This is a genomic window from Olsenella sp. oral taxon 807 (genome assembly GCF_001189515.2).
In the GTDB taxonomy this organism is placed as follows: Bacteria; Actinomycetota; Coriobacteriia; order Coriobacteriales; family Atopobiaceae; genus Olsenella_F.
On record NZ_CP012069.2, the window covers coordinates 2,014,708 to 2,937,453 of the forward strand.

Annotated in this window: 821 protein-coding genes, 15 tRNA genes, 6 rRNA genes, 1 other RNA gene, 13 pseudogenes and 2 riboswitches (1 of these 858 only partly in view); of the genes and pseudogenes, 271 read left to right on the plus strand and 585 right to left on the minus strand. The window is 62.5% G+C overall.

The window, feature by feature from the left end; all coding sequences use genetic code 11:
• The first annotated feature begins 94 nt into the window (after positions 1–94).
• A complete protein-coding gene (locus ADJ70_RS08540) occupies positions 95–319 on the plus strand; it encodes a hypothetical protein (RefSeq protein ID WP_050340744.1) in 225 nt (74 codons plus the stop codon).
• A gap of 33 nt (positions 320–352) precedes the next feature.
• The gene (locus ADJ70_RS08545; RefSeq protein ID WP_083443910.1) at positions 353–1,384 is read left to right on the plus strand and encodes a LysR family transcriptional regulator; all 1,032 of its coding nucleotides are present in this window, start codon (positions 353–355) and stop codon (positions 1,382–1,384) included.
• On the opposite strand, the gene ADJ70_RS08550 is transcribed toward ADJ70_RS08545, so the two are convergent.
• Positions 1,375–2,223 (minus strand): fructosamine kinase family protein, encoded by an 849-nt coding sequence (locus tag ADJ70_RS08550; RefSeq protein WP_050340745.1) that lies wholly within the window; start codon positions 2,221–2,223, stop codon positions 1,375–1,377. The genes ADJ70_RS08545 and ADJ70_RS08550 overlap by 10 nt on opposite strands.
• Positions 2,224–2,425: 202 nt before the next feature.
• Between ADJ70_RS08550 and ADJ70_RS08555 the strand changes: the two genes are divergently transcribed.
• From ADJ70_RS08555 to ADJ70_RS08565, 3 genes are all read left to right on the plus strand, one after another.
• Positions 2,426–4,993 carry an RNA helicase gene (locus ADJ70_RS08555; protein WP_050340746.1) on the plus strand — a complete coding sequence of 856 codons (2,568 nt, stop codon included), beginning with the start codon at positions 2,426–2,428 and terminating at the stop codon, positions 4,991–4,993.
• A 271-nt stretch (positions 4,994–5,264) separates the two neighbouring features.
• A complete protein-coding gene (yihA, locus tag ADJ70_RS08560) occupies positions 5,265–5,855 on the plus strand; it encodes a ribosome biogenesis GTP-binding protein YihA/YsxC (protein WP_050340747.1) in 591 nt (196 codons plus the stop codon).
• Between the two features lie 239 nt (positions 5,856–6,094).
• Positions 6,095–6,547: a hypothetical protein gene (locus ADJ70_RS08565; protein ID WP_050340748.1), complete on the plus strand. Its 453-nt coding sequence runs from the start codon at positions 6,095–6,097 to the stop codon at positions 6,545–6,547.
• On the opposite strand, the gene ADJ70_RS08570 is transcribed toward ADJ70_RS08565, so the two are convergent.
• From ADJ70_RS08570 to ADJ70_RS08605, 8 genes are all read right to left on the minus strand, one after another.
• Positions 6,538–8,907 (minus strand): DUF3160 domain-containing protein, encoded by a 2,370-nt coding sequence (locus ADJ70_RS08570; RefSeq protein WP_050340749.1) that lies wholly within the window; start codon positions 8,905–8,907, stop codon positions 6,538–6,540. The genes ADJ70_RS08565 and ADJ70_RS08570 overlap by 10 nt on opposite strands.
• A 738-nt stretch (positions 8,908–9,645) precedes the next feature.
• Positions 9,646–9,912, minus strand: a complete 267-nt coding sequence (locus tag ADJ70_RS08575; RefSeq protein WP_157051467.1) for a hypothetical protein — start codon at positions 9,910–9,912, stop codon at positions 9,646–9,648.
• A 980-nt stretch (positions 9,913–10,892) separates the two neighbouring features.
• Positions 10,893–11,804, minus strand: a complete 912-nt coding sequence (locus ADJ70_RS14135; protein ID WP_172674470.1) for an ABC transporter ATP-binding protein — start codon at positions 11,802–11,804, stop codon at positions 10,893–10,895.
• A complete protein-coding gene (locus ADJ70_RS08585; protein ID WP_050340752.1) occupies positions 11,797–12,426 on the minus strand; it encodes an ATP-binding cassette domain-containing protein in 630 nt (209 codons plus the stop codon). The genes ADJ70_RS14135 and ADJ70_RS08585 overlap by 8 nt, the downstream gene beginning before the upstream one ends.
• A complete protein-coding gene (locus tag ADJ70_RS08590; RefSeq protein ID WP_050340753.1) occupies positions 12,423–13,997 on the minus strand; it encodes a hypothetical protein in 1,575 nt (524 codons plus the stop codon). The genes ADJ70_RS08585 and ADJ70_RS08590 overlap by 4 nt, the downstream gene beginning before the upstream one ends.
• On the minus strand, positions 13,994–14,383 hold the full coding sequence (locus ADJ70_RS08595; RefSeq protein ID WP_050340754.1) for a hypothetical protein: 390 nt from the start codon (positions 14,381–14,383) through the stop codon (positions 13,994–13,996). The genes ADJ70_RS08590 and ADJ70_RS08595 overlap by 4 nt, the downstream gene beginning before the upstream one ends.
• 559 nt (positions 14,384–14,942) lie before the next feature.
• The gene (locus tag ADJ70_RS14140) at positions 14,943–15,575 is read right to left on the minus strand and encodes a stage II sporulation protein M (protein ID WP_157051468.1); all 633 of its coding nucleotides are present in this window, start codon (positions 15,573–15,575) and stop codon (positions 14,943–14,945) included.
• Positions 15,572–15,853 carry a hypothetical protein gene (locus ADJ70_RS08605; RefSeq protein ID WP_050340756.1) on the minus strand — a complete coding sequence of 94 codons (282 nt, stop codon included), beginning with the start codon at positions 15,851–15,853 and terminating at the stop codon, positions 15,572–15,574. Before ADJ70_RS08605 ends, ADJ70_RS14140 begins: the two co-directional genes overlap by 4 nt.
• 2,360 nt (positions 15,854–18,213) lie before the next feature.
• Here ADJ70_RS08605 and ADJ70_RS08620 point away from each other — a divergent pair.
• The 4 genes from ADJ70_RS08620 to ADJ70_RS08635 all read left to right on the plus strand — a co-directional run bounded on the left by ADJ70_RS08620 (position 18,214) and on the right by ADJ70_RS08635 (position 23,992).
• Positions 18,214–19,083 carry an ATP-binding protein gene (locus tag ADJ70_RS08620; protein ID WP_050340759.1) on the plus strand — a complete coding sequence of 290 codons (870 nt, stop codon included), beginning with the start codon at positions 18,214–18,216 and terminating at the stop codon, positions 19,081–19,083.
• A 373-nt stretch (positions 19,084–19,456) separates the two neighbouring features.
• A complete protein-coding gene (locus ADJ70_RS08625; protein ID WP_216597249.1) occupies positions 19,457–19,711 on the plus strand; it encodes a hypothetical protein in 255 nt (84 codons plus the stop codon).
• Between the two features lie 768 nt (positions 19,712–20,479).
• A complete protein-coding gene (locus tag ADJ70_RS08630) occupies positions 20,480–22,654 on the plus strand; it encodes an ATP-binding domain-containing protein (protein ID WP_050340760.1) in 2,175 nt (724 codons plus the stop codon).
• 150 nt (positions 22,655–22,804) lie between these two features.
• A complete protein-coding gene (locus ADJ70_RS08635; protein WP_253273153.1) occupies positions 22,805–23,992 on the plus strand; it encodes a cation diffusion facilitator family transporter in 1,188 nt (395 codons plus the stop codon).
• A gap of 301 nt (positions 23,993–24,293) precedes the next feature.
• Here ADJ70_RS08635 and ADJ70_RS08640 read toward each other — a convergent pair whose 3' ends face one another.
• The 20 genes from ADJ70_RS08640 to ADJ70_RS08735 form a co-directional block, all read right to left on the minus strand.
• Positions 24,294–24,743, minus strand: coding sequence for a low molecular weight protein-tyrosine-phosphatase (locus ADJ70_RS08640; protein ID WP_050340761.1), 450 nt, complete (start codon positions 24,741–24,743; stop codon positions 24,294–24,296).
• A 41-nt stretch (positions 24,744–24,784) separates the two neighbouring features.
• Complete coding sequence (locus ADJ70_RS08645) at positions 24,785–25,798, minus strand: glycerophosphodiester phosphodiesterase family protein (protein ID WP_083444102.1); 1,014 nt, start codon at positions 25,796–25,798, stop codon at positions 24,785–24,787.
• A 277-nt stretch (positions 25,799–26,075) separates the two neighbouring features.
• On the minus strand, positions 26,076–26,585 hold the full coding sequence (locus tag ADJ70_RS08650) for a DUF3592 domain-containing protein (RefSeq protein ID WP_050340762.1): 510 nt from the start codon (positions 26,583–26,585) through the stop codon (positions 26,076–26,078).
• A gap of 225 nt (positions 26,586–26,810) precedes the next feature.
• Complete coding sequence (locus ADJ70_RS08655) at positions 26,811–27,320, minus strand: hypothetical protein (RefSeq protein WP_050340763.1); 510 nt, start codon at positions 27,318–27,320, stop codon at positions 26,811–26,813.
• A 175-nt stretch (positions 27,321–27,495) separates the two neighbouring features.
• Positions 27,496–27,984 carry a hypothetical protein gene (locus ADJ70_RS08660; RefSeq protein ID WP_050340764.1) on the minus strand — a complete coding sequence of 163 codons (489 nt, stop codon included), beginning with the start codon at positions 27,982–27,984 and terminating at the stop codon, positions 27,496–27,498.
• A 227-nt stretch (positions 27,985–28,211) separates the two neighbouring features.
• On the minus strand, positions 28,212–28,709 hold the full coding sequence (locus tag ADJ70_RS08665; RefSeq protein ID WP_050340765.1) for a hypothetical protein: 498 nt from the start codon (positions 28,707–28,709) through the stop codon (positions 28,212–28,214).
• The gene (locus ADJ70_RS14630; RefSeq protein WP_157051469.1) at positions 28,709–28,945 is read right to left on the minus strand and encodes a hypothetical protein; all 237 of its coding nucleotides are present in this window, start codon (positions 28,943–28,945) and stop codon (positions 28,709–28,711) included. The genes ADJ70_RS08665 and ADJ70_RS14630 overlap by 1 nt, the downstream gene beginning before the upstream one ends.
• Positions 28,946–29,208: 263 nt before the next feature.
• On the minus strand, positions 29,209–29,697 hold the full coding sequence (locus ADJ70_RS08675) for a hypothetical protein (RefSeq protein ID WP_050340767.1): 489 nt from the start codon (positions 29,695–29,697) through the stop codon (positions 29,209–29,211).
• A 214-nt stretch (positions 29,698–29,911) separates the two neighbouring features.
• On the minus strand, positions 29,912–30,388 hold the full coding sequence (locus ADJ70_RS08680; protein ID WP_050340768.1) for a hypothetical protein: 477 nt from the start codon (positions 30,386–30,388) through the stop codon (positions 29,912–29,914).
• Positions 30,389–30,584: 196 nt separating this feature from the next.
• Positions 30,585–31,085 (minus strand): hypothetical protein, encoded by a 501-nt coding sequence (locus ADJ70_RS08685; RefSeq protein ID WP_050340769.1) that lies wholly within the window; start codon positions 31,083–31,085, stop codon positions 30,585–30,587.
• Positions 31,085–31,390: a hypothetical protein gene (locus tag ADJ70_RS14960; protein ID WP_172674471.1), complete on the minus strand. Its 306-nt coding sequence runs from the start codon at positions 31,388–31,390 to the stop codon at positions 31,085–31,087. Before ADJ70_RS14960 ends, ADJ70_RS08685 begins: the two co-directional genes overlap by 1 nt.
• Positions 31,391–31,593: 203 nt before the next feature.
• Entirely contained in the window at positions 31,594–32,082 is a 489-nt protein-coding gene (locus ADJ70_RS08695) for a hypothetical protein (RefSeq protein ID WP_050340771.1), read from the minus strand.
• Positions 32,082–35,138: a leucine-rich repeat protein gene (locus tag ADJ70_RS08700; protein ID WP_050340772.1), complete on the minus strand. Its 3,057-nt coding sequence runs from the start codon at positions 35,136–35,138 to the stop codon at positions 32,082–32,084. The genes ADJ70_RS08695 and ADJ70_RS08700 overlap by 1 nt, the downstream gene beginning before the upstream one ends.
• A 165-nt stretch (positions 35,139–35,303) precedes the next feature.
• Entirely contained in the window at positions 35,304–36,380 is a 1,077-nt protein-coding gene (locus tag ADJ70_RS08705; protein WP_253273154.1) for a glycosyltransferase family 2 protein, read from the minus strand.
• Positions 36,377–38,044 carry a glycosyltransferase family 39 protein gene (locus tag ADJ70_RS08710; protein WP_050340773.1) on the minus strand — a complete coding sequence of 556 codons (1,668 nt, stop codon included), beginning with the start codon at positions 38,042–38,044 and terminating at the stop codon, positions 36,377–36,379. Before ADJ70_RS08710 ends, ADJ70_RS08705 begins: the two co-directional genes overlap by 4 nt.
• Positions 38,045–38,047: 3 nt before the next feature.
• A complete protein-coding gene (locus ADJ70_RS08715; RefSeq protein WP_083443915.1) occupies positions 38,048–38,863 on the minus strand; it encodes an amino acid ABC transporter ATP-binding protein in 816 nt (271 codons plus the stop codon).
• 30 nt (positions 38,864–38,893) lie between these two features.
• A complete protein-coding gene (locus ADJ70_RS08720) occupies positions 38,894–39,739 on the minus strand; it encodes an amino acid ABC transporter permease (RefSeq protein WP_050340774.1) in 846 nt (281 codons plus the stop codon).
• Complete coding sequence (locus ADJ70_RS08725; protein WP_050340775.1) at positions 39,736–40,395, minus strand: amino acid ABC transporter permease; 660 nt, start codon at positions 40,393–40,395, stop codon at positions 39,736–39,738. The genes ADJ70_RS08720 and ADJ70_RS08725 overlap by 4 nt, the downstream gene beginning before the upstream one ends.
• 166 nt (positions 40,396–40,561) lie before the next feature.
• Positions 40,562–41,560, minus strand: coding sequence for a glutamate ABC transporter substrate-binding protein (locus ADJ70_RS08730; protein ID WP_050340776.1), 999 nt, complete (start codon positions 41,558–41,560; stop codon positions 40,562–40,564).
• A 242-nt stretch (positions 41,561–41,802) separates the two neighbouring features.
• The gene (locus tag ADJ70_RS08735) at positions 41,803–42,909 is read right to left on the minus strand and encodes an undecaprenyl-diphosphate phosphatase (RefSeq protein WP_050340777.1); all 1,107 of its coding nucleotides are present in this window, start codon (positions 42,907–42,909) and stop codon (positions 41,803–41,805) included.
• A gap of 363 nt (positions 42,910–43,272) precedes the next feature.
• Here ADJ70_RS08735 and ADJ70_RS08740 point away from each other — a divergent pair, with 363 nt between their 5' ends.
• From ADJ70_RS08740 to ADJ70_RS08750, 3 genes are all read left to right on the plus strand, one after another.
• Entirely contained in the window at positions 43,273–43,722 is a 450-nt protein-coding gene (locus ADJ70_RS08740) for a universal stress protein (RefSeq protein WP_157051471.1), read from the plus strand.
• A gap of 700 nt (positions 43,723–44,422) precedes the next feature.
• The gene (locus tag ADJ70_RS08745) at positions 44,423–47,386 is read left to right on the plus strand and encodes an insulinase family protein (protein ID WP_083443916.1); all 2,964 of its coding nucleotides are present in this window, start codon (positions 44,423–44,425) and stop codon (positions 47,384–47,386) included.
• Between the two features lie 33 nt (positions 47,387–47,419).
• A complete protein-coding gene (locus ADJ70_RS08750) occupies positions 47,420–48,829 on the plus strand; it encodes a glycoside hydrolase family 30 beta sandwich domain-containing protein (protein WP_050340779.1) in 1,410 nt (469 codons plus the stop codon).
• Positions 48,830–49,119: 290 nt separating this feature from the next.
• Here ADJ70_RS08750 and asnS read toward each other — a convergent pair whose 3' ends face one another.
• Positions 49,120–50,529: an asparagine--tRNA ligase gene (gene asnS / locus ADJ70_RS08755; RefSeq protein WP_050340780.1), complete on the minus strand. Its 1,410-nt coding sequence runs from the start codon at positions 50,527–50,529 to the stop codon at positions 49,120–49,122.
• Between the two features lie 383 nt (positions 50,530–50,912).
• On the opposite strand from asnS, the gene ADJ70_RS08765 reads away from it, so the two are divergent.
• A complete protein-coding gene (locus ADJ70_RS08765; protein WP_050340782.1) occupies positions 50,913–52,106 on the plus strand; it encodes a CPBP family intramembrane glutamic endopeptidase in 1,194 nt (397 codons plus the stop codon).
• Here the strand turns inward: ADJ70_RS08765 and ADJ70_RS08770 are convergent.
• Entirely contained in the window at positions 52,075–52,797 is a 723-nt protein-coding gene (locus ADJ70_RS08770; RefSeq protein WP_050340783.1) for a B3/4 domain-containing protein, read from the minus strand. The genes ADJ70_RS08765 and ADJ70_RS08770 overlap by 32 nt on opposite strands.
• Positions 52,798–53,054: 257 nt before the next feature.
• On the opposite strand from ADJ70_RS08770, the gene ADJ70_RS08775 reads away from it, so the two are divergent.
• Positions 53,055–54,110 carry a 2-hydroxyacid dehydrogenase gene (locus tag ADJ70_RS08775; RefSeq protein WP_253273155.1) on the plus strand — a complete coding sequence of 352 codons (1,056 nt, stop codon included), beginning with the start codon at positions 53,055–53,057 and terminating at the stop codon, positions 54,108–54,110.
• 22 nt (positions 54,111–54,132) lie between these two features.
• On the opposite strand, the gene ADJ70_RS08780 is transcribed toward ADJ70_RS08775, so the two are convergent.
• Together ADJ70_RS08780 and ADJ70_RS15340 are read right to left on the minus strand one after the other, a co-directional pair.
• Entirely contained in the window at positions 54,133–54,393 is a 261-nt protein-coding gene (locus tag ADJ70_RS08780; RefSeq protein ID WP_172674472.1) for a cation:dicarboxylate symporter family transporter, read from the minus strand.
• A 192-nt stretch (positions 54,394–54,585) separates the two neighbouring features.
• Complete coding sequence (locus ADJ70_RS15340; RefSeq protein ID WP_050340785.1) at positions 54,586–54,912, minus strand: hypothetical protein; 327 nt, start codon at positions 54,910–54,912, stop codon at positions 54,586–54,588.
• A gap of 190 nt (positions 54,913–55,102) precedes the next feature.
• On the opposite strand from ADJ70_RS15340, the gene ADJ70_RS15345 reads away from it, so the two are divergent.
• The 4 genes from ADJ70_RS15345 (at position 55,103) to ADJ70_RS08805 (ending at position 61,339) form a co-directional block, all read left to right on the plus strand.
• On the plus strand, positions 55,103–55,741 hold the full coding sequence (locus tag ADJ70_RS15345; RefSeq protein ID WP_253273156.1) for a hypothetical protein: 639 nt from the start codon (positions 55,103–55,105) through the stop codon (positions 55,739–55,741).
• Positions 55,738–58,545, plus strand: a complete 2,808-nt coding sequence (locus tag ADJ70_RS08795; protein WP_050340787.1) for a VWA domain-containing protein — start codon at positions 55,738–55,740, stop codon at positions 58,543–58,545. The genes ADJ70_RS15345 and ADJ70_RS08795 overlap by 4 nt, the downstream gene beginning before the upstream one ends.
• Positions 58,546–58,590: 45 nt before the next feature.
• Positions 58,591–60,015 carry a class II fumarate hydratase gene (fumC, locus tag ADJ70_RS08800; protein ID WP_050340788.1) on the plus strand — a complete coding sequence of 475 codons (1,425 nt, stop codon included), beginning with the start codon at positions 58,591–58,593 and terminating at the stop codon, positions 60,013–60,015.
• 430 nt (positions 60,016–60,445) lie between these two features.
• A complete protein-coding gene (locus ADJ70_RS08805) occupies positions 60,446–61,339 on the plus strand; it encodes a glycoside hydrolase family 25 protein (RefSeq protein WP_050340789.1) in 894 nt (297 codons plus the stop codon).
• 173 nt (positions 61,340–61,512) lie between these two features.
• Here ADJ70_RS08805 and ADJ70_RS08810 read toward each other — a convergent pair whose 3' ends face one another.
• Positions 61,513–62,304 (minus strand): Cof-type HAD-IIB family hydrolase, encoded by a 792-nt coding sequence (locus tag ADJ70_RS08810; RefSeq protein ID WP_050340790.1) that lies wholly within the window; start codon positions 62,302–62,304, stop codon positions 61,513–61,515.
• A gap of 339 nt (positions 62,305–62,643) precedes the next feature.
• On the opposite strand from ADJ70_RS08810, the gene nrdD reads away from it, so the two are divergent.
• Together nrdD and nrdG are read left to right on the plus strand one after the other, a co-directional pair.
• Positions 62,644–64,866: an anaerobic ribonucleoside-triphosphate reductase gene (gene nrdD / locus ADJ70_RS08815; RefSeq protein ID WP_050340791.1), complete on the plus strand. Its 2,223-nt coding sequence runs from the start codon at positions 62,644–62,646 to the stop codon at positions 64,864–64,866.
• Between the two features lie 96 nt (positions 64,867–64,962).
• Entirely contained in the window at positions 64,963–65,562 is a 600-nt protein-coding gene (gene nrdG / locus ADJ70_RS08820; RefSeq protein WP_050340792.1) for an anaerobic ribonucleoside-triphosphate reductase activating protein, read from the plus strand.
• Positions 65,563–65,695: 133 nt separating this feature from the next.
• Here the strand turns inward: nrdG and ADJ70_RS08825 are convergent, their stop codons facing one another.
• Positions 65,696–66,544, minus strand: a complete 849-nt coding sequence (locus ADJ70_RS08825) for a type III pantothenate kinase (RefSeq protein ID WP_253273157.1) — start codon at positions 66,542–66,544, stop codon at positions 65,696–65,698.
• 164 nt (positions 66,545–66,708) lie between these two features.
• On the opposite strand from ADJ70_RS08825, the gene ADJ70_RS08830 reads away from it, so the two are divergent.
• Entirely contained in the window at positions 66,709–68,463 is a 1,755-nt protein-coding gene (locus ADJ70_RS08830; protein ID WP_050340794.1) for an OPT/YSL family transporter, read from the plus strand.
• A 220-nt stretch (positions 68,464–68,683) separates the two neighbouring features.
• Here ADJ70_RS08830 and ADJ70_RS08835 read toward each other — a convergent pair whose 3' ends face one another.
• On the minus strand, positions 68,684–69,145 hold the full coding sequence (locus ADJ70_RS08835; RefSeq protein ID WP_050340795.1) for a hypothetical protein: 462 nt from the start codon (positions 69,143–69,145) through the stop codon (positions 68,684–68,686).
• Between the two features lie 1,162 nt (positions 69,146–70,307).
• Entirely contained in the window at positions 70,308–73,067 is a 2,760-nt protein-coding gene (locus ADJ70_RS08840) for a phosphoenolpyruvate carboxylase (RefSeq protein ID WP_050340796.1), read from the minus strand.
• Positions 73,068–73,258: 191 nt separating this feature from the next.
• On the opposite strand from ADJ70_RS08840, the gene ADJ70_RS08845 reads away from it, so the two are divergent.
• Both ADJ70_RS08845 and ADJ70_RS08850 read left to right on the plus strand, forming a co-directional pair.
• Complete coding sequence (locus ADJ70_RS08845) at positions 73,259–74,671, plus strand: lipopolysaccharide biosynthesis protein (RefSeq protein ID WP_253273158.1); 1,413 nt, start codon at positions 73,259–73,261, stop codon at positions 74,669–74,671.
• Positions 74,672–74,814: 143 nt separating this feature from the next.
• On the plus strand, positions 74,815–75,366 hold the full coding sequence (locus tag ADJ70_RS08850; RefSeq protein ID WP_050344516.1) for a glutathione peroxidase: 552 nt from the start codon (positions 74,815–74,817) through the stop codon (positions 75,364–75,366).
• A gap of 256 nt (positions 75,367–75,622) precedes the next feature.
• On the opposite strand, the gene ADJ70_RS08855 is transcribed toward ADJ70_RS08850, so the two are convergent.
• The 24 genes from ADJ70_RS08855 to ADJ70_RS08970 form a co-directional block, all read right to left on the minus strand.
• Entirely contained in the window at positions 75,623–80,134 is a 4,512-nt protein-coding gene (locus ADJ70_RS08855) for a DNA-directed RNA polymerase subunit beta' (RefSeq protein WP_050340797.1), read from the minus strand.
• Positions 80,135–80,139: 5 nt separating this feature from the next.
• The gene (locus ADJ70_RS08860; RefSeq protein WP_050340798.1) at positions 80,140–83,634 is read right to left on the minus strand and encodes a DNA-directed RNA polymerase subunit beta; all 3,495 of its coding nucleotides are present in this window, start codon (positions 83,632–83,634) and stop codon (positions 80,140–80,142) included.
• A gap of 277 nt (positions 83,635–83,911) precedes the next feature.
• A complete protein-coding gene (gene rplL, locus ADJ70_RS08865; RefSeq protein WP_050340799.1) occupies positions 83,912–84,289 on the minus strand; it encodes a 50S ribosomal protein L7/L12 in 378 nt (125 codons plus the stop codon).
• A 96-nt stretch (positions 84,290–84,385) separates the two neighbouring features.
• Complete coding sequence (gene rplJ, locus ADJ70_RS08870) at positions 84,386–84,904, minus strand: 50S ribosomal protein L10 (RefSeq protein ID WP_050340800.1); 519 nt, start codon at positions 84,902–84,904, stop codon at positions 84,386–84,388.
• Positions 84,905–85,170: 266 nt separating this feature from the next.
• Complete coding sequence (rplA, locus tag ADJ70_RS08875) at positions 85,171–85,878, minus strand: 50S ribosomal protein L1 (protein ID WP_050340801.1); 708 nt, start codon at positions 85,876–85,878, stop codon at positions 85,171–85,173.
• A 66-nt stretch (positions 85,879–85,944) separates the two neighbouring features.
• Positions 85,945–86,373, minus strand: coding sequence for a 50S ribosomal protein L11 (rplK, locus tag ADJ70_RS08880; RefSeq protein ID WP_050340802.1), 429 nt, complete (start codon positions 86,371–86,373; stop codon positions 85,945–85,947).
• A gap of 97 nt (positions 86,374–86,470) precedes the next feature.
• Complete coding sequence (gene nusG, locus ADJ70_RS08885; RefSeq protein ID WP_050340803.1) at positions 86,471–87,022, minus strand: transcription termination/antitermination protein NusG; 552 nt, start codon at positions 87,020–87,022, stop codon at positions 86,471–86,473.
• A 3-nt stretch (positions 87,023–87,025) separates the two neighbouring features.
• Complete coding sequence (gene secE / locus ADJ70_RS08890) at positions 87,026–87,409, minus strand: preprotein translocase subunit SecE (RefSeq protein WP_050340804.1); 384 nt, start codon at positions 87,407–87,409, stop codon at positions 87,026–87,028.
• Between the two features lie 74 nt (positions 87,410–87,483).
• A tRNA-Trp gene (locus tag ADJ70_RS08895) sits at positions 87,484–87,559 on the minus strand.
• Between the two features lie 14 nt (positions 87,560–87,573).
• Positions 87,574–87,723 (minus strand): 50S ribosomal protein L33, encoded by a 150-nt coding sequence (gene rpmG, locus ADJ70_RS08900; protein WP_050340805.1) that lies wholly within the window; start codon positions 87,721–87,723, stop codon positions 87,574–87,576.
• 298 nt (positions 87,724–88,021) lie between these two features.
• Positions 88,022–89,227 (minus strand): elongation factor Tu, encoded by a 1,206-nt coding sequence (tuf, locus tag ADJ70_RS08905; protein ID WP_050340806.1) that lies wholly within the window; start codon positions 89,225–89,227, stop codon positions 88,022–88,024.
• An 85-nt stretch (positions 89,228–89,312) separates the two neighbouring features.
• Positions 89,313–89,389 (minus strand) — tRNA-Met (locus ADJ70_RS08910).
• 27 nt (positions 89,390–89,416) lie between these two features.
• A tRNA-Thr gene (locus tag ADJ70_RS08915) sits at positions 89,417–89,492 on the minus strand.
• Between the two features lie 2 nt (positions 89,493–89,494).
• Positions 89,495–89,578 (minus strand) — tRNA-Tyr (locus tag ADJ70_RS08920).
• Positions 89,579–89,881: 303 nt separating this feature from the next.
• A tRNA-Thr gene (locus ADJ70_RS08925) sits at positions 89,882–89,956 on the minus strand.
• A 131-nt stretch (positions 89,957–90,087) separates the two neighbouring features.
• Complete coding sequence (locus ADJ70_RS08930) at positions 90,088–90,672, minus strand: NYN domain-containing protein (protein WP_083443919.1); 585 nt, start codon at positions 90,670–90,672, stop codon at positions 90,088–90,090.
• Entirely contained in the window at positions 90,665–91,492 is an 828-nt protein-coding gene (rlmB, locus tag ADJ70_RS08935; protein ID WP_253273159.1) for a 23S rRNA (guanosine(2251)-2'-O)-methyltransferase RlmB, read from the minus strand. The genes ADJ70_RS08930 and rlmB overlap by 8 nt, the downstream gene beginning before the upstream one ends.
• A 327-nt stretch (positions 91,493–91,819) precedes the next feature.
• Positions 91,820–93,304, minus strand: a complete 1,485-nt coding sequence (gene cysS, locus ADJ70_RS08940; protein ID WP_050340807.1) for a cysteine--tRNA ligase — start codon at positions 93,302–93,304, stop codon at positions 91,820–91,822.
• 132 nt (positions 93,305–93,436) lie between these two features.
• Positions 93,437–93,916, minus strand: a complete 480-nt coding sequence (gene ispF / locus ADJ70_RS08945; protein ID WP_050340808.1) for a 2-C-methyl-D-erythritol 2,4-cyclodiphosphate synthase — start codon at positions 93,914–93,916, stop codon at positions 93,437–93,439.
• 25 nt (positions 93,917–93,941) lie between these two features.
• Positions 93,942–94,760, minus strand: a complete 819-nt coding sequence (gene ispD, locus ADJ70_RS08950; protein ID WP_083443921.1) for a 2-C-methyl-D-erythritol 4-phosphate cytidylyltransferase — start codon at positions 94,758–94,760, stop codon at positions 93,942–93,944.
• The gene (gene disA, locus ADJ70_RS08955) at positions 94,757–95,833 is read right to left on the minus strand and encodes a DNA integrity scanning diadenylate cyclase DisA (protein ID WP_050340809.1); all 1,077 of its coding nucleotides are present in this window, start codon (positions 95,831–95,833) and stop codon (positions 94,757–94,759) included. The genes ispD and disA overlap by 4 nt, the downstream gene beginning before the upstream one ends.
• A 139-nt stretch (positions 95,834–95,972) precedes the next feature.
• Complete coding sequence (locus ADJ70_RS08960) at positions 95,973–98,594, minus strand: ATP-dependent Clp protease ATP-binding subunit (protein ID WP_050340810.1); 2,622 nt, start codon at positions 98,592–98,594, stop codon at positions 95,973–95,975.
• 559 nt (positions 98,595–99,153) lie between these two features.
• Positions 99,154–100,227: an IS5 family transposase gene (locus ADJ70_RS08965; protein ID WP_050340811.1), complete on the minus strand. Its 1,074-nt coding sequence runs from the start codon at positions 100,225–100,227 to the stop codon at positions 99,154–99,156.
• Between the two features lie 272 nt (positions 100,228–100,499).
• Positions 100,500–101,549, minus strand: coding sequence for a DUF6020 family protein (locus ADJ70_RS08970; protein WP_371256039.1), 1,050 nt, complete (start codon positions 101,547–101,549; stop codon positions 100,500–100,502).
• A gap of 511 nt (positions 101,550–102,060) precedes the next feature.
• On the opposite strand from ADJ70_RS08970, the gene ADJ70_RS08975 reads away from it, so the two are divergent.
• The 4 genes and pseudogenes from ADJ70_RS08975 to ADJ70_RS15680 all read left to right on the plus strand — a co-directional run.
• Positions 102,061–102,825: a hypothetical protein gene (locus tag ADJ70_RS08975; protein WP_050340813.1), complete on the plus strand. Its 765-nt coding sequence runs from the start codon at positions 102,061–102,063 to the stop codon at positions 102,823–102,825.
• Positions 102,826–103,015: 190 nt separating this feature from the next.
• Positions 103,016–103,876, plus strand: a complete 861-nt coding sequence (locus tag ADJ70_RS08980) for a zinc ribbon domain-containing protein (protein WP_050340814.1) — start codon at positions 103,016–103,018, stop codon at positions 103,874–103,876.
• Between the two features lie 153 nt (positions 103,877–104,029).
• Positions 104,030–104,863: a zinc ribbon domain-containing protein gene (locus ADJ70_RS08990; RefSeq protein WP_083443922.1), complete on the plus strand. Its 834-nt coding sequence runs from the start codon at positions 104,030–104,032 to the stop codon at positions 104,861–104,863.
• A 139-nt stretch (positions 104,864–105,002) separates the two neighbouring features.
• Positions 105,003–105,098, plus strand: a pseudogene (locus tag ADJ70_RS15680) (hypothetical protein); the annotation flags it as partial.
• On the opposite strand, the gene ADJ70_RS15350 reads toward ADJ70_RS15680, so the two are convergent.
• The gene (locus ADJ70_RS15350) at positions 105,059–105,334 is read right to left on the minus strand and encodes a hypothetical protein (protein ID WP_050340817.1); all 276 of its coding nucleotides are present in this window, start codon (positions 105,332–105,334) and stop codon (positions 105,059–105,061) included. The pseudogene ADJ70_RS15680 and the gene ADJ70_RS15350 sit on opposite strands and share 40 nt — an antisense overlap.
• Before the next feature lie 36 nt (positions 105,335–105,370).
• Between ADJ70_RS15350 and ADJ70_RS15355 the strand changes: the two genes are divergently transcribed.
• Entirely contained in the window at positions 105,371–105,958 is a 588-nt protein-coding gene (locus ADJ70_RS15355; RefSeq protein WP_050340818.1) for a hypothetical protein, read from the plus strand.
• Between the two features lie 259 nt (positions 105,959–106,217).
• On the opposite strand, the gene lysS is transcribed toward ADJ70_RS15355, so the two are convergent.
• The 4 genes from lysS to ADJ70_RS09020 form a co-directional block, all read right to left on the minus strand.
• The gene (gene lysS, locus ADJ70_RS09005) at positions 106,218–108,473 is read right to left on the minus strand and encodes a lysine--tRNA ligase (protein WP_253273161.1); all 2,256 of its coding nucleotides are present in this window, start codon (positions 108,471–108,473) and stop codon (positions 106,218–106,220) included.
• A gap of 115 nt (positions 108,474–108,588) precedes the next feature.
• Complete coding sequence (gene greA, locus ADJ70_RS09010) at positions 108,589–109,092, minus strand: transcription elongation factor GreA (protein WP_050340820.1); 504 nt, start codon at positions 109,090–109,092, stop codon at positions 108,589–108,591.
• An 89-nt stretch (positions 109,093–109,181) separates the two neighbouring features.
• The gene (gene tatA / locus ADJ70_RS09015) at positions 109,182–109,490 is read right to left on the minus strand and encodes a twin-arginine translocase TatA/TatE family subunit (RefSeq protein ID WP_083443923.1); all 309 of its coding nucleotides are present in this window, start codon (positions 109,488–109,490) and stop codon (positions 109,182–109,184) included.
• A gap of 727 nt (positions 109,491–110,217) precedes the next feature.
• Positions 110,218–111,384 (minus strand): glycerate kinase, encoded by a 1,167-nt coding sequence (locus tag ADJ70_RS09020; RefSeq protein ID WP_050340821.1) that lies wholly within the window; start codon positions 111,382–111,384, stop codon positions 110,218–110,220.
• A gap of 383 nt (positions 111,385–111,767) precedes the next feature.
• On the opposite strand from ADJ70_RS09020, the gene ADJ70_RS09025 reads away from it, so the two are divergent.
• Complete coding sequence (locus ADJ70_RS09025) at positions 111,768–112,316, plus strand: flavin reductase family protein (protein WP_050340822.1); 549 nt, start codon at positions 111,768–111,770, stop codon at positions 112,314–112,316.
• Between the two features lie 85 nt (positions 112,317–112,401).
• Here ADJ70_RS09025 and ADJ70_RS09030 read toward each other — a convergent pair whose 3' ends face one another.
• The 3 genes from ADJ70_RS09030 to ADJ70_RS09040 form a co-directional block, all read right to left on the minus strand.
• Complete coding sequence (locus tag ADJ70_RS09030) at positions 112,402–113,715, minus strand: cell wall metabolism sensor histidine kinase WalK (RefSeq protein ID WP_083444103.1); 1,314 nt, start codon at positions 113,713–113,715, stop codon at positions 112,402–112,404.
• Between the two features lie 187 nt (positions 113,716–113,902).
• Positions 113,903–114,640, minus strand: a complete 738-nt coding sequence (locus ADJ70_RS09035) for a response regulator transcription factor (RefSeq protein ID WP_050340823.1) — start codon at positions 114,638–114,640, stop codon at positions 113,903–113,905.
• Positions 114,641–114,679: 39 nt separating this feature from the next.
• Positions 114,680–115,213, minus strand: coding sequence for a hypothetical protein (locus ADJ70_RS09040; protein ID WP_050344519.1), 534 nt, complete (start codon positions 115,211–115,213; stop codon positions 114,680–114,682).
• 348 nt (positions 115,214–115,561) lie between these two features.
• On the opposite strand from ADJ70_RS09040, the gene ADJ70_RS09045 reads away from it, so the two are divergent.
• From ADJ70_RS09045 to ADJ70_RS09055, 3 genes are all read left to right on the plus strand, one after another.
• Complete coding sequence (locus ADJ70_RS09045) at positions 115,562–117,556, plus strand: heavy metal translocating P-type ATPase (protein ID WP_083443924.1); 1,995 nt, start codon at positions 115,562–115,564, stop codon at positions 117,554–117,556.
• A 786-nt stretch (positions 117,557–118,342) separates the two neighbouring features.
• Entirely contained in the window at positions 118,343–119,164 is an 822-nt protein-coding gene (locus ADJ70_RS09050) for a hypothetical protein (RefSeq protein WP_050340824.1), read from the plus strand.
• Positions 119,165–119,229: 65 nt separating this feature from the next.
• The gene (locus ADJ70_RS09055; protein WP_050340825.1) at positions 119,230–119,904 is read left to right on the plus strand and encodes a hypothetical protein; all 675 of its coding nucleotides are present in this window, start codon (positions 119,230–119,232) and stop codon (positions 119,902–119,904) included.
• On the opposite strand, the gene ADJ70_RS09060 is transcribed toward ADJ70_RS09055, so the two are convergent.
• The 3 genes from ADJ70_RS09060 to ADJ70_RS14640 form a co-directional block, all read right to left on the minus strand.
• A complete protein-coding gene (locus ADJ70_RS09060; protein WP_083443925.1) occupies positions 119,886–120,404 on the minus strand; it encodes an ATP-binding protein in 519 nt (172 codons plus the stop codon). The two genes, ADJ70_RS09055 and ADJ70_RS09060, sit on opposite strands and share 19 nt — an antisense overlap.
• A gap of 131 nt (positions 120,405–120,535) precedes the next feature.
• Complete coding sequence (locus ADJ70_RS09065; protein WP_050340826.1) at positions 120,536–121,093, minus strand: tyrosine-type recombinase/integrase; 558 nt, start codon at positions 121,091–121,093, stop codon at positions 120,536–120,538.
• A 1,629-nt stretch (positions 121,094–122,722) separates the two neighbouring features.
• On the minus strand, positions 122,723–122,959 hold the full coding sequence (locus ADJ70_RS14640) for a hypothetical protein (protein ID WP_172674473.1): 237 nt from the start codon (positions 122,957–122,959) through the stop codon (positions 122,723–122,725).
• A 211-nt stretch (positions 122,960–123,170) separates the two neighbouring features.
• On the opposite strand from ADJ70_RS14640, the gene ADJ70_RS14965 reads away from it, so the two are divergent.
• From ADJ70_RS14965 to ADJ70_RS09090, 3 genes are all read left to right on the plus strand, one after another.
• A complete protein-coding gene (locus tag ADJ70_RS14965) occupies positions 123,171–123,311 on the plus strand; it encodes a hypothetical protein (protein ID WP_172674474.1) in 141 nt (46 codons plus the stop codon).
• A gap of 107 nt (positions 123,312–123,418) precedes the next feature.
• Positions 123,419–123,667, plus strand: coding sequence for a type II toxin-antitoxin system HicA family toxin (locus ADJ70_RS09085; protein WP_050340830.1), 249 nt, complete (start codon positions 123,419–123,421; stop codon positions 123,665–123,667).
• Positions 123,654–124,016, plus strand: a complete 363-nt coding sequence (locus ADJ70_RS09090; RefSeq protein WP_050340831.1) for a toxin-antitoxin system HicB family antitoxin — start codon at positions 123,654–123,656, stop codon at positions 124,014–124,016. The genes ADJ70_RS09085 and ADJ70_RS09090 overlap by 14 nt, the downstream gene beginning before the upstream one ends.
• 310 nt (positions 124,017–124,326) lie before the next feature.
• Here ADJ70_RS09090 and ADJ70_RS09095 read toward each other — a convergent pair whose 3' ends face one another.
• The 3 genes from ADJ70_RS09095 to ADJ70_RS09105 form a co-directional block, all read right to left on the minus strand.
• Positions 124,327–124,749 carry a hypothetical protein gene (locus tag ADJ70_RS09095; protein WP_050340832.1) on the minus strand — a complete coding sequence of 141 codons (423 nt, stop codon included), beginning with the start codon at positions 124,747–124,749 and terminating at the stop codon, positions 124,327–124,329.
• Positions 124,750–125,068: 319 nt separating this feature from the next.
• Complete coding sequence (locus tag ADJ70_RS09100; protein WP_157051478.1) at positions 125,069–125,755, minus strand: hypothetical protein; 687 nt, start codon at positions 125,753–125,755, stop codon at positions 125,069–125,071.
• 126 nt (positions 125,756–125,881) lie between these two features.
• Positions 125,882–126,370, minus strand: coding sequence for a DUF1016 N-terminal domain-containing protein (locus ADJ70_RS09105; protein WP_050340834.1), 489 nt, complete (start codon positions 126,368–126,370; stop codon positions 125,882–125,884).
• Positions 126,371–126,560: 190 nt separating this feature from the next.
• Between ADJ70_RS09105 and ADJ70_RS09110 the strand changes: the two genes are divergently transcribed.
• Complete coding sequence (locus ADJ70_RS09110) at positions 126,561–126,791, plus strand: hypothetical protein (RefSeq protein ID WP_050340835.1); 231 nt, start codon at positions 126,561–126,563, stop codon at positions 126,789–126,791.
• A gap of 413 nt (positions 126,792–127,204) precedes the next feature.
• Positions 127,205–128,047: an Abi family protein gene (locus tag ADJ70_RS09115; RefSeq protein WP_253273162.1), complete on the plus strand. Its 843-nt coding sequence runs from the start codon at positions 127,205–127,207 to the stop codon at positions 128,045–128,047.
• A 273-nt stretch (positions 128,048–128,320) separates the two neighbouring features.
• On the opposite strand, the gene ADJ70_RS14650 is transcribed toward ADJ70_RS09115, so the two are convergent.
• Together ADJ70_RS14650 and ADJ70_RS14655 are read right to left on the minus strand one after the other, a co-directional pair.
• On the minus strand, positions 128,321–128,758 hold the full coding sequence (locus tag ADJ70_RS14650; protein ID WP_157051479.1) for a hypothetical protein: 438 nt from the start codon (positions 128,756–128,758) through the stop codon (positions 128,321–128,323).
• 245 nt (positions 128,759–129,003) lie between these two features.
• Positions 129,004–129,153 (minus strand): hypothetical protein, encoded by a 150-nt coding sequence (locus ADJ70_RS14655; RefSeq protein ID WP_157051480.1) that lies wholly within the window; start codon positions 129,151–129,153, stop codon positions 129,004–129,006.
• Between the two features lie 198 nt (positions 129,154–129,351).
• Here ADJ70_RS14655 and ADJ70_RS09125 point away from each other — a divergent pair, with 198 nt between their 5' ends.
• Positions 129,352–129,714 (plus strand): hypothetical protein, encoded by a 363-nt coding sequence (locus tag ADJ70_RS09125; protein WP_050340838.1) that lies wholly within the window; start codon positions 129,352–129,354, stop codon positions 129,712–129,714.
• 715 nt (positions 129,715–130,429) lie between these two features.
• On the opposite strand, the gene ADJ70_RS09130 is transcribed toward ADJ70_RS09125, so the two are convergent.
• Positions 130,430–130,506: transfer RNA gene (locus tag ADJ70_RS09130), tRNA-Pro, on the minus strand.
• 154 nt (positions 130,507–130,660) lie between these two features.
• Here ADJ70_RS09130 and ADJ70_RS09135 point away from each other — a divergent pair.
• Positions 130,661–132,409: an IS1634 family transposase gene (locus tag ADJ70_RS09135; protein WP_050340839.1), complete on the plus strand. Its 1,749-nt coding sequence runs from the start codon at positions 130,661–130,663 to the stop codon at positions 132,407–132,409.
• A 119-nt stretch (positions 132,410–132,528) separates the two neighbouring features.
• On the opposite strand, the gene ADJ70_RS09140 is transcribed toward ADJ70_RS09135, so the two are convergent.
• The 3 genes from ADJ70_RS09140 to ADJ70_RS09150 all read right to left on the minus strand — a co-directional run bounded on the left by ADJ70_RS09140 (position 132,529) and on the right by ADJ70_RS09150 (position 133,990).
• Positions 132,529–132,605, minus strand: a tRNA-Pro gene (locus ADJ70_RS09140).
• A gap of 118 nt (positions 132,606–132,723) precedes the next feature.
• Positions 132,724–133,695, minus strand: a complete 972-nt coding sequence (locus ADJ70_RS09145; RefSeq protein ID WP_172674475.1) for a 4-(cytidine 5'-diphospho)-2-C-methyl-D-erythritol kinase — start codon at positions 133,693–133,695, stop codon at positions 132,724–132,726.
• A gap of 4 nt (positions 133,696–133,699) precedes the next feature.
• A complete protein-coding gene (locus tag ADJ70_RS09150; protein ID WP_050340840.1) occupies positions 133,700–133,990 on the minus strand; it encodes a Veg family protein in 291 nt (96 codons plus the stop codon).
• A gap of 186 nt (positions 133,991–134,176) precedes the next feature.
• On the opposite strand from ADJ70_RS09150, the gene ADJ70_RS09155 reads away from it, so the two are divergent.
• Positions 134,177–135,268 (plus strand): Xaa-Pro peptidase family protein, encoded by a 1,092-nt coding sequence (locus tag ADJ70_RS09155; RefSeq protein WP_050340841.1) that lies wholly within the window; start codon positions 134,177–134,179, stop codon positions 135,266–135,268.
• 65 nt (positions 135,269–135,333) lie between these two features.
• Here the strand turns inward: ADJ70_RS09155 and nagB are convergent, their stop codons facing one another.
• The 4 genes from nagB to ADJ70_RS09175 all read right to left on the minus strand — a co-directional run bounded on the left by nagB (position 135,334) and on the right by ADJ70_RS09175 (position 137,771).
• Entirely contained in the window at positions 135,334–136,059 is a 726-nt protein-coding gene (gene nagB / locus ADJ70_RS09160) for a glucosamine-6-phosphate deaminase (RefSeq protein ID WP_050340842.1), read from the minus strand.
• A gap of 82 nt (positions 136,060–136,141) precedes the next feature.
• Entirely contained in the window at positions 136,142–136,789 is a 648-nt protein-coding gene (rdgB, locus tag ADJ70_RS09165) for an RdgB/HAM1 family non-canonical purine NTP pyrophosphatase (protein ID WP_050340843.1), read from the minus strand.
• A gap of 72 nt (positions 136,790–136,861) precedes the next feature.
• Positions 136,862–137,638 (minus strand): ribonuclease PH, encoded by a 777-nt coding sequence (rph, locus tag ADJ70_RS09170; protein ID WP_050340844.1) that lies wholly within the window; start codon positions 137,636–137,638, stop codon positions 136,862–136,864.
• Between the two features lie 57 nt (positions 137,639–137,695).
• Positions 137,696–137,771, minus strand: a tRNA-Val gene (locus tag ADJ70_RS09175).
• A 113-nt stretch (positions 137,772–137,884) separates the two neighbouring features.
• Here ADJ70_RS09175 and ADJ70_RS09180 point away from each other — a divergent pair.
• Entirely contained in the window at positions 137,885–139,444 is a 1,560-nt protein-coding gene (locus ADJ70_RS09180; RefSeq protein WP_050340845.1) for a Mur ligase family protein, read from the plus strand.
• A gap of 89 nt (positions 139,445–139,533) precedes the next feature.
• A complete protein-coding gene (locus tag ADJ70_RS09185; RefSeq protein WP_050340846.1) occupies positions 139,534–140,472 on the plus strand; it encodes an HAD hydrolase family protein in 939 nt (312 codons plus the stop codon).
• Positions 140,473–140,538: 66 nt separating this feature from the next.
• Here ADJ70_RS09185 and ADJ70_RS09190 read toward each other — a convergent pair whose 3' ends face one another.
• The 4 genes from ADJ70_RS09190 to ADJ70_RS09205 all read right to left on the minus strand — a co-directional run bounded on the left by ADJ70_RS09190 (position 140,539) and on the right by ADJ70_RS09205 (position 145,840).
• Positions 140,539–141,918 (minus strand): hypothetical protein, encoded by a 1,380-nt coding sequence (locus tag ADJ70_RS09190; RefSeq protein ID WP_050340847.1) that lies wholly within the window; start codon positions 141,916–141,918, stop codon positions 140,539–140,541.
• Complete coding sequence (locus ADJ70_RS09195) at positions 141,911–142,531, minus strand: ATP-binding cassette domain-containing protein (RefSeq protein WP_050340848.1); 621 nt, start codon at positions 142,529–142,531, stop codon at positions 141,911–141,913. The genes ADJ70_RS09190 and ADJ70_RS09195 overlap by 8 nt, the downstream gene beginning before the upstream one ends.
• A gap of 84 nt (positions 142,532–142,615) precedes the next feature.
• The gene (locus ADJ70_RS09200; protein ID WP_050340849.1) at positions 142,616–144,349 is read right to left on the minus strand and encodes a hypothetical protein; all 1,734 of its coding nucleotides are present in this window, start codon (positions 144,347–144,349) and stop codon (positions 142,616–142,618) included.
• 264 nt (positions 144,350–144,613) lie between these two features.
• Positions 144,614–145,840 carry an iron-containing alcohol dehydrogenase gene (locus ADJ70_RS09205; RefSeq protein WP_050340850.1) on the minus strand — a complete coding sequence of 409 codons (1,227 nt, stop codon included), beginning with the start codon at positions 145,838–145,840 and terminating at the stop codon, positions 144,614–144,616.
• Positions 145,841–146,253: 413 nt separating this feature from the next.
• Here ADJ70_RS09205 and ADJ70_RS09210 point away from each other — a divergent pair, with 413 nt between their 5' ends.
• Positions 146,254–147,342: a hypothetical protein gene (locus tag ADJ70_RS09210; RefSeq protein WP_050340851.1), complete on the plus strand. Its 1,089-nt coding sequence runs from the start codon at positions 146,254–146,256 to the stop codon at positions 147,340–147,342.
• Complete coding sequence (locus ADJ70_RS09215) at positions 147,342–148,370, plus strand: hypothetical protein (protein ID WP_050340852.1); 1,029 nt, start codon at positions 147,342–147,344, stop codon at positions 148,368–148,370. The genes ADJ70_RS09210 and ADJ70_RS09215 overlap by 1 nt, the downstream gene beginning before the upstream one ends.
• 48 nt (positions 148,371–148,418) lie before the next feature.
• Here ADJ70_RS09215 and ADJ70_RS09220 read toward each other — a convergent pair whose 3' ends face one another.
• Together ADJ70_RS09220 and ADJ70_RS09225 are read right to left on the minus strand one after the other, a co-directional pair.
• Positions 148,419–149,417, minus strand: coding sequence for a transketolase family protein (locus ADJ70_RS09220; protein WP_172674476.1), 999 nt, complete (start codon positions 149,415–149,417; stop codon positions 148,419–148,421).
• The gene (locus ADJ70_RS09225) at positions 149,371–151,134 is read right to left on the minus strand and encodes a UTRA domain-containing protein (RefSeq protein WP_083443929.1); all 1,764 of its coding nucleotides are present in this window, start codon (positions 151,132–151,134) and stop codon (positions 149,371–149,373) included. Before ADJ70_RS09225 ends, ADJ70_RS09220 begins: the two co-directional genes overlap by 47 nt.
• 205 nt (positions 151,135–151,339) lie before the next feature.
• Here ADJ70_RS09225 and ADJ70_RS09230 point away from each other — a divergent pair.
• Positions 151,340–151,411 (plus strand) — tRNA-Glu (locus tag ADJ70_RS09230).
• Between the two features lie 256 nt (positions 151,412–151,667).
• Here the strand turns inward: ADJ70_RS09230 and ADJ70_RS09235 are convergent.
• The 11 genes from ADJ70_RS09235 to glgB all read right to left on the minus strand — a co-directional run bounded on the left by ADJ70_RS09235 (position 151,668) and on the right by glgB (position 170,941).
• Positions 151,668–151,752, minus strand: a tRNA-Leu gene (locus tag ADJ70_RS09235).
• A 147-nt stretch (positions 151,753–151,899) separates the two neighbouring features.
• Entirely contained in the window at positions 151,900–152,892 is a 993-nt protein-coding gene (locus tag ADJ70_RS09240; protein WP_050340854.1) for a phosphatase, read from the minus strand.
• The gene (locus ADJ70_RS09245) at positions 152,880–154,022 is read right to left on the minus strand and encodes a septum formation initiator family protein (protein WP_050340855.1); all 1,143 of its coding nucleotides are present in this window, start codon (positions 154,020–154,022) and stop codon (positions 152,880–152,882) included. Before ADJ70_RS09245 ends, ADJ70_RS09240 begins: the two co-directional genes overlap by 13 nt.
• A gap of 221 nt (positions 154,023–154,243) precedes the next feature.
• The gene (gene mazG, locus ADJ70_RS09250) at positions 154,244–155,134 is read right to left on the minus strand and encodes a nucleoside triphosphate pyrophosphohydrolase (RefSeq protein ID WP_253273163.1); all 891 of its coding nucleotides are present in this window, start codon (positions 155,132–155,134) and stop codon (positions 154,244–154,246) included.
• A 216-nt stretch (positions 155,135–155,350) separates the two neighbouring features.
• A complete protein-coding gene (gene mfd, locus ADJ70_RS09255; protein ID WP_050340856.1) occupies positions 155,351–158,830 on the minus strand; it encodes a transcription-repair coupling factor in 3,480 nt (1,159 codons plus the stop codon).
• Positions 158,831–158,833: 3 nt separating this feature from the next.
• Positions 158,834–162,118 carry a 4-alpha-glucanotransferase gene (locus tag ADJ70_RS09260; RefSeq protein WP_050340857.1) on the minus strand — a complete coding sequence of 1,095 codons (3,285 nt, stop codon included), beginning with the start codon at positions 162,116–162,118 and terminating at the stop codon, positions 158,834–158,836.
• 3 nt (positions 162,119–162,121) lie between these two features.
• Complete coding sequence (glgA, locus tag ADJ70_RS09265) at positions 162,122–163,612, minus strand: glycogen synthase GlgA (protein WP_050340858.1); 1,491 nt, start codon at positions 163,610–163,612, stop codon at positions 162,122–162,124.
• Positions 163,613–163,631: 19 nt separating this feature from the next.
• Positions 163,632–164,726: a glucose-1-phosphate adenylyltransferase subunit GlgD gene (glgD, locus tag ADJ70_RS09270; protein ID WP_050340859.1), complete on the minus strand. Its 1,095-nt coding sequence runs from the start codon at positions 164,724–164,726 to the stop codon at positions 163,632–163,634.
• A 3-nt stretch (positions 164,727–164,729) separates the two neighbouring features.
• Positions 164,730–165,878, minus strand: coding sequence for a glucose-1-phosphate adenylyltransferase (locus ADJ70_RS09275; RefSeq protein ID WP_050340860.1), 1,149 nt, complete (start codon positions 165,876–165,878; stop codon positions 164,730–164,732).
• A gap of 43 nt (positions 165,879–165,921) precedes the next feature.
• Positions 165,922–168,360: a glycogen/starch/alpha-glucan phosphorylase gene (locus tag ADJ70_RS09280; RefSeq protein WP_050340861.1), complete on the minus strand. Its 2,439-nt coding sequence runs from the start codon at positions 168,358–168,360 to the stop codon at positions 165,922–165,924.
• A gap of 91 nt (positions 168,361–168,451) precedes the next feature.
• On the minus strand, positions 168,452–170,941 hold the full coding sequence (gene glgB / locus ADJ70_RS09285; RefSeq protein ID WP_083443930.1) for a 1,4-alpha-glucan branching protein GlgB: 2,490 nt from the start codon (positions 170,939–170,941) through the stop codon (positions 168,452–168,454).
• Between the two features lie 276 nt (positions 170,942–171,217).
• Between glgB and nth the strand changes: the two genes are divergently transcribed.
• The 9 genes from nth to ADJ70_RS09325 all read left to right on the plus strand — a co-directional run bounded on the left by nth (position 171,218) and on the right by ADJ70_RS09325 (position 177,339).
• Complete coding sequence (nth, locus tag ADJ70_RS09290) at positions 171,218–171,928, plus strand: endonuclease III (protein WP_050340862.1); 711 nt, start codon at positions 171,218–171,220, stop codon at positions 171,926–171,928.
• Positions 171,929–172,112: 184 nt separating this feature from the next.
• Positions 172,113–172,400 carry a type II toxin-antitoxin system RelE/ParE family toxin gene (locus ADJ70_RS14155; protein WP_083443931.1) on the plus strand — a complete coding sequence of 96 codons (288 nt, stop codon included), beginning with the start codon at positions 172,113–172,115 and terminating at the stop codon, positions 172,398–172,400.
• Positions 172,384–172,671 carry a HigA family addiction module antitoxin gene (locus ADJ70_RS09295; protein WP_253273164.1) on the plus strand — a complete coding sequence of 96 codons (288 nt, stop codon included), beginning with the start codon at positions 172,384–172,386 and terminating at the stop codon, positions 172,669–172,671. Before ADJ70_RS14155 ends, ADJ70_RS09295 begins: the two co-directional genes overlap by 17 nt.
• Positions 172,672–172,918: 247 nt before the next feature.
• Positions 172,919–173,542, plus strand: coding sequence for a TetR/AcrR family transcriptional regulator (locus ADJ70_RS09300; protein ID WP_083443933.1), 624 nt, complete (start codon positions 172,919–172,921; stop codon positions 173,540–173,542).
• A gap of 115 nt (positions 173,543–173,657) precedes the next feature.
• A complete protein-coding gene (locus tag ADJ70_RS09305) occupies positions 173,658–174,323 on the plus strand; it encodes a nitroreductase family protein (protein WP_050340864.1) in 666 nt (221 codons plus the stop codon).
• Positions 174,324–174,790: 467 nt separating this feature from the next.
• Entirely contained in the window at positions 174,791–175,243 is a 453-nt protein-coding gene (locus ADJ70_RS09310) for a cysteine hydrolase family protein (RefSeq protein ID WP_050340865.1), read from the plus strand.
• A gap of 149 nt (positions 175,244–175,392) precedes the next feature.
• Entirely contained in the window at positions 175,393–175,761 is a 369-nt protein-coding gene (locus ADJ70_RS09315; protein WP_050340866.1) for a PH domain-containing protein, read from the plus strand.
• A gap of 245 nt (positions 175,762–176,006) precedes the next feature.
• Complete coding sequence (locus ADJ70_RS09320) at positions 176,007–176,372, plus strand: PH domain-containing protein (RefSeq protein ID WP_050340867.1); 366 nt, start codon at positions 176,007–176,009, stop codon at positions 176,370–176,372.
• Between the two features lie 58 nt (positions 176,373–176,430).
• Positions 176,431–177,339: a YafY family protein gene (locus tag ADJ70_RS09325; RefSeq protein ID WP_050340868.1), complete on the plus strand. Its 909-nt coding sequence runs from the start codon at positions 176,431–176,433 to the stop codon at positions 177,337–177,339.
• Between the two features lie 159 nt (positions 177,340–177,498).
• On the opposite strand, the gene ADJ70_RS09330 is transcribed toward ADJ70_RS09325, so the two are convergent.
• The 10 genes from ADJ70_RS09330 to ADJ70_RS09375 form a co-directional block, all read right to left on the minus strand.
• Complete coding sequence (locus ADJ70_RS09330) at positions 177,499–178,356, minus strand: hypothetical protein (protein ID WP_050340869.1); 858 nt, start codon at positions 178,354–178,356, stop codon at positions 177,499–177,501.
• 705 nt (positions 178,357–179,061) lie between these two features.
• Positions 179,062–179,721, minus strand: a complete 660-nt coding sequence (locus tag ADJ70_RS09335; RefSeq protein WP_050340870.1) for a response regulator transcription factor — start codon at positions 179,719–179,721, stop codon at positions 179,062–179,064.
• Positions 179,721–180,812 carry a sensor histidine kinase gene (locus ADJ70_RS09340; RefSeq protein WP_050340871.1) on the minus strand — a complete coding sequence of 364 codons (1,092 nt, stop codon included), beginning with the start codon at positions 180,810–180,812 and terminating at the stop codon, positions 179,721–179,723. Before ADJ70_RS09340 ends, ADJ70_RS09335 begins: the two co-directional genes overlap by 1 nt.
• A gap of 25 nt (positions 180,813–180,837) precedes the next feature.
• Positions 180,838–181,632 carry an ABC transporter permease gene (locus tag ADJ70_RS09345; RefSeq protein WP_050340872.1) on the minus strand — a complete coding sequence of 265 codons (795 nt, stop codon included), beginning with the start codon at positions 181,630–181,632 and terminating at the stop codon, positions 180,838–180,840.
• Positions 181,629–182,387, minus strand: a complete 759-nt coding sequence (locus tag ADJ70_RS09350) for an ABC transporter ATP-binding protein (protein WP_050340873.1) — start codon at positions 182,385–182,387, stop codon at positions 181,629–181,631. Before ADJ70_RS09350 ends, ADJ70_RS09345 begins: the two co-directional genes overlap by 4 nt.
• 61 nt (positions 182,388–182,448) lie before the next feature.
• The gene (locus tag ADJ70_RS09355) at positions 182,449–183,231 is read right to left on the minus strand and encodes an ABC transporter permease (RefSeq protein ID WP_050340874.1); all 783 of its coding nucleotides are present in this window, start codon (positions 183,229–183,231) and stop codon (positions 182,449–182,451) included.
• A gap of 368 nt (positions 183,232–183,599) precedes the next feature.
• On the minus strand, positions 183,600–184,364 hold the full coding sequence (locus tag ADJ70_RS09360) for a ChbG/HpnK family deacetylase (protein ID WP_050340875.1): 765 nt from the start codon (positions 184,362–184,364) through the stop codon (positions 183,600–183,602).
• An 85-nt stretch (positions 184,365–184,449) separates the two neighbouring features.
• Complete coding sequence (locus ADJ70_RS09365; RefSeq protein ID WP_050340876.1) at positions 184,450–185,889, minus strand: PTS transporter subunit EIIC; 1,440 nt, start codon at positions 185,887–185,889, stop codon at positions 184,450–184,452.
• A 259-nt stretch (positions 185,890–186,148) separates the two neighbouring features.
• Positions 186,149–186,985: a PRD domain-containing protein gene (locus ADJ70_RS09370; protein WP_050340877.1), complete on the minus strand. Its 837-nt coding sequence runs from the start codon at positions 186,983–186,985 to the stop codon at positions 186,149–186,151.
• Positions 186,986–188,210: 1,225 nt separating this feature from the next.
• The gene (locus tag ADJ70_RS09375) at positions 188,211–188,549 is read right to left on the minus strand and encodes a helix-turn-helix domain-containing protein (protein WP_050340878.1); all 339 of its coding nucleotides are present in this window, start codon (positions 188,547–188,549) and stop codon (positions 188,211–188,213) included.
• A gap of 158 nt (positions 188,550–188,707) precedes the next feature.
• Here ADJ70_RS09375 and ADJ70_RS09380 point away from each other — a divergent pair, with 158 nt between their 5' ends.
• The 4 genes from ADJ70_RS09380 to ADJ70_RS09395 all read left to right on the plus strand — a co-directional run bounded on the left by ADJ70_RS09380 (position 188,708) and on the right by ADJ70_RS09395 (position 191,491).
• On the plus strand, positions 188,708–189,343 hold the full coding sequence (locus tag ADJ70_RS09380; RefSeq protein ID WP_050340879.1) for an SDR family oxidoreductase: 636 nt from the start codon (positions 188,708–188,710) through the stop codon (positions 189,341–189,343).
• A gap of 31 nt (positions 189,344–189,374) precedes the next feature.
• A complete protein-coding gene (locus tag ADJ70_RS09385; RefSeq protein WP_050340880.1) occupies positions 189,375–190,238 on the plus strand; it encodes a Sir2 silent information regulator family NAD-dependent deacetylase in 864 nt (287 codons plus the stop codon).
• Between the two features lies 1 nt (position 190,239).
• Positions 190,240–191,034: a protein-ADP-ribose hydrolase gene (locus tag ADJ70_RS09390; RefSeq protein ID WP_050340881.1), complete on the plus strand. Its 795-nt coding sequence runs from the start codon at positions 190,240–190,242 to the stop codon at positions 191,032–191,034.
• A 91-nt stretch (positions 191,035–191,125) separates the two neighbouring features.
• Complete coding sequence (locus ADJ70_RS09395) at positions 191,126–191,491, plus strand: hypothetical protein (protein ID WP_050340882.1); 366 nt, start codon at positions 191,126–191,128, stop codon at positions 191,489–191,491.
• Between the two features lie 199 nt (positions 191,492–191,690).
• Here the strand turns inward: ADJ70_RS09395 and ADJ70_RS09400 are convergent, their stop codons facing one another.
• On the minus strand, positions 191,691–192,992 hold the full coding sequence (locus tag ADJ70_RS09400) for an ATP-binding protein (RefSeq protein WP_050340883.1): 1,302 nt from the start codon (positions 192,990–192,992) through the stop codon (positions 191,691–191,693).
• 180 nt (positions 192,993–193,172) lie between these two features.
• Between ADJ70_RS09400 and ADJ70_RS14660 the strand changes: the two genes are divergently transcribed.
• The 4 genes from ADJ70_RS14660 to ADJ70_RS09415 all read left to right on the plus strand — a co-directional run bounded on the left by ADJ70_RS14660 (position 193,173) and on the right by ADJ70_RS09415 (position 196,103).
• Positions 193,173–193,448, plus strand: a complete 276-nt coding sequence (locus ADJ70_RS14660; RefSeq protein ID WP_157051481.1) for a hypothetical protein — start codon at positions 193,173–193,175, stop codon at positions 193,446–193,448.
• Positions 193,449–193,712: 264 nt separating this feature from the next.
• Positions 193,713–193,988, plus strand: coding sequence for a BrnT family toxin (locus ADJ70_RS09405; RefSeq protein WP_216597250.1), 276 nt, complete (start codon positions 193,713–193,715; stop codon positions 193,986–193,988).
• Positions 193,978–194,181 carry an antitoxin gene (locus tag ADJ70_RS09410; protein ID WP_050340884.1) on the plus strand — a complete coding sequence of 68 codons (204 nt, stop codon included), beginning with the start codon at positions 193,978–193,980 and terminating at the stop codon, positions 194,179–194,181. Before ADJ70_RS09405 ends, ADJ70_RS09410 begins: the two co-directional genes overlap by 11 nt.
• 323 nt (positions 194,182–194,504) lie before the next feature.
• The gene (locus ADJ70_RS09415) at positions 194,505–196,103 is read left to right on the plus strand and encodes an RNA-binding domain-containing protein (protein WP_050340886.1); all 1,599 of its coding nucleotides are present in this window, start codon (positions 194,505–194,507) and stop codon (positions 196,101–196,103) included.
• 3 nt (positions 196,104–196,106) lie between these two features.
• Here ADJ70_RS09415 and ADJ70_RS09420 read toward each other — a convergent pair whose 3' ends face one another.
• From ADJ70_RS09420 to ADJ70_RS09440, 7 genes are all read right to left on the minus strand, one after another.
• Positions 196,107–197,174, minus strand: coding sequence for a nucleotidyl transferase AbiEii/AbiGii toxin family protein (locus ADJ70_RS09420; protein ID WP_083443935.1), 1,068 nt, complete (start codon positions 197,172–197,174; stop codon positions 196,107–196,109).
• 39 nt (positions 197,175–197,213) lie between these two features.
• Entirely contained in the window at positions 197,214–197,387 is a 174-nt protein-coding gene (locus ADJ70_RS14665) for a hypothetical protein (RefSeq protein ID WP_157051482.1), read from the minus strand.
• Positions 197,384–197,887 carry a type IV toxin-antitoxin system AbiEi family antitoxin gene (locus tag ADJ70_RS09425; protein WP_253273165.1) on the minus strand — a complete coding sequence of 168 codons (504 nt, stop codon included), beginning with the start codon at positions 197,885–197,887 and terminating at the stop codon, positions 197,384–197,386. Before ADJ70_RS09425 ends, ADJ70_RS14665 begins: the two co-directional genes overlap by 4 nt.
• Positions 197,884–198,177, minus strand: a complete 294-nt coding sequence (locus ADJ70_RS14970; RefSeq protein ID WP_172674406.1) for a hypothetical protein — start codon at positions 198,175–198,177, stop codon at positions 197,884–197,886. Before ADJ70_RS14970 ends, ADJ70_RS09425 begins: the two co-directional genes overlap by 4 nt.
• 59 nt (positions 198,178–198,236) lie before the next feature.
• Positions 198,237–198,647 (minus strand): hypothetical protein, encoded by a 411-nt coding sequence (locus ADJ70_RS09430; protein WP_157051483.1) that lies wholly within the window; start codon positions 198,645–198,647, stop codon positions 198,237–198,239.
• A gap of 186 nt (positions 198,648–198,833) precedes the next feature.
• Positions 198,834–199,211, minus strand: a complete 378-nt coding sequence (locus ADJ70_RS15095; protein WP_216597251.1) for an antitoxin VbhA family protein — start codon at positions 199,209–199,211, stop codon at positions 198,834–198,836.
• A gap of 1,305 nt (positions 199,212–200,516) precedes the next feature.
• Positions 200,517–202,259, minus strand: coding sequence for an RNA-binding domain-containing protein (locus ADJ70_RS09440; protein ID WP_050340896.1), 1,743 nt, complete (start codon positions 202,257–202,259; stop codon positions 200,517–200,519).
• Positions 202,260–202,712: 453 nt separating this feature from the next.
• Between ADJ70_RS09440 and ADJ70_RS14675 the strand changes: the two genes are divergently transcribed.
• On the plus strand, positions 202,713–202,895 hold the full coding sequence (locus ADJ70_RS14675) for a hypothetical protein (protein ID WP_157051484.1): 183 nt from the start codon (positions 202,713–202,715) through the stop codon (positions 202,893–202,895).
• An 85-nt stretch (positions 202,896–202,980) separates the two neighbouring features.
• Here ADJ70_RS14675 and ADJ70_RS09450 read toward each other — a convergent pair whose 3' ends face one another.
• Positions 202,981–204,480 (minus strand): ATP-binding protein, encoded by a 1,500-nt coding sequence (locus ADJ70_RS09450; protein ID WP_050340899.1) that lies wholly within the window; start codon positions 204,478–204,480, stop codon positions 202,981–202,983.
• A 120-nt stretch (positions 204,481–204,600) separates the two neighbouring features.
• On the opposite strand from ADJ70_RS09450, the gene ADJ70_RS09455 reads away from it, so the two are divergent.
• A complete protein-coding gene (locus tag ADJ70_RS09455; protein WP_050340901.1) occupies positions 204,601–204,948 on the plus strand; it encodes an ORF6N domain-containing protein in 348 nt (115 codons plus the stop codon).
• Positions 204,949–205,052: 104 nt separating this feature from the next.
• Here the strand turns inward: ADJ70_RS09455 and ADJ70_RS09460 are convergent, their stop codons facing one another.
• The 7 genes from ADJ70_RS09460 to ADJ70_RS09495 form a co-directional block, all read right to left on the minus strand.
• The gene (locus ADJ70_RS09460; RefSeq protein WP_050340903.1) at positions 205,053–205,433 is read right to left on the minus strand and encodes a hypothetical protein; all 381 of its coding nucleotides are present in this window, start codon (positions 205,431–205,433) and stop codon (positions 205,053–205,055) included.
• A 318-nt stretch (positions 205,434–205,751) separates the two neighbouring features.
• Complete coding sequence (locus ADJ70_RS09470) at positions 205,752–206,570, minus strand: type IV toxin-antitoxin system AbiEi family antitoxin (protein WP_083443937.1); 819 nt, start codon at positions 206,568–206,570, stop codon at positions 205,752–205,754.
• Between the two features lie 1,029 nt (positions 206,571–207,599).
• The gene (locus tag ADJ70_RS09475) at positions 207,600–207,827 is read right to left on the minus strand and encodes a hypothetical protein (RefSeq protein WP_050340909.1); all 228 of its coding nucleotides are present in this window, start codon (positions 207,825–207,827) and stop codon (positions 207,600–207,602) included.
• Positions 207,828–208,018: 191 nt separating this feature from the next.
• The gene (locus tag ADJ70_RS09480) at positions 208,019–209,956 is read right to left on the minus strand and encodes a tyrosine-type recombinase/integrase (protein ID WP_050340911.1); all 1,938 of its coding nucleotides are present in this window, start codon (positions 209,954–209,956) and stop codon (positions 208,019–208,021) included.
• Positions 209,940–211,184, minus strand: coding sequence for a tyrosine-type recombinase/integrase (locus tag ADJ70_RS09485; RefSeq protein ID WP_157051485.1), 1,245 nt, complete (start codon positions 211,182–211,184; stop codon positions 209,940–209,942). Before ADJ70_RS09485 ends, ADJ70_RS09480 begins: the two co-directional genes overlap by 17 nt.
• A 46-nt stretch (positions 211,185–211,230) precedes the next feature.
• The gene (locus tag ADJ70_RS09490) at positions 211,231–211,941 is read right to left on the minus strand and encodes an Abi family protein (protein ID WP_172674477.1); all 711 of its coding nucleotides are present in this window, start codon (positions 211,939–211,941) and stop codon (positions 211,231–211,233) included.
• A gap of 164 nt (positions 211,942–212,105) precedes the next feature.
• The gene (locus ADJ70_RS09495; RefSeq protein ID WP_062393132.1) at positions 212,106–212,570 is read right to left on the minus strand and encodes a tyrosine-type recombinase/integrase; all 465 of its coding nucleotides are present in this window, start codon (positions 212,568–212,570) and stop codon (positions 212,106–212,108) included.
• A gap of 627 nt (positions 212,571–213,197) precedes the next feature.
• Here ADJ70_RS09495 and ADJ70_RS09500 point away from each other — a divergent pair.
• Together ADJ70_RS09500 and ADJ70_RS09505 are read left to right on the plus strand one after the other, a co-directional pair.
• Positions 213,198–213,572, plus strand: coding sequence for a hypothetical protein (locus ADJ70_RS09500; RefSeq protein ID WP_050340919.1), 375 nt, complete (start codon positions 213,198–213,200; stop codon positions 213,570–213,572).
• Entirely contained in the window at positions 213,562–214,224 is a 663-nt protein-coding gene (locus ADJ70_RS09505) for an RNA 2'-phosphotransferase (protein WP_083443938.1), read from the plus strand. Before ADJ70_RS09500 ends, ADJ70_RS09505 begins: the two co-directional genes overlap by 11 nt.
• Here the strand turns inward: ADJ70_RS09505 and ADJ70_RS09510 are convergent.
• Positions 214,215–214,487: a hypothetical protein gene (locus ADJ70_RS09510; RefSeq protein WP_050340921.1), complete on the minus strand. Its 273-nt coding sequence runs from the start codon at positions 214,485–214,487 to the stop codon at positions 214,215–214,217. The two genes, ADJ70_RS09505 and ADJ70_RS09510, sit on opposite strands and share 10 nt — an antisense overlap.
• Before the next feature lie 38 nt (positions 214,488–214,525).
• Here ADJ70_RS09510 and ADJ70_RS09515 point away from each other — a divergent pair, with 38 nt between their 5' ends.
• Positions 214,526–214,861 carry a hypothetical protein gene (locus ADJ70_RS09515; protein ID WP_050340922.1) on the plus strand — a complete coding sequence of 112 codons (336 nt, stop codon included), beginning with the start codon at positions 214,526–214,528 and terminating at the stop codon, positions 214,859–214,861.
• A 222-nt stretch (positions 214,862–215,083) separates the two neighbouring features.
• Positions 215,084–215,305, plus strand: a pseudogene (locus ADJ70_RS15685) (hypothetical protein); the annotation flags it as partial.
• Here ADJ70_RS15685 and ADJ70_RS15360 read toward each other — a convergent pair.
• Both ADJ70_RS15360 and ADJ70_RS09520 read right to left on the minus strand, forming a co-directional pair.
• The gene (locus ADJ70_RS15360; protein WP_253273166.1) at positions 215,245–215,382 is read right to left on the minus strand and encodes a hypothetical protein; all 138 of its coding nucleotides are present in this window, start codon (positions 215,380–215,382) and stop codon (positions 215,245–215,247) included. The pseudogene ADJ70_RS15685 and the gene ADJ70_RS15360 sit on opposite strands and share 61 nt — an antisense overlap.
• Before the next feature lie 207 nt (positions 215,383–215,589).
• Positions 215,590–216,372 carry a PD-(D/E)XK nuclease family transposase gene (locus ADJ70_RS09520; protein WP_050340923.1) on the minus strand — a complete coding sequence of 261 codons (783 nt, stop codon included), beginning with the start codon at positions 216,370–216,372 and terminating at the stop codon, positions 215,590–215,592.
• Positions 216,373–216,977: 605 nt separating this feature from the next.
• Here ADJ70_RS09520 and ADJ70_RS15100 point away from each other — a divergent pair.
• Positions 216,978–217,163 carry a hypothetical protein gene (locus ADJ70_RS15100; protein WP_216597252.1) on the plus strand — a complete coding sequence of 62 codons (186 nt, stop codon included), beginning with the start codon at positions 216,978–216,980 and terminating at the stop codon, positions 217,161–217,163.
• A 102-nt stretch (positions 217,164–217,265) separates the two neighbouring features.
• On the plus strand, positions 217,266–217,463 hold the full coding sequence (locus ADJ70_RS15105) for a hypothetical protein (protein WP_216597253.1): 198 nt from the start codon (positions 217,266–217,268) through the stop codon (positions 217,461–217,463).
• Between the two features lie 225 nt (positions 217,464–217,688).
• On the opposite strand, the gene ADJ70_RS15690 is transcribed toward ADJ70_RS15105, so the two are convergent.
• Positions 217,689–217,973 carry a hypothetical protein gene (locus ADJ70_RS15690; RefSeq protein ID WP_157051489.1) on the minus strand — a complete coding sequence of 95 codons (285 nt, stop codon included), beginning with the start codon at positions 217,971–217,973 and terminating at the stop codon, positions 217,689–217,691.
• Between the two features lie 515 nt (positions 217,974–218,488).
• Here ADJ70_RS15690 and ADJ70_RS09540 point away from each other — a divergent pair.
• On the plus strand, positions 218,489–218,686 hold the full coding sequence (locus ADJ70_RS09540) for a hypothetical protein (RefSeq protein ID WP_050340926.1): 198 nt from the start codon (positions 218,489–218,491) through the stop codon (positions 218,684–218,686).
• A 306-nt stretch (positions 218,687–218,992) separates the two neighbouring features.
• On the opposite strand, the gene ADJ70_RS14695 is transcribed toward ADJ70_RS09540, so the two are convergent.
• A complete protein-coding gene (locus ADJ70_RS14695) occupies positions 218,993–220,003 on the minus strand; it encodes a hypothetical protein (protein WP_157051491.1) in 1,011 nt (336 codons plus the stop codon).
• A gap of 89 nt (positions 220,004–220,092) precedes the next feature.
• On the opposite strand from ADJ70_RS14695, the gene ADJ70_RS09555 reads away from it, so the two are divergent.
• From ADJ70_RS09555 to ADJ70_RS15695, 8 genes are all read left to right on the plus strand, one after another.
• Positions 220,093–221,088, plus strand: a complete 996-nt coding sequence (locus ADJ70_RS09555; RefSeq protein ID WP_050340930.1) for an RES domain-containing protein — start codon at positions 220,093–220,095, stop codon at positions 221,086–221,088.
• Between the two features lie 438 nt (positions 221,089–221,526).
• A complete protein-coding gene (locus ADJ70_RS09565; protein ID WP_157051492.1) occupies positions 221,527–221,814 on the plus strand; it encodes a hypothetical protein in 288 nt (95 codons plus the stop codon).
• 195 nt (positions 221,815–222,009) lie between these two features.
• Positions 222,010–222,708, plus strand: a complete 699-nt coding sequence (locus ADJ70_RS09570) for a hypothetical protein (RefSeq protein WP_050340936.1) — start codon at positions 222,010–222,012, stop codon at positions 222,706–222,708.
• Positions 222,708–223,250 (plus strand): tyrosine-type recombinase/integrase, encoded by a 543-nt coding sequence (locus ADJ70_RS09575; RefSeq protein ID WP_050340938.1) that lies wholly within the window; start codon positions 222,708–222,710, stop codon positions 223,248–223,250. The genes ADJ70_RS09570 and ADJ70_RS09575 overlap by 1 nt, the downstream gene beginning before the upstream one ends.
• Positions 223,247–224,194: a tyrosine-type recombinase/integrase gene (locus ADJ70_RS09580; protein WP_050340939.1), complete on the plus strand. Its 948-nt coding sequence runs from the start codon at positions 223,247–223,249 to the stop codon at positions 224,192–224,194. The genes ADJ70_RS09575 and ADJ70_RS09580 overlap by 4 nt, the downstream gene beginning before the upstream one ends.
• Positions 224,195–224,210: 16 nt before the next feature.
• Positions 224,211–225,197, plus strand: coding sequence for a tyrosine-type recombinase/integrase (locus ADJ70_RS09585; RefSeq protein ID WP_050340941.1), 987 nt, complete (start codon positions 224,211–224,213; stop codon positions 225,195–225,197).
• A 161-nt stretch (positions 225,198–225,358) separates the two neighbouring features.
• The gene (locus ADJ70_RS09590) at positions 225,359–225,526 is read left to right on the plus strand and encodes a hypothetical protein (RefSeq protein ID WP_253273167.1); all 168 of its coding nucleotides are present in this window, start codon (positions 225,359–225,361) and stop codon (positions 225,524–225,526) included.
• 375 nt (positions 225,527–225,901) lie between these two features.
• Positions 225,902–226,735, plus strand: coding sequence for an ATP-binding protein (locus tag ADJ70_RS15695; RefSeq protein ID WP_172674478.1), 834 nt, complete (start codon positions 225,902–225,904; stop codon positions 226,733–226,735).
• 19 nt (positions 226,736–226,754) lie between these two features.
• On the opposite strand, the gene ADJ70_RS09595 is transcribed toward ADJ70_RS15695, so the two are convergent.
• On the minus strand, positions 226,755–227,726 hold the full coding sequence (locus ADJ70_RS09595; protein WP_050340945.1) for an IS1595 family transposase: 972 nt from the start codon (positions 227,724–227,726) through the stop codon (positions 226,755–226,757).
• A 336-nt stretch (positions 227,727–228,062) separates the two neighbouring features.
• Between ADJ70_RS09595 and ADJ70_RS09600 the strand changes: the two genes are divergently transcribed.
• The 4 genes from ADJ70_RS09600 (at position 228,063) to ADJ70_RS09615 (ending at position 231,588) form a co-directional block, all read left to right on the plus strand.
• On the plus strand, positions 228,063–229,610 hold the full coding sequence (locus tag ADJ70_RS09600) for a transposase (protein WP_050340947.1): 1,548 nt from the start codon (positions 228,063–228,065) through the stop codon (positions 229,608–229,610).
• 75 nt (positions 229,611–229,685) lie between these two features.
• Positions 229,686–230,150 carry a transposase gene (locus ADJ70_RS15700; protein WP_050340949.1) on the plus strand — a complete coding sequence of 155 codons (465 nt, stop codon included), beginning with the start codon at positions 229,686–229,688 and terminating at the stop codon, positions 230,148–230,150.
• A 21-nt stretch (positions 230,151–230,171) separates the two neighbouring features.
• Positions 230,172–230,873 (plus strand): helix-turn-helix domain-containing protein, encoded by a 702-nt coding sequence (locus ADJ70_RS09610; RefSeq protein WP_050340951.1) that lies wholly within the window; start codon positions 230,172–230,174, stop codon positions 230,871–230,873.
• Positions 230,860–231,588, plus strand: coding sequence for a hypothetical protein (locus ADJ70_RS09615; protein ID WP_050340953.1), 729 nt, complete (start codon positions 230,860–230,862; stop codon positions 231,586–231,588). Before ADJ70_RS09610 ends, ADJ70_RS09615 begins: the two co-directional genes overlap by 14 nt.
• A gap of 130 nt (positions 231,589–231,718) precedes the next feature.
• Here the strand turns inward: ADJ70_RS09615 and ADJ70_RS09620 are convergent, their stop codons facing one another.
• The 3 genes and pseudogenes from ADJ70_RS09620 to ADJ70_RS09625 all read right to left on the minus strand — a co-directional run bounded on the left by ADJ70_RS09620 (position 231,719) and on the right by ADJ70_RS09625 (position 233,602).
• Positions 231,719–233,029 (minus strand): ATP-binding protein, encoded by a 1,311-nt coding sequence (locus tag ADJ70_RS09620; protein WP_050340955.1) that lies wholly within the window; start codon positions 233,027–233,029, stop codon positions 231,719–231,721.
• A gap of 76 nt (positions 233,030–233,105) precedes the next feature.
• Positions 233,106–233,258 (minus strand): annotated as a pseudogene (locus tag ADJ70_RS15365) (hypothetical protein); the annotation flags it as partial.
• Between the two features lie 152 nt (positions 233,259–233,410).
• On the minus strand, positions 233,411–233,602 hold the full coding sequence (locus ADJ70_RS09625) for a hypothetical protein (RefSeq protein ID WP_050340957.1): 192 nt from the start codon (positions 233,600–233,602) through the stop codon (positions 233,411–233,413).
• A 264-nt stretch (positions 233,603–233,866) separates the two neighbouring features.
• Between ADJ70_RS09625 and ADJ70_RS15705 the strand changes: the two are divergent.
• A pseudogene (locus ADJ70_RS15705) lies at positions 233,867–233,965 on the plus strand (hypothetical protein); the annotation flags it as partial.
• A 127-nt stretch (positions 233,966–234,092) separates the two neighbouring features.
• Positions 234,093–234,392, plus strand: a complete 300-nt coding sequence (locus tag ADJ70_RS15370; protein ID WP_253273168.1) for a hypothetical protein — start codon at positions 234,093–234,095, stop codon at positions 234,390–234,392.
• Positions 234,393–234,752: 360 nt separating this feature from the next.
• Here ADJ70_RS15370 and ADJ70_RS15500 read toward each other — a convergent pair whose 3' ends face one another.
• From ADJ70_RS15500 to ADJ70_RS09645, 4 genes are all read right to left on the minus strand, one after another.
• On the minus strand, positions 234,753–234,878 hold the full coding sequence (locus tag ADJ70_RS15500) for a hypothetical protein (protein WP_256381285.1): 126 nt from the start codon (positions 234,876–234,878) through the stop codon (positions 234,753–234,755).
• 161 nt (positions 234,879–235,039) lie between these two features.
• Complete coding sequence (locus ADJ70_RS15110; RefSeq protein WP_216597254.1) at positions 235,040–235,315, minus strand: hypothetical protein; 276 nt, start codon at positions 235,313–235,315, stop codon at positions 235,040–235,042.
• Positions 235,291–235,650: a type IV toxin-antitoxin system AbiEi family antitoxin domain-containing protein gene (locus ADJ70_RS15115; protein WP_216597255.1), complete on the minus strand. Its 360-nt coding sequence runs from the start codon at positions 235,648–235,650 to the stop codon at positions 235,291–235,293. Before ADJ70_RS15115 ends, ADJ70_RS15110 begins: the two co-directional genes overlap by 25 nt.
• A gap of 137 nt (positions 235,651–235,787) precedes the next feature.
• On the minus strand, positions 235,788–237,569 hold the full coding sequence (locus tag ADJ70_RS09645; RefSeq protein WP_050340962.1) for an IS1634 family transposase: 1,782 nt from the start codon (positions 237,567–237,569) through the stop codon (positions 235,788–235,790).
• A 317-nt stretch (positions 237,570–237,886) separates the two neighbouring features.
• Between ADJ70_RS09645 and istA the strand changes: the two genes are divergently transcribed.
• The 3 genes from istA (at position 237,887) to ADJ70_RS15710 (ending at position 241,591) form a co-directional block, all read left to right on the plus strand.
• On the plus strand, positions 237,887–239,485 hold the full coding sequence (gene istA / locus ADJ70_RS09650; RefSeq protein ID WP_172674479.1) for an IS21 family transposase: 1,599 nt from the start codon (positions 237,887–237,889) through the stop codon (positions 239,483–239,485).
• Positions 239,479–240,231 carry an ATP-binding protein gene (locus tag ADJ70_RS09655; protein WP_050340966.1) on the plus strand — a complete coding sequence of 251 codons (753 nt, stop codon included), beginning with the start codon at positions 239,479–239,481 and terminating at the stop codon, positions 240,229–240,231. Before istA ends, ADJ70_RS09655 begins: the two co-directional genes overlap by 7 nt.
• Before the next feature lie 697 nt (positions 240,232–240,928).
• Positions 240,929–241,591 (plus strand): ATP-binding protein, encoded by a 663-nt coding sequence (locus ADJ70_RS15710; protein WP_050340967.1) that lies wholly within the window; start codon positions 240,929–240,931, stop codon positions 241,589–241,591.
• Positions 241,592–241,730: 139 nt separating this feature from the next.
• On the opposite strand, the gene ADJ70_RS09665 is transcribed toward ADJ70_RS15710, so the two are convergent.
• The 8 genes from ADJ70_RS09665 to ADJ70_RS09700 all read right to left on the minus strand — a co-directional run bounded on the left by ADJ70_RS09665 (position 241,731) and on the right by ADJ70_RS09700 (position 256,975).
• Positions 241,731–243,125 (minus strand): hypothetical protein, encoded by a 1,395-nt coding sequence (locus tag ADJ70_RS09665; protein ID WP_050340969.1) that lies wholly within the window; start codon positions 243,123–243,125, stop codon positions 241,731–241,733.
• Between the two features lie 290 nt (positions 243,126–243,415).
• A complete protein-coding gene (locus tag ADJ70_RS09670; protein ID WP_157051494.1) occupies positions 243,416–244,573 on the minus strand; it encodes a cysteine desulfurase family protein in 1,158 nt (385 codons plus the stop codon).
• The gene (locus ADJ70_RS09675; RefSeq protein ID WP_050340973.1) at positions 244,555–244,755 is read right to left on the minus strand and encodes a hypothetical protein; all 201 of its coding nucleotides are present in this window, start codon (positions 244,753–244,755) and stop codon (positions 244,555–244,557) included. The genes ADJ70_RS09670 and ADJ70_RS09675 overlap by 19 nt, the downstream gene beginning before the upstream one ends.
• Positions 244,736–246,202: a BREX system Lon protease-like protein BrxL gene (gene brxL / locus ADJ70_RS09680; RefSeq protein WP_050344523.1), complete on the minus strand. Its 1,467-nt coding sequence runs from the start codon at positions 246,200–246,202 to the stop codon at positions 244,736–244,738. The genes ADJ70_RS09675 and brxL overlap by 20 nt, the downstream gene beginning before the upstream one ends.
• Before the next feature lie 9 nt (positions 246,203–246,211).
• Positions 246,212–248,335, minus strand: a complete 2,124-nt coding sequence (pglZ, locus tag ADJ70_RS09685) for a BREX-4 system phosphatase PglZ (RefSeq protein ID WP_172674480.1) — start codon at positions 248,333–248,335, stop codon at positions 246,212–246,214.
• Positions 248,336–248,346: 11 nt separating this feature from the next.
• Positions 248,347–252,519 carry a hypothetical protein gene (locus tag ADJ70_RS09690; protein ID WP_050340978.1) on the minus strand — a complete coding sequence of 1,391 codons (4,173 nt, stop codon included), beginning with the start codon at positions 252,517–252,519 and terminating at the stop codon, positions 248,347–248,349.
• A gap of 2 nt (positions 252,520–252,521) precedes the next feature.
• The gene (locus tag ADJ70_RS09695; protein ID WP_050340980.1) at positions 252,522–254,822 is read right to left on the minus strand and encodes a phosphoadenosine phosphosulfate reductase family protein; all 2,301 of its coding nucleotides are present in this window, start codon (positions 254,820–254,822) and stop codon (positions 252,522–252,524) included.
• A 5-nt stretch (positions 254,823–254,827) separates the two neighbouring features.
• The gene (locus ADJ70_RS09700) at positions 254,828–256,975 is read right to left on the minus strand and encodes a hypothetical protein (RefSeq protein WP_050340982.1); all 2,148 of its coding nucleotides are present in this window, start codon (positions 256,973–256,975) and stop codon (positions 254,828–254,830) included.
• A 607-nt stretch (positions 256,976–257,582) separates the two neighbouring features.
• Here ADJ70_RS09700 and ADJ70_RS09705 point away from each other — a divergent pair.
• The 3 genes from ADJ70_RS09705 to ADJ70_RS09715 all read left to right on the plus strand — a co-directional run bounded on the left by ADJ70_RS09705 (position 257,583) and on the right by ADJ70_RS09715 (position 260,042).
• Positions 257,583–257,897, plus strand: a complete 315-nt coding sequence (locus tag ADJ70_RS09705; protein ID WP_050340984.1) for a helix-turn-helix domain-containing protein — start codon at positions 257,583–257,585, stop codon at positions 257,895–257,897.
• Entirely contained in the window at positions 257,894–259,201 is a 1,308-nt protein-coding gene (locus tag ADJ70_RS09710; RefSeq protein ID WP_083443945.1) for a type II toxin-antitoxin system HipA family toxin, read from the plus strand. The genes ADJ70_RS09705 and ADJ70_RS09710 overlap by 4 nt, the downstream gene beginning before the upstream one ends.
• Positions 259,202–259,487: 286 nt before the next feature.
• The gene (locus ADJ70_RS09715) at positions 259,488–260,042 is read left to right on the plus strand and encodes an AAA family ATPase (protein ID WP_050340986.1); all 555 of its coding nucleotides are present in this window, start codon (positions 259,488–259,490) and stop codon (positions 260,040–260,042) included.
• Position 260,043: 1 nt separating this feature from the next.
• On the opposite strand, the gene ADJ70_RS15125 is transcribed toward ADJ70_RS09715, so the two are convergent.
• Positions 260,044–261,042, minus strand: a complete 999-nt coding sequence (locus ADJ70_RS15125; RefSeq protein ID WP_050340987.1) for a hypothetical protein — start codon at positions 261,040–261,042, stop codon at positions 260,044–260,046.
• A 124-nt stretch (positions 261,043–261,166) separates the two neighbouring features.
• Positions 261,167–261,373 (minus strand): hypothetical protein, encoded by a 207-nt coding sequence (locus tag ADJ70_RS09725; RefSeq protein ID WP_050340989.1) that lies wholly within the window; start codon positions 261,371–261,373, stop codon positions 261,167–261,169.
• A gap of 84 nt (positions 261,374–261,457) precedes the next feature.
• On the opposite strand from ADJ70_RS09725, the gene ADJ70_RS09730 reads away from it, so the two are divergent.
• Entirely contained in the window at positions 261,458–262,273 is an 816-nt protein-coding gene (locus ADJ70_RS09730) for a sce7726 family protein (RefSeq protein WP_050340991.1), read from the plus strand.
• Here ADJ70_RS09730 and ADJ70_RS09735 read toward each other — a convergent pair.
• The 5 genes from ADJ70_RS09735 to ADJ70_RS09755 all read right to left on the minus strand — a co-directional run bounded on the left by ADJ70_RS09735 (position 262,270) and on the right by ADJ70_RS09755 (position 266,172).
• The gene (locus tag ADJ70_RS09735; RefSeq protein ID WP_050340993.1) at positions 262,270–263,016 is read right to left on the minus strand and encodes a hypothetical protein; all 747 of its coding nucleotides are present in this window, start codon (positions 263,014–263,016) and stop codon (positions 262,270–262,272) included. The genes ADJ70_RS09730 and ADJ70_RS09735 overlap by 4 nt on opposite strands.
• Before the next feature lie 238 nt (positions 263,017–263,254).
• Positions 263,255–264,328: an IS5 family transposase gene (locus tag ADJ70_RS09740; RefSeq protein WP_050340811.1), complete on the minus strand. Its 1,074-nt coding sequence runs from the start codon at positions 264,326–264,328 to the stop codon at positions 263,255–263,257.
• Between the two features lie 112 nt (positions 264,329–264,440).
• A complete protein-coding gene (locus tag ADJ70_RS09745; protein WP_050340994.1) occupies positions 264,441–264,758 on the minus strand; it encodes a hypothetical protein in 318 nt (105 codons plus the stop codon).
• Positions 264,759–264,775: 17 nt separating this feature from the next.
• Entirely contained in the window at positions 264,776–265,837 is a 1,062-nt protein-coding gene (locus ADJ70_RS09750; protein ID WP_050340996.1) for a helix-turn-helix domain-containing protein, read from the minus strand.
• Between the two features lie 14 nt (positions 265,838–265,851).
• Entirely contained in the window at positions 265,852–266,172 is a 321-nt protein-coding gene (locus ADJ70_RS09755; RefSeq protein WP_050340998.1) for a type II toxin-antitoxin system RelE/ParE family toxin, read from the minus strand.
• A 95-nt stretch (positions 266,173–266,267) separates the two neighbouring features.
• Between ADJ70_RS09755 and ADJ70_RS15505 the strand changes: the two genes are divergently transcribed.
• Both ADJ70_RS15505 and ADJ70_RS09760 read left to right on the plus strand, forming a co-directional pair.
• Entirely contained in the window at positions 266,268–266,396 is a 129-nt protein-coding gene (locus ADJ70_RS15505) for a hypothetical protein (protein WP_256381286.1), read from the plus strand.
• 75 nt (positions 266,397–266,471) lie between these two features.
• Complete coding sequence (locus ADJ70_RS09760) at positions 266,472–267,773, plus strand: ATP-binding protein (RefSeq protein ID WP_050341000.1); 1,302 nt, start codon at positions 266,472–266,474, stop codon at positions 267,771–267,773.
• Between the two features lie 172 nt (positions 267,774–267,945).
• On the opposite strand, the gene ADJ70_RS09765 is transcribed toward ADJ70_RS09760, so the two are convergent.
• Both ADJ70_RS09765 and ADJ70_RS09770 read right to left on the minus strand, forming a co-directional pair.
• Positions 267,946–268,644, minus strand: a complete 699-nt coding sequence (locus tag ADJ70_RS09765; RefSeq protein WP_172674481.1) for a 3'-5' exonuclease — start codon at positions 268,642–268,644, stop codon at positions 267,946–267,948.
• A gap of 390 nt (positions 268,645–269,034) precedes the next feature.
• Entirely contained in the window at positions 269,035–269,940 is a 906-nt protein-coding gene (locus tag ADJ70_RS09770; protein WP_050341004.1) for a LysR family transcriptional regulator, read from the minus strand.
• 123 nt (positions 269,941–270,063) lie between these two features.
• Here ADJ70_RS09770 and ADJ70_RS09775 point away from each other — a divergent pair, with 123 nt between their 5' ends.
• On the plus strand, positions 270,064–270,834 hold the full coding sequence (locus tag ADJ70_RS09775; RefSeq protein ID WP_050341006.1) for an SDR family NAD(P)-dependent oxidoreductase: 771 nt from the start codon (positions 270,064–270,066) through the stop codon (positions 270,832–270,834).
• Between the two features lie 75 nt (positions 270,835–270,909).
• A complete protein-coding gene (locus tag ADJ70_RS09780; protein ID WP_253273169.1) occupies positions 270,910–271,911 on the plus strand; it encodes an alpha/beta hydrolase in 1,002 nt (333 codons plus the stop codon).
• 337 nt (positions 271,912–272,248) lie between these two features.
• On the opposite strand, the gene ADJ70_RS09785 is transcribed toward ADJ70_RS09780, so the two are convergent.
• The 11 genes from ADJ70_RS09785 to ADJ70_RS09835 form a co-directional block, all read right to left on the minus strand.
• Positions 272,249–273,406 carry a DUF1648 domain-containing protein gene (locus ADJ70_RS09785; RefSeq protein WP_050341008.1) on the minus strand — a complete coding sequence of 386 codons (1,158 nt, stop codon included), beginning with the start codon at positions 273,404–273,406 and terminating at the stop codon, positions 272,249–272,251.
• 3 nt (positions 273,407–273,409) lie between these two features.
• A complete protein-coding gene (locus ADJ70_RS09790; protein ID WP_050341010.1) occupies positions 273,410–273,928 on the minus strand; it encodes a GntR family transcriptional regulator in 519 nt (172 codons plus the stop codon).
• A 56-nt stretch (positions 273,929–273,984) separates the two neighbouring features.
• Complete coding sequence (locus ADJ70_RS09795; protein WP_050341012.1) at positions 273,985–275,610, minus strand: hypothetical protein; 1,626 nt, start codon at positions 275,608–275,610, stop codon at positions 273,985–273,987.
• Positions 275,603–276,388, minus strand: a complete 786-nt coding sequence (locus ADJ70_RS09800; RefSeq protein ID WP_083443950.1) for an ABC transporter ATP-binding protein — start codon at positions 276,386–276,388, stop codon at positions 275,603–275,605. Before ADJ70_RS09800 ends, ADJ70_RS09795 begins: the two co-directional genes overlap by 8 nt.
• 141 nt (positions 276,389–276,529) lie before the next feature.
• Positions 276,530–276,754: a hypothetical protein gene (locus tag ADJ70_RS09805; RefSeq protein ID WP_050341014.1), complete on the minus strand. Its 225-nt coding sequence runs from the start codon at positions 276,752–276,754 to the stop codon at positions 276,530–276,532.
• A 900-nt stretch (positions 276,755–277,654) separates the two neighbouring features.
• The gene (locus ADJ70_RS09810) at positions 277,655–278,095 is read right to left on the minus strand and encodes a hypothetical protein (protein WP_157051497.1); all 441 of its coding nucleotides are present in this window, start codon (positions 278,093–278,095) and stop codon (positions 277,655–277,657) included.
• Between the two features lie 196 nt (positions 278,096–278,291).
• The gene (locus ADJ70_RS09815) at positions 278,292–279,197 is read right to left on the minus strand and encodes a PTS system mannose/fructose/sorbose family transporter subunit IID (RefSeq protein WP_050341018.1); all 906 of its coding nucleotides are present in this window, start codon (positions 279,195–279,197) and stop codon (positions 278,292–278,294) included.
• A gap of 2 nt (positions 279,198–279,199) precedes the next feature.
• Positions 279,200–280,063, minus strand: a complete 864-nt coding sequence (locus tag ADJ70_RS09820; RefSeq protein ID WP_050341020.1) for a PTS sugar transporter subunit IIC — start codon at positions 280,061–280,063, stop codon at positions 279,200–279,202.
• Between the two features lie 54 nt (positions 280,064–280,117).
• Entirely contained in the window at positions 280,118–280,615 is a 498-nt protein-coding gene (locus tag ADJ70_RS09825) for a PTS sugar transporter subunit IIB (RefSeq protein ID WP_050341022.1), read from the minus strand.
• A gap of 119 nt (positions 280,616–280,734) precedes the next feature.
• Positions 280,735–281,160: a PTS sugar transporter subunit IIA gene (locus ADJ70_RS09830; protein ID WP_050341025.1), complete on the minus strand. Its 426-nt coding sequence runs from the start codon at positions 281,158–281,160 to the stop codon at positions 280,735–280,737.
• A 1,076-nt stretch (positions 281,161–282,236) separates the two neighbouring features.
• Positions 282,237–283,733, minus strand: a complete 1,497-nt coding sequence (locus tag ADJ70_RS09835) for a tyrosine-protein phosphatase (protein ID WP_050341027.1) — start codon at positions 283,731–283,733, stop codon at positions 282,237–282,239.
• A 144-nt stretch (positions 283,734–283,877) separates the two neighbouring features.
• Here ADJ70_RS09835 and deoC point away from each other — a divergent pair, with 144 nt between their 5' ends.
• The 4 genes from deoC (at position 283,878) to ADJ70_RS09855 (ending at position 288,516) form a co-directional block, all read left to right on the plus strand.
• The gene (gene deoC / locus ADJ70_RS09840) at positions 283,878–284,624 is read left to right on the plus strand and encodes a deoxyribose-phosphate aldolase (RefSeq protein ID WP_050341029.1); all 747 of its coding nucleotides are present in this window, start codon (positions 283,878–283,880) and stop codon (positions 284,622–284,624) included.
• A 148-nt stretch (positions 284,625–284,772) separates the two neighbouring features.
• Positions 284,773–286,137: a PFL family protein gene (locus ADJ70_RS09845; protein ID WP_050341031.1), complete on the plus strand. Its 1,365-nt coding sequence runs from the start codon at positions 284,773–284,775 to the stop codon at positions 286,135–286,137.
• A gap of 15 nt (positions 286,138–286,152) precedes the next feature.
• Positions 286,153–287,352: a serine hydrolase gene (locus ADJ70_RS09850; protein ID WP_050341033.1), complete on the plus strand. Its 1,200-nt coding sequence runs from the start codon at positions 286,153–286,155 to the stop codon at positions 287,350–287,352.
• Between the two features lie 87 nt (positions 287,353–287,439).
• Complete coding sequence (locus ADJ70_RS09855; RefSeq protein ID WP_050341035.1) at positions 287,440–288,516, plus strand: serine hydrolase; 1,077 nt, start codon at positions 287,440–287,442, stop codon at positions 288,514–288,516.
• Between the two features lie 109 nt (positions 288,517–288,625).
• On the opposite strand, the gene murB is transcribed toward ADJ70_RS09855, so the two are convergent.
• Complete coding sequence (gene murB / locus ADJ70_RS09860; protein ID WP_253273170.1) at positions 288,626–289,561, minus strand: UDP-N-acetylmuramate dehydrogenase; 936 nt, start codon at positions 289,559–289,561, stop codon at positions 288,626–288,628.
• A 132-nt stretch (positions 289,562–289,693) separates the two neighbouring features.
• Positions 289,694–289,840: riboswitch (FMN riboswitch) on the plus strand.
• A gap of 6 nt (positions 289,841–289,846) precedes the next feature.
• On the opposite strand from murB, the gene ADJ70_RS09865 reads away from it, so the two are divergent.
• From ADJ70_RS09865 to ribE, 9 genes are all read left to right on the plus strand, one after another.
• On the plus strand, positions 289,847–290,434 hold the full coding sequence (locus tag ADJ70_RS09865) for an ECF transporter S component (RefSeq protein WP_050341037.1): 588 nt from the start codon (positions 289,847–289,849) through the stop codon (positions 290,432–290,434).
• A 52-nt stretch (positions 290,435–290,486) separates the two neighbouring features.
• Complete coding sequence (locus ADJ70_RS09870) at positions 290,487–292,298, plus strand: ABC transporter ATP-binding protein (RefSeq protein ID WP_253273171.1); 1,812 nt, start codon at positions 290,487–290,489, stop codon at positions 292,296–292,298.
• Positions 292,298–293,101: an energy-coupling factor transporter transmembrane protein EcfT gene (locus ADJ70_RS09875; RefSeq protein ID WP_050341039.1), complete on the plus strand. Its 804-nt coding sequence runs from the start codon at positions 292,298–292,300 to the stop codon at positions 293,099–293,101. Before ADJ70_RS09870 ends, ADJ70_RS09875 begins: the two co-directional genes overlap by 1 nt.
• 154 nt (positions 293,102–293,255) lie before the next feature.
• Positions 293,256–296,990 carry a phosphoribosylformylglycinamidine synthase gene (locus ADJ70_RS09880; protein WP_050341041.1) on the plus strand — a complete coding sequence of 1,245 codons (3,735 nt, stop codon included), beginning with the start codon at positions 293,256–293,258 and terminating at the stop codon, positions 296,988–296,990.
• Between the two features lie 657 nt (positions 296,991–297,647).
• Positions 297,648–298,151, plus strand: a complete 504-nt coding sequence (locus ADJ70_RS09885; protein WP_050341043.1) for a hypothetical protein — start codon at positions 297,648–297,650, stop codon at positions 298,149–298,151.
• A 123-nt stretch (positions 298,152–298,274) separates the two neighbouring features.
• A riboswitch (FMN riboswitch) is annotated at positions 298,275–298,393 on the plus strand.
• Positions 298,394–298,554: 161 nt separating this feature from the next.
• Positions 298,555–299,676, plus strand: a complete 1,122-nt coding sequence (gene ribD / locus ADJ70_RS09890) for a bifunctional diaminohydroxyphosphoribosylaminopyrimidine deaminase/5-amino-6-(5-phosphoribosylamino)uracil reductase RibD (protein ID WP_050341045.1) — start codon at positions 298,555–298,557, stop codon at positions 299,674–299,676.
• Positions 299,649–300,302 (plus strand): riboflavin synthase, encoded by a 654-nt coding sequence (locus tag ADJ70_RS09895; RefSeq protein WP_050341047.1) that lies wholly within the window; start codon positions 299,649–299,651, stop codon positions 300,300–300,302. The genes ribD and ADJ70_RS09895 overlap by 28 nt, the downstream gene beginning before the upstream one ends.
• A gap of 28 nt (positions 300,303–300,330) precedes the next feature.
• A complete protein-coding gene (locus tag ADJ70_RS09900; RefSeq protein ID WP_050341048.1) occupies positions 300,331–301,539 on the plus strand; it encodes a bifunctional 3,4-dihydroxy-2-butanone-4-phosphate synthase/GTP cyclohydrolase II in 1,209 nt (402 codons plus the stop codon).
• Positions 301,540–301,574: 35 nt separating this feature from the next.
• Positions 301,575–302,042 carry a 6,7-dimethyl-8-ribityllumazine synthase gene (gene ribE, locus ADJ70_RS09905; RefSeq protein ID WP_050341050.1) on the plus strand — a complete coding sequence of 156 codons (468 nt, stop codon included), beginning with the start codon at positions 301,575–301,577 and terminating at the stop codon, positions 302,040–302,042.
• Positions 302,043–302,242: 200 nt separating this feature from the next.
• Here ribE and ADJ70_RS09910 read toward each other — a convergent pair whose 3' ends face one another.
• Positions 302,243–303,112 carry a PPK2 family polyphosphate kinase gene (locus ADJ70_RS09910; protein ID WP_050341053.1) on the minus strand — a complete coding sequence of 290 codons (870 nt, stop codon included), beginning with the start codon at positions 303,110–303,112 and terminating at the stop codon, positions 302,243–302,245.
• 905 nt (positions 303,113–304,017) lie between these two features.
• On the opposite strand from ADJ70_RS09910, the gene ADJ70_RS09915 reads away from it, so the two are divergent.
• From ADJ70_RS09915 to ADJ70_RS09940, 6 genes are all read left to right on the plus strand, one after another.
• Positions 304,018–304,536 (plus strand): RNA polymerase sigma factor, encoded by a 519-nt coding sequence (locus tag ADJ70_RS09915; protein ID WP_050341055.1) that lies wholly within the window; start codon positions 304,018–304,020, stop codon positions 304,534–304,536.
• A 29-nt stretch (positions 304,537–304,565) separates the two neighbouring features.
• Positions 304,566–305,618 (plus strand): hypothetical protein, encoded by a 1,053-nt coding sequence (locus tag ADJ70_RS09920; RefSeq protein WP_050341057.1) that lies wholly within the window; start codon positions 304,566–304,568, stop codon positions 305,616–305,618.
• A gap of 150 nt (positions 305,619–305,768) precedes the next feature.
• The gene (galE, locus tag ADJ70_RS09925; RefSeq protein WP_050341059.1) at positions 305,769–306,824 is read left to right on the plus strand and encodes a UDP-glucose 4-epimerase GalE; all 1,056 of its coding nucleotides are present in this window, start codon (positions 305,769–305,771) and stop codon (positions 306,822–306,824) included.
• Between the two features lie 3 nt (positions 306,825–306,827).
• Positions 306,828–307,883 (plus strand): polyprenyl synthetase family protein, encoded by a 1,056-nt coding sequence (locus ADJ70_RS09930; protein WP_050341061.1) that lies wholly within the window; start codon positions 306,828–306,830, stop codon positions 307,881–307,883.
• A 78-nt stretch (positions 307,884–307,961) separates the two neighbouring features.
• On the plus strand, positions 307,962–308,870 hold the full coding sequence (locus tag ADJ70_RS09935; RefSeq protein WP_050344529.1) for a peptidoglycan-binding protein: 909 nt from the start codon (positions 307,962–307,964) through the stop codon (positions 308,868–308,870).
• 70 nt (positions 308,871–308,940) lie between these two features.
• Positions 308,941–309,014, plus strand: a tRNA-Gln gene (locus tag ADJ70_RS09940).
• An 89-nt stretch (positions 309,015–309,103) separates the two neighbouring features.
• Here ADJ70_RS09940 and ADJ70_RS09945 read toward each other — a convergent pair.
• On the minus strand, positions 309,104–310,186 hold the full coding sequence (locus ADJ70_RS09945) for a hypothetical protein (RefSeq protein WP_172674482.1): 1,083 nt from the start codon (positions 310,184–310,186) through the stop codon (positions 309,104–309,106).
• A 916-nt stretch (positions 310,187–311,102) separates the two neighbouring features.
• Between ADJ70_RS09945 and glmU the strand changes: the two genes are divergently transcribed.
• The 3 genes from glmU (at position 311,103) to ADJ70_RS09960 (ending at position 314,830) form a co-directional block, all read left to right on the plus strand.
• Positions 311,103–312,506 (plus strand): bifunctional UDP-N-acetylglucosamine diphosphorylase/glucosamine-1-phosphate N-acetyltransferase GlmU, encoded by a 1,404-nt coding sequence (gene glmU, locus ADJ70_RS09950; protein ID WP_050341065.1) that lies wholly within the window; start codon positions 311,103–311,105, stop codon positions 312,504–312,506.
• Positions 312,507–312,510: 4 nt separating this feature from the next.
• Positions 312,511–313,506: a ribose-phosphate pyrophosphokinase gene (locus tag ADJ70_RS09955; protein ID WP_050341067.1), complete on the plus strand. Its 996-nt coding sequence runs from the start codon at positions 312,511–312,513 to the stop codon at positions 313,504–313,506.
• A gap of 223 nt (positions 313,507–313,729) precedes the next feature.
• Complete coding sequence (locus ADJ70_RS09960) at positions 313,730–314,830, plus strand: zinc ribbon domain-containing protein (RefSeq protein WP_050341069.1); 1,101 nt, start codon at positions 313,730–313,732, stop codon at positions 314,828–314,830.
• Positions 314,831–314,951: 121 nt separating this feature from the next.
• On the opposite strand, the gene ADJ70_RS09965 is transcribed toward ADJ70_RS09960, so the two are convergent.
• The 50 genes from ADJ70_RS09965 to ADJ70_RS15715 form a co-directional block, all read right to left on the minus strand.
• Positions 314,952–316,124 carry a 3-phosphoglycerate dehydrogenase family protein gene (locus ADJ70_RS09965; RefSeq protein WP_050341071.1) on the minus strand — a complete coding sequence of 391 codons (1,173 nt, stop codon included), beginning with the start codon at positions 316,122–316,124 and terminating at the stop codon, positions 314,952–314,954.
• A 66-nt stretch (positions 316,125–316,190) separates the two neighbouring features.
• The gene (gene serC / locus ADJ70_RS09970; protein ID WP_050341073.1) at positions 316,191–317,273 is read right to left on the minus strand and encodes a 3-phosphoserine/phosphohydroxythreonine transaminase; all 1,083 of its coding nucleotides are present in this window, start codon (positions 317,271–317,273) and stop codon (positions 316,191–316,193) included.
• A 93-nt stretch (positions 317,274–317,366) separates the two neighbouring features.
• Positions 317,367–318,317 (minus strand): patatin family protein, encoded by a 951-nt coding sequence (locus ADJ70_RS09975; RefSeq protein ID WP_050341075.1) that lies wholly within the window; start codon positions 318,315–318,317, stop codon positions 317,367–317,369.
• Between the two features lie 232 nt (positions 318,318–318,549).
• The gene (locus ADJ70_RS09980) at positions 318,550–318,918 is read right to left on the minus strand and encodes a GNAT family N-acetyltransferase (RefSeq protein ID WP_172674483.1); all 369 of its coding nucleotides are present in this window, start codon (positions 318,916–318,918) and stop codon (positions 318,550–318,552) included.
• A 174-nt stretch (positions 318,919–319,092) separates the two neighbouring features.
• Complete coding sequence (locus tag ADJ70_RS09985) at positions 319,093–319,626, minus strand: Panacea domain-containing protein (protein ID WP_050341079.1); 534 nt, start codon at positions 319,624–319,626, stop codon at positions 319,093–319,095.
• A 478-nt stretch (positions 319,627–320,104) separates the two neighbouring features.
• Positions 320,105–321,562: a GH25 family lysozyme gene (locus tag ADJ70_RS09990; protein WP_050341080.1), complete on the minus strand. Its 1,458-nt coding sequence runs from the start codon at positions 321,560–321,562 to the stop codon at positions 320,105–320,107.
• Positions 321,563–321,721: 159 nt separating this feature from the next.
• A complete protein-coding gene (locus tag ADJ70_RS09995; RefSeq protein WP_050341082.1) occupies positions 321,722–321,931 on the minus strand; it encodes a holin in 210 nt (69 codons plus the stop codon).
• 62 nt (positions 321,932–321,993) lie between these two features.
• Positions 321,994–322,458, minus strand: a complete 465-nt coding sequence (locus ADJ70_RS10000) for a hypothetical protein (RefSeq protein ID WP_050341084.1) — start codon at positions 322,456–322,458, stop codon at positions 321,994–321,996.
• A complete protein-coding gene (locus ADJ70_RS10005) occupies positions 322,455–323,414 on the minus strand; it encodes a hypothetical protein (RefSeq protein ID WP_050341086.1) in 960 nt (319 codons plus the stop codon). The genes ADJ70_RS10000 and ADJ70_RS10005 overlap by 4 nt, the downstream gene beginning before the upstream one ends.
• Before the next feature lie 9 nt (positions 323,415–323,423).
• Positions 323,424–324,668 carry a phage tail protein gene (locus ADJ70_RS10010; RefSeq protein ID WP_050341087.1) on the minus strand — a complete coding sequence of 415 codons (1,245 nt, stop codon included), beginning with the start codon at positions 324,666–324,668 and terminating at the stop codon, positions 323,424–323,426.
• Positions 324,669–325,400, minus strand: a complete 732-nt coding sequence (locus ADJ70_RS10015; RefSeq protein ID WP_050341088.1) for a phage tail domain-containing protein — start codon at positions 325,398–325,400, stop codon at positions 324,669–324,671. It lies immediately after the preceding gene.
• On the minus strand, positions 325,385–327,781 hold the full coding sequence (locus tag ADJ70_RS10020; protein ID WP_050341090.1) for a tape measure protein: 2,397 nt from the start codon (positions 327,779–327,781) through the stop codon (positions 325,385–325,387). The genes ADJ70_RS10015 and ADJ70_RS10020 overlap by 16 nt, the downstream gene beginning before the upstream one ends.
• 10 nt (positions 327,782–327,791) lie before the next feature.
• Entirely contained in the window at positions 327,792–328,055 is a 264-nt protein-coding gene (locus ADJ70_RS10025) for a hypothetical protein (protein WP_157051499.1), read from the minus strand.
• Between the two features lie 104 nt (positions 328,056–328,159).
• The gene (locus ADJ70_RS10030) at positions 328,160–328,465 is read right to left on the minus strand and encodes a hypothetical protein (protein ID WP_050341094.1); all 306 of its coding nucleotides are present in this window, start codon (positions 328,463–328,465) and stop codon (positions 328,160–328,162) included.
• Positions 328,466–328,476: 11 nt separating this feature from the next.
• A complete protein-coding gene (locus tag ADJ70_RS10035) occupies positions 328,477–329,013 on the minus strand; it encodes a phage tail tube protein (RefSeq protein ID WP_050341096.1) in 537 nt (178 codons plus the stop codon).
• Between the two features lie 30 nt (positions 329,014–329,043).
• A complete protein-coding gene (locus ADJ70_RS10040) occupies positions 329,044–329,460 on the minus strand; it encodes a DUF5072 family protein (protein ID WP_050341098.1) in 417 nt (138 codons plus the stop codon).
• A complete protein-coding gene (locus tag ADJ70_RS10045) occupies positions 329,457–329,852 on the minus strand; it encodes an HK97 gp10 family phage protein (RefSeq protein WP_050341100.1) in 396 nt (131 codons plus the stop codon). The genes ADJ70_RS10040 and ADJ70_RS10045 overlap by 4 nt, the downstream gene beginning before the upstream one ends.
• Complete coding sequence (locus tag ADJ70_RS10050; RefSeq protein ID WP_157051500.1) at positions 329,849–330,169, minus strand: hypothetical protein; 321 nt, start codon at positions 330,167–330,169, stop codon at positions 329,849–329,851. The genes ADJ70_RS10045 and ADJ70_RS10050 overlap by 4 nt, the downstream gene beginning before the upstream one ends.
• Positions 330,170–330,177: 8 nt before the next feature.
• On the minus strand, positions 330,178–330,531 hold the full coding sequence (locus ADJ70_RS10055) for a hypothetical protein (RefSeq protein WP_050341104.1): 354 nt from the start codon (positions 330,529–330,531) through the stop codon (positions 330,178–330,180).
• 11 nt (positions 330,532–330,542) lie between these two features.
• Entirely contained in the window at positions 330,543–331,451 is a 909-nt protein-coding gene (locus ADJ70_RS10060) for a hypothetical protein (protein ID WP_050341105.1), read from the minus strand.
• Between the two features lie 19 nt (positions 331,452–331,470).
• On the minus strand, positions 331,471–332,073 hold the full coding sequence (locus tag ADJ70_RS10065; protein WP_050341106.1) for a DUF4355 domain-containing protein: 603 nt from the start codon (positions 332,071–332,073) through the stop codon (positions 331,471–331,473).
• 113 nt (positions 332,074–332,186) lie between these two features.
• On the minus strand, positions 332,187–332,444 hold the full coding sequence (locus ADJ70_RS10070) for a thioredoxin domain-containing protein (protein ID WP_050341108.1): 258 nt from the start codon (positions 332,442–332,444) through the stop codon (positions 332,187–332,189).
• Positions 332,445–332,632: 188 nt separating this feature from the next.
• Positions 332,633–334,120 carry a minor capsid protein gene (locus ADJ70_RS10075; protein WP_050341110.1) on the minus strand — a complete coding sequence of 496 codons (1,488 nt, stop codon included), beginning with the start codon at positions 334,118–334,120 and terminating at the stop codon, positions 332,633–332,635.
• Positions 334,121–335,473: a phage portal protein gene (locus ADJ70_RS10080; protein WP_253273172.1), complete on the minus strand. Its 1,353-nt coding sequence runs from the start codon at positions 335,471–335,473 to the stop codon at positions 334,121–334,123.
• Complete coding sequence (locus ADJ70_RS10085; protein WP_050341114.1) at positions 335,473–336,762, minus strand: hypothetical protein; 1,290 nt, start codon at positions 336,760–336,762, stop codon at positions 335,473–335,475. Before ADJ70_RS10085 ends, ADJ70_RS10080 begins: the two co-directional genes overlap by 1 nt.
• Positions 336,752–337,150: a hypothetical protein gene (locus ADJ70_RS10090; RefSeq protein ID WP_050341116.1), complete on the minus strand. Its 399-nt coding sequence runs from the start codon at positions 337,148–337,150 to the stop codon at positions 336,752–336,754. Before ADJ70_RS10090 ends, ADJ70_RS10085 begins: the two co-directional genes overlap by 11 nt.
• Entirely contained in the window at positions 337,143–337,340 is a 198-nt protein-coding gene (locus ADJ70_RS10095; protein ID WP_050341118.1) for a hypothetical protein, read from the minus strand. Before ADJ70_RS10095 ends, ADJ70_RS10090 begins: the two co-directional genes overlap by 8 nt.
• Positions 337,341–337,464: 124 nt before the next feature.
• A complete protein-coding gene (locus ADJ70_RS10100; RefSeq protein ID WP_157051501.1) occupies positions 337,465–337,950 on the minus strand; it encodes a hypothetical protein in 486 nt (161 codons plus the stop codon).
• A 67-nt stretch (positions 337,951–338,017) separates the two neighbouring features.
• Positions 338,018–338,617, minus strand: a complete 600-nt coding sequence (locus ADJ70_RS10105; RefSeq protein ID WP_050341122.1) for a hypothetical protein — start codon at positions 338,615–338,617, stop codon at positions 338,018–338,020.
• Positions 338,614–339,090, minus strand: a complete 477-nt coding sequence (locus ADJ70_RS10110) for a class I SAM-dependent methyltransferase (protein ID WP_050341124.1) — start codon at positions 339,088–339,090, stop codon at positions 338,614–338,616. Before ADJ70_RS10110 ends, ADJ70_RS10105 begins: the two co-directional genes overlap by 4 nt.
• Positions 339,090–339,446 (minus strand): DUF4406 domain-containing protein, encoded by a 357-nt coding sequence (locus ADJ70_RS10115; protein WP_050341126.1) that lies wholly within the window; start codon positions 339,444–339,446, stop codon positions 339,090–339,092. The genes ADJ70_RS10110 and ADJ70_RS10115 overlap by 1 nt, the downstream gene beginning before the upstream one ends.
• Positions 339,443–339,973, minus strand: a complete 531-nt coding sequence (locus tag ADJ70_RS10120) for a hypothetical protein (protein ID WP_050341127.1) — start codon at positions 339,971–339,973, stop codon at positions 339,443–339,445. Before ADJ70_RS10120 ends, ADJ70_RS10115 begins: the two co-directional genes overlap by 4 nt.
• On the minus strand, positions 339,970–340,341 hold the full coding sequence (locus ADJ70_RS10125; protein WP_050341129.1) for a hypothetical protein: 372 nt from the start codon (positions 340,339–340,341) through the stop codon (positions 339,970–339,972). Before ADJ70_RS10125 ends, ADJ70_RS10120 begins: the two co-directional genes overlap by 4 nt.
• Complete coding sequence (locus tag ADJ70_RS10130; RefSeq protein WP_050341131.1) at positions 340,338–340,625, minus strand: hypothetical protein; 288 nt, start codon at positions 340,623–340,625, stop codon at positions 340,338–340,340. Before ADJ70_RS10130 ends, ADJ70_RS10125 begins: the two co-directional genes overlap by 4 nt.
• Positions 340,615–340,929, minus strand: a complete 315-nt coding sequence (locus ADJ70_RS10135; RefSeq protein WP_050341133.1) for a hypothetical protein — start codon at positions 340,927–340,929, stop codon at positions 340,615–340,617. Before ADJ70_RS10135 ends, ADJ70_RS10130 begins: the two co-directional genes overlap by 11 nt.
• Positions 340,926–341,072: a hypothetical protein gene (locus ADJ70_RS14715; RefSeq protein WP_157051502.1), complete on the minus strand. Its 147-nt coding sequence runs from the start codon at positions 341,070–341,072 to the stop codon at positions 340,926–340,928. Before ADJ70_RS14715 ends, ADJ70_RS10135 begins: the two co-directional genes overlap by 4 nt.
• Positions 341,069–341,506 carry a hypothetical protein gene (locus ADJ70_RS14720; protein WP_157051503.1) on the minus strand — a complete coding sequence of 146 codons (438 nt, stop codon included), beginning with the start codon at positions 341,504–341,506 and terminating at the stop codon, positions 341,069–341,071. The genes ADJ70_RS14715 and ADJ70_RS14720 overlap by 4 nt, the downstream gene beginning before the upstream one ends.
• On the minus strand, positions 341,467–341,652 hold the full coding sequence (locus tag ADJ70_RS10145; protein ID WP_050341138.1) for a hypothetical protein: 186 nt from the start codon (positions 341,650–341,652) through the stop codon (positions 341,467–341,469). Before ADJ70_RS10145 ends, ADJ70_RS14720 begins: the two co-directional genes overlap by 40 nt.
• Positions 341,639–341,983, minus strand: coding sequence for a hypothetical protein (locus ADJ70_RS10150; protein ID WP_050341140.1), 345 nt, complete (start codon positions 341,981–341,983; stop codon positions 341,639–341,641). Before ADJ70_RS10150 ends, ADJ70_RS10145 begins: the two co-directional genes overlap by 14 nt.
• A complete protein-coding gene (locus ADJ70_RS10155; protein WP_172674484.1) occupies positions 341,976–342,704 on the minus strand; it encodes an ATP-binding protein in 729 nt (242 codons plus the stop codon). The genes ADJ70_RS10150 and ADJ70_RS10155 overlap by 8 nt, the downstream gene beginning before the upstream one ends.
• Positions 342,688–343,548, minus strand: a complete 861-nt coding sequence (locus tag ADJ70_RS10160) for a conserved phage C-terminal domain-containing protein (protein WP_050341144.1) — start codon at positions 343,546–343,548, stop codon at positions 342,688–342,690. The genes ADJ70_RS10155 and ADJ70_RS10160 overlap by 17 nt, the downstream gene beginning before the upstream one ends.
• Before the next feature lie 46 nt (positions 343,549–343,594).
• Positions 343,595–344,074, minus strand: coding sequence for a single-stranded DNA-binding protein (locus ADJ70_RS10165; RefSeq protein ID WP_050341146.1), 480 nt, complete (start codon positions 344,072–344,074; stop codon positions 343,595–343,597).
• Positions 344,075–344,086: 12 nt separating this feature from the next.
• Complete coding sequence (bet, locus tag ADJ70_RS10170; RefSeq protein WP_050341149.1) at positions 344,087–344,851, minus strand: phage recombination protein Bet; 765 nt, start codon at positions 344,849–344,851, stop codon at positions 344,087–344,089.
• A complete protein-coding gene (locus tag ADJ70_RS10175) occupies positions 344,851–345,903 on the minus strand; it encodes a DUF1351 domain-containing protein (RefSeq protein WP_050341150.1) in 1,053 nt (350 codons plus the stop codon). Before ADJ70_RS10175 ends, bet begins: the two co-directional genes overlap by 1 nt.
• Positions 345,900–346,286, minus strand: a complete 387-nt coding sequence (locus ADJ70_RS10180; RefSeq protein ID WP_050341151.1) for a hypothetical protein — start codon at positions 346,284–346,286, stop codon at positions 345,900–345,902. The genes ADJ70_RS10175 and ADJ70_RS10180 overlap by 4 nt, the downstream gene beginning before the upstream one ends.
• 76 nt (positions 346,287–346,362) lie before the next feature.
• Positions 346,363–346,572: a helix-turn-helix domain-containing protein gene (locus ADJ70_RS10185; protein ID WP_157051504.1), complete on the minus strand. Its 210-nt coding sequence runs from the start codon at positions 346,570–346,572 to the stop codon at positions 346,363–346,365.
• Positions 346,573–346,759: 187 nt separating this feature from the next.
• Entirely contained in the window at positions 346,760–346,954 is a 195-nt protein-coding gene (locus tag ADJ70_RS10190; protein ID WP_050341155.1) for a helix-turn-helix transcriptional regulator, read from the minus strand.
• A gap of 141 nt (positions 346,955–347,095) precedes the next feature.
• Positions 347,096–347,464, minus strand: coding sequence for an ImmA/IrrE family metallo-endopeptidase (locus ADJ70_RS14725; RefSeq protein ID WP_050341157.1), 369 nt, complete (start codon positions 347,462–347,464; stop codon positions 347,096–347,098).
• Positions 347,464–347,736, minus strand: coding sequence for a hypothetical protein (locus ADJ70_RS10200; protein ID WP_050341159.1), 273 nt, complete (start codon positions 347,734–347,736; stop codon positions 347,464–347,466). The genes ADJ70_RS14725 and ADJ70_RS10200 overlap by 1 nt, the downstream gene beginning before the upstream one ends.
• 28 nt (positions 347,737–347,764) lie before the next feature.
• A complete protein-coding gene (locus ADJ70_RS15715) occupies positions 347,765–347,917 on the minus strand; it encodes a helix-turn-helix transcriptional regulator (RefSeq protein ID WP_083443953.1) in 153 nt (50 codons plus the stop codon).
• A gap of 167 nt (positions 347,918–348,084) precedes the next feature.
• Here ADJ70_RS15715 and ADJ70_RS10205 point away from each other — a divergent pair, with 167 nt between their 5' ends.
• The 4 genes from ADJ70_RS10205 to xerC all read left to right on the plus strand — a co-directional run bounded on the left by ADJ70_RS10205 (position 348,085) and on the right by xerC (position 351,011).
• Positions 348,085–348,732, plus strand: a complete 648-nt coding sequence (locus ADJ70_RS10205) for a S24 family peptidase (RefSeq protein WP_050341161.1) — start codon at positions 348,085–348,087, stop codon at positions 348,730–348,732.
• Positions 348,733–348,748: 16 nt separating this feature from the next.
• Positions 348,749–349,486, plus strand: coding sequence for a hypothetical protein (locus ADJ70_RS10210; protein ID WP_172674485.1), 738 nt, complete (start codon positions 348,749–348,751; stop codon positions 349,484–349,486).
• A gap of 55 nt (positions 349,487–349,541) precedes the next feature.
• A complete protein-coding gene (locus tag ADJ70_RS10215; protein WP_157051506.1) occupies positions 349,542–349,748 on the plus strand; it encodes a hypothetical protein in 207 nt (68 codons plus the stop codon).
• 150 nt (positions 349,749–349,898) lie between these two features.
• The gene (xerC, locus tag ADJ70_RS10220; protein WP_172674486.1) at positions 349,899–351,011 is read left to right on the plus strand and encodes a tyrosine recombinase XerC; all 1,113 of its coding nucleotides are present in this window, start codon (positions 349,899–349,901) and stop codon (positions 351,009–351,011) included.
• Between the two features lie 138 nt (positions 351,012–351,149).
• On the opposite strand, the gene ssrA is transcribed toward xerC, so the two are convergent.
• The 19 genes and pseudogenes from ssrA to ADJ70_RS10305 form a co-directional block, all read right to left on the minus strand.
• Positions 351,150–351,516: a transfer-messenger RNA gene (ssrA, locus tag ADJ70_RS10225) on the minus strand.
• 98 nt (positions 351,517–351,614) lie between these two features.
• Positions 351,615–352,286 carry a YoaK family protein gene (locus tag ADJ70_RS10230; protein WP_050341169.1) on the minus strand — a complete coding sequence of 224 codons (672 nt, stop codon included), beginning with the start codon at positions 352,284–352,286 and terminating at the stop codon, positions 351,615–351,617.
• Positions 352,287–352,408: 122 nt separating this feature from the next.
• Entirely contained in the window at positions 352,409–352,552 is a 144-nt protein-coding gene (locus ADJ70_RS10235) for a rubredoxin-like domain-containing protein (protein WP_050341171.1), read from the minus strand.
• Between the two features lie 175 nt (positions 352,553–352,727).
• A complete protein-coding gene (gene smpB, locus ADJ70_RS10240; RefSeq protein ID WP_083443954.1) occupies positions 352,728–353,255 on the minus strand; it encodes an SsrA-binding protein SmpB in 528 nt (175 codons plus the stop codon).
• The gene (locus tag ADJ70_RS10245) at positions 353,242–354,168 is read right to left on the minus strand and encodes a hypothetical protein (protein WP_050341173.1); all 927 of its coding nucleotides are present in this window, start codon (positions 354,166–354,168) and stop codon (positions 353,242–353,244) included. The genes smpB and ADJ70_RS10245 overlap by 14 nt, the downstream gene beginning before the upstream one ends.
• Positions 354,169–354,329: 161 nt before the next feature.
• A complete protein-coding gene (locus tag ADJ70_RS10250; RefSeq protein WP_253273173.1) occupies positions 354,330–356,264 on the minus strand; it encodes a ribonuclease R family protein in 1,935 nt (644 codons plus the stop codon).
• Between the two features lie 275 nt (positions 356,265–356,539).
• The gene (gene ftsX / locus ADJ70_RS10255; RefSeq protein WP_050341177.1) at positions 356,540–357,466 is read right to left on the minus strand and encodes a permease-like cell division protein FtsX; all 927 of its coding nucleotides are present in this window, start codon (positions 357,464–357,466) and stop codon (positions 356,540–356,542) included.
• Entirely contained in the window at positions 357,453–358,673 is a 1,221-nt protein-coding gene (gene ftsE / locus ADJ70_RS10260; RefSeq protein WP_253273174.1) for a cell division ATP-binding protein FtsE, read from the minus strand. Before ftsE ends, ftsX begins: the two co-directional genes overlap by 14 nt.
• A gap of 255 nt (positions 358,674–358,928) precedes the next feature.
• Positions 358,929–359,867 carry a transketolase family protein gene (locus ADJ70_RS10265; protein WP_050341179.1) on the minus strand — a complete coding sequence of 313 codons (939 nt, stop codon included), beginning with the start codon at positions 359,865–359,867 and terminating at the stop codon, positions 358,929–358,931.
• A gap of 5 nt (positions 359,868–359,872) precedes the next feature.
• Entirely contained in the window at positions 359,873–360,694 is an 822-nt protein-coding gene (locus ADJ70_RS10270; protein WP_050341181.1) for a transketolase, read from the minus strand.
• A gap of 78 nt (positions 360,695–360,772) precedes the next feature.
• The gene (locus ADJ70_RS10275) at positions 360,773–361,456 is read right to left on the minus strand and encodes a transaldolase family protein (protein WP_050341183.1); all 684 of its coding nucleotides are present in this window, start codon (positions 361,454–361,456) and stop codon (positions 360,773–360,775) included.
• A gap of 45 nt (positions 361,457–361,501) precedes the next feature.
• Entirely contained in the window at positions 361,502–361,894 is a 393-nt protein-coding gene (locus tag ADJ70_RS10280; protein ID WP_253273175.1) for a TIM barrel protein, read from the minus strand.
• Positions 361,895–361,970: 76 nt separating this feature from the next.
• Positions 361,971–362,222, minus strand: a pseudogene (locus ADJ70_RS15720) (helix-turn-helix domain-containing protein); the annotation flags it as partial.
• A gap of 18 nt (positions 362,223–362,240) precedes the next feature.
• On the minus strand, positions 362,241–362,360 hold the full coding sequence (locus ADJ70_RS15725; RefSeq protein ID WP_083443955.1) for a PT domain-containing protein: 120 nt from the start codon (positions 362,358–362,360) through the stop codon (positions 362,241–362,243).
• A gap of 650 nt (positions 362,361–363,010) precedes the next feature.
• The gene (locus ADJ70_RS10290) at positions 363,011–363,895 is read right to left on the minus strand and encodes a YitT family protein (RefSeq protein WP_050341189.1); all 885 of its coding nucleotides are present in this window, start codon (positions 363,893–363,895) and stop codon (positions 363,011–363,013) included.
• Positions 363,892–365,004: a peptide chain release factor 2 gene (gene prfB, locus ADJ70_RS10295; RefSeq protein ID WP_050341191.1), complete on the minus strand. Its 1,113-nt coding sequence runs from the start codon at positions 365,002–365,004 to the stop codon at positions 363,892–363,894. Before prfB ends, ADJ70_RS10290 begins: the two co-directional genes overlap by 4 nt.
• Positions 365,005–366,072, minus strand: a complete 1,068-nt coding sequence (locus ADJ70_RS15730; RefSeq protein ID WP_371256201.1) for an SEC-C metal-binding domain-containing protein — start codon at positions 366,070–366,072, stop codon at positions 365,005–365,007.
• 27 nt (positions 366,073–366,099) lie between these two features.
• Positions 366,100–368,340, minus strand: a pseudogene (gene secA / locus ADJ70_RS15375) (preprotein translocase subunit SecA); the annotation flags it as partial.
• 1,119 nt (positions 368,341–369,459) lie between these two features.
• Entirely contained in the window at positions 369,460–370,842 is a 1,383-nt protein-coding gene (locus ADJ70_RS10305; protein ID WP_050341193.1) for a hypothetical protein, read from the minus strand.
• Positions 370,843–371,301: 459 nt separating this feature from the next.
• On the opposite strand from ADJ70_RS10305, the gene ADJ70_RS15560 reads away from it, so the two are divergent.
• The 7 genes from ADJ70_RS15560 to ADJ70_RS15735 all read left to right on the plus strand — a co-directional run bounded on the left by ADJ70_RS15560 (position 371,302) and on the right by ADJ70_RS15735 (position 378,908).
• Positions 371,302–372,540, plus strand: coding sequence for an SEL1-like repeat protein (locus tag ADJ70_RS15560; protein WP_050341195.1), 1,239 nt, complete (start codon positions 371,302–371,304; stop codon positions 372,538–372,540).
• Positions 372,541–373,242: 702 nt separating this feature from the next.
• Positions 373,243–374,259: a hypothetical protein gene (locus tag ADJ70_RS10315; RefSeq protein ID WP_062393139.1), complete on the plus strand. Its 1,017-nt coding sequence runs from the start codon at positions 373,243–373,245 to the stop codon at positions 374,257–374,259.
• On the plus strand, positions 374,247–374,717 hold the full coding sequence (locus ADJ70_RS10320) for a hypothetical protein (protein ID WP_157051508.1): 471 nt from the start codon (positions 374,247–374,249) through the stop codon (positions 374,715–374,717). Before ADJ70_RS10315 ends, ADJ70_RS10320 begins: the two co-directional genes overlap by 13 nt.
• Positions 374,714–374,980 carry a hypothetical protein gene (locus ADJ70_RS10325; protein WP_050341198.1) on the plus strand — a complete coding sequence of 89 codons (267 nt, stop codon included), beginning with the start codon at positions 374,714–374,716 and terminating at the stop codon, positions 374,978–374,980. Before ADJ70_RS10320 ends, ADJ70_RS10325 begins: the two co-directional genes overlap by 4 nt.
• Positions 374,981–375,274: 294 nt before the next feature.
• Positions 375,275–376,684, plus strand: a complete 1,410-nt coding sequence (locus ADJ70_RS10330) for an ATP-binding protein (RefSeq protein ID WP_050341202.1) — start codon at positions 375,275–375,277, stop codon at positions 376,682–376,684.
• A 754-nt stretch (positions 376,685–377,438) separates the two neighbouring features.
• Complete coding sequence (locus ADJ70_RS15565) at positions 377,439–378,584, plus strand: tetratricopeptide repeat protein (RefSeq protein ID WP_050341207.1); 1,146 nt, start codon at positions 377,439–377,441, stop codon at positions 378,582–378,584.
• Positions 378,585–378,662: 78 nt separating this feature from the next.
• Positions 378,663–378,908 carry a sel1 repeat family protein gene (locus ADJ70_RS15735; RefSeq protein ID WP_083443958.1) on the plus strand — a complete coding sequence of 82 codons (246 nt, stop codon included), beginning with the start codon at positions 378,663–378,665 and terminating at the stop codon, positions 378,906–378,908.
• Here ADJ70_RS15735 and ADJ70_RS10345 read toward each other — a convergent pair.
• Positions 378,808–379,305, minus strand: a complete 498-nt coding sequence (locus tag ADJ70_RS10345; protein ID WP_172674487.1) for a hypothetical protein — start codon at positions 379,303–379,305, stop codon at positions 378,808–378,810. The two genes, ADJ70_RS15735 and ADJ70_RS10345, sit on opposite strands and share 101 nt — an antisense overlap.
• A gap of 244 nt (positions 379,306–379,549) precedes the next feature.
• On the opposite strand from ADJ70_RS10345, the gene ADJ70_RS10350 reads away from it, so the two are divergent.
• Complete coding sequence (locus tag ADJ70_RS10350; protein ID WP_050341209.1) at positions 379,550–380,422, plus strand: Rpn family recombination-promoting nuclease/putative transposase; 873 nt, start codon at positions 379,550–379,552, stop codon at positions 380,420–380,422.
• A 101-nt stretch (positions 380,423–380,523) separates the two neighbouring features.
• Here ADJ70_RS10350 and secA (ADJ70_RS10355) read toward each other — a convergent pair whose 3' ends face one another.
• The 21 genes from secA (ADJ70_RS10355) to prfA all read right to left on the minus strand — a co-directional run bounded on the left by secA (ADJ70_RS10355) (position 380,524) and on the right by prfA (position 410,087).
• The gene (gene secA, locus ADJ70_RS10355; protein ID WP_050341210.1) at positions 380,524–383,181 is read right to left on the minus strand and encodes a preprotein translocase subunit SecA; all 2,658 of its coding nucleotides are present in this window, start codon (positions 383,179–383,181) and stop codon (positions 380,524–380,526) included.
• 47 nt (positions 383,182–383,228) lie between these two features.
• A complete protein-coding gene (secA, locus tag ADJ70_RS10360; protein WP_050341211.1) occupies positions 383,229–386,024 on the minus strand; it encodes a preprotein translocase subunit SecA in 2,796 nt (931 codons plus the stop codon).
• A gap of 122 nt (positions 386,025–386,146) precedes the next feature.
• Positions 386,147–389,128 (minus strand): hypothetical protein, encoded by a 2,982-nt coding sequence (locus ADJ70_RS10365; RefSeq protein ID WP_050341212.1) that lies wholly within the window; start codon positions 389,126–389,128, stop codon positions 386,147–386,149.
• Between the two features lie 494 nt (positions 389,129–389,622).
• Complete coding sequence (locus ADJ70_RS10370) at positions 389,623–390,417, minus strand: class I SAM-dependent methyltransferase (RefSeq protein WP_216597256.1); 795 nt, start codon at positions 390,415–390,417, stop codon at positions 389,623–389,625.
• 227 nt (positions 390,418–390,644) lie between these two features.
• Complete coding sequence (locus tag ADJ70_RS10375; RefSeq protein WP_050341214.1) at positions 390,645–392,018, minus strand: ATP-binding protein; 1,374 nt, start codon at positions 392,016–392,018, stop codon at positions 390,645–390,647.
• Between the two features lie 219 nt (positions 392,019–392,237).
• Entirely contained in the window at positions 392,238–393,032 is a 795-nt protein-coding gene (locus tag ADJ70_RS10380) for an SDR family oxidoreductase (RefSeq protein ID WP_050341216.1), read from the minus strand.
• Between the two features lie 65 nt (positions 393,033–393,097).
• Positions 393,098–393,763 (minus strand): class I SAM-dependent methyltransferase, encoded by a 666-nt coding sequence (locus tag ADJ70_RS10385; RefSeq protein ID WP_253273176.1) that lies wholly within the window; start codon positions 393,761–393,763, stop codon positions 393,098–393,100.
• 199 nt (positions 393,764–393,962) lie between these two features.
• Positions 393,963–394,427: a flavodoxin domain-containing protein gene (locus ADJ70_RS10390; protein WP_050341218.1), complete on the minus strand. Its 465-nt coding sequence runs from the start codon at positions 394,425–394,427 to the stop codon at positions 393,963–393,965.
• Positions 394,428–394,674: 247 nt separating this feature from the next.
• Positions 394,675–395,190, minus strand: coding sequence for a nitroreductase family protein (locus tag ADJ70_RS10395; RefSeq protein ID WP_050341221.1), 516 nt, complete (start codon positions 395,188–395,190; stop codon positions 394,675–394,677).
• A gap of 381 nt (positions 395,191–395,571) precedes the next feature.
• The gene (locus tag ADJ70_RS10400; RefSeq protein ID WP_050341223.1) at positions 395,572–396,069 is read right to left on the minus strand and encodes a hypothetical protein; all 498 of its coding nucleotides are present in this window, start codon (positions 396,067–396,069) and stop codon (positions 395,572–395,574) included.
• Positions 396,070–396,123: 54 nt separating this feature from the next.
• Positions 396,124–396,582 (minus strand): LytTR family DNA-binding domain-containing protein, encoded by a 459-nt coding sequence (locus ADJ70_RS10405; RefSeq protein WP_050341225.1) that lies wholly within the window; start codon positions 396,580–396,582, stop codon positions 396,124–396,126.
• 232 nt (positions 396,583–396,814) lie between these two features.
• A complete protein-coding gene (locus ADJ70_RS10410; RefSeq protein WP_050341227.1) occupies positions 396,815–397,945 on the minus strand; it encodes an Mbeg1-like protein in 1,131 nt (376 codons plus the stop codon).
• A 1,207-nt stretch (positions 397,946–399,152) separates the two neighbouring features.
• Complete coding sequence (locus tag ADJ70_RS10415; protein WP_050341229.1) at positions 399,153–399,836, minus strand: TetR/AcrR family transcriptional regulator; 684 nt, start codon at positions 399,834–399,836, stop codon at positions 399,153–399,155.
• Positions 399,823–401,367 (minus strand): MFS transporter, encoded by a 1,545-nt coding sequence (locus ADJ70_RS10420; RefSeq protein WP_050341231.1) that lies wholly within the window; start codon positions 401,365–401,367, stop codon positions 399,823–399,825. Before ADJ70_RS10420 ends, ADJ70_RS10415 begins: the two co-directional genes overlap by 14 nt.
• A gap of 128 nt (positions 401,368–401,495) precedes the next feature.
• The gene (locus ADJ70_RS10425) at positions 401,496–403,190 is read right to left on the minus strand and encodes a flavodoxin family protein (RefSeq protein ID WP_050341232.1); all 1,695 of its coding nucleotides are present in this window, start codon (positions 403,188–403,190) and stop codon (positions 401,496–401,498) included.
• Positions 403,187–403,753, minus strand: coding sequence for a PadR family transcriptional regulator (locus tag ADJ70_RS10430; RefSeq protein WP_050341233.1), 567 nt, complete (start codon positions 403,751–403,753; stop codon positions 403,187–403,189). The genes ADJ70_RS10425 and ADJ70_RS10430 overlap by 4 nt, the downstream gene beginning before the upstream one ends.
• A 178-nt stretch (positions 403,754–403,931) precedes the next feature.
• Positions 403,932–404,444, minus strand: a complete 513-nt coding sequence (locus ADJ70_RS10435; RefSeq protein WP_050341235.1) for a hypothetical protein — start codon at positions 404,442–404,444, stop codon at positions 403,932–403,934.
• Positions 404,441–404,722, minus strand: a complete 282-nt coding sequence (locus ADJ70_RS10440) for a hypothetical protein (RefSeq protein WP_050341237.1) — start codon at positions 404,720–404,722, stop codon at positions 404,441–404,443. Before ADJ70_RS10440 ends, ADJ70_RS10435 begins: the two co-directional genes overlap by 4 nt.
• Before the next feature lie 160 nt (positions 404,723–404,882).
• Positions 404,883–406,616 carry an AAA family ATPase gene (locus ADJ70_RS10445; protein ID WP_172674488.1) on the minus strand — a complete coding sequence of 578 codons (1,734 nt, stop codon included), beginning with the start codon at positions 406,614–406,616 and terminating at the stop codon, positions 404,883–404,885.
• A gap of 700 nt (positions 406,617–407,316) precedes the next feature.
• Positions 407,317–408,909: a peptide chain release factor N(5)-glutamine methyltransferase gene (gene prmC / locus ADJ70_RS15740; RefSeq protein ID WP_050341240.1), complete on the minus strand. Its 1,593-nt coding sequence runs from the start codon at positions 408,907–408,909 to the stop codon at positions 407,317–407,319.
• Positions 408,910–409,019: 110 nt separating this feature from the next.
• Positions 409,020–410,087, minus strand: a complete 1,068-nt coding sequence (gene prfA, locus ADJ70_RS10455) for a peptide chain release factor 1 (RefSeq protein ID WP_050341242.1) — start codon at positions 410,085–410,087, stop codon at positions 409,020–409,022.
• Positions 410,088–410,599: 512 nt separating this feature from the next.
• Between prfA and ADJ70_RS15415 the strand changes: the two genes are divergently transcribed.
• The 3 genes from ADJ70_RS15415 to ADJ70_RS10475 all read left to right on the plus strand — a co-directional run bounded on the left by ADJ70_RS15415 (position 410,600) and on the right by ADJ70_RS10475 (position 415,850).
• Positions 410,600–411,337: a hypothetical protein gene (locus ADJ70_RS15415; RefSeq protein ID WP_050341244.1), complete on the plus strand. Its 738-nt coding sequence runs from the start codon at positions 410,600–410,602 to the stop codon at positions 411,335–411,337.
• Positions 411,338–412,067: 730 nt separating this feature from the next.
• On the plus strand, positions 412,068–413,030 hold the full coding sequence (locus ADJ70_RS15420; protein ID WP_050341247.1) for a hypothetical protein: 963 nt from the start codon (positions 412,068–412,070) through the stop codon (positions 413,028–413,030).
• 18 nt (positions 413,031–413,048) lie between these two features.
• Positions 413,049–415,850 (plus strand): ABC transporter ATP-binding protein/permease, encoded by a 2,802-nt coding sequence (locus ADJ70_RS10475; RefSeq protein WP_050341248.1) that lies wholly within the window; start codon positions 413,049–413,051, stop codon positions 415,848–415,850.
• A gap of 127 nt (positions 415,851–415,977) precedes the next feature.
• Here the strand turns inward: ADJ70_RS10475 and rpmE are convergent, their stop codons facing one another.
• The gene (gene rpmE / locus ADJ70_RS10480) at positions 415,978–416,439 is read right to left on the minus strand and encodes a 50S ribosomal protein L31 (protein WP_050341250.1); all 462 of its coding nucleotides are present in this window, start codon (positions 416,437–416,439) and stop codon (positions 415,978–415,980) included.
• 232 nt (positions 416,440–416,671) lie between these two features.
• On the opposite strand from rpmE, the gene ADJ70_RS10485 reads away from it, so the two are divergent.
• Entirely contained in the window at positions 416,672–417,475 is an 804-nt protein-coding gene (locus tag ADJ70_RS10485; RefSeq protein ID WP_050341252.1) for a type III pantothenate kinase, read from the plus strand.
• A 77-nt stretch (positions 417,476–417,552) separates the two neighbouring features.
• Here ADJ70_RS10485 and folP read toward each other — a convergent pair whose 3' ends face one another.
• Both folP and ADJ70_RS10495 read right to left on the minus strand, forming a co-directional pair.
• Positions 417,553–419,004 carry a dihydropteroate synthase gene (gene folP / locus ADJ70_RS10490; RefSeq protein ID WP_050341254.1) on the minus strand — a complete coding sequence of 484 codons (1,452 nt, stop codon included), beginning with the start codon at positions 419,002–419,004 and terminating at the stop codon, positions 417,553–417,555.
• A 152-nt stretch (positions 419,005–419,156) separates the two neighbouring features.
• A complete protein-coding gene (locus ADJ70_RS10495; RefSeq protein WP_050341256.1) occupies positions 419,157–419,900 on the minus strand; it encodes an NAD-dependent protein deacylase in 744 nt (247 codons plus the stop codon).
• 156 nt (positions 419,901–420,056) lie between these two features.
• On the opposite strand from ADJ70_RS10495, the gene ADJ70_RS10500 reads away from it, so the two are divergent.
• Positions 420,057–421,043 (plus strand): patatin family protein, encoded by a 987-nt coding sequence (locus ADJ70_RS10500; protein ID WP_050341257.1) that lies wholly within the window; start codon positions 420,057–420,059, stop codon positions 421,041–421,043.
• 156 nt (positions 421,044–421,199) lie between these two features.
• Positions 421,200–422,015 carry an exodeoxyribonuclease III gene (locus ADJ70_RS10505; RefSeq protein WP_253273177.1) on the plus strand — a complete coding sequence of 272 codons (816 nt, stop codon included), beginning with the start codon at positions 421,200–421,202 and terminating at the stop codon, positions 422,013–422,015.
• 150 nt (positions 422,016–422,165) lie between these two features.
• Here ADJ70_RS10505 and ADJ70_RS10510 read toward each other — a convergent pair whose 3' ends face one another.
• The 5 genes and pseudogenes from ADJ70_RS10510 to ADJ70_RS15750 form a co-directional block, all read right to left on the minus strand.
• Positions 422,166–422,984, minus strand: coding sequence for a phosphatase (locus ADJ70_RS10510; RefSeq protein WP_050341259.1), 819 nt, complete (start codon positions 422,982–422,984; stop codon positions 422,166–422,168).
• 872 nt (positions 422,985–423,856) lie between these two features.
• A complete protein-coding gene (locus ADJ70_RS14220; RefSeq protein WP_253273178.1) occupies positions 423,857–424,714 on the minus strand; it encodes a TM2 domain-containing protein in 858 nt (285 codons plus the stop codon).
• A 363-nt stretch (positions 424,715–425,077) separates the two neighbouring features.
• Positions 425,078–425,221, minus strand: a pseudogene (locus ADJ70_RS15745) (hypothetical protein); the annotation flags it as partial.
• 302 nt (positions 425,222–425,523) lie between these two features.
• Positions 425,524–426,072 carry an SPOR domain-containing protein gene (locus ADJ70_RS15425; RefSeq protein WP_050341261.1) on the minus strand — a complete coding sequence of 183 codons (549 nt, stop codon included), beginning with the start codon at positions 426,070–426,072 and terminating at the stop codon, positions 425,524–425,526.
• 249 nt (positions 426,073–426,321) lie between these two features.
• Positions 426,322–426,378 (minus strand): annotated as a pseudogene (locus tag ADJ70_RS15750) (hypothetical protein); the annotation flags it as partial.
• 706 nt (positions 426,379–427,084) lie between these two features.
• On the opposite strand from ADJ70_RS15750, the gene ADJ70_RS10525 reads away from it, so the two are divergent.
• From ADJ70_RS10525 to ADJ70_RS10540, 7 genes and pseudogenes are all read left to right on the plus strand, one after another.
• Positions 427,085–428,341 carry a glycoside hydrolase family 3 protein gene (locus ADJ70_RS10525; protein WP_050341263.1) on the plus strand — a complete coding sequence of 419 codons (1,257 nt, stop codon included), beginning with the start codon at positions 427,085–427,087 and terminating at the stop codon, positions 428,339–428,341.
• Positions 428,342–428,412: 71 nt separating this feature from the next.
• Positions 428,413–428,472: pseudogene (locus tag ADJ70_RS15755) on the plus strand (zinc-ribbon domain-containing protein); the annotation flags it as partial.
• 264 nt (positions 428,473–428,736) lie between these two features.
• Positions 428,737–429,510 carry a C-type lectin domain-containing protein gene (locus ADJ70_RS10530; protein ID WP_050341264.1) on the plus strand — a complete coding sequence of 258 codons (774 nt, stop codon included), beginning with the start codon at positions 428,737–428,739 and terminating at the stop codon, positions 429,508–429,510.
• Positions 429,511–429,597: 87 nt separating this feature from the next.
• Positions 429,598–429,732: pseudogene (locus ADJ70_RS15760) on the plus strand (zinc ribbon domain-containing protein); the annotation flags it as partial.
• Positions 429,733–429,765: 33 nt separating this feature from the next.
• Positions 429,766–430,983: a PrsW family intramembrane metalloprotease gene (locus ADJ70_RS10535; RefSeq protein ID WP_253273179.1), complete on the plus strand. Its 1,218-nt coding sequence runs from the start codon at positions 429,766–429,768 to the stop codon at positions 430,981–430,983.
• A gap of 333 nt (positions 430,984–431,316) precedes the next feature.
• Positions 431,317–431,382, plus strand: a pseudogene (locus tag ADJ70_RS15765) (zinc-ribbon domain-containing protein); the annotation flags it as partial.
• A 180-nt stretch (positions 431,383–431,562) separates the two neighbouring features.
• Complete coding sequence (locus ADJ70_RS10540; RefSeq protein ID WP_050341269.1) at positions 431,563–432,510, plus strand: NINE protein; 948 nt, start codon at positions 431,563–431,565, stop codon at positions 432,508–432,510.
• A 135-nt stretch (positions 432,511–432,645) separates the two neighbouring features.
• Here the strand turns inward: ADJ70_RS10540 and ADJ70_RS10545 are convergent, their stop codons facing one another.
• Complete coding sequence (locus ADJ70_RS10545) at positions 432,646–433,764, minus strand: serine hydrolase (RefSeq protein ID WP_050341271.1); 1,119 nt, start codon at positions 433,762–433,764, stop codon at positions 432,646–432,648.
• 624 nt (positions 433,765–434,388) lie between these two features.
• Here ADJ70_RS10545 and ADJ70_RS10550 point away from each other — a divergent pair.
• Both ADJ70_RS10550 and ADJ70_RS10555 read left to right on the plus strand, forming a co-directional pair.
• On the plus strand, positions 434,389–435,195 hold the full coding sequence (locus ADJ70_RS10550) for an Rpn family recombination-promoting nuclease/putative transposase (protein ID WP_050341273.1): 807 nt from the start codon (positions 434,389–434,391) through the stop codon (positions 435,193–435,195).
• Positions 435,196–435,298: 103 nt separating this feature from the next.
• Positions 435,299–435,601, plus strand: coding sequence for a hypothetical protein (locus ADJ70_RS10555; RefSeq protein ID WP_157051510.1), 303 nt, complete (start codon positions 435,299–435,301; stop codon positions 435,599–435,601).
• A 150-nt stretch (positions 435,602–435,751) separates the two neighbouring features.
• Here ADJ70_RS10555 and ADJ70_RS10560 read toward each other — a convergent pair whose 3' ends face one another.
• The 7 genes from ADJ70_RS10560 to treP all read right to left on the minus strand — a co-directional run bounded on the left by ADJ70_RS10560 (position 435,752) and on the right by treP (position 445,915).
• Positions 435,752–436,081, minus strand: coding sequence for a glutaredoxin domain-containing protein (locus ADJ70_RS10560; RefSeq protein WP_050341278.1), 330 nt, complete (start codon positions 436,079–436,081; stop codon positions 435,752–435,754).
• A gap of 65 nt (positions 436,082–436,146) precedes the next feature.
• The gene (crcB, locus tag ADJ70_RS10565) at positions 436,147–436,530 is read right to left on the minus strand and encodes a fluoride efflux transporter CrcB (RefSeq protein WP_050341279.1); all 384 of its coding nucleotides are present in this window, start codon (positions 436,528–436,530) and stop codon (positions 436,147–436,149) included.
• A gap of 46 nt (positions 436,531–436,576) precedes the next feature.
• On the minus strand, positions 436,577–438,370 hold the full coding sequence (aspS, locus tag ADJ70_RS10570; protein WP_253273180.1) for an aspartate--tRNA ligase: 1,794 nt from the start codon (positions 438,368–438,370) through the stop codon (positions 436,577–436,579).
• A 293-nt stretch (positions 438,371–438,663) separates the two neighbouring features.
• Positions 438,664–440,013 carry a CapA family protein gene (locus ADJ70_RS10575; protein ID WP_172674492.1) on the minus strand — a complete coding sequence of 450 codons (1,350 nt, stop codon included), beginning with the start codon at positions 440,011–440,013 and terminating at the stop codon, positions 438,664–438,666.
• A 501-nt stretch (positions 440,014–440,514) separates the two neighbouring features.
• Entirely contained in the window at positions 440,515–441,828 is a 1,314-nt protein-coding gene (hisS, locus tag ADJ70_RS10580) for a histidine--tRNA ligase (RefSeq protein WP_050341285.1), read from the minus strand.
• Positions 441,829–442,149: 321 nt separating this feature from the next.
• Positions 442,150–443,829 carry an alpha,alpha-phosphotrehalase gene (locus tag ADJ70_RS10585; RefSeq protein WP_050341287.1) on the minus strand — a complete coding sequence of 560 codons (1,680 nt, stop codon included), beginning with the start codon at positions 443,827–443,829 and terminating at the stop codon, positions 442,150–442,152.
• 82 nt (positions 443,830–443,911) lie between these two features.
• Positions 443,912–445,915, minus strand: a complete 2,004-nt coding sequence (gene treP, locus ADJ70_RS10590) for a PTS system trehalose-specific EIIBC component (protein WP_050341289.1) — start codon at positions 445,913–445,915, stop codon at positions 443,912–443,914.
• 204 nt (positions 445,916–446,119) lie between these two features.
• On the opposite strand from treP, the gene treR reads away from it, so the two are divergent.
• The gene (treR, locus tag ADJ70_RS10595) at positions 446,120–446,884 is read left to right on the plus strand and encodes a trehalose operon repressor (protein ID WP_253273181.1); all 765 of its coding nucleotides are present in this window, start codon (positions 446,120–446,122) and stop codon (positions 446,882–446,884) included.
• 108 nt (positions 446,885–446,992) lie between these two features.
• Here the strand turns inward: treR and ADJ70_RS10600 are convergent, their stop codons facing one another.
• From ADJ70_RS10600 to ADJ70_RS10630, 7 genes are all read right to left on the minus strand, one after another.
• Complete coding sequence (locus ADJ70_RS10600) at positions 446,993–448,024, minus strand: branched-chain amino acid aminotransferase (protein ID WP_050341292.1); 1,032 nt, start codon at positions 448,022–448,024, stop codon at positions 446,993–446,995.
• 183 nt (positions 448,025–448,207) lie between these two features.
• On the minus strand, positions 448,208–448,753 hold the full coding sequence (locus ADJ70_RS10605; protein WP_050341294.1) for a transcription repressor NadR: 546 nt from the start codon (positions 448,751–448,753) through the stop codon (positions 448,208–448,210).
• Positions 448,750–449,691: a carboxylating nicotinate-nucleotide diphosphorylase gene (nadC, locus tag ADJ70_RS10610; protein WP_050341296.1), complete on the minus strand. Its 942-nt coding sequence runs from the start codon at positions 449,689–449,691 to the stop codon at positions 448,750–448,752. Before nadC ends, ADJ70_RS10605 begins: the two co-directional genes overlap by 4 nt.
• Positions 449,688–450,938 carry an L-aspartate oxidase gene (locus tag ADJ70_RS10615; RefSeq protein WP_083443967.1) on the minus strand — a complete coding sequence of 417 codons (1,251 nt, stop codon included), beginning with the start codon at positions 450,936–450,938 and terminating at the stop codon, positions 449,688–449,690. The genes nadC and ADJ70_RS10615 overlap by 4 nt, the downstream gene beginning before the upstream one ends.
• On the minus strand, positions 450,938–451,960 hold the full coding sequence (gene nadA / locus ADJ70_RS10620) for a quinolinate synthase NadA (RefSeq protein ID WP_216597257.1): 1,023 nt from the start codon (positions 451,958–451,960) through the stop codon (positions 450,938–450,940). Before nadA ends, ADJ70_RS10615 begins: the two co-directional genes overlap by 1 nt.
• A gap of 247 nt (positions 451,961–452,207) precedes the next feature.
• Positions 452,208–452,840, minus strand: a complete 633-nt coding sequence (locus tag ADJ70_RS10625; protein ID WP_050341300.1) for a DUF47 domain-containing protein — start codon at positions 452,838–452,840, stop codon at positions 452,208–452,210.
• Positions 452,841–452,916: 76 nt separating this feature from the next.
• On the minus strand, positions 452,917–453,966 hold the full coding sequence (locus tag ADJ70_RS10630) for an inorganic phosphate transporter (RefSeq protein ID WP_050341302.1): 1,050 nt from the start codon (positions 453,964–453,966) through the stop codon (positions 452,917–452,919).
• Positions 453,967–454,154: 188 nt separating this feature from the next.
• Between ADJ70_RS10630 and ADJ70_RS10635 the strand changes: the two genes are divergently transcribed.
• The gene (locus ADJ70_RS10635) at positions 454,155–454,682 is read left to right on the plus strand and encodes an RNA polymerase sigma factor (protein ID WP_050341304.1); all 528 of its coding nucleotides are present in this window, start codon (positions 454,155–454,157) and stop codon (positions 454,680–454,682) included.
• Positions 454,683–454,703: 21 nt separating this feature from the next.
• Positions 454,704–455,867 (plus strand): DUF4179 domain-containing protein, encoded by a 1,164-nt coding sequence (locus ADJ70_RS10640; protein ID WP_050341306.1) that lies wholly within the window; start codon positions 454,704–454,706, stop codon positions 455,865–455,867.
• 73 nt (positions 455,868–455,940) lie between these two features.
• On the opposite strand, the gene ADJ70_RS10645 is transcribed toward ADJ70_RS10640, so the two are convergent.
• The 8 genes from ADJ70_RS10645 to ADJ70_RS10685 all read right to left on the minus strand — a co-directional run bounded on the left by ADJ70_RS10645 (position 455,941) and on the right by ADJ70_RS10685 (position 465,182).
• On the minus strand, positions 455,941–457,188 hold the full coding sequence (locus ADJ70_RS10645; RefSeq protein WP_050341308.1) for a HAMP domain-containing sensor histidine kinase: 1,248 nt from the start codon (positions 457,186–457,188) through the stop codon (positions 455,941–455,943).
• Positions 457,189–457,234: 46 nt separating this feature from the next.
• Complete coding sequence (locus ADJ70_RS10650; RefSeq protein ID WP_050341311.1) at positions 457,235–457,918, minus strand: response regulator transcription factor; 684 nt, start codon at positions 457,916–457,918, stop codon at positions 457,235–457,237.
• A complete protein-coding gene (locus ADJ70_RS10655) occupies positions 457,915–458,580 on the minus strand; it encodes a GTP pyrophosphokinase family protein (RefSeq protein WP_253273182.1) in 666 nt (221 codons plus the stop codon). Before ADJ70_RS10655 ends, ADJ70_RS10650 begins: the two co-directional genes overlap by 4 nt.
• Before the next feature lie 185 nt (positions 458,581–458,765).
• Positions 458,766–459,584, minus strand: coding sequence for a histidinol-phosphatase (locus ADJ70_RS10660; protein WP_050341313.1), 819 nt, complete (start codon positions 459,582–459,584; stop codon positions 458,766–458,768).
• Between the two features lie 83 nt (positions 459,585–459,667).
• A complete protein-coding gene (locus tag ADJ70_RS10665) occupies positions 459,668–461,185 on the minus strand; it encodes an aminotransferase class I/II-fold pyridoxal phosphate-dependent enzyme (RefSeq protein ID WP_172674493.1) in 1,518 nt (505 codons plus the stop codon).
• Positions 461,186–461,645: 460 nt separating this feature from the next.
• On the minus strand, positions 461,646–463,469 hold the full coding sequence (locus ADJ70_RS10670; RefSeq protein WP_050341315.1) for an ABC transporter ATP-binding protein: 1,824 nt from the start codon (positions 463,467–463,469) through the stop codon (positions 461,646–461,648).
• 1,103 nt (positions 463,470–464,572) lie between these two features.
• Positions 464,573–464,845 (minus strand): helix-turn-helix domain-containing protein, encoded by a 273-nt coding sequence (locus tag ADJ70_RS10680; RefSeq protein ID WP_050341319.1) that lies wholly within the window; start codon positions 464,843–464,845, stop codon positions 464,573–464,575.
• On the minus strand, positions 464,838–465,182 hold the full coding sequence (locus tag ADJ70_RS10685) for a type II toxin-antitoxin system RelE/ParE family toxin (RefSeq protein WP_050341321.1): 345 nt from the start codon (positions 465,180–465,182) through the stop codon (positions 464,838–464,840). Before ADJ70_RS10685 ends, ADJ70_RS10680 begins: the two co-directional genes overlap by 8 nt.
• Before the next feature lie 1,367 nt (positions 465,183–466,549).
• On the opposite strand from ADJ70_RS10685, the gene ADJ70_RS14985 reads away from it, so the two are divergent.
• Positions 466,550–467,710, plus strand: a complete 1,161-nt coding sequence (locus ADJ70_RS14985; protein WP_172674494.1) for a hypothetical protein — start codon at positions 466,550–466,552, stop codon at positions 467,708–467,710.
• Between the two features lie 233 nt (positions 467,711–467,943).
• On the opposite strand, the gene ADJ70_RS15770 is transcribed toward ADJ70_RS14985, so the two are convergent.
• The gene (locus ADJ70_RS15770) at positions 467,944–468,276 is read right to left on the minus strand and encodes an FtsX-like permease family protein (RefSeq protein WP_083443969.1); all 333 of its coding nucleotides are present in this window, start codon (positions 468,274–468,276) and stop codon (positions 467,944–467,946) included.
• 50 nt (positions 468,277–468,326) lie between these two features.
• Between ADJ70_RS15770 and ADJ70_RS10695 the strand changes: the two genes are divergently transcribed.
• Positions 468,327–469,913, plus strand: coding sequence for an IS3 family transposase (locus tag ADJ70_RS10695; RefSeq protein WP_050341325.1), 1,587 nt, complete (start codon positions 468,327–468,329; stop codon positions 469,911–469,913).
• Positions 469,910–470,188 carry a hypothetical protein gene (locus ADJ70_RS10700; RefSeq protein WP_050341327.1) on the plus strand — a complete coding sequence of 93 codons (279 nt, stop codon included), beginning with the start codon at positions 469,910–469,912 and terminating at the stop codon, positions 470,186–470,188. The genes ADJ70_RS10695 and ADJ70_RS10700 overlap by 4 nt, the downstream gene beginning before the upstream one ends.
• A 52-nt stretch (positions 470,189–470,240) precedes the next feature.
• On the opposite strand, the gene ADJ70_RS10705 is transcribed toward ADJ70_RS10700, so the two are convergent.
• Positions 470,241–471,158 carry an ABC transporter permease gene (locus ADJ70_RS10705; protein WP_050341329.1) on the minus strand — a complete coding sequence of 306 codons (918 nt, stop codon included), beginning with the start codon at positions 471,156–471,158 and terminating at the stop codon, positions 470,241–470,243.
• A 194-nt stretch (positions 471,159–471,352) separates the two neighbouring features.
• Here ADJ70_RS10705 and ADJ70_RS10710 point away from each other — a divergent pair, with 194 nt between their 5' ends.
• Positions 471,353–473,113, plus strand: coding sequence for an IS1634 family transposase (locus ADJ70_RS10710; protein WP_050340699.1), 1,761 nt, complete (start codon positions 471,353–471,355; stop codon positions 473,111–473,113).
• 28 nt (positions 473,114–473,141) lie between these two features.
• Here the strand turns inward: ADJ70_RS10710 and ADJ70_RS10715 are convergent, their stop codons facing one another.
• Together ADJ70_RS10715 and ADJ70_RS10720 are read right to left on the minus strand one after the other, a co-directional pair.
• On the minus strand, positions 473,142–473,477 hold the full coding sequence (locus ADJ70_RS10715; RefSeq protein ID WP_050341331.1) for an ABC transporter permease: 336 nt from the start codon (positions 473,475–473,477) through the stop codon (positions 473,142–473,144).
• Positions 473,478–473,510: 33 nt separating this feature from the next.
• Positions 473,511–474,197, minus strand: coding sequence for an ABC transporter ATP-binding protein (locus ADJ70_RS10720; protein ID WP_050341333.1), 687 nt, complete (start codon positions 474,195–474,197; stop codon positions 473,511–473,513).
• Positions 474,198–474,564: 367 nt separating this feature from the next.
• Here ADJ70_RS10720 and ADJ70_RS14740 point away from each other — a divergent pair, with 367 nt between their 5' ends.
• The 6 genes from ADJ70_RS14740 (at position 474,565) to ADJ70_RS10745 (ending at position 478,316) form a co-directional block, all read left to right on the plus strand.
• The gene (locus ADJ70_RS14740; protein WP_157051511.1) at positions 474,565–474,720 is read left to right on the plus strand and encodes a hypothetical protein; all 156 of its coding nucleotides are present in this window, start codon (positions 474,565–474,567) and stop codon (positions 474,718–474,720) included.
• A gap of 6 nt (positions 474,721–474,726) precedes the next feature.
• Entirely contained in the window at positions 474,727–475,269 is a 543-nt protein-coding gene (locus tag ADJ70_RS10725) for a hypothetical protein (RefSeq protein WP_050341335.1), read from the plus strand.
• Positions 475,270–475,992: 723 nt separating this feature from the next.
• Positions 475,993–476,529 (plus strand): hypothetical protein, encoded by a 537-nt coding sequence (locus ADJ70_RS10735; RefSeq protein WP_050341339.1) that lies wholly within the window; start codon positions 475,993–475,995, stop codon positions 476,527–476,529.
• A complete protein-coding gene (locus tag ADJ70_RS10740; protein ID WP_050341341.1) occupies positions 476,513–477,496 on the plus strand; it encodes a hypothetical protein in 984 nt (327 codons plus the stop codon). The genes ADJ70_RS10735 and ADJ70_RS10740 overlap by 17 nt, the downstream gene beginning before the upstream one ends.
• A 121-nt stretch (positions 477,497–477,617) precedes the next feature.
• A complete protein-coding gene (locus ADJ70_RS14745; protein WP_157051512.1) occupies positions 477,618–477,761 on the plus strand; it encodes a hypothetical protein in 144 nt (47 codons plus the stop codon).
• 12 nt (positions 477,762–477,773) lie between these two features.
• Positions 477,774–478,316 (plus strand): hypothetical protein, encoded by a 543-nt coding sequence (locus ADJ70_RS10745; RefSeq protein WP_050341343.1) that lies wholly within the window; start codon positions 477,774–477,776, stop codon positions 478,314–478,316.
• A 40-nt stretch (positions 478,317–478,356) separates the two neighbouring features.
• Here ADJ70_RS10745 and ADJ70_RS10750 read toward each other — a convergent pair whose 3' ends face one another.
• Entirely contained in the window at positions 478,357–480,915 is a 2,559-nt protein-coding gene (locus ADJ70_RS10750) for an excinuclease ABC subunit A (protein ID WP_050341345.1), read from the minus strand.
• A gap of 158 nt (positions 480,916–481,073) precedes the next feature.
• Between ADJ70_RS10750 and ADJ70_RS10755 the strand changes: the two genes are divergently transcribed.
• From ADJ70_RS10755 to ADJ70_RS10785, 8 genes are all read left to right on the plus strand, one after another.
• Positions 481,074–482,165: an ATP-binding protein gene (locus tag ADJ70_RS10755; protein WP_050341347.1), complete on the plus strand. Its 1,092-nt coding sequence runs from the start codon at positions 481,074–481,076 to the stop codon at positions 482,163–482,165.
• Positions 482,166–482,353: 188 nt separating this feature from the next.
• Positions 482,354–483,445: an AAA family ATPase gene (locus tag ADJ70_RS10760; RefSeq protein WP_050341349.1), complete on the plus strand. Its 1,092-nt coding sequence runs from the start codon at positions 482,354–482,356 to the stop codon at positions 483,443–483,445.
• 3 nt (positions 483,446–483,448) lie between these two features.
• A complete protein-coding gene (locus tag ADJ70_RS10765) occupies positions 483,449–485,779 on the plus strand; it encodes a S8 family peptidase (RefSeq protein WP_050341351.1) in 2,331 nt (776 codons plus the stop codon).
• A 189-nt stretch (positions 485,780–485,968) separates the two neighbouring features.
• Entirely contained in the window at positions 485,969–486,835 is an 867-nt protein-coding gene (locus ADJ70_RS10770) for an aldo/keto reductase (RefSeq protein WP_050341353.1), read from the plus strand.
• 57 nt (positions 486,836–486,892) lie between these two features.
• Positions 486,893–487,378, plus strand: coding sequence for a flavodoxin (locus ADJ70_RS10775; protein WP_050341355.1), 486 nt, complete (start codon positions 486,893–486,895; stop codon positions 487,376–487,378).
• Between the two features lie 13 nt (positions 487,379–487,391).
• The gene (locus ADJ70_RS15135; protein WP_216597258.1) at positions 487,392–488,285 is read left to right on the plus strand and encodes a TetR family transcriptional regulator; all 894 of its coding nucleotides are present in this window, start codon (positions 487,392–487,394) and stop codon (positions 488,283–488,285) included.
• 15 nt (positions 488,286–488,300) lie between these two features.
• Entirely contained in the window at positions 488,301–488,654 is a 354-nt protein-coding gene (locus ADJ70_RS15140; protein WP_216597259.1) for a DapH/DapD/GlmU-related protein, read from the plus strand.
• Between the two features lie 34 nt (positions 488,655–488,688).
• Positions 488,689–489,537 carry an aldo/keto reductase gene (locus tag ADJ70_RS10785; RefSeq protein WP_050341357.1) on the plus strand — a complete coding sequence of 283 codons (849 nt, stop codon included), beginning with the start codon at positions 488,689–488,691 and terminating at the stop codon, positions 489,535–489,537.
• Between the two features lie 174 nt (positions 489,538–489,711).
• Here the strand turns inward: ADJ70_RS10785 and ADJ70_RS10790 are convergent, their stop codons facing one another.
• Entirely contained in the window at positions 489,712–491,136 is a 1,425-nt protein-coding gene (locus ADJ70_RS10790; protein ID WP_050341360.1) for an ATP-binding protein, read from the minus strand.
• A gap of 518 nt (positions 491,137–491,654) precedes the next feature.
• Here ADJ70_RS10790 and ADJ70_RS10795 point away from each other — a divergent pair.
• Complete coding sequence (locus ADJ70_RS10795) at positions 491,655–492,536, plus strand: S9 family peptidase (RefSeq protein WP_050341362.1); 882 nt, start codon at positions 491,655–491,657, stop codon at positions 492,534–492,536.
• A 33-nt stretch (positions 492,537–492,569) separates the two neighbouring features.
• On the opposite strand, the gene ADJ70_RS10800 is transcribed toward ADJ70_RS10795, so the two are convergent.
• Positions 492,570–493,427, minus strand: a complete 858-nt coding sequence (locus ADJ70_RS10800) for a class I SAM-dependent methyltransferase (protein ID WP_050341364.1) — start codon at positions 493,425–493,427, stop codon at positions 492,570–492,572.
• A 239-nt stretch (positions 493,428–493,666) separates the two neighbouring features.
• Here ADJ70_RS10800 and larE point away from each other — a divergent pair, with 239 nt between their 5' ends.
• From larE to ADJ70_RS10815, 3 genes are read left to right on the plus strand one after another with little or no spacing between them, the layout of a single operon-like run.
• On the plus strand, positions 493,667–494,551 hold the full coding sequence (gene larE / locus ADJ70_RS10805; protein ID WP_216597260.1) for an ATP-dependent sacrificial sulfur transferase LarE: 885 nt from the start codon (positions 493,667–493,669) through the stop codon (positions 494,549–494,551).
• Between the two features lie 4 nt (positions 494,552–494,555).
• A complete protein-coding gene (larB, locus tag ADJ70_RS10810) occupies positions 494,556–495,335 on the plus strand; it encodes a nickel pincer cofactor biosynthesis protein LarB (protein WP_050341366.1) in 780 nt (259 codons plus the stop codon).
• Between the two features lie 7 nt (positions 495,336–495,342).
• Positions 495,343–496,722 (plus strand): LarC family nickel insertion protein, encoded by a 1,380-nt coding sequence (locus ADJ70_RS10815; protein ID WP_050341367.1) that lies wholly within the window; start codon positions 495,343–495,345, stop codon positions 496,720–496,722.
• Between the two features lie 221 nt (positions 496,723–496,943).
• Here ADJ70_RS10815 and larA read toward each other — a convergent pair whose 3' ends face one another.
• Positions 496,944–498,221 carry a nickel-dependent lactate racemase gene (gene larA / locus ADJ70_RS10820; RefSeq protein ID WP_050341369.1) on the minus strand — a complete coding sequence of 426 codons (1,278 nt, stop codon included), beginning with the start codon at positions 498,219–498,221 and terminating at the stop codon, positions 496,944–496,946.
• A 986-nt stretch (positions 498,222–499,207) separates the two neighbouring features.
• Here larA and ADJ70_RS14760 point away from each other — a divergent pair.
• The 3 genes from ADJ70_RS14760 (at position 499,208) to ADJ70_RS10835 (ending at position 503,024) form a co-directional block, all read left to right on the plus strand.
• Positions 499,208–499,972, plus strand: a complete 765-nt coding sequence (locus tag ADJ70_RS14760; protein ID WP_050341371.1) for a hypothetical protein — start codon at positions 499,208–499,210, stop codon at positions 499,970–499,972.
• Positions 499,954–500,901, plus strand: coding sequence for a nucleotidyl transferase AbiEii/AbiGii toxin family protein (locus tag ADJ70_RS10830; protein WP_172674495.1), 948 nt, complete (start codon positions 499,954–499,956; stop codon positions 500,899–500,901). The genes ADJ70_RS14760 and ADJ70_RS10830 overlap by 19 nt, the downstream gene beginning before the upstream one ends.
• Positions 500,902–501,653: 752 nt before the next feature.
• Complete coding sequence (locus ADJ70_RS10835) at positions 501,654–503,024, plus strand: ATP-binding protein (RefSeq protein WP_253273183.1); 1,371 nt, start codon at positions 501,654–501,656, stop codon at positions 503,022–503,024.
• 263 nt (positions 503,025–503,287) lie between these two features.
• Here the strand turns inward: ADJ70_RS10835 and ADJ70_RS10840 are convergent, their stop codons facing one another.
• The 9 genes from ADJ70_RS10840 to ADJ70_RS10880 form a co-directional block, all read right to left on the minus strand.
• Complete coding sequence (locus ADJ70_RS10840) at positions 503,288–503,803, minus strand: DUF4143 domain-containing protein (protein WP_083443971.1); 516 nt, start codon at positions 503,801–503,803, stop codon at positions 503,288–503,290.
• Complete coding sequence (locus ADJ70_RS10845) at positions 503,767–504,918, minus strand: ATP-binding protein (RefSeq protein WP_050341378.1); 1,152 nt, start codon at positions 504,916–504,918, stop codon at positions 503,767–503,769. The genes ADJ70_RS10840 and ADJ70_RS10845 overlap by 37 nt, the downstream gene beginning before the upstream one ends.
• A 126-nt stretch (positions 504,919–505,044) precedes the next feature.
• On the minus strand, positions 505,045–506,004 hold the full coding sequence (locus ADJ70_RS10850) for a zinc-binding dehydrogenase (RefSeq protein ID WP_050341380.1): 960 nt from the start codon (positions 506,002–506,004) through the stop codon (positions 505,045–505,047).
• Between the two features lie 240 nt (positions 506,005–506,244).
• The gene (locus ADJ70_RS10855; RefSeq protein WP_050341382.1) at positions 506,245–506,433 is read right to left on the minus strand and encodes a hypothetical protein; all 189 of its coding nucleotides are present in this window, start codon (positions 506,431–506,433) and stop codon (positions 506,245–506,247) included.
• Positions 506,430–508,256 carry an ABC transporter ATP-binding protein gene (locus ADJ70_RS10860; RefSeq protein ID WP_050341384.1) on the minus strand — a complete coding sequence of 609 codons (1,827 nt, stop codon included), beginning with the start codon at positions 508,254–508,256 and terminating at the stop codon, positions 506,430–506,432. The genes ADJ70_RS10855 and ADJ70_RS10860 overlap by 4 nt, the downstream gene beginning before the upstream one ends.
• Entirely contained in the window at positions 508,250–511,603 is a 3,354-nt protein-coding gene (locus tag ADJ70_RS10865) for an energy-coupling factor transporter ATPase (protein WP_050341386.1), read from the minus strand. Before ADJ70_RS10865 ends, ADJ70_RS10860 begins: the two co-directional genes overlap by 7 nt.
• Complete coding sequence (locus ADJ70_RS10870) at positions 511,600–512,352, minus strand: energy-coupling factor transporter transmembrane component T (protein WP_050341387.1); 753 nt, start codon at positions 512,350–512,352, stop codon at positions 511,600–511,602. The genes ADJ70_RS10865 and ADJ70_RS10870 overlap by 4 nt, the downstream gene beginning before the upstream one ends.
• Complete coding sequence (locus ADJ70_RS10875) at positions 512,353–512,970, minus strand: MptD family putative ECF transporter S component (protein WP_050341389.1); 618 nt, start codon at positions 512,968–512,970, stop codon at positions 512,353–512,355.
• 377 nt (positions 512,971–513,347) lie between these two features.
• A complete protein-coding gene (locus ADJ70_RS10880; RefSeq protein WP_050341391.1) occupies positions 513,348–514,109 on the minus strand; it encodes a CPBP family intramembrane glutamic endopeptidase in 762 nt (253 codons plus the stop codon).
• Between the two features lie 1,031 nt (positions 514,110–515,140).
• On the opposite strand from ADJ70_RS10880, the gene ADJ70_RS10885 reads away from it, so the two are divergent.
• Complete coding sequence (locus tag ADJ70_RS10885) at positions 515,141–517,711, plus strand: DUF2339 domain-containing protein (protein ID WP_172674496.1); 2,571 nt, start codon at positions 515,141–515,143, stop codon at positions 517,709–517,711.
• A 243-nt stretch (positions 517,712–517,954) separates the two neighbouring features.
• Positions 517,955–518,329: a hypothetical protein gene (locus ADJ70_RS10890; protein WP_157051513.1), complete on the plus strand. Its 375-nt coding sequence runs from the start codon at positions 517,955–517,957 to the stop codon at positions 518,327–518,329.
• Positions 518,330–519,158: 829 nt separating this feature from the next.
• Here ADJ70_RS10890 and ADJ70_RS14250 read toward each other — a convergent pair.
• Both ADJ70_RS14250 and ADJ70_RS10900 read right to left on the minus strand, forming a co-directional pair.
• Positions 519,159–519,881: an HD domain-containing protein gene (locus ADJ70_RS14250; protein ID WP_083443973.1), complete on the minus strand. Its 723-nt coding sequence runs from the start codon at positions 519,879–519,881 to the stop codon at positions 519,159–519,161.
• Positions 519,882–520,292: 411 nt separating this feature from the next.
• Positions 520,293–521,399 carry a Fic family protein gene (locus tag ADJ70_RS10900; protein WP_050341398.1) on the minus strand — a complete coding sequence of 369 codons (1,107 nt, stop codon included), beginning with the start codon at positions 521,397–521,399 and terminating at the stop codon, positions 520,293–520,295.
• Between the two features lie 107 nt (positions 521,400–521,506).
• Between ADJ70_RS10900 and ADJ70_RS10905 the strand changes: the two genes are divergently transcribed.
• Entirely contained in the window at positions 521,507–521,713 is a 207-nt protein-coding gene (locus ADJ70_RS10905; RefSeq protein ID WP_050341400.1) for a hypothetical protein, read from the plus strand.
• A 297-nt stretch (positions 521,714–522,010) separates the two neighbouring features.
• On the opposite strand, the gene ADJ70_RS10910 is transcribed toward ADJ70_RS10905, so the two are convergent.
• The 5 genes from ADJ70_RS10910 to ADJ70_RS10930 form a co-directional block, all read right to left on the minus strand.
• On the minus strand, positions 522,011–522,847 hold the full coding sequence (locus ADJ70_RS10910) for an ABC transporter permease (RefSeq protein WP_050341402.1): 837 nt from the start codon (positions 522,845–522,847) through the stop codon (positions 522,011–522,013).
• Positions 522,844–523,617, minus strand: coding sequence for an ABC transporter ATP-binding protein (locus ADJ70_RS10915; RefSeq protein WP_216597261.1), 774 nt, complete (start codon positions 523,615–523,617; stop codon positions 522,844–522,846). The genes ADJ70_RS10910 and ADJ70_RS10915 overlap by 4 nt, the downstream gene beginning before the upstream one ends.
• 111 nt (positions 523,618–523,728) lie before the next feature.
• Positions 523,729–523,902 carry a hypothetical protein gene (locus ADJ70_RS10920; protein ID WP_157051515.1) on the minus strand — a complete coding sequence of 58 codons (174 nt, stop codon included), beginning with the start codon at positions 523,900–523,902 and terminating at the stop codon, positions 523,729–523,731.
• A gap of 257 nt (positions 523,903–524,159) precedes the next feature.
• Positions 524,160–524,429, minus strand: coding sequence for a hypothetical protein (locus tag ADJ70_RS10925; RefSeq protein WP_050341409.1), 270 nt, complete (start codon positions 524,427–524,429; stop codon positions 524,160–524,162).
• A 139-nt stretch (positions 524,430–524,568) separates the two neighbouring features.
• Positions 524,569–525,483: a nucleotidyl transferase AbiEii/AbiGii toxin family protein gene (locus tag ADJ70_RS10930; RefSeq protein ID WP_050341411.1), complete on the minus strand. Its 915-nt coding sequence runs from the start codon at positions 525,481–525,483 to the stop codon at positions 524,569–524,571.
• A 143-nt stretch (positions 525,484–525,626) separates the two neighbouring features.
• Here ADJ70_RS10930 and ADJ70_RS10935 point away from each other — a divergent pair, with 143 nt between their 5' ends.
• Entirely contained in the window at positions 525,627–526,700 is a 1,074-nt protein-coding gene (locus ADJ70_RS10935) for an IS5 family transposase (protein WP_050340811.1), read from the plus strand.
• Between the two features lie 143 nt (positions 526,701–526,843).
• Here the strand turns inward: ADJ70_RS10935 and ADJ70_RS10940 are convergent, their stop codons facing one another.
• Positions 526,844–527,473, minus strand: a complete 630-nt coding sequence (locus ADJ70_RS10940; protein ID WP_050341413.1) for a type IV toxin-antitoxin system AbiEi family antitoxin domain-containing protein — start codon at positions 527,471–527,473, stop codon at positions 526,844–526,846.
• 676 nt (positions 527,474–528,149) lie between these two features.
• Here ADJ70_RS10940 and ADJ70_RS10945 point away from each other — a divergent pair.
• Complete coding sequence (locus tag ADJ70_RS10945; RefSeq protein WP_050341415.1) at positions 528,150–528,392, plus strand: hypothetical protein; 243 nt, start codon at positions 528,150–528,152, stop codon at positions 528,390–528,392.
• Positions 528,393–528,711: 319 nt separating this feature from the next.
• Here ADJ70_RS10945 and ADJ70_RS10950 read toward each other — a convergent pair whose 3' ends face one another.
• From ADJ70_RS10950 to ADJ70_RS10960, 3 genes are all read right to left on the minus strand, one after another.
• Positions 528,712–529,653 carry an Abi family protein gene (locus tag ADJ70_RS10950; protein ID WP_216597262.1) on the minus strand — a complete coding sequence of 314 codons (942 nt, stop codon included), beginning with the start codon at positions 529,651–529,653 and terminating at the stop codon, positions 528,712–528,714.
• Complete coding sequence (locus ADJ70_RS10955; RefSeq protein ID WP_050341417.1) at positions 529,650–529,901, minus strand: recombinase family protein; 252 nt, start codon at positions 529,899–529,901, stop codon at positions 529,650–529,652. The genes ADJ70_RS10950 and ADJ70_RS10955 overlap by 4 nt, the downstream gene beginning before the upstream one ends.
• Positions 529,902–530,357: 456 nt before the next feature.
• Positions 530,358–531,656 (minus strand): ATP-binding protein, encoded by a 1,299-nt coding sequence (locus ADJ70_RS10960; protein ID WP_371256202.1) that lies wholly within the window; start codon positions 531,654–531,656, stop codon positions 530,358–530,360.
• Between the two features lie 416 nt (positions 531,657–532,072).
• On the opposite strand from ADJ70_RS10960, the gene ADJ70_RS10965 reads away from it, so the two are divergent.
• Positions 532,073–532,684 (plus strand): CPBP family intramembrane glutamic endopeptidase, encoded by a 612-nt coding sequence (locus ADJ70_RS10965; protein WP_050341419.1) that lies wholly within the window; start codon positions 532,073–532,075, stop codon positions 532,682–532,684.
• Positions 532,685–533,064: 380 nt separating this feature from the next.
• Here ADJ70_RS10965 and ADJ70_RS15775 read toward each other — a convergent pair whose 3' ends face one another.
• Positions 533,065–533,418, minus strand: coding sequence for a transposase (locus ADJ70_RS15775; protein ID WP_371256057.1), 354 nt, complete (start codon positions 533,416–533,418; stop codon positions 533,065–533,067).
• 254 nt (positions 533,419–533,672) lie between these two features.
• Complete coding sequence (locus ADJ70_RS10975) at positions 533,673–534,854, minus strand: ATP-binding protein (protein ID WP_216597263.1); 1,182 nt, start codon at positions 534,852–534,854, stop codon at positions 533,673–533,675.
• Positions 534,855–535,266: 412 nt separating this feature from the next.
• Between ADJ70_RS10975 and ADJ70_RS14255 the strand changes: the two genes are divergently transcribed.
• Positions 535,267–535,614 (plus strand): macro domain-containing protein, encoded by a 348-nt coding sequence (locus ADJ70_RS14255; RefSeq protein ID WP_083443976.1) that lies wholly within the window; start codon positions 535,267–535,269, stop codon positions 535,612–535,614.
• Here the strand turns inward: ADJ70_RS14255 and ADJ70_RS10980 are convergent.
• The 5 genes from ADJ70_RS10980 to ADJ70_RS15435 all read right to left on the minus strand — a co-directional run bounded on the left by ADJ70_RS10980 (position 535,590) and on the right by ADJ70_RS15435 (position 538,809).
• Entirely contained in the window at positions 535,590–535,895 is a 306-nt protein-coding gene (locus tag ADJ70_RS10980) for a hypothetical protein (RefSeq protein ID WP_050341423.1), read from the minus strand. The two genes, ADJ70_RS14255 and ADJ70_RS10980, sit on opposite strands and share 25 nt — an antisense overlap.
• Positions 535,850–536,527: a type IV toxin-antitoxin system AbiEi family antitoxin domain-containing protein gene (locus ADJ70_RS10985; protein WP_050341426.1), complete on the minus strand. Its 678-nt coding sequence runs from the start codon at positions 536,525–536,527 to the stop codon at positions 535,850–535,852. Before ADJ70_RS10985 ends, ADJ70_RS10980 begins: the two co-directional genes overlap by 46 nt.
• Positions 536,528–536,865: 338 nt before the next feature.
• Positions 536,866–537,453, minus strand: coding sequence for a TetR/AcrR family transcriptional regulator (locus tag ADJ70_RS10990; RefSeq protein ID WP_050341428.1), 588 nt, complete (start codon positions 537,451–537,453; stop codon positions 536,866–536,868).
• Positions 537,454–538,009: 556 nt separating this feature from the next.
• On the minus strand, positions 538,010–538,606 hold the full coding sequence (locus ADJ70_RS15430) for a Fic family protein (protein WP_253273184.1): 597 nt from the start codon (positions 538,604–538,606) through the stop codon (positions 538,010–538,012).
• A gap of 50 nt (positions 538,607–538,656) precedes the next feature.
• Positions 538,657–538,809, minus strand: coding sequence for a hypothetical protein (locus ADJ70_RS15435; protein ID WP_253273185.1), 153 nt, complete (start codon positions 538,807–538,809; stop codon positions 538,657–538,659).
• Between the two features lie 179 nt (positions 538,810–538,988).
• On the opposite strand from ADJ70_RS15435, the gene ADJ70_RS11010 reads away from it, so the two are divergent.
• Positions 538,989–539,516, plus strand: coding sequence for an HIT family protein (locus ADJ70_RS11010; RefSeq protein ID WP_253273186.1), 528 nt, complete (start codon positions 538,989–538,991; stop codon positions 539,514–539,516).
• 541 nt (positions 539,517–540,057) lie between these two features.
• Complete coding sequence (locus tag ADJ70_RS11015) at positions 540,058–540,273, plus strand: hypothetical protein (RefSeq protein WP_050341432.1); 216 nt, start codon at positions 540,058–540,060, stop codon at positions 540,271–540,273.
• Positions 540,274–540,754: 481 nt separating this feature from the next.
• On the opposite strand, the gene ADJ70_RS11020 is transcribed toward ADJ70_RS11015, so the two are convergent.
• The 3 genes from ADJ70_RS11020 to ADJ70_RS14765 all read right to left on the minus strand — a co-directional run bounded on the left by ADJ70_RS11020 (position 540,755) and on the right by ADJ70_RS14765 (position 543,424).
• Complete coding sequence (locus ADJ70_RS11020; protein ID WP_050341434.1) at positions 540,755–541,444, minus strand: Abi family protein; 690 nt, start codon at positions 541,442–541,444, stop codon at positions 540,755–540,757.
• Positions 541,445–541,604: 160 nt separating this feature from the next.
• Positions 541,605–542,012, minus strand: coding sequence for a hypothetical protein (locus ADJ70_RS11025; protein WP_050341436.1), 408 nt, complete (start codon positions 542,010–542,012; stop codon positions 541,605–541,607).
• Positions 542,013–542,413: 401 nt separating this feature from the next.
• Positions 542,414–543,424, minus strand: a complete 1,011-nt coding sequence (locus ADJ70_RS14765; RefSeq protein WP_157051517.1) for a hypothetical protein — start codon at positions 543,422–543,424, stop codon at positions 542,414–542,416.
• A gap of 174 nt (positions 543,425–543,598) precedes the next feature.
• On the opposite strand from ADJ70_RS14765, the gene ADJ70_RS11045 reads away from it, so the two are divergent.
• The 3 genes from ADJ70_RS11045 (at position 543,599) to ADJ70_RS11055 (ending at position 548,875) form a co-directional block, all read left to right on the plus strand.
• Entirely contained in the window at positions 543,599–546,268 is a 2,670-nt protein-coding gene (locus tag ADJ70_RS11045) for an N-6 DNA methylase (RefSeq protein WP_157051518.1), read from the plus strand.
• Positions 546,269–546,380: 112 nt separating this feature from the next.
• Complete coding sequence (locus tag ADJ70_RS11050; RefSeq protein WP_050341442.1) at positions 546,381–548,114, plus strand: DUF262 domain-containing protein; 1,734 nt, start codon at positions 546,381–546,383, stop codon at positions 548,112–548,114.
• Between the two features lie 26 nt (positions 548,115–548,140).
• Positions 548,141–548,875 (plus strand): hypothetical protein, encoded by a 735-nt coding sequence (locus ADJ70_RS11055; protein WP_050341444.1) that lies wholly within the window; start codon positions 548,141–548,143, stop codon positions 548,873–548,875.
• A gap of 68 nt (positions 548,876–548,943) precedes the next feature.
• Here the strand turns inward: ADJ70_RS11055 and ADJ70_RS11060 are convergent, their stop codons facing one another.
• From ADJ70_RS11060 to ADJ70_RS11070, 3 genes are all read right to left on the minus strand, one after another.
• Positions 548,944–549,372: a YraN family protein gene (locus tag ADJ70_RS11060; RefSeq protein WP_253273187.1), complete on the minus strand. Its 429-nt coding sequence runs from the start codon at positions 549,370–549,372 to the stop codon at positions 548,944–548,946.
• A 290-nt stretch (positions 549,373–549,662) separates the two neighbouring features.
• Complete coding sequence (locus tag ADJ70_RS11065; protein WP_157051519.1) at positions 549,663–550,031, minus strand: DUF1778 domain-containing protein; 369 nt, start codon at positions 550,029–550,031, stop codon at positions 549,663–549,665.
• Positions 550,031–551,041, minus strand: a complete 1,011-nt coding sequence (locus ADJ70_RS11070; protein ID WP_253273188.1) for a site-specific integrase — start codon at positions 551,039–551,041, stop codon at positions 550,031–550,033. Before ADJ70_RS11070 ends, ADJ70_RS11065 begins: the two co-directional genes overlap by 1 nt.
• Positions 551,042–551,152: 111 nt before the next feature.
• Between ADJ70_RS11070 and ADJ70_RS11075 the strand changes: the two genes are divergently transcribed.
• On the plus strand, positions 551,153–551,578 hold the full coding sequence (locus ADJ70_RS11075) for a helix-turn-helix domain-containing protein (protein WP_083443977.1): 426 nt from the start codon (positions 551,153–551,155) through the stop codon (positions 551,576–551,578).
• A 951-nt stretch (positions 551,579–552,529) separates the two neighbouring features.
• Here the strand turns inward: ADJ70_RS11075 and ADJ70_RS11080 are convergent.
• The 4 genes from ADJ70_RS11080 to guaA form a co-directional block, all read right to left on the minus strand.
• The gene (locus ADJ70_RS11080) at positions 552,530–552,835 is read right to left on the minus strand and encodes a TfoX/Sxy family protein (protein ID WP_050341450.1); all 306 of its coding nucleotides are present in this window, start codon (positions 552,833–552,835) and stop codon (positions 552,530–552,532) included.
• Between the two features lie 7 nt (positions 552,836–552,842).
• On the minus strand, positions 552,843–553,730 hold the full coding sequence (locus tag ADJ70_RS11085) for a nucleotidyl transferase AbiEii/AbiGii toxin family protein (protein WP_172674497.1): 888 nt from the start codon (positions 553,728–553,730) through the stop codon (positions 552,843–552,845).
• Positions 553,730–554,386: a type IV toxin-antitoxin system AbiEi family antitoxin domain-containing protein gene (locus ADJ70_RS11090; RefSeq protein WP_050341454.1), complete on the minus strand. Its 657-nt coding sequence runs from the start codon at positions 554,384–554,386 to the stop codon at positions 553,730–553,732. The genes ADJ70_RS11085 and ADJ70_RS11090 overlap by 1 nt, the downstream gene beginning before the upstream one ends.
• 126 nt (positions 554,387–554,512) lie before the next feature.
• Positions 554,513–556,102: a glutamine-hydrolyzing GMP synthase gene (guaA, locus tag ADJ70_RS11095; RefSeq protein ID WP_050341456.1), complete on the minus strand. Its 1,590-nt coding sequence runs from the start codon at positions 556,100–556,102 to the stop codon at positions 554,513–554,515.
• A 246-nt stretch (positions 556,103–556,348) separates the two neighbouring features.
• Here guaA and ADJ70_RS11100 point away from each other — a divergent pair, with 246 nt between their 5' ends.
• Positions 556,349–557,830: an LCP family protein gene (locus tag ADJ70_RS11100; RefSeq protein ID WP_050341458.1), complete on the plus strand. Its 1,482-nt coding sequence runs from the start codon at positions 556,349–556,351 to the stop codon at positions 557,828–557,830.
• 64 nt (positions 557,831–557,894) lie between these two features.
• Here ADJ70_RS11100 and ADJ70_RS11105 read toward each other — a convergent pair whose 3' ends face one another.
• The 11 genes from ADJ70_RS11105 to ADJ70_RS11155 all read right to left on the minus strand — a co-directional run bounded on the left by ADJ70_RS11105 (position 557,895) and on the right by ADJ70_RS11155 (position 569,408).
• Positions 557,895–558,374, minus strand: coding sequence for a MarR family winged helix-turn-helix transcriptional regulator (locus ADJ70_RS11105; RefSeq protein WP_050341459.1), 480 nt, complete (start codon positions 558,372–558,374; stop codon positions 557,895–557,897).
• Positions 558,375–558,573: 199 nt separating this feature from the next.
• Positions 558,574–559,221, minus strand: a complete 648-nt coding sequence (locus tag ADJ70_RS15570) for a sugar O-acetyltransferase (protein ID WP_083443978.1) — start codon at positions 559,219–559,221, stop codon at positions 558,574–558,576.
• 58 nt (positions 559,222–559,279) lie between these two features.
• Positions 559,280–559,693 (minus strand): EamA family transporter, encoded by a 414-nt coding sequence (locus tag ADJ70_RS11115; RefSeq protein ID WP_050341461.1) that lies wholly within the window; start codon positions 559,691–559,693, stop codon positions 559,280–559,282.
• A 427-nt stretch (positions 559,694–560,120) separates the two neighbouring features.
• Entirely contained in the window at positions 560,121–560,894 is a 774-nt protein-coding gene (locus ADJ70_RS11120; protein WP_050341462.1) for an ABC transporter ATP-binding protein, read from the minus strand.
• Positions 560,891–561,685, minus strand: a complete 795-nt coding sequence (locus tag ADJ70_RS11125; RefSeq protein ID WP_050341464.1) for an ABC transporter ATP-binding protein — start codon at positions 561,683–561,685, stop codon at positions 560,891–560,893. Before ADJ70_RS11125 ends, ADJ70_RS11120 begins: the two co-directional genes overlap by 4 nt.
• Before the next feature lie 21 nt (positions 561,686–561,706).
• Positions 561,707–563,314: an ABC transporter substrate-binding protein gene (locus ADJ70_RS11130; RefSeq protein WP_172674498.1), complete on the minus strand. Its 1,608-nt coding sequence runs from the start codon at positions 563,312–563,314 to the stop codon at positions 561,707–561,709.
• A gap of 22 nt (positions 563,315–563,336) precedes the next feature.
• Complete coding sequence (locus ADJ70_RS11135; RefSeq protein WP_083443979.1) at positions 563,337–564,326, minus strand: ABC transporter permease; 990 nt, start codon at positions 564,324–564,326, stop codon at positions 563,337–563,339.
• Positions 564,323–565,291: a nickel ABC transporter permease gene (nikB, locus tag ADJ70_RS11140; protein WP_050341468.1), complete on the minus strand. Its 969-nt coding sequence runs from the start codon at positions 565,289–565,291 to the stop codon at positions 564,323–564,325. The genes ADJ70_RS11135 and nikB overlap by 4 nt, the downstream gene beginning before the upstream one ends.
• Positions 565,292–565,901: 610 nt before the next feature.
• Entirely contained in the window at positions 565,902–566,804 is a 903-nt protein-coding gene (locus ADJ70_RS11145; protein ID WP_050341470.1) for a hypothetical protein, read from the minus strand.
• Between the two features lie 155 nt (positions 566,805–566,959).
• Positions 566,960–568,024, minus strand: coding sequence for a redox-regulated ATPase YchF (gene ychF, locus ADJ70_RS11150; RefSeq protein WP_050344552.1), 1,065 nt, complete (start codon positions 568,022–568,024; stop codon positions 566,960–566,962).
• Positions 568,025–568,118: 94 nt separating this feature from the next.
• The gene (locus ADJ70_RS11155; protein ID WP_050341472.1) at positions 568,119–569,408 is read right to left on the minus strand and encodes a 4Fe-4S binding protein; all 1,290 of its coding nucleotides are present in this window, start codon (positions 569,406–569,408) and stop codon (positions 568,119–568,121) included.
• Between the two features lie 607 nt (positions 569,409–570,015).
• Between ADJ70_RS11155 and ADJ70_RS11160 the strand changes: the two genes are divergently transcribed.
• Positions 570,016–570,297 (plus strand): hypothetical protein, encoded by a 282-nt coding sequence (locus ADJ70_RS11160; protein ID WP_050341474.1) that lies wholly within the window; start codon positions 570,016–570,018, stop codon positions 570,295–570,297.
• Positions 570,297–570,638: a type II toxin-antitoxin system PemK/MazF family toxin gene (locus ADJ70_RS11165; RefSeq protein ID WP_050341476.1), complete on the plus strand. Its 342-nt coding sequence runs from the start codon at positions 570,297–570,299 to the stop codon at positions 570,636–570,638. The genes ADJ70_RS11160 and ADJ70_RS11165 overlap by 1 nt, the downstream gene beginning before the upstream one ends.
• A gap of 31 nt (positions 570,639–570,669) precedes the next feature.
• Here the strand turns inward: ADJ70_RS11165 and ADJ70_RS11170 are convergent, their stop codons facing one another.
• From ADJ70_RS11170 to ADJ70_RS11215, 11 genes are all read right to left on the minus strand, one after another.
• Positions 570,670–572,061: a pyrimidine-nucleoside phosphorylase gene (locus ADJ70_RS11170; RefSeq protein ID WP_172674499.1), complete on the minus strand. Its 1,392-nt coding sequence runs from the start codon at positions 572,059–572,061 to the stop codon at positions 570,670–570,672.
• A gap of 131 nt (positions 572,062–572,192) precedes the next feature.
• Entirely contained in the window at positions 572,193–572,918 is a 726-nt protein-coding gene (gene deoD / locus ADJ70_RS11175) for a purine-nucleoside phosphorylase (RefSeq protein ID WP_050341479.1), read from the minus strand.
• A gap of 204 nt (positions 572,919–573,122) precedes the next feature.
• Positions 573,123–573,269, minus strand: a complete 147-nt coding sequence (locus ADJ70_RS14770; RefSeq protein WP_157051520.1) for a hypothetical protein — start codon at positions 573,267–573,269, stop codon at positions 573,123–573,125.
• Positions 573,270–573,759: 490 nt separating this feature from the next.
• Entirely contained in the window at positions 573,760–575,400 is a 1,641-nt protein-coding gene (groL, locus tag ADJ70_RS11180) for a chaperonin GroEL (protein ID WP_050341481.1), read from the minus strand.
• Between the two features lie 71 nt (positions 575,401–575,471).
• On the minus strand, positions 575,472–575,762 hold the full coding sequence (gene groES, locus ADJ70_RS11185; protein ID WP_050341483.1) for a co-chaperone GroES: 291 nt from the start codon (positions 575,760–575,762) through the stop codon (positions 575,472–575,474).
• 237 nt (positions 575,763–575,999) lie between these two features.
• Positions 576,000–577,931, minus strand: coding sequence for an NAD(+) synthase (locus ADJ70_RS11190; protein WP_050341485.1), 1,932 nt, complete (start codon positions 577,929–577,931; stop codon positions 576,000–576,002).
• Positions 577,932–578,137: 206 nt separating this feature from the next.
• On the minus strand, positions 578,138–578,557 hold the full coding sequence (locus ADJ70_RS11195) for a DUF3592 domain-containing protein (protein WP_050341487.1): 420 nt from the start codon (positions 578,555–578,557) through the stop codon (positions 578,138–578,140).
• A gap of 623 nt (positions 578,558–579,180) precedes the next feature.
• The gene (locus ADJ70_RS11200) at positions 579,181–580,839 is read right to left on the minus strand and encodes an amidohydrolase (protein ID WP_050341489.1); all 1,659 of its coding nucleotides are present in this window, start codon (positions 580,837–580,839) and stop codon (positions 579,181–579,183) included.
• A 7-nt stretch (positions 580,840–580,846) separates the two neighbouring features.
• Entirely contained in the window at positions 580,847–581,638 is a 792-nt protein-coding gene (locus ADJ70_RS11205) for an amino acid ABC transporter ATP-binding protein (protein ID WP_083443981.1), read from the minus strand.
• A complete protein-coding gene (locus tag ADJ70_RS11210; RefSeq protein ID WP_050341491.1) occupies positions 581,638–582,852 on the minus strand; it encodes an amino acid ABC transporter permease in 1,215 nt (404 codons plus the stop codon). Before ADJ70_RS11210 ends, ADJ70_RS11205 begins: the two co-directional genes overlap by 1 nt.
• A 124-nt stretch (positions 582,853–582,976) precedes the next feature.
• The gene (locus ADJ70_RS11215) at positions 582,977–583,867 is read right to left on the minus strand and encodes a transporter substrate-binding domain-containing protein (RefSeq protein WP_050341493.1); all 891 of its coding nucleotides are present in this window, start codon (positions 583,865–583,867) and stop codon (positions 582,977–582,979) included.
• 331 nt (positions 583,868–584,198) lie between these two features.
• Here ADJ70_RS11215 and ADJ70_RS11220 point away from each other — a divergent pair, with 331 nt between their 5' ends.
• Both ADJ70_RS11220 and ADJ70_RS11225 read left to right on the plus strand, forming a co-directional pair.
• The gene (locus ADJ70_RS11220; RefSeq protein WP_050341495.1) at positions 584,199–585,176 is read left to right on the plus strand and encodes a ketopantoate reductase family protein; all 978 of its coding nucleotides are present in this window, start codon (positions 584,199–584,201) and stop codon (positions 585,174–585,176) included.
• 85 nt (positions 585,177–585,261) lie between these two features.
• A complete protein-coding gene (locus tag ADJ70_RS11225) occupies positions 585,262–586,434 on the plus strand; it encodes an NADP-dependent malic enzyme (protein ID WP_050344555.1) in 1,173 nt (390 codons plus the stop codon).
• A 69-nt stretch (positions 586,435–586,503) separates the two neighbouring features.
• Here the strand turns inward: ADJ70_RS11225 and ADJ70_RS11230 are convergent, their stop codons facing one another.
• From ADJ70_RS11230 to ADJ70_RS11255, 6 genes are all read right to left on the minus strand, one after another.
• Entirely contained in the window at positions 586,504–587,202 is a 699-nt protein-coding gene (locus ADJ70_RS11230; protein ID WP_050341497.1) for a response regulator transcription factor, read from the minus strand.
• Positions 587,195–588,391, minus strand: a complete 1,197-nt coding sequence (locus tag ADJ70_RS11235; protein WP_172674500.1) for a sensor histidine kinase — start codon at positions 588,389–588,391, stop codon at positions 587,195–587,197. The genes ADJ70_RS11230 and ADJ70_RS11235 overlap by 8 nt, the downstream gene beginning before the upstream one ends.
• A gap of 253 nt (positions 588,392–588,644) precedes the next feature.
• Positions 588,645–589,385 carry an ABC transporter permease gene (locus ADJ70_RS11240; RefSeq protein WP_050341501.1) on the minus strand — a complete coding sequence of 247 codons (741 nt, stop codon included), beginning with the start codon at positions 589,383–589,385 and terminating at the stop codon, positions 588,645–588,647.
• A gap of 1 nt (position 589,386) precedes the next feature.
• Positions 589,387–590,178: an ABC transporter permease gene (locus ADJ70_RS11245; RefSeq protein WP_050341503.1), complete on the minus strand. Its 792-nt coding sequence runs from the start codon at positions 590,176–590,178 to the stop codon at positions 589,387–589,389.
• Positions 590,178–591,092: an ABC transporter ATP-binding protein gene (locus tag ADJ70_RS11250; RefSeq protein ID WP_050341505.1), complete on the minus strand. Its 915-nt coding sequence runs from the start codon at positions 591,090–591,092 to the stop codon at positions 590,178–590,180. The genes ADJ70_RS11245 and ADJ70_RS11250 overlap by 1 nt, the downstream gene beginning before the upstream one ends.
• Positions 591,089–591,361 carry a hypothetical protein gene (locus ADJ70_RS11255; protein ID WP_050341507.1) on the minus strand — a complete coding sequence of 91 codons (273 nt, stop codon included), beginning with the start codon at positions 591,359–591,361 and terminating at the stop codon, positions 591,089–591,091. Before ADJ70_RS11255 ends, ADJ70_RS11250 begins: the two co-directional genes overlap by 4 nt.
• A 63-nt stretch (positions 591,362–591,424) precedes the next feature.
• On the opposite strand from ADJ70_RS11255, the gene ADJ70_RS11260 reads away from it, so the two are divergent.
• The 5 genes from ADJ70_RS11260 to ADJ70_RS11280 all read left to right on the plus strand — a co-directional run bounded on the left by ADJ70_RS11260 (position 591,425) and on the right by ADJ70_RS11280 (position 597,828).
• On the plus strand, positions 591,425–592,717 hold the full coding sequence (locus tag ADJ70_RS11260) for an EcsC family protein (RefSeq protein WP_050341509.1): 1,293 nt from the start codon (positions 591,425–591,427) through the stop codon (positions 592,715–592,717).
• Between the two features lie 1,272 nt (positions 592,718–593,989).
• The gene (locus ADJ70_RS11265; protein WP_050341510.1) at positions 593,990–594,769 is read left to right on the plus strand and encodes an AraC family transcriptional regulator; all 780 of its coding nucleotides are present in this window, start codon (positions 593,990–593,992) and stop codon (positions 594,767–594,769) included.
• 121 nt (positions 594,770–594,890) lie between these two features.
• Positions 594,891–595,502 (plus strand): MptD family putative ECF transporter S component, encoded by a 612-nt coding sequence (locus ADJ70_RS11270; protein WP_062393144.1) that lies wholly within the window; start codon positions 594,891–594,893, stop codon positions 595,500–595,502.
• 83 nt (positions 595,503–595,585) lie between these two features.
• A complete protein-coding gene (locus ADJ70_RS11275) occupies positions 595,586–596,377 on the plus strand; it encodes an energy-coupling factor transporter transmembrane component T (RefSeq protein ID WP_050341512.1) in 792 nt (263 codons plus the stop codon).
• On the plus strand, positions 596,374–597,828 hold the full coding sequence (locus ADJ70_RS11280; RefSeq protein ID WP_050341514.1) for an ABC transporter ATP-binding protein: 1,455 nt from the start codon (positions 596,374–596,376) through the stop codon (positions 597,826–597,828). The genes ADJ70_RS11275 and ADJ70_RS11280 overlap by 4 nt, the downstream gene beginning before the upstream one ends.
• 786 nt (positions 597,829–598,614) lie before the next feature.
• On the opposite strand, the gene ADJ70_RS11285 is transcribed toward ADJ70_RS11280, so the two are convergent.
• Complete coding sequence (locus ADJ70_RS11285; RefSeq protein WP_050341516.1) at positions 598,615–599,823, minus strand: ATP-binding protein; 1,209 nt, start codon at positions 599,821–599,823, stop codon at positions 598,615–598,617.
• Between the two features lie 237 nt (positions 599,824–600,060).
• Between ADJ70_RS11285 and ADJ70_RS11290 the strand changes: the two genes are divergently transcribed.
• Both ADJ70_RS11290 and ADJ70_RS14780 read left to right on the plus strand, forming a co-directional pair.
• Complete coding sequence (locus tag ADJ70_RS11290) at positions 600,061–601,527, plus strand: ATP-binding protein (protein WP_050341517.1); 1,467 nt, start codon at positions 600,061–600,063, stop codon at positions 601,525–601,527.
• Positions 601,528–601,745: 218 nt separating this feature from the next.
• Positions 601,746–601,982, plus strand: a complete 237-nt coding sequence (locus ADJ70_RS14780; RefSeq protein ID WP_172674501.1) for a hypothetical protein — start codon at positions 601,746–601,748, stop codon at positions 601,980–601,982.
• Positions 601,983–602,887: 905 nt separating this feature from the next.
• Here the strand turns inward: ADJ70_RS14780 and ADJ70_RS15450 are convergent.
• The 3 genes from ADJ70_RS15450 to ADJ70_RS11315 are packed head-to-tail and all read right to left on the minus strand — an operon-like array spanning position 602,888 to position 606,579.
• Positions 602,888–603,295, minus strand: coding sequence for a hypothetical protein (locus tag ADJ70_RS15450; RefSeq protein ID WP_253273190.1), 408 nt, complete (start codon positions 603,293–603,295; stop codon positions 602,888–602,890).
• A gap of 28 nt (positions 603,296–603,323) precedes the next feature.
• The gene (locus tag ADJ70_RS11310; RefSeq protein WP_050341524.1) at positions 603,324–605,537 is read right to left on the minus strand and encodes a S8 family peptidase; all 2,214 of its coding nucleotides are present in this window, start codon (positions 605,535–605,537) and stop codon (positions 603,324–603,326) included.
• A complete protein-coding gene (locus ADJ70_RS11315) occupies positions 605,530–606,579 on the minus strand; it encodes an ATP-binding protein (RefSeq protein WP_050341525.1) in 1,050 nt (349 codons plus the stop codon). The genes ADJ70_RS11310 and ADJ70_RS11315 overlap by 8 nt, the downstream gene beginning before the upstream one ends.
• Before the next feature lie 417 nt (positions 606,580–606,996).
• Here ADJ70_RS11315 and ADJ70_RS11320 point away from each other — a divergent pair, with 417 nt between their 5' ends.
• Positions 606,997–607,584: a hypothetical protein gene (locus ADJ70_RS11320; RefSeq protein WP_050341526.1), complete on the plus strand. Its 588-nt coding sequence runs from the start codon at positions 606,997–606,999 to the stop codon at positions 607,582–607,584.
• Here ADJ70_RS11320 and ADJ70_RS11325 read toward each other — a convergent pair.
• From ADJ70_RS11325 to ADJ70_RS11335, 3 genes are all read right to left on the minus strand, one after another.
• Positions 607,581–608,972 carry an ATP-binding protein gene (locus ADJ70_RS11325; RefSeq protein ID WP_050341528.1) on the minus strand — a complete coding sequence of 464 codons (1,392 nt, stop codon included), beginning with the start codon at positions 608,970–608,972 and terminating at the stop codon, positions 607,581–607,583. The two genes, ADJ70_RS11320 and ADJ70_RS11325, sit on opposite strands and share 4 nt — an antisense overlap.
• A 104-nt stretch (positions 608,973–609,076) precedes the next feature.
• The gene (locus tag ADJ70_RS11330) at positions 609,077–610,498 is read right to left on the minus strand and encodes a hypothetical protein (protein ID WP_050341530.1); all 1,422 of its coding nucleotides are present in this window, start codon (positions 610,496–610,498) and stop codon (positions 609,077–609,079) included.
• A 715-nt stretch (positions 610,499–611,213) separates the two neighbouring features.
• Positions 611,214–612,854 (minus strand): hypothetical protein, encoded by a 1,641-nt coding sequence (locus ADJ70_RS11335; RefSeq protein WP_050341532.1) that lies wholly within the window; start codon positions 612,852–612,854, stop codon positions 611,214–611,216.
• Between the two features lie 955 nt (positions 612,855–613,809).
• Between ADJ70_RS11335 and ADJ70_RS14995 the strand changes: the two genes are divergently transcribed.
• The 3 genes from ADJ70_RS14995 (at position 613,810) to ADJ70_RS11350 (ending at position 614,854) form a co-directional block, all read left to right on the plus strand.
• Complete coding sequence (locus tag ADJ70_RS14995) at positions 613,810–614,073, plus strand: hypothetical protein (protein ID WP_050341534.1); 264 nt, start codon at positions 613,810–613,812, stop codon at positions 614,071–614,073.
• Complete coding sequence (locus ADJ70_RS15000) at positions 614,070–614,366, plus strand: ribbon-helix-helix protein, CopG family (RefSeq protein ID WP_050341536.1); 297 nt, start codon at positions 614,070–614,072, stop codon at positions 614,364–614,366. The genes ADJ70_RS14995 and ADJ70_RS15000 overlap by 4 nt, the downstream gene beginning before the upstream one ends.
• 68 nt (positions 614,367–614,434) lie before the next feature.
• Complete coding sequence (locus ADJ70_RS11350) at positions 614,435–614,854, plus strand: hypothetical protein (RefSeq protein WP_157051523.1); 420 nt, start codon at positions 614,435–614,437, stop codon at positions 614,852–614,854.
• Between the two features lie 494 nt (positions 614,855–615,348).
• On the opposite strand, the gene ADJ70_RS11355 is transcribed toward ADJ70_RS11350, so the two are convergent.
• Positions 615,349–615,642: a hypothetical protein gene (locus ADJ70_RS11355; RefSeq protein WP_050341540.1), complete on the minus strand. Its 294-nt coding sequence runs from the start codon at positions 615,640–615,642 to the stop codon at positions 615,349–615,351.
• 220 nt (positions 615,643–615,862) lie between these two features.
• Between ADJ70_RS11355 and ADJ70_RS11360 the strand changes: the two are divergent.
• Positions 615,863–616,426, plus strand: a pseudogene (locus tag ADJ70_RS11360) (HAD-IC family P-type ATPase); the annotation flags it as partial.
• A gap of 65 nt (positions 616,427–616,491) precedes the next feature.
• On the opposite strand, the gene ADJ70_RS11365 reads toward ADJ70_RS11360, so the two are convergent.
• The 7 genes from ADJ70_RS11365 to ADJ70_RS11395 form a co-directional block, all read right to left on the minus strand.
• On the minus strand, positions 616,492–618,432 hold the full coding sequence (locus ADJ70_RS11365; RefSeq protein ID WP_050341543.1) for a BspA family leucine-rich repeat surface protein: 1,941 nt from the start codon (positions 618,430–618,432) through the stop codon (positions 616,492–616,494).
• 91 nt (positions 618,433–618,523) lie between these two features.
• On the minus strand, positions 618,524–619,687 hold the full coding sequence (locus ADJ70_RS11370; protein ID WP_050341545.1) for a hypothetical protein: 1,164 nt from the start codon (positions 619,685–619,687) through the stop codon (positions 618,524–618,526).
• A gap of 748 nt (positions 619,688–620,435) precedes the next feature.
• Positions 620,436–621,233, minus strand: coding sequence for an ABC transporter permease (locus ADJ70_RS11375; RefSeq protein WP_050341548.1), 798 nt, complete (start codon positions 621,231–621,233; stop codon positions 620,436–620,438).
• Complete coding sequence (locus ADJ70_RS11380; protein ID WP_172674502.1) at positions 621,234–621,983, minus strand: ABC transporter permease; 750 nt, start codon at positions 621,981–621,983, stop codon at positions 621,234–621,236. It abuts the gene before it with no gap.
• A gap of 4 nt (positions 621,984–621,987) precedes the next feature.
• On the minus strand, positions 621,988–622,911 hold the full coding sequence (locus ADJ70_RS11385; RefSeq protein ID WP_050344558.1) for an ABC transporter ATP-binding protein: 924 nt from the start codon (positions 622,909–622,911) through the stop codon (positions 621,988–621,990).
• Between the two features lie 66 nt (positions 622,912–622,977).
• Complete coding sequence (locus ADJ70_RS11390; RefSeq protein ID WP_083443988.1) at positions 622,978–623,946, minus strand: sensor histidine kinase KdpD; 969 nt, start codon at positions 623,944–623,946, stop codon at positions 622,978–622,980.
• Positions 623,947–623,952: 6 nt separating this feature from the next.
• Positions 623,953–624,648 (minus strand): response regulator transcription factor, encoded by a 696-nt coding sequence (locus ADJ70_RS11395; RefSeq protein WP_050341551.1) that lies wholly within the window; start codon positions 624,646–624,648, stop codon positions 623,953–623,955.
• A gap of 129 nt (positions 624,649–624,777) precedes the next feature.
• On the opposite strand from ADJ70_RS11395, the gene ADJ70_RS11400 reads away from it, so the two are divergent.
• The 4 genes from ADJ70_RS11400 (at position 624,778) to ADJ70_RS11415 (ending at position 628,106) form a co-directional block, all read left to right on the plus strand.
• Complete coding sequence (locus tag ADJ70_RS11400; RefSeq protein WP_050341554.1) at positions 624,778–625,563, plus strand: DUF4037 domain-containing protein; 786 nt, start codon at positions 624,778–624,780, stop codon at positions 625,561–625,563.
• A gap of 594 nt (positions 625,564–626,157) precedes the next feature.
• Positions 626,158–626,595 carry a DNA starvation/stationary phase protection protein gene (locus ADJ70_RS11405; protein ID WP_050341556.1) on the plus strand — a complete coding sequence of 146 codons (438 nt, stop codon included), beginning with the start codon at positions 626,158–626,160 and terminating at the stop codon, positions 626,593–626,595.
• Positions 626,596–626,697: 102 nt separating this feature from the next.
• Complete coding sequence (locus ADJ70_RS11410) at positions 626,698–627,312, plus strand: superoxide dismutase (protein WP_050341558.1); 615 nt, start codon at positions 626,698–626,700, stop codon at positions 627,310–627,312.
• Between the two features lie 542 nt (positions 627,313–627,854).
• On the plus strand, positions 627,855–628,106 hold the full coding sequence (locus tag ADJ70_RS11415) for a hypothetical protein (RefSeq protein ID WP_050341560.1): 252 nt from the start codon (positions 627,855–627,857) through the stop codon (positions 628,104–628,106).
• 162 nt (positions 628,107–628,268) lie between these two features.
• Here ADJ70_RS11415 and ADJ70_RS11420 read toward each other — a convergent pair whose 3' ends face one another.
• Complete coding sequence (locus ADJ70_RS11420) at positions 628,269–628,838, minus strand: helix-turn-helix transcriptional regulator (RefSeq protein WP_050341562.1); 570 nt, start codon at positions 628,836–628,838, stop codon at positions 628,269–628,271.
• A 222-nt stretch (positions 628,839–629,060) separates the two neighbouring features.
• Between ADJ70_RS11420 and ADJ70_RS11425 the strand changes: the two genes are divergently transcribed.
• A complete protein-coding gene (locus ADJ70_RS11425) occupies positions 629,061–630,203 on the plus strand; it encodes an MFS transporter (protein WP_172674503.1) in 1,143 nt (380 codons plus the stop codon).
• Positions 630,204–630,519: 316 nt separating this feature from the next.
• On the opposite strand, the gene ADJ70_RS11430 is transcribed toward ADJ70_RS11425, so the two are convergent.
• The gene (locus ADJ70_RS11430) at positions 630,520–631,992 is read right to left on the minus strand and encodes an ATP-binding protein (RefSeq protein ID WP_050341566.1); all 1,473 of its coding nucleotides are present in this window, start codon (positions 631,990–631,992) and stop codon (positions 630,520–630,522) included.
• A gap of 400 nt (positions 631,993–632,392) precedes the next feature.
• Here ADJ70_RS11430 and ADJ70_RS11435 point away from each other — a divergent pair, with 400 nt between their 5' ends.
• Positions 632,393–633,931 (plus strand): RNA-binding domain-containing protein, encoded by a 1,539-nt coding sequence (locus tag ADJ70_RS11435; RefSeq protein WP_050341568.1) that lies wholly within the window; start codon positions 632,393–632,395, stop codon positions 633,929–633,931.
• Between the two features lie 156 nt (positions 633,932–634,087).
• On the opposite strand, the gene ADJ70_RS11440 is transcribed toward ADJ70_RS11435, so the two are convergent.
• The gene (locus ADJ70_RS11440; RefSeq protein WP_050341569.1) at positions 634,088–635,401 is read right to left on the minus strand and encodes an ATP-binding protein; all 1,314 of its coding nucleotides are present in this window, start codon (positions 635,399–635,401) and stop codon (positions 634,088–634,090) included.
• A 331-nt stretch (positions 635,402–635,732) separates the two neighbouring features.
• On the opposite strand from ADJ70_RS11440, the gene ADJ70_RS11445 reads away from it, so the two are divergent.
• Positions 635,733–636,689 (plus strand): cyclase family protein, encoded by a 957-nt coding sequence (locus tag ADJ70_RS11445; RefSeq protein ID WP_253273191.1) that lies wholly within the window; start codon positions 635,733–635,735, stop codon positions 636,687–636,689.
• Complete coding sequence (locus ADJ70_RS11450; protein WP_050341572.1) at positions 636,686–638,311, plus strand: ABC transporter ATP-binding protein; 1,626 nt, start codon at positions 636,686–636,688, stop codon at positions 638,309–638,311. Before ADJ70_RS11445 ends, ADJ70_RS11450 begins: the two co-directional genes overlap by 4 nt.
• A gap of 1,129 nt (positions 638,312–639,440) precedes the next feature.
• On the opposite strand, the gene ADJ70_RS11455 is transcribed toward ADJ70_RS11450, so the two are convergent.
• The 14 genes and pseudogenes from ADJ70_RS11455 to ADJ70_RS15780 form a co-directional block, all read right to left on the minus strand.
• The gene (locus ADJ70_RS11455; protein ID WP_050341573.1) at positions 639,441–640,163 is read right to left on the minus strand and encodes an RloB family protein; all 723 of its coding nucleotides are present in this window, start codon (positions 640,161–640,163) and stop codon (positions 639,441–639,443) included.
• Entirely contained in the window at positions 640,156–641,388 is a 1,233-nt protein-coding gene (locus ADJ70_RS11460; protein ID WP_050341575.1) for an ATP/GTP-binding protein, read from the minus strand. Before ADJ70_RS11460 ends, ADJ70_RS11455 begins: the two co-directional genes overlap by 8 nt.
• Positions 641,389–641,968: 580 nt before the next feature.
• Positions 641,969–643,258, minus strand: a complete 1,290-nt coding sequence (locus ADJ70_RS11465) for an ATP-binding protein (protein WP_050341577.1) — start codon at positions 643,256–643,258, stop codon at positions 641,969–641,971.
• A 582-nt stretch (positions 643,259–643,840) separates the two neighbouring features.
• Complete coding sequence (locus tag ADJ70_RS11470) at positions 643,841–648,553, minus strand: 2-hydroxyacyl-CoA dehydratase (RefSeq protein ID WP_050341579.1); 4,713 nt, start codon at positions 648,551–648,553, stop codon at positions 643,841–643,843.
• On the minus strand, positions 648,546–649,346 hold the full coding sequence (locus tag ADJ70_RS11475; RefSeq protein ID WP_083443993.1) for a TetR/AcrR family transcriptional regulator: 801 nt from the start codon (positions 649,344–649,346) through the stop codon (positions 648,546–648,548). The genes ADJ70_RS11470 and ADJ70_RS11475 overlap by 8 nt, the downstream gene beginning before the upstream one ends.
• 202 nt (positions 649,347–649,548) lie before the next feature.
• Complete coding sequence (locus ADJ70_RS11480) at positions 649,549–650,937, minus strand: DUF4013 domain-containing protein (RefSeq protein ID WP_050341581.1); 1,389 nt, start codon at positions 650,935–650,937, stop codon at positions 649,549–649,551.
• Between the two features lie 80 nt (positions 650,938–651,017).
• Positions 651,018–651,290 carry a GNAT family N-acetyltransferase gene (locus ADJ70_RS11485; protein ID WP_050341583.1) on the minus strand — a complete coding sequence of 91 codons (273 nt, stop codon included), beginning with the start codon at positions 651,288–651,290 and terminating at the stop codon, positions 651,018–651,020.
• 325 nt (positions 651,291–651,615) lie between these two features.
• Positions 651,616–652,494 carry a class B sortase gene (locus ADJ70_RS11490; RefSeq protein WP_050341585.1) on the minus strand — a complete coding sequence of 293 codons (879 nt, stop codon included), beginning with the start codon at positions 652,492–652,494 and terminating at the stop codon, positions 651,616–651,618.
• Between the two features lie 84 nt (positions 652,495–652,578).
• Positions 652,579–654,096, minus strand: coding sequence for a hypothetical protein (locus ADJ70_RS15145; protein ID WP_216597264.1), 1,518 nt, complete (start codon positions 654,094–654,096; stop codon positions 652,579–652,581).
• 257 nt (positions 654,097–654,353) lie between these two features.
• The gene (locus ADJ70_RS11500; RefSeq protein ID WP_050341589.1) at positions 654,354–655,043 is read right to left on the minus strand and encodes a DUF5104 domain-containing protein; all 690 of its coding nucleotides are present in this window, start codon (positions 655,041–655,043) and stop codon (positions 654,354–654,356) included.
• Entirely contained in the window at positions 655,037–655,159 is a 123-nt protein-coding gene (locus ADJ70_RS15515; RefSeq protein WP_256381290.1) for a hypothetical protein, read from the minus strand. Before ADJ70_RS15515 ends, ADJ70_RS11500 begins: the two co-directional genes overlap by 7 nt.
• 270 nt (positions 655,160–655,429) lie before the next feature.
• Positions 655,430–655,810 carry a RidA family protein gene (locus tag ADJ70_RS11505; RefSeq protein ID WP_050341590.1) on the minus strand — a complete coding sequence of 127 codons (381 nt, stop codon included), beginning with the start codon at positions 655,808–655,810 and terminating at the stop codon, positions 655,430–655,432.
• Between the two features lie 425 nt (positions 655,811–656,235).
• Positions 656,236–657,213 carry a transposase gene (locus tag ADJ70_RS11510; protein ID WP_083443997.1) on the minus strand — a complete coding sequence of 326 codons (978 nt, stop codon included), beginning with the start codon at positions 657,211–657,213 and terminating at the stop codon, positions 656,236–656,238.
• Positions 657,185–657,532: pseudogene (locus ADJ70_RS15780) on the minus strand (transposase); the annotation flags it as partial. The pseudogene ADJ70_RS15780 and the gene ADJ70_RS11510, both read right to left, overlap by 29 nt.
• A 990-nt stretch (positions 657,533–658,522) precedes the next feature.
• Between ADJ70_RS15780 and ADJ70_RS11515 the strand changes: the two are divergent.
• Positions 658,523–658,873, plus strand: a complete 351-nt coding sequence (locus ADJ70_RS11515) for an acylphosphatase (protein WP_050341593.1) — start codon at positions 658,523–658,525, stop codon at positions 658,871–658,873.
• A gap of 92 nt (positions 658,874–658,965) precedes the next feature.
• Here the strand turns inward: ADJ70_RS11515 and ligA are convergent, their stop codons facing one another.
• On the minus strand, positions 658,966–661,212 hold the full coding sequence (ligA, locus tag ADJ70_RS11520) for an NAD-dependent DNA ligase LigA (RefSeq protein ID WP_083443998.1): 2,247 nt from the start codon (positions 661,210–661,212) through the stop codon (positions 658,966–658,968).
• Positions 661,213–661,427: 215 nt separating this feature from the next.
• Here ligA and ADJ70_RS11525 point away from each other — a divergent pair, with 215 nt between their 5' ends.
• A complete protein-coding gene (locus tag ADJ70_RS11525) occupies positions 661,428–662,501 on the plus strand; it encodes a Gfo/Idh/MocA family protein (RefSeq protein WP_083443999.1) in 1,074 nt (357 codons plus the stop codon).
• Between the two features lie 42 nt (positions 662,502–662,543).
• On the opposite strand, the gene ADJ70_RS11530 is transcribed toward ADJ70_RS11525, so the two are convergent.
• Positions 662,544–663,491, minus strand: a complete 948-nt coding sequence (locus ADJ70_RS11530) for a DMT family transporter (protein ID WP_050341594.1) — start codon at positions 663,489–663,491, stop codon at positions 662,544–662,546.
• A 393-nt stretch (positions 663,492–663,884) separates the two neighbouring features.
• On the opposite strand from ADJ70_RS11530, the gene larD reads away from it, so the two are divergent.
• From larD to ADJ70_RS11545, 3 genes are read left to right on the plus strand one after another with little or no spacing between them, the layout of a single operon-like run.
• Positions 663,885–664,610 (plus strand): D/L-lactic acid transporter LarD, encoded by a 726-nt coding sequence (gene larD / locus ADJ70_RS11535; protein ID WP_050341595.1) that lies wholly within the window; start codon positions 663,885–663,887, stop codon positions 664,608–664,610.
• 45 nt (positions 664,611–664,655) lie between these two features.
• The gene (locus ADJ70_RS11540) at positions 664,656–666,437 is read left to right on the plus strand and encodes an ABC transporter ATP-binding protein (protein ID WP_157051526.1); all 1,782 of its coding nucleotides are present in this window, start codon (positions 664,656–664,658) and stop codon (positions 666,435–666,437) included.
• A complete protein-coding gene (locus ADJ70_RS11545; protein WP_050341596.1) occupies positions 666,430–668,253 on the plus strand; it encodes an ABC transporter ATP-binding protein in 1,824 nt (607 codons plus the stop codon). Before ADJ70_RS11540 ends, ADJ70_RS11545 begins: the two co-directional genes overlap by 8 nt.
• A gap of 456 nt (positions 668,254–668,709) precedes the next feature.
• On the opposite strand, the gene rrf (ADJ70_RS11550) is transcribed toward ADJ70_RS11545, so the two are convergent.
• From rrf (ADJ70_RS11550) to ADJ70_RS11720, 35 genes are all read right to left on the minus strand, one after another.
• A 5S ribosomal RNA gene (rrf, locus tag ADJ70_RS11550) occupies positions 668,710–668,825 on the minus strand.
• A 110-nt stretch (positions 668,826–668,935) separates the two neighbouring features.
• A 23S ribosomal RNA gene (locus ADJ70_RS11555) occupies positions 668,936–671,873 on the minus strand.
• Between the two features lie 243 nt (positions 671,874–672,116).
• Positions 672,117–673,631: ribosomal RNA gene (locus tag ADJ70_RS11560) — 16S ribosomal RNA — on the minus strand.
• A gap of 333 nt (positions 673,632–673,964) precedes the next feature.
• Positions 673,965–674,080, minus strand: a 5S ribosomal RNA gene (rrf, locus tag ADJ70_RS11565).
• Between the two features lie 110 nt (positions 674,081–674,190).
• Positions 674,191–677,128: ribosomal RNA gene (locus ADJ70_RS11570) — 23S ribosomal RNA — on the minus strand.
• Between the two features lie 243 nt (positions 677,129–677,371).
• Positions 677,372–678,886, minus strand: a 16S ribosomal RNA gene (locus tag ADJ70_RS11575).
• The 16S, 23S and 5S rRNA genes sit together here, the layout of an rRNA operon.
• Before the next feature lie 302 nt (positions 678,887–679,188).
• Positions 679,189–680,598 (minus strand): hypothetical protein, encoded by a 1,410-nt coding sequence (locus ADJ70_RS11580; RefSeq protein WP_050341597.1) that lies wholly within the window; start codon positions 680,596–680,598, stop codon positions 679,189–679,191.
• Positions 680,599–680,609: 11 nt separating this feature from the next.
• A complete protein-coding gene (locus ADJ70_RS11585) occupies positions 680,610–681,518 on the minus strand; it encodes a UTP--glucose-1-phosphate uridylyltransferase (protein WP_050341599.1) in 909 nt (302 codons plus the stop codon).
• A 168-nt stretch (positions 681,519–681,686) separates the two neighbouring features.
• A complete protein-coding gene (locus ADJ70_RS11590; RefSeq protein ID WP_050341600.1) occupies positions 681,687–682,070 on the minus strand; it encodes a metal-dependent transcriptional regulator in 384 nt (127 codons plus the stop codon).
• A gap of 239 nt (positions 682,071–682,309) precedes the next feature.
• A complete protein-coding gene (gene murA / locus ADJ70_RS11595) occupies positions 682,310–683,599 on the minus strand; it encodes a UDP-N-acetylglucosamine 1-carboxyvinyltransferase (protein WP_050341601.1) in 1,290 nt (429 codons plus the stop codon).
• Between the two features lie 34 nt (positions 683,600–683,633).
• Positions 683,634–684,065, minus strand: coding sequence for an ATP synthase F1 subunit epsilon (atpC, locus tag ADJ70_RS11600; RefSeq protein WP_050341603.1), 432 nt, complete (start codon positions 684,063–684,065; stop codon positions 683,634–683,636).
• Positions 684,066–684,075: 10 nt separating this feature from the next.
• Complete coding sequence (atpD, locus tag ADJ70_RS11605; protein ID WP_050344566.1) at positions 684,076–685,497, minus strand: F0F1 ATP synthase subunit beta; 1,422 nt, start codon at positions 685,495–685,497, stop codon at positions 684,076–684,078.
• Positions 685,498–685,550: 53 nt separating this feature from the next.
• Positions 685,551–686,465 (minus strand): ATP synthase F1 subunit gamma, encoded by a 915-nt coding sequence (gene atpG / locus ADJ70_RS11610; protein ID WP_050341604.1) that lies wholly within the window; start codon positions 686,463–686,465, stop codon positions 685,551–685,553.
• Between the two features lie 6 nt (positions 686,466–686,471).
• Positions 686,472–688,124, minus strand: coding sequence for a F0F1 ATP synthase subunit alpha (atpA, locus tag ADJ70_RS11615; RefSeq protein ID WP_050341605.1), 1,653 nt, complete (start codon positions 688,122–688,124; stop codon positions 686,472–686,474).
• Positions 688,121–688,594 carry a F0F1 ATP synthase subunit delta gene (locus ADJ70_RS11620; protein WP_050341606.1) on the minus strand — a complete coding sequence of 158 codons (474 nt, stop codon included), beginning with the start codon at positions 688,592–688,594 and terminating at the stop codon, positions 688,121–688,123. Before ADJ70_RS11620 ends, atpA begins: the two co-directional genes overlap by 4 nt.
• On the minus strand, positions 688,584–689,186 hold the full coding sequence (atpF, locus tag ADJ70_RS11625) for a F0F1 ATP synthase subunit B (RefSeq protein WP_157051527.1): 603 nt from the start codon (positions 689,184–689,186) through the stop codon (positions 688,584–688,586). The genes ADJ70_RS11620 and atpF overlap by 11 nt, the downstream gene beginning before the upstream one ends.
• 42 nt (positions 689,187–689,228) lie before the next feature.
• Positions 689,229–689,423 (minus strand): ATP synthase F0 subunit C, encoded by a 195-nt coding sequence (gene atpE, locus ADJ70_RS11630; protein WP_050341609.1) that lies wholly within the window; start codon positions 689,421–689,423, stop codon positions 689,229–689,231.
• Positions 689,424–689,536: 113 nt separating this feature from the next.
• A complete protein-coding gene (atpB, locus tag ADJ70_RS11635; protein ID WP_253273192.1) occupies positions 689,537–690,364 on the minus strand; it encodes a F0F1 ATP synthase subunit A in 828 nt (275 codons plus the stop codon).
• Positions 690,365–690,390: 26 nt separating this feature from the next.
• On the minus strand, positions 690,391–690,678 hold the full coding sequence (locus ADJ70_RS11640; RefSeq protein WP_050341611.1) for a hypothetical protein: 288 nt from the start codon (positions 690,676–690,678) through the stop codon (positions 690,391–690,393).
• Positions 690,679–690,884: 206 nt separating this feature from the next.
• Positions 690,885–691,526 carry a uracil phosphoribosyltransferase gene (upp, locus tag ADJ70_RS11645; RefSeq protein WP_050341613.1) on the minus strand — a complete coding sequence of 214 codons (642 nt, stop codon included), beginning with the start codon at positions 691,524–691,526 and terminating at the stop codon, positions 690,885–690,887.
• A 70-nt stretch (positions 691,527–691,596) separates the two neighbouring features.
• Positions 691,597–692,865, minus strand: coding sequence for a serine hydroxymethyltransferase (gene glyA, locus ADJ70_RS11650; protein WP_157051528.1), 1,269 nt, complete (start codon positions 692,863–692,865; stop codon positions 691,597–691,599).
• 70 nt (positions 692,866–692,935) lie between these two features.
• The gene (gene rpiB, locus ADJ70_RS11655; protein ID WP_050341617.1) at positions 692,936–693,415 is read right to left on the minus strand and encodes a ribose 5-phosphate isomerase B; all 480 of its coding nucleotides are present in this window, start codon (positions 693,413–693,415) and stop codon (positions 692,936–692,938) included.
• Positions 693,416–693,675: 260 nt separating this feature from the next.
• Entirely contained in the window at positions 693,676–694,923 is a 1,248-nt protein-coding gene (locus tag ADJ70_RS11660) for an amidohydrolase family protein (RefSeq protein WP_050341619.1), read from the minus strand.
• 287 nt (positions 694,924–695,210) lie between these two features.
• The gene (locus ADJ70_RS11665; protein WP_050341621.1) at positions 695,211–696,341 is read right to left on the minus strand and encodes a GTP-binding protein; all 1,131 of its coding nucleotides are present in this window, start codon (positions 696,339–696,341) and stop codon (positions 695,211–695,213) included.
• 73 nt (positions 696,342–696,414) lie between these two features.
• Positions 696,415–697,866: an APC family permease gene (locus ADJ70_RS11670; protein ID WP_050341623.1), complete on the minus strand. Its 1,452-nt coding sequence runs from the start codon at positions 697,864–697,866 to the stop codon at positions 696,415–696,417.
• Between the two features lie 209 nt (positions 697,867–698,075).
• Positions 698,076–699,719 (minus strand): VWA domain-containing protein, encoded by a 1,644-nt coding sequence (locus ADJ70_RS11675; protein WP_050341625.1) that lies wholly within the window; start codon positions 699,717–699,719, stop codon positions 698,076–698,078.
• Positions 699,720–699,926: 207 nt separating this feature from the next.
• Positions 699,927–700,601, minus strand: a complete 675-nt coding sequence (locus ADJ70_RS11680; RefSeq protein ID WP_050341626.1) for a hypothetical protein — start codon at positions 700,599–700,601, stop codon at positions 699,927–699,929.
• 1 nt (position 700,602) lies between these two features.
• Positions 700,603–701,052 (minus strand): RNA polymerase sigma factor, encoded by a 450-nt coding sequence (locus ADJ70_RS11685; RefSeq protein WP_253273274.1) that lies wholly within the window; start codon positions 701,050–701,052, stop codon positions 700,603–700,605.
• 1,479 nt (positions 701,053–702,531) lie between these two features.
• Complete coding sequence (locus tag ADJ70_RS11690; protein WP_050341630.1) at positions 702,532–703,902, minus strand: ATP-binding protein; 1,371 nt, start codon at positions 703,900–703,902, stop codon at positions 702,532–702,534.
• A 781-nt stretch (positions 703,903–704,683) separates the two neighbouring features.
• Entirely contained in the window at positions 704,684–706,324 is a 1,641-nt protein-coding gene (locus tag ADJ70_RS11695; protein ID WP_253273193.1) for a sensor histidine kinase KdpD, read from the minus strand.
• Entirely contained in the window at positions 706,294–706,956 is a 663-nt protein-coding gene (locus tag ADJ70_RS11700) for a response regulator transcription factor (protein WP_050341632.1), read from the minus strand. The genes ADJ70_RS11695 and ADJ70_RS11700 overlap by 31 nt, the downstream gene beginning before the upstream one ends.
• Positions 706,957–707,115: 159 nt before the next feature.
• Entirely contained in the window at positions 707,116–707,538 is a 423-nt protein-coding gene (locus ADJ70_RS11705) for a hypothetical protein (protein ID WP_050341634.1), read from the minus strand.
• Positions 707,539–707,551: 13 nt separating this feature from the next.
• Entirely contained in the window at positions 707,552–708,424 is an 873-nt protein-coding gene (locus ADJ70_RS11710; RefSeq protein WP_050341636.1) for a lantibiotic ABC transporter permease, read from the minus strand.
• On the minus strand, positions 708,421–709,218 hold the full coding sequence (locus ADJ70_RS11715) for a bacteriocin ABC transporter permease (protein ID WP_050344570.1): 798 nt from the start codon (positions 709,216–709,218) through the stop codon (positions 708,421–708,423). The genes ADJ70_RS11710 and ADJ70_RS11715 overlap by 4 nt, the downstream gene beginning before the upstream one ends.
• Positions 709,219–709,247: 29 nt before the next feature.
• Positions 709,248–709,961 (minus strand): lantibiotic protection ABC transporter ATP-binding protein, encoded by a 714-nt coding sequence (locus ADJ70_RS11720; protein ID WP_050341638.1) that lies wholly within the window; start codon positions 709,959–709,961, stop codon positions 709,248–709,250.
• Positions 709,962–710,185: 224 nt separating this feature from the next.
• On the opposite strand from ADJ70_RS11720, the gene ADJ70_RS11725 reads away from it, so the two are divergent.
• The 4 genes from ADJ70_RS11725 (at position 710,186) to ADJ70_RS11740 (ending at position 714,831) form a co-directional block, all read left to right on the plus strand.
• Complete coding sequence (locus ADJ70_RS11725) at positions 710,186–710,533, plus strand: metal-sensing transcriptional repressor (RefSeq protein ID WP_371256066.1); 348 nt, start codon at positions 710,186–710,188, stop codon at positions 710,531–710,533.
• 87 nt (positions 710,534–710,620) lie between these two features.
• Positions 710,621–713,260 carry a heavy metal translocating P-type ATPase gene (locus tag ADJ70_RS11730; protein ID WP_050341642.1) on the plus strand — a complete coding sequence of 880 codons (2,640 nt, stop codon included), beginning with the start codon at positions 710,621–710,623 and terminating at the stop codon, positions 713,258–713,260.
• Between the two features lie 324 nt (positions 713,261–713,584).
• Positions 713,585–714,163 carry a biotin transporter BioY gene (locus ADJ70_RS11735; protein ID WP_050341644.1) on the plus strand — a complete coding sequence of 193 codons (579 nt, stop codon included), beginning with the start codon at positions 713,585–713,587 and terminating at the stop codon, positions 714,161–714,163.
• A 38-nt stretch (positions 714,164–714,201) separates the two neighbouring features.
• Positions 714,202–714,831, plus strand: coding sequence for a bifunctional 2-polyprenyl-6-hydroxyphenol methylase/3-demethylubiquinol 3-O-methyltransferase UbiG (locus ADJ70_RS11740; protein WP_216597265.1), 630 nt, complete (start codon positions 714,202–714,204; stop codon positions 714,829–714,831).
• Positions 714,832–714,913: 82 nt separating this feature from the next.
• Here ADJ70_RS11740 and ADJ70_RS11745 read toward each other — a convergent pair whose 3' ends face one another.
• Together ADJ70_RS11745 and ADJ70_RS11750 are read right to left on the minus strand one after the other, a co-directional pair.
• Positions 714,914–716,014 (minus strand): hypothetical protein, encoded by a 1,101-nt coding sequence (locus ADJ70_RS11745; protein WP_050341646.1) that lies wholly within the window; start codon positions 716,012–716,014, stop codon positions 714,914–714,916.
• Positions 716,015–716,069: 55 nt separating this feature from the next.
• Positions 716,070–716,756, minus strand: coding sequence for a YiiX/YebB-like N1pC/P60 family cysteine hydrolase (locus ADJ70_RS11750; RefSeq protein ID WP_050341648.1), 687 nt, complete (start codon positions 716,754–716,756; stop codon positions 716,070–716,072).
• A gap of 320 nt (positions 716,757–717,076) precedes the next feature.
• Between ADJ70_RS11750 and ADJ70_RS11755 the strand changes: the two genes are divergently transcribed.
• Complete coding sequence (locus ADJ70_RS11755) at positions 717,077–718,693, plus strand: transposase (RefSeq protein WP_050340583.1); 1,617 nt, start codon at positions 717,077–717,079, stop codon at positions 718,691–718,693.
• A gap of 409 nt (positions 718,694–719,102) precedes the next feature.
• Here ADJ70_RS11755 and ADJ70_RS11760 read toward each other — a convergent pair whose 3' ends face one another.
• Positions 719,103–719,861, minus strand: a complete 759-nt coding sequence (locus tag ADJ70_RS11760) for a type II CAAX prenyl endopeptidase Rce1 family protein (protein ID WP_050341650.1) — start codon at positions 719,859–719,861, stop codon at positions 719,103–719,105.
• Positions 719,862–720,055: 194 nt separating this feature from the next.
• Between ADJ70_RS11760 and ADJ70_RS11765 the strand changes: the two genes are divergently transcribed.
• The 10 genes from ADJ70_RS11765 to ADJ70_RS11810 all read left to right on the plus strand — a co-directional run bounded on the left by ADJ70_RS11765 (position 720,056) and on the right by ADJ70_RS11810 (position 724,670).
• On the plus strand, positions 720,056–721,078 hold the full coding sequence (locus tag ADJ70_RS11765; RefSeq protein WP_050341652.1) for an acyl-CoA thioester hydrolase/BAAT C-terminal domain-containing protein: 1,023 nt from the start codon (positions 720,056–720,058) through the stop codon (positions 721,076–721,078).
• 251 nt (positions 721,079–721,329) lie between these two features.
• On the plus strand, positions 721,330–721,824 hold the full coding sequence (locus ADJ70_RS11770; protein ID WP_050341654.1) for a hypothetical protein: 495 nt from the start codon (positions 721,330–721,332) through the stop codon (positions 721,822–721,824).
• A complete protein-coding gene (locus ADJ70_RS11775) occupies positions 721,817–722,044 on the plus strand; it encodes a hypothetical protein (protein ID WP_050341656.1) in 228 nt (75 codons plus the stop codon). The genes ADJ70_RS11770 and ADJ70_RS11775 overlap by 8 nt, the downstream gene beginning before the upstream one ends.
• A 56-nt stretch (positions 722,045–722,100) precedes the next feature.
• Entirely contained in the window at positions 722,101–722,376 is a 276-nt protein-coding gene (locus tag ADJ70_RS11780) for a hypothetical protein (RefSeq protein WP_216597266.1), read from the plus strand.
• Between the two features lie 187 nt (positions 722,377–722,563).
• Positions 722,564–722,791, plus strand: coding sequence for a hypothetical protein (locus tag ADJ70_RS11785; protein ID WP_157051529.1), 228 nt, complete (start codon positions 722,564–722,566; stop codon positions 722,789–722,791).
• A 65-nt stretch (positions 722,792–722,856) separates the two neighbouring features.
• Positions 722,857–723,132, plus strand: coding sequence for a hypothetical protein (locus tag ADJ70_RS11790; RefSeq protein ID WP_216597267.1), 276 nt, complete (start codon positions 722,857–722,859; stop codon positions 723,130–723,132).
• 186 nt (positions 723,133–723,318) lie between these two features.
• Entirely contained in the window at positions 723,319–723,552 is a 234-nt protein-coding gene (locus ADJ70_RS11795) for a hypothetical protein (protein ID WP_157051530.1), read from the plus strand.
• Positions 723,553–723,706: 154 nt separating this feature from the next.
• Positions 723,707–723,979 carry a hypothetical protein gene (locus ADJ70_RS11800; protein WP_050341658.1) on the plus strand — a complete coding sequence of 91 codons (273 nt, stop codon included), beginning with the start codon at positions 723,707–723,709 and terminating at the stop codon, positions 723,977–723,979.
• A 128-nt stretch (positions 723,980–724,107) separates the two neighbouring features.
• The gene (locus tag ADJ70_RS11805; protein WP_062393147.1) at positions 724,108–724,338 is read left to right on the plus strand and encodes a hypothetical protein; all 231 of its coding nucleotides are present in this window, start codon (positions 724,108–724,110) and stop codon (positions 724,336–724,338) included.
• Positions 724,339–724,394: 56 nt separating this feature from the next.
• Complete coding sequence (locus tag ADJ70_RS11810) at positions 724,395–724,670, plus strand: hypothetical protein (protein ID WP_216597268.1); 276 nt, start codon at positions 724,395–724,397, stop codon at positions 724,668–724,670.
• Positions 724,671–725,142: 472 nt separating this feature from the next.
• Here ADJ70_RS11810 and ADJ70_RS11815 read toward each other — a convergent pair whose 3' ends face one another.
• From ADJ70_RS11815 to ADJ70_RS11830, 4 genes are all read right to left on the minus strand, one after another.
• Positions 725,143–725,805, minus strand: a complete 663-nt coding sequence (locus tag ADJ70_RS11815; RefSeq protein WP_050341664.1) for a hypothetical protein — start codon at positions 725,803–725,805, stop codon at positions 725,143–725,145.
• Positions 725,806–726,000: 195 nt separating this feature from the next.
• Positions 726,001–728,490, minus strand: coding sequence for a LuxR C-terminal-related transcriptional regulator (locus ADJ70_RS11820; RefSeq protein WP_172674504.1), 2,490 nt, complete (start codon positions 728,488–728,490; stop codon positions 726,001–726,003).
• A gap of 243 nt (positions 728,491–728,733) precedes the next feature.
• Positions 728,734–730,080 (minus strand): ATP-binding protein, encoded by a 1,347-nt coding sequence (locus ADJ70_RS11825; protein WP_050341668.1) that lies wholly within the window; start codon positions 730,078–730,080, stop codon positions 728,734–728,736.
• Positions 730,081–730,637: 557 nt separating this feature from the next.
• On the minus strand, positions 730,638–731,012 hold the full coding sequence (locus tag ADJ70_RS11830) for a hypothetical protein (RefSeq protein WP_050344581.1): 375 nt from the start codon (positions 731,010–731,012) through the stop codon (positions 730,638–730,640).
• 330 nt (positions 731,013–731,342) lie between these two features.
• Between ADJ70_RS11830 and ADJ70_RS11835 the strand changes: the two genes are divergently transcribed.
• From ADJ70_RS11835 to ADJ70_RS11870, 8 genes are all read left to right on the plus strand, one after another.
• Entirely contained in the window at positions 731,343–731,789 is a 447-nt protein-coding gene (locus ADJ70_RS11835) for a DUF4279 domain-containing protein (protein WP_083444004.1), read from the plus strand.
• Position 731,790: 1 nt separating this feature from the next.
• A complete protein-coding gene (locus tag ADJ70_RS11840; protein ID WP_050341672.1) occupies positions 731,791–731,985 on the plus strand; it encodes a hypothetical protein in 195 nt (64 codons plus the stop codon).
• Between the two features lie 210 nt (positions 731,986–732,195).
• Positions 732,196–732,639 (plus strand): DUF4279 domain-containing protein, encoded by a 444-nt coding sequence (locus ADJ70_RS11845; RefSeq protein ID WP_083444005.1) that lies wholly within the window; start codon positions 732,196–732,198, stop codon positions 732,637–732,639.
• A gap of 1 nt (position 732,640) precedes the next feature.
• On the plus strand, positions 732,641–733,153 hold the full coding sequence (locus tag ADJ70_RS11850; RefSeq protein WP_050341677.1) for a DUF4279 domain-containing protein: 513 nt from the start codon (positions 732,641–732,643) through the stop codon (positions 733,151–733,153).
• 1,333 nt (positions 733,154–734,486) lie between these two features.
• Positions 734,487–735,212, plus strand: coding sequence for a TetR/AcrR family transcriptional regulator (locus ADJ70_RS11855; protein ID WP_083444006.1), 726 nt, complete (start codon positions 734,487–734,489; stop codon positions 735,210–735,212).
• Positions 735,209–736,168 (plus strand): ABC transporter ATP-binding protein, encoded by a 960-nt coding sequence (locus ADJ70_RS11860; protein ID WP_083444007.1) that lies wholly within the window; start codon positions 735,209–735,211, stop codon positions 736,166–736,168. The genes ADJ70_RS11855 and ADJ70_RS11860 overlap by 4 nt, the downstream gene beginning before the upstream one ends.
• On the plus strand, positions 736,165–736,962 hold the full coding sequence (locus tag ADJ70_RS11865; protein ID WP_050341679.1) for an ABC transporter permease subunit: 798 nt from the start codon (positions 736,165–736,167) through the stop codon (positions 736,960–736,962). The genes ADJ70_RS11860 and ADJ70_RS11865 overlap by 4 nt, the downstream gene beginning before the upstream one ends.
• 167 nt (positions 736,963–737,129) lie before the next feature.
• On the plus strand, positions 737,130–737,723 hold the full coding sequence (locus ADJ70_RS11870) for an NAD(P)H-dependent oxidoreductase (RefSeq protein WP_050341681.1): 594 nt from the start codon (positions 737,130–737,132) through the stop codon (positions 737,721–737,723).
• A gap of 191 nt (positions 737,724–737,914) precedes the next feature.
• Here ADJ70_RS11870 and ADJ70_RS11875 read toward each other — a convergent pair whose 3' ends face one another.
• From ADJ70_RS11875 to ADJ70_RS11940, 14 genes are all read right to left on the minus strand, one after another.
• Positions 737,915–739,234 carry an O-acetylhomoserine aminocarboxypropyltransferase/cysteine synthase family protein gene (locus ADJ70_RS11875; protein ID WP_050341684.1) on the minus strand — a complete coding sequence of 440 codons (1,320 nt, stop codon included), beginning with the start codon at positions 739,232–739,234 and terminating at the stop codon, positions 737,915–737,917.
• A 522-nt stretch (positions 739,235–739,756) separates the two neighbouring features.
• Entirely contained in the window at positions 739,757–740,665 is a 909-nt protein-coding gene (locus ADJ70_RS11880; RefSeq protein ID WP_050341686.1) for an adenine glycosylase, read from the minus strand.
• Positions 740,666–740,696: 31 nt separating this feature from the next.
• Positions 740,697–741,164, minus strand: a complete 468-nt coding sequence (locus tag ADJ70_RS11885; RefSeq protein WP_050341687.1) for an Rrf2 family transcriptional regulator — start codon at positions 741,162–741,164, stop codon at positions 740,697–740,699.
• 25 nt (positions 741,165–741,189) lie between these two features.
• Positions 741,190–741,900 (minus strand): HAD family phosphatase, encoded by a 711-nt coding sequence (locus tag ADJ70_RS11890; RefSeq protein ID WP_050341689.1) that lies wholly within the window; start codon positions 741,898–741,900, stop codon positions 741,190–741,192.
• Positions 741,901–742,192: 292 nt separating this feature from the next.
• A tRNA-Asp gene (locus tag ADJ70_RS11895) sits at positions 742,193–742,269 on the minus strand.
• A 139-nt stretch (positions 742,270–742,408) separates the two neighbouring features.
• Positions 742,409–743,392, minus strand: a complete 984-nt coding sequence (gene holA, locus ADJ70_RS11900) for a DNA polymerase III subunit delta (RefSeq protein ID WP_050341691.1) — start codon at positions 743,390–743,392, stop codon at positions 742,409–742,411.
• A gap of 70 nt (positions 743,393–743,462) precedes the next feature.
• Entirely contained in the window at positions 743,463–744,647 is a 1,185-nt protein-coding gene (locus ADJ70_RS11905; RefSeq protein WP_050341694.1) for a pyridoxal phosphate-dependent aminotransferase, read from the minus strand.
• A gap of 39 nt (positions 744,648–744,686) precedes the next feature.
• Positions 744,687–746,825, minus strand: coding sequence for an ATP-dependent zinc metalloprotease FtsH (gene ftsH / locus ADJ70_RS11910; RefSeq protein ID WP_305727886.1), 2,139 nt, complete (start codon positions 746,823–746,825; stop codon positions 744,687–744,689).
• A 74-nt stretch (positions 746,826–746,899) separates the two neighbouring features.
• Positions 746,900–747,448 carry a hypoxanthine phosphoribosyltransferase gene (gene hpt / locus ADJ70_RS11915; RefSeq protein ID WP_050341697.1) on the minus strand — a complete coding sequence of 183 codons (549 nt, stop codon included), beginning with the start codon at positions 747,446–747,448 and terminating at the stop codon, positions 746,900–746,902.
• A 35-nt stretch (positions 747,449–747,483) separates the two neighbouring features.
• Positions 747,484–749,007: a tRNA lysidine(34) synthetase TilS gene (gene tilS, locus ADJ70_RS11920; RefSeq protein ID WP_253273194.1), complete on the minus strand. Its 1,524-nt coding sequence runs from the start codon at positions 749,005–749,007 to the stop codon at positions 747,484–747,486.
• A 57-nt stretch (positions 749,008–749,064) separates the two neighbouring features.
• Complete coding sequence (gene pepT, locus ADJ70_RS11925) at positions 749,065–750,285, minus strand: peptidase T (RefSeq protein ID WP_050341700.1); 1,221 nt, start codon at positions 750,283–750,285, stop codon at positions 749,065–749,067.
• A 931-nt stretch (positions 750,286–751,216) separates the two neighbouring features.
• A complete protein-coding gene (locus tag ADJ70_RS11930) occupies positions 751,217–751,738 on the minus strand; it encodes a DUF5104 domain-containing protein (RefSeq protein ID WP_050341706.1) in 522 nt (173 codons plus the stop codon).
• Between the two features lie 48 nt (positions 751,739–751,786).
• Positions 751,787–752,308: a DUF5104 domain-containing protein gene (locus tag ADJ70_RS11935; RefSeq protein ID WP_050341708.1), complete on the minus strand. Its 522-nt coding sequence runs from the start codon at positions 752,306–752,308 to the stop codon at positions 751,787–751,789.
• Positions 752,309–752,871: 563 nt separating this feature from the next.
• Entirely contained in the window at positions 752,872–753,297 is a 426-nt protein-coding gene (locus ADJ70_RS11940; RefSeq protein WP_050341709.1) for an Hsp20/alpha crystallin family protein, read from the minus strand.
• Between the two features lie 603 nt (positions 753,298–753,900).
• Here ADJ70_RS11940 and ADJ70_RS14790 point away from each other — a divergent pair.
• The 5 genes from ADJ70_RS14790 to ADJ70_RS11965 all read left to right on the plus strand — a co-directional run bounded on the left by ADJ70_RS14790 (position 753,901) and on the right by ADJ70_RS11965 (position 760,186).
• Positions 753,901–754,359 carry a hypothetical protein gene (locus ADJ70_RS14790; RefSeq protein WP_157051531.1) on the plus strand — a complete coding sequence of 153 codons (459 nt, stop codon included), beginning with the start codon at positions 753,901–753,903 and terminating at the stop codon, positions 754,357–754,359.
• Positions 754,360–755,040: 681 nt separating this feature from the next.
• Positions 755,041–755,658 (plus strand): response regulator transcription factor, encoded by a 618-nt coding sequence (locus ADJ70_RS11950; protein ID WP_050341712.1) that lies wholly within the window; start codon positions 755,041–755,043, stop codon positions 755,656–755,658.
• Between the two features lie 302 nt (positions 755,659–755,960).
• Positions 755,961–756,833: a hypothetical protein gene (locus ADJ70_RS11955; RefSeq protein ID WP_050341714.1), complete on the plus strand. Its 873-nt coding sequence runs from the start codon at positions 755,961–755,963 to the stop codon at positions 756,831–756,833.
• 135 nt (positions 756,834–756,968) lie between these two features.
• On the plus strand, positions 756,969–758,732 hold the full coding sequence (locus tag ADJ70_RS11960) for a histidine kinase N-terminal 7TM domain-containing protein (RefSeq protein ID WP_050341715.1): 1,764 nt from the start codon (positions 756,969–756,971) through the stop codon (positions 758,730–758,732).
• Positions 758,733–758,734: 2 nt separating this feature from the next.
• Positions 758,735–760,186, plus strand: coding sequence for a sensor histidine kinase (locus ADJ70_RS11965; RefSeq protein ID WP_157051532.1), 1,452 nt, complete (start codon positions 758,735–758,737; stop codon positions 760,184–760,186).
• Between the two features lie 270 nt (positions 760,187–760,456).
• On the opposite strand, the gene ADJ70_RS11970 is transcribed toward ADJ70_RS11965, so the two are convergent.
• Positions 760,457–760,762, minus strand: a complete 306-nt coding sequence (locus ADJ70_RS11970) for a hypothetical protein (protein ID WP_050341720.1) — start codon at positions 760,760–760,762, stop codon at positions 760,457–760,459.
• A gap of 25 nt (positions 760,763–760,787) precedes the next feature.
• Entirely contained in the window at positions 760,788–763,001 is a 2,214-nt protein-coding gene (locus tag ADJ70_RS11975) for a PASTA domain-containing protein (protein WP_050341722.1), read from the minus strand.
• A gap of 596 nt (positions 763,002–763,597) precedes the next feature.
• Here ADJ70_RS11975 and ADJ70_RS11980 point away from each other — a divergent pair.
• Complete coding sequence (locus tag ADJ70_RS11980; RefSeq protein WP_050341724.1) at positions 763,598–763,987, plus strand: hypothetical protein; 390 nt, start codon at positions 763,598–763,600, stop codon at positions 763,985–763,987.
• A gap of 1,041 nt (positions 763,988–765,028) precedes the next feature.
• On the opposite strand, the gene clpB is transcribed toward ADJ70_RS11980, so the two are convergent.
• The 15 genes from clpB to ADJ70_RS12060 form a co-directional block, all read right to left on the minus strand.
• A complete protein-coding gene (gene clpB, locus ADJ70_RS11990; protein ID WP_050341728.1) occupies positions 765,029–767,698 on the minus strand; it encodes an ATP-dependent chaperone ClpB in 2,670 nt (889 codons plus the stop codon).
• A 178-nt stretch (positions 767,699–767,876) separates the two neighbouring features.
• Entirely contained in the window at positions 767,877–769,472 is a 1,596-nt protein-coding gene (locus ADJ70_RS11995) for a BspA family leucine-rich repeat surface protein (RefSeq protein ID WP_083444010.1), read from the minus strand.
• The gene (locus ADJ70_RS12000; RefSeq protein WP_050341732.1) at positions 769,441–771,333 is read right to left on the minus strand and encodes a BspA family leucine-rich repeat surface protein; all 1,893 of its coding nucleotides are present in this window, start codon (positions 771,331–771,333) and stop codon (positions 769,441–769,443) included. Before ADJ70_RS12000 ends, ADJ70_RS11995 begins: the two co-directional genes overlap by 32 nt.
• A 1-nt stretch (position 771,334) precedes the next feature.
• On the minus strand, positions 771,335–771,931 hold the full coding sequence (locus ADJ70_RS12005; protein ID WP_157051534.1) for a hypothetical protein: 597 nt from the start codon (positions 771,929–771,931) through the stop codon (positions 771,335–771,337).
• A gap of 212 nt (positions 771,932–772,143) precedes the next feature.
• The gene (locus ADJ70_RS12010; RefSeq protein WP_050341735.1) at positions 772,144–772,599 is read right to left on the minus strand and encodes a hypothetical protein; all 456 of its coding nucleotides are present in this window, start codon (positions 772,597–772,599) and stop codon (positions 772,144–772,146) included.
• 81 nt (positions 772,600–772,680) lie between these two features.
• On the minus strand, positions 772,681–773,328 hold the full coding sequence (locus ADJ70_RS12015) for a hypothetical protein (RefSeq protein WP_050341737.1): 648 nt from the start codon (positions 773,326–773,328) through the stop codon (positions 772,681–772,683).
• Position 773,329: 1 nt separating this feature from the next.
• Positions 773,330–773,983, minus strand: coding sequence for a hypothetical protein (locus ADJ70_RS12020; RefSeq protein WP_050341738.1), 654 nt, complete (start codon positions 773,981–773,983; stop codon positions 773,330–773,332).
• 258 nt (positions 773,984–774,241) lie between these two features.
• Entirely contained in the window at positions 774,242–774,880 is a 639-nt protein-coding gene (locus ADJ70_RS12025) for a hypothetical protein (protein ID WP_050341741.1), read from the minus strand.
• Position 774,881: 1 nt separating this feature from the next.
• Positions 774,882–775,535, minus strand: a complete 654-nt coding sequence (locus ADJ70_RS12030; protein WP_157051535.1) for a hypothetical protein — start codon at positions 775,533–775,535, stop codon at positions 774,882–774,884.
• Between the two features lie 100 nt (positions 775,536–775,635).
• The gene (locus ADJ70_RS12035) at positions 775,636–777,006 is read right to left on the minus strand and encodes a hypothetical protein (protein ID WP_050341745.1); all 1,371 of its coding nucleotides are present in this window, start codon (positions 777,004–777,006) and stop codon (positions 775,636–775,638) included.
• A gap of 188 nt (positions 777,007–777,194) precedes the next feature.
• Positions 777,195–777,872 carry an ABC transporter ATP-binding protein gene (locus ADJ70_RS12040; RefSeq protein ID WP_050341747.1) on the minus strand — a complete coding sequence of 226 codons (678 nt, stop codon included), beginning with the start codon at positions 777,870–777,872 and terminating at the stop codon, positions 777,195–777,197.
• Complete coding sequence (locus tag ADJ70_RS12045; RefSeq protein WP_157051536.1) at positions 777,865–778,947, minus strand: hypothetical protein; 1,083 nt, start codon at positions 778,945–778,947, stop codon at positions 777,865–777,867. Before ADJ70_RS12045 ends, ADJ70_RS12040 begins: the two co-directional genes overlap by 8 nt.
• Positions 778,948–779,020: 73 nt before the next feature.
• On the minus strand, positions 779,021–780,196 hold the full coding sequence (locus ADJ70_RS12050; protein ID WP_050341751.1) for an ABC transporter permease: 1,176 nt from the start codon (positions 780,194–780,196) through the stop codon (positions 779,021–779,023).
• Positions 780,193–780,972: an ABC transporter ATP-binding protein gene (locus tag ADJ70_RS12055; protein ID WP_050341752.1), complete on the minus strand. Its 780-nt coding sequence runs from the start codon at positions 780,970–780,972 to the stop codon at positions 780,193–780,195. The genes ADJ70_RS12050 and ADJ70_RS12055 overlap by 4 nt, the downstream gene beginning before the upstream one ends.
• A 257-nt stretch (positions 780,973–781,229) precedes the next feature.
• Positions 781,230–782,846, minus strand: coding sequence for a transposase (locus ADJ70_RS12060; RefSeq protein ID WP_050340583.1), 1,617 nt, complete (start codon positions 782,844–782,846; stop codon positions 781,230–781,232).
• A 357-nt stretch (positions 782,847–783,203) separates the two neighbouring features.
• Here ADJ70_RS12060 and ADJ70_RS12065 point away from each other — a divergent pair, with 357 nt between their 5' ends.
• The 3 genes from ADJ70_RS12065 (at position 783,204) to ADJ70_RS12075 (ending at position 787,533) form a co-directional block, all read left to right on the plus strand.
• Positions 783,204–784,121, plus strand: a complete 918-nt coding sequence (locus ADJ70_RS12065) for a helix-turn-helix domain-containing protein (RefSeq protein WP_050341754.1) — start codon at positions 783,204–783,206, stop codon at positions 784,119–784,121.
• Positions 784,122–784,251: 130 nt separating this feature from the next.
• Positions 784,252–785,913: an ABC transporter ATP-binding protein gene (locus ADJ70_RS12070; RefSeq protein ID WP_062393149.1), complete on the plus strand. Its 1,662-nt coding sequence runs from the start codon at positions 784,252–784,254 to the stop codon at positions 785,911–785,913.
• Between the two features lie 291 nt (positions 785,914–786,204).
• Positions 786,205–787,533, plus strand: a complete 1,329-nt coding sequence (locus ADJ70_RS12075) for a hypothetical protein (protein ID WP_050341759.1) — start codon at positions 786,205–786,207, stop codon at positions 787,531–787,533.
• Between the two features lie 380 nt (positions 787,534–787,913).
• On the opposite strand, the gene ADJ70_RS12080 is transcribed toward ADJ70_RS12075, so the two are convergent.
• The 6 genes from ADJ70_RS12080 to dnaK form a co-directional block, all read right to left on the minus strand.
• Positions 787,914–790,679, minus strand: coding sequence for an FtsX-like permease family protein (locus tag ADJ70_RS12080; protein ID WP_050341760.1), 2,766 nt, complete (start codon positions 790,677–790,679; stop codon positions 787,914–787,916).
• 12 nt (positions 790,680–790,691) lie between these two features.
• Positions 790,692–791,405: an ABC transporter ATP-binding protein gene (locus ADJ70_RS12085; RefSeq protein WP_050341762.1), complete on the minus strand. Its 714-nt coding sequence runs from the start codon at positions 791,403–791,405 to the stop codon at positions 790,692–790,694.
• Positions 791,406–791,884: 479 nt separating this feature from the next.
• Positions 791,885–792,265: a heat shock protein transcriptional repressor HspR gene (locus ADJ70_RS12090; protein WP_050344587.1), complete on the minus strand. Its 381-nt coding sequence runs from the start codon at positions 792,263–792,265 to the stop codon at positions 791,885–791,887.
• A gap of 76 nt (positions 792,266–792,341) precedes the next feature.
• The gene (locus tag ADJ70_RS12095) at positions 792,342–793,316 is read right to left on the minus strand and encodes a DnaJ C-terminal domain-containing protein (protein ID WP_050341763.1); all 975 of its coding nucleotides are present in this window, start codon (positions 793,314–793,316) and stop codon (positions 792,342–792,344) included.
• Positions 793,317–793,448: 132 nt separating this feature from the next.
• The gene (gene grpE / locus ADJ70_RS12100; RefSeq protein ID WP_050341765.1) at positions 793,449–794,414 is read right to left on the minus strand and encodes a nucleotide exchange factor GrpE; all 966 of its coding nucleotides are present in this window, start codon (positions 794,412–794,414) and stop codon (positions 793,449–793,451) included.
• 12 nt (positions 794,415–794,426) lie between these two features.
• Positions 794,427–796,340: a molecular chaperone DnaK gene (dnaK, locus tag ADJ70_RS12105; RefSeq protein ID WP_050341768.1), complete on the minus strand. Its 1,914-nt coding sequence runs from the start codon at positions 796,338–796,340 to the stop codon at positions 794,427–794,429.
• A 409-nt stretch (positions 796,341–796,749) separates the two neighbouring features.
• Here dnaK and ADJ70_RS12110 point away from each other — a divergent pair, with 409 nt between their 5' ends.
• The 5 genes from ADJ70_RS12110 (at position 796,750) to ADJ70_RS12130 (ending at position 799,827) form a co-directional block, all read left to right on the plus strand.
• Positions 796,750–797,538: a GntR family transcriptional regulator gene (locus ADJ70_RS12110; RefSeq protein WP_050341770.1), complete on the plus strand. Its 789-nt coding sequence runs from the start codon at positions 796,750–796,752 to the stop codon at positions 797,536–797,538.
• Between the two features lie 34 nt (positions 797,539–797,572).
• The gene (yfcE, locus tag ADJ70_RS12115; RefSeq protein ID WP_050341772.1) at positions 797,573–798,157 is read left to right on the plus strand and encodes a phosphodiesterase; all 585 of its coding nucleotides are present in this window, start codon (positions 797,573–797,575) and stop codon (positions 798,155–798,157) included.
• Positions 798,158–798,661: 504 nt separating this feature from the next.
• Positions 798,662–798,988, plus strand: coding sequence for a hypothetical protein (locus ADJ70_RS12120; protein ID WP_050341774.1), 327 nt, complete (start codon positions 798,662–798,664; stop codon positions 798,986–798,988).
• A 61-nt stretch (positions 798,989–799,049) separates the two neighbouring features.
• Positions 799,050–799,328 (plus strand): hypothetical protein, encoded by a 279-nt coding sequence (locus ADJ70_RS12125; protein ID WP_050341777.1) that lies wholly within the window; start codon positions 799,050–799,052, stop codon positions 799,326–799,328.
• Positions 799,329–799,389: 61 nt separating this feature from the next.
• The gene (locus ADJ70_RS12130; protein WP_050341779.1) at positions 799,390–799,827 is read left to right on the plus strand and encodes a hypothetical protein; all 438 of its coding nucleotides are present in this window, start codon (positions 799,390–799,392) and stop codon (positions 799,825–799,827) included.
• Positions 799,828–800,073: 246 nt separating this feature from the next.
• Here the strand turns inward: ADJ70_RS12130 and ADJ70_RS12135 are convergent, their stop codons facing one another.
• The 53 genes from ADJ70_RS12135 to ADJ70_RS12390 all read right to left on the minus strand — a co-directional run bounded on the left by ADJ70_RS12135 (position 800,074) and on the right by ADJ70_RS12390 (position 830,195).
• A complete protein-coding gene (locus ADJ70_RS12135; protein WP_050341781.1) occupies positions 800,074–801,528 on the minus strand; it encodes a GH25 family lysozyme in 1,455 nt (484 codons plus the stop codon).
• Between the two features lie 159 nt (positions 801,529–801,687).
• Positions 801,688–801,897, minus strand: a complete 210-nt coding sequence (locus tag ADJ70_RS12140) for a holin (RefSeq protein ID WP_050341783.1) — start codon at positions 801,895–801,897, stop codon at positions 801,688–801,690.
• A 62-nt stretch (positions 801,898–801,959) separates the two neighbouring features.
• Complete coding sequence (locus tag ADJ70_RS12145) at positions 801,960–802,427, minus strand: hypothetical protein (protein WP_050341785.1); 468 nt, start codon at positions 802,425–802,427, stop codon at positions 801,960–801,962.
• Positions 802,424–803,383 carry a hypothetical protein gene (locus ADJ70_RS12150; RefSeq protein ID WP_050341787.1) on the minus strand — a complete coding sequence of 320 codons (960 nt, stop codon included), beginning with the start codon at positions 803,381–803,383 and terminating at the stop codon, positions 802,424–802,426. Before ADJ70_RS12150 ends, ADJ70_RS12145 begins: the two co-directional genes overlap by 4 nt.
• A 9-nt stretch (positions 803,384–803,392) precedes the next feature.
• Positions 803,393–804,883, minus strand: a complete 1,491-nt coding sequence (locus tag ADJ70_RS12155) for a hypothetical protein (protein ID WP_050341788.1) — start codon at positions 804,881–804,883, stop codon at positions 803,393–803,395.
• Positions 804,883–805,671: a hypothetical protein gene (locus ADJ70_RS12160; protein WP_050341790.1), complete on the minus strand. Its 789-nt coding sequence runs from the start codon at positions 805,669–805,671 to the stop codon at positions 804,883–804,885. Before ADJ70_RS12160 ends, ADJ70_RS12155 begins: the two co-directional genes overlap by 1 nt.
• Positions 805,664–807,286 carry a hypothetical protein gene (locus tag ADJ70_RS12165; RefSeq protein WP_050341792.1) on the minus strand — a complete coding sequence of 541 codons (1,623 nt, stop codon included), beginning with the start codon at positions 807,284–807,286 and terminating at the stop codon, positions 805,664–805,666. Before ADJ70_RS12165 ends, ADJ70_RS12160 begins: the two co-directional genes overlap by 8 nt.
• Before the next feature lie 203 nt (positions 807,287–807,489).
• Positions 807,490–808,050 (minus strand): hypothetical protein, encoded by a 561-nt coding sequence (locus ADJ70_RS15455; RefSeq protein ID WP_157051537.1) that lies wholly within the window; start codon positions 808,048–808,050, stop codon positions 807,490–807,492.
• The gene (locus ADJ70_RS12175; protein ID WP_050341794.1) at positions 808,037–808,402 is read right to left on the minus strand and encodes a hypothetical protein; all 366 of its coding nucleotides are present in this window, start codon (positions 808,400–808,402) and stop codon (positions 808,037–808,039) included. The genes ADJ70_RS15455 and ADJ70_RS12175 overlap by 14 nt, the downstream gene beginning before the upstream one ends.
• A 35-nt stretch (positions 808,403–808,437) precedes the next feature.
• Positions 808,438–808,740, minus strand: coding sequence for a hypothetical protein (locus ADJ70_RS12180; protein ID WP_050341796.1), 303 nt, complete (start codon positions 808,738–808,740; stop codon positions 808,438–808,440).
• Positions 808,737–809,321 carry a hypothetical protein gene (locus ADJ70_RS12185; protein ID WP_050341798.1) on the minus strand — a complete coding sequence of 195 codons (585 nt, stop codon included), beginning with the start codon at positions 809,319–809,321 and terminating at the stop codon, positions 808,737–808,739. The genes ADJ70_RS12180 and ADJ70_RS12185 overlap by 4 nt, the downstream gene beginning before the upstream one ends.
• A gap of 28 nt (positions 809,322–809,349) precedes the next feature.
• On the minus strand, positions 809,350–809,709 hold the full coding sequence (locus tag ADJ70_RS12190) for a hypothetical protein (protein ID WP_050341800.1): 360 nt from the start codon (positions 809,707–809,709) through the stop codon (positions 809,350–809,352).
• Positions 809,709–809,969 (minus strand): hypothetical protein, encoded by a 261-nt coding sequence (locus tag ADJ70_RS12195; RefSeq protein ID WP_050341802.1) that lies wholly within the window; start codon positions 809,967–809,969, stop codon positions 809,709–809,711. The genes ADJ70_RS12190 and ADJ70_RS12195 overlap by 1 nt, the downstream gene beginning before the upstream one ends.
• Entirely contained in the window at positions 809,962–810,303 is a 342-nt protein-coding gene (locus ADJ70_RS12200) for a hypothetical protein (protein ID WP_050341805.1), read from the minus strand. Before ADJ70_RS12200 ends, ADJ70_RS12195 begins: the two co-directional genes overlap by 8 nt.
• On the minus strand, positions 810,300–810,659 hold the full coding sequence (locus tag ADJ70_RS12205) for a Gp19/Gp15/Gp42 family protein (protein ID WP_050341807.1): 360 nt from the start codon (positions 810,657–810,659) through the stop codon (positions 810,300–810,302). The genes ADJ70_RS12200 and ADJ70_RS12205 overlap by 4 nt, the downstream gene beginning before the upstream one ends.
• Positions 810,659–811,540 (minus strand): phage major capsid protein, encoded by an 882-nt coding sequence (locus ADJ70_RS12210; protein ID WP_050341808.1) that lies wholly within the window; start codon positions 811,538–811,540, stop codon positions 810,659–810,661. The genes ADJ70_RS12205 and ADJ70_RS12210 overlap by 1 nt, the downstream gene beginning before the upstream one ends.
• Positions 811,541–811,571: 31 nt before the next feature.
• Positions 811,572–812,012, minus strand: a complete 441-nt coding sequence (locus ADJ70_RS12215; RefSeq protein ID WP_050341811.1) for a hypothetical protein — start codon at positions 812,010–812,012, stop codon at positions 811,572–811,574.
• A gap of 130 nt (positions 812,013–812,142) precedes the next feature.
• Complete coding sequence (locus ADJ70_RS12220; RefSeq protein ID WP_050341813.1) at positions 812,143–813,069, minus strand: hypothetical protein; 927 nt, start codon at positions 813,067–813,069, stop codon at positions 812,143–812,145.
• Positions 813,032–814,474: a phage portal protein gene (locus ADJ70_RS12225; RefSeq protein ID WP_050341815.1), complete on the minus strand. Its 1,443-nt coding sequence runs from the start codon at positions 814,472–814,474 to the stop codon at positions 813,032–813,034. The genes ADJ70_RS12220 and ADJ70_RS12225 overlap by 38 nt, the downstream gene beginning before the upstream one ends.
• On the minus strand, positions 814,474–816,000 hold the full coding sequence (locus tag ADJ70_RS12230) for a hypothetical protein (protein WP_172674505.1): 1,527 nt from the start codon (positions 815,998–816,000) through the stop codon (positions 814,474–814,476). The genes ADJ70_RS12225 and ADJ70_RS12230 overlap by 1 nt, the downstream gene beginning before the upstream one ends.
• Positions 815,939–816,271, minus strand: coding sequence for a hypothetical protein (locus tag ADJ70_RS12235; RefSeq protein WP_050341819.1), 333 nt, complete (start codon positions 816,269–816,271; stop codon positions 815,939–815,941). Before ADJ70_RS12235 ends, ADJ70_RS12230 begins: the two co-directional genes overlap by 62 nt.
• 227 nt (positions 816,272–816,498) lie before the next feature.
• Complete coding sequence (locus tag ADJ70_RS12240) at positions 816,499–817,722, minus strand: hypothetical protein (RefSeq protein ID WP_050341821.1); 1,224 nt, start codon at positions 817,720–817,722, stop codon at positions 816,499–816,501.
• Positions 817,685–817,948, minus strand: coding sequence for a hypothetical protein (locus tag ADJ70_RS12245; RefSeq protein ID WP_157051538.1), 264 nt, complete (start codon positions 817,946–817,948; stop codon positions 817,685–817,687). Before ADJ70_RS12245 ends, ADJ70_RS12240 begins: the two co-directional genes overlap by 38 nt.
• Positions 817,949–818,085: 137 nt before the next feature.
• A complete protein-coding gene (locus ADJ70_RS12250) occupies positions 818,086–818,463 on the minus strand; it encodes an HNH endonuclease (protein WP_050341825.1) in 378 nt (125 codons plus the stop codon).
• Positions 818,464–818,484: 21 nt separating this feature from the next.
• Positions 818,485–818,682: a hypothetical protein gene (locus ADJ70_RS12255; protein WP_050341826.1), complete on the minus strand. Its 198-nt coding sequence runs from the start codon at positions 818,680–818,682 to the stop codon at positions 818,485–818,487.
• Between the two features lie 112 nt (positions 818,683–818,794).
• Complete coding sequence (locus ADJ70_RS12260) at positions 818,795–819,280, minus strand: hypothetical protein (protein WP_157051539.1); 486 nt, start codon at positions 819,278–819,280, stop codon at positions 818,795–818,797.
• A 60-nt stretch (positions 819,281–819,340) separates the two neighbouring features.
• Positions 819,341–819,721, minus strand: a complete 381-nt coding sequence (locus ADJ70_RS12265; protein ID WP_050341829.1) for a hypothetical protein — start codon at positions 819,719–819,721, stop codon at positions 819,341–819,343.
• A gap of 163 nt (positions 819,722–819,884) precedes the next feature.
• Positions 819,885–820,331, minus strand: coding sequence for a hypothetical protein (locus ADJ70_RS12270; protein WP_216597269.1), 447 nt, complete (start codon positions 820,329–820,331; stop codon positions 819,885–819,887).
• Positions 820,328–820,804, minus strand: coding sequence for a class I SAM-dependent methyltransferase (locus tag ADJ70_RS12275; protein ID WP_050341124.1), 477 nt, complete (start codon positions 820,802–820,804; stop codon positions 820,328–820,330). Before ADJ70_RS12275 ends, ADJ70_RS12270 begins: the two co-directional genes overlap by 4 nt.
• Positions 820,804–821,160, minus strand: coding sequence for a DUF4406 domain-containing protein (locus ADJ70_RS12280; protein WP_050341831.1), 357 nt, complete (start codon positions 821,158–821,160; stop codon positions 820,804–820,806). The genes ADJ70_RS12275 and ADJ70_RS12280 overlap by 1 nt, the downstream gene beginning before the upstream one ends.
• Complete coding sequence (locus ADJ70_RS12285; protein ID WP_050341833.1) at positions 821,157–821,717, minus strand: hypothetical protein; 561 nt, start codon at positions 821,715–821,717, stop codon at positions 821,157–821,159. Before ADJ70_RS12285 ends, ADJ70_RS12280 begins: the two co-directional genes overlap by 4 nt.
• Positions 821,704–821,913: a hypothetical protein gene (locus ADJ70_RS12290; RefSeq protein WP_050341835.1), complete on the minus strand. Its 210-nt coding sequence runs from the start codon at positions 821,911–821,913 to the stop codon at positions 821,704–821,706. The genes ADJ70_RS12285 and ADJ70_RS12290 overlap by 14 nt, the downstream gene beginning before the upstream one ends.
• On the minus strand, positions 821,910–822,269 hold the full coding sequence (locus ADJ70_RS12295) for a hypothetical protein (protein WP_050341837.1): 360 nt from the start codon (positions 822,267–822,269) through the stop codon (positions 821,910–821,912). Before ADJ70_RS12295 ends, ADJ70_RS12290 begins: the two co-directional genes overlap by 4 nt.
• A complete protein-coding gene (locus tag ADJ70_RS12300) occupies positions 822,266–822,466 on the minus strand; it encodes a hypothetical protein (protein WP_050341839.1) in 201 nt (66 codons plus the stop codon). The genes ADJ70_RS12295 and ADJ70_RS12300 overlap by 4 nt, the downstream gene beginning before the upstream one ends.
• Positions 822,459–822,743: a hypothetical protein gene (locus ADJ70_RS12305; RefSeq protein ID WP_050341841.1), complete on the minus strand. Its 285-nt coding sequence runs from the start codon at positions 822,741–822,743 to the stop codon at positions 822,459–822,461. The genes ADJ70_RS12300 and ADJ70_RS12305 overlap by 8 nt, the downstream gene beginning before the upstream one ends.
• Complete coding sequence (locus ADJ70_RS12310) at positions 822,736–823,083, minus strand: hypothetical protein (protein WP_050341843.1); 348 nt, start codon at positions 823,081–823,083, stop codon at positions 822,736–822,738. The genes ADJ70_RS12305 and ADJ70_RS12310 overlap by 8 nt, the downstream gene beginning before the upstream one ends.
• Positions 823,080–823,244, minus strand: a complete 165-nt coding sequence (locus tag ADJ70_RS14795; protein ID WP_157051540.1) for a hypothetical protein — start codon at positions 823,242–823,244, stop codon at positions 823,080–823,082. Before ADJ70_RS14795 ends, ADJ70_RS12310 begins: the two co-directional genes overlap by 4 nt.
• Positions 823,241–823,540: a hypothetical protein gene (locus tag ADJ70_RS12315; RefSeq protein WP_050341846.1), complete on the minus strand. Its 300-nt coding sequence runs from the start codon at positions 823,538–823,540 to the stop codon at positions 823,241–823,243. Before ADJ70_RS12315 ends, ADJ70_RS14795 begins: the two co-directional genes overlap by 4 nt.
• On the minus strand, positions 823,530–823,841 hold the full coding sequence (locus ADJ70_RS12320) for a hypothetical protein (RefSeq protein ID WP_050341848.1): 312 nt from the start codon (positions 823,839–823,841) through the stop codon (positions 823,530–823,532). Before ADJ70_RS12320 ends, ADJ70_RS12315 begins: the two co-directional genes overlap by 11 nt.
• Positions 823,841–824,134 (minus strand): hypothetical protein, encoded by a 294-nt coding sequence (locus tag ADJ70_RS12325; protein WP_050341850.1) that lies wholly within the window; start codon positions 824,132–824,134, stop codon positions 823,841–823,843. Before ADJ70_RS12325 ends, ADJ70_RS12320 begins: the two co-directional genes overlap by 1 nt.
• The gene (locus ADJ70_RS12330; protein ID WP_050341853.1) at positions 824,131–824,571 is read right to left on the minus strand and encodes a hypothetical protein; all 441 of its coding nucleotides are present in this window, start codon (positions 824,569–824,571) and stop codon (positions 824,131–824,133) included. Before ADJ70_RS12330 ends, ADJ70_RS12325 begins: the two co-directional genes overlap by 4 nt.
• Position 824,572: 1 nt before the next feature.
• A complete protein-coding gene (locus ADJ70_RS12335) occupies positions 824,573–825,178 on the minus strand; it encodes an ATP-binding protein (RefSeq protein WP_050341854.1) in 606 nt (201 codons plus the stop codon).
• Entirely contained in the window at positions 825,156–825,929 is a 774-nt protein-coding gene (locus ADJ70_RS12340; protein ID WP_050341856.1) for a DUF6291 domain-containing protein, read from the minus strand. Before ADJ70_RS12340 ends, ADJ70_RS12335 begins: the two co-directional genes overlap by 23 nt.
• 47 nt (positions 825,930–825,976) lie before the next feature.
• Entirely contained in the window at positions 825,977–826,363 is a 387-nt protein-coding gene (locus ADJ70_RS12345) for a single-stranded DNA-binding protein (RefSeq protein WP_172674506.1), read from the minus strand.
• 152 nt (positions 826,364–826,515) lie between these two features.
• The gene (locus ADJ70_RS12350) at positions 826,516–827,688 is read right to left on the minus strand and encodes a tyrosine-type recombinase/integrase (protein ID WP_253273276.1); all 1,173 of its coding nucleotides are present in this window, start codon (positions 827,686–827,688) and stop codon (positions 826,516–826,518) included.
• 11 nt (positions 827,689–827,699) lie between these two features.
• Positions 827,700–827,918: a hypothetical protein gene (locus tag ADJ70_RS12355; protein ID WP_050341862.1), complete on the minus strand. Its 219-nt coding sequence runs from the start codon at positions 827,916–827,918 to the stop codon at positions 827,700–827,702.
• Positions 827,915–828,298 carry a hypothetical protein gene (locus tag ADJ70_RS12360; RefSeq protein ID WP_050341864.1) on the minus strand — a complete coding sequence of 128 codons (384 nt, stop codon included), beginning with the start codon at positions 828,296–828,298 and terminating at the stop codon, positions 827,915–827,917. The genes ADJ70_RS12355 and ADJ70_RS12360 overlap by 4 nt, the downstream gene beginning before the upstream one ends.
• Positions 828,299–828,374: 76 nt before the next feature.
• Entirely contained in the window at positions 828,375–828,581 is a 207-nt protein-coding gene (locus ADJ70_RS12365) for a helix-turn-helix domain-containing protein (protein WP_050341866.1), read from the minus strand.
• Between the two features lie 187 nt (positions 828,582–828,768).
• Positions 828,769–828,963: a helix-turn-helix transcriptional regulator gene (locus tag ADJ70_RS12370; protein ID WP_050341868.1), complete on the minus strand. Its 195-nt coding sequence runs from the start codon at positions 828,961–828,963 to the stop codon at positions 828,769–828,771.
• A 141-nt stretch (positions 828,964–829,104) separates the two neighbouring features.
• Positions 829,105–829,473, minus strand: a complete 369-nt coding sequence (locus ADJ70_RS14800; RefSeq protein ID WP_050341870.1) for an ImmA/IrrE family metallo-endopeptidase — start codon at positions 829,471–829,473, stop codon at positions 829,105–829,107.
• On the minus strand, positions 829,473–829,745 hold the full coding sequence (locus ADJ70_RS12380) for a hypothetical protein (RefSeq protein WP_050341871.1): 273 nt from the start codon (positions 829,743–829,745) through the stop codon (positions 829,473–829,475). Before ADJ70_RS12380 ends, ADJ70_RS14800 begins: the two co-directional genes overlap by 1 nt.
• A 36-nt stretch (positions 829,746–829,781) precedes the next feature.
• Positions 829,782–829,973, minus strand: coding sequence for a hypothetical protein (locus tag ADJ70_RS12385; RefSeq protein WP_050341873.1), 192 nt, complete (start codon positions 829,971–829,973; stop codon positions 829,782–829,784).
• A gap of 24 nt (positions 829,974–829,997) precedes the next feature.
• Positions 829,998–830,195, minus strand: a complete 198-nt coding sequence (locus ADJ70_RS12390) for a helix-turn-helix transcriptional regulator (RefSeq protein WP_050341875.1) — start codon at positions 830,193–830,195, stop codon at positions 829,998–830,000.
• A gap of 101 nt (positions 830,196–830,296) precedes the next feature.
• Here ADJ70_RS12390 and ADJ70_RS12395 point away from each other — a divergent pair, with 101 nt between their 5' ends.
• The 4 genes from ADJ70_RS12395 (at position 830,297) to metA (ending at position 835,389) form a co-directional block, all read left to right on the plus strand.
• Positions 830,297–830,935, plus strand: a complete 639-nt coding sequence (locus ADJ70_RS12395; RefSeq protein ID WP_083444014.1) for a helix-turn-helix transcriptional regulator — start codon at positions 830,297–830,299, stop codon at positions 830,933–830,935.
• Between the two features lie 9 nt (positions 830,936–830,944).
• On the plus strand, positions 830,945–832,237 hold the full coding sequence (locus tag ADJ70_RS12400; RefSeq protein WP_050341879.1) for a 3'-5' exonuclease: 1,293 nt from the start codon (positions 830,945–830,947) through the stop codon (positions 832,235–832,237).
• Positions 832,238–832,319: 82 nt separating this feature from the next.
• Positions 832,320–833,498 carry a hypothetical protein gene (locus ADJ70_RS12405; RefSeq protein WP_157051542.1) on the plus strand — a complete coding sequence of 393 codons (1,179 nt, stop codon included), beginning with the start codon at positions 832,320–832,322 and terminating at the stop codon, positions 833,496–833,498.
• Positions 833,499–834,417: 919 nt separating this feature from the next.
• Positions 834,418–835,389: a homoserine O-succinyltransferase gene (gene metA, locus ADJ70_RS12410; protein ID WP_050341884.1), complete on the plus strand. Its 972-nt coding sequence runs from the start codon at positions 834,418–834,420 to the stop codon at positions 835,387–835,389.
• 111 nt (positions 835,390–835,500) lie between these two features.
• Here metA and ADJ70_RS12415 read toward each other — a convergent pair whose 3' ends face one another.
• Positions 835,501–836,169, minus strand: coding sequence for an orotidine 5'-phosphate decarboxylase / HUMPS family protein (locus ADJ70_RS12415; protein ID WP_083444015.1), 669 nt, complete (start codon positions 836,167–836,169; stop codon positions 835,501–835,503).
• Positions 836,170–836,396: 227 nt separating this feature from the next.
• On the opposite strand from ADJ70_RS12415, the gene ADJ70_RS12420 reads away from it, so the two are divergent.
• Positions 836,397–838,094: a DEAD/DEAH box helicase gene (locus ADJ70_RS12420; protein WP_050344589.1), complete on the plus strand. Its 1,698-nt coding sequence runs from the start codon at positions 836,397–836,399 to the stop codon at positions 838,092–838,094.
• Between the two features lie 269 nt (positions 838,095–838,363).
• Here the strand turns inward: ADJ70_RS12420 and ADJ70_RS12425 are convergent, their stop codons facing one another.
• The 6 genes from ADJ70_RS12425 to ADJ70_RS12445 all read right to left on the minus strand — a co-directional run bounded on the left by ADJ70_RS12425 (position 838,364) and on the right by ADJ70_RS12445 (position 851,248).
• Complete coding sequence (locus tag ADJ70_RS12425) at positions 838,364–840,244, minus strand: carbon starvation protein A (protein WP_050344590.1); 1,881 nt, start codon at positions 840,242–840,244, stop codon at positions 838,364–838,366.
• A 1,047-nt stretch (positions 840,245–841,291) separates the two neighbouring features.
• A complete protein-coding gene (locus ADJ70_RS12430; protein ID WP_216597270.1) occupies positions 841,292–842,410 on the minus strand; it encodes an ATP-binding protein in 1,119 nt (372 codons plus the stop codon).
• Positions 842,407–842,568 (minus strand): AAA family ATPase, encoded by a 162-nt coding sequence (locus ADJ70_RS15155; protein WP_216597271.1) that lies wholly within the window; start codon positions 842,566–842,568, stop codon positions 842,407–842,409. Before ADJ70_RS15155 ends, ADJ70_RS12430 begins: the two co-directional genes overlap by 4 nt.
• Positions 842,569–842,912: 344 nt before the next feature.
• Positions 842,913–843,779, minus strand: a complete 867-nt coding sequence (locus tag ADJ70_RS12435; protein ID WP_050341888.1) for an Rpn family recombination-promoting nuclease/putative transposase — start codon at positions 843,777–843,779, stop codon at positions 842,913–842,915.
• 775 nt (positions 843,780–844,554) lie between these two features.
• Positions 844,555–850,365 (minus strand): BspA family leucine-rich repeat surface protein, encoded by a 5,811-nt coding sequence (locus ADJ70_RS12440; RefSeq protein ID WP_062393151.1) that lies wholly within the window; start codon positions 850,363–850,365, stop codon positions 844,555–844,557.
• A 319-nt stretch (positions 850,366–850,684) separates the two neighbouring features.
• Complete coding sequence (locus tag ADJ70_RS12445) at positions 850,685–851,248, minus strand: nucleoside deaminase (protein ID WP_050341893.1); 564 nt, start codon at positions 851,246–851,248, stop codon at positions 850,685–850,687.
• A 61-nt stretch (positions 851,249–851,309) separates the two neighbouring features.
• On the opposite strand from ADJ70_RS12445, the gene ADJ70_RS12450 reads away from it, so the two are divergent.
• Together ADJ70_RS12450 and ADJ70_RS12455 are read left to right on the plus strand one after the other, a co-directional pair.
• Positions 851,310–851,400: transfer RNA gene (locus ADJ70_RS12450), tRNA-Ser, on the plus strand.
• A gap of 267 nt (positions 851,401–851,667) precedes the next feature.
• Positions 851,668–852,222: a LemA family protein gene (locus ADJ70_RS12455; protein WP_050341895.1), complete on the plus strand. Its 555-nt coding sequence runs from the start codon at positions 851,668–851,670 to the stop codon at positions 852,220–852,222.
• Positions 852,223–852,362: 140 nt separating this feature from the next.
• Here ADJ70_RS12455 and ADJ70_RS12460 read toward each other — a convergent pair whose 3' ends face one another.
• The 4 genes from ADJ70_RS12460 to ADJ70_RS12475 all read right to left on the minus strand — a co-directional run bounded on the left by ADJ70_RS12460 (position 852,363) and on the right by ADJ70_RS12475 (position 857,369).
• Positions 852,363–852,644 (minus strand): PTS sugar transporter subunit IIB, encoded by a 282-nt coding sequence (locus tag ADJ70_RS12460; protein ID WP_050341897.1) that lies wholly within the window; start codon positions 852,642–852,644, stop codon positions 852,363–852,365.
• Between the two features lie 165 nt (positions 852,645–852,809).
• Positions 852,810–854,276, minus strand: a complete 1,467-nt coding sequence (locus ADJ70_RS12465) for a PTS ascorbate transporter subunit IIC (RefSeq protein WP_050341899.1) — start codon at positions 854,274–854,276, stop codon at positions 852,810–852,812.
• Between the two features lie 59 nt (positions 854,277–854,335).
• Positions 854,336–854,785: a PTS sugar transporter subunit IIA gene (locus ADJ70_RS12470; protein WP_050341901.1), complete on the minus strand. Its 450-nt coding sequence runs from the start codon at positions 854,783–854,785 to the stop codon at positions 854,336–854,338.
• A 442-nt stretch (positions 854,786–855,227) separates the two neighbouring features.
• Positions 855,228–857,369, minus strand: a complete 2,142-nt coding sequence (locus tag ADJ70_RS12475; protein ID WP_050341903.1) for a DUF5050 domain-containing protein — start codon at positions 857,367–857,369, stop codon at positions 855,228–855,230.
• A gap of 648 nt (positions 857,370–858,017) precedes the next feature.
• Here ADJ70_RS12475 and ADJ70_RS12480 point away from each other — a divergent pair.
• Both ADJ70_RS12480 and ADJ70_RS12485 read left to right on the plus strand, forming a co-directional pair.
• Positions 858,018–859,862 (plus strand): magnesium transporter, encoded by a 1,845-nt coding sequence (locus ADJ70_RS12480; RefSeq protein WP_050341906.1) that lies wholly within the window; start codon positions 858,018–858,020, stop codon positions 859,860–859,862.
• A gap of 1 nt (position 859,863) precedes the next feature.
• On the plus strand, positions 859,864–861,117 hold the full coding sequence (locus ADJ70_RS12485) for an Nramp family divalent metal transporter (RefSeq protein WP_050341907.1): 1,254 nt from the start codon (positions 859,864–859,866) through the stop codon (positions 861,115–861,117).
• An 813-nt stretch (positions 861,118–861,930) separates the two neighbouring features.
• Here ADJ70_RS12485 and ADJ70_RS12490 read toward each other — a convergent pair.
• From ADJ70_RS12490 to ADJ70_RS12515, 6 genes are all read right to left on the minus strand, one after another.
• Positions 861,931–862,656 carry a PRC-barrel domain-containing protein gene (locus ADJ70_RS12490; protein WP_050341909.1) on the minus strand — a complete coding sequence of 242 codons (726 nt, stop codon included), beginning with the start codon at positions 862,654–862,656 and terminating at the stop codon, positions 861,931–861,933.
• Positions 862,657–862,798: 142 nt separating this feature from the next.
• Positions 862,799–863,266, minus strand: a complete 468-nt coding sequence (locus ADJ70_RS12495; protein WP_050341911.1) for a YtxH domain-containing protein — start codon at positions 863,264–863,266, stop codon at positions 862,799–862,801.
• Positions 863,267–863,368: 102 nt separating this feature from the next.
• A complete protein-coding gene (locus ADJ70_RS12500; protein ID WP_050341912.1) occupies positions 863,369–865,096 on the minus strand; it encodes a hypothetical protein in 1,728 nt (575 codons plus the stop codon).
• 133 nt (positions 865,097–865,229) lie between these two features.
• Entirely contained in the window at positions 865,230–866,576 is a 1,347-nt protein-coding gene (locus tag ADJ70_RS12505) for a hemolysin family protein (RefSeq protein WP_050341914.1), read from the minus strand.
• Positions 866,577–866,788: 212 nt separating this feature from the next.
• Positions 866,789–868,015: an acetyl-CoA carboxylase biotin carboxylase subunit family protein gene (locus tag ADJ70_RS12510; RefSeq protein ID WP_050344591.1), complete on the minus strand. Its 1,227-nt coding sequence runs from the start codon at positions 868,013–868,015 to the stop codon at positions 866,789–866,791.
• A gap of 13 nt (positions 868,016–868,028) precedes the next feature.
• Positions 868,029–869,183: a sugar-transfer associated ATP-grasp domain-containing protein gene (locus ADJ70_RS12515; protein WP_050341917.1), complete on the minus strand. Its 1,155-nt coding sequence runs from the start codon at positions 869,181–869,183 to the stop codon at positions 868,029–868,031.
• Between the two features lie 62 nt (positions 869,184–869,245).
• On the opposite strand from ADJ70_RS12515, the gene ADJ70_RS12520 reads away from it, so the two are divergent.
• A complete protein-coding gene (locus ADJ70_RS12520; protein ID WP_050341919.1) occupies positions 869,246–870,232 on the plus strand; it encodes a hypothetical protein in 987 nt (328 codons plus the stop codon).
• A 14-nt stretch (positions 870,233–870,246) separates the two neighbouring features.
• On the opposite strand, the gene ADJ70_RS12525 is transcribed toward ADJ70_RS12520, so the two are convergent.
• Together ADJ70_RS12525 and rffA are read right to left on the minus strand one after the other, a co-directional pair.
• Positions 870,247–871,488, minus strand: coding sequence for a hypothetical protein (locus tag ADJ70_RS12525; protein ID WP_050341921.1), 1,242 nt, complete (start codon positions 871,486–871,488; stop codon positions 870,247–870,249).
• Complete coding sequence (gene rffA, locus ADJ70_RS12530) at positions 871,481–872,611, minus strand: dTDP-4-amino-4,6-dideoxygalactose transaminase (RefSeq protein ID WP_050341923.1); 1,131 nt, start codon at positions 872,609–872,611, stop codon at positions 871,481–871,483. Before rffA ends, ADJ70_RS12525 begins: the two co-directional genes overlap by 8 nt.
• Before the next feature lie 103 nt (positions 872,612–872,714).
• Here rffA and ADJ70_RS12535 point away from each other — a divergent pair, with 103 nt between their 5' ends.
• Positions 872,715–875,219 carry a YfhO family protein gene (locus ADJ70_RS12535; protein ID WP_050341925.1) on the plus strand — a complete coding sequence of 835 codons (2,505 nt, stop codon included), beginning with the start codon at positions 872,715–872,717 and terminating at the stop codon, positions 875,217–875,219.
• A 181-nt stretch (positions 875,220–875,400) separates the two neighbouring features.
• On the opposite strand, the gene ADJ70_RS12540 is transcribed toward ADJ70_RS12535, so the two are convergent.
• Together ADJ70_RS12540 and ADJ70_RS12545 are read right to left on the minus strand one after the other, a co-directional pair.
• Positions 875,401–877,119, minus strand: coding sequence for a L,D-transpeptidase (locus ADJ70_RS12540; RefSeq protein WP_083444019.1), 1,719 nt, complete (start codon positions 877,117–877,119; stop codon positions 875,401–875,403).
• A 181-nt stretch (positions 877,120–877,300) separates the two neighbouring features.
• Positions 877,301–878,356 (minus strand): glycosyltransferase family 2 protein, encoded by a 1,056-nt coding sequence (locus ADJ70_RS12545; RefSeq protein ID WP_050341930.1) that lies wholly within the window; start codon positions 878,354–878,356, stop codon positions 877,301–877,303.
• 96 nt (positions 878,357–878,452) lie between these two features.
• Between ADJ70_RS12545 and ADJ70_RS12550 the strand changes: the two genes are divergently transcribed.
• Positions 878,453–879,358, plus strand: a complete 906-nt coding sequence (locus ADJ70_RS12550; protein WP_050341932.1) for a glycosyltransferase family 2 protein — start codon at positions 878,453–878,455, stop codon at positions 879,356–879,358.
• Here ADJ70_RS12550 and ADJ70_RS12555 read toward each other — a convergent pair.
• The 12 genes from ADJ70_RS12555 to purF form a co-directional block, all read right to left on the minus strand.
• Positions 879,320–879,682, minus strand: coding sequence for a DUF2304 domain-containing protein (locus ADJ70_RS12555; RefSeq protein WP_062393153.1), 363 nt, complete (start codon positions 879,680–879,682; stop codon positions 879,320–879,322). The genes ADJ70_RS12550 and ADJ70_RS12555 overlap by 39 nt on opposite strands.
• 8 nt (positions 879,683–879,690) lie before the next feature.
• Positions 879,691–880,329, minus strand: coding sequence for a glycosyltransferase family 2 protein (locus ADJ70_RS12560; protein WP_253273195.1), 639 nt, complete (start codon positions 880,327–880,329; stop codon positions 879,691–879,693).
• Between the two features lie 102 nt (positions 880,330–880,431).
• Positions 880,432–882,531 carry a DUF6541 family protein gene (locus ADJ70_RS12565; RefSeq protein ID WP_157051547.1) on the minus strand — a complete coding sequence of 700 codons (2,100 nt, stop codon included), beginning with the start codon at positions 882,529–882,531 and terminating at the stop codon, positions 880,432–880,434.
• 24 nt (positions 882,532–882,555) lie between these two features.
• On the minus strand, positions 882,556–883,887 hold the full coding sequence (locus ADJ70_RS12570) for a L,D-transpeptidase family protein (RefSeq protein ID WP_050341942.1): 1,332 nt from the start codon (positions 883,885–883,887) through the stop codon (positions 882,556–882,558).
• Positions 883,888–884,133: 246 nt separating this feature from the next.
• A complete protein-coding gene (locus tag ADJ70_RS12575; RefSeq protein ID WP_050341944.1) occupies positions 884,134–885,066 on the minus strand; it encodes a glycosyltransferase family 2 protein in 933 nt (310 codons plus the stop codon).
• A gap of 20 nt (positions 885,067–885,086) precedes the next feature.
• Entirely contained in the window at positions 885,087–886,031 is a 945-nt protein-coding gene (locus ADJ70_RS12580; protein ID WP_050341946.1) for a glycosyltransferase family 2 protein, read from the minus strand.
• 38 nt (positions 886,032–886,069) lie between these two features.
• A complete protein-coding gene (locus tag ADJ70_RS12585; protein ID WP_050344592.1) occupies positions 886,070–887,200 on the minus strand; it encodes a DegT/DnrJ/EryC1/StrS aminotransferase family protein in 1,131 nt (376 codons plus the stop codon).
• Positions 887,201–887,276: 76 nt separating this feature from the next.
• On the minus strand, positions 887,277–888,740 hold the full coding sequence (locus tag ADJ70_RS12590; RefSeq protein ID WP_050341948.1) for a lipopolysaccharide biosynthesis protein: 1,464 nt from the start codon (positions 888,738–888,740) through the stop codon (positions 887,277–887,279).
• Positions 888,741–888,762: 22 nt separating this feature from the next.
• Positions 888,763–890,670 (minus strand): glycosyltransferase, encoded by a 1,908-nt coding sequence (locus ADJ70_RS12595; protein WP_157051548.1) that lies wholly within the window; start codon positions 890,668–890,670, stop codon positions 888,763–888,765.
• Between the two features lie 155 nt (positions 890,671–890,825).
• Positions 890,826–892,901: a translation factor GTPase family protein gene (locus ADJ70_RS12600; RefSeq protein WP_050341952.1), complete on the minus strand. Its 2,076-nt coding sequence runs from the start codon at positions 892,899–892,901 to the stop codon at positions 890,826–890,828.
• A gap of 343 nt (positions 892,902–893,244) precedes the next feature.
• A complete protein-coding gene (locus tag ADJ70_RS12605; protein ID WP_050341954.1) occupies positions 893,245–894,204 on the minus strand; it encodes a lactate dehydrogenase in 960 nt (319 codons plus the stop codon).
• A gap of 238 nt (positions 894,205–894,442) precedes the next feature.
• Positions 894,443–896,014 carry an amidophosphoribosyltransferase gene (gene purF, locus ADJ70_RS12610; protein ID WP_083444025.1) on the minus strand — a complete coding sequence of 524 codons (1,572 nt, stop codon included), beginning with the start codon at positions 896,012–896,014 and terminating at the stop codon, positions 894,443–894,445.
• 218 nt (positions 896,015–896,232) lie between these two features.
• Between purF and rlmD the strand changes: the two genes are divergently transcribed.
• From rlmD to ADJ70_RS12630, 4 genes are all read left to right on the plus strand, one after another.
• Positions 896,233–897,438, plus strand: coding sequence for a 23S rRNA (uracil(1939)-C(5))-methyltransferase RlmD (gene rlmD / locus ADJ70_RS12615; protein ID WP_050341956.1), 1,206 nt, complete (start codon positions 896,233–896,235; stop codon positions 897,436–897,438).
• A gap of 458 nt (positions 897,439–897,896) precedes the next feature.
• A complete protein-coding gene (locus tag ADJ70_RS15005) occupies positions 897,897–898,112 on the plus strand; it encodes a hypothetical protein (RefSeq protein WP_172674508.1) in 216 nt (71 codons plus the stop codon).
• Positions 898,113–898,137: 25 nt separating this feature from the next.
• Positions 898,138–899,229: a Fic family protein gene (locus ADJ70_RS12625; RefSeq protein WP_050341960.1), complete on the plus strand. Its 1,092-nt coding sequence runs from the start codon at positions 898,138–898,140 to the stop codon at positions 899,227–899,229.
• A gap of 1,087 nt (positions 899,230–900,316) precedes the next feature.
• Complete coding sequence (locus ADJ70_RS12630; protein ID WP_050341962.1) at positions 900,317–901,084, plus strand: alpha/beta fold hydrolase; 768 nt, start codon at positions 900,317–900,319, stop codon at positions 901,082–901,084.
• A gap of 522 nt (positions 901,085–901,606) precedes the next feature.
• On the opposite strand, the gene purN is transcribed toward ADJ70_RS12630, so the two are convergent.
• The 4 genes from purN to purE all read right to left on the minus strand — a co-directional run bounded on the left by purN (position 901,607) and on the right by purE (position 905,131).
• Positions 901,607–902,272: a phosphoribosylglycinamide formyltransferase gene (gene purN, locus ADJ70_RS12635; RefSeq protein WP_083444026.1), complete on the minus strand. Its 666-nt coding sequence runs from the start codon at positions 902,270–902,272 to the stop codon at positions 901,607–901,609.
• Entirely contained in the window at positions 902,269–903,372 is a 1,104-nt protein-coding gene (gene purM / locus ADJ70_RS12640; protein WP_050341966.1) for a phosphoribosylformylglycinamidine cyclo-ligase, read from the minus strand. Before purM ends, purN begins: the two co-directional genes overlap by 4 nt.
• A 351-nt stretch (positions 903,373–903,723) precedes the next feature.
• Positions 903,724–904,665 carry a class B sortase gene (locus tag ADJ70_RS12645; protein WP_050341969.1) on the minus strand — a complete coding sequence of 314 codons (942 nt, stop codon included), beginning with the start codon at positions 904,663–904,665 and terminating at the stop codon, positions 903,724–903,726.
• A 4-nt stretch (positions 904,666–904,669) separates the two neighbouring features.
• Positions 904,670–905,131 (minus strand): 5-(carboxyamino)imidazole ribonucleotide mutase, encoded by a 462-nt coding sequence (gene purE, locus ADJ70_RS12650; protein WP_050341971.1) that lies wholly within the window; start codon positions 905,129–905,131, stop codon positions 904,670–904,672.
• A gap of 201 nt (positions 905,132–905,332) precedes the next feature.
• Here purE and ADJ70_RS12655 point away from each other — a divergent pair, with 201 nt between their 5' ends.
• A complete protein-coding gene (locus tag ADJ70_RS12655; RefSeq protein ID WP_050341973.1) occupies positions 905,333–906,205 on the plus strand; it encodes a PfkB family carbohydrate kinase in 873 nt (290 codons plus the stop codon).
• Positions 906,206–906,289: 84 nt separating this feature from the next.
• Here ADJ70_RS12655 and ADJ70_RS12660 read toward each other — a convergent pair whose 3' ends face one another.
• The 14 genes from ADJ70_RS12660 to ADJ70_RS12725 form a co-directional block, all read right to left on the minus strand.
• A complete protein-coding gene (locus ADJ70_RS12660) occupies positions 906,290–907,246 on the minus strand; it encodes a hypothetical protein (protein ID WP_050341976.1) in 957 nt (318 codons plus the stop codon).
• A 298-nt stretch (positions 907,247–907,544) separates the two neighbouring features.
• Entirely contained in the window at positions 907,545–908,237 is a 693-nt protein-coding gene (locus tag ADJ70_RS12665) for an NUDIX hydrolase (protein WP_083444115.1), read from the minus strand.
• Positions 908,238–908,337: 100 nt separating this feature from the next.
• Positions 908,338–909,636, minus strand: coding sequence for a phosphoribosylamine--glycine ligase (gene purD / locus ADJ70_RS12670; RefSeq protein ID WP_050341977.1), 1,299 nt, complete (start codon positions 909,634–909,636; stop codon positions 908,338–908,340).
• A gap of 23 nt (positions 909,637–909,659) precedes the next feature.
• Positions 909,660–912,632 (minus strand): YfhO family protein, encoded by a 2,973-nt coding sequence (locus ADJ70_RS12675; RefSeq protein WP_050341979.1) that lies wholly within the window; start codon positions 912,630–912,632, stop codon positions 909,660–909,662.
• The gene (locus ADJ70_RS12680; protein ID WP_050341981.1) at positions 912,625–913,608 is read right to left on the minus strand and encodes a DegV family protein; all 984 of its coding nucleotides are present in this window, start codon (positions 913,606–913,608) and stop codon (positions 912,625–912,627) included. Before ADJ70_RS12680 ends, ADJ70_RS12675 begins: the two co-directional genes overlap by 8 nt.
• Before the next feature lie 2 nt (positions 913,609–913,610).
• On the minus strand, positions 913,611–914,891 hold the full coding sequence (locus ADJ70_RS12685; protein WP_050341984.1) for an adenylosuccinate synthase: 1,281 nt from the start codon (positions 914,889–914,891) through the stop codon (positions 913,611–913,613).
• A gap of 133 nt (positions 914,892–915,024) precedes the next feature.
• The gene (gene dnaB, locus ADJ70_RS12690) at positions 915,025–916,428 is read right to left on the minus strand and encodes a replicative DNA helicase (protein ID WP_050341986.1); all 1,404 of its coding nucleotides are present in this window, start codon (positions 916,426–916,428) and stop codon (positions 915,025–915,027) included.
• A 562-nt stretch (positions 916,429–916,990) separates the two neighbouring features.
• A complete protein-coding gene (rplI, locus tag ADJ70_RS12695) occupies positions 916,991–917,557 on the minus strand; it encodes a 50S ribosomal protein L9 (protein WP_050341988.1) in 567 nt (188 codons plus the stop codon).
• A gap of 54 nt (positions 917,558–917,611) precedes the next feature.
• On the minus strand, positions 917,612–917,884 hold the full coding sequence (gene rpsR, locus ADJ70_RS12700) for a 30S ribosomal protein S18 (protein WP_050341990.1): 273 nt from the start codon (positions 917,882–917,884) through the stop codon (positions 917,612–917,614).
• Positions 917,885–917,927: 43 nt separating this feature from the next.
• Positions 917,928–918,566 carry a single-stranded DNA-binding protein gene (locus tag ADJ70_RS12705; RefSeq protein WP_050341992.1) on the minus strand — a complete coding sequence of 213 codons (639 nt, stop codon included), beginning with the start codon at positions 918,564–918,566 and terminating at the stop codon, positions 917,928–917,930.
• A gap of 44 nt (positions 918,567–918,610) precedes the next feature.
• Positions 918,611–918,904 (minus strand): 30S ribosomal protein S6, encoded by a 294-nt coding sequence (rpsF, locus tag ADJ70_RS12710; protein WP_050341994.1) that lies wholly within the window; start codon positions 918,902–918,904, stop codon positions 918,611–918,613.
• Positions 918,905–919,236: 332 nt separating this feature from the next.
• On the minus strand, positions 919,237–920,607 hold the full coding sequence (locus tag ADJ70_RS12715; RefSeq protein WP_050341996.1) for a DUF4013 domain-containing protein: 1,371 nt from the start codon (positions 920,605–920,607) through the stop codon (positions 919,237–919,239).
• 259 nt (positions 920,608–920,866) lie between these two features.
• Positions 920,867–920,958, minus strand: a tRNA-Ser gene (locus ADJ70_RS12720).
• A gap of 41 nt (positions 920,959–920,999) precedes the next feature.
• Positions 921,000–921,090: transfer RNA gene (locus ADJ70_RS12725), tRNA-Ser, on the minus strand.
• Between the two features lie 376 nt (positions 921,091–921,466).
• On the opposite strand from ADJ70_RS12725, the gene ADJ70_RS12730 reads away from it, so the two are divergent.
• Positions 921,467–922,240 carry a PD-(D/E)XK nuclease family transposase gene (locus ADJ70_RS12730; protein WP_062393155.1) on the plus strand — a complete coding sequence of 258 codons (774 nt, stop codon included), beginning with the start codon at positions 921,467–921,469 and terminating at the stop codon, positions 922,238–922,240.
• Between the two features lie 246 nt (positions 922,241–922,486).
• Here the strand turns inward: ADJ70_RS12730 and ADJ70_RS12735 are convergent, their stop codons facing one another.
• Positions 922,487–922,746, minus strand: the 3' end of a protein-coding gene (locus tag ADJ70_RS12735) for an ABC transporter ATP-binding protein (protein ID WP_050342000.1). The gene runs 1,459 nt beyond the window's last position; the window shows 260 of its 1,719 coding nt (coding positions 1,460–1,719); its start codon lies beyond the right edge, outside the window; its stop codon occupies positions 922,487–922,489.

Genomic DNA, 922,746 nt, shown 5'->3' on the forward strand with positions numbered 1-922,746 from the left:
TATACAGGATGGCAAAGCAGTCGTAAAATCTACCTTACATATACCAAGAGAACACGCGTACACGCACACAGGACAGAGGGGAGGTGCGAAGGACATGGATAAGGAGATGAACAAGGAGATGGCGTCCGTACAGGACTGCCCTCATGAGCGGGAGCCGTTTCGCAGGCCGGATGATGACGCTCGCTACCTTGTGCTGGAGACGGGCCAGACGATGAGCTACGCCGAGCTGTGCTCTGGCGTCGACCCTGCGCTCCTACCTGCGGACGAAAACCAGTACCAGCAGCTCCTTGACAGCTTTGGCGTCATCGAGCTAGGCTAGCGCAGGTCGTCGGAACTGACGGGGGAGGCGCCCATGAGGCTCCAGCAGCTGCGCTACATCATCGCCATCGCCGAGAGCGGCTCGATCAACGCCGCCGCACACAGCTTGTTCGTCTCGCAGTCCAGCCTCTCTGTGACAGTACACGACCTGGAACGGGAGCTAGGCGTCCAGATCTTCGAGCGCTCCTCGCGCGGCATCTCGCTCACAAGCGACGGCGTGGAGTTTCTGGGCTACGCACGTCAGGTCGTCGAGCAGGCCGACCTGCTCGAGAGTCGCTATGCCACGGGAGGCACGCCACACAGAAGACTCTCCGTCTCGTCACAACACTACGCCTTCGCCGTCCAGGCCTTCATCGACTTTGTCGCCGAGCACGACGTGCCCGGGTGCCAGTTCACGCTCAGGGAAACGCGCACGGCAAACATCATCGACGACGTCCGCAGCTTTAGGGGCGACCTTGGGATTCTCTACCTCTCGACCTCGACGGAGCGTGCGCTCAGAAGGCGACTTGACGAGTCAGGCCTCGTCTTCACGTCGCTCTTCAAGGCCAAGCCGCACGTCTTCGTGAGGGAGGGACACCCGCTCGCCACGCGCGAGGTCGTACGCGTCAGGGAGCTCGCGAACTTTCCGCGCTACACCTTTGAGCAGGGCTCCGAGAGTTCGCTGTACCTCTCGGAGGAGCCACTCTCGACGCTCGCGCACGACCGACAGATCGTGGCAAGCGACCGCGCCACGATGACGAGCCTGCTCAAGGGCTATGACGGCTTTCTCATCTCGACGGGTGTGCGCTCAGACGAGATGTACGCAGGCATTGCCTCGATCCCACTCGAGACCGACGAGATCATGAACGTGGGCTACGTGGTGCATGGCGAGCGCAGGCTGAGCGAGCTAGCCGAGGCATACATCGAGAAGCTCACCGAGCGCATCGTGGGCTTCAAGGACGAGTCGGTGCTCGTGCCGTCGAGGCAGGCGCTGAGGAGGGCGGAACAGAGCGACGAGAGCGACGGGGAGTCAGACGAGGTGACTGCGAAGTCAGACGGGGCGGTCGCAGATGCCTCTCACGCGTAGCGACGTGCGACGCCCAGCGTCTGGGCGACGTAGGCACCCCCGAAGAGCACGCAGTGCAAAAGCAGTGGGGCGAGCTGGTGCAGACCGACGCGCTCGTGCCACCCGTCCGCCAGAGGGGACAGCTCGTCGTAGGCCGCGATGACATCATCGAGGTAGGGGTAGCCAAAGAGCGCGAGCATCGCGAGGTCGCTCTCCGCGTGACCACCATGGGCCATGGGATCGATGAGCGCGCCGCCCGTCTGCGCCTGCGAAGACCCGTCCCACAGGACGTTTCCCGCCCAGAGATCTCCGTGCAGGCGTGCGCAGGCGACGGGCGCGTCCGGCGTCGAGGAGGAGATGGCCCTCTCGACCAGCGCGGGCTCCTTGGCATCGAAGGCACCGTCCGCGACGCGGGAGGCCACGCGCTCGAGCAGTGCGCGCTGCCCTGAGTCGATGGTACCCCCATCGACGAGCGGTCGCAGGTAGGCCTCCATACGCCACTCGGCAAAGAAGGGACCCCAGGAGCTGGATGCCAGCTTCGCGCTGGGGATGACGGGCGTCAGCGAGCCGTCGATGACGTAGCCCGCCGCAGCCTTAGGCCAGGCGGGGGGCGGACAGCCCCACCAAGGTGCAGCTGCGGCATGGGTTCTCGCAAGGGCTGCCCCTATGGCGCGAGCGCCCTCGCGCGATGGGGAGCCGGGCAAGATGGCCTCCTCGACAAGCTCGTCGCTCGAGGCGAGGCGTACGCGCGCGACATGGATGCCGCCCTGGAGCTCAGCCTCGGCAAGCCAGCGCAGGGCTGCGGCCTCGCAGCGAAGGTCCTGATCTGGTGCCGTCGCACGCTTTGTGAGCGTCCTCATGTCTCTTGCACTCCCCTCTCCTCGTGGTCCCCACGGTCCGACATGGCCCTCACGGACCGACACCCTGTAGCATAGTGCACGCATGGCGCCTCGGGCCAGAGAGATGCTGCCAGCAAGAGGTCGCCCGCCCGGCGCGAGGCCCTATGTCGTACCATGGCATAGAGTAGGCCAACAAGGTGGGAAACGCGGCAGGAGGCACGGCATGGGCACACGCGATACGGACGCAGGCGAGCTGGGGGTGCTCATCCCTTGGCCCGACGACGAGCACTTTCCCAACATACCCGCCGAGGACGCGCTCGAGCTCTTTATGGGCTGGTGCGAGTCGCGCGGACTTGAGCTGTGGCCCCACCAGGAGGAGGCCCTGCTCGACCTCGCCACGGGCGACCACCTCATCCTGGGCACGCCCACCGGCTCGGGCAAGAGCCTCGTCGCGCTCGGCCTCTGCTTCATGGCCTGCTGCACCGACCGTCGCAGCTACTACACAGCCCCCATCAAGGCCCTCGTCAGTGAGAAGTTCTTTGATATGGTGAGGCTGCTCGGCCGTGACAACGTGGGCATGGTCACCGGCGACGTCACGATAAACGCAGAGGCCCCCATCGTCTGCTGCACGGCCGAGATACTGGCCAACATCGCCCTTCGCGATGGCGAGCAGGCAGACATCGGGGCCGTCGCCATGGATGAGTTCCACTTCTTTGATGACCACGACCGCGGGTGGGCCTGGCAGGTGCCCCTGCTCACCCTACCGCACGTGCAGTTCCTGCTCATGAGCGCCACACTCGGCGACGTCAGCGCCATCGCCGCCACCCTTGAGGAGCACACGGACCGCAGCTGCGAGCTCATCTTGGACGCGCCGCGCCCCGTCCCGCTCAGCTATCGCTTCGTGAACACGACGCTCGAGGCCACGGTCAAGGTCGCGCTCGAGGCAGGGGAGGCCCCTCTCTACATCGTACACTTTGCCCAGGACGCAGCCCTGAAGTCCGCGCAGCACCTCGCGAGCTTTGGCGTCTCGACAAAGGAGCAGCGCGAGCAGGTCAAGGACGCCCTCGCCCACACGCGCTTCACCACGAGCTTCGGTAAGACCCTGCGTCGCCTGCTGCTCATGGGTGTGGGCGTGCACCACGCGGGCATGCTTCCGCGCTACCGACTCCTCGTGGAGAAGCTCGCGCAGCGCGGGCTGCTCCCCGTGGTCTGCGGCACAGACACCCTCGGCGTGGGTATCAACGTACCCATCCACACCGTCCTTCTGACCCAGCTCACGAAGTTTGATGGGCGCCGCATGCGCCGTCTCAACGCGCGAGAGTTCCATCAGGTGGCAGGCAGGGCGGGACGTTCGGGCTTCGACACCGAGGGCCTCGTCATCGCACAGGCGACCGAATACGAGATCGAGAACGCCCGCGCCCTGGCGAAGGCCGGGGGCGACCCGAGGCGCGCCCGCAAGATCGTGACCAAGAAGCCACCCGCAGGCTACGTGGGCTGGAACGAGCAGACCTTCCAGCGGCTCATCGCCGCCACACCCGAGACCCTGCGCCCACGCCTGCGCATCACGCACTCCATGGTACTCGCCGAGGTCGAGCAGGGAGGCGACGCCAGGGCACGGGTGCTCCGGCTCATCGAGGACTCCATGCAGTCCCCCGAGGAGAAGGCCGCGCTCGCGACACGCACCGAGGAGGTCCTCGCCACACTGATCGACGCCGGGGTCGTGGAGCGCGTGAGCGTCGAGGGTGGAGGCGAGGCCTACTCGACCACCGTCGAGCTGCCTGACAACTTCGCGCTCGACCAGCCGCTTGCTCCCTTCCTGCTCGCGGCACTCGAGCTTCTGGACCCCGAGGACGATGCCTATGCGCTCGACCTCATCAGCATGGTCGAGGCGACGCTCGAGAACCCACCGCAGATCCTGCGCGCACAGGAGCGCGAGGCCCGCGACAAGGCCATGGCCGAGATGAAGGCCGAGGGCATCGACTACGACGAGAGGATCGAGCGCATTCAGGAGGTGAGCTACCCGATGCCGCTCGAGGAGCTCCTCTCTGAGGCCTTCGAGCGCTACGTGGCAAAGGTTCCCTGGGCAGCCGACTACGAGTTGAGGTGCAAGTCGGTCCTGCGCGACATGGTGGAGACGGCGGCCGACTTCAAGGGCTACGTCCAGCGCCTGGGCATCGCTCGCAGCGAGGGGACGCTCCTGCGCTACCTCTCCGACGCGTACCGATCGCTCTCGCGCACCGTTCCCGCCGACAAGCTGGACGAGCGGCTCCTGAACGTGGTGGCGTGGCTCGGCATGGTCGTGCGCACCGTAGACTCGAGCCTCGTGGACGAGTGGGCCGGTACCACGACCGACGAGGTCGACGCGGGGACGGCGCCTGCAGCCGCAGATGTCGTCGTGCAAGACCGCCGGGCCGTGACGCTACTCGTGAGAAACGCGCTCTTCGCCCGCGTCAGGCTTATCGCGACCTCAGACGCGAACGCCCTCGGAGAGCTCGACGAGGGCTGGGGCTGGCGCGCACCCCGCTGGAGGCAGGCCATCGAGGCCTTCTACGACGCCCATGACGAGGTACTTCTCGATGGCGACGCACGCAGCTGGGACTTCCTCACGATCGATGACACGGACGAGGGCACCGAGCACGTCTGGCACGTGCGCCAGATGCTCAAGGACGCCGACGGCGACCGCGACTTTGGCATTGCCGCAGACGTCGATCTTGACGCGACCCAAGAGGAAGGCGAGGCGATCTTCAAGAACTACCGCGTCGGCTTCGCCGAGGAGGTCTTGGGACCATAGGCCGGGAGCGCGGGTTCGGGCCGAAGGTCGGGTTCGGGCCGAAGGTCGGGTCCGGGCCGGGGGTTAGTGCCCCAGAATCTGCGGGGTACCTTCGTGCGGACGTTTGCCCAGTTGAGCTCCCTTTCTTAGTGCCCCAGAATCTGCGGGGTACCTTCCCTGGAGGGGCGGGATCCTTCGTGCGGGCGTTTGTCCGTCCGTTTCTCGTGCCGTTACGCTACAGTGGCACTCAGCGCGCGACGCAGATGTCGCGACCGATCGCGAAAGGAACCCCATGGCCAGCAAGCTCAAGTACGAGACCGCCCGCTTCTCGGGAGCCTACGGGACCCCTGAGCAGCTACCCGAGCCGACCACACCCGAGGTCTCCTTCGTGGGACGCTCCAATGTGGGAAAGTCGTCGCTTTTGAACAAGCTCCTTGGCCGCAAGGCCCTGGCCCACGTCTCGGGTCAACCGGGAAAGACGGCCAACATCAACTTCTATGATGTGGACGGGGTCATGTTCGTTGACCTTCCCGGCTATGGCTTCGCTAAGGTGAGCCATGCGGAGAAGCGACGCTGGTCCAAGCTCATCGCTGGCTACTTCGACCAGAGAAGGAGCTTTAACCTCGTGGTCGCCCTCATCGATATCAGGCACGATGCCCAGGACATCGATCAGGAGACGCTGGCCTTCCTCACGCAGGCAGAGCTCCCCTTTGTGGTGGCGCTCACAAAGGCGGATAAGCTCAGCCGCGCCAGACAGGAGCGGCAGGCCGCGACCCTCGCCAGACAGCTCAACGTCGACCGCTCGAGCATGGTCGTCACGTCAGCCAAGGCGGGCACGGGCATACGCGAGCTGCGCGGGCTCATCGAGGCCGCCTGCCTGTAGGGCGAGGGCCAGCGACAACCGCGCTGGCTCGGCTCCGTCGGTGACAACCGCGCTGGCTCGACTCCATCGTCCTCGACAAGGCCCCAGCTCAACCACACCCAACGCGACGTCTCTCCCTCAGGCGTAACGACCGTGAGCGTCCCCTGTGCGTCCAGAAAGAACGCAGCCACGCTCAGCGGCAGCCGCGATGACATCCAGAGCGCCTTGGGCCTGCCGTCCCTCCACTGGTAGATGAAGATGTGCTGCGAGAAGTCCCACTCGTCCCGCTCGACCCAGAAGGGACGCTGAGAGCCGTAGCTGCCACGCTTCCAGACAAGGAGTATCAGCTCTGGCACCCCGTCGTGGTTGATGTCGCCCACAAGCGCGTCCTGCACGAGCCAATCTCCCTCACTTTGCCAACCCCTGCCCGCAGCATCAGAAACCGAGAGCTTTCGTCTCTCAACGCACAGCTCATCGGTGGCACCGTCACCATCGAGGTCAAGCTCAACGGTGACGTCTCGCCATCGGACCCAGCTCGGAAGAAAGCAGCCACCCAACCAGAGCGCTCGAAGGCCAAGGCCGAGGGCCACCGCCACCAACAAGCCTGCCGCCACACCTCTTACGGCAAGCGGCACAGCAGAAGACGGACGACTCTTCGCACGAGCGCGCCTCACACCATCGCCCTCGCGAGCGCGGCGAAACATCACCAGTAGTCGCCCGTCAGCTGAAAGCCGCTCGTCCAGGCCTCCACGTCAGGCGCAGAGGCGGACTTCGCGCCGCCAAGCCCAACGCCCATGAGGCCTCGCCACTCGCTATCGGTCATACGGTTGGCCGCCGGCTGGGCGAACTGGTAGAAGCTGTAGACAGGACCCGTGCAGACACGCAGCTGCCCGTCAACGGGTACGACCACATAGATGGTAGAGACCTTACCCGTGCCCAACTCGAGCACCTTGTCGTCACCAGTGGCCACGTCTGTCACGAGCGCAGCGGGATACTCGTGGGTCTTGAGGTTCGTCCTGCCCGAATCCGCCTCGTTCACCTCCTGCCAGAAGTGCTCGAGCTGGACGCCAAAACCACGTATGAGTTCGTACTCATCGTCGGTCAACGCCTGCTCCGAGAGCTCCTTCTCAGAGATGGCCTGAAGTTGGCTCGAGAGCGACACCAGGATGTCGAGCATACCAGCGTCGTCGTCTCCCAGCATCCCATAGCCCAAAAGGCCGTCCTTGGTTGCCTGCGTGAGCTTGGAGAGACGGTAGTACAACGCTGGTTCCGGCTCCACGTAACCCCGATCGTCTCGCTTGTCGAAGTCCTGGCCACCCGCCTCGGCCATCGCCTGCTTGGCGTACAGGACCGTGTCGTGCTTGAGCTCAGTGTAGCTGCCAAGGTAGGTTTGGAGGTCCTTCTTACCCCACTCGGCAGAGCGCATGAAGTCGGGGTAGCCCTCTCCCTTGGCATCGAGGAGGGGATCGAGCGTGTAGAGCCAGCGCCCGTACAGGCTGCCCGAGGAGAGCTCGCCATCGGCATCCTTGGTCTCGTTGCGCAGGGCATCCATGCGCTCGGTATAGCCGTCGTAGTTTGTGGCGCCAGCGTCCCTAAGAAGGGCAAGCGCGGTGTCAGACCCCATCGCCGCAGGCACGTCGAGGGCATTGGGCAGCATACGCCGCTCGCCCGAGGGACTCGTGCCCACCCGATCGTATATGAGCTGGGAGAAGATCCTCGCGTCGAGGGTAAAGCGCTGCCCGAGGAAGCGAAAGCCCTTGTCCTCGCTCTGTCCGTCGGCATCTGCAACCGAGTTGACCTGCGGTGCCCTCATCTGGGCGGTCAGATCGTGGTAGCGCTGCCACTCCGTGTCCTTGCCCGCAAGTGCACCAGCGCTCACATCGTCACCATAGACGGCCGTGGCAAGCGGATAGTACTCGTAGTAGCCGCAGTCATCAGCAGTACCCGCAAAGAAGCTCGTCACGGCATAGACGTGCGACCAGGAATCGAGGGCAGAGGTGTGCAGGGCGAGCGTCATGAGTAGGGCGCTCCTGTCGAGGTCCTCGTCTCGCTGGGTAAAGCCCATGCGGCCGTACCAGATCATCGCGCGAAAGTATGCCTCGAGCGTGGGGTCACCCTCGTAGTAGCCGCGAGGCTTGTACTGGCTGTAGTCCTCGTTATCACCCGTGATGGTTGACTTCTCGCTTCCGGAGGCCGCGTTGATGCGTGACAGCTCGATTCGCGCGTCGCTCTCCACCGCCTGGGGCAGAGGGGCGGCAGGATCGAGCAGCGCCGAGCCCACCGCAAAGAACTCGACGTTGCGCCTCGCAGCAGCCTCCCATTCGCTGCCCGAGAGCGTCTGGAGCTGCCGCTCACTCTCTGCACAGAGCGCCTTTCCCACAGTCGCAAGCTCACCGGAGAGATAGCCTTTCTCGGTACTCTTCATGAGATGCTGGAAGTACAGGTGGTACGTGTGCATCATCGAGTCGGTCGTGACAAAGTTGGGCAGGTAGTCGTAACGGTTCTTCTCATAGAGCTCAAAGAACTCGAAGCCCGCCGAACCCACCGTAACGGCAAAGCCGTTCTGCGCGAGGGTCTGCCTGAGAGCGGACGAGCCGCTAGACGTGAGCTCAAGCTGCTCTTGGTTGCAGCTGACATTGGAGAGGTCGGTACTCACGGTGTAGTCCCTGACGCTGGGAGCGGCGGGCTCCTGGTAGGCGGGGATGCCCGCAGCCAGAGAGGGTCGTGCAAGGGCCTGCACGGTTCTGCCCTCATAGCTGACCTCGCTCGGCTGGTAGCTCGCATGTGTGGCGGTCCCTTCCGAGGTCGCGGCACCCATGCCACCAAACAGCCCCAGGGCACGGGCGACGCTTAGGCCAACGACGAGGACAGCCACCACGCTCGTGACGATGGCGGCGATCCTGAGCTGCGTCTGGCGATGCGATGCAGACGATGTGCCCGCGTCAGTGGGACCGGGATTTGGAGTGAGGGCCCCCTGCTGAGCGGCCGTCGTAGGCACCTGCATGCGATGCCCACAGACCCCGCAGAACCGCACATCATCGTTCATCTTTGTACCGCAGTTTGGACAGAACATGGCACCTCTCCCTTCAGGGCTCGTGGGTCACGTCGTGGGATATTGTGGGACCTGCTTTTCAGTATAGCCACAGAGCAGCTGAGGTGGGCTGACACGCACGAAACGGTGCCTTTCGTTTCCGATGGGAGTATGAGCGGCGAGCGACGTGAGCGAGGGGGGCGCGACGTAAGCGGGGGGCGACCGAGCGTCACCTTGACGTGTCCCCTGCCGTTGTACCGACGACAAAAAACGGGCGGCCCGAAGACCGCCCGCCCACACATATGCCTACTGCCCTGAGGGCATCACGTAACCTTTGGATCCATCCCCTTAGAATCGATCGCCTTCCCGGGAAGTGGGATATACCAAACAATATAAACGGTGCACAGGAGCTTATGCCATACTCTCAGCTCAACGAAAAGTAAGCAGCGCCCCTACCTCCACGTACCTGTGCCGGTTCATCCGTCTGTCTACCTAAAGACTTTTGCGGCGCTTGTGCAGCTCAACATGGCCTTTATCTACCACGGCCTACCACATGGAGACGGGACTCGCAACGCCAGGTACGCGGACCTGAAAATCCGGCTCCTCACTGTACATTGGCATCACCCCCCGCATCGGCCGCTCATCGTGCGGCTCCCTCTGTTGCCTATGATTTTACCCGAAAGTAATCTGGCGGACATGACGTTGTAATCATGTGCCGCGAACGGTCGGAAATCGCCGCGAACGGTCAACAAGACTCATTGACGACTCTCGCCCCTCCATTTATTCAAAACAACTTGACAGAACACACACGAAGTCACGGACCGAGAGCGAGTCGTGGCAGGCGTCCTCGTCGGAGAGGCCCGGCCAGCACCGAGCGAGACGCATCCCGGGCAGCGTCTCGGCAGGCCAAAACTGCCTGCTGCGCCTGCCCGCTGTCAGCCTCAGCGGTCCCGCCAAGGCGAGCAGGTCGGCCCAGGGCACGATGGAACCCGTCTGGTCGAGGAATTCGGCCCTCCCGCCACCCACCCATCCCAATCCCTCTATCATAGCACAAAAAAGGTTTCCAACTGCGGATATGCCACTTCCGCCCGTGTCCCTCGGCCATCTGGGCGCGAGTCGCCCAGTGTGTCCGAGGGGCGACCCCAAACCCATCCGTCAGCCTGATTTGCTCCGTATCTCCTTAACCACCTCCACACGGGAGGTGCAATAACCACCTGAAACCACCCCCAGCTAAAAACCCGCGAGGGGCCTTATTGAATGTCTCTTCGCCCCTCCACGACCCCTGCCACGATTAAGACTAGAAAAATAAAGCCTACTCCAACGAGAAACTCCATCGAGCCATGGCGTAGTGGTAGCAGCGTTATGCCCATTAAGCCAGCCGATGGCAGAAAATATGTAGGTAGTTCAGCCGCAGCCAACCCTCCCGGAAAAAACCAGAAGAGCACTACCAAGCTGACAACAGAGGTGACAGTGCTGCGAGTGAGCACTGCAAGGCCCGCTCCCAACGCGGAGGCAAGCAAGGCTGAAAGGCTGGAGGTTAGTACCATGGCAGCGCTCGTAATCAAACGAGCAGAAGTAGCAGTGGGGAAACCTGCCAATAGTATGTGTGCCACTACTGAACATACAGTGGCGACACACATACTTGGGAGACCAACACCACTGACTATAGCGAGTACAGATCTACACCTCTGAGGGAAAAGCCATGCATAAACTGTATGAGCGCCTGAGGCCCAATTACGACCTGTAACGAGGGATGCTCCGACAGCGAACATAAACAGTTCGAAGCTCCATGCCATAAACGAACTCTCTATGAGAGAGAGCCAAGCCACCTGCGCGTGCTCCCCGGGGGCTGGAGTTGTAAGTATCTCTGCATACAAGACTGTAAGGCACAGAACGAGTACCGAAGCACCTACTATACTGAGCCACCATCCCCTGTCTACGAGTGTACGACGTATCCAGTAGCAAACTTCTTGTATTATCAAGTACTTCTCCTATCTGCGTATGCCACGAGGGCCCCAACTAAGAAACTACGTAGATGCACTAGAGCGCAGACTAGTGTGTGCGGAAGTCAGCTCGAAATACGCCTCTTCCAAAGACTGTTCTTCCATGGAGAGGTGCTCGATCACGAGGGCGTTATTGGTACACAGGCGACTAATCTCGGCGCATGGCATGTGTTCTAGAAGGAGATCTTCCCCTGAATTTTGATAGACGTAGCCGGCCACATCGAGCAGTGACTGAAGACGCAGGCGGTCATCCAAGGCCACCCGGACACGCGTAGCTGTATTCCCTGCTACTAGCCCAGCCGCAGTTCCTTCATAGAGGATGCGACCTGATCCAAGAACAATCAGGTCATCACTGATGTGCGCAAGTTCTGAAACCACATGCGAGGCAAACAGTATACAGGTATTATTGGCGTCTGCCCACTCACGTAACAACGTGGTTAGAGCCCTTGCCGTGTTTGGGTCTAACCCGTTGAGCGGCTCGTCTAGGACAAGGACGCTTGGAGAGGGCAGAAACGCCAATGCCAGCATCACACGCCGTTGTGAGCCCAGACTCAACTTTGAGAACCGCTGCCCGAGCACCGGAGCAAGTCCAAATAATTCCACGGTCTCTTCGAGTGTTCGTCGATCCGCTCCGACACAGCGGGCTGTTTCCCGCAGGTAGAAAGAGACCGGTGCCTGTGAAGGAATCCCAGAGTTTGCCATCAAGATCCCAACTCGACGGGAAATCTCCCGCTGGCTGGTTGGTGGGCTTCCATCAACCAGCACAGTACCCGATGTAGGTCTAGCGAAGCCAACTACGAGCTTTAATAGCGTGCTTTTGCCTGCTGCGTTGGGGCCAACCAGTCCAGTAACCCGTCCCACGTGGGACGTGAAGCTGATATCTGTTAATGCGACCAGTGCGCCGTAACGCTTTGATACACCACGAAACTCAATCACGGTGAGCCTCCATGGCCAGGGAAATGGTATCGGATACGTGGAGCCCTGCCGGAGGGTCATGGGCTATCATGACGATGGTACGTCCGTTCGCCGCCCACCCGTTCAGGTCCGCTGCCATCTGCCCTACCCCATCCGCGTCGACGGCGTTGAAGGGCTCGTCAGCCAGCAGAATGGGTCGAGGGGCAACGGTCGAGAGGGCCCACCAGGAGCGCTGCTGGTTTCCCGAGGAGAGCTCTGAGCAGGGGGCATCGATCCACGCGCTCAGCTGGTAGTCCCCCAACCTGCGCTCAATGTGCTCCCGTGGCAGCCCTAGGCTGATATGGGCCAACTCCACGTGGTCTCGAAGGGTAAGCGAGGAGATCAGTGCCGGTCTGCTCGTGACGACGCTTCGGAGCCCACGTGCCTCATCGGACGCTGCGGGATGACCCCCGAGGAACACGCTTCCCGCGATGGGCTCCAGCTGACCGGCAAGCGCCAGCATGAGCGTGGACTTGCCGCTGCCGTTGGGACCGCTCAACAAATGCAGGCCGGCGCCGAGTTGCGCGGAGAGGTGCCGTATCACCGGCCGGTCCAGCTGGTAGCCGAGCGTGAGGTCAGAGACGCGGATGCTGGCGCCAGTCATCGCGGACGCACCCCCATGAGTCGGCGTCGCATCAGGCCCCCGAGCGTCACGGTACCTACGACTGCCAGCGCCACCAGGATCGGCGCCGCGGCAACGCCGGGAAGCGCGAGCAGGGACATGACCCCGGCCGTCACCACCCCGCTCGCCACGCCGCCCAAGACACCGGCCTCCGTCGTGCCGTCAGAGTGAGTGGTGTGTGCGACGTCGAGCAGGTCTGCCGCAAGCGCGCCGGCCGCGACGACGTAACATCCCGCACCAAAGCCGATGGCAAAGGGGAGGTCCGCCGCCAGCCACGCACCGGCACATACCATCGGCAGCACGGGAAGCAGCATGGCCAGGAGGGTCCCGCCCATGAAGCGTGAGACGGCGCGCGAGCGAGGCATGCCTAGGTCGACCAGCCACCTTAGCGTCTCCAGCCAGACGCTAAACCCCTGGGCCGACGTGTGGGAGACCCCCAGCGTCAGCGTGAAGGTCACCACGGCCCCGCAAAGGGCGAAGCGCTCCCATCCGCTCAGAGCCACCCGCCCCGCCACGTCGAGCCCCAGCAGCGCACCCATGCAGAGCGCCCCCAGGCGAAGGCCGAGCCGACTTTGGAGCCTGCTGGCGACCGCCGCTCGGCTGCCGTCCCAGAGCATGGCAGCCAGGCGTGCGGACAACAAGCCCTGCGGTGTGAGGCGTCTCCCCTCCGTCCCGAGGCGCCGATACCGAACTCGCAGGCTGCCCGGGATCGCGTACGGGCAGGCCGTGATCCCGGCGAGCCGCCATAGGACGAGGCCGACCCCCGCCGCACCCAGTGCGATGCCTGCGGCAGCGAGCGCCAAAGCCGCACTCGCCAACGTGGCGTCCGCCGCCGCGAGTACCGTGACCACGAGCTCCTCGGAAAGGCTCGCGGACCGGATCATGCCCTGAAGCCAGCGAGCGCCCATGAGACCCAGCCCGAGCAGGAGCAAAGCCGCGACGACTTCCAGCCACACGTGGCCTAGCGCGGCCCTTCTTGCCGGGGAGGCCAGCCTGCCCGTCAGGACTGCCGTGCCTGCGGCTGCCTCCACGACCGCCAATACGGCTGGAAGCGCCAGGACCGGCCAAGGCAGGGGGCGCACGTCGAACACGCAGCCGAGCGCCAGCAGCGTGAGGACCAAAAATCGCGTCACGGACTTCCGCACGATGGGACCCATCCCACGATGAACTAGCAGGGAGAGCGGGTGGAGGCCGGCGGCGGCCAGGTGCGAGGCGTCGCTCGACAACAAGACATTCGAGACGCTCGAGCCAAGGCCGGAAGACCCTATGCCCACCAGCGCACTGATTGCGCCGATGGCCAGGAGCAGGCCCAGCCCACGAGTGCGCTCGACGGAGAGGGACCAGAGCGTGGCACCAAAGGCGTAGCCAGCGCCGAAGACGAGGACGCCTGCGGATACTATTGCGGGGGCAAGGGCGACGGCGCCAATCCGCGTGAGGACGAACCACGGAGGCTCTACGCGGTTGCGGCGGGCCCATTGGGCCAAGTTGAGCCCGATGAGATAGCGAACTGACTGGCAGAGGCTGGGGCCACAGGGTCTCGCAGGATAGCTCATGAGCTGCGCCCGCCACTCTCAAGCAATCGGACGACGGCAAGCAGCAGGAACAGAATAACCGCAAACCACAGGAGGTCACCCCATCCGAGCGGCCTGAAGAGAGCGACCCCGAAAACAGTGACCATCGTTGAGATGCCGGCGAGTGCCAGATGGGCAACCAGGGGTACGTACCTCGCCCAAATTAAGGTAGTCACCCATAGCAAGGCCAGCAGGCCGCAGATTGCGGCAAAGCCCCGCCACCAGGGCTGCAGGCGTGCGATCGCCACGTCACCGGAGGTCACGAGGGCGCCTGCGACGGCAATGGCCAGAAGGCAGGCGACCGCCGCCGCACCCAGAAGGGAGGAGAGCCTATGCGCGATGTCTGAAACTCGAGACGCCCTGCTCATGAGCCGAACCTCCAACGGCCCAAGGCGGCCAGCCCCATCAACATGAAGCAGACCGAGTAGATCAGAAGCAAGAGTGCGGGTTTAACCGCTTTTACTTGTGGATGTGCCGTAAGAACTGCAATCACTGGCACAGGCAATAGGGCGGGCCATGGGGCAGCATCGACGACACTATATGACGTGGCGGGTAAAGATACCGCAAAGGAAAGCAGCGTGAGAACCGTTAAGTCTGTTATGCGCAGGCGCGGCAATGCTGGCATGTGATGACGTAGAGAACGCAAGACAATACCCTCCAGAGAGCGGAGAAGAAGGTATCCAACAAAGAAGCCTAGGGACAAGAGGGTCACGGCAGACTGGATGGCGAGACCCTGATACTCGGGTTCAATATCTCGAATTTGGGGCTCGGATGCCAATAGGAAAGCTCGCCTCCTGAAAGCCATATAGGTTAGGAAAGCCAAGAGGAGTATGAATACAAAGCCTATGAGTCGAAGGGGTGGAGATTTATGGCGTGATCGCACTACCTTTTCTTCAGGCAAATTAGGTATGTGCTGTGTGTTACCGCTCATCGAGGGAGCCCTCCAGCAACTTCTAGAACTGCTCCGATTAGGAGCAATACGAGAGATGAAAACAATAGTGGAATAGTGCGACGCATTGCATCTAGGTAATTAGTCACTCTCGTTTTCCAACGATGCTTCAGAGACTGGTTTACTACAGGCACCATTGCTGCCGTAGTGACTGGTAGTAATCCCGCCCAGGTAGCGGCGATCAAACCTAGCGCCTCAAATATGAAATAAGGAACGAGAAGATCGACGGCCCCATTGAACCCCAGACTGACTACCGCTGCATGTATAGCAGCGCCACTGAAGAGACCCAATATGATTGTCTGGACTATACTGACTGAACCGAGCAGGAGTACTCCGGAATAGATTGAAATCGCAGCGGTTGCATTGTTTAGGAAGATTGGGAATACTTGCGACCATGGCTGGTACTGCGTATCCCTAGGTACTACGGGTAAAGTTAACCCGCTGGAGGCACCTATGCTCATGACACCTAACCATAATAGTGTTGCGAATATAGCACTGACGACCTCAGGACGAGAGGCGTAGGCAACTCTCTGGCGGGTGACGTTGGAAGAAGGATCCACAGATACCTCGCAGCGGGAAACAAAAGGTTTCCGGAAGTAGAGTCCAATCAAGAAATAGCCTTCTTGCGACCGAAGCGCCTAATGGCCCAGCGGATGGTGGCGATGACACCGGCACCAAGACCACCACTAGCAAGGAGTCCAACAATCGCAGCGACAGACGCACCTGCCATGATTGCATCGACAATTTTCACGGCGAGGGCGAACTCTCCTGCAGTTCCGGCACCGAGCATAGCGGCCACGATGTTAACGGATCCAACCGCAACGAATAAACCGACTAGCGCTACGCCGGTTGCTGTGATATAATGATAAAAGTTTTTGTAGCTAGACATGATTTCCCTTTCTTGGATAGACTACCAGCGACGTAGGGCATATCACAGTTCGACAATGTAAGCATCAAACGGGCAGTTCGCACATTTTGCAACTCTATATATGGTCTTTCTGAATTTTAGTTTAAAATCCGTCTCTAGGATTTGGCGCTATTACAGCCCGACATGGCCAATCTCTACCATGGCCTGCCATATAAAAACGGAGCTTACAACACCAGACACGGGCACCTAAGAACCCAGCTCTTCACTGTACACTGGTATCACCCCCCATCGACCGTACATCTTGTTGGGGAGGCTCCCTTTGTTGGGGAGGCTCCCTTTGTTGGGGAGGCTCCCTTTGTTGGGGAGGCTCCCTTTGTTGGGGAGGCTCCCTTTGTTGGGGAGGCTCCCTTTGTTGGGGAGGCTCCCTTTGTTGGGGAGGCTCCCTTTGTTGGGGAGGCTCCCTTTGTTGGGGAGGCTCCCTTTGTTGGGGAGGCTCCCTTTGTTGGGATAATTTTACTTGAACGTAATGGTGGCGAACATGACATCACAATCCCGTACCGCGAACGGCCGAAAATCGCCCGCGAACGGTCAGCGAGGTCCGCCGACGACCCTCGCGGCCCTCGATACCGAGACGATTGACGAGGCGCCGTACGCAGTGGCGCTGCAGCCGCGCAAGGTCACCATTTTGACGATCCTCCCTCATGGACATGAGGAAAGTGACCGTATGTCAGTGAGAGTAGCAAGGAGCTTGCTAAACGTGTGATGGGTAAGTACTTTGGCAAGGGGAATCTCTCTGTTAGACCACCGTCGACAAGGCTAACCTCTTCTCCCAGTAGAACTGTTAGAGCCGGGAGATTTTAACCATAAATAGTCGGACTGAAATGACCGCCCTATGGTCAAACAAAGGCAGCCACCACGTCCGAGCCCATGGCTTGCGCCCACGCTGGCAGTGCCCGTACGCCGGCGACAGGGGGACCATGGGTCGAGACGAACGCAATGGCCCTCGAGAGATCATGGACAACGCCCTGGCAGAGATGGCCGAGGAGGCCGGAGGGACTCTCGGCCCGCCGAGGGCGAACCTGGCAGCCTTCCGCGGAAGGACTGGTCCGCCCGGCCCGAGGCGAGGACGCCCGAGAAGAGGGGGTCCGAGGCGGCGCCGCACGGAAGGTGTGGCACGAGGGCCGGGGCCGCCGTGCCCGCCGGGCTTGCCGACACGACAGGCGGGCTGCTGCGGGGAGGCGCGGCGAACTCGTCGGTATGCCTCGATCGCATTAGGGAGAGGGGCCACGGGGGCGGCCCGGCCACCGTCAGGGACCACGTCGCCGGCCACCGGTACCTCGTGCCGGCCAGGCGCAGATCCGCAGCCGTGCCGCAGGGCAGCCGCGGTCGCAGGTCTCGTACCAGGCCCGGCGAGGCCTATCAGGTGGACTGGGGGTTCGCCGACGCCGGGGACTGGCTGGGCGGAGCCTGCCGCATCGCGTGCCTTGCGCCGGCATGCCGCCACTGCGGCACGTCGTACGTCGGCCTCTTCCCGAACGCACGCCGGGAGAACCTGTCCGTCGGTATGGCGCGCGCCTTCATGCCGATGGGCGTGCCGGAATGGGTGTCGGCCGACAACACGGGGTCCGTCGTGATCCGCCGCGACTCGGACGGCAGGCCGGTCTGGCAGGCAGACTACGCGACGTCCGTGGCCTGCGCGGGCCTCGAGACCAGACTATGCAGGCCGAGGCATCCCCTCGCGAGAGGCAGGGTCGAGCGGCCCGTCCGTCTCGTGAGGGAGAGCCTCCTGGCGGCCGTGCGTACGAGGACGCGGCGCGGCCGGACGCCTCGGCGCCCGGGTGGCGCCCCGCGCGGGGGTCGCGCCGCCGCAAGGCGCCCGGCCGCGTCCCGCCCGGGGGGCGCGTGGGAGGCTGCTCCGCCCGTGCCGCGCTGCCCGGGGCGGCGAACGAGTTGTCGACGTGCCTCTGCCCCCGGCGCAGGACAGGCCTCGGCGGCCTCGCCGGCCACGGGGGCAGGCGCCTCGGCGTGCCCCACTGGTATCCCGGTCGCCCGTGCCGTGTCAGTCGGGAGGGTCGCTGCCCGCGCACCTGCTCCGATGACCTGTCACGCGAGCTGGCGGCCCGCGAGGCGGCGTGGTCGCGTCGCGACAGCCTCTGCGAGGGCCAGTACGCCGACGGCCGGCCCGAGGAGGCGCCCGGCGTGCCGGCCGCCGCCGGGATCGCCCGGACCGGGCCGCCCGCGCGCGACGACGGCCTCGCCAAGTCCGGCCTCGGGAGGGGGCCGCGGCGGGTGACCTATACGCACAGACAGGCGAGAGCGCGGGGGCGCTCGGCACGGCCTTGCCGGAAGACGAGCTCGCCTCCCCGACGGAGCGACCCGACATGGGCGAGCGCGAGCCCGGGGCGGTGGCCGACGTGTCTGCCCACCTGGCCGAGCGCAGGCGGCAGAACGAGGCGGGGACGTGCCCGGAGACGGGCAGGCTGCCGCCCGAGGCGCCCAAGACCTCTGCCAACCTCGACTTCGACAGGCCCCGGGGCGCCGACCGCGCCGCGACCGGGCGGCCACCCGCCATGGCCGACCCCTGTGCGCGGCGCAGCCTTGCGTCCGTCGGACCCGAGGGCGTGGGCAAGACCCATCTCGCCCGGGCCTACGCGCGCGGGTGCCGCGGGCGGGGCATGCAATCGTATCATGTCAAAGCCCGCGAGCTGCGCGACAGGCCGGCGAGCCCCGCCGGGTCCGGAGGCGGGGGCTGCGCAGCGGGCACGCTCGCGAGGGCGAACTGCCTTGCGGTCGACGAGATCGGGCGCCGCGCGTCCGGCAGGGAGCGCGCCGGGCCGCCCCTCCGCGTTGTCGACCGCCGATGCGAGCGCGAGGGCCCGAACACGACGATTCCCGCAAGCAACTTTGGGGCCGACAGGTGGGGCGAGTTCCTTGCGGGGGGCCCGACGCTTCTGTGCACTCTCGACCGCATCTTCGACAACGCGACGGCGCTCGTGGCGAGGGGACCAAGCTTCCGCGGTGCGGGCCTGAGGACCTATGCGGCGGGGACGGCGCCCGTGGCGGCCAAGACCCAGCCGGGCATCCCGCAGGCTAGGCAAGGAGGGCAAAGACAAGGAAATCGGCGATTCCGGCGTACTGGCGATTCTGATTTAACTGGGATTGGCGATTCTGATTTAACTGGGATTGGCGATTCTGATTTGACTGGGATTGGCGATTCTCACCTGACTCTACGGAGGGCTAAAATAATCTGACTTTAACAACGTCCCCGTCGTGCCCCTCGCACGCGAGGCGCGTCCCGCCGCACCTGGGGCACGCGCCCGGCCCCCCGCCCGCCCTGCCGGGCCCGTCGGGCACCTGCGCGCGCAGAGGCCCCGTGAGCCCCCTCCCCTCGTCGTGCGCCCGGCCCCCTCGCCCCTCGCGGCATCATGCCAGGCACCCCGCGTCTCCCCTCGACATGTCTTCTCGCTGACAACATCGTGGCGGAGACGCGGTGCGTCGTCATGCCGACGGCGGTCTAACAGAGAGAGGGGAATTAGAACCCCGAAGACAATGGACCAAAGGATGATTTCAACAGGATAAGGAAGCAGAGTGACAGGGCCTTTGAGTGGGGAGCGCGTGTTTCCCTTGCAACATAGCTACGTGTACGGCGAGGAGAGCGACTACGACGAGGTGAAGACGCTCGGAATCTACTCGACGAGAGAACTGGCCGAGGCGGCCAGAGACAGGTATGCCCAGCTACCGGGCTTCATGGATCTCCCCTTGGACTGCTTTGAGATACAGGAGTTCGTAATCGACAGGGACATGGTCTGTACCGAGGGCTTCTCCTTCCCGCCACATCACGTCAACGCGATGTCCGAGGACGAGGCTTGGCCCGATTAGCCCACAGCCCCCTTGTCCTTCTTGCCCTTCCCTTGCCGCACAGGTTCGCCCAAGAAAAAGAGCCGGCTACTGGAGACGTATATCCGTCTCCTTGTAGCCGACTCGCTCCATTCACTATGACGCTACCCTCCGCGTACTCTGAAGGTAGGGCCACGAACGCTCACTAGCCCCCATCAGGAGGGCACTCCCTACGACGCATGTACCAAGCGCTGTGGCTACTCCATACCACAGCCTGCTTTGGGCAGACACCGCCCCTCCCACTTACAAATCGTGCCATGTGCCTGCCCCCATGCATCACATACCACACCGCACACCAATGCAACACACCAGCGCCTTATCGGATGGCGCTCCAGCTTGAGCGTACCCGTGTCACCTCATCCGTCTGTCTGCTATCGAGACTGTTGCCGCGCCTGCGCGGCCGAGCATGGCCACTACCGCTAGGGCCAACTACCTGAAGACGGGGCATGCGACGCCGGGTACGCAAGCCCGAGAATCCGGCTCCTCGCTGTACATTGGCATCACCTCCCCTATCGGCCGCCTATCGTGCGGCTCCCTTTCTTGACTATGATTTTACCCAAACGTAATCATTTGGACATAGAACGTGTCTCTTTACCCGCGAACGGTCGAAGATCGCCGTGAGCGGTCGTCAGACCCCAGCAAACCCATACCTAGCTCAATCTCTACCCACGTTTTCTCGCTCCTCGACCAGCCGCCCCCACGTCACAGCTACAATAGTCCACTGGACACTACCAGCGCAGAGAGGAAGCCATGCCAGACCTTGCATCTGCCCAGAGCGCAGACCCCATATTTCAGGAGGAGCAGGAGCATCTCCTAGAGGTTTACGCCCAACTCGTTGCCATCAGGGACGAGCTGACCTATACGCTCGAGGTCAGCCACAGGCAGGCGGCCCAGGACCTGAGGGACATGTCCGAGGAGGTCACGCGCGACTTTGGGGGCGTGGACGAGACCATGGAGACGCTCGCCGCCATCGAGACGCTGAACTCGGTCATCGACGCCTACAACCAGTCCCACGACTTCGACGTGGGACGTCTTGCCAGGGTCACGCTGCTTCTGGCACAACCCTACTTCGCAAAGGTCAGGCTGCGCTACGGCACGAACACAGAGCCCGAGGACGTCTACATAGGTGCCGCAGGCATCACGAGCGGCGACTACGACTCGCTCGTCGTCGATTGGCGCAGCCCCATTGCCGAGACCTACTACAACCAGCGGATGGGTCCCTGCTCATACACGGTCGACGGACGCGAGGTCCACGTCGAGATGCTGCTCAGGCGGCAGTTCGACATCAGCAAAGACAAGCTCAACGCCTACTTTGACACGACCGTCGCCATACAGGACTCGCTGCTGCTCTCGGCGCTCAAGCACAATCACAGTGAGAAGCTGAAGGCGATCACGGCAACCATCCAGCGCGAGCAGAACGAGGTCGTACGACATGCCGACGTTCCGGCGCTCCTCGTGAGGGGCATCGCCGGCTCGGGCAAGACCTCCGTGCTGCTACAGCGCATAGCCTACCTCTTCTACCATGAGCGCGACACGCTCGACGCGAGCCAGGTGTTTCTCTTCACGCCCAACGCCGTGTTCAAGAGCTACATCGATATGGTCCTCCCCTCCCTGGGCGAGAGGAACCCCCAGACGTTCACCTGGAGGGAGTTCTTCCAGAGCCTCGGACAGGGAAAACGCGCACTGGGAGAGGACAGCGACCTCGCCACCTTCGAGCGACTCGAGCGGGGGGTAGATGCGCTCGAGCTTGACGTCCACGATTTTGGCGAGATACGGGTAAACGGCACGCTGCTGCTCAAGCCATCGCAGATAAAGGGTGCCATGGAGAAGTTCCCACGCGCACCGATGGGGCCTAGGCGCTGCGCGCTCGCGAAGGAGGAGCTTCACGAGAGGCTCGATCGCAAGCTCTCGGCCATGGCAAAGAAAGAGGAGGTACAAGACGAGCTACTGTCACTTGACCTCGATGACCAGCTGCGCATCTTTGGCGAGATGATTGACCCCGACCCCGCCGACCAGAAGAGCGTCGTCGCCTACACGAGACGCTACCTGAAAGCGCTCTACTCCTCTGCCCACGACCAGATAGAGGCTGCGGGTTGGCTGGACGTGGACCACGTGGGCAAGCGCATCCTGGGTAAGGCCAATCTGAACGCCGTCGAGTGGCTGTACCTATTTTTGCTGCTCACGGGCGGCAACGCCCGAGACGCGCGCTTTGTGATGGTAGACGAGGTGCAGGACTACACCGCCGCCCAGCTTACGCTCCTCTCGCGCTATTTCTCACGTGCCCACTTCCTGCTTCTGGGCGACGAGCACCAAGCCATCCGCGAGGGCACGGCAGACCTCGACCAGGTGAGGGAGATCTTTTCTGCCTCGCATGCGGGCATCGAGGAGTGCCGCCTGCTTACAAGCTATCGCTCGAGCCCCGAGATCACGGCGCTCTTCTCGAGCCTGGTGGAGGAGGACAAGGGCCGCGTGCTCAGCTCGGTGCAACGCGAGGGAGTGGCGCCGCAGATCATGGAGTGCGATGCTGACGCCACGGCATACCTCGGCGAGCTTCGCCTTCAGGTAAGCGCTGCCCTAGCGCAGGCCGACGAGGCGCGAGGGCGGGGCGAGAACTTCCTCACGGCCATCATCACCGCAGACAAGCCGCGCGCCAACTGGCTGCGCAAGCAGCTCGGCAGCTCGGTGCAGGCGCTGCGCAAGGGCGAGGGCCTGCCTCGCACGGGCGTGATCATCCTCGCCTTGGGACTCGCGAAGGGCCTCGAGTTCGACCAGGTCATCATCCCTGATGCCCAAGCTGCGGTCTACCCGGACAGTGAGCTCTCGCGCCGCAGGCTCTACACTGCCATCAGCCGCGCGATGCACTACGTCACGATCCTCTCGCAGGGTACGATGACGCCGCTTCTGGGCAAGGCAAGCGATAGCTAGCCGCACTCGTCCCACGCTCCTGCGTTTCAGGTAGGGGCAAGTGCGGACCTGGCGCTGGGAGCGCTCCTGCGCGCAAACGATAGGGACTGCGTCTTACCAGCAACCTGGCAGAGTGGCAAAAGAGTCGGTTTTGGAGGGAGGAGCAAGGTTATGGCCACAGGCCTGACAGAGCGCATCGTCGCCCGCTTTGTGCCCGATGCGACAAACACGAGGGACCCTCGGACGCGCAGTGCCTATGGATTTCTCTCCAGCACGATTTGCATAGGTCTCAACCTGCTCCTGTGCGCGACCAAGGGTGTTGTTGGCCTCATGGTAGGCTCGATCTCCGTCACTGCAGATGCCCTCAACAACCTCTCTGACGCCTCGAGCAATATCGTGAGCCTCATTGGCTTCAAGCTGGCAAGCCGCCCCGCCGACAAGGGCCACCCATACGGTCACGGTCGCTTCGAGTACCTGGCCGGCATGGCCATCGCCATGCTCGTCGTTGCCGTCGGCATACAGCTCGCCTGGCAGTCGATCGGCAAGATAGCCACCCCTTCTCCCGCTGACTTCAACGCGCTCACCGTCACCATGCTGGTCCTCTCCCTTGTAGTCAAGTTTTTCATGGCCAGCCTCAACCATAGGCTCGCGCGACGCATCGACTCTTCGGTCCTCGAGGCGACGGCCCAGGACTCAAGAAACGACATGATCGCAACCGGAGCCGTCCTCGCTGCCGGCATCGTTTCCTGGTTCTGGCATGTCGAGCTTGACGGATGGGCGGGTCTTGCGGTCTCCGTCTTCATCATCGTGAGCGGCTTTACGATTCTTCGAGATACCATCGACCCCTTGATGGGTAGAACTCCACCTGAAGACCTGGTGAGACGCGTGCACAAGAAGATCCTGAGCTACCCGGGCGTCCTCGGCACTCATGACCTCATGATCCACGACTACGGGCCCGGTCGGCAGTTCGCAAGCGCCCATGTCGAGATAGCCGCAGATACCTCCCTGCGCAGGAGCCACGCCCTTATCGACAGCATAGAGCAGGGCCTACGTGAGCAGGAGAACATCAGCTTTGTTCTGCACTGCGACCCCGTCGAGGCCAAGGATGATCGCACCGATCTGCGCAACTGGATAGAGGGGCGCCTCCAGAGGATTGATCCGGACCTCACGGTGCATGATGTCACGTCGGTTTGCCGCGATGACATGACGCAGGTCTCGCTCGACTGCCTGAAGCCCGAGCGCCTGGCGCTCTCGGACGATGAGCTGCGTAGCACCATCACCACTATCGTTCGTGAGCGCCTTCCCGGGGCCGAATGTCACATCACCATCGACACAGGCTTCGTCTCGCCAGCAGGATAGCGCCCGAGAGGCACGGCCATCGTGAGGCGTTGGCGGCGGGATGCGTCCAGCGGGGCGCGGCCACCTTTTGGTGCGCACTCGATGACACCGAGTGGCACGCACGTCGCGCACTCAGTGGCGTCGAGTGGCACAGCGGCTGACAAACGCGCAGGTACCGAGACATTCAGCACCACTCGGTGACGCCGAGTGGCACGCGCGTCGCGCACTCGGTGGAGTCGAGTGGCACAATGCGCACGCACCAACCCAGCTCCATGGCGCGAGAGGCCTTCTCAACATCCACCGTTGGCAAGGCTCTCTCATCTCAGCTCAGGGTCTCGAGCATAGCCTGGCATCCCATCCTCACATCGCGATAGGTGGTATCGAAGTCTCTGGTATACCAAGGGTCCGCAACGTCGCGGTCAAGGCCTGCCCACGAGAGCAGCTTGCTCACCTTACCCTCTGGGTCCCCCCGCAGGATGCACTCCAGCCCCCAGGCATTCTCCTCATCCATGATCACGATATGGTCGAAGCGGCCGTAGTCTGCCAGCGTCACCTGCCGTGCGCGGTGGTGGCCGCACGGTATGCCCAGCTCACTGAGCTTGCGACGCGTGCCAGGATGAACGTCGCTGCCGATGTCCTCCCGACTTGTCGCGGCAGAGTCGATATGAAAGTCATCGGCAACGCCAGCCTTGTCCACCAGGTACCTCATCACGCACTCGGCCATCGTCGAGCGACAGATGTTGCCATGGCACACGAAGAGAACTCGTATCATGTCGGCTTCCTTCCTGTATCGCTTGCACACCGCACCCCCCCTCAGAGAACGACATGATGCCCGACTTCGTCGATCCTATTCGTCCAGACGTACCCGTCAAAGCCATCCGGCACGTCACCTAGACTACCCGGCGTGTCGAAGCCCTCAGAGAGTCCCCCATCCCCCGCCACCAGCTCCACGCGGACGTTTGCCGTATCCATCCTCTCCATGAACCTGTTCGGCCAGCCCCACAGGAGACGAGCGTAGCGTAGGGGAATGCGCAGCTCGGTATTTCTCATGTCCTTAGGGACGCATCCGGTCCAGCCTATGAGCTCGTACTCGACCAACGCCTTGAGCATCGTATTCTTGGACAGGAGCTTCAGATCCTTGCTGCAGGTCCTGAGGTATGCGACGCCCTCCTCACTGGCACAGCAGATGCTGAGTCGTGCGAGGCGCTCTGGCGAGAGTCCCTTGAGCCTCTCCCACAGCACCCTATAGGTTTCTGCCTTTCCATCCTTGACTTCGATCACGAACTCCCTGTCCGGGAAGGTCGCCAGCACCTCGTCCATCGTCGGCATGAGGCCCACGCCCTTGCCGCGAAGCGGGTAGGTCTTGCCACCGTCGGCCGTATAGCCAAAGCCCACGTCCATCTGCCTCAGCTCGGCCATCGTGTAGTCCTGGACCTCGCCCTCCATGCCGCAGCGATACACGAGCGTCGAGTCATGAAAGACGGCCAGTTGTCCGTCCTTCGAAAGCTTTACGTCAAACTCCACCGCATCTGCACCGAGGTCGAAGGCAGCACGCATAGAGGGGATGGTGTTCTCTATGTAGCCATGCCTCGGCTCATCGATCATCGCGGCCGTGTTGCTGTCCCAGCCAGCCTCAGACTCATCGAAGGTCTGCGCAAGGCCCCTATGTGCAAGGAGCCGATAGGTTCCCGCCTGGCCATGGTAGAGGAGGTTCGTGTTGTTCAGCCACATGAAGCCGATAAGCAACAGGATGAGGATGCGCCTCCTATGCCTCCATATACGCCTCTTCCCCACGTCCTTACCCCTCACATCCCTGCCCCTGACCATCAGGCCGCCGTCCACTGCGTTTACGTGCCTCGCGCGTGCGCCTCGGATGCAGTATAGCCCTGACGGGCGAATCGACGGGCACATCAACACGACAGGCATCTTGGGAAAAGGTGTCGTGGGCACCTGGATGAGCCTCAACCCCCTGCAGGGGCAGTGGCGCTCGCGCATGCGCTTGATCCCGACGCCCCGGGTCACCCAGGGCCGTGGCCCCAGGTAGTACACACGAGGTGATGGACACAAGGTGGCCTAAGCGTATCGCCCACTGGACAACCCGCCCTCAGCCCCCGAGGAGCAGGCGCACGAGGCCGCCCACGCCGCCCCAGGAAAGTCCCAGGGCGCGCGCCCCCAGGTACAGGGTCCCGTAGGCGCCCATGACGACGTCGACGAGGTAGGTGGTGAGGCGCGCGCGCCAGCTCGGGGGCAGCAGGCGCGAGGGGTCGCGCGGGTCCACCCAGAGGGTCGCGCGGGTCCCCCTCCCGATGCGATTGAACAGGGACAGGAAACTCTGCCCGACGATGTCCGTCGCCGTGTGCGTCACGCCCCCGTACGACCAACGCCAGCCGAAGGACCATGAGCCGGAGCCCGGGCCGCCGTCCCTGACCTCGACCACCTCCCCCTCCACCGGGACCCAATGGAGCCTGCGCCAGGCGATGTGGGCGGAGAGGGCCAGGGAGAGCGCGGACCAGAGGGCCATGGCGACGGCGGAGGAGGAGAGCGGCGCGACGGCGACGATCACGAACAGGGCGAGCGTGAACCACCCGTACAGGGCGAGCAGCGCGTTGTCCATCAGGCAACCCTCCCGAGTCGCGCCGACAGGGCCGGAAGGGATAGCGACATGTCGAGCTCGATGGGACATGGTGTCGTGAGCTTCGCACGCATTGTCGCACCTGGCTTCCCGCCCCCCCGCCCGGGGAGGCGAATCGTTGGGACGAGACAACCACCGGGGACGGGCGGAACCTCCCCGACACCCGCCATCGTAGCGCCCCCGGGCGAGCGGGGCAAGGCCCACGGCTCACCACGTGACCCAACCCGCGCAGGTCACGGCCGTGAGGGCCACGACCAGCAGGGCGAGCGCGGCCGTGAGGCGGTAGGCGAGGAGGCGGCGCTGCCAGCTCGGGGGCAGGGCGCCCGCAGACAGCGCGCCCGGCGGGCGCGACGGGTCCACCCAGAGGGTGGCCGTGCGGCCGACCCCGCGGATCGGCCTGTGCCAAAGCGTAAACGCGGGGATGGCGTCCACCACGAAGCGCGCATCGTCCCCCCAGGGGTAGCGCCACGTGTCCCTCGTCCAGAGCAGGGATCCGACATCACATGTACGGCGCTCGCAGCCGACCAGCACCCCCTCCACCGGCACGGTGCAGCGCCGCCTGAGGGCCTCGATGCGCGCGGCGCGCGCCAGGGGGACCACCGAGGCGAGGGCGAGGGCGCAGGCCATCCGTGGCTCGGAGAAGCGCGACTCAACGCACCACCACGACAGCAACAGGACGGCATAGCTGTTCAGCGCGCACAGCGTCTCCACCCCCATCAGGCGGCCCTCCCCGGACCGGGGGTAGGCGACAGGATGGCGGGACCGCAGGGGCGTGGGGGCGTGACTGTCGCGTACATGCCGCGCCTGGCCTCCCGCCCCTCCCGCCCGGGGAGGCGACCGTGGGGGCGTGGCCGCAAGGGAGGGGCGCCGACGGGGGCGCGGCAGGCGCAGGTCACGGGATGACCCCCCAAAGACGCAGGGCGAAGTAGGCGCTCACGCCGCCGAAGATAAGGTAGGAGAAGAGCCGCAGCCCCCAGGTCGAGGGCAGCAGGCGCGAGGGGTCGCGCGGGTCCACCCAGAGGGTCGTCCGCTCCTCCCAGGCGAAGAGGTAATCGCCCGGCGTGTAGTCCTCCGCCGTGTACGTCACCCCGCCATACGTCCAGCGCCAGCCGCAGCCGCTGCTCCTATAGATGTGTGGGGGATAGGGGGGGCCTGCCTCCTGGCTGGCGACGATCGGCTCCCCCTCCACCGGGACCCAGCGGAGCCTGCGCCAGACGATGTGGGCCGAGAGGCCCAGGGAGAGGGCGGCGTGGAGGGCGAAGACGAGCGTCATCCGAAGCTCGGAGACGCGAGCAGGCACGTCGCCCATGGACCCCACGCACCCCGTGAACAGCAGGGCGAGCGAGAACCAGACGTACAGGGCGAGCAGCGCGTTGTCCATCAGGCGGCCCTCCCGAGTCGCGCCGACAGGGCCCGAAGGGATGGCGACATGTCGAGCTCGATGGGACATGGGGACGTGAGTTTCGCGCGCATTGGCGCACCTGGCTTCCTGCCTCCCCTCGTCCGGGGAGGCGAATCGTTGGGACGGGACTGCGGGGGGCGCGGGCAGGGCCTCCCCCGACACCCGCCATCGTAGCGCCCCCGGGCGAGCGGGGCAAGGCCCACAGCTCACCACGTGACCAAGCCCGCGCAGGTCACGACCGTGAGGGCCACGACCAGCAGGGCGAGCGCGGCCGTGAGGCGGTAGGCGAGGAGGCGGCGCTGCCAGCTCGGGGGCAGGGCGCCCGCAGACAGCGCGTCCGGCGGGCGCGACGGGTCCACCCAGAGGGTGGCCGTGCGGCCGACCCCGCGGATCGGCTCGTGCCAGAGCATGAGCACGGGGACGACGTCCACCACGAAGCGGACGTCGTCCCCCCAGGGGTAGCGCCACGTGTCCCTCACCCGGATAAAGGGTTTAGCATCGCAGAGCTCGCGGTCGACCAGCACCCCCTCCGCCGGCACGGTGCAGCGCCGCCTGAGGGCCTCGATGCGCGCGGCGAGGGCAAGAGGGACCGCCGAGGCGACGGCGAGGGCTGGGGCCATCCAAAGTCTGGAGAAGCGCAATGTTATGCACGACCACGACAGTGACAGGATGGCAAGGCTGTCCATCGCGTACAGCGTCTCCATCAGGCCGCCCTCCCCAGGCCCATGGGGGAGCCAAGGAGGGCGGCCGCCCGGGGCGGGGCGCCGCCGACCAACGCGGGGGACGTGGCGGGCTCCATGGCAACGGGGACGTCGAGCTCGGCCGCGGACGGCACGTAGAACCACCCGCCCGAGGCGGGCCGGTAGCCCTCGGCCTCGACCCTGACCTGCCACCAACCCTCGGGGACGTCCCAGGAGAAGGACCCACGGGCGTCGGCCACGAGCGGGTTTCCCTGCCCGTACGGGACTGCGTCCCACGGCTCTGGGCCCCTCCCTTCGCACCACAGCAAATCCCGGATGCCGCCGTCGCCGGCCCGACCCGTAGCGCGCGGGTCGGGGGACGAGGCCGGCGGCTCACCGGGAGCGCAGGGGCGTGGGGGCGTGACTGTCGCGTACATGCCGCGCCTGTCCCCCCGCCCCTCCCGCCCGGGGAGGTGGCCGTGGGGGCGTGGTCGCAAGGGAGGGACGCCGACGGGGCTGCGGGTCACGGGACGACCCCCCAATGGCACAGGATGCGGAAGGCGCTCACGCCGCCGAAGATAAGGTAGGAGAAGAGGCGCAGCCACCAGGTCGAGGGCAGCAGGCGCGAGGGGTCGCGCGGGTCCACCCAGAGGGTCGTCCGCTCCTCCCAGGCGAAGAGGTAATCGCCCGGCGTGTAGTCCTCCGCCGTGTACGTCACCCCGCCATACGTCCAGCGCCAGCCGCAGCCGCTGCTCCTATAGATGTGTGGGGGATAGGGGGGGCCTGCCTCCTGGCTGGCGACGATCGGCTCCCCCTCCACCGGGACCCAGCGGAACCTGCGCCAGACGATGTGAGCCGAGAGGCCCAGGGAGATGGCGGCGTGGAGGGCGAAGACGAGCGTCATCCGAAGCTCGGAGACGCGAGCGGGCACGTCGCCCATGGACCCCACGCACCCCGTGAACAGCAGGGCGAGCGAGAACCAGACGTACAGGGCGAGCAGCGCGTTGTCCATCAGGCGGCCTCCCTGAGGGCTGCGGGGCCGGATGTTAGCTTGCCGGACCCAAAGGGACGCAAAGACAGGGCTTTCACCCGCATGCTGCACCTGGCTTCCCGCCTCCCGTCCGGGGAGGCGAATCGTTGGGACGAGACAACCACCGGGGACAGGCGGAACCTCCCCGGCACACGCCATCGTAGCGCCCCCCGGCGAGCGGGGCAAGGCACGCGGCTCACCACGTGACCCAACCCGCGCACGTCACGGCCGTGAGGGCCGCAAGGGAGAGACAGAGGGCCGCCATGAGGCGGTAGACGAGGACGCGACGCCCCCAACTCGGGGGCAGGGCGCGCAGGGGCCGGGACGGGTCCACCCAGAGGATGGCCGCGTTTCCCTCGCGGAAGCCGGGGAGGAACATGAAGGTCGAGGCGACGTCCGTCACGGCGAGGGAGGTGCCGTCCCAGAGGTAGCGCCAGGTCTGGGTCTCCCAGCTGGGCGTCACGTGGCGGCTGAGCAGCACCCCCTTCACCGGCACGGAGCAGCGGCCCCTGCGGCGGGCGACGCGCGCGGCGAGCGCGAGGCAGACCGCCGCGTCGGCGGCGAGCGCGGGGGCCAGGTAGGAGACGGAAAAGCGCAACGACACGCACACCCACGCCATCCACAGTGCGGTGCAGGAGGCCAGATCATACAGAACCTCGTACAGCACCTCCATCAGGCGGCCATCTCCACGACGCCGGGCCTACGGGGACGCGGGGTCGTGAGCTTCGCGCGCATTGTCGCACCTGGCTTCCCGCCTCCCGCCCGGGGAGGCGAATCGTTAAGACGGGACTGCGGGGGGGGCGCGGGCAGGGCCTCCCCCGACACACGCCATCGTAGCGCCCCCGGGCGAGCGGGGCAAGGCCCACGGCTCACCACGTGACCCAACCCGCGCAGGTCACGGCCGTGAGGGCCACGACCAGCAGGGCGAGCGCGGCCGTGAGGCGGTAGGCGAGGAGGCGGCGCTGCCAGCTCGGGGGCAGGGCGCCCGCAGACAGCGCGCCCGGCGGGCGCGACGGGTCCACCCAGAGGGTGGCCGTGCGGCCGACCCCGCGGATCGGCCTGTGCCAAAGCGTAAACGCGGGGATGGCGTCCACCACGAAGCGGACGTCGTCCCCCCAGGGGTAGCGCCACGTGTCCCTCTCACGGATGAAGGACTTGCCCCAGCTCTCGCAGCCGGCCAGCACCCCCTCCACAGGCACGGTGCAGCGCCGCCTGAGGGCCTCGATGCGCGCGGCGCGCGCCAGGGGGACCACCGAGGCGAGGGCGAGGGCGCAGGCCATCCGGGGCTCGGAGAAGCGCGACAGTATGCACCACTCCGACAGCAACAGGACGGCCCAGCTGTTCAGCGCGTACAGCGTCTCCACCCCCATCAGGCGGTCCTCCCCAGATCCACGAGAGAGTAAGGGAGGGCGGGCGGCCGGGACGGGACGCCGCCGGTCCCCGCAAAGGAAGACGCGAGCTCCATGGCAACGGGGACGTCGAGCTCGGCTGCGGACGGCACGCGGACCCACCCGCTCGCGGCGGGCCGGTAGCTCTCCGCCTCGACCCTGACCTGCCACCAGCCCTCGGGGACGTCCCAGGAGAAGGACCCACGGGCGTCGGCCGCGAGCGGGTTTCCCCGCCCGTACGGGACTGCGTCCCACGGCTCTGGGCCCCTCCCTTCGCGCCACAGCAAGTCCCGGATGCCGCCGTCGCCGGCCCGACCCGTAGCGCGCGGGTCGGGGGACGAGGCCGGCGGCTCACCGGGAGCGCAGGGGCGTGGGGGCGTGACTGTCGCGTACATGCCGCGCCTGGCCTCCCGCCCCTCCCGCCCGGGGAGGCGACCGTGGGGGCGTGGCCGCAAGGGAGGGGCGCCGACGAGGGCGCGGCAGGCGCAGGTCACGGGACGAGCTCCCAAAGGCGCAGGATGCAGTAGGCGCTCATGCCGCCGAAGGTAAGGTAGGAGAGGAGCCGCAGCCCCCAGGTCGAGGGCAGCAGGCGCGAGGGGTCGCGCGGGTCCACCCAGAGGGTCGTCCGCTTCTCCCAGGCGAAGAGGTAATCGCCCGGCGTGTAGTCCTCCGCCGTGTACGTCACCCCGCCATACGTCCAGCGCCAGCCGCAGCCGCTGCTCCTATAGAGGCCTGGGGGATAGGGGGGGCCTGCCTCCTGGCTGGCGACGATCGGCTCCCCCTCCACCGGGACCCAGCGGAGCCTGCGCCAGACGATGTGGGCCGAGAGGCCCAGGGAGAAGGCGACGTGGAGGGCGAGGGCGAGCGTCGCCCGAAGTATGCGAACGCGATGGGGCGCGTCGCCCGTGAGCCCCGCGCCCCCCACGAACAGCAGGGCGAGCGTGAACCACCAGTACAGGGCGAGCAGCACGTTGTCCATCAGGCGGCCCTCCCAAGGGCTGCGGGGGCGGAGGGGGAAAGGGCCCGCTCCGGCGACCCGGGCGCAGCGGACGGCACGTAGAGCCACCCGCTCTGAGCGGGCCGGTACCCCTCCGCCTCGACCCTCACCTGGTACCAGCCCTCCGGCACCTCCCAGGCGAAGGACCCCCGGGCGTCGGTCACGAGCGGATTTTCCTGCCCGCACGAGGACGCGTCCCACGGCTCGGGCTCCGTGCCCTCGAAGGGCCTGTACCAGAGCGTCACCCTGGCGCCGAGGATGGGTGCCCCCGTGTCCGCGTCGCGGATGCTGCCGGAGGGGTCTATGCGGGCTGCGGACCTGGAGCCCCTTCTCTCGTACCACAGCAGGTCCCAGATGATGCTCATGTCGATCCAGCCTATCGCGAAGGAGTTGACGACCCCGAAGACCCCCAGGGCGACGCCCAGCTCGAACGGCGCACCGATGACGCAGGCAATCGAGAGGCCGATGTTCACAACACCGAGGACCTCTGCCAGATCCATCCTTCGATTGAGGCTTGCCCTCTCCTCGTCGGAGAGGTCCATATGGCCGATCACATCCCTGATGTGATCGTATCTCACCACCTGCACACCAGAGGACACTACCGATGAGATAACGGACACTACTCCCACAGTCGTGCCCGGTGACTTGAGACGCCCAAACACCTCCTTGGCCGCCTCCATGTACTCCTTGCTCGCGCAGTACTCCTCCCAAGCCTGGAGGCCCGTCCCAGAGCCGAACAACACGAGGTCCACGTTCGTCACCCCGCCGGGGCCGTCGCTGGCCCTCATGTAGCAGGAACTGCCGTCGCCAGTCTTGTAGGGGCCACCCACCATGCCCGGGGAGCCGATGACCTTCCCCCTTGCCACGGGGAGGTACGTGCGCCCTGCAGGCTCGTATCCCTGCTCGACCGCCTCCTCGACGGTCGCGGGCGCGCCGGCCTGGCGAGCCTCCTCGGCGTCCCGCTTCGTGATAGTTATCGTCGCGGGGCCGTCCTCGTCCCTGAACAGGGTGGGCGAGTGGTAGGTGTAGCGCATGGCGCCGTCGGGGAGCCTCTCCGACGTCACCGTGACGTCCTCCCACCCGGCGGGCCTTGCGGCTGTCGGCGCGGGGATCGTCCCTGGGACGGAGGGGTTAGCCGCGACCTCCTTGGGCCTGACCCTGCAGGACACCGATAGCGCCCCCGGCACGTAGTCGTGGTCCAAGGGGTCGAACCAGCCCTCGGCGACCCAGCAGCCCACGGCCCCGTCCCACGTGAGGTCCATGTACTTCCTCTCCGTGCCCTTGACGCTGACCACGCGGGCCGCCTCGATGCGCTCGGGCGGCGCGTCGAAGGCGACCTCGAAGCGGAAGGGGTGCTCGCCGTGGTAGGAGGAGAGCAGGAAGGTGTAGCTGGCCGGGTCGCCCCCCAGGAGGTCGTGGTCCCCGCCGTCGTAGCGCATGACGAAGGAGGTTACGCCTGCGGCCGCGGGGTCGAAGAGCACGGTCCCCCTGGCGGAGGAGCCCCCGCAGGAGGCGCTGACGGCGTACTCCCAGCCCTCGACGGGCGAAGACACGGAGACCTCGGCCTCGTAGGCGCCGGAGGCGGAGGCCGTGGCACTCCCGGCGGGGACCCCGCCCACGCGCAGCTCGACCCTGGACCCGGCGGGGGCGTTTCCCCTCACGGAGAAGGTGCCGGAGGCCGTGACCTCCGGGACGGAGATTGACAGCGGCGAGCTGAGGTCCGCCACCGAGCCGACGACCTCGCTCGCGGGGGCGCCGCCGCTTCTGAGGGCGACGCTCGCGTAGCTGGGGGAGGATGCCTCGCCCGCCGGCACCTCGCAGAGCACCTCGACGCTCCCCGAGGGGGCACCCGTCGGGACGTAGAGCTTCCTGCCGCTAAGCGACCAGTCCGCCGCGGCACCGTCGACCCTCACCTCCCGGACGTCCGTCGAGGCGGGAACGCCAAGCGTCACGGCGCCCACCGAGACGTCGGCCGACGGCTCGGCGAGGCCCCAGCGGACCGTCAGCTCGACCAGGCCGTCGTCCAGGCGCCGGGCGGAGTAGGAGCAGGCGGCGGGATCGAGCAGGGCATGGGTGCCGTCGCTGGCGGCCACGCCTATCCCGTGCTCCATCGCCCAGGAGTAGGCGAAGGAGCCCCTCGGGCACGAGATGGTGAGCGCGTCGCAGCCCTCGAAGGCGGTGTCGGCTATGGATGTGACGGAGGCGGGGAGCGAGAGCGAGGCGAGCGACGTGCAGCCCTGGAAGGCCCTGTCGCCCACGGAGGTGACGGTGCCGGGGACCTCCACGGAGGCGAGCCTGCCACAGCCCCCGAAGAGCCCCGTGGCGACTCGCACGGAGCCCTCGGCGAGCCTGGCGGAGGAGAGGCCGGAGCCCGCGAAGGGGCCGTCGCCCCGGAACCATCCGCCCGTGGACTCCAGCGAGGCGGGCACCGTCACGGAGGCGAGGGGGCAGCCGGAGAAGACGCGCGAGCCGAGGGAGCGCAGCCCCTCGGGGAGCGTCACGGAGGAGAGCGAGGAGCAGCCGTCGAAGGCGTCGTTGTCCACGAAGGAGACCGAGGCGGGGAGGTCCACCCCGGCGAGGGAGGAGCAGCCCCTGAAGGCGCCCGCCCCCACCCTCTCGAGCGAGGGCGGCAGCGAGACGGAGTGCAGCGACGTGTGGCCGGACAGGGCCGAGTTGGCGATGCCCACCACCTTGGAGCCGCCGAGCTCCTCGGGGATGGAGAGCTCGATGGCGTCGCCCGCGTACCCCGTCACCTCGACGCCGCCGGAGGCCTGCTGATAGCTGAACCCCTCCTCGGGGGCCACGGACTGCAGCTCTGCGTCGCCGTCGACCACCTCGCCGGGCGCCGCGACGTCACCCGCCTCGCCGGTGTCGGCAGGCGCTGGCTCGCCGGACGACGCGACGTCGTCCTGCGACGCCTGGGACGTGCCAAGGTGCAGCGCCCGGGCGGCGACCTTGGCGTACGCGCAGTCCGGGACCATCCCCACGACCTGCGCCATGGACAGGAACGCCGACAGGACGCCTCTCGCGGCCCTCATCACGCCACTCCCCTTCACACGAACCACTCAAGTCGTAAAGAATCCTAGGCCTTGCCGGCGTCACATGCAAGGCGTGAAATCAAACTTGTAACAAAGCGGCCGGAAGGGTCGGCGCCCTCCCGCGCCCCGCACGGTCCGTTCCGACCACGGGCGTGAGCCCACGGGTCACGACGGACCGCCACCCGCCCCAGCATCGCCACCAGCCTCACCGACCTCGCCTCCCAACTCAGCCAAGATGTAGAGGGGGCGACCCTTGACCTCGGTGTAGATCTTTGAGACATACAGGCCAACGACGCCGAGCGCACAGGTGATCATGCCAACGCCCAGAAGGATCACGACCATCATCGAGGGCCAGCCGGCCACGCGATCGCCAAAGAGGAGCGCCCTCACGAAGATGACGACCATGAGCAGGATGGACAGCGCCGAGAAGACCAGGCCGACGGCGACGATCAGCTCGAGCGGCTTTACCGTGTAGGCGATGATGCCCTCAAGGGCGTAGCTCGCAAGCGACCAGAACGACCAGCTCGTCTCCCCGGCTGCGCGCTCGACGTTCTGAAACTCGACCCACTCGACCCGAAAGCCCACCCATTCGAAGAGGCCCTTCGTGAAGCGGTTGTACTCCCTGCACTCGAGCACAGCTTGGACGAAGCGCCGGCTCATGACCGAGAAGTCGCGTGCGCCGTCCTTGACGTCCAGTCCGGTCATGCCGCTCATGACCTTATAGAAGAGGCGCGCGAAGGCCGAGCGCAGGGCGGGCTCCCCCTTGCGCGAGACGCGCCTCGCCGCCGCCCGGTCGCACTCACCACTCGCAACCCTCTGGAGCATCTGAGGCAAGAGCGACGGCGGGTCCTGCAGGTCGACGTCCATGACGGCAAGGTAGTCGCCGATGCCAAGCGCATGCTCGAGGCCCGCATACATGGCCGCCTCCTTGCCGAAGTTGCGCGAGAACGAGACGTAGCTCACGTCACCATGCGCCTGCGCCAGCTCGCGGAGCCTCCCGAGCGTCTCGTCGCTCGATCCGTCGTCCACGAAGAGCAGGTGCAACGCAACGTCCATGGCCTTGAGGCTAGAGCCTGCGGCCTCATGGATCGTGCGGTAGAAGAGGCCTACCGTATCCTGCTCGTTGTAGCAGGGAACGACCACCACGAGACTTCCCCCAGGAGGGGTCTCTCCCTCCCGCTCAGCCCCGGCTATGGCGGCGGGCGCGGCCTGAGCTGGGCACTCGCCACCCCCAGGGCTCACCGAGCCACCTTCTCGAGCTTGTAGAACACATACTCCTTGGAGGAGATCGGGCGATAGAACGACATGCTGCCTTGGACCCTATAGCCAAACCACTGGGCGACGTCACCGACCTTGAAGAGGGTCGTGGGCGTCTCGAGGTACCAGAGCTCGTCTGGACCGTCAACGAAAGCCTCATCGAGGGTATCGCAAAGCGTCAGGGAAGGCTCGTAGGCCTCATAGGCCACGCGCGTCGAGTCGCTGTAGCCCGCCAGAATCGCCCGTGCACCCGCAGCCCCCGTCACCAACGTCCCGACCTCGCAGTCTGACGAAACGAGCGCGCCGTCGGGAATGGACTCTAGAAACTCGTTGGCCGCTGCGTTCTGGGGACTGTGGTAGCGGGGTAGCCAAAATGCCATGGTCTGCGCTGTGAGTAGCACGGCGATGGCCGCAGCGGCCCCGTAGAGCAGGGGCCTGCCGGCCCGTGCCAAAACGAGCGAGACGGCCAGGACCAAACCGGCCAGCCCCACGTAGAAGTAGCGCACATAGAGGATGGGCCTGTTCATGATCAGGCCCGCGAGCAGGGCCAGACAGAGCGGCAGCAGATAGACAATGAGGCAGACCGTGAGCGAGTGGGTGAGGACCCGCGGCACCCACCCGGTAAGGCCGCTATGCCCTCGGGCGTCGCCCGAACACGCGTCTCCCTTGCTCGGCTTCTCCCCTCCTGCCCTTCTCGTCCCAGCCCGAGAACCAAGGGCGGCCGCCGTGACCACGACGGCGACGAACGCGAGCGACCCCACGAGCGTCAAAGACTCTGTCAGACCACTCATGACCACCGCGTCGATGCTTGCCATGTCGCTGTCGAGGAAGGGAAAGCAGACGATCTGCAAAAGGGCCCTCGGGAGGTCAAGCCTGATCCAGAAGTACTGGGAGACGTGGCCTGCCTGCCCGAGCAGGGCACCCATCCACGGAGCGAAGCTGGCACAGGCAAGCGCCGCCGTCAGGACGTAGTCGCGCACGACGTGCGTGTCCCTCAGGCAGCGACGAGCGCAGACAAGCGCCACGATGACACAGAGGTTCACCGAGAAGGCCGCCATGAGCGCAAAGTAGTGGCAGTTGGCAGCTGCTGCGGACGAGAGGCACAGCACGACCCACCAGTGCCGTGGCAGCGTGGGCGCCGCCTCTCCCAGGCGCGCCTCACGCAGCGCCCGAATGACCCGAAGCCCATAGATAAGGCACACGCCCACGAAAAGGGCCGCCCAACTGTACATGCGGATCTGGCTGGACACCCTAAACGACCAGGGGCTCACCAGCGTGAGAAACGAGAATGCGATACCCACGTGCCTGCCAAAGTCACGGCGCAGGTGAGTGTAGCCCAGAAGTGAGAGACAACCCAGGGCCGCCACCGAGAAGAGGCGGTAGGCGACCACATTGTCCGGAAAGAGGAGCCACACGAGCTTGAGCAGGTAGTAGTAGAGGGGCGGGTGAACATCGCTCGCTGCGATGCGCCACAGCTCCCCCAGAGGGTGGCGAACGAGGGCCACCGAGTAGCTCTCGTCGAACCAAAGGGCACTGTAGGAAGACAGCGAGGACAGAAGGACGACTCCCGCCACGATGACGGCAATGTGGGCCACCTTAAGCGGCTCACGCCCCGCCAGGTCCTTGCCCTTGGGTGCAGGAGACCCCATGGCCTAGTATCCCCTGATGGAGTTCAGGAAGTCACGGGCACGCTCTGTCGCGGGATGGTCGAAGAACTTGTCCGGCGAGGACTGCTCTAGGATCTGGCCCTCGGCCATGAACACGACCTGGTTGGCGACGCGGCGCGCAAACCCCATCTCGTGTGTGACGACGACCATGGTCATGCCCTCCCTTGCAAGCTCAACCATGACCTCGAGGACCTCGTTGATCATCTCTGGGTCGAGGGCGCTTGTCGGCTCGTCGAAGAGCATCGCCTTGGGGCGCATCGCCAGCGAGCGCGCGATCGCCACGCGCTGCTGCTGACCGCCCGAGAGCTGCGCGGGCACCTTGGAAGCCTGCTCGCTCACGCCGACCCTCTTGAGCAGCTCCATTGCCTGCCGCTCGGCCTCCTTACGCGGGGTGCCCAGCACCTCAATGGGTCCCATGGTCACGTTGTCCAGGATCGTCCTGTGCGAGAAGAGGTTAAAGCTCTGGAACACCATGCCCATCTGCGCGCGCATGGCCGCAAGCTCCTTGCCCTCCTCTGGAAGGAGGCGCCCCTCGATGAGGATCTCGCCGGAGTCTATCGTCTCAAGGCGGTTGATCGTGCGGATGAGGGTGGACTTGCCCGAGCCCGAGGGGCCGATCACGACCAAGACCTCTCCCTTATCGACCTTGAGGTTGACGTCCCTGAGCACGTGCAGCTCCCCGTAGTGCTTCTCGACGTGGCGAAGCTCGATGACAGGGGGATCGGTGTCTGCCGCAGTGTCGGCAGATGCGGCCTTTACGCTGGTCGCAGGGGGGGTTAAGCCTGCCTTCTCGTCTGACATGTCACTCCTTAGCGTGGGCGGACAGGGGCACTAGAAGGAGCTCGTGCCCAGGCGCGAGATGATCCTCACGCCCGTACGGGCGGCGATGAGGGCCGCCAGCCTGTTGATGAGGTAGTTGAGCAGGATGTAGATCACGGCGACGACCGCATAGACCGACACGAGCGCGTTGTAGTTGTTGATGAGCACGCGCGCGTCCTGCATCATGTCGGGGTAGCTGACCACGTAGGCGAGCGTCGTGTCCTTGACGACCACGACGAGCTGCGAGATGAGCGTCGGGATGACATAGCGCACCGCCTGGGGAAGCACGATCTTTGAGGTGATCGCGCGGCGGCTCATGCCGAGCGAGAGCGCGGCCTCAACCTGACCCTTGGGAACGGCGTTGACCCCGGCGCGGAGGACCTCGGCGATCACGCCCGACGCGGCAAGGCCCACCGGAAGCGTGATCATCCAGAACGCCTGGAGCTTGATGCCGTACTGCGGCACCACCAGGAAGAAAAAGTAGATCAGAAGCAGGCTCGGAACACCGCGGAAGAAGTCGATGACGATGCGACAGACGAGCGCGAGGGGACCCGGTCCGCTCGTGCGGCCGAGCATGAGGAGCAACCCCAGCACCAGGGCGATGACCCCGGCTGCGAGCGACACCTGCAGCGTCCCGAGAAAGCCACTGCCCAGAAACGCCCAGGTGCTGCTCCGCGCAAAGAAGGACCAGTAGCGGGGGGCGAACTGCCCCTTTAGGTAGAACTGACGGACGACGAGGGCGAGCAGGCCCACCACGAGCACGATGCCCACGCCCGTCCAGACGCGGATGAGGCGCCTGGTCCTTGGTCCCGGGGGCTCATAGAGCGCATCGCGCATCGAGCCTGAGTTCACGCTCATCTGAGTATCCTCACCCTCTGGTCTATGCGATTGCCGACCCATCCTATCGCGACTGCCGTCAGCGCGTAGCCCAGAGCCGAGACCATGAAGGCCGCGATGCCTCCGGTGGCATGCGTGTTGATGAAGGACACGAGCCCCGTGAGCTCGTTGGGCGCAAGGGGAACCTGAGAGCCCAGCGCCGTCGTCAACATGACGGCAATGAGCAAGTTGGTCATGGGAAGCACGGTTGTCCTGAGCGCCTGGGGGATGACGAGCTGGCGCATGATCTGGGAAAAGCCAAGGCCCAAGGAACGCGCCGCCTCGACCTGCCCGACCGCGATGGTGTTGATGCCGCTCATGAAGTTCTCGCTGCCAAAGGCCGAGGCCACAAGTGACACGACGACGATGACGCTGGGCAGGTAGTCAAGGGTAACGCCCAGACGTGGCAGGGAGTACACCACCAGCACGAGGAGCGACACGCCCGGAATGTTGCGAAAGACCTGAACATACAGGTCACCCACAGCCCGCAGCGGCCCTATGGGGCTCACGCGCATGACGGTGACGACAAGTGCCAGGGCCATGGCGGCAACGTAGGAGATTGCAGTCATACCCCACGTCATGAGAAGCGCCGTCACGTACAACCCACCATACTGGGAGATGAGCTCAGAAAACCCCATGAACACCCCCTTTCTACGCCCTGAGGTCGCAGGGTCGCACGAACCTTCCGGCAATGGCCGCGACTCGACTCTTGCGACCCTCAGGGCCTCTCCCCCACTGTCCTCCAGCCAGAGCCGTCAGGCCTGCCTGGACATGGCGCGAGCGAGCGGCTCGACCGCGCCCCTGCTAGGCCAGCGCCGGAGGCTGGGGAGCGGTCGTCTGGTTGGTACGGTCGCCGATGCATATCTTCCAGAGCCTCTCCCACAGTCCGTCATTCTCAACCTCCTTGAGGAAGGCGTTCACGAAGGCGACGCCATCTGAGTTGAGCGGCATGCCAATGCCGTATTGGTCATCGGGGCCAAAGGGGTCACCGACGACCTTGAAGTCGTCGGGCTGCTTGGCGACGGTGCTCTCGAGCATCGTGCGATCGATGACATAGGCGTCCACGCGACCCTGGGAGAGGGCCTCCTCTGCCTCTGAGCTGGTCGTGAACTCCTGCTGCTTGGCATCGGGGCAGGCTTGGGCAAGGATGCCGGGGCCGGTGGAGCCTGACTGCACGGCAACTCTCTTGCCTGCAAGATCGTTAAGGCCGTGTATGCTCGCGTTGTCCTTGGTCACCAGGATGCCCTGATGGGAACTGTAGTAGGGACCCGCGAAGGAGATGAGCTGCTTGCGCGTATCGTTTATGGAGTAGGTCGCAAAGACGCAGTCGACCTGGTTGTTCTGGAGCACGGACTCGCGCGTGTCAGAAGTGACCTTCGTGAGCTCGAACTTGGTCTGGTCACCCAGGACATAGCGGGTCAGAAGCTGCGTCAGGCCGGCATCGAAGCCATAGAGCTTGCCGTCGGTGTCGTCACGCTGCGAGAAGAGCGTGGAGGTCTCGACCCCGCCCACGAGGAGCCTGCCACGGTCCTTGACGGTCTTCGCCCAAACATTGGCCTCGATGAGGGAGTCATCGGCGACCTTGCCCGCGTCCAGCAGGCTGGCGAAGGCGGAGGTGTCGATAGACGTCGCGGCCGAGGTGCCACCCGAGCCACTGGAGCTTGAGCGCACGCCAGGATCCCCGCTATCGGTGGAGCAGGCGGTCAGTGCCAGGAGGGTCACGCCTGCCAGTCCCGCGCCGATAAAGGAGCGGCGGGTCATGCCCCTGCCAGAGACGGCAGGTAGGGTACTCTTCTTGCGCATGTTGCACCTTTTCTCATCTGGTCCTGGCCACAACCGGGCCGAGAACGCCAACAATCTACGGATTGATTCTAGATGACCAATGCCGAAGGGGAGCCTATCGATATCGGATAGCTACCTATAGTCCCTACCGATATACCCCACCCGGCCCGATGGCATACCGTCGTACGCAAGAGCAAGCCAGCTCGCGTGTCCCCAAGCCAGGGGTCACCCTACCTCGGCCACGGCGCGGCCCTGCGCCACCCCTACCTCGACGTCAGGAGACCCACAAAGGTCTCGGTCGAGAAGTACGCTATCACGACGATGCCGAGCGCAATGCGATACCAGCCAAAGGGCTTGTAGTCATGCTTCTTCACGAACCCCATGAGGAAATGAATAGCGGGAAGGGATACCAGAAACGCGACCAAGCAGCCCACGAGGAGTGTCAGGGCCTCCATGGGCACAAGCATATTGCCCTTGATAAAATACTTGAGCAGACGAAAGACGCTCGCCCCCACCATGACGGGCACGGCAAGATAGAACGTGAACTCGGCGGCCACGGCACGTGTGCAGCCCAAGATGAGACCGCCGATGATCGTGGAGCCCGAGCGCGAGGTACCGGGCACCATGGAGAGCATCTGAAAGAGCCCGATGCCAATAGCCGTCTTCCAGTCCAGCTCCTCTATAGACTGCACGCGGGCATTGCGGTCGACGAAGGCGGTGTCGGTCTCGGCGTCGTCCTTGTCGGAGGCGGCAGCGCCCCTTCTAGCCGAGCCAGCAGCACCACCGGCCATGTGACGGGGAGACTTCGAGGAGTTGGGGCTACTGGAAGCACCCGGAGATTGGATGACGCTCGGAGTGTGAGAGGCGCTGGGAGGACGGGGAACGCTCTGAACCACGGGCTCTATCAGCGCCGGCGACGAGGTCGAGCCCGTCGCGTTGAGGGCCGCTGCCCTCCTCTCACGCGAGGTCTCGATCAGGATGAAGACGATACCATAGGCGATGAGGGCCGCAGCTATCACGAAGGGACCGCCCAGGTGCTCCTCGATCCAGTCGTCAAACGGTATGCCTATGATGGCGGCAGGCAGACAAGCGACGATGATCTTCTTCCAAAGCGACTGGGTAAGACGCCTCTCTTCCTCTGACTTCTCGGCCAAAAAGGGATTGAGCTCATGAAAGAACGTCGCGCAGACGGCGAGAATGGCACCAAGCTGGATGACCACGAGGAACATGTCCCAGAAGGCGTCGGTTACGTCAAGGCTCACGAATCGCCTGAGGAGCAGCATATGGCCCGTAGACGAGATGGGCAGCCATTCGGTAATGCCCTCGACCACGCCGTAGAGGACGACCTTGAGAAGCTCAGACAGGATCACAGGTACCTCCTTGAGGAGTGTCAGCGTGCTGATATGGGCGGGAGACCAGAGCTGGATCGAGTCGAACGGTCACCTGCGGTCCACCATCATGACGCTTGACGACCCCCAAGCCTGCCTTATCAGAAAAAATGCGCAAGCTTCTCGTGCGGGGCCGTTCATCGCGGCCTGCTCGCAGGGTATCCATTCGCACGAGCGCCACCTAAACCAAACCAGCGCAGGCGCAAGACACAGCCCACACTTGCTCAGAAGTCCGGCAGGTACCGGCAAGGGGAAAAGACGCCCCTCCCCTGCCAAAAGCTGCTAGACTACGGGCAAGGACGCTTGGCCCGAGGGATCAACGACCTGTGTATGGAGGCAGACATCATGACTGACTATCAGAGCCTTGGTTACGACAAGATCCTCGTCACGCTCGACGGGACCGAGACCCAGCGAAGGGTGCTCGAGCGCGCCATCATCGTGGCGGCCAACAACCACTCCGAACTCTATATTGGTCACGTGATTGACTCGACGGCGCTCGAGGCGGCAGGGACCTATCCGGCCGAGCTCATCGCGGACCTGGAGAGGGCCTTTCGCGACTCGATCGCAGACGACGTCGCGAAAGTACAAGAGGAGGGAGTCGTCAAGAGCGTCGAGGTCATCGTGAAGGCAGGCCGCATACGCGAGACACTCACAGACGAGATGATCGACGTCATCAACCCCGATCTCATCGTCTGCGGAGCGCGCGGACTCTCGACGATCAAGTATGCGCTGCTCGGCTCGATCTCGGCGTTTTTGACGCGCAACGCCAGCTGCGACACGCTCGTCATCAAGTAACCGGCACTCCCCCAGAGAAGCCACAGGCACGATCGCATACCGGCCGCAGGCGACGACGCAGCTCGCATGACCCTCGCGTCGCAACAGTGTACACAAGTGCCCCAAAACGGCGCCGAGGGGCCATTTTCGCCAATCTGTGTACACTCCTGCGCCACCACGGTCTCGTTCGCACGATCCTCGCGAGGCGCAACAGTGTACACAAACGCCCCAATCCGGCGCGGAGAGGCCCGATCCTCCCATTTGTGTACACTATTGCGATCCCAAGGCCACCCACAACCCAAGCCCACGGCCCAATAGTGTACACAAGTGTCCCGAAACGGCGCCGAGGGACCGTTTTCGCCAATCTGTGTACACTCCTGCGTCGCCGCCTGGCGGTGAGGTCCACGACGCCCTGGCGGTGAGGCCCACGACGCCGCCAAGGCAGTGACGCGACCACCCACCCACACGAACTCACGAAGCCCCAGAAGGCGCGTATGTCTTCATCCCACCATGCGAGCGACCCGTCCAGCGGGGTCTCGGTGGACGGCATGATCCGGGCGGAGCAGCGCTGGTTGCGAAAGGCCGTCGTGGGTGGCAAAAGGTGCCGCTGCCGCTGCGCACTCTTCTCTCCTCAAAAGGAGCATACGGCACAAAGGCCATGCCACAGGGAGTCTTGGAACCCTACAATCAATGGGCGCACATACCAACGAGAGGAACATCCATGCGGGATCTTAAGAGGGACTTTACCACCGCCGACCCGGCGCTCGCGGTCGGGACGCGGCATGCCGGCTTCACCGTGACTTCCGTGGAGCCGCTTGTCGAGCTTACAGGCACCGCCTATATCATGCGCCACGACGCGAGCGGGGCGCGCGCGATGTGGCTTGCCGTAGATGACAGCAATAAGTCCTTTGCCATCGCCTTCAAGACGCCGCCTATCGACGACACGGGCGTCTTCCACATCTTGGAGCATTCGGTCCTCTGCGGCAGCGACCGCTTTCCCGTGAAGGAACCCTTCGTCAACCTCATCAAGACCTCGATGCAGACCTTCCTGAACGCCATGACCTTCCCGGACAAGACCCTATACCCCGTCGCCTCGACCAACACGACCGACCTCGAGAACCTCATGGACGTCTACTTGGACGCCGTCCTGCATCCCGCCATCTACAGGAGGCCTCGCATCTTCGAGCAGGAGGGCTGGCACCTCGAGGAGGCACAAGACGGGAGCCTGTGCTACAACGGCGTCGTCTATAACGAGATGAAAGGCGCTCTCTCCGACCCCGACGAGGTCCTCATGCAGGCTCTCAGCCGCCAGCTCTTCCCGCAGAGCGCCTACAGCTTCGAGTCAGGCGGCAACCCCGCCTCGATCCCCGAGCTCAGCTATGAGCGCTTCCTCGACACCCACAGCCGCCACTACGACCTCGCCAACAGTTACACGATCCTCTATGGCGACCTCGACATCGATCGTGAGCTCGCCTTCGTGGATGAGCGCTTTGCCGGTGCGCCCAAAAGGGAGGGGGCAGGCCCCAACCCGCTCGTCCTCCAGGCAGGCGTGACCCCCGCCCCCAGCCAGGTCACGATGGCGACGACGGCCGACAACGCGGCGGTGGGCATAGGCTACGTGCTGGGCACGGCGGCCGATCGCGAGCGCGTGCTTGCAGCAGACGTGCTGATAGACGCCCTCGCCGGCTCCAACGAGGCACCTCTCAAGCGCAAAGTCCTCGATGCGGAGCTTGCTGACGACTTCAGCGTCACGCTCGTCGACTCCGTCCTGCAGCCCTTGGTCGTCTTCAGGCTCAAGGGGGCAAAGCCGGGTGCCTCCGAGCGCTTCCGTCCCCTCATAGAGGAAGCCTGCGCAGAGCTCGCGTCAAACGGCATCGGACACCAGCGCCTCGTGGCCTCGCTCGCGCAGGCTGAGTTCAATCTACGCGAGGGTGACTGGGGAGGATACGCCGACGGCGTGGCGCTCTCGATGCTCTCGATGGCAAGCTGGCTCTACGACGACGAGAGGCCCGTGGACTACCTGCGTTATCAGGACGCGATCGACCACATGCGCTCCCAGCTGGACATGGGCTACTTTGAGCGCCTGCTCGACGAGCTGGTCGGCAAGAGCCACCACAACGCCCAGATGGAGCTTGTGCCCGTGGAAGCCCCCGGCGAGGCGGACGTACGGGGGGCAGCACGGCTCAGCGAGCTGTACGCAAAGATGACGGAAGACGACCTCACCCGCGTGCGCGAGGAGGTCGAGGCGCTGCGCAAGGAGCAGGAGGCCCCCGACAGGCCCGAGGACCTCGCCAAACTCCCCCGTCTCAGCTCGGCAGACATTGGTCCCGCGCCTGCTGAGGTTTCACCCGCACGGCCAGAGGCCCCTTTACCCTGTCTGTACCACGACCTTCCCACGCACCACATCGACTACGTGTACCACTACTTCGACCTGCGTCGTCTCTCTGCTGATGACCTGCCCTACGCAGGGCTGCTCTGCGAGCTTCTGGGCTCTCTGGACACGGCAACGCACACTGCGGAAGAGCTCGACACCCTCGTGGAGGAGAGGCTCGGTAACCTCAGCTTCTTCCACGACGTCCTGGCAGATGACGATGACCCGCTCTTCGCAGATCCCCTGCTGGTCGTTGGCGCAAGCGCTCTCTCCGAGAACGTCGAGGCCTTGGCGACGCTTCCCTCCGAGGTCTGGGGCTCGACGTCGTTTGCCGATACCGGACGCATCTTCGACCTCCTGCAACAGCGTCGCATCGCCATGGAGCAAGGCTTCGTGAATTCGGGCCACACGGCAGCCGCAGCCCGCCTCTCCACGCAGCTCTCGAACGCCGCAGTCGCGTCTGACAAGCTGGCGGGAGTGGACGCCTACCTCTTCCTCAAAGACCTGCTGGCCCACTGGGACGAGCGGAAGGATGAGCTGGCAGAGAGGCTCACCGACCTTCGCCGGCGCATCTTCACCTTAGACGAGCTGACCGTGAGCTTCACGGGTCCTGCCGAGGATCTCGCGCGCTTCTGGGAGCTTGGCGGGAGGCTGGGTCTTGAGGCCGCCGCAGACGGCAGGGCAGCACACGTGCTCGATCTGGGGAGCCCCACCCCAAAAAACGAGGCCTTCGCCATCCCCTCCCCCGTGAGCTATGTGACCGAGGGAGCGCCGCGCTCCGCTCGCGACACGACGAGCATCGGTGCCTGGCAGGTCGTGAGCCGCATGCTCTCGTTTGACTACCTGTGGAACGAGGTCCGCGTGAAGGGCGGTGCCTATGGTGTGGGCTTCAGGCGCTCGACGACAGGACAGCACGCGTTCTGGTCGTTTCGTGACCCCGCCCTTGACGCGACGCTCATCCGCTACGAGAACGCGGCGGAATGGCTACACACCTGGCAAGAGGACGCAAAGGCGCTTGACGGCTACGTGGTCTCGTGCGTGGCATCCCATGACACGCCGCTCAAGTCACGCCAGAGAGCCCGCAGGCAGGACCACGTCATCCTCGTGGGCAGACCTGCAGACTGGAGGGACCAGGTGCGTGACGAGATCCTGCACGTGAGCGCAGCCGACGTCCGCGCCGCAGGAGCCGTGCTCGCAGACCTGCCCGCTTCCCGCTCCGTCTGTGTGTTTGGGCCTGCTGAGGCCATCGATGCCAGCACCCTTGACCTGCAGGCGTACGACCTCATGGACATGCAGAGCGCTAGCTCTGGCTGACGCCAGGAGTGTGGTGACAGATGGGGGTACGCGATGAGGCAAACGATCGAGCTGCGCGTCTATAGCTCGCGTCACGGCAGGCACATGGATGAGTGGAGTCTCATGCTGGGCGAGAGTCAGCACGAGATGGACCTCATCAAGGTCTACCCCGAGTGTCGACTCCAAAGGATCATCGGCTTTGGCGGCGCCTTCACCGAGGCGAGTGCCCACGTGTTCGCACGAATGCCCGAGGGGGCTCAGGAGCGGCTGCTGCGCGCCTACTTTGGCTCGGACGGCGCACGCTACACGCTATGTCGTGCGCCGATCATGAGCTGCGACTTCTCCCTTAGCCCGTACAGCTACCACCTGCGGCCCCTAGACGCTGGGCTAAGAGGCCTTGACCTCTCGCACGATGATCGAGAGATCATCCCTCTCATCAGGCGCGCGCAGGCGCTGGAGCCCACGCTCGAGCTCATCGCCAGCCCCTGGAGTCCGCCTGCCTACATGAAGACGAACTTCAACCGCAGGCTGGGAGGACGCCTGCGCCGCAGCTTCTACGGGCGCTGGGCCAAGATCATGGCACGCTACGTGGCCCACCTGGCCGAGGCGGGAATACCTGTGACGCGACTCACGATCCAGAACGAGCCCGAGGCTCGCCAGATCTGGGAGTCCTGCATCATGAGCGGGGTGCAGGAGGCCAGCTTCGCGGCCGAGCGTTTGCGTCCCGAGCTCGCGCGCGCAGGTTTTGGTGACGTGAAGCTCCTGGGCTGGGACCACAACAAGCAGCGGACCCTTGAACGGGCGCGCTCAGCCTTCGATGATCCTGCGCACCCAGACGCGCTCGACGGCCTCGCGCTGCACTGGTATTCGGGCGACCACTTCGAGGCGGTTGGGCACGTACGGCAGTGCTGGCCCCACAAGGAGCTCATCGCGTCTGAAGCCTGCGAGGCGTTTGCGGGTACGGGTGCGCGCCTCTCAAGGGAGGACGAGCTTGCGGCGGCCGAGCACTACGCGCATGACATCATGGGCGACCTCAACAGCGGCGTGAGCGCCTGGATAGACTGGAACCTGCTTCTGGATGAGCGGGGAGGTCCAAACCACGTGGGCAACTTCTGCGCGGCGCCGGCGTTCTTCGACACGACGGGGAGACGCTTTGGGGACAGCTGTAAGGATGGCCTACAGCTCACGGACACGCTGGCGTGGATTGCCCACTTCTCACGCTTCATCAGGCCAGGGGCCCATCGCGTGCTCGTCACGCGCTGCGCAGACGACATCGAGGCCACAGCCGCCATGAACACGGACGGCAGCCTGGCGGTCGTGTTGCTCAACCGCCAGGGACAGACGGCCAAGCACACGCTCTGCGTGCATATGGGCGAGCGCGACCTCTGCGGCGACCTGTCGCTCCCGGGGCACACGATCATGACCGTCAGCTGTAAGGGAGGGCTTCTCGGCTACGCTGCCTGACTGCGGAAGGCCGACTGCAGACATCTGACCGTAGATGCAAGGTAGGCTCGGTCGGGCAGACTTCCCAGAGCAAGGGCCCCTCAGATTCTGGGGCACTACGGGCCGGATCCCAACTGGGCAAACGTCCTCATGATAGTACCCCGCAGATTCTGGGGCACTACGGGCCGGATCCCAACTGGGCAAACGTCCTCATGATAGTACCCCGCAGATTCTGGGGCACTATTCACTATCATGAGGACCTCTGCAGGGTCTCCGGCCCCCTGCAGGGGGCCGGAGACAGGCGGGCCGGCTCAGAACTCGGCGTTTCCGACAGTGCGCGGGTGTGGCAGGACGTCACGGATGTTGTCTATGCCCGTAAGGTACATGACCAGGCGCTCGAAGCCCAGGCCGAAACCTGCGTGCGGGCAGCCGCCATAGCGCCTAAGGTCAAGATAGTACCTATACTGCCCCAGGTCCATGCCCAGCTCACGCATGCGCCGCTCGAGCACGTCGAGACGCTCCTCTCGCTGGGAACCCCCTATAATCTCCCCGACGCCGGGCACCAAGCAGTCTGCTGCGGCCACGGTCCTGCCGTCGTCGTTCGCGCGCATGTAGAAGGCCTTGATGTCGGCGGGGTAGTCACTCACGAAGGTGGGTCTCTCGAAGTGCTTCTCGGCAAGGAAGCGCTCGTGCTCGGTCTGCAGGTCGACGCCCCAGCTCACGGGATACTCGAAGTCGGTGCCCGAGGCCTGGGCATCCTCGAGGACCCTGACCGCCTCGCTGTAGGAGACGCGCGCGAAATCGCTCGTCGCCACGTGCCGCAGGCGCTCGAGCAAGCCCTTGTCCACAAAGCGGTTGAGAAAGGCCAGCTCGTCGGCGCAGGCGTCCATCACGTAACCGATAACGTACTTGAGCATCGCCTCGGCCACGTCCATGTCACCCGCAAGGTCACAGAAGGCCATCTCGGGCTCGACCATCCAGAACTCGGCGGCGTGACGGCGGGTGTTGGAGTCCTCGGCGCGGAAGGTGGGGCCAAAGGTATAGACGTCCCCAAAGGCGAGCGCGAAGTTCTCGGCCTGGAGCTGACCCGAGACGGTGAGGTTCGTGGCCCTGCCAAAGAAGTCCTGGCTCCAGTCGACGTGCCCGTCTGGGGTGCGTGGGGGTCTCTCGACGTCGAGGGTCGTCACACGAAACATCTCGCCCGCGCCCTCGGCGTTGGAGGCCGTGATGATGGGCGTGTTCACGTAGACGAAGCCACGCTCCTGAAAGAAGCGATGTATTGCAAAGGCCGCCACACTCCGCACGCGAAAGACGGCACGAAAGAGGTTCGTGCGGCCGCGCAGGTGCTGCTGGGTGCGGAGAAACTCGCGGGTCGCCCGCTTCTTCTGCATGGGGTAGTCGGGCGCAGAGGCCCCCTTTACGTCCACGCGCGCGGCCTGGAGCTCGAAGGGCTGGGGGCGATCGGGCGTGAGGGCGAGCTCTCCTGTGACGACAAGCGCAGTGCCGACACCTTGGGCCACGATGCGCTCGTACTCCGCATCACCAAGCCTCTCCCTGCTGACAATGACCTGCAGATCCTTGAAGCAGCTGCCGTCGTTGAGCATGATGAAACCAAAGTTCTTCATGTCTCGGATGGAGCGGACCCAGCCAGCAACGGTGATCGTGGTCCCTCCCAGCTCGTCCTTATCCGCAAAGAGCGCGGCGATCCTCGTGCGGTCCATGAGCGTCCCTCCCCGTCGCGTGACGACGGCGCGTCACGACGATTGTCTGCCATCTACGGCTACCTATCGTAGCTCATGCGCACGAGCTTTGCCACGAGCTCAACCGCGATTGGCGCGACCCACCCAAGGAGACCCCGTTGAGTGCCAGAGGCAGGTTGCACTGCCCGCTCCACAGCTGCAGGGCGACGCAGGACACCCTGGTCGGCAGCATACGACCCCATCCGCGATGTGACGACGACACGGAAGGCAAGCAGGGGTATACTGTCGGCCATCAGTGCTCAGGTCGAGGTCAAAATGGCTACGACTTCGACCCTTCAAGACGCAGGGGTCACAGACGCCTCGGACAGTGGACCGGTGGCATCCGTGGATGGAATGGAGTGGCCATGGTGTTTCAAAGGGCGTATGTGCAGGCAATGAGACTGGTGCCAGGGTACCGCTGGTGGCGCCCACTTTTGGCCCTCATCCTGGCCGCCGTGTTCATCATCCTCTTCCTCATCCTGTTCCAACTTCCCTTCGTGTTGTATTTCTTGCATATCAGATACAGCGGTGCTCCGGATGCCATTGGCATACAGGAGACGCTCGATGGCCTCGTCGCAGGGGGCTACAAAGGCTTCCTCGCGAGCAACCCCACGAGCATCCTCCTCCTCGAGGGGTCGATCGTCCTGTTGATTCCCGCCATAGCCCTCGCCCTTAGGCTCGCGGGGCTGAGGGGTTTGGGCACGCTATCCTCTGTTGACGGGCATCTGCGCTGGAATCGGCTGGGCAGCTACCTCGTTCCTGCCTTCGGCCTGGTTTTTGCCATCGGCTTTGCGCTACCTTGGGTGCTGCAGCAGGCTGGCAGCGCAACATGGGAGCTGCCGCATCCACGTATCGTGCCTGTGGCGCTCATGGCCATCCTCGTTTTGGTCCCACTGCAGAGCGCTGCGGAGGAATACGCGTTTCGCGGCCTTCTCCAGCAGGTTCCCGGATCATGGATTTCCGCCGTCTGGGTCCCCGTCCTCATACAGTCCCTCCTGTTCGCCGCAGGGCACCGATACAACTTCGCAGGGCAGCTCGGCATCGCCTGCATGGGCCTTGCGATGGGCGTCTTGACCATACGGCTCGGGGGGCTCGAGGCTACGATTGCGTTTCACGTTGCCAACAACCTCCTCTCGCTCTTGTCAAGCTCCCTGTTCACAGACGGTGCCGTCTCCAGCACAGTCGACACCATGGAGCTGCTGGTGTCAGTGGCCATCAGCCTGGTCTACGCGTGGGTGGCGCTCGCCATCGCGAAAAGGCGCGGGTGGCTCGCGTCTGACCCGCCCGACCTGGACGAACAATTCGCGCTCGCCTCTGGACAGCTGGGGCAGGTGACCGACGGCTCCACTGCGCCTCCCGATAGCGGGGAAGGGTTGTCAGGACGTGGCGGGGCCAAGGTCGGCTGGGACGTCTCCCAGCCTCCCCGCAGTCCAGGAATAGCCCCACAGAGCCTTACGACACCGCCGGACCCCTTGGGACGCGAAGACCCCGGCAATGTTCTTGACTCGTCCGCAACAACACAGGACCCTACGCCAGGGCAGTCTTGGGATGATCTTTAGTCAGGAAGTCCTTGTTCGTCACCGTGCCGCCGAGGATAGCCTCGGCGAGCTCTGCCATCTCGTCGATGGCGGCGTGCAAGTCGGCAGAACGGGCGGGGTCAACGTTCTCCATGATGAACATGCAGTGCGGCGTCTCGTCTGACGCCTGGGTACGCTGGCCATCCCTCCAGTTCCAACAGCGACAGACCGCGCCCGCGTCATCGAGGTAGGCGATCTCACCGGGCAGGGTCGGGTCGCTCTCGGTCTCGCCGATGGGCAGGAAGTAGTCCCCGCCCTCGGTCATGGCCAGGCGGAAGTCACCCTCTATGGCATCGATGTTCTCGACACCAATGGGCAGCGCATACTTGAGCGAGATGGCGTTGGAGATGTCGACGGCAGGGTTGATGTGTCTGACGGGGTTGTCCTTCATGACGCGTTTGATGAGGTTCTCGACAGATACGCGGGCACCCTTCTTGGTCTTGAACCGCTTGTAGGCGTCGCGCCATACGGCAACGACCTCGTTCTGGCTGATGGTGTTCGAGCTGATCCACCTCTCGGCGCTGTCGTTGGCGTGGTCCAGAAGGCGTGCGGCCCTCTTGGCAGACTCGTCGGCTATCTGGCTAGCGGGAAGTATCCCATCCACACACACGATGCCGATCTCGACCTTGGGAAAGACCTCCCAGAACGAGTCCTCTATGACAAAGCTCTTCATGCGCTTCCTCCTTGGTGACAACCTGACTCTGCCACGATCCTAACATGTCATCGAACACCCGCTTTGCGCAAGAGGCCAGAGCAAGGGCTACTGCGAGCGACATATGCAACAGCTACCACCCCTGAGCGCTCGACTCATGCATGGCGCACGCCCGGAAGCGGACGATTGACAATATCTGTACTTTCTGTATGCGTCCTCGCGACTGACCGGAAGGTTTGAAGGGAGGAGAGGCGCTCAAAAGGGTAACGAGGTCTCCGATGTACTCTATCCTCGCGAACCCGTTGCCTCCCAACGCCAGCTACGGCTACACTTTTAAGGGTTACGAGTATCAACGCAAGATGACGTTGGAGGTAGGTATGAAGATTTCCCTGATAGAGCCCTTAGGAGTCCCTGTCGAGACAATCGAGCGGCTTGCGGCAAACATCAGGGCCGCAGGGCACGAGTTCGTCCACTTTGAGGACAAGGCCTCTGATGCGAGCGAGCAGCTCAGGAGAGCCGAGGGATCCGAGGTCGTGATGATCGCCAACAGCCCCTTGCCCGCAGACGTCATTAAAGGGATTGGCACCCTGAAAATGATAGCCGTGGCGTTCACGGGCATAGACCACGTTGGTCTTGACGCCTGCAGGGAGCGCGACATCATGGTGTGCAACTGCGCGGGCTACTCCGACACGGCCGTGTCGGAGCTGGCGGTGGGGCTTGCCATCGACGTGCTCCGCAAGGTCAGGCAGGGCGATCACGCCGCCCGTCACGAGTCCACGTCGGCGGGGCTTGTCGGCAGGGAGATCGCGGGAAAGACCGTGGGTATCGTGGGATGCGGCAAGATCGGCACCGCGACCGCCCGTCTCTTCAAGGCCTTCGGGGCACGCGTCCTCGGGTACTCGCGCCATGTCAACCCCGTCGCCGTCTCTGCGGGCGTCGAGTTCACCGCACTGGACACCCTGCTCGGGCAGAGCGACATCGTCTCGATCCACCTACCCCTCAACGAGCAGACACGCAAGAGCTTTGGTGCCTCTCAGATCGCGGCCATGCGGGAGGGAAGCGTGCTTATCAACTGCGCGCGGGGAGCCATTGTAGACAACGATGCACTCGCGGATGCCCTCGCAAGCGGTCATGTGGCCGGGGCCGGTATCGACGTCTTTGACATGGAACCACCGCTTCCTGCTGACTATCCCCTCGTACAAGCGCCGAACCTCATCCTGACCCCACACGTCGGGTTCCTCACCGAGGAGTCCATGGAGAGACGGGCAAAGATAGAGTTCGCCAACGTCGAGGCGTTCTTGAGCGGCACACCGCAAAACGTGTGCGTCCTCTGACGTCCCGCAAAAGACGCTGGCGTCAGAGGCGCAGGTGAATCCGACGGGCAGAGGTCCGACCCCTTCGTGCCCCTGCCCTTGGATCTGTCGGGCATAAGCCGAGGCATTGAGCACTCTTGTAGTTGATCTTTCCCTCCAGACACGCCACCAACAGGGCACAGAAGACATCGGAGTTGACGTTGAGGACGGTGCGGAAGACCCCCATGATCCAGTCGATACCGGCAAAGATGGCGGGCGCGATACCTTCTGCGGGAAGCGCCATCGTGCGGATCACGATTGCCATATACATCAGCGCATGTTAAACTTTTCGATAGGATTTTGTAGATCGTCGAAAGGATACCATGTACTGTCCGGCCTGCGGAGTGGCTCTGCGCGATGGCGCGCGCTTCTGCCCAACATGCGGCGCTCCCGTTCCGACGGGCGTGGCCCCTGGGGGGCAGACGTGGGTACCAAGGCCTCACGCTCCTCAACAGACTCAAGTCACTGCCGCCCCGCGCGCCCAGGCGTCCCCTACCCCAGCAGCAAGCGTCAGCACGCGTGCGGCCCACGCGCCCCTGATCCTTTCCAGACTTTCCGTGCGCAACGAAGCGGTGCTTGAGGTAGTCTGTACACTCGCAATCGCATCTCTCCTAGCCATCTTGACCTTTGCCCCCGGCTTTGTCGTCACCCCCACCTGGGGGAGGCTGGCGTCGGCACGAACGAGCCTCTCCCTCAGCGGTCTGCTTATCCTGCTCTTCTCTGGCTCAGGAACCCAGAACCCCACGATGACCTCGGTCTCAGCCTCAATTCTGATCGCGATCACAACCCTCGGTGCGATCGCAGCTTGGATCGCAACCGGTCTCTTTACGGCCGCAGGACGCCACGAGCGCCCCTCACATGCACTTGCAGTCGCGTTGACGACACTTTCGCTCATCGCGCTACTCGGAACACAGAGTCTGTGGCAACTTGTCTGCCCATGGCTATGTCGCGGTCAGCCCCTTGGACTGGAGCACTTGAGGCTTGATCTGGTAGACAGCCCGAGCTTTCCGCTCACGGCTCCCCTCCTGTCGACAGCGATCAGCGTGATGGCGGTAGAGGCAATCACGCGAAAGAAGGCTATGGCACAGGAGGGGTCACAGCATCCAGATCGTGAGGCCTGCGCTCAATCGGTCCTATGTGCCCTCGGGCTTGCGCTCTGTGTCACCCTGCTCTGCGGAGTCCCCGTCTTGGCTCAGGTAGACAGGGGATCCTCCCTCTCGCTTACCGGACTCGCCCTCATCATCTACACCTGCGCGTCAGGATGGGTGCCGGGCATCGTCGGAGCAGCCATCGTCATCGCGCTGCTGATGCTTACCCTGACGGTCGGGACCATGCAGGTATCACGGATTGCTCGAGATGAGGTGAGTCGCGCAGGCATGGTGGTCACCTGCATCCTCACGACCCTGTTTGCTCTGTCTGTTGTGACGTATGTCTACCTGGCCAACTCCCCTGGCACTGCGCCAGCGCTCTTACCCCTACCGTTTTACCCAAGCATAGCCATGTGGGTCCTACTCGTGACCGTCATGGCTCTCCCCATGGTGACGACGGCTTGGCATTGCGCGTCTATGGGGGCTCGCGCACACACCCGCTCTGGCGATGGAGGCGCACAATGAGCACAGCCACAGATGGGCATCGCCCCACTCCCAGACTCGCCTACATCACCCTGCTCGCCCTGGGGATCGTTTTCACAGTCTTGGGGGTAGTCGGCTACATCACCCAATCGCCCGCGCAGGGGCAGAGCCTCCAAGAAGCTAGGAACCCTAAGAGCGCACAGGTAGACGAGGAGAACGGTACGGTGGCTCCAGAGGCAGACGCGCCCGCATCTGACACGTTGGAGGACGCACGAAACCAGTGGTATGCGGAGGCCTACTTTCCCTCCAAGGTCAATGATCACTTTGAGGCCGCCGATGCCCTCGCCATCATCAGGCTCACAATAGGCAGTAAGGTTAACATCAGGGAGGAGGCTGACCTCGAGACCGAGGAATTACACCACTATCGCTTCAGCCAAACCTATGAGGGATTAGACGTACATGCCAGAGGCGTGACGCTCACCGTCGCCAAGGACGGTACAGTCATTGGAGCCTCCTCGAATCTCGTAGACGTCCAGGATGTGCCGACGAAGGAGAAGGTCGAGCGCCCCGCTGCCGAAAAAACAGCGCTTGAGCATGTTGCACAGCTATCGGGGCAGCCAAAGGAGGACCTGCGAGCAAGCGGCTCAAAGCTGCTCGTCTACAGCATAGAGACAGAACCGACCCTCAGCTGGCGGTTCATGGTTGAGACGCCCTCAGGTGACTTCGAGACCTTCGTGGACGCCCAGAGCGGCACGGTCATCGCATCACTCAGCACGAAGACGAATGCACAGTCGGAACGTGTCAATGCCACGGGGCAACGGGGCACCACCTACACCCTCGACATCACGGACAACAAGGAGGCATCCAACCTCGATGACAGCGAGCGCAGGATCTCTGTATACACGCTGGGATGGAAGCCCGACATCGACTCGGAGCGCTCAAAGAGCAAGATCGCGACCACATCCTGTATGTCTGGCGTCGATGCCTTGGGCAACCTCGCGGCAACCTACGACTTTTATATGAACTACCTGGGATGGAAGGGCTATGACGGTAGGAATTCCCAACTGAAGGCCTACGTGGAAGCGACAGATACTGAGATGGGCGACAATGCGTACTGGGACAGGGAGAAGAACATCATAGTGTTCACTAGCAGAGAGGACCAAGCCCTCCAGCATTCGTCAGGACTTGACATCGTCGCACATGAATATACACATGCCGTCACGCAGTATACCTGCAAGCTCACCGGAGGGAAGACCTCCGCATCTGCCGCCGTCGACGAGGCACTTTCCGACATACTCGGCGAGGCTACCGAGAAGGCGGTCACCGGAACGTGTGACTGGATGATAGCAGCCGGCTCACAGGTCAGTGGAGGCACGATACGCCACTTCGATAACGATCAGCACTACACGAAGGGTGCTGAATGCCATACCAACGCCCTCGTCATCGATCGTATCGCCTATCACATCGGCAACGGCCAAGACAACGTGAGGGGCCATACCAAGGAGCAGACCCGCCTCTTTGACGCCAGCGACCCCCATGACAAGCGTGGGCTCAAGACATACGCACGACTTTGGCACAATGTCCAACGCATGTTGACCCCAACCTCAACTCTCAGACACCTCAGCAGCGTGACCTGCGAGATGGCCAGGCATATGCGCGATGCTGGGGAGCTCAGCGAGGCACAGTACGATGGGGTCGTGGCTGCCTTCACCCAAGAGGGACTCGCGCCCCTTATAAAGAGACCAAGGTCAGCGGCAGAGGGAGAGACAGGCTCGGCGACCGCCCTCGTCTTCGACGTGTCGGGCTCGATGTCCGGGCAGGCTGAGCAGGCCAACCAGAACAAGGGGGCCGACCAGAGCACAGGAAGGGCGACCAAGCTCGACGTCGCCAAGCAGGCTGGTAACGAGCTCGTGAGTCGGGTGGAGAAGATGGACGGCAGGTACCAGAAGCAATTCCTGCTCGGCATCGCCTCATTTGCGCAGAAGGCCAAGAACCTTGCGTTGCCCACGTCCGACCTCAGTATAATCAGGACCGCCATCGAGGGACTCGAAGCGGGCGGCGGAACAAACATCAAAGATGGAATCGAGAAGGGTATCGACCAGGTCAAGAGCTACGACGGTCATCGTGCCATCCTCCTGCTCTCCGACGGCGAGGACACGGCAGGGAACTCCGACAGCGAGATCCTAGCCACGGCAGCCGAGGCAAAGCGAAACGAGATCGTGATATACACGATAGGTCTCGGCGCAGATGACAGCGACCTCGATGGTGAACTACTCCAAGACATCGCCGAGGAGACTGGCGGCACCTACCTCAGGGCCGATCCGAATGACGTGATCTCGCTCATCGCCGGCTTTCTTCATGCCCAGGCGGATACCACGGGAGATATCCTGAGTGAACAGAAGGGGACGCTCTCAAAAGGGCAGACGAGTGATGCGGAGCACTTTGAGATTACCGACAAAGCCGGTGATCTTGACGCACTGCTCTATTGGCCGGGATCGCAGATGCAAACCATACTCGTTGACCCGACAGGAAGGACGGTCAACGAGGGCTACCACGGAGCTGAGCTTGACACCCAAACCATCCCCTCTGAGATCACCATCAAGGACCCCTTGCCGGGTATCTGGAGCGTGCAGGTTCACGCCGAGGAAACCTCACAAGACAACGAACCCTACTACTCGCTGGTCTCCTTCCAGGAAGTCGATGGGCCGGCCACTCGTCCGCTTTCCGCGATCGCACGAGCCAGCGCGATCGCTCTGCCAGTTGGTTGCATCCTTGTGGTAGTGTCATTGACGCTGCTGATCACCGGCTCGGGCAGACGGCAGACGAGCGGGGCAGCGGTGACGTAAGCCTTCCTTCTGGTACGGACCAACGAGCACGAGACGCAGGTGCACATGGACGCTGACGACACGAACAGGGGCGCGAACGCAGACAAGGGCGCGTATCGCATCGAACACGACTCCATGGGGGAGGTACGCGTCCCCCAAGACACGCCCTGGGGCGCCCAGACCCAACGCTCCCTCGAGAACTTTCGCATAGGCACAGAGACCCTACCTCGAGGCATGGTGCGTGCCCTCACCCTCGTGAAGAAGGCCGCCGCCCAGGCCAACGTCGAGCTGGGCGTGCTGGACAGGCAGCTGGGGACCCTCATCGAGGAGGCTGCCGACGAGGTGCTCGCAGGTCTGCACCCAGGCGCCTTCCCCCTCAGGGTGTGGCAGACGGGCTCGGGCACGCAATCGAACATGAACGTGAACGAGGTCCTCGCACACGTCGCCAACGGTCTCGCCACAAGGCATGGCGTTTCGCTCGCACGCCCCGTCCACCCCAACGACCACGTCAACTGCAGCCAGAGCTCAAATGACGTCTTTCCCACCGCACTCCACGTTGCGGCCACACTCGCGATCACAGAGGAGCTCCTGCCTTCGGCCCACAAGCTCGCCTCAACCCTCAGACAGCTCGAGGAAAAGAACGAAGGCATTATCAAGTGCGGGCGCACCCACCTGCAAGACGCGGTGCCCATCGCCTTCTCGCAGGAGATCAGCGGCTGGAGGAGCCTCGTGGAGACCCCCTGCGAACAGCTTGAGGCGACACTGGAGGGGCTTGGGCGACTCGCGCTCGGCGGCACCGCCGTCGGCACCGGTCTCAACGCCCCCGCAGACTTCGACAGCCTCGCGGCAGAGAGGCTCTCTGCGCTCACGAGCCACAGCTTTAGGCCCGCCCCCAACAAGTTTCACGCCCTCACGTCCAAGGACGCCGTCGTGTTCGCGCACGGGGCTGTGAAGGCCCTCGCCTGCAACATGATGAAGGTGGCCAACGACGTGCGCTGGCTTGCCTCGGGTCCCCGTCTGGGCCTTGGGGAGATCAGGATTCCCGCCAACGAGCCCGGGAGCTCCATCATGCCCGGCAAGGTGAATCCCACCCAATGCGAAGCCGTGACAATGGTCGCCGTCCAGGTCATGGGAAACGACGCTGCCATCGGCATCGCGGCCAGCCAAGGCAACTTTGAGCTCAACGTCTTCATGCCCGTGATCGCCTACGACTTCTTGCAAAGCGTACGGCTCCTCGCTGATGCCGTCTCGAGCTTCGACGCCCACTGCGTACGCGGCATCGTCGCCAACAGGGAGCGGATGGAAGCCAACCTACGAAACTCCCTCATGCTCGTGACCTGCCTAAGTCCCCACATAGGCTACGAGCGAGCCGCCAAGGTAGCCCAAAGCGCCTTCGCTGGTGGCACGAGCCTGCGCGAGGCCTGTGTCTCCCTTGGCTTTTTGAGCGGTGAGGCGTTCGACGCGATATGCAAGCCGCAGGAGATGGTCTAACCACAGCCAGGGCCGCGAGCTTGGGGCCAGGAACACGCATGGCAGTTAGCCTCATGCGGTTCTACGCGGTCTTCACAAAGAGCAGGTCACGCGCGCGACCATGTTGATCCTCCTATATAATGCTGTGTTCACAGCAACTGACGTTTCGCAATCGAGGGGATTGGCATGCAAGAGCACACCTTTGGGTCTGCGATGGTCATGCCAGCTCAGGGGACGGCGATCTAAGGTGGCGAAGCGCGTGGGTAGCGCGCGCCGCCAGACGAGTGCGAAGACTTCATCTGGCGGCCAACGAAAAAAGCCATCATCGCCATCTCGGCGCGGTAGCCTGCGCTTGGGTCGCTCATCTAGCTCACGCCTCGCAGACCCAAAGAAGGCCAAGGGCAGGCGTGCCCGGCCTCGCCAGACCCCAAGCACCACCGCGATGCAGCGGATGCCAACGGAGCGAAGGAAACATCTGCCCCTCGCACGCCTGCTGACCGTGCTGGGACTCATCATCGTCACCCTGATCACCCTCAAACTCACCGCATTCAGGGACGAGGGCAGCGCCAGCGAAGGCTCGGGCACCCCCTCACTCAAGGGCAAGTCAATGGCAATCGCCGACACGACCACAATGAACCTCTCGCCATACGCGTGGGGAAGTCTCAGCACACAGAATGGCTACCTTGCCTACATCAAGAACGGTGAGCTCCTCTCGAAGCTGGGCGTTGACGTATCGGAACACAACGGCGAGATCGACTGGAGCAGGGTCAAGGGCGCAGGCGTGCAGTTTGCCTACATCCGCGTGGGGTACCGTGGCTCGCATGCGGGAAACGTTGTGGCAGACGCGCGGTTTGCTGAAAACATCGTAGCCGCCAGGCAAGCAGGACTCGCAGTGGGCGTTTACTTTTTCTCGCAGGCAAAGACCGAGGAGGAGGCGCGCGAGGAGGCGGACTTCGCCGCCAAGCGGCTTGCGGGCAGCAACGTCGAGTATCCCATCGCCTTTGACATGGAGCCAGATGCAGAGGGTGCCGACCGTATCAGCAAGCTCTCGGGCCGCGAGCTCACCGCCATCGCGACGGCCTTCTGCGAGCAGTGCGAGAAAAACGGTTACCATGCCATCGTCTACGGCAACCGCTACGACTTGTCGCAGTACGACCTCAAGCGGCTTGCCGGCTATGGCTTCTGGTACGCCGAATATGGTTCAAAGCCCACGAGCAGCCTGCGCTTTGGCATGTGGCAGTACACCAAGACGGGCAATGTCGACGGCATCGAGCGTGAGGTCGACATCGATCTGGATCTCACGGACGCGCTCGCAAGGGAGGACGAGGGTAAGCCTGCCTCCTAGCATGTGGTTTTCGTGGCTCGTATGATGGCCTGACACGGAATGCCCACTCCGCACCTGCAGTGATCGACCTGTCGTACCTGTCCTCGCAGGGATCGCAGGGATCTTGGCGCGTAGCGCCCCAAAAGCTGCTGGACGCTACGCGTCAAAGGCACCTGGCCGGTCCGGCGACAAGCCTACAGCAGGCCAAGCCTCACGCAGGCGTTGTAGATGCCGTCGTGCTCGACGTCATCGGTCACGTAGTCGGCCTGCTCCTTGACGTCATCGTTGCCGTTGCCCATGGCGACCGACGTCCCCACGACGCCAAACATCGAGAGATCGTTGCCACCATCCCCAAAGGCCACCGCGCTTTCGGAGGCGATCCCATAGCGTTTGAGCATGCGGCGCACCGCCGTGTGCTTGCCACCGTGGCGTGGAAAGACGTCAACGAAGTGCTCGGACCAACGGGTGAGCTTGACGTGTTTGGTCGCGTTGGTGAGGATGTCCGTGTTGCCGGGGGTGATGTAGGCGTTCAGCTGGTAGATGTCGTTATCGAGCGCCTGGGCGACATCAGCCACGGGAAGGGTCGTACCCGCAATCTTTTCGATGGCGCGTACGTGCTCATCATAGCCGCTCACGTAGCATCGGTTCTTCTCCATGAACGTACAATTGTAGAGACCCTGCCTGACTTGGTCTACGACCGTGGCCACATCGTCCTTGTCGAGACACTCGTCGAAGAAGACCTCGTCGCGCGTGAGGCAGAGCTGTCCGTTGAAGAGAATGAAGGCCTCGAGGTTGTCGATGGAGATCTCGTCGAGTTGGTAGGGAGGCCGTCCTGTCGCCAGAAAGCACTTGACCCCCTTCTTCTTGAGCTCAGAGAGGGCCATGAGGGCCGTCTCGGGAACGCGGTGGGTCTTGAAGGACAGCAACGTACCATCAACGTCGAAGAAGATAGCCTTGATCGTGCTGGGTGTATTCCAAATAGCCATGAGACTTCCTTAGGTCTTTGTGTCATGAATCCGAGCGAGGGGCGCCTCGGATACCGTCTGCGGCCGCATGGCCGCCTCTTGCCAATTCTATCGCACTGAGAGTACCCGTACGGTCATTTCTTGAGGCCCTCGCGCACGGCATGCTCTGTCTCCCATAGTTTTCTAGCTGCGAGGATACCCCTCATTCTTAGGTTCTAACCTAGATTTCAATACATTTTTCAACTAGATGTGGTAGTTTCCCCCTAGCGTAGCACAACAAGTTGTGCCATAGTGGAGAGCGCACGCGTACAATCGAGGTACGACGGGACACACGACAAGTCAGGCAGGGAGTTCCAGGCAATGAAGATCATCAAGCGTAATGGCTCGGAGGTCGCCTTCGACCTTCAGAAGATCATCAACGCCATCAAGGCGGCCAACAAGGAGGTGCCCCCCGACGAGCGCCTGAGCAAGCGCGAGGTCAAGTTCGCCTCCCGTAACGTCAAGGACCAGTGCGCTGCCGCCGGCCACACCGTCACCGTCGAGGAGATCCAAGACCTCGTCGAGGATCAGCTCATGGCCCTCGACCACTTTAGCGTAGCCCGCAAGTACATCATCTACCGCTACGTCCAGAACCTGAAGCGCCATAAGAACACCACCGACGACAAGATCCTCTCGCTCATCGAGTCCAACAACGAGGAGGTCAAACAAGAGAACTCCAACAAAAACCCCAGCGTCGTCTCCGTGCAGCGCGACTACATGGCCGGTGAGGTCTCCAAGGACCTCACGATGCGCGAACTGCTCCCCAGCGAGGTCGTCACAGCTCACGACGAGGGGATCATCCACTTCCACGATGCCGACTACTACGCACAGCACATGCACAACTGCGACCTCGTGAACCTTGAGGACATGCTCCAGAACGGCACCGTGATCTCGGGCACCATGATCGAGAAGCCCCACAGCTTCTCGACGGCCTGCAATATCGCAACGCAGATCATCGCCCAGGTGGCCTCCTGCCAGTACGGCGGCCAGTCCATCTCGCTCGCGCATCTCGCGCCCTTTGTTGACATCAGCCGCAAGAAGATACGCCGTCAGGTCTACGTCGAGCTCGAGACCATTGGCGCCCGCCCCGAAGATCGCGTCATCAACCAGATCGTCGAGAAGCGCCTGCGCGACGAGGTCGCCCGAGGCGTCCAGACCATCCAGTACCAGGTCGTCACCCTCATGACCACCAACGGGCAGGCGCCCTTCATCACCGTGTTCATGTATCTGGGCGAGGCCAAAGGCGAGCAGGAGCGGAAGGATCTTGCGCTCTGCATCGAGGAGATGCTGCGCCAGCGCTACCAAGGTGTCAAGAACGAGGCCGGCGTCTGGATCACGCCTGCCTTTCCCAAGCTCATCTACGTGCTCGAAGAGGACAACGTCCATGAGGACAGCAGATACTTCTACCTCACGAAGCTCGCCGCCAAGTGCACCGCACGCCGCATGGTGCCCGACTACATCTCAGAGAAGAAGATGCGGGAGTACAAGCTCTCGAAAGGCGAGGTCGCGGGATCGGGTGACGTCTACACCTGCATGGGCTGCCGCTCGTTTTTGACGCCCGACCGCTCGGGAAACGGCTACGACAACGTGGCCAACGCCGGTAACTGGGAGCCGGGCAAGCCCAAGTACTACGGCCGCTTCAACCAGGGCGTCGTGACCATCAACCTACCTGACGTGGCCCTCTCGTCCGGGCGGGACCCAAACAGGTTCTGGGAGCTCCTCGACGAGCGTCTCGAGCTCTGCCACACGGCCCTGCGCTGCCGCCATGAGCGCCTCAAAGGCACGCTCTCCGACGCCGCTCCCATACTCTGGCAGCACGGGGCTCTTGCCCGTCTCAAAAAGGGAGAGACCATCGACAGGCTGCTCAATGGAGGCTACTCCACGATCAGCCTAGGCTATGCCGGCCTCTACGAGTGCGTGAGGTACATGACCGGTCACAGCCACACCGACAAGGAGGCCACGCCGTTCGCCCTCGCCATCATGCAGCGCATGAACGACAGGTGCAGCGAGTGGAAGGCAGCCGAGGACATCGACTACTCGCTCTATGGGACGCCGCTGGAGTCCACCACCTATAAGTTCGCCAAATGCCTGCAGAGGCGCTTCGGTCTCGTCGAGGGCATCAATGATCACGGCTACATCACGAACTCCTACCATGTGAACGTCCGCGAGAACATCGACGCCTTCACGAAGCTCAAGTTCGAGAGCGAGTTCCAGCGCCTCTCCCCCGGCGGCGCCATCTCCTACGTCGAGGTGCCCAACATGCAGGACAACCTCGGGGCCGTCATCAAAGTCATGCAGTACATCTATGAGAACATTATGTACGCCGAGCTCAACACAAAGTGTGACTACTGCCAAACCTGCGGCTACAGCGGGGAGATCCATATCGTCGAGGATGACGGCAAGCTCGTGTGGGAGTGCCCCAACTGCCACAACCGCGATCAGTCCAAGATGAACGTCGCTCGTCGCACCTGTGGCTACATTGGCACCCAATACTGGAACCAGGGACGCACGGAGGAGATCAGGGACCGCGTGCTGCACCTGTAGCGCCTTGGGAGGCGTCGTGTGCCCCACGCGGTCCGCAGCCCGCGTGGGGCAGGAGCTTGGCAGAGGGCAGGCGCAACGAAGCCCCGAGAGGTTCTCATGAACTACTCCGAGATAAAGCACTTCGACATTGCGAATGGCCCCGGCATCAGGACCAGCCTTTTCGTGTCGGGCTGTCGCCTGCGCTGCAGGGGCTGCTTCAATGCCGTCGCATGGAGCTTCAGCTCTGGCAGGGAGTTTACCGCCGAGGTGGGTGACGGTATCATACGCTCTGTCCTAAACCCCTTCATGGACGGCATCACTATCCTAGGGGGGGAGCCCACCGAACCCGAAAACCAGGAAGGTCTCGTCGACTTCCTCGAGAGGGCGCGAGTTGCGTTTGGGCCTCGAGGGGAAGGGAGCTCGAAGACGATATGGCTCTTCTCGGGACACACCTGGGACCAGCTCATCGACGGCGGCACCCAGCACGGTCCCTACACCGACCGCATCCTGGCCTGCGTCGACGTCCTCGTGGACGGACCCTTTATGCAGGAGGAGTACGATATCTCGCTGCGCTTTCGTGGCTCTGCCAACCAGCGCATCATCGATGTGCCAAAGACGCTCGAGAAAGGCGAGGTCGTATTGTGGCATGATGAGCTCACGCCCGATACCCCGTCCGTCTGGACCCGAGATAGTGCCCCGCAGATTGGCGGGCACTAAGATCTTGGACCCAACTGGGCAAACGTCTCAAAGACGGTACCCCGCAGATTGGCGGGCACTTGCCGTCGGATCCTTGCGACGCCAGGGGCGACGGGGCGATGGGATGCTAGGGGCGATGGGGCGATGAGATGTCTCACGAACCTCTCTTTGACCCTGCCGCGTTGAGTAGGTAGAGCTGATGCAGGCCACGCAAGGTCAGCGTATCGTCCACCGCAGCCTCATGAGAGATCAGCCCTGAGATCTCGTGCGCGTAGTCTCCGGTCAGCACGACCGTCGCCTCGCTGGCGATCTCGGCGAACACGCGGTCGAGCAGGCCATCGATACGTGCGACCTCCCCGAAGACGATGCCCGAGAGCATCGCCTCACGCGTTGAGCGACCGATGACCTCCTTGGGCATCTCGATCTCGACCACAGGCAGACGAGCCGTACGCTTACTGAGGGCTCGTGCGCCAAGTGCCAGTCCAGGCGCGATGAGCCCCCCCACAAAGGCTCCCTGCGCATCTATGACCTCTATGTTCATAGTGGTTCCAAAGTCAATGACGACGGCGGGCATCTGGTACCTCTCGCGCATCGCCACGGCGTCGGCGATGCGATCGGGGCCTATCTCCGCCGGGTCGCGATAGTGCATCTTGAGTCCCGTCCTGAGGCCTGGACCCACCACGAACGGACGGGCGTTGCCCGCCCGAGTGAGCGCTGCCTGCCAGGCGGCAACATGGGTGGGAACGACACATGAGAGGATGGCGCCCGACGCCCGCCAGTTACCAAAGAGCTGGTTTAACAAGAGAAACGCCTCATCCGAGGTCAAGTTCCTAGGTGTCGTAAGCTCCCACCGCAGGGACGGGTCAGCTGACGGCGCGCTGGCCACCTCGAATACGCCCACCACCGTGGTGGTGTTACCTACGTCAACTGCAAGGACTCCCCCAGGGGCAGCAGCCTCCCATTCCGTCCCATCCATTGCCCGTACCTGTGAAGTGCCCACCATGAGATCTCCATCCGTCAAAGTATAGCCACATATCCCTGCTCTCTCCACTACACTGTAGCAAGTTCGCCCCACACGTCCTTGGGAGCGAACGTCCAGTAACCCGACTTTTCGCCTGACACGCACTGTGGCAGGCAGAGGGAAAGCGGATATACGAAGGAGGACACATGGACGAGAACGGTAGGCGCACACGACTGCGCGACGAGTTGAGCGTGCCTGGATTTGTCATCGGCATCATCGGCTGCGTCATTCTCACTGCCACGTCGGCCTACACGGCGCTCAAGATGGGGGCGCTTCCCTGGCCGACGATCTTTACCTCAGTCACGTCGCTGCTGCTTCTGCGCGCATTCGGTCGCAGAGACATCGCCGAGGCCAATGTCACGCAGATCGTCATGTCCGCAGGCTCCATGGTGGCGGGGGGTCTTGCCTTCACCATCCCGGGCGTTTGGATGCTCGGACTTCCCGGCAAGGTGAGCTGGTGGGAGATGCTCTTTGTGGCGCTTGCCGGCACGCTGCTGGGCCTCGTGTGCACGGCCCTCATCCGCAGGCGCTTCGTCGATGACTCCACGCTCAGCTATCCCATAGGCACCGCCGCCGCCGAGACCCTGAAGGCTGCGCAGGTAGGTGGCTCCACGGGCATACGGCTCTTTGGCTCAATGGGCCTTGCGGGCCTATGGTGCGTCCTGCGCGACGGCCTGAACGTGCTCCCGCAGTTCTTCTTGCAACTCACCACCCCTGGTGTGAACTTTGCCATCTATAACTCACCCATGCTGCTCTCCATGGGCTATCTGGTGGGCTTCGTGCCCATGTTGTTCTGGCTTGGCGGGGGCGTTGTCGCAAACCTCGGCCTCATCGCCGGCGCCACCGCCGCAGGCGCGTGGTCGGTCGAGGTCGCGCAAAAGATAGTCAAGAGCCTCGGTATGGGCCTCATGATGGGCGCAGGCATCGCCGTCGTGCTGAAGGATGTGTTGCCCCAACTCATGGGTATCCGCCACGGCCGTGGCAATACCACAGGGGGCAAGCCGACGGACGACGAACAAGGATCCTCGACCTCACACAGTGCTCCCGTAGGGGACAGAGCGCGTTGGGCGTCTGACGTCCGGGGAAAGTCAGACGCGGGCTTTTTGGCGCTCCTTACGGCGCTGGCGGCGCTCACCGCCTGCTTTGGCCTCTCGCTCGGTCCCATCCCCACCGTCATCATCGTCATTCTCTCGTTCGTGACCACTATCATGAGTGCGCAGTCAACAGGACAGACCGGCATCGACCCCATGGAGATCTTTGGCCTCATCGTGCTGCTACTCGTGGCGGCAGTGTCGAACCTCTCGCAGCTCAGCCTCTTCTTCGTAGCGGGCATCATCACCGTGGCCTGCGGCCTTGCCGGTGACGTGATGAGCGACTTCAAGACAGGCTCAATCCTTGGAAACAACCCTCGCACGCTCTGGAAGGCGCAGGCGCTCGGTGCCCTTATCGGCGTCTTTGTTGCGGTAGCGACCATGGTCGCGATCGAGCAGGCCTATGGGCCGGACACCTTCGGACCCAACAGGCCCTTCATCGCCACGCAGGCAAGTGTTGTCGCCACGATGGTCTCGGGCATTCCGAGCGTCCCGGCGTTCATGGTCGGGCTGGTCGCGGGCATCGTGATCTACTGCCTAGGTCTTCCTGCCATGATGGTGGGTCTCGGCGTGTATCTGCCCCTCTACATGACGGTCACGGCCTCTCTTGGGGCGGCGATCAAACTTGTTCTCGACAAGCGTGCGGCCCGCCGTAGAAACGGCCTGCGCGGTAGTGAGGGAGGAGATCGGTCTGTTGATGAGACTCCTGCACAGGATGATGGCATCGTGGTGGCCTCGGGTGTCCTAGGCGGAGAGTCCATTGTGGGCGTCACCATTGCCTTCGTGACGATAGTGAGAAACTTGGGCTAGGAGGGCGCAGGACAAGGCGAGGTACTGGCTGGCGGCCTCGAGTGTGGCGTGTCGGAACGCTCGGGGCCATCCTTGCAGTGCAACTCTCACTGCAAGACGGCGGTGAACGTACGAGGTCGCAGGTTTAGGGACACTTGGCAGTGCACTCGTGAGGCCCAAGACGCTGGGGCGACATCACAAAGCGCAGGAGTTAGCGCCACAAGGTCGCCTATCAGGATAGCTATAGGCTCTCGAGCAGCATGTAGACCGGTATGGCACCGAAGAGGAGGTAGATGAGGAGGCGGCCCCTCCAGCTCGGGGGCAGGATGCGGGAGGGGCAGTCTGGGTCCACCCAGACGGTGCCGTGACGCCTCGTATTGAGTATGTCCACCGGGTCGACGTCCTCCGTCTCGTACACCAGGCCGCGAAACTCATAGCGCCACGCGTGGGTGGCGATGCGGAGCCCCACCAGGTCATAGCTCTCCCCCACCATCTCGCCCGCCACGGGGACCCAGCGCAGCCTGCGCCACACGATGGTCGCGGAGAAGACGAGGGCGAGAGCCGTGTTATAGAAGAGGGAAAGGGGCATGAAGTATCCATGGCCAAGCGGCAGGGAGTACCCATAATCACCCCCTGCCAGAAGCGGCAGGGCCGGCATCAGGATCATGAATACAAAGTAGCTGAAGAGCAGCACGTTATCCATCAGGCACCTTCCAAAGTCGCGTTAGTGGGCCCGGAATAGGGACGGTAGAGAGATACATAGTCAGCGACGCCCTGATCCTCAAGCACCCGCCCTAACGCCTCCAGTCATCGCAGGCAACTGCGCCGTCACAGACAGCTGCGCCACACCGATTTTTGGCAACTGGACCATAATCTTGGCGTGCATGCGGCCAAAGGGCATACCAAGACCGGCGCCAAGGGCAGAGACTCTTTATGATTTCCATAGCACCTTCTCAATCAACACGCCTCGTGACGAGGACCACCGCATGAGACTGATGCAAACTGTGCAGATTCTACGACCGACATAAAATTGATGCAAGCGAGACAATGACGCAGGAAGACAATGCACGCGTTCGCACGGTCCCACCCTATGGTGCGGACGAGATGTGACTGTGAGTATGACACCAGAGCATGTGAAACCTGTCACATTTTTTGAGGCTTCGTGAGTTCGTGTGGGTAGGTGCTTGCGTCACCGCCCCGGTGGGGCGGGCCTCACCGCCGGGGCGGTGACGCAGGAGTGTACACGGATCGGTGGAAATGGCCTCTCGGCGCCGTTTCGGGGCATTCGTGTACACTGTTGCAACGTTGTGGACAACCGTGGGTATGCAGGAGTGTACACAGATCGGCTAAAACGGCCTCTCGGCGCCGTTTCGGGGCATTTGTGTACACTGTTGCAACGCGAGGATCGTGCGAGCAGCCGTGTGGGGGTACAGGAGTGTACACAGATCGGTGGAAATGGCCTCTCGGCGCCGTTTTGGGGCACTTGTGTACACTGCTGCGACGCGATTCGCCGAGGCGTCAACCCACACGAACCCCCGAAGAGCCCTTTTTTACGTGAGATAGATAGCGTCACGTTGACTCAGATCAGGAGTTGCACATCTCACGGAAAGGCGCATTCTGGAGTTGGTGCCTCACGGAAAGGAACACTCTGCGTGACTGCCCGCATGCAGAATGCGCCTTTTGGAGCGGTTGCGCGATCAGAGTGCGGTTTTCCGTGAGGCGTCGGGTGCAGGATGCGCTTTTGCGTGAGGCAACGCCACGTTTGCGCAGGTGAGGAAAAGCGCATTCTACGAAAAAGCGCATTCTGCGTGCGCGCCCTCACGGAAAAGCGCAGTCTGCGTGCTGGAGTCTGGGGCGGTGGTTCCTCACCCCGTGTTCTGCAGGCCGGCTGACACGCCGGACACGGTGCACAAGATCAGGTAGGTGAGACGATCTCGCTCCTCGGGTGTAAGGCTCTCGCCACGTTCGCGAAGTCGCCTGAGCGCCAACACCTGTATGAGGGAGAGCGCATTCACGAACGGTAGCCTGAGCCGAATAACGGGACCAAGGATCCTACGGTTGCCGAGAGGTCGTTCATCATCCGTGATGGCAAGCACCCACCTGAGTGTCAGGCGCAACTCGTCCAGCACCTTCTCTGAGAGGTCCGTGCGCCCGCCAAGCGAGAGATACATCTTGGCCAGCCGCTCATCAGCCTTGGAGAGCGACATCTCAACGTTGTCGATGAAGGTCGTGAAGAGAGGCCACTCCGCATAGGCGTCCCGCAGAAGTCCAAGGTCACCGACACGCTCGCAGGCTGATCCCAGTCCATACCATGCCGCTAGGTTGACGCGCGCCTGCGACCAGGAGAAGATCCAGGGAATCGCACGGAGGTCATCGAGGGACTGGGCGCCAAGGCCGCGCTTAGCTGGGCGGCTACCTATGGGCATGAGGCCAATCTCGGCAAGCGGCGTCACGCTAGAGAACCACTCGACAAAGCCGTCCGTACCCAAAAGATCGAGATAGCGCTCGCGCGAGGCGCTGTCGAGAAGGGCAGCCATGTCCGCATACTTCTTCGTTGACTCCCCGTTCACGTATCCTATGGAGGGGGCGCTCTGCAAAAGCGTCGCTCCGGCGACCGACTCGACGTGACGCAGGGCCAAGGTCGGGTTGCCGTAGCGGGCAAAGATGACCTCGCCCTGCTCGGTAAGCTTGAAGTGACAGTTCACCGACCCCGTGGGCTGCGAGAGGACCGCACGGTTTGCCGGACCACCCCCGCGTCCCACGGCACCCCCACGACCGTGCATGAGCACAAGGTCAATGTCCATCTTTTCGGCCCAGCGCGCGATGCGCTCCTGGGCACCATGCAGGACGAGCGTCGCGGCCGTCGGACCCTCGTCCTTGGATGAGTCTGAGTAGCCGAGCATGACCTCAAGCTTGCGTCCCGTCTGCTCGAGACGTTCCCGCACAGGAGGAAGCTTGATGATCTCATCAAGGATGTCCACGGCGTTCTCGAGATCCCGTATCTGCTCGAAGAGGGGAATAACGTCGAGCGTGGGGACGTCCTGCGTATGGGCAAAGGCGAGACGCGCCAGCTCATAGACGTCGGCGACGTTCTGGGCGCTCTGCGTAAACGAGATGATGTAGCGACAGGCAGCCCTGGTGCCATTGCGCCTCTGAATGGAACCGATTGCGCGGAAGGTGTCAAGCACCTCGCGGGTCATGGGCTGCAGCTCGCCACGCTCACACCAACGCCCGTGCTCGCGTATGTCCTTAAGGGCACGACTGTGCACAAGCGAGTGCTGGCGAAACTCCATCTCGACAAGGTGGAAGCCGAAGGTCTGTGCCTGCCAGATGAGCTTCTGCACAGGACCATAGGCCGCGCGGACGGCACCTGCCTCGGCAAGCGAGCGCTGAACGCAATAGAGATCTTTAAGGTACTCGTCCGCGTTCGCGTACATGAGATCTGCGGTACGGTCGATCGTGGCACGCAGCCGATGAGACATGATGATCATCGATGCGCGATGGGTCTCGGAGGCCGAGATCGCACGAGCATGGTCGGTCAGAGACTCGCTCATCTCGACCTGGTGGCTCCAGAGGTTGAGCAGTTGGTCTGAAGGTTTAGTAGAGCTGGTATCGAGCGTGAGGCTGCTGCCGACCGCGTAGGTGGCATCAGCGAGTTTCTCGAGCACATGCGCACGGTACCTCTCGGCTACCTGCCGCGACAGCTTGGCCGTCACGTTGGGGTTGCCGTCACGGTCGGAGCCTATCCAGCTGCCCGGATGGAAGAAGGCAGGACAGACGGGCGGCACGGTGCCGGCCTTGTCGCCCAGCTCCCAGTCATCGAAACGTCGATAAACCTCAGGAATCATATCAAAGAGCGTATGGTCAAAGATATCGATGACGGTCTCGGCCTCTTGGACGGGAGTCGGCTTCTTGATGGCGATGGGAGAAGTGCGCAAAAGGGCGTCTATCTCTTGGAGCATCCGGCGCTCGTTCTCGGCAAGCGCGATACCACTTGCCTGGGCCCGCTCCTCGAGCAGGGCCGAGATACGCCGAATCTTGCCTTCGACGGCCTTGCGGCGCGCCTCGGTGGGATGCGCGGTGAAGACGGGATGAAACTCCAGGCGACCGAGAAGCGCGCTGGCCTCGTCCTGTCCGCATTCCTCCACGAGTCGACGATAGGCAACCGTGATGTCGTTGACCGGATCCTCATCGGCGATCGTGGGAACGGCGGCCTCGCGTGCACGCAGCGAGCGAACACGATAGTCCTCCTCACAGATATTAGCGAGGTGAAAGAAGGCGGCGAAGGCACGCGCCAGCATGACCGCCGACTCAACGTCAAGCGTCTCGATGATAGCGGAGGCGTCTTTGAAGGCCCCCTCATCCGCATCGCCATCTGCCCTGGCGTTGACCGTGATCGAGTCAGCGAGCAGCTGGTCGAAGGCCTCGCGCAGCTTAGGGTCGAACTCCGCAAGGACCGTACGCACCAGGCGCAAAAAGAGCGCGAGGTTCTCCTTGAGCTCATCCGGTATATCCACGACCGAGACAGTAGAGCGCGCAACGATCTGCTCGAGTTCCCTCTCGCCAAGACTGCTATTGGCCACCTTGGCGGCTATCTCATCCTTCAGCTGGTCGATCTCTGACACGACATCCCTCCTGTCGCTGCAAGTACGCACAAGATGCGCCGTTTACCTTAGCCAATGGGAGCGTTTCTTGCTAGCCTGTCACGGTTGAAAGACCCAATCTCCATGCACGGGCGTGCGCGAAAAGACCGTGAGCGTACCCGATGAGGGCTAAAATGGCAGATCGAGAGAAGGGCGAAAGCAGGAGTGTGAGCATGCCAGGTTTATTTAAGAGAAGCGCGAGAGACGCCGTGCGGACGACCAACGGACGGGTGCGAAACGCGCGAGCGGTCCAAGACGAGAACCGAGCTCGACCGCCCATGGTTGTCCGTCTTGCCAACCAGTGGTGGGATCGGCTCATCGGGGCCGTGTTCTCCGGTTCGCTCGCCAACCAGACCGCTCGCTACGCGGCACACCGAACCACACGGGACTACGTCTTCAACAGCGTGGGCTTTGGCGTGTGGGGCTTTCTCTTTCCGCTGCTCACGATGGTCGCGTCACAGCTCGTCGGCACCGAGGGGGCCGGCATGTTCTCGATGGCCTTCGTCTATGCGAACCTGATCCAGTTCGTAGGCATGTATGGGGTGCGCACCTACCAGGTCTCGGACGTCGACGAGATGGACTCCTTTGGCGCCTACCAGATACAGCGGGTACTCACCTGCATCCTCATGGTGGGTGTGGGGTACCTGTATTGCTCGCTTCGTGGCTACGCCGGCGAACTGCTCTGGATCTGCTTTGGCACCTTCGCCTTCCGCACCGTAGACTCGCTCGCCGACGTCTACGAGGGGCGCCTGCAGCAGCAGGACAAGCTTTGGCTGGGTGGTGCGTCACAGGTGCTACGCTGCGTCCTCGCGATCATCACCTTCTCTGTCGCACTGCTCGCCACCAGGTCCGTCTCGCTTGCCTGCATCGGCATGGCTATCGCGGCGACACTTTCACTCGTGCTCTTCACGATCCCGCTCACCTACTTCGAGACGGAGCGCTCACGCGGCTGGGAGCTGCTCGAGATCAGGGAGATCTTCGTCGAGTGCTTCCCGACCTTCCTGGCGACCTTTCTCTTCTCTCTCATCGAGACGGTTCCCAAGTTCGCCATGGAGGGGACACTGCCCTACGACTACCAACTCTACTTCAACACGATCTACTTCTCGGCACAGGGCATCACGATGGCGGTAGGGCTTGTCTACAAGCCACAGCTTGTGAGACTTGCGAACATCTGGTCAAATCCTAGCCACAGAAAGCGCTTCGACCTCATCATACTTGCCATAACCGGCGTAGCCGCGCTCATCACAGCAGCGATGTTCGCCTTCAACGCAACTGTCGGTGTAGCGCTGTTGAGTCTGCTCTACGGCACGGACTTCGAGGCGTACCGCACACAGCTCTACCTCATGACCATAGCGGGCGGCATGACGGCCGTGATTGACTTTTTGTACCAGATCATCACGGTGCTGCGTCGCCAAGAGACGGCGACGCGCATCTACCTCATTGCCTTTGGCGTCGCGGGCGTTCTCAGCATCACACTCGTCACGACCATCGGGTTCGACGGGGCGGTCTATGCCTACCTGCTCTCGATGGCAGCGCTCTTCGTGATGCTCGTCGTACAGTATGTGATGATTCGCAAGAATGGCTAGCCTGTCGACACTATAGGTTGAACAAAAACATTAAATGGACCTTCCCGACGTGTGAGAGAACGTTACTTCATGTGGGTATGAAAGCCATGAGGTATCAATCGTGCATGGGCATGAGTACCAATCACGAGACAGAGGAGGTTTACATGGTAAGTATCTATGACTTCACCGTACGGGACCGCGAGGGCAAAGACGTCTCGCTCGCCGACTACAAGGGCAAGGTCCTGATAATCGTCAACACGGCAACCGAGTGTGGCTTCACTCCCACCTACGCCGACCTACAGAAGCTCTATGAGAGGGACAAAGACAAGGACCTCGAGATCCTCGACTTTCCCTGCAATCAGTTTGGCCAGCAGGCCCCCGGGACTGCCGATGAGATCCACAGCTTCTGCACGGGTCGCTTTGGCGTCACCTTTCCGCAGTTTGGCAAGGTTGAAGTCAACGGCGAAGGGGCAGATCCCCTCTTCCAGTGGCTCAAGAAGCAGAAGGGGTTCACGGGCTTTGACCCCACGCACAGGATCACGCCGATCCTGACAGGCATCCTCGATAAGGCCGACCCTAATTGGAGGCTCACGCCAGACATCAAATGGAACTTCACCAAGTTCCTCATCGATAGGGCGGGCAACGTCGTCAGACGCTTCGAGCCTACGGCCGACGTCGATGCCGTCGTCAGGCCTGCGGTGGAGGAGCTGCTCTAGCGCAAGGTTCCGGTAGCGGCCTTTGCGTTCGTACGTTAGTGCCCCAGAATCTCTGGGGCACGTGCAAAAAGACCTTATCTGGGCAAATGCAACCCTGATAGTGCCCCGCAGATTCTGGGGCACGTTCGAGGCACCGCCACGGAGGGTACCGCCAGAAGGTACGTTTGAGGTACCGCCCGAGAAGAGAGACCCCGGCAGGTAGCCGGGGTCTCTTATGAGTGAATGTCATGAAAGCTTGGGTCTACTCTAGAGCTTCCTACTCAAGCTTCTCGTCACCGTCGCCCCTCTCGACCTGGGAGAGAAGGTCCTGTAGCGACCCCAAGTCCTCATTGATGACCTGATCGCCACTTTTAATGTCGCTGCCACCGATAAGTTCATCATCGGAGCTGTGCGTGGGGGGAACGGCGGACCCAAGCATGATGTCGTTACCTGCGTCAGGCGAGAACACCATGTTCAAAAGTTGAGAGAGGTCCTCGCTGTCCGCCTCATCCTCATCGGGCTCGAGGATGAAGAGGAGGTTATGGGCTTCGAGACCGTCACGCAGCTCCTCGATTGCCTTTGCACCGATGCCGTCGATGCGCAGCAGGTCATCCTCGGTCTTGCCGATGAGGTCCCCTACGGTCTCGATGCCGACCTCGCTGAACTTGTTGGTCCAGCGCTGCGACACCTCAAGGTCGTCGTACAGGTAGAGCTTGGCCTCGTCGTTGGTGAGGGTGCGGCCGTTCTTGGAGTAGCCACCGTACCCAAAGTCTCCGTCGATCCACTCGGCCTTCTTGGGAAGCTGTTCCTCGACGTCCTTGAGGAAGTCTGGGGCGGACTCGGGCAGCGGCTTCGTGTCGGCCTTCGCCGCTATGGTCAGCTTGTTGCCGTTATAGGTGAGCTCGACGTCATCATAGGCTCGAAGGCCCGTGCCAGCCGGGATCTTCTTGCCGACGATAACGTTGGACTTAAGATCCAAAAGGTGGTCCACCTCACCCTTGATGGCACTCTCGGTAAGGACGCCGGCGGTACGGATAAACGACGCGCTCGAGAGCCACGAGTCGATGGAGCTCGCGACCTTGAGGGTTCCGAGGATGACCGGTTCGGCCTCGGGGGGAACCCCTCCGGCAAGCGTGATGTTGCGAACCGTGTCGGCGAAGGCGTAGCGATCGACGTACTGGCCGAGTAGGTAGGTGGAGTCACCGGGGTTCGTGACCTGAACGCGACGAAGCATCTGGCGGGCTATGACCTCGATGTGCTTGTCGTTGAGCTCGACACCCTGGGAGGTGTAGACGTTCTTGACCGACCTCACGAAGGTGTGCATCGTAGACTCAATGCCCGTGAGCTTGCGGAGCTTGCGGAAGTTCACGAAGCCCTCGGTAAGCTGGTCGCCGGCGCTAACCTCCACCTCCTGGTCATTCTCGACGGCCTCCTTGATGGCCGGTGTGAACGAGACGGAGGCCGGCACCTGCCACTCGGCGAGGATGCGGCTGTGGTCCTCAGGATAGAGGATGCGCAGCGTCTTCTCGGCCTGCTCGGTCGTGACCTGCAGCACACCCGTATAGGGGGCGAGATCCGCCTCGCGTCCCAGTATCTTCTCGTTGACGTTACCGACGACGTCGAACATGCGCGCGACAGTCGGCAGGCCCTGCGTGATGTCGCTCGCGCCGGCGACGCCGCCCGAGTGGATCGTCCGCATCGTGAGCTGGGTTCCGGGCTCACCGATGGACTGTGCGGCGATGATGCCCACCGAGGTACCGATGCTGACGGGACGCCTCGTTGAGAGGTCCCAGCCGTAGCACTTCTGGCAGACCCCGTACTTTGAACGGCAGGTGAGCAGGGCCCTGAGCTCGACCTTCTCGATGCCGTGTTCAAGCAAGAGATCGATGTCGGCCTCGGAGCCAATGTAGTTATCCTTGGCGATGAGGACCTCACCGGTCTTTGGGTCGATGACATCGCTCAGGACGCAGCGTCCGACGAGATCGATGTTCTTCACACGCTTCTTGTCCTCGACCTTGATGAGCTCGTAGGTCACGCCCTCGTCGGTCTCGCAGTCCTCCTCGCGCACGATGACGTCCTGTGCCACATCGACAAGACGTCGGGTAAGGTAACCGGAGTCAGAGGTGTGAGAGGCCGTATCCACGAGACCCTTGCGTGCGCCGTAGGTCGAGATGAAGTACTCAAGAGGCTGCAGACCCTCGCGGAAGTTTGCCTTGATGGGCAAATCGATCGTGTCACCCGACATGTCGGCCATGAGGCCGCGCATGCCCGCGAGCTGGCGCAGCTGCGTCTTGGAGCCACGCGCTCCCGAGTCGGCCATCATGAAGATGGGGTTTTCCTCGCTAAAGCCCGTGAGCATCTTCTCGCCCAAGGTGTCGGCACAGTCCGTCCAGACCTTGACGACCTCGCCATGGCGCTCGATCTCGGAGAGACGGCCCTTCTCGTAGAGACCGTTGATGCGATCGACCTTGTTCTGGGCCTCATCAATGAGCTCGGGCTTGTCTTTGGGGATGGCCGCGTCCCACACGGAGACGGACAGCCCCGCCACGGTCGCGTAATGAAAGCCCGTCTGCTTGATGGCGTCGAGAATGGTCTCTATCCGGGCGGTGCTGTAGCGATCGCAGCAGTCGTTGACCAGCCTCGAGATATCCCCCTTGGACATCTTGTAGTTGATGAAGGGATAATTCGTGGGCAGGCAGTGACGGTTGAGGATGATGCGGCCGGCCGTCGTCACAAAGCGGACGGGCCGCTCGGTGACATCATAGTCATGCTGCTCGACCCGCTTGCCATCGGCCCCGCCCGTGTCCTCCATCACACGGAAGTACTTCCTGCCGCCCACCTCGACGTTGGCATCCTTGGCGCTCACGCGCACACTGATCTTGGCCTGGATGTCCAGCGGGTTATGCGACGAGACGTCGGCCTGCCGACCCTCGTCGACGCTGCACTCATAGGCGTGCAGGGCGTCGGCAAGGCTCGAGAAGACGCGTCCCTCACCCACGACGCCATCCTTGGCCGTCGTCAGGAAGTAGGTGCCTATGACCATGTCCTGTGAGGGAACGGTGAGCACCTTGCCGGACGCGGGCGAGCGAAGGTTGTTGATCGAGAGCATCAGCACGCGGGCCTCGGTCTGCGCCTCGGTCGAGAGGGGCACGTGAGCCGACATCTGGTCGCCATCGAAGTCCGCGTTGAAGGGCGCGCAGACGAGCGGATGCAGGTGGATGGCCTCGCCGTCCACGAGGACGGGCTCGAAAGCCTGGATGGACAGGCGGTGCAGCGTCGGTGCGCGGTTCAGGAGCACCAGGCGCCCCTTGATGACCTCGTCGAGGACATCCCAGACCTCGGGGGCACGTCGATCGATGGCGCGCTTGGCGGCCTTGATGTTGTCTATCTTGAGCTTGCCGATCTCCTGGAGGTCGACGAGGCGACGCATGACGAAGGGCTTGAAGAGCTCGAGCGCCATGGAGGAGGGCAGGCCGCACTGGTGCAGCTTGAGCGTGGGATCGACGACGATGACCGAGCGGCCCGAGTAGTCGACGCGCTTTCCGAGCAGGTTCTGGCGGAAACGCCCCTGCTTACCCTTGAGGGACTCGGCGAGCGACTTCAGGGTGCGCCCGCCGCGCCCCGTGACGGCACGGCCCCGGCGCCCGTTGTCGAAGAGGGCATCCACGGACTCCTGCAGCATGCGCTTCTCGTTGTTGACGATGATCGCGGGAGCGTCAAGGTCGAGCAGGCGCTTGAGGCGGTTATTGCGGTTGATGACGCGGCGGTAGAGGTCGTTGAGGTCTGAGGTGGCAAAACGACCACCGTCGAGCGGCACCATGGGACGCAGATCGGGTGGGATCACGGGAATAACGTCCAAGATCATGTCAGCCGGATCATTGCCGCCCTTGAGGAAGGCGTCCACGATCTCAAGACGCTTGACGGCCTTCTCCTTTCGCTGCTTCTGAGCCTCCTCCGAGACGACGGTGGCGCGCAGCTCCTCCGCCTCTTTGTCGAGATCAACGCTGCGCAGAAGCTCGCGCACGGCCTCGGCGCCCATGCCGCCCTTGAAGTAGATGGCGTAATAGCGCCTCATCTCGGTGAAGAGGCTCTCGTCCGAGATGAGCTCGCCCTCCTCGAGCTGCATGAACTTGTTGAAGGCCTCCTTGCGAAGCTGCTTCTCCTCCTCGTACTCCTCCCTGAGGTCAGCGATGCCCATGCTGATCTCGTCGGCAGAGAGGGGTTCTATGCCCTCGGCCTCGGAGGCCTCGCCCTGGGCCTTGAGACGCTCGATCTCGTCGTCACGCTCGGCATCGAGCTCCTCGATGTCGGCTGCCAGCTCCTCCTTGAGGGTCTCGGCATCGACCTCACGGGCCTCTGCGTCCACGGAGGTGATCACGTAACTTGCGAAGTAGAGGATCTTCTCGAGGTCCTTGGTCTTGATATCCAGAAGGCGCGAGAGCGGGAAGCTCGTGGGGCTCTTGAAGTACCAGATATGGCTCACGGGAGCGGCGAGCTCGATGTGGCCCATGCGCTCACGACGCACCTTGGCGCTCGTAACCTCAACGCCACAGCGCTCACAGACGATGCCCTTGAAGCGAATACCCTTGTACTTGCCGCAGGAGCACTCCCAGTCCTTGGAGGGACCAAAGATCTTCTCGCAGAAGAGGCCGTCCTTCTCGGGCTTCAGCGTACGGTAGTTAATGGTCTCGGGCTTCTTGACCTCGCCCCTGGACCACTTGCGAATCTCGTCGGAGGATGCAAGCGAAATCTTGATCGCGTCGAAATCGGTGGAATCGAAATCTGCCACGTTCGCTACTCCTTATCATCATCGGCGGCGATGGCCAGGATCTCATCGGCCACGTCACCCACAAGGTCGTCCACGCTCTCTGCAGATGAGAGAACCTCCACACTATCCTGGGGGACCTCCTCTGCGGCGGGGACGCTGTTGGGGTTCTTGTACTTGATGGGCTTGATGTCCAGGGCAAGCGAGCGGATCTCCTTGACGAGCACCTTGAAGGACTCCGGGATGCCAGGCGCAGGGACGTTCTCACCCTTGACGATGGCCTCGTAGGTCTTCACGCGCCCGTTGGTGTCGTCCGACTTGACCGTGAGGATCTCCTGCAGGACGTTGGAGGCGCCGTAGGCATAGAGGGCCCAGACCTCCATCTCGCCAAAGCGCTGGCCACCAAACTGCGCCTTGCCACCGAGCGGCTGCTGGGTGACGAGGCTGTACGGACCGGTCGAGCGTGCGTGGATCTTATCGTCCACCATATGGCCGAGCTTGAGGATGTAGCTCGTGCCCACCGTGATGGGGTTCTTAAAAGGCTCGCCGGTGCGGCCGTCATAGAGGATGGTCTTGCCCTCGTGGAGCTGCGGGACGAACTCCTTTCTCATGTGCTCGCCAAAGTCACGCCTCGCCCTATTCATCATGTTGATGTTGGTGCGGCGCAGCGCCTCAGCCACCTCTTTGTCGGTGGCACCGTCAAAGAGTGGTGTGGCGACAAGCATGTCCCCCTCGACGACCCTATCGGAGTTGTCGCTCTCGGTATCCCAGCCATGAGCTGCAGCCCAGCCGAGGTGGCACTCCATGAGCTGCCCCACGTTCATGCGGGAGGGGACGCCCAGGGGATCGAGTAGGACGTCAACAGGGGTGCCGTCGACCATGTAGGGCATGTCCTCGACAGGTAGGACCTTGCAGACGACGCCCTTGTTGCCGTGGCGCCCGGCGACCTTGTCACCCTGTTGGATCTTGCGACGCTGGGCGACGAAGACGCGGATCTGGTCGTTGGTACCCGGCGAGAGCTTTGCGCCCGCATCGCGGCTAAAGTGCACGACGTCGACGACGCGACCGTAGGCGCCATGGGGCATCCTCAGCGAGGTATCGCGCACGTCATGCGCCTTCGCGCCAAAGATGGCCCTGAGCAGCCTCTCCTCGGCGGTGAGTGCCGTCTCGCCCTTGGGCGTAACCTTGCCCACCAGGATGTCGCCAGGCCCGACCTCGGCGCCGATGCGGATGATGCCCTCGTCGTCGAGGTTGGCGAGCATCTCCTCGGACTGGTTGGGGATCTCGCGCGTGATCTCCTCGGGGCCGAGCTTGGTGTCGCGTGCCTCGATCTCGTGCTTCGAGATGTTGATGGACGTCAGCAGATCCTCCTGAACGACACGCTCGGAGACGATGATGCCGTCCTCGTAGTTGTAGCCCTCCCAAGGCATGTAGGCCACGGTAAGGTTAGCTCCCAAGGCGAGCTCGCCGTGGTCGACGGACGTGCAGTCTGTGAGGACCTCGCCCATCTGGACCTTTTGGCCCAGACATACCACCGGGCGGTGGTTGATGCAGGTACTCTGGTTGGAGCGCTCGTACTTGGGAAGGTCGTAGCGCTCTGACTCTCCGGTCTTGTCCGAGGTCACGACCACGTGCGAGGCATCGACCTCGGTCACGGTGCCAGCCTCGTGGGCACAGATGAGCTCGCCGGAGTCATGGGCGGCTGCACGCTCGAGGCCTGTACCGACCAAGGGCGCATGGCTCCTGATCAAAGGCACGGCCTGGCGCTGCATGTTGGCACCCATGAGGGTGCGCTTCGCGTCATCGTGCTCGAGGAAGGGGATGAGGTTGGCCGCGACGGAGAGGAGCTGCCTGGGCGAGACGTCCATGTAGTCGACCTCCGCGACGTCAACCTGCGCAGGTGCGCCAAAGCTGCCGTCGAAGTTCTTGGTGCGCGCGATGACGTAGTCGGCCTGGACGGTCTCGCCCTCGGCGTTGGTGCGCACGAAGCGACCGGTCGCAGGATCGACGGGCGTCGTCGCGGGAGCGATGACGTGGCTCTCCTCCTCGTCGGCGGTCATCCAGTCGATTGTGTCGGTCACGACGCCCGCCTCGACGCGACGGTACGGCGTCTCGATGAAGCCATACCTGTTCACGTGCGCATAGAGCGCCAGAGAGCCGATGAGGCCGATGTTGGGACCCTCGGGCGTCTCGATGGGGCACATGCGCGAGTAGTGCGAGTTGTGGACGTCACGGACGGCCGTCGGCACGTTGGTACGACGGCTGGAACCGGACTTGTGGCCGGCGAGGCCGCCGGGACCGAGAGCAGAGAGGCGACGCTTGTGCGTGAGGCCCGAGAGCGGGTTGGCCTGGTCCATGAACTGCGAGAGTTGCGAGGAGCCGAAGAACTCCTTGATGGCAGCGTCGATCGGCCGGATGTTGATGAGCGAGTTGGGCGTGATGTCGTCGGGGTCCTGCGAGACCATGCGCTCGCGGATGACACGCTCCATGCGACTCATGCCAATGCGGAACTGGTTCTGTACGAGCTCGCCCACCGTCCGGACACGACGGTTACCAAAGTGGTCGATGTCATCGACGGTCTTGGTCGGGTCGCCATCGTGCAGCGCGAGCAGGTAACGAAGTGCGCTCACGATGTCCTCGCTCGTAAGGACGCGCTCGGTCGCGTCAATGTCAAGGCCAAGCTTCTTGTTTATCTTATAACGGCCGACCTTGGCAAGGTCATAGCGCTGGCTGCTGAAGTACATGCCATCGAGGAGCGCGGCGGCGTTGTCCCTCGTGGGCGGCTCACCCGGGCGCTGACGACGGTAGATCTCCAGGAGGGCGTCGTCACGATTGGTCGCGACGTCGCGCTCGATGGTCGAGCGTACGACCTCGGAGTCACCCAGAAGGTTTAGTATCTCGTCATCGCTCTCGGCGATGCCCAAGGCCCTCAGGAGTACCGTCGCGCTCTGGCGACGCTTGCGGTCAATAGAGACCACAAGATGGCCGTGCTTGTCAACCTCGAACTCGAGCCACGCACCACGGGCGGGGATGAACTGCACGCGGCAGACCTCAACGCCATTGTCCAGCTCCCTGGCAAAGTACACGCCGGGAGAGCGGACGAGCTGCGATACGACGACGCGCTCGATACCCTTGATGATGAAGGTACCACGGTCGGTCATGAGCGGAAAGTCGCCCATGAAGACGAGCTGCTCCTTCATCTCGCCAGTCGACTTGTTGACAAAGCGCACGCCAACGAGCATCGGCGCCTTGTACGTGAAGTCCTTGGCGACACAGCTGGCGATGGACTCGGGCGGCTCGCCAAACATGTGGTCGCCAAAGGTGACCTCCATGGTCTTGGTGGCATCCTCGATGGGCGAGAACTCGGCGAAGGACTCTGACAAGCCCTCTCCCATGAAGCGCTCGAAGGATTCCTTCTGAACGGAGATGAGGTTGGGAAGTTCCATCGTCGGTGGAATCTTGCTGAAGCTAATGCGCTCACGCTGCATCTTTGGGGCGACATTGGAAGACGTTGCGGTAGGCACCGGGCACTTCCTTCCTTACATGAAACAAGGCGGCAGTTTGGCAGTAGTGCAGCGTATTAGAATAACAAAGCGTGCACGCTTGGTCAAACAGCGATTCCCCCACAGGCTCATGGCTGGTCTCCAAGAGGTGCATACTGCCTCTACCTGCACGTCATCGATTTTAATTGTGAGCATCGTGTGGTGTTCCACACGATTCGACCGCAGACGAAGGGCCGAGTCCGAGGACCCGGCCCCAGGGACCCTGGTGTGCCAGGGCCCGTGCGAATGCGTACGCAAGCTACTTGAGGGTGACCTCGGCACCAGCCTCCTCGAGCTGCTTCTTGGCGGCCTCGGCGTCCTCCTTCTTGGCCCCCTCGATGATGACCTTGGGAGCAGCCTCGACGGCATCCTTGGCCTCCTTCAGACCATAGGAGGTCAGGGCGCGGACGACCTTGATGACGGCGATCTTGTTGGAACCGAACGAGGTAAGCTCGACGTCGAAGTTGGTCTTCTCCTCGGCAGGTGCCGCGTCGGCGGCCGCCGGGGCGGCGGCTACGGCGACGGGTGCGGCGGCCGAGACGCCAAAGACGTCCTCCAGCTCATGGACGAGCTCAGAAAGCTCGAGGGCGGGCATCTCCTTGAGGGCCTCAATGATCTCTTCCTTGGTGACAGCCATGTCAATTCTCCTTCATGGGGCAACTTCCTTGGATACCCCTGGTAGTCTCGAACAAACGGTGGTGCGGACTTAAAACCCGACGTGCCCGCAGTGGGTCTATGCGGCGCTCTTTTGCTCCGCAAGCGCGTCGAGCGCCGTGACCAGGCCACGGGCAGGACCGGCCGCAACGGATACGATACCCCTGAGCGGGCTTGCGACGACATAGACCAGCTGAGCCATGAGCTCCTCGCGACTCGCGAGATCCGCGTAGGCCCTTGCGTCCTCTGCAGAGAGGGCGTTGCCATCGGCGATACCGCCAACCCACTCGATCTTTCGCAGGCTCTCCGACTGCTTCTTGATGACCTTCGCAGCATCGACGGGATCCTTCTCGAAGAAGACATAGGCGCAGGTCCCCTCGAGGTTTTCGATCTCGGGTAGCTGGGCGTTCTTGAGGGCGATCTTGACGATGTTGTTCTTGTACACCTTCATGTGAGCGCCGGCCTCGGTGAGGGCACGGCGAAGCCCCTGGGTCTCCTTGACGGAAAGGCCCCGATAGTCGATCACAAAGACCCCCTTGGAGTTGTCCAGTGACTCGCTGACCTTCTCGAGCATCGCGACGTTGTTCTTGTTTGGCATGTGGTACACCTCCTTCGCACGCTGTCGGGCACGCGCCGCCGACGCGGCGGGCCCTCACATAGCAAGGACCCCGCTCGGGCAGAAGCCAAAGCGGGGTCCTCGAGATACGTTAGCTCTGAGACCACCTCGGCAGGCGGGCTTCCCCTTTAAGCCTTACGGCACCGGCTGTCTTTGGCAGCGGACGTGCAGTGTTTCAAACAGCTCTTTCGAGCTTCCCTAGTATCGCAGCTGCTGCCCTCCTCGTCAAGAGACCGCAGCGGCGTACGCTATGCCGTCATGAAGTCACGGGTGACGGCGGGATCTATCTTGATACCAGGGCCCATCGTCGAAGATACGGCGACGGACTTAACATAGCGGCCCTTTGCGGTGGAGGGCCTCACCCTCAAAAGCTCGGAAAAGAGGGTGCCGTAGTTCTCGGCGAGCTGCTCGGCCGTGAAGGAGACCTTGCCCACCGGAACGTGGCAGATGCCATAGCGGTCGGCGCGGTACTCGACCCGCCCAGCCTTGAGCTCGCCGACCATCTTCTCGACGTCCATCGTGACGGTACCGAGCTTGGGGTTGGGCATGAGACCGCGGGGGCCGAGGATACGGCCAAGACGCCCGACCTTACCCATGAGGTTGGGCGTAGCGATGACCGCGTCGAAGTTGATGGTGCCTTGCTGGATCTCGGCGATAAGGTCATCGGAACCCACGATGTCAGCGCCGGCAGATTTGGCTTCCTCGGCCTTGGCGCCCTCGGCAAAGACCGCGACGCGAACGCTCTTGCCGGTGCCGTTAGGCAGGCTAATGGAACCGCGAACGTTCTGGTCGGCCTTGCGGGTGTCAACGCCGAGGCGGACGGAGACCTCGACGGTCTCGTCGAACTTCGCGGCGGAGAGCTCCTTGACGAGGCGCATCGCCGCAAGCGGGCTGTAGTGCGTGCCCCTCTCGACCTTGGCTGCGGCCGCATTGTACTTCTTTCCGTGCTTTGGCATAGCTTTTTACCTCCTGTAGGCAGGTGCGAGGTCAGACGGGCCTGTGCCCTCCCTCGATGTCTGGGTTCACTGCGCGATCGTCACGCCCATGGAGCGGGCGGTGCCCGCCACGATCTTCTTGGCCGCCTCGATGTCATTGGCGTTGAGGTCCGGCATCTTGATCTCGGCGATCTTGGTCAGCTGCTCTTGGGAGAGCTCACCCACCTTGTCACGCTGAGGAACGCCCGAACCGCTCTTGAGTTTAAGCTCCTTCTTGATGAGCTGGGCGGCAGGGGGAGTCTTGGTGATGAAGTCAAAGCTGCGATCCTCATAGACGCTGATCTCGACCGGAATGATGTCGCCGGCCTTGTCCTGCGTGGCAGCATTGAAAGCCTGGCAGAACTGCATGATATTGACCTGGGCGGCACCAAGGGCCGGTCCGACGGGAGGGGCAGGGTTGGCCTGGCCGGCGGGGATCTGGAGCTTTATGAAGTGGGCGACCTTCTTTGCGGGCATAGTGTCTTCTCCTTGACTGTGCGTTTACCTCTATGTGACGCAGCCCCGAGAAGCAATCCTCACCGATACGGGACTGGCGCGAACTCCTTGGACGGCGCTACTTGAGCCTCGTACTCACCTGGTCAAGCGTAAGCTCGACGGGTGTCTCGCGCCCAAAGATCGCGAGCATGACCTTTACCTTACCTGACTCGAGCATGACCTCAGAGACCTCACCCGTGAAGTCTGCCAGAGGACCGCTCACGACCTTGACCGGCATGCCGGGCTCAAGACTCGTGGTCACAGTCGCACGCTTTGTCTCCGCAGACTGCGAGTCGCGACCACGACCCATGAGCTTGTTGAACTCACTGCGACGCAGGGGCACGGGATTGCCCTCGGAACCCACGAAGCCTGTGACACCCGCCGTGTTGCGCACAACGCTCCAGGTCTCGTCATCGAGCTCCATGCGGACAAGGACGTAGCCCGGAAAGACCTTGACCTCTCTGGTCTCACGCTTGCCACCATCTTTGATCTCGGTGACCTCCTCGGTCGGGATCTGAATGTCTACTATCCTGTCCTCCATGCCGTAGGTCTCGATGCGCTGATTGAGGTCCGTCTTGACCCTGTTCTCGTAGCCCGAGTAGGTATGGATCACGTACCAACGCTTAGCCATCACCTACCCCCTCAGCCCGGTGTAGAGCCTGAACAGGTTGACGAAGCCAAGGTCAACAATATACACGACCACACCGACGACGATGAGCATAACGATGGCTGCCACCGAGTAGTTAATGAGCTCTGGTCGACTTGGCCACTGCACACGCCGAAGCTCCGTGCGAACGCCCGAGAAGTAGCTGCGAATGCGCCCCTTCTTCTTGGTCTTGGCCAGCTTTGCGGACTGGCTACCCTTCTTAGCCGCCGCATCATCATCCTTGGCCCTGGCAGCCTTCTTGGAGGAGCCAGGGCCTTTATCGGTGGCAGCGGCCTTTTGAGCCTCGCGCTCGGCACGCTTCTGCTGACGTTCCTGGCGGGCGCTTCTCTTCTGTCGCTCCTTCTTCGCCATGCTGGTAAGCTCCTCTAAGACTTCCCTCTTCATAGAAACCGGCTAACCCCAAAGGGATAGCCGGTGGTGTTAGCTGGCACGCCAGGAAGGACTCGAACCCTCAACTTTCGGTTTTGGAGACCGACGCTCTACCTGTTGAACTACTGGCGTGTGAGGACCCTATTCTAGCGGGTCTCTCTATGGGCGGTGTGCTTATGGCACCACGGGCAATACTTCTTCATCTCCATGCGATCGGGAGTGTTGCTCTTGTTCTTATACGTTGTGTAGTTACGACGCTTGCACTCGGTGCAGGCGAGAGTGACCATTGTGCGCATGAATCCTCCTGTAGATAGCCGCCATCAATACTTCATTGACTGCGACGCAATGGAATATGCTATCATTCGTCTCTTTTATCTGTCAAGTTAGGGGTCCTGCAGAAATGACCCTTAACAAAACCATCAGATGCCGACGAATTCGGACGTCAGCTGCCGACGGGTCACGCCCTCTTTGGCCTGCTGGTCAAGATGCACGACCTACACGGTCTGTCGCCCGACCATGTCCAATGAAAGGCCCGACACCTTCTCTCGAAGGCGTCGGGCCTACTTTTTCTCGTCAATCGGCAGAGATGACAGGCTATCCAGTGATTGTGGAGACGCGACCGTCACCGACCGTGTGGCCACCCTCGCGGATTGCGAAGCGCAGACCCTGCTCCATGGCAATGGGGTGAATGAGCTCGCAGGTAACCGTCACGTGATCGCCGGGCATGGCCATCTCGACCTTGGCACCATTCGCATCGGTAAGCTCCTTGATGTCGCCCGTGACGTCGGTGGTGCGGAAGAAGAACTGTGGACGATAGCCGGAGAAGAACGGGGTGTGACGCCCACCCTCTTCCTTAGTCAGGACGTAGATCTCGCCGGTGAAGTCCTTGTGTGGGGTGACGGAGCCGGGCTTGCAGAGAACCTGGCCACGCTCGACGTCCTCGCGCTTGATACCGCGCAGCAGCACGCCCACATTGTCACCTGCCTCACAGAAGTCCATGGTCTTACGGAACATCTCGATACCGGTTGCCGTGGAGGACTGGGTCTCCTTGATGCCGACGATCTCGACGGGCTCGTTGAGCTTGAGCTGACCGCGCTCGACGCGGCCGGTCACGACCGTGCCTCGCCCCGAGATGGTCATGACGTCCTCGATGGCCATGAGGAAGGGCTTCTCGTTATCACGGGCAGGCGTGGGAATGTAGGAGTCAACCGTGTGCATGAGCTCGACGATGGAGTCGACCCACTTCTGCTCACCATTGAGAGCGCCCAGCGCGGAGCCGCGGATGATGGGGGTGTCATCGCCGGGGAAGTCATACTCGGTGAGGAGGTCACGGGTCTCCATCTCCACGAGGTCGATGAGCTCCTCATCATCGACCATATCGCACTTGTTCAAAAAGACGATGATGTAGGGCACGCCGACCTGACGGGCGAGCAGGATGTGCTCACGGGTCTGAGCCATCGGGCCATCGGTAGCAGCGATAACGAGGATCGCGCCGTCCATCTGGGCGGCACCCGAGATCATGTTCTTGACGTAGTCCGCGTGGCCAGGACAGTCAACGTGGGCATAGTGGCGCTCCCAGGTCTCGTACTCGACGTGGGCAACAGAGATGGTGATGCCACGCTGACGCTCCTCGGGAGCCTTGTCGATGTTCTCGAAGGCGGTGTAGTCGGCCTTGCAGCCCTCCTGCTCAGAGAGGACCTTCGTGATGGCTGCGGTCAGCGTGGTCTTACCATGATCGACGTGACCAATCGTACCGATGTTTACATGCGGCTTGCTACGATCAAACTTCTCCTTGGCCATTGCCGTCCTCCTTATGAACCGAAACCCAGGCCATCCTACGCGTTATCCCTTATCCCAAACGACGCCGGAACGTCGTGAGAAACCATGGTACCGGTGACTGGATTCGAACCAGTGACGTCGCGGGTATGAGCCGCGTGCTCTAACCAGCTGAGCTACACCGGCATGGTGCCGTGCCCTTGAAGATTGAAATGGAGCCCGCGACCAGATTTGAACTGGTGACCTCTTCGTTACCAACGAAGTGCTCTACCTACTGAGCTACACGGGCGTTGGTGGGGATGCTTGGACTCGAACCAAGGAACCCAGAGGGAGCGGATTTACAGTCCGCCGCAGTTGCCGCTGTGCCACATCCCCATTTCAATTTTCAAACCACCCGCATGAGCGAGCCGGAAGTGCGAGGGTGCCGTATGCCCTCACGGACGGCGCCTCATGCATCCTGCAGTCTCTCATACAAGCGGGGAAATAGTACGACCTGCAACTGGCTGTGTCAACCGCTTCCACGCGGCCGGGCGTAGCTATACCACGATTCCTGCACATCGATGGAAGGACAAGGCGGCCACTCGACAGGCAGGCACGCATCAGTTTGTTCCCACACCCACCCCTACGACAGCGAGCAAAGGGGCCGGGCACCAACGCTGCCCGGCCCGACCTCGACTCTGGAGCCGGCGATAGGAATCGAACCTACAACAACTGGTTTACAAAACCAGGGCTCTACCGTTGAGCTACACCGGCGCACTTGTCTATGATAGCGCCTTCTGCGTAGCTGCGCCAGACTTCTTCTTGACCACACGGAGATCGTTGCCCGAGGTTGAGTGCCGCTGCCAGAGGCCAGACGTAGGCAGCGACACCTCGCCACATAACCGCTACTGACGGCCGAGCAGGCGGTCGAGCTTCGCGCGCGTCGCCGAGTCCAGGCGACTCTCGATCGTCAGATGCTGGTAGCTGCGCTCCTTGAGCTCTTGCGTAACGTCTGCATCCATGGCGTCCATCTCGCGAACCAACACGTCGCTTGAGAGGCGAGTCACCGGGACTCCTCCTACGGTCGCGCGAATCGTGTTGTCTGACGTAACCACGGTGACACTTCGCGCCTGCAGGCGGGCATTCGTGACCAGGCGCTCTATGACGGCGTCGGCGCTTTGGCCCGCCTCCGAAAACAGCACGCGGATACCCGCCTGCGACAGGTTCGGCCTTTGGGAGGAGAGGTTTTCCGCCGCGTCAAAGACGACCACCGCGTCGTAGCGATGCTGCGCGAAGGACGCCACGTCACCGATGAGCTTGGTGCGTGCCCGCTCAAAGGGGTCGCCACCGTCCGCCTCGTCGACAAGCTCCAGGTAGCGAGCGCTCTTGTGGATGACATTGTAGCCATCGACGACAAGAAGCTCGCCGTCACCGAACAGAGCGTCCCCCTCTGCCGAACGAGAGCCGCCCGGCGCGAGCTCCCTAGCCATCCTCGCCCCCTGCGCCAGCGACGGCTGTAAAACATCCGTCCGAGTCTGGTGAGCCAGATACAAGACCGCGCGCGGGGTCCTCGGCGACCGCCGAACCCACCGGGGAAGGGGCGCTCGTGGCTCCCGGAACGCCGCGTTGCTCCGCCATGGCGCGACGCAGCCACTCGTAGCACATGACCGTCGCCGCCTGCGCGACGTTGAGCGACTCCACACGCCCGTACTGGGGTAGGCTGCACTCGAAGTCGCAACGCTCGCGCACGAGGCGGGAAAGACCCTGGCACTCAGAGCCCATGACCAAACAGAGCCTACCCTCGAGCGGGGCTGACCACAAGTCGCCTGCAGCATGCTCGCTTGCGCCGCAGACCCAAAAGCCAGCCTCCTTGAGTCGGTCGATGGCAGTCGCGAGGTTCGCTACCTGGGCTACGGGCAGGCGTAGCACCGCACCGGCGGAGGACTTGTAGGCCCCAAGGCCCACGCCTGCAGCGCGTGCCTTCGCGATGACGACACCCGTCGCCCCAACGACCTCGGCGGAACGCACGATGGCACCGAGGTTGCCCTCGTCAGCCACATGGTCGAGCAGTATGACCAGGGCCCTTCCCTCTCCTGCTGCGGCGATGATGTCAAGGAGCGTGGCATAGGCAAAGGGCCGTGCCTGGACGATGATGCCCTGATGGGTACCATGCGAGCTCATGGCGTCAAGGCGTGACCTCGACACAGGCTCCAGCGGAATGCCCTCACGCTTCAGATGGCCCAGGAGCTGCGAGAGCGTGGAGTCGGGACCATCGAGACCCGCCTGGAAAAAGGCCCGTCGTAGCTTCACGCCCGCGTCAAGTGCCTCGGCGACAGCACGGCGACCCTCGATGAGATCTCCTGGTGGACGCTGCCCTCTCTCGGCCGGGCCAGCCGGACGCCCTCTTGTACCCCATCGTCCACGCGGGCTCGCACCATGCTCGTCGCGCTGGATGCGTCCCTTCTCGCCTTGACGGCCCGCGCTGCGGTGCCCGGCAACTCGCTGACCCTCCCGCGCGCTTCCCCTCGAGTCGCCCTGCTGTTCCTGCAAGGATCGACCTGTCCTGCGACGCCCCTGTACGTCGCCCTGAGACGTACGCGACCGAGCGCTTTTTGGCTTGCCTTTTGGCATCTTGGCCTACGCCCTCCTGTTCCGGCGTAGGCGAACACCCGCCGCCGTGTCCTCGACGACCAGGCCAAGGGTCGAAATGCCATCTCGGATGGCGTCGGCGCGGCTCCAGTCCCTGTTCGCACGGGCCTCCTGTCGAGCACAGAGCAGCGCCTTGGCAGCGGCGTCCGCGTCATCGCCCGCAAAGCCCGTCAGCTCACGAGCGAGCAGGGTAAGCCCAGAGGGCAACTCGTCTTCTGCCGCAGCCTCGGAGATGTCGATGCCGAGCACGCCCAGAAGCTCTTGGATCGTATCGGCCGCACGCAAGGTCGCGGCGGTGGTCAGGCTCTGACCACCCTCAGCGAGATATTTGTTGGCGGCATTCATGAGACCGAATATCGCAGCGAGGGCGCCAGCGGTGTTAAAGTCATCGTCCATCTGACGGGTGAACTCAAGCTGGGCGTCTCTCGCGGCGCCTGCGAGGGTGCGGTCGGCCTCGTCGAAGCTGCCGTCCTGCGGTGCGTTCTTGGCGGCCCAGCGCAGGTTCTTGACACAGCTCGCCAGGCGCTCAACGTTGCCCACCATACCGTTTAGGAACTCGAAGCGAAAGTCGAGCGGAGAGCGATAGTGGGTCTGCAGCATGAGGAGGCGCACGGCATCGGCAGGGTACTTGTCCAAGACCTCCTTGAGCGTATAGAAGTTACCGAGGCTCTTCGACATCTTCTCACCGTCCACACGCAACATCCCCGCATGCATCCAGGTCCTGGCGAGCGGCGTGTGCCAGGCGCACCGTGCCTGGGCGGTCTCGTTCTCGTGGTGTGGGAAGATGAGGTCCTGCCCCCCACCATGGATGTCGATGGGCGTACCCAGGTAGTGGTGGATCATGGCGCAGCATTCGGTGTGCCAGCCGGGGCGTCCGTCACCCCAGGGACTTGGCCAACTTGGCTCGCCGGGCTTTGCGGCCTTCCAGAGCGCAAAGTCAAAGGGATCGCGCTTCTCGTCGCTGACCTCGACGCGCTCGCCGGCTCGCAGCTGGTCAAGATCTCGTCCCGAGAGCGCTCCGTAGTCCGCATCGGCACGCACCGAGAAGTACACGTCATGGTTGCCTGCGACGTAGGCATGCCTTGAGGCGATGAGCTGCTCGATCATCTCCTGCATGGCCTCGATCTCGCGCGTGGCGCGCGGACGCATGTCGGGATCCTGGACGTTGAGGCGATGCATCTGCGTGATGAAGGCAGCGGAGTACTCCTCGGCGAGCTGCGCGGCGGTCCTGCCCTCCTCGTTGGCGCGGTTGATGATCTTGTCATCCACGTCGGTGAGGTTCTGGGCAAAGGTCACCGCGTACCCCTTGTAGGCAAGGTAGCGACGGATCACGTCGAACACGAGGAAGGTACGGGCGTTCCCGATGTGGATGTCATCGTAGACCGTGGGTCCGCACACATACATGCGGACCTTCCCCTTGTCGATGGGAATGAACTTCTCCTTACGGTGGGTCTTGCTGTTATAGATGAGCATGCTGCCTCCTTTGGCGGCGTCATCTTGGCGTGGTCATGCCCTGGCGACGTTTTCCTACAGGACGTTCAATACGTCCTTCTCGGTGCGTCCTTCGGCTCGGGCAGCGTAAGAGGGCAAAGAGAAGCCCACTTGTCACCCCGCCCCCTCGAGCAGGCAGACAGCCCAGGCGGCAATTCCCTCCTCGCGTCCCACAAAGCCCAGATGCTCCGTGGTGGTCGCCGAGACACCAACGCTTGTCATTGGAACGCCCATGGCATGGGCAAGGTTCTTGCGCATGGCCTCGCAGTGCGGCGCCAGCCGAGGCGCCTGCGCCGCGATCGTGCAGTCACAGTCCAAGATCAGGTAACCCCGATCGCGGGCAAGCCCCGCGACGCGGGCGAGCAACTCGCAGGAGTCGGCACCCGCATAGGCGGGGTCAGTGTCTGGGAAGAGCTGACCGATGTCTTTGGCTCGCATCGCCCCGAGCAGAGCGTCCATGAGGGCGTGGGTGACGACGTCCGCGTCCGAGTGACCCAGAAGCCCCCTAGGGGCGTCAATGCGCACGCCACCAAGGATGAGTGCGCGACCCTCAGCGAAGGCGTGCACGTCAAATCCGTGTCCTATGCGCAGCATTGCTCCCTCCCTCCGTCAGTGATCCTTAGTCCTCGGCCGTGGTCGTACCCGTCGCATCATCAAGCAAATCGATGCCACAGCCCTCCCGCATGAGGCGCGTCTCCAAGAGGGCACGGACGACGAGGAGGTCCTCGGGCACCGTGACCTTGATGTTGGCGCGAGGCGAGGGCACGCAGGCGACCCTGCCATTACAGCGCTCCACGAGCGAGGCGTCATCGGTACCCCCAAAGGCATCAAGCTGTGCCGCGCGATGCGCCGCCACAAGCTGCCTCATCCTGAACACCTGTGGTGTCTGTGCGCACCAATAGGAGCGGCGATCAGGCGTAGCGCGTATCACCCCATCCTCGACTATCTTGAGCGTGTCGATCGAGGGCAGCGCACAGATGGCGCCAGCGAGGCTCGCATCATCACGCACGCAGGAGATGCAGCCCTCGATGGTCTGGGCGTCGATCAGAGGACGGGCCCCATCGTGAACAGCCACAAGAGCGAGTCTCTCGTCCATGGCGCGAAGGCCTGAGAAGACTGACTCCTGCCTCGTTTCGCCCGCCTTGGCGAGCACCACCGGCGTGGCGAGCGAGACACGCGAGAGCACGCGCTCACGCACCTCCTCCTCACGTCCGTCCTCGATCACTAAGACTAGCTGCGCCACTGAGGGCGCCCTATCAAACGCGATCAGGGACCACGCGACGAGCGGCAGGCCACAGAGGCCTACGAACTGCTTGCCGAGCGGATTGCCGAAGCGCGTGCCAGAGCCACCCGCAACGATGATCGCGCAGCTGTCTGCCACCCCCGCCTGCTGAGCGAGGCGCTTTGGTGCCGCGCAGACACAGGCCTGGACGCTCATGCCCGCTTGCCCCACATCCTATAGAGGCTGTCTGCAAGGATATTTGGGTTCTTGACGCCGACGTCATCGAGGCGCTCGGGGTTACTCTCGATATTGTCAAGCACCTGCTGGAGCGACCCAAACTTATCGACGATCTTGTCAGCCATACCCTCGCGCACGACCGACACGTTTGAGAGCGTGCGCAGCCCGAGCGGCTTCATGATGGAGTCCTCCGCCATGTCCTCGTAGCCAAGCAGCTCGGCCACGCTCTTGGGTGAGCGCAGCTTGGCGTTATCGGTCGCATGCAGCGTCTTGCGTAGGGCGGCGGCATTTGCCTCGGAGTGATCGCAGGCATAGTCGCGCAGCAGTAGCGTGTAATCCTCCGAGGTGTCTCCCATGAGCTCCTCACGCTGCATCTCGATGGACTTTCCCTGACTTCCCAGCTGCAGCACAAGATCATTGAGCTCGGCCGAGACGGTTATGAGCATCTCAAAGAGGTAGATCGTCTCGGCGATGTCTGCGAGCGTAACGTAGTCGTCGAGCTCGAGCGTGGTCAGGCGCAGCAAGCCGCGGTCAAGGCGAGTCCGCGTGCTTTCCATAGAGACAAGCAGCTGGTTGATAGTGCTCATGAGCTCGGAGGCACTCTTGAGCTGGTGTCCGCGGCCGCTCACATAGACGGTGACGACCTGCCTGCGCTCCGAGACCGAGATGACCATCGCCGTGGTGAGCAGGCTCATGCGCGCGGCGGTACGATGCCGCATGCCCGTCTCTGACGTAGGCAGCGATGGATCGGGGTTGAGGTGGTAGTTGGCGCGCAGTATCTGTGTCATGTCCCTGTCGATAACAATGGCGCCATCCATCTTCGAGAGCTCGAAGAGGCGGTTGGCCGTAAACGAGATGTCGAGCTTGAAGCCATCGTCACCGGCCCGGATGACGTTATCCGTATCACCGATACAGATAAGGGCACCAAGGTGGCCAGCGATGATCATGTCGAGCGCATGGCGTAGTGCCGTGCCGTGCGCCGTCTTCTTGATTGCGTCACGCATGCGACCCCGCGCGTCGTCTGGACTCTGGGTCGAGTGAGCATCTTCCATATACCCCCCCTTATGGGCAGGTCTGCCCGCAGTCGCAGGCAGACCGAACTGTCACACATAGTATAACGTTACTGATACGCGCGCTCCTTGATGCCCGCTCATTGTGCGGCAGCTCTCGCCCAGACAGAAGAGCCAAGAGCTACTCGGCGGCAGACGTGGCGCGTCCATCGGAACTCGCGGCGGGCGTGGGCCGTGCGGTGTTCCACCGCTCGCGGGCCTTCGGCAGCTCCATGTGAACACGCTCCGTAGGCGCGGGTATCTCGCCCGTACCCTTGGTGAAGACAAGCTTTCGATCATCCCCCTCGCCGTCTGCGTCCACGAGGATGATGTCCCCCTCGTGCCACCTGCCACGCAGCAGCTCCTCGGAGAGCGGATCCTCGATGAGCGTCTGGATTGCGCGACGCAAAGGACGAGCCCCATAGATGGGGTCAGTGCCCTCCTTGACGATGTGATCGCGGGCGGCATCGGTCAACTCGATGGACATGCCCTGGGCGATCATACGGTTGCGCAGATCCGTGACCATGAGGTCCACGATGCCGCGTAGCTGCTCGTGGGTAAGCGACCCAAAGACCACAATCTCGTCCACGCGGTTCAGGAACTCGGGGCGGAACAGACGCTTGAGCTCACTCATCACGCGGGAGTTTATCTCCTTATCAGAGAGCCCGCCTGCGCCCTGCGCCGAAAAGCCCATGGTGTTGGTCTGGGCGATGTCGCGCGCGCCGACGTTGGAGGTCATGATGATGACCGTGTTGGAGAAGTCGACCGTGCGTCCCTGCCCATCGGTGAGCCTGCCCTCGTCCAGTATCTGGAGGAGGACGTTGAAGACGTCGGGATGGGCCTTCTCGATCTCGTCGAAGAGTACGACGGAGTAGGGCCTGCGACGCACCGCCTTGGTCAGCTCACCGCCCTCATCGTAACCCACGTATCCGGGAGGGGCACCAACGAGCTTGGAGACCTCGTGGCGCTCTATGAACTCCGACATGTCGAAGGAGATGAGCGCATCCTCGCTACCAAAGAGGAACTCGGCGAGCGACTTGGCGAGCTCGGTCTTGCCGACACCGGAGGGTCCGAGGAAGATGAACGAGCCTCCGGGACGACGGGGGTCCTTGAGGGGCGAGCGGCTGCGCCTGATGGCCTTGGCCACCTTGGTCACGGCCTCCTGTTGGCCCACGATGCGTTGGTGCAGAGCGTCCTCGCAGCGCAGGAGCTTGGAGGCCTCGGCCTCCGTGATGTTGGAGACGGGGATGCCCGTGATATCGGACACGACGTCGGCGACGTCTTTGTCGGTGACGACCGTCACGGCCTTGTCGGTGCTCTCGCGCCATGACGCCTCAAGCTCGTCGCGCTTGGAGGCAAGCTCCTTCTCGCGGTCGCGCAGACGAGCAGCCTCCTCGAACTCCTGGGCACTCGCCGCCTTGGACTTCTCGTCCTTGATGCGGGCAAGCTCCTCGTCCACCTGGGCGAGCTCAGGAGGCAGGCTCATCTTGTGGACGCGGGTGCGCGCGCCCGTCTCGTCGATGATGTCGATGGCCTTGTCGGGGAGGAAGCGGTCCTGGACGTAGCGGTTGGAGAGCGTCACAGCCGAAGCCAGCGCGTCTTCGGTGTACTTGACGTGGTGGTGCCTCTCGTAGGCCTCCTGCAGGCCATGCAGGATCTCGAGGGTATCCTCGGGCGTGGGCTCTCCGATGTTGACAGGCTGGAAGCGACGTTCGAGGGCGGAGTCCTTCTCGATACGCTTGCGGTACTCCTCGGCGGTCGTGGCACCGATGACCTGAATCTCGCCGCGCGAGAGGGGCGGCTTCAGGATAGAGGCCGCATCGATGGAGCCCTCGGCCGAGCCCGCGCCGATAATGGTGTGGATCTCGTCGATGAAGAGGATGTCGTCCTTGTTCTCCATGACCTCGGAGATGACCTTCTTGAGGCGCTCCTCGAACTCGCCGCGATACTTTGATCCGGCAACGAGGCTCGCGACGTCGAGCGTCCAGATCTGCCTGCCGCGCAAGATGTCGGGAACATTGCCCGTGGCAACGAGCTGGGCGAGCCCCTCGACGATGGCCGTCTTGCCAACACCGGGGTCACCCAAGATGAGGGGGTTGTTCTTCTGCCTGCGTGCAAGGACCTGCATCACACGCTCCACCTCACGGTCGCGCCCTATCACGGGGTCGAGCTTGCCGTCTGCGGCGAGCTGGGTGAGGTTTCTACCAAACTGCTCGAGCATGGAGCCGTCCTCCGATTGTTGCGGACCCTGTCCCATGCCGCTGAAGAACTGCTGACCAAAGCCGACGCCCGTTGGCTGCGGGCGACCCTCCCTACCCTTGCTGTCGCTCTTCTCGACCAACTCGTTGACGGCGTTGCGAACCGCGTCCGCCGAGACGCCCATGCAGGAAAGTGCCGTCATCGCACGGTCGTCGCTCTGGGATACGATGCCCAAAAGTAGGTGCTCCGTGGCGATGTAGGTTTGGTTGCGTGCCATGGTCTCACGGTAGGCGTCCTCGAGCACGCGCTTTGCGAGCGGCGTGAAGGGAATGTGGCCTCCGGGAATGGGCTCGTTGTCTTCGGAGGAGATCTCCTTGACCGTGGCGAGGGCCTCCGTATAGGTGACGTCGAGCTTGGCAAGGGCTTGGGCGGCGATGCCCTCCCCCTCCTTTATCAGAGCCAGGAGCAGGTGCTCCGTCCCTACATACATCTTGCCGAGGCTACGCGCCTCGTCCTGCGCAAGGCTCATGACCTTGCGCGCCTTGTCGGTGAACTTCTCGAACATACGGTGCTTACGCCCCCTCCTGGGTCACGTGCCGGCCTGCGTGTTGGTGACCGGCAGCTGGGCCGGCCCTGTTTTGATGGTTGTGCTTGTACCCCGATGATGTGCCTGCGAAACCTGCAGGCGATGGAGCGGGCGAAACTCCTCAGGAGGCAAGTGTAAAAAAATGGACATAGCCCGCGCGGAGATGATGCGCCTCCTGCCACGGGCGAGACATCGGAGCATGTGGGCATGAGAACGCCTGGGCCGTTGGCGAAAGGCTGGCGGTAAGGACGCAGGTAGAGTCGTAGACGAGCTGGTTTGGCCTCGCCACATCCTGTCTCGTACCAGGAACCTACGCCTTCGTTGGCAACTCCGACGCAGCGTCAAGCAGCTGGGCCAGGCAGGACGACGGCAGCTTCGTGCTAGGAAAGCGATGATAAAGTCGCCGATCCCGTCCCTTCGGGACCAGCATGGGTGATTTTTGACGTGAGGAGGGCTCCAACGCCCCCAAGCGGGCTACGCCGGTCTCCGGGGGCCATGCCGCAGCCTCCCAGACCATGGCGGGACGGCCAGCGGTAGGCTATGCCGCGGCCGGCGCCCCACCCTCCGCCCTCCGTCGCCGCTCCTCGAGCCTCTCGCGTTGCAGGGCTATCCTCTCCGCCGACAGCGCGAGGGGCGGCCCGCAGAGCCGCCGTCCCCGCCTCGCGATCATGCAGCCGGCTGCGGCGACGGCGGCGAAGGCCTGGTTGGACACCTTGGCGAGCCCCTTATAGCGCGTCTTCCGCAGCCCGAATATGTCCTTGACCCAGTGGAAGACGTGCTCGACGACACTGCGGGCGGCCGACTTGGCGGCCTCTGCGACCAGGTCGTCCTCGCCGACCTGCGAGCGCCTCTTGGCGACGATCCACTCGACGCCGGAGAGGGAGGGGTCGCCGGCGACCTCCGGCCTCCTCCCGACGCCGACGTAGCCGGCGTCGGCCCAGACGCGCTCGTCACCCTCGCGCACGAGGTCGGGGACCTGGTCGAGGTCGTGGACGTTCGCGGCGTCCATGCGCACCGAGTGCGGCACGCCCGTCTCGGCGTCCACGCCCACCCCGAGCTTGTACCCGAAGTGCCAGTTCTGCCCCTTCTTGGCCTGGTGGGCGTCGGGATCCCGCGCGCCGTCGGCGTTCCTCGTCGACGACGGGCTCTCGATGAAGGTGGCGTCCACGATGGTGCCCCGGCTCACGGCGAGCCCTCCGTCCGCGGCGGACCCGAAGGCCGAGGAGACCATGGCCTCGCCGACCCCGCAGCGCTCGAGCAGGTGGCGAAACTTGCACAGGGTCGTGGCGTCGGGGACCTCGAAGGGCGCCACGCCGACGAAGGAGCGCATCGTCGCGGAGTCCCAGACCTGGTCCTCGCACTCGCGGTCGGAGAGGCCGAAGCAGACCTGCACCATGTACATGCGCAGCAGCACGAGGTCGTCGACCCTCGGCCTGCCCATCGCGGGGCCGGCCCCCCTCGCCCCGGCGTCGGCCCCGCGGGCCTCCCTCACGAGGGCGAGCCAGGCGTCCCAGGGGCAGGACTTGGAGAGGCGGTCGAGGAACCGGGAGCGCCTGGTCTCGCGCTTCCGTCCCATGCCCATCTCGACGTCAGAGAATGTGAGCTGTGCCATGCGGATACCCCCAACCTAGTCGCCAACGACCTCGAATTATATCATATCCGCAGGTAGGAGGTATGGATGGACAGCGATCCGCCCCTGTCCCGGGCTTCTCGGCGGGACTTTATCATCGCTTTCCTAGGCTTCCCTGACAGCGACGGTGCCCTCACGTTCCAGTACCGCAGGTGAGCGAACCCCACGACCATGCCACTCGATGGCATCGAGTGTACGGCTGTCGTGCCACTCGGTAGCGCCGAATGGCACAAGATAATGCCGTACCTGCGCGTTTATGGCTTGCCGTGCCACTCGGTAGTGCCGAGTGCGCAATTGTTGTACCACTCGGTGACGTCGCGTGGCACCACCGCAGGCTGACGTCCCATCGACCGCGAAGAGCACCCGCCCATCCGTCTCTTGGGCCCAGGGGAGGCCTGGGTTCCCATCGAAGGCATGGGTCTAGCCCTTCGGGCGCACCCCCGTGTCCCCCATGGTTGGAGGGCGGTCCCTAGGAATATCGGATAGCAACACACAAGGGGAAGCAGGTAGCGCATGAGGCTCGCCGGCCCCACCGTGAAAGTCAACCAGACGGCAAGTGCTGGCACAAAGGGAAGCGCAGCTCTGCGCTTAGCGGCGGCAACGCTCGCACCCAAGCACCCAAGCATGAACCAGAACGGAAAGGCCAGACCAAACATAACAGAAAGCAGGGGGTTGCCCCTAAACGCATCGAAGATGGCCACATCGACATAGCGGGCAAGCAGCCAGGGAATACGACTCTGCCGCACAAAGCCATACTGGTCGTTTCCCAACGACGCGCCATCAGCCATGTCCTGACCTATCACGACTACGCCAACATAAACTCGCTCGGATGCCTTGTTATCAGAGGAGAGTGGATACCAGTACGGCACATTGAGCGAGAGGAAGGCGTCCAGATAGGTCACGGGATGACTCGCCCCTAGGCTCACCCACACGCCAAGCAGCTCTGCGAGCTGTCCACCTTGTGCAGAGAAGCTGCCCTTGACCGGGTCTGCCAGCCGAGGGGTGTAGAGATCGCCGATCTGGTCAACGGGCAGGAAGGCGGAGAGGACCTTCCTCTGCTCCGCAGTGAGTGAGTCCGGATCATCCCGCACAACACGGGCAAGCTGCTGCAAGGGGACGCTCAGCGCCTCCCCCACACTACCGGGGACAACATCGAGCACCCCATACAGCACCCCCGAGGCGACAAAACCCAGCGCCACAGACAGGAGCGACAAGATGAGCATGCGGCGCCAGCCCGTGCGGCCAGCCATACACGCGCTCACCGGTACTGCCAAGGCCAGCGCATAGATCGCGTTATTGCGCAAAAGGCAGCAGGCCAGGGCGACGGAATGGTCCCATAAGCATGTATTGTACCTATATGCGAGGGTCCATGAGTGCGGTGAGGATCCTCACCATCTGCGCAGGTAGCGTCCATTCGACAAGGTCAGGTGGCGAGCCACACCCTTCTCGACAGGTCGCTTCTGCTCGTCTCAGCAAACGCGGCGCGTACCATGCGAAACGGCTCAAGTACGCTTGGAGGTGCTCCACATGACGCCTGGCCCACGGGCGGGGTGGTCTGCGGGCACCCCGCTGATCCTTTGTGGCGGACGGATTGCCCTTCTCGCCAGTGACGAACATTGCCAGCCCGTGCGGGCCGGTCGCAACCGGGGATGATAACCGTCCGTACGCCTCTCGCAACCCCAAACATCTCTTTTATGATCCGCGCAAGCCGGATGGGACCCGCCCGTCACGGGTAGCCAAGGTGTAAAATCGCGAAGAGGAACCACACGGCAGGCGCGGGCGGTCTCACTTGCGCCACGATGACGGGAGGCACCCATGTTCTGCCCGGGCCGCAACATGAGAAACTCTGACAAGGGCGGGTCCTGCGGGGCCGACCTGTCAAGCACAAGCACGGGTGCGCCCGGATCCCAGGTGACCGCCCAAGCTCCGGCATCCGGCGCGTCCACCCCGTCTAGGCCCACAACCGCAACGCACAGGCGTGTTGGGCGCGTCATCGCGGGAGTCATTGCGGTCGCCATCGTCGTCGCGGCGGGACTGAACACAAGCTGGTTCGGCCTAGCCGGGCCCCACCTTGTACCGGGAAACTACACCCTCAGCGGCTCGTCGGCATCGAACACGATAGTCGCCTCCGTCACCCAGGGCAATCACGTCAGCCTTGAATACGAGGGGCACAGCTGGGTGGGAGACGCGCAGGTCAGCCGAGTGGGGAAGGACCATCTTCACGTGCGGGTACCGATCGCAGAGGAGGGTGGCCAGCTCTCGGGCTGCATGCTTAACCTCGTGATCCCGCAGGGCGTCCCTGGCAGCGTCATCGGAACCTGGGCGATGTGGTTCACGGACGAGAATGGCTTTCCAAACCTTGGCGGCATTGCGTGGGCGGTGATCGAGGATGGCGACACCCTCAGAGGCGGGGTGGTCTCGTCTTCCGATGCGCCGGCCGCAGCTAGGTCCCTTGGGATGGGCACCTTCCAGGGCGATTCCGGCGCGAAGCCAGGCAGCTGGACCAGGCAGGACGACGGCAGCTTCGCGCTGACCTTCCCTGACAGCGACGGCGCCCTCACGTTCCGATACCACAGGTGAGCAAACGTCCATAGCGGCGCTCGATGACATCGGATGCGTAGCCGCGTGAGGGCGCGCCGCACCAACTTCGGTCGGCGTACGAGCGGGATGGGGAACCTGCCCGTTACAGGCGACCGGGGTGTAGAATTGTGGACAACGATCCACATGGACGGCGTGGGCGGCGTCCCGCGCCGCGATACGGGAGGCACCCATGTTCTGCCCAAGCTGCGGCACACAAATCCCCGACGGAAGCAGGCTCTGCGGGTCCTGCGGGGCCGACCTGTCGGCAAGAGGCACGGGCGCGCCCGCAGCACCGGCGCCTGGACAGGTGCCAGTGCTGCGCGTCCTCATCCCCGCCAAGCACGCGTCTGCGGCGCGCGGCCGCGTCATCGCGGGGGTCGCCGTAGCCGTCACTGTCGCCCTCGTCGTCGCGGTGGGGCTGCACACTGGCTGGTTCGGCCTCGCCGGGTCCCACCTCGTACCAGGGACCTACACCTTCAGTAGCTCATCGGTATCGTACGAGATGGTCCTCTTCGTCACTGAGGGCGATCACGTCGGCCTCACGATAGGGAAAGACAGCTGGGTTGAGGGAGACGCACGGGTCAGCCAGGCGGGAAGTGACCACCTTCACGTACAGGCGCCGCTCACAACCGCAGTACTGCATGAGCCTGGGGCTACTACTACCACATTCGAAGAGATGGGGGTCAGCCGGGCAGGCATCGCGGCGCTCGGACTCGGCGATGACCAGCCCTCGGGCTACACGCTCAACCTCGTGGTCCCACGAGGCGCCCCTGACAGCATCGTCGGGACCTGGGCATGGTGGATCGAGGACGAGAGGGGCTTGCCACATGAGAGCGAGGACTATTTTGGGTGGGTGGAGGTCGAGGGCGACGGCAGCTTCAGAGTCGGAGACGTTTCGTCCTCCGACGCAGCGGCTGCGGTCGAGTCCCTCAAGGCGGGCAACTTCCGGGGCAACTCTGAATTTATGTCAGGCAGCTGGGCCAGACAGAGCGACGGCAGCTTCGTGCTGACCTCCTACGGTAACGCCGTCACATTCCAGTATCGTAGGTGAGCGAGTCGTCACCGTAGCGCGCCATAGATCCCATCAGACGTACGAGCGGGATGGGGAACCTGCCCGTTACAGGCGACCGGGGTGTAGAATTGTGGACAACGATCCACATGGACGGCGTGGGCGGCGTCCCGCGCCGCGATACGGGAGGCACCCATGTTCTGCCCAAGCTGCGGCACGAGAAACCCCGACGGAGTCCGGTTCTGCAGGGCCTGCGGAACCAACCTATCGGGCAGAAGAGCTGGTACGACCCAAAGGCCAGTGCCCGCCGCGTCGGCGACACCCACGCCCGCAGCCCAGGCGCCCACTCCTGCCGTACCTACGGGCAGGGTCATCGGACAGGGCAGGCGCAGGTCTAATCCCTTCGCGGCAGTGGCGGCCATGGTCGTGGTAGGCATCTTCGTTCTCGCGGTGGGATTGCAGGTAGGATCGAGCACAAGCTGGTTCGGCCTCACCAAGCCCCACCTCACGCCGGGAACCTACACCCTTAGCCGGAGCTTGTCGATCCTCTTCAACAGCTGGTTGCCGCCAGCCACAATGACCGTCTCTGTCGCCGAGGGCGATCGTGTCAGCTTCACGGTCGAGGGAGCTAGCTGGGTGGGAGACGCACAGGTCAGCCAAGCCGGGAAGGACCAGCTTCACATACAGGTACCAATCGCAGCGAAAAATGGCCAGCCCTCGGGTCACTCGTTCAACTTCGTGGTCCCGCAGGGCGCTCCAGACAGCGTCACTGGGATCTGGGCATCATGGACCACAGATGAGAATGGCCTGCCAGATAACGGCGTCGCATGGGCGATGATCGAGGACGGCGGCACCTTCAGGGCGCAATCCGTTCCAAACCCCGACGCGGCGGCTGTAGCCGAGTCCCTCAAGGCGGGTAACTTCCGGGGCGATCCCGACAGGAAGCCAGGCAAGTGGGTAAAGCGAGAGGACGGCAGTTACAAGCTAACTCTTAACGATTACACCTATGTGTTCCAGTACCAAAAGTGAACAAGAACCCATCGACACGCTCGGTAAGGTCGGGCGCAACGCCATGGGAGGCTCGCGCGTCGTCGACTCCGATTGGCACGCAAGTCGACGGGACCTTGCTCTCCGCAGGTGGTCCCAAGTGTAGAATCTCAGAAGAGACATCGCGCGGGCGGCACGGGCGGGGCGCGCATCAGGACGACGGGAGGCACCCACGTTCTACCCGAGCTGCGGCACGAGAAACCCCGACGGGAGCAGGTTCTGCGGGTCCTGCGGAACCGACCTGTCGAGCAGAGGAGCCGGTACGACCGCATCCCAAGCGGCCACCCAGGCTCCGGCGCCCGGCGCACCCGCCTTTGCCAGACCCGCAGCTGCGGCGCGTGGGCGCAGCGCCGGTCGCGGCCGCGTCATCGCAGGGATCGCTGCGACCGTCGCAATCGCCCTCGTCGTCGCGGTGGGGCTGCGCACAGGCTGGTTCGCCTCGCCCAGCCCCATCTCACGCCAGGGACCTACACCTTCACCAGCTCCCTCGTGGACAGCTCGCTTTCGTATACGATGGTCCTCTCTGTCGCCGAGGGCGATAGTGTCATCTTCACGTTTGAACGAGGGCAGAGCTTTGGGGGAAACGCACGAGTCAGCTGGGCCGGGAGGGACCACCTTTATGTGCAAGTGCCGGTCACGCGTGCGTCGCTGGGTCTTGGAGAGAACAGCAAACCCGAATTCGTCAATGTAAAGGATAGCCTGAAAAGCGTCACGGCACTCAGTCTCGGCGACGACCAGCCCCTGGCCGGCTCGATCCACTTCGTGTTCCCACGGGGCGCCCCAGACAGCATCGTCGGGACCTGGGCAATGTGGATCACGGACGAGAATGGCTCGACGGTACCGTATGGAGATATGAACCTTTTCATATGGCAGAGATACGAGGATGACGGCAGCTTCAGAGACGGGTACGTCCCGTCCTCCGACGTGGCGGCCACAGTCGACTCCCTCAAGGCGGGCACCTTCCAGGGAAACTCCAATGTGGAAGTGTCAGGCAGCTGGACCAAGCAGGACGACGGCAGCTTCGTGCTGAACACCCCCTACGGTAGCTCCACCAACACGTTCCAGTACCACAGGTGAGCGAACCCACGCGACCGCGCACTCGGTGGCGTCGAGTGGACGATTGTCGTGCCACTCGGTGACGCCAAGTGGCACAAAATAATGCCATACCTGCACGTTTACGACTTGCCGTGCCACTCGGTGGTACCGAGTGCGCGGTCGTAGTGCCATTCGGCGCTATCGAGTGGCAGAGCACTCGCGGAAGGTACGACATTGGCCGCCGACAGCACGAGTACGCGTCATACGCGAGTCCACACCTCACCCGTCACGAGGCCTTCTGCTACTCCCCAGTCTCCTTGGCCTTCGCGTTATAGTCGCCGACAGGCGCGATGGCCTTCATGGCCTCGAGCACGGAGGCGAGCAGGTCGTCGAGCTCCATATCGTTGAGTTCGGCACCCATACGGATGACGTCGCGATCGCAGCCTGCGGCGAAGCGCTTGTCCTTGAACTTCTTCTTGAGGGACTTGAGGGGCATGTCGGTCACGGAGCCCGACGGCCTCATACGGGCCGCCGCCTGGATGAGGCCCGAGAGCTCGTCGGCCGCAAAGAGCACCCGCTCCATCTTCTTCTCGGGCTTGGGAAGGTCTGGGTTCCTGTCAGAGGTATGGGTCTGGATGGCGTGCGCAAGCTCGGGATTCGCACCCGCCTCGGCCAGAAGCTCGGCGGCCTTGACGGTATGGGTCTTCTCGTCCTGCCACTTCTCCCAGTCGAGGTCATGGAGAAGACCAACCTGACCCCAGAAATCGACGTTCTCGGGATCGTAGGTAGCGGCATAGTAGCGCATAAGACCCTCGAGCGTCTCTCCGTGCTGAATGTGGAACTCATCCTCGTTGTACTTCTTGAGCAGCTCGAAGGCCTGCTCTCGGGTAAGGCCGCTCTCCAGCTTCTTAGCCATGTCACTCTCTCCGTCTCTCTCCGCGCTCGCACCGGCGGCGGAGTCTGCCGCAATCGTGTCCACGTCCGTCACGCCCAGGCCACATGTGCCAGCAACCTGCTCCGCGATCTGTGCCCTCGTGATCGTCTCGGGCTTCATCTGCGGAAAGAGCAGCACGTCGCGGATGGACGGCTGATCGCAAAAGAGCATGACCATGCGGTCGATGCCGTAGCCGATGCCACCTGTGGGGGGCATGCCGTACTCGAGCGCACGCACGTAGTCGTAGTCATAGCCCATTGCCTCGTCATCGCCAAGACCCTTGGCGGCAACCTGCTCGGCAAAGCGGCCGGCCTGGTCAATGGGGTCATTGAGCTCCGAGAAGGCGTTGGCGTACTCATGCCCGCCGATGACCAGCTCGAAGCGGTCCGTGAGACGCGTATCCTCGTCCTTACGCTTGGCAAGCGGCGAGACCTCCTCCGGGTAGTCACACACGAAGGTGGGGTTCACGAGCGTAGACTCGCCAAGCTCGTCATAGAGCGAAAACAGCAGCTTTCCCGCACCCCAACCCTCCTGCCACTCGATGTCGTGCGCCTCGCACAGCTCACGCAGACGCCCGATGGGCGTATCCATATTGACGCACTCGCCGACACGCTCAGACACTATCTCGATGAGCGAGCGAGAGGCCCAGCTACCGCTCATGTCTATCGTCTGGCCTTGGTAGCTGATGAGCTCGCGGCCCTCCTCACAGCCGCAGATGCCGCGCGCGATGGCCTTGAAGAGCCCCTCGGTGAGCCGCTTCATGCCCTCGAGATCGGAGTAGGCGCAGTAGGCCTCCATCGAGGTGAACTCGGGGTTATGCGTAAGGTCCATGCCCTCGTTGCGAAACTGCCTTCCGAGCTCGAAGACGCGCTCCATGCCTCCCACGACGAGGCGCTTGAGCGGCAGCTCGGTGGCTATGCGCAGATAGAAGTCGCGATCAAGCGCATTGAAGTGCGTCGCAAACGGCTTGGCGTTGGCACCTCCCAAGATGGCGTGCATCATGGGCGTCTCGACCTCGAGGTAACCCGCAGACTCCATGTAGCGGCGGATGAGGCTAATGATGGCTGAGCGCTTGCGAAAGACCTCGCGGACCTCGGGGTTCATGATCAGATCGATGTAGCGCTGGCGGTAGCGGACCTCTCGGTCCGTGAGGCCATGGAACTTCTCGGGCAACGGGCGCAGGCTCTTGGAGAGAAGCCTCACCGAGCTCGGTGCAATGGAGAGCTGCCCGCGACGCGTACGCAACACCACGCCCGTCGCCTCTATGATGTCACCGAGATCGAGCTGGCCGAGCAGTCCCCAGTCAACCTCTGCCATGTCGTTGACACGACAGAAGAGCTGGATCTGTCCTGTTGCGTCCTCGAGCACGATAAAGCGGGCCTTGCCCTGCTTGCGCAGCGCCCTCACGCGTCCAGCGACGCTGTAGGCATCCTTGGTGCTCGCACCGTCCTCGAGCGAGGCGTAGCGCTCCTCGAGTTCTGCCGCATGCACTGTGACCGTACTTGTGGCGGGATACGGGTTCACGCCCGCGTCGATGAGCGCCTGACGCCTCGCCCGGCGCACAGCCCGCTCGTCGTTGATGTCTATGTTTGCGTTTGGCGCACCCGCGTCCACTTGTGCCACCTGACCCTCCCCGCTACGTTTTGGCCTGACGGCGTGGTGCGCCGACAAGGTCCAACCTGTCAAAAAGAGCCTCTTGTTAGTCCGCAGACCCTCTGGCTGCCAGCGACCTTGTCACCTAGAGGCTTCTGTCGTCGCCCTGATCCCTATGCTTGATGGACACTATCTTGACGCTCTCCCGCTTGCCCGAGGGCATAACATACGATACCGTGTCGCCCACCGAGTGGTTGAAAAGGGCGGCACCGAGGGGTGAGGCGTTGGATATCCTGTTCTCGAGCACGTCAACCTCCGCCGTGCTCACGATGGTGATGGTCTCCCTCTCGCCTGCGCCATCCTCAAGCTCAACCTCATCGTCGAGAGACACGGCGTCTGCGTTGCCCTCGATGATCCTGGCGTTGGCAAGCTGGCTTCGCAGCTCGCTGATAAGCGACTCGTTCTGCCTCTGAGCCTCCCTGGCAGCATCGTACTCGGAGTTCTCAGAAAGATCACCGTGCTCGCGTGCGCGCTGGATTTCGGCGACGATCTTGGGACGCTCGACATCCTCAAGCTGCGCGAGTCTCTCCTCGAGGCGCTTGTAGCTCGCCTTGCTCATGATGTTCACATCTGGTTCCACGTTCTCCATTGCGCGTCTTCCCCTCGCTATTGGGACTGAGCCGAGTTGCCACCTCGCACGCACATGCGTAAGGCAGCCTCCTGACCGCCGTCACCTACCTACTGAGCCTGCTCGATCTTGGAGCCGCACTTGTTGCAGTACTCTGAGCCAGCGACGTTCTTGGCGCCGCACTTGTTGCAGAAGACCACGTCGTCCGAGTCGGCGGACTCCTCCTCGACGGTGTCGCTCACGTCGGTGACATCGGTGTCCTTGGCCTTACCCTCACCCTCGTCCATACCCTCGCGGATGCTCTTGACCGTTGCCCCCAATGACTTGCCCAGTTTCGGGAGGTTCTTGGGTCCGAAGAGAAGGAGGGCAATGGCCAAGATAACGAGGAGCTCTGGAACGCCCATGCCAAAGATTGACATCAATAACCTCCTGAGGAGTCGAGAGAGCACGTGGCTTGTCGTTCGGTTTTCGCATATGGTAGTATATGACGATGAGTGTGTGTACTCACAATCTCTATCACGGACCGCCCCACAGGGCGCCTGCGGGAAGACCCTCGTTTGGGGTGGGAGACACGCAACAGATCGGTCCGGCAAATGTCCGGTCCCCATACCCTCGTCCGGCGGGTCATCCAAGGGTCCTTACTTGACACCGATAGCTGCTGCCGGTTGTTGCCTTTCGTGAGGACATCCGCCGCGTGCGCAACGTCCTAAAGAGCGCGTCAGGCGCCGATAGCCCCCGCATCGGCGCCTTGGGCATCTACGGCGGCAGTAGGCACACGCTAGACGCAACCTAACCTGACGCCCCGCGTGAAAGCCTGCGCCACCCTGCCCACGTTCAACGCGGGACGCGTACGCCGCCTTGGCTCAAGAGAAGCTGAGTATATAAGTTCTCGCGATAGAAGAGAAGTTATGCACCCACGCCGAGCAAAACAGTGTACACAAACCGTCGAATTTCAAGAGAGCGAGCCCAGAAAGCTGATCTGTGTACACTGTTGCAGACGACCCTGTGCGACCTGTCTATGGCGGCGAGTAGCCGCACGAAGGAGTATCACGAGCTGCCCTCCGGGCAAACCTTCCAAGCGATGTCGTACCGGTAGCAACCAGAGCGGTCGGGATGCGGGAGCTCCCCCTACATCCCGTGGCTCCCCTACGTTCGGTAGCTCTCGCCAACGGCAAGCAGCGCGAAGAGCCTCTCTGCCGCCCTGGCGTAGAGGTCTTCGGCGCGGTTGGCAGCCTCATCAAGGGACATGGGGGCGTCAACGGCGGGCATCACCGCGCTCAGTCCACGCACACCACTCGCGCTCGCACCGTCCCCGATGCCGCCCACGATGGCAACACAGGGAACGTCATGCTGCTCACAGGCACCCGCGACGCCAGCAACGACTCTTCCACTCGTCGAGCGGGCGTCGAAGCGCCCCTCTCCCGTTATGCACAGGTCGGCCCCCTCTAGAAGCTCGTCAAAGCCCACGATGTCAAGAACACTCTCGATGCCGCTCTCGAGGCGTGCCGAGAGGAACGCCGCACATGCGGCACCAAGGCCACCGGCCGCGCCTGCTCCCGGGACGTCACGGACACCCACGAGCCCCACGCCACTAAACTCTCCCTCGAGCACACTGGCATAGCTCTCCATACCACGCTCAAGCGCCTGTACGGACTGGGGGTCGACCCCATCGAGGCTGGCGCAGCTGGACACGGCACCGTTTGGGCCCAGCAGAGGGATCTTCTCGTCGCACATCACGCGAAAACGGGCAGTGCCCACGTAGAGCCTAAAGAGGGTGAGGTCGACGGAGTGCACGCGGGCGAGGTCACGCCCACCGCCAAAGAGTTCGGATCCGTCCTCGTCAAGGAAGCGGACCCCCAAGGCGCGCATGCACCCCATGCCACCATCGATCGCGACTGAGTCGCCAAGGGCGACCGTAATGTCGGAGCAGCCTCGCGCCAGCGCGTCTGAGATGAGCTCTCCCGTGCCATAGGACGTAGCGGCAAGAGGGTCACGCTCCTTTGGCGCAGGGAGTCGGTCACCCGATGCGGCGGCCATCTCGATAACGGCGCGCTCGCCGCTCAGAAGACCGTACGAGGCGCGGATCGACCTGCCAAAGGGATCGTGCACGCTCACGTTTCGCTTCTCTCCACCGCAGGCAGCGATGAGCACGTCGACGGTGCCCGTCCCACCATCCGCCATGGGAACGCCCACGCAGTCGCAGTCGGGAAAGCGAGCGCACGCAGCATCCTCAAGCAGAGCGGCAGTCTGTGCGGAGGACAACGTCCCCTTGAAGGCGTCAGACGCAAAGACGAAGCGATGAGGTGAGGCCATGGGTTCTTCCTTTCATCGCGCGGATCGTGCGACGCACGCACGTGGCTCCCCGCACTTACGTATCGTATCGTATCGAGACGCGAATCGCGCGATGCCGTGCGATGGCGGTGCAGCTGCCGCGACCGCACGTCATGGACGCACATTCACCTATGCACTATAGCGCACTCTGGCGACGTGCTCCCGCGAGACGGTACTATTCTACCTCGCGAGGCGAAACGGATGCCCGAGGTTAGAGACCAGCGAGGAAGGTCACGACACGAGCTCGCCCTCCTGCGCCTTTAAGGCCCCGGGGTACTTGAGCAGAGGCGCTTGAATAAAGATGGGTACGATTACGCACAGAGCTATGAGCGACACAACCTACGGACAGAGAGACGGAGACACCTATGCCCACGAAGCGCACGGTCGACTACAGTGACTACGCCAACCAGATCGTAAAGGCCATCCCTAGAGGCATCTTGCTCACGACCAAGGCCGACGAGAAGGTCAACGCCATGACCATCGGCTGGGGCACCTTGGGCACCAACTGGAGCAGGCCGGTCTTTGTCGCCTACGTCCGCAGGCATCGCTCGACCATCGTGCTCCTCGACCGAAATCCCGAGTTCACGATCAACGTCCCCCTTGAGGAACGGCCGTCTGACAGGAAGATCATCGGTATCTGCGGTAGCGAGCGCGGAGACGAGGTGGACAAGGTCGCGCTGGCAGGCCTCACGCTCGTCGACTCGGATATCGTGAGCGTACCCGGTATCGCCGAGCTACCGCTCACGCTCGAGTGCAGGGTCATCTACCGCCAGGACCAGGAGCTCTCGCTCTACTCGCCGGACATCATGGCCCACTACCCGCAGGACGTGGACGGCCGCGCGACTGGCTCCAACAGAGATCCCCACATCACCTTCTTCGGCGAGATCGTGAACGCATACGTCATAGAGGGCTAAGTCAGGGGGATCGGGTCTGAGGACGACGACCTCGACTCACGGTTGGCCCGTGGACGCCACGTTGCACGGCCACGGGGCCTTAGACTTAACGGTCGGCATCGGCCGAGATCGTCGTTCTGGCTCGCGTCGCCGCCCCGCTTCGCCCCGTCTCTTTCTTGTCCGTGTCGTGTTCCGCTCCTCGCGGAATGGTGAGGACAAAGCGGCTGCCCACACCCTCGCACGACACGACGGAGATGCTGCCGCCGTGGCTGTCGGCGATCCACTTGGCGATGGAGAGGCCCAGACCAGAGCCTGCGGCGTCCCTGCGCGCGTCCTGCGCTCGGTAGAAGCGCTCGAAGATGTGTCTTACCGTCTTGGCGGACATACCCCTGCCCTCGTCCTGCACGCCGGCCGAGACGCTCGTCTCGTCCTGCGTGAGCGAGAAGCCTATGGTCGTCTGTTCGGGCGAGTACTTTGCCGCGTTCTGCACGATGATGCGCAGCGCCTGCTTGACGAGGACGGCGTCGGCCATAAGCAGGAAGCGCGGGTCCTGCGCCTCGGCGGCGGCCTCGGCTCCCGAGCTCAGCTCGTAGCGATGGCCTGCATCGATCATCTGCGACTCCTCCGCAATCTCCGCCACGAGCGTTGCCACGTTGCACGGCCGCCTGTGGAGCTCGTTTCTCCCCGAGTCCCCTCGGGCTAAGAACAGCAGCTGCTCCACAAGCTCCTGCATGTGCTCGCCCTCCAGCTTGAGAGCGGCGATCGACTCCTCAAGCACCGCCTGGTCATCCTTGCCCCAGCGATCCAGCATGTCCACGTAGCCGCGAACCACGGCGATGGGCGTGCGCAGCTCGTGACTCGCGTCATTCACGAAGCGCATCTGCTGCAGCTTGGCGTCCTGCATCTGCCGAAGCAGTCGGTTGAGCGCAACCTCGATGCTCTCGAGGTCCTTGTCACCGGTCCTTACGCGCGGGGCGTCGACGCTTGCCCGCTCGATGGCCTGCTCGAGGCTGGCCATCTTGTCCTCACCGGATGCCGTCTGCCCGCGCGTCGCGGCTCCCAGGGTGTCCGCGCTCACGAGCGCGTCTGCCTTCAGGGCCAAGTCGTTCAGAGGCTTGAGTTGCCTGCGCACACGGCGCATGTCAGGGAAGAAGGACACGAGCGAGAAGAACTCTGTGACCACCAGCGGGGCGAGGGCGCAAAGCAGAACGGGGAGGAGCGTGCCTAGCGTAAAGGTCGCATTCCCGCCCTCAACCGCGACATGGCAGCCGAAGTCGAGGGGCTCAGGGCCTCTCATGCCAAGCTGGACGGAGCTCGGAAGCGGCCATATCCCTGAGGCGACATCGGCCGAGCGCACGGCTGCGGCGTAGGTCTGGACCATGAGCAGGGAGACCACCAGCGCAAGGTCGAGGCAGACCATGGCGAGCACTCGCCGCCACCAGAAGCCCCAGCTGATGGAGCGGACGATGGAGGGAACGAGGACGCGCGTGGGCCGAGGTCGGGACGTGCGTGCGTCCAGCTTGTCCGTTCCTTTGTCCGCCCTCCCTGCGGATCGGTCGCCTACAGGTCGGGTTCGCGTCTTCCCCGCTCCTCGAGTACCTTTGGCCTCATCTCTCGCGGATGACATAGCCCACACCCCTGACTGTCGCGATGAGCCTCTCGCCCAGACGATCATCGATCTTCGCGCGCAGGTGAGCGACGTGCACATCCACGTTGTTCGCCTCCCCCATGAGCTCGTAGCCGAGGGCGTCTGACGCGATGCGCTCGCGGCTCATGACCACGCCAACATGCTCCATGAGGACGCGCAACACCTCGAACTCGCGGTTCGTGAGCTCTACGGGATCGCGCCCCACCAGCAGCTCACGCCGGTCCAAGTCGAAGGAGACGCCTCTGAGGGAGATGACCCGCGTCTGCGGCGGATGCAGAAGCAGGTTTGCCTCGACGGTTGAGGCCTCCTCGCCGGTCTGCGTGGCGGACGGGGTCGCCTCACGTCGCTTGAGGGCCACGCGGATGCGCGCGAGCAGCTCCTCGATGGCAAAGGGCTTGGTCACGTAGTCGTCGGCACCAGCGTCCAGGCCTGCGACCTTATCCATCACAGCATCCCGGGCCGTGAGCATGATGACGGGTGTGTCCTTCTCGCGACGTATGCGCCTGAGTACCTCAAGGCCGTTGAGTCCCGGGAGCAGCACGTCAAGCAAGATCAGGTCGTAGTTTGACGAGAGCGCCTTGTCCACACCGGCGCGGCCGTCAGCGGCCTTATCGACCTCGTGGCCCTCATGGAGCAGCTCGAGCTCCACGAAACGCGCGATCTTCTCCTCGTCCTCCACGATCAGAATCCTTGTCATGACGCGCTGCTTCCCCTCCGCCGCCTGCCCCGCTCGCCGCTACTTTGCCGCAACATCCTGCTTTATGGTCTCTGCCGCATCGGCCGCCGTGTCCATCGCATCGTTTATGTTATTGGCCACGGTGCTCGCGTCACCCTCGATGCGGTAGCGCAGCCCAAAGAACAGGCCGACGATCAAGATCCAGATCGTGGCGCCCCAGAACAGGAGACCACAGATTGGCACGAGCACCGGTACCCTGATGATCTCCTCACCCCTACTCAGCACGATGAGTTTGTAGTCTATGCTCTTTCTGAACACATTCTTGACACCCTCCCAGAACTCTGACGTCCCCACCGAGCGCCTATAGGCCTCCTGGGCCCGCCCCATCTCGGGCGAGACCGACTCCGACTGCTCCTGCACCTGCGTACTGTAGCTGGCATAGCTCGCGCTCGTTGTGTGCGCCTTGCCCGAGCGCTCCAGCTCGATGATGGCGTCCAGCACGTTGCCATCATGTGCGTCCAACGCGGCCTTGGCATCCTCATAGCTCGCCTGCGTCTTCTCGCGAACCTGCTCGACCTTATCGAGCTCGTCCATGATCATCCACTCCCTACGTCATGTGAGGGCGCCTCTCGCCCTCGATTGATTGTATGGTCGCAGGGCAAGATTAAGCAATCCTTGGCGCAGGATTAAGTTTCGGTGATGGTTTGGCACCAAAAAAGGGTTTGTGCCGGATATTGTGCCGTGCCGGGCGCTGCCGCATCGTGCAAGGTGCTGCCGCATCGCATCAGGGCCGTCGCACACGGCGCCCGCGTATTCGGAACGGCCTCTAAGGCAAACGGCCAAGAGATTCCCGTACCTTGTTGACAGGTACATTCACGAGGGTTACACTTATCATACAGTATGAGCAGTTGCTCATATGTTCATAGGCGAAAGGAGCTGGACATGGCCTGTAAGCACTGCCACGCCCACGCGGATCACGGACATGATCATGGGCGCGGACATGACGAGCACGAGGTCGACGGCGGCGAGACGGCCGAGCAGGACAGGGAAGAGGAGGAAGAGGATCCCAAGCGAGCCCTGCGCAAGGTGATCGTCTCAGCCGTGTTGCTGCTCGCGGCATACCTTATCGAGCACTCCTTTGATCTGCCGCTCCCAGGGCAGCTTCTGCTGTTCTTGCCGGCCTACGTCATCGCAGGTGGAGACGTGGTCAAGGAGGCGGTCGAGAATCTCATGGCAGGAGACCCCTTTGACGAGGACTTCCTGATGGCCGTAGCGACGATCGGCGCCTTGCTCATCGCCTTCATCCCAGGAGGCGAGCCGATGTTTGCCGAGGCCGTCTTCGTCATGCTCTTCTTTGAGGTGGGCGAGCTCTTCGAGACCATCGCAGAGAACAACAGCCGCAGGTCCATCTCTGAGCTCATGGACATCCGCCCCGACTTCGCCACAATCGAGCGCGCGGGCAAGCTCGAGCGCATAGACCCGGCCAAGGTCGAAGTGGGCGAGGTCATCGTCGTGGCCCCAGGCGAGAGGGTACCCCTGGATGGCACCATCGTCGAGGGCTCGACCAGCCTGAACACCGTCGCGCTCACGGGCGAGAGCGAGCCGCGTGACGCCTCCGTCACAGATAAGGTCATCTCGGGCTGCGTCAACCTCTCGGGCGTCATCCGAGTCCGTGTGGACAAGTCGTTCGGAGACTCCACGGCCTCGAAGATCCTGGAGCTCGTGGAGAATGCCAGCGACCGCAAGTCCCGTTCGGAGAACTTCATCACGCGCTTCGCCAAGGTGTACACACCGATCGTCGTGTTTCTCGCCCTCGCCCTTGCCATCGTCCCGCCCCTCGCGAGCGGAGACGTTGGTGCGAGCTTTGCCACCTGGCTGCTGCGTGCCCTGACCTTCCTCGTGGTATCCTGCCCCTGCGCCTTGGTCCTCTCTGTGCCCCTCACCTTCTTTGGCGGCATCGGGGGTGCGTCCAAGCAGGGCATCCTGATCAAGGGGTCGGGCTTCATGGAGACGCTCGCCCGATCAGACACCGTAGTCTTCGACAAGACCGGCACGCTCACCAAGGGTGTCTTCCAGGTGATGGCGGTGCACCCCAGCATGGAGGACAAAGACCGGCTCCTGCACCTTGCCGCGCACGTCGAGCGCCACTCCACGCACCCCATCGCGGAGGCACTGCGAGACGCCTTCCCCTGCGAGGGAGACGACTGCTCCGTCTTGGAGACAACCGAGGTCGCCGGCAAGGGCATCATCGCGACCGTCAACGGCAGGAGGGTCGCCGTAGGCAACACCGCGCTCATGGATGAGCTGGGCGCCGACTGGCACAGCTGCAAGAACGACGACGGCACCGTGATCCACGTGGCCATAGACGGCCGCTACGCAGGCCACGTCCTGATCTCAGACGAGGTGAAGGGCGACGCGGCGCAGGCCATCTCCCAGCTCAAGGCGGAGGGCGTCACAAGGGTCGTCATGCTCACGGGCGACCGCGACGACGTCGCGCGGCGCATCGCGGGCGAGCTCGGCCTCGACGAGTACCACTCCGAGCTCCTCCCCGCCGACAAGGTCGAGCACGTCGAGAGGCTCATGCGCGAGAGGGCCGAGGGGCGCTCGCTCGCCTTCGTGGGCGACGGCATCAACGACGCCCCCGTGCTGGCGCGCGCGGACGTGGGGATAGCCATGGGCGCCATGGGCTCGGACGCGGCCATCGAGGCGGCGGACGTGGTCCTCATGGACGACATGCCCTCGAAGGTCGCCGCGTCCGTCCGCATCGCCCGCCGCACCCTGGGGATAGCGAGGCAGAACATCGCGTTCGCGATCGCGGTGAAGGTCGCCATCCTGCTTCTCGCGGGGGTCGGCCTCGCCCCGATGTGGCTCGCCGTCTTCGGCGACGTGGGCGTCATGGTGCTCTGCGTGCTCAACGCCACCCGCGCGCTTAGGTGATGAATGGGGCCGCCCCGTCCCCCCGGCGTAGCCGGAAGCTTTAGTGACGCCCCATAGGGGCCCGTCACGACAGGGGCTAAAATCCTGAGTTCCCGGCACCTTCTTAGCCCACAACCGGCAGCCTGATGGTGCCCCGGCCTGGCCCAGGGCGCGCCCTCAGCGAGGCTCTCTGCCCAGACTGCGCTTTTCCGTGCAGTCGGGCCCCAGGCCGAGGCCTGCGGGCCTTGGCACAAACCCCCCCGCCAGGCTGGCGGGGGGGTTGCTCGAGCGCATTTGCCCAGTTGAGCCATTTTCCATAGTGCCCCGCAGGCTGGCGGGGGGTTGCGCCCCGCGCCCCCCCGGGCGGCGACGTGACGGAAAAGCGCATTCTGCGCGACATGGGAGCCGCAGACTGCGCCTCTCCGTGAGATTGCACGCGCGGCCCTCCTCTGCAGCCCCGGCGCCGTCCCTCGCGCCGTCCCTCGCGGGCGGCGGCCCATGGGTCCCCGCAGCCAGGCGCGGGCCCTCGGGGCAGGCGACGGTCCGGGCCTGTGTCCAGTGGGCTAAGGAAGTGCCGAGAAGCTGTGGTTAATTAGCTTGATGGCACTATCCTCTCCGTCTCAGCCGCACGTTCTCCGACGGTGACCTCGGCATACAGACCATCTACGGCCGTGAGATCGTGGTCATCGAGGTCCCCCAAGTGGGAAAGCGCCTCCGCCCCGTCTACGAGGGCACGACCCCTTCAAGGGGACTTACCGCCGCAAGCGCATCGGCGACTACCGCTGCACGCGCAGCGAGGTGGCAGCGATGCTGCGCGACTCTGCGGATGACCCGCTCGACATGCTCCCGGCCGAGCACTCCGGCCTGAACGATCTCGATTGGGGCGCCATCCGAGCGTACCGGTCTCTCTGTGACGGGAGCCACGCGACCGGCGGCATCCGCAAGATGCCCGACACCGACTTCCTGTGCCATATGGGCGCCGCCGTCATGGACGGGGACGGCTCTGCGGGGCCATCGCGCGCCGGGCTGCTCATGTTCGGACAGAAGTGGTACATCGTCCAGGACTTCTCCGGCTGCTTCCTCGACTACCGCAGGCAGGTCGGCGACAACCGCCGGTGGGAGGACCGCTTCACCTTGCAGGAGCTCGAGTGGTCGGACAACTTCTTCGACTTCTACGAGCGCTCCTACAGGACGCTGGTCCAGACGCTCGACGTGCCTTCCAGGCTCGAGGAGGACCCCCTCGTGGACGAGACGCCCGCGCACGAGACGGTCCGCGAGGCCATCGTCAACGCGCTGTCGAACGCGGACTACAACTCGAGCAGGGGCGTCGTGTCCCGGTGGACGGCCAAAGGACTGGAGTTCACCAACCAAGGCAGCTTTTGCGTAGGGGTCGAGCGAGCGTACGTCGGCGGCACGTCGGACGCCCGCAACAAGACGGTCCTCAAGATGCTCTCCCTCATCCAGGTGGGCGAGAGGGCGGGCAGCGACATGCCGAACATGGTCAACAGCGAGCTCACGCTGGGCGTGAGGCTCGGCCTCTCTGCGGGGCTACGCCGCAAGGAAATCTGCGGGCTCAGGTGGCGCGACGTCGACCTGAAGGGGGCGTCATCCACATGCGCAACGCGGTGACCGAGGCAAACGGCAGGACATACGCAAGGGCGTAGTGGGGGGACGCCCTCACCCCACCGTGGAGTGTGCGCCCACTCCATAAGTACGACGGCAGCGATCGCGCCGCCGTGGTCACACTGATGGGCTGCGACGACTTCCTGCAGATGTGCAGGCGCGACCTGCTACGCGGATACATCGACAGGGCGATGGGCCACCCCAACGCCACCATGGCCGACTTCCTGCCCCGCCTCTCGATGGCGCTGCGCACCCTCGCGTGCCACGACGTCTCCATGGAGCCGCGCCGCGCTTGCGAGTACGCACTCGACCTCTTGGAGCTCCCCTCCAAGACCCGCCGCGGACGCTCCTACAACCTGCAAATCTGGATGGACTGCCTGCGCGAGCAGCTGGACGTGCGCGAGCTGCGCAGGCACCGGGCCAGCGACGAGGCCATCGAGCACCGCCGCCGCATGGCTTATGGAGGGTTCGCCATGGGCGCGGCGTCGGGACTCTTGTCCGCGCGGGACGCGGGTTCGGACAGGCCCACCCACACGACCCCAGGAAAAGCTATGGAGGCGTCGGGCAAGAGCCGCCGGGATGCGGGGCGGCACCCTCTCGAAAGGCATCGCCGAGCGCGAGCGAACTCTTACCTGCTCTTACCGAGGGGCCCGAGCAAAAGGGCCTCGTTGGCGCGATGGGTAAGACGGCATACCGCAGCCCAACTCTTACCTACTCTTACCTACTCTTACCTTGGCAGTTCATAGTACTGGGAGGGGTCCCGCGTGTTCGACCCGTGCCATACGAGAAGGTCCCTCTCGGCAAGCCCCCTGAGCGTCTGCCTGGAGACCTTCACGCTCCGCCCCAGGTGGCCAGCGAGATCGCGCACAGTGGCCCTCCCCCTGGCATACACGTACTGCATGGCCGAGAGCTCGTACTCGTTGAGCGACTCCGGCACTGCCTCACCGACACCGTCCGCAAGCGCGTCCCGCCGCCTCAGAACGCGCGACGTGATGCTGTTCTCGAGCGTCAGCCGCACCGAGGCGTCGTTCGGCTCCTCGAAGATGGGATCGTTCAGGAAGAAGCTCGCCATCTCGTCGTAGATGCGCTGCACACCCTCGTTGAGCTCCCTTACCCAGCCGAACTCCGTCAGCGTCCTGGCGATGATGGGGTTTCGCGCCCACCGGGTGTGCCGCATGTTCTCCAGCGTCACCACGTTCGGCAGCTTACCCGGACTTGTGATCTCCATGCGGTCGTCGTACATCATCACGCGAACGTGGTCGCCACTGTGAGCGTAGTTGCGGTGTTATCGGAAGCCCCGCGTTATGAGAAGCCGCCAGGCAAGCCCGCAGGTCGCGGGCTTTTTTGATGCCCGACGGCTTCGCATAACTCAGTGGCCTAGAAGTTGTCCTTCAGCCACTTCACGAGGTCGTTCCTCTCCTCGGGCGTGTACTTCTCGCCCGTCGAGTAGGTGGCGCTGTGCTCCGTGAGGTACTTGCGCTTCAGCTCGGGGTTGGTCTTGGCATATATCTCGGTCGTCGTGACCGACGCGTGCCCCAGTATGTCGCGGATGTAGATCAGGTTCACCCCCGCCTCAAGCAGGCGCGTCGCACGCGAGTGCCGCATGGAATGGCACGTTATCCTCTTCCGCCCGATGCTCGGCATCGACGCGGCGGCGGCGGCCAGGCGCTTGCCGAGCACGTAGGCCACGCCCCTCTGCGTGAGCGGTCTCCCGTACCGGTTGGCGAGCGGCGGCTCGTCTCCGCCCCCGATCCCGAACGCCCCCGCGTAGTCGCCGACGAGCTCGGCGAACGACTCGGTGACCGGCACGTTGCGCGCCTTGCCGCCCTTGCCGCGCGGCCCCGCGTAGGGCGCCGACCCGAGGCGCAGCTGGCAGGAAAGGCAGCCGCAGAGCTCGTCGACGCGCGCGGCGGTCTCGCAGGGGAAGGCGAGCATGGCCTTGTCCCGAAGGCCCCGGCGGTCCGACTCGTCGATCGAGGCGAACAGCCCCCCGCCTCTGCGACGGTGAGGTACGCAATCGCCGGCCTGGGCGGCTTCTTCCTCGGGATGTCGAGGACCGCCGCGTACTGGCCGTACAGCTCGGTAGACACAAAACAAAACAAATCAGGCTGATGGATGGGTTTGGGGCCGCGCCCGGGCGGGCGAAAAACATGGGAGGATATGGCATATCCGTAGTTGGAAGGCCATTTTTGCGCCATGATGGAACGGTCGGGACGGACGGGCGGCGGGAGGACCGGGGATGGCACCGGGCAGACAGGCGAGCCTCACGCAGGCCGGGTGGGAGGGCAGGGCCAGGCGCACGAGGCGGGCCGAGCTCCCCGGCCAGACGCGCCCCGCGCGGTGCTGGCCGGACCTGTCCGACGTCGCCTGCGAGGACGCCTGCCACGGCTCGCGCTCGGTCCGCGACTTCGTGGGGTGCCGGTACCGCGTGCCCGACGCCTGCGACCCCCGGGGACTTTCGCCACCTCCCGGGGGAGAGCGACGTCGGGAGGGCCCTGCCCGGCGTCGTGGTCGCCCGCCCCGGGGCGGCCGGCCTGGCCGTGCGCGGCGGCTCGGTGGCCGGCGCCACGACCATGGAGGCGCCCGGCCCGCCCGAGAGCGTCTCGGGCTCGCGCGAGCCCGAGACGCGCCTGGCCGAGAGGGGCAACCAGTGGCACTTCGGCACGAGGTGCCACTCGGGCGAGGACGCCGGCAGCGGCCACGCCGACGCGACCTGGCGGGGCGTCGCCAGGCGCGAGAAGGTCCGCTCGGACCCGCGCCTCCCCGGGGCCGGCTGGCGCGTCGCGATGGGCCCCTCCAGGCCCGGGGCCGCACGGCGGGCCCGGTGGGACGGGCGCGGGGAGGGGCGGCGCCGAGGCCTCCGTGCGCGCGAGGGCAAGCGCCCCTGCCAGATCGCCAGGCGGACCTTCGGCTACGCGAGGGTCCGCTACCGCGGCATCGCGAAGGGGGCGAGTGCACATCCCCGCCCTGCTCGCCAGCGCCAACCTGCCCGTGTGCGCCAGGGCCGGGAGACAGGCGGAGTTCCTGGGGGGCCGCCTGACGGCGGCCGAGGGGACAGGTGTGCCGCGAGGGCGCCCGGAGGGGCCCGGGACGCCCGGGGAGGCCGCAGGGGTCCGAATATGACCAAAAATCGACCGATTGCCAGGGGTTCTAGCAGGGGTTGAACACTTATTCTGCGTCTCCTTAGTGACTGGAGCTTACTCCACGGCAAGAGCCGGGGAGGTCTCGCCGAACTACATTTAGGTGTGAACTCAGCCGCTCGCCATCGTTCGGTGTTCTCGCAGCCCCTGCGTTTACTCACCAGCTGGTTGCGCTTGTTCTCCGTTATCGCGCCCGAAGTGGGGCTTGGTGCCGGGTTCCAGGCGAGTTCCGGTCTTTGGACGATCTCGCGGAGCTGGAGATAAAAATGGCCGCTGGTCAGGAGGCTCGTTGAGTTCACGCTTCCCCGTTTTGCGTCTATTGAGCGGGAATGATGAAAGTGAAGCAGGTATGGCTTAAATCCGCCATTCCTGAGTCCCCAATAAGTGGTCTGATAACAAATTGACAACATCCTATATCCTGACCTTACTTCTGTGATGCCTGCGGCTTGTGGGCAACGGACAGAAAGTAGGAGGAGCAGGCTTCCACCAAGCCGTATGTTCGGTAGAGACCTGCTCTTCTTTGTTCCGGGGTATCTATCAGACGGATGAGGAAAAGGAACATGCCTTTGAGTATGCCGAGAAGATTGCAGGCAAGTTTGACGCGGATGCCCATCTGACCAGACCAAAGCCCCATCCGACAACGCTCGCCCAGAAGATGCATGCCCACGCCATGCCGAGACAGCTTGCCATGCCGAGGGACGCTCCATGCGGTTGCCCCTGTTTTCAGGCGCAAGGAACTGAACGGCGAATGTGTCTCGAAGCTGAATCCGTTCTTCACCATCTGGTGCGTGATAGAGGACATCTTCCTGGCGGCAACATCCGAGGGGCTGGCCTGCTCTATGCGGGCACCGCCGAGCGAGGAGCATGGCCGCGTGAAGATAAAGCTGAAGGTGCCGGCTGCCTACATGATTCCGGCTTTCATTGGCATGGGCTACGCTGATCCGAAAGAGCCGGAGGTAGAACAGGACATTGCGAACCTTGAGGAACAGGTGCATTCTGGCAGATGGAAATAGGGTGCTCCAGACAGATCCCGCTTTCGCGAGGAGAGCGAGATGCACGCGCTGGCAGGGATGATTGACACCATATATGACACCATATATAATGAAGACGGGAGCTAAGGATGTCCAGATGGGATAAATTACTGAGCAGGATCCTTTCGCTGTCGAAGGATATGCGATTTGGCGAATTGAAGAAGATCCTCGAAAGCTACGGCTACGAAATGAACGCACCAAGGAGCGGAGGCAGTCACTATACGTTCCGTAAGCCGGGGAAGAATCCGATCACAATTCCAAAGCATGAACCGGTCAAGAAGATATACGTCGATATGGTTCGAGAAGTAGTGGAGGAATCGGCACATGAAAACGATTGAGTATTATATGGGTCTTCCGTATCGCCTGGAAATCCTTCCGGATCCGGATGAAGGCGGCTATGTAGCGCGTTATCTGGATCTTCCTGGATGTATTACAGTTGGGGATTCCATGGAGAGCGTTGCAAAAAACGCCGAGGACGCAAAGAAGGAATGGCTGACTGCGGCCATGGAGAATGGCACCCAGATTGCAGAGCCAGTGGATATGGCAGGGTATTCAGGGCAGTTCAAGCTCCGTATCCCAAAGAGCCTTCACAGGAGGTTGGCTGAGCACTCCAAAGAAGAAGGAGTCAGCATGAATCAGTACTGTGTCTATCTGCTCTCCAAGAACGATGCGTTGGAGAGGGTATGAGTATGGACTGATGGCAGCTTGTGACAACAATTTGACAACAGCAGGTCGTATGCCCTGCAGAAGTAGGATAAACGGAGCCAATCGGAGTCAGACCATACCAAGGAACAAAACCTAAATGGGGTTAGAAAGCGTATTTCATTCTCGAGCTGGAATAGGGTTCCCCGAAGTAAAAGGCATAGTTAACGGGGTGCTTTTCACTAATCTATAGAATGTACCCCGGTAACTTGCCAATTCTGCCGCCGTCAGTGTTTCGACATGGGTTGTCGTAAATTGAGGCTGGGGACGATTTGCATCCTAAATTCCCGGAGAGTTATGACGTGGTCGGCAACCCGTAGCCCAGCCTGTCGAAGATGTCGCGCTGCCTCCCGGTGACCTCGCACGCGCGGGGGCGGTGGCCCTCCCGCGCGTGGCGCCCGGTCGCCCCCGCCTCGTCGAGGAGGCCCCCGGGCGCGTGGTCTTCGTCGAGGCCGCCCCCGCGCGTCCGCCTGCGCAGCCACGCCGCCGGCACGAGCGCGACGAACACGACGAGGGGCCTGCCGGCCAGGGTCCCCTCGGCGGACACGCGCGGCGTGCGGAAGCCGGGCAGCCCCCTGGCGTCGCCGGAGCGCTTCTCGATGGCGTCCTTGTCGTGGCAGGCCGCCAGCGCCCCGAGGGGCCCCGTGACCTCGTTCGAGAGCGGGGCGAGGCGTCCCGCGCGGGCCGTGGCCGCCGCGATGGCGCCGTCCCCGCCCACCGGCCTGCCGCGCACGACCCCGGAGCGCTGTCGCAGTGGCGCCCGTGGACCCGGGCGCGCCTGCCGGCGGCGAGCTCGGAGGCGCAGGCGCGCGGCAGCGCCACGAGCTCCCGCTCGGCCTCGGCCGCCCTGGAGGCGTCGAAGAAGAGGTGCACGTAGCTGCGCCGCCTGGCCCCGGCGACGTCGCCCCTGCGCGGCCGCCTCTCCCCGTGGTCCCACCCGTGCGCGATCCCCGTGCCGCACGGCCCGGTCGCCGGGTCGTAGTTCCCCCAGCCCCCGGGCTCCCCGGCGCGCGCGTCGACGGCGTCCCTGAACAGCCTCAGCGACGTCGGCATGCCCACCGGGAACTCGAGGTGCCCGCGACCCCGCGGTAGCACGGCGGCATGCCGCCGCCGTGCCCCACCGGCATCGCGAGGCTCGCCTGCGGGAGCGGCACGCGGTCCTCGTCGCGGCCCCGCCGGACCTGGGCTAGCGCCTCCGAGCGCGACGATATCGACGTGGTGTCGCAGGACAGCCGGTCGCCCTCCCCGTGCCTCCTCGCCAGGGAGTCGCAGAGGGCGTCGCGCTCCGCCTCGCCGATCGAGGCCAGCAGCTCCGAGGAGCGCTGGGAGGCGATCGGGGCGCCGTGGGGCGTGGCGTGGGTGGCCGCGTACCTGGGGAAACGCGACAGCGGGGCGGAGCCCTCGCAGACCACGTGGTGGGCCAGTGACAGCACCTGGTCCCACGTCCCCGGCAGCGCGCGCCCGGGCGCGGCGGCGACGCCCGACTCGTCGGCCACGGCGTCGAGCAGCGCGCACGCGCCGCAGGACCCCCGCCTGGAGGCGGGCGACGGGGCCGACGCCTTGGTCGGCCTGTTGGGCACGGCCTTGCCGGTCTCTGGGTCGACGTGCCCGACCAGCCCGCGCCTGCCGTAGCGCGACTGCTTCCTCCTTGGCTCCCACCTCGCCTCGGCCTCGCACGCGCACGCGGTGCCCGTGCGCCCGTCGGCCTGACTCATCGGGGCCACGCCAGCCCTCCCCGCCGTCAGGGGACCGCGTCATGCACTATGTGACGCATGGCGTGGTCACAGGGCACAGGACATGGGAGCCGGACGGGCTCCCATGCACGATTCATCTACATGATGTGGTGGCAATCAGCTCGCGTCACACAAAGACGGGAATGCAGGGGACTCAATCTTCATCGCAAGGACGTTTCGACTCCAACCGTTTTTCACTGCCTCTTCTGCGTACCAGAGCCTAGCCTCGGTCGTATTGAGCTTGGACATGAGAACGATATTTGTGCCCCAAGGCAATTCTCCAACAGCCTGTTGGAGAATTGCCTCCTCGGACCACATCTCCGAGAATTGCCTCATATAGTGAAGGTTCGTGGGAGAAAAGCCGCGCATATTAGGAAATGCCTTGCGCAAATCCCAAGAGACACGATCAATGACTTTAGCGCCCCAGCCATGTTCTTCTTGCGCCTGGCGGATTGCATTGCCAACGCGCCAATAAAGCAGAGTCATCTCCGTATTCGCATGCAGCACGACGCTCAACCGTGTGCTTTGTATCTCGTCCTTTATGTGACCTATCAGCTCGGCGTACGGCACACCATAGCTTGCGGCTGGAACGGATGCCGGGAACAAGGCGCCACCCTCCTCTTATCCGAAGTGGAGTCTTTCCTCGTCGTTTGCCATTGCCAAATCATCCATCTATCGGTATCGAAGACTCAACACTCGCTACTACCGAATTTCAGCCAGACGCTCGCCCCCCTGTTAGCATCGGGTGATTATAGCCCCCATTTGTTCAAAACAACTTGACAGAACACACGAGCCGGTGAGGCCCACCGTCGTCAGCCTAGACCCGGACGTGAGCCCCTGCCCCGGGGCGAAGCTCATCGAGCGCGAGGTCGTGCGCGACAGCCGCGCCGCATGGGTCGAGGAGTGGCGGGTCACGGTGTTCTCGGTCGCCGAGCTTCTGGAGATCCAGCGCGGGGTGGGCGCCCCCCGTCGTCATCGACGGGAGCCGGCTCACCGCCATGGCGAGGGAGGTGTAGGTCCGCTCTGAAGGTCAAGCAGAAATTAGGCGTACGAGAACGCACTCGATAAGACCCCAACGACGAGTCGCCGCATAACCGGAAGCGAGAATGCCTCAGCTGCCTTCTGCCCATTCGGAAATGTCTCGTTATCCAGCAGCCTAAAGATCATGTGGAAAACGAACAACGCGTCCCTACGTCTGCGAAGAGGACCAAGCATCGCTCGCCTCTACCGAAGTGGCAGGTACGGAGCAAAGCGACAGCTTCTACCGTGATACAATCACTCGAAGCACCCCGCTGACAGAAAGGCTCAACAGTGCCACCCAAATCCATCGACTCCCTCACGAAGCATCTTCGAGATCAGGGGATCTCAATCGGCAGATCAGGGCAAAAGCGGAAACTCAAGAACATCGGCTATTACCACGGATACAAAGGATTTCGGTTCGTGGGAGATTCGTCAAAAAGGCTTCCCATCAACGATTTCAGTCAGATAGCATCGCTCCATGCCATGGACATGCAGATCAAAACTCTTTTTTATCCGTACATAATGACGATTGAAACTGCTCTAAAGAACTACACTCTTGAAGCCGTACTCAGCTATGCCAAAAGCGAAGACTTCGATGACATCTACAAGAACTACCTGACAGCATACAGGGGATATCATCCCAACACGGGAGATTACAAAAAGTCTTGGGCAAACAGGCTCAGACTGCGGCAAACCGTTGACGGGCTAATCTTTCGCGAGCAGGATAAAAAGCCATTTTTCAAGCACTTTCGCGATCGAGGAAGGACAATTCCGATCTGGGCCATCTTCGAAGCCATGACCTTGGGAGAATTCGGTAATTTCTACGCGTGCCTCGACCGCCCTATTAAAAGCGCAATCGTCGCCGATTTGGGAATGCCTGCCCAGTTTGACTCAGAGGCTCTCCTTCTTTCCATTATTTTCTCACTAAAGGATTTGAGGAATGCCATCGCTCATAACGCCATTGTTTCGGATGTACGATTCAAGACGGGCGGCATCTCAAAGAACATCGGAAAGCTATTGAAAAGCGAAGCGGGCATCGACTCGATTAACTTCTCCGACATCACGGACTACGTCATCCTCGTCGTCTATCTTCTCGGGCTACTCAAGCTCCCCAAAACCGATAGGAAACGACTTGTTTCCGGCTACGAGGGGATTCTTCTTCGCTACAAGAAAGAGCTTCCTCGTGGGATTTACGGTCATTTTGTGCGCACCGAAGCCCAGAACAAACTCAAGCTCCTCAAGAAATATGTCATGAAATCGTAGAAAGCAAGATATTGTGATAGATTATGTTCGTAATAGCGGTGGTAGCCTTCGGGCGACACCTGGAAGGGTCCGACAAGTTCGGGCCCTTCTTTTTGGCTCTCCGGGGTTTTGGTGGGTAGCACGGGCTAGGACAGCGATGATAAAGTCGCCGATCTTGTCCCTTCGGGACTGTTAGAGTCAGGTTATTTTAGCCTTCCGTAGAGTCAGGTGAGAATCGCCAATCCCAGTCAAATCAGAATCGCCAGTACGCCGGAATCGTCAATTTCCTTGTCCTTATCTTCCCTGCCCAGCCTGCGGGATGCCCGGCTGGGTCTTGGCCGCCACAGGCGCCGTCCCCGCCGCATAGGTCCTCGGGCCCGCACCGCGGAGGCTTGGCCCCCTCGCCACGAGCAGCGTCGCGTCATCGAGGACGCGCAGGAGCGTCGGGCCCTCGCGCTCGCATCGGCGTTCGACAACGCGGAGTGGCGGCCCGGCGCGCTCCCTGCCGGACGCGCGGCGCCCGATCTCGTCGACCGCAAGGCAGTCTGCCCTCGCGAGCGTGCCCGTCACGCTGTCCCCGCCTCCGGGCCCGGCGGGGCCCGCCAGCCTGTCGCGCAGCTCGCGGGCCTTGACATGATGCGACCGCGCGCCCCGCGCGCGGCACCCGCGCGCGTAGGTCCGGGCAAGATGGGTCTTCCTGTGCCCACGGGCCCGTAGATTGTTTTGGTCCAAGATTCCCACCGCAGTCCCATTTGTTCAAAACAACTTGACAGAACACACCGTGGATGAAAAGCCCTATTCCGCGCCCAGGAGCGTAAGACTCGACGAGCGCGGCGCAGGTGGGGTCGTTGATCGCCGCGTCCTGCGTCCTGGTAGTGCTTTCCCACGCCTGCCCACCGGACCCTGGCGCAGCGCTCCTCCGCCTCCTTTGCAGCCTCGCGGGTCTCCGTCTCGGCCGCAGCCCTGAGCTCACCCGGTCAGCCACACGGCTCGTGGGAGACCCAGAGCACCCTGCCCTCGACGTTGATGCCGAGCCTCCCCAGGGGCTTGCCGCAGTGCGGGCACAGCAGCGGATCCGGCGCCTGCGGCTCCAGATCGAGCTCCCTGGCGTCCTTGGGCGTGAGCATTCCCAGACCCTCCTCGCGCACCCACGCCCGCGCGGTCCTTTCCTCTCTCCACTTTCGTATCCTCTCTTTCATATTGGGTAACATCACGTCAACTTGGCCGGGACACGCTGTCATGCGAACCGGGATGCCGGGGTGACCTCGCGTCATCCCCCCTCGCAGACGGATGACGCGAGGTCAGGGGTCGAAGAGAGTCGGATCATGCCTCCGGGCGACGTCGAGGGCGCGCTTGCTGACGCGGATGTTTCTATCGACGCGCTTCTCGGGAAGGAGGCCTCGGCCGGCGATCCTGCATACCGTCTTGCGGGAAACGTGAGCGTAGAGTTCGATGTCGCGCTCGTCGAGGAGCAAGTCCGTGCCCGCAGCCTCTGCGGCAGCTATGCGCGCGAGCCCCTCGCAGTCAGCCTCGTTTTGCGGGAAGAAGCGGTCCTCTCGGAAGGGAGCGTCGCCCTCCTTTGTGAATCAAAACGTAAACTTCTGGTAGCCAATGGACGCCTCTCTATCACTCAGGTGGACTGCCGTAGCCGCACGGTGCCCGCAGGGGACCCGCATGACCCCGGATGAGGCGGTTATAGGGCCGTGGGGAAAGCGCCTGCTGGGGGCGAGGGAGACAAGTGGCCGCAAGTGGCCGAGCCACAGAACCGACACGTAGAGGGCGAGGCAGGCCAAACGTCTCTGGCCATGATTGAAGGGCCGACCGGCCAAGCCTGCTGCGAACTTCTTCGCCCCTTGGGAGCGTGATCAGATGACCTCCGACTCGGTGTTGCCCCCTATGTTTCCGTTCGACCCTCCCATGCTCGGCCATCCCCCTGCCGTCTGACGGCAGGTGACACCAACGTGCCCAAAAGACGTCCTGGCGTCACCGCATCACATGGCACGAGGAAGCGTGGACACAAAACGTCCCATGAAGGAGTCTAAAAGAGAGGCTTCGTGAGTTCGTGTGGGTAGGTGGTTGCGTCATCGCCCCGGTGGCGTGGCCCTCACCGCCAGGGCGGCGACGCAGGAGTGTACACAGATTGGCTAAAATGACCCCTCGGTGCCACTTTGGGGCGTTTGTGTACACTGTTGCGACGCAATTCGCCAAGGCGTCAACCCACACGAACCCCCGAAGAGCTCTAAGAGACGGTTTATCGGGGTTAGGTCAACTTCCGGCCAAGGGCATTCGCTCATACCACTTGCCAAAGCCATCCGTTTCGGTCAAAGCGGCTATGCCTCCGGTTAAGAAGAAGTGTGGGTAAAGAAAAAGGTCAGAGACTTTTTGCCTCTGACCTGTGATTTCTGGTCGGGACGACTGGATTTGAACCAGCGACCTCTCGGTCCCGAACCGAGCGCGCTACCAAACTGCGCTACGTCCCGAATCATGCCCATCTCCGCAGTTCCGCAGTATAGAGATCGAGTTTTCTTTCATTGTCCCTGCTGGAGTGCTCATCCTCTTGTCAAATCAGATGAATTTTTTTACTCGCGCTTCCTACCGTAGTATCATACGGACAGGGAAACGGAAGGGAGCGCGATGTACCTCAAGCAGACGCCGCAGAGGGGCGGCAGGGTCAGCCTCTCGATAGTCGAGAGCTGGTGGGACCCCGGCAAGGGCCGCTCGCGCCAACGCACCGTGGAGAACCTGGGCCACCTGGACGCCCTCGCCGCCGAGCACGCCGACCCCGTGGCCTGGGGCAGGGCGCGCGCCGCCGAGCTGACCGAGGCCAGGAGGGCGTCCGAGCAGTCGGTCCCCATCGAGGTCCACCCCGCCCAGAGGATCGACAAGCGCGCCTCCAACAGGAAGAACCTGGGGTGCGCGATAGCGCTCTCGCAGTACGCCGCGCTCGGCGTCGAGCGGCCGCTGCGCAACCGCATGCGCGGGAGGCGCGTCGGGTACGACCTTAACGCCGTGCTGAGGCTCCTCGTCTGCGAGCGGATCGTCGACCCGGGCTCGAAGAGGGCGGCCTGGCCCGACAGGGGGCGCCACTTCTTCCGCGCGGAGTTCACCGACGACGACGCCTACCGCGCGCTGGACGAGCTGGCGGCGTCGAGGGACGCCGTCGTCTCCGCGATGAACAGGTCGATCGCCGCCTCCGGAGCCCGCGACCTGTCGGCGGTGTACTACGACGTGACCAACTACTACTTCGAGGTCGACGGGGAGGACGGGCTCAGGAGGAAGGGGGTCAGCAAGGAGCGCAGGCCCAACCCCATCGTGCAGATGGGCCTGCTCCAGGACGCCAACGGCATCCCGATGGCCTACCGCAAGTTCCCCGGGAACACCGCCGACTGCCGGACGATGATCCCGGTGCTATCCGACATGAAGCGCGACTGCGGCGTCGACCGCGTCGTCACCGTGGCCGACAAGGGGCCCGACTGCTCGGAGAACATCGCCGCCGCAGCCGCCTCCGGCGACGGGTTCGTCCTCTCCCAGTCGGTGCGCGGCACCAGGTCGGACAAGGAGCTCAGGGCGTGGGTGCTCTCTGAGGAGGGCTACGAGCGCGGGGCGGGCGGCGACGCGAGGTTCAGGTCGAAGTCGAGGCAGGGCTTCAAGACCGTCCACCTCAGGGCGGCCGACACGGCGTCGGGCAGGGCCCAGGACGTGCGCATCGACGTCAAGTACGTGGCCTTCTGGTCCGAGAGGTACGCACGCCGGGCACGCCGCGAGCGGGAGAGGGTCATCGAGAAGGCCAGGGGGCTCGTGGCGAACCCGGGCGCCTACACGAGGGCCACCAGCCACGGGGCCGCCCGGTTCGTCAGGAACCTGCACTTCGACGGCAAGACCGGGGAGGTCATCGAGACGCGCAGGCTGGAGCTCGACGAGGAGGCCATCGCCGAGGCCGAGAGGTGCGACGGCTACTACCTCATCGTCACCAGCGAGACCGGCTGGCCAGACGGCAAGGTCATCGACACCTACCGGGAGCTCTGGAGGATAGAGGAGTCGTTCAGGGTCACGAAGTCCGAACTCAGGACGCGACCCGTCTACGTGTGGACGCCTCGGCACATAGAGGCTCACCTCCTCGTCTGCTACGTGGCGCTCACGATACTGCGGCTGCTGCAGCGCGCGACCGGCCTGCCCTGCGGACGCATCCGCGAGGAGATCGCCGCCATGTCGGGCACCAACGTGGACGCCAACTGGTGGGTCTTCGACCATCGCACAAATGAGTCTGACCTGCTCGTGGGGGCCGTGGGTCTGGAGGACCTCAAGCTTAGGGTCCTGACCACGGGCAGGGCGACGGAGATCCTGGCAAAGGCGGCAAAGGGTAGGATACCGCAGGCAAAATGATCATGGGGGACAAGACATGTCCGCAGGCCTGGGCCCCTTTTATTTGAAATTTGCTGCGGAAGTCAGGGTGTGGGTAAAGAAAAAGGTCAGAGACTTTTTGCCTCTGACCTGATGATTTCTGGTCGGGACGACTGGATTTGAACCAGCGACCTCTCGGTCCCGAACCGAGCGCGCTACCAAACTGCGCTACGTCCCGAATCATGCCCATCTCCGCAGAGCGGCACGGCCTCTCGCACGACCGCCCAAAACCCATCGCGACCGCTTGTCTGTACCGATCGCCGCCAGACTGCGCCGTGCCCCACGGCATGGATACTTTAGCAGAACTGCGCCTTCGAACCAACCGTCTCGCAGGAGATCGACCACCAATCTTCGCAAGCCTCCCGTGCTGCCGCAGCTATCCTCCTCGCGCTCATCGCGGTGTCGCACAGCGCAAACGCACAGCTGCCCGAGCCCGTGACCTGAGCTCCCATCACGCCCTCCTGTGCACGGAGCCAGCGGGTGACCTCACCGCAGGCCGGCACGAGGCGCTCCGACGCGGAAGCGAGGTTGTTATGGAGCCGCGACGCCACCGCCTGGCGATCGCCTGCCGCCAAGGCATCGCACATCGCATCTGCAGGCTCGGGCATCTCGGGCGCGACGTCAAACTCGCGGTACGCCTCTGCCGTAGAGACGCCCGCACGCGGACGCACGAGTACGACGGGAAGGCCATCCATCTGGGGAAACACACGCTCAACCACATCTCCCGCCCCTGTGAGCAGCGAGGGCGCCGGGTGCAGGAAGAACGCGACGTCCGCGCCGACCGAGCGGGCAACGTTGACCACACGCGGGTTACCTGCAGCCGCATCCACGTCGATGCCCCACAGCTGACAGAGCGCCAAGATGACGCTTGCGGCATCGGATGACGCGCCACCGAGACCGCTCTGAGAAGGAATGCGCTTCTCGATGCGTATGGCATAGGTAGGTGGGCGACCGAACTCCTCGCAAAGCCGCGTCGCCGCGATCCAGGCAGTGTTCTCTCGAGAGGGAACTCCCACGTCCTCACTCAACAAGAGCGCAGGACCCACACCCTCCGCACCGGTAGCGCCCCGCTCGATCACTGTCACGAGATCAGCGAGGCTGAGCGCCACCATAACTGAGTCCGTGTGGTGATACCCACGCCCATCTCGACCGGGATAGACTCCCAGATGCAGATTGAGCTTAGCCGGGGCACGCAGCTTGACTGCGTGGCGGTGCGGATCATCTGCCGCGCGAGAAGGCGCAAGGCCAGCGGCCGACGCTGTGTCCACGCCCCTATTCCTCCTCGGAGAAGTCGAGCAGACGCTCCCCCGTATCGGGATCGTAGATCTCGACCGTCGAGGTGAGCACGTCAACGTATTGGTACGACTGACGTGACTTGCGCCCACGTCTCTCCTCGACCTCAATGATGAACAGGGCATCATAGGTCCCCACGAGGATGCCTGTACGCTCGATGGTGCGAGAGCGACCGAGGTTTGCGCGGACCTTCAGACGCGTGTTCTTGAGTCCCTCAAGTTCGGTATAAATCTGGTCTATTCTGTTGGCAGGCGGAATTTCCTCTTCCATTTAAACCTCCAAGAGGCAGCGTAGCGCAGCGGCGCGCTACGAACCACAGTGGTGCAAGCATCCATTTTATGGCAAGATATGCCGTGCGGACGTATGTTCACGAAAGGCAGATAGCAACGCTGATTATCGCGAATACTACACCCAAATGACACTGAACGACCAGCTTGAGATATGTGAGGCTACAGTATGCTGAATAAAGCGAGAGCCAGCGAGGTCATGAGGCGGCTGGGAACAATGGGTCTCTCGCAGGCCCTGATCTGCGATCCCCTGTCCATCTGGTATCTGACGGGCTACTACACCGAGCCCTACGAGCGCTTCCTTGCCCTGTACCTGACGGGATCGTGCAACAAGGCCGAGGGCGTGCTCTTCGCGAACTACCTCTTTCCCGACGCGACAACTGCCGCCGACAGGCTCGTTCTGTACTCAGATGCCGACGATCCCATCGCACTTGTGGCGGGTGAGACGAACTATGGGCAGACGCTGGGAGTGGACAAGGAGCTCACAGCCCGCTGGTTGCTGCCGCTCATGGAGGCGAGGGCTGGGAGTGGCTTTGCCTTGGCGTCAGGCGCGGTCGATGCGGCGCGCTCGATCAAGTCCGCAGAGGAGCAAGACCTGATGCGCGAGGCCAGCCGCGTGAACGACAAGGCCATGGCCTGGCTTACCACTCAGGTGCATGTGGGCGCGACCGAGCGCGAGATCGCATCGAGACTACTCGACGAGTATCGAAGGCTGGGAGCGGACGACCACTCGTTTGAGCCCATCGTGAGCTTTGGCGTGAACGCCGCAGATCCCCACCACGAGCCAGACGACACGACGCTCGCCCCAGGCCAGATGGTCCTCTTTGATGTGGGCTGCAAGCGTCGGTGGTACTGTTCCGACATGACGCGCACCTTCTTCACGGCAAAGCCCACGGCCCGACAGCTCGAGGTGTATGAGACGGTGCGCCGCGCGAACGAGGCAGCGGAGGCCATCGTCCGGCCCGGTGTGAGCTTTGCCGAGATAGACCTGACGGCGCGACGTCTGATAGAGGACGCTGGCTTTGGGCGGTACTTCACGCACCGCCTCGGACACCAGATCGGCCTTCAGGACCATGAGCTAGGCGACGTCTCGGCAGCACACGACGAGCCGGTACAAGCGGGACAGTGCTTCTCCATTGAGCCAGGCATCTACATAGAGGGCGAGATAGGCGTGCGCATCGAAGACCTGCTCATCGTGACCGAGGATGGCTGCGAGCTGCTGAATCACTATGAGAAGGCCCCGACGGTGCTTGAGACGTAGCCGTCAGGGCCTGCCTGGAGCCCTCCTAGGTCACAGGGACGTACGGTGGTCCCTCGCCCTCCTCCCTAGCAAGCCGAAAGCGCAGCGGCATCAGCTATCACAATGCAGTCCGGGTGCAGCTGCAGTACGGAGGCAGGGCAGGCCGGCGTCACGGGCCCGTAGCACATCGCGTGTACGGCATCTGCCTTGGCCGTTCCGCTCGCGATCACCAAGATGCGACGTGCATGCATGATGGCGCCGATACCAAGGGTGTAGGCCTGCCTCGGCACCTCGTCGATGCTCTCGAACAGGCGGCTGTTAGCTTTGATGGTGCTCTCGGTCAGGTCGACGCAGTGTGTGCCAACGACAAACTCGTCACCCGGCTCGTTGAAGCCAATGTGCCCGTTGTTGCCGATGCCCAAAAGCTGCAGGTCAATGCCACCGGCAGCCTCGATTGCCGCGTCGTAGTTCGCGCAGGTCGAGGCGGCGTCCTCGTTCGACCCGTCCGGCACGTGCGTCCGCGTCACGTCGATGTCCACCCGCGAGAACAGGTTCTCCCACATGAAGTGGTGGTAGCTCTGCGGGTCATCGTGCGTAAGGCCTCGGTACTCATCCAAGTTGTAGCTCTGGACCTGAGCAAAGCTTATCTTGCCTGCAGCGCACATCTCGACCAGGCGCACGTAGGCACCCAAGGGCGTGCTGCCCGTGGCCAGGCCCAAGGTCGAGTTCGGCTGTAAGGTCAGCTGTGCTGCGATCACGGCTGCGGCATGCTCGCTCATATGGTTATAGTCACGCGTGCGAATGATTCTCATGGTTCTCATCTCCTATAGTCTGTTCCATAGCTTGACTCACGTGTCCAAAGCGCACAAGCGCATGATACGGAAGATACACGGCCTACAGCTTACTCGCTAGGTCAACAAGCGCATGGTGTCGGTGAGAGACAGAGTTCTTCTCGGCAGGCGTAAGTTCGGCCATGGTCCTACCTGTGACTTCGTCGAGCGCAAACAGGGGATCGTATCCAAAGCCACCCGTGCCCCGACGCACACGACCAATGGAGCCTGCGCAGTCGCCCTCACCCGAGAGAACCCGCTCGCCCTTTTCATCCCTCAGCACGAGCACGACCGTGCTGTGAAAGTGGGCCGTCCGCCTTCCTTCGGGAACGCTCGCGAGCTCGGCAAGCAGCTTGTCGTTGTTGGCGTCATCGTCACCATGCCTGCCCGCCCAGCGCGCGGAGTGGACCCCCGGAGCGCCCCCTAAGGCGTCCACGCACAGGCCCGAGTCGTCTGCGACCGCCATGGCAAGCCCCGTCTCGTCGAGCGCCGCGCGGGCCTTGATGAGGGCGTTCTCAAGGAAGGTCTGACCGTCCTCGACCGGGTCGGGAAAGTCTCCCAGCTCGCTGAGGGCCACAAAGTGCATGCCTCCCATAATGGGCGCGAGGATGGCCCTTATCTCGTCCAGCTTGTGGGCGTTGCCCGTCGCGACGACGACGGTCGCCTTTGGGTCCAGCCCAGCGAGTCCCAACTCGTCCACATCAGTCACCATAGCCACTCCTTCATCCTGCCGCCTCATGACCCTCGGCTCCCCCGCGCGGGCAAGAGACCCGCATCTGTCGGACTAGCCCGACGAGCTGTGGCCAGAAAACCCCGTCACCTCGCCCTGAAGCTCGATGAGCCTGGCTATGCCCGTCTGCCCCAGGTCAAGCAGGCAGGCGAGCTGCGAGCGATCGATGGTGGCGCGCTCGGCGGTACCCTGCACTTCCACGATGCCACCCGTATCGGTGCCCACGAGGTTCATGTCAACCTGAGCATTGGAGTCCTCGGGGTAGTCAAGATCAAGGAGGGGGCGTCCCTCCACCATACCCATGCTGATGGCCGCCACCTGTCCCGTGAGCGGCAGGCGATGAAGCTTATCTACCTCCACGTAGCCCATGAGCGCTTCGTAAAGCGCCACCCATGCGCCTGTGATGGATGCCGTACGCGTTCCGCCGTCGGCCTGAAGCACGTCACAGTCGCAGGTTACCGTGAGGTCGCCGAGCCGGCGCAGATCGACCACCGCGCGCAGGCTGCGCCCCACCAATCGCTCTATCTCCATGGAACGACCCTTGCGCCCCCTGTACTCACGCCTGCTCCGCGTGTTGGTGGCGGCCGGCAGCATCGCGTACTCGGCCGTGACCCAGCCCTGGCGAGAACCCCTGCGCCAGGCGGGCACGCCCTCCTCAATCGTCGCGGTGCAGATCACGCGCGTGTCGCCGAACTCGGCAAGGCAGGAGCCGTCAGCGTTCTTCATGACCCCCGGCGTGAGGGTAACGGGACGCAGCTGGTCCGCCGCCCGCCCATATGAGCGCACCGATGTCCGTGCGGCCAGATCAACCCCGCCGCTCGCATCGTCCATGAGACTTCCCCCACATCATAAAAACGGACCTCGCGTGAGCGAGGCCCGAGACCGTCATGGTGGGCGATGAGGGATTTGAACCCCCGGCCTTGTGCGTGTAAAGCACCTGCGCTAGCCACTGCGCCAATCGCCCCTGCAGACGAAGTGTATCACAGGATGCGGCTTCCTTCGTGTCTCTTCGCGTGGATACTGCGTTTTTGCCAACCAAGAGAATCGCACGTCTCGCCACAGGCTATACTAGGCTTTATGAATACCACACTCTTGGCCTTGGAGCAGCTGCTTTGCTCCAATGCCATCACAGCGGGCATCACGAATACGGCGGGCGCCTCTCACCAGGAAGACGTACCCATAGATGGAGCGGACTGCGACTCCCGTCTTGCAATGAGAGACCACCTCTTCATCTGCAAGGGGGCTGCCTTCAAGGCGGCCTACCTGACGGATGCGCTTGCCAAGGGCTGTTGTGCCTACCTGTGTGATAAGAGCCGCGCAGACGAATTGGCGAAGGTCGCACCGGGGGTACCTGCTCTCGTGGTCGCCGACGACGCGCTGCGACAGGCCATGGCACGTGCCTCGGCAGAGGCCTGGGGCCACCCCGACCGCGACGTCAAGATCGTTGGCATCACGGGCACGAAGGGCAAGTCCACCTGCGCCTACATGCTACGCGCAATTCTAGACGCGGGTCACGACGCTGCGCAGGCAGCCATCTTGGGATCGATAGACACCTTCGACGGCGTCGAGCGCTTCGAGAGCGTCAACACCACACCCGAGGCCCCCGACCTCTGGCGCCACATAGCCAATGTCCGCAGCTCGGGCCTTCCCTACCTCGTGATGGAGGTCTCAAGCCAGGCGCTCAAATACGATCGCGTCGTGGGTCTTGACCTGGACGTAGGCTGCTTTTTGAACATCGGGCGCGACCACATCTCGCCGGCAGAGCACCCCGACTTCGAGGACTACTTCTCAAGCAAGCTGCGCATCTTTGACCAGACTCGCGTAGCTGCGGTGAACCTGGACATGGACCGTGCGGACGAGACGCTCGCTCGCGCACGGGCCTGCAAGCGCCTGCTAGCTTTCTCGGCAAAGGGTCCCACCACACAGGGCACTCCCGACATCTGGGCACGTAACGTGAGGCCCACAGGCGCTGGCATCCATTTCGTGGCTCACACGCCAAGTTGGGAGGAAGAGCTGTTCCTCTCCATGCCGGGCCTCTTCAACGTGGAGAATGCGCTCGGCGCCATCGCCGCCTGCGAGGCTCTCGGCGTGGAACAAGGGCAGGTGCGCGAGGGCCTCGCACACACCCGCGTCCCAGGGCGCATGGAGCTTCTTACCACGAGCTCCCCCAAGATCACGGGCATCGTGGACTACGCGCACAACAAGCTCTCGTACCAGCGCTTTTTCTCATCTCTAAGCAAGGAGTTCCCCGACTGCGAGATCATCGCGGTCTTTGGCGCGCCCGGCGGCAAGGCCTTCGAGCGCCGCCAGGAGCTACCACAGGAAGCCTCCAGGTGGGCGGACTACCTGATCTTCACTGAGGAGGACCCCGCACACGAACCGGTTGGGGAGATCTGCGCCCAGATGGCGCGCTCGACGCCCAAGGGACAGCCACACGAGGTCATCCTGGAGCGCCCTCGTGCCATCGAGCGCGCGGTCGAGCTGGGCTTGGCAGCCAAGCGCGACGCCATCGTATGCCTCCTCGCCAAGGGTGACGAGACCCGCCAGCACGAGGGCGACGCCTTCGTGCCCTGTGAGACTGACACTACCCTCTTCTATCGCGCCGTAAGCCGGCAGCTGGGCCAAGCTGAACCCTAGGAACGACCACATCAAAGAGCTCACGGGCACATCGATACAGAGTGAGACCACCGCAGTCCGCGTGCGACCAGACGAAAGGAGTCCCCACCATGCCCGCCCTGTCACTTCCCACCTTCCCCGTTGACGCCTCGACACTACCTGAGCCCATGGCAGAGCAGCTCTCGCGCATCAGACACATCATCTCTGACACGGATGGCACGATGCTGGGCAGCAGCTGCGCACTTACCTCCACAGGCGGCACACCTTCCGTCGAGCTCGCGCAGACCCTCATCGATGCCCGACGCTTTGGCATCGACGTGATTCCCTGCACGGGACGCAACCGGGCGATGGTGCGCGAGGACGCGCGCATCCTGGGGCTGCCCGGCTGGATAGGCGAGATGGGCGGCATCCTCTGCCTCCATGAGGGCAGCACGAGCGACTGGCGCTACTTCACGGCCGACATGCCCTACGACGAGTCGTCCGGCCAAACACCGCACGACCTCATCATGGCGACCGGCGTTATCGAGCACATGCTCGCGCGCTGGTACGACTGCCTGGAGACCTATCATGACAACAACATAGGCTACCAGTACCGCGAGGTCACGGTGGCGCTGCGCGGTGCTGTCATCGAGGACGAGGCCCAGGCGATGCTCGACGAGACGGGTCTGCCCCTCTACCTGGCTGACAACGGCTTCGTGGGCCACATCACCGGGGCGACCATCCTACCAACCTTCGAGGGCGGCAGGATCGAGGACGTCCACACCTATCACGTCACGCCGCGAGGCCTCAACAAGGGCACGGCAGTGCGCCGCTACATCGAACTCATGGGCTGGGATCCCACCGAGGTCATGGCCTGCGGCGACTCTCCCGCCGACTGCGCAATGGCCCCTGAGGTCGGCACCTTCATGCTCATGAGCAACGGCATCAAAAACCCCAAGGCCCAGGCAGCGCTGGCCACGGCCGGAAACGCCTATGTCTCTGCGGCAGACGCCACGGACGGGTTCTGCCGGGCACTGCGGACGCTCATGGCACTTCGCACCCTGACGTAGCAAGATCGCGAGACATACCAAGCGGAGGCTGGTGGCGCAGGCGATGGCATCGCCTGCGCCCGCGCCTCAACGCAAGGGCTCTTGGGCCGCACGCGCATCGGTCACACAGATCCCCGCAAGGGCCACGGCATAGGCGCAGCCGCCACAGGCCGCCCAGAGCGGCCCCACGAGCGAGAGACCCCCAACTCCCAGCAGGTAGAAGAAGACAAGAAGTAAGAAGTCCGGGCGCGCCCGTGCTGACCTCCTCGAGAGGACATCGATGCCACCGGCAAAGAGCGGGGTCGCCACGAGCGAGAGCGTGATGGCCAGCATTGACAGGATGCCTGGGGCGCCACAAGCGGACGAGGCGATGGGGGAAAACGGCAGGGACAGACACGCGACGACCACCAGGCCCAGCAAGACAGTGAGGGCCACGGCAGGAAGCGAGTCTAGAAGCAGCAGCCTGAAGAGAGTGCGGGGACGAGCAATTGCATCGCCCACGAGTCGAACGCGACAGTCATCCCTGAACACGCGCGTCAGCTCACGCGCTCGACCAAGCGACAGAGAGCCGAGTGTCATCCACATGAGCCTCAGTCCCAGATCGGCAGAGGAGGCGACGAGCACGGCTCCGGCGGGGACGAGAAACGCGCCCCACTCCATGAGGTCCTTTAGTCCCTCGCGTTGACGAAGGTGCGAGAGCAGGGCACGCGCGACAAGAAGCCGAGCGCCTGTTGTTTGAGGAAGCGAGAGAATGGGCCTGCGTCCTGCCAAGATCCTGCGTCGGCGCTGCTCCTCGTAGGTGATGGGAGCTTGGGCCGCCCATGAGGTCATCGACTGCAGGTCGGCATAGAGCGCGTTCGACTGGACGATCGAGGCCCTGTCAAAGCAAGGATGCGGCACCAGACGCATGAGGCGAGCGAGGCCGCACGCCCATCCGAGGGCAACCGCAAGGACGAGCGCCACGGCAACTGCAAGCGTCAGTGCCACGGGCGAGACCACGGCTTGCAACACGGCCCCCATCAGGCGACCGCCGATCAGGCCCAGGACCACAGATCGCAGCAGCACGGGGACGGCACTCGCGACCACCCAAGCCGCAGGGGTCAGGACACCCGAGAGCAGCTCGATATCAGGATGCGTGAGTGGGACGGACGGGGTACGCAGGTAGTGCACGACCGACGTCACGCAGACGACAAGCGGTATCACCCACAGAAGACCGAGCAGGGTGCTGGCGCCCGGCACACCAAGGGTCGCGCCGATGCCCTCGGCCAGATCCAGAAGATAGGCCCAGGTCATGACGAGGGTTACCAGCAAGACAAGTACGACGTAGAGCTGGTACCAGCGGTCCATGAGGCTCGTTTCCTCGCTAAAGTCAGTTCCCGTCGCGTACAGGAGCTGCGTGACTCGCGCCTTGGTATGATGGAGGCGAAGCCGCAACAGTATCCGTACGCCCCTCAGCGTCTCAGCCACGTTCCAGCCTACCGTCCCTCAGACACAAGGTCTGACTGGCGACAACGGCCGACACGCTCGCGTGGCAGCTCATGAGGATGGCTATACCACGACCTGCTGCCGCCGTAAGATCCCCGTCAAGGATATGCGTCGCCTCCTCGTCCAGAGGGGCGTAGGGCTCGTCGAGCAGCAGCAGGCGCGGTCGTATGACAAGCGCGAGGGCCAGGGCAAGCTTCTGTCTCATGCCGCGCGAGTACGCGGAGGGATATCGGTCGAGTGCGTCTGCGAGCTTGAGGCGCCTAAGCAGGTCCGTAGCGTAGGCGGACTCGCCCTCGATGCCTCCCGCGCGCAGCAGAAGCTCCATATGCTCTTTCGCGGTCAGGTCATCATAGAAGGCAGGCACGTCGCATACGAACGCCACCTGAGGACGTGGGCCCTGCGCGATGACCTGGATGTCACCAGATGAGGGTCGCAGCCAGCCGGCAAGGCACCTCAGGAGGGTCGACTTACCCGACCCGTTCGCACCCACCAGAATGGCTATCTCGCCCTCTTTGAGCGAGAACGTCACATCCTCCCACACCGGAACCCTCGCGTATGAGAACGCGAGGTTCCGCACACTCACGACCTCAGCCATATCGGCCTCCTCACATGCGACCAAAGGGACTGCCATGCCCGACGTCGGACGGCGCGTCTCGCAAAAATGGGACTGCCACGGGCATCAGGAGGTGCACCTCCTCACCCAGGCGATGAAGTTCTCCGTGCCCAAACCTGTCCGCTCAGCCATCGAGTGGCCCACCCCCCAGACGGTCGCGAAGTCAACGTCCTCGACACTGTCGTTCGCCCGCAGGGCAAGCGCGAGGTTGACCTCGGTCGTGAGCGAGGTGTCGCCCTGCTCGATGCCTGTGCGGATCCTCCAATACTTGGCAGGCGTCGAGGTACCGTAACCCTCGTATGAGCCGCACAGATAGTACAGGGGATTGTAGAGGTTCTCGCGCTCCGCCATGCTCGTGCCGAGCGCGTCTGCGTTTGCCAGGTCGGAGGCGAAGCTGGAGGGGTACGTCTCGTCCCAGCCCGAAAGCGAGGCGTAGGAGGATGCGTTCCTATTGAGCAGACCCGCCATCGTCGCGTCAAAGTGGCGCGCGTCAGAGTCGTGGTCACCAAAGAGCTGGTTCTCCTTTGCGCTCCTGTCAAGCATGTCGAAGGCACCGACACCTTTGGTCACCGCCTTGCGGTGGCGCACGAAGGCACCGACGCTCGCGATGGAGGCGCTGTTGGTGGCACTGTCATAACGTATCCAGGGATCAGCGCCATTGAGGGAGGCAACGTAGTCCTCGGCCGTGTCATACGTCACCTCTGAGCCCGTCGGGTCAGGGGCATAGGGAAACGCCGTGATGGCGAGGAAGTTGTTAAGCGACCCCTCGATCACCGAGAGCAGGTGATCGTAATAGCTCCCCGAGCAAAAGGAGCCCTCTCCGCCTGCGGCAAGCGACAGGACGTTGTCGTCCCCGTCCACGAACCCGACGAGGTTGACATAGGTCACAAACTCGTTGGCAAGGTCGCTCGAAAGGGCCTTCGCGAAGCTGCCCGCGCTACGCACCCCGTTCGTGACGTACTGCCCCATCATCCACTCGTACGCCTCGTCGGCCACATCAAGTGACGTGATCGGACACCAGCACATCGCCCCCGCCACGGCGTCCGAGACGTCATGTCCCAACCTGTCCGTGAGCACGGCGCCTATCGCGTCGAGGTAGACCTGATAGCCCCTCACATCACCCGTAGCACCCATAAGCGCGCTCTGGGCGCCCCCGCTGGAGTGACCAAAGGTGAAGATGCGGTCCATGGAGCCCGGAAGCGAGTCCGCGTTGTAGCGCAGGTAGCGCACGGCCGCCTTGAGGTCGGTGACACCCCACGGAACACCACCATCATAGTGGCTGCCGTCACCGCTCGTGCCGCTCGCACGACCACGACAGCCGGCGCGCACATACACGAGGCCGGCCGACGTGTACGGCACGACGCCCTCCGCAGAGTACGACGAGGGTGCCTCCTGCGCCCCAAAGCCAACGGTATCAATGGGCATGACGACGGGTGCCGTCGCAGCAGTGTAGCCGCCTATGGAGCCGTCAGGGTTGACGCTGCAGGTGTAGGTCTCGCCGCCCACATTGGCCCTCGCGCTCAGATAGGCTCCCGGCACATAGACGCCCAACGACTCAAAGTCGGGCGCGGCGGGACTCAAACAGTAGCTCACGCCCACCTGATAGTAGATGTCGTTCGCCTCATCATGGCGCCAGGCACCCCTATCGAGTGAAAGCGGGCTGTAGTCCCTGGCCACCAGGGCGTCCTTCGATGGGCGTATGGCACAGCCCGAGAGCCCCATCCAGGCAAGCCCCGTGGCGGCAGCACCGGCAGCGCGCAGGAGCATCCTTCTTGTCACATGTGCCGCCTCTCTTCCCATTGCCTGCCTCCTTCGCCGTATATGGACGCCTGCGACGAGTGCACCGCAGTGCCAGGCGTACGGTGCGTGCTCACGAATGCCGCTCGACTACCAACGATAGTATGATGGGAAGAAAAGAGATGCGACATATATCTTGGGTTTCTTGAAAAGAGTCCCGCACAGGCGCTCCTGTGCGGGGGATGCGCATCGCCCCAAGGCGAGCGGGCCCGCCGACCGGTTCCGACGGGCCCGCAGGGCAGGTCATGCGAAAGACACTGGACGCTTCTAGAAGTCCACGGGCTCGTCGTGGTAGCAGCATGTGAGGATGCGCTCGAAGTCCTCTGCCTCGGTCTTGCGCGGGTTCTCGGGCGTACAGGCGTCGAGGACGGCATTGGCGGCGATGGAGGGGAGCTTCTCGAGGAACTCCTTCTCGGGAACCATGACGGCCTCACCACTGTCGCTGGCCTTGATACCGCCATTGGCGTAGTCGTTGACACCCTGTGGGATGTCGAGCTTGTCGTTCAGGTCGCGGATCATCTGGACGAGGCTATCGACGAGCTGCTCGTCTGTCGTGCCACCAAGGTGCAGGACCTCCTTGGCGACGAAGGCGTAGCGCTCGCGGGCACGGGAGTCCCTGGAGTTCCACTGGATGGCCTTTCCCAAGTACATGGCATTGGCAGCACCATGTATGATGTGGCCGCCCTCGAAGACGGCCCCGGTCTTGTGTGCCATCGAGTGCACGATGCCGAGCAGGCCGGAGGAGAAGGCTATGCCGGCAATGCACTGGGCCTCGTGCATGTGCTGGCGAGCAAGCTCGTCTCCCGTGTAGGAGATGGGCAGCCACTTGGTGATCTCGCGGATGCCATGCAGGGCGTTGGCGTCAGTGAACATGCTGGCGGCCGTCGAGACGTAGGCCTCGAGGCAGTGGGTCAGCGCATCCATGCCCGTATGCGCACAGAGCTTGGCGGGCATGCTGTAGGTGAGCTCGGGGTCCACGATGGCGATGTCGGGTGTGATCTGGAAGTCGGCTATCGGGTACTTGACGCCCCGCTCGTAGTCGGTGATGATCGAGAAGGCCGTGACCTCGGTCGCAGTACCGGAGGTCGAGGAAATGGCGCAGAAGTGCGCCTTGGTGCGCAGCTCGGGGAGGCCGAAGACCTTGCACATGTCCTCGAAGGTGGTCTCGGGGTACTCGTACTTGATCCACATGGCCTTGGCCGCGTCGATTGGGCTACCGCCGCCTATGGCGACGATCCAGTCGGGGCTAAACTCGGCCATGAAGGCGGCGCCTCTCATGACGGTCTCGACGGAAGGATCGCTCTCGACGCCCTCGAAGAGCCTGACCTCAAAGCCCGCAGACTCGAGGTCGGCTTGGATCTCTTGCAAAAAGCCGCCACGACGCATCGAGCTGCCGCCCGAGACGATGACGGCCCGGGAGCCCTTGAGGTTCTTGACCTCGTGGCGGGCACCCTCTCCAAGATAGAGATCACGTGGATTGGTAAAACGTCCCATGGTTCCTTCTCCTCTCTCTGTTGTCGCCCCCTGCGACGACAAGCTTCAAACCATTCTAGGGAAGGGTGTAGGCCCCCACCAGGGACGGAGGCGTACGACGGTGTTATCTACATGATATTCACTAACTTATTAACTACATGAGTCAATCCACGCGCGGAACGAAGACACGCGGACGCGGATCCCACGCCTCAGGGGCCACCGCTTAAGGAGCGCAACAGAAACGTAGTTATGCCGCTTGCGCTGGTGACATGCAGCCCCAAGTCGGCTAGGATGTGACACAGTGGCGCCTTAGGCTGACAATTGGTTGTGCACCGTGATCACGAGTGCGGTCCCAAGTCAGGTAGGATGGAGCAAGGGTGGATGGAACATGCCAATGACCAAGAGCATGCGGCGGCTGCGGAGAGGTGACGCGCATGACGTTTGACCCGCACAGAGAGGATTATCAGAGGATGGGGCTGCGCTTTGCACGCTCCCTTGACGGCCAGAGTCCCAGCGCGGCCGCACGTTCCTTCTCGAGCTTTGGCAGGCGCTTCGTCCAAAACCGTGACTCGCTGCCCCAGTGTGATGAGGATCGTGCCTTTCATTTGGTGGTCAGTGCCGCCACGCTGATCGACTACGAGCTCCCTTTCGCTGATGACGACCATGCGGAGTCGATCATCCAGAAGGCCCATACGATCCTGAGTGAGGCCCTTAAGCTCGACCCCATGAACCCCGATGCCCTGCGCATGGAGCAGGCCTCCACAATCCCCTCGTTCGAGGGCTACTACGACTACCTCCTCGAGGGACGTGCCCAGATCAAGGAGAGCTGCGAGAGGCGCCGCGCGGGCGCCCAGAGGGCCAATGGTGGTGAGCGCGCAGAGCTCGCGCAGCTGCTCGCGATGAGTCCCTACCTGCGCTGGCTCCATGCCCTCGCGTCAAAGGCCGTGGTCTGCGGGCACAATCACGCCGCCTTGGAGTTTTGCGACGAGCTCCTGAGACTTGATCCCACCGACCGGGCAGACGCCCGCTTCACCGCAGCCATCGCCTATGCCAAGCTCGAGGATGAGGAGGGACTTCTCGCCCTGAGGGGGCGCATCGCGTGCCTCGACGTCGCACGTCCCCGCGAGCCAAAGGACGCCTGGCTACAGCTCGCACTCTGCGCCCTCGCGTACAAGCGCTACGACCTCTCGGGTGCGGCCTCCATCGTAGAGGACCTCTGCGAGAGCTATCCGCACGCGGCCCTCACCCTGGTCATGCAGAAGGAGCTCCCCGACGGCGTCTTCGCACGCCTGTCAGTACCGGCCCTCAGCGAGGACGAACTGATCCTCGCCGTCTCAGAGGCTACCGTACTGCTACAGGAGGGGCGAGACTCTGCGGCGCGTGGTAGCTTTGGTGCCTGGATATCGCGCGAAGCCGAGAAGCGCCTTACCGAGCGGGAGCGCAGGATGCTCGAGCTGGATATGGCAGAGACGCCGTCGGGCAACTCTGCGGGGGGCAGACCCGCAGGCGGGAACAAGAGCTGATGGATGCCCATGAGGAGCTTGTCCTAAGGATCGCGACGCGGCAGCGCAAGCAACTGGGACTCTCGAGCGCAGGCTATGGCGAGCTGCTGATCGCGGTGCGCAATGATCCGAGGCACTTCGTGGACAGTCCCGAGGACGAGGCCATGGCGCTGATGGCCAAGGCGCTCAAGCAGTACAACGACTCGCGTGGAGGGGATGACCTCCTCGATGACGCGGAGTACATGCAGGCCCGCACCAGGCGCATGGCTCGCATGCGTCGTGACTGCGCCGAGGCACTGGCGATCGATCGAAACTGCATCGATGCCCACCTATGCGACATCATCGCGAGCGACGCAGAGCCAGATGCCCTCCTCGACCTCCTACTGCCCCTCGAGGCGGATGCAGAGAGGCTTCTTGGACCCCACCTGCATGAGGCGAGCCGTCCCGCAGGCTCCGGCGTCGAGGCAGGACACGTCGACGAGATCATCAGCGTCTCGGACGACCTTTGGAACGACGTCTTCGCTCGTCCGCTGCTGCGCGTGCGAGCAACGATGGCACGCGCCTACTTTGACGCGGCCCGCTATCGGCTGGCCTGTGCCGAGGCCCTCGGCACCATAGACCTCTCTCCTTTGGACCTCCTAGGTGCCAGGCACACGGCTGCCCTCGCCTACGCGCGCCTTGAGGACGAGCAGGGGTTCGAGTCCCTGGACGCGCGCTTTGGTCGGCGTGGCAACGCATGGCAGAGCCTCGCCCGCATCATCCTGCTCTTCAAGCTGGGGCGGCCAGGCGCGGCCAAGCGTGCCTTGCATGGCTTTGACCAGCTTTGCGAGGGGGGCGTCTATGCCCTGCTCAGGCCCATCCTCATTGACACGTACATGCCCGACAGACCCGCTATCGCGCCGTATAGCTTCGAGGAGGCCACACTCGCCGTCCACGAGGCGGACCCCATTATCGTGGACGTTCCCGACCTCCTCGCATGGGTGGAGTCACAGGAGGACATGGCTGCCTCGGCCCTGCGCTTTGCCCGGCGCTCAGGCTTTGACTGGTAGGGCAAGACAAGGTCCTTGCACGAGGACGATCGCTCGTCAGAGGGTCGCCTACGTCAGGTTCTCCGCCTCGATCCTGCCTGCGATGGCCTCGACGATGCCGTGCGCATCGAGTCCGGCCCGGGCAAGGAGGGCGTCTCTCTCATCCGCCTCGAGGTAGCGATCCGGCATGCCGAGGCGCAGGAGAGGGACGCCTACGCCAAGGTCGCACAGATGCTCCGCGATGGCGGATCCGAGACCGCCGAGCACACTGTGCTCCTCGACGCTCACCACGAGCCCACACGACGCAACGCCGTCGAGCGCAGCTACGTCCAGTGGCTTTATCGTCGCCATTTCGATCAGCTCACAGGAGATCCCCCTCGCGGCGAGCAAGTCCACTGCCGCGAGCGCCTGCGCGCAGAGCGTCCCACACGCGACCACGCAGACGCGTGACATCCTCCCTGTGGCAGCACCCGAACGTGCCGACCTCAGGGTCTGCGCCCGACCGATGACGCGCCCAACGCCGCAGGGATGGAGGTTGACTCCGCCGACATCGTTCATCCGCACGTAGGCGGGGCGGGGCCTCTCGGCAAGCTCCATGAGCACGGCCGCGAACTCGGCGTTGTCCGAGGGACATACGACCGTCACACCCGGCACCTGGCGGGTGCAGCCTATATCCTCGAGCGCCATGTGGCTCGCACCTAGGACCGCAGAGTCACAACCACAGCTCACGCCCACGAGCGCCACGGGCGAGGCCATGATGCCCAAATTGACGCGGAGCTGGTCAAGGACGCGCGAGGTGATGAAGATCGCATAGGATGGCGCGAACACGCAGAAGCCCTCGTTGGCCAGGGCCGCCGCAACCTCGACCTGGTTCTGCTCGGCTATGCCACACTGCACGAAGCCATCGGGTCTCAGCTCGCGCATGCGGTCGAGGTTGAGCCTGCGCCCATAGTCCGAGACGACGACGGTGAGGTCTGCATCCCTCTCGGCGATGCGACCCATGATTTCGCCAAAGACCTGCTTATGAGAGAGCGTGGCCAGGCGTGCAGCATCCGCCGCGCCAACCAAGAGCCCTCCGTCTGCCCCCTCCGCCACTTACGCCCCCCCTCTCAAGCGCCGCAAACTCCCTGACGGCCTGCCTGTAGGTTTCCTCCGAGAGCGCGTTATCATGCCACGTGACGTTGTTCTCGGCAAACGAGAGACCCTTGCCCTTCACTGTGCGCGCGACGACAGCACGCGGCCGCTCGGAACGTACGGACAGCGCATCGACGAGTGCCAGCACGTCGTGGCCATCGACCTCTGCCACCTCGAAGCCAAACGAGGCAAACTTACGTTGGATGGGTCCGTTGTCAAAGACCTGGGAGGTAGGGCCGTCAAGCTGCATGCCATTGGCATCCACAATCACACAGAGGCTCGAGAGGCGCATGAAACCGGCAAGGCCGGCGGACTCCCAGACAGCGCCCTCGTCGCACTCGCCATCCCCCACGATACAGAAGACCCGCGAGTCCTTGTGCCGACGACGCAGCGCCAGTGCAAGGCCCGTCGCATAGCCAAGTCCCATCCCCAGGCTACCGCCCGACATCTCGATGCCACGCGTCGGGTCGCGGCGGGGGTGCTTAAAGAGGACCGCATCCGGACCGAAGAGGCCCTTGTCCAGGTCATCTTTGCTGATAAGGCCCGCCTTGAGCATCGCAGGATAGAGCGCCACCGAAGCGTGGGCCTTCGAGAGGACGAAGCGATCCCTTTCGTCCCACGGCGTCGCGTCCTTGCCTGTGCGCAAGATGCATCCAAAGAGGACCGAGCTGATCTCGGCAAGAGAGAGCGCACCGCCGATGTGGAAGGGGGAGCCCTGATAGCGGTGGGCGATCTCGATAACGCCACGGCGCACCTCGAGGGCCCCTCGTTCAAGACGGCGGCGAAGCGCCCTGCGCTCATCACGCACCCTATCAACGCTCGCCTCACGTGGCGTCTCGAGGTGGCCGGATGCGAGCTGATCCTGCAAGGACTCAGCCACGACCGACGTCCCGGGACGTAGCCACGTGAGGCTCCACTCTATGGTGGTTCCGTTATCAAGACGGATGTCCTGCTCAAGGACGAGTGTGGGATCACTCGACCCACAGGCGAGCAGCGCCGCGTGCTCCTCGCCTGCGGGACGCGACGAGTAGTGCACGGTCGAGTCACCAATGGCACAGCAAGAGCAGCGCTCGACGGCGTCAAAGAGCGATTCGCGCTCGAAGTCCGAGTCCTCAAGACCGGGACAGGCGGCGAGATTCGACCAGCTCTCCTGACAGACCATGGGGGCACCCGCGACGCTGCGAACCCGACGCATGAAGAGGGTCGGACTCCCCTGCCCTACGCCCAGGTGCGCAGCCACAGCCTGTGGGGCGCCCATCACCTCACGAGAGAGGACCCTGGTGCTAAAGTCCATGCCCCGCTCGCGCAGGAGCACCGCGAACGAGAGCGGGCTGCGTGTCGCGGGCCTGGGAATACCGCCTTCGGACACGAAGCTGCCGCTACCCTTCTTGGTGATGAGGTAACCCTCTTGCACCAACGTCTGGATCGCCCGACGGACCGTGCCGCGGCTCACGCCATAGCGCTCGCAGAGCTCGGCCTCAGAGGGGATGGCCTCTCCGTTGCGCCACGCGCGGGCATCTATCTTGTCTCGCAGGAGCATCTCGAGCTGCACGTACAGCGGACTCGCGAGCCTGTCCGAGAGCATGTCATCATCGCCCGCATCGGCACGAAGGGCGCCCGGCGTGGGGAAGTAGAGACCTTGACGTACCATGACGCTCCCTCAAAGTAGACATATTATGTACAGCTGTAGATGAACAACCCTTGGACATGATAGGGCGACTGGCTAAGGAAAGCTGTGGCATTGTGGATATGGGGAGAAAGTACACAGTCGCCTAGGGTGGGGCGACTGGTGGTGATGGCATGCCCCTTTTGATGTGAGGGCAGACAGCGTACGCGTCTGATATACTGGCAGCTGCGTCCCCATCGTCTAGAGGTTAGGACATCGCCCTTTCAAGGCGACGACACGAGTTCGATTCTCGTTGGGGGCACCTCTGTCTGGCGCGAGCGGTCCCGAGCTTCTCCTCGAGGGCCGCTTTTTTCGACTCCTCGGGGCTTTTCTGCCTCTTCGCGTCTCCTTAGTGCCCGGGAATCTGAGGGGCACTAACACGATGGCATGTGCCCAGTTGAGGACATTTCTTAGGTACCCCACAATCTGCGGGGCACTATCGCGAGGGCGCGTGGCCGACCCGATGCCTCCGGTCTGGTGGTCCGGCCCGATGCATCCGGTCGGAGGTCTCACGTAGGTGGTAGGGGCGGTGGGACTCGAACCCACAATCCTTTCGGCCGTGGATTTTAAGTCCACTGCGTATGCCAGTTCCGCCACGCCCCCAGATAGCCGCAACCACGAGAAGCATAGCACGTCACGCTCACTCGTGTGCCCTCACATCCCGCTCTCATGAGCGTCGCCACCGCACGGTCGGCAGCACTGCCGCGCGTCGGGCCGCAGCAGTGGCGGTTGGTGGCGCGCCTGTCCCGCTCACCTGCAGGGGACGCTTAGGGTCGGCTCCCAATCGAGGGGAGCCTCTGCCTTGGCAGCGGCCTGACCGGCACAGGTCGCTAGACCAAAGAGCAGGTCGCTCTCGCTCACCGTGAGAAGATCAAAGTGTGTCTGGGCCATGAGCTCACTGATGGCGATCGCACCCGCAAGGATCACGGGAGCACGCTTGGCCTGGATGCCGGGCAGCGCTGCCCTCTCCTCGACCGTAAGGGCGGCCAACTTCGCGACCATGGCGTCAACACGTTCGCGCGGGAGCACGCTACGATGTACCTGGGTGGCATCGTAGGGCTCAAGTTTCTTCTCGAGCGCGACAAGACTCGTGGCTGTACCGCCTGTCACGACAAGGAGCGCGGGTTTCTTCTCGAGTATGTGTTCCTTAGCGATGGCCACAGAGAAAGACTCACGCGCAAAGGAGCGCGCGGCCTCTATGTCGCGCCCAGAGGGTGGGTCCGACGCGGAGAGGAAGCGCTCGGTGATGCGCCTACACCCGACATCGGTCGAGCGCACGCACTCGAGCTCGAGCACACCCCCACCCATCATGCTACCGAGGGCAAGCTCGGTGGATCCGCCACCGTTGTCCGCAACCAGGATACGACTGCCCACAAAGTCTCGCGCGACGCCCAAGAAGGTGAGAGACCCCTCCACCTCACCGGAAATGACCTGCGGATCAAGGCCACGCCGGTACAGCTCAGCGAGTAGGTCTGAGGCGTTCGAGGCATCGCGAGCGGCAGAGGTGAGCGTGCAGCAGGTGTACGTAGCACCCGCATCCAAGGCGATCTGAATGTAGGCGTCAACACAGCCCATGACACGACCGCGCGCGTCGTCTGAGATGCGGCCCGAGGCAGAGAGACCCTCCCCCAAATCACAGATAGTCGAACGCTTGATCAGACGCAGCACCTGGGCGTCCTCGACGTCGGCCACGGCAAGACGTACCGTCACGGTTCCAATGTCAATACAGGCTACCCGTTCCATGTAACCTCCGGGTCATAGAAAAACAGCCTATCGAGCGCCTTGATGTGCCAAGGCCTGTCATCAGGATAGACCCGTGGTGCGGAGGGGTCTTTTTGCGTAGTGGCAGACTGTGCCTCAACGATCGAGGGAGAGTCGGGATGATCGGGGTCCTTACCGATCTCGTCTGTCGACACGTAGCCGCGCTTGCGAGCCTCGTCCTCGATGCCCTGCTTGGTCTGAAGGCGGTTGACGTCATGCGTGAGGCTCGCGTTCTCGTCACTGAGCTGATCGTACTTCACCTGGAGAACCTGACCCGTGCGCCTGGCAACATAGTAGTTGCGAACCGGGCTATAGAGTGCCACGGCGGCAACGAGAAGCATCGCAACAGTAGCGCAGAGTCTCGGATGGTGAAGCAGCCAGTCTTTTGCAGCGACACATCGCTCGCCCACACTCATGGTGGGCGCCGGAGTAGACTCGCGCTCGGTCCTGCGCCCCTTTGCGTGACCTCCCCCAGAATCGCTCCTACGATGCAGCAGCAGCGACAGGCGCCCGGGCTTGGTTGCGGCATGGGCCGAGCTGTCCTCCTGCGCGGGCTCAGAGGTGAGGGAAGCATCCGAAGGAGATGTCTGCAATGATCCCTGACCCACGGACGACTTACCCTTACGCAGGCCAGCGAGCCTGCCAAAGAAGGTGCGCGTGGCAACCATCTTGTGGGCAGTATCAGACCCAGACCCCTGTCCCTTATTAGCATGCGGGGTATCCCGGGCAGCGGAAGCGGCGCCAACGCGCTGACTCTTCTCCTTCTTACTCTCCTTCTTACGAGCACAAGCGCGATCGGAGCCGCCAACACGGGAAAGTTCCTCTGCACTCACCGTCTTGAGCGGCTTGTTGTCTATCTTGCCCGTCTTCTTGCGACGCGTGCCACGCTGGGGCTTCCTTGTGCTAGCGGCAGCATCCTGGGTTCGCAGCGTCTCGCCCTTAGATGGCGTACCACACACCGCCTTGGTCCTCGCGGTCGTGCTGTCAGCCGCCTCCTCGTCGCTCACCTTGACCTGTAGCGCCGCATCGTCTGTCGCAGCCTTGGGACCCACCGCCGCAGGAACCCCCGACACTCCGGACGCATCCGCTCTTAGCTGGTCGTCTACACTCATGTCACCCTGCTTCGTCTCATCATCATTAGGGCGGGGCGCCTTGCCGCCACATAGACGGGGACACCGACTGCTGTAAATATACCACAGGAAGGGCGGAAGACGAAAGGACGTATCGGCGAATTTCGCAAGCTCAGCAGAGCAGCGGCGTCACAGACCGAATCAACACGTTTTGCATCGACAATCGGCATGTTCCGCTTCTGCCGGCGCGTGACCTTAGCTCCTCACTCGGCCCGTTCCCTGGCCTTTGCCGCGTCCCACAGCTCGTTGAGCTCGGTGGTAGAGAGACCATCCATCTCACGCCCCTCCTCGCGACAACGTTTCTCCATGGCAGCCCAACGCCTGCGAAACTTGCGGTTGCTCGCGGCGAGGGCCTCTTCGGCATCGATGCCCTCCCAACGCGCGACGTTGACCAACGCGAACAGGATGTCACCAAACTCCTCGGAGGCAGCCTGGCTGCCGTGCTGCTCGTCTTCGAACTCCCTGCGCTCGCGCTCGACCTGATCCCACACGTCGGCAACGCCCGTCCAGTCGAAGCCCGCCTTTGCCGCTCGCTTCGAGAGCTTCTGGCATTGCATGAGCGCTGGCAGAGAGACGGGTACGCTGTCGAGCAACCCCGGCTCTCCTTCGTTTGCTGCGCCCGCCTGGGCCCTGCGCTCTTCCCGCTTCACACCGTCCCAGATATCGAGCACCTGGTCCACGGAGGTGGTGGGCCCAACGACCGTGGGATCCTTGAAGACGTGAGGGTGGCGGCGCACGAGCTTCTCGTTGAGGCCTTCGCACACCCCGTCGATATCGAACTCGCCGTCGTCTGCGGCGATCTGCGCATGCAGAAGCACCTGCTCGAGCACGTCACCCAGCTCCTCACGCAGGTGGGTGGCGTCATCTGCCTCTATGGCGTCAACCGCCTCGTAGGCCTCCTCGATCATGTTCCTCGTGATCGAGCGATGCGTCTGTGCCCTGTCCCAGGGACAGCCATCCGGCTGGCGCAGGCGCCAGATCGTGCGCACGAGCCGATCGAACTCGGGGTGCGCGGCAGGGGCACCCTCACGCTCGCGCGTCTTTGCATCAATCTCGTCGATCTTCCTTTGAGTCTCGCTGTCCTGTCTTGCCACTGTCTCCCCCTCATCTTGCGATGTGAGTGAATCACTCACATCGCAAAGCTGAAGTGAGTGATTTTTCCCGTCGAACATGCCGAGCCCCGAGAACCCAGAATCGCATATACGCAGCTCAGAGCCTTCCATAAAGAAACCTCGATGTGAGTGATCCACTCACATCGCAAAGCTGAAGTGAGCGGATCACTCACATCGCGCGCAGGCCGGACCCACACGTCAGGCAGCCTCGTCGGACGCATCACCACCACCGACGTCCTCGAGTACGCCAAGCGCGACGCCCAGCAACTCCTCCTTGCCAGCGTTGAGGGGATACGAGAGTCGCTTGCTCTTGACCTGATAGATACCTCTGCGCTCCTTGAGTGCAATCGCCTGCTGGCGCGTGAGCGAAAGGCCCTGAAAGACAAGGCGACCGCTCACGAGCGAGATGCTCGTCACACCCAGGCGCTCGGCACGTATGCGCACGCGGGCGCGATCGAAGAGGTTCTGGCCTGCGAGCGGCAGCGCGCCGTGCTTCTCCTCAAGCTCCTCTTGTAGCGTATCGACACTGGCGAGTTCCGTCGCCGAGGCAAGCTTACGGTACGCGAGCACGCGCTCGTCCACCTCAGGCAGATACTCCTGTGCCAGGTAGAAGTCGGCCGGCAGGTTGATCGTGACCTCCGGGGGCTCCACGTCCTGCGTCTCGCCCCGCGCCTCGGCAACGGCTTCACCCAACATCTGAGAAAAGAGGTCAAAGCCCACATTCGAGAGGTTGCCGTGCTGCTCCGCACCCACCAGCGACCCCGCTCCCCGGATCTCGAGGTCGCGCATCGCTATGCGCATGCCGCTACCCAGGTCCTGGTACTCGTTGATCGCGGTAAGACGATCGGTCGCCTCGGGCGTGAGGGGACGGTCGACCGGGAACATGAAGTATGCGAAGGCCTGGACGCGCCCTCGCCCCACGCGTCCCTTGAGCTGGTAGAGCTGGGCGAGGCCCAGGCGCTGTGAGTCCTCAATAATGAGCGTGTTGGTGTGAGGGTTGTCTATGCCGCTCTCGATGATGGTCGTCGCCACGAGCACGTCGATTTCGTGCTCCTGAAACTCGAGCATCACGTTCTCGACCGCCGCCGCACTCATCTGCCCATGTGCGACGCCGACACGGGCCTCGGGCGCCGCCTCCGCCACGCGCGCGACCGCGTCATCTATCGTAGTCACGCGATTGCTCACATAATAGACTTGACCCTTGCGGCTCAGCTCGCTACGGATGGCGTCAGAGACCACGTCGGGGTCCCACTCGCCCACCGAGACCTTCACGGGAAGGCGTCCCGGAGGCGGCACCATGATCAGGCTCATGTCACGCACACCGCTCACGGCCATCTGCATGGTGCGCGGAATGGGCGTCGCAGAGAGCGTCAGCACGTCCACCTGCTCGCGCATGTTCTTGAGCTGCTCCTTGTGCTGCACGCCAAAGCGCTGCTCCTCGTCTATGATGACAAGGCCGAGGTCGTGCGGGTTCACGTCCGACGAGAGCAGGCGGTGCGTCCCGATGAGCACGCTCACCGATCCGTCGGCAAAGCCCATGAGTGTGCGTCGCTGCTGTGCCGGCGTCACGAAGCGTGAGAGCACCGCTACCTTGAGGCCAAACGGGGCGAAACGTCCAAAGAAGGTCTCGAAGTGCTGCTGGGCCAAGATCGTCGTCGGACAGAGCACCATGACCTGCTTGTCGTCCTGGCAACACTTGAAGGCCGCGCGCAGGGCGACCTCGGTCTTACCAAAACCCACGTCACCGCAGAGCAGCCTGTCCATGGGCCTGGGCGCCTCCATGTCGGCCTTGATGTCAGCAAGCGCCGAGGCCTGGTCCACCGTCAGCTCGTAAGGAAAGCTCGCCTCCATGTCGCCCTGCGCCGACGTGTCCGGCAAAAAGGCGAAGCCCGCGACCGCCGATCGACGCGTGTAGAGGTCCACGAGGTCAAAGGCGAGCTTTTTTGCGCTCTTGCGAGCCCTGCCTGTCGCCCGAGACCAATCGGCCGTGTTGAGGCGCGTGAGCCTAGGGGACGTCCCGTCCGGACCCACGTAGCGCGTGATACGGTCCACCTGCTCAAGCGGCACATAGAGCTTGTCCTCGTCTGCATACTTGAGAAGAAAGTAGTCGCGCTCGCGACCGTCAACCTCTAGGCGCACGATCTGGGAGAACAGCGCGATGCCATGGGTCGCATGGACCACGTAGTCGCCCGGCTCGAACGGGAAGGTGATCGAGGTGGGGTCAACGCGGCGTGCACGGCGGCGCTTGGCCATCCGAGAGCTGAGGTCAGATACCGAGAGGATCGCCAGGTGCGCCGAGGGCACCACGACACCCGCCGGCACCGGCGCGTCAAAGAAGGTGACCATCCCCCGCCTGAGGGGGCGCACAGGGTCCTTGTCGTCGAGAGAAGCCCCATCCAAGGTCACACCGTCCGCACGTTCCCTCACAAGGAGCGCCTCTTCGAACGGGATGTGCTCATCGGTAAAGGTCAGTTCAAGATGCTCGCGGGCTCCGCGATCGGGTACGGCGAAGGCAACCGCCATCCTATCGTGCAGAAGCTGGCGCACGCGACCCAAGAGCTTGGTGTCAGAACCGGCGATGGACGGCTGGCGCACGTCAAGCTCCGCCGTCGGCGCGGTGCCCGAGCGCTGGATCGACGAGAGGGACAGGCGCTGCTGACTCCCGAAGTCGAGCTCTTGCGGTGACGTATAGAGTCCCTCGAGGCTCTCGCGCGCGCCCTCTGCCACAGCTCTGATGTCGTCGGTAGCGCGCTGACAGTCATCAAAGAGGGCCCTCGGCTCCGCGAGGACCACCAGCGCGCGCTTCGAGATATGGTCGATGGGACTTGCCGAGCCACCGTAGAGCTGGGGCAGGTAGCGATCGAGCGAGGGTGCCAACGAGGCTTGCTCGATGAGGGCGAGGTCTGCGGCCACCCTCGAGGAGTTCTTGGCCAGGCTCCCCAGCGCCTCTTGCGCCCGTCCGATCGTCTCGTGCGTGAGTGCGATCTCCCGACAGGGAAGCACGCTCACATCCGTGCAGTCGCCTATCGTCTGGCCCGTCGCGGGAACCATGCGTCGTACCCGATCGATCTCGTCGCCAAAGAACTCGACGCGAACGGGCGAGGACGCCTGCGCGGGAAAGACATCGAGCGAGTCGCCGTGCAGACAGAAGCTGCCCGGCACGCTCACATCCTTGCTCGCACCGACGTCGGCGTACCCCATGCCCACCAGAAGCTCGGCCGCATCCCCGATCTCGAGCTCGTCTCCCACCGCGAAGGTCGAGGGCATAAAGTAGCCCGAGCCCACCGGTGGCACGCGACGCAGCAGCGATCTGGCACTCGCCACCACGACGCAATGCTCGCCCAGCGAGAGGCGCATCATCGCATGTGCGCGAGCCCCTATGATAGCGACGTCCGCCGCCCTGTCAGACCAAGGCCAATCCCCGCGCTCGGGGTAGCGCAGGACCACTCCCTGCCCCAACCAGGCGGAAAGGGCGCGAGTGACACGGTCGGCCGCCTCCTCGCCCGAGACGATCAGCAGGCAGGGCCTAGGATCGCGCGTCCACGTCGCGGCGACGACCAAGGGGCGTGCGCTCTGGGCAACCGCCAGGTTCGCGTCCTCGCCCGCAGCAAGCGATGCGGACAGGGGCGCGAGCTCTGGGGCAAAGAAGAGCTGGGTCGCGACGCGATCTATGAACATCAACTACCTGCCGCTCCCCTTAATGAACGCATCCATCACCCTACTCGCGTTCTCGAGGGCATCCGATTCCGCCTGCCACGACCAGTTGTCCGCAGTCTCGCCTGGCACATTCATACGTGCCTGGTCATCGCACAAAAGCAGGTCCTGCAAGGGGATCACCACCACGTTGGCGTCGCTCAGGAGGCATTCGTAGGTGAGACTCTCCGCAAGCACCAAGGCCTCACGCAGCTGTTCCGGATCGTTCTTGTCAAAACCAAAATGCTCTTCGACCCAGCCGAGCAGCGTGTGGGTATCATGCGTCGAGGTGTAGACCAGCTTGCCCGGGGCGGGGTGATACCCACTGCGAACGTCCTCGTTCGCAAACTGGATCACGTCCATGCCAGGAAAGCCCGTCTTCGAGAGGAGCGAGCGTACCGCCGGCGTGATGGAACCGAGGTCCTCGGCCACGAAGGGCAAAGGTCCAAACCGATCGTAGGCCTTCTGGAACAGGTCGAGACCCGGCCCAAAGTTCCACCTGCCATCGGCCGCCTGTCGACCCGTAGGGATCGAGTAGTAGGACGAGAAGCCCAAGAAGTGGTCCAGGCGCACGTAGTCGTAGAGCTCGAAGCTACGCTCCAGACGACGCATCCACCACTCGTAGCCGGTCTCGCGCAGGTGGTGCCAGCGATAGGTGGGGTTGCCCCAGATCTGCCCCGCATCGCCAGCGCTGCTCGGAGGCGTGCCTGCTACCTCGCTTGGATAGCCCTTTTTATCGAGCGCAAAGATGTCGCGTTCGGCCCAGACATCCGCAGAGTCCGCCGAGACGTACATGGGCATGTCACCGATGATCTTGATGCCTCGCTCGTTGGCGTAGCGATGCAAGTCGCCCCACTGCTGCATGAAGGAGTACTGCAGGGCCAGTTCGCGACGGACGCCGGCCACAAGTTCCTTTCTGCCCGCGAGCTCACTACTCCATGTCTGGTACTTTTGAGACCACTCTTGCCAAGGCTTCTCGTCACCCACCCTGCCCTTGATCGCACGGAAGGTAGCGTAGGGCAAGAGCCAATCCTCGTTGTCCTCGATGAAGCGCCTGAGCTCAGGGGAGCCCTCGAAGTCAGCATGCAACGCAGTAGGACCCTCGGCGTCCACGCCCCACATGAGCGATATGTTGCCGGCAAAGGCCGAGAGACCCGCGTAGGGCGAGCCGAAGGCATCCGTGGGGTTCACAGGCAGGACCTGCCAGTAGCGGATGCCCGCCTTCACGAGCATATCGACGAAGCGAAGCGCCGGCTCGCCCAGGCTACCGAGTCGCTCTGACGTGTAGATGTTGGGAAGGGAGCTTATGTGGCAGAGCACGCCCATCCCCCGCTCCATAGGAACCTGTAGGCGCTGCTCCTCATGGAGGTCGAGGACGGTGGAGCCAAGCGGCCAGAGGAAGACCTCCACCTCGCCGTCCTTCGTCTCGCAGGGGCGGCCCGAGACGACGTCATCCGCACGCAGATCCCCCACCTTCACTCGCACGGTATGGGACTGGGTGAGCGAGGCGTTCACGAGCACGCAAATCTTGCCGACCCCGTTGCGACGCCAGAGGCCCAAGACGTCATCGTTAGGCGCAAAGGGTTCGAAGTCACCGTCCGTGAGCGCGGGAAGCGAACGCCTCAGGGCGATGGCGTTGCGGTAGATGGTGAAGCAGTCCTGGTTGATGGCGCCCCAGGGAAAGGGAGCGCGACAGTAGGGGTCCGAGAAGCCCTCAAGACCCGCCTCGTCCCCGTAGTAGACGCTCGGAACACCAGGCATGCACATCTGAAGGAGCGCCGCGATCCAGAGCCTGCTCACGGCAAGACTGTGCTGTCCGTCGCTCAAGCGATAGCGATAGCGCTGCTCATCGTCCAGGTCCCTTGCCCTGGGGGCGTTTCCCAGTATGGTGAGCAGGCGGATCCTGTCATGGCTGCCAAGGAGGTTGAGCTCGCTCATGAAGTTCTCGCGCGGGTAGTTCTCGTAGAGTGACTCCATCTTCTTGACGAACTCGCCGGCCGTGGCCTCACCCGTGAGGAAGCGCAGGATCGCCCTGCGCAAGGGGTAGTTCATCGTGCCGTCAAGCTCCCCGCCCTGGAAATACTTACGCAGCGTGCCGTAGGCATACTTGTTGGTGGCGTCCTCCCACACCTCCCCTATGACGACGGCATCCTCGCGCTCAGCCAAGGCGGCGCTCTTGATGTCCCTCAGAAACTCGTCAGAGAGCTCATCGGCCACATCGAGCCTCCAGCCACGGGCACCCAGGCGCAGCCACTTGCGCACCACGCCATCATGCCCACAGATGAGCTCGCGAAACTCCGGACAGTCCTCGCGCACGGCCGGCAGGTCATCAATACCCCACCAACTCTCGTAGCTTCCATCCCCGTTAAAGGTGAACCAGCTGCGGTAGAGCGAGTTCTCACCCTGATAGGCGCCGAGGTCGGGATAGATGCCCGCACGGTTGAAGTAGATGGAGTCCGCACCCACGTGGTTGAACACGCCATCGAGGATAATCGAGATGCCGTGTGACGCCGCATCCGCGCAGAGGCGCGAGAAGTCCTCCTCTGTACCGAGTGCTGCGTCGATGTGCAGATAGTCGGCAGTGTCATAGCGGTGGTTGGACGCCGCCGAGAAGATGGGATTAAGGTAGATGATCGTGATGCCGAGCCCCTCGAGGTAGGGAAGCTTCTCGCGGATGCCCTCAAGCGTGCCGCCATAGAAGTCCCAAGCGGCGATCCTGCCGCTCGCGTCCTTCTCGTATCGGGGATAGGCGTTCCAGTCCTCGACCAGGCGACGCGTGGGGCCAGTGTAGGGCCTGGCCATGTCTGCCTCGACCTGCTCGCGCCAGCCCTTCCCGCGTGCGAAGCGGTCTGGAAAGATCTGGTAGACGACGCCGCGCTTGTACCACTCGGGAATGATCTCGCGCTCTGGGTCATAAACCGTGATCTGAAACGACGGTGGCTCGCCGAAGACGAAGGCTCCCTCACCGCAGCCGTGCTCGCAGGAGGCACCGTAGCGCCAGACCGAGCCGTCGGCTGCCGTGATGCGGAAGCTGTACCAGATGATCTCGGGACCCTCGGGACTGAAGCTCACCGAAAAGCGCAGGAACCCGTCCATCCTCTCGCCCACCATGTCGATGAGCTCCTCGCCCTTCTCGTCGGTCCACAGACGCAGCGAACATCGTGCATCGGGCTCGTCCCAGACGTCTATGGCCAGAGAAACGGTGCTGCCCATCTGGACAGCACCGAAGGGTTCCCTATACATACCCTCAGAAGTAACGTGCCTAGCTCTCAAAACCTACCTCTTTTGGTCGTACCTGACTATCTCGGGATGGAGGTCGTAGTAGATGCCAAGGTACTCATCTGCCGCACGACTCCATGAGAAGTCCGTCTTCATTGCCTGCTTCTGTAGCTTAACCCAAGCATCCTTATTAGTCCAGAAGACTTCGCAAGCATTAAGGAGGCAGTCTGCCATCTCGTCCGCGTTCATGTTCGCGAAGCGGAAGCCCGTGCCCTCACCCGTGTACTGATTGTAGGGCATCACCGAGTCCTGCAGGCCACCCGTCTCACGTACGACCGGCAGCGTTCCATAGCGCATGGCGATCATCTGAGAAAGACCACAGGGCTCGAACTCAGATGGCATCAGCAGGATGTCACCGCCGGCATACATACGGTGGCTGAGCGCGTCGTCGAAGGCGATGTAGGCGCTCATCATGTCGCCGTAGGTCCACGCAAAGTACTTGAACGCGTCCTCCTGGTCTTTGTCGCCCGTACCAAGTATGGCCACCTGGACGCAGCGCTCCATGAGCCGGTTCATCGCGTAGCGTACGAGTCCTAAGCCCTTCTGGTTGGTGAGGCGCCCGATCATGACCACGAGCGGACGCTCCGGGTCCTGCCTGAGTCCAAGTTCCTGCTGGAGGGCCTTCTTGTTCTTGGCCTTCTTCGCAAGGGTCGCGATGCTGTACTTCTCAGGGATCATCTCGTCGGTCTCGGGGTTCCAGACATGCTGGTCAATGCCATTCAGAATGCCGTGCAGCACGTTGGAACGGCGGCGGAAGATACCATCCATCCCCTCGCCAAAGAAGGGCATCTGCAGCTCGCTCGCATAGCTCGGGCTCACCGTGGTGATGATGTCAGAGTAGCAGAGCGCACCCTTCATGAAATTGATGGAGTCCCGATCGCAGTAGAGCTGCCCCGCCGCCGTGGGGTTGTCGGCCAGCCCAAGGACGTCGGAGAGCATCTTGTCGGAGTACTGCCCCTGAAACTTCACGTTGTGGACAGTGAAGATCGTCTTGACGTTCCGACAGGCGTCTGAACCTTGGTAGAACTCCCGGATGAAGACCGGGGCGAGCGCAGCCTGCCAGTCGTTACAGTGCAGGATGTCCACCTGCAGCTCGGGCAGAAGTGCGATGGCCTCGCAGATCGCCTTCGAGAAGAAGGCATAGCGCTCACCGTCGTCAAAGTAGCCGTAGGCGCTGTCGCGCTTGAAGTAGGCCTCATTATCCACGAAGTAGAAGTCGACGCCTTCGTAGTTGAGCTTCTCGATGCCGCAGTAGACGCTCCTCCAGGAGAGGGGCACGTAGAAATCGGCGATGTGCTGCATCTGCTCCTTATATTCCTGCGGGATGAAGCTGTATTTAGGCAGGATCACCGACACCTTCGCGCCCGCAGCCTTGAGGGCGACGGGTAGCGAGCCTGCCACGTCGCCGAGGCCGCCCGTCTTCACGAACGGGACAGCTTCGGAGGCGGCAAACAGAATCCTTATCTTTCTCCTGACGCTATCAGCCATGATGTTCCCCTACCTGTGACTACTCGTCACCCTTTTCCTTGATGAACAAGGCGTCCGGGGTACCCCTGAGCTCGGTTCTCTCCGGGACGACGTTGTTACGGTCGACGATCGCGTTCTCGACACGAGCGCCGCTCTCGATCACACAGCTCTGCATAACGATCGCGTTGTTGACGGTAGCGCCGCTCGCAACCGTAACGCCTCTGCCCAAGATGGAGTTGTAGACCGTGCCATAGATGCGGCAGCTGCCCGAGATGCGGGAGTTGCACACATGCGAGCCACTCTCGAACTTCGCGGGAGCGTTGTCATGCGCCTTCGTGCGGACCGGACGGTCGGGCGGGAAGAGCTCGACCGAGATCTTGGGGTCGAGAAGGTCCATGTTGGCCTTAAAGTAGCTGTCCTTGTTGAAGATCGGAGCCGCATAGCCATCATAGTCGTAGGTCTGAACCTTGACGCGGCCGTAGTCGGTGCCCAGCGCCTCGAAGAGGTCAAGGTAGTCGGTCTGGGCGTACCACTCGAGCATCTGCAGGAGCAGGTCACGGCCGATCACGAAACAGTCGAGGAAGGCGGTGTCGCCGAAGTCGACGCCATGCTTGAGACCCTTGACGCGACCATCCTCGACGTTGAAGCCCGTGACGTCGACGTCCTTGCCCTCGGCGGTCTTGGTGAGGACCGTGATATCGGCGCCCGACTCGCGGTGGGCGTCGGCGAGCTGACCGTAGTCCATGTTGAAGACGAAGCTCGCTGAGGTGATGATGCACAGCTCGGAGCTACCGCGCTGCATGTAGACCTTGTTGTGGGCAAGGTCACGCAAGAGGAAGCGCGAACCCGTGCGCGAGGTCCCGAAGGCCGAGCCGGGCAGGATGAAAAGACCACCCTTCTTGCGGTTCAGGTCCCAGTCGCGTCCCGACCCAATGTGGTCGATCAGCGAGCGGTAGTTGTAGGGCATGATCATGCCGACCGTCCGTATACCGCAGTTGACCATGTTGGAGAGCGCAAAGTCCACCACACGGTAGCGGCCGAGGAAGGGCATGGATGCCACAGGGCGAGCCTCAGAGAGGACGGTCGGGTACTTTGTGGAGTAGTTAGCGGTGATGATGCCGATGGTCTTATCCATGCTCTACTCCTCCCCCTTTCCAACAACGACGTTGTTTCCGATGACGGCGGTGTCGCGGGTCTGATCGACGCTCCCAAGCACGACGTCCTCCTCGACGACGGAGTTCTCGCCTAGGATGGCACGGACGATGTGAGCCCCGTCCTTGACGCAGGCGCCCGGCAGCAGCACGGAGTCCTCGACGATGGTACGCTCGCCCACGTGGGCATCGGTCGAGATGATCGAGTGGCGTGCCTTGCCGTAGACGGTGGCGCCATTGCCCACCAGGCAGTCATCTATGGCACCGTCAGGACCAATGTAGGCGGGCGGCCTTGTGGAGGCGTTGCTCATGATGGGGGCCTTGGTATCGAACAGGTCGAAGTCGGGGTTGGACCCCAGAAGGTCCATGCTCGTCTCGTGGTAGGACGAGATGGTGCCCACGTCGCGCCAGAATCCGTTGTACTCGTAGGTGTAGAGACGCTTGCCGTCCGCGAGCAGCTTCGGGATGATGTCGTTTCCGAAGTCATGCTCGGAGGCCTGGTCGATCGCATCCTCCTTGAGGGTGCTGACCAAAAGTTCGGTATTAAAGATGTAGATGCCCATCGAGGCCAGGTTGCTGTCTGGCTTATTGGGCTTCTCGGTGAACTTGAGGATCTTCTCGTCGTCGTCCTGCGTGATGATTCCGAAGCGGGATGCCTCCTCCCAGGGAACGGGCATGACGGCAACGGTGAGATCGGCCTCATGCCTCTTGTGGTTGTCGAGCATGGCCTGATAGTCCATGTTGTAGAGCTGATCGCCCGAGAGGATCAAGACGTACTCGGGATCATGCTGCTCGATGAAGCCGATGTTCTGCGTCACGGCGTCGGCCGTGCCCGCATACCACGCCCCTCCCGTCTGGGTGGCGTACGGAGGCAGGATGGAGACGCCACCGTCGCTCTCGTCTAGATTCCAGGCACCGCCGGTCCCCAGATACGAGTGAAGCAGGTACGGACGATACTGCGTGAGTACCCCCACCGTCTTGATCCCCGAGTTCGCGCAGTTTGACAGCGCGAAGTCGATGATGCGGTACTTGCCACCAAACGAGACAGCTGGCTTCGCCACATCCTTTGTGAGGGCCCCAAGCCTGCTCCCCTGTCCGCCGGCAAGAAGCATTGCGATGCACTCCTTCTTGCTCATAACATCTCCCCTTTCGGTTTCCGGTGCCTTTGCCAGATGGTGCCTATTCACCAATATGCCAAATTTCCGACGCATACTCACGTATTGTTCGGTCGCTGGAGAAATATCCCGACTGAGACGTGTTATGAATCGCCGAACGGTTCCACGAGCGGCGCTCACCGTACGCCTCACTGAGCTCCTCCCAAGCCTCGATGTAGGAAGCATAGTCCGCCAGCACAAGATCGTGGTCGTTGTTCACCATGAGCTCGTCGCGGACGCTCTGGAAGTTGCCCGAGAGACGCGCGTACGTGTCGTCGGTAAGTCGATCAACGATCCTGCCGATACTGTCATGATACTTGTTATAGAAGTCCCAGGCAAAGTAGCCACCCTCAGCTCGGAGCTTGTCGACCTCCTCGGTGCGCAGGCCGAAGATCTTGATGTTGTCTTCGCCAACGAGCTGGGCTATCTCGATGTTGGCGCCATCATAGGTGCCCAAGGTGATGGCGCCGTTCATCATGAGCTTCATGTTGGAGGTACCGGAGGCCTCCGAGCCCGCCCACGAGATCTGCTCCGAGATATCAGCCGCAGGATAGATGAGCTGCGCGTTAGAGACGGAGAAGTTGGGCACGAAGGCGACGCGTATCCTGTCGTTGACTATGGGGTCATTGTTGACGACGTCGGCGACGGCATTGATGAGGCGGATGACCTCCTTGGCAAAGAAGTAGCTCTGTGCCGCCTTACCCGAGAAGATGAAGGCCGTCGGGCGCAGCTCAAGGGTGGGATCATCGTGGATTCGCTCGCGCAGGGCCATGACCTTCATGATGTTGAGCAGCTGGCGCTTGTAGGCGTGGAAGCGTTTGACCTGGACGTCAAAGACCATCGAGGTGTCAAGCAAGACGCCGGAGGTCTTCTTGACGTAGTCGGCAAGACGCCGCTTGTTCCAGCTGCGGGCCCGCTCGAACCCCTCCTGAAAGGAAGGATCATCCTCGAAGGCCGTGAGTTTGGAGAGCTCCGTCGCATCGCGCAGCCACCCGTCACCGATCGCGTCGCAGATCAGGCTCGAGTAGGTGGGATTGGCGTTGCCGAGGAAGCGGCGGTGCGAGATGCCGTTGGTCTTGTTGTTGAACTTCTCGGGTGTAAGCTCATAGAAGGCGTTGAGGGTCGTGTCTTCGAGAATGCCCGTATGCAGTTCCGAGACGCCGTTCACCGAGTGGGAGAACCTGACGGAGAGGTTCGCCATACGCACCTGGCCGTCCCAGAGGATGGCCGTCTGCTGGAGCAGATCCTGCCAGTTGTCCCTATCGTGGGGGAAACTGTTGCGATAGCGCAGGTCGACCGTGTCGATGATCATGTAGAGACGGGGCAGCAGCTCACGGAAGATGTTGATGGGCCACCTCTCCAGGGCCTCGGGCATGATCGTGTGGTTAGTGTAGGAGATCGTGGCAAGGGTGATCTTGAGGGCGAGGTCAAAGTCGACGCCCTTCTCGTCCACGAGAATGCGCATGAGCTCAGGACCACACATCGCGGGGTGCGTGTCATTGGTGTGGATGGCGACGTAGTTGGGAAGATGCTTCCAGTCGGCCCCGTGCCTCTTCTCGTAGCTGCGAAGTATCGTCTGGAGGCCAGCGCTCACAAAGAGGTACTCCTGCTTAAGACGGAGCAGCCTCCCGTGCTCGCCCGCGTCGTTAGGATAGAGTATCTGGCTGATGGCCTCGACGTCTGACTGAAAGCGCATCGCCTGCGCGTAGTCACCCGCATTGAAAGCCTGCAGATCGAAGTCCTCGCTTGCGGGCTCGGCGCTCCAGATGCGCAGGTTGTTAACCGTGTTTCCGCCATAGCCGATGAGAGGGACGTCGTAGGGCACGGCCTTCACGCGCTGCCCACCCTCATGGGTAAACCAATAGCGGCCGTTCTCCTCGTGACGCACGACCTCGCCGCCAAACTGCACGATGACGGAGGATTCCTCCTTGCGCGTCTCCCAGGGATAGCCGCGGGCGAGCCAATTGTCCATTCGCTCGACCTGACGACCGTCCACGATCTCCTGTCTGAAGAGGCCGTATCGGTAACGCATGCCGTTGCCATGTCCGTTGATTCCCAGCGCTGCCATGGAGTCCATGAAACACGCAGCAAGTCGTCCGAGGCCACCGTTGCCAAGCCCGGGGTCACTCTCCTGGGCCTCCATGGTATCCAAGGAGGAACCCAGCCGCTCGCAGCCCTCCTTCACGATGTCGCGGCAGCCAAGGTTGAGCAGGTAGTTGTCAAGCAGAGGTCCGAGGAGAAACTCGATGGAGAAGTAGTAAACCTGCTTCTCGTCAGAGATGTCCATTGCGGCCTTGATGTTGCGTGACTTGCGAGCGATCAAGTTGACCAGTACAAAGTAGCGATCACACTCGACAAGATCCTCATAGTTCTTTGCGAAGGTGGTCTTGCATGCCTCGCGGTATTGGGCGACGAAGTCATCGACGTCGTCAAAAAGTCTATTGGTGAAGAGCTCCTGTGCCATTACAATGCCTCTCACGTGATTATGGCGAACGGGCCGCCTCAAACTGACGACCCGCCCACCCGTACCACTCTATTGTGACACCTCCTGAAGCCTACTTAACCGTTTTTTGAGAAGTCTTCTCAGAAGCAGTACCTTTCTTCGCAGTAGTCACAGGACTCTTCGCGCTGACAGCCCCCTTCGCAGCGGATGCCTTCTTGGTAGTGCTCGGGGCAGTGCTGGAGGTCTTCTTCGCCTTTGTGCCACTCTTCTCGCTCGCAGACGCCGTAGAGGAGGCTCCCTTGGTCGAGTCGGCCGACCGTGTGGCCCCAGCCTTCTTCGCAGTACCTGGAGCTGCGGTGGCCTTCGCCGCAGCGCTGGCCGCAGGCCTCGTGGCGGTGACCTTCTCAAGCTTGACGTCTGATCTCTTTGCCACGGCCTTAGAGGCGGCCTTGGGCGTGACTGCGGGCTTCTCGGCCTTGGGTGCCTTTGCGAGCACTGCGGGCTTTGCGTCCTTTGAGGGGGACGTTGCCGGTGCTGCGGGCTTCTCGGGCTTCTCGGGCTCAGCTGCGACCTCAGACTCTATCGTGACGCCGGCCTCAGCCTCGGTCTTGTCCTGTGCGCCCTTCTTGCTGCCCGCAGCCACCTTCTTCTTTGGGGGAAGCGGACCGTCGTAGCGCAGGATCAAGCCTGCGAGCGGCGGGAGACGCAGCTCGATGGACTGGTCTCGGTCGTTCCAGGGCTCCTCTTCGGAGGCAAAACGCACGCCCTCGTTCGTCACGCCCGAGCCGCCAAACTCGCTGCTGTCGGAGTTGAAGGCCTCGACCCAGTACCCCTCCCTCGGCAGCCCAAGCTTGAAGTCCTCATGCGGGTTCACGTCAAAGTTGATGACGATGACAAGGTCGTCCTTGGGGTCATCCCCCTTGCGCACAAAGCTGATGACCGACTGTTCGGCGTCATCCGGATCGATCCACTCGAAGCCCTCCTCCGTATAGGCGTTCTGCCAAAGCGCAGGGTGCTCGTTGTAGAACCTGTTGAGCGTCGCCACGAACCGCTGCTGGTTCGCGTGGCTCTCGTACTGCTCGGTCAAGAAGTACTCGATGCCCTCGTAGTAGCGCCACTCGATGAACTGCGCGATCTCGTTGCCCATGAAGTTGAGCTTGCCCCCACAGTGGGTCATCTGGTAGAAGGCGAGCGTCCTCATGCCGGCGAACTCGCGCCAGTAGTCGCCGGGCTGACGGGTGATGAGCGAGCACTTGCCGTGCACGACCTCGTCGTGCGAGAGGGGCAGCACGAAGTTCTCGTTGAACTGGTACATGGCCGAGAAGGTGAGGAGCTTGTGGTTGCCGGGGCGCCACGGGAAGTCGGTCTGTATGTAATGCAGGGTGTCGTTCATCCACCCCATGTCCCACTTGAAGTGGAAGCCCAGGCCACCATCGGAGGAGGGATAGGTGACGAGCGGCCAGGCCGTAGACTCCTCGGCGATCATCATGACGTCGGGATAGTACTTGCCCACGGTGTCGTTGCACTCCCGAACAAACTCGATGGAGACGAAGTCCTCCTCGGTCCCCTTCTCGTTAAACTTCTTGAGCCTGGGATCGTCGATACCAAAGTTGAGGTAGAGCATCGACGTGACCCCATCCATGCGCATGCCGTCGGCATGGTACTCGCCTATCCAGTAGAGGAGATTCGATATCAGGAAGGTGCGGACCTCCGGGCGCCCTAGGTCGAACTTGAAGGTACCCCAGTTGGGGTGCTCTTCCTTCTCGTAGAGCTTTCCGCCGTTAAAGTGCACGAGACCGTGCTCGTCGCGGCAGAAGCCACCGGGCACCCAGTCAAGGATAACGCCGATGTTGGCCTCGTGGCAGGCGTCGATGAAGTGCTTGAGCTGCTTGGGCGTGCCATAGCGGCTGGTGGGCGCATAGTAGCCCGTCACCTGGTAGCCCCAGGAGCCGTCAAAGGGATGCTCCATGACGGGCAGGACCTCGATATGGGAGTAACCCATCTGCTTGACGTAATCCACGAGCTCAACGGACAGCTCGTCGTAGCTGAGGTACGAGCCGCTGTGATCGTCGCTATCGGGATCACCATTTCCCGCAAGGCCGTCGTCGTGGCGCTTCCAGCTGCCCAGGTGCACCTCAAAGATGTTGAGTGGCTCCTTGAGCATCGTGCGCTTTGCCCGCCTCTTCAGGTAAGCGCCGTCGGTCCACTCATAGCCCTCGATGTCAGCGGTGCGCGACGCCGTCCCCGGAGGGCACTCGGCGCTGAACGCGTAGGGATCTGCCTTGTAAAGTAAGTCGCCGTTTGGTGTCTCGATGAGGTACTTGTAGAGCTGGCCCTCCTGCACACCCTCGATGAAGCCCCGCCAGATGCCGCCCGTCTTGGTGGGCTCCAGGTAGATCCCCTCCTGACTCCAGTCGTTGAACTCGCCGATGACCCGGACGCTCTTGGCGTCGGGTGCCCAGACGGCAAAGTTATAGCCCTCGACGCCCAACGTCGTCGCAGGATGGCTTCCTAGCTTCTCGTAGCTGCGATACCAGCGGCCCTCTCCCATCATGTAGAGGTCGTCCTTGGTAATGAGCAGATTCTCTATGGGAACGCTCATGTATATCCTCCCTGGCTTGCGGCCCCAGCGCGGGCCTTGGTGTAGGACGAGAGGCGCATACAACGCCTAGCATAAGACCATAACACGTATTCTATTTCACTTTTCCTCTGGAAATGTCGACTTTTTTGGAACGGTCGCTTTTCTGGACAGCTTGCAGGCAGAGGCCGTCGCACGCATCGGAGGCGCGGGTGGCAGGCCGTCGGCACAACGCCAGATGCCGCGCTGCCGCGCCACGTCAGGCGGATACAATGAATACAGGTTCGCGAGAGGAGCGGCATGCCACGAGAGTCAAAGACATCCAAGCGAGAACGTGCCATCGAGTTCTGCCGACGCATGGGCAGGATCTATCCCCACGTTAGGAGTGCACTCGACTTCACAAACCCCTTCGAGTTGGTAATCTGCGTGCTTCTCTCCGCGCAGACGACGGACGCCGCCGTGAACAAGGTGACGCCCGAGCTCTTCAGGCGCTGGCCAGATGCGGCCGCCATGGCTCAGGCCGACATCGGTGAGCTGGGAGAGGTCATCCGCAGCATCGGCTTCTGGCGCTCGAAGGCGAAGCACTGCGTGGGCACGTCACAGGCGATCATGGGCGACTATGGGGGCGAGGTGCCTCATACGATGGACGGGCTCGTGCGCCTGCCGGGGGTGGGGAGAAAGACCGCCAACATCGTACTCAACAAGGCCTTCGGCGTCGTGGACGGCATCGCCGTCGACACGCATGTGTACCGCATCGCGGTCAGGCTCAAGTTCACGAGCGCCCCCACACCTCTTGCCGCCGAGCAGGACCTGCTCGAGCTGCTCCCACGCAAGCTCTGGGGACCAGTCAACGAGCAGTGGATCCACTTTGGACGAGAGACCTGTACGGCCCAGCATCCCCAGTGCGGCAGCTGCCCCTGCGCAGACATCTGTCCCTCGGCATTCAAGGTCAACGGTAACCCCACGGCAAGGCGGCGTCGTCGAAAGGGCAGCGTCGGCGCGAAACCGTAGGAACTGCGCAACCAAAGGGGCCGGCGCGGCCAAAGGGACGGACGTAAAAGACGGGTGTGGATTGGCACGTTCCCCATCCTCATATGGTATTCGTCCTCATGCAGTACGTTTACCAACGGTGCTGTTGACAATACTGCCGAAATACAGTAGCATCGCAACTACGAGACGGAACCTGGGAGACCAGATGCAATTTGCGGACAAGGACTTGGCCCTATTTTGGGACGACCCCGTATCGTTTCCCCCAAGACGAGTCCCCCCGAGCGTACGAAGAGCAGTTTACCGCACGTTGCAGATCTTGGACGCAGCAAGCAAGCTGGATGACTTGCGCATTCCTCCCGGAAAACGACTCGAGGACGTCGATGGAAGTCGTTCGGGTCAACGCTGCGTCAGAATCAGCGATCAGTGGAGGTTGTGCTTCACATGGGAGAGCGGCGAAGCGAGAGGGGTTGAGTTCTGTGGCTACCATATATGATTTCGTCTCGACTCCCGGGGAGATCTTGCTGGAGGAGTTTCTCGAGCCCATGGGTATTAGCCAGTACCGTTTGGCCAAGGCGATCGGAAGGCCCCAGTCGGCCCTGTCCGACATCGTCCACGGACGACGCGCCATCACGGCAGAGATGGCATGGCTGCTGGGAGAGGCGCTCGGTACCACGGCTCAGTTCTGGCTGAATCTAGAGACGGCATACGAGCTGAAGACGCTCGATACGACACGGATGCCCGTCGTGGAGAAGCTGGCCGTCTAGCACCGCACACAAATCAGGTGCGGCAAGCCATTTGACTGTACGTTAGCAGGGTGGGTGTGTCTGCAGATCGTCAAGCTGGTTTGCCTTGCGCTTTTCTCGATGAACCTGTGGCGCGTGCCACAGCACAGCGATCATGCAAACATAGCGGATGACCACAGGTGGCCGCAGGCAATCGCTTGACAGAGTTCTTTTTCATCTGTAATATAACGATTGTAATATTACAGATGTTATTGAACAGGACCGTCGTATGGGACGACAGCGCTTTAGTGAGGATGAGGTACTCGACGCGGCACTTGGCATCGTAATGCGCAACGACTACAAGTCCGTGACTGCGCGGAGGGTGGCAGACGCCGCAGGCTGCTCGGCCCAGCCGCTCTACAGCCGGTTTGGTGGAATGGAAGGACTCATGGAGTCGCTGTATGAGAGAGCGCTTGAGTGGGTGGCCGAATACAACAGGATGCATGCCCACGACGCGAAGACCGTCTTTGAGTCGAACGGACTGGCCCACATCAGAATCGCCCAAGAGGAGCCGAGGCTCTTCGAATTTCTCTACCACTCCCAATATATGAGCGCGAGAAGCATCGAGCAATTCTTTTCCCGTGTCTCGCAGCCGGGTGTAGAAGAGGAGATCTCGGAGCGCTACAACCTGACGCCTGCCGCTGCGCACGCTCTGTACATCGACATGATGGTGTACACGCACGGCTTCGCGAGCATGCTGGCCGTGGGAGCAGGATTCTCCGATGGAGAACTCATGGAGTACCTGAGTGCTGCGTTCGAGTCGTTTCTCGAGCATGCGGGATCAAGTTGCGCGAACAGAGAGGTGCATGATCGAGGAGGTACAAGCCACCCCTTATGCGCCGAGGCGCCCTAACCTCGCTGTAGTCTCATGAAATATCATGCATGCGATCTCATGTCATCATGCAAGGTCTCATATCGTCGTGTACGGTCTCATGTCATCACCCCCTTGAAGGGGAGATAGGAGCATTATGTCCATAAGCAAGGCGATGCGCGACCGCCACACGGTGCGCAGATACACCACAGAGCCGCTGCTCGAGAGCACAGCCACCCAGCTCAACGAGCGTGTACAGCGGCTCAACGAGGAGCACGCGACCAACATACGACTGGTCAGGGAAGACAGCAGCTGCCTCAACCTCCTAGCCAAGCTATTCATGTCCAAGAACGTAAGAAACTACCTGGTCATGGCTGGTACGGATGGGCCTGGCATCGAAGAGCGCCTGGGATGGTGCGGGGCCGACCTTATGCTGTTCGCACAAGAACTTGGCCTGAACAGCTGGTTTGTCGGCGGAACGTACAGTCCCAAGAGAGCTGCGCGAGCCGCCGGCGTCAACGGGAAGATCGTAGGCGTCATCGCCTTGGGCTACGGAACCACCCAGGGGGTACCCCACAAGTCAAAGGCTGCCAGCGAGGTGAGTTCCTATGCGGGAACGGCGCCCGCCTGGTTCACGGAAGGCGTCGAGGCGGCACTGCTGGCCCCAACAGCTATGAACAGGCAGGCGTTTCACATAGACGGGGCGGGAGACAAGGTCAGTCTCAAGTATGACAACGGCCCGTGCTCCAACGTCGATCGCGGTATCGTCACGTACCACTTCGAGGCTGGTGCTGGGAGGGAGAACTTCAGCTGGGGCGACTGACAGGGACTACCCGATAGCATTACAACGAGGTCCTGCCTGTCCGCGCAGGTATGGTTGCACGTTGTGACACACGAAGTGCATGAAGTGCATACGTGCACGACTCCCACAGCGCGACGAGCGGGTTGTGGATGCAGACTGCGCTTTTCGGTGAGGCATCGGCTGGAGAATGCGCTTTTCCGTGAGGGCCCGCGCCCAGAATGCGCTTTTCCGTAGAGTGCGCTTTTCCTCACCTGGGCAAACGTGGCGGCACCTCACGGAAAGGCGCACTCTGGAGTTGGCACCTCACGGAAAGGCGCAGTCTGGGCCCGCCGCCTCACAGAAAGGCGCATTTTGCGGGCGGCACCTCACCAAAAAGTGCAGTTTGGCCCTAGCGGCACGGGTATGTAGTATGCTTGCCACGCCCTATCCACCCAAGGCCTGACAGGTCCCGCATCTATCCGACAGGCCTCGCACCTGAAAGGACCACCATGAGAGCACTGCTGGTCGTCGACGTCCAGACCGACGTTATGAAGGGCCGCAACACCAAGGGACTCATCGAGGCCTGCAACGACATCATCGGCCGCTATGCCCCCAAGAACGTCGTCTACATCGTGAACAAGCTGCCCTGGGAACCATCCGCAAAGGAGAAGGAGCTGGGAGCGGGACTCAACGTTGTCTCGAACCTATTGTTTGACAAGAAACGCTCCAACGCATTCTCGAATCCCGGCCTGTTGCGGGCGCTGCGCGACATGGGGGCCGACGAGGTCGAGATCATCGGTATCGACGGCAACCACTGCGTGAAGGCGACCGCCCTCGGCGCCCTTGCAAACAGTCTCGGCGCAACGGTCAACGTGCGAGCTGTGGCATCTCGAAACGAGGCCGCGTTCGAGAAAACGAAGCGACGCCTTCGCGCCGCCGGCGTAGAGCTCGCCAACGGGTAGAGACAACGTCAAGAGGTGACGCCTCGACAAGCCCACCATAGTTCGCAGGCATGGGCGCGACGGTCCGTCACGACCCGGCGATAGTTGGAGTAGGCTTTGGGCTATCGGGCGCAAGAAGCGCGCGGATGAGAATTCAAGGAGAAGAGACCATGCAACAAGTAGACGCGGCCATGGAGTGGACAATCATGTCAGAGTGCGACATCCCAAGGGACATGGGCAGCATGCTCGTGCCTGGCGAGGAGCCGGCTGCGGCCTTCACGACGATACGGGACAGGGCTGTGCTGACGAACCGTCGCCTCATCATCAAGGATATCGAGCCCATAACGGGAAAGTCGACCGAGGTCTATTCCCTTCCTTGGAAATCCGTCAGCTCCTGGGCGTTCGTGAACTCCAACAAGATAACTGAGTTCAGCTCGACGCTACGCATATGGATGTCCGGCGAACTGATGGCAATACGGATACGGCGTGGCGTGGACCTCAACAAGATAGACGCCATCATAGCCCAGCACGTGCTGTAGGGACTCAGACAGGCCCACCACCAGGCGCGGCATCTGAGCAGCCGGGGCCGTCAGAGACCCTGGCGTCCTTGGTGCCCATCTCAATCCGCCCTGCCACTCCCCTACCCAAGGCATCACCCGCCTCAAGAGACGGGTTTCAAAGCCTTCCCGAAGGATGGGCCATCACCTCGGCCCAGGTAAAGGATGGGGTAGGATCTAAGTCGTTCGGATGGGAGAAAGTCAAACGGCGCGACCAAGGAGGAGCCATGTCGATCGAGCAAACCATGGAGTGGACGTTCATGTCCGAGTGCGCGGTTCCAAAGGATGTGGAGGACATGCTCGTCCCCGGCGAGGAGGCATGCGCCGCCTTCAAGACGATACGGGACAAGGCCATCCTCACCAGCCACCGGCTCATCATCAGAAATGCGGAGGGCATGACGGGGCAGAAGGTCGAGATGTACTCCCTGCCTTGGAAATCCGTCATATCCTGGGTCTCCACAAACTCGGGCATGATAGTGGACTACAACTCCGAGCTGTGTATGTGGACCCTCCTCGGACAGGTGACGATAAAGCTCGGGCGAGGGATAGACATCCGCAGGATCGACTCCATCCTCGCACAGTGCGCGCTCTAGCCACCGAGGTGAACCCGCACGAGCGGCGGTTCGCGACGATGAGGTTGCGAGAGACGTCTTGAAAGTCGACAGGCTCGTAGGCATACTCTCCGTCCTGCTACAGCGAGACAAGATGACCGCCCCAGAACTAGCGGAGCTCTTTGAGGTGTCCAGACGCACCATAGCCCGTGACATCGACTCGCTCAACATGGCGGGCATCCCCATACAGACAACGCGAGGTACACGTGGCGGGATCCGCATCATGAAAGGCTACCGCCTCGACAAGACCGCACTGACCTCAGCTGACCTGCAGTCCATCCTCGCCGGGCTGAGGGGGCTTGATAGCGCAAGCAAGACCAGGCGCTATGCCGCGCTCATGGAGAAGCTGTCCGCAGGCTCGTCGACGACAATCGCCGCAGACGAGCACGTTCTCATCAATCTTGCGGCCTGGGACAGGGCCACCGTCTCTGAGCGCATCGAGACGGTCCATGAGGCCATCGAGGAACAGCGGAGCCTGTCGTTTCTCTACGTCGCACCATCAGGCGAGACGCACAGGACCATCGACCCCTACTACCTTATCTTCGAGTGGTCGAGCTGGTACGTATGGGGATATTGCGAGCTGCGAGATGACTTTCGCCTCTTCAAGCTGAGCCGCATGACCGACATGAAGGTCGAGAGTCCCTTCGCGAGCAGAGAGGCTCCTCTCCCCCAGCTGTCGGGCGATTGCGTCTTCCCAAAGAGGTGTCGGGTGAGGGCACGAATCCAGCCTCAATGCCGCTGGCGCCTCATCGAGGAGTTCGGGCCGACCTCCCTCACGGAGTGCGAGGACGGCATGCTGCTCTTCTCTGCCGGCTTTTCCTGCCAAGAGCAGGCGATGACCTGGGTCCTATCGCTCGGTGACGGGATCGAGCTCTTGGAGCCAGTCGCGTTGCGCGCCGAGCTGGCAGAGTTCGGGCAACGGCTTCGGGAAAGGTACGATAGGGTATGACAGACTTCGGTATGCGTGCGTCCGCAGGTCGCCTTGGCCGAAACGGATGCCAACCAAAGTGCCCGCTGCCTCCCGCTCCAGAATTTGCGGAGTACGAAGACCTACGAGACAGCAGCCTAATGATACTCTCGACCATGAGGTGGCGCTGTCGACCAGAACCTAGCCCTTGGGTGTAAGAAGCTCTTGCACCTCGGCTACCTTGTCGTCCTGACCCGCGAGCGCCCTCTTTCCCCATCCCCACCCCAGCACCTCGTTAAAGCGATCGATGGCCCTCCACCCACCGCCGTCCACCGCGCTTATGGAGGCTCCCTGCTGAAGCATCCTTCTCAGAATCGCCATATCGGTGTCATCGATGCCGTTTCCGCACATAGAGACAACAAAAGAGTTGATCGGAGGCCTGTCGGTGGGCTCGCCGGCGGGCGCTCCCGCATCCAGCAGGACACTGACAAGCTGGGGGTTATAGGTGTCCTTACCAGACTGGAGGGTCGACTCCGCATGAGGGCCAGACGCGCCCCCATCCTCCCAGTTGCACGCGGCTCTGAGATCGTTTCCATCAGGCGTGACACCCCGGTCGAGCAGAACCTTGGCCGTTGACGGATCGTCCTCTTTGATCGCTAGATCCAAGAGTGATTGCCCAAGGCTCACAGCACGCTGGTCCGAAGGGTCACCGACGGCGACACCAGGCTGCGAGTCGAGCATGCGAGCAAGTCCCTCGGCATCATGTGAGTGCACGTAGGCATAGGCCCTGTCCGATATATCCCGCTGTGCCTTGTACGGAGCGTCCAAGACAGCAATGAAGATGACCGCACCGATCACGAGGGTGAGCGGAATCAAACCAAGGATGAAGAGGACGATGGGGATGGCCTTCTTGGCGCCGAGGTTCTCTCCCCGCGCGGCACGCCCCCTTGCACCGGCGGCAAAGACGGCAGAGACGATGATGCCTGCGAGGATGAATCCGATGGCCACAAGTGCGAGCAGAAACCAAAACCCGAGCAACACGACAAAGAAGCCAGCCATATGCAAGCACCCCAAACGGACGAGAACGCAAGTCTTCGAGAGAACAGGGCTCAGACCTAGGGATGGTTTGATGGTCTCCTTCCCGCTCCCCTCTTACATTGTAGGTCACATGACAGGAGGAGTCTCAAACGTTCGAAGAGCATCGCCAGGGTAGGTATCGCGGGGATAGGCGTCTGCGGGGAGCAGAATGCGGGTTTCCGTGAGGCTGGAGATGCAGAGTGCGCTTTTCCGTGAGGGTGTGGTCGCAGAATGCGCTTTTCCGTAGAGTGCGCTTTTCCTCACCTGCACAAACGTGGCGTCGCCTCACGGAAAGACGCACTCTGTGCCCGGGCACTCACGGAAAGGTGCACTCTGGCAACCGACAGGTTGTAGGGTGCGCTTTTCGGTGAGGTTCGCAGGCAGAATGCGCTTTTCCGTGAGGCGGGCTCTGGGCGAGCAAGTCAAAGTGCGCTTTTCCGTGAGATCAAACGTACAGAATGCGCTTTTCCGTGAGGGTGTGGTCGCAGAATGCGCTTTTCCGTAGAGTGCGCTTTTCCTCACCTGCACAAACGTGGCGTCGCCTCACGGAAAGACGCACTCTGTGCCCGGGCACTCACGGAAAAGCGCATTTTGGGAAGGACGAACGACGCCGCGCGAGGCGCCACGAGCAACTGACCGCAGAGCCCGAAGCCACAAGCCTACCAAACCTGTCTGCATACACCAAGGTCACGAGAAGCGCCCAGCCTTGTACCAGGCCACGGCTATCTGCACGCGATCCCTCAGCCCGAGCTTTGAGAGGATACGCGTGATGGAGCGCTTGACCGACGAAGCCTCTATAGACAGTCGCTCGGCTATCTCGGCGTTGGAGAGGCCCTCAGAGACGAGCTCGGCCATCTTGAGCTCTCGCGGCGGCAGCACGGAGAAGCGGTCGGAGGCAGATGGCGTGCGGTTGGGAATGACCCGCGCTATGAGCTCGCGTGTCACGCGCGGAGAAAGCACAGCGTCGCCTGCCGCCACCGAGCGGATCGCCCCCACGATCGTGCCGACCGCTGAGTCCTTAAGCAGAAACCCGGACGCCCCGACGGCAAGCGCGCCAAACGCATAGTCGTCTTGGTCATAGGTGGTGAGGACAAGCACGTGGACGGAGGGCCAAGAGCGCACGATGCGACGCGTGGCATCTATGCCGTCCATGACGGGCATGCGCACGTCCATGAGGACGACGTCAGGCAGCGCCGCGCCAGACGCGTCGAGGCAACGCAGCTCCTCCATAGCCTTAGCGCCGTTCGCGCAGCGCGAGACTACGTGAAGATCGGCAAACTTGGACATCATGAGCGTGAGCCCGTCTCGCACCTCCCGCTGATCGTCTACCAGCATCACCCGTATCATCAAGCACTCTCATCCTGACACGGCTGTCCCCCGTTCTGGCACGGCTGGATTTCGTCCCCACACAGCTGGTCCTTTGCAGGGGGGATGAGGGCCTCGAGGGACCATCCGCCCTCGTCGGGTCCCCACGAGAGAGACCCGCCCAGGGCGACCAAGCGCTCCTTGAGGCGGCGCAGTCCCGTCCCGGCGTCCTTTCCCGCAGAACGGGAACCCTCACCTGCCCTGTCGCCACAGTTGCCATCGTCGCGAACCGCCACGGCACAGCAGCCGTCAGCGCGATGATCGACCGATACGACGACGCAGCCTGCGTCCTGGGCGTGGCGCAGCATGTTCGTGATGCCCTCACGCACCACCAGGTATGCGAGCTCAGACTGGACGCCGTCGGTGGGCCTGCGCCCCGTCTCAGAGAATGGGGCGGCGACGCCTGCGGCATGCGCCCGCTCGGGCAGGCGGGCGATCTGCTCCCAAGAGCGTTCGGAAACCGTCACTGCCGTCCCCTCCGGCACCTCGAGAGCGGCGACAGCCCGACGCGTATCCGCGAGGCCTGCGCGGGCAAGCTCGCTCACCCGATCGAGGACCTCGCCCGCATCCTGCCCTGCCGCCCTCGCGCCCTCCACGAGCGCGATGATCGCAGTGAGATCGTGCCCGACGCTGTCGTGAAGCTCACCCGCCACGCGAGCCCGGGTCTCGGCATCGCGGCGGATCCTGTCGTATGTCTCGGCGCGGCGCAGCGCGCGTCTACGCTCAAGCTGCGAGCGGGTGGCATCGAAGGCAAGCCACAGGACGCAGGCGAATAGCGCGATGAAGATGGACACGAGCGCAATGGCAGCCCAGGCGATGGTCGGGGAGTCATTTGCCTGCGGCACGCTGAGTGTGAGGCCAACCAAGACGAGAGCGACGGAAAGCATCAGGGCAAATCTGCGAAATGATCCTCTCGGCAGACGACTCGTCCCCATCATGGCACTCCTATCAGCGACAAGCCTCACGACCGCGGGCACATGGGCACGGTCATGGCGCCCGTGGCGTACGGCACGCGCCGCCTCACCACTCGCACCAGCCAACTCACCCAGTCCCAATCCCACCATCAGACCCATGATAGCCCACGTCCACCCTCCCAAGCTACTGGGCCGACCTGCGGGCAAACAGCACGAAGGCGATCGCGCCCGACAGGGTTGTCCATCCGACCAAGACCGCCACGGCAGTTGGCACAGACATGGCCACTTCGGGGTATGAGCTCGTGACGAGGTTAGGCTCAAAGAGCATCACTCCCACCACGGTGGGCAGCCAGCGCGTGAGTGTCGTGATCGACAGCAGGATAAAGGTCATGAGCGACATGCCGGTCATGATAAACAGCGGGACGGCCGCGTCACGGAAGGCATGCGTCAAGAAGAAGGAGATGAGCGCGCAAACAACCAGGTAGAAGGTCCCTCCCACCCAGTGCAGAGCCAGCTCTGCGGGAATCCCCTCCCTTATCACCGAGAGCTCCCCGAGCCTCCACTGCGAGACAAGCGACAGGCTGATAACCGACACCATTGCAACGACCAGGCAGAACAGCGTCAGGACAAGGGTCTGCGCGACCAGAAGGGGAAGCTTTTTCTGCATGACCAAAAGGCTCGTCCGCAGACCGTGGTCGCGATACTCCCCCGAAGCGCAGAGCACACCGACAGCCACCATGCCAAGCCCGCAGAGGGGCACCATGTCGAACCCCATGCCCTCGTAGGTCAGGCCAGGAGCCAGAAGTTTGCTTCCCTCCTGCATGTACCTTACCACCACTGGCGTATCGAACCACGTGATAGATATGCCCGTCGCAAGGGAGAGGAGCGCGACAACCATGATGGCACGATGGCTGAGCAGCTTGACAGCCTCGGCCCTCAGGTAGCAGCCAAAGCCAACGCCTCCTCGTACGCCCGTCATGACGCCTCCCTCCCAGAAAGGCTCCCGCCGTCACGGAAGTCTCTCGACACATACTCTCCCTTACCGGCAGTCCAGTCGAAGTAGGCCTCCTCCAGGTCGCGATGACCGGCGACGAGCTCAGAGGTCACACCCCGCCTTACGATGCGCCCTTGGGTCATGACCACCAAATCGTCGGCCGTCTCCTGCACCTCATGCAGCAGGTGGCTCGTCACGAGGACCGTCCTGTCCTCACCTGCGAGCCTGCGAACGAGGGATCGGACCCAGCGTATCCCCTCGGCATCCAAACCGTTCATGGGCTCGTCGAGCACCACGGTTTTGGGATCCCCGAGTAGCGCGGCGGCGATTCCCAGGCGCTGCCCCATGCCAAGCGAAAAGGTCGAGACGCGCTTGCTCGCAGCCGAGGCAAGGCCCACCTCATCCAAGACCTTGGCTATGTGCCTCCGATCGATGCCATTGCTTGCGGCGAGCCAGGCGAGGTGCGCCCGGGGAGTGCGAAACCCTGCGGCCCCCGATCCGTCAAAGAGCACCCCCACCTCGCGAAGCGGGGCTGTAAGGTCGCGGTAAGCCCTCCCGTCAACGAGGGCCACGCCACAGTCGGCCCGCTCGAGCCCAAGGAGGACGCGTATGGTGGTGGTCTTTCCGGCGCCGTTTGGACCGAGCAGCGCCGTGACGCGTCCGGCCGCAGCCGTGAAGCTCACGTTATCCACCGCCTTCCTTCCGCCATAGGACTTCGTCAGCCCTCGCACATCTATCATGTCGCCACTTCCTTTCGTATCGTTTGCCTATGTGCCTACCTACACACGCCTATGTGCCTACCTACACGCCCCACCTGGCTATGGACACGCGGGCTCCCGCGTAGACCACGACAAGCCAAGCCACCATCGCGGCGATGGGGGCGAACCCGACGCCCTCTCCCCTCGAGAGGGATCGGAGGAGCCCGCTCACCAGCTGGTCGGGGAGCCAGTTCGCGAGCTTGGTGATCGTGCAAAGGATGGAGGAGAGCATCAGGAGCATAGCGATGGTCACCGCCATGACGGGCAGGGACCTCCTCACGCAGACCGACGCGCACATCACGAGCAGGGCAAGCTCCACCCACCAGGTAACGAGCAGGGCAAGTTGGGGAAGGTCTGCGTCGGTCGGGGCCGCCGAGACCCCGTGGACCACAAGGGCAACCGTACGCGCCGCGTATGCCCCGCCGGCCGAGGCCAGCGACGCAGGGAGGGTGATCGCGACAGTTGCCGCAATCTTCGCGGCAAGGAGCCTCCCCCTTCGCGGAACCGCGAGTAGGGAGGAGGCCAGCCCCGTTCCCTCCTCCACGCGCAGCAAGAGGCAGCCGACAAGGACAAACCCAAGCCGTGACACGGAAAACACGTATTGGTAGGCAGACGTGGGGGTCAGTCCCCCGGCGTTCTCGGGATGGACGAGCGCCGTGTGCGTGAGGTAGGCGCCCGCAAGCATCGAGATGGAGACAGTAAGCCCAAGCGTCACCCACATCACGGGATAGGAGCGTAGCTTCAGCAACTCCGCGTGAAGCGCCCTCAGAAACCCCGACGACCCTCGCCCACATCCCATCCCCACCGCGTGTCTCGCTGTACCCATCGGCTATCCTCCCCACGTCCTGCCACGCCAAGGCCACTGGCCTTCAGCCTCCCGTGGCTCCATTTCCAGAGCCCCATACAAGCACGAAACGTTGGCGGGCGGCATAAAAGACAGTGATTGCCACCCGAGGGTGGCACGCGCGCGGCGCCCGTGCACGTAGGCAACCGCCCGCCAGATTGCGGGGCACTATGAAAAAGGAGCCAACTGGGCAAATACGTCCGAGCAACCCCCCGCCAGGCTGCGGGGCGGTTGCTCGAGGACCCGATGGCGCTTGCGTCAGGATCCACCAGCTCATCTCCGAGTCAGAACCATGGTTGGCGAGCACGTCGGAGCGTCTGGCTCAGGCCCCTGCACGCGAGCGGATGGGGCTACAGGTCCCGGTAGTCTACGAGCCTGAGGTCGGGCTGCGCCTCGAGCCATGAGCGCAATTCGGGGTCGATGAGGGCATCGACCTCCTTGGTGCGGTCCTCGGTGAGCGAGGAGTGAGTGAGAATGAACTGGTCGAGGTAGCCGGGGTGACAGACGAAGACCACGGTCTCCCCGTCCCCCATGTCCCCGACGGCCTCCTTGATAGCAGCTTTAGGGCTGTAGCCAGGCAACATGGAGCGCATTACCATGCGGACGTCGGTCGAGCCGCAGCGTACGGTGGCTCTGGGATCAAACGAGACGGGCTGTTCCTTGAGGCCGTGGTTTTCCGCCACATGGGAGATGGCACGCATGAGGTTGACGCTCTGGACTGCGTGCGCCTCGAAGTAGTCAGGCTCGCGACCCGCAATCTGGCAAAAGCGCTCAAGCTGGGCCTCAATCTCGATGACCGCCTCATCGAACGCCACGAAGTCGTGCCCTTCCTTGAAGCAATCTCGATACTCTTGGCTGCTCTTGAACTCGCCGCCCTCCTGCAGAAGGCTGCCGATCTTGCTGGGATCTGCGCACGGCCTGCCAAGGCAGACGTTGGTGTGCTGTCCGACGGCGACGTTTTGATCAGAGATCCACGACCAGCCGCGCCCGGCCTCGGGCATGTTGGGCATGACCCCTACGGAGCGGACGAGACCCTCGCGTACGGTGCGGGCAATGCCGAGGTCCACCGCATAGCTGTAACCCATGTCATCGGCACGGATGAGGAGCTGCTTCATATTGGTTTTTCCTCCCGAAGATAGCGCAGCCAGCACAACAGAGCCACTGTAGCGCATCGCAGCGGCCACAAGCCAAGGATATGTCTTACGCGACGGGCCGTGCTGCCTCGGCACTGGTGTCGAGCTCCTCCTTGGTAAAGCCAAAGAGGAACGTCACGAGGGTAGACACGGCGATGGCGACGACCATGGAGATGACGCCGGCGACGATGTTCTGTGCACCACCGGCTACATAACCAAAGAACGAGAGGATACTCGCGTTGCTCACGACGTAGACGTCAAGGCCAAGGACACCCGCAACAAGCCCACCCGCCGCGCCGCCGGCAATGAGGCCTGCGAACGTACGCATGTGTCTGAAGCCACAGCCATAGAGGGTCGGCTCAGTCACACCACCAACGACGGCGGAGACGAAAAAACTGAAGTTCTCCGCCCTCTCGTCGGGATGCTTAACCCTGAGTGCTGCACCGAAGGCCATGCCGTAGCAGGCAAAGGAAGCCATCCCCGCAGCAACCATAATGCAGGAGTCACAGGCGCCGGTAGCCATGTTAGCAAGCGCCAGCGCGATGAGAACCTGGTGCATGCCAGTCATGACAAGGAACTCCCAGAGACCGCCAACGATAACCATGGTAATGATGGCAACGATACCGCCCCTCTCACCAAGGCCAAAGAGGAAGTTGCCGAGAAGGGTGCCGAGGACGGAGCCGATGGGAGCGAGGGCGCAAAGAGAGATGGGAACCACTATAAGCATGGTAAGAAAGGGGACAAACATCGTAGAGAGGATGTCAGGAATGGCCTTCTTGAAGAACCTCTCGATCTGCCACAGGACGGGGATGCAGAGGAGAATGGGCAGGACAGTGCTACTGTAGTTATTGACAACCGCAGGAAGGCCGTATACGGCGGTCGTGGTCATGCCCACGTCTACCATGGTCATGAACTCGGGGGCAATAAGCACGCCTCCAAGCATCATGCCGAGAACAGGGCTCGCTCCGAGGACCTTGGCAGCAGACCAACCGAGGATGACCGGCATGAAGTAGAACCCAGCGCTATAGAGCCAGTTGTAGAAGAGGTTGTAGGTGTCGGAGTCTGCCGCCCAAAGGTTAAGCATGGTCGGTCCACAAACCGCCGCGATGGTTCTAAACACTGCCGCAACCATCATGATGGGGATAAGCTGTACCATCGATTTGGACAGGTAGTTGAGGACGCTACCTCCGACCGATTTGGCGGTGAGCTTCTCCCTGGGCGCGCCGCCGAGGCTCTCACCTACGGAACCGCCAGCAGCGACGCCGAGCTTGATGAGCTCGTTATAGACTTTGGGAACATTCTGACCTATCACGACCTGGTACTGGTCGCCAACCCACTGGGCAGCGAGTACTCCCTTGATCTTTTTGACCTCATCATCATCGGGAATTGACTGATCCTTGAGATTGAGGCGTAAGCGCGTCATGCAGTGCGCAACAGTCGTGACATTCTCCTTACCACCAACTGCGACCAGAACATCTACTGCCACCTTCTCGTTACCAACTGCCATCTGTCTTCCCTTCTCTTCTCGTCACAGGCGAAGAGGAGAACCAAGACAGCAGCGTTAATGGGAAAGATGGAATGTCACGGTATGAAAAAGACCCCGAGACCTACCAACAACGAAAACCGACCGCCACCTTGTAGCGAACGCCGTTGCCCTGGTAATGCCCCGCGAGTCCTCGCGTGTAACACCCAATAGCTAAGAATTAGTATGCACCGTTTCGCGAAAATGTCAACAAGGAACTTTCCGTGTCGCAAGGTTCGCGGCGTCATCCGTCCTTGGCGCGCGCCACGACGCGAGTGACGTGCAGGATAAGATAGACGAGCTCCTCCTCGGTGAGCGTGTTACCGTAGGTCTGCTCGAGGATGGCGCCAATCTTGGCGGCACAGGTAGTCTCATGGGGATGCTGCCTTGAGAGCATAGGATAGAGGTCGGAGCTTTTCGTGTCGAGGAGGCTCCCTGCGGCCACGCGTTCGATGAGGTAGCATACATGGGTAGCAAAGCGGGCGTAGTCAAATGAGTCACGGTTGACGGTGACTCCCATGTCATGCTCCACGATAGCAGTCGCGGAGTTGAGGAGGCGATCCTTCCTGCGCCGATTGATCGTCGACTTGTCGCTTGATGAGACGGTACTGTTCACGATAGAGAGCGCAATACCCACCGCCTCCCCTTTGGGCAGGCGCACACCGAAGGTCTTGCTGATACCGCGGACAGCTATCTCACCGAGGCCGTACTCCACGGGATAGTTCTGCTGTACGTCGTAAGCCAGCGGCATCTGCACGTACATGTGCTCACGCGCTCGCCTGACCGCAAAAGAGATGTGGTCGGCGAGGGTTATGGGGAGGTTGGGGGAGAGCTCGTGCGACACCTGCGAGCGGACGATGTCGGAGAACTGTGCGGCAAACTCGAGCTCTTCGGGAGGGAGGAGCTCGATGAGATCGAGGTACTTGTCATCAATGCCGTAGAAAGTCCGCTTGATGCTGACGAGAGGTACATCGCGCGGCATGGAGCCAAAGCCCACGCCTGCACCAAGGGCGATGAGCTGGCGTCCCCTGCCATCCACGCAGATCGCGGCGTTGTTACCGATGGCCTGTAGTGCCCGCAAGCCGATTCCCCCAAAAGTCGCTGTCGTGATCTTCCTACCTTAGCAGATGTGGAGGCAGTCGAAGCAGGATATATATTTGTGGCTGAACTCAGACCAGTGACGGCCACATCTTTGAGATGGGGTCTTTCGGATCGGTGTATCCACATGGCCTCGCCACCCTTGCCTCTGAAGAGTGCGGTGATCTCATGCGGACCCACTGCCGAGGCGGGAGGCCTCCGCGCTGCCGTCCGGGTTCAACCAAACATGCCCGCTTGCTGTCGAGTACACCGCTGATACGCTATGCGTCTGGTGCGCCACCAAGGCAATGGCATCGCCTTCTCACCACAGACCCCGAAAGGCGGGTACGGTGATATCCCCGCTACAGGAACATTGCCATGTACAAGGGAGGTAGATGATCCCGTCCTTCTCCGTAATATCCCGGCCATAGAGGATGTGGCCCAGACCCAAGCGCCTGCCCCAACGATATGCGTCCTTCAAAGAAGACTCAGCATGCCAGCACCGTCGTCTCGTCTCCTATCGACACCAAATGACGGTTACTTATATCAGAATCATACACGAAATGACACTCTATATCTGAGTTTTTGTGAGGCTTCGTGAGCTCGTGTAGGTGGATGGTTGCGTCACCGCCCCGGTGGCATGGACCTCAGGTCCAAGCACCTGAGCATCACGGGGGCCGTGGGGCCATCGACGTCGTGGGACCCATGGCCCCGCCCGTTCGCGCGAGCGGCCGTGGGTATGCAGGAGTGTACACAGACCGGCGAAAACGGCCTCTCGACGCAACCACCGCTCGCATGCAGAACGCGCCCTTTGGTCGAGTCTCACACGCAAAATGCGCCTTTCCGTGACGTCGCCCGTCCAGAATGCGCCTCTCGGCCACGTCGCGGTGGCGTCGTCGGCGCAGAGCGCGCCTTTCCGTGAGAGTGACACCCCCAGAGTGCGTCTTTCCGTGAGTCGCCGGTTGCAGAGTGGGGCACATGTGCACGCTGTTGCGACGCGATTCGCCGAGGCGTCAACCCACACGAACCCCCGAAGAGCCACCTTTGTGCACGTATTTACGGTAAAGGCGTTAGTGTTGGTGGACGCGAAGCGGATAGACCGGACTGGCCATTTCTGCCCGACGACCGCAGCATTGGAAAGGCGTATGCTGAATAGCGTATGACCAGGGGAAACGTGATCTTCTTACAAACGGTCGAGCTTAGCGGCCGCATCGCACTCACAATGCGTGCTAGCCCTTACGCAGGCGTTCCTTGTATCTCTCGCCCCATACCCGCATGGCGTCGAGCACGGGCTTGAGGCTCTGTCCCAGCTCGGTGAGCGAGTACTCCACGCGCGGCGGAACCTCAGCAAACGCCTCACGGCTCACGATCCCAAACTCCTCCATGGAGCGCAGGTTTGTGGTAAGCACCTTCTGGGATATCTTGCCTATGGAGCGCTGCAGCTCCTTGAAGCGCATGGTACCGTTGAGGCCCAGATCGCGCAGGATGAGCACCTGCCACTTGTTGCCGATGAGGCTGAGCGTGGTTTCCACGGGGCACGCAGGAAGAGTATCGAGCTTCTTGTTCATGTTTCAACTACTTCTACACAGGCGGATACATTAATAGTCACCAATAGGTACCTACGGCACAATATAGTGCCTACTTCCATATGGCATGCATTGATTCTACTATGCAACCTGTCAGAAGGCAACGGCGCAAAGGGCGTCACAACGGAAAGGAACCGATCATGACCAAGAGGATCGCGGTAGTGGCGGCAAACGGCAAGGCGGGTCAGCTCATCGTGAGAGAGGCCGTCGAGCGTGGCAACGATGTCACCACGTTCGTACGCTCCGAGAACAGGACCGTTGCTGAGAACGTCGTGGTCAAAGACATCATGGACCTGACGCCTAAGGACCTCGTCGGCTTCGACGCCGTGGTGGACGCCTTCGGTGCCTGGACCCCCGAGACGCTGCCTCAGCATTCCACTACACTGGCGCACCTGTGCGACATCCTATCCGGCACGGACACGCGTCTGCTCGTCGTGGGCGGTGCCGGAAGCCTGTACGTGAACCCAGAGCACACCATGACCGTCTCCGAGACGCCGGACTTTCCCGAGATGTTCAAGCCCCTGGCGTCTGCCATGGCCGAAGCCCTGAGCGACCTGCGCGAGCGCGACGATGTGAGGTGGACCTACATCAGCCCCGCAGGCGACTTCCAGGCCGAGGGCGAGCGCACGGGCGAGTATATCCTTGCCGGAGAGGAGCTCACCCTCAATGACCGCGGCGAGTCCATCATCTCCTATGCCGACTACGCCATAGCCATGGTGGACGAGATCGAGTCCGGAGACCATATCCAGCAGCGCATCAGCGTTGTTTGCAAGTAAGCTGTCAAGAATTTGAAGGATCGAGATACAGATGGGTCACACCCACGACAACGTAAAAGAGCTCGTCGAGGTCATCCATGCGGCAGAAGCCGTGGTGGTGGGCGCCGGATCGGGACTTTCGACGGCAGCCGGGCTCACCTACGGCGGGGAGCGATTCCGGCGCCACTTCTCCGACTTCATCGAGGCGCGCGGGTTCACCGACATGTACACGGCCGGCTTCTTCCCCTTCCCAACGCTGGAGGAGCAGTGGGCCTACTGGAGCCGCCACATATGGTACAACCGCTACGTGAAGGCGCCCAAGGACACCTACAAAAAGCTGCTTAAGCTGCTGGACTGCAAGGACTTCTTTGTGCTGACCACCAATGTGGACCATCAGTTTCAGCTGGCGGGGTTCCCGAAGGAGCGCCTGTTCTACACCCAAGGCGACTATGGCCTTTGGCAGTGCAGCGTACCCTGCCACAACGTCACCTACGACAACCGTGAGGCTGTAAGGCTCATGGTCGAGGAACAGCGCGGCATGCGGGTACCGACAGAGCTCGTACCGCACTGTCCCAAGTGCGACGAACCCATGAGCATGAACCTGAGGGCAGATGACACCTTCGTGGAGGACGAAGACTGGCATGCGGCTGCGAACCGGTACAGTGACTACCTCAACGCTCACAGCGAGGGTAGGGTGCTCTACCTTGAGCTGGGCGTAGGAATGAACACGCCGGCCATCGTGAAGTACCCCTTCTGGCGCCGCACGTACGCAAACCCACAGGCACGCTACGCGTGTGTCAACTACAGGGAGGCGTATGCGCCAGCCGAGATACACGGCCGTTCGTTCCTCCTGAGCGGCGATATCGACAAAGTGCTTTTTGAGGCGCTATCGTTGACCGATTTCGAGGGGGCATAGGATGGAGCAAGAGCGTAAAGCGCAACTGCTGGAACATCTGGTTGCAAGTCTGTGCGACGAGCGGGGCATCGACGCGCCCGCGACAAGGAGCGCCGATGAGCTATGGAGCGCGTTTCGCGCACTGGTCAATACCAGGCCACCGATGCCGGCGGACGAACGCTGGCTCCGAATGCAGGACGAGCTGCTCAAGGGGCTCATCGAGGATGCGGGAACCGCGTCGGTGGCCGATGCTGTTGCAAGCCCCGCTCATCCTCGCATCCGCCTGTGGAGGGGCGACATCACGACACTGGCCGCAGATGCCGTCGTGAACGCGGCCAACAGCCAGATGCTGGGGTGCTGGCGGCCCGGGCACCATTGCATCGACAACGCGATCCATACCTTCGCGGGGGTGCAGCTGCGCATGGAATGCGCCGAGGTCATGGACGCCCAAGGCCACGAGGAGCCTACGGGGTCCGCGAAGATCACCAAAGCCTACAACCTGCCATCGAGACATGTCATCCACACGGTCGGTCCCATCGCGAGCGGACGCCCGACGGCCCTGCACCGCGCGCAGCTTGCCAGCTGCTATCGCAGTTGTCTGGAGCTAGCGGACCGGAGCCGATTGTCCTCCATAGCCTTCTGCTGCATCGGCACGGGCGTGTTCGGCTTTCCGCAAGAGGAGGCCGCAAAGATCGCCGTCCGTACGGTACGCGAATGGCTTGGGGCAAGCAAGTCCCAGATCACTGTGATCTTCGATGTCTTCTCCGACAAGGACTTGGAGACATACGCCAGCTTACTTGACATACCGAGCTCATAAAACGCATCGGCCGGGATCGGTCCCGATCACTCCCACGGCATGGTTGCCGTGAGCGTCGATCTGAGCCAGCCACAAAAGAGAGCTGGAGAAGGTGAGCGAGAACGTGCTCACCGACTCCGACGCGCAGGCACTCTCCCACGACGACGTAACCATCATCCAGATAACAGTTCCTCGCGCCGACAGGAGGCTGCGCCCCATCTACCTCAACGACAACCCGAAACGCTCGTTCAGACGCAACCGCTCGGGTGACTACCTCTGCCGCTGCGAGGAGATCCAGGGGATGATGCGCGACGCCGCCGACCAGAGCCAGGACTGCAGGACCCTGCCCCGAGTGGGCATAGGCGGACACGACCTCGCACCCTCCCCCGATGCGCCGTCCGGCGATGGCCGATACACGTGGTCGTCCGCTCCGCTTTCTCCTGTTCCATCCGGCAACTCTCTGTTAGACCACCGTTGACATGGCAAGCTACCTCGCCTCTTGCTGCATCAGGCCAAGCATTCCTTGGTCTTCCCATGACGTGTTGTCTGTCAACGGCATCGTAGCGGAGGGGCGAAGTATCATCATGTCAACGGTGGTCTAACAGAGGGTCCGGCAAAGCGCCAGGGGTATCGCCTGCCACTTGACCTCAGCCCAAGGAACCTGTCGTGATTCCCCATCAATCCCAGCTCCCTGAGTTGCCTATGGCGTAAAGCGGCACGTTGCGCATCCACCCCTGGTCGCAAAAGCCCGAGAGGCTGAAACGCCTCGACACCGTGCCGGGATATCGACCCGAGAATGCTCTCAGGCTCTTCGAGCGCAGGTTCTCCTCGGCCTTCACCTCGATGGGATAGACCCTACCGCCGCGCTGCACGAGGAAGTCAACCTCGCCGCGAGAGTTCTCTGCAGACCAGTAGCACGGACTAAGATTGCAATCCGAGACCAGCTGCTGGCAGACGTACTGCTCGGTGAGGGCTCCCCTAAACTCAGTGAAGAGTGCGTTACCATCGACGATACTCGAGGCGTCGAGCCTAGAAAGCGCACAGAGAAGACCGACGTCGAGGGAAAAGAGCTTGAACGCGGACTCGTCTGCGTAGGCCGAGAGGGGAACACCCGGCTTGGACACCCGAGGAACCCTCGTCGCGATACCGGCCTGCGTAAGCCAGGTGATCGCCGAACGGTAGTCACGGGCCCGGGCACCCTCCCCAATATGCCCGAAGACAAACTTCTTGTTCTCCTGCCCAAGGTGCGCCGGAAGCGAGCGCCATGCAGAGAGGGCGCGCTCCGCTCCAGCAGCCCCCAGATGCTTCGAGATGTCCCTCTCGTAACCGAATAGGACCCCCTCCTGCACGGCACGGACGGCGGACAGGTCAGCGGACTCGACGAACGTAGCGACCGCCTCAGGCATGCCTCCGACGAAGTAGTACTGCTTAAGCAACTCTCTGAACTTCGCCGCAAGGGACCCGAGAAGCTGCTTGTCGCCCGAGTCGACGACCTCCCGCAGCATCGGGTTGCCCGTCGCATCAAGGAACTCGCGAAAGCTCAGAGGGTGGAGGTCGAGCATGTCAACCTTGCCGACGGGATAACCCGTGCCCTCGTGGAACGTGATGCCCAGGAGGGATCCCGCCGCCACCACAGCAAGCTCCGGGGCGTTCTCGCAAAAGTACTTGAGCGAGGTGAGCGCCTTGGGGCACTCCTGAACCTCGTCAAGTACGACGAGGGTCTTGCCGGGGATCACCCTCTGCCCACTCTCCGCCTGGATCATGAGCAAGATGCGGGGCAGGTCATAGCCCACGTCAAACTGAGAGGCGAGGCCCAAGTTGTTGTCGAGGTTGACGTAGGCGACGCTCTCGAAGTGCCTCGCGCCGAACTCCATGAGCAACCAGGTCTTCCCAACCTGCCTGGCACCATTGAGCACAAGAGGCTTCCTGCGAACGGAGTTCTTCCATCCGACGAGGTCATCCATAAGGAAACGTTCCATGACACCTCCAAACGGCATACTATCAGAACATTCTTATTATCACACAGGATGGTTATAATAAGGACGTAAAATAACCTATATTGGCTTTTTGATGTACCTCATCTCCATTCTGCACTATGGCTTAGCCTTGACTGATTGCACCAATGCGGTGCGCTCGCCGGGTGGCGCAAGAAAGTTGAGATGAGATGTCTGGCAGGCCCTCCCCGCACGGAGGATCCGGCGCAGCTCTTGGTGCGCTCGCCGGGCGACTCCGACCGGTCGCGCGCCCGGGCCCTGCCCCGAGTGGGCATAGGCGAGCACGACCTTGCGACCGTGAGCTCCTACCGACAGCGCTACCGGCTCTCCCACAACGGACACGCCTGGAACGAGCTTGGAGACAGTGACTTCCTGCGCCGCATAGGCCGAGGACGGCAGGCTGCACCCGACGGTCGCGGGACTTCTCATGTTCGGTCATGACTGGCGCATCGCGGAGGAACTGCCCAACTACTTCTTGGACTACCGCCAGCAGCAGGTGGTGTCCTGCGTTTTTGTCTCCCGCAAGGAGAAGGGACGAGTTTGAAGGGTGTCAGATGATGAGCGCCGCATTTCCTGCTAGGGTGCGGCGCTCATGTATTCCTGGTAAGAGGGAAAGCGCAGAAACGCTCACCTCGGATCCCTTGATACATATTGATCAAATATGTATCATGTAAACATGGATACGATGTACAAGGACATGTTCGAGTGGGAGCAGGCCAAGGCGAAGACAAACGCCACAAGCATGGGGTGACCTTCGAGGAAGCCTCGACCGTGTTTTCCGACACGTACGCACTTGTGATCGACGACCCCGACCACTCTGAACAGGAGAGCCGATTCGTGATCATCGGTCTCGCACTCTTTGCCCAGGTCCTGGTCGTGTGTCACTGCTGGCGCGAGGGGGCGCGCATCCGCATCATATCGGCCAGGAAGGCGACAAGGCACGAGGACGAGCAGTATTGGAGGCGCCGCCATGAGGGATGAGTACGACTTCGGCAAGGGGAGGCAGAGCCCCTACGCGAAGATGCTGAGGAAGCCGGTAACCATGAACATCGACGTGGCCACCATCGACTACTTCAAGGAGGAGTCGAGGCGCACCGGGGTGCCCTATCAGACCATCATCAACATGTACCTGGGCCAGTGCGCGGCGGAGGGAAAGCACCTCACGTTCGTGTAGCAAAGCCTGCCGCTCAGGCCCCGGTGGAGCTAGGCCCGAAAGGACGGCGCGCCGCCGGGCGACTCCGACCGGTCGCGCCCGGCCCTCTCGCGGTGTCATGTCGAACACGCCCCGCGTCTTCCCTCGGCGCCCCGTCCGGCGACGGCGTCGCGGCAAGAGGCGGGGGCGCCGGCCCGAGGGCGGCAGCCTGACAGGGGGCTTGACAAGAAGGGACGTTTGGTCGCGGACGCCCTGCGCGTGCCGAGCGAGAGGCGGCGGGCGACGGCCGATGCCCACGGTCATCCGCGTCCAAGGCCTGCGTCAAACGAGATCGAGGTGTAGCCATGTTCGAGAAGCTTGCCGCATACCGCGAGGGCGATCGCCTGGAGGTGAAGAGGGCGCAGGGGGGTCTCCCACGCAGCCTCTGGGAGACCTACTCGGCCTTCGCCAACAGCTCGGGTGGCGTCATCCTGCTTGGCGTCGAGGAGCTGCCCGACACGTCGCTGCGCGCCGTGGGCGTCAAGGACCCGAACAAGCTGCTCGATGACTTCTGGAACACCGTGAACAATCCCCAGAAGGTAAGCGAGAACGTGCTCACCGACTCCGACGTGCAGGCACTCTCCCACGACGACGTGACCATCATCCAGATAACAGTTCCCCGCGCCGACAGGAGGCTGCGCCCCATCTACCTCAACGACAACCCGAAACGCTCGTTCAGACGCAACCGCTCGGGTGACTACCTCTGCCGCTACGAGGAGATCCAGGGGATGATGCGCGACGCCGCCGACCAGAGCCAGGACTCCCGGCCCCTGCCCCGAGTAGGCATAGGCGCGCTCGACCTTGCGACCGTGAGCTCCTACCGACAGCGCTACCGGCTCTCCCACAACGGACACGCCTGGAACGAGCTTGGAGACAGTGACTTCCTGCGCTGCATAGGCGCCGCCGCAGAGGCCGAGGACGGCAGGCTGCACCCGACGGTCGCGGGACTTCTCATGTTCGGTCATGACTGGCGCATCGCGGAGGAACTGCCCAACTACTTCTTGGACTACCGCCAGCAGACCTCCTTCGACGAGCGATGGCAGGACCGCGTCGTCTCACAGGGCGGGGACTGGACAGGTAACCTCTACGACTTCTACTTTCGCGTCTACAGCCTCATGAGGCAGGCGCTCAAGACGCCCTTCAGGCTCGAGGGCATCTTGCGCGTCGATGACACGCCCGCGCACAAGGCACTGCGCGAGGCACTCGCGAACTGCCTCACCAACGCAAGCTTCTCCGAGCGTCGGGGCGTCGTATGCCTCTGGACCGAGAACGCTCTCGTCCTCAAGAACCCGGGTGACTTTCGCATGGACCTAGGGCAGGCGCTCAAAGGCGGCATCTCCGACCCCCGCAACGCCAATCTGCTCAAGATGTTCTCGTTCATAGACATCGGCGAGCGGGCAGGCAGCGGCATCCCGAGCATCGTGCGCAACTGGACCGCGAGCGGCTACGAGCGACCTCGCTGGGAGGAGGAGTTCGGCCCCGACCGGACGACGCTCGTCTTGCCGCTGGCACAATCCGCCAACGAGCGGGAGGCGCGGGATGAGACCGGCGATAAAAGCCGACGGCAAGGACCGGCGACAAACGGTAAAAACATCCGGCAAGCTGGTGTGATGGATAGCAAACGACAGAGATCGACGGCAAGAACCAACGGCAAGACACCGGCGATAAGGACCGGCGATAAGCGCATGGAGAACCAGCTCAAGATACTGGCCCTGGCGCGGGATACGGGTTCCATAACCACCGTCGATGTCGCAGATTCACTGGGTCTGGGCGCGTCTTGGTCTCGCGAGCTTCTGCAGGACTTGGTGCGCAAAGGCAAGCTGGCTGCTTTGGGAGCCAACCGCAACAGGACCTACCGTCTCGTAGGCCCCGAGGGGCAGGGTGAGGGCGCAGGCGATGCCTGACCGCTACTTGGGAAGGGCCGTCCTGAGGCCGTCTTGACACAGACTGGTCGGCTCGGCTGGGACCTCACCTACACGTACGGCGAAGGAGGGAGTGGCAAGTACGGTGCAATAGCCAATGGAGAGACGACGCACCGACGGGGCACCGCCAACATGAGCTCCGCGATTCTCATCGTCAGGATCAATGGCGAGAACGTCGGTATCGACGCCTACGCAAAGGAAGGGCTCATCAACCAGCATACGGCCGAGGGCGCGATCAAGCGTCTCGTAGACGGCATGAGGTGCCAAGCGTGACCATCCCGCTCCCAAGGAAGCGCCGAACCAGTAGGCACCGGAACCGGCGAATCGGCCGCCTGGCAGCTCCCTAAGCAGCTTGATCGCAAGGGAGCGGTCTTGGTTGTCGGCTTTCGCCAAGATTTCTTCCTCGTCGGTGAGCTCGCAGAGGAAAGAGAAACCGTTGCGAACCGATTCGCTCAGCTCCTTTGGACTCGGGACGGGGACAGCCAGAGCGCCGATGTCCTCGAGGTCGAACTCACCTTCGGATCTCTCCCTCAGCCACCACCCGACGTCAAACGATGACCTCTTGTGACCCGGAGGCCAAGCCATGGTTTTGGCGTGCAGGCCGTTGGGGTCGACCCAGATCTTGAGAACGGAAAGTCTCCTGATGAGGTCGAGGTCCAAGCTCCGCGCTAACGACACGCTGTTCATGATCCATGCGAGGTCGTACATGTCTCGGGCGGTGGTCGTTCGGTTCAACCTCGCCACCTTCTCTGCGATGTTCTCCTCAAGCCTTACCGTCCTGATCGCGGGCAGCGAAGCTGCGTACTGGCTGTGTATCGCCATGGGCACCCACGTACGTTCAACGGGTTCGAGCCATGGCGCCGGCGAGAAGTCGAGCTTGGTCGTGAGGGAGGGATTGCGGATCAGGTTACCTTCAAAGACGACGGACCATTTCCCGCGCCTCTCTCTTACGCCATAGCGGAAGGAGCCGATGGAGAGCCCGTCGACCTTGCCTGCGAAGGCAGCTGCCACTTCGTCTCTGTCGAGCCCAAACTCCGAAACCGAGAAGTCCAGATCAAGTGAGAAGCGCCCCTCCTTGCCGGCATAGAGCTTTCAAATCGCCGTTCCTCCCTTTATGGCTACGAAGTCGAGTTCACCCTCTTCGTGCAGGTGCTGGAGGAGGAGATCTTGCGCCACATCGACCACTGCCGCCTCGCGGCCTTGCGCTCCGGCGTTGCGCGGCGTATGGCGTGCGATGTGGCCGGGCTGGATGTTGATGCCTCTCATAGCACCGCCTCCAGTTCCCTGGGGTCGAACGGCAGCAGCGTGTCCGACACCTTCCATCTTTCGTCGTTCCTCAACGCGTTGGAGCGCGGCCCGAACCTTGTCTTGGACTTCGGCTCGAAGTCCCTCCCGATCTCGACGGCCAGGTCGGGCCTCATGCCCGAGAGCAGATACCCCACCCTCGACCACACTGACTGGGGCCTGCCGGCCAGCTCGGCAAGGAGGGGCTCAAGCTCCATCTCGCATGCGACGTCGGGGAGCCATTCGAGTGCCCCCTGCCACGATCTGACCGTCCCCGGCCTCTGGGCCATGTGGACTACTATGGATTCGGCGCGCAGGCACGGGACCTCCCGTGCCTCGATCGTCCCGATGCCGCTTTCGAACACCGACGGCGATATCTCCCTTGGAACCTTCACGACAGGACGCTGCTCGAAGGCGACCTCAATGCGAGCGGGAATCCTGTCAGCAAGTCCGAGCGCCCATGCCGCCGTCTGCAACGTCAACGCGAAACTACAGCCGGGATGGGAAAGGGCGAATGCCTTCGCTGGGAGAAGGGGGTCTGCAGTGGAGTACGGGCCGGCGCTCTCGGCAGGCACGAACTCCCAGACCCCCGCTGGGGGGTCTTGAGCAGCCAGCCGAGCCTCCTGAGCCTGTCTGCGATGGTGTAGCCGGGCGCCTTAACGCCCGCCTCGTCGGCTATGGCGCACAGCTCCGCCATCGTGAGCAGCTCCGGCCTGTCCAGCTCCAAACCCTCGACCACGGGGCTGAGCCATTGTGGAAGGTATCGTGTCATATCAACCCTACTCATTACTTATATAGTAATTAATATTATATTTATGACACGCTTGATTTTCAAGTTCGAAGGAGAGGGTGCTCCAAACGTGCGCGCATAAACAAATGGTAGCGGAGCCTATCCTCGTCAAAACCCGCCCTCCTCGCATCGGCGAGCGCACCGCGCACGAGCGAGGGATCCTCGCCGAGAAGCGCGAAGTCGAGGATCGTCCGCTCGAACCTCGTGACGGGCATCCCACCCTCGCGAAAGGGGTGCACGAAGCTGTAGTTGTCATAGTGGTAGGCCATGCGGCCGGGAAACCGCCTGGGGGCCACGCCCGCGAGGAGGTCGTCCTTCTCCAGCTCGCTGCGCGCCCATGCGATGCCCCTCGGCATGCTCGCGGAAGGCGGGAGGAACTGCGCCCCCTCGCCCGCCTTGCGGATCTCGACGGTCCCGACCTCCCCCGCCCAGTCGCACGCGTCCCTGAACAAGCCTCGATGAGTACGCCACAGGTCACCAAACATACCCGTCGGCCCCAGGGGGGAGCCCCCAAGAACTCGCTCGTGCGCATCGCGACGAGCTCGCCCTCTGCGTTGCGCAGCTCGTCCCACGTCCCCGCGCCCACGAGGTTTCGCAGCACGCCCGTCCGCAGGTCGATGTAGGGATCGACGAACCCGTCAGGCATGGGGCCCCTTGCCCTCCCGGTTGGGCTCCCAGCGGCGCTTCGTCCTGCGCATAAGCTCCTCTATGGGGATACTCCCCTTCACGTACTCGTCGGCGTCCTTACGAAACTCGGCCGACACGTAGGCGCCCTCCATCTCCCCGGAGTGTATCGACTCGTCAATCACACGCTTGCGGTCGCCGCCCATGACGCAGGTGGACGTCTCGGGGAACTGCGCGCGGCAGAAGGGCTCGGCCACGTCGGCCCAGTGCTCGGCGACGTACATGAGCGTGGGCACGGTCTTGGCGGCCGTCCTAGCGACCTCGAGGTAGTCGCTGAGGATGGCGTCACAGAAGAGCTGGCGGGCCACCCAGTGGGGCGTGCGGCAGCTCATGTCCATCAGGTGCAGGCGATGCCGTGTGCCAAAAAGACAGTCCCGTGCACAAAGATCTATTGGACGAGCCCCTTTGCCCGTCCAAGTTCAATGCGCGCCAAATCGCGCCACGGGAGATGTGCCGACGCGATTATGGTGTCCCCTGCAACAACCATTTGATGGATGCAAAGCCCTTCAATGTATAATTATTTCCGCAACTCGATGTATATTCGAGTCAAATTACGAGGCTTCGTGAGTTCATGTAGGTGGATGGTTGCGTCACCGCCCTGGCGGCGTGGACCTCAGGTCCGAGCGCCCTGGCATCACGGGGGCCATGGGGCCGTCGATGTCGTGGGACCCATGGCCCCGCCCGGTCACGAGAGTGGCCGTGGGGGCAAAGGAGTGTACACAGATCGGCGAAAACGGCCCCTCGGAGCTGTTTTGGGGCATTTGTGTACACTGTTGCGCCGTTGCGGACAGACGTGGGGACGCAGAAGTGTACACAGATCGGCGGAAACGGCCCCTCGGAGCTGTTTTGGGGCATTTGTGTACACTGTTGCGCCGCGAGCTGCGATGCGAGTTGCGTCGGGTGGCACGAGCGCCCCAACCGCCATGGCGTGCCGGCGGCGCCCCCTCGGTGGCCGCCTCCCTTGGTCGGGAAAACGGGCCCTGCGCGAGCGGTGCCGCCGCTAGCTTGGCGTCTTCGCCGAGGCAGCAACCCACACTAACCCCCGAAGAGCCCAAATTACGAGAGGATAAATGTACATAAAGTGCAAGCGGTACCCGCGCCACTTGCTCCCCAAGGCGCAGATATCGGTGCTTGCGGGGCTCAAGGCTATCGGAAATACTCCTCGACCGCAACTCAGTGTATAACTCATCTGAGTTGCGATTATTCAGGCTCCCTCGACCGAACCGGCCACAGCCGCTGCTAACTTTCCCTCCTACGGGAAAGCCTTTCGCGGTCCTTGCGGCCGTGCAGTCTACCGGCGAGCCTGCTGAGGGTAAGGGGAAGCTCCATGGGGGCGGCCCGCACATGGAGGCACATCGGGAGTTTAGGGTGTCAGGCTCGGGGGATTGACGTTGTCGGTGCCTTACGTCATTTTGGCCTCGACGTGATGTGCCACATTCCACAGTAGTCGCGCTGGCACACGCGAAGGATGTTGGACGTGCTCGCGTCGCAGCGCCGGGCGGCTACGCTGAGTGCGCCCCTTGTGTGGACATACCAGCCGGTGGCGGTGTGGACGATGACAGTCTGGATAGAGGGAGCTCTAACGGACGATGTTGAGACATGCCCTGATATGATGGACTAATGTCCCAACGTGTCCATCATTGTCCTATCCTCTCTTGGCCTTTCTCGGTTATCTCATAATGGGCCCCTCCGCCACGGCCGACCGGTGCCAGGTCGCCGTTTTGAACCAGCTTGATCAGTTGCCGGTATGCCTGCTTGCGGTGCAGGTGCAGCAGGTTCTCCACGTCGCGCGTCGCGATGGACCCGCCTTGTTGTCTTGCCAGCTTCATGATGAGCTCAGGATAGCGCACTTTATCTATGTCGGATTGGCGGACGAAGTCTGCCCCCTTACCAGAGCGGACGTAGACCTTGCTGCTGAGTATGTAGGATCGCGCTGGTGAGCTGCCGCGTGCTTCGACGAGCCCGGCCTCGACGAGCGCCTCGACAATTGCCCTCGTGACCGCATCGACCATGTGGAGCTGGGAGGAGAGGCCGGCTACCGTAAGCCTCCTCTGCCTCTTCAGGGCATCCAGCACGAGCAGGGACCTGAGCGATAGCGCCTCGCCGGTTCTCTCGCGCTCCTCGTTGAGCATGCGCATGAAAAGCTCATCCGGCGCACTTCGCGCTATAAACACGCTCACGCTCGCAGGCGTCGTGCCCGAGTAGTCCGGCAGCGGCCTGCCGTAGAAGAGCGATCCCTCGAATATGCGGTCGACGCCACGGCCGGTCTTCTCGGCGAGGCCGATACGCTTGAGAGCGCTCATCAGGCACTCGTTGCGCCCGTGGGGCTCAACAGTAAGCAGGTTTTCCACCGTAACGCCCTCCACGAAACCGCCCGGGTTCGCTATGGTGAGCCCCTCGTCGTCGATGAGCACGCGTACGCGGCCGATGACGGCGTAATCGCGGTGGCCGAAGGCGTTGACCAGGGCCTCCCGGAATGCCCTTTGGTCGAACTCTGGCACCGACTGCCTGAACAACCCGTCCTCGAACTCGCGCTCCGGGTTCCACGGATCGAGCATCTCGCGCATCTTCTCGATTGTGTAGAGCAGCGGCTGGTCGAAGTCTTGGTTGACGCGCACCTCCGTGCCGTCCAGCACCTGGAACGTCGCGGCGGACGTCGGTATCGCGCGCCTCATGACCTCGGGCCTGCCTGCGAGCAGGATACCCGTGACAGTCGGGGTGACTTTGCCGTCTACCAGTGTGGTCATGCGCAGCGCGCTCAGGACCTCGTCGTCGGAAAGCCCGAGCAGTGCTTGATCGCTGCTGCGGTTCTTGGCGAGTGCCTCGCGCAGGCGCACGATCTCGTCCGGGCTGAGGTCTTCCACGCTGGTATCGGGGACGGGAAAGGCAGAGTAGTCCAGCTGGCCGAGCGTGGAGAGCCTGGTTATGATCTCGTAGGGGTAGAGGGGTGCGCTTTCGGGCTCTCCGTCCGACTTCAGTCTCCTACGCATGACCTTCCCGCTGCTCGAGGCGACGATCGCCTTCGACTTCGGGATCTCGATGAGGGTTACCTGCGCGCCGCCATCGCAGGCCGTCCCGTCGGGCGCGAGGAAGAGGGTCGACACGCGCGCGCCCACGGGAGGCACCGTCTTGTTGGCGATGAGCGCGGCAAGCTGCGTGGTATCCCTGTGATCCTTGTGGACCCCGGTTGGCGTACCATCGTCCTCGACTCCGAGGTATATGTTGCCGCCGTTGGTGTTGCTGAGAGCGACAACCGTGTCCATGAGCTCGGAGTCGGGAAGCCTGCTCGGCTTGAGCTCGCCGTTTTCGTCCCTCTTGAACTCGCTTTTGAACTCGACCTCTATGGTCTCCCCGAAGGGTATTTCGCGCTGCGCCGCCATTGCCTGCCTTTCGAAGCGACGTTCTCCATTGGACGCATTATAGTCCAATGTTGGGACACTGTCCCAACAAGAATGGGACAGTGTCCCAACATTGCTCCAATTGAACTGTAACGCTCGTTCCGTAGGGTTGCAGCCCCGCATCCCCTGACTTCGAAAGCACACAGTAATGCCTGACAGAGGGTTCTGCTTGACTTGACGGTAGGACCCTCTCACGCTCACCCATTGAGTTGGCATACGGAGGTGGGGATGGCGGAGAGGCCGGGCTGGGCGAGGGACTTCAACAGGCCCAAGGGCACCAAGACAAGGCGTGTGCGGGGCGACCAGCATCCCTGCGAGAGGTCGTGGCGCCACGGCCCGAAGACAGGGCGGTCGAGGAGGCCTCGGGTCGCCACCTGGGCGAGACCACCCCAGGACGAGGTTCACTGAGCGCGACGTAAAGACCTTCAACGCCCAGTGCCCGCAGCTCGACATGAGGCGCACGGCATCGTTTTACGACCGCTTCCCCGGCTCGATGGCTCCGAGGGCTACATGGTTGGGACGTCGCTGAAGGACGCCGGCAGAAAGGGCTTGTCCGTCACCCGCATCGAGGATGTCGCGATGGTTGGCACGGTCAGTGCGGCGCTGCAGCAGCACTAGGATAAAACCATCGTTACTAGGTACATTTACTAGGGAACTGGGGAACTCCCATGCTTCCCCAGTCCCCAGTAGGATAGATCCGCTTTCAGCCGAGCCGATAGCGCCGCTTGGGACTGTTCTTGGTTCCAATAGGCTCGAGGGTCCCGTCCTCCACAAGCCTCGAGAGGTAACGGCGAACGGTCTTCATGGTCATCCCCACCGCTTTCGTCACCTCGGACGAGCTCGCGCTCTCGTGCTCTGCGAAGTAGGAGAGTATGGCTTCCTCGACGTTGGCCCTCGAGTAACTGCGCCCCTCCTCTTCGGTCATCCTCCGGTGCCGGAAGAGAATGTCGAACTCGTCCAGGGTGCTGCGGACTATGGGCTTGCCCATGAGCGCCTTCTCGAGGGACATTTTTATGGTGGGGTAGCCCGATCCGCGGTTCTCTACCACGCGGCCGACGCTTCCGTCGTAGTCGACGTACGGGACGTCCTCCAGGATCCGCGCCAGGTACTGGTTTCGCGAAGCCGTGCCGCCCTTGGTGCCGAGGCTCTCCACCGTGAGGGATCCGAACAGGCCGCCGGGGTTCGAGACCTCCAACCGGTCCGGGTACAGGTCCACCATCACGGGCGTGCCGTGGCCATCGGGCGAGTAGTCGCGGTGCATGAGGGCGTTCGCGACGGCCTCGCGCACTGCGGGGAGCGGGTAGTCGGGCACGTCCTCGCGCAGTGCTCCCTTCACTATCGCGCCGTGCCGCATGTTCCGCGAGACCGCCCTCACGGTCTCGACGACCATGGTGGGAATCGGCCCGTCGGCGTTGGCTGCGTCCGCGAAACGCCTGCCAGCGCCGTCGACCTCACCCTTACGCGGCGTCGGGTAGGAGGTGAAGACCACATCCAATCTGGGGAAGAACTTCTGCGGGTACTTCCCCAGGGCGAGCATCCCGGCAAGCGTCGGCCTCGCGACGCCCGCCGCGTCCACCGCCACGACGCGCCGGTTGGCCATGAGCTCCTCGTCCGAGACCGCGCCCGAACGGTCAAGCGTCGTGGCGCGCACGTGCGAGAGCCAGCCCTCGAGCAGGACCGGATCGAGGTCGCCGACGGTGGCGTCTGGTATGGTCACCGCATCGTTTCTGGCCGAGCGGTGCTGGTTCTCAATGAAGCGGTCTATCTCGTAGAGCGACATCTTATGATCGCCGTCGCCGGTCCTCACATATGAGCCGTCGCGCTGGCCTCGCTTCTTGACGTAGCAGGGCTTCTCGCGGACCGGCGCCTCTGCCACGTTGCCCACGACCACGGGTCTGCCGTCGAGCATAAGCACGAGTATGTCCACGGCCTGCGGCGGCTCCACGAGCTCGCGGGCGGCCTGGGCGAGCTTGGCCTGCAGCGTCTTTGTGTCGATGTCGCCGGCGGGCTTGAATCCGTTCTTCTCGAACACCCCCAGCATGACAGTTCCGCCGTGCGTGTTCGCGAAGGCGGATATGGTGTTTGGCACGCTCTTGGGAAAGCCGCCCGCCGCAGACTTGACCTCGTATTCCGCCAGGTCGGTGCCCGCTGCGCGCATGCGGTCGATTGCGCTTGCGAGATCCCTGTCAGTCGTGATGAACATGGGCACTCCTGGAATGTCGGACTAGGGAACTATGGAAACATAAGAGTTCCCTAGTTCCCTAGTAAATATATCTAGTAGCGATGATTCTACCTTAGTGTCATAGATGCCCAGATCCGCAACATGATCCACACCGTGCATGATCAGCAGGTCATGCTCGACAGCGACCTGGCAGAGCTGTGCGGCGTGCTGACAGGAAACCTCAACAAGGCCGCGTCTCGAAACGCCGAGCGCTTCTCGGAGGACTTCCGCTTCAGGGTGTCGAAAGAAGAGCACGAGTCTTTGATGCTCCAAACTGGAATATCAAACGATGGCGGACGAGGTGGCAGGAGAAAGCCTCCCTACGTCCACACCGAGCAGGGCGCATCCATGCTCTCGGCCGTGCTCAGGAGCGAGGTCGCCGTCAGGGCGAGCGTGCAGATCATACGCGCCTTCGTCGAGATGCGCCACCTCATAGCTGTGCCCTCGTGAAACTTACGGAAACTTAAAGCCCGAATCGTACAATCGCATGACCTGCGCTTTCGTGTCCCTGTGGCGCTCTGGGGCCTCGGAAATGAAACTTACGGAAACTTAGGTTACGCCCAGAGGGGAACGTAGCGCATGTACCTCGGCGCGGTATCGGGGTCGACCGGCTGTATCAGCCCGCGCTCCAACGTATCCCGAATCACACGGGACGCCTTCACCTTGGCGTCGGCAGAAAGCCCGAACAGCTCTCGCACGTCGGCATTGGTGAGTGCCTCGGCGATGACGCTCGCGAGGCACGCCTGCATGTAGCAGATCCTGACCCTGTCCTCCTTGCTCGTCAGGTCGAAGGGGACCTTCGAGAATATCGTCGCCCTCGTGAACCTGCCCTGCTGCTGCCCCACGCGCGAGGCAGGGAGGCCGCTGGAGCTCGTCGCCGTCACGATCTTGTCGTAGCCACTGCCGCGCTCCTCGCAGATGCTGCACTTGCGCATAACCCGCCATGGCCTCGTTGCGCGGCTGGGGCACTGTGTCGATGATGCAGGCGACCTCAACGAACGGGGCGCCTGCGTTCGAGAACTCGATGCGCCCGTCGAACACCTCCACCATTGGGCTCGCCCCGCACTGGTCGAGCGCCTGGCGGGCCATCATGTTCGCCGTGAGCTCGCTTACCGCGACCTCGGGGAAGCTGACCGCCTTACGGCGGATGGCGCCGTCGAGCACCTCCTCCTGTGGGATGATTGCCATGGCGAACCGCACGACCTCCTCGTGTGATATGGCGTACCCCTTGGCGAAGGTCTGGCTTCTGGGAATCATATGTCCGGGTCCACCTCCTCATTCGCAACAATGCCCCACTTTGCATCGAGCCTGCCCGTCCTGGGTGACGATGGGACGAGAAAGGAGGGTTCGCTTGCAAGCGCTGTGCAGTAGGCGACGAGCTCATCAGGCGCACCATCTCCGAACGCATCGAAAAGCCAGCCGAGTCTCCTGGTCGCAGCGTCCGGAAAAAGCGGGGCGTCGGCGATAATCTGCGCGGCGTACTCTGGACGCTCCTCCGCAAGCTCGATGACGAGGTTCGCAACATTGGAGATCCCACCCGATATGCCAGGGTCAGCCGCGAGCATGAGCATGGTCGTACCCGATGAGGCAACGCGAACGCCCGTCCGGTGGCGCAACTCTGCGGAGGCCGTGGCCTTTCCGACGTAGCCGCGGCTGTAGAATCCGAGCCGGGAACGCCCGAAGGTGCGCGCCCTCACCGTCTTGCCTGTCGCCACCTGGAATACCTGCGTCGCATGATGGCTTGCCCCGTGGCGCTCCGCAGCCGAGAGCCACCCCACGAGGTAGTCGGTTCCGAGATGCGCCATCATGTCTGCTATGTAGCCCATAGGGTCAGGCGCGCCCCACGTCCTGTACTCGGGCGGGATGGGCACCCACAGGCCACGCGCAGGCGAGAACAGCTTCGCGCCCTTGCGCAGGGCTGCCATGCGCTGCGAGACCTGGTTCCCAGGAATTCCGCAAAGCCTCCTCACGTCCTTGGTGGAAAGCGACGTTACGCCATGGGAAAGCGCCCAGTCCGGCAGGTTGGAGGCGGACACGGAACCTGGGGCCGTTGTCTCTATGACATGATCCATATTTCACAATCTAACATATGTAGTGATAATACACAATTTGGATCAACTCACAGGATACGCAATCCTCATCCCCGCATTCTTTCGGCCGATTCCGAGGGTCTGGACCACCTTAAGCCAACGTAAGGCCTCTTCCCCCGGCCTGCGAACCCGCTCCGATGAGGGGTCGTGGCCCGCGCCCGATTCGAGGTCGCGGGCCCCGCCTGGACGGTCGACCTCGAGCAGCCCGCCACGCGCGACGGCGCCGGCCCCGCCAGCCGTATGCGCGTTCGCGGGGTCTCGTCATCCTCCATGGCCCGATGACGTCACCGGGAGGTTCGACATGCTCAGACACAATACGAATTAGCAATTAGCTTACAATTCCTCAGACGCATTTCGCGGCTTCGTAAGTTCGTGTGGGAGGGCAGTTGCGTCACCGCCCTGGCGGCGTGGGCGTCAGGTCCGAGCGCCCTTGCGTCACGGGGGCCATAGGGTCGTTGATGCCGTGGGACTCGCAGCCCCGCCCGGTCGCGCGAGCGGCCGTGGTGACGCAGGAGTGTACACAGATCAGCGAAAACGGCCCCTCGGAGCCGTTTCGGGGCATTTGTGTACACTGTTGCGACGCGAGTTGCGTCGGGTGGCACGAGCGCCCCAGCCGCTATGGTGTGCCGGCAGCGCCCCCTCGGTGGCCCGCCTCTCCCTTGGCCGGGAAAACAGGCTCTGCGCGAGTGGCGCCGCCGCTAGGCTGGCGTTTTCACCGGGGCGTCAGCCCACACAAACCCCCGAAGAGCCCGCATTTTGTACTGTTTCGTTTCTCCCGCTCAGGGGCTTTACTCTTCTCTCTGTTAGAGAGTTGCGGAAAGACGATAGGGATGGAACCACCGCTGGCACCACTGGCATAGCCAGTGGTTTTCTCACCAGAATAAATGAGGGGCACTCCCCGAAGGAAGCCCCCCTCTAAAACGGTCGAACCGTTTTTCGTAGTCCAACAAGTATGCGGCCAGTCGGGATCCGTGTCAAGGAAAACCTTGTGCAGTATCGGAGTCGATTTCGCTAGTCGATCGGATACCAGCCCGAGACCATGCGGCCGATGAAGTCGAAGGAGGTGCTCACGGGAGCGCACTCCCTGTAGTAGTCGGTGTGCCTGTCCATCCTCCGGCGGAGGGCGCCCAGGCTCTTGGCTCGCGCGTTATGTATCCCGACGGATGCGAGCTCGCTGTGCATGAAGAGGGTTGTCGCTATCTGCTGCATCCTCTCGTTGCTGAGCTTGGTGCGCTGCATGTCCCCTCGGACGCCTACGCGCCCGAGGGCGCTCTTGACCTCGCTTCGTGGGGCGTACGGCGGCGTCCCCGCCCTAAGGTCGTTGATGATGCAGTTGTTGTGTTATCGGCGGCTCTCGGTTATGTGCGGATGACGGCCGACCCCAAGGTCATCCGCTCTCGCAGCCTGGTTTTCCGCACATAACCGTTTTGCTACCAATCCATGCTCTTGAGCCAGGACAGGAGATCCTGCCTCTCGCTTTCGTCATAAGCCGCGTCGGGCGCGATGCGCGCGCCACGCTCCTCGATGGCCTTGCGGCGCATCTCCGGATTTGCCCTGGCGTATATCTCGGTGGTGGTTACCGAGACGTGTCCAAGCAGGTCGCGTATGTACACGAGGTTGACGCCGGCTTCCAGCAGGTGCATCGCCCGCGAGTGCCTGAACATGTGCGGGGTTACCTTGGGCGGCACGTTGGCGCCGTCGCTCCGCGCCGCCTCCGAGTATTTCTCCACCACGTACCTGAGTCCCGATCGGCTCAGCTTGCCCTGCCGACCCGCGATGAGCGGCGCGTCGCCCGAAGCCCCCGATTCCCTCACGTGGCGATCGATTATGGCCGACACCTCACGGCCGATGGGGACGACGCGCGACTTGCCTCCCTTGCCGCGCAGCACGACTGCGGAGAAGCCTGCGGAAAGGTCGCACGCCCGGATGTCTATGAGCTCCTGGGCGCGCGCGGCCGACTCGTAGAGCAGCGAAAGCGCGGCGAGGTGCGCGAGGCCCTCCCGAGTCGAGGGGTCCGGTGCGGCGAGCACGGCGCGCATGCCCTCGACGCCGATGTAGCCGACAAGCGGCGGGGGGCAGCGCTTCCTCCCCACGGCCAGCGCCGACGAGCACGCCTCCATCCACACCGGATCCCGCGCCTGGATGTATCGGAAGAGGGAGTGTACCGCCGCGAGCCGATGGTTGCGCGTGGACACGGCGACGCCGCGCGAGCGCTCGAGGTGGTCGAGGAACTCCCCGAGCGCGTCCCCACCGAGGTCCTCCACTCCCAGGGCCTCGACAACCTTCCCGGATCGCCCCGACGCGAAGGAGACGAACTGGACGATGGCGTCACGGTACGACGCGACCGTGTTGGGAGACGCGCCCTTGACGTCGGGCAGGTGGCAGGCGAAGAAGCGGGCCACGTGCCCCTCGAAGCCGTCCATCTCACACCCCTCCCAGGCCGGGGGCCACGTGCGGCGCGTACAGCTCCATGCGCTCGAGGACGCCCGCGCGTCCCTCGTCCGTGAGGCGGAGGTACCATTCCGTCTCCTTGGGCCCGCAGTGGCCCATGTACCGGGACAGGACCGGCAGGGCCGCGCGCACGTCGACCCCCGCGGCGTCCATCCGCGCGAGCGCCCCGACCGCGAACGTGTGCCGCCAGTCATGCAGGCGCGGATAGGCCCCGTCCGCCCTGCGCACGCCTGCGGAATCCAGGAGGGTCCTGTGCCATGTGCCGACGAGCTGGTTCTGCAGCGGGCCGCCCTCCCGCAGAAGACGAGCCCGCCCCCGCCGCCGACGCGGAGTCCCCGGTAGCGTTCGAGCACCTCCGCCATCGATGCCGACATGACGACGAGCCGGGGCTTCCCTCCCTTGCCGAGAACGCTGAGCCGCCTCCCGTCGACGTCGTCCCACCGCAGGCCGGCCGCCTCAGAGAACCTGAGGCCGGTCGAGTAGAGCAGGCGCACGAACGCCGGCATGATGAGGCTCGGCTCGTAGGGGCTGCGCCTCTGGGCGATGCCGGCATCGGCCGCCGAGAACACGGCGGAGGCCTCCTCGTCCGTGTAGATATGGGGCACGAAGTCGCTCTCGAGGCGGACGTCCGCCCTGAAGGAGCCGGCCTCGATGTCCCTCCTCGCGCAGAACCCCGCGAACACGTTCCACAGCCCGACCCTGTTGGCGCGCGTCCGGCACGCCTCGCCGTCCCTGGGGGCGGCCCACTCCGCGAAGGCTGCCTCGTCCATGTCCCGCTCGCCCAGGAACGAGCACAGGCGCTCGCAGGCGCACACGTGGCTTCGCCCGTACGCGTAGCCGCACGCCCTCCTCTCGGCGATGAAGGCGCGCAGGGCGTCCGCCCAACGGCCCCTCATGCGCTCACCACCCGCGGACATGGGGCACCTCCGGCGGGATGGCGGCAAGGCCCTCCTCGTCGACCGACAGGTACGCCTCGGTGGCCGACGTCGAGGCGTGGCCGAGCACCGAGGATATCGTCGGCAGCGGGACACCGGCGGCGAGCAGGCCAGACGCGGCGGAATGGCGCAGGGCATGGCCGCCGTGCCTGCGCCCGGAGCGGTCGACGCCGGCCCGGTCGATGGCGCGCGTCACCATCCGATGGAACGAGGAGCCGCTCTTGTAGGGCGTGTGCGGTGCGTGCGTCGTCAGGATGACGTGCGGGTCGTTCGACCTCGGGCGGGCGTTCCCCGCGTAATCGAGGAGCGGGAACCTCACCCCGTCGACGATGGGCAGTGATAGCCGAAGGCCCGTCTTCGCCTGGACGATCGCGATGCGGCCCGAGCACCAGTCGACGTCGGCGAACCTCAGTGCGGCGACGTCCCCGCATCGCATGCCGTAGTGCGCGAACAGGCTCAGGACGAGCATGTCGCGCTTGCCGGCGGGCGTCGCCACGTCGACGGAGCCGAGGATCAGCGCGACCTCCTCGTCGGTGTACCGCGACGGTAGCGGCGAATAGGCCCTGGCCCTTACGACGGGAAAGGCGTCCCGGCCGCCGAACGCGATGAGCCCCTCCTCGCCCATCCAGTCCAGCGCCTTACGCAGCGAGTAGCCGTCTCGTTTGTTCTCGTGGGGCGATCTCCCCGGCTCTCCCATGTATGCGTGCACGTCGGCCACGGTCAGGTCCCCGATCTTGCGTACCCCGCGCGAGTCGAGGAACAGCAGGAAGCGGCGAACCCGCCAGAGCCTCAGCGCCTTGGTGCTCCCCGCGAGCCCGCTAGACCCCACCAGGGCCGCGTATCCCGCGTAGGCGCCCGCGAACTGCTCGGGCGGGGGCTCGGGGCCGGGGTGCCGCTGATGGCTCTTGAGGTAGGTCCCCGTCTCCTCGAGCTCGAGCAACGTGAGCAGCGGCTTGCGGATCACGCACTGCGCCGGAGTCACGTCGCGCTCGTCGATCGGGAGGTCGAACTGGGCGAGGAGGAAGCGCGCGGCCTCCTCCCTGTTGACCGAGCGTACCCCTTCTCGCTCGCACCACTTGGCGAAATTGCCGAGCACCCAGCGCGCGTTCCTCACCATCTCGTCGCTGTAACCGTCTGACCTCAACCGATCGACGAGGGCGTCGGCAGCGCCCCCTAACATCTTGATGTCCATGCCCTTGCTCCTTTCCACGAGTCGGACACCGTGGGAAGGAGCGTAACTGATTATGTGCGGAATACTAGGTTGTGCACGCCTCTGAACCGGTTAGTCGCGACAGACTGCTCATAACCGAGAGCCGCCGATAACACAACTTATGTGCATTTGCACATAAGTTGTGGGCGCAGCCGTTGCGGAGCCCCTTGACGCTTTGCAGCATGTAGAAGTCGTTCCGCATGCGCCGGTTGTCGAACCTGTCGGCGCAGAACTTGTAGAAGTGGATGAAGCGCCCGAAGGATATGACCTCGATGAGCTCCCATGCCGGGAAGCCGTAGTCGGGCCTCCTCTCCACGAGTCCGCTCGTGTAGGGGCTCGACTTGCCCTTGTCGATCTCGTCGTAGGGATGAGTCCCCAGGTCGTCCTGCTGCTGCAGGAAGTCCCTGACGATTTTGTACCCGTCCGCCCGGCGCTCCTCCATCTTGCCCAGCAGCCTCACCTTCGAGAAGTGCTCGACATCCAGCGTTATGGGCAGCATCTCGTTGCGCAGCCTCATGTCGATGATCGAGAGGTCCGTGAACATGCCGAAGTCGAGGCCGATGTACTTGCCGTCGTTCGGACCGCCCTCGACCCTCGCGAAGTTGGCGCGGTAGGACTTCAGGCGGAAGTAGTTGTTGTTGCTCTTGAGGTATTCCTCGGCGTCTCTCTCGCTGCAGATCCGGAAGCCCACGCCCTCCGACTTGAGGTGGGCAACCTGCTGAGATGGCGTCAGCCACGGCTTTCTCACATTTGCCATGTTGCAGTCTCCTGGCATAAGTCCTCGTAGTTTTCCCATTGTACGCGCGTCGTGACTCGCCTTGGGCGAGAGTCGGCCGTCGCGCTTGTCTTTCGTTCGCCACATCCAGCGAAACGCTATGCGCGCGATAGCCTTCGGCACCCGCAGCAGTGCCCCAAGCGCCCTCATGGCCGGCCTCCCTCCGCTTGGCCTCGGCGAGCATGGCCTCCAGCTGCTCTACGGTGAACGTGAGCCCGCTCGTGTTGGTTTCCCACGGATCTCTCGGGCCCGTCGAAGCCCATGGCGCTCATGTCCACGTCGAAGCTCTCGCCCACCTTGCCGACGGCGGCGCATTTTGCCTCGGGGTCGATGCCTGCGTAGGTGTCGAGCGTCATCGACACGCTCGCGTGTCCGAGGTAGCTCGCCACCGTGCGTACGTCGCAGCCACCCGCGATCATCATGGTGGCGAACATGCGGCGCAGGTCGTGGAACATGCAGGAAAAGCCGTCCATCCTGCAGAAGGCGGAGAAGTCCTTGCCGAGCTGCATGGGGTTGTAGGGACGGCTGTCCGACACCTGAGTGCCCAGGATGCAGGGGTCGCCCACGTCCATACCCATCTCGTCCATAGCACGGCGCGTGTCGGCCCGCATGGCCCTGAGCATCGTCGTGTGGCTGGTGAGGGGGATGGCGTGCGAAGCTGCCGGTCTTGGGCTCCTTGAGGTAGAAGCCGCCCGGGCCGTTGCCGAGAGCGTGGCTCACCGTCATCGCCCCTGCGTCGTCGAAGTCGCTCCAGCGCAGCGCGCAGACCTCGCCGCGGCGCATGCCGGTCGTGAGCGCAAGCTCTATGGACATGCTATTCATCGATTTCTGCGCAGTTCTTATTGAACCAAAACACGTCGTCCCCGCCGAGGCGGGAGGACGCCGCTCGCGAGGCAGCAACGCGTCGCGCACCTTTGCCTGTTTTGCCCCGGGGTCGGGTCGCGACGCCCGCGGCAGTGGACCATCTTGTGGGGCTCGTCGGGACCCCGGCCTCCCCGGACCAGGTCCCAAAGACCTCCCAGGCCTCGCCCGTCCGGCCCCACCGGGCAGCCCGGGGGGTGCCGCCAGCGTCCTCGCGTCCCGGCGCGCACGCGACCCCCGCAGCCCGTCACGGTCCGTCACGGGGTGGTGGCCCAAGGCGCCGCTCGAGGTTCTCGGGCCGGCCGTCCCAGCCCGTGCCACTCACCAGAAACCCCGAAGGGCCTAAAATGAACAAGATACGATAAGGAGAATTGACCATGGAACTCTACGACGCGTCTGAGCTTTATCCTGGCTTCGAGTACCCCGCAGGCATCAAGAGGGTTGTCGAACTTGGACTCACATACCTGGGCTGGTGGTGGATCCTGGAAGCATGCTTCGCAGGTGACTATACACGCAATATGGCGGGGCGCTATCCCGATCGCAGGCTCATTCCCTTTGCCAAGCGTGAGGACTGCGATGACGTGGCCTGCTTCGAGGTTGGTAGGCCCGGAAAGGTAACCATAATCCACGACTTCGCCAATCCGGGTTGGGAGCAGCGTGAGGAGTACGGCGACTTCTGGTCGTGGTTCGAGGCGGCCGTGCTCGACATGATTGCCCGGGAACGCGAGGAGGAGGCGGAGAATGGACTCTAAGCTGACACATATCAGCAAGGAGATCTCCTATGCACTGAGGCATGCTCCCTGGGAGTACGAGCTCGAGCTTGACGAGCAGGGCTTCGTGCCCATCGAGCAGCTCCTCCAGGCGATGAACGAAGGCCGAGACGAGGGCGACGCCGTTGCCCTCGCCGACCTCGAGCGGATAGTCGCCGAGTCAGACAAGCAGCGACACGAGATCGACGGAGACAGAATCCGAGCCCTGTACGGACACTCCGTGCCCAAGAGGATCGAGAGGCTGGCAGCCGAGCCTCCAGCTGTCCTGTATCACGGGACCTCTCACGAAGCCGCACAAAGGATTCTCGCCGAGGGGCTCAGGCCCATGGGCAGGCAGTACGTACACCTCTCTTGCGACGTCGAGACCGCCGAGGCCGTCGGTAGGCGGCGCGACAGGAGCCCGATAATCCTCTCCATTGATACCAAGAGGGCAGACGGAGATGGGGTCGCGTTCTATCGCGGCAACGACAAGGTTTGGCTGGCAGACTCAATACCTGCGGATTGCATCTCCGTGAGGAAGGGCAGCCCCTATGGCCGCCCTTCCCGTCAGCTCACGGCTGAGCCAGCAGACCAGAGGCCACGCATCCCCTCCTCAGGCCATACCGCTCGGCCAGAGGCCACGCATCAGGCGTAGACAAGGATAGGGAGGGCTTGGAGGCGATCCCCGCCACGAAGCGCCCTACCCTCAGAGCGCATCGCCCCCTCGGGGGCGACTGCGGACGACCTTGGTCTTTGCATCCTCGCGCTCAGGTTGCACCAGGCACCGACGATAGCGCCCACGGCGAGCACGGCAAGGGCGCCGAGCACGGCGGCCGGTACGTTCGCATCACCCGTCCTGGGGATGCCGAGCGTCGGCGTTTCGGAAGGAGGCGTCTTCTCTTCGGGTTCCGTAAACATAGACCGTCGTCGGCCCCTCAATGAGCGTGCGAGAGCTCATGGGGAAGCTCCTTGCCCACAAGGAGGGATCGGGCACCATCGAGCCCTCCACGATGCGGGGCTACCGCGCCGAGGCGAGGCAGATGGACTCCTGCATCGGAAACGTCCGCCTGGCGAACCTCTCCGTGGAGGACGCGTCCTCCTGGATGCGCGACATGGGCGCCGACGGCTACGCCCCCCAAGAGCCGCCCCAAGGCGTTCCGCCAGCTCAGGCAGACGCTCAAGTGGGCCGTCACCCAGAGCCTCGCCTCCAAGAGTCCCTGCGACTCCCGCAGGCCGCCCAAGCGCGTGAAGACGCCGACAGCCTCCCGGCCGTAACGACCGCACCCGCATGATGCGCCTGGCAGTGGCAGCCCGGCCCTTTCCACTCGGCATGGCCATAGAGCTCGCCCTCACGACGGGTATGAGGCGCAGCGAGGTCCGTGCCCTCAGGCGGAGCGACCTCAACGACGACGGGACCATCACGGTCTCCCACACTGGGCGACGCCGAGGAAGGCTTCTACCTCAAGGAGCCCAAGACCCAGAGCTTCGCCCGGACGATACCCCTCGCCAGGCGCATGCTCCAAGCCCTCAGGACCATGCGGGCAGGATGGCTCCGCGCCGCCGAATTCGGCCTATTGGACCCCTTCGTCCTCGGCGCGCAGGGGCCGGAGAGCCGCCCCCACAACCCCACCCAGCTCGGCAAGGACTTCGTCGCCCTCTGCAAGATGAACGGCTTTCACTGCACCTTCCACGACCTGCGCAACGCCCTCGCCACGATGATGATCGCAGTGGTCGTCAACGTCCGCACGGTCGCAAGCTGCCTGGGCCACGCGAGCGTGTCCGCGACCCTCAACATCGACGCCGACGTGGACATGGCCGCCGCCTCTCCCATCAAGTGCGATCTCTTCGGTAACGAGCCCGCTTCGCAGCCGCAGGGCCTCGCCTTCGCGGTGGGGCAGCTACATACCGGCCTAGGCCGCGAGCATGCGCTCGACCGTATCGGGATCGAGCCCCAGCGACGCTACGCCGGGGGCCCGCCGGCTTTCGGTCGTCAATGGGTCGAGCGCGCCTTCACCCTGCGCTACCCCTGCGCCGCGAGCGCGCGCTCGATCTCGCTGGCGTCAACCCCCGCCGACGCGGCAGCGTCCTGCACGCTCACGAGGCCGTCGCGCACGAACCCGCAGATCGTCTCGAGCTTGCCCTTAGCCTCACCCTTGGCCTCGCCCTCCGCACGGATCTCCTCTATGACGCTTCCCATGGCCATCCTGCCCACCTCCGTCTCCCTGAGCCTGCGCTTCTCACTCGAGGTCTCCGGGAAGCGCGCGTCATCGTACGCGTCGCCCTCCACGAAGAGCCTCATGAGGGCGGCGACCTCGCTGCCGTCCCTCGCCAGGGCGTTCACGTACACCTCCGCAAGGCCGTTGTCGCCCGCCTCGCCCGTCTCCCGGAGGACCCTGTCCATATGGTACAGCGAGCGGGCGGCCCCAAAGGGGTCGAACTCGCAGACGATCGCCACGCAGACGTCCGGGACGTCCTCGAAGCGATCACCCGGCCCCGTCCTGTCCGCCGTCACGAGCGACGCGTAGTAGCGCGCCCGCCTCTGGAGGTCGCCCTCGTCCACCCGCTGCACCTCCACGTCCACGAACCCGCCGCCCGAGAGCTCGCAGAGGGCATCGAGGACCGCCGAGCGCCCGTGGGGGTTCGTGACGGCGGACTGCGGGGTGCACTCCACGACGGTGAGCCCCGGGTCCTCGAGCAGCACCCTCAGCACCTCCTCGCAGAAGTCCTTGCTTTGCGCCATCACCCGAAACATCAGGTCGTCTATGGGCCTCAGGGCGCCCATGTCAAGCCTCGTCTGCACCATCCGACCGCCCCCCTTCCGTTTGCCGCCTCTCCTTTCACCCATCATAGCACAGTGAAAGAACAATCGTTCTTATAAGTTCATGGAAATACACCCTCCCTCCAAAGACAGAACGCACACTTGGGGGGTGGGCGCCGGGTAGGCCACGCCCAGCAGGTCATGGGGCCGCCCTCGGGTGGCGGGACGGCTCTGCGGCTGCCGGCCCGCTCGCCCGGCGGCCCCCCGGCTCCCTGCCACCGACTTTCGGCACGGGCGCCCTGGCGCCATTCCTGGGTTGCCGTGGCCGTCCTCACGTCCCATCCCCCAATCACGTGTGGTCTGTGTGCACCCATCCTCAAGTTTCTCTCCTCCACTGTTGACATGGTGACGCCCCTCGTCTCCCCCGATGCCGCCAGCAAGTTGGCACGACGAGGGGACGCGTGGAAATGCCTGGCACGGGGTTGCGAGGTGACAAAGGTGCCGGACATGTCGACGGTGGTCTAACGGAAAGTCGTGGAAATGCGCCGGTACCTCGCAAGCAATGCCCAGATGTTCGAACGCATAAACGCAATGGAGGTCAGGCAGCTCGAGTACCAGAAGACGAGCGCTTCGAGCGAGTCTTCGACGACATGGAGGCCCACGAGGCACCGAGGCAGAAGGTCTTCTTCGAGGGCCAGGTCTTTGACGCGTTCGAGCTCCTGGTGTCGCTGGTGCAGCATGCCAAGGAGTCCATAGTCCTCATCGACGGCCACACCGATGCGGACACCCTCAACACACTCGCCAAGAAGAACGGGGGCGTGGCGTCCACACTCTAGACCCACCCCAAGGCGAGGCTCACCACCAGGGACGTCGAGACCTTCAACACCCAGTGCCCCAAGCTCACGGTCAGACATGCCGAGTCATTTCATGACCGCTTCATGATACTGGACGATATGGGAGCCTACCTCGTGGACGCACCCCTTGAAGACGCGGGGAAGAAGGGCTTCGGCATCACGAGGATTGAAGGCCTCGAGACAGTCCGAGCCATCCTCGACAGCTTGGACCCCGGCGAGGAAGTAGTTCCTGATGAGGACACCAAGGCATTGGGTGGCAGGGAAAACCGGATAGACCGATAGGAGGCATGAGAAGGAAGCACCGCATCCCATGTGCGGCGCCCGCCCGTATGACGAGAAGGACTCATGGTCTAAGCAAGGCTATCAAGAGTTTTCAACACCGTGCGGAGGGAAGGCGGCGGCCGTACACGAGCCAAAGCACCACCGCCAAAGGGGCAGCCAGCACGCAGAACACAGGAGTCAGCGCATCGGCCGCACCCCACGCCAGCTCCTCGTGCCAACGCCTCCTCACTTCAGCATCTCGTTCATGCGCCGCCACCTGGCCGCGTAGTTCGCGCCCAAGCGGCATTTGCGTTCCTCGCCGTTGCCATAGTCGCCGCAGGTGACCGCCTCAGGCAACTCGAGAACAGGGCGAGGCCGTTGTCGAGAGACCAAGGCTCGGGGCAGTCCCTTGGAGTTTGACAAGACTGTAATGGGGGATGCGGCCCGACGAGATACGCGGCCCCTCGGCCGCCCCGAGGCAGGACTCCTCCATAGGCACGACCAGGGCAGGGTTGCGATCGGCAAGTTCATGAAAATATCCGGCACGCGCCCGGAGCAGCACGGAGGCACCGGAGTCAAAAGCGACCCCGGTCACGGGAGCCCGACATGCGCGGGAGGAACCTAGGGTCGGCGGCAGGAGCGTGGGCTAGGTAGCGGGGCACCTCAGAGACTGCGACGAGGGCGAGAGGCTGGGGTCGAGACGCGCCACAGGAGGTGGGCAAGTCGCGCGCTCCTGCCCTCAACGTCACACCGCCCCTCGCACGGGGAGGCAACGGGGACCCCTGGTCGATGACCGGCGCAAATGTGGAGTTCAGGACGGCGGTGGAGGCGGAGCCCGACCCATTGGCCCGACATACCGGGGAAATCGACCAGGGATTGGACTATCATGAGGGGATGACATCCAGTCTGCGTCGTGTGTCCGTGGACTTGGGCCGCCCCTCTCTATGGCAGATTCTGCAATCGAGCGAGTCTTGATCCAAGTTTCCCACCGCAGCCCCCTCGCTTGATTCAGGTCGACGTTAACAGCCTCACCGGACGACGTGCGGGTGCTCGACCGCTCCTACACCGACGGCGGCTGGTGGCTCTTCGACCATAGGATCAACCTCACCGACGAGGTCTTCGCGCTCGCGGGCGAGGAGGCGCCGCGCAGGTGGATGCGCGTCAGGGACGTCGAGGCCCTGCTCGAGAAGGGAAAGGATCCGCTGGACCTGAGACACCGCACGGGGGACGTTCATCTCGGTTGATAATCCGCAGTTGTTGATACCGGCCTGAGACACCGCACGGGGGGACGTTCAACCCAACAGCCCCGTTTTGTCAACTGAGACGGGTCAAGCGATATCAGGGTACTGCGGAGGTCAGGAGAAGAGCGCAGAAAGTATAGATGAGAGGTTTAGGCATGGGATTAACTTGGATTAACAACGACAGTTTTATCACTAAAGAGCTCTATGCACCATTTGTAGTTGAAAAAGATAGCGACTATCTGCCCGACTTATCCAGCCGATACAACATTTTGCTCAACTCTCTGTTAGACCACCGTTGACACGGCCAGCTTATCCTCCCAGTAGGACCAGAACGGCTGCGGCTCCCTCGCGAGGGCGAACCGCGTGTTGTCGTAGCTCCCCGTCGCCGCCTGGCCCGACAGGGTGTCCGCCCTGTCGGCGTCCGACCTCCTCGTCTGCTCGTCCCACAGGAACCAGTCGAGGTAGTGGCCGAGCCTCCTCGTCGAGACCCCCCGAGGCGCGCCAGGAAGCCCTCGGGCCTCGCGTGCATCGCGTCCGCCATGCCGAGCTCGCCGCGCACGGCCTCCCGCGCGGGCGTCGCGTCGTGGCGCGACACGCCGAGCCTGGGGAGCACCCGGGCGTACCCACGGAGGCCGTCGGTCGAGACGGACGTTCCCTCGCCCACGGCCCCCAGGGCCGAGGCCGTACGCCTCGTCGGTCGGCCGGCCCCGGTCCGCGACCTCGCAGAACTCGTCGCCGAGGTCGCCCCCCGCAGACCACGCACACCTTGAGGTTCGATATGCCGCGCTCGCGCACGGCGCCGCCGCAGCGGTGCGGCTCCCGTGGCATCCCCGCCGCCGACCCGGGCCGCCTGCCGGCCGGCGACTCGTCGAGGTACGTGCCGTCGACCTGGCAGGAGACGGTGGGCCCGCTCCCGGACGGCGCAAGGGCGCGGCCCATGACCTCGCAGAGCCTCATTCGCATGAACCAGGACGTGCCCGGGCACACCCCGCAGGCCCTCGCGCACTCCCCGGGCGTCCCGCCCGCGCACGCGTGCTCGACGTAGCTCGCCCAGACGTCCTCCCTGAGCTCGGGGTACCCGAGCAGGCCCATGGTCTTGCGCGAGAGGGTGCGGCCGCAGGACCCGCGGGCCCACCTCTGCGACCCGTCCCTGTCATGCCCCTTGCGCACGAGGTGCGTCCCGCCGCACCTGGGGCACGCGTCCGGCTCCCCGCCCGCCTCGCCGAGCTCGGCGAGCACCTGCGCGCGCAGAAGCCCTATGAGCCTCCTCCTCTCGTCGACGCCCAGCCTCCTCGCCTCTTGCAGTATCATGCCAGGCATCCCGCGTCTCCCTTCGACGTGTTTTCTCGCTGACAACATCGTAGCGGAGACGCGAGGCGTCGTCATGTCAACGGTGGTCTAACAGAGAGTTGCTCAAACGGGCACAAAGGTCCGGAGCAGATGAGGAGAGTACCGAGATAATCACCAGATACAAGCAGAAGATCCTTGAGGCACTTAGCAATTATAACAAAGCAGATATTGCGCAATGCTACACAATAATAGAGGGGCTAATTAAAGACATCGGCCATAATCCCCTTGCGGTCGATACGGTAAAGCAATCGAGCGCTTTTCCCGGGAAGCTTGGCAGTGAGGTTCAATTCTTCAGGGGAAGAATTGGCAATCCATCTTGCTCTTATGTGGCGAAAGACATGCTTCATTTGCCGAAAAGCCGAAGAGTGAAAACCGGTAACTATAGGTTCAGCATCCCCGGCAATCCGAGCTTTTACCTTGCAAACTCATCATACGGATGTTGGATTGAGATTGGCTTTCCTTCCTACATCGAGTTCAACGTCGCTCCCGTTGTTCTAGATGAAACACAGAAAGTTTTCAATCTTGCAGTTTCAGTAAGGGACTTCGATTCGATGAATGAATTCGAAAATGACAGGGTTCATTGTTGGCTAAAACTACTCATGTTAAAGATCGCCACGTCGTATCGAATCAACGAAGACAAGAGAACATTCAAATCCGAGTATATTATCTCCCAAGCAGTAATGATCTCTTGCAAAAGAATGGGATATGATGGTGTTGCATATTTTTCCAGAAGAGTGTCAGACGAAGCGTTTGCTTTGTGTGCCATCAATCTCGCCTTGTTTGTTGATTATGATGATGGTGAGTATTCCCCTCTCATCAAGCATATAAAGATGGATAGACCCCTGAACTATTTCGTATTCAAACAGTTGTGTCAATCATTGAAATACGGAGAGTGTAACTCAAGCTTAAGAACAGTAAACAACCCGTATATAACGAACATAGGAGACTACAGCAAGCAATACCCTTATAGAGAGACGGAGTTTTTCGAGTTCGATAAATTTCTGTTCGCTTCATGGAAAAAGGATGAATCTCCTTGGGGTGTGCCTGTTGAGTAACGCATAGAATCAGAAGTACTCGTTTCTTTGTCATACGTTTCTTTAGACGATATGACCCGAACTGAGGGGGTGGAGCCTATTCCGGGTTGGGGCCCCAAGGGAATCTCCCGTGAGCCGGAATGGTTCCGTTGCGGCAGAGGGGCGCCGAGGTGAAGCCATCATGTGCAGAGGTGACAGAGAGGATGTTCTCGCGCGCTAGGCTCAAGGAGCAGTCCTACGACTCGACACTCTCGGTGCTCAGGCTGTCCAAGAAGTACGGCGACGGGCGCCTTGAGGCGGCGTGCACGCACGCGCTGCCGAAGAGTGCATCGCCGAGGTACCGGAACCTGAAAGCGACCCTCGACTCCAATCTCGACGAGGAGCCGAAGGTCCCGGAGGAGGAGACGCCCGTCGTCCCGACGGGCACGTGCGCGGGGCGGAATACTACAAGGAGCTGGGGTGATCGCGATGATCGACGAGGGGATGAGACGCAAGCTGCGCGAGATGGGCATGGGTGAGATAGTGGAAGCCCTTGGCCTGCAGGAGGCTGACCGCACCTGCATGGGGATGCCCCTCAACGAGCGCGTGCGTATGATGGTTGACCACGCCCACGAGGGCAAGCACTCCGCGAGCGTGAGGAGGCTCATGCAGAGGGCCAGGCTGCGGTTTTTCGACGCCGACCCCAGCGAGATGATCTACGACGGCCGCTGCATCGACGGGGTCCTGATCCGAGAGGCGCTCACCTGACAGTTCATGGACAGAGCGCCCAACGTGATAATCGAGGGATGTACGGGCACCGGGAATTATGCTGAGAAACGGATTATGTCGGGGAACGGGCTGCCGCCGCAGGTCATTCGCTCGCGGCAGCCGCGTCCCTTTGCATAACCGAAGAATCCTCCTAGCGTTGCATCACCTGCTTTTTCGACAATGATAGGAGGACTTATGGCAGATCACACCAACTTGGAGGCCCTGATCTCCGATACCCTGGTCGAGATGAGGAGGCTCGGCTATTCCGAGAACACCATAACCGGGCTCAGGAGGATGTTCGCGGCGCTCTCGAGGTACGCCGTCTCGCAGGGACGCAAAGAGTCCGGCGAAGAGCTCGCGATTCGGTTCCCCGATGCGAAGTTCGGCGTCGAGCTCACCCAGCCCTGCCAGGCAAACCCCGGCGGGAGCTACCTCAAGGCCTGGCTACGGGCGATGCGCGTTCTGCTCGAGATGGGAGAATGCGGCCGCGTCTGCAAGCGCATGCCCGGCGATCTCGTCCGAACCGAGCTGCCTGAGGAATCGCGGTCGCTGCCGGGCCCGTCCGACGATGCCAGCCGGCGGGCTGGGCACTCCGAGTCGACCATCTACTCGCGCAACGGCCGCATCAAGCACTTCTTGATCTTTCTGGCAGGCAACGGCGGGACCGACGCCTCGTGCATTACCGAGAGCTCGGCGCACGACTACATCCTCACGAAGTCGTCTAACCACGCCAAGTCGGTGAGGGCGATCCTCACTGCGCTCCGGTGCCTCCCGCGCCACCCGCGCCTGGGGGCACGGCGGGACGCGACCTCTCGCCGAGCGTGCCGAATCCCAAGCCCTGCTATGCCCCCGAGCTTCCCTCCACCTGGACGGCGGACGAGGTGTCGAGGCTGATGAACGGCATCGATCGCGGCAATCCCACGGGGAAGCGCGACTACGCCATGCTGCTCATGGTCGCGAGGCTGGGGCTTCGGGCCTCAGACATAAAGTCGATGCTCATCTCCGACGTCGGCTGGTCGGCGAGGACGATATCGATCACACAGCACAAGACTGGCGTACCGCTGGAGCTACCGCTGCTCGACGACATCGGCTGGGCGGTGATCGACTACCTGCGGGAAGGGCGCCCGAAGGCTGCCACGTGCCCGCAGCTGTTCGTTCGCCAGGTGGCGCCCTTCGACGCGTTCGGCGCAACCGCCAACCTCACCAACATACTCATAAGGCGTGCGCGCGGCGCCGGCATCAGGGCCCCGCGCGACCACAAGACGCTCCACTCCCTGCGCCATGCGTTGGCCAAGCGGCTCCCGGGGCAGGAGGTCCCGATAGAGGACATATCCCGCATACTCGGGCACGTCGACAGGCGCACTACCAGCATCTACCTCCGCATGGACGTCGACTCCCTGTCCGCATGCGCGCTCGATCCGGCGGTGATCGCATGACTTTCGCCAAGATCACGTCCGCCTATGTCGCGGAGAGGAGGGCGGTGGGCCTCAAGTGCGAGAGGGACGACAGGGTCATGGCGAGGATCGCCGCCTTGCACGGCGAGCTCGGCTGCCCCGAGGACGAGTTGCCGAGGGCGCTCGTCGAGGCCTGGATCGCGAAGCGCCCCGGGGAGTCGGAGACGACCGGGCTGCGCCGGATCGGACAGGTGCGTGGGCTCGCCAACTACATGATGCGCGCAGGCTACGACGCCTACGTCGCACCCGGGAGGCGGGGCCGTGCCGACCGCGGCACCTACGAGCCGCACATCTTCACAGACGCCGAGCTCGCATCGCTGTTTTCCACAGCTGAGGCTATCGCGGGCGGCGATCCGGCCAGCCGGCGCGCGCAGGCCGCGAGGCTGCTCAGACTGCTCTATTCCTCCGGCCTCCGATGCGGGGAGGCATGCTCGCTGGCCAAGGGCGACGTCGACCTGGAGGCGGGCATCCCGGCGATCCGCCACGCCAAGAACGGCAAGGGCCGGCTCGTCCCACTGCATCCCTCCATGACCCATATGCTTCGCATATTCCACGACACGGCCGCTTTGCGGCATCCCCAATACGGGGGTCATGGGCTGTTCTGGTCCCTGCCCGAGGGCAGGCCGATGACCACGGGCTTCGTGTACCGTTTCTTCAGGAAGGCGCTGTGGGCGGCGGGCATATCGCATGGTGGCCGGGGCAGGGGGCCGCGCGTCCGTGACCTCCGCCTCGCGTTCGCTTGCCATAGGCTGAGGAACTGGGTCAGGGAAGGGGCCGACGCCGATGCCATGATGCCGGTGCTCGCCGCCCACGTGGGCCACGCCGACATCCGCCGCGCAGAATACTACCTCCGCCCCGCCGCGGAGATCTGTCCGGGCATGGTCGCACAGGTCGAGCGCGAGTGCGGATGGGTGGTGCCGTCATGACCGACGCCGACCTCGCATGCCACGCCACCGACTGTCTGGGACGCCACCCGGCCGGCGCGACCCCGGTCCCAACACGATAGCCTCGTACCGCGACGCGTCCGGGCTGCCCGTCGACTACTTCGGCGATCATGGCAAGGAGCCGGAGTCGACGTCGACGCCCGATCCGGGCAGACACGCGGTCAGGGGGTTCCTCGAGTGGCCTGCGGCGCGCGGGAACTCCGACGGCACGGCCGACCGGCGACCTCGCGCGACAGGGGCGCTCGCGGGATGCGCGAGGGGGGAGGGCCCCGCCCGGCTCCTGCAGTACCAGCAGGTCCTCGCCATGAGGCAGAGGAAGGGGAAATCTGACGCGATGGTCACGCCAGGCAGGGACGGGCTTGCCGCCATCCTCAGGGACCCTGGGATGTCGACCTCCAGGGGGCGCCGCGACACGGCGCTGCTCACCGTGCCGTGCGACAGCGCCGCGCGCGTGTCCGAGCTCTGCGGGATCACCCTTCGAGACCTGAGGTTAGACGACCCCGCCGTCGTGACACTGCGCGGTAAGGGCCGCAAGGTCAGGACCGTGCCACTGATGCATGCGACTGCCGGCTTGCTAAGGGAATACGTATCGGAGGCCTATCCCGGCCTCGGTCCCAGGGACCTCGACAAACCTCTCTTCCCGAACCCAAGAGGCGACCATCTGACCAGGGCCGGTGTCGCCGACATCCTAGCCAGGCATGCAGACGGGGCGAGGAAGTCCGGTGCCGACATCCCCGAGGGTGTGTCGCCCCACTCGTTCCGGCATCAGAGGGCGATCGATCTGCTGGAGTCGGGCGTGAACCTCGTCTACATAAGGGATCTTCTCGGCCACAGGAGCGTCACGACCACCGAGATCTACGCGACCGTGAGCACGGCGAGGAAGCGCGAACTGCTGGAGAAGGCCGCAACGGCACCCAGGGTCGGGGAATACCCCGACTGGACAGCCGACAAAGACCTCATGGCCTGGCTCAAAGCTCTCTGCTGATATGGGGTTATGCAAAGGGACGCGGCTGCCGCGAGCGAATGACCTGCGGCGGCAGCCCGTTCCCCGACATAATCCGTTTCTCAGCATAATTCCCGTTATGGAAAGTTTTCCATAACGGGAAGAGCTACCTCGCCTGCCGCATGGTCAAGCAGGCCTGCAGGATGCGCAGAAGCGCGCGCTACATAAGGCTGCCTGACCTGCTGATGGAGCGCGACGAGCTTGCCGTCACCGAGCACTCCGACGCCAAGATGCTGAGGAAGTACGCCCGCTACGGGCTACCCGTGATCGACGAGTGGCTCACGGAGGACGTCGACGACGTGGCCATATGATTCCTGCTGGAGCTGGTGGAGCGCCGCTACACGGACCGGTCAACGGCCCTCTGCACCCAGTCCGACGACCTCGTGGCGGCCATCGACGCCGCGGCGGGCCACGGGCGCGCCAGGCCCCGGGGGCCACCGGGCGGGCCGCCACCTCTGGGTCCGGGGCCGCCTGCGAGGCGGCGAGGAGGCCCTCGATGGCGGGCGCGTGCCCGACGTCGCGGCCGGCGAGCGCGACGGGGGCGGGGCCGGCCCGGCGGCCTACGAACGCCTCGCCCGCAAGGGGGCGAGGCTCCGTGTCGCCCGGCCCGGGATCTCTCGCGGCGCGCGCCGCCGCCGGCCGCAGGTGCTCCCCGGCGGGCTCGCCACTGGACGGGTGGGGCACGCGTGGCACGCCCAGGCAGGCCGGGCACCTCGCCGAGCGCCCCGGGGCCGGGTGCGCGGGCGGGCGCGCGCCCAGCCGTCAGTCGATGCGCCAGGCGAGGTTCCCCGCGGCGTCCCCCCGGCCGTGCGGCCCGGGAAGGTGCCGCGGCGGCGGGTCGCCCGACCCGCGAGCTTGTCCAGCTCGCGAGGGCGGGGCCGCCTGGGACCGCCGGGCCCGTCCTCCTGCCGCCCGACGCGGGCGGCGCGAGGCTGCTCTTCCAGGTCATCTCGGAGTCCCACGGGAGGCAGTCGCTCGTGACAACCACCAACCCGGGGTCCGGCAGATGGGGGGCCGCCCTCGGCGACGACCGGACGGCCGTGGCGGCCGTCGGCCGCGTCTGCCACCACGGGAGGCTGCCCCGGTCCGGGGGCGAGTCGCGCCGCGCCGGGCATGCGCCCGTGTCGGGGAAGGGGGCGGCGCGTCGGCGGCGGGGGATGGCGTCGTGCCCCGGGGCACCCGTGGCGACGTCGCCGCCCCCGGTGACCCCGGACGCGCGTCGCGTCACGTGTCCGACGACGCCATGCCCTCGGCAAGGTGCGACGGACTCCCCCGTGACGGGACAGTCGACCTGTGGATGGAGGAGGTGCGCCGTGACGGCCCCGATGCGCTGGGGTTCGTCTGGTGCGAGGCCGTCCTCCGACCGGATGGCGAGCCCCCGGGGCCATCGGACTGGCGACCCTCCCGTCTCGGTCGGGCGACCAGGACGGGAGGCACCGGATTTGGGCGACAGACGCCCAAATCCGGTGCGAACTCTGCTCAAATCCTGGTGCGATTTTTGCTCAATTCTAACAGTCTAGATAACGGGTGATAAATCTGCTAGGTCGAGCTGTGGAAACGCGCGTCGGTCATGAGCAAATGGCGGACCACCCTTTCCGTCTCGGGCCATCTGTCCCGAGCCTGGTTGACCCTGAACAGGTAGACGTACCAGTTCAGGTAGCTCTGCAGGTTCTTCGGGTCCATGCCCGTGAACCGCCACAGATAGCGCTTCAGCCACGAGCACAGGTTGTTGACGAGCGACATGCGCTCCAGGTACACCGGGTCGCCGACGTCGGCCCTGTAGGCTTCGTGGGTTCCCTTCACGGCTCTCACCAGGGAGTCGTGCGACTTCTCCTTGTCTCCGACGATGGTCGAGCCCTCCGCTATGTGGGATTGAAGCCCATCCCTGATGCGCTTGGCCGAGGGCTTGCCGTGCCCGCACACCACCGCGACCGGGTTCTTGTGCACGTCGATCGCGACGGCTATGCAGAGCTTCTGCTTGGACAGGCCCCGCTTCCGCGCCTCGCCGTAGCCGTGCGCGAGGTCCGTGTCGTTGACGTAGGTCTCGTCGATCCAGACCCTGTCCTTGAGCACGATGCGCTCCTGGCAGCCGTCGACCGCCGCGAAGATGCGGTGGCGCCACTCCCAGGCGGTCTGGTGCGTCACCCGGCATGTCTCCGCCGCCGCGTCCAGCGGCACGTTGAACCTCATGAGGTTGACGAAGCCGACCCAGGTCGCAAGCTCTTTCCTGCAGTGCTCGAGCACGGTTCCCGTGAGCGAGTTGAACCGCGTACCGCAGCTCTCGCACCGGTACCTCTGCAGCCCCGACTCGCTCCAGCCGTCCCTGGACGGCTCTGCCGCGCCGCAGCTCGGGCACGCGGGGTCCGGTCGGTAGAGTGCGGCGGCCTCGGCGTAGGTGCCGAATCCGTACTCGTCGCGGCAGCGCCGCTCGTCCACCGCCGCGGCGAGCTCGGTGAACTCGTCGTCAGTCATGGCGGCCACGCGCGCCGCGCAGGCGTTCTTCTTGGGCATGGCGATTCCCGTCCGCCCAAGCGCCCACCCGATCGGGAATTGTCGCCAAGCAAAGAAACCGGGTGGGCGCCTAGGCAATTTCTTTGTTGGCGAGACGATGGTATCACGGGACCGCCGGAACCCCGCCCGGGTATCACCCGTTATCTAGACTGTTAGATTGCTCAATTTAACCTGACTTCCCGTCACTTCCTTAGCCCACTGGACGCAGGGCCGGATCGCCGCCAGCCCCGAGAACCTGCGCCTAGCTGCTGAAATGCCTTGGCCGTCGCTTGCGTGCGGCGGCCACATCTGGTATCATGTGGCATAAGGTTTTCATTTATTCCACAGGAGGCGGGCATGTACATCAGCCACGACGTCGTGGACGGCAACGAGTACGCGACGGTCGTCAGGTCCGTGAGGGACGGCGCAAGGGTCACGAAGGAGGACCGCGTGTACCTGGGCCGGGTCGTGGACAGGGCGCGCGGGGTGTACCGGAGCAAGGCCAGGGGCCTGTTCTCCTACGACCTGGCGACGGGCGAGTTCGGGCCCGCGCCGGAGGGCGTCGAGGGGCCGAGGAGGCGCAACGCCCGCGCCGCTCGCCCGACGCTCGCCGTGTCGTTCGGCGACGCGTTCCTGCTGGACTCGTTCCTGCGCTCGAGCGGGCTGATGGCCTGCGCCGACGCGTGCGGCCACGCCGAGCCCGACACGGTGCGGGCGCTGCTGGCGTTCTACGTGCTCACCGGCCTCGCCAACCGCCACGCCGGGGACTGGTGGGAGCTCACCTACGCGAGGCTCCTCTACCCCAGGGCCAGGATGGCCTCCCAGAGGGCCGGCGAGTGCCTGGCCGACCTCGGCAGCGAGGACGCCAAGCGCCGCTTCGTGGGCGAGTACCTGGCCCTCGTCGGCAGGCGGAGGGAGGCGGCCGCAGGCGGGCGCGCCGACGGCATCCTCATCGACTCCACGGGGCTGCCCAACTCCTGCCGCCTTCCCGTCACGGCCGTCTCCAACCACAACGGCGAGGTCAGCGAGGAGGTCCGCCTCATCTACGTCGCGCAGCGCGACACGGGCATGCCCCTCTTCTTCCGCCACGTCGCCGGCAACGTGATCGACGTCTCCACCGTCACCCGCACCATCGCCGAGCTCAGGGCGATGGGCGTGGACACCAGGTTCGCCGTCCTCGACGCAGGCTACCACGCGAACGCGAGCGCCGACGCGCTGATGGGCGCGAGGGTGCCCATCCTCGCGAGGATGAGGCCCAACCTCAGGGCCTACAGGGAGGTCGTCGCGGGGCACCTCGACGGGCTCGAGGCCAGGGAGAACGCGGTCATGCACAATGGCAGGCTCGCGTGCGTCAAGTGCGTCCCCTGCGCCCTCGGCTCCAGGGGAGACCGCAGGGGCTACGCCTACCTGTGCCTGGACGCCGCCATGCGCCGCGAGCTCGAGCGCGACGCCGCCAGGAGGGCCGCCGAGGGCGGGCTCTCGGGCGCCGAGGCCCACGACTCGATGGCCTCGAGGGGCGTGTTCGTGCTCGCCGGCACCAGGAGGATAGCCAGGGGGAAGCTGCTCCCCCTCTACTACGCCCGCGACCGGATCGAGAAGGTCTTCGAGATCGCCAAGCAGGGCGGCAAGGCCCTGCCCGTCTGCGTGCGGAGCGAGGAGACCTTCAGGGGGCACCTGCTCATGTGCCTCGTGGCCACCGCGGCGATCAAGATGATGTCAGACGTGCTTGCCTCGCGCAAGACCTCGCTCACGGTCGAGTCGATGCTGAGGATCCTGCACGAGCAGCACGCGATAGAGTACGACGGGCGGCTGGTCACCACCGAGCCGGTCAGGAAGATGAACGAGGCGTACAGGGCCTTCGGGATCAGGTGCCCGGACACCATCGGGCTGCCAGTTGTGGGCTAAGGAAGTGTCGGGAACTCAGGTTTAACTTGACAAAACACAGGAGAAGAGTGCGCCCCTCGCCAGGACCAAGCACGTATGGCCGGGGAGGGAGGCGAGCCCCGCGGGGGGCGAGAGAGGAGGCGCGCGCTGTCGAAGGAGCGCCCCGGGACCGCCCGCGCCTGCGCGACGAGGGAGGCGTCGCGGGCGACCTGCGACTGCGGGGCCAGGGACGACGCTGGGTCGGGGCCGAACGCCCTGCGCGGCCGGGTCACGCGCCCGGACGTCCCCCGGACGAGGACGGTCGCCAGGACCATGCGGGAGCGCAGGGCCGAGATCCCGGGCCACTCCGGCCACGGGCCCGCCAACGCCGTCCCCGGGGGAACGAGCTCGGCGGTCCAGTCGGCCAAAAGGCAGGCACGAGGGCTCGGTAACTTGGAGTACCTCGAGACCATCATCTACCCGAGACTAGGAAAGCTACGTTTTCCCAGACGTCCCTCTGTGCTACCCACTAAAAACCGCGAGGAGCCCAATGTTCTTTGTCGAAACTTGCATATATATTAACATGTGGTATTATATATACAAATGGAAAACGCGCACGACATAGCATCCGGTTACACGACCTCGCAGGCGGCGAGGCTCCTAGGCGTAGGCAGGCACGAGGTGGCGAGGCTCGTGCGAAACGGCATCCTCCGCGCCAGGAAAACCGACTCCGGCACCCTCGCGATCGATCCCGGCAGCGTGCACACCCACGAGGCGCTCTCGCAGTTCAAGGGTAGGCCATGGAGCCCGCAGACCGCCTGGGCGGCGCTTCTGGCGATAGGCGGGGACGACGTCTCCTGGCTCGAGTACCACAAGAGGCGGCGCCTGCTCCTGAAGCTCAGGGAGATCGGCGCAGGAGAGCTCATCTGGCTCGCGCGGAACAGGATGGAGGCGAGGAGGTACCTTGTATCGCCGTCGTTCGAAGACGACGTGCGGAAGGCGCTCGTGGCCACGGGGATGGCCTCGGTCCTTGCAAACGACCTCGGACTCGCGTCGACGGCCCCCGTCTTGGATGGGTATGTGGTCGGGATGACTGCGGAGGAGCTAGAGCACGACTTCTTCCTCGTGGAGGACGCGACGGGCTCGTGCACCGCGAGGTTCGCGAGCGACCTGCCCGATTCACTGGCTGATGCCACAGAGATGCCTGCGGCGGTCGTGGCCGCTGACCTGGCGATGTCGGTCGACGCGCGCGAGCGCAGGTGCGGGCTCGACTACCTGGAAGGGCTCCTCGATGGAATGCGCTGAACTGAAGGTATCGAAGCTCATGAAGCCATGGGATGTCGTCATAGAGCTCGGAGACGGCCTACCGGAGGGCTCATGGGCGCTCGTCGGCGGGCTCATGACGCAAGCCCACGCGATGATCGCGGGATGCCAGTCCCGCGCGACCGTGGACGTCGACGTCCTGGTCGACGTGATGGCCTCGACCCCCAACATATCCACCGTGATAAAACAGCTTGAAAGTATGGGGTTCGCCCTCAAAGAGCCCGGTTTGCGCGGCACCGCCTTCCACCGCATGACGCGCGGAGCACTCGTCGCCGACATCTTGGTGGCCGACCACCTGCCTTCGGGCAAGGCCAGGTCCGCCAAGGTCAACGGGTGGCCGATGATGGAGATCGCAGGCGGGGCCCAGGCGATCGAGCGGGGCATGGACCTCGCGCTGATCCACGAGGACGGCTCGACCAGGATACGCATACCCGACCTCCTGGGAGCGCTCGTCCTCAAGAGCGCGGCATACTGCGCGGACAGACGCGACAGGCGCCGCCACCTGGACGACATCGCGCTGCTCGCGAGCCTCGTCACCGACCACAAGGGCTGCATCGAGCGGCTTCACGGATCGGACAAGAGGCGGCTGCGGACGGCCGCGAGAGCGCTTTTCGACCCCAACAGCAGCTCCTGGACGCGCCTGAACCCCGAGAAGCGCAAGGCGGGGCAGTTCACCCTCGCCGTGCTCACCCGATGAAGGGACGGACAAGGGCGCGCGTTCGTCGCCAGGACCACCGATGGGCGCATGCGTGACCGGGTCGCACTTGATTCCGGAAATGCCAGCGAATACGACCTGAAGATCTCCTCGAACAAAGACGGGTTTGCGTCTAGTCATGCAAACGATACCGCCGTGCGCTCGTTGCACCGCTCACCGACACGAACTCAAGCTCCGTTAGCCCGCGTAATAATACGTTAGTCTGAGAGGTCCCCATTTTAATTCCTTGGGCTATTTCTGCAGTTCTTGAAGGCCCGTTGGCTTCCAGATAATTCAGCACCGCCCTCTGCGCGTCCGTCAGCGAATCATCGCCGCGCTTCGACGGTCTTCGACGGTCTTCGACGGTCTTCGACGGCGCTTCGCCGGCCGAATCGGCAGAGACGAGCGGCAGGGTGAGCGTGGTGCGGTCTGGGCCGTAGGCGACCTCGTAGCCCGGCTCGGCGTACCCGGCCCATGCCCAGCCCCCGAAGATCTTGTCCATGCCGCTGCCCGCGCGCTCGCCGATCTCCACCATCGCGAACATCCTCATCATGGTCTCGTTGCGCGGGTCGGTGCTGCCGGGCTTCTTCGCCTCTTCGACGGGCATGCGGAAGTCTCCGGGGTTTGCGATGGTGATGGCCTCGTCGTCCCACACGCACACCACGCCGCGTCGGTCGAACCAGTTGGCGTTGGTGAGCGCGTTGACTATCGCCTCGCGCAGCGCCTCGTGGGCGGGCGTGTCGTCCACGCGGTCGACGCCGTCCAGGCGGAAGGGCACCTTGAGCGCCGCCTTGAGCTTGTTGTACACGCGGAAGTAGAAGTCGTATACGTTGCCCGTCCAGTCGCCCGGCTGGCTGGTGAAGCGGTCCTCCCAGCGCGTGTCGTGGCCCGTCTCCTGTCGATAGTCCAAGAAGAAGTGCGGGAACTCGTAGGTGATCCAGCGGTCCTCGCCGAACATGAGGAGTCCGGCGCGTGTCGGACGTAGCTCGCCGTTCTCGTTCACGCGCAGCGCCCCGATGTCGGTGAGGAAGGTCTCGTCGTCGGCCTTGCCCCACACGTGGCCCTCGTTGCGCTGGTCGAATCGGCGTCGATAGGCCGCGACCGTCTCGCGATTGATGAACTCCACGCGAGCGCTCTCGGCGATGGCTGCGTCCTGGCTCGAGGTGTCGGAGTCGCGCAGCATCGAGAGCACCTCCTCGCGCTTGCACTGGTGGTCGCCCGTATGCGTGCGGCGGAAGGTGCCGCCGAAGATGCTGTTGTCGATGTAGACGGGCCTGGTGCAACGGTCGACCCACGGAACGCGAATGACCACGATGTCCTTGCCTTCCACGGTCTCCACGGTGGCATCTGCGTCCTTCATGAAGCGGGCGGAGAGCTTGTCCTCGGAGAGCGCCGCGTTCCAGAAGTCGTCGAGCACCTTCTCGGCCTTCGGGATGCCATGCACTACGAAGCTGCCATCGTCCCTTGCGCTCGGAGACGCCCAGCACGATGACGCCGCCGGCCGTGTTGGCGAAGGCCGAGACCGTCTCCCACGCGCTGCGCGGAAGCTCGCCCTGCCCGTCACGCCCAAGCGCCTTCTTCGCCTCCAGGCGGTTGCCCTCCCGGTATGTCTTGAGTTCGTTGAGGTCGAACATGTAAGCCTCCGTCCGTCCTATCTCATTCTTGCTCATCATTTGGCTTTTGCGCCGAGAGAAGCCTATCGGTTAAGTGGCCGAATATCGCCCTGTCAATCTTGGTCTTCATGATGCGCATGTTGTCGTACCGTTCGGCATTTGCCTGGAGCCACGCTCCAATATCCGTCGAATCTATGGAAACACTGATTTATTCAAGTCTCGCCGGAGTCGCGCAGCAGCGGGATCCGGGCCCTGGCAGCGGCCTGTGCCTGTGCCTGTGCCTGGGCCGTACGCATGCGGGCCAGGCGCCCGGGCATCTCCCTGTCCTCCGTGCCCAGCGCCACCGCCGTCTTCGACCCCGCCAAGCCGTACCTCCCGTCCTCGCCCCCCGCCGGCGGTAGCATGCCACACCTGCAGTCCAATTACTTCGTGGATATTATACTGGTCGGTTACATCCCGATACACAAGATCGGAGAGGGACGGCCTTGCACAGTGACCAAGGGAATCGTTCTGATGGCAGAAGGTTATGCGAAGTCGGTCTACCGCCTGAGCATTCTCATGCCGGCACAACTTCGCATAACCGACGCCTTCTCATAACGGTGGAAATGAGTGAACACGAGAAAGGAAAGTGGCTGTCAATAGTTATACACTTCTGTTAAACTTCTGCCATGACGCACTTCGACGACATATACGAGATAGCGGCGGACAACTATGGCCTCGTCACCTTCGCCGAGGCGCGGGAGGCGGGCGCCACGGGCGGAGAGCTCGGCCGCTGGGTCGCCCAGGGAAGGCTCGAGCGCAGGGGGCGCGGCACCTATCGCCTCGTGAGGCGCACCCCCACCCCCCTACGACCGCTACGCCGAGGCCGTCGCCCTCGTGGGGCCCGGCTCCGTCGTGTGGGGCGACTCCGTCCTCGCGATGCTGGACCTCGCCTACGAGAACCCGCCCGTCGTCTACGTCGCGTTCGCGAGGCGCGTGCGAAGGGCGCTCCCCGCATGGGTGAGGCTCGTGGGCGAGCACGTGGACGAGCGCACCGTCTACGAGGGCGTGCCCTGCCAGGCGCTCCCCGAGGCGATCCGCGCGTGCAGGGGGCACGTCCTTCCCGAGCGGCTCGCAGACGCCGCGCGGGATGCCCGTGCGCGCGGGCTCATCACCAGGGCGGAGGCGGCAGAGCTCGAGGAGGACATGGCATGAGCGGGCGCAAGAGGCCCAACAGCAGGCGAAACCTGGACATAGCGAGAGCATTTCACGGGCATGATTACCGCGCGTCACGCGACATCCGAGAAGCCAGCATGCCGCCCATGCGAAGCCACCGCAGACCCGCGCACACCACACCACCAACGCAAGCGCCTCTGTACGCGGCACGCAGGCCCCGCAGTAACCACGCCGAAGTATTCCCACGCGCTGCCACCACGCAAGACCCCACCCCATCTCGCCTTGTCCACGAAGACTCGCCCACAGCCCGGTCGGCGCGAGGGCCGCGAAAACGTACCCTAAGGCCGTCCCGTCACTCGTCTTCGGCCTTGATCGACTCTGCATCGACGTACTCGAACGTTACGTAGTCGCCCAGATCGAGGAAGCGAACTCTTTCAGCTCTGCCAGCGCCTGCTCCAGGGTAACTCCTTCGATAAGGATGTCTATGTCGCGCGTCGCCCGTGCGCCTATGGTGCGAGCAAGCATGCTCTGCCCCCTTTGGGGGGAGGAGAGCTTGGGCTGCTGAACACCCGACACAGCAGGCGATGGAGGTAGAAGCCGCAGCGGCGCGTCCCGTATCCATGCTCGAGGCTCTAAACGTGGCGGTAACCGCCATCTCGTGGGCCTCGGGGGTCTTGTACCCCATGTCAGGATCCCCCTCGTCCAAACAGGGTCATGCGGACCCGCCCTGCCGCCCTGGCGCTGCCACAGGCGTCTATAGGGTAGCGGAGCCTACCCTCGTCAAGTCCCGCCTTCCTCGCATCGGCGAGCGCATCGCGCACAAGCGAGGGATCCTCGCCGAGAAGTACGAGGTCGAGGATCGTCCGCTTGATCCTCGTGACGGGCAGGCCGTTCTTGAAGATGACGTCGTCGCGGAGGAGCTCGCGGGCGGCGAAGGTTACGCCTGGGAAGCGGGAGTGCACTCGCTTGGGGCGATCAGAACATAGGGGCTCAGGTAGAAGTCCCCGATGCCATGGATGCTCGCGGCGGTGGTGCCCCCTGCCACGATGCCGTCCCAGGCGCTTGGCTGGACCCTCTCGTGCGTGAAAAGCGAAGGGGCGGTCAGCTTCCAGATGGCCTCGAGCTCGTCGGTCTCGACCGAGGGGACGCCCGCCATGCGGTAGGCGTCGTGCATCACGCGCAGGAGCCTGCCTGCGACGCAGGCCTTCGCGAGGGCGTTTCTCGGCACCCCGAGGCGCTTTACCTGCGCGGTCATGAAAATCCTCTCGGAGGCCGAGAGCTCGCTGGTGGTCTGCATGTGGTCGCTTCCATCTATGGTACGGTTGTATCGTATTTCGATACTTTTGTGGCTCATGTTTACCTGACAAGCTTCCTGACGTCTGAGCGTTACTGTTTATATCACCTGACTTTGGTATTTGGCTCCCATTTATGGTGCTATGAGGCCCCCTTGCAACGCCTCCCGTTGGGCGGGGAGACCTTACCCTCGCCCCGGAGCATCCCGAGCGTGCAGGACGAGATCGCCTTGACGTCGCCCTTGCTGAGGTTGAAGTGCAGCAGGGGCAGGCCGGTCCTGGCGGCCAGCTCCTCGATGATCGGGGTGCGCCTGGACACGTTGACGTACCTCCTGTCGGAGGCCTGGCACACGTCGAGCCCGCGGCAGAGGCCCATCACGTCCTCTGAGGAGTACCGGCCCCCGAGCACCTTGACCTGCAGGAGCCTCACGAGCAGCACCGCTAGGTAGCAGACGAGGAAGTGGCCGGTGATCGTGCTCTGCCTCTGCAGGTAGACGGGCCTGGCGTCGAGCTCGGACTTCATGACCCTGAAGCTCTCCTCGATCCTCCAGAGCCGGTGGTAGGTGCCGTACACCTCGCGGGGCGGCATCGAGGTCTCGGAGGTCACGAGCATGTTGTACCCGGCGACCGACCTCGCCTTCCGGATCGCGTCGTGGTTGAGGGTCGCGACGACCCTGGTGTCCTCCCTGACCTCGCCCTCGCCGTCCACGGGCTCGAAGGTGACGTACCTGGCGCTGTCGCCGTACTCGGACCTCCTCGCCGCCGCGAGCCTGAGGGCCCTGGCCTTCTCCACCTGCCTGTCGATCTCGCGGGTCTGCTTCCTCGCGAGGGCGGGGCTGTAGGTGACCACGCGCCTCTCGGGCAGCGCCACCACCCTCCTCCTCCCGCCGGCGTCCGTGACCCCGTACTCGAAGTCGCCGGTCGACGCCTTGTGGCTGAAGGCGACGCCGCCCCGCCCGTCGGGCACGTCCTGCCAGCCCTCGTCCGAGAGCGCCCAGGCGCGCTCCCTCGCCGGGAGGGCCTTGACCGACTTCGAGAAGATGTAGCCGTCGCCTGACAGCACGGCGTCGACGACGTTGTCCGCGCAGTCGGGGCCATTGTCGGCGACGCGCACGGTCCGCCCCGATATCGCGTTTCTCTCCTTCAGCTGGCTGATGCACCTCTTGAGCTGGGGCCTCTCGCTCTCGTTGCCGGGGAACACGCTCATCGCGATGGGGACGCAGTCGGCGTCGAGGAGGAGCCCCATCCCCACGATGGGCTCGGGCCTGTGCTCCTTGGAGGGGCCCTTCCTCCCGGGCTGGTCCTCGCGGCCGATCTCGAAGCAGAAGTTGGCGCGGTCGAAGTAGGAGGTCGTGGTGTCCCGACCGAAGAGGCCGCCCACGCGGGCGTTGTAGATCTCGACCACCTTCTCGTACTCCTCACCCAGGTAGGCGAGGCCGTCGTAGAGCTGGTCGAGCGTGAATCCCGCCTCGACGCCCTCCATCTGCGGCAGCACGTCGTGGAAGGTCCTCGACTTCGAGCAGGGCGCCACCGCCCGGGCGAGGACCAGGCAGGAGAGCAGGTCCGCGAGCGAGAAGCGGAAGCCGCTCGGGACCTGCAGGAAGGCGAGGTCGCCCCTGACGCCGAGCGAGTCGTCTATGGCCTTGAGGGCGAAGTGGCCGAGGTGCCTCTCGGAGGGGGCGTCCGATATCTCGCGGACCCTCCCCCTCTCCCTCTCGGCCCTGCGCTCGGCGTTCATCGAGTCGACCTCGGACCTGAGGTGCGCGATCGGGTCGGCGATCCCCGACTCCCTGAGCTCGTGCTCGTAGCCCACCGCCCTCACGGACCTGTTGACGGTGTGGCCCCGCCCGGGGTCCCAGTGGCTCTCGTAGATCTGGAGATAGAGCCCCTTCTTGTTCCTCGTCCTCTTTAGGAAGTAGGCCATCGTCGCCTCCTGTCGGGTGAAAGCGCTATAACACCATAGCACCATATATATATCCTACCAGAGACGCCCTTGTCAAGTCAAGTCCCTGCGCATGAAAATACCAGCTCAAGGCTGGTTTTTACGGAAGCGGGCCGCGTTCGTGACCCTAAGGTGGCTAGTAGCCCGTTTTGGTACTAGCAATCAGCAAAACCTGGTACCGTCAGTCAGCAAGCCTGGTACTGCAGGTAAGGTCGTTTGGTACCGCCGGCATCGAACCTAGAGTTCCATGATGCACGCCTGATCCGGGGCGCGCTTCCATGGAAAGGGGCTTGATGCCCATGTCTAGGAACAAGAGGATCCTCATGTTGCTCGCGAAGGGAGGGGTCAGCCAGTCCGGCATCGCCGCCGCATTGCACGTCAGCAAGCGAGACGTGTCGGCCGGCGCGAGGGCGCTGCGCGAGCACGGCCTGACGTTCGGCGCCGTCAGCTCCATGGACGCCGACGTCGTCGATGACCTGTTCTTCCCGAGGGAGAGGCGCGGGCCGAACGGCGCCTGCCTGCAACCGGACATGGAGTCGCTGGTCGAGCGCAAGAAGAGGAACCGCAAGCTCCCGGTCAGGCTTTTCTGGATCGAGCGCTGCGAGCAGGCTGCGGCTGAGGGGAGGCTGGCGTACGCCTACCAGACGTTTTGCGAGATGTTCGCCGGCGTCGCCGAGAGGATGGGCGCCACCAGGCACTTTATCCACGAGGCCGGAGCCAAGTGCTACATAGATTGGGCTGGCGACACCGCCCATCTCACCGACAAGCTGCTGGGAACCAAGACGAAGGTCCACGTGCTCGTCGTCGTCCTCCCGTTCTCCGGCAGGTTCTGGGCGGAGGGCTTCTGTGACATGAAGCAGAGGTCATGGCAGGAAGGCCAGATGCACGCGTTCGAGGAGTTCGGCGGCGTGCCGCGCATGTGGGTGCCCGACAACGCCGCCACGGCGACCAACCGCGCCGCCCCGCAGGTCACTCTCGTCAACGAGGAGTACGGGCGCCTCGCCGATCACTACGGCGCGGCGATCGTCCCCGCCCGGGTCCGCAAGCCCCGTGACAAGAGCGTTGCCGAATCGGTTGTTGGCCTGGTGGAACGCTGGATAGTCAGTCCTTCCAACGAGATGGCATTCTACACCATCGACGAGCTCGGCGAATTCTGCGCCGATAGGGTGGCATGGCTGAACTCCCGCCCGTTCTCGGCCAAGGACGGCTCGCGCGACTCGGTCTTCGAGGAGGAGGAGCGCCCGCACCTGATGCCGCTTCCCGCCGAGCGCTACGAGATGTGCGAGTGGCGAAGTCCCAAGGTCGCACCGGATTACCACGTCGTGGTTGACTACATGAGGTATTCCGTGCCGTGCCGCCTGGTCGGGGAGCAGACCGACGTCAAGATGACGTCGTCGACGGTCACGGTGCTGCACGGCGGGGAGGTCGTCGCGGTCCATCCGCGCCTGCGCGGGCGCAAGGGCCAGTACTCCACGATCGACGATCACATGCCTGAGAACCATGCGGCGCTCGATAACCCCTGGTCTCCGGAGAGATTCACGTCTTGGGCGAAGCGCATCGGGCCCGAGACCGGCATCGCGATCGGGCGCGTGATGGAGAGCCGCGTGATCGTCGAGCAGTCGTTCGTCTCCTGCCGCAACATACTGGGCTTGTCGAAAACCTACACGCCGGCATTGCTCGAGCGCGCGTGCGCCAGGATGAACGCGGCGTCCGCGCTTCCCAGCTACACGGGAGTGAAGAACACGATTCTCGCCATCAGGGCCGCCGATGTGGAGCTTGGCGCTGCCGGCAGGCGCACGCAGCCGGCCGAACCCGGCGAATTGGTCGATCGCGCCAGGTCGGCGGGGCGCCTACGCGGCGCCGACGCCTACAAGAGGGGCGGTGATCGGCGATGCTGACGGAAGAGCACTTCGAGTTGTTCAAGGAGTTCCGGGTAAAGGCCATGGGAGACAAGCTTCGCGAGATGGTCGAGGACGATTCCTACGACGCCTATACGTTCGAGGAGCGAATGGAGATGCTGATAGACGCGGAGGCATCCGCCAGGCGCGAGCGCAAGGTGGCCAAGCTCGTGAAGCAGGCGCGGTTCAAGACGCCCTCGGCATGCGTCGAGGATATCGTCTACCTGCCGGACCGCAAGCTGTCGAGGGATCGAATCGCGCGCTACGCCGAGTGCGACTGGGTCGAGAAATGCGAGGTCATGGTGATAATATCAAAAACAGGTGGGGGCAAGTCGTATCTATGCCAGGCGCTCGGCAACGCCGCATGCCGCAAGCTGATAGAGGTCCGCTACACTCGGCTTGCCGGCATATGCGAGGAACTGAACCGGGCGCGTGCAGCGGCGGACGGGAGCTACTACGAGCTCATGGACGGTTTGAAGACGATTCCGCTGCTCCTGGTAGATGACTTCATGACCACGCCGATAACCACGCAAAACGCCGTCGACCTATTCGAGATAATGGAAGCGAGGGAGAGCTTGGCCGCAACCCTGATCGCCTCTCAGCTGGAGCCCAACGAGTGGTACCTGCGAATCGAGGGAGAGCTCATGGCCGATTCTATCCTAAACCGCATCGCCACCGGCGCTCGCTACATCGACCTGGAAGGTCCCAACATGCGCGAGTATTTCGCAAAGAAGAAGGTTGGGTAGCGGTACCAGATTCAGCTTACTCTCGGTACCGCTCTTTGCTGATCGGCGGTACCAAGCTAGGTGATTGGTGGTACCGAGAGAGCTTACTACTCAGGCAGATGGGGGACCGTCCTCGGCGACGACCAGATGGCTGCGGCAGCCGTCGACCGCGTCTGCCACCACGGGGGGCTGCCCCGGTCCGGGGGCGAGTCGCGCCGCGCCGGGCACGCGCCCGTGTCGGGGAAGGGGGCGGCGCGACGGCGGCGGGAGACGGCCCGGGGGATGGCGTCGTGCTCCGGGGCACCCGTGGCGACATCGTTACCCTCGGTGACCCCGGACGCGCGTTGCGTCACGTGTCCGACGACGCCATGCCCTCGGCAAGGTGCGACGGACTCCCCCGTGACGGGACAGTCGACCTGTGGATGGGGGAGGTGCGCTGTGACGGCCCCGATGCGCTGGGGTTCGTCTGGTGCGAGGCCGTCCTCCGACCGGATGGCGAGCCCCCGGGGCCATCGGACTGGCGACCCTCCCGTCTCGGTCGGGCGACCAGGACGGGAGGCACCGGATTTGGGCGACAGACGCCCAAATCCGGTGCGAACCCTGCCCGAATCCTGGTGCGATTTTTGCTCAATTTAACTTGACAAAACACATCCTCGCGGCAGCGGAGCTCGTGCCGGCGCCCCTGAGGGCGAGGTCGGAGCCCAGGCTCGGGGCGCCCATGCCCGACCTGTCGCGGGCGGGCCCGCCCGTCATCGGCGAGACGGGCCACGTCCCTCCCGACGCTGACGGCCCGAGGCCGCTGTCCCAGGTGATGAGTGGTCGCCACGAGAGGCGCAGCACGGTCATCGCGACCAACGTCGGGTCTAGCGGGTGGGGTGCCGTGTCCGGCGACGACAGGCTCGCGGCTGCGGCGATCGACAGGATCGCCCACCACGGTAGGCTCGTGGAGTTCAACGGAGGGAGCAGGCGCATGGACGAGGCGCTGATGCTCGGAGAGTCGGAGGGATGGGAACGCGGGAGGGCCGGTGCTGAAATCAGAAAAAGCTACTTGACGAAACACGTCCACCTGGGCGGCGAGCACGGGGGCCGACACGCTCCTCCTCGACCTCGCCAGCAGCCACATGGCGTGGAACCAGCGGCGCGGGCGCGCCTCGGGGTGCCGCGTGGCCGTCCCGACCGCCGCCGAGAGGTGGTGGGAGCACCTCGCGCGCCGCCGGATGCGGTTGCGGCTCGCGACGGGCGAGCACGTCACGCACCCTCACCTCGGGCACACCCAGCCGTCCGGCCACCTGACCCCCGTCAGGCGCCTCTCGCAGCTCCATCGCCCGGGTACCTGGCCGGCAGGGCGTGGAGGCTGCCCATCCTGCCCATCTCCCCCTGACCTGCCTGCGCCTCGCGTTGCCCATCGTGCACCCCCGTCTCGGCCTCCGTCCCTCGGTACCGTGATACGACAAGGTGGGAACACATGCCACCTGCGACTATGAATCACATTGGGGAGCATTTAACTGAAACGATACTTACTACGAATGTGAATCATTGCTTGCATAGTGTTCGCTTACCCGCCATCTAGATACATTCATAAACGTTGAATCCTCAAATTGATCGAGCACCTCATCAGGCAGCTTAAGTCTTTTCATAATGATTACGTAGGCAATTAATATTTGAGCATCGTGATGATCGACCATTTGCTCATACTCGCTGTTGTTCTCCAAAGCGTGTGCGCTCGCATTCCTGAGTTTATTCTGCTCTTTTCGAAAACGCTTCCAATCTGGCACGATCCCCCTCCCCCATCTGTCGCTCTCTTCGTAAGCGTGGTCAAGCAGCATGGAATAGGAAGGCTGTCTTAGTAAGCCCAGCAGCCCCCGCGCCCTATCCCGGATAGATTCATCCGCCACCCTCAGCATGGGGGTAATCAGGCATTCCAAATCCTTCTTATCGAAACACTCATCACACCCTGAACGAGCCAACGACTCGAACATCGAACTTGCTGCAAAAAACTTTAGATCAACAGGAATTTTCCAAGATCCCAAAAGAGATACGAGCATCTTACTCGATTGGGACTCATCGCCTTTCATCTCCATCCATCGGGTAACCACATCAAAAAGAATAGATTTAATGAGCTGAAATGGTACGGGAACACATTGATAATTTCTTATCGTGTTTCTGGTGAGAAACGAACCTCTGTGCACTTCAACAGGGCTACCATTGTCTTTGAACTTAACTCTAACCTGACGTATGGAGGTATACGCGCCAAAACAAAAGGATAAGAATGATTGGAATTTCCACAGCTCACATGACCAAAAATCATCGAGAGAAACCCCGTTCTTATAATCGACGTGAACTGTCGCGTAGGTCGAATACCTGAACCCCTCATGATCACTTTTTATCTTCCCGATACCAGAGTGAATTGTCATAGCACATCTATCGGATCGGTATACGTCGATGACTTCATTTTGTCTCCCACCCTCTATCACAAGGTTATCCTCTCGGATTTCCGGGCTAGAATGAAGGCCCAGCCATTTACGGAGACCCTCAATCTCGAAGTCAGCGGTACTTATGGGAATGCTGGGATCAAATTCATCGTGAGATGACAGCACCGTACTCGCTTCAAGGCTTTCACGGGTGTGTCCGGGAAACGAAAGCCCTACTCTGTTCGAGATGGCGTCGATAAGCAAAAGGTAAATTCCATCCTGGGTAATCCCAAAGAGATATTCATACCGGTCAGACTCCATCCCGATTTCACAATGCCCCGTCTCTGCCAATTTGCGGGTCAGGCTGAGGTCCCCAGAAGGGATCTCGAGATGAACCCCTTTATCCTCAGAAAACTGGCAGAATCCTTCAGCATTATATTTCTTCGCCTTCAAGTCATCCCAGCTACGGTTCCACAGAGCCGTTTTCCAGACCTTATCTTCCATCCTTACCTCAATCTTTGCGTAGCAGTATGACAAAGCAGTATGACAACTATGGCCTGGTACCGGTTCCTCCTATGTGTTTTGGTTTTCCAGAGATGGTATAGAATTTTATGGTAGTGTGCCTCCTCGACACAACCTCATTCCAAGTATCTGCGTGATCTGTTACCCGGTCCATCATGGATCCGTTGTACACATCCCCCTTTCGTCAGCTCACCTCCCATGCAAGGATCTGAGAATCAATACTGTTATTATCAGTTCTGATGCGAAAACTCTGTGTTGGTACCAAAAAGGGCTCAGTCCCTGAGCAATATCTTTCCCAGGGCCGTCGCAATGGCATGGACGTCCCCTTCCCCATTGTGCTTCCCCAGCGAGATGCGGACTGTTTCTTTTGCCTCAGCCTCAGGTAGGCCGATGGCTTTGAGAACATGGGAGACCCTCGTGTTGGCACCATCGCAGGCCGAGCCTGTCGAGACCGCGATCTTCATGAGATCAAGCCTGTGCAGAAGCATCTCGCCGCTGGCACCGGCAAAGGACAGGCTCATGAGCCCGGGCAATTGGTTCTCCCCGTTACGTCGATACGGCACTCCCAGGGCAGCGAGGTCATCGAGCAAGAGGCGCTCGAGCCGCCCCAGGCGAACGGCGTTAGCTTCGATGGCGTCACAGTTCTCCTTAAGTGCCACGGCCATCGCAACGATGGAGGCTACGTTCTCGGTACCAGCGCGACGTCCCATTTCCTGGGCACCGCCGTTAGCATAGGGGGCAAGGGGCGTCCCGTCCTTGATGTAGAGAAACCCTATCCCCTTCGGTCCGTTGAACTTGTGCGCAGAGGCAGAGAGCATATCGACCCCCATGGCCTTCACGTCTATCTCTACATGCCCCACAGCCTGAACTGCGTCCGTGTGGAAGATCGCCCCCTTCGAGTGGGCGATGTCACAGAGCTCGCCTATCGGCTGAATCGTTCCAATCTCGTTGTTGGCGTACATGCAGGACACGAGAGAGCCATCACCCAATGACATTTCGCGCAAGGCATCAAGAGCAATAACTCCTGTTCTGGACACTGGCAATACTGCAACCCTATGGCCAATGGCGCTCATGGCCTTGCAGCTGTCTAAAACTGCATGATGCTCGATTTCTGAGGTCACGATTTCTCTCATCATATCGTCACGAAGTGCAAAGCCCTTAATTGCCCAGTTATCGCTCTCTGTTCCGCCAGAGGTAAAGACAATCTCCCCCGGGTCAGCGTTGATGCAAGATGCAATGGACTCACGCGCCTCACGCAATGCCCGTTTCACAGGGCGAGAGAAAGCATAGGGCTGAGAGGGGTTGCCGTACTCGTCCACAAGGAATGACGTCATGCTTGCATACGCCACGACACTCAGTTGCGTAGTCGCGGCGTTATCGGCGTAGATGTATGAGTTCTTGGACACGCTGCTCATTGGAACAGTGCACATCCCTCATCCTTAAACTCCTCGATCTTGTCAAGAAGATCATCGACGCTGCAGTCAAGATAGGCTGCAAGGCAATCGAGGCACAGGACGTCATCGTCGCCCTCCCCAAGCAGTTTCTTCGAAATGCCCACCTCGTCCTTCGTGAGCGACTCCTTATAACATGACTTACAGGCTACGTTTTTCATAGTAACTACTGTCGGCTTTCAGGTCTGGGATGTCCTTGCCCCGATACTCGACGTCCATCAGACCAAGTTGCATTCTAATTGTTGCGCGCATCTTGCTTGCACGGCGCAGGCAATACCGACTAAAGTCACGAGGGCTGATGTCCTCAGGCCGCTTGACGTTGGGAAACAGAAGTTTGAGGTATGCGGTTGTGATTCGCTTGATCGCTTCCGTATCGCGGGTATCAGCTGCGTCAGGCACCAGAACGAGCTTGTCCACGATGGCCCGATATGATGCATCGCTTCTAAGCTCATGGAGAATGGAGCAAAAATACTCAGAGTTAAGCGCCCAACCCGATATTTTGAGATCATCGTTCATACGCGGTATATCCCAGCCTTTGATGAAGCCATGGAATCGCTCGATCAGAGCTGACTCGTGAAACACGCTCGGTAATTCCTGGAACATATCCGTCGTACCGTCTTGGTCCATCACCCCTTTTGAGATGTTACCGCAGAGGATCATTCCAGCAGATGCGGTACCCTCATAGCTCCCGACCGTAAACACGCCAGACTCAAGATATCCCTTCAGTGCAGCCCTCATCTCATCGACGTCCGTAAAGGATATCGTCTGAACCTCATCAAGGGTGATGAAATCGTGACCAGCGACAAGACCTTCCGTATGTCGAGAGATGTCATAAAACATCTTGGCCCTGCTCATCACTCCGCCAGACGAAAGCCAACCGTAACGGCTAACCCTGCCAAACAGGTATGATTTGCCCGTGCCCTTTGGCGCCAATTCGATCAGGTTCAACCGCTTCTCACAAAACGGAAGAAGCCTGGTCAGCATGGTAAGCTTTTCTTCCTCGCTCCTATAGCCACGTGGGTTGTAGTCGATTGCGCCCAAAAGCACGTCAATCCACTCGTCAGTGGTGAATTGATTCCTCACGCCCTTGTAGAAGTCAAGATTAATGCTATACGGTCTGAAGTTCTTGAAACTGACCAGACGGATCTTTCCGGGCTGCCTTGGAGTCATCTCGTCATCAGGCGGACGGTAGCCAAGCTCAAGCATACCCCACACCTCACGACCACTCACAAGATCGTCCTTCGCTTGCTCCCAAACAAAATCCTCTATGATTGTCTCTTTCGCAGTAAGACCAAAGTCTGGGAGTGAGAAGGATACTTCTCCACTTCTGACGTCCACCTCGATGGATATCTTAGCGAGTATTTTGACACGCTCGTTGTCCTTCACGATACGGCTTTTTATGGCAATCCAATCACTTTTTCGTGGAATGGACCGCCTGACGAACTCGGTAAGCTCATCGTTGTCAAAATGACCGCTCTCATCTTCGAACCGCCTCAGCAGCCAGTCCCTCATGAAGGAAGGTAAGCTAAGGGCAGAGAAGAAATTGCTAGTACGAAGATCCTTGTAGACGACCATGTCGTCGAAGTATGTTTTGAGCTTATCAGTCATCATACCGCCTTACATAAACCAATCATCATCATTAGTGGTCGCGGAGCGCTTCTGAACCTCAAATTCGGCGACGCCGATACGGTCGTCTTTCTCGTAGACCTCGCACGTATAGGTACCGGCCTTCGTCACGCCATCGAAGCGCACGATATGACGGTTCTCATCGACCTTTCGCGCCTCGTAGACCCTGCCGTTGAGCCGCACAGTGACATTAGCCAAGTGCGAGGTGCTGAAGAGCTCTATTTCAGGCGTTTCCTCGTAACTTGCGTAAGCAACTTTGGTCAAGCAGGTTATCTCGACGCTAGCGTCACGCAACGACAGCTCTATAACAGGAACGAGGACCTCTTCCAAGCTCGCGCCCCCATGTACCTCCACACTTGCCTTGCGACCGCCCTTGAACCGATCGTAATTTGCAAGCACCCAGTAACCGTTCTCTGCTGTAGCGCAGTCTGGCTTCTCATCGATTTCGCTTTCCGGGCAGCATCTGCCGGAATGCTCGCCCTTGGTCGTCATCTCCCATTTCGCCTCGCTATTTGCGATCACTGCGAGCCGACTGGCACCATGGTCCGATGCGATAACGATCTTTCGGTACTTGCGAGCGCTAAGTTGTGTTTGAGCGAATTCAAGCACCTCGTCAAGGATGCTGAGCTCGCGTACGAGATGTATGGGAAGCTTCTCAGATTCGTAGTTGAAGCGGTCCTCGCCGTTATGCTTGAGCTTGTCGAAGTCTTTCCTGGAGGTCTTGTCGCCTTTCCATTCCTCATAAAAGCTCTTATTCATACAGGTCAGCGTTGGGAGCGAGGCCCTGGCCACATGCGTGCGCATGCTGAGGCCAAGATCATGCGAGCGTTGTTGGATGTAGCCGAGATACTCAACCCCGAGGGCGTCAACCCAATACAATTGAGCGCCTTCACCCTCAGTCTGCTCAACGATGGCGTTCCTCGTGTCAAGAGCGTTGTATGCGCGATTTCCATCCTTAGCAAGCATCACCACCTCGTCGAGAAAGGACGACTCGATGGTATTCATGAGCTTCTGTCGCTTGTAGCGCGAGAAGTAGCGGTTGAATAGATCGTTATTCCTGCAGGCGAAGGCGTAGTCGCAGAGGTACTTTCCCAGCGCCGGATATATTGTCTTCAAGTCTGGTGGAATCGCTTGGCTCTCACAGATACTCTCAATGATCGCATCTCTCTCGATGACGGTGTTGTCCGTCAGGTAGTGGATCCTCTGCTTGCCCTTCTGCTTCGTCTCGGCAACGTATAGAGCCATGTAGGACTCACTGGCATCGTGCAGAAGTTGCTTTCTCTCTGAGTAGAGCTCGGGGAACTGCGGAGATTCACAGGGAACGTGTAGTATTGCCCTGGCTATCATTTTCTGGTAGGTCTCGTAGTCAGGTGACTTTTCGATCACGAGCTGAAGGTAGGGATTCTTTGTCCCATTGATGAGGACGTTCAGATAGAAACGCCATTCCCGGTATCCAGACTCCTCAAGGCTATCGTCCTCCAGAAATTCTCGCCAGCATTCTTCGGGGAGAACAGACTCATCAACCCCCGTTATTCTGCCATCCTTCTCGAGGAGCGTGTGGCAAGAACAAATTTTTTGGACGTTCTTTAGCGACAGTGCCGTCTTTACCCTGACTTCGCCATGCAGACCCTTCTCGAGGTGTGACAGAAATCGCTTGAACCCCTTGTCAGCGTCACAGGGAATGCTCTCGTCTATGCTCACCACAGAGTAGTCGAGGATCGATTGGACGCTTGTGTAACGCCGCTCGTTGAACTTCCTGTCCGCCTCATTGATACGCCTGATGTCTTCCCTGATACCACGACACACAACGATAAGCTTATGTGGTAGCAGCAGGTCTCTGAGCTTGCCGAGGAGGGTACTGCTGCCTCCGAGGGCTATGCTCTCACCGACACCGAGCAATATGGTGCTGCTCTCGATTTTCTTAATATCCGTGATGAGTCGGTCCACATCGGGAAAGGAGTCGGTCCTGCAGTAGTCGCTCACGCGAACGATAGAGAGGCCATTCAATGCCTTGACAACGGATGAGTATTCCGTGTTTCCGTCCGCTAGCACAAAGAATGGATAAGGCATATCGCTCTTGCGATATGCAGCTATCCTTTTGAGCGCATCAGACAACGAGGAGGGCTTCATTGCCGAGCCTCTTTCTTTGCGATGATCTCAATACCCACCTCGACGTTTTCCCTAACGAGTCTCTTGAGATACGTCTTGGCATGAGTCGTGTCCATACCGTCGATGAGGTCGATGGCGGCTTGGTTGGCACCGAGCCGATATTTCGACTCCGCCAACGAGCGTACAGCGTCACTGACCTGCTTACTGTCGCACCATTGGTAGACGTTCTCAAAGGCATTGCTTTCGAGGTATCTTCTGACCTCCTCGTTGTCCGTGAGGATCGATCGGTATTTTCCTATCACCTCATGGGAGAAGGCAATCTCCACCCGCTCGTCAGATGACATGAGGCTCAGGAAAACTGGCTTGTTCTCGAGGTATTTTAGTGCCCCATCGACCTGCTTAATGATGGGATTCTCCTTGTGAAGGATTGCAAAGAACGTACGTGCTGCCTCCCGCTCCTCAACGGGGACAAGGGCAAGCAGAGGCGTCTTGTGCTGCTTGGACCAATCGTGGGCATCCTTTGAGTGCGTGCTTTCCTTCCATAGCTTGTGCAGCTGAAATTTTTTCTGATTCGTCCTGATCTCTTCAGCGTGTTCCTGCACGCTCTTTTCAAATGCGGACTTGTCACCCATGAATGAGGACTTAGGTAGCTTGGCATAGAGCTTATTGATATCCGCCGCCCCAAATCCATCTGTATACGTAGAATAGATCTCAGCAAAGATATCTTTCTGTCTGTCCAACACATCCTTCAGGGCACCTGCCTTGGTGACAAGCTGTTCGAGGAAGGCCTCCCTCTTGTCGTGAGAGATCTCGCCATTCTTTGCTATTTCGTAGATACTGGATATCAGCTGCTTGAGATCCGGACACTTCTCTATCAGAACCAAATACGGTATCTTTATATATTTTGTGGTCTCGTTCCATTCCCTCATACAGCTTGAGAAGCTGTTCCTCTTCGTGATGAGCTGATTGCTGCGTTCAACTATGCAGTAGTCAACGAGCAGCTTACGAAGCTCGTTCTCACCGTCCTCCTGATCCCACAGCCAGAGGGCATCACCAGACCCGATTTGCCTCTTGACATCAGCAAGGACGTCCTCGACACCTATTGCTTCTGCGACCTTGAGAATCTGCCCGCCTTCAAACGAATGCAGAAACTCTCGCATCGCCAACGCGCCATTTTCTCTGGTAAAGAGCTTTGTCAGATTGGAAGCTGCGGTCGGAACCTCTTCGAGCATTCTGCCAAAGTCGTTGGTCAGCGCAGGGACGTTCCCGCTCGCGTTCTTGCTCACAATTTCAGACAGTTTTTCAATGAAGGGATCGAGCGCATTCGTGTCGATGCTCCTAAGGCACCAAATCGGGTAACCAAAGTTTGTGAGCTCATTGCGAACGCGGGCGGCAGTCGGCTCAACAGATAGGCTATCCGATACCCCGAAGGCCTCATGAGCGAAGTCTACAAAGCGCTTCTGCTCTTGCGTCATCACCTCGATGTACTCGTCACGATAGTTCCTTACTGGCTTTACCTTATGCTTCATATAGGCGCCAATGAGTTCCGCAAGCCTTTCAACGGTCATTCTGCCACCGGCATCTCCTGAAGCGCCACTGCCATACATGAAGGTACCGCTTGCATACTCTTTGAGCAGAAATCCAGTCAGGTACGCGTAGAGGTTACAGGGCATGAAGCCACGCTCTTCCAGGAAATCATAAATCTCACTTATAGAGATACGCGCGTCCCTGTCGAGACGCTCCTTGATGAGTGCATCAATCTGTACCTTCAATTTACTGATGGGAAGACTCTTCAGTTGAGGGTCGTTCCAGTATTCAGGTGTATTTTGCACGCCCAACAAAAGGCGTGAGATGGCGTCTTGCTGATAGATGCCGCCATACGCCTGCTGTATGCCGACCTTTGCGCCAAACGACAGATTTCTGGATGAAAAAAAGGCTTCTGAGACCTCAATACGATCAAAGGAGAGGGGGTACCTCTTGATCACCAGGTCCTCAAGAACGCCACTCACCCTCATCGTAGATGCACAGTGCTCCTTGAGCTGCCCGACGTATACATCAAACGCTCCGTTAGAGACGTCATTCCTCCAATCGGCAAGAACGTCCTCAGCGCTCTTCTTGTGGTTGTCAGCAAGCTTGCCATCTTTGCTCCGCCAGTATTCTTCATTGGCCGCAAACGAGGCCCAACGGCCAAAGCGATCCGCGCCGAGCACACTCTCCGACGCGTCTATGAATACAATGTCTTTAGAGTTGGGGTCTGCTGTCGCCTCTTTTATCTTCTCGCGAATACGTACCTGTTCGTTTTCGTTTCGCGCAAAGCACATGACTGCTCTAGACCTATACGTTTGTCTCTCATTGATGATCTTGTTGACGGTCGGCCTAAAGTCATCGACGCACGCCAACTTTACCTCGTAGCGTGCCCGTATGGACGGTTTGTACGTGATAGCGGATTCTAGCTGCGCATCGCTAATCAGACGCGCTGTCCTCGTTTCAGCGAGTCGCTTCCTCCTGATAGCGTCGATTTGGACCTGATCACCCGAGACGGCAGCCGCTGCGTACTCATCACCTTCTTCGGTTGGCTTAATATACAGGATCCCCATCTTGACAAGCCGGTTATTGGCAACGCTTACTGCGCGGTTGTTCTCCAGGCTATCGTCACCCTCAAAGGCGAGGTTGAGATTCTTGTCATTGGGTCGAAGAATGCTGACGCTATTGTTGAGTTTCTGACTGATGGCCTGCATCATCAAGATAACCTTAAGAACACGTTTCTGCTCACCATTCAGCTTGTGCTCGTTGTTCGGATATGTATCAAGAATTGTGGCAACGATAAAGTCGAGATTACTCCTACCGCTCATGAAGGTGTTCTCGTCAGTGCCCTTCTCGTAGAAGAAGTTCCACAGGAAGTCGATAGTGAGAACATCGCCATTGTCTGGTCCATGCGTGTTAATGAACCACTGAAACGCTTGGAGATCATCGGTATCCGGATTCTTTATGAAGTTAAACATGCTCCTCTGGTTTGAGGCGAAGGTCGTAGATATGTACTTGAGGAGCAGGGCCGCCATCGGATGGATCGGGAACAGCTTTGTGAGGGCCTTATCAGTGGTTCCAACCACAGCGGCGACCTGCCCGCGCGAAGATGTCATTCGGCTGTTGAGGTCATCGGATAGTCCTGCCCATTCGTCCTGTGCGGCAGGTCTCACTTTGAGCGCATGTCCAATCAGGTCAAAAGCCACGGAATCGGGCATCTCTATCTCGCGCCTGACGAAGCGATCGCGCACGATTTTGAACGCCTGATTTCCCTCATCGACAAGAGATCCAGACATATGGGTGACAATCATGAGGTAGAAAGGCTTCTCGTTGGATAGCTCTGCCAGTTTTTGAAACTCGTCAAGTGTTGTCCTGTTATTCTTGAAGTACGAGGAGAATTCGTCCCAAATGAAGACGATAGCCTTCAGCTTGTTTTGTTCGATAACGTCCTTGAGCCAAGCGGTGAGGTCATTCATACTGATGTCGAACGTACGGATGCCCTCCCTATCCGCCATGTCAAGGATCTGGCTAATGAGCTCGTCCGCACCCTGCTCTAGGTTCTCGAGGTGGGCGATAATGTCATCTGCAGTATTGCCTGCAAAGCTGCCGAGTCCCACATATTGAGGCATGCTCATATACATGCCAAAGATCTTCTTATGGGCAGAGATCCAAGATGCGATCTTTCCGCGAAGCGTCCTCTCTCCCCTGTAGTCGTACCCTAAGTCATGCAGCGCCTTCGTAACCTTTTCGAACACGGTCATAACGAGTTTACGGATGGAGTCCACCTCACCAGACCCATAGCAGAATACTGTGACGATATGATCGCCCTTGTGAGCGAGGAGCTTGTCCCTGAGGTCCGGCTGCCTCTTGAGGTTATCGTATTCGTCGAAATAGGAGTTAAGCTCCTCAGGAGAACACTCCAGGAGGCTCTTGAGCGTCCACGCGACCCTCGACTTACCGGTACCGTAGGCGCCCTCTATCCAGATGCCCTTCTTGTCAGTATTGGTCTCCCTGGCAAGCATGCGCTCGGTTGCGCGCAGCAGGTCAACGAAGGTCTCGTGAGGAAAGGTCCCGTCCCACCGGCTGTTCGGATCGCTGATGGAGTTAGGATTGATCTCCGGATAATAGTTCTCGTCGATATCAAAATAGTCGCTGTAGGTATCCACTGCTATTGCTCCTGCCCCACAAACAGCCCAAGAACGTCCTGCGAGGTCTTGTTCTCTCTTAGCTGTATCTTCTCTGAGTCATGGGTAAATGTCGCGTAGAGGTAATCTGGATAACCGGCAGAAAGCCCATAAACGATCTGTTTCACCGCATCAGAATCAAGGCCAAATAGCCTTGACGGGCATATTCCGTTTGAGACTATGCTCTCATCGAGCAGCCTGCTGAGCGTGAATTGGTAATATCCGTCACACGCCTCCGCAAACCGGTAAAGAGCGTAGAGGATAACCCTGTCATCTCTCAATGAGGCCTTGTACCTCGTCAAGCTTGTGATTTGGCGACCCTTCTTTTCGACAGCTCCAAAATTCAGGGCCGTGCCAAGAGGTAGGTCACAGAGCCTTCCAAATGCCTTGGTAATGGACTTGGCGTCTTTCTCACTCATTCCAGTCTCGCTGAGAAGATCCTCGAGGTACGTGCGCGGCATCCGTTCGTTAACGGGCATGTTGTCAATGTACCACCGAATCTGAGGGTTTTCGTAGACAAGTTGAATCAATATCAGTCCCCACGCACTATCGCTTTCCCATCCAATGCGCTTGGTGAGCAGCATAAACTCTGTGACCTTGTTCTTTTCTGCGAGCTGGGCGTCTGATAGGAACCTCTTGAACATGGAGATCTGCATCGGCCCAAGTGAGTTGTTCTGAAAGAACTCATCACCCCTTTCGTAAAAGTCACGCACCCACTCATATTTGGGTGCATGATCGGCAAAGGTATTGAGACTCTTCATGACTCTTCCCCCGTTCTTGGGCAGCTGTAATGAGTGATATAAGAGGCATCCATCTTCGATCTGGCGGCATTTCCCGCACTTCACACAGCGGTCATCTATATGTAGTCCACCCTCGAAGCTAATATAGCCATAGGGACAGTTTGCCTCGCACACGCGACAGGCACCACAGTAAGCCACCTTGTGGAAGATCTGCTTGACCTGCTTGGCGATAGAAGTCTTATTCAGCTCCGCCGATATCCGTGCGACGAGCCCCTCCTTCCGCTGCTCGACATACAGCGAGGTCGGAGGATCAGCCAAGGTCTTCATCCATTCGGTCCAGGAGGTCTTGGGCTTGGGGATGATCATGTAGAGGTACCCGTCCTTGACCTCCTCGATGTAGTTGGAGACGTTGCCCTTGATGTCACGTCCGTTCCTGCGGCTAATCCAGCCACCGTTTGTGACGTATGTGTCGATGGACTTGTCATCGATAAGCTCTCGAATCGTATCCGTGTATCGGTCGATCTCCTTACCGTACGCAGCGTGTCTGAAGTAGTCAGCCTTCCCGCCGCCCATAGGGCAGAGGAGGCATCCGGCGCGTGAGTTGCCCTTTTTATACGCGTCGTTAATCGGAAGTGCATTTGCAAAAATGTAGAGCCATATCTCAGCAGAGGACCATTCAAGAAGGGGGTTGAGCGAATACTGTCCACGTTGCTTCTTGCCATAGTTCTCATATTCGTAATCGGCACGCCTGACGCTCTCCTGCGCCCGAACGCCGACGAAATCAGCACCTACGTAGTCGCCCTTTGCCAACACTTCGCGAATTTTCAGCGTTTGGGGAGCAGACTTGTGCACGGAGCAGCACCACCGCAGTACGTTTGATGGAGGCCCGAACAACCTCCATGAATCCATCGGGTCGAAGTGGCTACGAGCCCTATGGAATTCGATTCCGTCTTTCCTGCAAATTGCCTCCTCTTGGTCAATGATCCGATATGTATCGGAAAACTCCATTCCGGTATCACCGAAGACAACCATAAAGCTGCTGCGCGGAAGAGCTCGCTTCACCAGTTCAAGTAGGACAACGCTATCCTTGCCACCCGAGAACGCAACGTGAAAGCAGTCCAATTTATCCTTATAACGCTTGTAGTAGTCATAGATCTTCTTGACCGTGATCTGCTCCACGATGGAGAGTGCATCCTTGTTGCGCTCGACCATTGCAGGAATATCAACTGCGAGAAGCGTTGTGCCCTGCGGCAACGCGAGGGTTGCGTCCCCATCATCAGCCTTAGTGTGTACAAGCTCGAGAACTGGTGCCTGGCAAAGTGCCCCACCCTTGATCTTTGCCACCTTGGTTCCCCGGTAGATGTAGTTGCACGCTTCCGACCACATGTACGGAGTCTCGTTTTGCTGGTCAAATCGCCAGTATTTGTCCATGCCCAAAAGGTTGAGTTCAGCAGCATAGACTGGCCTCGGTTCATTGGACAACTGTGAGATTCGCTCACCCAGAAGGAGCCCGCCGGTCTCTATGTCATAGGTATAGTCGTACACCTTGCTTATCCTGCGGCATCGCGAAGCACTCGAGCCTGCTCCGTCACTTTCTTGACAAATATCGTCTTCTTGACCACGAAACCGAGTCTCACAAGATAATCGCCAACTGCGTGTTCTTCCAACTTCAAGGAGCTGTTTGCGAGTACCTGAGCAACTACGTCATTGTAGTCTCTGTCATCATTTGCGAGACAGATGACTCCCACGTTTGCCGTTCGAGCAGGCGACCCCCCTTTGATGCAGTAGCGCCTACTGAATCGTTTCACATAGCTCTCGAGGAGGTAGAGATTCCACGGCCGCCCAACGTAAGGAAACGAAGTGAAGCTCGTTATCACCTTTATGGGGGCGACGCCCCCACTGACGAAAAGTGCCAGGGCATCGTCGATAGCCTCCACATCGAAGTCAATGGTACTATCCTTCACGAACGTATCCCTGTCAACCCGAACCATCGTCTCGAAAGCTACGGGCAGCATTGCATTGCGTGCTTTCCCAAGCAGCTCTGCCTCAAACTCGTCCATCTCGTCGACGGTCATCGCATCGAGAGTCAGGCAGCGTGCCCGCATCACTTCATTTCTCGAGAGATTCCCGCCCTTGGGCAAGATGATCTGGCCTTTTCTGTCAAAGGTCCTTGCGAGCACTTGTTGATACAAGGCGTTACGTATCGCCATTTCGGAGAGCTGGGGGTTTCCACCAAGCGACCGAGTGATGTCGATGGTACCGAGAGAGGCGAAACCCTGCGAGGTGATTTCGCCCGCCACGAAGTTTGGCGCCTCCTTCAGCTCCAAAGGATCCAAGTTGATGCGACTTACCATCGCATACTCGTTACGCTTGATCAGGACGAACAGCTTGCTCGCTGAGAGGGTAGACTTTATCTTCTTGTACGGCAAATACGGCAGCCTACCCTTGAGCTCATCAGCGCTAAGCTGCTCATCGTCTGCAAAAGCACGCAGGATCTCATCCTCTATGCTCACGCCCCCTGTCGTGACGCAGTAATGCTCGTTGTAAAGCAATTTGATTCCCGTAGACCTGATGATCTTCTCTAGAATCTCTGCAGAGTTGACCTTCATATCTGAGTAATAATCCGGGTTGGCCTCATAGAGCTCCTGATAGTAAAAGATCCTCTGACCAGCCTTGATTGAGTCCTCAAGCAACTGCCGGACCGCTTGTTTAGGCTCCTCTGCAATGAGATACGTCTTACCACTCCACTCAATCCCGCCGTTTTTTAAGATCACATCAGAGATCGCCTTTTTGCTTGGCGCTTCCTCATCAAAGTTCTCATGGTACATGTGAGCAAATCTCTTTATATCAATGGTCGAGTCAAGACGTATCCCATTCGGATAGCCCTTTGACAGCGTATCGAGTATTCTTCGTTCAAGACCCGGGTCGATCGTTCGAGTGGCTTGCCTGGCGCGATCATGACCGTATCCGCCAAGGCGCGACGGGTTGCCCATAGCCTCTATGAACAATATGAAGCGCTCAAGAGCACCGCTTAGTCGGCTGTATCGCTCATTACTATATGTAGAATTAGTGTCTTTTAGTAGCATTTGAGCGTTCGTTTTGATCTCATGAATATTCGCGTTGCCGTAGAATATACGCCCCTGATAGCCGTGCGACCTGGCAAACCTCTCAACGGCATCGATTGCAGATGAGTTGCTCACTGCCGCATGCTCCGTGAGGCCCTTCGACATCATCCACCGCTTGAAGCCATTTGCATCTATTGAATAGACTCGATTTTCAGCTGAGTCAACCTCATTGGAACGAGTGGGGAAGACCTCATGCTTGGCATCAGTCACAGGTGACACTGTCGGCCTGCGAGTACTGCTACGCCCGCGCAGAGCCGCAGCAATGGCAGAGCAGAATCTTGCAGGGTCACTTCGGTACAGCCTGACAACCTTTTGAAATAGTATCGGGGGATGTGGTATGCCACTCTCGCCATCAGTCATGACATACTCCATGACGCTGTACTGGTAGCTGATGCCAGTGGTGTTGCGAAACGAGTTATCAGTTTGGATCCCATGCAGCTCAGCACGCCGACGAAGAGCTTTCGAGACGTACTCAACAGCTTGGGATCGTGTCAACCTCCCGTTTTCGACTTGAAGGTAGGCATAAAGCAGTAAGGCTGCCTCCTGTTTGTCAAAGCGCGTTCTAACAGCCATTCCCCACTTCCAATTTAAGAACAGGCCCCACAAGGAAACGAGCTTGATGAATATCGATTGATATTCAATTCACTACTGACAGATTCCACGGCATAGCCCGTGTCGCACGTAGGATCCGTTCGAATACTGACGCCCCTCGCCTCGATGGCCTCTCCCTCCTCGACGCCCAGCTTACCGACTACTTGCCGCATCATGCCATGCGCCTCGTGCTTCCCTCCGATGTCATCTCTACCTACCAATCACATCATAGCAGGTACACAAAACTCTAACGTCTAATCCTTAAGCTCTCACATAACTTTTGATATGGGAGCTTGAATGAGTGAACCGCAGCGTACATCCGAAACTTGGACTCAGCAAGCGGGCTGTACCCCCAAGATCGAGGCAAACAAGCATAGGTGCTATCCTGGAGCGCTGTGCCTCAACCCCACCTGTCACCTCCCGTCTTACGACAAGAGAAACACCGCTCGCGAGGAGCTGGCACATCTCGACAAGGGTGCGCATGGCCAACGCCAAGTGCAGCACACTGCAAAATCCATACCCATTGCAACACACTGCACTATCTGCGATACTTGCAGCACATTGCACAAGCCTAGGCACAGGACGAACCATGATCATATCCTCAAGCGTCGAGGCGGGCGCGCTCATAGGCTCGCTGCGCGAAATGCGGAGCCTGAGCCGCAGGGAGCTCTCTGCGGCATCGGGCGTCCCCTTGCGAACCGTGTACGCGGCCGAAAACGGTGAGCTGCGCAACATGAGCATCGACAGGGTCATCTCGCTCCTGAGCGCCCTTGGGGCAAGCCTTAACGTCGAGGTCGAGGCGACGAACGCCGACGAGACGCGCGACGACGAAACCAACATCCTGGTGAATAAGGCGGCACGCGGGGCATACGACCTGGCAGACAGCTGGGGGATCGGACTGTGAGTAGCGGCATCCGCAAGATGGCGCTCTACATTGCGGGTCGTCTCGCCGGGCACGTTCGGCAGGACGAGAACGGCGCCCTCAGCTTCTCCTATGCCCCAGACTATCTTGGCGCTCCGGTCTCGCTCTTTATGCCACTCTCGCCCATGACGTACCGCCAGCACGTGGTACGCCCCTACCTCATGGGCCTCCTCCCGGACGATCCGACCGTTCGCGCCGATATCGCGGACAGGTATGGCTGCTCGGGCGAGAACCCCTTTGCCCTGCTTTCGCACATCGGCCTCGACTGTCCCGGAGCCGTACAGATCGTCCCAGAATCGGAAAGGGCACTCATTGACAACCGGGTGGGACACCTCATTGAGCTGTCCGCCAAAGAAATGGAGGACACGATCCGCGTCATGCGTCTGAGATCGTCCAGCCCCTGGCAAACCTCTAACGGGCAATCCGAGAGATGGTCCCTGGGTGGAGCGCAGTCCAAGATCGCGTTGCGGCTGACGCGAGGCACATGGTACCGCTGCGAAGGGGACGCGGCGACCACGCACATACTCAAGCCAGGTGTGTCCGGCTACAAGAACCAGGCGCTCGACGAGCACCTATGCCTACGGCTCGCCGCCTCGATCGGCCTCCCGGCAGCTCACACGTCCTTTGTGTCCTTTGGCGCCGAGAGCGCCGTCGTGATAGAGAGGTACGACCGCGTGACGGGCGATGACGGTTCCGTCACGAGAATTCACCAAGAGGACCTCTGCCAGGCCCTCTGCGTGGACCCAAGCCGCAAGTACGCCGAGCAGGGAGGCCCCTCTACGCCGGATGTGCTGGCCCTGCTGGCAAAAACGGGCAGACACGCACCGGCCAACCTGAGGACGTTTACGCTCTTCCTGATCTTTAACTACCTCGTAGGCGCAACCAATGCGCACGCGAAGAACTACTCCCTGCTGTTGGGCACGCGCGGGCTCGCAAGACTCGCGCCGCTCTACGACGTGGCGTCCATTGCGCCCTACCAGACGCCTGCGCCCAGGCGCCGAAAGCCCCTGCGAGCCGCCATGTCCATAGGAGGCGAGAACCGCTTTGGCAGGCTCGGGCAAGGGCATCTCCGCAAGCTTGCCGCTGACCCCGCCCTTGCAAACAGCGGCGTAGGATACGATTGGCTCATGGCGTCCGCAAAGCGAATGGCAGAGATGGTACCGGGCGCACTGCGCGAAGTCGTGCACGAGTCCGCCAAGGATGGACTTGCCGGAATCGAGGTCGTGGGCCCGCTTCTTGAGCGGGAAGTATCCGCAAACTGCAGGCGGCTTCTCGAGAGGCTATAGGCAGAGGCCGCACCGAGGGCCATCACAGCCATCTGTTGAAGGGCCTGTCGAGACCCACCCTCCCTGGCGAGTTCTCTTATCTCTGCGGGTCAAATACGTCGGCGGGGTGTCACCTGTCGTCTTGATTGTCAGATTTTTTCCTTGAGACAAGTCTACCGGACAGATGGTTAAATTTGGGAGTATCACTACCAAATTTAACCATCTCATTGTTGCGTGACGCACTAACCTCCAAGGAAGGGGTCACCTCATATATATCCACCGCGAAATCGAAGGCACAGTCGATGCCATGCTCAGCCAAGGCAAGATGGCGCTGGTCACCGATGAGCGCCAGGTTGGCAAGACGACACTCAAGGAGCACCTTGGCGATCGCTTTGGCTATGTCTCGATGGAGACGCCTCGCGACTACGTCCTTGCCAAGCAGGATGCTACGCTCTTCTTCGAGTCGAAGAGCCTGCCCCTCATCATCGATGAGGTTCAGCGCGTTCCCGAGTTATTCTCATCAATGAAGTGGATTGTCGACCAAAGCGAAGAGAAAGGTCGCATTGTCCTTACGGGATCTCAGGCATACCACCCCATGAGCGCGGGCGCGAACCCTCTCAACGTGTGGTTTTACCACGATTCCAAGAAGCGCGAGATAGACCCGGTCATCCAGGAGGGACACGTCCTACACCCCGCAGAGATAAAGACCAACGTAACGGTCGGCACGGACGCCGTCAAGAACTTCAGCTGTCTTGAGGCCATAGAGGGCTATGGGGTCGGATTCGGACACGTCATCTGCCAGACGCAGGAACCGTATTACGTTACCAGGGGAGTGCAAGCCATACCCGTGTGGGCGATATAGCTCATGGGGTACGTAGTTTCTCTCGCTTGGTGAGGGCGAAAGCAGCATTGGCAGTCGATAGCATATTGCCAAGGCATCGCAAAACGACGTTTTGGTATGCCGCAAAACGAAGAAAATAATTTCGCAATACGTCTTCTATACTGTTCGCAAAACAGAGAGATACAAAATGCTTCGGATCAAGATACGTATCTCGCCAGTAATCGCAGACACCTTCCTCGTCCATGATGCTCAACTTGAGTGTCCATGCATAACGGCCTGCAAGGTATGGCGGATAAACGTCCAGTTTCTTTGCAATCCTGTCTAACAGTTCAGGGCGTATCCCTTCGGCCTTGATGGCCCGACGGATCGTCTTGTCGGTCTTGCCAATATCCCTGTCTGCGCCAAGCCTGCGGATGCTCCAGCCCTGTTTGTGTATTACCCATTTGAACCATTCAGGGTCAAGTTTCTCGCCGGAAACATCGCTGTACTCATTGTCCATGACCTCTTCCTGTCTGTCGCGAAGGTCGCGCTCGTGAGGTGCTGGCGGCGCGTCAGCCCGGTGACGCCGTCCCAGGGCGTGAAGCCCAGGCCCACGTACTTGCCGATGGCAACAGATCCGCCCGGACGCCACGAGCTCGCGCGTAGGGTCTGGCGCAGAACTCGCGGTGAGTACGCCCTCGCCGTTCGCGTAGTAGTGCGCCCAGAGCCATGTGCGGTTGTCATTGTTAGGGTCGGTTAGAACTCCGCCGGCGCCCAGCTTGCAGACGCTTGCACTGCTGGTCGTAGAGGGTACGAAGCCGTCCGTTCCGCCGACGAGACGGTTGCAGCTGTTGAACATGAGGCTGCCCGAGAGCCCCGTGTTGCTGAAGCTCGTAGCGTAGATCGTCTCCAGGCTACCGCAGCTCGTGAACATCTGATTGGCGCTTGTCACGCCGGAGAGGTTCTCGGTCTCCACGGTCACGCCGGTGTGGCCCGCGATCTGCGCGAAGGTGAAGGCATCGGCCTCGGGCGCCACCTGCATGCGTATGAGCTCGGCTCCCGCTTCGATTGAGCACGCCGGAGACGCCCGCGCACTGGTATACCTCGTCGATGATGGAAACGTAGTTCTTTGCGAATGCGATGCTGTTGGACATGGGCCGGCCCCCCTATTTCTCATCGCTGTCGTCCAGGCCGGCGAGAGTGCGGCAGCGCCTCATGGTCTTGCCCTCATCTGAGCTCGTGCCCGCATTGGGGAGCCCGGTCTTGCCGCCCTGCGCCCTGGCGGGAGCGTCGGCAAACAGCCAGGACTCGGCCTCCTCGAGCTTGTCGACGTCGTTTTCATGCTCATCCAGGATTACACGTGTGGCCTTCACGTTTGCAGGTTTTTCTCTGCCGATGCCCGCTCAACCGTTCGTCGAAAAAGTTGGGTATATTATTGATGTTTTCTGGAGGTTTTTATGGGTGGTAAGATGGCATATATAGAAGGGCTAGCTGATGCTGGGCAACGTCTTTATGACGCTTATTCCACCGTCATGACCGAGGCCAACCTATCGGGCGTTCTCGACGCTATTCTTGGTGCAAACCGCTTCGACTATCCTCAGACAACTGCTCGCGACCTCATAAACCGCATCGTTCTTGGCAGCTACCCAAACGAAGCAACCATCAAGGCGAATTTCATCAACGGCATCCTCCTGCCGCAAAGCCCAAAGACGGTCTCGGTATTTGAGCTTCCCATAGGCAAAAGCCGCGTGGACATGTGCAAGATCAACGGTCACAGCGCGGCATATGAGATCAAGACGGACCTTGATACTTTCTACCGTCTGGAAGGCCAGCTCAAAGACTACTTCGACGTTTTTGAGACCGTGTACGTTGTGACATCGGAAGCACGGTGGCGCGAATTGCCTGATTACGTTCCCGAGGCGTGTGGCATCTACTCCTATAGGCAATGCGAAGATGGCACCTACAAGTTCTGCGCCCGCAGACGGGCCATTAAGAGCAGCGAGCTTGATTCTGAAAAACAGCTCTCCGTAATGCCCAAACAGTTCCTCTGCTCCCTTTTCGGAAAGGAAGGGAGGAGGGTCTCCAAGACCTCGCTAATCCGAAGTTGCCTAGAAGAGCACGATGGACGGGAAATTAACCATCTCTTCAAGCGGTATCTCCAACAGCGTTATGGCTGTTACTGGAATAGGTTCCGCGAACTCCAGCCGGAGATATACGAGATTGACTACCAGTGGTTCTACCGTTATGGACTTAGCCCGCAGGCAATCTACTAGACGAACCCCGGCCTGCTCATTGCGAGCTGTTGGATATATCTGACAAGCGTGTACTTTATCCACTCGGCGAAGGTGTAGCCCTTTTCATGTCTCCGATACTTATCGGTAATTGCCGCAAGGGCAAGACAGGTATCGTCTTGAGCGAGCTCAGTATCAGCCAGCATGTGCTCGACAACATCCCAAAAACCATTAGGACCGAGGTCGTAGTCATCCTTGACATAAATCTTGAATCCATTGACCTTGCCATCGTACATAATCGCAAGAGCACGACCCTTATTCGCGCCTCTGTCAGGCAGGTTGTCTCGAAGTCCGCCATAATCGCCCACGCCATCGAAGCCATAGTTTCTGTAGACATCGAGATGGGTGTTATCAATAAGATTCGTCACCTCTCCGTCCTTGCAGTTCTTGAAGTCTTTGCCCGTGAGCTCCCTACGTCGCGGCGAGCAGAGTGCGACTGTTTGGGCAGGAAGGTTCAGGTTCTTGAGTCTCCTGCATTCCACGGGTTTGGAGCGGATTGGCTGCTCGTTGAAGTCGTAGATGAGGCAGTCTCCGTCACGCAACACCTGCTTTGCGACATTTTCGTAGCCATCTATATCGTCGAATCTAAGTGCGATTCTCTGAGACGGATTGTCTCGTCTCAGGTCATTGGCTAGCGATACGACCTGTTCAGGCGAGAGCACGTCATCCATTCCCTGCTTTACAGCGATGACGGGTATGAGGTGCGGATAGGCAGCGATGCCCAAGACCTTCCCGCAATACAGATTGAGGTCCCTATTCAGGCGTAAGACAAGCTCAATCTTACCCGCATCATAATGGTATTTACCTAGGAAAGCGATGATAAAGTCGCCGATCCCGTCCCTTCGGGACCAGCATGGGTGATTTTTGACGTGAGGAGGGCTCCAACGCCCCCAAGCGGGCTACGCCGGTCTCCGGGGGCCATGCCGCAGCCTCCCAGACCATGGCGGGACGGCCAGCGGTAGGCTATGCCGCGGCCGGCGCCCCACCCTCCGCCCTCCGTCGCCGCTCCTCGAGCCTCTCGCGTTGCAGGGCTATCCTCTCCGCCGACAGCGCGAGGGGCGGCCCGCAGAGCCGCCGTCCCCGCCTCGCGATCATGCAGCCGGCTGCGGCGACGGCGGCGAAGGCCTGGTTGGACACCTTGGCGAGCCCCTTATAGCGCGTCTTCCGCAGCCCGAATATGTCCTTGACCCAGTGGAAGACGTGCTCGACGACACTGCGGGCGGCCGACTTGGCGGCCTCTGCGACCAGGTCGTCCTCGCCGACCTGCGAGCGCCTCTTGGCGACGATCCACTCGACGCCGGAGAGGGAGGGGTCGCCGGCGACCTCCGGCCTCCTCCCGACGCCGACGTAGCCGGCGTCGGCCCAGACGCGCTCGTCACCCTCGCGCACGAGGTCGGGGACCTGGTCGAGGTCGTGGACGTTCGCGGCGTCCATGCGCACCGAGTGCGGCACGCCCGTCTCGGCGTCCACGCCCACCCCGAGCTTGTACCCGAAGTGCCAGTTCTGCCCCTTCTTGGCCTGGTGGGCGTCGGGATCCCGCGCGCCGTCGGCGTTCCTCGTCGACGACGGGCTCTCGATGAAGGTGGCGTCCACGATGGTGCCCCGGCTCACGGCGAGCCCTCCGTCCGCGGCGGACCCGAAGGCCGAGGAGACCATGGCCTCGCCGACCCCGCAGCGCTCGAGCAGGTGGCGAAACTTGCACAGGGTCGTGGCGTCGGGGACCTCGAAGGGCGCCACGCCGACGAAGGAGCGCATCGTCGCGGAGTCCCAGACCTGGTCCTCGCACTCGCGGTCGGAGAGGCCGAAGCAGACCTGCACCATGTACATGCGCAGCAGCACGAGGTCGTCGACCCTCGGCCTGCCCATCGCGGGGCCGGCCCCCCTCGCCCCGGCGTCGGCCCCGCGGGCCTCCCTCACGAGGGCGAGCCAGGCGTCCCAGGGGCAGGACTTGGAGAGGCGGTCGAGGAACCGGGAGCGCCTGGTCTCGCGCTTCCGTCCCATGCCCATCTCGACGTCAGAGAATGTGAGCTGTGCCATGCGGATACCCCCAACCTAGTCGCCAACGACCTCGAATTATATCATATCCGCAGGTAGGAGGTATGGATGGACAGCGATCCGCCCCTGTCCCGGGCTTCTCGGCGGGACTTTATCATCGCTTTCCTAGGTCACACCTAAAGTAGTCAACGAGGACATCCCTTTCCGGGAACAGATCCGCAATGCCCTGCAACGTAACATCGCGTTCGGTGCTTTGATCAGTGATTCTATAGCTACGAACGACCCCATCATTGCAACGCTGCTTGCGTTTAATCGGAGCCCCGGTTTCAGGGTCAACCAGATCGTCGCATTTGTGCGTCTCCTTGATGATCTCGACGAGCGGCATCATGTCAGAGCGAAGATACCCATGTTTCTGAAGCTGCTTCATGGCCGAAATCTCGTAAGGTCGATTCTTCATCGCAATGACGTACATAAAGCGAGCCTCCACTACTAGAATCGGTCCTTGATGTAGTTGAACTCATTAAAGCCGATGTGACGGTCATGCTGAAGGAAGGCAACGATGATACCTGGCGCAACACCCTGTCCAGCGGCAAACTCCTTGATGTTGGCGCTTGAGAAGCTGTCATCGCTTACGAACTGCCCATAAGCAGCAGAGTCAACGAAGAATTCGCGAGCATAAGCGTTTGCCCTGATATCTGCCTCGTCTTCGCTTTTCAGCTCATCGGTATCCTCCATGGATACCCCAGTCTTCTTGAGGTCAAAGCCGTCTAGAAGATGCCCGAGCTCATGGCATATGGCAAACCATGCGTCACCATGGGTCTTGTATCGCCCACTGATATAAATGGTCGGATGCCCCTCGTAGGACGTCAGCGCACCACGTACCTTCGCGTTGCCGATGGCCTCATGGTACACGAGATAAACGCCGACCGAGTTAAGCAGCATGCGACAGCTCTTGAGCGATGCGAAGAAGTCAGTGTTTGAAGCAACGTCCTTGAGCATTGGCAGCACGCTACGAAGCGCGTCTTCAGAGTATTCTGGCGAGCCTTCAACATCGTTCTGCTCGGCAACCTCTTCCTCGCAGAGCTTAAGCCATACCACGACTGCCTCGTCCTCGCCACCGTCCTGCATGAACTCGATACCGCCCGGAATGGCATACCGATAGCGATCGAATTTCGACACGCCAAGCAGCTTAAGCATGCTAATAGCCTGTTCAACGAGGGGACGCCCTCCCATCCCCAGAGCCTCCCTAAAGTGAAAACGCTGCGAGATCGTCTTGAGGTCCAGCCCTTCAAGCTCGTGCTCTTCCTTTTCCCTTGCCAGATACTCTTGGTACTTCACCTCATAGTTAAGCCAAAAACTGGCCGGCACATCTGGCATGAGCTTTTCGAGCTTCAAGGCCATTTCCTCAGTGAGCCTCGTCTTGCCATTGAGCATCTTGGAGAGGTGCCTCTCGCTGACGCCGATGCGCTTTGAGACTTCCTTCTGGGTTAGACCGCGCGAATCCAAGTACTCCTTGATGACTTCGCCGGGTGCAACGATAAATCCACTCACATTACTCACCTCTCTCATCGCTCGTGGTAGTCCGTTATGTCCTCGATACGAATTGCCGTAATTGTCGACAGGTCCTCCTGGTCATAGTCACCGATTGGCCTGATCACCAACCGCTTGTTTCTGCTTACATCGATACCCCAGCATCCCTCCAGGTTGCCCGTGAGCTTGTGCCGTCGGGGTGGCGGTAGATGCGTTATCTCGCTGAGGTTCGAAGCAACGCGCAGGTCAGACATGCGACGAGTGAGCGTCTTGGCTATGTCCCCGTGCTTCCTGGCTATGAGGCGAGGGTCCTCCAGAACCTTCTTCATCGCATTGTTGGCGTATTCGATATCCATTGGCACCTCCTAGCGGAAGGATAACATGATTGACCTCATAAGTCAATTCTTGAGATATGTCAGCACGTCGCCGATTGCAAAGGGTAGTGTCTGCTATGGACGAGTTCTCTTATGGAATGCTCAAATACGATGCCTACATCCCGCGCATCCTCGACCGCCACGTCGCCTTCGCGCTTGAGGACAAGGCATCGCAAAACGACGCTTTGGTACACCGCAAAACGTAGAAAATAATTCCGCAATACGTCTTCTATACTGTTCGCAAAACAGAGAGATACAAAATGCAAAGGGCAGTGTCTGCTATGGACGAGTTCTCTTATGGAACGCTCAAATACGATGCCTACATCCCGCGCATCCTCGACCGCCACGTCGCCTTCGCGCTTGAGGACTTTGGCGGGGTGAATATCAGAGGACCGAAGTATTGCGGCAAGACGTGGACCGGGTACGCGTTCGCGAACTCGGCAACCGTCGCCATGAGCTCCGAGGGCGCAACGCCAAGCCGGGACATGATAGAGGCGGCACCCGAGCTCGCCTTGCGAGGCGCCTCTCCGCACCTCATCGATGAATGGCAGGAGGTGCCGCAGCTATGGGATATGGTGCGTGCGGCTATCGACGCCAGTGGCAAGGAGCGTACCTTCGTCCTCACTGGCTCCTCAACCCCTCGCGAGCAGAGGCCCGCACACAGCGGCATCGGCCGCATCGAGCGACTGCACATGAGGCCGATGACACTACTTGAGTCGGGTACGTCGTCGGGCGAGGTGTCCATACGGGCGCTGTTCGCCGGCAAGAGCCCGCAGGCAATGGCGCCCAAGATGGACGCCGAAAAGCTCGCCGGTCTCGTCGTGCGCGGCGGATGGCCGGGCAACCTCTCGACACCGGGCACTCGCGCAGACAGACTCGCGCGTAATTACGTCGAGTTGTTCCTCGGGGAGGACATGCACAAGATCGACAGCGTGCGGCGCGACCCCGCAAAGATGCGCCGACTTATGCTGTCCTACGCACGCAACGCCGAGCAGGCGGCGACACCGAAGACCCTCATCCGCGGCATGACGGCGGAGTCTGGCGCCGAGCCACTGGCCAAGGAGACGGTGGATGACTACACGTCCGTGCTCGAGGACACGTTCATTCTCGAAGAAATCGGCCCCTGGGCGCCTCACCTGCACTCCCCTTTGCGCATAAGCAAGAAGCCCAAGTACCATTTCGTTGACCCCTCCATCCCGGCCGCCCTGCTGAGGCTGACACCCGAAAAGCTACTCGGCGACTTCGAAACGTTCGGATTTTTGTTCGAGTCACTGTGCATGCGCGACCTCCTTGTCTACGCGCAGTCGCAGGACGGCGACGTATACTTCTATAGAGACCGCGACGACCTGGAGGTGGACGCCATCATAGAGGCGGCGGACGGAGCCTGGGCAGGCATTGAGGTGAAGATCGGCCACAACCAAGCGGAGAAGGCAGCGGCGAACCTGCTGCGCCTCTCGGACAAGATCAGACGCGCGGGAGGGAGGCCCCCTGCGTTCCTGCTGGTGCTGGAAGGCCTAGGCGACTACGCCTACCGTCGCACCGACGGGGTGTACGTGGCGCCCATTGCAGTCCTTGCCCCATAGATCTGCAAAAGCTCGCCCATCGGCACTTTGCGGGAGGATGCTGGCAAGCTCGTGAGTTGAGCTTGTGAAAAGCCTGCGCGCGCCCATTGTCGCCGGCAGGCGCGTCAAGGGTCGCCGGCACGCCCGTCAGGAGGGCGTCGGCAGGCACGTCAGGAGGGCGTCGGCAGGCACGTCAGGAGGGCGTCGCCTCCTGCGCCTTGAGGGTCGCGAGCAGCTCCGCCAGGCCACCGCAGCTCTCGCCTATGCTCGACGAGCAGACGGTGCCCTCCCTGGGCCCGTCCAGCTCGGCCTCGACCCGCGCACGGTGGCTCGCACACTCGCCGGAGGCCATCATGAGGAAGATCTCGGTCGTGACCTGTGCGTCATAGAGGGCGCGGTGCGCGGAGAGCCTGTCGTTGGCGATGCCGCACCAGTCTGCGGCCCTGCCGAGAGACACGCACCCCTTGCCCATGCCCATGAGGCGGGGGTAGATCCTCTGGATGTCCAGCCACCTCGTGGGGAGGGAGGGCTCGATGCCCTTGACGGCGCACTCCCTGGCGATCTGCCTGCGGTCGGTGTCGCTCCACGTGACGATGCGGACCCTGCCAGCCCCCATCCACTCGCCCAGGGCCCCCAGCACCTCGCCGAGCGGCCGGGCGTACGCCACGTCCTCGCTGCCGATGCCGGTCATCCTGCGAACGTTCCCAGAGACGCCCGAGGCGAGGGTGGGCCTGACCATGTGGCTGAACTCCCCCGCGACGGTACCAGCGGCATCCACCTTCACGGCGCCGACCTCTATGATCTCGGTGACAAGGCCGCCCTTTCTCCGCTTTTTGGGCACGTAGGTGAACTCCAGGTCGATGATGACGTTACAGTCGTACAAAGCGCTCACGGTCTCCCCCTCCCTCGTGTCCGGCATGCGACGCTGGTGATGCGCCAGGCACCGGTATCTCTCATCACCTGGACACAGTGTGTCCATCGCCGGTGCCCGCCATTCAGACAAGGGGAGACTCGTTCGCACAAAGTAACATTGCCCCTCGCGGCCTTTGGCGAGGCGCGCGACATGACGAGGCCGGCCCCGTGGGCTGTCCTGCCGCCGGGCCACGGGACCGTCACGCGATCACTGCGATGTCCCGGGCCTTCGCACCGGTTGAGGTCTGCTCAGGCACAGAGCCATGACGCACCCCACCTCGCCGCCGTCGCGAGTGCACTCGATGATCTGCCCATCGGCGTTCTTATCCCAGCGGCTGGGCCGGTGCGAGCATAGAGTGCGACCTCCTGCTCAGGGCGCAAAATGGTCCTCTCTTCCGCACACGGCAAACACAGCTCGCAGCTGATCCAGAAAGCGCTTTGCGATAGGAGTGAGGGTCTGGCGCCTGCCCCAGGCCAGGCAGAGCGGAACCTCCAGCGCCGGTGAAAGCGGTCGGAACACGAGCCCGCTTTCCGATGAGGTGTCGACCAGCCCGTCGAGCGCCAGGAGGTACCCCAGGCCCTCCTTGACGAACACTGAGCCGTTATAGGCAAGTCGAAAGGAGCCCTCGAGGCGGAGCTCCCCGAATCTCTCCTTTGCCCACGGGCGGATATCGCCCTCCCAGCTCTGCTCGGAGCAGAACAGCGGCAGCCCGACCAGATCGCCCACACGAATGCCCTCGCGCCCAGCAAGGCAATCATCTTTCCTCATCACCAGCCCAAAGTAATCCACCTCAGGAAAGAGGAGATGCTCGTACTTCCTCTCATTCGGAAGCCCGCACAGAACGGCGAAGTCCAAAAGCCCCTTGTCCAGCCCCTCCGTCACCTGCTCCGTGTCTCCGCTGGTTATGTGATAGCGCAGGTCGGGATAGCGATCCTTCAACCTCTTTATCTCACGCGCCAGGTAGCGGATCTGGTAGGATTCCGCAAGGCCAAGGTACAGGTCGCCGCCCGTAACCTCATCGAGCGACAGGAACTCCTGCTCGATCTTATCCACCATGAGGAGGAGATCCTCCGCCCGGTCGCGCAGCAACGCACCCTCCTCCGTCAGGGAGATGCTGAAGCTGTGCCGCGTGAAGAGCCTCTTGCCGAGCTCGTCCTCAAGCGCCCTCAGCGCCTTGGAGAGGGTCGGCTGCGTGACGTGCAGGCCTCCTGCGGCCCTCGTCATGTTCCCCTCCCGCGCGACCGCGAGAAAGTACCGAAGGGTTCGTATCTCCATGGCGAATGCCCCTTGTCGTCAAGATATGCGTAACAGGAGTGTCATGATATTCACTATAACCATTAGCACAAGCTCTCGCAAGGGCGTAGCCTAGAGGTAGGTCAAGCGAAGGAGACGCACAGCATGAAGGAGAAGATGCTGGAAGGCAAGGTGGCAATCGTGTCGGGCGCAAGCTACGGCATGGGGCAGACGATGGCGGAGCTGTTCGCGAGCGAGGGCGCGAAGGTCATCATGACGGCACGGGGCAAGGGGAAGCTCGACGAGGCAGTCAGTCAGGCCAGGACCAAGGGCTATGAGGTGAGCGGCGTTGTCGCGGACAACAAGAACCTGGACGATGTGAAGAACGTGATACAAACCGCCCTCGACGCGTATGGTGATCTGGACATTCTCATCAATAACGCGGCGATCGGCGAACAGAGGATGATCGATGAGACGGATGACGAGTGGCTGGAGCACGTCTATCAGACCAATGTGTTCGGCCCGTTCCGCTTTATCCGAGAGGCCCTGAAGGTGCTCCTTCCGAAAAATGAGGGCTGCATCATCAACATCTCCTCCGTCAACGGCGAGCGTCCGTTCTGCGGGGCGGCCTACACCTCCTCGAAGGGCGCGATCAACACGCTGACAAAGAACGTGGCAATGCGGCTGATCGACACCAACATCCGCATCAACGCGGTGGCTCCCGGAGCGACCGTCACGCCGGCACACCTTGCGAACAAGGCGGGAGAGCAGCCCGGCGGAGCACGGATGCTCGAATACAGCAAACACTTCGTCTACTTCCCAGGCCCAGAATGCGACCCGGCGGACCAGGCCAATGCCTGCCTGTTTCTGGCTTCCGACCTTGGGAGGCATGTCAAGGGGCAGGTGCTTCAGGTATGCAACGGGGCATTCCTGTGATGGGTGCGACGCCCATCCAAGTGCTCGAAGATAACGGAAGAGACAGGACGACAGGAAGAAGGGCGGAGGTGCCAGATGATGCAGACAGAGGAGCTGCAGCTGACAACGGAGTGGGACAAGACCTTTGAGAAGAGCGAACTGGTAGACCACAGCAAGGTGACGTTTGTCAACCGCTACGGGATCACCCTCGCGGCGGACCTGTACGTACCAAAAGACGCGTCCGAGAGGCTCCCGGCAATCGCCGTCTCGGGACCATTTGGGGCGGTGAAGGAGCAGTGCTCCGGCCTGTATGCCCAGACGCTGGCGGAACGGGGATTTCTGACCATAGCCTTTGACCCCTCCTTCACCGGCGAGAGCGCAGGCCATCCCCGGTACGTAGCCTCCCCCGACATCAACACGGAAGACTTCCAGGCGGCCGTCGATTTCCTGTCTGTGCAGGACCGTGTCGACCCAGAGCGCATCGGCATCTGCGGTATCTGCGGATGGGGCGGCATGGCGCTCAACGCGGCTGCCCTTGACACGAGGGTCAAGGCGACAGTCGCATCCACAATGTACGACATGACCCGCGTCAACGCGAACGGCTATTTTGACTCGGAAGACAGCGAGGAGGCCCGCCACCAGAAGAAGGTGGCGCTGAACGCGCAGAGGACCACAGACTACAGGGCCAAAAGCTACGCGCTGGGAGGGGGCGTGGTTGATCCACTCCCAGACGACGCACCCTTCTTCGTGAGGGACTACTACGACTACTACAAGACGCGGCGCGGGTATCATGCAAGGTCACTCAACTCCAACGGCGGCTGGAACGTCACTGGCTGCATGTCCTTCATCAACCAGCCGATCCTGAAATACAGCAACGAGATCCGCAGCGCGGTGTTAGTTGTGGCCGGCGAGAAGGCGCACTCACGGTACTTCAGCGAGGACGCGTTTGCCAACATGACGAGGGGAAGCGACCACACCCAGAACAAGGAGCTGGTGATCGTTCCGGGCGCGGTGCACACCGACCTCTACGACGGGGGCGGGAAGGACGCCATCCCGTTCGACAAGATTGCGGCGTTCTTCGAGAGGCAGCTGAGGTGAGACGACGTACCGAACTCGCGATGGCTTTTCTGCTGTACCTTGGGGGCGTTTGTATACACTATTGAGTTGTGGGTGGCCCCGGGGGGCCGCGATAGTGTACACAGATGGGAGGATCGGGGCTCTCTGCGCCAGTTTTGGGCGTTTGTGTACACTGTTGTGTCGCGGGCGACCCCGTGTGACCGTAATAGTGTACACAAATGGGCTATGAGGGCCTCTCCGCGCCGGATTGGGGTGTTTGTGTACACTGTTGGGCTGCGCGTCGCGTGTCGCGGGCGACCCGTGGTGCGCGACGATGGGAGACCGGCATAATATCCAAGCACACCCGCCCATGGACTCGCTACGCCAGCATCGCTGTCAAGGCAACGAACAGCGCGCTCGCTGCGATCAGGCCGAGGATGATGGCCCAGGCAGCGGGATGGGCAAAGTTCATCGTCCAGCCAATGCCAAAGCGCTTGGGCAGAAACAGGCTCGCGTCATCGCGGTTGAGGTAGAGGATGCCGAGCTTCCAATGCTCGTCGTCATCCCTGAGCAGCGGGGCCTCCTTCCTCATGCGACCGAACACGCGCGAGCCCCCCTGCCCGTACACAAACGACAGGACGACCATGCCCATGAGCACCGGAACGCAGCAGACGGCAAGGAGGGCACCTGCCTGGGCAAGTCCCAAAAGACCCGCTGCAGAGAGCGTAAGCAGAATGCCCGTGGCGGCATCGGTGAGGATGCCCGCTACGAGCACAAAGACGCTCTGTGCACGAGCGAACAGGCCAAAGGAGAGTGCCGAGGTGGCGGGCGCGGCAGGATCGACCGGACGTTTTGAGCGCAGGATGGCCCAGTGGACGAGCGTGAGGCCAAACGCCATGAACACCTCTGTCGCCACAGGAAGACCAACGGCGCTCGCGAGCGTCTTGGGCACATAGCGGTCCACGTTACCGGCAAGATCGGCGTGCAGGGGAATCATGTCGGGCATATGGGGGAAGAGCGCCAGGCCAAGCACGATGGTCCCGAGGATCACGGGCAGGTACAGCAGGCTCCAGGCGAGCGGTATAGCACGAGGAACGTCCTCTTCTGCCAGGACGGCGGCGGAGATACAGCGCGTCGCCTGCCAGCCCTCGCTTCTCTTGAGGGCAAGGACCCGCCTGCGGCAGCACAACATGAGGACAAAGGACGCGACGACGGGAACCAAAGGAACGACGCCGAGCAGGCAGGTGAGGATGGTTGAGGCATCGCCACCACCTGGCCGGGGACCACCGGCGGCATCCTCCCTGAGGAGGGTCCCTCCCAGCACGCAGGCAACGACCGAGAGCGCCGTCACGGCGAGCATGGCGATCGCATAGCACCTCCTGAGCCCCCTGATGCGCGGGTCATCCTGCGCCTGGACGGGCACGGTGACGGCAAAGCTGTCATCTTGGCGCATGAGGTAGGGTGTGGAGGCGAGAAGCGCCCCGGTCGCGAGGATGGTGACAGACAGCGTGACGATGGTAACGACGTGGGACTCCATGGCTCATGCCTCCTGCGTGGTCTGAGCATCAACGAGGCCCTCCGGCCCCGACGACGACCCCTTGACTCGGCGCCGCCCGTCAGCGTCGAGTCCCAAGACGCGCACGTCGCGCGCAACCCCCGCAGCGTCGGTATCAGCGAAGGCGCGAGCCGCCTGGCGTTGTGCCACCACGACGAACTCCTGCTCCGTCCCGCCCCGCGCGCAGTGCTCGAGCGCCAGGCGATAGAGGGCTCCGGCCATCTTGTCGGCACTGGCCACGATCCTCTCAGGAGTGGCATCCTGCTGAAAGTCGGCGACACAGGCACCCGCACGGCCGCGCATAAGCAGGTGCCCCTCGTCGCGCAAGAGGGCATATGCCTTGTGCACAGTGTGCAGGTTCACCCCCAGGTCGCTCGCGAGCGCCCGCACGCTGGGAAGCCCGTCTCCGGGCCTCAGCTCGCCTCTCGCTATGGCGGCCACCACCTGATCACGAATCTGCTGGTAGATGGGACTAGAAGAGGCCTGATCGACATACAGCACCATATGACGTCCTCCTGACTTCTCCCTTCTTTTCCGTCTCTCTCCCGCCTATCACGGGCCTAGCGATCGGCAAGCGACGTCCTCTCTGCGCTCCTCTTGAGCAGCGCGGCCACGACAAGGACGACCAGCGCCCAGGCGACCCCAGCGCCGACACCCCCTGCCCCGAGCGTCAGCGTGCCTCCCGCCAGCACCACCGCCATGCCCACCCCGACCGTGATGAGCACACTCGTCGAGCGCTTCACGGGCTCGTACTCGCTCGACCAGTCGAAGCGAGGTCTCTTCACGTCCACGAACACCCCGAGGCACGAGCTGATCGCGCCGCCCGACAGGGGCGCGACGACGCACAGGAGGGCCTCAAGCGGGCCACGGGCAAAGCAAAAGGCGACGACAAGGCCAGCCACCAGAGAGGCCGCACAGGTGAGCGCGAGGTTGAGCGCCATCTTCGAGCGCACGATGATCGCGTCCGCGACGGGGGCGGTCTGCATGACCCAGCGAGAGCTCCCCTCGAGGGACACCGACGAGGCGCTGATAGACGTCATGGCCGTGCAGAAGGCGAGCGCCCAAGGAAGCATGAGCGTCGCTACCTTGGCGAGCTCCTCTCCCCCGGACTTGGACACGCCCATCGTACCGGCCACGGCGCCAGGTCCGAGCACAGCTGCCACGATCGCGATGACGATTGTCAGCGCCGGGCCAACTGCGGTGTTGACGAAGTAGATGGGCGTCCCCACCCACAGGCGCAGCTCCTTGAGCGTAAGGGCGACAAGAGGCGTTCGGGGCGCGTGCGCGAGGTCCCGTGTATGTCCTGAACTTGCGAGCCCGAAGCGCGCGGCGGCGCCCGACGAGAGGAGCGCGTTCATACCCAAAAGCTCGTGCGTGAGCACGCCAAGCGCCACCCACGCGAGGACGATGGAGCCTCCCGCGTACAGGCAGAACATCACTGCATCGCCCGCAAGAGCCTTGGCCGCCCATGCGGCAGGTGGCCAGACAAGCCCCATGGCACGTCCCATGGCACGTCCAAGCGTCGCGAAGGCCTCCCCGCCCATGACGGTGGAGTCACCTGCCTGACGCGAGGCGGCCGAGATCCCAATGACCAGCGCCACCGTCGCCAACGCACCCAAAGCGCTGAACACTCCCTTGGCAAAGGGCGTGCGAGAGGCAACCCAGGCCACGCAGAACGAGAGCGCAAGGGCAAGGGCTATGGGGATGAGAGGTGCGAGAACGAGCACGACCGCTGCCACCGCGACGGTAGCGGCAGGCGCGCCCACCGCCGCGATGTACCTCTCCATGATGGGCGCTCCCATGACCAGCGAGGTCGCAAGGCCCATGCCGTAGAGCGGAGCCACGCGGGAGACGACCACCTGCCAGAGAGGCACAGGCATTGTCACCACCAGGTCGAAGTCCTTGAAGCCAAAGAGCAGACCGTTCGCCTTGATGAAGGTGGTAACGGCACAGCCGAGGGACACCGCCGCCACGGCGATGCTCGGCAGGGCATCGGTCGCACCGATATGTACCAGCGCTGAGGCGACCGACCACGCATTGGCGACGATGAGGACGGCGAGCAAGATGGCTCCGAGCACCGAGATCACGAGACGTCCCCTCTCGCGGGCATCGCGCGAATGCAGGAGGCGCCCTATACCGAACGCCCCATAGGCCTGGACCTTCACGAGCGCCGCGAGGCTACCCATTGCGCACCTCCCTCGCAAGCTCCAAGAACACCTGCTCGAGGCTCTCGTCGCCTCGCACCTCCTCAGTCGGCCCAACGCGCACGATCCTGCCGCGTCTGATGATGGCCACCTCGTCGCAGAGCTTCTCGACCGTGTCGAGCACGTGGCTCGAGAGGAAGATAGCCCCGCCGCGCGCGACGAACTCTTGCATCATCGTCCTTAGCTCGTAGGCCGCCTCGGGGTCAAGGCCGACGAAGGGCTCGTCGAGCACGAGCAGGCGCGGGTCATGCAAGAACGCGCCGACCAGCACGAGCTTCTGCCTCATACCGTGCGAGTACGCAGAGACGAGCTCGCCGAGACGCCCATCGATGCCGAGGCGACCGGCATAGTGGGCGATGCGCTCGCGACGCTCCTGTACGCCCACCCCAAAGAGGTCAGCCACGTAGTTGAGGTACTGGCTCCCGGTGAGGAAGCCGTAGACGTCGGGATTGTCGGGCACGTAGGCAACCACGCGCTTACAATCAACGGGATCGCTGCGCACCGACCTGCCACAAATACGGATGTCACCCTCGTTAAAGGCGAGCGCCCCCACTATGGAGCGGATGAGCGTCGTCTTGCCCGCCCCGTTGTGGCCGACGAAGCCAAAGACGCTGCCTGCCCCCACGGACAGCGAGACACCGTCAACAGCCCGCCTACCACCATAGCTCTTGGCGTACCTGTCCACGACGAGGATGGGCTGTTCCCCACCGGCCCACCCGGCTGTCGCATATCTACTATCACCATTCTGCGTTGCTCCCATCGTACCTCCTGTTCTATAACGAATAGAACAACGGTCATAGGGTAGCACAACCAAGCCCACATGCGTTCAAGGCAAGTGCGCAGTGACCACATGGGCGAAGGGCTGCGGGCACCCAACGCCATCTGGCAGGTAACGGAGGGGTTACAGACGGGTACCGATGGGACTGTCCGAGACGGACCACATGGCCCTACAGAGCTTCGTGTAGAGTACGACAGAAGCGATAAGGTCGGTAACGAAGAGCAGGTGCAGCACGATGAGGCTGATCATCGTGCCATGCTCGATAGCACCCTCCCTCTGCGCTCTCACCGCCGCAGCGATGCAGTACGACGACGTGGCAAGCAGCGGTGCGAAACCGACTGCGGCCATAACGGCAACCTGAAGGGGAATGAGGATGAAAAGCCCGGGTACCACCGCCAGCCCAATGGAGATGAGCGCACCACCAAAAAAACCCGAACAGGTAGAACGGTATCATACAGATCTTGAGCACCATGCCCCAGAGCGCCAGACCAGACGCACTTCCTTCGTTTCGACCCAGGTAGGCATTGACCATGTTCGCGACACTGACAAGTAGCAACGCCCCAGCCCACACACCCAGTGCCCCTAGGGTCCAGTCGGGCAAAAGCCTACTGTCTTCACCAGCAGCCTGAACCGAAGAGAGCACAAGTACGCTGCTGTAGACCACCGCGAGCAGGGCGAGCGATAGGACGGCTCTCACGACCTTGGGCATGGCACCTCCTGACGATGCGAGCCGACCGCAACGCGACCGGCGCGATTCCCACGACATCATCATTATAGTGGCATGCAGGTGTCGCGACTGCGACATATGCCACGATGCGCGGCCACGAGTGGACTACATCACGCTAGCGGGTCGCCTCAAGTCTCTCGACCTGGGTTGCGTCGGTTTTTGGTGAGACCCAACGTGAAGAATGCGGTTTTACGTGAGGTCCAACGCACAGAGTGCGTCTTTCCGTGAGGGCCTGCAGCCAGAGTGCGGTTTTACGTGAGGTCCAACGCACAGAGTGCGCTTTTCCGTAGAATGCGCTTTTCCTCACCTGGGCAAATGTCGAGCCGGCTCACGGAAAAGCGCAGTCTGCGATTGTGGCGTCACCAAAAAGCGCACTCTGTATGCGGCAGTCACACACAATGCGTCTTGCCGTGAGGCGCGATCGCAGAATGTGGTTTTACGTGAGGTCCAACGCACAGAGTGCGGTTTTACGTAAGCCACCGGGTGCAGAGTGCGCTTTTCCGTGAGGAGTTGCAACCATGCTAGCGTGCGGGTGGTTGGGTGTCGCCGTCTACGTTACCCGTACCGCTTGCGTCACCCGCACCCTCACCCTCCCGTGCGTCCCGCTTCGAACGAGGCGTATCGATGTCGACCCCTGCGGCCCTCATGATCGCTCTCACGTTCATTTTGGCCCGGTTCACGACCAAGTACAGGATGAGACTCGCCAGCACCGAGACGACGAGGACAGCAACACCGACGACTAGGGCCCAGGCGGGCCCGTCCCGATAGGCCTGCCAGTAGGCGAGAAGGGCACCGACGGCTACGAGGGAGTAGGCGATGCGCTTCCACGCCTCCATGCGCATGATGGCGCGCACCTGCAGGTCTGCCTCCTTGATAAGGGTCTCCCTCCTCGCGGGGAGAGAGGCGCCACGTCCCTTGGACGTCGCCCCCTTCTCGTGTGACCCAGCCTCTGTGCTCCTCATGTGCGCAACCTCCACCCCTGCCCTCTCCTTATGGATGCCTCCAAACGCCCGCAAAAGGAGCGGGGCCGGACCTGTGAGCCGACCCCGCCCCGTATCTAGCGTCTCTACCATGCTCGCCAGTCCAAAGACCTCAAGACCGCCACCACGATTGCTCAGGATCATCGCGACTGGCACAGGCAGGTGCGATTGACAGCCATTACCCTCCGTAGCTCAAACCCGGGTTGAAGAAGCCGACGAGCACACCCACGAGGGCCACGCCGACGAGGATGAGCATGACGGGGATGACACCTATCTTCTTCTTGGTCATGAGCCACCAGCACAGGTACACGAACAGGAAGTTGAGCAACTTGGGATAGATGCCCGAGCCAAAGACATTAAGCGTGACTCCCTGCTCCCCCGCAGCCTCGAGCGCCTGCTGCGTGACGGTCGAGTTACTCGACCACAGCACGCCGTCAAACGAGCCCAAGCCTGGAAGCTGCAGTGCGGTAGAGATGGAGATCCACGTCGCGGCAACGGCGCCGATGACCATCGTGCCGACCATGACGATGGCGCTGCGCAGCGCCTGAGACTCGGGGCCGACCAAGGCCTGCACGGCGGAGCCGCCAAGCTCGTAGCCTCGGTTGTAGGCGAGCTTCATGCCAAAGTACATGAGGAGGTTCCATGCCACGATGTAGAAGAGGGGGCCGAGCACGGAGCCTCCACTCGAGAGCCCAAGGGCGATACCCAGCAAGATGGGGATAAAGGTACCGACGACGATGGAGTCCCCGAGTCCCGCCAAGGGACCCATCAGGCCGGCACGGATGCCGTTGATGGTCTCGGCATCGATGTGCTCGCCATTGGCGCGGGCCTCCTCCAGACCGGTCGTGAGCCCGATGACCATGGTGCCTATCTGCGGCTCGGTATTGAAGAAGGTCGTGTAGGTGCTGAGGGCCTCTATCTTTTCCTCGTCCTTCTCGTAGAGGTCATCAACGATGGGAAGCATCGCAACCAGGTAGCCGAAGGTCTGCATGTGCGCCTGCGAGAAGCAGGTGAGGTTGCCGTAAGACCAGTTCCTGAACGCCTTCTTACGTGCCTTGGGGGAGATCTTCTTTGTCTCTGCCATGATTAGATGTCCTCCTCTTCCTCGTCACCAGCAGCTCCCGCAGCCGCCGCGACGGCGGGGCGAGCGGCCTTCGCCTGCTCTATCTGGTACTTGATAAGTGCGAAGAACGACGCGACGATGGCGCAGGCTATCAGGTTGAGATGCATGCAGGCGGCAAGCGTGAAGCCAAAGGCGAAGGTCAGCCAGTCAAGCGATTTGGTGATGACCTGCTTGCAGAGGATCGCAACACCGACGGTCGGGAGGAGCGATCCCACGGTGAACAGCGTCTTCATGGCGACGCCATCCATGGGCATGTACTCCTTCATGAGGTCAACCATCTGAGCGCCCGCCATGCAAATGATGAAGGTCGGGATGAAGGAGAACAGGATGTGCGAGACCCACGGGTAGACGAAGTCGACCAACGGCAGCGTGCGCTTGATCTTCTTCCAGTCCTTTGACTCCAGCGCCTTCCAGCCGATGGACTGCCACACGAGGTTGAGCGTCGCGGTACCGTAGAAGAGGACCGTACCGAGAGTGCCGACCGCCGCACCAAGGGTTGCCGCCATGGAGGAGGCAGCCACAGAGCTCGGGTCGAGGTTGTTCGCGTGAATGGCAAGGATCGAGAGGGGGATGCCGATGTAGGTGACGGCGCGCACGTCAGCCGACACGGTTCCGCCGGGGGTGACGAGCGCGATGTAGACGATCTGTATGGCGGCGCCAACGATGACGCCGGTTTGGACGTCACCCAAGATCAGTCCCACGACCAGACCGCCCACCAAGGGGCGCCCGAGCGTGTAGTTACCGACGGTCGTGCCGCCCATGCCGGGCAGGGACGCCAGGCAGGCACACAGTCCAAGCAACGCGGCCTGCAGATAGTTAATCTCCATAAGCTCTAAGCCACCTTTCCACTACGTCATGAGCGAACTGCCAGTCTAGCGGGGTCACTTGACATCGAAGCGGCTGCGGAACTGCGGCCACTCGCCGATGGACTTATCCTTGAGCAGCGCGAACTCAACGGTATAGCCTGCCTTGGTGATGTCCTCGAGGGCCTGCGCCTCCTCGGGCGTGATCGACTGGTTGTTACCGAGCTTGATGGCGCCAGGACGGTCGTTGCAGGGACCGATGATGACGCGATCGATGTCGGAGGGCTTAAAGCCGTAGTCGACGAGGATCGTCTTCATGTCAAGGGGGTTCTTGGTGATGAGAAAGTACTTGGTCTTGCTGGCAAGTACCTTATCCATGCTCTCCTTGAAGTGCTCAAGCGTCCAGACGAAGACCTTCTTCTCGGGCGCCGCTCCCTTGTAGGCAGCCTTGAGCACGGGGTTGTTCGCCGCAGCGTCATTCACCCCAATGATGCCGTCGCAGGGGTACTCGAGCGCCCAGCGCGTGACGGTCTGTCCGTGGATGATGCGGTCGTCAACTCGAACAAATGAGATCATTGCTTCCTCTTTTCCTCGTGATCCTTGGTACTGATACCTATGCCCACACAACTATGCAAAGGCCGGACTGCCACATGCACGTAAGGAGCCTGCGGTCAGCCCGACCACGACGCCCCAGCTCAGAGCTCCTCGTCCTCGTCGCCACCAAGGTCGAGCACGAACTCGCGGATGGCGGCCTGGCCCTCGCTAATGACCATCTCCTTGAGTGTCTGGTCGTCATTGTCCGCCTCCAGCGCGGCGGTGATGACCATGGGAACGTTCGCGCCACCGAAGACGGTCGTCCTGTCGATGTGACCTGCCTCCGTCAACACGTCCATTGCATTGGTGAGGGGCGAGCCACCGATGATGTCACCAAACAGGAAGATGGTGTCATCCTGCCCGATGGGCGAGATGGTCTTCTTGAGCCTCTCGGTGTAGACGTCAGCGCCCATGCCGTCCTCAAGACTGCAGCTGAGGACGTCATCCCTGTCTCCTGCCAGCATCCTGATAACGCTGTGCAGACCGGGGGCGAATGTTCCGTGGCTTACGACTAGCAGGTAACGCATAGGGGACCCTCCATCTCTTTCGTGGATCAGGACAGCACGGCACGCGCGTCACGAGAGACATGCAGACATCCTCGCGACTGGACACGTAATGTGTACAGTACAGTATAGCACTTGTGCAGGGTTTATGAAGACGTATGTGCGCTTTTTTGGGATTGGCTGTGTTAACCCTATTCTGATACGGTTGCCTCTTTTGTCTTACGTCGGTGCACGAAGCCTGCCGCTCCGACGACCCGATCGAGCTGCTCGCCAAGCTGCCCCCATGTTCTCCGTATTGGTTGACGTGGGAGTAGAGTGTTGCCGCGCCGTATCAGAATAGGGTTAACACAGCCTTTGGGATTTGGGATCGGTGAAGAACAGAGCGAGTCAACCGACGCTGGCGAACAGTCCATGTGCCGTCCTTGCCTGGAACCGAATAGATGTTCGCAGAGAAACGCGGTGGCGTCAGGTCCCGCATACCACAGCCCGTACCGTTTTATTGATTTCTGAAGGTCCTGGAGGCGGGCGGCGGGGACCTGCAGCGGGGGCGGGCGGCCAGATCCGTCAGAATGCGTCTTTTCGTGAGACCGCGATCGCAGAGTGCGCTTTTCCGTAAGGTGACGCTACGTTTGCCCAGGTGAGAAAAAGCGCATTCTACGGAAAAGCGCATTCTGGCTGCGGGCCCTCACGGAAAAGCGCATTCTGTACCCGGTGACTCACGGAAAGGCGCATTCTGGCTGCGGGCCCTCACGGAAAGACGCATTCTGTCCTGATCGACTCACGGAAAGACGCATTCTGCGATTTCCAGATCGCGCAGAATGCGCTTTTCCGTTACGTCGCGGCGCCCGGGAGGTGTGGGGCAGCCCCCCCGCCAGGCTGCGGGGCACTATGGAGAATGTCTCAACTGGGCAAATGCGCTCGAGCAACCCCCCCGCCAGGCTGCGGGGCGGGTTGCGCCAGGGTCCGCAAATCTCGGTTCGGAGTCTGGCCTCACGGAAAAGCGCACTCTGTACCCGGCGGCTCACGGAAAGGCGCATTCTGGCTGCAGGCCCTCACGGAACTGAGAGGCATGCCCGCACCATCTATGCCCCTACGGACTCCTACGGGCTAATGGAGGCGATCTCATCTCCGACCTGCACGTTTCCGGACTCGAGCAGCTCCACGTTTTCCAGCTCGCTCGAATTGGTGACGATGAGCATGACCTGACCTGCCGCCGCCTTGGGCACCAGGGTCGGGTCCCATGAGATGAGGGGCACCCCGCGACGGGCGGAGTCGTTCTGCCACACATGCTGCCTGAATCCCCTGCCATCAGACCTCTCGGCACCTGCCCCGACGACCACGAGCAGCTCTATCCCATCCTGGGTGAGCAGGCCCACCGCGTTAAACGAGGGCAGCTGCGCGGTGACACGGCAGGCCGCAGGCGTATAGAGGGTATTGCCCGAGGGCACGATGACGATGCCCCTGCCGCTCTGCCCGCTCGCGAAGATGGGATCCTGCGACTGGTCGAGCGGCAGCACCTTCCCGTCCACAGGCGCATAGAGGTGACCGAGCTCCTCCTCAGGAACCAACAGGTCAACATAGTCGTGATCGTGAAACGAACGGTCCCGCTGGCTCGCATCAATGCGTGCGACAAGATCGTGCGTCTTGTCCTTCATGTAGTAGAGGTCTGCGATGACCTTCTCCGGATGCTCGTAGGCGTTCACGTAGAAGCGCACGTTCGACTCCGTGTCGGGAATCTCCCTGTGCAGAAGCTCGGTGCTCGACACGAGGGCCTCCTCGGGTGATATGCGGTAGCGTGGGGGAATGCGCTTGAGCAGCAACGCTCTCACCTGACTGACCTCAGACTCCCTGACGCCGCAGCTCAGAAGGAAGGACCGGACGTCACCATGCCGCTCGACGATACGGTCATACGCCGTGGAGGCCGTCTTGATCCGCACAGCGAGATCGGGTCGCACCGCGCCTAGGCCCTCAGCGCCGCCTGATCCTCCAAAGACCACGGCGTTCACCTCGGCAACGTAGCCGAACGAATAGGCGTAGTCAGCGATGATCTGACGACGCTCCGCCCCTGCAAGGCCAAGAAGCAGCAGGGAGAGGAGCCCCGTGCGGTCACTTCCCGCCCCGCAGTGGAAGAGGGTACACGACCCCCTGGGCGCATGGGCCAGAAAGGTGAAGATGTCCCTGATGGCGGCGCGGTTGCCCAACATCTGAAAGATGCCCTCGGTAAGGTAGCCACCAGGGTCTCCGTCCCTACCCAGGCCCGCACCCGTGATGTCATAGTCAAAGAGGGGGACATTGAGGTACTCGACACGAATGAGCGAGGTAAGTCGCTCGGGGCTTCGCTCGACCTCGTCGGTACCCCTGAGGTCCAACACCCTGCGAACCCCATAGTTATAGAGCTCGCGCGCATCAGCCTTATCGACCTGCGCGGTCGTACCGGAGCGAATGAACCTGCCATAGCGGGTCTTTCCGTGTGCGGTGGGAAAGCCGCCCAGCTCCCTGATATTGATGCCCGTCGCGATCCTGATTGTGCCGTCGCCAAAGCCCTTCCGTGCGCCTTGCAGCGTTCCCAAAAAGCCAAAGAGCCCCATGTGGACCATCTCCAACCGCTCCTAGAAAAACACGCCCGTGGAAGTGGAGCCACCCCCTATGATACAGCTTGACGACCTCGTCCACGCGCAGCCGCCACGAGGAGGGCGCAGCGCAATCGTGCGGGAACCCAAAGACAGCACCGGGAGGAAACCATGGGAACATGGACGCTAGAGGAGCTCTGCCAGCTGGTTGACCACACCAACCTCAGGCCCGACGCAACCGCCGCAGACATGCAGAGGCTCTGTGATGAGGCTGCAAGCCACCACTTTCGCATGGTGGCCATCGAGCCGTGCCAGGTGGTGCGCTGCGCGCGCCTGCTTAGAGGTACGGGCGTTCACGTTGGCGCCGCCATCGGCTTTCCCCTTGGCCAGACGACTGTCGCCACCAAGGTCTTCGAGACAAGAGAGGCCCTTGAGAACGGTGCGGATGAGATCGACTACGTTGTGAACCGCAGCGAGCTCAAGGATGGGAAGTGGAAACAGGTCGAGGACGAGATGAGCGCCATCGTCAGCGTCTGCAAAGAGGCACGCGCCCTCTCCAAGGTCATCTTCGAGACACGTGAGCTCTCGAGCGAGGAGATCATCCGGCTCTGCAAGATCGCCTCACGGGTCCGTCCCGACTTCGTGAAGACCTCCACGGGCTTCTCTCCCAAGGGCGGTGCCACCGTCAGGGACGTGAGGCTCATGTGCGAACACGTGGGAGAGGGCGTGCAGGTCAAGGCTGCAGGTGGCATTCGTGACGCCGACAGCTTCCTCGCCATGGTCGCAGCCGGCGCGCGACGCATCGGCTGCACGGCAAGCATCCCTATCGTCGAGGAGCTGCGCCGGCGCATGGACGCGAGAGGCATCCCTGCGCTGGAGCTTGAGCCGAGCGAGGGCACCACGACAGACCAGGCCTAAGGTTACGCGTGACCTGTCGCCTCGACCCTTGAGGCCATAACGTGAGACTGTGAAGCGTGTGTCTGTGTGCACGGCCTACCGCCCTGCAGACGTGCCTCACACGCTAAAATATCCAGCGATTATCTGGTTTCGCGACGGGAGGACAGGCATGGCGATTACCCCTGAAGAGGTAGCCGAGACCCTCTCCATGGTCTCCCAGCAGAACCTTGACCTGCGTACCCTCACCATGGGCATCTCACTTCATGGCTGCGCGTGCGAGGACATGGGACAGATGTGCACCAAGGTCTACGACCATGTCACGAAGGTGGCCGAGCACCTCGTCCCTGTAGCCGCAGAGCTCGAGCGCGAGTACGGCATCCCCATCGCCAACAGGCGCGTCTCGGTGACGCCCGTGGCACAGATTGCCGCCGCCTGCCCCGACGCCGACCTCACGCCACTCGCCCATGCCATGGACCGTGCGGCAGAGACCCTCGGCATCGACTTCATGGGCGGCTTCTCCGCACTCGTGCAGAAGGGTATGGGAGTCACGGACCGCCACCTCATCGACTCAATTCCCGAGGCGCTCGCAGGCACCCGGCGCGTCTGCTCGAGCGTCAACGTGGCCAGCCTGCGAGCCGGCATCAACATGGACGCCGTGCTCCTGATGGCGCGCACGGTGCTCAAGGCCGCTAGGCTCACGAGGGACAGTAACTGCTACGGTGCCGCCAAGCTCGTCGTATTCTCAAACATGGTCGAGGACTCGCCCTTCATGGCAGGGGCGATCCATGGCTCGGGCGAGGGCGACGCTGTCATCAACGTGGGCGTCTCGGGACCGGGCGTCATGGCGGCGGCACTCCAGGAGCTACCCGCCTCCGCCGACCTCATGGAGGTCGCAGAGAGGATCAAGCAGACCGCCTTCAAGATCACCCGAGCGGGCGAACTCATGAGCCGCGAGGCGGCCCGACGCCTGGGCGTGGACAAGGGCATCGTGGACCTCTCGCTCGCCCCCACCCCCGCAGCGGGCGATTCCGTGGCACAGATCTTGGAGATAATGGGCGTCGGCGAGTGCGGAGGGCCTGGCACCACCTGCGCCTTGGCACTCCTCAATGACGCCGTCAAGAAGGGCGGCGTCATGGCAAGCTCCAGCGTGGGAGGTCTCTCGGGTGCATTCATTCCCGTCTCGGAGGACGCTGGCATGATACATGCGGCCACGAGCGGGGCACTTTGCCTCGAGAAGCTTGAGGCCATGACCTCCGTGTGCTCGGTGGGTCTCGACATGATAGCCATACCCGGCGACACCCCCGTCGAGGCCATCGCGGGCATCATCGCAGACGAGATGGCCATCGGCGTCATCAACGCGAAGACCACGGCCGTACGGCTGATACCGGCTGTTGGCCACACCGAAGGCGACGTGCTGGAGTTTGGCGGGCTCTTTGGCTCAGCACCGGTCATGCCCGTGAACCGGTTTGCCGGATCCGTGTTCGCCCACCGCGGCGGGCGCTTTCCTGCCCCACTCAACTCGCTCAAGAACTAGGACCGGCAAGGCGATATGACGCACGCGAACACAAGCGATAGGAACAGGGCGCGACGACGCGGGCAGCCGGATGGACGAAGGCGTCCCAGGCGCCCGAGAGACCCGGGTGGGCAGGCATCTGGCATCTTCTGGGACCGCGTCTCTCGCCTCGTCCTCGCACTGCGCCGTCGCCTACGCCGCCCCTCTCGCCGCGACGGGGGCGATACGCACAGGCCGGCGGCATCGCCTCTTGCACGACGGTGGCGGCGGCTGCCTTGGCAGCTGAGGGCGCTCTGTTTTGCCGTCGTGATCGCGATCTGTGTTGGCGGCCTCGTCGGCCTCCTGCAAGGCCGTGCGGGATCTGGCGGGATACAGGGCGGACAGGCCGGCCAGGCAGGGGAAGGTCCTCAGGCCGAGCTCACGGACAGCCTAAGCGCCACGGTGGGATACTCGACCCTGCGTGCCACCAGCTCGACGCGCAACCTCGCGCAAGGAGACCTCACAGACATCGAGCGAGCGCTCGCACGCCTCAGGGCGGAGGGCATCAACGCGAGCATCGATCTCGAGACGATCGACGGGAGCCTTACCCTCAGCTATCGCGAAACCGCAGGCTACTACAGCGCGAGCTGCATCAAGGGACTCTATGCGGTTGCCCTCTACCAGAGAAGGATCGACACGGGAAAAGTGCCCCTCTCGTCCGTACAGCAAACCGTCGAGCAGATGATCGAAAACTCGGACAACAGCGCTTACATGAGCCTCTGGCTCCGGTACAGGAATAACTTCCTTGGCGCGTGGCTCAATGACAACAATGTGAGTCTAGGCATCTACGACACGCGCGAAGACTACCTTAAGAAACCCTATCCCACGAGTACGCCCGAGCAGTTGAGGCAGGCCTGGAGGAGCATGTACGCCTACCTCACGAGCAACGAGGGAAACAGCGCCTCACTGGCCACATTTTTTCAGGAGCGCTCCGTAAGTCCCATCAAAGACGTCCTCGAGGCCAAGGGAGAGTCAAATGTTACGAGCATGTCAAAGGCCGGCTGGTGTCCCAAGAACGAGGGCAGCGATGACGAGCCCGCATCCAACGACGCTGGCGTGGTCATCCGCTCCCACGACGAGGGAAAATCCTATGTCGTAGCTATCATGTCGGACGCCTCCTCCGACCTTGACGCACTAAAGCCCCTGATCAAAGCTGTGGATGACTTCGTGTGTAACCGCCACGGACCGTCTGCTTGAGAGATTGTGACAAGGACGTACGACCGTGACAGCCTGACGTCACGAAGGTATAGAGAAGTGAACGCATGAACAGAGAAAGGACGGCCCATGGCACAGGGCGTCGGCAAGCATAGCATCCCACAGCCAGAGCGACACACGGGACGCATCGTAGCGACTATCGCCTGCATACTCGTGCTCGCACTGGGACTGGGCGTGGCCTGGGCCCTCTCGCAGGGGCTCATCGGGCGCACGGCCCCGACCGAGGATGACCGGACAACGACCACGAGCACTCCCCCGCCTGAGTCCGAAACGGGCAAGGACACGGGAGGCGGCGAGACCGAGCCCTTGGCCGACGGCGAGCCGACGGACACGCCCGAGAACAATCAAAAGCGGACCGTGGAGCTGCCGGCGGTGTTGCGTGACGTCTCGTCCGACATCGAGCTCTCGAACACAAAGGAGGGCTTTAGCTCCTCTGCAGGCTACGCCCAACTCACCCAGGCGGTTGGTGGCTTTGAGGACGAGGGCCATCAGCTGAGCTTCTACCTCAAGGACCTCACGACAGGGGCCACCGTCAGCTACCAGGCGGACGAGTCCTACTACCCCGCAAGCAGCATCAAGGGACCGTACGTCGTCGCGGTCTATGAGACGCTCGTTGACACAGGCAGGACGAGGGCCTCGTCAGTCGCGGGGCTTGCCGAGTCGGCGATCGTCAACTCTGATAACAACGCCTTCAGTAAACTTCACGATACCTATGGTGCATCGGTCTTCGGGACCTGGCTCCAGAGCTTTGGTTTTGATACCAGTGGCTACGGGGGGAGCCACTCCTACCGCGCATACTACTACCCCTATACTTCAGCCACACAGCTGGCCGAAATGTGGGAGCACATGTACGAGTATCTCTCATCAGGCACAGACAGCGCTGACTACCTCGTCTCGCTCTTCGAACAGCGAGAGGTCTCCCCCATCGCGGACGCCGTGGGAAGCAAGTACAAGAGCTGGGGTAAGGCGGGCTGGTACGCCAGCAAGAAGGGGCAGGGGACCAGGCCCGCAACCGTCGATGCGGGCATCGTCTTCGCCGATTCGAAGCCCTACCTCGTCGTGGCCATGAGCGACGCACCAAGCGAGCTCGAAGCGCTCACCACGGTATTCGTGGGTCTCGAGGACGCCCACAGGGACATGGCATAGCGGCTGGGTACCGTAGCGGCTAGAGGCACAGGGGTCGGGCGACACAAGTATGCCGTAGCACACCGCCGATGCCGCACGAGGGGGACACGTGACAGACAGCCCCGACACGTCAGCCCAAGAAGCGCAGCTCCGGCTCCAGACGCACGCCAAACTGACGCTCGACCTCATCCTGCACGTGTCTGATGACGGCGTGGACGTCGGCGGCCGTAGCACCGCCGTTGTTGACGACGAAGCCCGCATGCTTGGTCGAGACGCTCGCGCCTCCGTGCGCGTAGCCCTTGAGGCCCGCATCGCTAATGAGCTTGCCCGCAAAGTGACCCTCAGGGCGCTTGAAGGTAGACCCCGCGCTCGGAAGCTCCAGGGGCTGCTTCTTCCGGCGACGCTGCGTGAAGTCATCCATCCTGGCACGTATGTCATCCTGATCACCCTCGTGCAGCCTGAAGGTCGCCGAGAGCACCACGAGTCCCTCGTCGCGCACGCGGCTCGCTCGATAGCCCAGCGCGAGCTCTTCGACCGGAAGGCTCTGCTGGGTCCCGTCCGGCATGAGGCAGCGAACAGACTCGAGCACGTCGGCGACGCAGCCCCCATAGGCCCCCGCGTTCATGAAGCAGGCGCCACCCACCGATCCCGGTATCCCGCAGGCAAACTCCAGCCCAGAGAGCCCAAGCTCGCAGGCCATCTCGGATGCCTCTCGCAAGGGCACACCCGCCTGGCAAGCCATCGTCTCGCCATCGATCGCCACGTTCACAAGCCCCTTCGTGCATGACACGATCACACCTCGGTAGCCCTCGTCCGCCACGAGCAGATCGCTCCCACAGCCTAGGACGAAGTGCGGCACGCCCGCAGCCCTGCAGGCAGCGATGACATCCCTCAGCTCGTCGATGTCATCGGGCGTCACAAAGAGATCGGCGGGACCGCCGATCCGAAAGCTCGTGTGCTTGCTCATGGGCTCGTCCAAGGCAACGTTATCATCGCCTACGATGCTGCGAAGCCTCCAGGTCAGATCCTGCAAGTGATCGTCCGAATCCATCGTGCTCTGGGGCATGCTCTGGTCATCTCCTTCTGTGGGCCTTTGGACGACGCGCCCTCAGGCGACGCATCGCCCCTGTAGTCTAGCACGCATGGCAAAAAACTCTGTCGTGGCTGTCCGCGCAGCGGGCGACGTGCTATAGTCGTGTTCCAGTTTCAGGGCGGGGTGAGATTCCCCACTGGCGGTAGGTGCGCGCAAAAAGTCCCGCACGAGTCCGCGAGCCGCACAAGAACTGCGGTTGACCTGGTGGGATTCCAGGACCAACGGTTATAGTCCGGATGAGAGAAACGGAAGGCCACCATGGCACAGAACCCTCGCGTCACTAGGCACGATAGCCACTCGACAACCGACCAGGCACACGGCTGGTCCACGAAGCGAATCTCCATAACGGCGCTCTTCTGCGCACTGTCGGCCATCGCGACGCTCTTCATGGAGTTTCCCATCCTGCCGGGCGTGCCTTGGCTCAAGTACGACCCCTCGGGCATCGTCGCCCTCGTGGCGGGTTTCTCCTTTGGCCCCGCGACTGGTGTGGTCGTCTCGACCATGCCCTACCTCGTGCACCTTACCACCCCCAGTGGCGCGTACGGGGTCCTCATGGCCATGCTCGCCACACTCTCGCTCGTCGTACCCGCGTCGCTCGTCTACAGGCGTGACACCACGCGAAGGGGCGCTGTCATCGGTATGGTCGTTGGCGGAGTCATCTGCGTCGCCATCTGCATCGCGGGCAACCTTGTCATCACGCCCCTCTTCTCCCCCACGATGACCCTGGACAAGGTCATCGGACTCATCGTTCCGGCGCTGCTGCCCTTCAATGTCATCAAGATCGTCCTCAACTGCGTGCTCACCGGCCTCATCTACAAGCCGATCAGCAAGGCGTTCGGTAACTAGGCCGCAGATGGCGATCTTGACTGTAACAGGCGGAGCGGCAGGGACGCAGCTCATGGCGCACGTGTCGCACGTCACCCTCCTCTACGACGGCAACATCCAAGCGCTGGACGACGTCTCTCTCGACGTGCGCCGCGGCGAGAGGCTCTGCATCCTCGGGCCCAACGGTTCGGGCAAGTCGACCTTGGCCGGCGTGCTCGCAGGATTGCTCGCGCCGGACGAGGGGGAGGTCGAGCTCGCGGGCGAGCAGGTCTTCTCGAGCGGCCAGGTGGACTTCGAGGCCTACCATCGCGCCCGCAGGAGCCTTGGCCTCGTGTTCCAAAACCCCGACGACCAGCTCGTGACCTCTATTGTCGAGGAGGACGTGGCCTTTGGCCCCGAGAACCTCGGCGTCCCCTCAAACGAGATCGGTGAGCGCGTGAGGCGCGAGCTGCACCGTGTCGCGATGGAAGGCTACGCCAAGGCCGATCCCACGCGCCTCTCGGGAGGTCAGAAGCAGCGCGTCGCCATCGCGGGGGCGCTCGCCATGGAGCCGCAGCTGCTGGTGCTCGACGAGCCGGGGGCACTCCTGGACGTGCGGGGCCGCAGGTCAATCCTCAAGGTGATGGGCAGGCTCAAGACAGACGGCAGGGCCATTGTCCACATCACCCACTTCATGGAGGAGGCCCTCGAGGCCGACCGAGTCATCGTGATGCGGCGCGGTCGCATCGCGCTTGAGGGAACGCCACAGGAGGTCTTCTCGCACGCGGACGAGATCCAGGCGCTGGGCCTTCGCGAGCCATGGACGGCACGTCTTGCCGGACGCCTGCGTGAGCTGGGCGTCGGTGTTGGCTGGACCTGCGACGCCGAGCGGCTCGAGGGGGAGCTCGCCCGCGTCGCGCAGAGACACACACGATCACGTTCGACCACAACCACAGCCGAGAACCAACGAACATGTCACGCGAAGGTCCACTCGGACCTCGCCGTCAGCGTGCACGAGGTCAGCTACTCGTATCACAGCGTCGACGCCCGCAACGACACGCACCCCGCGCTCAATGGCGTCAGCCTCGAGGTTAAGCGGGCCACCAACACCGTCATCATCGGCCAGACCGGCTCGGGCAAGTCAACGCTGCTACGCCTGCTCTGTGCCCTGGAACTGCCCGACGTCGGCCGCATCGTCGTGGACGGCACCGACACCCGCGACAGGAAGGGGCGCCGTGCGCTCCATGGTCACGTGGGCTATGTGATGCAGCACCCCGAGAGGCAGCTCTTCGCCGAGACGGTCGCCGAGGACGTCGCATTTGGTCCCAAAAACCTGCATCTGCCAAAAGACGAGGTCACAAGACGCTGCAGGCGTGCGCTCAAGCTCGTCGGACTTCTCGGCCTAGAAGAGGCGTCGCCCTTCGAGCTCTCCGGCGGGCAGCAGCGCATGTGCGCCATCGCGGGCATTCTGGCCATGCAGCCGAACATCCTGATCTTAGACGAGCCGACCGCAGGCCTCGATCCGCGCAGGAGAGGGGACCTCTCCCGCATCCTCAGAGTGCTCCAGCGCAGCGGTGTCACGATCGTGCAGGTCACGCACTCACGCGAGATCGCGGTGCGCGCCGACGAGGTCATCGTCCTCGACCAGTCCCGCGTGATGACGCACGGCACTCCCAGGGAGGTCTTCTCGTACCGAAACGAGACCCTGTTACACGAGTCTGGCCTGGGCCTTCCCACCTCCCTGGACTGGGCACGACGCCTGCGCGCAGCTGGCGTCGCCTGCGCAGAGGCGCCACTCACGCTGGAGGAACTCGCACAATCTATCGCTGCAGGCATCGAGGGGCGCGTGCCGACCCCAAGGGCACAGGCAATCCCTGCGCCCACGTCCGAAAAGGCGCCGTGCTGATGGCGCTTCGCCTGAGCATAGGGCAGTACCTGCCTGGCGCCTCCCTAATCCACCGGCTTGACCCCCGCGTCAAGGTAGCCGGCGCGCTCGTCCTCATGGTAAGCGTGTTCTTTATCACAGGCCCGGTCCAGCTCGCCTTTGGCTATGCCTGCATCCTTGGCCTGCTCGCCCTCGCGCGCGTACCCGTAGCCAAGGTGGTCGAGTCCATCCGCCCCATCGCCGTGGTGCTGCTGGTACTGGCGGCGTTCAACTTCTTTCTCACCAGGACGGGGGAGACGATCTGGCAGACAGGACCCCTCCTCGTCACCACGGATGGGATGCGCGTCGCCACCATCTATAGCCTCAGGCTCGTCATCGCGGTGCTCGCAGCAGCGCTCATACTACTCACGACGACGCCCACCCAGCTCACAGACGCCTTCGACGCGTGCCTCTCACCCCTCTCGAGGGTGGGGCTTCCCGGCCACGAGCTTGCGATGGTCTTCTCGCTCATGCTGCGCTTCATACCCACGATCGCAGACGAGGCACAGGCCATCCTAGACGCCCAGGCCATGCGCGGGGCACCCCTCGGCGAGGGCTCGCTCGTCAGACGCTGTAGGGCCGTGGCACCCATCCTGATAGCGCTTCTGGCAAGCTCGGTCCACCACGCCAACGGCCTCTCCCGCGCGCTCGACGCCCGCTGCTACGAGGGTGGGGCCGTCCGCAGCCACTGGCATCCGCTGCGCATGCGCTCCGCAGACTGGGTGGCGCTCGCGACGCTCATCGCCTACGTCGCAGTGCTGCTGGCCCTTGGCGCCGTCGCGTAGGCTGCCGGCGCGCAGGGGCGGAGGCGCGCGGGGGCGGTGGCGCGCAGGGGCGCCGTTTCCCCTTTGGCGTGCGATCGTGTCCCGTTCGCCGTATCATGGAGGCTGTCCGCGCGCTACCTAGCGCCGCACAGCCGCCCACGGAAGGAAAGCGAACATGGTCTCACGCGTCTACGTAGAGAAGAAGCCTGGCTTTGACGTCGAGGCACGACAGCTCGAGCGCGAGCTAAAAGACGTGCTCAGCGTCCAGGGGCTCGAGGGCCTTCGCCTCATCAACCGCTACGACGTAGAGGGCATCGACGAGGGGCTCTTCGAGCGCTGCATCCCCACGGTCTTCAGCGAGCCGCAGTCGGATACGGCAACGCGCATGATGCCCGAGGCGCACGGCGCCACAGTCTTTGCCGTTGAGTTTTTGCCTGGCCAATTTGATCAGCGGGCCGCCTCGGCGAGCGAGTGCGTGCAGCTCATCAGCCAAAGGGAGCGTCCCACCGTCGCCTCCGCGAAGCTCTACTACCTTGCAGGCGCGCTCTCAGACACCGACGTGGCCGCTATCAAGACCTACGTCATCAATCCCGTCGAGGCCCGAGAGGCCTCGCTCGACGAGCGCACCACGCTCAAGACGGCCTACCCCGCACCCGCCGACGTCGAGCTGCTCGATGGCTTCAACGACCTCGACGAGGAGGGGCTGCAGGCTCTCATTGCTGAGCGCGGCCTCGCCATGAGCCTCGCTGACCTCAGCTTCTGCCAAAAGTACTTTAGGAACGAGGGGCGCGTGCCCACCATCACCGAGATCAGGGTGATCGACACCTACTGGTCCGACCACTGCCGGCACACGACCTTCGGCACCCAGCTCACGGACGTGCGCATCGACGATGCCATGGTCGAGCGCGCCTTCGAGGAGTACCTCTCGATGCGTCGTGACCTTGGGCGCACAGAGCGACCCATCTGCCTCATGGACATGGGAACCATCGGTGCTAGCTGGCTCAAGGCCAAGGGCATCCTCACGAACCTCGACGAGTCGGACGAGATAAACGCCTGCACGGTGAGGGTCACGGTCGACGTAGACGGCAGGGACGAGGACTGGCTCTTCCTCTTTAAGAACGAGACGCACAACCACCCCACCGAGATCGAGCCCTTTGGCGGTGCGGCGACCTGCATCGGGGGAGCCATTCGCGACCCGCTCTCGGGCCGCGCCTATGTCTACCAGGCCATGCGCGTGACCGGAGCGGCTGACCCACTCGTACCGGTGAGCCAGACCATGAGAGGCAAGCTCCCCCAGCGCAAGCTCGTGTGCACGGCCGCCGAGGGCTACTCCTCCTACGGCAACCAGGTCGGCCTCGCCACGGGGCAAGTCTTCGAGCTCTATCACGCCGGCTACGCCGCCAAGCGCCTGGAGATAGGCGCCGTCGTGGGCGCCACGCCCACGCGTCACGTGCGCCGCGAGTGCCCCACACCTGGCGACAAGGTCATCCTTTTGGGTGGTCGCACCGGGCGTGACGGCATAGGCGGGGCAACCGGCTCCTCCAAGGCCCACAACGTAGACTCCCTCGCGCAGGACGGCGCCGAGGTCCAGAAGGGCAACGCTCCCGAGGAGCGCAAGCTCCAGAGGCTCTTTCGTCGTGGAGATGCCTGCAGGCTCATCAAGCGCTGCAACGACTTCGGCGCGGGCGGCGTGGCCGTGGCCGTCGGCGAGCTTGCGGACGGCCTGTCCATTGACCTCGATCGCGTACCCAAGAAGTACGAGGGCCTCGACGGGACCGAGCTTGCCATCAGCGAGTCACAGGAACGCATGGCCGTGGCGCTCGCGCCGAAGGACGTGGACGAGTTTCTAGGCTACGCGCGAGAGGAGAACCTCGAGGCGACCGTTATCGCCGAGGTCAGCTCAGAGCCCCACCTGCGCATGAGCTGGCGCGGCCGAACGATCGTGGACGTGAGCCGCGCGTTTCTGGCCTCCAACGGCGCCTTGAGGCAGCAGCGCGTACACGTCGAGACGCAGGGCAGCTGGACCACCCCATGGGCGGGGGCGACTCTCGCCGAGCGCTTGCAGGCCCTGCTCACGGACGAAAATGTGGCCTCCAACAAGGGTCTCGCGGAACGCTTCGACTCCACCATCGGCGCCGCCAGCGTGCTCATGCCCTTTGGCGGAGCGACCCAGCTCACGCCCACGATGGCGATGGCGGCGAAGCTTCCCGTCGAGGGTGAGACCACGAGCTGCTCGGGCATGGCCTGGGGCTTCAACCCCTACCTCATGAGCGCCAACCAGTACAGCGGCGCCTACCTCTCGGTGGTCGAGAGCGTCTGTCGGCTCGTTGCCGCAGGCTTCGAGCGCAAAAGGGCCTATCTCAGCTTCCAGGAGTACTTCGAGCGCCTACGAGACGTGCCCGAACGCTGGGGCAAGCCCGTCGCAGCGCTGCTCGGCGCCCTCATGGCCCAGCGCGACCTGGGTGTGGGCGCCATCGGCGGCAAGGACTCCATGAGTGGCTCCTTCGAGGACCTCGACGTACCGCCCACCCTGGTCTCCTTCGCGGCTGCGGTGGGCAAGGTCGCACACGTCACCTCACCCGAGCTCAAGGCGGCGGGACACGACGTCATCCTCGTCCTTCCCCGCTACGAGGCTGACGGCATCACGCCAGCGGCGGCGTCCCTCATCGACGCGCTCTCCCTCGTCGAGAGACTCATCAGAAGTGGCGAGGCACTGGCCGTATCCACACCCGGCTACGGCTGCCTTGCCGAGACGCTCTTCAAGATGTGTGTCGGCAACCAGCTGGGCCTTAGCATCCACGGCGCGCTCCACGAGGACGCGCTCTTCGAGCCAGCCTACGGGAGCTTTGTGGTCGAGCTCGCCGAGGGCGCCAGCATTCCCCGCCCGAAAGAGGGCGGCTGCAGCGTCATGGCACTCGGCACCACGACTGCGGCGTATGTCCTCGCGCTCGACGGGCAGGCACTTGAGCTCGCGCCTCTCCAGGAGGCTTGGGAGGCAAGGATGGAGCCGGTCTTTCCCTATCGGCGAGCGGGCGAGGAGGTCAAGCAACTGAGCTTCGACGTGAGGGACCACGATGGCCGTCGCCGTCCGACCCCCAAGGTCAAGCTGGCGCGACCTCGCGTGGTCATACCCGTGTTTTCGGGCAACAATTGCGAGTACGACAGCGCCCGTGCTTTTAGGGCCGCCGGCGCCGAGGTCACCACCCTTGTGATCAACAACCTCTCGCCCCAAGCCGTGGCAGCGAGCACGCGAGCGCTCGCAGACGAGATCGGACGCAGCCAGATAGTCATGATCCCCGGCGGCTTCTCCGGAGGCGACGAACCCGACGGGGCGGCCAAGTTCATCACGGCCTTCTTCCGGGCCCCTGCAGTCAGCGAGGCAGTCCGCAAGCTGCTCCAGGACCGGGACGGCCTCATGCTCGGTATCTGCAACGGCTTTCAGGCCCTGGTCAAGCTCGGCCTCGTCCCCTACGGCGACATCGTACCCATGACAGACGAGTGCGCCACGCTCACCTTCAATGCCATCGGCCGCCACCAGAGCAGGCTCGTCAACACTCGCATCGCCTCGAACCTCTCCCCCTGGTTCTCGGCATGCGAGCTGGGAGACATCCACAGCATCGCCATCAGCCACGGAGAGGGTCGCTTTGTCGCACCACGGCCCCTACTCGAGCGCCTCAAGGACACGGGCCAGATAGCCACGCAGTACGTGGACGCAAGTGGCCAGCCCTCGCTCGACCTCTCGGTGAACCCCAACGGCTCGATGCTTGCCATCGAGGGCATCACGAGTCCCGATGGTCGCATTCTCGGCAAGATGGGCCACAGCGAGCGCAGCACCAAGGGAACCTTCAAGAACGTCTGCGGCAGGCACTTCCAACCCATCTTCGAGGGCGGCGTCTCATACTTTGCGTAGCTCTCTGTGGTTAGACCGCCGCTGACCCTACTGAAAGGAGAGGCCAGCCCTGCCGACGGCAGCCTAACCGAGAGTTACGGAAAGACACATCCTGTAGCTGGCGTCTCACGGAAAAGCGCATCCTGCAGGCGACGTCTCACGGAAAAGCGCATCCTGCAGCCCGCCGATTGGGCAAAGTGCGCTTTTCCGTGAGGTAGTGGGTACAGAGTGCGTCTTTCCGTGAGGGAGCCGGCACAGACTGCGCCTTTCCGTGAGGCGGCCCGACGTTTGCCCAGGTGAGGAAAAGCACACTCTACGGAAAAGCGCATTCTGCAGCCGGCGTCTCACAGAAAAGCGCATTCTGCAGCCGGCGTCTCACAGAAAAGCGCATTCTGCGAGCGCGGCGTCACCAAAAGGCGCACTCTGCACCTGCTGCGTGACGGAAACCCTCTGTGAGACCACCGTCGGCATGACGATGCCTTGCGTCTTTGCTACGATGTTGCCGGCACGGTAGCGCGTTGAACAGAGACGCGGGGACACCTGGCATGACAGCGCGATAGACGAGGAGGCTGGCCATGCCGACAGTGATCCAGCAGGTGGTCTAGCAGAGAGCTGCGTAAAAAGAAGGCGCGGAAGCACGAAAGACCCCCGACGGAGGGCCTCACGACAGGAGCGCACATGGCAAGAAAAAGCAAAGGGGGCAAGGGCAGGGTTGACGTCAAGGGAGAACTCGTCCTCACGGCCCTTATGTTCGCGGGCATCTTCCTGATAGCTTTTGCCCTCAGGACATTCTTGCATCTAGGGGACATCTATGCACCCGTCTTCACCGCGATCATCGCGGGCATCATCATCTTCTTCCTGTACCGCCAGTCCCAGCGCCAGCGTTGGGAGCGCGAGAACGCGGACGCCGAGAGGACCGTGAATCCCATCATCGAGCGCTACGCGAAACATCGCGACGCACGTCGCCTCGTGCATGACTTTGACGCCTGGGACCAAGACGCGCACGAGGCGGACCTCAGGCTCCAGTTCCTGCAGGTAGCCATCGAGGCACTCATAAGTGATGGCCATAGGCGCAAGGCTCGCTCCCTGCTCGACAAGATGGGGCGCATCGCCGCCGATACCGGCAACGATCAGGCCTTTGCCTCATACAAAGCCAGCATAGATGCACGACTCGACGGATGAGGCCGTCCGCCGGATGAGGCCGTCCGCCGGATGAGGCCGTCTGACGGATGAGGCCGTCTACTCACTCAGGGAATGCCACTTGACAGGGCAAGGGCCAATCATCATCATGTGCACCAGTCAAAGAGACATCTTCAGGGCGGGGTGCGATTCCCCACCGGCGGTTACAGCCCGCGAGCTCCCAAACGAGCCGATCCGATGGAACCTCGGAGCCGACAGTATAGTCTGGATGGAAGAAGATGCATGCCCGGCCACATGGTCGAGGTGCGCGCTTGCCCTGGATCGAAGACGCGATCCAGGATTTTTTGTTGGCAGGACAGCTGCCTTGTCCAGACGCCCCAAGATGCGGACGCGAAGCATCAGTCATTAGTCAGACGGCTGAGACAACCGGAGGAAAGAGGCAGATATGTCCGACGAGGCCTACATGGCACGTGCCCTTAGGCTCGCGGCGCTCGGTCGTGGATGGACCAACCCCAATCCCATGGTAGGCGCAGTCATCGTATCTGGCACGCATGTGCTGGCAGAAGGCTACCACCACCGATATGGCGACCTGCATGCCGAACGCGACGCCCTCAAGAATGCGATGCGAAAGGGCTTGGACGTGTGCGGCGCCACCATGTATGTGACGCTCGAGCCCTGCTGCCACTTTGGCAGGCAGCCCCCCTGCACCGACGCCATCATCGAGGCGGGAATCACGCGGGTGGTCATTGGCTCTTCTGACCCTAACCCCAAGGTGGCGGGACAGGGGATAGGGATTCTGCGCGAGGCCGGCATCGAGGTGAGCGAAGGCGTGTTGGCCGATAAGTGCCTCGCCCTCAACGAGGCATTCCTCACGTACATCCAAACAGGACGTCCCCTGGTCACCATGAAGTACGCCATGACCATCGACGGGAAGATTGCCTGCGTAACGGGCGAGTCGCGCTGGATCACAGGCGAGGGTGCCCGTCGGCACGTGCACGAGCAACGTCACGCGGCAGCCGCCATCATGGTGGGCGTGGGAACGGTCATCACTGACAACCCTCAGCTCACATCCCGCATCGAAGGCGGCAATGATCCCGTGCGCATCGTTTGCGACACCCACCTGCGCACACCTCTCGATGCCCGTGTCGTCACCAGTGCACGCCGCGTCCCCACTCTGATAGCCACCTGCGAGAGCGACCCAGACAAGCACAGGCCCTTTACTGCTGCGGGGTGCCAGATAGCCACCCTCCCGAACAGGAACGGCCATGTCGATCTTGTCTCCCTGGTTGATGAGCTCGGGAACCGGAACCTCGACAGCCTCATCATTGAGGGCGGCGCAACGCTCAATTGGTCTGCGCTGCAAGCGGGCATCGTCGATAAGGTCCAGGCCTACATCGCGCCAAAGATCTTTGGCGGAATGCTGGCACAAGGACCCGTTGGGGGTCCGGGTTTCACGACCCCGGCTGACGCTATCGAACTCACCGACGTACGCTTGACCCGAATCGGTGACGACCATCTGATAGAGGGGAGGATTCTCCCATGTTCACGGGAATCGTCGAAGAGGTAGGAACCATCGCACGAATCCAGGGCGGTGCCCACTCCTCTACACTGGAGGTGTGCGCCCGTACCGTATGGGAAGACACGCACGTCGGTGACAGCATCTGCACATCCGGCGTATGCCTGACGGTCACCTCCCTCACACAGCGGGGCTTCACGGCCGACGTGATGCACGAGACGCTCAGCCGCAGCACGCTGGGTGGCCTCTCGGTGGGCGACAAGGTCAACCTAGAGCGAGCGATGGCTGTGGGCGAAAGATTTGGGGGGCATATCGTCTCAGGGCATATCGACGGCACGGGAACGGTTGAGCACATTACGCGCGACGGTACTGCCATCTGGTACGAGATCGAAACGACACCGGGCATTCTGCGCCTTATCATCGAGAAGGGCTCGATCGCCCTCGATGGCATCAGCCTCACTGTCGCGCGTGTCGATGACGCCACCAACACGTTCTCGGTGAGCACCATCCCCCATACCACCACGCACACCACCCTTACCGACACGCAGGTGGGCGATGCGGTGAACCTGGAGAACGACATCGTGGGGAAGTACATTGAACGCCTGATGAGAGCCGGTAATTCTGCCGCAACGCCACAGGGCATCACGATGGACTTTCTCCTGGAGAACGGATTCTAGACACGAAGGCGCTGATGGAGGAGAGACAATGGTCAACGAAAGAAGAGCGGGGTACAACCTCATCCCCGAAGCCCTCGAGGCGCTCAGGGCGGGCAGAGTGATCCTCTGCATCGACGATCCGGACCGCGAGAACGAAGGCGATTTCATCTGTGCCGCCGAGTTCGCCACCACCGAGAACGTCAACCTCATGGCAAGCGTTGCCAAGGGACTCATCTGCATGCCCATGAGCGAGGAGTACGTGCGGCGCCTGAGGCTACCGCAAATGGTGAACAACAACACGGATAACCATGAGACGGCCTTTACCGTCTCTATTGACCACATCGACACCACCACGGGTATCTCGGCCGAGGAACGGGGCTACACGGCGCGCAAGTGCACCGAAGAGGGTACCCAGCCCGAAGACTTCCGCCGCCCTGGGCACATGTTCCCCCTGCTGGCCAAGAGGCACGGCGTCCTGGTGCGCAATGGCCATACCGAGGCAACCGTCGACCTTCTACGCCTCGCAGGCCTGAAGCAGGTGGGACTCTGCTGTGAGGTCATGCGCGAGGATGGCACGATGATGCGCACCAGCGAGCTTTTGGCACTCGCGCACGCGCATGACATGCCCGTCATCACCATCAAGGACCTGCAAGAATACCGTAAGTACCACGACAAGCTGGTAAGCTGCGAGGCAAGCCCATTGCTACCCACCTCCTACGGCGAGTTTCGTGCATGCGGTTATGTGAACGAGGTCAACGGCGAGCACCATGTCGCACTGGTAAAGGGCGACATCGGCGACGGTGAGGACGTGCTGGTACGCGTGCATTCCGAATGCCTGACCGGGGACGTGTTCGGGTCCCTGCGCTGCGATTGTGGCGACCAGCTGCACTCCGCCATGCGCCAGGTGGATGCTGCAGGACGTGGAATCGTGCTGTACATGCGCCAGGAGGGTCGCGGTATCGGCCTCATCAACAAGCTCAAGGCCTATGAGCTGCAGCAACAGGGCATGGATACCGTCGAGGCCAATCTGGCCCTAGGATTTGAGCCTGACGCACGCGAGTACTACATCGGAGCCCAGATCCTGCGCGACCTAGGCGTGAGGACCATGCGCCTGCTCACCAACAATCCCGACAAGGTCTATCAGCTTGAGGAGTTTGGCCTGCGCATCACCGAGCGCGTGCCCATCCAAGTGGACGCCAACGATTTCGACCGCACGTATCTGCGAACGAAGAGGGACAAGATGGGACACCTGCTCTAGGCGCTCCCTCACGATCGTCGAGAAAGGAAGATGGCATGACAAGCTATGAGGGAAGGCTCTATGCGGACGACATCAAGATTGGCATCGTGAACGCACGCTTCAATGAGTTCATCACATCGAAGCTCCTGAGCGGCGCGCTGGACGGCCTGGCGCGTCGTGGCGTCCCAGAGGACCAAGTAGACGTCGCCTGGGTGCCAGGCGCCTTCGAGATTCCCGTCATCGCCAGCCGCATGGCCCAATCGGGAAAATACGACGCCATCATCTGCCTAGGTGCGGTCATACGTGGCGCGACCAGCCATTACGAGGCCGTGGTCAACGAGGTGTCCAAGGGAATCGCGCACATCGCCCTGTCGACGGGCATCCCCGTGATGTTTGGCGTCCTCACCACCGAGAGCATCGAGCAGGCCATCGAGCGCGCCGGATCCAAGGCGGGCAACAAGGGCTCCGAGTGCGCCGAGGGTGCCATCGAGATGGTAAACCTCATCCGCAGCATGGGCATTTAGATGCTGTAATGCCGCCGAGGTACTGTAATGCCACCGTTGGCCTCGATGGGGCGTCGTGTGCATGGGCCCCACGGGACAGCCCTGCGACCCCCCGCCAGCAGTAGCCGTGCAGAGCTGACGTCCCAAGGTCATCGCTTGGCTGCCATGCGGCGGAAAGGAGACATGCGCGATGGGCTCGGTCTGAGGTGATGCGAGCATCGCTACTCCCCCATCAGTCGCGCCCGATCCTCCTCGAGCTCCCTCTTGGCCGCCGCAAGAAGCGTCGGGTAGCGCGGGTCCATCTGCCTGAGCACGTCCACGATGGCCTCGCTCACGAGCCAGCGCGCAAGCCACTTCTGGTCTGCGGGTATGACGTGCCAGGGAGCGTGTCTGGTGGAGGTCGCGTTTATGGCCTGCTCGTAGGCGTCCATGTAGCTGGACCAGAGCTTGCGCTCCTCGACGTCGGCCGCCGAGAACTTCCAGTTCTTTCTCTCGTTGTCGATGCGCGCGAGGAAGCGCCGTCTCTGCTCGTCCTTGCTCACGTTGAGGAAGACCTTGAGCACGCGGTAGCCATTCTCGTACAGGTACTCCTCGAGGTCGCGTATCTGGCGGTAGCGTCTGCCAAAGAACTCGTCCTCCGAGCAGTGCAGGCAGCGTCTGGGTAAGCTGTAGTCCCTCCAGAGCCCGTGCACGCGCACGATCAGCACGTCCTCGTAGTACGAGCGATTGAAGAGTCCGATGGTACCACGCGGCGGAAGCTGCGTGATCGCACGCCACAGATAGTCGTGCGCAAGCTCCAGGTGACTCGGCTGCTTGAAGCTGTGGACCATGACACCCTGCGGGTTCACGCCACTCATCACGTGCTTGATCGTGGAGTCCTTTCCCGCAGCGTCCATCGCCTGGAGCAGGATGACGAGGCCCTCCCTGCCGTCAGCATAGAGCCTATCCTGCAGCTCTCCCATGAGCCTGGTGTTCGTAGCGGTAAGCTGCGCGTATACGGCGCGCTCTCCCTCATCGGCCTCGACCGACGTCACGGCATTCGCCATCAAGAAGCGCTCGCTGCCGTCAAATTGAAAGTCTCTGATATTCATGTTCCACTCCTCGATCGTCCCTCTCGTGCATCGCCGCAGCCTCTGCCGCACTCGCCTCTGCCGCACTCGCCTCTGCCGCACTCGCCTCTGCCGCACTCGCCTCTGCCGCACTCATGATTATCCACCTTTCTGGGAGTCGGTTTTAAGGGACACACGGATTAAATCGGGCTGACCAGACGCAGAACTACCCTAAGCTGTGAAAGAGCGACCTGACAGCTCGCCTAACCTGGCTTGCCTGCCAAGGTCCCACCTGCAGCCGCTGCAGAGGTCATTGGGAGCAGCTGGCGGTACAACCGATACGCCCAAGAGGGCTCTCGGCACAGCGTACGCTGTCACGTAGCGGTGAACGCACGAGACTGCACGTTCAGGGCCAAGTGGCAGTGCCACTCACACTGCCACTCGACGTCGAGCGTACCAAGGCGGTACGTTCAGGGCCGAGTGGCAGTGCCACTTACACGGGGCGGTACGTTCGGGGCCGAGTGGCAGTGCCACTCACACTGCCACTCGATGGTGAGCGTACGGGGCAGTGCGTCTCACACTGCCACTCGACGTCGAGCGTACCAAGGCGGTACGCCCAGGGCCGAGTGGCAGTGCCACTTACACGGGGCGGTACGTTCGGGGCCGAGTGGCAGTGTGGGTCCGGGTAACCTTCGGGCCAACAGGCGCTGCGCTGATGCCAAGACATGCCTCGAGCGAGCGGGCACAGACCTTGCCCAAGACGGTTCTTCCACGAGTAGCGGGAGGTCTTTTGACGGGAGGGTCTCTCGGCCGGTCAGACTGATGTGTTCCGTATTCCTAATACTCCTAAGACGACATAACCCGAACCGAGGGACGAAAGACCGAAAAACAAATTGATGGGAACATTTCCCCCCTGTGCCGCATGTTATGGGTAGGGAGGTGGAAAGATGCGACAACGCTCAGGGGAGTTCATGCAGACGGCCATGGACAGCTGGGGAGACATCGTATATCGCGTGGCGCTTTCGCAGACATGCTCTCACCAGGATGCTCAGGACGTCGCGCAGGACGTGTTCCTGCGACTGCTCACGAGCCCGGTAGAGTTTGAGGATGGCGAGCATCTGAAGGCGTGGCTCCTGCGGGCGACCATCAACCGCTGCCGTGAGCTGCATCGCTCGTGGTGGAAAAGACGGGTGCAGGGCGCAGGCGACGCCGAAGCCGAAGCCTTCGCAAACGCGTCCGCCTTAGCAGACAGCAGCCCCACGGAAGAGGCGGCGCTCAGGGCTGTTGAGCGCCACCCCATCTGGCAGGCATTGAGGAAGCTGCCCGACCAGCTGCGCGCCACAGTTACGCTCCACTACATCGAGGGGATCTCGTGCGCACAGATCGCTCGCATCATGGAATGCAGACCCGCGACCGTGCGGACCCGCCTCAGACGGGCCCGCACGAAGCTGAGGGGATTGCTGTAAGTGCAACGCGACAGGAGAAGGGAGAGATCATGGATGAAAGGCGGACAGTCGACGAGCTGAGGTCCCTCATGCGACAGGTTCACCTACCAGGGGCCGTAAGGGAGAACGTACTACTCGAGGCTGCACACCCAGACGTGGCCGAGCCCACAGGCGCGAGCACCAAGAGACGGCAGCTGATCACCCGCCGCTCGGCGTTGCGTCTTGGTCTTGCCGCAGCGAGCGTTGCCGCAACGTTCGTGGGACTGTCGATGCATGGCGTACCACACAAAGGAGAGCAAGCCCCCAAGGAGGCGGGGAGTGGCTCGTTTGTCCTGGTGGCATATGCCGAGGGAACCAGACAGGACGATGAGGTCATACTGTCGGTAGATGACTTCGGGACCAAGAGCAGCAGCTGGAGCGAAGGTGACAAGGGCAGCTTGGGAGTGAGTCGCTCACTCTCCCTAAACTGCACGGGAAATGCCATCAAGAAGCTCGCCTACTCGCTCGAGGGTGCGTTTGCCTATCTGCCACAGGACGACGAGACAAGTCGGAGCTACGTCTTCTTTGACGCCATAGTAAAAGGCCCCCTCCACGAGTATGGTGGAACAGACGCAGGCAGCTCATGCACCAACTTCACGCTTGCCTACGACCAGCTGGCACAGGACAAAGAGAGCTTCGGTCGAAGCGTGAGGGCCCACTTTCCCGCATCGGCTGAGCTGACATCCGCCCTTCAGTCCCTTAAGCAGTACAACCCGACTCGTGAGGACAGTCGCAGCCCCGATGCGATCCGTGCGTATTGCGAGGCAAATCGCACGGTGGCGCTCTACTCCGAGAAGACCTATGCGGAGCTGCTCTCACAGACGCCCCTCGTGATCACGGCGACCTTCGAGGACGACTCCACCAAGACGAAGCGCTATGTCATAGCACCAATCGCTGACTTCGAGAGAGTCTATGGCGACTGGCTTGAGCGTCTCACAGAACTCGAGGTCAAAATGGAGCTTGGCTCCGATAATGACCAGGTGGCCCGCGACGAGGCCGAGGCTCGCTACGTTGAGCAGCTCTCTGCGCAACCGCAGCTCTACACCATACGCGAAGAAGCATGAGGCTTCTTGCCCGCGCACCCTAGCCTTTGGGTGCACGAGGACGGACCTCCAGCGGACCTCCACCATGCCCACACACACCCTGCCGCACGGCTTGCGTATACTGCTCAATAGGCTCTGACATATGCACACCACCTACCGCGCGGAGGAACTATGAGCGAGCAGAAGGCCCCAGCCGACAGCTGCGTACTGGTCACTGGCGGGGCGGGCTTCATCGGAAGTCACACCGTCGTCGAACTCCTCGAGAGGGGCTACCGGGTCGTGGTCGTGGACGACCTCTCGAACGCGAGCGAGAAGGTCCTCGATCGCATAGGCAAAATCACCGGAGAGAAGGCTGCGGCCAGGCTCTCGTTCTATCAGGCTGACGTGAGCGATCGCGCCGCGCTTGAGGCCGTCTTTGCGGCCAACGACATCGACTATGTCATCCACTTCGCGGGCTTCAAGGCCGTTGGCGAGTCCGTCCTAAAGCCCGTAGAGTACTACTCAAATAACCTGAATACCACGCTCACCCTCGTGGACGTCATGCGCGCGCACGGCTGCAGGTCCATCATCTTCAGCAGCTCCGCCACCGTCTATGGTGACCCCGACGCCTTGCCCCTCACAGAGGAGAGTCCCAAGAAGTCTGCAACCAACCCCTACGGCTGGACCAAGTGGATGATCGAGCAGATCCTCTCTGACCTGCACGTCGCCAACCCCGCATGGAACGTCGTGCTGCTACGCTACTTCAACCCCATCGGCGCACACCCCTCGGGGCTCATGGGCGAGGACCCCAAGGGCATCCCCAACAACCTGCTGCCCTATGTGGCACAGGTCGCCGTTGGCAAGCGTGACACGGTCAGGGTCTTTGGCGACGACTACGACACACCCGACGGCACCGGCGTGCGTGACTACATACACGTGATGGACCTCGCGTCTGGCCATGTGGCGGCGCTTGCCTGGATGGCTGGGCGCACGGGAGTCGAGGTCTTCAACCTGGGCACCGGTAGGGGCACGAGTGTGCTCGAGATCATCAAGGCGTTCTCGAAGGCCTGCGGGCGTGACCTCCCCTACGTGATCGAGCCTCGTCGTGCGGGCGACGTCACAGCCAACTACGCCGACTGCTCCAAAGCAAAGCGCGAGATGGGCTGGGAGGCCACATACGACATTGACGACATGTGTCGCGACGGGTGGAACTGGCAGTCCATGAATCCCAACGGCTACGAGGACTAAGCCATGCCGAGCAACACCACAGACAAAGGGGCGGCCTTCAGGGCATATCTCGCCAAGAAGCGCCCCCTCATAGAGGCCTACCTCTCCGAGCATGCCCCCGCGCCGCTAGGCGACGAGACGGTCGTGGGCGACGATCTTGAACGCTATCTCTATGGGCCCCTCAAGCGTTTCATGGCGTCGGGAGGCAAGCGTACAAGGCCGGTGCTCGTACTGCTCGGCTGCGAGGCAGTGGGCGGCACGGCGACGTCTGCGCTTTCCTGCGCTTGTGCCATCGAAGATTTCCAGTCAGCGGCACTCATCCACGACGACATAGCCGATAAGGGCACGCTGCGTCGTGGCGCACCCTGCATGCACGTCACCGAGGGGGTGGGAATCGCCATCAATGTGGCCGACCTCGCCCTCATAATTGCACAGTCCAGAATCCTGCGTGAGCGCTCGCTCTCGCCTGAGTTACGCGTGCGCATCCTCGAGGAATTCGCTGCCATGGAGGAGCGCACGCTCGAGGGGCAGGCACTCGACCTCGGCTGGGTGCGTGACGGGCGCTGGGATCTGAGCGTGGACGACTATCTTTGCATGGCAAGCCATAAGACCGCGTTTTACTCTGCCGCCTGCCCACTCTCCATCGGCGCCATCTGTGGGGGCGGCACCGACGAGCAGGTGGAGGCCCTCAGAACGTTTGGCATGGGTGCCGGTCTTGCCTTCCAGCTCCAGGACGACCTGCTCAACCTCGTAGGGAACGCGAAGACTCAGGGCAAGGACTTTCGCAGCGACATCACCGAGGGCAAGCACACCATGGCCGTCACGTGGTCTCTCGAGCGCCTGCAGAACAGCCAAAGGGATGAGCTTATCGAGATTCTCACCTCACATGCCACGGATGCGGCCACGTTGGAGCGCGCAGTGGGGCTTATGGAGTCCGTTGGCGCCATCGAGGGCGTGCGTGACTACGCCCACTCGGTTGCCGAAAGTGCCAGGCGAGAGCTGGACGGCATCGAGCTCGCAGATGACATGTGCACGATCCTTGATTCTATGGCAGACTTCTTCGTAGAGCGCACTGGCTAACATCGCAGGGCGAACGTCATGTTGCCAAGGGGGCAGCGATGCGAACATGCGTGACGATATCCTATGGAGGGGCGCAAGATGGAAGCGATCAGAGAGGGTGCGAGTGGGGTTGCCGTGGAGGACATCCAGGACCGCCTCACATCCCTTGGCTACGAGATTGATGGGGACGAGGCAAGCAGCACGACCTTCGGCCCTTCCACCGCACAGGCCGTGGCGAAATTTCGCCTTGACCACAACATGAGCTTGGGAACCGAGATCGACTTCGCAACTTGGATGGCGCTCGTCGACGAGTGCTACCAGTTGGGTGACCGCACGCTGTACCTACGCCTCCCCAACTTCCATGGCCACGACGTCAAACAACTGCAGGAACGACTCAACATCTTAGGTTTCTCCTGCGGAAAGCCCGACGGTTGCTACGGCGTCCACACCGAGTCGGCCGTGAAGGAGTTCCAAGAGAGCCAGGGGGCATTGGCTGACGGCATGGCCTTCCAAGACACCTTCGATGACATCGAGCGCCTGCACCACGTCTGGGCCGGCAAGTCCGCCGCAGGACCGCATCCCATAGGTGGCGTGGGCTACGCCCGTGCCGCAGGCGTGCTCGAGAACACGCAGATCTCCCTCACAGGGGAGGATCCTATTGCGCGCAACGTCGCCGGACGTATCTGGAACCTAGCCACCGCCACAAGTGACAAAAGCTGCCTCGACCTGATCGACAGTGTCGAGCTCGCACGAGACGACACGATCGTGATTGTGCTCGCGTCCTCGCCCCTACCCAAGCGCAGCAAGATGGCAAACATCGTCATGGACGATATCAAGACGCTGCCACAACGTCTGCGCACGGCCTGCGAGAGCTTTCGCAAATCGACGCCGATCGTTCGCATCGAGCTGCCTTTGGGGCTGAACTACGACGGCACGTTCACCACAGGGGACGCGCAGACCTTTGCGGTCACGGTGCTCGATGCCATCTGCACCGCATTCGACCATTAGGCAACTCTCTGCTAGAATGGCTCTGCACTCGCGTTTTGCAGTGAGAGTGTCTGCGCTCTCACGTGAACTCTGGGGTATCGTCCAATGGCAGGACAGCGGTTTTTGGTGCCGTCAATGGGGGTTCGAATCCCTCTGCCCCAGCCACCTCCCACCGAGTGCCTCGAAGGCTCTCGTGAAGTTCGTGTGGAGCGGAGCGTCGAGTCTGATGCCACCTGGGATCTGCGTACGCAACCTCAGGCCTTTCCCCCATTCCTTGGCACGCCCCTCAAAAGCTCGGGAACCTCCCGCTCGTCAAGGTTCGGATGCATGTGCTGGGGCCGCCCCAGCCAAGCAAGGAGCATACCGAATCTTTCTTTGTCAAGTGCGCCACGCTCTGGGAAAGTGGTGTGTATAAGAGCGGAGAGACGCTCTACCTGCTTTTCGAAGGAACCGGCATGTCTCATGTGGCTCGCGTTGAAACACAGCTGTCGCACCCCCATAGAGAGCAGCTCATCGCGACGCCCCTGGTCCTGGTAGGTCTTCTCCGGATCCCCCGTATGCTCGGAGTCACTCTGGTACTCGACGCTCACGCGGACCTCCGGCCAATACAAATCGACTCGGTAGTGGGTGGGAGATCCTCGCAGGACATCCTTCCTCCCGAGCGGAATGGGATAGTTGATCTGGGGAACTGGCATACCGAAGCCCCCGATCGCAGTGGGCAGCGTAAGTGCCATTATGAGCTGCGACTCCTTTGGTGACGCCGACCCGTCTCGCACCCAAGCGAGCGCCCTCTTGGCACGCCGAATTCCCCGTACCCCCGAATCCATCCCATCGAGCAAGCGAAGGATACGCTGCACGCTCGTGAGCGGTGTCCGCTCACGGAAGCCTTTTCTCGTCTTCCAGTCCAAGCTATAGGTGCCACACAGCTCAAGGCCCAACTCCACGAGTCGGATGAACGACATGTCGTTCGCAGACTCAACGAAGCACGCCTCCGGAGACAGTATCATCGCCTTGCCAAAGCCACAGACACTACCCGGAGCAAGCCTTGTGGAGAGGCACCTGCACCGCACACCCTGTCGTCTCGTACGTCTGTTTTGATGACCCACAATGACCTCAGGCTCGACACCAATGGAGTCAAACTGTCGCAGCGAAAGAGTCCGCAGCACGATAGCATCGGCAGTGCAGCGCTCAAGGCTGAACCCGCGTACCATCAAGGCAGAGGGAACCGTGTTACGCGGAGACCTTCTCCAACACTCGAGTGCGAAGTCACCGGCATACAGCACCGTCCTGTCATCAGCTACCGCTTTGTTTGTGACTCCACATGACTCGCCTCGCACCAGGCCGCTCCCTCCCCCGCTTGCCTTCTTCTGCTGTGAGCGGAGCGTAGCCACACGCCATCGCACGCCGCAGAACCTTGCCATCACTATACGTCCCGGATAGACGAGCGGCGCAACATCCACGCCCACCGACTGCGGCAAACTGGCAGGCAGCTTGCGCGTTTCTCACAGCAAGACAATTTCTTCGCAGGTCAGCGCCATGCACCCGACACCCAAAAGCACGAAAGTTCAGATGGAGGGATGAGAAAATGCCTGGTATCTGATGTTCTCGCGGATTTTGGCACGAGACGATGGCACAGAGTCCCACTGAGGGCCAGACAACTTCACCAAACGTCGCGAGATACGTCAAGACCGTGCGCGCATTCGTCAGATATCGCGATGCCCCGTCACCTCCCCATCAGCGCACCCCGGTTATTTGACATCCCAATAGTGCGCCTGCACCTCGATACCCCCACAGTAACAGGATTTGGGATCGGGTTGGCGGGAGTCCTCGGCAGGGCGTGCCACTCGGTGGCGTCGAGTGCACCGTCTTCGTGCCACTCGGTGGCGTCGAGTGGAGATAATTTGCTTGCCAACTGCGGTTTTGTCCGCTTTCGCGCCACTCGGTGGCGTCGAGTGCACCGTCTCCGCGCCACTCGGTGGCGTCGAGTGGCACGACACTGAGGCTGCGGTGACCTTGGGTATCTCTATCGAGCCGCAGCGCCACTCGCTGTCATCGAGTGGCGCGACAGGTATGTTCCGCGTGCCCCTTTGCGTCGCTCTATGGCGTCACGCATCTCCTGTCGTGTCACTACGAGAAAAACCGTCAAGTCACGCTCCACGCAGGACTTGCCAGACGGGCTGCGCTATTATGTGACATAGGTTTGCGCACTGGCAAGCCGAGCGAAAGCAGACGTCATTTCACCTTGGAGGCCACATGCCAAGCACAGCGATCATCCTTGCCGCCGGCAAGGGTACGCGCATGAAGTCCCGACACCCAAAAGTCATGCATAGGCTACTCGACCGCCCACTAGCTTGGTGGGCGGTCCGCTCTGCACGACAAGCGGGAATGGAGCGTATCGTCCTCGTCGTTGGTAGTGGCGCACAGGAGGTGCGCGACTACTTTGCCGCAGACGGAGATGCGGACGCGTCCATCGAGTTCGTCGAGCAAAAGGAGCGACTCGGCACCGGGCACGCGGTGCGCTGCGTCCGCGATGCGCTCGGTGAGCTCAAGGGGCCCGTCGTCGTCATGTACGCAGACATGCCGCTGGTCCATCCTCAGACCATTCGCTCCCTCGTGAGCGAGGCGAGGGCCAAGCACAATGCCTGCACCGTGCTTTCGATGACACCGCCCGACCCCTCGGACTATGGTCGCGTAGACGCGAGCGACGACGGCACGGTCAGGGCCATCATCGAGCACGAGGACTGCACGCCCGAGCAGCGCGAGGCGCTCAGGGAGTGCAACTCGGGCCTCTACTGCTTCTGCGGCAGGCGCCTCTTTGCCAACATCGACAGGATCACCAACGACAACGCCCAAGGCGAGTACTATCTCACCGACATGGTAGGCATCTACGTGGGCATGGGCGAGCCCGTCTCGGTTGTCCATGCGGATGACTACCACGAGCTGCTCGGCGTGAACAGTCGCTCCCAGCTGGCGGTGGCCGCCAAGGTCATGCAGCGTCGCATCAACGAGGGGCTCATGGCGGAGGGCGTCTCCATGCTCGACCCCGAACAGGTCTGGGTCGGGGCGGAGGTTAGGGTGGGGCAGGACACGACGTTGCTTCCCCAGACCTTCCTCTGGGGCAGGACGATCGTCGGCTCCGACTGCACCATAGGACCCAACAGCCGTCTGACGAACGCCACGGTCGGCGACCGCTGTCTTGTGGACGAGACCATCATCGTGGACTCCGCCATCGACAACGACGTCAGCTGCGGACCTCGTGCCTACCTACGCGGCGGCGCCCACTTCCATGACAGGTCCAAGGCAGGCACACACGTCGAGCTCAAGGGCACCGAAGTCGGGGTGGGTTCTAAGGTCCCGCACCTCTCCTACCTCGGCGACGCCCGTCTCGGCTCTGGGGTCAACATAGGTGGCGGCACCATCACCTGCAACTACGACGGCAAGCACAAGAGCCGCACCGAGATAGGCGACCATGTCTTCATCGGGTCAGATGTCATGCTCGTTGCCCCCGTCACCATCGGCGACAACGCACTCGTGGGCGCGGCCTCGTGCATCACGAAGGACGTCCCGGCGGGAGCCCTCTCGCTCGAGCGCTCCAGACAGCTCACGCAACGGGGTTGGGCAGACGCATATTGGAAACGACTCGAGGAAGAGGACTAGAGGCATGTACGAAAACCTGAGTAGGCCCAGGCTCTACGAAAAGGAGATCAAGCTCTACAGCGGAACCAGCAACCCCGCCCTTTCCGCGCGGATAGCTAACATCCTCGGACTCAAGCTCCAGGGTCTCAAACTCGAGAAGTTCTCCAACGGCGAGATCTATGCCCGCTTTGAGGAGTCCGTCCGCGGTGACGAGGTCTTCTTCATCCAATCCATCGTCGGAAAGAACATCAACGACATGCTGATGGAGACCCTCGTCGTCGCCGATGCGGCAAGCCGTGCCTCGGCCAAGAGCTTCACAGCGGTCCTGCCCCACTATGGCTACGCTCGTCAGGACAGGAAGGCAGCCTCACGTGAGCCCATCACCGCGCGCCTGATCGCGAACCTCCTCGAGATTGCCGGCGTCGACCGCGTGATCGCCCTCGACCTGCATTCCGGACAGATACAAGGCTTCTTTGACGTGCCCGTCACCCACCTCACGGCGCTCTACCTCTTTGGTGATTACTTTAGGGCCAAGGACTTCGACTGGGCGGACACCGTCGTGGTCTCCCCTGACATGGGTCGCGCCAAGGTTGCCAAGAAGCTCTCTGACTACCTGGGATGCGAGGTCGCCATCGCACACAAGAGCCGTCCCAAGCACAATACCGCCGAGGTCATGGGCATCATCGGAAACATCGTGGGCAAGACCTGCATCATCAACGATGACATGATAGACACCGGCGGCACCCTCGTGGGCTCGATCACCAAGCTCAAGGAGATGGGTGCGGGTGACATCTACGTATCGGCCACGCACGGCATCTTCTCGGGCCAGGCCATCGAGCGCCTAGAGCGTGCCCCCATCGTCGAGTGCGTCGTCACCGATGCCATCCCCTGCGCCGTCGCCAACACGCCCGGCTCGAAGATCAAGCAGATCTCGGTCGCAGAGTCGCTTGCCCTGTGCATCTACAACGTATACATGGACAACCCCGTCTCGGAGGGACACAGCGGCAACTCCGAGATGTAAAGTCGAACGGGGTCGCCGACCGGTCAAGAACGCAGGCCGCTCCCACAAGTGTGGAGGGAGCGGCCTTGCAAGACGAAACTGCGGCATATTTTTCTCTTGTCTCGCACAAGCAATATGAAATACTGCTAAAGTAGATTCTTATACGTAGAGATGGCGGCGGGCGCTTCTGCCTGCTGCCGAGCGTTCACCTGTTGACGCCGTGACAGCATGTTTGGAGGCTCTGATGGGCGAGAATCGCTTCTGCACTAACTGCGGTGCCGAGCTTGTGGAAGATGCGACCTTTTGTGTCAACTGCGGCCAGCCCGTCGAGGTGGCGGACACGAGTCCGACGAAGACCGCAGCCATGCCAAACCTGCAGGAGGCCTTCCCCGAGACTCAGTCCGAACCTGCCTATTCGCAGCAACCCGCCACAGACCCCTTTGAGCCCATGGGAGCTCCCTTCCAACCGTCAGTCTCCACCGTTTCCGGTGCGGCACAGTACGCCGTCCCCAATGCCCCCAGCCCGGCGCAGTATGCCGTCCCCGTCTCACCACCCGCAGCGACCCCCATACCCACAGCCACCCAGGCACCCAAGGACTCCTCCAAGATCTTCACCACCGTCTCGATCGTCATCATCACGCTCTCGCTGGTCGCGAGCGTCGGAGCCCTGATCTACCTCTTTATGCCCACGCCAAACAACGCCCTGCAACAGCAGGGAGCCGCCGTGTCGAATGGCGCGAGTGGCAACGCAAACAACTCAGGTGGCAACACCGGCACGAACGGCAACTCAAACTCGGGTTCTGGCACGAACGGCAACACGAATCCCACACAACCCACCACGCCAAACACAACGAACACACCGAGCACGACGAATACGAACCCAACACCCAACACCACGACGTCACAGCAGCAAGCCGACAGTCAGTTTCGCTCTGAGCTCGTCTCCTACTACAACAGGCTCTCCGGCTACGACAGCAGGATCGCAAGCGCGGCGGACACCTTCAACCACAACTTCCTCTCATCGAGTATGTCGACAAGGCAGAGCTACGCAAGCTCCTGCTCGTCACTCCTAAGCGAGGTGCAACAGCAATCGAACGCTGTCTCGTCGCTGTCGGTCCCCTCGGGGTCAGCCTATGCCGAGCAATACAGGCTCATACGACAGTGCTACCAGGATCTCGTTGAACGCGCGGACTGCCTCAACAGAGGATGGCAGATCAGCATCAGCTATAGCAACCCCTCTGCTCACGAGGATGAGATCCTCGAGCCCATCAGATCTAACGCCTCGGGCGGCAACAACATCTATTACACGGACTACAACAACACCTACCCGAAGATCAAGTTGTAGGCGCACGACCGGTGCAACCCGACGCATAGGTCCAGCACACACAGGAGCGGCGTGATGGCGTACGTTGGACTGTGCGTCCTACACGCTCGCAGACACAGCCCGGCACGTGATATGCGGCGCCTCAGCTCGGGGGTATGAGACGGACGCGGCGCATGCCCCTGATCTGACTCAGCTCGCCCACGGAGCTGTCAGCCGCGTCTCCCGTGACCTCGATCAGGGTGTAGGCACTGCCGCCACAACTCTTGTTGGACATGTTCTCGATATTGAGGTTGGACTCCGTCAGCGTGGCACTGATCTTACCGATGAGGCCCTGCATATTTTGGTGAAACAGGCAAAGACGCGCACGGCCGGCAGAGAGGGGTCCCAGATCGACGGTACCGTAGTTCACAGAGTGGTTGATGGTGCCGTTCTCCAGGTAGTTCTTGAGCTCACTCGCAGCCATGATGGCGCAGTTGTCCTCGGCCTCGGCCGTCGACGCCCCCAGGTGTGGCAAGACGATGGCGTTTTTCATGTTAGCGGTCGCGGGATTCGGAAAGTCACACACATAGCGAGCGACAAGACCGTCATCGAGCGCCTCGGCCATGGCCTGCTCGTCCACGAGCACGTCACGAGCCAGGTTGAGCACCACAACACCACGCTTCATCTGTCTGATGGCGTCAGCGCCTATCATACCTCTCGTCTCATCAGTGGCAGGCACATGGATCGTGATGTAGTCACACTCCCGAAAGATCTCGTTGATGTCCGTGACGTGGCGAATGCGGCGATCGAGCCCCCATGCGGCGTTGATGGAGAGGTGCGGATCATAGCCCAAGGCTTCCATACCAAAGCGTGTGGCCGTATTGGCAACGACGGCGCCGATGGCTCCTAGTCCGATGACACCGAGCCTCTTGCCCGCCAGCTCGACACCTGCGAAGCGCTTCTTGGCCTTCTCGGTCTTTCTCACTAGGTCCGGGTCGTCACAGTTTTCGCGCACCCACTCGTTTCCTCCGATGATGTCGCGACTTGCAAGCAGCATGCCACAAAAGACCAGTTCCTTAACAGCGTTTGCATTGGCGCCAGGAGTGTTGAAGACGACGATACCCTCCTTTGCGCACCGCTCGAGGGGGATGTTGTTGACCCCCGCACCGGCACGGGCAATGGCAAGCAGCCTCGTTGGAAACGAGAGCTCAAGAAGGTTTGCGCTCCTCACCATGATGGCGTCGGCTTCGTCGAGGTCGTCAACGAAACGGTAGCCCTCAGCGAGGCGATCAGTACCGACCTTGGCAATGTTGTTCATGCAGTGGATGTTATACATGCGAGTCTCCCTTGCTGGCCCATCCCCTACCTGCAGCCACGCGCTATGACCGAGGTCAGGCGTACCTTAGGCTGTGTGCGTGCGCTCGAAGTCCCTCATGAAGCCAACCAGCTTCTGGACACCTGCAAGCGGCATCGCGTTATAGATGGAAGCACGCATTCCACCTACGCTGCGATGGCCCTTAAGGCTGACAAGTCCCTGTTTGGCCGCCTCGGCCACGAACATGGCGTCGAGGTCGGCACTGCCCGTCACGAAGGTCACGTTCATACGCGAGCGGCTGCCCTGCTCGACCGTAGGCCTGAAGAGGTCGGACTCATCGAGGTAGTCATAGAGCAGTGCAGCCTTCTCCTCGTTGCGAGCCCTCATGCCCGCAAGACCACCTTGACCCGCAACCCACTTGAACACCTTACCGCAGATGTAGATACCCCAGCAGTTAGGCGTATTGTAGAGGGAGCCGGCATCGGCCTGCGTCTTGAAGCGCAGCATCGTGGGAACACCAGGCAGATCATCGGGGATAAGGTCATCGCGCACGATCACGATCTGCACGCCTGCGGGACCGACGTTCTTCTGGACCCCCGCGTGTATCAATCCAAAGTCGGTGACGTCAACGGGCTCCGAGAGAAACATTGAGGACTGGTCGGCGACGAGTACGTGACCCTTGGTGTTGGGCAGCCCATGAAACGCGGTGCCGTAGATCGTGTTGTTCTGGCAGATATAGACGTAGCTCGCATCAGCGCGAATGGGAAGGTCGGAGCAATCGGGGATGTAGGAGAAGTTCCTGTCCTGCGAGCTGGCGATGACCTTTGGGTCTCCGAGGATCTCGGCCTCCCTGTATGCCTTGCTCGCCCAACTGCCCGTGATGATGTAGTCCGCCTTCTTGTTGATAGCAAGGTTCATGAAAACAGCCGCGAAGAGCAGCGAGTCTCCACCCTGCAGGAAGAGCACCCTATAGCTGTCAGGGATGCCCATGAGCTCTCTGAGGTCAGACTCGGCCGTGTCGATGATCTCCTGGAAGGTCGCGGAGCGGTGGCTCATCTCGTTCACGGACATGCCCGACCCCCGATAGTCGAGCATCTCGGCCGCCGCCTCGCGCAGCACGTCCTCGGGAAGCACCGCCGGCCCAGCAGAGAAGTTATAGACACGTGCCATTAGGACATCACCCCAAATTCTAGATCCACCACGGGTACCGGTAGCAGTCTAGGGCTTGGGCAGAGCTGCCACAGGAGCAACATGCCGATTTCTTCAGTTGATAACAGTTCGCACAAAGTCCTGGATCTCGGCAAGACGCCGCTCAGCCTGCTGGCGACCCTGCAGGTAGAGATCGAGCAGCTTAGCCCCATTGGACTCGTTCGTCGCGACCTCGACGGGCCTCTCGGGGGCAATGACGAGGACGGGACTGTGTGGCTCACGCTCAAGGGTGAAGAGGCGCTCACGCATCTCGTTGTAGCGTCGCGCACGAGAGTCCAGAGCCTCAATGTAGTAGGGGTAACCTCCATAGCGGCGCGAGCGTATGACCACGGCCTCCTCTCCTCCCCCCTTCACATAGCCACGATCCTGGGTAAGAACTACCAACGCCCTCCTCGCAGGCACATAGCCTCCAGGTGGTACCGAGCTGCCAAGGCCCAGTGCCACCTCATAGGGTACCGAGTCGGTCGTGCCGCCATCAAGGTAACGATGACCATCAATATCCACCATCTGAGAGACCAACGGCATCGAGGCCGAGGCACGAACCTTCTTGACGTCCTCGGGAAAGCTCTTGCACTCAAGGTAGGCGGGCGTACCAAAGACCACGTCGGATGCCACGGCAAACATCCGCATGGGATTTGAGTTGAAAGCCTCGTTGTCACACGGATCAAGATGGTTCTGTATCTCGTCGTACATGAAGTCGCCACCGGCCATGTTGCCCGTCGTCGCCCAAGACCACAGGCTCATGAAGCGCCTGTCGTCGCGAAAGGCCATCATGATGCGCACGGAGCGTCCGACTTGGCGCGACTTGAAGCTCACTGCATTTATGGCTCCCGCCGAGACACCCCACACACTGGCAAAGTCGCTGATCCCTCGCTCGAGAAGGACGTCCATGACACCGGCGCTGTACATGCCCCTGAAGCCGCCCCCCTCGAGAATGAGGGCCACCCCCTGAGGATGCACGGTGGTCCCATCCAAGACTCTTTCCTCAGTATTGAACTCGCCCATGGCCGCCTCCGTCCCTGACGTCCTCGATGTATGCCGCACAGCATACGACCCATCGCGACCCTCAATAAAAAGGGAATAGAACCCCTACAATCCGCGCCCGCAGGCGATGGATGCCGAGGCCCGCGCATGATCTTCCTCGCATCTGTCGAGGCTAAGAAGGCCGACGTGATACGCTTATGGCGCAGGTAGTGCAGGTGTCATCTACGTGAAAAGGCGCCCGTCCATGGGACACTCACCCCTCGCCCCCGCGTACCATCCTTCGGGCCGCCTTCATCGGCAGGAACATCCGCCCGTCCGTCTCGTCGGGCGGGCAGCGAAACCCCTGGTTCCTGTACCATTCTCCCAGTCCACTCTTGGGGTCCACGACGACGAACTTCGCCCCTATGGAGTCCGCGAGCTCGACTGATCGTTCAATGGCGTCAGAGACGAGTGCCCGCCCGACCCCATTGCCCTGGCAGCCGACGTCGACGGCCAGACGACCGATGAGGATCGCGGGAAAGGACACCCTGCTCATCCCAGACCTGACGCTCTTCGGGACTGAGAAACTCTCGATCGACGTCATCGAGAGGCAAAAGAGGCCAACGAGCCTCCCGTCAGACACACACGCGTACACCTTGCACATATCGCTGACGTGCCAGCACTCCGCCTGACCGTGAACCCAGGAGTTCATCTCATCGTCCTGGCAGCAAAATCCGGCGAGGAGCTCCCCCGCCGAAGTGCCGAGTTGATCGAGCAGAATTGTCCCAACGCGCGACGTCAACGGGTCCGACGGCGTCTACACGATTGAGGACAGCCAGTCGAGGGTGGCGTCACTGACGCATATCCTCTGCGGACAGTCGAATCTGGGGACGTGATGAGCCGCGCGGACAGACTCGCCAGACGCCATGAGGTGCGAGTAGTACCTCTCCATGGTCTCGACGTCTATCTCGGGCGAGCATGTCGAGCTCGTCCCATCGAACGCGTCCATCCACGGCCTCTCGGAATGGGAGAGACGCTCAAGCTCCTCACCGTTCAGCCCCGAGTAGGATGCAAGGACGGCGTCGATAACTGAGGCCGCGCGGGCATCTACCGCCGATGCATCGCCCGGAACATCCCCGAAAGCGACATCGTAGCACTGGGCATGCTCCCTATAGACCCGGTAGACCACCGGCCCGTGCTCCCACGCCTGAACGGGGTCGCGAAACAGCCTCTCACCGCTCGTGGCGAGGCACCATGCCTGGCAGTAGTAGAGTAGCTTCTGGAGCTGGTATCCCGTCAGACGCCTCTTTTTTTGGAGTATGTAGGCCGCCACGTCCACTACCCTTTGCACCCTGTACCCCCTTCCGCTCGACTCGCTTGCAAGGCGCTAGAAACGCTATCCCGCCTCTACAGTATACCCTCTCACAGGTGACGTGCATGACTCCACCCGCTGTGGGCCCGCAGAAGACGCGCCGCTCGGGTAGTACTGTCCCTCATTGTGTTAACCATGGGTCAGACGTGCACCAAAACGTGCGGGATTATGCACTGCGCAGATGTGCGTCAACGGCACGTACGTCTACGCAAAAAGGCGCCCGCCTGCGGCTCTGCAGGTAGGCGCCCATCTTGTTTGGTGGAGGTGCGGAGAGTCGAACACTGCGCCATGGTCACGCTAGCTGCTATTTTGGTCATTCATTGGCTAATCGTTGGCTAATCCTTCCGAGACAAATAGCCCCCACCTCCCGCAGGAGATGGGGGCCTTCGTTTGTGTACATCGGCCGCCTTTCGTGTACGGGAGGCCGTCCTTCGTGTGTACAGACGGCCGCTTTCGCTCACAGACGGTCGTTGAGGTACCTCTGGAGCGCCCTGCATGAGTCGTGGCCGATGTAGCCGTCGTCGCCGGACGGGCCCACGTCGTAGCCCTCGCCCATGAGGTGGCGCTGGAGGGCCTGCGTGGTGTCGGGGCCGGCGAACCCGTCGTCGTCCACGCCGACGGCGCGCTGCATGGCCGCGATGGTCAGGGACCCCTCGGCGGGCGAGCGCCACTCGATGCCCCCGGAGTCGCTCGGCCAGAGGGGCCTCACGGCGAGGGGCTGAGACGATATCCTGCGGTCGCCGAAGTCCTGTCCGCAGAAGACCACCTGCATGGCGCGGGCGGTCTTGGGGCCGAGGTCCCCGTCCACGTCTATGGAGTTGTCAGGCTCTGTCCTACCACCCCCACGATATCGCAGGTAACAATCCCAAGGATAGTCTCGATATGGGGAGTGGTTGGTCTCATAGTCATCTTGGTCACCTGGCTCGCCGCCACGGACTCGATGGCCAGCCTCGCCACGTGACGCCTGGATCATGGTACCGTCGCCGCAGCTTATTGCCGTGTGATGGCCGTCGTTGAGCAGGATGTCCCCGAGCTGGGGGTTACCGTCGTTGGGCACGACCGCCCAGCCGTGGGCGCACAGCTCCTCGCGCATGTTGCCCGTCCAGCTGGCGTCCCCCACGTCGAACCCGTGCTTGCGCAGGAGGCCGATGACGAAGGAGGAGCAGTCCACCTCCGTCCCCGTCTGGTAGCCGGAGTCGACCCAGCTGTCTCGGTCGCCCTGGTCGTAGCCGAGGTTGCCATGCTCGACCCACCAGACGCCGTCCTCCACCATCTCGCGCAGCCGTCGGCCGACGGACTCGGAGGACTCGGCCATGCGCGCCCAGTCCGCGCGCGTGAGGTCGCTCACGTTGCGGTCGGTGGTCTCGTGGCCGCTCGTGAACTGCCAGACGGCGTAGCCGTCCCATGGGTCGGTGTCCCAGGCGAAGCCGGGGACGTCCCATGTGGCGTCATCCGAGCGATATCCCGCCACCCAGAGCGGGCAGTCCGGGTGGCAGCTCGCCACCTGCCAGATGGCGGAGGCCTGCACGTAGACCATGGGCCATGTGCCCGTCATCCCGTGGTAGGCGTCCGCGAATCGGCGAACCCAGTCGGTGTCCTCCCAGGAGGGGTTCCTGGCCTGCGCGCCGATCATGGCCTCCCAGTCCACGCAGGGGACCGCGAGGCCGACGTAGTCCGCGACCACCCCGAGGAAGTGGCGCGCCTCGGCCTCGGGGTCGCCCCCGCCGGCGTAGTGGTAGGCTCCCACGAGCTTCCCGTCGCCGATGGCGCGGTCGATCGCCTCGCGGAAGTGCGGGTTCACGTACCCCGTCCCCTGCGTGGCCTTCGCAATCACGAAGTCGCTCTCGCGGTAGCACCCCTCCGTCGAGTCCTGATACGGCCAGCCGTCGTGGCTGGAGACGTCAATGCCACGCATGGTCCTCCTCCCTCGGCAGGGCGCCCTCACGGACGCCGCGCGCCGTCTCCTCGTGGCTGCATCGGTTGCAGTGCCATCGGGTCCACTCGCGGCCCGGGTCGGTGACGCCGCAGACCGGCACCATCGGCTTGCCGCAGAGCGGGCACCTCCTTTCGGGCCTCACCCCTCCACCTCGACCTCGGGCAGCCCCGCGACCGACGTGAGCAGCGAGAGCACCGCCGCGAGGGCCGCCGCCCCCGCGACCGCCCCCCACGCCACGTCGGTCACGCCGACCGCGTTCGTGCCGATGAGGGCCATGGCCGCCTGAGCCGCCGTCTTGAGGGCGCGCACCCCCGCCGCCCTCAGCCATCTGGTCGCCTTGTCGTCCATGTCATTCCCCTTTTCTCCCTGCGCCCCTGAGGGCGCGCTTTCGGCCTTGTGTCGCCCAGCCCCTAGCCCGGGGAGGGGTCGCGTCCCCCGTCGCCTTTCGGCGGCCTCTCGGGCAGCGACAGCACCATCTCCGCCATCGAGTCGATGTAGCCGTCGGCCCCGAGGTCGTGGTACTGCTGCCACTCGGCGTGCCAGCTGAGCTTCTCCTCGGGCGTCGCCCACCGGAGCTCCCAGACGTACTTCTGCGCCTTGTGTATGAGGTCCGACCTCATGACCGACGCGAGCGCCGAGCTTGCCTGCCGCTGCATGGCCTCCATCCCCGAGAGCCTCGCCATGACCTCCTCGTGGCGCTCGCCGAGCTTGGAGGCCCCCCACACCACCGCGACGATCAGGGTCCCCACCATGTAGGTGATCACGTCGTCGGCGACCTCCGGTGAGGCGATGGCGCGGTTGAGCGCCGTCGTGGCCATGAGGGTCACGAGGGAGGCCGCGAGCGTCACGAGGCGGGTCCTGGCCTCGCCCGTCACCTCCCCTCCAGGAGGCGCCTGAGCGCGTCGGCCTGCCGCCACGACTCGTCGGCCCACTCCTGGACGCTCCCCCACGGGGAGGGGGAGTGCTCCAGCGTGAGCTCGCAGTCCCAGCGGGTCTTGAGCCACCCGCGGGTGATCCAGGGGTCGGTCTTGATCATCTGGGCGATGGTCAGGCCGGGGAAGTAGGACGACATGTACGACACCGTCTCCCCGGACCACGTGCACCCGAGGCTGAAGTTTCCGAGCGCCGTGTCAGAGAAGGTACGCACGTGCATGTCGCACGTCGGGTTCTGCGGCTCGAGGGTCGTGGACATGACCGTCGACGCGTGCTCGTCCCTGTCGAAGGCGAGGACCGCCACGAGGGTGCGACGCTGGCGTCCCTCGTGGTCGTACGTCACGGATGGGGTCGGGGGGTGGCCGGAGAGGCCGAGCGCGGCCGCCGGGACCCCGGTACCCAACAGCTTGGTTCCCCACAGCGCGACTGAGTAGTCGCCCGTGAGGACGGACGATGACTCCCTCGGGCGCAGCACGTGCGCCCCCCTGGCGATCCTGTACTCGCTCTCGGCCGACAGCCTCACGTCCACGACGGGCATGCTGCGGGTTCCCTGGGGGATGGCGAAGTCGACGTACGCGAGGATCGCGTGGACGACGGGGTAGCGCATCCCGCCGGTCGCGACCCTCTCCTCGACGTACAGGGGAAGCCTTGACCTCAGCCCGAACTCGGCCGTCGCCTCCATGCTCTCGAGATAGGGCCCGGACGACGGGTAAAACCCGGTTACGTATGGCCACGAGCGCGACCTCAGCTTGTAGGTCCCCCGCACCCAGTACGGCCACTCCTCCCTGGGGTACACGAGGGCGCCGTCGACGCGCGCCTCGGTGACCCTCCTGCCGTTTATCATGAGGCCGTCGGAGAGGTAGGTGTAGGTCCTGCCGTCGGGCATCGTGATGCTCATGGGCCCCTCCTATGGCTTCTTCTCCGTCGTGAAGGCGATGGTCCCCTTTGTGATTCGCACGCCGTCCAGCGTGTGGGTGACGTCGTCGTGGCCCTGGCCCTGGTTCTGACCCTGGTTCCTGGCGTCCCTCGCCGTCCTCTCGGCGTCCTCTATGCGTCTCTCGAGCGTGGCCACGGTCATCCCGAGCCCCCAGACGCTCCCTATGGTGACGGTGGCTCCGCCCTTGAGCTCGTCCACGGACAGCCTGGTGACACGTGCCTCGACCCTGAGGGGGCGTCCCTCGAAGAAGCCGCCGTCCACGCACTGCACGACGTCCCCGAGGCGCAGGCCCGACACGTCCATGCCCGCATCGGCAAGGCCCGCCAGCGTGGCCTCGTACGTGACCTTTGGCGTGGTCTCGCGCGCCAGCACCGACCTCGCCCACGCAAGGAGCGTGGCGGCGTCGGCGGCGTTCTCGTTGGTGATGACCTTGGTCGGGTACTCCCACCCGCCCGAGCCGTCGGGCATCCTCGTCACGGCCGCCACCTCGTCGCTCTGCAGCCACTCGACGCCCCCGTTGGCGTCCGCTATCGTGACGCGCCTCCCATCCGACCCCCCGCCCTTGCCGAGCGGGAGCACGCGGCAGCAGAGCGTGTCCTCGGAGACCCTGCGGCGGATGCCGGAGACGCCGCCGTCCCAGTCGAGCCTCCTAGCGGGGGCCTGCCCCTCGGGCGCGGCGAGCAGCGAGAGCGCCCTTCTCACCACCCCGGTTGCTCCGACGGCGACGTCGGGCCTCAGCTCGCCTCCCCAGGTCCCCAGGACGTCCTGCACGGACCTCCACGAGGTCTGCCAGCGGAAGTCCCCGGACCCGGTCCCGCCCTGGGTCACCTCGCCCACGGACCACCGGCGGGTGGGCGACAGGGCGGCCGCCAGGGCGGACGCGGCGCCGGCGCCGTTCCCGGGACCCTCGGCGGTCACGACGCGGCCCTCCAGGTCGTGCTGCACGCTCCACTCGCAGTGGTAGGTCCCGACGGCCGAGGCGCCGGAGTCGTGCGACTCGTCGGATCCGACGACGACGTGCTCACGCCACGCGCCCGTGGCGCCTCGCGTCAGCACGCGCTGGCCCTTTGAGAGCGCCGCCGTGGTCTTGACCTCCAGGGAGCGCGTCCCGCCCAGCTCCTCGGTGCGCTCCAGCCCCATGACCTCGGAGGCCGACAGCTCCCGCAGCGGCACGTCTTCGTGAGAGTAGACGAGCACCCTCGGCATCTCGCGCATCTACAGCCACCTCTCGTGCCATGTGACGGTCGCGCTGCCCGTCCCGCTCGCGATGGACATGGCCTGCGCCCCGGGAGGCAGGGAGGGCCAGTCGCTGTCGAGCGTCGGCAGCGCGAGCCGCCCGTCCACGGCACACGTCCGGCTCCCGCAGTCGATGTCCACGCCATGCCCGCCGGGGCCGTCCAGGGCGACCGCCAGCGCGCGGCCGCCGATCAGGAGGCCGAGGGTCCCGTCGGCGCCGGGCCGGGCGCCGACGACCGTCACCCTCGGCCTGGCGGGGAAGGTGCCCCCGATCGTGGCGGTGACGGTCGGGCCCGACAGGGACGCCGAGCACTGCGCGCCATACATGACCGGGTCGGCGCAGAGGAGCGTCACGTTCACCGAGACGGACTCGTCGTAGCTCCTGACCTCGCGCTCTCCGGTCGGCTGGGCGAGCCGCCACAGGCCACCGTCGTCGCCGAAGGACAGCCTGCGCTCGACCCCCCTCGGGAAGGTCGCCGCGATCTCGCGCACGGCCCTCTGCTGGTCCTCCCAGCCGACGGCGACGGCCCAGACGCGCATTGACACCTCGGGGACCCCGTAGCGGGCTCCCCTCACGACGACGCCGTCCCTGCCGGGCGCGTCGTCGGTGTCGACGATCACCCTCGGCAGTGGTCGCACGACGTCCGTCACCACCCAGCGGTCCGTGAGGACCACGCCCCCGTAGGTCACCGACGTCACTGCGTCGCCCATGTGGTGCCACCCGCCCTCCTGGACCGCCCGATCAGGGTGTTGAGCCTGTCGGCGATCCGCTCCACGTCGGCCTCCTCGCGCACGACGAGGCTGCTCACGTTGACGGTGACGCCGTCCTGGCCGCCCCCGACGCCAAGCTGCCCGAGGGCCTCGACGATGAAGCCGACGAGCCTGTCGACCGGGACCACGGCCTCGGGCCCCGCCTCGCCGCCGCCCATGGCCCTGCCTCCGGCGACGCCGAACAGCGTCGGCCTCGTGAGGAGCGCGCCCCTGGCGTACCAGTCGATGCCGATCGACGGCACGGAGAAGTGGGCCGGGTCGAGGTTAAGCTCGCCCGAGACCGAGAAGTGCGGGAGCGGTATGTGCGGCCACTCTATGTGGAGGCCCCTGAAGAGGCCCGCCACGGCGTCGAGGCCCCCGGCCACGGCGTCGCGAAGGCCGTCCATCCTGCCCCCCACCAGGGACGAGAGGGCGGAGAGGGCCCCCTCGGCGATGCCGGGGACGCCGCCCAGGATGGCCCCGAAGTGGCCGACGATGCCGTTCAGGACCCCCACGACGGCCCCGGACAGGCCGTTCAGGATCCCGAGGACGGCCTCCTGCATGCCGCCCATCGCGGTCCTCGCGCCCTCCGCCGCCATCGACCAGTCGCCGGTGAAGACGCCGACCAGGACGCCGAGGACGGTCTCTATGACCCCCACGGCGGCGGTCACGGCGCCTGCGACCACCTGCATCGCGCCGGACACGAGCGCGCCCGCCACCTGGAAGGCGGCCCCGAGGGCGTTGAGCGCGAGCGACGCGACCAGCTGCAGGGCCGGTCCGAGCACGCCCGCCAGGGCCTGGGCCACCGACGCGACGAGCCCCGCCAGCGTCTGGAGGGAGGGGCCGAGCGTCGCCTGCGCGCTCGCCGCGACCTCGCCGAGGGTCTGGGAGACCACGGAGAGGGCGCCTCGGGCCGACTCGACGACCGGGCCGAGGGTGGACTGGACCCACTCGGCGACGGGCCTGAGCCCGTCGAGGGCAGACCCGCCGCCCTCGGCCATCCCCGACAGGCCGCGCGCCAGCTCGGATATGACGCCCGCCGCCGCCCCGATCGCGGCGGCGAGCCCCTGCCCCAGGGCCTGCACGAGCGGCTGGAGGGCGTCCAGTGCCGCCTTGGCGGCGGGGCCCACGACGTCGATGACGGCCCTCCCCAGCTCGCCGAGCGAGTCGAGGAGCGACCCGAAGGCCTCCTGCAGGGGCGGGCACACGGCCGTGAGGCCCACGAGCGCCGCCGCCGCTATGCCGACCGGCCCCCCCAGCGCGGAGAGCAGCGACGTCACGGGACCGAGCAGCGGCCCCACCATGGGCAGGCCGGCGAGCACGGGCGCGAGGCCCGAGGCCGCGAAGGCGGCGAGTCCCGCCACCACGGGCGCCAGAGCCGGCATCACGGGGCCCAGCGCGGAGGAGACGCCGTCTATGGCCGGGCCCAGCTGCTTCATGAGCCCGACCACGCCCTGTATCACGGGCGTGGCGAGCGGCTCCGTCATGCGGGAGAGCGCGCTGCCGACGTTCGCGACGGCGCCCTCCAGCGTGTCGCCCGAGGACTTGGCGGCGTCGCCGAGCCCCTCCCTCATGGCGTCGGAGAAGGTCTTGAAGTCGATCTGGCCAGAGGAGACCATGTCGGAGACCTCGGCGGTCGTCTTGTGCAGGTGGTCGGCCAGGAGCTGCAGCACCGGCACGCCGGAGCTCGTGAGCTGCAGCATGTCGTCGCCCATGAGCTTGCCCCGGGCCGCGACCGACGAGAAGATGACGCCGACGTCGTTGAAGCCCCGCCCGGAGGCCGCCGCCGCGTTCGCCACGGCCTGGAGGCTGTTGGTCATGTCCTCGCCGCTCCTGATGCCGGCCGCCGAGAGCGTGGCGGCGGCCGTCGCCGCGTCGCCCAGGCCGTAGGCCGTGCCCCTGACCGCCGTGGTGGCGGAGTCCATGATGCTCTGGATGTCCGCCGCGTCGTGGCCGAAGCCCGCGAGCTTCTTCTTGGCGTTGTCGATGGCCAGTGCGCGGTCGAACCCGCCCTTGACCGCTATGCCCGCGACCGCCGTCGCCCCGGCCTGGCCTATGGACCCGAGCGCGCCGACGAGCTGCGTGGCGTTCTCCCTGACCGCCCCGAGGGCGGCCCCGGCGCCCGAGCCCATGCGCCCGAGCGCGGAGGACGCCCTGTCCCTTGCGCGCTCCCACGCCGAGCCGGTCGCGTCGGCCGCCCGCCCCACCTCCGAGGAGGCGGCAGACGACGTCTCGGAGCACTTGGCCCTGAGCGCGTCGAGGGACGACTGGGCCCCCTGCACGCCCGCCTCGAAGCCGGAGCTGTCCGCCGTGATCTTGGCGGAGAGGGTGTAGTCCGACATCTCCCTCCCCTCAGCCCATATGGGCCGCTATGTCCCTCATCTTTCCGACGGCCTCGCCGTGCCCCATGGCCTGCCCCCGCGAGGCGTCCTCGTAGAGCGGCAGCGGGTCGCCCCCCTTCCTGCGAAGGGCGTTCGCCAGCGCGTTCGCCACTGCGTCGCGCACGGCCTCCGTCGCCCTGACGTCCCTGTCCTCGACGGCCCTGGCGAGCAGGACCCTCTGGGCGTCGGTGAGAGACCCCCACTGCTCGGGGGTCCACCCAAGGCGCGCGGCCACCACGGCCCACTCGGCGTCACCGGCGTGGGCGCCCGGGACGTCGGCGGCCCAGTCGTGCCTGGCCGATGAGACCCCGAGGCGCCTCAGGCGGGGGCGCCGGAGGCCTACCGGAATAAAAAACCGCAGTCCCTGAGGATCGCGGAGGAGACCATCTCCATGGCCGAGGACAGGCCGCGCTCGGCCACGTAGTCGCCCGCGATCCCCATGGCCCTGCCTGGGGCCGCCCACGCGGACGTCCCGGCCTCCCTCATCCCGTAGGCCATGAGGGAGCGCGCCTCCGCAAGGGTCGGCGTCCGGCTCAGGACCTCGATGACGCTCCTCTTGAGCGCCGCCTCCAGCATGTCGATGCGCCTTGCCGCGTACGCGAGCTCCCAGGTCGTCCCGTCCCACTCGAACGTCGTCGTCTCCATGTCCCCTCCCGTCACCTTCCGCGATTCGAGGGCTTGGCGGTCGCCTTGCCCTTCGCCTCGGCGTCGAGGTCGAACCACGTCCACTTGCCAGCGCCCGTGAGGGTGACGGAGATCGATATCACGTCGTCGGACGGGCTGTCGTCCTCGTACTTCGTGACGAACGCAAGGCCGCCGCCCCGTGGCGGGTAGTCCCTCTCGTCGTCGTAGACCTGCTTGACGCAGAGAACACTCCCGTTATCGAACGCCTGGCGGATCAGCCTGTTCGACTCCGCGTCCATGACGTGGACGGTCTCCAGGGACAGCTCCCAGCTCCTCGTGGAAGGGCGGCTCGTCTGCCAGCTGCCCCGCCTGTCCTTGGTGGAGTAGCTCACCGTCTCGGCGGAGAGCGACAGCTTCGAGTCCTTCTCGCCGTCTATCGCGAGGAGCTTGTCTCCGACGCTATTGAAGATGCAGGTGAGGACGTAGGCCCCGTCGGTGGCCGACGCGCCCCCGTCGAACTTGCAGTACGCTCCCGAGTCGTTGTTCTTGCTGTAGTCTGGTTCGGGCATCGGCGCCCCTCCTAACTGCGGCCATGGCCGCTACTTGACCATGAGCCCGTAGCTCACGGTGACCTCGTACGCCACGATCGCGTGCCACTCGCCGGTCGGGTCGCGCTTCACGCTCTGGAGCCCCATGTCGTCCTGCCGGACGAGGCAGAACGGGCGCGGCAGCTCCACGTCCGCCTCCATGGCCTCCTGCAGCGCCCACACCATTGAGAGCGCCGCCTCGCTCGTCCTGGACGGGGCGGAGATCGCGTGCACCTGGAGCTCGTACACGTCGATCCTCAGGCTCTTGGACCTCTCCGGGCGCATCCCCGTGAGCGAGACCGAGTAGAGCGGGCTCCTCTCGTCGCCGGGGTCGAGGACGCACCTCACCCCCGTGCCACCCGACACCCTCGCGACCACGGCGGCCACGAGGTCCACCGGCGACAGCCTCCTGAGCGCGCGCCTGCTCATAGCCCCTGCCTCCTCATGTGCTCGTCGAACCTGCGTCTCATCACCGACCTCGCGGCCGCCACCTCCTCAGAGAGGAAGTGCTGCCCCTCCACGTACGGGGCCCTGAGCGCCTTGCCGAGCCTTGGCACGTACTGGCCGACGTTCTGGCGGTGGCCGTACTCGACGTGGGGGGCGTAGTCGGCCACGTAGCCGACGTAGCCGGTGCTCGCGTCCTCCACTCGCTGCCTCAGCGAGTTCAGGAGGCTCCCCGTCTCCCTCGGCGTGATCGCCTTGAGGTCCTCGGCCATCTGGCTCACCGTGGCCCTCACCACGGACTCGCACGTCACCCGCCGGAGCTCGTCGAGCCTCTCTCCGAGGCCCCCGTCGTCCAGCGTCACCGACACCGCGCTCACACCATCTCCCCCTTCTGCCTCGCGCAGTGGACCGCCCTGCGCCTGCCGACGTCTGAGACCTGCACGACCTCGTATGCCCTCGCGTCTCCCCCCGTCGCAGGGAAGCGGACGAGCGCGGCCCTGCGCACGGTCGCCAGGGCCGCCGTCGTCACGAGCGTGAGGTCGCAGGCAAGGTAGCCGTTGCCCTCCTCGGCGGCGGCCGTCTGGGTCCACGGGGCCGCCCTCGCGCGCACCCTGCCGAGGCTGCGCCGCTCGGTCACGCGGTTGCCCAGGCGGTCCCTCCTGCCGGTGTCGGCCAGCTCGAAGAGCTCGGCCATGCGCCACCTCACAGGAACCTCACCGAGGGGAGCAGCGACGTGCCGTCCGCGCGGGCCATGTCGGCGAGCGCGGAGAGCTCCCGGTCGTACTCGGCCAGGAGGTCGTCGGAGAACGCGACCGACATGGACGCGCCTGTGCCCTGGCCCTCGGTCTCCGAGGAGATCCCCTCGTCGAACCGGCGGTTCACGGCCTTCACCGTCGCGTCCACCACGATCGACTCGGCTGGCGCCGGGAGGGACGCGACGCCCATGCGGGCGCACGCGCGGTCCGAGAGCGACCGTATGGCCTCGGAGAGCCACCCGTCGCTCGGCACGTCCTCCCACGCGTCCAGCCTGGCCCTCACGCGCTCCAGGATCGCCATGGAGCCACCCCCTAGCTGATCGTCCCCTTGAGGACGGCGTCGGAGATCTCGGGGAAGACCTTCATGCCGCCCATGAGGAGCGTGTCGATGGTCGCGTTGGTGGTCACGACGGAGTGCGTCATGCCCACGAGGCCGGTCGCGTCGGACGTGAGCCCAAAGGTCTGCGAGAGGCCGCTGCCGTTCGCGGGCGTGTAGGCCACGACGACGTTCCTGGCGGCGGTGCCGAAGACGCTGCCCGCCGTCACCTTGGCGCTCGTGAAGGTCGTTCCGAGGCCGAGGAAGTCCTTGAGGTAGCCCATCCCGAAGGCGCTCTGGGTGGTCACGGTCGCGGTCCCGAGGTACTTGGCCACGTCGGTGGGGTTCACGAAGAAGACGAACGGGCTGACCGCCCCGTCGTCGATGTCCCCGAACCCGTCGTAGTCCTCGAAGATGGTGTTGAGCGCGCCCCACATGCTTGCGAGCGCGGCCTGGAGGCCGGCCCCGGCGGGCGCGGTCTTGGTCGTCCCGGTGATCGCGGAGAGCAGGTCGGCCTTGACCAGGCCCTGCACGCCCGACACGAACTTCGCGTCGGTGCCGTTGATCGCGCGGTCGCGCCCCTTGGACTGGATCGCCTCGGCGGAGGTGTTACGGCGCCACTTCCTGAGGTTGATGGCGTGTGTCTGGTCGAGCGTGCGGCTGACCTTGGAGAGCGGGATGTACTCACCCTCGGCGACGTTGCCGTCCTTGATGTCCGTGGTGTACTTGTAGGTCTTCACGGTCCCGCCGTCCGCGACCGGCATCAGGTCCGAGAGGCCGAGCAGCCTCTGCAGGCGGCGGACGCCGGTGGTGAAGCGGTTCACGTAGTCGATCGAGATCTCCGGCGCGAGGTCAGTGGACTTCGTGCCTCCGGCCTCCGGGTAGGATACGGGCGTGTTGGGCATGCTTGCCCCCTTCTGTGTGTCATTGTCTGCTGGTGAAAAAGAGCTCCGGGTGCTCCCTGATGGCCCTCTGGCGGGCCTCGGTGTCCTCGATCTTGAGGATGTCGACCCTGGTGGGGGACTTGGCGGCCCCGCCCGACCTGGGGGCGGTGCCCGAGAGGCGCGCCCTGACGGCGGCGTCCACGGCCCCCTCGAAGGCGTCTGCGAAGGCATCCACGGCCCTCTTGGTGTCCTCGGCCGTCTCGCCCACGAGCGTGCCCACGAGCTCGTCGGGCACGCTGATGCCGCGATCGGAGAGCTGCCTGCGCGACTCGGCGACCATGCCGGAGACCGACTTCTCGCGCTCCAGCTCGTCGAGGCGCCTCTGCAGCTGGTCGCGCTCGTACTCGGCCCTCTGCGTCGCGTTCATCTCCGCGAGCTTGGCCGCCTCGGCGACCTTGGCCTCATGCTGCTCCCGCCACTTGGCGAACTTCTTCGAGATGATCGCGTCCACGTCGGCGTCGGTGTACCTCGCCTGCTGCTGGGTCGCGCCCTGCTGGTTCGCGCCCTGCTGAGCTCCCGCCTGGTCCTGCTGCTGGGCGCCGTCGCCACTTGCCTGGACCTGCTGGCCCTCCTGTCCTGCCATCAGTCACACTCCCTGTCCCCGCATGTCACGGCCCTGCGGCTCGGCCTTCGTCACGGTGCCTTTATCGTCGTCACGTCTCGGACGCGCGGGTGGGCCTCCCTCCCGGGCGACCCCTACCCGCAAAGCCCCACGATGCGCTCGATCGCCTCCTCCGTGGGGTGGCCACGGCAGCGCAGGAGCTCCTCGTCGCCGTCATCCACCGTAAACGTGGGCAGGTAGTCCACGTGCCGGTCCCTGGCCGCGCACGGGCGCAGGTCCACGTCGGCGAGGGCGGGCTCGACGCCCTCCTCGCGCAGGCGCGGCACGACGCGCTCGATCGTCCCTTTGCAGGGCGCGCACCACGTGGCGTGCCAGATGGTGACGGTGGGCATGGCTACCACTCCTCTCCGGGGATCCCGGGCTCTCCGCGCTCGCCGACTTCGCGGCCGGCGACCCTGGCGCACGACGAGCAGGCGGGGCAGCGGACGACCCTTCTCATGCATCCTCCCCGCACAATCGGGTACACTGTCATCGACGTCGAGCGCCGCCCAGGTATTCGAGCCAGGGAAGAGCATCGGCGTCATTGCCGTCTGAAGACCCTCTCAAACACGTCGGAGAGGGCGATGATGGCGTCTATGTCCTTCTTCGAAGCCATCGCCCGCAGCACCTCTTCCTCCTGCTCGCCGGTAAGCGTCCTCAGCGAGAGGTCAACGATGATGTTCGAGCACTGCCGTGCGGCCTCGCCGATTCTCACCTTCGCCTTGTGCGCGTTGTGGGTCCCCAGGCGCTTTAACTCATACGGTGCTCCGTCCACTGTCATGTCGGCAGTTCTTGATCCAGGGATACTCGACTCATAGTTGAACCTGACCTCATGGCCGTTCCTGGCGAGCCACGTGGCCGCCTGGATCTCCTTTGCCTTCGGCTTGGCGCGATACTCGGCGCTCACGCGGCCGTCGGATATCGACGCGAGGTAGGCGTTCACGGTCTCGTCGTATCCCTCGCGGCTCTTGCCGGAGGCCCTGTAGTCCCTCCAGACGCGCCCGAAGTCACTCTCGATGCGGCTGCATTCGTCCTGGACGGCGCGCGCCCCCTTCGCACGCTCGCCGCCTTCCGTCATGCGCCTGGCCGCGACCTCCGCTTGCCTGCGGTCCACCTGGTCACGTATCCACGCGTCCCAGTCGTCCACGGCGGGCGCTATCTGGCAGCGGCACCTCGGGTGTATCGGCGGCAGCGTCGCGCCCACCCTCGCGCCGTCGATCGGGAAGGCCTTGCCGACGAGCGCCGAGCAGACCTCGCAGGTCCTCTCGTCGCCCACGGGCTCCACGCGGTACTCCTCGAAGCCCTCGCGCGCGAGCTCGGCGAGCTGGGCCTGCCTGGAGACGTAGGTGCCCTCGGTCACGACCAGGCGCATGACGTCGCGCTCCGAGACGCCCACGAACCTCCTCGACAGCTCGTCGCACAGGCTCCGCCAGGACTCGCCGCGCGCGAGCGCCTTGGCCATGTCGTCCTGGACCCAGGCGGCGACCCTCTCGGAGTCTCCCCATATGGCCTCGCTGTAGCTCTTCCCCGAGGCCCACCTGGTGCCGACGAAGCGGCGGATCGTGTCGTCGTCGAGCGCGTGGAAGCCCCTGCCGTACCCCATCGCCTCCGCGACGGCGTTGGCGCCGCGCGCCGCCTGGCGGGCGAAGTGCTCGTCGAGCCCCTCGGCGGCCTCTGCCGTCGCCCTCGCGTGGTGCTGCCTGGCCGACTCCTGCAGGCCCTCCAGGCGGTCGAGCTTGTAGGCGTCCTTGCGGATGGCGACCATGTCGGCGAGGTCCGGGTGCTCCGCCGCGAACCTGTCGCAGTCGCGCATGAGCAGGTCTCGGTCGCTCGGGTCCATCGACTCGAGCATGTCGCGGTAGCGCAGGATACCGTCCTCGCCATACCTCTCGTAGTACCCCGCTATCTCGCGGGAGAGGTCCGCCATCTCCCTCTCGTAGGCCCTCGCGACCCTCTTGGCCACGACCCTCTCGTCGCGACCCATCGCGGCGTCGGCCTCGGCCATGCGCCGCTCCCAGTAGGTGGCCACCTAGACCTCCCGACCGCCCCTCAGGGGCACCAGCGCGTCCGCGCGCGCCTCGCGCTCGGCCTCCTTGCGGCCCATCTCCTCCCTTGGGCCGTCCACGCACGAGAGCACCGAGAGCTGCGTCTCCTCGGACGTGATGCCCGAGAGGTTCGCCGCGACCTGGCTCTCCTCCAGGAGGTTGGCCGGGACGTTGCGCGTGAACGTCGCCCTCACGCCCATCCACGCGTCGTCGGGAAGCGGCGAGGCGGCGTAGCCCGAGAGCAGGCGCCATCGCCTGGAGAGGCCGCGCCTGAACTTCCGCTCCTTGACCATGGCGAGGTCGCTCATGGCCTGCAGGCGGTACCTGATGGCGATCCCCGAGCTCGTGTCGAAGCTCTCCGAACTGAGGTCGGCGACCATCGACGTCGTGAATATGAGCCGCTCCAGGCGGTCGATGAGGTGCTCCTGGGTGCCGTCCGCGTCGGGCTTCGACAGGAAGTCGACCACCACCTTGTCGGTCTCCCGGCCCGCCAGGTTTATGATGCGCGAGTTGCGCAGCTCGGTGAGGGTCGTCTCGTCGATCCTCGCGCCGAGTATCTTCAGGTAGGCGTCGGCGTAGTACTCGACGTCGTTCGCCTTCTCGGAGAGCGCCTTGTCATGGGCGTCTATGAGCGAGAGGGCGCCCTCGAAGAGGCCCTGGCGCTCCTCATTGTCCACATACTCGACGACGGGCACGTCCGGGAAGCCGTGCGGGACCGCCTCCCCGAGCGTCACGGACCCCGACCACTCGAAGGGCGTCTCGGCCGACGCGTCGTAAAGCGTGCCCCTTACCGTGTCGGGGCGCCCGTCGAAGCGGTTGTCGTCCCTCCAGAAGCGCACGGCGAAGAGCACGCGGCCCTCCACCGTGTCATCGCGGACCAAGAGGCAGTTCATGGGCCCCACCGTCGATGAGCGTGGGAGGGCGTCGCCGTCGCGCCACATCAGCTCGAAGCCGGACCCGTACACGTCGGCGAGCCTGGAGAGCTCCGCGTTGAGGTCGTCCTCGTCGTTGCGCGCGCCCCAGCCCGCGAGCCAGGCGAGCGTCCCGTCGTCGTCACCGGAGAGCCTCACGGGGATGCCGAGGAAGTAGCCGACCATGGTGTCCACCATCTGCCTGGCGTAGTTCGCCACCAGGCGGTTGTCCGGCTTGTACCCGGCCTTGGCGGGCAGGTGCAGGACGTCGTGGTCCCCCTCGTAGGCGCGCCTCAGCCTCGCGAGCCTCGGGAGCTGCCGGATGTGGTAGTCCTGGAGGATGTCGGCCAGGAGCTGGCCGCCCATCTCGGTCCCGGCGGGCACGCGGTAGCCGCCGCACGGCTCGTAGGTCGCGGCGTCTGGCATCATATCCCTCCCCTGAAGAGGCTGATCGTCGGCGCGTCGTCGCGAAGGCGGATCGCGCAGGCCAGCGAGTCGGGCGCGTCGTCGTGCTCGGCGCCCTCGCCATAGTCCATGACCTCGTCCCAGTAGGCGGCCGAGGCCTCGCGCGCGCTGTCCAGGCGCACCAGGTCCGCCCAGCGCCCCCGGGCGTGGGTCGATATCTTGACGAACTTGTTGGCGCTCTCCTGGTACGTGCCCACGGGCAGGCCCAGCCCGCGCATCCTCTCGGCCAGGTAGCCCCTGTCGGCATTGCGCTCGCACCACACGGTGCCGAGCCTGAGGGACTCGTGCAGCTCCATGATGCGGCCCACGCATCGGTCCACGTGCGTCTCGCGGAAGAGCTCGCCGTGGACGTGCGGGCGCCCGTCGTGCCAGGCGATGCACGTGACGGCCGTGCCGTCCGCGCCGCCGTACGCGGCGTCCACGTGCATGAGGCCGTCGAAGAGCAGCGAGCGGTCGGAGAACGTCCCCGGCTCCCCCTCGAACACGGCGCCCTCCATGGCCACGTGGCGAAGCTCGTAGTTAGCGGCGAAGAGGCTGCGCGTCATGGCCCTGCGAAGGCCCTTGGCCTCCTCCCTCGACACCAGGCCCGTCGAGTCCCAGGGCCACCTCTCCGGCTCCGGCATGAGCTGGAAGGCGTCGTCCCTGTGCCAGGGAGTGCCCGTGTTGACTATGCGCCCGCCCCGGTTCCGCACGTTCTGGAGCTCGCGGTAGAACGCCTTGGTCGCCTCGCGCTCGGCCCTGGACGCCCGGTCCCTGAGCGTGACCACGTCGTCGGTGAACACGACGTCGTAGTGCTTGCCGGTGAGCGAGCCGCCGATGCCGTAGCCCGAGAGCTGCGGCAGGTCCGACGCGTTGCACGCCAGGTCGGTCGATATGGCGACGGAGCTCTCGGACGCGACCCTCGCGGGGTGACCGTAGATAACCTCCGTGACCATCGCCGACGTGTCGGACCGGAGCATGCGCGCCACGGCGGCCATGACCTCCTCGACGTCCGGTGACGCCTTGCGGAAGAAGCCCACGGCGAGCCTCGGCCGCGTGACCAGGAGCAGCCATAGGGCCACCTTGACGCACGTGGTCTTGTACGAGCCTCGATGCGCCTGCAGGGTCCAGTCGCCATCGCCGAAAGTCATGTGGCGTATCCAGCCGTCGTGCAGCGGCTCGACCAGGCGGTCATAGCCCATCATGCGGGCGAGCCTGACGGGATGGCCCGTCATGACGCGCGAGAGCGCCCTCGCCCGCTCAGCCGCCATCCCGCATGGCCTCGTCGAGCATGCGCCCGAACTCCTCCGCGCTCTCCCTGGACGGCGCCGAGAGCTCGACGCGGTCGCTCGGCCTCTGGCCCGACGTGTCACGGACGAACTCCGCCGCCCTCGTGTCGCCGTCCATGGCCTTGCGCAGCTGCGCGAGCGCCACGGCCTGCGCGACCGTCATGTTCTTGCCCTCCATGCCGTCCATCGTCTGCGCCGTGGTCACGCCGCCGGGCCTGAGGGGCATGTCCAGCATCGCGCGGAGCGTCTCGCGCATCTCGCGCATCTCGCGGCGCTTCCTCCCCGAGGCCCTGCCCGCCTTGCGCGCGTTCTCTCGGCGCTGGCTCGGTGTTCTCGCCTCGTTCGGGACCAGGTTCTCGGGGTTAGCCACGGTGCCTCGCCGCCCTGGCGTCGAGCGGGCTCACGCGGTTGGCCACGCACTCGGCGACGCCGCCGTAGCGGGCCTCGGCCACGGCCAGGGCGTCCGCGTCGACGCCCAGGGCCATGAGCGCCGCGCGCATGGCGTAGGCCACGCGGGTGGAGTGGCGGGCCGCTATGAGGGCGATCTCCCGGATCGTCATGCCGCATCGCCTCCATACGAGTCGGGGCCCCGTTCCTGAGGCCCCCGCGAAGATCCCACGATACCCTTGTACCACGTCCTCCCCGGCACGGGGCGGCACGACCCGGCACGAGGCGGCAAATTCCCTAGCCCTCGGCAAGCCCGAGGCCTCGTATGACCCTGCCGACGCCGTAGGCGTCCACCGCGTCGCAGGCCACCGAGACGGCGTCGCGGCACCACCGCTCGCTCATGCCGCAGGCCTCGGCAACCTCGGCCCAGGTCGCGGCGGCGCAGTAGCGCCACCACAGGCAGTCGGCGTAGGCCGAGCCCAAAAGCGAGCAGACGCCGCCCGAGCCCGTCTGGTCGGAGCCGTAGATGACGTCGCAGGCCTCATCGATGATGGCGTAGTCGGCCTCGACGCGCGAGCGCATGCGGGCCTCGTAGTCCATCCTCTCGTCGGTCGCGGCCATGGGGTCGGCGACGCGCCCCGGAGAGGTGCCGGGGCGGTAGGACTGCGCGCGCGGCCCCTCCCTGGAGGCCATGCGCGCGAGGGCCCGCCTCGTGCGCTCCGCCTCGATCGCCGAGCGCCTCGCCGCCTCCATGAGGTCCCTCGCGTACGCCCACTCGCTCATGAGCCGATCGCCCGGTCGGTTTGAGTAGGTTCGAGTAGGTTCGAGTAGGTTCGAGCCACGGTCGCGGTCATCTTCCGTCCTCCCTCGTCCACTGCTCCGCCATCGCCCTCGCGATGCCCGGGTACGTCCTTCCCCTGAGCCTCTGCCTGTCCGGCCCCGGGGCCATGTGGTGCACCCGGTGCGCCATGGCGTCGGGGAGCCGCGCCATCTCGTCTGACACGTCATGCGTCGGCACGAGCGGCGGCAGGCCCCTGAGCCACAGGCACGTGGCCTTGGTCTCCGGGTGGCCGAACTGCCACGGCTGGATGACCTGGTCCGGCTTGCGGTACAGGCGGCTCATGATGCCGACCGGGTTCTCCACCGCCACCCTCGGCACGTGGTCGAGCGTCGCGAGGGCGAGGAAGAGCCCGATCGCCGACTGCTGCCTGCCGTCGCGCCTCTTCTCGCCGAACCACCTGGCGCCGGAGCACGCGAGGTGCGTGCACGGCGGGAAGGCGATGACCATGTCCCACGCGAGCTTGGCGACCTCGACGGCGTCCGCCCGGACGTGCCACTCCGGGTGCGCGCCGCCCGTCGGGAGCAGGTCGCAGCTGTATGCCTCGTGCCCGAGCCTTCTGAGCTCCGACGTGACGGCCTGCGACTCCTCGCAGGCGCAGAGGACCCTCATGGCCGGCTCGCCCCCTCCCTCATGAACAGCACCCAGTGCGTCTTGCTCGCCTTCGGCCTGCGGTTGCCGAGAATGGGCGTCGCCGGGCAGCATGCCAGCACGTCCCTGAGCGGTATGCGGTACTCGCACCACTTGAAGACCAGCACGCCGCCCGGCCTGAGCACACGAAGGCACTCCGAGAAGCCCTCCGTGAGGTCGCGCCTCCATCCCTTCGGGTCGAGCTTGCCGTACTTGCCCACCTGCCATCCGGCGCCCACGTCCAGGTGCGGCGGGTCGAAGACCACGAGTGAGAACGACTCGTCGGGGAACGGTAGGTCGCGGAAGTCGGAGACGACGTCCGGGCTCACGTCGAGGGCGCGGCCGTCGCAGAGCGTCATGTGGCGCGGGTGGAGGTCGCAGAACGTGACCCTGGGGTCGGCCTTGTCGAAGTAGAAGCTCCTCGGCCCGCAGCACACGTCAAGAGCGGGGCCCATCACTCGCCCCCCAGCTCGCTCAGCTCGCCCAGCTCCGCGCAGGGGATGCCGATCGCCTCGGCGACGGCGCGCTCAAGCCTCGCGCCCGCGCTGCCCTCCCAGCCGGGCAGCGAGACCAGGAGGTCGTACTCGGTGGAGGGGCCCATCAAGGTCGCCGCCAGCTCCCCCAGGCACACGAGCATGGCCTCCTCGTGGGTGAAGTAGGCAGCCACGCGCTTCATCGGGTTGAAGACGTACCTGGCACCAACGCCGATGCACGTCATCTCGGCGTCCAGGAACCTCTGACACGCGTCTTCCCTCGCCAGGCCCGTGACCGGGCCCGAGAGGAAGACGAACTTGCCCTTAAGGCCACTCATCTCGCGGCCCCTCCTATCTTCCGCAGACGGCGGGCGATGAACCGAAGCGGCTCGTAGGGCTCGTCCGGGTCCTGCTCGGAGTCCACCCAGCGGTCTATCTCGTCGGCCAGTGACGCGCCGAGGTCCGTCACGCTTGAGTCGTGCTCGAAGCCGATGGTCACCATCACGGCCCCCTTCTGGTACTCGATGTGGGTCACTTCCCCGACCCCGGTCCCGCCGAGCGTGGTCTGGAGCATGTCGCCCGGGAGTATCGGCATCCCGTCGGCGTCCCTGGGCGCCCGCAGGAGCCCGTGGGCGGCCAGCTCCTCGTCGCCCCTCTCGACGTACCAGTCGTCAGGCAGCTCGCAGAGCTCGCGGATGCGGGCGAGCGCGTGGCACCCATCCGTGTACCACATCGACACCCCCTCGCTCTCGATCCCGAGGACATGGAGCAGGCCTCTCAGCACGTCGCGCGCGACGCTGCCCATGTCGAACGTAACCTCGTCTGCCCTCGCCGCGATGGCGCGGCGCTCGTCACTCGTGATCATCCCTCGTCCTCATCTCCCGTCACCCTCGCCCCGCATTCAGGGCAGTAGTTCGGCAGCAGGGACTCGTCCTCTATCTCGATGCCGAGGTTGCTCCCGCACTCCGAGCAGTAGTACTCGCCGTCCGCGAGGTTGTTCGCCTCGCACGTCGGGTCGATCAGGTCGGCCAGGCGGTATATCGCCTGCTCATAGCCGAGGCTGAAGTTCCCACCCTCCTCCAGAGACCCCGCGACGTTGCGATACATGGAGTTCCCGTTCTTCATCACGAGCTTCGGTGCAAGCGCCACGTCAGCCTCGCGGTCGTCGTACTCCCGTGCGTCCCTGCGGCACTCCAGCAGCCTCCTTGCCACATCGCGCCTCTCGTCACTCATCTTCCCTCCTCCATCTCGGCGCACTCCCGCTCCTCCGCGCGGACGATGTTTAGGTAGAGCGCGAACTCTCCCTGCACGTCCCCGCTCTCGCACCCGCACCAGTCCCAGAAGCCCTCAAGGAAGGGCTCGCACTCCCGGCACGCGTGGCGCGAGAAGGGTCCCTCCTCGTCTATCCCGTGCTCCAGCAGGGCCTCCTCGCCGGCCGCGATCGGCTCTCCGCAGTAGGAGCACCGGTGGGGCCTGCGGCACCTGACCCACTTGGCCTCGTACGCGTCACATCCCATCGCCGTCTCCCTCCCTGAGGCTCGCATATCGCATGTGCGCCCATATGCACCTGCCGTGGGGCAGGCGGTCGGCCTCCCCCTCGGCCTCGGCCTCCGCCATGCCGTCCTCGATGAGGGCGTCCACCACGTCGTCCCTGTCGTCGTAGACCCGCGTGTCATACGACCACCACCTGCCGAGGCGGGCGCCCGCGAGCTCCAGGACGTACCAGTCGAGGTCCTCTCCGGTGCCGTCCCCGCCCATCTTGAGGACGGGCAGCCCCGGGTTATCCGCCATCAGCCTGGCGAGCTCCTCCTGCGGCGTCACCGGTACCGCCCCCTCTCCTCGTTGGCCCGCCTGACGTCCTCCATCGCGCGGTCGAGCTCAGCCTGCGTGGCGCCGAGCGCGGCCGCGAGGTTGAGCGCCGCCTGGATGACGTCGAACGTGTCTGCGTGGACCCAGTACCTCATCCCTCGACCCCCGTTCCCCTCAGCGCCTCGCGCAGGTCCCTGGCCATGCCCCTCAGGTCCCCCGCCGCGACGAGGACCCCCTCCCAGGCGTGGGCCTCGTCTGCGAGGTCCTCCAGCTGGCGAGCCACGTCCGCCACGGGTCCCAGCCTCTCCCTGACCGCGTGCAGGAGCCTCTTGCGCCCGTGCGCATCCGCGATCTCGCGGGGGAGGTCGAGGTCGTCCTCCATCCGGTAGGCGACCTTCCCATCGTGCGTGTCGTCCCTGACCATCGCCTGCGTCCTCCCCATGGCCTTCTGGGCCAGGATCGCCCTCACCCACGTGCCCTCCTCCGTGAGACTACTCGCGAGACTGATGACCTCCGGGTCGATCCCGGCGTGAGCCTTGCCCGCCTCCGTCACCATCTCGGCCTCGTCTTCCTTCTCCCGTACCACCATTCGTCCTCCTCGTCCCTGGCGTTCCTATCCAGATTTTCGGATGCCCTCGGGTCGCCGTGCCTCTCGTCCCACCACTCCCGCGCGCGGGCGACCTCCGTCGCGTCGCAGGTGGCCTCGACCTCGCCGGTCGTCTCAACCTCCCACATCGATTGGCCTCCATCCGTCCATGGAGAGCGCGACGTGGTACTTCGTCGGCTCGTCGAGCAGGACCCACTCCCAGCGCCCGACCCAGCGGAAGTGCAGGCGGTTCGCGTGCGCCAGGGCGTGGCAGCCGCTCGCGTTGCCCATGCCGCAGAGCGTGAGGGTGGGCTTGGGCACCTCCCTGCCGTCGCGCCAGAGCCTCCCGGCGCCCCTGCGCACCACGTGGTGGCGATTCAGGGGCCACGCGGCGCCGCACACGACGCAGCGGCCGGCGTCCACCGACGGGCCCTCCATGAGCGGCCACAGCAGGGGCTCCAGCGTCGTCACCCTAGCCATGGGGCCTCCTGTCCTCCCCAGAGGTCTGCGCGAGGTCGCAGGAGCCCCTGAGCCTCGACACGATGGCGGCCGCCGTGGCGGCGTCTCCCTGGGAGCCGAGGAAGGCCCCGAGCTCCGAGGGGCCGCGCTGGCTCGTCACGACGGTCGGCCGGAGGTGGGAGTACCGCGTGTCGATGACCTCGAAGAGCTTCGAGAGCGTCCTTGGCGTCGGCGGCTCCTTGTCCAGGTCGTCCAGGACGAGCAGCGGCGCCTGCGAGTAGGCCGCCGTGGCGGACGACTCGCCGTGAGAGCCGATCGAGTCCCTGAGGTCGGCGAGCATCGCCACGACGGGCACGAGACGCGCCCTGCCGAGCCCCCTCGACGCCCACCCCTTGATCGCGGCGCAGGCGGCCCAGGTCTTGCCCGTGCCCACCGGCCCGAAGACCCACAGGCCGCGCCCCTTGGCCATGGCCCCGACGCGCCTGGCGTCGATGGGGACGGAGAGCATCCTCTCGGGGACGCCCGCCGCCCGGCAGGCCTCGGCGAGCCTGGCGGCCTCGCGATCCTGGGCCCTCAGCCTGGCCTCGGAGTCCCTGTCGCGGCGCTCCTCGCGCATCGCCGCGATCGCCGCGTCGACCTCGGCGACCGTCGCCGTGTTCATCGCCCAGACCTCTTCGGTCGGGAACCCGCCAGGGGGCATCGTCCCGCCGTTCCTGCGGAAGAGCTCATGCCCGCTGAACATCGCCGCCCCCATCCTCGACGGGGACCCACTCGATGGCGCCCTCGTCGTAGGCGGCGAGGCTCGCCGCGATCGCCTCGGCCGGGGACGCCCTCGGCGGGCCGGCGTTGAGGTAGCCCTCGAACTTCGTGGCGTTGAACAGCGTCTCCGGACGCAGGTACCTGCGCATCCTCTCGTCGCCGAGCCACCTGGCGGCCATGTTGTCGATGACCCGCTCGCAGTCTTCGGCGCTGAAGCCCTCGCGGAGCCTGGCCCCGACGAGCTGGCGCGACTTCGCGGAGCTTGGCCGGTACGCCGTGCCGCAGGCGGCGTTGAGGTGGGCGATGACGCGCTCGGTGGCCTCCTCCGCCCCGTCGCCCCCCTCCCCCTGCACCCCCTCCCCCTGGGAAGGGGATCTGGAATAGGAATGGGAATAGGAATCTTGATAGCTTGGCGTTTTGCTTTCCGATTTTTCGGAGTTTTGCTTAGCCGTTTGCTTATCGCTTTGCTTAGCCGTTTGCTTAGCCGTTTGCTTATCGCTTTGCTTAGCCGTTTGCTTAGCCGTTTGCTTATCGCTTTGCTTAGCCGTTTGCTTAGCCGTTTGCTTATCGTTTTGCTTATCGTTTGCTTCCGGCTCCGGTTCGGCATCACCTTGCCTGGATGGCCTTCCGCCTCTCCTGCCCGCCTCCGAGCGGGTGCGGGAGTTCTCGAGCGTCGGCCGGATCATCATGAACATCCCCTCGGAAATCCCGTCAAGGTCCGGCTCCTCGCCGTCATGCAGGAAGTCGATGACGGCGAGGAGCAGCATGGCCCTCTCCTCCCTCGGGAGTGCCTTTGACCCGTCGACTATGCTGTCGAATATCTGCATGGCCGCCTACCTTCCCTCGCGTCCCGTCGGGTGCATGCGAACCCCCCTAGAACGGAATGTCCTCGTCGTACACGCCCTGAGCGGGCGGCGCGTAGGCTGGTGCCGCCTGCGGCCGTGGGGCCGCCTGCGTCGCCTGAGGCGCGTACGTCCGTCCCTGCGGGGCCTGCTGTGGCGCCTGGTTGGTCGGCTGCTGCTGCGGCGTGAGGAACACGACCTCGCCGGCGACGACCTCGAGCTTCGAGCGGTTCGCGCCCGTCTGCTTGTCCTGCCACTGGCTCCAGCGGAGCCTGCCCGAGACGGCGACCTTGGAGCCCTTGGCCAGGAAGGGCGCTATGGCGTCGGCCCGGCTGCCGAACACGACGACGTCCACCCAGTTGGCCCGGTCGCGCCACTCCCCGGTCTGCTGGTCCCTTACGCGGTCGTTGACCGCCACCGAGAGCGAGAGCACCGACGTGCCCGTCGGCGTCACGCGGAGCTCGGGGTCTCGGCCGAGGTTCCCCGATATGGACACTGAGTTGATCGACATTTCCCATCCTCCCTAGAACTCGTAGTCCTCGTCGGCGAGGCCGGACTCCCAGCCCGCCTCTGCGTCCTGCGCCGCCTGCGTCGCCTCTGCCTCCCGGCCCATCGCCTCGGCCTCGCCCGCCATCTCCGACTGCTCGGAGGCCTCGGCCTCGTAGGCGACCGGGTCGCACGCCTCGGCGGGAGGCTCTGGCGCCCGGTCGTCCCCCGGCATCTCGGAGCCGTCGTAGATCCCGCCGTACGCGCCCGGGTACGCCTCGCGCAGCGCCTGCACGAGCGCCACCTTGCGGATCATCGTCGCGGGCTTCGTCTTCCAGAGGCTGCGGTGCTGGTCGTACTCGTCGAGGCTGACCTCGGAGCGGCTCGGGTGGGCGCGACCCTTGTCGTAGACCTCGGCCCACCCGCCGACGAGCCTCTCGGTCTGGCGCCCCCAGATGGTCCCCTCGCGGTACGAGAGCCCCGACGCGCCCCTCGCGACGACCACGATCCCGGCCCTGATGCCGTCGAAGCCGGGCTGCTGCGTGGCCGTGCGCACGAAGTAGTCCTTGGAGACGATGACGCTGGCCTCGACCCTGCCGGTCTTGCCGTTGCGGTACGCCGTCATGTAGGCGTCTCCCGCCAGCGGGTTGAGCCTCCTCGCCTGGCACTTGGCCATGAAGGAGAAGAGCTCGCGGTCGTCCACCTGCTGGCCGCCCGTGACGATGTACTTGGCCACGATGCCGGGCGAGAGCCTGACGTCGGAGCCGTCGGATGCCTTGAACTCCACGATCGCGCCCTCCATCACCGCTCACCCACCTTCCGGCCGTGCACGCCGTCGATCGCGCGCATGGCGGCGACGAACTGCCCGACCACGGGCTCGGGCACGGTGACCTCGAAGACGAGCGTGCGGGCGGGGCCGGATGCCTGTCCCGGCTCGGGGGCGGGTCGCGTCGGCTCCTCCTCGTCGGGGTAGGGGTCGGACGTCGGCGTGGGGTCCGGCGCGTCCTGGCCGATCGCCATGCGGTACATCCTGGCCCTCTGCGCCTCGGCGAGGGCGTCGGCGCGCCTCGCCTCCTCGCGGGCCCTCTCGGCTGCCTCCTCCTCGGCGCGCTCGCGCTCGGCCGCCTCGCGCATCGCCCTCTCGGCCTCCTCGGCCTCGCGCCTGCGCCTGGCGTCCTCCTCCAGGGCCTCCCTCTGGCGGCGCCTCTCGGCGGCCCGGCCCATGGCCTCGCTCATGTCGAGCGTGGAGAGGTAGTCCTGCTTGAGCGCCATCCTCTCCTCGTCGTCCATGTGCTGGGCGTCGATGGCGGCGAGGTCGACCTCGATGGAGCGGACGCGGCGCGTGAGGTCCTCCTTGATGGCGACCTCGTTCGTCCCGTAGTTCCGCCACCTGCCCTCGGCGCCCCAGCGGTCCAGGATCCTGGAGAACGGCACGGCCTCCACCACGACGCCGCCCTCCTCGACGTACCAGGCCTCGATGGCCTGCAGGCGCGACTCGACGACGAGGGCCTCCCAGGCCCTTATGGCATCGCGGTACCCCTCGTCCACGCCCGAGAGCGGCGCGAGGAGGTCCCTCACCTCGGCCTCGAACTCGCGGACGGCGTCCTTGATGGCCCCCACCTGCTCGCGCCGCGAGTCCTCGACCTCCTTGATCGCCTTGCGCGCCGCCGTGCGCGCCCTCTTGGAGTCGCGGTAGTCCTGCGCCGTCGTGATCTCGTGCGGCGAGTACTCCCTGGCGAGCCTCTCGACCCTCTCCCTCTGGTCACGGAGCCACTCCTCGGCGCCCGCCAGTATCCTCGGGGGCTCTATGAGCGTCGGCTCGACCTCCTCGGCCTTCCTCTTCCTCGTGGTCATCTCTTCTCCTTCCTCTCGACGTCCCTGACCTCCACGACCACGCGCGGCCAGTCGGGACTTACCAAAAACCTGTGCTCTATGCCCGTGACGTGCGCCTGGTCGTCGCCTGCGATGACCTTGGCCATGACCAGGCCGTCGAGCACGAACTTCGCCGCGAACGCGACGTTGTCGAGGTCGCGCCTGGCGTCCCGCTCGTGCCACTCGCACGTGACCTCGACGGGCCCCTCGTGCCCGTGCGCCCCCGCCGCCCGCGCGTACCAGGCGACGAGCTCGGTCTGCTGGCGCTTGAGCCTGGCGCCCATCGCCCGGTGGGAGCGGCAGGCCCTCGTGTACTCGTTGAGCCCCACGAGGCGCCCGGGGATGATGATCCGGTCCGGCGTCATGACGCGACCATCGCCAGGACGAGCGTGACCAGCGCCACGACGACCAGGGCTGCCATCACCGGGGCGTCCGGCCGGTCTATGAGCATCCGAGCCACCTCCTCAGCTCGGCGTCGAGGACCCGCCAGCCCCTCTTGGCGCCACGGGGCGCCACCACCTTGAGGTCGCCGTCCCTGACGCTCCTGTAGAGCGTCCTCAGGGGCACGCGCGTCACCCTGGACGCCTCGGCGAGCGACCACGTGGCGAGCTCGCCGAGCCTCTCTCCCTGCACAGTTGCTGTTGTTGTCATTCCGTCTCCAATCCGTGTGTCTTGCGAGCGCCTGGGGCGCGCGGCCGGGTCAGGGAGGCCTCGGGGCCGAAAGGAGGTGCCCGCCGGCGCCAGTGATTGCCGGCGTCGCCCTTGCGGTCCGCCCCCGCGCTATGCGGGACGCGGTGCGGAGAGCCGGCCGCGCCTCCCGGGCGCTCGCGCTGGTTCGCTACATCTCGTACAGGTCCTCGACCTCGCACCCGACGGCCCTCGCGAGCGACGCAAGCGTCCCCAGGCTCGCCTGCGCGATGCCCTCGTCGGTCGTCCAGCGCCAGACGGAGGACTTGTCCACGCCGAGCCTCCTCGCGACCTCCTTCTGCCTCAGTCGCCTCTCGGCGAGCACGACCTTTAGCCTCGACCTCATCTCCCACCTCCAATCTTTGGTATCAGGAACTCAGGTTCTCGCAACATGCGGTATACTCCCTATGTAATAAGGAGGCGAGGGGAGGTGATCGCATGGCCAAGAACACGAAGCAGACCTCGCGCAAGGCGGCGAGCGCGGCGTCTAGGGTCCTGAGGGACGGCCGCACGGGCAAGGCGTCGAAGTCGGCGGCAGGGAGCGCCCTGTCCCAGACCCCGAGTCGGAGGAAGTAGGGACCCCGCCCCTGCCCGCGAGTGCCTGGTGCAGCCCGATCGCGAGCCCCTGCACCAGGTGCTCGTCCCCGTACAGGTCCGCGTACCCGAGCTGGTCGAGCAGCGCGTGCACCAGCTCGTGGAGGAAGACCTGCTCCCTCTTCTCGGCCGACAGGCCCGACGACAGCCGTATGAGCTGTCTCGCCGGTGACACCGACCCGTCCTCGCCGTCCATGTCGGCGGTCTCGACCGCGTATGCCAGACCGAGGACGCTCACGCTCCGTGGGACCTCGACCGCCATCAGCGGTCCCCCGCGATCCCGAAGTGCACGCAGGCCTCCTTCGCCTCCGCCACCCAGGCCTCGCGGGCGTGCGCCGCCACGAGCGCGTCGCACTCGTAGAGCGGTCCCCCGTAGCGCTCCCCGCGCGCGGAGTCCCACCCGTGCCCGGAGCGGTCCCCGGGCGTGTACATCCAAGGCGTGCCGTACTCCCGCACGCAGGGGTTGCCCTCCTCGTCCGTGGAGAGCGCAAAGTCGTGGCGCCCGTAGAGCTCGGGCATCTGGTTCTCGGTCATGTCTGGTTCCCTTCTTTCTGGTTTGTCTTTAGCTTTTGCGCATCAGGTATTCCGGCTCTCGTTGATAGAGTTTTGAGAGCTTGACCACTACCGTGCCGGGCGGGTCTACTTTCCCAAGCTCATACAGAAGGACTGAATGTGCGGATCGACCGATCCTCTTTCCAACCTCCTCAGCAGACATCCCAAACCGAATTCGTTCTGCCCTTAGGTTTCTTCTCACGTCATCACCTCCAGAATACCAATGTTTGTTGGTGTCTTACAGTTAGAGAATATATCTTTTTGTTGGTTCTCGCAAGCAAAATTTTGTGTAAATATCTACATATGTTGGTTTATACAAGGGAGATTGGTATGAAGTACCCCAACAAAATAAAGGCTGCTCGAACTCATGCGAAGCTTACTCAGGCTGATCTTGCCGAAATAGCCGGAATCACTGTCCAAGCCCTTCAAAATTACGAGTACGGCGCTAGGGACGTAAAATCGAGCATTCTTTCAAAGATTTCAGACGCCACGGGAAAGTCTATGACCTACTTACTTGGATTAGATGATGACCCGTCGTTTGCAGGAAATTTTGAAAGGGGAATCACGCATCGTATTCCAGTGCTTGGACGCATCGCCGCAGGCGAGGCGCGCGAGGCAATCCAGCAGGCCGACGAATGGCACGCCACTCGCGATGATCTGTGGCGCGGCCATGAGAGAGCGTTCTGGCTGGTCGTGGCGGGGAACTCCATGAACAGGCTTTTTCCGGAGGGTGCGTTGGTGCTTATAGACCCCGACATGGAGATCCGTGACGGGGACGTCGGAGCCGTTTTTGTCAACGGGGACGATGCGACGCTCAAGCGCGTGTTCTACGACGGCGACGCGGTAAGGCTTCATCCCGAAAGCTATGACTCCGAGTACAGGGATCGTACAATAGATCGCGCTGACCCAGACGCTCCCGAGTTTCGATCGATAGGACGCGCCATCAGCTATGCCGCGCCAGATGGATGGCGGGCGTAGCTAAACGGGGGAAATGATGGGACTGTTTAGACGTAACACCGAAAAGTCTTTGGAAAGAAGCATCGAGGAGACGCGAAGGGAAGTGGAAAGACGTCTTGAGAGTGAGATGTGGGCGGACGAGGACGCCAGGGAGATCGAACGCCAACGTACGGCGCCCGTGAGGGTGATGGCGCCCCTTAACCTAGACTTACCGGGCTTTCCTTTTAGTCCAGGGGTTTATGTAAGTGCGAACGTCTACCTGGACGACGGCGACCCAGAGCCACATAACATATGGTATGCGGACGCCAAAGCTCTCCAGGACATCGGAGCGCACATTGGAAGCCTCTCTGTTATGCTCGATAGAATCGCTCCTCTTGACAGGATACGTGCCGACCTCTCGAATACACACCCCATCACGGACGTCGCGTCATGGCTTCCCGAACACTACGCATGGGCGCGCATCAACCCACTAATGCCGACTGGCAGAACCCCGAAGTATGTGGCGACAATAGAATTCACCGCCGGACTCGAGAGACCCCGTCACATGACGCTTAGGCAGTTGGAGCAATTCAACGAGGTCCACCCGAGTCCAGAGCAGACTCTCGGAACCATCGACTACCTCTCAGACGGACGAATCGGAAAAGCCCATCTGAGCCTGTGGTGCAACGAGTCGCTCTATGTCGCGTGGTACAAGCTCGTCGCTGGCGAGCTCGTAGTGTCGAGTGTCACGAGAAATCACGATGAAATACAGAAGACTCTTTACCGAATCGAGTGAGCGGTGACGCAGAATGAAGGCACAGGACAGGCAAGACCGAGGGAACGGAGTGAGTATGGGACTGTTCGGACGCAAGAGCAATGACGGACCGAGAGCTGAGGTCAAGCAGGTAACCATTGACACGGGGTCACAGGAGGGAGCCGTTGAGCTCGTCAAGCTCCAAGAGGAAGGCTGGGAGATAGTCAGCCAACAGAAGCGGGGGGCTTTCGAGTGGAAGCCGGGACAGACCGATTTCGTACTCAAGAGGAACCACCCTAACTGACGTGACGGTCATCCTTCCTTCCCCAAGCAAGACGGGCAGTGAAACAAGGCCACATGGGACGCATAGCGATGCATGGGAAAGCCTCGTATCCCGGGATGGGACCAAGGGCATGACAAGGCGATGTTGGATATCGAGCGACAGGGGCCGTCCATGTCCATAACCCGCCGCAGGCTCGCCGACGGCACGTACGTGTATGACGTGCGCGAGTACGTCGGCTTCACGCTGGACGGCAGGCGCGACCGCAAGAGCGTCACCTGCCGCACGCTGCGCGCCGCCAAGGTCGAGCGGGCCAAGCTGGTCGCCCTCAGGGACTCCCGGCGCAACCGATCGGGACGCTGCACGTTCGGCGACTACGTGGACAGGTGGTGGTGGCCGACGACGGCCGGCCTCGCCGCGTCCACGCGGGACACCTACGAGAGGGAGCTGCGCCTCAGGCTGCGCCCGGCGTTCGAGGCCGTGGACGTGCGCGACGTGACGCGCCCGATGGTGCAGAGGATGGTGGACGGCTGCGCGACGCGCAAGGTGGCGCAGAAGGCCCTGGGCGTGCTGGGCACGGTCATGAGGCAGGCGATGGGAGACGGCCTGGTGGCGTCCAACGTGGCCGCCGCGCGCTACTCGCTGCCGCCCGAGGGGAGGAGGCGCGACAACGGCGTCGTGCTGACCACCTTCGACGCCATGGCCCCACTCGTCTCGGCCCTGCGCGGGCACGCGGCGGCCGACGGCGGGTTCTGCCTCGCGTTGGGGCTGCTGGGGCTCCTCATGGGCCTTCGCCCCGAGGAGCGCTACGGCCTGGACTGGGCCGACGTGGACCTCGGTGCCGCCACCTGCCGCGTGAGGCGGGCGTACCTCATGGTCTCGCGAGGCGAGGGCACCCATGACCTCAAGGAGCCGAAGACGGCCCACTCCCTTCGCGACGTGCCGGTGTCGCCCGACGTGGCCGACGCGCTCATGGCGCTGCCAGGACCGCGCGACGGCCCCGTGCTCGTGGGCGCTGACGGCGGCAGGGTCTCGCCGTCGACCGCCCGCCACAGGTGGGACCGCTTCCTCGCGTGGTGCGACGCGGGCGGGCTTGACGTCCCCCATGTCACGGTCGAGAACTGCCGGCACAGCTTCGCCACGTCGTACCTCCACGCGGGCGGCAGGGTGGAGGACCTGTCCCGCATCCTGGGGCACTCGGACATCGTCACGACGTACCGGCGCTACGTCAGGCCGGACGCCACGGACGCGGCGAGGGGCGTCTCGGACATCGTGCCGAGGGTCTAGGCCATTGGCTAACCATTGGCTAACGCCACGACAGGATACGTGAGAATATGGGCGATTCTCGGGCGCAAAAGAGTCTCCCTCAAACACAAAAAAGCCCCCTCACCTGCAAGAATACAGGTGAGGGGGCTTGAGTGCGCATGGTGGAGGTGCGGAGAGTCGAACTCCGGTCCAAAGCATATTCCTGGCAGGTGTCTCCAAGCTCAGTCACCGCTAATATCTTAGACGGGATCGTCCGGTGACGGACGCTTTCCGTCCCAGCTGGTTCAAACTTAGCGCACGGCATACCAACCACGTCCACGCGCGCATCTCCCTCAGATGACGTCGCCCGGGAAGCGGGAGAGACTTCCCGTTAGACGGCTACTTATATGTTAAGCAGCGAGGGCGTACTCGCCCTGATAAGAATCTTCGTCGTCAATTAGATTTGACGGTACCCCTGTTTAGCGTGGCGAGGAGACCACGGCTTGCTGCCCACCTCAAACATACCCTGTCGAAACCAGTCACCCCCATACGATCAACGGAAGGCATGCTGCCATCCCTACGATATCAGCGCCCGGCATTGCGCGCCCCGTACGACACCATGACGCATGTACCCATTTTAGCATCTTAGCCATGCTTGCGTCCCTCGCGATCAATGAACATGATGCCAAAGGCCACCATCAAAAGGACCGGGCTCGCAAGAATCATCCTAAGGCCCAAAGGTCCTATCAGCCAACTGCCCGCCACCGCGCCGCAGGTGAAGCATACGATCACAAAAGAGTAGAGCAGTCCCGTCTCGAGCTGCTCACGCTCATGCGTATGTGCGTAGCTCACCATGGACTGAGTGCCACTGCGCAGATTGCCGATGCACATGGTCGTGGCAAAGGCATTGCCATGAAGTTTGCGAAAGGCCTGGACCTGCATGCCACAGGCAAGCGACGTCAGGCCGTTGGCGATGAGATTGAACCCCTCTGGCACGAAGCCCACGATCACAAGGAGCACGGCTTCTATCAGTAGCACGAGCTGGCGCCAGTGCAGGTGCTTGGGTTTGAGGAGCAGCTTGATGCCGTGCGCCATCGCAATGCCTGCGGAGAAAAAGAGTACCGGGGACAGGTAGTGCATGCACTGGTCCCAGTTTCCCTGCGAGAGATTGACACCCAGAAGCAGCATGTTTCCCGTCTGGGCGTTGGCAAAGACGTGCCCTCTGACCAGATAGGAGTAGGCATCCATAACTCCACCGGAAAGCGCTAGGAACAGCGCGAGTTCGACGGACTCAGACGTTTGCTCGGCGTGCTTCATCTATCCCCCTCAGATCCTCACAGCTCTTAGGTGCTATGGGTCGGCTAAGGGAGGGACCCACGGACCTTAGCTCGGGGCCCCTCCGACACAGACGCACGCCTCGTAACCCTAGTATCGGGAGGCTACTCCTCCACCAGCTCGAACTGGTCAGGACCAACGCCGCACACGGGGCAGACGTAGTCCTCAGGCAACTCCGGAGTATCGATCTCGACCTCATAGCCGCAGACCAAACAGCGGAACTTGTACGTCTTCTTCTCGTCGACCATTGCGTATCCTCTCTCTTGGCGGCGCGCCCTTCTGCACGCCTCGTGCGCCCGCCCCTACGGGCGCACCACCCTCATACCCAGTTAGTCACATCTGAGGCGCACGATAGCCCGACGGAAGGTCCAAGAGCTGCCTCACCACAAAATCCCCTCTCCCTGCCATCTGGGTCTCCCATCCCTAACGACCACGCAGCTTGAGCGCGCGCTGAATCTCGCGATCACTGTCACGTCTGGCCATGTCGCGCCGCTTGTCGAAGAGCTTCTTGCCCCTTCCTATGCCAACACACAGCTTCACACGGTTATGCTCGTCGAAGTAGAGCTCGAGCGGCACAAGCGCCATACCCTTGGTGCGCAGCTGCGCGTCGATGAGGGCAATCTGTCGGCGGTGCATGAGCAGGCGCCGCCTGCGGTCAGGATCCACGTTCCACACGCCACCGTTCGAGTACGGGTGTATGTGCACACCCACAAGAAAGGCCTCGCCGCCTCGGATGATGCAGAACGAGTCGCGTATCTGACAGGGACGCTCGCGTATGCTCTTGACCTCGGTTCCCGTGAGCTCGATGCCAGCTTCCCAGGTCTCACCTATCTCGTAGTCGTGACGGGCGACTCGGTTCTTAGAGATGCTCCTTTTTTGTGGGCCTTGGGAATTCTTGCCCCTGTCGCGCCCGCCCGTTGTGGAAGTTGGCTGTGGCCTACGCCTCGCCATCTGTAGCTCCCTCCCCTCGCGCGGCCCCTGTGGCCGCACCGTCTGCGTCTTCTGCAGCACCCGCAGGCTCCACACATGCGAGAAGCTCCCCCATCAGCCTATGGGAGAGCTCTGTGCCCGCAAGCGCGCAAGCCCTCAGCATGAGCCTCGTCTCCGCGTCCTGGTCACCCAGCTCGCGCGCGTCCAAGGCACACTGTAAGAGACAGATGACGACCTGGGCGTTGGCACCGCGTGGCAGCTGCAGCTCATCAAGGATCTGCCCCTCTTCCTCATCGCTGACAACATCGGGATCGTGCTGCGTGCCCACTGCCTGCTCAAGTGCCACCCTAAGCAAGGGATCGCTCGCATCGACCCTACGGGCAGCTCTGAGGAGCGCTGCCGCCTCTCGTGACTTCCCAGAGGCCTGGAAATACTCGGCAAAACTGAGAAAGGCTCGGATCAGATGAGAGGGCTCACTGGCACGAATGAGCACCGAGTGACTCAGCGCCAAGTACTCGCTGATATCGCCGACGTCCCGGCACAACTCCGCCAGGTTCAAACGATGCTCACAGGCCATGGGATTCCAACGCACCGCCTGCTTGAGCGCCTCGATCGCCAAGTGGGTGTCACCATCTGTCATGCGCGCGAGGGCAAGGTCGGCGTACAGGCGATCCAGCGGCTCGCCCACGTCGCGAAGCTCCCTTGGGTCGCGCTCGACAACCTGGTACGCCAGGCGATCGAAGGGAGAGGAAAAGCTAAACCACTGCTGGCTATCGGTCGTCGGGCAGTTACGATCGATGTACTCCTCCACGTCCTCAGCACGTCTTGAGAGAAGCTCAAGCGCCATGTATGTCTGGCCCTGCATAAGGTAGCCTTCGGCCAGCATGATCGCCTCAGTCGGCTCGCTCTGCTCGAGCCTGTCTGTATACTCCATGACACCTCCTCATACCATACGCTCTGCGAGGACGAGCAGTGTCCCCCCTCGCCGTATGCAACGACACCCTAAGAATACGACAAGCCTACCCGTTTACCGTGCGTACAAGTACCGTCCGTGTCGTTCGCCCATGGCACGGACGTTTCGTCTGTGCGCACGGGTCACTTGTCCGGAAGCGCGAAGTCTATCTGCCCGCGCGCAGGGCTGGTGCCCGCCACGACCACCGTCACGCGCATGCCCACCCGCCAGATTCTGCCACTTTCCTCGCCCATCAGCGCCATGCGCGCATCGTCGTACGAGAAGCGCTCATCTCCCAACTCGCGAGTCGCAAGCAGGCCCTCAGCGCAGCTCTCGTCGAGCATGACGAAGAGCCCATAGCGCTCGCAGCCCACCACGACGCCTCCAAAGCACTCACCCACCCTTGTGGAGAAGAACTCTGCGATCTTGACTCTCTGAGAGTCTCGGGCAGCACCATCTGAGACCCGTTCGCGATCCGAGCAGCTCCGACATAGCTGCGCCAGGCTGCGTCCGATCTCACGCTGCTCACGTGAGCCTGCGTTTCCGTCCAGCTGCGCCTTGAGTGCACGGTGCACCAAGAGGTCCGCGTAGCGGCGGATCGGCGAGGTAAAGTGACAGTACGCCCTCGCACCCAGGGCGTAGTGCCCATCGTTGTGCGGCAGGTAGATGGCGCGCCGCTGGGCCCTGAGCAGCACAGTGTTCACGAAGAGCTCCGCAGGCGTGCCTGCGGCGTCCTCGAGGACCTCCTGAATGGCTGCGGAACTCCCCGTAACAAGTGCCCCAGCAAGAGAGCCCTCAACAAGGCCGAGCTCCCGTAGGATGCGCAGGGCGTCTTTGAGCTCGTCTGGGGCGGGTCGCTCGTGCACACGGTAGGCCGTCTCGATCCCTGCGTCCGAGAGCAGCTGTGCCACGCACTCGTTCGCAAGTAGCATGGCCTCCTCTATGAGGCTCGTTGCGCGCGTACGCCTGCGCACGATGATGTCGATTGGGCGGCCCTGCTCATCGAGGGTGACCTTCGCCTCCTTGGTGTTGAAGTCAATGGACCCACGATCATGGCGCAGACGTCGCCTCTGCGCAGCGACCTCGTCGAGGATATCGAGGGTCCGTGAGACCTGGGTGTTCCATCCTACCGAGCAGGGCAGCTCATGGGCACCGAGCGTTTTCTCGAGCCATGCGTCGACCTGGTCATAACTCAGGCGCGCCTTGGAGCGAATGGCGGAGCGCGTCATCCGGGCCGAGACGAGCTCTCCTCTCTCGCCAAGGCGCATGATGACGCTCACGGCAAGCCGATCCTCGTCTGGCCTGAGGGAGCAGACATCGGCACAGAGGCTCTCGGGCAGCATTGGTATGACGCGATCAACCAGGTAGGTCGAGCAGGTCCGCTGCCGTGCCTCGTTGTCTACGGGGCTGCCCCAGCCCACGTAGTGGCTCACGTCGGCAATGTGCACCTCGACCTCAAAGCCACGTCCGACCCTACGGGCGCCAACCGCGTCGTCGAAGTCGCGCGCGTCGGCAGGATCGATGGTAAGGACACAGCGCTCGCGAAAGTCCGCGCGAGCCAGACCCGCTGCCAAGGCCTCCTCTACGCCAGGCTCAATGGCAGCCGCCGAGGCGAGCAGCGTCTTGGGAAACTCGCAGCGCAGCCCATACGAGGCAATGATAGTCTCGATGGGCAGGTCAAGGCCACGTTCGCTGTCCGGGCGCCGCTCTATGGTGACGATTCCCGACGTCGTACGCGCCGGATACTCCAAGATGCGCGCCACCACCACGTCGCCTGAGTGCACGCCACAGGCCTGTGCGCTGTGGTCATCGGGCAGCACGAAGAAGTCACGCCGTATCCTTGAGTCGAGGGGAACCACCACGCCAAGCGGATCTATGAAGTCATAGCTGCCCAGAAAGCTCTGGGTGGCACGATCGAGGACGCCCTGGACCCATGCCAGGCGCTCGCGTCCGCGTGGCGATGATAGACTCACCTGCACCGTGTCCCCACTCATCGCCTCGCGCACGCCCCTCTTGGCAACCCTAAAGCAGCCCTCTGGCGTGTCGACCGTAACCGACCCCGAGCGCGAGACACGCATCGTGCCCGTTAGTAGGGCGCGAGTCCTCCTGCCTCGAGAACCCCGCCCGCGCGGGCCATGCGACCTCGATTTTGCTCCTCCCATGCCCGCGCCCCTCCAAAGCAGTGAGCCAGCTGCGACGGTGCCTCGGTCCCTTGGGGCGACCACATGATGTCCGTCTTGTAAAGACTCGCCCTCGCCTGGCATACGAGAGACACCACCTGAAGGCTACGCGGTCACAGCCCCAAGGCACGGTGAGACACTGTCCGCCGCCTTATCGGCACATCGCAAGCCAGCTACACCCTGAGATAGCGCCTCATCGCGATCGCAGAGCCAAAGAGGCCAAGCAGACAACCTATGCCCACGAGTGACGCATACGTAAGGGTCAGGACGACCGTCGGTATGTCAAAGGACAAAAACGACAGTCCAGCCTGGAGCCTCGGGAGCACGATCAGGGTACCGCCATGAAGCACAAGGATCGCGAGCAGCGAGCCAAAAAGCGCCTCGAGCATGCCCTCGGTCAAGAACGGCCCGCGTATGAAACCGTTTGACGCACCGACCAAGCGCATGATGGCGATCTCGCGACGACGCGCTGAGATAGCGAGGCGAATCGTGTTGTTGATGAACACGAAGGCGATGAAGGCCAGAAGGCCAACCAGCACGATGGTGCCAAAGCGCAGGACATACGTGACACTCAGCAACTTCTTTACCGTATCGCGACCATACTGGACGGAGCGCGTGGGATTCTCTGCGTCGTCGGAGATGCTCTTGAAATCGCCGTCCTCGATGATCATGCTGGCTACGTTCTCGACCTGCTTGGGATCGGAGAGGGTAATGACCAACGATGCGGGCAGCGGGTTGGTGCCATCGAGCGCGGCGACGACGTCGTTCGCGTTCTTGTCACTCATCTTCTCCCGGTAGCTCTCGAGGGCCTCCTCCTTGCTCTTGTACGTCACATCATCGACGAAGTCCCAGCCACTGATCTTCTGCTGGAAGGCGTCCACGGCAGACTTGTCTGCCCCGTCAGAGAGAAAGGCCTGGATGGTGACTTGGTTCTCGACGTCGCCCGCAAGCCTGTTGAGCAGGACTGAGCCAATGACGAAGAGGCCTATCACGAAGAGTGAGAGAAAGATGGTGACCACGGCGCCAAGGGCCGTTGACCAGTTGCGACGAAAATGGCGACCTGCCTCGTGCAGGGAATAACCAAGATTAGACGGAGCCATAGAAACCGTAGCCCCCCTTCTCCTGATCGCGAACGATGTGACCCGCCTCAAGAGCTATGACGCGCTTGCGCATGGAGTCGACCATCTCACGATCATGGGTGGCCATGACGACGGTGGTACCGGTCCGGTTGATGAGGTCGAGCAGCTTCATGATACCGAGCGAGATGGCCGGATCGAGGTTGCCCGTAGGCTCGTCACAGACTAGAAGCGGCGGGCGGTTGACCATGGCCCGCGCGACAGAGACGCGCTGCTGCTCCCCGCCAGAGAGCTGGTCTGGATAGTTGTCCATCTTATCGGCCAGGCCGACGAGACGGAGCACCTCCGGAACCTGCGTCTTGACGACCGAGCGTGGCTTGCCAATGCACTCGAGCGCGAAGGCGACGTTCTCGTAGACCGTCTTATCAGGCAGAAGCTTGAAGTCCTGGTAGACCGTGCCAATCTGGCGACGCAGGTAGGGAACCTTACGGTTGCGCAGCTTGGTGAGGTCTTGACCCGCGACGATGACATGCCCGCCCGTTGAGCGAAGCTCGCGCGTGAGAAGACGCAGAAACGTTGACTTGCCAGAGCCGGAGTGCCCGACGACGAAGACGAACTCGCCCGGGTAGATGTCAAGGCTCACGTCCTCGAGCGCGGGCTTGTTGGGCTGGGCTGGGTAGATGAGTGTGACGTTTCTCAGCGAGATGGTCGGCGTACCGCTCCGGTCGATCTTGGGTGCGTCCTTGAAGTGGATGGGAGAAAACGCGCTCGTCGCGCCAGACTGAGGCTTGATGTCGCTTGAGGTCCCCTCCGCCACCGAAATCGCCTTGGATGATGAGACAGTGGCATCAGGCGCACGCTTGACGTCTGGGATTCTTGAGACTGTGGGAGCACCCTTAGCCTCTGGGACACCCGTAGCGGCAGGGATGACCCTCGCCCTTGACCCATCGTCTTTCATAGACGAGACGCCCGCGCCTTGAAGGCCCGCCGCACTGGATGGGGCAGCACCTGGAGTGCTATGGGCCACACCAGCCGATTGGCCGACACGATTGGCGGCTGGCACACGAGGGCTTGCCTCCTGACGCGAAGACGCCGAAGACTTGAGGTCGGCCATGGCTGCCTCGAGTTCGTCGTCGAACAGCGCACCAGCCTCTGCCCCGGAGGAATCCTGAGGTAGCCCATCTGAGCCCTCACCCCCCCATTGCCTACCATCGCGGAAATGATTGGCCACACATGCTCCTTTTGATACGTTGATACTGCAGTGACTGACAGATTTCGCGCTATTGTAGCAGAGAGCCGGTTGGAGCATTAAATCTGCATGCCACGCACAGACAGACCTCGCGTGGAACACAGATAGGCCAAGACACGTGCCCCGCAGATTCCGGGGCACTCGGTGCCACACGGCCGCAGCCTCAGCTTAGGCGTCCGGATGGGTTTGGGTACGCGGCCGAGCGTAGAACTGGGCGTCCCAGCTGATAGCGTACACCTAGCGCACAAAGCCCTCGATGGCCTCCGCGACCCCTGCGCCATCAAGACCGTACTTCGCAAGCAGGTCAAGTGCGGGGCCGGACTCGCCAAAGACATCGTTGACGCCTATCTTCTTGACGGGGGTGGGACAGGTCTCGCACAGCAGATCGCACACGGCACTTCCCAAGCCACCGATCACGGAGTGCTCCTCGACGGTGACGACGCGTCCGGTCTTTCTCGCCGAGGCCACGATAAGATCCCCGTCAAGCGGCTTGATCGTTGCCATGTTGATGACCTCGCAGCTTATACCCTTGTCGGCAAGCGTCTTGGCCGCCTCGAGCGCGGCGGGAACCTCAAGCCCGCATGCGATCACGGTGACGTCTGAGCCCTCGCGCTCGATGACACCTCTGCCAAGCTCAAAGTGATAGTCGTCCTTGTGAATGACGGGCACGGGCAGGCGGCCAAGACGCACGTACACCGGGCCCTCTGCCTCGTATGCCGCGCGAACGGCGGCCTTGGCCTCGACGTCATCGGCCGGGACGATGACCGTCATGCCGGGGATGGCCCTCATGAGGGCGAGATCCTCGTTGCACTGGTGGGTGGCGCCGTCCTCGCCCACCGACATGCCCGCGTGCGTGGCCCCGATGACCACGTGCAGATGGGGGTAGCCGATGGAGTTTCGCACCTGCTCGAAGGCGCGACCGGCGGCGAACATGGCAAAGGTGCTCGCGAACACCCTGTGCCCTGTGGTCGCGATGCCAGCGGCGACGCCCATGAGGTTTTGCTCCGCGACGCCGACGTCGATGAAGCGGTCGGGGTAGGCCGCCTTGAACTTGCCCGTCTGGGTCGCGGCGGCGAGGTCGGCGTCGAGCACCACGAAGTCGTCATGGGCGGCGCCCAGCTCCACGAGCGCCTCGCCATAGCTCTGGCGGGTAGCGACCTTGCGTATGTCTGCCATAGCGTTCACGCCTCCTTCGCGAGCTCGACCATGGCCTGCTCGTACTGCTCGTCACCGGGAGCCTTGCCGTGCCATCCCACCTGGTCCTCCATGAACGAGACCCCCTTGCCCTTCGTCGTGTGCGCAACGATGCAGCTGGGGGCGCCCTTGGTCGTGCGCGCCTCGCCGAAGGCGGCGCGCAACTGATCGAAGTCGCTGCCATCTGGGACGTCTATCACGTGGATGTGGAAGGCTCTGAACTTATCCCCTATCGGCTCGGCGGAGTTGACCTCCTCGATGGTCCCGTCGATCTGGAGCCGGTTGTTGTCCACGATGAGACAAAGGTTGTCAAGGCCATGGTTGCCGGCAAGCATCGCGGCCTCCCAGACCTGCCCCTCCTCGAGCTCACCGTCACCAAGCAGGGCATAGACGCGGTAGCTGTCACCCCACAGCTTAGCGGCAAGCGCCATGCCCACGGCCACCGAGATCCCCTGGCCCAAGGAGCCGGTGCTCATGTCAACCCCGAGGGTATCCCTCATGTTGGGATGTCCTTGGAGCTGGGACCCCAGGTGGCGCAGGGTCTTGAGCTCCTCCTTTGGAAAGTACCCCCGCTCGGCGAGGGCGGAATAGAGGCCCGGAGCACAGTGGCCCTTCGAGAGGACAAAGCGGTCGCGCTCGGGCTTGAGCGGATCGGCCGGATCGATGCGCATCTCCTCGAAGTACAGGTAGGTGAGTATCTCGGTCGCCGAGAGCGACCCGCCGGGATGGCCCGACTTGGCCGCATGAGTCGCTGTCATGATGTCACGACGCAGCTCTCGCGCGACCTTCTTAAGGTCGGCATTGTCCATGCCGTCTCCTTTCCATATGGGGACTTTTGAGGCGACGCCCGCTGACGGGCAGGCGTCGCCTTCGTTGAGCTCGGCCTCTCACGCCTGGCTGGTGACCTTGGCCCAGTCTGCAGCGAAGAGCTCCAGGCCGCGGTCGGTAAGCGGGTGGCGCACGCACTTCTGGAGCGCGCCGAAGGGCACAGTGGCGATGTCGGCCCCCATGAGGGCGGCCTGCGTCACGTGGTGCGGGGTGCGCACGGAGGCGGTGATGATCTCGGGGCCGCCCTCCTCGTCCCAGTAGCCGTAGCGGTAGTTGTGGATTGCGTCGACCATCTCCCGCAGGTGGTCGAGGCCCTCGTCACCGATATCATCGAAGCGCCCGACGAAGGGGCTGATGTAGCGGGCGCCGGCGCGGGCGCCCAGAAGCGCCTGGGGCGCGGAGAAGACGAGCGTCATGTTGACGCGGACGCCCTCTTGGGCGAGGTGGTGGATCGCCGGGAGCGACTGCTCCGTGACGGGGAGCTTGACCACGACGTTGGGGGCCAGCGACGCCAGGCGCTCGCCCTCCTCGATCATGCCCTCGGTGGTCTCGGCCGTGGCCTCGGCCGAGACGGGCAGGCCCTCACAGATCTTGCAGATCTTGACCATATGACCCTCGAAGTCGGCGAGTTTGCCGCCGGTCTTGGCGTAGAGGGAGGGGTTGGTGGTGACGCCCGAGAGACAGCCCCAGCTCGCCGCCTTCTCGATCTCCTTGAGGTCAGCCGTGTCGATGAAGAACTTCATGAGACGCTCCTTTCCTGTGTCACGCGCATGCGGACATCCCTATTTCTATACCCCGTTACCCCAACCGTGGCGCTCGAGGGCATGATCGATCTTCTCGCGAACAAAGCGTGCGGCATGGCCAACGTCATCTTGCCAGCTCGCGGAGCCGAGGTACCACAGCTCGCACACATACCTCCGTACGCCCTGTGGAATGAGCTGCGCAAGCGCGCCGTCGTAGTCGGTCGTGCCCTCGCCAAAGAGCAGGTCGCGGTACCGTCCCGCCTTGGTGGCCTTCATGTGGGCGGCGAGGATGTGGCCCTTGCCCATCGCGAGGTCATCGGCAACCGATCTGCCGTAGACCAGAGAGGCGTTCGTGAGATTGCCCACGTCGGGGTAGACGCCCAGAAACGGGCTGTCGATCTTGTCGACGTAGCGCATGGCCTTCTCGACAGTGTCCATGAAGGGGGTCTCCATGGTCTCGAACAGCAGCCTCGTGGAACCTAAACCCTATGTCGGGCTGCACCTGACGGGCGAGCCAGTGCTCGAGCGGCTCACCGCCCACGTTGCGCTGCCAGAGGAACCCCGTGCCCACGACCTCGTGGTCGGAATCCCTCACGCCCCACACGAAGTACGCCTCCTTGCGTCCGGCCATCGCCGCCGCGTTAGAGAGCGCCGATATGTACTCGCCGAGGACCATGGGCTCAAACCAATTCTCCTTGAACTCGAACCACTCCTCCTCGGCACCGTACGCCATCAGACCCTCGACCAACTCCGTCCAGACATCCATGCGACCTCCCTCATCCAACTACAGTATACCTAGGGTTGGCCGATGGGTTGGCTGATGGGTTGGCTGATGGGTTGGCTGATGGGTTGGCTGATGGGTTGGCTGATGGGGCCCTGAGGCATGGAATAGGCTTCGGAACAATGCTGCCGTTCGCCGATTCGCCGCATGGCCGCCTCACGCCTTCGACCGCCAGTTTTACCCGGCGGACTCGACGCCCCCGAGCGGGCGGAGGCCCGCTCCCACACGCAGCTCGCCTGCAGGCTGGCGGGGACGCCTGCTCGCGCTGCCGGCCACTCGCAGCGAAAAGGAGCTTTCACGCAGGGCCTCGCCGAGGGCTGGCGCGGCTACCCTATCTGGGCGGAGTGGCGGCTCTTCGGGACTTCTCGCCCCTCAGATACCCCACGTTAGCCATCGGAGATCGGCGCATCGTGGGGCATGGCATGGGTGGCCGTGCGCCTGGGGAAGCGCGACCCCTCCCGGGGCCCTCCTTGGCAAGCGATCCCATGCCCCTCTGGGGCACTGGCACTGCCACTCGACGGTGAACGTACGGGGCGGTACGCTCAGGGACGAGTGGCAGTGCAGCGCACACTGCCACCCGGCGTCGAGCGTACCGAAACGGTACGATCAGGGCCGAGTGGCAGTGCGTCCGGTACGCTCGGGGGCGAGTGGCAGTGCAGGCTGGTGTGGCCTACGACCCCTTGACTCACAGCAATTGTGCCGATGTCGGGACGTGCGGGCCTTGGGGCGTACCGGTTTTGGGGCGTGCCTCGACCACCTCAGGCGAGCCGGCCCTATCTGCCGCCCAGACGGCCAAAACCCTCGCCAAAAGCCTCGTGCACCTCAGAGACGATGACGATGGCCTCGGGATCTATGCCCGCGACGATCTCCTTGAGACGCATGGACTCGTTGCGGCCTATCACGACCATCAGGACCGGGCGCTGGTTGCCACTCCACACGCCACGCGCCTGCAACTCGGTGCAGCCGCGGTCGAGAGAATAGAGTATCTCGCTGGCTATCTCGGCATGCTTGTTTGAGATGACGTACGCCATGCGCGCACTGAGCGGACCCTCGAGCACCATGTCCACCACGTAGCCGAACACGACCATGGCGACGCCAGCGTAGAGGGCGTTGGTAAGCGAGAAGACCGGTACCGAGGCGAGCAGTATCACGCCATCGACGAGCATCGTAAGCACGCCGAGCGAGGCACCCGTGCGTCTTGCGATGCGCTGACAGATGATGTCGGTGCCTCCCGTGTTGCCGCCACTCAGAAACACGATGCCAACACCGGCGCCCCCTATGACGCCGCCCCAGAGGGCCGAGATCAGCAATTGCCCCTGGGTGGGCACCGGCAACACCGGTGCAAGCAGGTCCATGAAGAAGCCCGAGGCCACAATGCCGAGCACGCTCTGGGCTATGTATTTGACGTCACGCGAGGTGACGTAGACGTAGACAAGAAGGAGTGCGTTCATCACAATGGTCTGGACGCCGACAGGCAGCGTGATGCCCCAGCGCGCGGCGGCGGCCGCAATCGTGGTCGCAAGGCCTGTGAGCCCGCCAGCCGCAAGGCCGTTGGGTATCTCGAACATGTCAATGCCCAGCGCATAGATGAAGGATCCTATGAGGGTGAGCCCGACCTTCCTGACGAGCTCGCGGCGCGAGATCTTGAGCTTGCTCACCGCTCGCCCCCACCAACCAACCAGCGGTGATAGCCCACGACGAACTTGTCCAGATCGCCGTCGGAGAGGACGGAGTCGACATTGCCGGTCTCCACCCCACTTCTGAGATCCTTGACCAGCTGGTAGGGATAGAGCACGTAGCTCCTGATCTGGTTGCCAAAGCCTATCTCGTGCTTGGGTCCCCTCAGCTCGTCGAGCTCGGCCTCGCGCTTGGCAAGCTCGAGCTCATAGAGGCGACTGCGCAGGATGTTCATGGCAAACGCCTTGTTCTGGAGCTGGCTGCGCTCGTTTTGGCAGGTGACGACGGTGTTTGTGGGAAGGTGCGTGATGCGGACGGCGGAATCGGTGGTGTTGACGCCCTGGCCGCCGTGGCCTGACGCATGGTAGACGTCTATGCGCAGGTCGTTGGGGTCTATGTCCACCTTGACGTCTTCGGGTAAGACCGGCAGTACCTCCACGCCCGCGAAGGTGGTCTGGCGCCGCTTCTTTGCGTCCGTGGGAGAGATGCGCACGAGACGGTGCACCCCTTGCTCACCCCTGAGCATCCCATAGGCGTTTTTGCCCGAAACCGTGAAGGTTGCGCGGTCAATGCCGATGGCCTCGGCCACTGGCGCGTCGTTGACCGTGACCTTCCAGCCGCGCCGCTCGCAGTAGGCGAGGTACATGTGAAAGAGCATCCCACACCAATCCTGCGCCTCAAGGCCCCCCTGGCCGGGCGTGATCGTGACGATGGCGTCACCGTGGTCGAGCTCATCGGAAAACCAGCTCGCCAGCTCGAGCTCAGAGAGCTCCCGCCCAAGCGCGGCGGCAAGCCCATCCGCCTCGTCGAGCAGCTCCTCCTCGCCCGTCTCCTGGCCAAGGTCGAATGCGGCCTGGATGTCGCCGATCCTCTGTCGCGCGGCGTCAACCCGACTGACCTCGTCCTTGGCCTGGGTCAACTCGGCCATGACCCCGCTCGCCGCCTCCGCGTCATCCCAAAAGCCGGGCGCGGTACTTGTGGCCTCGAGCTGCGCGACAACTTGGCGCTGCTCGTCGAGGCGCAGATAGCCCTCCACCTCATCGAGCTGCACCTTGAGGGCGTCTATACCCGCCTGCGTGATCTCTGCCATCTATCGCGTCCCGCCACCACGGTTTTTGCCGTGGCAGTTCTTGAACTTCTTGCCGCTGCCGCAGGGACAGAGGTCGTTGCGCTTTACGTTCGCGTAGGGGTCGGAGCTGTCGGCCTTGCGGTAGGTGGTGGGCTTACTTGGGGCAGGGTCTGGGGCCTTCGTCTGCGCAGTACCTGCCCCCTTTGGGGCGAGGCGGGCAGACATCCTGTTACTCCCCTGGTCACCGTCGACCTCGGCAGGACCGGAGTACTTCACCCCATGCAGGGCGTTATCACCCTCGGACTCGAGCTCTCGGGCTTGCGCGACAGGAGCAAGCTCTATCCTCAGAATGGTACGCAGAAAGTCCTCGTACATGGTGTTGACGAGCTCGGTAAAGGCGGCATAGGCCTCGGCCTTGTACTCGACAAGGGGATCACGCTGGCCAAAGCCCCTAAGCCCGATGCCAGCCCTGAGGTAGTCCATCTCCTGCAGGTAGGACATCCACCGCGTGTCGATGACGCGCAGCATGACCTGAGCTGAGAGGGCCTGCATCACGCCATCAGGGAGCTGGTCGGACTTCTCCGAATAGCAGCCGCTGACGAAGTGATCTACGTGATCGATGACATCAATCTGATCAAGGTCATCGATATCGAACGGATCGCGACCCTCATCGTCACTAGGAACTGCTCTTACAGATTGACTAGAGGATACCCCACCGTCCTCGTTTGTCGTGCCTATAGTCTTCGCGCTATCCTTTGACGCAACTAAAGATTTACCGCTGACGGAAATCTCATCCTCATCCCCTGCCTTGGGCGAAACGCTAAGCGGCTTTTTGCCGTCCTGGACGGATCGATCACCTTCGCCTGAAGCCACATTGGCTGGCTCCGACCCATCTGACTCCTCCTCGCCATCCTTGCCATGAGTCTCCGCGTCACCGGAAGAGTCGGACTTCTCATCACCCTTTCCGGTTCCCGTGGGTTGCGACCCTGCATCCTCATCAGGGTCGGATATGGAAGCTGCAGGACCATCGTCTGAACCATCCCCACGCTCTTCAGAGAGGTCCGACTCCCGGCCCTCCCGAGCATCCATCACTTCTGAGGAAACACCCTCGTCACGATCTTGTTCCTCACCAGCACGATCCAAGTCACTCCCGAACTCGGGCATGTCCTTGCGACCGGTGAGTCCCTCAACCCACCTGCGCAGGCCCACGAGGTCCCAGTCCTCGGGGTCCTGCCCCTCGGGACAGAGCTCCTCCACCTTGCGCCGCACGGTATCGTAGGTCACATCATTGATGTGGCCCAAGAGGTCCTTGCCGTCCAGAATCTTGTCGCGCTCCTCGTAGATGACCCGACGCTGCTCGTTCATCACGTCGTCGTAGTCGAGCACCTGCTTGCGCATGGCGAAATTTATCTCCTCGACCTTGCGCTGGGCACTCTCGATGGCTCTGCTGACCAGCTTGGACTGGATGGGTACATCCGCAGGCATGTCGTAGCGTGCCATCATGGCGGCAATTCTGTCCATGCGATCGCCGCCGAAGAGGCGCATGAGGTCGTCCTCAAGCGAGAGGTAGAACTGGGTCTCGCCCGGGTCGCCCTGGCGGCCGGAGCGTCCGCGCAGCTGGTTGTCGATGCGGCGGCTCTCGTGGCGCTCGGTGCCGATCACGCAGAGGCCGCCGGCCTTGAGGACGCGCTCCCTCTCGGCCTCGCAGACCTTCCTAGCCTCCCCGAGGGCCTCCCCCCATTCCGCCTCGCTCGGCTCTCTGGGCTCCTCTCCCTCCTTGGCAGGACGAAAGTAGCCCCTCTCACGCAGCATGTCGCGCGCGAGCTCGTCGGGGTTGCCGCCGAGGATGATGTCCGTGCCGCGACCGGCCATGTTTGTCGCTATCGTGACGGCACCCTCGCGGCCGGCCTGCGCCACGATCTGGGCCTCGCGCTCGTGGTGCTTGGCGTTCAGGACCTCGTGCCCACTCTTACCACTCTCATCGCTCTTACTGATACCGCGTTTATCAAGGATGCGCGAGAGCCGCTCGGAGCTCTCGATCGAGACGGTGCCCACGAGCACCGGCTGGCCCCGCCGGTGGCGCTCGGCGATGTCGTCAGCGACGGCGGCGAACTTCGCGTCCACGCCCTGGTAGACGAGGTCGGGGTTGTCCTTCCGGACCATGGGCTCGTGAGTCGGGATCGCCTGAACAGGCAGCTTGTAGATCTCCCTGAACTCGCTGTCCTCCGTCACGGCCGTGCCCGTCATGCCCGAGAGCTTGTCATAGAGACGGAAGTAGTTCTGCAGGGTGATGGTGGCGAGGGTCTGGTTCTCCTCCTTGACGAACACGCCCTCCTTGGCCTCGATGGCCTGGTGCAGTCCCTCGCTGTAGCGCCTCCCCTCCATGGCACGACCCGTGAACTCGTCGACTATCTTGACCTCGCCGCCCACGACCATGTATTGCTGGTCACGGTGAAACAGGTACTGGGCCCTGAGCGCCTGCTGAAGGTGGTTGACCAGCTGGCCGGAGGGGTCCGAGTACAGATCGCCGATATCCAACCTCCGCTCTATCTTGCGCAGGCCCTCCTCGGTTGCCGCGATGGTGTGTTTGGCTTCGTCCATCTCGAAGTCAACGTCAGGGGCGAGACCGCGAACCGCCCGCGCGAAGTCCTTGTATGTGCTCGCAGACTTCGTACCGGCACCTGAGATGATGAGCGGCGTCCTCGCCTCGTCGATGAGGATGGAATCCACCTCGTCCACGATCGCGAAGGCGTGACCACGCTGCACGCGCTGGCCTGCCTGCGTAACCATATTGTCACGCAGGTAGTCGAAGCCGAACTCGCTGTTGGTACCATAGGTGATGTCAGCAGCATAGGCCGGTTTCTTGAGGTCGAGCCTCATGCCGTTCTGCAGGCAGCCCACGCTCATGCCCAAACGCTCGTAGATCCCACCCATCCACTCGCTGTCGCGTCTGGCAAGGTAATCATTCACGGTAACGACATGGACTCCCCCGGCCGGGATGGCATTGAGATACGCCGCGAGCGGGGCAACGAGCGTCTTGCCCTCGCCGGTCTTCATCTCGGCGATCATGCCCCTGTGCAGAGTGATGCCGCCCATGATCTGCTCGTCGAAGTGACGCATCCCCAACGCCCTGCTCGAGGCCTCCCTCACGGCGGCGAAGGCCTCGGGGAGCAGCTCGTCGAGAGTCTCGCCACTCTTATATCGCTCCCTGAAGTACGAGGTCATGCCGTGTAGCTCCTCATCCGACATGGCTTCGAAGCGCTCCGCGAGGGCATTGACCTCCTCCGCAAGCTCCTCGAACTCCCTTAGCTGTTTATCTGCGCCAAGGGATAGGAGGCCCCTGAAAGAGCGAGCGATCAACCTAAGCGGACTTAGGATCACATCAAGCAGACGCTTCCATAGGTCACGAGAGCCCGGTGCCTTCTCTTTGACCTCGGTGCTGCCCTGCCCGTCACGACCCTTTTGGACAAGGCCAGTGGCCTTATCCTTATCAGAAGGCGCGGTGCCCTCCTGCCCGTCCTCGGCAGTCGACTCGATAGCGTCTGGCCCTTCTCCGGCCTCACTATCATTGGTCAGGCCAGGCTTCTCGTTCCCCTTAACTTTCGAAGGCCTCTGTTCCTCGTCCCCACCGGGACTACCTTCCGGGTTACCTCTATCCTCCCCAGAGGAACCCAACTCCTGGTTCTTAGACATGTGCGTCGAACCGGCGGAAGCATCGCTACTCCCCTTCTCTCCACCATCCTGCGCCTCACCCTCATGATCCGGTGAATTCTTCGCACCATCCGAGACAGAGGAAAGACCTACGTTCTTTTTCTGAGACCTCGACTCACCAGGTAGGCCAGACTTCGCGTCCCCGTTATCATTGTCGTTTACGCCATCACCCGGCTTTTGCTCTTTCATAGCAACACCCGACACGGGCTTTCCCCCATAATGGTCAGACTCTTTTTTCTTCGGGGCGCGCCCACCCATCTATCTAACCTCCTGCTACCAGTGCCAATATAAACAAAAAAATTAATTATTGCGTCATGCGATTCTGCCCAAACAGGTCTAATGGTAACCAGTCCTTAGTGTCGTACCGGTTTCTCCTCTTGATTTTTCCATTGCCCAGCTTTACCCACTATTGAGCATAGGGCCTACCCCACCTTCATTGGTGAGGTCCCATACCGCCTTCTTGGGCTGGTACAATTTTGCGAGTATCCAGAGATTAATCAAGCTACCTGTCATCTCATCACCCCGTGTTTTATCTGGGGCCGATTGTCCCGCTAGAAGTTCATATTAATAAACTCCACAGATCCAAGTGCTCCTAGTCTTGCCCAACATGCAATTCGCACCTGCAGACCGCCAGAAAACTCACCCCAACACCCCATGGAGTCAAGCGTATCAGTAGGACCGATAAGGATTTGGGTGCAGCTGTCTCTGCACAGGCGCTCATCGCACTCGGGCGACTACTCACGTGCACGAGCGCAACAGGTCGCGTCACCCCTCCTTGTCACTAGATGACACATTGGCAGAGATGTCCGCACCCTCAGGCAAAGACCGCTCCTTCGAGAGATCCCCGGACCCACCGTTCACGCCGGAAGGCGAGCTGCCGCCGTCAGGCGAACCTGCGCCCTCAGGAGAATGCGCTGCCTCGGCGGAGGAGCCGGGCCCATCATCTGCCCCGATAAGCGAGTCACCGCTGCCAAAGAGGTTCCTCATCTCATCATGCATGTCTTTGGGCACTGCTTTCCAGTTCTCCCTGAACACCTTCTCGCTCGAGAGATCGTCATCTCCACCCGACCGGACCGAGCCATCGGGTGAACTAACGACGGGAAGCGCATCCTTCTGGGACTGATCGATGTTCTTGCCCTGATCCTCACCGCTCACTCTCGGCTCAGATGGGACGCTCTGCCCATGGAAGGGTGGCCTGCCCACCATCAGGCGAAATGCCATGGCCCACATGGCGAAGTCATCTGCCTGGGAAAGAACCGCACAAGGCTGCTTGCCCTGGTCGATTGCCTCCTTGATCGATCCCCTAAAGGAAGGGTCGATATAGTCGAACATGTGGCTCGCCTTCGCATCCTTACCTAGGATAATCTGCGACGCGGGCTCATCTTGCCCCTCTGGCAGATAGAGCGCCGCCATGCTGAAGCCGAGCCTCACCTCGTTCGTCTTTGGGTCATAGAAGATGTTCGAGCTATCGTAGCAGCCGTAGCCATAGCCACAGGTGCGAAGCTGCCCCCAAGCCTTCACCAACGATCGCGCCAACGCGATGCGGGAGTCGCGTTGATCGGCGGCCTCCCTCCCAAGCTTGAGGAGCGACTGGTCATCATCAGGATTTACCATCAGCTCCGAGAGCGGACGAAGCCGCTTGGCGTCAGGTTCAAGGGGAAAGACGAGATAGCCCTGCTCCTTATCGTGTGTCATCGCCACATCGACAGGCCAGGCAGAGTAGGATTGCATCGAATGCTCCGGCACACCACGCTCCCACCATGCTGGATGGCCTTTGGGGGCGCGCTCTTCGCTATCTATGATGATGCTGTTCCAGTGTTGCAGTACCTTGCGTCGCTCCTTCCGCTCGAGCTCGCGTTGTTCTTGTTGCTCTCGGCTCTCATGCTGCTCCTGAGACCCGGACGTCACATGCTCCTCTGGGGGAACATACGGGATGCGAAACAGGGAGTCGATCGGAACGAGGTAGAGACGCTTCCCGACAAGGGGCGCTCCGATCTGCGGAGGTTCACTGGACTTTTGCACGGCCTCCACAAGCTGGTGCTCGCCACCAAAGGCGGAGACGGTCTTGTTGCGCCTGACATAGCTGAGGTGCGGCATGTATGTCACGCTGATAAGGCCATTACCCCTAGCGCCGGGATTAGCAGACACTTCATCCTCCTTCGTTGGCAGCAAAACAAACGCTGGTACAGCTCAGCTTGGACGGCAGGATGCCGAGCCAATCCTCACGGGACTATCTTTCATGACCGAAGGCCCGCCCATAGCCTTCCTATCTTAGGTCGTCCGTCCGATAGAGTCAACGTCATCCGATATGGTCCGCCCCCATTGGCGTCGCTGTCAGTTCACGTGCGCTGAGTTGGGCAATCTATGGGCGGCCATGCGGCAGCAGAGGGAGTCGCGTCACCCGGCTGGTCGTAGAGATCCCAAAGGCGTCCACGCCCGTGCGAGCGCCCATCGATCCATGGCATACACGACACGCGTGAAGACCCGATCGTAACGCTCGATCCTGATAACGACCTTAGCGTCGAAGCAGAGACCTTACCGCATTGATATACAATGGAGCGCGTAGCGCACGCTCTTTTGCCTTAGACGCAAGTGGGGAGGACTACCATGGACGCAAACGCCGACGAGGCCACGGATATCGCCCGAGAGGGACATCGCGCATATGAGAGGGGAGACTACGACGGGGCCTCCTACCTGTACCGCCTGTACAGGCTCGCTGCCGACCAAGGAGACGCCGATGCGCAGTACAACCTGGGCACCATGTACGCAGTGGGTCTCGAGGTGGAGCAGAACGATGCCGAAGCCTTCCGATGGCGCTGGCTCGCTGCCAACCAGGGCCACGCCCATGGGCAGTTCGCCCTAGGCGTCATGTACGAGAGGGGCTGCGGCGTGGAGCGGAACTACGCCGAGGCCTGCCGATGGTACCGGCTCGCTGCCGACCAGGGCCACGCCAAGGCACAGTTCAACCTGGGCGTCATGTACGTGAACGGCTGCGGGGTGGAGCAGAGCGATGCCGAGGCCTTCCGCCTGTTTCGGGAGGCGGCCAACCAGGGATGCGCCGATGCGCAGTGCAACGTGGGCGCCATATACGCGGTGGGTCTCGGGGTGGAGCAGAGCGATGCCGAGGCCTGCCGATGGTACCGGGAGGCGGCCGACCAGGGCCACGCCCAGGCGCAGTACAACCTGGGCGTCATGTACGAGGAGGGCTGCGGGGTGGAGCAGAGCGATGCCGAGGCCTGCCGATGGTACCGGGAGGCGGCCGACCAAGGCCACGCCAGGGCACAGTGCAACCTGGGCGTCATGTACGAGGAGGGCCGCGGGGTGGAGCGGAACTACGCCGAGGCCTTCCGATGGCGCCGGCTCGCTGCCGACCAGGGCCACGCCCAGGCACAGTTCAACTTGGGCGTCATGTACATGATGGGCTGCGGCGTGGAGAAGAGCGATGCCGAGGCCTGCCGATGGTACCGGGAGGCGGCCGACCAGGGCCACGCCGGGGCACAGTCTAACTTGGGCATCATGTACGAGGAGGGCCGCGGGGTGGGGCAGAACTACGCGGAGGCCTTCCGTCTGTTTCGGGAGGCGGCCAACCAGGGATGCGCCGATGCGCAGTACAACTTGGGCGTCATGTACGCGATGGGGCGCGGAATGGAGCAGAGCGATGTCAAGGCCTTCCTCCTGTTCGGGATGGCGGCCAACCAGGGCCACGCCCAGGCGCAGTACAACCTGGGCGTCATGTACGAGAGGGGGCGCGGGGTGAGGCAGGACTACGTGAAGGCCTTCCTCCTGTTCGAGATGGCGGCCAACCAGGGCCACGCCCTAGCGCAGCGGCGGCTTGGCAGCGTATGAGTTCGGTCGGGGCTTTGAGAAGAGCATCGCCATGACCCTCTATTGGTACGAGCAGGCCGCCAGTCAGGGGGACCCATTTGCCTAGGAAGCCCTGCGCTCGATGAAGCCGTAGCGGGGACGAGAGGTATCGGCCCAGACTTTTCAGGAAGTGAATGCGGACAACCTCTGCTCAGCAACGTGATGCTGTATGCTGCCGAGAGGTGAGTGTCTTGCGCAAGATCGACGCATGATTCCCCGCTCACGGCATCAGCGGTATCGTCTCGTGGCATGTCGTCGCGTTGATCCTCTCTCTTGTCCCCTATCACGCCTTTTTCGCCCAAGATTGATCACGGGAAATGCAACGGATGCCCCCGTGGCCATCGCGAGAAGGCAGGGCCATGTTCCGCCTATCCAGGCGGCGTTGACGTCCCTGCGGAATGCGCGGCCCCACGCGAGATCCTCGCCCCCATCGTGAGCGCCCACGCATGTCGTCGAGACGAGAGGTGTTCCTGGGACCATCGGTCTCGATGAGCATACAGCCAGCTGCGGCGGCGCGGCCCCTCGCCTCGCCGAGCTGCTCCTGAGGGACATCCCCGCCCCAGCGCAGACTTGCCAAGCCCCAAGGACTATCCCGAGCTTTGGGTTACCTGACTGTCAAATAACTCTTTACTTTCATTTCGATTTATGAGTAAAATGAAACAGAAATGATTGGGGTGATGTGTCGTGACGTTAAATGCGCCGATAGACGGGGTCAACTTGCCCCTGAGGACCAGTGAAGACCCCATTGCCCAAAAGCTGCCGAGAATATACCTCGAGCTCTTCGACGTGCTCGCCGCCCAGCTCGGGGAAAGCGAGCAGGGCCGCTTCACCTTGGTCGTAGCCAAGGAGCCCCCGACCGTCATTGACGCGCGCAACCTGGCCTATGCCGTCGGGCGCGTGAGCGCGAGACCCATGGTCATACGCTGGGAGGGCATGGACCGTGGCATGATGCGGGCGCTCGAGTCGGAGGGTATCGCCTACATCCGCGACGCAGCTGACGCGTACCTGCCCTTCATGGGCATCAAGGTCTCCTCGGGGCTTGATGCGCCCGAGCCGCGCCCGCTCTCCGCGCAGGCACAGCGCATCGTGCTCAACCTGATCTCCGGGCGCTGGGACGGGCTCACGGCTGGGGAGCTCGCCTCGCTCTGCGGAAGGAGCCGTCCCAGCGTGAGCAAGTACCTCTCCGAGATCCAGGCGATCGCGCCCGGCCTCGTGAGGAGCCGGGGGAAGAGCCGTGTGCTGCGCAACCCCGGCCATCCGGTCGAGGACCTGCTGGACGGGTTCGAGGGGTACCTCTCCAGCCCGGTTGAGCGCAGGGTCAGGATGGCCATCCGGCCCGACGTAGCAACCCTCGGCGATGCCGGCGCGCTGCTCGCGGGAAAGACCGCCCTCGCGTTCTTCTCGGACCTCGCGCACGATGATGGGAGGACGACCGTCGCTATGGACAAGGCCGGCCTGGAGAGGTTTCGCGACGCCTTGGGGGACTCCTGGGTCGAAGCCCCCTGGTACGAGCCTTGCCCGCTCGAGGTTGAGCTGTGGGCATACCCCATAGATGCGCCGTCTGATGTCTCCGTCGTCGCGAGCGGCCTGAGGAGCGTAGACGCGCTCAGTCTCTATGTCGAGTGTTCGAAAAGGGACACCGACGACATCCGGCTCCTGGATGCCGTCGACCAGCTGAGGGAGAGGATATGCCAGTTGTGAGGGGAGTTGAGAGGTTCGCGCAGGCCATGTCGGCCCACGCGGACGACTACGTGCTGATCGGAGGCGGCGCCTGCAGTATCCTCTTCGACGAGGCGGGGCAGAGCTTCAGGGCCACCGATGACCTCGACGTGGTCGTCGCCGACGGCTCAAACGCCGGCTTCGCCCGCGCCCTGTGGGCATTCGTCGCCGAGGGCGGCTACGAGGCCGGGACTCGCCCGACCGGGAGGAGCACCTACTACCGCTTCCGGCTGCCGGAGGGTAGCCGGAACATCGCCAGCTATCCGGCGCAGATTGAGCTCTTCGCACGGCGCCCGGACTTCCCGCTCTCGAGCGAGGCGAGCGAGGTCGCGCCTCTGCCCTTCGACGAGACGGTGTCGAGCCTCTCGGCCATCATCCTGGACGATGAGTGCTACGAGTTCATTCGCGACAACGCAATTCCCACCGCAGTCCCGGCGTGACGATACTGGATGCCATTCACATCATTCCGCTCAAGATGCGCGTGCATATCGACCTGAACCGCAGACACGATGAGGGCCTACGCGTCAACGACAGGGATCTGCGTAAACACCATGCCGATGTGGCCAAGCTCGCTGGCCTGCTCACGCCAGATGCCAGGCTGGGACTCCGCAGGCAGATGAGGCGAGACGCCGAGGACTTCCTGGACGACTTCGAGAGATACGCAGCTCGGCATACCCAGCGCAAGCACCGAGGCCGGCTGTAGGAGACGCTCGTGTTCCTACGGGGCGTATATTTGTAGACTGGAGACCCGGATGCCGCGTGGCATCTGGCGGGCCGTCTTCGAGAAGAGGCTCTCGACCAGGTCCGGCCGAGAGCCATGCCCGGGCGCGGGCGCAAAGGCCGGCGCCTGATCCAAGACCGATATTCACTGGCGTGGGTCATGGTGGCAGTCGCGGCTATCGGCCCCGCTAGCCGGTCTTCTGCCCATGATAAAATGTAGCAAGTAATTATGTTAGATCGCATTATGCAGATAAGCATTATAACAAGGAAGGAAAACATGTTCGTAGGACGGGGGAAGGAGCTCGGGAAGCTCGAGGGGCTGTACGCCAAGGGCGACTTTCAGATGGTGGTACTTTACGGCAAGAGGCGCGTGGGCAAGACCACGCTGGTAAAGGAGTTCGCCTGCGGCAAGAATGCGCTCTACTTCACGGCACTCGAGCAGAGTGACCGCGACAACCTGGCGGACTTTACGCGCAAGCTCATGGGGTTCTTTGACCTGCCAACCCTCTCCGGCTCGTTCTCCGGCTGGGCCGAGGCCTTGGGATTCTTCGCCGATCGCGCGGGAGAAGGGCATGCCGTCCTGGTGTTCGACGAGTTCCCGTACGCCGCCGAGCGCAACAGGTCGCTCCCCTCGATACTGCAGATGGTCATAGACCATAGGCTCAAGGACACGAACGCCTTCGTCATTCTGTGCGGCTCGAACCAGGGATTCATGGAAGGTGAGGTACTTGGCAACAAGAGCCCGCTCTACGGTAGGAGGACCGCCCAGATGAGACTGGCACCCCTGGGGTACCGTGAGGCGGCGCTCATGCTACCCGGTCTGGGCGCCCAGGAGGCGTTTCGCTACTACGCGTGCTTCGGCGGCGTCCCGTACTACCTCTCGCTTATCGACCCTGCGCTACCGCTGCGTGAGAACCTATCGCAGCTTTACTTTGACACGGCGGGCTTCCTCTACGACGAGCCCTTCGCACTGCTGCGCCAAGAGCTCTTTGAGCCCGCCTCATACAACTCCATATTGCGTGCCATCGCCGGAGGCGCGAACAGGCAGGCTCGTATCGCCGACCGCACCGGGATTCCCACGACGAGTCTACCCAGGTACCTGACAACGCTCTGTACCCTCGGGATGATCCGCAGGGCCGTGCCCTTCGGGGAGAACGTCCAGACCTCAAGACGCGGCATATACGTCATCGACGACGCGTGCTATGCGTTCTGGTACCGGTTCGTGATGCCTCGCGTGTCGGACATCGAGGCAGGCCTCGGCGAGGTCGCCGCTCGCTCCATTCCCGATCAGCAGCTTGATGGCTACTGCGGGCACAGGTTCGAGGGGATGTGCGCGGAGTGGATGTCAGAACAGGTGCTGAGGGGCTCACTCCCGATCAGCGCAACGAGCGTGGGCTCTTGGTGGGGCACTGACCCCAAGGTGCGCGAGCAGACTGACATCGACGTCCTTGCGGCCGACCGCAGCGCAAAGACGCTCGTCCTGGGTGAGTGCACGTACCGGGGGAGCTTCGACGAGGTGGCCGAGGTCGAGGACCTCAGGTCAAAGCGCCAGCTTGTGCCCGGATACACGGCCGAAGGCTACTTCCTCTTCACCAGGCACGCGGTTGCGGCGTCCGCCATGAGGAGGTACGCGGGCGAAGGCGCGGTCCGGTTCGTGACGCTCGACGAGATGTACGCTCACCGGTGAGCTCACCGGCCACTCTTGGCAGACGGCCCGTATGATGCCAAAGGCCCGGACATGCGCCCGGACATGGCCGGGCCTGATGGGGTCGCGACGCCAGAGGTAACAGCACAGCCCTACGCCTCAGAGTCGATGAGGATCTTGTCCCTTACGGCAGCGGTGGTCTTGGGCATCTCAAGGACGTCGGCTATGTCGCAAGCCTCGGGTACCCAGCGGCCTCGGCCTCCCTCCCGGCGTGGGCCCAGGGCAGATCACTCGTCCTGAGCTCGGCGACGTGGCCCAGGTCGGCGGGGCGCCGGCATGTGAGGCCCGCCACGAGGCCGGCGGTCGGCGCCGCCAGCCTCGCGTGGCCACCCATTGCGGGCATCGTCGCTCAGCGGCCTCTCGACTGCGCGTGGTGTTTCGCGCCGATGCCATCGACACGGCGGGCGAAAAGACCAAGGTTGCGCCCGGGCGGGGCCACGGGTTCCGAAACATCGACAACCCCAGGGCCCCCGTGACGCCCGGGCGTTCGGACCTGAGGCCCACACTGCCGGGGAGTGACATGACCACCTACCCACATGAACTCACGAAGTCTCAAGGACACCCACGCCCATGCGAGCACCCATCGATTCGTAGCATGCCCGATACGAGGGATGACCCGGTCGGAATGCCCAATCCTGATAACGACCTTAGCGTCGAAGCAGAGACCTTACCGCATTGATATACAATGGAGCGCGTAGCGCACGCTCTTTTGCCTTAGACGCAAGTGGGGAGGACCATGGACGCAAACGCCGACGAGGCCACGGATATCGCCCGAGAGGGACATCGCGCATATGAGAGGGGAGACTACACCAAGGCCTGCCGCCTGTACCGGCTCGCGGCCGGCCAAGGCGACGCGGAGTCGCAGAACAAGCTGGGCCTCATGTACGAGAGGGGCCTCGGCGTGGGGCAGGACTACGCCGAGGCCTGCCGCCTGTACCAGCTTGCGGCCGACCAAGGCCACGCCCGGGCTCAGTGCAACCTAGGCCTCATGTACGAGAGGGGCCATGGAGTGGGGCAGGACTACGTCGAGGCCTGCCGTTGGTACCAGAAGGCGGCCAACCAGGGCTATGCCCGGGCGCAGTGCAACCTGGGATTCATGTACGAGAAGGGCTGCGGGGTGGAGCAGGACCACACAGAGGCCTACCGCCTGTTCCGGAAAGCAGCTGACCAAGGCCACGTCGGTGCACAGTGCAACCTGGGCACCATGTACGAGGGGGGACGTGGCGTGGGGCGGGACTACGTCGAGGCCTGCCGCTGGTACCGAAGGGCGGCCGACCAGGGCTTTGCGAGAGCGCAGTTCAACTTAGGCCTCATGTACGAGGGGGGACGTGGCGTGAAGCAGAGCGACGTCGAGGCCTGCCGCTGGTACCGAAGGGCGGCAGTCCAGGGCAACGCCGATGCTCAGTGTAACCTGGGCCTCATGTACGAGGGGGGACGTGGCGTGGGGCAGAGCGACGTCGAGGCCTGCCGCTGGTACCGAAGGGCGGCAGTCCAGGGCAACGCCGATGCTCAGTGTAACCTGGGCCTCATGTACGAGGGGGGACGTGGCGTGGGGCAGAGCGACGCCGAGGCCTGTCGCCTGTTCCGGCTCGCGGCCGACCAGGACAACGCTCTGGCGCAGCTCAACTTAGGCACCATGTATGGGGAGGGCCGCGGCGTGGAGCAGGACCACAGGGAGGCCTGCCGATGGTACCGGAGGGCGGCCGACCAGGGCGACGCCGATGCGCAGTGCGCCCTGGGCCTCATGTACAAGATGGGCCTCGGAGTGGAACGGAGCGACGCAGAGGCCTGCCGCCTGTTCCGGCTCGCGGCCGACCAGGGCAACGCTTTGGCGCAGCTCAACTTAGGCGCCATGTATGGGGAGGGCCGCGGCGTGGAGTAGGACCACAGGGAGGCTTGCCGATGGTACCGGAGGGCGGCCGGCCAGGGCGACGCCGATGCGCAGCGACGACTTGGCAGCATGTACGAGTCTGGCAAAGGTGTTGAGAGGAACATCCCCATGGCTCGTCATTGGTACGGATTAGCCACCAGTCAGGGGAACGCGCGAGCCCAGGGCGCCTTGCGCTCAATGAGACCGAAATCGGGACGCTCGCCTCGAGCGCCCTCTAATCGTCCGCCTCTATGTCCACTTCCCCGGCAATGTCAGTCATGGCCGAAAGGTCGGAGTCGTCCTGTATCGTGGACTCGCCGCTCCTCGAGTAGCTGAGGCTCCCCTCCCCGGGCACGACCTCGTCCGCCCTGACGTCCCCCTCGACCTCGAGCCGCAGCATGGTCCGCAGGAGGTCGGCGTAGACCTCACGCACGAAGTCACCAAAAAAGTGGAGCGCCTCCCTCTTGTACTCCACGAGCGGGTCGCGCTGTGCCAGGCCGCGAAGGCCCACGCCCTGCCTGAGGTGGTCCACGTACACGAGGTGGTCCACCCAGCGCTGGTCGAGCTTGCGCAGCAGCGCCCGGCGGCAGAGATCGCCGAAGGCCTCCCCGCCCATCGCCCCCCTCCGGGCGTCCCAGCGCTCGGCGAAGACCTCCTCGATGCCGTCGGCCAGCTCGTCCACGCCCGCGCCCTCTCCGAGCTCCGCCGCGTCAAAGGATTCGTCGCCGGTCATGTCGCCCACCCAGGCGTTGAGGCCATCGACGTCCCGCTCCCCCTTGCGGCGCGCCCCCCGCAGGTCTCCTCTACGATGGCGCCTATGGTGTCGCGGGCATGCCCGGCACAACATGGTCATGCCCGATAGCGCACCCCTCAGCTGGAGCGACGGACCAGGTGGTACCGCCGCCCCCCGTCGCGTCTCCCGCGCTCGCTCACGGCACCCAGCGCGCTGGCGACGTAACCTACACAGAGGGCCTATAATGGTCCCGACGGCGGTGGCGGCCACGGACGAGGAGGGCGATCACATGGCCCACGCGAGCGGGGTCAGGGAGGCCGTCGCCTCCCTGAGGCCCATAGACGACCTGATGTTTCGGGTGATGGCGAGGGACCTCGCCTTCTGCCGGGAGCTCTTGGGGGTGCTGCTCCAGGACCCGGGGCTCGAGGTGGTGAAGAGCACGCCACAGTCCGCCGTCACGAACACGCGGGGGCGCTCGGCGGTGCTCGACGCCCTCTGCGAGCTCTCGGACGGCAGGCTCGTGGACGTCGAGGTGCAGCGCGCCGACAAGGGCGACCTCCAGAGGCGGGCGCGCTACTACGCCTCGCTCGTTACGGCCGACAGGACGCGCCCGGGCACACCCTTCGAGGACGTCCCGGACGTCTGCGTCGTGCTCGTCTGCGAGTTCGACCCCCTCAAGGGCGGCCGGCCGCTGTATCATGTGGACAGGGTCGTGAGGGAGACCGGCGAGTCGGCCGAGAACGGCCTCGAGGAGCTCTACGTGAACGCCCTGGCGAGGGACGGAGACAAGGTCTCCGCCCTCATGAGGCTTTTCGTCGAGGCCGAGGCGTACGACGAGGCGCGCTTCCCGGAGACGTCGAGGGTGAAGCGAAGGCTCAGGGAGACGGAGGAGGGGCGAGAGGACATGGGAAGCGTCATAGAGGAGATCTGCGCAAAGAACAGGCTCGAGGGCAAGGCCGAGGGCATCGCCGAGGGCATCGCCGAGGGTGAGGCCAGGGGGACGCTCAAGACGCTCGGCAGGCTCGTGCGCGACGGGCTCGTGAGCGTGCAGGACGCCGCCGCCTCGGCGGGGGTGGACGCAGACGAGATCAGGCGCGCCCTCGCGGCGGAGGGGTGAGGCCGGCCGCAGATGGGTGACGGCCAGCTGGCCCGCCCAGCCCACCCGTGGTCGGGGACCGGCGAGACCAGCGAAATCGGGGCGGACGCCTCGAGCGCCCCCTAATCGTCCGCCTCTATGTCCACTTCCCCGGCAATGTCGGCCATGACCGGGAGGTCGGAGTCGTCCTGTATCGTGGACTCGCCGCTCCTCGAGTAGCTGAGGTTCTCCTCGCGGAAGGGGTTCCCCTCCCCGGGCACGACCTCGTCCGCCCTGACGCCCCCCTCGACCTCGAGCCGCAGCATGGTCCGCAGGAGGTCGGCGTAGATCTCCCTCACGAGGTCCCTGAAGGAGTCGAGCGCCTCCCTCTTGTACTCCACGAGCGGGTCGCGCTGTGCCAGGCCGCGAAGGCCCATGCCCTGCCTGAGGTGGTCCATGTCCACGAGGTGGTCGACCCAGTGCTGGTCGAGCGAGCGCAGCAGCACCTGTCGGCAGAGCTCGCCGAAGGCCTCCCCGCCCATCGCCCCCTTCTGGGCGTCCCAGCGCTCGGCGAAGGCTGCCTCGATGCCGTCGGCCAGCTCGTCCACGCCCGCGCCCTCTCCGAGCCCCAACGCGTCGAAGGACCCGTCGCCGGTCATGTCGCCCACCCAGGCGTTGAGGCCATCGACGTCCCGCTCCCCCTTGGCGTGAGAGCCCCCGCAGGTCTCCTCGACGATGGCGCCTATGATGTCGACGGCGTGCCCGATGGCGCGTCCCTCTATGTCCGCGCCGTCCAGGATGGCGTCGCGCTCGGCGTAGACGGCCCGGCGCTGCCTGTCCATCACGTCGTCGTAGTCGAGCACCTGCTTGCGCATCCCGTAGTGCATGCTCTCGACCCTCTCCTGGGCCTTAGTGACCTGCGCGGAGATCCTCCTGTCCTCCGCAGGCTCCTCCTCTCCCCAGCCCGCCCTCCGCATGACCCTCGACATCGCGTCCAGGCGTCCCCTGCCGTAGTGGCGAAGCAGCCTGTCCTCGAGCGAGAGGTAGAAGCGGCTCTCGCCGGGGTCCCCCTGGCGGCCGGAGCGCCCGCGCAGCTGGTCGTCGATGCGGCGGCTGTCGTGGCGCTCGGTGCCGATGACCAGAAGCCCGCCGCTCCTGAGCACGGCTTCGCGCCCAACGGACGCCATCTGGTTCTGGGCGTAGCGCTCGGCCTGCTCGAGCTGCCATGGGAAGGCGCCCCCGGGGCCCTTTGCCCCAAGCTGCCGGAGCCTCTCGTGGACGTAGCCCTCGTGGCTGCCACCGAGGATGATGTCGGTGCCGCGTCCGGCCATGTTGGTCGCTATCGTGACGGCACCCACTCTGCCGGCGTTCGCGACGATGGCGGCCTCGCGCCCGGGGTCCTTGGCGTTGAGGGTCTGGTGCGGGATCCCCCGCTCTTCCATCAGGCGGTCGAGCTCCTCGCTCGCTTCGACCGACGTGGTGCCCACGAGCACCGGCTGTCCCTTCGCGTAACGCCGCCCGACCTCGTCCACCACGGCCCTGAGCTTGTCCTGCCTGGTGAGGAAGACGTAGTCCTCCCGGTCCTCCCGGATCACGGGCCTGTTGGTGGGGATGGTGACGACCGGCGTGCCGTAGGTCTCCCTGAGCTCGGCGTCGGCGCTCTTGGCCGTGCCCGCCATGCCCGAGAGCTTGTCGTAGAGGCGTAGGTAGTTCTGCAGCGTGACCGTCGCGACGGTCACGGACTCGTGGAGCACCTCCACGCCCTCCTTGGCCTCGATGGCCTGGTGGAGGCCCTCCGAGTACCGACGCCCCTTGAGTATGCGGCCCGTGAACTCGTCGACTATCTTGACCTTCCCCTCCACGACCACGTACTGGTCGTCCCTGTGGAAGAGGAAGCGGGCCCTGAGCGCCTGCCTGAGGTGGTTGGCCATCTGACCGGAGAGATCCGAATACAGGTCATCGAGGCCCAGCCACCACTCTATCTTGCGTAGCCCCTCCTCGGTGGCGTATACGGTGTGCTTTGCCTCATCCACCGAGACGTCGTCCTCTGAGAGCCCCTCCACCGCCCTTGCGAACTGTATGTAGCGCTCGACCGGGGTGGGGTCGACGCCCGAGATGATGAGCGGCGTCCTCGCCTCGTCGATGAGGATGGAGTCCGCGTCGTCCACGATCGCGAAGGCGTGTCCGCGCTGCACGCGCTGGTTCGCTCTCGTGACCATATGATCGCGCAGGTAGTCGAAGCCGAACTCGCTGTTGGTGCCGTAGGTGATGTCAGCCGCATATGCCGGTTTCTTGCGGTCGAACTTCATGTCGTTCTGCAGGCAGCCCACACTCATGCCCAGGCGCCTATAGACTCTGCCCATCCACTCGCTGTCGCGCTTGGCGAGGTAGTCGTTCACGGTGACGACGTGGACGCCCTTGCCGGCGATGGCGTTCAGGTAGGCCGCGAGCGGGGCGACGAGGGTCTTCCCCTCGCCACCTTTCATCTCGGCGATCATGCCCCGATGCAGGACGACGCCCCCCATGAGCTGCACCGGGAAGTGACGCATCCCGAGGGCACGCCCGGAGGCCTCTCTCACGGCGGCGAAGGCCTCCGGGAGCAGCTCGTCGAGGGTCTCTCCCCGCCTGTGGCGCTCCCTGAAGTGTGCGGTCATGTCCCTTAGCTCCTCGTCCGACATGGACTCGAAGCGATCCGAGAGGTCCTCGACCTTGCTGGCTATCCTCTCGAACTCCTTTTGACGCGTGCCCTCGCCCATCGAGAGGGCATGCGTAAACAGCCTCTCCCTAGTCATCGAACTCATCCACGATCCCTTCGACTTCCCCTCACAAGCTGTCCGCGTCCCGTGCCCTATTTGCCCATCGGTGCCCTCGCGGTCCTCCTGCCCTGGTAGTCCCTAGGCATCTTGCCGCCCCGGGAGCGAGCCTCTCCACGAGCCGTTCCCCCGTAGGGGCCCGAAGCTCCTGCCTCGCGAGCTGCGGAGGCCGCTCCAGAGGCGAGGTCCGAGCCAGAGGCGCCCGTCTCGCCCGCCCTTCCCCGCTTTGGGGCGAGGCGCGCCGTCGCCTTGCCAACGCCCCGGTTACCGCCGGCGTCAGTCGGGCCGGAGTAGCGGGCCCCACGCAGGGCGCCGTCGTTTTCGGACTCGAGCTGGCGGGTCTGCGCGCTGGAAGTGAACCCCACCCTCAGAATGATGCGTAGGAAGTCCTCATGCATGGTGTTGATGAGCTCAGCAAAGGCGACGTTCGATTCCCTCTCGTACTCAAGGAGAGGATCACCAGAGCCGTACCCGCGCTGGCTGACGAGCGCCCTGAGGTAGTCCATCTCCTGCAGGTAGACCGTCCAGCGCGCATCGATGATCCGCAGCATGACCTGGGCGGAGAGGGCTCGCATGGTCCCGTCTGGGAGTCTCTCGGACCTTTCCCCGTAGCAGCGGCTGATGAAGCCCTCAATCCGTCCGACCACCTTGTCTCTGCTCGACCCATCCCCTATCCAGAGAGCGTTAGCGCGACCGGTGAGCCCAGCCACCCATCCGCGCAGCCCCTCGAGGTCCCATTCACTGGAGCTCACGTCCTTTGAAAAGAACTCCGGGATACGATAACCCACAACATCGCTGATAACGTCGCCAATGACGTCATCGACGTCGCCCACGCCATCGGTGAGGACCTTGTTGCGCTCCGCGTAGATCGCCCGGCGCTGCCCGTCTATGACATCGTCGTAGTCAAGAATGCTCTTGCGCATGGAAAAGTTTACCTCCTCGACCTTGCGCTGGGCGTCCTCGACGGCCCTCATGACCTTCCTCGACTGAACGGGCATGCTCTCAGGCAGCCTAGAGCGCTCCATCGCGGCGGCAATCCTGTCCATGCGCTCGCCCCCAAAGAGGCACATGAGATCATCCTCGAGCGAGAGGTAGAACTGGGTCTCGCCTGGGTCTCCCCAGAGGCCCGCGCAATCCCTCAGCTGGCTGTCGAGGCGACGACTCTCGTGGCGCTCGGTACCGATCACGCAGAGGCCTCCTGCCTTGAGGACGTGCTCCCTCTTGGTCTTGTAGATTCCCTCGGCCTTCGCGATCACCTCATCGCTCGACTCGCGTGCCTCTTCCGTTCCCTTGTCGGCGTCAAGGTAGCCCTTCTTACGCAGCATGCCGCGTGCAAGCTCGGTGGGGTTGCCGCCAAGCAGGATGTCGGTGCCACGCCCGGCCATGTCAGTCGCTATCGTGACGGCGCCCTTACGGCCGGCCTGGGCCATAATGTGAGCCTCGCGCTCGGGGTCCGTGGAGCTTAGGACCTTGTGTCTGACACCGCGCATGTCGAGCAGGCGCGAGAGCCGCTCTGAGTCCTCGCCCGAGACGGTGCCGATAAGTACCGGCTGACCGTTTGCGTGACGCTCGGCGACGGCATCGGCGACGGCGTTGAGCTTTGCGTCTACGCTCCGGTAGACGAGATCGTCGTGATCGACGCGAATGACTGGTTCGTTGGGCGTGATGGGCTGCACGGGTAGCCCGTAGACCTCGCGAAGCTCACCGTCCTCCGTCATGGCCGTGCCCGCCATGCCCGAGAGCCTATCATAGAGTCGGAAGTAATTCTGCAAGGTGATGGTGGCGAGGGTCTGGTTCTCCTTGCGAACGGGCACACCCTCCTTCGCCTCGATGGCCTGGTGAAGCCCCCCCGGATAGCGCCTGCCCTCCATGGTGCGGTCTGCGAGCTCTCCGGCGATCTTGACCTCGTCGCCCTCGACCACGTACTGCTGGTCGCGGTGAAAGAGATACTGGGCCCTGAGCGCCTGTCTGAGATGGTTGAGTAGCCGACCATAGGGGTCGGAGTACAGGTCGCCCGCGCCGAGCCGCTTCTCGATCTTGCGCAGGCCCACCTTGGTGGCCTCGATGGAGCGCCTCTCCTCATCAACCTTGAAGTCGACATCGGCAACGAGGCCCCGCACGGCACGAGCGAACCGCTCATACTCGACCGTCACGTTGCCACCCGCACCCGAGATGGTGAGCGGCGTCATCGCCTCGTCGATGAGGATGGTGTCCGCCTCGTCCACGATGGCGACGGCATGGCCGCGCTGTACGCGCTGTTCAGGGAGGGTGATCATGTTGTCGCGCAGATAGTCGAAGCCGAACTCGTTGCTGGTACCGTAGGTGATATCGGTTCGGTAGGCGGCCTTCCTGCGCTCGGGACTCATGCCACCCTGCAGGAGGCCGACGTCCATGCCCAGGCGATCATAGATCAAAGACACCATCTTGGCGTCACGCCTGGCAAGGTAGTCGTTGATCGTCACGACATGGACGCCCCTACCAGGGATAGCGTTGAGGTAACCAGGGAGCGTCGCGACGAGGGTCTTACCCTCACCGGAGCGCATCTCGGCGATCATGCCCATGTGCAGGACAATGCCACCGACGACCTGCGTGTCGAAGTGACGAAGCCCCAGCGCCCGCCTTGATGCCTCCCTCACGGCAGAGAAGGCCTCGGGGAGCAGCTCGTCGAGCGTCTCTCCCCTCTCGTGACGTTCCTTGAACCATGCGGTCATGGACCTGAGGGCGTCATCAGGCATGGCCTCGAAGCGGGTCGAAAGGTCGTTGACCTTCTTAACCATCCTCTCGAGTCCCCTGAATTGCCTATCGACATCCCGGTGGATGGACTTGAACATGTGATCCCCCAATGGTTCGCGTGACATTCCATAACGCATATACTGTGACTACTTTAGCTGATTCTCGAGATTTGTCAACTTCTATTCAGGAAATATAGACTTGATTTAAATCTTGTCAATACTCATGATGCCACGAGATCCCTGCCCAGGGCATCCTCGAATGCCCGCTCAAGGGCCTTAGAACGCCTGCGTGCACCCCGAGAGGTCTGCCTACGATACTTCTCGCACAGTGCCTCAATCTCAGATGATCTACCCAACTGCGAGAGCGACTCCACGAGGCATATTGTCGTGTCCTCGCGCTTTGGCTCGATCGTGAGCGCGTCTCTCGCGAGCTGAGACGCAAGGTAGGGTCTTCCCTGCCTGAGCGCTGCCATGCCACCGGATGACAATGCGCTCACAAAGAGCCCCTCGAGCGTCCGCGCATGTCTGCGCGAGAGCCCCGTCACGTCGTTGAGCTCAATCGACGGGCCACCTCCATACCAGCGCCGTGCGTTGCACGCATGTCTCATCGCCTTGAGGTCACTGCCCTCATGTCCCAGCGAGAGGAGGGCCTCCTCGGTGAAGTCGTCCACATCGCAAGAGACACACTCAGGGTTCAACGCGATGGTGCCCTCGGTCCTGCTGCTCAGGATGGGATCGATCCCGCACTCCTTGGCCCCAAGGACCCTGCGAACCACCGAGGTTGCCTCATACAAGCGCTGCATACCCTTCGAATACTCATCGTCACCCCAGATCGCGAGCAGGGCGTCGCGCTTCGTGACCTTATGCCCCTTGACGATGGCCAGAAGGGCGAGAAGGTCGCGCGCGTGACGGGCGACGAGCCCCTCCTGCTTGACGGTCCGCCCGTCGACCCTCACCAAGAAGCTCCCCATGAGCGTGATCCTCACCCTGGCAGTCCTGTCGACCTTCTGCGGCGCCTTGGGCTCCTCCGGAAGGTCGCGCTCCTTCCTGACTGGCCTCTCGACGCGTGCCGGCCAGCTCGACAAGTCGGTGGTGCGCTCGACCCTCAGCCAACTGGCGGGGACAACGGAGTTGACGTCGCTCGGTGACAGGTCACCATGGTGCAGGACGAGCATGAGCGCCCAAGCCAGCTCCCTGGGGAAGGTCGAACGCGAGAGCTCATCAAGACGCAACGAGTCAATCCGCCTGCCTCGGCTCATCAACACGGCGGCACGACACAGGTCCCTCAGGGCAGAGCCGCTCCCATGCGTCCGGAGCCTATCCTCGTCGATGTCCTCCCCCATGCGAAGGCGGGAGAGAAGGCCGACGAGCAGCGCCGCGTCAAGAAGGAAGGACGACTCCCACTCCCGGACAAGCTCACAAACCTTAATGGTTCTCACATGAACGCGCGAGAAGGCGCCCGCCTTAAGGTCTCCCACCGCAGCCAAAAGGAGAAACAGGGCCTCCACGAGCACGTCTCCGTACTCGTTGGCCCGTGCGATGAGGTACTCGATCCCACGAAGCTGCGTCCCATCACCGACGATGACATTAATGGCCCCATCCAGGGCCCTTGCATAGGGACCAAGACGGCCCGGGGACGCCTCCTCGATGATGCGGATGGAGCGCTCGACGTCCTGTTGTTCGCGCGGCGTCCGGCTTCCTCCCACCATCGCCTCCGCCACGGCAAAGTCCAGACAGAGCAGCGCTCCTGTCACGTCCTCGGGTTCGTGCCCGTCACCATCATCGAGCAACTCGTCGAAGATGGTGCTGAAGGCGCCCTCGATAAGCAGTCGAGTGCAGCGTTGATGCTTGAGGAGCCGCGCGCCCCGCTCGCCCGTCCACTCGCCCAGACCTTCCTGTGGGATAGAGGCAAAGACGCCCGCAACGAGATCACGCTGGCCACCCATGGCCAGCACGTAGCGGCGCAGACCCTCCTCATGGTGAGAGAGTCCCTTCAGTGCCCTTAGCTGCTCTCTGCCGTGAGACAGCTCGCTGTGACGACCGTTCAGCTCCATGATAGCCTGACGCGTTATGGACGGCAGGGCGCCGTCAGTGTTGCCCGCCTCGCGCTCGTGCCTCAGAGAGCGACTCACCATGACCACCTTGCCGCTCATGAGGAGCTCGACGCCCCAGCGCATGCCGATCTGACTGAGTTCCTCCTCATCCGTGATCAGACCACAGAGCAGTTCGGCCCGCACGAACTGGCCCCGCGAGCAGAGCACGCGGGCGGCATGCGCGAGCAGCTTCGGACGCTCCTTACAGCACCGCTTCATCCCGCTCAGGCAGAAGGCAAAGAGCTCGTCAGAGAAGACACCTGCGGTCTCGAAGCAGAGGCGGTGGAAGTCCACACCAAAGAGCGGGGCCTGGTCCTGAAGCCACATGAGCAACTCATCGTCCACATGCCCGATGACAGCATCGAGGTCATCGAAGCTGCCTTGACCAAGCAGTGCCATCGCGCACCTAAGATCGAGTTCCTCGTTTGTCAGGGAGTCCCTTAGATGATTACAGACGAGGTTTCTGAGGTAACGGGCGAACTTGCCCGGCGAGACCTCGGTCCCGTACATCCCAACGCGCGCAGCCTCGTCCTCCATCAGGGCCTCTGTGAGCATGGGAATGCCGTGAGTCAGACGCCTAAATTCCGGGTCAAGCATCAGTTGGTCTCCCTCGAGTGCCACGAGGGAGAGAAAGTCTTGGTTGTCAAGACGCTTCGCCTCACCAAGCAGGTTGAACAGGTCATCTGCCTCGGGCAGCAGACAGATGATGACAAGCGCTCCTGCTGCGGCCATCCTCCTGATCGCCCTGAGCTCGCGGATCATGTCACCCTCGGACGCCACAGGCACGCAGTCTATGCCAACGGCGACGCGCTGCCCACGCCTTCTGAGGCTTGTGGTCTCGCGCGCGAGCCTACTCAATCGCTCCGCCGGGGACTCCGCCCCAGGGCCATCAAGAGACATGCGCTTGACGGTAGCCCCACGCTGTGCCTCGACCAGAAGGACGGAGTCCATGAAGCTCGACTTTCCCATTCCCGTCTCTGCGCACAGGACAAGGATGCGTGGCTCGTTGCCATCCTTGCGCACGTAGCGGCCTGCCACACGGAGCAGGGGCGCGGTAGCAACCCGAGACTGAACTGGTTGTCCCTTAGCCTGTGAGCTCTTCTTGGGCATGTAACATCCCCCTCTTCTCTCTGCGGCTGGCTGCGTGCGCAAAACGCAACCATATATTGATATGTCAACCTTTATACAACCCCGGCGAGCGAAGCGGTCATGAGAATGGCGAACATTTTTCGAGCATGGGCTGAAATTCCGATAGTTAGCCGCTAGATTCATCTCCGTGGTCGAGACATCTGAATTCAAACCAGCGTCAGATCCTCTCACGAAAGACATGGCGCGAGGTCGCGTCCCTGAACCCACTCGGCCCCATGCAGCAGCTATGCCAGCGCAGGATCATGAGCTAGCTAAAAGAGTCGGATATCGGCGCAGGTAAAGGCTGCGTCTCGCATCGGGAGCTATCTGGAAGCAAGGGAAAGTTCTGCTCCCTGGGTCGGAGCCTATAAGACAGTGCCCCACGGGGTCTCGAGCACTGGTGTCAAGACATCGACACCAAGCCGTTGGCCTGCGGGGCACTGGCTGCAGAAACCGTCCCTTCCTGCGGCCCGACGCTATGCGGGAGTGCCGACCATAACAACGTATCCAATGTCGTTCTTAGCGAGGTCAAAGAAGGTCCTCATCTCACTGAACTGGCCGAAGTTGTCATCGGCCATGGCATTGTCGATGAGCGTGTCCCTGCCCTCCTTGCCCTCGTCGCGCACGAGGCCCTCGTCGCTCAGCAGGGTGAACGCCCCCGTCTTGCTGTCAGAGACCGCAAGACCACTCTCCTCGAACAGCTTCTTCCATGCGTCGAGCGTAAGGGGATGCGCCGGCACGTTGATGACCTTCTGCAGGAGGCGGAGGATGGCAGGCTTCTTCTTCCAGAACACGACATCGTGGGTAAGGACCATGCCCTGTGGCGCAAGCACACGACGGTACTCGACGAGCGCCTTCTTCTTGACGGTATCGGGCAGCATGGTGAGCATGGCCTCGTTGATGAGGACATCGAAGCTGCCATCCTCGAACGGAAGATTCGTCGCGTCGGCAACGCTCACGTCGATGAGATCGGACAGGCCCTCCTTCGAGATGCCCTCCTTTGCCGTGGCGATGGCCTCCGGGTCCGAGTCGATGCCCACCACGTGCAAGCCATGCGCCTTCGCAAGCTGCATGAGCGTGTAGCCACGATTGCAGGCAACCTCCAGCACGCGGGGCCTTGTCGTGAAGTCCACATGAGAGAGCAGCCAGTCCGTACCCTCCACACCACCAGGTCGGAGCTTGGTCTTTCCGAGCCTCGCAAGCAGTTTGTGTCCCATCTCGCGCTTTGGCATGATGTCCTCGCAATCGTTATGCACGCTACCGACGACCATCCGGGTCCTTCATGGAGTGAGTGAAGACTAACTCATATGAGACTGCGTGTCCAGCAAAAAGCGCGGATGATTTCGAGGTCGGTCACTCCCCTAGTCCTCCTGCTCGATGGCCAAGTCCTCCCGCTTCCGGTAGCTTCGCCAAACGGAGTACTGCACGACCAGGATGAGCGCGCCAAACAAAGAGGTCATGCTCCCCTTATCGCTACAGGAGACTTCGGTAACCCCGCTCAGACACAGAACGCCATGTACAGCGGAAGGTAGACACGATGCCCCTCAGACTTGAGCTGCTTGGGATGAACCACGACTTCCTCGCCGACACGCTTCGCCCATCGCTTCCCGAAGTCATCGAGTGACACCGTGGAGTAGCTCCTCGTCGATTTCGCCTCTATTGGGCAAATACGAAGCTTCCCTGCCGCATTGGAATACCCTTTGGTTATCAGGAAGTCAATCTCTCGTGGACGCAGCTTATGCGCGTTCTTGTCCTTGGGCGGCTCTTCCCATGTGTAGTAGAACAAGTTTCTTCCAGCTGCCTTGAGCTGCTGTGAGACATAGTTTTCAACGATCATCCCTTTGTTAACGGAGACCCTGCCAAACTGGAGAGCCTTCTGGACTTCAAGAGATTCTTCGCCGTCCGAGAACGCATGGCTTACAAACAGCCCGGTGTCCCCAAGGTAGAGCTTCATGGCTGTTTCGTCTACACTCAACCTGTAACCAACATTCGGATCATTGCACCTACGACAGATATTGACTATGTGGGAATCTTCGAGCCAGCTAAGCGCACCCTCATAATGCTCTCGACGGGAACCTTTCCCCAAAGACCCGAACTTGAACTTCTTACTGGCAGCTGAGAGTTGACCAGGAATCTCATCGAAGACAGCAAGCGCTCTGCGAGCATCCTCGCCACCAAACTTCTGGATGTCCTCCCGATACAGCGAAAGGATGCGTCGCTTGGTCCTCTCGCATTGGACGAACGTGCCATCCTCAACAAACGCCGTCACTGCCTGCGGCATGCCACCAACCACGAGGTACTCATCGAGCATGCGGTTTGCGAGCTTGTGGATGGGATTCGGGAGCGGAGCCATCCTCTCCCTGCAGCTTCGGATCTCATCTGCAAGGGCCTCACGCTTGACTGCCCAGAGATACTCCTCGAAATCCATCGGCCTGAGATAAACGCGGTCCTCTTCCGACGGGATAACGATATCGGACACGTTCTTCTTGATGGAGATGAGGGAGCCCGTCTCTATATAGTCGAACCGTCCATCTGCGACGAGGTGCTTGACTGTCTCTCGGGCTTTGGGAAGATGCTGCACCTCATCGAATATGATGACCGATTGCCTCCGGGGTAGCTCGACGCCATAGTAGAGCTGCAGCATCCTAAGCAGGGTATTAATGTCGTTGGAGTGCTCGTCGAAGGCATTTTTTACCTCGCGGCTGGCCCTGGAGAAGTCTATAACGAGATGGGCATCGTATTCCGCATCGGCGAAGGACTCCGCGAGGGTCGTCTTGCCAACGCGGCGCGCTCCCTCGATCAGGAGGGCAGTCCTCCCCTTCGAGCTTGCCTTCCACTCAAGAAGCTTTTCATAGCACTTTCTCCTGAACATATGCGGTATCTACCTACTCTTATACAACTTTTCGTTAGTTCAAAGTATGCCATAGGCACAACTTTCCGTTAGATCATAACATGCTATGACAACAACTTCTCGTTAGGTCAGATATAGACCGTCTCAGATTTTCGATCGATAAAGACCACTGCCTCCCGCGCACCTTCTCTCTACACGGTACAGGCATACGGGCGCCCCACCGAGGATGGCAGGCGTTCGCTAGATGCGTCGCAGGCCCTCCCAGACCCACATCGCGAGGGGGGCGGGGAGGAACTTGTCGGCGACGCGCATCACGCAGCCTGTGACGCAGCAGGTAGCAATGGGGTAGTTGAGCGAGTTCACGCGCCAGGACCAGCGCGCGACGCGCCTGGCCTCAAGCAGGGGAAAGAAGTGTCTGACCGTGGCGCCGTTGCTGGTGTCCTGGGCAACCTCGATGAACTCGGTTTTGATCCACAGAGGACAGACTGCCGTCACGCGTATGCCCCGACCACGAAGCTCAAAGCGCAGCGCTCGGGTGTAGCTTCGCACGAACGCCTTGGTCGCCGCATAGACGTTGAGGCCCGGAAGCGGCTGGAACGAGGCGCTTGATGCTATCTGCATGAGACGCGCACCGCGCCGCATGTAGGGCAGGGCGAGCTGCGTCACGTCCACGAGCACACGACAGTTGAGGCCGACCATCGCATCGACCTCCCGGCGCGTAACGTCGGCGTAGGTACCAAGCTTGCCGAGACCGGCAGCGTTGACGAGAAGGGCCACCTCAAGAGTATCGCCCGCTGACTTCGCCTGAGCCGCCGCATCCGCGAGCATGTCCCCAAGCTCGTCCATCGCACTCGGATCCAAAAGGTCGAGCACGACCTGCCGTACGGGTGTCCCAAGCTCGCAGGCAAGCGCCTTAAGGCGTACTACGCGACGGGCGATGGCCCAGATCTGGTCATATCCGCCCCGCGCGTCGGCGAGCCGCGCGTACTCGCGCCCCAGGCCGCTCGACGCCCCCGTTATGATCGCAACACGCATGTCCGCACCTCCCTTGGCCCCACCGGCCCACCCTCACTTTGAGCGGCGCTCGCAGCTAGCTGCGCTCAGCAGGACCGCACGATCACATCGTAGCGAATGAGCTTGCCTCGAAGGGTATAGCTCGGCTTCCGCCCTGCGAGAAACGGACCCCTGAGAGGGCGCTTGATAACGGCCTTGCGCGGGCGCACGGACAGCGCCGCGTCGAGCAGGGCGGTCTCCTGTGCCGCAGGACCCTCGAGGCGCTGGAGGAGCTGGAGCTTCTTCTTGGCTGCGGCACTGCCGCGTTTGGCCGGAAACATCGGGTCCAGAAGGATGACATCGACAGGCCCCTTCAACTCCTGCAGGCCTGCAACGCCATCACCGACCACCAGCCGCATGCGAGAGACGATCTCGGCAAGCTCTGGCTCGCGCGAGGCGCGCTCAAGCGCATCGGCAAGGAGCGCCGCGATCACCGAGTTGCGCTCGAAGAGCGTCACCTCAAAGCCTGCCGCTGCCAGAAGCAGCGAGTCCTCACCCAGGCCCGCCGTCGCGTCGGCTGCTCGCAGCCCCCTGTCGCAGCCTCTGATACGGGTCGCCCGCAGCAGAAGCTCTCGGCCTAGGCGCCTTGGCTCCAAGCGCGGCAGCAGGCGAGAGAAGTCAGCGCGCAGGCTCATGCCGCCTGCCGCAAGAATCAGTCCCTCCGGCTCGCGCCGAAGCTCCATGCCTGCGGGGAGGCTCTCGTTACCCGTCAACTCGCCACCCTCCGCCCTGCCAGCTCACCAACGGAACGACCGCGTCCCGTTCACATGGTAACCACGATCGAGCCACCTCTTGGGGCCATGTCGAGAAAACGTAGGCCAAGCGCCTCCTCGACTGCGCCCGGCCACGTGAGGTTGATCCATTTGAGCTGGGCGATACCTGTTGATGAGGGGTTCTAAGGCTACCTGGTCCCTATGCCGGCAGCCCCTCATAGAACCTCACAGCCCCATCGATCTCCTCCTGCGTGGGATTCTTCCTGTGGATGCCACCGATCAGCCTGAGCGGACCAAAGCTGTCGAACCCAAGGCACAGGTACTGCCCAAGCACCTTACAATGCCTCTGATCTGCGACGTTTTTGATTGAGTTGAAGTTGCTCTGCCTGCAGGCCCCGCACGTCGCAATGAAGAACACTGCCTTGCTTTCAGGCAGGCAGGCCTTCGCAAATTCGAGTAACTGCTTCGCGAACTTGCCGTAGTAGATCCCAGACGCGAGTCCAATGCGATCATATCCCGCAAGGTCGCTGCGCTGACCCTTCTTAACATCGATCAGCGTGACCTCATGCCGACTGGCTATCGCGTCAAGCAACTTCTTCGTATTCCCATGATGCAGCGAGCAGTAGCAGATGGCTGTTCGCGTCTGGCCTGTCGTTTCCCTCATGTCATTGTGACCTTTCCCGAAGGGCCTCTCCCACTGGTCGCCACGCGAGACATCGAGCTCTCCTGGAATCCCACGTAAGAACTCTCCCACAGCGACAGGGCAGATGATCTCTTCTTCGGTTTATCATAAGTATGGAGACTCTGCTCAGGGCAAAGGGCAGGGGGCACGGCCATAAGGCCCTATGCCCACGGGCACGCGCCGCGCAGGACATGCCTACCGCAGCACGGCCACGTGGGCTGTCCCAGGCTTAGAGGTAGCGCACCATCTCATCCAAGGGACGGGTCTCGCTGTGCATCCGCGCGGGGTGCGCGTCATCAGCCGCATAGCCCACACACATCAGGAGCACGCTGCTCTCGTTTACGGGAATGTCAAAGGCCCTCTCGAACGCGACGGGGGCGTACCAATTGATCCACGTGGTGCCGAGGCCCAGCTCCTGCGCTCGCAGCATGATGTGCGTGGCAACGATACTCACGTCCTGCTCTCCAGAATGGAAGCCGCTCTCGATCGAGTTCTTCCAGTCCTCGTCCTTGTTGTAGGTAAACGCCAGCACGCATGGGGCGCCGTAGCGGCACTTGGTAAGCTCGTCGAGCTTGGCGAGGTTCTTCTCGCCCTCGATCACGTACACGCGCACCGGCTGGAGGTTCTTTGCCGTCGGTGCAATGAGCAGACACTCCAGCAACTTGTCGAGCTGCTCCTTCTCGAGTGGCTTGTCCGCGTACTTTCTGACCGTGTAGCGCTCCTTGGCGAGTTCCATGAAGCCCATGGCAACCTCCTGTCAGTGAGTTCTCCTATACCTACGGTGGGATTATAGGAGTTCGGACGAGCGTGGTACGCAGGAAGATTGAGAGGGCTAAAGCCTGATATGGACCTGCATAGAGCTGGACGAGCAGCCGCAGCCATCCCAAGGATCCAACCGCCAAGCTCGCGTACGCACACAGGACGACGCCTCGGCCACGAGCGGCACCGAGGCGTGGGTCACATCCACAACTCAAATAGTCTTGTCAAAAAGTACGGTACATCACGTTGCATTATGCCCGCCGTGCGGGCGAGCTGCTTTACCTGCCCGCACGGCGCACCCAGAGGCCCGACCACCCACCTGCCGATGATCGGGTGCAGGTATCGGGCCTACGCCAGCTCCTCATTGCTACTCGAGCCCGCGAGAACGCCGGTAGTCATCGAGCTTAGCCTTGTACTCGATGCCACGCTTCTTGAGCGCATGCCCAAAGGCTGCCGTAAGCACGCCAAAGATCCCAAGGTAGATGATCGCAAAGCTCGCCCAAGCGTAGGGGTTCTCCCGAGGAAGCCAGCTGCCAAGGTACGCGCAGGCAACCAGCACCACAAAGTACGTGACCCCAAAGAGGAAGAGGCGCGTACTGTAGGCGAAACGCCGTGCTGGCAGGTAATTGAACCACAGCTGCTGAAAGATACCCCCTGCGATGCCTGCCCCGATACAGGACAGGCACCCGACCATCCATGCGGTCATGCCACTGAGCAAGGCGCTCGCGACGATCATACACAGGAGCACGATCGTCGCCACCAGGCAGCCCGAGACCACCCCCATCTTGCATGCACCCACAAACGTTCGCCTATCACCACCCGAGAACACGGAGCTGTCCAGAATTCCGTCATCCGTCTTTGTCATCTCAATCGCCTCTCTTTCACGATCCCTGACCCTTAGCCCACACGATCAGGCTGATCAGTTGTCAGGAGTCACACCTATCTTCTTCTTGATGCCTGTCGCATAGCCGCGCGAGACGGGCACGTGTCGGCCACCCACCTCAAGGTCGAGCTTGCCGTTGGGCTCGGGACGTATGCCCCTCACGTGATCGAAGTTCACGAGCGCCTGGCGCGACGCGCGAACGAACTCGGTGCCCTCGAGGGCAGCCTCCAGCTCGAAGAGCCTCATCGGGCTCTCGAGCCGCTCGCCGGACACCAGGATGATCCACGCCTTGCGCTCGCTCGTCTCGATGAGGAGCACCTCGTCGAGGGGAACCACGCGGCGCGTGATCGACCCGTCTTCGGGATAGCCCACGAGGCGGCCCCTCAGCGCCCTCAGGCGCTCGACGAGCCTGCGCGCGCCCTCGTCTGCCGGCGCGCTGCGGATTGTAACCTCTATACCGCAGCGGCCTTCCTCCTCTATCAGCCTCACCTCCACGGACCACACCCTTCTCTCTCCGTCGCCTAGTCGTCCTGTCAAGACCTTGACAATGTCACTGTATCCAAAGGAGGTGGCCCAAGGGCGAACGTGCAACCCAGTCGCATGTTTTGGCGACCGAATTGCACCGGCGCTGGAGGTTTCGGCAGGCACCCACAGGCGCCCGCCTTCAGCATGCGGGGGGGGTATGTCCACCTGCCTGTCAAGTCAGTCTTGGCAGGGGCGCCCATCTTCAGTGTGCGTGGGGTACCGGGAGCGCCCTGCGAACGTGCCTGACGGTCTCCGCGCCGACGAGGGACGCGATGTCACGCAGCGTGCCAAAGACCACGTCCCGCATGTCGGATGGAAGCTGCCTCAGTGCCGAGACGATGGCCCCAACGCTTGCCGGACAGTTTCTCCCAAGCTCATTCCACGTCTCGGCACCAGCGGCGCCAAGCACGTCGAATAACGTGTTCACGAACAGCCTGCGCCTGTCCACCCCAGAGGACGCCGCCCAGCCGTTCAGCGTGGCGACGACGACGGATGCCTCGGGGCTGATGGCGTCGAGCTCGACGAAGCTCCCGTCCTTGACCACCCAGTGCATGGGTGCATGCTGGTCGAAGAGGAAGCCCGACGAGCGCACCACGCGAACGAGGCTGCGGTCCTCCATCAGCATGCCGACGACGCTACTCCCCGGAACCGTCTTGCTCAACTTTGTCGCATACTCGTCCGACTCGATGCGGGCACTCGGGGCGAACGCGAAGCCGGGGCCGTCGTGGTTGAAGACGCGCCCTATCCTGCCGTAGGTCTGGTCGTCGCAGGTAAGCGCCGCGTACTCAGCAAGGTGGCCTCCTTTGCTGTGGCCGCCCACATAGAGGCGCGAGTCGCCCTTTCGCGCGACGTCCTCCAGGTACGCCCGCGCGCGTACCTGGCTGGGGACTCCCTCCTCGAACATGAGGTTGAGATCCTCCTTACCGCCTGCGAGCGAGTTGTCGGTGCCTCGATAGGCGACGTAGGCCGACCCCTCGGGCAGGAAGAACGTAATGGCAGAGAACTGCTTCGCAGGACGGCTGGACAGCTCGCTGACGTAGCCGCCCACCTCCAATTCCATGAAGCGCGGAGACTCGAGCAGGGCCGTAAGAAGGGTGTCGGCGCCCATGAGTGAGTAGAGGGGCCAGTTCGCGCCAAACAGCTCCCTGCGCCGCACCCCGCGCAGCGTAGCGGGCAGCGGCACGCGCTGCGCGGGGTCGGTGTGCCCGAGCACGCCGCTCTCGAAGTACAGGTACGCAAGTGTCGAGAGGACCAGGCTGTCCACCTCGGTCAGCTGTGCATCCGAGAACGACTCACGTCGCTCTGCGAAGTACTTGACGAGCACATGCGCCATGTGACCCTCCCTTGCCGTGATCCCCCGCCTACAAAATAGTTCTGGATAAGAGAAGCATAGAGCAAACTGGACCCTAACACCCACCTGAACCGAGACCTCAGGAGTGGAGATCGATCCATCCAGGCCGCGCCTCTATGTGAGTCATCGAGGCAGGGATGGAGGAGAAACTTTGTGCCACCACATTCATTACACAGACAGTATTCTCGCCATACTGCCACGTGGCGAGCCCCCCGCACCCACAGCTCTCATAAAAGGAGTCATGATGATTATAGAGGTCATAAGGGAAGAGCAAAGGAAGTATAACACCTCCTTTAAAAACTGGCCAATGATCCCAAGACGAGACCAGATGCAGTGAAAGTAGCTCAGAGCCGTCTTCGCTCCGCAGGAATCTTGGACAAGGACGGAAAGCTCTCAAGTCCATATCGCTAGCATGGACATGTACTCAAGGCTCCCAAACCTTGTCATCGGCTTTCATGGATGCAACGAAGAGGCTTTAATGTCGTAGTGCGTCAAATGCTGTGGCACGTCGAGGTGAGGCAAGAGCCAGACTGAGCCTTTTCGTGAGGTGATGGGTACAGAATGCGCTTTTTGGTGACATCGTGGTTGCAGAGTGCGCTTTTCCGTAAGCGACTTCGACGTTTGCCCAGATAAGGAAAAGCGCATTTTACGAAAAAGCGCATTCTGCGCCGGCACCCTCACGGAAAGGCGCATTCTGCGGTCGCGTCGTGACGGAAAAGCGCATTCTGAAGCCCACCGGTTGGACAGAGTGCGCCTTTCCGTGAGGCCAAGCTCCGAACCGAGATTTGCGGACCCTGGCGCAACCCGCCCCGCAGGCTGGCGGGTGGTTGCTCGAGCGCATTTGCCCAGTTGAGGCATTCTCCATAGTGCCCCGCAGCCTAGCGGGGGGTTGCCCCACACTTCCCGGGCGCCGCAACGTAACGGAAAGGCGCAGTTTGCGCGACCTGGGAATCGCAGAGTGCGCTTTTCCGTGAGTCGATCAGGCCAGAATGCGCTTTTCCGTGAGACGCAGGTAACAGAATGTGCTTTTCCGTGAGACGGCGCCACGTTTGCCCAGGTAAGGAAAAGCGCATTTTACGGAAAAGCGCATTCTGGTGTGTGTGCCTCACCAAAAAGCGCAGTCTGCATGCGCTGCGTGCGGGTCCCGGTACGCTTCGCGCAACCGTCACAGAAGACCCGAACGATCCCCCTACATTACCCCTCCAGCGGGCGCTGGTACGGGCGAGAGGTTCGCCATTGACCCCATCGCCTCATCGGCAACCGCAGACAGCGATGCCGCGTCCACCTCGGTTCCCCCACGGCGGGACCACTCCTGCATGACCTCAAGCCAGTACAGCACGATCGTAGCTGCCGTCAGCCGCGTCGAGAAGCCATCTGCACCACGTAGCGAGTCGGGAAGCAGCAGGCCCACCATCTGGACCCAGCGGGGGACACGCGCGTACAGGGCCCTCAGAAGCGGTGGGTTCTCGCGCACGATAACAAGCCTCAGGGCAACGTCCGAGAGGCCCTCTTGTCCAAGCGCCTTCGCAGCGGCCCTCAACACAGCGCGCGCGGCTTCAAGCGGGGACGTACCTGCGGCTATCGCGCCGAGCGCCTGCTCGGCGGCCGCGACGCCATCGCTGTCGGGCGGCATGCCCAGGACGACGTCCTCCTTGGACGGGAAGTGGCGAAAGAACGTCATGGTGGAAACCCCGGCGGCCGCCGCGATGTCCTGCGCCGTCGTCTTCTCGTAGCCGTGCGTGGCGATGAGCCGTATGCCGCAGGCGCGCAGCCGGGTGCGCGTCGAACGAAGCCGCTTGCCCTGCCAGGCCTCCCTGGCCCGCACTGCCCTCTTCGAGACACCGCGCCTGTCGTCCCGCTCATCCTCCCGCATGATCCTCCTGTCCCAGCCGTCTCGAACCTGACCACCACGCGATCACAACCGCCATGAGGATGATCACGACGGCCGTCACGCCAAACGTCACTAGGATAGCATGGGCATACGCCTCACCCGCCGCGACGCGCATCGCCTGCCCCTGAGCTACGTCCCGCGTAGACGCCAGCTCGAAGGCCATGGAGATGGTCGCAGGCCCCTCAGCGGCGCTCCCCGCACATGCCGACGCATAGGCCGTGCCCACGAGTGATCCAAGGCAGCCGATCCCCAGAAGGCAGCCAGTCTGCTGAAAGGTCGAGATGAGCGCGGAGCCGCCCCCACTACGCTCACTCGGCACCTGCTCCATGCCCCAGCCCTGCATCGTGGAAAATCCCACCCCCATACCGATACCGCAGACGCACTGTCCCACCGCCATGAGGGGATACCCCACGGCAAGCGTCGAGACGCCCATGATGGTAAGGCCGCAGGCGATGATGGCGAGGCTCCCTATGCAGGCACCCCGCTTGCCCAACCTACGCGCCGCAGGTTGCACGAGCGCGGCGCCAGCCATGGCGGCGGCGACCATGGGCATGAGCATGAGCGCTCCTGTCAGCGCGTCGTTTCCAAGCGCCGTCTCGACATAGGGCGGCAGCACGAACATGATGCCCGATACCGCAAGGTTGAGTGCGAGCAAAGACAGCGAAGCGGACGCGAACGAGGGAATGCGCAAGAGCGCAAGCTCGGCAAGATGATTTGTCGAGCGCAGGTCATGATGGGCAAAGAGTGCCAAGGCCGCCATGCCGGCCAGAGCCAGGCCCCAGGAGTCTGGAGCCGCCAGGGAAGCCTGGGCGTTGATCAGGCCCGCCGAGAGGAGGGAGAGGCCAAAGAGCGCAAGCAGCGCCGAGAGCAAAGGCAGGCGCCCTGTGTCGGGTGCCTCGCAAGGCGAACTCTCATCCCGAGGAATGAGGAGGGCACTGAGCAGCGTGACGACGGCAAAGGCGGCGATATCGAACGCAAAGATGGAGCGCCAGTCAGCAAGGTGGACGAGCAAGCCACCAAGAACCAGGCCAAACGGCACGCCAAGCGTTATGGCGATGGAGCGCATCGTCAAGGCACGCAACTGGGCGTCGGCGTCGAACATGCGCCTGATGAGGGCAAGCGCCATGGGGACGTACAGGCCGGCACCGAGCCCCATGAGCCCACGCACGGCGATAGTAACCTCGCAGTTAGGGGCGAGGCTACCTACGGCCGAGGCGAGGGTAAAGATGCCAGTTCCCAAGATGAGCGTCCGCTTGACCCCCCACCTGTCACCCAGCGTTCCCGAGAGCAGCATCGACGCCGCAAAGACCAGGTTGTACGCCGACACCATCCACTGCTGCGCCATCTCGTTGGCCCCAAGCGAGATCGAGATAGCCGGAAGCGCAACGTTGAAGGCCGTCGTGTTGGCAAAGCACACGAGCGTCCCAAGACACAGGCCCCCCAAGGCCCTCCAGACCTGCCTCTGCCCCACTGCGGTGGGCGCAAGATGACTGTTTTCATGGCTGACGGACATGGGCGACATCCCCTTTGCGACTTCATGTGATATCGAGTACCTATGAATAGGTTACTAAGTATCATATGAATGTCAAGGGATGCCCTCTGGTCATGCGACACGCAGAAGCGACGTGCAGAGCGGCCCGCCTACCCCTTGAGGGGAGACGGGCGCCCCGCCGCCACCCACGCGGGATAGAAGCCCTGAAACCACTTGGTGAAGAGCCCCATGAGCAAAGACAGCCCGCTCACCACCAAGCCCGAGTAGGCGTGCGCGGGAGTCGAGGCCAAAACCTGCGCCACGACGGCGTTCAGCGCGAACACGGCCGCCCAAGCAAGGGTGAGTATGCGGTTGCAGGACATGAAGAGGGGGTTGCCAAGAGCCTTGTCCCCACCGTAGAGAGCCTTGACATAGTAGGCGGTAAACGGGACGCTCGTCGCGCACGATGCCGCCCACATGGCCCCAAATAGCAGGTATGATGCGGGTTGCGCCCACAAGTTTCCCACGCCGGCAAGCATCGCCAGCGCGAGCAGGGACGCCATGGCCATGGAGATATCGTCGTAGACGGTCAGCTCGTGCCGATGGAGCAGCAAGGGCTCGAGCGCGCAGACGCCAAGCACCACCATGCTGCCCAACGTCGCATCAATGGGAACGCAGGCCCAGAACACCGTCAGTGGCAGCAGCGAGGCCAGCATCAGGGGAGGTCTTGCGGCAGGGCGCGAGGATTTCCGCACCGTGGCGGAGTCGGAGGACCCATCCCCTGTGCCAAAGACACTGTCCCAGTGAAGCATGAGAGAGAAGTCCCCCTCCACCGTGTAGAGGCCCTGCCCGAGCGCCTGCGAGCCCTCAATCTCGCCACGTGCTATCCTCTGCCAGAGCTCGAACGGCGTCTTGATCACCGTGGTCGCGGTGGCGGCGCGTCCCTCAACGACCGTTGCCTCCTGCTCGGTCAGGCTGATCTGGTATACCTCGCCTATATCGGTGTAGTCCATCTCGATGACGCGTAGCGTGCCTGAATATGACTTCGGGTTGTATAGCAGGGCCATCTGGCGGGTAAAGGCGAGGGCCTGAGGAGCGCTGGCTCTGGCCTTGCCACCCTGCCCACTCTGCTCAGCCTTGCCAGCGGCAACGTCCTTGTCGATGCCCCAGCTCGCATCCGCCATCGCCTCATAGGTCTCCTTTGGAAGGATGGGCTCGCTCAGGCGGCCTCTTGTCTCTGCGCCGATCGCGCCAGCAGCTGCGAACTCTCTTCCTGCCTGGCGCACGACTATCAGGTATGGGTCGGTCTTGCCGCGAAGCTCCCTCACACGAAACAGCTCGCCCTGCCCGCAGAACACGGTCTCGTAGTTGCTGCGCCCACAGATGTGATCAAACATGCCCGTCACGGCGTCATAGTTGCCCTTTGAGGTGTAGAACCCGCAGGTGGAGATCAGCACGTTACGCTTGTTCGACCGGTCGAAGCGCGAGGGGTGCGCCCCGTTTCCCACGCCGTCGCTTCGCTCGACCATGAACGGGAGCATGGTAGGCAGCTGCCTGTCTATGAGGGTCTTCAGGGGACCGGGCACGCCAAAGTAGTACAGGGGAAAGCTCCATATGGTCACGTCGGCCCATTTCTCGCTCTTAAGCACGCCTGTCATGTCATCGTGCATGCAGCACTCGCCGGGCGTCTTGCTCCAGCAGGCAAAGCAACCCTTGCAGGGAGAGATGTCCGCCGTGCTCACGGCCATGGTGCGCAGCCCGATGTCGGGCATGGCGTCTCTCATGCCATCCAGGAACGCAGATGCAAGCCTCATGGAGTTGCTGGCGTCACCCTTTGGGCTGCCGTTGATGAGCAGGACATTCATCGCTGGTCTCCTTGCATCGTGTCGAGTCGTTCCCTGCAGGCTTGGCTCCACTCGCCGAGCATGCGGGCGTAACGCAGGCCGAAGTCAGCCGTCATCTCCCAGAAGGGCGACTTGTCGGCGTTGCCCGTGCGCGCACCGTAGCCCCCTACGATGTCGGGCACCTCTGACATCGCCGAGGCGAAGCGCTCAGAGGCTGCGACCAGCCCCCGCACGTAGCCAAGCTGCGCCTTTTCGTCAGCCTCACCCATGAAGAAGAGCCTCAAAAGGAGCGGAAAACGCATGCGCATGTCTGAGAGGGCACCGTCTTCGCCGCAGTCGAGCCAACAGGACAGCTCGCCTCGTCCGGCCTCGGTGATGGAGTAGACGCGGCGATTGGGCCGCCCGTCCTGCTCCTGCACGCAACTGGTCGCAAGCCCCCCATCCTCGAGGTGCTGGAGCTCGCGGTAGATCTGACTGGTGCTCGCGTTCCAGAAGAACGCGAGGGAGTCCCTGAATATGGCCATGATCTCGTATCCGGTCATGTCCCCGTAGCTCAGCAACCCGAGCACGCCGTACTTGAGCATAGGTCCCCTTCCCTAAGTAGAATATTCTACTAATAGAGTATACTACTAGTAGAATATGTCAAGAGGACTCTGTGCCAGGTTGCTCTGCACCGACCCACGGTCAGCGTGACGGGTGGTGACATGCCTTCGAGTCTTGTATGTCATCCGACGGGCGACATCGCCCGAGCTCCATGTGGCGCTATCGTCTCCTCGCCCGCTCGTCCACCTCCAGACGGATACGACGTGCGGGGACCGTGAGGACGGCATGCGCCACGATGAGAAGGACGAGCGCCGCGCCAAGAGCTGGATGTACGGCGTGCAGGGCCTCTGCAGAGCGAGACCCCGAGACCAGCGTGATAACGAGCGTGATCGGCAACGCCACCCATGAGATAATGCTATGTGCAGCATAGACGGCGGCGTCCTTGCGGGCCTTTGCGGCGACAAGGGCTCTGAACCTGAAGCCAAGCGGGGGGTTGATCTTCCCAGCGCTGGCAAGCTTCACCACGACAACCTCCACGACTTCTGCGACAAAGCAGAGGAGCAGCAGGGCGCTCGAGACGCCGTGCGCCCTGCGGGCAGCCTCTCCGACATCGGGGTGCACCGCCATGACCACACCAGAGATAACGACCACCAGAAAGGCTACCATGCCCACCATGTGCGTTATGAAGAATGTGAAGGGATGAAGGCGATAGTGGTCTTCCAGGCGGGTCATCTGGCCCTCTTGAGCTCTGGGATCGCCGCGATGTCCTCCTCAGTGATGGGCTCATAGGCACGTTTACCCAGCACACGAGCATAGGAGGCACACCATGGACAGAGCTTGTCGTCGCTCGCGCGAACGGCCTGGTACCAGAAGCCCCGTTGCTTCTTACGAGCGATCTTGCACCCTGGGCACGTGTTCAAACAGAAGCTGACGCGCTTGAGGTCCTTCTCGCGCAGCCTCGCTTCCTCTTCGGGGGTTAACGTGGTCTCCCAACCCAACGCTTCGTCCACAGTTGCCTCCGTCTCGCACGTCAATGGTCGGTCGTACCGTACACGTTAGCTAACTTCATGTCAATCACCTGTCCCGCCTGGCGCGGCGGCGTCCCTGGACCGTTCGCACGAAAACCATGGACAAAGGAGGAATATGGCTGGGGCATGTCAGCCAGGCACGTCACCCAAGCCTGCGGGAGGCGCAGCTTGCCCGCTTGCCAGAAAACGCGATGCCCCAGCAGAGCCGACCTGCACCCGCAAGATCGATCCCGTAGCGCCTCTCTTCGGCCTGCCTGAGAGCGGCTTGTGAGAGCACATCGAGCCCTGCAGGCCCATCGTGCGCATCCTTGACCTCGATCACGATAGCAGGCAGAAGTCCCTGGTTCTCGAGCTCTGGCTCAAGCGCGATGTCAGGCCTACCGTCACCGGACTCACGGTTGGACTGCGGAAATCGGTAGCCCGCAATGTCGTAGACCAAGCCAAGAAGCAGCATATGGTAGCTGTTCTCGCTCACAAGGTCGAGGTAGCTTGGCGAGTCAACAAGGATGTGTTCGAGCGCACACGCAAGGCCCGTCGCATCGCCCGAGACGAGTGCGTCTTTGAGCGATAGCAAGAGGTCGTAGTTTCCCACGGCAACGATGGTGCGCTCTGCGAACTCACGACGATAGAGCCAACCCACCTCACGATTCGGCCTGCGCAGTCGCCTGGGCACCATGTCATCGTGAGGCATGGCGACGTCATCGGTCGTAACGTAGCCCGCCAGGTAGAGCTGACCCCAGAGGGCGGCATCAGAGCGCAGACCTTTGCGCTGGTCAAGCTCCGAAAAGACTGTCGCGAGATCGAGCGGCCGTACCACCACGCCCCCTGCGGCCAGGTCTTGGAGCTCTGCGATCGACTCCCCCGTCGCCTTCTGGAAGAGCTGATGCACGATGGCATTGTCGCTCGTATTGCCCCAGTATGGTTGAGCGACGCCGCCTTGCCTGAGATAGTTGAGCACAGACCAGGGGTTGTACGCCTCGACGCCACCGAAGTTATAGCCATCATACCAGTCGTGCATCTCCGGCAACTTATCCTCGGCAAGGCCCTGGTAGCGGGCAAGCGCCTCGGCCTCTGCGCGCGTGAAGCCGAACCCCTCGATGAACCCAAGGTCCATGGCGGTGTCCACGACGACGTTGTTGAGCCCAGAGAATATCGACTCGCAACTCACGCGCTGAACGCCCGTGAGGCAGGCTAGGAAAAGCGAGGTCGTTGCCTTGAGCGCGCCTGTGAGCCAGCGACGCATCACGTCAATGGCAAAGTCACGATATCCATTGAGATGGCCCTCCGTCACCATGTGGTCATACTCGTCGATGAGTATGACCACATCCGTGCCATGATGGCGAGCCAGGCAGTCGGAGAGGCTGGCCAGTGAGGCAAGCAGCTCTGCCTCGCTGGCCCTTTGCCCCATGACCCTCTCGAAGGACTCGCGTTCAACCTCAGCCAACGCCGCACCTTCGAGTACGTAGCGATGACGCACGTACTCGGCTGAGACCTGTCTTGCGAACGTTGACCAGCAGCCCTCCCGCGTGGGGCCACCCACGCCCCCAAGGCTCAGGAACACCACGGGGTGACAGGCGCGCTCAGAGAGGTAGCTCTCCTTCGCACGAGCGATGGCAAGCCCGTCAAAGAGGCGCGAGCGGTCAGGCACATATCCTTCCACGGGGGACTCAAAGAAGCACTGGAGCATGCGCATGGCAAGAGACTTGCCAAAGCGACGCGGTCGGCAAAGGAGGGTTACGTCAAGGGAGCTGTCGAGAAGATCCCTGATCAGGAGCGTCTTGTCCACATAGACGCATCTGGAGACGACCTTCTCAAAGTCCTCGCTCCCTATGGGAAGCCTGTGCCTCCCCGTCCTGTCGACAATCGCCGCAGCCACAGCACCCCCCAATCACTGACCTCGACCGCCATCTCCATTCTAGCAGCCGACGGGTGCTGCTCCATGTCCACGCCCAGAGAGGCACTATAGTCGCCCGGCGCTAACAACGCTGCACCGATCAGCCGGACCGGCCAAGAAACCGTCCTGCCCGCACGGAGACACCCTGCCACTTACAAGGAGGCCGTCCTGGGCAGGGTTGGGGCACACCCCTGTCAAAGCGCTCCGACGTCGGCATAACGCCTACAGATCCAAAGGTCACCCCAACCCGCACTGCCACTCGGGCCTGAACGTGCGGTCCCGTGTGGATGACACTGCCACTCGCCCCTGAGCGTACCGATCGCACTGCCAGTCGGGCCTGAACGTTCCACTCCGTACGTTCAGCATCGAGTGGCAGTGTGGGTGGCACTGCCACTCAGGCCTGAGCGTACCGATCGCACTGCCACTCGCCCCTGAGCGTACCGCTTTGGTACGCTCGATGCCATGTGGCAGTGCGAGTGACACTGCCACTCGGGCCTGAACGTGCAGTCCCGTGTGGATGACACTGCCAGTCGGCCCTGAACGTTCCACTCCGTACGTTCAGCATCGAGTGGCAGTGCACATTGCGCTGTCAGGTGCTCCCTGAGGGCCCACAACGGCCGTAGGCGAGATCCCGCGACGATATTGAGGTAGTCCGCGTGTCCCTAAATGTATGTGTTTGCGCCTAGAACCCTGCGGTCCGCAGGATGGCCGCAGTCGCGATGGCACCCTCACGAAGAATGTGTGGCTCCGTGCCCGTGCAGTCCACGATGGTCGAGGCGACGGCGATGGGGGCAAGGCCCGCGTCAAGCGTGAGGTCGGACATCTTGATCAGACGTCCCTCGACGTCAGAAGCGCTCGTGGCAGAGGCAGCCCCGTGCGTGTTTGCGCTTGTCGTGGCGAGAGGCACGCCCAGCTCACGCGCTATGTCACGCACGAGCCTAGAGTCAGGGCAGCGCAGGGCGATGGTGGCAAGGGCAGGAGCGTCACCGGCATCGCCTCTCGCAACGACTCGACGCAGCGAATACTCATCTGGCACAAGGGCGCTTGCCTCTACGACCAGCGTGAGCGCCCCTGGCCAGTATCTCTTGGCTAGGGCCTGTGCCCATGCGGGGACATTGCAGCCGTAGAGGTTAAGATCACGTGCGTCGGCCACAAGCCAAGGCAGGGTCTGCGCGCGGTTGCGCCCCTTGATGTCAAAGATGCGCTCCAGGCCAGGATTTCCCGGAATCGCGGCACAGCTTATGCCATAGACAGAATCGGTCGGAATGACCACGACACCGCCTTCCAGAAGGAGTTTGGCAACGTCGCGCACGACGATGGCGCTCGGCTTCTCCTGGCTCACGGCGATGACCTTGTCGGTCTCGACGAGCGCTCCCCCGTCGGCGAGGTTGCCCTCACGCACGGCAACGAGCACGCGCGGCCTGTGGGTAAGATCATCTCGCACCTCGATGCGAGCCCAGCCACCCTGCTCGTGGCAGAGCTGTGCGGCAGTACCCACGCTGGTCTCGAAGAGCTCACAGACGAACATGCCGCCCGCACGAAGCGCCTGCGGCGCCAGCTTCAAAAGACGGCGAAACACGTCCAGGCCGTCCGCTCCCCCGTCGAGCGCCAAACCAGGCTCAAAGCCCGCAACCTCGTAGGGCAGGGTCGACAGCACGGCACTCGGGATATAGGGAGGATTGGACACGAGCAAGTCGAAGGTACCCATGAGTCCCTCGTCTACGCCAGAGGCAAGGTCGCACTCCATGACGTCAATCGCCCTCGCAAGACCCAGCGCATCGCGATTGCGCATAGCAAGGCTCACGGCAAGCTGCGAGACATCGGTTGTTGTCACGTGCACACCCGGCCGCTCCGAGGCGATGGAGCAACAGATGCAGCCGGTGCCGCAACCGATCTCGAGCACCTGGGCACTGTGACCTGCAGCCTTGGCCGCATCCACGCCGAGAAGCGCCGCATCCACCAGGATCTCGGTCTCTGGCCTCGGAATGAGCACTCCCCTCTCGCAGCGCAGTATGATATGGCGAAAGGGCATCTCGCCCGTCACGTATTGCAGGGGCTCTCCGCGCCCACGGCGCAGCACGCCATCGTGCATGGCAGCAAGTTCCTTGGGCGTGAGAACGCGACCGAAGCCGGTGTAGATCTCGATGCGCGAGAGGCCGCAGGCATTGCTGATGAGCCACTCCGCCGAGAGGCGCGGGTGTTCGTCACCCTTCTCTGCAAGGTAGCCTCGCGTCCAGTCGAGGATGCGTTTGACGGTCCAAGTCTCCTCTGCCATGAAGCCTCCCAATGAGCTGGGCCCTCTGCGCTCCTATGTGGCGACCATGGGTACCCCCTGCACGGTACTGACCGGAGCCGTGTGCCCCTGCCCGTGCGCACAGGCCAGACTCAGACGGCCTTGGCCAGCTTATCCGCACGGTCGGCCGCTGCCAGGGCGTCGATCACGGAGGGTAGGGTATCGCCCAGGAGCACGCCGTTGTAGGTGCCATTGAAACCGATGCGGTGGTCGGTTACGCGATCCTGCGGCTGGTTGTAGGTACGGATCTTCTCGGAGCGGTTGCCATGGCCTATCTGCGCGAGGCGATTGGCCCCCTGCTCTGCCTGTTGCTTCTCAAGCTCCATCTCGTAGAGGCGGGCACGAAGCATCTGCATGCAGACCTCTCGGTTCTGTATCTGCGAGCGCTGTTCCTGCGACTGCACCACGGTGTTTGTGGGCAGGTGCGTGATGCGCACGGCCGAGTAGGTCGTATTGACGCCCTGGCCACCGGGGCCTGACGCGCAGTAGGTATCGATGCGCAGGTCCTCCTGGTTGATCTGGATGTCGATCTCGTCTGCTTCGGGGAGCACGGCGACGGTGGCCGTTGAGGTCTGGATGCGGCCCTGGCTCTCGGTCTTGGGGATGCGCTGCACGCGATGGACACCGCTCTCGTACTTCATAACGGAATAGACCTTGTCTCCCATGAGCTTGAACTCGATGGTCTTGTACCCCCCTGCCTCGGACGGACTCGCCGAGAGGACCTCGACCTTCCACTTGCGCGCCTGCGCAAGGCGGCCGTACATGTCAAAGAGGTCACCCGCGAAGATGGCCGCCTCGTCGCCGCCCACGCCGGCGCGAATCTCGACGATGGTGTCTTTCTCGTCGTTGGGATCCCCGGGGATGAGCATGACCTTGATCTCGTCTTCGAGAGCAGGTAGTTTCTCCTCGTTTTCTGAGATATCCTGCTGCAGCATCTCCTTCTCCTCTGAGTCGGAGGCCTCGTGCAGCATCTCCTTCGCGGCATCGATGTCATTGAGGGCACCGAGGTACTCGCGAGCCTTGGCCACGAGCTCAGCCTGACTGGCATGCTCCTTGGCAATGCGTGCATATTCCTTGGGATCGGCGACGACCCCTGGGTCCATCATCTTCTTCTCGAGCTCCTCGTACGCAGCGATGAGCCTCTCTAGCTTGTCACGCATGGTTGTCTCCTCGCACTGGTCAGCTTTGCCAGTCTACCACGCACAAGCGCGCTTCATGCATGGGGGCAAGTGGAACATGCCGCGTTCACGGCATGACCGGGCATGTCCTAGAGCCTCGGCGCACCCTGACTGCTGCCATTTCGCATCAGTCCCGCGCGTCTCTCTGGTAAAATGATCTGTAATGGTCATGGATACCATTGACAGGTGCTTGACCCGATCGATAGCGGAGTAAAGGGAGCGAACATGTTCTGTCCTAACTGCGGAGCTCAATTGGAAGACGGTGCCACGTTCTGCACGCACTGCATAACGGAGATAAAGCCACGGCAAAACCCGACGCCAACACCAGCCCAAGCGGGCGCTGCTCCACAGGCTCCTATGGGGCAACCGAGCGCAGGGCATGAGGCTCCTACGGCCCAGGGACCCATGTGGACGACTACGGCACAGTTTGGCACAGGCGTCCAAGGCACGCCAGCCCAACCGGGCGCACAGGCAGGCACAGCCCAGACGGGCATGTGGGCGCAGGGGCCCACAACTACGCCGAGCACAGGGGCACCCGCGACCACGCCGGGCAGTGGGGCACAGGCAGGCCCAGGCGCGCCGACTCAGCCCAGCCCGTGGCCGCAGCGGGGCGCGGGCGCAGGTCCAAAGGCGCAGGCGGGCGCCTGGCAACCCTCGTCACAGCCCAAGGCACAGGCGGGCCCGGGCGCACCGGCGCAGCCCAGCCCGTGGCCGCAGCCGAGCGCGGGCGCAGGTCCAAAGCCGCAGGCGGGCACAGCCCAGACGGGCATGTGGGCGCAGGGGCCCACGACTACGCCGAGCACAGGGGCACCCGCGACCACGCCGAGCAGCGGGGCACAGGCAGGCCCAAGCGCACCGGCACAACCCAGCCCGTGGCCGCAGCGGGGCGCGGGCGCAGGTCCAAAGGCGCAGGCGGGCGCCTGGCAACCCTCGTCACAGCCCAAGGCACAGGCGGGCCCGGGCGCACCGGCGCAGCCCAGCCCGTGGCCGCAGCCGAGCGCGGGCGCAGGTCCAAAGCCGCAGGCGGGCACAGCCCAGACGGGCATGTGGGCGCAGGGGCCCACGACTACGCCGAGCACAGGGGCACCCGCGACCACGCCGGGCAGCGGGGCACAGGCCAGCCCAGGCGCGCCGACCCAGCCCAGCCCGTGGCCGCAGTCGGGCGCGGGCGCAGGTCCAAAGCCGCAGGGCCCCTCAAGAATGGGTCCGCAGGCCACCACGGCCCCACCTGAGACAGGTACGCGGGGAGCCACAACTCCGAAAGCCCCCTCGAGCACAGGCACACAACCGGACGCAAAAGCCCAGACAAACGCAACCTCCACAGCCCAGACGAGCGCAGATGAAGCACGGCCGAGTGCAAGCACTGAAGCCCAGCCAAGTCCCTGGAGGCCCGCACCCAAGACACGATCGAACGCCCTGACACAGGAGCGGAAAGCGCATTCATCTCTAAGTGCGTCCACGTCAGAGTCAGACGCCGATTCTCATGACATGCAGGAGCGAAAGGGCCCGTGGAGACCTGCCCCTAAGACGCCGATGAGTGCTCGGGCATGGGGTACACAGGCGCAGCCGGGCGCGGACGCAGGTCAAAAGGCGCAGCCGCAACCAAGCCCATGGGCACAGGCAGGGGCGGACACAGGTCCAAAGACAGAGGCACAGGCACGCCCCTGGGCGCAACCAGGCGCAAGCGCGCAGGCTCCCTCGAGCCTGAGCCCACATACCAGCACGACCCAGCCCTCAGGCACAGATGACCAAGCGATCGCGGCTCCGAAAGCCGAGCCAGACACGGGTACACAGGATGCGCAGACGCACGCAAGCGAGTGGATGTCAACGCCCATAGCACGACCTAGCTCAAAGGCGCGAGACACACAGGCCCAACCGCCCACGGCCGCGCAGTCAAGTACCAGCCCCACGGGCGCGCAGACACGGCCGGGAGCGGGCACCCAAGCAGCGCAAACACCCACCATGAAGCTGCCGCAGGACTCGCCCACCCCGGACCAAGCTACACCCTTTGGTACGCCGACGCAGTCCACGTGGCAGCCGACGTCTTCCCTCCCCGACCAGGCCATGCCAACCAACATGCCATCCAAGGATACGAACGCGCAGACGCGCAAGAGGGGGCGCGGTTCCCTCCTTGTGGCGGCACTCGCGCTCGTCGCCGTCATAGCTGCAGTCTGGTTTTTCGTTCTCCCCGCCATCTCCGGAACCGCAGCCAACGCTAAGATCTCGCAAGTGCTTACGGGAAGCGGCGACGTTAGTGCCGTCCTGCCAAACGCGATCTGCAAAAACGTTTCCGGGAACCAGCCCATGTACTTCTCGAACGAAGCGATGGCTCAGTTTATCACCAACAAGGCCAATGGCCTCGAGCGCCAAGCACCAAAGGATCTCGACGGGCTCCTGCAACTGAGCGACCAAGAGCTTGACCAGCTCAATGGACAGTGGGCCCTTGCCAACTTCGATTACCGCAGTTCAAGCTCATCTACTCTCTCCGCATCGAGCACGGGCATCGTCGCATACATGACCGTCGTGAAGACCAGTGGACTCACAAGCCAGCAGCTTGTTGATACGATCCAGAAGTCCGGCCTCGACTTCGACCACGCGGGCGCGGTCGAAGTCACGACAATTGACTTGCAGCGCTTTATCGACTCCACCCCCATCAATGCCTATGTCGGTAACAGTAAGTACGGTCTCGACCTCTACGATATCGTGAGAGGCGACAAGATCTCCAACTACACGAAGGCAAAGAGCGTCCATACAGCTTTATTCACAGGCCGCGCAAGCATGGGGTGGGCCGTCTCGATAGAGTACGACAACTACAGCATCATCGTACTCCTAAGTGGCACACCTGAGGCTATTCAGGAGAGCAGCAACCTCAAGGGCTTCGCCGACCTGTACAACTCGATGCAGTCTGATTACTACGTGCGCTAGAACACGAAAAGCGGGCCGATGCTGCAAGCCACAGACATATGCAAGGGCTACGGGGAGCGCCTGGTCTTAGATCAGGTCTCCCTTTCCTTTACAGACACCGGTCTCGCCTGCATCTTGGGACGCTCGGGCTGCGGCAAGACAACGCTCCTCAATATCTTGGGTGGCCTCGAGGGCGACTTTGAGGGAGAACTCGAAATCGACGGCAGGTCCACGAGGGACTTTCTCGAGACAGACTGGGACAGGTACAGGGGACAAGACGTCGGCTTCGTGTTCCAAGACGCGTCTCTCATCGGCTATCTGAGCGTAGGCGACAACGTGCGCTGCGCCCTCGACCTCAAAAACATCAGCAGTCCTGAGGTCGAGGGTCCTGTCGGCGGTGATCCAGACGCAGCTGTGGCCCAGGCGCTCGAGGCTGTCGGTCTGGGAGACTTTCAGGACAGAATGCCCAGCGAGCTCTCGGGCGGGGAGACCCAGCGCGTCGCCATCGCCCGGGCCATAGTCAAGGGTCCGCGTATCCTGCTTGCAGACGAACCCACAGGTTCGCTTGACCTCGCGAGCGGGGAGGGCGTTATGTGCACCCTCTCCACCATCGCCCAAGACTGTCTCGTCGTTATCGTGACGCATGACCAGGGGCTTGCCGAGCGCTACGCCGATCGCATCATCAGGCTGGGAGAGGGTACGGTCGAGAGCGACCTGACTCGGTCCGGGCCAGTGTCCGACGCCTGCGGGTCGCGCGCGGCAAAGGCTGACGACGCAGGTGATGGGGGCCTTGGGGGCCTAAGGCACCCGAGGCATCCGGGGCACGCTGGCATGTTTGCCCGTCTCATACGACAGCACTTGGGTAACAAGCTCCAACGCGCGCTCATCACGCTACTCGTCGCAACCATAGGCATCACGGGCACGGGCCTGACCTTTGCCGTCCAGAGCGGGGCACACGCCTACATGGACCGCATAGGCATCGCCTCCTTAGCCAGCAACCCGCTGGTCCTCAGACAGAACGGCACGCAGGCGTCGCTCGTGGGCGTCGCGCTCAGTGCCCTTGACACGCTCCATGGCAACGACCAGCAAGGCGGTGATGCCCCCAGCGAGGTGACGCTCAGCCATGTGGCCCAGAAGGTTGCGGCAACAGCCCTCGCGCACAGCAAGAAGAGCGACCTCGAGCAGTTCATGCGCTACGTGGACTCAGACCGTTCGCACATCCGGCAGAATGCCTATGACGTCCAGCGCCACTATGACGTCGGCATCAACCTCTATGACGCCAACGGTAGGCAGATCGTCCAGGATGGCAGGGTGACCATCCTCGACAACCTCTCGCTTGATCACATCTTTGGCAAGGATGGTGAGAGGGCCGTCTCGGACATCCTGCCTGACGCAGCGTCGCTACTGCGCGAGATCCCCTACAACGAGGAAACGGGCGCCAGTCCCTACGAGGTCATGGCCGGCCACATGCCCAACTCCTACGACGAAGCCGTCATCATCTGCGACCATGACGGACGCGTGTCCGACTACTTCGCCTATGCCACTGGCTTGGCAGACCTCGAGGGCATCCGCGAGGTGTCCGTTGACCTTATGATGGGCAAGGATGTCCGCATCCCGGGCCTTGATGACGCATATTCCTTCGAGAGGCTGTTGGGACTCGAGTTTGACATCGTGCCCCAGAGCGACTACTACTACAAGGGTGACGGAGGCTGGGACCTTGCCAATGGCAACGCCAGACGCATGAAGGACGTCCTCGCAAGCGCCCCGAAACTCAGGATCGTCGGCGTCGTACGTGCATCTGACAAGATAGCCAGCGTCCCCGAGGTAGGCGCCATAGGCTACAGTTCCAAGCTTATCCCATGGGTCATAGATCACAACAGCTCGAGCGAGATAGCGCGTCAGCAGGCGGGCAGCCCCAACGTGGACGTCTTCACCGGAGTGGACTTCGCGTCCGAGTCGAGGGGTTCCAACCGCGCGATAGAGGCAGAGCGTACCAGAAATGCGCTTCTCTCGGCCATCGACAGCTCCCTGCTCTCGCAAAGAAAGCTCGACTACCTCAAGAGCCTCAATGACGAGCAGGTCATGGCCTTGGGCGATCGCTTTAAGGACTACTTTGACGCCTCAGGCAGACTCTATGTGTCGCAGGATGACGTGCGCAAGGTCGCCGCGCTTCCTGATGACCAGTTCACAGCCATCATCGAGTCATATGCACCCGCAACCCTGAATCATGCCTATCAAGAGAACATGGACAAGCTCGGTGTGGCCGACTTATACGAACCGACATCAATCCAGATCTTCCCATCGAGCGTGGAGGGGCGCGAGCAAATCATCAGTGAGCTTGACTCCTATAACGCCACCCTCGCAGACGGTGAGGTACCCGTGACCTATGCCAGCCTCAACCAGGCCGAGGTCGATCAGGTAACGAGCGTCATCAGCCTCGTGAGCTGGGCACTGATCATCCTCATGATCTTGGCCTTGGGACTGAGCGCCATCATGATCTTTTCGGTGACATCCGTGGCTGTCATCGAACGGCGGCGAGAGATCGGCATCCTGCGTGCGCTGGGAGCATCGAGGCGTGATGTCGTCTTACTGTTCTGCTGGGAAAACGTAACCGTGGGGATGTGCGCGGGCATCCTCGGCGCACTCTTTGCCCTGTTGCTGTCTGTCCCGCTGTCCCTCGTCATCCAAAGTCTGACGAAAGAGGCAGCTCTGGTATCCCCCTCACCGCTTATCATCCCCGTCTCGGTGGTAGTGGGAATGACGTTAAGTCTCGTCTCGGGTCTTACGCCCACCTTGCGTGCGACACAGACGGACCCTGCCCACGCGCTCAGGCAGGGCTGACGCACGGGACTGACCTAAGTTCACCTACAACTCGCCGAGGACCCACCCGAGAAGCTTACCTCTCCGGGCAAACTCCAGGCAAAGTTCCCGGGCGGCTGCCCTTGGACTGCCGCCCGGGAACTCATGGCTACTCTGCGGAGGTCTCCTCAACGGGCGCGACCTCGGTCGTCGCCTCGGTGGCCTCCACAGCTCCGGCCTCGGGTGCCTCGGGAGCCTTGGCAGCGTCCGCCTCAACAGTCTTGGCCTCGGACCTCTTGGCGTACTCAGCGGCACGCTTGGCCTTCTCGGCAGCCTTGGCCTCCTTGGCGGCCTTCTTCGCGGCAGCAGCCTCGGCGGCCTTCGCGGCCTTCTCGGCCTTGGCCTCCTGGGCCCTCTTGAGCTGGGCTGCGGCGGCACCACCAAACTTGTCAGAGAAGCGCTGGACACGCCCACCGGTGTCAACAAGCTTCTGCTGGCCGGTGTAGAAGGGATGGCACTTGTCACAGAGATCTATGGTCATCTCGCTCTTCGTGGAGCGGGTGACCCAGGTGTTGCCACAGGTGCAACGAACGGTGCATTCCACGTACTTGGGATGGATACCTTGCTTCATGTTTGGAACTCCCTTGGTTGGCCTGGTTTCCGACCAGGCGAGGATGGTACGCCCTTGGGGCCTTCCCTTAGGCTTCGAGCCGTATCACTGTATCAGATTTGTTCGCTCATGCCGATGCAGACGTAGTCAGATTGTGAAGACGGGGTGCAGAGCGCTAAGCTAGACGCAAAACAGAAGCGCTCTTGATCACCTGGCGCCGGCACGTGGCGCCCCGCACTGGTTGGAGACCAGCATGCTTCTTACAGTGGACATCGGCAACACGCAGACGACGCTTGGGCTCTTTAATGAGGCAGGACAGCTCCTGCGTCAGTGGCGCATGGCATCGGACAAGACCGACACGGCTGACGAGCTGCACGAGAGGCTCTTCGGCTACTTTTTGATGCTTGGCCTCGACCTCGCGGACGTGAGGCACGTGGCCATTGCCAGCGTCGTGCCCGTGCTGACACGAGAGTGGCACTACATGCTCGGCCATATCCTCGAGCAAGAGGACGTGCTCACGGTAGATGCGACGCGCGACTGCGGGATCAAGATCGCCATGCCAGACCCGCGCCAGGTCGGTGCCGACCGCATCGCCAACGCAGTGGCTGCGCGGGCATCCTATGGGGCGCCGGTCATCGTAGTCGACTTTGGAACGGCAACGAACATCGACGTCGTAGATGGGCGCGGTGCCTTTCGGGGAGGTGCCATCATGCCGGGCCTCATGCTCTCGGCGCGCGCGCTCTTCTCGCAGGCGGCACGCCTCTCGAGCGTGAGCCTCGTCGTGCCAGCGCACGCTTTGGGCACCGACACCGAGACGGCCGTGCAGTCAGGGATAGTGATAGGTGCGGCAGCGCAGGCGGAGGGTCTTGTCAGGCGCATCATAGATGAGCTAAGAGCGGAGGATCCCGGACTGAGCAAGGTGCCAATCGTGGGCACTGGGGGCCTCGTGCGGGAGATCGCGCGGGCGACAAATCTGTTTGATGCCCTCGATCCCGACCTCACCGTACGGGGCATCTACCAGATATGGGAGCATCGCGCCAAGAAACGCGAGGGCTAGGCTGGTAGGGGTGCACGGCAGGCCCTGTCCACCCGGTCACACCTGAACCGCCGCCACCGCACCCATCGCGACCCTCGCTACTCCTCCCGCCAATCGAGCTCACCCAGCTCGGAGACCACATGGCCCACACGCTCCTCTGGAGCATAGACGGGAACGCCCGCATGCATCAGGAAGCGCACCGGATCATGCAGGAGATCCTCCATCGGGACGAGAACGTAGTCCCTCTCGCCCAGATGCGGATGGGGCAGCGTGAGCCTCTTGCCCGCATGCTGCTCCCCCTCGACGAAGACGAGGTCACAGTCAATGGTGCGAGGCCCGTGACCGGCGAGCTTGGGATCGCGCACACGCTTGAGCTCATCCTCCACGCCAAGCAGGGCATCGAGCAGCACGAGCGGATGGAGCTCCGTGCGAATCTCCGCCACGGCGTTGGCAACCGGCGTCGCGATGTTGTAGGCCGGCTCGGTCTCGTACGCACGGCTCACCAGAACAACCCGGGTAAGCGGAATCTTGTTGATGAGCTTGACCGCATGGGTAAGGTTACCCACGCGGTCACCAACGTTCGACCCAAGTGACACGAAGGCCTGACGCGCATCAGCCTTGGCGACGGACCAGTAGCCATTGATGGCCTGCACCGTCGCCGCAACGTCATGCACACGCACGATACGCGAGCCGTCCTCTATGGCAGAGAGGCACATGCCGACGCTGGCCGCATCCCGCTCCCGTGCCTCCCGGATGCCCGACACCGCACCGACCGAGCGCTTGCGCGAGAGGGCAGTGATGACCGGATAGCCCATGGAGACGAGCTTTCTCGTGGCTCGCTCGATGACGATGTCCTCATCGGCAGACTTGTCAAAGCCAGGACCGGGGTCTATACAGATGCGATCGTGACTCACGCCGGCACGCATGAGCGTGCGGGCCTGGTCGCCCAGAAAGCCCATGACCTCACGCATGAGAGGGGCCTCCTCGGGCAGGGTGAAGCGGCGCGTGCTGGTGGGTACCGTGCGCGGCTGTACCGGGCGACGCGAACGGAGGCGCGGGGAGTCGAGCGTCACGGAACGACGGGTACTCACGCCCCTGATCTTGCTCCAATGCATGATGATACAACCGCAGTTCGACTCGGCCGCCACGCGCGCCATTGCAGGATCACTAAAGCCCGAGACGTCGTTGATGATGGAGACACCAAGACGCACCGCAATCTTGGCGATGGCGGCATGACGGGTGTCAATGGACACGATCGCCGTGGGAGCCTCCGCGAGGATACCGCGAATGACGGGAATGACGCGATTGCCCTCCTCCTCGGGATCTACGGGCGTATGACCCGGACGCGTTGACTCACCGCCCACGTCGATGATATCGGCGCCCTCATCGAGCATCTGGAGCGCCCGGGCAATGGCCGCCTGCGGATCGAGGTTCTCCCCACCATCCGAGAAGGAATCTGGCGTGACGTTAAGGATGCCCATGACGCGCGGACGCGTCAGTGACAGCTCATGTCTGCCACAGCACCAGATTGAGTAATCCTCTCGAAGCATGGGTCGAACCTCCCGGGGCAAGGATGCCGCGCACCGTGCACAACAGCACAATTGTCTCACTGATTGTAGCCTCTTACACCCCTATCGCAAAATCACGATGCCCCGGACCACCTCACGCCCATTCGACGCGAGCCACGCGCGCATGCCCGTCACTACCAATCGAACGCCCCTGCGATGTCACAGTCGCACACGAGGTCTGCCCGACCATCCTGCGGGGTTCCCCCCATGTTGCATATCACGAGGTCATCCCCAGAGAAGTACTGCACGAGCCCTGCGGCCGGATACACGACGAGCGACGTCCCGCCGATGATTAGCATGTCACAGTGCGAGATGGCGTCCACTGCAGCCACGATGTCCCTCTCGTCGAGCGCCTCCTCATAGAGCACCACGTCGGGCTTCACGCGACCGCCACAACTCTCGCAGACAGGCACACCCTCGGTTGACAGCACCCATTCCTGCGAGTAGACGGTACCGCAGCTCTGGCAGACGTTGCGGTGTGTTGAGCCATGCAGCTCTATCACGTGCTTGGAGCCCGCCGCCTGGTGCAGGCCATCGATGTTTTGCGTGATGACGGCGCTCAGCTTGCCCTCAGCCTCGAGCTGAGCGAGCTTCTTGTGCGCCTGGTTGGGGCGGGCCTCGGGCGCGCACATCATCTTGCGGTAGAAGTCGAAGAACTCCTCGGGGTGTTGCAGGTAGAAGTGGTGACTCAGCAGCTCCTCGGGCGAGTAGCTAGTCGAGAAGTGCTGGTTGTAGAGGCCGGAGGGACTCCTGAAGTCGGGTATGCCGCTTGCCGTCGAGACACCCGCACCACCAAAGAAAACCACGTCTTTCGCCCGCTCGACCCTCTCTTTGAGCTGCTTTGCCGCCTCGGCCGCGTTGGTGATCGTCTGTGCCATACCTGCCTCCCGTCATAGCCTTCACTTCCAGTATCCTACCGCGCCTCGTGCGAGCGCGTCGCGGGCATTCGACGGTTTTGCGCAGACGGCAGCCCCCTCGTCGAGGAAATTGGGGAAACTGTAGACAACAAGACCGAGGAAAAGAGGCCTTATCCCATGACAGCACTCGACACCAACATATCGGACTGCGCCCTCGTCTTCGAGGGTGGCGGCTATCGCGGTGCCTATACGGCAGGGTTTGCCCGCGTCCTCCTCGAGCAACAGTTCCACTTCGGCTTCGTGTGCGGTCTCTCTGCGGGGGCAAGCCACACCGTCGATTACACCTCACGCGACCTGCATCGAACACGCGCGGCGTTTCTCGCCAGGAAGCCAGCGGGCGTACAGATTGGCGGCATACGGTCGATCGTCCAGGGCACGGGCCTCTTCAACGCCGATTACCTCTATGCGGGTTGCGTCGAGGACGGCTTTCTGCCCTTTGACTGGGAGACGTTTTGCGCAAACCCCGCTCAGATTCGCATTCAGACGTTCGAGCGTGACACCGGCAGAACCGTAACGTTTGGCAAAGAGGACATGCCGGATGTCATGACCATGATCAACCTCGTGCGCGCAAGCTCCACCCTGCCGGGCGCCATGAAGCCGCTTCCCGTAAACGGCAGGGTGCTGCTGGACGGTGGTTTGGGCAAGGGGGCCGGCATCCCTGTCAGACTGGCTGAGGAGGCGGGCTACCGACGTTTCTTCTTTGTGGCAACGCGTCCCAAGGGCTATCGCAAGCAACCCCCCACCAAGCGCGAGCTGCGCATGCAGAACCTCGTCTCACGCGACTACCCCTATCTACGCAACGCCATGCTCACCCGCTGGGAGCGCTACAACGAGGAACTCGCCCGCATGGAGCGGCTCGCACGAGAGGGGCGCTGCCTCATCGTCTATCCCGACGCCATGCCCGTCGAGAGCGACACGCTGAGCACGGCAAGGCTGACCGAGGCCTACGACCGGGGTCACGCGCAAGGCATGCGCGACCTGCCGATATGGCGCGAGTTTCTCTTTGGGTCCGCCGACGCGGGACCGCATCCCGATCCCTCCGCGATTCAGGCCCAGATCCGCGAGGCGGATGGTGATGACGGGTACATCGTCATCGAGCCGTAGGCATGGCCTGTGCGAGAGACCACACACGCAAAGGGATGGAGGACCCTCCCTGACCTCAGACGGTAGGGCATGAGGCCCGGGGTTGCCGCAAGAAAGTCAGGCGCACCCAGACCGTCCCTGTCAACCAGACACAACTTCCCAGCAGAAGGAGACATTGTGAGTGATACGCCCAGTACCCCCACGACCGACTCAGACACCGACGCGAGCGAGCTCACGCTCGTATCGTGGAACGTAAACGGCCTGCGCGCCGTACTCAAAAAGGAGCCAAGCTTTGCCGAGGTCTTTAACTCCTGCTCGGCAGACGTCTTCGCCATCCAGGAGACCAAGCTCCAGGAGGGGCAGGTGGACCTTGACATCCCGGGCTACGTGCAGACCTGGAGCTTCGCCAAGCGCAAGGGCTACTCAGGCACGGCGGTCTTCAGCAGGGAGGAGCCCCTGCAGGTGGTGCGCCAGATAGGATCTCCCGTGGCAGAGGACGAGGGTCGCGTCTGCGCCTTGGAGTTCACAGGCTACTGGTTCGTGAATGTCTACACGCCTAACTCGAAGAACGGTCTGGCCCGCCTCGACGAGCGCATGCTGTGGGACGAGCGCTACCGTAGCTTCCTGGCCGGACTCGCCAAAGAGAAGCCGGTCGTGAGCTGTGGGGACTTCAACGTCGCACACGAGGAGATAGACCTCAAGAACCCCGACACCAACCACCAGAACGCTGGTTTCTCGGATCAGGAGCGCGAGGGCTTCACGCGCCTTCTGGACGCTGGCTTCACGGACAGCTTCCGTAAGCTCTATCCCGATCGAGCGGATGCCTACAGCTGGTGGAGCTACCGCATGCGCGCCCGCGAGAGAAACGTGGGTTGGCGCATCGACTACTTCCTTGTGAGCGACGACGCGGCTGGTCGCATTACGGGGGCATCCATACTCGATGATGTCTACGGCAGCGACCACTGTCCCGTGGAGCTACGCATCAGGCTGTAGGGCCGTGGGGCGGGCGTGGGGCGGGCACTCGCACGCGACCGTTTGTGCTCCTCAGGGCGTGGGGCGGGTGCTTGACGCGACCGTTCGTGCTCCTCAGGGCGTGGGGCGGCGCAACGAAGGCAGGGGTATGCGGGCACGCTCACGCGCGACTCACGGCACGACAGCGCGACGTAGCGCCTCAAGGAAGCTGTCCGCGTCCGTTGTTGCGATGAGCTCCTGCGGAAAGTGCAGGTCCTCAAGCAGGCCGCGCACCCGCCCAAGACGACCAACGTCGTAGCTGATGTGGGCATCGGAGCCCGTCGAGACCATGCAGCCAAGCTCGGCCGCCCGACTCGCGATCGCACGACACGAGGCCGCAGCCTCGGTATGGTTGGCAAGGGTGGCCTCGTTTATCTCGACCATCTTGCCACGCTCCCTAGCAGACATGAGCACGGCGTCAACGTCAAAGGGAACTCCCGATCGTCCCAGATGGCCCAGGATGAGAACCTTTGGGTCCTCGAGCGCCCGTAGGTACATCTCGGTGGTCTTCGCGAGCGTCGCGCCCTTGGTGAAGTCATCGTTGTGAACCGAGGCGATCACGTAGTCACAGTCTTTGAACACGCGTTCCTTGAGCGTGGTGGACTCAGGAAGGAGCGTGCCGTTTATCTCCCGATCGACCGCAACGTCCCAGCCAAAGAGGTGACCCTCGAGGTCCACGATGTCCGCCTCACAGCCATGTAGCAGGCGTACGCCACACCACTCGCGTGGCCAACAGTGGTAGTTGATGAAGTACTGATGGTCGCGCAGATCATGCACATGCGCCCGCCTCGTGTCTTCGACCTCAGGAAACAACATCGACGAGTAGTGGTCGGTGGAGCCAAGGAGCCCTATGCCGAGCTCGGCGGCAGCCCGGACGTTCTCCTCGACAGTGGAGTAGGCATGACGCGAGTAGATCGTATGCGTATGTGTGTCGCAGCGTATGTGAAGCATGAACGTCCCCCTCGGCTATAGCGCACGGCATCGGGGCGAGGCACCCTGTTCTTGTGCCTCACCGATACCTCCTACGATACAGCAGCAGAGACGTTCGAGATGTCCAACAGACCGACGGTCGTTCCTGGCCCCCGTACCTGAGTCAGACTGACCCGACGCCAACGGTCTGACCCGACAGCAAGGGAGCGTGGAGTAATCGCTAGGGGCTACGTCTTAGAAGAGGCTTCGTGAGTCCGTGTGGGTGGGTAGTTGCGTCATCGCCCTGGCGGCGTGGGCGTCACCGCCCTGGTGGGGCGCAGGAGTGTACACAGATCGGCAAAAATGGTCCCTCGGTGCCGTTTCGGGGCATTTGTGTACACTGTTGCGCCGTGGGCTTGGGTTGTGGGTGGCCTTGGGATCACAATAGTGTACACAAATGGAAGGATCGGGCCTCTCCGCACCGGATTGGGGCGTTTGTGTACACTGTTGGGCTGTTGCGCTGTTGTGGACAGACGTGGGGACGCAATAGTGTACACAGATTGGCTAAAATGACCTCTCGGTGCCGTTTTGGGGCATTTGTGTACACTGTTGCGTCTCGCGAGGTGCCCCGTGGTGACGCAGGGGGACGCAATAGTGTACACAGATCGCCGAAAATGGCCTCTCGGCGCCGTTTTGGGGCATTTGTGTACACTGTTGCGACGCGAGTCGCGATACGAATCGCGACGCGAGCTGCGCCAGGTGGCACGAGCGCCTCGACCGCCATGGCGTGCCGGCGGCGCCTCCTCGCTGGCCCCTCTTGCTTGGTCGGGAAGACAGGCTCTGAGCGAGCGGCGTCGCCGCTAGGTTGGCATCTTCGCCGAGGCATCAACCCACACAAACCCCCGAAGAGCCTCTTAGAACCAGGGTTTATCCCCCCACACGTAGGTACGCTGAAAGTCCTCGTCGCTCTTCGTGAGGTAGATGATACCCTCGATCAGCCCACAGAGACCCATAAGGATTGGACCTATCAGGATGACCGCCCCAAAGATGGATATCAGAAGCATGGCGACGCCAGCACCCGTGTAACCCAGGTAGAACTTGTGGACGCCAAGCCCGCCGAGAAATATCGCCAACAGACCCGCTGCCAACCTGCCCTTCTCGGAATCCGTTCTGCGGACGCTTGCTGTCTGCGTACTTGGCACTGTGAGTACTTGCGTCTGATCATACGATGCCTGCGCAGAGACGGATACTTGCGGGAAACTTTGATCTGCTGCGCTAGGTGACAAGGGAGATCCATGTGGCGAGGGAGACCCATACATAGCCCTACAGTACTGTGCGGGTGTAATTGCGCCCGAAGACAGAAGAAGCTGCTGTATCTTCTTCATGGATTTACGCAGCTCTGTAACTTCTATGCTTAGCCTCGCAAGCTCGTCATCGGTAAGACGCCGCGCCCCTCGTGCCCTATCCTCCGGTATCGCTTTCGCAAGGGCAGTATATGACCCCGTCTCTTTGTTCGTGTTCGCATCTTCGAGCGCATTCTTCGCACCGAGCCCATCAGACTGAGAAACCGCAGTCTCCTCCTCGCCCTTGGACGCTTCCTCTACGATCCCCCTTTCGACCTCGCCAGCAGTCCGTGTCTCTGTGTAAACCACACCTGTGACGGTCTGGTCAGGGTCGTTAGCAACAACGGTTTTCATGGTTGGTGGCTCGCGAGGTGCCGCAGGAAGTGCCGCGCCTTCGGCGGGAAAGCTGTCGTCTGTGACCGTCGGCATAGCCTCACGGTCCTTCGCAACAGGTATGTACGTAGGAGCCGGCCCCGATGCTGAGACGGGCTTGTCACGAGCGGCTCTTTCTCCCACTGTCTCTGATACCGCACCCTCTACAAGGGAGGGCACAGCTGCGCTTACTTCCGCTACGGGGACTGTTGCCGTAGCGGACACATCGACCTGGGCGAGCGTTGTCGCAACCTGCGCGACATCTGAAGCTGCAACGGGCACAGTAGGGTACGTGTCTGATATCGTGCTCTGTCTTGGGTGGTAAGATGTTGTTGATTGGGTCGCCAGCGCGGTGGTTGGTGCTACCGGCACCACAGGCTGCACGCCAAAGACGGGGTTGCCACACCTAGAGCAAAATCGGGCGTTGGCTGGGAGGGAGTTTCCGCAGCGCGTACAAAACATGGTTCTCCTCCGATCTTTCCAGCCGTGCCTACGGTCAACGTAGGGGCGGGCACGAATACCGAAAGGACTCAAGGAACTAACGGGTGACACTATGTGTGGCATAGTAGCAGAGAGCAACGCTGGCCGACGGCTATTATGCAGATTGAGGTCATATGGGAATGGCGCCTGTGAAAGTACGTCCAGAACGCGCCAATCCAGTGGGCACAGTCGAGTCCCTCGAAATCGGCTCAGCAGCTCATGACGCGGAGCGATGGGGTTGGCGTTTTCCTATCTCTGATGTGACATGCTAAATCGAGTGGGCGTACGGCATCGCCTGCCAAAATCTGGTACCGCACGCAACGAGCTTAAAATCCATGCTCCAAAGGCGCTGCTCCACATCGGGAGGAGCGGCGGCGTCGGATTTCCTACCTCTTGTCTCCCACATACTCGCCCGAGTACTTGGCGTACGCATCCGAGTAGCCAGCCAACCGCAAAGACGAGGCCATGCTCTCTGCCTCTTCCCTATCTCTCCACATGCCTGTCGTAACCACGTACCACTCCTCGTCATTCAGGTTCGACCAATCGGTGGTCAACTCGACGGTCGAGTCAAATCCCTTGGCAGTCATAGATGTGGCACGCTCCATGGCCTCACTTGCCGACTTCGAGGCAAACGTCCATACGCCCCAAAACGGCTCGTGATACCCGGTACGGTATCCTGGGTCTCGCTCGCCTTCGGTAGGGGAGTTCTTTGGTGCACCGCTTGCCGCTGCACCTTGGTCGCTGGCGGAACCTGAACTCTTGCTACCTGCGTTTTCTGATGGGCTACTGCTCGTCAGATCAGCGTCCGAAGACTGTTCCTGCTGCCACCCAACAGAGGCGATGCGGTTGGTGGCAGCGGGCCAGACAAAGAGGTACAGGAGGGACAGGGAGATGGAGAGCACAGAGAAGACGATTGCTACGGTGGCGGCAATCACAGGTCCCCTCCCTCCTCGCCCAGTGCGGTCAGGTTCAGCCCGCTCTGCCCCCGTGCGGACAGAAACGGGACTTGCCGTCTGGATAGGAAAAGCATGGTCGACGGCGCCACAGGGCACAGAGGGGTCGGTCGATGCCGTAGGATCTACGGATGCTTGTACAGGCTCCTGCACGACCGTCGCGTTGGCCACGGCAGCCCGCTGGCCTTCATCGTCCTGCCTCGACTGTCCGCATGACACGCAAAACTGCGCGTCCCGATCCAATTGTGCTCCGCAGTTTGTGCAGAACTCACCAGTTGCCATGGTCATGCCTCGCTCTCGAGTCGGCGTTGAGCCTAAGCCCCAGGCTCCTTGGACTCACGCCTTCTTCCGCCAAGCAGATACGTCCCCAGAACGTCCCTGTCAATGAGAAGACAGTGCTCGACGACACGCATAAGCACCTTAAGCACCTCGGTCACCCACTATAGCAGAATACGATCAGGTTCCAAACCAAAGGCTTCGGACCTTGGCGCAACCCGCCCCGCAGCCTGGCGGGCGGTTGCTCGAGCGCATTTGCCCAGTTGAGCCTCTTTTCATAGTGCCCCGCAGCCTGGCGGGCGGTTGTCCCACGCCTCCCGAGTGGTAGCGTAACGAAAAAGCGCAGTTTGTACGATCTCGGGAATCGCAGAGTGCGCTTTTGCGTGAGGGGCTGCAGCCAGAATGCGCCTTTCCGTGAGGGCTTGGGGCCAGAATGCGCTTTTCCGTAGAATGCGCTTTTCCTTACCTGGGCAAACGTCGAGCCGCCTCACGCAAAAGCGCATTCTGCGCAGGCAGCCTCACGCAAAAGCGCATTCTGCGCCGATGCCCTCACGGAAAAACGCATTTTGGCCCGATATGGAGTAAAATGAAGTTGTTCTGCATGTACCACAGCCTGCGTCAACCCGCATGACATGTGTCACACCTCATACTGGAGGGGCATGTCGCAGGGCATAGGCTAACGCTTCTTTGCTTCTAAGCTTGTGGGGAGGGAGGATCTATGGGATCTATGATGTCGTGGCCTGTGACCCGAAGGTCGGCCATTGCACTGGGCGCCATCCTAGCAACGTCGGGGGGCACCCTGCTCGCTGGCTGCTCTCCAAAGGGCACCGCGCCTACGGGGGATGACGCGAGCAATACTGATGGCACCTCAAGGAATGGAGATGTCCCTGCGCAGGGCACACCCGCCGACCCTATGACCACCCGAATCGATTCTACCCTCTCTGCCCTGACGCTCGAGCAGAAGATCAACCAGCTCTTCTTCCTTGAGCCCGAGTCGATCTTTCCCGCAAGCCCCGTCGTGTCAGCAGGAGACGCGAGTCGTCGGGCACTCACGGAGCATCCAGTAGGTGGCATCTGCTATTTTGGTCAGAACCTCAGGGGTCCCGACCAGACTCGCACGATGCTTTCCAGCATCAGGCAGTACTCTCAGGACGCCGTGGGCCTACCCCCGTTCATCTCGGTCGATGAGGAGGGTGGCACCGTCTCGCGCATAGGGGGCAAGGGTAGCTTCAACATTCCGAACGTAGGTGACATGCGTGATGTCGGCGCTAGCGGCGACACGCACCAGGCCTTCGAGGTCTCGCAGACTATGGCGAAGTACCTCGTTGAGCTTGGCTTCAACTTAGACTTTGCCCCGGTTGCCGACGTCGTCAATGGATCGAGCCAGACCATGGCCCGGCGCTCGTTTGGCACGGATGCCCAAGCAGTCGCCCAGATGGTCGAGGCAGCCGTACGGGGATTCACTGAGGGTGGCATCCTATGCTGCGCAAAGCACTTCCCAGGGATCGGCAGTGCGGAGGGCGACCCAGAGGTAGAGCCCATCAGCACGCAAAAGACGATGGAGCAGCTGCAGGCAGAAGAACTCCTACCCTTTCGGAGTGCCATCGCGGCGGGCGTACCCTTTGTGATGGTGGGACACCTGGCATGCCCTAGGCTGACTGGCGACGACACACCCGCCTCGCTCTCGAGGGCTATCCAGACGGACATTCTGCGTGCCCAACTAGGATTTGAGGGTATTATCATCACGGACTCCCTCAAGATGGGTGCGATCGGCGACCGCTACAATGCCACAGAGCTTGGCGTCAAAGCCCTTGAGGCCGGAGCAGACATGCTTCTGATGACGCCTGACTTCTCAGCCTCATACGAAGGGGTCCTCTCCGCTGTAAGAGATGGGACGCTTGGCGAGGAGAGAATTGACGATTCCCTGAGAAGGATCATCAAGGCAAAGCTTCGCCTGATGGATGCATCCGCATAGGGTGACATGGCTCGGACCCCAAGGGCTAACCCACAGGTGGGGCCTAGGCACGGACGTACGGGGGTGGTTTCATGTATTGCACCAACTGTGGGGCACAGCTTGAAGATGGCACGCTATTCTGCACACAGTGCGGATGCAGGGCAGACGCTCAGGATGACAGCGCGAACGAGACCGGAGCGGCCACCACCATTGCCTCCCCGCTCAGCGCGCAGCCCTCCGCCAGTACCACCCAGGTATCCACCGCAACTCCAATCCAGCCTCCCCTGCCGGCAACCCAGACGTTTGCGCCTCGTAGAGAGGCCTCCGGAGGCCTTGCGGCGCAGGGCTTCGAGCCCTACGCGAACCCCGTCTCCGTCAGCCCCGGAAAACGCAGACGGCGCAAAAGCGGAGCCGCAGTGGCCGGACTCACCATCGCTGGTCTGATGGCCGTGACCGCACTCTCGATAGTCATCCTGCACTACTTTGGTGTCTTGGGAGACCCCGCGTTTCTGAGATTCCTGCCAACGCGAGCAGATCCTGCCGCACGTACCCAGAGTTCTGGAGGCGCGGAAGGGACCAGCTCCCCAAGAAGCGACCTGGGGACGAAGGCCGCCGTACCCAACGTCACCGGTATGACGCAGGAGCAGGCAAGCTCCGCACTCAGGAGCGCTGGCTTCAACGTCGGCACAGTTACAACGAAGGAGGGAAGCGGATCGGCAAAGGGGGTTGTCCTCACCCAGGCAATCAGCGGAGAGGCTGAGAGGGGTGCAACGATAGACCTGGTCGTCTCTGCGGGCAGAAGGATCTATACGGTCGTCCCTGGACAGATGACCTGGCCCGATGCAGAGGCATACTGCGAGCAGCATGGTGGGACCCTCGCGACGGTCACATCACAGGAGGAATGGGATCAGGTCCTCGCAGCCATGAGGGCAGACGGCCGCGAAGTGTACTGGATTGGTGGGCGTCGCGAGATAGATGGAGGTAATTTCACGTGGGTGGATGGCCGGACATTCTCCTTCACGGCATGGGCGACAGGCGAGCCCAACTACCAGACCAACAAGGTCGGCCCAGAGAACTACCTGGCCGTTTACAAGGTGAATGGTCAATATGGCTGGTACGACGACCCCTATGACCTCGACCCCTTCTACAAGGCAAGCGTTATGGCCTTCGTGATGCAGACCGTAGAGTAAGATTCGATCGGGGGCCAGCACATGACAACGCCAACCGGAGACGTGTCACACCCCACATGACAGCCTGAGGAGGCGCCCATGTTTTGTATGAACTGCGGAGCTCAGATTGCGAGCGGCACGAGCTCCTGTCCAAGATGTGGAGTCCCCCTTACGCCTCAGCCTAGAAGCGGGCCACGCTGTCCGAGATGCGGAGGCGAGCTTCCGCCCGGCCAAGCGTTTTGCCCGACCTGCGGATTCATGGCTGCGGGTGCGTCAATGGGAGGACCAACTCCACAGGCCCAATGGACCTGGCAGGGGCAGGGTACCTGGCAGGGGCAGGACGTCCCACAGGCGCAGTCGGTCTTGCAGGGACCAGGCACCCCACAGGCGCAGCAAAGCGCCCTCTCGTGGGCGGCACAGGGCATTGCCGACCAGGTCAACAAGCTGGTGGGCGGTACGAGTCGCGTCGAGCTAAGGTTTAGGGACTTCTTTGACGCCGTACCGAGGCACCATGCGCGCGGCGAGGCAGAGGACCTGTTCATGTGCGGGACCCGTAGCACGACCCCAAGCATCACCCAGGCCGTCACAGAATGGCCCCATCCCTGGCTCTACTCGAGGGTCCTCCTCGTGCTTGGCATCGTATTTCTTGGTCTCGTCATTCTCAGCTATGCGATGAGCGACCCGAGCAGCCTTCCCGGACTGCTGTTCATTGGCTCCATGGCAGTGCCATTCGCGACAGTTATCTTCTTCTTCGAGACGAACGCACCCCGAGACATCAGCATCGTCGAGGTGGTCGCAATCTTCTTTGTTGGGGGCGTGGCGTCCATACTCATGTCATATCCGATAGACGCCCTCTTTCCCGGCTCGGGAGTGGGTGACGTGATACCCTCACTCCTCACCGGCCTCATCGAGGAGCTGGCAAAGATTTCCATTGTTATCGTATTCCTGATGCGCAGAAACAAGCGCGTATACATTCTTGGAGGCATCCTCATAGGTGCGGCGGTCGGTGCGGGCTTCGACATGTTTGAGTCTGCAGGATATGCTTTCGTCAACTTCCTTGAGACATTCATATCCAGTACGTACGATGAGCTTGCAAGCGCCTACATGGCAGGCGTGGGCGACGCAATTCAGATCACCCTGCTAAGGGGTGTGACAACCATAGGTGGCCACGTGGCCTGGGCCGCCATCGAAGGGGGCGCGATAGCGCTCTTTCGGCAGGACGAGCGACTCGACTTCTCGTATCTTGCCCAACCACAGCTGCTGGGCATCTTTGGCATTACCATCGTGCTCCACGGTGTCTGGGACATGGACATTCCCATCCTCGATAATCTTGAGCTGTTCTATATGACCCCCAAGACGGCACTTCTCATCGCAGTCGCGTGGATAGTGCTCGTCGTGCTCATGCAGCAGGGCCTCCAGCAGGTCAACGAGGAAGCCATGAGGCACAGGAATGTCGCAGCCCCAGTGGGGGCGCCAGCGGGATTTGGCCTTTGATCGCTTCCATGATGGCATTGAGCGCCCACCAACAATCTTGGAGGAATGTGGTTTATGCGAGAGGAGACTTTTCGGCCGACAGAACTATTCGGCTTTGGCCCCGTTGTGCCCTCCTGTCGATGACAAAGCCAAGCCATCTCAAGTGGCATTGAGTAGTACCTAACGTCCGTGTATAGTTGTGCCCTCCTGTCGATGACAAAGCTAAGCCATCGATATTGACATCTCACCCAGCAGATATAAACTAATGCTTGTTTCATGAGACTTTAAAGTCTTTTTATCTCACATGCCTGCATTCAGCCATTTGCAGCACACGTTATAACAGAGAGGAAGACCATGTCATTTTGCTCACACTGCGGAGGTTCCGTTCCAGATTCCGCACGCTTCTGCCCAAAGTGCGGTAGTCCCGCACACGCCGTGCAGCCCGCTGCTGCAACCATGGCACCAACAAGCACGTCTGACACGATGGGTGTCGTATCAGCATCTATGACCACAGTCACAACGGCCACCGCGCCTGTAGTGGCCGAGCCAATTCCAACGCCATACAGAGAGCTCGAGTCGACTGTCCAGAGCACTCCCCCTATGGCAGAACAAGTTCCTGAGGAGGAGACGGGCACAGACTCTGCAATCGGCGAGGGTGTGGATACCCAGGATATCACCGTTAACGACGTACCAGAATCAACGGAGGGGGATGAGGGCGCGAAGGCACAGCCATCGACAGACCCCGAGGAATTGGTCGACACAAGGCCCTCGGAACTCGATGAGCCTACGCCCAATGAGCCTACACCCACAAATAGCGAGGTAACTGGCGAGTCGGAGACAAAGCAAGAAGACGAGAAGCCTTTGTTCTCGGAGGCAATCGATCATGGCGAGCATCCCGAGGGTACGGACAGCTCACCTTCGCCCCAGCCCCAAACAGAGACTCTCGAGACGCAGTTGCACCCACAGGAACCGTCACAGGCACCGTACTCGACGGGGCAAAAGAGTCACCTAGCCTCAGACGTGACCCAGTGGAACCCACAGACGCAGGCGCAGGCTTCGTACCCTCAGACGCAGGCACAGGCGCAGGCATCATACTCCCAGCAGGCGCAGCCGCAACTACCATACCCGCAGCAGGCGCAGCAGCAGGCATCATACTCCCAGCAGGCGCAGCCGCAACTACCATACCCGCAGCAGCAGGCATCATACTCCCAGCAGGCGCAACAGCAGGCACCATACACACAGCCCTACCCGCAGCAGCAGGCATCCTACACACAGGTACAGGTCTTCACAAACTCACAGCCCACTGGAGGAGGCCCCACAAAGAGCAAGGTGGCGGCTGGGCTGCTGGCGATATTCCTTGGCACTCTTGGCATCCATAAGTTTTACCTTGGCCGTACAGGCGAGGGCATCCTCATACTCGTGTTGGATATCCTTCTTGGATGGACCTTCATCGTACCAGGCATCATAGAATTCGTGTGCTTTATCGAAGCCCTCATCTACTTCACAAAGAGTGACGAGGAGTTCCAACGAGACTGCGTGAGAGGATAGGGACCGGTCTGCCTGACCCCCCAAGCTAAACGGTCATGAGCTCTACGTAGATCGGAACTACGTAGATCGCCCGGGCGGAAAGGGCGATCGCTATGGCAGACGGTGCCGGCCAGGCGTAGGAGGTACATCGGACACTTATGCGGCGTCCCAGACCGTCCTCGACACCCTCGCCATGAGTGAGTTTGCCGCGCCGTCGGACATGCCGTGCGTCATGATCACGAGCACATAGGGCCTCTTGCCGTATACGATGGCCCCGTCGTGTCGCACGCTATCGAGCGTGCCGGTCTTATGGGCAACGACGGTGCCCGAGGGAACACCCTGAGCGATACCCTCTGAGTCCTCCTGCTCCTTGAGCCAGGCCAGCGCGGCCTGGCTTGCCTCAGGACTCGCGAGATCGCCTGATGCGACGAGCCTGAGAATCCTTGCCTGGTCACTTGCGCTCGTGTAGTTCTCACGCCCGGCGGCGGCCGCCGCCGTGTCCATCATCTTGCGTGCAAGGACGGTCTGACCGAGGCCCAGCCTAGCGCCCTCGTCGTTCACGGTGCCCATGCCCAACCGATCTATGAGCACGTTGGTGGCCACGTTATCGCTCTGGGAGATCATAAGCTCTGCCAGGCGGGAAAGGCTCAGCCTCGTTCCCGCCCCCATGGACTGGACGGACCCCGTGCCACCGACGATATCGCTCTCCCTGATGGTGTAGCTGTCACCGAGCGAGATCGAGCCGTCTGCCTCATGTTGCAAAAGCGTCGCCATGATGAGCGTCTTGATCATGCTCGCGGAGCGCATTCGCTCATCGCCGTTTATCGCAAAGCCGCCGTCAGGGGCGTCCACAGGCGTGTAGACTACGGCAACCTCATCGCCATAGGGACTAACGAGTGGTTCGACAGCCGCTCTCACGGCATTATCCCGGCCGGAATCGGCGGGAGTGGGATTGTCGTGAACGGCAGGCTCATCGGACCTTACGGCCTCGGGAGGTGCATCGGATACCCGGGCGCCCTCCTCGGGGTTGGTGGCCTCGGCGGGCGCCTCGGCGCGTGGGTCCATGACGGCGGGAAGGGACGAGGCCGGGACATCTTGTCCCCCATCGTCCGAAGAGTTTTGGCCTGTTGTGCCGGTGACAGGTCTTGGCGAGCCGTGCGTCCAGATAATTGCTCCACTTACCATGAGAATGGCGATGGCTGCCATGATGACTGCGCACAGACGCAGCCGCCTGTGGTTTTCGAGAAGCGTACGCAGGATGTTGGGCTTGACCATGTGTTCTCCGTACCAGCTCTGATTGTCGACGGACAGAGGATGTGCATACGTAAGCGTGGTGCTAGTACCGGCTATATACTACCTGCAAACAATCGACCTTGCTGAGAAGATATCCCCATGAGGGCAACGAAGACAGACGATTTATGCACAAACCATGGAGGCCGATTGAAGCCGGATGTACAAAGTGGCTTGTAAAGGACCGGTCGATTGGTACTCCAGAATCTGCGGGGTCACCTTCTGATCTGCAGGGGCAGCTCCGAAGAGATGACAATCCATCTGGCGCGACGTGAGCACACGCCAAGCGATAGGACACACCCTGATCTACGCCCCCGACGTATCTGCGTGCCGGACGAGCCCCTTGCGGGATCTAACGCCATCGTGGAGGAGTGTCCCGGGCAGTCGCTCGCCCATCGTCTCTATAAGCCCTGACGCTGTACGCAATCGGTCACATCAGTGCCAGCTATCAGTGCCAGCTGTATGACTCGGGGACTCCCTGTAGACTCAGCAGAGGGTCGCACCAACAAGGGAATCCCTCCAAGAGATTAAAACATATGTTCCCTTTCTTACCATTCTGTGCTATGATGGAGGGCAAGACACGGCGGGGGACGGAAGGACGGTGGCCGGATGGCGCAGGCGAGGCGAGACATGGGCGAGCTGAGGCCCATAGACGACCTGATGTTTCGGGTGATGGCGAGGGACAAGGCCTTCTGCGGGGAGCTCCTGAGGGTGCTGCTCCAGGACCCAAAGCTCGAGGTCGTGGAGTGCGAGCCGCAGTCCGCCGTCACGAACCCCCACGGCCGCTCCGTGGTCCTCGACGCCCTCTGCGAGCTCTCGGGCGGCAGGTTCGTGGACGTGGAGGTGCAGCGCACCGACAGGGACGACCTCCAGAGGAGGGCGCGCTACCACGCCTCGCTCGTGACGGCGGACAGGACGAGGCCGGGCACCCCCTTCAAGGACGTCCCGGACGTCTGCGTCGCGTTCGTCTGCGAGTTCGACCCCCTCGGGGAGGGCAGGTCGCTGTATCATGTGGACAGGGTCGTGAGGGAGAGCGGGCGGACGCTCGAGAACGGCCTCTCGGAGGTGTACGTGAACGCCCTGGCGAGGGACGGCACGGACGTCTCCGCCCTCATGAGGGTGTTCACGGAGGCCGAGGCGTACGACGAGGGGCGCTTCCCGGAGACGTCCAGGGTGAAGAGAAGGCTCAGGGAGACGGAGGAGGGGCGAAAGGACATGGGCAGCGTCATAGAGGAGATCCGCGCGGAGTGCATCGCGGAGGGCAAGGCCGAGGGCATCGCCGAGGGTGAGGTCAGGGGGACGCTCAAGACGCTCGTCCGGCTCGTGCGCGACGGGCTCGTGAGCGTGCAGGACGCCGCCGCATCGGCGGGGGTGGACGCCGACGAGATCAAGCGCACGCTCGCTGCGGAGGGGTGAGGCCGGCCGCAGGGGGTGACGCGCCCCGCCCGCCGGCGGCCGGAGGCTGTCGGGGCCTCGGCAGGGCCCGCCCGCACGAGCGCGCCGTGTGGCCCCCGCCCTCATGAGGGTGCTCACGGAGGCCGAGGCGTACGACGAGGGGCGCTTCCCGGAGACGTCCAGGGTGAAGAGAAGGCTCAGGGAGACGGAGGAGGGGCGAAAGGACATGGGCAGCGTCATAGAGGAGATCCGCGCGGAGTGCATCGCGGAGGGCATCGAGACGGGCAGGGCCGAGGGCAAAGCCGAGGGGAGGCTCGAGGCGCTCGGCCGGCTCGTGCGCGACGGGCTCGTGAGCGTGCAGGACGCCGCCGCATCAGCGGGGGTGGACGCCGACGAGATCAGGCGCACGCTCGCTGCGGAGGGGTGAGGCCGCGAAACAAGAGATAAGCTAACGGTCACGGCCATGCGCACAAGCAGGCCACCCGCCTTGCGACCGGGTGGCCTGCTGCTCGATACCAACCAAGCTGGATGGGCCTATATTGTGCCCTTGCCTAATTGCCTAAGGTGCGCTACGCCCTTAGAAGCTGCAGCCGCTCCCATCGAGGGAGCACGCCCCACCGGACGCCTTGGCGGGAGCTGCCGCATCATCTGTAGCGTTGGCCGAGACGCCAAACTCACGCCCCAAGTAGTCGATGATGTCGTTGGACTCGTACATAGCCTTACCATCGATGAACAGGCAGGGTACCTGACGCTTGCCGCCATGCTCGACGAGGTAGCTTCGGTCCGCATCGCTCTCGTCGATATTGTGCAGCGCTAACTCGATACCCGACCGCTTCATGAAGCCCTCAACCTTACGGCAGAAGGGACAACCATTCTTTACATAGAGCTGGAGATCCTTTTTGGCCATATCAACCTCACCTTCCGATCAGTTGCGATTGCGTCAGAGCCTTGTATACCCGAGCAGGCGGACAGCTACGCAGCCGCCGCAAGCATCCGCGCAATTGCCAAGCCCACCGCTACCGCCACGAGGCTTGATATCACGTTTGCCGCGATATTAAGCGCGGCAGTCCAGACGTGACCCATGCTGAGGAGTTGGAACGTCTCGTTCGAAAACGTGGAGAAGGTCGAAAGCCCCCCGCAGATTCCCGTCGCTAAGAAGAGCTTTGCGTGTCCTGGCAACGGGCGAGCAAGATCCAATCCCGTCACCAGACCAATAACGAATCCGGCCACGACGTTGGCCACGAGAGTCCCACCGGGGAGCGCGGGGATAGCCCGTCCCAGGACCTCTCCGATACCCCAACGCACGATACTGCCAAGAAAGCCGCCGCACCCCACAGCCAGCGCCTGTCCGAGCATGAAAATCCTCCTATCAGCCGTGGACCACAGGCAGCGTGAGTCTTGGCTACAGCAGCCTCAACGAAACCTCCCTGAGTTGCCTGCCAGAGACCTCGGCCGGGGCATCACTCATGAGGTCCGAGCCGCTCGACGTCTTGGGGAAGGCCATGACCTCGCGAATCGAGTCCGAGCCCGCGAGCAACATGCACACGCGATCGAGACCGAGCGCAAAACCACCCATGGGAGGGGCGCCATATCTCAAGGCATCCATCAGAAAACCAAATTGCTCCGTGGCCTGCTCCTCGCTGAAGCCGAGCTTCTTGAGGATACGCAGCTGCAGGTCAGCATCGTGGATACGCACGCCACCACCACCAGCCTCAAAGCCATCCATCACAAAGTCATAGGTATGCGAACCCACGGAGAGCGGATCGCTGTCAAGGCGTTCGATGTCTGCCTCTATCGGCTGGGTGAAGGGCTGGTGCTCGGCCGCGTAGGCCTTGCGATCCTCATCCCAGTGGAAGAGCGGGAAGTCCACGACCCACAGGAAGTCATGCCCCTCACGCGGGATACCGAGGGCGTCGGCCATGTGGGAGCGCATGCCACCAAGGACCTCATCGGCCACGCGACGTGACTCGACGGCAAACATCACGAGATCGCCAGGCTCAACGTCCATCTCGAGGCGCAGCGCCGCCATCTCGGCGTCGGAGAAGAACTTCACGATGGGGCTCGTCACCGAACCATCCCCGCGAAAGGCTATGTAGGCCAAGCCCTTGGCGCCAAAGCTCGCCGCGACACCTGCGAGCTTGTCCAACTGGGCGCGAGGCCAGCTACCGGCTCCCTTGGCGTTGATAGCCTTGACGTAGGTCTTAGGGTCTGCTGCAGCACTTGCAAAGAGCTTGAAGGCAGAGCTCTCGAAGATGTGCGTGACGTCGTGGAGTCTCATGCCATAGCGCGTGTCGGGCTTGTCGGTACCATACGTGTCCATGGTGTCCCAGTACGACACGCGGCGAAGCGGCAGCTCCATAGAGACCCCTACCTCACCGAAGGCGTCGGCGAGCGCCTCCTCGAGCACGCCCATGACATCATCCTGCGTGACGAAGCTCATCTCGACGTCCACCTGCGTGAACTCGGGCTGACGGTCCGAGCGCAGGTCCTCGTCGCGAAAGCACCGGGCGATCTGGTAGTAGCGCTCGACACCGCCTACCATAAGGAGTTGCTTCAGGAGCTGCGGCGACTGCGGCAGCGCATAGAAGTGCCCCGGCTGCGTGCGGCTCGGGACCAAGAAGTCACGGGCGCCCTCGGGCGTCGACTTGAAGAGCGAGGGCGTCTCGACCTCCATGAAGGCGCGCCGGTGAAACGCCTGGCGTATCGCGAAGGTGAAGTCGCTGCGCAGTCGCAGGGCGGACATCATCTGGGGACGACGCAGGTCCAGGTAGCGATAGCGCAGGCGCACGTCCTCAGCCACCTCGACATGGTCCTCGATCTGAAAGACGGGGGTCTTTGCCGTGTTCAGCACCTCGATGTCAGAGACGAGGACCTCTACCTCGCCAGTCGCAAGCTTCTCATTGTCCTGGCCCTCGGGACGCTCGCGCACGACGCCGCTGACCTTTATGGGCCACTCGGAGCGGATGGTCTCGGCCCTGTGGAAAGCGACCCCGCCCGAATGCTCGGGGTCAAAGGCAACCTGCGTCAGGCCCGCACGATCGCGCAGGTCCACGAAGATAAGACCACCGTGATCGCGGCGGTGCCACACCCATCCGGTGAGCGTGACCTCCCGACCGATGTCCTCGCGACGAAGCTCACCGCAGCTGTGCGTATGCATGCTGTGCATGTGCATGGGATCTGTGTCATATGAAGCCATGATCATCCTCTCGTCCCTGCCGCCCCGTGCCGTACGGGCGACTCCCCAGCAGACCACCCGTCGACGTAGACTGCGACGATGGGCACAAGCGATTATGATAGCAGCGATCTTGCAAAAGGCGACCACCATCAGAGAGCCTGCATGTCAGCGTTACAGACTTGTCACGAGCGATGGTGCGAGATAGCTACCCACCCGCACGGCGTCGGGATTCTTGAGGATGATGATGGCGGGAGCAAGACGCTCTCCGTACGCGATAGCTCACCCGCACGGAGTCTGGGTCCCTTGCGTAGCCCCTATGCCGCAGGGCCGAGAGCTGTGCCGCCAAAGTGAAGGATCGCGCTCGTGGCACGCTGGCCGTCCGCCGCGTCAAAGTCACCTGACGATATGGCCTCTGGAGACATCGTGCCGCTAAGCTCGCTGGTCTCAGTATCGTACGCGTCTCCCAGGACCGACGAGCAGAAGCCCTGCGCCCAGGCAGGCGTAAGAGACGGCGTCGAGCTCTGAGAGGCGAGGGCATCCGTCCAGTCCCTGAGAAGGTACGTGGTCATGCCTTTTCCCCTGTCTATAACCAGCGGCAAGAAGTGATAGGACCAGACTGACGCATGGCCACTCGAATCCTTGACAAGCCGTAGCTTGGCCATGCCACCGATCAGCGATGAGTTGTCGCTCTGCGTGCAGATGAAGTTGCCCACCGACCAAAAGCAGAGAGTCTGTTTGTCACCCTCATCTCCCAACATCTCGACAGGACCGATCACGTGAGGATGCCCCCCTATGATGACATCAACGCCAGCGGAGCGGAAGACCTCGGCCCAACTATGCTGCTCGGCGGTCGGGGCGCTCACGTACTCGGTCCCCCAGTGCGGGAAGGCGACCACGATGTCGGCACCCCGCAAGCGTGCCGACATGACATTTGCGCGAATGCGCCCCTCATCAAGCAGCGAGACCGCCCCCTGGGGGTCCGGGATACCGTTGAGACCATAGGTATAGTTGAGGAGCGCCACCTTAAAGCCATCCTTCTTATAGATGTACACGTTATCTAGGGAGCCTGGGTCAGTGGACTGGACATCTCGCTCGCCAAGAACGGCCACGTCGGGATGTTTTTCGTGCCAGAACTCGAGCTCATTGTGGATACCCGCGTAGCTGCGATCCATGGCGTGGTTCGTTGCCTTGAGGATGACGTTGAAGCCAGCCGTAACTTCGGCGTCACCCATCTCTTGTGGGCCGTTGAAGCTGGGATAGCCTGTATACCCCAGCTCGGCACCACCCAGCGGCGTCTCTTGGTTCAGAACCTTGACATCCACCCCCTCGAGTGCGGGGACAATATGCGAAAAGACATGATCGAAGTTGTAACTGCCGTCCGCTTGCTTACCACTCCGATAGACACCCGTATGCTGCAGCACGTCACCGACCATCACGAGGTCGATGGTCACGGACCCTTGGCCGGGTGTCTTCTCGCGGATCGCCACTGCCCCTCGCCCCGACGTCCCCTGTACCAAGGGATCGGAAGGGCTCGCGCTCGGGTCACCCAGCATCTGAGCGAACCATGATTGAATGGAGTTAAACCCATTCGAAAGCGGCTTAGTCAGGCCAGCTAGCCCGATGACCACGAGCACTGTCACGACGAGCGTGACCACGACCGACACACGTATGACCCTGCCCTTGCGCCTGCGGCCCTTGGCGGAAGCGAACCTGGCGGGAGCGGTGTGCAGCGCGTCCCTCCTCGGAGTCCTACGACGAAAGTCGGACCTTGCCGAATGCCGTGATGGCTGCGTGTGGACAGGACGGCATGGAGGGCGAGCAACTCTCCGCGATCTTGGGACCGCACGTTGGCGCGAAGGCTGATGCTTGGGCATGTAAGCGGCCATGTCACTCCAAAGAGACTCAGTGGTTGAGATGGACCCACGGACCCACCCTCGGTACGCTGTCGTGCGCTAGGCTCTGTGCCACACCCACGATCCGACCTCACCAGGGCCATCGTAGGCACAAGCCACCACGCCGAGGATGAGAGCTTGGATGAATGCCACCTCAAGTGTAACGCAGACCCACTGTCCAAACGTCACCGACATGTGCGGACATCCCCATACTTGGGTCGTGGTGATACTGTCACGACCACCTTCTGAAACGAAGTGCTCAGCACGACAGCGCTACGAGATTCTCTGGCTCACAGTTGCGACTAGCTCTGCCAAGGGAAGTCTGACCTGCTCGTGGGTCTGCATGTCGCGCAGGGTCGCCGTGCCCGAGGCGACCTCGTCCGCACCGAGCACCACACACAGGCGAGCACCCAGCCTATCCGCCTGCTTAAACTGGCTTTTGAGCGAGCGTCCCTGGTAGTCCGCCTCGGTACGGACACCCGCCCGGCGAAGCGCCAGCGAGGTCGAGAAGACGGCATCGCGCTGCTCGGGAGCCGCACACGCCACGTAGACGCAGGCCGGCGGCTTGGTCTCAAGTGAGCCCCCACAAGCCGCAAGGGCAAGGGATATCCTCTCGAACCCCACCGCAAAGCCTATGCCGGGGGTAGGCCTGCCGCCCTCAAGCTCTACCAGATCATCATAGCGCCCGCCTCCACCGATGGCGCCGACGCCAGAGTCGAGCGCATCCACCTCAAAGACGGTGCGGGTGTAGTAGTCAAGACCACGCACGAGGGTCGGATCCTCGACATATGCGACGCCCGCCTCGTCCAGGTAGCACTTGACCTGCGCATAATGCGCAGCACACGTGTCGCAGAGGTGGTCGGTAACAAGCGGTGCGTGAGCCATGATCTCACGGTCGTGATCAACCTTACAGTCGAAGGCACGTAGCGGGTTGACATCCGCACGCTCCCTGCAGTCGGCGCACAGCTCATGTGCGTGGGCGATGATAAAGTCGCGGACCTTCTCACGATAGGCAGGCCGACAAGTGGCATCACCCATCGAGTTGATGCGTAACCGAAGCCTGGCCGGATCGAAGCCCAGGAGCCTGAAGTACTCCATGAGCACGATGACACACTCGGCGTCGGCTGCTGGATCAGGTGCCCCCATCCACTCGATACCCACTTGATGGAACTGGCGCAAACGACCTTTCTGTGGGCGCTCTCCACGAAACATTGCCTCTGCGTACCAAAGCTTAACCGGAGCCGCGCCCTGAGAGACGAGCTTATCCTCCACAGCGGCTCGAACGACACCTGCCGTCCCCTCGGGACGCAGCGCCATGCGCTGCTTGGCCTTAAGACCACCTTCACCCCCCGCGCCAATCAGCCGCTCCATAAGAGCACCCGAGAAGACGCGAAACATCTCCTTGCGAACGACGTCCGTCGACTCACCGATGCCGTGGACAAAGGTGTCCACCTGCTCGATAGCCGGCGTCTCTATCATATCGAAGCCGTACGTGCCAAAGAGCTCACGTGCCGTATCCTGTATGTGCTGCCAACCACGCATGTAGCCGCCATACAGGTCCTCTGTTCCCTGGATCCTCTGCGCCATGGCCCCTTCTTCTTCCCGTATGATCATCTACCTCAGGTGATAGTCGAGCGACACCGCCATCCGCCAGTATAGCCGAGGTAGTCGCAAGAGCGGACGGCGGGCAACCGCCGCAGCCTACACTCATCCCGTCCGATGAGACCACGATCCATGGCACGGAGGTAGTACGAGGTCGGACAGCGCGCCAAACGCTCAGGAGTACGACTACAGGCCCGGTGGCATCACCACCGCCAGATAGAGCGAGAGGATATCCGAGGGAGAAGCGCGAACGGGACGGTGACAGAAGGCCGGGGCCTTGCGGTCACGCAGCGATTGTCCCGGCGTCTACCACGCGAGCGCCACGGCCTCATACGGTCTGAGGCTCAGCGCGCCCTTCTCGTCAAACGTCGGATCCCCGCAGTTGGCGATCAGCGTGCTGCTGCCCGCAACCGTATCTGCCGACAGAGCCGTGACGTCTTCGCCAGAGAAGTTGCAGGCAACGACTATGCGATCCTGCCCCAAGGTGCGCTCATAGGCAATGACCTTGTCTGATGGGCTCTCTAGGAAGCGCACGGTACCACGCTGTATGACGGCATTCTCCTTGCGCAGACTGATCAGGTCACGGTAGAAGATCCACACGGAGTCAGGGTCGCCCTCCTCCACGGCGGCATTAAGCCAGAGGTGATTGTCCGGCACGCCGATCCAAGGGGTACCGGACGTAAAGCCGGCATGGTCGCTGCCATCCCACTGAACAGGCGTCCTCGAGTTATCGCGGGAGCGCTCACTCACCACATGGAAGGCCTCGTCCGCACTCATGCCCCCATCCTGCAAGATCTTGTAGTAGTTCTTGGTCTCCACGTCACGATAGTCATCGATGGACGCAAAGCCTGGGTTGGTCATGCCCAGCTCCTCCCCCTGGTACACGTAGGGGGTCCCCCGCATGAGATGCGTGCAGAGGCCGAGCAGCTCACTTGAGCGACGCCAGAGCTCACGGCTCGACACATCACCGAAGCGCGAGTTGGGACGGGGCTGATCGTGGTTTGACCAGAAGAGGGCGTTCCATCCTCCGTCCGCCGACATTCGCTCCTGCCACTCGGCAAAGAGACGCCGCAGCGCGCTGATATCAGGTTCCGCAAGCGCCCATTTGTCGCCATTCAGGTAATCCACCTTCAGATGATGAAAACTGAACGTCATGGCCAGTTCGTGACAGTCGGGCTTCGAGTAGCGGACGCAGTCATCGATGGAGGTAGAGCTCATCTCACCGACCGTCATCAGATCGTCGATGCCAGCCTCACGCACGAGCTCCTGTAGATACTCATGGACGTGCGGACCATCCGTGTAGAAACGCCTGCCATCTCCCTCATCGTCGCTCCTCAGCTCGGAAGGCTTCGAGATCAGGTTTACGACGTCAAAGCGGAAGGCAGAGACGCCCTTTGCCTTCCAGAAGCGGATGACATCCGCAAGCTCGTTTCGCACGCGGGGGTTATCCCAGTTGAGATCGGCCTGGCTCTTGTCAAAGAGGTGCAGGTACCACTTGTTGAGCGAGGGTACGTACTGCCACGCACTGCCTCCGAACTTGGATACCCAGTTCGTGGGAGGCTCCCCGGGGTTCTCCTCGGTGGCACCCTCTGCGGCGTCGACGAACTTATAGTAATCGAGATAGGTGGGGTCTCCCTTGAGGGCCTTCTGGAACCACTCGTGCTCTGTGGACGTGTGGTTGAACACCATGTCGAGCATGATGGCGATGTCCCGCTCCCTCGCCTCGCTCACGAGCTCGTCGAAGTCCTCCATGCTACCAAACACGGGATCTATATTCCGATAGTCCGCGACGTCGTATCCATTGTCGTTCTGGGGAGAGACGAAGAACGGCGTTATCCACACGCAGTCAACTCCGAGTTCCTTAAGATAGTCCAAACAGTAGGTGATGCCTCTCAGGTCCCCGATACCATCATCGTTAGAATCCTTAAAACTTCTAATATAGATCTGGTAGACAACCTTATCGCCAAATTGCTCAGCTCGATCCATAGTGCCTCTCTCCTCCTCAACGAAGGTGGCGCCGCACAGAGAGTGGGCTTGCGACGCCACCTGACCGACAGAGTTTTACACCTTATTGCTTAGTCCCATATCCAATGACTGTGGTCTTTCCAGCCTCTACCTCACCCTTGGACACAAGTTCGAGCTTACCCGCCCGACCGACACTCGTTACGATCATCATGACCGTATCCTTGTGACCAGCGGCCGCGATCTTGTCTCTGTCGAAGCTGACGAGCCTCTGACCGGAGTGGACCATATCTCCCTGATCGACGTAGGTCGTGAATCCGTCACCCTGCATCTCTACGGTATCCAAGCCGATGTGGATGAGAAGCTCGAGGTCATTGGAAAGCTTGAGGCCAACGGCATGGCCTGAGTTCGCCATCATGACGCTGACCTCAGCGTCGCAGGGTGCGATGACCTCTCCGTCAAAGGGGTCGATCGCGATGCCCTCGCCCATCATACCGGAGGAGAAGACGCCGTCTTCCACGGAAGCGAGCGTACGAGCGGTACCGTTCACGACTGCCTTGATACTGCCATCTGCGACTACGTCGCCATGGGCGGAGGGTGCGGGAGCATTGGCTGTTGAGGTCGCAGCCGCAACGGTGGCGGTCTTCTCTCCCTCAGGTACGCTGTCATCGACACCAGCACCTCCGTCAATGCCCCTGCGCTTGCCCACGACGTAGGTGAGCGCAAACGGAACCGCGATGGCAACGACCATGCAGATCGCAAAGCTCAGGAAGAACCTAGAGTTGATCGAGAGAATACCTGGCAGGCCACCTACGCCGATGGCATTAGCGGTAGTTGAGGTCGCGGTACAGATGACACCCGCAATGGAGCTGCCGATCATGGCGCACACGAAGGGGAACATGTGCTTGAGGTTGACGCCGAAGATGGCAGGTTCGGTGACACCCAGGTAGCACGAGAGACAGGCAGGGATGTTGACCTGTTGGGCGTCCTCGTCCCTCCTCTGGAGCACGACCATGGCAAGGACCGCCGAGCCTTGTGCGATGTTGGAGAGCGCGATCATAGGCCAGAGCATGGTTCCGCCCGTCTGGTTGATGAGCTGCAGATCGACGGCATTGGTCATGTGGTGCAGGCCGGTGATCACGAGCGGAGCGTATACGGCTCCAAAGATGGCGCCGAACAAGACGCGCAAGGGTCCCGAGATGCCAACCATAACGATGTTGCCGATCCATGTGCCAATGATCCAGCCGATGGGACCGACGATGAAGTGGGCTGTCATAACGCCAAGCAAAAGCGAGCAGAAGGGTACGATGATCATCTGTATGAGGGCGGGAGTTATCCTCTTGAAGAAGCGCTCATAGTAGTTGAAACAGATGGCGGCAAGGATGGCGGGCAAGACCTGTGACTGGTAGCCCACCATATGGACCTGTGCAAAACCAAAGTCCCAGGTATACTTGACCCATTCCTCTGGTGTGGCACCCGCCACACTGTACGCGTTCATGAGCTGACCCGAGATGAGCGTGAGGCCGAGCACGATGCCCAGCATCGGCGTGCCGCCCATCTTCTTGGTGATTGAATAGCAGATGCCTACGGGAATGCCCAGATGAAACACTGCCTCGCCGATGAGCCACAAAAAGCCGTAGACACCGGTCCAGAACTGCGAGAGGGAGGCGAGCGTCTGGTTGCCGTCAGGCCCGAAGTAGGGCATGTCTCCCAGGATGTTTCGAAAACCTAGGATGAGACCACCAGTGATGATGGCGGGAATGAGTGGCGCGAAGACCTCGGCAATGGCGCCCATAGCCTTCTGCAGAGGATTCTGGTTGCCGGCGGCCGCAGCCTTGACGTCAGCCTTGCTACCTTCGCTCACGCCCGAGACGGCCACAAAGTCATCGTAGAAGTCGGCGACGTCGTTGCCGATGATGACCTGGAACTGCCCCGCCTGCGTAAAGCTGCCCTTGACAGAGCTAAGCTTCTCGATGGCTGGCACATCGGCCTTGGCGGGGTCAGCCAGGGCGAAGCGCATGCGCGTGATGCAATGCGTCACTGCGCTGATGTTGTCCTTGCCGCCGATGAGTCGCAGCAACTCCTTGGCATCGCCCTCGTACTTTCCCATCTCTACTCCTTCGTCCTGACGTCGCCAGGATCTCTTACCCTCATGGCAACCTTCGCAGCTCTCTTCGCCGACGAATAGGCTGATGCCAGCATTGAATAAAATTATTGCTCGCGTATTCAAATAGGTCAAGGGAGGACGTCGGGCTGTAGCAAACGGCGATACTCTCACCGCGAACGGTAAGGAGACCTGCAAACGGGGTATGACATGAGATGTTGCGTTGTCAATGAAGCATCAGAGGCGAGGGACGAAAAGATGCAGGCGATCTACGGTTCAATATATGAGGATCTCCTAGAGCAGATCAAGATGGGTGACTACCCCTACCAATCGTTCGTGCCCTCCGAAAGCACCCTCGTCGAGCGGTACTCATGCTCACACAACACGGTAAGAAGGGCGCTCGGATTGCTTGCGCAGCAGGGGTACGTACAGCCCGTCAACGGCAAGGGCGTGCGGGTGATATACCAGCCGCACGAACGGGCGCTCTTCAAGGCCTGCGGCATCGAGACGTTCAAGGAGGCCGCCGCCCGCAACCATCTCTCCACCGCGACCAAAATCGAGACGTTCGAGCGCATCGCCGCTGACCTTCGTCTTGCGAGACTCAGCGGTTTTAAGGCGGGTGACAAACTCCTCCACATAGACAGGGTCCGGATAGTTGAGGGACGCCCGCACATTCTGGACCGTAGCTACTTTCTTGAGGACCTCGTCCCCGGCCTCACGAGAAAACGAGCGGCCGGCTCGATCTACGAGTACCTCGAGGACAAGTTGCGCATGAAGATCGTCACAAGCAAGCGAACGATCACCGCCGAGAAGGCGACGCAGACAGACCACTGCTACCTTGACCTCGAGGGCTTTGACTTCGTCGCCGTCATGTGCAGTCGGACCTTCAACGGAGACGGGCACATGTTCGAGTACACGCAGTCACGACATCACCCCGACTGCTTCTCGTTTAGCGCTGTGGCTAGACGGGTGTAGGGGCTAGACCCCCAACTACAGCCCTACGCGGCGCGCCGGCGGTACGCGGGCACGCGAGCGTGCAGACGGATGCAAGGCAGGCCCCGCACCCGCCGCCTAGACTGGCCACTACCCCAAGGTGATCTTGTGAACCCAGCCAAACTGGTCAGCTATCTCGCCAACCTGGATGCCTGTGAGGGTCTCGCGAAGCTCCCTCATCACGGGACCGACGTGCTCCATGCCATAGACGATCTGTCTGTCGTCGGCGTCTATCTCACCGACGGGGCTGATCACGGCTGCGGTGCCACACATGCCACACTCGACAAACTGGTCAACCTCCTCGAACATGACAGGGCGCTGCTCGATCGTCATGCCAAGCATCTTTTTAGCCACATCGACAAGCGAGCGACGAGTGACGGAGGGCAGGATGGAGTCAGTATGGGACTGCGGGACGACCAGCGTGCCGTCCTTCCTGACAAAGAGGATGTTGGCACCACCAGACTCCTCGACGAAGCTGCGCGTCTTCGGGTCGAGAAACAGATTGTCCGCGTATCCCTTAGCATGCGCCTCAACGGAGGGAAGCAAGCTCATGGCATAGTTGAGACCGGCCTTGATGTTGCCGGTGCCATGTGGCGCCGCGCGGTCGTACTTGGAGACCTGCAGCTTGACAGGCTTGACACCGCCAGAGTAGTACGGGCCGACGGGCGTCACGAGGATGCGGAACTGGTACTCGTCTGCGGGCCTGACGCCGATAACGTTGCCCGTGGCGACCATGAACGGTCGGATATAGAGCGTGGCGCCCGAGCCAAAGGGAGGCACCCAGGCGGCGTTGGCACGAACGACCTGCTCGACCGCCTCGATGAAACGCTCACGGGGAAAAGGCGGCATAACGAGACGCTGTGCCGAGTTGTACATACGCTCGGCATTCTGGTCCGGCCGGAAGCAGACGATGTCACCGTTCTGGGCGGTGTAGGCCTTGAGACCCTCGAAGACCTCCTGGCAGTAGTGGAAGATGCCAGCACACTCAGAGAGCCTGAGGCTGTGGTCCGCCGTCAGCGCACCCTCATCCCAGGCGCCATCTTTGTAGTTGGACACATAGCTATAGTCAGTAGGCTGATAGGCAAAGCCGAGGTTACCCCAGTCGAGATCCTTCTTATCCATATGATTCCCCTCCGTGAGTCAAGAGCGCTGCCGGGCGAGCGAGAGGACGTTTGCCCGCGCACGATACATATCCGCTTGAGTAGTGTAGCGCCTTGCACGAAAACATCGACGGCTGAGACACGCTCGAAACATCGTGCGCACGCGACGTCCACGCACGGGCACACAACTGGCAACGCACAGCGGTCACGCCAGGGTTGACTCAAGTTCCCAGGCCGTGCGGCTGGCGAGAAAGCCCCTGCGACCCAACTCGGTCTCTATCTCGTCGAGCACCCCCTCGTCTGGGGCGCTCACATGATGAAAGTGGTAGCCTGAGGTAATCCCGCTCAGGAGCGATGAGCGACTGCTCGCCAGTCCCTCCACAAAGCGTCGCACGTCACGGCGGCTCGACACGTTTAGAGGGGCGCAGAGTCTGCCGTAGCTGTGATGGTTGACGACCGTGTCCTCGACTGTGCCTCCCAGGTCGACGATGAGATTAAGTTCCTCGGCCACCTGGCTCGCATCGTGGCGCACCTTGATGAGCCTCCGGGGGCGAGCGTTCGAGGGCGGCGCCAGGCAGTAGCCCCGGTTGGTGGAGAGGATCTCGACTCCCTCCGCCTTGAGAAGTGCCATGTCCTGCACGATGACCTGGCGGCTCACCTCACAGCTTTGGGCGAGTCCGGCGCCAGTGAGGGTGCCTCTCGCTCCTGAGAGCAGGGAGACGATGCGACGCCTTCGCTCCTTTCCCGTCATGGCCCAGCCACACCCTCAGTGTCGTCGCGACCCTTTCCTGAGGTCTGCCCTGCGAAACGTTCAGGTGCCACGGACCCTCCCCCTGCGGTGATGATCGAGAGGTGCTTGAGGCTCAGGTCCAGGATGGGTGCCGAGTGGGTGAGGGCCCCACACGAGACGATGTTCACCCCAAGGTCCACGAGCTGGGTGACGTTCGCCGCCGTGACGTTGCCCGAGACCTCAATCTCGGCCGCACCGTCCACGATGCGAACGGCCTCAGCCATCGTCCTGTGGTCCATGTTGTCGAGCATCACGATGTCGACCTTGGCGTCGAGCGCCTGGCGAAGCTCGTCGAGGGTCTCCACCTCGACCTCCACCTTGCACAAGAAGGGCGCATGGGCGCGGACGGCGGCAACCGCCTGGGCGATGCCGCCCGCCGCGTCAATGTGGTTGTCTTTGAGCAGCACGCCATCAGAGAGGTTAAAGCGATGGTTGGAGCCGCCGCCCACACGCACAGCCTCCTTGTCGAAGACGCGCATGTTGGGCGTGGTCTTGCGCGTGTCCGCCAGACGGGTCCCGGTGCCAGCAAGGATACGAGCCATCGCGCGCGTGTAGGTGGCGATGCCGCTCATGCGCTGCAGGTAGTTGAGGGCGACCCGCTCCCCCGAGAGCAGGGCGACCACGTGTGCCCAGACGACACCCAGCTCCTGGCCCGCCACGACCTCCTCCCCGTCCTGAACCGTCGCGACCAGCCGTGCCGTGTCATCGAGCAGCTGGAACGTCCGCTCGAACACGTCGAGGCCGCAGATCACACCCCCCTGCTTGGCGACCAGACGGACCTGGCCCTGGGCACCATCGTTTATGACCGATGCCGTCGAGATGTCCTCGCTCGTGATGTCCTCACGAAGGGCCGAGCGTATGAGTGGCTCCGCCTGGAGCCTGAGGGTCACCGAGTTCATGCGTGATGCCTCCTCCTGACGATGTCCCGTGCGGCCAGCCTAGAGAACACCAGGCTCTCGAGCAGGGAGTTGCTGGCCAGGCGATTCTTGCCGTGGACGCCGCTGCAGCTTGTCTCTCCCACGGCATAGAGGTGTTCCATGGAGCTGCGAGAGTCTTGGTCCACGCGGATGCCGCCCATGAGGTAGTGCTGGGCCGGGGCGACGGGAATGGGTCCCTCGCAGATGTCGTAGCCCTCCTCGAGGCAGCGCTCGCGAATGTTGCGAAAGTGCCTACAGGTCACGCTACGTGGGATGCGCTCGAACGAGAGGCGCACGAAGGGCAGGCCGTCCTCCCTCATCTGGCGGTAGACGGCAGCAGATACGACGTCGCGGGGCTGGAGCTCGTCCACGAAACGCTCCCCCTTAGCGTTGAGGAGGATGGCACCCTCCCCCCTGCAGGACTCGCTGATGAGGAAGGCCCGACCAGTACTGCCGGTATAGAGCGATGTGGGATGAAACTGCACGTAGTCCATATGCTCAAGGGCGATCCCATGCACCCTGCAGATGCGGCAGGCGTCCCCTGTCATGCACGGGAAGTTCGTCGAGCGCTCATAGAGCCCTCCCACACCGCCCGCCGCCAGGATGGTGTCGGTAGCGCGGACGGCTAGCACGTCGTCCTCCTGCGTCGTGCAGACGACGCCCTCGCAACCCCCCTCGTCTGAGACGAGCAGGTCGACCATCGTATGCCATTCGAGCAGACGCAGGTTGGGAAGCTCGAGCGCCCGAGCAAGGAGCGTGGTCGTTATCTCGCGCCCCGTGTCATCCGCGTGGTGAAGCACACGGGGTCGGGAATGGGCGCCCTCGCGGGTATAGGCGAGCCGTCCGTCCTCGCGCTTGTCGAACGAGACACCCCTGCGAATGAGGTCGTTGATGATGTCGCGACTCGACCAGATCATGGTGTCGACGCTTTCGGCGCGGTTCTCGCCGTGCCCGGCGCGCATCGTGTCATCAAACCACGGTCCGTAGTCGTCGTAGTCGCGCATGACGCAGATGCCGCCCTGAGCAAGCATCGAGTCGCAGCTGGCCAGGTCCCTCTTGGAGAGCAACACGACCTTGAGCGAGCGCGGGAGGTTAAGTGCCGCGTAAAGACCGGCGACGCCACAACCCACTATAACGACGTCGCAGGTGATCCTGCGGGCGGGCTGGCCCGTCGATGGGACCCCGGTAGCTCCCGCGCCCTCAACTGGCGTCCCCGCGCCCGTCACCATCAGCGCACCGCCAAATCGAGCATCCGCCTGAGAGGCGCGTTGGCGCGCTCGGCGTCATCGGGCAGCGCGATCTCGCCATAGCCCTCCTCCAGGGAGCGGAGCAGCTTCTCGGCACTTATCATGCGCATGTCGGGACAGAGGAGGGGGGTCTTCGTGTAGAAGACTCGCTTGCCCTGACCTGCCGTAAGCCTCTCGATCTGCGCCTGGACGCCTGCCTCAGTCAGCACGATGAACTCCGTGCGCGCAGACGCAACGATGCGCTCGATGATCTGCTTCGTGGAACCGATGAAGTCGGCCTCGGCGAGCGCCGCCTCGTCGCACTCGGGATGCGCAAGCAGCTCGGCAAAAGGGTGGTCGCGCCTGAGCAGATGGATCTCTCCCAAGTCAAGTCCCTGGTGAACGGGACAGAAGCCATCGTTCAGGATGAAGTGCTTCTCGGGGACCTGTCGTGCGATATAGCGTCCGAGGTTCTTGTCCGGAATGAAGAGGATGTGCCCCTGCGGCAGCTCGCGAACCACCTTGACAGCGTTTGAGGAGGTCACGCACACATCCGACCAGGCCTTGATCTCGGCCGTGGAGTTGACATAGCAGACGACGGCCAGGTCATCGCCAAAGCGCTCGCGCGCCATGTCCACGTCCTGCCTGCGCACCATATGTGCCATGGGACAGTCTGCCAGCGGCTCTGGCGCGAGCACGGTGCGCGAGGGGTTCAGGAGCTTCACGCTCTGTCCCATGAAGGAGACGCCGCAGAGCACGATGACCCTCGCCTCGAGCGTGCACGCAAGGCGTGCCAGGTAGAATGAGTCACCCACGTAATCAGCGAGCGCCTGGACTTCGGCAGGCACGTAGTAGTGGGCAAGGACGACGGCGTCCCGCTCGCGCTTGAGGGCGCGGACGCGCTCGGACAGAGACTCGAAGCCCTCAGGGAACTCATGCGGCACGGGACCACCATCCCTGTGGTAACGCTCGAGGGCCTCCTGGTAGCTGGCCTCCTCCAGAGGCGTGCGCGTGTAGGTCTCCACCAAGTCCCTCCCCTCCCTGGTCGCTCTGCCTCGTCCGGCTACGACAGCGCCACCCCCATACGAGCTTGCGTCGACGTCGGACCTGGACCTAGTATGGCAGTTTCTCCGCCCACTGACAAGATAGCTGTCTTGTCAGTGGGCGGCCGCAGGACAGTAAGGACAGCGTCCTCGCCAGCAGGCAAGGGTGCCACACGAGGACTGATACACCCCTAGAGCGCCGAGCGGCCCGCATCCGGCACCAGGTGGCCTACGCGCTCTTCATGATCACGGAGCGCACGACGCCGGCGGTGGCATCGCAGGCGTCGAGCGAGGCCTCCATACGATCGAAGACGCGCATCCAGCCAACAATGTGGCCGCGGCGCGCCTCATCGAGCGTGTCATCGTGGAAGAGTCGGTGCATGCCTTGCTCGTAGACGTCATCCCCCTGGTCCTCGATCTCGCCGACTGCGATGGCCTTCTCGCGCACGATGGGGTCCTTCTTGTAGTCGGCCAAGCGATCAAACATGAGGTTGAGCTCCACGATGGCCTGGTGAGTGAGCTCGGCCATCTCGCGCGCCTCAATGCGGGTGGAGCTCATGTTAAAGAGGTCGAGCCCCGTGCAGACGCCCTCCATGTAGTCTACGATGTCATCCATCTTGAGGGCAAGGTCCGAGATGTCGTCGCGATCGAATGGCGTGATGAACGAGGTGTACAGCTCCTTCATGATCTTACGTACGTGCGCGTCGGCACGCGACTCGTGGAGCTTCATCCCGGGGATCATCGTTATGGTCTCCGGGTAGCCCTCGACGAACTTCACATAGTCCTTGGATGCGTCGAGAATCTCCTGGGAGAAGTCCCTAAAAAGGGCGTAAAACGGATCTTCCTTCTTTGCGCGAGCCATGTACCTCTCTTTTCTCTCTGAGTCTCTTACGGACGGGCGCGCCCCCGAGTGCGGGATGAGGCCCGAGAAATACCGCCTAGAACACGAGCAGGAAGAGCCTCGCCAAAACGTAGCCGATAAGCCCGCAGCCCGGGAAGGTGAAGACCCAGGTAAAGACCATGTCCTTGGCGATGGCCCAGTTCACGGAGCGGACGTTCTCGGCGGCGCCCGCACCCATGATGGCTGCGGTCTTGGTGTGGGTGGTAGAGACGGGCAAACCCGTGAGCGTGGCGATGAGCAGCGACGCCGTGGCGCTGATGGACGCGGCGAAACCCTGGTACTTGTCAAGGCGCACCATGCTCATGCCCACCGTCTTGATGATCTTCTTGCCGCCCACGGCGGTGCCTATGGCCATGATGCCGGCACAGAGCACCATAATCCACAGGGGAAACTCGACGTTTGCCATGTTGGTCGAGCCGGTGGCGAGGATGATGGCCATCATCGCCGTGGACATGAACTTCTGGCCGTCCTGAGCACCGTGCATGAGGGCGACGCCTGCAGCGCCAAGTACCTGCATGCGCCCGAAGAAGTCGTTGGCGCGTCGTCGGTCGGCATTGCGGCACAGGATTGGTATGACCTTCGCGATAGCCCAGCCCGCCGCATAGCCCAAGACAGTCGAGAGCACGAGGCCGTAGATGACCTTTGCCCACTCCCCCATGTTAACGCCCTCAAGGCCCCCCGAGACGGCAAGGGCGGCGCCCGTCAGCCCCGCGATGAGCGCATGGCTCTCCGACGTGGGGATGCCAAAGATCCAGGCACCAACGCCCCAGCCCACGATGGCCACGGTCGCAGCCGCCAGGGCGATGAGCGCGGCGTGGGTGTCCCCGCCAAAGTCGACCATGCCGCTCATGGTGTCCGCGACTGCCGTAGAGATGAGGGTCATGCCCACCAGGCCGATGAAGTTGCAGATGACGCTCATGACGATGGCCTCGCCCACCCCGATCGAGCGGGTGCCCACCGGCTCCGCGATGGCGTTAGCGGCGTCCGTGGAGCCATTCACGAAGATGGACCCCAAGATGAGGACCATGACGACGACAAGAAAGGGACTCTGGAAGAGGATCTCCAGAAAGTGACCGATGGTTATCATGCATTACCCTTCGCGAAGGGAGGTCGCGGTGCGCCTCTGTCCCTATCAGTAACCTCCCCATCATAGACGAAACGGGTCGTTCGCAAGCCCAAGACGGTGGACGGCAGACCTTCGAGCGCGGACGAAGGGCCGCGTCAGGTTCCTCGCTCTGAATCGTATTGTAATCAGAGGGCAGAGAGGAGGAGGGCATGCACAAGGCCACGGGCGGGGCAGATGGGGCGACGGCACGCGAGGCCGAGCGCCTGGTGCAACTGTACTCAAATTCCATACTGCGGCTGAGCTACAGCTACCTACGCTCGACGCACGACGCGGAGGACATCTGCCAGGACGTTCTGCTCAAGCTGCTGACAGCGCGACCCTCCTTCGCGAGCGACGAGCACGAGCGGGCCTGGGTCATCCGAACGACGGCGAATGCCTGCAAGGATCAGCTGCGCGCAGCGAGGCGCAAAGACACGACCTTGGAGGGCGCACGGGAGCCGGCGACAGAGGGCGACCCCACGTTCCAGGGGCTTCTCGACGAGGAGGCTGATCTGCTCAGGGCCCTGCGCGAACTGCCGGACCAGTACCGGGAGGTCATCCACCTGCACTACTTCGAGGAGCTGCCCTTACGGGAAATAGCGCGAATGACCGGCGTGAGCGAGGCTGCAGCCACGAAACGCCTGAGCAGGGCACGGAAGCTCTTGCGGACACGCTTGGCAGAACAAGGAGACTGTTGAGGACAAGGTAAGGAGGACATCATGGATGACATGACGGACAAGACGCTCGAAGTGGAGGGGAGACCCGAAGAGAGACTCAAGGCCACCTACGCGTCCGCGATGGGCAAGCTGTCCTTCTCGGACGGTGCGAAGGCGAGGATGGCAGGCAAGCTCGAGAAGGAGGCGGATGGCATGACAGGCACAGGCAAGAACAAGGCACAGATCCTACACTTCGGGAGGAAGTGGCCCGCTTGGCGCATCGCCGCTGCCGTGGCAGCGGTCGTCCTCGCGGCAGCCTTGGGAGCGGGTGGCATCGCCTACGCGAGCGGTGTGCGCATAGGCGTGCTCGGCCTCGTGGATGACGTCTTCAACGGGGCGCCCGCCAACACCGAGGTCGTGAGTAAGATAGGCAGGCCCATCGGCGCGAGCGCACACGCCAATGGGGTGACCATCACCGCAGACGCCGTCATCGGCGACGCGCAGAACTACGTCATCGTCTACAGCATCTCAAGGGATGACGGGAAGCCCATAACGGAGGTCAAGGCCGACGAGTACGGAAACCTGCCCCTCAAGTTCGGTGACCAGACCACATGGGTCCATGGTGTCTGGGGGGCGAACGGAAGCAGCCACTTCTACGACAGCGACCCCTCCGACAACTCCATCCAGTACGTCGAGGAGATGTCACTGTCAACCGATGGCGCAAGCATCGTGGGCCAGACCGCCTACGCCAGCTTCACCGACCTCTGCGTCTTTGATAGCGAGTCGGCCCAGACCGAGCCGGTCATCTCGGGGCACTGGAACCTCAAGTTCAAGATGAACTACGAGGACGCGGCTGTCGAGATCCCAAGCGGCCAGGTCTTCTCCATCAACGGGCTTGAGGCCACCATGGACAAGCTGTCCGTCTCGCCCATCGCACTCTCGCTGAGCTACACCGTGCACGAGGCGGCGAACCTTCCCGACGCACCCAGCGGACAGATGCCCCCAGAGCTCGAGGCGCGTATGGACCAGCTCCTGAACCTGGGCATGGTCACGATCACCCTGCGCGACGGCAGCACGATCACGTTCAAGGATCTTGGGGGCGGTAGCACCGGGCCCGACGACCAGAACAGCACGCGAGTCGAGAAGTCCAGCTTCCTCCCCAGGATCATCGACGCAAGTGAGGTGAGCTCCGTCACCATCGGTGACACCACGTTCAGCGTACAGTGAGGCCACGACCGACCCTCGTGGGCGACGAGACACGGATGACTTCGACTGAACACAGGTGACGCGGGCGGCATCGTCAGTACAGCAGGCAGACGAAGCTGACGATGCCGTCCTTCCACATCGCCTTGATGGAGCCCCCCGCCTCCTCGCAGATGCGCTGGGCAACGGAGAGGCCGATGCCATAGCCACCCTGGTTCGAGTGGGCCTTGTCGCCTCGGTAGAAGCGCTCAAAGAGCCGCTCGTAGTCCACGTCCTTGCCCTTGGCATAGCTGTTCGAGACCACGATGCGGATCCCCTGCCTACGAATATAGGGTATCCCTATCTGCCGCACCTGTCTGGCGCGCACCGACACCTTGCCGCCACCGTCGCAGTACTTGACCGCGTTGTCAACGAGGAGGCGGACGAGCTGGCGAAGCTTCCCCTCGCTCACAGCCAGGTGAACTCCCGCGTCCACACCTATGTCAAGTGTCACGTCCCGGCTCTGTGCCAGTGACTCGAATGGCGAGGCCGCCGACGCGACAATGGCAGAGACGTCAAGCTCCTTGGCCTCGCCCTCGCTCTCGTCCTCGACCTCGTTGGAACGGGAAAACTCCACGAGGTTCTTCACGAGACCATCGAGGTAGTCGACCTGCCGGAGCGTGGACTGGCTCCACTCGCTCTCGCCCTGGATGGTCTCGCTCAGCTCAGTGTTGGCACGTATGACGGCAAGCGGGGTCTTGAGCTCGTGACTCGCGTTGGTGATGAACTCGCTCTGGCGCCGTGCCGCCTCAATCTCGGGCCTGATGGCCCGCATGGAGATAAACCACACGAGCACGAAGGCAAGGAGCAACCCCACGCCCAGAAAGACGAGGGTATAGCCCATGACCTGCCTGCCCTCTTCCAGCTCGACCGAACCGTTCATGAAGGCTATGACCTTCCTACCGTCTGCGGTTGGGGAGTCTGAAACCTTATAGTAGTAGTTGTCGATCGATCCCGACGTAAAGATGGAAGAGGCGGCTTTCCTGGCCAGTTCCTGGGCGTGCTGTCGATCTATTGACTTGTCGCTGTCATTGCGAAGCTCCTCGAACGTACCGTCAGCACGCAGCGTCACGACGAAATAGCGCAAACCAAGCCCGCTGCTAGGAGCCAGGTTGTCCACGTCGATCACGGGAAGCTGGCCATTGTTCTCGATGATGGACTGCAAGGTGCTGTTCATCCGCGCCTGCGCAAGGCTGACGTACGCCCCATTGACGAGCAGCGCTATGAGGAGCATGGTCAAGAAGAACGCACCCAGCATGACCGCGATGAACTTCGTACGTAGGCGTTGTATGGACGTGGCCCCCATGACCTGCTCCCCCCGTGTGCGCGTGAGTACTTGCCCTCAGGGTCCGTCAACGCACGGCGACCTCGCGGGCAACGAGCCGAATACCACCCTCGTCGTTCACCATCACCGCAAGCGTTGATGCCACTGCCTTGAGCTTGGCCCTAAGGTAAGAAACATAGAGGGCGAGCGTCTCCCCCGTCGCCGAGCGATCATCCTCCCAGATCCGGCCCAACACGAACTCAGATGCCAGGGGATGGTCGGCATTCCGTATCAGGAGCTGCATGAGCTCCAGCTCCTTCACGGAGAGGCGCACCGTGTTCTCGCAGGCAAGCTCAAAGGTGTCAGCGCGCAAGCGAATGTCCCCAAAGCTGAGATCGACGTCAGAATAGCCCGAGCGACGCTTGCACAAGGCGCGTACGCGGGCAAGAAGCTCCTTCATCGCGAAGGGCTTGGGAAGATAGTCGTCAGCCCCGGCGTCAAGGCCAACCACGCGATCGTCCACCTCGGCCTTCGCCGTAAGCAAGAGGACGGGCGCCACGATACCACGCCCGCGCATCTCGCGCAGGGCTTCGAGGCCGTCCATCTTGGGCATCATGATGTCGAGGATGATGCCGTCAAAGCTCTGCGAGAGCGCCCTGTCGAGTGCCTCCCGCCCGTCAAAGACACAGGTCACCTCATAGCCGCTCTGCTCGAGTATCACCTCAAGGGCACGGTTGAGGTCGCGTGTGTCCTCTGCGACCAAGATCTTCATTGCACGTCCTCCCTCACTGCAACAACATCGCGCGGGATGGTGCCGCGAATCATGTCACGAATCGTCTGCATCGAGATGTCCGTCGAGGCAAGCTCATCGGCACAACGCTTGAGCTCGGCGATTATGAGCGACGCATCACCTGCGATCTCGTGCTTGTACTTCATCTGGTGCTCGAGAGCCGCCCAGGTATCCTGCGAGATCGTCCTGATCTGCACCTCGATGTAGGTCCTGCCGTCCACCAAGAGCACCAGATGCAGGCTACGGTAGCCGTTGGGCTTCACATGACGGATGTAGTCCTTCTCGCACGCGACCTCGACACCCGGCAGCTCAGAGATGCTGTCACGCATCAAGTAGACGTCGTTCAGAAAGGCGCAGACCACGCGGATACCGATGATGTCGCGGACGTGCTCGAAGGCTGCCTCGCAGGTCTCGGGCAGACCCTTGCGCTGACACTTCTCATGCAGACTCGCCGCACTCTTGACCCTGCCCAGGCAATGCTCCACGGGATCCTCTCCCCGCTCGGCCTTAAGCCTCGCGCGAATGGCCAAGACCCTGCCCATGAAGTCATCAAGCATGGTCACAAACTCGTCGCGGCGCCCGCCGAAGATGGGATCATCGGCATCGATCGGGCTCTGGCCACCCGTCATGTCCGTTTTGTCCACCAAGCGACTCCTCCTCAAGACCTGCTCACCTTAGAGACCTGCATGGACGATACTAGCGTAGCAGCATCTCAGAAAGGGGGTCGCGGCTGAGGGAGAAGGGACGACACCATCAAGAACATATTTGCCAGCTGAGAGGAGCGGAGCCGCCACAGGAGCTGGCTGCGCAAACGGGACGAGCGCAGGCACTACAGCGCGTCGAGTGCGAGCTGTCTGAACTCGACGCCACCTACTAGGTCGTGCGCAAGGATGTTCACATGCGTGAAGCCGCACTCGATGGCCGTCGCGATCGCCACATCGAAGCCGCCGTCCAGCTTCTCGGCCTGGTGCGCGTCAGAGTTGATGAGAATCTCCCCGCCAAAGTCATGCAGCGCATGAAGCAGCTCATGGCGCGGATAGAGCTCGGCCTTGCGTCCCCTGTTCACGCCACCGCAGTTGATCTCGAAGGGCACGCCCTGCTCCACCAAGTGCTTCATGGCCTCAAGGGCTGGACCCGTGTAGCGTGGGTCGGTCTCGTCGAAGTCGTGCGCTCGGTCGTTGAAGCGCGTCACGAGGTCAAAGTGCCCCACGAAGCTACAGTGCGTGCGGTCATACACCTGCGCCTCGAGCTCATAGTAGGCGCGAGCGAGCGCGTACCAGTCACCGCCAAATGACTCGAGGCAGAGCTGCTGCAACACCTCATACGTCCAGTCCACGGCCATGAGGCCCTCGTCTGTGGGCAGAAAGTGCGTCGATCCGATCACGTACTCCGCCTCAGGGCAGCAGGAGGGATCGTAGACGATATCGAGCTCGACACCCATGAGGATATCGAGCCTCTCCCCATAGAGCCCTTGCAGGCGGCTGACCTCTGCCACGTAGGTGGGCCAGTCCATGTGGACGCCCGGATCCATGTGGCCAGAGAAGCCCAGGTGTTCAAAGCCAAGGTCCAACGCGCGCTTGACCATCTCCTCAGCGGTGTTCTTGCCATCGCAGAGCACGGTATGGGTGTGATAGTTCGCCTTGAGCATAAGCCCTCCTCACAGGGAAGCCGTCGTGAGCGCCTGCCATATGCGCGTGCCTGCCCAGCGCCAGACACGCGATCCTCGCTGGCCTACTGATGATAGTAGCTCAAGAAGTCCTCGATCGCATCGAGGGCGTCCTGCAGCGTGTGCATGCGCGGCAGGTAGACGATGCGAAAGTAACCGGGCGTCTCCCAGTTGAAGCCCTTGCCACCCACGATGAGCACGTGCTTGTCTTTGAGCAGGTCAAGCGCGAACTGATCATCATCCGTGATATGGAAGCGCTCGGGATCGAGCCTCGGAAAGATATAGAACCCCGCCTGCGGCTTTACGACCGTGACGCCCTCCATCCTCGAGAGGCGATCGTATGCATACTCGCGCTGGTTGTAGACGCGCCCGCCAGGCACCAGGTAGTCCTTGACGCGCTGATGGCCCCCAAGGCAGGTCTGGACGATGGACTGGGCGGGAACGTTGGAGCAAAGACGCATGTTAGAGAGCATGTTGATGCCGTCGATGTAGTCTCTCGCGATGCGCTTGTTTCCCGAGAGGCTCATCCAGCCGATACGGTAGCCCGCTATCATGTGCGACTTCGAGAGGCCGTTGAACGTGACGCAGAAGAGGTCGGGAGCGAGGCTCGCGATCGAGACGTGCTCCTGCCCGTCCATGACCAGACGGTCGTACATCTCGTCCGAGAAGATCACGAGGTGGTGCTCACGGGCTACCTCGACGATCTCCTGCAGGACCGCACGCGGGTAGAGGGAGCCCGTGGGATTGTTGGGGTTGATGATAACAATGCCCTTGGTACGCGGCGTAACCTTGGAGCGGATGTCCTCGAGGTCGGGATACCAGTCCTGCTGCTCGTCGCAGACGTAGTGAACGACCTCTCCTCCGGCAAGCGTCGCGCAGGCGGTCCACAGCGGGTAGTCCGGGGAGGGAACCAGAAGTTCATCTCCGTCGTCGAGAAACGCCGACATTGCGAGGTTGATGAGCTCTGAGGCGCCGTTTCCGGTGTAGATGTCGTCCACGTCCACGTTGGGGATACCCTTGAGCTGGTCGTACTGCATGATAGCCTTGCGCGCCGAGAAGAGGCCGCGGCTCGACGAGTAGCCCTCGCAGTTCACGAGCTGCCTCTGCATGTCGCGCACGACCTCGTCGGGGGTGCGAAAGCCAAAGGGCGCGGGATTGCCGATGTTGAGCTTGATAACGTGCTCGCCCTCGTCCTCCATGCGGGTAGCCTCGTCGAGGACGGGACCCCGCACGTCGTAGAGGACGCTATCAAGCTTAGAGGACTTCCTGAACGTGCGTATGACCCTGCCCTTCCCCGTGCCGCTGCGCCTGATTGCCTGGGTGGGCCTCCTGTCCCTGGCGCGCGTCGCATCGTGGGCAAACACGGCACCCTCTGCGGGGACCTTCGGGATGGACGCCTCGGGCGCGGTGACGCTCAGCCTGTCTATGGACACCCCGAGCAGTTCGGACAGGACGTTGAGCATCTCGGGCCTTGGCTCGGTCTTGCCACTCAGGTACTGCGAGAGCTGGCTTTTCCCCAGCTTGTGACCGCGCTCTGAGGCAAGCTGCACGAGATCAACCTGCTTGAGGCTCCGCTCTTCCATGGTTTCCTTCAGTCTTGTAGCAAATGTCGTTTGAGTTACGTGAGCCATGTGGCACCTCCTAGAAGTTCAATATCGTCCGTTCACTGTTGGGAAGTTCAACCCAGTTCATGAGAATAGCATTGATTGGCTAAAGTTCAATAGATAAGTTCAATAAAGTATGGGGTCACGGTATCCTCACGTAACGCTCGGTTGAACTATGAGTTGAACCGCATGGATCGCGCGGAGCGGGGAGGGTGAGGCTCGCGGGGGCGCGGGGCGGGGGCTTAGTGCCCCAGAATCTGGCGGGCGGTTGCTCGGCAGCATTTGCCCAGTTGAGCTCATTTCGAAGGTACCCCAGAATCTGGCGGGCGGTTGCTCGGCAGCGTTTGCCCAGTTGAGCTCATTTCGAAGGTACCCCAGAATCTGGCGGGCGGTTGCTCGATGACGTTTGCTCCTCTGAGTTCCGCGCCTGCGGGCAACCCTACCCCTCGCTCGCATCCGCACCCTCAAGAAAGCCGCCAGTCTGACGATCCCAGAGGCCGGCATACTCTCCGCCCGCCTCGACGAGTTCATGATGTGTACCGTCCTCTACGACCCTGCCGTGCGAGAGGACCACGATGCGGTCGAGAGAGGCCACCGTAGACAGGCGGTGCGCGACCACGATGGCCGTGCGTCCGTGCATGAGGTTCTCGAGCGCGCCTTGCACGAGCGCCTCGGACTCGGAGTCAAGAGCCGAGGTCGCCTCGTCCAGGACCAGGATCGGGGCATCCACCAGGATGGCACGGGCGATGGCCACGCGCTGGCGCTGTCCTCCCGAGAGCTTGACGCCCCTCTCGCCCACAAGGGTGTCGAAGCCCTGGGGCAGGCGCTCAATGAACTCGAGGGCGTTGGCCCTGACGGCCGCAGAGCGAATCTCGTCCTCACTCGCAGCTGGCCTGCCATAGGCGATGTTCTCGCGAATCGTGCGGTGAAAGAGCAGTGCCTCCTGAGGCACGTAGGCGACCTGCTGGCGAAGGGACTGCTGGGTGCAGTGGCTCACGTCCTGACCGTCCACGAGCACCTGGCCCTCCTGCACGTCATCCAGACGCAGCAGCAACTTGGTGAGCGTCGTTTTGCCAGAACCCGAGCGCCCCACCAATCCCACGCGCTGGCCCGCCGGTATGTGCAAGTTGAGGTCAGAAAAGACCCTATCATCCTCCTGCGCGTCGGGGTAGCGAAAGCCTATGTGCTCAAAGTCGATGGTGCCCTCGCGCACGACCAGCGGCTGAGCTCCCTCGTCATCCGCCACGAGCGTGGGCTCGTCGAGCACGCGCGTCATCTCGGCCGCATCTCCCAGGGCATGGTTGATGCGTGCCATCATGGAGTTAAAGTAGTTGAAATTCATCGTGAGGTGATAGGTGTATGTGAACATCATGACGAGCGTACCCGCACTGATGCCGAACCAGGCATTACCGCCCGAGACGAAGATCGAGACGATGAACATTATGATTGTGATGAGAAAGGAGGTGGTGAACCCCCGCCTCATAGTGGCGCGCATGTTGCGGTTCTCCGCCGCCATGGCATCGCGATCCGCCCGCGTGAAGGTCTCACGCTCGAAGTCCTCGCGACCGTAGGTCTTCACGGCGAGGATGTTCGTGACGGCATCGGAGAGCACGCCCGAAAGCTTGTTCTGGGCGTTGGAGGCATCGGAGGCGAGCACGAGGATCCTCTTGTACATGCGGTAGGCCAGAACCACATAGAGCACGAGCATGGCGCAGAGAATGGCCACGAAGCTCGGCGCGATGGGCGCAAGTATGGCGATGGTAAGAACGACCGAGGCGACCGTGGGCCAGAGCGCATAGGTGAGGACGTCCACGAGGCCCGAGTATCCCGAGACGAAGCGCGAGGTCTGGCTCACGAGACTCCCGCCAAAACGGCTGTTATGGAAGGTCATCGACTGGTTTGAGAGTGTGTCAAAGCACAGACGCGAAAGCTGGTAGTTAGCGTTGATCTCGAGTCGGTAGACAGAGTAGTCCTGCAGCTTCGAGAGGGTCTGACCCACCACGTTCACGACGAGCAGCGCCAGGATATAAGGTCCGAACACCGAAAACACCTGGTCTGCGGCGACCGGCGACGCCTGCACGCGGTCAACGATACGACCCATCACGTAGGTGTTGGCAAAGGTGAGCAAGGCAATGTAGCCCACGGAGCTGATGATGGAGAGTGCGAAGGCGCCGGGCCTCTGCTTGGTTACCCACCAGAAGTAGTGGAGGGTGCGCCTAATGGTGGCGCGGTCATTCGTGTCCGTGGTCTTGCGAAGCGCCATGGGGAAGCTCCTTGCCATTCGTTGCGGGTATGGCCCTGGGTCGGGTTGGGTCGGGACATCGCCACGCCCGCCCTCGTACGAGAGGGCACACCCCCGCATGTCGTGCCACTCACGCACGCCGTATTGTCCCTCTCTTGGTACCCGCTGCGCCTGCGTTTCAGAAGCGCTTGCGGGTCTCAGAAAAAAGAGACGGGACACCCTTCGAGTACTCCATCTCACGGCATGCGAAGAGCTACGAGCTCAGAAGCGTAAGTATCTGGAAGGCATAGAGGATGGCGAGGACGGGAACGCTGCGGATATCGGCAGCTCACCTCACTCGACGTTGAGAGACGACTCCATGTATGTAGACGCGCGACATCTGCCAAAAAGGAGCTGGTGAGTATCAACCTGGCCATGGTCGGACAATCCTGGCGAGTGTCTCAACGCAACAGCACTCTTTGCCGCATCAATACCCTCAACGCAATTGCCCGCCTCAACGTCCATGCGTCTACGTAGGATTGCCTGCGAAACATGCTCCGCATAGAGCGCTCGCTCCACAGCATCTGGCCATCTCGCGCTTGAATACATCCTCTGAGCAGAACACGTGGCGCCGCCGTTTTCGGTTATCCGCACGAGACCCCTGCGTGCCGCCTGCTTCACCTCACACGGATGGTCGCGTAGTGCCGTTGCCGAATAGATGGCGTCCATGCCACCTCCCCATGAGGCATGCCACGTTTTTCTGATGCGTCGCGAGTAAACATGTACAGAATAGTAGACGGGAACGGTGGCATGCCCACCACCTAGTAGACGGGAACGGTGGCATGCCCACCACCGTGACACAACCATATGATCCTGTCATCGACGTGGGCACAGGAGCATCGCTCGAGGCCGCGCCTCCGGGCCCGCTTGGTCGCCCCCGTTCCCAGCCGCCACCCGCCCGCCGGGCGAGGTCGGCAACCGGCGGTCTTTCCCGTGGGATACCAGCGAGCTTGCGTGTCTGCTTGCTGGCATCCCAGTCTGAGCGCTCCTACGAATCCGGCCCGCCGTGGTGCCCTGAAAAGTGGACTTATCGCCTTTAAGCCTACAGACGGCGTGCATCCCACCTCATCCTGGGCTTAGTTTCGCTAAACGAAACTGATCTCGAGTCTCTTGCCAAGACCGTGGGCGATGCGCCCGAGGGTCTCGACCGACGGGTTGGCGTTGCCGTTCTCCAGCCGCGAAAGATTCGACTGCCTCATGTTGCAACGCTCGGCAAGCTCCTTCTGGGATATGCCTGCGTCAATCCTCGCCTGCGCGACCTTCCGCATGATCTCGCGCTCCGTCGCTTGAGCGTCCCACTCAGCCGCAAACTTTGGGTCTTCCATGGAGTCGGCAAGATGCTTCCTGAAATCACTCATTTCTCTTCCCCCAATCCTCCCGCAGGGATTTCGCCTTGTCTATCTCGCTTCTAGGCGTCCTTTGCGTCTTCTTGACAAACCCGTGGGTCAAGATGACCCTGTCGCCGACGGCGATGAAATACATGACCCGGATGATGTCGCTTCCTTGCACGATGCGCAACTCGAAGATGCCGTCCTCGAGGTACCTCGAATACGGCATCCCCAGCTGGCTGCCATGCTCCTCAAGCAGCTCGAGCCTGCCGAACAACTTCGCCTTCATTTTGACGCCGAGCGAGTCGATGAACTTCTCGACCGGCCTGCACCCAGACGAGTCGGTGTAGTAGTCAATCTCGAACATGTATGTTCTTTCTGCCGATATATCATATATGATATTTTTTTGACATACAAGCTCGGTGCATAGACGCACGTTCGCTACATGAATCACTTAAAACGGCTCTGAACAGCCAGCCGAAGAACGTGAAGATTTCTGGGGCACTATGAGATGATCCTCAACTGGGAAAACGTCGCTACGGCGGTACCCCGCAGATTCTCGGGCACGAAAGTCATCGTCCATGGGGGGCGAAGCTCTAACAGACCCTCAAGTCCGCAGCAAGAGTGCATTTTTTGGTAAAATGCGCTTTTTCTGAGAGGCTTCGTGAGCCCGTATGGGTAGGTGGTGGCGTCACCGCTCCGGTGGCGTGGGCCTCAGGTCCGAGCGCCCTGGCATCACGGGGGCCATGGGGCCGTCGGTGTCGTGGGACCCGTGGTCCCGCCCGGTCGCGCGAGCGACCGTGGGTATGCAGGAGTGTACACAGATCAGCGAAAATGGCCTCTCGGCGCCGTTTCGGGGCACTTGTGTACACTGTTGCGCCATTGCGGGCAGACGTGGGGACGCAGGAGTGTACACAGATCGGCGAAAACGGCCTCTCGGCGCAACCACCGCTCGCATGCAGAACGCGCCCTTTGGTGAGGCCCACACGCAAAATGCGCTTTTCCGTGACGTCGCCCGCCCAGAGTGCGCCCTTCGGTCACGTCGCGGTGGCGTCGCCGGCGCAGAGTGCGGTTTTCTGTGAGGTGCCGGGTGCAGACTGCGCCTTTACGTGAGGCCGTCTGCGCAGAATGCGCCTTTGCGTGAGGTGGCTCCACGTTTGCGCAGGTGAGGAAAAGCGCACTCTACGGAAAGGCGCATTCTAGGCGCGGTCCCTCACGGAAAAGCGCACTCTGGGCGCGGGCTCTCACGGAAAAGCGCACTCTGCGCAACCGCCCGAGTTGCAGAATGCGCACTTTGGTGAGGCCCACACGCAAAATGCGCCTTTCCGTGAGGGCGACACCCCCAGAGTGCGTCTTTACGTGAGTCGCCGGTTGCAGAGTGGGGCATTTGCGTATGCTGTTGCGATCCCAAGGCCACCCACAACCCAAGCCCACGGCGCAACAGTGTACACAAATGCCCCAAAGTGGCACCGAGAGGTCATTTTAGCCAATCTGTGTACACTCCTGCGTCATCACCCTGACGGTGAGGCCCACGTCGCCAGGGCAGTGACGCAACCACCCACACGAACTCACGAAGCCTCAGCTTATGGGTGGCTGCTCTCGGAGCCCGATCGAAAACCAGCCCTATCCCCTCGGTCTGGCCCACATCACCGCATCGGCGAAATCGTCCCCTGAGTCTTAGGCCCTGAGCTTATAATCTGAACATAGGTTCAGTTCTATTCCAAGGGAGGTATCATGAGAAAGAGACCGTTACATACCGTTGCCATGCTACTGGCGCTTCTCACCCTGGTCATGTTGCCCACGGTGGCGCAGGCGTCGACCACCCAGCGGATCTATCGCCTCTACAACCGGTGGAACGGCGACCACCTCTTCACGAGGGACTCCGGCGAGCGCGCGGGCCTCATGGGCAGGGGCTGGAGCGACGAGGGCACCGCCTGGGAGGCGCCGGCCTCCGGCGCCAGCGTCTGGAGGCTCTACAACCCTTGGTCGGGGGAGCACCTCTACACCACCGACAAGGCCGAGTACGACGGCCTCGCCAGCCGTGGCTGGAGCCGGGAGGGCGTCTCGCTCCACAGCGGCGGGAAGGCCCCCGTCTACCGCCTCTACAACAGGTGGCTCACGGCGGGGACGCACCTCTACACCACGGACAAGGCCGAGTACGACAGGCTGGTTAAGATCGGCTGGTCGGGGGAGGGCGTCAAGCTCTACGCCGCCTCCTCGTCGGGCGGCTCGAACCCCGGCAAGCCCTCAAAGCCCGCCAACGGCCAGAGGCTCTTCGAGTCCCTGGGCGTCAACGTGGGAGCCCTCGCCAGCCAGGCCGAGGCGAAGGGCTACACCGCCGCGGCCGGCTACACGCTCGTCGACGCCGACAACCCCAAGAGCGCGTTCCACCTCGACAACATACGCAAGGCGCTCACGATAGTGGACCAGACCAACGCCGCCCGCGCGGCGCGCGGGCTTTCCGAGCTCAAGCTCACGCCGACCCTGATGGCCCAGTCCGCCATACAGACCAACGTGGGTACTAAGCTGTTGTGGCACCCCGAAATATTTAGTGTTGGCGAGAACCTCGCGTGGGGTTGCGCACATGACAGGGCCGTTGATGTTTGGATGGGCGAGGAGGCAGTCTACAACGCATACGTGGCGGAGCACCCCGACAGACGGCTCACGTGGGAGAACGCCAACAGCCTCCATAACTGGTCTCTAGCGTATCCCAGCGAGTATCTTCGGATGGGCCACTACTTCAACATCATCAACCCCTACTACGTCGCCATGGGCGCGGCATACAGCAGGCTCAACACGCAGTGGGACGACTTTGAGGGCGAGGTCTTCACCCTCTCCCTGCCGTCCGGAGAGCGCACCTACACGACAGCCGAGTTCAGGGCGCTGCTCGGCTAGCCGAGATGCGCCAATGATAGTGCCCCGCAGGTTTTTGGGGCACTAAGAAATCGTCTCAACTGGGCAAACGTCATTGGGATAGTGCCCCTCAGATTCTGGGGCACTATCCCAGATGTTTACCGTCAAGGTCTATGATTACGTTTAGACGATACTCATCACAGAGATTAAACGCATGTACCTGGAGTCCTTTTTGAGGGTATGCATTGTGATCCCTTTTAGCGTTCACGTTCGCCCTACTGACCACCAGAAAGAATGTTGATGCTTACATTATCGGTCTTCGCAGATGCTGCTAGACCGGCTATCACGGGTGAGCCAATGCCGATTAGCAGGGGAAGGGATATAGACAGAAAGGAAAGGTGGCCCGCCCATCCCAAGGCATGTTCCGCTGCTTTAGAGAGTCCGATTCCACATATAAGCCCAAAGACCGTACCAAGTAGCCCGATGGCAATGCTCTGGATAACATAGATCGTCTTGATTTGTCGCCGAGATGCGCCAACGACTTTATAGATGGCGATATCGCGGTACTTCTCCTGAATAGTGATAACAAATATGTTAACAATATTTATGGGACTGCGGTGGGAATCTTGGACCGAGACGGGACCGGGAGGAAGACCACATGTACAGCCAGGAGAGGAGAAGGCTCGCGATAGAGACCTTCATCAAATTCGACCATAGCTATGCTGATACCATCGCCGAGCTCGGGTACCCGACGAGGTCCGCGCTGCGAGCATGGTGGAACGAGTACAAGAGGACCGGCGAGGTGCCCGCAAGCAGGTTTGCCACGAACCCGAAGTACACCGCCGAAATGAGGCGGCGAGCCGTCGAGCACTACCTCGAGCACGGCAAGAGCCTGGCAAGGACGATGAGGGCCCTTGGCTACCCCAAGAGCCGCGAGAAGCTCTGCGAATGGGTCGACGAGCTCGCGCCGGGACGGCGAAGGCACCGAGGTCCGAGGCCCAGGAGGGAGGCGATTTCCCTCGAGAGGAAGGTGCGGGTCGTCGCCGAGCTCGAGGCGAGGGACGGGTCCGCCGCGGAGATAGCCGAGCGACACGGCGTGTCGAGAACGGCACCCTACCTCTGGCGCAGGGAGATGATGGGCGATAATGGCGGGGAACCCGAGAGGAAGGGAGAGCCCGTGAGCAAGAGGTTCGACGACCTGCCCGATGACGTCGAGGTATTGCAGGACATGCTGCGCGAGGCGAAGACGCAGCTCAGGAGGGTGCAGCTGGAGCTGGACGTTCGCCAGGCGACCCTCGAGATAGTAAAAAAAGACCCGGGCGCCGACCCGGAGCTGCTGACCAACGCGGAGAAGGCGGCGATGGCGACGGCGCTGAGGGACAAGTATAAGCTCTGCGAGATCCTGCCTGCGGTGGGCATGGCCAAGAGCAGCTACGAGTACGCGAGGAACGCGCAGCTCAGGGGCGAGACAGAGGAGCATGCCGCTGCCAGGAAAGCCGTGGTGGAGGCATTCGAGGCCAGTGGCGGCACCTACGGCTACAGGCGCATCACGGCGCGGGTCAACGCAGGCAGCGAGCCGGGAGGGCGCGTCGGCGAGTGGACCGTCCGCAGCATCATGGGAGAGGAGGGCCTGGTCGCGAGGGTGGCGAGGAGAAGACGGCGCTACAGCTCCTATGGGGGCGAGATCTCCGAGGCGCCCCCGAACCTGCTTCGCGACGAGCGGGGGAGGCACGACTTCGGGGCCGACGCCCCCAACGAGAAGTGGGTGACCGACGTGACCGAGTTCCGCATCCCGGCTGGCAAGGTCTATCTCTCGCCGATCGTGGACTGCTTCGACGGCATGCCGCTGAGCTGGTCGATCTCGACCTCGCCCGACGCGGAGATGGCAAACTCGTCGCTGCTCGGCGCGTGCGAGTGGCTGCGCGAGGGCGACCGTCCGACCGTGCACTCGGACAGGGGCAGCCACTATCGCTGGCCGGGGTGGATCGGGATTTGCGAGGCGGACGGCCTGGTCAGGTCGATGTCGAGGAAGGGGTGCAGCCCTGACAACGCGAGGTGCGAGGGCTTCTTCGGCCGCCTCAAGATAGAGTTCTTCTACGGGTGCGATTGGAGCGGGGTTACGATCGACGAGTTCATGAGAATGCTCGACGCGTACCTGAGGTGGTACAGGGACGTCAGGATCAAGAGCGACCTCGATTATAGGAGCCCGATGCAGTACAGGAGAGATTTGGGGTTGGCAGCATGAACGTGGGCCAGTTGATAGGGTACCTCAAGGACTACGACGAGGACGAGGAGGTCGAGGTCGAGGTGCGCTTCGGGGAGGCAGGCGAGTCGCGCGCGTCGACCTTCGACGTCACGTTGCTCTCGCGTGGGGAGGTCGGGGGAGGCGACGAGAGCCCCTGGCCGACGATCGGCGCGAACGTGGGGCTCGGGACGATGACAGAGGCGGGGCTCGACCTATTGATCGAGCATGTCAAGGGAATCGACCGGAGATTGGGCTATCATAGGGGTGGTGCCTGATCCGCACCACGTGTCCGGGACTTGGACCATACCCCCTTACCATGCAGCTGGCTCAGCGATCGAGCGAGTCTCGGTCCAAGATTCCCACCGCAGTCCCTATTGTGCAGATTATTCCGATCAACGCCGCCACTGCATAAATGAAGAGAGAGATGTAGCCAAACCACGTGCCGAGCATATCCAAGACGTTCTGCCGGGTGGCAACGAGGGGCCTCAAGCCCGTGTTCTGAAGCGCAGCAGTGAGGTCGTCATCCTCGCCAAGCTTACCCTCTATCTCTGCGCTAATTTCGGAAAGTCTCGATGTGTCATTGGCGATAGCGGACAGGTACATGTAATCACTGCCGGCAAACAGGGGGTTACTGACATTCGTCGCAACAAGTTGGTTAACCTCCGCAGGGAAAGTGGAGAAGAGCTGCTCTTCCTGTCTATCCAGGATTCCAGAAACCCTTAGTTCGCGTTTCTCACCCTTGACAGTGGCCACCAACCTGTCCCCTATCTTGAGGTCGGATGCGCTGGCCACCGATGCACCTATGAGAACTTCTTCGTCCGTATTCGGGAAGCTCCCCGAATACCCTATATTGAAGTTCGTGAAAAAATCAGCGCTGACTCCCTTGAGCGTTGAGGCGAGTATTCTCTTGCTGTTACCATACACCAAGGACTCAATGCCCACCCCCTTAACGCCAGTAACATTCGACACGTCTTTGACTTGCCTGACGAGGCTGATGTCACGTTCGGTATAGAGACTCTGATACGTATAGTTGAGGGGATTTGCCCCACTACCAAATGCGATCGTGAGGACGTTTGCATCCGAGACTTTCATCTCATCCAACATTTTCGCATAGAATGACTCGGACAGCGCGAGTACTGACGAGATGAGGAGCACTGATATCCCAACCGCAAGTATAGTCAGCCTATTACGTCTTCCGTTGATTTGGTAGTCCCTGCGAGCGAGAAGGAGCAGGCCTGTCTTCATCTGATTTCCCGTCTTTAGGATCTAGCACTAGGATTCTTTGACCCGACGACAACGAAACCGAAGCCGACGCCAGCCCCGAGCTGGCGTTTTTGCTGTCTCCGCGAGACTTGACAAGATTTCTCACATGGATCATGTTTCTAGTGCTATAGTGCTATATCAGAGCATGGGAACCGACGGGCGGAAGGGGGCCCGGGATGTCGTACTTCCTCAAGCAGACGAGGAACAAGAAGGGCACGTACCTGCAGATCTACGAGAGCACCTACGACCCCGGCCGCGGCTACGGCACGCACCGCTCGGTGAGGGCCGTCGGCTACGTCCACGAGCTGGAGCAGTCCGGCATCCCCGACCCGGTGGCGCGCCTCAGGGCCGAGGTGGCGGCGATGAACGAGGAGGCCAGGGCGTCGAGGGCGAGGGAGGGGGCGAGGCTCGTCGGCGACTCGACGCCCGAGCGCCACATGGGCCACTTCCCCGTCAAGGCCCTGTACAGGCGGCTCGGCATCCCGGCCGACATCGGGTACCTGCAGATGGCGTCGGGGTTCCGCTTCTCCCTCGACGGGCTCCTGGAGTCGCTCGTCTGCGCGCGCGTCGTCGCCCCGTGCTCGAAGTCGAGGACCTTCCACGACGTCCTGCCGCTGCTCGGGGAGGAGCCGTCCTTCTCGCTCGGCCAGCTCTACGACGGGATCTCCTACCTCGGCCACGAGTACAGGAAGGTCGTCGAGGCCGCGAACGCCCGCGTGGGCGAGCTGTTCGGCCGCGACACGTCACGCTCCTACTTCGACTGCACGAACTTCTACTTCGAGATAGACCGCGAGGACGGCCTGCGCAGGAAGGGGCCCTCCAAGGAGCGGAGGGCTGACCCCATAGTCGGCATGGGGCTCCTGCTCGACGCGAGGTGCGTGCCGATGGGGCTCGAGATATATCCCGGCAACGAGAGCGAGAGGCCGAGGATCCGGGAGGTCATCGGGGCGCTCAAGGAGCGCCACCACATGACCGGCAGGACCGTGCGAGTGGCAGACAAGGGCCTCAACTGCGCGGACAACGTCGCCGACGCCGTGCTGGCGGGCGACGGGTACCTGTTCTCCAAGAGCGTGAGGCGGCTGCCCGCGAGGGAGCTCGCCTGGGTGCTGTCGGAGGAGGGGTGGGAGGACCACCTGGGGAGGGACGGCAGGATCCACCATCGCACGAAGTCCGTGACCGGGGACTTCGAGTACAGGGTGTCGAGGGAGGGCGGCGGGAAGGGGACTGTCGAGCTGCGGGAGCGGAGGGTCGTCACCTTCAGCCCCAGGCTCCGCTCCAAGCAGCTCCGCGAGATCAACCGGCAGGTGGAGAAGGCGAGGAGGCTCAGGCTCGCGGAGGCGAGGAGGTCAGAGTACGGCGACAGCGCCAAGTACGTCACGTTCGTGGCCGTCGACTCCGAGGGCGAGGTCAGGGACGACGAGCGCGTCGTCGCCACGCTCAACCGCAAGGCCATAGGGAGGGCCCGCTCGCTCGCCGGCTACAACATGCTGGTCACGAGCGAGGCCGACATGCCCGAGGCCGAGGTGTACGACACCTACCACCGCCTGTGGCGGATCGAGGAGACGTTCCGGGTCATGAAGTCCGAGCTCGACGCGCGACCCGTCTACCTGCGGAGGCACGACTCGATAGTCGGGCACTTCCTCATCTGCTACGTCGCCGTGCTGCTCGTCCGCCTGCTGCAGGTGCACGTGCTCGGAGACGAGTTCGGCTCCGGACAGCTCTTCGGCTTCATGCGCGGGTTCAGGGCGGTGAGGGTGTCGGAGCGCAGGTACGTCAACATCTCGCGGTCCTCGCCCGTCATCGACAGGCTCAAGGAGGTCACGGGGCTCCCCCTTGACCACTACCACCTCACGAAGGGTGAGTACGACAGGATCCTCGGATACAGGTTCCCCTCCCTCAAGGCCACAGGCCAGGAGGAGTCGAAAGGGTCGATTTAGCACTAGAAATCAAGGTTGTACGCCAAAGTCAGGTACCATACACCAAGGACTCAATGCCCACCCCCTTAACGCCAGTAACATTCGACACGTCTTTGACTTGCCTGACGAGGCTGATGTCACGTTCGGTATAGAGACTCTGATACGTATAGTTGAGGGGATTTGCCCCACTACCAAATGCGATCGTGAGGACGTTTGCATCCGAGACTTTCATCTCATCCAACATTTTCGCATAGAATGACTCGGACAGCGCGAGTACTGACGAGATGAGGAGCACTGATATCCCAACCGCAAGTATAGTCAGCCTATTACGTCTTCCGTTGATTTGGTAGTCCCTGCGAGCGAGAAGGAGCAGGCCTGTCTTCATCTGATTTGTCACCCATCCTGACTGCATAAGCGGCTAGACAAGAAAGTCATCAAGAGAAACCTGGCGAACGTCTCCCTCAATGATTGAGAAAAGCATATCAGCACCCTCGGCCACGGCATGACTATGGGTAACAGAGATGATGGTAATGCCCATCTCATCGTTAATGCGTCTAAAGAGTTCGATGACCCTGCGTTCGTTGTTAAGATCAAGGTTACCGGTAGGCTCGTCTGCCAGGAGAACGGTGGGGTTATTGATAAGGGCACGTGCTATAGCAACGCGCTGCTTCTCGCCCCCGCTGATAGTTGAGACATTTTGCCCCAATATAGACTTTGGCAGATCAAGGATCTTCAGCAGATGGTCAAGCCCCATCATGCCAGTATCATGCTGACTGAAGAACCGTGGGAGCAAGATATTCTCCTCGACCGTCAACGCGTTGACGAGATTAAACGTCTGAAATACATAGCCTATGGTGCTGCGCCTGAGATCCCGAATAACAGAAGGACTCGCAGACACAACATCAGTCCCATCGACTAGGATTGACCCGTTGTCGACCGATTCGACACCAAAAATGAGTTTCAGGATTGTCGACTTGCCCAACCCAGATCTGCCAACAATACTTGAAATCTTTCCTTGGGGAAACGTGACCGAGGCATCGCGCAGGATAACATGCTTGTAGGCGCCGTCCGAAAACGATTTTGACACATTGACGAGCTCAATCATTGCGAGAGCCTCCACTAGACGATATGACCCGAATCGAGGAAGTGGAACCTGTTCCGGGTTGGGGTCCCAAGGGGGACCTCCTGTGAACCGGAATGGTTCCGTCGCGACAGGACGATACCGAGGCGCCACAACCGGCAGGAGGGTTCCCATGGCTATCTATTGTACATACTTCGAAACCGGCGGCTATCTGCGAACCACGACGATATGCACACTGACGCCAGAGGTCGGCGAGCTGTCTTGTTCAATAGGAACTGCGCAGAAGGGACTGCGGTGGGAATAGTATGTACTTCCGAAGTCAGGGGGCGTAGGGCTGCGACCCTACGGAACGAACGTTACAGTTTGTATGATACTCTCATGTAGAGATACTATGCTTTACGTAGGGGCGTACGTCTACGACCTGCCGGGCACCGGCTGCCAGATATGGGTCAAGATCTACTATAAAATCACCGCAGACCTCAACGACCCCATAGTCGCAAAGCTGTCGGACGGCGGCGTTGACATACTCCCGCCGGGTGGAGGGTGAGGCCGTATGCCCAAGGACTACGTGGCCGCGTACGAGAGGATCGCGCGCGAGGAGCACCGCGAGCATGGCTTGGTCGAGCTCGGGGGGTGGGACACGGAGCCGGTCGAGGCGCTCGTGGCCGAGATAGGGGCGGACCCCGCGCTCGTGGAGGACCGCGAGGCCTGCCGCGCCCGCGTACGGGCGCTCCGCGACCTGTACCACGGGGACCGGGCGTTCCCGAGCGACTGCCCCTCGGGCCGCAGGCTGGCCGAGGCGGCGCGCTCCTACCTCGGGCGCTGGCCCTACGACAGGGAGGTGCAGGACGCCTACTTCGAGGCCATGGTTCTCTCGTGGCGCTACGGCGAGGCCTACGACTACTACAGGGAGCTCAGGAAGGACCCGCGCGCGAGGCTCTACGCCGTCTGGCGCATGTCGGACCTCGCCAGCTCCCTCTATCACGAGGGCTTTATCGGCGCGCGGGAGCGCGAGAGGCTCTGGGCTGCCGCGCGCAGGCACGACATCAACACGAGGGGGGACTGGCTGCCGCCCGACGTGCCGCCGTACGGGTGAGCGCGCACGCGTGCAGGGGGCCGACACCCCGCCTCGATGCGGATACGCCTAGCGACAGGCTCGGACACCGCCTCGCGCGCCGTTGCCGTTTTCGGTTATCCGCACGAGACCCCTGCGCGTTGCCGATCCGGGCATACCCAAAGAGACGCCCGACAGGCGGGCGTAGGCCATGACAGCTGACCGAGCCGGGCGCGCCAGGGCAGAGGGGATGCGAGAACCCCCGCAAGGAGGCCGGGCGCCTAGCCTGAGCCCCGCCGTGGGCCGAGGCGGAACGGACGTGTCCGCCTTCCGGCGCGTCCGGGGCGTTCGCACGACACGCTCAATTATCGCCTCCGTAAGTTTGTCGTCACCCAGGGCCGTGCCCCACTCCCCGGGCTCGATATCGCCCATGATGGCCAGCTCCCTCCTCTCGTGGCGATCCAAAGGTATGGACGACGAGGTGCTCCTGGCTGAGAGGCGCACGCTATGGCGCAGTTGGTGAAAGAAGGGTTCGAGAGGCTGCACGGACCTTTGCTCTGCGATTGCCACCAGGGAAGGCAGCTATCGATCCTTTTCGTCGGGCGAGGCGTATACTTAGGAAGGTACAGAGTAAACCAGTCTGGCCAGCCGCAGAGTCTCTTCGGCCTACGGAGATATACGTTTACGACTTGTTGAAAGCCGTTTGTTCTGCGTCTCCTTAAATGCAACCCTCTTGGATGGGCTTAGTAAACGGAAGGAGGAAGCTTGATTCCAGAACTGCAGGAAATCGGCGCGCTTCGCAAAGTTCTTCCGTATGGCAGGTACCTGACGACCATGGATGAGCTTGGGGAAACATACGCGCCGACAGACAATGCCGTCCGTCGAATGATTTGGGATGCGTTTCAAGAGGTCACCGCAGTTGTGCGGCAGGCATATGGCAAGTTGGCCGCAACATGGATCGGCGGAAGCTTCATAACTTCCGAAGAGGAGCCGCATGACATTGACGTAGTCTATCTCGTAGACGAGAGCAGCTACAGCAACGGCATCTCAGATCCACGCAGTCAATTTGTGACTCAGGTGCTTCTCAGGAGAAGCCCCATTACAGACAAGCTCAACCCTTTGGTTGATGCCTATTTGTTCCCAGTGCCGCCTACGACCATTGACAACAATTATAACTATTCGGCAGCGAGGGGGTATTGGGACCAATTCTGGTCTAAGACCCGTTATGAAGAGGGGAACTGCCGATGGCTCTACCCATCGGCAGGGTATCTGGAGGTGATGATCGATGGCTACGAGAACTAAGCTGGATGACTATCTGGCGCTACTGGGTTTTGACCCAGAGGCCACCTATGATGTCCCAGAGAACCCGGCAGATGCCGCTCTTTCTGGCGTCGCTGCCTTCGTACGCAAGCACAGCGCGGGGCAGGAGCCAGAATCGACGGGCATCATACACATCACCGGACCCTCCGCCCTCGGCAATTCGGCACCAGTTAAGGCCGTTGGCAACCTGTTGACATCCATCCAGAGCACCATTGACGCCGTAGGCGCATCTCTTATGGGAAATAGGTCTGCGGAGGGCTCGCTTCCCTCGGCCATCACGAGCCGCACAGAGATGTCGCTGATAGCCAGTCCTATGCCTGGCTCGGTTGTCATACAAGTCGCCCCCTCCTTAGCACGCATGGATGACCTCTACCCAGAGGGCCTTGGCCTCTTCGACGTGGAGGCGGAACTTGATGCCAAACCCCTTGCGGACCAAGCGTTCATCGAGTTCTCAACGCTTATTAGCGAACTGAGAGAAGATGACCCCGACAATTCCCAGTTCGTCGATCACCTGACCGACCTTGGCCCGCGCGTCGCCACCGCCATGAAGAGCTTCTGCGAATCCGTCGATAAAGGTGTTCTTGACCTGGAGCTCGAATGGACTGAGTCCAGTAGAAAGGCTAAGACTGCGAGCATATCGCACAGTCATGCTGAGCGTGCCGCAAAGCTTATCGCGAGTGCGAATATCGAAAACGAAGAGGTGGCCATCGAGGGCGTACTTTTGACCGTCACGCAATCTACCAAGGACAAACTGCGTATCCTGGAAGACGACGGTCAAGAAGCTGTCGTGATGATCGGTGACATACCTCCTGCTGCGACGTATCCGCTCCATACGGGAGAGAGGGTGCGGATACGTGCCGAGAAACGTGTGAGCCGAAAGCTTGGCGGCACGCGTAGCGAAAAGCTTGTTGGCAAAGCAGTTGAGCTTGCGACAAAGCTCGAAGCTTAGCTCACACTCATTCACTCGTGCGACAGTCCTCCAAGCGGTTCACAGTGTTAGCCTGGATTCCCGCATCCTACGGTGTGACCCAACTCTCAATGTTAGCGAGCAATTTCAAGGCGATGACATAATGATACTCGAGTATGCTTACGACCTGCCGGGCACCGGCTGCCGGGTATGGGTCAAGATCTACTACTGGATCACTGCGGATCTCAGCGACCCCATACGCGCAAAGCTGTCGGACGGCGGCGTTGACATACTCCCGCCGGGGTGAGGGTGAGGCCGTATGCCCAAGGACTACGTGGCCACGTACGAGAGGATCGCGCGAAAGGAGCACCGCGAGCATGGCGCGGCCATACATGGGGGGTGGGACACGGAGCCGGTCGAGGCGCTCGTGGCCGAGATAGAGGCGGACCCCGCGCTCGTGGAGGACCGCGAGGCCTGCCGCGCCCGCATAAGGGCGCTCCGCGACCTGTACCACGGGGACCGGGCGTTCCCGAGCGACTGCCCCTCGGGCCGCAGGCTGGCCGCAGCGGCGCGCTCCTACCTCGGGCGCTGGCCCTACGACAGGGAGGTGCAGGACATCCACTACCTGGCCATGACCCTCTCGTGGCGCTACGGTGAGGCCTACGACTACTACAGGGAGCTCAGGAAGGACCCGCGCGCGAGGCTCTACGCCGTCTGGCGCATGTCGGACCTCGCTAGCTCCCTCTATCACGAGGGTCTCATCGGCGCGCGGGAGCGCGAGAGGCTCTACGCCGCCGCGCGCAGGCACGGCATCAACACGAGGGGGGACTGGCTGCCGCCCGACGTGCCACCGTACGGGTGAGCTTGTGGGGCCGATGTCCTGCCCCTGCCCAGCGCGGTCGCTAGCCGCCCGCTCGCAGCTCCTGCGCGAGGTAGCGGCCCGTGACGCTCCTGGGCTCGGCCGCCACATCCTCGGGCGTGCCCGCGCACACGATGTGCCCGCCCTCCTCGCCGCCTCCAGGTCCCATGTCCACCACCCAGTCAGCGTTCGCTATCATGTCCAGGTCGTGCTCGATCACGATGACCGTCGCCCCGCTCCCGATGAGTCCCTGCAGCACGCGCAGGAGCGTCTCCACGTCGAGCGGGTGCAGACCGATGGTCGGCTCGTCGAAGACAAAGAGCGCGCCGTCCTGGTGCCTGCCGATCTCGCTCGCGAGCTTGAGGCGCTGCGCCTCTCCCCCGGAGAGCGCGGGCGTGGCCTCTCCCAGGGTCAGGTACCCAAGACCCAGCTCGCAGAGCACCCTGAGGCGTGAGGCGACCCTCCTCAGCCCCGAGAGCCTCTCCAATGCCTGGCTCACCGTGCAGGCCATGAGCTCAGGGAGGGAGACGAGGCCCTCGCTCTCGCCGCTCACTCCATGACGTGCGGGCATCTTGATCTCCCACGCCTGAGAGGCGTAGCGCGATCCCTCGCAGTCGGGACAGGGTATGTCCACATCAGGCAGGAACTGCACGTCAAGTGATATCTGTCCCGTGCCGCCACAGGTAGGGCAGCGGAGCGTGCCCGTGTTGTAGCTGAAGTCGCCTGCGCGAAGCCCCAGCCGCTCGGCGTCAGGCGTCTTCGCGAAGCTGCGGCGCAGCTCGTCGAGGACGCCTGAGTAGGTGGCCAGCGTGGAGCGCACGTTCACGCCAATGGGCGTGGCATCGATGAGGTTCACGCGTCGCATGCCCGGCGCCGCGACGCTCACCACGTGCTCGGGCAGCCCCTCACCTGCCAGCTGGGCTCGCAGGGCAGGTATCAGGCTCTCGAGCACCATCGTCGTCTTGCCCGAGCCCGAGACACCGGTCACCGCCGTGAGTTTGCCTTTTGGGATGCGCAGCGTAAGTGGCCTCACGGTATGGATGCTCCTGGTGACAAGCTCGATCGCCCCCTGCTCGAACACAGCCTCGCGCACCGTCGCCCCTGATCCCGCGCCTGCGCGCTCACGCATCCGCACCCGCCGCTCGCCCGTCAAGAAGGGGGCGATGCGAGAGGCCGGGTCGCCCCCTACCTCGGCGACACGACCCTGGGCGATGATGGTCCCGCCGTCGGCACCGGACGCCGGCCCCACCTCGATCAGGTAGTCTGCCCGCCCAAGGACGCGCACGTCGTGGTCAACGACGACGACCGTGTTGCCATCTGCGAGCAGGTCGTCTACCACCTTGAGAAGGCCGTCCACGTTCGATGGGTGAAGGCCTATCGAGGGCTCATCAAGCACGTAGAGCACGCCCGTCGTCCGGTTGCGCACCGCTCGGGAGAGCTGGACGCGCTGTAGCTCTCCCGTCGAGAGGGTCGAGCTCGCGCGGTCGAGCGAGAGGTACCCCAGCCCCAGCTGCTGAAGGCGGAGCAGGGGCTCGCGCAGCCCGTCCACGATGGCCTCTGCCATGGGCCGAAGCTCCACGGGAAGCGACCCCGGCACGTCGGCCACCCACTTCGCGAGCCCATCGAGCGTGAGCGCCGAGACCTCGGCGAGGGTTACACCCCGGATAGTGACGGAGCGCGCCCGCCCGTTGAGACGCGTGCCCGCACAGTCCTCGCAGGGACCCACCTTGAGGTACCTCTCGACGCGCCTCATGCCCTTCTCGTCCTTGACCTTGGAAAGCGCGTTCTCGACGGTGCGGACGGCGTTGTAGTAGGTGAAGTCAAGCTCGGCGAAGGTCTCACTCTTCTTCGCGCGATAGAGGATATGCCGCTTCTCGGCGGGGCCGTGAAAGACGATGTCGCGCTCCTCGGGCGTGAGCTTTGAGAAGGGCACGTCGGTCCGCACGCCCATCGCCTTGCACACCTGCTTCATGAGGTCCCACATGAGGTTGCCCCAAGGCGCCACCGCGCCCTCGTCTATGGTGAGGGACTCGTCCGGCACGAGCTTCGACTCGTCCACGACGCGCGTGACGCCTGTACCCCCACAGCTGGGGCAGGCCCCCTCGGAGTTGAAGGCGAGCTGCTCGGCTCCCAAACCCATGAACTCGACGTTGCAGCGGGGGCACACGAGCGGTCGCTCGAGCGCGACAGCCATGCTGGGCGGGACCTCGTGCCAGTTAGGACAGCGATAGGTCCCCACGCGCGAGAAGAGCAGGCGCAGGTGGTTGAGAAGCTCCGTTGCGGTGCCGAAGGTAGACCGCACGCCCGGGACCGTCGGACGCTGACGTAGGGCGAGCGCCGCAGGCACGTGCAGCACCTCGTCCACCCGTGCCCTCGAGGCCTGCGACAGGCGGCGACGCGTGTAGGTGGAGAGTGCGTCCATATAGCGGCGCGACCCCTCCGCATAGAGCACACCCAGCGCAAGCGAACTCTTGCCCGAACCCGATACGCCGGCGATGCCCACGAACTGCCCCAGCGGCACGTCCACGTCGACACCCTTGAGGTTGTGGACGCGAGCACCACGCACCTTGATATGGGTGGGCGGACGGTGGACGTGGGTCATGTCTCTCCTCCTCTGCGAGCGATCGCTCCTCTGCCTGATGCCTCAGGGCAGCTTCTACCCGTTTTATTCGAGTGTCCGTTGCGAAGCGAGGCGAACAAGGCGAAAATAGGCGAACAAGGCGAAAATAGGCGAACAAGGCGAAGGGAGCTGACCTACCCATGGCAGAGAGAAACCCATTTACGCCCGCCTTCGGCACCGTCCCACCCATTATGGCAGGTCGAGACCGACTCCTCGCAGAGCTTCATGCCGCCCTCGAGCAGGGGGTCGGCGACCCCAACCTCTCGAGCATCCTCGTCGGCGCCCGAGGTACCGGCAAGACGGCCTGCCTCACGCGCCTCTGTGAGGATGCTAGCGACGCGGGCTGGGTGAGCGCCAGCTCCTCCGCCATACCCGGGTTGCTCGATGACATTCTGCAGCAAGCACAGCGTGCGAGCGCGCAACTCGTCAAGCCGAAGCCGCAAAGACAGCTAACGGGGCTGAGCGTTGGCCCTCTTGGTGCGAGCTGGGACATGGGTGACGAAGAGCGAGGTAACTGGCGCACGAGGATGTCTGCGCTGCTGGAGAGGCTCAACGCGCGCGACGTGGGCCTCCTCATCACCGTGGACGAGGTGGACGCCTCGCTCAGCGAGCTCATCACGATGGCCGTGGTCTACCAGCATTTCGTACGGGAGCGCCGCAAGGTCGCTCTTCTCATGGCGGGACTGCCCAGCCACGTGCACGCCCTGCTCAACGACAAGAGCGTCTCCTTCCTGAGAAGGGCGCAGCGACACCCCCTGGGAACCATCGCCGACGCCGACGTGCGCGACGCGCTCAAAAGGACCGTGGCCTCAGGCGGCAAGACCATAGACGAGGAGGCGCTTGAGATCTGCGTCGAGGCGACAGGGGGATTTCCCTACATGCTTCAGCTCGTGGGGTATCGAAGCTGGCAGTCGGCGCTGGGCAAGGCCGAGGTGGGGAAAGAGGATGCGAGAGCGGGGATGCGGGCTGCGCAAGAGGATTTCAAGGAGCACGTCCTGGCATCAACGTATCGAGAGCTGTCTGCGGTGGACCTGCGCTTCGCAAAGGCGATGCTTCCCGACAAGGCCGAGAGCCGTCTCGCTGATATCGCGAGGCGCATGGGCGTAACGAGTCGCTACGCGTCAAAGTACCGAGGTCGCCTCGTGGCGGCCGGTATCGTCGAGGAGCTGTCGCGTGGCGTGCTCAGGTTTGCTATCCCGGGCTTCAGGAAGTACCTGCAAGAGATGGAATAGCCGCGCCCGGCGCGGCGGAGGGGTGCGCCGGCAATTCTCCTCCCCCCATTTTGGGGAGGAGATGTCCGTCTGAGGATAAGACCTCTGCCATGTACGCAAGAGACAGTCTAGCGTGTATAATCGCTACAGGGTGTATATATTCTAGCAAATTTGTGTACATGATGGGCTAATTGAGTACGAGGTGGGACATGCAGGCAGAAGTTCTGAGGATCATCGAGGGTGGTCTGACCGGTAACAAGACCAAAGTCCTCAATTATGCGAACACGCTTGCCGACAACCTTGAGCAGTCAGGAGATGCCCGCTTCGCCAAGAGGATTCGGAGCACCATCGCCGGCAAAAGGTCGAGCATCGCCACGCTCGACGGCCTTGCGGCCAAGCCGGTGGACCAGGAGAGCCGCATGAACATTGTGGATGTGCAGACCATCCTCCCCGATGATGTGGACATCGTGCTCGGCTCCTTTCTCAAGGAGGAGATCGACGGCGTAGTGGCAATGCGCGGCAAACGCGACGTGCTTGCTCGCCATGGTATCGATGCCCAGAACTACCTGCTGCTCTATGGACCTCCCGGCTGCGGCAAGACGAGCATAGCCCGATACGTAGCGGCCCAGACCGGACTGCCGCTCATCACGGCGCGTTTGGATAGCCTCGTCTCATCGCTTCTAGGCAGCACCGCAAAGAACATCCGTAAGGTTTTCGACTACGCGGCCCAGCAGGAGTGCGTTTTCCTTCTTGACGAGTTCGATGTGGTCGCCAAACGTCGTGATGACGAAAACGAGCTGGGGGAACTCAAGCGCGTCGTCAACAGCCTACTGCAAAACATTGACGACTTCGGTCAGGGCAGCATCCTTATCGCAGCCACCAATCACCCGGGCCTCCTAGACCCGGCCGTATGGCGCCGTTTCAACAAGGTGGTTGAGGTACCCACGCCCGGCAGGGCGGAGCTGGAGGAATATGCTGAACGGTTCATCCAGCCCCACATGGCCACGAAGTTCAAGAAGAAGCTCTATAGCGTGCTGGAGGGCCTCAGCTACTCCGCCCTCAGCACAGCGACAAAGAACGCGTTCTACAGCGCTGCGCTGGATGGGAGCGAAAATGGCTTCACGACTTACCAACTGGCCAGAGAAGCCTACACCTTGACGCATCACAGTCTCGACGATCAGGAGGGGTACATCCGCCACCTCATCGAGGCGGGATGCACGCTTAGGGAAATACACGATAAGACTTCCATTTCGATGCGCAAGATTCAGGCAATCTCACGGTCGTTCAAGGAAGGGGTGTAGGCCATGGCAGAGGAATTCCTTCCCATAACGGTCTTCCGCCAGCGGGAGATAGATGAAACGCGCGTCGAGGGCATGGGGAACAAGGACAAGCCGAAATGGGTGCTGTCAGGCGCGGATCTTCACGAACATGCGCAATCGCTCATCGCGGGGCTGAGCGATGCCTATGAGGGCGTGCTCCATAACGAGGGACTTCCCTATGTCTACGACGTAAAGCTGAACGAGAGGGACACATCCAAGACCAAGCGCAAGCCAATCGTTGACATGCTCAACGTCGATGGTGCCAACGGCGAAGCTAATGTCATAGGCATGCGAGGTGCCAACAGCCTCATTGTCAGGGCAAAGGACGCGGGCCAAGTAAGAGCCATGGAAGAGCGCCTATCCGATAAAGAGCGTTACGACCTGCCGCTCACGTGCATCGAGTCCATCAGCCGGTTTGTGCCCGAGATCAAGCCTACTCCGGATGAGACCGTATACAAGGCGCGACTCCTCGACTTCGGGCCGGACGCCGCCCTGTGCGAGCGGGTATTTGAAGACCAGCTCGATTTCCTATGCATCGCATTCCAGAAGGTCAGCTACGCGCAAGACCTAAACGTATATCGGCTTGAGGCCAATCAGTCACAAGTAAAGATGATTGCGGACGGCGTAGCCAGCGAGACGCTCTTCTTCATACGCCCTATGCCACGATGCGTTGCAACGCTCGACGGGATGCCCAGCGTGGGAGCACCCGACCCCATGGAGCCCGACTTGAGCATGGAGTATCCCGTCGTCGGAGTGCTCGACAGCGGGATTGCGCCGATCTGCCAGCTACAACCGTGGCTCATGGAGAAGCGCCTATCGACATACACGGACAATGAACTTGACAAACAGCACGGCACGTTCGTGGCGGGTGTCATCACCTATGGCGACAGGTTCGAGCATTCGGAGTGGGTCGGAGGCCTACCGCCGAAGCTCCTGGACGGTGCCGTGTTCCCAGCAGATGGGAATATCGACGAGTCGACGATGGTTGACTCCATCAGAACCATCGTTGGCGCGACGCGCGATCGTGTGAAGGTATGGAACCTCTCACTGAGCTTCATGGACGAGATCTCAGACAACGAGTTCTCGGAATTCGGCATGGCGCTGGACGCAATCCAAGATGACCACGGCGTCCTCATCTGCAAGTCGGCGGGCAACTGCGATGTGAGGGCGGATAGAACCAAGGGCCGCCTCTGCGTTGGCTCGGACTCAGTGCGCGCACTCACGGTCGGTTCTGCCGCCCAGGTGAAGGCCCCGCTCGATCAAGCAGGAGTTGGCGAGGCCTCGCCCTTCTCGCGCAAGGGCCCAGGTCCCCAGTACATCATCAAGCCCGAGGTGTCGCATTATGGTGGCAACGTGGGAAGGACGCCAACAGGCTACGTCAGGTCGGAGGTCCATTCATTCGACGTCACGGGAAACCCTGCGGGGGCCGTCGGCACGAGCTTCTCAACGCCTCGCGTGTCAGCCTTGGCGGCAAACCTCCAGCTTGCCTTGGCAGGAGAGTTCGACCCACTGCTCATAAAGGCTCTCATCGTACACTCGACGTCATTTCCCGGCGACAGCCTCATTCCCAACACCGAGAAGGTCGAGGAGATGGGGTTCGGCATCCCGGTCAACCTTCGCTCGATACTCTCGGACGAAGAGCATTCGTCGACCCTGGTACTGCACGGATTTCTCCCGAGAGGACAGAAGGTTGAGATCAACGACTTCCCCATGCCAAGCTCGCTGGTTCGTGATGGGTACTACACTGGCCAGGTCATCCTGACTGCCGCATTCTCTCCTATCAGGGAGCCAAAGGAGGCTGCCGAATACTGCCAGTCCGACATCGAGGTGAAGCTCGGTACCTACGACCACAAGGAGCTACGCGATATCACCAAGCAGGGAATACTCAATCCCATCGGTCGCAAGGACAACAAGAATCTGCTGAATCCAAGTCGGTACAGCCGCCCAAAGCTCAGATCGGCCGAGGACGAGTTTTCCCGCCGGGAGAAGATGCTCATCAGGTACAAGGGCAAGTATGCACCGGTAAAGAAATATGCTCTCGACCTGGCCGATCTTACCAAAAAGAACCGTGAGGCCGTTCGCGCCGACCGCCTGTGGTATCTGGACATGAAAGGAACCTACCGCGACAGCGTGGAACGAAGGGCACTCCAGACAAACGAGCCGCTGAGGCAGGAGTACTGCATCATCATCACCATCCGTGACCCAAATGGTCTTGCCCCTGTGTACAACGAGGTGCCGCAGCTCCTCGAGCATAAGAACTTCTGGCACCAGAACGTCCAGCTAGCTAACCAGGTCAGAGCCATGGTTGGACAGTAGGTGGAAAAGCTATGGCTTAGGAGTCTCCTGCCTCCCGAACCCATATTCCCCGATGTGCAGCGTGTTGCAGCTTTCGCTCATGACGCTCTGCGTGGTCACGAGAAACTTATATTGACAACATGTCGTCAGTAACTTAGACTTTCTCCCATGATAGATGGCATAAGATCATTTTCTATCCAAGGAGGCGGCATGATTCTAGAAGAGAGCTACAGACTGAACAACGGCGTTGAGATTCCTAAGCTGGCACTGGGAACGTGGCTCATCGACGACGACAAGGTCGCTGACGCCGTGCGCAGCGCGGTCGAGATCGGCTACCGCCACGTGGACAGCGCCCAGGCCTACGGCAACGAGCGCGGTGTGGGAGAGGGCGTGCGCAACTGTGGTGTTCCCCGCGAGCAGCTCTTCGTGACCTCAAAGGTGGCAGCGGAGCACAAGACCTACAGCGCTGCGGCCGCCTCGATCGACAAGACGCTACGAGTGACGGGGCTCGACTACCTGGACATGATGATCATCCACTCCCCACAGCCGTGGGTCGAGGTCAACCAATCCGATGACCGCCACGAGGCGGGCAACGTCGAGGCCTACCGCGCGCTGGAGGACGCCCTGGCCGCCGGCAAGCTGCGCGCCATCGGCGTGTCCAACTTCTTGGAGGGCGATCTGCAGAACATCCTGAACCATTGCGAGGTGAAGCCTGCGGTCGACCAGCTGCTCGCGCATATCGGCAACACCCCCTTCGAGCTTGCCGCGTTCTGCGAGAACAACGACATCCTCGTGGAGGCCTACTCGCCCATCGCCCATGGCGAGGCGGACAAGATCGGTGCTATAGTCAAGATGGCGGAACGCTACGACGTGTCCGTGGCGCAGCTGTGCATCCGCTATGTGCTGCAGCTTGGCATGGTCGCCCTGCCCAAGACGGCCAACCTTGAGCACATGAGGTCCAATGCGGACGTCGACTTCGAGATCAGCGCACAGGACATGGAAACACTGAGGGGCGTCGAGCGCATCAGCGACTATGGGGACAGCTCGTTCTTCCCCGTGTTCGGCGGCAAGCTGTAGGCGCCGCGCCGCGATGCCTCCTTGGCAATGCAGACCATCAGACGTTAGGAAAGCACTATGAGCAACATCCTTGTCGCATACTTCTCTGCAACCGGCACCACCAAGCGCGCCGCAAAGGGCCTGGCAGAGGCACTGGGTGCGGATACCTTCGAGATTGTGCCGCAGACGCCCTACACGAGCACCGACCTCAACTGGAATGACAGCACAAGCCGCAGCACCAGCGAGATGAACGACGAAGCGAGCCGACCGCCCATCTCGGGAACGGTGGATGGCATGGCCTCCTATAACGCCGTGTTCGTGGGCTTCCCCATATGGTGGTACACAGAGCCCCGTATCATCGACACGTTTTTGGAGTCGTATGACTTCTCGGGAAAGACCATCGTCCCGTTTGCGACAAGCGGCGGCAGCGGCCTTGGCAAGGCGCCCGAACGCATGCAGCGCATCGCCACGGGCTCCACCGTTGCGGCCGGCAGGCTGCTCAACGGCCACCAGAACCCCAATGAGCTACGTGATTGGGCGCAGCGCCTGGGCCTCATGCGGTAACGGGAGGTAGGCCATGCCACGCATCTCCGAAAAGGAGTCGAACGCCCGCCGCACCGAGATCATCGACGCCTGCGAGGCGCTCTACCAGCACACCAGCTATCGCGACATCACGATGGCGCAGATAGCAGGCAAGCTCAGCTTCAGCCGTGCCAACACCTATAACTACTTCCAGTGCAAGGACGAGATCTTCTTGGCGCTGCTGCAGCGCGAGTACGAGCGCTGGACGGCCGATCTCAAAGCGCTTGGAGGCTTAGGAGAGTCGCTCGACGACAGGGCGCTTGCCGACGGGCTGGCGAGAAGCCTCAAGAAGCGTCCTCAGCTCCTGAAGCTCATGACCATGAACCTTTACGATATGGAGGAGAACAGCCGACTCGAGAAACTGGCGGAGTTCAAGGGCGTGTACGGACGTGCGGTCGAGGCGATCCGAAGCCTGCTCGTCAAGCTCAAGGGCAACTGGGACAGCGAACGGATGGATCGCTTTGTCTTCTCGTTCTTGCCGTTCGTGTACGGCATCTACCCCTATGTCTTTACCTCTAAGAAACAAGAGGCAGCCATGAGGGCCGCAGGCATGCATCCGAAGCGCCTCGGCATCTACGAGTTGAGCTACCCGTTCATCCTGAAGATGCTTGAGGATGACACGAGAGGCCAGGGCGTGACGCGGGCGGGCGTGACGCGCAAAAGCGACGAGGGAGGCGCCATGAGCGAGCTCGAGAAGCTGGAGGCCGGTTTGGAATATAGCTTCGAGGATGCTGGGGTGGCCGCGCGCAAGGCAGAGGGCGTCGCTGCCTGCACCAGGCTTGCGGCCGCCGACCAGAGTGACGCTGTGGGCTATGAGGCGACGGCGCGATCCATACTTGCCGAGGCGGGTCCCGGCCTCGATATACAGCCTGGGTTTCGCTGCGACTGAAGCAAGAACATCCATGTGGGCGACAACTTTACCGCCAACTACAACGTAACCATACTCGACATCGCACCCGTCACCATCGGTGACGGGTGCATGTTTGGCCCGGGAGTGACCATCTCGGCCGTCACGCACCCCGTCAATGCAACAAGGTGTCGGGACCGCATAGCCCAGGCGAAGCCCGTCACCATAGGCAATGACGTGTGGCTGGGGGCAAACGTCCTGGTCATGCCAGGGGTAACCATAGGCGACAACGTGGTTGTGGGCGCAGGCGCGGTAGTCACGCACGACATCCCCTCAAACAGCCTCGCCATGGGCGTCCCCGCACGCGTGGCCAGACGGCTCGACCACCGCGAGCGCGAGGCCACGAAGTAACGACGGAGGACAGCACGCAGAAAGGAAGCGCATCATGATCAACTTCAAGATGAACAACGGCAACACGATACCCGCCCTTGGCTACGGGGTCTTCCAGATGACGGGAGAAGAGGTAAGGCAGCACCTGCCCGAGGCCATCGAGCTGGGCTTTCGCCACATCGACACCGCAAACGCCTACTTCAACGAGGTTGCTGTCGGTGAGGTTGTAAAGGCAAGCGACATCGCGCGCGACGAGTTCTTTGTGACCACGAAGCTGTTCCCACAGGACTACCCGTACGACAAGTGTAGGAGGGCCATCGACGAGACCCTCGCGCGTCTTGGCATGGACTACGTCGACCTGCTGCTGTTCCATCAGCCCTACGGCGAGTACGTAGACGGCTGGAAGGCCATGGAGGAGGCGGTACGTGCGGGCAAGGTCCGCGCGATCGGGCTCTCCAACTTCAGCGAACAGAAGGTCCGCCAGATCCTGGGTGTGTCCACCATCAAACCCTCCATCCTGCAGGTCGAGATCAACCCCCGTTGGAACCAGCACCCCCTCAAGGAGGCGCTTGCCGCCGAGAACCTCGTGTACGAGGGCTGGTATCCCTTGGGACACGGCGACAAGGAGCTGCTGAGCCTCCCTGTCTTCACCACGCTGGCCGAGAAGTACGGAAAGTCCGCCTCGCAGGTCATCCTGCGCTGGCACATACAGGAGGGCAACGTCGTCTTTCCCAAGACGCTGAACCCCCAGCACATGGCCGAGAACATCGACCTCTTTGACTTCGCGCTGACCGACAAGGAGATGACAGAGATCAACGCCCTGCCGCAGGAGCCGTACTACCACGTGCCCGACGAGGCACCGGCGTGGGTATGGGGCCCGAACGACTACAGCAAGCAGCGCTAGGACGATCGGTGGCAAGGCACCTCTCGGCTGAGGAAGGTACCCCGCAGATTCTGGGGCACCTTGAAGAGGATCCCAACTGGGCAAACGTCCCTGAGAAGGTACCCCATAGATTTTGGGGCACCGAGATCGTCCTTCATGGTTGGCGAGAGGACAGCCACTGTTCGTGGGAGGGTCTCAGCCAGAGAGGCGAGAGAGGTCGGGTGGGGGAATGACGAGGGAGCGCTCCGACAGGCCGAGCCGCCCCAGTTCCTCGCGGGCTCCGATGTCTTCCGCCACGAGCATCCGCGCCAGGAAGGGCACGAGGTAGAGAGGGATGTAGTGCATGGGCTTTCCCGCGCGAAGCTCGGTGGAGACGTTGGCCTCGGAGACTACGAATGCTTTCTCGATGCCGAACTCCTCGACTGAGAGCAGGTTGTTTAGGGCGACGTGGCGCTTATAGGTCTTGCCGGACTTCACCTCGATGGGCAGCACCTTGCCCTGCAACGTCTCCCCGATGAAGTCGACCTCTCCCCTACCGCTGTGCCGGTGGTAGCGTAGGGCGACCCCTGCCGAGGCAAGCTCCTGTGCCACGACGTTCTCGTAGATGCCGCCGCAGTTTACGTCCCGCTCCCCCGCAATAACGGCAAGGGAGACGGGCACAGGGTAGCGGCGCATAAGCATACCCGTATCAGAGAGGTAGAGTTTGAAGCGATTGGGCTCCTCGGTGCGCCGAAGCATACTGCGCGGTTCGGTAACGTTCACGGTCTTAAGCGCCGCTCGTGCGGAGACGAGCCACTGGAAATCATTGGCGTATCGCTCGTAGGTGGCCTTCTTGCGCAGCGACCGTAGCTTGAAGCGCTTGTTCTCCTTGTCGAGCTGGCTGGGGATGTCGTCGTAGATGGACGTGACCTGCAAGGCCCGCTCCCCCGCGTAACGAGATATGTCCGCGCGATAGAGCTCGATGAGGTCCCTCTGCGTATCCCGCACCGCACCGAGGTCATTGCGTGAATCGATATAGCGCTGGACGGAGGCGGGCATGCCTCCCACCACCACGTAGAGATGGAAGAGCTGGAGGAGTTGATCGTGCAACGATTCCTCGACGGGGGAGAGGCTCGTGAAATGCCGCTCGAGCCGGGTGATAAGCGAATCGGTCGCCCCCTGCGACCAGAGGAACTCCTCAAAATCGAGGGGATACATCGTCTCGATCCTCAGGGAACCCACGGGGAACGAGCGCACACGGCGAAGCTCGACTCCCAGTAGCGATCCCGACATCACAAGTCGGAACCGTCCGTCCTGCACAAGGTATTTCGAGAGCGTGACGAGGTTTTGCGCCTCCTGCACCTCATCGAAGAAGACAAGGGTCTTTCCTGACACAATCTCGTGGCCCACCATCAGGGACAAACGCTCCACCAAGGAACGGACGTCCTGTGCCCCAGAGATAGAACCGGCCTGCGCATCCCTAAGGAAGTCCACTTTCACATAGTCAGCAAACTCCTGCCGAGCGAACTGCTCGATGAGGAAGGTCTTTCCCACCTGGCGCGCCCCATCAACCAGAAGCGCCTTCTCAGGTGCCTCGGCCTTCCAGGAGAGGAGCTTCTCATAGGCTCTTCTTTTAAGCATATATACCTCGTATTTGTTTCTAACATAACCGATTCTGGCCTGCAATTATAGTTCAACTCAACTACCTCACGACCTCTGTACCCTCCCCGATGCAATCCCCTGCCCCCAAAGAAGAGTCATATTCCAGGCGAAGGCCACCTCCTGGTCAGAGTGCGTCTTTCCGTGAGGGCGCCGACTCAGAGTGCGCTTTTACGTGAGGCGGTGCCGCGTTTGCGCAGGTGAGAAAAAGCGCACTTTACGGAAAAGCGCATTCTGTGAGGCCGGGCTCACGGAAAAGCGCAGTCTGGCTCCTGCGGCTCACGGAAAGCGCAGTCTGGCCATTTACAGGAGGCCCGATAAGCTGGGGATAACCGCGTTGCCCTGAGTCTCGTTACTGTGAACATCAAAAAATACACTGGCTTTGCGATCGAGAAGGGGGCAGAATCCCTTTGAGAGCAGGACGGGAGCAGGAAGCGAGGCAGAAGCAGGAGGGGGCGTCCCATGGGGATGTCCGACTTCCTTGAGAGGAGCCTTTCACGATGAACACGCTTGCCCGGGGCATGGCCCTTGCGGGCGCCCTGTCGGCTGCGCTGGCGCGTGAGCTCAGGGCAAGGACATCCAAGCAACGAGGCGGCGAAGCCGGAGAGGCCCTACGTCGTGTCTCGACCACATACCACGAGAACGAGTTTTGGGTAAACGTGGACGGACAGAACGTCTACGGGCTGTCCTATGTCCCCGACGTCGGAGGCAGGTTGCCCCTCGTCATCCTCTCGCACGGCCTGGGTTCCGACCATGCGATCGCGGGGCCTTACGCACGGGAGCTCGCATCGCATGGGATCGTCACGATGACCTTCGACTTCAGAGGAGGCGCCGAGACAAACAGGAGCGACGGCACGCCTCGGGACATGTCAGTCATGACCGAAGCCCACGACCTGGAGGCCGTCCTCGCTATGGCACGCGGCTGGGACTGCGTAGACGAAGGGCGCATCGTGATCATGGGGGGTAGCCAAGGCGGTGCCGTGACCAGCATCGTAGCCGAGCGCGCGCAACCCCAGGTGGCTGGCGTGGTCCTCCTGTACCCGGCGTTTTCCATCTTTGACCACGTGCACCGAGCCTGCAGCTCCCTCGACGAAGTACCCGAGAGCAACGACCTCCTCGGCTGGCTGACGGTCGGCTCCCGCTATGCGACGGACGTATGGGACTATGACTTCTACCAGCATATGAGCTATGAGGGGCCCGTTCTCATCATTCACGGCAGCGATGACAGCGTGATACCCATCTCGTACAGCAGGCGCGCCGCCCGAACCTACCGCAACTGCGAGTACCACACCATCAGGCACGGCACACATGGGTTTTCCGGCCCTGCATACGATGAGGCGATGTCCTACCTGCTTGACTTCGTGGCACGCGTGTGCGCGTAGGGCCAACGCGATCCCTCGGCAGCCCTTTGCCCCCTATGTCCAGACCTCCCCATCCGTGCGCCAGCCGATGAACGCCCACACCACGGGTAGCGAATAGTCCAGACGCCAGCCCTCGCTCGCCTCGCCCCCGGCACCCACGTGCCACACACGCTCGAGGTGCTCGGCCGCAAACGCGTCGAGCAGCGTCCGCTCCCGCCCGTCAAGAGGCTCGGAAACCACCATCTTCCGCAGCTCTGCCAGCCCATCGTCCAGCGTGGCAAAAGTCATGGGGCGAAGCGTGGGCAGGTACGCCACCACGGGAAGCCGCCCCAAGTCGCACAGGATGCCCACGGCGTCCGAGACCCTCTCTGGGCGCTCGTCGACCTCACGACCCAGCAGCGCAAGCAGCCTGGGGTCGCGCGAGGGCGTCACGCCAGCCGAGACGGTGATCGCTGCCTTGTGCCTAGCAACGCCATCCAGCCTCCGAAGGCGCTCCCGCATGCTCCTGGACCCGAGCGAGCGCGACGCGATGGCCGCGTCAACGCAGTTCTCTCCCAAGCCCTCCGCAGCCCAATCGTCTTCCCAGGCCAAAAGATGCGCCGTCACGGGCAGTCCTTCGTCAGCAACGACCCTGCCTAGGACCTTCAGCATCCTTTCGGCAAAGTCACAGGCATGTACCGCGTGGCCCCGCCGGCCGAGCGGCACGGCGAGGGTGCCGGTCGCACAGCCCATGTCAAGCACCGTCTGTCCCGGCTCAAGCGCCAGCAGCCCAAGGAGGCGACTCTCATAGGTCCCGTCCGACCCTTGCGCAAACGTGGCGGCGCGCTTGTTCCAGTAGTCCCTGCCATCCAGAACCGACCCCTCCGCAACCGTCGCCCCCACCCCCCATTGTTGTCCCCACACTGGTGTCATCCGCTGCCTCGCTACCCCAGTATAAGCGCGGACGTATGGATTCGACACGATTGCTGTAGGCATGGCTCTTATGCCGAGGGCATATGATATATCTTTGGTGCTGTAGGCTGCGCTCGGATGCGGGAACGGTGAGTTCGATGGGCATCACGTCTGGGAACAGGGAGCGGGGCTTCGGCCCGCCGCCTTGGCGGACCTTCCTTTCCGTGCGTCGCACCCTGCGGGAGAAATAGGAGTAGAGCATGACGCGCGCCAACGTACAGGCAGCCACTGACGTAGAGCAGCAGGCCGACATGGCTGTCGCCCATCAGAAGCTCGAAGACCTCAAAGACTATCTTTGCGAGCTGGGCAGTGTTGCCGTAGCGTTCTCCGGCGGGGTCGACTCGACTTTCCTCATGAAGGTCGCGCAAAACACGCTGGAAGACCATGCCTTAGCCGTCACCGCACGCCTCAAGTCGTTTCCCGAGCGTGAGTGCACAGAGGCGATCGACTTCTGTCACAAGGAGGGCATCCGCCACATCGCGGTCATCTTCGACGAACTCAGCATTCCCGGTTTTAGCGAGAACCCGCCTGAGCGCTGCTATCTCTGCAAGAGAGCGCTCTTTACCCGTCTCATGGAGGACGTGCGCAAGCGGGGCTTCTCCCATCTCTGCGAGGGTTCGAACATGGATGACGAGGGTGACTACCGCCCCGGCCTCAAGGCGGTTGCTGAGCTAGGCGTCAAGAGCCCGCTGCGCCACGCGCAGCTCCACAAGGCCGAGATCCGTGCGCTCAGTCACGAGATGGACCTCCCCACTTGGGACAAGCCGTCCTTCGCCTGCCTCTCGTCGCGCTTCCCCTACGGGGAGGAGATCACGGATGAGAAGCTCGAGATGGTGGGCAAAGCCGAGCGGCTCCTGCTCGATCTGGGCTTTCGGCAGGAGCGCGTGCGGATCCACGGCGGAGGCGACCATAACAGCATCGCCCGCATCGAGGTGCCCCCCTCCTCGCTCCAGCGGCTGCTCGACGAGCGAGAGAGAGTCTCTGAGGCCCTGCGCTCATATGGGTTCGCATATGTCACGATGGACCTCATGGGGTACCGCACGGGATCGATGAACGAGATTCTGTCACAGGACGGGAGGGCATGAGGCAATGGAGCGCGACGAGCTGAGGGCCCTTCTCAGGGCGGTGGCGGCAGGCCAGGTCGATGTGGACGACGCCTGCGCGCGCGTGGGCGAGGCACCTTTCGTCGAGCTGGGCTATGCCAAACCCGACGTGCAGCGTGGCGTACGGCAGGGTGTCTCGGAGGTCATCTACGGCGCCGGCAAGACAGCCGAGCAGATAGCCGGCATCATGGATGCACTTGAGCAGTCGGGGCAGAGGCGCATCATCGTCACGCGCCTCGATGCGAAGAAGGGCGACGAGCTCGAGACGCTCCTCAAAGAGGAGATGCCGAGGCTCGCAGACGGCTACCGCTACCTCGCCACCCCGCGCATGGGCATCCTCGGTGAGGCGCCTAAACCTACGGGCGTAGGCTACGTGTTGGTGATCGCGGCAGGAACGAGCGACCTCTACTGTGCCGAGGAGGCCGCCGTCACGGCTGAGATGCTTGGTAACGAGGTGCGTCGCGTGTACGACGCAGGCGTAGCGGGCATCCACCGGCTGCTCTCGCATACAGGGGACATCCAGCGCGCCTCGGTCATCATAGCCGTGGCTGGCATGGAAGGGGCGCTCGCGAGCGTGGTGGGCGGGCTCGCGTCCTGCCCCGTGATCGCATGCCCGACGAGCGTGGGCTACGGCGCCTCGCTCGGCGGCATCTCGGCACTTCTCTCCATGCTCAACTCTTGCGCGAGCGGTGCCTCCGTCGTAAACATCGACAATGGCTTTGGGGCCGGCTACCAGGCAAGCCTCATCAACCACGTGGGAAGGTAGAACGACCATGGGAAAGACCCTCTATTTGGAGTGCGAGAGTGGCATCAGCGGTGACATGGTGGTGGGGGCCCTGTTGGACCTCGGCGCCAACCAAGAGAGGCTCCTCGCCGCCCTGGAGAGCCTCCCTATGGATGGCTTCTCCGTACAGATCACGCGCAGGGCGGTGAGCGCCATCGACGTCTGCGACTTCGACGTCGTCCTCGACGAGGGGCACCAGAACCACGATCATGACATGGCGTACCTCTATGGCGGCCTAGACGAGGCAGAAAGTCACAGCCATGAGCACCACCACGAACACCATGGGCACGGCGAGGGCCACCACCATCACGCACACCACGAGCACGGTCACGGCGGGGGCCACCACCACGAACACCGTCATCTCAGCGACATCGAGAGGATCATCAACAGCGGTAAACTCACCCCCCGCGCCCGCGAGCTTGCGAAGCGGATTTTCTCGATCTTGGCTGAGGCGGAATCCAAGGCCCACGGCGTAGGCGCAGACGAGGTTCACTTCCATGAGGCGGGTGCCGTCGACTCCATCGTCGACGTTGTGGCAGCCGCCGTCTGCCTTGACGACCTCGATATCACACACGCGATCGTAGGGCCGCTCGCAGAGGGCCACGGACGTGTGCGCACCCAGCACGGCGTTCTGCCCGTGCCCGTGCCTGCCGTCGTGAACATCGCAGCCTCCTGCGGCCTTGTGCTCGCGCAGCGCGCCATGGAGGGCGAGTTCGTGACGCCCACGGGCGCCGCCATCGCCGCCGCCATTCGCACTGCCGAGGAGCTGCCCGCAGCCTACGTCATCAGAGCCGTTGGCACGGGTTCGGGCAAGCGTGCCTACAAGCCCGTGAGCACGCTGCGGGGCATGATCATCGAGCCTCGCGGGACAACAGCGACGGAGTCCCAGCCGGACGCTCACACCACTACGGACGCTGCCCCGAGCCGACTCTGGAAACTGGAGACCGAGGTGGACGACTGCACGGGCGAAGCCTTGGGCCATGCGCTCGAACGCCTCTTTGAGGTCGGCGTGCGCGAGGCTCACTACGTCCCCGTCTTCATGAAGAAGAGTCGCCCGGCCTACCAGGTGGAAGTCCTCTGCGACGAAAGCCTCCTCGAGGCTGTGGAGCGGGTACTCTTCGAGGAGACCACGACCATCGGCGTGAGGCGTCACCGTATCGAGCGCACGACACTTTCCCGCCGCGAACAGACGATGGAAACGCCGCTCGGCCCAGCACGGGTCAAGCTCGTGACCCTGCCCAACGGCAGCGAGCGTCCCTACCCCGAACACGATTCCATAGCCTCGCTTGCCAAGGAAAAAGGCGTCTCCTACCAAGAGGCCTTCCGTACCACCCTACTGATCGCCGAGGAACGGGACGCGAGGTCCTGAGAACTGTGCGTATCTCACGCGCCCCTGATGGGTCGACTCTTACGGGCCCCTTTTCATGAAAGGACCGCATCGGAAGAGCTTCCGATGCGGTCCTAAAGCACGGTATCGATGCCACTGATGACAGAGAGCCGATCGCGCCCGAGCAGGACCCGATGGGACCCGTGCTCAATCGGCCCTCATGTCAGCAAGACTGTAGCGACGGCCTCGCTGACATCTCCAAGCTACGCGCTGCAGGGCTTTACGATAACGGAGATGCCCTCGGGGATCACGGCTATCTTGGCGTTCTCGCCCTTCTCCTTCACAGCGATGTCTAGCGCCTCCTGAAGGGTCGGCACGAAGCGAATGTGCATGTCCTCGAGGATCTGCTTCGCGGATGGATCCGCCACGTACAGTACCTCATGGCGCGAGAGGATACGGGCAAGGATCTGGCTCTCCCACTGGTCAGCGATGGTGTCCTCCATCTTGACCTTCAGGATCATATCCTCGACCTCCTTGGCGGAAGCGGCATTCTTAAAGGTCTGGTAGAAGCCCTCTCCCCCGTGTCCATCGTTGCACTTGGACATCTCTATGATGATGCCGTCCTTGTTGCAGCACGCCTCTGCGGCGGTCATGCTCTTGACGGACTGGTAGATGTTCTGGTCCAGTGGATATCCGCCGTTGGTGGTGATCACGATGTCCGCATCCACACCGTCCACCGAGGAGAGATCCTTCACGAACTTGCAGCCGGTCTCGTGAGCCTCGGTCGGATCTCCCGCAAAGGCGGCGATCACCTTCTTGTCCGCGTCAATCGCGACGTTCAATATGAAGGCAAGCTTTGCCTGCTCGGCAGCAAACAGCATGTCCTTGTGGATCAGGTTGCCATCCAAGACGCCGGTCCGCGACTTGTCGGACGCAATGAAGGTGGAGCAATGGTTCGCAAAGACCGTCTTCTGGGATGCGATGCCCGGAAGGATGGACTTCCTGCCGCCGGAAAAGCCCGCAAAGAAATGGGGCTCGATGAAGCCCTCGGAAACCAAAAGGTCAGCCTCTACGGCGAGCTTGTTGATCAGAAGGCTTCCGCCCGAGGGAAGGGTGCCAAGGTGAACCATGTCCTCGTCCTTCTCGGACTCGTGAATCACGAATTTCTCGTTCTTGACCAGATCCTCGCCGAACTTGTCGATCATCTCTTCCTTGGTCGTGGGCCTGTGGAACCCGGTGGCAATCAGGATCGTGATGTTACAGTCGGGGTTATTTTTCCTAATTTCCTTCAGATAAAGGGGGAGGGTGACCTTGCTGGGGACGGGCCTCGTGTGATCTGACGTGATGATCACGATGTTCTTCTTGCCCTCTGCGAGCTCGCAGACGCGCGCACTCCCGATGGGATGCTCCAAGGCCTCCTGCACCAGCTCCTCCTGGGAACCCTTGGGGACGTACTCCACCGCCTTCGACTCCAAGACCGACGTGGAGTCCGGAAGCGTAAGCTCGACCTTCTCTCTTCCAAATGGGAATTTGACTAGCATGGCTACCTCCTTTTTCGAAGCACCGCCTGAAACGTGCAAAGACTAAACACCCTTTTGCATCCCTATACCTACACCTCCATACTATTATGTTTTGGAAAAATGTACGTCAAGAAACCATGTGATTTGGCCTGCAAGCACCTGAAGTCGAGGGTCTACTGCTACTGCATGGATCATCTGGTCTTCCCCGTATTTTTCAGAGGCTTCGTGAGTTCGTGTGGGTAGAGATCACGTCACCACCGCCCTTCCCGGCAGCGTTGGCCTCAGGTCCGAGCACCCGGGCATCACGAGGGCCATGGGGTTGTCGATGTCGTGGGACCCGTGGCCCCGCCCGGTCGCGACCCTGGCCTTGTCGCTCGCCGCCCAGACGCGGGCCCGTCGGGCACGCTGTCTGGCATGGCGGCGGCGCCTCCTCGATGGCCGTTCTTCCCTTGGTGGAGAAAACAGGCCCACGCGAGTGGTGGCGCCGCCGCTAGGTTGGCGTCTTCACCGGGGCGTCAGCCCACGCAAACCCCCGAAGAGCCAAGAATTACGGGGTTTTGGGATCGTTTTCCCGAACATTGTGAATATGTCATCCGGCAAACTTGCAGGTTAGGTGCGGGAGCTTTGCTTGCTCCATCCGACTGAAGAATACGAGATAGAGGAAATAGACAGGCCTGCCGCTACAGTTGCTCTTGCGAGGACGAAGCTCCGTTTCCAAGACGAATCATGGACTGCACTGACTCGCCTTTGCCGATTCGACGGAGCTGACTCGGCAGCAGAGTGGGAGCCGGGTGCATGAAAAGTGAATAGGTACGGAGTCGACCCATTCACCGATATCAAAGGAGCGGAGCCAAAGGGGTAGATTTCGTTAGTGTGTAGCGAGGCGACGCAACTTGTCCACAGAGAAGGCACGTTGCCGCTTGCTTGTAGTCTCGTAACGTGATTTGCTGCTAATAATCTATTGATATCCCAACTATTAATTGTTGTTTCATGGTACTATTTGCAGCATGAAGTTCTCTGACTACATAGGTCGCCACCATGTGTTCACCACACCCTCCCTCCTCGGGGCCATGGACTCCCCAGCTGCGGCCGAGGAGCAGCTACGGCTCGCCGTGAGGTCCGGGGCCGTGGAGCGCGTGCGGCGTGGGCTTCTCGTCTCCAACCGCGGGCGGTTCGAGGACGTCCCTGTGGACCAGTTCGAGGTTGTCGCGGCGCTCGATGCCAGCGCGGTCGTCTCGTACCACTCGGCTCTCGAGGCGCACGGCGTCGCGCACAACGCGGGATTCGTGTGCCGCTTCCGCTCGGACACCGTGAGGGCCGGGTTCGACTTCCGCGGCGTCGCCTACCGTCCCTGCGGCCCGGTGAGGAATGTGCGGTCGAAAACTTTGAGATCTTCTTGGGGACCCTACCTCGCTACCACGAGGGAGCAGACAGTAATTGATTGCCTGGGGAAACCCGCCTTGGCGGGAGGGGTCGAGGAGACGGTACGCAGCTTGACCGCGTTCGTGTACCTCGGCGTGGAAGAGCTGGTCGGGCTCGCCTCCGAGGCAGGTCCCTCGATGGCCTCCCGCGTCGGGTGGCTGCTGTCGGAGAAGGGGGATGAGTGGCATGTGGACGAGGGAGATCTTGCCCGACTCGAGAGCGCGCTCGGACTTGGCCCCTACCGTCTGGGGTATGCAGCAGATGGAGCCCCAACGGGCTGGTCCGCCAAATGGAAGCTTATCCTGCCCGAGAACAGGGAGGAGATGGAGTCGTGGATAACGCGCTCGTGAGGGAGTTCCCGCCGCGCGCGCTTGACAAGGTGGAGAGGCTTCTCGACCTGCTCGCCGAGCTCGGCGAGCATCCGTTTCTCAAAGACAAGATCGCGCTACACGGCGGGACCGCGATAAACCTGTTCATGCTCGACGCACCGAGGCTCTCCGTCGACATCGATCTCTCGTACGTCGGAGCGCTCGACAGGGACGAGATGCTCGCCGAAAGGCCAATCGTCGTGAGGTCTATTGACGAGGTGGCCCGCTCTCAGGGATACCCCGTCTTTGGGGCGCGAGGCGGGCATGCCGGCAGGACGTTCCTCCTCGGCTACAGGTCGCAATGGGGTCCAGACCATGTCAAGATCGACTGCATCTACATGAACCGCTCTCCGCTGATGCCGATCGAACGCAGATCCCCGATTCTCAGACCAGAGTTGGATGTCCCGCTCTTTACCGATGCGGAGCTTGCCGGAGGGAAGGTCAAGGCGTTCTTCGATCGTGTGAAGGTGCGGGACCTCTATGACGTCGCGAACCTCAAGCGCGTGCTCGACGGAAGAAGCGCTGCTGAGCGCGCCGTCGCTCACAAGGCGGTTCTCTTCTACGCGTCGCTTTCGGCGTCGTTCCCGCACGGGTTCGAGGACCGTCCCGGACGCTTCGCCGGCAGGGGGCGCGAGCTCGAGGAGCAGCTCTTGCCCATGCTCAGGAGAAACGAGAAGGCGCCCACACTCGACGGGCTGATCGGAACTGCGCGAGAGTTCGTCTCCGCCTATGTCTTGCCGCAGACGGATGCCGAGGAAGAGTATCTCGAACGGTTCTCGCAGGGATTGCTCGTCCCGGACCTGCTTTTCGAAGACGAGGCGATGGCGCGTGCGGCCGCCGCCAGCCCGGAAGTCCGGTGGAAGCTGCAGAACATCCGCAAGATGCGAGGGCATGGCCATGGAGGTGCCTAGCTGCATGTAGCCACTTCTTGCGTACGTGGACATGTCTTCCCAGCTCAGAGGTGTCACTCTTCAGCTGGGAATTATCACTCTTGAGTCGGAGAGCTCCTCACTTTATCAGAGCTGTTTTCACCTATGTAGTCAGTTGCATGCAATCAAATCGCATCTCCGCACCGAGCCTGTCACTCTTCGGATGCCCGAAAATACTCTCTTGAAGTGACTACATCCCGTGTAGTCACCTCCGACTACACGGTGGCTACACGCTTTTTCAGATGGAAGAGTGATGGGAATCGCAGGTCAAGCGGCACGCTGACTACACGGAGATGGCCGATGTGACAATCGAGTGGGAGTAAGGCAGAGGTGGCTTGCAGGTTGCAACTTTAACCAGCTGACCTGCAGTCATTCATAGCTTGAGTTCATCTAAAATGGACCTGTGGACGAGATTTGACCCGCCTTGCGCCCTCAAATCGACGTCGTGGGCCTTTTTTCATGGGCATCCAAGGGTAGCGTCAGGTCACGGTGGTCGAAACTGGCCCATAATGATCAAGGCTCAGCTCACGTATCGATCGACGCTCAGCTCACTTCCCTTTATGGTCGGAATCAACCAAGAATGGCAGTTTCCGATGTCGGAATCGGCCATCATTGGCAGTTTCCGAAGACTAGCATATACTGAGATGAAGACCGGAAGAGAGGCGACAGGGGTAAGCTGCCGCCTGCGCACAGGCATCCGCACCACATCGGGAGGTCGCATGGAGCGTGAGGCGATGTCACAGCTAGAGGCTTGGATGACCTCCTCGCGTCGAAAGCCGCTCATCGTTCGCGGCGCGAGGCAGGTAGGCAAGACGTGGCTTGTTCGCGAGTTTGCCCACAGGAATTTTGGGGCCCTTGCCCATATCGTCTTTCTCGAAAATGAGGTCATGAGAGCTGTCTTTGACGGAAGCCTCGATCCCGATCGGCTCCTTACCGCCATAGGTGCCTATACAGGCACAAATTCACTTGATGGGAATACCCTCGTCTTTCTCGACGAGGTTCAGGAATGCCCCCGAGCTCTCACGGCACTCAAGATGCTGTGTGAGCAGCGGCCAGAGGTGCCTGTGGTGGCTGCAGGCTCTCTTCTTGGCATCGCACTGAACCGCGCAGACGACGCGCAGGGTAACTTGGCCCGCATATCATGGCCTGTCGGCAAAGTCGAGTACCTGAATATGCACCCCATGACATTCAGGGAGTTCTTACACGCTGTGGGCCAGGGCCAGTTGGCTGAGCTCATCCGGCCCGATGCGATCGAGCTGGTAAGCGCGATGGGCGAAACGTATGAGGACCTGCTGCGCAGCTACCTGTTCACGGGCGGCATGCCCGAGGCGGTGCAGGCATACGTGGATACGCGCATGCTGGGTGCAGCACGCAACGTCCAGCAACGCCTTCTGCTCGACTACGAGCATGATTTTGCGAAGCACGTGAGATCCGCATCGGAGGCGGAGCATATCCGAGAGCTGTGGCGATCGATCCCAACGCAAATCGCCCGCGAGACGGGAAGCAACAGATTCATATACGCTCAGGTAAAGAGGGGCGGTCGAGGCCGAACGTACAAGGATGCCGTATCGTGGCTCACCGACTCGGGCCTTGTTACCAAGGTCCAAAGAATCACAAGACCCAACATCCCGCTTCGGGCCTACGAGGATGACAGCTCGTTCAAGCTCTACCTGCTCGATGTGGGGCTGCTGGGCGCCGCACTGCACCTCGACGTGCGGACCATCTTGAGGGGAAACGAACTCTTCACGCACGCAAAGGGCGTCTACGCCGAGCAATACGTATGCCAACAGCTCGTCGCGACAGACGGAATCAGGCCCTCGGCCACTGGCAGCGAGTCACAGACGACCAGCATGGCCCCCTGGTACTGGTCGGCGGACGGCAAGCGCAGCAAGGGAGAGGTCGACTTTTTGTATGAGTGCGACGGCAGGGTAGTTCCCCTGGAGGTCAAGGCGGGTACAAGCGTCAAGAGCGGAAGTATTGCCAGGTTTGCGAAAGAACACGGCATCACGCGGAGCCTTCGGCTGTCGCTGAAGGGCTATGCCGACCAGGGCTGGATCGTCAACTATCCGCTCTATGCGGCAAATCTACTGCCGCTCGTACCGTAAGCGCCTGCCCATGGCACCATGCGGGCACAGGCTGCGAGCTATATTGGTCGTAGAGCATAGTAAACCTTGGACGCGGTAGGAGCACTGGGGGACAGGTGGCGGCGCAGGCCGCACTGCCACTCGATGGTGAACGTACGGGGCCGCACGCTCAGGGCCGAGTGGCAGTGCGAATTGATATGTCCTTTGGGCCCGTAGGCATCATACTGGTGTCGAGGTAGGCCTCGACCAAAGACACCTCGACCAGGGCGTGCACCTCATTTCGTCTAGCCGAGCGCACTGAGATCCACCTCATACGGCAGGGTCTCTGGATGCGGTCTTGGCTCGAGGAACATGCTCATGTAGAGGGGCAGGTATGTGATCGCCCCCGACTGCCTGACGTTGCCCTTGCATAGGACATAGGCATGCCCAAGATCCCATTCGGAGACCTTGAGCAACTTGTCGAGGGCAGGGTGGGACGCCCAGTCATTTCCAGACTTCACCTCGATGGGTATGACATCACGTCTGTCTTGGACGACAAAGTCAACCTCGCCGTAGCGCTTTGCGTTGAAGTAGTGGAGCTTGAAGCCATGGGCATCCAGCTCCTGCGCCACTACATTCTCCATGATTGAGCCAAGGTTAACGTGCAGGTTTCCTTTGAGCAGATCAGGCGTGCGCTCGCGGCGGAGGGATGAGGTCGGCCGCAGAGGGGTGACGTGCTTGGCCCATCGGCGGTCGGGGACTGACGTACGCTCGTGACCTGGCCTTACCGGACAGGCTCTTGACAGGCTGAGGCCCCATATCTCGCCAACAGGTCGTCCTCATGCTTCACGAGGTACTCGCGCATGAACGGCATCGAGAACGCCACGTACCCGGGTGCCGTGGCCTCGATGACCTGGCGGCTAATGAGCATCCTGCGGTACGTGTTGGCGCTGGCGGCCGGCTTTCCCATACGCCTCGCGACCGCGGCGGTGGAGGATGCGGCGTTGTCTTCAGTCATGGCCAAAAGATAGTCCAGCGCGGGCTTGGTGAGTCCGGCAAGCGCCGTCTCGATCATCGACTGCCCATACTGCCTGACCGCCGCCGTCCCACGACGCACGTCCTCCACGTCTATGGTCACGGACTCTGCGACGTGACGCCGCCCCTCTCGCCAAATGTAGTATCCGACGAGTTGGATGAGATACGCATAGCCGCAGGTGTCCGCAGCGGCCTGCGCGAGCGCAGCGTCTTCGATCGCAAGCCCCGAGGCCTCGATGGTCTTCCTAAGCGCTCGCGCGACATCAGCCCTCGGGATGCTCGCAAGCTCCTCTGCCTGGGCACGACGCAAGAACGTGACGCCCTCGCCGTTCAGAAGATCGAGCACTCCCGTCGTGATGCCCGCGAACAAGAGCCCGACATTTTGCCCCTCGCGAATCATGTACTGCACGTTTGCAGCGATGACAGCCATGTCATCACGTGAGGCATCCTGCGCCTCGTCCACCGTGATGAGCAGGCCTGCGCCATCCTGCGAGAGGGACCGCGTGGCACGGGCGAACACATCGCGAAACGAGGGCTCCCTGCCAGAGTCGCCAATCTTTGCTCCTGCCGACACAAACGGAAGGGAAATCTGGACGTTCAGGTCTCTGAGCCGAGTGTCCCCCACGAGCTGTTCCTGAATCGAGGCGCAGAGGGCCTCCTTGCCTGACACGTTGACGACAGACCACCCACGCCTGGTGGCGATGTTGCCAAGCGCCGTCAGGAGCACCGTCTTTCCGGAACCGCGAGGCCCAGTGATGCGCATGAGGCGACCAGGCGCACCCGGACCCTCATCCAGACCATCCATAAAGTCATCGATCACCGATTCGCGGCCGACGAGCACCGGTGGGGTCATGCCTGCGGTTGGCTTGAAGGGATTAACGTAGATCTGACGCTCGGGCAAGGCCGCTCCTCTCTCGCCGATAGAAATCGTATCTCTAGAAAGTATAGAGAATCTAGGAGATATAGAAGTTCTCAAGCGACGTCATGACACTATCGGAAGCCATGCCGGATAATAGTCGCAAGTCGCTCACCCCGTGACGCAGACGACCTTCCCGAAGCTGTGTGAGCTCTCAAGGTAGCGATGGACGTCGACCACCTGATCGAGCGTGTACACGCGCTCGGGCGCAACGTCCACGGCCCTCTCACGTATGTAGTCAAGAAGTTCCTGCATGAGGCTGGGACTCACGTTTCCGGAGTATGCGCTCGTGAGGTAGCCGTTACGCGGCAGGTCATCGATGGGAGAAAAGTCGTCGTCCATGTACCACTTACCTCCGAGCAGGCCTGTGGAGCAGACGATGCCGCCCTCCGTCGTGTGCCGACAGCTGTCCTTAAGCGTCTTGGGACCGATGAGCTCGAGGATACGGTCGAAGCTCTCGTCCGTCTGCAGAGCGCCGTCCGCATCAACCACGGCATCGTCGAAGCCCGCAGAGAGGAGCCTCTCTTGCTTTGCCACGGATCGGGTCGTACCGCAGACCGTGACGGACAGTCTCGCCGCGTGCGCGAGCCGCGAGAAAGCGACCCCCACGCCGGCGGTCCCGCCGCGCACCAGCAGGCGGTTACCGCTCTCGACGCGCAGGTTCTTGAGCGAGAGCCACGCCGTGTAGTAGGTCTCTGGAATGGCCGCGAGCGTCGCCCAGTCGCCGTCCCACTCCACGGGGCAGACCTGCTCGTTGGGCAGCAGGCAGTACTCGGCGTATCCGCCATCAAACGCACGGCCCATCTCCCCCATGATGGAGACGACCGTCTGCCCCTGCGGCAGACGGTCGGGGTCCGTGGTTTGTGCCACCCCGCCCACGCACTCGATCCCCAGGATGCGAGGAAAGCGCACGCTGGGAGAGAGGCCCTGGCGGGTGAATAGCTCGGAGTGGTTGATGCCGAAGCCCCGAACGCGCACGAGCGTCCAGCCGGGCTTTACCTCGGGCGTAGGCACCTCCATGACGACCAGCTTCTCTGGCCCACCGGCCTCAAAGACGACTGCCGCTCTCATATCGCTCCAATCATAGGGGGTCCCTGGCAGCCAGTATACAGCTCCCAGCTTTCGTGACAGTCACGCGCCAGGGCCCCGTCTCGTCAGGCCCCGAGGGATCCAAGGAACCGCCCGGGAATCTGCGGGGCACTTTCCCTGGAACGTTTGCCCAGTTGGCGTATATTCTTAGGTACCCGGGAATCTGCGGGGCACTATCACGCTGTCTAGCAGGCAGGCCGACAGTCAGAACGGCAGCCTCGCTCACTCGTCGTTGTGCGCGACGACCATGACCACGTTGCCACCGAGCAGAAGCATGACGCCGAGGATGACAAGCGCGGTCTGAGTCGGCTCCGCCACGAAGTCGGCGGGCAGGTACAGCCCACCCATCAGCAGGAAGATGCTGATGATGATCGCGACGAGGCCAAGCATCTTCTGTGTCGCTTCGCTCATCGTCTTGCCTCCTCGCCTCTGCCGTCGCCGCAGCGGGAGTCATCCGGCTGTGCGCCTCCCTGCACCGGCGCCACATCCCAGCCGCATGCCCGCTCGCCTGCCTGCACCATGCGACGATAGACGCCGTCCAGCGCCATCAGCTCGTCGTGCGAGCCGCACTCGAGCACCTGACCGTCACCTACGACCGCAATCCTGTCGGCGTTTTGGATGGTGGGCAGCTTATGGGCAATCACCAACGTCGTCTTACCGCGACACAGCTCCGTCATGGCCTGCTGGATATGGCGCTCGTTGTCGGCGTCGATGCTGGCGGTCGCCTCGTCGAGCACGACGATGGGCGCATCCTTGAGGATCGCCCGGGCGATGGAGACGCGTTGCGCCTCCCCGCCGGACAGGCTGGCGCCGCCCTCACCGACCATCGTGTCGAATCCGTAGGGCATACGCATTACGAAGTCGAGGCAGCATGCCTTTCGGGCAGCCTCGTATACCTCCTCGCGCGTTGCGCCGGGCCTACCCATGGCGATGTTGTTGAACACCGTGTCCTGGAACAGATAGACGTTCTGGAAGACCATGCTGATCTGAGCCATGAGCGCCGAGAGCGGCAGCCGTCGCACATCGACGCCGCGCAGCAGCACCTGACCCGCAGAGACGTCCCAGAATCGTGCCAGGAGGTTCGCAAGGGTAGTCTTCCCGCTTCCCGACTGCCCTACTAGGGCGACCATCTGACCGCAGTCGGCTGCCAGGGAGACGTCCCTCAGTACGTTTTTCTCGCCGTAGGAGAAGGACACGTGCGAGAACTCGATCTCGTGACTGCCTAAGGCAGCTGCGGCAGCCGCATCGGGCAAGTCATCCGTGCCCGCATCCTCCAGCTCGTCTTGGGAGAACAGGGACTCGATGCGGTTCAGAGCGCTCTCCATGATGGTCAGGCGCGTGCTCTGCTGGTATAGGTCCCTCAGCGGTCCGAACAGCTGGAACAGGAACAGCGCGATGCCGACGAACGTGCCGGGCGTCATGGCGCCCTGCTCCAGCTGCCATACGGAGAGCGCAAGCACCGCCGCCGACCCCAGGCCATACAGCGCCAGGAGTGCCGCCTCGAAGGGCGACTGCTCGCAGGCAAAACGCAGGCTGGTATCCCGCGTGGTCGCGAAGCTATCGCGTAGATCCTGTGCCCCCTCGCCCGTAAGGTTATAGCTCTTGACGACTGCGAGACCCTCGACGTACTCGAGCACCGAGTCGGTCAGTCGCTCGATCGTCCGTTGGCGAACGTCTGAGTTGCGACGCGCCTGCGCGAGCATCGGTTGGGCGACTAGGACGGCGATGAGCTCGACCACCAGTACAATCACCCCGACGAGAGGGCTCATCGTGAACAGGAACACCGTCAGGATGACCTGGGAGAAGACGTCACTCATGACGTTCGCGACGATCGACATGCTCTGCTCCTCGATATAGACCATGTCGGCCGAGAGGATGGAGCTGATGCGCCCGATGTTGCCTGCGGTGAAGAACCCCATGGGGAGGCGACGTAGGTGCTGGCCCAGCTCGACGCGCTTGTCAGCGAAGATCTCGTAGCCCGTCCCCGACTGCAGGCGATCGGCAAGGTATTGGAAGATCGACTGGAGCAAGAGGAGCACCAGCATCCCCGCCGCAAGAAGGCAGCAGGAAAGCGGCGTCGCCTGGCCCGCCATGAGAAGGCGCAGCGCCATGATGGCAAGCATCAAAGGGGCGGTGGCGCACAGCGCCCTCAGAAACGCAAAGACATAGGCGATCCGCACGCGCCGTGCGTAGGGTCCCGAGAAGGCAAGGATGCGGTGGACGAGGCCTAGCATGATAGTGCCTCCCTGCCGCCTGCGCCCTGAGCGTCGATGCGCCCACCATCCCTGAGCGTCCAGCCACTCACCTGCTCGGAGGCGTCCCACAGCGCTCTGTACTCGGGACAGGACGAGAGAAGCTCGCCCTGCGTCCCCTCTGCGAGGACACGACCCTGATGCAGCATGATGATCTTGTCGGCACCCGCGATGGAGCGGAGCTTGTGGGCTATGACGATGACCGTCTTGCCCGCGATGATCTCGCGGATGGCACGGCTCATCCTCTGCTCGTTCTCCGGGTCGACGAACGCCGTCGCCTCGTCGAGCACGACGATGGGCGCATCCTTGAGGATCGCCCGGGCAAATGCGATGCGCTGGCGCTGGCCACCCGACAGTCGCCTTCCCGCCGTTCCCGCATTAGTATTGTAGTCGTTTTCCAGATCTCTGATAAAATCGTCGCATTGCGCCCGCTTGGCGGCCTCAATAACCTCCTCGTCGGTCGCGTCGGGCCGGCCGACGCGGATGTTCTCGAGGATGCTCCTGTCAAAGAGGAACAGGTCCTGCGACACATAGGATATCTGCTCGCTCAGGGCGACCTGGGTCATATCGTCGATGTGCTGACCACCTATAGAGATGGAGCCGCTCGCCACATCGTAGTGGTGGACCAGAAGGCGCGCGATGGTGCTCTTGCCGCTTCCGCTCTCCCCCACCAGCGCGGTCATGCGGCCCTCATCGGCCGTGAACGAGATACCCTTCAGCACCTCGGCATCGCGGTATGCGAAACGCACGTCCTCAAACACCACCCTGTGGCCCCGGCCGACAAAGCCCGCGCTCCCCGACTTGAGTGGCGCCTGGTCCAAGGCCTTCTCAAGCACTTGGATCTTGAAGCTCACCTGAGGGATGGCACCGATGAACGCCATGCAGTGCAGCAGCAGCGGTCCTATTCCGAAGCTCAGGCACAACACCAGCACGCAGCTCGAGAGCGTCATCCGCCCAAGCAGCACCATGAGCACCCCAAACGGCAAAGAGTACAGCACAACGCTCGAGAACAGGCTGCCGTAGAGCGCCATCCAAGGCCAGCAGATCTTGTACCATCCCAGGGCCTGATCGCGATAGCCCGACACCGCACGCTCGAACTTCTCGCCGGAATCAGCCTGACGGTTGAACACGCGTACGACCTCCATGCCCTCCACGTATTCGACGATGGTGTTGTTCAGGCGCTTCGTCGCGGCAAAGTAGCTGCCCATTTTGTCGATGCCCACGCTGTACATCTGCCGGGACACGATGACGCCAAGCCCCACCACGATGAGGGTGAGAAGCGCCATCTGCCAGTCAACGGCAAATGTCGTCAGGAGCACGACTGCGACAACGGTGATGTTCGCTGCACCCTCGGGGATCATGTGTGCTAGCAGGAGCTCTATGGACTCGATATCGTCGGTGAACAGCTTCTTCACGGCCCCCGCGCCCAGATCCCTCACCGTCCCGATGGACTGGCCGTCTAGTCGCTCCTGCAAAAACTTACGCAGATTCTCGAGCGTGCTGAACGCTGCCTTGTGAGAAAGCACCAAGCCCACCGTGTAACTTGCGGCATGCACGACCTCGCAGACGGCAATCGCTGCAACAGCGGGGGCTGCGGCGGCAAGCGTAACGGTACCACCCGAAAGAGCCGCATCGATAAGGCCGTAGATGAGCAGGTAGGGAACGACGCTTGCCAAGGCCCCGACGATCATCAGCGTCGCCGCGAGCGCGATCGACCTTCTCTGCTCACCCGCATAGCGCAGGATCTTGCCCACCGCTCCGGTGCGATCGCGCCTTTTGCTGGTGCTCTCATCACTGGGAGACAGAAAATAACCGCGCACACGGGCCGCGCCCTCATCGTCGAGCGGATAGAGCGCCACGGCTCGACCGTCGCGCACATGCAGCACGTGCGTGCAGCACTGCAAGATGAGTTCGGGGTCGTGCGTGATGATGAGCGAGCAGAGCACCTTGTCGCGCATGGCGCGCAGAAGCGTGCCGAAGCGCTCCATGCCGCGACGGTCGAGGCCACTTGTGGGCTCGTCGTAGAACAGGATGTCCTTGCCTGCGCAGAGCGCCGAGGCAATGGCCACGCGCTGCTTCTGCCCACCCGAGAGCGAGGCGGGATGACGGTCCTTGTACTCGAGCAGGCCCAGGCCCTCAAGAACCCGGTCGACCTCCTCCTCGGAGACTGACGCGTTCAGGCTGACCTCCTCGGCCACGTCATCCGCGAACAGCTGACGGTTGACGTCCTGCATCACCATAAAGCTTCTCTTGGAGCGCGTCCGTGCGGTCTCGAAGGTCCCGCCTATCGCCACCGTGCCGTCGGAGGGAATGATGCCACAGAGGGACTCAGCCAAGGTACTCTTGCCGCAGCCGTTGTCCCCTATCACCGCCACCACGCTATGCACGGGAAACGCGATGCGATCCACGTCTAAGATGCGCGCGCTGCCCCGGCTGCAGCTGAGGTCAACCGCCTCGAGGGCGGGGCGCCCGACAGTGCGGGCGTCGGCGTAGGCATCGTCGTATGGGCCATCCTGCCCTTTGCCACCGTTGCCATCCGGGCCGCCACCGGCGGGCGACGTCGCCCTGACCCTGACGAGCCGACGCAAGTCGGTGCAGCGCAGACCCAGCTCTGACAGCCGAGCGTCGTCGAGCAAGCGCAACTCCTGCGTGGAGAAGGTCCTCTCGATACGCCCGTCCTTGACGTAGACGAACTCATCGGCCAGATCCATCAGGTAGTGGAGGCGATGCTCCGACAGCACGATGGTCTTGCCCTCGTCCTTCATCTTCGCCAAGATGTTGTGCAGGCGTCGTATCGCCTTCTTGTCGAGATTCGCCGACGGCTCATCCATCACGAACACGTGTGGTCCGGACGCGTAGACCGAGCCGCAGGCGATCTGCTGCTTCTCGCCGCCGGAAAGCTCAAAGATGTTGCGGTCCATCAGCGCGTCGAGCTGCATGTCGATGCGCGTCCTGTCGAGCCTGCGGCGCATCTCGTCACGAGACAGAGCTTGGTTCTCGCAGCCGAACACCAGCTCACCTGTGGTGTCCACGTTGAAGAACTGGCTCTTGGGATTCTGAAATACACTGCCGATGAGCGCCGCCGTATCATGGAGCTCTGCGGTGGTGGTGCAGATGTCGTCCACATAGACGGCACCTTCCATCTCGCCCTCATAGAAGTTGGGGGCAAGGCCGTTTATCAGGCGCGTGAGGGTCGTCTTTCCGCATCCGCTCTCGCCGACAAGCACCGTGAAGGCCCCGTCTGCTATCGTGAGATCGATATGATCGACGCCGTCTCCGGTGCCGCTCTCGCCACCGTAGTGAAAGCTCACGTCATCAAAGCGAATCATAGGCTGCTCATTCCTGATGCCCTGAAGGCAAGTATCCAGGCGGCAACTATGATAAAGAGACTGATCGCTATGAGGTCGGCCCCGCCAAGCTGTATATCCTCGAAGGAGCTGCGCTTGCGCGTACTGTCCATCCCACGTGCCAGCGAGGCTGCGGCCAGCTCCTCCATAACACCGACGGAGGAGAAGAGCAGGGGTACGAGGATGTACTCGATGGTCAGGAGTGGATGTCGAATGATCGCCCCCGGCGTCATCGATATGCCACGAAACGCCATCGCCTTGCGCACGCCGCTCCACTCGTCCTGTACCGTCGGGATGAAGCGAAACAGCACTGCCAGAGGGATGACAAGGGTCATGGGTAGGTGCATTGCCTGGAACGCCGAGAGGAACTGGCTCACCCGCGTGGTGCGTACGAGCAAAAGAAAGGAGACCATGATGGGAAAAAAGAACACGAAAAGCGAGATAAGCCCCATACACACACTAACGACCGCCTCTGCACCCTGCTCCCCTGACGCCTCAATGCAGTAGCGGATGAACAGGATGACATAGAGGCTCGCAAGGCATTTGAGCGCCAAGGCCTGCTTTCCGGACAGAGTGAGCATGACGCACTGCAGCGTACCGACCACCAGGATGGGAAGGTTGCCGTGCATCGAGAGGCTTAGAAAGCAGCTCACAAAGAAGACCAGCAACTTCGTACGCGGATCAAAGCGGATACGCGCCCCTGAGTCATCACCGTAGAGTTCGAACTCCACCTAGACGATCCCAGCCTTGGCAAAGTGCTTCTTCACGAGCCTGCTCGCGACAAGGGCGCCAACGGCCCCTCCGACAAGTGCGAGGGCAATGGTAAAGACATAGAAGCCGGATCCGAAGAGAGTCTCGTATGCCTTTGCACGAGCTTCCCCATAATAGTCTTGCGTAACCTTAAGAGAATCTTGAAGATTGAACACAAAGCTCAGATACGGTGCTGCCATGGTGAGGTTGAAGAACACGTATGAAAGCAGGTACATCTTCTTTGATGTATACTTGCCGAGGAAAATCATGAGCTCGGCGATGAGCGAGGCACCAAGAACCACTGCAAGCGAGTACCACGTGAGGTGGCCGGTCGCCAAGATAAAGAGTATCCCCAAGATAAGCGCCGCGCCAAACTTATGTATCTTGAGCACGTAGAGCATGTAGATTGTGCCGCACACAGTGCCGACGGTGAGCGGGGCGATGAAATACAGGATGGGAAGCACTATGCCCGAGCCCATCACGACGATGAGCATCGCCACGATGTAGAGTGCACAAAACGCACCGGCGTAGATGAGGTCCTTCGTGTTCAGCTTCCCACCGCCCTTGGTGGCGGCTTGAACTTGGGATTCCTGTGCCATGCTATCCTCCTCTTGCGATAGTGTTAAAAGCAGCTAACCAAATGGTGCGACACACTATACGTTTTCCTACACAGCATGTCAACCATAGCGTACTTACTGCAGCCACTGCACTATGAGTCGGAGAAGGGGTGCGTTTACTGGGCAGCGTGCGGAGCCTGTGCATCCGTAGTGCGCCCCATGCAGGGCCGAGAGGAAGGAATGCGAGTGAGAAGAGGCGGGCTGATACGTTGCTTGCTGAGCGTATGCACTCCCACAAGCCAACCCGTCCGCGCCTCGTGGAGCGCATACCGCCCACACGGGCATGGCTTGGGCTTCAACTGCAACGCCATGTGAGGTTCACGGCCGGGACGGGCGCGGTCCACCCCGGCCGTCCGGGACTATGCCGAGGTAGCCATGTAGAAAACGGGCAGGCCAAGAAAAAGAAAGTCAAGGAGCCAGTGCCCAATGACAAGAGGGACGGTCTTCCTCTTCCATAGCCAGAGGCCACCAAAGAGTAGTCCGGCAAAGAGGGTGGTCAGGGCCCTGGACAGCATCTGCTGCCCGTCAGGAACAGCAAACCCGATATGCTGGAGCCCAAAGAAGACAGACACAAGAAGCAGTGCCGGGACCTGGCCCATGCGACGCGCGAGGCGAGGCAGAAGGTAGGAACGATACAGCCCCTCCTCGGCGAAGGCTATGGTCAGCGGCATAACGGCAAGAGCAAGAGCGCCGAGCCACAGCGGGGGAACGAAACTCGAGGGTTGGGCGGGCGGGGCACCGTGATAGACGATGAGGTTCGCCAGAACGGTCGAGACAAAGAAGCCAACGATTATGATGAGTGAAAACAGGAGTCCCCACGCGATGTCGGCACCACCGGTCGGAACATAGAGGTCACGCAGGCGTCGTCCCTCCCCTCTCATAAGATGAGCCAGCGTAGCGAAGGTGATGGCATCGACGACAATGATGCCGAGGTCGGTCCACAGAAGCGATTGCCCCGCAAGGTGAAGGCACACCCCCATAAGGAGGATGAGGACGAAACGAAGCGACAGGGCAAGGGCGAGGTGAGGCATGGGAGCGACAGGCTCTCCTGAGCCGCCGTGGGTGTCCCCGTCCCCAGATGAGGCGGACCGAGGCTGCAAGAGGTCTGTGTTCTCGTTCATGGTGGTCTGGTTTCCTTTCGACTTCCACGCCATCAGAGCACAGCGGATTATATCACCTGTTGCGTCGTCAGCATGACCAGTGCAGTTTCAGCATTCGCTGCACCCGATGCCCTGTTGCCGCGCAGCGAGACAGGAAGACGGGATGCCCATAGAACCTTTTGACAGCGGGACTCTCGCTGGTGACCTTACCCTGAGTTCCCGGCACCTCCTTAGCCCACAACTGGCAGCCTGATGGTGACCCGGCCTGACCCGGGGCGCGCCATCGGCGAGGCCCTCTGCCCAGACTGCGCTTTTCCGTGAGGCCGGGCCCGCCGGCCGAGGCCTGCGGGCCCCGGCGCACCCCCCCGCAGCCTGGCGGGGGGTTGCTCGAGCACGTTTGCCCAGTTGGGCCACTCTCCATAGTGCCCCGCAGGCTGGCGGGGGGTTGCGCCCCACGCCTCCCGAGCGGCGACGTGACGGAAAAGCGCATTCTGCGCAACGTGGGAGCCGCAGACTGCGCCTTTTCGTGAGGCATCGGGCCGGGAGGCGCCCCTCCGTGAGGCCGCACGGCCCTCCTCCGCAGCACCAACGCCGTCCCCCGCAGGCCTGGCGGCCGCCGCGCGCCCGTAGGTGAGAGCCTCATGCCGCATGGCGCCGGAGACGGCCGCCGCGCACAGGCGACGGCCCATGGGTCTCCACAGCCGGGCGCAGGCCCTCGGGGCAGGCGACGGCTCGGGTCTGTGTCCAGCGGGCTAAGGAAGCGCCGGAAAGTCGGACTTACTGCCACTCAGCGGTGAACATGTCGTGCGATACGTTCAGGGGTAGGTGGCAGCGCGGACCGCGCCAAGGCCCTGTGGGATAAGCGGATCACAGGTGATAGGTAACGTCACAGCAGAGGATGAGGCACCCAGCATGCCGGGACGGCGACATGAGATTGGTCACAACGGCTCTGTGCCACCACAGCGTTCGTCTCAGCCCCATGTGCTATATTCGAGAATACGTAAAGGCGATGTGGACAGGAGCGAATAGCCCACAGCTCGGAGATGGTCCTCATGCAATTCCTCACGGAGTGCTTTGTTCTTGTCATGCTGGTCCTAGCGGCATATTGCGTGTCCGAGCTGCGTATGTGCCGTCGCGAGATCGACGCCCTCAAGGACTGGGTACGAAATCTCAACAGCCGAGTTGAGGTGGAGGAGATGAGGGCGCGCGGCGACCAGAGGGAGTCGGCGGCCGCACCCCCACAATATGGCGGCAGCGAACAAGGCCCGCCCATCCCAGCGGCATGGCCCTACGCCAACGAGTCCGATGCCCCGAGTCCTTGGCCCTACGAGCACGGTGTCTCGAGCCCTTGGCCCAACGCAAACGCGCCCGTCGCACCAGCATCCTGGCCCTACGAGTCAGGCGCCTCGACGCCTCTCTCGTCTGCGCCCGAGCGCCCGCCGGTACCCGGGCGCCCACCTGCACCTATCTCCTCTTCCGGGCAACCTCCGGTACCCCCCGGCATGATACCGGCTGCTCCGGCTACCTTCGCCGCAATGCCCGAGGACAGGGACCTCGCCGAGAGGTCCGATTCGCTCGAGGGAACGTTTGGCAGAAACGTCATAGGCCTCGCTGCCGTCCTCCTCGTCTTCCTCGGCCTCGTCTTCCTCGGTATCCTCGTGATCCCCACCCTTGGCAACGAGGTCCGCTGCGCGCTCATGTGGCTTCTCAGCCTCGTCTTGGCGTCTGCGGGGCTGGCGGCAGCGCGACGCCGCGTGAGCGCCTTCTCGATATCCCTCCTGGGGGCGGGCATGGGCGCGATATTCATCTCTGTGCTCATGACCCACGTATACTTTCGCTACCTTGGCGAGGTACCCGCCTTCGGCCTGATGCTCGCCTGGATGGCAGCCTGCATGGTGCTCGTGAGGAGGTTCGAGTCCACTGCGCTCTCCGTGCTGGTCCATATGGGGATGGTAATCTCGGTCTGCTTTTCCTACTCCTTTGGCTTCAGCGAGACACGCCTGCCCCTTGTTATCACGTACCAGACGCTGTCCTGCACCCTCGTCGTGGCGGGTAGCGTCCTGTGCCTGAGGCGGACGTACCGGTACGGGCTCTTGGTCTCGCTCGTGCTCACCCTGATTGCCAGCCTGTTCATGCGCGACTACTTTGGGGTGGGAGGCATGGGGTCCCGTGACACGTCCCTGTCCACCCCAATTGCCGTGGCCTTCTTCCTGCAGTTCGCAGGCGCAAGCGTCCTCTCTCTACTGCTGGCGCTCTCTGGGAAGGAGGAAGAGGAGCGGGACGTGACAACGACGCTGTACGCGATGGGCAAGCTTGCCTGGTTTGGCGTGCTTCTCGTAGACGTATGCGCCGTCGCACGCCAGCTGATCCTCCAAGCCAGCGGCCTCTCGGCGAGCACAGTGCCCCCTGGGAACGATGCGGCACGCGCAGTGATGCTCGCCGAGGCACACTCGACGCTCATCGGTATCGCCTGCCTAGCGGCAGGAGTCGCGCTGATCCTCTGGCTGATGCGCAAGCGCCTGGTGGATGCGGAACTCGGCAAGCTGTCCCTCTGCCTCTTGGGGGGCATGGCGGCGTTTCTTCTGTTACTGCGATATCTCTCGACGCATCTATCGCTTTTGCCCCAGCCCAATCTCTCCTATGTGGTTCTTGTCGCCGTTTACTTCTATGTGCTTGCGTACGCGATGCACGATTCGGCGTATGCGTCGATCGGCGACGTCACCTTGGGCCTGGACGCCCTGCTGATGCTGACCTCCGGGTACGGTGAACTGGTTGAGCGAGCAGGCGTGGGCACCGCGTTTACCTATGTCGTGATGCTCACGGCATTGGCATACCTCTCGTGGCGCATTCGCTCGAGAGTTGTCGAGGCCTTTGGTGGGGATGTTGAGGCTCCCAGGCTCCGCCCCCGCATGCTCACCTGCCTGGCGGTGGCCGAGCTCTCGATACACATCATCGTGAACGCGGCAGGTTACCAGCATGCCCAAGAAATCGTCGCGGGGATTCTTGCCGTACTGCTTGTCGGCGTATATGCGCTTCAGGCGTGGAGACGAAGGGTGGCATCCGGCACGTTTTGGATGGGGGCGGCAGTCAACGAGCTGGCTGTCTCCGCTTTGGTTAGCCTGTGGGCTCTCACGGGAGATGCCGCGGGCCTGTTGCCTAGCCGACCGAACTCACCGGATACCTATGCCTACGTCCCGTCCCTGATCATCCTGATGGCGCTCGTCGGCTTGCGCCTATGGGACTTCTTGTCCGAGAGGCCCCGACCGACGGAGGCGCTGCAAGTAGCGGAGGGTATAGTGTTCTCGCTGCTCGGGCTAGCGCTCACCCAATGCTCGACTGCACAGATGGACATTCCCTTCGCTGCCGGAATCGTCGTCATGATGACGGCTCTCATCTGCATCATCGTCGGTTTCAAGGCACTCCTGAGGGCGCTACGCCTGTACGGTCTGACGATCGTTATCGTCTGCGTCTTCAGGCTCGTGCTGGTGGACGCGGCGTTTCTCTCGCCTGTCGCCCGCGTGGTCTCGTTCGTCATCGGTGGTGCCATCTGCTTTGCCATCAGCGCGCTCTACTCTCGCGCGGAGCAGCGCATCAGGGGACGAGTAGGCGAGGGGGGCAAGTAGGGCACGATCCCCAAACCAGCCAGCGGTCGGCCCGGTCGCCACCCGGTCGCCTGCGAGACACTCGGTCGCCCCCGAAGCTCGAGAGCCGGCTCAGCGACGGACCACGGTCCTTCTAGAGCTACTGGTCGAAAGGTGGTTGGAAAGGACATGGCAAAAGCGGTCTCGCAAAGAGAACGTGTCTCGGTGCCTTCGGCCCCATGCGCAATGGCCTCGCCCCCATTGCATCTGCTCGTGGAGGACATCATGTTGAATCTTTACCTGAATTTTTATCTGCGCCATCAACGTGCGGCTGCGACCACATGCCTTCTGCTCGGTGTCTTCTACGCAGCGGGAATACTCTGCATAGACGTCCTCTTTACCGAGAGCACCCCAAACGCCGCCAGGCTGCTCTTTGTTGGCTGCATGCTCATGGGGGCTGTTTTGTTCCTCATCTCCCTCTTCCGCGCCCGGAGGGACTCTAGCCTTTGGCTTCCGGCTCACCTTTGCTCCATGATCGGCTTTGGGGTGGGTACGGGGCTAGCTGCAGGCACGACGGGCGCAATCGCCTGCGCCATGGCAGCGATAAACGGTATGTGTGCGCTTGCCGTCCTGCTGCTGCGTGTCGAACAGGATAGCTAAAGTGATGACAGGTGCCCGTGAGATCGAGGATGAGGGACCTTCTCCTCGCAAACGATCTTGTGGACGCGGCCTTTTCTTGATACGCTGAGCTTGAAGGGTACGTATATCCATGCGGAGTGCCCTTATGGATAGCGCTCTGCATCCTATCCTCGATTGAGGAGGGGGCAGTCTTCCTTAGATACTGAACGAGCCCTTTGATGCCATGGCACCCGACCGTCTGGCCTATGGTCAAGGGTGTTAACCCGTGGTCGAGTAGTCGAGAGGTAGCCTCCTTATACTCAGCTCACATTTGCCGCCGGGTGTGTTGGAGATACGCGGGACGCTTGGTCACGACAAGTCCGAGGCAGGTGATTGCGGGACAGGTGTGCTGCGGCAGCCATGCGATACCGCCGACCCCACTGGGAGGCTGGATTCGCCCAACGCCAACCCTCCCATCCCCCCAGGCAGGAAACGTGCTCGTCTCTCAGCAGCCCCTCGATGGCGCAGGGCACGTCCTTTGCCGTGTGGCGGTAGCGAAAGCCGCACTTCTCCTGGACCCTCTTCGATCCTATGTTCCCGTCAAAGTAGCCGCACCAGATGCGAGCAAGTCCTAGGGGCACGCGGAACCCGTGCCGCACCAGCTCATGGACCGCCTCCAAAATCAGTGCTGGTGACGGCATGGGCCGTACGTATGCGGACCAGCCGCTCGATCCTCTCCCCGTCCTTTGCGCTCAGCAGCACCGTCGTCTTCAATCCTGCCAAACCGTGCCTCCCGCCCTCGCCCTTCGTCAACGGGGCTATACCACACTTACAGTTCAATTACTTTATGATAACTATACTAGATCCCAGGTCATAGCGCTACATTTGGCAGCACCTTAGGATCATTCTTGAGATAGGAAGCTAGAAATTCACTCCAATCTTTAGAGGACTCTTCACGGAATAACTCCTTAAGGAAGTCAATCATTATGGCTTGTCGCCTTTTAGCCTCAGCTCTCCCCGTCTCGGTTAACATCATTGATGGAACTCTCAACAATTTGTCGAAGAAGTGTTGGACACTGTGCTTGCTTGAATTATTCCGATATCCATCTGCAGAGAGGTTGTTCACTTCAGGCACTAGCAATTTATTGAAGAAAGGGATTTGCCTGGATATCCCATATTTATGAACTCTAAGAATGCCTTCGGCGCCAATAGCATCGCACATATCAGCATCGCTGACGACCATTCCTTCAATAGTGCTTGGACGGACTCCTTCAAGACGTTTGCTAAATCCAATGGTTCTTATGATCTGCAAGATCGTTTCGTACGCCTTGCTCCCTATGCCAGCATTTTCGAGAAATCGTTTTGCATTATTGAGTTCTTGAGATTTATTGGTGCCCACAAGTTTGTAGTCATCAACATCATGCAGAAGGCTCGCGAGCTCAACGATATCTGGATCAGCTCCCTCGCTATCTGCGAACAATAGCGCTAGCGTTCTCACGCGCAAAACATGATCCAGGCCATGTCCACTTCTGTCATCTAAGGTATCCTTAATAGAACTAATGAGAGAGTTCTCTATGCCAATATCAACGCACATCTCAGCGCCCTCTTCTTGCAAGCGGATAGGTCTATATAATAACGCCTGTTGAGTAGTCCTGCTCGACTCGGCGGCTGGACCCTCTTAGCGTAACATTCGTGCTTATCCATTAGGCTGGCATGTGGAGGCAGGAATGGCAGGGGGTCGGGCGGGGGATCTCGACGGACCCAAGGGCACCGAGATAAAGCGTCTATGGGGGCAGGCGGTGCCCCTGCGAGAGGTCGTGGCGGCACGACCCAAAGACAGGATGGTCGGAGAAGGTCTCGGGCCGTCTCTTGGGCAGGACCGCGCCAGAGAGGCTGACGTCGGATGCAGGCTAAGATGCCCGCAGCCCCAACGTCGCCGGGGCCGGCGCCCCCGACCTCGCCTAGTCGCTAACGGACGGCATGCAAGAGGGGTTTGCCCGCGCCATCATCGATGCTCCTTCTCGACCGAATATCTTCTGTTCCTGTTCGCCCCGAAGGAGGAGGCGAGTCCCTTGTCGACGAGGCGATTGAGCAGCTTCTGCGCACCGCGCTGCGACATCCCAAGCAAGTCAGCCACTTCGGAGCTCCTGACGGATTCCATTCCCTCCATGTGCGAGAGCGCCTTCCGTTCCGACGCGGAAAGGTTATCGGAACTCTTTCCGCCATTATCGGAACTCTTAGCATGGTTATCGGAACTGCTGGGGGTTCCACCGGGCATTTCATTGCTCGAATCAGCTGAGTCACGAAGGAAAACCCCGATCTCCGAATGCGCTTGCGCATCGGCGTCCGCAGCGCCCGCGACGAGGAGCGAGAGCACCTTCTCCTGCCGCTCCACGAGGTTGACGCAGAAGAACGCGGCGAACGGGTATGGGTCATCGCCCTCCTGGAAGGCACGTATGGCGGCGATGTAGCGCGCCCTTGACTCCGCCTGTATGTTCACAGGCTCGAAGCCCGAGGACATGAGTAGGTAGTTGCTTATGAGCCTGCCCGTGCGCCCGTTGGCGTTCACGAACGGGTGGATGCTCTCGAACTCAAGATGGAACAGCGCCGCGACGATGGCCGGATGCCGATTCGTGTTCGCGCACATCTCGACCAGGTCTGCCATCCGCTCGGGCACGTATGTGCTCGGCGCCGGCTGGAAGCTGGTCCCGGTAATCTCGACCTCGACCTTGCGGTACACGCCCCTCGTCGCCAGGTCCTTAGCCTCGGCGAACACGAGCTCGTGGGCGCGCTTGATGAGCGCTTCTGAAAGCGGTGCGCACCCGGGCACCACGGAGCGCAGGAACCTGAGCGCGGCGAACCCGCCCTCAGCCTGCCTGATGTCGTCTTCCAGGCCGTCCACCTGAACGCCGCCGTAGAGCAGCGCCGTGTCGCTAAGAGACAGCGTGCTGCCCTCGATGTTGTTCGAGTTGTAGGTGGACTCGATTGCCCACGACTCCATGATGCGATCGTATGCATCGGGCTGCGCCGCCTTCGCCTCGTCGACCCTTTCCTGGAGCTCGTCTATCCGAGCGAGCACAGGATGAAGCGTTTCCAGCTGCTTGAAGCTCATAGATGCTCCTCGTCTTTAAACACGAAGATGCCGATTCACCGTTTGCGACAGTATATAATTTGCAGCAAGCAAATATATTGCAAACTGCAAAGGAACGGGGCAGGACCATGTCGTACAGCGAGCTCGTGAAGAGTAATGCGGACGAGACCGACATCCGCAGTTACCTCACAGGGGGAAAGCAGGTGGCGGTCACCTTCCGCATCCCCGAGAACCTCCGAGAGAGCGCGAAGGAAGCCGCGGAGCTGCGCGGCATGAGCTTCTCCGCATTCATGCGCGCGTGCATGATGGATGAGCTCTCGAAGAAGGTGCTCTAGCATGGCCGCTTTGACAGAGGAAACCACCAAACTTCGCTACATCACGCTGGCTCGATCGCGTCGTGAATGTTGGTGTAGGAGCAGAAACGCGCTGCTAGTGTAAATTACGCTCGTTTTGACCCAACCATCCAGTCCTGCTGACCCACCAATCCAAATTAAACTGACCCATGTCAGCACGCGGCGCACCCTCTGTGCATGACGGTCGAATAGGCGGCCGCATGGACATTGGAGGCACATATGCGTGTCAGCAGAAGGAAGGTCCTCGAACTCCACGACTTCGGGGACGGCCTTTGGAACTCAGCATGGGATATCTCTTTTGTTGCTCGCCATCACATCGATTGCAACCGAGAGTGTTCCAAAAATCAACGCGATGACGATGGCTCTACAGAATGCTTGATCCGGCATACTCACAGAGAGGCCATACATTGTTCCCAACGGGAGAAACGCTTCGATTCTAAAGCTTGGCCCAAGCAGGGGAGCGAGAGCCAGGTTGACTATGCCGTACACGATTCCGCTTCCATACACCAAAGCAACAACGATCCCGATGACATGGTTTTTGCAGAGGCGGATGAAGCACGACATCACATACGTCGCGCATACTAGCAATGCGCAATACGAGACGGCGAAACGGCCCAATTTCGAGATCGATCCAAAAGGCAGATCCGCATACCCAGCTATGATGAGCGTATTGCTCAGCGCGGAGGCCCCAAGCAAGAGCGATACCGTAAGAACGCAGACCAACAGGCAGATGACGGCGTTAGAGGCGACGAAGTACCATCTTCTCCTGACCGAACAAACGACGTTCTTTTCGTACCCTGTCCTTCTATAGGCCCCGGCGAACAAGGCGGCAAAGACGATCATCGTCATAGCGACGATATTTCCAGAAAACACGTCGCAGATGAAATCTACTTTATTTGAATGATTTGCGTCATGTTCAGACACACTGCTGTCGTCGATTATCACAATGGAGTTCTGCTCGGACGTGCTAGACGTCGTATCGGCGGGCGACGCATGGATCGAAGTGTCTGCAATAACGGCGCAGAGCACCGTGATCATCAAGAGAATGATCAGTATTATATAGAAGAGCCTGCTCTTAAGAAGCCTATATACGTCCATTCTCAGCACATGCGTCATCTTCCATCTCCTTGCGTGATCTGAAAGTAGAAATCTTCAAAGGACATGTCCTTGTTCTCGCACTCTGCCTCAAGCGCTTCTCTCGAGTTTTCGTAAACCAGCTTTCCACAGTCCAAAATGCCATACCTGGTTGCGACTTTGGACAATTCCGATAAGATATGGCTGGAAATGACGATCGTTGTGCCTGTTTCCCGGTTGATTTTGAGGATTAAGCTGCGGATCTCGGCGATTCCCTGGGGATCGAGACCATTTATAGGCTCATCCAAAACCAGAAGCTCTGGATTCCCTATTAACGCCATGGCCAACCCCAAGCGTTGCCGCATGCCAAGCGAGAAATCTCTGGTATGTTTGTTTCTCACGTTCTGCAAACCAACAAGCTCCAGTAACTCTTTTATGTGCTTGTCGGGGGCGTCAATGCCACAGCAGATGCATTTCAGCATCAAGTTGTCGGTGGCATTCATGTATGGGAAGAAGCAGGGCGTTTCTATTAGTGATCCGATCTTAGAAAAAGATTCAGACCCCTTGGTAAGCGGGTCGGCACCCAAAATTGACATGGAGCCGGATGTCGGCGAGGACAGGCCGCAGACTATCTTCATAAAAGTGGTTTTACCTGCGCCGTTCCGTCCCACCAACCCATAGATATCCCCTTCAAGCACAGATAGGCTGACCTTATCGAGGACGTTTTGACCATCGTATTTCTTCACTATGTCTTTCGTCACAATCGCTAAACTCATTACGCGACCTCTCCAACCAGATATAGGCTCACCCATCTATATCCTTGTAACCGATGGTTTCACGAGACATCCACCTATGAAACTCCGTGATAGCCTCCTCTTCAGCCGCTGCTTGATCCCGAGCAGGTAATTCGTAATATTCCCTGCTCAAGACGCGTCCCGCGCCTCCCCCTGTGCGGGGAAGAGCAGGCCGCACGCCTCGCGGCCGGGCATGTCCGCCACGTCTCCCCAGGTCAGGCCAGCCTTGTCGGCGGCCTCCCCCGCGAGCTTGGTGCTCCTCTGGGAGATGTGCCCGGTCGACCGTATCTCCCTCCCGGTCATGCCCCTCGCCGGCAGCCCAGGGACCGGCTTGGCCCTTATCCTCCTCGCCGTCCGCGTCACTTCCCTTCGTTGTCCGAATGGCGAATGGGACAGACCTGGGAAGCGGTCGCATTGGCGTGATTGGCGTCAGTGCCAAGCTGGTCGCATACGCGAGATTGGGTGGTCACTCATTTGGTATGGGCGGTCATTTACGACGCGAATAATCACTTCTTCTATCTGATTGATCCGAGACATTATTCCCCTTTGTATTCGTCTTTTCAGTTCTGATACGCGGCCTCATCGCCGTTCTCCTGCAGCTCGACCCAGGCGAAGTGCCAGTCGCGGAAGGGCTTGTTGATAGGTTTCTTGCAGCCAGCGTGGGCCAGCACCACCACGTCCGCGCTACGCACGGAGCGCAAGCCGAAGAGGTGGGCCAGCTCCAGCAGGTGGCGGAAGGCCGCATTGGCGTCCGATATGCCGAAGTCGCTCGGCATCTCCTCAGGCAAGCGCTTGCCCTGCTCGCAGGCGCGCACGCTGAAAAGGCTCACGTCGGCGGCCTTGGCCAGGTCGCCCTAGGCGAGCCTCGCGGCCTTCCTCAGGCGCTTGAGGGTCTCCCCCAGCGAGGGATGGGGCAGTCCGGGTTGTCGCAGGGCCCGTCGTAGCCCATCCCGTGGCGCTCCATACGGCCTACCTTTCCTTCGTCTCTGCCGACCCCTCTTGCCTCCAGCGCAACGACTCGGGATCCCATGAGGCATCATGCCCGAAGAATCCCCTGAGGGCGGGATCGAAGAACGCGGAGGCGAGCGACGATGCCGCCTCGAACGGGGCATACTTCTCGGGAACGCCGCTCTTTTTGGCGAACGCGGCGAAGCTCCCAGCCCAAGCTGCAGGTGCCTCGAAGCGCCTCGGCACGCTCATGCCGCGCCTAGAGCACTCGCACTTGATCGAGCGGACGAGATCCTTGAGGAGAAGGGTGACGTTCGTTGAGTAGTAGACGACATCGACAAGGTCCTTCATCCTCGATGAAGGCCAGCCACCAGGCTGCATCTCCATTATGGCGCACAGCTTGTCGGCCAGCTGGTCGGGAAGCGGATAGACGAGATAACCGCACGACTCGAGCCCCTCGACGCAAACCCTGTTGGCGGGAGATATGCGCTCCGCGGGCTGCGTGATGCTGCAGTCGAGCGACAGATCGACGAGGATGGGGTCCTTCTCCTCGTGACCCAAGAAGGTCTGGAATCGCAGCTTGAGCAGGCGCGAGTAGCCGTTCTCATCCAGGGATTCCTCCCATTTGTCCAACTTGAACGTGAGGAAGTCGCCCATATCCTTGCCAGCAAGCGCGACGAGCGCCGTAAGGGCAGCCTCAGGCGATTCTCGAGAAGCCGTCACGAAGTCGATGTCTCGCGTGGCGCGGCCGTCGGGGATGCGCGCGAGCAGCCCACTCCCGCCCTTGAGGATGAAGCGCTCATCGGGGTCGCTGAAAACCCTGCACAGGAAGCGGTCACGCAAAGCCTGGCGATAGCCGTCTCCTGGATCGCCTCCGCTGTTGCGTATCGCCTTCTTCAGGGCCCTGTCGAACTGGCCGCCGTTCTCGTACGTCATTCGTCCCGCCTTTTCGCTAGGAAAGCGATGATAAAGTCCCGCCGAGAAGCCCGGGACAGGGGCGGATCGCTGTCCATCCATACCTCCTACCTGCGGATATGATATAATTCGAGGTCGTTGGCGACTAGGTTGGGGGTATCCGCATGGCACAGCTCACATTCTCTGACGTCGAGATGGGCATGGGACGGAAGCGCGAGACCAGGCGCTCCCGGTTCCTCGACCGCCTCTCCAAGTCCTGCCCCTGGGACGCCTGGCTCGCCCTCGTGAGGGAGGCCCGCGGGGCCGACGCCGGGGCGAGGGGGGCCGGCCCCGCGATGGGCAGGCCGAGGGTCGACGACCTCGTGCTGCTGCGCATGTACATGGTGCAGGTCTGCTTCGGCCTCTCCGACCGCGAGTGCGAGGACCAGGTCTGGGACTCCGCGACGATGCGCTCCTTCGTCGGCGTGGCGCCCTTCGAGGTCCCCGACGCCACGACCCTGTGCAAGTTTCGCCACCTGCTCGAGCGCTGCGGGGTCGGCGAGGCCATGGTCTCCTCGGCCTTCGGGTCCGCCGCGGACGGAGGGCTCGCCGTGAGCCGGGGCACCATCGTGGACGCCACCTTCATCGAGAGCCCGTCGTCGACGAGGAACGCCGACGGCGCGCGGGATCCCGACGCCCACCAGGCCAAGAAGGGGCAGAACTGGCACTTCGGGTACAAGCTCGGGGTGGGCGTGGACGCCGAGACGGGCGTGCCGCACTCGGTGCGCATGGACGCCGCGAACGTCCACGACCTCGACCAGGTCCCCGACCTCGTGCGCGAGGGTGACGAGCGCGTCTGGGCCGACGCCGGCTACGTCGGCGTCGGGAGGAGGCCGGAGGTCGCCGGCGACCCCTCCCTCTCCGGCGTCGAGTGGATCGTCGCCAAGAGGCGCTCGCAGGTCGGCGAGGACGACCTGGTCGCAGAGGCCGCCAAGTCGGCCGCCCGCAGTGTCGTCGAGCACGTCTTCCACTGGGTCAAGGACATATTCGGGCTGCGGAAGACGCGCTATAAGGGGCTCGCCAAGGTGTCCAACCAGGCCTTCGCCGCCGTCGCCGCAGCCGGCTGCATGATCGCGAGGCGGGGACGGCGGCTCTGCGGGCCGCCCCTCGCGCTGTCGGCGGAGAGGATAGCCCTGCAACGCGAGAGGCTCGAGGAGCGGCGACGGAGGGCGGAGGGTGGGGCGCCGGCCGCGGCATAGCCTACCGCTGGCCGTCCCGCCATGGTCTGGGAGGCTGCGGCATGGCCCCCGGAGACCGGCGTAGCCCGCTTGGGGGCGTTGGAGCCCTCCTCACGTCAAAAATCACCCATGCTGGTCCCGAAGGGACGGGATCGGCGACTTTATCATCGCTTTCCTAGCGCATCGTACAGGCTGGCCCCCGCCGGCATACCTACTTTGGACCCCCTCGCGTCGACCGATTCCCTCAGTTCACCTTCGCCTTCGACGAGGCCCCTTCCGAGAGCGTCCGCGAGCACGTTCGCAACCAAGCTCAGATCCTCCCCAGAGTCGATCAGGTCGACCACCGTGCGCCCGGGCTTCGTCGCGGGGACGCCAGAGACGATTGCTACGTCCTTCGGGTCGAGCCGACGCTTCCTGAGGATCAGGTTGGGGCGCTTGGTCTGCTTTCTTTCGGGGGTGCAGAACTCGTAGGGCGAAGGGCCGATCTCGCCGATCCCGTAGAGCCACGCCGCCGTTGCTCCCATGGCGACGGGCGCGCTTTCGGCCGAGATGTCGCCAGGGCGCCTCCTCGGGTCGATCGACAGCCATGCCGCCAGGACGTCTTCCTCCCGCACGCTCGGCGAACCGCCCATGCGGTAGACACCCTTCGCGAGCCTCTCTATGTTGCCGAATCTCTCCAGCCTCGAGAGCGTGTATCGCTCGACGCCCAGCACCCCCGCCTGCGCAGTGGTGAAGAGCCCCCTTTGGGAAGAGGCAATGTCATTGATGGCTCGTATGGCTTCGATCGTTTTCATGCTTGCATTGTAGCATATTATGCTACAATGCAAGCATGTTGTTTGAGGAGATGCTATCGCGTACCTGCAAGTGAATAGTCACAGGTGGTTGGCATCTGCACTGAACGCTGCGCAGTCGCAGGTCGGTAGCTCGATCTCGGTTTAGGGATGAGGAAAAAGGCCCACGACGTCGATTTGAGGGCGCAAGGCGGGTCAAATCTCGTCCACGGGTCCATTCTAGATGAACTCAAGCTATGAATAACTGCAGGTCAGCTGGTAAAGTTGTAACCTGCAAGCCACCTCTGCTCTACTCCCACTCGATTGTCACATCGGCCATCTCCGTGTAGTCAGCGTGCCGTCTGGCCTGCGATTCCCATCACTCTTCCACCTGAAAAAGCGTGTAGCCACCGTGTAGTCGGGGGTGACTACACTGGATGCAGTCACTTCAAGAGGCTTTTCGGGGATTTGCGTAAGCTGACGCCCCGGTGAAGACGCCAACCTAGCGGCACTACCGCTCGCATGGGCCTGTTTTCTCCCACCAAGGGAAGAACGGCCACCGAGGAGGCGCCACCATGCCAGACAGCGTGCCCGAGGAGGCCCTGGGGCCGGGCCGCTCAGTGACCGGGGGCGCGGGGGCCGAGGGAGGCCCCGCGATCGCCTCGGCGAGGCCCCGGAGGCGCGCGCCGAGGCGTCCGGTGTGCGGCAGACGCTGCGAGGGCTACGACCGGCTGGCGACGCGAGGGCGGTTAGGGGGCCCGGGCTCCCGCTGCCCGAGAGGCCCGAGGACCTCACGGGGGGACAGGGGACGGCGCTCGCCGGCTCGCGCGGGCGCAGCCGCTGCCGGACGCCCGCGCTCGCGCGGCTGTCGCGCGAGGCGGGGCGAAAGCGGGAGGGCATCCTGAGGTCGACTGGGCTCGGGGTCCCAGACGCCCGCGCCTAGGCGGCGAGCGACAAGGCCAGGGTCGCGACCGGGCGGGGCTACGGGTCCCACGACATCGGCAACCTCATAGACCTCGTGATGCCCGGGTGCTCGGACCTGAGGCCAACGCTGCCGGGAGGGGCGGTGGTGACGCGATCTCTACCCACACGAACTCACGAAGCCTCAGATTTGGGGGTATTTTGACAACAACAACGTGTCGAGCACCTTCCGTCGCGGGCTATGGGCAAAAAAACTAGGGCAGGACCGCTTTCGCAACCCCGCCCCGCAAAACCCTAAGATTTTTTAGCTGGATACATTATGGACCGCCTAGATCCATCTGTCAAACACCCTGTTCAAGAAGGCCAGGGCGGAACGGAAATAGTCCGATCGGACATACCAGCCCGAACGCTCTTCTGATCTGGCGATGAAGGCGTCTACCAGTATACGGCACATCTCCCTGCTGTGGGTTCCTTTGATGAGCTCCCTGTAGGCGAAGGCCGTCATCGTTATCTGCTGGACCCTTGAGTTCGACATTTTCGAATGCCTCGCCCGCTTGTTCAGTCCGATTTCCGCAAGCGCGCGGGCGACCTCGTTCGGGGTCCGGACGTCGCTGGGCGCCCCGGGCGCGAAGCCGTTGACGATGGCCGTGGGCGCAGGCGTTTCTGACGGCCTTGACCTGCTTCAGCAGGTAGTGCTCCTTCCGCATTCCCCTATCGTCCCATTTGAGGGCACAAAAGCGGTAGAAGTCGATGAACCCGCCGAACGAGATGAGCTCGACGAACACCCATACGGGATAGGCACCGTCGTACCTGCGGACAAGGTTGCCGCTGTACCTGTCGTTCTCGAGGCGCCTTATCTCGCCATTGCGGATGTCCAGGCTCTTCTTCGGAAGGCTCGCCAGGTAGTCCGCGACGATCGAGTAGCCGTCCTCGCCTACCCGCTCGGTGACCTCACGCATGAGCTTGGCCTTGGCGAAGTGCTCGATGTCTAGCGTCATCGGCAGCAGCGTGTACCTAAGCATGTGGTCGATGGCCGCGAGGTCGCGCAGCTGCCCGAAGTCGAGCCCGACGTACTCCCCGTCACGCTCGCCTCCGACGCGCTTGTCGAAGAGCACGCGATAGGCCGCGAGCTTGAAGTAGTACGTCTTTTCGGAGAGTGTCTCGCGGGCGTCCTCCTCTGGGCACAGGTCGAACGTCACACCTTTGGACCTCAGGTGATCGATCTGCTCATCGACGGTGAGCTTGGGCTTCCTCGCTCGAATGCTAGCATCGTCACTGGTCATTTTCCCTCCTGTCCGTATCTGCACATTGTACGGCCACCGTCTCGGCAGACGGCGGCATGTAGGCTTCGCGCGCAGGGCTTCGGTACAGCGTGCTCTTGCTGATGCCGGTCGCCCCCGTGATCTCCGAGATGGTTTGCACCGGACGCCTTCTCGAGGTAGATGCGCTCGCATCCGGCGCTCTCGAGCGCGTCGACCTGACGATCGAGCCCCTGCCCCTCGGTCGACACCCGCGCATACCCGAATCTCATATCGCTCCTATCCTCGTTCCAAAAACGGCCGTTTTAGGGAATGTTCCGAGGTTGTCTGGGAACACCCCGAAAGGGCGTGCCGGTGGGTTCCCGAACCCGTCTGAGATAAGCATCTGAAATGCTGAAACGAAGGGTTGTGATGCACGGCCGAAATCACGCCGCAATGAACTGCAGCAGACCCTCTCCAACCTTCGCTAAGGGGTAAATTAGCCCTCGGAAGAATATTCGGTATGGCCGGCGGCAACATTGCTTGATAGCAAGCAACTGGGTTCAAAGTAAGAACCCATATCACCTATAGAGCTGTTTCAGCGCCTCTTCTTTGGATTCTATATCTCGGAGATAGGCAGTCCTGTCAATCTCCTGATCGTGGTGATCGCCTTTGCCAGAGATTTGATCCCATTGGTGACATCCATGGTTGATCCCTAAAACCCTGCAAGCGTGATCGGATTGCCGCTGCTACACACCGAGAGCCCTTACCGGCACCACCATCACGCCGTCCTCGCGACAATAGCTGAAGTCTCCCAAACCAACGAGCACCATGAGAAACGCCGGCGCGCCCATGCGCTTCTGATCAACCTTGTCTGCAAGCGTCTTGAGCGACTGCGCTCCCTGCGCGATGGCGGACTCGCCGCCGAGCTTAACTTCGATAAGGCCGTGGGAGCCATCGCGAAGATGGACTACGGCGTCGGCTTCAAGACCGGACTTGTCGCGGTAATGTGCCACCGAGCCGTCCATAGCGGATGCGTAAACCCGCAAGTCGCGGATACACATGCTCTCGAACAGGAGACCAAACGTGTTCAGATCAGCGACAAGGTCGGCTGGAGACGCTCCGAGTACCGCAGCTGCAATCGAGGGATCGACGAAGTGTCTCGTCGGAGAAGTGCGTATCGCCGTCTTGGAGCGCAGGTTCGGACTCCAAGCCTCGAGGTCTTCGATAACGAACAGTCTCCTCAAAGCCTCGATGTAGCCAAAGAAGGCACTCTCTCCCAGCGCAGCGGCGGAATCCATATCCTTGCGGACGGATTCGAGCGCACCCTGCGAGGAGCTGAGCCTTGCATAGGATCGAAGCAACGCGCGCGCAGAGGCTTCGCTTCTGTTGACGCCATCGACGCGACTTATATCAACGTCGATAATAGCGTCAACATAGTCGAGTGCCTGCTGTAAGGCGACGTTCCGATCCTGTCCGACCGCTTTCGGCCAACCTCCCCGGCAGACAAGGAAGGCCAGGTCTTCTATGGTGCCCACCTGCGCCCGAGCAGTCGGCCGTTCACCCGCGAACATGCCCTTAAGTGAAACCGAGCCCGACGAGTCTCGCGACTCGAGCAGCGACATCGGCCGCATGCGCAACCTGGCGATCCTCCCGGTGCCGGAGTGGGCCATCTTGCGAACATCGACTGGCACGCTCGAACCAGTCAGGATGAATTGACCGAACTTGTCGCGCCGATCAACTTCGAAACGAATCGCATCCCACAGAGAAGGTGCATCCTGCCATTCGTCGATGAGACGCGGTGCGTCACCGTCGAGAAGTAGCTGGGGGCTAAGCTCCGCCATGCGCATGTTCTGCTCGCGCGTTTCGGGAGCCTGCATATACAAGACGCTTCGCGCTTGCTGGACGCACGTGGTTGTCTTGCCGCACCATTTCGGACCCTCAACGAGCACGGCCCCTTTTGAACGCAAACGGAAAGCTAGAAGCTCGTCGCATACTCTAGGAAGGTATTCTTTCACAGCGTTCACAAAAAACCTTTTCATCAGCATAAACACGGTAGTTGGTCATATTTTACCACGGTAGTTGGCTACTTTTTATCAAGACAGTTGGCTATATCCTGCCACGGTAGTTGACCGCCTTGCGGTTTAGGATGGTAGCAGTCTTTCATCCCAGAGATTAATTAAAGCGATTTATACTGGATAGCTTGACAACCAACCTGACTGACACTCATCGCTTCACCGTATGGCATAGACATTGTAAAAGACAGATATGTAGGCCCCCGTCTAGGAGAAACCAAGAAAGTTAAAACCGATTGTGTACAATGGGGCCTCAGGCGCTGAGATATGAACTGCATCTATGCGTACATGCCAAACAATAATGTCCGATATAAGAGCGATTGCTGTAAGTTATAGTAGCAGGCAGGCGGCTCATACGTTCCAAAACTCTTCGAAGGCGGTATTGAGATATGGAGATGTATCACGAAAGGCCGAGAGGGGATGAGATGTATGCGTTTCTCGTCTGGGGCGTCCAAATGTTTTGCCTTTATATCGCGGGCAAATTTGCCGATAACTTGCTTGTCTATTGGTGCACCGGCGTTATCGCGCCGGGGTTGGCGATACTCATCTCTCTGAAGCATGATCACAGCTTGAAGGAGCTCGGGTTGTACCCAAATCATCTGAAGCGAGACTCGGCTGTCATGCTATGCGCCTTCGCAGCAGAACTGCTAATTGGCGTGTACATATACGGGATGTCCTTGGAATACGCACTGCCAGCTATCGCCTATTACATCGTCTGGATTGCAGTTCCGGAAGAAATCCTCTTTAGGGGGCTTATACAAAGCCACCTTTTTTCGCTTCCCGTCAACCGAAAACTCGTCTACTGCATGGGCGCCGCCCTGTTCGCGGCATCGCATATTCCCTATCAAATGCAGATCAGGACATGGGATGCGCTGTTTACCGTACAGCTTGGTATAACCTTCGTCACACATCTCGTTCTATGCTGGATTGTCAGAAAGAGAGGCAACATGTGCCTCCCCTTGGCGATTCACGTAGCTCAAGACTTCCTGCAGGTGATATAAGGGGCGGACACGGATCCCGTCGCCCTCCATGGCTCTACGTCACCACCCATCGGCAACGCTGTGACAACACTGGCCTCTTAGATGGTAGGCGAAGTCGCCTGCATTCCTTTTGAGACCGGACATCATGGGCATCTCTTCTTATGAAGGCACCCGTGGCATTTGCAAATCCACTCGGATTGGCTCTCTCGCAACAACTGTACGCATCCCGTCCAAATTCAGGGTCCTGGAACCCGGCACCGAGTTCCAGGTGAGCGCGCAGTAAAGATCCCCCGGCGTAGCCGGGGGCTTTAGTAACGCCCCATAGGGGCCCGTCACGACAGCGGCATTGCCGCGACGGGCCGGTGGCCGCTGCCGCCGGGCCCCCGTCGGGGGCACTCCCGCTACCCTGTGCGACTCCCGTCGGACTGCCGCCGGACGTGCCTCCCGGTGACCGACTCGCCGGGGCCGACGGTGCCCGCGTGGTGGCCCCTCGCCCACGTCGTCCGGTCCCTGCCCGTAAGGGCCCCCCGCTCATGGTGCCGCTCGCGCGGCATGACCGCGCTCTTACCCCTCGACCTACCCACCACGTCGCCCGCGCCGCGCTTGGGCACAATCCGGAGGCAGATGCGTGTGTGGTCGGGGTAGGCGCTCCCCTCCACCATCCCGGCGCCGGCCGGCATCCCGAGTATCTCGCCGACCTCCCTCCTGGTCTCGCCGCACAGCACCCTCCCGCGACGCCTCGGCACCCGCGCCACGTGGCACGCGCGATACCGGCTCGTGTGCGACAGGCTGTCCCTGCCCGTGGCTCCCGCCCCTCTCGGACGGCGCAGCCGCCCCTCCGCGCCCCCGTGGTAGGGCGGGAGCTGCCATCACGGAAATGCGATAGGGGTGGAACCACCGCTGGCACCACTGGCATAGCCAGTGGTTTTCTCACCAGAGTAAAGCATGGCCCACAAGCCTGCAATTTTGACAACTTTAGGCAACAGACACCTGCCAAAGCACGCACTCATCAGTCAAGGCTGTTTGGGTTGAGCAGGAAATCGAACAGCCCCATAGTGAGAATGCCATCGTCATCCATGTAGGGACGCATGACGCGGTTCACAACCACGATCTTCCTGAAGCTATCCTCGATAAGACTGAGCGAGCGCTTCTCCTGAGCAGCTTTCTCCGGCGTGTCGAGCTGCGGCGCAGACTGGATGTAGTAGCGGCGATAGCCGAGGTTGGCCACAAAGTCCACCTCGTAGCGACGGCGCTCGTCGTGGCCGTTGTTCTTCATGCGCCTGTCCACCACGCCCACATCGACGGAGAACCCTCGGGCGCGCAGCTCGTTGTAGATGATGTTCTCCATGATGTGAGACTCTTCTATCTGCCGAAACCCCAGCCGCGCATTCCGGAGCCCCGTGTCCTCGAAGTAGTACTTCTTGGGCGTGCCAATGTACCTGCGCCCCTTCACGTCGTAGCGGGTCGCCTCGCTCACGAGGAACGTCTCCCCGAGGTGCCCGATATAGCGCTTGACGGTATCGGCGTCGAGCCTCGAATGCAGTTCGCTTCTGAACGTTGCCTCGATCTTCGAGGGGTTCGTGAGCGATCCGATGGATGAGGCGAGCACGTCCAGCAGACTCTCGAGCTCCTGCGACTTGGTAAGATGGTTTCGCTCGATGACGTCCGAGAGGTAAACCTCCTCGAAAAGGCCTGCAAGGTAGGACGCTTTCTGCTCGGGGGTGTGCATGGACAGAGTGAGGGGCAGGCCGCCGTACATAACGTACTCGGCCCAACCTGCCTGACGGTCACCGTCGAACGCCTGCATGAACTCCGCGAAGGTTAGCGGGTGAATACGAACCTCGTCGCCTCTGCCCCTGAACTCGGTCATCACGTCGGTGGAGAGCAGCTTGGAGTTGCTTCCGGTCACGTACACGTCGACATTGCGACGATGCAGCAACCCGTTGAGAACGCCGTAAAGCGCGGGAGGCTCGTCTTTGCTCCTGAGCTCCTTCACGGTGATGGCGTACTGTACCTCGTCGAGGAGGACATAGTAGACCCCTTGATCGTTGCCGATCCTCTCCATGAGGTAGTCGTAGAGAGCGTCGACGTCGCGGTAGCGCACATTTGCCCTGTCGTCTAGAGCCAATGCGATTATGTGGTCTTCCGGGACTCCCGACTCGATGAGATGACGGACGAACAAGTCGAACACCAGATAGGTTTTCCGCAGCGCCTTATGCCCGTGACAACCTTGATCATCCCGTTGCCCTTGCGGACGACGAGGTCGTTCAGATACTTGTCACGCCTAATCTCCATGCCGCATCGTCCCCTCTACACGCAAGGTAATAATACGGTATTTATGACGCAAGCTTCAATTTTTCCGAATTTTTTACTCCCACTCTATTGTTGACATTCGGGATTGGGTGAACTCAAAGTGCTGTCTGCCCTGCGCATACATTTACTCCCGGCAGGGCGGAACCGTCCCAAAATCGGAACTCACCTGGAACCCGGCACTGAGTTCCACTTTAGCACGCGATAACGGAGAATAAATGTACCTTACTGGTGAGTAAACGTCTGGACTGCGGAAACAAAGAATCGTGACGCTCAGCTGAATTCATGCCTAAATGGACCGCAACAGTCCTTCACTTCCTTCTAAGCTGGTGCGTAACTCGCAGCATGTCATCCATACGGTGGGTCCCATCGCCAATGGGAACCCCACGAATCCCCATCGAGCGCAGCTCGCCAGCTGCCACCAAAGTTGCCTCGATCTCGCAGGGGATTGCGGGCTATCTTCTATCGCTTTTTGCTGCATTAGCACGGGCGTATTTGGATTTCCGCAGGAAGAGGCGGCAAGAATCGCCGTTCAACCGGTACGGGGATGGCTTCTTGATTCATCCTCTCCGATTACAGTGGTGTTCAATGTCTTTTCCAGCGTGGATTACGAGATCTATGCCGACCTGCTGGGCATATAAACCTCGCCATATAGCAAAAACAAATCGCCCCGGTTACTCCATGAGAACGGTCGGGGTGTGTGATAGATGCTAAAAGATGTGATTACTTGGTGCTGGATGCGGGCGAGCATGCCGCTGCCGCCCTTGGGCACGAAGTCGCGGTTGCCGCCCCTGAAGACCCTGCAGGGGAAGCGGTCCCGCAGCGCCTGCCTGTAGCCTGCGCCGGGGTCTCCGCCCGACTCGCGGACAGCGCGCTTCAGGGCGCGGTCGAACTCCGTTGCCGTAGCGAACGCCTTCTCCATGTCAACCCCTCCCCAGCATCATGTTCCAGAGCGACTCCCCCCCGGCGTATGCCCCTCTTGGGGCCGAGCGCGTCGATGCGGTCGCGCAGGACGGCCTCGTCTTGCACGAGGCCTGCATCGAGCGCGTCGCGCAGGACGGCGGCCACGAGGCTGATGTCCTCGCCCGATGAGATCAGGTCGGCCACCGCGCGAGCGGCGGTGGTGCAGGGGAGCCCGCCGACGGTCGCGACCTCGGCCGGTTGCAGCTCGGCCCGCACGGTGCGGATCCCGCGCGCCGCGACCTGGCGCCTTGCGGGGCAGGTGAGCGTCACCGGCTCGGGCTCGAGCTCACCAAGTCCCATGAGCCACGCGGCGGTGTTGTGCGAGACGGCGCAGGCAAGCGGGTCCCTGTCGTAGGACATCACCCCGGGATCCATCGAGAGCCATGCCGCCCAGACGGCCTCCTCGCGCATCGAGGGCGCACCCGATGCCCGGTACACGCCGCGCGCGATGCGCTCCAGGTGTCCGCTCGCCGCGAGCCGGGACAGCTCCATGCGCCCGACGCCCGCTGCATGCGCCTGGGCGGAGGTCAGCAGCCCCCTTTGGGAGGCGGCAAGGTCATCGGTTATGTTGAGTGCATCTAATGCTTTCATGCTTGTATTGTAACAATAATGTGTTACAATACAAGCATCTATAGTATTATATGTCGGTAGCCGAGACTATTCCCAGGAAGTAGACATCGTGGACATTTGTCTACTGGGCGCTAATCCATGCTCATCAGTGCGACCAGTGCCACTCTGTGGAATCGGAACCCGTTACCCCCACTCGATGGTTGCACGATAGGTCTCATATAGTCAGCACCTATGCCTGAACTGCGTTTTTGTCACTTCTCCATCGTCGAGGTCATGTAGTCATCATACGGGAATGGAGCAGCCTACCGAGATCTGCTCTTTCATCTAAGCTAAGGCGGAAACGCAGACGGGACCACTCCTCACCATTCGCTGAGATAGGCCGACGTCGCGTCCGTAAGCGGCTGCTGAAGCCTGATGAAGTCGGCCGTGCCATCGGCAAGGGGCTGGCTGGTCTCTTCGAACCAGCGCAGGGTGAACCCGATAACGGCCCATGCTCCCCATGCGCAGGAAAGCCGATACCCACACCCGTCGCCTTTGGCCTTCAATGGACGGGCGGCCTCTATATACACGTCCTCAAGCGCCTTCGCAAAGCTTGCGGCAATCGTCCCGTCCGCAGCGGGAAGGAGCGCCCTGAGCACCGCCTCGTGCCGGGCAAGCGTTTCGGCTATGGCACCGGCAAGCAGGGGATCGGACGATCTGCTCTCCACGAATCTCCCGACAGAGTCGATCGACGCCGTCCGAATGTCGGAGACGATCTCATCGACGAGCGTTTGGCAGAGTGCGGGGACGCCGGCGTGGTGCAGGTAGAACGCATTGCGGCTGATTCCGGCACGTCGGCAGATATCACTGGCGGACGGGCTGGGGTCTCCCTCCCCCACTATTGAGAGGAACGCCCGACGAATGGCTGCCTCGGTGCGCTTGAATCGCAGGTCGCCTTCTTTCGACATGGGCCCCCGGTCTCCTGATGGTCAGTTGCCAATCAAATGCAACGTATGTGACAGTTTCTGACAAATTGCCAATTGAACAATACAAAAGACAGGTGTAATTTAAACTCAGGCTTCACGGGATGTCAAACGATGCGGCTCGACGCCCAGAATCGCGCCCATCGTGTTGGCCATCCGTCGCAAGCGGCATCCGGCGGATAGACGGCACTTCGGACCGTTCGTCTTCAAAACAAGGAGGAACTTCATGGCAGACAAGCCCTCGTCGTCCTGCTTATCGTCCTGGGCATCCGGTCCAACCTGACGGACAGCGCGGTCATGCACTTCGTCGTCGACAACTTCAACGCCTGTACGGCGGCCTTCTTTGCCGCGGCCGTCGCGCTGTTGGCGCTTTCGTGTCTACTGTCCGTGAGGCTGGCGGAGGAGCGGCGCTGATGACGGATCGAGCGACAAGCTCTGAGCAGCCTCGGTCGGCATATGGGATGCGAAGGTAGTCCAACCACCCCTTGAAAGTGTCCTGGGCCGAGAGGCGGGTGTCCATGAGCCACCCCCTCTCCTTGTCCTACCGGGACAGTCCACGATAGTAGAAGAGCTTCGTGTCATCGGTGATGACAACGGGCGTTATGCCGTGATGCAGGCACTCCTTGAACATGACGAGCCGACCGACGCGGCCGTTGCCGTCCTGGAAGGGATGGATGCGCTCAAGCGACACGTGGAAGGACACGATGTCCTCGAGCGTTGGGGCACGGTTCGCCTCGTAGGAGGATATGAGGCCGCGCGCCTCCCGTGCGACGTCCTCCGGAGCGGTCGTCTCGTGGCCACCGGCCTCGTTGGGCAGCAGCTTGTAGTCGCCCACGGCAAACCAGTCCCTGTCTGCGTCGCTCGTGGAGGCCTTAAGAATCCGGTGCGGATCCTTTAGCAGCGCCTCGGAGAGGGCGTCACCCGCATGCCCAATGATGTAGTCGATGCAACGGAAGTGATTGGAGGCCTCTATCACGTCATCTACGCGCACGCTCTCCCCTTGCGGGCTAATCGTAGAGGTCTCGAAGATGAGGCGTGTCTGGTCGTGGGTGAGCCCGCTTCCCTCCATGTGGTTGGAATTGTAGGTAAACTCAACTTGCACCTTGTGGTAGATGCCCCCCGAAGTTCGCGCGGACATCTCCTCGCGGAGCCTCGCGAGCACAGGGGTAGACGCCGCCCGCCGCCCGTTCAGGCGACCGGGCGCCCCGCGTCGGCCGGGACGCCCCGCGCCTTGCCCGTGGGAAAGGCCCCCGGCACGCGCCCTTGCGCGCAGCAGTTGCGCACGCTCCTGGCGGAGATGCCCCAGAGCCTGGCGACTTTTGCGGCCGAAGGGTATGTCATGTGCATCTCCCCGTCGGCAAAGAGCAATGCAAGCCCCGACTATCCGGCCTCCGCTTCAGCCCGCCATCGGTTCGGAAGCACGTTGAAGTTGACTTCTGCTACGATTAACGAATCGGAATCGAGCGCAGGAGGCACCGTGTGGCCGAGCGTCGCGCGCAGGATGGCCTCGTCACCCTGTCATGCCAGAGGCTGAAAGGCTAGAAATATTCATATTTTTTAAACAGGGCGAGTCTACGGAGAGCTCGATGTGCGAAATATGCGATCGAATACAGATGATTAAAAGCGGCGACAACCCCTTCTTTGTGAGAGAACTCACGACAGGATACGTGGTTCTCGGCGACAATCAGCACTTCAAGGGATACACGCTGTTTTCGCTCAAAGAGCACATGGCAGAACTATTCGAGCTGGAAGACAATACGAGGGCAAGGTTCCTTGAAGAGATGACGATTGTGGCAGAAGCGGTTTCAAGGGCTTTTGGCGCAGAGAAGATGAACTATGAGTGCTTGGGGAACGGTGACGCGCATCTGCACTGGCACCTGTTCCCAAGGACGACAGGAGACCTTGGGAACCACGGGAACAACGGCAGAGGCCCCGTCTGGTGGTACCCAAGGGAAGAGATGTACGCAGATTGCAACAGGCCGAGCAGCAAGGAGCTCGAGGCAATGAAGCAGGCCCTGCGGAAGGAGCTTGAAGCCATACTGCCATGACACCTCCCGTCTGTCCAATGACCTCGATAGGGAGGACGGCGGACAGGGGGGCAGCAGGCTCTGGCGCCCCCCGAGCTAGTCGATCCTCGCGAGTCCTGTAAGCTCCTTGTCTGGGATAGTCTGGCTGTGGCCGGTTCCACGGGACCTCTCCCCTACATTGACCGCCACAAGCGGGACAGGCCCCACAACGCCTGCGGCGGCCCTCGGCCGAGGTCACGCGCCACCGGCGTAAGTAACGTCACGGCACATGACAGCTAGCGCCTCGCGCGGCTTCGCACGCCTCCCAGCAGGTATCTCTCTGCTTGTCCCGTCCAGAAGACGCGACTCCTTGGGTCTTCTCGCAACCTGAGGGCACGAGATGCGAGACGAGAGGCGGTTTGACATCCCATGAAAGACGCCATCCTCCAGATGCCACGCGTTCCCGGCACCCCATGCAATATCGGATAATGATGCGGAAAGCCGCGAGAATACCGGGGCGGAGATACGGGGGTCTGCCGCCCCCTCGGCATCCGAGGCGAGCGGCCGAAGGGGTGACTCGGCAATGACAGCAGCCAAACAGACCAAGCCGCAGGTTCCTCTCAAGGACTTCTGCACCATCCAGGACGTGGCGGCGCTCATACAGGTGAGCGAGAACGTCAGCCAAGACTACACCGACATACGCGAGACGGCGCATGCTGAGGGCTACCTCCCCGCCAGGGGCTATCCTAGACGAACGAGGTCGGCGCGCGATGGTCAGACACCGAGGCTCAGGCCGTGACGCAAGTGGCTGTGTGGCTCGCCTCTGGCACCGCAAGCGAAGGCGACTTCCCAAGCGCTGACCCCGCCCGCGACACAACCGTCGGAAGAGTACGGCAAGGACAAGCTGCCCCCGGCTAGGCACACCACATCCCTCCTACTCGCCAGCCTCGACGCTGCGACAGCGACCTACGTGGCTACTGCTGTGGCAACCAGAAGCGGGAAGACTACTAAATCAGCCAAGAGGAGAACGACGAAGGTATGGCCGACGCCTAGGACCAACCATCGACATCCATAAGCGTCAAAGAGCGTGCATCGGTGAACCCCGGTGCACGCCCCTCGTTTACATCGGCAACAGGAGCCGGTGCCCTCAGCGCATAAAAATAGAGCGAGGCCCGGTGGGTCCCGCCCTTACAAAACCCGAAGGTTTTACATGTGCATATATTAATACTCGTTGGGGAGCCAGGTGTCAACCAGCTTCCACACGAAGTCGAAGTACGAGACTATGCCGTCGTTGGCACGGGAGAGCACGCCGCACCCCTCGGCGTAGCGGCGGACCTCAGCGAGGCGGAGATAAGCCTCGGCGGATTGAAGGACGTGCGCTCCGAGTGACGGGAGACGCCGTTCACGATCAGGATGTTGTAGGCGCAGGCGTTGCGCAGGGCGCGGACGCTCTTCAGGACGTAGTGCTGGGCCCTCATCTCGCTGCTGTCCCAGCGCGATGCGCAGTGGCGCCACAGGTCCTCCGCAAAGGTCCCGAAGTCAATAACCTCGAGGAACACCCAGACGGGGTACCCGCCGGCGTAGTGGGCTATGAGGTCGCCCGAGTACTCGTCGTGCACCCGACCGCTGCTGCCCCTAGCCCTAAGGGCGCTCTCGATGCGAGTGCGTTGCTTCGAACTTATCGACGCGAGGTAGTCGGAGACGATCGCGTAGCCGTCCTCGCCGTGCTCCTCGCACATGCGCAGCAGGCGCATCTTCGCGAAGTGCTCGACGTCTATCGTTGCCGAGAGGAGCACCTCGCGCGCAACCTCATAGAACCTGCGCTCCGTGGCGAGCCTGCGCAGGCGCGCAAGCTCGATACCGTCTGTGGGGTTCGGCGAGAGGATGTAGTGCTTCCACGTCCGCGCACGCTGCCCGTTCCAGGCGGCGTCGTTGCCGAAGGAGGCGGCGTGCGGTCCATCTCGCGCCACCAGTCGATGCGCCCGTGGTCCTCCAGGCCGTCCCTCACCCCGGAGACCGAGGCGTCGATGTTCAGGAAGTCGGTCGCCAGGGCGCGCCCGTCCCTCTCGAGGTAGCGCTGCACAAAGCGCGCGCTCGTGTGGCCGGATATGCACTTCACGTAGGGCACGGTCACACGCTCACGATCGCGTGGCTGCAGATGGCATGCGTCTCCTCGCGCAGCTGCACGACGGCAACGTTCAGGTCCTCGAGGTTTCCCGCCGCGAGGCCCAGCAGCCGATGGGCCTCCTCCGTCCTGAGGCTCCCGCGCCCGGCGTAGTAGGCGATGCGGTTGAGCGCGTGCACGGCCTGGTTGTAGTGGTTGCCCCAGCGGCGCATCTCGCGCTCGATCCTGGCGGCCGAGGCGCGGTCGAGCACCACGGCTGTGCGGGCGCCCTCCGACGTGCAGTCGGCGAGCAGCTGGATGAGCACGCGCACGAGCTGTGAGACGGTGAGCCCGTTTCGCAACGCGAGGTCGAGCGCCCGGTCCTTCTTGCCGGACGTGAGCCTCACGTATATGCGCTCGCAACGTCCGCTCATCGTCGTTCCTCGTCATCAGTGCAGGTGCTCGGAAGGCGTCTGCCTCCCGGGGGCGCGGGGTATCCCCCGCAGCGTCGGCGGCCGGAAGGCCGTGACGCTCGGTCGCAAGGCGGCACCTACGACAACGCAGGCGTTGCCGCCGCCGACCCAAGCTCTATGCGTACGCCTTGTGTGTACGACATAGGAAGCTTGCTACCGTTTGGATTGTACCATGAAACAGCACGAAATCGTGCTGTTTCATGGTATGTATTGAATCGCACCGTGCGCCGGCACCAGCCCTACACCGTTTCCGAGTTGGAGCAATACAAAAAACGCTGTAGTAAAATTTCACAAAGTCAGAAGCAATCTGCGCAGCGCGGCTTTGCTTTACTCTCTGTTAGACCACCGTTGACACGGCCAGCTTATCCTCCCAGTAGGACCAGAACGGCTGCGGCTCCCTCGCGAGGGCGAACCGCGTGTTGTCGTAGCTCCCCGTCGCCGCCTGGCCCGACAGGGTGTCCGCCCTGTCGGCGTCCGACCTCCTCGTCTGCTCGTCCCACAGGAACCAGTCGAGGTAGTGGCCGAGCCTCCTCGTCGAGACCCCCCGAGGCGCGCCAGGAAGCCCTCGGGCCTCGCGTGCATGGCGTCCGCCATGCCGAGCTCGCCGCGCACGGCCTCCCGCGCGGGCGTCGCGTCGTGGCGCGACACGCAAGCGCGGGGGGGCACCCGGGCGTACCCACGGAGGCCGTCGGTCGAGACGGACGTTCCCTCGCCCACGGCCCCCAGGGCCGAGGCCGTACGCCTCGTCGGTCGGCCGGCCCCGGTCCGCGACCTCGCAGAACTCGTCGCCGAGGTCGCCCCCCGCAGACCACGCACACCTTGAGGTTCGATATGCCGCGCTCGCGCACGGCGCCGCCGCAGCGGTGCGGCTCCCGTGGCATCCCCGCCGCCGACCCGGGCCGCCTGCCGGCCGGCGACTCGTCGAGGTACGTGCCGTCGACCTGGCAGGAGACGGTGGGCCCGCTCCCGGACGGCGCAAGGGCGCGGCCCATGACCTCGCAGAGCCTCATTCGCATGAACCAGGACGTGCCCGGGCACACCCCGCAGGCCCTCGCGCACTCCCCGGGCGTCCCGCCCGCGCACGCGTGCTCGACGTAGCTCGCCCAGACGTCCTCCCTGAGCTCGGGGTACCCGAGCAGGCCCATGGTCTTGCGCGAGAGGGTGCGGCCGCAGGACCCGCGGGCCCACCTCTGCGACCCGTCCCTGTCATGCCCCTTGCGCACGAGGTGCGTCCCGCCGCACCTGGGGCACGCGTCCGGCTCCCCGCCCGCCTTGCCGAGCTCGGCGAGCACCTGCGCGCGCAGAAGCCCTATGAGCCTCCTCCTCTCGTCGACGCCCAGCCTCCTCGCCTCTTGCAGTATCATGCCAGGCATCCCGCGTCTCCCTTCGACGTGTTTTCTCGCTGACAACATCGTAGCGGAGACGCGAGGCGTCGTCATGTCAACGGTGGTCTAACAGAGAGTTGCTTTATATGAGATTTGCGGGTTGATAATTCAGACGGCTATGCATGCCCATGTGCAGAAGAAAATCTACAGTAAGGATTCTTTGTGGCTACAAGTATTCAAAACCAACTCAAGGCAGCGGAATCACTTGGTCTTACATCCCTAATACAAAATGCAATCAGGCGTGGGCTAATGGAAGTGGATGGCAACCACATCACATATTTCATTCATGGGAATAAGAAGTATCGGTTTACTGACCCTGAAGAAAAGGTCCGTGCGGACACGATTGCATTTCTGGCGTTAAAAAAAGGCTACGACATCCACAGAGTAGAGACAGAGGTTGCTGGCTCTCATAATGACTTTGCAGATGTAGTTCTCTATAGAGATGCAAGATGCACTGAACCATGGCTTGTGATTGAGAATAAGAAAGCTGATGCAACTCCTGCGGAGCGTGCTGAGGGTGAAGGTCAAGCATTCGCTAATGCAATATCTCTAGGTGCAAAATATGCAATGAAAGACTTTGGAAACGAGTCGTTCATTTGGCAAATAGAAGGATTTGGGGGCCGCGAGCGCGAGAAGAACAGGATTGGCACGAGAGACAAACTCCCTTCCAATTATTCGGAAGAGATGCACTACTCGTTGATCGCAAATACAGATGCCGACATAAAACCCGCTTCAGCAGCAGTTATTAACATGGCCATAAGACGTGCTCATTCCATTATATGGGCAGGCGGGAAGCGTGATCCGCTATCCGCATTTGATGAGTGGAGCAAGTTAATGTTTGCAAAAGTGCGTGATGAACGGCACACGCCGAACGGAAAACCGCGCGGCTTTCAGGTGGGTACAGGAGAGTCCGACGCGGCTGTCTCATCCAGGGTGCATGAGCTGTTTGACCAGGCAAAAAGACAAGATCCATCGATCTTTCCAAACAACGAAAAGCTCGAATTGCCCGATAGGAAGATTGCTCAGGTCGTTGAGGCGATTGAGCAAATTTCTTTCATTGGTACAGACTCAGATGTAATTGGGACCGCTTTTGAGGGATTCTTCGGATCTGTTTTTCGCGGGAGTTTGGGTCAGTATTTCACTATGCGTTCAATAGCTCGCTTTGTGGTTGGCATGCTTTCGCCATCAAGCGAGGATTATGTGCTTGATCCCACTTGCGGATCTGGTGGTTTCTTACTTGAAGCGCTACTCCAAGTTTGGAAAGTTACTGACAGGGATTTTGCAGGGCAGAGCGACCTTGAGCGCGTTAAATCCGATTTTGCTGCTCAAAATGTCTACGGAATCGAGATTCATCCTACACTCGCGCGCATCAGCAAAATAAGTTTATTGCTGCATCATGATGGGCATACGAATATCGAGGCTGACCGAAGTTGCCTCGGCCCTAATCTGAGTAAACAACGCCTAAAACAGGCTGGCGGTTTTGACATCATTGTCGGAAACCCACCCTTCGGTACAAAAATTGAAGAAGGGGATGAGGACCAGCTCGACGGAACTAGCCTTAGTTCATTTGAGGTCTGCAAGGGAAAGAAATCTGTTCAGTCCGAACAAGTCATCTTGGAACGAAGCATCGAGTGGTTAAAACCTGGAGGCAGACTAGGGATGGTTTTGCCTGATGGCATTTTGAACAATAGCGGGGCTCAATCGAACTGCCCCGCAGTTCGTGATTGGCTTTTTAAGCAAGGGCGAATCTTGGGAATTGTCTCTTTGCCAGATTATGCGTTCAGGCGATCAGGCGCTACCAACAAGACATCGATTCTTGTGTTTGAAAAGTTCTCGGACGACGAGTCACGAAGAATCAATCAGGCCTTCGACAAGAAGAGCGATCTCAGTATCTCTGAAGCGCTCAAGTCATCGGGGCTTGACTATCATATCTTTTTTGCGGAAGCCAATTATGTAGGCTACACACCTTCTGGAAGACCAGACAACCGCAATGATTTATACAACTCCGACCAGAATGGCTTCTTATCAAACGACCAGGAGGGCTCGATTCTCGGAGAATGGAATACTTGGTACGAGAATGACGGCACCGATGATCCTCGCTGCGTGGACATCCTCGCATCTGACGTATGGAACGCTCACCCAAGCCATCGAATCGATCCGAAATACCACGTATACAAAGCTCATGCACAAGAACTTATACCTTCTGGATGGGCTGCCGCGCCACTTTCGTCCCTAGTCGAGAGAAAAAAGCGGGCTGTTGATTTCGGCAAAAATCCGATGCGTGAATATAAAGTTCTCACTCTTTCGCAGACAGGAGTTCCAAGATTACGAGAGGCGGGTGTTGGAAATAACCCCCCGGAATGGCTTGGTATGTACTTCGCTGACTCCAGTAGCAAGTGGTATGAGGTGCAGGAGGGGGATATTGTCTATTCCGGTATTGACCTCTGGAAAGGCGTAGTTTGCTACGTCACTGCTGATTATGAAGGTGCAGTTGTAACTCAGGAATATCCAATCTTGAAGGTCAAAGATCCCTCGAAGATTGATCCCGAGTTTCTATCGGTGCTTCTTCGCAGCAAGCGGTTCCAAAAGGTATTCCGCGCCATCAATACAGGGCATAGTAACCGTAGACGTACTCAGCAAAGCGATTTTAATCAGGCGCTTGTGTACTATCCATCGCTCAACGAGCAGAAAGAGATTGCCAAGAAAGTTCGAGATGCCCGTAGCCAAATTACGGCCGCCATGCAGAAGGTAGCTACTGTCGAGCGGGAGATAGATGCAACACTACTCGCTACAGATGAAATCCTGGATTTAAATGATGAGCCAATCGAATAAGGATGGAATACCTATGTTGCGCTGGGTCCAACCTTGCAGGTCCTTCTAAAGCCTGAGACCGGTTTCATAAAGAATGACGCATTAGAAATGCATGGAAAGCAAGGTTGATTACATGTCAAAGCTAAACATAGACCAGAAGAGCATCAGGGAGCTGCTGACCGAGAAGCACGCGGACTTCCTCATCCCCGACTACCAGAGGCCGTACGCCTGGGGAGAGGACGAGTGCGCGACGCTCTGGGACGACCTGTTCGCGTTCGCGTTCCCGGACGACGACTGCGACAAGTTCAAGCGCGAGTCCGACGAGTACTTCCTGGGTCCCATCGTCACCTTCCGCAACGATGACAGCCAGCTCGAGATCATCGACGGCCAGCAGCGCCTCACGACCATCATGCTTTTGCTCCGCGCCTTCTACGACAAGTTCGGGAACATGAGGGACAAGCAGTCGAAGCAGGTGCGCGAGAGCATCGCCCGCTGCGTCTGGAAGACGGACGAGTTCGACGAGCCGGACATGGACCGCCTCAAGATCGACTCCGAGGTCGCGTCCGACAACGACAAGGGCGAGCTCCTGGAGATCCTCAAGGGCGACACGGTCGAACCGGGGTGGAGGAGCACGTACGCCTGCAACTACCGCTACTTCCAGCAGAAGATTACGACCATGGCCGGCGAGTGGCCGTCGTACGTCGCCCTGCTCGCCACGCGCATCCTGAACAACGTCATCCTGCTGCCCATCGAGGCGGAGTCGCAGGATACGGCGCTGCGCATCTTCTCCACCCTCAACGACCGAGGCCTTCCGCTCGCGGATGCGGACATCTTCAAGAGCCAGTTCTACAAGCACTTCTCCTCCCTGGGCCGCAAGGACGAGTTCATAGAACGCTGGAAGGCGCTTGAGGAGACCGCAGCGGACATCTTCCATCCGGCGGTTGGCACCCCGATGGACGAGCTCTTCACCCGCTACATGTACTACCGCCGCGCCTGTAAGCACATCCACAGCACCACGACGCAGTCCCTGCGCGACTTCTTCGGGCAGGACTCCTACAAGATGCTCAAAAGCGAAGAATCCCTGGTTGACCTTGAGGTCCTGCTGGATTTCTGGAAAAGGGTAGACCGCCAGGAGGGGTTCTCGGACAGGATGCTGCGCGAGCTGTTCGTGCTCAACTACGCCCCAAATGGCATGTGGACATACCTGCTCTCTGTCTGGTTCCTCGCCAACCATGACGAGGACGGGTCCTGCGACGAGGCCGCGCTCTACGACTTCCTGCGACTCATCACGGGGTTCATATACGCCTACTCGATGGAGCGTCCGGGCGTGAACGCCCTGCGCGTGCCCGTGTTCCCGCAGATGGAGAATATCTGCGACCGCAAGCCCGTGGAGTTCTCCGCGTACCGCTTCGGCCGCGAGGACATCGCGTCGCGCTTCAGGGCGTACGCATTCACGAACCAGAGGCGCTTCACGCGCTCGATGCTCGTATGGTGGGCGTTCCAGAATCCCAAGCAGAAGCTCATGAGCCTCGACACGAGGCTCGAGATCGAGCACATCTACGCGAAGAAGCGAACAGAGACGGCGCCCCTGAGCGACCCGTCGGAAATTGAGGCGTTGGGCAACAAGGCGATGCTCGAGAAGCACGTCAACATCAGGGCCTCCGACTACCGCTTCGGCGACAAGAAGAAGTACTACGAGGGCTTCGTGAACGACAAGGGCGTCGAGAAGGTCGGCACCGACAACCAAGAGCTGCTGGACCTCGCACGCACGCATGAGGACTTCACCGAAGGCGACATCACGAATCGCACCGACAAGATAATCGGTTCGTTCGTTGACTATCTGGGCGATGTCGGTCTGCTCAAGTGAGACAGCTGGAAATTGAGAGGCAGCTTATGAATGAAAATAATGCCAACACTGAGTATTTTCTCATCGATACCGTTGGCCCCAATAGCGCTGCCATAGCTGCTGGTGCAGCCTGGCTCGATAACAACGGCGGCGGTTGCATCCTCACGCAGGATAAAGGAACCATGCGAAACGCTCTGGACGTGAAAACGAATACCGAGCTCAAGAAGATTGAAGTCAAGCTTGCCAGTTATGGCATATCGCTGAACTGGTCGGGCGTAAGCGTCACTCACGCCGTGGGCAATCTCATGGCTGTATACGCGAACCCGACAATCGACGGCGATATTCGCGGCAACAATATAGAAAAAGTTTTCATTGTCCCTTGGACCGAGAAAGACTCCAACTGGTTCAAGGCCGCCTTTAACCCTACCATCGTCGTCGTCAACGCAAACGGCAAGCTGGTGAAAGCTGACGCCCAACCCGTATACGCGAGCGTGAAGGATAAGCTTCCGGAGGCGCTCGACCGCATACTTGGCTACCTCGCACAATGGACGGCCGGCTACGACAACAGACTGCAGTGGCGAGAAGAGGAACGCTTCAAGGCGGACCTCATGAACCACCAAGCCGACTGGAAGCGGGTCGACCCAGAGACAGCGCTCCTCCGGTGCGCGGAGTTGGGGATGTCCGCAGAGGACTCCGAGAAAATCAGCTCGATGATAGGTCAGCTCAAGGCGGGGCATAAGTTCCGTCCCAAGCGCGGTTATGAAGAAGGCTTTGGACGCTAGCTAAGACAAGTGTGAAGGCAACACGACCAGCGCCCCCGGGAGCCGAAGCCCCCGGGGGCACCTTGAGCTTAGAGCTTGCCGAGCGCGTTGAGGTGGTGGCGGAGAAGCGCCCGGCTCTCACCGACGATGAGCATGCTCGCGACGTCGAGCCTGGCCAGGACATCCTCGAAGTCCAGGTGCTCGGCGAGGTAGGCCGCCGCCAATCGCTCGAGCGCCGCGCAGTCCGCGTCCTCCTCGGGAAATCCCTCACCGCCGTTCTGCGTGACCTGACAGGAGACGAAGACCAGGTCGTCCTCGTCGCGGGCGGTGAGGTCGGCAACGTCGCCGCTGTACGCCCAGCCCTCCTCCAGGATCTCGAAGCCCCTGCGCTCGAGGCAGACCCTGATGCCCCTCGTGGCCCTGATGTCGACGGCTTCCGTAACGTCCTCCTTAGCTCCCGGCCCGCCCCGGTGGCGCGCCTTGTGGCTCGCATGCCGGCGGGGTTCGCGTGGGTGCAAGGGGTAAAGCAAAACCCGGAGGGTATGAGTTTTCGCAAGGGCGCCCCGTGCCCGGCGAAAAGTTTTTGCGGCCCTTGCGGCCGTAAGCGGTCCCGGCGAGCCTGCAAGAGTCCAAGGAGAGCCCCTGGAGGCGGGCAAGGTGCAAGGAGACTTGGATGCCCACACGAGGCCTGGAGAAGCGTCAAGGCACGTCGCAGAGGTGGTTCGGGCTCTGGAGGACGTGCGCGCTGGCAACGTTGCCCTCATTGCCACGAGGAACGGTGTTTCTGCTCTCTGCCAGGCATGCAGGGCTATCGGCGGCTCATCTCGAGGATGTCGTGGCGCTCGGTGTTGACGGTGGCGGTGTCCACCTCTCCGCGCAGGTCGACGAACTCCCTGGTCAGGCGCTCCACCTCGTCGTGCAGACGCTCGTCGACGGTGCCGCCGGCCCGTATCCGCGACAGCTCTCGAAGCAGCTCCAGCATGTTCTCGCGCAGGGCGCGGTACACCCGGATGTTCGGCACCACGGTGATGGCCTCGTCGTGCAGCCTCGCCATGATGAAGTCCTGCTTGCTCATACCGCTCTCGGCCGCCACCCGGTCGAGCCAGCGCTTCTGCTCCGGCGTCATCCGGAAGGCAACCGTGGCGCTCCGCCTCCTGCGGTCGTTCGGACAGGCCATCAGATGCCCGCCCTGGTCGCGTCGAGGGCGCGCGCCATCTCGCCCTGCTTGTCGGGAAAGAGGTGAGCGTAGCGGAAGGTCACGTCCGAGCTCTCGTGACCCAGGCGCTCCGCTATGGCCACGGCGGAGAAGCCCATCTCTATGAGCAGCGAGACGTGGCTGTGACGCAGGTCGTGGATGCGGATGCGCTTGACGTGCGAGCGCTTGCATCCTCGGTCGAGCTCGTGGTGGAGCTTGGCCTTGGTGAAGGTGAAGATGCGCTCGTCTGCGCCTATGGGAAGCGAGCCTACCCACTGCTCGAGCTCGTCGGCGAGGAACTTGGGCATCACGATGGTGCGGACAGATTTGGGCGTCTTGGGCGGCGTCACCACGTCGCGCCCGTGCAGGCGCTGGTAGGACTTCGTCACCTTGAGGTCGGAGCGCGAGAAGTCGAGGTCTGCCGGCGTGAGGGCCAAAAGCTCGCCCAGACGCAGGCCGCACCAGTAGAGCACCTCGAAGGCGTAGTAGCTCTCAGGCTTGTCGGAGACCGCGTCGGCGAAGCGCAGGTACTCCTCGCGTGTCCAGAAGAGCATCTCGCCGCCCTTGGACGAGCCCATGCGCGTGGTCTTCGCGCAGGGGTTGCTCTTGAGGCCGTAGTAGCGCACGGCGTGGTTGAAGATGGCGGAGAGCTGGTTGTTCACCGAGCGCAGGTACGTGGGCGCGTAGGGCTCGCCCTTCTCGTTGCGGTAGGCCATGAGGCGGTTCTGCCAGCGCACCACGTCGATGGGCTCTATCTCGTCCACGCGCATCCTGCTGAAGTACGGCAGGATCTTGCCATCGATCATGTAGCTCTTGGTGTACCAGGTGTGCTCGCGCAGGCGCGGGCGCATGTCGGCCTCGTAGACCTCGTAGAAGGCGGCGAAGGTGGAGTCTATGGAGCCCTCCGCGTCAGAGGAGAACTCCTCCCCCCAGGCAGACGCCTCATCCTCGCTCTTGAAGCCGCGTTTGGTCTTTCTAGGAATATACAGCACGATACTGTGCTGTATATTCACGTACAGTAACAGCACATATTCGTGCTGTCAATCGATTGCGCACGGAAGCGTGCTGCAATATCCTGTACACATACGTTTTCAGGAGGAAATATGACGATAGGCGCGCGCATACGCAGGTACCGCAACGAGGGCGGCATGACGCAGAGGGAGCTCGCGGACGAGGTGGGGCTCACCGAGTCCGCCATCCGCAACTACGAGCGCGGCATCAGGACGCCCGGCGACCAGCAGATAGAGCGCATCGCGGAGGCCCTGGACGTCTCGGCCGACTCTATACGCGAGATAGGCGTGAGTGGCGTCAGGGGTGCCCTGGAGGTCCTGTTCCGCTACGAGAAGGAGCTCGGCCTCATGCCCGTCGTCACCGGAGACGGCGTGGCCGTGGTGCCCGACCCTCAAAAGGACGGCTCACAGAAGGCCGCGCAGGCCCTCAAGGCGTGGAAGCGCATGAGGGACCAGCTCGCGGCGGGCGAGATCGACGAGGACGACTACGAGGCCTGGAAGGCTCGCTTCAGGGGCTAGAACAGGGTATAGAGCGCTTCTGGGGACGCTGCGGCATCCCCTTTCTTTGCACGGAATCGTCACTCTCGCATTACTATTGCCGGTTTTCGGGGGCTAAAAAGGGCCCGAAATCGCCTCTTTCACGCAGTGTGAAGAGTGACAAACGGCTCTCCGGAGGGCTCAAAAACGGCCCGAAATCGCCGAAAGTCGCTGATTTGGGCGATTTGTCACTCTTCGCTCCTACCTGCGGTTCTGCGAAATGGAAGGCCGAAAAGGCGGGGTGACTACATGACTCAGGTCAAAACGTGCTTGCGGCCAAGAAACGCGATGAAAATACTCTTCTCGCTTTGGCATCTATGGGCATCTAGTCGCCTCTCTTGGCAGCGAGTCACAACGCGTCACCCTCAAAGCGTTGACCGAAGAGTATTTCCGCAGGTTAACACCCATGAAATAAGCCCCGAAATCCGAAGGTCTCGGGGCTTTCTCGCGTCTGTCACTCCCCAAAAGTCCCGGTGGCTTCGTCCAATACAGGGCACTGGTTGCTAGCCACCGCTACCAGGCGTGCAGGATGCGACCAGATGAAATGGGCTATTTCCCTACTCCCACTCGATAGTTGCAAAACAGGGAAGCATGAACTCAAAGAGATGCCTAGCCAGCGACTTTATTTATTCCTAGCATCGCGAAATGGTCCAAAAACTGGAATTCAGCCGGAACTCAACACTGAGTTCCACTTTGGCACGCGATAGCCGAGAATAAATACAGATTACTAGGGAGTAAACGTCTGACCTGTTGAAATGTTGAAACGTGCCACACGGCTGAGTTCACGCTGGAATCGGAGTTGGAAAATCCTATCTGACTTTGCTGGGGAGTAAGTCCACGCTTTGGAGAATATATGGTTTGGTCTGCGGTAACGTTACTTGATGGCAGGCAACCAAGTTCAAAGTGAGAACTCGCATCACTTGTAAAGCTGTTTCAGCGCCTCTTCTTTGGATTTTTCACCTCGGGTATCATGTCGGCAATCACGCTCGCAATCTCGCTTGGGTTTTCAATATCAACGAGGAGCATGGCCTTAGCTCCCTCGTAGGGTGTTTGCTCTAACGGGAACACGGCGCGGGCTGCAGGTATATCCTTCAGCAGAAATCTGTCGTCGTAAACGCCTCCAAAAAGAACGCCTTCGCTGTACAGAAGGTATTCGCCCATCATCTTCCGATGGGTAACAGAGGGGACGTCCCGCAGCAGACCAAGGACGAATTCGAGATATTCTTCGCTGCTTGCCATAGCGATCTTACTCCTCCCAAGCTGTCTTTTGCGGACTCCACGTCATGTCATTTGCCAAACCGGCAAGAGCGGGGTCGAAAAGTCTGCGGGCGAGCTTAGCCGACGCGTCAATGCTCCAAAACGAATCAGCTAATCCCGTCTGCAAGCACATCTTCTCGAACCGCCCCTCATGGGATTCATCCCAGCCTTCGGGAATGGCGAAGGATTTCGGCAGGGCTACCCTTCGGACGGCTGCTTCGCGATGCACGCATTTCTGCAACTTATCTCCATTGATGGAGCACGTCGTCGCGTAGATTGCAATGTCGACCAGGTCTTTCACTCGCGAGGATACTCTTCCGCCGTGCTTTTCAGCCAAGGCGCAAAGCTTGTCTGCCAATGCATTCTCCACGGGGTAGACGAGATAGTCGCAAGTCTGCAGCCCCTCAATGTCGATTCTGTCCACGGGTGCAATGAGCTCTGTGTCCTCGAGGGGAATTTCTTCGATGACGAGGTCGATCGCAATCTGCTGCATGCGCTTTGAGCCGATGATGGGGATGAACCTCACGGAGAGGCCGCTGCGGTATTCGTCTTCGGCCTTGATGGGCCTCGATCCGGCGAACTCGAAAGTGACGAAGTCATCCATATTCTCCTGCGCCAGTCCGATAAGGCTTCGGAGCGCTTCGTCGAGGTCGCCCCTTGTCGCCAGCAGGTCGATGTCGCGCGTCGCCCTCGCATCGATCGTGCGAGCGAGCATCGACTGGCCGCCTTTGAGGACAAACGCATCGTTACCGCCGGCGAACACGCGGCAGAGGAACCGGTGGAAATAGAAGGAGGAGATGGCCCTGCTCGTGTTGAGGGGAGATGATAAAGCAGCGGCCTTGACCGCCATTTCCAGAGCAGCGGCGCTTTTGTACATTATGGCGTCCCCTCCTTATCCCTCAGGCCCGAATCCTCCAGAAGGCCTCGGTAGAGGCTTTCTGCTCTCGCTTCTTCGTAGTGGTTTCTCAGGAGGCCGGCGAGCCTTTTAAAGTCGAAGTCGCGGTTTGCATGCCATGCATCCTTCAACACGTCGGCGATCAAAGACAAGTCCTCGTCGTCCACGACGAGGTCGAACACGGTGCGCTCAGGCCGAGTCACCGGCAGGCCGTGGGAAAACATCACGTCGATTCGGGGCACCGTGCGCTTTGCGAAGCTCGCTGACGGGTTCCTCGTATTTATCCTCTTGGGGGCGTAGAGCCGGTATGGCGAGAGGTGGAGGTCGCCTATCTCGAGAAGAGCCGATGCGGTGGATCCCCCGACAACGATGCCGTCCCACTCGGAGGCATGCAGCCTCTCGTGAGTGAACTTCGCCGGCTCGGTAAGCTTCCATATCGCTGCGAGCTCGTCAGTGAAGGATGAGCCAGAGCCGATCATACGGTAGGCTCCGCGCACGATCCTCTCGATGCGGCCGGACTCGACTGCATCGTGCAGGGCATCGCGGGGGATGCCCATGCGTCTCGCCTGCGCCGTAGTGAAGACGCTCTCGGATTCCGAGAGTTGTGCGATAGCCTCTATGTGGTTCGAATTACTCATGTTGCAATTGTAGGCTATAACCCTACAATTGCAACACTATAATCTTTAGTCGGGTGTTATTGATGCAAGAAACTGCACGAAATAACGCTCGATGACAGTTCCTGCTAGCAAATGCTAAATACGATACTATTCCCACTCAATAGTCGCGGGCGGCTTGCTCGTGATGTCGTACGCCACGCGGTTGACGCCAGGAACCTCGGCCACGATCCGGCTGGAGATCTTGCCCAGCAGCTCGTAGGGCAACTTCGCCCAGTCGGCGGTCATGGCGTCGCTGCTCTCGACCGCACGCAGGATCACCGGCCGCGCATAGGTGCGCTCGTCTCCCATGACGCCCACGCTCCTGATGTCGGGCAGCACCGCAAAATACTGCCACACACTGCGCTCAGAGTCCCGCACGCCCGTCTCGTCGAAGAGTCGGCGGTTGTAGGCGTCGATCTCCTCGCGCACGATGGCGTCGGCATCGCGCAGAATCTCGAGCTTCTCGGGCGTCACCTCGCCGATAATGCGAATCGCAAGACCCGGACCAGGGAAGGGTTGGCGATGCACAATATGGCTGGGCAACCCCAGCGCCTCTCCGAGTGCACGCACCTCATCCTTGAAGAGGTGGTCAAGGGGCTCGATCAGGTCAAAGCGCACTCCCTGAGGGAAGGGAATCAGGTTATGGTGACTCTTGATGGTGGCTGCTTGCCCGCTCGTCTTGCGAGCACCCGACTCTATGATGTCAGGATAGATCGTGCCCTGCGCAAGGTACCTCACTCCTCCCGTCCTCTGGGCAACGGCAAAGAACTCCTCCCAGAACTGTGTGCCGATGATGCGACGCTTCTGCTCGGGATCGACCACGCCGCTCAGGAGCCTCGCGTAGCGCCCCTCGGCGTGCACGTGCACGAAGTCTATGTCGAACTGTGTGGTAAAGACCTCCTCCACCTGTTCGGGCTCACCCTTGCGAAGCAAGCCGTGGTTCACGAATACGCAGGTCAGCTGCTTTCCAATTGCCCGTGCGCACAGTGCGGCCACCACGCTGGAGTCAACGCCGCCCGAAAGTGCCAGGATCATGCGGTCACTGCCAACCTGTGCGCGTATCGCATCGACCATGCCCTGCACGACGTCCTCCATGGTCCAGTTGGGCTTAAGTCCGCAGACATCGAACAGGAAGTTCCGAAGCATCCTTGTGCCATGCTCGGTGTGCCTGACCTCAGGATGAAACTGCGTCGCAAAGAGCCTGCGACCGGCGTCCTCCATGGCGGCGACAGGACAGCCATCGGTCGAGGCAGTGACCACGAAGCCATCGGGAACTTCGCTCACCGCATCGCGATGGCTCATCCACACGGTCTGCTCGGCAGGCGTGTCACCCAAGATGCGCGACGACCCCTGACGACGCAGCCTCGCCGGACCGTACTCGCCCCTCTCGGTGTGTCCCACCCGCCCACCGAGCGCGACAGCCATGATCTGCTGGCCATAGCAGAAGCCAAGCACAGGAACGCCAAGCTCGAGCACTCCTCGGTCGATCTGTGGCGCGCCCTTTGCGTACACGCTCGCAGGACCACCGGAGAGGATAATCGCGGAAGGCCTCATGGCGGCAAGCTTTGCCGCTGGGATGCCACAGGGCACGATCTCCGAATACACGTGGAGGTCACGCACGCGGCGGGCTATGAGCTGCCCGTACTGGGCACCAAAATCGAGCACGGCTACAAACTGCCGAGGTCTGGAACCTTGCATGTGACGTCCCTCTCTACATGAAATCCCTGTCGTTCACATCATAGCGTCTCACGTGATCAAAGGCTTGCGCCCATGTCCCTCCCGCACAAGCACACGGTCAGACAGGAGCTGCCGTGAGATGCCCTTTGTGTACTTCATGCGGGGAGTGTGGTTGGCGTTTACTATTAACTAGTTAGGCTCTGCCCTGCTACCCCCCACCATGAAGTCTAGACACTGCTGTGGGAGGAAGAAGGAAAGGAACGTACTTTGGCGCGTCACAACAATACCGATGGCGAGAATCTGAACGATGCCCTTGCAGCCGACATGGAGAGTCTTTCACGTAACAGCGCTCTGTCGACTGACCGCTACGTCGGGAAGCGTCGCAAGGTCAGCCGCCACCACATCCTGCGCAACGTACTTATCGGCGTTCTCGTTATGGTCTTGGTCGCCAGTGGAGCGGTCGCAGGGTACATCCACTATATCAATGGCCAGCTCAACGACGGGCTTGATAGGAACCTCGGCGACGTCTTAGTCCCAACCGAGGCAGGCAAGCCGTTCTACATGCTGCTTCTTGGCATCGATAAGGACGAGGACCGTACCGGAAGCTCAGACTACGGAACAGATGACAGCGCCTACCGCTCAGACTCCATCATGCTCGCGCGCATTGATCCGCAAGATAAGAAGGTCACGCTCGTCTCCATCCATCGCGACACCCTCGTCAACCTTGACTCTCATGGCCAGCGTAAGATCAATGATGCCTATTCCATCGGCGGTGCAAGATACGCCACAAAGGTAATAGCCCAATTTGCGGGTGTGGATATATCCCATTACGCCGAGGTTGACATGGACGGCATGGCCAAGGTGGTCGACGCCGTGGGCGGCATCACCGTCAACCTGCCCGTCCCCGTCAAGGATCCCGAGTACACGGGCCTCGATTTGCCCGCAGGCGAGCAGACCATCAACGGAACGACGGCCGCACTCCTCAGCCGCGCCCGCCACGCCTACGACAACTATGGGGATGGCGACCTGTACCGTGCCGCCAACCAGCGCTCGGTCATCATGGCCGTCGTCAAGAAGCTCATGGCGAGCGACCCGGCCACCATGGTCAACACCGTCACCGCGATGGCGGAAATGGTGAACACGGACATGGACGCGGGCTCCATCGCCGCGCTGGCGACGCAGTTCAGAGACATGAACGTGGATGAGGACATCATGACCGGCATGGAGCCCACGACCTCCGAGTACAGGAACGACACCTGGTACGAGATCTGCAACACCAAGGCCTGGCAGACTATGATGCAGCGCGTCGGCCAAGGACTCTCACCGTACGCGAAGGATTCGGACGATCCCTCAAAGGGAGTCTCGGTGAAGGATTCCGACAACCAATCCTCCAACACCAGCGAAGGCAATGCCGGCCCGACCGCCAGCAAGCCCAAACCAGGAGAGGGTAGCTACGGCAACGACGCACCAAGTTACACGGGCAGCGTCCAGGTGCTCAACGCCAGCTCAACCGACGGCGCCGCACGTAAGGTCTCGGGCGAACTGCAGGAGAAGGGCTTCACGACGACCGCGAGTTCCGCCACGGCCACATCGGGAACCACGCGGATCATATACAACGGCGACGCAAGCATGGCAAGCGCCAGAGGCGTTGCCGAGGTCCTCGGGGGAGACATCAAGATAGAGGCCAACAACGGTGGCCACAGCACGAACGTGAACGTGGTGGTCATTCTCGGCACCGACAAGTACTAAGACCAGGCGGTCCGGGCATCTCAAACACCCGAACATCTCGGACAGACGGATCTCGAACAGGTAGTTATGCCGGACGATCGAGACCTTGCATGGGCAATGGTGGGAGCGCAACTCCCCTCGCCTCTGCGGCAGTCGCCACAAGCTTCTCGACAAGACCCGCAAGCTGGGATCGCTCATCCTCTGTGAGTGCGGCAAGAAGGTCTTTGACGCCCGCGACGGCAGTCCTGTACTGCTCCTCGCCAAAGCGCTGGCCCTCTGGGGTGATGCGGACGATGACGCCACGCCTGTCATCGGGATTGATCTTCCTTTGGATGAATCCCTTGCGCTCGAGTGCCTTGAGCGTGTTCGCGATACGTGCGGTGGTCACGTTGAGACTCTCGGCAAGGTCCGTCGGTGATACCGCACCATGCTGGCTCAGGAAGCCGAGTACGCCCATCTCACCACGTGAGACGTTCGTCTGCCTCTGACCCAGCAGCCTATCCAAAGCGCCCATCAAGACGGTGATGCGCTCCTCGGGACTCATGGGTGTGTCCCTTGTCCACATGGGCCTCACATCCTCCTCTCATATGTTCATGAGCTACTATTACTATTAGTAAATATACCTAGGTTATAGCTTTTACCGTTAGTTATACTGCAGAGGTCACGAAGTCACTACAAGCACACGCGCATGTCGTAGGTGCGTCGCCCGCAGGCGACACCCCACACAGGCGAGCCCCTGGTCATGCCATCCAGCGGACACAGCTCTACCGCAAACCATCGGACAAGATCCTATCAGCCCCCGTGATCCTGCGGACGGGCCTGCAGGGCATGCCCATGGCCAGATGCCCTGCCGGAACATCCTTGGTCACCAAGCTACCGGCAGCGATGACGCAGCCTGCGCCTATGGTCACGCCGGGCATCACCGAGACGTTCGCGCCGATCCAGCAGTCGTCACCGACACTGATGAGAAGCGCGCGCTCGAGGCCCAGCCTGCGCTGTTCGACGTCAAGGGGATGCTGCGCCGTGTAGGCACCGAAGCCTGGCCCGATAAAGCAGTGGCACCCGATGGTGATGGTTGCCCCGTCCATGAGGTAGGCGCCGTGGTTGATGAACGTCCAGTCCCCGATGGAGACGTTATCCCCATAGTCAACGTGAAATGGGGAGTGGATGGTCACATGCTCGCCAAGATGGCCTATCAGCTCGTGCAGGATCCTCGCGCGGCTTGCCTCATCACTCGGGCGAGCGTGGTTGTAGTCGAAGGCGAGGTCCTTGGCACGCAGGGTCGCCGCAGCAAGCCCCTCGTCGTAGTTGGCGTCATACCACAGGCCCGCATCCCTGCGCTCGCGCGCACCCCTGCCACCGAGCGCGGTGTCGCCTCCCCCGTCGCTGCCTGTGCTGACGCTGTCGATCATGCGGTTTCTCCCCCTTTTGTCACATCCGCATCAACCACCCACCGTTCTGTGACCTCAGTCACGTGACCATCACGATCGCGCCGACCGTGACGAGGACGGCGCCCACCACACCCCGCGCCGTCAGCTGCTCGCGGAGAAGGACTACTGCCAGCACGAGGGTGATGACCAGCGAGAGCTTGTCGATAGGAACAACAAGGGATGCCTGCCCCAACTGCAGGGCACGGTAGTAGCAAAGCCACGACGCCCCCGTCGCAAGCCCCGACAAAACAAGGAAGATCCAGCTTTTGGCACTGATGGACGCAAGCCCGCCTTGGACCCCCGTCACAAGGACGATAGCCCAAGCCATCACGAGCACCACGAGCGTCCTCACGGCGGTGGCGAGGTTGGAGTCAACCCCCTCGATTCCTACCTTGGCAAGGATCGCCGTCAGGGCCGCGAACACGGCCGAGCCCAGTGCGAACGCGAACCACATGCCCGCCCGCCCCTCTCTCGCGCTTTCCGACATAGCTCGCCCCATGGCACATCACACGCCCTCACTCGAAACACGCCGCCGCCCCGCCGCACGGTGCCAGGCCGCATCACAGAGGACCCGGCGAATCCGGCGCCGCGCGTCTATGCTGACGGCCAACGAGCATCTTCCGCAAGAGTATACGTCTCCTTCGGTCGGCGATGGATCGGATCTCTGTCGCGAAGTGAGTGATCCACTCACTCCCGTTCGCGAAGTGAGTGATCCACTCACTCCCGTTCGCGAAGTGAGTGATCCACTCACTTCGATGTTTTATTCAGTAGGTCCTCTACCTGCGTAAACGGGATTTTCAGGTATTTCTTATCCGCTGTTTTGGGCGAAAAACCACTCACTTCGCGATGGAGCGAGCGCCACGCTCGCAATGGGACGAGCGCTACAGCACGGCCGCGAGCAGCCGTCTGGTGTGCTCGCTCTGGGGGTTGTTGATGACATCGACAGTGGGACCGACCTCGACGACACGGTGCTGGCCCATGACCACCACGCGATCGCAGATCTGGCTGACCAGAGCCAGGTCATGACAGATGAACAGCAGGGCCATACCGGTGTCGCGCCGGATGTCGTCCAAGAGCTGGACTATCTGCCTTTGTACCGTCACGTCTAGGGCGCTGGTGGCCTCATCGCAGACCAGCAGATCGGGCTGCATGGCCAAGGCCCGCGCGATGGCGGCACGTTGACACTGGCCACCGCTAACCTCGCGCGGGTAGCGATCCATCATATCCTTGGGCAAGTCGCAGCGCGCAAGCAGGTCAAGGGCACGCCTTCGAGCCTCGCTGGCATCGACGCCGCAGTTCCTGGGCCCCTCTATGATGCCCGCACCCAAGGTGCGCCGTGGGTCGAACGAGCCTGCGGGATCCTGGAAGACCATCTGTACCGACTCATACACGGCCCGTCGCTTAGCACCCCTCACACGCGTGATGTCACGCCCACATAGCAGCACCTGTCCACTCGTGATGTCAATTAGACGCGTGACCATGCGCGCGATGGTCGACTTTCCGCTGCCCGACTCGCCCACAAGGCCAACGCACTCGCCGGCATACACCTCGAAGCTAGCACCCTCAACAGCCACCGCGTCATCGAATCCCTTGCGCCTGAACACACGACACAGGTCGCGCACGGCCAGGACGGGCACTCTGTCCGCATCGCTCATGGGCACGACTCCTTATGAAGACGGGGGGCGGCATCCAACAGCTCGACCGTGTAGGGCTGTCGAGGGTGCGACAGCAGCTGGTCGGCAGGCCCCTGCTCAACGACATGGCCGTCCCTGAGCACCAGCACGTCGTCAGCGAGCATACGCACCACGGCAATGTTGTGGGTGACGACCACGATGGCGCAGCCCAGCTCGCTGCGCACCCGCGCGAGCTCACCAACCACCTGCTTTTGCGACACCACGTCAAGCGCACTGGTAGGTTCGTCGGCAAACAGCAGCTTGGGACGCATGAGCATGGCCATGGCGATGCCCACACGCTGTCCCAAGCCACCAGACAGCTCAAAGGGATAGCTGCCCAGTATGCGAGCGGGGTCAGCGACGTTCATCCGTCCCAAAAGGTCCCTCGCCCGCCCCAAGGTCTCAGCGTCTGAGCTGTGCCCGTGGGCGCGCGCCATCTCACGTACCTGGCTGGCAATGGTGCGGGTGGGCGTGAGCGCAGCTAGGCAGTCCTGGAACACCATGCCCAGCTCACTGCCGCACAGGGCACGTAGCTCGCGCGCGGGCATGTCCACCAGACTGCGCCCCTCGTACAGGATGTCGCCACGCGTGACGGCGCCCGCAGACCCCAGAAGCCCCATTGCCGCCCTGATCAGCGTGCTCTTCCCGCTTCCCGACTCACCCACGACGCCCAAGATGCGTCCGGCACCAAGCGTGGCGCACACGTCTCGCACGGCGAGAAACCCGCCGTACGAGACGTCGGTGTGTTCGAATGCGAGCAACGGGACACTCATGTCCACAGTGCTCCCCGTCCGCTATGTCATGTCTAGATCGACGGTTATCTCGTAGTAGTCGCACGGATGTGGTCGCATGCCCGACACCCTGGCGTCAGAAACGATGCCCATCGTCAGGTGCGATACGAACACCATGCCATGGTCGTCCAAGACCTGCTGCGTCATCTGCGTGCCCAGTTCGGCGCGCTTGGCGCTGTCGAACTCCTCATGCAGCTGCCGGTACAGGGTATCGATCTTGGCATTATGGTAGCCGCCGTAGTTGGCGGAGACGCCTTGGATGACGTGGGTGCCAAAGAAGTACTCGGGGTCACCCGTGGGGGCGCTCACGAGGGCGCTTGCGTACACGTCCCATGCCGTCGCGTCCTTGCGTATTGTGGTGTGGTTGGCCGTGCTGTTCACCTGCACGTCAAAGCCAATGGCCCCCAGCGTGGACTGCACCGACTCGGCCAGAAGCGGCAGTTCCATACGGCCCGGGTAGGTTAGCCAGCGGACGGTCAGCCTCTGGCCGTCACGCTCGCGGACGCCATCGCCATCGGAGTCCACCCAGCCTGCGGCCTCGAGCGTCGCCTTGGCGGCTTCGGGGTCAAAGTCCTCCGCTCTCACCGTGGCATCACCGAAGGCGAACTCGTCGGGGAACGGGCCCGTCGCCTTGGAGCCACGGCCGCTCAGCAGCGTGTCAACGAATCCCTGGCGGTCAATGCCCTGGCAGATGGCCTTGCGCACGGCGTCGTCTTGCATGACGGGCGAGGCGTAGTTCATCTGGCCAAAGAACACGCGACTGGTGTCGCAGCTGTTGATAGTGTACCTGCCGCCGTCCTTGAACAGCGCGTAGCTGGCGTACGGCAGACCGTACGAGGCGTGTATCTCGCCTGACTGCAAGGCGCTGGTCAGCGTGTCGCCGTCGGTGATGGCACGCACGATCACCCTGTCCATCTTGGGCGTGCCATTCCAGTAGTGCTCGTTCTTGGTCAGTGTGATCTCGGTGTCGGACACCGAGCTCGCCATGTACGGGCCCGTGCCACTGACGTTACCGTCGGGGCTGACGCCTGCCTGCATGTCGATGATGGCGCCGTACGGGTCGCTCAGGTAGTTGATAAGCGCTGGGCACGGCTCGCTGGTCGTGATGGTGATGGCGTTGCTCGCGTCATCCGCCTCGACGTTCGATATCTTGGTGTCAGCCGGTGCGCGATCATGCACGGCAATCAGGTCATCCAGGCACTCCTTGACCGCCGTCGCCGTCATGTGACGACCTGACGAGAAGTCCACGTCGTCGCGCAGGGTGATTTTGCACGTAGTGTCGCTGGTAAACTCATAGCCGGTGGCCAGCCATGGCTCGGGTTGCATCGAGTCGCTGAACTTGAACAGCGTCTCTCCCACACCATAGCGAACGGCACTCCAGCCCGAATAGGTGTCGTGCGGGTTCAGGCCGGCGTCATCCATCTGCGTCCCATAGCCGGTCGTCCCGTACACAAACGTCTTTCCGCCCGATCCGGATGAGCCTGGTTGGCCGGGCGCTCCGCCCGTCGAGGACCCGCCACACGCGCTAAGCGCCATCGCGCAGGCCACCAAGCAGGCAAGCATGACGGCAAGAAGCCCCAGTCCATTTCTCTTCTTCGTGATCGCCTTCATCGCCATTCCTTTCTCTCTGGCCTCACTTGACTTGACTCCTCACACCCGATGCGTCAGCATCCGGCGAGTCGGCACTGATACCCGCGCCCCCGTGGGCCCTCACGCCACACAGCGGCCCAAGCTGGCCCCGGCCACCCCTGTGCGTCGTGCGGTGGGCCGGGTCGATCCAGTCGCGGATGGTGTCTCCTAACAGGTTGAAGATCATCACGGTGACGAAGATGGCTACGCCTGGGGCAAGAATCGTCCACGGCGCGGTCTGCAGCAGGTTGCGGTTGCCACTCATCATCGAGCCCCACTCGGCCAAGGGCGGCTGCGCACCGAGGCCCAGAAACGACAGCCCCGCAAGCTCCATCATCATGGTTCCGATGTCCAGCATGGCGGTGACCAGGATGGGGCCTGCGATGTTGTGCAGGATATGGCGAAATATCAGCTGGGCGTCGGTACAGGCAGAGAGCCGCGTCGCTGCCAGGTATGTCGCGTCCTTCTGGGCCAGGGTCAAGCCACGGGCGATCCGCGCGTACTTGGGCCACGATATGGCCGCAAGCGCAATGACGGCATTCTGCATGCCTCCGCCGAGCACCCCGGCCACGGCCAGAGCGAACACCAAGCCGGGAAAGGCCAGGAAGACATCAGAGGCACGCATGAGCACCGTGTCCAGCACACCGCCGCGCCATCCACAGGCAACACCCACCGAGGTCCCGATGACAGAGACGAGCGTGACCAGGGCGAAGGTCGAGAAGATGGACGACTGGCCACCCATAATGATACGTGACAGCAGATCGCGCCCATAACGGTCGGTACCCAAGAGATGGCCCGGGCCAGGGGCCCGCAAGGCCATCGAGAGGTCCTGCGCATAGGGGTCGCAAGGCACGATGAGGCTGGCAAGCGCCGCGACGAGGACCACAGCGGCCGCCAAGGCCACAAGCACCGCCAGCCTCAGGGTCGTGCTCTCATGGCGGATGACCTGAGCCCGCACGGGAGTTGCCGACACCACGCGCTCAGCGCCCGTCATGCCGCATCGCCCTCCAACCGCACGCGCGGGTCAAGGCGATGGTACAGCAGGTCAGCCGTCAGGTTGACCACCACATAGATGGTGGCCATCCACACCACATAGGCCTGGATCATCGGGTAATCACGCATCGTGATCGAGTCGACAGCCAGCTTGCCCACGCCATCCCACTGGAAGATAGTCTCGACGATGACCGTGCCGCCCAACAGGTCGCCAACAGACAAGGCGAGGAGCGTGACTATCATGACCATGCAGCTCCTCAGCACGTCCTTGGCCAGGATGGTGCGCTCGGGCACGCCACGGGCACGCGCCCCCTCTACGTAGGGCTTGTCCAGCTCGTCGAGGACCGTCGCGCGAATCTGGCGCGTGTACTTGGATGCCATGGCGATGCCCAACGTCGCGGTGGGCATCACAGTGCCAGCAAAAGACAGCGACGCCACGCCCGATGATCCGATGGACGACGACAGCACCGGGAGCCAGCCTAGCTGAATCGAGAAGACATATATTAAGAGCAGCGCCACGAAGAAGTTTGGTAGCGAGTTGCCCACGAAACTGAGCGTGCGTATGAGGTAGTCGGTGAGCTTGTTGCGCTTGACCGCAGACACGATGCCCAATGGCACCGCCACGAGGACGGTCACGATGACCGAGCTCAGGGTGAGCAAGATGGTGGCGGGAAGCTTGGACGCGAACGTGGCGAACACGTCTTTGCCCGAGACGTAGCTCACGCCGAGGTTGCCCGTGACCATGCCCACCAGCCAGTCCCAGTATTGCAGCAAGAACGGCCGGTCGAGCCCCAGCTCGTGGCGCTTGGCGTCGATGAGCTCCTGCGACACCACGACACCCTGTTTTTCCAGCGCCGCTGTCACGGCATCGCCACCCGCGACGTGCATCAGGGCGAACGACAACAGTGTGATGCCAATGAGGATGGGTATGAGCTGGACGAGCCGCCGAACGATGTAGTTTCTCACCAGAACCGCCCCGTCCCTTCGTGAATGGATGCTGCGGACGCGACAAGACGGCGGTCGTACCGTACCATCGATCCCGCTGTCTTACAGCCTGAGCGACGGGCACTTGAAAGTCTCTGTAGAGGACGCACCCAGCCCATAAGGAGGCCACGCTATCCTGCCGCCTGCACGAGTCCACCTGCACGAGGCTTACCCTGAGTGCAGGCTCCAAGGAGCCTGCATCACCTAGCATGGCCTCCTGTGCTGCCAGAGGCTGTAGACCACGCTATCACAGGCTTCCCCTGGGGTGGGCGGCATGGCACCCTACCCGCCATTCGAACTGTTAGACAAGTTTACGATACCAGTTTTTCTATTCGTAACATTTCGACCGGCGAGTGGCGGGGCGCATGGCCCGTGGCTACAGCAAGCCACGGCGCCCGTATCCCTCACACAAGCTGGACCTACGCGTGCCCGTCAGGGCATATCCCCCTCTTTGCCGGCTGAGCCCGTATGAAATCTCCATAGCTAGCCCAGCGTCATGCACATGAGGTGCGCGGGCCACGCGACCTGACCTGCCAAACTAAGCGGGACCGTCTGGCGGGATACCGTAGTAGCGCGCAGCCACAGCAACCCGTTACGAATACCCGTAGATCGTGAGGATATTGTTGTTAGAGTCGACCGAGAAAATGACAGTGCCCCAGAAGTTCAACCCCCTGCCATCCGTAGCGTGGTCACGGTTACGTGACTGTTTCATGAAATCGGACTGGCTCAACGCCTCAAACCCACTATCATCGTAAAAGCCACAGATTGTGTCGTTCGTGAGGCGGAATCTATACGTTCTCTCCGAGTCATTCGTATACGCTCCCCCTTTACCAAAGTAGGCAAGGCCATCACGAAAGCTCGACCTTCTCAGTGCCCCAGAAATCACGCATGAGGCTCCAGTACCCTCCTTTGAGAAGGAAACGTGGTCGGTATAGGGAGGTGTCGTCTGCCGGTGGGGTCTCGCAAAGTACCAGGTGACAGTCCCAACCCACGGTCCGTCCTGCTCAGCGTAAAGCTTGACGCCCTCTCCCTGCCAACCCTCCCTCACGAGGTTGTCATACTCAGCCTTGCTGGTCGTGAAAAGGTGGGTCCCCGCCGTGAGATGGGGGTTGTAGAGACGGTACACCGCCACGCCTCCGCCACTGTGGAGGCCAACCCCCTCCTTGGTCCAGCCATCCCTGCTCCGCTGGTCGTATTCGGCTCTGTCTGTGGTAAAGAGGTGCTCGCCACTCCACCTGTTATAGAGACGATAGACATCGGTACCGGAGGAGGGGGCATACCACTTGACCTGCTCCTCCCTCCAGCCGTATTCGCTAAGGTCAGCATACTCCTTGACGCTGGTCGTGAACATGTGGTCGCCATTCCAGCGATTGTAGAGCCTATACATCGGGACTGCGGCGTGGGCCGCCCGGGGCGCTACCAACAGGGCGAAAAGCACCGCCACAAATACAGTGGTGAGAAATGATGCGGCATGAAGTGCGGACCGTCTGCTCATGGAGAACCTCCTTCTGTCAGATCCATACATATCTGATATTCACCCTAAGGCGAGGACCCATACAACGCAAGCTCCACGTGCCTTCGATTGCGCAAATGGCAGCCAAAACCTCGTCAGCGGTATCCACCATGACCCAAGTTATCCCTCAGTGCGGCCTACACGTTGAACATGAACTCCATGACATCACCGTCTTGAACGACGTAGTCCTTACCCTCCATGCGGAGCTTGCCTGCCTCGCGGGCGCCCGTCTCGCCACCAAGGGCAACAAAGTCGTCGAAGCTGATGGTCTTGGCCTTGATGAAGCCGCGCTCGAAGTCGGAATGTATGACCCCTGCCGCCTCGGGTGCCTTCGCGCCAACGCGCACCGTCCAGGCACGCACCTCCTTGGGACCAGCAGTAAAGTAACTCTGCAACCCCAGCAGGTGGTATGCCGCCTGCGCCAGGGTCTCAAGTCCACTCCTCTCAAGTCCAAGGGACTCGAGGTACTCTGCCGCCTCAGCAGCGTCGAGCTCAGCGAGTTCCGCCTCGACCTCGGCACAGATCGCGATGGGACCCTGGCCCATGATCCTCGCGGGCACCTCGCCCACCTTATCCTCGTCGACATTGGCCACGTAGAGCATCGGCTTCATGGTGAGCAGGAAGAGATCGTGGGCAGCGGCGCGCTCATCAGCGCTCATGTCGAGGTCGGCAGCGCGCCTTCCCTCGTTGAGCCACGCCTGCAGTCTCCTGGCAATGGCAAGACGCGGCAGGTTTCCCTTGTCACGCTTCGCCTCCTTTTCCAACTTGGGAACAGAGCGCTCAAGCGAGCTCAGGTCTGCAAGGACGAGCTCGGTCTGTATCGTGTCGGCATCGGACGCGGGATCCACCCGACCATCCACGTGCACGACATCCGCATCCGAGAAGTAGCGCACAACCTCACAGATGGCGTCGCAGGTACGGATGTTGGCCAAAAACTGGTTTCCAAGGCCCTCTCCCTCACTGGCACCCTTGACCAGGCCCGCGATGTCAACGAACTCGACCGTCGCAGGTACGATGCGTGCAGGGCTCACGATATCGGCAAGCCTCTGCAGGCGATCGTCCGGCACGTCCACGACGCCCACGTTGGGGTCGATGGTCGCAAAGGGATAGTTGGCCGCAAGACCACCCTTCTTGGTAAGTGCCGTGAACAGGGTCGACTTGCCCACATTGGGCAGCCCCACGATACCGATGGAAAGCGCCACGCTATCATCTCCGTTGTCGTAAAGAGGCTCACAGTGCGCCTGCGCCAGCACTGCGATGAGGCCTCGTCCAATCCGTTAGTTGTCAGCCACACGTTTAGTCGCCAGCCACACGCTCCCTTGCGCTCAACGCCCTGCCAGAACGTCTTGCGTCCTTCTCCGCCGCCCCCTTAAGGCGCTCTTCCTGCGTGGCGACGCTGCGCCTGCGGCGCTCGGCCTCCACATCGCGGACAACGAGCTCGCGCGGATCGCAGGTCTCCATGGTAAGCGCGTTCTCGGGGCACACCGTGGCGCAGGCGCCACAGTTCACGCAATAGGCGGCCTTCACCGAGAAGTGTCCCTGCCCGTCGAGGTCGCAGGCATTCACCGGGCACTCACGTACGCAGATGCCGCACATGGTGCAACGCGTTACGTCGCAAACCGGCACCTCGAGCCGCATGCGGTCGGCAAGCGAGGGATGCAGCTGGAGCATGCCGAGCACCGTCTTGCGCTTCTGTGTAAGGATGCGGCGATGCCCGCTGGCGGCCTTGTCGCCTACGGCCTCCTCAAGGGAGCGTTGCATGTCATAGAGCTGGTCGGCATGATCCCTGATCTTCTTCGCGATGGCCTGGGCGCCTACGGGCGCGGAGTTCGTCGCCACGAGCGCCGTCAAACCAGCCTGCCTCATATCGTCCATGAACTGGCCGCGCCTATAGGCCCGAGCCTGCTCATGGTTGAGGCCCCGCCCGCTTGCCTCAAAGCCAACCGACGCTTGGGACCACTTTTCTGCAGTTGCTATCTCGTTTGTATAGGCGTCCTCACCTGTGGTGGTACGACAGCGATCGCAGATGTCCAGGGGCAGGTAGACGCTGATATTGTCAAAGTCCGCGATAAGCGAGAGCCACAACTCGCGCGGGACAGCCCCCACGCACGGCAGCAACACCTCGTTTTCCCTAGGAAGGCGTCCCAACGCGCGCGTGCAGGTCACGTAGCACTGCTCGTAGGTACTTGCCGCCCGGGCTATCTTGTCATACAGCTGCCTTGCCATCAGGCGCTGTACGATAAACGACTCGGTGGGGCACACCATCGTGCACAGGCCGCACATGCGACAGTTGTCCTTCACACGGACGCTCGCCTTGTTGATCTCGATCGCATCCACAGGACAGATGTCCAGGCAAAGGCTACAGGTCCTGACAGCCACGTCTTGGTCCACGAGGGAGCTCGCCGAGCAGCGCAGGCAGAAGATGGAGTTGGGGCGAGGCTTCTCCTTGTAGTCCGAGGGGTCGAAGCGCTCCACGTGCGCGGGGTCGGTAATGCTGCCGGTCAGCCCACCGAGGGGGTTCAAGAGACGCCCGAGTCCATCTCGGATGTCGATGATGTCATCGATCACATCGTGCTTCTCTGCCATGCTCCCCTCCCCTGCGCAGCTCCGGCATCGTCACGTGCCGCTCTCGCCGTCATCGGCCCTGCGTCGCCCCCTTCGCCCTCGTCGTCGCAGGCCGCTTGCCGCCTCGCTCCCCTCACCTCATATGGACGTAAGCCATAAGGTTCTCGCGCATCTTGCCGACGGCGTGACCTGAATGCCTAGAACCTTGGTCCCGACCCGCAGTATGACCTGGGTGTCAAGTCCAGCCGCGTGAGGGGGCAAAGCCAAGGTCCGAGCCCATCGTAGCATTAGACGAGAGCGCGGCGGAAGACGAGCCCAGGGGCTCGCAGGAAGAGCGGTCGGGGGCGTGCCGGGCGCGTCGTCCGGAGAAGGTGTTGATGAGGCCTCGGGAGCGTAAACGGCAGCGTCGGCCACCGGGAGGCGGCAGCCCGCGAAACATCAAGGCGTTGGGCAAAAGGGTCACGCCTCCTCACGGTACCGTCCCCCCATAAATAGAGCGGGGTTTACGGGGATGGTTGGGAAATCAGAGCCCTGCCAGCGTTATGTCACCCACGCATGCCCACGCGTTGACATATGATATCCGATCCTATACTATTAAGATATACCTGGATATACGAAAGGAAAGCTTATGGGAGTAACGACTGGCGTAACGCTATGCAAGTGGGGCAATAGCCAAGGCCTACGGATACCCAAGGAAATGTGTGACCTGCTGGGCGTCAAGGTGGGTGCCTCGGCGAGCATTGAAGCTGATCAGGTGAATTCCCAACTTGTCATCACCTTCGAACGACCCGCTCACACGTACCGGCGCAGCCGCAAGGTATCCATGGAGGAGCTATGCGCCAACTGGTCCGGCGGCAAGGTCGGCAAGGAGTGGGGTGGGCCCGACATCGGGGCCGAGGTGGTAGGGTGATGCTATTCGAACAGGGCGACCTCATAGAAGTCAACTTTAACCCCACGGTCGGCCACGAACCCCAGAGGCGCAGACCGGCACTGGTCGTGAGCGTCGGCCACTTCAACAATGTGATTTCTAGCTTGACGGTCGTGTGTCCCATCACCTCCATCGCAAACGGCCATCCGCTGCACATCGAGCTGGATCCGAACAACGCGGTAAAAGGCTGTGTGTGTATCGAGCAGATGAGAGCCATCGACTTAAACAACCCCGCCAGAGGCGTTGAGCACCTGGGATCCATGATCGATTCAGCAACTATGTCACGCGTCCTCGATGCCATCGGTGCTGTGTTCAACATATAGGTAGAGAGAACGTATAGGTATAGGAATCGGTTCAAGGGCGAGGAACAGGCCCGTCCGGTGAAGGATCAGCCTCACGCCCTTTGGGCGAGCGGCGTGCCGCCCTGCGCTCGACACCTGACCCAGACACGCGAGCATAGATGAGCGGAGTGTCCTTAGGCCTTTCGTGACGGATGTCCAAGGCCGAACGAAAGAGGCGCTCTCCCTCGTCGAGCAGGGAGTCACTGGCGGCATGCAGCGTCGCCACAACGTCACCAGCGCGAACGGCCGCGCCTGGCTTGGCCACAAGCACGATGCCTGCGGAGTGATCGATGGCGTCATCCTTCTTGGCGCGGCCGGCGCCCAGGGCGACCGAGGCAAGCCCGCAGCGCTCAGTGTCCATCGCAAAGAGGTAACCGTCCCTGTCGGCAGTGACCTCGCGACTCGGGCGCGGCGCGACCAAGCTGTCGCACGCGTCATCCAGAAGGGAGGCCTCCCCACCCTGGGCAGCGACCATCTCCTTGAGCTTCGCGAGGCCCAACCCGCCTGCCACCTGATCGCGCACGAGGCTCCTGCAGACGTCCATCTCTCCCAAACCCGCCAGGAAGACCATGGTGGCCGCAAGCTCCACGCAGACGTCCGTAAGGTCCTTAGGTCCCTCGCCCCTGAGCGTGGACACCGCCTCTGCGACCTCCAGTGCATTGCCTATGCAGTAGCCCAGGGGCCTATCCATGTTGGTGACAAGGGCCACGCTTGTGCGGCCCACGCACTCCCCGATGGAGACCATCTCTTGGGCAAGGTCCAGGGCGTCGTCAAGCGTCTTCATGAGGGCGCCGCTTCCGCACGTGACGTCGAGCAGGATCCTGTCGGTGCCTGCCGCGATCTTCTTGCTCATGATGCTCGACGCGATGAGCGGGATGCTGTCCACGGTGGCCGTGACGTCACGCAAGGCGTAGAGCCTCTTGTCTGCGGGAACGAGATCCCCCGTCTGACCGATGATGGCGCAGCCCACCTCGCTCACAATCCGCTCAAAGCGGGTGCGATCCATGGAGACGCTCAGGCCGGGAATAGACTCGAGCTTGTCGAGGGTGCCACCGGTGTGGCCAAGACCTCGCCCGCTCATCTTGGCCACGCGCACGCCAAGCGACGCCACAAGGGGAACCACCACGAGCGAGGTCTTGTCCCCGACACCTCCTGTTGAGTGCTTGTCCACCTTGATACCGGGTATGCGCGAGAGGTCGACGACATCTCCCGAGCGCACCATGGCCATGGTAAGCGCGGTGGTCTCACGCAAGCTCATACCCCGGTAAAACACAGCCATACAGAGTGCCGAGGCCTGGTAGTCGGGAATCTCGCCGGACACGTAGCCGTCGATGAAGAAGCTGATCTCCTCGTCGCTGAGCTCCCCACCGTCGCGCTTCCTCTTGATGATGTCGTACATCCTCACCGTATACCAGCCTCCTTCCCCGACGCCTGGACGACAGCCCTACCGACGCCCCCTTGCCAAGGCCAAGGCACTGCCAGAGTCAGAGGGACCGGTCGTGGCCTGTGCCTGCGACATGCTCCCTTGCCCTCGCGTCACTCCTCCTCCGAGGTCGCGAGCGAGAGCGCGACCTCCATCATCTGGGTGAAGCTCGTCTGCCGCTCGCGTGCGGACAGCTCCTCGCCCGTGAAGACGAGGTCAGAGATGGAGAGAATCGCGAGGGCCCTCTTATGCGCATAGGCCGCATTCATGTAGAGGGCGGCTGCCTCCATCTCGAGCGCGAGAACGCCCATGCTTGCCCAGCGCTTTGCGGCACCCTGATCTGCAGAATAGAAGATGTCCTGCGAGAGAACATTGCCCACCCGGACCGCGACGCCCAGCTCACCTGCAGTGGCCACGGCTCGGCTCAGCAGGCCGAAGTCAGCGATGGGCGCGTAGGTTCCCGGCAAGCCAAACTGGTGGGCATAGTTCGAATCGGTGCAAGCGCCCTGGGCGAGCACGAGGTCGCGAAGGTGTAGGCCCTCGCCTATGCCACCGGCGCTGCCTATGCGGATGATCTGCTCGACGCCGTAGAAGTTGAAGAGCTCGAAGGAGTAGATGCCCACGGAGGGCATGCCCATGCCCCCGCCCATGACGGAGACGCGCTGCCCCTGGTAGCTACCCGTGAAGCCAAGCATGTTGCGGACCCTGTTGAAGCAAATAACGTCCTCAAGGTAGTGCTCGGCGATGTACTGGGCGCGCAGAGGATCACCGGGCATGAGGACGCTCTTCGCGATCTGGCCCTTAAGCGCGTCGTTGTGTGGCGTGGGTACGTCTGCCATGTCTCTCTCCTTGTCATCTGGGCTACGAGGGGTGCAAGGCGTAGCCATGACCCGCTGGTCAAGAGAAGGGTCCATGTGCCGCTCACACGATCCCGCCTCGCAAGCCCTTGGGTCCCCGCGCCCGTTCCTGTGTGGAGCGTCACTACCCCCATGGTACAGGATACGTGTGCTGTCTCCCATCTGAGAGATCGGCTATGCGAGGTACTATTTCAGCAGCGCGACACAGCTCTTTACGTATGCCCGCTCAGCTGCAGGCGGCTCGACGAACAGGTCTCTCTGCCGGACCTTCCCGTAGCTGAGCGTAGAGACATTCATGACAGCAAGGTATGCGATCGTAGGCGCAAGGTCCATCGAGCTGCTGCTGGCGAGAATCTTGCACCCAGGACAACGGAATGGCTCGCCAGAAGGCTGTGGTAGCTTAACGTAAGCACGAAGTGAGTGAATCACTCACTTCAGCTTCATGAAGTGAGTGATTTTCTCGCCAGAAATGATGCAACAATGACGTGGTAAGAAGAGGTGAACTTATGTTTTCGCAGCTCAGAGAGTTGCTGAGTATAACCTCGAAGTGAGTGAATCACTCACTTCGTCGCGAAGATGTGAGTGATTCACTCACATCGTACAATCGTGCGGTAAATTTCGCAGCTCACCTTCAGAAACTTGCTCTGTGATCATGTTCCGTAACCGCACTGCGCCCGTGCAGTTGCACTACGCCCGCACCCCACGTCCACGTCCGTGCGCAGAAGGGCGCCCCGCAGCGTGTGCCACGGGGCGCCCCTGAATCCGAACTTGTCCTGTTAGACCGTAATGCTCAGGCGCTTGGCCTCGGCTGATCGGCGTTGGCTTAGTACATGCCGCCGCCCTGGCCGCCGGCAGCAGCCGCGCGAGAGATGGCATCCTCGATCGAGGTGTCCTTGGGCTCGTCGGAGACGGTCGACTCGGTGATGAGAATCAGCGAGGCGATGGAGGCTGCGTTCTGCAGCGTGGTGCGGGTGACCTTGACGGGGTCAAGGACGCCCATCTCGATCATGTCGCCCCAGGTGCCGTTCGCGGAGTCGAGGCCCTGGCCGGCGGGCAGCTCCTTGATCTTCTCGACTACGACGGAACCCTCGAAGCCGGCGTTCTGGGCAATGGTCCTCACGGGAGCCACGAGCGCCTTGTGGACGATGTCCACGCCGATCTTCTCGTCTGCGTCAGCGCACTCTACCTTGTCCAGCGCGGAGACGGACTGCAAAAACGCGACGCCACCGCCGGCGACGATGCCCTCCTCGACGGCCGCGCGGGTGGCCTGCAGGGCATCCTCGATGCGGTGCTTGACCTCCTTGAGCTCGACCTCGGTGGCTGCGCCGACCTTGATGACCGCGACGCCACCGGAGAGCTTGGCCATGCGCTCCTGGAGCTTCTCCTTGTCAAAGTCGGAGTCGGTGTGCTCGATCTCGCCCTTGATCTGATTGATGCGGTCCTCGATGGCCTCCTTGGAGCCGGAACCATCGACGATGGTGGTGTTGTCCTTGGTGACCTTGACGGACTTGGCACGACCGAGCATCTCGTCGGTGACATCGGTGAGCTCGACGCCCAGCTCCTTCATCGCGGGCTGTCCACCGGTGACGACGGCGATGTCCTCGAGCATGCGCTTGCGGCGGTCACCGTAGCCGGGGGCCTTGACGGCGCACACATTGAGCGTGCCACGCAACTTGTTGAGGATGAGGGTCGCCAGAGCCTCGCCGTCCACGTCCTCGGCGATGATGAGCAGCGGGGAACCGCTCTTCTGGATGGCCTCGAGCACGGGCAGGATGTCCTGGATGTTCGAGATCTTCTGATCGGTCATCAGGATGTAGGGGTTCTGGAGCTCGGCCGTCATGGTCTCGTTCTCGGTGGAGAAGTACGGTGAGATGTAGCCCTTGTCAAACTGCATGCCCTCGACGGTGTCGATCTCGATGCCAAAGGTGTTGGAGTCCTCGACGGTGATGACGCCATCCTTGCCCACGACATCCATGGCCTCGGAGATCTTCTTGCCAATCTCGGGATCGCCGGCCGAGATGGTGCCCACCGAGGCGATCTGCTCGGAGGTGGAGACGTCACGCGCGGCATCCTTCATCGCGTCGACGGAGGCGGCAACGGCCTTGTCGACGCCACGACGGATGGCGATGGGATTGGCGCCTGCGGCCACATTGCGCAGACCCTCGTTGACGATGACCTGGGCGAGCAGGGTCGCGGTGGTGGTGCCGTCACCCACGGTGTCGTTGGTCTTGGTGGCGACCTCCTTCACCAGCTGGGCACCCATGTTCTCGATGGGGTCCTTGAGCTCAATCTCCTTGGCGACGGAGACGCCATCGTTGGTGATGGTGGGCGCGCCGTAGGAGCGCTGGATCGCCACGTAACGGCCCTTGGGCCCCAAGGTGGTGGTAACGGCGTCCGCCAGGGTGTTCACGCCCTTGGCGAGCTTGGCGCGCGCGTCGGTACCGAAGACAATGTCTTTTGCCATAATCTGTTCCTCCAATGATTGCCTGCGCTTGGCGCAGCTGATTACCCTCTAGGCGCGAAAGCTACTGAAAGCTACTCGGTGATGATGGCGTAGATGTCATCGGCACGAAGGAGCAGGTAGTCCTCCCCGTCGACCTTGACCTCATTGCCGCCGAACTTGCCGTAGAACACCTGGTCGCCCACCTGGACGTCTGGAGCGACACGCTCGCCCTTGTCGTTGAGCTTGCCGGCGCCAACGGCAACAACTTCGCCGCGCTGAGGCTTCTCCTGCGCGCCAGAGGATATGTAGAGACCCGTCGAGGTCTTCTCCTCCTTGGGTGCGGGCTTGACGAGGACGCGATCGCCCAAAGGCTTAAGAGTCATGCTAAGAACCTCCTTCAGATGCGCTACAGAAGCGCATACCCTTGCGGGGTGGCGACAGCGCGCCAGCACCCGTTGATCCGACGTTCGTGATAATACCCCGTGAAGCGAATTTATACACGCAAGACGTAATATCTTCCAATTCGCGCTTAGATTTCCTGACTCTATCACGGTTAGGGTTGACAGTACCCCGCTACACACGGCAGCAAGGCGCGCGGCAGAAGAGCGTGAGGGCCCTGGCTACTCCAAGCCACCCAGCTCGCGCAGCCAGACCGTGGCGCACGCATCGCTCGGCATGCGAAGGTCCCCGCGGGGAGAGACGGCCACAGAGCCCACCTTGGGACCATCTGGCAGGCAGCTGCGCTTGAACTGCTGGGAGAAGAAGCGCCTGTAGAAGTTACGCAGCCATTTGAGTATCGTAGCATCTCCGTAGGCCTGGCCGAGGGCCACCCTCGCCAGGCGGTACACCTTGCGCGGGCCAAAGCCTCGGCGCAACACCTGATACAGAAAGAAGTCGTGCAGCTCATAGGGACCGACCAGCTCCTCAGTGCGCTGCGAGATGCCGCCGTCGCCACCTGCAGGCAGAAGCTCGGGCGAGACGGGCGTGTCGAGCACGTCGAGCAGTACGCGGGAGAGCTCCGGCGAGTCGCTGCTGTCGGCCACGTGGCGCACCAAGTGTCGGACAAGCGTCTTAGGCACGCCCGCGTTCACGCCGTACATGCTCATGTGGTCAGCGTTGTAGGTGGCCCAGCCCAGCGCAAGCTCCGACAGGTCGCCCGTACCCACCACCAGGCCACCCTCCTGGTTGGCGATGTCCATCAGGATCTGCGTGCGCTCGCGCGCCTGGGCGTTCTCGTAGGTAACGGAACGGTCGTCCTCGTCGTGCCCGATATCCAGGAAGTGCTGGCGCACGGCCTCGGTGATGGGCACCTCGCGCAGGCTGGCACCGAGCGCGCGACTGAGCTCCAAGGCGTTGCCATGCGTGCGCTCTGTGGTGCCAAAGCCCGGCATGGTGATGGCCAGGACACCCTCATGGCCCAGCCCCAGGATGTCAAAGGCACGGACTGCCACGAGCAGGGCAAGCGTGGAGTCAAGCCCCCCCGACACGCCCACGACGGCGCACTCTGAGCGCGTGTGCTGGAGTCTCTTGGCCAGGCCATGCGCCTGGATGGAGAGCACGTCCTCGCAGCGCTCGCTCCTTCGCCTTGCGCCGGACGGCACGAACGGGTGCGGGTCGACGTGACGCGTGAGCCTGGTCGGGGTAAGGCCCAAGGCGAAGGTCGTGACCTCATACCCCGCGTCCTCGGGACAGGGCACCGTCCCAAAGCCGGAGAGGCGCCTCCTTTCCGCCGCGAGCGCATCCACGTCTATCTCGCTTACCACAGCACCGTCGCCAAAGGGACGCGCCTCCGCGAGCAGCATGCCGTTCTCGGCCACCATGTCGTGCTCAGAGAAGACGAGGTCCTGCGTGGACTCCCCCCAACTGGCACTCGCGTACACGTAGCCGCACACTAGGCGCGCACTCTGCCCCACCACGAGAGAGCGACGATAGTCCGCCTTGCCCACCAGGGCATCTGATGCGGAGAGGTTCGCGATTATCGTCGCCCCCGCCCGTACGTGCGCAATGGAGGGAGGGCCTGGCACCCAGAGGTCCTCACAGACCTCGACGGCCACCTTGAGGTTTGGTAGGCCATCACAGGAGAAGAGCTGGCGGCAGCCAAAGGGGACCTCCCGCCAGCCGGCGAGGCTCACAAACGAGACCTCCCAAGGACCCGGCACAAAGTGGCGCGCCTCGTAGAACTCGTTGTAGTCGGGGATGTGACGCTTGGGCACCAGTCCCAGGAGCCTGCCGTGGGCGATGGCAGCGGCGCAGTTGTAGAGCTTGGCGTTCACGCGAGACGGCAGGCCCGCGACCACGAGGGCATCAAAGTCACGCGTCGCCTCGGCCAGGCGGGCGAGGCCCCGCTCAGCCGCAGCAAGGAGCGCGTCCTGCCAGAACAGGTCCTCGCAGCTGTAGCCCGTGACGCAAAGCTCGGGCAACACGACGAGCTTGGCACCGTCCGTCCGTACGGCATCCGTGACCTCTGCGATGCATGCCTCGACGTTAGCATCGACATCGGCGACCCTCACCTGTGGAGAACGGGCTGCGACTTTGACAAATCCGTCCTGCATGAATCCTCCCGAAGATAGGGTGAGCTGGTCTCATGAAGCTCTCTAAGCCTAGTCTAGCAGGGTTGGCCCCACTCGTCTGGGCAACCTACTGTCACAGGCTGGGCGCTCCGACCGGCGGGTCTTGTGCACTGGCCACCGGTTCCGGCGCCCAAGGCTCCCCTCGCACGGTGTGCTTGGGGGTCCAACCTGGAGCCCGCCTCAGCCGGTCACGTGCGCCGGAAGGTCGTCCAGAACATACAGGCGATGACGGCGACGGCCGCGCCGAAGGCGAGCAAGGTCATAGGGTCAGGACCCCCCATGACTGCGCAGTCGGAGGGGTTGTCCGGATTGTACGCAACCGAGACCGTATCCCCCTCCTCCAGGTTCGTATGACTGCTGAACGTGTACCAACCCTGCACGCTCTGGCCGTCGACGGTGTACTCGAGCTGAACGCTGCTCTCGTACTTCACGGGATCGGCTCCTGGGTCCACCGTTCGGGTCTCGACCTTAACGATGCGCGCCTCCGTCCTGGGATAGGACTGGTAGAGCAGGGTCTTCCCGAGGTACTTGAACGCGGCCAAGGCCACCAGCGCGATGCAAAACACCGCGATGCAAACGGATAGGCACCCTACAGAGAATTTCTTCATCGTTTCCTCTCCCTCGGACACTTCGTACGCCTGAAGCCATAGTCACAGGCCCAGCCGTTCTTTTGCGGGCCACGCCCTCGGCTCCTCCTGTGCGACCTCACCCTTGACACTCCCCTCTCCAGAGAACCTTGCGTTCATGGCTACGCCCTTCCGATCGTGACCCGCCCCCATGAGGGCACGCCAGCCGTATCGCCATGGTGCGATGAGGACGAACCCATAGGCCCAATACCAGGCATCGGAGCGAGCTTCGCTTCGCCCTGTGCCAATTGTACTATCTTCAAGGGGCAAGGGCGGGCGGAGTCCGCATGACCGCAGGCCGCGCTTGGGTCACCCTGGAGGACCCACGGCATCAATGCCACTGGCAGCCACGCCTTGTGGGACTATGATATATGGCTTGCCGCATGGTTTTGGTACGCGCGACTATCGAGCAGAGGCAAAATGGACGAGGACGGCATCCTCACCATGGGTCTGTTCGACTTCCTGCTCGATCCAGACAGCTTGAACATATGAGACGCTTGCGCAAGCAGGAATGAGCGTCTCACAACATTCTTCGCACCGAAGTCATTGCAATATGACTGGCCAGGAGGGTAGGCGACAGGCATGAGAGGAGGTCTGCCGCTACCCTATGCCTCCCAGGCAAGGCGGCCGCCCACGTAGGTCGCGAGCGCCCTCGTGCCCTGGATGGCCTCGGGGTCGGCGCACATGAGGTTGGTGTCGAGCACCACGAGGTCGGCCAGCTTGCCAGCTGCCAGGGTCCCAAGCTCTGCCTCGCGCCCCGTCACCTTGGCGCTGCCGCGCGTGTAGGCGTCGATCGCCGTCGCCATCGTCACCCTCTGCTCGGGAAGCCAGCCGCCCCTTGGCTCACAGGTCCTCGCCTCCTCGCGCGTGACAGCGCAGGAGAGAACCTGCATGGCCACGTCGGGCACGCAGGGGGCATCCGTGCCAAAGGCCATGGCCACACCTGCCTCGTCAAAGCTCGCAAACGGCCACATGAACGATGCGCGCCTTACCCCAAGGTCGCGGGCCGGCTGCCCCACGTCGATCACGATGTGCTGCGGCTGCACGGAGGCGACAAGGCCGATGTCAGCCATGGCCGCGACGTCGGCGTGCGAGAGGCCCTCCACGTGCTCGATGGAGTTCGCCCCCTGCCTGGGCATGCCATAGCGCCTCTTTGCCTCGCGAAAGATGTCGATGGCGGAGCTGACAGCCTTATCGCCAATGGCATGGACGCGCGTCGCGATGCCCCGCTCGGCCGCCGCGAGCACATAGTCGCGCATGAGCGCAGGGTCGATGGTCGCTCGCCCGCAGTCACCCGCGAAGCGCGGGTTCACGTAGGGCTCGTGCAGCCATGCGGTATGAGCGCTCGACACGCCATCAAAGAACTGCTTGGTCCCCGGGGCACGCAGGAGGTCTCCCGTGAGTCTGGCCTGCAAAGACTCGATCCTCTTGAAATCGCCCACGTTCTGCGGAAACAGGTTGATGCGCACGGGCAGCTCGCCCGCCGCGAGAAGCTCCTCGTACAGGTCCTCGTACACGTAGTCCACACCAGGCAGCGCGCAGAGCGCCATGTCACAGACGCTCGTGACGCCTTGGGAGAGACTGGCCTGGAAGTGCCCTCGATAGGCACGCGTGACCTCGTCGCGCGGCAGGTCGGCACACACCCGGGCAGCATACGCCATGCTCGCAGCCTCCCGAAGCACCCCCGTCGGTCGGCCGGCCTCGTCTCGGTCGAAACTGCCGCCGGCAGGGGCCTCGCTGTCCTCGGTGATGCCCAGCTCCTCAAGGCCGCGCGTGTTGACCCAGAGCGCATGGAGGTCCCCCGAGTACAGGGCGACGGGACGGTTCGGAAACGCCCGGTCAAGAGACGCCCTCGTCGGCGCCAGGGGCGGATCCCATAGCGCCGAGCGCCAGCCTTGGCCAACCAGCCATCCGTTGCCCGCGCCAGCATGGTCCCGCGCGCCACCCGCAGGCCGGCTCGTTGCCTCCCTCAACAGGCGAACGCATTCGTCCTCACTGGTGCCGGCGCAGGCGCAGATGAGCGGCGAGGCAAAGAGTGCGGTGTGGAAGACGTGCTGGTGGGCGTCATGGAATCCGGGACACAAAAACGCGTCTCCATAGTCTTGGATCCGAGCCTTTGGCGAGATGCCCGCAAGCTCGTCGCGCGAGCAGACGGTAGAGATCCGCCCGCCCTCGATGACGATCGCAGCCTCCACGTCGGGATGCGCGCGATCGAGAAACACGTGCCTCGAGCAAAGCGCGAGCGGCTGTGTCCCCTGAGACATCGCGCCCCTAGCCCTCCAGGTAGCGAGCCAAAAACTCGCGGGTGCGCGGCTGGTGGGGATGAGAGAACATCCTTCCGGGCGCGCCCTCCTCCGCGATGACGCCCTGATCCATGAACACGACCCTGTCAGAGACGCTCTTGGCGAAGGCCATCTCGTGGGTTACCACGGCCATCGTCATGCCATCCGCCGCAAGGCCACGCATGACCTCAAGGACCTCACCCACGATCTCTGGGTCGAGCGCGGAGGTCGGCTCGTCGAAGAGCATGAGCTCGGGACTCATGCAGAGGGCGCGCGCGATGGCCACGCGCTGCTTCTGCCCGCCCGAGAGCGTCGCTGGCGCCGCGTGCGCAAAGTCGGCAAGACCCACCTCTTGGAGGTGCTTGCGTGCCACCTGCTCGGCCTCGCCCTTGCCCATCTTTTTGAGCGTGACGGGCGCGAGCGTACAGTTAGCGAGCACGTCCATGTTGTTGAACAGGTTGAAGGTCTGAAAACACATGCCTATCCTCTCGCGCAGCCTGTTCACGTTGACGTGCTCGGCCGCGAGGTCCTGCCCCTGGAACCAGACGTGCCCGGCATCGGGCGTCTCGAGCAGATTGATGCAGCGAAGGAGTGTCGACTTGCCGGATCCCGACGCGCCGATGATGGTGACAACCTCACCTGGCATGATCTCGAAGTCGATGTCGCGCAGCACCTCATGCGAGCCAAATGACTTTCGCAGGCCCTCGATGCGCACAACGGGCCGCCCAGCCTCACCCTGCCGCCCCTTTGGCGATGATCCCGCAGAGAGACGCTCTCCCATCAGCTGTGCCCCCCATCCGCATCTTGGACGGGCACCTGGTCAGACGTGCCCAGGACGGCAGAGCGCGCGCCTGCGTCAAAGTGCCTGCCAAACCTGCCGAGCAGCCACGACGCGAGCGCCGTCAGGATCAGGTACACGACGGCGGCGGCCACGTAGACCTCCATCTGCTTGTAGTACACGCCCGCGATGGTGCGCGTGGCAAACGTGAGTTCGAGCACGCCGATCGCCATGAGGACTGACGAGTCCTTTATGTTGATGACAAGCTCGTTTGACAGCGCCGGGATCGAGTTCTTGATGCCCTGTGGGAACACGACCTTGCGCATGGCCTGCCATTGCGAGAGACCCAGCGAGCGCGCCGCCTCTGCCTGCCCCGGATCGACGGCGCCGATGCCCGAGCGCAGCACCTCCATCATGTAGGCGGTCGAGTTGAGCGACACCGTGACCAGCGCGGCGTTGAACGGCGACCACACCGTCAAGATCTGCGATGCGCTCATGCCCTGACCCGCCAGCGCACCCGTGCCCGCGTAGTAGATGATCAGGCCCTGAATCATCATCGGCGTGCCACGCACGACCTGTGAGTACAGCTTGGCAAATCCTGCCCCCACGACCTTCATGAGGCGCACGAAGTCGTTGTCTGAGCGATCGGGCTCCTGCACGCGAAGAAACACCAACGCCAGGGCCAAGAAGAACGCCACGACGGTGCCGACGAGTGCGATAATCACGGTGTTGACGATACCCTGCACGAACGTCGGCCACATGTTGTAGAGCATGTAGGCCATCGAGCCAAAGAAGTCCGTCGGGTTGGTGGGCTGAGCGATGGCCCACCCCACGAGGCTGACGGTACCCATCACGAGGCGATCAGCCGCGAAGACTGTCGCAACGGCCCACACCACGTACGACACGTACCTCTCGGCCCTGCGCGCGAAGGGGCGACAGAAGGGAGAGCCGCTCTTGTACGCATCGCCCTTCCAGTGGGCCAGCTTGCTCACAAGTGCGAGCGCAGACAGAGCGACCCACGCGAGCAGCAAGTAGTAGAGGACGGATTCGAGCGCATACGACGCCGCGAGAAAGCTCAGCGGCGAGTGGGGCTGGTTTCCAAACCAGAGGCCCACCAGCGCAACCGCGCTCGTGCCCAGGAAGACATAGCGATGGTCGGCCGTGACAAAGCCCCTGAGCCGGGCAAGCCGCGTGCGTGTGGGGTTTGGCGAAGACATGGGAGACCCTTGTGCTCCTTTGGCGCCTGGGCGCAGGTCAGATGGTGGTCAGTGCATGGGCATGGTCATATCGTGGTGCCACGCCGTGATGTCTGACGGCATGGCACGGATCGTTGACGTGGCGCTACTCAGGCAGGCGGCCCTGGACGGCGTCCCACTCGGCCTGGCGCTGCTCCTGGGTGACGCTCCTGATGACCTCATTGATCTTGGCGAGTGTCTCGTCGTGCCCCTTCGCGATGCCCGCGTTGATCGGCGCGTCCTCCTTGAAGAGGACCTTGCTGCCGCCAACCTCGACGGCGACTAGATCTGGGTTCGCGGCGATGAGGCCCTTCTCGTTCTCGACGTCATACGTGATGGCGTCGCAGGTACCCTGGTTGAGGCTGGAGAGCTGTGCGGGCACGGAGTCGACCGGGGTCATGTGGTTGACGTTTGGGATCTCGTCGATGACGGTGTCGAGCAGGGTGTCGCGCTGCCCGAGGACAGCCGTGCCCGAAAACGCGTCCAAGCTGGTCGCGCCCTCGAGCCTCGAGCCCCTCTTGACGAGGAGGCCGTAGTGGCCCGTCCAGTACGCATCGGAGAAGTCGATGGACTGACGGCGTTCGTCAGTGGCGGTCATGCCACCACAAATGATGTCGATCGACCCCCTGGCCAGACCCTCAACCAGGCCCGAGAACTCCATCTTGACCGCGACGGGCTCAAGGCCAAGCGCCGCGCCGATCCGCTTGGCAAAGAAGACGTCATAGCCGTCGGCATAGGCCCCCTCCTGGCCCTGGACGGGAATGGTGCTCTCGGCGGCTGTGGAGGTCTGCCAGTTGAACGGCGGGTAGGCCACCTCCATGCCCACGCGCATCGTACCGCTGTCGCCAAAGCTCGACGTAGGGCCCGAGCCGCTGGGCCCCGAGCTCGTCGTCTGGGTGGAGGGTCCGCAGGCGGCCAAGAACGTCGTGCTCGCGACGCCTGCGACAACAACGCCTGAGAGCGCAAGGAAGCTGCGACGAGAGGTGCTGGTACTCATGGTGGGTCCCCCTTCTAGGGTCTGTTGCAGGCAAACGTTGGGCGCGGGCACAGGACGCACGCGGCCCCGTAGCACAGTGTAGCCGTTGCGGGCGCACCGCAGACGGCTGCCGCAAGAAAGTAATGGCCTCGAAACCCGCACGCTGGGGCGTGGCGAGGTCGTAGTGAGGGCATGGCGAGGTCACCTTCATCGCATGCCAGGGCGGTGTTGGGGCGAGCGACCGGGCAGGTGCGCGTCCCCCTCTATGTCGCCCTCTTTCCTGGCCCAGCCGCTAGAGCTAAGCTATACGCATGCAGTGAGCATACGCCCCACCACAGGAAGGACGTATTTCGTGAAGGTCCTCGTCATCGGCATCGGCGTCATAGGAAGTTATCTGGCACATGCGGTCTGCGACGTGGGAAACGACGTGACCGCAGTCGCACGGGGACGCTGGGGCAGGACCATCCGCGACAAGGGTCTTGTGATCCACCATCGCGTGCAGCACAAGACCACCGTCGACCACCCCCGCGTGGTCGATGCCATCCCCCAAGGAGAACACTTTGACGTGGCCTTCTCCGTAATGCGACAGGATCAGCAGATAGCCGCCCTTCCCGAACTCGAAGGCATCGACACAGAACTGCTCGTGCTCGTGGGAAACAACCTGCGCGCCCACGAGACGGCCGACCGACTCGAGGCGCGCAGGCATGCCGGGCGCGTGCTCTTTGGCTTTCAGAGCACCGCCGGCCTGCGCGAGGCAGACCGTGTCGAGTGCGTGCGCTGGGGTGCTACGGGACTTGACGTGGCGCCACTCCACGGCAGGCCCACAGCCGCAGACAGGGACCTTCTTGCCCGTGTGCTCACGGGCAACTACCAACCCAAATGGACCCATGACTTCGAGGACTGGCTCCTCTGCCACGCTGCCATGGTGCTGCCGGTCTGCTTTGTCTCCTACTTCTGTGGCTGTGACCTGCACACGGCGTCGCGCGGGCTGCTCCACCAGATGACAGCTGCCCAAGGCGAGGGCCATGCGCTGCTCGCCCACCTCGGGCATCTCATGGTTCCCGAGGGGAGGAGGGACCTCTTTGACGGCGGGGTCAGGACACGGGCATGGAACGCCCTCATCTGGATAGGCGCGCACACAACGATAGGGACGTTCTGCGCGGATAACCACTGCAAGCACGCTCCCAAGGAGATGCGCGACCTCGACGTGGAGTTCGAGCGCCTGCGCAAACCCGTACCAGAGTTTGCCATGCCCAATTGGGACGGCCTACTCGCTAAGATGGGAGGCTGGGATGACGTCTGCACACGGTGGGACAGGAGCCGCAGCTGAGGCTGGGGTCCACAACCCCCACCGCAGCAGCAGCATCACCGACCACCCAAACACAGGAAAAGAGAGCCAGAACGAGGAGAGTGTCATGGACTATCGCAAGGAATCGATGGAGCTACATCGTAGGGTACGGGGAAAGATCGAGACCGCGACCCGCGTGGCCGTGGATAGCGCTACGGCCATGAGCCTCGCCTACACGCCCGGCGTCGCCGAGCCCTGCCTCGCGATCCAAAGGGACCCAAGCCAGAGCTATGCCCTCACACGCAGGTGGAACACGGTTGCCGTGGTAACAGACGGGACGGCCGTCCTGGGCCTGGGCGACATAGGTCCCGAGGCCGGCATGCCCGTGATGGAGGGCAAGTGCGCCCTGTTCAAGGCCTTCGGCGGCGTGGACGCCATCCCGCTGTGCGTGCGCTCCAAGGACGTAGGAGACATCGTGCGCACAGTGGGGCTTCTGGCGGGGAGCTTCGGCGGCGTCAACCTGGAGGACATCAGCGCCCCTCGCTGCTTCGAGATCGAGCGCAGGCTCAAGGAGTCCTGCGACATCCCCATCTTCCACGACGACCAGCACGGCACGGCCGTGGTCACCCTGGCAGGCATGATAAACGCGTTGAGGCTGGTGGGAAAGAGCCTCGACGAGGTACGCATCGTGACGTCGGGCGCCGGGGCGGCCGGCGTGGCCATCGTGCGGCTCCTCATAGACATGGGCCTGCGCAACGTCGTCATGTGCGACCGGCAGGGTGCCATCTATGAGGGGAGGAAGGGCCTCAACCCCATCAAGGAGCAGATGGCCACCATCACCAACAAGGAACGTGCGAGCGGCTCCCTCGCCGAGGTCATCTGTGATGCCGACGTCTTCATCGGCGTGTCCGCTCCGGGTGTCCTGACAGCCGAGATGGTGGGGAGCATGGCCGCAGACCCGATCGTCTTTGCCTGCGCCAACCCCACGCCCGAGATCTACCCCCAAGACGCCCGTGCCGCAGGCGCCGCCGTGGTGGCCACGGGGCGCTCCGACTTCCCCAACCAGGTCAACAACGTCCTGTGCTTTCCCGGCATCTTCCGCGGTGCGCTGGACGTACGGGCGTCTGACATCAACGGCCCCATGAAGGTCGCGGCGGCGCGCGCCATCGCGGGCCTGGTGGGTGACGACGAGCTGCAGGCAGACTACATCCTCCCTCACACCTTCGATCCACGGGTGAGAGATGCCGTGGCAGATGCCACGGCACAGGCCGCGCGAAAGAGCGGCGTCGCACGGGCGTGATGCCAGACCCGGAAGCCGGCGACAACGTTGGAGTCGTCGGTCCGCGAAAGGCTGGCCCTTACCAGCCAGTCACGACATGCCTGCCTTGTGCCACGCCACGGCGGCCTGAACCCTGTCGCGCATGCCAGTCCGAGCGAGTATGCGCGTGACGGCACGCTTGACCGAGGCGGGCTGGATAACGAGCCTCTCGGCGATTTCAGCGTTCGAGAGGCCATCTGCCACGAGGGAGCAGATCTCGCGCTCACGCTTGGTGAGCCTGCGAAACAGCGCCCTCAGCCTCTCTCGCTCGCTACCTTGCTCAGCGCGGCGCACGCCCCGCTTGAGCATCTCGCGCGTGATGCGCGGGGTGAGCACGGCGTCTCCCGCCGCGACCGCCCTGATGGCGTCGCGCAGCTGGACCGCCCTCACGTCCTTGAGAAGGAAGCCCGACGCACCGGCGTCGAGAGCCCCAAAGGCGTAGTCGTCCTCGTCGTAGGTGGTCAGGACGAGGACGCTCACGCGCGGATACGCTCCCGCGATCCGCGCCGTCGCCTCGATGCCATCCATGACCGGCATGCGCACGTCCATGAGGACCACATCCGGCAGCGCTATCCCAAGCTTTGCTGCTCTTGCCAGCCTATCGAGCGCCTGCTGGCCGTTTTCTGCCTCGAGTGACACGAGCATACCCTTGTCTCGACGAATCATGAGGCCTATGCCCACCCTCACCGGCTCCTGGTCATCGACGATCATCACTCTGATCGGCTCGCCCACCCGCGTATCCTCAGGCATCAAAGTCCCCTTGTCCCGTGTCGCGGCGGCCAAAGCGCAAAACGGTCGCGACAACCTCCCATCCCCTGTCCCGCGCAGGGCCGGCACGCCATGTCCCACCCACATGCTCGACCTCATCTTGAAGGCGAGAGAGCCCAAACCCCGCCCTTGCGGGAGTCTTCGGGTGGCACCCATCGTCGCGCACGGTAAGTGTGCAAGAGCCTTCGTCGTCAAAGTCGAGCGCCACAGAGACGCGCGTCACTGACCTGCCATGGCGAATGGAGTTGGTTGCGGCCTCTCGGGCGATGCGGAAGCACAGGTCGTCTTGTCCCTCGTCGCTCGGATGCTTGCCTGAGGTGGTCAAGACTGCGGCAATACCCGTTGCGCGGATGTCGTCCATGCAGGCCCTGAGCTCGTCGAGGTCATGAAGGTCATCGCCTCGTGACGGCGCGGACGATCCTGCGGGGTCAGCGTCGATGGGCGCCGAGATGGCACGCACGGCGCTCCTCGTGTCCGCGAGTCCCGATCGCGCGAGTTTGCCGATCAGGGCCGAGACCCGCCTCGCGTCCTCATCGTCTGACTCACAGAGGCCCTCCGCAAGTGCGATGATGGCCGTCAGGTCATGCCCCACCGAGTCATGGAGCTCCCCGGCGATGCGACTTCGACGCTCGGCGCGCCTTCGGGAGGCGTGCTCCCGCTCGATCTCTTGTATCGCCTCGCGCTTGGCCCTCTGCATGCGGGAGACAAGGCCACCCACCACAGCGACCGTAAGCAGGCAACTGCGGATGATCGCGTTTCCGGCGAAGCCCCCCGCGATCGCCTCGGGCAGCACCGCCACAAAGGCGAGCGCGCCGCCGACGAGGCCCTTGACGGGTCGGGCCTTTGCGATCACGGCAAACACAGCCATGCACAGGGGCACGAACGTGAGGAATGTGATCTCCGAGCAGAGCGTGAGCAGCGACTCGAGCACCACGATGGCAAAGGGTGCGCGGTAGCGGAAGAACACGCCGATCGTGCTCGCCAGCGTGATGCAGAGCAGGGCGAGAAGCGCCGTGGGCGTAAGCGGCCCATCAGGAAGGGAGATGTAGCGCGTGAGAAAGAAGACCTCGTAGAGCGCACAGGCGACAGGTGCGACGAGCCTGCCCGACGGCACCTGTCGCCACCGGGCGAGCCTGCGGCCAAGGGCCGTGTCCACACCCGCCTTACCCATGCCCATACTCCCCACATCCGATTCGTCGGCCTTACGAGGGCCACTGTCGGCGGATGCAGCCCGCCGGTTCCTCTCAGCCGCACACGCCCCAAGACAGCCCTGCGTCAATCCTGTGCGCCGCAGGTCGCCAGGCGCCTGCCCTTCGCCCTGCATCGTAGTTCTGTCACCGCCCTGTGACCGCCCGCCCTCTGCACTCCATATGAACGCTGCAAACTACCGAAACCACCGCATCACAGCTCGCGCTCGGCACCTCCTACGCCGTGGCCACGATGTCTTGGCGAGAAAGGCGTCGCGTGGCGAAGGCGCAGGCAAGCGCCACATACATGATCGAGAACAGCGAGACTTGGATGATCGTCGCCATCGAGAGGTCCACGAGGTTGTTCGAGTTCATCGCCGTCTGCACGAGTGAATACGGGAAGACGTTGCCGGCACCCGCCAGCGTGGCGACGAGCCCTGCGATACCACCCGCCAGCGCAACGCCCACCGGGGCCGCAAAGCTGCGAACCAGCATGGAGACGACGAGCTGGAATGCGACGATGACCAGGCTGCCAAGAAATCCAAGTCCCAGGTAGAGCGCGATCCGTGCTGTAGGGAACGTGCCCGGCACGCCGAGCACGACGCCGCTTACCACATAGAACGCGGCGATGGAGGCGAAGCTCACGGCAGAAAGCACGGCGCCCACGACGAGCTTGGCGCCAAATACGCAACCTGGGGATACCGGAGCGCACATGAGGCCATTCCAGTTTGCACCCGCATGCTCCAGGCGCCACAGGTACGAGCAGCCCACACCCAAAAGGGGCGGTAAGAAGAAATAGCAGATGAAGATCGTCTGCTGGGTCCAGAGGTTCTCCCAGCCGGGCGTGAGGACCTCGAGGTTTGCCGAGTAGTTAACACTGCCGATGAAACATGAGAATGCGGGAAGCAGCAGGTAGGCAAGCCAGATGGGTGAGCGGCGAAGCTTCATGAACTCCGCGCGGACACATGAGCCAAGCATGCTAGAGCTCCTTTCTCGAGAAGGCACGAGCCGCAAGCACAGACAGCAGCGCCGTCGCAACAATGAGCACGACGGCATACCCCCACGCCCACGGTCGGGAAACGTAGGTGGCAACCCCACCCTGCATGCTCACACCCACCGTGGAGAGCAGGCCAAAGTAGGCACTCGGCACCATGCGCATGATGGCTTCTGGAAAGTACATCGAGAACAACCCAAAGAACGAGAGTGCCACGCCCGTGACCATGGGCACGAACTGGTTGGCCGCCAGAAGCGAAAGCGCCTGCGCGAGGGAGGCGCAGAAGACGCAGACGACAAAGGTCGAGACCCAATAGATGGCAAGCTCACGGGCGGGAATGGCGTCGAGCTTGGCGGCGACGGCAATGCCCACAAGACCCGCCTCCTGCAACGTGACCACGATCGCCAGCATGCCCATCGATACGAGCAGCTTCGTCCAGAAGAGGCTGCCCGCCCGCTGCAGGGTAAGCAGAGACTTGAGCATGTCGCCGCCAGCCTCGACGTCGCACACCGTCGCGGCGATCACGGTGGAGAGCAGCGGCAGGAACACGGCGTTGAGCGCAGGCGCCTGCAAAAGCAGGGCAGGGTAACCTGGCGTCGTACCTCCTCCACGGTGGCCAAACCAGCCTTGGCCCAGCCACAGGAGCTGCATGGCCACCATGCAAAGCGCGATAAGCCACAGACGCTTGTGGCGAAGCTTCTTGAGCTCGAGTCTGAGGGCAGAGGCGAGGGCAAGCCCCTGGCCCTCACTCAGGGTGAGGGCGTACCTCTCGCCCATCACAACGTCACCTCCATGCCCGTAAGACGCAGGAAGATGTCCTCGAGCGACTCTCTGCGTTCCTCCAGCCTCACGATGCCAATGCCCCGACCGGCAAGGCCAAGGCTGAGTTGTCCCACAGACGCATCATCCGCAGCCCCCACGCACAACCAGTTGCCATCGGCTACGACGCCCTCCAGCACGCGTGCCGCCTCGGCGTTGTCTGTCGTTCGCAGCGCGAGCCAGCGCCTGCCCTGGGCGTGCAGGTCTGCCATGGGACCCTGCCAGGCCATGCGGCCCTTGTTGATGATACCCACGTAATCGGCCATCTGGTCTATCTCGGCAAGCAGGTGGCTCGACACCACCACCGTGGTGCCAAGCATCTGCGGCAGCCTCTTGATGAGCGCGCGGATCTCGTGGATGCCGCTCGGGTCCAGGCCGTTCGTCGGCTCGTCGAGCAGGAGCAGCGGCGGCTTTCCCATGAGCGCCGCCGCGATGCCCAGGCGCTGCCTCATGCCCAAGGAGAAGTGTCCGACCCGCTTCCTCTGGGCGGACGGACCGTCAAGGCGGACGATCCTGAGCGCGTCGTCTATCTCGCCTGCGGGAAGCCCGCGCAGCTCGCTCACGATCTCGAGGTTCTCCCGCGCCGTGAGGTGGGGGTAGCAGCTCGGACTCTCGATAAGCGAGCCCACGTTGCGCAGCAGCTCCAGGCGGTTCTCGGGCGTCATGGGAACCCCGAGTACCTGTGCCCCCCCGCACGTGGGGTGAACCAGGCCCAGCAACATCTTCATCGTCGTCGACTTGCCGGCCCCGTTGGGTCCCAGAAAGCCGTACACCGCCCCGCGCGGCACCACCATGTTCAGGTCGCTCACGACGGTGGACTCCCCATAGCGCTTGGTGAGACCCCGCGTGACGACCGCGACCTCTTGTGTCATACCGACTCCTTTCCGATCGCCGTCCGGTATGACTGCATCGTCTCAGCTTGCGAGCGTCTCGCGGCTGCCATTTGCCGCTTTGACACCCGAGGGTGACAGCGGCGGGGCCGTATCTGGCCGACCAGCGACATCCGCACCAACTTCGTCGAGGAAGGAGGCGTGATGGCCAAGACCCCGCCGGCAGCTGAGTCGCTCCCAGCCAGCAGGCAGAGTCCGTTTGCCGAGGCAAGGAAGGCGAGCCTGATGAGCAGGTCGATAATGGTATCCATCGGGCCGCCTCGCGGGAGTCACACCCCTCTTAAGGATGCGAGACCCGGGATAAGGAGGAGCAGATGCCAGAGGAGCTGTCCAAGAAGCGGGTGGACGGCGGCGTAGGCCCCCTCGGCAAGCTCGCGGGGGGCATGGCGCGGGCCGTCGACACAAGGGCCCGGGCGAGGGCCAAGGCGGCCAAGGTCACAGGCGCCGGGGTCGCAGCGATCCGGGCCAGGGCGAAGAGGGCACACCAGGTGCTCGGCGGCGAGTACGGCGACAGCTTCAAGGGCAACCTTCTTGGGGAGGATGGCACGTACGAGATGCCGAAGCCCCTGGTCGACGACCGTGAGCGCGTCGAGCTTGGCACGCTCACGAGGCGCTACGAGGAGCTCACCTCGCCAGGCCCCCTCGCCAAAGCGGGAAAGCAGCTCAACGACAAAGTACCCGCCCAGGTAAAGGCGCTCACAGGCAAGGTAGGAGAGGTCGCCAAGGGCAGTCTCAGCGGTCTCACGAGGCAGGAGCTCATGGTCAGCGCCCTCAAGGTGGCTGCGGAGGGCTTCGCCGATCTTGAGAGGCGGGCGGCCAGGGCGAGCGTCAGCAGGGAATACGTGATCCGGCGCATCAACGAGGGCGCTCAGGGGCAGAAGGTCTCCTCGCTCTTCGAGATCTGCCTGCTGCGCGCCTACGACGTCGCTGCGGTGACCGCAAGCGAGCGCCGACAGCACATGGGGATCGCGCTCGTCGAGGGTGGGGGCACCGGCGCCGCCGGCTTCTGGGGCCTGCCCGCGAACCTCGCCCTTAGCATGCTCATCTACTTCCGTGCGGTCCAGTCAGTCGCCATGTTCTACGGCTACGACGTCAAGGACAGCCCCTCCGGCGAGCTCGACATCGCCAGCGAGGTGTTCCAGAGCGCCCTCGCACCAAAGACGAGGACCGACGTCATCAGCGAGTATATTGGAAAGACGCTCGTCTACGCCGAGTCTGCCGCCGTAAAGCAGGCAACCAAGAGGGGCTGGGCGGCGATGGTCGAGCAGGGGGGTGCCGCGCTCACCATCGCCCGGATCCGCGCGCTCGCCAACGGGCCAGCGAGGAAGGCCGTCGAGAGGGGCGGACAAAAGGCCCTCGAGGCGGGCGTCTTCAAGAAGGCACTCGCCCAGGTGGGACAGAAGATGTCGCTCAAGACCGTCGGCAAGATGGTCCCTGTCATCGGGGCAGGGTTCGGCGCCCTCTTCGATACCGCCCAGATGCGCAGGATCCTCAACTTCGCGGACATCTTCTACCACGTGCGTTTTATCAACGAGAAGGAGGAGCGGGCGCAAAGGCTCATTGAGCAGTCCCCTTTTGCTAAGGAGACGCAGAACAAATCATCCTGACCAGTCGAGAAACCGTCCTGTCCGTAAAGAGACTCCCCTGCGAAGGGTCGTCTCCGGGTAAGGGTAAGGTCCAGGTCACACCCCGGCCGGGGTGTCTTGACGTCGGCGCAACGGCTGCGGGTTCGGAGTCCGTCCCGGCCAGCACTGTCACTCGGCCCTGAACGTTCCGTCTCGTACGTTCACCACCGAGTGGCAGTGTACGGAGCGCTGCCCAGCACGCTCACCGCCGAGTGGCAGTGTGAAGTACACTGCCACTCGCTCCCGAGCGTACCAGTCGCACTGCCACTCGACCCTGATCGTACCGATACGGTACGCTCGATGCCGTCTGGCAGTGAGGAACGCACTGCCACTCGCCCCTGAGCGTTCCTCCCCGCACGTTCACCACCGAGTGGCAGTGAGGACTGCACCTCCTCGAGATCTACGGCAAGAAGATCGACCTCTCGGCAACCTCCCTGCCCTAATCCCTACCCCAGATGAGCGAAGTCTCCACCGGACACGTGGCTTCGATCGCCCTGTACAGCCCGTTGGCGGCGGAGGTCGGCGCGAACGGGCCCAGCGCCCCGCCCTCTCGTGACGTGACCCGTCGAGAGCCCCCTTCGCCGCGCATGTGAGAGCGGCCGGCGGCGCCCCCTATCCCCGCGCATGCATGTTGACGCACGGGCAGGGCTCCTGGCCGAACCTGGTCGAGGGATTCTCCTCCAAGATGACCCGCCAGACGCCACGCTCAGATCCGGGTCTCGAGCAAGGACGAGCCCGAGGAGAGGACCCTGCGCCACCTCGGGAAGGCGGACGCCGGGCCGTGCGGGGGCGGGACCCGTCGGACATGGGCCCAACGGCCAAGGGACCCGTCGTAGACACCCTCCTTTCGGATGGGGCGAACAAGGCAAGTTAGTTGCTGGACGCTATGGCAGTCGGCTTACCGCGCCCCGCAGCAGGGCAAAAGCCGCCATCACGGAAGTACGACAGGGCTGGGACCACCGCTGGCGCCACCATCGTAGTTGATGACCTGCTTGCCAAAGTCACGTTTATAAGGAATGCTGTGATACTATCATTTAGATAAGTTTAACTTTTGCGGGAGAGGTCATGGTTCGAGGACTCGCAAACAGGGAACAAATGACGCCGCAGTTCTCCGAGGGCTGCGGCGCGATATACTCGGCTCACCGAGACGCTGTTTCAGGTAGCTGGGTTGATTTCCCCATTCCACGGGACGTCGGCGTCGGTCGAATCCGTTCGCTTGGAGCCTCGGGTCCTATCGCTGCGTGCGAGCACCGCATGTCGTTCTCGAGAAGCGTGAGCTTCTCTGATGAGGCGCCGTCTCGATCGGTCAGCGTGGGATTCTGCGTTGGAGCAGAGGTCGAGTGGGCCACCAGCTGTTCCACCACCCGTCAGGTCTCCAAATCAGTCGATACCGACTCGCTCTTCATACAGTCTGGAGGCAGGGGATCCTACAGCATCTGCTATCTTGAGGACTTGGAATACGAATTCGTCAGCCTGTACGTTCCCTTAGACATGGCAGGTCGGCACAGCGCGGATGGCGATGTCGGGGCCGCTCTGGATGGCGCGGATGGGTTCGAGGCGCCCATGACTCCCGCTATGAGGGCATCCTTGGCCTCCCTGCGCCACAATGCCTTCGTCGGCTGCGCCGGCAGGCTGTACGCCGAAGGGAAGATCCTCGAGTTGCTGGCCTCAGTTGTTGCCCTGCTCGACACCGGCAGGCGTCGGGAAAACCACGGTATCCCCAGATCAGACCGCGAAGCCGTCGAGCAGGCGAAGCTCATCCTCGACTCCAGGCTGATCGATCCGCCGACCTATCCCGAGCTCGCCCGAATGGCGTGCCTGAGCGAGTCGAAGCTTTCGCGTGCCTTCAAGCAGGCCTATGGCGTTACCATCCATGCGTACGTGATATCGTGCCGGCTTGAATGGGCCCGCACGCTCATCGAGATCGGTAAGATGAGTGTCGCGCAGGCAGCCGCGACTGTAGGCTATGCGAATCCAAGTCATTTCTCACAGGCCTTCAAAGAGCGCTACGGCGTCTCCCCGAGCAGCATCTGACCGAGGCCGTCTCAACAAAAATACCGAATTTGAGTTGATTTCGAATCGTTTTCGGTTGATGCAACCCACTAAAAACAATCAAATAGGGGTCAAATGGTCTAAGCGAATCAAGGAGGCCTCTATGAGTCAGATTGAAAGGACGGCTGATAGGATGTCGGCCAAAGACCTCATCCTTGTCGGCGTTCTTGGTGGCACGGCAGCGGTCGTCTGCATGGTGATAGGGATCGTCTGCGGGCTGTCCCCCATCACCAACCCGTTCTACCCGGCGTTCGCGGCAATTCCCAACGGCATCATCTACATGCTGATGCTCGCCAAGGTACCCAAGCGCGGGGTGTTCACCACCTCGGGCGTGGTCTACGGCCTCATCTTCCTCGTGATGGGCACGTTCTGGTTCACCGTGACGTGCTTCTTCCTCTCTTGCGTGTTGGCAGACGTTGTCATGTGGGGAAACCCCCGGAGCCCGAAGCGCATGCTCGTCGGATACGCGCTAAGCGTCGCCGGACTGTCGTTTGGCTACTGTGGCGCCATCGTCCTTCTGCGTGACGCGTTCAGCCTGACGATGAGGAACAACAAGATTCCCGCAGAGTACAGCGACGCCCTCAACTCCTTCATATCCGACCCCATGCTCCTCGTGATGGTAGCGATCGGCGTGGCTCTCGCCATCGTCGGCGGAGTCATCGGACGCAAGGTGCTGCACAGGCACTTCATCCGCGCCGGCCTTGTCGGGGAGTAGGCGACATCTGTGGGAAGGCAGCCTGCACCGCAAGTCCTTGGGTGTGCAATGCCTTGGCCCAGCCGTGATGCCAGGAGCCCAGCGTGACGGCTGACACACGTAAGGCTGAGGATATACGGCGACTGGTATCCACCATCCCGCACGGGGTCAAGGGCTTGGACCCCCGCACGAAGCTCGTGATAATCATCGTCACGAGCGCGTTGTGCCTCATGGCAAGAGGCGAGGCGATCGTGCTCGCGATAGCTGCCGCCGCGTTCGCCCTTGCCGCCGCAGGCGGCAGCGGACGTGCGGCCGCCATGGCTCTTGCAGCCTATGCGGGCATGAATCTTCTTCTCGCCCTTGCTGCCGCATACAGACTGCCGCTTCTCTCCACCATCCTCCTTGTCATCGGCTTCACGCTAGTCAAGTTCATCCCGGTGTTCCTGCTCGTGTCGTGGTTCGTGCAGAGCACCCGCACCGGGGAGCTTATCTGCGCCCTGGAGCGCTCGCACCTTCCCAAGGAGGCGACGATTCCTCTCGCTGTGGCCCTGCGCTATGCGCCCACCATCGGCAGAGAGGCCTCCCACATACGCGACGCGCTGAGAATGCGCGGACTGGAGGTGACGGGCGCAGGTGCGCTCAAAAGGCCGCTCGCTGCGCTCGAGCATCTCATGGTGCCTCTGCTGATGAGGTGTCTGAAGGTGGCGGACGAGCTTTCCCTCTCGGCCATAAGCAGGGGCATAGAGAGCAGCCGCGAGCGCACGTGCGTGAGAGATGTCAGGCTGAGGGGACGAGACGCCGTCGCCCTCGCCGTCCTCGTGGCATTTACGGCCCTGGTAGCCGTAGGGAACACAACGCCGCTCGGCGAAATCGTGGTCTGGCAGGTGATCATGTGATCTCAATAGAGAACGTCTCGTTTCGCTATGTGGGTGCCGAGACGCAAAACGTCTCCTCGCTCAACCTGCGTGTCCCCAAAGGGGAGTGCGTGTTGATCTGCGGGCCGTCCGGAAGCGGCAAGACCACCGTGGCCCGCCTCATCGGGGGCCTGATCCCCCGTTTCTTCGGCGGAAAGCTGACGGGGAGCCTGAAGCTCAACGGTAAGGACATGCGCAACATGACGGTCGAGGAGATCACCTCCACCGTCGGAAGCGTGTTCCAAGACCCTCGGTCGCAGTTCTTCACCACTGACACGACGTCCGAGATGGCCTTCACCTGCGAGAACATGGGGGTTCCGCGAGACGAGATGCTCGACCGGATAGCCCTGTCGTCATACGCCTTGGATGTGTCCGGGCTGCTCGAGCGCAGCATATTCGACCTCTCGAGCGGAGAGAGGCAGCGCGTCGCCATTGGTTCCGTGCACGCGTATTCGCCACCGATTCTCGTGTTCGACGAGCCGTCAGCAAACCTCGACCCCGAGTCGACGAGACGGTTGGCGCAGGTCCTCGGCACCCTCAAGGAAGAGGGAAGGACCGTTGTCGTCGTCGAGCACAGGTTCGGCTACCTCTCCGATCTCATAGGCCGGGTTGTCGTCATGATGGACGGCAGGAAGGAGGCGGAGATGTCTTACGCCGAGTTCCTGGCGATGGATCCCGCCACGCACGAACGGTATTGCCTACGACAGGCGACGTGCGGCCATGCTCACTCAAAGGGCGCTCGAAAGGTGACGTCTTTGCCGCGTCTTGATATCTCCTCAGTGTCATTCTCATACAAAAGGGACCGCGAGGTGATCAGGGGCGTGAGCCTGAAGGCGTGCGGCGGGGAGGTGATTGCCCTCGTCGGCCCTAACGGGTCCGGTAAGACGACGCTCGCCAACGTCCTGTGCGGGCTGCGGCGCCCCACAAGAGGCAGCATCTCCGTGAACGGGCGTCGCATGTCTCCCAAATCCCTCAGGAGGATGTCGTACTTCGTCATGCAGGACGCCGACTACCAACTGTTCGGGGAAAGCGTGGAGGCCGAGTTGATGCTCGGCGCGGAAGCCTGCCGCGACGCAGGAGAGCGAATGAGGCAGGTGTGCAAGAGGCTGGGACTCGCTGGGCTTGAGTCCCGCCATCCGGCATCTCTCTCTGGAGGACAGAAGCAGAGGGTCACGATAGGCGTCGCCCTCATGAAGCGCTCCGAGATCATGGTGTTCGACGAGCCGACCAGCGAGCTTGATGGGCTGAACCTGAGAAGAGTGTCAAATCTCATCCGCTCCCTGGCCGATGACGGCAGGGTCGTGTTCGTCATCACGCATGACTGCGAGCTCGTAATGGGGTGCTGCACGAGGGCTATTCAGCTGGTCGACGGCAAGCTGTCTGCGGATATGGACGTCTATCTGGAGGGAAGCGCCATCTTGGCATTGTTCTAGCAGTCACCGATTCGGATGCTGCCCACCACAAGAACACGGAGGTCGAGGCATGCGATGAATTCACGATCGCCGACTTGCCGGGCTGGCGCTGGCTTCCTTCTGGTCGGCACTGGGAAAGAGGGCTCTTCAGGGGTTCGTGTGGGTTGACGCCTCGGCCAAGACGCCAACCTGGCAGCGGCGCCGCTCGCTCAGAGTCTGTCTTCCCGACCAAGCGAGAGGGGCTAGCGAGGGGGCGCCGCCGGCACGCCGTGGCGGTTGAGGCGCTCGTGCCACCTGGCGCAGCTCGCGTCGCGATTCGTATCGCGACTCGCGTCGCAACAGTGTACACAAATGACCAAAAACGGCTCCGAGGAGGGGATTTTACCGATTTGTGTACACTCCTGCGTCCCCACGTCTGTCCACAACAGCGCAACAGCCCAACAGTGTACACAAACGCTCCAAAACGGCGCGGAGAGGCCCGATCCTCCCATTTGTGTACACTATTGCGATCCCAAGGCCACCCACAACCCAGGCCCACGGCCCAACAGTGTACACAAACGCTCCAAAACGGCGCGGAGAGGCCATTTTGGCCGATCTGTGTACACTCCTGCGTCCCCACGGTCGCTCGCACGATCCTCGCGAGGCGCAACAGTGTACACAAACGCCTCAAAACGGCGCCGAGAGGCCATTTTGGCCGATCTGTGTACACCCCTGCGTCGTCGCCCTGGCGGTGAGGCCCACATCGCCGGGGTGGTGACGCAACCACCTACCCACACGAACTCACGAAGCCTGGGAAAGAGATGGCCATTAGATCTCCCAGACGGGAACGGCCTGAACGTCCTTTGCCATGACGTATGCCTCTCTGGTTTGACATATGACATGGCCAAAGCCCACTTCGTAGCCGGAAAGGCCCTCAAGGTAGGCGAAGTTTTTGATCGCATCGCCTCCTACGGTCGCCGATGTCTTCACCTCCACTGGATGGAGGGTATGGCCAACTTGGACAACGAGGTCGATCTCATGCCTTTTCGAATCGCGGTAGAACCAAACGTCGCGCAGACTCCTCCCAGCGTTCATATAGCTCTTTAGGACCTCTGACACAACGAAGGTTTCGAATACGTGCCCTGCGACGGCGCCATTGCGCAGCTGCTCGGGGGTTGTCCATCGCGTCAGGTGGCACACAAGGCCCGTGTCCATGAAAAAGAGCTTCGGCATCTTGGTCAGCCTCTTATCAACGTTTGTCCAAAACGGTTCTATCACGCGGACGATATTCGAGGCCTGAAGCACCGAGAGCCACGCCTTGACAGTCTTATGATCGACTCCGACCGCGTTGCCGATGTCGGTAGCGTTGAAGAGCTGTCCGGACCTCGCAGCGCAGGCTACCATGAAGCTGTAGAACTTTGCCTCGTCCTTCACGTTGACAAGGTCCCTCACGTCGCGCTCGAGATAGGAGGAGACATAATCGGTGTAAAAGGAGTCCCATTCGACGGTGTCGTCCTGCAGCTCTGGCATGAATCCCCTGTGTATGACACTCCAGACATCGATACCAGGGTCGCTTTTTGGCGCTTTGATCGCGGAGGGGACGTAGGGGCGAGGTCCATCGACCGTCCCCGCCAGTTCCCTTAGGCTCAATGCGGGCATCTCGAGAATTCTCACCCTTCCCGCAAGGGACTCGCTGACGCCCTTCATGAGATGATAGGTTTGCGAGCCACTCAGCACGATTCGACCCTTCTCGTCGGACTGATCGACGATCCACTTGATAGGAGAAAACAGATCCGGAGCGCGCTGGATCTCGTCGATGATCAAGGGGAGGTCCTTCGACTCGAAGAAGAGAACTGAATCCTGCTTTGCAAGCAGGTATTCGCGAGGGTTATCCATCGAAACGTAATTGAAGGACTCGCCGAGGTGCTGTTTGAGGACCGTCGTCTTGCCAACCTGCCGCGCCCCTGTCACGAGGACGACCTTGCCCTGCTTGAGCATGGCATCGATTGTCGACTCGATCTCGCGCTTGATGTACATGGACAGCCTCCTTATTGAGGGACTTAATATTCCATGCAAATCTCTATATTGTCAATATTGGGAATTGTATTCCCAATATTTGCTACTCCACTCGATTGTCGAGTGGGTGTCGCCGCCACGCAGCGCTAAGGGTCGGCTCCGATGCCTCCGGACACGCGCAGCCGGCTCGCAATGCCTCTCATCTCATTTTCCTGTACTCTATGAGATAAGAAAATGAGATGAGAAGGCTGGTCGAAGATGGCGCTGCCGACAAGCATAGAGACCCTGCTCGGCGGTCAGGTGGTCGAGTGGGCGAGGATAGAGTTCAAGGAGACGTGGGACCCACAGGCGTCGCTCAAGACGATCTGCGCGTTTGCCAACGACATCGACAACTGGGGAGGTGGCTACCTCGTCCTGGGCGTCAGGGAGGCTGGCGGAAGGCGGGAACCGATCGGCGTCCCCTCCGAGAGGGTCGACCCATGGCTCAAGGACATGCTCAACAAGTGCAAGCTCATCCAGCCCCCGTACATGCCCATCACAGAGGTTTGCTCGCATGAGGGCAAGACCTTCATAGTGATCTGGGCTCCAGGCGGCAGCCAGCGTCCATACTCATCTCCAAAGTCCATGGGTTCGAGGTCTGGGCGAACCCACTGGATTCGGAAGATGGCAAGCACCGTTGCCCCCTCTCACACGGAGGAGCTCGACCTCTACGCCCTGGCGAACAACGTGCCCTTCGACGACCGCGTCAATCACGAGGCTGACGTCTTTGACCTCAGCCTGCCTCTTATGAAGGCGTACCTCAGGGAGGTCGGGAGCTCGCTCTACGGCCTCGCGGACACCATGGACTTCACGGAGCTGTGCCGAAGCATGAACGTCGTCGACGGGCCTTCGGAGTACACGAAGCCAAAGAACGTAGGCCTCCTCTTCTTCTCTTCGGACCCCGAGAGGTTCTTCCCCTCCTCGGCGCACATCGACGTGGTGGAACTCCCCGACGGCGAGGGCGGCGACCGCATCTTCGAGCACTCCTTCACAGGGCCCCTGGATGCCCAGCTACGCGATGCCCTGCGCTATCTGCGAAACAACGTCATCGAGGAAGTGGTGGTCAAGCTCCCTGACAGGGCAGAGTCGCGCAGGTACTTCAACTATCCCTATGCGGCGATCGAGGAGGCGCTGGCAAACGCCGTCTACCACAAGGGATACGACACGCGCGAGCCCATCGAGGTCCGCGTACTTCCAGACAGGATCGAGATTCTCTCCCACCCCGGTGCGGATAGGTCCATCTCGATAGCGAACCTGAGGCGCTTCAGGGCGGTCAGCAGAAGGTACCGCAACCGCCGGGTGGGCGAGTTCCTCAAGGAGCTGCACCTCACCGAGGGTCGGAACACCGGAATACACAAGATGCTTCGGTCCCTCTCCGAGAACGGGTCCCCAGAACCGCTTCTGGAGACCGACGAGGAGAGGCTCTACTTCCTTACGACGATATACGCGCGAAATCCCAACAACGAGGGCGCTTCCGCTGAGCCAAGGACATCCAAGAAGGCCTCGGAGAGGAGAGAGCGGGTGCTCGCATACCTGTCGGAGCACCCGTCGTCCACCCTCTTAGGCGCCAGCGTGGAGCTTGGTGTGGGGATGTCGACCCTGAACAGAGATGTCGCCGAGCTGAAGGCTGAGGAGAGGTTGCAACGCGAGGGACCGAACAAGGGAGGGATGTGGGTCGCCCTCTGAGATGCCAGCTTGGGATGCCAGTTCTCATCTCATTTTCTCATCCCATGAGAGGAGAAAATGAGATGAGAAAGCAGAGGCTTCATGAGTTCGTGCGAGTGGGTGGTTGCGACACTGCCCCGGCGGCATGGGCGTCACTGCCCTGGCGACGTGGGCCTCACCGCCAGGGCGACAACGCAGGAGTGTACACAGATTGGCTAAAATGGCCTCTCGGAGCCGTTTTGGGGCGTTTGTGTACACTGTTGCGCCATTGCGTCTCGACGCGGCGGGGCAAGAGAAGGGCCATCAGGCGCGTGCTCTCGGTCGTAGAGATAGAACACGAGTACTTCATCGTGGTGCTCGAGGAGAATGGGGACGCCTACCGGTTCCGTACGGCGTTCCCTTCGAACAAGGAGTACTACGACCATAGGGTGAGGGACCAGGGCGTGAACTCCGGTATATGGGGCGATGAGAAATAGAAAAGCCCCGGATTCCGGGCTCCGAGGCAGGCCGCGTCATAGACCTTAGGTGAATGACTGAGGTAATCATACCCTCTTTGGATCCCGACAATCAATAGGCTGCCCAGCAAAGATCGATACGTTACCACAAACAGATCGCGCGAAGGCGAAGGCACTGGCGAGAGCCGACGCCTTTTTCGTGTGTTGTGACGGTGCGTGATTCTGTTCTCGTCAATTCTGGACGACGGGTCAAAGAGGGCGCGGTATGGAGCGGGGGTGCGAGGCGGATGCATATTGGGTGCCCGGAGGGCGCGAGGGCGTATCTGTACGGCGTGGGGTACTCGACGCGGGCGCTCGAGGACATAGAGGGGTACATATCCGGAGGCGGGATTCTTGGATGCGGGCCGAGGGCGAGTTCTACGACTACCGGGACACCGACGGGTTCGGTCGGCTTTATCAGGTGTGAAATTCACAGTAATTGACGGTTACCCTGGTTTGCGAGCCTCGCATGCAAGTGAGGGCAGGGCCTTGAGAGAGTGAACCACGAGCTCAGGCCCATGACCATGGCACACGAAGGCCCGCCCCGGCGTCTCCCGCATAGGAAGGGGTCGCCCCTCTCCTCACACCAAGGGGCCCGACAACAGGCATCTGCCTGCCAGCGGGCCCCTCCGGTATGTACGGAGCTTTTGATGCAGCTCCATCATCATGCACCACTTGGCAGTTTCCTGTACACACCTTGCCTGTGCCCTACCCGGACGACCTCCGTCCCGCCCTCGTGCCCTGAAGAGCTCTGGCCCCAGGCATCGCCCTTGGGTTCTCGCGATCCTCCACGCTGTCCTTGACTCTTTTGGAAACCATCCGGCGCTGCGTTCTCTCGATAGCGAGCGGCTCCTTCGTGGCCGTACGCGGCCATCCGACCCGATAGCTCATTCGGCCTCCACGGCCATGCGCATGGCCTCGTCGGTAGTGAAGCGCATGCCATCGTCTGCGGCAAGCGCATCCCCATACGCCTGGCGGCCAGAGGCCGCCTCGACCGTCTCCAAGGCCGCCTCACGCACGACATCGAAAAAAGTACGACCGACAAAGAAAGCCCCTGTCTCGATCACCTCGGCTACGGCGAGCCCGTTCTCTGAGAGGTCTTTCCCGCATTTTCCCACACTTTCCCGCACATCGGGTTCGAGACTCGCCTCAAAGGGGGCATTACGATGGAAAGTGGGTTTGGTGCCAAATGCGCGCTCGACCATGGTGCGGTCGAGCATCTTGCTGATGGACGGCTCGAATCTGACGATGTCAATCCCGGGGTATGGGTTCTCGTCCGCCGGGAGCGCCGCCACCTGATTGCAGTCTTCTGGGCACTGCGGGCTACTCATCGAAGTCGATATCGACCTCAGCGGCACTATAGATGTCTACGCTGGTCCTCACATCGATGCGATTGACGATCCAGCCCCTGAGCGAACAGCGCTGTATGAAGTCATCGATTCGGTTGACGCCGTTTATCTCCCTGAGGGTAACCACGATACCGAAGCGCAGAGCGCGTCCTCTCCTGTCAGGACCGTCGCCTCGTCTCGTGGCACGAATCTTGATGCCCCACATGCCCGTAGAGTAGGCCTTCCTCTCTCGCCCGTTCTCCTTGGGCTCCTCGCCAATGTGCTTGACGTTATCCCACTTGCGATAGTTCTTGCGGGCAACTTCCTCGGTGGTCATGAAGCCCTCCTCACCCTGGCGGTTGTTGTCAAGCGGCTGGATTGTGCCCTTGTCATTGATGCGGCCAAAGTGAAGGTCCATCTCGGCGCTTGTGTAGTCAACCCCCTGCCGCCTGTCGCACTGCGGGAAGTAGCAGAGCGTCACACGGGCTATGTAGGGGTGCTTCTTTTTTGCGATTGGCACGGGTATGCCATAGTTGTAGGTCGCGTAGGCCTCCGACGTGCCTGTAAGCGTGAACTTGATCTCGTCGTCGCAAGACTGCACCACGTCCTCGATTCGGACGGGCACCCGGCCGTAGCCACGCCTGGGGCTCGCCCTGTAGTCCCAACCCGCAGCCGAGTCGATGATGAGCGCCTTGGCGACCTCGCGCGTGAGCCCCATGACCTGCATGAGATAGGCCATCTTGCGGGCAATCCACGGTGCCGCAAACGATGTTCCCGCCATGAGGTATTGGCCGGTCGCCGTGCACACGGGCATTCCTTTGTCCGAGTCACCCCCGATGGCGCATACGTCCGGCTTCTTGAAGAAGTCGAGCACAGGTCCTTGGCGGGCGTAGCTTGCTGTCTTGCCACAGAAGGACGTCGCGTTCACCACGAGGGAGTTGATTGAGTCTGCCGGCGCACCGATCTTCTCCTGCCCGGCTTTCGTCTGGTTGGTGCCTGCCACCACAAAGACTATGTCATCGAAGCGCGACTGCAGCTCGTCGAGGGTTGCCCCCTCTGGGGACATGAAGTTGCGGGCAATCTCGCGCACCGAGCCCTGCGAGATGTTCCACACCTTGATGTCGCGGTTCTGCTCCACGATATCTCGCACGTTGCGCATGAAGGAGAAGGCGCTGGAGCGTCTTCCCGTGGCCACGCCGAAGTGGCGCACGCGGAACCTGCCGCAGCCGTCGTCCAGCTCGGGGACGATACTCGGGCCGTCCACGATGATAGAGGATACTGCCGTGCCGTGCCTCTTCTCGCTGGCGTCAATAGTAATCTCAGGCGGGATCAGGTCGCATGCCTCGACCCAGTCTGCAAAGTACACCCTGTCGTCGAAGGGGGTGTCAAGGACGCCGATGATGGGCTCGCCTCCAGGAGCCGAAATGCTCGCCGTCTTGTTCCTCGCTATCGAGAAATCATCGGGGGTCAGGGTCGAGATGTCCGAGACCGCCATAGAGACGAGGAAAGGATACCTCGCAGCGAGCTTTGCATATTCCGCAGCGTCAAGCCTCACTGCGCTGCCGAGCACCTGGTCTGGCATGAGCTGAAGTCCAAGGTCAGCAAGAAAGGAGCGCAGGTCTTCGTAGCCCGTGTCGTAGATGCTCACGACCGCCCAGTCGTCGATGGCCTCGGGAGCCGAGCTAATATAGAGCCTCTTGGCATAGAAGGAGTCGCGAATCGTCTGCGCGAAAGCGCTCTTGGCGAGGCCCGTCCTGCCCTTGAGGCCACCGACGTTGACCCGCTCGAGGCCAGCGTCATCGATGGCGCCGCCGTACTGCCCATCGACGATGGACGCACATGAATCCAGCACGGCGATAGATTCGTCGACGGCTGCCATGGGGACGCAGTGGGTTATCTCGTGGTAAGCCTTGGCCCCCTCGCCTTCGAAACGGGCACCCACGATAAAGTCGCTCGCCCTGCCACTCGCACCACCAAGAATGCGGCGAATGCGATTGCTCTTCGCGACCACAGTGCCGTACACTACCGTCACGAGAGGGTTGAACGGAACTGCGTGCTCCGTCCAGTACGCCTTGATGTCCCGCAGGTTGTCTGCCAGCTCGCGTAGGTGCCTTGAGGTGACCTCTTGGCCCTTCGGGAGCCTGGGAGGCCCGGGTGGGTTCGCCTTGCCGTACTGGAACTGCCCCTTCAGCTGGAGGAGCTCATTCATCGCCGACCTCCCTCAGCTCGCGGGAGATCGTGCTCCTCGGCACTCCCGAGAGCGTTTCCATCTCACGGACTGTGAAGCCTTGGGAGCGCAGCTTGGGCAGGTCGGTGACAGACGAGCCTGGGCACGTCTGCGCGTAAAGACGTCGCAGGTAGTCGTGCGAATCGTCTGGCTTGCTGAAGGCCAAGGAGGTCCTCAGCATGTTCTCGAGCTCGCCGGGATGGGGCAGCTCCCTCATCTGCGACATGATCTTCCTGAAGAGTCGCATGTCGCGGCTTGCCCCCTTGAACCGCTGCAACAGTCCGCTCAGCAGCACCTCGGAGATACCGAGCAGATCCTCGCGACTGTAGCGCCCGAAGTCGATGACCGCGTCGAAGCGCCTCACGAGCGCCTTGTCGAGCGCCTTGTAGAGGTTCGTCGTCGCTATGAGCACGACCTGCTCGTTCATGTTGTCGAGCTCCCGGAGCAATGCCGAGGTGGCGCGCCCCATCTCCCGCACGTCGTGCTGGTTGACGCGGTCAAGAGCAAGCGCGTCTATCTCGTCGAAGAGTACGATGGCCCTGTCTGGTTGGCGCAGAGAGTTGATCTGAGCGAAGAGCCTCCCGATGTTCTTGGCCGTCTGGCCGAGCTTACTGTCTATGACCATGTTGAAGTCGACGCGGTAGAGGTCACGCGCCACTATCCTTGCGATCTGGCGGGCGGTTACCGTCTTGCCCGTCCCCGGGGGCCCCTGGAAGAGGAACTTGTTCACGCCGACGTTGTGCGCGATGGCGTTGCAGATGCCAGTCACGTCATCAGAGATGGCTTGCGGCAGCGGCAGCGGCACAGAGGACGACTCCATCTTGTCGAAGAAGTCTGCGCCCTCCTCCATGGCCTGGGGCACGAACGCGTTCGCGTCTGAGATGAGGGCCATGATGTACTCGGCGAGCTGCGTGTCACCGTTGGCATCGAAGTCGCGGGCAATCTCGGCCGCCTCGTTTCGGAACGCAGACTCGTTGCGGTCCTCGTGGTACCTGATGAGATTGATTACGTTGCGCTTCTTCATGATGGTCCTATCGTCTATTCCTTGTAGACAGTTTAGGACATAAAAGAATGAATTGGGACAAGTACTGCAAGTCTTATCCAATGACACCGCCCTCAAAGCGTCGCGAAGCAGCTCGTTCTTGAAGATTGGAAGAAGTGTGACAAGCGGGTTGCAGGGCAATAGGAGGCCATACGTTGCTCCCTGTTAGACCACCGTTGACATGGCCAGCTACCTCGCCCCTTGCTACACCAGGCCAGGTGTTCCCTTGTCTTTTCACGACGTATTTCCCATCGATGACACCGTAACAGAGGGGCGGGGCGTCATCATGTCAACGGTGATCTAACAGGGAGCCTGTGATCGAGCGAGATTTGGTCCAAGAGTCCCTACCGCAGTCCCGACTGGCTCGACGGGCGCCTCGATAACACAGACGCCGATAACTTGAGCCTCGCGGGGTCCTGCAGGGGCAAGGGCGTCAACGAGTGCGTCACCACGATGAGCTACCTCCTTGACCCGGAGCCCAGATGGGCCTGCAACATGCAGAGAAACGCCGCAATCCGCTTCCTCCGCGAAGCGACTGAGCGCCAGGGCGTGTACGTCTACGCGGGCAGCTACGTGGGCAGCTCCACTAACCGCCCGCTCAGGGTAGGCGAGTTCAGGGGGGTTGTCCCGTCAAACAGGAAGACACCGGTGATCTTCCTCGACACAAGTGACGCATGCGCGGGGCTCCTCCCGAAGACCATAAACGCGGCACCGCAATCCGGATGCCTCTTCTGCTCCGACGCCTACCGCCTCACGGAGCCCTCCACTAAGAGCCTCAGAGGATTCTTCAGACGAGGAGGCGTACGTCTGATGCCCCAGAGCAACACCATGGCCCTCGTCACCAACACCTTCAAGGGGATAGCGCAGAGCCGATCGTCCACGGGTGAAGATGGAGCTTATTCGACCTCGACCAGACGACCGAGGAGCTCGTCGTGGACCCCACGGCCGAGGAGGGCGAAACAAGTTAGCTGCTGGACGCTATACTAGTCCGCGAGCTTGTAACGGGTACTGCGCCCGGCGCCCGTACGCAGCACCACACCCCTTTCGGCGAGACGCTTGAGCACCCCCTGAACCCCTCGTTCACTCAGGCCGACGGCCATCATGACCTCGGACGTGGAGGCAAAGCCCATCGTCTCGATCGCCTCAGCTACAGCGAACTCGTTCTCTGAGAGGCCTTTCCCGAACCTTTCCCGCACTTTCCCGCACTTTCCCGCACTTTCCCGCACGTCAGATTCGAGATTCGCCGCAAAGGGGGCATTACGGTGGAAGGTGAGTTTGGTGCCGAAAGGAACCTCCTCGTAAGTCACCCTCACATTGGCGGCATCGCAGAGCTCGCGCATCTTGCGCATGCCGAGACCGGAGGACTCGATGTCTCCCGAGCGGAAGAGCGCGGCCGCTATGAGCCTATTGCGCGTTTCGGATGACGTGCTCCTGCCGGAGAGGTGGTCCTCAGGATCCTGGCCGCTGACGAACCAGCCAGGACTGATGATGTCGACAGCGTCGTGGTAGACGTCCACCTGCACGTAGCCCGGCCGGTGCCAGGCGCGGTGGGCATAGGCGTTCATGAGCGCCTCGCGTATAGCCACAAAGGGTATCTCGGGTACCTCGTCGCGCGTACGCCTGCCCGTGACGACGATCTTGCGACGGATATTGTTAGCGATGTAGTACTCAGCCTGGTCGACGAGGGAGAAGACAGTACCAGGTTCCTGGCGCAGGTCGAGTGCCTCAGTGCGCATATGGGTCTTGAAGACGCCCATCTTGAGCTGGACGTCAACCGACGGGCAAAAAAGCACCTCGGCGGCGTTGGTGAGGGAGCCATTCGCAGCGAGGAGCCCCAGACTTGCGAGAGTACGCTCGACCGACTCGTGCTCGAAGGCGATCCTGCCGCGCCTCCTTCCCCGCTCAACGAACCTCCTAAGCTCTGCCTCCTCAACGTCCGAAAGAGGTCGCGGCGAGGACTGGCGGTCCCACGGCTTTCTCCGGTAGGCTCGCTCAAGGACCATGGACTCCAGCATGTCAGGTTCCATGAAGCGGTCCTCGTCGGCCACGCGGATGCGGTAGACGTTCTTACAGGCGTAGGGCGCGTCGGGTCCCTCGAAGGTCACGCGGACGTAGTCCTCACCGCCGTCGGCGACGAGCCGCTCGACAGTGGGGTAGACCGCCGGCGCTATCGAGTGGGCTATAGCCTGGCTGACCTTACGCAGCGTACTGTCCGAGACCTGCTGTCCAACGACGTCACCATTGTTCAAGACCCCAAAGTAGAGGGTGCCTCGGCCATGCTTGTTGAGGATCGAGGCCATGGAGGCAATACCCTCCTTGAGCTCTCCGGTGGATCTCTTGTGCTCGACCAGCTCGGTCTCGGGACCGAGGTTCATGTGCGCCTCCCCTCCTGCGTCTGCCGATTATACCGCTCGTGCCCATCGCAGGTGCTATGTTCCGCTACCTTCCCCCGCCGGGCAAGCCCGAGAAGTTGCTGTTCTCACCTGACCTGAGCACCCGACCCATTGGCAGTCCTTACGAGCCTCGGCTTCCTCTTGGCGTATGCCGCCCCGGGGAATGGTCCTGGTCCCAAGATGCTGCCAAATGTAGCACTATGACCTGAGTCCCAGGACGTCCCTCCGGCAGGATGCGACGTCCACCCTCGCGGGAACCTCGAGCCCCAGCCCCCGAACCTCTGCCGGCACTGCCTGTTGGGCGTCCCGGGCACGAGGGCGGGACCGTTCCCGAGGCACACGGGCGACGACGACTTGCCCCAGAGGTCGGTGGGCGACCGGCACCTCCCCGCGTCGGCCACGGCCTCGCGCACCCGCGGCGTGGCCACGGCGCGGGTGACGTCGCGCGGCACCTTGCCGCGCATGGCCGTCTCGGCCCGCCTCGCGGCCGGCGGCGGGCGCAGGTGGTCCCTCGCCGCCTCGAGGACCTGCCCCGCCCCCGTTCGGGAGAAGTAGGCGTCGAGCGCGGAGGCCGGGGCCATCTCGCCCGTGTCGGGCATGGGCACGAAGAAGCCGCCGCGCGCCCCCTCCCAGTCCTTGTCGCGCCCGGGCATGGCCTCGCGCTCCCCCGGCCGCCCGTCCCTGGCCTGGCGCAGGCGGGAGGGCGCCCGGTCCCTGCCGGCGCAGGCGTAGGGGTGGGTCCTTGCCCCGAGGACGCCGCGGGCGAGGTGGCGCCCGAGGTGGGCGCGGCCTCCCCCGGCGAGGAGGCGCTTGCCCCTGTCGGCCTGCGGCCTCGCCCGATGCCACGTGCTCTCGGGGGGATGTCCGCGCCTCGCCGGCGTCCGCGCCAGGTGGCGCGTCTCGCCGCCCACGAGCCCCCTGGCGGCGTGGCCGGCGCCCGGGACCGCCGAGGAGACCGCCGCCCCCAGCGTAGCCTCGACGTCCTCGCGGACGCGCGCGAGCGTGCCCGCGCCCGCCGCGTCTCCGGGCGTCACGCCGTGCCACGCGGGGATGCCCGTGGCGTCGCCGGGCCCCGGCACCAGGCGCGACCGGGGGGCGGCGGCGCCCACGCCATGGGAGGGGAGGGCGTCGGGCGGGCTGTCGGCCAGGCCGCCCGGGAGCGGCGCGGGGCCGACGTGGCGGCGGGTCCCGAGGGAGGGGTCGGAGGCCCTCGCCGCCGAGGCGAGCGCGCGGAAGAGGGACACCCTCGCCGCGTCGGAGCCCATCGCGTGGAAGTGGGCGCTCACGCTCCCGGGCGACGGCACCGACACGTCCGGGAGCAGGCGCGACGCGGCCGAGCGGGCCACGAGGTCGTCGCAGGAGACGCGCGAGCCGTCCCGGGGCGGCGAGCGCGGCAGGTGCGCGAGCAGCCGCCCGCAGTCCCCGTCCCTCGGGAAGGCCTCCCCCGGGACGCCCAGCAGCCCCGACCTTCCCGGGACCGAGAGCAGCAGCAGGCAGTCTCCCGCCACGACGTGGGCGGGGGGGCTCCGGGAGCCCCGACGACTCGTCGGTGGGCGCCCCGTCGCCCCTCCCCGGCGGCCCGAGGCTGTCGGAGTCGGCGTCGTAGCGCACCAGGCCCCTCGTCGGCGAGCGGAACACGCCGCTGCGGCCGCCCTCGGAGAGCCCCGCGACCCTGCCCAGCCGCTCGCGCACCCTCTGGCGCGAGTGGTACCTGGCCCCGGCGACGCGCCCCGCGCCCGCCACCGACGCGGACCAGCCCGCGATCCCGCCCGACTCGTCCCGCACGACCTCCTGCGCACGTACGGGCGGCATCCCAGCCCTCCCGAGGTCCTATGTAATCGTAGGAAGCACCACATGCCGTAGGCAAGCGAGGAGCTGCCGCCAGGCGAGAACGGCAGGTCAGGGCATATCTCTTAGGGAAGTTCCGGTTGGGTGAGGGGTGCTAGTGCTACAAATCAGAGCATCTTAGGATTAATGGGAAAAGAATCCTAAGCGCCAATACCTCGGTGATGAAGGTCGAGGATTCTCTGTCACCCCCTCACGCAGTGCAAAGTCTACCCGTCAATCGTCGGAAAGCATAGGCCAAGGTTCGTGTGCCTATCTATGGAGTTGAGGCCTTGCCTGATGTATTCCCACGTTTCCTCGCGGTCACCTGATACTGAGAAGTCGGAATCATTAATCCCTACTTCCGGGGGGTAATTTCTAAGCACACCCGCTCGTCACCTAGGGCTTCGCGGCGGCGCCCGTGTCGGCGAGCCTCCCCCTCCTCTTCCGGACCCTTCTCTTGGGCGGCCTGAACAGCCGGGGGGTCGCCCTCGGCGGATCGACGGCGAGCGAGCCGCCGCGGATGGGGACTGACGTGGGCACCTCTACCCCGAAGAGCTGGTACACCTCGTTGGCCGGCTGTATCGGCTCGTCCGGGACCAGCCTCCCCTTGTAGAGTATGCACCCCTGCGACCTCAGGGCCTCCATGCGCGAGGCGAGGTAGGCCTCGCCGTCGTTGAGGCGGATCTGCATGAAGCGCATCACCGAGCTGCCTATCATCGAGAGCAGCACGTGGCCGGTGAAGGTCTCCACCGTGTGGCAGCGGGTCGGCAGCAGCTTGGTGTATCCCTTCGCCACGTCGTTGAGCTGCTCGATGCCCTGGCGGACGTAGTACTCTGGCAGTATGTCCTCCACCTCGTGGGGCGTTCCCGAGAGCAGGGCGAACACGCCCTGGTTCTCGAGTCCCTCGTAGACCTGGTCCATGCTCAGCCTCTTCCTCCTCGCCCTCACGAGCAGCTTGTGGAGCTCGTCGGACAGGCGCGAGGTGTCTATCCCGACGTAGAGCCACGCGGGCTGGTCGTGGCCCTTGCCGACCATGACGGGGACCCTCCTCACGAACAGGTAGCGGTCTCCGTACTGGACGAAGTTCTCCCGCGACTCGATGCCCTCCAGCGCCCTCGGGACGGCCTCCCTGTACCAGGAGGGGTTAGGCCTCGGCCTGGTGACGTAGGGCGTGACGCACCTGTGCCCGTCGTCGTAGAGCTCGTCGAGGTTGGCGTCGGTGCAGTACCCGGCGTCGATCAGGCACGAGTCCACGTGGACGCCGATGCCCTCGCAGCGGGCGATGATTCTCCTGAAGCTCATCGCGTCGCTCGCGCTGCCGGGCAGCAGCTCCCACCACAGGTGTATCGCCGTGCTCCTCTGCGCGACGACGGCCAGCCTGGCCTCGACGCTCACCTTCCCCTCGTGTACGTTCACGCGCGTCAGGTACATCCCGCTCCCGTTCGGGAGGCCCGTCGAGTCGATCATCACGTTGGTGTCGTCGCCGAGGCCCCCGAGCACGAAGCGCGCATAGGACTCCTGGAAGGCGAGCGTCGACTCGCGCGAGCCCACCTTCTCCAGGAACTCGCTCACCCCCTGGCTGTCGAGCCTCGCCCCCGGCCACAGAAGGCTCGCCACGCTCGTGCGCCACCACTCCTCGGCGTGGCAGTTCGCCAGGCGCGAGCACATGTAGAACGCGACCATCGCGTGCAGGGTGTCGCGGTTGGCCCACGGCACCTCGTCGACCACGTCCCAGAGCCCCGACTTGTGCATCAGCTGGTCGAGGACCCAGGCGTCGCCGAAGGAGAGGGTGCGCGGGCGGGACCTCCTGCCGTCCTCGGGCGCGTCCGGCTCGAACCCGTCCGGCACGCGCCCGTACTCGCCGGTGGCGACGTCGAAGGTGAAGTACCCCCGCTCGCGGCTGCAGAACACGCCCCGCTCGCGGTCGACGACACGCCCGAGGTAGGTGTAGTCGTCATGGGTCCGCCTCCCGTCCCTCCTCGACACCGCCGCCGACGCATACTGCCTCCCGCCCTTCTCCGTGATCGCGAGGTACATTCCCGCCTCCGTCCCTAGAAGTAACATATTCTAGGGACATCCTATCACAAGATGGGGGGAGCCGTCGGAACAAACGCGGGCGGTCGCGCCCGCGCGACAGGCGCCAGGGCATGCGCCGAGCAGCCGGCGCATGCCCTGGCCTGCGGGTCATTGGTCCCTTGAGCTCCCCCCGCCACTTAGGGGGTGATGTGCGACGAGGCCTTTCGGATGCCTGGCAACGTGCTGACCAGACTGTCCCTAGAACAAGTACCCCGGAAGTAGGGTTAACTTAAGCGGGCGGCATTGCCGCGACGGCCCGGTGGCCGCTGCCGCCGGCCCCATCGGGAGCATTCCCGCCACCCCGTGTAACTCCCGTCGGGCTGCCGCCGGACGTGCCTCCCCGGTGGCCGACTCGCCGGAGCCGACGGTGCCCGCATGGTGGCCCCCCGCCCACATCATCCGGTCCCGCCCACAAGGGCCCCCGCCCCCGGTGCGCCCGCGCGGCGTGGTCGCGCCCCTGTCCCTCGGCCCGCCCGCCACGTCGCCCGCAGCCGCGCCTGGGTGCGATCCTAAGGCGGACGCGCGCGTGGTCGGGGCAGGCCCCCCTCCATCCCGGCGCCGCCCGTCTGGCCGGCCGGCATCCCGGGCGTCCCGCCGACCTCCCCCCTCGTCTCGCCGCACGGCACCCTCCCGCGATATTTCGGCACCCGCGCCACGCGGCACGCGCGATGCCGGCTCGCGTGCGACAGGCCGTCCCCGCCCGTGGCTCCCGCCCTGCCACGGAAGGACGACAGGGGTGGAACCACCGCTGGCACCACTGGAATCAAAGCAACAACAACCGACTCCAAAGCAAAGCCCCCCCAACGACCCCATCCTCCAACTGCGTCACAAAGCCGCCGCGCAGCCCGCCCCACGCCCCTTGCCAGCGGGCGTCCCCTGGGTATAATTAGGTAAGACCTAATAGGGAGGACGGGACATGGGAGACGTGGTGATCCACCCGCGCGTCTTCGAGCGGCACCTGGACCTGACGGAGGACGACGTGCTCAGCGCATGGAACAACACCCTCCGCTGGGTCACCCGCTCGCGGAGCGCCTTCGACGAGACGGTGGCCGTCGGGATAGCCGACAGCGGCAAGACGCTCGAGATGGCGGCGGTCTTCCGCGAAGACGGCACCTGGCTCGTGTACCACGCCATGTGCCCGCCTACGAACGGGACCTTGAGGGAGGTTGGCCTGAGATGAAGGGGGACGAAAGGAAGAAGTTCGACGCGGGGACGGCCTGCAACGGAGCCGAACTCGACGACGCTCTGCTCGACGCGATGGCCAAGGAGTACGAGGAGGGCACCTGGTCCGGCCACGAGGGCGAGGTCCACGCGGGACGCCCGCGCTTCGGGGTGGAGAGGCTCGTCCCCGTCACCTTCAAGATCGCGCCCTCGACGCTCGCCACCATCGACCAGCTCGCGGCCGACAGCGACGAGACGCGCTCGGAGGCCATGCGCCAGGTCATCGACCGGGGGCTCAGGGTACCAGCCTAGTGGTTAGTTAAGTCGTAATCTTTGCCATGCTCGAGATGCGTTCCACCATCTCCTCGGAGGCGGCAGGCATGGCAAACGTAAGGTACGTGGTGACCCTGACGGGTGACGAGAGGGAGGGCCTGCTGGCGGTCGTGGACAGGGGAAGGGCGCCCGCCACACAGACAAGGCACGCGAACATCCTGCTCGCGGTCGACAGGGGCGAGCACGCGGAGCCCGGGATGACCGACGCCCAGGCCGCCGCCAGGGCCCGGATCCCGCCGCTGCGCGACTCCGGCCCCGTCGCCGGGAGGGCCGGGTGCACGTCCGACGGCGTGCGCCTGAGCGCGGCGAGGTACACCGGGAGCGGCGTCGAGCGGACGCCGGGCGACGATGCCCACAGCGGCAGGCCGCGCGAGCACCGTCCCGACCTGCACCCCGAGGTGGGCGACGCTGGTAGTGCGGGCGGCGTGGGCACGGTCAGGCGCGACCACGGGCGCGGGAGACTCTGACGCCCCGTCGCTCCTCGCCTCGTGCCTCGATCGACCTGCCGGCCGGCGAGGCGACCCCCTTGCGGGCGAGACGCGCGAGGGTTCCGACCACGCCGGACTCCACGGGAACACCCGGGCAGCAGGCGGCGGGGGGCGACCTGACGCGGATCGTGCCCGGCGACGTGTCGGCGCGCACCCCCGCGAAGGCGAGGCGCCGCCTGGCCACCGTCCCGGGCCGCCTCGGGTTCGTGTTCGCGCCCAGGCACAGCTCCTGGCCGAACCTGGTCGAGGGCCTCTTCTCGAGGACGGCCCGCCAGATGCCGCGCTCAGATCCGGGTCTCGAGCGAGGACGAGCTCAAGGAGAGGGTTCTGCGCCACCTCAGGGAAGGCGAGCACCGAGCCGGTCGTCCACGGGCGGGGGCGAGACCTGTTGGACACAGGCCCGACGACCGAGGGACCCGTCGTGGACACCCTCCTTTCGGATGGGGCAGACAGGGCAAGTTAGTTGCTGGACGCTATACTCGTCCCGTCTGCGCCCTCGAAGAAGAGCGCCTGCGGCGGGAACTCGTGCCAGTCTGACACGGAGAGCCTGTACCCCCGGAGATGGTGCCCACCGTGGGCGTGAGGGTCTTTCCGCAGGCCTCGCGGTACCACCTTCGTATGCCGTTGTCATCAACACCGCACCCCCCCGATGCGCACGCCCCGCAGCCTGGGCAGGAGTCCCGAGCGTAGCCGTCGAGGGACGCGATCTCCCGCTCGGCCGAGAGGACCGAGCGGCGGTGCTCGCTCATGCTCCTGTGGCCCGGCATGACCGCCCTCCCGGTAGGCGTCATGGCCCCGTCCGCCTCGCCACTCTCGCGGGTCGATATGATGCTGTCGCGATCATGCGCCTGGGAGGGTGGGGCGTGTCTGAATGTCTGCACATTCTGCAAAGGAGGATTTTTGTACAAGGCTGTGGTAACCCTATTCTGATACGGTGCGACGACCCTCTACCCCCACGTCAGCCAATGCGGAGAGCAGGAGGGTCGCGCCATGGGCAACGCCACGCTCATGGGCGAGCTGGGCGCCGCCTGGCACGGCTGCGAGGGCGACGACGGCACCGTGATCCACGTGGCCATAGACGGCCGCTATGCAGGCCACGTCCCGATCTCAGACGAGGCGAGGGGGACGCGGCGCGTCGCGGGCGAGCTCGGCCTCGACGAGTACCACTCCGAGCTCCTCCCCGCCGACAAGGTCGAGCACGTCGAGAGGGCCGAGGGGCGCTCGCTCGCCTTCGTGGGCGACGGCATCAACGACGCCCCTGTGCTGGCGCGCGCGGACGTGGGGATAGCCATGGGCGCCATGGGCTCGGACGCGGCCATCGAGGCGGCGGACGTGGTCCTCATGGACGACATGCCCTCGAAGGTCGCCGCGTCCGTCCGCATCGCCCGCCGCACCCTGGGGATAGCGAGGCAGAACATCGCGTTCGCGATCGCGGCGAAGGTCGCCGTGCTCCTCGCGGGGGTCGGCCTCGCCCCGATGTGGCTCGCCGTCTTCGGCGACGTGGGCGTCATGGCGCCCTGCGTGCTCAACGCCGCCCGCGCGCTCAGGTGAGGTGCGGGACATCCCCGTCCTTCTTGGCTGCGCTTTTGCGCCCACAGCCGGACCGTCGCGCCCTCTCAGCCCCGCCCTCGCGCCCACACCCAGGTGCCCGCGAGGGCGGGGCCGTAGCGCGTGGCGAGCTCGGTCGCGCCCATCGCAGGGGAGCCGCCCTCCATGGCCCAGCCACCGCCGTACGGTGGCTCTGCGGGCGGGTCGGGCAGTCTCGCGAGCCACACGCTGCGGGAGAGCTCGTGGGGCCTGAACGAGAAGTGCGCGCCGAGCCTGACCCCGCTGAGCCCCGTGCAGGACCGAAACATCTCGCTCACGTCGAGCGCGCCGGACATGTCCCAGCCAGACAGGTCCAGGAAGGAGAGCGAGGAGCATCCGCAGAACATGCCGCGCAGGTCCTCCGCCTGGGACGTCTCCCAGGCGGAGACGTCGAGCGCGGCGAGCGAGCGGCAGCCGCTGAACGTGCAGCGCAGGCTTCGCACCCGTGAGGTGTCCCAGCCCGACACGTCGAGGGAGACGAGCGAGGAGCAGCGCTCGAACGCCCTCCCCATGTCAATCACCTGGGACGTGTCCCAGGCAGAGGTGTCGAGCACGGCGAGCGAGCGGCAGCCCCAGAACATCCGCCGCATGTCGCGAACGACCGAGGTGTCCCAGCCCGATGTGTCGAGGGCGGCGAGCGAGCCGCAGCCGTCAAACAGGCGGGACATGTCGGTCACCCGCGAGGTGTCGAGGCCCGCGAGGTCCATGCGCTCGCAGCGCGACATCCCGCAGAACATGCCGTACATGGTGGTCACGCCCGAGCTGTCCCAGCCCGACAGATCGAGGGTGGCGAGCGAAGAGCAGTCGCAGAACATGCCGGACATGTCGCGCACAGCCGAGGTGTCCCAGCCCGATGTGTCGAGGGAGGCGAGCGAGGAGCAGGACTGAAACATGTCAGACATGTCGCGCACGCCCGAGCTGTCCCAACCCGACAGGTCGAGGGCGGCGAGCGAGGAGCAGTCGCAGAACATGCGCGACATGGTGGTCACCCGCGAGGTGTCGAGGCCTGCGAGGTCCATGCGCTCGCAGCGCGACATCCCGCAGAATAGGCCGGTGGCGTCCCCGCCCAGGCGCACCGTCCCGACCACCCTGACAGCCTCGACCTCGCCGCGCCGGCGACGCCAGGGGACCCTCTCCTCCGAAGGGCCTCCCGCATCGCCCCGAGTCTGCCCGGGTGCAGGCGCGATCCAGAGTGTGCCCCCGGGGTCTATCCTCCAGCGGCAGGTCCCCCACGCGGCCCACGCGTCGGCGGGAGGCCCCTCGACAGGGGCGGGGGACTCCTCCTTGGGCCCGCCTCCCTCGCAGGCGCCTGTGAGGGGACCCTCCTCACCAGGGCTCGCGACAGCACCCGTCTCGTCGGCCCCCAGCCCCTCGGCCACCCTGGCGTCGCAGTTCACGTAGAAGGTGATGTTGGCGAACCTCCTCGCGTAGGGAGCCGAGTGGTCGTCTCTCACGTAGACGTCGTAGGAGCAGTCATCGAACTCGCTGAAGTCGATCGTATCCCACTTCTCCTCGGGACGTATCTCGTCGTGAAAGACCTCCCTCGCCCCGGCAAGGATGCAGACCATCTCGTAGATGAGGTCCAGCACCTCCGCAGGGGTCCTGCCCTCTATCGGGCCTCCGTAGACGATCTCCTCCTGCAGGTCCTGGTGGGCCATGTGGTCCCGATGGCCCTCGGTGACAAGCCATATGCGCTCCCAGTCAAAGTCGATCAGGGAGATGAGGGGGCCTATGACCACCTCGAAGCTGCAGCTCCTCCCCCGGAGGGCCAGGCAGAAGGAGTGTGCGTCATCATCCTCCTCGTCGAGCTCAAAGGTCAGGAAGCGGGAGACGGCGCTTCTCTGGAGCCGCCTCACGAGGAGGAGGCGAACCTCATCGGACGAGAGCCGCATGCCATGTCCCCCGGAGCCGCCCTCGGGGCCCACCGCAAGCCAGGGGTGCCTGAACCTCCTGCGAACCTCCTTGATCATGCCTGCCCCCCTCTTTCTCGCCGCGTCCTCCGGCTGCCCCCTTGGCCCTGCCGCCGCCGCGCCCCTGGCAGCTCGCGCACAGGCGCCGCCATTAGACGCCTTCCCAGTCGTCCGCTGCGGCGTCGCAGTTCACGTGGAGGTCGATGTTCGAGAGCCTCCTCCTGTAGGGCTCGGTGTGGTCGTTTCTCACGTAGACGTCGTATGAGCGGCTGTCCGGCCGGTCGAGGTCGGGCGGGACGGCCCTGCCGCCGACGACGACCAGCTCGTCGTGAAAGGCCCCCGTCGCGCCAGCGAAGGCACGGGCCACGTCGCAGATAAGGCCGAGCAGCTCCGCGCGGGGCCTGCCCTCGACCGCGCCCCCGTAGATGACGTCCCCGCAGCGGTCCTGACAGGGCAGCTCGCCTCGAAAGGACTCCGCGACAAACCAGACGCACTCCCCCATGCGGCAGATCTTGGAGACGTGAGGACCCAGGCTCACCCAGAAGTCGCCATCCCTTCCGTTGAGGTGGAGGCAGGACGAGCGACCCCCCTCTCCCCCGCTGATGCAGGGGGTCAGGAACGGCGCCGCGTCGCTCTGCTGGAGCCTCCTTGCAAGCCACTCGGCATCGGCACGCGAAGAGCCCATCCCCTGACCCGTCGGATCCGCCGCCGCGCCTGCGTGGGCGGCCCAGTCCTCTTTTGTGGCGTCGCAGTTCACGTGAAAGGTCACGTTGGCGATCGTCCTTCTGTAAGGCGCGAGGCAGGCATTCCTGACGTAGACGTCGTACGGACGGCCCCCTGGCCCCATGGGACCGTCGGCCTCGACGTGAAAGACACCCCGCGCGCCCGCAAAGGCACACAGTGCCTCGCTCAGAAGCTCGGTCGCACGCTCGTTCGCGACGCAGACGACGTCACCGCGCAGGCCCTCACGCGCGAGCGGGTCGTGGCGGCCGTCGCCCACGAGCCATACCCGCTCCCCCATGAAGCAGACCCGCGAGGCGCCCGGGCCAATCTCCACCCGAAAGCCGCTGTCACGCCCGCCCAGGTAGAGGCAGAGCGACCGGCTCCCCTCGCCTACGATGAACTCGCCGCACCAGTCATCGTCAAGCTCAAGGGACAGGAGGTGAAGGATGCCGCCGCGACAAGCCCCACACGCCTCGCGCACGATGCCCCACATGAGGTCCTCGGGCGAGGGTCCCCCCACCTCCCCGAGGCTGCCTCCCATGGGCACCGAGGGGTAGCGAGGCCTTCTCCTCACGCGAACCAGCTTGCCCATCTTTACTCTCCTCCCCTCGATCGCAAGACTTACGTACCCATAGGTAAAGGTCCCCCGACGTAGCAGGAGGGCTTTATTAGAGGCTTCGTGAGTTCGTGTGGGTGGTGGTTGCGTCACCGCACTGGCGGCGTGGGCGTCACCGCCAAGGTGACGTGGGCCTCACCGCCAGGGCGACGACGCAGGAGTGTACACAAATCGGTGGAAATGGCCTCTCGGGGCCATTTTGGGGTATTTGTGTACACTGTTGCGACTCGCGAGGCGCCCCGTGGTGACGCAGGGGGACGCAATAGTGTACACAGATCGCCGAAAACGGCCTCTCGGGGCCATTTTAGGGCATTCGTGTACACTGTTGCGCCGTGGGCTTGGGTTGTGGGTGGCCTTGGGATCGCAGGAGTGTACACAAATGGGAGGATCGGGCCTCTCCTCACCGGATTGGGGCATTTGTGTACACTGGTGCGACGCGAGTCGCGATACGAATCGCGACGCGAGCTGCCTGCGCCAGGTGGCGCGAGCGCCTCAACCGCCACGGCGTGCCGGCGGCGCCCCCTCGCTGGCCCCTCCCGCTTGGTCGGGAAGACAGGCTCTGCGCGAGTGGCGCCGCCGCGAGGTTGGCATCTTCGCCGAGGCGTCAACCCACACGAGCCCCCGAAGAGCCTCAGATTACGGCCAGCAAATGAGCCAGTGTCAACTGACAAAACCCATCCCTATGCTGCGGATTGCGGCACCTGATGGAAGGGACGACGCCGTCTCACTGGCTTGCCTTAGCCTTCCTGGAAGCTCTTCCCTTCGCCTTCGCGCTCGTCGCGACGAGGGAGTCATATGACGGAGAGTGCCGCACGAGCGCAGCGGTGATGGCAAGGACGCCCGCAAAGACAGCGAGGGATGTGAGCGGGGCGGCGGTCTCGCTCGCGGCCGCGTACCCCACCAGCGCGTAGCCCGCCGTGATGGGAAACACGTCCGAGACGCTTGAGCTCCCGACGAATAGGCAGGTCAGGCTCAGTAGGAACGCGACACCGGCACCTACGGTGTACAGCCCGCGCCTCCTTGTCGCCAGGACGATCACGGGCGTGACGGCAAGGTAGCACAGCAGCGACATGCCGCAGATCTGCCAGCAGGCCAAGCATATGCCATCCACCGTGACGCCATCGAGCCGCAGGAGAAGCGTGCCAGACGCAAGCGTGAGCGTGAAGCTCGTGATGCCAAACAGGAGCGATACAAGTCCCCCCGCCAGTAACTTTGCGACGAGGAGCCTCTGAAAAGGCACCGGGATCGTCAGAATCGACTTCAACGTGCCCGCGCCGTACTCTCGGTCGATCATATGCCCCCCAACGAGGGCGAGTGTCGCCGGGAGCACGAGCGTCGTGTTGTTGAACACCACCACGTAGCTCAAGAGGTCGAAGTACATCCTCTCCCCTACGCTCATGCCCAGGTACATCTGGAAGGTCGAATATCCTACCGACAGTAGGACGGCGGCCAGCCCAGCAAGCAGGATGTTGTCCCGCTTTGTCTTGGTCACCTCACAGCAAAGCAGTCCCCGCAGGCTCATCTAGCACTCCTCCCTTCCGTATAGCACGAAGGAGACAACGGAAAAGGCCGCGCCGCCACCCGCCAACGCGAAAAGTGCCACAGACGTCGACAGGACGCGAGCCGCCAGCGACGCGGGCATTCCCGAGGGTGCGAAGCTGCCAAGATACCAGCGAAACTCGATGACCCGAGGCAGGCAGGCCGCGACCGGATTGGAGGTGGCTATCCCAGCGGCAAAGGCGTTGACGACGAGGATCCCCGCGATCGCATAGACGAGGCTTGCGACGACGCAGGCCACCTTGTTGCAGTGAGCGAGGAGGAACACGGCGACGAGCGGGAGGATATCGAGCAGGGCCATCACCCCAAGCATGAGACCTGATCCCATATAGACTGGAACGTTTTCAGGAAGGGCGCCGACGGCCAGGCCGCCTGCCAGAGTCGCGAGAAACATGGCCGCAGCATATGCAACTGCCAGGGCAAGTAGAACGCAGAGCTTCGCAAAGAGCAGCTGACCTTTTGAGACGGGGATGGACAACAGGTTCTTGAGGGTATCGTTGTCACGCTCCGCCGAGAGAAGCAGGGTTCCGACAATTCCAAGCGCGCAGGGCAAGAGAAGCAGGTAGCCGTAGAGGAACACAAGTCGAAAGAGCGCGTCGAAGTCTCCGTCCCGGCGAGAGGCGTACGCCGCCAGAACGATCGGAAACAAACAGAGCAGCGCCAGGATGGCCTTCGGAAACGCCAGGCGCCTGAGCTTGAGGAGCTCACATCCCACGAGCCTAAGCAACTCCCTCACCTCGAGTTATGCGCTTGAAGTGATCCTCAAGACTCTCTTCGCAGGTGTGGGCCTCGCAGACCTCCAAGCCCCCTCGCACGTACGCAGACACGACGGCAGCCACGGGCAGATCGAGGTTGTAGAGCCTGAGGCTGTGGTCATCCTCCACGGAGAAGCGCTCTTCACCGAAGGCCTCCTCCAAGATCCTGGCCGCCTGAGCGGCATCCGAGACGACGAAGTGGACGTTCTTTCCACTGGCTTGCTCAAGGTCCGCAAGGCTCTGCTCCTCGAGCAGCGTGCCCTGGTCGATGATGCCGATGTCGTCCGCGAGGAGTGCGACCTCGGAGATGATGTGACTGGAGAGCAGGATGGTCTTGCCGCGCTCGTCGCAGAGGCTTCGAATGTAGGAGCGGATCTCGGCTATCCCTATGGGGTCGAGCCCGTTGGTCGGCTCATCCAAGATCAAGAGCTCAGGATCGTGCATCACGGCCAGGGCGATGGCGAGCCGCTGCTTCATGCCGAGGGAGTATTGGGAGAACAGCTTCTTGTCATTGTGGAGCAGGCCGACAAGACCCAGGGCGTCCTCTATCGCGTGCGCGTTGGGGATGCCCCGCAGCGTCGCGAAGATACGGAGGTTCTCCGTTCCCGTCAGGTTCGGGTAGAAGCCGGGCTCCTCGATGAGGCTGCCGACCCGAGAAAGGATCTGCCGCTTGTTGCCCTCTAGCGGCAGGTCGAACACCCTCACCTCGCCAGACGTGGGACGTGTCAGCCCCAGCATCATCCTCATCGTGGTCGTCTTGCCCGCACCGTTTCTCCCCAGCAGACCATAGATGCGCCCTCTTCTTACGTGAATGTTCAAGTTCGCCACGCTCGCCTGCGTCCCGTAGCGCTTTGTAAGGTCTTTTGTCTCTATGATGCAATCCGACATGTTGGCATCCTCCTTTCCTGACATTATTCGCCCGCCACCTTGCCCCACCCTTGCCTCACCCTTGCATTAAGCTTGCATTTTCGGACTCCCCACACCGAGCTGATCTCCGCCTCCGCTTTGGTGCGCGCACGGAAAGGACAGGGTGAAGGTGGCACCCTTCCCAAGAGCGCTTGTGACGGAGGCGACCCCACCCATCATCGTCGCAAGCTGCCTGACGATGGCCAGGCCAAGGCCACTACCCCTCCCGCCGCGTCCCTCGTCGCAGCGGTAGAGCCGATCGAAGACGTGCCCGAGGTCCCTCTCGGCTATGCCCACGCCGTCATCCGCGACGGAGAGCCGCAGAAACTGATCCTGTTCCGACACCGAGATCCCGATCTTGTTGGCCCGGCCATGGGACACGGCGTTCTGGATGAGGTTGTTGAGGATGCGCACGTAGCCCTCCCGGTCAAGAGTCGCGACGATCGCATGGTCAGGCATGTCCAGCTCATAGGCTATGTCTTGCTCCTCCCAGAGGGGCACCCAGTCGGCGACGGCCTCTAAGGTGAGTCCCACCACATCGACCGGCCCCATCTGCAGCGTCAGCTCTCCCGAGCTGAGCCTGGACCAGTCGAAGAGGGCGTCGATGCGGTCCTTGAGATCGTGCGCCTTTTGCCGGGCCGTCTCCACGTACGTTTGCGCCTCTCCGTTGGAGACGATGCCCGCATGGACTGCGTCCAGGTAGCCGATCAGGGTCGTCAAGGGCGTCCTCACGTCGTGGGACAGGCTGGTCATAAGACGGTGACTCGCCTCCTTAGACTTGCGAAGCTCCACGAGTTGCGCCTCGCACCCCTCGATGACCTCGTTTACCTCGTACATAAGCGGGGCCGTCAGCTGTCCGGGCGCCGCGAGGATGCGACGGTTGCCGCTTGTGCCCCTCACGTCTTCCAGAATGCGCACGGCGGCAGCCAGCTGGCTCTTGACGCGAAAGGTCAAGGCGATGGCGCCGGCGGCGCACGCCACGGACAGAACGACGACACAGCCTTCGATGATCCCCATCTGTGGTCATGCCTCCCTGCTAAAGCGGTAGCCGACGCCTCTCACGGTCTGGATATAGGAGGGGTGACTCTGGTCAGGCTCGATCTTCTTCCTCAGGCGGCTGACGATGGCCATGATGGTGCTGTCGTCGTAGGCGTATGGCTCACCCCAGACCTCCTCGTATATCCGCTGCTTGGTCAGGACCCTTCCCTGGTTTCTTGCGAGAAGCAGCAGCAGGTCGAATTCCTTCGGGGGAAGCTCGATGGGGCCGCCCGCCGTCTGGACGACACGCGCGTCGGGATCGATGGAGAGGCCCGAGAAGCGAATCGGCGACTCGCCGCCCCCCAGTCCACGATTGAGGCAGGTGTAGCGACGGATCAAGGCGAGGACGCGGGCCGAAAGCTCCTCTAGGTCGAAGGGCTTGGGCAGGTAGTCATCAGCTCCGGCACGCAGTCCCCTCACCTTGGAGGCGCCGTCTCCCTTTGCCGTCAGCATCAGCACAGGGACGCAGCTTCTCGCGCGGATCTTCTCTAGGGTGTCGAACCCGTCAAAGCCCGGCATCATGACGTCGAGGATCACGAGCTGGTAGTCCCTGCCCTCCATGCGCAAAAGGCCGGATTGGCCCGAATGACAGCAGTCAGCGTCCACCCCCGCCGCGACCAGTGCCCTTTGCACCAGGGCGCAGAGCTCTCTGTCGTCGTCTATGATCAGGACTCTGTCCATACGCCTCTCCCATCTGCGCCGTTTTGTCCAGTATCTTCTCGCTGCGGCCCATGGTATCCTAGTCCCGCATCCAGGTCTGGGGCGACCACACGGTTTTCCCCACGGTTTCAGGGAGGAGCGTTGCCACACATGCAATTCGAGGAGCTGTGGAGGGACCTTGCCAATCTAGACGAGGTGGAGGCGCTTGCCTTGGGCGGTTCCAGGGCAAGCGACAGTCACGACGAGCGTTCCGACTATGACCTATACGTCTACTGCAACCCAATGCCACAGGTATCGGCAAGGCGTCAACTGCTGACACGGCACTGCCAATACATGGAGATCGACAACCGCTTCTGGGAGCCAGAGGATGACTGCACCATGAGGGACGGTATCGACATCGATATCGTTTACCGAAACCTGGACGCCTTTGCCGAGGGCATTCGCGCCGTCGTTGACCTGCACCACCCGTCCAATGGGTACACGACCTGCAACTGGCACAACCTCATCCGCTGCAGGGTCCTGTACGATCAAGACGGCCGCCTGCGTCAGCTGCAAAAGAAGTATACCGTGCCCTACCCGCACGAGCTGAGACAGAACATCATCGACCGAAACCTGCGCCTGCTGACGGGAAACCTCCCGTCCTATGACCGGCAGATACAGAAGGCGATCAAGAGGGATGACCAGGTAAGCGTGGGGCACCGAACCGCAGCCTTCATGGAGTCATACTTCGACATCGTCTTCGCGATGAACGGGCTGACCCACCCCGGCGAGAAGCGCATGCTCGCCACCGCGCTCAAGGAGGCCAAGGTCCTGCCTCGTGACTTCAAGCGCAACATCCAGCAGCTCTACTCAGACCTGCACATCAAGCCGGAAGCCGCCATGGACGACATCCGGCTGCTGGTGGACGAGCTCAAAAGCTGCCTGTCACGCGCGTAGAGGGTCGCTCGCCGACCGCGTCGACTTCTCCAATCCGGGAACATCTTTGGCTCTTCGAGGGTTCGTATGGGTTGACGCCTCGGCGAATCGCGGCGCAACAGTGTACACAAATGCCCCAAAACGGCGTCGGGAGGCTATTTTCGCCGATCTGTGTACACTCCTGCGTCCCCACGTCTGTCCACAACGGCGCAACAGTGTACACGAATGCCCCGAAACGGCCCCGAGAGGCCGTTTTAGCCGATCTGTGTACACTCCTGCGTCACCGCCCCGGCGGTGAGGGCCACGCCGCCGGGGCGGTGACGCAACCACCCACACGAGCTCACGAAGTCTCAGTTAGGTTTGCGCATTTACATTGTTCGGGACCGAGGGGCCGCCGACTCGAACCCAGTCGTCCCAGCCATGAGCGTACAGGCCAGAGGCTTAGGCCTCCCGGCCCCTCTCCCATGGTCTCTCCTGAGGCGGCAGAATTCCCTAGAGATTTTTGCCATCATGTGAGTAGCAATTTCGGGGATGGGGTATAGGAGGGACAACGTAAGGCATGGCCGGGGCCACTTCGACGGGCCATCGGCTCAAAGGGACAAAGGAGATAGAGCAATGAAGAAGGAACTCGTTCAGCAAGTCAATTCCTACGTCGCCAACCTTGGCGTGGTGTACATCAAGACCCACAACCTCCACTGGAACGTCTTTGGCCTGCAGTTCAAGGCAGTCCACGAGTACCTCGAGGCGCTCTACGACGCCTACACCGACAACATGGACGAGGCCGCCGAGCTGCTCGCCCAGAACGGCGAGACCCCCGCCGCGAGCTACAAGGAGTTCCTGGAGCTCGCGACCATCGATGACGTTCCCGCCAAGGCTTGGGCCGTCAAGGATGCCATCCAAACCGCTCTCGACGACATGACCGCGCTCAAGAAGCAGGCCCTTGAGATTCGTGATGCCTGCGAGGACGAGGACTTTGCTGTTGCCAACACCATGGAAGACCAGGTCGCTGCCTACAACAAGGAGATCTGGTTCATGAGGTCTATGCTTAAGTAGGCATAGCAGAGTCTTTAAGGTAACAGAGTACCCAAGCGAAGTTCCGCAAGCTCCTTATAGAAGGGGCCATGCGGGCAGAAACCCACAAGTGAGGAGCTCACCATGTTCGAGCAGATCAAGCTTCCCTACGCCTATGACGCCCTTGAGCCCTACGTCGACGCGTTGACGATGGAGACCCACTACTCCAAGCACCACGCCACCTACACCAACGCCCTCAACGCCGCTGCCGAGAAGGCCGGTGTCGCTGGACAGCCCATCGAGCACGTCCTTTCCTCCCTGGACAGCATCGACGAGTCCCTGCGTAGCGCCCTCCGCAATAACGGCGGCGGATTCTATAACCACAACCTGTACTTTTCCATCATGTCCCCCACTCCCGCCGCTGAGCCTACGGGTGTGCTAAGGGAGAGGATCGAGCAGACCTTCGGCAACGTCGACGAGCTCAAGGCGCAGCTCAAGAGCGCCGCTGTCGGACGCTTTGGCTCTGGCTGGGCGTGGCTTAACGCCGCCAATGACGGAACCCTGAGCGTCGCGTCAAGCCCCAACCAGGACAACCCCCTTAGCGAGGGCCTTGGCGTCACCCCGATCCTGGGCATTGACGTCTGGGAGCACGCCTACTACCTGAAGTACAGGAATCTACGCGGCGACTACGTTGACGCGTTCTTCTCAGTCCTTGACTGGGATGCCGTTGCCGCCAACTACACAAAGGCCATCGCATAGGACCCTGCGCCTCTGACGCCTCAGACCTCAGGCGTCCTTGGTTCCTCGGGCATAGGCTACATGGCCCCGCCGCCTCTCGCCCCTTGATTCATGGGGGGCGGGAGGCTTCTCTTCTTGGGGGATGAGGGAGAGGATGCTCTTCGGGCCTTGGCCCGTGCTTGGTGCACGGCATCTCATGAGCGCCCCCGGACGCATTGGGTACGCGACTGACACCTACACGCCTCGTCGCATCTGCGTCCGTTTGCTGCGCGTGCACACGCTCCCAACGCGTATGCACGCGGACGAGAAAAGCCGAAGAGCCCGTAAGGCCCATCGGTGAGTGGCGACGTGCCCTGCTGGAACTACCGATGAGGACCCCCTACCACCTACGATGCCCTGGCTGGCGCCCTGGGGGCCTCTCGCAGCACGCTCTATCGCGATCCGCACGCACTCGAGCTGGCGGGACCACATCGCTCGGGCGAGGTCAGATAAATCTCACAGACCTTTCCAAGACGGGTTTCTCGTCTGCGCGGCAATGTCGCAAGCTCTCCAAAGGCCATTCGGTGAGCGTCGGGCGTATTGGAAAGCTGGAATGCGACTTCTTCGCAAGGCGGGACGACAGCTACGCCCACGTGCAGGTATCGATGACGATCGCCAGCCCTGAGGTGGAGCGACGCGAGCACACGCCATTCGGGAGGATTCGCGATGGATGGCCGCGCTTCTTGTCCACATTTGACCCACTTAGGAGCCAACGCGATGGGGTGCACCACCTGAACCTCATGGAGTTCCTTAAGGCAAACTCGGACCTCTTCTGATGTCACCCCAGTCGCCACGCATGTATTCGTATGCAATTGAGGGGAAGCCCCGGTACCACCCCTCCTCACGTCACCTGGAGGATGAGTCGAGCGGCTCGAATAAACTGTATAGGAACAGGGGGCCCGCAGGAAATCTTTGAGCCAGGTGCCGGCGTACGCTGCCTACGGGTTCCAGACAAAGCCGCTGACTATCACAAGTACCTGCTCGCTCCCGTCTCCTTCAGAGCGATTGCGGAACCTCTCCTGCCATGAACTGAGGACGTCATCGAGCTCCGCCCGTAGGACGTCGAGCTCTGACGGGGTGAGCCTAAGGATCGAGTCGAATCCGATCTCGCTATCATGCCACTCTTTGGGAATCGTCCCATAGTTACCAAGGTAACGTCCATATGCATCAGCATACGATTGCGCCGACGCCCTTCTGATGGCAACCTCGGTCTCTAGGCCAGACGTTTCGCCCTCGTCCAAATCAGGCTCTATCACGGCCGGCGACGTCTCCCACCAGCTCTGCCTGTGGTCGCCCTTGCCACGGTCCGCGCGCCTTACCAGCCCCACTTCCTCAAGCTTTTGGAGATGGTAGCTGGCGCTGCCCGGGGCGATACCAGTCTGCGCTGATATCTGCCCTACAGTCCTCTTGCCCCCGTTCCTCAAGAGCCCAAGGATCCTCATGCGGACGGGGTTGGACAAGGCCTTGAGCGTCGCAATGTCCGAAACCTTCAGAATTTTCCGCCCCATTCACGCCTCCAAGTCACTCAGTTGCTAAGACGATTATGCCAATGAGGAAGACTCTTGACTCAGAGTCTGGCAAATAACAAAATAGTTTGTACAATACTTCTTGTTGATTTTCGAGTTGGAAGGGGTCGACAGCGTTTGAGAAGCCATTCTCCCCAGGACAAACGTCGAAATTCGCCCCTATCGCCAAGCGAGCTCCTGTATCTGTGTGGCCATGGCATCGGGGTGGCAGGAGACCAACTTTTCTATATTGCGCTTGCGTGGTATTGCATTGAGGTTTCTGGCCTGGAGTCAACCGCCGGGCTCGTCGCGTTCCTCGGGGCCCTTCCAAGAACCCTGCTGCTACTTCCGGGAGGTGTGGTAGCCGACAAAAGAGGCAGCAAGCATGTCGCCGTGCGTGCAGCATCCGTGCGAACCGCCTTGCTCTCCCTTGCTGTTGCGGGAACGTTCCTTCAGGGCATGTCTCTTGGGCTTCTCGTTGCTGCGGCCACCATGTTCGGCGTGACCGAAGCGTTCTATCTTCCAAGCTCTCAGAGCATGGTCGCGACCGTCGGCAAGCCGGGTAGCGAGGAGAGGCTTCAGCCCCTGTTCTCCGGCGTCGAGAAGGTGGCCCTGTCCGTCGGTTCCGCGTTTGGGGGAGTGTGCATAGGCGTGCTCCAACCCTCTGGCGCATTCCTTATCATGGCGGCAGCATCTGCGGTCTCTGCGGCCATGCTTGCCCTCGTCAAGGAAGGGCGACCTGCTCCGGCGGGCACTGACGTGACCGTGGTGTCCATCTTCGCTGGTGTGACCACTGGATTGAGAAAGGTGCTGACCCGCCCGTCGCTAAGGTCGACCTTGATCCTGGTGACTGTCGCCGAATTCGCGGCGTCGGGCCTGACGGGAGTGGGCTACGCGATGCTCTCATCGGAGCAGGGCTGGGGAAGCGAGCGGATGGGGGCCATCCTTTCGTACTTTGGGATAGGCGCGGCCATGGCCTCCTTTCTCGTGGCGCTCTTTGGCACGAGACGGGGGGCGGAGCTGGTGGGGCCTTCGATGTCCATCGTCGGCCTGGCATTTGCCGCATCGGGCGCATGCAAATCTCCTCTTCTCTGCGCCCTCCTTGCAGGTGTCGCTGGGCTTGGGAGCGGCGTATCCTCGACGATGCTCCTGACGCGCTTCGTCACCCAGGCTGAGGAAGGCCAGCTGGGCGTCTCCATGTCCCTGCTCAGCACCGCAGTCTTTGCAGCCGCGCCCCTTTCCTACCTGTACTGCTCGCTCGTAGCTGGCCTCGTTTCAGTTGTGGGCGTGTTCTGCTCCCTGGGTGCACTTTTGGTTTTGACGAGCTTGCGTTGCCGATGCATGGGCGTGCAAGAGACAGACGGCTGACGCTCACGGCGCAGCTGGAGAAGCACCTCCGCCCCCGGGGCGATACCAGTCTGCGCTGATATTTGCCCTACAGTCCTTTTGCCTCCACTTCTCAAGAGCCCACGAACCCTCATGCGTGGCGGGGTTAGTGTTAGCGTCGGCCTGAATCGACTTCCGCGTGTTCCCGCCATATCCGCCCCGTGCGAGCTGTGTCGCCCCTGCAACCCAAGAGGGATACGGCCGCCACTGGCTGTGACGTCTCCCAAGCACCGCGTGTGCGACAGGGGACCACCGTGACCTGCCCGGCCTTCGCTGTCGTACCCGCGTCGACCATGGGCTAGCCCCTCCCGCTCTCACCCTCGTCGATAAGCCACTCGCCCGACCTCCTCGAACCGATGCGCCTGAGGCGACCGTCATCCTGCAGCTGCCTCAGGGCAAGCGCGACGGTGCTGCGGGCAACGCCCAGCTGCCTTGCCATGGATAACTGCGTGATGCCCGAATCGGCGCGAATCAGCCTCTCCAGCCTCTTGTCGAGGTCCTCATGCACCTTGCCTGACGTATTGTCCGATCTATTGTCCGAATTATTGTCCGACGCGCTACCGTTGTCCGATATATTGTCCGACTCACTGCCCCAGCTCAGCCTGTCACACGGCCCATCGTCCGAAGTCGCGCCAAGCGCGGCCGGATCCCTACCCGTCCGCACGACACGGCTGGCAGGAGCGCTAAACGTGACGAGCAGGCTGCCCCCAGCAAGACCGTACTCGGGCGGCTCGATGCCGTCGAGCTTACACTCGGTGAATATCTTCTGAATTCCGCGTCCCCAGCCTTCTACGAGGCCAGCGAGAAAGAACGCGTTCGCGACCTTCGGATTATGCGGCTCTGACGCATGGAGGCCAAGGAGGCTCTCGATGGTCCAACCCTGTGGGAGGACGCATGCATTACCAACGATGAGGCGATCATCGTATACGCGAATCTGGACCGGAGCGCCCGAGGCGTAATGCTTATGTGCCACGGCGTTCACCACGGCCTCACGCACAGCTGGACGAGGAAACGCGAACCGCTCCACGCGATAAATCCCGTCATAGGAGATCTTGGCCCGCAAGTACTTAGCATAGAGCAGGTCGATCGTCTTGTCCACCTGCTCTATGACAGGACCGCCCACGACGTCTTGGTAGAGGATCTCTGGCCCCTCAAAGAAGCCGACCTTCACGGAACTTCCCGGGACGAAGGCCTCCGGGTCCCGCGTGAAGAGCAGGGCGGCCGCATTGGTCAGGTAACCGTCCCTCATGAGCTTCAGGTGCGCGATGAGCTCGCCCGGCCCCTCGAAGGTGGCCTCGTCAGGTATGCGCCCCCTCCTGCGCGCACCGTCCACGAAGCGGTCCATCGCACCCTTGTCAAGGTCATCGAGCGAAAGGTCGGGCGCCGGAGCACTGTCCCAGCTTTGCCCCTGCCTTCTTAGCAGAAAGGTGTCAAGCGCGGCCCCCTTGAGCAGTTGGTTGGTCGCGCCCACACGCATGTAGTACAAACCCTTGCAGCTTATGGGAAACGCTTGGGGATCGACGTCGATCTCGATGAACGTGCCGTGCGAACTGCCCGCCATGCGGACGGCCGGTGCTATGCCCAAGACGCTGACGATTTTGTTGGGGATGTCCTCGAGCAGCCGGTGCGGGTTGTCGAGCCCGAGCACGTTGCCATCATCGTCGACACCGATGTAGATGACGCCGCCCTGCGCATTTGCGAACCCGCAGATCCACTTGAGCCAGTCATCGCGCCAGGAGCTCTTGTACTCAATGTTGTGGTTCTCGGACATGGTCCTCCTCCTGACCTTGGCAGGCGCATCCCGGGACGGGGCAGGCGTGCCTCGCACCGTCTTCGAAATCGCTCCCGATCGTCTGTTGTGCCAGACGTATTGAGCGCAGCGAGGCACGCCGAGGGGCTTTTGACGCCCCCGCACGTTGGCAGCGTCACGGATGATCACGATCTTCAAGAAACTGACGAGATGATACCCGATGAGACTGCGGGTGTTCCCTCATCCACACGCGGTCATAGGCGGAAGGACACCCTCAAAGGCGAGTGGTAGCTCGGACAGCGGTGACGATGACTCGAGCTGCCACACAAGAAGAGGCGCCCAGCTGCATCTTAGGGCACAGGGTGTAGACTTGGATGGACGCTGACAAGACATGGGACGCACGGCTACGGCAGGAGATGCCATGTTTGGGCAAGAGGAGCTTTGGCGATACCGCGAGGGCAACAGACTCGAGTTCAAGGAGGCGCAAGGCGGCCTCCCCAGGAGCTTCTGGGAGACCTACTCCTCCTTCGCCAATACCCAAGGAGGTCTCATTGTCCTTGGTGCCGCCGAGAAGAGCGATGGCACCATGAGGGCCATCGGCATCGCGAACCTTGAGGCGCTCAGGCGCGATCTCTGGGGTAGCCTCAACAACGAGCAGAAAGTGAGCACGAACCTCTTGCTTGACTCCGACATCACGCAAGAGTCCATCGATGGGAAGTCTCTGCTGCTCGTTTACGTGCCACGTGCCGATCGCACGCTACGACCCGTCTACATCAATGACAACCCCAAGCGCGGCAGCTTTAGGCGCAACGGGGACGGCGACTACCACTGCACGGCCGAGGAGTTGCGAGCGATGGCACGTGACAGCGCTGAGGGAGCAACGGACAAGCTGGTACTGACCGCCATTGACCTCGGCGCGCTGAGCGCGGAGACGATCGGCGCGTATCGCAACGTGTTCGCTGGCTACCGCCCTGACCATCCCTGGACGCGCCTGGGAAACGAGGAGTTCCTGCTGCGCCTGGGGGCCGTGGGGAGGTCTGCTGAGGACGGGATGGTGCATCCCACGAGAGCGGGCCTGCTCATGTTTGGTGAGGCGTGGCGCATCACGGATGAGTACCCCAACTACTTCCTCGACTGCCGAAGGCAGGAGTCAAGGCGGCGCTGGGACGACCGCATAAGCTCTGATGACGGGGAGTGGAGCGGAAACGTCTACGACTTCTACCGTAGGGCCTCGCCCATGCTTGCGCGGGAGCTCCCGGTGCCCTTCGAGCTGGACGCTGCGATGCATCGCGTGAGCGACACGCCGCAACACAAGGCCCTGCGCGAAGGCCTGGTCAATGCCCTTGTCCATGCCGACTACTATGGTCGCACGGGCGTGGTAGTCATACGGCGCCCTGGGAACGTCACGTTCTCAAACCCTGGGGGTCTGAGACTTGCCGCAGACGTCATCGAAGGCGGCGGCGTCTCGGACCCACGCAATCCCACGCTGTTCAAGATGTTCAACCTCATCGGGCTCGGAGAGAAGGCGGGCAGCGGCTTTGACGTTCTCAGGTACGCCGCGCGCTACGCAAGCGTCGCCGGCCCCCTCCTCGAGGAGCTTGGCGAGCCCGACCGCGTGAGGCTCACCGTTCACGTGAGCCTCACGGGCGGCATCGGAAACGACGGGGATGCCGTCGGAGGCGTCGGAAGTCATGTCGGTAATGTCGGAGATGATGTCGGAGGTAGTGTCGGAGACGTTGGAGGTCCTGAGCGACGCCCTTCTGACACCGAGGCCGTCGTGCTCGCCGAGATCCGAGCAAACCCCAAGGCCTCGGCCAAGGACATAGCCGCCAAGATCCAGCGAAGCGACAGGCAGGTGGAGCGCGCTCAGCGGTCCCTGCGCGAGGCCAAGGTCATCGAGCGCGTCGGCGGCACGCGAGGTCACTGGAAGATAAACCCTAGCTCCGGGGGCAATCTCTAAACGCGTCCACTTGTCGTTGAGGCCCTGGACAGTACGGTCGTGAAGGATGGGACGCCCGTCCGTATCGTCCGCCGATTGGAGGCCGCCGGAGGTTCGCGCTGCCAGTCAGACCTGAGTGCGCATCCCTGTATGTTCATCCGACGCAATCAGCGCTCCCTAGAGCAGCCTTCCCAACTGCCCGACCGCCCACAGGGGCACATTAACCATCCACCCCTCATCGCGATAGCCCGAAAGGGACGTCCTCACCACCCTATCTAGGCCGAAGCGCTTGGCGACGACACCCAAGCTCTTTGACCTGAGGTTCTCGGCTGCCTTGACCTCGATGGGCGTCGGCCGAGCTCCAATCTGCGTCACGACGTCTATCTCTGCTCGGCTGTCGGGAGATGACCAGTAGTAGGGCTTGAGTCCTGCGCACACCAGCTCCTGAACGACGAACGCCTCTGTCAGCGATCCCTTGAACTCAGTAAAGGCCCTGCCCTCGTCGAGTATCGCTGCCTCCGGCAGACCGGACTGCGCGCCGAGCAGGCCGACGTCCACGCCAATGAGCTTAAACGCCGCCCTGTCCTCATAGCCGGTCAGAGGTATCCTGAGCGCCGACGCACGGGGAACCCTGATCACGGCACCAAAATCTTCGAGCCACTGTATGCTCTCCTCGAAGTCACGCGCACGCGCCCCCCTGCGTAACGCGCCAAACACAAAGCGCTTGTTCTCCTTGGCAAGCTGTGCGGGAAGGGAGGCCCACACCAGTCGCATACGCTCGAGGATGCGAGCGGGAGCGTGCTTGGCAAAATCAGCAACGTATGCCTCAGTGATGTCTGTCTGAACGTCGCGCACGCCCCGGACGCTCGCCGCCTCGGCGTACCGTGAGACAGCAGCGGGCATCCCCCCAACCACCAGGTACGTGCGCAAACGATCCACCAGGCGACTCTGCAAGACCTTGCCCATGCTTGCAAACGTGGCTCCATCGGCGAAGATAACATAGTCGGCCAGCTGCGTGTCACCAATCCCTCGGAGGAACTCGATGAAGTCCATGGGGTGCAGCGTCAACAGCGTGACCTTCCCCGTGGGGAAGGATATGTCGCCTTTGCGCATGGCTATGCCCATGTACGAACCGGCGGCCACGACGTGGTACTCGGGCGCGTCCTCACAGAAGTACTTGAAGGCGGTAAGGCCGCGCGCAGCCTCCTGGACCTCATCGAAGAAAAGCAATGTGGTCGCAGGGTCGATGCTCGTATTGCGAACGATCTCGATCTCGGAGACGATACGCGCGGGATCAAGGTCCTTGGCAAACAGCCCTTGGAGAGCCGGCTCCCGCATGAAGTCAATTCGCACCGTGGATCTGAACGCCCGTCTGCCAAACTCCTCCAAAAGCCATGTCTTGCCTGTCTGTCGTGCTCCCCTCAAGACTAGCGGCCTGCGATGGGCATCGTCCTTCCATGCCAGAAGTCGGTCCATGAGCTTTCGTTCCATTGCGCACAACCCTTCGCACCTGATCGCGGTCATCGCTGGCACCAACGCAGAACTCCTTGTGCAAACTCACTCTACCACATATATCATCCCTATAAGTGGTGACAGATACACGATGTTGCTCGCTATTATGTGGGAGAGAACCACATTATTGGTATGATCTTGCCGACAAGATCGCTCCAAGTCGCACGCGTGTTGCAGACGCCAGGCACACGCCGCCCTCGACGTCTTGGTGGGCGCGTCCAGTCACGCCAAGGAGGCCACCCGCCCGTGCTAGGATGGTGTCCCCCAACAGACGGATGCGCGGCATCACAGGGCCGCAGGAGGAATCACCATGACAGACAGCAGCACGACGGGCCTCTGGGGCCTTCTTGACACGCTCAAGGGACACAGGTGGGTCGAGCTCTCCCACAGGCTCAACAACGAGAGCCCCTACTGGGGAGGCATGCCCGAGGGCGCCGTTAAGCTCGGCACCGTGATCTTTGACTGGGGCAACCCCATCCTCGACTGCCAGATCCAGTCCTTCACGTTCCCGGGGCAGTTTGGCACCCACATCGACTTCCCTGGCCACTTCGTCAAAGGCAAGCCCAACTCGGAGGCGTTTCTTGACCAGGCGCTCGCCTTTCCGCTGGTGGTCATCGACGTGAGCGACAAGGTTGCCCACAACGTCGACTACGCGGTGTCGCTCGACGACGTCTCCGACTGGGAGACGCGGCACGGGCGTATCCCCGAGGGCTCACTGGTCGCCCTGCGCACGGACTGGCACACCCGCTGGCCGGACAACGACGCCATGAACAACTTCGATGACGAGGGAGCCGAGCATTGCCCCGGCTGGACCATCCCCGTCCTTCGACACCTCTATGAGGAGAGGGACATCGCCGCCAACGGCCACGAGACCTTTGACACGGACGCGTCCGTGGAGGCCGCGCTCGCAGGCGACCTCGCAGCCGAGCGCTACGTGCTTTCGCACGGCCACGTGCAGGTCGAGGCCCTGACGAACCTTGACCAGGTGCCCGAGTCGGGCGCTATCGCCTTCGTGAGCTTCCCGCGCATCGAGGGGCGACAGGCCTTCCCGCCCACGTCTTCGCCATTTGCCCCGACGAGCGGGCCTAACGAGTGCGGGACCGCATATGCAGACCAGGGGCTTGCGCCTCTGTGCAGGCGAGGTGGGGTCGGACGTGCTGGACCCACCCCTCGGCTCCGGTCTGGGTACGAGGGACTGGTTGCCGGTGACGCGCCTCCGCACGTGCCGCGCTCCCGTATAGGCAGCGCGGGGAAGGATACGATATGAGGCTGCTCACATCGCTCATGCTCAGGCACAGGGTGCGCCTGCTAGCTGCGGCCCTGCTCACGGTCCTCGGGTCCCTCGTGGCCCTGCTGCCGGCTCTCTTCCTGCAGCGACTCATCGACGAGGGCTTCTCTGCGGCGGACTTCGGACGCATCTCGCTCTGGGCGGGCTGCATCGCGGCAGCCGCCGTCGCGCAGAGCGTGCTCAACGTGGTGTCCACCAGGCAGTTCGCCCTCGTCGGCCAGACGGTGGCGGCAGAGTACCGAGACGCGGTGGTGGACAGGCTGCTCTCGCTCCCGGTCAACTTCCTCTCTGACAAGGGCAGCGGCTACGTCGCCTCGCGGGTCGGCGAGGCGGGCCAGGTCTCGTCCCTGTTTTTGCCAAGCAACTTCAGCTGGCTGGGCACGCTTCTCCAGGCGGCCTTCGCGATCGCGATCCTCGCGTCGATGGACATCGTGGTCCTGTCCCTGGCGTGCGTCCCGTGCCTCCTGCTCGGCCTCTTCGTCGCCTGGGCCACCGCCGCGTTTCGCAAGGCGGTCAACGCGTCCCTTGAGGCGGGCGCCGACTGGTCCGGCAAGCTCAACGAGACGGTCCGGGGACGCGAGGAGATACGGCTCGGCGGGGGAAGGGCGCAGGAGCGGGAGGGGATGCTTGCCCGCGGGGAGCGGCTCAAGGAGGCGGGCATCCGGCAGAGCACCCTCTCGGGAACGACGACGGAGTTCATGAGGGTGTTCGCCACGGCCATGCAGGTACTCGTCTACGTGCTCTGCGGGTGGCGGCTCGTGCAGGGGTCGCTCACGCTCGGCCAGACCATCGCCTTCGCCCAATACGTGGGGAAGGTCTACGCCCCCATCATCGGGGCCATGTCGCTGGCCTTCACGGTCCAGCCCGCCCTGGAGGGCATGCGCCGCATCGACGAGACCTTCTTCGGCGGCGAGGCGGCTCCCGGGCAGGGGGCTGCCGTCCTTGGCAAGGTGGGCAGGATCGAGGTGTCCGGCCTCTCCTTCTCCTATCCGGGCTCCGGGCGCCGCCTCTTTGGCGACCTCTCCTTTTGTGCGGACAGCCCGTCCCTCGTCATCCTGAGGGGCAACAACGGCAGCGGCAAGACCACGCTCGTCAAGATCCTCCTCAGGCTGCTTGGGGGCTACGACGGGACCATCCGCGTGGACGGCATCGACCTCAAGGACATGGACGAGGCGAGCTGGCTCTCCCGCTGCGCCTGCGTGTCACAGCGCCCCTTCGTCTTCAACGACACCATCCGAAACAACGTCACCTACGGCCTGGGCCAGGTGAGCGAGGAAGACTACTCCCGCGCGCTCGAGCAGTCCGGCGTCGCCGGCCTCGTGGCTCGCCTCCCGGACGGCGACTCGACCGTGGTCGGCGAGGACGGCTATGCCCTCTCGGGCGGCGAGCGTCAGAAGCTGTCGCTTGCGAGGGCCCTGGCGAGGCGTGCGGACGTCCTCGTCCTCGACGAGCCGACGACAGGCCTCGATGCCGATGCGGTGCGCGAGCTGGAGCGGCTCGTCGGAGAGCTGTCGAAGGAGAGGATCGTCTTCATCATCGACCACACGGAGGCGTTTGCCCACGGCAACGCTCGGGTCCTGTCGATTGACGGGTCGACGTGACAGTCAATCGCAGAGGCGATAGTAGCTCAGGTCTTGCAGCTTGGAGATTGCGAAATCCCTGTCTTCAACGACAAGCCCACGCCTCTCCATCTGGGACAGCTGCTCATCAAAGGGCATTGCGTGGGAAAGTGGGAAGTAAGATGACCCCGCCTGGTTCGCTGCATTGCTGCTCGCGCGCGGGGTGCTATCAACAGGATTTATACCACCATTTGACGCGTTTGCACAACCGGCTTGGCTATTCTCAATAACTATTGGTTCACTTGAGGCTTCGTGAGCTCGTGTGGGTGGGTGCGTCACCGCCCCGGTGGTATGGACCTCAGGTCCGAGCGCTTTGGCATCACGGGGGCCATGGGGCCGTCGACATCGTGGGACCCGTGGCCCCCGCCCGGTCGCGCGAGCGACCGTGGGTACGCAGGAGTGTACACAGATCGGCGAAAACGCGCTCTCGACGCAACCACCGCCCGCATGCAGAATGCGCCCTTTGATGAGGCCCACACGCAGAGTGCGCCTTTCCGTGACGTCGCCCGCCCAGAGTGCGCCTTTCGGTCACGTCGCGGGTTGCGTCGCCGGCGCAGAGTGCGCCTTTCCGTGAGCCGGCGGGTGCAGACTGCGCTTTTACGTGAGACCGTCTGCGCAGAATGCGCCTTTGCGTGAGGTGGCTCCACGTTTGCGCAGGTAAGGAAAAGCACATTCTACGGAAAAGCGCATTCTGCGCGCGGGCCCTCACGGAAAAGTGCACTCTGGGCGACCGCCCGCATGCAGAGTGCGCCCTTTGGTGAGGCCCACACGCAAAGTGCGCCTTTCCGTGAGAGTGACCCCCCAGAGTGCGTCTTTGCGTGAGTCGCCGGTTGCAGGGTGGGGCACTTGTGTACGCCGCTGCGACGCGATTCGCCGAGGCGTCAACCCACACGAACCCCCGAAGAGCCGTTCACTTTCCATCGTTTCCGGTCTTCCCGCGACACGCACTCATGTCGGCTCTTGTACCTAGGCAGAGGATAGCAGCCGCGACTATCCTTCGAGACCTTATTGGCACATGTAAGGCCCCGCCTGCGAACTCATGAGACCCACCAGGAGCCACAAGGATCATCTCGCAATACCCCGCAGCCCTCCCCAGAGCACGTACTTCATCCTATCGCCAATCGCCTCTGTCTTTCCCACCCCCTTCAGGTGATAGGAACTCGCTCATGACCTCGAAAATGGCATCGACGTTAGTACAGGGGCATTGAGACGAAGGAGTGTCATTGCCGATATCGGCATGATACCTACGGAGCTTCAATGCATTTGCGCGGGCCACTTCCAGCTTAGCAAATAGAAGCTCAGACATCCCGTCCATGTTCTTCTTATATAGTATTCCGAATTCCCTCTTGAGCGCATCGGATAGCGCCTTGCAGCACGATGCGCTGTCCATCGGCGCCGTCGTGTACCGCAGATGCTCGAGCAGCCATATCTCGAAGCAGGGGTTCGACCACAGGGCATGGTACGTGGCGAGCTCTATGGTCTGCTGGCAGAGTGCCTCGACTCTGTCGAACTCCTCGTCGGAGAAGTCGTCCTTGTCATATACAAGCCACGCATGATCGTATACATCGGGCGACCTGCGGCAGGCTTCCTTCGCGTACTCGAGCAGGCCCATCGTGTGCTTGCCGGTGCTGCGCACCACCACGTTGACTTTCCTGCCATTGGCTTCTCCAAGCAGGAGCCTCATTCCGTTGAAGTACCTTGGCTCCGTCTCCGTGCCCTCGGTGACCACGAGGTGCCTGGTCATCTGGACGGTGCGATATCGCGGGGAGCCCTGCCTCACTGAGCTCCTCCATGCCTTGTTACGGTCGCCCCTCTTGACGGGCTTTCTACTCATGGGCAAGCACCCACTCTTCCATCCTCGACAGATACGGGTCGGCGCCATAGCGCCCCGCAAGGTACTGCCGGTCGAACGCAGCGTTCTTGCTCACGAGGTTGCCGTTGCTCTCGTGGATGTCCGCGAGCGACCAAAGCTGGCTCGACTCATCCTCGTCTTTTGCAGCGAACCAGATCTCGTCTCGGCGGAAGACGTCGTTCCTCATCGTCGAGACATCCTGCGACGTGAAAAAGAGCTGGGCGCCGTTACGGTTTATCTCCGGATTCTTGAAGAGCAGTGTCACGAACCGCAGGAGCTTCGGGTGCAGCTTCGCGTCCAGCTCGTCAACGGCGATGAAGGTCCCGCGCGCAAGCGCCCTAAGCAGGAATTTTGCAAGCCCGAGCATCTTCTGTGTGCCGGCCGACTCCTCCGAGAGCCGTAGCTCGTATGTTCCGTCATTCACCTTGTGCCTCACGAAGACTCGCTGGTTTCCCCGTTCGGCGTCATTAGCCTCCGTCCGAAAGCCGTCGATCCTTATGTCGACTGACCGCAGGAGACCCGTGATCGAATCGGAGTCCTCCTCGTCGAGCATCTGCTCGAGCATGAACTCCAGATATCCGCTGTTGTAGTTCAGAAACGTCGACCCTACGAACCAGGATACCGCATCCTGCACGGCGTCGAGATCGCTGTTCATACCAAGGAACGAGAGATAGGGTATAGCGACATTGAAGTTCGTGGAGACCCCGCTGCGCTTCAGCATTGGGCCCAAGGCAACCTCGCCACCCTCCCGGGTGAACAGCATCGCGGGCCGCGACCCTCCTACCTTGCGACGGTTGAGCGCCTCGTAGGTTATCTCCTGGTCGCTGGCGACCTCGAGTTCGTAGCGGTACTCATAACCGTTCGTCCTAAAGTACAGCTCGAAATCAGAGGGGGCCTTCAAGGTCTCCGCATCGAACGCGAACGGATTGCACCGTCTCAGACCGATCATCCTATTGCCATGGTCCCCGCCATGCGTGAGCGCAGTAATCGGTATCGCCACGGCACCGCAGACGTACTCGAGGGCCCTGTACAAGTTGGTCTTCCCGCCGGCGTTCGGGCCGTAGACCGCTGCGACGGGCAGGAGCCTCTGCGAGTCCCCGCCGGGAATGAGGGAGTCCGAGAACTCCTTCATCTGCGTGGCCTGCATGCTAAACGTCATCTCGTCCCGGAATGACCGATAGTTGCTGAACGTGAACTGGCAGAGCATCTTTGCGTCTCCTTTAGCCTTTCAAGACCTAGGATCTAACCGTTTTAACTCTGTATTTAGAGATTTTTTCTGATTTTACTATCTAAAATAACAAAGTCAAGATACTTAAGGGTAAGAACCAGACGTGATACTATAGACAGAAAAGCACGTGAGTGGGTCAAAGCTCATCCGTCGCTTTAAAGCCGCCCACGTGAGGCTCGGACCGCACCAGCCCAGTTCCTCAGCTAACGACTTCCTCGCCAGCCTGATATGTCTGCGCCACCTGTCTTCTCCACTCCGGAACGTGTGACTGCGGTGGGAATCTTGGGCCAAACAGGGACCCCCCGAGGCGCGCCAGGAAGCCCTCGGGCCTCGCGCGCCGCGCACCACCATACCGAGCTCGCCGCGCACGGCGCCGCCAAGCACTGCGGCTCTTGGGGCAACATCGCCGCCGACCTCAACCGCCACTGAACCTCACGCGCACGGGCCCACGCCGGGTATGCATTGCCCCCAAAGCACTTCGGCAAAGGGGCCTTTCTGGGATATGCCCCTGGGCGTCGGGTTCGTGGTACCCGCAGGCACCCCACTGGACGCCGCTCTGTCAGGGACCTAAGCATGTGAGCGGCATGACGTAGACGTCGGCGTCCTTGTCATAGCGCGCCAGCTCACCGGCTCCCACGAGCACCGCCATGAACGCCGGCGCTGGGTTTCTCGCCATGGGATTTCTCGCCACCTTGCGACGGAGGCGATCCAGGCTGGTGATAGCCTCCCCAAGCTTGTCCTCCCCGAGCTTCACCTCGATGCCCGCCCAGCGGCCGTCTGTCAGCTCGATGATAGCGTCGACCTCGAGGCCGTCGGAGTCGCGGTAGTAGTGGAGCGAATCGGCGGGTGCTCCGGGTAACGCGGACGCGTAGACCCGCAGGTCATGCATGGCAAGCGACTCAAAGAGCAGGCCAAACAGCTGCCCGTCGGACATGAGTCTTTCCTGCGTGATGCCGAGCAGCGACACCGCAAGCGACGAGTCGGCGAAGTACCTCTTTGGCTTCGTCCTCAACCGCGATCTTGAGCGTATCGGGGCATCCCACCCGCCAACCTCATCGACGACGTAAAGCCTTACAAGTTCCGAGGCGTAGGATGACGCCACGGAAGCACTCGCCTTGGGACTCGCACCGGATATCCCCGCATCTGCGGCAACGGTCGAGAACTTGACCGCCTTGCCTGAGTTTCTCGCGAGCGATTGGGCGACGCGGCGCGCCACCCTACCGTCAAGGCCTCGTCGAGTGATGCTAGCAAACAGGGCATCCAGATAGCTCGACACGTAGTCGCCAGTTCCCGCCGCCCTAGACCGGAGGGCTGGCCACCCACCCCTGCAGATCATGCGCGCATATGGCTCGAGCCGCTGGTGCGCGAGTTGTGGATCAAAGCGCCCGCCGAAGAGGCCTGCGAGGGAGATCGCCCCGCTCGACTCACCGGTCTCGACAAGGGTCATCGTGCTCATCCGGTACGTGGCTATACGTCCCGCCCCACTGTGCTGTAATCTGTCCTTATTGGGCTTGGAGGAGCCAGTTAGGATGAACTGCCCGCTCCTGTTGCCCGTCTCGTCAATTCGATAGCGAACCTCATCCCAGATTGACGGAACATCTTGCCACTCATCGATTGCGTGCGGTTGCTCCCCCACAAGTGCTGTCGTAGGGTCCGCTCGGGCAAGCGAGCGCTCGGCCTCGCGGCCTATCCTGGTCACGCTCGAGGCGAACGAGAGAGAGGTCCAGGTTTTGCCACACCACATCGGTCCGACAATCTCGACAGCACCAAACTCATCAAGCAGGCGTGACACACCTGCGTCGGCAATCCTTGGCAGATATCCATCCGGCTTGAGACTTCCCTGGTCCATAGGCCGACCTCCCATCTGATGCAGCTTGTTGTCTCAGAGCATATATGTCTGCCAAGAATTATTGAACCAGCAAAATAGAGCCCTGTCAACCAGCAAAATAGAGCGAGATCTGTCGGTAAAACAGAGGGTAATTGCCCGGCATATCAGAGGAAACACCATACCCCTCGCGGCCGTACGCGGTCTGCATGTACGAATGGCAGTCCAAGGCCTGCGGACAAGATGAGTCCTGCGATAGCAAGCGGGGGAGCACGGCGGTCACGTAGCGGATATGACGGGCACGATGTGAGTGATTCACTCACATCGCAATCGTGATGTGAGTGAATTTTTGGCAGAAACTGACACAGACTTAACGAAGGGAAACTCTATTCTCGCAGGTCAGAGGATTACTGAAAGCGTACTCGAAGTGAGTGATTCACTCACTTCGTCAATGTGATGTGAGTGATCCACTCACTTCGCGACGCTCGAGGCGACGATGTGAGTTGATCACTCACATCACGCACGTTCGGAACGCCGAGATCCACATGTTGTGCGGTACGCGCCAGGCACCGCGCGGCACGCGCACCCGGCTCGGCCCCGCCTGCCCTACTTCACGCCGGCCTTCTCCTTTGCCCGCTCGATGGTGGCGAGCTGCTCCGACGAGAGGTGAATGCCGCCGTACACGCCCCCCTTCTGTCCACCCCCCTCGTTGACGATGAGGTCCTCGAGCTCGCCGCGACGGCGGAAGCGCAGCTTCTCGCCGGGCAGGACGCGCTCGGTGGGATCATCGGGGTTCGTGATCCTAAACGCGCCTCCGCTCTTGAAGTTCTCCTTTGCCACCGAGATCATGAGCTTGATGCGATTGAGCTGATTCACCTCCGAGGCGCCCGGGTCGTAGTCCACGGCCACGATGTTGCTCTCGGGATGTAGCTGGCGCAGCCGCTTGATCACCGACTTGCCCACGACGTGGTTGGGCAGGCAGGCAAAGGGCGAGCAGCACACGATGTTGGGCGTGCCGTGCTGGATGAGGTCAACCATCTCGGCCGTGAGCAACCAGCCCTCGCCCATCGTGTTGCACAGCGACAGGATGGAGCTTGCCTTCTGGGCGAGCTCATGGATGTCCTCGTAGGGAGAGAACCTCTCGGACTTGGCGAGCATCTTGTTGATGGGCACCCGCATGGAGCTCACGAGCTTGATACCCGCGCTGTGCGTGAGGCGACTCATGGCCTTAGTGCCCAGTTCGTCGTGGGTGTTGATCGCATTGGACATGCCAAAGAGGAAGAAGTCCAGAAGGCCCGGAACGTCGGCTTCGCAGCCCTCGCCCTCGATGACGTCCACGACCTGGTTGTTGGCCGTCGGGTGAAACTTGACCAGGATCTCTCCCACGACGCCGACGCGCGGCTTGCTGCGGTCGTCCGTGAGCGGCAGCGTGTCAAAGCGGTCGATGGTGTCTCGACAGAGGCGATAGAAGCTCTTGCGGTCGGTGCGAGGTATCAGGGTCTTGGCACGCCTCATCAGGCTGTCGTAGAGCCTGTTGGCAGAGCCCCTCTCGGTCTCGTAGGGACGTGTGCGATACAGGAGCTGCATGATCAGATCCCCATAGAGCAGCGCATAGATCGCCTTGACGATGAGGCTGGGCTTGAAGAGGTTGAAGCCAGGCGACGACTCGCCAAGCCCGCTCGCCGCCGTGAGGGAGATGACTGGCACCTCCTCGTGGCCGGAGTCCTTGAGGGCCTTGCGGATGAGGGCGATGTAGTTGGTGGCGCGACACCCTCCGCCCGTCTGGGTGATCAGGACCGCCGTGCGCGTGAGGTCGTACTTACCCGAGAGGACGGCCTCCATGATCTGGCCCGTGACCAGGATGGACGGGTAGCAGATGTCGTTGTTCACGTACTTGAGACCCGTGTCCACGGCCTTGTGGTCGACCGAGGGCAAGAGCACGCAGTTGTAGCCCTCCGCCCTGAGCAGGGCCTCCACGATGTCGAAGTGGATGGGCGCCATCTGCGGGGCAAGGATGGTGTAGCCCTTGGCCTGCATCTCCTTGGTATAGTTGTGCTTCGTGAACGCGGCGCTCTTCGCCTCGCGATACACGGGCGTGCGACGGGAGAGGTCGGTCTGGCGGGCGCGCTCCAAGGAGCCATCGGCCATGCGCACGCCCACGGGCGCGGCCTCAAGCGCGATGCCGGCGGCCGTCTGGCGCTCGAGCTCGGCCTTCTGCTCCTTGAGGGCGGCCATGAGCGAGCGCACGCGAATGCGGGCAGCGCCGAGGTTGGAGACCTCGTCTATCTTGAGCACGGTGTATATCTTGCCAGAGGCCTCGAGTATCTCCTGCACCTGGTCGGTCGTGAGAGCGTCGAGGCCACAGCCAAAGGACTGCAGCTGGATGAGGTCGAGGTCGTTCCTGCTCGCGACAAAGCGGGCGGCACGGTAGAGACGGCTGTGGTACATCCACTGGTCCACGACACGGATGGGCCGCTCGGGCATCATCTTGTGGGCCACGGAGTCCTCGGTGAGGACCGCAAGGCCAAAGCCGTGGAGCAGCTCGGGGATGGCATGGTTTATCTCGCCGTCGTTGTGGTAGGGACGTCCCGCCAGCACAATGCCGTGAGAACCCGTGTCCTCTATCCACTTGAGGGTCTCGTCACCCTTGCGGTGCATGGCCTCCTTGAAGGCGAGGTCCTCCTCCCAGGCCGCGTTCACGGCCGCGTCTATCTCTTTGCGCGTGATGGGCGTCCCACGCACACGCCCCTTGCCGGACGCGGCGTCCTCGACACGCTGGACGGCGATGACCTCAAAGAGGCGGCGCTTGAGCTCCTTCTTGTTGTCGTAGGGGATGAAGGGGTCCAGGTACTCGACCTTAGGGGAGGAGAGCTCGTCGACGTTGAGCTCTAAGGACTGCGGATAGCTCATGACTATCGGGCAGTTGTAGTGGTTGGTCGCGGAGTCATCCTCCTGTCGCTCCCAGCGGATGCAGGGCATCCAGATGAAGTCGGGATCCTTGCCGAGCAGGTTCATGATGTGGCCGTGGCTGAGCTTGGCCGGGTAGCACACGGACTCGGACGGCATGGACTCGATGCCCGCCTCGTAGGTCTTCTTGGTGGTCTTGTCAGAGAGGATGACCGAGAAGCCGAGCTTGGTGAAGAAGGTGTGCCAGAAGGGGTAGTTCTCGTACATGTTGAGCGCGCGGGGGATCCCCACGGTGCCGCGGGGCGCCTCGTCTACCGGCAGCGAGTGACGGTCAAAGAGCAGGCGGTTCTTGAAGTCAAAGAGGTTCGGCGCCTTGCTCTGCTCGCGTCTGGGCTTGCCGGAGCCCTTCTCGCAGCGGTTTCCCGTGATGAAGCGCCTGCCTCCGCCGAAGTCGTTGATGGTGAGCTGGCAGTTGTTCGAGCACAGGCCACAGTGCGAGTTCCTGCGCTTGACCTTGAGATTGTCTATCTCCTCGCGTGAGAGGAGCGAGGATGTGCCCGTGGCGCCCGCCCGGTCTCGGGCGAGCAGAGCCGCCCCGTAGGCGCCCATGGTGCCCGCGATGTCCGGTCGGATGACGTCGCGACCCGTGAGCAACTCGAAGGCCCTGAGCGTGGCATCACTCATGAAGGTGCCGCCCTGGACGATGACGTATCTGCCGATCTCATCGTAGTCGCGCAGCTTGATGACCTTGAAGAGTGCATTCTTGATGACGGAGTACGAGAGGCCCGCCGCCACGTCGCCGATGGTCGCCCCCTCCTTCTGGGCCTGCTTCACGCGGGAGTTCATGAAGACGGTGCAGCGGCTGCCGAGGTCGATGGGGCGCGCTCCGCGCACGGCAGCCTGTGCGAACTCCTGCACCGTCATGCCCATGGAGTCAGCGAAGTTCGCGATGAAGGAGCCGCAGCCGGCCGAGCAGGCCTCGTTGAGCATGATATGCTCGATGACACCCCCCTTGACCTGCAGGCACTTCATGTCCTGGCCTCCTATGTCCAGGATGAACTCGACGTCGGGCACGAAGGCCTTGGCGCCGCGCAGGTGAGCGACCGTCTCTATCTCGCCGGAGTCGGCGCGCAGGGCCTCGATCAGGATGCCCTCGCCGTAGCCGGTCGTGGTCACGTGCCCTATGGCACAGCCCTCTGGCAGACGGTCATAGATGTCGTCCATGATCTTCTTGGCGGTCCCCAGGATGTCGCCGTTGTTGTTGTCGTACCAGGTGTAGAGGAGCTCTCCCGCCTCCCCCACGACGGCAGCCTTCATCGTGGTGGAGCCGGCGTCGATGCCAATGAACACACGGCCGCAGTAGCCCTCGAGCCTGCCCTTGGGGACGACCTGGGCGTCGTGGCGCGCCTTAAACTCCTGGTAGGCGGCCTCGTCGGCAAAGAGGGGCTCAAGGCGGGCGACCTCTGAGCCCTGCGTGTCCTTGAGGTTGGTGAGGGCGTCGACGACCTCCTGGAAGCTCACCCGCCTGTCGGACTCCCCGGCAAGCGCCGCGCCCGTGGCCACGAAGAGGTGGGCGTTTTGGGGGATGACGCGGTGTTCCTCGTCGAGCTTCAGCGTGACGTAGAAGCGGTGGCGCAGCTCGGAGAGATACTGCAGGGGTCCTCCCAGGAAGGCCACGTAGCCACGGATGGGATGGCCGCAGGCAAGGCCGCTGACCGTCTGGTTCGCGACGGCCTGGAAGATGGACGCCGCGATGTCCGCGGGGGCGGCACCCTCGTTTAGGAGGGGCTGAACATCGGACTTGGCAAAGACGCCACAACGCGACGCAATGGGGTAGATGTGCGTTGCCTCACGGGCAAGGTCGTTCAAGCCAGAGGCATCCGTCTTCATGAGCGAGGCCATCTGGTCGATGAAGGCGCCTGTACCGCCCGCACAGGTGCCGTTCATGCGCTGCTCGATGCCGTTGTCGAAGTAGATGATCTTCGCGTCCTCGCCACCCAGCTCGATGGCACAGTCCGTCTGGGGGATGAGGGTCTCGACGGCACGCTTGGAGGCGATGACCTCCTGCACGAACTCGAGGTCGAGCCACTTGGCGAGCAGCATGCCGCCAGAGCCCGTGATCGAAACGCGCATCGACGGGTTGCCTATGACAGCCTTCGCGCGGGCGAAGAGCTCCCGTGCCGTGGCGCGGACGTCGGTGTGATGGCGCTCGTAGTTGGCGTAGATCAGCCTGCCGCTTGCGTCGATGACGGCGAGCTTGACCGTGGTGGAGCCCACGTCAATGCCAAGGCGCAGATCCATGTGGGAGAGGTCGATGCGATTTGCGGGATAGAGCTCCGCCCCAAGCTGCCTGAGCTCGACGGGCTTCGCCGCCATAACCTGAGCCTGGGTGGACGCTGCGTGATTAGCCATTGTCGGACGCCCTCTCTACACGTGGACCTGAGTCACCAGCTACGAGCCGGGCACCGTCACCGACGCTCCGCCTGCCTGCGGTGCCCGCGCCGTCACCGGCACTCAGCAGCGCGAGCGCGATCGTGGGAATGTCAAAGTCGATGGCCCTGCCATAGAGGTCGCCGGGACGCACGAACATCAGCGAGGTCATGACACGAGCCATCACGGCAACGGACTCATGCATGCCGCTCGTAAGCCAGCGGACAAGGACCCCGACCTCCGCGCTGATGGAGAAGGTCAGGTAGTAGTCGAAGATGGGACCAAGGAGCTCAAGGTCAAGGCCCTTGGCGGCACGGGCGGCTATGACATCGCGGGCCATGCGCTTAAGGCGCTCGACAAAGGCGGGGTCACCTCCGTCTCCGAGGAGCGCGGCGAGATAGTCTCCGTGCTCCTTGAAGTATGAGAGCAGCTCCTCCGAACCCGGGCAGGGGGCGAAGCCGTCCAAGGCATCCTGCAGGATGTCGAGGTTCACGGCTGCTATGTTGCCAACCAGGCCCTTGAGGTCTCGGATGGTCTCCGCCTCGATCTGGCCCACGAGGTCGTTGATGTCCTTGAAGTGCGAGTAGAAGGTGCGACGCGTCACGCTGGCGCGGTCGGTAACGGCCGTGACCGTAACCTGAGTGAGGTCACCGGTGGCTTCTATCTCGGCCGCAAGGGCGTCGCGCAGGGCACGGCGCGTACGAACGCTGCGACGGTCTCCCGTCATGCGCGGATTGCGCAGCTGTGTGCCAACCTGCCGAAGAGCTGTTCTCATATGCCGCGAACCCCCAGTTCTTGCTCACACTGTGCAGTATGTTACAGCGTGAGTAGTATTGCACAATGTGAGAAAGAACATACGTGGCATGGGCACACGCATGGCTACGCCACAATTACTTCACAGGAGGGGGTAGCAGACGGTGCGTCACGAGTCCTTGGGGACGTGGCGCCCGCGCTTCGAAAGCCTCGTTTATCAGGACTTACTGATCCTCGTTCGGGCGGACGTCCTCCCCGTTCGTCTCTGGGCCCAAGGAGGTCTGGGCATCTGCCGACTGAGGGGACTGCGACGCGGCGTGGAGTTCCGCCGTTTGAGAGGATTGCGACGCGGCGTGGGACTCCACCGTTTGAAGGGACTGCGACGCGGCGTGGGACTCCACCGTTTGAGGGGACTGCGGAGCGGTGCGGGGTCCTGCCGACTGAGGGGACTGCGACGCAAGCGCCTCGATGGCAAGTGAGACCGGATCGGTAAAATCGATAGGCGAGGGTCGATCGCTTGGAGCGGATGCGTTGGGAAAAGAGCTTATGTCACCCCCATCAACAGGGCGAGAAGATGGAGTACCCGCTTGGTCGGCGCGAGAGAGTCCCGCAGATGCAGACAGGCCCCACTCGACGTCAGGGGGACGTACCCCAGACGCGGCACCGGGCGCAGGAGAGGCATTCTGCCCCTGGAGCTGATCCCCTGGCCCCTGCCCCTGGAGCTGGGACTGCCCGAGCTGGTAGGGCTGCGCGGCATGCTGGTCCCCCCCGCCCAAAGATCCCAACCGTGCATCCGAACTTGGCTGCCGCCCTGCAGGCAGCGAGTCTGTGCTCTTGCCCCATGACGGAACATCGAACTGCCTCATCCATAGCCCGACCATGGTGTGGATCAGCAGGAACACAACGGTGCAGTAGACGGCCATCAGCAGGAAGATCACTGGATACAGAAAGAGAACGAAGAGCACGCTGCCCGCAAGGCCAAGGAAGACACCTATGAAAGCAAACACGTAAGACAGTAACAGCGGGGCGAACTCGCAGACGAGCGCGACAAGCGCAACTAGGCCCGAGATCTTGGCATAGCCGCCAGCATCACGCTTGATCATCTCCACAATGCGACTGATCTGATACCCTGCAGCAGAATCCTGATAGATGGTTGCCCGCACGCCCACCATGACCGTGAGGACCGTGCAAAACGAGACTACGGCGATAAGCGGCCAACCGACAGGGCTCCAGACGCTCAGCAGAAGCCAAGGCAGCATCCTGATAAGCATCAAAGTATCCAGCGCATCGGCAAGGGGGCCAAGATATGAGCGGGTCACCGCCATTGCGACAGCGCAGTAAAGCACCACCCACACAATGCACCATCCGAGGACCGCGACAAAGGCACGACAACCGCTCTGGAAACACCGAGGGATATCGATGCCCCGCCTCTGGGGAGGCCCTTCGAAGCCCCAGGCAACACGACGGGCCCACTCCATCTCGTATCCCAGCACAACGAGCCACCCCACCACTGGAACGAGCATATAGACGGATAACGTCAAGATGGGCGTATACCAGCCCCTATCCCTGGTGAGCAGGCCCCACGCATGAGAGAGGTATCTCGTTTCTCGCATGGTCCACCGACTCCTTCCCACATAGCGACAAAGCTCTCTGTTGCCGCCTGCGGTCGAGCGCCGAGGCGACCGGCGGGAGGTCACGCTACGACGTCCGAGAACTCCTCGTGCTTCTCGAACCAGCCTTGGGCATAACTGCAACTCAGACGCGCCCGCATTCCGCGATCGCGCAGCTCTTCGGCAAGGCGCTGGCACAACCTGCCCGCAATGCCCTGCCCACGCCCCGCAGGTTCCACAAATGTATGGATGATGTCCACGGTATCGGGTGTGAGTTGGTGGAGCTCGATATGACCAAGCTCGACCCCCTCATCAGCCATGCAGCAAATCTTATCCGCAGATACCTTAAATGTCATGCCCGCCCTCCCATCGTCGTACACCGCCATGCTTCCTGTGGCGTCACGGGGAAACTGCCCACAACCCCAAAGCAGCTCGTGACCCCAAGGCCACTTGCAGCTCAATAGTGTACACAAATGGCCCAAACGGGCACCGAGAGACCCCTGGCACCGATCTGTGTACACTCCTGCGACCCCGGGGGCTGTCCGTAGTTCAATAGTGTACACAAATGGCCCAAACGGGCGCCCGGAAGCTCTCACTCTCGATCTGTGTACACTCCTGCGGTCACTTACGGCCCCCGCAGCCCTTGCGACCACTCACGGCCCTTGCGGCAGGATCACCCGCCTAGAGCGTGGACAGGTTGATCGCAGACTGGCTGTCTATGGGTCGATTGTCTTTCAGCACTCCCGTAACTATGAAACGATGAGGGCCATGGTATTCCTCGACCATGCAGGTGCTCAGCTGCAGGATCTTATCCGTAGCGGCGTCAAGCGTGGCGCCCTCGCGAATGTTGCGCCTCGATGATTCGGGATTGAGCACAAAGTTGTAGTACTCCTGGAGCGCCTGGGGGTTCTTGAAGTCAAACGAATTGAGGATGTGCCGGTCATCATACTCATATGCGGCCACGATCTTGTAGATGAAAACACGGCCGGGTGTGAAGACGTACATCACGTCATGCTCAGCAAAGAAGTTTGCGTCCTCGAAGTTGTGGAGCGACCTGAACAAGTGGATGGGATCGTCGGTGTTATGCCCATAGAGCACCGTCACAGGGTCAGAGAAATCGAGTGCGTTCATGCTCTGTGAGAAGATGGCACCGTATGGAGACGCCTTACCCGAGCGATTGTGATCGAGGTAGTACGTGTCATCATCTGGGCTTTGCAGCACAGGGTTGTTCACGTTGGTCCCCGGAATCGTGATCCACGCATAGATGTCTTGGTTCTCCTCCTTGAGCTTAGAGAAGTCCACGGCGTTCTCGACGTCTGTGGTCTCCTCACCCTCCCCCTCATCGGAATCTGTGCTCACCGTTGGAACAGGATCTTCCGCCGCCCGCTGCTTCTCTTCCGCGACGCTAGGTGAGACGGGCGGATGAAGCGTCACAGCGGCTGCCGCGACAACGAGGACGAGCGTGGCGACTGCCACGATGACCATACGGGGCCTTGCGCCCCATGCCATCGTCCTCTGCCTCAGCGCCTGCCACATTTGCGTCAGCACCTGTTTCAGCATGAACCCCTCCCCACACACGAGCAGGGTGAGAGACGGCTGCTCTCACCCTGCCTCACAAGACCTATGATACTTCAAGAAGTCGCGCTACTGTGCCCTCAGCTTCCGGCGGACTCCAACTGTGCCAGCGACCGCGATGACCGATAGCACGGACACAACCGCTGGCACGATAGTAGATGACAGGGGCATGCCAACTCCAGTCTGTGGAGACCTTGTGCTCGTATCCACCCTGCCTACGCTCTGTCTTACCACCGAGGGGGTCACGCCGTCGCGCATGACCAAGGTATACGTGGACAGCCGCTCCATCTCGAAGACTGCCTCGCCGTTCGCATCCAAGGTCCTCTCCTTGACCTCCGTGCTGCCATCATCATGCTCGACATACAGCAGAACCTCTTTGCCAGCAAACTGCCTTTCGAACATAACCCGAATCTCAAAGTTTCTGTACGTTCCCTTCAACACAAAGGACGCCCAGAGATCGCCCGGCAGCGGGGTGTAGTTGGAGGCACGCGTGTCACTCCAATACATGTCATCAAGAGTCCCGGTAGTCTGTTCCGTCGGAACGATGTATATCCACCTCGCAACTCCATCAGCGAAGGTCGTCCGGTCGCTAAGCGACTTCCGGTACCTGCTATAATCCGGTGTCGCGCGATTCGAGTTGTTGTCCCTGGGCGTGTTGTCCCTAGGCGTGTTGTTGTCCGGTGTCACGGAAGAGGAGGTCTTCACGACCAAGGTACACACGGTGTCATCAGTCACGTCATCCATCGAGTATGAGACGGTACCGTAGCTGTTGATGATCGCATCCTTGGTCTCCGTGGAGCCGCTCGCATGCTGGATGTAGAGCACGGCATGCTTTCGGGCGTACTTGCTGTCGATGTTGGTGTACGCAAGCACAAAATTCTTCAGTGAACCTCTGAGCAAGAAGGACTTAACGACAACATCACCCTCTGCCGGCGTGTAGTTCGAAGCCCTCCGATCGGTTACCCAATAGGCTTCCAACCCAGACCCTACGGTCCTGTTGGACTTCCCGAACCATACGAACTCATCCGAAGTCCTCGAGTCAGGGACCGGAGTCGGGTCTGGCTTGGGGGTGGGATCGGGCTTGGGGGTCGGAGCCGGGTCGGGCTTGGGAGCCGGGTCGGGGGTCGGGGTCGGGTCGGGCTTGGGGGTCGCGTCGGGGGTCGAACTCACGGGCTCGCAATTGATGGAGAACCTATATGAGCCCGACGCCTCAACCGTAATGAACATGTGTCCGCTGCCCGTACCGTCAATGACACCATTCTTGTCAGACGTTTTAGTGATGACTGACTCGTGGACGTCCGCCCCGTCCCCTGCGATGCTGCCCTTCTTCTCGCAGTAGATGGTGTACGTCCTTCCGCCCATCACCCCCCCAGCCAACCAGAAATCTATCTTTGCCTGCGCGGGCTCCGTAGAGCCGTCGGAGGCGTCCGTAGCTAGATCGATGTCAAAGCTACCTTCATACCTGCCGCCCTTGTAATCGAGTGGGCCACCCTCTTTGACCGCCTTGTAGTTGGACGCCTTATCCGTGGACCCCACCATCTTGCTGACGATGACGTCGCCCTTCACGGACTCAACCTGAACTGTCATGCGACGCTCCGCAGAGGACACTGGAGGATAGATTGATTTGTCATACGTGACCTTTGCTTGCGCTGTGAGAGGTATCACCAATGCGAGCAAAAGCGCGCCGAGCAATGCCGCAAACCTCTTTCTCATCACATTCCCACCTTTCACCTTCACTTATAGATCCGAATACCACAGTACCTCTACGTAGTATAAGGTTACCCGTATTTCCCTCTCATTGCAAGAGTATTTTTTCAATCTATTTTAGCATCTTTTTCGCTCGCTCAAAGCACGGCGCCGTGGTCCGCGCACGGCTCAGCTATCTGTTGATCGGACAGACCGGCGCTCCTGGTGCCCTCCCGCTCGCCCGTGTCCTGGGTTGGGCCCCAGTCGTGCCGCGTCGTGTCCTCCTCGCGGGGCTCGGGCGGTCTTGACGGGTCCAGGTACTGGCCGATCACGCACTTCTCGCCCCTCGTCCCGTCCCGGAGGACCTCCCAGATATAAATCTCGGAGACGCCCTCCAGGTCCTCGTGACCGACGCACGTCTCGTAGTAGTAGATGTACATCTCGTACCTCTTCCCGGCGTCGGTGACGATCCCGGTGATATGCGGGTTGACGTAGTACTCGAGCACCCTGCCGTGGTCTACGGACTGCGAGCTGGCCGAGAGGACCCTCCAGTCGTTGTCCGAGAACGAGACGAGGCCGAAGAGGTAGCTCCTCCTCTTGTCCGTCTCCACCCTGCCCTCGAAGAAGGCCATGCCCCGCTCTATCTCCCCCCTGAGCTCCGGCCTCGCGCGGCTCGCCTCGCAGAACATCGCCTCCACGCCCGCGACGTCGTCCTCGTTCAGGCGGCGCAGGAGCTCCGATGACAGCTCGCCCCCTATGGCGGAGTCCGTCCTCGGGAGGGAGCAGCCCCCCTGCAGCAGGGCGCACGCGAGGGAGAGCGCGGCCGCGATGAGCGAGCGCCTCACCACAGCTGGTCCTCCTCGCCCCTCCATACGAGCCACGCCTTCCTGGATTTGTCGTCGAAGACCATGAGGTCCCTCTTCTCAGGGTCGCCGCCCACCCCGTCCCTCAGCGCCTCGCACATCCCGATCCTGCCGGAGAGGTCTAGCCGAGAGGCCCCTCAGGGAGGTCGTGGCGTCTGGCGTGGCCGCGACAGACCCCGCGCGGACGAACGCCCAGAGCCAGCCGAGCCGCCCACCCATCGCTCCCCATCTCCCTTGGAAATGACGCACGCGCTGACAGATACCGATGGACTCAGTATAGAGGATAGATGATGGTACGATTGAGAACTTCGAAGGCGGACGATTGCAACCCGTCCCGACGTCCGCCCTACCGCCCGCACCTGACGCGGGGGCTAGACACGGGCAGTAGCCTTGATCTCGACCTTCGCTCCCTTAGGCAGCGCGACCACCTGGAAGGCGGCGCGAGCGGGATAGGGCTTGGAGAAGAACTCCGCGTAGACCTCATTCATGGGACCGAACTCGTCGATGTCGGTCAAGAGGACGGTGGTCTCGACGACGTCGCACATGGAGGAGCCGGCAGCCTCAAGGATGTTCTTGATGTTGGTGAGGCTCTGGCGAGTCTGACCCTTGATATCCGCAGCCACAAGCTCGCCAGTGGCAGGGTCGATGGGGATCTGCCCCGACACGTGAATGCTGTCCTTGACCTTGATAGCGGCAGAATAGGGACCGAGCGCGGCAGGTGCCTTGTCGGTAACGATGGCGGTCTTTTCCATGTGACTCTCCTTTGCTCTGTCCGCATGCGCGGGACCTCTGGGCCCGCAGGCGCGGGCGACGCCTCATTTTAGGCTCTTCGGGGGTTCGTGTGGGTTGACGTCTCGGCGAATCGCGTCGCAACAGCGTACACAAGTGCCCCACTCTGCACCCGGCGACTCACATAAAGACGCACTCTGCGCCGGCGACGCCACCTCGACGTGACCAAAGGGCGCACTCTGCACCCGCCACCTCACGTAAAAGCGCAGTCTGCATGCGAGCGGTCGCGCAGAGTGCGCCTTTCCGTGAGGGCCCGGTTGCGTCGGTTTTTGTGGTGTATGAAGGGTGGCGATGCCTGCCCGGATGCCGAGTCCTGCTCTTCTTGGGGGGCATGCCCCCCCAAGAAGACCTTGCTCTGCCCTTACCTTACGACGCCTTGGCGTATTCGTCAAGCGCCACCATCATGATGACCTCGGCGCGCGCCCTCACCTCCTCGCTCGGGGCGAACCCCTCGATGCGATTCTCGGCCCTCTCGAGCCCCAGGACGGGCCTGAGGGACTCCCTCGACATGAACAGGTTCTCGGATGCCCAGTCGGCGTCCGCCTCGTCCACGATGCCGCCGAGCAGGCGCAGAACGGACTCCGTCGACGGGAACGTCCGGGCGACCCTTGGCCCTGCGCTTGTGCCCGCGGCTCGTGCGCTCCCGCGCGTTGTTGGTCCGGATCTCGGCGCGGTGCTCGCGCGGGAACGACAGGTATGCGAGCGCGTCGACCTCGGCGTCCTCGAGCACGCGGGAGGCGTCCGGCGCGAAGGAGGCCAGCTCGTCGACGGCCTCGTGGCAGGGGGCGCGCACGAGCGTGGGGTCGGACTCCCCGAGGATGGGGGACACGGCGGCGCGGGCGCGGCGCTGGGCCTCCCTGCCGTCGATCTTGGCGAGCACGTCGCGCCTGGCGTGGACGACGCGGCGCTGCCACGTCGCCTCGGGGTAGACCTCCCGGATCGCCCCGGCGAGCCCGTCGTGGGCGTCGGAGGTGACGAGGCGCACGTTGCGCACCCCGCGTCCCTCGAGGTCCTGCAGGAAGCCGCGCCAGGAGGCGTAGCTCTCGGCGTTCGCGCACGCGAGGCCCACGAGGCGCCTGCGCCCGTCGTCGCCGACGCCGATGGCGGTGACGAGGGCCTCGGAGCGCACGCGCCCGGAGACGCGGCACCCCGCGTAGGTGGCGTCCAGGAACAGGCAGTCGAGGCGCATGGCCGACCAGTCCCTTGCCAGAAACGCGTCGACCTCCCCGTCGACCGCGGCGCACAGGCGCGAGACCTGGTCCCTCGGGGGCGACCCCGCCCCCGAGCTTGGCGGCCACCCTCCCGGCCTCGTGGGCCGGGGTGCCGGCCGCGCACGTCTCGGCGACGGCGGCGGCCAGGGCGCGATCGGTGCGCGAGTAGCGCTCGAGCAGGTCGGTCGGGAAGTACGAGCCGCTCCTGAGCTTCGGGATCCTCAGGTCAAGCGTGCCGACCGTGGTGTCGAGCCTGCGGCTGCGGTAGCCGTTTCGGCTGTTCACGCGCCTGTCGGAGCGTGCCCCGTACTCGGCGCCGCACGCCTCGTCGGCCCGGGTCGACATGATCTCGTCGGGCACGGCGGCCATCGTCGTGTCCGTCATGTCGCACAGGCTCGACGCGCTGTCCGGAAATTCGAGCAACACGTCCACCGGCTCGGGGTTGTCATGGGTTATCCTGTTGGGGCTGACCATCGTCTCTTCCTTTCAGTCGTTTCTTGGTCGGAGCGACATTCTAGGATAGGCGATGGTCTTCTTCTCCCTCCTCCCATACACCACAATTTTCGACGCGATCGAGGGCCCGCCCCCAGAATGCGCTTTTCCGTGAGGGTCCGCGCCCAGAGTGCGCTTTTCCGTGAGGGTCCGCGCCCAGAGTGCGCTTTTCCGTAGACTGCGCTTTTCCTCACCTGCGCAAACGCTGAGCCACCTCACGCAAAGGCGCATTCTGCGCAGACCGCCTTACGGAAAACCGCACCCTGTACCCGGCAACTCACGGAAAAGCACACTTTGTACCGGCGATGCCACCTCGACATGGCCAAAAGGCGCATTCTGGACGGGCGACGTCACGGAGAAGCGCACTTTGCGTGTGGGCCTCACCAAAGGGCGCGTTCTGCATGCGAGCGGTGGTTGCGCCGAGAGCCTGTTTTCGCCGATCTGTGTACACTCCTGCGTCCCCACGTCTGCCCGCAACGGCGTAACAGTGCACACAAGTGCCCCAAGACGGCGCCGAGAGGCCATTTTCGCCGATCTGTGTACACTCCTGCATACCCACGGCCGCTCGCGCGACCGGGCGGGGCCACGGGTCCCACGACATCGACGGCCCCATGGCCCCCGTGATGCCAGAGCGCTCGGACCTGAGGCCCACGCCACCGGGGCGGTGACGCAACCACCTACCCACACGAACTCACGAAGCCTCTCATTTTATCGCCCATAGTGCCCCACAGTTTCTCGTGCACGATCCAGCACACGCCAACTGGGAGATCATCTTTGGGCTCGTGCCCCGCAGTTCCTTGAGCATGGGGTCAAAGAGGGCCTCAACCGGCAAGGGCAACAGCCACCGAAGAAAACCGCAACAGCCGGGCACTGAGAGAGCCGACACCCACAGCCAGCGACCCGCGAAAGGCGACCTGCGGGTATCATGTTGATAGGCGCGACAGGAGACGAGACACGGAAAGCGAGTCGCATATGAGCTGGTCATGGCCCTGGAGCCGCAAGGCAACACCCGAGGCGGCAGAGCCACGCAATCTGGATGGTCTAATCCGGTGGCGCTTGCGCTACACGGGACGAGTCCAAGGCGTCGGCTTCCGCTTTACCGTCAGGGGTCTCGCTAGAGAGTGTAAGGTCACGGGTTGGGTCAAGAACCTCGATGACGGAGACGTCCTCATCGAGGCCCAAGGCACCCCAGACCAAGTGAGCGCCCTCACAGACGCCATCAAGCGCGAGAGCGCACGTGAGAGGACCTGGGTGAGGGCCACACTCGCCACGCGGGAGGAGCTGGCACCCCAGCAAGAACAGGACTTTCGAATCGTGCACTAGACACCAAAGACAGTACGCACCGTATGTCAGTCGCACAGACAGCCCCTCGCCTGCGCCGGGAGGCAAGGTGCCAGACGAGGGGCAAAGGAGCGCTACTCGCCCGGGCGTCCGCCTGCGGGCGGCTCGCCCGTCTCGAGAATCCTGTCGAGCGCCGCCTCATCGAGTACGGGCACGCCCAGGTCCTGTGCCTTCGTGAGCTTGGAGCCCGCAGCGGCACCCGCGACCACGAAGCTCGTCCTCTTGGAGACGGAACCCGAGACCTTAGCACCCAGCTCCTTGAGACGAGCTGTGGCCTCGCTGCGGCTGTGTCCCTCAAGCGTGCCTGTGAGCACAAAGCTAAGACCAGAGAGGCTCTGGGGTCTTTGGGGCAGCTGGCCAAAGCCCTCCTGCTCGAGAGATACCCCAGCCTTGCGCAGGCGCTCTATCACGGCCAGGTTTCTGGGAATCGAGAGGAACTCCCTGACCGCCTCCGCAATCTTGGGACCGATGCCGTCGATCACGGCAATGTCCTCTTCGGAGGCGAGCGTCAGCGCCTGCATGCTCCCAAAGTGGGTCGCGAGCAGAGACGCCACGTTGGCGCCCACATGACGGATGCCCAAACCAAAGAGGACACGTGCGAGACCGGCTTGCTTGGAAGCCTCGACCTGCCCCATGACCTTGGTCGCGATGGTCGCACCAAGGACGATGGGGTCCCCCTTGCGGTGGTCCCGCGTGCTCGTCTCGTACCTGCGACCGCTGTCCACGGCCGCAAGCACGTCCACACTGAGCTTGTCGTAGTAGTCCGCGACGTCAGCGAGTAGCCCCTGCTCGACCATCCGGCCCACGAGCTCGTCTCCCAAGCCATCGATGTCCATGGCAGCGCGGCTGCCCCAGTGGATGAGGCGCTCGGTAGCCTGCGCGGGACAGTCGAGGGAAAGACAACGGTAGGCAACCTCTCCCTCCTCGCGCACGACGGGGCTCCCGCAGGCGGGGCAGCGCTCGGGCATCTGCCAGAGCGGTCGCGCCTCGTGCTCGACCGCTAGGTCACCCTCGGTCACGGGACCAACGACCTCGGGGATGACATCGCCCGCCTTATGGACCACGATCGTGTCGCCCTCGCGCACGTCCTTGCGTCGCAGCTCGTCGATGTTGTGCAGGGTCGCCCGGGCGATGGTGGAGCCCGCCACCACCACGGGGTCGAATTCCGCGACCGGCGTGAGGACGCCGGTGCGCCCCACCTGCACGCGGATTGCGCGCAAGATGGTGCGCCTCTCCTCCGGAGGAAACTTGAGGGCGACCGACCAGCGCGGCGCGCGCGCCGTGAAGCCCAGGGCACCTTGGCTGGCAAACGAGTCAACCTTCACGACGACGCCATCGATGTCGTAGTCAAGCTCCTCGCGATGCGTAAGGGCATCCTGGCAGTAGGCATGGACCTCGGCCGAGCTCTGTACGAGGCGGGCGTGCGGGTTCACCGAGAAGCCGCAGTCAGAGAGCCAGGTAAGAAAGTCATGCTGGGTGCTCACCTGAAGCGGTCTCTCGTCCGCAACGGCGTAGATGAAGGTCCTGAGGTCACGGGAGCGGGTAATCTTAGCGTTCTTCTGGCGCAGACTCCCTGCAGCGGCATTGCGTGGATTTGCGAAGGGCGCGCGACCGGCAGCGTCGCTCTCCTCGTTCAGCCGCACGAAGCTCGCCTTGGGCATGTAGACCTCGCCGCGCACCTCCACGCTCTGGCCCAGCCCGCCATCGGCGACACGAGCGAGACCCGCGGGCTTGAGTGCCCTCGGGATGTCCTTGATCGTGAGCGCGTTGGCCGTGACGTTCTCGCCCGTGGTGCCGTCACCGCGCGTCGCCGCCCTGAGAAGCTGCCCGTTCGTGTAGGTGAGGGCGATGCCGAGACCGTCTATCTTGAGCTCGCAGGTATAGGCAACGGGTTGTGCAGCCGTGGCACCGAGCGCCTCGTCTGTGCGGGCAAGCCACTCGTCGAGCTCCGCAAGACCCATCGCGTCATCGATGGAGTACATGCGACGGGCATGGAGCACCGGCTCGAACTGCCTCGAGACGTAGCCGCCGATGCGCTGGGTGTAGCTGTCAGGGCTCACAAGCTCGGGGTGTTCCGCCTCGAGGGCGATGAGCTCCTGCAACCTGCGGTCGAACTCAGCGTCGCTCATCTCGGGCTCGTCGAGCGCGTAGTAGGCATAGGCGGCGTGCTCCAAGACGCGGTTGAGCTCAGCAGCACGCTCTCGCAGACTCTGCCCGCTGGTGGGGATGGCCCCCTGTCCGGCCTCTCCCGCCCCCTCTGGTCTTGGCCGCGCATCCGTGAACGGCGACCCCTGAGCGCCAAGGTCTCTCTCGTCTGTCATCTCTGCCCCCTCGCATGCGTCCCTCACACCTCAGCAGAGTAGCGCAATGGTAGGTGGACCTGCACGGAACAGCAACTACGTCAAGCGACACTCCGCGCACGTAGGCGCCCGTCCCATCGCGATGGATGCGGCAAAACTTCGCACAAAGGCCATGTGCACAGCACCAAGCGTCATAATAGGGTGCGCCCATCGACAACACGACGTGAGGAGGATCCATGTCAGCCAAACCATCCGGCCAAAAGGCCACGAGGAGCGTGTCTGCCAGGCAGGTGCCCGCCACGAGGGCGTCAAGGCGCCTCTCCTTAGGGCATGCCCCCTACCTGCACTGGGGCGTCATCGGTTGCGGTGTCATAGCAAACCAGATGGCCGAGGCACTCGCCCTCCAGGGACGTCAGCTCGACGGCGTCGCAAACAGGACCCCCTCGAAGGCGCACGACTTTGCGGACAAGCATGGCGTCAAGAGGTGCTACGAGACCATCGATGAGCTCATTGGCAGTCCCGACATCGACGCCATCTGGCTCACGACGCCACACAACACCCACATTCACTTCCTGCGCCAAGCCCTGACCGCAGGTAAGCACGTCCTCTGCGAGAAGTCCATCACCCTCAACGGGGGTGAGCTGCGGGAGGCCATCGATCTGGCAAAGAGAACCGGCGTCCAGCTCATGGACGCCAACACGATCCTGCACATGCCCCTCTACCGAGCGCTCACGCGACGCCTGGCCGCAGGAGAGTTTGGTCCCATGAACCTCGTGCAGCTGAACTTTGGAAGCTACAAGGCGTACGATATGGAAAACCGCTTCTTCAATCCGCAGCTTGCCGGAGGAGCCTTGCTCGACATTGGCGTCTATGCGGCCACGCTCGCACGCCTCTTCATGATGTCAGGTCCAGACGACGTCGTCTCCATCATGAATGCGGCCCCCACCGGCGTCGATGAGACCTCGGGCATCGTGATGCGCAACCCCCAAGGTCAGATGGCGACCATGACCCTCTCGCTCCACTCCAAGCAGCCCAAGCGGGCCATGATCAGCTGCGACAAGTGCTACATCGAGATCATGGAGTACCCTCGCGCCGACTCCGCACGCATCGTCTGGACCTCAGACGGCCACGTCGAGGCCTTCAGCGCTGGCACGACCGACTACGCGCTTTGCTACGAGATGGCCGACATGGAGGCCGCCGTCGCAGGCGACGTCGAGACGCGCGGCCTCATGCGCATCACCCTCGACGTGATGGACCTCATGGATCGCCTGCGTCGCGATTGGCAGTTTAGGTATCCCGAGGAGCAGTGACAAGACTACGATCGCCCGAGCCAGGTGGGCGGACAGTCGCGGCTATCTGCCCGCCCGCGCGTCACGGTCACCTTCCTGGCGGCCGGCTCTTGCTCCCCCTCGTGACACCACAAGCTCGCTTACGAGTACGGCAAAGAAGATGAGGGCAAATCCCGCCACGAGGCGCGGGGTGAGCCTCTCCCCGTACAGGAGCACGCTAAACGCGACGGCAAAGACGCTCTCGAGCGAGAAGAGCAGTGCGGCCTTGGAGGGCTCGACGTGGCGTTGGGCCAGGTTCTGCAGGAGGGTGGCGAGCGCCGTAGAGAGCAGCGCCACGTAGGACATCTGCCACCAGAAGTCTGCGGGCATAGCGGCGAGGTCCGGCAGAGGTTCCGCCACGAGCGCGTAGACGGCGCAGATAAGTGAGCTCACGGCAAACATGACGATGGTGATGACCGCGTAGTCGTGTGCCGCCGCATAGCGGCCGACGGCGACGATGTTGAGCGCAAAGAAGCAGGCCGAGACCAACGTGAGCGCATCACCTGATGAGAGCGAGGGAGAGAGGTCGGCACCGCTGTCGCCGAGCGAGAGGAGGCCCACGCCCACGAGCGCCATGAGGGCGGCCGCGACGTTGTTCGCGCCGGGCCTGCGGCGCAGCAGCGCCCAGTTGAAAAACGGCACCATAACACAGTAGGTGGTCGTAAGAAAGGCATTGCGCCCGGGAGTCGTTCCCACGAGCCCCACGTTTTGAATGAGGTACGCCAAGCCAGCGGGTACGCCGATCATGACGCCTGCGAGCACGTGACTGACGTCCAGGTAGTTGTGAAGGCGTCTCCAGAAAATGACGGAAAGGACAAGCCCCGCCACAGCGAAGCGGATCGTCACGAGCCACCCTGGGGTAACGGCGTCGAGCGCGCCCTTCACCACGACGAAGGACGCGCCCCATATGAGGGCGGAGAGGGCGATCGCGCACTCGAAGGCCCAGACAGGTATGTTCTTGGGAAGTCTCATGGCATAAGTATACGCGCACAGGCGCCGAGTGCGCAGTCTGCCTGCCACTCGGTGGCGTCGAGTGCGCAGTCTGCGTGCCACTCGGTGACAGCGAATGGCACGACATTTCTTGGCAACTGCGCATATGCCGACTTTCGCGCCACTCGGTGGCGTCGAGTGCGCAGTCTGCGTGCCACTCGGTGGCGCCGAGTGGCACGCAGGGAGAAGCCCCTTATGTCTGGAATCTCGCACCGTCCTAGCCTGTGCCCACCAGAAGCCCCAAAGAGCCTTTTGTCGCATCCTCGAGCCATGCGGCCACCCCATCACGATAGAATCTGTGGTATGGGCGTCACGTCACGCCACCCACAGCGCGCCTGCCCCACCGTGCGCCACACGACACAAGGAGGAGAAGGTATGTCCCACAACATTCTGGCCGAGTTCGGAAGCACCGCACTGATGATCATCTTTGGCGTCGGCGTCCACTGTGACACCGTGCTGAAAGGGACCAAATACCAGGGGTCTGGCCACATGTTCGCGATCACGACCTGGTCCTTTGGCATAACGGTGGCGCTGTTCGTCTTTGGGGGCGCAGTCTGCATGAACCCGGCCATGGCGCTGGCCCAGTGCATGCTCGGCCTCGTGCCCTGGGACATGTTCGTGCCCTATGCGGTCGCCGAGATGCTCGGTGGCTTTGCGGGCGCCGTGATAGCGTGGTTCATGTACGCCGACGACTTCAAGGCCTCTGAGGGGGTCATCGACCCCATCGCGCAGCGCAATATCTTCTCCACCAACCCCATCGTGCAGAACATCCCGCGCGATTTCTTCTGCGAGGCCATCTGCACCTTCGTCTTCATCACGGCCATCCTAGCCACGGCCGCTCGGGCGGGCGAGAACGTGCTGCTGCTCGCCATCGGAGTCGGTCTCATCGTGTGGGCAGTGGGCATGGGCATGGGCGGCATCACGGGCTTTGCGATGAACCAGGCCCGTGACCTCGGACCGCGCTTGGCCTACCAGCTGCTTCCCATCAAGGACAAGGCCGATAACAACTGGAGCTACGGTCTGCTCGTCCCCGGCATCGCCCCCTTCGTGGGCGCCGCCCTGGCGGCGTTCTTCGTCCACGGCTTCTTGGGCCTGTTCTAGAGAGAACTCCACATATGGCCCGCTCCGCATCAACCAAGCCACCCCATGGGTAGCGCAGGCACCGCGCAGGGACGTGAGTACAGCAAGCGCACGTCCCTGCGCCTTCTGAGGGAGCTTTTAGGCCCGTATAAGGGCCTTGCCGCAGCCACGCTGGCGCTGCTCCTCATAGACGTCGTAGGCATGCTCTACGTCCCTACAGAGCTTTCCGCCCTCGTGAATACGGCCGTCTCGGGCGGATCGCATCACGCGCTCGTGACTCATGGCCTCGTTATGCTCGTCTCGGCCCTCGCCGGCTCAGGTGGCTGCATCGCCTCATACTGGTTCGCGTCGCGCCTGGCGGCACGCGTCGGCCGCGATCTGCGCGTACGTGTCTACGAGCAGTCCCTCTCGCTTACGAGCTTTGAGTTTTCCCAGCTGGGGACAGGCTCCATGATCACGCGCACGCTCTCGGACGCAAACGTAGTCCAGCAGACGCTGGTCATGAGCTTTCTCATGCTTGCCCCGCTTCCCGTCATCTGCGTCGTCGCCATCGTGCTGGCATACGGTACCGACGCGATCATGGGGCATCTGCTCCTTGTGGTCACCCTCACCATGCTTGCCATATCAGCCGTGGCCGTGACAAGGTCGGCACCCATCTTCCTCAGGCTTCAGGAGTTCATCGACCACATGAACTCGCGCCTCCGCGAGTCGATCACAGGCATGCGCGTCATCCGTGCCTTTGGCAAGGAGGCCCACGAGCGAACGCGCCTGGGAAAGACCTTCGAGGAGTACGCCAAAAATGCCATCCGCGTGAACCTCGTCTTCTCCATCACGGACGCCTCCTGCTTCTTTCTCATGAACGTGGCCGAGTTTGCCGTCATGTGGCTTGGCGCCGACCGCGTGGGAGCCCATGCCATGCAGATAGGTTCCATCACGGCGTTCGTGCAGTACGTGATCCTCATCCTCTTCTTCACGATGATGGCCCAGTTTGCGATCCTGCAGCTTCCGCGCGCCATGGCCTGCCTCACGCGTGCGGCGGAGGTCTTAGACATACGACCTTCCATCCTTGATCCCGCAACCAAGGTCACGACCCTACCCCACAGCGAGCTGATCGCCCGTTTTGACCACGTAAGCTTTCGCTTTGCCGATGCCTCGGAAGACACCCTGCACGATCTCTGCCTCTCCCTGCGTCGCGGCCAAATGACGGCCATCATAGGTAACACCGGCTCTGGCAAGTCCACCATAGCCAAGATGCTCCTGCGCTTCAACGATGTGAGCTCAGGGAAGCTCTGCGTTCTTGGCGCAGATGTCCGCTCGCTCACGCAGGCGCAGCTCAGGACACACATGGCCTATGTCCCCCAGAAGGCATGGCTCTTCTCGGGCACCATCGCCGAGAACCTGCGCGATGCCGATCCACAGGCCTCAGACGAGCGCCTCTGGCACGCCATCGGCGTGGCGCAGGCCGACTTCGTGCGCGAGCTCCCGGATGGTCTTGACGCCCCTGTGGCGCAGGGCGGAACCAACTTCAGCGGGGGACAGCGCCAGCGCCTGGCCATTGCCCGCGCCCTCGTGCGCAGGGCCGATCTCTACATCTTCGACGACTCGTTCTCCGCCCTCGACTACAGGACGGATGCGGCGCTGCGCCATGCGCTCTCGCACGAACTCGCAGGCGCGGCCGTGCTCATCATCGCCCAGCGTGTGAGCACCATTCGCGAGGCCGCGCAGATCGTCGTCCTGAAGGAAGGGAGGATCGTGGGTGTGGGCACGCACGAGATGCTGATGGGGGACTGCAAGGACTATCGAAGCATTGTCGAGTCCCAGGAAAGGGGAGGCACTCTGGATGGCTAGCGAGCTGGAACAGGGGCAAAAGGCGGATGCCCTAGACGAGGAGCGCCCCGCGCACGCGCTCAACACGGCCCGTCGCCTCTGGGAGGTCGCTGCGGGACAGCGCTGGAGACTCGTCGTATCCGCGATATCGACCGTGCTCTACGTCGTGGGCACGCTTGCCGCAGTCAGCTACAGCGCCTTGCTCGTCGACCGGCTGTGGGAGAGCATTCAGGCAACGTTCGCAGCCGGGAAGACCTACACGCTCACGCTTGACAACGGAGGTCGCGAGGTCCTCTGCTACCTGGGTATCTGGAGCCTTGCCTGGGTATTCTACGCAACGCAGACGCTTGTCATGGCAAGCTTCGCCGAGAGACTCAACCTCCAGCTGCGCGAGCGCATCGCGGACAAGCTGGCGCTGTTGCCACTCTCGTACTTTGACGCGCATAAGCCCGGAGACACTATCAGCCACGCCACGAATGACCTCGACAAGATCTCTGAGGTAATGCAACGCGGGCTCCTGCAGCTGATCATCGCCAGCTGCACCCTCATAGGATCCGTAATCATGATGGGACTGCACAACCTCATGCTTACGGGCATATTCCTTGCGTTTTCGCTTGCGGCCTTCGTGGCGACGAAGGTCGTGTCCGCAAAGACGCTCGCCATCGCGGCACGGCGCCAGGCCGTCTTGGGAGAACTCACGGGAGGAATTGAGGAGGCGTACTCGGGACGCCTGGTCATCAAGGCCTTCGGGCGCGAGAGCGCGAGCCTGGCGAGCGTGAGCGCGAAGTCAGACGAACTCGCCCACGTGAGCTCGTGGGCAGACTTCATCACGAACGCAGTCTCGCCTGCCATCCGCCTTTTGGGGAAGTTGTCGCAGGTCGTGATCGGCATTCTCGCCGGCAACCTGCTTCTTGCAGGTCAAATGACGGTCGGCGTGTTTCAGGCGTTTTTTCAGTACATGACTGAAGCATCAGAGCCACTCACAGAGCTCTCGTTCTCGATAAACTCGCTGCAAGGGGCGCTCGCGGCAGCAGAGCGGGTGTTCAAGCTGCTCGACGAGGCAGAGGTCACACCCGATCCCGTCGAGCCGACACGCCTCAACAAGCCCGTGTTAGGCCGCGTTGCCTTCGAGCACGTGCGCTTTGATTACTCGCCAGACAAACCCCTCATGAGCGACATCTCCCTTGCGGCCGAGCCAGGGCAGAAGGTGGCCATAGTCGGCGCGACGGGTGCGGGCAAGACGACCCTCATCAATTTGTTGATGCGCTTCTACGAGGTCGACGATGGCCGCATCACGCTCGATGGGGTGGACACGCGTCAGCTTACCCGTAAGGACCTGCGGCGTCAGTTTGGCATGGTGCTCCAAGATGCCTGGCTCTTCGAAGGTAGCATAGCCACAAACATTGCCTACGGCAAGCCCGACGCCACGCGCGAGGAGGTTGAGGCTGCCGCTCGTGCCGCCCGTGTTGACTTCTTCGTGAGGACGCTGCCGAAAGGCTACGACACCTGGCTCGACAACGATGCAGAGAACGTGAGCCAAGGTCAGCGCCAGCTACTCACCATCGCCCGTGCCATGCTGTGTGACCCGGCCATCCTCATCCTGGACGAGGCAACCTCAAGTGTAGACACCCGAACGGAGCAGGCCATCACCCGCGCAATGGAAGCCATCATAGAGGGACGCACGAGCTTCGTGATCGCGCACCGCCTCTCCACGATCGTGGATGCGGACCTCATCCTCGTGATGGAGCAAGGAACCATCGTCGAGCAAGGCACGCACGAGGAACTGCTCGCCGCAGGCGGCAGCTACGCCGAGCTCTATCGCAGCCAGTTTGCCTAATCCACCTACCCCAGAGTCTGTGGACACTCGCGTGAGGGCATGTACCCAGTTGGAGGCTTCGTGAGTTCGTGTGGGTAGGTGGTTGCGTCACCGCCCCGGTGGGGCGGGCCTCACCGCCGGGGCGGTGACGCAGGAGTGTACACAGATCGGTGGAAATGGCCTCTCGGAGCCGTTTTGGGGCATTCGTGTACACTGTTGCGACGTTGCGGACAACCGTGGGCATGCAGGAGTGTACACAGATCGGCTAAAACGGCCTCTCGGATCCGTTTCGGGGCATTTGTGTACACTGTTGCGACGCGATTTGCCGAGGCGTCAACCCATACGAACCCCCGAAGAGTACCCAGTTGACGCAATTTATTGAGTATCTAGGAATTTGCAGCGCGCTTAAGGCAAGAATACAAAAAAGCGCGGGCGCCCCGGGACCGTGCCCGGCGGCGCCCGCGAACGTCCCTCGCTGGTCGGCGGCGACCTGCTCTCCCACGGACTCGCTCCGCAGTACCATCGGCGCTCGGGGGCTTAACTTCCGGGTTCGGCATGGGACCGGGTGTGCCTCCCCTGCCATGGCCGCCGACCAGCGAGGGACGTTCTCTGCCCGAGGGGCCGGCCTGGCGCCGTGCCCTCAGGGCCGCACAGCGGGACTCAAGACGACGCTCCCAAGGAGATCGCAGGGACCTGGCTCAGGGAAGAGAAGAGCTCGGCCGATTAGTGCCGCTCGGCTGAGCGCCTCGCGGCGCTTGCACCTGCGGCCTATCACCTCGTGGTCTACGAGGGGCCTTACCGAAGGGAGAACTCATCTCGGGACGGGCTTCCCGCTTAGATGCTTTCAGCGGTTATCCCAACCGGACTCAGCTACCGGGCGGTGCCGTTGGTCGACAACCCGCGCACCGGAGGTCCGTCCACCCCGGTCCTCTCGTACTAGGGGCAGCCTCCCTCAGTTCTCCTACGCCCGCGGAGGATAGGGACCGAACTGTCTCACGACGTTCTGAACCCAGCTCGCGTACCGCTTTAAATGGCGAACGGCCATACCCTTGGGACCTGCTCCAGCCCCAGGATGCGATGAGCCGACATCGAGGTGCCAAACCTTCCCGTCGATGTGGACTCTTGGGGAAGATCAGCCTGTTATCCCCGGAGTACCTTTTATCCGTTGAGCGACGGCCATTCCACTCTGGGCCGCCGGATCACTAGAACCGACTTTCGTCCCTGCTCGGCTCGTGGGCCTCGCAGTCGAGCCTGCTTGCGCTCTTGCACTCAGCGGCCTGGTTGCCGACCAGGCTGAGCAGACCTTTGTGCGCCTCCGTTACTCTTTAGGAGGCGACCGCCCCAGTCAAACTACCCACCTGACACGGTCCCCCGCCCGGATCACGGCGCGGGGTTAGGATGCCAGAACGTCGAGGGTGGTATTCCAAGGGTGACTCCCCAGGGACTGGCGTCCCTGGTTCGGCGTCTCCCACCTATCCTCTACACGACGAACCGGCAGCCAATGTCAAGCTGCAGTAAAGGTTCACGGGGTCTTTCCGTCCTTCCGCGGGTAAGTCGCATCTTCACGACTAGTGCAATTTCACCGGGTCTATGGTTGAGACAGCGTCCAAATCGTTACGCCTTTCGTGCAGGTCGGAACTTACCCGACAAGGAATTTCGCTACCTTAGGACCGTTATAGTTACGGCCGCCGTTTACCGGGGCTTGGATTCGCCGCTTCGCTCTCGCTGACGGCTCCTCGTGACCTTCCGGCACCGGGCAGGCGTCAGACCCTATGCGTCGTCTTACGACTTCAGCAGAGTCCTGTGTTTTTGATAAACAGTCGCTTGGACCTCTTCACTGTGGCCGCCACCAGCTCGGGGGGCAAGCCCCTCCACCGGCGGCGGCACCCCTTCTCCCGAAGTTGCGGGGCAGTTTTGCCGAGTTCCTTAACCATAGTTCTCCCGATCGCCTTGGTATGTTCTACCCACCCACCTGTGTCGGTTTGCGGTACGGGCCCCGCGCGGCATCCCTAGGGGTTTTTCTCGGGAGCATGGGCTCACTCACTTCACCCAGTCGCTTCGTCAGCCACCTCAGCCCTCGCGGGCGGCGCGTTTCACAGCCGCCCGGCCTACGTGGCCTCACGGGGACGTCCAGAACCCCGCTGAGCTACCCTTCTCCGTCACCCCGTCGGTGATGGCGCCGCGTCGGGGGTGCAGGAATGTCTGCCTGCTGCGCGTCGGCTACGCCTTCCGGCCTCGCCTTAGCACCCGACTGACCCTGGGAGGATTAGCCTTGCCCAGGAAACCTTGGGTTTACGGCGGGGGCGTTTCTCACGCCCCTCTCGCTACTCATGCCAGCATTCTCACTTCCGGCCGGTCCACGAAGGGTCGCCCCCTCGCTTCGCCCCGGACGGAAAGCTCCCCTACCACCCGCGCTCGCGCGCGGGTCCGCCGCTTCGGTACCGTGCTTAGCCCCGTATATTGTCGGCGCATGTCCACTCGACCAGTGAGCTGTTACGCACTCTTTGAATGGGTGGCTGCTTCTAAGCCAACATCCTGGTTGTCTGAGCAAACGCACATCCTTTGCCACTCAGCACGGACTTGGGGACCTTAGCGGGCGGTCTGGGCTGTTTCCCTCTCGAACACACGGCTTAGCCCACATGTTCTGACTCCCGGGCTCTGGGCCTGCGGCATTCGGAGTTTGATTGGACTTGGTAGGCGGTGAGGCCCCCGCACCCATTCAGTGCTCTACCTCCGCAGGCAAACGCCCGGGGCTAGCCCTAAAGCTATTTCGGGGAGAACGAGATATCTCCGGGTTTGATTGGCCTTTCACCCCTATCCGCAGGTCATCCCCCCAGTTTTCAACCTAGGTGGGTTCGGCCCTCCGCGGGGTCTTACCCCCGTTTCAGCCTGCCCACGGATAGCTCACCCGGCTTCGCGTCTACGGCGCGCGACTCAAGCGCCCGGTTGGGACTCGCTCTCGCTGCGGCTCGCTTCAAAGCTTAACCTCGCCGCACACCGTAACTCGCTGGCTCATTCTACAAAAGGCACGCCGTCACGCCCCGAGGGGCGCTCCGACTGCTTGTACGCACACGGTTTCAGGTACTGTTTCACTCCCCTCCCGGGGTGCTTTTCACCTTTCCCTCACGGTACTCGTCCGCTATCGGTCACAGGAGAGTATTTAGGCTTGGAGGGTGGTCCCCCCAGCTTCCCACCGGGTTTCACGTGTCCGGCGGTACTCAGGAACCGGTCGGCAGTCCCTGCGGGTTCGCGTACGGGGCTCTAACCCTGTCTCGCCGGCCTTCCCAGGCCGTTCCGCTCCCGCGGGGATTTGTCACTGCGCGACGACCGGCCCTACAACCCCGGCGGGGCCGAAGCGCCCGCCGGTTTGGCCTCTTCCCCGTTCGCTCGCCACTACTGGGGGAATCTCGGTTGATTTCTCTTCCTCTGGGTACTGAGATGTTTCAGTTCCCCAGGTTGCCTCCTCCGCGCCTATGTGTTCGGCGCGGGGTGCCGGGCCTCTGGTCCCGGCGGGTTCGCCCATTCGGAGATCCGCGGGTCTGGCGGGCATGTGCCCCTAACCGCGGCTTATCGCAGCTTGTCACGTCCTTCGTCGGCTTCCTGTGCCAAGGCATCCACCGTGTGCGCTTACCATCTTCTCTTCGATGGCCTCGTACGTACACATACGTTGCGCCCGGGGCCTTTCGCCCCCGGCGCGATCAGATGCGATCTTCTTGAAAAAAGAAAACTTTTCGTCTTTGTCACGCTATGCGGCTCTCAGGGTACGGCGAGGGCGAGCCCTCGGGACCGGACACTGCGCGCCGGGCGCGGCGAGAGGCAAGCTTCAGCGGGGTCGGGCGGGATCGCCCGCGCCCCATCGCCCCCCGCGGGGGCGTGCTCCCTAGAAAGGAGGTGATCCAGCCGCACCTTCCGGTACGGCTACCTTGTTACGACTTCACCCCCCTTACCCTCCACACCTTCGGCGCCTCCCCCCCTCGCGGGTTGGGCCGGCGACTTCGGGTGCAGACGACTCGGGTGGTGTGACGGGCGGTGTGTACAAGGCCCGGGAACGCATTCACCGCGGCGTGCTGATCCGCGATTACTAGCAACTCCGACTTCATGGAGGCGGGTTGCAGCCTCCAATCCGAACTGGGGCCGGCTTTGGGGATTCGCTCCCGCTCGCGCGGTGGCGGCCCGCTGTGCCGGCCATTGTAGCACGTGTGCAGCCCAGGACATAAGGGGCATGATGACTTGACGTCGTCCCCACCTTCCTCCGGCTTGACGCCGGCGGTCTCGCATGGGTGCCCGGCCTAACCGCTGGCAACATGCGACGGGGGTTGCGCTCGTTGCGGGACTTAACCCAACATCTCACGACACGAGCTGACGACAGCCATGCACCACCTGTGCGGGCTCCTCTCGGCCACGGCGTCTCCGCCGCTTCACCCGCATGTCAAGCCCTGGTAAGGTTCTTCGCGTTGCTTCGAATTAAGCCACATGCTCCGCTGCTTGTGCGGGCCCCCGTCAATTCCTTTGAGTTTTAGCCTTGCGGCCGTACTCCCCAGGCGGGACACTTAATGCGTTGGCTGCGGCACGGAGGGATCCTCCCCCCACACCTAGTGTCCATCGTTTACGGCTAGGACTACCAGGGTATCTAATCCTGTTCGCTCCCCTAGCTTTCGCGCCTCAGCGTCAGTCGTGGCCCAGAAGGCCGCCTTCGCCACCGGTGTTCTTCCCAATATCTGCGCATTCCACCGCTACACTGGGAATTCCGCCTTCCCCTACCAGACTCAAGCCCGCCGGTATCGGGAGCGGGCGGGGGTTGAGCCCCCGGATTTGACTCCCGACCGAGCAGGCCGCCTGCGCGCGCTTTACGCCCAATGAATCCGGATAACGCTCGCCCCCTACGTATTACCGCGGCTGCTGGCACGTAGTTAGCCGGGGCTTCTTCTGCAGGTACCGTCACCTCGCGGCCTCGTCCCTGCTGAAAGCGGTTTACGACCCGAAGGCCTTCGTCCCGCACGCGGCGTCGCTGCATCAGGCTTTCGCCCATTGTGCAAGATTCCCCACTGCTGCCTCCCGTAGGAGTCTGGGCCGTGTCTCAGTCCCAATCTGGCCGGTCGGTCTCTCAACCCGGCTACCCATCATCGCCTTGGTGGGCCGTTACCCCGCCAACGAGCTAACAGGCCGCGGGCCCATCCCCCTCCGCCTGGGCTTTCCCGCCGCCCCCATGCGGGGGTGGCGGAGTATCCGGTATTAACCACGGTTTCCCGAGGCTGTCCCGGTGCGGGGGGCAGGTTGCCCACGTGTTACTCAGCCGTTCGCCACTCTATGCACCCCCGAAGGGGCTTTAACCGTTCGACTTGCATGTGTTAGGCGCGCCGCCAGCGTTCATCCTGAGCCAGGATCGAACTCTCCGTTCGAACGTGCGCCGGGCTCGCCGGCGTGTGTGTCGTCTCTCGGAGCGCGTCGGTCCGTCCAAGATCCCGCTGATCTGGATTCGCTTGGTTTCGAATTGACTCTCTCGAATAACTCGAACTTCGCTCTGCTGTCTCTCGTCGATCTTTCGATCGCAGTATCCGGTTCTCAGGGTTCGCAGCGCCCGGGCGGGAGGCTGTCCCCCGCGCGGCGCGAGAAATAACTATACTGGATAGTGGGTTTTGCTCAAGTACAATAAAGCATTTTCATGTTTCCATCACAAAAAAGCGCGGGCGCCCCGGGACCGTGCCCGGCGGCGCCCGCGAACGTCCCTCGCTGGTCGGCGGCAACCTGCTCTCCCACGGACTCGCTCCGCAGTACCATCGGCGCTCGGGGGCTTAACTTCCGGGTTCGGCATGGGACCGGGTGTGCCTCCCCTGCCATGGCCGCCGACCAGCGAGGGACGTTCTCTGCCCGAGGGGCCGGCCTGGCGCCGTGCCCTCAGGGCCGCACAGCGGGACTCAAGACGACGCTCCCAAGGAGATCGCAGGGACCTGGCTCAGGGAAGAGAAGAGCTCGGCCGATTAGTGCCGCTCGGCTGAGCGCCTCGCGGCGCTTGCACCTGCGGCCTATCACCTCGTGGTCTACGAGGGGCCTTACCGAAGGGAGAACTCATCTCGGGACGGGCTTCCCGCTTAGATGCTTTCAGCGGTTATCCCAACCGGACTCAGCTACCGGGCGGTGCCGTTGGTCGACAACCCGCGCACCGGAGGTCCGTCCACCCCGGTCCTCTCGTACTAGGGGCAGCCTCCCTCAGTTCTCCTACGCCCGCGGAGGATAGGGACCGAACTGTCTCACGACGTTCTGAACCCAGCTCGCGTACCGCTTTAAATGGCGAACGGCCATACCCTTGGGACCTGCTCCAGCCCCAGGATGCGATGAGCCGACATCGAGGTGCCAAACCTTCCCGTCGATGTGGACTCTTGGGGAAGATCAGCCTGTTATCCCCGGAGTACCTTTTATCCGTTGAGCGACGGCCATTCCACTCTGGGCCGCCGGATCACTAGAACCGACTTTCGTCCCTGCTCGGCTCGTGGGCCTCGCAGTCGAGCCTGCTTGCGCTCTTGCACTCAGCGGCCTGGTTGCCGACCAGGCTGAGCAGACCTTTGTGCGCCTCCGTTACTCTTTAGGAGGCGACCGCCCCAGTCAAACTACCCACCTGACACGGTCCCCCGCCCGGATCACGGCGCGGGGTTAGGATGCCAGAACGTCGAGGGTGGTATTCCAAGGGTGACTCCCCAGGGACTGGCGTCCCTGGTTCGGCGTCTCCCACCTATCCTCTACACGACGAACCGGCAGCCAATGTCAAGCTGCAGTAAAGGTTCACGGGGTCTTTCCGTCCTTCCGCGGGTAAGTCGCATCTTCACGACTAGTGCAATTTCACCGGGTCTATGGTTGAGACAGCGTCCAAATCGTTACGCCTTTCGTGCAGGTCGGAACTTACCCGACAAGGAATTTCGCTACCTTAGGACCGTTATAGTTACGGCCGCCGTTTACCGGGGCTTGGATTCGCCGCTTCGCTCTCGCTGACGGCTCCTCGTGACCTTCCGGCACCGGGCAGGCGTCAGACCCTATGCGTCGTCTTACGACTTCAGCAGAGTCCTGTGTTTTTGATAAACAGTCGCTTGGACCTCTTCACTGTGGCCGCCACCAGCTCGGGGGGCAAGCCCCTCCACCGGCGGCGGCACCCCTTCTCCCGAAGTTGCGGGGCAGTTTTGCCGAGTTCCTTAACCATAGTTCTCCCGATCGCCTTGGTATGTTCTACCCACCCACCTGTGTCGGTTTGCGGTACGGGCCCCGCGCGGCATCCCTAGGGGTTTTTCTCGGGAGCATGGGCTCACTCACTTCACCCAGTCGCTTCGTCAGCCACCTCAGCCCTCGCGGGCGGCGCGTTTCACAGCCGCCCGGCCTACGTGGCCTCACGGGGACGTCCAGAACCCCGCTGAGCTACCCTTCTCCGTCACCCCGTCGGTGATGGCGCCGCGTCGGGGGTGCAGGAATGTCTGCCTGCTGCGCGTCGGCTACGCCTTCCGGCCTCGCCTTAGCACCCGACTGACCCTGGGAGGATTAGCCTTGCCCAGGAAACCTTGGGTTTACGGCGGGGGCGTTTCTCACGCCCCTCTCGCTACTCATGCCAGCATTCTCACTTCCGGCCGGTCCACGAAGGGTCGCCCCCTCGCTTCGCCCCGGACGGAAAGCTCCCCTACCACCCGCGCTCGCGCGCGGGTCCGCCGCTTCGGTACCGTGCTTAGCCCCGTATATTGTCGGCGCATGTCCACTCGACCAGTGAGCTGTTACGCACTCTTTGAATGGGTGGCTGCTTCTAAGCCAACATCCTGGTTGTCTGAGCAAACGCACATCCTTTGCCACTCAGCACGGACTTGGGGACCTTAGCGGGCGGTCTGGGCTGTTTCCCTCTCGAACACACGGCTTAGCCCACATGTTCTGACTCCCGGGCTCTGGGCCTGCGGCATTCGGAGTTTGATTGGACTTGGTAGGCGGTGAGGCCCCCGCACCCATTCAGTGCTCTACCTCCGCAGGCAAACGCCCGGGGCTAGCCCTAAAGCTATTTCGGGGAGAACGAGATATCTCCGGGTTTGATTGGCCTTTCACCCCTATCCGCAGGTCATCCCCCCAGTTTTCAACCTAGGTGGGTTCGGCCCTCCGCGGGGTCTTACCCCCGTTTCAGCCTGCCCACGGATAGCTCACCCGGCTTCGCGTCTACGGCGCGCGACTCAAGCGCCCGGTTGGGACTCGCTCTCGCTGCGGCTCGCTTCAAAGCTTAACCTCGCCGCACACCGTAACTCGCTGGCTCATTCTACAAAAGGCACGCCGTCACGCCCCGAGGGGCGCTCCGACTGCTTGTACGCACACGGTTTCAGGTACTGTTTCACTCCCCTCCCGGGGTGCTTTTCACCTTTCCCTCACGGTACTCGTCCGCTATCGGTCACAGGAGAGTATTTAGGCTTGGAGGGTGGTCCCCCCAGCTTCCCACCGGGTTTCACGTGTCCGGCGGTACTCAGGAACCGGTCGGCAGTCCCTGCGGGTTCGCGTACGGGGCTCTAACCCTGTCTCGCCGGCCTTCCCAGGCCGTTCCGCTCCCGCGGGGATTTGTCACTGCGCGACGACCGGCCCTACAACCCCGGCGGGGCCGAAGCGCCCGCCGGTTTGGCCTCTTCCCCGTTCGCTCGCCACTACTGGGGGAATCTCGGTTGATTTCTCTTCCTCTGGGTACTGAGATGTTTCAGTTCCCCAGGTTGCCTCCTCCGCGCCTATGTGTTCGGCGCGGGGTGCCGGGCCTCTGGTCCCGGCGGGTTCGCCCATTCGGAGATCCGCGGGTCTGGCGGGCATGTGCCCCTAACCGCGGCTTATCGCAGCTTGTCACGTCCTTCGTCGGCTTCCTGTGCCAAGGCATCCACCGTGTGCGCTTACCATCTTCTCTTCGATGGCCTCGTACGTACACATACGTTGCGCCCGGGGCCTTTCGCCCCCGGCGCGATCAGATGCGATCTTCTTGAAAAAAGAAAACTTTTCGTCTTTGTCACGCTATGCGGCTCTCAGGGTACGGCGAGGGCGAGCCCTCGGGACCGGACACTGCGCGCCGGGCGCGGCGAGAGGCAAGCTTCAGCGGGGTCGGGCGGGATCGCCCGCGCCCCATCGCCCCCCGCGGGGGCGTGCTCCCTAGAAAGGAGGTGATCCAGCCGCACCTTCCGGTACGGCTACCTTGTTACGACTTCACCCCCCTTACCCTCCACACCTTCGGCGCCTCCCCCCCTCGCGGGTTGGGCCGGCGACTTCGGGTGCAGACGACTCGGGTGGTGTGACGGGCGGTGTGTACAAGGCCCGGGAACGCATTCACCGCGGCGTGCTGATCCGCGATTACTAGCAACTCCGACTTCATGGAGGCGGGTTGCAGCCTCCAATCCGAACTGGGGCCGGCTTTGGGGATTCGCTCCCGCTCGCGCGGTGGCGGCCCGCTGTGCCGGCCATTGTAGCACGTGTGCAGCCCAGGACATAAGGGGCATGATGACTTGACGTCGTCCCCACCTTCCTCCGGCTTGACGCCGGCGGTCTCGCATGGGTGCCCGGCCTAACCGCTGGCAACATGCGACGGGGGTTGCGCTCGTTGCGGGACTTAACCCAACATCTCACGACACGAGCTGACGACAGCCATGCACCACCTGTGCGGGCTCCTCTCGGCCACGGCGTCTCCGCCGCTTCACCCGCATGTCAAGCCCTGGTAAGGTTCTTCGCGTTGCTTCGAATTAAGCCACATGCTCCGCTGCTTGTGCGGGCCCCCGTCAATTCCTTTGAGTTTTAGCCTTGCGGCCGTACTCCCCAGGCGGGACACTTAATGCGTTGGCTGCGGCACGGAGGGATCCTCCCCCCACACCTAGTGTCCATCGTTTACGGCTAGGACTACCAGGGTATCTAATCCTGTTCGCTCCCCTAGCTTTCGCGCCTCAGCGTCAGTCGTGGCCCAGAAGGCCGCCTTCGCCACCGGTGTTCTTCCCAATATCTGCGCATTCCACCGCTACACTGGGAATTCCGCCTTCCCCTACCAGACTCAAGCCCGCCGGTATCGGGAGCGGGCGGGGGTTGAGCCCCCGGATTTGACTCCCGACCGAGCAGGCCGCCTGCGCGCGCTTTACGCCCAATGAATCCGGATAACGCTCGCCCCCTACGTATTACCGCGGCTGCTGGCACGTAGTTAGCCGGGGCTTCTTCTGCAGGTACCGTCACCTCGCGGCCTCGTCCCTGCTGAAAGCGGTTTACGACCCGAAGGCCTTCGTCCCGCACGCGGCGTCGCTGCATCAGGCTTTCGCCCATTGTGCAAGATTCCCCACTGCTGCCTCCCGTAGGAGTCTGGGCCGTGTCTCAGTCCCAATCTGGCCGGTCGGTCTCTCAACCCGGCTACCCATCATCGCCTTGGTGGGCCGTTACCCCGCCAACGAGCTAACAGGCCGCGGGCCCATCCCCCTCCGCCTGGGCTTTCCCGCCGCCCCCATGCGGGGGTGGCGGAGTATCCGGTATTAACCACGGTTTCCCGAGGCTGTCCCGGTGCGGGGGGCAGGTTGCCCACGTGTTACTCAGCCGTTCGCCACTCTATGCACCCCCGAAGGGGCTTTAACCGTTCGACTTGCATGTGTTAGGCGCGCCGCCAGCGTTCATCCTGAGCCAGGATCGAACTCTCCGTTCGAACGTGCGCCGGGCTCGCCGGCGTGTGTGTCGTCTCTCGGAGCGCGTCGGTCCGTCCAAGATCCCGCTGATCTGGATTCGCTTGGTTTCGAATTGACTCTCTCGAATAACTCGAACTTCGCTCTGCTGTCTCTCGTCGATCTTTCGATCGCAGTATCCGGTTCTCAGGGTTCGCAGCGCCCGGGCGGGAGGCTGTCCCCCGCGCGGCGCGAAGAGATATATTACGCACTCTCTTCCCCAACCCCGCTGACAATACGGATAATCACATATCATCCATATCTGTCTTCCTGCGGGCAGATAGGACTATCGCAGCAGATCCTGCTGATAGCCACCCTCGACATAGTCGATTGCCACGTTCAGGAGCTTGTCCCGTCTTCTAACGCTGTGCGCCTCGGCATAGATCCTCACCGTGGGCTCCCTTCGGGACGGTCTCACCATGAGCCACGAGTCATCGAAGAACTCGAGCTTGAGACCATCGGCGTGCGAGACGTGACGTGGCTGCTCACCTGCGACGACCCCTGGGTTGAGACCCGGCAGGGCGTTGGAGAGCGTCCGTAGCTTTGCCGGATCGAGCCTCATGTCGCGCCTGCCGTAACTCATGGGGCCAATCTGCGCCTCAAGCTCCGATACGGCCTCGGCAAGGCTTTGTCCCGACCTCAGCAGACTCTCCACGACGAGCAGCGCGACAAGCGTACCGTCCCTCTCGGGAAGGTGGATGGGCAGACACACGCCGCCGAATTCCTCACAGCCGAGGAGCACGTCACCGTCAAGCAGCTCGTCATGGATGCGATCGAAGCCCACGGGAACTGCGGTGAAGCCAAGCCCGAGGCGCTCCGCCTCCAGGCGAATCTGAGCGGAGCTCGCCATCGTGCAGACCACGCGACCCGACATGCGGCGGCTCCGTACAAGATGGTCGAGCAGCACAGGGATAAGCTTATGCGGTGTGACGAGGGTGCCCTGGGCATCTATCACGGCAGAGCGCATCGCGTCGCCATCAAGCACGATTCCAAGGTCAGCACCTCCTTGCACGACCGCCGCCTCGCAGTCGTCCACCCACGGCTCCGCAGCCTCGGGATGAAGACCTCCAAAGTCCTCGCGCTGCTCCCCATGCATGAGCGTGACGTCGCAGCCCAACTCTTTGAGCAGGGGTAAAAGGGGCTGCGCACCGACCCCATGCATGGGGTCGACAACGATCTTGAGCGTGCGATGGGGGGCATCGGGCGGCCTGATGACTCTGTTCAGGCAAGCCTTGTAGGGCCCCATCAGATCCGCCGTGTCGAACTCGTCCATGCTAACAGGTGCGGCGACGCCCACGAGCTGATCGACTGCCTTCGCGAAACGCTGTGAGACGCTCCCCCCATCGCTGCCACAGACAGAGATCCCACCATACTCGCAGGGCGCGTCGGAGCCACTCACCCTGACGCCACCTATACAGGCCGGGTCCGCCGCAACGGCGCAGCAGAGGGCGGGCGAGGGGCAGGCAGACACAGAGACCCTGACCGTCAGGCCATACGCGGCAAGTATTGACCCCACAAGCGTCGCGTAGCCCTGCGAGTCATGACGCGTGTCGTAGCCGACAGCAACGGTGGCCCCACCGTGGCGTCTCGACCATAGCTGGCCGAGCGCTGCGGCAATGGACGACACAGACGTCTCGTCGAAGCCATTGTCAAAGCGGGCGGTCCAACCGCTCACACCAAAGCTGAGGGCACGCATCGCATCGCCCGCTAGCCAAGAAGCGCTGAGGCCTTTGTGCCGAGGGCCTCTGTGAAGGCGAGCCTGGTCGACTCATCGAGCAGGGCGAGCTTGGCATTCGTGGCCGCCCACGCCGCTGGAGTGCCCGTATCGCAGCCTTCCTCCCTCTCGACGACCAGGGCATACATGTCCTGCTCGGCAAGCAGGCGCTGCATCGCGTCGGTGAGCTGGATCTCTCCGCCCGCCCCAACACCCTGGTCCTCGAGGAGTTCCATAACTCGTGGGGTAAGCAGGTAGCGCCCCACGATAAAGAGGTGGCTCGGGGCATCTGCCGGGGCGGGCTTCTCTACGAGGCCAGAGATCTTCCACACCGCTCCTTGTGCCTCGCTGTCTACCAACTCGCCACCCGCAAGGCTACCAACGCACTCGCCCGCGATGATGCCATAGCGGTTCACCTGGTCTGGCGGCACAGGCGCAACCGCGATCACAGGGGCACCCCCACGCTCGTCCGAAACCCGCTTCATATTGACGCACATCTGGTGGTCGGGCACGAAGTAGTCACCAAGCAGCACAAAGAATGGCTCGTCACCCGTGGCCGCAGCCGCACATAGGACCGCATGGCCAAGGCCGCGAGGCTCGTCTTGGTAGACGAAGCTCACAGGGAGGGAGGCCGCCTCATGAACGGAGTCAGCCTCCCTCAGCTTGCCACGCCTGCGCAGGATGTCCTCGAAACCGCCATCAACCTTGAAATACGATTCGATTTGCGGCTTCTCGTGTGAGTTCACGATGATGACGCCATCGACTCCCTCGGGCTCGAGGGCCTCCTCCACGACATACTGGATGACCGGCTTGTTGAGCACGGGAAGGAGTTCCTTGGGTGTGCCCTTGGTGGCCGGTAGGAAGCGAGTACCAAGACCTGCGGCGGGAATGACTGCCTTCATGAGACGACGTCCTTTCGTGGGCTGCGCTACACAGTGCAGGAACATGGGCCAGCTTCCGGCCCATTCGATTTAGGATACTCCCTCACGTCACCATAAGGATCGACAAGGCCGCAGACGGCAGGCCCAAGAGAGCCGTCACACCCGCTCTCCACAGCTGCCCTGGCGCCTCTAGTCCTCGATCGCTATCCCCTGCTTCTCGAGATAGCCGAGCCATTTGAGCTGTGTGTCACGCGAGAGGGCATGTTCCATCAGGCAGGCTTCGGCATCCGCCGTCTCGTGATCTACACCGAGGTCCCTCTCGAGGAAGGAGCGAAGCATCCTGTGACAGCGCCAGACGTGAGACGCATAGACCCGACCCGCGTCGGTCAGCCTCACGCGTCCGTAGTGGTTCTGCGCGACATACCCGGCGTCCTTGAGAGTGCTCACCGCCTTGTTGACGCTCGCCTTAGAGACACCGAGCCGGTCTGCCACGTCAACGGAGCGAGCGCCGCTGAAGTCGCCGGCCTCCTCCATGACGCGGTAGATGGCTTCGAGGTAGTCCTCGTTGGCCATAGAGAGCCTGTGCGACCCAGGTCTGTTCTTTGCGGCCAGACAGGCGTCATCGCTTCCCGCCCGGGGTCGCTTGCGTTCAACTGCACTTTCCATTCCCTCTCCTATCCATGGATACCTGCTGGTAGCTTTACCAGCCTGTGTATCGTCTACCCAGCTTAGGAGAGACTCAACCCCACGGAGGGGACAAGCGTCATCCACGGCATGGGTAGCACCTCAGCGAAGCTAGAGGCCAAGCGATCCTAACCAACCTCTCCCCCATCCTCGAGGTCTGGGACCTCCATGCGACGCACCTCGGCGCCAAGGGCCTGAAGCTTTTCGACAAAGCACTCGTATCCGCGATCGATATGGTGAACATCAGAGACGGTCGTATACCCATCTGCGACAAGCCCCGCCATCACGAGCGCCGCACCACCGCGCAGATCGGGCGACTTGACCTCAGCACCCGAAAACCTCTCGACGCCACGCACAATGGCATGATGGCCCTCTATGGTGATGTCGGCACCCATACGCTGCAGTTCGCTTGCAAACATGAAGCGATTCTCAAAGACGTTCTCGGTAACGATGCAGGAATCGGATCCCTGTGCGAGGAGACACATGGTCTGGGCCTGCAGGTCGGTGGGAAAGCCAGGAAAGGGTAGGGTCTGGATATCTATCGAGCGTATGGGTGCCTGGCGGCTCACGGTGCACTCATGTCTTCCGCGCTCAACGTCCAGACCCATGAGTTCGTACTTCTTGAGCACAAGCCCGAGGTGAGCCGGATCGAAGCCCTTGACGGTGACGGGCCCTCCACAAATGCCCGCCATGGCGATGAAGGTGCCCGCCTCGATGCGATCACCCACAACCCTGTGTTCGACAGGGTGCAGCTCCTCCACGCCCTCGATCTCTATACGAGAGGATCCTGCGCCACTGACCTTTGCCCCCATCTCGTTAAGAAGGTTTGCGAGATCGACGATCTCTGGCTCACGAGCCGCGTTCTCTATCACGGTCGTGCCCGTCACATGAACGGAGGCCATCATGAGATTCTCGGTGGCACCGACACTTGCGAAGTCAAGCATGACCTGGGTACCCTTAAGGCCATGGGGTATGCTGGCGTGGATGTCTCCATGATCGACGTCAAAGTTGACGCCAAGAGACTCCAGGCCCAAGATATGCATGTCTATCTTGCGCGCCCCGATGTTACAGCCGCCCGGCATCGCGACGATGGCCTTGCCAAAGCGCGACAGCAGCGGACCGAGCACGGCCGTCGATGCCCGCATCTGGGCGACGAGGTGGTAGGGCGTCTCCCACCTATCGACCGAAGACGTGTCGATCTTAAGCTCATGCTCACCGAGGACCTCTATCCTCGCACCCAGGTACTTGAGCACCTTGCCCATAACATGCACATCTGCAATGTTGGGAACATTTGTAAGCGTATTCACGCCGGGCGCCATGAGCGTTGCCGCCATGAGCTTGAGCGCCGAGTTCTTGGCACCCTCGACTGTAACCTCACCCTCTATGGAACGTCCACCCTTGACCCTGATGACTTCCAACTTGCCTCCTGAGACGCGTCACGCCGGCGGACGCCTACGCGACCTCGTTGCCAGAGCGCTCAGCGTGCTTGAGCAGCAGGTTGCACCATTTTATCTTATTGTCCCAGTACGCACGACGATGATCCCCCTCAGGAAGGGCATCGCGCGTATCAAACGCGGCCTCTCTCGTGTCGCGCACCTGGTCAGGGTCAATGTCGTCGGTACGTCGAGCATGGTCGGCCAGAATGATGACATCCTTGCCATCTATCTCGACATAGCCACCCGAAATGATGACCTTCACGGTACCACCGCCGTCCGTCTCGCGCAGATGCAGGCGGACGACACCATCACCAAGCGCGCAGATCTCGGCGGCATGGCCAGGCCACACCCCCAGCTCACCCGACTCCGTCACTAGGATGAGGCTTGCGACAGGCCCCTCATACAGGAGCCTGTCGGGACGCACGAACTGACAGCTAAGCTCTGCCATCGCCCTTCTCCTACCCCTGTTTGCCCGCAGACATCGTACTGGCACGACGTCGAACGTCATCAATGCTGCCCGCAAAGCGGAACGCCTGCTCAGGAATATCGTCGCACTGGCCATCTATGATAGCGGCGAAGGAGCGGACGGTATCTTCGACCGAACAGTACACGCCGGGGTTACCTGTGAACTTCTCGGCGACATGGAACGATTGCGAGAGGAACTGTTGGATCTTGCGCGCACGGGAAACCACGAGCTGCTGTTCTTCGGATAGCTCATCCATGCCCAAGATGGCGATGATGTCCTGGAGGTCGGAGTACTCCTGTAGGGTCTCCTGGACGGCCATGGCGACCCGATAGTGCTCGTCACCCACAACGGAAGGATCAAGGGCGGAGCTGGAGCTTGCCAGAGGGTCGACAGCCGGGTAGATACCCAGCTCGGTGATGGCGCGAGAGAGGACCGTCGTGGCATCGAGGTGCGTGAACGTCGTGGCAGGAGCCGGGTCCGTGAGGTCGTCTGCGGGAACGTAGACAGCCTGGACGGAGGTGATCGAACCCTCCTTGGTGGAGGTGATGCGCTCCTGGAGGTCGCCCATCTCGGTGGCCAGCGTGGGCTGGTAGCCGACAGCTGACGGCATACGGCCAAGGAGTGCCGAGACCTCAGAGCCCGCCTGAGAGAAACGGAAGATGTTGTCTATGAAGAGCAGCACGTCCTGGCCTTGATCACGGAAGTACTCGGCCGTCGTGAGGCCTGCGAGACCCACGCGCAGGCGCGCTCCAGGCGGCTCGTTCATCTGACCATAGACCAGGCAGGTCTTGTTGATGACGCCGGATTCCGTCATCTCGAGGTAAAGGTCGGTACCCTCGCGCGTACGCTCGCCCACGCCAGTAAAGACCGAGGTGCCACCGTGCTCTTGCGCAAGATTGTTGATAAGCTCCTGTATAAGAACCGTCTTGCCGACACCAGCCCCACCAAAGAGGCCTGTCTTACCGCCGCGCACATAGGGTTCCAAGAGGTCGATGGCCTTGATGCCGGTCTCGAAGACCTCGGTCGTAGTGGTGAGATCCTCAAAGGGAGGCGCCGGATGATGTATGGGGTAGTAGAGCACGTCTTCGGGAATCCCCTTCCCGTCGACAGGCTGTCCCATGACGTTCCAGACACGCCCCAAGGTAAAGGGACCTACGGGCATCATCATGGGTCGCCCCGTATCATGTACCATAAGACCGCGCTGCAGGCCATCGGTGGATGACATGGCAACGGAGCGCACCACACCATCGGCGAGCTGGGACTCGACCTCGAGCACGGTGTGCACCTTGCCCACTGGCGTATCGCCATCGACGACGAGTGCCGTGTAGATGGCGGGAACCTTTCCATCAAACTTGACGTCCACGACCGGCCCGACGATGCGGATGATCTTGCCCGTGCCCACACTCTGGTACATATGGAGGTAGGCAGCCTCCTCAAGCGGCGTGCGCGTCTCTTCTAAAGTAGCCATTACATGTCCTCCAATGCGGAAGCACCGCCAATGATCTCATTGAGCTCTGTGGTGATGGCGCCCTGGCGCTCGCGGTTGTAGCTACGGCCGAGACTGCCAAGCACCTCCTTGGCGTTATCGGTGGCCGACTGCATGGCACGGCGACGCGCCCCATGCTCGGCGGCCGCCGAATCGAGCAGAGCGTGGAAGATGACCGTCCTGATATAGGCGGGCATCAAGTAATCCATAACCTCATGAGCCGATGGCTCGAAGGCGTAGTCGGTATAGGCCTCGTGCTCAACCTGCGAGAGGGCCTCAGGAGTGCGCGGACGGTTAGGCATCATGAGCCTCTCCCGCGAGACGGGAAGAATCTGTTCGCTGACCTGCACCTGATCTACGCGGTTCTTGGCGTGCCAGTACATGATCATGACGCGATCAAGTTTACCTGACGCATAGCCGTCCATAACATAGGACGCAATGCGGTCAGCCTCATCATGCGTCGGCTCGGAAGAGGTGCCGACGAAGGAGAGGACTGGTGGGATCTTGCGGTAAGTGAAGTACTCGGTGGGCTTACGACCACAGGTGATGACCGATGATTTGACGTTTCGAGCCGCAAGGTCCCTCATCTGCTGCTCGACCAGGCGTTGTTGCAGGATATTGAAACCACCAGCAAGACCGCGGTCAGAGGCAATCAGGACAAAGAGAACGCTTCTCTCCTCACGATGCCTTTGCAGCAACGGCTGCGAGTCATCAAAGCCAGCAGACGCGACGTGAGCGAGCATGTGGGTGATGGCGTCCTTATAGGGCGAGGCATCCTCGGCCCGCAAGAGCGCCTTCTGGATCCTGGCGGTAGAGATCATCTCCATCGTGCGCGTGATCTGCATCGTACTCTTGATGGAGCTCATGCGCCTCTGTATTTCGCGAAGGTTCGCCATCTGCTGCTACTCCTGGCCTACCGTGGTACCGGAATCCCCCGCAGTCATGTCCTCGGCCATCTCGGCGACGTCCGCCGCCTTCTTACGGTTGGGATATTCCTCAAGGAAGTCGGTCTTGAAGGCCGCGACGTAGGACTTGATCTTCTCGCCAAGCTCATCGGTGATCTTGCCTGCCTTGAGCGCCGAGCGAACCTGAGGGTGCTTCTCGGCCATGAACTTGGCAAGCTGGTCGCGAAAGAGCGTGACGTGATCGAGGTCGATGTCGTCGAGGAAGTCCTCCTTGGCGGCGAAGATGGCAATGACCTGGTCAGCCGCATCGAGGGCGGCATAGCGGCCCTGCTTGAGCAGCTCCATCATATGTGCGCCGTGATTGAGCTGGTACTGCGTCGTGCTGTCGAGATCGGAGCCAAACTGGGCAAAGGCCTGCTTCTCGCGGTAGGAGGCAAGGTCGAGGCGAAGCGTGCCTGCCACCTGCTTCATCGAATCGAGCTGCGCGGCACCACCGACACGTGACACCGAGATGCCAACGTCAACGGCAGGACGCTGCCCTTGGAAGAAGAGGTTCGACTGCAGGTAGATCTGGCCATCGGTGATAGAGATCACGTTTGTGGGGATATAGGCCGAGACATCGCCCTCCTGCGTCTCGATGATCGGGAGCGCCGTCAAGGAGCCGCCACCATTGGCGTCAGACATCTTGCAGGCGCGCTCGAGTAGGCGCGAGTGCAGGTAGAAGATGTCACCGGGATAGGCCTCGCGCCCAGGCGGGCGATGCAGGGTAAGTGACATCTGACGATAGGCGACGGCCTGCTTGGAGAGGTCGTCGTAAACGACGAGCACATGACCGCCCGGATGACTGACGTCTGCGGACTTGCCATCCTTGTCGTTGTACATGAAATACTCGCCAATGGCAGCGCCCGCCATCGGGGCGATGTACTGCAGAGGCGCGGAGTCGGCAGCCGTGGCAGCGACGATGATCGTCTTATCGAGCACGCCTTGGCGGAAGAGCGTCTCTTTGATTGCCGCAACCGTTGACGCCTTCTGCCCGATGGCGACGTAGATGCAGATCATATCGGTCTCGCGTTGGTTGACGATGGCGTCAATGGCAATAGCCGTCTTGCCCGTCTTGCGATCGCCGATGATGAGCTCACGCTGACCACGACCGATGGGCACCATGGCGTCGATAGCCAGAAGACCCGTCTGTACGGGCTCGCAAACCGGCTGGCGCTCCATGATGCCAGGCGCCCTAAACTCAATGGGCCTGCGTGCCGTCGCATCGATGGCGCCCAGCCCGTCAATGGGCTGACCGAGAGGGTTCACGACACGACCAAGCATGGCTCGACCCACGGGGATGTCCATGACGCGTCCCGTGGTGCGGCACTCATCGCCCTCGCGAATGGAGTCAACGTCACCAAAGAGGACAGCACCCACCTCGTCGACGTCAAGGTTCTGAGCGAGGCCAAAGATGCTATGACCCGTGCTGGCACTTGTGAACTCCAGCAGCTCGCCAGACATGACCGTCTTGAGCCCCGATATATGCGCGATGCCATCCCCCACCTCGGTGACAACGGAAGCCTCCTGGCGATCGACGGTCGCGCTGATCTGGGCGAGCTGCTCGCGCAGCGTGCTCATGATCTTTTCAGAGCTAATAGTATCTGTCATTGCTCATCACTTCCGACAAAGGTAGAGGCGAGCGTCTTACGAATGTTAGCGAGCTGGGCACGCACAGAGGCATCATAGCGCTTGCCCCGCGCTTCGATGACGATGCCGCCCAAAATGGAGGGGTCAATGCGCTCCTGGAGAAAGACAGGAGCCTTGAGCCTCGCGCTCGTCCTCTCGCGCACCTTCTCACGCAGTTCGTCGTCCATGGGTATGCAGGTCGTGACCGTGACCGAGACGGTCGTATCCTCACTGTCGAGAATTTCCTTATACCGCTTGGAAACCTCAGCGATGAGATTATCATCACCGTCGGCACGCATGGCAGCCAAGGTCTCGAGGACCTCGGGCGAGAACTTGCGCGCGTGCTGCCACTGCACGAGGTTAGCGTTCGCACGACCCTCACCTCGTCCTGCCTCGATGAGTGCGCGGGCGTACGCCTCCACCCTCTCGTTTTCGATATGGTTAGTCAGCATCGGGGGTGCCCACTTCCGCAAGGTACTTCTCGGCCAACCTGCGCTGATCCACCTCGCTAAGATCGTTGCCTATGATCTTGCCGGCGATCTCGACCGAGAGGTCGACAACCTGTCCCGAAAGCTCGATCATGGCCTTCTTGCGCTCGGAGCCGACGGCACCGTGAGCCTTAGCGATGATCCCCACAGCCTCCCGCTGGGCCTTAGCCAAGACCTGCGAACGCTCTTCTTCGGCCTCCTTCTTCGCCTTGGATATGATCTCCTCTGCCTGCCTCTGGGCATCGGCAATCTTTGCCTCGTATGCCTTCTCTTCCTCGGTGGCCTTCACCTTGGCCTGCTGCGCCGCGTCAAGATCGTCCTGGATCTTCTGCTGACGCTTCTCCATCATACCGAGGATAGAGGGCCATGCGAATTTAGCGAGGACTGCCCAGATGACCAGGAAAGCCAAGAGCGCAGGGATGAACTCGGCGGGCTTGGGAAGCAGCAGATCGGTGCCACTTGGCGTGTCCGCCAGCGCCACACCGGGCGTTAGCAGAATCGGCGTCACAGCAGCGACGCGAGCCAGCCATGTATGCCCCTTCGTATTCCTGTACATGGAATTCCTCCAACTCATGCGTCTCGTCGTTTGGCCGCCAACCTATTTGGCCATGAGCGTGACGACGAAGCCGATGAGTGCCAGGGCCTCGACAAACGCAGAGCCAAGGATGAAGGTCGTGAACAGACGACCCTGAACCTCCGGTTGACGCGCCATGGCCGTTGTCGCACCATAGGCCGCAAGACCGATGCCAAGACCAGCACCTATAACGCCAAGACCATACCCGATGACTCCCACGATTCCTCCTTTGACTTGTGCCCGAACATGGGGCACCCCAATGTCCCCTCTATTGCAATGGCGGGTAGTTCACATCCATGCCCGCGAGTTGCCAGTCTCTTGGCCCCACCGCCCTATTCGCTCTCGACGAGCTGGATGTACACGGCCGAAAGCAGCGTGAAGACATACGCCTGGATGATGCCCACAAGAATCTCCACCAGGTAGATGACAATGAGCAGAACGATCCAAAAGGCGGACGCCGCAGCATACCCCATCGCGGCAGCCGAAACCCCCTGCATGAGCGGCCCCACGAAGAGGGCGGCAAGTATCGCAAAGGTACCCATCACGACATGGCCGGCGAACATATTGCAGAAGAGTCGGACAGCCAAGGTTACCAAGCGCAGGAAGGTCGAGAAGAGTTCGATGACCCACACAAGCACGTTGAGGGGAAAGACAACGCCCTTAGGGGCGAGGCTCTTAATGTAGCCGATAGGCCCCATACGTTTGATGCCCATCACGATAAAATAAAAGAACGAGCAGAGCGCGAGGGCACCCGTGACACCGATGGTACCCGTTCCGGGGTGCGCCCCGGGGATGATGCCCACGATACTGTTTGCCACGATGAAGAAGAAGATCGCAGCGAGGAAGGGAAAGTGCCTCTTCCAACTATCCCCAAGAATCGATTTGCACATATCGTCACGAACGAACTCGACAACGGACTCCATGGCGTTCACAAACACGCCCTGCGGCACGAGCCCCTTGGTCTGCCTGCCCTTGAAGGCGAAGATAACGATGAGCAGCAGAGCGAGAGCCACACACATCCAGAAGATATAGTTGGTCAGGCCCAGTCCACTCGAGCCAACAAGCGGCTTGGACATAAAGCCGTCGAGCAACTCGTCCATCTCGTCAGACAACCCATCGAGTGGGTTTGCGACCATCGCAAGCAGTACAGTATCCACCATCCGTCATTCCCTTCGGCAAGGCTCGCCTAGCGCATGGCGCGCATCGCCCTCATTGCCTCAATCCCCCAGAACACGAGGAACGCTCCGACCGTCGAACTCCCAAAGACGAGAATGTACTCCTGTGCCGTGGCATACAGGACAAAAACGCACAGCGACATAAAGACAAAAGAGACGATGATCGCCATGATTCCGTCCGGCACGCTCACGTCACATATCTTACTCTTTTGGAGCGTGCGTTCAAAGAGGCGGGCGGGCAAAACACAACCCGTAAGACCGCACAGCATGCCACACGTGATAACGACCCCTACGCTCATCGCCCTGCATCTCGTCTTTCATACGTCAAAGCACCGAAGGAACCAGTAAAGAGTCTCTCTGTCACAGCCACAAGAATCCAGTAGCTCTGTGCAGCATCTATTATGATACCCCATTCGCACGTATCCATGCGGGGCGCGACCGACTCTGAGAAACCCTCATAGCCCCGCCCGCGCCCTAGCCGAGGGCCGGGGCGCGGGCGCATCCCCTACTTGGTACCATAGATACGATCCCCCGCGTCACCCAAGCCCGGCAGGATGTAGGCGCTCTCGTTGAGTCCCCTGTCGACCGCACAGGTATAGAGCCGCACGTCAGGGTCGAAGTCCAGAGCCGCCCTGACGCCCTCGGGGGCCGACACTATCGTGAGGGCACGGATGTCCCTGACGTGCGCCTCGCGCAAAAACTGTATGGCCGCCGTGAGCGAACCGCCTGTTGCGAGCATGGGATCCACGATGAGGCAGGTACGGCTCTCGACGTCTGGCGGAAACTTACAGTAGTACTGGTGCGGCGCATGGGTTGTGGGATCACGATACATCCCCACGTGCCCGACGCGCGCGGAGGGAACGAGCGAGAGCAGGCCGTCCACCATACCCAGGCCGGCGCGCAGAATGGGAATGATGGCGACCTTCTTTCCCGCGATTCGCTTGCAGACGGTCTTCTCGAGCGGAGTCGTTACCTCGATATCCTCAAGGGGAAAGTCACGCATGGCCTCATAGCCCTCGAAGATCGCAAGCTCGCCGACCAGTTCGCGAAACTGCTTGGTGGGAGTGTCCCTGTCGCGCAGGATGTGCAGCTTGTGCTGGACCAGCGGATGGTCGATGATCGTAAGGCGACTTGTGTCAAACCCCATGCACTCCCCTTCCTGGACTGGACGCGTCCCGCCCCCAGCAGGGGGACGGTCGCATGGCATCGGGGGCATTCTACCTCAGCCCCGGGTAGAGTGGATGCGAGGCCAGAAGCTCCTTGACCTCCGCCTCGATGCGATCGAACACCCTCTCGTCATGAACATGCGTCACCACGTCACCAATGAGCTCTCCGACACGCTCGCACTCCTGCTCAGAGAAGCCGCGTGTCGTGATGGCGGCAGAGCCCACGCGGATGCCACTCGTCACGAAGGGCGAGCGCTGCTCTCCGGGAATCGTGTTCTTGTTGACCGTGATACCGACCCGCTCAAGTGCCCGCTCCGCATCGCGCCCGCTGACCTCGCCCTGCGCCACCCCCGTGAGGTCCACGAGCAGCAGGTGGTTGTCTGTGCCCCCCGTCACGAGGCGAAGGCCGCGCGACTCCATGCCGCGACCGAGCGCCTTGGCGTTCACGAGCACACCTTGGATATAGGTCTTGAACTCGGGCCTGAGCGCCTCGCCGAAGGTCACCGCCTTACCGGCGATAACGTGCTCGAGGGGTCCGCCCTGCGTTCCCGGGAAGACCGCCGAGTTGATGCGCTTGGTGTAGTCCGGGTTGTTCCACAGGATGAGGCCGCCACGCGTGCCGCGCAGGGTCTTGTGGGTAGTGGAGGTCACAACGTCGGAGCAGGGCACAGGGTTGGGATGCAGGCCGGCGGCGACGATGCCCGCGATGTGGGCCATGTCCACCATGAGGATGGCGCCGCTGTCGTGGGCTATCTGGGCAAAGCGCTCGAAGTCGATGGTGCGGGGGTAGGCCGACGCACCCGCGATGATGATGGCGGGCTTGGACTCGCGCGCCTTTGCCTCGACATCATCATAGTCGATGCGCTCGGTCTTGGGGTCAAGCCCATAGCTCTTGATGTCAAAGAGCTTACCCGAGAAGTTCGCGGGAGAGCCGTGCGTAAGGTGTCCGCCGTTGGAGAGGTCCATGCCGATGACGGTATCCCCAGGGCGTGCGAAGGCAGTTTCTGCCGCGTAATTCGCTTGCGCACCGGAGTGGGGCTGGACGTTGGCGAACGCGGCCCCAAAGAGCCGCTTCGCGCGCTCGCGAGCGAGGTCCTCCATTTTGTCGACGGCCCAGCAACCGCCATAGTAGCGCTTGCCGGGAAGGCCCTCGGCGTACTTGTTCGTGAGAGGACTTCCCACCGCCTCCATCACGACGAGGGACACGAAGTTCTCGGACGCGATGAGCTCGATGGAGTCGCGCTGGCGACCGAGTTCCTCCTCGATGAGACCGCTGACCTCGCTGTCCTCAACACGCAGCTGCTCCAGATAGCCTGACATACCCATCCTCCCCTGTCTTGGGCGTGCCTATCTCAGGCCTCGGCCTGCGCACCGGCACGCACGCTCATGATCAGCCCTCTTGCTCGAAGCTCTTCCCAACGCCCTTGAAGCCAGAGTCATCCTCGCGCATGATCTTCTTGACCCGCGTGGCATGGCGGCCACCAGCACACTGCTGGGTCAGGAAGACCCTGACGATCTCCTCGTTGAGCTCCAAGGGCGTGAAGCGACCCGACAAGCAGAGCACATTCCCATCATTATGCTCCCGAAAGAGCCTCGCGAACTGAGGCGTCTGGATGTTGGCGGCACGGATGCCGGGGACCTTGTCGGCCGCAAGCGCCATGCCAATGCCCGTGCCGCAGATGAGGACTCCGCGCTCGGCCCCTCCCGAGGCGACGAGACGGGCGACCTTATCCGCATAGTCGGGGTAGTCACAGCGCTTCCCTGTCGTCGTCCCCAGGTCAGCAACCTCATGGCCGAGGGACTGGATGTAGCGGGCAAGCGCCACCTTCTGGTCAAAGCCCCCATGATCTGACGCGATGGCAACCCTCATAGCCGTAACCTTCCTCACGGGCCCAGACCCACGCCCGGGCCCGAGCCCACATTCACTGGCCCTAGTGTAGCGCGAAAGCCACGTGGAATGACAGCCTCGAAGCGCCCTGCGTTCAGATTCGGGGCGTCAGCGTAGGGAGGTACCTTGGCAAGGCGCCCGTGACAGAGGTGAGACCAAGGCACGGGCGCCACAGTCGGCTGCGATGTGGACATTGCGCCATTGGGTGCACGGCCCGCCAGAGGGGGCCGTGACCACAGGGACTACAGGGCGCCCTTGATGACGATATCCCCGCCCTTCATGATGACCTCCATGGCATCGGGCGTGAGGGCATGGATGTCCCTCGCGACGTCACCTTTCACGACGAGGAGATCTGCGGACTTGCCCGCCTCAAGGGAACCGAACTCATCCTCCTTGCCCAGCATCTTGGCGCCGTTGCTCGTGGCCGCCTTGATGGCGTCAAGGATGGGGATGCCGACCTTGTCGACGAAGTCATACATCTCGTCAATGGAAACGTAGCCGTACGGGGTGACAAAGCTGAAGGAGTCGGAGCCGATGGTGACCGTGATGCCCAACTCATAGGCACGGCGAAGGTTGGCATAGGTGCGCGCAAGGCCCTTCTCGACGACGGTCTCGCCCGGAAACGCATCGAGCTCGGGGGTCCACTCGGGGGGATAGGTGGAGTACCAGGTAGGCAGAAAGCCAATGGTGGGCGTGAAGAAGGTGCCCTTCTCGGCCATGAGGTTCATGGTCCTCTCGTCCAGCTCGAAGCCATGGATCATCTGCGTGCAACCAAAGCGCACGCAGTCGTATGCCGCGTCGAAGTTGTTGTAGGAGTGTGCGTACAGGGGGATGTGGACCATCGCGCACTCCTCGGCGATGGCCTGGATCTCCTCGGTGCTAAAAAGCTGAAGGCGGTCCGAGTCCCAACGCCAGATGCCACCTCCCGTGGCCCAGATCTTGATGGCGTCGGGATTCTCGCGCAGGCGCATGCGGATGGCCCTGCGCAGCTCCCACGGTCCATCGGCCTGGTAGCCCCAGGGGTGTGAGTCCTTGGAAATCTGGAGAGGCAGATGGTGGGAGTCGCCATGGCCTGCAACCCGGCAGAAGCCCAGTCCCGTGGCAAAGATGCGCGGTCCCTTCATGACACCCATGTTAACGAGATCGCGAATCGCGATGCCGTTGCGTCCGATCTCGACAACGGTGGTAAGGCCATGGGTCAGGGCATCATATGCCTGCTTGACGGCACACGCCTGCTTCTGGGCAACGGATTCGATGACCCAGTCGTTGTCGTTGTCGGTCAGATTTCCCGAGAAGTGCAGGTGGGTGTCGACCAGGCCCGGCATGACGGTCCTTCCCGAGACGTCACGCAGCTCGAAGCCCTCGGGAATCTCGGTGCGCCGACCGGCATAGGTCAGCTTGTCGTCCTCGACCAGAACGAGGCTGTCGTTGATGGGAGCGGCACCAGTACCATCAACGAGTTGGCCACCTGCAAACGCGTACTTGCCCATATCGAAACCTCCACGTATCTCCATCGTATGGCCCCCGTCCCATGCGGGGACCCTCGTCGAAATCGTCCTGTCAAAACGCGACCACCAGGGCCTGTCCGCAATGGCTCGCGACCAAGGACCCAAAGCGCCGCCTTGATGGCAAAAGCGGGGAGCCGCGGACCCGCGTGATGCCCCCTCGACGGAGAGTCGCAGACCTCGGCGGGAGGACCTGTAGAGGTGCTCCCCCAACCACCTGCTGTAGAGACCCTCGGCAAAAAGCCGCAGACCTCGGCGGGAGATCCCTCATCTCAGCTCTTCCATTCTCTAAGGCAGGCGTCAAGGCCCGTCTCTATGGCTGTGCGGTCCATGCCGCGGCCGATGAAGCAGAGCCTGATCCTGCGATCGCCACAGACGGGGTCCCAGTCCCTAAGGAGCTCGGGTTGCTCCGCAAGCAGGCGACGCTTCTCCTCTTCGGGGAAGGAATCTGAGAAAAGGCCGTTCTCGTAGAGTCGCACCTGCCTGCCCGCCTGCTCGAATACGTAGTCCATGTCGGGGTCCTGCCGTATCCAGACGGTGCCCTTGGCGCGAATGACGCTGCACGGCCAGCTGTGCACGAAGTCATCGAAGGCGTTGGCATCAAAGGGCCTGCGGCGATGGTAGACGAAGGTCGAGATGCCGTACTCCAGGGTCTCTGGGTCCTCATGCTCCTCGGGATGCTCCATGGCATCCATCCACGCGGCTGACCTGTACGCCCTGTCAAAGTCGAAGCGGCCGGTGTCGACGAGCTCGGCGATGGGAATGTTGCCATGCGCGGCCTCCACGATCACGGCGTCCCTCTGAAGGCCCCTGACAAGCGCCCTCAGCTCCTGAAGCTGCTCAGGCGTCACGAGGTCGACCTTGTTGAGGACGAGCGTTGAGCAGAACTCGATCTGCTGGATCAGGAGACTCTCGATGTCATCCTCGCTGACGTTGCTGCCAAGCAGCGCCCGGCCACCATCAAACTCGTCGTACATGCGGGCACAGTCCACCACCGCCACGATGTTGTCCAAGTCGAGCCGAGCGTGCTTGTCGGAGTGACTGCTTTGGTTGCAGAAGGCCGAGATGGTATAGGTGATGGGAATGGGCTCGCAGATGCCCGAGGCCTCGATGATGATGTAGTCAAACTTTCCGGTGTCAGCGAGGTCGCCAAGCTGGAGGCTGAGGTCATTTGAGAGCGTGCAGCACAGGCAGCCGTTGGTCAAAGGGATGACGTCACCCTCCCTGGCATAGCCGCCGTCCTTGATGAGGGCGGCATCCACATTTATCTCGCCGATGTCATTCACGATGACAGCCGCGCGAACCCCCTCCGTGTTGGAAAGGATGTGATTGAGTATTGTGGTCTTACCGGCGCCAAGATAACCCGTGATGAGGATTATCTTGACCCGCTTGTTCTCGGTCATGTAAGCTCCCCCTCAGCCTTGCGCCTGGTGCGAATGCCACCTGCAGACGTATGGTCCCGCGACAATCGGAGATCTAGGGTTTTCGAGCCGCTACCTTAGCGCCCCCACACGCAAAGAAGATCACGAAGCCTATGACGATCCACGTGATGGTGATGGCCCATTCAACAGGCTTGAGCGCAGCCGGACTGAAGGGGATGACCATGAGGCCAACGATGATCAAGCCGGCAACGATGGCGGCTATGATGCCGCCCTTACCGCCGTTGACCACGTAGGGACGAGGAAGGTCAGGCTCGGTTTTGCGCAGCTTGAAGCAGGCGAAGCCGGCCATCGTACAGGCAAATATGAAGCCCAGGGATGCAACTGCCGTGAGGGGCAGAAGCATGTTGCCGCCAAGAAATGGCCCTATGAGCGTCAGGGCACCCATAACGATATTGGCCTGTTTGGGAGTACCTGACGTGGGGTCAATCTGAGCAAAAGACTTCGGCAGCATCTCCTTGCGTCCTAGAGCAAGCATCAGGCGGGTGGACGCACCAAAGAACGCATTCATGGGACCCAAAGGGCCAAGGGTGGCAATTATGAGCATCGCAATGTAGAAGAAGATGTTAATCTGCTCTAGGACTGCCAGTGCCGGCACTGGCTTCATAACGAAATCATGCCAGTTGACAATGGTGCCAAAGGCAAAGATGCAGATCAGGTAGAACACCCCCGAGGCGAGCAGTGCGATTGCGGGAACAAGACCGAACTTCTTCCAGTCAAGGTTCTCGGAAGCCTCCTCGGCCTGCTGGGGAATGGTGTCAAAGCCCGCATAGAAGAACGGCGTCATGACGAGGACGGCCAAGACACCTCCGAGGAGACTCGTAGCCTCGGTTGACTTGCCACCTGCGGCACCTATGACCTGCGAGAAGGGAGGCATCGCCTTGGCCAGGTTATCCCCACCCATAAACGAGATGATCATGGCCAGGATCATGCCCGTCAGCAGTGCCTTGGTCAGAAATGAGGAGAGCTTTGCCGCCGCACTGGCGCCACGAAAGTTCAGGACAATGACCAAGACCGCAAACGCAAGGGCGATGAGCGTGGGCCACAGGTAGACGTCTGCCCCAAGGATCGTGTAGAGCTTGACCGACCTCAACCATGCAAGAACGGGAAACTCGGCGAATCTATCCGTCAGGAGCTTGGAGATGGCAATCGCCTCCCACGGGCAAAGCGGCGCGTTGCCCAAGAGGAGCATCCAGCCTGTCAGGAAGCCGAGCTTACGCCCAAAGGTGCGCTCCACGTATTCGATGATACCGCCCGAGATCGGAATCGCGGCAGTCAGCTCACCAAAGCACATGCCTATTGGAACCAGGAAGAGAGCGCCGATGGCAAATGCTATCATCGCTGGGATTGGTCCCCCTCCCAACACCATCCAGTCGCCCACGAGAAGGACCCATCCCGTACCAATAATTGCGCCGAAGCCAATGGTAAAGAAGTTGAAGAGTGTCAGCTCCTTCTTCATGCCACTGGTCGGCGCCGCGCTGCCCGCCATATGTATTCCTTCCTCCAGGGGGCCCACGCGCCCACCCCCAAACCAGCCATCGATACCGTCCCTTAGTTTAACTCAGAAAACAGTGGCATAGGATTCATCCATGAGTCGATGTCTGTGCCTGGGTGCCGCGAGCGTGTCACACTCCTCTGAGAGCGGAAGGCGGAGGAGACGGAGCCCCTCCGAGAAGCTCTTTGAGAAGGACAGTGCTCCTACAGGCTGGCGATGCTCACGAGTTTCTTGAACTCACGCTGACGGTCATCGAGTGCGCCCATCTGGTCCATGAGCGCTATCGCGCCATCGAAGCTGGCCGTCCCCGCATGCTCGCTCTTCGTTGCCACCATGCCGAACTCGATGACTGCGCTCGCGAACTTCCAGTTGTCGGAGGGCTGATCCGTGACGTCGGCTTCCCCGATACCATAGCTGAGCTGCTTTGAGTCGTTCTCGCCGGGATTCTTGTATCGTACGGACAGCGTCATCCACTCACCGTTCTTCTCACCCTTGCGCTCGCCGCCTCCGTACTTTGAGTCGATCTCGGGAAGCTGCATCGGCGAGTCGGCCGTCACGATCTCGTAGGCAACGGTCACCGCATGCCCACTTCCGACCTCCCCCGCATCGACCTTGTCGTTCTTGAAGTCCTCTGCGTTCAGGGAACGGTTCTCGTATCCGATGAGGCGATACCCCTTCACATAGGCAGGGTTGAACTCGACCTGCAGCTTGACGTCGTCAGCCACGGTGCGCATGGTGGCACAGAGGTCCTCCCCGAACACGCGCTTCGCCTCCTGGATCGAGTCTATATAGGAGTAGTTGCCGTTTCCGTCATCGGCGATGGACTCCATCTTTGTGTCCTTATAGTTGCCCTGTCCAAAGCCGAGCACCGATAGGTACACGCCGCTCTTGCGCTGCTGGCTCACGTAGTCGGACAGCTCACTCTGACTGGTTATGCCCACATTCAGGTCTCCGTCCGAGGCCAGGATGATACGGTTGTTGCCCCCCTCAATGAAGTGGGCGCGTGCTAGCTCGTAGGCCTTCGCAAGACCGGCCTGCCCGTTGGTCGAGCCGTTGGCGTCCAGTTCCCTCACCGCCTGCAGGATACGCTCGCGCTCGCGGGCCTTCGCGCCCTCGAGCACGACCCGCTCGCTGCCCGCATAGGTGACGATGGACACGGTGTCATCGTCGTTGAGGTTGGCGACGAGCTCGCCCATGGATTCCTTGAGCAGCGGCATCTTCTCGGGGTCTTCCATAGATCCCGAACTGTCGATGAGAAACACCAGGTTGTTCCCGTGCATCTGCGCATACTCCTTCGGCTCGGTCGAGAGCCCGAGAACGAGCAGCTTGGTGTCGGGATTCCAGGGGCAGGTGGAGATGCAGGGGGTTACACCGAAGGGCTCTGCGTCCTTAGGAGCACGGTAGTCGTAGCGAAAGTAGTTGAGCATCTCCTCGATGCGCACGGCACCCTTAGGGATGTCGTTCAGCTTGGTGCCAGAGCTGAGCATGCGACGCAGATTGCAGTAGCTGGCGGTATCCACGTCGGCGGAGAAGGTGGAGAAGGGATTGGCGGCCACGCTGAGAAAGCCGTTCTCCCTCATGGCGGCATACTCCTCGGTGTTATAGGGCACTGGAGGCTCCTCATAGGGAGTGCCTATGGAGGAGCTTGTCAAACCCTCTGTATTCGCGCCATCGGACGAGTCGAGACTCTTGGGCTGGTGGGACAAGGTTGGTGTCGCGTCCGTGCGACTGTCTCCCGCAAGTGAGCTGTCCTGCTCGGGAGCGGCCGGGGCGCATCCCCCCAGCGCAAGGCAGAGCAGACAGCTAGCGAGGGCTGAGCGGACAAGAATTGAAGCGATCTTCTTCATGATGCCTCCTCGTGTTGGAAGGTGTTGGAAGAGCCCCGAACAGGGCTCTTTCCTATAACACGATCGGGCGGTCGAAAACGTCGAAGCTTTCTTGGAAATGTCGAGGGTCTCTTGGAAGGGACGGAACTTTCCCTTGGGGGGGCGGGCCTCTCGGACGCGACGGCTCCCGCAGTCTAACGCGGGGGCAGCACGAGCCGCCTCCCGGTTTTAGCTCGCCTGGACTGTATAGCGGCAGAATCGCTCCCGGTCGGGGTCGCTCACGCCCACGGCCTCGTCCTTGTCGCTGCCGACAAGGGAGTAAACGAGAAGGACGCTCGGCGCGCCCGGCGCAGTGCTGGGACGATTGATCTCGGCAAGCGGTTCGCGCACGGACTCGACGTCATCCCGGGAAAGCGCCTCATCACTTCTTTGGTAGCTGCGTCCCTCGAACTCTATCGATGGCGGAAAGTGCGTCACGCCTGACGCCTCGCTCGCCTGGCCTTGCTCCTCGCTCGCTGCCATGCCGTTGGTCTTCGCGGCGCTAGAGTCCCCCGCCCGAGACTCCCCTGACATGTTGTCGCTCGTCTTTGAGGGAGCAGATGACGTGAGTGCGTCATTGGTACGAGCGGCATCCATGGCCGCGTGTGGACGGGTCAGCATTCCTACCCCCACGATGAGGGCAAGGCAGGCCGCCGCCCCTATCGCGATCCTGCGCGCAAAACGAAGCCTCGCCCGACGCGGGGCCGTCACCGGCGCGCCGCGCGAGGCCCGGCTAACACCCCGCGCGGGACGATCAACACCCTGCGCCTCACTGTGGGCAAGGATGTTCTTAAGCATCCGCTCCTTGGCCTCTTCGCTCGGAGTCATGCGCTCGAAGGCCTCCCGTATGCGACGTTCGTCCATATCACTGCCCTCCCAGTGCCTTACGCAGTATCGCTCGTGCCTCACGTAGGTGGGTACGAACGGTCGAGCTGGGCTTACCCAACATGCGAGCGATGTCGGCTGCGGAATACCCCTCGTAGTAGTGCAGGTACACCACGTCCTTATACTTGGAGTCAAGAGCGAGGACCGCGTCGAGCGCCAGATCAGGACCCCTCTCGTCGGCAGCTGGCTCAGCCACGCTCTCGAGGGGAACGCCCTTGCGCGCCGAGGACTTCAGCACGTCCTTGCAGTGATTCGATGCCACCCTGATCAGCCACGCCTTCTCGTGCTCCTCGTTTGTAAAGGTCGGACGAGCCTTCATGAGCTTGACGAACGTGGATTGCGTCGCATCCTCGCTATCGGCCGCGTTGCCCATGAAGGAGTAGCACACCCGATAGACGGTGTCCACGTGACGCAGGTAGATGGCCTCCACATCCAAGGCAGTGTCTCCAAGTCAGAACAAGTCAGAGCAAGCCAGAGCAAGGGCGCGCCATCGAGTATGCCCTCCTATACGTAATACGATCGAGCGGGCCCAAACGTCGAGACAGTATACCATCGAGTTCCCGCGATGGCTTGTGTACCCAGCTGGGGTCGAGTATCGCGATCGGGGTGGGTCGACGGCGTTGTCACCCACATCGCAGTGCATCCCGAGTAGAGCGCAGGGTAACGGCGCGTAGCGTGGGACCCGCAGGGTGCGGCACGGTGACGCGAAGAGTGTGGAGCACAGGGTGCGGCACGATAACGCGGAGAGCGTGGAGCGCAGGGTGCGCTTTTCCGTGAGGGACGGATCGCGTCGAGGGACAGAGCGCGTCCAAAGTGCGCTTTTCTGTGACGTCGCTGGTCTAGGATGCGCTTTTCCGTGAGGGTGCCGGCACAGAATGCGCCTTTCCGTAGAGTGCGCTTTTCCTTACCTGCGCAAACGCGGAGCCGTCTCACGGAAAAGCGCATTCTGGGTGGAGGGCCTCACGGAAAAGCACACTCTGGGTGGGGGGCCTCACGGAAAAAGCGCATTCTGGGTGTGCGCCTCACCAAAAGACGCACTCTGCATGCGAGCAGTCGCGCAGAGTGCGCCTTTCCGTGAGACCAAACTCCAAGCCGAGACCTGCGAACCCTCGCGCAACCCACCCCGCAGCCTGGCGGGGGGTTGCTCGAGCGCATTTGCCCAGTTGAGGCATTCTCTATAGTGCCCCGCAGCCTGGCGGGGGGGTTGCCCCACACCTCCTGGGCGCCGCGACGTGACGGAAAAACGCATTCTGGCGCGGTGAGGCACCTCGCCAGGGAGAACCGCGTGCTCGCAGCCGACTACCCCTGAACGTGCCCGAGGCCGACTCCTGCAGCTGAGTTGCTACCATGAACGCAACCTGCACGAGCTCGCGACAAATTGAACGGGCAAGCGTCTTGGCGATTACGAAGTCGCGATCGTCCACCACAATGCCAACGTGTGTGGCGACAACGTGCGACGCGACGCCTGCACTCGAGACAGGCGTCCCGATGATGACGCCAATCCCGTCTCTGCGAAACGTGTAGACGTCGGTAAAGGAAGCACTCTTGCAGGTACAGCAGAAGGTATCAGAGGGTTTGTTCAGGGAGATGCCCTGGGTGCGGCCAAACGTCTGATCCTACAGTTGCAGTACGTGGTTTGAAGAATACTCCCTGTCGCATGACGACCGGCCGAGGATTTCCCGAGATTGGTGATCTTGCGGAGCGTCTTGAGCTCGATGCGCTGGCGCGAGGAAAGATCCCGCTCTTTGAGCCTACTATCCAAGTAGTCGTAGCGCCTCGGGGTCGGAACACCTCGGTGTACTCTTGATGGCGTGCATGGGAAAGGGAGGCCTCACCGAATGCTCCGCTCCATGGGGAGGCTGCGAACCTTCAAATCCACGCCGGCCATATGCAAGCTCGATTCCACTTCCTACGACAGGCCGGACATGTAAAGGGGCAGGTACGACCGGTTGCCATCGACGGAAAGCTGCTTGGTATGCAGCACCACCTCCTCGCCCACCCTCTTGGAGTACTTCCTCCTGAAATCGTCGAGCGACACGGTGGTGTAGTTCTTCGAAGACTTGGTCTCGATGGGGCTGACGCGCAGTTTTCCCGCAGCGTCAGCGAACGGCTGCGTGATCAGGAAGTCTATCTCGCGCGGACGAGGCCGCGCGCCATCTTTCTTGCCAGGCTCTTCCCAGGTGTGATAGTAGAGCGCATGCCCGCTCGTACGCAACTGCTGGGCCACGACGTTCTCAACGAGCATGCCTCGGTTGACGCTCACGCGCCCGAACTGGATATCCCTCTGGACCTCGAGCGCGCGGGGGCCATCGGCGAACGCGTGGGTCGCGAGAAGACCGGTATCGGCCATGTACAGCTTAAGCGAGCTCGCCCTCTCGGTCAGACGCAGGCCAACTGAAGGGTCCGCGCACATGCGGCAGGGATTGACCAGGTGCGCGTCGTCCAGCCAGTCGATCGCAGGCTCATAGTCGTCGTACATAGAGCCCCTCCCGACGCTCGCGAACTTGAAACGCTTAGATGCCGCAGAGAGCTGTCCGGGAATCTCCTGGAACAGCGCACGGGCCCGGCGCGCCTCGGCGCCACCGAACTTGCCGATATCCTCCAGGTACAGATTGAGGATGCTGTGCTTGACACGGTCGCACGAAGAGAAGCGCTTTGACTCGACGAACGCCTCGACGGACTGGGGCATGCCGCCCACGAGAATGTACTCGTCGAAGAGGCGCATGACCTTGGCGTGCACGGGATCAGGCAGGGGCATTCTCTCAAAGAAGGCCTCACGGATCGCGCCCACGTAAACGCCTGCACCCATTGCCCAGAGATACTCGTCGAAGTCGAAGGGGTGAAGCTGAAGGCGATCCTCCTCAGACGGTATGACGATGTCCCCCACGCTCTTGCGTATGGAGATGAGCGATCCGGTCTCGATATAGTCGAAGCGGCCGTCGGCCACGAGGTGCTTGATGTACTCCCGCGCCATAGGAAAGCGCTGGACCTCGTCGAAGATGATGACAGACTCACGTACCGGCATGTCCTTGACGTACTGGAGTTGCAACATACGCAGGAACGTGTCAACGTCCTCGCGCTCGTTGCGAAATAGGTCGAGCACGACCTTAGGGACCTTCGAGAAGTCTATGTAGATGTGGTCGGCATATTCATACTCCGCGAATTCACGCACAAGCGTGGTCTTGCCCACACGGCGGGCACCTTCGACGAGCACAGCGCTCTTACCACTTGACTCTCGTTTCCATTCCAGCAGCTTGTCGTAGCACTTACGCTTGAACATCCAAAGCTCCTCACACTCAAAACAGATAAATCCGCTTGTTCTTATTATTCTATAAGCCGATGAATCCGTATGTATCTAACTTCCGCTTTATGGATACATCCGTAGCTATCCCTCAACACGCTTCATAGTCGGAGGTAGTACGCCTCAGCTCAATCGCAGCGACATCCAGCGCGATAGCACGTGGGGCAGTGACGCGTGCTATGGTGACCCGCAGGGTGGTGGCGCGCGGGGTGCGACACGGCGACACGCAAAGTGGTGGCATGCAGGGTGCGCTTTTCCGTGAGGGGCGGATCGCGCCGAGGGACAGAGCGCGTCCAAAGTGCGCTTTTTCGTGACGTCGCTGGTCCAGGATGCGCTTTTCCGTGAGGGTGCCGGCACAGAATGCGTCTTTCCGTAGAGTGCGCTTTTCCTTACCTGGGCAAACGTGGAGCTGTCTCACGGAAAAGCGCATTCTGCTCAGGCGGCCTCACGGAAAAGCGCAGTCTGGGTGGCGGCCTCACGGAAAAGCGCATTGTGACCCAGCGACTCACGGGAAAGCGCATTCTGCGATTCTCAGATCACGCAAACTGCGCTTTTCCGTCACATTGCCGTCCTAGAGGCGTGGGGCGCAACCACCCGCCAGGCTGCGGGGCGGTTTGCTCTAGGATCTGCAAATTTGGTTTGGAGTTTGACTTCACGAAAAGTCGCAGTCTGGGCGCGCAGCTTGGGTGCGCAGTCTGGGCGCGCAGTTTGGGTAGATGGTCTTACGGGAAAGCGCACCTTAGATCAGGCCGGGACACCATCAGTTCACCGATGGCCATTCCCGTCCGGGTGTACGAGGGACATCAGGAAGTGTGATGGTAACCCGCGCCCCCAGAATCGCGCCGTCGCCGCCCATCCGATTGGAGAGGCTGAGCCTTCCGCCGTGCGCGGCGACGATCTCGGAGGCGATGGAAAGACCCAGGCCAAAGTGCAGCTCGCCGCGTTCGTCCGGCCCCCCTGCGCCCGTCCTATGGCTGGCGCGGGACCTCTCACCCCGGTAGAAGCGCTCAAGCCCGTGCTTGAGCGCCGCCGGCGAAAGACCAGGTCCGTCATCCTCGACGGCGATGGAGAAGGCACGCGCCCCGCCACCGCGCGCCCCGCCACCGCGCGTCTCTTCGCCCTGCGCCTCTTCGCCGTAGGAGAACGTGAGCTCGACAAGACCACTCACCGTATAGTCACAGGCGTTTCCCACCACGTTGAGAACGGCTCGCTTCAAGGCGGACGAGTCCCAAAGGGGCAGGGGTGCATCGCCGGCCGACATAGCCCGACAGGCCTCCAGAAACGCGGGCAAGCGCAGTGGAGCGAGGGCAAGGCCCCGCGCCCCCGTGAGGCGCGTCGCCTCCTCCTCAAGCTCCTCGGCAAGGCGACCGGGGTCGACGGGTTCCAGCTGCAGGGTATCGGCTGCCCCACGAGACACCTCAACGATCCGGCTTACAAAGGCATCCATAGAGGTAGCCGCCTCGCATATGGCATCCGCACAGGTCGCCTGCTCCTTGTTGAGCCGTCCTGCGGCCGCGTCCTCGGCCATGAGCTCGGCGTTGCCCCGCACCACCGTAAGCGGAGTCTTGAGGTCATGGGCAAGCGCCGCCACCTGCTCCCGTCCGCGCCTCTCGACCTCCCATTGCGCCTCCAGCGAGCGCCTCAACGAAACGCGCATCTTGTCCATTGCCTGCAGTACGTCATCGACCTGTGCCACGTTGCTATGCTCCACGGGTGCGTCGAGGTCCTGCCTCCCGACAGCCTCCGCCGCACGAACGAGCGGCTCCATCATGCGCGTGAGCATGCGGCTCGCCCGTACGGCGACGCCAGCGATCAACGCCACCAGTGGAGGACCCACGCTCCAGAACAGGAGACTTTGCGGGTCGGGAAGGGTATCTCGCCTCCCCTTGTCCGCCCACTGCGGCACGAGGTCGTAGCTGAGCACGCAGACCTCGCCACCCGTCAGGGGGAGGCGATAGTACAGCCGTGACTCGGCCGCCCCCGCGCCCCCGTCGCGCACCCTCGTCCTCGCAGGCGACGCCGCGACCACCCGCGCGCGCTCGAGCTGGAAGTCACTCATGTCCGACGCGACAAGGGCGCCCCCCGCGTCGAAGTGTGCATAGCGATATGGCGAGGGAATGGCGGTCGCGTCAAAGGCGGGCTGGGCAGAGAGGGTGTCGGCAACCTCCTCGAGATGGGTCTCCCCATAGTTTGCGGGCAGTATCTCGCCCGCCCCCATCTGCCCGCCAAAGACAGCGAGAGGTACCCCGACAACGAGGATGATGCCCACAAGCAGGTAGAGAAAGTAGCGGCTGACCACCAGCGCGAGCGGCAGTCGAAGGCGGGGGCTCGCCTTGGCGTCCTGCGTTGCGGCGATACCTTCGCCAGTCCCTACGCGCGCCACTTGTACCCTGTCCCCCACACCGTCTCTATGGGGTCGGCGCCCGCCCGGCGGAGCTTGGCACGGGCGTTGCTCACGTGCATGGAGACCGTGTCATCACCCACGTCCGAGGCCCAGCCAAGCGCGCTCTCGCGGATCTGTGCCCGAGAGAACACCTTGCCCCGGTGCCTGGCAAGAAGCTCGCAGACGGCGTACTCGGTAGGTGTGAGCGACACGACCTCACCGCCCACAAAGAGCTCGCGGGCACCGAGGTCAAGGCGCACATCGCCCAAGGCAAGCACGCGCGTATGCGCCCGCCCCTCTCGGCGCAGGTGCGCGGCCACCTTCGCGCGCAGCTCGGCGATGCCGAACGGCTTGCGGATGTAGTCGTCGGCACCAAGTCCCAGCCCGTGCACGGCGTCCTCCTCGGCCACCTTGGCGGTGAGGAAGAGGATGGGGGCGTCCACAAGGCACCGGATGCGTCCCACCAGCTCGAAGCCATCCATCTGGGGCATCATCACGTCGCACAGGACGAGATCGTAGCGCGAAAGATCGAGTCCGAGCACAGGCGCGGGATCGTTTACGACCTCGACGACGTGTCCGTCGCGCACCAGCGCGCGAGAGAGCAGGTCGGTGATCGCCTCGTCGTCGTCGATGGCGAGAATCCGTGCCATGTGCCTTCGCCTCCTCGCGTGCTTTTCGCAGGGCCCTCCCAGGACCCGTACCATCGTCGCCGACCCAGCGCCACCAGCCCGGTGTCGTCAACTTACCCATGAATATATCAGGCGCACGGGCGGGTGCCAGACGCACGCAGGCGTTATGCCCTTGAGACATCATCCGCCACCCAGGGCGTCGCGCGCGGCTTGCGGGACCTCCGATGCGTCGACGCTGTCGTAATGCCTGCCCGAGCTACCCTTGGCGTCGATCTTGAGCCACCCCTTCCCGGATGCCTCCCGACCGAAGAGGATGATGCTTACTGTGACACGCGTACCGTCGCCGGTGGCTGCCTCCACGTCGTACACGTAGTTCGTGCACGAACCTGACGCATCGCGATACGAGTCCGAGTGAGAACCCGGGGTCGGACAGCGCGCCCAGACCGTCTGTGACGGTATCGGCAAGAGGCTGTCGAACACGCTCTTTGCCACCGTCCCCGCACCGGCACAGCCCGTACAGCCCTGTAGAGACGAGACGACGAGCATGGTCGCGACAGCCAGCGTAAGGAGCACGCGCCTGCGTCTTTGTGTTCCTTCCATCATGTCAGACACCTCCTCATTCCCCGCGCCGCGCGGGTTCGAAGCGAGAGATCCATGCCGCCATCGCTCCCAAAAGCAGGAAGGTCACGCTCGCACACAGGCCCACGGCCGAACCTATCGCAGAGGCGACGCGGGTTGTGGCAGCTGCGGAACCCGCAGGGCCTGCGGCGATGGAGAGCTCGACGGGCAGGGACCCCAAACGCGCCGCCCAGCTGGTCGGCAGGTACGAGAACGCATTGGCACCGGCAGCGGTGAGCTCACCGGTCATGAGGCCGTGCGCGAGTCCGCCCAGCGAGAAGAACGCGAGCATGAGTCCCGCCGCGCCCGCGGATATGGCCGAATTGCGACCCCAGCGCAACGCAATGGCATAGAGGATGAGGTAGATGGGGGCGCTGCCAAGCGAGAGCCCAAGGGCGGCAAGCGCCCGCGCATCCGGCCCCAGCGCCTGACGCCCAGCCAACACGAAGGGGACGGCGAACACGACCATGGCAAGGGCAAGGGCCGCCGCCCCCATCAGCCAGAGCGCAAAGAGCCTCGCGGCGAGCGCCCGGTATCTTGACGGGACGGAGAGCAGGCCCGAGAGGCCCGTGGCCTCCCCCTCACCATCCGCGTCCAGGCCGCAGATGATGCCCACCATGAGCGGCATCATCGCACCCAAGAACTGCACGAAGGCATCGGCTCCCATCGACGCGTCCCAGGGAGCATAGGCGAAGTACGCCCCGCACGCCATCCCTGCCGCCAGGGCGCACGCCAAGTGCAGCGGCACGAGCGGCGAGTGGTGCAGGCGCAGCGCCTCGGCACGCAAGGCGTGCGGCAGCGTCATTCTTGGCTCGCCGACGGCACAGCCGCCCCCTACCCGACAACGCTCCTCCTCTTTCCGCGCCATCATCGCAGCTCCTCCGACCGGTCGAGCCACACCGCACCAGCAGCGGTGAGCGCAGCCGTGAGCACGGCGGCAACGATGAGCGCCAGTGCAACGTCTGGCCCCTGGGATATCGACTCAACGAGGGCCATGCCGGGGCTGGCAGGCTCACCGCTCGGCAAGACCGGCAGAAAGGCCGTCGGCAACACGATGGTGGCCGCAGGTGGACAAGCAGGCCAGAACGGCACGACCGACCACCCCAAGCTCAAGGCCAGCTGCACCGCCAGCGGGACGAAGACGCCCGCGAGCATCCCGACGCGCATGGTGAGAAGGTGCGTCGCTGGTATCATCCACGAGCCCATGACGGTCAGCGCGAGCGCTACGGCCAGCATCGCCGACATGCTCGCCGCGCCCTGCGGTACCACGAGCGACATTACGGCGTACACGGCAAAGACGACAAGGTTTGACAGCAACAAGAGCGCCAGACACCAGGCGACCTTCGCACCCCACGCCAAGTGCAGCGGCACGCCGCTCGAAAGCAGAGTGTGGTTGCCCAAGCGCGCATCTGCGTTTGCCACCGTCGCGGCAATGAGCGTTATCGAAACTGGCATCAGCAGCGCATACCAGTAGTTCCACGGTGAGTACGACAAGCCGAACTGCGGCACGCTCAGGGCGACGAAGGCTGCCAAGAGCGGAAAGGGCAGGGCCAAGACGATGGCCAGGCGCACCGGAGCCCCATGCCTCGACTTCAGGGCCTCCGCACGCAGGGCACGTACGAAGGAACCCTGTGCGAGCGTGTCCTCGCTACCAGTCCTTGCCATGGCAGCGCCCCCTGCCATGCATTGCCCTCTCATCGTCTTCCCTCCTTCCTGCACACGTTCATGAAGAGCGCCTCCAGGTCCTCGCCCTTGTGCAGCGCGTCCTCGTAGGCGAGCCTGCCTCCGACGATGATGCCCACGGCATCAGCCGTGTGCTGCACCTCGCCAAGGATGTGGCTCGACAGCAGCACCGTGATGCCCTGTTTGGGAAAGCTCCGTATAAGTCCGCGCAGGTCCTCGATGCCAATGGGGTCGAGCCCGTTGGTCGGTTCGTCCAGAATCAGCAGGCGTGGGTGCACCAGCAGCGCAAGCGCTATGCCCAGGCGCTGCCTCATGCCCATCGAGAACCTTCCGGCGCGCTTGGTCCCCGTGTCCGTAAGTCCCACCGCCCCCAAAACCTCATCGATGCGTTCCTCCGGAAGCCCCAACAGCGTGGTACGCACGCGCAGGTTCTCGCGGGCGGTGAGGTTTTGGTAGAGGGGCGGCTGCTCGACGAGCGAGCCGATACGGTAGAGGTCATCGCGCCGCCAGGGACGCCCCTCAAAGAGCATCTGCCCCTCGCTGGGATGCAGCACGCCCGTTACCATCTTGAGCGTGGTCGACTTACCCGCCCCATTGGGGCCGAGCAGCCCGTAGACCTTTCCCTCCTCGACATGCAGGGACACGTGGTCCACCGCCATCTGCGCACTCCCACCACGACCAAAGCGCTTGGAGAGCCCGCGTGTCTCAAGGACGCATCGCGCCATATGTCGCTCCCTTCTTCTCGTCTTCTTGCCTCACCCCCAAGTCTGGACAGAATTCCTAAAGAAGCGCTAAAGGTCGTCGCGACGTGTTCTGCAGCTGCCCGATAGGGCCGAGCGATCGCGGCCTTCCCGCGCTCCCGTGCTTGACGGATACCCCTTATGGGTATATAGTGCGCAGCGGGTTTTGGTGAGGCGCGGTGAGGCGCTAAGAATAGGAGAATGGCGACGTGAGGACAGGCGGGGAGGACACGATGGGCACGGCAGCTGGGCCCCACCCTGATCGCACGGGTCCTCGCACGAAGCACACCCCGCGTCCGAACCAGCTCAAACGTGACGTCACACGCCGCCTGAACCGCGTCATCGGCCAGCTCAACGGCATCAAGGGCATGGTCGAGCAAGACCGCTATTGCAAAGATGTCCTCACCCAGCTCGCCGCCGCCGAAAGCGCCGTCCAGGCAATCTCGCGCTTGCTGCTCAAGGAGCATCTCGAGACTTGCGTGGTCGAGCAGATACAGGAGGGCAACATAGAGGTCGTCGACGAGGTCATGGACCTCCTCAAGAAGTTTGGCGCCTAACGAGGTGCAGGCGCCATGAACGGGACGCAGCGCCATCATGCGGCTACGTCACCTGGTTCCAGCCCACACGAAGGGAGTGACCCAAGCATGCCAAGCGAGACGCCCGCACGGGAGACCTTCGACATCACCGGCATGACCTGTGCCGCCTGCCAGGCGCGGGTCCAGAAGGTCGCGGGCGAGACCAAAGGCGTCACGAACGCCAGCGTCAACCTGCTCAAGAACTCGATGGAGCTTACCTACGATGGTGACCCCGCGACCATAGCCGCCGTGGTCAAGGCCATCGACAGGGCCGGCTATGGGGCAGAGCCGCGCTCGACCGCGACATCTGCGGCCAAAGCTGGCCGGACCACGACCACCCTCGTGAACCCCAAGGCTGGCGCCCAGAGGGCCATCAAGGCCAAGCGGGACCAGCTCGTATGGTCCATCGTCTTTGGCGTGCCCCTCTTCTACCTTGCCATGGGACCCATGCTCTTGTGGCCGGAGCTGCCCGGCCTAGCTGGCATGGAGGGCATGATGGCCTCGGCCGTGACGCAGCTTTTGCTCGCGACCTGCGTGCTCTTTGTCAACCGGGAGTACTTTGTCAGGGGCTTCACGTCCCTTGTCAACCTGGCGCCTAATATGGACTCGCTCATCGCCATAGGCTCGACGGCATCGTACGCCTACAGCCTCGTGGGCATCTACCAGATGGCCCTCTCCCTTGGCGTGGCAGACCTGCAGGCAGCGCACCACGCCATGATGCATAACCTCTACTTTGACTCGGCCGGCACCATCCTCGTGCTCATCACGCTGGGCAAGTACTTTGAGGCACGCGCCAAGGGCAAGACGACGAGCGCCATCAGCGCCCTCATGGATCTTGCCCCCAAGACCGCGACCGTGGTCCGCGAGGGACAGGAGATCCAAGTTCCCACCGAGGACGTCCGGGTGGGAGAGCGCGTGATCGTGCGTGCGGGAGAGTCTGTGCCCGTGGATGGCAGGGTGGTGGAGGGCTCTGCCTCCATAGACGAGTCGGCCATCACCGGCGAGCCCATCCCCGTGGAGAAGGGAGTGGGCGACGCGGTCACAGGCGCCACCGTGTCCCAGCGTGGTTGGATAGCCATGAGAGCCACGGCCGTGGGTGACGACACCACGCTCGCCAACATCATCCGCCTCGTGGACGAGGCCACCAGCTCGAAGGCCCCCATCGAGCGTATGGCCGACAGGATCGCGGGTGTCTTCGTCCCCACCGTCATCGGCATCGCGGCCGTGACCTTCGTCGCGTGGATTGCGCTCTTCACACCGGGCAACTTCTCTGTGGCCTTCAACCACGCCGTCGTCGTACTCGTGATCTCCTGCCCCTGCGCCCTGGGGCTCGCCACGCCGACCGCCATTATGGTAGGCACCGAGCGCGGAGCCAAGTTTGGTATTCTCATCAAGAGTGCCGAGGCGCTCGAGACCGCCTGCAAGCTGGACACCGTCGTCCTGGACAAGACGGGCACCATCACCGAGGGCAGGCCCCGCGTGACCGACGTCGTACCCGGAAGCGAGGTGGAAGAGAGCGAGCTCTTTCGTGTGGCCGCCGCGCTCGAGCGCAGAAGTGAGCATCCGCTCGCCGAGGCCATCTGCGCCCACGTAGACGAGAGGTACCCCAGCGCCGACGGCGGCGTCGCGATCACGGACTTCGAGCAGATTGCAGGGGGTGGCCTCAGGGCAACGGTCGATGGCCGCCTTGCCCTCGCGGGAAACGCCCGCCTCATGGAGGCCGAGGGCATCTCGCTCGGCACGCTTGACGCCCATGCCGACGCCGTAGCCACCCAGGCCAAGACGGCGCTCTTCTTTGCGAGAGATGGCAGGGCCCTCGGCATGGTCGCAGTAGCCGACACCGTGAAGCCGACGTCGCAAGACGCCATCGCCCGCCTGCGCCAGCTGGGCATACGCACCGTGATGCTCACGGGCGACCAGGAGAGGACCGCACGCGCCGTCGCCAACCAGGTGGGCGTGGACGAGGTCATCGCGGGCGTCCTTCCCGACCAGAAGGACCGACTCGTCCACGACCTCCAGCGGAAGGGCCACAGGGTCGCGATGGTTGGAGACGGCATCAACGACGCGCCGGCGCTCGCCCGTGCTGACGTAGGCATCGCCATCGGTGCGGGCACCGACGTCGCCATCGAGTCAGCCGACGTCGTACTCATGCACTCCGACCCCGCCGACGTCGCGACCGCCATCGAGCTCTCTAGGGCAACGATGCGCGATATCAGGCAGAACCTGTTCTGGGCGCTCTTCTATAACTCAATCTGCATCCCGGTGGCCATGGGCGTGCTCTCGCCCTGGGGCATCAGCCTAAACCCAATGATGGGAGCGGCGGCCATGGGCTTCTCGTCCGTGTTCGTGGTCACCAACGCCCTCAGGCTCTTTGGATGGGAGCCCAGTGGGGCAGGCCACAGAGCGAGGGCAGTGGAAGTCACCCCCGCAAAGGATGAAGGCACGACTGACAACGCCTCCGGCACCGCCGAGGCACAGGAGAAGGGAAGCGATAGCATGGCAGTAAGGACACTTTCGATCGAGGGCATGATGTGCGAGCACTGTGTGGCCCATGTGACAGAGGCCCTCAAAGGGGTGCGCGGCGTGAAAAACGTGCACGTGTCACTTGAGGATAAGAGCGCAACCCTCGACGCGGGGCCGCTCGTCTCTAACAAGCGGCTCGAGAAGGCCGTCGAGGACGCGGGCTACAAGGTGACGTCCATCGCGTAGGGACATCGCGCCGCGTAGGTTGCGTCGCCCCTGGAGCTCGCCCCTGGAGGCCGGCGCGAGCGGCACAGCGTACCACGTCGCAACAGTGTACACAAATGACCAAAAACGACGCCGAGAGGCCCTTTTCGCCAATTTGTGTACACTGTTGCATCCCCGCGTCTATCCACAACGGCACAATAGTGTACACAAATGCCCCAAAACGGCTTTGAGAGGCCCTTTTCGCCAATTTGTGTACACTCCTGCCCTTGGCCCCCCAGACAGCCGTGCTATAGTAGAAGACGCACGTTGACAGGTGGCAAAAACAACGGACGAGGGGAACGTGACATGAGCGACAAGATAGGCGGCATCACAGTTCAGAAAACCACGACCGTACCCGCAAGCATTGGCCGTATCGCCATCGCGACAGCGGCGCTGGCGATCTGCGCAAACGTTCAAGTTCCCCTGCAGCCGGTCCCGTTCACCCTACAGATCCTGGCGCTGGGCCTCATCGTCGCCACGCTCAACACGAAGGAGGCCCTCTCCTCCACGCTTGCGTATCTTGTCATCGGCGCTCTTGGCGCCCCGGTATTCGCAGGCGCCATGGGCGGCCTTACCAGGCTTGTCGGTCCCACCGGGGGATTCATCTTGGGGTTTGTGCCTGCCGCTGGCGTTGGGTCTTGGCTATGCGCACGACTCGCCCGCACGAGGCTTCCCCAGGCTACCTCTACGTTTTTCGCCATCGTCGCTGCGATCACCATCGCTTATCTCTTTGGGTGGGCGCAGCTCATGGTAGTCAGGCAGCTCTCGCCTGCTGCTGCCTTCGCAGCGGGGATCGCGCCGTTCGCCGTGATGGACTTGCTCAAGGCCGTCATCGCCACGAGCGTCGTCTCGGCTGGCAGGATTGCCCTCCGCGCACGCAAGTAGCCTTCCACGGAGGTACACCTTTCGGGCCGAGCGACGTCATGCAGCGTGGGCGATTTGTGCCTGCGACGCACGGCAACATGCGCTGGAACCACAACTCTGTGTATTATCACGAGCTGGTCGCGGATGCCGCAGAGAGGGGAGGGTCAGCCCTCGACGTGGGCTGTGGGGACGGCGAGCTCCTGGAGCTGCTTGCAGGGGTGTGCGAGCGCGTCGTCGGGGTGGAGAAGGACCCCGCTGCCGCGCGTGCCGCAGCCGACAGGGCCGCAGGCAATGGCACCGTCATCTGCGGTGACTTCATGGCAGCAAAGAGTCTCCCTTTGGCAGGCTTTGACACGATCACCTGTGTCGCATGCTTGCAGCACCTGCCACTCGAGGCGGCGCTCGCACAGATGGCGGAGTTGCTGCGGCCTGGCGGCAGGTTGCTCGTCATCGGCCTCTCTGCGAACAAGTCGTTGGTGGACTGGCTGCTCTCCGCCCTCATGATCGTGCCTGGGAGGGTGTCTGGCTGGATCCATCGCGAGAGCACCTTCCCTGGCATGAAGGTCGCTTGGCCCTGTGAGTCCTTGGACGAGATCAGGTCCGTTGCCAACATCCTGCTCCCCGGAGCACGGATCAGGAGACGTCTCTACTGGCGCTATTCGCTTATGTGGACGAAGCCCGCTACCTGAGTGGACCGCGACGTTCCGTCGCAGGCACCCGCCCGTGAGGGTGCCTGGCCTTGGGTCAAAGCCCGGTTACCCCTGCTGAGGCTCACCCCTTAGCCGAGACCATGCCGGAGATGTAGCTGAACCGACTGTCTATGTGGCTGATCTCGGCGCTCGCTTGGACCTCCCAGCCCCGCGTCAGGTCGTAGGTCCGCAGCGTGCGGTCGGACTGGGTGTAGAGCGTGTCGCCCCTGACAACGGCGTGGTCGAGCGCGTACCCGAGGTCAACGACCTCGCCGGGGCGCCAGCGCTCCGCCGCCTCGCAGACGGCGGCGGAGGTCGTCTTGCCGTTCGCGTCGTCGTGGACGTCCCCGAACAGGGCGACGAGGCGCTCTCCCCAGGGGACCACCTCGAGGACCTGCCTCCCGAGGTCGAAGGCCTCCGTCGCGCCCGTGGCGGGGTCATACGACCCGAGCACCTGCGACTCCGCGTCCTCGCTGGTGCCCGACCAGCTCGGGAAGTACACCCTGCCCCCCCAGGGAAGCGGGCGGTACTGAGACTTCCCGAAGGCGCTCAGGTCGATTCTCTCGACGAGGGAGAGGTCTAGGTCGTAGGCGTAGAGCCAGGGCCTGTCGTCGGGCGCGGCGATGTCGATGGCGAAGGCGCAGAGCCTGTCCTTGCAGAGCGCGATGGAGTCCACACACACGCCCCGCTCCTCGGCCTCGACGACCTCGCCTCCCGACCTGGAGCAGCGGCTTACGTAGGAGCTGCCGTTGAGGTTGCTGCAGGCGTAGACGTAGTCATCGTTGGCCGCGATCCCGTACATACCCACGCGGTCTATGCGGTGGACCCTCACGCCGAGCGTCGAGAGGTCGATCTCGAGGGCCTTCCTCTCGTCCTTCCTCCCCTGGTACCCCCCGGGAATGACGAAGAGCGCCCCGCCGTGGACGACGGGCAGCTCCCAGCTCTCGCCGAGGCCCGCGTAGGGCAGACGCAGCTCCCCCAGCTCCGCGAGGGCGCCGTCGTAGAAGATGACCCTGCTCGCCGCGATGTTCTCCCGCGTCTCGAGCACGCAGAGGGCAGTCCTGCTGGTGTCGAAGCCTGGGCCGCCGGAGGGACCCCCTTCGCTTGGGGCGGGCGTGCAGCCCGCCCCCGCGAGGCAGGCGCCCAGGGCCGCAGCCAGGCCGAGGAACGTCCGTCGTCTCACCTTCGCCTCTCCTTCGCTATGATCGCATCAGCGTAGCTCCCACCTGAAAGGAGCGCTACCGCGCATGAGTGTACACCGTTCTGGTTTGATCGGACAAGACCAGCTCGGCGGGGTGTATCGCCTGCCCAAAGACCCACGTGTTGAGGTCGATGCCGTACAGGTCGTGGAATGAGGCCCATACCAGCTGGGAGCAGTAGAACCTGTCGCGCGTCTCGACGTCGAAGAAGTTGTAGTTGTACGGCTTACCGCGCTGTCCGGCGCACCACTCTGCGGCAGCGGCGTCCTGGGCCAAAGTGGTTGAGTTGACGGTTAGGCCAATGGTCAAGGTATACTTGTCATCCCAGTGATTTGTCCCAAACTGTACCCCATCCTGGAGGGACTCGACCACCTGCTCCCTGTCGTAGACGATCGCGGCGTGACCTGATGGAACCGACCCCATGTATGGGTCGGTCGTAACAAGGATCTCGCCCTTTCTTGTGGGATAGACACCGCTAGTCGTTGAGTTGATCGAATTGGTTGATTCGGTTGAATTGACGGTCATCCGCAGATCATTGACACTCCCCTTATCGGGAACCACATCCTGCTGCAATGCACTATCCCAGAGGTCCGTGACTTCCTCTTCGGGAAACACGTCCTCAGGGGCAGGGCTAGGGCTGGCAAGCACGGGCGTAGCCATGCCAAACACACATGTCGCCGCCAGAAAGACCGCCACAAGGAGCTTGTAGATTCTCTTACTCTTCACTTCTTAGGCCTCCTTTTTGAGAGGTTTTGGAAGCGAGAAACATAACGACTTGAAACCCTTTGGTCTATCTCGAAAGCTGCTTATCTCAACATCCCAACGTAATCACGCCGTCGTGCAGTGAGGGCCACCTTGGAAGAGCGCGACGGCACCCTAAACTGTTTTGTCATTGAACCCTAGTTCTTTCTGATTGTAGAACTACCGCCTGATCAAACCAAAGAAAATCGAGAAAATCGCAGGTCGAGGCCCCAAGGGGCCTCTCTTGTGCTATATTATATGTAGTGCTACTTACTACTTCCTGTGTGGCACGGGAGGCGACCGGGATGCCGTTCATAAAGGTGCAGAAGCTGGTCAGGGACGAGTCCGGCGCAATCAGGAGCGGGTCCGCCGCCGTGGTCGACACGTCGTACGTGCGCGGCGCCAAGTACCACTCGGCGCAGGCGGTGCGCGAGAGGCTGGGCAAGGTCGTCTGGCTCGCGGACGACAGGCGCTCGGGCGTGTTCGCGTCACCGACGCGCGGCCTGGTGGAGTACGACGCGGACGCCGACGGATTCGCGCCGGTGGCCAAGGGCGACGAGCGGCTGGCGAACACGGGCGCGTTCCCCGAGCCGCCGCGGCACCTGGAGCTCGGCCCCGAGCACCTGCTGCTGTCGTTCCTGGGCGCCGATGGGGTCGCGGGGTGCCTCAGGGAGGCGCTCCCCGACGACCGGTCCTACCAGCGCGCCCTCGCCCACGTCACGCACGGCGTGGTGCGGGACGGGAGCCGCGAGACCTGCGACAACATGGTGGCCAGGTCCTTCGCGGCTCTGGCGCTGCCGGGCGTGCCGCCCGCGTCGCTGAGATCGGACACGGCGTTCTTCTCGGCGATGGGCGCCGACGGGGCGAAGGTCGCGTTCTTCAGGGCGTTCGCCAGGCTCATGAGGAGGACGAAGCCCGGCTTCGGCCGCGCATGCTACGTGGACTCCACCCCGCTCCCGAACGACGCGGTCGACAACCCGCTCAACGCCCTCTGCAGCCACGGGCTGAGGGGCGCGGCGGTCCAGATGCGCCTCGCGCTCGTGCTCGACGAGACGACGGGGCTGCCCGTCTGGTACGAGGTCGTGCCCGGCAACGTACTTGACCTCTCGACCATAAAGACCGTGATGGGCGACGTCCTCGCCACGCTCGGCATCGAGGTCGTAACCGCGGTCCTCGACGCGGGCTACGCGTCGCGCGAGCTGCTCGAGGCCTTCTCCGAGGGCGAGAGGGACGTGCTGGTCAGGATGCCGGCGAGGAGGGGGTACCCGTACCGCGAGCTCTGGCGGGGCGTCCGCTCTCTGATCGGCAAGGGCAAGTACGCGATCACGCGCTCCGGCCACCTCTACTTCGCCAGGAGGCGCGACGTCGAGGTGCAGGGCGTGAGGCTGCACTGCTACGTCTACGTGGACCAGACCAACGCCACGCCGCGCTTCGCCAGGTGGCTGGACAAGAACCAGGAGAGGTTCGACGGGATGTCGCTCGCCGAGAAGGACTGGGAGACCGTGCGGCAGGGCTACTTCGTGCTGATGTCCACCAAGGTCGCGACGCCCCGCGAGATCCTGGACGAGTACTTCTGCCGCACCGAGATCGAGGGCGTCTTCAAGACCAGCAAGGACTACCTGGGCCTGCTGCCGCTGCGCAAGTGGAGCGACCTCACCGTGCGCGGCAAGATCCTCGCCGACATCATCGGCACCATCGTGGTGCTCAGGATGCGCAAGGCGCTCGCCGGGGCCGACGTCTCCCTCACCGAGGTATGGGGCAAGGCCAGGTCGCTGTCCTGCTACACCAACGCCGACGGCAGGGTCGTGGTCGAGACGCCGTCGAGGCAGGTCCGCGAGTACTACAAGGCGCTCGGGGTGAAGGTGCCCTCGTCAATCGACGTCAGGGAATTCGACCGTGACGTCCTCGGCCTGGAGCTGTAGTTCTACAATTAGCGTCATCTAGGGTTGAAGATTGCGGGCCTCATGGCTACGCCTCCTTCCACACAACAATTTGTGTTTGCCTTCGTAAATTGTAAAAGATTTCAGTAATTTATCGTAGTTAATAAATTGTTTGTAACAAGCTAGAAATATCAGTTCCATTTCGAGACGTGACTCACCTTGGGTGTGCTCGACCTGTCACAGCTCTGGTAGTCGGAGTAATCCAGTCGGCAGCAGGGATAGATGCCCGCAAGGGGTCAATCGCTCTGGATTCGCCACTTCGATTTCGTTCAAAATGGGCTCCTCATAGTTTAGCAGGTAGCACAAGGGAGGGCCGTTGGGGGGGTGTAGCTTTCGTGGCGACCGGACGGTATCATTCCGCGCCAGGTCGGCGAGCATGCGAACACACTCCCTACCTTCCGAAGGCGACAAATCTCATCAGATCGACAAGCCCATGGGCGATCATGGCGGAGGCAACATCCCTTCTCCTCTGCAGAACGGCAAACGGCAGCCCAAAGAGCAGTGCCAGGACGGCAGACTCCACCAAACCGTATTGATGTGCCAGGGCATGGGGAACGACCATCATAAACCACATCGTGAGCGTCCGTGGCCTTGACCTATCCCTGCCATACGTAGCTAGACAGAAGACCATGAACGCAGCCCTGCAGACCACCTCCTCCATAATGGCAGGGCTAAGGCTTGCTATGAGCTTGTCCATCGAGAGCGACGGGACAATGGGAGCATTGCTCATGCCAAAAAGGCAGTTGACGACCCCGAGAGACACACCCACGACAACCCCCACGACGATGCTAACCAGCACCGCCCCCTTGCCACCTTCCCTGATGATCGCAAAGCCGCCGACACTACCATGCACGCCAAACATTGCCATCGAGCAGACGAGCGTTGAGGCAAACACGAGCGCTGCCCCGGCAGAAAGACTGTGACTAGCTACCGATGTGGAGATTGCGGCAGCCAATGCCAGAGCAAGCGAAACCCCAACCTGCCTCGGCTGGGGCCTTTCATAGTTGAGCAGCATATACACGGACAAAGCTGATGCCCACACGAGCAGCACAGGCCAGAGCAGCACCGAAAAGCTGAGGTAGAGCACGAAAAAGATCGCGAAGACACCCCACAGCAGGATGGACGGAGCTATCGTCTTTCCCTTGTTCACCCTGCCGACCTCCTTTAGGATGCCAGCTCCTCCACGGCATCGCCGACTGTCCCCATCCGAGGTACCATGCGTATGCCTCGACCCATCGCTCACCGTAATGACTTGCCGGCGAGCTGGACGTTATGGTACATCTATGCTTGCAAAATGTGCAAGACATGTATAGGATAACTTACCACTTCTGAAAGGACACGGACATGGCGAAGAAGGTAGGGAAGGTACTGCTGAGGATCTTTGTGTCCCTCGTCTGCGTCATCGTGCTCATTGCCGTCACGATATTTGGCCTTCGTTGGTACAACGGCAGCAAGTACACGATCATGCAGCGGGCCTTGTCGGTGCGCGAGACCCAGTACGAGACGAACGACTCAATCCGAGCCATCAAGGGCGCCTACCTCAAGGGCTTTCACTTTATCCCGAAGGAGCGCACGCACCCGGGCACCGTTGTCGTCTACGGAGGCTCCGAGGGCTCGCCGGGATACGAGCAGGCAAAGGCGATCTCCGAGCAAGGCTATGAGGTTCTTGGCCTCTACTTCTGGGGACAGGAGGACCAGGCTCCCACCCTCGCAAACGTCCCGCTCGATCAGTTCGAGGAGGTTCAGACCTACATAAGGGACAACGTAGACCGGCCGTCCCCGATCACCGTCATCGGCACGTCGAAGGGCGCCGAGTTCAGCGCCGAGCTTGCCGCACACGGCTTCGCCATCGATAACCTCGTGAACTTCACCCCGGCAGACCACAGCTATGCCGGCCTCGACTACACAAGCCAAAACGAATTCCCAAGCTTCACCTACCAGGGTCAGGCCGTGCCCTTCGTGTCGCTTCGCAAGGCGGATCCCAGTGCCTCGGCAAAGCTCATGTGGGATCTCGCGACAAACTACCCGCCCTCGTTTCGCGCGTCCTATGAGTCCGCTGCCGCCAACGCCGACAACGACACGAGAATCGACCTGTCAGGCTTTAGGGGCAACGCCCTCTTCTTTGCGGGGGATCAGGATGCCATGTGGCAGGGCGACAGCTCGGCAAAGAACCTCGCCTCCCAGTCGGACTCTTTCGAGGCTCATATCTATTCCGGTGCTGGCCACGCATTCTCTGATCACCTTCCCGAGTATGGCAGCGGGTGGGAGATCATGCTCGGTGGCACGGCCAAGGCCGGAGCCAAGGCTCATGCAGACTCGATGAGAATCCTCCTTGACCGCCTGTCCCAGTGGCACGGCCAGATGTGAGGCGGGGTCTTGTGGACCTCTGACGCATGCTGACCCTCTGTCTACGTCGCCATGCGGCAAAGCCGAGCGGGGGCGGATCCTCGCGCTCGGTGCCGCCGGTGCGCTTCTGTCAAACCAGCTTGAGAGCGCGGGGCCTTTCGCGCTACCGCCACGCGGGGCTGCCGTCTTGGGGATGGGCGGCAGCCCCGCGTGGCCGAACGCTCAGTCATGTGCTATGATGGCGACATCGTAGCCCACGAAAGGGAGGTCTTATGGGTAAGAAGTTGTTCAGAAAGTTTATGTGCGTGCTCCTTGCCGCCGTCCTGGCGCTCAATCCCCTCGACACAAAGGCGATTGCCTCGGACTATGCGCCGACGTACACGGTAACGACAGAGGCAGCGCCCGCCCTCGGCGGTCTGGGGGTAAGCCTAGGGGGCATTTTCGGATCCATAGCAGTTGGAGTTGGCGTCGGAGGCGCCACAGTGGCGGCCGATGCGATGCACGACGCACAGCAGCAAGAGGTACGCAGGGACCCAGAGACTGGGAGGGAATACAAGAAGTCCAAGTCTGGAAGTCACAAAGAGAAGGCTGACGATCCCCCCTCGTGGGCATTAGGAGAGCGACCCTACGTCGGCGAGAACGGCAAGGAGTTTGCCAAGCGTGTGATGGACAAATATTTTGGCGAGGGGAATTGGGATCCCAAAGATAATGGGCCAACGAGTGATTATAACAGGATAAAAAAGTGGGGTGACAGGGCCTTTGAGTAAGGTCTATCTCTTGCAGCACTACTACGACTATGGTAAGGAGAGCGAGCACGAGGAGGTGAAGGAACTCGGCGTGTACTCGACGAGGGAGCTCGCCGAGGAGGCGAGGGACAGGTACGCCGCGCTCCCGGGCTTCAGGGACTTCCCGCTTGACTGCTTCTTCATCGCGGAGCCGACCCTCGACAAGGACGCTGGGTGGGAGGAGGGCTTCGTCTCCTGCTGACGGCGGGGCGGCCCCCGCAGCGGGGGCCCAAGATGGAGGGAAGGGGTGAGGGCGCCTTGGCCAGGAAAGTGTACTACTTAGTGCACCGCTACAGGTACGGCAAGGACGACGAGCACGTGGAGGGAAAGCGGATCGGCATGTACTCGACGAGGGAGCTCGCCGAGGAGGCGGCAGACAGGTACCTCCCGCTCCCGGGCTTTAGGGACTACCCACGCGAGTGCTTCCAGATAAGCGAGTTCGTCGTAGACAGGGACATGGCGTGGACGGAGGGGTTCTCCGTCCCGTCCTACCACGTCAACCCGCTCCCCGAGTCCGTGGCCTGGCCTGACTAGGGTTTAGCTGGGTTCCAGATGCAGCGGCGCATCCCCCGTGAGGCGTGTCGAGAGTCTCTGGGGCAGACATCTTCAGCCTATCCCGCGCCGTCGCTCTTGCGGTAAGCTGGTAGATATGATGCGCGGTCAGAAGCCAGCTGGGCTCTCCCTTGGGCGAGAGTCCACGGTGATTGGGGTGACAGGGCCTTTGAGTAAGGTCTATCTCTTGGAGCACTACTACGACTACGGCGAGGAAAGCGAGCACCAAGAAGTAAGGGAGCTCGGCGTGTACTCGACGAGGGAGCTCGCCGAGGAGGCGAGGGTCAGGTACGCCACGCTCCCAGGATTCAAAGATTTCCCGCTGGATTGCTTCTATATCGGAGCGTATACCCTTGACGTGGATGCCGGGTGGTGGGAGGGCTTCGTCTCCTGTTGACAGAGAGGAGGTGGCTCTGTGAGACCCGCCTGCGACGTGAACCTTAGAGTAGGAGAAGGTGCGTCTTGAACACTAAGATATATCATCTGGAGCATTGCTACAGGTATGGTAAGGACAACGAGCATGCCGAGCGAAAGATGATCGGCATGTACTCGACGAGGGAGCGCGCCGAGGAGGCGGCAGACAGGTACCTCCCGCTCCCGGGCTTCAGGGACTACCCGCGCGAGTGCTTCCAGATAAGCGAGTTCGTCGTGGACAGGGACACGGCGTGGACGGAGGGGTTCTCCGTCCCGTCCTACCACGTCAACCCGCTCCCCGAGTCCGTGGCCTGGCCTGACTAGGGTTTGGCTGGGTTCCAGATGCAGTCGCACACCCCCGTGAGGCATGCCGAGAGTCCCTGGGACAGACATCTTCAGCCTATCCCACGCCATCGCTCTTGCGGTAAGCTGGTAGATATGATACGCGGTCAGAAGCTAGCTGGGCTTTTCCTTGGGCGAGAGTCCACGGTGATTGGGGTGACGGGACCTTTGAGTAAGGTCTATCTCTTGGAGCACTACTACGACTACGGCGAGGAGAGCGAGCACCAAGAAGTAAGGGAACTCGGTGTGTACTCGACGAGGGAGCTCGCCGAGGAGGCGAGGGACAGGTACGCCACGCTCCCGGGCTTCAGGGACTTCCCGCTTGACTGCTTCTACATCAGCCTATACACCCTCGACGAGGACGCTGGGTGGGAGGAGGGCTTTCATATCTTTTGGCGGTAAGGCAATTCACGCAAGCGCGGGGCCTGGGAAGGTTTTGCCACTCGTTTGCAAGGGCCTAATCCCCGCCATCTGCTGATGACCTCAAAAATGGCCCTTGAGAAACACCAATGACATCGCGTGCGCATCGGAAGCTGATGAACGGAGTGAGGGAGTCTTGGATAAGGTCTACTATCTGGATCATAGCTATACCTATGGCAAACATGGACAGCACGCCAACACAAAGGGGCTTGGCATGTACTCGACAAGGGAGCTCGCCGAGGAGGCAATAGGCAGGTTCTCCCCACAAGAAGGCTTCAGGGACTATCCACTTGACTGCTTTCGTATCAGCGAACTCGTCGTAGACAGGGATGCAGCGTGGACGGAGGGGTTCTCCTTTCCTTCGCATCACATCAACCCTAAGTCCGAGTCTGAGGCTTGGCCAGACTAACATGGTCTTCATGTCCTTGGCAGGATCCAGCCACAGGCATGTCTTTGTCGCTGCATCTTGTTGGAAAATAAACGAAACCCTCCCAAAAACAAAACGAGCGGGACTCTTAGGATCTGGGGGAATGAGCTTTGAGTAAGGTCTATCTCTTGCAGCACTACTACGACTACGGAAAGGAGAGCGAGCACGAGGAGGTGAAGGAGCTCGGCGTGTACTCGACGAGGGAGCTCGCCGAGGAGGCGATAGACAGGTACGCCACGCTCCCGGGCTTCAGGGACTTCCCGCTTGACTGCTTCTTCATCGCGGAGCCGACCCTCGACAAGGACGCAGCTGGGTGGGAGGAGGGCTTCGTCTCCTGCTGACGGCGGGGCGGCCCCCGCAGCGGGGGCCCAGGATGGAGGGAAGGGGTGAGGGCGCCTTGGCCAGGAAAGTGTACTACTTAGAGCACTGCTACAGGTATGGCAGGAACAACGAGCACGTGGAGGGAAAGCGGATCGGCATGTACTCGACGAGGGAGCTCGCCGAGGAGGCGATAGACAGGTACCTCCCGCTCCCGGGCTTCAGGGACTACCCGCGCGAGTGCTTCCAGATCAGCGAGTTCGTCGTAGACAGGGACACGGCGTGGACGGAGGGGTTCTCCGTCCCGTCCTACCACGTCAACCCCCTGCCCGAGTCTGTTGCCTGGCCGGACTAGCCGGACTGGCGTGAGACCACGTCCTCAAGACCCGGAAACCTGTCAAGATCCTCGCCTAACCCATCCGCCCTGGTAGCAGGCTGGCGCATGTGACGTACGAACAAAGAGCTGATTTGGCAAGGCAGTCAAGGAGACTGCCTTGTCCTGTCGCTAGTGAAGCCAATTTATGGCCTTCTGGCATATGGGCTCATTTCTGCCTGCGTTCTATGGCCATGCAGACCTTGCACACTTGGAGGACCCCATTAAAGTGCACGTTTTCGTCACCTTAAAGAAGTACTAACTGGGCTTTTATCGATCGACCTGACGAGAACGTACACTTTTGAGAGTCCTTTATTTTGAGCTTCACAGCCCTTCCGTAAAAAAGCCCCCGCCCGATGAAAGGCCGCGCCGGGCACATCGCAGTGGATGCGCCCGGCGCGGGCCTTAGGGATCTGTCACGGCAGGCAGGCGCCCGCCACGCGACCAGAATTCGTCACGCGATCATGTTGCCGTACTTGTTGATGCCCTGTATGGTCTTGAACGCCTGGTCCACGCTCACGGGAGCGACGGTTGCCTCGAAGTTCGTGGTCGTGCCATCGGTCGTCGCAATGCCGCCGCTCAGGCCGATGGTACCGTCTCCCTTGTTCGTAACGGCGATGGCCACGGCGTTGCCCGAGACCGCGTCCGTGACGGTGATGATATTACCCTCGTCCTCTGCCTTGCCCATGAAGCTAATGTAATCGCCAGAAGAGGCGAGGATGAACAGGCCGGCCTTGGACCCGTCGGCGTTGCAGATCCAGTAGACCCCCTCGTCGTCCGTATCGATCCCCATGTAGGCCTCAGTGATCTCGTCCTTGGAAATCGTGAAGTCACTTGCCTTGCTGGAGCTCGAATCCTTGGAGCTGGAGTCGCTAGAGCTGGAGCTCGAATCCTTGGAGCTGGAGTCGCTAGAGCTGGAGCTCGAATCCTTGGTTGAGGTGGAACTCTCCGAATCAGAACTCTTTGAGTTCGAGCTACCCGAGCTGGAACTACTTGTCGTGTTCTGCGAGCCGCCGCTCGAGTTGTTCTGCGAACCACCGCAGGCACTCAGGGGTATACAGGCTAGCGCAAGCGCAAGCCCGACGGCAATGATCTTGGCACGAACTTCCTTCTTCATGGTGACTTCCCTTCTAGACGCACGCTTTTATCTTGCAGGCAAGGTCACTCTCCTCAAGTCAGCCCCGTCCAGACAAACGTGACAGGGCCTTGGTGGAGGCGCTTCCTTCCTCTGCGACCAAGAAGATAGTAAGCTCGCTTCGAGAAAGATGAGTCATACCAAAGTATCATGGGCCTCAGGCTGACGTCGCACACCCTACAGGATGCCCAGCTGCTGCGCCGCAGTCTTCGCCTTTGCGCGAGAGGTGACACCGAGTTTCTGCATGATGTGACTGACGTGCGACTTCACCGTGGGGAGCCTGATCCCAAGAACCTCTCCTATTTTTGCGTTGGACATGTCCGAGGCAAGGAGCCTAAGGACCCTCTCCTCTGTGGGCGTGAGTGGTCTCGCAAGCCTCATGGGCTCCTGCAGGAAGCCTGGGTAGAAGGACGCCATGCGCCGCGTCGCGGCAAGCAGCCGACGCATGAACGTAGGATCCTTGTCCCACGTCATGGCCTGCAGCAGCGGAAGAACCGCGATGCCGAAGGTAGAGATAGGCTGCACGAAGGAATAAAGCTGGGCCGTGTCAAGCGCCTGTTCCAGCGAGTCTTGCCACTCTCCAACGTCGCCTGGCCCATCGGGCTCTTGACGCAGGCGCCACTGGGCGATCGCCTCGATCACGTGAAGTGTGATGCTGTCGATGGCCCGGTGCGTCTCGGATAGTATGCGACGCCATGGGGCAAGCACCAACAGAGCACGTTCGGCATCCCCTAGGGCAAGCTCGACTTGAGCAAGTGTCAGGTAGCGGTACCGGTCCATAACGAAGGGGGTGAGCAGCTCTGTTGGTGCCTTGCTGCGATGCCAGCTCTCCCAGGCTGTCCTGTCGCCCCGCCTGAGATCGATGCGGGCAATCGCGGCGTCGATGTTGGGCAGGAAAAAGCTCTCCCCACGCTCCACAAAGCCGCGTCGCAGCACCGTTAGGGTCTGGCGGGCGTCATCGGCCGAGCCCGAATCGAGCTGAACGCGAGCTATGAGGCTTGTGGCGGCAAACTCTATGTCGGGTGTCCCATGAAGGCAGATCTCGGGAATCGTCGCGGCTAGTGTGAGCACAGAGGCCCTGACATCCTCGCCACGCGTGAAACGGCTCTCGGTGATCGCGCACAGCGGAAGTCCCACACCGTCCCTGCCGAGCACACGCGCAACTGGCTTCGCAAGGGTCTTATAGAGCATCCAGTCATGCCGCGACCACTCGCTAAAGTCACGGCCCCCGTTCATGATAGACGGCAGGCCACTGGTAACGGAGAACGAGAAGACATCGCGATCCAGAGAACCGCTCCCCAGGGCGCGCGCCGCTGACACCAGGAGCTGAGACAAGGAGGAGTCTGGCCTAAAATTCAAGGCAACGTCCAGGTAGAGGAGGTCGGACTCTGCGGCACGACGTCGCCTTGCCGTCACGTCTTTCCCGCTCGCATAGGCCTTGAGCCTATCGTACCAGTACCGTGAGGCGGGATAGTCCGCCAGGAGCAACATGAGCATGCTCATGCCCATCATAAGGTCCGGGGACGAGGCGATGTCGTCCTCAGGCAGCGCGAGGTAATATGGTGCCAGCTCACGGAAGTACCCCCTGCGGGGATTCAGGCGCGAGTGGCGCTCGAGGAGCTCTATGACCTTATGGCGCTCACCGCATAGGTCATGGCAGCGAATGGCCAAGACGTGATCGCCGCTCTGCTCAAAGTACATCGCCGCTCGCGCATAGAGCGCCTGACGCTCGGGCCTGCCCCACTCCTGTTCCATCTGCCAGATCAAAAACGACTGCCAGAGGGGCCAGAACGTCAGCCTGCCAAAGGCATTCTGACTGAACATGCGCGTATCACGCTGGAGTCTCCCGATGATTGACTCCACGCGCGGGTTACTCGTAAGCACCTCGGCCAGACTCGCATCAAAGTACTCGAATGGCGACACGCTCAGCATGAGCGAGCGTTCCTCAAGTGAGAAGTCAGCATATATGACCTTCTGCAGATAATTGAAGATTCGCGTCCTCACCGACTCGTAGACATCCTCGGAGAAGCGAGCCGCCCTCATGCCCCGAGCCGCGCGTCGACCGAGCTCGTCTAACACAAGCGTTGCCATGAGCGGATAGCCCTCGGTCAGCTGGATGATCTCGCTCAGCTCATCGCGGGAGAGCTCAAGCCCCCGCCCGCGACTGACCTCCTCAAGAGCCGTCGAGTCGAGCATCAGGTCTTCGGGCTCGATGGTCAGCTCCGTGCGCTCCGCCTCATACTGGACTAACCAGCCCGGCAGAGGACAGCGCCCACAGAGGATGAACCGTGAGAGGGGGTGCGTCCTTATCTGCTCGCTCAAGGCGTCTTCCCCCGCCTTGTCGATGCTCTGCAGATTGTCAACAAGCAGCACCCCGCCGCCGGGCGAGGAAACCGTCTTGCCGTCCGAGACCACAGGAGAAGCCGTTCCGAGAGGGATGGGTGCGCTTCGCTCATCGGGGAGAATGTCTGCGAGCCTGAGCGCAAAGTCAGGAGCGCCCGCATCGAGGCTCTTGTACTCGATGCCCCCACGCCTCAGCAGTTCGATTGCGCTTGAGGTCTTGCCGCACCCCGCCGGTGCGCTGAACAGGATGACGCGACAGCCTCCAATCGCATCAGAAAAAAGCTCGGAGAGGCTCTGGGTAATGGCGATGGGATTGTCAGCCATCATCGGACTCCTCGCATGCGAAGCGAGCGGCCCTACCGGGGCGTCAACCCCATCCATTGCCGCTTCTTTGCGTCACAACACTTTAACTCTAGCATCAAGGTCTTCATATACATCTGAATAGTACTATATCATGAGCGGGCAAGCACGCTGACACAAATCTGGAAATATATTGAAGCATATGGAGGGACCGGCGCGCCATAACCCCAGCCCTTCGACACTACCTGACACTACGGGAAGGGTCGCCTACGCGAGAACAGACATGATCAGAGGAACTGCCCGGTGCGCAAGGTAGAGCGGAATGTTCAGCATTGTGCCGTCACACGAGAGCTCCCTCATGGAAAACCGCACTCGCACAGGTGTGCCCTCCGGGTGCCTTTGGGCGTAGTGGCGCAGACTACGGGCCGTGACCGACGTACCCGACTTGACCTCCATAGGAACGATGGCATTGCCGATCTGCGCGATGAAGTCAACCTCGTGGCGCGGCTTGTTGCTCGTCCAATAGCGAGGTGTCACGTCCAGCTGGGGAAGGAGGGCCTGAAGCGCGTAGTTCTCTGCAAACGCTCCCTTGAACTCCAAGAAGAGGGCATCCTCTTGGGTAAACGCCGAGGCCGCAAGCCGGGAAAGTCGCCTCAGGAGCCCCACATCGAGGGCGTACAGCTTAAAGGAGGAGGGGTCATCATAGGCGGCAAGCGGGATGCCATGCGCGGCGTTGAGGCGAACCCGCGTGAGGAGGCCGGCGTCACAGAGCCACTCGACGGCATTCTCGTACTCGCGGGCACGTGCCCCATCCCGCGCCAAGCCCCACATGAACTTCTTGTTTTCTCGTGCGAGCTGTGCCGGAAGGGAATTCCAGATCAGAGAGAGCTTAACAAACTGGCCGCGACCGCCGTGCTTTGCGAAGTCGCGCTCATAGGAGTCAAGAAGATCCGAGAGCAGCTTATCGACCTCAAGGATATCCTGATGTTCTGACCACCGTGCAACCACCTCAGGCATGCCACCCGTCATGAAATAGCGACGCAGCTGCTCGACAAGCTGATTTGAGAAGACCTCGGGCAGCGGTGCCAGCTGATCGAGCTGATTGAGGTAGGTGTCGAGGTTGCCATGCCCCACTCCGCGAAGAAACTCAGAGAACGTAAGCGGGTACATGTCGAGAAACTCCACCTTGCCGACCGGAAACGAGCTCGTCGATCGAGACAGCATGACGCCGAGCAAAGAGCCGGCGCAAGCTACGTGGTACTCGGGAGCCATCTCGGCGAGCGGCTTGAGCGCTCCGATTGCCGCAGGACAGTCCTGGATCTCGTCGAGGATGAGGAGGGTGTGTTTTGCGTCGATGGGCTGACCCATCGCAAGGGAGATGTTCTGAAGCATGCGCCGCGGATCATGGGTACTTTGGAATAGCGGCGCGAACTCACTCGGTATGCCCGGGGCGATCTCCTCGAGGCTGAGGTAGACGCAGTTTTGGTAATGGGCTTTGCCAAACTCTCTGAGGGCCCATGTCTTGCCCACCTGACGAGCCCCTTTTAGGATGAGCGGCTTGCGATGGGGCGACGCCCGCCAGGTATCCAAGCTCCTTAGAACGTCTCTGTCCATTCCAACCTTTCCAAAATGTGATCTGTATCACATTATATAGGTAAAAAATGTGATGGCTACCACATTTTGAGAGACTTCGTGAGTTCGTGTGGGTAGGTGGTTGCGTCACCGCCCCGATGGGGCGGGCCTCAGGTCCGAACACCTGAGTAGCACGGGGCCATGGGGCCCTCGGTGTCGTGGGACCCGTGGCCCCGCCCAGTCGCGCGAGCGGCCGTGGGGACGCAAGAGTGTACACAAATTGGCGAAAACGGCCTCTCGACGCTGGTTTGGGGCGTTCGTGTACACTGTTGCGACGCGATTCGCCAAAGCGTCGACCCACACAACCCCCCGAAGAGCCCATTTTGAGAGGCATTTACTCATGGTTGCGGGGCTTGGGTCTGGACAGAATCGCCCTTCGAGGTAAGGTGCAGGCAAAAGTTGGAGCGAGCAGCCCTCCAGACAGGGGCTCCCCAACGGCAGCCGCCCACCACGGACGAGGGCGGCCAAGGCCCTGCCCAGCTGAGGTGTGCATGACGGGACGAGGCGTTCGAGGCCCACGTGATGGGGGGCGGGTGCCCCTACAGCCCGAGCGCCTCGAGCTCCTTGGCGGTCTTCTCGACCTGTATCTCGATCTCCTTGGCGTTCTTGCCGATGATGGACTTGAGACCAAACAGCCCAGAGGTCACCGTGTTGATCGCCTCGTTCACGACGGCATTCGTGACGCCCGCCTCCTGGTTCTTCTGGACCTGGATTCTGTGCTTACCAAACATCGTGACCCACACCTGATTCTGGCTGTCGAGGGCAGGAAAGACGATAACGTCGGCAAAGCCGTTCTTTACAAGCTCCGGCTTACCCGCGTAGAAGCGCTCGTCCTTGATGCGCTCGTACAGAGCCTTGGTGTCAGCGAAGGGCTCTTTGGTCTTGACGTGCTTGAGCTTGAATCCGAATGCCATGATGGCCTCCTTCTTCTCGTGATGACAGGTACCGCTGCGCCTCCTCTGCTGCGCAGAAACGAGTGTAGGCAGCCCCGCCCACGGCTCCCTCATACCAAAGTATGGCCCCTCGCAGTTTTTGGCGGGGACGGCGGAAATGCGCGGGAAAGGTGGCCCTTGTGCCGATCAAGCGATATCATGCATAGATAGAACTGCGAGCGTGCGGGAGCTGTCGTGGACGCAGGTGACGCGAGGGTCAGCGGCCGCACCAGGGAACCCGTTCTGGAATCAAGAAGAGACAGCAGCGTCCACGTACCGACGGGTCTATACGACGTGTAGGGGGCTGGTGGCATGAGGCCGAGGGTGAGGGCATCTTTTGGCATCACGGGGGACGACTTGGACCTGGGCGCGATAACCGAGTCACTGGGGATCGCACCGACGGAGGTCTACCGGAAGGAAGATGCCCGTGCGGTAATCAAGGAGATGGGCCTCGCAGCCGACACGTGGGGGTACACCATCCCACGGGCGGAGTGCACGTCCGTCTCCGAGCGGATCGGGGCGCTGGAAGCCGTGTTCGGCGACAGGACAGGGCAGATCTCCGCCGTCCGGGAGAGGTACGCGGCCAACGTCAGCGTGGAGCTCTCCCTGCACGCGGTGATCGGCGACGAGCCGGACCTGACCCTCACGAGGGGCGACCTGGCGTTCCTGGGCGCGCTGGGCGCCGAGTTCGGGATAGACCCCTACCCCTACTACCCCGACGAGACGGACGACCTGCCCCCCGTCGGCGAGGGGGCCTGACGTGAGGCCGCGGGTCGAGACGACGCTCTGCGTCACCGGCGGGAGGCTGGACTTCGGGGCGATAGGCGCTGCCCTGGGCATCGGGCCAACGTCCGCCTGCCGCGCGGGAGAGCTGCCCGCCGCGGTCGCGCGGGCGGGCCTCGCCTGTAGCGACGAGTACCACCGCGCCTCCCTTGCTGCACAGGGGTGGGCATAGGTAGCCCCGCCTGTGGCTTTCGCACCAAAGCGTGGCTTTTGTGCCGAACAAACGATATCATATGCAGGTAGGGTTGCGAGTGTAGGGGAGCTGTCGTGGACGCAGATGACGCGAGGGTCATCGGCCGCACCAGGGAACCCGTTCCGAAATCAAGAAGAGATAGCAGCATTCACATATCAACAGGCCTATAACGTGTAGGGGGCTGGTGGCATGAGGCCGAGGGTGAGGGCATCTTTTGGCATCACGGGGAACGACTTGGACCTGGACGCGATAACCGAGTCACTGGGGGTCGCTCCAACGAGTACCCGGCTCAAGGAGGACTTCCCCGAAGTGAGCCAGAGAATGGGCCTCGCAGCCGACACGTGGGGGTACACCATCCCACGGGCGGAGTGCGCGTCCGTCTCCGAGCGGATCGGGGCGCTGGAGGCCGTGTTCGGCGACAAGGCAGGGCAGATCTCCGCCGTCCGGGAGAGGTACGCGGCCAACGTCAGCGTGGGGCTCTCCCTGCACGCGGTGATCGGCGACGAGCCGGACCTGACCCTCACGAGGGGTGACCTGGCGTTTCTGGGCTCGATGGGCGCCGAGTTGGGGATAGACCCCTACCTCTACTACCCCGACGAGGGCGACCTGCCCCCCGTCGGCGAGGGGGCCTGACATGGAGCCGCAGGTCGAGACGACGCTCTGCGTCACCGGCGGGAGGCTGGACTTCGAGGCGATAGGCGACGCCCTGGGCCTCGAGCCAACGTCCACCTGCCGCGCGGGAGAGCTGCCCGCCGCGGTCGCGCGGGCGGGCCTCGCTTGCGACGCGTGGCAGCACACCATAGCGAGGGAGGAGTGCAGGTGGCCCCCCACGCACATCGACAGGCTACAGGACGCCATCGGCGAGGGGGCCGCAAGACTGCGCGCCCTCCTGTCGGAGCACGTGGCTAAGGTCGCAGTCGTGATCGACATCCAGATGGAGGCCATGTGCAACCCCTTCCTGGGCCTCACCGCGCGCAACGTCGCCTTCCTCAACTCCGTCGACGCCGAGCTGAGGATGAGATTGGAGATCCACGAGCCCGATAATCCCGACGACTACGACGACCCCGAGGGAGTCATCCAGGACGTGCGCCGGCACCAGGAGCTGGGCGACGCCCTGTGGGCCTGGAGGCGCGCGGGCAACGCGTAGGCAGGCGGGTCCCTTCGCGATCTTCGATAGGTGGCACAGGTCCTCTTACGAAACGCGCGTCCCCAGAGACGGACCAGTCGAGCAACTGCAGAGCGGCAGCGGAGGCCCGCACGGGGTACTCAGGCTAAAAGGGGTCATGCCCCCCAAAAGAAAGCCCTCCACAGTGCATGCGGGCGAGCCGATGACGAGCGTGCGGGCACCTGGAAAGCGCAGCGAGAACGCGGTAAGTCCGCCGGTGGAGCGTACGCGGCCGCTCTTTACCTCTATGCCAATGACGTCCTCACCCCATCCCACAACGAAATCAACCTCATTGCTGAGGCTTCGTGAGTTCGTGTGGGTGGGTGGTTGCGTCACCGCCCCGACGGCGTGGGCCTCACCGCCAGGGCGACGTGGGCCTCACCGCCAGGGCGACGACGCAGGAGTGTACACAAATCGGTGGAAATGGCCCCTTGGCGCCGTTTCGGGTCATTTGTGTACACTATTGGGCCGTGGGCTTGGGTTGTGGGTAGCCTTGGGATCGCAATAGTGTACACAAATGGGAGGATCGGGCCTTTCCGCGCCGGATTGGGGCGTTTGTGTACACTGTTGGGCTGTTGCGCTGTTGCGAGCAGCCGTAGGGACGCAGGAGTGTACACAGATCGGCCAAAATGGCCCCTCGGCGCCGTTTCGGGGCATTTGTGTACACTGTTGCGACGCGAGTTACGATACGAATCGCGACGCGAGCTGCGTCAGGTGGCGCGAGCGCCTCAGCCGCCATGGCGTGCCGGCGGCGCCCCCTCGCTGGCCCCCCTCGCTTGGTCGGGAAGACAGGCTCTGAGCGAGTGGCGCCGCTGCCAGGTTGGCATCTTCGCCGAGGCGTCAACCCACACGAACCCCCGAAGAGCCTCATTGCTCGCCTTGTTGCGGGACCTCGGAGTAGACGCACGGGATGCTCCCCTTTCTGAGCGCCTGCAGAACAGCGATTGACGTGCCCGTCTACCTTGGGCTCGGAAGGATCTGGATGAAGCTGCGCGGCTCTTCCATGCGGCTGACCAACGTGTTGACTATGTCTCGCTCATCCTGCTGCATCTAAGCTCCTCTCCCCTTACAAGTCTATCTCGCAAATTTGGGAGGTAGACTCACGAATTTGTGAGCTTGAATGAGGAGAAAACAGGGCCGTGACCCACGGTTCCAGTAGAAGCACCAGATAACAGCGGGATCCCTACCCGCATCGGTAGCGACTCAAAGAACACACATCCCTTCCTTGAGGGGGCTTCACAATTCCAGTCAATGGCTCAGACTGGAGCAGCTGACATTGACCGGCCGGTCAGCAAACTTCGACGAGAGGACGTTCATGAGTGAGCCAGACGTGCTGACCCTTTGCCAGAAACAAGATGCCTTTGGCCGCCTACCCAAGGAGCGGCGCGAGGCCATCGCCCAGGCGTCCATCGAGACGTTCGGACGAAACGACTACAAGGGGGCATCCACAGATGACATCGCACGGGCAGCGGGCATCTCCAAGGGGCTCCTGTTCTTCTACTGCAAGAGCAAGCGCCAGCTATACCTGCACACCCTGGAGTATCTCTACGACAAGGCCATAGAGATCGTCGCGGACGACGACTTCTGGGAGATAGACGACTTCTTTGAGCTGATGATCTATGCAGCCCAGAGGAAGATGGCCATGATGAGGCGCTTTCCCTGGGCGTTGTCGTTTTGCATCCGCGCCTTCTATCCCGAGCATCGAGACATCAAGGACAACGTGAGCAACTGGACGTGGCGGCAGACCGACGTGGTGTTCAAGCGCTTCTTCGCAAACGTGGACTGGGGGAAGTTTCGTGACGGCGTGGATGCCCGCCACGTGTTCGACATGCTCATCTGGCTGACCGACGGCTGGGTGCACCAGCGGCGAGCGACCCATGGGGTCGTGGACGTGGACGTGCTCATGAGGGAGTTCCTTACGTGGTGCGACATGCTGAGGGCCTGGGCCTATAAGCCAGAGTGCCTTGGAGAGGCACGAGGCGGGCCGAGGACCGTCGCAGGCGCACATGGAGGGACGGATGGGGAGGAGACATCATCATGACTGGCAAACGCGTCATCATGGCACAGGGACTCACCAAGGACTACGGGCAGGGACGCGGCGTGTTCGACCTGTCGTTTGCCGTGAGGCAAGGGGAGGTCTTTGGCTTTCTGGGGAGCAACGGCGCGGGCAAGACCGTGACCATGCGCCATCTTATGGGATTCATCAGGCCGCAGTCAGGATCCGCACACATCTTTGGGCTTGACTGCTTTTCTGAGCGAGCAGTCATCCAGAGGCGTCTGGGCCACCTCCCAGGCGAGATGGCAACGCCCGAGGACATGAGCGGCTTGGCGTTCCTTGAGTTCATGGCACGGCTGAGAAAGCTGGATGACCGCACGCGTATGAACGAGCTCATGGAGCGCTTCGAGCTAGACCCGCGTCCCAAGATTCGCAAGATGTCAAAGGGCACCAAGCAGAAGGTAGGCCTGGTATGTGCGTTCATGAGTCGTCCCGACGTGTTGCTCCTTGATGAGCCCACGAGTGGCTTCGACCCCCTGATGCAGGGTCGTTTCGTGGAGCTGGTGCTTGAGGAGCGTGACAGGGGGGCGACCATCCTCCTGTCATCCCACATGTTCGAGGAGGTCGAGCGCAGCTGCGACAGGGTTGCCTTCATACGAGCGGGCCACCTGGTTGGCGTGGAGCGCATGGCAGACGTGCGCGCATCGCGGCGGCACGCATTTAGGGTGAGCTTCTCGTCCAAGGAGGAGCGAGAGCGCTACCTGCAGACCTGTGCGCGATCTGGTGCCCGGGCCCACGCGTTGGACGAGTGCGGCGTGGAGCTATGGGCAGATGGAGGCGTCGATGCGCTCATCAAGGGTCTGGCGAACTTTCATGTGGTGGGCCTGACCTCCCGAGAGCAGACGCTGGAGGAGCTGTTCTTGCACTTCTATGGAGACGGCCCGTCTGAAGATGATCCGGTTGAGAAGCAACCGTCCACGACGAGGGAGGATATCCTATGAGCCTTACGCTCTATGCACGGGAGCTGCGCAGGGGCGTGCTTCCGTTTTTTGTGATTGCTGCCATACTCACGATGTACATCGTGTCTGTGGTCTACATGTACGATCCCAAGATCACGGAGAACCTCAGCCTCATCATGTCCACCATGCCGGATGCGTTCGCCGCTTTCGGGATGAGCCATGCGGCAACCACCATGACGGGATTCATGCTGAACTACCTGTACGGCTTCCTGTTCACCTGGGTGCCACTGCTGCTTATCATGATGACGGTCAACCGCATGGTCGTGCGGCCCATCGATCGCGGCTCCCTTGCCTGCGTGCTGTCCTCCCCCGTCAGCCGCCCGCGCATCGCCATCACGCTCGCGGCGGTCATGCTGACGGTGCTCGCGTCGATGTTGGCACTGATCATAGTCGCTCAGCTGGCCTGCGCCGAGGCCCTGTTTCCTGGAGAGCTGAATCGTGCGGAGCTGCTGCGCGCAAGTGTGGGCCTCTTCTGCCTCTGGACGTTCATGGCGGGCCTCTGCTTTGCCTCCGCCTGCACGTTTCGCGACGCCCGGGCGGCCCTATGGGTGGGCGGCGGCGCCTGCCTGCTAATGTTTCTTGCGAAGATGGCGGCGCAGGTGGGCAAGGGCCTGGAGTTTCTTCAGGATGCGAACCCCGTGACGCTCTTTGACCCCTATGGGCTCGCGGCAATGTCTGGGGACGCAGCTCTAGACGCCGCGATACTGGCTGCAGTGGGACTGGCCCTCCTCGCAGTGGGTGCGGCGGTATTCTGCAGAAGGGACTTTGACGTGTAAGCCCTGAAGAATAGACTGGGACGGCAATCCCAAAGAGCGAGGCCTCGTGTCGCTTCGCTGCGGCCAGAAGGGGCGCAGGAAGGCTGGTCTCCCATCCCTTGACAGAATGGGGCGCATCGCGCATCGTCTGGGTAGGCACGCCAAGGCCAAGGGATGGGAGAGACGCCATGTCTGAGAAGAAGCTGCTGTTCGTTAACGCCTGCGTCAACAAGTCCACATCAAGGACGCTGAGGATCGCGAGCAGGCTGCTCGAGCTGCTCAAGGAGAGCTATGTGATCGAGGAGCTCGACCTCGAGCATCTGGACATCCACCCTCTTGATTCCCAGCGACTGAACGAGCGCCTTGCCCTTCTCGCAAGAGGCGAGCTTCTCGACCCCAGCTTTATCCTCGCGCGACAATTCGCGAACGCCAACTGCGTCGTGGTCGCTGCCCCGTACTGGGACTTCGGCTTTCCCGCGATGCTGAAGGTCTACATCGAGAATATAAGCGTGACGGGCATCTCCTATAGGTATGGGGAGAGGGGCCAGACGGTCGGTCTGTGCAAGGCAGAGCGACTCTACTACGTAACCACCCGGGGAGGCCTCGTTACCGATGAGGATGACCTGGGCTACAGGACCCTTGAGGGCATGGGACATATCTACGGTATCAAGGACATCAGATGTATGAGCGCTCGGGGGCTGGATATCGTCACTGTCGATGCCGACGCGGAGGTCAGCAGGGCCATCGACGAGAAGGTCAGCGCACCGGGAGCCCTTACATAAAGGCATTGCGCCAAGGTGTGCCAGAAAACGTCAAGGCGCACCAAGGCACGCCAGTTTGATTCTCACGCAACACCAGTTTGACTCTTGGCAACTCTATAATGGGCCTGGTATCAGCCCTACAGTGGGCCGGGTATCGTCAGCTCGACACCCGACCCACTGAGTCACATCGCCGTACGGAGCGACGCGGCATACTACAGCTTTGCCAAGGCCTGGTCAAGATCGGCAATGAGGTCATCCACGTCCTCGATGCCCACCGAGAGGCGCACGAGGTCCTCGCTGAGGTGCGCCGCCTCGAGCTGCTCGGCGCTCAGCTGCGAGTGCGTGGTCGACGTGGGGTGGATGATGAGCGACTTGGCGTCTCCCACGTTGGCGAGATGCGTGAAAAGCCTGACGTTGTCCACGACCTTAAGTCCTGCCTCGCGCCCACCTGCAACGCCAAAGACCAGCACACCCCCAAACCCGTGCCTGAGAAGGCGGCTCGCAAGATCATGACTCGGGTCATCCGCAAGGCCCGGGTAGCGCACCCACTTGACCTTGGGATGGTCTCGCAAGAACTGTGCCACGGCAAGCGCGTTCGCGCAGTGGCGCTCAACGCGTAGCGAGAGGGTCTCTAGGCCGATACCGATGAGCTGAGCCGCGTAGGGAGAGAGTGTGGGCCCAAAGTCGCGCAGCTTGTTGGCAAGCACGCGGGTTGAGAAGGGCGCCGCAGGAGCCGCATCGGCGAACACGGCGCCATGATAGGAGGGGTCTGGCTTGGCAATAGTGGGAAACTTGTCAGCCTGGGCCTTCCAGTCGTACGTACCCGCATCGACGACGGCGCCTCCGAGCGCAACCCCATGACCACCAATCCACTTTGTGAGCGACTCGAGCACGACTGCAGCACCATCTTGCGTAGGACGGTATAGATACGGAGTCGCGAAGGTGTTGTCAACGAAGACGGGCACGGGCTCAGAGAGCGAGCGTGCCGCCTCGACGAGTGCGGGAATGTTGGCTACGTCGACGAGCGGGTTGCCTATGGTCTCCACGTACCATAGCTTGGTGTTCTTTCTGGTCGCAGCAACGAAGGCATCAATGTCGTTGTTCTGGACGAAGGTGGTCTCTATACCGAGGTCAGCAAGGGTATGCAGAAGAATGTTCCAGGTACCTCCATAGAGGGAGTCGGATGCGACCACATGGTCGCCAGCGCCTGCTATGTTGGTGATCGCGAGGATCTCGGCCGCATGCCCCGAGGCGACGGCAACGGCGCCCGCCGCGCCCTCGACGGCAGCCACGCGCGCGGCCACGGCGTCTGCGGTCGTGTTGGTCAGACGACCATAGACGTTGCCCGGCCTGGCAAGCGCAAACTTTGCCGCCCCATCGGCTGCGTCCTCGAACTGAAATGCAGCTGAAGCATAGATGGGAAGGGCTGCAGAACCGGTAGTGGGATCGGGTGCATAGCCCGCATGCACCTGCAGGGTGTCGAAGTGTTTCTCGGGATCCTGTGCAAAGCTGGGGTCAAGCGCAAACGCCATGGTACTACCTCCTAGACGATAACCAGTCTCTTAGAATTTACGTTGCTTCCGTACTTTCATAGCTAGCTATCTTAGGAGTTGCTCTGAAAAATACCAGCTAGACTCCTATACGTAGTAATACGGCATGGTTATCGTTAAAACCGATATGCTGGTAGATCTTGGCGAAACCGCCCCGCAGTCTGGCGGGTGGTTGCTTTGATAGTGCCCCGCAGGCTGGCGGGCGGTTTCCCGGACGCATTTGCCCAGTTGAGCCACTTTTGATAGTGTCCCGCAGGCTGGCGGGTGGTTGCTCCCCGCCTCCCGGCCGGCAGGACAGGCAGGTGGTTGCTTTGATAGTGCCCCGCAGGCTGGCGGGTGGTTTCCCGGACGCATTTGCCCAGTTGAGCCACTTCTGACAGTGCCCCGCAGCCTGGCGGGCGGTTTCCCGGACGCGCCTTGGAACCTGGCGGGCGGTTGCTCCCCGCCTCCCGGCCGCAGGACAGACAGGCGGTTTAGCCCAACATGCGCCGCTCGTCCCCGATCCTAGACGTACCAGAGGCCGCCCTCCTGGTGGCAAAAGCCCTCTTCCCGCAGCTCCTCCAAGAGAGTCTCCACCTGGGAACATGACAGATCCTCCCTACCCGCTTGGCGCTCGACGCCCGACAGCTCCTCGGCAAGCGTGTCACAACTCACATGAGCCTCTCCGCAGGCACGGTGAGCCAAGAGCAGACGAACCAAGGAAGAGCGCTTCTGGCGATGCGAACCCTCGAACTGAGACTGTCGCGCGTGCGTGGCGGAGCGACGCGAGGGATTGGGCAGCGTCCTCTTGAGGTGGGCGCCGTAATCGAGCAAGGCATAGTACCAGTTGCGCGGATCGTCTGCAGGATCGCTCGCGTCGGGAGGGCAGGTCTGTGCCACCAGCGGTGCCAGCTCCCCATCACGTACTCCGCGCACCTCAGGAAAGAACTCGTGGAGAAAGACCGAGCGCACGTTCGTCTCTAGATAGATGCCCGGGAGGTCGAAGGCGAAGGCACGGATACCCGCCGCCGTCGCAGGGCCGATGCCCGGAAGCCCAACCAGCGCATCGAGCTCATACGGGAGCACGCCATCGGTACGCACGAGCTGGTCCGCTGCCTGCCAGAGCTGGAGTGCCCGACGATTGTACCCCAGACCCTGCCACTCGGCAAGCACGTCGGCACGCTCCGCACCCGCAAGCGCCTCAATCGTGGGAAAGCGCTCGAGCCAGCGCTGCCAGCGACCGTCGATACGTGAGGTCTGCGTCTGCTGCAGCATGACCTCACTGACCCAGATGGCGTAGGGGTCATGCGTCTGCCGCCAAGGCAGGTCTCGGTAGCAGTTGCGACCACGTTCCAGCACCAAATCTCGGAAGCTGGCAAGCGTCGGACCAAGACTGTCGATCCACTCCTCATGCAAGGCAGACCCGTTGGGCATACAGGACCCTCTGCGACTGTCCTCTCGCATGTTACTCGCTGTGCGGCTTCACAAGCTCGAACGTGTTGCCCTTAGAGAGCGCCGGATGCTTGCGCTCCACGACAACATCGTAGATCGTCATGGCGTCAAAGTAGTCGCGCAGGATGTTCTCGGCCTCGCACCACACGGGGTTAAAGTGACAGTCCGGCATGAAGGGACAGGGCCCTCCGTCCTCGCCAGAGTGGTCGCAAGCAGATATCCTGATGGGACCCTGCAGGGCCTCAACGACAGAGCGGACCGTCGTCTTCTTGGGATCCATGAGCAGTCGCATACCTCCGCGCGAGCCACGCGTACTCTCGATGATGCCCGCATGCGCAAGGTCACGCTGAATCGAACGGGCAAAGGAGTAGGGTACGCCGCGACGCTCCGCCGCCACACGCACCGATACGATCTGCCCCTCATGTTCGACAAGCTCTGCAACCATGCGCAGGGCATAGTCGGTCTTCCTAGAGAGGTCCATGTGTCTCCTTTCCGGCGGGTCTGATCTAGCCCCAGTTCAGAACTTGCCAGTGCTGACGCTTCGCCTTGAGCCTGAGCGCCTTGCCCGGCGTGACGGCATAGGCCTTCTCGGACGCAGCGAGGAGGTCAGCGTCGCTGTGGTGATCGGCATACGAGTAGGCGATCGTCCATGCGTCCGTACCAATGTGTTCGTTGGCCCATCCTATGACTGCTTTGGTCTTCTCGGGACCCGCTATCACAACGCCGTCGACGTTGCCGGTATAGTTACCGTTGGCGTCGAGCTCCATGCCCGTCGCCACGAAGTCGTCCGCGCCCGTGACTCTGACCGCCCTTTGTGCGATGTCCTTGAACGTCGCCGAGACAAGCAGGATGGTGCAGCCCTCGCGCTTGCGCTTCCCAATCTCACGGATGGCCTCTTGGCGATAGCGCCTAAGCAGGACCTCATCATGAAAGTCCATCATGATGCGATGGACCTCCTCGGGCGTACGTTCGCTGAGGGCTGAAAAGACCTGCTCGCGCGCCTCCCCCTGTCGATAGGGCAGATGCAAGACATAGCGGACCCCCCACCAGCCTAGGCGCAAGGCCCGAGCGAGCCTCAGATAGCCATGAGCAAAGAGATAGCTGGCAAAGAGGGCGCCAGACTGACCACTGATGATCGTGCCATCGTAGTCAAAGGCTGCGATCCGAGTCCTCTTGTCGCAGGCCACCCCATCGCCCGACGTCTCGTTCTTGCCCATGTCCTTCCTCTCAGCGTTTGTCCATATCCAAACATAGTGTAAAGAGTATGGCACAAGTATCATTTGACAAAACCAAAATAAACTAGATAAAGCAATTCTACACTATTGCGTCATGTACACGCATAGCGTATTCTCACCGTCAAGACACCCCCTACGAGGCCGCTGATACCGTGCAGGCGTGTAGGCACCGCATCGGACGCTTTGGTTCACGCCGACCATGCAAAAACTCGGCCACAAACTTAATAGAACATAAAAAGAGGACTCCATTGGTGGAGCCCTCTTGTATGGACAATGGCGGGATGTAAGGGACTTGAACCCTCGACCTCCGACGTGACAGGCCGGCGCTCTAACCAGCTGAGCTAACACCCCTTTCGTATTTTGCAACAGCTATTCTAGCTAAAAGCCAGAACCCATGTCCAGACATCTCTTAAAATCAATTTCGTTCATCTACACTCCATAAGCTTGGCACACCCCCGCAGCCTCTCCTGCCGCCGCACGCGCCTCACCCTCACCCCATGTCTGACGAGACCCCGCAGATCGCGGAGATAAGCCCGAGAAAGGACGTCTCGACGTCTCGTCCGCTCTTGAGCTCGCACTCGCAGCGGGCACAGGCCACGAGCGAGCGCTCGAGCTCACCCGAGCCAAAGCGTCGCGACCACCCAAGATGACCTCTGACCGCCCAGGGGGGCCTGCCGAGCGTCTTTGCGAGCTGCAAGGCCTCCCCACGCAGCTCAAGAGACCTCGCGCAGGCGAGTTCCCTGATCCTTCCCTCAAGGAGAGAGACGAGCGCGATCTGTGAGGGCTTCCTCATGAGTCCGTAGAGCTCGAGCGCTCGGGCAAACTCGCGTGCACTCACGGCGTCGAGAAAGTCCCACGGTTTGACCTCGGCGGTACGCGCAATGTGGTTCCTCACATCTTGGAGGGTAATCTCACCTGCCGCCCCCTTGAGGGCGGCCAGACTCCTCACTTGGCTCTCGAGCATGATCGTCGACTCACCCACACGGCTCAAGAGCTCCTCAGCGGCCTCGCCGCACATACGCATCCGTTGGGCCTGGGCCATCTTCTGAATGACGGGCACGAGCCTCTTGCCCTTCTTGGGGGCACAGTCGATGACGGCGCGTGGTCCGACAGCCGCGACGGCCTTGTAGAGCCTCGTCGACTTGGCGAGCGTCGCCGCCACAAGACAGAGCACGCAGTCGGGGTTGGGATCCTTCAGATAGTCGATGATCGCCTCGGAGGTGGGCTTGGCAAGGTGCTCCGCCTCGACCACGAGGACGAGCCTGAGGCCGCCCCCCACGGGTAGGGTGTTGAGCGATGCCAGAAGCTCACCCGGCTCAAGCTCCTTGTTCGCCACACGCTCGTCCAGGTTGAATGCCTCGTATCCTTGCGCAAGCCGACCCTTCAGCCGCGTCTGGGCCGCTCGGCTCTTAAGCTCGTCGGTCCCCACAACAAGATAGGCTGATAGCAGTCCAGATCCAGCCCCCGCACCCATGCGACCCCCCCTCGCCCAAACCAGCCGCCGCCTGCTGCGGCGAACGGACACTACGGATTGCCGCCTGCGCTCACGGGCGATACGCTGCGGCGAGTCTCTCCCACGCGGGCATCGAGTCCACGATGGTCTTGTGGCCCACGCAGTAGCTGACGCGCACCCACCCGGCACAACCAAAGCTGTCAGACGGCACGGGCAACAACTCGAACGCCTTGGCTTTCTCGAAGAAGGACACAGAATCGGGCTCGAGCGACTTGAGCCACAGGTAGAAGGCACCTTGAGGCTCGATGAACTCGTATCCCAGCCTCAAGAGACCCTCGGTGAGAATGGCGCGATTTCTCTCATAGGCCCCCACGTCACAGGGCACGTCAACGCAGTCGGCCACCACTCGCTGGAAGAGCGCCGGCGCGCACACGAAGCCAAGCTTGCGGCCGGCACCTGCAACGGCAGCGAGCAACGACTCGTGATCAGGATTTGTGTTTGGCACCAAGATCCACCCGATGCGCTCGCCGGGCAGGCTGAGGCTCTTGGAATACGAGTAGCATACGATGGTCCGGTCATAGATCGAGGGTACCCACGGGACCTCAGCCCCATAGCTTATCTCGCGGTAGGGCTCGTCAGACAACAGGTAGATACTCGTACCCAGCTCGCGCTCGCACTCACGGATGACCGTCGCCGCCGCCTTGAGCCTCTCTCGCGAATAGATCGAGCCCACGGGGTTGTTGGGTGAGTTGATGATGATGGCCTTGGTACGCTCGCTGAGCGCAGAATGAAGGCTGTCACTATCTATCTGGAAAGTTGTGGTATCGGCCAGCACCTCCACGCAGCTGGCACCAGCTGCCTCAATCCACACGCGGTACTCCGGAAAGTACGGCGCGATAACGATGACCTCATCACCAGGATTTACGATGGCATTGAGCGTGATCGAGAGAGACGCTGCAGCCCCACAGGTCATGTACACGTCGCCAGGATCGTACGACGTGTTAAAGCGACGATTGAGCGAGTCGGCCACGGCCTTGCGTGCGATGGGCAGTCCAGCTGCGGGAGTGTAGCCGTGTAGCTGCGTCGCAGGCAGAGACAGCGAGCGCTCTATGGACTCACGCACGCTGTCCGGCGCGGGAACGGAGGGGTTGCCCAAGGAGAAGTCAAAGACGTTCTGGACGCCTATCTGGGCCTTGCGAGCGGCTCCATAAGCTGCGATCTCGCGAATCGACGACCTCGACGCACCGTAATCATAGCTTTTCTGGTTGATTGACATCACCTGTGCTCCCCTCTCGTGCGTGCGAGACACGTATCTTTAGCCCTCACCTGCAACCTTGCCCTTTGGCAGCCCACCTTCTCGCTCCCTGGCGGTCTGCCTGGCCGCACGCGCCCGCTCGGCGGCAACGAGGCCTGCGGTCACCTTATCGTCCTCGGGCACGACAACCGAGTCGTCAATGCCATCGTGGTTGAGGTCGACCCTCTCTGTAGGGTGCGTCTCGACGAACTCTGCCCAGCGGTCGTCAAGCAGCGCGTCCACGACCTCGCCCTCCACGGTCTCGCGGTCAAGCAACACACGGGCCATGGTCGCCATCTGGTTGCGACGGCTCTCGAGAACCCTGCGGGCGCGCAGGTGTGCCTCACGCATGATGCGCTCCACCTCATCATCGATGCGCTTCGCGGTCTCGGCGGCGTAGTCGTTGTGGTTGGCGTAGTCGCGACCCAGGAAGACCTCGTGCTGGGCTTCCCCGTAGACCTGGGTACCCAGATCCTCGCTCATGCCGTATTGCGTGACCATCTTGCGAGCCACCTTCGTGGCGCGCTCCAAGTCGTTGCTTGCCCCGGTCGTGATGTCCTCGCAGAAGAGCTCCTCTGCGGTGCGCCCGCCCAGAAGCACGGCGATCTCGTCGAGCATGCCGTCTCGCGTCTCGAGGAAGTGGTCCTCCTCCGGCAGCTGCAGCGTATAGCCCAGCGCGCGCCCCCTGCTGATGATCGAGATCTTGTGCACGGGATCGCTGTTTTCCAATATGTGGCCCACGAGCGCGTGCCCGCTCTCGTGGAAGGCTATGGTGAGACGCTCCTTCTCGGTCATCACGCGGCCCTTCTTCTCGGGGCCGGCGATGATGCGCTCCATCGACTCCTCGACTTCGTCCATGGAGATCTTGTCCTTGTGACGACGCGCAGCGAGAAGGGCAGCCTCATTCATGAGGTTCGCGAGCTCCGCACCCGTGAAGCCCGGCGTAAGCTTGGCGATGCGCTCGTAATCGATGTCGTCGTCCTTAGGCTTGTTCTCGGCATGCACCGCCAAGATACGCTCGCGGCCCTTGACGTCAGGGCGGTCCACCATGACCTGGCGGTCGAAGCGCCCGGGGCGCAGGAGCGCCGGATCGAGGACGTCGGGACGGTTGGTCGCAGCGATGAGGATGGCCGAGGAATTCTCGTCAAAGCCGTCCATCTCGACCAGAAGCTGGTTGAGGGTCTGCTCCCGCTCGTCGTGCCCACCACCAAGGCCTGTACCGCGCTGACGGCCAACGGCGTCAAGCTCGTCGATGAAGATGATCGACGGAGCGGAGTCCTTTGCCTGCTTAAAGAGGTCACGCACGCGACTTGCGCCCACCCCCACGAACATCTCCACGAAGTCGGAGCCAGATATCGAGAAGAACGGAACGCTCGCCTCGCCAGCAACGGCCTTGGCCAAAAGCGTCTTGCCCGTGCCTGGGGGACCCACCAGAAGGACGCCACGCGGGATCTTTGCACCCATCTTCTGGTAGCGTTCGGGTTCGCGCAGAAAGTCACGGACCTCCTTGAGCTCCTCCACCGCCTCGTCGACACCCGCGACGTCCTCGAACTTGACCTTAGGCCGCGACTTGTCGCTCGTGCGGGCCCTCGTCGCGCGTCCGAAGCTCATGGTGCGACCGTTTTGCGCCTGCACCTGCCGCACAAAGTAGACGAGCATACCGGCTATGAGCAAGGTCGGCAAGACCGTGGCAATCAGGCTCGCCCCAAAGCCATCGGAGGTCTCCACCGTGAACGTGGTGTCAGGATGCTTGGCCATGAGCTCCTGCAGGCTATCGTTGCCAACGTAGGAGCTGGTAAAGTCAACCGGCCCGTTTCCCTCGTCCTTGTCTGACTTGCTCGGCCAGTAGCTGCCGCTTAGGCTACCGTCCGTCGCCTTATAGGTAACCGAGCTCACGCGGCCATCCCTGACTGCCGAGACGAACTCGTTGGTCGCGAGCTCGTCGACTCGCGCCCCGCCACCCAAAGCGCCTCTGCCGGGTGAGGAGAACAGATGGGCCGCCAACACGATCACGAAGATGAAGCCTAGAAGGGCGGCTCCCATGCCACCCGGGCCAAGAGGGCCCGGGCCACCGCCCAGCCCGTACCATCCGCCCGAGTCATCGCTGTCGTTCCTGTCATTGCTATCGTTGCTATCGTTGCGCCTGTCGCTCGTTGCCACCTATGAAACTCCTTGCATCGATCTTCGCACGGCCAAGGGCTCGCTCTGCCATGCGCGGGTTGTCATCGTTGTGCCTACTTATACACCTCAGGCTTGAGGATGCCAATGTAGGGCAGGTTGCGGTATCTCTCCGCGTAGTCGAGGCCGTAGCCCACGATGAACTCGTTGGGAACATGGACGCCAACGTAACGTGGGTCGATGGCAGGCACCTTTCCCTCGATATCCTTGACGGCAAAGGTTGCCACGTGGACGGACGCGGGGCGGCGTGCCTGCAGGAGGTCGATGAGGTAGCTCAGGGTAAGGCCCGAGTCCAGGATGTCCTCGGCAATGAGTACGTGGCGCCCCTCGATCTTGGTGTCGAGGTCCTTGACGATGCGGACGACGCCTGAGCTCTTGACGCCGTCGCCGTAGCTGCTCACAGCCATGAAGTCCACCGAGCAGGGTACCGTGATCGCACGCATGAGGTCAGCCGTGAACACGAAGGCTCCGCGCAGCACCGCCACGATCAGCGGACTCTTGCCGACGTAGTCCCGTGATACCTCCCTGCCCAGTCGCTCGATGACCTTCCTGATATCATCCTCCCCCAGGATGATGCTCTGAATGTCCGGGTGCAGCCCCTCCATGGAAAAGGTCCCTCCTGACGCAGCTGTCGTACGCCCTAGTCCGGCCTGACGAGGCTCAATTCTAGCAGCAGTCTCGTGCTCTGTGTGCAGCGGGCGCGCTCGTCCGCACGAACACCAGCCACCCAGACGATCACACCCCGGGGGCCCGTCCTGACGATGGGCACGCTCGCTCGGTCTCGTGCGGGAATACGCGCTTCGTTGAGGAGGTCTGAGAGCTTCTTTGACTGTCCGTGCATGCCAAGCGGGCAGAGGAGATCACCGGCGACAGGACCGTCAACCCAAAGACAGGATCCCGGTGCCCTGCTGACACCACAGGCACCAGCATCGAGCATTACGGAGAGGCCCTCCCATTCCATGCCATGTGAGCGTGCCATGCCCACAGGGTCGCTGCCCATCGGGACGTCGGCGAGCCGGGCCATGAGCCTGCTGCCATCGAGAAGCGTATGGTCGCCCGGAACGTGAAGCCAAAAGGGCTCGCCAGAGCGTTCGACGCTATGGGCGCGCATGAACAGGAGGCCGTACTCCACACGCACGTCGCAGCCCATCGGGGTCGATATCGAGCCGTGCGTCGCAGCCACGAGCGAGAGGGTCGCATCGACGTGGCGGGCTTCGAGGCGGGCCTGAGGCGCCAGCTCCAGCATGGCCATACGTACGACGCGCCGGGCTATGGCGACCTCACAGGCGCCGAGCTTAGCCGCATCGAGAGCAAGCATACCCTTTGACCTGCGGCGAACGAGATCACGAAAGGCCCTCGTCGCGACTCGCGTCAGGTAACTGTCCTCCTCCGAGAGGATGTCACAGGTGGTCGAGAGGCTCGAGACCACGCGCGGGCTCCTCTCCTTGATGGGGGGCATGACCCTATGTCGAACGAAGGAGCGCAGGTAACGCGTGTCCGCATTGGTCGTATCCTCGCGCCACACGATACCGCGCATGCGCAGGAAGTCGCACAGGTCCTCATGCGTACGGTCCAGGAGCGGGCGCACGATGCGGTTGCGACGGCGCGGTATGGACGAGAGGCCCGCAACGCCGCTACCACGCATGGCATTCATGAGGAAGGTCTCGGCACGGTCGTCTGCGGTGTGGGCCGTGAGTATGCGTGCCGCCGAGCGAGGCGTGCCAAACTCCGCAGAGAGCTGATTGGCCAGCTCGCGCGCCGCGGCATAGCGGACGTCTCGTCCGACACTCTCGACGTTGGCGTCTGGGAAGGAGGCGTCCCTTGCGCGTGCGGCAACATCGACACGCCTGACGGTGCAGGGGATGCCATGGCGCCTTGCGAGCTCCCGGACAAACTCCTCGTCTCCCTCGGAGTCCTCGCCACGCAGCTGATGGTTGACATGCAGCACGTGCAGGCGCTCTCGCGCCATGTGGGCAAGGCCCCGCCCGTCATCGATATCGAGCTTGGACGTCACCGCTAGCAGCAGCAGCGCGGTCGAGTCTGCACCACCCGAGACCATGAGCACCACGGGAGCGCGCATCTCTCCGGCAGCTGCAGAAGACGGGCGCCCAAGGCGCTGTTCGCCCGTGGCGTACCTGCGCATGACGCTCGTCAACCCAATCACCCAGTCCTCTCTTGAATACCTCCCAGAGCATGGACGGCTGTGGCGCGGCCACGCTCCCTAGTTCTGAGCATAGACCTTCACGAGCTCGACCGCCATCGTGGTGGCAAGGTCCATGCCCTCAACTGTCGTGTGCTCGAAGGGGCCGTGGTAGCCATGCCCGCCCGTACCGAGATTGGGACAGGGGAGCCCCCTGAACGAGAGCTGGCTCCCATCGGTGCCGCCACGAATGGGAGAGACCTCTGCCCTGAGGCCCGCGCGCTCTGCGGCCTGCCGTGCATAGTCTATCAGATACATGCGACCCTCTATCACAGACTCCATGTTGCGGTACTCCTCCTCGATGGTGAGGGTTACCGTCCCCGCGCCCCAGAGCTCGTTCATGACCTTCTCGATGTGACGAAGCGTCGCCTTGCGGACCTCAAACGAGCACTCCCTATGGTCGCGCACGATGTAGGAGGACGTGGCCCTTGCCTCGTCCCCGTGGATGGAAAGCAGGTGGTAGAAGCCCTCGTAGCCCTCGGTGTAGCGCGGTGTCTCGAGGCCAGGAAGCATGTTGTTGGCCTCGAGGGCGAGCAAGACGGCATTGACCATAACGTCCTTGGCGGAGCCGGGGTGAACGCTCACGCCCCTGAATTCGAAGGTGGCCTCGCAGGCATTGAAGTTCTGGTACTGGATCTCGCCCTCGGTATCTCCGTCTAGGGTATAGGCGACCTCAGCGTCAAAGTGCTCGACATCGAAGTGGGAGGCTCCCGTGCCTGTCTCCTCATCTGGCGTAAAGGCGATGCGGAGCGGCCCGTGAGCGATCCTCTTGTCGCGAATGATCTCGAGCGTAGTCATGATCTCGGCGATGCCCGCCTTGTCATCGACCCCGAGGATCGTGGTGCCATCGGAGGTGATGAGCGTACGGCCCCTGAGCGAGGGCAGATGCGGGAAGTCCCTGACCGTAAGGGTGCGCCCGCTCGTGCCCAAGGAGAGGTCCTTGCCGTCGTAGTTGGGCGTGAGCTGGGGCCTGATGTCGTGGTCGCAGTACTGCGAGACCGTGTCCATGTGCGCAATGAGGCCAAGCCTCCTCTTGTCCTCCAAGCCTGGGGTCGCGGGCAGCTTGGCGTAGACGAAGCACTCGTCACTCAGCGTCACATCGTCGACGCCCAGCTCCTTGAGCTCTGCCACTAGCAGTCGTGCAAGATCAAACTGCTGTTTGGTAGTGGGGGTCGCGGCGCTCTTGCCGTCACTGGGGGTACGCATTACAGCGTATTTAAGCAGTCGCTCGTATGCCTTCATGGTCGGTCTCCTTACGTGCGTACGTGGGTCGTGGCTGTGGCGCTCGGGTGCGGGCAGCACTGCGCGCCGGCGGGCACTGGTGAGTGCGCAGGCCACATGGTAGCGCAGGCGACGGGCGGAGGTGGGCGGGGGGCACGGGACGGCGGTACGTAACGGGAGTGCGCGCGGAAGGACGCGGGGCCTGCCGCCGGGCTTGCAAAGCTCGACTATGCCACTCGGTGACGTCGAGTACGCGGTCATATGCAGAATGCGCTTTTCCGTGAGGTGTGCTCTGCGGGCGCGGGCCAGAGTGCGCTTTTCCGTGAGGTAGCGGTTGCCAGAGTGCGCTTTTCCGTGAGGTGGTCTACCAGAATGCGCTTTTTCGTGAGGCGACGCCGCGTTTGCCCAGGTGAGGAAAAGCGCATTCTACGGAAAAGCGCATTCTGGGGTTTGACGTCACGGAAAGACGCATTCTGCGAGCTCCGGAACCGCCAGAATGCGTCTTTTGGTGAGGTGCGCCCCGGGGGCGCGGCCAAAGTGCGCCTTTCCGTGAGGCCCGACGTGCAGGGTGCGCTTTTCCGTGAGGTGTGCTCTGCGGGCGCGGGCCAGACTGCGCTTTTCCGTGAGGCCCAACGTGCAGAATGCGCTTTTCCGTGAGCCGGCGCCACGTTTGCCCAGGTGAGGAAAGGCGCACTCTACGGAAAGGCGCATTCTGACATCATACTCTCGCGAAAAAGTGCATTCCGTAACTACGGAGTCACGGAATCGAGGATGCCGAGCTCGTCGTCACCGCCGGGACAACCAGCGGATATAGAGCACTGGCTGAACTGCCCTTCTCGCTTGTAAATCACAACGACTCACTCAGCATGGCAGGCAGGCATGCATGCGGAACTCTTCCGCGCCTCACGCGACACCGCAGACTCTGTGGGAATGCGCCTCGTAGTTGCGGCGGTTACTTCACATACTGGCCTATGGCGCACTTCTCGCCGTTATGTCTATCCGGACGGGTCGCGATGACATCGATCTCCGAGACGCCCACCCAGTCCGGGTGGTCAACGCCCACGTCACAGTAGCAAATAACGACCTTGTACCTCCTGCCGGCATCGATGACGATGCCGGTGACGTGGGGGTCCACGGAGCGCTCCAGGACCCTGCCGCCCTCGGCGTACAGCCCGCCCCCCGACACGGTGCTCCAGCCGCCCTCGCGCCAGCCGGCGGAGAGGTCGACCCTGCCCTCGAAGAACCCCATGCCGCGCGCTATCTCGGCCCTGAGCTCCGGCCGGGCGCGGGAGGCCTCGCAGAACAGGGCCTCCAGGCCGTCGGCGTCGTCCTCGTTGAGGCAGGCGAGGACCCTCCTGGAGAGGTCGTGCTCTATCTCCCTGTCGGTGCGGTGGCCGAGGCAGCCCGGGAGGGTGGCGGTCGCCAGGGCGACGCCTGCGGCGAGGAGCCGCCTCCTGGTTACGGGGCCTGCCATGCTACCCCCCCCGCCGGGCGGCGGACGGCAGGGGACGATGTCCGAGAATCATCTCAGAATCTTCCCCATGACGCGTTTCTCCCCTTCCTCGCCATCCGGACGGGTCGCAATGACATCGATCTCCGAGACGCCCACCCAGTCCGGGTGGTCAACGCTCACGTCACAGTAGTAGATTCTCACCCCGTACCTTTTCCCCGCGTCGGTGACGATGCCGGTGACGTGGGGGTCCACGGAGCGCCCCAGGACCCTGCCGCCCTCCACGTCCAGCCCGCCCCCCGACACGGTGCTCCAGCCGCCCTCGCGCCAGCCGGCGGAGAGGTCGACCCTGCCCTCGAAGAACCCCATGCCGCGCGCTATCTCGGCCCTGAGCTCCGGCCGGGCACGGGAGGCCTCGCAGAACAGGGCCTCCAGGCCGTCGACGTCGTCCTCGTTGAGGCAGGCGAGGACCCTCCTGGAGAGGTCGTACTCTATCTCACTGTCGGTGCGGTGGCCGAGGCAGCCCGGGAGGGTGGCGGTCGCCAGGGCGACGCCTGCAGCGAGGAGCCGCCTCCTGGTTATGGGGCCTGCCATGCTACCTCCCCCTCCATACGAGCCAAGCCTTCTTTGCGCTGTCATCGAAGATCATCAGTTTGCCCCCATACTTCCCGTGAGCGATACCGTTGCAAGCAGACGCCCCAGACGAGTGGCCCCTACGTCCGTGCCAACCTCTTTCTATATGACAGTGTAGAAGATATGTGGGTGAGCTATGTTAGAAAGGTGCAGAAGTACGGCGATCCACCTTGCTGGCAAGTTAGGCTCACGCGGTTTTCCTGTAGATGAGCATCCGATGCACGAGGGGTGTGCCGCATGCTAGCGCCACTTGATGACTGAGCGACAATACTGCGACAGAGAGACGTCACATAAGCAGCTGGCGCGGGTGACACGCACCCATCGCGCATCACCCCACACGCATATCACTCGACAGCACTGGCACGCACCGTCCAGCATGCCCGCCACGTGCCGTCGCGCCAGACACGAAAGCGCCCGGCAGCACGTGGCTGTCGGGCGCTCGTAAGGAAAGCTCTTTGGAACCAACTGCGATGCCTGCTGCGGAGCCGACCGTCGGTCTCTCAAGCAAGCCCCAGCACCTGGCGCTAGTCGATGGAGACCTTCGTGACGCTGGCCTTCTCCTCCTGCTTGGGAACATTGACGGTGAGCACACCACCATCAAGCTTGGCGGTAAGCCCGGACGTCGTGGCATCCTTGAGGTAAACCCCACGGCTCGCCTGCCACTCCGTGGTCTCCTTGTGCAGGTAGTTCTTGCCCTTGTCCTCCTCGCTCTCCTTCTTGTCTACCGAGATGGACAGGCGACCCTCGTTGAGCTCCACGTCGATCTCGTCACGGTTGACACCGGCCAGCTCTGCGGTCACGACGTACTTGTCACCCGCGTCCTCCACGTTCATCTTGAAGCTGCCCTCGTTGCTCAGCACCGAGAGCGGTGCGGAGAAGAACGAGTCAAACGGATCGAATGCCCTACGCAGTGCCCTCTCGTACCTGTCGTACGGAACCATGTTTGCCATACGGATCACTCCCTTGTGGTATGTGGCGCCTCGTGCGTGCGCCTTTGTGTACGCTCATATATATTCCCCGTAGGCACAGTCCTATACCTATAAGACAAAGATTTTCTTATTGATGCGTGCTTAGCTAAGTTAAGTCTGACTATAGCAGATATAGGATAGATCGAACTTGATAGACCAATGGTGCAAAAGTGCCCATGCGTCCGCACGCACCTGACTACGCTGGTCTATGATAAGCTGCGTGAGCAGAGACTAGCTCGGGTGCCATGCGCGGCGGCATGGCATGTGCCCCGGAGGTGCGGTATGGGCGTGAATAACTACGACGATAGGAACGAGGGTGCAGCCCGAGCGTCGCAACCTGCCCCTGCCCCCCCGCCGTCAAAGGACCATGCCCCCCTGCAAGCCGAGTCCGAGCGGGTGCGACCAGCGCGCCCGACGCCGCCCGCACAGAGCGCAATCGCCAAGGCGGACGCACGCGCATCCGAGGCTCTCGCATCTGAGGCTCTGGAAGATCCTGACGTACAGCTCAGATCTGAAGCAATGAGCGGGGAGGGCGTCGCGGCAAGTCACAGCGCGCCTTTGCCTCGCTCCGGCGGGGAGCGCCCCGTGTCGGAAACCCACAGCACGGCAACAGGCCACGTCACGGTCTCACCCCGCGCTGCTGCGGGACACACCCTCCACATCGAAGGCACTCCCTCTCGTGTACAGCCTGGCTTCATCCGTCGGCGCGCCCCGCACCATACCCAAGATGCCATCGATGACATAGCGCAGGACGGTAACTCGATCGGCGAGTACACGCACGACTCAAACGTCTCGATTCGGGGAAATGTACGCGGTGGGGCGTTCTCGGGAATGCCTTACCGTAGGGCACGCAGTGGCATAGATCAGGTCAAGAGCGGAAAGTATGGGCGCTATCTTGAAATCCCCAAGGGTCGTCGATCCATTTTCGTATCCCAAGAGCAGCAGAAGCGCCGTCGGTCGGCCCTCTCGCTCGTCGCGATCATAGTCTTTTTGGTCATCGCTTTCCTCATCGTCTGGAGGCTCATCGCGTCAGTCGCCCAATAACCGGTCAAGGGCCTCTGAAGTCCGTGTCCCGCAGCTTGTGGAGCACGCAGAGATGGAGTCCACCTGGACAAAACGCTTGTACGTTAGCACCCCACAAACCTCAGCCCATCGCGCGCCCCTCCCAAGGCGCCTCGGAAAGGGGCGCGCGGTACGGGTGCCGGGCTTGCGGGGCTCGGCCGTACCACTCGGTGACGCCGAGTGCGCGGTCTTAGCGCCACTCGGTGGCGTCGAGTAGCACCACTTTTCCTGACAACTGCGCATATGTTGACTCCCATGCCACTCGGTGACGCCGAGTGTACGGTCTTAGCGCCACTCGCCACCACCGAGTGGCGCAGCTAGGCCATGTACAGCGCGGTTCAAGAGTCATCAAAGAGGTGGGCGACGCCGGACGGTAGCAGGACAGTAGCACGATGGCCAAGGACATTTGACCTGCTCGTAGAGGGTAATCAGCAATACTCCATTGGCCGAATAGTGCGCGCAGTGATGCAGGGAGCTGAACTTCTTGGATAAAATTGAGGTATAGGGACAAATGCAGTTGCACCGTAGCCTGCCTCAGTAACGTGTCACGGATTGCGACACCGGTCAGAGCATGACCGGTGATTACCGTACGTTGCAAGACACTGCGGACAAGGCAGGAAGCGGGACAGATGCGCTCGGGAAGCGGGGGGTGTCATCGTAACGATGAGGGTCATGGTAGTCGAGGACCAAGCCATGTTGCGCGAGTCCCTTGCCATGGCTATCGATGCGCAGGAGGACATGCAGGTTGCGGGAATGCTTGCTGATGCCGCCGAGGCCCCTGATCTCGTGGAACGCATTCATCCCGATCTTGTTCTCATGGACGTATGTACCGAGAATGACTCCAGCGGCATAGTTGCTGCCAAGCAGATAAAGGATCAGCACCCGGAGGTTTATGTCGTCATCATGACAGGCATGCCTGATATTACCTTCGTGCAGCAGACACGCGCCGCAGGTGCCGACAGCTTCGTGTACAAGAACGTCTCCACGACCGAGCTCCTCTCTGTGATTCGTTCCACGATGGAGGGGTATTCCACCTTTCCCGCACGCCCTCGCTTGGCCACAACAGCGCTCAATCTTACCGACAGCGAAGTCGAGGTGCTGCGTCTGGTCTGCGAGGCAAAGTCGCGCAGGGAAATTGCCTCAGAGCTCTTCCTCTCGGAAGGTACCGTCAAGCGTCGTATCTCAGAGATCTTAGCGAAGACCGGCTATGACAGCATCATGAAACTCGCTGTGAATGCGGTGGCCAAGGGCTACATCGTGCCTCGCCTAAGGGGAGTGTGACGCACTCTCATCCTCGCCCATCATTCATCCTCGCCCATCATAACGGCGCAGTGGGCCAGATGTCCCAGAGGCCGCCCACAAATGAGCCATGGGGGGCTTCCATAGCTACAGGCAAACGCTGATGATTATCTCAAGGTGAATGTAAGGTAGATGGCTCTCTTTTAACGCTGCTAGCAAGATGGCCTGCAACAGGAGGGCCTGTCGAAGGAAGACGTGGGCAGATGGGAGGCTTCACCTAGAGAACATACGAGATACGGCCGGTCAAGCAGGCTCCCAAAGAGGGAGCCAAGGAGTGGAAGGGAATGGACATCATGAGAAAGGGAAGGGTCATACCCGCATTTTTCGCTGCGATCGCGGCGGTTGCGGTCTGTCTTTTCGCCTCGGGCTGCCTGGGCACCGGGCCTTCGGAGGCTACGAAGGCGCAGTGGAAGCCCAAATTCGTGGGTACCTGGGACCTGCAGGAGGCCAAGGGCGACAGTAGCTACTCTGCCGAGGACCTCCAATTGGTTCGCGAGATGGGCTATGACTTCTACCTGGAGCTCAAGGAAGATGGTACGGCCGCCCTCGTGATAGACGACGATAAGACGTCAGGCACCTGGGAGGTCAAGAGCGAAAACGTGGCGACGTTCAGCGCCGAGGGCGACACCATGGAGATGAAGCTTGCTGACGGCAAGCTCACCGCCGAAGAAGGTAACAAGAGCCTCACGTTCGTGAAATCCAACACAAACAAGGGGTCTTCGACAACGGGTACCACGACACCGGCGGCAGGTAACGCAAACGGGTCCTCCACCAGCAGAAGCGGTAGCGAGAACTCCACCACCAAGGTAGACCTTACCCCCGTGACCATTGCCGATGATGAGGTGTGCAAGATCGTTGTCACAAGCAAGGGGGAGGACTTTACGGGAGATCCCGGCTACAGTCTTACCATCACCAACAAGAGCGACAAATCCATCTTCGTCACAGACGCCACTGACAGCTTCTCTGTGAACGGGAAAATGGCTACTGCCTACCTAAACGTGAGCATCAAGGGCGGTATGTATGCGGACAGCTTCATGTATTTCACGAGAGATGAACTGGGTGGTGGCCTCGACAGCCTTACGGCCGTCGAGGGCGAGATTGAGGTCTATAGTGACGGTGACTTCGAGGAGCTGGGTCACTATCCGTTCCGCATGTAGCGTGTCTTGTGGTCGACGTGGGGCGTGAGGCCCACCCACCCTGTCTGCCTGGACCTCTCGTCGGTCTGGCACCTATCACGGGACATGGGAACATGAGACCATAGGCCGCAAGGCAAAAAGAAGCCAGGAGGCACTATGCGTTCAGGAGTGTCCCGCAAGAGCGTCCTTTGGGCAGCAGGCCTCGGCCTGCTGCTCCTTGTGCTCGAGCTTGCGCTTCCCTCGACGACGCGGGTGTGGCCCTACCCGCACGAGAGTGCCTATGGTACCACCGGTCCCATGATACTGATGGTGCCACTGTTGGGGCTCTGGACGCTCTCGATATGGCAACGCTGCCCAGATGCACAGGTCAGGTGCTACCTCATGCGCTGTGCCGCCATGCTTGCCCTCCTTCAGCTGGTCGCACTCGTCAAGTACACCGCACAGAGCGACGCTGCGGTTGCCCTCGGCTGGTACCTCTACTACCCGACCATCGTTTATGTGCCGCTACTCGTGCTCTTCTGTGCGCTCAAGACGACGGGACTCGAGCGGCGCAGCTGGGTACGGAGGCTCAAGGTCTGTCTGCTTGTGGCGGGAGCAATCCTCTGTCTGCTCGTACTTACCAACGATTTGCATCAGCTCACCTTCCTGTTCGATCCCCTCGACCCACTCTGGGACGTTCGCTATAGCTATGGTCCGGTCTATGGTGCCGTCTATGCGTGGCTCGTGCTCGTGCTTGGAGCATTCTATACGCTGACTGCCGTCTATGCCCGGGGCATGCGCAGACGGCTTGTAGCACTCGTCTTCGTGATGACCCTGCTGGTCTTTGCCTACTCCATCTCGTACAACTTCCGTTTTGACCCTGCCCTCAACAGCAACTTTGCTCTCACGTTCACGGTAAGCTGCGTCGTGAACATCGAGGGTTGTTTGCAGCTGGGACTCTTTCCCGCCCACAAGAAGCTCACGCGACTTTTCGAGTCCATGCCCTTCGACGTCAGGCTCCTGACACACTCTGGCGAGACGGCCTTTGCATCCAAGGCGGCGGCTTCGGTGCCCGACAGCGTACGGGAGCGACTTACGCACTTCGAAATGCATCCCGGTGCACGGGTGACCTTGGAAGCTCCTGGCGAGAAAGACAGGCTCTATAGAGGCTTTGGCGTGAGCGGCGGGTACGTGCTCGTGAGCGAGGACATCAGCGAACTCAACGAACGGCGGCAAAGGCTCGCCGTGCAGCTGCTCCAACTGCGGCGGCGCAACCGCGTGCTGAGGCATGCGCATGCCGTTCGCGAAAGCCTATATCGCCAGCAATGCGAGGAAGAGCTTCTGGATGAGGTCGATGCCTCACTGAGAGAAACGGTCCAGGCCATCAGGAGGATACTCGCGTCGTTGCCCCCCACATCCGATGAACCCGCCCGTATCGAGCGGCGTCGCAAGCTGCTTCTTGTCAAGTTGTTGGTCTCATACTGCAAGCGCAAGGGTGCGCTCGTGCTTTTGGGAACGGATGACACGAGTTTTGATGCGCAGCACCTGAGACTTGTGATAAATGAGAGCATGGCAGATGCCCGCTCGTCGGAGCTTGACTGCGCTGCCTGGGTGGGCTTGGATCGTCCGCTACCCATCCAAACCGTGAACACCATCTATGACTGTATGTACGACGTTCTGACGGCGGCGTTCGTGCGTAAGGACGCGACACTCATGGTCTTTGTCACCGAGAAGGAAGCGGACCTCGTGGAGTTGCGCTGCGCCCTCGAGACGACAAAGAGCGAGCAGAGCTGCCCCTATGCCTTGGGAGACGAGTTGCGTCGCCGCCTGGAGATACGTGACGTCCAATTTGGCCTTGAGGAAGATGAAGGCGTCCTGCACCTCAACGTCCTCATAGCAGCGCCTGCGGCCGAGCCCGCAGCTGCCCTGACGGGAACATGATCATGGCTTCGGGTCTCGTGTTTCCCAAGCACGTGGTGCTGGAGTTTATGATCGTGCTCCTTACGCTACTTGCCACGCTTCAGCTAACCTTTGCCCTCATGAGAGCCGCCTTTCTTGCCACGTCGGCGTCAGAGCGTCGTGGTCGCCTTCTTGGTGTGCTCTATGCCGTCTTTCTGTGCCTAGACTTTGTGGTGATGGCTGCGGTCTGCGTAAGCGGTGCCTATGGGGGCCCACTCCTTGTCCTTGAGTTCTTTAGTCTTCGGGCGCCGCTCATGGTACTGATGTGGGCGGTCGCGCCCTCCATGGCGGTGGCCTGTATGCAGGTGGCCCTCCTGCGGCGTCCTCTACTCCTGTGTGACGTGGTCGTGTTACTTGCGGTCCTGCCTCCTGTCGCCCAGGAGCTTGGCCCTCTCTGGCCCTTCGCCCTCATCCTTATGGTGGCCTACTTCGTTGGCAGGGGGGTAGGCGATGCAGGCGAGCTGCTGAGGCTGAGGAAGCTGGGTCTTACGCGCTTCTCGCCGGGAGAGGCGTTGAGCGTCGTAACCGAAGGCATGCTTTGTACCAGAGACGATGGTCGCGTCCTTTTCATGAACGATGCCATGCGCTCCTGTCTGGGGGAGCTTGGCCTCCCGCTCGACCTGGGAGACTTTCGAGACCTTTGGGAGAGGATCGTGAGCCTTGCTGCGGGAGGCGCACGCTCGGCAGACGGGGCCAAGCGTGGGGTAAGGATACGCATTAGCGCAGACGAGACGCGCTACTTCACCTGTGAGCCCCTCTCAACGAGACACAAGGGCAGGTGCATCATCGCCTATGACATAAGCGAGCGCGACCAGCTTGATCGCCGCCTTGAGCGAACGGGCAAGGGGCTCGAGCGTGCCGGGACGGAGCTTGCCGAGTCACTTCAACGCGTGCAGGAGGTGGCGCGCATACAGGCGAGCCTGCACATGCGCTCACGCGTGCATGACGTCATCGGCCAGCGTGTCTCCATCCTGCACCGCTGTCTTGAGGACGACCGGTTGCCCGACGAGACGGTGGCGACACTTGAGCCGCTGCTGGTGGGTATCCTAGACGACCTGCGCGTCCATGAGGCGGATGATCCCCAGGCCTCGCTCGCTGCCGTCATCGCCGCCTTCGAGCTGGTGGGTGTAAGGTTCTGCGTCACGGGATCGCTTCCGGCCGACGATGAAGTGGCGGGGCTCTTCGTACGCGTGATTCGGGAGGCCTCGACCAATGCCCTGCACCATGGGCAGGCGCACACCATCTGGCTTTCGATGGACCAGACGGCGCGCTCGGCACATCTCTCTGTGGAAAACGATGGTACGGTACCTGCCGCCGTGCGTGAGCGAGGGGGCATAGCCGGAATACGGCGACGTGTGGCGAACGCAGGAGGTTCCCTCTCCATCAACAGGGAGCCACGCTTCTCGATACATGTAGAGGTACCTCTCGCACGGTAGAAGGATGCCCCTGTGGCGGGTACCCGCGGGGCGAGGGCGGGGCGGGATGGAGCGCCACCTGCCTCCTTCCCTCGCGCGATAGTGCCCCGCAGATTCTGGGGCACTAAGGAGAGGAGCTCAACTGGGCAAACGTCCACAGGAAGGTACCCCGCAGATTCTGGGGCACTAAGGAGGCGGGGAGCCGGGGTCCTTGAGACGCACCCGACAATGCGCTCCGGTGATGCTTTGCGTCTCGACGCAAAAGTCCCACTCGTGGGACGGCGAGAACGACTATTTCCAGGGGTCCCTCTCGAAGAGTGGTTCGGGCGCAGCCGGGCGATCCGAGAAGGGATCGTACCCATCGTCGTCCTCGTTCTCGGCCCGCAGAAAGGACGCGTCGAGGGCGTCGATAGGACCCCACCCATCCGCTAGCCTGTGCTCGCGCTCGACAGCGACTGTGGGCGTAGGTGCAGGGATGACACGGCCGCCAGATGACGCCTGCCGCCTCGCGAGACGTCCCTCGCGCCCGGCAGTCTTGCCCCGGCCCGATAGCTTGTCACCTGTGGCCGCACGGCCCACGTGCAACTCCGCTCGCATGGGCTCAGGCGATCCCTTGGCCTGCTCACTTCGCATAGATGTCGGAAAAGGCAACAAAGCTGCAGAGGCTGCCATCATACTGGGAGAGGTCGAGGCTGCTATAGAGCGACTTTGGGGCAGCCGTCGCAGTGGCTCGAGTCGTGCCACCCTCGTTGGCGATGAGAACGGTCCAGTAGTAATCATCCATTTCGCCGTAGGCGCAGATGAACGAGGCGCTGCCGGACTGGGTGGGGTGCGAGGTCTGGGTAGGCTGCTGAGTGGTCGGGGCGCTCTGGGTTGACTGGGCAGGTTGGGCGGTGTGGGCAGACTGCGGGAGCTTCGCTGAGTGCTGGTCTACGACCTGCTTCTTGCCGGTAAATCCACAGAGGTTCATGATGGCCTGCACCGCAGAGTCCGAAAGTGAGCTGGCACCCGACGGCAGTTCGGACGTGGGGATGTCAAGACGTATGCCGCTGAATTTGGTGCCCTCGGAGAGGAGCTCCGAATCGGTAGAACCCTTGCCCGCATCATAGGAGCGCGAGAAGGGCTGCGGACTGAAGGTGATCGTACCCTTGCGCTCGGAGTTGTAGAGGGCCTCAAGGGCGTTGTTCGGGTCGATATAGTTGCCCTCGAGTATGAACTTCTGCTGAGACAAGAAGTTAGAGATGATCTTGGGATTGTAGGAGAAGTAATCCACCAAATGGTGGTAGTCGGCAGGCGACGACGCCGATATCTCGAGGTCAACCGTTGAGCCCGCCTTCACTTTGCTACCCGGCTCGGGGCTGCAGCTGACGACGACACCGAGGTCCTTATCAGACTTGACATACGTGACATTTGCCTTAAGCCCCGCTGCCTCGATGACCGAAAGCGCGCTCTTCTCCTTCTTACCAAGTACATAGGGAATGGTGTGAGACTGAGCGATGGTGAGCGTGATGGTGTCGTTCGAGCTAAAGTTGCTGCCGGCAGCAGGCTCCACGGCTATGACCGTGCCCGCAACCTCGCTTGAGGCCTGATAGGTGAGGGTGAAGTTCTGGGCTCCCACATCCTCTAGGGCGGCCTTTGCGTCATCGAGGGGCATGCCCGTCACGTCAGGAATCGTGCGAGCCACACCCACATGCAGCGTCACCTGGCTACCCACCGCAAGGCGGCTCCCGATGGCGGGATCGACGCTTATGACCTTGCCCACGCCATCATCGACACGCTCCTCAACGACGCTCACCGAAAAGCCCTTCTCCGTGAGCGTCGTGGTGGCCAGGCTCTGTGACTTGTTGACAACATCGGGAACGACCTTGCCACCCCAGAGCTCCGCGCCATAGGCCACGAATGCGCCAACGGCGATCATGGCTGCCGCCATGAACAGAAAGACTATGAGCGTACGTGCCTTACTGCGACTCTTACCCTCTCCTGGCACAACCTTGGAGCGCATGACCCTGCGTCCATGCCTGCCGTTTCCCCTCTCATCAACGTCGCCGGCGTCAACCGCGCCGCTCAGAGGCTGCTGGACGACACCGCCCACAAATCTTCCGAACACGTCCGTCGACATGTCCCCACCTTGGTTGCGAAGCTCCTCCGTCGGTATGGGGAGCAAAACCGCGTTGCCATGCGGCGCATCCGACCCTGCCGCCGAATCTGCCGTGGCATCCAAGTCGAGCGAGGGCACGGTATCGGACGCGGTCCCGGAGGCCATCTCGGCTGTGGGCTCCTCGGCCGCCTCGACACGGTCCGCTTCAATAGTGTCCTTAGGCGCGGCGTGAGCGGGCGTATGCGTTAAGGTGACCTCAACGGCAGGCCCGGGAGCCGCGTGAGCGGGCGTGGGGGTGGCGTCAAACTCGGGCGCGGCATGAGCGGGCGCGGGAACGGCGGCGTCCTCGAACTCGACATCGGTGTCTGACTCAGCGTTAGTGTTGGACTCAGCGTTAGTATCGGACTCAGTTTCAGGTACCGCAGCATGGGCGGGGCGATGCTTGGCTGACTCGGGCGCTTCTATGGGTTCTGCCTCCGCCACGGACTCGGGCGCGACATGAGCAGCATGGGCTGCGTGCGCGGGCGCGGCAATATCCTCGACCTCAGGCGCAGCCGCGAAATCAAGCGGAGCCGCATGTGCGGGAGTAGCAACAGACTCGGACTCCGGAGCGGGTCCGCCCGCATGTTTGGGTGCATGTGTGCCCTCTACCTCGTGCTCGACTCCTGGCACAGGATTCACCTGCCCCTCGGATGCCTCAGACGACTCGACCACGTCGTCGCGCTCCTCTGCTGCCATCAGAGTCCCTTCTGCCTGCGAGCTATATTGGATCACATGGCGTATGAACGAACGCCGCGCCATATCGTTCTCGCTGCTTCTTGGTCACAGAATGCAAGTTAGGATAGCATGCCTTGCCCCGTGGCGGGGCGCAGAGCCGCGAATGCCAAGAAAGACCGTCAAACCAACGGCACGGTTTCCGTGATCGCCATGTCGTACCCGACGGCCTTCTGGTACCCAAGCTGGCCCCCGTCGCTGGAAAACAGGCCGATGGCGATCGGAGCCACGAGTAGGCTGATCTTTGCGCTTTCGCCTAACCGTTAGCCCTGTGGTCATGCCATTAAGCGAAATAGGTGTAGTATCAGAGGGCGGGCCCACAGCCTGCGGAGAGGATAACCGTCACCTCTGGTCTCAAGCGTGAGCGAACAACCGAGCTTAGGCAGGCAACAATTATTCCGTTTGAGCAGCTACGTCCTATCGAAGAGGGATACTTTGACGCTGAAGTTATCGGTAAGGTTGCCCTTGTTGACTTTGAGCGCAAGAAGCTGCAACTACGTCCGAATGGTTCTACGAGACGCTTCCCAATTCAATACGACCCCGAAATCGAAGACCGTCTCATGGAGACTCGATATAAGCTCATGAGGGTTACATGCAAGGTTAAGTATAACGTCAATGGTGACATTGCTGAAATAGTCGATGCGGATGGCATTGAGGAACTCGAGCTAAGGCCGGTAGAAATCGAGTCGTTTATAGCCGATGGTGTAGAACATGTATTTCGGCATCCTATAACCGTAACGGTCGAGCTTGACGAGACCGGCCAAGTCTATCTGGGTCTTTTTGAGCTGCTTGATCTCTGCGTCTATGCTGAGCATCAAGACGAGTTGAGGAGAGAGATTCTTGATGACCTCGCATGGAGGTGGTCGGCTATAGCGATGGCATCCGAAGACGAACTTGCACCTGATGCCATCGCGGTTCGTAACGCCTTCCTCGACCTGGTAGTTGAGTAACATGCCATCGCTTAAGAAGGACATGGTGGTCCGTAACCTCATCAAAAAGGGTTTTGAACAGGATGAGAGAGACCACCTCTATCTTTGCTACGTTCGGTCCGACGGCCTAAGAACGTCCATCAGGACAAAGGTAAGTCACGGCTCCAAGAGCGATATCACGACTGGTTTGGTTTCTGCAATGGCCAGACAATGTCATATCACTACACAGCAGTTTAAGCAGCTTGCTGAATGCACGCTCGATCGCCAGCAATACGAGCAACTTCTCACGATTGGTGGACAGTTTTCGGCTCTTCGGGGGTTCGTGTGGGTTGACGCCTCGGCGAATCGCGTCGCAACAGCGTACACAAGTGCCCCACTCTGCAACCGGCGACTCACGTAAAGACGCACTCTGGGGTCTCGCTCTCACGTAAAAGCGCATTCTGCATGCGGGTGGTCGCGCAGAGTGCGCCTTTCCGTGAGGGTTCGCGCGCAGAGTGCGCTTTTCCGTGACGTCGCCCGTCCAAAATGCGCTTTTCCGTAGAGTGCGCTTTTCCTCACCTGCGCAAACGTGGAGCCACCTCACGCAAAGGCGCATTCTGCACAGACGGTCTCACGTAAAAGCGCAGTCTGCACCCGCCGCCTCACGGAAAAGCGCAGTCTGCACCGGCGACGCCACCGCGACGTGACCGAAGGGCGCACTCTGGGCGGGCGACGTCACGAAAGGCGCGTTCTGCATGCGAGTGGTGGTTGCGTCGAGAGGCCATTTTCGCCGATCTGTGTACACTCCTGCATACCCACGGCCGCTCTCGCGACAGGGCGGGTCCACGGGCCCCACGACATCGAAGGCCCCATGGCCCCCGTGATGCTCAGGTGCCCGGACCTGAGGTCCATGCCACCGGGGCGGTGACGCAACCACCCACGCGAGCTCACGAAGCCTCCATTTTTCACGCAGAAAAAGCAGGCCAGGCAGTTCATGCTCTGGCCTGCATATACTTTGGTAACCTGTACGAGGTTTAAATTCGTGGCCTTCGCCTCAAGAGGGGCACGTGCCTTGGCTTGTTCCTACTCGAAGCTATCCGGCTCGACGGGCGTGCCGTCGGGGTCAGAGACGCTGCCGGCGACCGAGCGATTGTCGCTCTTCTCGTCATCGCGCACCGCGACCAAGTGATCGCCCTCGCCCACGTCGATGCGCACGGTATCGCCCTCGTGTAGCTTGCCATCGATGATCAGGCCGGCCACGTTGTCCACGACCTGGCGCTGGATCAGGCGCTTGAGGGGGCGGGCGCCGTAAACCGGATCAAGGCCGTCGAGGGACAGAGACTGGATGGCAGCACCGGAGAGCTCAAGCGTGATGCGCTCGCGCGCCAGCCGCTTGCGAACGTCCTTGAGCTGGATGTCAACGATCTGCTCGATGTCCGCAAGACCCAGCGACTGGAAGACCACCACGTCATCGATCCGGTTCAGGAACTCGGGCTTGAAGGTCTGGCGCAACGCATCGTTCACGAGCTTCTGGACCTTCTCTGGGTCGCTCGTGGCATTGGCGCCGGCGATGAACTGCGAGCCCACGTTGCTGGTCATGATGATGATCGTGTTCTTGAAGCTCACGACGCGACCCTGGCCGTCGGTGAGACGTCCGTCATCAAGCACCTGCAGCAAGACGTTGAAGACGTCGGGATGGGCCTTCTCCATCTCGTCGAGCAGGATGACGCTGTAGGGCCTGCGGCGCACGGCCTCGGTGAGCTGGCCGCCCTCGTCGTAGCCCACGTATCCGGGGGGCGCGCCTATCAGGCGCTGCACGCTGAACTTCTCCATGTACTCGGACATGTCGATGCGCACGAGGGCCTTCTCGTCATCGAACAGGCACTCTGCCAGCGCCTTCGCAAGCTCCGTCTTGCCCACGCCGGTGGGACCCAAGAAGAAGAAGCTGCCGATGGGTCGGTTGGGATCAGAGAGACCCGCGCGGCTGCGGCGAACGGCTGCCGCCACGGCGCGCACGGCCTCGTTCTGGCCGATGACACGCTGATGCAGCTGCGCCTCTAGGTTCTGGAGCTTCTCGATCTCGCCTTGCATCATCTTTGACACGGGCACGCCCGTCCAGGTGGACACGACCTCGGCGATCTCCTCGGGTGTGACCTCCTCCTTGAGGATACCGCCCTCGTCCTGGCGCTGTGAGAGGTCCCTCTCTGCCTCATCGTACTGCCTCTGTAAGGTCGGGATCGTGGAGTAGCGCAGCTCCGAGGCACGGGCAAGGTCACCGTCGCGGATGGCGCGGTCCACCTCGGACTTCGCGTCCTCGATCTGGCCCTTGAGGTCCTGCACACGATCGACGGAGGCCTTCTCGTTTTGCCAGCTGGCCTTCATGCCGTCGAGCTTCTCCCGCGTGATCGCGATCTCGCCTTGCAGGGTGGCCAGACGCTCCTTTGAGGCCTCGTCGTCCTCCTTCATGAGGGCCTGTTCCTCTATCTGCATCTGGGTGAGCTGACGGTCCACGGCATCTATCTCGGCCGGCATGGAGTCAAGCTCCATGCGCAGGCGCGAGGCCGCCTCGTCCACGAGGTCGATGGCCTTGTCGGGCAGGAAGCGGTCGCTGATGTAGCGATTGGAGAGGTCTGCGGCGCTGACCAGCGCGGCATCGGTGATGCGCACGCGGTGGTGCTGCTCGTAGCGCTCCTTGAGACCACGCAGGATGGATACCGTGTCCTCCACGGTGGGCTCGCTCACGTACACCGTCTGGAAGCGGCGGGCAAGCGCCTGGTCCTTCTCTATGTACTTGCGGTACTCGTCGAGCGTGGTCGCACCGATGGCATGCAGCTCGCCGCGGGCCAGGGCGGGCTTCAGGATGTTGCCCGCGTCCATGGAGCCCTCGGTGGCACCGGCCCCGACGATGGTGTGCAGCTCGTCGATGAACAGGATGACCCGGCCGTCGGACTTCTTGACCTCCTTGAGCACGGACTTCAGACGATCCTCGAACTCGCCGCGGTACTTGGCGCCTGCTACGAGGGCACTCATGTCGAGCTCGATGATGTCCTTGTCCTTGATCGTCGAGGGAACGTCACCAGCTACGATGCGCTCGGCGAGCCCCTCGACGATGGCGGTCTTGCCCACGCCCGGCTCGCCGATGAGCACGGGGTTGTTCTTGGTGCGACGTGAGAGCACCTGGACGGTACGGCGAATCTCTTCGACACGGCCGATGACGGGATCGAGCTTGCCTTGGCGGGCGAGGTCGGTCACGTTGCGGCCGTATTGTTCCAGCGCGTCGAACTGGGTCTTCGCGTCCTGCGAGGTCACGCGCTCGTCTCCGCGCAGGTCGTTGAATGCCTCCTGGATTCGCTTGCCTGTGACGCCCGCACCCTTGAGGGCAGAGCCGGCGTCCCCCTTCTCGTCGGCGAGTGCGCAGAGCAAATGCTCGCTCGTGACGTAGGAGTCCCCCATCTTGCTCGCGAGCTTCTCGGCAGCATCGCCCACGCGGATGAACTCATTCGAGAAGTTCATCTGCGTCATGTCGCCCGTCACGTGCGGAGCGCGGGCTATAATGTCGTCTACCTGTGCCTCTACCTGCGCGGGGTCTGCCCCCACGCGCTCGATGATGGCGCGAAGGTTACGCTCCCCCGACGAGAGCAGGGCCTTGAGCAGGTGTATGGGCTTCACCTCGCCAGCCTCGGCGTCCGCCGCGATACTCAGTGACGCCTGCAGCGCCTCTTGCGCCGTCACCGCCCACTTATCAAATCTCATACATGCATCACCTCTCCTGTAGGGCGATCCGCACGACACGCCACCTGCATCTCTGCGTGGCGGCCGAGACGTACAGAGCAGCCCCTGTCTTTTCAGGAGATAGTATTCCCGATCTCCGTCATACTATGCATGATCTAAGTGTCTAAATATAAGATTTTCTAAGCTCTCTCTGCATATCCTAGGTATTACAGGGCGTCTGGTCTGCAGCAGCGAGCTCGCACTCAGTCTCATCGGGGTCACAGTTCACGTAAAAGCTGATGTTGGCAAGGATCTTCGTGTAGGGACCGGCGTGCTCATTTCTCACGTAGACGTCGTAGCTGCAGTCGTCAAAGGGGTTGAGGTCGGGTGCACGCAGCCTCTGTTCATCGGCCACCTCGTCGTGAAAGACGTCCGTCGCGCTGGCAAGGACGCACACCGTCTCAAAGAGGAGGTCGAGCATCTCCCCGTATGCACCCTCGCCCAACGCCCCGCCGTAGACGATGTCATCTTGCAGGTCCTGGTAGGACAGACCGTCACGGTGCTCATCCATGACGAACCAGATGCGCTCCCCCTTGAGGCTGACCCAGCCAAGCGAGGAAGAGGCGTACACCCGAAAGTCACCCTCCCGCCCGTTGAGGTAGAGGGTGATGGCGTCGCCCCTGTCAGCCTCATCCCTCGGGTCGAGCTCAAAGGACAAGAACCGGGAGACCTCGCTTCGCTGAAGTCTTCGCACGAGGCCATAGACCCTCAAGCGCAGCGAGCCTGGCTCCCGCCCCTTTGAGTCCTCGTCCTGTGACCAAGCCAAAGATCTCGTAGCGTTCGCGCAAGGCGAGGCAGAGGGGGTGCCGTGCGCCCACACCCAAGTGCCCGAAAGGGCGGGGCCATAGCGAAGTGCGAGCTTACGTGCATCCAACTCGCAGGAGCCGTCCTCCCTCGCCCAGTTGCCGCTGTACGGGGGCGTCATGGGCGGATTGGGAGGGCTCGACTGCCGCGTGCGATAACCAGAGAAGGACACGCAGGGTCGAAAGGAGAACGCAGGACCAAGCCGCAGCTCCCGCAGACTCGAGCAGCCAAAGAGCATGTAGGCCAGATCCTCCGCCCTCGACGTGTCCCAACCTGAAAGATCGAGCGAGGAGAGGGACGAGCAGCCAAAAAACGTATGGGACAGATCGGTCACCTTGGACGTGTCCCAACAAGAGACATCCAAGGCCAAGAGCGAGGAGCAGTTACAGAACGTCTCGTGCAGGTTTCTTAGCTTGGGCACGGTCCAGCCCGTGAGGTTAAGGGTGGAGAGCGAGTTGCAATCCTTGAACATGCTGGACATGTCCTCAACCCGTGACGTGTCCCAGCCCGAGAGGTCGAGCCGCTCGAGCGAGGAGCAGCCCTCGAACATGCTAGACATGTCCTCCACCTTAGACACGTCGAGGCCTGCAAGATCCATGCTCACACAGCTGTCAGAGTTCCAGAACAGAGTTTCTGCCCTGCCAATCAAGTGCACTGTCCCGAGCACTCGGACGGCATGGACCTTGTTCTGCGTGTGCCAAATGCCACGCGTAAACTGAGTAAAGACGCTTGTCCCACGCTTCTCTCCCTTTGCTGTTCCCTCCCTCTGTCCAGGGGCGGGAGCGATCCAGAAGGTACCATCCGCGTCGAGCCCACAGCGGCAGCTGTCCCATGCGGTCCACGTGGCGACGGCTGGCTCTTCGAGGGCTGCCGCGTCCGATCTCTTGGAAGACGCGCTCCCGCAGGGCATCTCGCACATCTCAGGACCTCCCACTCTTGCTTGGACGGACATCGCAGTTCACGTGGAAGGTGACGTTGGCGAGCGTCTTCGTGTAGGGCTCAGAATGGGTATTCCTCACGTAGACGTCGTAGCGGAAGTCATCAAAGGGGTTGAGGTCGCGGGCGTGCGCCCTCTTCTCGGCTACCGTCTCTGTATGGTAGACGTCAGTCGCACCAGCAAAGGAGCGCACCGTCTCAAAGAGGAGCGCAGCCACCTCAGAGGAGGTCACGCTCTCGATCGCACCCCCATAGACGATGCCACCTCGCAGATCCTGGTAGGTCAGCCTGTCCCTGAAGCTCTCCGTGACAAACCAGACGAGCTCATCTCTGCAATGGACCTGAGAAAACGGGGAGGCAATGCTCAGCCAGAAGTCCCCATCCAGTCCATTGAGGTAGGGGGAGGGAACACCTGGCCTCCCGCACCCAATCCCCCGCTCGGACGAGAAGGTCAAAAAGTTAGAAAAGTCGCTACACTCAAGCCTTTCTTCGAAGAAGATGAATTCCTTGCTGGAGAGGTCGATACCGTAGGAGGGCGGACGTTCCGCCTCTGGCACCTGGAGAACACCGACGCTCACTCCATAGCACACGATTCTTTCCGCACCTTCGTCCCTCTCGGGTGGCTCACCAACAGCCTGGGTATCCGTCGTCCGCACCCACGTGCCCGCAGGGGAGACTTCGCGCCCCTCTGCCAACTCGGCTGCCTTTATCCTATCTGCTCCATCCTCACGGACCCAATTGTTGTTATAGGAAATCCCCATTGAGGAGTCGGGAAGCTTGACCCAGGCGGTTTCCTCTTGAAGGAGGTAGGGCAGAAAGGGGCACCGGGGGCCAAGTCTCACCTCGCGCAGGCTCGAACACCCACGTAGCAGGTTGCCAAGATCCCTCTCGCCTGACATGTCCCAACCCGAGAGGTCAAGGGAGGTAAGGGACGCGCAGTCTGCGAACAGGCCGGACATCGTCCTTGCCCTGCGCACGTTCCAGCCCGAGACGTCAAGACACTTGAGGGAAGAACAGCTGCTAAACATGCTATACATCTCCTCCACCCCGGACATGTCCCAACCCGAGACGTCGAGGGAGGCGAGCGAGAAACAGTTCGAGAACATACCGGAAGTAACTGCCACCTGCGACATGTCCCAACCCGAGACGTCGAGGGAGGCGAGCGAATTGCAGTCCGAGAACATGTAGTCGGTAAACTTCACCCGTGACATGTCCCAACCTGACATATCGACGGAGACGAGCTTTCTGCAGGAGGAAAACATGCACGACATCCCCGCTACCCTCGATGTGTTCCAACCTGAGAGGTCAAGGGAGACGAGCGAGGAGCAGGTGCAGAACATGCGCACTGTAGAATACACCTTTGAGGTGTCCCAACCCAAAAGGTCGAGGTTCACAAGTCCCCTGCAGTCATTGAACACAGCCTCCATGGACCTCACCCCCGAGGTATCCCAACCCGAAAGATCAAGGGAGGTAAGGGATAGGCAGCGATAGAACATCCGGGTCATGTCCTGCAGCCCGGACGTGTCGAGTCCAGTAAGATCCATGTCCTTGCAGTGCGTAAGGCCCGCGAACATGCGGTTGGCATAGCCGACAAGGTGGACGGTGCCGAGCGCCTTTACGGATCGTATGTCCTTGGACCGGGATCGCCACGGAGCTCCATTGCCGTAGCTGGACTCTATCCATGTCTCGCCCTTTGGCAGGCTCTGCGCCGTTCCCTCCGTCCGACCTGCGGCAGGGGTGATCCAAAGCGTGCCTCCCGCGTCGATCCCCCAGCGGCAGCTGCCCCACGAGTGCCACCCGCCTACGATGGTGTCATTGATGGGCGCGGCGTCCTCTGAGGTGCGGGGGGCACCCTCGCACTGGCCCGTCTTGTCCATGCTAGTCCCTCTTGCCCGGAGCGTCGCAGTTCACGTGAAAGCTGATATTGGCGAGCGTCTTCCTGTAGGGAGCGGTGTGGGCGTTTTTTACATAGACGTCGTAGGAGCTATCCCTGATCTGATCGAAGCTCGGTGAATGCCACCTCTTTGCATCGGCCTCCTCATCGTGGGAGACGTCGGTCGCTCCCGCAAAGATACGCACCACCTCACAGGCGAGGTCGATCAGCTCGGCCCTAGGTCTGTCCAAAATCGGCCCATTGTAGATGATGTCCCCATAGACATCCTCGTAGCCATAGGTATCCCTGGCTGAATCCTCGATGAACCGCACGAGCTCGCCCCTGAAGCAGACGTCAAGAGTGTCGGAGCCAAAGCCAACGTAGAAATCACCGACCCTCCCATTAAGGTTCAGGCAAAACCCACCATCGCTCTCCTCCTGGAGGTCATAGGTCAAAAACCGCGAGACCTGGCTTCGCTGGAGCCTTCGCATGAACCAATCAACCTCGGCGCGGGTGAAGTCATCGCCCCTCTCGACGAGGCCAACCGGCCCGTCCCCAACCCAATACGCGTGCCTCACCCTTCTGCGAATTATTCTGCCCATGCGTATCCCCCCAACCGACTACCCCCAGATAGGCAGGCGACTTAGCCGCCATCTGCCTCCACGCTACACCTCCTCACCCAGTCTACTCCCGTGGCGTCACAGTTCACGTAGAGGGTGATGTTGGCGAAAGTCCTCGTGTGGGGGACCGCGTGGGCATTTCTCACGTAGACGTCGTAGCGACAGTCGCGAAACTCACTGAAATTGTGCTCACGTCACCTCCACTCGGGAAGCGTCTCGTCATGGAAGATGCCCTCCGCGCCTGCGAAGATGCACACCACCTCAAAGAGAAGCCCGAGCACCTCCTCGTGGGACCCGCCCTCCATGGGGCCGCCGTAGACGACCTCACCCTGCACGTCCTGATGAGCGGTGAGACTCCTGAAGCGCTCGGGAACGAACCAGCCGGCCTCCCACATGCAGCAGACGTCTAGGTTGTAGGGATCAATGCCTGCGTTGAAGCCCCCCGTCTCCCAGTGAAAAGCAGGCTGAAGCCGTACTCCCTCTCGTCGATCTCGTCGGCGTCGTAGGAGAGGAAGCGCGAGACGTCGCTGCACTAGCCTGTCTATGAGGTGGCGGCGGGCCTCTTCCCACGAGAATTCCATCCCCCTGGGTGGAGGGTCCAGCCAGCGTCCCCGCTCAACGTAGATCCGCACCTCGCCCTCGTCCGCCATAGCCAAGCTCCTCCCGAAGACCTCCCGACGAGCCCGGGGTCTCACGGGCACGGCCCTGCGCAGCCGGGTCCCGGGCGGACCCTAGCCGAGCTCCACCTCCCACGGTCCCTCCCACGGCCAGTCCTTCCACTCGGTGTCACAGTTCACGTGGAAGGTGATGTTGGCAAGCGTCCTCCTGTAGGGGCCGGTGTGGGCGTTTCGCACGTAGACGTCGTAGATGCAGTCGCCGAAGTCCCCGAAGTCCGACTCGCGCCACTTCCACGCCGGGCGGGTCTCCTCGTGGAAGGCGTCCGTCGCGCCGGCGAAGACGCGCACAACCTCGAAGACGAGGTCGAGGATCTCCTCGTGGGTCCTGCCCGAGATCGGCCCGGCGTAGACGACCTCCCCGTATGCGGCGTCGCGGGAGATCCCGACGCGGTAGGCCTCGTCGGCGAGGTGGACGCACTCCCCGAGGCAGCAGACCTCGCAGGACCGGGCGTCGAGGTGGGCGTAGAACCCGCCGACCCACCCGTTCAGGTACAGGCTGTAGTCGTCGTTGCGCTCGTCGTGGAGCCGGTAGGAGAGGAAGCGCGAGGCGTCGCTTCGCTGGAGCCTCCCCATGAGCCAGTCGGCCTCCTCGCGCGAGAAGCCCGGGTCCCGCAGGCCCCGCCGCTCCCGCAGGGCCGCCGGGCCCGCCTCCGCCGACCACGCGCGGGCGAGGCGCCTGCGCTCCCCGGCCTCGGCGCCCACGCTAGACCCCCTCCCCCGCGGCCGGCGCGGGGAGGTCGCCGAACCCCTCCCAGTCTGCCGGCTCGGCGTCGCGGTTCACGTGGAGGGTGATGTTGTCGAGGGAGAGCAGGTAGGGCCCCGTGTGGTCGTTTCGCACGTAGACGTCGTAGGAGCGCCCCGAGAAGGGGTCGCCCGCCGGGCCGTCCCACCCGCCGGGCCGGCGCAGCTCGTCGTGGAAGACGCCCGTCGCCCCCGCGAGGGCGCGCACCAGGGCATAAAGGAGCGCGAGGACCTCCCTCTGGGTCCTGCCCGAGATGGGCCCGGCGTAGGCGACGTCGCCCTCCCCGACCCGGGGCGCCACCTCGGCCCTGACGCGCTCGTCGACGAGCCAGACGCGCTCCCCCATGATGCGGACCCTGGCGATGCCGGGCTCCGACTCCACCCTGAAGTCGCCGTCCGGCCCGTTGAGGCACAGCGCGTGCCCGCGCTCGCCCTCCTTCTTAGGATCGCAGGTCATGAAGCGCGAGACGTCGCTCATCGCGAGGGAGTCGGAGAGCTCCCAGGCCGCGTCGAGGTCCATGAGGCCCGTCCGCTCGACGAACCTCCGCAGTTGGGGCACCTCGGACCACTCCACCTCCACCGGGTAGTTGAACCTCCTGCGTACCGTCTCCCCCACCCTCGCCTCCCTGTCCGTTGCGGCGCATCGCGCCAATTTACCGTTGTTGGCTCGCTCGCTACCGTTGGAAGCATATGTAGCACGAGTGGACGTTGGGTGGAGTGAAGTAGCCTGCGAGCGGCGCGGGAGGGTCGGCTGGAGACTCTTAGCCCCATACGCGCGTCCTGCGGCGCGCACCTCATGCAGGCGACTCAGCCGCCACCCGCCTCCATGCTACGCCACGGGCACGGCCCCGCGCAGCCGGGTCCCGGGCGGACCTTAGCCGAGCTCCACCTCCCACGGCCCCTCCCACGGCTGGTCCCCCCACTCGGTGTCGCAGTTCACGTGGAAGGTGATGTTGGAAAGCGTCCTCCTGTAGGGGCCGGTGTGGTCGTTTCGCACGTAGACGTCGTAGATGCAGTCGCCGAAGTCCCCGAAGTCCGACTCGCGCCACTTCCACGCCGGGCGGGTCTCCTCGTGGAAGACGCCCGTCGCGCCGGCGAAGACGCGCACCACCTCGAAGACGAGGTCGAGGATCTCCTCGTGGGTCCTGCCCGAGATCGGCCCGGCGTAGACGACCTCCTCCCAGGCGGTGTCGCAGGAGATCCCGACGCGGTAGTCCTCGTCGGCGAGGTGGACGCACTCCCCGAGGCAGTAGACCTCGCAGGACAGGGCGTCAAGGCTGACGTAGAGCTCGCCGACCCATCCGTTCAGGTACAGGCTGTAGCCGTCGTCGTCCTCGCCAATGATCTGGTAGGAGAGGAAGCGCGAGACGTCGCTTCGCTGGAGCCTCCCCATGAGCCAGGCGGCCTCCTCGCGCGAGAAGCCCAGGCCCCGTCGAACCCGCAGGTCAGCCGGGCCCGCCTCCACAGGCCACGCGCGGGCGAAGCGCCTGCGCTCCCCCACCTCGGCGCCCACGCTAGCCCCCCGCCCCCGCAGCCGGTGCGGGGAAGCTGCCGAACCCCTCCCAGTCTGCCGGCTCGGCGTCGCGGTTCACGTGGAGGGTGATGTTATCGAGGGAGAGCAGGTAGGGTCCGGTGTGGTCGTTTCGCACGTAGATGTCGTAGGAGCGCCCCGAGAAGGGGTCGCCCGCCGGGCCGTCCCACCCGCCCGGCCGGCGCAGCTCGTCGTGGAAGACGCCCGTCGCCCCCGCGAGGGCGCGCACCAGGGCGTGGAGGAGCATGAGGACCTCCCCCCGGGCCCTGCCCGAGATTGACCCGGCGTAGGCGACGTCGCCCTCCCTGACCCGGGGGGCTGCCTCCCCCCTGGCGCGCTCGTCGACGAACCAGATGCACTCCCCCATGATGCGGACCTTGGCGAGGTCGTGCTCAATCTCGACCCTGAAGTCGCCGTCCGGCCCGTTGAGGCACAGCGTGCGCCCGCGCTCGCCCTCCATCTTAAACTCGTAGGTCATGAAGCGCGAGACGTCGCTTCCCTGGAGGGTGCGCGAGAGGTCCCTCGCAGCGCCGAAGCCCACGAGGCCCAACCTCTCGCGCTCCCGCACCCAAGCGAGCACCCTAGGCCACTCCACCCCCACCGGGTAGTTGAACCTCCTGCGTACCGTCTCCCCCACCCTCGCCTCCCCGCTCGTTGCGGCGCATCGCGCCGATTTGCCGTTGTTGGCTCGCTCATTATCGCATATAGAGCGGACCTGCTTCTTACGAGAGCCGACCTCAGGCAGCAGACGGCATGTCCTTCCTGAGATCACCGCCCCTCCCATTGAGGGTGAGGATCGGACACAGCTCGTGCTCGCAGGCCCATCGCACACGCAAACACGCCACCGAGCAATCCGCCTGCTGAGTGCCCCCGGATGACTCGACGTCAGACTTAAATATGGTCCCCCTGACAAAGCGCTGCCTCCCAAACTGCCGCTCGCACTTCTCGCATACCGGCACGAGCTTAAAATCCCCATCTATGGGCCTAGGGCGGAACGGTTGGATCATGACGATGTTCTCTATCTCGGGCCTTATCACCTGCCCTCTTCCACCGGGCTTGTCCATGTAGAGGCCACCCAACGCCCTCACGCAGGCGGTCTCCGCACAGCTTCTGTCCTCGTCATCCTTGCTGTCCTTGCCGATCTGCCACTCGATAGGCAGACCGCACGTATAATATGACCCCGACAGCTTTTGCAGGATCTTTATGGCCCCAGGCCTGCCCTCCGAAAGCTTCACCCCTATGGCGCTCTGCTTTGTCCTCCTATTGTGTCCCACCACCACGACGGAGGCATCGTTCCTATCCTTCTTCTCCAGACTTTTTGTCTCAACCAGCTCGTCGAGACGTTCGAGTAGCCTTGTCCTTGCGTCCACGAGGGTCTGTTGCACCCCTGGGTCAAGAGTCCCCCACGTCGTACTAGGCACGGTCACACTGATGCTGCTATAGTTATCGACTATGTAGGAGCTGATGTCCAGGCCGAGCCAGCTCGCGCCGATGATAACCCCGTCGAGGGCCACCGTGCCGAGGACCGTCACGACGACGATGATGTCCCTGTCCACCCCCGGGATCGAGCCCGCGCATATCAGGAACGCCCCGGCGCCCCCGAGCGCGAGTATCCTCGCGATGTTCTCGCGCATCAGCAGCCTGATGAAGGTCATCTCGATGGCATGGCCGAGCTCCAGCACGGCGCCCTCCGCGGCCGCGCTCAGCGAGAGGAGGCGGGCGTACTCGGACATGGCGCCGGTCTCGGGGGTATCCTGGAGCCGCGCCATGCCGGGCAGGGCTGCGGCGCAGAACTGCGCCCGAGAGATCTCAACCCCGTCGATGGTCACGGCGGACTCAGAGAGCGTGACCGCGCCCTCGCCCAGGTACGGCTCCCCGGCGTCCCCGTCCTCGTCAGCATCTACATCGTCAGCATCGACCGAGGCCACCCGGACGCCCGGGGCACCTCCCGCAGCCCACGCCCCAAGGTCCGCGTCGGCGGGCGTACGTGCCTCGGCCCCCACGGTCGCGGCCCACCCCCTCGCGAGCACGCGGGTAGGCGGGAGCGTGGAGAAGCACAGCGACACGCTCAGGACGGCCACGAGGAGCCTTCTGCAGATCTGTCTCATGGGAACACCCCTTCCCCTGCCGCGCGGCGCCGACCAAGGCGCCACGCTCGCTGTTGTTGGCAATATGTGTAGCACGAGTGGATGTTGGGTGGGGGAAACGGACCCGCGAGCGGTCTAAAGGGGGCGGCGAGAGGTATCCGGCCCTCGCCCCTCATCGGACGGGGAGCGTCAGGCCCGATCCTTTGACCCTACAGAAACAGCTCCCTGTAGCGACCCTCGGCGCCCCCATCCCTGGGGTCGAAGTCATCAGCGATGTCCCCCTCGCGCAGGAACAGCATCCGATCGGACACCTCGTCCAGAAAGTCGAGGATGTGGCTGGATATCAAAAGCGTACACCCCCGCTCGCTCTCGCTGACGATTCGATCCTTTAAGATGAGCGTCGTCTGGATGTCAATGGCGTTCAGGGGTTCGTCGAGCAGCACCAGCCGGGGCTCGCCCAGAAACGCGCAGGCGAGCGCCACGCGCTTGGCCATCCCCTGCGAGAGCTCCCCCAAGGGGACGTCGATGAAGTCCTTGCAAGCGAAGGTCTCCAGATGCTCCTCGATCGACGCGGCCGTGTGGGGCACGCCTCGCATCGATGCGTCGAAGGAGCAGAACTGCCGTGGGGTGAAGGACGAGATGAGGAAGGTAGACTCTGGCAGGTAGCCGATCGCCCCTCGGGGTATCTGCCTGCCGACCCTGCCGTCCAAAGACCAGCTTCCCGTGAACTCCTCCGACACCATGGACAGTATGCCAAACAGGGTACTCTTTCCTGCCCCGTTGGGTCCCACGACGGAGCACACCTCGCCTTGCCGGACGCAAAACGAGACGGGGCCAATCCCCTTGCCCGACGCGAAGCGTCTCTCTACCCCTTTGAGCTCAAGCATGTCCCCTCCAAGTACGTCTGCCCCATCCGACGCCGACCACGACCAGCGAGGCCACCTCGATGAGGCCCAGCGCGAAGACGCCGCACCCTATCGCGGTCTGCCAGAGGGGCAACAGCGGTCTCTTCTCGAAGACAAGAAGCATGGCCGCCCCCAAGATGAGCTGCAGCAGGCAGCAGGGGATAACGGTAGACAAGAACGAGACGCCCGCAGCGCCCGCGCCGCCAAAAAGCAGCGAGATGGGCACGGTCGCGATCACGCAGGCGGTCGCGATGCAGGCACCGGGAATCACGAGGGCCAATGCCCGCACAAGGAGGCCCTCACGGTAGTAGCGCTCCTGGAACTTCACGGCCGGGTCATCGTAGACAAGGGCGAACTCCATCAAGATGCAGGCAGCGGGAAACCTCACGACGATCATGTAACCCACAGGCGGCCACTGGAGCACGCAGAACACGCAATCGATACATAGCCACAGGGCGACCTCAAACAGCAGGGCTCTCTTCTTCGCAAGGAGGGCGTTTCTCTGCGCCCTGCAGACCACCCGGTTCGACGAGAACACGATCGCGCGCGCTCGCCTGCGCGCCGCCGCGTGGACCAAGCCCCCTCGCAGCACGACGGTGGCCACCGCAGCCCCCAAGGCCACGAGGCCGGCGCACACAAAGGCAGCCGCAGCCAGGGATATGAGCAGGCTTTGGGTGAGCGCCAAGGCCATCACCCCAACGGACACGCCCGTGATCACCGCGCAGGGCAACGTGAGGGCGGCTCCGAGCCTGAGAAAGTCCTCATTGCCAAACCCACAGAACCTCAGGTAGGACACGCCCTGGGGACGAAGGTCCCTGCGCAAAAACTCGCTCGGGGCGCTCAGCGCGGCAAGGCAGAGGCCTATGGAGATCCCCAGCGTCGCGGCAAGGCGGATGCCAAGGGCCACTGCCCCAGAGGACAGCCTGCCCGCGACGTAGATCGACAGCGCAACAAACAGCAGGTTGACGATAAGGCAGGAAAACCATGCGCTTTTCTTCAGATAACGTACGCCCCCGCTCGCAAGGAGATGACGCAAGAAAGAGCCGGTCATGGTCATAAACACCTCCTCCGTATACCTCTGGTGTACCGTCTGGCGGGCGAGCGTCACGCACCCTCCCGGCGACTCGTCCCTAATGGGCAAACATCACACGCTCGCTCTTGAAGAGGCGCTCCAAGACGAGCAGGCCAAGGAGGGAGAACACGATGTTGCTTCCTATGCAGACGGCTATCGATGCGAGGTCGATCCTAAAGGACAGTATACCGATCATGGACTCGACCCCGTTGTAGAGGGGCAGTGCGTAGAATAGTGGGTTTGTCTGGACTCCCTTGGACGCTATCCCCACTATGCCAATGCCCATCACGGCCATCATGATCGGGGTGAGCCACGTCTGCGCCTCCTTCGTGGACGTGGCGAGCGTAGACACGATGACGATGATGGTGACCACCAAAAGCGTGACCGAGAGCACGACAAGGCCAAGCAGGCATAGCTCGACTGGACCATAGCTGCCTGCATCAAACTGACCCCGCATGAGGGAGGGTAGGCTCAAGAAGATGCCGATCGAACTCGACGCGGCAATCGCCAGTCCGATCAGGGAACACGCGAGGATCTTGCCTCGCGCGATGTCCTGCCTGTTGATGGGGGTGGCCAGAAGGGTAGCTATCGTACCACGTTCCTTCTCGCCGGCGATGGCCTCAGCCGCGACCGACATGCTGCTGCTGAACACAAGGACCAAGAGCATGAACGGTACGAACGCGACGGCAAACTGGCTCGTCTGATCCTGGCTGCGCATGAGGTCATAGCCCTCACCCGCACGGTTCACGTCAAAGCGGTTGTCAAAGGACGTCTCGTACTGGTCGAGCATCGTCTGGATGGTCGTGTAGGCCAGAGCTGACTTCGTGTCGGAGGAATTGTAGTAGACCTCAATCTGCGGGACGGTACCGCCGGGGCCTGTCCCCACCTCGATCTGCCTGTCAAAGTCCTCGGGGAAAGCTATGTAGGCTTGGGCTGACCCGCTCTCTATCTGGTCGTGCATCTCTTCCTTGGTCGGCAGGCCTGAAATCTCCGTGATGGTCATGCCTGCGCTGCTGGCAATCTGCCCGATGTTCTGCGAGGGGTTGACGGCATAGATTGTCAGCTCAGATATGCTCTCTGCCTTGTTGGCGCTCGTTCGGAGCGTGTTTCCCATGATCGTCCATAGTAGGAATATGAACAGGCCGGGCAAGATGATGGCTGCCGCAGCGCTGGCCTTATTGTGGAGGAACCTGTCCATCTCCTTCTTGAAGATGCTGAGCGTGTCGTTTCTCATCGTTGCCCCCGTGTCCCATCGTACAGCTTGAAGAACAGGTCTTCCAGGTCACTGCCCGCAGAGAGCGAGGAGAGCGAGTCCTGAAAGACCATGCTGCCGCCTATGATGATGCCGACTCTGTCACATACCCTCTTGACCAGATCGAAGAGGTGGGTTGAAAGGATGATGGTCTTGCCCTGCTCCCTCATCTCGAAGATGAAGTCTGTGACGGTTTTCGCGGCCACAAGATCGAGGCCGTTCGTAGGCTCGTCAAAGATGATGACCGCAGGGTCGTGGGCTATGGCCACCACGAGGGATGTCATCTGCCTCATGCCCGTCGATAGTTCCGCGAGCTTCATGTGTGAGTACCTGTCGATGCCAAACTGCGCGAACAGGAGCCTTTTTCTCTCTGACGCCCACTCTGGGTCAACGTGATGGAGGCCGGCAAAGAAGTCGAACAGGTAGCTGGGAGAGAATATCTCCTCGAGCCTGAGCTCGCTGGTCAGAAACCCTATGCAGCCCCTCACGCCCTTTGGGTCGGCTGTGATCGAGTGACCGTGGATGATGGCCTCCCCGCTGTCGGGCGCGATGAGGGTTGACAGGAGCCTGAGCGTGGTCGTCTTGCCGGCTCCGTTTGGTCCGAGCAACCCAAACACCTCGCCTTGCGTAACGTTAAAAGAGAGTCCATCAACTGCGACGATATGCCGCTTGGCAGTCCCCTGTTCCTTCCTCTGCTCCCTTGAGAGGGGAAATCGCTTTGTAAGGCCCGTCACTTCTATCTGTAGATCCAAGCTCATGTCGTTCTCGCTTCTTCCTCCTCAGGGCGGATGTTGCAGTCATCCGTTTCGATGGATGGGAATCGTAAGCTATGCCCATGCCCCTTACGTACGGGTAAGGCAGCACTATGCTGAACCTGAGAGACTTGCTAATGAGACGATATACTAACATTGTAAACAAAAGGACATACAGTGACTATGATATGACGAGCTGGTTTTATATCTTGCCCGGACGGGATCACAGAGCGATTTATCCCTAGATGACGCTAATTGTAGAACTACAGCTCCAGGCCGAGGACGTCACGGTCGAATTCCCTGACGTCGATTGACGAGGGCACCTTCACCCCGAGCGCCTTGTAGTACTCGCGGACCTGCCTCGACGGCGTCTCGACCACGACCCTGCCGTCGGCGTTGGTGTAGCAGGACAGCGACCTGGCCTTGCCCCATACCTCGGTGAGGGAGACGTCGGCCCCGGCGAGCGCCTTGCGCATCCTGAGCACCACGATGGTGCCGATGATGTCGGCGAGGATCTTGCCGCGCACGGTGAGGTCGCTCCACTTGCGCAGCGGCAGCAGGCCCAGGTAGTCCTTGCTGGTCTTGAAGACGCCCTCGATCTCGGTGCGGCAGAAGTACTCGTCCAGGATCTCGCGGGGCGTCGCGACCTTGGTGGACATCAGCACGAAGTAGCCCTGCCGCACGGTCTCCCAGTCCTTCTCGGCGAGCGACATCCCGTCGAACCTCTCCTGGTTCTTGTCCAGCCACCTGGCGAAGCGCGGCGTGGCGTTGGTCTGGTCCACGTAGACGTAGCAGTGCAGCCTCACGCCCTGCACCTCGACGTCGCGCCTCCTGGCGAAGTAGAGGTGGCCGGAGCGCGTGATCGCGTACTTGCCCTTGCCGATCAGAGAGCGGACGCCCCGCCAGAGCTCGCGGTACGGGTACCCCCTCCTCGCCGGCATCCTGACCAGCACGTCCCTCTCGCCCTCGGAGAAGGCCTCGAGCAGCTCGCGCGACGCGTAGCCCGCGTCGAGGACCGCGGTTACGACCTCGATGCCGAGCGTGGCGAGGACGTCGCCCATCACGGTCTTTATGGTCGAGAGGTCAAGTACGTTGCCGGGCACGACCTCGTACCAGACGGGCAGCCCCGTCGTCTCGTCGAGCACGAGCGCGAGGCGCATCTGGACCGCCGCGCCCCTCAGCCCGTGGCTGCAGAGGGCGTTGAGCGGGTTGTCGACCGCGTCGTTCGGGAGCGGGGTGGAGTCCACGTAGCATGCGCGGCCGAAGCCGGGCTTCGTCCTCCTCATGAGCCTGGCGAACGCCCTGAAGAACGCGACCTTCGCCCCGTCGGCGCCCATCGCCGAGAAGAACGCCGTGTCCGATCTCAGCGACGCGGGCGGCACGCCCGGCAGCGCCAGAGCCGCGAAGGACCTGGCCACCATGTTGTCGCAGGTCTCGCGGCTCCCGTCCCGCACCACGCCGTGCGTGACGTGGGCGAGGGCGCGCTGGTAGGACCGGTCGTCGGGGAGCGCCTCCCTGAGGCACCCCGCGACCCCATCGGCGCCCAGGAACGACAGCAGCAGGTGCTCGGGGCCGAGCTCCAGGTGCCGCGGCGGCTCGGGGAACGCGCCCGTGTTCGCCAGCCGCTCGTCGCCCTTGGCCACCGGCGCGAATCCGTCGGCGTCCGCGTCGTACTCCACCAGGCCGCGCGTCGGTGACGCGAACACGCCCGAGCGCCTGTCGTCCGCGAGCCAGACGACCTTGCCCAGCCTCTCGCGCACCGCCTGCGCCGAGTGGTACTTGGCGCCGCGCACGTACGACGTGTCGACCACGGCGGCGGACCCGCTCCTGATTGCGCCGGACTCGTCCCTGACCAGCTTCTGCACCTTTATGAACGGCATCCCGGTCGCCTCCCGTGCCACACAGGAAGTAGTAAGTAGCACTACATATAATATAGCACAAGAGAGGCCCCTTGGGGCCTCGACCTGCGATTTTCTCGATTTTCTTTGGTTTGATCAGGCGGTAGTTCTACAATCAGAAAGAACTAGGGTTTATTTTAGAGGATCCTCCCGGTTTTTGATGGGCATGAGTTCTCGGCGTCAGCGCGATGCAAGCGCATGGGATGACAACCCATGGGGCCGGTGATGGCGCCTGCACCGGCGCCTACCGAGAGGGGCGACGGAGACCGGCCTGGCAGCATCGCGGCACAGCACCTGCCTGAAACGCACGGGGCATCAGGGCTACGATAGGCGGTAGCAATGGAAGACAACAACTCGCTGGGAAGCACCATTCGTCTGCTCAGAAAGGAGAGGCACCTCACGCAGGAAGAGCTTGCCGAGGGCATATGCTCGCCCGTTACCGTCTCGCGCGTCGAGACCGGAAGGCAGATGCCCACGAAGGCCGTGCTCGATGGCCTGCTCTCCCGTCTTGGGGCCAGCACCTACCAGCTCTGCGACGTCTACTACAAAAACGAGCGCGACAGCGAGTTCGCACGGGCTGCCAAGCGCACCAGGGCCCTGCTGCACCGTGGGAGACCGGACGAGGCACGCGAGCTGCTTGACTCCATGGACGAGTCGTCTCGCGAGAGACCAAGCTACCGGCAGCTCTACCTCATGCTGAACGCATCTACGCTCATCACGATAGATGGTAGCGAGCTGGGCCGAGCGCTCGATCTGCTCGACCAAGCCATCAGGCTGACCAAGCCGACACTAAGGCTCGATGACTTCAGGCACACGCTGCTGTCTCCGACAGAAGCCGAGTGCATAGGCCTCATGGTCCCGACACTGTGCTACCTGGGACGGCATGCCGATGCGTCACGTCTTGGCGAGGAGCTCATCGAGTCGATGGACAACCAGGACAATGGCACGCAGGACTGGGCCGATGACAAGATTGGCTGCGAGCTCAACCTTGCGCTGAGCCTCGAGCAGGAGGGACGCTACGCCGAGTCCCTCCGCTACATCGAGCGCGCCCACAGCGAGGCCCTTGACGAGGGGATTCTCACATACATGCCCGTGATTCTCTACGCGGAGGCGCGCGTCAGGTATCGCGAGGGGCAGAGGGACGAGGCCCTGGGCATCCTTAGGCACATCGCCCCGTACATGGACCTCACGGGGCAGCATGAGCACGCTGCTGCAGTACGGAACTGGGTCCAGGAGAACATGGGCGTGAGGCTCTGACGCGAACGCCCGCACCCCGCCATCGTTGTGACATAGCGTCTCACGAACGTTCAAATGTACATCATTCGATATGGAGTCATGCCGCCATCCCTGCGATGATGCACGTGTCATCGTAAGGAGGCACATCGGTATGCGAGGAATGCGGTACATACGAAAGCACATCGGCACCAGGGAGCTTGCCTGCTTCTGCGTGGTCGATTTTCTCTTCTGCTTGTCATCGATGGGCATAGCGCTCCTGCTCAGCGCCCTGCTTGACGCCGCCACAGCCACCGTGGCCGTTGGGGACGTCTCGCCGATGGTGCGCCTAGCCCTCGCGTCGTGCCTGTACGCACTGGTGCTTGGAGCCCTGAGCCTTGCCTCCGACGTCCTGAGGGCGCTCATCGTCAGGGACGCCATGGTCAACATTCGCGAGGGGGCGGCGCGCGGGATGATAGCGGGCGCGTCGTGCGGTCACGTCTGCGACAGCGCAGAGCAGCTGACCGTCCTCGGCCAGAACATGGACGTGCTCGAGAACGATTGCATCACAGGCTCCCTGGGCATTCTGGAGTCCGTCTTCAAGATCGCCATAGGCTGCATCATGCTCGTGCTGATCAACCCGCTCGTCGCGCTGATCTCCCTTGCGGGCATGGCTCTGCCGACGTTGGTCCCGCAGCTCTTCGGGAAGCGCCTGTCCTGTCAGCAACAGCAGGTTGTCGAGGATGCTAAAAGCTATAATGGGCACGTACGCGACACCGCCCAAGGGGGCGAAGTCATACGATCGTTTCATGTAGAGCAACATGAGCTCGACAAGCTGAGTGGGATGATTGGCCGCTACCAGAGGCATAAGGCCAACCTCAACATGACGATGGCGTGCGCTCGAAGCCTCGCAAGCGTCGTTGGCATCGCCATGCAGTTCTGCATCATGGGCATGACGGGCGTGTTCGCGATATGGGGTTACGTCACCATCGGCAGCATCGTTGCCGTCACGCAGCTCTCGGGCAGCGTCATCTCCCCTGCGACGGAGCTGTCCGACAAGATCAGCAAGCTCAAGTCGACCTATCCCATCCTCGACAGGCTCGACAAGCTGAGCGACGTGCCGAGCGACACGCCGGGTGCCAGGCAAGAGATCGCGGTGTGCGAGCCGAGGCGCTCCATCGAGCTCGACGACGTGAGCTTCTCGTACGGCGATACGGGCCCGGCCGAGGGCAGACTCTCCAATGCGCCCACGACCCTGCGCGACCGCTCGAAGCACTTCGACATCGGCAAGAAGTATGCCATCGTGGGCAAGAGCGGCTGTGGCAAGTCCACCCTACTGGGCCTCTTAGGTGGATCCTTACGCCCCAGCTCAGGCCATGTGCTCGTAGATGGCAGGGCAGGCTGCGTCCCCGATGCGGCCTGGGTGCACCAGAACGTCTTTTTGTTTGATGACACGCTGCGCGAGAACATAGTCCTCGGGGGAACGTTCACGGACAAGCAGATTGGAAGCGCCCTGCGCCTTGCCGGCCTTGGCGAGGTGGTCGCCGCGCTGCCCGACGGGCTTGACACGCCGGTCGGGGAGGGCGGGGGGCGCCTCTCTGGTGGGGAGCGCCAGCGCGTGGCTATAGCCCGCGCCCTACTCTACGGCAAGACGACGCTGCTCGTGGACGAGGCGACCTCGGCCTTAGACAAGGAGACTGCCACACGGGTTGAGGACACGCTACTGGCGCTTGATGGGGTGACCCTGATAGCCGTGACGCATCAGCTGGATGCGGAGCATGCCGTGCGCTATGACGAGGTGCTCGAGATGAAAGACGGTCGCCTTGCAGCCATGTAGCTGACCGGCTTTACCCCGGCAAGCGACCTGAATCCAGTGGTTGCGGCCATCAATATCGTACACTTTTGCCCCATGTCGTGGTGATATAGCCGCATTCATGCAATTTGTGTACACTGTTTGCAAGCGTAACCGGCGCCGCGCTATGCAAGGGGCGTGCGGCGCAAGGGGGTCGCACGGTGCGGCACAAGGTCGTGGTACGAAGGGCGTGCGGCGCCAACAGGGATGGCGCGATGCTAGGGTGCAGCGCCATACGAGAACACGGCGCCGCGTGGCGCAAGGGAGAGGAGCGCTGTGAATATCACCATCGATGGGCTGGCTGCCCTGCGGCTGATCCGCGCGGTACGAGCACAACGGATTGAGGACCTTGGTCCCGAGGTGCTCTCCCTGCGCACGGGCCTCTCTGCTCCTGTCTTTGCCGAGGGCAAACGCTGGTCTGCCAAGCGCCTCTCTACGGCCTTGGCGCGCTTCGAGGGCCTCTGTCCCTTTCCTGCAAAACGACCACTCGACATCGCGGTTCCCGCCAAGGACAAACGCCTGCGCATCTCTGGGATCAAGAACCACGTGTACGGACACCCACTTCCCAAGAACGCTTTCGTCGATCTTGGCTGCGGCGTCTCTGTGGCAGGACCCGAGCTTCTGTTTGTCGAGATGGGCGCCTTTATGCAACCCGCAGTCCAGCTTATGCTGGGCCTCGAGCTCTGCGGTCGCTTCTCTCGCGATCCCATGGACCCGCGCGATGGTGAGGTGAGTTTCAACATTGAACCCGCGACCACGCCAGAGGCCATCCTCTCGTATGTGGGGGCCTGCAGGGGCATGGCGGGACTCAGGCAGACCCGCGAACTCGCCCCTCTTGTCTGCGCGGGGGCATGGTCACCCACCGAATCCCTTATCGCTGCACTCGCGCTGCTCCCCTACCACCACCTGGGATATAACATGGCGCCGCTCACGCTCAACCCACGCGTACGCGTGAGCGATCCATGCATGGACGCGGGTAGCTCAGCTGTGCCTGTGGATATTCACACCAATGCCACCCATTCTCGCGTGCCAGACATCCTCTTTGGGAAGACGGGCGTGGGCCTTAACTACGACGGGGGCGTCCACCTGGAGCTTGAGCAGATTGCGCATGTGGCTGCCGAGGCGTCCCTGGCCACTGCCGAGACACCTTCGGCCACCGCCAAGGTGCCTCGAGCCCATAAGGTCGACAGCTCTGTCAGCCGCTCTACCAGCGAACCTTGCGCGAGCGACATGGTGGTTGCCAGCCAGGCCGTGCAGGCTGCAATTCGTCAGGTCCGCGATAAGTATGTGGATGACCGCAGGCGCGACAGAGACCTATGGTCCCAGGGTCTGGCGGTCCTGCCGGTAACGAGAGAGGACCTCTACCAGAAAGGAGGACTCGATACCCTCATGATGCGGGTCATAGACACCATCGAACACCTGGCGAAGCGAAAGGACACGGCTCATTTTGAGGTGCCCGCATCACCCGCGCTCGCCCGGATGCGCCAGCGGCTTATTTGGATGCTGCTGCCAGGGGCGCGGGGCCGCCAGCTTGCCCGAGAGTACGAGCGTTACATGAGCACGCCTCACGGCCACATAGAGGAAGTGACCATTGTGTTCGTCTAAGGTCCACGCGAGGATGCCGGCGTGATGGGCCGGCGCGTGGGTGCGAGACGGCACGGATACGGGGTACTTAAACAGTGTACACAAATCGCTGATTTTCAAGCAAACTGGCCGAAATACTTGATTTGTGTACACTAATGAGGATGGTGTCTCTCGACCCACGGATGAATAGTGTACACAAATGGCGAGATTCCCAACAAATTGGCGTAATTCGCCCATTTGTGTACACTATTGCTCGCACGCACATTGTTGCTTGTGCGCGCTGCTGCCCGCACGCGCGCCGTTGCCTGGGCGCGCCGCTGCTCGCACGCACGCCGTTGCCTGGGCGCGCCGCTGCCCGCGCGCACACTGTTGCTTGCGCACGCCGCTGCTTGGGCGTCTCGCTACTCGACGACCTTGAGCGCCAGCGACAGCGGCACCTTCTTGATGTGGCGCATGTGCAGCAACGCCACCACGAGGTAGGTGATGAGCGCTACGACAAGGTCGATGACAACGATGTGCGGCGTCATCGTATAGACGTAATTGCCGTTTTGCGCAGCCAGCATGAGCGTATACACCACGCCGATGAGCTCCCTGAGGATGGGCACGCTCACGAGCAGCGAAATGACCACGCCCACCGTGATGGAGCGCAGGTAGAGCTTGTCGATCTCACGATTCTTGTAGCCAAAGACCTTCATGTAGGCGATGGAGCGTGCGCTTCTGTCGATGAGCGTCTTGGTGAGCAGGTAGATGACGATGATGAAGATGGGGATCGAGAGCCATGTGACGACGTTCATGATGTCGCCATAGCTGTCCTCAAGCTGGTTGGCAATCTTGTCGGCGTCTGCCGGGGTGTAGTCGGACGCAAGGTAGCGCCGGTTGAGGTCGAGCGCCTCGTTGGAGAAGTACCCGTTGAAGTAGCCCTCGTCCTTGCCGAACATCCGGTTGAACGTGTCGATGCTCATGTACACGTTGGTCGAGACGGCAAACGAGGTCGCCCCATCAACCGTGATGTCGTAGGTGTTGCCCGTCGTGCGGTCGGTGAACGCGGCGGGCTCGCCGAGCGTGATGCCGCACTTCTCAAGCAGACCGGCGTCTGCTACGATGCGCCCACCGCTCACGTCGATGCCGGTGTGGTATGAGGAACCCTCCCGGATGCCATATATGGTGATTGTCTCGTTGCTGTCATCGAGCGCGCGGCCGCACTCGAGCCGAGTGGCGGCGAAGGGCTCTGCCTGGTCAATCGTGGCCTGACTCATCTTGACGGGGTTCACGGCGATGTCGAAATTGTCCACCTTCGAGACGTCAGCGACGAGGTTACCAAAGTCGTTGCGTTCATCGTCGCTAAGGGGAGCGATCTGCTCGCTCAACTCGTGCGCGTGCTTGAGCAAGGTGGTGAGCTGACCGTCGGTGGCACCGGAGAGGTCCACACCTTGCTTGGCCATGACCGCGACAAACAGCTTGTGAAAGTTGGTATCGGCAAGGTCGGTGAAGTCATCCACGCGATAGGCTCGCATAAGCAGCCTAAGCTCGTCGGAATCGTCCACGTCGGCCTTCGTGAGCTTGCTCATGAGGGCAAGTGCGCCAATGGCGTCCTTGTCAAAGTCACGAAAGCTCGAGCCTGCGGCCTGCAGGTCATTGGCCACACCCTCGATGAGGCCAAGGTCAATGCCGGCGTACCTCTCGTTGGTGGTGATCTTCTCGATGGCGGCCCATGCGGCTCGCTCGTCGGCAGTGCCATCAATCCGCAGCTCGTCCTTGAGCGTATAGATGTGCTCCGCCACGATGCCGCGCTTCAGCTCGACCGCATAGCTGCGAACCGACGGCATGACGGAGAGCGAGAAGAGCAGCAGCGTGTTGGCGACGAGGATGCCCACGAACAGCACGACGAAGCTCGAGGTGTTGCGCAGGAAGACGCGCAGGCGAAAGCGCTGCACGTAGCCCATGCCCTCGGGCAGCGACGACTCCTTCTTCGCACCCCTGCCACCTCGCACCTCGCCGCGCAAAAATTGCAGCGGCGTAAGGCGCAGCTTGAGCAAAAGGCCAACGAGGAGGATTGCGAACAGCAGCACAAGCGGCACGAGGACCGTCTTGAGGTGGATGTCAGGATGGAAGCTGCGCACGTAGGGAGGCAGGCTGTACGTGTTGTAATACGACTTTCGGATAGTGTTCTCCACCGGGATGGCGTATCCAAGGCCCAGCAGGCAGCCCACCACACCCACGATCATCGGCAGCGTGAGGTAGTGCCTGACCAGCTCGCCCTTTGTGTAGCCCATCGAGAGCAGCGTGCCGATGGCACTGCTCTCCTGCTCGATGGTGGCATTGGTGAGCAGCACAAAGATGAAGGCGAGGACGATCGTGAGGATGACCGTGAGGGTCAGGGCCGTGCTAAGGTCGCCCTCGTTGTCGCCCGTGGCATAGCTGATACCCTGGTTGTACTCGTAGTCGATCATGTCGCCCACCGAGACGCCATGGTCGACGAGCACCTTGACCATGCGCTTCTCACGGCTGACGCGATCGGCCAGGGACAGGTTGCGGTCACCGAAGAAGAACGAGTATGTGAAGGTCTGGTCACCCTTGGCCAGCGCGTCACGTGCCCCCGACCTGACTTGACCCACGCCAAACGTGAGGGCGTTGTACACGACGTCAGCATTGTTCTTGAAGAGCGTGACGTAGTCGGAGAAGGTCACGATGCCGCAGATTGTGAACGCCTTGCCGTCGAACTCCACGGTATCGCCCAAGGACAGCTTGTTGTTCTGCATGAACACACGGTCGAGCGCCACTTCGTCGTCTGTCTCGGGCGCGCGGCCCTCGGTATAGCTCACCTCATCGAAGCCCTCGCGGTCACCATAGAGGCGAACCGTCGTGTCGTCGATGGTGCGCCCGGGGATGGTGAGGCTGGCATCATAGCTAAAGTTCTCGTGCACCGTACAGCCCAGCGCCTCGACATCCTTGATGGCATCTGCCTTAGCCTTGAAGTCGGTCATGAAGCGACCGTCCTCGACGTTGTACTTCTCGCGCATGCCGCTCATCATGTCGATGTTGTTTTGCGCCGCCTGCATGTAGCCGTTGCCGAGACCTACGGCCATCATCAGCAGGATCAGCAGCCCAATATAGCGCCCGAGGTTATGTTTGATCGAGCGCGGGTAACGCTTGCCAAGAGGAGACATCTGCACGCCCCCTTACCAAGTCAGCTCGGACGCGGGCGTGAGGGTAGGGTTGACCTCGTCCTCGATGAGGAGGCCGTCACGCAGGCGCAGGATGTGGTTGCTCATCCTGCAGATGGCATCGTTGTGCGTGACGATGACCATCGTGGTGCCAAAGTCCTGGTTAACGCGCTCCATGAGCTCCAGGATCTCCTTGGACGTCTTGTAGTCGAGCGCACCTGTGGGCTCGTCGCACAGCAACAGGCCGGGCGCCTTCACGAGGGCACGACCGATGGCGCAGCGCTGCTGCTGGCCACCCGAAATCTGATTGGGAAACTTGTTGCGATGCTCCCAGAGGCCAAGCGAGTGCAGCAGATCATCCACGGACAGCGGCTCCTTGGAGAGGTACTCGCAAACCTCGATGTTCTCGCGTACCGTAAGGTCGGGTACGAGGTTGTAGAACTGGAAGATGAAGCCAAGCTCGCGTCTGCGGTACTCCACAAGCTCCTTGCCTGCAATCTTGGTGATGTCGGTATCACCCACGATGATGCTGCCGGCATCTGCAGTCTCAAGGCCACCCACAACGTTCAAGAACGTCGACTTGCCTGAGCCTGATGGGCCGAGAAAGACGCAGATCTCACCCTTGGTGATGGTGCAGTCGATGCCTCTCAGCACCTTGACGCGCGCCTCTCCCTCGCCATAGTGCTTCTCGACGCCCTTGACGACGAGGTATGCCTCACGTTCTGCCATGCTGCCTTCCCTTCTTCCCGTGCGGACGCCGACGGGTGTCGGGCTGCCACTTGGAGTTTAAAAAGTATAACTCCTGGTCGCCCGCGCGGGCAAGCGCGTCGAAGTTGCGCCGACTCATTCACAGTCGGAAAGGCACATTGGTAAATCCCGGAGCCCGCTCGTGGGGGCGTACGCAGTACAGGTATGGCATGGCATGGCATGGCATGAGGGCACCATCGAGAATGCGGGCGCGAGACGGGACGGATGGGGGGATACGCGAACAGTGTACACAAATCGCTGAGTTTCAAGCAAATTGGGCCGAGCGCTTGATTTGTGTACACTAATGAGAGTGGCGTCTCTCGGCCCAAGCATGAATAGTGTACACAAATGGCCAAATTTTCGGCGTATCGTCGCAATTGGCCCATTTGTGTACACTGTTGTTCGCGCACGCAGTTCGCGCGCACGCGCGCAGCTGCTTGAGGCATGTGCGCGCCATTGCCTCACGCGTCACCGCTGCTGCGGAGCAGTCCGCGCATGACCTGCTCGGGGCTGGCCCCGTCGTAGCGGGCAAGTGCCGTGATCTTCTCGCGCAGGCGCAGCTCGTGGAGGTCGTCCTCGAGTTCGCGCAGACGGGACCTCAGCCCGTCGATCTCGCGCTCCCGCTCCTGCGCGCGCTCCTGCATGTCTAGGATGCGCACCACGCCGGCAAGGTTGATGCCCTCGTCCGTGAGCTTGCTGATGAGGTTGAGCCGCTCGATGTCGCTGCGGGAGTACAGGCGCGTGTTGCCGCGCGAGCGCCCGGGGTTCACAAGGCCCTTCTGCTCGTACACGCGAAGGGTCTGTGGGTGCATGCCCGTAAGCTCGGCGGCAACGCTTATCATGTAGAGGGGCTTATCCCTTCCAGCGTCGGCGACCCCGCTAGCGTCACTGCTGGCGTCCCTGCCGGAAGCCTCGTCGCTACTCGACATAGCGCTCAACGTCCTTCCTGTAGGCGCGCGTGTCACCCTGCCTCAGCGACTCGAGCGCGTCACGCTCCTTTACGGAGAGATGCGCAGGCACCTGGACCTTGACCGTCACGTACAGGGCGCCCTTTCCGCCCTTGTGCCTCACGTCCTCAGCTCCCATGTTGCGGAAGCGGAAGGTCTTGCCGTCCTGCGTTCCTGCGGGGACCTTGAGCATGACCTCCGTGCCGTCGGGCGTGGGCACCTTGACGCTCGCGCCCAAGGCGGCCTCCCACATGCTGATGGGAAGGTTCATCTTGACGTCCGCGCCGTCACGCTTGAAGAGAGGGTGCTCGGCGACCTTGGTGGTCACAACGAGATCGCCGCGGGAGCCGCCGTTCACCCCATACTCCCCGCGCCCACGGTAGCGCAGCTTGCCACCGTCTACCGCGCCTGCGGGTACCTTGACGGTCAGCGACTGGCGCTCCCCCGTGGAGGGAATCGTGTAGCTCACCTTGCGCTGCGTGCCCTTGAAGGCCTCGTCCGCACTGACCTCGACGGTCATCGTAAGATCTGAGCCCTTGGCGGGACGGCTTGCGCGCGCACCCGCCGCTCCCTGACCACCAAAGATGCTCGAGAAGTCAAAACCCGAGAACGCGCCGTCCCCACTGCGGATGTTCTCAAAGATATCCGCCCAGTCTGCGCCGTTCACGTTGGTGGTGTAGGTGTAGCCTCCCCGGTTGCGTCCACCCGATCCGCCAAAGTCTGAGCCAGGAATGCCCCCAAACATCAGGAGCTGGTCATACTCCCTGCGCTTCTCGGGATCGGACAGCGTGGTGTAGGCTTCGCTAACCTCCTTGAACTTCTGCTCATCCCCGCCGGCGTCCGGGTGGTACTTGGCCGCGAGCTTGCGGAACGCCTTTTTTATCTGATCATCCGTGGCGTCACGCTTCACGCCAAGGATGTCATAGTAGCTTCTCTTTCCTGCCATGAGGCAGACGCCTCCTTTCGTTGTGTCGATGAGCGAAGGGCCTTCCCGACTACGGTTGTACCCCTCGCCCATCAGTCGTGCGTACATATCCGCGCCCGAACCATCAGGCTCGGGCGCGGCGTTGGTTCGAGACTACCCTACCTCTTCACCTGCGGCGTCATCGGAGGAAGCAGCCTTGCCCTCGACATCCTCTGGGGAGTCGGAGTTAGGCTCTGGCGCAGGACGCTTGGGTCCACCAAACGAGACGGTCACCATCGCGCTGCGGATGATCTTGTCGCCCATCCGATAGCCCTTCTGATACACCTGCGCCACCGTCTCGTCGAAGACATCGTGATTCTCCTCGCGACCGACCGCCTGATGGACCATGGGGTCAAAGGCCTCGCCCACGGGGTCGATGACCTCGACACCCTCCCTGTTGAGGGCTGCGTACATCTTGTCGTGAATGGCCTCGACCCCCTCGACGAACTGCATGACGGCCGCGTCGTCTGAGCTATTCTCGGCGGCGTGCTTGCAGGCACGCTCCATGTCATCGAGCACAGGCAGAAGGCTGAGCACCAGCTTCTCGGCGGCGCGGTCCTTCTCGGCAAGACGCTCTTGGGCTGTGCGGCGGCGGAAGTTCTCCCAGTCGGCCTGCAGGCGCGTGAGGCGAGTCAGGGAATCGGCTGCCTTCTGCTTGGCGGACTCGATCTCCCACGCCGCTTCATCAAGCTTGCCCCTCAGCTCGTCGCGTTCTCGGCAGAGCCGCTCGGCAACGAGCTTGAGGTCGCGCTCCGCCGCCTGCTCACCTGCACGAATAGCGGCCTCGACCTTCGCCCGCTCGTCCTCGTCGGAACCGGAGGCATCCTGGGTGTCCTGGGCATCCTTGGTGCCGACCTTTTCGGCACTAGCGGCGTCCTGATCACCATTCTCGGCAGCATCCCCAGACTCGTTCTTGGACCTATCGGTCGCACCTTCGTCGGCCTGGGACGCGGTCGCATCGGCAGCTGCCTCGTCCTGCTCGCCCTCGACCTCGATAGGCACCTTCACGTCACCCTCCTTTGGACCCTCCTGGGGGACGGCCGTATGGGCCGCCCTGCGCGTATCTTTGGCGAACCACATCGTCCGTCACCCCTACTTGCTGCCCTTGTCGTCATCCACAACCTCGTAGTCGGCGTCCACCACATCGTCGGTATTGCCAGTGGCCTGTGCGCCCGAGGTACCGCTGGTGCCGGAGGCCTGCTCGTTCGTGTCGGAGTAGACGATCTCGGCCAGCTTGTGACCAGCATTCTGGAGCCTCTCGCCCGCAGCCTTGATGGCCTCGGTGTCGGTGCCGTCAAGGGCCTTCTTCGCGTCGGCCACGGCAGCCTCGACCTCAGACTTGACGTCGGCGGGAGCCTTGTCGCCCAGGTCCTTGAGCGTCTGCTCGGTTGAGTAGCACAGCGAGTCGGTTTGGTTGCGGACCTCGATCTCGTCCTTGTGCTTCTTGTCCTCCTCGGCATGGGACTCCGCGTCCTTGACCATGCGATCAACCTCATCGTCCGAGAGCGCGGTGGAGCCAGAGATCGTGATCTGCTGTTGCTTGCCGGTGCCCTTGTCCTTGGCGGTGACCTTCACGATGCCGTTGGCGTCAATGTCAAAGGTGACCTCTATCTGAGGCACACCGCGACGCGCCGAGGGAATACCAGTCAGGTTGAACTTGCCCAGGCTCTTGTTGTCACGAGCCATCTCGCGCTCACCCTGCAAGACGTTGATCTCGACGGACGTCTGGTTGTCGGCGGCCGTGGAATAGATCTCGGACTTGCTCGTCGGGATCGTGGTGTTGCGGTCGATCATCTTTGTCATGATGCCGCCCATGGTCTCGACACCAAGCGATAGTGGGGTCACGTCGAGCAGGAGGATGCCCGAGACGTCACCGGTCAGGACGCCACCTTGGACGGCGGCACCGTCTGCTACGACCTCGTCGGGGTTCACTGACATGTTGGGCTGCTTGCCGGTCATCTGCTTGACAAGCTCCTGCACGGCGGGCATGCGGCTCGAGCCACCGACGAGGATGACCTCGTTGATATCAGAGAGCTTCAGATTCGCGTCATGAAGGGCACTCGTGACAGGCGTCTTGCAGCGCTCGAGCAGGTCGCGCGTGATGCGCTCGAACTCGGCACGCGTCAGCGTATACATGAGGTTCTTGGGGCCGCTGGCGTCCATGGCAATAAAGGGCAGGTTGATGTCCGCCTGCTGGGCGCTAGAGAGCTCCTTCTTGGCGTTCTCTGCGGCCTCCTTCAGGCGCTGCAGGGCCATGGGGTCGCCTCGCAGGTCAATGCCGTTCTCCTTCTGGAACTTCTCGCTCATCCAGTCGATGATCTTCTGGTCCCAGTCGTCGCCGCCCAGGTGGTTGTCGCCGTTGGTGGCGAGCACCTCCACCACGCCGTCCGCAAGGTCCAGTATCGAGACGTCAAACGTACCGCCGCCTAGGTCGAAGACCAGGACCTTCTGCTCGCTGTGCTGCTTGTCAAGACCATAGGCAAGCGCCGCCGCCGTGGGCTCGTTGACGATGCGCTGGACATTGAGGCCAGCGATCTTGCCGGCGTCCTTGGTGGCCTGGCGCTGGGCGTCGTTGAAGTAAGCAGGAACGGTGATGACCGCGTCGGTGACCGTCTCGCCCAAGTACTTCTCGGCGTCCGCCTTCATCTTCGAGAGGATCATGGCGCTGACCTGCTCGGGCGTGAAGTCCTCGCCCTCGATCTCGACCACCGCGCGCCCGCCGGTCCCGGGCTTGACGGTGTAGGGGATGGTCTTGAGCTCGGAGCTAACCTCGTCGTAGCGGCGGCCCATGAAGCGCTTGATCGAGAAGACCGTGTTCTTGGGGTTGGTGACCGCCTGGTTCTTTGCGGCCTTACCGACGATGCGGTCGCCGTCTTGGCGGAAACCGACGACGGAGGGTGTGGTACGGTCGCCCTCGGCGTTTACTATGATGGTGGGCTCGCCACCCTCGAGAACCGCCATCGCGGAGTTGGTGGTGCCCAGATCGATGCCCAAAATCTTGCTCATACGCTATCCTTTCCCTTGTCCGCCCGATACTTCACGTGCCCGGCAGACATTGTCTGCATTTCTTTACGCTTCTCTTGTTCCCCTGCATTTTGATTCTATACATTATCTAAGTCTCTTCATGCTAGATTTTTTTATTCGATCCCCTTGAGGCTCGCGAGGGCAGCGTCGGCCACCCTCGGGTGATGCCCCTATCCTTATCTGTTGTACCTCTCCTTATCAAAGGGCTGCGTCTTAGAACTGCGTCTTAGCCATATCTTGTAGCTGCGCTTACTTCATATGTGCACACTTATTTGATATCTATGGATGATATAATAGAAATGGTAGAAAGATGAAGGTCCGTGCGGCATAGCCCGCAGCCGGGACCCTTACCTACCCTTGTTATGCAGAGCGCTCTGGAAAGGACTTCACCGTGTCAGAGAACGACCAGCTGCTTGCAGAGATCAAGCTTGACCAGTTCTCGCCCACGCCTCTCTATAGGCAAGTGGCAGAAGGCTTGCGCGATAGAATTGTGTCAGGGGAGCTCGCCGTAGGAACGGCCCTGCCCACAGAGAATACGATCAGCGAGGCCCTCGGCATCGGGATCTCAACCGTACGTTGCGCCTATGCGACTCTCGTGAAGGAGGGTCTGGTGACGCGCAGGCCACGGCGTGGGTCCTTTGTCTCTAGCCCCGAGCTCGCCCGGCAGCTTGATGGGCTCTATAGCTTCTCGTCGGAGACACGACGCCTGGGCAGGGTGCCGAGCACCAAGGTGATCTCGTTTACGGAGACCACCCCTTCTCCCGAAGTCAAGCTACAGCTTGGACTCACCTCAAGAGAGAGGATCTTTGAGATCATACGCGTCAGGTTTGCTGACGATATCCCCATTATGCTCGAAGGTTCTCATGTGCCTGTCCGGATCTGTCCCAAGCTCACCAAGAAAGATGTCGAGGGATCCCTGTACGAGACGATAACCCAGGCTTCTGGTTCGGCACCAGCCGAGGCCCACGAGGTACACAAGGCGGTGGTTCTCGATGCGGAGCAGGCACGGGTCCTTGGCAGGGAAGCGGGCGCGCCTGCCTTCCTGATCTTTCGCACCACCCAAAACACACGCGGCGAGAAGTTCGAGTACTGCGTGTCGGTCTGCCCGGCCGACTCAACGCACTACGAGATTATGCTCAGCCCTGACAGCACATCCATCTCTAAGGTACAGGCACAGTAGTGAGGGACGCAAACTTAAGATCGGAGGCCTACAGATGAGGCTACTTATCGCATCCGATATCCACGGGGCGGCTGACTGGTGCGCCCGCCTGATGAAGGTCATCGAGGTCGAGAACCCCGATCGCGTCGTTCTTCTTGGTGATTTGCTCTATCATGGGCCACGCAATGACCTGCCCCGCGACTACGCGCCCAAGCGTGTGATAGAGATGCTCAACTCTATTGCCAAGCAGGTGATCGCAGTCAGGGGCAACTGCGATGCCGAGGTCGACCAGATGGTGCTGGACTTTCCCTGCATGGCCGACTACAACGTGCTTTGGGACCCCGACGCCACGAACCCCGTCACGGGAGGACGGGGGCGCGAGCTCTTTCTCACCCACGGCCACGTGTGGGGGCCTGGCATCCACAACAGCGTTGATGCGTGGCCCACGCTACCGGCGGGGGCGGCCCTTGTGTACGGACACACGCACAAGTGGGTGCTCGAGACGCACGCCGATGGGCATCCGCACGCGGGCATCACGGTCTTCAACCCGGGCAGCGTAGGCATACCCAAGGACGAGATCCACGGCTATGGCATCTACGAGAACGGGCGCTTTGAGCACCTCTCCCTTGGCGATGAGTGAGGCGAGGGCGGCGCGGTACCATGTTGAGGGGGGCACGGCGAGCGCAGAGTGCGAGTTTTGGTGAGGCGGCTGGGCCAGAGTGCGCTTTTTGGTCCCGCCGCGATCGAGGAACGGGTGCAGAGTGCGCTTTTCCGTGAGGCGCCAGCTGCAGAGTGCGGTTTTCCGTGAGGTGGCTGGGGCAGAGTGCGCTTTTCCGTGAGGTGGCTCGACGTTTGCGCAGGTGAGGAAAAGCGCATTTTACGGAAAAGCGCACTCTGCGCCACATGTGCCGGTGGTGCCTTGTAGTGTCACTAGCTGCGGCTTTTGTCACGAGATGTGCCAGTGGTGCACTGTAGTGTCATGTCTTGGGACGCGGTTGGGACTCGCGGCGGAGTCTGTAGCTGCCATCTTCACGGCTCATACATAATTAGATATTTTCTCGACTATCGCTTGACTTGATAGCAACTAATGATATTATATTAATTGCCAGCGGGGAGAGGCCCCGCGAGACGAGAGGAGCGAGAGATGATGGACGAGCGCGAGATTAAGGCCCTTGAGGGCGCAGGAGCCAAGAGATGGACCAAGGGAGCCATGGACAGGCTCTACATCAACGCCGAGTTGATTGGCCTTGATGTCAGCTACTACAAGACCGGAAACGTCAGCAGCGCCACCTGGCAGGGCAAGACGGTCAGCAACGCCGACGGACGCAGGCTGCACTACTCCAAAATCTGGATCGACATCAGGGACGGCTCCCTGCATGTCAGGACCGACTACAAGACCTACGCGGGCACGGATGGCGTCGCGGTGGAGGATGCGGCAAAGAAGTTCGTGGACGAGGTTCGCAGTAGCTAGCCACACTTGCAGATCATTACCGGGCGGGGCACAGGGCCCCGCCCCAAGAAGGAGGATAAAAATGGCGTACGCGATTCAGCAAGTCAAGTTCCCTCTGGACGAGGGGGAGACGATTCACGGCAAACCCGAGTTCATGACGATACTGAAATCCAGCGACTGGGACACGGTTCTGCGTCACTGGACGATGTGTTGCTCCGGGGTTCTCGATGCGAATGACGTCGAGATGCCCCACGAGTTCGACCGAAACGAGTTCGCCCACCTTCGGGGGGTCTTCTACCGGATCATTGCGGTAGACGATGACCAGAAGGTTCCGGATGTCACCTGGCAGCCGGAGTCGTAGCAACAAAAAGATTAGGACATGAGGCGGCGGGGACACACCCCGCCGCCGGAAGGAGAAGACAATGAAAAAGATCATAAACGGCCGTCTCTACGACACGGAGAAGGCCACTCCTGTGGGGACGGACTACACGCCGGCTGGATTCGGCGTGACAGACTTTAAGTGGTACAGCGAACAGCTGTACCGAAAGAAGACCGGGGAGTACTTCCTCCACGGTCAGGGGGGACCACTCTCCCCCTACTCGGAGCCGTACGGCCAGGGCGGGAGCCAGGGCGGGAGCCGGATAGCGCCGCTCACCGCCGACCAGGCCAGAGAGTGGGCGGAAGCCCACCTCACGGCCGACGAGTGGGAGGCCGAGTTCGGCACTCCCGAGGAAGGCGAGGCCGTGGTATCGGCAAGGGTTAGCCTCGCAGCGAAGCGCGCGCTGGAGCGCGAGGCGGCGAGGACTGGGGAAACCCAGGCCCGAGTGGTCGAGAGGCTGCTTGAGGGCTTGGGCGAGTAGACGGATCGGGGCGGGACTGCCCCGCCCCCAGGAAACGCCATGGGGGACGACGAGTGGCGCGAGTGGGACGAGGAGCGCCGCTTCTGGCGCGCCGAGGTCGAGCGCCTCGACCGCTACGCCGCATAGCCCCCGCGAGAGACGAAAAAAGGCCCCCACCTCCCGCAGGAGATGGGGGCCACTTTGTGTACCATCGGTCTGATTTTGCGTACGGTGGTCGAATTTTGTGCGCGGACGGACGATTTTCGCCTACAGGCGGTCGTTGAGGTACCTCTGGAGCGCCCGGCATGAGTCGTGGCCGATGTAGCCGTCGTCGCCGGACGGGCCCACGTCGTAGCCCTCGCCCATGAGGTGGCGCTGGAGGGCCTGCGTGGTGTCGGGGCCGGCGAATCCGTCGTCGTCCACGCCGACGGCCCTCTGCATGGCCGCGATGGTAAGGGACCCCTCGGCGGGCGAGCGCCACTCGATGCCCCCGGAGTCGCTCGGCCAGAGCGGCCTCACGGCGAGGGGCTGAGACGATATCCTGCGGTCGCCGAAGTCCTGTCCGCAGAAGACCAGCTGCATGGCGCGGGCGGTCCTGGGGCCAAGATATCCGTCCACGTCTATGGACGTGCCCCCGGCGGCGGGCCCGCCGCCGTAGCGCAGGTAGCAGTCCCAGGGGTAGTCCCTGTACGGGGAGCGGTTGGTCTCGCGGCCGTCCTGGTCACCTGGCTCTCCGCCCCTGACCCTGTGCCCCTCCTCGCCGCGCGACGCCTGGATCATGGTGCCGTCGCCGCAGCTGATGGCCGTGTGGCGGCCGTCGTTGAGCAGGATGTCCCCGAGCTGGGGATTGCCGTCGTTGGGCACGACCTCCCAGCCGTGGGCGCACAGCTCCTCGCGCATGTTACCCGTCCAGCTGGCGCCCCCCACGTCGAAGCCGTGCTTGCGCAGGAGGCCGATGACGAAGGAGGAGCAGTCCACCTCCGTGCCCGTCTGGTAGCCGGAGTCGACCCAGCTGTCTCGGTCGCCCTGGTCGTAGCCGAGGTTGCCATGCTCGACCCACCAGATGCCGTCCTCCACCATCTCGCGCAGCCGTCGGCCGACGGACTCTGAGGACTCGGCCATGCGCGCCCAGTCCGCGCGCGTGAGGTCGCTGACGTTGCGATCCGTTGACTCATGCCCGCTCGTGAACTGCCAGACGGCGTAGCCGTCCCAGGGGTCGGTGTCCCAGGCGAAGCCGGGGACGTCCCAGGTGGCGTCGTCGGAGCGATATCCCGCCACCCAGAGAGGGCAGTCCGGGTGGCAGCTCGCCACCTGCAAGATGGCGGAGGCCTGCACGTAGACCATCGGCCAGGTGCCGGTCATCCCGTGGTAGGCGTCCGCGAATCGGCGAACCCAGTCGGTGTCCCCCCAGGAGGGGTTCCTGGCCTGCGCGCCGATCATGGCCTCCCAGTCCACGCAGGGAACCGCCGTGCCGATGTAGTCTGAGATCACGTCGCGGAAGTGGCGGGCCTCGGCCTCAGCGTCCCCGCCGTTCGCGTAGTGGTAGGCTCCCACGAGCTTCCCGTCGCCGATGGCGCGGTCGATCGCCTCGCGGAAGTGCGGGTTCACGTACCCCGTCCCCTGCGTGGCCTTCGCGATCACGAAGTCGCTCTCGCGGTAGCACCCCTCCGTCGAGTCCTGATACGGCCAGCCGTCGTGGCTGGAGACGTCAATGCCACGCATGGTCCTCCTCCCTCGGCAGGGCGCCCTCCCGGACGCCGCGCGCCGTCTCCTCGTGGCCACATCGGTTGCAGTGCCATCTGGTCCACTCGCGGCCCGGGTCGGTGACGCCGCAGACCGGCACCATCGGCTTGCCGCAGAGCGGGCACATCCTTTCGGGCCTCACCCCTCCACCTCGACCTCGGGCAGCCCCGCGACTGACGTGAGCAGCGAGAGCACAGCCGCGAGGGCCGCCGCCCCCGCGACCGCCCCCCACGCCACGTCGGTCACGCCGACCGCGTTCGTGCCGATGAGGGCCACGGCCGCCTGCGCCGCCGTCTTGAGGGCGCGCACCCCCGCCGCCCTCAGCCATCTGATCGCCTTGTCGTCCATGTCATTCCCCTTTTCTCCCTGCGCCCCTGGGGGCGCGCTTTCGTCCTTGTGTTGACCCGCCCCTAGCCCGGGCAGGGGTCGCGCTCCACGTCGCCTTTCGGCGGGGGCCTCTCGGGCAGCGACAGCACCATCTCCGCCATGGAGTCGATGTAGCCGTCGGCCCCGAGGTCGTGGTACTGCTGCCACTCGGCGTGCCAGCTGAGCTTCTCCTCGGGCGTGGCCCAATGGAGCTCCCAGATGTGGCGCTGCGCCTTGGTGATGAGGTCGGACCTCATGACGGACGCCAGCGCGAGGTTGACCTGCCTCTGCGACGCCTCCATCCCCGAGAGCCTCGCCATGACCTCCTCGTGGCGCTCGCCCAGCTTGGAGGCCCCCCACACCACCGCGACTATCAGGGTCCCCACCATGTAGGTGATCACGTCGTCGGCGACCTCCGGGGAGGCCACCGCGCGGTTGAGCGCCGTCGTGGCCATGAGGGTCACGAGGGACGCCGCAAGCGTCACGAGGCGGGTCCGGGCCTCGCCCGTCACCTCCCCTCCAGGAGGCGCCTGAGCGCGTCGGCTTGCCGCCACGACTCGTCGGCCCACTCCTGGACGCTCCCCCACGGGGAGGGGGAGTGCTCCAGCGTGAGCTCGCAGTCCCAGCGGGTCTTGAGCCACCCGCGGGTGATCCAGGGGTCGGTCTCGATCATCTGGGCGATGGTCAGGCTGGGGATGTAGGTCGACATGTACGACACCGTCTCGCCCGCCCACGCGCACCCGAGGCTGAAGTTTCCGAGCGCCGTGTCAGAGAAGGTACGCACGTGCATGTCGCACGTCGGGTTCTGCGGCTCGATGGTCGTGCTCATGATCGTCGACGCGTGCTCGTCCCTGTCGAAGGCGAGGACCGCCACGAGAGTGCGACGCTGGCGTCCCTCGTGGTCGTACGTCACGGATGGGGTCGGGTGGTAGCCGGAGAGGCCGAGGGCGGCCGCCGGGACCCCGGTACCCAACAGCTTGGTTCCCCACAGACTGACGGAGTAGTCGCCCGTGAGGCCGGACGATGACTCCCTCGGGCGCAGCACGTGCGCCCCCCTGCCGACCCTGTACTCGCTCTCGGCCGACAGCCTCACGTCCACGACGGGCATGCTGCGGGTTCCCTGGGGGATAGCGAAGTCGACGTACGCTCGGATCGCGTGGACGACGGGGTAGCGCATCCCGCCGGTCGCGACCCTCTCCTCGACGTACAGGGGAAGCCTCGACCTCAGCCCGAACTCGGCCGTCGCCTCCATGCTCTCGAGATAGGGCCCGGACGACGGGTAAAACCCGGTGACGTATGGCCACGAGCGCGACCTCAGCTTGTAGGTCCCGCGCACCCAGTACGGCCACTCGTCCCTTGGGTACACGAGGGCGCCGTCGACGCGCGCCTCGGTGACCCTCCTGCCGTTGACCATGAGGCCGTCGGAGAGGTAGGTGTAGGTCCTGCCGTCGGGCATCGTGATGCTCATGGGCCCCTCCTATGGCTTCTTCTCTGTCGTGAAGGCGATGGTCCCCCTGGTGATCCGCACGCCGTCTAGGGTGTGGATGACGTCGTCGTGGCCTTGGCCCTGGTTCTGGTTCATGGCGTCGCGGTCGCGCTCGGCGCCCCTGGCGCGCTCGTCCCTGAGGGCCTTTTCGAAGCCCCTCTGGCGGTCGCGCTGGCGCGCCAGCGCCGAGGCCAGGGTCGCGGCAGGCTCCCCGAGCGTGGCCACGCGGCCCGACTCGTCGAGCTCGTCGGACTCCACGCTCACGACGCGCTGGTCCACGTCCACGCCGACCTCGTCGTCGCGCACGACGAAGGCCTGGCCGAGCTCGCAGGCCACGTGCGGTGCCAGGCGGTAGCGGTAGGTCGGCCGCATCGCCGCCTGGCGCGCGAGCCACCGGTCGCCCTCCGAGGCGAGGCGCGCCACGATCGCGGCCGCGAGCGAGTCCGAGAGCGCGTGGAAGGCGAGCCTGCCCGCCTCCAGCGCGGCCTCGGCCAGGGCGTCGTGGCGCGCCTTGGCGGCGTCCTTCTGCTCCTGGGTCATGCCTGACTTGTCAAGGTTGTCCCAGGCGGCCCTGTGGGCGTCGGCCTTCTCCTGCGCCTTGGCCCAGGCGTCGTCCATCTCGGCCGTCCACCTGTTGTAGAGGTCCACGCAGTCCACGTCGTGGTCGGAGGCGTCCCAGTTGGCCATGCCGAGGTGGCCGTGGCGGGCGGTCGAGGCCGCGTCCTCGCGGGTGAGCTCGGGCCTCACCGTGGCCTTGTGGTGGGCGTCGGTGTCGTCCGGCCAGTCGTCCCACGAGACGGAGCTGCGGAAGGTGGCCCTGGTGACCACGTCGCCCTCGGAGCGCTCCACCGTGGCGTCCGTGGCGCCGAGGCCCCAGTCGAGCCTGCCGGCGGCCACGGAGGCCGCCAGGCGCGCCACGAGCGACACCGACTGCGCCGTCACCGAGAGGTCCGGGCCGACGGACAGGGACGGCTCCAGCTCGCCGCCCGCCGCCTCGGCAAGCGCCCGGAGGGCCGCCAGGCGCCCCTTGCCGGAGACGTCGAGCCAGCCCACCCTCGCGCCCACCGAGCAGGAGCCCTCCCAGCCGGTGGGCGCCATGATCGCGTGGTAGGCCTCGGAGGCCGGGGCGCCCTCCCACGCCGAGCCGTCCGGCATCGGCTCGGAGAGCCTGACGTCGCTCTGCCAGGACGCCTCGGCGCGCAGCGTCGCCTCGCGCACCTGGCCTGAGGTCCTGACCCTCGCCCCGCCCTTGGCGACGTACTCGCGCCACCTCCCCCGCCCGTCGCGCAGGAGCACCCTCGACTCGGCGCGCACGTCCGGCACGGAGGTCCCCAGCACCCACGAGAGGGTGAGGGATGACTCGCCGCCGAGCTCCTCTGTCACCTTGCACGCGGTGAGGCGCCCGGGCGGCAGCTCGCGAAGCGGCCGCCTCGCGTTGTCGAGGAGGACGACGCGCAGGCCCCGCTCGTCCCACGCCGCCATCAGGCCCACCTCCCGAGGTACTCCACGAGCACGCCCCCGGCGCCGCCGGAGACGCCCGTGGCCTCCACCGTGTAGGTGTGGCCTGCCCTGAGGGTCGGCCACGAGGAGTCGCGCCCGAGCGTGGCGGGGACGCCCCCCACCGTGAGCGCCTGGGCGGTGGAGTCGATCACGACCCTGCCCGTGCCGGCGACCCGCGCCTCCTGCGCCGTCCCGTCCTCGTCCACGAGGCGCACGACCGAGGCGGGCGCGGACGCCTCCCAGGTGAGCCTGGGGAGCGCCCCGCCCGTCGCGAAGACGGTCATGCCCGTCATGTGCCCCTGGCGGTACGTGTGCGGCTCCGCGTCGTAGAGCCAAGGGCCGGACGACTTGAAGGTGACGGTGACGACGAGGGCGTCGGGGAGCTCCCTCACCGGGCACTCGCCGTCCACCCTCGCGGGGCACCAATTCCCGTGCTGGTCAGAGCACGCGAGGCGCCGCTCGCCGGGAGCCGAGAGGATGCCCCTGAGGCACGAGAGCCACGCCTGTCCGCCGTCGTCCCCGCCCGGCCCGTGGGACTCCCTGTAGAGGCGCGTGAGCTCCACGACCATCCTGAGCGGGCGGGCGCGCTGCCGGACGAAGAGCTCGCCGTCGGACCCGGGCAGCTCCACCGCGACGGCGGAGCGCTCGGGGATCGGCCGCGACTGCCCGCTCACTATCGTGGTGCCGTCGGGCGACGATGCCCCGCCCGGCCCGGTCAGTATGCGCGACCCGAGGTCCACCCCGCCGAAGGTCACCGTGTGGCTAGCCATGCGCCCCCGCCCTCTCCGCCCGGCCGACCCGGAGCTCCATCTCCTCCATGATGCGGCCGACGTCGGCCGTCTCGCGCACGACCACGCCGCCCATGTTGATCGTCGTGCCGCCGGACCCGGCGGGCATCCTCTCCGCGATCGCGCGCGCGTAGCGGTCGAGGTAGCCCCCGTAGCTCGGCCACACGAGCTCGCCGCCGCGCTCGCCCACCATGGCGAGGGTCGGGGAGGCCACGTAGCCGCCGGTGGCGTAGAACTTGATCTCGGGCAGGCGGAAGTTCGCCGGGTCCAGGCTGAAGCCGCCCTCGACGTGCAGGGTGGGGACGTGGATCTGGGAGAACATGTCCGCGAAAGCCTGCGGTATGGAGGCCAGCCAGTCCCTTATCCTGCCGGGCAGGCCCGACACAGCCTCGCCTATGGCGTCGGCCGCCCTCCTCGCGGGCTCGGTGGCCGCGCCGAAGGCGTCCGCAAAGGCCTGCGGCACCGACGCCAGGGCGCCGGCGACCGCGCCGGGGACGGACCCGACGGCGTCGATCGCGCCGCCCACGAGGGACGACACGGACTCCGCCGCCTGTCCGAGGGCGCCCGCGACCGACTCTGGTATCGAGGCGAGGAGGCCCGCCACGCCCGCGACCGCGCCCGGCACGGTGACGGTGGCGAGCTCCACGACGCCCGAGGCGAAGGCCTGGACGGCCCCCGTGATCGCGTCCCAGGCGCCGAGGACGGAGTCCCTGAAGCCCTCGTTCGTGTTCCAGAGGTACACGAGCCCCGCGACCAGTCCGGCGATCGCGGCTATGGCGATCGTGATCGGGCCGCCCGCCAGCGTCGATATGACGGCGCCGACGCCCTGTATCGACTGGATCATCCCCATCGCCGACACGAGGATGCCGAAGGCCGAGGACAGCGCCGTGACGGCGCCCGTGACGGCGCTCACCGCCTGGAACGCCATGATCGACGTCAGGACGCCCGTCGCGACGGGCCCGATCCACCCGAGGTTGTCCGCGACCCATCCGAGGGCGCCCGCGAGCGCCGAGAGCGCGGCCGTGACGACGGGGCCCGCCGCCCGCGCGAGCCCCGCGAGCGCCTCGGCGACCTGCGTGACCACCGAGACGACCTTGCCCGTGTCGAGCTCCGGCAGCTGGATGCCGACCTTCGAGAGCGTGCGGGAGGCCGTGTCCCAGACCTGCCCGAGGACCTTCGTGATCAGGGGGACGAGCGTCTGCCCGACCCGCTCCATGACCGCCGGCAGGTTCTCGGCCACGCGGTCGAATATCGTGAGGACCCTCGGCACGGCGTTGTCGGCGAAGGTGCCGATCGCGTCGAGCAGCTGCTGCGTGAGCTGTCCGACGTCCGCGTCGTCCGCCGCGATCCCGACGAGCCAGTTCTCCCACGCGGCCTTGGCCATGGACGCCGCGCCCTGGATCGTGGTCGCGGCCTCCCTCGATGTGGTGCCGGTGACGCCGAGCTGCTCCTGTATGTCGTGGATGGCCCTGATCTGGTCGGCGAACGAGTCCATCACGAGGTCGCCCGCGCGCCCCTGGGCCCTCTCGTACTCGTTGGCGTCGTCGATGAGGCGCGCCATCTCGTCCTTGGTGCCGCCATACAACGTGTTCGCCACGGGTCGTCGGTCCGTGGCCGCCCCTCCATGGGGGACTGCTGCATGTCGCCATGCAGTTCAGACTATCTCTTGGCGCCCTCGCGCCCCTCGCGCTTCCGCGCACTTGCGCGTACTCTACTCGCTTCCACGGTCGCCCGCGTGCTTTCGATAGTCGTTACACGTTCCCGGCCCCTGTGCGGTGGCCGGGCTTCGCACGGTGTCGCCTACGCCGCCAGGGGCAGGGTTTCACCGTTTTCACGAGGTTTATACTGGGCAATGGTATGGCACTGTCTACCCAGTTTCAGGTTATCTAACATCGTGTAGTTTTGCTTCGCGAACCCCTGGTAGGCGTGCTGGATCATCTCGACGTCCGTGCCCATCTTGTTCGCGTTGTCGCCCATGTCCACGATCGCCTGGTTGCCGAGCCTGGCCGCCTCGGCCACGTCGCCGCCGAGCGACTGGCGGAGGCTCGCGGCGAAGCTCGTCACCTGCTCCATGTACTGGTTCGCGGACACGCCCGCCGTCTCGTACGCCTGGGACGCGTACTGCTGGACCTGCGCCGACGCGTCCCCGAACAGCGTGTCAACGCCGCCAACGAGCTGCTCGTAGTCCGAGTAGGCGTCGAACGCGGCCTTCGCGGTCGCGCCTATCGCGGCCTCCATCGCGGCGGCCTGTGCGGCGACGCCCGCCATGGCGGTCCCTATGCCGCCGCCGAGCAGGCTCTCGAAGCCCCGCATCGAGGGGACTATCGAGACGTAGGCGGTGCCGGCCTCAGCGTTGGCCATCGCCACCCCCCTCCCAGAACGCGTCCCACTCGGACGCCGGTATGGCCCCCGAGCCGATGCGCTCCCTGTCGTCATCCACCCCGGGGCGCGGTATGCGCCTCGGCCTGTCGAGCCTCTCCTTGGTCGCGGACTGCGCCACGACGTACTGGAGGTTCCTGAGCTCGTCCACCACGCCGGCGAGCAGCCAGGGGACGATCTCCTGCCTCGCCCACCCCCAGCGGCGCCAGGCCTCGTCGCCCCCGGCGTCCCTCGCGACGAGCGAGGACTCGGGCAGGTGGCGGACGAAGGCCAGAAGCGCCCCCTCCGACAGGGCGTGGCCCAAGTCGGAGAGGGTGAAGCGCGTCCTGGTCATGAGCTCGTACTCGAGCGCCTCGCCGTGCTCGCGGACTACTCGGGCGAGGCCGAGGGTTCCCCCATGTCGGGCTCCCCGGCCTCCTTGCGATGCTTCTTCCACTCGTTCATGATCATCAGGAGGGTGAGGTCGTCGAGCTCGTCCACCACGGGGCCCAGGCACGGGCGAAGGAACTCGACGAACCAGTCGAACGCTCTCTCCTTGTCCCTCCCGCGGTCCGTGGCCTCCCCCATCCTCTTCATCTCGGCCTGCGTGAGCGTGTAGGGGACCTTCCTGACCGTGCCGTCGAGCATCACGTCGAACGTCGGCCTTACGGCCCCGCTTTGGATCTCTATCATTTCGTGACCACCCCGTCATCCGTGTATATGTATACGTTTGTCCCGTGCTCGTCCAGGTAGGTCGTGAGCGTGATGGGCAGCTTGATGGCGTCGTTGGCCACGAACTTCAGCTCGTCCACGTCCGTCACCTGCCCCAACGGGACGACGATCCGCATGCGGGCCTTCCCGTCCTTCATGTTCACGACCCACGAGCGCACGGGCGGCAGCTCCGCCCTCACGTCGAGCTTGGTCCTCTCCCCGTGGTCGGCCGTGGCCTTCTCCACGTGGACGCAGCCCTCGCCGAACGCGTGCCCGAGCGACTCCTTGCTCATCTGGCTCTCGTTCCAACTCAGTGTGGCCTTGAACTTCTCCAGGACCGCCCGGATGGTCTTGAGCGACCAGTCCGGGATCTCGGTGGTCGAGCGGTCGATCGCTAGCGTCACGCCGTCCTTGTCCACGTAGCCCGAGGACGAGAACTTCTCGTCGAGCTGCGCGGTCGCGCTCTCCGGGAGCGGAGTCCCCACGGGCGCGTCGAAGATGGCGCCCGTGACGCCCTGGTCGGGTGCGCCCACGAGCACCTTCGATATGTCGATGCCTGCCATGGCACCTCCTGTCTCATTGTGTGTTGTGTCAGTCCGCGAGCCTCACGTCTAGCGGCACCGTCACCTGCCAGACGAACCACCCGCCCTCCTCGCGCCCGTAGCTGAGGACCTCCGGCGTCCCCATGGCGTTCACGTGCGGGTCGTCCATGGGCATGGTCACCGTCGCTATCGCGAGCATGTTCGCGAGCTCCTCCGCGTCCGACTCGGAGTCCGCCCAGAGCTGGAACGAGACCTCCGGGGAGTCGTGGGGCCACGCGAGCTCGCCGCCCGTGCGCTCCACGACGCAGAATGCGCCGAGCTCCCGCGCGTCCGGCGGCGGGTACGTCACGGCATGTACGCCGAGCACGCGCTCGGCCCACGCGATCGAGCATTCCATCGAAGAGAACATCAGCGTCCTCCCATCGCCTTCCTGAGCGTGTTGTGCCTGAGGTTCGACCTCGCGGCGTGCATGTCGGCCGTGTAGACGATGGCCCTCACGCGCCTGGCGCCCTCCTTGGCCCTGAGGCCGTAGGCGGAGGCGTCGTACATCGACGCGGCCCTCGCGCGGATCTCCTCGCCCCTGGCGAGGCAGAGCGCCCTCGCCGCCGGGGACTTGAGCATCATCCGTGGGAAGGCCCTGTCGGGGACGAACCGGACCCTCTCAGCCATCCTGCCTCCCGAGCTCGACGCGCGTGTCCCATGGGCCCCTGACGGTCCCGGGCGGGTAGGGCCTCGGGTCGCCCACGACGTCGAGCCAGTCCCTGCCGTCGAGGCTCACGCGCCCGCCCCTGAGGGAGAGCCCGTGCCCCCTGGGCAGGTGCGCCGTGGCCGTGACGGAGGCGCCCTCGGGCCTGTCGGCCCCGAGGTCGGCAGGCGCCCCGGGCGCCCAGAGGCAGCCGGGGACCCTGACGGGCGCCGAGAGCTCCCACCGGTCGTTGCCCAGGCGGTCCGGGAAGATGCGCACGCGCGTCCTCACGAGCAGCGTCACCATCGGGTACCTCATCCCAGCCTCCCCATGACGTGGCCGGCCCACGGCTCGTCGATGCCGAGCAGCCGGCGCTCGAAGGCCGTGAGGAAGAGGTCCCCCGACGGGTTGGCGAAGGACACCGACCCGCTGTAGGGGCTCGCCGCCCACGACTCCTGCGTGACGCCCTGCCCGGACTCGCCGGCCTGCATCATGCGGGCCGTCGCCTGGCAGCAGACGAGCCTGAGGACCTCGGGGTCCACCGTGGCGACGTCGCACGACGCGCGGATTGCCGCCGAGACGGCGGAGAGCAGGGCGCGCGCCCTGCCCTCCATGGAGGCGTCGTAGCCCACCCAGAAGTGCGCCAGGTCGCCGGGCGTCGCCAGCGGGTCCATCAGGCGGCCTTGAGCACGGCGAAGCCCTTGGGGTCGAGGACGGCCCATCCGTAGACGAGCTCGACGCGGTAGGCGACGTGCCCGAGCTTCTTGAGGTCGCCGTTGCCGTCCGGGTCGCCCATCGTGATGATCTCCATCGAGATGTCGCGCACGAGGCCCCAGCGGATGAGGTTGAAGGCCCCCAGGATCGCGAGGACCTTCGTCGGCACCTTGGCCCTGGCCCCGTTGACCGTGCTGGAGGTCGCGGCGGCGATGCCGTCGAAGTTCCCCATCTTCAGGTTGAGCGGTATCTCCGGGTACAGGCGCTGGCCCGTGGCCTCGACGCGGATCTTGCGGAGGCTGTTGGCGAAGCCCTTCGAGAGGGCGATGCCCGTCACGTCCCAGTCCTCGTTCACCTTCTCGACGAGCGCGTCAACGTCGTCCTGGGGCTTGGCGGTCGCGGTGACGGAGTTGGCCCCGGCCGTGAGGGCCGTCATGCCGGCCGCCACGGTGCCCTTGCTCGGGTCGATCGCGTGGTAGACGCCGTAGTCGAGGCCTCGGCCCACGGCCGCCGCCGCCGAGTCGGTCACGGCGTCCACGATCTGGAGCTGGTTGTCCTCGTCGGCCCACTCCACCTCGTCGGACAGTCGGATGGTCACGTGCGCCTTGTGGCGTCCCATGGGCACCGGCTTGAACTTCGCCTCCATGGAGGAGTGCTCGCCGCCCTCGGCGACCCACTCGGCCTCGGGCTCCTCCGTGAACACCATCGTGTCCGCGTCCGCGAAGATGAGGGGCGTCGCCGGGCTGAGCGTCTGGATCGTCGAGGCGTCCCTCGCCTTGCTGACGATGCCCTGCGCCACCTCCTTGGGTAGGGTTATCTTGTCTGTGGTGATTCCTGGCATGTCTGCTCCCGTCTGGTCCCGTCAGGGACCCTCACTGCCCGCCGCCGAACATCAGCCTGGCGAGCTCCCTCTTGGCCGCGTCCTCGTCCGAGGCGCCCCGGCCGTCGAACCTCCCGCCGCCCGGCGCCTGGGGCGCCGTCCTCGGCTTGGCGTACTCGGCGACCGACTTGGCGAAGTCGCGCATCTCGTCCTCGGTCGTGCCGCGCACGAGCGAGGCGGGCACGCCCGTCTCCTTGGAGACCTTCGCCACGAGCTCGTCGCGGGCCCGCTGGTCGCGAAGCCCCCTCGCCTCGGCCTCGGCCTTGTCGGCCCTCTTCGCCGCCTTCTCAAGGTCTGCGACGGCCTTGTCGCGCGCCGCCCTGACCTCGTCGTAGTCCGCGAACGGCTCGCGCGCCTTGCGCTCGGCGCGCTCGATGCGCTCCTTGATCGCGGCGTCGAACGCCTCCTGCGTCTCGATCGGCTCGAATCCCATGTCTTCCTCCGTGTCCCGCCCGCTCGGGCGTCCGCGAGCCGGTCTTGTCCGCTCCCGGCGGCGTTCGCCACGGTCACCGCCCGTGGCCGCGTCATGGGGCGGTTCCGCCCCCGATGTGGTTGGTGTCGTGTCAGCGGGTGCGCAGGACGTCCCTGACGCTCGGCCTGGTCCCGTCCGCGAGCCCCGAGAGGTCGCGCCCGAGTGCCTCCCCAAGGCGCCTGAGGAGCGCGCCGATGGTGTCGTCGTAGCTCGCGCCGCCCCTCTCGTACGTCTCCCAGGCGGAGTCCAGGCCGCGCCGGACCTTCTCGTCCAGGTCGGCGGCGCGCCCGATGCCGGTTCCCTCCGACGAGTCGGACCAGGCTGCCTTGAGCGCCTCGCGCTGCGCGGGCGGGACGTCGTATCCGTCGACGTCGAGGAGCCTCTCGCGGAGCCTCCGGCACGCGGCCGGGTCGTATCCCTCTATGGACGTGCGGCCCCTGCGGCCGGGCACGACGACGCAGTCGCAGTTCCGGTGCACGCCGTGGCTCCCGCGCGCCGTCACCTCGCTGTGGTAGACGAAGCCGCGCCCGGCGAGCATCAGGCAGAACCCGCACGTCTCGCCGCCGCCCGGGACGCGCGCGTAGCGCACCCTGCCACGGTCGCAGTTGCGCACGGTGTTCTCGTACGCGCTCCGGCGGGCGTAGTAGCTCCCGAGACGCGAGGTCGCGTCCTCGAACGAGGCCCAGTCGGGCTCCTCGGAGGCGATGCGGGACGCGTAGTACCTGACCTTGTCCTCCATGGCCCCCGGGTCGATCACCCCGTCGAACATCCGCGACGCGGCGTCGATGCCCTCGGCCTCGCACACCTCGTCGAAGAGCCGGGCCGAGAGGGCCTGCGCCGTGTCCCCGAAGACGCCCACGGCGTCCCCGAGTATCCCCACGGCGGCCTCCCGGGCCTCGGCGACGGGAAGCCCCCGGGCCTCCGAGGCGAGGCGTCGCCTGACGTACCTCTCGGCGTCTTTCTGGACCCTCCCGAGCGCGCTACGGTAGCGCTCCTGCGCCGCCCGACCTATCAGCATCCCCGCCTCCCAGCACCGTCGTCGCGCCCTCCCTGGCCTCCGCCTTGCGGCGGTCGCTCCTGAGCTGCGCGACCTGCTCCTCGTCGTAGCCGAGCTTGCGCAGGGCGACGTCGGAGGACGCGAGCCACGGTATGGCCGATATCTGCTTGGACATGGCGTCCGCCATGCTCACCTCCGACGGCGTCGCCGGGCTCGCGAAGTGCACCATCGGGCTCCCCACGGAGGCCATGGCCTCGCCGAAGGGCTGCTGCCTCTCGGAGGCAAGCGCCATGACGCAGACGTCGGCCAGGGAGCGCTTGAGGCCCTCCACGTACGCCTGGATGTCCACGACGGCGTCCTCCTTGCCCATCCATATCGCCTCGGCGCTCGACGGGTTGTCCGACACGATGCCGAGCGAGGAGAGCGGCACGCCGGTGCTGCCGCTGAACTGCGCGGCGAGGTCGCGGAGGTATTCCGTGTGGGGCTGCATCGAGAGCTGGGCGAGCTGGCCGAACGTCGGAACCTGCCCCTTTCCGTTCGACGTCGCGGCGAAGATCGACCCGATGAAGGCCGCGAAGGGACTGTCCCTGATCTTCTCGGCGGCCGTCTTGTCGGCGCCCAGGAGGAACTTCTGCGGGGCGGCCGCGAACGCGGCGGCGGCGGTCATGTTCATCATCTCGCGCTGCGCGTCATCCACGAGGCTCATGACCGTGCGGGTGATGCGGGAGCGCCCGAAGGGCCTCTCCAGCGTCGGGTGGTACGCCACCTGGACCATGGGCACGCGCTCCATGCCGTGCGGCATGACCTCGGCCGACCAGGCGCCGCCGTCGGACCTGAGGACGACCATGCGGTCGTCCGTGAGGGCATAGGCGAGCGTCGGCACGCGCCTCGGCGAGCCGGGGCGCCGCCTCGTCTCGACCACGACCAGGCCCGCGCGGATGCGCTTCCTGGCCGCGTCCCAGAGCGCCGAGGCCGCCGTGGCGGGAAACCCGCTCACGACGGTCCGGGGCTCCCCCAGGCCGGGGTCGCCGGACGTCACGGCGAGGAAGGCGCACGAGTGGCGGAGCGCCGAGGACGCGACCTTGTGCACGAGGTTTCGCATGTCGTTGGCGGCGAGGACCGACGCCAGCGCCTCGGTGTCGCCGTCGTCGGCGCAGGTGACGCCCTCCCACTGCACGCGGCCGGCCCACCAGTCGACGCACTTCGCGGCCCAGTCCACGCGCGGGTCGAGCCTCCTGGCGATGGCGGGCGTCACGGAGACGCCGAGGTCCTTCACCCGCACGTGGCCGAGGTAGTAGCGGTCGCGAAGGACGTTCCTCGGCCACCTCCGGTGCCACTCGTCCACGAGCTCAAGGACGAGTGCGGAGTCCCGCGCGGAGAGTCCGGGCGCCGAGGCCATCTGCCGCGATATCAGGGCGCTTGCCATCAGAAGTAGACCTCCATCTCCTCGTCGTCGGTCGGGGCCTGCCTCGCGGCCCACAGGGCCAGCGCCGCAGCCTCGGCGGGCGTCGGGTCGTCTCCGCCGAAGCCCCAGCCGCCGCCGGAGCCTATCGGCCTCCTCGTAACGGAGAGCACGCTCGCCGTGAGCCGGTCCTCGGGAGCGTCGTCGGGCCCGTACCACGACAGGTCGCGCTCGCGGACCGAGTTGAGCATCCCGGAGGAGGCCGAGATGACGTCTGCCGGCGTCGGGGTGACGAGCTCGCCCTCGAAGTCGGGGTTGAGCTCGATCCGCTCCCTCAGCGCCTGCGCCCCCGACTTCCCGTCGATCGCGATGGGGACGCCCTGGTTCGCCAGGGCGAAGTCCCTGAGCCAGGCGGTCCCGCGATTGGTCCCCCTGCACTCGATCAGCTCCACGTAGGGCACCTCTGCCATGACGCAGGCGCACAGTGCGACGTCGGCTCCGCTCACGCCGAACTTGACGCCGAACGCGGCGGGGGCGTCCATGGGCGGGTCGGCGGTCGAGCACGCCTCCCACTCGCCCGGGTCGAAGACCCTCTCAACGGCCTTCTCGACGGGTGCCCACCAGCCGAGGCGCTCGCGCGCGAAGCCCTCGACCGACGCGTTCGCGAACTCCTCGCGCGTGAACTCGATCGACAGGCGCGTCCCCATGGCCGGGTTGGTCTCGTAGACGAGGTCCTCGACGTCATCGAACGTGGAGTCGGGTGCGGGGAGGTCCTTGACGGACCACTCGTGCCACGCGGTGTGCGGCGTCGGATCAGAGAGGGCCCGCCTGCGGGTCCTGCCGAAGACCTCGCCCGGGCAGTTCGGCCCGGGCGGCGTCCCCATGTAGAGGACGAAGCGATCGGTCTCCGACGCTCCGAGCGTGAAGAGGAGGGCCTCGACCTGCTCGTCGGTGAGCTCCTGGGCCTCGTCGTAGACGATGTGCGATATCTTCTCGAATCCCCTGGCGGCGCTGCGCGAGCGCGCCGAGTACTCGATCGAGGCACCCTCGACCTCGCCTATGTGGTCGGGGTGCCAGAGGTAGATTCCCTCCTCGCCGTTCGTGAAGCGTATCTGCCTCACGAGGGCGAGTATCTCCGGGTGGCGCTTGTCCGTGAAGACCTTGACCAGGCGCCGAAACACCTTCTTGCACGTCTTGACCCGGTGCGCGGTGTGCAGTATGTTGGCCGCCGGGTCCGTCACGAGCAGGTAGAACTCGAGCGCCTCGACGGCGCCGTTCTTGCCGTTCTGCCTCGGGCAGGCGAGGCCTGCGGTGAGGACGAGCAGTCTGCCGTCGGCGTCGCGCGAGAGCCACGCGTCGAGAAGGCGGTCCTGCCACTCGTCGAGCTCGAACCAGTACGCGCGGCAGAGCTCCGACGCGTCGGGGCCCTCGCTGTAGGCGGCGCCGGACGGCGCGACGGCCAGGCGCGGCACCTGGCTGCCGACGCGCCTAGCCGGTCCTGCGCTCGCGCCTCCTGCCCTGTATGACGTGGAGGGTGCTCTCGCCACCACCTGACGCCCCTCCCTCGCTCGCTCCCGACGGCGTCATGCGGTCGAACGCGAGTCCCATCTGCGTCTCGCGTGCCCTCAGCTCGCCCAGCCTCGACAGGTCGCCGTCGTACCAGACGGCCATGTGCACGAGGGCCGTGTCGAACAGGTACTGCCATGCGCGCGCGTCCCACGGGTCGGTGACGGGCGAGTCTCGCCAGGCCCTGAACCACCTCTTGGTCTCGGCGCACCAAGGCTGTCCCTCGACCTTCGGCAGGCTCGGCTTGCGGGCCATCTCCCGTCACCCCCCTCTCTCACGTCCTGATCGACCGGCTAGGACCCCGACCTGCTGCCACCGCCGGCAGACCGGCCGTTGAATCGGCCACGGACTCGCGAGGCGAAGTTTCGCACGGCGTTGCGGATGCGGTTGATCATGTCCTCACCTCCCCTCCATTCCCCTCCATATGAGAAGACCGCCCTGTCGGACGGTCCGGTGACTCGAGTGCTCTGCTCTGGGTGACGTTAGCGCACGGACCTCATCCATGCGCACCCGTCCACGTAGAGGCGGCCGAACCTCATGAGACGGCGGGTGCGCAGGAAGTTGTCGAGCTCATCATGGCTGCGAAACCACACGCAGACGTAGTCGTCCGTGTCGGTGAACGTACGCCCGCCGGGACTTGCGGACTCGATGTGAGAGAGCATGCAGTCTGCCTCGGCGAGGCTGTCAGCCTCCAGGTCGCCTGTCTGCGTGAGTGCCATGAGGGGCGAGCGCGCGAGGCGGCCGAACCGAGGCTCGGCGGGGCGTTGGGCCCTGCGGCCGTCACATGAGGGCGCGAAGGCAGCCTCCACGATGTCGCCGGAGACGATCTTCCCGTCGCCGACGAGTCCGCGCCACTTGTCATGTCCACGCCGGTCACCGAAGCACACGCACATGACGGAGTTCCCGTCGGTGGCGATAGCCCTCCTCCTCGCCTCGGCGCGGTTCCTCCTAGCGTAGTCGCTCTCACCAGCCTTGGCATCGACCCTGTTGATGGCAGACTTGGAGAGCGCCTCGCCCCGCACGAGCTCAACATCAACCAGCGGAAACCAGCGCCTGAGATAGGCGTAGTCATCAGGAAGCTCGCGGGACATGGGCTCTACGAACCTGAAGTCTATCCCATCGAAGGACCTTCCCCAGATCCCGTAGTCGATCGGGAGGTCGATGCCATGGCTGTCGAGCAGGTCCATGAGCTCGGCCTTGAGCATGTCGGCTATGGGGGACACCTTGCGCGTGGCGCGCTTCATCACGCCGTTTTTCACGAAGCTCGCACGACGGACGATGCTGTCCGCCGCGCGTACGCCGTCGGCGACCCACGTGTCCTCGGGAAGCTCCAAGTCATCCTTGATCGCGGACCACGTGTCGACATAGCTCGGCACGATGATGTCGAGTTCGGCGATTGGCCGGAGTCTCGCCGGCGGCTGATCGACGCCGTTGGCGATCAGCCTGAAGAAGCTGGGGTGAGGGTAGCGGTGGATCCTGGAGCCGAACGCCTCCTCGTAGTGCCTGATAGCCTCGTCCACGAACGACAACCGAGGTAGGTACCAGAGGTACACCGGCACGACAGCGACGCCGGCGTCCCTGAGGGCGCACCAGGCGCCCAGCGAGTCCTTGCCGCAGCTGAATGCGAGCAGCACCGGCCTTCCCTCGTCCTTGAGCCTGGCGATAACCTCAGCTCCCGTCGGCTGCCCCTTGATCTGCGTCGGCATCGTCGCCCCCGATCTCGATCTCCTCGCCGTGGCCCCTGAGGACAAGGCGGTAGCCCATGTGCCGCGCCATCTCGGCCAAGGTGTCGGCCCTTGGGGTCGATCCCCTGGAGATGGTCGAGCTGACAAAGGTCCTGACCTTGCCCATGCGGCGAGAGAGCTCCGACTTGGGCATGCCGGACGCCCTCAGCATCCGCGATATGGCATCTGGTGTCCTCATGCCACTCATTGTAGCACTACTGCACAACAGTTGTTGTGTTGATGTTGCAATCCTTCTGTTGCCCGGCAGGCGAGGCGGGAGAGGCTTTTCATGCGTAGGTCCTCGCCCATTGCCCCTCGGGGGTATATAGGCACTATGCCGCCGGGCTAGCCATCGGGTACCCCGGGGGGGCATACCCCCCATGCCCTCGACGAGACGATCGGGCGCACCCTGCCGCGCGGCCGCGCGCCCTCGCCGCGCAGGAACTCGCGGGTTGTGAGTGCGCCCTTGCGCTGGTTGCAGCGACGATGCACCGCCTGAAGGTTGCCCCAGTCGAGGGCGCAGGCCCTCGCCGACGGATAGCCGAACTCGCGCCACCGCGAGACGGGGCGGTCCTCGTCCATCTCGAAGCACATCGGGTGTCCTGACGGGAGGTCGTAGTCTATCGGCCTGCCGCATATCGCGCACGGAAGACCGAGCGCCCTGAGCCTCGCCTTGAGCTTGCGGCGCGCCGAACCATTGGATATGCGGGGGTTGCTCGCCATAGGGGCCTCCTTCCGCAGGCGTCAGGCCCGGTGCCTCGCCGCCCTGGCGTCGAGCGGGCTCACGCGGTTGGCCACGCACTCGGCGACGCCGCCGTAGCGCGCCTCGGCCATGGCCAGGGCGTCCGCGTCGACGCCCAGGGCCATGAGCGCCGCGCGCATGGCGTAGGCCACGCGGGTGGAGTGGCGGGACACGATGATCGCGATCTCCCGGAGCGTCATGTCGCATCGCCTCCATACGAGTCGGGGCCCCGTCCCTGAGGCCCCCGCGAAGATCCCACGATACCCTTGTACCACGTCTTTCCCGGCACGAGGCGGCACGAGGCGGCAAATTCTAGCCCTCGGCGAGCCCGAGGCCGCGCACGACCCTGCCGACGCCGTAGGTGTCCACCGCGTCGCAGGCCACCGAGACGGCGTCGCGGCACCACCGCTCGCTCATGCCGCAGCCCTCGGCGACCTCCGCCCACGTCGCGGCGGCGCAGTAGCGCCACCACAGGCAGTCGGCGTACGCCGAGCCCAAGAGCGAGCAGACGCCGCCCGAGCCCGTCTGGTCGGAGCCGTAGATGACGTCGCAGGCCTCGTCGATGATGGCGTAGTCGGCCTCGACGCGCGAGCGCATGCGGGCCTCGTAGTCCATCCTCTCGTCGGTGGCGGCCATGGGGTCGGCGACGCGCCCCGGCGACGTGCCGGGGCTGTACGACTGCGCGCGCGGGCCCTCCCTGGAGGCCATGCGCGCCAGGGCCCGCCTCGTGCGCTCCGCCTCGATCGCCGAGCGCCTCGCCGCCTCCATGAGGTCCCTCGCCCGTACCCACTCGCTCATGAGCCGAGTATCCCCACCTCGAAGCCGCGCCCTGCCGTGGGCTCCCGCAGAACTATCCTCTCAGCCACGGGGCAACACCTCCAGGACGTGCGGCGGGGTGATCCTCTTGAGGCTCCACGTGCAGGGCATGCCCCAGTCCGTCAGGTCCTCGACGACCACCCCGTCGAACCAGTTGTCCTCCGTGTCGCCGAAGGCATGGGCTACCTTTCGCAGCCTCGCGTACCAGCCCCGGCAGACCTCCCTGCCGTCACCGTCAAGGACTCGGACCATGGGTATGCCGTCGATGCCGTCATGCCCCGCCGCCGCTGCGGCCCCCGGGCGCCCGCCGGGTGTCGCGCAAGTGACGCTCGCGTCGTGGCGGCCTGCCGTCTGCGCAGGTGGCAGAGGCTTGTGGCAGTCCCGAGTGTCAGTTTGGGTGCCCCGTTTCTTACGTTCGCTCATGGATCCTCCTTGTCATCTTCCTTCCCCAGCCCACTGCTCCGCCATCGCCCTCGCGATGCCCGGGTACGTCCTGCCCCTGAGCCTCTGCCTGTCCGGCCCCGGGGCCATGTGGTGCACCCGGTGCGCCATGGCGTCGGGGAGCCGCGCCATCTCGTCTGACACGTCATGCGTCGGCACGAGCGGCGGCAGGCCCCCTGAGCCACAGGCACGTGGCCTTGGTCTCCGGGTGGCCGAACTGCCACGGCTGGATGACCTGGTCCGGCTTGCGGTACAGGCGGCTCATGATGCCGACCGGGTTCTCCACCGCCACCCTCGGCACGTGGTCGAGCGTCGCGAGGGCGAGGAAGAGCCCGATCGCCGACTGCTGCCTGCCGTCGCGCCTCTTCTCGCCGAACCACCTGGCGCCGGAGCACGCGAGGTGCGTGCACGGCGGGAAGGCGATGACCATGTCCCACGCGAGCTTGGCGACCTCGACGGCGTCCGCCCGGACGTGCCACTCCGGGTGCGCGCCGCCCGTCGGGAGCAGGTCGCAGCTGTATGCCTCGTGCCCGAGCCTTCTGAGCTCCGACGTGACGGCCTGCGACTCCTCGCAGGCGCAGAGGACCCTCATGGCCGGCTCGCCCCCTCCCTCATGAACAGCACCCAGTGCGTCTTGCTCGCCTTCGGCCTGCGGTTGCCGAGAATGGGCGTCGCCGGGCAGCATGCCAGCACGTCCCTGAGCGGTATGCGGTACTCGCACCACTTGAAGACCAGCACGCCGCCCGGCCTGAGCACACGAAGGCACTCCGAGAAGCCCTCCGTGAGGTCGCGCCTCCATCCCTTCGGGTCGAGCTTGCCGTACTTGCCCACCTGCCATCCGGCGCCCACGTCCAGGTGCGGCGGGTCGAAGACCACGAGTGAGAACGACTCGTCGGGGAACGGTAGGTCGCGGAAGTCGGAGACGACGTCCGGGCTCACGTCGAGGGCGCGGCCGTCGCAGAGCGTCATGTGGCGCGGGTGGAGGTCGCAGAACGTGACCCTGGGGTCGGCCTTGTCGAAGTAGAAGCTCCTCGGCCCGCAGCACACGTCAAGAGCGGGGCCCATCACTCGCCCCCCAGCTCGCTCAGCTCGCCCAGCTCCGCGCAGGGGATGCCGATCGCCTCGGCGACGGCGCGCTCAAGCCTCGCGCCGTCGCTGTCCTCCCAGCCGGGCAGCGAGACCAGGAGGCCGTACTCGGTGGAGCCATCCAGCCAGGTCGCCGTCAGCTCCTCCAGGCACACGCGCATGGCCTCCTCGTGGGTGAGGTGGGCATCCACGTCCCGCATCGGGTTGAAGGCGTATTTGGCACCCAAGCTGATGCACGTCATCTCAGCGTCCAGGAACCTCTGACACGCGTCTTCCCTCGCCAGGCCCGTGACCGGGCCCGAGAGGAAGACGAACTTGCCCTCTAGGTCACTCATCTCGCACCTCCTTTCAGCGCCCGCAGACGGCGGGCGATGAACCGAAGAGGCTTGTAGGGCTCGTCCGGGTCCTGCTCGGAGTCCACCCAGCGGTCTATCTCGTCGGCCAGTGACGCGCACGTGTCGAGGCGGTGGCGGAAGTGACGCGCGAGGTCCGTCGCGCTTGAGTCGCACTCAAAGCCGATGGTCACCATCACGGCCCCCTCCTGGTACTCGATGTGGGTCACTTCCCCGACCTCGGTCCCGCCGCGCGTGGTCTCGAGCATGTCGCCCGGGAGTATCGGCGCGCCGTCGGCGTCCCTGGGCGCCCGCAGGAGCCCGTGGGCGGCCAGCTCCTCGTCGCCCCTCTCGACGTACCAGTCGTCAGGCAGCTCGCAGAGCTCGCGGATGCGGGCGAGCGCGTGGTGCCCATCCGTGGACCACATCGACATCCCCTCGCTCTCGGCCCCGAGGACATGGAGCAGGCCTCTCATCACGTCGCGCACGTCGCTGCCCATGTCGAACGTAACCTCGTCTGCCCTCGCCGCGATGGCACGGCGCTCGTCACTCGTCATCATCGCTCGATCCCATCTCCCATCCGAGGCCGCGCATAGCGTCGTGGAACCTCCTGTACGCGACCACATTGACCCTCGTGCCGTCGATAAGCCCGTTCCTGTACCCCATTCCTATGCCTAGGTATAGACCTATATAGCGCCCGTAGACCCACGCCACGACAGCGCAGAAGAACGCTCTGATGACGTCATAGATTGTCATTCCGCTCCTCCCTCATCTCCCTCGCCTCCGTATGTGGCGGGTCTCCCGCAATTTGGACAGGAGGCGGGGCCTCTCTTTGGCTTCTTGTGCGGGAGAATGCCTGGGTGCCTCTCTTCCATCCACTCCATGTACTCGCTCGTGGTGTATCCGAGGTCCTGTGCGTGCTGCGGGTCCTCCGCGCATAGCTCCTGCACGTATGGCGTGCAGTCGCGGCACTCGTGCCACGGGTACGAGTCACCTCCGTCAACGATGAAGCTGTAGCGGTAGGGCTCCCCAGGCTCGATCCGGCGAAGGCACCAGTCGCAGACGTGGGCCTTGCGGGACCCCCTCACCTCGCGCACGCGAAGCTCAGTCATCGTTCGTCCGCCACCTCGTACTCGGCGCGGCGGCGGTCCGTCCCGGTGAAGCGCGCGCCGCATCGCCTGCAGTAGGCGTCGTAGGGGTCAATCAGCCAGTTGCACGCGCCGCAGTTGCAGCGCCATGCGCCGGTGCCGTAGCTCACGAGCTTGCGGCGCGCGGTCCTGCCCATGGTCGCGGCATCCTCGTCACTCATCCCGGACCTCCTCGTAGGTCGCCTCGAACACGTCTGGCTTGCACGGGTACAGCTCGCCCTTGACGCCACGGATGATGTAGTCGCCGAGGCTGGCGTCCATCTCACCCTCTGGCGTCCTGATGGAGCACTCGACTGGATAGTCAGGGTTCTTCCTCTGGTACGCCCTCCCGTCCTCCATGGCGTCGGCGAACCACGTCGGGTAGTCGTGCCTCCTCATCGTGCCGAGCCCGAGCCTGAACGCCTCGATGACCACGGGTCTCTTGCGGTACCTAGGCATCCTCCCCACCCCCGCCAACGAAGCGACGCCCGCAGTTCGGGCAGAAGCGGAAGCGCTCTTCATGCACGTCCTCGTACCACCCGAAGCTGCACTTGTCGCACGTCCTGCAAACGTGATGCTTGTCTGGATGACCACAGACGGACGCGTGGCACGTCGGGTCGATCAGGTCGGCGAGCCGTCCGTAGAGCCGCGCCGGCTCGTCCTGCCTGAGTCCCGTGGCATCCAAAAGCCCGGACAGCATCGCCAGGGCCCTGAGCGGGGAGCCTCCCTCCCCACCCGCGGCCGGGTGCACGGGGTACTCCCGCAGCCTCCTTGCCACCTCGCGCCTCTCGTCACTCATCTTCCCTCCTCGTACATCCAGCCAAGGAGGCGATAGATACCCTCCCGGATTTGCTCGCTCGTGTATCTCGTCCTCTTGGAGAGTGAGTCGGCTATGCGCTCGACGTGCCAGGCCACGTTGCCGTGCTCGTCCTCCCAGGGGACGTATAGGCTCTCCCTCATCTGCCCTCCTCCATCGCCATGGTCATCTCGGCGCACTCCCGCGCCTCCGCGCGGACGATGTTCAGGTAGAGCGCGAACTCTCCCTGCACGTCCCCGCTCTCGCACCCGCACCAGTCCCAGAAGCCCTCAAGGAAGGGCTCGCACTCCCGGCACGCGTGGCGCGAGAAGGGCCCCTCCTCGTCTATCCCGTGCTCCAGCAGGGCCTCCTCGCCGGCCGCGATCGGCTCCTCGCAGTAGTAGCACCGGTGGGGCCTGCGGCACCTGACCCTCCTGGCCTCGTACACGTCACATCCCATCGCCGTCTCCCTCCCCAAGCCTCGCGTATCGCATGTACGCCCATATGCACCTGCCGTGCGGCAGGCGGTCGGCCTCCCCCTCGGCGTCTGCCTCCGCCATGCCGTCATCGACGAGGGCGTCCACCACGTCGTCCCTGTCGTCGTAGACCCGCGTGTCATACAACCACCACCCGCCGAGGCGGGCGCCCGCAAGCTCCAGGACGTACCAGTCGTCGTCCTCTCCGGTGCCGTCCCCGCCCATCTTGAGGACGGGCAGCCCCGGGTTCTCCGCCATCAGCCTGGCGAGCCTCTCCTTCGGCATCACCGGTACCGCCCCCTCTCCTCGTTGGCCCGCCTGACGTCCTCCATCGCGCGGTCGAGCTCAGCCTGCGTGGCGCCGAGCGCCGACGCGAGGTTGAGCGCCGCCTGGATGACGTCGCAGCACTCCGTGATGGCACTCCGTCTGAGGGCGTGCCGTCGCTCGTGCCCGTCAACCTGGAGGCGGCCCCACGACCGGGCCTCCTCGCAGGCCTCCGACGCCTCCTCCAGCACCTTGGTCGCCTTCCCCTTGAGATCGCCGACGTCAAACGTGTCGACGTGGACCCAGTACCTCATCTCTCGACCCCCGTTCCCCTCAGTGCCTTGCGCAGGTCCCTGGCCATGCCCCTCAGGTCCCCCGCCGCGACGAGGACCCCCTCCCAGGCGTGGGCCTCGTCGGCGAGGTCCTCCAGCTGGCGCGCCACGTCCGCCACGGGTCCCAGCCTCTCCCTGATCGCGTGCAGGAGCCTCTTGCGCCCGTGCGCATCCGCGATCTCGCGGGGGAGGTCGAGGTCGTCCTCCATCCGGTAGGCGACCTTCCCCTCGTGCGTGTCGTCCCCGGCCATCGCCTGCGTCCCCTTCATGGCCTTCTGGGCCAGGACCGCCCTCACCCACGTGCCCTCCTCCGTGAGACTGCTCGCGAGGCTGATGATCTCCGGGTCGATCCCGGCGTGCGCCTTGCCCGCCTCCGTCACCATCTCGGCCTCGTCTTCCCTCTGTCCGTCTCTCGTCATGTCACTCCCACCTTCTGTCACGTCCCGTGACCTCGATGGCCTCGCAGGCGCCGGCCAACCTCGACGCCGTGCGCTTGCCGGGCATCCCGCCCCAGAGCGAGGCGAGCTGCCCTATCCGGTAGTTGCTGGTCACGATGGTCGGCAGGCCCGCCATCGTGCGGGCGTCTATCAGCTCCGCCAGGGTCTCGACGGCCCAGTCGGTCGGCCTCTCGACGCCGAGGTCGTCCAGGGCGAGCAGCCTGATCGTGCGGGCGCCCTCCAAGGCGCCTCGGATGCCGCCGTCATAGCCGGCCTTGACGTCGTCGAGGAGGCGCTTGGACGAGACGATCCTGGCGGCTACGGGGCGCAGCGGGTCCTGAGACTCCATCGCCATCCTCACGGCGCATGAGGCCGCCCAGGTCTTGCCCGTGCCCGGCTCGCCCCAGAGGTACGCGCCGCGACCCCCCTCGGCCATGGACCACACGCGCCGGCCGAGGTCGCTCTCCGCGTGCCGGTAGGCCCCCGTGAGCCCGGCCTTCCTCGCCTTCGACTCCATGATCGCCTCGATGATGGCCCTGACCTCGGGGTCATCCATCGAGACGACGCTAGAGCATGGCGTACTTCGCATCCACCTCACCACCCGTCACCATCTGCCCTGACCTGGGCCTCTCCCTGTTCGACCAGTTGCGGGCCGCAGCCCTCCAGTCGCGCATCCGGTTGCCGTTGCTCAGGCGCCAGCCCTGGGCCTCGAAGTAGTCCACGAAGCGGGCGGCGTCAACCCGAAGCGGGGGCTCGTGCGCCCTGCAGTACGCCTCCACCTCCTCGGCTGAGGGCGGGGAGAAGGCGGGCGGGCGCCTTGCGCGCGCCACACGCACTTCCTCTGGCTTGGTATGGATTGGTATGTATTGGTATGGATTGGGTTTCGCCTCCTCGGAAGCAGGCTCGACTTTGGTTTCGGGGGTCGGAAACCTGTCTGCGTCTAGGTTTTCTGACTCTGAAACCACATCCGCGTTCTGGTTTTCTGGGTCCGAAACCTTGTCGCTGTCCTGGTTTCCCGACTCCGAAATATCGTCGCCGTCCTGGTTTTCGGGGGCTGTGGGCACGTCATAGTCCGGTTTCGCCTCCTCGGAAGCAGGCTCGACTTTGGTTTCCTTCGGGGGCCTGCCGCCCCGTGCTCCGCGCGCCCGCATCTCCTTGGAGTTGTCGATGTCCTCGCGCAGTGACACGAAGATCGCGTCGAGCGGCCACTCAAGCTCCGGGACGGTGCCATACGTCCCGTACTCCACGAGAGCGAGCATGAGCTCGCCCCGGTACTCGGGCGGTACCCTCTCGCAGGTCTCGGTCAGCTTGGGAAACCAGGTGAACTTAGTGCCGCTCATGGCCCCTCCTTGTCGGTGTCTCTGTCAATGCCATCTAGCCGCCTCGGTCAGAACGGAATGCTCTCGTCGTACACGCCCTGAGCGGGCGGCGCGTAGGCTGGTGCCGCCTGCGGCCGTGGGGCCGCCTGCGTCGCCTGAGGCGCGTACGCCCGTCCCTGCGGGGCCTGCTGTTGCGCCTGGTTGGTCGGCTGCTGCTGCGGCGTGAGGAACACGACCTCGTCGGCGATGACCTCGAGCTTCGAGCGGTTCGTGCCCGTCTGCTTGTCCTGCCACTGGCTCCAGCGGAGCCTGCCCGAGACGGCGACCTTGGAGCCCTTGGCCAGTCGGGGCGCGATGGCGTCGGCCCGGCTGCCGAACACGACGACGTCCACCCAGTTGGCCCGGTCGCGCCACTCCCCGGTCTGCTGGTCCCTTTGAGTTGATCGACATTCCATCCTCCCTAGATTCATGTCATGATTGTTCTGATAATTTCCTCTTATCTGGCGCCCCATCTCGACGCGCCAGAGATTCGGCCCCTTACCTCGCGTTTCCCTGTCGCCCCAAGGACCGGGCCGAAGGTCCGTTGGCACACTTCTGGCAGTGCCCGTCACGGCCCGGCCGCCCTCCTGGCCGCCTCCTCGAAGGCGCGGGCGGCGGCGGCGTCGCGACCCGGCATCACGTGCGCGTAGATCCTGAGCGTGGTCGCCTCGTCGGCGTGCCCCAGTCGCTCCGACAGCGTCTTGAGGTCCACGCCGTGCGCGAGGCACCACGACGCGTGGGTGTGGCGCAGCGAGTGGAACGTCACGCCCGGCGGCAGGCCGAGGGCTCGCCGCATCCGCGAGAAGGAGCGCGACACGGCCGTGGGCCGCATGAGCGAGCCGTCGGCGGTGACCAGCGGGGCGTCGGGCCCCTGCCTGCCGAGGGCCCCGTCCTGCCCTTCCATCGCGGCGTCCAGGACGGCGACGTCGCCCTCGGTGAGCGCCACGTTCCTGCACCTCCTGCCCTTCGTCACGTCCCGCCTCCAGGGCGCCCTGCCAGGCTCCTCGATGACGGTCCCGCCCACGTGAAGGTATCGCGAGAGGCGCGACACGTCGCGCCTGCGCAGCGCGCACGCCTCGCCGACGCGCACGCCGGCGTGCAGGGCGAGCCAGGCGGCCAGCGCGCACGCCGCCCGGCGGCGGTCGCCTGGGCCCCCGCCGGCCTCCCGCATGGCCCCGTCGATGGCTCGGTGGACGCTGGCGAAGTCCCACTCCCCGAGCGCGGCGGCCTCGTGCCGCTCGGGCGACGGCTTGGCGGCGAGGACCATGGGGTTCGACTCGACCACGCCGACGCCCACGAGGTGGTTGTACGCGGCGCGCAGGTAGTTGTGCACGCAGAGCACGCTGTTCCTGCACAGCCCCTGCCCGCCCTCGCCCTTCGGCATGAGCAGCCTCTGCTCGAGGTCGCCCATGTCCGCGACCGTGAGGTCGCGGGCCAAGGCGCCACGGAGGTGGGCGCGCACGTAGCGGGCGAAGAGCCGCCAGGTCCGCACGCTGTTGGGGCTCGCGCCGTTGCGGGCCCTCATGTCGTTGTAGTCGTCGAGGAGGTCGGCGAGCCGGGCGCTCCTCACGGACCCGTCGGCGGTGAGGCTCGCCGCCCAGTCCTCGGCGAGCGCCTGGGCCTCCTCGCGCGACGACGCCTCCGCGAATGACCGGTAGGGCCTTATGGCCGAGCCGTCGCGCGCCTGGCCGAGGTACGGGCGGCACCACCAGGTGCCAGACGCGTCGGCATGGACCTCCACTCGCAAGGGGCTCACCTCACCAGGCGTCTCGTGCCCCTCAGACCGCATTGCCTGAGGAGGTCGACCACATGCTCCATCGTGGGACGGTCGAGCCCGCTGACCGTGACGGTCCATCCCGAGGGAACGGGCCTGGCGGAGCGCCCAGGACCTATGGGAACCCTGAGACCCATCTCGGCGGCCTCCTCCGGACTTACGGTGGTCATCGGGTCGATCTGCCTCCCTTCCGTCATCTTCCTTCTCCTCCCATCGCGTCCCTGACCTCCACGACCACGCGCGGCCAGTCGGGACACACTGCGAAGACGTGCCTTATGCCCGTGACGTGCGCCTGGTCGTCGCCTGCGATGACCTTGGCCATTACCAAGCCGTCGAGCACGAACTTCGCCGCGAACGCGACGTTGTCGAGGTCGCGCCTGGCGTCCCGCTCGTGCCACTCGCACGTGACCTCGACGGGTCCCTCGTGCCCGTGCGCCCCCGCCGCCCGCGCGTACCAGGCGACGAGCTCGGTCTGCTGGCGCTTGAGCCTGGATCCCCTCGACCAGTGGGAGCGGCAGGCCCTCGTGTACTCGTTGAGGCCCACGAGGCGGCCGGGGATGATGATCCGGTCCGTCATGACGCGACCATCGCCAGGACGAGCGTGACCAGCGCCACGATGACCAGGGCTGCCATCACCGGGGCGTCCGGCCGGTCTATGAGCATCCGAGCCACCTCCTCAGCTCGGCGTCGAGGACCCGCCAGCCCCTCTTGGCGCCACGGGGCGCCACCACCTTGAGGTCGCCGTCCCTGACGCTCCTGTAGAGCGTCCTCAGGGGCACGCGCGTCACCCTGGACGCCTCGGCGAGCGACCACGTGGCGAGCTCGCCGAGCCCCTCTCCCTGCGCAGCTGCTGTTGTCATTCCGTCTCCAATCCGTGTGTCTCGCGAGCGCCTGGGGCGCGCGGCCGGGTCAGGGAGGCCTCGGGGCCGAAAGGAGGTGCCCGCCGGCGCCAGTGACCGCCGGCGTCGCCCTTGCGGTCCGCCCCCGCGCTATGCGGGACGCGGTGCGGAGAGCCGGCCGCGCCTCCCGGGCGCTCGCGCTGGTTCGCTACATCTCGTACAGGTCCTCGACCTCGCACCCGACGGCCCTCGCGAGCGACGCGAGCGTCCCCAGGCTCGCCTGCGCGATGCCCTCGTCGGTCGTCCAGCGCCAGACGGAGGACTTGTCCACGCCGAGCCTCCTCGCGACCTCCTTCTGCCTCAGTCGCCTCTCGGCGAGCACGACCCTTAGCCTCGACCTCATCTCCCACCTCCAATCTCTGGTATCAGGAACTCAGGTTCTCGCAACATGCGGTATACTCCCTATGTCATGAGGAAGCGGAGGGAGGTGATCGCATGGCCAAGAACACGAAGCAGACCTCGCGCAAGGCGGCGAGCGCGGCGTCTAGGGTCTTGAGGGACGGCCGCACGGGCAAGGCGTCGAAGTCGGCGGCAGGGAGCGCCCTGTCCCAGACCCCGAGCCGGAGGAAGTAGGGACCCCGTCCCTGCCCGCGAGTGCCTGGTGCAGCCCGATCGCGAGCCCCTGCACCAGGTGCTCGTCCCCGTACAGGTCCGCGTACCCGAGCTGGTCGAGCAGCGCATGCACCAGCTCGTGGAGGAAGACCTGCTCCCTCTTCTCGGCCGACAGGCCCGACGACAGCCGTATGAGCTGCCTCGCCGGTGACACCGACCCGTCCTCGCCGTCCATGTCGGCGGTCTCGACCGCGTATGCCAGGCCGAGGACGCTCACGCTCCGTGGGACCTCGACCGCCATCAGCGGTCCCCCGCGATGCCGAAGTGCACGCAGGCCTCCTTCGCCTCCGCCACCCAGGCCTCGCGGGCGTGCGCCGCCACGAGCGCGTCGCACTCGTAGAGCGGTCCCCCGTAGCGCTCCCCGCGCGCGGAGTCCCACCCGTGCCCGGAGCGGTCCCCGGGCGTGTACATCCAAGGCGTGCCGTACTCCCGCACGCACGCCCTGCCCTCCTCGTCTGAGGAGAGCACGAAGTCGTGGTTTCCGTAGAGCTCGGGCTCTGGTTTGGCTGTCATTACTGGTTCCATTGCTAGTCCCTTCCTTGTCGTCTGCTAGTCGGTGGCCTCGTCGCGGGCGCCCTCGGGCACTGACCCGATCTGCTGCACTCGGTCCAGGTGCACGAGGCCGAAGACCTCCCTGGACCTTGCGACGGCCATCTCGGCGTCGATGTCATCCGCGTCCTCGTCCACGAAGCGGACCCCCAGCGGCGTCGAGTAGAACGCCCTAAATCTTGTGGTGGGCATGGGTAGGCTCCTTCATATGTTTGTTTAACTAACGTTCTCAGGTAAAAAAATATCCGCTATGTCACAGTGCAAGAAGCGACAGACGGCCTTTGCCTGCTCTATCGTCATCTTCTCTTGCTGCCCTTCATAGCGGCAGTATGTCTGACGTGATACTCCGAGGTATTCGGCGACCGCCCTCTGCTTGACGCCTCGTTCCTCCCGAGCTCTCTTGAGGGTCTGCATTTTCTCCTCCTCTCGACACTACGAATGATAGTTAAACAAACCTCGACTTGTCAAGCAAAGTTAGATAAAATGTTGCGAAAAGATGGCCCCGAGGAGATGAAATGTCTGTTTCCACAAACATAAGGAATCTGAGGGAGCAAAGCCGTATGACCCAAGGCGAGCTTGCGAACAAGCTCGGTGTTGCTCGATCCACCGTTACCCAATGGGAGAATGGCTGGTCAAGCCCTCGCATGGGAATGGTCCAGAAGCTCGCGACGTTCTTCGACGTCTCAACGGCCGACGTTGTGGCGGACGACATTCGGCCTGCAAATACCGTCGCGCCTATCCCGTCGTCGACCTCGGTCCCGCTGCGCGTCCTAGGCGTAACGTGCATGGGGGACGGCGATGAGGACGAGGCGGACAGGGCGGTGGAGGTGCCCGCGTTCGTGGTCGCAAACCACCCGAGGATGTTCGTAGTCCACGGAATCGGATCATGTATGGACAGGCGCTTTCCCGCCGATTCGGCGCTTGGGGTCGATCCGGAGATGGAGCCTCGCAACGACGACGCAGTACTCGTGAGGGACGGTGTGCGCGGGAGCTTCGTGCATGTCTACCTAAGAGGATCTGCCGGCACGGTGATGCTCTCGGCCGACAGCTGGTCGGAGTCACACGAGGACATCGTGATCGGCCCGGACGATCCGCCGGTCGAAATCCTCGGCGTGGTCGTATGGCATCAGGCGTATAGGGACGTTGTCAGATAGGGGTATGCGATGGACATGTGCGAAATCATCACGGGATACCCTCTTGATAGGGTGGTGGCCTTCGACACGGAGACAACAGGGCTCTCGCCGAGCAGGGACGAGATCCTGTCCGTGGCAGTGGTAGACGGACACGGTAGGGAGCTGGTCAGTTCCCTCGTGAGGCCATCCAGGAAGAGATCGTGGCCGGAGGCTCAGAGGGTCAACCACATATCGCCGCAGATGGTAGCTGGTGCGCCGAGGATCGAGGAGCTGTGCGACCGGCTCGCGGGGTACCTCGGCGGCAACTACCTCGCAGTGTCGTACAACGGGGACTTCGACGCGAGATTCCTCCACGCGGCCGGAGTGCTCCCTAACCCATGGGTCGAACACGGATTCGACGTGATGCGGGAGTTCGCGAGGGTCCACGGAAGAAGGAGGGCGGGCTCGTCGTCCCACAAGTTCTCCAAGCTCACGGAGTGCGCCGCACACTACGGCTACGCGTTCGGTGCCCATGACGCAGCCGAGGACGCGAGGGCCACGGCGCACTGCTTCAGGGCACTTCTGTGCGACGAGAGGTACGTCAGGCTCGTGCTAGGAGACGAGGCGGAGACACATCGTCATCCTGCCACGACGCAGACCAAGGCCACGACCAGGCGTGTCATTGCGCTCCTCGGGGGAGGGAGAAGGGGTGCCGGGGAGGGGACCCTCAGGATGGGAAGCGTGACGCGCGGCAAGAACGCGGGATCGCCGCGCTACGACGTGGTCGTGGGCGAGTCCGTGGTCGCGCATCTGTCCAAATCTGGGATGGATGACGCAAGGGGCTTCTTCGGTGTCTCAGACGACTCCGACCTTCCCGGGGAGGTCAAGTGCAAGGTAATCCTCAAGGGAGGGGACGGGAGTGCGTCGTGCGCGGTCGAGCTCGTCGGCAACGCGCCTTCGCTCGCCGCTGCCCTCGAGCAGGCCAAGGCCGACCGTCCCGAGAGGCGCGAGTGGAGCGCGACCGTCACGATACCGGCGTCGCCGACAACGCCATGGGCCTCGCTCTCGCACGACGAGGTAAGGGAGAGGGTGAGTGCGATGGAGGAGGTTGGGCGCCAAGACATCCAGAGTATGGGCCCCGTCATGCGCGCGGTCTTCGTCATCGTCGCGGTGGTCGCCGGCCTCTTCGCCGCACTGTGCCTCGTGGCAGTGCCGTCGATGCTCTCTCGGGGCAGTGACGTGAGGCCCGTGGTCGTCACGGCGCTCATGTGCGGGGGAGTCTCGCTCCTGATGAGGGGCATCGCGAAGACGGCCAAAGGCTCGGGTTCCGGGCCGGGTGCATGAGGGGGAAAGACAGGAATTCCCCCGCACGAGATCTTGGCGGACGCGTGCGGGGGATGGCCACGGATTGGAGGCCGAGTACATTATGCCACGGATGAGGAGCGACTGGGGCTGCGTCCAGGAGATCGATCGGGGGAGGCGCTACCGCCTCCGGTGGTGGGCCGAGACGCCCGAGGGCTACCGCAGGTGCAGCGAGGTCGTGAGGGGCACGAGGAGGGACGCCCACGACCGCCTGGCGGCGATCCGCCTAGAGCACTCGGCGGACGCGCCCTGCCCCACCGTCGGGGAGGCGTGGGAGTCGTGGTACCTGCCAGAGAGGCGCCGCCGGGTGGAGTCGGGCGACATGGCGCCCTCGTCCCTGGAGAGGTACGAGAGCGTCTGGGCGGCGCACGCCAGGGACAGGTGGGGCAAGGTTCCGATGGACCGGGTGCGGCCCCTCGACGTGCAAAGGTGGCTCGACGGCATGGCTGGGACCTCGGCCCAGATGGCGCTCAGCGTCCTCAGGCTCGTCGGAGACTACGGCGCGAGGTACGGCGTGACCTCGGGCAACCCGTTCCGCGAGCGCTACGTCATGCCCCCCTCCTCGACGGTGAGGCGCGGGGACGCGGGCGTGTGGAGCCTCGGCGAGCTCGTCGCCCTCTGGGGCGCCGCCATGGGGTCCTGGGCCGAGCCGGCCGTGCTCCTCTCCGCCTTCGGCTCCTGCCGGGTGGGGGAGTCCCTGGCGTGCCGCGCCGAGGAGGTCACGCGGATCGACTCGGGAGGGGTGACGGTCGCCGTGGTGCCGGTCGCCCGCCAGCTCGCCCACCAGGGGCGCCAGGTGAGCGAGGCCCTAAAGACGGAGCGCAGCCGGCGGCCGGTCGTGCTGCCGGGGCCCGCAGGCGAGAGGATGCTCGCCATCGCGCGGGACATGGGTCCCGGCTGGCTCGTGAGGGACTCAGACGGCGGCACCGTCACGCAGGCGCGCTACCAGAGGGAGCTCGACGGGGCGATCGGGCGCGCGAGCCTGCCGAGGCACCCTGCCTCGCGGCTCAGAGTCTCGTGGCAGACCTACATGCGATGGGACTGGGGAGTCGAGCCGAGGTACATTGAGCCGATGATGGGGCATATCCTGCCGGGAGTGACGGGGCGGCACTACGACCGGCCAGATGCCGGCCAGTACGCGCGGATCGCGGCCGAGGCCTATGCCGCGCACCCCTACGACGCGCCAGATGGGACAAAGATGGGACATAGATGGGACACATTGGGACTCGGGGCGATGATGTGACCCATCTCACCTGCGCCGACTCCCGGCGGCGCAGAGAAGCGCATTCTGGTCTCGGGACGTCACGGAAAAGCGCATTCTGGGCACGGGTCCTCACGGAAAGGCGCATTCTGCGAGCCTCGGACCAACCAAACTGCGGTTTTTGGTGAGGCACTGGTTATAGAGTGCGGTTTTCCGTGAGGCGCTGGGACAGAATGAGCTTTTCCGTGAGGCGCTGGGACAGAATGAGCTTTTCCGTGAGGCTCTGGTTGCAGAGTGCGCTTTTCCGTGAGGCTCTGGTTGCAGAGTGCGCTTTTCCGTGAGGCTCTGGTTGCAGAGTGCGCTTTTCCGTGAGGCGCCGGTTGCAGAGTGCGCTTTTCCGTGAGGCGCCGGTTGCAGAGTGCGGTTTTCCGTGAGGCGCCGGTTGCAGAGTGCGCTTTTCCGTGAGGTGGCTCGACGTTTGCCCAGGTGAGGAAAAGCGCATTTTACGGAAAAGCGCATTCTGGTCTCGGGACGTCACGGAAAAGCGCATTCTGGGCACGGGTCCTCACGGAAAGGCGCATTCTGCGAGCCTCGGACCAACCAAACTGCGCTTTTCCGTGAGGCGCCCCGGGCTGTCTGGGCCAGAGTGCGGTTTTCCGTGAGGTGGCTGGACCAGAGTGCGGTTTTCCGTGAGGCGCCCTGGGCCGTCTGGGCCGTCGCCGTCGCCTGCCCGGCGCCTGCCTTTTGCGACCCAAATTTCATCTCGATCGTACATTGTACTCGAGGAGAAGGCGACAGAACGTAGGCGGGCAACTCCCTCGCTTGATCGGATCGCGCGCACTGCCCACGTCACATCCGAGCTCCGAGTCGGGTATCCTTAGGGAGAAAAAAGCGAGGCGCTGTACAGAGGCAACACTGGGCGTCATGCGATGCGGCCTCGCGACAGGAAATCGGAGCCACCATGCCCATCAACATCCCAGACGGTCTGCCCGCCAAGAAGACCCTTCGGCAAGAGCGCATCTTTGCACTCGAGGAGGAGGCTGCCGATCGCCAGGAGATACGTCCCCTCGACGTTGTCATCCTCAACCTCATGCCCACCAAGATCGAGACCGAGACGCAGATCCTGCGCCTCATCTCAAAGTCGCCCCTGCAGGTAAATTGCGACTTCATGCGCGTCTCGTCCCATGAGGCCACCCACGTGTCCCAAGACCACCTTGTTAAGTTCTACGACACCTTCGACAGCTTCGAGAGCAAAAACTACGACGGCATGATCATCACGGGTGCGCCCGTAGAACAGCTGGCCTTCGAGGAGGTAGACTACTGGGATGAGCTCTGCCAAATCATCGACTGGTCGCAGGAGCACGTCTTCTCCACCATGTATCTGTGCTGGGGAGCCCTCGCAGGCCTCTATCACCTGTACGACATCCCCAAGAGACAGCTGCCCGCTAAGCTCTTTGGCGTGTTCATGCAGCGCCTGTGCGACGAGTATAACTTTCTCACGAACGGCTTTGATGAGGTGCATGGGATGCCGCACTCTCGCCACGCCGCAATTGAGACGACGGAGCTTGCCAAGCACCCGGAACTGCACGTACTCTCCGAGGGTTTCTCGAGCGGACCTGCGCTCATCGCCACGCGCGACTTTCACGAGGTGTACGTGACCGGACACTTTGAGTATGGGCGTGACACGCTCTCGGACGAGTACTGGCGCGACTTCAAGAGTGGCCTGCCCATCCGTGTGCCCGAGCGCTACTTTCCCGATGACAACCCCGAGAGACAGCCCATCTTCACGTGGCGGGCACATGCCAACCTGCTCTATCGTAACTGGCTCAACTGGGTGTACCAGATGACGCCGTATGACCTCTCGCGGATACCGGCAGAGATTGCCAGGCTGCGTGACGGCTCAAACGGCACGATCGACAAGTTCGGGGCGTAGGGGGGCGAACTCGGGCATAGGCGTAGGCGGGCGCGATGTTCGGACAGGCGCACGTGACGCAGGCATTCGCACGCGCCGCAGGCACCCCTGTGGCCGCACGCGCCGCAGGATCTAGCCCATTTTGGCCTTGAGAGCTGCGGCGGCCCCGCGCGGGTCGCTTGCAGAGACGATGGCGCGACCGACAAGGACGATGTCTGGCTCCGCCTCGACCACGCGGTCAATGGTATCCATTCCGATGTGACCGACAACCGCCACCATCACATGACTCAGCTGCTCGTTGAGCTCACGCAGCGCCTCGAGCGGTGCGGCGTTCCCAGCCTCTCCCAGGTCAGAGACCTCGCTAAGCTCCGCGCCGTCGGCACCGAGGCCAGATGGCACAACGACGGACCTGACGCCCAGTGTCTCGAGCTCGAGCGCACGCGCCACGTAGCCCTCTATGCCGGCGAGGTCACCCACGACGTGGCCAGCGTGCTGTTGCGCCACGCCGAGCACCGCGCGAAAGGTCTCGTCGGAGGCAAGGCCCATCACACTCACGACGTCCGCCCCATACTCAAAGCACTTCTCGGACACATAACCGCCGCTGTGAAAGATCTTCGCATCGGCGAGCACCGTCTTGTCCGGAAAAGCGTGTTTCACGTGGCGCACGAGCGAGAGGCCCTCTTCGACCAGCAGCGGATAGCCGACCTCGACAATGTCCACGGAGTCTCGCGTGGCGAGCACCAGGTCAAGACAATCCTCCACACTTGGAGAGTCAAGGGTCAACTGCAGCTTCATTGGCATGAGAACCTCCCGTCAAAAACGTCACCTTCTCACTCTATCATCGGCGATCCCACAACAGGCTTTCCCTCATCGGGCATTTCGCTTACCGGCACCGGAGCACGGGCCACCGGTAGAGGTAAGAGACGATTCCGAGAATTATGCATGATTCGGAGGGTTATATATGGAGAGTTGAACACAAGCATAGACGCCCCCTGCAAACGAGTTGTTGTTGAGCGATACTTATGTTTATGACTAATTTATTCGCCAAGCTCGGGCTCAACGAGCAGATACTTGAGGGCGTCGAGGCCCTCGGCTTTACGGTCCCCACCCCCGTCCAAAGCAAGGCCATTCCAGAGGTGCTTGCCGGACGAGACATCATAGCCTCCGCACAGACGGGCACGGGAAAGACGGCGGCCTTCGCGCTACCCATCTTGCAGGTTATAGCCGAGGCCTCTCGCACGGCCCGCGAACAGCAGGCAGCAGAAATCGCCGCCGACCGTAGGAGGAAAGCGGGCGAGGGCGCCTCGTGCGACGACCTCGCCGTCGCAGAAAAGGCCGTCTCTAGTAACGCGGGCACGGCCAGTGGAAATGACTCGCCACCTGTCCTTGCCGACGCGATCGAGAAGGGTGCGTCAACCTCCGCGAAGGTGAATCCCGACGGGAGTATCGCCAAGCCACGAAGGCGTCACCATATCAAGAAAAAGCTGGGAACATCGAGCTCAAGGGCCGAGAAGGCTAAGGCGAAGCGGCCTGAGGCAGGCGGTAGCTCGGCTACGACTGCCAGCAATGGTGCGCCCAAGCCCAAATCCAGACGCACGTCTCGCCGCCGCAAGGGCACGCGCAAACAGGGAGACAATGCCCTCGCAAGGCAGGCGGACCCCAACGCCCATCCCTTTGGACCATTCGCCCTGGTGGTGACCCCCACGCGCGAGCTCGCAGCGCAGATCGAGGAGGTCGTCTCTGTCGTCTGCGAGAAGACCGGACAGAGGGCCGTCGTCGTCATGGGAGGCGCAAAGTTCAAGCGCCAGATCAAGGGACTCGAGGCAGGCTGCGACCTGCTCGTCGCCACGCCGGGACGTCTCATCGACCTCATGGATCACGACCACGTGAACCTCGACTGCGTGCAGTGCCTGGTGCTCGATGAGGCCGACCGCATGCTTGACATGGGCTTCTGGCCCAGCGTTCGCCGCATTGTCGCGGCCTGTCCAAAGAAGCGCCAGACGCTGCTCTTCTCGGCCACCATTCCCCCTTCCATCAAGGGTACGGTCGACGCGATGCTCACCGATCCCGTCACCATCGAGATCGCCCGCATGGGACAAACCGCAGAGACTGTGGAGGAGCATCTTTGTCCCGTGGTCCAGAGCCAGAAGATCCAGCTCCTTGAGGCCCTCCTTAACACGGGTGGCGCCTCGGGAGAGAGGCCCGACCGCGTGCTCGTGTTCTGCCGCACCAAGCGTCGCGCCGATGACCTGGAGAAGCACCTCAAGAAGACAGGCATCAAGGTTGATGTCATGCATGCGGATCGTCCCCAAAAGGCGCGCGAGCGAGCGCTCGAGAGCTTTCGTGGGGGCAAGGTGCAGGTCCTTGTGGCAACCGACGTGATGAGCCGCGGCATCGACGTGAGCGGCATTGACGCTGTCGTGAACTTTGACGTACCCATGGACCCCGAGGATTACGTGCATCGCATCGGCCGCACGGGACGAGCCGGAGCCACCGGTCATGCCTACACCTTCGTCGCGCCCGACGAGATAACGCCCCTGCGTGAGATCGAGTACTTTACCAGAAAGCTCGTGCCGCTCTGGGAGCTGGCGGGCTTTGACTACGACGAAACGCGCATCGTCCCTAACGATCACCGATCCACCACGAAGCCCACGCGCAACCTCTTTAGCGGCTCGCGCGGTCGTGGTCGTGGCTTTGGCGGCGGTCGCTACGGCAGGCACTACTAAGAGAACTGCGGGAGGCGTCTTGGGCACGCCACCGATAGGCTTCCTTACCCGCGCATGCGCCCGAGGAGGGGTGCCTACCCATACCGGCTCCCATCCCTGGTGGGAGCTACCTTATTCGCGTGCGTGCCTGAAGAGGAGTCCATCCCAAGAGGAGCCCGCCTCTTTGCTCAAGACGTTTGTATAAAGAAGGCTCGACGCCCGCCTACGATAGACGGGCACCGCAATCGTCCCGCGTACACGCATATGACACGTACCACGCGTCTCTTGCGCTACGCTCCTGTACGAGCGGCCTCGGCGCTCGCGAGAGTCTCTTGGCCACCTTCGGCTGGAGCCTCGGCCTCGGCAACGTGCCTGTGGCCCAACTCGGACCACTCGGGGTCCTCATCAGGCAGAGAGCCTGCCTTGGTGGTGAAAAACTCCTTCAGACAATTGTATGTCACGATGATGCCCAGGACCATGAGGAGTACCGCAAAGACGAGCTGCAGCCCCTTGGTAGACAGCACCTCAAGAGTGGGGCCAGCGGCGAGCGCAACCACACAGCCCCATGCGCTCATTGCGAGCGACGTGAAGGTGCAGGCAAGCAGAAACGCCACTGGCACATAGAGCATGAAGCCCTTACGACCGGTCGCCTTGCAGAAGACGGCGAGCGTGATCATGGTCATGCCACCCAAAAGTTGGTTGGACGCGCCAAAGAGCGGCCAGATATTGAGGTACCCGCCAAAGGTAAGCGCGCAGCCTACGATCAAAGTGAGAATGGTCGCGAACCAGGTGTTGGTGACAACCCCCATTGCGCCCGTACGCCCGGTCTCCGACGAGGCGGCGTCACCGGTCTTGAGAAAGAACTCCTGAAACGAGGTGCGGGCAACACGCGCGACGGCATCGAGCGAGGTGAGCGCCAACGCCGAGACATTCATGGTCATAAACACGGTCGAGAAGGTCGCGTCGATGCCAACGGTCCCCATACCCCGCGCGACGCCAGCGGCGAATATCTGAAACGGCGTACTCGCGGCACCACCAACGTTGAGGGCGCCGGTACCAGAGGTGTTCATGTCACCGAACATGATGCCCGCAACGACGACGGCGAGCACGCCCACAAAGCTCTCGAGCACCATGGCGCCAAAGCCCACGGACAGCATGTCTGGCTCCCGGGCTATCTGCTTGGAAGAGGTCCCGGAGCTCACGAGGCTGTGAAATCCCGAGAGAGCGCCACAGGCCACGGAGACAAATAGCAGCGGAAAGAGATAGTTACCCTTTGCGGCAAGCGCAGAGAGCGTCTGGGACGAGACGACCATCGGTGCGGTCATGGTGGCCCTGCCGTTCACACCCATAACGAAGATGCCTACGACGGCACAGGCGATCATCGCGACCATCATGATGGTCGTGAGATAGTCTCTTGGCTGCTTGAGCACCTGGATGGGTACGGCACTGGCAAACACAAGATAGACCATCACGACGGCAATCCAGCCGTTGAGGCTCAGGTACAGCGGAAACGCCATGCCGAGCGCAAACATGAGGGCAATAAGCACGATCGCAAGGGCGAGCTGCCTTGCTCCGGCGAGCTTGAACCTGCGGCTCGCCCAGCCAAACGCGACGGCGACAAAGGTAAAGAGAATCGAGATCGTACCTGCGGCACCGGCCGCATAGGACTTGGCGACGTCGATGGTGCCCGCCTCGCCAATGGTCATCTTGAAGGTGCCCGCAACCATAGAGGTGAAGGCGGCGATAACGATGCAACAAAAGAGCCAGATGAAGAGCAGAAACAGGCGGCGTCCCGTTCTGCCTATGTACTTCTCGATGAGCAGCCCCAAGGACTTGCCGTTGTTCTTGACCGAGGCGTACAGGGCGCCAAAGTCATGTACGGCGCCAAAGAACACGCCGCCGACGATCACCCACAGAAGCACCGGTAGCCAGCCGAACATCATGGCCACGATAGTCCCCGTCACAGGACCTGCCCCACAGATGGACGAGAACTGGTGCGCAAAGACCGAGAAACGCGAGGAGGGAGTGAAGTCCTTTCCGTCCTCCATGCGCACCGCCGGCGTCAGCGCATTCCGGTCGATGCCCCAGGTTCGTGCCATCCAGCGCCCGTATGCGATGTACCCGATGATGAGAGCCACCGCCGCAACGATGATGACTATCAGACCATTCACATTCATACGCTTGCCTCCCTCACAGGATCACAGCGCAGGTACGCGGGCCATGGTACAAACGCCAACCCGTCACGAGCGCCTCTCTTTGACCTTACGTCGTGGCTCAACAGAGCCGTTGCTCGTTTTGCCACGTTGTTGCGTTGGACATGGTAGGCTTATTGGAGTGAAGACCACTCGCCACTTACCAAACCGAAACGTCCGCTTAATGCAACCCAATCCCAAGCGCAGGACCTGGTGTTTTCGAGGCGCAGGAAGCGGGACGCTGGGAGTTGAGGTAGGGGGTGGGGATGGGGGGTGGGGGTCCGTCGCCCCACCGCAGGAGGATGGTCGCTCGCCTCGCCACGTCTTGCCGGGTCTCGCCGGGCCTTACTGCGCTGGGGTCACGCTGCGCTGAGCCAGGGTTACATCGGTTTTTGGTAGCCGTCGCGGGGATACAGAGCGCGTCCTTTGGTGACGGCACGCACGCAGAATGCGCTTTTCCGTGAGGCGGGTCGGCGTTTGCGCAGGTGAGGAAAAGCGCACTCTACGGAAAAGCGCATTCTGCAACCCGTGCTGTACGGAAAAGCGCATACTGTGGTCGCGACGTTACCAAAAGGCGCATTCCGCATCGTATCGATCACGTAGAGCGCGCCTTTGCGTGAGCCGTCGGGGACAGAGTGCGCCTTTGCGTGAGGGCCCACGGCCAGAATGCGGTTTCCGTGAGGTGTCGGGGTCAGAATGCGCCTTTGCGTGAGGTCCCACGGCCAGAATGCGCTTTTGCGTGAGGCGGGTCGGCGTTTGCGCAGGTGAGGAAAAGCGCACTCTACGGAAAAGCGCATTCTGCAACCCGTGCTGTACGGAAAAGCGCATTCTGCGGTCGCAACGTTACCAAAAAGCGCATTCCGTATCGTATCGATCACGTAGAGTGCGCCTTTCCGTGAGGCGCACTCCGCGCAACCGCCGCGCGCTGATGACCCCCATCCAGCAGGATCATCATCCACATCAACTTCCCCCGATGACAAACCTCGGCAGACGAGACGGCGCGACGCAGACACCAATCGCCACCGCTTATAACGCCCAGACGGGAAACGCCCAGGCACGATCACTCACGGGAAACGTGTCTCCCGTCATGCAGAGTATGCAGCCCGTCCCGATCTTACGCCTAAAAACGGAGAGACCCTCGGGTACATCATCAGCGGCAACGGGATCAAGCGCCCCAAGGTTTCGCGCGTCACCCCTGCTAGGAGAGGCCGTCTTCTTGATCTCAATCGGATAGAGCGTACCATCTCTTTCCATGAGCAGGTCGATCTCCTTCCCGTCGCTGCTCCGAAAGAAGAAGAGAGGGGCATGTCTCCCCGCGTTCGCAAAACCCTTGTACACCTCTCCAAAGGCGTAGGTCTCAAAGATCTGTTCACTCATCGCGCCCACCTCAAGCGCCTGCGGGTTGCTCCAGCCAGTAAGGTATGCAGCAAGGCCGGTATCCAGAAAGTGCATGATTGGCCGCTTGCTCAAGCGCTTGAGCAGGTTGTTCGAGTAGAGCTCGACCAGCTTAATGAGATACGTACTTACAAGAAGTGAGAGCCAGGTCTTGGCAGTCTTCTCGCTGACGTCGGCGATGCGAGCAAGCTCTGCGTAGACAACGGGCCTCGAGGTAAGCGCCGCGCACGCCGCCATGAAGTGACGGAACCTAAGCGCGTCTCCCACTTGAGCGAGGTCTCGTATATCCCGCATGACATACGTGTCGAGGTATGATTCGTATCCAGCTGACCTCAGGTCCTCGGGCAACGCGCGTATGGCCGGCAGTGATCCCGCGCAGATCCGCCCGTAAACCTCGGTGACGTCCAGCGGCGTGCACAGAGCCGCCCGACGAGTGAAGTAGTCTGGGCTAGGATCATACGGCTCAGAGGGAAGCCCCTCCATCTCTGCATTGGATAAGCCCAGCATCTCGATGATGCCCACACGTCCCGCAAGTGACTCCGAGACCTCCCTCATCAAATGGAGCGGCTGGGACCCAGTGAGCCACACGCTGCCAAGCTGGGAGGAGGTATCGACAACCTCCTTGATACAAGGGAGAAGCTCTGGTGCCTTCTGTATCTCGTCGATGAGCACGGGTGGGTGCCAGCGCTGCAGAAAGAGCGCGGGGTCCTGTCTAGCTGTCTGGAGGATGGCCGTGTTATCGAGCGTCACGTAGGAACGGGGGACACCACGAGGCGCACCTCTTCCATGAGATGCCTGAGCATAGTGGTCTTACCTACCTGACGAGGACCAACCACCACGACGACCTTAAAATTGTCAGCGTAGCGACGCACGAGAGGCTCAAGCGAGCGTCGGATGTACTGAGTCATAAGAAAACCTAAGCTCTTTCTCAAATCCGAAGCATACTACCTATTTCGAGGCAATTTTCGAGGGGGTTCGCATGACGAGGCAGACGACCTTCCTCGACCAAGGAACGCGGGCCGCAGACACACGACGAGGAGGGGTGACATGCAGTGACGCCCCTGTGATAGCTGCACTTGGTAAAATCCCAGGTCACCGCCTCACCCTGGACGTCTCCGGGAAGCGCGCCTCGTCGTACGCCTCGGCCTCTGTGAACACCCTCATGAGGGCGGGGGCCACACGGCACGCTCGTGCGGGCCCCGACAGCCTCCGGCCGCCGGCGGGTGGGGCGCGTCACCCCCTGCGGCCGGCCTCACCCCTCCGCAGCGAGCGTGCGCCTGATCTCGTCGGCGTCCACCCCCGCCGAGGTGGCGGCGTCCTGCACGCTCACGAGCCCGTCGCGCACGAGCCGGACGAGCGTCTCGAGCGTCCCCTCGGCCTTGCCCTCGGCCTTGCCCTCGGCCTTGCCCTCCGCGATGCCCTCGGCCTTGCCCTCGGCCCTGCCCGTCTCGATGCCCTCCGCGATGCACTCCGCGCGGATCTCCTCTCGGATCTCCTCTATGACGCTGCCCATGTCCTCTCGCCCCTCCTCCGTCTCCCTGAGCCTTCTCTTCACCCTCGACGTCTCCGGGAAGCGCGCCTCGTCGTACGCCTCGGCCTCGACGAACACCCTCATGAGGGCGGAGACCTCGCCGCCGTCCCTCGCCAGGGCGTTCACGTAGAGCTCCTCGAGGCCGTTGTCGAGCGCACGCCCGCCCTCCCTGACGACCCTGTCCACATGATACAGCGGGCAGCCCTCCCCGAGGGGGTCGAACTCGCAGACGAGCGCCACGCAGACGTCCGGGACGTCGGCGAAGCGCGCGCCCGGGGGCGTCCTGTCGGTCGTCACGAGCGAGGCGTAGTAGCGCACCCGCCTCTGGAGGTCGTCATCGTCGGCGCGCTGCACCTCCACGTTCACGAGCCTGCCGTCGGAGAGCTCGCAGAGGGCGTCGAGGACCGCCGAGCGGCCCCGCGTGTTCGTGACGTGGGACTGCGGGGTGCTCTTCACGACCGTGAGCCCCCTGTCCTGGAGCAGCACCCCCAGGAGCTCCCCGCAGAAGGCCTCGTCCCTCGCCATCACCCGAAACATCAGGTCGTCTATGGGCCTCAGCTCGCCCATGTCCCGCCTCGCCTGTGCCATCCGACCACCGCCCTTCTGTCCGCCTCCGTTTCCTGCCATTACCATAGCACAGGACAAGAACGCATGTTCTCTTCGATTCGAAGGTGTAGAGGTCTCGTGAGCCTGCGCGGGTTCCGGGCACTCGGGCATAGGGCCCACGGTGCCGTGGCAGTGACATGACCGCCTGCCCACACGGGTTCACAAAGCTTTATTTATACCATAGAGTGCGCTGCCTTCCTGCCACCCATCACCTGCAGCTTCGGGCCATGCACCTCTCGTCGTTGTTAGCGCCGGCTCGTCACCTATCCTCGTAGTGACACGGAGACTTATTGGTGGACGCACCCCATATAGCGTGCGTGATGACTAACGGACCTGGGGTCCCAGCGCCAATGGCTTGGCGGCAACACTTCTCTTGCGGCGCGCGCCTTCATATAAGGCATCCGTGAAGCGCCAGGTCAAACTGTGCTTTCTCGTGAGGACGCTGAGGCAGAACGCGCCTTTCCGTAAGGCGATGTTACGTTTGCCCAGGTGAGGAAAGGCGCACTCTACGGAAAGGCACATTCTGGCCGCAGGCACTCACGGAAAAGCACATCCCGCCTCGTGGTGGTTACCCGAAAGCGCGCTACGAGGGACCGCGGCACTCATCAGGACGGCAAACCGCAGTCGCCGAGAACCTCGCGCGCGCCCAGCGGCGGCGAACGGCACTCCTGCCATGCCGCCCGCTGGCGCCGCCGCGCGCAGAGGGCCGCGCCGGGGTCACCCCCGGGCGCGGCCCCAGCGGAAGCGTCCGGCGGCGCTACCTCCCCATGGCCTTTATCGTCTGGACGGCCATCTTGGCCATCTGGGCGCGGGTGGCCGTGCCTTGCGGCTCGAGCAGCCCGGTGTCGGCGTGACCCGTCAGCACCTGGTGGGCGTAGCACCAGGCCACGTGCCCGCTCGCCCAGCCCGAGACGTCCCCGGCGTCCGGGGCGCCCCCGTAGGCGGAGTCGGGGACCGAGTCGCTGGCGCCCTCGAGGGCGGCGAAGCGGTGGACCATCGTTGCCAGCTCCTCGCGGCTGATCTCCCTGTCGGGGACGAACCTGCCCGCGTCGGGGCCCGCCGTGTAGCCCGTGACGACCCCCGTCCGGACCGCCCAGTTCACGGCGGCGGTGTAGTACTGGCCCGACTCGTTGTCGGACAGCGAGGTCGCGTTCTCCGCGTGCGCACCCGTCGTCGTGTCCGTGGAGCCGGGGTTCGCGCGCCTGTAGAGGACGGTCACCACCTGCGCCCGGGTCACGCCGTCCTCCGGGCCGAAGCGGCCCGTGAGCCTTCCCGTGGCGGGGTCCCCGTAGCCCGTCATGAGCCCCATCCTGACGACCGCCGCGAGGTAGCTCTCCCCGCCGGCGCCCTCCGCGAGGGCCCAGTGCCCGGCCGGAACGTCCGAGAATCCTATCCTGAAGGTGACGGACTTGGCGCCCGTGTAGGCCCCCTTCCCGGTGACGGTCACCGTGGCGGTGCCGATGCCCTCGTTGCCCCCGAAGGAGAGCGCGTAGTCCGTCCCCTCGGAGAGGGTCCTTCCGCCGAGCCTGACCGCGGGCCTCGGCTCCAGGGGGGAGCCAGTGAAGGTCTGGTCGGGGATCGCGTCCACGGACGCCCGCGAGACGTCGCGCTCCTCCGGCTTGGGCCCGTCCGGGCTCGGCTGTGGCTTGCCCGGGTCGGGCTTCGGCTCGTCCCTCCTCACGATCCTGAACGTGACGTCCCTCGCGCCCGTGTAGGAGCCCCTGCCCTCTATCGTGACGGTCGCGGTGCCCGGGTCCGTGTTGTCCCTGAAGGAGAGCACGTAGTCGGTGCCCTCGGAGAGGGTCCTGCCGCCGAGCCTGACCGTCGGCCTGGGCTCCACCGCGGAGCCCGTCCACGCCTGGTCCGGTATCGCGTCCACGGACGCCTTGGAGACGTCGCGCTCCTCCGGCTTCGGTTTGTCGGGATCCGGCTTCGGTTTGTCGGGATCCGGCTTCGGTTTGTCGGGATCCGGCTTCGGCTTGTCCGGGTCGGGCTTCGGCTTGTCGGGCTTCGGCTCGTCCGGTTTCGGCTTGTCGGGGTCGGGCTTGTCCAGCAGGCTCCGGTCGATGCCGTCGCCCCAGGTGCCCGCAAGGCCCCTCGAGTCGCCGTAGTCGGCCGACCCGTCACCCACCTCCAGGCGCACCCCCACGCCCACCGAGCCATCGTCCAGGAAGGTCTTGCCCGAAGGCGCGGCGCAGGAGAGCACGGCGCTTCCCCCGGGGGCTATGGCGGGGAGGTCGAGGGTCCCCAGCTCGCCTCCCAGCTCGGGGTTATAGAAGATTGCCCTGCCGGCGGCGGACGCGACGAGCCCTCGGTTCGTGACGGTCGCCGTCACGGTCTCGGCGCCCCCGTCCATCGACGCGACGGCCCTGACGGAGAGGTGGGCCGCGCCGACGGTGACCTCCCGCCCCTCGGAGCCGGGCTCTGCGGGCGCGACGCTCACCCTGTACGTGAGCGCCCGGTCGAGCCTGTCCGGCAGGGTCACGCTCACCTTGGCCTCACCACTCGCGCCGGGTGCGAGGCCAAGGCCCACCTCCTCGGTCGCGACGACCTTACCGCCCTCGTCCCTCACCTCGACGGTGCAGGAGTCGAGCGTCGCGCCGCCACCGTTCGTGACGCCCACCGTGAGCGGGAGCGCCTCGCCCGGTCGCGCCTCGGACTCGTCGAAGGTGACGTCGTCGAGCGTGGCGAACCGTGCCCTGCTGCCGCGCGTGCTCCAGAGCCTCGCCTCTCCCGTCTCGGGAGGGGTGGGGCCGGTCGCGTCACCGTACCTGACGGTGGAGAGGGCAAGGAGCGGGTCGCCCCCGACCATGGCCGCGTCCCAGAACGAGACCGACTCGCCCAGGCCCGTGAGCCTGACCCTGTCGCCCCAGCCGTCGGACGTGCGCCTCACGCCCCAGACGTCGCACGTGCCGTCGCCCGCCACGGCGAAGCTCGCGAGCGCGTCGCCCGCGAGGTCGCCGGTGAGCCTGTACAGGCTCGTGGGCAGGACGCCCTCGGCCGTGGCGGCCTCGCCACCGAGCGAGGTCGCGAAGCAGAGGTCGCCGTCGTGCCACCAGGCGAGCGCCCCGGCGCCGCCAGCGGTCGCGAACTGCGGGTTCGCTGCATTTGCGTCGGCGACGCAGACGGGCTCGCCGCCGCCCGCAGACGCGTACACCCTGGAGTCGCCCGTCGTCGCCGTAGCGCCGTCCTCGTCGGTCGCCCACGCCACCGTCGGCCTGCCGTCGAGCGCGCCCGCGGCGAGCCCCGTCACGCACCCGTCGCATCGCGCGACGACCTGGCGCGACCACGCGCCGCCGGACCTCGCGGCCAAGAGGACCTCGTGTCCGCCCCCCATGCCGAGCACGTCGTCGGCGCGGTTCGTGCGCCAGGCTATGGCGGGGCCGCCCCCCGCGTCCGTGACCTCGGGGCTCGCCTCGAGGGAGGCGTCGGAGTCCGTCACGAACTCGCCCGGGCCGAAGGCGCCCGTCCGGGCGTCGAACGCGGCGTACGCGACGTCGAGCCGCCTGGCGACGTCGGCGAGCGTCGCGCCGTCGGCGATGGCGCCCCTGGCGTTGGACCACGCCACGTGCGCGCCGCCCCTGCCGTCGGGCGCGAGGCTGGGCGTGAAGTCCGCCGTGCCGTCGTCCCACACGGGGCGCGGCTCCGACCAGGAGTCAGACGCCTCGTCATAGCGCGTCCACACGAGGCGGCTCCGGTCGCCCGAGGCGCGGGACGGGTCGTCCGCGACGTACACCGCGAGCGCCCCTCCCTCCACCTCGCACAGCTGCACGTCGGTCTGCGGGTAGACCTTGGACGCGAGCAGCCTCGCGCCCGCGTGCCCGTCGCCGCCGGACGGGATGCCGCCCAGCCACGGGGCGCCCGCGTCCACGCGATCGCGCGAGACGGGCGGGTACGCCCTGTTGGAGTCGACGTCCGTGAGCGCCTGGGTCACGGCGGCGTCGAACGACTCCGAGAGCAGCGTGAGCCTGGGCTTCCCCGAGCTGTCCATGTCCCGCTTGTACAGGTAGGTCTTCCCGTCCAGGACCGTCACGCGGAATATGTCCCTGCCGAGGGCCTCACCCTTGACGCCGGCCTTCCCCTCCGCAAAGAGCTCGTCGAGTCCCTGCCGCGCGAACGGGAGCATGGTCATGGTGCCCTCGAGACCCAGGCTGCCCCACACGCCCACGCTCGCCACGTTCGCGAGGCCGGCACCCGCGTACAGCTCGCCCTTCAGCTTCGGCTTGAGCTGCCAGTTCAGCCCGTCGTCGATGATCCGGGCCCCGCCCCCGTCCAGGAGCCTGAGCCTGAGCTTGACCCCTCCGCCTATCTCACCGGACGTCGAGAACCCCACGACCGCGAAGTGATACTGCGTCTGCGCGCCCTTGTGCTCGAAGCCCGCCGACAGCGTGACCACGCCCTCGGCGGTCCGCGCGTTCACGTCCATCTCGGCAAAGCCGACGAACTTGAACTTGGGCGTGAGCGTGTCACCCTTAGAGCCGCCCTTTTTCGATCGTGTCTGTTTCATGGCCTTGCTAAGAGCCTGTTCGGTGAGCTTGTCGCTACTAAGGATGCGAATAATGTTATCGCTATCCTTGTCATTTATGTCAACGTTGACTCCAATCTGATACTTGCCGTCCCCCGTGAGCTTGAACGTCAACGGGCCCTTCGCGACGGGAAGCTTCATGCCCCTCAGGAAGGGGAACTTGTCCCCGAAATCGAACTCCAGCTCGCCAGGGACGAGGGAGATGGAACTGGCCTTCTTCGCCAATGAGTTCTTGACCGAGATGAGGACCTGCTCCTCGTGTAGCGTCTTGCCGGCGGCGTCCACCATGCGGACGTAGAGCTTGCTGTTCCTGCCTGCCGGGTCCATGAACTTGGAGTAGGATAGCGTCCCGAAGTCGCCGCCGGCGTCTGCCGTCGCGATCTCGTATGTCTCACCCCCAAGCACGCCGGAGAGGTCGTCGCCGGGCGCCGGCCCCCACGAGGAGCCACCGCCGCCGCCCACGCCGCCTCCGGCCTTACTGGTCCCGACCTTCTGGTAGAGGCGGTAGCCCGCCACGTCCGCGTTGTACCTGAGGGGGGTCGCCCTGAGCGTGAACGTGGTGTAGCCCGCCTGCACGTCTATGGTCTTCTCGCACGTGAGGACGTCGAAGGTGTTGCCGTTGAGCCCCATAACGACGCTCCCGAGCCTGTAGCGGGAGCCCCCCTCCTTGGGAGTCCGGCCGCCGCCCGTCTCGTAGCTCGTGTACGTGTCCGCGATGCCCTGGCGGTCGGACGAGATCTCCTCAACCGTGAACCACCTGCGGTCGCGCGCGGAGAACCACCGCTCATGCCTCGTCTCAGGTGAATGATACCGCGTCTCGAAGGCGAGGCTTCGTCCCGTGGTGATGCCCCCGCACTTCCCTCCCACCGTTATGGACGAGAGCGAGGAGCAGCCATCGAACGTATCGTACCTAGCTGCACCGTGAAGTTCTAGGGTATCCAGATTGGAGAGATCAAGAGAAGAGAGCGAGGAGCAGCCGTAGAACATTTGAGACATGCTGATAACTCTAGAGGTGTTAAAGCCTGTAATGTCGAGTTCTTTGAGTGAGGAGCAGCTGCCAAACATCTCATCCATAACGGTGACGCTCGAGGTGTCGAGGCCCGAGAGGTCCACGGAGACGAGGGAGGAGCAGCCGGCGAACATGCCGCTCATGTCCGTGACCCTGGAGGTGTCGAGCCGGGAGAGGTCGAGCGACTTGAGCGATTCGCAGCCGGCGAACATGCATCTCATATCCGTGACCTGCGAGGTGTCGAGCCGGGAGAGGTCGAGCGACTTGAGCGACTCGCAGCCGGCGAACATGTACCCCATGCCCGTAACCCGCGAGGTGTCCCAGCCCGAGAGGTCGAGGGAGGCGAGCGAGGTGCAGTTATCGAACATGTGATGCATGCTCACGACACTTGAGATATTAAGTCGAGAGAGGTCGAGGGAGGTGAGCGAGGTACAGCCAAGGAACATATTCTCCATCTCCGTAACTCTGGAGGTGTCCCAGCCGGAGATATCGAGGGATTTGAGCGAGTGGCAATCTCTAAACATCTGGTACATATGCATAACATGCGAGGTGTCCCAGCCGGATATATCGAGGGAGGTGAGCGAACGGCACATACCGAACATGCTCGACATGTTTGTGACCCTAGAGGTGTCGAGGCTAGAGAGGTCCGCAGAGACCATGTTAGGCAGGTCATAAAAGAGGAGGCTAGCGTCTTCGGGCGCCTTTACCCCTTTTTTTATGCATATCGACCTAACGACATCATGGTTGATAAGTTGTCCTGCTGGATAAGAAAGATCACTATGCACCTGGGCCATCTCCCCCGACACGCCGTCCGTGGGGTAGATGGTGAACTTGCCGGAGTCCTCGAGCGTGTAGGAGCAGCCCTTGCCGATGGTACCCTTCTTCACCTCGGCCCGCGCCGGGGTCGCGCTCAGCGCGAGGGCGAGGGTCAGAAGGACGGCGGCCAGAGCCGCAGGCAGGGACGGGAGACGCAGTGGCTCAGAGAACCCCCCCCGCACGAACATTCCCTTGGCCGCCAGCCGCGTCGCACCCATAGCTTCCTCCGTCCATATAGGGGGTTCGCCCCAGGGCCCGTGGGCGCGCTCACGCCCCCGGGCCCCACCTTCAGCACCTTCCTGATTATACGTTACGAAATCTAGAAAGTCACTGGTTTTTCCTGTCTGCGGCAATGGGACGCCCAATCGCCGACGGATGGTGAAACGGTGAGGCCGCGCCCGCCCCGGGCAAGCCCCCCCGCGTCCCCGCGATGGCCCTCGCGCCACCGTGCCGCGCATCTGCCCGCCATCCGGCCGCGGCGAGGCGCCCGGGAGGGAAGCCGGTGCTGAGCGCGCCGGGCCGCGCATGCCCCCTTCCTCACGCGCCGCAGGACGCGCCGGGCGGGCGCGACGCGCGCCTCCTGCGAAAGAAGTCGCGCAGCTGTCGTGCCGCCTCGTCCGCGAGCACGCCCGACCTCAACATGAAGGAGTGGTTGAGCCTCTCGTCACGGCTCAGGTCATAGAGCGATCCAAGCGCCCCTCCCTTGGGGTCCGCCGCCCCATAGACGCAGCGGTCGATGCGGGCGTTCACCATGAGCCCCGCGCACATGAGGCAGGGCTCCAGCGTCACGTAGACTGTGCAGCCCGCAAGGCGCCAGTGCCCCAGCGCACGGGCCGCCGCAACCATGGCCAGGTGCTCGGCGTGGGCCGAGGGATCCCTGTCGAGCTCGCGGCGATTGTGGGCCCGCGCCAACACACGAGGGGGTGGCGCCTGCTCCCACGCGCCCTTAGGGTCCTCGGGGCTTATGTAGGCGTCGCTTGCAGGGTCATGCGCCGCCTCGTACACCACGACCGCGCCTATGGGCACCTCGCCTTCCCTTGCCGCAGCGCACGCCTCGTCGAGGGCCATGCGCATGTAGAACTCGTCTTCCTGCGCTCGCATCCTTAACACCCCTCCTCGCCACGCCCTCCGATATGTTGTAGGATATAGCCTGTGCTCATGCGGAGGGGTGGCAGAGTGGTCGAATGCAGCGGTCTTGAAAACCGTCGAGCGGTAACCCCGTTCCGAGGGTTCGAATCCCTCCCCCTCCGCCATCATACGCCTGGCACCGCCATACCCAGCCGCATCCGTCTACGTCGCGCCACTCGACTGCATGCCCACGGGCTACTGCGCAACGTCGCTCGGAGCCAAGGCCCTCTACCTGCGCGGGCACGAGCACCTGCTGTGAGGCGGCCGTGCGCCAAGGGCGCGCCTTGTCGCTCCGGCCCCATTGCCCGAAGAGAGCGCAACAGGGTATACTGTCCGGCAGTACTAAGTCGACCATCCGGACCGTATCGGTGGCTTGGCAGAGGGAGGATATCATGCTTGTTGTCATTCTGATCATTGTTGCGATCGTCGCGGCTTTGGCGGTGTGGTTCATCTCGATATACAACAACATCGTAACCAAGGACAACCGCTGCGACAACGCGTGGCAGACCATAGATGCCCAGCTCCAGCGGCGCAATGACCTCATCCCCAACCTCGTGAACACGGTCAAGGGCTACACGAGCCATGAGTCCAAGACGCTCGAGGCGGTAACGCGGGCGCGCGCTGCCGTGACAGAGGCGAGCACCCCCGAGGCCAAGATGGAGGCCTCCAATATGCTCACCAACACGCTCAAGACGCTGTTCGCCGTCGCCGAAAGCTACCCTGACCTCAAGGCCAATGCCAGCTTCCAGGATCTCCAGAGAAATTTGACCGACACCGAGAACAAGATCGTCTACGCGCGGCAGAGCTTCAATGACTGCGTCCTCATGTACAACAACGCCATCGAGACCTTCCCCGGCAACGTCGTTGCCGGCAGCAAGTTCAAGGTTCGCCAAGGCTTTGAGGTTACGGACGCCTCTGCCCGACAGGCGCCGCAGGTCCAGTTCTAGCGGTGAGCCGCACGTAGTGCTCACCGTATGTCTGGTCACTACCCCGTCCCACGAAGCTGTGGGGCGGGGCTAAACGGCAGTACGGGCTGGCAATACGGGCCGCCACAAGGCGGAAACCCTGTGGGCAAGAACCCGCTTGCCTAGCTGAGGTGGGCCCTGAGCTTCTCCTCTAGCTCCACCTTATCAACGATGTTCTTAAGGACGAGCTTCTTCTCGTCGGGAACACCCGCCACGAAGTCGGCAAGATCCCCGCCGACGACAAAGAGGTCGGCAGATGTCGGGTTGATGTCCGAGACGGTGGTGTGATCAACCTCTATCTCGGGGTGTCCGAGCTTCTTGACGATCTCCTCGGTGTTCATGTGAACGATGAGGCTGGAGCCCAACCCCGATCCGCATGCGCACATGATCTTACGAATTGCCATGACGCACTCCTTCTCTTGGGCAGCGCCAGCCATATGTCCGGCGCCACACAGTGACGATACCTTGATTCTAGCCACTTTAACATCGCTCAAGTCGAGCTTATCGGCCACCGTTCGCCTCTTGTGGAGAAGCGCAAATGGCAAAGACGCGAGTGGCAAACACGCACCCTACTCGACCGTCTCCTCCTGCTTCCTCCCCTTCTTGGGAGCCACGAGGTTATACGCGATGGGAAGGAGGTAGAGGGCCACGCACACAAGAGCGAGCGGCAGGCCACCCGCAACGTGAACCACATTGCCAAAGGCTATGCCCATCCAAGAGAAGTCGGCATCCGAGAAGGTCGTCCCGACATACCCCAACTGCGTGAAGACGGGCATGCAGATGGCAGGCAAAAAGGTGATGAGCAGTCCGTGGACGAAGGCACCGGCAACACAACCCTTCCATCCGCCCTCGGCGTTTCCAAAGACGCCAGCGGTGGCACCGCAGAAGAAGTGGGGAACGACGCCCGGCAGGATAAGGGCGACGGGGAAGGCGACGTTGCAGCCGATGAGGATGAGCAGGCCTACGATACCGCCGACAAACGAGCTCAAAAAGCCGATGATCACGGCGTTGGGCGCGTACGTGAAGGCGACAGGACAGTCGAGCGCCGGCTTAGCGCCGGGAACGAGCTTGTCGGCGATGCCCTTGAAGGCGGGTACGATCTCACCGATGATCAGACGAACGCCAGAGAGGATGATGTAGACGCCACCGGCAAAGGAGAGGCCAGAGATGACACACCACACGACCCAGTTGGTGGTCGTCTCCTGCCCCACGTTGAGCAGGACCGCAAGGTGCTTAAACTGGGGATAGGAAAAGGCAAGCTCATCGGCGGTGATACCGGCGGGGACGGCGCTCAGAAGGCCGCGAGCAACGGCGACGCCGGTCACGACAAGAAAGAAGAGCACCATAGTGAGGCCGATGGAAACAGTGGTGTCGCGCAGGAAGATAAGGCGCTTTGGAAAGCTGATCTCCTCCGTGCTTTTCTTGTTCGTAGAGAACAGTCGACCCACCTGACCGGCAAGCCAGTAGCCGATGCCACCAAAGTGCCCAAGCGCGATAGCGTCTCCCCCGGTCACTTTGCGATAGGTGAGCTGGCAATACGCGGGCGAAAGAACCATGATCAGGCCAAGCAGGCAGCCCCCGGCAACGTACAGCTCGACGCCCACAAGTCTGCCGGCACCGCCGAGGATGACGGCGAGCATGCAGGCCATGTAGAGCGTATGGTGACCGGTCAGGAAGATGTAAGGCATACGCGAGAAGCGCGCGAGGACAATGTTGAGCGCCATGCCAAGGGCCATGATGATGGCCGAGGCGGTACCAAAGGTAGTGAGGGCATCGGCGACGACGGCCTCGTTGTTGGGGACAACCCCCTGCATGTTAAAGGCAAAGTTGAAGACCTCGCCAAAGGCGAGCAGCGAGTCAGACTGCAGAAAGGCGGATCCCGCAGAGAGGACCAGAAAGCCCACGATGGTCTTGAGGGTGCCCTTTATGACGTCCTCGACTGGCTTGCCCTGCAGACAGAGGCCCAGCAGGGCCAGGAGGCCAACCAGTATGGCCGGGGTCGACAGGATGTTGATGATAAAGCCAAGTGCAGCCATGTGCTCCTCCTTTAAGCTGTTGTCACACGCGCCACCCGATTTCCACGGCTGATCTTTGCTTAGGTGTCACAGTCAACGAACAGCTGGTACACCTCGTCTGCGTCAGCCGCCGTCGCGGCCCTCTCGATGTTTGCGGGATCCGCAAACATCATGGCGAGGATACGCATCACGTCTATGTGAGAGTCGGGATCTTTCGCAGCGAGCGTGACGAGCACGCGCACGGGCTCTCCTGGCTTGTACTCGACGCCCGCGCGACAGATCGTGACGGCAAGCTGCTGCTTGATGACGCCCTGCTCGGGGCGGCCGTGCAGCAGTGCCAGGTCGGGCGCAAGGACAAAGTACGGGCCAAACGTATGGACATTCTCGATAATGCCGTCTATGTACTCACTCTTGACGTAGCCTCCATCCACCAGCGGCTGCACTGCGACATGGATCGAGTCCTCCCAGCCCTCACAGGAGTCGACGATCTGCACGTTCTCGCGCTTGAGCATGTCTTTCATCGCGCCCATGGCCAAGCTCCCCCATCCTTCCCAAGGAAGCCAGGGCTGCGGGCCACCATGGGACTTGTCCGGCCTCACTAATTTTCTATTTACTTCGCAGAACAATCACATTATAGCGTAGATGAGCGCGAATCTTTGCACGATGAGCTCATCGGCAACCCCAGGCACACCCACATAGCACGACACAGCTGGCCTTGGAGCGAGCCTACCCCAACGATGGAGCCCATCCGCGCGAGAAGGGACGAGAGGAACAGAAGTTTTGCGCCCACGGCAACTTTCGCTTCGCGTCAGTGAGTGACTTCTCGGCCGTCATCACCAATACGAGTGACAACCAGCACGAGTGATAATGACGTCCTCGGTCGTCTGGCGCGCAGCGGGGTGCCCACGCTGCGCGCGGCATGGGGGGGATGATCTTCAGCCAAACGACGTGACGCTACTGCCCGCGCAGACGCTATTGCCCGCGCACGTACTCCTTGAGCAGCTTGCCATCATAGCTTACCGCACACACATACGTGCCCGTGTTTGGCACCCCGGTGTTCTCCATCAGTCCCGAGCCCATCACGATCAGGTGGTCGCCCGCGTCGGCGAACTCGGCATGGTAGTACCCTTCGGGCAGGGGTATGTCCGTCGTAAACTTGCCGCCCACGGGCACGAACCGGTATTTTGAGGGCTCTGTGAGCTCGCCACGTTTCTTCACCTCGATGTACGCCTTACCTGCGGCCACCGCCCGAAGCGTCACCCCCTCACTCCCAGTCGCATGGTACACGCTCAACGCGCAGCCATCCTCAAGTGCGATGCTGATCACGGCAGACCCATCCTCGCCGCGAAGATCGCCCCCCTCCGTAAAGCAGACGCAACCGTCAGAGACCATAGGGACCCCTATATCTCCCCACTCGTTCGTGTACAGCTCGCGAACATCACTTCCGTCCAGGTTCTGCGAATAGAGCGTCCCTGTGGATTTGGGTGAGGACGTGTTACCGGTACTCTTATTGCGGACGAAGTAGGCCTTGTCTCTGGTGAGCGTCACGTTAGAGCCAGATACGGTACCAAGAACCCGTTGGTTTGCCCCATCCTCGTCCATGGCAAGGATCCTGTGCGTTGCATCATGCTCATCGATGTTAACTACAACATAAAGCGTGTGATCAAAGATGTAGGCATCCTTCACGTATTCGGTCGAGCCACCCGCGCCGGATGCAAAGACAGTCTTCCTGTCGCTGCCATCGAGCTTGATGCTACAGACGTCGTACGATCCTCGCATCCCGCTTCCCCCCTCATCAAGGTAGAAGTCATGGGCCCAGCAGAAGAACAGTCGGTCCCCACTTCTACTGAAGTCCCAGGCAAAAGGTTCGTCAGCCTTCGTACAGTCCACCCATAGGATGCGCTCTGGATCGGCACCGTCCTTCGCGATGCGGCAAAACCCGTTCTTTGCGGCAGAGAAGAAGTAGTCCTGGCCATCGACCGCCATGCCGAGCATGCTGTCGGCATGGGCCGCGTCTTGCGTGTCGTCAGCTCCGAGGCCGACCGCGCTCGCCCCCAGACGCGCATCTGCTCCGTCTCCCGCCGACCGTGCGGTTGGGTCCATCTGGAGCACCTGCCCGTCATAGTCCATCAGGCAGACCCTCGTGTGCCTCGTCTCGTTATAGTTGAGCATCGTCACGACCAGCCCCGTGCCGATATCCTCGATGTCGATACCACCACAGGCATCGCAGGGCAAGGGAACGGTACGCATCGGACCGCCCTCGAGCGGCACAATGCGCAGGTGCGCGATGATCGCGTCGCGCACGACCTTACCTGTGAAGTACGCCCTGCCATTCGCGTAGACCACATTACCGAGAAAGTTGATCTGATCCTCATCCGACGCGTCCACAGGGTTAAAGTGATATGCTGCCTTCGCGTCGGAGCCGTCAGGCGCGATGGACATGAGGGACGTTGGCGTCCCGTAGTCATCCTCGACAAAGCAGATGCGGCCATCATGGGCGTCCAGTGCTCGAATGGTTATGGACGAGCTCACATAGAGCTGCTTGACGTCACTTCCGTCCAGCTTCGACGAGCAGAGCGTGTTCAGGGAGTCACGATCCTTGCCTTGGACAAAGTACAGCCGATCGTTGAGGACCACGGCCTCGCCATACGCGTCATAGACCGTCCGCTGGTTAGAGCCGTCCTCCGCCATCGACCAGATGACGTGCGACGTCCCATCAGAGCCTCCATACTGCCGCCCGACGACATAGAGCTCACGATCGCGCGCATAAAGGTCGATGACCTCGTCCGAGCCTGCGTCGAAGACGGTTGTGTCGTTTCCACCGTCCTCGTTGATGCAGTGCACATGGTAGGAGCAGTCCTGCTGCTGCGGGGATGCCTGCGTCTCTACGAAGTAGACGCGCCCATCTCCCTCGGCAAGGCAGGTGGGCGTCCTTAGGCCGTCTTGCGCCAGCTGCGGCAGCGGGCGGATGAGCTCGACGTCCGTCTTGCCCTCCTCGATCCGGCAGACACCTCCCAGCTCCTGCGACACGAAGTAACGGTAGCGCGCGCGGCGGGGTACGACAAAGATAGCCAACGCTATCGCCAACGCGGCGGTTGAGGAGACAAGCGCCATGATGAACAGAGCTCGACGTCTGTGCGAAGTGGCAGGCGCCGGCTGCGCGACGGCTGTGGGGCCGGGGACTGCGGACGACTGTGTAAGGTCCGGTGAGCCGGCGACGCCCGGTACCTGCGCACTAGCGGCACCTGGCATTTGCACGGCTTCCATCGGCGCGCCACAGCGCGTGCAGAACCGCTGTCCCTCTGATACGAACGCCCCACAGCTCTCACAAAACATGCCTGCCTCCCATCAAGCGCCGCCCCGTAGCTAACCCCGCTGACACGGACTTCCTCTCATGGTAGCGCATCCATCAGCATGCTATCAGCCAGAGATTGGCTATCGTCGCCCCCTCCCGCCTCCCCAACACCCCGTCGCCTTACCCCGCATCACCCTCGCGCGTATCACCCTCGTGCGCATGCGCAGTTTTACGACCCAACTTGCCATGTACGCGTGTACAATCGACCGCAGGAGTGGCGCGGGCAGTACGGCACCGACGTCACCCCCATCTGCAGGCAAGGAGAAGGGACTTTGATGAAACCTCGACCTCACAGTCGATAACCCCTCGGCGGCTCCCCCGTTGGTCTCGCCGTGAGGTACCCCAGGTGATACAAGCGTCGTGCACCCGTGCGAGGCACGTGACGCCCAACCAACAGAGGAGCTCGCATGATCTACCTGTCCCAATTGGTGGGAAACCCCGTCTATGACCTTGATGGCGAGAAGATCGGCAGGGTCAATGACCTTGGCATTGCCACGGGGGAGGTCTTTCCGCGCGTGACCTCGCTTGCCGTGGAGGGTCCCGGCAAGACCCCCTTCATGATTAGTTGGCGCAAATACGTTGGCAGCTTCAACGAGGACGAGATTCGTCTCAAGGTCATCGCGACAGACATTAGGTTCAGCTACCTACAGCCCAACGAGGTCCTCATTGCTCGCGACCTTCTGAACAAGCAGATCGTCGATACGCGAGGGGCCCGCGTCGTGCGCGTAAACGACCTCAAGCTCTCTGACACAAGTTCGTCGCAGCTTCGCCTGCTCGGTGCCGAGGTAGGTATCCGCGGCATCCTGCGATCACTCTCTCCCGCGCTCGAACGCATCGTGCTACACGCCGCACGCGCCCTGGGAAAGCCGCTGCCCGAGCGCATCATCGCCTGGAACTACATGGACCTCATCGAGCGGGACCTCTCCAACGTGAAGCTGTCCGTCTCGCACAAGACCCTCGACGAGCTACACCCCGCAGACATCGCGGACATCATCGAACGACTGGACCCGCGCCTGCGTGGCCAGGTGTTTGCCCAGCTCGATGAGGAGCGCGCGGCTGACGCCATCGCCGAGCTCACCGACGACTCGATGGCTGCCGAACTCATGGGCGACCTAAACGAGGATGCCGCCTCACGTCTTCTCTCCGAGATGGATCCCGACGATGCGGCAGAGCTCGTGAGCGAGCTCGACTACGACAAGGCCGAGAAGCTCCTGCGCCTGATGGGCGTCAAGGAGCGCAGCGCCATCAACCAGCTTCTGGGCTACCGTGAGGACACGGCGGGTCGTATCATGACCTCCGAGGTTGTCTCGCTCGCAGAGGATGCGACCGCAGCCGATGCCGTGGCAGCCATCAGGGGACTGGACGAGAACTTTGAGTCCGTACACTACGTCTACCTCAAGGACGAGAAGGGCAGGCTCTCCGGCGTTGTGAGTCTGCGGCACCTTATCACGAGCGACAGCGAGACCAAGCTCAGCGACATCGCCTATGGGGACCTTGTCTTCGCCCACCCCGACGATGACCAGGAGGACGTGTCAAGGGACATCGCCAAGTACAACCTGCTCGCCATGCCTGTGGTCGACGAGAACAAGAGGCTGCTGGGCATCGTCACCGTCGATGACGCCCTGGATGTCCTCGAGGAAGAGCATGAGGAGGACCTGCAAATCGCAGGCGCAAGACGCAGCGACCCGGAGGGCCGTACGGGCTCACACGACATACTCTGGTTGCTCAGAAACGAGCTCTGGTTCTTTGTCTGGATGCTGGGCCTTGCCCTTCTCGCCCTCCTCATAGGCAGGGAGGGGCGGGGCATCGTCCTTACGCTGGGAGCCGCCATGCCGGCTGCGGTCGTGGCGGCCCTTGACTCGGTGGGCTTCGTCACGAACTTCTTCATCGAGAACGATCCCAACGACGAGGACACGCCCTCGCTCGCGGGCTTTGCGTTCAAAGGCATTGGCCTTGGGCTCTTGTTCGCGGCCTTCGTGGCACTCGTGTCTATGGGGGTCTTCAGCGTGCTCTTTGCGGGCGACGCGTCAACGGCGCACATCGTCCGCATGGGCACCGCCAGCTTTGCCGCAGCAGCCGCGAGCATCGTGGTGTCATTTGTCCTATGCCCCGTCTACCTCATCGTCCTACGAAGTCGGGACGAGAAGAATCTCGACACTTCGGGCATCGCCCTGCAGGTCACGTCCATGCTCCTCTCGTTGGTAGTATTTTGCGCCATAGCCTTGGCACTTGCAGGAAGCTGGGGGAACTAGCATGGCCGCAGAGGAGAGAAAGGGCCGCCTCTCTCGCAAGGGGAGGCTCGCGCTGCTTGCCGCCATGGGACCCGGCCTGCTCACCGCCCTTGCGGGAAACGATGCCGGCGGCATCGCCACCTACTCGAGCGCAGGCGCATCCTACGGCTTTGGCATGCTGTGGACCGTGCCCATCATGTGCCTCTTGCTGATCGTAGTGCAAGAGACCGCCGCACGCATGGGCTGTGCCACCGGCAAGGGCTTTGCGTCGCTCATCCGCGAGCAGTTTGGCATCCGCATCTCGGCGGTGGCGATGCTGGCCCTCATCGTATCCAACTTTGCGGTCACGCTCTCCGAGTTCGCAGGCATCGCCTCGGGTATGGCGCTCTTTGGCATGCCTACCTTCGTCTCGGTGCCCGTTGCTGCCATAACTACCTGGCTCCTCTCGATGACAGGATCGTACCGTCGCATCGAGAAGATACTCCTGGCCATAGGCTGCGTCTTCGTGACCTATGTGGTCGCGGGAATTATGGCAGGTCCCAACTGGGGAGATGCCCTTTGGGCTACGCTGGTGCCGCAGGTCTCGACCAACCCGGGCTACGTGTCGCTCCTCGTCGCCAACATAGGCACGACCACCTCGCCCTACATGATCTTCATGGTGGCGAGCAACGTCGTCGAGAAGAACCTCGACGCGAGCGACATCCCGGGACAGCGCGCGGACAATGTCTCGGGTGCCATCGTGGCCGAGATCATCACCTGGTTCATCATCATGACGACGGGCGCGGTGCTCTTTCCCGCAGGCATCGCCGTGAACGACGCCGCAGACGCTGCGCAGGCGCTCGTGCCGCTCGCGGGACAGCACGCCTCCGCCATGTTCGCGGCGGGTCTGGTGGGGGCCTCGTTTCTGGCTGCCTGCGTCATGCCCGGCATCACCGCCGGCGCCGTCTGCGAGGCATTTGGCTGGGAGCGCGGCGTGAACCGCAGCTGGCGGGAGGCGCCAGTCTACCATGGCACGATAGCGCTCATCACCGCCGCAAGCGCCATCATCGTGCTCCTTCCGGGAGCCGACCTCTTTGGCATCATGATGGTGTCCCAGGTCATAAATGGCGTGCTCCTGCCGGTGCTTTTGCTCTGCATGGTCAACATCGCAAGCGACAGGCACGTTATGGGCGCACATGTCAACGGCCGCATCTGGAACGCGCTCACCTGGTTCACGATCGTCGCGGTCATCATCCTGACCGTGGTGATGTTCGTCTTCCAAGCGCTGGGATATTAGGGGCTTCGTGATCGTGTACACTGTTGCGCCGCGAGGGTCGCGCGGGCGCCCGGTGGTGACGCAATAGTGTACACAGATCGCCGAAAACGGTCTTTCGGCGCCGTTTCGGGGCATTTGTGTACACTGTTGCGGCGCGGGGGTCGCGCGGGCGGCCCGTGGTGACGCAATAGTGTACATAGATCGCCGAAAACGGCCTCTCGGAGCCGTTTCGGGGCATTTGTGTACACTGTTGCGGCGCGAGGCCCGCGCGGGAGGCCGGTGGTGACGCAATAGTGTACACAGATTGGCGAAAACGGCCTCTCGGAGCCGTTCTGGGCCATTTGTGTACACTGTTGCGGCGCGAGGCCCGCGCGGGCGCCCCGTGGTGACGCAGGGGGACACAATAGTGTACACAGATCGCCGAAAACGACCTTTCGACGCCGTTCTAAGCCATTTGTGTACACTGTTGCGGCGCGGGGGTCGCGCGGGCGGCCCGTGGTGACGCAATAGTGTACATAGATCGCCGAAAACGGCCTCTCGGAGCCGTTCTGGGCCATTTGTGTACACTGTTGCGGCGCGAGGCCCGCGCGGGCGCCCCGTGGTGACGCAGGGGGACACAATAGTGTACACAGATTGGCGAAAACGGCCTCTCGACGCCGTTTCGGGGCATTTGTGTACACTGTTGCGGCGCAGGCAGCGTCGAGAGTTGCGCTGCGGGCAGCGCCACAAGCAGCGACGCAAGCTGCGTCGGATGGCACGAGCGCCTCAACGCCATGGTGTGCCGGCGGCGCCCCCTTGGTGGCCGTCTCAGCCTTGGTCGAGAAAACAGGTTCTCTACGTCCCGCTGCCTCGGGCCTTCTTGTACTCGTCCATGAACGAGCCAAACATGCCCTTGGTCTTCCCCAGTTGCCTACCGAGCGCTTTGGAGCCCTTGGCGACGGCCCTCGAGACCTGGGCGTCCACCTTCTTGGCGACCTTTGATCCCTGTGCCTTGGCCTTGGCATAGCCCTCCCCCGCACGGGCGGCAACGCCACCGGAAAGCGCGAGCCTCTCCGCTGCAGAATCCACCACCATGCAGTTCTTTGAGCAGCCGCGAAGCATGGAGACGGGAATGGGCAAGGCGCCCACCAGAGTCTCGGCCACAACGCCGTCACCCACAAAGAAGCTCACGACCTGGCCCGTCTCACGATCGAACTCTGCATCACTCACAAGGCCAAGCCGCTTGCCCTTAGTCGTGCGAGCATCCATACCAATCCACATAATGCAGCGATCCCAGTCAAGCCCAAGGCGCCTTTGAGCGGCAGTGCCCGTGCCCCATCTTCTGTCTGTGACAACGAGGTCGTCCCCGCGCTGCTCAAGCGCATCGAGGGCAACAAAGCAATCGGAGCGCCTCACCAAGCCGGCCACGTCAGGCCGCTTAACCAAAAAGCCTACCACACGCCTGCCGTCGGGATCAAAGACCGTCATGTGGATATGGCCAAGGCGCTTGAGCGCGCCGCTCTCCCCCCTTGGTACATGAACCTTCATGCGCGTGAGATCACTTAGCCTGAGCCTTGCCACGGCACGTCCCTTCACTATGCATCGCATACGGAAGACGGGCGGACACGCGACTGCGCGTCCACCCGCCAATTTACCTACCCCTTACGACCCACGGCAAGAGAAGTGGGTTGCTCGCCAAGCAGGGATGTTAGATGATAGTCGGCTACTGGCTGTTCTTTGCCTCGTCCTCAAGATCGGTGGGTTCGCTCACATCGACGACCTCCACCTGTACGGACTGCGCCTCCTGCTCGGCAGGACGGTCATCCTCTGCACCAACTTTCTCGGCCACAGTGTTGACGGCATCCTGCACCTGGGCTGACGTCGTGTTGACTGCGTCCGAGAGTGAGCTGCGCAGCTGGTCCATACGCTCGCGCGCAAGATCAACCTTGGCGCGAAGCTCGTCGGTCGTGGCGTCAACGCTGGGCCGGACATTGCTGATCTTATCGCTGACAACGCGAGAACCACGCTCGTACGCATCGACTGCGCTATCCCAAGCATCGTTCATGGCGTCGGCAGCCATGGCACGACTCTCGGCCCCGGTGCGAGGGGCGAGCAACAAGCCGGCGGTGGCTCCAGCAACAGCCCCGACGATACTACCAAGGATAAAACCCAACGTTCCCTTTGCGCTCATGATATCCTCCTGTCGGTTTCTGACTTGCCACGCCTACCTACGCACATAGTAATCACTTGATGGTATCGAAGGCAACGTCAATCCCAAGCCTCCCTGCATACTTTAGCGCACTCTGTGCGGTCCGGGAATGTACTCCTCATACGCAGGGGCGGACGTCTCGTTTGTATCATCATCGACTCCTCCCTCATCGGAATCCGCGACTATGACGTCCTCATCATCACCAGAGGACTCGCTTGACTCATCGTCCGAAACAGCCTCCCATTCCGCGAGCGGGATCGAATCTGTCTCAGGCGGCTCTTGGCTCCGCCTCAGGCCGCTGCCCTCAAGTGTACTACTTCGCTCCACGGCTCTCTCGTAGATGGCCGTGGCCTCCTCGTAGATGGCCGTGGCCTCCTCGTAGATGGCCTCGGCCTCTCTGCCAGAATGGCCCTCGTGGGCAAGGCGAGTGTCATCGCTCACAGACGTCCTCGCCCGGTGGCGAGCACTGACCCGAGGACGCGACCTGAAGACATCTCCCAATCGGGCCGAGTGCTCGCTGTCAGGCACGTCGCTTTCATCATCGCGTACAGCGACGTGTGCTGCGGAGACGGCCGGCTCAAGCTCATCCTCGCCGTCTTGGTGCCCTGATGTCCCTGCCTCGTCGCTCGCTCCGATATGGGGTCTTCCCGCCACCTCGTCCGACACGCCCGCCGCATGCTTGGGATCGGGTGCAGGCTCCACGCGATCGGCACGATTGGGTTCCCTGCGATCGTACCGAGCAGCTGAGGCAAACTCGCTGGATGCACTCACTGCAGCGGGCTCTGCGCCTGCGGCATCCTGTTTGTCCGCACCCTGCTCGTACTTGCCCCTATCCTCTGAGGCGTCTTGCTGGTGCTCCTCAGGCTCGGCCTGATCTGTCCGTCCTCGCTCAGCCTGCCGGCGACGCTCCCAGTCCTCCTGGCGGCGCCGGTCCTCCTCATACTTCTGCTCGGCCTGGCGACGACGCTCTGCCTCCTGACGGCGGCGCTCCGCCTCCTGGCGCGCCCGCTGTGCCTCACGCTCGGCTTCTGCGGCTGCCTCCTCCTCTTTGCGACGAGCGTCCTGCTGACGCTCATACTCGTCGAGGTCGACCACCCATGAGGGCATGGCGGCCTTACGAGCCGCCTCCTTCTCCTCGGCGATACGGCGAGCCTCCTCCTCGGCGGCCTTGCGAGCCGCCTCGGCCTCGGCCTTGACCTCTGCCTTGACGGCAGCGATCTCCTCCTCGCGCTTGGCGATCTCCTCCTCGCGCTCCTTGAGCATACGCTGGTACTCGGCATTGACCTCTGCCTGCAGCTCCTCCTCGACCTGCTGACGGTAGGTCTGCTCGTGAATCTCGCCAATGCTGTCCACCATATTGGTCAGGCCGCCCACAATGGCGCTGACATCGGGCTGCGGTTCTTCGCCGCCGCCAAAGGCCCAGTTCGCAATCCACACCGCGCTCGAGAGCGCCCCCATCACCAGCACGTCGTCAGGACAGGAAAGCTCGATGTCAAAGCTGCGCTCGTCTCCCTCGACGGGATAGGTACGCCCCGAGGTGATGGCAGACGAGGCGCTCGACTGCGAGAGAAGCTCGACCGTCATGTGCTCGAGCAGGTGGGCGACCTCAGTATCACCCATGGCATCCTTGAAGGTCTCGCCCCTGTCGCCCATACATACGTGCTCGATGATATGGGGCATGAGATAATAGATGCGCGTCGTGGCAACGAGATCCTCGCTGGTCATAAGTGGAGCTCCCTCGACGATGCGCACGCGCGCGGTCAAGTCCTCCAGACCAACCCTGACCCTCTTGATTTCTATGATCTGTGCCATGAGCTGGAACCTTCCCCTTCAAGCTCGCGTATACATAGAATGCATTGTACCAGTGCGCCTACAAAAATGCCGCCATTACCGCTACATCGTAACGCACGAAACACCGCATGGTGAGAAGACAACACGCCACGTGTTAGCGATTTTCTCCCTCCTCGTCCTGCTCACCACCGACTACCTGCTCTTCTGCGGTATCAGTGGACTCTGGGGCGCTCACGCGCAACAACGAGACGCGCCTCCTGCGCATGGACTGAACGTGAAAGACATATCCATCGACCGTGAACTCGTCGCCGGGCCTTGGCAGGCCGTCGGCCACATCGATCACGAAGCCGGCGATCGTCTCGTACTCGTCGCTGTCCCTAATGGGCCACCCCAGCTCTATGGCGTCGTCCACCGAGAAGCGCCCGTCCACGAGCCACTCGCGCTCACCCAGTTGCGTCAGATACTTGTTGTCAGGGTCAAACTCGTCTTCGATCTCGCCGACGACCTCCTCGACGATGTCCTCGACGGTGATGACGCCAGCAGTACCCCCATATTCGTCCACCACGATCACCATCTGGTCATGTGCGCCGCGCATCTCGGAGAGGAGCGGAATGATGTCTTTGGTATCCGGTACGAAGTCCGGTTTGCGCATGTACCGCTTGATGCCCTCGCCTGCGGCATGATGGTCTATCGTGGGGCCTATAAGATCCTTGATGTGGGCGATGCCCACGATGCGGTCAATGTCCCCATGATAGATGGGGATGCGTGAGTAGCCAGTCTTGCGCATAACATCGAGCACGTCGCCAAGCGTGGAGTCATCCTCCATGAACGTCACGTCCACGCGCGGCACCATGACCTCGCGCGCCTTCGTGTCGCCAAGGTCTATGACCTCGTGAATCATGGACTTCTCCTCATCACTGAGCTCGTCGGAGTCGGTGACCATGTAGCGGATCTCGTCCTCGGAGACCTCCTGACGGTCATCGGTACTCTTGATGTGCAGAAGCCGAGCCACGGCGTTTGCGGTCGAAGCGGTGAGCACGACGAGGGGACGTGTGAAGGTCGAGAAGCCGTTGATGGGACCAGCAACCTTCTTGGCCACGGCCTCAGCGTCGGCCATGGCGATGCGCTTGGGCACAAGCTCGCCCACCACTGTCGAGAAGTACGACACGACAAGGGTGATGATCACCGTGGCAACGCTGCGAGAGATGCCGCTGTCCATTCCCAGGGACTCCATCCAGGCCCCAAAGGGCTCTGAGAGGCTCGTCGCGGCAAAGGCCGAGCTGAAGAAGCCCAAGAGCGTGATGGCCACCTGTATCGCGGCAAGAAAGCGTGCGGGATGCTCGACGACGTCGGAGGCGATGGCGGCACGCACATCCCCCTCCTCTGCCTCGTGGTCGAGGAGGACCTTCTTCGCCGTTGACAGTGCCATCTCGGACATCGAGAAGTACCCATTGGCGATGGTGAGCAGGATGGTGAAGATGATCGAGAGTGCTATGTGCATGCGCGGATGCGCAACCTCCTAGGCAGGGTGCCCGAGGCGGCGAGCGCAGGCAGCGCCACCCTGGTGGGACGAGTCTGGCTGTAGTGTAGCAGAGCTGGAGACCGCACGCGGTCCGGGCGCAAGTCGTGTCACACAAACGCGCGGAAAGCCCCATGCTCAATGCTCTCCGGCACGGGTGAGTACCGAGCGCGGACCCATAGGAATGGAAGCCCTCAGCTCACCCGAACCCTCACGAGCTCGCCCATGCGATCCAACGCGTCCTCCATCTGGCCCACCGACCCAAAGCGCAAGAACATGATGCCCACGGCTTTGTCGGCCCCGTCAAAGCGTCCCACGCGCCCACCGGGCCTTACGTAGGCAACCGTGCGATAGACCTGCGGCAGAAGTTCCGGCGCCACGTCAACGCCGTCGAGCAGGCCGTCTCGCGGGGCGTGGAGCACATAGCTGCACGTGACGGCCTTCCCACCTCCAAAGTCAACATCCATGGTGCCACCCATGGCAAAGCGGACGTTGGCCTCCACCAAGTCTATGCCCGAGATGTCCGAGAGCTGGACGGGGATCATGTTGCCACCCGCCCTCGCACCCAGCTCCAAGAAGTGGGGTGTACCACCCGCGTCGATGATCACCTCGACGTTGAGCTCACCAAACTCCATGCCCAGTTCGCTCACCAGACGCTGCACCTGCTGGCGCACGGCGTCCTCCTGTGTCCTCGCGAGGCCCGACGGGTAGCGCTCCCCCACCGGGACCAGTCCGCCCAGGGACTCGTCGCGCAAGCAACTCATGAGCCCCCAAAAGGTCACCCGCCCTCGGACGACGAAGACGTCTCCACCTATCACGCGCGGAAAGCCAGGGCGTATGTACTCCTCAAGTACGATCGTCCCGTTGCGCGAGTACTCCCTCGCATGTGCAAGCGCCCGCTCAAACATCGCCACATCAGGCTCGTCCACACGTGTCACGCCCTTCGAGCCAGATGAGTCCGTGGGTTTGAGCATAAGCGGATAGCTCAGCGCGTCTGCCACCGCCAGCAGTTCAGCGGCGGGGATGTCCGCCCTAGCCACCCGCACTTGCGGACAAGGAAAACCATGTTGAGCCAAGAAGCCCCTAAATAGGTGCTTCTCTGAGAGCGTCTCCACGGATGCGAGGGGGTTCGTTGGCAGCCCAAGACGCTCGGCGACATAGGCCGCCGTCGGGGCTGCGGGGTCAGACGCATAGGCAAGCACCCCCGACACGCCCTCCCGCCGCGCTACCTGGAGAACGCGCTCCCGGTCGGTCGTCGACTCCAGGTAGGAGACATCCGCATACCGCTGGCCCGGGTTATCTGGGAGGTAGTCGCACAGGACGGTCCTGTATCCCAGGCGCTTGGCAGTCTTGATGGCGATGACCTGCTGCCGAGACCCTCCCAAAAGGAGAATACCTGTGGGTCGTCTTGCCCCCGCCATGCCCACACGCCGCCTAGCGCCTGATGGCACTTCTGGCCTCTCGCTCGGCCTCGTCGAGGGCGTCTAGGGCGTCGAGCTTGGCCCGGAAGTAGTCGCCAAGGTACGCGTCGGTCATGAAGGGGCGAAACAGCTGCAGGTACTTGCATCCAGAGTGCGAGTTGATCTCGAGGAGCCTAGGGCCCTCCGGCGTCACGCAGACATCGAGGCCCATGTACTCCACCAGCCCCAGGTACAGGGCAAGCCCCTCACAGAGCTCCCGCACCTGCGGCCAACAGTCAATCGTGCCCGCGCAAGGCACCCCCGTATCAGGATGGATGCTGGAGCAAACGACGTGGTTACCATACACCAAACGACCGTCGCCAAAGCTGCCGTCCTCCATGTCAAGACGCAAATTGAGCGAGCACACCCCCGCCTGTTCGGGAGGGCGGTAATTTGGCTTGCTGTCATCCCCTCCTACGCCTGTGGCGAGGCGGAGGTAGCATGCTGCAAGCACCGGCTCGGTCGCCGTCGGGTTCACGGTCAGGACTCTCAGCGTGTGCACCACGGGACTTATGCGCTCGAGGCCGCCTCCGGCATGGAAGAACTCCGTGTAGATGTCGTTGGGGTGTTCCCGCACGAAGCGCCACACGGCGTCGGCGTCGGCCTCCCTGTTGTTGATGAGGTAGGTTCCCCCCTCGTAGCCAAGCTTGTTGAAGCCAACCGAGTGCTCCCCGTTACAGGGCTTGCAGGCGAGCTCGCCCACCTCACGAAGGGTCCCAAGAAAACCGTCGCGCGTACCGCGCGCCCGTGCGTCCATAAGCGGCACTGGACCGCATGCGCCAGCATAGAAGTAGTACTTGGGAAGGAGGTCCCCCCACGGGGTGCCCGCAAGCAGGTACTTAAGCGTGAGCTTATCATTGATCCACACGCGCTGCCAGCCATTGAGAGGCCATACTCGTGCGTAGTCATAGTCGCTCAGGAAGTCCCGCGCATTTGACTCGGTGAGCCCGTAGGCAGAGGCCGACTCGGCGCTGAAGCCAAGGGCATGCGCCCACACGCGAAAGTCATCCTTGAACAGGGGGCTGGCATCCTCGCGAGCCAGGACGTCAAGGTACTCCTGCCCCATCCTGCGAGTGAACCCCTGGGCGACAAGGGTCTCAATGGAAGTACCAACCGTATGGAGACTCACCCGGCACCCTCCTAGCGTCTACAATGGGACCGACCTCTTTGATGATAGCGCAAGGAGCGCAGATGACCACTGGCATCACACGTGAAATAGGCGGGTACCTCGAGCTGGAGCACTTCACCGGAAGCGAGTACCACCCCGGGGCCCTTGCCCTCAACTGCGCGCGAGCGTGCCTGGCCTACCTCATCGAGGCGCGGAACATCAAGGAGCTGTGGGTGCCCGAATTCATCTGCGCCTCCGTTGACGACACCGCGAGCGCCTCGGGAACACGGCTACGCAAGTACCCCATCCTACCCAACTTTGAGCCTGACCTGGGTGGGATCGACCTCGGCGATGCGGACTACCTCTACCTCGTTGACTACTACGGACAGCTTTCCAAAAAGAGGATGTGCGCCCTGCAAGAGTGGGCACACGGCCGCATCATCACGGATGAGGTCATGGCGTTCTTTCGCAGGCCACTCGGGGGCGTTGACACGATATACTCGTGCAGGAAGTTCTTTGGGGTGCCCGACGGCGCCTACCTCTTCACAAACGCCCACATCGACAGACGGCTCCAGACGGATGCGTCACACAAGCGCATGGGCTTCGTCTTGGGGCGCTTTGAGGGTCCCGCCAACGACTTCTATCCCCAAGCCGCAGCAAACAACGCGCTCTTCGCTCATGAGCCCATAAAGCTCATGTCCCCGCTCACGCATAACCTCTTACGTGCCGTCGACTACGAACGGGTCGCTCGGAAGCGCGAGGAGAACTGCGCCTACTTGGCCCGACGCCTCGCACCCCTCAACGAGCTGGATCCCGTCACGCGTCGCGGCACCTTCATGTACCCGCTACTCATCAAGGACGGCCAAAGGCTACGCAAGGAGCTGCAGGCACGCGGGATCTACGTCTCCACCCTTTGGCCCCACGCCGTGGGGTGTGCGGGTGTGGCGGGTAGGTACGCCCGCGACATCCTACCTCTGCCCGTGGACCAGCGCTATGGGCGCGATGATATGGCATATGTCTGTGACCTGGTGGAGGGTCTGGCTGGCTGCCTGCGATCAGGGAACTCGTAGAAAAGAGCGGATCCTCAAGCGACGATGACCTTCACCAGATCCCCTACACATGACATCAGCTCGCGCATCTGACCGGGCGTGTCGAATCTCAAGAAGATGACCCCTATGGCTTGGCTGCCGTTCTCCAGGCGCTCGACTCGGTCGCCTCTCCTCACGTAGATCATCTCTCGATAGATGTGCCCCCTCAGCTCGGGTTCACACTCAACGCCCATGAACGAGCCGCTCCTGCACGCATGCAGAACGCTCGTGGCAACGCACTCGTCGTTGCCGTCAAAGCTGACGTCCGTGGGCTTATCTCCCATGGCGGCGCGCACACTTGCCTCCGCCAGGTCAATGCCCGAGATGTCCTCAAGCTGGACGGGGATCATGTTGCCGCCCGCACGGGCCCCCAGCTCGAGAATGTAGGGCACGTCACCCGGTGCAAGGATGACCTCGACGTTCATCTCGCCAAAGCGCAGGCCGAGGCTTGACACCAGACGCCGCAGCTCCGACCTGACAACCCCCATCTGCCCTTGGTCCAGCGCCGTAGGGTAGGCCTTACCGACGGGCACAAGCCCTCCCAGGCGATCGTCGCGCAGGCAGTCCATAAGGCCCCAGAAGCACACCTCGCCCCCCTGCACAAAGATGTCCCCACCGATCAGCCGAGGGTAACCGTAGCGTATGAGCTCCTCAACGCAGAGGACGCCGTTGCGCGAGAAGCGTCGGGCGCTGGCAAGGGCATCGTCAAGGTCGCCCACATCAGGGGCAACCACGACACTCACGCCCTTCGACCCCGAGGAGTCCGTTGGCTTGACCACCACCGGAAACGCCATGCCCTCACAGATGTCAAGCAAGCTGGTTCCTGGCAGGTCGGCGGGAAACGACGCGGACCTAGGACAGAAAAACCCATGGGTCTTGAGGTAGGGTCGCATGAGCCCCTTGTCGCTCAGGATCTCGACAGCGGCAAGGGGATTGGTGGGAAGCCCCAGTCTCTCCGCCACGTAGGCGGCGCTGGGGTTGGCCGCGTCCGACCCAAACGAGATGATGCCACCGATGCGCTCGTGACGCGCAATCTGGAGCATCCTCTGACGATCGGTCGTGCTCTCTAGGTAGAACACGTCCGCCATATGCCGTCCGGGGTTATCGCTCAGGTAGTCACAAAGCACGGTGCGGTACCCCACCCGCTTGGCCGCCTCTATCGCGCACAGCTGGTGGCGAGAGCCGCCCAGAAGCATGAGCGTCCTCGTATGCCGAGCATCCTCGCCACACTCACCCATAGAACGCCCTCACGGCAGAGACGACGGTCTGCCTGTCTGCCGGAGTCATGCCGTAGTACAGAGGCAGGCGGACGAGCCTCTCGCTCTCACGCGTGGTGTACTCGTCCTCACCGTCAAAGCGTCCAAAGCGCCGGCCGGCCGGCGAGCTATGTAGTGGGACATAGTGGAAGACCGCCGAGACGCCCTGTTTCCTGAGGTGGGCGATGAGCTCGCCCCTCTCCTCGAGGTCCGCACATTTGAGATAGAACATGTGGGCATTGTGCACGCAGCCGGCAGGAACCGTGGCAAGCTCCAGCCTGCCTGCCACCTCAATCGGCGCGAGCTCGTCGCGATAGAACCGCCAGGCCTCCAGGCGGTTGGCATTTATCTTGTCGGCTACCTGCAGCTGCGCCCACAGGTAGGCCGCGTTGAGGTCGCTCTGCAGGTAGGAGCTTCCCCTATCCACCCAGGTGTACCTATCCACCTGCCCGCGGAAGAAGCGCTGACGGTTAGTGCCCTTCTCGCGGATGATCTCGGCGCGGTCGATGTGCTCGGGGTTGTTGATGATGAGTGCCCCGCCCTCACCCATGGAATAGTTCTTGGTCTCGTGGAACGAATAGCAGCCGAAGTCGCCAAGCGTGCCAAGGGCCCTGCCCCTGTACGTGCTCATGACGCCCTGGGCGGCGTCCTCTACGACCATGAGGTCGTGCCTGCGCGCGATCCTGATGATCTCGTCCATCTCACACGAGACACCCGCGTAGTGGACCGGCACGATCACCCGGGTCCGCTCGGTGATGGCATGCTCGATCTTGGACTCGTCCAGGTTGAGGGTGTCCGGGCGGATGTCTACGAACACGAGTGTCGCTCCCTCGGCCACGAACGCGGTCGCCGTGGACGAGAAGGTAAAGCTCGGCAGGATGACCTCATCACCCGGCCTCAGTCCACAGAGCGTCGCCGCCATCTCGAGGGCCGAAGTGCAACTAGTGGTGAGGAGTGCCTTCTCGGCACCAAAGCGCTCCTCCATCCAGGCGTGGCACTTACGCGTGAAGGGTCCGTCCCCACAGATCTTGCGATTGACCTCTGCCGCCTGGCGCACGTAGCCCATCTCGGTACCGACGTAGGGCGGAACGTTGAAGTTGATCATCGGAGGGTCCAATCCGGGTTCGTCTTGGCGGGTAACCGCATACACTATAGCCTAGGCCCCTATCGGACCGACGTCTGCGGCAAACGGGATAAGGAAACCATCTATGAGCTGGCTGGACTATGGCTATCTGGCACTTGTTCTCATCGCCTGCGCAGGTGCGCTCGCGCTGCTCGGGCGTCGCCTGCCCCTACTCGCCACGCCCCAGGAGGGTCGCAGGAGGCCCCGCGCGGAGTTGGGCTTTCTGGGACTCATACTCCTGCTAGGGCTTGTCGCCATCTATGGAAACTACTACGTGGGGCGTTCTTGCTTCGCGTACGCTGACGTGGGGTCTGACACGCTCGAGCAGTACGTACCCTACTACCTCAACCTGCTCGACTCCGTCCGAAACGGCAACCTTGGCGTGTGGAACTTCGACTTTGGGCTAGGAGTCAGCTTCACGTCGTACCTCTCGTGGACACTCGACCCTTTTAACCTAGCCCTCATTCCCATGGGGCTCCTTCTGGGAAGTGCGCGGCTGAGCCTAGCCCTTGTCCTTGTGCAGTCGCTGAAGATCGTGCTCGCGGGGTTCATCTTTGATCACCTGCTCACGTTCTACTGTCAGACCCCGCTGGGGCGCATGCTCGGTGCGGTGCTCTTCGCGTTTGGGGGCTACCTCATGCTCTGGGGGCAACACTATTGGCTTGGCAGCGCCTACGTCATGTGTGCCACCGTCCTGCTCATGCTGGAGCTTCACCTAGAGCGTCGGTGCGCCCCGACTTTCGCGGGGCTCGTCCTCGCAGTCGCGCTCAGCGTCATGATGAGCGCCTACTCTGGCCTCATGATCATGCTCATGGCAACCCTGTACGCCCTGCTTCGCGTTGGCCACATGCCCACGGTCAGGTCGGCGCGCGGCTATGCCTTGGCCTTCGCGTCGCTCGCCGCACCCGTAGCCTGCGGCATCCTCATGTCCTGCCTGACTTTGGTCCCTTACGCCCTCGCCATGTCAGCCGACTCCAACCGCATCGTCGCCGCAGGTAATGCCACACGTCTTGGCAGCGCCCTCGCGTACCTTGGGGATTTCGTACCCCTTCGCTGGCTTCTCCCAATCCTTAGCCGTGTGCTCGCAGATGGCCTCATCAGCAGCGGAGAGCCCATCCCCCCGTCGGTCATCCCGCCAACGGAGAGCTTTCGCTTCGTGAATGTCTACGAGTTCATCGCCGTCGGCAGCTCTGGCGCCGCCTTCGTTCTGTTATCGCAGTTCTTCCACTGGGTCTGGCGCGATGCGACACGCAGGGACAAGGTGCTCGTCGGTGTTGCGACAGCACTCGTCGTAGCTTATTGCACCAACGGCTTCCTGCCGGCCCTCACCAACGTCTTCGCCGCCCTCCGCTACCGCTCCTCCCTCATGGTGGTCATTCCCATCTGCCTGGCAATGGCGGTCGGCTTCGAGAGGCGCCTCGTCCTTGGCTCCGTGGCCCTGCGACCATTCTTCGCGTCCGCTGCACTCACGGCCCTCGTCATCGTCTGGTCCCTGCTCCATACGGTCAACGGCAGGCTCCTCTGTCTCCTCTACCTTGTCGCACTGGTGGCACTGTCCGTTTTGGTCGTCCTAAAGAGGAGGGGGGTCGCGAAGGGGCTGACCTTGGCGATGGCTTGCGCCTGCATCGTGACAACCTCCGTCGCCGACGGCTTCTTTGTGACCAACAACAGGGCATTCTGCACCCAAGATAACTTTCCCGCAGCCAACGCTGCCATAGGCGCAGACACCGTGCACGCGCTAAACTACCTTCGTTCGCACGATGACTCGTTCTACCGCATCGAGAAGCTCTACACCGATTGGACCGACTATAACGACGGCCTCGTTCAGGGCTACTCGAGCGCGACGTCCTACAACTCGACGCTCGACAATGACGTTTGCGACTTCTACGAGACCGTATGGCCGCAGACCCTCGATGGCGATATTGCCTACCAGCGCTATCCTAACGCACCAGACTCCCTGCCCGTCCTCAATCTCCTAAGCGTCAAGTACATCCTGGCAAGGGACGAGTTGAGTTACCCCTGGGTTGATCAGATCGCTCAGTTTGGGGACGTACGCGTCTACGAGAACGCTCGGACCTCATCGCTGGCCTCGGTCCGCGAGAGCTACGTGAGCGAGTCAGAGATCGAGGAGCTCAGTTCCAAGGATGAGTTCCTCTCTGCCAATGCCATACTTCCCGACGAGGTTGCCTCAAACCTCAGGCTCGACACGTCAGTGGGAGCCGACGTCACCTACGAGTTCCACGCCCCGCAGTTCAGGAGGGAAGGCACGTCCACGCTTGTCGGAACCGTATCGAACATCACGGATGGCGTCGTCGTGCTCTCGGTTCCCAATGCGCTGGGCTGGCAGGTAAGCATCGACGACAAGCGGGTTGACACGTTTCGTGCCGACTACGGATTTGTGGGGCTGGTAGTACCTGCGGGGACCCATGAGATCAAGGCGACCTTCGTTCCCGCAGGCGTTGGCACAGGCGGCTGCCTTTGCACCGTCGGACTTGGCCTCGCCTGCTTTGGTTGCGTCGCACTGCACCACAAGAACAGACGCAGAGGACGCGCATCTGCGCCGGGGGCGCCGGGGGTGGAACTCTCGTAGAGTTGTCATCGGCCAATAGCCATCGTGGCGGCTAGCGGCTGACGTGGAAAGTCTGAATCTTGCCACACGCCCCTCGCCTACCGTCACGACACATGCGACCGCGCACTCGAGGCACCGAGTGCGCGGCCTATCAACGCTCATGCCTTGGCATTCCCCACCTAGCCGTTACACAAGCTCCCCGCTAGTCAAAGCTGTGCACCGCAGAACCAATGGGAACGTTGTCATAGATCCAGCGTGCCTCATGGAGGGCGACGCGCACGCAGCCATGGGACGATTTGGCACCACGACCATCCTCATACACCGGACCGGGATTGTCGGGATCACGCCTGCCCGTGTACAGAATAGAATGGAAACGCTGCCCCTCGCCTGTGGGGTCCGCGCCATTGTTGAAGAACTCGGTCCAGAAGTACTCATAGGGGTCCCAGCCCATGACCCTTCCCTTGCTGAGTATCCGGCTGTAACCACGGAAGGTCGAGCCAAGGCGGGGGTTACCAACCGCGCACAGGAAGTCCTTGACGGGGGCCCACTGACCGTCCACACGCGTGAAGAAGACGGCGCGGTAGTTCGAGTTGTCTATGGTCGCGTAAAAGTTAGTAGCACTCCTGTTGTTCCTGATGCGCAACCACGCGCTGTAGGCCGCCTGCGATTCGGTGATCTTCTTTCCCGTATACTTGTCAAAGTAGATCATCTTCCCATCGGCATTCGCCCACTCATGGGCCATCTTACCTGAGCCGCGCGCATAGTAGACAGTCTTGCCCTGCCTCTCGATACGCTTGTACCCATAGGTCGTGGCGCCGGTGTGGTCATCAAAGTAATACCAGTACCTCGATCCCGTGCCCTGGTTGTTATCGTGGAGAAAATGCTCGCCATAGAGCATCCAGCGCATCACATCATCGTAATAGACCCACTTGTCCTGACTGCCGATATAGTTCCACTTGTTCAGTGCGGCCCCCGTATGTTGGTCGAAGAGGTACCAGTGATAGTCGCCATCCTTTGCCTGGCTGCTCCAGTTGCTGTTGTTCACATTAAAGCGCACGTTCTGCTGGTTGTACTGCATCTGGCTCGTGTTGAGATCGTAGTAGACCCACTTGTCTTGGCTCTTGATGTACTTCCACCCCTTGGTCGCGATCCCGGTCGCGTCATCAAAGTAGTAGTAGTGCCTCTTGTCCTCTGCGCTGTGGGTCTCCTTGTTGTCTGCGTAGACCCTCTGCTGTCCCTTGAGAGGGTCTCCCTTGGCGTCAAAGTAGTACCAGTTGCCCTCATGGGCCTGCCAGCCGGTCTGGACCCTACCTTGCCTATAGAGGCGCCAAACACCATCAGCTCCCCTCACCCAGCCGTCCGTGGTTTGGGCGCTCCCGCTACCTGCCTGGGTCGCAAGCTTCTCGGATCCAGCGTCATCCACGGCCCTTTGGGTCTCCTTGGCCTGGGCGGTCGTTTCCTCGCCAGTGACGCCAGCGGCCCTCACGCCGTCCGGCATGGGCGTAGGTGTGGCGTCTGCCCCCGGGGCGACCTCGGATTTCAGGGTAGTTTCTGCCTTTGGGACGGTCTTGGTATCTGCCCCCGGAATGGCCGCCTCCTCACCGACGACTGCCGGGACAGTACCCCCTTCTTCTTCCTGACCAACGTCAGTGGTAGATGTGGTCGGATGTACCTTCTGCGTGGCGGCTTCGCTGTTCACTGTGGGGGTAGATTTTGGTGACTGCTCCCGCTGAGTGGTCGCCCCAAGCTCGGGCTGGGCCGTCGCAGCTGGCTGCCCAGTCTCGGCGACGACTGGCTGCGCCACGCCGGCGACCCCGTCCGCATCAGTACAAGCGTCCTTCGCAAGGGCGGGCGCAGCGAAGAGCATCACGCTCAGCGACAGGCCCGCCACCATAGCGGCACCCGCGATTCTACATCTCATCAACACTCCTTTCGATAGCCTTACTGCATCCGTAGGTGATAGGAGACCAATTTTACTATAAACCTGAACAGACGGGCAAGCCAAGGCACCAACGCAACCGACGTCTCTTTGGCGGGGTCTCCTGATAGGCCATCGCTGGCGTCCAGGCGCGGCGCAACGGATAGCCCGGCGACAGCAGTGCTTACCACTTGATGTCCGTACCGAGCGTCGAGAGCGCAAGACGATACGCGGCAAGAAACGGCCGCATCAAATGGGCCTTGTAGAACCACGAGGCAACAGCCAGTCTCCTGAAGGCAGGGCCGTGGCTCATAGCATAGCTCAAACTTGTGTATGGGGACCTACGCCAACTGGGAAAATGCGCGTCCAAGTATGATGTCGTGTCGCGCAGGGAGGCGCCAAGATCCACGCCATGCAGGCAGGAAAGCCTGAAGCTCATAGAGATGCCCAGATGGAGGAAGGCGCTCGCATCGAGCATCTGGCAAAGTCCCGTCGAGGCGCCGACTCGCCCATAGGCGCTTCGCACTTCGAGCAGCATGCGCTTGACGGTCTCGACCTGCTCGATCGTCACGGTGTTGATCATGGAGTCCTGATGCACCACGTAGCGGTACAGGGGCAAGGGAACGAAGGCGATGGTGCCACGCATCACCAGGTAGAACAGGAGGGAGAAGGCAAGGTCCTCAAGGATCGAGGGCGGCTCCTCCAGCGCTGCCATCCTCTGCACGCTCTCCAGCCTAAAGCACTTGTTGCACACGCTCGGGTTGATCCCCACAAGCGCACCGGGATCGACAGAGCTGCTGAGCAGGGGGCGGGGTTGGCAGAACTCCCGCGTCATGACCCTGCCACTCGCGCGGTCGACTCTCGACAGTCCGCATACCACGAGTTCCGCACCGCTTTGTGTCGCGGCGTTATAGAGTCTCTCCGCCCAGTCGCTCGTAACCTCGTCGTCCGCATCCACAAAACCTATGTACTCGCCGGACGCTGCCTCGATACCGCTCCTGCGCGCACTCCACAGACCACCGTTCTCTTGATCCACGACCTTGACGCTGCCGGAATGTCGCCTCTGGTACGACCGCATGATCTCGAGGCTCCCGTCGGGCGACCCGTCGTTTACGCAGATAATCTCAAGCCCGTCGAGCGTTTGGGACAGGAGAGAGTCAAGGCAGCCCCTTAGGCAGGACTCCACCTTGTAGCAGGGAACGACGACGCTGAACCTATGCGTACCGGCCATGCCGCCCATCTTATTGCCCCTTCCCTGTTTTTGTCGGGATTATACACAAGGCCCCGTAGCCCCTACAATCAAAGGCACGTCATCGGACGCCGTCAAAGGAGTGCCGTGAGCATCACTTCCCCACGCATAGCCGTTGCACTCTCGACCTATAACGGCGAGCGCTACCTAGAAGAGCAAGTTGACAGCATCCTAGCCCAGGACGTCTCGGATCTGCGACTTTTCGTACGCGATGACGGCTCGACCGACGGCACCGTCGCGCTGCTCAGACGCCTTGAGCGACGTGAGGACATCACCCTGCTCATCGGCAAGAACGTGGGGTATACCCGATCCTTCCTGCATATCGTGAGGTCCATCCCCAGAAGCTTCGACTACATCTCCTTTTCGGACCAAGACGACATCTGGTTGCCCGGCAAGCTCAGCCGGGCAGTCTCCGTCCTACGACAGCAGGATGAGTCCATACCCCAGCTCTATTGCGCAGAATACGAGTACTGCGACGTTGATCTGAGGCCAAAGGGCCGATCGCGGCTCAACCGCACGGGCGTCACGTTCTCCAAGATGCTCTACGAAAATGTAACATCGGGCAACACCCAGGTCATGAACCGCAGGCTTGCCGACGCCATCAATTCGAGCGATGCGCGCGATGCGTTTGGGCACGACTGGTGGGTTGCGCTGGTTGCCACGGCACTGGGTGGACTTTCCTACGATGACTTCGTCTGCCTCAAGTATCGCCGCACGGGTGACAATGCCAGCGCAAGCGGCACGGATCGCCTCCGGGTGCTCCGGAACCGCATAGATCGCTTCGTGAAAGGAGGACAGCTCAGGTGTGTCAGCGCCATGCTAAAAAAGCTCGATGCCTGCTTCGGGGACCAAATGGCCCCCGAAAGGCGCAAGGTGCTCAAGCTATTCCTCGAGGGATCTCGCACCAGAAAGGCGCTCGCCCCCCTGCGGCTGCGACAGAGCCTACGAGGGGAGCTAGTCGTCCGGCTGCTCTTCCTGCTCGGCGCGCTCTAGCCCGTCACCCAGGACTCCTTCCTGCGCAAGCTCCTCAACCTTGTGCCTCAGCAGCGATATCTCGCAGGAGTTGTGAAAGATCTTGAGCAGCAGGAGCGCTATGACACCTAGGAACACGAAGTTGCTGGGTGATAGGAATCCCAGCTCATAGGCAAGCCAGATAACGGGACCGGGAACGAGCGCGACCAAGAGCATCAGCAGGGACAGAATGATCCAGTAGATGGCGTCCTGCATGAGGATCTTGTCTTTCTTGATCCGGCTGCCGATCATCATGAAGACCAGGACAGACCCAATGACCAAAAGGACTCTGAGCACAGTGGACATGCGGCCCCCTAGCGATACCATTGGAACAGCAGAATGGAGAGGCAGGTGCGTGACATATAGCGTATGACATTGCCCAAGCTGAGGTAGCTCTCCCCACCTTGGCGCTCTCGCATACGCGCCTGCACCTCTACCACGCGCCCGCCCTTGCGCGCAATGAGCGCAAGGGCGTCCGGCTCGGGAGCGAGGTCGAAACCGGTGGCGAAGAGCTCTACCATACGACGGCCGTACATACGCATTCCCGAGGTGGGATCGGTGATCCGCAGGCCCGTGGTCAATCTGATAAGCACCGTTATGAGTCGAGAACCGATACCACGTGCCCCGATCGGCCTTTGCGTGCCGTCCAGGTAGCGCGAGGCAATGACGACGTCCGCATCGCTGTGGGCCAGTGCTTGCGCCATGGGGTCGATGTAGGACGGGATATGCTGGCCGTCCGCGTCAAACTGAATCACCGCGTCATACCCCCTACGAAGGGCATACTTCATGCCCGTCCGAAAGGCCGACGCCAGACCCGTGTTTATGGGCAGGCTCACACCATTGAGGTTGTGCTCACGCATGACGTCCCTCGTAGCGTCAGAGGAGCCATCGTCGATGATGAGGTAGTCAACGTCGGGGCACGCCTGGCGTAGCTCGGCGACGGTCTCGGCCAAGCAGTCCTCCTCATTGAATGCCGGTATGATTGCCAGAATGCGCACGGTACGTCGAGGCTCGATTCTCTCTAGGCATGGGTCTCGTGTCTGGGTCCTAGTCTCCTAGTCTAGCGCTATCCTATACAATCGCAGTTTGCCCGCGACAAGAACCCTCTCGAATCCCGGCGTATCGTCGCTGACGGACTCAATGCCGGCGAAATCTACGAAGTTGAGGTCCTCTCGCAAGTTCACGAACGAGACGTCGGCATATGCGAGGTCAAGCTTCAGAACGTATTGGGCATCGAGCTCCCTGATAGCAGCCCGTACGTCCGGTCGAGTGGCGGCCTCAGACAGGTGCAATCGCACGAGCTTGCTCGCCTCAGTTTCGTTCGTGTCGCCAACGCCCACGAAGCTGCGATAATAGCACCTCACGCCGCAGACGGGATAGGCCAGGAAGCTCCCGTCCATGGGATCGTTGATAACGAGGGAATCACCTGTGATCTTCCGCGCGCGGTCGGCAAAAGCCCGCTCGTTCTTGAAGAGGGGCGAAGCCAAATCAAAGAGCTCGTCGGTAGCCAGCCTCCAGTCGCCAAAGGCCGTATGCACGTTGGGGATGGTAAGACTTCTCTTGAGAACGCTCCCGGTGTCAGACGCATAGTTGATCATCCTATATTTTGGGGCATCTGACCAGGGGAGATCAAAACCTGGCATGAAGACGAGCACAAAAAAGAGCGCGGCCAGAAAACAAGTTGCCTTCGTGGGATGTGTCTGATGGCCACGCCAGCGGTTGTAGCGCCGCACAAGCTCCAAAACGAGCTCGTGCGTCCACCTGATCCCAAGCGTCGCGAGTGGAACGGCAGCCATGGCAGCGCAGGCCGCCACGCGCACAGGATCAGTGTACCAAAAGCCCGTGAGGACGGTCTTGAGCTCGCCATCGCTCGTCGCACCGACAAAGCACATGTAACACCAGATGACGTAGGTCGCACACAGCCAACGACGCTCCCTGTCGTGCAAGGCACAGGCAAACCCCACAAGCACCATGGCAGCAAGAAGGAGCTGGTACGAGAACGTACATGGCAGCATGTCAAACGTAAATGCAAGGCCCAGTATGTTCACGAGCTGCTGCCTCGGAACGGCGAACGAGGGCCAGTTCTCCTGCAGCATCTCCGAGAAGAGCGGCAGCCTGAGGCAGAGTGCCCAGAAGCCTATCGCGAGCAAGAAAAGCGACAAGGGCGCCATCAGGCGCAACGTGACCTTGCGCTCCCGCATCCAAGGAAGGTCCCACAGGCGCCACAGACAGTAGGGCAAGAGGGTGACTATCGCGGCAAAGACGGTGTTGGGATGCATGAGCGCCAGGGCAGTGGCCGACAGCGCCAGCAGCGCTACCAGACGGACGCGCATACGGCCATCACCACGATCGACAAGGGTAAGGCCCATGAGGATGGACGATGCGCAGGGCAGCAGCGCCATGCCCGCGAGGTTAGGGTATATGGGTCCCCAGATGATGACAACCCATGGGAAAGAGACGAGCGAGCAGACGACCAAAGCCCCCGCTGCCTGTGCCTTGTCTAGGCCCCTGAACGCCATCGCCAAAAACGAGAGCATAGCGAGAGGGTACACGAGAAACGAGAACGCAAAGGTAGCGGCGTTGAGCGCGACGGGCGCCCTCACGCCAAGAGCCTGGGTTGCCAAGGCGCAGATGCTGTGATATGCCGCAGGATAGAACGCATGATTGGGTGTTGGATCAATCGCCATGTCCGCAGCCGTCAGGTACGGACTTGTCTCCAGCGAGGACATGTGCCCTGATTGCGAAAACGCAGTCGTGAGGTTCAAGTGCTGCATCACGTCGTACTGGGGATACACGTAATCGCCTGCCGGCAGTTGGCGCACAAAGAGCAGATACCCCACAATCACCCCAACAGCCGCATAGAGGATCACCACACGCAACCGTATCTGCGGAAGTCCAGGCTCCGCGAGCCTAGGCCCAATGACGATGCGCGCCAAGACGCCGAGCACGACGATGGGCAACAGCACGGTCCACGGAGAAGCGAAGACTCCCACGAGGGCAAGTGCCTGACACCACAGGGCAATGGCACCACAACTGACTGACGGAGCCCAACAGAGGGACCACGAGCGAGAAATCCGCAGGCCGCGCAGGACAAGATACCCGGGCACCAGAAGCTCCGCCAGTACGAACAGCGTTGTCAGTCCCAACCATGCCACAGGATCCCTCCGACAGATGCGGCATCAGAAGACATGGACCGTCGAGCCGACGGGCACATTGTCGTATATGTACTTTGCCTCAGACATGGACAGGCACGTACAGCCGGCCGAGTTATATCCCGGGCGATCCCCGTCAAAGCCGTAGTGGAAGCCCTGGCCATCGTCATACATCCCGTTCCACGGGTTCATGTGACCGTCATAGTCGCTTTCACTCCCACAGGGCAGGTAACAGGTCCACCAATCGTTGATCCCGATGCCATCGCGCCAGTAGGCCCGAGACTTGTGATCGACCGTGCGGGTTCCCGTAAAGGTCGGCGTGCTACTCTTGCCTAAGTTCGCATTGGCCGTCAGCTTCACCTGCCAGGACGTGCCGCTTCTCTGGAGCACCACGACGCGGCAGTTTGACGTGTCAATGGTGCAGAACCAGCCCGTCTCGCTACCTATGCTTCGCGCATGGCCCATCATCTTCTTCACATAGGCGTCATCATCCCAGATGTTGGAGCCCCCGACGCTCTTATCGTCATTCTTGCGCTCCTCACCGTTATTCTTGCGCTCCTCGCCGAGGAGGTTTCCGTTCCCCTGATCAAAGCGATACGTGGATCCATCGATCAAGACGGTCCCCTTTACCATTCGCCCGGTGCTCTTGTCATAGAAGCAACGTCGCCCGTCCTCCATGGTGCGCCAGCCGTACTGAGTGGCCCCGGTCGCCTCGTCGAAGTAGCACCAGCCCGGCAGGTCGCCCTCAACGTAGCGCTCGCCCTTGGCCATGCGGCCGGTCGTGGGGTCGTAGTACACCCACTTGCCGCCACTGGAGGAGAGGTGCATCCAGCCGTACCGGGTGGCCCCGGTCGCCTCGTCGAAGTAGCACCAGCCCGGCAGGTCGCCCTCAACGTAGCGCTCGCCCTTGGCCATGCGGCCGGTCGTGGGGTCGTAGTACACCCACTTGCCGCCGCTGGAGGAGAGGTGCATCCAGCCGTACCGGGTGGCCCCGGTCGCCTCGTCGAAGTAGCACCAGCCCGGCAGGTCGCCCTCAACGTAGCGCTCGCCCTTGGCCATGCGGCCGGTCGTGGGGTCGTAGTACACCCACTTGCCGCCGCTGGAGGAGAGGTGCATCCAGCCCTTCGCATATGAGCCGTCAGCATTGACGTAGTACCAGCTGCCCTCCCTGCAAACCTCACCCTCCGTCACCGAACTCGCCTGCACGAGCTCGTTCTCCCGCGCGGGCGCGCTCGCGCGCACCGGCACGTTTGTGCGGACAAGCGCGAATACGCCCATGAGCGCTGCGATGACGACCAAGCCACAGAGGGCGTGAGCGCCCTTGACCCTGATCGTCCTTCCCCGCGTCTGCACATCCATAGCTGATCTCCTTCCAGAAAATTTACACCAAGGCCAAGCTCCATGGTGTGACATCATCGTCCGGGCAAGCCTGCCTAGGAGCACTCGCCATGCGCCAAACCCATGTTCGACGTTAGATGGCGATAACACCGCGCGCTCAACTTACTTGTAATATATATAAGAATACCAAATTCGATAGCACAGGTACAGCCTGCCGTCCCAAGGGCCGGAGTTCACGGGCGAGCGGTCCATCACCCCTTAAATCCGCTACTCATCGAGGTTCACCGTCTCTCTCACAATATATTGGGGAGAGCTGTTCACAGAGAGAACCATGTCTCCCAGATACTCACCGATAATCCCCAGCACCAGGAGTACCAGGCCAAAGAAGAGGAGCATGATGCTGATGATCGATGCCCAACCGGCGGCAATGCTTGGGTCAAGGAGCTTTCGAAGCACTGTGACGACGAGTGCCACGAAGCCAGCCAAGGCGCAGGCGACGCCCATGCCAGAGGCCAGGCGCAGCGGCAACACGGTGTAGTTGAAGTACGAGAGCCACAGCCTCACCAGCTTGCCGAGGGTGTATCCCGACTCCCCGTACGCACGCTCGTGATGCTCGATCTCGACGTTGCCCACGTGAGTGGTGAGCCTGGTGAAGAGGGCGTCAAGCTGAGGATTGTAGTTAGTGTACAGGATGACTTGATCGCGCAGCTGGCGCGTGATGCACCAGAAGTTACTCGATCTGATACCCTTGGGCCTCCCGAGGAGCTTGCGAGCTGTGACCTTGTTGAGCCAGCTCGTGAAGTCCTTGGCCAAGCCGTTCTTAGACTCGGGGTACACCCCATACACCACGTCGAACGTCCCCGACGCCATCGCCTCGAGTATCGTGGGAATCTGCGAGGGATGCGTCTGCAAGTCATCGTCCATCCCCAGGACTAGCTCTCCCTTCGCGTACCCCAGGCCGCACATCTGCGCGTTGGGCTGCCCAAAGTTGCGCATGAGGTTGACGCCGTGCACGCAGCTGTGGCGCAGCGCCAAGCCCCTGATGGCACCATAGGTGTCATCAGAGGGCGACCCATCGTTGACGAGTACGAACTCGCACTCAAAGTCAGCAAGGCGGTCGAACTGCGCTATCGTCAGCTCGACGACCTCGGCGATGGATCGCTCGGAGTTGTAGCAAGGTATGACGACCGACACCAGCATGGCTTTCCCTCGTGTTCTCCTCACAGGTCAACCGGGCGCCCCAGGAGCCGCCTCAGGCCAAGCACCGCATACCACCTGACCCAACTATAGCGATAGCGCAACTGGCGTGCCTCACGGCGAAGCTCGTCTAGGCATGCGCTGCGACTGAACGCCCAAGGCATGCGCCGACTCCACTTGAGATAGCAGCGATAGTACTGGAGCTTTGCCGCGTCAAGCGCCTCGACACTCTGCCGCAGCTCGGCATAGTCGAGACAGGCCCTACAGAAGAGTAGCTCGTTGCGGGCATAGTCCTCATCTATGCGCACCGTCGCGGAGTAGCTGCTGCCACCAGTGACGACATGGCGGTAGGCGCTCCAGGCCTCTGGTAGACAGCGGACCTTCCCCTCGCAGAGCATGAGGAAAGCGTTGCGGCGATCGCCGGCATACGAGTCATAGCGTGCCAGCGCCATAAACTCGTCGCGGGCGCGCCTGTAGGGCTCCCTTCTCACGAGCGAGGTCCCCAGCTGCCCCGGTAGACTGCGGTAGAAGTACTCCCTAAAGGAGTATTCCCTCACAGGGCACTCCGGATAACGCTCGCCGTTTGGCCGGGAGTCGGCTCCAACCACCTGGCACCGGTGATAGCAGGCAACGTGATCCGCATGCCCATCAAGGAAGTCGACCTGCGCCTGGAGCTTCCCGTCATAGGTCCAGAAGTCATCTCCCTCCAAGAGAGCAAGGTAGGTCCCCCTCGCCCTATGCAGCATATCCTCATTGTTCCTCTCCCCTCCCTTGCCCATATTTTGCTCCCTGAGGAGGAAGTGGAAGTCAGAACGGCCTAAGCCCTCCTCAAGCAGGCGCAGGACATCCCGGGTCCCATCAGTTGAGGCGTCATCGCCGATGAGAACCTCAATGGGAAAGCCAACTCTCTGCATGGCTATGCTGCGCACGGCGCGTTCGACATACTCTCGCTGGTTGAAGGTAGCCATGATGACTGTAACCTTGGGTGCGACACCTCCCGACCCACTCATGCGCTGCCGCGCCCAAGGCCTAGTAGGATATCGCAGATGCGGTCGACGTCCTCAAGGGCAAGGTCAGCATAGATGGGAAGGGCGAGCACACGCTCAGCCACCCATCGCGCAACGGGCGTCTCGCGCGAGTCGAAGCGGCCCCGATAGCACTCGAAGTCACTCGTAAGAGGGTAAAAGTACTTGCGCGAGTATATGTGCTGGCGGGCCAATGCATCACGAGCCTGGTCGCGCGAGGCGCCGTAATCATCCTCGAACACCACAGGCAAATAGGCATAGTTGTGGTGCACCCGTGGGCCTGGCAAGCAAAGCCTGAGGCCGCGAGCAGCTTCGAGGCGCTCCCAGTAGCGCTCGGCCACCAGCCTGCGCCTTGCTATCTCGGCGTCCAGGTGGCGCAGGTTGCAGATCCCCATAGCTGCCGAGAACTCGTTCATCTTCGCATTGCCTCCCACGTACTCGACGCTCTCGAGTCCCGTGATGCCGAAGTTCTTCCACTGGTCGAGTCTCTCCTTGAGGGAGGGATCGCAAAAGCACACGGCACCGCCCTCTATGGTGTTGAACACCTTGGTAGCATGGAAGCTGAACATGGAGGCGTCACCGAACGCGGCCGATGACACGCCGTCCCTCGTAACGCCAAAGGCATGAGCCGCGTCATAGATGACGACAAGCCCATGACGGTCGGCAACCTCTTGGATCGCGTCCACGTCACAGAGGTTACCGTATACGTGGACAGGCAGAATGGCGCAGGTGCGGGGCGTAATGAGCGCCTCAAGACCGGAGGGGTCCATGGTATAGTCGTCGGCCCGTACGTCAGCGAAGACGGGCGCGAGTCCCTTGCGCACGATCGCGTGGGTCGTGGAGGCAAAGGTGAAGGGCGTGGTGATGACCTCGCCCTCGAGCTGCATGGCCTCAAGGACGCACTCGAGCGCCAGGTGCCCGTTCACGAAGAGTGCGATGCCATTGACGCCTAGGTAGGATCTGAGATCACTCTCGAGCTGGGCATGCTTCTGCCCCATGTTCGTGAGCCAATGGGTCTGCCAAATGGAGCGTATCTCGTCTACATATTCATCCAGGGGCGGCAAGGACGAGCGAGCGACGAGAATGGCCCTCTGCTCATGCTGGACAGACATGACAGCACCCCAATCGACTGCGTGGCGACCCAACATACATAAGGATACCTCCCGCAGACAGTCGCAGCGCCCACGTTCACGAATCCTCCCTTCCGCCCATTGCCTGCTGCGCCACGCGCAGCAGGTAGTAAAGCTCCTCCACCCTCAGGAGCCAAGCCATGAGGAGGTAGGTAGCCGAAAACGCGAGCAGTTGCAGCGCGACCGTGCCAGCCGCGCCAAGGGCACAGGACCCCAGGGGCCAGGCGGCTGCGGTCGCCAGCGCCGCGAGACCAAAGGCAGGGGCAATGTCCCTCAGCTGGCGCAGATACGGGTAGCCCACGACCCTCTTATTGGGAAACGCGTTGATGAAGGTGCAGATCATATTGGACAGGGCTGCGGCGAGGACTATTGCATAAATATTCCTGAAGGAATATACCGCAACCACCAATGCAAACAGCCCTATCGCTACCTTGATGACCTCGAGCCCTAGGAAGATATCGCTCCTCCCCATGCCATTGAGCACTTGAAGGTTTGTGGTGTGGATGGGCAGCAGCGCATATGCAAGGCAGTAGACACGCAGGAACGGAACTGCAGAAGCCCACTGTGGCCCCAAGAGAGCGGGCACCAGGATCGGGGCAACAAGAGCGAAGGCGCACATGGATGGCGCCACGATGAAGGTGCTTGTCTTGAGGGCACGTCGCATCAGGCGCCGCACCCTGTCCGTGTCATCCTGCACGCGAGAGACGGCAGAGAGCATCACGGGTTGGATCACGCTATCAAGAAGCGTACCCAGCTGCTGGGGATACTTCTTCCCCTGGGAGACGAGCCCTAGCTCCCCGCTCGCGAACACACGACCGATGATCAGGTCGGAGACGCTTTGCGAGAGCTGATCGAGCACTCCTGAGGCCAGGAGCTTCCAACCAAAACCGAAAAGCACCCAAGCGCGCCCACGCCTGAAGGCGGGCCGCGGCTTCCACGGTATCTGCACTGCGAGGGACAGGCATTTGGTAACCTGATATGAGAGCTGCTGGATGACAAGGGCCCAGAGGCCGCCCCCCATGAGTGCGCACCCCACGCCTAGCGTCCCCGAGACGACCGCCGCCACGACGGTCGAACGGAAGGTCTTCTGGAAGTCGAACCCGCGCGCAACGATAGCCTCCTGTATGGCGTTATACGCATTAACCACGAGCACCAGCACAAGAACCCGCAGCGGCGTTACGAGGAACGGCAAGCCATAGAAGTCGCCAATGACCGGAGCGCCCGCGAACACCGCCAAATAGAGCACCAGCGAGATGGCAAGGCTCATCCAGAAGACAGTGTCAAAGTCCTCGTCCGTCACGTCGGGAGCCTGGATGATGGCCGTGTTGAGCCCAGACTGCACTACCACGTTGCCGACGTTCACGAAGACTAGCATGATGGCAAGGGCGCCGAACTCCGATGGAGTGAGCAGACGCGCCATGACGACCTGCACCACGAGTTGGATGATGGCGGACCCGCCCTGCTCGAAGAGCCTCCAGACGAGTGATCGTATGGTCCTCGATCTGAGGTCCGTCTCGGTCACGCTAGCCACCTTGGTCGCCGTCCTATCCCATGCCCAGGTAGCTCTTCCAGAAGCCCAGAGACGTCAGGCGATCAGCCTCTGCGGAGTACTCCTTTAGGAGACGGTCCTTGTGCGCACGGTAGTAGCTCATGGCGCGCTTATAGCGACCCCAGGTCTCGCGAAAACGCCTGCGGTCCATGTGCCGTATGACGCCGCGTCGGTTCTCGAGGTCCACGGCCACGATGGTGTCCTTGCGACGGATCTCGGACGACGGGTAGAGCCAACCGGCGACGTCGATGTAGGCAACCGCACCCCTCTTGACATAGCCGAGGTCTATGCGCTGGCCATTGAAGCTCACAAAGTCAACCAGACGCTGCCCGAGGCTTCTGAGCTCGGGTGGGGTCCTGTCCTTGGGCGTATCTGTACGCGTGATGCCTGACAGGTCAATACCCTCGCTCTGGGCCTGCCTCTGCAGTTCATCGTAGGGCAGGAGCCTCTCCGCCCGCCTATTTGCCTCCATGAAGGCCCGCTCGGTAGCACCAGGCTCCTTGATAAAGCTGGGACCTTTGAGAAAGTCCTCGAAGCCATCGAGCGCGAGGTTCGCGTTGGTATAGTTGAACTTCTTGAGCTCGAGCTGCACCAGATGGTAGAGCTTCATCTCGAAGTCCGCCCGAGGGGCCATCCCCATGGCGAAGCGCCCTATGAAGGAGTTACGCACCACCTGATAGCGCTCGACGGCAGCATTGTAGCGGCGTGCGAAGGAGGGATGCCACAGGCAGATCCCATTCATCGTTATGAATCTTGCCTGACAACGGATGCCGTACTCGATGTCATCGTAGCGCACGAACACCGGCAGTGGCAGGCCGTGTTTCTCGATGGCGGACATGGGAATGACGCAGTACCACCAGCCGGCATAGGACTGCGTGTCTAGTAGCTGCTGGTCGACCTTGGCGGGTAGGGGTGTGGGGAGCTCGTTTGTCACCACGCCATGCAGCTGTCCCATGGATGCGTTCACCTTAAGCGGTACGCAGTCGCCGTCGGGCGTCACGAAGCCCGTGTCCTCCCACCGAAGATCGGGTTCGAAAAGGTCCATCATCGCACCAGAGACGAACCAGTCCCTGTGCCCCTCGTTGAGGATAGACAGCAGGTTGAAGGTACGCCTAATACTTTCCGGAGAGATGACCACGTCATCATCCATCAGGAGCACATGGGTGGCCTTGGGTACCTGGTCCATGGCCGCGAGCATGCCGCGAGCGTAGCCACCCGCCCCGCCCACATTGGCGTTAGGATAGACGTGCACGCGCTCAGCCTCGAGCGCGTGCACGTCCAAGGTCCTCCCGTTATCCACGACATGCTGCGTGAAGTGTGCGGCTATGGGATCGTCTCCAGCAAGGATGTCCCCCTTCACCAAGGCGATGTTGCGCTCGATGTAGGACTCCTTTTTGAAGGTGGTCGTGCAGAGGGCAAGCTCGACGGGACGTAGGTCCCCCTCGTCCACGTGCGTAAAGTAGTAGCAGCCTCGAAGGTACACGGGCTCGTCTTTTGGCACGTCCAGCATGAACCCCTCGATGACATCGTCCTGGTCAGACCGCATCGCGAGATCAGCGACCTGCCAGGCATCGCTTGCCGCAAAATCCTGGGAAACGCCGCCCACGAACTCAGCGTCCCAGCTAAAGAGGTCAGCGCGCGTCTGCCTGAGCGTAAATGCCCCTCCCCGGTACTCCAGGTGCAGGAAGAACTCCTTGGCAACGGTGTACTCCCGCCACCGCCGCACAGACAGCGCGTTGAAAAACGTCGTGAAGTCATGTGTGCCAGGCCCAAGGAACACCCATGAACCGTCCTCGCCCCCGGTACTGTGAAAAGGCGCCGTGGAGCGGCAGAGCAGAAGCGGCTCCGAGAGGAACTGCGGCGTGTCCTCAAGGACTATGTTTGCGAGCTTAACCTGTTGCAAACCATCTTCTCCAAACCCTGTCATGCCCTCCTGCCAACTCCGCAAGCCTGGCATAGGGGTTGTCCAAGACCCGTGGTCAGCGTGCAGGCCACTGGGCCACCTCGAAAGTGATCCCTTGGGGGCGACACCCGCCACAAGACGGGTGCCGCGTACTCCTAGCGCCCCTCGGCACGACGCTGCGCGTACTCCTCCGCAAGCCGCTCCTGCACATCGTGGGGAACCTGCTCGTAGCCAGATACCTCCATCTCGAACTCGCCTGTGCCGCGCGAGAGCGAGCGCAGGCGCGTCGCGTAGTCGGTGACCTCGGCATAGGGAACCGTAGCCTCGATGGTGGTGTGGCCAGCGGTGGCACCCTGGTCGGATGTAGCTGACATGCCCTCGACACGACCGCGTGACGCCGAGATGTCCCCCATCACGGAGCCTGCATAGCTGTCCGGCACCGTGATCGAGAGGTGTGCCATGGGCTCAAGCAGCACGGGCTCGGCCTGCGCGACCGCCTTCTGGAAGCCAATGCGGGCAGCCGTCTTGAAGGCCATCTCGTTGGAGTCTACGGGATGATAGGAGCCATCGTACACGGCGACCTTCACGTCGATCATCGGATAGCCGGCGAGCACGCCGTCAACCATCGTCTCCTGCACGCCCTTGTCAACTGCGGGGATGAAACCGCGTGGGATGTGACCACCCACGACCTCGTCCACAAACTCGTAGCCACCCTCGGGGTTGGGCTCGATGCGCAGCCAGCAGTCGCCGTACTGGCCTGCGCCCCCGGTCTGCTTCTTGTGCCGACCCTGGGCGCTCGCCACGCGACGGATCGTCTCTCGATAGGGGATCCTCAGCTTGACGGTGTGAGCCTTGACGCCCGTGCGCCCCTCAAGGCGGTCGAGGAGCACGGAGACCTGCGCCTCGCCGATGGCAGAGACCACGGTCTGGCCGGTATCCTCATCGCGCTCGACGCGCAGGGTCGGGTCAGCGTCGGCGCTCTTCTCCAGGAAGGAGTAGAGCTTGCCCTCGCCACCGCGCTCGTCCGCCTCGATGGCGACGCGGTAGAGGGAGTTGGGAAAGCGAAATGCCGCAGCCTCGACCTTGCCGGTGGCCGAGAGCGTGTCGCCCGTGAGGGCGTCAAGCTTGGGCACAACGCAGATGTCGCCTGCCGCGACCTCCTTGAGGTCGCTCATCTCGCGCCCCATCATCTGGTAGAGGTGTCCGAGTCGCTCGGTCTTGCGTGTGCGCGCGTTGATGAGCTCCGTACCGGGGGTGATGGTACCCGCAAGCACCTTGATGAAAGACAGCTTGCCATTCTGCTGGTCATGCAGGCTCTTGAACACAAAGGCCACAGGACGCCCGTCGTCCGGCGAGATGTCGAGCTCCTCCCCATTCACGAGCGGCACGCGCCCATAGTCCGACATCGTGGGGAACCACGCCGCGATGTCCTCCATGAGCGAGATGACACCCTCCTCCCTCACGCAGGAGCCTGCGAACACGGGAACGAAGACGCGCCCTCGGATCGCCTTTCCAAGAAGCCCCTCGAGCTCCTCGGTCGTGACCTCCTCGCCCTCGAGGTACTTCATCATGAGCTCGTCGTCTGCCTCGACCACAAGCTCTATGAGCTGCTCGCGTGCCTTGGTTGCGGCGTCGGCAAACTCTGCCGGGACGTCACTCGCGACGGGCTTCCCATCCTTGAGGTGGCGGGCCTTCATGTGTACGACATCGATGATGCCCGCAAAGTCGTCGCCCGATCCCATGGGCATCGTGACGGCAGCCAGGCGGTTGCCGTAGCGCTCCTGGGCGGCTCGCAGCGCAATGTCCCAATCGGCGTCGGGACGATCCAGGCGATTGATGAAGAGCGCGCGGGCTATGGAGAGATCCTCGGCCGCGTACCAGAGCCGTGTGGTGATGGTACCTGGGCCCGACGCCGCGTCGACAACGAAGACGGCCGTCTCGGCTGCGGCAAGCGCACCATAGGCGTCACCCACGAAGTCAGGATAGCAGGGCGCGTCGAGCACGTTGATGCGACACCCGCCGTACTCGATCGGTGCGATGGTCGTCGAGATCGAGAAGCCGCGCTCCCCCTCCTCGACATCATAGTCAAGCGTGGGCTTGGTGCCGGCGTGGCCACCCAGACGGGTCGTCTTGCCCGTCAGGTGCAGCATAGCCTCCGCCAGCATGGTCTTGCCCACGCCACCTTGGCCCACGAGCGCAAGGTTCTTTACGTTCTGAGTACGTGCAGCCATATTGCCTCCTCAAGTCTGCATTCGTCCATGGTGGACGCGGCGCCGAAACGACACGACCTTCTTAACATAGCCATGAAGCCTCCCGCTGTCTTGCACGTTTCGGGAGACGCGCGCGCAGCTGCGGTGGGCGCACGTGGCAGCATCTGCGCCGCATGCCGCAGCGGCTGCGGAAACGTGGCTGCTCGACAGGCGGCTCTCCATAGAATACACATGATCGTGTACCCGTACGCAGCCACGGAGTCTGCGAGCGTGTACGAGCGCCTACGGGCACTGGGCGGCGCAGGCGCAGCCATGGAGGCCTGCAAGGCGAGATACCCGTGGGAGGTACCAGCTACACCACCGGCTACCAACAGCGGATCTTCTCGATGTTCTCTTGGATGTGCCTGCAGCTGGCATGGAACTTCTCCTGCTCGTCTGCGGACAGCTCGAGCAAAAAGAGCTGCTCGGCGCCGTCTGCGCCCACGACCACCGGAACCGACGTGAAATGTCCCGCCTCGTCGTAGTAGCCCTCGTCAGGCAGCAGCGTCCCACAGGGCGTGATGAGCTTCGAGTCCTGGACCATGGCCTTGACTAGCTCCGTCGCGGCGTTCGCGATGGCGTACTCCGTGCAGCCCTTGCCCTCGTAGGTCACATACCCTCCCTTGCGGGCAGCCTCTTCCACTGCGTCCTTGTCAAACGAGAAGCGCCCGGGGTCCGTGCGCTCAAGCTCGGCAAGGGGCGTCGCGCCAAAGAAGACGTGGGACCACGCCGCGAACTGGCTGGAGCCATGCTCGCCGAGCATCCAACCAGTGATCGAGCTGGGGCTATAGGCATGGCCCGTCTGCTCCCAGAGCGCATGGCGCAGACGCGACGAGTCGAGCGCCGTGCCAGAGCCTACGATCTGGTTGGGTGCGAGCTCGGCGAGCTTCCAGATCATGGTCGCAATGACGTCACAGGGGTTGGCGATGCTCACGATGAGCCCCCTGTACCCTTTGAGTCGCGGGGCCCATTTCTTGGTCTCGTCGGCCGTCACGAAGAGCTCCCCATCGCGATTGGTAGCGGCCGCAGCCACATGCCCGGCGGCATTTACCACAATGTCGCAGTCAAGAAGTGCCTCGTAGTCACAGTGGCAGTTATAGACGCGAGCCTGGCGCGGGTAGAACGGCATCGCGTCCTGAAGGTCATTGACCTCGCTCACGACCTTAGCCTCAAGGGCGTCTACGCAGTAGATCTCGGCTGCAAGTCCCTGGTACAGGATCGCGTTGGCGACGTGCGTCCCAACGTGGCCCATCCCAAGTATGCCGACCCTCGTGATATTGTCCATGTATTACTTCCCCTCTCTTGCTCAGGACGCGCGCTATCCCACTCCCTTGCAAACGACTTCGCTCAAGCTCCGCAGTCATAACGGACCCGCACGCGATCGGACTACCTCGGGGCGCAGGGTGCATCAAGGCGATGGCGCCATATTGGCGCTAGTCTAGCAGAGACGTGCGGGACAGACGACCAGCCTCCTATAATAGAGTCCCAAAAGACGGGATACTCCGCACCTTGCAGCTAACCCGTCAGCGACGGCCCGCCGGTCCAACGCCAACGGGCGTCGGCCTGATGAGCGCCGACTCCAGGGCAGTGGGCCTTGTGACGGGCGTCGGCTGCGCGGTGGCGGGCGTCGGCTCGACAGCCGCTGGCTGCTGGGCAGGGGAGGTCGGCTCGGCGATCCGTGGCTTATATCCCGGCAGGAACTTCTCCTCATAGAACGAGCGTGGGATCGCCACGGGATAGTCACCCGTGAAGCAGGCGCGACAATAGCCGCACGGGGGCACACACTTCATGAGCCCCTCCGTAGAGAGGAACGCCATCGAGTCGGCCCCTATGTACTCTCGCACCTCGCCTACGGTCTTGCTCGCGGAGATGAGCTGGTCTTGCGTCGCGGTATCGATGCCATAGAAGCAGGGCCACACGACCTCGGGAGACGCCGAGCGCATGTGCACCTCGGTCGCGCCCGCCTCACGCAGCATACGCACTATCTGCCTAGATGTCGTGCCGCGCACCACAGAGTCATCCACGATGAGCACGCGCTTTCCCGCCACGACATCAGAGAGCGCCGTCAACTTGAGCCGCACGCCCATCTCGCGCAGCTCCTGCGTGGGCGCGATGAACGTACGGGCCACGTAGCGGTTCTTAATGAGCCCCGTCGCAAACGGCAGGCCCAGCTCCATGGCAAAGCCCTCTGCGGCAGGCGTGCCGCTGTCTGGCACGCTTGTCACCAGATCAACGTCTGCAGGTGCCTCCCGGGCAAGCTGCCTTCCCATCTCGTGGCGAACCATGTAGAACGAGCGACCGTCCTGCATGGAATCGGGACGCGAAAAGTAGACCTCCTCGAAAATGCACTTGGCCTCACCCACCTGCGGCAGGCCCTCCTCGCTCATGAACCCCCCGTCCGAGATGCGCAGGATCTCGCCGGGACGCACCTCTCGCACGAAGGTCGCCCCAACGATATCGAGGCCACAGGTCTCGCTCGCCACGACCCATTCATCCTCATCAAGCCTTCCAAGGACAAGAGGTCGTATGCCCAGCGGATCGCGAAAGGCATAGAGGGCGTTCTCCCGTACCAGCACCATGGCATACCCGCCCTCGATCATCTGCATGGTTCGTCGAATGCCCTGGCTCAGGTGAGAGGTCCGGTGCGTGAAGTAGCCGATGAGGCGAGCCGCCACCTCGCTGTCCGTATCCGAGCGAAAGGGAACGCCCGCCTCTATCAGCTCGTGGCGCAGCTCGTCGAAGTTGACGAGCGTCCCGTTATGGGCAAGGGCGATGACCACGTCACCGATCGCCGAGAGGTGCGGCTGGGACGACTCCCAGCCCTTCGCGCCTGCGGTGCCGTAGCGGCAGTGGCCTATGGCGACCCTGCCCTGCATGGCCTGCAGGTCCTCGTCCTTGAAGACCTCCGTAACCAGGCCAAGGTCCTTACGAACGAGCACGGTCTTTCCGTTGCCGACGGCGATGCCCGCCGAGTCCTGGCCGCGATGCTGAAGCGCCCGCAGGGCAAAGTAAGTCATGCGGGACACGTCACGGCCAGGAGCCCAGATGCCAAAGACGCCACACTCCTCACGAAGCTCGGGGGCGTCGATATCCATCTGCCACCCCTCGCGATGAGCCCGCCGCGACGTGACGCAGTGAGCGGTCGTGTCATCCTCACCCGTTGTTGATGCAGGCATCATATCCCCCTTGCATACGCTATAGAATGGAATGAGATGTGCCATCCTCCGAGCGACGTACGCTCGACCTTCGTTTGTCCAAGCATAGTGTATGCCATAGGGGGACACGTTTTGTGCGTGGTTGGAAAGGGAAACACATGGGTTACCGTACCTATACATGTCCCATCTCGCGGCGTTGCGGTGGCTGCGAGTGGCTCTCTGTTCCCTACCCCATCCAACTCAGGCGCAAGCAGGAGGAGGTAGAGCGCCTCTTTACGGGCGTATGCCGGGAGGATGGCTGCACGGTAAGTGCGATTCGCGGCATGGACGAGCCCTGCCGCTTTCGCCAGAAGGCTGCAGCGCCTTTTGCCCCCGGCAAGGGCGGGCGCGTGCGGTCGGGATTCTATGAGGGCAACTCACACCGCATCGTCTGGTGTGAGAAGTGCCTCGTTGAAAACCCGCAGGGCCGCACTATCCTGAACGATGTGGCACGCGTGACTGAGCAGCTGCGGATCCCCGCCTATGAGGAGGATCGGGGCAGGGGCGTCCTGCGCAATGCCGTGGTGCGCTGCGGATACGCGACCGACGAGGTCCTCCTTACCGTTGTCACCAATGGGGAGAGGCTCCCCCATGCCGAGCGCTTCGTGCGCATGTTGCGGTCAAGACATCCCGAGATCACGAGCATCGTGCAGAACGTGAACTCCCGGCGCACCAACGCGATCCTTGGTAGGAGCTGCGTGACGCTCTGGGGACCGGGGGTCATGCACGATGAGCTACTTGGCTGTCGCTTTGAGATCGGACCCACGAGCTTCTATCAGACGAACCCCGCCCAGACCGAGACCTTATACGAACTGGCTATCGAGAAGGCTGGACTGCACGAGGGTATGCGCGTGCTCGACGCCTACTGTGGGACGGGCACCATCGGGATCTGCATGGCAGCCGCAGCGCGAGACGCCAGGATTGATGGCGTACGGGTCACAGGCATCGAGCAAGTTGGTGCAGCCGTGAGCTGTGCACGAAGAAACGCACAGGCCAACGGGCTGAGCGCCACCTGCTCCTTCGTATGCGCCGATGCGACGGCCTACCTGCGCACAGGCCGCAGAAAACACAGCAGGCGGCACTACGACGTCGTGGTCATGGATCCGCCGCGAGCCGGGTCAACCCCAGAGTTTCTCGCGAGCGTCGCTGGGCTGTCGCCCATGCGCATCGTGTACGTGAGCTGCAACCCCAAGACCCAGCTACGCGACCTGACGGAGCTGCGCAGGCATGACTATCACGTTGACTCGATCGAGCCTGTTGACATGTTCCCCCATACCAAGCATGTGGAGACGGTGGTGCTGATGACAAGGGCTGAGGGCGCATAGCCACAACAGGTCAGTAAGGCTGAGGCTTGCGGGCAATCGAGCAAGTTGGGCGCCCACCAGGCAGGAGGCGTGTAGCTTGAGTTGTCAGAGCCAGAGACCAAAGGCCTGGGGTCCAGGAAACGAACATGAGCTTGACCCGTCAGAGTTCATGTGTGAAGAAAACGTGAATACTCATGAATTTGGGGAGAGACCCGATGTGCCCCTGTAGCTGTGCAGGCATTTTGGGCGTCAGGGTGCTGTGGAGCATATTCGACCCGAGAAGTACACGGACAACGATTTTAGCCACATCAAAGAGGCCTGGCGAGGGAGGGCGTCGAGGGATCCAGGAGACGCGACGCCCGCGCCGCGCGCCCGATGCTCACCGTGTCGTTCGGCGACGCGCTCCCGCCGGGCTCGTTCCTGCGCTCGAGCGGCCTGATGGCCTACGCCGACGCAGGGCCACCGCCGCGACCAGGGAGATGCCGGACATGCTGGCCTCGCGCAGGACCTCGCCTGCGGTCGAGTCGATGCCGGAGATCCCGTGCGAGCAGCGCGCCGTGGAGTACGACGGGCGGCTGATCAGCTCCGGGCCAACCAGAAAGATGGGTGAGGCGTACAGGGCCTTCGGGATCAAGTGCTCGAACACCGTCAGGCTGCCAGTCATGGGCTCAGGGAGTGCCGGGGGCTCAGGGTAAGATAGCAGCTGGGAGGTGATCTGGGGTGAATAACGATCCCTTTAAGGAATATATCAAAGAATCTGAACCTAATAAACGAGTGAAGGGGTATGCGTGGCACACGGCCATCGGCCTACAGGCAGTTGACGGATTGGAGACATCAGAATATCTGGCGCATACCGCTGCTCGTAATATTGAAGGTGAGATATCCTTTGACGAGGTAAGTGCACTTCTTCAAGCTTATTATAAGGAGAACCCTGCCCGTGATGCGGGAGATCGCACCGAGGAAGCAGACAAGGTTTCGGCCAGAATCGCAGCACTCCTTTCCGAGAGGGCGTTCAGCTTTACACCAAATGAATATCTTTCCATTCACAGAAGCTTATTTGCAGGTATCTTTTCTCACGCAGGGTGCATCAGGGGTTATAACATCACAAAGAAGGAATGGGTGCTTAACGGTGCAACGGTGCTTTATGGCAGCGCCACAGAGCTGCAAGCAACTCTGAACTATGATCTTTCCGAAGAGAGGAAATTCTCCTACAAGAATCTCTCGATGAGTGAGGTTATTCATCATCTCGCTATATTCATCTCGAGGCTGTGGCAAATACATGTGTTTAGTGAAGGTAATACCAGAACGACAGCGGTATTCTTCATTAAATATCTACGTACATTGGGTTTCGATGTAACAAACGATATCTTTGCTGAGAATGCATGGTACTTCCGTAATTCACTTGTCCGGGCAAACTACAATGATCTAAAAAATGGTATCCATGAAACGACAGAATTTCTAGAGTTGTTCTTAAGAAATCTTCTTTTAAACGAGAACCATCCGCTCCATAATCGGACATTGCACATCAGTGGTACGTTCAAAGCGGCAAAAACACCGGACATTAAGACCTCAAAACCGGACATTGAAGCATTAGAAGCGAACATTGAGACTGTATTCCAGTCAAAAACGGTAAGCCATATTCTGAAACTCCGCAATGCATTCCCTGATCAGACAATCTTTGGACGTTCGGATGTGATGGGAGTGATCGGCATTAAACCATCAAGGGCATCGGATCTTTTGAAAAAGATGGTAGAACACGGAGTCATTGAACGGGTACCTGGTCATGGCAAAGGAAAATACAGATTTCGGTAGCGTTCGGGTTAAAGCGATGAAATTCCATGTGTTCATGGAGGCGGGCGAGGGTTGAGGCGACCGTCCTCTCTGCTTTGAAAAGATCCCATTTCTGGCTCTTCAGGGGTTCGTGTGGGTTGACGCCTTGGCGAAGATGCCAACCTGGCAGCGGTGCCACTCGCGCAGAGCCTGTCTTCCCGACCAAGCGAGAGGGGCCAGCGAGGGGGCGCCGCCGGCACGCCGTGGCGGTTGAGGCGCTCGTGCCACCTGGCGCTACTCGCGTCGCGATTCGTATCGCGACTCGCGTCGCAACTCACGTCGCAACAGTGTACACAAATGCCTCGAAACGGCGCCGAGAGGCCCGATCCTCCCATTTGTGTACACTCCTGCGTCCCCACGTCTGTCCACAACAGCGCAACAGCCCAACAGTGTACACAAACGCCCCAAAACGGCGCGGAGAGGCCCGATCCTCCCATTTGTGTACACTATTGCGATCCCAAGGCCACCCACAACCCAAGCCCACGACCCAACAGTGTACACAAATGCCCCAAAATGACGCCGAGGGGCCGTTTTCGCCAATCTGTGTACACTGTTGCGTCGTCGCCCTGGCGGTGAGGCCCACGTCGCCAGTGCGGTGACGCAACCGCCCACCCACACGAATTCACGAAGCTTCCCATTTCTTGCGGGTCTCCAGCAATCTTTGATATGTTTGCGCGAATGAATAGGAAGGGAGACGAACTATTCACTTCTGAATATTTTTTGATGTGGCCAAATAGGATTCACTCCTGCGAGCGAGGCCTTTGACATTAAAGTGGACGTGCCAAGCCATGCGGTGTCCCCATGCCAGGGCCGGAAGCTACGTGACTCCGAAAAGCATCCGTTATCCGTTTGTACATGTACAGCTCATATCCTTGTTCCAGCTCGTGTGCGATAAGCTATCCTTGTCCATAGTCCCCGCCCTTCCCGGACGGCGCAGCCGCCCCTCCGCACCTCCATGGTAGGGCGGGGACTGTTATTACAGAAGGACGATAGGGTGGAGCCACCGTTAGCACCACTGGCTTAGCCAGTGGTTTTGCCACCAGAATCAAGGTCTGTGTATGGAGAAAACGTGACCATTCACGAATTTGGGAAGGAAAATGAGAGTCTTCTTATTTTATTCCATCCACTCGGCGTGCACTGGGATGTTTTCAATTATGTGGTACCCCTATTGAAAGATGGCTATCATCTCGTTATTCCCGCACTACCTGGCTTTGATCCGGACGCGCCGGAGGCGGATTTTACCAGCGTGGAGCAGATTGCCGACGAGATGGCCACGTGGCTCATAGAGCGCAACCTCAGCAACATCACATGCCTTTACGGTTGTTCCATGGGTGGAGGCATCGTAACGCGGATGCTAGCGGTTGGGAAGGTAGACGCTAGCTGCGCCGTGATAGACGGTGGCATGACCCCGTACCAACTCTGGAAGCCGCTGACCTACCTCATTGGCGTCCGTGACTTCGCAATGGTGGAGCTTGGCAAGCATATGAGCGTCAGGGCGCTGCGGAGCATGTTTGACCCCGAGAAGTACACGGACGACGATCTCAGGTACATCAAGAAGGCCATGCATAGCATGAGCGCGAGAACCATCTGGCGCTCGTTCTACTCCTGCAATAACTACTCCATGCCAAAGCCCGTCCCGCCCGTCAGGTGCCGCATAGCATATTGGTATGGCTCTGATGAGAAACGGTCACGAAAATGGGACATCGCGTATGTCCGCAAAACGTTTCCCCATGCGCTGGTCGTCGAGAACGCAGGGATGGGTCACGCGGAATTCTTCACCCTACATCCAAGGGAGTTTTGCGAAAAGTTGATCGCATGGATTCGCTTGTCGGGATGACGCGCATGTCCCAATACGGCTCTGAGGGGCCATTTTCTCCGATCTGTGTACACTCCTGTCCCCACGTTCGCTCGCGTGACCTTCGCGTCGCAACAGTGTACACAAGTGCCCCAAAACAGCTCCGAGAGGCCATTTTCTCCAATCTGTGTACACTCCTGCGCCCCCTCACAACCGCTCGCACGACTGGGTGGGGCCACAGGTCCCACGACATCGACGGCCCCCTGGCCCCGTGATACCAGGACGCTCGGACCTGAGGCCCACCCCACGGTGACGTGACCCCCTACCCACACGAACTCACGAAGCCTCACTTGAGAGATGATATTTCGTAACCTGGCGTTGATCTAACAGCACCCGTACGTCCACAGTGGCATACCCATCTCCCACAGTTTCGTTATATCGGCATGCCGATCCGACGTCAAGGACGCGAGCAATCCCTCGAACGTAAAGTTGATAAGGCAAATCTAACAGTCAAGCAGCCGAGCACAGCGCTGAGCCCCCCACCAGCGACGTGGTACGATCAGCCTAATGCGCGGGGTCCACGACCACCCTGCCATCTGCCCCCACGCGCACGCGGCCCTCGGCCAGAAGCTGGATCACATCGGGATAGAGTTCGTGTTCCACCTCATGGATATGGGCCTCAAGCTCAGCGACAGACCAGCCCTCCTCGACCACGAGCGGCCGCTGCGCGATGATGGGTCCGCAGTCGTAGCGCTCATCGGCAAAGTGAACGGTCACGCCCGTCACCTTGACGCCGTAGTCGTAGGCGTCCTGGATGGCATGTGCCCCCTTGAAGCTGGGCAGCAACGCCGGGTGCAGGTTAACGACGCGGTTCTTAAAGGCGTCCAGTATGGGCGCATGCACCATGCGCATATACCCGGCCATGATGACGTAGTCCACGCTGGCGTCCTTGAGGGCGCTCGCGATACGCTCGTCAGCCACCAAAGGATCGCGGTAGGCCTCCTTGGAGAGCGCCATGGTCTTGATGCCTGCGGCCTCGGCGCGCTTAAGTCCATAGGCACTCGGACGCGAGGAGATCACCAGCTCGACCATCGCGTCGAGCGTACCCGCCGCGATACGGTCGATGATGGCCTGGAGGTTTGTCCCACCACCGCTGATGAGGACGCCCAGCCTGACGGGCGCGCCTCTGCCCACTGCGACAGCGGAGCCCGCTGCGGCTGCCCCGCTCACCGGTACATCACCTTGCCCTTGCCGTCGCCTTCCACGCACTCGCCCATCACGAAGGACGAGAGACCCTCGGCCCCAAGCGCGTCACGCACGGCATCGACGTCATCGGCTCCCACGATGAGGCTCATGCCGACACCCATGTTGAAGGTCCTATACGCCTCGTCCGGCGTGAGACCCGCCTCGCGCACGCAGTAGCTGATGACGGGAGGCACGCTCCATGCGGGCTCGCCCGCCCCATCCCAGCCACAGCCTGCCGCAACCCCACGATAGACGATGGCGTCCACACCCTCAGGAAGGGCGCGATCGAGGTTTTCCGTGATGCCACCGCCCGTGATGTGCGCCATCGCATGGATGGGCGCCCCCGCCCTGAGGACACGCACGAGCGCGCCGGCATAGATCGTCGTGGGGCGCATGACGGCGTCCGCGATGGACTCGCCGCCAAGCTCGTCGAGCGGCCTTTCCAGCTCCTGGAGACCACGCCCCTCGATGACGACCTTGCGCACAAGCGAGTAGCCGTTGGAGTGAATGCCACTCGACGGCAGGCCAAGGATCACGTCACCTGCACGCACCCTCTCCGGACCGATCATCTTGGGTCGGTCAACGACGCCCACCACGAAGCCGGCGAGGTCATAGTCTCCCTCAGCCATCACGCCGGGATGCTCGGCCATCTCGCCGCCCACGAGCGCGCAGCCCGAGAGGCGACAGCCCTTGGCAATGCCACTCACCACCTTTGCCATGTGATCCGCCCGCAGTTTGCCCACGGCAACGTAATCCAAGAAGAAGAGGGGCTCCGCACCCAGGGGCACGATGTCGTCGACGCACATGGCAACAAGGTCTTGCCCCACGGTCTCGTGACGGTCGAGCAGACGTGCGATCGCAAGCTTGGTACCCACCCCATCGGTGCTCGAGACCAGGATAGGGTCCTCCATGTCCTTAAATCCGCTCATAGAGAAGCACGAACCAAAGCCGCCCAGACCCCCTATGACCTCTGGACGAGCGGTGGAGCGCACCGCGTCCTTGATGGCGTCAACGGCACGGGCCCCCTCGCCCACGTCCACACCCGCGTCGGCGTAGCTCACGTGCCTCTTCTCTTGAACCGCCATCCTCGCTCCTCTCAAACTGCCATTTCCCGTTTATGGGTCGCGTCCGATGTCTATGTCTGATGCCTATGGTAGACCGTGCTCGATGTTGTCAGGCATACTTTCTCTTGAAGTCGCGAGTCGGGCAGAACTGACGGAGGAGAAGGGGAAGCCGAGGGACGGCCAACCCTCCCGCAACCTGTCCCGACGACAACGCCAGCTGAGGGCAACGCCGATAGTGCCCCGCAGATTCTGGGGCACTGAGGAAAGGGTGCCAACTGGGCAAACGTCTCGGTGATAGTGCCCCGCAGAATCCCGGGCACTATCGGCGCCACGCCAGCGGGCGGCGCCACGCCAGCGGGCGTCCAACCTGGCTCACGTCTGCGATGCGAGGGCGGCGTCTACCTCGACCTTAGGCACACAGACGAGAATGCTTCTCCCGTTGGTGCCGTCCTCGTCGTAGTACTCCCGATAGTAGTTGCAGGTGACGAGCGAGAGGACGTGTCGGGTCCCTTGGATGATGCGGGTCGCATCAGGGCGGCTCGTGACAGACTTGTCAAGAAGGCTGCCCAGATAGGCGTGGTACTCATCGACGCTGTTAAAATCGAAACGACGCACGTCCTGATCGTCCGCCCGCGAGTAGTACATAAGCAGGGGCACAAGCTCATGGGGGCCTTGATCGGTCACGTACCAGATAGTTCCGATCTCATTGAACTTATCTTGGTCATCCATGGCGGCTATCTGCTCGAACATCGTCCCGTTGAGCAGGTGGTGTCCGTAGATGATCGATTGTTCGTCCACCATGCCGGGAGCGACGTTCTGATAGTCCATGAAGAGTTGACCCGAGACCACCCAGTTACCCGTGGCGGAGTGATGCAGGTACTGCTCGTTGTCCTCCCCCTGATACACGGCATAGTTGATGGTCGTGCCCGGAACATAGAGCCAACCCACCACATCGCCGTTGATCTTTCTGAGCCCGTCCCAGTCGACCTGGGGCGCATCAGACGGATTCTCGAAGACCTCCGCGTAGGCGGCAAGCCGCTCGTTCTCGACCGCAGACTCATGGTAGCGCCACTGGGTAAAGCCCCAGACACCGCCCGCCGCCACAAGCAGCACGACGCCCACGACAATGAGGAAGTTCGATATCCTGTGGGCGAGACTCCGACGCCCAGAGGTCCGCCTAGCCTGCCCGTACTGCGGCTGCCTCCGGCTCATGCCAGGCTGCGACAGGTCACCGGGCACGTTCGTCGACGACAGACCCAGCTCCTGGTACAGACGCGACAGCTCCCAGTCGCCGTCTAAGGGGTCTTTCGGCATCAGCTCAGCCCTCGGCCATGTTCCTCTTGAAGTCCTCGATGACCCTCGCGTATCCGGGATCGGTTGTCGCGAGAATCTGCGTGGCATAGATGGCCGCGTTCTTGGCACCGCCTATCGCAACGCAGGCCACAGGAACGCCGGAGGGCATCTGCACCATGGAGAGGAGGGAGTCCATGCCACCCAGGTCACTCGTCTTCATAGGGACGCCAACGATGGGAAGGGAGGTGAAGGCCGCGACGACGCCGGCTAGGTGTGCTGCCTTGCCGGCAGCCGCGATGATGACCTTAAGTCCGCGCTCCCTTGCCCCTGCGGCCCACTCGTGCACCCTGTCAGGCGCGCGATGGGCCGACGCGATGATCATCTCGAAGGGAACGCCAAACTCCTCGAGCTGCTCGGTACAGGCCCCCATCACGGGAAGATCCGACTTCGAGCCCATGATGATACCAACTAGTGCCTTCTCTGCCATAGCAAACCTCCGGATTCAGGGGGCGAGCGCGAAGGTAGCCTGCGACGCAAGAAGAGCACGTGCCACCCGCGCGACTCCGACATAACTGCGCGTCCAGTATAGGCGTCCACGTGTGCCCATGCGTTCTCATTTGCCATCTGCCCTGGCAATGTCTATTCTGTCTTCTAGCATCGGTCCATAAGTCCATGTGAAAGGAAGATCATGTCAGAAGCAAAGGACCTGTATCTGTACAAACGCGAGGGCAGCTACATTCCACGTGTCGCCGCCGTGCATGACCTCTGCGGCTATGGCAAGTGCTCGCTGGGCGTCGCCATCCCCGTCCTCTCCGCCGCAGGCTGTGACGTCTGTCCCGTACCAACCTCGCTTTTCTCGGCACATACCAAGTTCCCCAGCTTCTACATGCATGACACCACCGAGATGCTCGACGGCTACCTTGACGCCTGGGTCGAGGAGAAGATCGAGCTCGATGCCGTCTATTCGGGCTTCCTTGGCTCAGCGGTGCAGGTTGACGCCATCAACCGCCTGTATCGTGAGCATCCTAGGGCCTTGCGCATCGTCGATCCCGTAATGGGCGACGGCGGGCAGAAGTACCCCACCTACACAGACGAGATGTGCGAGGCAACGGCACAGCTCGTCGACGGAGCGGATCTGCTGACCCCAAACCTCACCGAGGCCTCCATCCTCACCCACATTCCCTACCAGGGTCAGGACGCAAGTGAGGCGTACGTCGAGAGGGTCACAGACACGCTGCTGGGCATGGGTGCCAAATGCGTCGTACTCAAAGGTATCGCGCGTGGTGACGGCAAGGTCAGAAACTACCTGATCGGCAGGGACTTTGGTCTGGTCGAGGTGGTAAAGGAGCAGCTGCCATACATGCTACACGGTACGGGAGACCTCTACGCATCGGGCCTTCTCGCCGCCATCATGGCCGGGCGCAGTCTCCTCGACGCAGTGAGGTTTGCCGGCGACTTTGTCTACGATGCGATGGTCGCGACCCGCAGCCAGCCTGACTTTGAGCTGCGCGGCGTGAGCTTCGAGGGCGTGCTCGGCGAGGTGACGGACCTTCTCAGGTAAGGGGCGTCATGGGGGCGTCACGAAAGTGCCCCGCAGATTGCGGGGTACCGAAGAAATGAGCTCAACTGGGCAAATGCTGTAGCGTTAGTGCCCCGCAGCCTGCGGGGCACTAACAGACGGCTCCGTCGACCCCGATGACCCCGACGACCCCTGCGATTCCGACGATTCCGTCGTGCCACCTGTACTTGCGCTGCCGCTTGAGCCCTCAGAACTCTCCTCGGAACCCTCATTCTGGCCTGTACCCAGAATGCTCGAGAAGATCGTGTTCGGCGTGATGGAGGAGGTAATGCTGTCGTGAAGCTGCTCGGCCGTCTTGGCGTCGACTCCCGTGATCGAGCAATTGAAGCGCACGCCATTTTCGGTCGTGGTCTTTGACCAGATGAAGGTCATGAGCGTCTTGCGGCTCCCTGACGGCTTGAGCAGCCCAAAGAAGCCAGCCTGCTGGACGCGTCCGTCCTCATCCTCGTAGACGTCCACGTGATAGACCACGGTGTTGATGTTCTGGTTGAGAAGCGCGTTGACTGCCAGCGCGGCAGCTTGGATCTGCGAGCCGGCAAAGGACTCCAGCGGGTTCTTTGAGGCAGTGTCGGTGACCGTTACCTCGATGCGATGCGTGTTCTCGTCAGCCTCCTGCACACTGTAGTCGGCCGGGAACTGCGTGAAGCCGGTACCCCACTCGACACCGTGGTCCAGCGCCTGGTTCACCGTGTTGATGTTGACGTTCTCCGCAAGATCCGCCGTGCTCGCACGACGGATGAGCGTCGTGATGACCTGAAGCGCGACAACACTCACCAAGAGCACGACAACAAAGCCAACGGCAGTGCGGGCTATCTTCGTTCCGACGTTGGACCCAGAAGGATCAGCGTCAGAGAGGGGGTCGATGTCCACCCCATGGCCGCGCGACCGTCTTTGCTTGCGTTGGGCACGCGCCGTCTCCTCGTTGGTATGGCCCGTCTCGTCGACGGTACCAAAGAGCTCCTCAGCCTGCTCGGCGTTCAAGCTGCCCTTAGGGATGAGCTTTATGTCCCTCTTCCTAGCCATGCGGCCCCTCCCCGTTGCTGCCACACAGGTAACTGGGTGACTCTGGGTGACTGTCTTGCACTAGTTGCCCGGCGTCGCCTGGGACACTAGACAGTATAGGCAACCTGCCCCACATCGCGCCACCACGAACGTCCAGCCCCACAGCCAGGGCCCAGCGCCAAGCGTCGCTCGACGGCCATCCGTCCAGCGTCGGCGTATGTGCGCGGTAGGTCGACAGATTGCGAGCCTACACAAACACCACGTGGTGGGCCCTGTGCCCCATCAGCGCGTGGCACGTACGACAACCGACAAGAACCAGCTAGCCAACCGTCCTCTCACCTTCGACTCCCGCAGAAGTGGAGAGCCTGTGTGCGATCGCATCACAGGCAAGGACCCCCACCACGGTCTTCGCGTCCTCTATGCGGCCATCGAGCACCGCGTCCACGAGCTCTGACAGCTCGACGAGATCCACATGTAGGAACTCGTCCTCGTCGGGGTTCGGACACCCATACGAGAGTCCCGTGGCCATGTAGATGTGTATCAACTCGTCGCAGAAGCCAGCGGAGGTGGCGATGGTGGTGAGGAAGGCGATTTTTTCGGCCGCCATGCCCGTCTCCTCCAAAAGCTCACGTCTTGCGCAGTCGAGCGGGTCCTCACCAGGATCGAGCTTGCCTGCAGGAATCTCGACGGTCACGCGACCGAGGGCCGTCCGGTATTGCCTGACCAGACAGATGCGCCCACCGTCGGTAAGGGCTATGATGGCGACGGCACCGGGATGGCGCACGACGTCACGCACGGCCTCACGGCCATCGGGAAGCCTCACCGTAAGACGGTCCACGTTGAAGATGCGACCCTTCCATGCGACACTCTCATCGAGCGCCTCCTCGGCAAGGGCATCATCACGCGGGTCGCCACCTCCCAACACGAGCGTACGAGCTTCGGGATGTCCCGACTCACACGCTCCCATCACCTCCTCTTCCCCATAGGTGAAGGAGGCCACCTCGGCCTTCATACTATGGACGGCCTCCTTAAGACCAGCATCAACCGGTTCGGAGCCCTTGGCCTGCAGCCCATTGCCCAACTTGTCCATCAAGCTCCCTTCCTTCAGATTCCTAGAGCCTGTCACGACCCCTGATGGCCTTGATCCCAATATCATGGCGGTAGGTCTTGCCCTCGAAGGAGATCCTGTCACAGGCCTCGTAGGCCCTGTTGCGCGCATCCTCAAAGGTCGCAGCGACGGCCGTCACGTCGAGCACGCGCCCGCCTGCCGTGAGCACGCGCCCCCCGTCGTCGAGCGTCGTGCCCGCATGGTAGACGATGACGCCCTCCATCGCGTTGGCATCGTCGATGCCGCAGATGACCTTGCCCCTCTCATAGTGCCCAGGGTAGCCCGCACTCGTGAGAACCACGCTCACCGCCCAATCGTCCGCCCATGAGACCATGGCGGGATCTAGCGTGGCGCCATCGCAGGCGAGAAGACACTCGACGAGATCCCCCCTCATGCGTGGCAGGACCACCTGGGTCTCGGGGTCCCCAAAGCGGGCGTTGAACTCGAGGACCTTAGGGCCATCCTTGGTGAGGATGAAGCCACCATAAAGGCAGCCGCTGTAGTTGATGCCATCCTCCCTCAGCTGATCGACAACTCTCTGTTCTATCTCGACCATGCGCTCGAGCTCACCGTCGCGCAGGATGGGCACGGGAGAGTAGACACCCATGCCTCCCGTGTTGGGGCCACGGTCCCCGTCAAGGGCTCGCTTGTGATCCTGCGAGGTCGCGAGCGGCACGAGCGCGGTGCCATCCGTGAGGGCAAGAAGCGAGCACTCCGGTCCCTCGAGTAGCTCCTCGACGATAACGGTCGAGCCAGCCTCTCCAAAGGCACCCGAGAAGCACGCATGGACGCCCGCGAGCGCCTCCTCTGTCGTCTGAGCCACGACGACGCCCTTTCCCGCAGCGAGGCCGTCGGCCTTGACGACGCAAGGACCTGCGAGCTCACGCACGTACGCCACGCAGGCTCCCTCATCGGTGAAGCTCCTGTATGAGGCCGTGGGCACCCCCGCCCTTGCCATGACTCCCTTGGCAAATCCCTTTGATCCCTCTATGCGCGCAGCCTCGCCCGAGGGTCCAAACACCGGGATGCCTGCAGCGCGCACGGCGTCGGCTACGCCCGCCACGAGGGGAGCCTCGGGGCCGATCACCACAAGGCCGATACCGTGCTCACGGGCGAAGGCGCTCACCGCTCCTCCTGACTCCGGGTCGATGTCGGCCCTCTGGGCGAGTTGCCACATCCCACCGTTGCCAGGAGCCACCCAGAGCCTGCCCGCCTGCGGCGACTCAGCAAGCTTGGCCAGAAGCGCGTGCTCCCGGCCACCCGACCCCAAAAGAAGTATGTCCGTCTTGCCGGAGCCTGCCATGTCCCGTCTCCCTTCGCTCTGTGTCATTTCTGGTCAAGATGACGTGCTCGTCCCCTACGCCGTCCGCCGTGATACCAAGCGCGGCGGCGCAGCTCGCAGACGACGACAAGCACCCCTGCCGCAAGAAGGCCACCTGCGCCGATGGTCATGCCCAACCCAAGGCCCGGGGTGGCATAGCGCAGCTCGATGCTATGTCTGCCTGCGGAAAGCGCAATCCCCATGAAGGCCGTGTTTGCGCAGATAATGTCAGCCTCTGCGCCATCGACCGTCGCGCTCCAGCCATCGGAATACGGGATTGAGAGAAACAGCAGCTCGTTTTTCGACGCGTCGATGGTCCCTCTCACGCCGTTGGTCGGCAGCTCCACGTTATCCAAGACATCCTCCTTGAGCGCGTCTATCTGGCCGTCGAACTCGTCCATCGGCTGGACGACAACGCTCATGTCGTCGAGGCTGTAGCTGCCCACCCGGGGGAGGTAGAGCGTGATCTCCCTCACGGGCTTCTCGCCATAGCCAAGGTTGACGAGCCAGTCGCTCTTGCCACCGTACATGTGGCTCAGGCTCGGGGTGCACTCGACCTCTGCCACGCCTCCACCATCACTGCTCACCACTATCTTGTGGTAGGTGTTGGGTTGATAGAGAGACGTGCCCTGATACAGCGACGACAACCGCTCAAACAAGGTCTGATCAGCGTCTGGCTCATTTTCCGGGAGGTGGTAGCGAAGGTTTCTTAGGCTCAGATAGGTCTCTGCGTTCGGGAGCCCCTCGAAGGACAGCCTGAGCGTGGCGCCCCGCTCTCTGACTACGATCCTACCATCCTCGTAGGAGCAACCGCTTGTGGAGGTGCCGTCGGACCCCTCACCGACGACCATCCCCTCGCCCCCTGAGGAATCGGAGGCATCGTTGATGTCGGCGGCACGATAGGTCGGAGAGCTGTCGCTGAAGCGTGGCGTGAGTTCGGCAAGACCAGTAGCCAAGACATCGTCATTATCCACTACAGCAGCTTGCAGAAGCGTCGCCTGCCTGCGCGCCATCGAGAGCCGCTCATACTCGTCTCTCGCCATCACGTGCGAGTAGGTGAAGCCAAACGGCAGCCTATCGCGGGCCGCATAGACCTCATAGCTCATCTCGTCGTCCGCGATCTCATCGACCAGCACGGGTGTGTCATCGTAGTAGTACGGCACAGGGAAGCTGTGATCGCTCGGTGCAAGATAGTAACTACCAGCAGTGACAGCCTCAAGAAACGACCTGCCACCAAGGCCCTTATAGGAGAAGTTTATCGCGGCCCTTGTCAGACCAAGCTCGGTATGAAAGCGATCGATCCTGCTGTTATAGATGTTGTAGTAGAAGCTGTAGGCACGCGTCCCAAGAAAGATGCCGTCGTTGCGCAGACCCAACGCGCCCACGTCGGTATCGGCTCTCCAAAACGTAGGGTCATCGACCTTAGTGAGAACATAAGACGGCGAGGCGAGGGTCACCGACCTGTGCACGTCACCCAGCGAGTATGCGTCGATCGTATAGCCCCCCTCCCTGTAGTCTGCGATGTAGGTGACGGCAACGGCAGACGAGACCAGGAGCGTGGCAACTATCGCGAGGGTCATGTGGCGCCGTGGAACAACGCCCGTCGCAAGAAGGGCGAGCGAGAAGAAGCCCACAGCAAGCGATGCGAGGTAGGCTTCCTTGCGAAGGCTGTTGACCACGAGGACGAGCACCAGGATCACGCAGAGGACGACGAGCGCGACGCGCCTCTCCCTCCCACCGAGTCTTCGTAAGCGTGGGGCGACAACGCACACGATATAGGATATCAACATCGCGTACACAAAGCTCCACCGGTTTGACGCGTAGTTGTTTCCGTTCATGACCCTGCCAAAGATAGGCACGAGCATCATGAGAGTGAGGACGACAAAGCCGATCCTGAGGGCGCGGTGCTCCCTGCGTCTCTCACCCCTCTCAAGAAACAGCGCCACACAGGCAAGCAGCGAGGTAGCTCCGTAGCCAATGAGGTAGTCGTTACCCGGACTGAACGTCGATATGAAGCCTGGAATAAAGTTCAGATAATATAAAAACGAGTAGGTGGGCTGGAAGATCACCGTATTCGACGTGAAGCGAGCGGACCCAAAGAGCGCATGCATCTGTGGGACAATAACAGAGCACCCGATGGAAAGCGAGATCAGGACGCATCCTGCAAGTCTCACAAACCACGTCAGGTGTATCTTCGCGGAGGGATTCTTCTCGACCTGCACGACCCTGACCACACAATAGGGGATAAGAGCGAGCATGATCATGTAGGCAAAGTAGTACGAGGAGACAAACAGCAGGACCAGCCCACCGATCAGGCCGTAGGGCCTCCCGCCCGCCAGCATCCGCTCGACGCCGGTGAGGACAAGCGGCAAGAACAGCGCTCCGACCAACGACCCCGGCCAATACAACCCATTGAGGAGGCAGGCGGAGAAGACATACGCACAGGCACCGCACAAGGCATCCTGGGCATCACGGTCGCGAGCCAGCGCATAGAGGCAGAAGAAGAGGCCCGCGAGGTACATGCGGACGAAGATGAGCGCCTGATAGGCAAGCTCAGAGAGGGACTCGGGAATCAGCGCCGACACAAGCGTCAGCGGCTCGAACGACAGCATGGTGGTCATGGAGTCAACGCCGTAGCCCACGCTCCATTCCCACTGGGGAACGACCCAGCCGCCTCCTGAGAGGAACGTCCTGAAGATCTGCCTCAGCCACCTTCCCTCATACAGGAACGAGGAGTACTGCTGCTCGACGCCATCCGTAATCCTGATGAGGGAACGATCGATCCTCAGGTAGACGATAAGGACCATGGCGGCGAACACGGCGAATGCAAGCGTATAGTGGCCGATGAGCCAACGAGACCCCCTCGACGCATGGCGCGAGACGTCTGTGGGAACCGACGACGCGGCAGCGTCGCGTCGCCCTTGGACCTCGCCCACCCGCGAACCGTCGGAAGGCTCGCGCGCTCCTGTATCAGCCACCGTCTGCCTCCGGGCTGTCATCAAGACCCATCAGGGTCCGTGCCTCCTGTGCCAGGACAAGGGACGCGGGAACGTATGCCACGCCCGCCGCGCCGACACCCATCTCCATGGTCGTGTACGGGCTTGTCCTCAGCACAGCGGCGCACTCGGCATCGAACTCGTTGGTATCAAGGTGCTTCTCTATGATGGGAAGCAGTACAGACACACCTGAGTGCACTTTGACGTAGGTAAGGGGTCCCACCTCACGCGCGTAGGTGCTCATGGCCCTGGCGATGACGCCCGCAAGACGTGGCAGCTCGGTCGAACGTGAGAACTCACGTACACTGCCATCCTTATCGACGCTAAAGGCACACCGTGCTCCCAAGGCACGCGTACGCAAAGAGTCGGCAGTGCCAAGGACCTTCTTATGCAGCGCAGGCCGCCCGCCACTCTTAAGCCTCTCGCTCAGTGCGCCGGGAGCTGGAATCACGAGCAGGCGCGTGGCACGGGCAACCTCGACGGAGCGATGGGCCGCACGCTCTGCGTCCATGCCCGCGTCACGGTCCGCCACGAGCCGGGCCAGCACGAGCGCCATCTGTGCCGAGACGCAGTTGCTGTCGATGACGTGGATGTCGACCGACGAGACCTGCGCTGCCGCCCTCGTAGCAAACGAGCAAACATCGCGCATCGCCGACGAGACATGCAGGGAGATGACAGAGCGGTATCCCTGCTTCGCAAGACGCTCATAGACCTCCCTGAACTCCCCCACCCCAGGTAGGGGCGACTCGAGCTGAGCCTTACCTCTCACTCCAGAGAGCCTCTTGAAGAGGTCCGTCCCCGTACGGTCGCCCGTACGGGGACGGTCGAGAAACGCATCCCTGCCCACGAGCGGCACGCAGGTCACCCGGGCGGCAGCGAGGGAGTCTTTGGAGAGGTCGCAACCGCTATCGCAGACGATGGCAAAGCGCTCCCGCGTTGTCTGAGTAGTGGTCAACACCTCTAGTTCCAGTACCTGTCAATGGTCTGCTCGCGATCAGGACCGACCGTGATGATGGAGACGCGCACCCCCGCGAGCTGCTCGAGGAAGTCGATGTAATCTTTGGCCTCGCGGGGCAGCCGATAGAAGTCGCGCACACCCGAGATGTCACACTGCCATCCAGGCAATGTCTCATAGACGGGCTTGGAGTGGTAGAACACGCTCTGGTGCTCGGGAACGGTGGTGTAGCGCCTACCATCGGCCTCATAGGCGACGCACACCTTGATCTTGTCCAAGCACCCAAGGACGTCGAGCTTGGTGATCGCAAGGTCCGTGAGACCGTTCACGCGGGCGGCGTAGTTCACGATCACGCCGTCGTACCAGCCACAGCGCCTCGCGCGCCCCGTGGTCACGCCAACCTCGTGACCCGTCCTGCCAATGAGGTCACCCACCTCGTCGAAGAGCTCGGTCGGAAAGGGACCCGATCCAACGCGGGTAAGATAGGACTTTGCGACGCCCAGCACGCGCCCTATCTGGGTGGGGCCGATGCCCGAACCGGTGACAGCGCCGCCGGCAGTGCAGTTCGACGAGGTGACGAAGGGATAGGTGCCGTGGTCTATGTCGAGCATCGTCGCCTGGGCTCCCTCAAGAAGAATGTTCTTGCCCGCCTCGAGCTGCTCGTTGAGGAAGAGCGAGCTCTCGACGATGTAGGGACACAGGCGCTCGGCATAGGGCAGGTAGGTCTCGCAGATCTGTGCTGCGCTGTAGGTGGGAAGCTCGTAGACCTTCTCGAGGATGGGATTGGTGTAGGCCAGGGCCGCCTCGAGCTTCTCGCGAAAGATCTTCTCGTCGAGCATGTCCTGCACACGCAGGCCGGTGCGGTTCATCTTGTCCATATAGGTGGGACCGACTCCACGCTTTGTGGTGCCGATGAGGTTCTTGCCGAGCCTTTTCTCGTGCGCTCCGTCGAGGTCCTTGTGGTAGGGCATAACGATGTGGGCGTTGCCCGAGACCTTGAGCGCATCGCAGCTGATACCCTGCTCGCTGAGGGTGTCGATCTCCGAGAGAAGCAGCTCGGGATCCACGATGCAGCCGTTGCCGATGACGGGGTAGGTTCCCTCATACATGACTCCAGAGGGGACCTGGTGCAAGGCAAGCTCATGATCGTTGGCGATGACGGTATGGCCTGCATTGGCCCCGCCTGCGTAGCGGCACACCACGTCGAAACCACCGGATATGAGGTCGGTGACCTTGCCCTTGCCCTCGTCACCCCATTGCGTGCCGACCAGTACTGATGCAGGCATGCTGACTCCCTTCTGGTATAAGCCGCCTCGGCTTGTTTCTAAGTATAGGCTACCTGAGGACCCAAAGCGCGCACAGGGACGTCGCTCGCCAACAACACGACAGGGGGATCGGCTCGAGGCAAGCGTCCGCCCCCTACTCAGAGTGCCTCGTGTCCACCTCGACGAACTTGGTGGAGTTGGGGATGAACATGAGCGGAACGACGTCGAGCGGCCCGGATCGGTTCTTCGCGATGATGAACTCGGTAACGTTGGGGTCAGGCCGGTCGGCCCTCTCGGCCTCCTCCTCGGTCATCGAGCGGTCGAGCAGGATGACGATATCGGCGTCTTGCTCGATCGACCCTGACTCGCGCAGGTCCGAGAGCTGGGGGCGCTGTCCCCTGCGGTCAGTGACCTGACGGTTGAGCTGCGAGAGCGCGACAACGGGACATCCCAGGTCCTTGGCCATGATCTTGATGCCACGCGACATCTCGGAGACCTCGGTGGCACGGCTGTCCGTACGCCGTGCGCCTGAGGGTGGAGAGAGCAGCTGGAGGTAGTCCACGAGCACGATGCCCTTCTCCTTGCCCCTGAGCATACGACGTGACTTGGCTCGTATCTCGGTCACCGTGGTGCCGGGCGTATCGTCGATCATGATGTCCAAGGCCGAGAGGTCGGTCGTGGCCCCGATGATCTGGCTCCACTGGTTTCCCTTGATGCGAGCGCCCCTGATGTCAGAGAGAGAGATCCTTGCATGGGCCGAGAGCAACCTCTGCGCTATCTCTATCTTTGACATCTCGAGCGAGAAGAAGGCCACCGACGCACCCTTGGCCGCCGCGTTGAAGGCGAGGTTCAGGGCAAACGAGGTCTTGCCCACACCCGGTCGGGCGCCAACGACGATCATCTGACCCGGCCGCAGGCCCTGAAGACGCGAGTCGATGCCCGGATAGCCCGTCTCGACACCAAGGACGCTGTTGGGGTTCTGACAGGCCTCCTCGAGCTCCTCATAGAGCTCGCCCATCACATCGGAAAGCATCGAGTAGCTGTTCCTGACAGAACGCTCCGTGACGCCCATAAGGAGCTTCTCGGCCTCGTCCACGACCTCCTTGGTGTCGCCTGGCGCATCAAAGGCCAGCGAGCTGATCTTTGCCGAAGCCATGATGATGTCCCTGAGCGTCGAGTTGCGACGTAGGATCTCGACATGGTGGGGCCAACTGACGAGCGCCGTGCTCTCTTGGTTGAGGTCGATGAGATAGCTCGTCCCACCAACCTTGTCGAGCTGCCCCGCGCTCTTGAGGTAGTCAGCAAGCGAGATGCTATCGATCACCTTGCCATTTGCGAACATGTCACTCATCGCGTTGTAGATCAGACGATGTGCATACTGATAAAAATCAGCTTCTTTTAGTAGAACTATGCATTCTTGAAGTATGTCTGATGATATAAGCATGGCAGAGAGCACCGCCTGCTCCGCCGCTGCGTCCTGGGGCATGGTCGGGCGACCTCTCTCCGCAGCAGGTAGTGACCCGTCGTACCCGCCATAGCTGTCATATCCATCTGGCATGCTAACCGCCCATCGCCTTGCTGCTTAGTTCCTCACCCAGACACACACGCACCCGAGCTACCGACCATACCCATGGGCCTCCGAACGTGTCCTCCCGCACTGCCTCCATACCGTAGGCCCTACGGACCTCCATCGATACGCTCGCCAGACTGTGCGATGACAGTATTGCAACCCCTCTTGGCGTGGAAAGTCAATCATGGTCATGAGCAGGCCGTTGTTCAAAGTGCCCCTCTGATACCCTTGCCTTTAGCGCTTTTCGACGTTATCAACAAATTTAGAAAGTCTTTCTTCGATGGTTTTCGACAAATCGAGGCTCACACAAGTCTATTCGTCTACTTGAGGGTTACGGGCCTATCAAGCTGATGTCTCTGTCCTCGGTTTTGAATAATGACTGGTAAACAATGGTTTTTTACAGCGAGTCATGAAAAGGAGACTTCCAGCAGACAAAGCTCCTCGAAGTCTCCATGAAAAGGATCGCCTGGTCCTTGGGAGAGTATGGTCCCGCTCAGCAGGCAGAGTGTTTAAAAACCTGAGAATCGAGGTTCTCTCGTCCCAGATGGGGCTACTCTTGCCCCTCCCCACCTGCGGCAGCCTCTTTGGTGGACTCTTCGGCGACACTCGCGTCATCGCTGGCGACCGCCTCGGCGGCAGCCTCCTTGACGGCGTCTTCGTCGAGCTTGTCCTCGACCACGCCCACATAAAGGCTCACCAGAGCATTGATCTCTCGGTAGAGGTTGATCTCGATGTCATGCTTGCCAGCGGTCTTGATAGCGGCGGTGCGTGTGATGCGCTTGCGGTCTATCTCGACGCCAAGCTGGCTCTTGATGGCGCTGGCGATCTGGGCGGTGGTAACAGAGCCAAAGAGCTGGTTGTTCTCCCCGACCTTGGCATCGACGGTTACGGTCTTGCCGTCGAGCTTCTCCTGCATCGTGTTAGCATCAGCGATGCGCTTCTCCTCGCGCTTCTCGATGTTGTGGCGACGCTGCTCAAGCTGCTTGATGTTGCCAGGGGTAGCGGGCTGGGCGACCTTGTTGGGGAACAGGTAGTTCTCCGCGTAGCCTTGGGCAACCTCCACAAGGTCGCCCTCTCCGCCCTTGCCCCTGAGCTCATCCAGAAGGATGACTTTCATGGGTACTCCTTTGTGTCGTCGGCACGAGCCGACCCCTCGTATGGTGTCTGCGCGCTAGCCGCGACTGCGACCGCTACGGCTAGAAACCACAGCAACGGTATACGGAAGCAATGCCATCTCGCGTGCCCTTTTGATCGCGAGCGCGATGTCATGCTGATGCTGCGTACAAGCGCCTGTGACGCGACGCGGCTTGATCTTGCCACGATCAGTCATGTACTTGCGAAGGAGCTGGACGTCTTTGTAGTCGATAAAGTCGACGTCCTCCTTGCAGAACTGGCAAAACCTGCGACGCGGCTGGCGCTGTTCGACCTGCCTTTGCTTAGCCATGTCTTATGCCTTTCTCTGGTGGCACACGGCCACCTCTTGAACCCTAGAATGGGATGTCTGTATCGTAGATGTCCGCCGAAGGTGGGGTCTGGACAGGGGGGCTCTGGACCTCGGGCGCTGCCTGCACCGGTGGAGCGGGCTGGGCCTGAGGGGCTTGTTGGACCTGTGGGGCGGGCTGGGCCTGCGGGGCCGACTGTGCCTGTGTCGCCTGCTGAACAGGCTGGGCCTGCGGGGCCTGCTGCTGCGTCTGCGGGGCTGGCTGGGCCTGTGGGGTTGCGTAACTTGGCTGCTGATACCCCTGCCCCTGTGACGCCGATGGCTGATAGCCGCCCTGCTGCTGATCTTGGTCACGTGGTGAGAGAAACTCGACCTGATCCACGACGACCTCAAGCTTGGAGCGATTTGATCCTGTCTGCTTGTCCTGCCATTGACTCCAGCGAAGCTTGCCCTCGATGGCGACTTTGGAACCCTTGCTCAAGAAGCGGTTTAGCGGCTCAGCACGGTTGCCAAACACGACGCAGTCCACGTAGTTGGGCCTATCTTCCCAATTTCCCGTGGTCTGGTTGCGCACACGGTCGTTAACTGCCACGCCAAAGCTCAGCACTTGCGTGCCGCTCGGCAATGACCTCAGCTCTGGATCACGCGTGAGGTTGCCGGATATGTTAACCCTGTTGATACTCATGCGACCACTCCTCCTTTGGGTCCAACGCCCACCTTCCTTACGCCTTAGTCCTTGTCGCTACGACGCACGATCATGTGGCGCTTGACAGCGTCGTTGATGCGCAGGACTCTGTCGAGCTCGGCGATCTGGACGGGATCAACGTGGAAGTTGACAAGAATGTAGTCGCCCTCAGCGAGCTCATCAACCTCAAATGCGAGCTTGCGCTTGCCCCAATCCTCGGTGTTGTCGATCACACCACCGTCTTCGGTAATGGCAGCACTGATGCGCTTCGTAACACCCGCACGGATCTCCTCGGTACTTGTGGGATCGAGAAAATACAGCAGTTCATAGGCCTTCATATGGTCACCTCCTCTGGACTAGCGGCTCCGGTCAGTGAAGGTGCACCCGGAGCAGGAAAGATCAAGTTTGCACTTTAGCACAGCTCTTTGTTGTTCTCGCATGTCGACGCCCATCTTGAAGCCTCCCACGGTTTCACCACATCGCCTGAGCACAGCGTAGCTGACCGAGCTGGCACGGTTATATCGTGCAGCTAGCGGTCAGCTGGCTATGTAGCGACAGATACCAAGTTGAGACCCTTAGAAGAGAGCTGCGCTGTTGAACGAGGCTCTGTATATCTCCATAATAAGAACATATGCTAGCGTCAACATGATTCCGTGTCACAGGCCTACGTTTAGACAGACGCCGGGTCGTTCTCACCCGCTTCCTCGCTCGCTTCTACAGAGGGAGGCTCCTGTCCCATAGTCTGGGCGCCCACATGGGTATCCGCTTGGGTACCCCCATCTCCTTGAATCCCCTCCGGAGTCTGGAGCGTCTTGGCAGCCATTGCCTGCGAGGACTGCTGCGTGAGGTCACCCCCATAGGGCAAGGTTGACTCGACGGAAGAGGCGAGCCCGTCTGTCTGACCCGAGCTAGATGGTACGGATGACCCCGAAAGGGGGGTGATACCAACCGGCTCGAAACTGGAGGAAGGTGGTGGAGCAGGGGCGTCTGTCATAGGAGCTGGCGTCGCCACAGGAGAGCCATACGGCATAGCAGGCTGATACGGAGACGCAGGAGAAACGGGTGTCGCAGACGTGGACGTCATGTTCGCAGGCGCGGGCACAGAGCCATTCTGGTTCATCTCAACTTGGGGCGTTATGGGAGCTATGGGAGTCACAGGAGCGCCCATCGTGAAGGCTTGCTGGGGGACCTGAGCCTGACCGGGCTGCACGGGCATACTCCCCTGTCCCAGCCATGGTGACGCAGGCAGTGGGTCTCCGCTCGCACCCCAGGACAGAACGTCGAACTGCCTCAACCAAAGTCCAACCATCACATAGCAGATAAGTCTCAAGACGAGCAGGATGATGTCTACCGCTAGGATATAGAGAACGATAGCGAGCAGGGTGATGAATGCAGGGACGAAATGAGAGGTCCCGCTCGCCATTCCATAGGACAGCAGTCCCAAGCCAAGGATACCAAGTAACCCGGCAAAGAAGCTGAGTACCCCAATGACAGCGCCGCTAATAAGTACAGAGAGCAGGTTTATGCCAACGATTTTAACAAAGCCACCGATGTCACGCTTAAGCATGTCAAAGATGCGGTTAAGCTGGTACCCAGCGGTATAGCTCTGATAGATGGTTGTCCGAACGCCTGCAATCACAAGAAAGACCCAGTAGCATATCCCCACGATGTTAGCAAGAAACGACATAAAAGAACCATTATCCACACTGATATAGGGGTAAAAGCTGTAGAAATGTAAGGTCCCGGTTCCGAGCAAGGTGAAGCAGTAGAACATCGTCCACAGAACACCCCAGCCAAACTGGGCGACAAACACACGCCACCCACTCGTAAGGCACTGGCTCAAATTGATGTTCTTCTGCTTGGGAGAGCCTTCAGCCCCCCAAGCAATGAGGCGCGCCCACTCAGCCTCATACCCTAGAACCCATAGCCAGCCCACGATGGGAATGAGCATCCAAAGGGCCAGCATCACAATGACCTTAGGCCAGCCCTTGTCCTTGGTAAGCAGGGCCCAAGCATGGGAGAAGTACCTCGTTTCCTGCATGACCAGCCAGCTCCTTTCAACGTTGCAACGAGTGCGGTACGCCCGTACCTCTGGTACCCAACGTTACCACCCACCACATCGCACATTGCGCCAACCCACGGCACTCGTAAACGACTCGCTCGGCATCCACCGAACGTATCCTGAATTTACTCGATCCAGACTCATAGCAAGGGGTACCTCGCATCACGGACTACCGCAGGACAAGCCGAAAGCCACGCAGCCAAGAGATACAGATGTACGCAGATATGTTCGTGCATTCTGGCGGAGGGGGAGGGATTCGAACCCTCGTACCCGCATAAGCGGATAAACGGTTTTCGAGACCGCCGCATTCAACCACTCTGCCACCCCTCCGCAGGGTGAAACGGCGTCCTCACGGACGCCGTCAAAGATTCTGGCGGAGAGTCTGGGATTTGAACCCAGGATACGCTTTCGGCGTATACACGATTTCCAATCGTGCTCCTTCAACCACTCGGACAACTCTCCAGAAAACGCATATGAGAGTATAGCGCAAGTTCTTGGCTGGTGTGATAGATAGAGTATCTCCACAGGTCCTCGACCTACAGTTCTAATTCCTCGACCTACAACCTTATGAGTGTATACATGGGATTGATCCAACGCTATCGCAACAGACAGCCTTTCGATACACGACGCCAACCCTGCGCAGTCCATAAATGAGGCTTCGTGGGTTCGGGTGGATAGGCGGTCACGCCATCGCCGCAGCGTGGGCCTTAGGCCCAGGTGCCCGGGATCCACGAGAGTTCACAAGATCTCCATATTCTTGCATTAACAAGAACGCCTGTTCCAGTCCTGTGCTATGGTAAGTGTCAAGAAACGGCGGCGAGCGGGGGACGGTGGTCGGATGGCACGGGCGGTACGTGACATGGGCGCGCTGAGGCCCATAGACGACCTGATGTTTCGGGTGATGGCGAGGGACAAGGCCTTCTGCGGGGAGCTCCTGGGGGTGCTGCTCCAGGACCCGGGGCTCGAGGTGGTGGAGTGCAAGCCGCAGTCCGCCGTCACGAACCCGCAGGGGCGCTCGGCGGTCCTCGACGCCCTCTGCGAGCTCTCCGACGGCAGGTTCGTGAACGTCGAGGTGCAGCGCGCCGACGATGACGACCTCCAGAGGAGGGTGCGCTACTACGCCTCGCTCGTGACGACCGACAGGACGCCCCCGGGGGCGCGCTTCGCCGACGTCCCAGACGTCTGCGTGGCGCTCGTCTGCGAGTTCGACCCCCTCGGGGAGGGCTGCCCGCTGTATCATGTGGACAGGGTCGTCAGGGAGGGCGGGCGTGCGCTCGACAACGGCCTCTCGGAGCTCTACGTGAACGCCCTGGCGAGGGACGGCAGCGAGGTCTCCGCCCTCATGAGGGTGCTCACGGAGGCCGAGGCGTACGACGAGGAGCGCTTCCCGGAGACGTCTAGGGTGAAGCGCAGGCTCAGGGAGACGGAGGAGGGGCGAAAGGACATGGGAAGCGTCATTGAGGAGATCCGCGCGGAGTGCATCGCTGAGGGCAAGGCCGAGGGCAAGCTCGAGACGCTCGTCCGGCTCGTGCGTGCCGGCCTCGTGGACGCCCGCGCGGCTGCGGCCTTGCTGGAGATAGATCTCAAGGAGGTCGAGCGCATGCTCGCGTAGACGATATGACCTGAACTGAGGGAGTAGAACTTATCTCTGAGTCGGGACCCAAGGGAACCTCCCGCGAGCCAGAACGGCCCCGTCGCGGCAGGACGGCACTGAGACGCCACGACCGGCGGGAGGGTCCTTATGGCCATCTATCGCGCATGCCTCGGGATCGGCGGCCACCCGTGAGCCGCGACGGCATGCGCGCCGACGCCCGAATATTCGCCATCCACATCGGTCGCGTCGCCGCAACCACTCTCATTATCCAACGGTATACAGCGCCTTAAAATAGCCATTCTTCTGCATGAGTTCATCAAAACGACCACACTCGCAAATGGAGCCCCCCCTGAGAACAATGATCGCATCAAACTGTTTAAGCTGAGACTTCTCCAGGCTATGCGTCACCACTATGCGAGTTGTACCGTCAAGCGCGAACACTGATCGCATCACCTGGGTTGCCGTGTCACGATCAAGAGCGGAAGTAATCTCATCCAACAAAAGCACCTCCGCACCATTTAGGA

What these genes read in the sequence shown, in the direction of transcription:
- ADJ70_RS08540 (WP_050340744.1), top strand. Translation starts at nt 95, where the DNA reads ATGGATAAGGAGATGAACAAGGAGATGGCGTCCGTACAGGACTGCCCT.
- ADJ70_RS08545 (WP_083443910.1), top strand. Translation starts at nt 353, where the DNA reads ATGAGGCTCCAGCAGCTGCGCTACATCATCGCCATCGCCGAGAGCGGC.
- ADJ70_RS08550 (WP_050340745.1), bottom strand. Translation starts at nt 2,223, where the DNA reads ATGAGGACGCTCACAAAGCGTGCGACGGCACCAGATCAGGACCTTCGC.
- ADJ70_RS08555 (WP_050340746.1), top strand. Translation starts at nt 2,426, where the DNA reads ATGGGCACACGCGATACGGACGCAGGCGAGCTGGGGGTGCTCATCCCT.
- yihA (WP_050340747.1), top strand. Translation starts at nt 5,265, where the DNA reads ATGGCCAGCAAGCTCAAGTACGAGACCGCCCGCTTCTCGGGAGCCTAC.
- ADJ70_RS08570 (WP_050340749.1), bottom strand. Translation starts at nt 8,907, where the DNA reads ATGTTCTGTCCAAACTGCGGTACAAAGATGAACGATGATGTGCGGTTC.
- ADJ70_RS08575 (WP_157051467.1), bottom strand. Translation starts at nt 9,912, where the DNA reads ATGATAGAGGGATTGGGATGGGTGGGTGGCGGGAGGGCCGAATTCCTC.
- ADJ70_RS08585 (WP_050340752.1), bottom strand. Translation starts at nt 12,426, where the DNA reads ATGACTGGCGCCAGCATCCGCGTCTCTGACCTCACGCTCGGCTACCAG.
- ADJ70_RS08590 (WP_050340753.1), bottom strand. Translation starts at nt 13,997, where the DNA reads ATGAGCTATCCTGCGAGACCCTGTGGCCCCAGCCTCTGCCAGTCAGTT.
- ADJ70_RS08595 (WP_050340754.1), bottom strand. Translation starts at nt 14,383, where the DNA reads ATGAGCAGGGCGTCTCGAGTTTCAGACATCGCGCATAGGCTCTCCTCC.
- ADJ70_RS08605 (WP_050340756.1), bottom strand. Translation starts at nt 15,853, where the DNA reads ATGTCTAGCTACAAAAACTTTTATCATTATATCACAGCAACCGGCGTA.
- ADJ70_RS08620 (WP_050340759.1), top strand. Translation starts at nt 18,214, where the DNA reads ATGGGCGAGCGCGAGCCCGGGGCGGTGGCCGACGTGTCTGCCCACCTG.
- ADJ70_RS08630 (WP_050340760.1), top strand. Translation starts at nt 20,480, where the DNA reads ATGCCAGACCTTGCATCTGCCCAGAGCGCAGACCCCATATTTCAGGAG.
- ADJ70_RS08635 (WP_253273153.1), top strand. Translation starts at nt 22,805, where the DNA reads ATGGCCACAGGCCTGACAGAGCGCATCGTCGCCCGCTTTGTGCCCGAT.
- ADJ70_RS08640 (WP_050340761.1), bottom strand. Translation starts at nt 24,743, where the DNA reads ATGATACGAGTTCTCTTCGTGTGCCATGGCAACATCTGTCGCTCGACG.
- ADJ70_RS08645 (WP_083444102.1), bottom strand. Translation starts at nt 25,798, where the DNA reads ATGGTCAGGGGCAGGGATGTGAGGGGTAAGGACGTGGGGAAGAGGCGT.
- ADJ70_RS08650 (WP_050340762.1), bottom strand. Translation starts at nt 26,585, where the DNA reads ATGGACAACGCGCTGCTCGCCCTGTACGGGTGGTTCACGCTCGCCCTG.
- ADJ70_RS08655 (WP_050340763.1), bottom strand. Translation starts at nt 27,320, where the DNA reads ATGGGGGTGGAGACGCTGTGCGCGCTGAACAGCTATGCCGTCCTGTTG.
- ADJ70_RS08660 (WP_050340764.1), bottom strand. Translation starts at nt 27,984, where the DNA reads ATGGACAACGCGCTGCTCGCCCTGTACGTCTGGTTCTCGCTCGCCCTG.
- ADJ70_RS08665 (WP_050340765.1), bottom strand. Translation starts at nt 28,709, where the DNA reads ATGGAGACGCTGTACGCGATGGACAGCCTTGCCATCCTGTCACTGTCG.
- ADJ70_RS08675 (WP_050340767.1), bottom strand. Translation starts at nt 29,697, where the DNA reads ATGGACAACGCGCTGCTCGCCCTGTACGTCTGGTTCTCGCTCGCCCTG.
- ADJ70_RS08680 (WP_050340768.1), bottom strand. Translation starts at nt 30,388, where the DNA reads ATGGAGGTGCTGTACGAGGTTCTGTATGATCTGGCCTCCTGCACCGCA.
- ADJ70_RS08685 (WP_050340769.1), bottom strand. Translation starts at nt 31,085, where the DNA reads ATGGGGGTGGAGACGCTGTACGCGCTGAACAGCTGGGCCGTCCTGTTG.
- ADJ70_RS08695 (WP_050340771.1), bottom strand. Translation starts at nt 32,082, where the DNA reads ATGGACAACGTGCTGCTCGCCCTGTACTGGTGGTTCACGCTCGCCCTG.
- ADJ70_RS08700 (WP_050340772.1), bottom strand. Translation starts at nt 35,138, where the DNA reads ATGAGGGCCGCGAGAGGCGTCCTGTCGGCGTTCCTGTCCATGGCGCAG.
- ADJ70_RS08710 (WP_050340773.1), bottom strand. Translation starts at nt 38,044, where the DNA reads ATGGGGTCTCCTGCACCCAAGGGCAAGGACCTGGCGGGGCGTGAGCCG.
- ADJ70_RS08715 (WP_083443915.1), bottom strand. Translation starts at nt 38,863, where the DNA reads ATGTCAGACGAGAAGGCAGGCTTAACCCCCCCTGCGACCAGCGTAAAG.
- ADJ70_RS08720 (WP_050340774.1), bottom strand. Translation starts at nt 39,739, where the DNA reads ATGAGCGTGAACTCAGGCTCGATGCGCGATGCGCTCTATGAGCCCCCG.
- ADJ70_RS08725 (WP_050340775.1), bottom strand. Translation starts at nt 40,395, where the DNA reads ATGGGGTTTTCTGAGCTCATCTCCCAGTATGGTGGGTTGTACGTGACG.
- ADJ70_RS08730 (WP_050340776.1), bottom strand. Translation starts at nt 41,560, where the DNA reads ATGCGCAAGAAGAGTACCCTACCTGCCGTCTCTGGCAGGGGCATGACC.
- ADJ70_RS08740 (WP_157051471.1), top strand. Translation starts at nt 43,273, where the DNA reads ATGACTGACTATCAGAGCCTTGGTTACGACAAGATCCTCGTCACGCTC.
- ADJ70_RS08745 (WP_083443916.1), top strand. Translation starts at nt 44,423, where the DNA reads ATGCGGGATCTTAAGAGGGACTTTACCACCGCCGACCCGGCGCTCGCG.
- ADJ70_RS08750 (WP_050340779.1), top strand. Translation starts at nt 47,420, where the DNA reads ATGAGGCAAACGATCGAGCTGCGCGTCTATAGCTCGCGTCACGGCAGG.
- asnS (WP_050340780.1), bottom strand. Translation starts at nt 50,529, where the DNA reads ATGGACCGCACGAGGATCGCCGCGCTCTTTGCGGATAAGGACGAGCTG.
- ADJ70_RS08765 (WP_050340782.1), top strand. Translation starts at nt 50,913, where the DNA reads ATGGTGTTTCAAAGGGCGTATGTGCAGGCAATGAGACTGGTGCCAGGG.
- ADJ70_RS08770 (WP_050340783.1), bottom strand. Translation starts at nt 52,797, where the DNA reads ATGAAGAGCTTTGTCATAGAGGACTCGTTCTGGGAGGTCTTTCCCAAG.
- ADJ70_RS08775 (WP_253273155.1), top strand. Translation starts at nt 53,055, where the DNA reads ATGTACTCTATCCTCGCGAACCCGTTGCCTCCCAACGCCAGCTACGGC.
- ADJ70_RS08780 (WP_172674472.1), bottom strand. Translation starts at nt 54,393, where the DNA reads ATGGCAATCGTGATCCGCACGATGGCGCTTCCCGCAGAAGGTATCGCG.
- ADJ70_RS08795 (WP_050340787.1), top strand. Translation starts at nt 55,738, where the DNA reads ATGAGCACAGCCACAGATGGGCATCGCCCCACTCCCAGACTCGCCTAC.
- fumC (WP_050340788.1), top strand. Translation starts at nt 58,591, where the DNA reads ATGGACGCTGACGACACGAACAGGGGCGCGAACGCAGACAAGGGCGCG.
- ADJ70_RS08805 (WP_050340789.1), top strand. Translation starts at nt 60,446, where the DNA reads ATGCCAACGGAGCGAAGGAAACATCTGCCCCTCGCACGCCTGCTGACC.
- ADJ70_RS08810 (WP_050340790.1), bottom strand. Translation starts at nt 62,304, where the DNA reads ATGGCTATTTGGAATACACCCAGCACGATCAAGGCTATCTTCTTCGAC.
- nrdD (WP_050340791.1), top strand. Translation starts at nt 62,644, where the DNA reads ATGAAGATCATCAAGCGTAATGGCTCGGAGGTCGCCTTCGACCTTCAG.
- nrdG (WP_050340792.1), top strand. Translation starts at nt 64,963, where the DNA reads ATGAACTACTCCGAGATAAAGCACTTCGACATTGCGAATGGCCCCGGC.
- ADJ70_RS08825 (WP_253273157.1), bottom strand. Translation starts at nt 66,544, where the DNA reads ATGGTGGGCACTTCACAGGTACGGGCAATGGATGGGACGGAATGGGAG.
- ADJ70_RS08830 (WP_050340794.1), top strand. Translation starts at nt 66,709, where the DNA reads ATGGACGAGAACGGTAGGCGCACACGACTGCGCGACGAGTTGAGCGTG.
- ADJ70_RS08835 (WP_050340795.1), bottom strand. Translation starts at nt 69,145, where the DNA reads ATGGATAACGTGCTGCTCTTCAGCTACTTTGTATTCATGATCCTGATG.
- ADJ70_RS08845 (WP_253273158.1), top strand. Translation starts at nt 73,259, where the DNA reads ATGCCAGGTTTATTTAAGAGAAGCGCGAGAGACGCCGTGCGGACGACC.
- ADJ70_RS08850 (WP_050344516.1), top strand. Translation starts at nt 74,815, where the DNA reads ATGGTAAGTATCTATGACTTCACCGTACGGGACCGCGAGGGCAAAGAC.
- rplL (WP_050340799.1), bottom strand. Translation starts at nt 84,289, where the DNA reads ATGGCTGTCACCAAGGAAGAGATCATTGAGGCCCTCAAGGAGATGCCC.
- rplJ (WP_050340800.1), bottom strand. Translation starts at nt 84,904, where the DNA reads ATGCCAAACAAGAACAACGTCGCGATGCTCGAGAAGGTCAGCGAGTCA.
- rplA (WP_050340801.1), bottom strand. Translation starts at nt 85,878, where the DNA reads ATGCCAAAGCACGGAAAGAAGTACAATGCGGCCGCAGCCAAGGTCGAG.
- rplK (WP_050340802.1), bottom strand. Translation starts at nt 86,373, where the DNA reads ATGCCCGCAAAGAAGGTCGCCCACTTCATAAAGCTCCAGATCCCCGCC.
- nusG (WP_050340803.1), bottom strand. Translation starts at nt 87,022, where the DNA reads ATGGCTAAGCGTTGGTACGTGATCCATACCTACTCGGGCTACGAGAAC.
- secE (WP_050340804.1), bottom strand. Translation starts at nt 87,409, where the DNA reads ATGGCGAAGAAGGAGCGACAGAAGAGAAGCGCCCGCCAGGAACGTCAG.
- rpmG (WP_050340805.1), bottom strand. Translation starts at nt 87,723, where the DNA reads ATGCGCACAATGGTCACTCTCGCCTGCACCGAGTGCAAGCGTCGTAAC.
- tuf (WP_050340806.1), bottom strand. Translation starts at nt 89,227, where the DNA reads ATGGCCAAGGAGAAGTTTGATCGTAGCAAGCCGCATGTAAACATCGGT.
- ADJ70_RS08930 (WP_083443919.1), bottom strand. Translation starts at nt 90,672, where the DNA reads ATGGCTAGGGAGCTCGCGCCGGGCGGCTCTCGTTCGGCAGAGGGGGAC.
- cysS (WP_050340807.1), bottom strand. Translation starts at nt 93,304, where the DNA reads ATGCTCATCTATAACAGCAAGACCCACCGTAAGGAGAAGTTCATTCCC.
- ispF (WP_050340808.1), bottom strand. Translation starts at nt 93,916, where the DNA reads ATGCTGCGCATAGGACACGGATTTGACGTGCACGCCTTCGCTGAGGGT.
- ispD (WP_083443921.1), bottom strand. Translation starts at nt 94,760, where the DNA reads ATGAGCGTCCAGGCCTGTGTCTGCGCGGCACCAAAGCGCCTCGCTCAG.
- disA (WP_050340809.1), bottom strand. Translation starts at nt 95,833, where the DNA reads ATGGAAGATGCTCACTCGACCCAGAGTCCAGACGACGCGCGGGGTCGC.
- ADJ70_RS08960 (WP_050340810.1), bottom strand. Translation starts at nt 98,594, where the DNA reads ATGTTCGAGAAGTTCACCGACAAGGCGCGCAAGGTCATGAGCCTTGCG.
- ADJ70_RS08965 (WP_050340811.1), bottom strand. Translation starts at nt 100,227, where the DNA reads ATGGCACAGCTCACATTCTCTGACGTCGAGATGGGCATGGGACGGAAG.
- ADJ70_RS08975 (WP_050340813.1), top strand. Translation starts at nt 102,061, where the DNA reads ATGTTCTGCCCGGGCCGCAACATGAGAAACTCTGACAAGGGCGGGTCC.
- ADJ70_RS08980 (WP_050340814.1), top strand. Translation starts at nt 103,016, where the DNA reads ATGTTCTGCCCAAGCTGCGGCACACAAATCCCCGACGGAAGCAGGCTC.
- ADJ70_RS08990 (WP_083443922.1), top strand. Translation starts at nt 104,030, where the DNA reads ATGTTCTGCCCAAGCTGCGGCACGAGAAACCCCGACGGAGTCCGGTTC.
- ADJ70_RS15350 (WP_050340817.1), bottom strand. Translation starts at nt 105,334, where the DNA reads ATGGGGCTGGGCGAGGCGAACCAGCCTGTGCGCAGCCCCACCGCGACG.
- greA (WP_050340820.1), bottom strand. Translation starts at nt 109,092, where the DNA reads ATGGAGAACGTGGAACCAGATGTGAACATCATGAGCAAGGCGAGCTAC.
- tatA (WP_083443923.1), bottom strand. Translation starts at nt 109,490, where the DNA reads ATGTCAATCTTTGGCATGGGCGTTCCAGAGCTCCTCGTTATCTTGGCC.
- ADJ70_RS09020 (WP_050340821.1), bottom strand. Translation starts at nt 111,384, where the DNA reads ATGGCCTCACCTCATCGCTTCGTCTTTGCGTCTGACGCCTTCAAGGGG.
- ADJ70_RS09025 (WP_050340822.1), top strand. Translation starts at nt 111,768, where the DNA reads ATGCCCACGAAGCGCACGGTCGACTACAGTGACTACGCCAACCAGATC.
- ADJ70_RS09030 (WP_083444103.1), bottom strand. Translation starts at nt 113,715, where the DNA reads ATGGTCTGCCTCGACCTTGCGCTGGTGGTCTCCCTGCTCATGGTCCAG.
- ADJ70_RS09035 (WP_050340823.1), bottom strand. Translation starts at nt 114,640, where the DNA reads ATGACAAGGATTCTGATCGTGGAGGACGAGGAGAAGATCGCGCGTTTC.
- ADJ70_RS09040 (WP_050344519.1), bottom strand. Translation starts at nt 115,213, where the DNA reads ATGGACGAGCTCGATAAGGTCGAGCAGGTTCGCGAGAAGACGCAGGCG.
- ADJ70_RS09045 (WP_083443924.1), top strand. Translation starts at nt 115,562, where the DNA reads ATGGCCTGTAAGCACTGCCACGCCCACGCGGATCACGGACATGATCAT.
- ADJ70_RS09050 (WP_050340824.1), top strand. Translation starts at nt 118,343, where the DNA reads ATGCTGCGCGACTCTGCGGATGACCCGCTCGACATGCTCCCGGCCGAG.
- ADJ70_RS09060 (WP_083443925.1), bottom strand. Translation starts at nt 120,404, where the DNA reads ATGATGTACGACGACCGCATGGAGATCACAAGTCCGGGTAAGCTGCCG.
- ADJ70_RS09065 (WP_050340826.1), bottom strand. Translation starts at nt 121,093, where the DNA reads ATGCTCGCCTTCCCCTGCGAGACCGCCGCGCGCGTCGACGAGCTCTGC.
- ADJ70_RS14640 (WP_172674473.1), bottom strand. Translation starts at nt 122,959, where the DNA reads ATGCATCTTCTGGGCGAGCGTTGTCGGATGGGGCTTTGGTCTGGTCAG.
- ADJ70_RS09085 (WP_050340830.1), top strand. Translation starts at nt 123,419, where the DNA reads ATGTCCAGATGGGATAAATTACTGAGCAGGATCCTTTCGCTGTCGAAG.
- ADJ70_RS09090 (WP_050340831.1), top strand. Translation starts at nt 123,654, where the DNA reads ATGAAAACGATTGAGTATTATATGGGTCTTCCGTATCGCCTGGAAATC.
- ADJ70_RS14655 (WP_157051480.1), bottom strand. Translation starts at nt 129,153, where the DNA reads ATGCTCACGCCCAAGGACGCCAGGGAGCTCGATCTGGAGCCGCAGGCG.
- ADJ70_RS09125 (WP_050340838.1), top strand. Translation starts at nt 129,352, where the DNA reads ATGCCTCCGGGCGACGTCGAGGGCGCGCTTGCTGACGCGGATGTTTCT.
- ADJ70_RS09135 (WP_050340839.1), top strand. Translation starts at nt 130,661, where the DNA reads ATGTACCTCAAGCAGACGCCGCAGAGGGGCGGCAGGGTCAGCCTCTCG.
- ADJ70_RS09150 (WP_050340840.1), bottom strand. Translation starts at nt 133,990, where the DNA reads ATGGAAGAGGAAATTCCGCCTGCCAACAGAATAGACCAGATTTATACC.
- ADJ70_RS09155 (WP_050340841.1), top strand. Translation starts at nt 134,177, where the DNA reads ATGCTGAATAAAGCGAGAGCCAGCGAGGTCATGAGGCGGCTGGGAACA.
- nagB (WP_050340842.1), bottom strand. Translation starts at nt 136,059, where the DNA reads ATGAGAATCATTCGCACGCGTGACTATAACCATATGAGCGAGCATGCC.
- rdgB (WP_050340843.1), bottom strand. Translation starts at nt 136,789, where the DNA reads ATGGTGACTGATGTGGACGAGTTGGGACTCGCTGGGCTGGACCCAAAG.
- rph (WP_050340844.1), bottom strand. Translation starts at nt 137,638, where the DNA reads ATGGACGATGCGAGCGGCGGGGTTGATCTGGCCGCACGGACATCGGTG.
- ADJ70_RS09180 (WP_050340845.1), top strand. Translation starts at nt 137,885, where the DNA reads ATGAATACCACACTCTTGGCCTTGGAGCAGCTGCTTTGCTCCAATGCC.
- ADJ70_RS09185 (WP_050340846.1), top strand. Translation starts at nt 139,534, where the DNA reads ATGCCCGCCCTGTCACTTCCCACCTTCCCCGTTGACGCCTCGACACTA.
- ADJ70_RS09195 (WP_050340848.1), bottom strand. Translation starts at nt 142,531, where the DNA reads ATGGCTGAGGTCGTGAGTGTGCGGAACCTCGCGTTCTCATACGCGAGG.
- ADJ70_RS09200 (WP_050340849.1), bottom strand. Translation starts at nt 144,349, where the DNA reads ATGGGAAGAGAGGCGGCACATGTGACAAGAAGGATGCTCCTGCGCGCT.
- ADJ70_RS09205 (WP_050340850.1), bottom strand. Translation starts at nt 145,840, where the DNA reads ATGGGACGTTTTACCAATCCACGTGATCTCTATCTTGGAGAGGGTGCC.
- ADJ70_RS09210 (WP_050340851.1), top strand. Translation starts at nt 146,254, where the DNA reads ATGACGTTTGACCCGCACAGAGAGGATTATCAGAGGATGGGGCTGCGC.
- ADJ70_RS09215 (WP_050340852.1), top strand. Translation starts at nt 147,342, where the DNA reads ATGGATGCCCATGAGGAGCTTGTCCTAAGGATCGCGACGCGGCAGCGC.
- ADJ70_RS09225 (WP_083443929.1), bottom strand. Translation starts at nt 151,134, where the DNA reads ATGGTACGTCAAGGTCTCTACTTCCCCACGCCGGGCGCCCTTCGTGCC.
- ADJ70_RS09240 (WP_050340854.1), bottom strand. Translation starts at nt 152,892, where the DNA reads ATGGAACGGGTAGCCTGTATTGACATTGGAACCGTGACGGTACGTCTT.
- ADJ70_RS09245 (WP_050340855.1), bottom strand. Translation starts at nt 154,022, where the DNA reads ATGAGTGTAGACGACCAGCTAAGAGCGGATGCGTCCGGAGTGTCGGGG.
- mfd (WP_050340856.1), bottom strand. Translation starts at nt 158,830, where the DNA reads ATGTTCATAGATCGCGTCGCGACCCAGCTCTTCTTTGCCCCAGAGCTC.
- glgA (WP_050340858.1), bottom strand. Translation starts at nt 163,612, where the DNA reads ATGGCTGATAGCGTCAGGAGAAAGATAAGGATTCTGTTTGCCGCCTCC.
- glgD (WP_050340859.1), bottom strand. Translation starts at nt 164,726, where the DNA reads ATGGATAAGACCATCGGCATCATCACCGCTAACTACTCCACAAAGTAC.
- ADJ70_RS09275 (WP_050340860.1), bottom strand. Translation starts at nt 165,878, where the DNA reads ATGAGCAAGAAGGAGTGCATCGCAATGCTTCTTGCCGGCGGACAGGGG.
- ADJ70_RS09280 (WP_050340861.1), bottom strand. Translation starts at nt 168,360, where the DNA reads ATGGCACAGGAGCTCTTCACCAATAGACTTTTTGACGACGTCGATGAC.
- glgB (WP_083443930.1), bottom strand. Translation starts at nt 170,941, where the DNA reads ATGAGCGTTCCCATAGAGAATCTGCTCATTACCAAGGACGACCTCTAC.
- nth (WP_050340862.1), top strand. Translation starts at nt 171,218, where the DNA reads ATGCCACGAGAGTCAAAGACATCCAAGCGAGAACGTGCCATCGAGTTC.
- ADJ70_RS14155 (WP_083443931.1), top strand. Translation starts at nt 172,113, where the DNA reads ATGCAATTTGCGGACAAGGACTTGGCCCTATTTTGGGACGACCCCGTA.
- ADJ70_RS09300 (WP_083443933.1), top strand. Translation starts at nt 172,919, where the DNA reads ATGGGACGACAGCGCTTTAGTGAGGATGAGGTACTCGACGCGGCACTT.
- ADJ70_RS09305 (WP_050340864.1), top strand. Translation starts at nt 173,658, where the DNA reads ATGTCCATAAGCAAGGCGATGCGCGACCGCCACACGGTGCGCAGATAC.
- ADJ70_RS09310 (WP_050340865.1), top strand. Translation starts at nt 174,791, where the DNA reads ATGAGAGCACTGCTGGTCGTCGACGTCCAGACCGACGTTATGAAGGGC.
- ADJ70_RS09315 (WP_050340866.1), top strand. Translation starts at nt 175,393, where the DNA reads ATGCAACAAGTAGACGCGGCCATGGAGTGGACAATCATGTCAGAGTGC.
- ADJ70_RS09320 (WP_050340867.1), top strand. Translation starts at nt 176,007, where the DNA reads ATGTCGATCGAGCAAACCATGGAGTGGACGTTCATGTCCGAGTGCGCG.
- ADJ70_RS09330 (WP_050340869.1), bottom strand. Translation starts at nt 178,356, where the DNA reads ATGGCTGGCTTCTTTGTCGTGTTGCTCGGGTTTTGGTTTCTGCTCGCA.
- ADJ70_RS09335 (WP_050340870.1), bottom strand. Translation starts at nt 179,721, where the DNA reads ATGATACGGGTGATGCTGGTAGACGATCAGCGGGAGGTGCGAGACGGG.
- ADJ70_RS09340 (WP_050340871.1), bottom strand. Translation starts at nt 180,812, where the DNA reads ATGGGTCTGATGGTGGGATTGGGACTGGGTGAGTTGGCTGGTGCGAGT.
- ADJ70_RS09345 (WP_050340872.1), bottom strand. Translation starts at nt 181,632, where the DNA reads ATGACGGGCGTACGAGGAGGCGTTGGCTTTGGCTGCTACCTGAGGGCC.
- ADJ70_RS09350 (WP_050340873.1), bottom strand. Translation starts at nt 182,387, where the DNA reads ATGATAGATGTGCGAGGGCTGACGAAGTCCTATGGCGGAAGGAAGGCG.
- ADJ70_RS09355 (WP_050340874.1), bottom strand. Translation starts at nt 183,231, where the DNA reads ATGGGTACAGCGAGACACGCGGTGGGGATGGGATGTGGGCGAGGGTCG.
- ADJ70_RS09360 (WP_050340875.1), bottom strand. Translation starts at nt 184,364, where the DNA reads ATGAAGCAGCTCCTCATCCGTGCCGATGACATGGGTTACAGCTATGCG.
- ADJ70_RS09365 (WP_050340876.1), bottom strand. Translation starts at nt 185,889, where the DNA reads ATGGCAGTTGGTAACGAGAAGGTGGCAGTAGATGTTCTGGTCGCAGTT.
- ADJ70_RS09375 (WP_050340878.1), bottom strand. Translation starts at nt 188,549, where the DNA reads ATGAACAAGAAGCTCGATACTCTTCCTGCGTGCCCCGTGGAAACCACG.
- ADJ70_RS09380 (WP_050340879.1), top strand. Translation starts at nt 188,708, where the DNA reads ATGACCAAGAGGATCGCGGTAGTGGCGGCAAACGGCAAGGCGGGTCAG.
- ADJ70_RS09385 (WP_050340880.1), top strand. Translation starts at nt 189,375, where the DNA reads ATGGGTCACACCCACGACAACGTAAAAGAGCTCGTCGAGGTCATCCAT.
- ADJ70_RS09390 (WP_050340881.1), top strand. Translation starts at nt 190,240, where the DNA reads ATGGAGCAAGAGCGTAAAGCGCAACTGCTGGAACATCTGGTTGCAAGT.
- ADJ70_RS09400 (WP_050340883.1), bottom strand. Translation starts at nt 192,992, where the DNA reads ATGGAACGTTTCCTTATGGATGACCTCGTCGGATGGAAGAACTCCGTT.
- ADJ70_RS14660 (WP_157051481.1), top strand. Translation starts at nt 193,173, where the DNA reads ATGAGATGTCTGGCAGGCCCTCCCCGCACGGAGGATCCGGCGCAGCTC.
- ADJ70_RS09410 (WP_050340884.1), top strand. Translation starts at nt 193,978, where the DNA reads ATGAGGGATGAGTACGACTTCGGCAAGGGGAGGCAGAGCCCCTACGCG.
- ADJ70_RS09415 (WP_050340886.1), top strand. Translation starts at nt 194,505, where the DNA reads ATGTTCGAGAAGCTTGCCGCATACCGCGAGGGCGATCGCCTGGAGGTG.
- ADJ70_RS14665 (WP_157051482.1), bottom strand. Translation starts at nt 197,387, where the DNA reads ATGAGAGGCATCAACATCCAGCCCGGCCACATCGCACGCCATACGCCG.
- ADJ70_RS14970 (WP_172674406.1), bottom strand. Translation starts at nt 198,177, where the DNA reads ATGACACGATACCTTCCACAATGGCTCAGCCCCGTGGTCGAGGGTTTG.
- ADJ70_RS15095 (WP_216597251.1), bottom strand. Translation starts at nt 199,211, where the DNA reads ATGAGCTGCCGCACGCCCCACTGGGTGGCCCGCCAGCTCTTCTGTGAC.
- ADJ70_RS09440 (WP_050340896.1), bottom strand. Translation starts at nt 202,259, where the DNA reads ATGGCGGCGCAGCGCGAAATACCCTTCGGGGAGACCATAGAGGTCGAG.
- ADJ70_RS09450 (WP_050340899.1), bottom strand. Translation starts at nt 204,480, where the DNA reads ATGTTCATCACGACTGACAGGGATCTCGCAAGCGCAATCGACCGCATG.
- ADJ70_RS09455 (WP_050340901.1), top strand. Translation starts at nt 204,601, where the DNA reads ATGATCCACACCGTGCATGATCAGCAGGTCATGCTCGACAGCGACCTG.
- ADJ70_RS09460 (WP_050340903.1), bottom strand. Translation starts at nt 205,433, where the DNA reads ATGCGCAAGTGCAGCATCTGCGAGGAGCGCGGCAGTGGCTACGACAAG.
- ADJ70_RS09470 (WP_083443937.1), bottom strand. Translation starts at nt 206,570, where the DNA reads ATGGATCATGTCATAGAGACAACGGCCCCAGGTTCCGTGTCCGCCTCC.
- ADJ70_RS09475 (WP_050340909.1), bottom strand. Translation starts at nt 207,827, where the DNA reads ATGCAGCGCACCAAGCTCAGCAACGAGAGGATGCAGCAGATAGCGACA.
- ADJ70_RS09480 (WP_050340911.1), bottom strand. Translation starts at nt 209,956, where the DNA reads ATGTCCGCGGGTGGTGAGCGCATGAGGGGCCGTTGGGCGGACGCCCTG.
- ADJ70_RS09490 (WP_172674477.1), bottom strand. Translation starts at nt 211,941, where the DNA reads ATGGCAAATGTGAGAAAGCCGTGGCTGACGCCATCTCAGCAGGTTGCC.
- ADJ70_RS09495 (WP_062393132.1), bottom strand. Translation starts at nt 212,570, where the DNA reads ATGCGGGCCGACACGCGCCGTGCTATGGACGAGATGGGTATGGACGTG.
- ADJ70_RS09500 (WP_050340919.1), top strand. Translation starts at nt 213,198, where the DNA reads ATGGAACTCTACGACGCGTCTGAGCTTTATCCTGGCTTCGAGTACCCC.
- ADJ70_RS09505 (WP_083443938.1), top strand. Translation starts at nt 213,562, where the DNA reads ATGGACTCTAAGCTGACACATATCAGCAAGGAGATCTCCTATGCACTG.
- ADJ70_RS09510 (WP_050340921.1), bottom strand. Translation starts at nt 214,487, where the DNA reads ATGTTTACGGAACCCGAAGAGAAGACGCCTCCTTCCGAAACGCCGACG.
- ADJ70_RS09515 (WP_050340922.1), top strand. Translation starts at nt 214,526, where the DNA reads ATGGGGAAGCTCCTTGCCCACAAGGAGGGATCGGGCACCATCGAGCCC.
- ADJ70_RS15360 (WP_253273166.1), bottom strand. Translation starts at nt 215,382, where the DNA reads ATGTCCACGTCGGCGTCGATGTTGAGGGTCGCGGACACGCTCGCGTGG.
- ADJ70_RS09520 (WP_050340923.1), bottom strand. Translation starts at nt 216,372, where the DNA reads ATGGTGCAGACGAGGCTTGACATGGGCGCCCTGAGGCCCATAGACGAC.
- ADJ70_RS15100 (WP_216597252.1), top strand. Translation starts at nt 216,978, where the DNA reads ATGGAGGCCCACGAGGCACCGAGGCAGAAGGTCTTCTTCGAGGGCCAG.
- ADJ70_RS15105 (WP_216597253.1), top strand. Translation starts at nt 217,266, where the DNA reads ATGATACTGGACGATATGGGAGCCTACCTCGTGGACGCACCCCTTGAA.
- ADJ70_RS15690 (WP_157051489.1), bottom strand. Translation starts at nt 217,973, where the DNA reads ATGAACTTGCCGATCGCAACCCTGCCCTGGTCGTGCCTATGGAGGAGT.
- ADJ70_RS14695 (WP_157051491.1), bottom strand. Translation starts at nt 220,003, where the DNA reads ATGCCTGGCATGATACTGCAAGAGGCGAGGAGGCTGGGCGTCGACGAG.
- ADJ70_RS09570 (WP_050340936.1), top strand. Translation starts at nt 222,010, where the DNA reads ATGGCAGATCACACCAACTTGGAGGCCCTGATCTCCGATACCCTGGTC.
- ADJ70_RS09575 (WP_050340938.1), top strand. Translation starts at nt 222,708, where the DNA reads ATGAACGGCATCGATCGCGGCAATCCCACGGGGAAGCGCGACTACGCC.
- ADJ70_RS09580 (WP_050340939.1), top strand. Translation starts at nt 223,247, where the DNA reads ATGACTTTCGCCAAGATCACGTCCGCCTATGTCGCGGAGAGGAGGGCG.
- ADJ70_RS09585 (WP_050340941.1), top strand. Translation starts at nt 224,211, where the DNA reads ATGCCACGCCACCGACTGTCTGGGACGCCACCCGGCCGGCGCGACCCC.
- ADJ70_RS09590 (WP_253273167.1), top strand. Translation starts at nt 225,359, where the DNA reads ATGCGCAGAAGCGCGCGCTACATAAGGCTGCCTGACCTGCTGATGGAG.
- ADJ70_RS09595 (WP_050340945.1), bottom strand. Translation starts at nt 227,726, where the DNA reads ATGCCCAAGAAGAACGCCTGCGCGGCGCGCGTGGCCGCCATGACTGAC.
- ADJ70_RS09600 (WP_050340947.1), top strand. Translation starts at nt 228,063, where the DNA reads ATGTACATCAGCCACGACGTCGTGGACGGCAACGAGTACGCGACGGTC.
- ADJ70_RS15700 (WP_050340949.1), top strand. Translation starts at nt 229,686, where the DNA reads ATGGCCGGGGAGGGAGGCGAGCCCCGCGGGGGGCGAGAGAGGAGGCGC.
- ADJ70_RS09610 (WP_050340951.1), top strand. Translation starts at nt 230,172, where the DNA reads ATGGAAAACGCGCACGACATAGCATCCGGTTACACGACCTCGCAGGCG.
- ADJ70_RS09615 (WP_050340953.1), top strand. Translation starts at nt 230,860, where the DNA reads ATGGAATGCGCTGAACTGAAGGTATCGAAGCTCATGAAGCCATGGGAT.
- ADJ70_RS09625 (WP_050340957.1), bottom strand. Translation starts at nt 233,602, where the DNA reads ATGCTACCGCCGGCGGGGGGCGAGGACGGGAGGTACGGCTTGGCGGGG.
- ADJ70_RS15500 (WP_256381285.1), bottom strand. Translation starts at nt 234,878, where the DNA reads ATGCTTGCTCGCACCATAGGCGCACGGGCGACGCGCGACATAGACATC.
- ADJ70_RS15115 (WP_216597255.1), bottom strand. Translation starts at nt 235,650, where the DNA reads ATGCAGACCACCAGCGAGCTCTCGGCCTCCGAGAGGATTTTCATGACC.
- ADJ70_RS09645 (WP_050340962.1), bottom strand. Translation starts at nt 237,569, where the DNA reads ATGGCCTACTTCCTAAAGAGGACGAGGAACAAGAAGGGGCTCTATCTC.
- istA (WP_172674479.1), top strand. Translation starts at nt 237,887, where the DNA reads ATGTCTAGGAACAAGAGGATCCTCATGTTGCTCGCGAAGGGAGGGGTC.
- ADJ70_RS09655 (WP_050340966.1), top strand. Translation starts at nt 239,479, where the DNA reads ATGCTGACGGAAGAGCACTTCGAGTTGTTCAAGGAGTTCCGGGTAAAG.
- ADJ70_RS15710 (WP_050340967.1), top strand. Translation starts at nt 240,929, where the DNA reads ATGCCCGACCTGTCGCGGGCGGGCCCGCCCGTCATCGGCGAGACGGGC.
- ADJ70_RS09665 (WP_050340969.1), bottom strand. Translation starts at nt 243,125, where the DNA reads ATGGAAGATAAGGTCTGGAAAACGGCTCTGTGGAACCGTAGCTGGGAT.
- ADJ70_RS09670 (WP_157051494.1), bottom strand. Translation starts at nt 244,573, where the DNA reads ATGTGCACTGTTCCAATGAGCAGCGTGTCCAAGAACTCATACATCTAC.
- ADJ70_RS09675 (WP_050340973.1), bottom strand. Translation starts at nt 244,755, where the DNA reads ATGAAAAACGTAGCCTGTAAGTCATGTTATAAGGAGTCGCTCACGAAG.
- brxL (WP_050344523.1), bottom strand. Translation starts at nt 246,202, where the DNA reads ATGACTGATAAGCTCAAAACATACTTCGACGACATGGTCGTCTACAAG.
- ADJ70_RS09700 (WP_050340982.1), bottom strand. Translation starts at nt 256,975, where the DNA reads ATGGCTGTTAGAACGCGCTTTGACAAACAGGAGGCAGCCTTACTGCTT.
- ADJ70_RS09705 (WP_050340984.1), top strand. Translation starts at nt 257,583, where the DNA reads ATGATCATATCCTCAAGCGTCGAGGCGGGCGCGCTCATAGGCTCGCTG.
- ADJ70_RS09715 (WP_050340986.1), top strand. Translation starts at nt 259,488, where the DNA reads ATGCTCAGCCAAGGCAAGATGGCGCTGGTCACCGATGAGCGCCAGGTT.
- ADJ70_RS15125 (WP_050340987.1), bottom strand. Translation starts at nt 261,042, where the DNA reads ATGCAGGTGGCGCCCGAGGCCGATGCCTTCACCTTCGCGCAGATCGCG.
- ADJ70_RS09730 (WP_050340991.1), top strand. Translation starts at nt 261,458, where the DNA reads ATGGGTGGTAAGATGGCATATATAGAAGGGCTAGCTGATGCTGGGCAA.
- ADJ70_RS09740 (WP_050340811.1), bottom strand. Translation starts at nt 264,328, where the DNA reads ATGGCACAGCTCACATTCTCTGACGTCGAGATGGGCATGGGACGGAAG.
- ADJ70_RS09745 (WP_050340994.1), bottom strand. Translation starts at nt 264,758, where the DNA reads ATGTACGTCATTGCGATGAAGAATCGACCTTACGAGATTTCGGCCATG.
- ADJ70_RS09755 (WP_050340998.1), bottom strand. Translation starts at nt 266,172, where the DNA reads ATGGATATCGAATACGCCAACAATGCGATGAAGAAGGTTCTGGAGGAC.
- ADJ70_RS15505 (WP_256381286.1), top strand. Translation starts at nt 266,268, where the DNA reads ATGGACGAGTTCTCTTATGGAATGCTCAAATACGATGCCTACATCCCG.
- ADJ70_RS09760 (WP_050341000.1), top strand. Translation starts at nt 266,472, where the DNA reads ATGGACGAGTTCTCTTATGGAACGCTCAAATACGATGCCTACATCCCG.
- ADJ70_RS09770 (WP_050341004.1), bottom strand. Translation starts at nt 269,940, where the DNA reads ATGGAGATACGAACCCTTCGGTACTTTCTCGCGGTCGCGCGGGAGGGG.
- ADJ70_RS09775 (WP_050341006.1), top strand. Translation starts at nt 270,064, where the DNA reads ATGAAGGAGAAGATGCTGGAAGGCAAGGTGGCAATCGTGTCGGGCGCA.
- ADJ70_RS09780 (WP_253273169.1), top strand. Translation starts at nt 270,910, where the DNA reads ATGATGCAGACAGAGGAGCTGCAGCTGACAACGGAGTGGGACAAGACC.
- ADJ70_RS09785 (WP_050341008.1), bottom strand. Translation starts at nt 273,406, where the DNA reads ATGGAGTCCCACGTCGTTACCATCGTCACGCTGTCTGTCACCATCCTC.
- ADJ70_RS09790 (WP_050341010.1), bottom strand. Translation starts at nt 273,928, where the DNA reads ATGGTGCTGTATGTCGATCAGGCCTCTTCTAGTCCCATCTACCAGCAG.
- ADJ70_RS09795 (WP_050341012.1), bottom strand. Translation starts at nt 275,610, where the DNA reads ATGGGTAGCCTCGCGGCGCTCGTGAAGGTCCAGGCCTATGGGGCGTTC.
- ADJ70_RS09800 (WP_083443950.1), bottom strand. Translation starts at nt 276,388, where the DNA reads ATGGGAGCAACGCAGAATGGTGATAGTAGATATGCGACAGCCGGGTGG.
- ADJ70_RS09805 (WP_050341014.1), bottom strand. Translation starts at nt 276,754, where the DNA reads ATGGCCGCAGTCGGTTTCGCACCGCTGCTTGCCACGTCGTCGTACTGC.
- ADJ70_RS09810 (WP_157051497.1), bottom strand. Translation starts at nt 278,095, where the DNA reads ATGAGGAGCACAGAGGCTGGGTCACACGAGAAGGGGGCGACGTCCAAG.
- ADJ70_RS09815 (WP_050341018.1), bottom strand. Translation starts at nt 279,197, where the DNA reads ATGGCAGAGACAAAGAAGATCTCCCCCAAGGCACGTAAGAAGGCGTTC.
- ADJ70_RS09820 (WP_050341020.1), bottom strand. Translation starts at nt 280,063, where the DNA reads ATGGAGATTAACTATCTGCAGGCCGCGTTGCTTGGACTGTGTGCCTGC.
- ADJ70_RS09825 (WP_050341022.1), bottom strand. Translation starts at nt 280,615, where the DNA reads ATGATCTCATTTGTTCGAGTTGACGACCGCATCATCCACGGACAGACC.
- ADJ70_RS09830 (WP_050341025.1), bottom strand. Translation starts at nt 281,160, where the DNA reads ATGCGTTACCTGCTAGTCGTAAGCCACGGAACATTCGCCCCCGGTCTG.
- ADJ70_RS09835 (WP_050341027.1), bottom strand. Translation starts at nt 283,733, where the DNA reads ATGGTCCACATGGGGCTCTTTGGCTTTTTGGGAACGCTGCAAGGCGCA.
- deoC (WP_050341029.1), top strand. Translation starts at nt 283,878, where the DNA reads ATGGGAACATGGACGCTAGAGGAGCTCTGCCAGCTGGTTGACCACACC.
- ADJ70_RS09845 (WP_050341031.1), top strand. Translation starts at nt 284,773, where the DNA reads ATGGCGATTACCCCTGAAGAGGTAGCCGAGACCCTCTCCATGGTCTCC.
- ADJ70_RS09850 (WP_050341033.1), top strand. Translation starts at nt 286,153, where the DNA reads ATGACGCACGCGAACACAAGCGATAGGAACAGGGCGCGACGACGCGGG.
- ADJ70_RS09855 (WP_050341035.1), top strand. Translation starts at nt 287,440, where the DNA reads ATGGCACAGGGCGTCGGCAAGCATAGCATCCCACAGCCAGAGCGACAC.
- murB (WP_253273170.1), bottom strand. Translation starts at nt 289,561, where the DNA reads ATGCCCCAGAGCACGATGGATTCGGACGATCACTTGCAGGATCTGACC.
- ADJ70_RS09865 (WP_050341037.1), top strand. Translation starts at nt 289,847, where the DNA reads ATGGCACAGAACCCTCGCGTCACTAGGCACGATAGCCACTCGACAACC.
- ADJ70_RS09870 (WP_253273171.1), top strand. Translation starts at nt 290,487, where the DNA reads ATGGCGCACGTGTCGCACGTCACCCTCCTCTACGACGGCAACATCCAA.
- ADJ70_RS09875 (WP_050341039.1), top strand. Translation starts at nt 292,298, where the DNA reads ATGGCGCTTCGCCTGAGCATAGGGCAGTACCTGCCTGGCGCCTCCCTA.
- ADJ70_RS09880 (WP_050341041.1), top strand. Translation starts at nt 293,256, where the DNA reads ATGGTCTCACGCGTCTACGTAGAGAAGAAGCCTGGCTTTGACGTCGAG.
- ADJ70_RS09885 (WP_050341043.1), top strand. Translation starts at nt 297,648, where the DNA reads ATGGCAAGAAAAAGCAAAGGGGGCAAGGGCAGGGTTGACGTCAAGGGA.
- ribD (WP_050341045.1), top strand. Translation starts at nt 298,555, where the DNA reads ATGTCCGACGAGGCCTACATGGCACGTGCCCTTAGGCTCGCGGCGCTC.
- ADJ70_RS09895 (WP_050341047.1), top strand. Translation starts at nt 299,649, where the DNA reads ATGTTCACGGGAATCGTCGAAGAGGTAGGAACCATCGCACGAATCCAG.
- ADJ70_RS09900 (WP_050341048.1), top strand. Translation starts at nt 300,331, where the DNA reads ATGGTCAACGAAAGAAGAGCGGGGTACAACCTCATCCCCGAAGCCCTC.
- ribE (WP_050341050.1), top strand. Translation starts at nt 301,575, where the DNA reads ATGACAAGCTATGAGGGAAGGCTCTATGCGGACGACATCAAGATTGGC.
- ADJ70_RS09910 (WP_050341053.1), bottom strand. Translation starts at nt 303,112, where the DNA reads ATGAATATCAGAGACTTTCAATTTGACGGCAGCGAGCGCTTCTTGATG.
- ADJ70_RS09915 (WP_050341055.1), top strand. Translation starts at nt 304,018, where the DNA reads ATGCGACAACGCTCAGGGGAGTTCATGCAGACGGCCATGGACAGCTGG.
- ADJ70_RS09920 (WP_050341057.1), top strand. Translation starts at nt 304,566, where the DNA reads ATGGATGAAAGGCGGACAGTCGACGAGCTGAGGTCCCTCATGCGACAG.
- galE (WP_050341059.1), top strand. Translation starts at nt 305,769, where the DNA reads ATGAGCGAGCAGAAGGCCCCAGCCGACAGCTGCGTACTGGTCACTGGC.
- ADJ70_RS09930 (WP_050341061.1), top strand. Translation starts at nt 306,828, where the DNA reads ATGCCGAGCAACACCACAGACAAAGGGGCGGCCTTCAGGGCATATCTC.
- ADJ70_RS09935 (WP_050344529.1), top strand. Translation starts at nt 307,962, where the DNA reads ATGGAAGCGATCAGAGAGGGTGCGAGTGGGGTTGCCGTGGAGGACATC.
- glmU (WP_050341065.1), top strand. Translation starts at nt 311,103, where the DNA reads ATGCCAAGCACAGCGATCATCCTTGCCGCCGGCAAGGGTACGCGCATG.
- ADJ70_RS09955 (WP_050341067.1), top strand. Translation starts at nt 312,511, where the DNA reads ATGTACGAAAACCTGAGTAGGCCCAGGCTCTACGAAAAGGAGATCAAG.
- ADJ70_RS09960 (WP_050341069.1), top strand. Translation starts at nt 313,730, where the DNA reads ATGGGCGAGAATCGCTTCTGCACTAACTGCGGTGCCGAGCTTGTGGAA.
- ADJ70_RS09965 (WP_050341071.1), bottom strand. Translation starts at nt 316,124, where the DNA reads ATGTATAACATCCACTGCATGAACAACATTGCCAAGGTCGGTACTGAT.
- serC (WP_050341073.1), bottom strand. Translation starts at nt 317,273, where the DNA reads ATGGCACGTGTCTATAACTTCTCTGCTGGGCCGGCGGTGCTTCCCGAG.
- ADJ70_RS09975 (WP_050341075.1), bottom strand. Translation starts at nt 318,317, where the DNA reads ATGGGCGAGTTCAATACTGAGGAAAGAGTCTTGGATGGGACCACCGTG.
- ADJ70_RS09990 (WP_050341080.1), bottom strand. Translation starts at nt 321,562, where the DNA reads ATGCGTGGCATTGACGTCTCCAGCCACGACGGCTGGCCGTATCAGGAC.
- ADJ70_RS09995 (WP_050341082.1), bottom strand. Translation starts at nt 321,931, where the DNA reads ATGGACGACAAGGCGACCAGATGGCTGAGGGCGGCGGGGGTGCGCGCC.
- ADJ70_RS10005 (WP_050341086.1), bottom strand. Translation starts at nt 323,414, where the DNA reads ATGAGCATCACGATGCCCGACGGCAGGACCTACACCTACCTCTCCGAC.
- ADJ70_RS10010 (WP_050341087.1), bottom strand. Translation starts at nt 324,668, where the DNA reads ATGCGCGAGATGCCGAGGGTGCTCGTCTACTCTCACGAAGACGTGCCG.
- ADJ70_RS10015 (WP_050341088.1), bottom strand. Translation starts at nt 325,400, where the DNA reads ATGGGCGACGCAGTGACGTCGGTGACCTACGGGGGCGTGGTCCTCACG.
- ADJ70_RS10020 (WP_050341090.1), bottom strand. Translation starts at nt 327,781, where the DNA reads ATGTCGGACTACACCCTCTCCGCCAAGATCACGGCGGACAGCTCCGGC.
- ADJ70_RS10030 (WP_050341094.1), bottom strand. Translation starts at nt 328,465, where the DNA reads ATGGAGACGACGACGTTCGAGTGGGACGGGACGACCTGGGAGCTCGCG.
- ADJ70_RS10035 (WP_050341096.1), bottom strand. Translation starts at nt 329,013, where the DNA reads ATGCCCGAACCAGACTACAGCAAGAACAACGACTCGGGAGCGTACTGC.
- ADJ70_RS10040 (WP_050341098.1), bottom strand. Translation starts at nt 329,460, where the DNA reads ATGAGCAGGCGCGCGCTCAGGAGGCTGTCGCCGGTGGACCTCGTGGCC.
- ADJ70_RS10050 (WP_157051500.1), bottom strand. Translation starts at nt 330,169, where the DNA reads ATGGCCGAGCTCTTCGAGCTGGCCGACACCGGCAGGAGGGACCGCCTG.
- ADJ70_RS10055 (WP_050341104.1), bottom strand. Translation starts at nt 330,531, where the DNA reads ATGGCGATCCTGGAGCGCGTGAGGGCCAGGCTGGACGCGTGGGAGGAC.
- ADJ70_RS10060 (WP_050341105.1), bottom strand. Translation starts at nt 331,451, where the DNA reads ATGCCCAACACGCCCGTATCCTACCCGGAGGCCGGAGGCACGAAGTCC.
- ADJ70_RS10065 (WP_050341106.1), bottom strand. Translation starts at nt 332,073, where the DNA reads ATGGCAGGACAGGAGGGCCAGCAGGTCCAGGCAAGTGGCGACGGCGCC.
- ADJ70_RS10070 (WP_050341108.1), bottom strand. Translation starts at nt 332,444, where the DNA reads ATGCCCACCGTCACCATCTGGCACGCCACGTGGTGCGCGCCCTGCAAA.
- ADJ70_RS10080 (WP_253273172.1), bottom strand. Translation starts at nt 335,473, where the DNA reads ATGCCAGACGCCGCGACCTACGAGCCGTGCGGCGGCTACCGCGTGCCC.
- ADJ70_RS10085 (WP_050341114.1), bottom strand. Translation starts at nt 336,762, where the DNA reads ATGGCGGCTGAGCGGGCGAGGGCGCTCTCGCGCGTCATGACGGGCCAT.
- ADJ70_RS10095 (WP_050341118.1), bottom strand. Translation starts at nt 337,340, where the DNA reads ATGACGATCCGGGAGATCGCCCTCATAGCGGCCCGCCACTCCACCCGC.
- ADJ70_RS10100 (WP_157051501.1), bottom strand. Translation starts at nt 337,950, where the DNA reads ATGAGCGAGTGGGCGTACGCGAGGGACCTCATGGAGGCGGCGAGGCGC.
- ADJ70_RS10105 (WP_050341122.1), bottom strand. Translation starts at nt 338,617, where the DNA reads ATGAGGGTCCTCTGCGCCTGCGAGGAGTCGCAGGCCGTCACGTCGGAG.
- ADJ70_RS10110 (WP_050341124.1), bottom strand. Translation starts at nt 339,090, where the DNA reads ATGGGCCCCGCTCTTGACGTGTGCTGCGGGCCGAGGAGCTTCTACTTC.
- ADJ70_RS10115 (WP_050341126.1), bottom strand. Translation starts at nt 339,446, where the DNA reads ATGAGTGGCCTTAAGGGCAAGTTCGTCTTCCTCTCGGGCCCGGTCACG.
- ADJ70_RS10120 (WP_050341127.1), bottom strand. Translation starts at nt 339,973, where the DNA reads ATGATCACGAGTGACGAGCGCCGCGCCATCGCGGCGAGGGCAGACGAG.
- ADJ70_RS10125 (WP_050341129.1), bottom strand. Translation starts at nt 340,341, where the DNA reads ATGAGTGACGAGAGGCGCGATGTGGCAAGGAGGCTGCTGGAGTGCCGC.
- ADJ70_RS10130 (WP_050341131.1), bottom strand. Translation starts at nt 340,625, where the DNA reads ATGGGATGTGACGCGTACGAGGCCAAGTGGGTCAGGTGCCGCAGGCCC.
- ADJ70_RS14715 (WP_157051502.1), bottom strand. Translation starts at nt 341,072, where the DNA reads ATGAGGTACTGGGTCCACGCAGACACGTTCGACGTCATCCAGGCGGCG.
- ADJ70_RS14720 (WP_157051503.1), bottom strand. Translation starts at nt 341,506, where the DNA reads ATGGTGGTACGGGAGAAGGAAGACGAGGCCGAGATGGTGACGGAGGCG.
- ADJ70_RS10145 (WP_050341138.1), bottom strand. Translation starts at nt 341,652, where the DNA reads ATGTGGGAGGTTGAGACGACCGGCGAGGTCGAGGCCACCTGCGACGCG.
- ADJ70_RS10150 (WP_050341140.1), bottom strand. Translation starts at nt 341,983, where the DNA reads ATGGCTAGGGTGACGACGCTGGAGCCCCTGCTGTGGCCGCTCATGGAG.
- ADJ70_RS10155 (WP_172674484.1), bottom strand. Translation starts at nt 342,704, where the DNA reads ATGTTCAGCGGGCATGAGCTCTTCCGCAGGAACGGCGGGACGATGCCC.
- ADJ70_RS10160 (WP_050341144.1), bottom strand. Translation starts at nt 343,548, where the DNA reads ATGCAGATATTCGACAGCATAGTCGACGGGTCAAAGGCACTCCCGAGG.
- ADJ70_RS10165 (WP_050341146.1), bottom strand. Translation starts at nt 344,074, where the DNA reads ATGTCGATCAACTCAGTGTCCATATCGGGGAACCTCGGCCGAGACCCC.
- bet (WP_050341149.1), bottom strand. Translation starts at nt 344,851, where the DNA reads ATGGAGGGCGCGATCGTGGAGTTCAAGGCATCCGACGGCTCCGACGTC.
- ADJ70_RS10175 (WP_050341150.1), bottom strand. Translation starts at nt 345,903, where the DNA reads ATGACCACGAGGAAGAGGAAGGCCGAGGAGGTCGAGCCGACGCTCATA.
- ADJ70_RS10180 (WP_050341151.1), bottom strand. Translation starts at nt 346,286, where the DNA reads ATGACGCCGGACCGGATCATCATCCCCGGGCGCCTCGTGGGGCTCAAC.
- ADJ70_RS10185 (WP_157051504.1), bottom strand. Translation starts at nt 346,572, where the DNA reads ATGACAACAACAGCAACTGTGCAGGGAGAGAGGCTCGGCGAGCTCGCC.
- ADJ70_RS10190 (WP_050341155.1), bottom strand. Translation starts at nt 346,954, where the DNA reads ATGAGGTCGAGGCTAAAGGTCGTGCTCGCCGAGAGGCGACTGAGGCAG.
- ADJ70_RS14725 (WP_050341157.1), bottom strand. Translation starts at nt 347,464, where the DNA reads ATGGCGGTCGAGGTCCCACGGAGCGTGAGCGTCCTCGGTCTGGCATAC.
- ADJ70_RS10200 (WP_050341159.1), bottom strand. Translation starts at nt 347,736, where the DNA reads ATGACCGAGAACCAGATGCCCGAGCTCTACGGGCGCCACGACTTTGCG.
- ADJ70_RS15715 (WP_083443953.1), bottom strand. Translation starts at nt 347,917, where the DNA reads ATGTCTGCTGAGGAGGTTGGAAAGAGGATCGGTCGATCCGCACATTCA.
- ADJ70_RS10205 (WP_050341161.1), top strand. Translation starts at nt 348,085, where the DNA reads ATGAAGTACCCCAACAAAATAAAGGCTGCTCGAACTCATGCGAAGCTT.
- ADJ70_RS10210 (WP_172674485.1), top strand. Translation starts at nt 348,749, where the DNA reads ATGGGACTGTTTAGACGTAACACCGAAAAGTCTTTGGAAAGAAGCATC.
- ADJ70_RS10215 (WP_157051506.1), top strand. Translation starts at nt 349,542, where the DNA reads ATGGGACTGTTCGGACGCAAGAGCAATGACGGACCGAGAGCTGAGGTC.
- xerC (WP_172674486.1), top strand. Translation starts at nt 349,899, where the DNA reads ATGTCCATAACCCGCCGCAGGCTCGCCGACGGCACGTACGTGTATGAC.
- ADJ70_RS10230 (WP_050341169.1), bottom strand. Translation starts at nt 352,286, where the DNA reads ATGAAGCACGCCGAGCAAACGTCTGAGTCCGTCGAACTCGCGCTGTTC.
- ADJ70_RS10235 (WP_050341171.1), bottom strand. Translation starts at nt 352,552, where the DNA reads ATGGTCGACGAGAAGAAGACGTACAAGTTCCGCTGTTTGGTCTGCGGC.
- smpB (WP_083443954.1), bottom strand. Translation starts at nt 353,255, where the DNA reads ATGGCGAGGCGTAGGCCACAGCCAACTTCCACAACGGGCGGGCGCGAC.
- ADJ70_RS10245 (WP_050341173.1), bottom strand. Translation starts at nt 354,168, where the DNA reads ATGGAGTATACAGACAGGCTCGAGCAGAGCGAGCCGACTGAGGCGATC.
- ADJ70_RS10250 (WP_253273173.1), bottom strand. Translation starts at nt 356,264, where the DNA reads ATGCGTGTCTCGCGCTCGGGGTCGGTTACGGTCGACACGCCAGAGGGC.
- ftsX (WP_050341177.1), bottom strand. Translation starts at nt 357,466, where the DNA reads ATGGCTCCGTCTAATCTTGGTTATTCCCTGCACGAGGCAGGTCGCCAT.
- ADJ70_RS10265 (WP_050341179.1), bottom strand. Translation starts at nt 359,867, where the DNA reads ATGGCAGACATACGCAAGGTCGCTACCCGCCAGAGCTATGGCGAGGCG.
- ADJ70_RS10270 (WP_050341181.1), bottom strand. Translation starts at nt 360,694, where the DNA reads ATGGACAATGCCGACCTTAAGAAGGTCGCGCGAGAGCTGCGTCGTGAC.
- ADJ70_RS10275 (WP_050341183.1), bottom strand. Translation starts at nt 361,456, where the DNA reads ATGAAGTTCTTCATCGACACGGCTGACCTCAAGGAGATCGAGAAGGCG.
- ADJ70_RS10280 (WP_253273175.1), bottom strand. Translation starts at nt 361,894, where the DNA reads ATGGACACTGTCGAGAAGGCCATGCGCTACGTCGACAAGATCGACAGC.
- prfB (WP_050341191.1), bottom strand. Translation starts at nt 365,004, where the DNA reads ATGGCAGAGATCACGCAGGCGGGTATAGACGCCCTCAAGGTGCAGCTC.
- ADJ70_RS15730 (WP_371256201.1), bottom strand. Translation starts at nt 366,072, where the DNA reads ATGGATGCTCGGGAGGGCCGGGAGTCGGACCTCTCTGAAGAGCGTGGG.
- ADJ70_RS15560 (WP_050341195.1), top strand. Translation starts at nt 371,302, where the DNA reads ATGGACGCAAACGCCGACGAGGCCACGGATATCGCCCGAGAGGGACAT.
- ADJ70_RS10320 (WP_157051508.1), top strand. Translation starts at nt 374,247, where the DNA reads ATGCCAGTTGTGAGGGGAGTTGAGAGGTTCGCGCAGGCCATGTCGGCC.
- ADJ70_RS10330 (WP_050341202.1), top strand. Translation starts at nt 375,275, where the DNA reads ATGTTCGTAGGACGGGGGAAGGAGCTCGGGAAGCTCGAGGGGCTGTAC.
- ADJ70_RS15565 (WP_050341207.1), top strand. Translation starts at nt 377,439, where the DNA reads ATGGACGCAAACGCCGACGAGGCCACGGATATCGCCCGAGAGGGACAT.
- ADJ70_RS15735 (WP_083443958.1), top strand. Translation starts at nt 378,663, where the DNA reads ATGTACGAGTCTGGCAAAGGTGTTGAGAGGAACATCCCCATGGCTCGT.
- ADJ70_RS10345 (WP_172674487.1), bottom strand. Translation starts at nt 379,305, where the DNA reads ATGACCGGCGACGAATCCTTTGACGCGGCGGAGCTCGGAGAGGGCGCG.
- ADJ70_RS10350 (WP_050341209.1), top strand. Translation starts at nt 379,550, where the DNA reads ATGGTCCCGACGGCGGTGGCGGCCACGGACGAGGAGGGCGATCACATG.
- secA (WP_050341210.1), bottom strand. Translation starts at nt 383,181, where the DNA reads ATGAGTTCGATGACTAGGGAGAGGCTGTTTACGCATGCCCTCTCGATG.
- secA (WP_050341211.1), bottom strand. Translation starts at nt 386,024, where the DNA reads ATGTTCAAGTCCATCCACCGGGATGTCGATAGGCAATTCAGGGGACTC.
- ADJ70_RS10365 (WP_050341212.1), bottom strand. Translation starts at nt 389,128, where the DNA reads ATGCCCAAGAAGAGCTCACAGGCTAAGGGACAACCAGTTCAGTCTCGG.
- ADJ70_RS10370 (WP_216597256.1), bottom strand. Translation starts at nt 390,417, where the DNA reads ATGGTCGTCGGTAGCGTGCATAACGATTGCGAGGACATCATGCCAAAG.
- ADJ70_RS10375 (WP_050341214.1), bottom strand. Translation starts at nt 392,018, where the DNA reads ATGTTCAGGAGAAAGTGCTATGAAAAGCTTCTTGAGTGGAAGGCAAGC.
- ADJ70_RS10380 (WP_050341216.1), bottom strand. Translation starts at nt 393,032, where the DNA reads ATGCGTGTTGCGATCATAACGGGGGCGTCGAGCGGCCTGGGGCGCGAG.
- ADJ70_RS10390 (WP_050341218.1), bottom strand. Translation starts at nt 394,427, where the DNA reads ATGAGGGAAACGACAGGCCAGACGCGAACAGCCATCTGCTACTGCTCG.
- ADJ70_RS10395 (WP_050341221.1), bottom strand. Translation starts at nt 395,190, where the DNA reads ATGGGCTTCATGGAACTCGCCAAGGAGCGCTACACGGTCAGAAAGTAC.
- ADJ70_RS10400 (WP_050341223.1), bottom strand. Translation starts at nt 396,069, where the DNA reads ATGACAAAGACGGATGACGGAATTCTGGACAGCTCCGTGTTCTCGGGT.
- ADJ70_RS10410 (WP_050341227.1), bottom strand. Translation starts at nt 397,945, where the DNA reads ATGGCGCATGTGCTCGTCAAGTACTTCGCAGAGCGACGTGAGTCGTTC.
- ADJ70_RS10415 (WP_050341229.1), bottom strand. Translation starts at nt 399,836, where the DNA reads ATGCGGGAGGATGAGCGGGACGACAGGCGCGGTGTCTCGAAGAGGGCA.
- ADJ70_RS10420 (WP_050341231.1), bottom strand. Translation starts at nt 401,367, where the DNA reads ATGTCCGTCAGCCATGAAAACAGTCATCTTGCGCCCACCGCAGTGGGG.
- ADJ70_RS10425 (WP_050341232.1), bottom strand. Translation starts at nt 403,190, where the DNA reads ATGAATGTCCTGCTCATCAACGGCAGCCCAAAGGGTGACGCCAGCAAC.
- ADJ70_RS10430 (WP_050341233.1), bottom strand. Translation starts at nt 403,753, where the DNA reads ATGCTCAAGTACGGCGTGCTCGGGTTGCTGAGCTACGGGGACATGACC.
- ADJ70_RS10435 (WP_050341235.1), bottom strand. Translation starts at nt 404,444, where the DNA reads ATGACCCGCCTGGAAGACCACTATCGCCTTCATCCCTTCACATTCTTC.
- prmC (WP_050341240.1), bottom strand. Translation starts at nt 408,909, where the DNA reads ATGGCAGAGGAGACTTGGACCGTCAAACGCATCCTCGACTGGACGCGA.
- prfA (WP_050341242.1), bottom strand. Translation starts at nt 410,087, where the DNA reads ATGCGTGACAAGCTAGAGAGGCTCATCGCTGCGTACGAGGAGCTCGAG.
- ADJ70_RS15420 (WP_050341247.1), top strand. Translation starts at nt 412,068, where the DNA reads ATGAAGCTGCCGCAGGACTCGCCCACCCCGGACCAAGCTACACCCTTT.
- ADJ70_RS10475 (WP_050341248.1), top strand. Translation starts at nt 413,049, where the DNA reads ATGCTGCAAGCCACAGACATATGCAAGGGCTACGGGGAGCGCCTGGTC.
- rpmE (WP_050341250.1), bottom strand. Translation starts at nt 416,439, where the DNA reads ATGAAGCAAGGTATCCATCCCAAGTACGTGGAATGCACCGTTCGTTGC.
- ADJ70_RS10485 (WP_050341252.1), top strand. Translation starts at nt 416,672, where the DNA reads ATGCTTCTTACAGTGGACATCGGCAACACGCAGACGACGCTTGGGCTC.
- folP (WP_050341254.1), bottom strand. Translation starts at nt 419,004, where the DNA reads ATGCTTCGAGAGGATTACTCAATCTGGTGCTGTGGCAGACATGAGCTG.
- ADJ70_RS10495 (WP_050341256.1), bottom strand. Translation starts at nt 419,900, where the DNA reads ATGGCACAGACGATCACCAACGCGGCCGAGGCGGCAAAGCAGCTCAAA.
- ADJ70_RS10500 (WP_050341257.1), top strand. Translation starts at nt 420,057, where the DNA reads ATGACAGCACTCGACACCAACATATCGGACTGCGCCCTCGTCTTCGAG.
- ADJ70_RS10510 (WP_050341259.1), bottom strand. Translation starts at nt 422,984, where the DNA reads ATGCTTCACATACGCTGCGACACACATACGCATACGATCTACTCGCGT.
- ADJ70_RS14220 (WP_253273178.1), bottom strand. Translation starts at nt 424,714, where the DNA reads ATGCCGACGGTCACAGACGACAGCTTTCCCGCCGAAGGCGCGGCACTT.
- ADJ70_RS10525 (WP_050341263.1), top strand. Translation starts at nt 427,085, where the DNA reads ATGGGATCTATGATGTCGTGGCCTGTGACCCGAAGGTCGGCCATTGCA.
- ADJ70_RS10535 (WP_253273179.1), top strand. Translation starts at nt 429,766, where the DNA reads ATGGGAGGACCAACTCCACAGGCCCAATGGACCTGGCAGGGGCAGGGT.
- ADJ70_RS10540 (WP_050341269.1), top strand. Translation starts at nt 431,563, where the DNA reads ATGGCAGAACAAGTTCCTGAGGAGGAGACGGGCACAGACTCTGCAATC.
- ADJ70_RS10545 (WP_050341271.1), bottom strand. Translation starts at nt 433,764, where the DNA reads ATGGTCAAGCCCAACATCCTGCGTACGCTTCTCGAAAACCACAGGCGG.
- ADJ70_RS10550 (WP_050341273.1), top strand. Translation starts at nt 434,389, where the DNA reads ATGGCGCAGGCGAGGCGAGACATGGGCGAGCTGAGGCCCATAGACGAC.
- ADJ70_RS10555 (WP_157051510.1), top strand. Translation starts at nt 435,299, where the DNA reads ATGAGGGTGCTCACGGAGGCCGAGGCGTACGACGAGGGGCGCTTCCCG.
- ADJ70_RS10560 (WP_050341278.1), bottom strand. Translation starts at nt 436,081, where the DNA reads ATGGCCAAAAAGGATCTCCAGCTCTATGTAAAGAATGGTTGTCCCTTC.
- crcB (WP_050341279.1), bottom strand. Translation starts at nt 436,530, where the DNA reads ATGCTCGGACAGGCGCTGGCTGTGGGGTGCGGCGGCTTTCTTGGCAGT.
- aspS (WP_253273180.1), bottom strand. Translation starts at nt 438,370, where the DNA reads ATGGCTTCATATGACACAGATCCCATGCACATGCACAGCATGCATACG.
- hisS (WP_050341285.1), bottom strand. Translation starts at nt 441,828, where the DNA reads ATGGCGCAGAGGATCCAGGGAACAGAGGACCTGTATGGCGGCTACATG.
- ADJ70_RS10585 (WP_050341287.1), bottom strand. Translation starts at nt 443,829, where the DNA reads ATGGATCGAGCTGAGCAATTTGGCGATAAGGTTGTCTACCAGATCTAT.
- treP (WP_050341289.1), bottom strand. Translation starts at nt 445,915, where the DNA reads ATGGGAAAGTACGAGGGCGATGCCAAGGAGTTGCTGCGACTCATCGGC.
- treR (WP_253273181.1), top strand. Translation starts at nt 446,120, where the DNA reads ATGAGATGTTGCGTTGTCAATGAAGCATCAGAGGCGAGGGACGAAAAG.
- ADJ70_RS10600 (WP_050341292.1), bottom strand. Translation starts at nt 448,024, where the DNA reads ATGGATAAGAAGGATCTCGACTGGGGTAACCTCGGCTTTGCCTATCAG.
- ADJ70_RS10605 (WP_050341294.1), bottom strand. Translation starts at nt 448,753, where the DNA reads ATGACGGGAAAGGAGCGAAGGCGTCGCATCGTCTCCCTGCTCTCAGGA.
- nadC (WP_050341296.1), bottom strand. Translation starts at nt 449,691, where the DNA reads ATGAACTCGGTGACCCTCAGGCTCCAGGCGGAGCCACTCATACGCTCG.
- ADJ70_RS10615 (WP_083443967.1), bottom strand. Translation starts at nt 450,938, where the DNA reads ATGGTGACGGGCGCGGGGACGCCAGTTGAGGGCGCGGGAGCTACCGGG.
- ADJ70_RS10625 (WP_050341300.1), bottom strand. Translation starts at nt 452,840, where the DNA reads ATGGCTCGCGCAAAGAAGGAAGATCCGTTTTACGCCCTTTTTAGGGAC.
- ADJ70_RS10630 (WP_050341302.1), bottom strand. Translation starts at nt 453,966, where the DNA reads ATGATAACCATCGGTCACTTTCTGGAGATCCTCTTCCAGAGTCCCTTT.
- ADJ70_RS10635 (WP_050341304.1), top strand. Translation starts at nt 454,155, where the DNA reads ATGCACAAGGCCACGGGCGGGGCAGATGGGGCGACGGCACGCGAGGCC.
- ADJ70_RS10640 (WP_050341306.1), top strand. Translation starts at nt 454,704, where the DNA reads ATGGATGACATGACGGACAAGACGCTCGAAGTGGAGGGGAGACCCGAA.
- ADJ70_RS10645 (WP_050341308.1), bottom strand. Translation starts at nt 457,188, where the DNA reads ATGGGGGCCACGTCCATACAACGCCTACGTACGAAGTTCATCGCGGTC.
- ADJ70_RS10650 (WP_050341311.1), bottom strand. Translation starts at nt 457,918, where the DNA reads ATGAAGATCTTGGTCGCAGAGGACACACGCGACCTCAACCGTGCCCTT.
- ADJ70_RS10660 (WP_050341313.1), bottom strand. Translation starts at nt 459,584, where the DNA reads ATGCTCAAGGCGAACTATCACACCCATACCGTGCTCTGCGATGGCAAG.
- ADJ70_RS10665 (WP_172674493.1), bottom strand. Translation starts at nt 461,185, where the DNA reads ATGGAAGAGCGGAGCCTCAAGCAGGTTGATCTCGTGCAGCTTGCCTCA.
- ADJ70_RS10670 (WP_050341315.1), bottom strand. Translation starts at nt 463,469, where the DNA reads ATGGCGCTTCGCAAGACCACGGACACGAATGACCGCGCCACCATTAGG.
- ADJ70_RS10680 (WP_050341319.1), bottom strand. Translation starts at nt 464,845, where the DNA reads ATGAGTGATTTCAGGAAGCATCTTGCCGACTCCATGGAAGACCCAAAG.
- ADJ70_RS10685 (WP_050341321.1), bottom strand. Translation starts at nt 465,182, where the DNA reads ATGTTCGAGATTGACTACTACACCGACTCGTCTGGGTGCAGGCCGGTC.
- ADJ70_RS14985 (WP_172674494.1), top strand. Translation starts at nt 466,550, where the DNA reads ATGAGAAAGAGACCGTTACATACCGTTGCCATGCTACTGGCGCTTCTC.
- ADJ70_RS10695 (WP_050341325.1), top strand. Translation starts at nt 468,327, where the DNA reads ATGTACAGCCAGGAGAGGAGAAGGCTCGCGATAGAGACCTTCATCAAA.
- ADJ70_RS10700 (WP_050341327.1), top strand. Translation starts at nt 469,910, where the DNA reads ATGAACGTGGGCCAGTTGATAGGGTACCTCAAGGACTACGACGAGGAC.
- ADJ70_RS10705 (WP_050341329.1), bottom strand. Translation starts at nt 471,158, where the DNA reads ATGAAGACAGGCCTGCTCCTTCTCGCTCGCAGGGACTACCAAATCAAC.
- ADJ70_RS10710 (WP_050340699.1), top strand. Translation starts at nt 471,353, where the DNA reads ATGTCGTACTTCCTCAAGCAGACGAGGAACAAGAAGGGCACGTACCTG.
- ADJ70_RS10715 (WP_050341331.1), bottom strand. Translation starts at nt 473,477, where the DNA reads ATGAAGACAGGCCTGCTCCTTCTCGCTCGCAGGGACTACCAAATCAAC.
- ADJ70_RS10720 (WP_050341333.1), bottom strand. Translation starts at nt 474,197, where the DNA reads ATGATTGAGCTCGTCAATGTGTCAAAATCGTTTTCGGACGGCGCCTAC.
- ADJ70_RS14740 (WP_157051511.1), top strand. Translation starts at nt 474,565, where the DNA reads ATGCTTTACGTAGGGGCGTACGTCTACGACCTGCCGGGCACCGGCTGC.
- ADJ70_RS10725 (WP_050341335.1), top strand. Translation starts at nt 474,727, where the DNA reads ATGCCCAAGGACTACGTGGCCGCGTACGAGAGGATCGCGCGCGAGGAG.
- ADJ70_RS10740 (WP_050341341.1), top strand. Translation starts at nt 476,513, where the DNA reads ATGGCTACGAGAACTAAGCTGGATGACTATCTGGCGCTACTGGGTTTT.
- ADJ70_RS14745 (WP_157051512.1), top strand. Translation starts at nt 477,618, where the DNA reads ATGATACTCGAGTATGCTTACGACCTGCCGGGCACCGGCTGCCGGGTA.
- ADJ70_RS10745 (WP_050341343.1), top strand. Translation starts at nt 477,774, where the DNA reads ATGCCCAAGGACTACGTGGCCACGTACGAGAGGATCGCGCGAAAGGAG.
- ADJ70_RS10750 (WP_050341345.1), bottom strand. Translation starts at nt 480,915, where the DNA reads ATGACCCACGTCCACCGTCCGCCCACCCATATCAAGGTGCGTGGTGCT.
- ADJ70_RS10755 (WP_050341347.1), top strand. Translation starts at nt 481,074, where the DNA reads ATGGCAGAGAGAAACCCATTTACGCCCGCCTTCGGCACCGTCCCACCC.
- ADJ70_RS10760 (WP_050341349.1), top strand. Translation starts at nt 482,354, where the DNA reads ATGCAGGCAGAAGTTCTGAGGATCATCGAGGGTGGTCTGACCGGTAAC.
- ADJ70_RS10765 (WP_050341351.1), top strand. Translation starts at nt 483,449, where the DNA reads ATGGCAGAGGAATTCCTTCCCATAACGGTCTTCCGCCAGCGGGAGATA.
- ADJ70_RS10770 (WP_050341353.1), top strand. Translation starts at nt 485,969, where the DNA reads ATGATTCTAGAAGAGAGCTACAGACTGAACAACGGCGTTGAGATTCCT.
- ADJ70_RS10775 (WP_050341355.1), top strand. Translation starts at nt 486,893, where the DNA reads ATGAGCAACATCCTTGTCGCATACTTCTCTGCAACCGGCACCACCAAG.
- ADJ70_RS15135 (WP_216597258.1), top strand. Translation starts at nt 487,392, where the DNA reads ATGCCACGCATCTCCGAAAAGGAGTCGAACGCCCGCCGCACCGAGATC.
- ADJ70_RS10785 (WP_050341357.1), top strand. Translation starts at nt 488,689, where the DNA reads ATGATCAACTTCAAGATGAACAACGGCAACACGATACCCGCCCTTGGC.
- ADJ70_RS10790 (WP_050341360.1), bottom strand. Translation starts at nt 491,136, where the DNA reads ATGCTTAAAAGAAGAGCCTATGAGAAGCTCCTCTCCTGGAAGGCCGAG.
- ADJ70_RS10795 (WP_050341362.1), top strand. Translation starts at nt 491,655, where the DNA reads ATGAACACGCTTGCCCGGGGCATGGCCCTTGCGGGCGCCCTGTCGGCT.
- ADJ70_RS10800 (WP_050341364.1), bottom strand. Translation starts at nt 493,427, where the DNA reads ATGACACCAGTGTGGGGACAACAATGGGGGGTGGGGGCGACGGTTGCG.
- larE (WP_216597260.1), top strand. Translation starts at nt 493,667, where the DNA reads ATGACGCGCGCCAACGTACAGGCAGCCACTGACGTAGAGCAGCAGGCC.
- larB (WP_050341366.1), top strand. Translation starts at nt 494,556, where the DNA reads ATGGAGCGCGACGAGCTGAGGGCCCTTCTCAGGGCGGTGGCGGCAGGC.
- ADJ70_RS10815 (WP_050341367.1), top strand. Translation starts at nt 495,343, where the DNA reads ATGGGAAAGACCCTCTATTTGGAGTGCGAGAGTGGCATCAGCGGTGAC.
- larA (WP_050341369.1), bottom strand. Translation starts at nt 498,221, where the DNA reads ATGCTAGTCAAATTCCCATTTGGAAGAGAGAAGGTCGAGCTTACGCTT.
- ADJ70_RS14760 (WP_050341371.1), top strand. Translation starts at nt 499,208, where the DNA reads ATGAAGTTCTCTGACTACATAGGTCGCCACCATGTGTTCACCACACCC.
- ADJ70_RS10835 (WP_253273183.1), top strand. Translation starts at nt 501,654, where the DNA reads ATGTCACAGCTAGAGGCTTGGATGACCTCCTCGCGTCGAAAGCCGCTC.
- ADJ70_RS10850 (WP_050341380.1), bottom strand. Translation starts at nt 506,004, where the DNA reads ATGAGAGCGGCAGTCGTCTTTGAGGCCGGTGGGCCAGAGAAGCTGGTC.
- ADJ70_RS10855 (WP_050341382.1), bottom strand. Translation starts at nt 506,433, where the DNA reads ATGAGCGAAGCGACACAGAAGATGCTTGGCCTCGTCGCGATCATCATC.
- ADJ70_RS10860 (WP_050341384.1), bottom strand. Translation starts at nt 508,256, where the DNA reads ATGCTAGGCCTCGTCCACCGCATCCTTGCCTTCTCGGGACCCTACGCA.
- ADJ70_RS10865 (WP_050341386.1), bottom strand. Translation starts at nt 511,603, where the DNA reads ATGATTCGCTTTGATGACGTGAGCTTTCACTACGGTGGCGAGAGCGGC.
- ADJ70_RS10875 (WP_050341389.1), bottom strand. Translation starts at nt 512,970, where the DNA reads ATGGCACAGGAATCCCAAGTTCAAGCCGCCACCAAGGGCGGTGGGAAG.
- ADJ70_RS10880 (WP_050341391.1), bottom strand. Translation starts at nt 514,109, where the DNA reads ATGAACGAGAACACAGACCTCTTGCAGCCTCGGTCCGCCTCATCTGGG.
- ADJ70_RS10885 (WP_172674496.1), top strand. Translation starts at nt 515,141, where the DNA reads ATGCAATTCCTCACGGAGTGCTTTGTTCTTGTCATGCTGGTCCTAGCG.
- ADJ70_RS10890 (WP_157051513.1), top strand. Translation starts at nt 517,955, where the DNA reads ATGTTGAATCTTTACCTGAATTTTTATCTGCGCCATCAACGTGCGGCT.
- ADJ70_RS14250 (WP_083443973.1), bottom strand. Translation starts at nt 519,881, where the DNA reads ATGTGCGTTGATATTGGCATAGAGAACTCTCTCATTAGTTCTATTAAG.
- ADJ70_RS10900 (WP_050341398.1), bottom strand. Translation starts at nt 521,399, where the DNA reads ATGAGCTTCAAGCAGCTGGAAACGCTTCATCCTGTGCTCGCTCGGATA.
- ADJ70_RS10905 (WP_050341400.1), top strand. Translation starts at nt 521,507, where the DNA reads ATGTCGTACAGCGAGCTCGTGAAGAGTAATGCGGACGAGACCGACATC.
- ADJ70_RS10910 (WP_050341402.1), bottom strand. Translation starts at nt 522,847, where the DNA reads ATGACGCATGTGCTGAGAATGGACGTATATAGGCTTCTTAAGAGCAGG.
- ADJ70_RS10915 (WP_216597261.1), bottom strand. Translation starts at nt 523,617, where the DNA reads ATGGGTGAGCCTATATCTGGTTGGAGAGGTCGCGTAATGAGTTTAGCG.
- ADJ70_RS10920 (WP_157051515.1), bottom strand. Translation starts at nt 523,902, where the DNA reads ATGACCGGGAGGGAGATACGGTCGACCGGGCACATCTCCCAGAGGAGC.
- ADJ70_RS10930 (WP_050341411.1), bottom strand. Translation starts at nt 525,483, where the DNA reads ATGACGTACGAGAACGGCGGCCAGTTCGACAGGGCCCTGAAGAAGGCG.
- ADJ70_RS10935 (WP_050340811.1), top strand. Translation starts at nt 525,627, where the DNA reads ATGGCACAGCTCACATTCTCTGACGTCGAGATGGGCATGGGACGGAAG.
- ADJ70_RS10940 (WP_050341413.1), bottom strand. Translation starts at nt 527,473, where the DNA reads ATGAAAACGATCGAAGCCATACGAGCCATCAATGACATTGCCTCTTCC.
- ADJ70_RS10950 (WP_216597262.1), bottom strand. Translation starts at nt 529,653, where the DNA reads ATGACCAGTGACGATGCTAGCATTCGAGCGAGGAAGCCCAAGCTCACC.
- ADJ70_RS10955 (WP_050341417.1), bottom strand. Translation starts at nt 529,901, where the DNA reads ATGAGATTCGGGTATGCGCGGGTGTCGACCGAGGGGCAGGGGCTCGAT.
- ADJ70_RS10960 (WP_371256202.1), bottom strand. Translation starts at nt 531,656, where the DNA reads ATGCTGATGAAAAGGTTTTTTGTGAACGCTGTGAAAGAATACCTTCCT.
- ADJ70_RS10965 (WP_050341419.1), top strand. Translation starts at nt 532,073, where the DNA reads ATGGAGATGTATCACGAAAGGCCGAGAGGGGATGAGATGTATGCGTTT.
- ADJ70_RS14255 (WP_083443976.1), top strand. Translation starts at nt 535,267, where the DNA reads ATGGACCGCAACAGTCCTTCACTTCCTTCTAAGCTGGTGCGTAACTCG.
- ADJ70_RS10980 (WP_050341423.1), bottom strand. Translation starts at nt 535,895, where the DNA reads ATGGAGAAGGCGTTCGCTACGGCAACGGAGTTCGACCGCGCCCTGAAG.
- ADJ70_RS10985 (WP_050341426.1), bottom strand. Translation starts at nt 536,527, where the DNA reads ATGAAAGCATTAGATGCACTCAACATAACCGATGACCTTGCCGCCTCC.
- ADJ70_RS10990 (WP_050341428.1), bottom strand. Translation starts at nt 537,453, where the DNA reads ATGTCGAAAGAAGGCGACCTGCGATTCAAGCGCACCGAGGCAGCCATT.
- ADJ70_RS15430 (WP_253273184.1), bottom strand. Translation starts at nt 538,606, where the DNA reads ATGTCCGCGCGAACTTCGGGGGGCATCTACCACAAGGTGCAAGTTGAG.
- ADJ70_RS15435 (WP_253273185.1), bottom strand. Translation starts at nt 538,809, where the DNA reads ATGACATACCCTTCGGCCGCAAAAGTCGCCAGGCTCTGGGGCATCTCC.
- ADJ70_RS11010 (WP_253273186.1), top strand. Translation starts at nt 538,989, where the DNA reads ATGCCAGAGGCTGAAAGGCTAGAAATATTCATATTTTTTAAACAGGGC.
- ADJ70_RS11015 (WP_050341432.1), top strand. Translation starts at nt 540,058, where the DNA reads ATGACAGCAGCCAAACAGACCAAGCCGCAGGTTCCTCTCAAGGACTTC.
- ADJ70_RS11025 (WP_050341436.1), bottom strand. Translation starts at nt 542,012, where the DNA reads ATGAGCGGACGTTGCGAGCGCATATACGTGAGGCTCACGTCCGGCAAG.
- ADJ70_RS14765 (WP_157051517.1), bottom strand. Translation starts at nt 543,424, where the DNA reads ATGCCTGGCATGATACTGCAAGAGGCGAGGAGGCTGGGCGTCGACGAG.
- ADJ70_RS11050 (WP_050341442.1), top strand. Translation starts at nt 546,381, where the DNA reads ATGTCAAAGCTAAACATAGACCAGAAGAGCATCAGGGAGCTGCTGACC.
- ADJ70_RS11055 (WP_050341444.1), top strand. Translation starts at nt 548,141, where the DNA reads ATGAATGAAAATAATGCCAACACTGAGTATTTTCTCATCGATACCGTT.
- ADJ70_RS11065 (WP_157051519.1), bottom strand. Translation starts at nt 550,031, where the DNA reads ATGGCCTGTCCGAACGACCGCAGGAGGCGGAGCGCCACGGTTGCCTTC.
- ADJ70_RS11075 (WP_083443977.1), top strand. Translation starts at nt 551,153, where the DNA reads ATGACGATAGGCGCGCGCATACGCAGGTACCGCAACGAGGGCGGCATG.
- ADJ70_RS11080 (WP_050341450.1), bottom strand. Translation starts at nt 552,835, where the DNA reads ATGGCAAGCAGCGAAGAATATCTCGAATTCGTCCTTGGTCTGCTGCGG.
- ADJ70_RS11085 (WP_172674497.1), bottom strand. Translation starts at nt 553,730, where the DNA reads ATGTACAAAAGCGCCGCTGCTCTGGAAATGGCGGTCAAGGCCGCTGCT.
- ADJ70_RS11090 (WP_050341454.1), bottom strand. Translation starts at nt 554,386, where the DNA reads ATGAGTAATTCGAACCACATAGAGGCTATCGCACAACTCTCGGAATCC.
- guaA (WP_050341456.1), bottom strand. Translation starts at nt 556,102, where the DNA reads ATGCAAGGTTCCAGACCTCGGCAGTTTGTAGCCGTGCTCGATTTTGGT.
- ADJ70_RS11105 (WP_050341459.1), bottom strand. Translation starts at nt 558,374, where the DNA reads ATGTGGACAAGGGACACACCCATGAGTCCCGAGGAGCGCATCACCGTC.
- ADJ70_RS15570 (WP_083443978.1), bottom strand. Translation starts at nt 559,221, where the DNA reads ATGATCGACAGCGTCAGCACAGGCAGCGACGGGGGAGGCGACACCGCG.
- ADJ70_RS11115 (WP_050341461.1), bottom strand. Translation starts at nt 559,693, where the DNA reads ATGTGGTTCGCGTTCGCACTGGGCTCGGCCGTGTTCGCGGCCCTGACG.
- ADJ70_RS11120 (WP_050341462.1), bottom strand. Translation starts at nt 560,894, where the DNA reads ATGAGCGATGCGGACAGAGTGCCCGTCCTGGCCGTGCGCGACCTGTGT.
- ADJ70_RS11125 (WP_050341464.1), bottom strand. Translation starts at nt 561,685, where the DNA reads ATGAGTGTCCCGTTGCTCGCATTCGAACACACCGACGTCTCGTACGGC.
- ADJ70_RS11130 (WP_172674498.1), bottom strand. Translation starts at nt 563,314, where the DNA reads ATGAAGGCGATCACGAAGAAGAGAAATGGACTGGGGCTTCTTGCCGTC.
- ADJ70_RS11135 (WP_083443979.1), bottom strand. Translation starts at nt 564,326, where the DNA reads ATGACGGGCGCTGAGCGCGTGGTGTCGGCAACTCCCGTGCGGGCTCAG.
- ADJ70_RS11145 (WP_050341470.1), bottom strand. Translation starts at nt 566,804, where the DNA reads ATGAGCAGACGGTCCGCACTTCATGCCGCATCATTTCTCACCACTGTA.
- ADJ70_RS11155 (WP_050341472.1), bottom strand. Translation starts at nt 569,408, where the DNA reads ATGGCAGAGAAGCACGATGTGATCGATGACATCATCGACATCCGAGAT.
- ADJ70_RS11160 (WP_050341474.1), top strand. Translation starts at nt 570,016, where the DNA reads ATGGGAGTAACGACTGGCGTAACGCTATGCAAGTGGGGCAATAGCCAA.
- ADJ70_RS11165 (WP_050341476.1), top strand. Translation starts at nt 570,297, where the DNA reads ATGCTATTCGAACAGGGCGACCTCATAGAAGTCAACTTTAACCCCACG.
- deoD (WP_050341479.1), bottom strand. Translation starts at nt 572,918, where the DNA reads ATGGCAGACGTACCCACGCCACACAACGACGCGCTTAAGGGCCAGATC.
- ADJ70_RS14770 (WP_157051520.1), bottom strand. Translation starts at nt 573,269, where the DNA reads ATGGACCTTGCGCCTACGATCGCATACCTTGCTGTCATGAATGTCTCT.
- groL (WP_050341481.1), bottom strand. Translation starts at nt 575,400, where the DNA reads ATGGCAAAAGACATTGTCTTCGGTACCGACGCGCGCGCCAAGCTCGCC.
- groES (WP_050341483.1), bottom strand. Translation starts at nt 575,762, where the DNA reads ATGACTCTTAAGCCTTTGGGCGATCGCGTCCTCGTCAAGCCCGCACCC.
- ADJ70_RS11190 (WP_050341485.1), bottom strand. Translation starts at nt 577,931, where the DNA reads ATGCAGGACGGATTTGTCAAAGTCGCAGCCCGTTCTCCACAGGTGAGG.
- ADJ70_RS11195 (WP_050341487.1), bottom strand. Translation starts at nt 578,557, where the DNA reads ATGAAGAAATTCTCTGTAGGGTGCCTATCCGTTTGCATCGCGGTGTTT.
- ADJ70_RS11200 (WP_050341489.1), bottom strand. Translation starts at nt 580,839, where the DNA reads ATGTCTCAGGGGACACAGCCGCTCGCGCTTTGCTCGAGGCACGTGTTT.
- ADJ70_RS11205 (WP_083443981.1), bottom strand. Translation starts at nt 581,638, where the DNA reads ATGGGAGAGCGTCTCTCTGCGGGATCATCGCCAAAGGGGCGGCAGGGT.
- ADJ70_RS11210 (WP_050341491.1), bottom strand. Translation starts at nt 582,852, where the DNA reads ATGTCTTCGCCAAACCCCACACGCACGCGGCTTGCCCGGCTCAGGGGC.
- ADJ70_RS11215 (WP_050341493.1), bottom strand. Translation starts at nt 583,867, where the DNA reads ATGAGTACCAGCACCTCTCGTCGCAGCTTCCTTGCGCTCTCAGGCGTT.
- ADJ70_RS11225 (WP_050344555.1), top strand. Translation starts at nt 585,262, where the DNA reads ATGGACTATCGCAAGGAATCGATGGAGCTACATCGTAGGGTACGGGGA.
- ADJ70_RS11230 (WP_050341497.1), bottom strand. Translation starts at nt 587,202, where the DNA reads ATGCCTGAGGATACGCGGGTGGGCGAGCCGATCAGAGTGATGATCGTC.
- ADJ70_RS11235 (WP_172674500.1), bottom strand. Translation starts at nt 588,391, where the DNA reads ATGGGTAAGGCGGGTGTGGACACGGCCCTTGGCCGCAGGCTCGCCCGG.
- ADJ70_RS11240 (WP_050341501.1), bottom strand. Translation starts at nt 589,385, where the DNA reads ATGCTTGGCTCATGTGTCCGCGCGGAGTTCATGAAGCTTCGCCGCTCA.
- ADJ70_RS11245 (WP_050341503.1), bottom strand. Translation starts at nt 590,178, where the DNA reads ATGGGCGAGAGGTACGCCCTCACCCTGAGTGAGGGCCAGGGGCTTGCC.
- ADJ70_RS11250 (WP_050341505.1), bottom strand. Translation starts at nt 591,092, where the DNA reads ATGACACAAGAGGTCGCGGTCGTCACGCGGGGTCTCACCAAGCGCTAT.
- ADJ70_RS11255 (WP_050341507.1), bottom strand. Translation starts at nt 591,361, where the DNA reads ATGGATACCATTATCGACCTGCTCATCAGGCTCGCCTTCCTTGCCTCG.
- ADJ70_RS11260 (WP_050341509.1), top strand. Translation starts at nt 591,425, where the DNA reads ATGCCAGAGGAGCTGTCCAAGAAGCGGGTGGACGGCGGCGTAGGCCCC.
- ADJ70_RS11265 (WP_050341510.1), top strand. Translation starts at nt 593,990, where the DNA reads ATGTCGTTCTCGAGAAGCGTGAGCTTCTCTGATGAGGCGCCGTCTCGA.
- ADJ70_RS11270 (WP_062393144.1), top strand. Translation starts at nt 594,891, where the DNA reads ATGAGTCAGATTGAAAGGACGGCTGATAGGATGTCGGCCAAAGACCTC.
- ADJ70_RS11285 (WP_050341516.1), bottom strand. Translation starts at nt 599,823, where the DNA reads ATGTACATCAAGCGCGAGATCGAGTCGACAATCGATGCCATGCTCAAG.
- ADJ70_RS11290 (WP_050341517.1), top strand. Translation starts at nt 600,061, where the DNA reads ATGGCGCTGCCGACAAGCATAGAGACCCTGCTCGGCGGTCAGGTGGTC.
- ADJ70_RS11310 (WP_050341524.1), bottom strand. Translation starts at nt 605,537, where the DNA reads ATGAATGAGCTCCTCCAGCTGAAGGGGCAGTTCCAGTACGGCAAGGCG.
- ADJ70_RS11315 (WP_050341525.1), bottom strand. Translation starts at nt 606,579, where the DNA reads ATGAAGAAGCGCAACGTAATCAATCTCATCAGGTACCACGAGGACCGC.
- ADJ70_RS11325 (WP_050341528.1), bottom strand. Translation starts at nt 608,972, where the DNA reads ATGAACCTCGGTCCCGAGACCGAGCTGGTCGAGCACAAGAGATCCACC.
- ADJ70_RS11335 (WP_050341532.1), bottom strand. Translation starts at nt 612,854, where the DNA reads ATGTACCTCGCGATCACGGAGAAGGGCGGGAGGCAGTATGCGTCGGCG.
- ADJ70_RS14995 (WP_050341534.1), top strand. Translation starts at nt 613,810, where the DNA reads ATGGGAGACGTGGTGATCCACCCGCGCGTCTTCGAGCGGCACCTGGAC.
- ADJ70_RS15000 (WP_050341536.1), top strand. Translation starts at nt 614,070, where the DNA reads ATGAAGGGGGACGAAAGGAAGAAGTTCGACGCGGGGACGGCCTGCAAC.
- ADJ70_RS11350 (WP_157051523.1), top strand. Translation starts at nt 614,435, where the DNA reads ATGGCAAACGTAAGGTACGTGGTGACCCTGACGGGTGACGAGAGGGAG.
- ADJ70_RS11355 (WP_050341540.1), bottom strand. Translation starts at nt 615,642, where the DNA reads ATGCCGGGCCACAGGAGCATGAGCGAGCACCGCCGCTCGGTCCTCTCG.
- ADJ70_RS11365 (WP_050341543.1), bottom strand. Translation starts at nt 618,432, where the DNA reads ATGATCAAGGAGGTTCGCAGGAGGTTCAGGCACCCCTGGCTTGCGGTG.
- ADJ70_RS11370 (WP_050341545.1), bottom strand. Translation starts at nt 619,687, where the DNA reads ATGGGCAAGCTGGTTCGCGTGAGGAGAAGGCCTCGCTACCCCTCGGTG.
- ADJ70_RS11375 (WP_050341548.1), bottom strand. Translation starts at nt 621,233, where the DNA reads ATGAGCCTGCGGGGACTGCTTTGCTGTGAGGTGACCAAGACAAAGCGG.
- ADJ70_RS11385 (WP_050344558.1), bottom strand. Translation starts at nt 622,911, where the DNA reads ATGTCGGATTGCATCATAGAGACAAAAGACCTTACAAAGCGCTACGGG.
- ADJ70_RS11390 (WP_083443988.1), bottom strand. Translation starts at nt 623,946, where the DNA reads ATGGGGATCATCGAAGGCTGTGTCGTCGTTCTGTCCGTGGCGTGCGCC.
- ADJ70_RS11395 (WP_050341551.1), bottom strand. Translation starts at nt 624,648, where the DNA reads ATGGACAGAGTCCTGATCATAGACGACGACAGAGAGCTCTGCGCCCTG.
- ADJ70_RS11400 (WP_050341554.1), top strand. Translation starts at nt 624,778, where the DNA reads ATGCAATTCGAGGAGCTGTGGAGGGACCTTGCCAATCTAGACGAGGTG.
- ADJ70_RS11405 (WP_050341556.1), top strand. Translation starts at nt 626,158, where the DNA reads ATGAAGAAGGAACTCGTTCAGCAAGTCAATTCCTACGTCGCCAACCTT.
- ADJ70_RS11410 (WP_050341558.1), top strand. Translation starts at nt 626,698, where the DNA reads ATGTTCGAGCAGATCAAGCTTCCCTACGCCTATGACGCCCTTGAGCCC.
- ADJ70_RS11420 (WP_050341562.1), bottom strand. Translation starts at nt 628,838, where the DNA reads ATGGGGCGGAAAATTCTGAAGGTTTCGGACATTGCGACGCTCAAGGCC.
- ADJ70_RS11430 (WP_050341566.1), bottom strand. Translation starts at nt 631,992, where the DNA reads ATGTCCGAGAACCACAACATTGAGTACAAGAGCTCCTGGCGCGATGAC.
- ADJ70_RS11435 (WP_050341568.1), top strand. Translation starts at nt 632,393, where the DNA reads ATGTTTGGGCAAGAGGAGCTTTGGCGATACCGCGAGGGCAACAGACTC.
- ADJ70_RS11440 (WP_050341569.1), bottom strand. Translation starts at nt 635,401, where the DNA reads ATGGAACGAAAGCTCATGGACCGACTTCTGGCATGGAAGGACGATGCC.
- ADJ70_RS11445 (WP_253273191.1), top strand. Translation starts at nt 635,733, where the DNA reads ATGACAGACAGCAGCACGACGGGCCTCTGGGGCCTTCTTGACACGCTC.
- ADJ70_RS11450 (WP_050341572.1), top strand. Translation starts at nt 636,686, where the DNA reads ATGAGGCTGCTCACATCGCTCATGCTCAGGCACAGGGTGCGCCTGCTA.
- ADJ70_RS11455 (WP_050341573.1), bottom strand. Translation starts at nt 640,163, where the DNA reads ATGAGTAGAAAGCCCGTCAAGAGGGGCGACCGTAACAAGGCATGGAGG.
- ADJ70_RS11460 (WP_050341575.1), bottom strand. Translation starts at nt 641,388, where the DNA reads ATGCTCTGCCAGTTCACGTTCAGCAACTATCGGTCATTCCGGGACGAG.
- ADJ70_RS11465 (WP_050341577.1), bottom strand. Translation starts at nt 643,258, where the DNA reads ATGGACCAGGGAAGTCTCAAGCCGGATGGATATCTGCCAAGGATTGCC.
- ADJ70_RS11470 (WP_050341579.1), bottom strand. Translation starts at nt 648,553, where the DNA reads ATGGCTAATCACGCAGCGTCCACCCAGGCTCAGGTTATGGCGGCGAAG.
- ADJ70_RS11475 (WP_083443993.1), bottom strand. Translation starts at nt 649,346, where the DNA reads ATGAGAACAGCTCTTCGGCAGGTTGGCACACAGCTGCGCAATCCGCGC.
- ADJ70_RS11480 (WP_050341581.1), bottom strand. Translation starts at nt 650,937, where the DNA reads ATGCGAGAAACGAGATACCTCTCTCATGCGTGGGGCCTGCTCACCAGG.
- ADJ70_RS11485 (WP_050341583.1), bottom strand. Translation starts at nt 651,290, where the DNA reads ATGACATTTAAGGTATCTGCGGATAAGATTTGCTGCATGGCTGATGAG.
- ADJ70_RS11490 (WP_050341585.1), bottom strand. Translation starts at nt 652,494, where the DNA reads ATGCTGAAACAGGTGCTGACGCAAATGTGGCAGGCGCTGAGGCAGAGG.
- ADJ70_RS15145 (WP_216597264.1), bottom strand. Translation starts at nt 654,096, where the DNA reads ATGACAGTTCAGGTTGAGTCCGTGAAGGGCGACGTCATCGTCAGCAAG.
- ADJ70_RS15515 (WP_256381290.1), bottom strand. Translation starts at nt 655,159, where the DNA reads ATGTGCGAGGCGCTGAGGGACGGGGTGGGCGGCGACCCTGAGAAGAGG.
- ADJ70_RS11505 (WP_050341590.1), bottom strand. Translation starts at nt 655,810, where the DNA reads ATGGAAAAGACCGCCATCGTTACCGACAAGGCACCTGCCGCGCTCGGT.
- ADJ70_RS11515 (WP_050341593.1), top strand. Translation starts at nt 658,523, where the DNA reads ATGAGCTGGTCATGGCCCTGGAGCCGCAAGGCAACACCCGAGGCGGCA.
- ligA (WP_083443998.1), bottom strand. Translation starts at nt 661,212, where the DNA reads ATGACAGACGAGAGAGACCTTGGCGCTCAGGGGTCGCCGTTCACGGAT.
- ADJ70_RS11525 (WP_083443999.1), top strand. Translation starts at nt 661,428, where the DNA reads ATGTCAGCCAAACCATCCGGCCAAAAGGCCACGAGGAGCGTGTCTGCC.
- ADJ70_RS11530 (WP_050341594.1), bottom strand. Translation starts at nt 663,491, where the DNA reads ATGAGACTTCCCAAGAACATACCTGTCTGGGCCTTCGAGTGCGCGATC.
- larD (WP_050341595.1), top strand. Translation starts at nt 663,885, where the DNA reads ATGTCCCACAACATTCTGGCCGAGTTCGGAAGCACCGCACTGATGATC.
- ADJ70_RS11540 (WP_157051526.1), top strand. Translation starts at nt 664,656, where the DNA reads ATGGGTAGCGCAGGCACCGCGCAGGGACGTGAGTACAGCAAGCGCACG.
- ADJ70_RS11545 (WP_050341596.1), top strand. Translation starts at nt 666,430, where the DNA reads ATGGCTAGCGAGCTGGAACAGGGGCAAAAGGCGGATGCCCTAGACGAG.
- ADJ70_RS11580 (WP_050341597.1), bottom strand. Translation starts at nt 680,598, where the DNA reads ATGCGTGCCCTCAGCTTTGGTGTGAGCGGTTGGACCGCCCGCTTTGAC.
- ADJ70_RS11585 (WP_050341599.1), bottom strand. Translation starts at nt 681,518, where the DNA reads ATGAAGGCAGTCATTCCCGCCGCAGGTCTTGGTACTCGCTTCCTACCG.
- ADJ70_RS11590 (WP_050341600.1), bottom strand. Translation starts at nt 682,070, where the DNA reads ATGGCCAACGAGGACTACCTCGAAGCCATCTACCGCGTCATGGAGGAG.
- atpC (WP_050341603.1), bottom strand. Translation starts at nt 684,065, where the DNA reads ATGGCAGAGCTTAGCTGTCAGTTCGTGCGTCCCGACAGGCTCCTGTAT.
- atpD (WP_050344566.1), bottom strand. Translation starts at nt 685,497, where the DNA reads ATGTACCAGAGTGTGGGCACGGGCAAGATCATCCGCATCGTCGGGCCG.
- atpG (WP_050341604.1), bottom strand. Translation starts at nt 686,465, where the DNA reads ATGGCGAACCTTCGCGAAATACAGAGGCGCATGAGCTCCATCAAGAGT.
- atpA (WP_050341605.1), bottom strand. Translation starts at nt 688,124, where the DNA reads ATGACAGATACTATTAGCTCTGAAAAGATCATGAGCACGCTGCGCGAG.
- ADJ70_RS11620 (WP_050341606.1), bottom strand. Translation starts at nt 688,594, where the DNA reads ATGCTGACTAACCATATCGAAAACGAGAGGGTGGAGGCGTACGCCCGC.
- atpF (WP_157051527.1), bottom strand. Translation starts at nt 689,186, where the DNA reads ATGTACAGGAATACGAAGGGGCATACATGGCTGGCTCGCGTCGCTGCT.
- atpB (WP_253273192.1), bottom strand. Translation starts at nt 690,364, where the DNA reads ATGGTGGATACTGTACTGCTTGCGATGGTCGCAAACCCACTCGATGGG.
- ADJ70_RS11640 (WP_050341611.1), bottom strand. Translation starts at nt 690,678, where the DNA reads ATGAGCGTAGGGGTCGTTATCACGTGTGGCATGCTGTGCGGTCTTACG.
- upp (WP_050341613.1), bottom strand. Translation starts at nt 691,526, where the DNA reads ATGGGGTTTGACACAAGTCGCCTTACGATCATCGACCATCCGCTGGTC.
- glyA (WP_157051528.1), bottom strand. Translation starts at nt 692,865, where the DNA reads ATGTCAGGCTATCTGGAGCAGCTGCGTGTTGAGGACAGCGAGGTCAGC.
- rpiB (WP_050341617.1), bottom strand. Translation starts at nt 693,415, where the DNA reads ATGAGGGTTGCCATCGCGTCAGATCATGGGGGCTTTGACCAGAAGGTG.
- ADJ70_RS11660 (WP_050341619.1), bottom strand. Translation starts at nt 694,923, where the DNA reads ATGGGCAAGTACGCGTTTGCAGGTGGCCAACTCGTTGATGGTACTGGT.
- ADJ70_RS11665 (WP_050341621.1), bottom strand. Translation starts at nt 696,341, where the DNA reads ATGACCGAGAACAAGCGGGTCAAGATAATCCTCATCACGGGTTATCTT.
- ADJ70_RS11670 (WP_050341623.1), bottom strand. Translation starts at nt 697,866, where the DNA reads ATGGCGGGCAGCGCGGCGCCGACCAGTGGCATGAAGAAGGAGCTGACA.
- ADJ70_RS11675 (WP_050341625.1), bottom strand. Translation starts at nt 699,719, where the DNA reads ATGAAGAAGATCGCTTCAATTCTTGTCCGCTCAGCCCTCGCTAGCTGT.
- ADJ70_RS11680 (WP_050341626.1), bottom strand. Translation starts at nt 700,601, where the DNA reads ATGGACGAACGTCGCATACGGGAGGCCTTCGAGCGCATGACTCCGAGC.
- ADJ70_RS11690 (WP_050341630.1), bottom strand. Translation starts at nt 703,902, where the DNA reads ATGTTCAAGCGTAAGTGCTACGACAAGCTGCTGGAATGGAAACGAGAG.
- ADJ70_RS11700 (WP_050341632.1), bottom strand. Translation starts at nt 706,956, where the DNA reads ATGGCACGGATTCTCGCCATCGACGACGACGAGGCGATCACCGACCTG.
- ADJ70_RS11705 (WP_050341634.1), bottom strand. Translation starts at nt 707,538, where the DNA reads ATGATGGAAGGAACACAAAGACGCAGGCGCGTGCTCCTTACGCTGGCT.
- ADJ70_RS11710 (WP_050341636.1), bottom strand. Translation starts at nt 708,424, where the DNA reads ATGATGGCGCGGAAAGAGGAGGAGCGTTGTCGGGTAGGGGGCGGCTGT.
- ADJ70_RS11715 (WP_050344570.1), bottom strand. Translation starts at nt 709,218, where the DNA reads ATGGCAAGGACTGGTAGCGAGGACACGCTCGCACAGGGTTCCTTCGTA.
- ADJ70_RS11720 (WP_050341638.1), bottom strand. Translation starts at nt 709,961, where the DNA reads ATGGCGCGATGCGTCCTTGAGACACGCGGGCTCTCCAAGCGCTTTGGT.
- ADJ70_RS11730 (WP_050341642.1), top strand. Translation starts at nt 710,621, where the DNA reads ATGCCAAGCGAGACGCCCGCACGGGAGACCTTCGACATCACCGGCATG.
- ADJ70_RS11735 (WP_050341644.1), top strand. Translation starts at nt 713,585, where the DNA reads ATGAGCGACAAGATAGGCGGCATCACAGTTCAGAAAACCACGACCGTA.
- ADJ70_RS11740 (WP_216597265.1), top strand. Translation starts at nt 714,202, where the DNA reads ATGCAGCGTGGGCGATTTGTGCCTGCGACGCACGGCAACATGCGCTGG.
- ADJ70_RS11755 (WP_050340583.1), top strand. Translation starts at nt 717,077, where the DNA reads ATGCCGTTCATAAAGGTGCAGAAGCTGGTCAGGGACGAGTCCGGCGCA.
- ADJ70_RS11765 (WP_050341652.1), top strand. Translation starts at nt 720,056, where the DNA reads ATGGCGAAGAAGGTAGGGAAGGTACTGCTGAGGATCTTTGTGTCCCTC.
- ADJ70_RS11770 (WP_050341654.1), top strand. Translation starts at nt 721,330, where the DNA reads ATGGGTAAGAAGTTGTTCAGAAAGTTTATGTGCGTGCTCCTTGCCGCC.
- ADJ70_RS11815 (WP_050341664.1), bottom strand. Translation starts at nt 725,805, where the DNA reads ATGAAGAAGGAAGTTCGTGCCAAGATCATTGCCGTCGGGCTTGCGCTT.
- ADJ70_RS11820 (WP_172674504.1), bottom strand. Translation starts at nt 728,490, where the DNA reads ATGGCTGACAATCCCATCGCCATTACCCAGAGCCTCTCCGAGCTTTTT.
- ADJ70_RS11825 (WP_050341668.1), bottom strand. Translation starts at nt 730,080, where the DNA reads ATGGACAGAGACGTTCTAAGGAGCTTGGATACCTGGCGGGCGTCGCCC.
- ADJ70_RS11830 (WP_050344581.1), bottom strand. Translation starts at nt 731,012, where the DNA reads ATGGCATTCGGATTCAAGCTCAAGCACGTCAAGACCAAAGAGCCCTTC.
- ADJ70_RS11835 (WP_083444004.1), top strand. Translation starts at nt 731,343, where the DNA reads ATGAGGCCGAGGGTGAGGGCATCTTTTGGCATCACGGGGGACGACTTG.
- ADJ70_RS11845 (WP_083444005.1), top strand. Translation starts at nt 732,196, where the DNA reads ATGAGGCCGAGGGTGAGGGCATCTTTTGGCATCACGGGGAACGACTTG.
- ADJ70_RS11850 (WP_050341677.1), top strand. Translation starts at nt 732,641, where the DNA reads ATGGAGCCGCAGGTCGAGACGACGCTCTGCGTCACCGGCGGGAGGCTG.
- ADJ70_RS11855 (WP_083444006.1), top strand. Translation starts at nt 734,487, where the DNA reads ATGAGTGAGCCAGACGTGCTGACCCTTTGCCAGAAACAAGATGCCTTT.
- ADJ70_RS11860 (WP_083444007.1), top strand. Translation starts at nt 735,209, where the DNA reads ATGACTGGCAAACGCGTCATCATGGCACAGGGACTCACCAAGGACTAC.
- ADJ70_RS11865 (WP_050341679.1), top strand. Translation starts at nt 736,165, where the DNA reads ATGAGCCTTACGCTCTATGCACGGGAGCTGCGCAGGGGCGTGCTTCCG.
- ADJ70_RS11870 (WP_050341681.1), top strand. Translation starts at nt 737,130, where the DNA reads ATGTCTGAGAAGAAGCTGCTGTTCGTTAACGCCTGCGTCAACAAGTCC.
- ADJ70_RS11875 (WP_050341684.1), bottom strand. Translation starts at nt 739,234, where the DNA reads ATGGCGTTTGCGCTTGACCCCAGCTTTGCACAGGATCCCGAGAAACAC.
- ADJ70_RS11880 (WP_050341686.1), bottom strand. Translation starts at nt 740,665, where the DNA reads ATGCCCAACGGGTCTGCCTTGCATGAGGAGTGGATCGACAGTCTTGGT.
- ADJ70_RS11885 (WP_050341687.1), bottom strand. Translation starts at nt 741,164, where the DNA reads ATGGACCTCTCTAGGAAGACCGACTATGCCCTGCGCATGGTTGCAGAG.
- ADJ70_RS11890 (WP_050341689.1), bottom strand. Translation starts at nt 741,900, where the DNA reads ATGGGCAAGAACGAGACGTCGGGCGATGGGGTGGCCTGCGACAAGAGG.
- holA (WP_050341691.1), bottom strand. Translation starts at nt 743,392, where the DNA reads ATGGGTGCGGGGGCTGGATCTGGACTGCTATCAGCCTATCTTGTTGTG.
- ADJ70_RS11905 (WP_050341694.1), bottom strand. Translation starts at nt 744,647, where the DNA reads ATGTCAATCAACCAGAAAAGCTATGATTACGGTGCGTCGAGGTCGTCG.
- hpt (WP_050341697.1), bottom strand. Translation starts at nt 747,448, where the DNA reads ATGGAGGGGCTGCACCCGGACATTCAGAGCATCATCCTGGGGGAGGAT.
- pepT (WP_050341700.1), bottom strand. Translation starts at nt 750,285, where the DNA reads ATGAAGGCATACGAGCGACTGCTTAAATACGCTGTAATGCGTACCCCC.
- ADJ70_RS11930 (WP_050341706.1), bottom strand. Translation starts at nt 751,738, where the DNA reads ATGGCAGGCCCCGTAACCAGGAGGCGGCTCCTCGCCGCAGGCGTCGCC.
- ADJ70_RS11935 (WP_050341708.1), bottom strand. Translation starts at nt 752,308, where the DNA reads ATGGCAGGCCCCATAACCAGGAGGCGGCTCCTCGCTGCAGGCGTCGCC.
- ADJ70_RS11940 (WP_050341709.1), bottom strand. Translation starts at nt 753,297, where the DNA reads ATGGCAAACATGGTTCCGTACGACAGGTACGAGAGGGCACTGCGTAGG.
- ADJ70_RS11950 (WP_050341712.1), top strand. Translation starts at nt 755,041, where the DNA reads ATGAGGGTCATGGTAGTCGAGGACCAAGCCATGTTGCGCGAGTCCCTT.
- ADJ70_RS11955 (WP_050341714.1), top strand. Translation starts at nt 755,961, where the DNA reads ATGGACATCATGAGAAAGGGAAGGGTCATACCCGCATTTTTCGCTGCG.
- ADJ70_RS11960 (WP_050341715.1), top strand. Translation starts at nt 756,969, where the DNA reads ATGCGTTCAGGAGTGTCCCGCAAGAGCGTCCTTTGGGCAGCAGGCCTC.
- ADJ70_RS11965 (WP_157051532.1), top strand. Translation starts at nt 758,735, where the DNA reads ATGGCTTCGGGTCTCGTGTTTCCCAAGCACGTGGTGCTGGAGTTTATG.
- ADJ70_RS11970 (WP_050341720.1), bottom strand. Translation starts at nt 760,762, where the DNA reads ATGCGAGCGGAGTTGCACGTGGGCCGTGCGGCCACAGGTGACAAGCTA.
- ADJ70_RS11975 (WP_050341722.1), bottom strand. Translation starts at nt 763,001, where the DNA reads ATGGCAGCAGAGGAGCGCGACGACGTGGTCGAGTCGTCTGAGGCATCC.
- ADJ70_RS11980 (WP_050341724.1), top strand. Translation starts at nt 763,598, where the DNA reads ATGGAGACTCGATATAAGCTCATGAGGGTTACATGCAAGGTTAAGTAT.
- clpB (WP_050341728.1), bottom strand. Translation starts at nt 767,698, where the DNA reads ATGAGATTTGATAAGTGGGCGGTGACGGCGCAAGAGGCGCTGCAGGCG.
- ADJ70_RS11995 (WP_083444010.1), bottom strand. Translation starts at nt 769,472, where the DNA reads ATGTCCGTCCAAGCAAGAGTGGGAGGTCCTGAGATGTGCGAGATGCCC.
- ADJ70_RS12000 (WP_050341732.1), bottom strand. Translation starts at nt 771,333, where the DNA reads ATGGACAAGACGGGCCAGTGCGAGGGTGCCCCCCGCACCTCAGAGGAC.
- ADJ70_RS12005 (WP_157051534.1), bottom strand. Translation starts at nt 771,931, where the DNA reads ATGGGCAGAATAATTCGCAGAAGGGTGAGGCACGCGTATTGGGTTGGG.
- ADJ70_RS12010 (WP_050341735.1), bottom strand. Translation starts at nt 772,599, where the DNA reads ATGGCGGACGAGGGCGAGGTGCGGATCTACGTTGAGCGGGGACGCTGG.
- ADJ70_RS12035 (WP_050341745.1), bottom strand. Translation starts at nt 777,006, where the DNA reads ATGAGACAGATCTGCAGAAGGCTCCTCGTGGCCGTCCTGAGCGTGTCG.
- ADJ70_RS12040 (WP_050341747.1), bottom strand. Translation starts at nt 777,872, where the DNA reads ATGCTTGAGCTCAAAGGGGTAGAGAGACGCTTCGCGTCGGGCAAGGGG.
- ADJ70_RS12045 (WP_157051536.1), bottom strand. Translation starts at nt 778,947, where the DNA reads ATGACCATGACCGGCTCTTTCTTGCGTCATCTCCTTGCGAGCGGGGGC.
- ADJ70_RS12050 (WP_050341751.1), bottom strand. Translation starts at nt 780,196, where the DNA reads ATGAGAAACGACACGCTCAGCATCTTCAAGAAGGAGATGGACAGGTTC.
- ADJ70_RS12055 (WP_050341752.1), bottom strand. Translation starts at nt 780,972, where the DNA reads ATGAGCTTGGATCTACAGATAGAAGTGACGGGCCTTACAAAGCGATTT.
- ADJ70_RS12060 (WP_050340583.1), bottom strand. Translation starts at nt 782,846, where the DNA reads ATGCCGTTCATAAAGGTGCAGAAGCTGGTCAGGGACGAGTCCGGCGCA.
- ADJ70_RS12065 (WP_050341754.1), top strand. Translation starts at nt 783,204, where the DNA reads ATGGAAGACAACAACTCGCTGGGAAGCACCATTCGTCTGCTCAGAAAG.
- ADJ70_RS12070 (WP_062393149.1), top strand. Translation starts at nt 784,252, where the DNA reads ATGCGAGGAATGCGGTACATACGAAAGCACATCGGCACCAGGGAGCTT.
- ADJ70_RS12080 (WP_050341760.1), bottom strand. Translation starts at nt 790,679, where the DNA reads ATGTCTCCTCTTGGCAAGCGTTACCCGCGCTCGATCAAACATAACCTC.
- ADJ70_RS12085 (WP_050341762.1), bottom strand. Translation starts at nt 791,405, where the DNA reads ATGGCAGAACGTGAGGCATACCTCGTCGTCAAGGGCGTCGAGAAGCAC.
- ADJ70_RS12090 (WP_050344587.1), bottom strand. Translation starts at nt 792,265, where the DNA reads ATGATAAGCGTTGCCGCCGAGCTTACGGGCATGCACCCACAGACCCTT.
- ADJ70_RS12095 (WP_050341763.1), bottom strand. Translation starts at nt 793,316, where the DNA reads ATGGCAGGAAAGAGAAGCTACTATGACATCCTTGGCGTGAAGCGTGAC.
- grpE (WP_050341765.1), bottom strand. Translation starts at nt 794,414, where the DNA reads ATGTGGTTCGCCAAAGATACGCGCAGGGCGGCCCATACGGCCGTCCCC.
- dnaK (WP_050341768.1), bottom strand. Translation starts at nt 796,340, where the DNA reads ATGAGCAAGATTTTGGGCATCGATCTGGGCACCACCAACTCCGCGATG.
- yfcE (WP_050341772.1), top strand. Translation starts at nt 797,573, where the DNA reads ATGAGGCTACTTATCGCATCCGATATCCACGGGGCGGCTGACTGGTGC.
- ADJ70_RS12120 (WP_050341774.1), top strand. Translation starts at nt 798,662, where the DNA reads ATGATGGACGAGCGCGAGATTAAGGCCCTTGAGGGCGCAGGAGCCAAG.
- ADJ70_RS12125 (WP_050341777.1), top strand. Translation starts at nt 799,050, where the DNA reads ATGGCGTACGCGATTCAGCAAGTCAAGTTCCCTCTGGACGAGGGGGAG.
- ADJ70_RS12130 (WP_050341779.1), top strand. Translation starts at nt 799,390, where the DNA reads ATGAAAAAGATCATAAACGGCCGTCTCTACGACACGGAGAAGGCCACT.
- ADJ70_RS12135 (WP_050341781.1), bottom strand. Translation starts at nt 801,528, where the DNA reads ATGCGTGGCATTGACGTCTCCAGCCACGACGGCTGGCCGTATCAGGAC.
- ADJ70_RS12140 (WP_050341783.1), bottom strand. Translation starts at nt 801,897, where the DNA reads ATGGACGACAAGGCGATCAGATGGCTGAGGGCGGCGGGGGTGCGCGCC.
- ADJ70_RS12150 (WP_050341787.1), bottom strand. Translation starts at nt 803,383, where the DNA reads ATGAGCATCACGATGCCCGACGGCAGGACCTACACCTACCTCTCCGAC.
- ADJ70_RS12155 (WP_050341788.1), bottom strand. Translation starts at nt 804,883, where the DNA reads ATGGCGGCGTGGGACGAGCGGGGCCTGCGCGTCGTCCTCCTCGACAAC.
- ADJ70_RS12160 (WP_050341790.1), bottom strand. Translation starts at nt 805,671, where the DNA reads ATGGCTAGCCACACGGTGACCTTCGGCGGGGTGGACCTCGGGTCGCGC.
- ADJ70_RS15455 (WP_157051537.1), bottom strand. Translation starts at nt 808,050, where the DNA reads ATGGCCAACGCTGAGGCCGGCACCGCCTACGTCTCGATAGTCCCCTCG.
- ADJ70_RS12175 (WP_050341794.1), bottom strand. Translation starts at nt 808,402, where the DNA reads ATGACCAGGACGCGCTTCACCCTCTCCGACTTGGGCCACGCCCTGTCG.
- ADJ70_RS12180 (WP_050341796.1), bottom strand. Translation starts at nt 808,740, where the DNA reads ATGATAGAGATCCAAAGCGGGGCCGTAAGGCCGACGTTCGACGTGATG.
- ADJ70_RS12185 (WP_050341798.1), bottom strand. Translation starts at nt 809,321, where the DNA reads ATGGCAGGCATCGACATATCGAAGGTGCTCGTGGGCGCACCCGACCAG.
- ADJ70_RS12190 (WP_050341800.1), bottom strand. Translation starts at nt 809,709, where the DNA reads ATGTTCTCTTCGATGGAATGCTCGATCGCGTGGGCCGAGCGCGTGCTC.
- ADJ70_RS12195 (WP_050341802.1), bottom strand. Translation starts at nt 809,969, where the DNA reads ATGGCTGAGAGGGTCCGGTTCGTCCCCGACAGGGCCTTCCCACGGATG.
- ADJ70_RS12200 (WP_050341805.1), bottom strand. Translation starts at nt 810,303, where the DNA reads ATGAGGTACCCGATGGTGACGCTGCTCGTGAGGACGCGCGTGCGCATC.
- ADJ70_RS12205 (WP_050341807.1), bottom strand. Translation starts at nt 810,659, where the DNA reads ATGGACCCGCTGGCGACGCCCGGCGACCTGGCGCACTTCTGGGTGGGC.
- ADJ70_RS12210 (WP_050341808.1), bottom strand. Translation starts at nt 811,540, where the DNA reads ATGCCAGGAATCACCACAGACAAGATAACCCTACCCAAGGAGGTGGCG.
- ADJ70_RS12215 (WP_050341811.1), bottom strand. Translation starts at nt 812,012, where the DNA reads ATGGGATTCGAGCCGATCGAGACGCAGGAGGCGTTCGACGCCGCGATC.
- ADJ70_RS12220 (WP_050341813.1), bottom strand. Translation starts at nt 813,069, where the DNA reads ATGCTGATAGGTCGGGCGGCGCAGGAGCGCTACCGTAGCGCGCTCGGG.
- ADJ70_RS12225 (WP_050341815.1), bottom strand. Translation starts at nt 814,474, where the DNA reads ATGGCAAGCGCCCTGATATCGCGGCAGATGGCCTCGGCGCCCGGACTC.
- ADJ70_RS12235 (WP_050341819.1), bottom strand. Translation starts at nt 816,271, where the DNA reads ATGGCCCGCAAGCCGAGCCTGCCGAAGGTCGAGGGACAGCCTTGGTGC.
- ADJ70_RS12240 (WP_050341821.1), bottom strand. Translation starts at nt 817,722, where the DNA reads ATGCCGACGCAGATCAAGGGGCAGCCGACGGGAGCTGAGGTTATCGCC.
- ADJ70_RS12245 (WP_157051538.1), bottom strand. Translation starts at nt 817,948, where the DNA reads ATGAGTGGCATGAGGACACCAGATGCCATATCGCGGATGCTGAGGGCG.
- ADJ70_RS12250 (WP_050341825.1), bottom strand. Translation starts at nt 818,463, where the DNA reads ATGGCGAGCAACCCCCGCATATCCAATGGTTCGGCGCGCCGCAAGCTC.
- ADJ70_RS12255 (WP_050341826.1), bottom strand. Translation starts at nt 818,682, where the DNA reads ATGACGCTCCGGGAGATCGCGATCATCGTGTCCCGCCACTCCACCCGC.
- ADJ70_RS12260 (WP_157051539.1), bottom strand. Translation starts at nt 819,280, where the DNA reads ATGAGCGAGTGGGTACGGGCGAGGGACCTCATGGAGGCGGCGAGGCGC.
- ADJ70_RS12265 (WP_050341829.1), bottom strand. Translation starts at nt 819,721, where the DNA reads ATGAGCGAACGTAAGAAACGGGGCACCCAAACTGACACTCGGGACTGC.
- ADJ70_RS12270 (WP_216597269.1), bottom strand. Translation starts at nt 820,331, where the DNA reads ATGAGGGTCCTCTGCGCCTGCGAGGAGTCGCAGGCCGTCACGTCGGAG.
- ADJ70_RS12275 (WP_050341124.1), bottom strand. Translation starts at nt 820,804, where the DNA reads ATGGGCCCCGCTCTTGACGTGTGCTGCGGGCCGAGGAGCTTCTACTTC.
- ADJ70_RS12280 (WP_050341831.1), bottom strand. Translation starts at nt 821,160, where the DNA reads ATGAGTGACCTAGAGGGCAAGTTCGTCTTCCTCTCGGGCCCGGTCACG.
- ADJ70_RS12285 (WP_050341833.1), bottom strand. Translation starts at nt 821,717, where the DNA reads ATGATGACGAGTGACGAGCGCCGTGCCATCGCGGCGAGGGCAGACGAG.
- ADJ70_RS12290 (WP_050341835.1), bottom strand. Translation starts at nt 821,913, where the DNA reads ATGACAATCTATGACGTCATCAGAGCGTTCTTCTGCGCTGTCGTGGCG.
- ADJ70_RS12295 (WP_050341837.1), bottom strand. Translation starts at nt 822,269, where the DNA reads ATGACTGAGCTTCGCGTGCGCGAGGTGAGGGGGTCCCGCAAGGCCCAC.
- ADJ70_RS12300 (WP_050341839.1), bottom strand. Translation starts at nt 822,466, where the DNA reads ATGAGTGACGAGGATGCCGCGACCATGGGCAGGACCGCGCGCCGCAAG.
- ADJ70_RS12305 (WP_050341841.1), bottom strand. Translation starts at nt 822,743, where the DNA reads ATGCCTAGGTACCGCAAGAGACCCGTGGTCATCGAGGCGTTCAGGCTC.
- ADJ70_RS12310 (WP_050341843.1), bottom strand. Translation starts at nt 823,083, where the DNA reads ATGAGTGACGAGAGGCGCGAGGTGGCAAGGAGGCTGCGGGAGTACCCC.
- ADJ70_RS14795 (WP_157051540.1), bottom strand. Translation starts at nt 823,244, where the DNA reads ATGAGGGAGAGCCTATACGTCCCCTGGGAGGACGAGCACGGCAACGTG.
- ADJ70_RS12315 (WP_050341846.1), bottom strand. Translation starts at nt 823,540, where the DNA reads ATGGGATGTGACGTGTACGAGGCCAGGAGGGTCAGGTGCCGCAGGCCC.
- ADJ70_RS12320 (WP_050341848.1), bottom strand. Translation starts at nt 823,841, where the DNA reads ATGCCGAAGGAGAGGCTCGCCAGGCTGATGGCGGAGAACCCGGGGCTG.
- ADJ70_RS12325 (WP_050341850.1), bottom strand. Translation starts at nt 824,134, where the DNA reads ATGAGGTACTGGGTCCACGTCGACACGTTTGACGTCGGCGATCTCAAG.
- ADJ70_RS12330 (WP_050341853.1), bottom strand. Translation starts at nt 824,571, where the DNA reads ATGACGAGAGACGGACAGAGGGAAGACGAGGCCGAGATGGTGACGGAG.
- ADJ70_RS12335 (WP_050341854.1), bottom strand. Translation starts at nt 825,178, where the DNA reads ATGCGAAGTACGCCATGCTCTAGCGTCGTCTCGATGGATGACCCCGAG.
- ADJ70_RS12340 (WP_050341856.1), bottom strand. Translation starts at nt 825,929, where the DNA reads ATGAGCGGCACTAAGTTCACCTGGTTTCCCAAGCTGACCGAGACCTGC.
- ADJ70_RS12345 (WP_172674506.1), bottom strand. Translation starts at nt 826,363, where the DNA reads ATGGAATGTCGATCAACTCAAAGGGACCAGCAGACCGGGGAGTGGCGC.
- ADJ70_RS12355 (WP_050341862.1), bottom strand. Translation starts at nt 827,918, where the DNA reads ATGACGGAAGGGAGGCAGATCGACCCGATGACCACCGTAAGTCCGGAG.
- ADJ70_RS12360 (WP_050341864.1), bottom strand. Translation starts at nt 828,298, where the DNA reads ATGACGGACCGGATCATCATCCCCGGCCGCCTCGTGGGCCTCAACGAG.
- ADJ70_RS12365 (WP_050341866.1), bottom strand. Translation starts at nt 828,581, where the DNA reads ATGACAACAGCAGCTGCGCAGGGAGAGGGGCTCGGCGAGCTCGCCACG.
- ADJ70_RS12370 (WP_050341868.1), bottom strand. Translation starts at nt 828,963, where the DNA reads ATGAGGTCGAGGCTAAGGGTCGTGCTCGCCGAGAGGCGACTGAGGCAG.
- ADJ70_RS14800 (WP_050341870.1), bottom strand. Translation starts at nt 829,473, where the DNA reads ATGGCGGTCGAGGTCCCACGGAGCGTGAGCGTCCTCGGCCTGGCATAC.
- ADJ70_RS12380 (WP_050341871.1), bottom strand. Translation starts at nt 829,745, where the DNA reads ATGACAGCCAAACCAGAGCCCGAGCTCTACGGAAACCACGACTTCGTG.
- ADJ70_RS12385 (WP_050341873.1), bottom strand. Translation starts at nt 829,973, where the DNA reads ATGCCCACCACAAGATTTAGGGCGTTCTACTCGACGCCGCTGGGGGTC.
- ADJ70_RS12390 (WP_050341875.1), bottom strand. Translation starts at nt 830,195, where the DNA reads ATGCAGACCCTCAAGAGAGCTCGGGAGGAACGAGGCGTCAAGCAGAGG.
- ADJ70_RS12395 (WP_083444014.1), top strand. Translation starts at nt 830,297, where the DNA reads ATGTCTGTTTCCACAAACATAAGGAATCTGAGGGAGCAAAGCCGTATG.
- ADJ70_RS12400 (WP_050341879.1), top strand. Translation starts at nt 830,945, where the DNA reads ATGGACATGTGCGAAATCATCACGGGATACCCTCTTGATAGGGTGGTG.
- ADJ70_RS12405 (WP_157051542.1), top strand. Translation starts at nt 832,320, where the DNA reads ATGCCACGGATGAGGAGCGACTGGGGCTGCGTCCAGGAGATCGATCGG.
- metA (WP_050341884.1), top strand. Translation starts at nt 834,418, where the DNA reads ATGCCCATCAACATCCCAGACGGTCTGCCCGCCAAGAAGACCCTTCGG.
- ADJ70_RS12415 (WP_083444015.1), bottom strand. Translation starts at nt 836,169, where the DNA reads ATGCCAATGAAGCTGCAGTTGACCCTTGACTCTCCAAGTGTGGAGGAT.
- ADJ70_RS12420 (WP_050344589.1), top strand. Translation starts at nt 836,397, where the DNA reads ATGACTAATTTATTCGCCAAGCTCGGGCTCAACGAGCAGATACTTGAG.
- ADJ70_RS15155 (WP_216597271.1), bottom strand. Translation starts at nt 842,568, where the DNA reads ATGACTCAGTACATCCGACGCTCGCTTGAGCCTCTCGTGCGTCGCTAC.
- ADJ70_RS12435 (WP_050341888.1), bottom strand. Translation starts at nt 843,779, where the DNA reads ATGGCACAGGCGAGGCGGGACATGGGCGAGCTGAGGCCCATAGACGAC.
- ADJ70_RS12440 (WP_062393151.1), bottom strand. Translation starts at nt 850,365, where the DNA reads ATGGGTGCGACGCGGCTGGCGGCCAAGGGAATGTTCGTGCGGGGGGGG.
- ADJ70_RS12445 (WP_050341893.1), bottom strand. Translation starts at nt 851,248, where the DNA reads ATGCGAGCGCAGGAAGACGAGTTCTACATGCGCATGGCCCTCGACGAG.
- ADJ70_RS12455 (WP_050341895.1), top strand. Translation starts at nt 851,668, where the DNA reads ATGCTTGTTGTCATTCTGATCATTGTTGCGATCGTCGCGGCTTTGGCG.
- ADJ70_RS12460 (WP_050341897.1), bottom strand. Translation starts at nt 852,644, where the DNA reads ATGGCAATTCGTAAGATCATGTGCGCATGCGGATCGGGGTTGGGCTCC.
- ADJ70_RS12465 (WP_050341899.1), bottom strand. Translation starts at nt 854,276, where the DNA reads ATGGCTGCACTTGGCTTTATCATCAACATCCTGTCGACCCCGGCCATA.
- ADJ70_RS12470 (WP_050341901.1), bottom strand. Translation starts at nt 854,785, where the DNA reads ATGGGCGCGATGAAAGACATGCTCAAGCGCGAGAACGTGCAGATCGTC.
- ADJ70_RS12475 (WP_050341903.1), bottom strand. Translation starts at nt 857,369, where the DNA reads ATGGCGCTTGTCTCCTCAACCGCCGCGTTGGCGATAGCGTTGGCTATC.
- ADJ70_RS12480 (WP_050341906.1), top strand. Translation starts at nt 858,018, where the DNA reads ATGATCTACCTGTCCCAATTGGTGGGAAACCCCGTCTATGACCTTGAT.
- ADJ70_RS12485 (WP_050341907.1), top strand. Translation starts at nt 859,864, where the DNA reads ATGGCCGCAGAGGAGAGAAAGGGCCGCCTCTCTCGCAAGGGGAGGCTC.
- ADJ70_RS12495 (WP_050341911.1), bottom strand. Translation starts at nt 863,266, where the DNA reads ATGAGCGCAAAGGGAACGTTGGGTTTTATCCTTGGTAGTATCGTCGGG.
- ADJ70_RS12500 (WP_050341912.1), bottom strand. Translation starts at nt 865,096, where the DNA reads ATGGCACAGATCATAGAAATCAAGAGGGTCAGGGTTGGTCTGGAGGAC.
- ADJ70_RS12505 (WP_050341914.1), bottom strand. Translation starts at nt 866,576, where the DNA reads ATGCACATAGCACTCTCGATCATCTTCACCATCCTGCTCACCATCGCC.
- ADJ70_RS12510 (WP_050344591.1), bottom strand. Translation starts at nt 868,015, where the DNA reads ATGGCGGGGGCAAGACGACCCACAGGTATTCTCCTTTTGGGAGGGTCT.
- ADJ70_RS12520 (WP_050341919.1), top strand. Translation starts at nt 869,246, where the DNA reads ATGACCACTGGCATCACACGTGAAATAGGCGGGTACCTCGAGCTGGAG.
- ADJ70_RS12525 (WP_050341921.1), bottom strand. Translation starts at nt 871,488, where the DNA reads ATGGGTGAGTGTGGCGAGGATGCTCGGCATACGAGGACGCTCATGCTT.
- rffA (WP_050341923.1), bottom strand. Translation starts at nt 872,611, where the DNA reads ATGATCAACTTCAACGTTCCGCCCTACGTCGGTACCGAGATGGGCTAC.
- ADJ70_RS12535 (WP_050341925.1), top strand. Translation starts at nt 872,715, where the DNA reads ATGAGCTGGCTGGACTATGGCTATCTGGCACTTGTTCTCATCGCCTGC.
- ADJ70_RS12540 (WP_083444019.1), bottom strand. Translation starts at nt 877,119, where the DNA reads ATGAGATGTAGAATCGCGGGTGCCGCTATGGTGGCGGGCCTGTCGCTG.
- ADJ70_RS12545 (WP_050341930.1), bottom strand. Translation starts at nt 878,356, where the DNA reads ATGGGCGGCATGGCCGGTACGCATAGGTTCAGCGTCGTCGTTCCCTGC.
- ADJ70_RS12555 (WP_062393153.1), bottom strand. Translation starts at nt 879,682, where the DNA reads ATGTCCACTGTGCTCAGAGTCCTTTTGGTCATTGGGTCTGTCCTGGTC.
- ADJ70_RS12570 (WP_050341942.1), bottom strand. Translation starts at nt 883,887, where the DNA reads ATGGATGTGCAGACGCGGGGAAGGACGATCAGGGTCAAGGGCGCTCAC.
- ADJ70_RS12575 (WP_050341944.1), bottom strand. Translation starts at nt 885,066, where the DNA reads ATGCTGGTGTCGGTCGTCATACCTTGCTACAACTCCGAGCGATCCATC.
- ADJ70_RS12580 (WP_050341946.1), bottom strand. Translation starts at nt 886,031, where the DNA reads ATGGCTACCTTCAACCAGCGAGAGTATGTCGAACGCGCCGTGCGCAGC.
- ADJ70_RS12585 (WP_050344592.1), bottom strand. Translation starts at nt 887,200, where the DNA reads ATGTCTGTCCAGCATGAGCAGAGGGCCATTCTCGTCGCTCGCTCGTCC.
- ADJ70_RS12600 (WP_050341952.1), bottom strand. Translation starts at nt 892,901, where the DNA reads ATGGCTGCACGTACTCAGAACGTAAAGAACCTTGCGCTCGTGGGCCAA.
- ADJ70_RS12605 (WP_050341954.1), bottom strand. Translation starts at nt 894,204, where the DNA reads ATGGACAATATCACGAGGGTCGGCATACTTGGGATGGGCCACGTTGGG.
- purF (WP_083444025.1), bottom strand. Translation starts at nt 896,014, where the DNA reads ATGGATATCGACGCCCCCGAGCTTCGTGAGGAGTGTGGCGTCTTTGGC.
- rlmD (WP_050341956.1), top strand. Translation starts at nt 896,233, where the DNA reads ATGGGTTACCGTACCTATACATGTCCCATCTCGCGGCGTTGCGGTGGC.
- ADJ70_RS15005 (WP_172674508.1), top strand. Translation starts at nt 897,897, where the DNA reads ATGCCGGACATGCTGGCCTCGCGCAGGACCTCGCCTGCGGTCGAGTCG.
- purM (WP_050341966.1), bottom strand. Translation starts at nt 903,372, where the DNA reads ATGGCGGTTCAAGAGAAGAGGCACGTGAGCTACGCCGACGCGGGTGTG.
- ADJ70_RS12645 (WP_050341969.1), bottom strand. Translation starts at nt 904,665, where the DNA reads ATGCCGAAAGACCCCTTAGACGGCGACTGGGAGCTGTCGCGTCTGTAC.
- purE (WP_050341971.1), bottom strand. Translation starts at nt 905,131, where the DNA reads ATGGCAGAGAAGGCACTAGTTGGTATCATCATGGGCTCGAAGTCGGAT.
- ADJ70_RS12655 (WP_050341973.1), top strand. Translation starts at nt 905,333, where the DNA reads ATGTCAGAAGCAAAGGACCTGTATCTGTACAAACGCGAGGGCAGCTAC.
- ADJ70_RS12660 (WP_050341976.1), bottom strand. Translation starts at nt 907,246, where the DNA reads ATGGCTAGGAAGAGGGACATAAAGCTCATCCCTAAGGGCAGCTTGAAC.
- ADJ70_RS12665 (WP_083444115.1), bottom strand. Translation starts at nt 908,237, where the DNA reads ATGAAGGCCGAGGTGGCCTCCTTCACCTATGGGGAAGAGGAGGTGATG.
- purD (WP_050341977.1), bottom strand. Translation starts at nt 909,636, where the DNA reads ATGGCAGGCTCCGGCAAGACGGACATACTTCTTTTGGGGTCGGGTGGC.
- ADJ70_RS12685 (WP_050341984.1), bottom strand. Translation starts at nt 914,891, where the DNA reads ATGCCTGCATCAGTACTGGTCGGCACGCAATGGGGTGACGAGGGCAAG.
- dnaB (WP_050341986.1), bottom strand. Translation starts at nt 916,428, where the DNA reads ATGCCAGATGGATATGACAGCTATGGCGGGTACGACGGGTCACTACCT.
- rplI (WP_050341988.1), bottom strand. Translation starts at nt 917,557, where the DNA reads ATGAAAGTCATCCTTCTGGATGAGCTCAGGGGCAAGGGCGGAGAGGGC.
- rpsR (WP_050341990.1), bottom strand. Translation starts at nt 917,884, where the DNA reads ATGGCTAAGCAAAGGCAGGTCGAACAGCGCCAGCCGCGTCGCAGGTTT.
- ADJ70_RS12705 (WP_050341992.1), bottom strand. Translation starts at nt 918,566, where the DNA reads ATGAGTATCAACAGGGTTAACATATCCGGCAACCTCACGCGTGATCCA.
- rpsF (WP_050341994.1), bottom strand. Translation starts at nt 918,904, where the DNA reads ATGAAGGCCTATGAACTGCTGTATTTTCTCGATCCCACAAGTACCGAG.
- ADJ70_RS12715 (WP_050341996.1), bottom strand. Translation starts at nt 920,607, where the DNA reads ATGCAGGAAACGAGGTACTTCTCCCATGCTTGGGCCCTGCTTACCAAG.
- ADJ70_RS12730 (WP_062393155.1), top strand. Translation starts at nt 921,467, where the DNA reads ATGGCACGGGCGGTACGTGACATGGGCGCGCTGAGGCCCATAGACGAC.